Annotated in this window: 816 protein-coding genes, 8 tRNA genes, 2 other RNA genes, 16 pseudogenes, 1 riboswitch and 2 other annotated features (2 of these 845 running past the window's edge); of the genes and pseudogenes, 406 read left to right on the forward strand and 436 right to left on the reverse strand. The window is 56.8% G+C overall.

Going from position 1 to position 922746, the window contains the following annotated elements; translation table 11 throughout:
- Both ACLI4M_RS18655 and ACLI4M_RS18660 read right to left on the reverse strand, forming a co-directional pair.
- On the reverse strand, positions 1 to 105 hold the 5' portion of the coding sequence (locus ACLI4M_RS18655; protein WP_133623903.1) for a rhodanese family protein. Its footprint begins 420 nt before the window's first position; only the first 105 of its 525 coding nucleotides appear in the window; its start codon is at positions 103 to 105; the stop codon falls past the left edge of the window.
- A gap of 1 nt (position 106) precedes the next feature.
- Positions 107 to 421, reverse strand: a complete 315-nt coding sequence (locus tag ACLI4M_RS18660; RefSeq protein ID WP_062818141.1) for an ArsR/SmtB family transcription factor — start codon at positions 419 to 421, stop codon at positions 107 to 109.
- 276 nt (positions 422 to 697) lie between these two features.
- Between ACLI4M_RS18660 and ACLI4M_RS18665 the strand changes: the two are divergent.
- Positions 698 to 2118 (forward strand): annotated as a pseudogene (locus ACLI4M_RS18665) (IS1182 family transposase).
- A 261-nt stretch (positions 2119 to 2379) separates the two neighbouring features.
- On the opposite strand, the gene ACLI4M_RS18670 reads toward ACLI4M_RS18665, so the two are convergent.
- Genes ACLI4M_RS18670 through ACLI4M_RS18680 form a run of 3 tightly spaced genes read right to left on the reverse strand, consistent with a single transcriptional unit; the run spans position 2380 to position 5183 of the window.
- Positions 2380 to 3240, reverse strand: a complete 861-nt coding sequence (locus tag ACLI4M_RS18670; RefSeq protein ID WP_133623902.1) for an SMP-30/gluconolactonase/LRE family protein — start codon at positions 3238 to 3240, stop codon at positions 2380 to 2382.
- A gap of 57 nt (positions 3241 to 3297) precedes the next feature.
- On the reverse strand, positions 3298 to 3771 hold the full coding sequence (locus ACLI4M_RS18675) for a DMT family transporter (protein WP_004958554.1): 474 nt from the start codon (positions 3769 to 3771) through the stop codon (positions 3298 to 3300).
- Between the two features lie 14 nt (positions 3772 to 3785).
- Complete coding sequence (locus tag ACLI4M_RS18680) at positions 3786 to 5183, reverse strand: amidohydrolase family protein (RefSeq protein ID WP_133623901.1); 1398 nt, start codon at positions 5181 to 5183, stop codon at positions 3786 to 3788.
- Positions 5184 to 5313: 130 nt separating this feature from the next.
- Here ACLI4M_RS18680 and ACLI4M_RS18685 point away from each other — a divergent pair, with 130 nt between their 5' ends.
- Positions 5314 to 6231, forward strand: a complete 918-nt coding sequence (locus ACLI4M_RS18685) for a LysR family transcriptional regulator (RefSeq protein WP_133623900.1) — start codon at positions 5314 to 5316, stop codon at positions 6229 to 6231.
- A 94-nt stretch (positions 6232 to 6325) separates the two neighbouring features.
- Here ACLI4M_RS18685 and ACLI4M_RS18690 read toward each other — a convergent pair whose 3' ends face one another.
- The gene (locus ACLI4M_RS18690) at positions 6326 to 7516 is read right to left on the reverse strand and encodes an MFS transporter (RefSeq protein ID WP_133625085.1); all 1191 of its coding nucleotides are present in this window, start codon (positions 7514 to 7516) and stop codon (positions 6326 to 6328) included.
- An 87-nt stretch (positions 7517 to 7603) separates the two neighbouring features.
- On the opposite strand from ACLI4M_RS18690, the gene ACLI4M_RS18695 reads away from it, so the two are divergent.
- The 3 genes from ACLI4M_RS18695 (at position 7604) to ACLI4M_RS18705 (ending at position 9724) form a co-directional block, all read left to right on the forward strand.
- Complete coding sequence (locus ACLI4M_RS18695) at positions 7604 to 8398, forward strand: AraC family transcriptional regulator (RefSeq protein ID WP_133623899.1); 795 nt, start codon at positions 7604 to 7606, stop codon at positions 8396 to 8398.
- Between the two features lie 226 nt (positions 8399 to 8624).
- Positions 8625 to 9245, forward strand: coding sequence for a dTMP kinase (locus tag ACLI4M_RS18700; RefSeq protein WP_133625084.1), 621 nt, complete (start codon positions 8625 to 8627; stop codon positions 9243 to 9245).
- A complete protein-coding gene (locus tag ACLI4M_RS18705; RefSeq protein WP_133623898.1) occupies positions 9242 to 9724 on the forward strand; it encodes a glutathione peroxidase in 483 nt (160 codons plus the stop codon). Before ACLI4M_RS18700 ends, ACLI4M_RS18705 begins: the two co-directional genes overlap by 4 nt.
- An 80-nt stretch (positions 9725 to 9804) precedes the next feature.
- On the opposite strand, the gene ACLI4M_RS18710 is transcribed toward ACLI4M_RS18705, so the two are convergent.
- Entirely contained in the window at positions 9805 to 10704 is a 900-nt protein-coding gene (locus ACLI4M_RS18710; protein ID WP_133623897.1) for a LysR family transcriptional regulator, read from the reverse strand.
- Positions 10705 to 10886: 182 nt separating this feature from the next.
- Here ACLI4M_RS18710 and ACLI4M_RS18715 point away from each other — a divergent pair, with 182 nt between their 5' ends.
- Together ACLI4M_RS18715 and ACLI4M_RS18720 are read left to right on the forward strand one after the other, a co-directional pair.
- Positions 10887 to 11945: an aldo/keto reductase gene (locus ACLI4M_RS18715; RefSeq protein WP_133623896.1), complete on the forward strand. Its 1059-nt coding sequence runs from the start codon at positions 10887 to 10889 to the stop codon at positions 11943 to 11945.
- 72 nt (positions 11946 to 12017) lie between these two features.
- Positions 12018 to 12746: a putative quinol monooxygenase gene (locus ACLI4M_RS18720; RefSeq protein WP_133623895.1), complete on the forward strand. Its 729-nt coding sequence runs from the start codon at positions 12018 to 12020 to the stop codon at positions 12744 to 12746.
- Between the two features lie 102 nt (positions 12747 to 12848).
- On the opposite strand, the gene ACLI4M_RS18725 is transcribed toward ACLI4M_RS18720, so the two are convergent.
- Positions 12849 to 12924, reverse strand: a tRNA-Asn gene (locus ACLI4M_RS18725).
- Between the two features lie 377 nt (positions 12925 to 13301).
- On the opposite strand from ACLI4M_RS18725, the gene katG reads away from it, so the two are divergent.
- Positions 13302 to 15470, forward strand: a complete 2169-nt coding sequence (katG, locus tag ACLI4M_RS18730) for a catalase/peroxidase HPI (RefSeq protein ID WP_413449803.1) — start codon at positions 13302 to 13304, stop codon at positions 15468 to 15470.
- 60 nt (positions 15471 to 15530) lie between these two features.
- Here the strand turns inward: katG and ACLI4M_RS18735 are convergent, their stop codons facing one another.
- Genes ACLI4M_RS18735 through ACLI4M_RS18750 form a run of 4 tightly spaced genes read right to left on the reverse strand, consistent with a single transcriptional unit; the run spans position 15531 to position 18920 of the window.
- Positions 15531 to 16370 (reverse strand): metal ABC transporter permease, encoded by an 840-nt coding sequence (locus tag ACLI4M_RS18735; RefSeq protein WP_133623893.1) that lies wholly within the window; start codon positions 16368 to 16370, stop codon positions 15531 to 15533.
- On the reverse strand, positions 16367 to 17221 hold the full coding sequence (gene sitC, locus ACLI4M_RS18740) for an iron/manganese ABC transporter permease subunit SitC (protein ID WP_133623892.1): 855 nt from the start codon (positions 17219 to 17221) through the stop codon (positions 16367 to 16369). The genes ACLI4M_RS18735 and sitC overlap by 4 nt, the downstream gene beginning before the upstream one ends.
- A complete protein-coding gene (locus ACLI4M_RS18745) occupies positions 17221 to 18012 on the reverse strand; it encodes a manganese/iron ABC transporter ATP-binding protein (RefSeq protein ID WP_133623891.1) in 792 nt (263 codons plus the stop codon). The genes sitC and ACLI4M_RS18745 overlap by 1 nt, the downstream gene beginning before the upstream one ends.
- Complete coding sequence (locus ACLI4M_RS18750; protein WP_413449740.1) at positions 18009 to 18920, reverse strand: metal ABC transporter substrate-binding protein; 912 nt, start codon at positions 18918 to 18920, stop codon at positions 18009 to 18011. The genes ACLI4M_RS18745 and ACLI4M_RS18750 overlap by 4 nt, the downstream gene beginning before the upstream one ends.
- 251 nt (positions 18921 to 19171) lie before the next feature.
- Here ACLI4M_RS18750 and ACLI4M_RS18755 point away from each other — a divergent pair, with 251 nt between their 5' ends.
- Positions 19172 to 19624 carry a hypothetical protein gene (locus tag ACLI4M_RS18755; RefSeq protein ID WP_133623889.1) on the forward strand — a complete coding sequence of 151 codons (453 nt, stop codon included), beginning with the start codon at positions 19172 to 19174 and terminating at the stop codon, positions 19622 to 19624.
- Positions 19625 to 19967: 343 nt separating this feature from the next.
- A protein-coding gene (locus ACLI4M_RS18760; protein ID WP_133623360.1) for an IS3 family transposase occupies positions 19968 to 21115 on the forward strand; the annotation gives its coding sequence in 2 pieces (ribosomal slippage) (positions 19968 to 20205 and positions 20205 to 21115; 1149 coding nt in all).
- Here ACLI4M_RS18760 and ACLI4M_RS18765 read toward each other — a convergent pair.
- The 8 genes from ACLI4M_RS18765 to ACLI4M_RS18800 all read right to left on the reverse strand — a co-directional run bounded on the left by ACLI4M_RS18765 (position 21112) and on the right by ACLI4M_RS18800 (position 27850).
- On the reverse strand, positions 21112 to 21372 hold the full coding sequence (locus tag ACLI4M_RS18765) for a hypothetical protein (RefSeq protein ID WP_133623888.1): 261 nt from the start codon (positions 21370 to 21372) through the stop codon (positions 21112 to 21114). The genes ACLI4M_RS18760 and ACLI4M_RS18765 overlap by 4 nt on opposite strands.
- 427 nt (positions 21373 to 21799) lie before the next feature.
- Positions 21800 to 23038 carry an IS110 family transposase gene (locus tag ACLI4M_RS18770; protein ID WP_133623887.1) on the reverse strand — a complete coding sequence of 413 codons (1239 nt, stop codon included), beginning with the start codon at positions 23036 to 23038 and terminating at the stop codon, positions 21800 to 21802.
- A 331-nt stretch (positions 23039 to 23369) separates the two neighbouring features.
- Positions 23370 to 23816, reverse strand: coding sequence for a GNAT family N-acetyltransferase (locus ACLI4M_RS18775; RefSeq protein ID WP_133623886.1), 447 nt, complete (start codon positions 23814 to 23816; stop codon positions 23370 to 23372).
- A gap of 85 nt (positions 23817 to 23901) precedes the next feature.
- Positions 23902 to 24354, reverse strand: coding sequence for a GNAT family N-acetyltransferase (locus ACLI4M_RS18780; protein ID WP_112348986.1), 453 nt, complete (start codon positions 24352 to 24354; stop codon positions 23902 to 23904).
- 318 nt (positions 24355 to 24672) lie between these two features.
- Positions 24673 to 25941, reverse strand: a complete 1269-nt coding sequence (locus ACLI4M_RS18785) for a tyrosine-type recombinase/integrase (RefSeq protein ID WP_133623885.1) — start codon at positions 25939 to 25941, stop codon at positions 24673 to 24675.
- A gap of 161 nt (positions 25942 to 26102) precedes the next feature.
- A tRNA-Asn gene (locus ACLI4M_RS18790) sits at positions 26103 to 26178 on the reverse strand.
- Positions 26179 to 26278: 100 nt separating this feature from the next.
- On the reverse strand, positions 26279 to 27073 hold the full coding sequence (gene mtfA / locus ACLI4M_RS18795) for a DgsA anti-repressor MtfA (RefSeq protein ID WP_099754819.1): 795 nt from the start codon (positions 27071 to 27073) through the stop codon (positions 26279 to 26281).
- A gap of 120 nt (positions 27074 to 27193) precedes the next feature.
- Positions 27194 to 27850: a hypothetical protein gene (locus ACLI4M_RS18800; protein WP_062818142.1), complete on the reverse strand. Its 657-nt coding sequence runs from the start codon at positions 27848 to 27850 to the stop codon at positions 27194 to 27196.
- Between the two features lie 585 nt (positions 27851 to 28435).
- On the opposite strand from ACLI4M_RS18800, the gene ACLI4M_RS18805 reads away from it, so the two are divergent.
- The gene (locus ACLI4M_RS18805; protein WP_048915759.1) at positions 28436 to 29140 is read left to right on the forward strand and encodes a phosphohydrolase; all 705 of its coding nucleotides are present in this window, start codon (positions 28436 to 28438) and stop codon (positions 29138 to 29140) included.
- Between the two features lie 72 nt (positions 29141 to 29212).
- Complete coding sequence (locus ACLI4M_RS18810; protein WP_048915708.1) at positions 29213 to 29458, forward strand: hypothetical protein; 246 nt, start codon at positions 29213 to 29215, stop codon at positions 29456 to 29458.
- A 44-nt stretch (positions 29459 to 29502) separates the two neighbouring features.
- On the opposite strand, the gene ACLI4M_RS18815 is transcribed toward ACLI4M_RS18810, so the two are convergent.
- Positions 29503 to 31098, reverse strand: a complete 1596-nt coding sequence (locus tag ACLI4M_RS18815; protein ID WP_133623884.1) for a methyl-accepting chemotaxis protein — start codon at positions 31096 to 31098, stop codon at positions 29503 to 29505.
- A gap of 246 nt (positions 31099 to 31344) precedes the next feature.
- Between ACLI4M_RS18815 and ACLI4M_RS18820 the strand changes: the two genes are divergently transcribed.
- Together ACLI4M_RS18820 and ACLI4M_RS18825 are read left to right on the forward strand one after the other, a co-directional pair.
- Complete coding sequence (locus ACLI4M_RS18820; RefSeq protein ID WP_048915710.1) at positions 31345 to 32757, forward strand: DNA cytosine methyltransferase; 1413 nt, start codon at positions 31345 to 31347, stop codon at positions 32755 to 32757.
- Positions 32758 to 32791: 34 nt separating this feature from the next.
- The gene (locus tag ACLI4M_RS18825) at positions 32792 to 33259 is read left to right on the forward strand and encodes a very short patch repair endonuclease (protein ID WP_133623883.1); all 468 of its coding nucleotides are present in this window, start codon (positions 32792 to 32794) and stop codon (positions 33257 to 33259) included.
- 36 nt (positions 33260 to 33295) lie between these two features.
- On the opposite strand, the gene yedA is transcribed toward ACLI4M_RS18825, so the two are convergent.
- Complete coding sequence (gene yedA, locus ACLI4M_RS18830; protein ID WP_133623882.1) at positions 33296 to 34210, reverse strand: drug/metabolite exporter YedA; 915 nt, start codon at positions 34208 to 34210, stop codon at positions 33296 to 33298.
- Positions 34211 to 34371: 161 nt separating this feature from the next.
- Here yedA and ACLI4M_RS18835 point away from each other — a divergent pair, with 161 nt between their 5' ends.
- The 4 genes from ACLI4M_RS18835 (at position 34372) to ACLI4M_RS18850 (ending at position 36097) form a co-directional block, all read left to right on the forward strand.
- A complete protein-coding gene (locus ACLI4M_RS18835; RefSeq protein ID WP_099753920.1) occupies positions 34372 to 34647 on the forward strand; it encodes a hypothetical protein in 276 nt (91 codons plus the stop codon).
- Positions 34648 to 34658: 11 nt separating this feature from the next.
- Positions 34659 to 35570 (forward strand): DUF808 domain-containing protein, encoded by a 912-nt coding sequence (locus ACLI4M_RS18840; protein ID WP_133623881.1) that lies wholly within the window; start codon positions 34659 to 34661, stop codon positions 35568 to 35570.
- 33 nt (positions 35571 to 35603) lie between these two features.
- Positions 35604 to 35738, forward strand: a complete 135-nt coding sequence (locus ACLI4M_RS18845) for a hypothetical protein (protein WP_290369426.1) — start codon at positions 35604 to 35606, stop codon at positions 35736 to 35738.
- Between the two features lie 179 nt (positions 35739 to 35917).
- Positions 35918 to 36097, forward strand: a complete 180-nt coding sequence (locus ACLI4M_RS18850; protein ID WP_048915715.1) for a YodC family protein — start codon at positions 35918 to 35920, stop codon at positions 36095 to 36097.
- Positions 36098 to 36202: 105 nt separating this feature from the next.
- On the opposite strand, the gene ACLI4M_RS18855 is transcribed toward ACLI4M_RS18850, so the two are convergent.
- Complete coding sequence (locus tag ACLI4M_RS18855; RefSeq protein ID WP_133623880.1) at positions 36203 to 36526, reverse strand: DUF6388 family protein; 324 nt, start codon at positions 36524 to 36526, stop codon at positions 36203 to 36205.
- Between the two features lie 205 nt (positions 36527 to 36731).
- Here ACLI4M_RS18855 and yedD point away from each other — a divergent pair, with 205 nt between their 5' ends.
- Complete coding sequence (yedD, locus tag ACLI4M_RS18860) at positions 36732 to 37205, forward strand: lipoprotein YedD (RefSeq protein ID WP_133623879.1); 474 nt, start codon at positions 36732 to 36734, stop codon at positions 37203 to 37205.
- Between the two features lie 36 nt (positions 37206 to 37241).
- Here yedD and amyA read toward each other — a convergent pair whose 3' ends face one another.
- From amyA to fliD, 4 genes are all read right to left on the reverse strand, one after another.
- Positions 37242 to 38720 carry an alpha-amylase gene (amyA, locus tag ACLI4M_RS18865; protein ID WP_133623878.1) on the reverse strand — a complete coding sequence of 493 codons (1479 nt, stop codon included), beginning with the start codon at positions 38718 to 38720 and terminating at the stop codon, positions 37242 to 37244.
- Between the two features lie 139 nt (positions 38721 to 38859).
- Complete coding sequence (gene fliT / locus ACLI4M_RS18870) at positions 38860 to 39225, reverse strand: flagella biosynthesis regulatory protein FliT (protein ID WP_048915719.1); 366 nt, start codon at positions 39223 to 39225, stop codon at positions 38860 to 38862.
- 12 nt (positions 39226 to 39237) lie between these two features.
- Positions 39238 to 39636: a flagellar export chaperone FliS gene (gene fliS / locus ACLI4M_RS18875; RefSeq protein ID WP_048915720.1), complete on the reverse strand. Its 399-nt coding sequence runs from the start codon at positions 39634 to 39636 to the stop codon at positions 39238 to 39240.
- Positions 39637 to 39649: 13 nt separating this feature from the next.
- Positions 39650 to 41056 carry a flagellar filament capping protein FliD gene (fliD, locus tag ACLI4M_RS18880; protein WP_133623877.1) on the reverse strand — a complete coding sequence of 469 codons (1407 nt, stop codon included), beginning with the start codon at positions 41054 to 41056 and terminating at the stop codon, positions 39650 to 39652.
- Positions 41057 to 41334: 278 nt separating this feature from the next.
- Here fliD and ACLI4M_RS18885 point away from each other — a divergent pair, with 278 nt between their 5' ends.
- From ACLI4M_RS18885 to ACLI4M_RS18930, 10 genes are all read left to right on the forward strand, one after another.
- Entirely contained in the window at positions 41335 to 43053 is a 1719-nt protein-coding gene (locus tag ACLI4M_RS18885; protein WP_133623876.1) for a FliC/FljB family flagellin, read from the forward strand.
- Positions 43054 to 43126: 73 nt separating this feature from the next.
- Positions 43127 to 44095: an HNH endonuclease signature motif containing protein gene (locus tag ACLI4M_RS18890; RefSeq protein WP_048915727.1), complete on the forward strand. Its 969-nt coding sequence runs from the start codon at positions 43127 to 43129 to the stop codon at positions 44093 to 44095.
- A 158-nt stretch (positions 44096 to 44253) separates the two neighbouring features.
- Positions 44254 to 44976, forward strand: coding sequence for an RNA polymerase sigma factor FliA (locus ACLI4M_RS18895; protein WP_133623875.1), 723 nt, complete (start codon positions 44254 to 44256; stop codon positions 44974 to 44976).
- A 43-nt stretch (positions 44977 to 45019) separates the two neighbouring features.
- Positions 45020 to 45523: a flagella biosynthesis regulatory protein FliZ gene (gene fliZ, locus ACLI4M_RS18900; RefSeq protein ID WP_099753916.1), complete on the forward strand. Its 504-nt coding sequence runs from the start codon at positions 45020 to 45022 to the stop codon at positions 45521 to 45523.
- An 83-nt stretch (positions 45524 to 45606) separates the two neighbouring features.
- Complete coding sequence (locus tag ACLI4M_RS18905; protein ID WP_133623874.1) at positions 45607 to 46587, forward strand: D-cysteine desulfhydrase; 981 nt, start codon at positions 45607 to 45609, stop codon at positions 46585 to 46587.
- Between the two features lie 13 nt (positions 46588 to 46600).
- On the forward strand, positions 46601 to 47404 hold the full coding sequence (tcyJ, locus tag ACLI4M_RS18910) for a cystine ABC transporter substrate-binding protein (RefSeq protein WP_133623873.1): 804 nt from the start codon (positions 46601 to 46603) through the stop codon (positions 47402 to 47404).
- Positions 47404 to 48072 (forward strand): cystine ABC transporter permease, encoded by a 669-nt coding sequence (gene tcyL / locus ACLI4M_RS18915; protein ID WP_133623872.1) that lies wholly within the window; start codon positions 47404 to 47406, stop codon positions 48070 to 48072. Before tcyJ ends, tcyL begins: the two co-directional genes overlap by 1 nt.
- A complete protein-coding gene (gene tcyN / locus ACLI4M_RS18920; protein ID WP_133623871.1) occupies positions 48069 to 48821 on the forward strand; it encodes an L-cystine ABC transporter ATP-binding protein TcyN in 753 nt (250 codons plus the stop codon). The genes tcyL and tcyN overlap by 4 nt, the downstream gene beginning before the upstream one ends.
- Before the next feature lie 589 nt (positions 48822 to 49410).
- Entirely contained in the window at positions 49411 to 50505 is a 1095-nt protein-coding gene (locus tag ACLI4M_RS18925) for an acyltransferase family protein (protein ID WP_048915734.1), read from the forward strand.
- A gap of 143 nt (positions 50506 to 50648) precedes the next feature.
- Positions 50649 to 51722 carry an acyltransferase family protein gene (locus tag ACLI4M_RS18930; protein ID WP_133623870.1) on the forward strand — a complete coding sequence of 358 codons (1074 nt, stop codon included), beginning with the start codon at positions 50649 to 50651 and terminating at the stop codon, positions 51720 to 51722.
- 59 nt (positions 51723 to 51781) lie between these two features.
- Here ACLI4M_RS18930 and pcaD read toward each other — a convergent pair whose 3' ends face one another.
- Genes pcaD through ACLI4M_RS18950 form a run of 4 tightly spaced genes read right to left on the reverse strand, consistent with a single transcriptional unit; the run spans position 51782 to position 55096 of the window.
- Positions 51782 to 52537, reverse strand: a complete 756-nt coding sequence (pcaD, locus tag ACLI4M_RS18935; RefSeq protein ID WP_133623869.1) for a 3-oxoadipate enol-lactonase — start codon at positions 52535 to 52537, stop codon at positions 51782 to 51784.
- A gap of 1 nt (position 52538) precedes the next feature.
- Entirely contained in the window at positions 52539 to 53741 is a 1203-nt protein-coding gene (gene pcaF / locus ACLI4M_RS18940) for a 3-oxoadipyl-CoA thiolase (RefSeq protein WP_133623868.1), read from the reverse strand.
- Entirely contained in the window at positions 53734 to 54396 is a 663-nt protein-coding gene (locus ACLI4M_RS18945) for a 3-oxoacid CoA-transferase subunit B (RefSeq protein ID WP_133623867.1), read from the reverse strand. Before ACLI4M_RS18945 ends, pcaF begins: the two co-directional genes overlap by 8 nt.
- Before the next feature lie 4 nt (positions 54397 to 54400).
- Positions 54401 to 55096 (reverse strand): 3-oxoacid CoA-transferase subunit A, encoded by a 696-nt coding sequence (locus ACLI4M_RS18950; RefSeq protein WP_133623866.1) that lies wholly within the window; start codon positions 55094 to 55096, stop codon positions 54401 to 54403.
- Between the two features lie 209 nt (positions 55097 to 55305).
- Between ACLI4M_RS18950 and ACLI4M_RS18955 the strand changes: the two genes are divergently transcribed.
- The 3 genes and pseudogenes from ACLI4M_RS18955 (at position 55306) to catA (ending at position 57685) form a co-directional block, all read left to right on the forward strand.
- Positions 55306 to 56415, forward strand: a complete 1110-nt coding sequence (locus ACLI4M_RS18955) for a muconate/chloromuconate family cycloisomerase (RefSeq protein ID WP_133623865.1) — start codon at positions 55306 to 55308, stop codon at positions 56413 to 56415.
- 17 nt (positions 56416 to 56432) lie between these two features.
- A complete protein-coding gene (catC, locus tag ACLI4M_RS18960; protein WP_133623864.1) occupies positions 56433 to 56723 on the forward strand; it encodes a muconolactone Delta-isomerase in 291 nt (96 codons plus the stop codon).
- Between the two features lie 42 nt (positions 56724 to 56765).
- Positions 56766 to 57685: pseudogene (gene catA, locus ACLI4M_RS18965) on the forward strand (catechol 1,2-dioxygenase).
- A gap of 52 nt (positions 57686 to 57737) precedes the next feature.
- Here catA and putA read toward each other — a convergent pair.
- Complete coding sequence (gene putA, locus ACLI4M_RS18970; RefSeq protein ID WP_133623862.1) at positions 57738 to 61688, reverse strand: trifunctional transcriptional regulator/proline dehydrogenase/L-glutamate gamma-semialdehyde dehydrogenase; 3951 nt, start codon at positions 61686 to 61688, stop codon at positions 57738 to 57740.
- A gap of 434 nt (positions 61689 to 62122) precedes the next feature.
- On the opposite strand from putA, the gene putP reads away from it, so the two are divergent.
- The 6 genes from putP (at position 62123) to phoH (ending at position 68460) form a co-directional block, all read left to right on the forward strand.
- On the forward strand, positions 62123 to 63607 hold the full coding sequence (putP, locus tag ACLI4M_RS18975; RefSeq protein WP_133623861.1) for a sodium/proline symporter PutP: 1485 nt from the start codon (positions 62123 to 62125) through the stop codon (positions 63605 to 63607).
- Positions 63608 to 63811: 204 nt separating this feature from the next.
- The gene (gene efeU / locus ACLI4M_RS18980) at positions 63812 to 64645 is read left to right on the forward strand and encodes an iron uptake transporter permease EfeU (RefSeq protein WP_133623860.1); all 834 of its coding nucleotides are present in this window, start codon (positions 63812 to 63814) and stop codon (positions 64643 to 64645) included.
- A 55-nt stretch (positions 64646 to 64700) separates the two neighbouring features.
- Positions 64701 to 65828 carry an iron uptake system protein EfeO gene (gene efeO, locus ACLI4M_RS18985; protein WP_133623859.1) on the forward strand — a complete coding sequence of 376 codons (1128 nt, stop codon included), beginning with the start codon at positions 64701 to 64703 and terminating at the stop codon, positions 65826 to 65828.
- Between the two features lie 6 nt (positions 65829 to 65834).
- Positions 65835 to 67118, forward strand: a complete 1284-nt coding sequence (efeB, locus tag ACLI4M_RS18990) for an iron uptake transporter deferrochelatase/peroxidase subunit (RefSeq protein WP_133623858.1) — start codon at positions 65835 to 65837, stop codon at positions 67116 to 67118.
- Positions 67119 to 67394: 276 nt separating this feature from the next.
- Positions 67395 to 67607 (forward strand): hypothetical protein, encoded by a 213-nt coding sequence (locus ACLI4M_RS18995; RefSeq protein ID WP_048915748.1) that lies wholly within the window; start codon positions 67395 to 67397, stop codon positions 67605 to 67607.
- Between the two features lie 64 nt (positions 67608 to 67671).
- Positions 67672 to 68460, forward strand: a complete 789-nt coding sequence (gene phoH / locus ACLI4M_RS19000; RefSeq protein WP_048915749.1) for a phosphate starvation-inducible protein PhoH — start codon at positions 67672 to 67674, stop codon at positions 68458 to 68460.
- A gap of 50 nt (positions 68461 to 68510) precedes the next feature.
- On the opposite strand, the gene ACLI4M_RS19005 is transcribed toward phoH, so the two are convergent.
- Positions 68511 to 69251, reverse strand: coding sequence for an NADPH-dependent oxidoreductase (locus ACLI4M_RS19005; protein ID WP_048915750.1), 741 nt, complete (start codon positions 69249 to 69251; stop codon positions 68511 to 68513).
- 480 nt (positions 69252 to 69731) lie between these two features.
- Positions 69732 to 69819: transfer RNA gene (locus tag ACLI4M_RS19010), tRNA-Ser, on the reverse strand.
- Between the two features lie 364 nt (positions 69820 to 70183).
- Here ACLI4M_RS19010 and phoA point away from each other — a divergent pair.
- A complete protein-coding gene (gene phoA / locus ACLI4M_RS19015) occupies positions 70184 to 71587 on the forward strand; it encodes an alkaline phosphatase (RefSeq protein WP_133623857.1) in 1404 nt (467 codons plus the stop codon).
- Positions 71588 to 71938: 351 nt separating this feature from the next.
- Here the strand turns inward: phoA and ACLI4M_RS19020 are convergent.
- A tRNA-Ser gene (locus ACLI4M_RS19020) sits at positions 71939 to 72026 on the reverse strand.
- A 231-nt stretch (positions 72027 to 72257) separates the two neighbouring features.
- On the opposite strand from ACLI4M_RS19020, the gene ACLI4M_RS19025 reads away from it, so the two are divergent.
- The 4 genes from ACLI4M_RS19025 to ACLI4M_RS19040 all read left to right on the forward strand — a co-directional run bounded on the left by ACLI4M_RS19025 (position 72258) and on the right by ACLI4M_RS19040 (position 76091).
- Entirely contained in the window at positions 72258 to 73724 is a 1467-nt protein-coding gene (locus tag ACLI4M_RS19025) for a peptide MFS transporter (RefSeq protein ID WP_253539066.1), read from the forward strand.
- 88 nt (positions 73725 to 73812) lie between these two features.
- Positions 73813 to 74751 carry a glyoxylate/hydroxypyruvate reductase GhrA gene (gene ghrA / locus ACLI4M_RS19030; RefSeq protein ID WP_133623855.1) on the forward strand — a complete coding sequence of 313 codons (939 nt, stop codon included), beginning with the start codon at positions 73813 to 73815 and terminating at the stop codon, positions 74749 to 74751.
- 14 nt (positions 74752 to 74765) lie between these two features.
- Positions 74766 to 75503, forward strand: coding sequence for a phosphatase (locus ACLI4M_RS19035; protein WP_133623854.1), 738 nt, complete (start codon positions 74766 to 74768; stop codon positions 75501 to 75503).
- A 36-nt stretch (positions 75504 to 75539) separates the two neighbouring features.
- Positions 75540 to 76091: a TorD/DmsD family molecular chaperone gene (locus ACLI4M_RS19040; RefSeq protein WP_133623853.1), complete on the forward strand. Its 552-nt coding sequence runs from the start codon at positions 75540 to 75542 to the stop codon at positions 76089 to 76091.
- A 37-nt stretch (positions 76092 to 76128) separates the two neighbouring features.
- Here ACLI4M_RS19040 and ACLI4M_RS19045 read toward each other — a convergent pair whose 3' ends face one another.
- Complete coding sequence (locus tag ACLI4M_RS19045) at positions 76129 to 77502, reverse strand: CoA transferase (RefSeq protein WP_133623852.1); 1374 nt, start codon at positions 77500 to 77502, stop codon at positions 76129 to 76131.
- A 19-nt stretch (positions 77503 to 77521) separates the two neighbouring features.
- Positions 77522 to 78427 (reverse strand): DMT family transporter, encoded by a 906-nt coding sequence (locus ACLI4M_RS19050; protein ID WP_133623851.1) that lies wholly within the window; start codon positions 78425 to 78427, stop codon positions 77522 to 77524.
- Positions 78428 to 78647: 220 nt separating this feature from the next.
- Here ACLI4M_RS19050 and ACLI4M_RS19055 point away from each other — a divergent pair, with 220 nt between their 5' ends.
- Together ACLI4M_RS19055 and exaC are read left to right on the forward strand one after the other, a co-directional pair.
- On the forward strand, positions 78648 to 79373 hold the full coding sequence (locus tag ACLI4M_RS19055) for a glutamine amidotransferase (protein WP_133625083.1): 726 nt from the start codon (positions 78648 to 78650) through the stop codon (positions 79371 to 79373).
- A 210-nt stretch (positions 79374 to 79583) separates the two neighbouring features.
- Complete coding sequence (exaC, locus tag ACLI4M_RS19060) at positions 79584 to 81104, forward strand: acetaldehyde dehydrogenase ExaC (protein ID WP_133625082.1); 1521 nt, start codon at positions 79584 to 79586, stop codon at positions 81102 to 81104.
- Positions 81105 to 81159: 55 nt separating this feature from the next.
- Here the strand turns inward: exaC and ACLI4M_RS19065 are convergent, their stop codons facing one another.
- Complete coding sequence (locus ACLI4M_RS19065) at positions 81160 to 82332, reverse strand: hypothetical protein (RefSeq protein ID WP_133623850.1); 1173 nt, start codon at positions 82330 to 82332, stop codon at positions 81160 to 81162.
- A gap of 544 nt (positions 82333 to 82876) precedes the next feature.
- On the opposite strand from ACLI4M_RS19065, the gene ACLI4M_RS19070 reads away from it, so the two are divergent.
- Entirely contained in the window at positions 82877 to 84295 is a 1419-nt protein-coding gene (locus tag ACLI4M_RS19070) for a purine-cytosine permease family protein (protein WP_413449741.1), read from the forward strand.
- A 33-nt stretch (positions 84296 to 84328) separates the two neighbouring features.
- Here ACLI4M_RS19070 and betA (ACLI4M_RS19075) read toward each other — a convergent pair whose 3' ends face one another.
- Positions 84329 to 86005, reverse strand: a complete 1677-nt coding sequence (betA, locus tag ACLI4M_RS19075; RefSeq protein WP_133623848.1) for a choline dehydrogenase — start codon at positions 86003 to 86005, stop codon at positions 84329 to 84331.
- Between the two features lie 19 nt (positions 86006 to 86024).
- Positions 86025 to 87494: a betaine-aldehyde dehydrogenase gene (betB, locus tag ACLI4M_RS19080; RefSeq protein ID WP_133623847.1), complete on the reverse strand. Its 1470-nt coding sequence runs from the start codon at positions 87492 to 87494 to the stop codon at positions 86025 to 86027.
- Between the two features lie 201 nt (positions 87495 to 87695).
- On the opposite strand from betB (ACLI4M_RS19080), the gene ACLI4M_RS19085 reads away from it, so the two are divergent.
- From ACLI4M_RS19085 to ACLI4M_RS19095, 3 genes are all read left to right on the forward strand, one after another.
- A complete protein-coding gene (locus tag ACLI4M_RS19085) occupies positions 87696 to 89279 on the forward strand; it encodes a BCCT family transporter (protein ID WP_133623846.1) in 1584 nt (527 codons plus the stop codon).
- 1062 nt (positions 89280 to 90341) lie between these two features.
- Positions 90342 to 91319 carry a glycosyltransferase family 2 protein gene (locus ACLI4M_RS19090; protein ID WP_133625081.1) on the forward strand — a complete coding sequence of 326 codons (978 nt, stop codon included), beginning with the start codon at positions 90342 to 90344 and terminating at the stop codon, positions 91317 to 91319.
- Positions 91320 to 91325: 6 nt separating this feature from the next.
- Positions 91326 to 92627, forward strand: coding sequence for a flippase (locus ACLI4M_RS19095; protein ID WP_048915771.1), 1302 nt, complete (start codon positions 91326 to 91328; stop codon positions 92625 to 92627).
- A gap of 10 nt (positions 92628 to 92637) precedes the next feature.
- On the opposite strand, the gene ACLI4M_RS19100 is transcribed toward ACLI4M_RS19095, so the two are convergent.
- Together ACLI4M_RS19100 and ACLI4M_RS19105 are read right to left on the reverse strand one after the other, a co-directional pair.
- The gene (locus ACLI4M_RS19100) at positions 92638 to 93972 is read right to left on the reverse strand and encodes a cation:proton antiporter domain-containing protein (protein WP_133623845.1); all 1335 of its coding nucleotides are present in this window, start codon (positions 93970 to 93972) and stop codon (positions 92638 to 92640) included.
- An 86-nt stretch (positions 93973 to 94058) separates the two neighbouring features.
- Entirely contained in the window at positions 94059 to 94625 is a 567-nt protein-coding gene (locus ACLI4M_RS19105; protein WP_133623844.1) for an NADPH-dependent FMN reductase, read from the reverse strand.
- A gap of 237 nt (positions 94626 to 94862) precedes the next feature.
- Here ACLI4M_RS19105 and hemB point away from each other — a divergent pair, with 237 nt between their 5' ends.
- On the forward strand, positions 94863 to 95843 hold the full coding sequence (gene hemB, locus ACLI4M_RS19110) for a porphobilinogen synthase (RefSeq protein WP_133623843.1): 981 nt from the start codon (positions 94863 to 94865) through the stop codon (positions 95841 to 95843).
- Between the two features lie 107 nt (positions 95844 to 95950).
- On the opposite strand, the gene ACLI4M_RS19115 is transcribed toward hemB, so the two are convergent.
- Positions 95951 to 97417 carry a sensor histidine kinase gene (locus tag ACLI4M_RS19115; RefSeq protein ID WP_133623842.1) on the reverse strand — a complete coding sequence of 489 codons (1467 nt, stop codon included), beginning with the start codon at positions 97415 to 97417 and terminating at the stop codon, positions 95951 to 95953.
- Entirely contained in the window at positions 97414 to 98142 is a 729-nt protein-coding gene (locus tag ACLI4M_RS19120) for a response regulator transcription factor (protein WP_133623841.1), read from the reverse strand. The genes ACLI4M_RS19115 and ACLI4M_RS19120 overlap by 4 nt, the downstream gene beginning before the upstream one ends.
- A gap of 150 nt (positions 98143 to 98292) precedes the next feature.
- On the opposite strand from ACLI4M_RS19120, the gene ACLI4M_RS19125 reads away from it, so the two are divergent.
- The 3 genes from ACLI4M_RS19125 to ACLI4M_RS19135 all read left to right on the forward strand — a co-directional run bounded on the left by ACLI4M_RS19125 (position 98293) and on the right by ACLI4M_RS19135 (position 100069).
- Entirely contained in the window at positions 98293 to 98910 is a 618-nt protein-coding gene (locus ACLI4M_RS19125; RefSeq protein ID WP_133623840.1) for a cytochrome b/b6 domain-containing protein, read from the forward strand.
- Between the two features lie 9 nt (positions 98911 to 98919).
- Positions 98920 to 99711: a molybdopterin-dependent oxidoreductase gene (locus ACLI4M_RS19130; protein ID WP_133623839.1), complete on the forward strand. Its 792-nt coding sequence runs from the start codon at positions 98920 to 98922 to the stop codon at positions 99709 to 99711.
- 61 nt (positions 99712 to 99772) lie between these two features.
- Positions 99773 to 100069: a pentapeptide MXKDX repeat protein gene (locus tag ACLI4M_RS19135; RefSeq protein WP_133623838.1), complete on the forward strand. Its 297-nt coding sequence runs from the start codon at positions 99773 to 99775 to the stop codon at positions 100067 to 100069.
- A gap of 96 nt (positions 100070 to 100165) precedes the next feature.
- On the opposite strand, the gene ACLI4M_RS19140 is transcribed toward ACLI4M_RS19135, so the two are convergent.
- The 8 genes from ACLI4M_RS19140 to ACLI4M_RS19175 all read right to left on the reverse strand — a co-directional run bounded on the left by ACLI4M_RS19140 (position 100166) and on the right by ACLI4M_RS19175 (position 107171).
- Positions 100166 to 100729: a pentapeptide repeat-containing protein gene (locus ACLI4M_RS19140; protein WP_133623837.1), complete on the reverse strand. Its 564-nt coding sequence runs from the start codon at positions 100727 to 100729 to the stop codon at positions 100166 to 100168.
- Entirely contained in the window at positions 100722 to 101456 is a 735-nt protein-coding gene (locus ACLI4M_RS19145; protein ID WP_133623836.1) for an ATP-binding cassette domain-containing protein, read from the reverse strand. The genes ACLI4M_RS19140 and ACLI4M_RS19145 overlap by 8 nt, the downstream gene beginning before the upstream one ends.
- A complete protein-coding gene (locus ACLI4M_RS19150; RefSeq protein WP_133623835.1) occupies positions 101453 to 102193 on the reverse strand; it encodes a protein mcbE in 741 nt (246 codons plus the stop codon). Before ACLI4M_RS19150 ends, ACLI4M_RS19145 begins: the two co-directional genes overlap by 4 nt.
- Positions 102194 to 103007: 814 nt before the next feature.
- Positions 103008 to 103310 (reverse strand): EthD family reductase, encoded by a 303-nt coding sequence (locus tag ACLI4M_RS19155; RefSeq protein WP_133623834.1) that lies wholly within the window; start codon positions 103308 to 103310, stop codon positions 103008 to 103010.
- A gap of 107 nt (positions 103311 to 103417) precedes the next feature.
- Positions 103418 to 104608: an MFS transporter gene (locus tag ACLI4M_RS19160; RefSeq protein WP_133623833.1), complete on the reverse strand. Its 1191-nt coding sequence runs from the start codon at positions 104606 to 104608 to the stop codon at positions 103418 to 103420.
- A 112-nt stretch (positions 104609 to 104720) separates the two neighbouring features.
- On the reverse strand, positions 104721 to 105983 hold the full coding sequence (gene umuC, locus ACLI4M_RS19165) for a translesion error-prone DNA polymerase V subunit UmuC (protein WP_133623832.1): 1263 nt from the start codon (positions 105981 to 105983) through the stop codon (positions 104721 to 104723).
- A 2-nt stretch (positions 105984 to 105985) separates the two neighbouring features.
- Positions 105986 to 106405 carry a translesion error-prone DNA polymerase V autoproteolytic subunit gene (umuD, locus tag ACLI4M_RS19170; RefSeq protein WP_133623831.1) on the reverse strand — a complete coding sequence of 140 codons (420 nt, stop codon included), beginning with the start codon at positions 106403 to 106405 and terminating at the stop codon, positions 105986 to 105988.
- A 139-nt stretch (positions 106406 to 106544) separates the two neighbouring features.
- Positions 106545 to 107171, reverse strand: a complete 627-nt coding sequence (locus ACLI4M_RS19175; RefSeq protein ID WP_133623830.1) for a hypothetical protein — start codon at positions 107169 to 107171, stop codon at positions 106545 to 106547.
- 119 nt (positions 107172 to 107290) lie between these two features.
- On the opposite strand from ACLI4M_RS19175, the gene ACLI4M_RS19180 reads away from it, so the two are divergent.
- Complete coding sequence (locus tag ACLI4M_RS19180; protein WP_048915784.1) at positions 107291 to 107740, forward strand: DUF4385 domain-containing protein; 450 nt, start codon at positions 107291 to 107293, stop codon at positions 107738 to 107740.
- On the opposite strand, the gene ACLI4M_RS19185 is transcribed toward ACLI4M_RS19180, so the two are convergent.
- Positions 107737 to 108342 carry a TetR/AcrR family transcriptional regulator gene (locus tag ACLI4M_RS19185; protein WP_133623829.1) on the reverse strand — a complete coding sequence of 202 codons (606 nt, stop codon included), beginning with the start codon at positions 108340 to 108342 and terminating at the stop codon, positions 107737 to 107739. The two genes, ACLI4M_RS19180 and ACLI4M_RS19185, sit on opposite strands and share 4 nt — an antisense overlap.
- A gap of 104 nt (positions 108343 to 108446) precedes the next feature.
- On the opposite strand from ACLI4M_RS19185, the gene ACLI4M_RS19190 reads away from it, so the two are divergent.
- Positions 108447 to 109340, forward strand: coding sequence for an ABC transporter six-transmembrane domain-containing protein (locus tag ACLI4M_RS19190; protein WP_048915786.1), 894 nt, complete (start codon positions 108447 to 108449; stop codon positions 109338 to 109340).
- Positions 109341 to 109444: 104 nt separating this feature from the next.
- Here ACLI4M_RS19190 and ACLI4M_RS19195 read toward each other — a convergent pair whose 3' ends face one another.
- Entirely contained in the window at positions 109445 to 110188 is a 744-nt protein-coding gene (locus tag ACLI4M_RS19195) for a YoaK family protein (protein WP_133623828.1), read from the reverse strand.
- Between the two features lie 461 nt (positions 110189 to 110649).
- Here ACLI4M_RS19195 and ACLI4M_RS19200 point away from each other — a divergent pair, with 461 nt between their 5' ends.
- Together ACLI4M_RS19200 and ACLI4M_RS19205 are read left to right on the forward strand one after the other, a co-directional pair.
- Entirely contained in the window at positions 110650 to 113841 is a 3192-nt protein-coding gene (locus tag ACLI4M_RS19200) for an autotransporter outer membrane beta-barrel domain-containing protein (protein ID WP_133623827.1), read from the forward strand.
- Between the two features lie 97 nt (positions 113842 to 113938).
- Positions 113939 to 114601 carry a response regulator gene (locus tag ACLI4M_RS19205; protein ID WP_133623826.1) on the forward strand — a complete coding sequence of 221 codons (663 nt, stop codon included), beginning with the start codon at positions 113939 to 113941 and terminating at the stop codon, positions 114599 to 114601.
- Here the strand turns inward: ACLI4M_RS19205 and ACLI4M_RS19210 are convergent.
- Positions 114598 to 118200, reverse strand: coding sequence for a transporter substrate-binding domain-containing protein (locus ACLI4M_RS19210; protein ID WP_133623825.1), 3603 nt, complete (start codon positions 118198 to 118200; stop codon positions 114598 to 114600). The two genes, ACLI4M_RS19205 and ACLI4M_RS19210, sit on opposite strands and share 4 nt — an antisense overlap.
- A gap of 227 nt (positions 118201 to 118427) precedes the next feature.
- On the opposite strand from ACLI4M_RS19210, the gene ACLI4M_RS19215 reads away from it, so the two are divergent.
- The 19 genes from ACLI4M_RS19215 (at position 118428) to flhE (ending at position 141118) form a co-directional block, all read left to right on the forward strand.
- Positions 118428 to 119651 carry an HD-GYP domain-containing protein gene (locus ACLI4M_RS19215; RefSeq protein WP_133623824.1) on the forward strand — a complete coding sequence of 408 codons (1224 nt, stop codon included), beginning with the start codon at positions 118428 to 118430 and terminating at the stop codon, positions 119649 to 119651.
- A 191-nt stretch (positions 119652 to 119842) separates the two neighbouring features.
- Complete coding sequence (gene otsB, locus ACLI4M_RS19220; RefSeq protein WP_133623823.1) at positions 119843 to 120652, forward strand: trehalose-phosphatase; 810 nt, start codon at positions 119843 to 119845, stop codon at positions 120650 to 120652.
- Positions 120627 to 122057, forward strand: a complete 1431-nt coding sequence (gene otsA / locus ACLI4M_RS19225) for an alpha,alpha-trehalose-phosphate synthase (protein ID WP_133623822.1) — start codon at positions 120627 to 120629, stop codon at positions 122055 to 122057. Before otsB ends, otsA begins: the two co-directional genes overlap by 26 nt.
- 964 nt (positions 122058 to 123021) lie before the next feature.
- Entirely contained in the window at positions 123022 to 123375 is a 354-nt protein-coding gene (gene flhD, locus ACLI4M_RS19230; protein ID WP_048915794.1) for a flagellar transcriptional regulator FlhD, read from the forward strand.
- Positions 123375 to 123953 carry a flagellar transcriptional regulator FlhC gene (gene flhC / locus ACLI4M_RS19235; RefSeq protein ID WP_048915795.1) on the forward strand — a complete coding sequence of 193 codons (579 nt, stop codon included), beginning with the start codon at positions 123375 to 123377 and terminating at the stop codon, positions 123951 to 123953. Before flhD ends, flhC begins: the two co-directional genes overlap by 1 nt.
- 132 nt (positions 123954 to 124085) lie before the next feature.
- Complete coding sequence (motA, locus tag ACLI4M_RS19240) at positions 124086 to 124970, forward strand: flagellar motor stator protein MotA (RefSeq protein WP_048915796.1); 885 nt, start codon at positions 124086 to 124088, stop codon at positions 124968 to 124970.
- On the forward strand, positions 124967 to 125998 hold the full coding sequence (gene motB / locus ACLI4M_RS19245) for a flagellar motor protein MotB (protein ID WP_133623821.1): 1032 nt from the start codon (positions 124967 to 124969) through the stop codon (positions 125996 to 125998). The genes motA and motB overlap by 4 nt, the downstream gene beginning before the upstream one ends.
- A 10-nt stretch (positions 125999 to 126008) precedes the next feature.
- Positions 126009 to 128003, forward strand: a complete 1995-nt coding sequence (cheA, locus tag ACLI4M_RS19250) for a chemotaxis protein CheA (RefSeq protein WP_133625080.1) — start codon at positions 126009 to 126011, stop codon at positions 128001 to 128003.
- 24 nt (positions 128004 to 128027) lie between these two features.
- Positions 128028 to 128525, forward strand: a complete 498-nt coding sequence (cheW, locus tag ACLI4M_RS19255; protein ID WP_048915799.1) for a chemotaxis protein CheW — start codon at positions 128028 to 128030, stop codon at positions 128523 to 128525.
- 209 nt (positions 128526 to 128734) lie between these two features.
- Positions 128735 to 130396, forward strand: coding sequence for a methyl-accepting chemotaxis protein (locus tag ACLI4M_RS19260; protein ID WP_133623820.1), 1662 nt, complete (start codon positions 128735 to 128737; stop codon positions 130394 to 130396).
- A 260-nt stretch (positions 130397 to 130656) separates the two neighbouring features.
- Positions 130657 to 132318 carry a methyl-accepting chemotaxis protein gene (locus tag ACLI4M_RS19265; RefSeq protein ID WP_133623819.1) on the forward strand — a complete coding sequence of 554 codons (1662 nt, stop codon included), beginning with the start codon at positions 130657 to 130659 and terminating at the stop codon, positions 132316 to 132318.
- A gap of 198 nt (positions 132319 to 132516) precedes the next feature.
- The gene (locus ACLI4M_RS19270; protein WP_133623818.1) at positions 132517 to 134196 is read left to right on the forward strand and encodes a methyl-accepting chemotaxis protein; all 1680 of its coding nucleotides are present in this window, start codon (positions 132517 to 132519) and stop codon (positions 134194 to 134196) included.
- Between the two features lie 149 nt (positions 134197 to 134345).
- Positions 134346 to 135218: a protein-glutamate O-methyltransferase CheR gene (gene cheR / locus ACLI4M_RS19275; protein WP_048915803.1), complete on the forward strand. Its 873-nt coding sequence runs from the start codon at positions 134346 to 134348 to the stop codon at positions 135216 to 135218.
- Positions 135218 to 136267, forward strand: a complete 1050-nt coding sequence (locus ACLI4M_RS19280) for a protein-glutamate methylesterase/protein-glutamine glutaminase (RefSeq protein ID WP_048915804.1) — start codon at positions 135218 to 135220, stop codon at positions 136265 to 136267. Before cheR ends, ACLI4M_RS19280 begins: the two co-directional genes overlap by 1 nt.
- Before the next feature lie 39 nt (positions 136268 to 136306).
- On the forward strand, positions 136307 to 136696 hold the full coding sequence (gene cheY, locus ACLI4M_RS19285; protein ID WP_048915805.1) for a chemotaxis response regulator CheY: 390 nt from the start codon (positions 136307 to 136309) through the stop codon (positions 136694 to 136696).
- A gap of 9 nt (positions 136697 to 136705) precedes the next feature.
- Positions 136706 to 137350 carry a protein phosphatase CheZ gene (cheZ, locus tag ACLI4M_RS19290; RefSeq protein WP_048915806.1) on the forward strand — a complete coding sequence of 215 codons (645 nt, stop codon included), beginning with the start codon at positions 136706 to 136708 and terminating at the stop codon, positions 137348 to 137350.
- A gap of 147 nt (positions 137351 to 137497) precedes the next feature.
- Positions 137498 to 138649, forward strand: a complete 1152-nt coding sequence (gene flhB / locus ACLI4M_RS19295) for a flagellar biosynthesis protein FlhB (RefSeq protein ID WP_133623817.1) — start codon at positions 137498 to 137500, stop codon at positions 138647 to 138649.
- Complete coding sequence (gene flhA, locus ACLI4M_RS19300) at positions 138642 to 140729, forward strand: flagellar biosynthesis protein FlhA (RefSeq protein ID WP_048915808.1); 2088 nt, start codon at positions 138642 to 138644, stop codon at positions 140727 to 140729. The genes flhB and flhA overlap by 8 nt, the downstream gene beginning before the upstream one ends.
- A complete protein-coding gene (gene flhE, locus ACLI4M_RS19305; protein ID WP_133623816.1) occupies positions 140729 to 141118 on the forward strand; it encodes a flagellar protein FlhE in 390 nt (129 codons plus the stop codon). The genes flhA and flhE overlap by 1 nt, the downstream gene beginning before the upstream one ends.
- Before the next feature lie 120 nt (positions 141119 to 141238).
- Here flhE and argS read toward each other — a convergent pair whose 3' ends face one another.
- The gene (gene argS / locus ACLI4M_RS19310; RefSeq protein ID WP_133623815.1) at positions 141239 to 142969 is read right to left on the reverse strand and encodes an arginine--tRNA ligase; all 1731 of its coding nucleotides are present in this window, start codon (positions 142967 to 142969) and stop codon (positions 141239 to 141241) included.
- 657 nt (positions 142970 to 143626) lie between these two features.
- On the opposite strand from argS, the gene ACLI4M_RS19315 reads away from it, so the two are divergent.
- Positions 143627 to 144193 (forward strand): VOC family protein, encoded by a 567-nt coding sequence (locus ACLI4M_RS19315; protein WP_133623814.1) that lies wholly within the window; start codon positions 143627 to 143629, stop codon positions 144191 to 144193.
- On the opposite strand, the gene ACLI4M_RS19320 is transcribed toward ACLI4M_RS19315, so the two are convergent.
- Positions 144190 to 145335 (reverse strand): MalY/PatB family protein, encoded by a 1146-nt coding sequence (locus ACLI4M_RS19320; protein WP_133623813.1) that lies wholly within the window; start codon positions 145333 to 145335, stop codon positions 144190 to 144192. The genes ACLI4M_RS19315 and ACLI4M_RS19320 overlap by 4 nt on opposite strands.
- A gap of 103 nt (positions 145336 to 145438) precedes the next feature.
- Here ACLI4M_RS19320 and cutC point away from each other — a divergent pair, with 103 nt between their 5' ends.
- A complete protein-coding gene (gene cutC / locus ACLI4M_RS19325) occupies positions 145439 to 146194 on the forward strand; it encodes a copper homeostasis protein CutC (RefSeq protein WP_133623812.1) in 756 nt (251 codons plus the stop codon).
- 172 nt (positions 146195 to 146366) lie between these two features.
- Entirely contained in the window at positions 146367 to 147197 is an 831-nt protein-coding gene (locus tag ACLI4M_RS19330; protein WP_133623811.1) for a hypothetical protein, read from the forward strand.
- Positions 147198 to 147321: 124 nt separating this feature from the next.
- On the opposite strand, the gene cmoB is transcribed toward ACLI4M_RS19330, so the two are convergent.
- The 6 genes from cmoB to ACLI4M_RS19360 form a co-directional block, all read right to left on the reverse strand.
- Entirely contained in the window at positions 147322 to 148290 is a 969-nt protein-coding gene (gene cmoB / locus ACLI4M_RS19335) for a tRNA 5-methoxyuridine(34)/uridine 5-oxyacetic acid(34) synthase CmoB (protein WP_133623810.1), read from the reverse strand.
- The gene (cmoA, locus tag ACLI4M_RS19340) at positions 148287 to 149027 is read right to left on the reverse strand and encodes a carboxy-S-adenosyl-L-methionine synthase CmoA (protein WP_133623809.1); all 741 of its coding nucleotides are present in this window, start codon (positions 149025 to 149027) and stop codon (positions 148287 to 148289) included. The genes cmoB and cmoA overlap by 4 nt, the downstream gene beginning before the upstream one ends.
- An 84-nt stretch (positions 149028 to 149111) precedes the next feature.
- Positions 149112 to 149507: an MAPEG family protein gene (locus ACLI4M_RS19345; protein WP_048915816.1), complete on the reverse strand. Its 396-nt coding sequence runs from the start codon at positions 149505 to 149507 to the stop codon at positions 149112 to 149114.
- Positions 149508 to 149574: 67 nt separating this feature from the next.
- Positions 149575 to 150399, reverse strand: coding sequence for a DUF72 domain-containing protein (locus ACLI4M_RS19350; protein WP_133623808.1), 825 nt, complete (start codon positions 150397 to 150399; stop codon positions 149575 to 149577).
- Positions 150400 to 150500: 101 nt separating this feature from the next.
- The gene (locus ACLI4M_RS19355; RefSeq protein WP_133623807.1) at positions 150501 to 151067 is read right to left on the reverse strand and encodes a hydrolase; all 567 of its coding nucleotides are present in this window, start codon (positions 151065 to 151067) and stop codon (positions 150501 to 150503) included.
- A gap of 207 nt (positions 151068 to 151274) precedes the next feature.
- The gene (locus ACLI4M_RS19360; protein ID WP_133623806.1) at positions 151275 to 151868 is read right to left on the reverse strand and encodes a hypothetical protein; all 594 of its coding nucleotides are present in this window, start codon (positions 151866 to 151868) and stop codon (positions 151275 to 151277) included.
- Between the two features lie 266 nt (positions 151869 to 152134).
- On the opposite strand from ACLI4M_RS19360, the gene aspS reads away from it, so the two are divergent.
- The 6 genes from aspS to ruvB all read left to right on the forward strand — a co-directional run bounded on the left by aspS (position 152135) and on the right by ruvB (position 157471).
- Positions 152135 to 153922 (forward strand): aspartate--tRNA ligase, encoded by a 1788-nt coding sequence (gene aspS / locus ACLI4M_RS19365; protein ID WP_133623805.1) that lies wholly within the window; start codon positions 152135 to 152137, stop codon positions 153920 to 153922.
- A complete protein-coding gene (gene nudB, locus ACLI4M_RS19370) occupies positions 153922 to 154356 on the forward strand; it encodes a dihydroneopterin triphosphate diphosphatase (protein ID WP_048915821.1) in 435 nt (144 codons plus the stop codon). The genes aspS and nudB overlap by 1 nt, the downstream gene beginning before the upstream one ends.
- 91 nt (positions 154357 to 154447) lie before the next feature.
- Complete coding sequence (locus tag ACLI4M_RS19375) at positions 154448 to 155191, forward strand: YebC/PmpR family DNA-binding transcriptional regulator (RefSeq protein ID WP_048915822.1); 744 nt, start codon at positions 154448 to 154450, stop codon at positions 155189 to 155191.
- 31 nt (positions 155192 to 155222) lie between these two features.
- Positions 155223 to 155744 carry a crossover junction endodeoxyribonuclease RuvC gene (ruvC, locus tag ACLI4M_RS19380; RefSeq protein WP_048915823.1) on the forward strand — a complete coding sequence of 174 codons (522 nt, stop codon included), beginning with the start codon at positions 155223 to 155225 and terminating at the stop codon, positions 155742 to 155744.
- Positions 155745 to 155836: 92 nt separating this feature from the next.
- On the forward strand, positions 155837 to 156451 hold the full coding sequence (gene ruvA, locus ACLI4M_RS19385) for a Holliday junction branch migration protein RuvA (RefSeq protein WP_048915824.1): 615 nt from the start codon (positions 155837 to 155839) through the stop codon (positions 156449 to 156451).
- A 9-nt stretch (positions 156452 to 156460) separates the two neighbouring features.
- Positions 156461 to 157471 (forward strand): Holliday junction branch migration DNA helicase RuvB, encoded by a 1011-nt coding sequence (gene ruvB, locus ACLI4M_RS19390; protein WP_133623804.1) that lies wholly within the window; start codon positions 156461 to 156463, stop codon positions 157469 to 157471.
- 67 nt (positions 157472 to 157538) lie between these two features.
- Here the strand turns inward: ruvB and znuB are convergent, their stop codons facing one another.
- Both znuB and znuC read right to left on the reverse strand, forming a co-directional pair.
- Complete coding sequence (znuB, locus tag ACLI4M_RS19395) at positions 157539 to 158324, reverse strand: zinc ABC transporter permease subunit ZnuB (RefSeq protein ID WP_133623803.1); 786 nt, start codon at positions 158322 to 158324, stop codon at positions 157539 to 157541.
- The gene (znuC, locus tag ACLI4M_RS19400) at positions 158317 to 159075 is read right to left on the reverse strand and encodes a zinc ABC transporter ATP-binding protein ZnuC (RefSeq protein ID WP_048915827.1); all 759 of its coding nucleotides are present in this window, start codon (positions 159073 to 159075) and stop codon (positions 158317 to 158319) included. The genes znuB and znuC overlap by 8 nt, the downstream gene beginning before the upstream one ends.
- Before the next feature lie 77 nt (positions 159076 to 159152).
- Here znuC and znuA point away from each other — a divergent pair, with 77 nt between their 5' ends.
- The 3 genes from znuA (at position 159153) to lpxM (ending at position 162545) form a co-directional block, all read left to right on the forward strand.
- On the forward strand, positions 159153 to 160100 hold the full coding sequence (gene znuA, locus ACLI4M_RS19405; RefSeq protein WP_133623802.1) for a zinc ABC transporter substrate-binding protein ZnuA: 948 nt from the start codon (positions 159153 to 159155) through the stop codon (positions 160098 to 160100).
- Positions 160101 to 160111: 11 nt separating this feature from the next.
- Complete coding sequence (gene mepM, locus ACLI4M_RS19410; RefSeq protein ID WP_133623801.1) at positions 160112 to 161437, forward strand: murein DD-endopeptidase MepM; 1326 nt, start codon at positions 160112 to 160114, stop codon at positions 161435 to 161437.
- Between the two features lie 136 nt (positions 161438 to 161573).
- A complete protein-coding gene (gene lpxM / locus ACLI4M_RS19415; RefSeq protein WP_133623800.1) occupies positions 161574 to 162545 on the forward strand; it encodes a lauroyl-Kdo(2)-lipid IV(A) myristoyltransferase in 972 nt (323 codons plus the stop codon).
- 110 nt (positions 162546 to 162655) lie between these two features.
- Here lpxM and ACLI4M_RS19420 read toward each other — a convergent pair whose 3' ends face one another.
- From ACLI4M_RS19420 to ACLI4M_RS19445, 6 genes are all read right to left on the reverse strand, one after another.
- Positions 162656 to 163882 (reverse strand): MFS transporter, encoded by a 1227-nt coding sequence (locus ACLI4M_RS19420; RefSeq protein ID WP_048915831.1) that lies wholly within the window; start codon positions 163880 to 163882, stop codon positions 162656 to 162658.
- Positions 163883 to 163986: 104 nt separating this feature from the next.
- Positions 163987 to 166341 carry a GNAT family N-acetyltransferase gene (locus tag ACLI4M_RS19425; protein ID WP_133623799.1) on the reverse strand — a complete coding sequence of 785 codons (2355 nt, stop codon included), beginning with the start codon at positions 166339 to 166341 and terminating at the stop codon, positions 163987 to 163989.
- Position 166342: 1 nt separating this feature from the next.
- Positions 166343 to 167632, reverse strand: coding sequence for a lysine N(6)-hydroxylase/L-ornithine N(5)-oxygenase family protein (locus tag ACLI4M_RS19430; protein ID WP_301292162.1), 1290 nt, complete (start codon positions 167630 to 167632; stop codon positions 166343 to 166345).
- Complete coding sequence (locus ACLI4M_RS19435; protein WP_133623797.1) at positions 167625 to 169166, reverse strand: pyridoxal phosphate-dependent decarboxylase family protein; 1542 nt, start codon at positions 169164 to 169166, stop codon at positions 167625 to 167627. Before ACLI4M_RS19435 ends, ACLI4M_RS19430 begins: the two co-directional genes overlap by 8 nt.
- A 431-nt stretch (positions 169167 to 169597) precedes the next feature.
- Entirely contained in the window at positions 169598 to 171040 is a 1443-nt protein-coding gene (gene pyk, locus ACLI4M_RS19440; RefSeq protein ID WP_048915836.1) for a pyruvate kinase, read from the reverse strand.
- A 128-nt stretch (positions 171041 to 171168) separates the two neighbouring features.
- Positions 171169 to 172041 (reverse strand): MurR/RpiR family transcriptional regulator, encoded by an 873-nt coding sequence (locus ACLI4M_RS19445; protein ID WP_048915837.1) that lies wholly within the window; start codon positions 172039 to 172041, stop codon positions 171169 to 171171.
- A gap of 386 nt (positions 172042 to 172427) precedes the next feature.
- Between ACLI4M_RS19445 and zwf the strand changes: the two genes are divergently transcribed.
- Positions 172428 to 173903, forward strand: a complete 1476-nt coding sequence (gene zwf, locus ACLI4M_RS19450) for a glucose-6-phosphate dehydrogenase (RefSeq protein WP_048915838.1) — start codon at positions 172428 to 172430, stop codon at positions 173901 to 173903.
- A 225-nt stretch (positions 173904 to 174128) separates the two neighbouring features.
- A complete protein-coding gene (locus tag ACLI4M_RS19455) occupies positions 174129 to 174767 on the forward strand; it encodes a bifunctional 4-hydroxy-2-oxoglutarate aldolase/2-dehydro-3-deoxy-phosphogluconate aldolase (RefSeq protein WP_048915839.1) in 639 nt (212 codons plus the stop codon).
- A gap of 59 nt (positions 174768 to 174826) precedes the next feature.
- On the opposite strand, the gene purT is transcribed toward ACLI4M_RS19455, so the two are convergent.
- The gene (purT, locus tag ACLI4M_RS19460) at positions 174827 to 176005 is read right to left on the reverse strand and encodes a formate-dependent phosphoribosylglycinamide formyltransferase (RefSeq protein ID WP_133623796.1); all 1179 of its coding nucleotides are present in this window, start codon (positions 176003 to 176005) and stop codon (positions 174827 to 174829) included.
- 138 nt (positions 176006 to 176143) lie between these two features.
- Between purT and ACLI4M_RS19465 the strand changes: the two genes are divergently transcribed.
- Positions 176144 to 176440: a YebG family protein gene (locus tag ACLI4M_RS19465; protein WP_133623795.1), complete on the forward strand. Its 297-nt coding sequence runs from the start codon at positions 176144 to 176146 to the stop codon at positions 176438 to 176440.
- 65 nt (positions 176441 to 176505) lie between these two features.
- Here the strand turns inward: ACLI4M_RS19465 and ACLI4M_RS19470 are convergent, their stop codons facing one another.
- Entirely contained in the window at positions 176506 to 177318 is an 813-nt protein-coding gene (locus ACLI4M_RS19470) for a sugar phosphate isomerase/epimerase family protein (RefSeq protein WP_133623794.1), read from the reverse strand.
- 170 nt (positions 177319 to 177488) lie between these two features.
- Here ACLI4M_RS19470 and ACLI4M_RS19475 point away from each other — a divergent pair, with 170 nt between their 5' ends.
- Together ACLI4M_RS19475 and ACLI4M_RS19480 are read left to right on the forward strand one after the other, a co-directional pair.
- A complete protein-coding gene (locus ACLI4M_RS19475; protein ID WP_048915843.1) occupies positions 177489 to 178139 on the forward strand; it encodes a tellurite resistance TerB family protein in 651 nt (216 codons plus the stop codon).
- 133 nt (positions 178140 to 178272) lie between these two features.
- Positions 178273 to 180333 (forward strand): S9 family peptidase, encoded by a 2061-nt coding sequence (locus ACLI4M_RS19480; RefSeq protein WP_133623793.1) that lies wholly within the window; start codon positions 178273 to 178275, stop codon positions 180331 to 180333.
- Here the strand turns inward: ACLI4M_RS19480 and exoX are convergent.
- From exoX to ACLI4M_RS19495, 3 genes are all read right to left on the reverse strand, one after another.
- On the reverse strand, positions 180330 to 180995 hold the full coding sequence (gene exoX / locus ACLI4M_RS19485) for an exodeoxyribonuclease X (RefSeq protein WP_133623792.1): 666 nt from the start codon (positions 180993 to 180995) through the stop codon (positions 180330 to 180332). The two genes, ACLI4M_RS19480 and exoX, sit on opposite strands and share 4 nt — an antisense overlap.
- A 12-nt stretch (positions 180996 to 181007) precedes the next feature.
- On the reverse strand, positions 181008 to 181766 hold the full coding sequence (locus ACLI4M_RS19490) for a carbon-nitrogen hydrolase family protein (RefSeq protein WP_133623791.1): 759 nt from the start codon (positions 181764 to 181766) through the stop codon (positions 181008 to 181010).
- 67 nt (positions 181767 to 181833) lie between these two features.
- Complete coding sequence (locus ACLI4M_RS19495; RefSeq protein ID WP_048915847.1) at positions 181834 to 182064, reverse strand: DNA polymerase III subunit theta; 231 nt, start codon at positions 182062 to 182064, stop codon at positions 181834 to 181836.
- 166 nt (positions 182065 to 182230) lie between these two features.
- Between ACLI4M_RS19495 and copC the strand changes: the two genes are divergently transcribed.
- The 5 genes from copC (at position 182231) to ACLI4M_RS19520 (ending at position 184608) form a co-directional block, all read left to right on the forward strand.
- Complete coding sequence (copC, locus tag ACLI4M_RS19500) at positions 182231 to 182596, forward strand: copper homeostasis periplasmic binding protein CopC (protein ID WP_048915848.1); 366 nt, start codon at positions 182231 to 182233, stop codon at positions 182594 to 182596.
- Positions 182596 to 183021, forward strand: coding sequence for a hypothetical protein (locus tag ACLI4M_RS19505; RefSeq protein ID WP_413449742.1), 426 nt, complete (start codon positions 182596 to 182598; stop codon positions 183019 to 183021). The genes copC and ACLI4M_RS19505 overlap by 1 nt, the downstream gene beginning before the upstream one ends.
- Positions 182966 to 183478: a copper homeostasis membrane protein CopD gene (gene copD, locus ACLI4M_RS19510; RefSeq protein ID WP_413449743.1), complete on the forward strand. Its 513-nt coding sequence runs from the start codon at positions 182966 to 182968 to the stop codon at positions 183476 to 183478. The genes ACLI4M_RS19505 and copD overlap by 56 nt, the downstream gene beginning before the upstream one ends.
- 52 nt (positions 183479 to 183530) lie before the next feature.
- On the forward strand, positions 183531 to 183866 hold the full coding sequence (locus ACLI4M_RS19515; protein WP_133623790.1) for a YebY family protein: 336 nt from the start codon (positions 183531 to 183533) through the stop codon (positions 183864 to 183866).
- Positions 183867 to 184401: 535 nt separating this feature from the next.
- Positions 184402 to 184608, forward strand: coding sequence for a phage tail terminator-like protein (locus ACLI4M_RS19520; RefSeq protein ID WP_366521330.1), 207 nt, complete (start codon positions 184402 to 184404; stop codon positions 184606 to 184608).
- On the opposite strand, the gene ACLI4M_RS19525 is transcribed toward ACLI4M_RS19520, so the two are convergent.
- The 4 genes from ACLI4M_RS19525 to ACLI4M_RS19540 all read right to left on the reverse strand — a co-directional run bounded on the left by ACLI4M_RS19525 (position 184584) and on the right by ACLI4M_RS19540 (position 186468).
- The gene (locus tag ACLI4M_RS19525; protein ID WP_133623788.1) at positions 184584 to 185129 is read right to left on the reverse strand and encodes a hypothetical protein; all 546 of its coding nucleotides are present in this window, start codon (positions 185127 to 185129) and stop codon (positions 184584 to 184586) included. The two genes, ACLI4M_RS19520 and ACLI4M_RS19525, sit on opposite strands and share 25 nt — an antisense overlap.
- Before the next feature lie 314 nt (positions 185130 to 185443).
- Positions 185444 to 185743, reverse strand: coding sequence for a helix-turn-helix domain-containing protein (locus ACLI4M_RS19530; protein WP_133623787.1), 300 nt, complete (start codon positions 185741 to 185743; stop codon positions 185444 to 185446).
- 1 nt (position 185744) lies between these two features.
- Complete coding sequence (locus ACLI4M_RS19535) at positions 185745 to 186095, reverse strand: type II toxin-antitoxin system RelE/ParE family toxin (protein ID WP_133623786.1); 351 nt, start codon at positions 186093 to 186095, stop codon at positions 185745 to 185747.
- Between the two features lie 220 nt (positions 186096 to 186315).
- Positions 186316 to 186468 carry a Hok/Gef family protein gene (locus tag ACLI4M_RS19540; protein WP_133623785.1) on the reverse strand — a complete coding sequence of 51 codons (153 nt, stop codon included), beginning with the start codon at positions 186466 to 186468 and terminating at the stop codon, positions 186316 to 186318.
- Between the two features lie 287 nt (positions 186469 to 186755).
- Here ACLI4M_RS19540 and ACLI4M_RS19545 point away from each other — a divergent pair, with 287 nt between their 5' ends.
- Positions 186756 to 186998, forward strand: a complete 243-nt coding sequence (locus ACLI4M_RS19545; protein WP_133623784.1) for a hypothetical protein — start codon at positions 186756 to 186758, stop codon at positions 186996 to 186998.
- Positions 186999 to 187100: 102 nt separating this feature from the next.
- Here the strand turns inward: ACLI4M_RS19545 and ACLI4M_RS19550 are convergent, their stop codons facing one another.
- Entirely contained in the window at positions 187101 to 188219 is a 1119-nt protein-coding gene (locus ACLI4M_RS19550; protein ID WP_133623783.1) for an AI-2E family transporter, read from the reverse strand.
- A 102-nt stretch (positions 188220 to 188321) separates the two neighbouring features.
- The gene (locus ACLI4M_RS19555; protein WP_133623782.1) at positions 188322 to 189116 is read right to left on the reverse strand and encodes a spermidine synthase; all 795 of its coding nucleotides are present in this window, start codon (positions 189114 to 189116) and stop codon (positions 188322 to 188324) included.
- Positions 189117 to 189316: 200 nt separating this feature from the next.
- On the opposite strand from ACLI4M_RS19555, the gene ACLI4M_RS19560 reads away from it, so the two are divergent.
- Positions 189317 to 189610 (forward strand): hypothetical protein, encoded by a 294-nt coding sequence (locus ACLI4M_RS19560; protein WP_048915856.1) that lies wholly within the window; start codon positions 189317 to 189319, stop codon positions 189608 to 189610.
- 252 nt (positions 189611 to 189862) lie between these two features.
- Entirely contained in the window at positions 189863 to 190510 is a 648-nt protein-coding gene (locus ACLI4M_RS19565; protein WP_133623781.1) for a metallophosphoesterase, read from the forward strand.
- Between the two features lie 30 nt (positions 190511 to 190540).
- On the opposite strand, the gene rsmF is transcribed toward ACLI4M_RS19565, so the two are convergent.
- From rsmF to yebS, 3 genes are all read right to left on the reverse strand, one after another.
- A complete protein-coding gene (gene rsmF / locus ACLI4M_RS19570; RefSeq protein WP_099753652.1) occupies positions 190541 to 191977 on the reverse strand; it encodes a 16S rRNA (cytosine(1407)-C(5))-methyltransferase RsmF in 1437 nt (478 codons plus the stop codon).
- An 89-nt stretch (positions 191978 to 192066) separates the two neighbouring features.
- Complete coding sequence (locus ACLI4M_RS19575; RefSeq protein ID WP_133623780.1) at positions 192067 to 194703, reverse strand: PqiB family protein; 2637 nt, start codon at positions 194701 to 194703, stop codon at positions 192067 to 192069.
- Complete coding sequence (yebS, locus tag ACLI4M_RS19580) at positions 194672 to 195916, reverse strand: membrane integrity lipid transport subunit YebS (RefSeq protein ID WP_048915893.1); 1245 nt, start codon at positions 195914 to 195916, stop codon at positions 194672 to 194674. Before yebS ends, ACLI4M_RS19575 begins: the two co-directional genes overlap by 32 nt.
- A gap of 222 nt (positions 195917 to 196138) precedes the next feature.
- Here yebS and ACLI4M_RS19585 point away from each other — a divergent pair, with 222 nt between their 5' ends.
- From ACLI4M_RS19585 to htpX, 4 genes are all read left to right on the forward strand, one after another.
- Positions 196139 to 196639, forward strand: coding sequence for a GAF domain-containing protein (locus ACLI4M_RS19585; protein ID WP_048915859.1), 501 nt, complete (start codon positions 196139 to 196141; stop codon positions 196637 to 196639).
- A 96-nt stretch (positions 196640 to 196735) separates the two neighbouring features.
- Positions 196736 to 197428 (forward strand): RNA chaperone ProQ, encoded by a 693-nt coding sequence (gene proQ / locus ACLI4M_RS19590; protein WP_048915860.1) that lies wholly within the window; start codon positions 196736 to 196738, stop codon positions 197426 to 197428.
- A 19-nt stretch (positions 197429 to 197447) separates the two neighbouring features.
- Positions 197448 to 199493, forward strand: coding sequence for a carboxy terminal-processing peptidase (gene prc / locus ACLI4M_RS19595; RefSeq protein ID WP_413449744.1), 2046 nt, complete (start codon positions 197448 to 197450; stop codon positions 199491 to 199493).
- A 193-nt stretch (positions 199494 to 199686) separates the two neighbouring features.
- A complete protein-coding gene (gene htpX, locus ACLI4M_RS19600) occupies positions 199687 to 200568 on the forward strand; it encodes a protease HtpX (protein ID WP_048915862.1) in 882 nt (293 codons plus the stop codon).
- 65 nt (positions 200569 to 200633) lie between these two features.
- Here the strand turns inward: htpX and ACLI4M_RS19605 are convergent, their stop codons facing one another.
- The gene (locus tag ACLI4M_RS19605; RefSeq protein WP_133623778.1) at positions 200634 to 202013 is read right to left on the reverse strand and encodes an MFS transporter; all 1380 of its coding nucleotides are present in this window, start codon (positions 202011 to 202013) and stop codon (positions 200634 to 200636) included.
- A gap of 187 nt (positions 202014 to 202200) precedes the next feature.
- On the opposite strand from ACLI4M_RS19605, the gene kdgR reads away from it, so the two are divergent.
- The gene (gene kdgR / locus ACLI4M_RS19610; protein ID WP_133623777.1) at positions 202201 to 202992 is read left to right on the forward strand and encodes a DNA-binding transcriptional regulator KdgR; all 792 of its coding nucleotides are present in this window, start codon (positions 202201 to 202203) and stop codon (positions 202990 to 202992) included.
- Between the two features lie 36 nt (positions 202993 to 203028).
- On the opposite strand, the gene ACLI4M_RS19615 is transcribed toward kdgR, so the two are convergent.
- Positions 203029 to 203265 carry a YobH family protein gene (locus ACLI4M_RS19615; RefSeq protein ID WP_048915865.1) on the reverse strand — a complete coding sequence of 79 codons (237 nt, stop codon included), beginning with the start codon at positions 203263 to 203265 and terminating at the stop codon, positions 203029 to 203031.
- 229 nt (positions 203266 to 203494) lie between these two features.
- On the opposite strand from ACLI4M_RS19615, the gene ACLI4M_RS19620 reads away from it, so the two are divergent.
- From ACLI4M_RS19620 to rlmA, 4 genes are all read left to right on the forward strand, one after another.
- Entirely contained in the window at positions 203495 to 203770 is a 276-nt protein-coding gene (locus tag ACLI4M_RS19620) for a YebO family protein (RefSeq protein ID WP_133623776.1), read from the forward strand.
- A gap of 734 nt (positions 203771 to 204504) precedes the next feature.
- Positions 204505 to 204639 (forward strand): DUF2627 domain-containing protein, encoded by a 135-nt coding sequence (locus ACLI4M_RS19625; RefSeq protein ID WP_224750361.1) that lies wholly within the window; start codon positions 204505 to 204507, stop codon positions 204637 to 204639.
- A 22-nt stretch (positions 204640 to 204661) separates the two neighbouring features.
- Positions 204662 to 204871: a transcription antiterminator/RNA stability regulator CspE gene (gene cspE, locus ACLI4M_RS19630; protein ID WP_001062678.1), complete on the forward strand. Its 210-nt coding sequence runs from the start codon at positions 204662 to 204664 to the stop codon at positions 204869 to 204871.
- A 171-nt stretch (positions 204872 to 205042) separates the two neighbouring features.
- Complete coding sequence (rlmA, locus tag ACLI4M_RS19635) at positions 205043 to 205894, forward strand: 23S rRNA (guanine(745)-N(1))-methyltransferase (RefSeq protein WP_048915867.1); 852 nt, start codon at positions 205043 to 205045, stop codon at positions 205892 to 205894.
- Here rlmA and ACLI4M_RS19640 read toward each other — a convergent pair.
- The 4 genes from ACLI4M_RS19640 to manX all read right to left on the reverse strand — a co-directional run bounded on the left by ACLI4M_RS19640 (position 205875) and on the right by manX (position 209086).
- Complete coding sequence (locus ACLI4M_RS19640) at positions 205875 to 206333, reverse strand: DUF986 family protein (RefSeq protein ID WP_133623775.1); 459 nt, start codon at positions 206331 to 206333, stop codon at positions 205875 to 205877. The two genes, rlmA and ACLI4M_RS19640, sit on opposite strands and share 20 nt — an antisense overlap.
- Positions 206334 to 206398: 65 nt before the next feature.
- Entirely contained in the window at positions 206399 to 207250 is an 852-nt protein-coding gene (locus tag ACLI4M_RS19645) for a PTS mannose transporter subunit IID (protein WP_048915868.1), read from the reverse strand.
- A gap of 15 nt (positions 207251 to 207265) precedes the next feature.
- Complete coding sequence (locus ACLI4M_RS19650) at positions 207266 to 208066, reverse strand: PTS mannose/fructose/sorbose transporter subunit IIC (RefSeq protein ID WP_048915869.1); 801 nt, start codon at positions 208064 to 208066, stop codon at positions 207266 to 207268.
- Positions 208067 to 208123: 57 nt separating this feature from the next.
- Positions 208124 to 209086: a PTS mannose transporter subunit IIAB gene (manX, locus tag ACLI4M_RS19655; RefSeq protein WP_133623774.1), complete on the reverse strand. Its 963-nt coding sequence runs from the start codon at positions 209084 to 209086 to the stop codon at positions 208124 to 208126.
- A gap of 513 nt (positions 209087 to 209599) precedes the next feature.
- Between manX and ACLI4M_RS19660 the strand changes: the two genes are divergently transcribed.
- Positions 209600 to 211156: a TerC family protein gene (locus tag ACLI4M_RS19660; RefSeq protein WP_048915871.1), complete on the forward strand. Its 1557-nt coding sequence runs from the start codon at positions 209600 to 209602 to the stop codon at positions 211154 to 211156.
- A 197-nt stretch (positions 211157 to 211353) separates the two neighbouring features.
- Here ACLI4M_RS19660 and ACLI4M_RS19665 read toward each other — a convergent pair whose 3' ends face one another.
- The 4 genes from ACLI4M_RS19665 to pabB all read right to left on the reverse strand — a co-directional run bounded on the left by ACLI4M_RS19665 (position 211354) and on the right by pabB (position 216649).
- On the reverse strand, positions 211354 to 212916 hold the full coding sequence (locus tag ACLI4M_RS19665; protein ID WP_048915872.1) for an EAL domain-containing protein: 1563 nt from the start codon (positions 212914 to 212916) through the stop codon (positions 211354 to 211356).
- Between the two features lie 245 nt (positions 212917 to 213161).
- On the reverse strand, positions 213162 to 214526 hold the full coding sequence (locus tag ACLI4M_RS19670; protein ID WP_133623773.1) for an L-serine ammonia-lyase: 1365 nt from the start codon (positions 214524 to 214526) through the stop codon (positions 213162 to 213164).
- A gap of 187 nt (positions 214527 to 214713) precedes the next feature.
- Positions 214714 to 215292, reverse strand: a complete 579-nt coding sequence (locus tag ACLI4M_RS19675) for a CoA pyrophosphatase (RefSeq protein WP_133623772.1) — start codon at positions 215290 to 215292, stop codon at positions 214714 to 214716.
- Positions 215282 to 216649 carry an aminodeoxychorismate synthase component 1 gene (gene pabB, locus ACLI4M_RS19680; RefSeq protein ID WP_133623771.1) on the reverse strand — a complete coding sequence of 456 codons (1368 nt, stop codon included), beginning with the start codon at positions 216647 to 216649 and terminating at the stop codon, positions 215282 to 215284. Before pabB ends, ACLI4M_RS19675 begins: the two co-directional genes overlap by 11 nt.
- Before the next feature lie 114 nt (positions 216650 to 216763).
- On the opposite strand from pabB, the gene ACLI4M_RS19685 reads away from it, so the two are divergent.
- Positions 216764 to 216991: a YoaH family protein gene (locus tag ACLI4M_RS19685; protein ID WP_048915876.1), complete on the forward strand. Its 228-nt coding sequence runs from the start codon at positions 216764 to 216766 to the stop codon at positions 216989 to 216991.
- Between the two features lie 38 nt (positions 216992 to 217029).
- On the opposite strand, the gene ACLI4M_RS19690 is transcribed toward ACLI4M_RS19685, so the two are convergent.
- The gene (locus tag ACLI4M_RS19690; protein WP_048915877.1) at positions 217030 to 217374 is read right to left on the reverse strand and encodes a RidA family protein; all 345 of its coding nucleotides are present in this window, start codon (positions 217372 to 217374) and stop codon (positions 217030 to 217032) included.
- Between the two features lie 135 nt (positions 217375 to 217509).
- Between ACLI4M_RS19690 and ACLI4M_RS19695 the strand changes: the two genes are divergently transcribed.
- The 5 genes from ACLI4M_RS19695 (at position 217510) to rnd (ending at position 223969) form a co-directional block, all read left to right on the forward strand.
- Positions 217510 to 219444: an ATP-dependent DNA helicase gene (locus ACLI4M_RS19695; protein WP_048915878.1), complete on the forward strand. Its 1935-nt coding sequence runs from the start codon at positions 217510 to 217512 to the stop codon at positions 219442 to 219444.
- A 35-nt stretch (positions 219445 to 219479) separates the two neighbouring features.
- Complete coding sequence (gene tsaB / locus ACLI4M_RS19700) at positions 219480 to 220181, forward strand: tRNA (adenosine(37)-N6)-threonylcarbamoyltransferase complex dimerization subunit type 1 TsaB (RefSeq protein ID WP_208864883.1); 702 nt, start codon at positions 219480 to 219482, stop codon at positions 220179 to 220181.
- A gap of 59 nt (positions 220182 to 220240) precedes the next feature.
- Entirely contained in the window at positions 220241 to 220837 is a 597-nt protein-coding gene (locus ACLI4M_RS19705; protein WP_048915880.1) for a Slp family lipoprotein, read from the forward strand.
- 216 nt (positions 220838 to 221053) lie between these two features.
- Positions 221054 to 222739: a long-chain-fatty-acid--CoA ligase FadD gene (gene fadD / locus ACLI4M_RS19710; RefSeq protein ID WP_133623769.1), complete on the forward strand. Its 1686-nt coding sequence runs from the start codon at positions 221054 to 221056 to the stop codon at positions 222737 to 222739.
- A 120-nt stretch (positions 222740 to 222859) separates the two neighbouring features.
- Complete coding sequence (rnd, locus tag ACLI4M_RS19715; RefSeq protein ID WP_133625078.1) at positions 222860 to 223969, forward strand: ribonuclease D; 1110 nt, start codon at positions 222860 to 222862, stop codon at positions 223967 to 223969.
- A 59-nt stretch (positions 223970 to 224028) separates the two neighbouring features.
- Here rnd and minE read toward each other — a convergent pair whose 3' ends face one another.
- From minE to minC, 3 genes are read right to left on the reverse strand one after another with little or no spacing between them, the layout of a single operon-like run.
- A complete protein-coding gene (gene minE / locus ACLI4M_RS19720; protein WP_099753633.1) occupies positions 224029 to 224310 on the reverse strand; it encodes a cell division topological specificity factor MinE in 282 nt (93 codons plus the stop codon).
- Between the two features lie 3 nt (positions 224311 to 224313).
- Positions 224314 to 225126 (reverse strand): septum site-determining protein MinD, encoded by an 813-nt coding sequence (gene minD, locus ACLI4M_RS19725; protein ID WP_048915883.1) that lies wholly within the window; start codon positions 225124 to 225126, stop codon positions 224314 to 224316.
- A gap of 42 nt (positions 225127 to 225168) precedes the next feature.
- The gene (gene minC, locus ACLI4M_RS19730) at positions 225169 to 225870 is read right to left on the reverse strand and encodes a septum site-determining protein MinC (RefSeq protein ID WP_048915884.1); all 702 of its coding nucleotides are present in this window, start codon (positions 225868 to 225870) and stop codon (positions 225169 to 225171) included.
- Between the two features lie 155 nt (positions 225871 to 226025).
- Here minC and ACLI4M_RS19735 point away from each other — a divergent pair, with 155 nt between their 5' ends.
- From ACLI4M_RS19735 to ACLI4M_RS19750, 4 genes are all read left to right on the forward strand, one after another.
- Positions 226026 to 226301 (forward strand): YcgL domain-containing protein, encoded by a 276-nt coding sequence (locus ACLI4M_RS19735; RefSeq protein ID WP_133623768.1) that lies wholly within the window; start codon positions 226026 to 226028, stop codon positions 226299 to 226301.
- A 92-nt stretch (positions 226302 to 226393) separates the two neighbouring features.
- On the forward strand, positions 226394 to 227491 hold the full coding sequence (locus tag ACLI4M_RS19740) for a lytic murein transglycosylase (RefSeq protein WP_048915886.1): 1098 nt from the start codon (positions 226394 to 226396) through the stop codon (positions 227489 to 227491).
- 69 nt (positions 227492 to 227560) lie between these two features.
- On the forward strand, positions 227561 to 228220 hold the full coding sequence (locus ACLI4M_RS19745) for a fumarylacetoacetate hydrolase family protein (protein ID WP_133623767.1): 660 nt from the start codon (positions 227561 to 227563) through the stop codon (positions 228218 to 228220).
- An 82-nt stretch (positions 228221 to 228302) separates the two neighbouring features.
- Entirely contained in the window at positions 228303 to 228752 is a 450-nt protein-coding gene (locus ACLI4M_RS19750; protein ID WP_048915888.1) for a YcgN family cysteine cluster protein, read from the forward strand.
- 47 nt (positions 228753 to 228799) lie between these two features.
- Here the strand turns inward: ACLI4M_RS19750 and dsbB are convergent, their stop codons facing one another.
- Positions 228800 to 229330: a disulfide bond formation protein DsbB gene (gene dsbB, locus ACLI4M_RS19755; RefSeq protein ID WP_048915889.1), complete on the reverse strand. Its 531-nt coding sequence runs from the start codon at positions 229328 to 229330 to the stop codon at positions 228800 to 228802.
- Between the two features lie 308 nt (positions 229331 to 229638).
- On the opposite strand from dsbB, the gene fadR reads away from it, so the two are divergent.
- Entirely contained in the window at positions 229639 to 230358 is a 720-nt protein-coding gene (fadR, locus tag ACLI4M_RS19760) for a fatty acid metabolism transcriptional regulator FadR (RefSeq protein ID WP_048915890.1), read from the forward strand.
- A 46-nt stretch (positions 230359 to 230404) separates the two neighbouring features.
- On the opposite strand, the gene ACLI4M_RS19765 is transcribed toward fadR, so the two are convergent.
- The gene (locus tag ACLI4M_RS19765; protein WP_048915891.1) at positions 230405 to 231943 is read right to left on the reverse strand and encodes a SpoVR family protein; all 1539 of its coding nucleotides are present in this window, start codon (positions 231941 to 231943) and stop codon (positions 230405 to 230407) included.
- 522 nt (positions 231944 to 232465) lie between these two features.
- Between ACLI4M_RS19765 and ACLI4M_RS19770 the strand changes: the two genes are divergently transcribed.
- Positions 232466 to 233767 carry a D-amino acid dehydrogenase gene (locus ACLI4M_RS19770; protein WP_099753637.1) on the forward strand — a complete coding sequence of 434 codons (1302 nt, stop codon included), beginning with the start codon at positions 232466 to 232468 and terminating at the stop codon, positions 233765 to 233767.
- A gap of 41 nt (positions 233768 to 233808) precedes the next feature.
- Positions 233809 to 234879, forward strand: coding sequence for a catabolic alanine racemase DadX (dadX, locus tag ACLI4M_RS19775; protein WP_133623766.1), 1071 nt, complete (start codon positions 233809 to 233811; stop codon positions 234877 to 234879).
- A 2-nt stretch (positions 234880 to 234881) separates the two neighbouring features.
- Here the strand turns inward: dadX and ACLI4M_RS19780 are convergent, their stop codons facing one another.
- The 5 genes from ACLI4M_RS19780 to yeaG form a co-directional block, all read right to left on the reverse strand.
- A complete protein-coding gene (locus tag ACLI4M_RS19780) occupies positions 234882 to 236072 on the reverse strand; it encodes a multidrug effflux MFS transporter (protein ID WP_048915899.1) in 1191 nt (396 codons plus the stop codon).
- 150 nt (positions 236073 to 236222) lie between these two features.
- A complete protein-coding gene (wbaP, locus tag ACLI4M_RS19785) occupies positions 236223 to 237689 on the reverse strand; it encodes an undecaprenyl-phosphate galactose phosphotransferase WbaP (protein WP_048915900.1) in 1467 nt (488 codons plus the stop codon).
- A 422-nt stretch (positions 237690 to 238111) separates the two neighbouring features.
- A complete protein-coding gene (locus tag ACLI4M_RS19790; protein ID WP_048915901.1) occupies positions 238112 to 239839 on the reverse strand; it encodes a potassium/proton antiporter in 1728 nt (575 codons plus the stop codon).
- Between the two features lie 301 nt (positions 239840 to 240140).
- On the reverse strand, positions 240141 to 241421 hold the full coding sequence (locus tag ACLI4M_RS19795; RefSeq protein ID WP_133623765.1) for a YeaH/YhbH family protein: 1281 nt from the start codon (positions 241419 to 241421) through the stop codon (positions 240141 to 240143).
- A 69-nt stretch (positions 241422 to 241490) separates the two neighbouring features.
- Complete coding sequence (gene yeaG, locus ACLI4M_RS19800; RefSeq protein WP_133623764.1) at positions 241491 to 243425, reverse strand: protein kinase YeaG; 1935 nt, start codon at positions 243423 to 243425, stop codon at positions 241491 to 241493.
- A gap of 422 nt (positions 243426 to 243847) precedes the next feature.
- Here yeaG and ACLI4M_RS19805 point away from each other — a divergent pair, with 422 nt between their 5' ends.
- Positions 243848 to 244597, forward strand: a complete 750-nt coding sequence (locus ACLI4M_RS19805; protein WP_048915904.1) for a MipA/OmpV family protein — start codon at positions 243848 to 243850, stop codon at positions 244595 to 244597.
- Positions 244598 to 244679: 82 nt separating this feature from the next.
- Positions 244680 to 245531 (forward strand): aldo/keto reductase, encoded by an 852-nt coding sequence (locus ACLI4M_RS19810; protein WP_133623763.1) that lies wholly within the window; start codon positions 244680 to 244682, stop codon positions 245529 to 245531.
- Positions 245532 to 245558: 27 nt separating this feature from the next.
- On the opposite strand, the gene ACLI4M_RS19815 is transcribed toward ACLI4M_RS19810, so the two are convergent.
- On the reverse strand, positions 245559 to 246437 hold the full coding sequence (locus ACLI4M_RS19815; RefSeq protein WP_133623762.1) for a D-hexose-6-phosphate mutarotase: 879 nt from the start codon (positions 246435 to 246437) through the stop codon (positions 245559 to 245561).
- Positions 246438 to 246507: 70 nt separating this feature from the next.
- On the reverse strand, positions 246508 to 247503 hold the full coding sequence (gene gapA, locus ACLI4M_RS19820) for a glyceraldehyde-3-phosphate dehydrogenase (protein WP_048915907.1): 996 nt from the start codon (positions 247501 to 247503) through the stop codon (positions 246508 to 246510).
- Between the two features lie 341 nt (positions 247504 to 247844).
- Here gapA and msrB point away from each other — a divergent pair, with 341 nt between their 5' ends.
- Entirely contained in the window at positions 247845 to 248255 is a 411-nt protein-coding gene (msrB, locus tag ACLI4M_RS19825) for a peptide-methionine (R)-S-oxide reductase MsrB (protein ID WP_133623760.1), read from the forward strand.
- A gap of 6 nt (positions 248256 to 248261) precedes the next feature.
- A complete protein-coding gene (locus ACLI4M_RS19830; RefSeq protein ID WP_048915909.1) occupies positions 248262 to 248540 on the forward strand; it encodes a YeaC family protein in 279 nt (92 codons plus the stop codon).
- Positions 248541 to 248616: 76 nt separating this feature from the next.
- Here the strand turns inward: ACLI4M_RS19830 and pncA are convergent, their stop codons facing one another.
- The 3 genes from pncA to sppA all read right to left on the reverse strand — a co-directional run bounded on the left by pncA (position 248617) and on the right by sppA (position 252216).
- A complete protein-coding gene (gene pncA / locus ACLI4M_RS19835; RefSeq protein ID WP_133623759.1) occupies positions 248617 to 249231 on the reverse strand; it encodes a bifunctional nicotinamidase/pyrazinamidase in 615 nt (204 codons plus the stop codon).
- 15 nt (positions 249232 to 249246) lie between these two features.
- Positions 249247 to 250260, reverse strand: coding sequence for an asparaginase (gene ansA / locus ACLI4M_RS19840; protein ID WP_133623758.1), 1014 nt, complete (start codon positions 250258 to 250260; stop codon positions 249247 to 249249).
- Between the two features lie 99 nt (positions 250261 to 250359).
- Entirely contained in the window at positions 250360 to 252216 is a 1857-nt protein-coding gene (sppA, locus tag ACLI4M_RS19845; RefSeq protein ID WP_133623757.1) for a signal peptide peptidase SppA, read from the reverse strand.
- Between the two features lie 170 nt (positions 252217 to 252386).
- Between sppA and ACLI4M_RS19850 the strand changes: the two genes are divergently transcribed.
- The 4 genes from ACLI4M_RS19850 (at position 252387) to ACLI4M_RS19865 (ending at position 256407) form a co-directional block, all read left to right on the forward strand.
- The gene (locus ACLI4M_RS19850; protein WP_048915913.1) at positions 252387 to 252938 is read left to right on the forward strand and encodes an NAD(P)H nitroreductase; all 552 of its coding nucleotides are present in this window, start codon (positions 252387 to 252389) and stop codon (positions 252936 to 252938) included.
- Between the two features lie 155 nt (positions 252939 to 253093).
- The gene (selD, locus tag ACLI4M_RS19855) at positions 253094 to 254140 is read left to right on the forward strand and encodes a selenide, water dikinase SelD (protein WP_133623756.1); all 1047 of its coding nucleotides are present in this window, start codon (positions 253094 to 253096) and stop codon (positions 254138 to 254140) included.
- 18 nt (positions 254141 to 254158) lie between these two features.
- On the forward strand, positions 254159 to 256081 hold the full coding sequence (locus ACLI4M_RS19860) for a DNA topoisomerase III (RefSeq protein ID WP_133623755.1): 1923 nt from the start codon (positions 254159 to 254161) through the stop codon (positions 256079 to 256081).
- Positions 256081 to 256407 carry a YnjH family protein gene (locus tag ACLI4M_RS19865; RefSeq protein ID WP_099753646.1) on the forward strand — a complete coding sequence of 109 codons (327 nt, stop codon included), beginning with the start codon at positions 256081 to 256083 and terminating at the stop codon, positions 256405 to 256407. The genes ACLI4M_RS19860 and ACLI4M_RS19865 overlap by 1 nt, the downstream gene beginning before the upstream one ends.
- A 132-nt stretch (positions 256408 to 256539) precedes the next feature.
- Here ACLI4M_RS19865 and xthA read toward each other — a convergent pair whose 3' ends face one another.
- From xthA to ACLI4M_RS19895, 6 genes are all read right to left on the reverse strand, one after another.
- Positions 256540 to 257346: an exodeoxyribonuclease III gene (xthA, locus tag ACLI4M_RS19870; protein WP_048915916.1), complete on the reverse strand. Its 807-nt coding sequence runs from the start codon at positions 257344 to 257346 to the stop codon at positions 256540 to 256542.
- Positions 257347 to 257469: 123 nt separating this feature from the next.
- Positions 257470 to 257554 (reverse strand) — tRNA-Tyr (locus tag ACLI4M_RS19875).
- A 27-nt stretch (positions 257555 to 257581) separates the two neighbouring features.
- Positions 257582 to 257713, reverse strand: a non-coding RNA gene (locus tag ACLI4M_RS19880) — RtT sRNA.
- A gap of 41 nt (positions 257714 to 257754) precedes the next feature.
- Positions 257755 to 257839: transfer RNA gene (locus tag ACLI4M_RS19885), tRNA-Tyr, on the reverse strand.
- A 144-nt stretch (positions 257840 to 257983) separates the two neighbouring features.
- Positions 257984 to 258832 carry a formyltetrahydrofolate deformylase gene (gene purU / locus ACLI4M_RS19890; RefSeq protein WP_048915918.1) on the reverse strand — a complete coding sequence of 283 codons (849 nt, stop codon included), beginning with the start codon at positions 258830 to 258832 and terminating at the stop codon, positions 257984 to 257986.
- 40 nt (positions 258833 to 258872) lie between these two features.
- On the reverse strand, positions 258873 to 259334 hold the full coding sequence (locus ACLI4M_RS19895; RefSeq protein ID WP_133623754.1) for a YchJ family protein: 462 nt from the start codon (positions 259332 to 259334) through the stop codon (positions 258873 to 258875).
- A 105-nt stretch (positions 259335 to 259439) separates the two neighbouring features.
- Between ACLI4M_RS19895 and rssA the strand changes: the two genes are divergently transcribed.
- From rssA to ACLI4M_RS19920, 5 genes are all read left to right on the forward strand, one after another.
- Complete coding sequence (rssA, locus tag ACLI4M_RS19900) at positions 259440 to 260351, forward strand: patatin-like phospholipase RssA (protein WP_048915920.1); 912 nt, start codon at positions 259440 to 259442, stop codon at positions 260349 to 260351.
- A gap of 93 nt (positions 260352 to 260444) precedes the next feature.
- On the forward strand, positions 260445 to 261458 hold the full coding sequence (gene rssB, locus ACLI4M_RS19905; RefSeq protein ID WP_133623753.1) for a two-component system response regulator RssB: 1014 nt from the start codon (positions 260445 to 260447) through the stop codon (positions 261456 to 261458).
- A gap of 193 nt (positions 261459 to 261651) precedes the next feature.
- Positions 261652 to 262560, forward strand: coding sequence for a UTP--glucose-1-phosphate uridylyltransferase GalU (gene galU / locus ACLI4M_RS19910; protein ID WP_048915922.1), 909 nt, complete (start codon positions 261652 to 261654; stop codon positions 262558 to 262560).
- A gap of 26 nt (positions 262561 to 262586) precedes the next feature.
- Positions 262587 to 263927, forward strand: coding sequence for a UDP-glucose dehydrogenase family protein (locus ACLI4M_RS19915; protein ID WP_048915923.1), 1341 nt, complete (start codon positions 262587 to 262589; stop codon positions 263925 to 263927).
- A 14-nt stretch (positions 263928 to 263941) separates the two neighbouring features.
- On the forward strand, positions 263942 to 264949 hold the full coding sequence (locus ACLI4M_RS19920; protein ID WP_048915924.1) for an NAD-dependent epimerase: 1008 nt from the start codon (positions 263942 to 263944) through the stop codon (positions 264947 to 264949).
- Positions 264950 to 265074: 125 nt separating this feature from the next.
- Here ACLI4M_RS19920 and hns read toward each other — a convergent pair whose 3' ends face one another.
- Positions 265075 to 265482: a histone-like nucleoid-structuring protein H-NS gene (hns, locus tag ACLI4M_RS19925; RefSeq protein WP_048915925.1), complete on the reverse strand. Its 408-nt coding sequence runs from the start codon at positions 265480 to 265482 to the stop codon at positions 265075 to 265077.
- Between the two features lie 358 nt (positions 265483 to 265840).
- Here hns and tdk point away from each other — a divergent pair, with 358 nt between their 5' ends.
- Positions 265841 to 266458, forward strand: a complete 618-nt coding sequence (tdk, locus tag ACLI4M_RS19930; RefSeq protein WP_048915926.1) for a thymidine kinase — start codon at positions 265841 to 265843, stop codon at positions 266456 to 266458.
- A gap of 148 nt (positions 266459 to 266606) precedes the next feature.
- On the opposite strand, the gene adhE is transcribed toward tdk, so the two are convergent.
- On the reverse strand, positions 266607 to 269291 hold the full coding sequence (gene adhE, locus ACLI4M_RS19935) for a bifunctional acetaldehyde-CoA/alcohol dehydrogenase (RefSeq protein ID WP_099753649.1): 2685 nt from the start codon (positions 269289 to 269291) through the stop codon (positions 266607 to 266609).
- A 475-nt stretch (positions 269292 to 269766) separates the two neighbouring features.
- Between adhE and ACLI4M_RS19940 the strand changes: the two genes are divergently transcribed.
- The 7 genes from ACLI4M_RS19940 (at position 269767) to oppF (ending at position 278432) form a co-directional block, all read left to right on the forward strand.
- Positions 269767 to 270414 (forward strand): YchE family NAAT transporter, encoded by a 648-nt coding sequence (locus ACLI4M_RS19940; protein ID WP_048915928.1) that lies wholly within the window; start codon positions 269767 to 269769, stop codon positions 270412 to 270414.
- A gap of 626 nt (positions 270415 to 271040) precedes the next feature.
- The gene (locus ACLI4M_RS19945) at positions 271041 to 272675 is read left to right on the forward strand and encodes an ABC transporter substrate-binding protein (RefSeq protein WP_133623752.1); all 1635 of its coding nucleotides are present in this window, start codon (positions 271041 to 271043) and stop codon (positions 272673 to 272675) included.
- A 172-nt stretch (positions 272676 to 272847) separates the two neighbouring features.
- A complete protein-coding gene (gene oppA / locus ACLI4M_RS19950; protein WP_413449745.1) occupies positions 272848 to 274479 on the forward strand; it encodes an oligopeptide ABC transporter substrate-binding protein OppA in 1632 nt (543 codons plus the stop codon).
- 84 nt (positions 274480 to 274563) lie between these two features.
- Complete coding sequence (gene oppB / locus ACLI4M_RS19955) at positions 274564 to 275484, forward strand: oligopeptide ABC transporter permease OppB (protein ID WP_048915931.1); 921 nt, start codon at positions 274564 to 274566, stop codon at positions 275482 to 275484.
- Between the two features lie 14 nt (positions 275485 to 275498).
- Complete coding sequence (gene oppC / locus ACLI4M_RS19960; protein ID WP_048915932.1) at positions 275499 to 276407, forward strand: oligopeptide ABC transporter permease OppC; 909 nt, start codon at positions 275499 to 275501, stop codon at positions 276405 to 276407.
- A gap of 10 nt (positions 276408 to 276417) precedes the next feature.
- A complete protein-coding gene (locus tag ACLI4M_RS19965; protein WP_048915933.1) occupies positions 276418 to 277434 on the forward strand; it encodes an ABC transporter ATP-binding protein in 1017 nt (338 codons plus the stop codon).
- Positions 277431 to 278432 (forward strand): murein tripeptide/oligopeptide ABC transporter ATP binding protein OppF, encoded by a 1002-nt coding sequence (oppF, locus tag ACLI4M_RS19970; RefSeq protein WP_048915934.1) that lies wholly within the window; start codon positions 277431 to 277433, stop codon positions 278430 to 278432. Before ACLI4M_RS19965 ends, oppF begins: the two co-directional genes overlap by 4 nt.
- Before the next feature lie 262 nt (positions 278433 to 278694).
- Here oppF and ACLI4M_RS19975 read toward each other — a convergent pair whose 3' ends face one another.
- Entirely contained in the window at positions 278695 to 279024 is a 330-nt protein-coding gene (locus tag ACLI4M_RS19975) for an HI1450 family dsDNA-mimic protein (RefSeq protein ID WP_208864915.1), read from the reverse strand.
- Positions 279025 to 279064: 40 nt separating this feature from the next.
- Positions 279065 to 280525, reverse strand: coding sequence for a cardiolipin synthase (gene cls, locus ACLI4M_RS19980; protein ID WP_048915936.1), 1461 nt, complete (start codon positions 280523 to 280525; stop codon positions 279065 to 279067).
- Between the two features lie 165 nt (positions 280526 to 280690).
- Between cls and ACLI4M_RS19985 the strand changes: the two genes are divergently transcribed.
- The gene (locus tag ACLI4M_RS19985) at positions 280691 to 280864 is read left to right on the forward strand and encodes a YciY family protein (RefSeq protein WP_099753651.1); all 174 of its coding nucleotides are present in this window, start codon (positions 280691 to 280693) and stop codon (positions 280862 to 280864) included.
- A 45-nt stretch (positions 280865 to 280909) separates the two neighbouring features.
- Here ACLI4M_RS19985 and ACLI4M_RS19990 read toward each other — a convergent pair whose 3' ends face one another.
- Positions 280910 to 281206 carry a YciI family protein gene (locus ACLI4M_RS19990; RefSeq protein ID WP_048915937.1) on the reverse strand — a complete coding sequence of 99 codons (297 nt, stop codon included), beginning with the start codon at positions 281204 to 281206 and terminating at the stop codon, positions 280910 to 280912.
- Between the two features lie 202 nt (positions 281207 to 281408).
- Between ACLI4M_RS19990 and tonB the strand changes: the two genes are divergently transcribed.
- The gene (gene tonB / locus ACLI4M_RS19995; protein ID WP_208864882.1) at positions 281409 to 282119 is read left to right on the forward strand and encodes a TonB system transport protein TonB; all 711 of its coding nucleotides are present in this window, start codon (positions 281409 to 281411) and stop codon (positions 282117 to 282119) included.
- A 24-nt stretch (positions 282120 to 282143) separates the two neighbouring features.
- Here tonB and yciA read toward each other — a convergent pair whose 3' ends face one another.
- The 3 genes from yciA to ACLI4M_RS20010 form a co-directional block, all read right to left on the reverse strand.
- Positions 282144 to 282572, reverse strand: coding sequence for an acyl-CoA thioester hydrolase YciA (gene yciA / locus ACLI4M_RS20000; protein ID WP_133623751.1), 429 nt, complete (start codon positions 282570 to 282572; stop codon positions 282144 to 282146).
- Between the two features lie 69 nt (positions 282573 to 282641).
- Positions 282642 to 283181 (reverse strand): septation protein A, encoded by a 540-nt coding sequence (locus tag ACLI4M_RS20005; RefSeq protein WP_133623750.1) that lies wholly within the window; start codon positions 283179 to 283181, stop codon positions 282642 to 282644.
- 76 nt (positions 283182 to 283257) lie between these two features.
- Positions 283258 to 283995, reverse strand: a complete 738-nt coding sequence (locus tag ACLI4M_RS20010; RefSeq protein WP_048915941.1) for a YciC family protein — start codon at positions 283993 to 283995, stop codon at positions 283258 to 283260.
- A gap of 344 nt (positions 283996 to 284339) precedes the next feature.
- Here ACLI4M_RS20010 and ompW point away from each other — a divergent pair, with 344 nt between their 5' ends.
- Entirely contained in the window at positions 284340 to 284975 is a 636-nt protein-coding gene (gene ompW / locus ACLI4M_RS20015) for an outer membrane protein OmpW (protein ID WP_133623749.1), read from the forward strand.
- A gap of 55 nt (positions 284976 to 285030) precedes the next feature.
- Here ompW and ACLI4M_RS20020 read toward each other — a convergent pair whose 3' ends face one another.
- From ACLI4M_RS20020 to ACLI4M_RS20045, 6 genes and pseudogenes are all read right to left on the reverse strand, one after another.
- Positions 285031 to 285345, reverse strand: a complete 315-nt coding sequence (locus tag ACLI4M_RS20020) for a BON domain-containing protein (RefSeq protein ID WP_048915943.1) — start codon at positions 285343 to 285345, stop codon at positions 285031 to 285033.
- A gap of 154 nt (positions 285346 to 285499) precedes the next feature.
- On the reverse strand, positions 285500 to 286303 hold the full coding sequence (gene trpA / locus ACLI4M_RS20025; protein ID WP_133623748.1) for a tryptophan synthase subunit alpha: 804 nt from the start codon (positions 286301 to 286303) through the stop codon (positions 285500 to 285502).
- Positions 286303 to 287496 carry a tryptophan synthase subunit beta gene (trpB, locus tag ACLI4M_RS20030; protein ID WP_099754611.1) on the reverse strand — a complete coding sequence of 398 codons (1194 nt, stop codon included), beginning with the start codon at positions 287494 to 287496 and terminating at the stop codon, positions 286303 to 286305. The genes trpA and trpB overlap by 1 nt, the downstream gene beginning before the upstream one ends.
- Positions 287497 to 287509: 13 nt before the next feature.
- The gene (gene trpCF, locus ACLI4M_RS20035) at positions 287510 to 288871 is read right to left on the reverse strand and encodes a bifunctional indole-3-glycerol-phosphate synthase TrpC/phosphoribosylanthranilate isomerase TrpF (RefSeq protein WP_133623747.1); all 1362 of its coding nucleotides are present in this window, start codon (positions 288869 to 288871) and stop codon (positions 287510 to 287512) included.
- A 2-nt stretch (positions 288872 to 288873) separates the two neighbouring features.
- Positions 288874 to 290466: pseudogene (trpD, locus tag ACLI4M_RS20040) on the reverse strand (bifunctional anthranilate synthase glutamate amidotransferase component TrpG/anthranilate phosphoribosyltransferase TrpD).
- Entirely contained in the window at positions 290466 to 292028 is a 1563-nt protein-coding gene (locus ACLI4M_RS20045) for an anthranilate synthase component 1 (RefSeq protein WP_099754613.1), read from the reverse strand. Before ACLI4M_RS20045 ends, trpD begins: the two are co-directional and overlap by 1 nt.
- A 23-nt stretch (positions 292029 to 292051) precedes the next feature.
- Positions 292052 to 292150 (reverse strand) — a sequence feature (Trp leader region).
- Positions 292151 to 292307: 157 nt separating this feature from the next.
- On the opposite strand from ACLI4M_RS20045, the gene rnm reads away from it, so the two are divergent.
- Positions 292308 to 293183 (forward strand): RNase RNM, encoded by an 876-nt coding sequence (gene rnm, locus ACLI4M_RS20050; RefSeq protein WP_133623746.1) that lies wholly within the window; start codon positions 292308 to 292310, stop codon positions 293181 to 293183.
- A 33-nt stretch (positions 293184 to 293216) separates the two neighbouring features.
- A complete protein-coding gene (locus ACLI4M_RS20055) occupies positions 293217 to 293837 on the forward strand; it encodes an L-threonylcarbamoyladenylate synthase (protein ID WP_048915951.1) in 621 nt (206 codons plus the stop codon).
- 55 nt (positions 293838 to 293892) lie between these two features.
- Here ACLI4M_RS20055 and ACLI4M_RS20060 read toward each other — a convergent pair whose 3' ends face one another.
- Positions 293893 to 294519, reverse strand: coding sequence for a serine protease (locus tag ACLI4M_RS20060; RefSeq protein ID WP_396018873.1), 627 nt, complete (start codon positions 294517 to 294519; stop codon positions 293893 to 293895).
- Positions 294520 to 295482: 963 nt separating this feature from the next.
- Here ACLI4M_RS20060 and rluB point away from each other — a divergent pair.
- Positions 295483 to 296394 carry a 23S rRNA pseudouridine(2605) synthase RluB gene (gene rluB / locus ACLI4M_RS20065; RefSeq protein ID WP_048915952.1) on the forward strand — a complete coding sequence of 304 codons (912 nt, stop codon included), beginning with the start codon at positions 295483 to 295485 and terminating at the stop codon, positions 296392 to 296394.
- A 45-nt stretch (positions 296395 to 296439) separates the two neighbouring features.
- Here the strand turns inward: rluB and cobO are convergent, their stop codons facing one another.
- Together cobO and ACLI4M_RS20075 are read right to left on the reverse strand one after the other, a co-directional pair.
- A complete protein-coding gene (cobO, locus tag ACLI4M_RS20070; RefSeq protein WP_099754614.1) occupies positions 296440 to 297030 on the reverse strand; it encodes a cob(I)yrinic acid a,c-diamide adenosyltransferase in 591 nt (196 codons plus the stop codon).
- On the reverse strand, positions 297030 to 297791 hold the full coding sequence (locus tag ACLI4M_RS20075) for a YciK family oxidoreductase (protein WP_133623745.1): 762 nt from the start codon (positions 297789 to 297791) through the stop codon (positions 297030 to 297032). The genes cobO and ACLI4M_RS20075 overlap by 1 nt, the downstream gene beginning before the upstream one ends.
- A 226-nt stretch (positions 297792 to 298017) precedes the next feature.
- Between ACLI4M_RS20075 and sohB the strand changes: the two genes are divergently transcribed.
- A complete protein-coding gene (gene sohB, locus ACLI4M_RS20080; protein ID WP_048915955.1) occupies positions 298018 to 299067 on the forward strand; it encodes a protease SohB in 1050 nt (349 codons plus the stop codon).
- Positions 299068 to 299108: 41 nt separating this feature from the next.
- Here sohB and ACLI4M_RS20085 read toward each other — a convergent pair whose 3' ends face one another.
- On the reverse strand, positions 299109 to 299357 hold the full coding sequence (locus ACLI4M_RS20085) for a DUF2498 family protein (RefSeq protein WP_048915956.1): 249 nt from the start codon (positions 299355 to 299357) through the stop codon (positions 299109 to 299111).
- 409 nt (positions 299358 to 299766) lie between these two features.
- Here ACLI4M_RS20085 and topA point away from each other — a divergent pair, with 409 nt between their 5' ends.
- The 5 genes from topA (at position 299767) to acnA (ending at position 307704) form a co-directional block, all read left to right on the forward strand.
- Entirely contained in the window at positions 299767 to 302367 is a 2601-nt protein-coding gene (gene topA, locus ACLI4M_RS20090; protein ID WP_048915957.1) for a type I DNA topoisomerase, read from the forward strand.
- Between the two features lie 349 nt (positions 302368 to 302716).
- Positions 302717 to 303691, forward strand: coding sequence for an HTH-type transcriptional regulator CysB (gene cysB / locus ACLI4M_RS20095; protein ID WP_048915959.1), 975 nt, complete (start codon positions 302717 to 302719; stop codon positions 303689 to 303691).
- A 502-nt stretch (positions 303692 to 304193) separates the two neighbouring features.
- Positions 304194 to 304352: a YmiA family putative membrane protein gene (locus ACLI4M_RS20100; protein WP_099754619.1), complete on the forward strand. Its 159-nt coding sequence runs from the start codon at positions 304194 to 304196 to the stop codon at positions 304350 to 304352.
- A 2-nt stretch (positions 304353 to 304354) separates the two neighbouring features.
- A complete protein-coding gene (locus tag ACLI4M_RS20105; RefSeq protein ID WP_099754620.1) occupies positions 304355 to 304519 on the forward strand; it encodes an AraC family transcriptional regulator in 165 nt (54 codons plus the stop codon).
- Positions 304520 to 305025: 506 nt separating this feature from the next.
- Positions 305026 to 307704 (forward strand): aconitate hydratase AcnA, encoded by a 2679-nt coding sequence (gene acnA / locus ACLI4M_RS20110; RefSeq protein ID WP_133623744.1) that lies wholly within the window; start codon positions 305026 to 305028, stop codon positions 307702 to 307704.
- A 50-nt stretch (positions 307705 to 307754) separates the two neighbouring features.
- Here acnA and ribA read toward each other — a convergent pair whose 3' ends face one another.
- On the reverse strand, positions 307755 to 308345 hold the full coding sequence (gene ribA / locus ACLI4M_RS20115) for a GTP cyclohydrolase II (RefSeq protein ID WP_048915961.1): 591 nt from the start codon (positions 308343 to 308345) through the stop codon (positions 307755 to 307757).
- Between the two features lie 228 nt (positions 308346 to 308573).
- Between ribA and pgpB the strand changes: the two genes are divergently transcribed.
- The 5 genes from pgpB to yciH all read left to right on the forward strand — a co-directional run bounded on the left by pgpB (position 308574) and on the right by yciH (position 312303).
- Entirely contained in the window at positions 308574 to 309347 is a 774-nt protein-coding gene (pgpB, locus tag ACLI4M_RS20120) for a phosphatidylglycerophosphatase B (protein ID WP_048915962.1), read from the forward strand.
- 162 nt (positions 309348 to 309509) lie between these two features.
- On the forward strand, positions 309510 to 309818 hold the full coding sequence (locus ACLI4M_RS20125) for a lipopolysaccharide assembly protein LapA domain-containing protein (RefSeq protein WP_133623743.1): 309 nt from the start codon (positions 309510 to 309512) through the stop codon (positions 309816 to 309818).
- A gap of 6 nt (positions 309819 to 309824) precedes the next feature.
- Positions 309825 to 310994, forward strand: coding sequence for a lipopolysaccharide assembly protein LapB (lapB, locus tag ACLI4M_RS20130; RefSeq protein WP_048915964.1), 1170 nt, complete (start codon positions 309825 to 309827; stop codon positions 310992 to 310994).
- Between the two features lie 266 nt (positions 310995 to 311260).
- Positions 311261 to 311977, forward strand: a complete 717-nt coding sequence (pyrF, locus tag ACLI4M_RS20135; RefSeq protein ID WP_133623742.1) for an orotidine-5'-phosphate decarboxylase — start codon at positions 311261 to 311263, stop codon at positions 311975 to 311977.
- The gene (gene yciH, locus ACLI4M_RS20140) at positions 311977 to 312303 is read left to right on the forward strand and encodes a stress response translation initiation inhibitor YciH (RefSeq protein WP_133623741.1); all 327 of its coding nucleotides are present in this window, start codon (positions 311977 to 311979) and stop codon (positions 312301 to 312303) included. The genes pyrF and yciH overlap by 1 nt, the downstream gene beginning before the upstream one ends.
- An 87-nt stretch (positions 312304 to 312390) precedes the next feature.
- Here the strand turns inward: yciH and osmB are convergent, their stop codons facing one another.
- Positions 312391 to 312606, reverse strand: coding sequence for an osmotically-inducible lipoprotein OsmB (osmB, locus tag ACLI4M_RS20145; RefSeq protein ID WP_048915967.1), 216 nt, complete (start codon positions 312604 to 312606; stop codon positions 312391 to 312393).
- 393 nt (positions 312607 to 312999) lie between these two features.
- Here osmB and araD point away from each other — a divergent pair, with 393 nt between their 5' ends.
- Both araD and ACLI4M_RS20155 read left to right on the forward strand, forming a co-directional pair.
- Positions 313000 to 313698 (forward strand): L-ribulose-5-phosphate 4-epimerase, encoded by a 699-nt coding sequence (araD, locus tag ACLI4M_RS20150; RefSeq protein WP_133623740.1) that lies wholly within the window; start codon positions 313000 to 313002, stop codon positions 313696 to 313698.
- Positions 313699 to 313976: 278 nt separating this feature from the next.
- Complete coding sequence (locus tag ACLI4M_RS20155; protein WP_048917952.1) at positions 313977 to 314843, forward strand: crotonase/enoyl-CoA hydratase family protein; 867 nt, start codon at positions 313977 to 313979, stop codon at positions 314841 to 314843.
- A 13-nt stretch (positions 314844 to 314856) separates the two neighbouring features.
- Here ACLI4M_RS20155 and pdeR read toward each other — a convergent pair whose 3' ends face one another.
- The 4 genes from pdeR to ACLI4M_RS20175 all read right to left on the reverse strand — a co-directional run bounded on the left by pdeR (position 314857) and on the right by ACLI4M_RS20175 (position 321742).
- Entirely contained in the window at positions 314857 to 316848 is a 1992-nt protein-coding gene (gene pdeR, locus ACLI4M_RS20160; RefSeq protein ID WP_133623739.1) for a cyclic di-GMP phosphodiesterase, read from the reverse strand.
- Positions 316849 to 317025: 177 nt separating this feature from the next.
- Positions 317026 to 317148, reverse strand: coding sequence for a hypothetical protein (locus tag ACLI4M_RS20165; RefSeq protein WP_301292164.1), 123 nt, complete (start codon positions 317146 to 317148; stop codon positions 317026 to 317028).
- Positions 317149 to 317349: 201 nt separating this feature from the next.
- The gene (locus ACLI4M_RS20170) at positions 317350 to 319287 is read right to left on the reverse strand and encodes an exoribonuclease II (RefSeq protein ID WP_133623738.1); all 1938 of its coding nucleotides are present in this window, start codon (positions 319285 to 319287) and stop codon (positions 317350 to 317352) included.
- Between the two features lie 148 nt (positions 319288 to 319435).
- Positions 319436 to 321742 carry an FdhF/YdeP family oxidoreductase gene (locus ACLI4M_RS20175; RefSeq protein WP_133623737.1) on the reverse strand — a complete coding sequence of 769 codons (2307 nt, stop codon included), beginning with the start codon at positions 321740 to 321742 and terminating at the stop codon, positions 319436 to 319438.
- A 242-nt stretch (positions 321743 to 321984) separates the two neighbouring features.
- On the opposite strand from ACLI4M_RS20175, the gene ACLI4M_RS20180 reads away from it, so the two are divergent.
- Positions 321985 to 323574: a PTS transporter subunit EIIC gene (locus tag ACLI4M_RS20180; RefSeq protein ID WP_133623736.1), complete on the forward strand. Its 1590-nt coding sequence runs from the start codon at positions 321985 to 321987 to the stop codon at positions 323572 to 323574.
- A 62-nt stretch (positions 323575 to 323636) separates the two neighbouring features.
- Positions 323637 to 324533: a LysR family transcriptional regulator gene (locus ACLI4M_RS20185; protein ID WP_048915972.1), complete on the forward strand. Its 897-nt coding sequence runs from the start codon at positions 323637 to 323639 to the stop codon at positions 324531 to 324533.
- A gap of 1 nt (position 324534) precedes the next feature.
- Here ACLI4M_RS20185 and ACLI4M_RS20190 read toward each other — a convergent pair whose 3' ends face one another.
- The 7 genes from ACLI4M_RS20190 to pspF form a co-directional block, all read right to left on the reverse strand.
- On the reverse strand, positions 324535 to 325683 hold the full coding sequence (locus tag ACLI4M_RS20190) for a CMD domain-containing protein (RefSeq protein WP_133623735.1): 1149 nt from the start codon (positions 325681 to 325683) through the stop codon (positions 324535 to 324537).
- Between the two features lie 238 nt (positions 325684 to 325921).
- The gene (sapF, locus tag ACLI4M_RS20195) at positions 325922 to 326728 is read right to left on the reverse strand and encodes a putrescine export ABC transporter ATP-binding protein SapF (RefSeq protein WP_048915975.1); all 807 of its coding nucleotides are present in this window, start codon (positions 326726 to 326728) and stop codon (positions 325922 to 325924) included.
- Complete coding sequence (sapD, locus tag ACLI4M_RS20200; RefSeq protein WP_133623734.1) at positions 326728 to 327720, reverse strand: putrescine export ABC transporter ATP-binding protein SapD; 993 nt, start codon at positions 327718 to 327720, stop codon at positions 326728 to 326730. Before sapD ends, sapF begins: the two co-directional genes overlap by 1 nt.
- The gene (gene sapC, locus ACLI4M_RS20205; protein WP_133623733.1) at positions 327720 to 328610 is read right to left on the reverse strand and encodes a putrescine export ABC transporter permease SapC; all 891 of its coding nucleotides are present in this window, start codon (positions 328608 to 328610) and stop codon (positions 327720 to 327722) included. The genes sapD and sapC overlap by 1 nt, the downstream gene beginning before the upstream one ends.
- Positions 328597 to 329562 carry a putrescine export ABC transporter permease SapB gene (gene sapB, locus ACLI4M_RS20210; protein WP_133623732.1) on the reverse strand — a complete coding sequence of 322 codons (966 nt, stop codon included), beginning with the start codon at positions 329560 to 329562 and terminating at the stop codon, positions 328597 to 328599. The genes sapC and sapB overlap by 14 nt, the downstream gene beginning before the upstream one ends.
- Positions 329559 to 331187, reverse strand: a complete 1629-nt coding sequence (gene sapA, locus ACLI4M_RS20215; RefSeq protein WP_133623731.1) for an ABC transporter substrate-binding protein SapA — start codon at positions 331185 to 331187, stop codon at positions 329559 to 329561. The genes sapB and sapA overlap by 4 nt, the downstream gene beginning before the upstream one ends.
- A 482-nt stretch (positions 331188 to 331669) precedes the next feature.
- Entirely contained in the window at positions 331670 to 332656 is a 987-nt protein-coding gene (gene pspF, locus ACLI4M_RS20220; protein WP_133623730.1) for a phage shock protein operon transcriptional activator, read from the reverse strand.
- A gap of 171 nt (positions 332657 to 332827) precedes the next feature.
- On the opposite strand from pspF, the gene pspA reads away from it, so the two are divergent.
- The 7 genes from pspA to tyrR all read left to right on the forward strand — a co-directional run bounded on the left by pspA (position 332828) and on the right by tyrR (position 338660).
- Positions 332828 to 333493, forward strand: coding sequence for a phage shock protein PspA (gene pspA / locus ACLI4M_RS20225; protein ID WP_133623729.1), 666 nt, complete (start codon positions 332828 to 332830; stop codon positions 333491 to 333493).
- Between the two features lie 56 nt (positions 333494 to 333549).
- Entirely contained in the window at positions 333550 to 333777 is a 228-nt protein-coding gene (gene pspB / locus ACLI4M_RS20230) for an envelope stress response membrane protein PspB (protein WP_048915982.1), read from the forward strand.
- On the forward strand, positions 333774 to 334121 hold the full coding sequence (gene pspC / locus ACLI4M_RS20235) for an envelope stress response membrane protein PspC (protein ID WP_048915983.1): 348 nt from the start codon (positions 333774 to 333776) through the stop codon (positions 334119 to 334121). The genes pspB and pspC overlap by 4 nt, the downstream gene beginning before the upstream one ends.
- 32 nt (positions 334122 to 334153) lie before the next feature.
- Positions 334154 to 334369, forward strand: a complete 216-nt coding sequence (pspD, locus tag ACLI4M_RS20240; protein ID WP_048915984.1) for a phage shock protein PspD — start codon at positions 334154 to 334156, stop codon at positions 334367 to 334369.
- Positions 334370 to 334438: 69 nt separating this feature from the next.
- The gene (locus ACLI4M_RS20245; RefSeq protein ID WP_133623728.1) at positions 334439 to 335836 is read left to right on the forward strand and encodes a YcjX family protein; all 1398 of its coding nucleotides are present in this window, start codon (positions 334439 to 334441) and stop codon (positions 335834 to 335836) included.
- Positions 335833 to 336888, forward strand: a complete 1056-nt coding sequence (locus ACLI4M_RS20250; RefSeq protein ID WP_133623727.1) for a YcjF family protein — start codon at positions 335833 to 335835, stop codon at positions 336886 to 336888. The genes ACLI4M_RS20245 and ACLI4M_RS20250 overlap by 4 nt, the downstream gene beginning before the upstream one ends.
- 206 nt (positions 336889 to 337094) lie before the next feature.
- The gene (tyrR, locus tag ACLI4M_RS20255) at positions 337095 to 338660 is read left to right on the forward strand and encodes a transcriptional regulator TyrR (protein ID WP_133623726.1); all 1566 of its coding nucleotides are present in this window, start codon (positions 337095 to 337097) and stop codon (positions 338658 to 338660) included.
- A 55-nt stretch (positions 338661 to 338715) separates the two neighbouring features.
- Here tyrR and tpx read toward each other — a convergent pair whose 3' ends face one another.
- Entirely contained in the window at positions 338716 to 339219 is a 504-nt protein-coding gene (tpx, locus tag ACLI4M_RS20260; RefSeq protein ID WP_133623725.1) for a thiol peroxidase, read from the reverse strand.
- Between the two features lie 118 nt (positions 339220 to 339337).
- On the opposite strand from tpx, the gene ycjG reads away from it, so the two are divergent.
- The gene (ycjG, locus tag ACLI4M_RS20265; RefSeq protein WP_133623724.1) at positions 339338 to 340321 is read left to right on the forward strand and encodes an L-Ala-D/L-Glu epimerase; all 984 of its coding nucleotides are present in this window, start codon (positions 339338 to 339340) and stop codon (positions 340319 to 340321) included.
- Here ycjG and mpaA read toward each other — a convergent pair.
- Positions 340301 to 341008: a murein tripeptide amidase MpaA gene (gene mpaA, locus ACLI4M_RS20270; RefSeq protein ID WP_133623723.1), complete on the reverse strand. Its 708-nt coding sequence runs from the start codon at positions 341006 to 341008 to the stop codon at positions 340301 to 340303. The two genes, ycjG and mpaA, sit on opposite strands and share 21 nt — an antisense overlap.
- A 170-nt stretch (positions 341009 to 341178) precedes the next feature.
- Here mpaA and ACLI4M_RS20275 point away from each other — a divergent pair, with 170 nt between their 5' ends.
- From ACLI4M_RS20275 to licT, 3 genes are all read left to right on the forward strand, one after another.
- Positions 341179 to 342795 carry an ABC transporter substrate-binding protein gene (locus ACLI4M_RS20275; protein WP_133623722.1) on the forward strand — a complete coding sequence of 539 codons (1617 nt, stop codon included), beginning with the start codon at positions 341179 to 341181 and terminating at the stop codon, positions 342793 to 342795.
- A gap of 97 nt (positions 342796 to 342892) precedes the next feature.
- A complete protein-coding gene (locus tag ACLI4M_RS20280) occupies positions 342893 to 343213 on the forward strand; it encodes a hypothetical protein (protein ID WP_133623721.1) in 321 nt (106 codons plus the stop codon).
- A gap of 173 nt (positions 343214 to 343386) precedes the next feature.
- Positions 343387 to 344250: a BglG family transcription antiterminator LicT gene (gene licT, locus ACLI4M_RS20285; RefSeq protein WP_133623720.1), complete on the forward strand. Its 864-nt coding sequence runs from the start codon at positions 343387 to 343389 to the stop codon at positions 344248 to 344250.
- 30 nt (positions 344251 to 344280) lie between these two features.
- Here the strand turns inward: licT and ACLI4M_RS20290 are convergent, their stop codons facing one another.
- Positions 344281 to 345675 (reverse strand): glycoside hydrolase family 1 protein, encoded by a 1395-nt coding sequence (locus ACLI4M_RS20290; protein WP_133623719.1) that lies wholly within the window; start codon positions 345673 to 345675, stop codon positions 344281 to 344283.
- A gap of 20 nt (positions 345676 to 345695) precedes the next feature.
- A complete protein-coding gene (gene bglF / locus ACLI4M_RS20295) occupies positions 345696 to 347579 on the reverse strand; it encodes a PTS beta-glucoside transporter subunit IIABC (protein WP_133623718.1) in 1884 nt (627 codons plus the stop codon).
- Positions 347580 to 347929: 350 nt separating this feature from the next.
- Between bglF and zntB the strand changes: the two genes are divergently transcribed.
- The 5 genes from zntB (at position 347930) to dbpA (ending at position 352409) form a co-directional block, all read left to right on the forward strand.
- On the forward strand, positions 347930 to 348913 hold the full coding sequence (gene zntB / locus ACLI4M_RS20300; RefSeq protein ID WP_133623717.1) for a zinc transporter ZntB: 984 nt from the start codon (positions 347930 to 347932) through the stop codon (positions 348911 to 348913).
- Positions 348914 to 349192: 279 nt separating this feature from the next.
- Entirely contained in the window at positions 349193 to 349348 is a 156-nt protein-coding gene (locus ACLI4M_RS20305) for a hypothetical protein (protein ID WP_166643182.1), read from the forward strand.
- 142 nt (positions 349349 to 349490) lie between these two features.
- Positions 349491 to 350384, forward strand: coding sequence for a tRNA 2-thiocytidine(32) synthetase TtcA (gene ttcA / locus ACLI4M_RS20310; RefSeq protein WP_133623715.1), 894 nt, complete (start codon positions 349491 to 349493; stop codon positions 350382 to 350384).
- A gap of 53 nt (positions 350385 to 350437) precedes the next feature.
- Positions 350438 to 350578, forward strand: coding sequence for a hypothetical protein (locus tag ACLI4M_RS20315; protein ID WP_166643181.1), 141 nt, complete (start codon positions 350438 to 350440; stop codon positions 350576 to 350578).
- A 451-nt stretch (positions 350579 to 351029) separates the two neighbouring features.
- The gene (gene dbpA, locus ACLI4M_RS20320) at positions 351030 to 352409 is read left to right on the forward strand and encodes an ATP-dependent RNA helicase DbpA (RefSeq protein ID WP_133623714.1); all 1380 of its coding nucleotides are present in this window, start codon (positions 351030 to 351032) and stop codon (positions 352407 to 352409) included.
- A gap of 109 nt (positions 352410 to 352518) precedes the next feature.
- On the opposite strand, the gene ACLI4M_RS20325 is transcribed toward dbpA, so the two are convergent.
- Both ACLI4M_RS20325 and ACLI4M_RS20330 read right to left on the reverse strand, forming a co-directional pair.
- Complete coding sequence (locus ACLI4M_RS20325; protein WP_048915998.1) at positions 352519 to 352806, reverse strand: putative quinol monooxygenase; 288 nt, start codon at positions 352804 to 352806, stop codon at positions 352519 to 352521.
- 118 nt (positions 352807 to 352924) lie between these two features.
- Positions 352925 to 353581 carry an MgtC/SapB family protein gene (locus ACLI4M_RS20330; RefSeq protein WP_062818256.1) on the reverse strand — a complete coding sequence of 219 codons (657 nt, stop codon included), beginning with the start codon at positions 353579 to 353581 and terminating at the stop codon, positions 352925 to 352927.
- A gap of 187 nt (positions 353582 to 353768) precedes the next feature.
- Here ACLI4M_RS20330 and ACLI4M_RS20335 point away from each other — a divergent pair, with 187 nt between their 5' ends.
- Positions 353769 to 354041 (forward strand): putative hemolysin, encoded by a 273-nt coding sequence (locus ACLI4M_RS20335; RefSeq protein WP_048916002.1) that lies wholly within the window; start codon positions 353769 to 353771, stop codon positions 354039 to 354041.
- Between the two features lie 107 nt (positions 354042 to 354148).
- Here ACLI4M_RS20335 and ACLI4M_RS20340 read toward each other — a convergent pair whose 3' ends face one another.
- Complete coding sequence (locus tag ACLI4M_RS20340) at positions 354149 to 355141, reverse strand: 2-hydroxyacid dehydrogenase (RefSeq protein WP_133623713.1); 993 nt, start codon at positions 355139 to 355141, stop codon at positions 354149 to 354151.
- 189 nt (positions 355142 to 355330) lie between these two features.
- Between ACLI4M_RS20340 and ACLI4M_RS20345 the strand changes: the two genes are divergently transcribed.
- From ACLI4M_RS20345 to ACLI4M_RS20355, 3 genes are read left to right on the forward strand one after another with little or no spacing between them, the layout of a single operon-like run.
- The gene (locus ACLI4M_RS20345; RefSeq protein ID WP_133623712.1) at positions 355331 to 357961 is read left to right on the forward strand and encodes a YdbH family protein; all 2631 of its coding nucleotides are present in this window, start codon (positions 355331 to 355333) and stop codon (positions 357959 to 357961) included.
- The gene (locus ACLI4M_RS20350; protein WP_048916005.1) at positions 357945 to 358136 is read left to right on the forward strand and encodes a YnbE family lipoprotein; all 192 of its coding nucleotides are present in this window, start codon (positions 357945 to 357947) and stop codon (positions 358134 to 358136) included. Before ACLI4M_RS20345 ends, ACLI4M_RS20350 begins: the two co-directional genes overlap by 17 nt.
- Positions 358137 to 358146: 10 nt before the next feature.
- Positions 358147 to 358470, forward strand: a complete 324-nt coding sequence (locus ACLI4M_RS20355; RefSeq protein WP_133623711.1) for a YdbL family protein — start codon at positions 358147 to 358149, stop codon at positions 358468 to 358470.
- Between the two features lie 66 nt (positions 358471 to 358536).
- Here ACLI4M_RS20355 and ACLI4M_RS20360 read toward each other — a convergent pair whose 3' ends face one another.
- The gene (locus ACLI4M_RS20360; protein WP_048916007.1) at positions 358537 to 359142 is read right to left on the reverse strand and encodes an FMN-dependent NADH-azoreductase; all 606 of its coding nucleotides are present in this window, start codon (positions 359140 to 359142) and stop codon (positions 358537 to 358539) included.
- Positions 359143 to 359375: 233 nt separating this feature from the next.
- Here ACLI4M_RS20360 and hrpA point away from each other — a divergent pair, with 233 nt between their 5' ends.
- The gene (gene hrpA / locus ACLI4M_RS20365; protein WP_133623710.1) at positions 359376 to 363275 is read left to right on the forward strand and encodes an ATP-dependent RNA helicase HrpA; all 3900 of its coding nucleotides are present in this window, start codon (positions 359376 to 359378) and stop codon (positions 363273 to 363275) included.
- A gap of 47 nt (positions 363276 to 363322) precedes the next feature.
- On the opposite strand, the gene ACLI4M_RS20370 is transcribed toward hrpA, so the two are convergent.
- From ACLI4M_RS20370 to rstA, 6 genes are all read right to left on the reverse strand, one after another.
- Positions 363323 to 364183, reverse strand: a complete 861-nt coding sequence (locus ACLI4M_RS20370) for an N-acetylmuramoyl-L-alanine amidase (RefSeq protein WP_133623709.1) — start codon at positions 364181 to 364183, stop codon at positions 363323 to 363325.
- Between the two features lie 100 nt (positions 364184 to 364283).
- On the reverse strand, positions 364284 to 365090 hold the full coding sequence (locus ACLI4M_RS20375; protein ID WP_048916010.1) for a trypsin-like serine peptidase: 807 nt from the start codon (positions 365088 to 365090) through the stop codon (positions 364284 to 364286).
- A 326-nt stretch (positions 365091 to 365416) separates the two neighbouring features.
- Positions 365417 to 365869, reverse strand: coding sequence for an acid resistance repetitive basic protein Asr (gene asr, locus ACLI4M_RS20380; protein ID WP_099754096.1), 453 nt, complete (start codon positions 365867 to 365869; stop codon positions 365417 to 365419).
- 285 nt (positions 365870 to 366154) lie between these two features.
- Positions 366155 to 367639 (reverse strand): carboxypeptidase M32, encoded by a 1485-nt coding sequence (locus ACLI4M_RS20385; RefSeq protein WP_048916012.1) that lies wholly within the window; start codon positions 367637 to 367639, stop codon positions 366155 to 366157.
- A 20-nt stretch (positions 367640 to 367659) separates the two neighbouring features.
- The gene (rstB, locus tag ACLI4M_RS20390) at positions 367660 to 368952 is read right to left on the reverse strand and encodes a two-component system sensor histidine kinase RstB (protein ID WP_133623708.1); all 1293 of its coding nucleotides are present in this window, start codon (positions 368950 to 368952) and stop codon (positions 367660 to 367662) included.
- Positions 368953 to 369681 carry a two-component system response regulator RstA gene (rstA, locus tag ACLI4M_RS20395; protein WP_133623707.1) on the reverse strand — a complete coding sequence of 243 codons (729 nt, stop codon included), beginning with the start codon at positions 369679 to 369681 and terminating at the stop codon, positions 368953 to 368955.
- A 154-nt stretch (positions 369682 to 369835) separates the two neighbouring features.
- Between rstA and ACLI4M_RS20400 the strand changes: the two genes are divergently transcribed.
- Entirely contained in the window at positions 369836 to 370270 is a 435-nt protein-coding gene (locus ACLI4M_RS20400) for a hypothetical protein (protein WP_099754092.1), read from the forward strand.
- Between the two features lie 3 nt (positions 370271 to 370273).
- Here the strand turns inward: ACLI4M_RS20400 and ACLI4M_RS20405 are convergent, their stop codons facing one another.
- Positions 370274 to 371665: an amino acid permease gene (locus ACLI4M_RS20405; RefSeq protein ID WP_133623706.1), complete on the reverse strand. Its 1392-nt coding sequence runs from the start codon at positions 371663 to 371665 to the stop codon at positions 370274 to 370276.
- 215 nt (positions 371666 to 371880) lie between these two features.
- Positions 371881 to 372831, reverse strand: coding sequence for a DUF1471 family protein YdgH (ydgH, locus tag ACLI4M_RS20410; RefSeq protein ID WP_048916017.1), 951 nt, complete (start codon positions 372829 to 372831; stop codon positions 371881 to 371883).
- Between the two features lie 518 nt (positions 372832 to 373349).
- Between ydgH and pntA the strand changes: the two genes are divergently transcribed.
- Together pntA and pntB are read left to right on the forward strand one after the other, a co-directional pair.
- Complete coding sequence (gene pntA, locus ACLI4M_RS20415; protein ID WP_133623705.1) at positions 373350 to 374879, forward strand: Re/Si-specific NAD(P)(+) transhydrogenase subunit alpha; 1530 nt, start codon at positions 373350 to 373352, stop codon at positions 374877 to 374879.
- Between the two features lie 10 nt (positions 374880 to 374889).
- A complete protein-coding gene (gene pntB / locus ACLI4M_RS20420) occupies positions 374890 to 376278 on the forward strand; it encodes a Re/Si-specific NAD(P)(+) transhydrogenase subunit beta (protein ID WP_133623704.1) in 1389 nt (462 codons plus the stop codon).
- A gap of 180 nt (positions 376279 to 376458) precedes the next feature.
- Here pntB and ACLI4M_RS20425 read toward each other — a convergent pair whose 3' ends face one another.
- The 3 genes from ACLI4M_RS20425 to ACLI4M_RS20435 all read right to left on the reverse strand — a co-directional run bounded on the left by ACLI4M_RS20425 (position 376459) and on the right by ACLI4M_RS20435 (position 379361).
- The gene (locus tag ACLI4M_RS20425) at positions 376459 to 376722 is read right to left on the reverse strand and encodes a DUF2534 family protein (RefSeq protein ID WP_099754091.1); all 264 of its coding nucleotides are present in this window, start codon (positions 376720 to 376722) and stop codon (positions 376459 to 376461) included.
- Between the two features lie 23 nt (positions 376723 to 376745).
- Positions 376746 to 378746 carry a TonB-dependent copper receptor gene (locus ACLI4M_RS20430; protein ID WP_133623703.1) on the reverse strand — a complete coding sequence of 667 codons (2001 nt, stop codon included), beginning with the start codon at positions 378744 to 378746 and terminating at the stop codon, positions 376746 to 376748.
- Positions 378747 to 378908: 162 nt separating this feature from the next.
- The gene (locus ACLI4M_RS20435; RefSeq protein WP_253539145.1) at positions 378909 to 379361 is read right to left on the reverse strand and encodes a DUF2946 domain-containing protein; all 453 of its coding nucleotides are present in this window, start codon (positions 379359 to 379361) and stop codon (positions 378909 to 378911) included.
- Positions 379362 to 379602: 241 nt separating this feature from the next.
- Between ACLI4M_RS20435 and ACLI4M_RS20440 the strand changes: the two genes are divergently transcribed.
- A complete protein-coding gene (locus ACLI4M_RS20440; RefSeq protein WP_133623702.1) occupies positions 379603 to 380997 on the forward strand; it encodes a PTS fructose transporter subunit IIC in 1395 nt (464 codons plus the stop codon).
- A 41-nt stretch (positions 380998 to 381038) separates the two neighbouring features.
- Here the strand turns inward: ACLI4M_RS20440 and uspE are convergent, their stop codons facing one another.
- Together uspE and ACLI4M_RS20450 are read right to left on the reverse strand one after the other, a co-directional pair.
- On the reverse strand, positions 381039 to 381989 hold the full coding sequence (uspE, locus tag ACLI4M_RS20445) for a universal stress protein UspE (RefSeq protein WP_048916024.1): 951 nt from the start codon (positions 381987 to 381989) through the stop codon (positions 381039 to 381041).
- A 116-nt stretch (positions 381990 to 382105) separates the two neighbouring features.
- A complete protein-coding gene (locus ACLI4M_RS20450) occupies positions 382106 to 382861 on the reverse strand; it encodes an FNR family transcription factor (RefSeq protein WP_048916025.1) in 756 nt (251 codons plus the stop codon).
- 304 nt (positions 382862 to 383165) lie between these two features.
- On the opposite strand from ACLI4M_RS20450, the gene smrA reads away from it, so the two are divergent.
- Positions 383166 to 383726 (forward strand): DNA endonuclease SmrA, encoded by a 561-nt coding sequence (smrA, locus tag ACLI4M_RS20455; RefSeq protein WP_048916030.1) that lies wholly within the window; start codon positions 383166 to 383168, stop codon positions 383724 to 383726.
- Here smrA and ACLI4M_RS20460 read toward each other — a convergent pair.
- On the reverse strand, positions 383723 to 384646 hold the full coding sequence (locus ACLI4M_RS20460; protein WP_048916026.1) for a LysR substrate-binding domain-containing protein: 924 nt from the start codon (positions 384644 to 384646) through the stop codon (positions 383723 to 383725). The two genes, smrA and ACLI4M_RS20460, sit on opposite strands and share 4 nt — an antisense overlap.
- Before the next feature lie 351 nt (positions 384647 to 384997).
- On the opposite strand from ACLI4M_RS20460, the gene ACLI4M_RS20465 reads away from it, so the two are divergent.
- Positions 384998 to 386323, forward strand: a complete 1326-nt coding sequence (locus ACLI4M_RS20465; RefSeq protein WP_133623701.1) for an MFS transporter — start codon at positions 384998 to 385000, stop codon at positions 386321 to 386323.
- Between the two features lie 61 nt (positions 386324 to 386384).
- Here the strand turns inward: ACLI4M_RS20465 and ACLI4M_RS20470 are convergent, their stop codons facing one another.
- Positions 386385 to 386819, reverse strand: coding sequence for a DoxX family protein (locus ACLI4M_RS20470; RefSeq protein ID WP_048916028.1), 435 nt, complete (start codon positions 386817 to 386819; stop codon positions 386385 to 386387).
- A 164-nt stretch (positions 386820 to 386983) separates the two neighbouring features.
- Here ACLI4M_RS20470 and ACLI4M_RS20475 point away from each other — a divergent pair, with 164 nt between their 5' ends.
- Complete coding sequence (locus tag ACLI4M_RS20475) at positions 386984 to 388510, forward strand: carboxylesterase/lipase family protein (RefSeq protein ID WP_133623700.1); 1527 nt, start codon at positions 386984 to 386986, stop codon at positions 388508 to 388510.
- Positions 388511 to 388749: 239 nt separating this feature from the next.
- Positions 388750 to 390399, forward strand: a complete 1650-nt coding sequence (locus tag ACLI4M_RS20480) for a methyl-accepting chemotaxis protein (RefSeq protein WP_133623699.1) — start codon at positions 388750 to 388752, stop codon at positions 390397 to 390399.
- On the opposite strand, the gene ACLI4M_RS20485 is transcribed toward ACLI4M_RS20480, so the two are convergent.
- A complete protein-coding gene (locus ACLI4M_RS20485; protein WP_133623698.1) occupies positions 390396 to 391247 on the reverse strand; it encodes a LysR family transcriptional regulator in 852 nt (283 codons plus the stop codon). The two genes, ACLI4M_RS20480 and ACLI4M_RS20485, sit on opposite strands and share 4 nt — an antisense overlap.
- Positions 391248 to 391363: 116 nt before the next feature.
- On the opposite strand from ACLI4M_RS20485, the gene ACLI4M_RS20490 reads away from it, so the two are divergent.
- The 5 genes from ACLI4M_RS20490 to ACLI4M_RS20510 all read left to right on the forward strand — a co-directional run bounded on the left by ACLI4M_RS20490 (position 391364) and on the right by ACLI4M_RS20510 (position 396352).
- The gene (locus ACLI4M_RS20490; RefSeq protein WP_133623697.1) at positions 391364 to 392533 is read left to right on the forward strand and encodes a methionine aminotransferase; all 1170 of its coding nucleotides are present in this window, start codon (positions 391364 to 391366) and stop codon (positions 392531 to 392533) included.
- 25 nt (positions 392534 to 392558) lie between these two features.
- Entirely contained in the window at positions 392559 to 393335 is a 777-nt protein-coding gene (locus tag ACLI4M_RS20495; RefSeq protein ID WP_133623696.1) for a transporter substrate-binding domain-containing protein, read from the forward strand.
- 411 nt (positions 393336 to 393746) lie between these two features.
- Positions 393747 to 394607: a glycosyltransferase family 9 protein gene (locus ACLI4M_RS20500; RefSeq protein ID WP_133623695.1), complete on the forward strand. Its 861-nt coding sequence runs from the start codon at positions 393747 to 393749 to the stop codon at positions 394605 to 394607.
- 91 nt (positions 394608 to 394698) lie between these two features.
- Complete coding sequence (locus ACLI4M_RS20505) at positions 394699 to 395304, forward strand: LacI family DNA-binding transcriptional regulator (protein WP_133623694.1); 606 nt, start codon at positions 394699 to 394701, stop codon at positions 395302 to 395304.
- 154 nt (positions 395305 to 395458) lie between these two features.
- Positions 395459 to 396352, forward strand: coding sequence for an SDR family oxidoreductase (locus ACLI4M_RS20510; protein ID WP_133623693.1), 894 nt, complete (start codon positions 395459 to 395461; stop codon positions 396350 to 396352).
- A gap of 145 nt (positions 396353 to 396497) precedes the next feature.
- Here ACLI4M_RS20510 and pepT (ACLI4M_RS20515) read toward each other — a convergent pair whose 3' ends face one another.
- Positions 396498 to 397730 (reverse strand): peptidase T, encoded by a 1233-nt coding sequence (pepT, locus tag ACLI4M_RS20515; RefSeq protein ID WP_133623692.1) that lies wholly within the window; start codon positions 397728 to 397730, stop codon positions 396498 to 396500.
- A 128-nt stretch (positions 397731 to 397858) separates the two neighbouring features.
- Between pepT (ACLI4M_RS20515) and ACLI4M_RS20520 the strand changes: the two genes are divergently transcribed.
- Positions 397859 to 399451 carry an ABC transporter substrate-binding protein gene (locus tag ACLI4M_RS20520; RefSeq protein ID WP_133623691.1) on the forward strand — a complete coding sequence of 531 codons (1593 nt, stop codon included), beginning with the start codon at positions 397859 to 397861 and terminating at the stop codon, positions 399449 to 399451.
- Between the two features lie 69 nt (positions 399452 to 399520).
- Here ACLI4M_RS20520 and ACLI4M_RS20525 read toward each other — a convergent pair whose 3' ends face one another.
- A complete protein-coding gene (locus ACLI4M_RS20525; protein WP_133623690.1) occupies positions 399521 to 400444 on the reverse strand; it encodes a LysR family transcriptional regulator in 924 nt (307 codons plus the stop codon).
- Positions 400445 to 400603: 159 nt separating this feature from the next.
- On the opposite strand from ACLI4M_RS20525, the gene ACLI4M_RS20530 reads away from it, so the two are divergent.
- On the forward strand, positions 400604 to 402028 hold the full coding sequence (locus ACLI4M_RS20530) for a M20 family metallopeptidase (protein ID WP_133623689.1): 1425 nt from the start codon (positions 400604 to 400606) through the stop codon (positions 402026 to 402028).
- On the forward strand, positions 402025 to 403296 hold the full coding sequence (locus ACLI4M_RS20535; RefSeq protein WP_133623688.1) for an MFS transporter: 1272 nt from the start codon (positions 402025 to 402027) through the stop codon (positions 403294 to 403296). Before ACLI4M_RS20530 ends, ACLI4M_RS20535 begins: the two co-directional genes overlap by 4 nt.
- Before the next feature lie 93 nt (positions 403297 to 403389).
- On the opposite strand, the gene ACLI4M_RS20540 is transcribed toward ACLI4M_RS20535, so the two are convergent.
- Positions 403390 to 404430, reverse strand: coding sequence for an acyltransferase family protein (locus ACLI4M_RS20540; protein ID WP_166643180.1), 1041 nt, complete (start codon positions 404428 to 404430; stop codon positions 403390 to 403392).
- Between the two features lie 453 nt (positions 404431 to 404883).
- Complete coding sequence (locus tag ACLI4M_RS20545) at positions 404884 to 406776, reverse strand: aliphatic sulfonate ABC transporter substrate-binding protein (protein ID WP_133623686.1); 1893 nt, start codon at positions 406774 to 406776, stop codon at positions 404884 to 404886.
- 271 nt (positions 406777 to 407047) lie between these two features.
- Here ACLI4M_RS20545 and ssuD point away from each other — a divergent pair, with 271 nt between their 5' ends.
- From ssuD to ACLI4M_RS20590, 9 genes are all read left to right on the forward strand, one after another.
- On the forward strand, positions 407048 to 408226 hold the full coding sequence (gene ssuD, locus ACLI4M_RS20550; RefSeq protein WP_133623685.1) for an FMNH2-dependent alkanesulfonate monooxygenase: 1179 nt from the start codon (positions 407048 to 407050) through the stop codon (positions 408224 to 408226).
- 13 nt (positions 408227 to 408239) lie between these two features.
- Positions 408240 to 409334 carry a dimethylsulfone monooxygenase SfnG gene (gene sfnG / locus ACLI4M_RS20555; protein WP_133623684.1) on the forward strand — a complete coding sequence of 365 codons (1095 nt, stop codon included), beginning with the start codon at positions 408240 to 408242 and terminating at the stop codon, positions 409332 to 409334.
- Positions 409327 to 410709, forward strand: coding sequence for an FAD/NAD(P)-binding protein (locus ACLI4M_RS20560; RefSeq protein ID WP_133623683.1), 1383 nt, complete (start codon positions 409327 to 409329; stop codon positions 410707 to 410709). Before sfnG ends, ACLI4M_RS20560 begins: the two co-directional genes overlap by 8 nt.
- Positions 410710 to 410796: 87 nt before the next feature.
- Positions 410797 to 412206: an LLM class flavin-dependent oxidoreductase gene (locus tag ACLI4M_RS20565; protein ID WP_133623682.1), complete on the forward strand. Its 1410-nt coding sequence runs from the start codon at positions 410797 to 410799 to the stop codon at positions 412204 to 412206.
- Positions 412203 to 413216 (forward strand): methionine ABC transporter ATP-binding protein, encoded by a 1014-nt coding sequence (locus ACLI4M_RS20570; RefSeq protein ID WP_133623681.1) that lies wholly within the window; start codon positions 412203 to 412205, stop codon positions 413214 to 413216. The genes ACLI4M_RS20565 and ACLI4M_RS20570 overlap by 4 nt, the downstream gene beginning before the upstream one ends.
- On the forward strand, positions 413213 to 413917 hold the full coding sequence (locus ACLI4M_RS20575; RefSeq protein WP_133623680.1) for a methionine ABC transporter permease: 705 nt from the start codon (positions 413213 to 413215) through the stop codon (positions 413915 to 413917). Before ACLI4M_RS20570 ends, ACLI4M_RS20575 begins: the two co-directional genes overlap by 4 nt.
- A complete protein-coding gene (locus ACLI4M_RS20580) occupies positions 413914 to 414789 on the forward strand; it encodes a MetQ/NlpA family ABC transporter substrate-binding protein (protein ID WP_133623679.1) in 876 nt (291 codons plus the stop codon). The genes ACLI4M_RS20575 and ACLI4M_RS20580 overlap by 4 nt, the downstream gene beginning before the upstream one ends.
- Before the next feature lie 166 nt (positions 414790 to 414955).
- The gene (locus tag ACLI4M_RS20585) at positions 414956 to 416419 is read left to right on the forward strand and encodes an MFS transporter (RefSeq protein ID WP_133623678.1); all 1464 of its coding nucleotides are present in this window, start codon (positions 414956 to 414958) and stop codon (positions 416417 to 416419) included.
- Positions 416412 to 417617 carry an acyl-CoA dehydrogenase family protein gene (locus tag ACLI4M_RS20590; protein WP_133623677.1) on the forward strand — a complete coding sequence of 402 codons (1206 nt, stop codon included), beginning with the start codon at positions 416412 to 416414 and terminating at the stop codon, positions 417615 to 417617. Before ACLI4M_RS20585 ends, ACLI4M_RS20590 begins: the two co-directional genes overlap by 8 nt.
- A 70-nt stretch (positions 417618 to 417687) precedes the next feature.
- On the opposite strand, the gene ACLI4M_RS20595 is transcribed toward ACLI4M_RS20590, so the two are convergent.
- On the reverse strand, positions 417688 to 418599 hold the full coding sequence (locus ACLI4M_RS20595; protein WP_253539544.1) for a sulfonate ABC transporter substrate-binding protein: 912 nt from the start codon (positions 418597 to 418599) through the stop codon (positions 417688 to 417690).
- Positions 418600 to 418840: 241 nt separating this feature from the next.
- Positions 418841 to 420280 (reverse strand): aldehyde dehydrogenase, encoded by a 1440-nt coding sequence (aldA, locus tag ACLI4M_RS20600; RefSeq protein ID WP_133623675.1) that lies wholly within the window; start codon positions 420278 to 420280, stop codon positions 418841 to 418843.
- Between the two features lie 381 nt (positions 420281 to 420661).
- Between aldA and rhaT the strand changes: the two genes are divergently transcribed.
- Positions 420662 to 421696: an L-rhamnose/proton symporter RhaT gene (gene rhaT, locus ACLI4M_RS20605; RefSeq protein ID WP_133623674.1), complete on the forward strand. Its 1035-nt coding sequence runs from the start codon at positions 420662 to 420664 to the stop codon at positions 421694 to 421696.
- A gap of 42 nt (positions 421697 to 421738) precedes the next feature.
- Here rhaT and rhaR read toward each other — a convergent pair whose 3' ends face one another.
- Both rhaR and rhaS read right to left on the reverse strand, forming a co-directional pair.
- A complete protein-coding gene (rhaR, locus tag ACLI4M_RS20610) occupies positions 421739 to 422602 on the reverse strand; it encodes an HTH-type transcriptional activator RhaR (protein WP_133623673.1) in 864 nt (287 codons plus the stop codon).
- Positions 422603 to 422613: 11 nt separating this feature from the next.
- Complete coding sequence (gene rhaS, locus ACLI4M_RS20615; RefSeq protein WP_133623672.1) at positions 422614 to 423438, reverse strand: HTH-type transcriptional activator RhaS; 825 nt, start codon at positions 423436 to 423438, stop codon at positions 422614 to 422616.
- Between the two features lie 304 nt (positions 423439 to 423742).
- Here rhaS and rhaB point away from each other — a divergent pair, with 304 nt between their 5' ends.
- The 4 genes from rhaB to rhaM are packed head-to-tail and all read left to right on the forward strand — an operon-like array spanning position 423743 to position 427625.
- Positions 423743 to 425215, forward strand: coding sequence for a rhamnulokinase (gene rhaB, locus ACLI4M_RS20620; protein WP_133623671.1), 1473 nt, complete (start codon positions 423743 to 423745; stop codon positions 425213 to 425215).
- The gene (locus ACLI4M_RS20625; protein WP_133623670.1) at positions 425212 to 426468 is read left to right on the forward strand and encodes an L-rhamnose isomerase; all 1257 of its coding nucleotides are present in this window, start codon (positions 425212 to 425214) and stop codon (positions 426466 to 426468) included. The genes rhaB and ACLI4M_RS20625 overlap by 4 nt, the downstream gene beginning before the upstream one ends.
- A 10-nt stretch (positions 426469 to 426478) precedes the next feature.
- Positions 426479 to 427321, forward strand: a complete 843-nt coding sequence (rhaD, locus tag ACLI4M_RS20630; RefSeq protein WP_133623669.1) for a rhamnulose-1-phosphate aldolase — start codon at positions 426479 to 426481, stop codon at positions 427319 to 427321.
- Entirely contained in the window at positions 427311 to 427625 is a 315-nt protein-coding gene (gene rhaM, locus ACLI4M_RS20635; RefSeq protein WP_133623668.1) for an L-rhamnose mutarotase, read from the forward strand. Before rhaD ends, rhaM begins: the two co-directional genes overlap by 11 nt.
- Before the next feature lie 162 nt (positions 427626 to 427787).
- Here rhaM and ACLI4M_RS20640 read toward each other — a convergent pair whose 3' ends face one another.
- The gene (locus ACLI4M_RS20640; RefSeq protein WP_133623667.1) at positions 427788 to 428972 is read right to left on the reverse strand and encodes a sugar transporter; all 1185 of its coding nucleotides are present in this window, start codon (positions 428970 to 428972) and stop codon (positions 427788 to 427790) included.
- Positions 428973 to 429216: 244 nt separating this feature from the next.
- Here ACLI4M_RS20640 and glsB point away from each other — a divergent pair, with 244 nt between their 5' ends.
- From glsB to ACLI4M_RS20655, 3 genes are all read left to right on the forward strand, one after another.
- Positions 429217 to 430143, forward strand: a complete 927-nt coding sequence (gene glsB / locus ACLI4M_RS20645) for a glutaminase B (protein WP_133623666.1) — start codon at positions 429217 to 429219, stop codon at positions 430141 to 430143.
- Between the two features lie 175 nt (positions 430144 to 430318).
- The gene (locus ACLI4M_RS20650) at positions 430319 to 430495 is read left to right on the forward strand and encodes a hypothetical protein (protein ID WP_166643179.1); all 177 of its coding nucleotides are present in this window, start codon (positions 430319 to 430321) and stop codon (positions 430493 to 430495) included.
- A complete protein-coding gene (locus ACLI4M_RS20655; RefSeq protein ID WP_263575952.1) occupies positions 430489 to 430611 on the forward strand; it encodes a hypothetical protein in 123 nt (40 codons plus the stop codon). Before ACLI4M_RS20650 ends, ACLI4M_RS20655 begins: the two co-directional genes overlap by 7 nt.
- 42 nt (positions 430612 to 430653) lie before the next feature.
- Here ACLI4M_RS20655 and ACLI4M_RS20660 read toward each other — a convergent pair whose 3' ends face one another.
- Positions 430654 to 432072: an MFS transporter gene (locus ACLI4M_RS20660; protein WP_133623665.1), complete on the reverse strand. Its 1419-nt coding sequence runs from the start codon at positions 432070 to 432072 to the stop codon at positions 430654 to 430656.
- A 117-nt stretch (positions 432073 to 432189) separates the two neighbouring features.
- Here ACLI4M_RS20660 and ACLI4M_RS20665 point away from each other — a divergent pair, with 117 nt between their 5' ends.
- The 9 genes from ACLI4M_RS20665 (at position 432190) to ACLI4M_RS20705 (ending at position 439300) form a co-directional block, all read left to right on the forward strand.
- Positions 432190 to 433044 (forward strand): helix-turn-helix transcriptional regulator, encoded by an 855-nt coding sequence (locus tag ACLI4M_RS20665; protein ID WP_133623664.1) that lies wholly within the window; start codon positions 432190 to 432192, stop codon positions 433042 to 433044.
- 61 nt (positions 433045 to 433105) lie between these two features.
- A complete protein-coding gene (locus tag ACLI4M_RS20670) occupies positions 433106 to 433984 on the forward strand; it encodes an NAD(P)-dependent oxidoreductase (RefSeq protein WP_133623663.1) in 879 nt (292 codons plus the stop codon).
- A gap of 210 nt (positions 433985 to 434194) precedes the next feature.
- Positions 434195 to 434656 (forward strand): Rrf2 family transcriptional regulator, encoded by a 462-nt coding sequence (locus ACLI4M_RS20675; protein WP_048916048.1) that lies wholly within the window; start codon positions 434195 to 434197, stop codon positions 434654 to 434656.
- Between the two features lie 251 nt (positions 434657 to 434907).
- Complete coding sequence (locus tag ACLI4M_RS20680; protein WP_048916049.1) at positions 434908 to 435249, forward strand: helix-turn-helix domain-containing protein; 342 nt, start codon at positions 434908 to 434910, stop codon at positions 435247 to 435249.
- Positions 435250 to 435401: 152 nt separating this feature from the next.
- Positions 435402 to 436421, forward strand: coding sequence for an AI-2E family transporter (locus tag ACLI4M_RS20685; RefSeq protein WP_048916051.1), 1020 nt, complete (start codon positions 435402 to 435404; stop codon positions 436419 to 436421).
- A 48-nt stretch (positions 436422 to 436469) separates the two neighbouring features.
- Complete coding sequence (locus ACLI4M_RS20690; protein WP_133623662.1) at positions 436470 to 437435, forward strand: AEC family transporter; 966 nt, start codon at positions 436470 to 436472, stop codon at positions 437433 to 437435.
- 121 nt (positions 437436 to 437556) lie between these two features.
- Entirely contained in the window at positions 437557 to 438474 is a 918-nt protein-coding gene (locus ACLI4M_RS20695; RefSeq protein ID WP_099754734.1) for a sugar ABC transporter substrate-binding protein, read from the forward strand.
- Positions 438475 to 438570: 96 nt separating this feature from the next.
- Entirely contained in the window at positions 438571 to 439032 is a 462-nt protein-coding gene (locus tag ACLI4M_RS20700; RefSeq protein ID WP_048916054.1) for a ribonuclease domain-containing protein, read from the forward strand.
- A 1-nt stretch (position 439033) separates the two neighbouring features.
- Positions 439034 to 439300: a barstar family protein gene (locus ACLI4M_RS20705; protein WP_048916055.1), complete on the forward strand. Its 267-nt coding sequence runs from the start codon at positions 439034 to 439036 to the stop codon at positions 439298 to 439300.
- Positions 439301 to 439348: 48 nt separating this feature from the next.
- On the opposite strand, the gene ACLI4M_RS20710 is transcribed toward ACLI4M_RS20705, so the two are convergent.
- The 4 genes from ACLI4M_RS20710 to ACLI4M_RS20725 form a co-directional block, all read right to left on the reverse strand.
- The gene (locus ACLI4M_RS20710) at positions 439349 to 441739 is read right to left on the reverse strand and encodes a virulence factor SrfC family protein (RefSeq protein ID WP_133623661.1); all 2391 of its coding nucleotides are present in this window, start codon (positions 441737 to 441739) and stop codon (positions 439349 to 439351) included.
- On the reverse strand, positions 441736 to 444720 hold the full coding sequence (locus ACLI4M_RS20715; protein WP_133625075.1) for a virulence factor SrfB: 2985 nt from the start codon (positions 444718 to 444720) through the stop codon (positions 441736 to 441738). The genes ACLI4M_RS20710 and ACLI4M_RS20715 overlap by 4 nt, the downstream gene beginning before the upstream one ends.
- A gap of 2 nt (positions 444721 to 444722) precedes the next feature.
- Positions 444723 to 446129, reverse strand: coding sequence for an SrfA family protein (locus ACLI4M_RS20720; RefSeq protein ID WP_048916057.1), 1407 nt, complete (start codon positions 446127 to 446129; stop codon positions 444723 to 444725).
- A gap of 226 nt (positions 446130 to 446355) precedes the next feature.
- Entirely contained in the window at positions 446356 to 446982 is a 627-nt protein-coding gene (locus tag ACLI4M_RS20725; RefSeq protein WP_133623660.1) for a Vat family streptogramin A O-acetyltransferase, read from the reverse strand.
- 130 nt (positions 446983 to 447112) lie between these two features.
- Here ACLI4M_RS20725 and ACLI4M_RS20730 point away from each other — a divergent pair, with 130 nt between their 5' ends.
- Complete coding sequence (locus ACLI4M_RS20730; protein ID WP_208864881.1) at positions 447113 to 447844, forward strand: hypothetical protein; 732 nt, start codon at positions 447113 to 447115, stop codon at positions 447842 to 447844.
- Between the two features lie 74 nt (positions 447845 to 447918).
- Here ACLI4M_RS20730 and mqo read toward each other — a convergent pair whose 3' ends face one another.
- Positions 447919 to 449571: a malate dehydrogenase (quinone) gene (gene mqo / locus ACLI4M_RS20735; RefSeq protein WP_133623659.1), complete on the reverse strand. Its 1653-nt coding sequence runs from the start codon at positions 449569 to 449571 to the stop codon at positions 447919 to 447921.
- 680 nt (positions 449572 to 450251) lie between these two features.
- Between mqo and ACLI4M_RS20740 the strand changes: the two are divergent.
- The 3 genes and pseudogenes from ACLI4M_RS20740 to yahO all read left to right on the forward strand — a co-directional run.
- Positions 450252 to 450461: pseudogene (locus tag ACLI4M_RS20740) on the forward strand (cytochrome b); the annotation flags it as partial.
- Complete coding sequence (locus ACLI4M_RS20745; protein ID WP_133623658.1) at positions 450458 to 451144, forward strand: hypothetical protein; 687 nt, start codon at positions 450458 to 450460, stop codon at positions 451142 to 451144. The pseudogene ACLI4M_RS20740 and the gene ACLI4M_RS20745, both read left to right, overlap by 4 nt.
- A gap of 167 nt (positions 451145 to 451311) precedes the next feature.
- Entirely contained in the window at positions 451312 to 451587 is a 276-nt protein-coding gene (yahO, locus tag ACLI4M_RS20750; protein WP_133623657.1) for a DUF1471 family periplasmic protein YahO, read from the forward strand.
- Between the two features lie 46 nt (positions 451588 to 451633).
- Here yahO and ampC read toward each other — a convergent pair whose 3' ends face one another.
- Positions 451634 to 452782, reverse strand: coding sequence for a class C beta-lactamase (ampC, locus tag ACLI4M_RS20755; protein ID WP_133623656.1), 1149 nt, complete (start codon positions 452780 to 452782; stop codon positions 451634 to 451636).
- A gap of 135 nt (positions 452783 to 452917) precedes the next feature.
- On the opposite strand from ampC, the gene ampR reads away from it, so the two are divergent.
- Positions 452918 to 453841: a LysR family transcriptional regulator AmpR gene (gene ampR, locus ACLI4M_RS20760; protein ID WP_133623655.1), complete on the forward strand. Its 924-nt coding sequence runs from the start codon at positions 452918 to 452920 to the stop codon at positions 453839 to 453841.
- A gap of 241 nt (positions 453842 to 454082) precedes the next feature.
- On the opposite strand, the gene ACLI4M_RS20765 is transcribed toward ampR, so the two are convergent.
- Positions 454083 to 454883 (reverse strand): SDR family oxidoreductase, encoded by an 801-nt coding sequence (locus ACLI4M_RS20765; RefSeq protein WP_048914692.1) that lies wholly within the window; start codon positions 454881 to 454883, stop codon positions 454083 to 454085.
- Between the two features lie 96 nt (positions 454884 to 454979).
- Here ACLI4M_RS20765 and ACLI4M_RS20770 point away from each other — a divergent pair, with 96 nt between their 5' ends.
- Positions 454980 to 455405 (forward strand): GFA family protein, encoded by a 426-nt coding sequence (locus ACLI4M_RS20770; protein WP_133623654.1) that lies wholly within the window; start codon positions 454980 to 454982, stop codon positions 455403 to 455405.
- Here ACLI4M_RS20770 and ACLI4M_RS20775 read toward each other — a convergent pair.
- The 4 genes from ACLI4M_RS20775 to ACLI4M_RS20790 form a co-directional block, all read right to left on the reverse strand.
- Entirely contained in the window at positions 455372 to 460153 is a 4782-nt protein-coding gene (locus tag ACLI4M_RS20775) for a GH36-type glycosyl hydrolase domain-containing protein (protein WP_413449746.1), read from the reverse strand. The genes ACLI4M_RS20770 and ACLI4M_RS20775 overlap by 34 nt on opposite strands.
- On the reverse strand, positions 460114 to 463764 hold the full coding sequence (locus tag ACLI4M_RS20780) for a hypothetical protein (RefSeq protein ID WP_413449747.1): 3651 nt from the start codon (positions 463762 to 463764) through the stop codon (positions 460114 to 460116). Before ACLI4M_RS20780 ends, ACLI4M_RS20775 begins: the two co-directional genes overlap by 40 nt.
- A gap of 324 nt (positions 463765 to 464088) precedes the next feature.
- A complete protein-coding gene (locus ACLI4M_RS20785; protein WP_222941354.1) occupies positions 464089 to 464253 on the reverse strand; it encodes a YnfU family zinc-binding protein in 165 nt (54 codons plus the stop codon).
- A gap of 33 nt (positions 464254 to 464286) precedes the next feature.
- Positions 464287 to 464550: a hypothetical protein gene (locus ACLI4M_RS20790; RefSeq protein ID WP_048914689.1), complete on the reverse strand. Its 264-nt coding sequence runs from the start codon at positions 464548 to 464550 to the stop codon at positions 464287 to 464289.
- Positions 464551 to 464815: 265 nt separating this feature from the next.
- Here ACLI4M_RS20790 and ACLI4M_RS20795 point away from each other — a divergent pair, with 265 nt between their 5' ends.
- A complete protein-coding gene (locus ACLI4M_RS20795; protein WP_133623652.1) occupies positions 464816 to 465793 on the forward strand; it encodes a UV damage endonuclease UvsE in 978 nt (325 codons plus the stop codon).
- Here ACLI4M_RS20795 and ACLI4M_RS20800 read toward each other — a convergent pair.
- Genes ACLI4M_RS20800 through ACLI4M_RS20825 form a run of 6 tightly spaced genes read right to left on the reverse strand, consistent with a single transcriptional unit; the run spans position 465790 to position 471735 of the window.
- Positions 465790 to 466446, reverse strand: a complete 657-nt coding sequence (locus ACLI4M_RS20800) for a flavin reductase family protein (protein ID WP_133623651.1) — start codon at positions 466444 to 466446, stop codon at positions 465790 to 465792. The genes ACLI4M_RS20795 and ACLI4M_RS20800 overlap by 4 nt on opposite strands.
- Before the next feature lies 1 nt (position 466447).
- Positions 466448 to 467872, reverse strand: a complete 1425-nt coding sequence (locus tag ACLI4M_RS20805) for a M24 family metallopeptidase (protein ID WP_133623650.1) — start codon at positions 467870 to 467872, stop codon at positions 466448 to 466450.
- A 29-nt stretch (positions 467873 to 467901) separates the two neighbouring features.
- Positions 467902 to 468732: an ABC transporter permease gene (locus ACLI4M_RS20810; RefSeq protein ID WP_336225594.1), complete on the reverse strand. Its 831-nt coding sequence runs from the start codon at positions 468730 to 468732 to the stop codon at positions 467902 to 467904.
- Positions 468719 to 469546, reverse strand: a complete 828-nt coding sequence (locus ACLI4M_RS20815; protein WP_133623649.1) for an ABC transporter permease — start codon at positions 469544 to 469546, stop codon at positions 468719 to 468721. The genes ACLI4M_RS20810 and ACLI4M_RS20815 overlap by 14 nt, the downstream gene beginning before the upstream one ends.
- Before the next feature lie 8 nt (positions 469547 to 469554).
- Positions 469555 to 470604, reverse strand: a complete 1050-nt coding sequence (locus tag ACLI4M_RS20820; protein WP_133623648.1) for an ABC transporter substrate-binding protein — start codon at positions 470602 to 470604, stop codon at positions 469555 to 469557.
- Positions 470605 to 470619: 15 nt separating this feature from the next.
- The gene (locus ACLI4M_RS20825) at positions 470620 to 471735 is read right to left on the reverse strand and encodes an ABC transporter ATP-binding protein (RefSeq protein WP_133623647.1); all 1116 of its coding nucleotides are present in this window, start codon (positions 471733 to 471735) and stop codon (positions 470620 to 470622) included.
- A gap of 568 nt (positions 471736 to 472303) precedes the next feature.
- Between ACLI4M_RS20825 and ACLI4M_RS20830 the strand changes: the two genes are divergently transcribed.
- Both ACLI4M_RS20830 and ACLI4M_RS20835 read left to right on the forward strand, forming a co-directional pair.
- The gene (locus ACLI4M_RS20830) at positions 472304 to 473407 is read left to right on the forward strand and encodes a sugar phosphate isomerase/epimerase family protein (protein ID WP_133623646.1); all 1104 of its coding nucleotides are present in this window, start codon (positions 472304 to 472306) and stop codon (positions 473405 to 473407) included.
- A gap of 116 nt (positions 473408 to 473523) precedes the next feature.
- Complete coding sequence (locus ACLI4M_RS20835) at positions 473524 to 474261, forward strand: GntR family transcriptional regulator (RefSeq protein ID WP_133623645.1); 738 nt, start codon at positions 473524 to 473526, stop codon at positions 474259 to 474261.
- On the opposite strand, the gene ACLI4M_RS20840 is transcribed toward ACLI4M_RS20835, so the two are convergent.
- Positions 474238 to 475458, reverse strand: a complete 1221-nt coding sequence (locus ACLI4M_RS20840) for an MFS transporter (protein ID WP_133623644.1) — start codon at positions 475456 to 475458, stop codon at positions 474238 to 474240. The two genes, ACLI4M_RS20835 and ACLI4M_RS20840, sit on opposite strands and share 24 nt — an antisense overlap.
- Before the next feature lie 187 nt (positions 475459 to 475645).
- On the opposite strand from ACLI4M_RS20840, the gene ACLI4M_RS20845 reads away from it, so the two are divergent.
- Complete coding sequence (locus ACLI4M_RS20845) at positions 475646 to 476854, forward strand: diguanylate phosphodiesterase (RefSeq protein WP_133623643.1); 1209 nt, start codon at positions 475646 to 475648, stop codon at positions 476852 to 476854.
- A gap of 65 nt (positions 476855 to 476919) precedes the next feature.
- Here the strand turns inward: ACLI4M_RS20845 and ACLI4M_RS20850 are convergent, their stop codons facing one another.
- The 5 genes from ACLI4M_RS20850 to ACLI4M_RS20870 all read right to left on the reverse strand — a co-directional run bounded on the left by ACLI4M_RS20850 (position 476920) and on the right by ACLI4M_RS20870 (position 480759).
- Positions 476920 to 477345 (reverse strand): ASCH domain-containing protein, encoded by a 426-nt coding sequence (locus tag ACLI4M_RS20850; protein ID WP_133623642.1) that lies wholly within the window; start codon positions 477343 to 477345, stop codon positions 476920 to 476922.
- A 26-nt stretch (positions 477346 to 477371) separates the two neighbouring features.
- Complete coding sequence (locus tag ACLI4M_RS20855; protein WP_133623641.1) at positions 477372 to 478487, reverse strand: metallophosphoesterase; 1116 nt, start codon at positions 478485 to 478487, stop codon at positions 477372 to 477374.
- 135 nt (positions 478488 to 478622) lie between these two features.
- Entirely contained in the window at positions 478623 to 479048 is a 426-nt protein-coding gene (arsC, locus tag ACLI4M_RS20860) for a glutaredoxin-dependent arsenate reductase (protein ID WP_133623640.1), read from the reverse strand.
- Between the two features lie 58 nt (positions 479049 to 479106).
- Positions 479107 to 480393 (reverse strand): arsenic transporter, encoded by a 1287-nt coding sequence (locus ACLI4M_RS20865; RefSeq protein WP_133625072.1) that lies wholly within the window; start codon positions 480391 to 480393, stop codon positions 479107 to 479109.
- A gap of 45 nt (positions 480394 to 480438) precedes the next feature.
- The gene (locus ACLI4M_RS20870; protein WP_133625071.1) at positions 480439 to 480759 is read right to left on the reverse strand and encodes a metalloregulator ArsR/SmtB family transcription factor; all 321 of its coding nucleotides are present in this window, start codon (positions 480757 to 480759) and stop codon (positions 480439 to 480441) included.
- 84 nt (positions 480760 to 480843) lie between these two features.
- On the opposite strand from ACLI4M_RS20870, the gene arsH reads away from it, so the two are divergent.
- Positions 480844 to 481548 (forward strand): arsenical resistance protein ArsH, encoded by a 705-nt coding sequence (gene arsH / locus ACLI4M_RS20875; RefSeq protein WP_133623639.1) that lies wholly within the window; start codon positions 480844 to 480846, stop codon positions 481546 to 481548.
- Between the two features lie 179 nt (positions 481549 to 481727).
- A complete protein-coding gene (locus ACLI4M_RS20880) occupies positions 481728 to 482237 on the forward strand; it encodes a GNAT family N-acetyltransferase (RefSeq protein ID WP_133623638.1) in 510 nt (169 codons plus the stop codon).
- Between the two features lie 213 nt (positions 482238 to 482450).
- On the opposite strand, the gene ACLI4M_RS20885 is transcribed toward ACLI4M_RS20880, so the two are convergent.
- Complete coding sequence (locus ACLI4M_RS20885) at positions 482451 to 483887, reverse strand: glycoside hydrolase family 32 protein (protein WP_133623637.1); 1437 nt, start codon at positions 483885 to 483887, stop codon at positions 482451 to 482453.
- An 18-nt stretch (positions 483888 to 483905) separates the two neighbouring features.
- Positions 483906 to 485144, reverse strand: coding sequence for an MFS transporter (locus ACLI4M_RS20890; RefSeq protein WP_133623636.1), 1239 nt, complete (start codon positions 485142 to 485144; stop codon positions 483906 to 483908).
- Positions 485145 to 485409: 265 nt separating this feature from the next.
- Here ACLI4M_RS20890 and ACLI4M_RS20895 point away from each other — a divergent pair, with 265 nt between their 5' ends.
- The gene (locus tag ACLI4M_RS20895) at positions 485410 to 486417 is read left to right on the forward strand and encodes a LacI family DNA-binding transcriptional regulator (protein ID WP_133623635.1); all 1008 of its coding nucleotides are present in this window, start codon (positions 485410 to 485412) and stop codon (positions 486415 to 486417) included.
- Between the two features lie 217 nt (positions 486418 to 486634).
- Here ACLI4M_RS20895 and ACLI4M_RS20900 read toward each other — a convergent pair whose 3' ends face one another.
- Positions 486635 to 487117: an NUDIX hydrolase gene (locus tag ACLI4M_RS20900; RefSeq protein ID WP_133623634.1), complete on the reverse strand. Its 483-nt coding sequence runs from the start codon at positions 487115 to 487117 to the stop codon at positions 486635 to 486637.
- 134 nt (positions 487118 to 487251) lie between these two features.
- Positions 487252 to 487980 (reverse strand): annotated as a pseudogene (locus tag ACLI4M_RS20905) (ISNCY family transposase); the annotation flags it as partial.
- Positions 487981 to 488324: 344 nt separating this feature from the next.
- On the opposite strand from ACLI4M_RS20905, the gene ACLI4M_RS20910 reads away from it, so the two are divergent.
- Positions 488325 to 488771, forward strand: a complete 447-nt coding sequence (locus ACLI4M_RS20910) for a VOC family protein (protein WP_133623633.1) — start codon at positions 488325 to 488327, stop codon at positions 488769 to 488771.
- Here the strand turns inward: ACLI4M_RS20910 and ACLI4M_RS20915 are convergent.
- From ACLI4M_RS20915 to ACLI4M_RS20945, 7 genes are all read right to left on the reverse strand, one after another.
- Complete coding sequence (locus ACLI4M_RS20915; protein ID WP_133623632.1) at positions 488768 to 489181, reverse strand: GNAT family N-acetyltransferase; 414 nt, start codon at positions 489179 to 489181, stop codon at positions 488768 to 488770. The two genes, ACLI4M_RS20910 and ACLI4M_RS20915, sit on opposite strands and share 4 nt — an antisense overlap.
- Before the next feature lie 319 nt (positions 489182 to 489500).
- Positions 489501 to 490151, reverse strand: coding sequence for a methionine ABC transporter permease (locus ACLI4M_RS20920; RefSeq protein WP_133623631.1), 651 nt, complete (start codon positions 490149 to 490151; stop codon positions 489501 to 489503).
- Positions 490135 to 491214: a methionine ABC transporter ATP-binding protein gene (locus tag ACLI4M_RS20925; RefSeq protein ID WP_133623630.1), complete on the reverse strand. Its 1080-nt coding sequence runs from the start codon at positions 491212 to 491214 to the stop codon at positions 490135 to 490137. Before ACLI4M_RS20925 ends, ACLI4M_RS20920 begins: the two co-directional genes overlap by 17 nt.
- Before the next feature lie 2 nt (positions 491215 to 491216).
- Positions 491217 to 492011 carry a MetQ/NlpA family ABC transporter substrate-binding protein gene (locus ACLI4M_RS20930; RefSeq protein ID WP_062818536.1) on the reverse strand — a complete coding sequence of 265 codons (795 nt, stop codon included), beginning with the start codon at positions 492009 to 492011 and terminating at the stop codon, positions 491217 to 491219.
- Between the two features lie 29 nt (positions 492012 to 492040).
- Positions 492041 to 493387: an LLM class flavin-dependent oxidoreductase gene (locus ACLI4M_RS20935; RefSeq protein WP_366521320.1), complete on the reverse strand. Its 1347-nt coding sequence runs from the start codon at positions 493385 to 493387 to the stop codon at positions 492041 to 492043.
- Positions 493384 to 494592: an SfnB family sulfur acquisition oxidoreductase gene (locus ACLI4M_RS20940; protein WP_133623629.1), complete on the reverse strand. Its 1209-nt coding sequence runs from the start codon at positions 494590 to 494592 to the stop codon at positions 493384 to 493386. Before ACLI4M_RS20940 ends, ACLI4M_RS20935 begins: the two co-directional genes overlap by 4 nt.
- Before the next feature lie 10 nt (positions 494593 to 494602).
- Positions 494603 to 495832, reverse strand: a complete 1230-nt coding sequence (locus ACLI4M_RS20945; RefSeq protein WP_133623628.1) for an SfnB family sulfur acquisition oxidoreductase — start codon at positions 495830 to 495832, stop codon at positions 494603 to 494605.
- Positions 495833 to 496438: 606 nt separating this feature from the next.
- On the opposite strand from ACLI4M_RS20945, the pseudogene ACLI4M_RS20950 reads away from it, so the two are divergent.
- The 3 genes and pseudogenes from ACLI4M_RS20950 to ACLI4M_RS20960 all read left to right on the forward strand — a co-directional run bounded on the left by ACLI4M_RS20950 (position 496439) and on the right by ACLI4M_RS20960 (position 499614).
- Positions 496439 to 497408: pseudogene (locus ACLI4M_RS20950) on the forward strand (GlxA family transcriptional regulator).
- A gap of 77 nt (positions 497409 to 497485) precedes the next feature.
- Positions 497486 to 498496, forward strand: coding sequence for a type I glyceraldehyde-3-phosphate dehydrogenase (gap, locus tag ACLI4M_RS20955; protein WP_133623627.1), 1011 nt, complete (start codon positions 497486 to 497488; stop codon positions 498494 to 498496).
- Positions 498497 to 498597: 101 nt separating this feature from the next.
- Entirely contained in the window at positions 498598 to 499614 is a 1017-nt protein-coding gene (locus tag ACLI4M_RS20960; RefSeq protein WP_133623626.1) for a lipoate--protein ligase A, read from the forward strand.
- A 90-nt stretch (positions 499615 to 499704) separates the two neighbouring features.
- Here the strand turns inward: ACLI4M_RS20960 and uca are convergent, their stop codons facing one another.
- From uca to ACLI4M_RS20990, 6 genes and pseudogenes are all read right to left on the reverse strand, one after another.
- A complete protein-coding gene (gene uca / locus ACLI4M_RS20965; RefSeq protein WP_133623625.1) occupies positions 499705 to 503301 on the reverse strand; it encodes an urea carboxylase in 3597 nt (1198 codons plus the stop codon).
- Positions 503302 to 503390: 89 nt separating this feature from the next.
- Positions 503391 to 504026, reverse strand: coding sequence for an urea amidolyase associated protein UAAP2 (locus ACLI4M_RS20970; protein WP_133623624.1), 636 nt, complete (start codon positions 504024 to 504026; stop codon positions 503391 to 503393).
- 21 nt (positions 504027 to 504047) lie between these two features.
- A pseudogene (locus ACLI4M_RS20975) lies at positions 504048 to 504746 on the reverse strand (urea amidolyase associated protein UAAP1); the annotation flags it as partial.
- Positions 504730 to 505548, reverse strand: coding sequence for an ABC transporter ATP-binding protein (locus ACLI4M_RS20980; protein WP_133623622.1), 819 nt, complete (start codon positions 505546 to 505548; stop codon positions 504730 to 504732). The pseudogene ACLI4M_RS20975 and the gene ACLI4M_RS20980, both read right to left, overlap by 17 nt.
- A complete protein-coding gene (locus tag ACLI4M_RS20985; RefSeq protein ID WP_133623621.1) occupies positions 505545 to 506372 on the reverse strand; it encodes an ABC transporter permease in 828 nt (275 codons plus the stop codon). Before ACLI4M_RS20985 ends, ACLI4M_RS20980 begins: the two co-directional genes overlap by 4 nt.
- Before the next feature lie 23 nt (positions 506373 to 506395).
- Positions 506396 to 507454: a putative urea ABC transporter substrate-binding protein gene (locus ACLI4M_RS20990; protein WP_133623620.1), complete on the reverse strand. Its 1059-nt coding sequence runs from the start codon at positions 507452 to 507454 to the stop codon at positions 506396 to 506398.
- A 52-nt stretch (positions 507455 to 507506) separates the two neighbouring features.
- Positions 507507 to 507606: riboswitch (guanidine-I (ykkC/yxkD leader) on the reverse strand.
- 261 nt (positions 507607 to 507867) lie between these two features.
- Here ACLI4M_RS20990 and ACLI4M_RS20995 point away from each other — a divergent pair.
- On the forward strand, positions 507868 to 509148 hold the full coding sequence (locus ACLI4M_RS20995; protein ID WP_133623619.1) for an MFS transporter: 1281 nt from the start codon (positions 507868 to 507870) through the stop codon (positions 509146 to 509148).
- A gap of 108 nt (positions 509149 to 509256) precedes the next feature.
- Here the strand turns inward: ACLI4M_RS20995 and ACLI4M_RS21000 are convergent, their stop codons facing one another.
- From ACLI4M_RS21000 to ACLI4M_RS21010, 3 genes are all read right to left on the reverse strand, one after another.
- On the reverse strand, positions 509257 to 510444 hold the full coding sequence (locus ACLI4M_RS21000) for a PLP-dependent aminotransferase family protein (RefSeq protein ID WP_133623618.1): 1188 nt from the start codon (positions 510442 to 510444) through the stop codon (positions 509257 to 509259).
- Positions 510445 to 510542: 98 nt separating this feature from the next.
- On the reverse strand, positions 510543 to 511850 hold the full coding sequence (locus ACLI4M_RS21005; RefSeq protein WP_133623617.1) for a cytosine permease: 1308 nt from the start codon (positions 511848 to 511850) through the stop codon (positions 510543 to 510545).
- A gap of 9 nt (positions 511851 to 511859) precedes the next feature.
- Complete coding sequence (locus ACLI4M_RS21010) at positions 511860 to 513305, reverse strand: amidase (RefSeq protein ID WP_133623616.1); 1446 nt, start codon at positions 513303 to 513305, stop codon at positions 511860 to 511862.
- A gap of 360 nt (positions 513306 to 513665) precedes the next feature.
- Here ACLI4M_RS21010 and ACLI4M_RS21015 point away from each other — a divergent pair, with 360 nt between their 5' ends.
- A complete protein-coding gene (locus ACLI4M_RS21015) occupies positions 513666 to 514631 on the forward strand; it encodes a hypothetical protein (protein ID WP_133623615.1) in 966 nt (321 codons plus the stop codon).
- A gap of 16 nt (positions 514632 to 514647) precedes the next feature.
- The gene (locus ACLI4M_RS21020; protein ID WP_133623614.1) at positions 514648 to 515235 is read left to right on the forward strand and encodes a hypothetical protein; all 588 of its coding nucleotides are present in this window, start codon (positions 514648 to 514650) and stop codon (positions 515233 to 515235) included.
- Positions 515236 to 515302: 67 nt separating this feature from the next.
- Here the strand turns inward: ACLI4M_RS21020 and ACLI4M_RS21025 are convergent, their stop codons facing one another.
- The 7 genes from ACLI4M_RS21025 to ACLI4M_RS21055 form a co-directional block, all read right to left on the reverse strand.
- Positions 515303 to 516532, reverse strand: a complete 1230-nt coding sequence (locus tag ACLI4M_RS21025; protein ID WP_133623613.1) for an MFS transporter — start codon at positions 516530 to 516532, stop codon at positions 515303 to 515305.
- 111 nt (positions 516533 to 516643) lie between these two features.
- Complete coding sequence (locus ACLI4M_RS21030) at positions 516644 to 517960, reverse strand: PQQ-dependent sugar dehydrogenase (protein ID WP_048917988.1); 1317 nt, start codon at positions 517958 to 517960, stop codon at positions 516644 to 516646.
- A 10-nt stretch (positions 517961 to 517970) separates the two neighbouring features.
- Positions 517971 to 518399, reverse strand: coding sequence for a DUF2231 domain-containing protein (locus tag ACLI4M_RS21035; RefSeq protein WP_099753838.1), 429 nt, complete (start codon positions 518397 to 518399; stop codon positions 517971 to 517973).
- 103 nt (positions 518400 to 518502) lie between these two features.
- Positions 518503 to 519822 (reverse strand): CitMHS family transporter, encoded by a 1320-nt coding sequence (locus tag ACLI4M_RS21040; RefSeq protein WP_099753837.1) that lies wholly within the window; start codon positions 519820 to 519822, stop codon positions 518503 to 518505.
- 336 nt (positions 519823 to 520158) lie between these two features.
- The gene (locus ACLI4M_RS21045; RefSeq protein ID WP_133623612.1) at positions 520159 to 522117 is read right to left on the reverse strand and encodes a methyl-accepting chemotaxis protein; all 1959 of its coding nucleotides are present in this window, start codon (positions 522115 to 522117) and stop codon (positions 520159 to 520161) included.
- 261 nt (positions 522118 to 522378) lie between these two features.
- Entirely contained in the window at positions 522379 to 523632 is a 1254-nt protein-coding gene (locus ACLI4M_RS21050; RefSeq protein WP_133623611.1) for an enolase C-terminal domain-like protein, read from the reverse strand.
- Positions 523633 to 523718: 86 nt separating this feature from the next.
- On the reverse strand, positions 523719 to 524426 hold the full coding sequence (locus tag ACLI4M_RS21055) for a FadR/GntR family transcriptional regulator (protein WP_133623610.1): 708 nt from the start codon (positions 524424 to 524426) through the stop codon (positions 523719 to 523721).
- A 245-nt stretch (positions 524427 to 524671) separates the two neighbouring features.
- On the opposite strand from ACLI4M_RS21055, the gene ACLI4M_RS21060 reads away from it, so the two are divergent.
- The 4 genes from ACLI4M_RS21060 (at position 524672) to idnD (ending at position 529208) form a co-directional block, all read left to right on the forward strand.
- On the forward strand, positions 524672 to 525439 hold the full coding sequence (locus tag ACLI4M_RS21060) for an SDR family oxidoreductase (protein WP_133623609.1): 768 nt from the start codon (positions 524672 to 524674) through the stop codon (positions 525437 to 525439).
- A 65-nt stretch (positions 525440 to 525504) separates the two neighbouring features.
- Positions 525505 to 526791, forward strand: a complete 1287-nt coding sequence (locus tag ACLI4M_RS21065) for an MFS transporter (RefSeq protein WP_133623608.1) — start codon at positions 525505 to 525507, stop codon at positions 526789 to 526791.
- Positions 526792 to 526810: 19 nt separating this feature from the next.
- Entirely contained in the window at positions 526811 to 528175 is a 1365-nt protein-coding gene (locus ACLI4M_RS21070; protein WP_048918014.1) for an MFS transporter, read from the forward strand.
- Complete coding sequence (gene idnD / locus ACLI4M_RS21075) at positions 528162 to 529208, forward strand: L-idonate 5-dehydrogenase (protein ID WP_133623607.1); 1047 nt, start codon at positions 528162 to 528164, stop codon at positions 529206 to 529208. The genes ACLI4M_RS21070 and idnD overlap by 14 nt, the downstream gene beginning before the upstream one ends.
- 108 nt (positions 529209 to 529316) lie before the next feature.
- On the opposite strand, the gene ACLI4M_RS21080 is transcribed toward idnD, so the two are convergent.
- Complete coding sequence (locus ACLI4M_RS21080; RefSeq protein ID WP_048917997.1) at positions 529317 to 529892, reverse strand: flavin reductase family protein; 576 nt, start codon at positions 529890 to 529892, stop codon at positions 529317 to 529319.
- Between the two features lie 66 nt (positions 529893 to 529958).
- Between ACLI4M_RS21080 and ACLI4M_RS21085 the strand changes: the two genes are divergently transcribed.
- Complete coding sequence (locus ACLI4M_RS21085; RefSeq protein ID WP_166643178.1) at positions 529959 to 530135, forward strand: hypothetical protein; 177 nt, start codon at positions 529959 to 529961, stop codon at positions 530133 to 530135.
- Here ACLI4M_RS21085 and ACLI4M_RS21090 read toward each other — a convergent pair.
- Positions 530132 to 530770: a cysteine hydrolase family protein gene (locus ACLI4M_RS21090; RefSeq protein WP_133623606.1), complete on the reverse strand. Its 639-nt coding sequence runs from the start codon at positions 530768 to 530770 to the stop codon at positions 530132 to 530134. The genes ACLI4M_RS21085 and ACLI4M_RS21090 overlap by 4 nt on opposite strands.
- Positions 530771 to 530835: 65 nt before the next feature.
- The gene (locus tag ACLI4M_RS21095; RefSeq protein ID WP_133623605.1) at positions 530836 to 531534 is read right to left on the reverse strand and encodes a cysteine hydrolase family protein; all 699 of its coding nucleotides are present in this window, start codon (positions 531532 to 531534) and stop codon (positions 530836 to 530838) included.
- A 148-nt stretch (positions 531535 to 531682) separates the two neighbouring features.
- Between ACLI4M_RS21095 and ACLI4M_RS21100 the strand changes: the two genes are divergently transcribed.
- A complete protein-coding gene (locus ACLI4M_RS21100; protein WP_099753829.1) occupies positions 531683 to 532639 on the forward strand; it encodes a GlxA family transcriptional regulator in 957 nt (318 codons plus the stop codon).
- Here ACLI4M_RS21100 and ACLI4M_RS21105 read toward each other — a convergent pair.
- Positions 532636 to 533625 (reverse strand): aldo/keto reductase, encoded by a 990-nt coding sequence (locus tag ACLI4M_RS21105; protein ID WP_133623604.1) that lies wholly within the window; start codon positions 533623 to 533625, stop codon positions 532636 to 532638. The two genes, ACLI4M_RS21100 and ACLI4M_RS21105, sit on opposite strands and share 4 nt — an antisense overlap.
- Before the next feature lie 241 nt (positions 533626 to 533866).
- On the opposite strand from ACLI4M_RS21105, the gene ACLI4M_RS21110 reads away from it, so the two are divergent.
- Both ACLI4M_RS21110 and ACLI4M_RS21115 read left to right on the forward strand, forming a co-directional pair.
- Positions 533867 to 534265 (forward strand): (R)-mandelonitrile lyase, encoded by a 399-nt coding sequence (locus tag ACLI4M_RS21110; protein WP_133623603.1) that lies wholly within the window; start codon positions 533867 to 533869, stop codon positions 534263 to 534265.
- A 98-nt stretch (positions 534266 to 534363) separates the two neighbouring features.
- The gene (locus tag ACLI4M_RS21115; protein ID WP_133623602.1) at positions 534364 to 535263 is read left to right on the forward strand and encodes a LysR substrate-binding domain-containing protein; all 900 of its coding nucleotides are present in this window, start codon (positions 534364 to 534366) and stop codon (positions 535261 to 535263) included.
- 75 nt (positions 535264 to 535338) lie between these two features.
- Here ACLI4M_RS21115 and yghX read toward each other — a convergent pair whose 3' ends face one another.
- The 5 genes from yghX to ACLI4M_RS21140 all read right to left on the reverse strand — a co-directional run bounded on the left by yghX (position 535339) and on the right by ACLI4M_RS21140 (position 540112).
- Positions 535339 to 536226: a YghX family hydrolase gene (yghX, locus tag ACLI4M_RS21120; protein WP_048918002.1), complete on the reverse strand. Its 888-nt coding sequence runs from the start codon at positions 536224 to 536226 to the stop codon at positions 535339 to 535341.
- A gap of 117 nt (positions 536227 to 536343) precedes the next feature.
- A complete protein-coding gene (locus ACLI4M_RS21125) occupies positions 536344 to 537288 on the reverse strand; it encodes an aliphatic sulfonate ABC transporter substrate-binding protein (RefSeq protein ID WP_133623601.1) in 945 nt (314 codons plus the stop codon).
- On the reverse strand, positions 537285 to 538148 hold the full coding sequence (locus ACLI4M_RS21130; RefSeq protein ID WP_133623600.1) for an ABC transporter substrate-binding protein: 864 nt from the start codon (positions 538146 to 538148) through the stop codon (positions 537285 to 537287). Before ACLI4M_RS21130 ends, ACLI4M_RS21125 begins: the two co-directional genes overlap by 4 nt.
- Complete coding sequence (locus ACLI4M_RS21135; protein WP_133623599.1) at positions 538148 to 539293, reverse strand: LLM class flavin-dependent oxidoreductase; 1146 nt, start codon at positions 539291 to 539293, stop codon at positions 538148 to 538150. The genes ACLI4M_RS21130 and ACLI4M_RS21135 overlap by 1 nt, the downstream gene beginning before the upstream one ends.
- A gap of 156 nt (positions 539294 to 539449) precedes the next feature.
- Positions 539450 to 540112 (reverse strand): DUF3313 domain-containing protein, encoded by a 663-nt coding sequence (locus tag ACLI4M_RS21140; RefSeq protein ID WP_133625069.1) that lies wholly within the window; start codon positions 540110 to 540112, stop codon positions 539450 to 539452.
- 105 nt (positions 540113 to 540217) lie between these two features.
- On the opposite strand from ACLI4M_RS21140, the gene ACLI4M_RS21145 reads away from it, so the two are divergent.
- Both ACLI4M_RS21145 and ACLI4M_RS21150 read left to right on the forward strand, forming a co-directional pair.
- Positions 540218 to 540832, forward strand: a complete 615-nt coding sequence (locus tag ACLI4M_RS21145; protein WP_048918005.1) for a TetR/AcrR family transcriptional regulator — start codon at positions 540218 to 540220, stop codon at positions 540830 to 540832.
- 28 nt (positions 540833 to 540860) lie between these two features.
- Positions 540861 to 541157 (forward strand): SelT/SelW/SelH family protein, encoded by a 297-nt coding sequence (locus tag ACLI4M_RS21150; RefSeq protein WP_048918006.1) that lies wholly within the window; start codon positions 540861 to 540863, stop codon positions 541155 to 541157.
- 242 nt (positions 541158 to 541399) lie between these two features.
- Here the strand turns inward: ACLI4M_RS21150 and ACLI4M_RS21155 are convergent, their stop codons facing one another.
- The 8 genes from ACLI4M_RS21155 to ACLI4M_RS21190 all read right to left on the reverse strand — a co-directional run bounded on the left by ACLI4M_RS21155 (position 541400) and on the right by ACLI4M_RS21190 (position 550993).
- The gene (locus tag ACLI4M_RS21155) at positions 541400 to 542692 is read right to left on the reverse strand and encodes an MFS transporter (RefSeq protein WP_048918007.1); all 1293 of its coding nucleotides are present in this window, start codon (positions 542690 to 542692) and stop codon (positions 541400 to 541402) included.
- Positions 542693 to 542962: 270 nt separating this feature from the next.
- Complete coding sequence (dgoD, locus tag ACLI4M_RS21160) at positions 542963 to 544111, reverse strand: galactonate dehydratase (protein WP_048918008.1); 1149 nt, start codon at positions 544109 to 544111, stop codon at positions 542963 to 542965.
- A complete protein-coding gene (locus ACLI4M_RS21165) occupies positions 544108 to 544725 on the reverse strand; it encodes a 2-dehydro-3-deoxy-6-phosphogalactonate aldolase (RefSeq protein ID WP_133623598.1) in 618 nt (205 codons plus the stop codon). The genes dgoD and ACLI4M_RS21165 overlap by 4 nt, the downstream gene beginning before the upstream one ends.
- The gene (locus tag ACLI4M_RS21170; RefSeq protein WP_133623597.1) at positions 544709 to 545590 is read right to left on the reverse strand and encodes a 2-dehydro-3-deoxygalactonokinase; all 882 of its coding nucleotides are present in this window, start codon (positions 545588 to 545590) and stop codon (positions 544709 to 544711) included. The genes ACLI4M_RS21165 and ACLI4M_RS21170 overlap by 17 nt, the downstream gene beginning before the upstream one ends.
- Positions 545587 to 546285 carry a FadR/GntR family transcriptional regulator gene (locus tag ACLI4M_RS21175; RefSeq protein ID WP_048918011.1) on the reverse strand — a complete coding sequence of 233 codons (699 nt, stop codon included), beginning with the start codon at positions 546283 to 546285 and terminating at the stop codon, positions 545587 to 545589. Before ACLI4M_RS21175 ends, ACLI4M_RS21170 begins: the two co-directional genes overlap by 4 nt.
- A 167-nt stretch (positions 546286 to 546452) precedes the next feature.
- Positions 546453 to 548846, reverse strand: a complete 2394-nt coding sequence (locus ACLI4M_RS21180; protein WP_133623596.1) for a TonB-dependent receptor domain-containing protein — start codon at positions 548844 to 548846, stop codon at positions 546453 to 546455.
- 257 nt (positions 548847 to 549103) lie between these two features.
- On the reverse strand, positions 549104 to 549583 hold the full coding sequence (locus ACLI4M_RS21185; protein WP_133623595.1) for a GNAT family N-acetyltransferase: 480 nt from the start codon (positions 549581 to 549583) through the stop codon (positions 549104 to 549106).
- Positions 549584 to 549670: 87 nt separating this feature from the next.
- Positions 549671 to 550993, reverse strand: a complete 1323-nt coding sequence (locus ACLI4M_RS21190) for an LLM class flavin-dependent oxidoreductase (RefSeq protein ID WP_133623594.1) — start codon at positions 550991 to 550993, stop codon at positions 549671 to 549673.
- 200 nt (positions 550994 to 551193) lie between these two features.
- Here ACLI4M_RS21190 and ACLI4M_RS21195 point away from each other — a divergent pair, with 200 nt between their 5' ends.
- Positions 551194 to 552111, forward strand: coding sequence for a bestrophin family ion channel (locus tag ACLI4M_RS21195; RefSeq protein ID WP_133623593.1), 918 nt, complete (start codon positions 551194 to 551196; stop codon positions 552109 to 552111).
- Between the two features lie 355 nt (positions 552112 to 552466).
- Here the strand turns inward: ACLI4M_RS21195 and ACLI4M_RS21200 are convergent, their stop codons facing one another.
- From ACLI4M_RS21200 to ACLI4M_RS21215, 4 genes are all read right to left on the reverse strand, one after another.
- A complete protein-coding gene (locus ACLI4M_RS21200; protein WP_413449748.1) occupies positions 552467 to 553024 on the reverse strand; it encodes a hypothetical protein in 558 nt (185 codons plus the stop codon).
- A gap of 115 nt (positions 553025 to 553139) precedes the next feature.
- Positions 553140 to 554093, reverse strand: coding sequence for a sensor domain-containing diguanylate cyclase (locus ACLI4M_RS21205; RefSeq protein WP_133623592.1), 954 nt, complete (start codon positions 554091 to 554093; stop codon positions 553140 to 553142).
- Positions 554094 to 554322: 229 nt separating this feature from the next.
- Positions 554323 to 555522 carry an enoyl-ACP reductase FabV gene (gene fabV, locus ACLI4M_RS21210; protein WP_133623591.1) on the reverse strand — a complete coding sequence of 400 codons (1200 nt, stop codon included), beginning with the start codon at positions 555520 to 555522 and terminating at the stop codon, positions 554323 to 554325.
- A 147-nt stretch (positions 555523 to 555669) separates the two neighbouring features.
- Complete coding sequence (locus ACLI4M_RS21215) at positions 555670 to 557004, reverse strand: D-serine ammonia-lyase (RefSeq protein WP_133625067.1); 1335 nt, start codon at positions 557002 to 557004, stop codon at positions 555670 to 555672.
- A 405-nt stretch (positions 557005 to 557409) separates the two neighbouring features.
- Between ACLI4M_RS21215 and ACLI4M_RS21220 the strand changes: the two genes are divergently transcribed.
- Complete coding sequence (locus ACLI4M_RS21220; RefSeq protein WP_048916069.1) at positions 557410 to 558684, forward strand: Glu/Leu/Phe/Val family dehydrogenase; 1275 nt, start codon at positions 557410 to 557412, stop codon at positions 558682 to 558684.
- An 81-nt stretch (positions 558685 to 558765) separates the two neighbouring features.
- Here the strand turns inward: ACLI4M_RS21220 and ACLI4M_RS21225 are convergent, their stop codons facing one another.
- From ACLI4M_RS21225 to ACLI4M_RS21235, 3 genes are all read right to left on the reverse strand, one after another.
- Positions 558766 to 559191, reverse strand: a complete 426-nt coding sequence (locus tag ACLI4M_RS21225; RefSeq protein WP_133623590.1) for a hypothetical protein — start codon at positions 559189 to 559191, stop codon at positions 558766 to 558768.
- Between the two features lie 48 nt (positions 559192 to 559239).
- Positions 559240 to 559686 carry a DUF441 domain-containing protein gene (locus ACLI4M_RS21230; protein ID WP_048916071.1) on the reverse strand — a complete coding sequence of 149 codons (447 nt, stop codon included), beginning with the start codon at positions 559684 to 559686 and terminating at the stop codon, positions 559240 to 559242.
- A gap of 118 nt (positions 559687 to 559804) precedes the next feature.
- Positions 559805 to 560437: a hypothetical protein gene (locus ACLI4M_RS21235; RefSeq protein ID WP_133623589.1), complete on the reverse strand. Its 633-nt coding sequence runs from the start codon at positions 560435 to 560437 to the stop codon at positions 559805 to 559807.
- A gap of 253 nt (positions 560438 to 560690) precedes the next feature.
- Between ACLI4M_RS21235 and hpxO the strand changes: the two genes are divergently transcribed.
- A complete protein-coding gene (gene hpxO / locus ACLI4M_RS21240; protein WP_133623588.1) occupies positions 560691 to 561848 on the forward strand; it encodes an FAD-dependent urate hydroxylase HpxO in 1158 nt (385 codons plus the stop codon).
- 57 nt (positions 561849 to 561905) lie between these two features.
- Here the strand turns inward: hpxO and dcp are convergent, their stop codons facing one another.
- From dcp to guaD, 5 genes are all read right to left on the reverse strand, one after another.
- A complete protein-coding gene (gene dcp / locus ACLI4M_RS21245) occupies positions 561906 to 564044 on the reverse strand; it encodes a peptidyl-dipeptidase Dcp (RefSeq protein ID WP_133623587.1) in 2139 nt (712 codons plus the stop codon).
- Positions 564045 to 564107: 63 nt separating this feature from the next.
- Entirely contained in the window at positions 564108 to 564881 is a 774-nt protein-coding gene (gene xdhC, locus ACLI4M_RS21250; RefSeq protein ID WP_133623586.1) for a xanthine dehydrogenase accessory protein XdhC, read from the reverse strand.
- A complete protein-coding gene (xdhB, locus tag ACLI4M_RS21255; RefSeq protein WP_133623585.1) occupies positions 564874 to 567237 on the reverse strand; it encodes a xanthine dehydrogenase molybdopterin binding subunit in 2364 nt (787 codons plus the stop codon). The genes xdhC and xdhB overlap by 8 nt, the downstream gene beginning before the upstream one ends.
- A complete protein-coding gene (xdhA, locus tag ACLI4M_RS21260; RefSeq protein ID WP_133623584.1) occupies positions 567227 to 568669 on the reverse strand; it encodes a xanthine dehydrogenase small subunit in 1443 nt (480 codons plus the stop codon). The genes xdhB and xdhA overlap by 11 nt, the downstream gene beginning before the upstream one ends.
- A complete protein-coding gene (gene guaD, locus ACLI4M_RS21265; RefSeq protein ID WP_133623583.1) occupies positions 568666 to 569997 on the reverse strand; it encodes a guanine deaminase in 1332 nt (443 codons plus the stop codon). Before guaD ends, xdhA begins: the two co-directional genes overlap by 4 nt.
- Positions 569998 to 570426: 429 nt before the next feature.
- On the opposite strand from guaD, the gene ydfG reads away from it, so the two are divergent.
- Positions 570427 to 571173: a bifunctional NADP-dependent 3-hydroxy acid dehydrogenase/3-hydroxypropionate dehydrogenase YdfG gene (gene ydfG, locus ACLI4M_RS21270; protein WP_133623582.1), complete on the forward strand. Its 747-nt coding sequence runs from the start codon at positions 570427 to 570429 to the stop codon at positions 571171 to 571173.
- A gap of 19 nt (positions 571174 to 571192) precedes the next feature.
- On the opposite strand, the gene ACLI4M_RS21275 is transcribed toward ydfG, so the two are convergent.
- A complete protein-coding gene (locus tag ACLI4M_RS21275) occupies positions 571193 to 571519 on the reverse strand; it encodes a YnfA family protein (RefSeq protein ID WP_048916080.1) in 327 nt (108 codons plus the stop codon).
- A gap of 128 nt (positions 571520 to 571647) precedes the next feature.
- Between ACLI4M_RS21275 and ACLI4M_RS21280 the strand changes: the two genes are divergently transcribed.
- Both ACLI4M_RS21280 and ACLI4M_RS21285 read left to right on the forward strand, forming a co-directional pair.
- Entirely contained in the window at positions 571648 to 571995 is a 348-nt protein-coding gene (locus ACLI4M_RS21280; protein WP_133625066.1) for a DUF1283 family protein, read from the forward strand.
- 42 nt (positions 571996 to 572037) lie between these two features.
- Positions 572038 to 572334 (forward strand): DUF1161 domain-containing protein, encoded by a 297-nt coding sequence (locus tag ACLI4M_RS21285; protein WP_133623581.1) that lies wholly within the window; start codon positions 572038 to 572040, stop codon positions 572332 to 572334.
- 39 nt (positions 572335 to 572373) lie between these two features.
- Here the strand turns inward: ACLI4M_RS21285 and ACLI4M_RS21290 are convergent, their stop codons facing one another.
- A complete protein-coding gene (locus tag ACLI4M_RS21290) occupies positions 572374 to 573831 on the reverse strand; it encodes an MDR family MFS transporter (RefSeq protein ID WP_133623580.1) in 1458 nt (485 codons plus the stop codon).
- Positions 573832 to 574142: 311 nt separating this feature from the next.
- Here ACLI4M_RS21290 and osmY point away from each other — a divergent pair, with 311 nt between their 5' ends.
- From osmY to osmV, 4 genes are read left to right on the forward strand one after another with little or no spacing between them, the layout of a single operon-like run.
- Positions 574143 to 574859 carry an osmoprotectant ABC transporter permease OsmY gene (osmY, locus tag ACLI4M_RS21295; protein ID WP_133623579.1) on the forward strand — a complete coding sequence of 239 codons (717 nt, stop codon included), beginning with the start codon at positions 574143 to 574145 and terminating at the stop codon, positions 574857 to 574859.
- Positions 574860 to 574878: 19 nt separating this feature from the next.
- On the forward strand, positions 574879 to 575799 hold the full coding sequence (locus tag ACLI4M_RS21300; RefSeq protein WP_133623578.1) for a glycine betaine ABC transporter substrate-binding protein: 921 nt from the start codon (positions 574879 to 574881) through the stop codon (positions 575797 to 575799).
- Between the two features lie 10 nt (positions 575800 to 575809).
- Positions 575810 to 576457, forward strand: coding sequence for an osmoprotectant ABC transporter permease OsmW (gene osmW / locus ACLI4M_RS21305; RefSeq protein ID WP_133623577.1), 648 nt, complete (start codon positions 575810 to 575812; stop codon positions 576455 to 576457).
- On the forward strand, positions 576457 to 577596 hold the full coding sequence (gene osmV / locus ACLI4M_RS21310) for an osmoprotectant ABC transporter ATP-binding protein OsmV (RefSeq protein WP_133623576.1): 1140 nt from the start codon (positions 576457 to 576459) through the stop codon (positions 577594 to 577596). The genes osmW and osmV overlap by 1 nt, the downstream gene beginning before the upstream one ends.
- Positions 577597 to 577647: 51 nt before the next feature.
- On the opposite strand, the gene bioD is transcribed toward osmV, so the two are convergent.
- The 3 genes from bioD to ACLI4M_RS21325 all read right to left on the reverse strand — a co-directional run bounded on the left by bioD (position 577648) and on the right by ACLI4M_RS21325 (position 580733).
- Positions 577648 to 578313: a dethiobiotin synthase gene (gene bioD, locus ACLI4M_RS21315; protein WP_133623575.1), complete on the reverse strand. Its 666-nt coding sequence runs from the start codon at positions 578311 to 578313 to the stop codon at positions 577648 to 577650.
- 121 nt (positions 578314 to 578434) lie between these two features.
- The gene (mlc, locus tag ACLI4M_RS21320) at positions 578435 to 579652 is read right to left on the reverse strand and encodes a sugar metabolism global transcriptional regulator Mlc (protein WP_133623574.1); all 1218 of its coding nucleotides are present in this window, start codon (positions 579650 to 579652) and stop codon (positions 578435 to 578437) included.
- A 169-nt stretch (positions 579653 to 579821) separates the two neighbouring features.
- Positions 579822 to 580733 carry a LysR family transcriptional regulator gene (locus ACLI4M_RS21325; protein WP_133623573.1) on the reverse strand — a complete coding sequence of 304 codons (912 nt, stop codon included), beginning with the start codon at positions 580731 to 580733 and terminating at the stop codon, positions 579822 to 579824.
- Positions 580734 to 580847: 114 nt separating this feature from the next.
- Between ACLI4M_RS21325 and ACLI4M_RS21330 the strand changes: the two genes are divergently transcribed.
- Together ACLI4M_RS21330 and tus are read left to right on the forward strand one after the other, a co-directional pair.
- On the forward strand, positions 580848 to 582116 hold the full coding sequence (locus tag ACLI4M_RS21330; RefSeq protein ID WP_413449749.1) for an MFS transporter: 1269 nt from the start codon (positions 580848 to 580850) through the stop codon (positions 582114 to 582116).
- Between the two features lie 464 nt (positions 582117 to 582580).
- The gene (gene tus / locus ACLI4M_RS21335) at positions 582581 to 583510 is read left to right on the forward strand and encodes a DNA replication terminus site-binding protein (RefSeq protein ID WP_133623572.1); all 930 of its coding nucleotides are present in this window, start codon (positions 582581 to 582583) and stop codon (positions 583508 to 583510) included.
- Positions 583511 to 583597: 87 nt separating this feature from the next.
- Here the strand turns inward: tus and fumC are convergent, their stop codons facing one another.
- Positions 583598 to 584995 (reverse strand): class II fumarate hydratase, encoded by a 1398-nt coding sequence (gene fumC, locus ACLI4M_RS21340; protein WP_048916090.1) that lies wholly within the window; start codon positions 584993 to 584995, stop codon positions 583598 to 583600.
- A gap of 198 nt (positions 584996 to 585193) precedes the next feature.
- On the opposite strand from fumC, the gene manA reads away from it, so the two are divergent.
- Positions 585194 to 586378 carry a mannose-6-phosphate isomerase gene (gene manA / locus ACLI4M_RS21345; protein ID WP_133625064.1) on the forward strand — a complete coding sequence of 395 codons (1185 nt, stop codon included), beginning with the start codon at positions 585194 to 585196 and terminating at the stop codon, positions 586376 to 586378.
- A gap of 139 nt (positions 586379 to 586517) precedes the next feature.
- On the forward strand, positions 586518 to 588026 hold the full coding sequence (locus ACLI4M_RS21350) for a YdgA family protein (protein WP_133623571.1): 1509 nt from the start codon (positions 586518 to 586520) through the stop codon (positions 588024 to 588026).
- A gap of 54 nt (positions 588027 to 588080) precedes the next feature.
- On the opposite strand, the gene ACLI4M_RS21355 is transcribed toward ACLI4M_RS21350, so the two are convergent.
- The 6 genes and pseudogenes from ACLI4M_RS21355 to malI form a co-directional block, all read right to left on the reverse strand.
- Entirely contained in the window at positions 588081 to 588386 is a 306-nt protein-coding gene (locus ACLI4M_RS21355) for a hypothetical protein (protein WP_133623570.1), read from the reverse strand.
- 224 nt (positions 588387 to 588610) lie between these two features.
- Positions 588611 to 591070, reverse strand: a complete 2460-nt coding sequence (locus ACLI4M_RS21360) for a T6SS phospholipase effector Tle1-like catalytic domain-containing protein (protein WP_133623569.1) — start codon at positions 591068 to 591070, stop codon at positions 588611 to 588613.
- On the reverse strand, positions 591058 to 591651 hold the full coding sequence (locus ACLI4M_RS21365) for a DUF3304 domain-containing protein (protein ID WP_133623568.1): 594 nt from the start codon (positions 591649 to 591651) through the stop codon (positions 591058 to 591060). Before ACLI4M_RS21365 ends, ACLI4M_RS21360 begins: the two co-directional genes overlap by 13 nt.
- Before the next feature lie 156 nt (positions 591652 to 591807).
- A pseudogene (locus ACLI4M_RS21370) lies at positions 591808 to 592046 on the reverse strand (DUF2235 domain-containing protein); the annotation flags it as partial.
- Positions 592034 to 592629, reverse strand: a pseudogene (locus ACLI4M_RS21375) (DUF3304 domain-containing protein). The pseudogenes ACLI4M_RS21375 and ACLI4M_RS21370, both read right to left, overlap by 13 nt.
- A gap of 455 nt (positions 592630 to 593084) precedes the next feature.
- Positions 593085 to 594116, reverse strand: coding sequence for a Mal regulon transcriptional regulator MalI (malI, locus tag ACLI4M_RS21380; protein ID WP_133623565.1), 1032 nt, complete (start codon positions 594114 to 594116; stop codon positions 593085 to 593087).
- 195 nt (positions 594117 to 594311) lie between these two features.
- On the opposite strand from malI, the gene malX reads away from it, so the two are divergent.
- The 3 genes and pseudogenes from malX to add all read left to right on the forward strand — a co-directional run bounded on the left by malX (position 594312) and on the right by add (position 598273).
- Positions 594312 to 595898, forward strand: a complete 1587-nt coding sequence (gene malX, locus ACLI4M_RS21385) for a maltose/glucose-specific PTS transporter subunit IIBC (RefSeq protein ID WP_133623564.1) — start codon at positions 594312 to 594314, stop codon at positions 595896 to 595898.
- Between the two features lie 58 nt (positions 595899 to 595956).
- Positions 595957 to 597155, forward strand: a pseudogene (locus ACLI4M_RS21390) (MalY/PatB family protein).
- Positions 597156 to 597274: 119 nt separating this feature from the next.
- The gene (gene add, locus ACLI4M_RS21395; protein ID WP_048916097.1) at positions 597275 to 598273 is read left to right on the forward strand and encodes an adenosine deaminase; all 999 of its coding nucleotides are present in this window, start codon (positions 597275 to 597277) and stop codon (positions 598271 to 598273) included.
- Between the two features lie 182 nt (positions 598274 to 598455).
- Here the strand turns inward: add and ACLI4M_RS21400 are convergent, their stop codons facing one another.
- From ACLI4M_RS21400 to ACLI4M_RS21420, 5 genes are all read right to left on the reverse strand, one after another.
- Complete coding sequence (locus ACLI4M_RS21400) at positions 598456 to 599496, reverse strand: oxidoreductase (RefSeq protein WP_133623563.1); 1041 nt, start codon at positions 599494 to 599496, stop codon at positions 598456 to 598458.
- A 76-nt stretch (positions 599497 to 599572) separates the two neighbouring features.
- On the reverse strand, positions 599573 to 600490 hold the full coding sequence (gene araC, locus ACLI4M_RS21405; protein ID WP_048916099.1) for an arabinose operon transcriptional regulator AraC: 918 nt from the start codon (positions 600488 to 600490) through the stop codon (positions 599573 to 599575).
- An 11-nt stretch (positions 600491 to 600501) separates the two neighbouring features.
- Positions 600502 to 601485, reverse strand: a complete 984-nt coding sequence (gene araH, locus ACLI4M_RS21410) for an L-arabinose ABC transporter permease AraH (protein ID WP_048916112.1) — start codon at positions 601483 to 601485, stop codon at positions 600502 to 600504.
- Between the two features lie 16 nt (positions 601486 to 601501).
- Positions 601502 to 603025 carry an L-arabinose ABC transporter ATP-binding protein AraG gene (gene araG / locus ACLI4M_RS21415; protein ID WP_099753662.1) on the reverse strand — a complete coding sequence of 508 codons (1524 nt, stop codon included), beginning with the start codon at positions 603023 to 603025 and terminating at the stop codon, positions 601502 to 601504.
- Between the two features lie 173 nt (positions 603026 to 603198).
- Complete coding sequence (locus ACLI4M_RS21420; RefSeq protein WP_048916101.1) at positions 603199 to 604182, reverse strand: arabinose ABC transporter substrate-binding protein; 984 nt, start codon at positions 604180 to 604182, stop codon at positions 603199 to 603201.
- A gap of 372 nt (positions 604183 to 604554) precedes the next feature.
- Between ACLI4M_RS21420 and ACLI4M_RS21425 the strand changes: the two genes are divergently transcribed.
- Positions 604555 to 606243: a ribulokinase gene (locus tag ACLI4M_RS21425; RefSeq protein WP_133623562.1), complete on the forward strand. Its 1689-nt coding sequence runs from the start codon at positions 604555 to 604557 to the stop codon at positions 606241 to 606243.
- An 11-nt stretch (positions 606244 to 606254) separates the two neighbouring features.
- Positions 606255 to 607760, forward strand: a complete 1506-nt coding sequence (gene araA, locus ACLI4M_RS21430) for an L-arabinose isomerase (RefSeq protein ID WP_133623561.1) — start codon at positions 606255 to 606257, stop codon at positions 607758 to 607760.
- A 192-nt stretch (positions 607761 to 607952) separates the two neighbouring features.
- Here araA and yjfF read toward each other — a convergent pair whose 3' ends face one another.
- Genes yjfF through ytfQ form a run of 4 tightly spaced genes read right to left on the reverse strand, consistent with a single transcriptional unit; the run spans position 607953 to position 612474 of the window.
- Positions 607953 to 608939 carry a galactofuranose ABC transporter, permease protein YjfF gene (gene yjfF, locus ACLI4M_RS21435; RefSeq protein ID WP_133623560.1) on the reverse strand — a complete coding sequence of 329 codons (987 nt, stop codon included), beginning with the start codon at positions 608937 to 608939 and terminating at the stop codon, positions 607953 to 607955.
- Entirely contained in the window at positions 608932 to 609951 is a 1020-nt protein-coding gene (gene ytfT / locus ACLI4M_RS21440) for a galactofuranose ABC transporter, ATP-binding protein YtfT (RefSeq protein ID WP_133623559.1), read from the reverse strand. Before ytfT ends, yjfF begins: the two co-directional genes overlap by 8 nt.
- Positions 609944 to 611467 (reverse strand): galactofuranose ABC transporter, ATP-binding protein YtfR, encoded by a 1524-nt coding sequence (gene ytfR, locus ACLI4M_RS21445; protein WP_133623558.1) that lies wholly within the window; start codon positions 611465 to 611467, stop codon positions 609944 to 609946. The genes ytfT and ytfR overlap by 8 nt, the downstream gene beginning before the upstream one ends.
- Before the next feature lie 50 nt (positions 611468 to 611517).
- On the reverse strand, positions 611518 to 612474 hold the full coding sequence (gene ytfQ, locus ACLI4M_RS21450) for a galactofuranose ABC transporter, galactofuranose-binding protein YtfQ (protein WP_048916107.1): 957 nt from the start codon (positions 612472 to 612474) through the stop codon (positions 611518 to 611520).
- A gap of 592 nt (positions 612475 to 613066) precedes the next feature.
- On the opposite strand from ytfQ, the gene ydgT reads away from it, so the two are divergent.
- The 9 genes from ydgT (at position 613067) to nth (ending at position 620360) form a co-directional block, all read left to right on the forward strand.
- Complete coding sequence (gene ydgT / locus ACLI4M_RS21455) at positions 613067 to 613282, forward strand: transcription modulator YdgT (RefSeq protein ID WP_048916113.1); 216 nt, start codon at positions 613067 to 613069, stop codon at positions 613280 to 613282.
- 131 nt (positions 613283 to 613413) lie between these two features.
- Positions 613414 to 613854: a DUF2569 domain-containing protein gene (locus ACLI4M_RS21460; RefSeq protein ID WP_133623557.1), complete on the forward strand. Its 441-nt coding sequence runs from the start codon at positions 613414 to 613416 to the stop codon at positions 613852 to 613854.
- Positions 613855 to 613980: 126 nt separating this feature from the next.
- The gene (rsxA, locus tag ACLI4M_RS21465) at positions 613981 to 614562 is read left to right on the forward strand and encodes an electron transport complex subunit RsxA (RefSeq protein WP_133623556.1); all 582 of its coding nucleotides are present in this window, start codon (positions 613981 to 613983) and stop codon (positions 614560 to 614562) included.
- Positions 614562 to 615137, forward strand: coding sequence for an electron transport complex subunit RsxB (gene rsxB, locus ACLI4M_RS21470; RefSeq protein ID WP_048916110.1), 576 nt, complete (start codon positions 614562 to 614564; stop codon positions 615135 to 615137). Before rsxA ends, rsxB begins: the two co-directional genes overlap by 1 nt.
- Positions 615130 to 617343 carry an electron transport complex subunit RsxC gene (gene rsxC / locus ACLI4M_RS21475; protein WP_133623555.1) on the forward strand — a complete coding sequence of 738 codons (2214 nt, stop codon included), beginning with the start codon at positions 615130 to 615132 and terminating at the stop codon, positions 617341 to 617343. Before rsxB ends, rsxC begins: the two co-directional genes overlap by 8 nt.
- Complete coding sequence (rsxD, locus tag ACLI4M_RS21480) at positions 617344 to 618405, forward strand: electron transport complex subunit RsxD (RefSeq protein WP_133623554.1); 1062 nt, start codon at positions 617344 to 617346, stop codon at positions 618403 to 618405.
- Positions 618405 to 619037 carry an electron transport complex subunit RsxG gene (gene rsxG, locus ACLI4M_RS21485; protein WP_133625063.1) on the forward strand — a complete coding sequence of 211 codons (633 nt, stop codon included), beginning with the start codon at positions 618405 to 618407 and terminating at the stop codon, positions 619035 to 619037. Before rsxD ends, rsxG begins: the two co-directional genes overlap by 1 nt.
- Positions 619030 to 619728, forward strand: a complete 699-nt coding sequence (locus tag ACLI4M_RS21490) for an electron transport complex subunit E (RefSeq protein ID WP_133623553.1) — start codon at positions 619030 to 619032, stop codon at positions 619726 to 619728. The genes rsxG and ACLI4M_RS21490 overlap by 8 nt, the downstream gene beginning before the upstream one ends.
- Positions 619725 to 620360 (forward strand): endonuclease III, encoded by a 636-nt coding sequence (gene nth, locus ACLI4M_RS21495; RefSeq protein WP_133623552.1) that lies wholly within the window; start codon positions 619725 to 619727, stop codon positions 620358 to 620360. The genes ACLI4M_RS21490 and nth overlap by 4 nt, the downstream gene beginning before the upstream one ends.
- Before the next feature lie 36 nt (positions 620361 to 620396).
- On the opposite strand, the gene ACLI4M_RS21500 is transcribed toward nth, so the two are convergent.
- The 21 genes from ACLI4M_RS21500 to tssB form a co-directional block, all read right to left on the reverse strand.
- On the reverse strand, positions 620397 to 621734 hold the full coding sequence (locus ACLI4M_RS21500; protein WP_133623551.1) for a VasL domain-containing protein: 1338 nt from the start codon (positions 621732 to 621734) through the stop codon (positions 620397 to 620399).
- Positions 621735 to 621772: 38 nt separating this feature from the next.
- Positions 621773 to 622228, reverse strand: a complete 456-nt coding sequence (gene tssE / locus ACLI4M_RS21505; RefSeq protein ID WP_133623550.1) for a type VI secretion system baseplate subunit TssE — start codon at positions 622226 to 622228, stop codon at positions 621773 to 621775.
- A complete protein-coding gene (gene tssJ / locus ACLI4M_RS21510; RefSeq protein ID WP_133623549.1) occupies positions 622228 to 622773 on the reverse strand; it encodes a type VI secretion system lipoprotein TssJ in 546 nt (181 codons plus the stop codon). Before tssJ ends, tssE begins: the two co-directional genes overlap by 1 nt.
- The gene (gene tssG, locus ACLI4M_RS21515) at positions 622751 to 623833 is read right to left on the reverse strand and encodes a type VI secretion system baseplate subunit TssG (RefSeq protein ID WP_133623548.1); all 1083 of its coding nucleotides are present in this window, start codon (positions 623831 to 623833) and stop codon (positions 622751 to 622753) included. The genes tssJ and tssG overlap by 23 nt, the downstream gene beginning before the upstream one ends.
- A complete protein-coding gene (tssF, locus tag ACLI4M_RS21520) occupies positions 623797 to 625551 on the reverse strand; it encodes a type VI secretion system baseplate subunit TssF (RefSeq protein ID WP_133623547.1) in 1755 nt (584 codons plus the stop codon). The genes tssG and tssF overlap by 37 nt, the downstream gene beginning before the upstream one ends.
- Before the next feature lie 37 nt (positions 625552 to 625588).
- Positions 625589 to 627184, reverse strand: coding sequence for a type VI secretion system protein TssA (gene tssA / locus ACLI4M_RS21525; RefSeq protein WP_133623546.1), 1596 nt, complete (start codon positions 627182 to 627184; stop codon positions 625589 to 625591).
- Entirely contained in the window at positions 627181 to 630594 is a 3414-nt protein-coding gene (locus ACLI4M_RS21530; RefSeq protein ID WP_133623545.1) for an ImcF-related family protein, read from the reverse strand. Before ACLI4M_RS21530 ends, tssA begins: the two co-directional genes overlap by 4 nt.
- Entirely contained in the window at positions 630591 to 631715 is a 1125-nt protein-coding gene (locus ACLI4M_RS21535; RefSeq protein WP_133623544.1) for a hypothetical protein, read from the reverse strand. Before ACLI4M_RS21535 ends, ACLI4M_RS21530 begins: the two co-directional genes overlap by 4 nt.
- Positions 631716 to 631840: 125 nt before the next feature.
- Positions 631841 to 632116, reverse strand: coding sequence for a PAAR domain-containing protein (locus tag ACLI4M_RS21540; protein WP_133623543.1), 276 nt, complete (start codon positions 632114 to 632116; stop codon positions 631841 to 631843).
- 130 nt (positions 632117 to 632246) lie between these two features.
- Positions 632247 to 633332: a T6SS immunity protein Tli4 family protein gene (locus tag ACLI4M_RS21545; protein WP_133623542.1), complete on the reverse strand. Its 1086-nt coding sequence runs from the start codon at positions 633330 to 633332 to the stop codon at positions 632247 to 632249.
- A gap of 72 nt (positions 633333 to 633404) precedes the next feature.
- A complete protein-coding gene (locus ACLI4M_RS21550) occupies positions 633405 to 634490 on the reverse strand; it encodes a T6SS immunity protein Tli4 family protein (protein ID WP_133623541.1) in 1086 nt (361 codons plus the stop codon).
- A gap of 71 nt (positions 634491 to 634561) precedes the next feature.
- A complete protein-coding gene (locus tag ACLI4M_RS21555; protein WP_133623540.1) occupies positions 634562 to 635659 on the reverse strand; it encodes a T6SS immunity protein Tli4 family protein in 1098 nt (365 codons plus the stop codon).
- Entirely contained in the window at positions 635656 to 637326 is a 1671-nt protein-coding gene (locus tag ACLI4M_RS21560; protein WP_133623539.1) for a lipase family alpha/beta hydrolase, read from the reverse strand. The genes ACLI4M_RS21555 and ACLI4M_RS21560 overlap by 4 nt, the downstream gene beginning before the upstream one ends.
- A 60-nt stretch (positions 637327 to 637386) precedes the next feature.
- Positions 637387 to 639888: a type VI secretion system Vgr family protein gene (locus ACLI4M_RS21565; RefSeq protein ID WP_133623538.1), complete on the reverse strand. Its 2502-nt coding sequence runs from the start codon at positions 639886 to 639888 to the stop codon at positions 637387 to 637389.
- Positions 639885 to 642539 carry a type VI secretion system ATPase TssH gene (gene tssH / locus ACLI4M_RS21570; protein ID WP_133623537.1) on the reverse strand — a complete coding sequence of 885 codons (2655 nt, stop codon included), beginning with the start codon at positions 642537 to 642539 and terminating at the stop codon, positions 639885 to 639887. The genes ACLI4M_RS21565 and tssH overlap by 4 nt, the downstream gene beginning before the upstream one ends.
- 187 nt (positions 642540 to 642726) lie before the next feature.
- On the reverse strand, positions 642727 to 643218 hold the full coding sequence (locus ACLI4M_RS21575) for an Hcp family type VI secretion system effector (RefSeq protein ID WP_099754210.1): 492 nt from the start codon (positions 643216 to 643218) through the stop codon (positions 642727 to 642729).
- 129 nt (positions 643219 to 643347) lie between these two features.
- Positions 643348 to 645042, reverse strand: coding sequence for an OmpA family protein (locus ACLI4M_RS21580; protein ID WP_133623536.1), 1695 nt, complete (start codon positions 645040 to 645042; stop codon positions 643348 to 643350).
- Entirely contained in the window at positions 645039 to 645713 is a 675-nt protein-coding gene (tssL, locus tag ACLI4M_RS21585; RefSeq protein ID WP_048916127.1) for a type VI secretion system protein TssL, short form, read from the reverse strand. The genes ACLI4M_RS21580 and tssL overlap by 4 nt, the downstream gene beginning before the upstream one ends.
- A complete protein-coding gene (gene tssK, locus ACLI4M_RS21590; RefSeq protein WP_133623535.1) occupies positions 645710 to 647044 on the reverse strand; it encodes a type VI secretion system baseplate subunit TssK in 1335 nt (444 codons plus the stop codon). The genes tssL and tssK overlap by 4 nt, the downstream gene beginning before the upstream one ends.
- Positions 647045 to 647056: 12 nt before the next feature.
- On the reverse strand, positions 647057 to 648604 hold the full coding sequence (gene tssC / locus ACLI4M_RS21595) for a type VI secretion system contractile sheath large subunit (RefSeq protein WP_413449750.1): 1548 nt from the start codon (positions 648602 to 648604) through the stop codon (positions 647057 to 647059).
- Between the two features lie 28 nt (positions 648605 to 648632).
- Positions 648633 to 649130: a type VI secretion system contractile sheath small subunit gene (gene tssB, locus ACLI4M_RS21600; RefSeq protein ID WP_133623533.1), complete on the reverse strand. Its 498-nt coding sequence runs from the start codon at positions 649128 to 649130 to the stop codon at positions 648633 to 648635.
- A gap of 527 nt (positions 649131 to 649657) precedes the next feature.
- On the opposite strand from tssB, the pseudogene ACLI4M_RS21605 reads away from it, so the two are divergent.
- Positions 649658 to 650294, forward strand: a pseudogene (locus ACLI4M_RS21605) (carbonic anhydrase).
- A 114-nt stretch (positions 650295 to 650408) separates the two neighbouring features.
- Here the strand turns inward: ACLI4M_RS21605 and betA (ACLI4M_RS21610) are convergent.
- From betA (ACLI4M_RS21610) to betI, 3 genes are read right to left on the reverse strand one after another with little or no spacing between them, the layout of a single operon-like run.
- Positions 650409 to 652055, reverse strand: coding sequence for a choline dehydrogenase (gene betA / locus ACLI4M_RS21610; protein WP_048916132.1), 1647 nt, complete (start codon positions 652053 to 652055; stop codon positions 650409 to 650411).
- Positions 652056 to 652101: 46 nt separating this feature from the next.
- On the reverse strand, positions 652102 to 653568 hold the full coding sequence (gene betB, locus ACLI4M_RS21615; protein ID WP_253539251.1) for a betaine-aldehyde dehydrogenase: 1467 nt from the start codon (positions 653566 to 653568) through the stop codon (positions 652102 to 652104).
- Between the two features lie 11 nt (positions 653569 to 653579).
- A complete protein-coding gene (gene betI, locus ACLI4M_RS21620) occupies positions 653580 to 654179 on the reverse strand; it encodes a transcriptional regulator BetI (protein WP_048916133.1) in 600 nt (199 codons plus the stop codon).
- A gap of 558 nt (positions 654180 to 654737) precedes the next feature.
- Between betI and dtpA the strand changes: the two genes are divergently transcribed.
- A complete protein-coding gene (dtpA, locus tag ACLI4M_RS21625; protein ID WP_133623532.1) occupies positions 654738 to 656231 on the forward strand; it encodes a dipeptide/tripeptide permease DtpA in 1494 nt (497 codons plus the stop codon).
- A 45-nt stretch (positions 656232 to 656276) separates the two neighbouring features.
- Here dtpA and ACLI4M_RS21630 read toward each other — a convergent pair whose 3' ends face one another.
- Both ACLI4M_RS21630 and ACLI4M_RS21635 read right to left on the reverse strand, forming a co-directional pair.
- Positions 656277 to 657170, reverse strand: coding sequence for a pyridoxamine 5'-phosphate oxidase family protein (locus ACLI4M_RS21630; RefSeq protein WP_133623531.1), 894 nt, complete (start codon positions 657168 to 657170; stop codon positions 656277 to 656279).
- 2 nt (positions 657171 to 657172) lie between these two features.
- The gene (locus ACLI4M_RS21635; protein WP_133623530.1) at positions 657173 to 657790 is read right to left on the reverse strand and encodes a glutathione S-transferase; all 618 of its coding nucleotides are present in this window, start codon (positions 657788 to 657790) and stop codon (positions 657173 to 657175) included.
- 98 nt (positions 657791 to 657888) lie between these two features.
- On the opposite strand from ACLI4M_RS21635, the gene ACLI4M_RS21640 reads away from it, so the two are divergent.
- Positions 657889 to 658791, forward strand: coding sequence for a LysR family transcriptional regulator (locus tag ACLI4M_RS21640; RefSeq protein WP_133623529.1), 903 nt, complete (start codon positions 657889 to 657891; stop codon positions 658789 to 658791).
- A 100-nt stretch (positions 658792 to 658891) separates the two neighbouring features.
- Positions 658892 to 659497: a glutathione transferase GstA gene (gene gstA, locus ACLI4M_RS21645; protein WP_133623528.1), complete on the forward strand. Its 606-nt coding sequence runs from the start codon at positions 658892 to 658894 to the stop codon at positions 659495 to 659497.
- A 38-nt stretch (positions 659498 to 659535) separates the two neighbouring features.
- Here gstA and pdxY read toward each other — a convergent pair whose 3' ends face one another.
- From pdxY to anmK, 5 genes are all read right to left on the reverse strand, one after another.
- Entirely contained in the window at positions 659536 to 660396 is an 861-nt protein-coding gene (gene pdxY / locus ACLI4M_RS21650; RefSeq protein WP_133623527.1) for a pyridoxal kinase PdxY, read from the reverse strand.
- An 81-nt stretch (positions 660397 to 660477) separates the two neighbouring features.
- Complete coding sequence (gene tyrS / locus ACLI4M_RS21655; protein ID WP_048916140.1) at positions 660478 to 661752, reverse strand: tyrosine--tRNA ligase; 1275 nt, start codon at positions 661750 to 661752, stop codon at positions 660478 to 660480.
- Between the two features lie 134 nt (positions 661753 to 661886).
- The gene (gene pdxH / locus ACLI4M_RS21660) at positions 661887 to 662543 is read right to left on the reverse strand and encodes a pyridoxamine 5'-phosphate oxidase (RefSeq protein ID WP_133625061.1); all 657 of its coding nucleotides are present in this window, start codon (positions 662541 to 662543) and stop codon (positions 661887 to 661889) included.
- Positions 662544 to 662608: 65 nt separating this feature from the next.
- Entirely contained in the window at positions 662609 to 662929 is a 321-nt protein-coding gene (locus ACLI4M_RS21665) for an MliC family protein (protein ID WP_048916141.1), read from the reverse strand.
- Between the two features lie 60 nt (positions 662930 to 662989).
- Complete coding sequence (gene anmK, locus ACLI4M_RS21670; protein WP_133623526.1) at positions 662990 to 664108, reverse strand: anhydro-N-acetylmuramic acid kinase; 1119 nt, start codon at positions 664106 to 664108, stop codon at positions 662990 to 662992.
- Between the two features lie 263 nt (positions 664109 to 664371).
- On the opposite strand from anmK, the gene slyB reads away from it, so the two are divergent.
- Complete coding sequence (gene slyB / locus ACLI4M_RS21675; RefSeq protein ID WP_048916143.1) at positions 664372 to 664839, forward strand: outer membrane lipoprotein SlyB; 468 nt, start codon at positions 664372 to 664374, stop codon at positions 664837 to 664839.
- 51 nt (positions 664840 to 664890) lie between these two features.
- Here slyB and slyA read toward each other — a convergent pair whose 3' ends face one another.
- Positions 664891 to 665334, reverse strand: a complete 444-nt coding sequence (gene slyA, locus ACLI4M_RS21680; protein WP_166643177.1) for a transcriptional regulator SlyA — start codon at positions 665332 to 665334, stop codon at positions 664891 to 664893.
- Positions 665335 to 665476: 142 nt separating this feature from the next.
- Here slyA and ACLI4M_RS21685 point away from each other — a divergent pair, with 142 nt between their 5' ends.
- The 4 genes from ACLI4M_RS21685 to ACLI4M_RS21700 all read left to right on the forward strand — a co-directional run bounded on the left by ACLI4M_RS21685 (position 665477) and on the right by ACLI4M_RS21700 (position 669329).
- Positions 665477 to 665713 (forward strand): DUF1656 domain-containing protein, encoded by a 237-nt coding sequence (locus tag ACLI4M_RS21685; protein WP_048916145.1) that lies wholly within the window; start codon positions 665477 to 665479, stop codon positions 665711 to 665713.
- A 4-nt stretch (positions 665714 to 665717) separates the two neighbouring features.
- Positions 665718 to 666575 carry an efflux RND transporter periplasmic adaptor subunit gene (locus ACLI4M_RS21690; RefSeq protein ID WP_133623525.1) on the forward strand — a complete coding sequence of 286 codons (858 nt, stop codon included), beginning with the start codon at positions 665718 to 665720 and terminating at the stop codon, positions 666573 to 666575.
- Positions 666576 to 666582: 7 nt separating this feature from the next.
- Positions 666583 to 668574 carry an FUSC family protein gene (locus ACLI4M_RS21695; protein WP_133623524.1) on the forward strand — a complete coding sequence of 664 codons (1992 nt, stop codon included), beginning with the start codon at positions 666583 to 666585 and terminating at the stop codon, positions 668572 to 668574.
- Between the two features lie 221 nt (positions 668575 to 668795).
- Positions 668796 to 669329 (forward strand): hypothetical protein, encoded by a 534-nt coding sequence (locus tag ACLI4M_RS21700; RefSeq protein ID WP_413449751.1) that lies wholly within the window; start codon positions 668796 to 668798, stop codon positions 669327 to 669329.
- A gap of 4 nt (positions 669330 to 669333) precedes the next feature.
- On the opposite strand, the gene ACLI4M_RS21705 is transcribed toward ACLI4M_RS21700, so the two are convergent.
- The 3 genes from ACLI4M_RS21705 to ACLI4M_RS21715 all read right to left on the reverse strand — a co-directional run bounded on the left by ACLI4M_RS21705 (position 669334) and on the right by ACLI4M_RS21715 (position 671509).
- Positions 669334 to 670230, reverse strand: coding sequence for an aldo/keto reductase (locus tag ACLI4M_RS21705; RefSeq protein ID WP_133623523.1), 897 nt, complete (start codon positions 670228 to 670230; stop codon positions 669334 to 669336).
- 82 nt (positions 670231 to 670312) lie between these two features.
- Entirely contained in the window at positions 670313 to 670552 is a 240-nt protein-coding gene (locus tag ACLI4M_RS21710; RefSeq protein ID WP_048916150.1) for a DUF1289 domain-containing protein, read from the reverse strand.
- A 42-nt stretch (positions 670553 to 670594) separates the two neighbouring features.
- Positions 670595 to 671509, reverse strand: a complete 915-nt coding sequence (locus tag ACLI4M_RS21715) for a LysR substrate-binding domain-containing protein (protein WP_166643176.1) — start codon at positions 671507 to 671509, stop codon at positions 670595 to 670597.
- Positions 671510 to 671610: 101 nt separating this feature from the next.
- Here ACLI4M_RS21715 and ACLI4M_RS21720 point away from each other — a divergent pair, with 101 nt between their 5' ends.
- The 6 genes from ACLI4M_RS21720 (at position 671611) to rnt (ending at position 677029) form a co-directional block, all read left to right on the forward strand.
- Positions 671611 to 672255, forward strand: a complete 645-nt coding sequence (locus ACLI4M_RS21720) for an NAD(P)-dependent oxidoreductase (protein ID WP_133623522.1) — start codon at positions 671611 to 671613, stop codon at positions 672253 to 672255.
- Positions 672256 to 672363: 108 nt separating this feature from the next.
- Complete coding sequence (gene eptA / locus ACLI4M_RS21725) at positions 672364 to 674004, forward strand: phosphoethanolamine transferase EptA (protein ID WP_133623521.1); 1641 nt, start codon at positions 672364 to 672366, stop codon at positions 674002 to 674004.
- A 39-nt stretch (positions 674005 to 674043) separates the two neighbouring features.
- Positions 674044 to 674634 carry a TetR family transcriptional regulator C-terminal domain-containing protein gene (locus ACLI4M_RS21730; RefSeq protein WP_133623520.1) on the forward strand — a complete coding sequence of 197 codons (591 nt, stop codon included), beginning with the start codon at positions 674044 to 674046 and terminating at the stop codon, positions 674632 to 674634.
- Between the two features lie 44 nt (positions 674635 to 674678).
- Positions 674679 to 675779, forward strand: coding sequence for an alkene reductase (locus ACLI4M_RS21735; RefSeq protein ID WP_099754902.1), 1101 nt, complete (start codon positions 674679 to 674681; stop codon positions 675777 to 675779).
- A 78-nt stretch (positions 675780 to 675857) separates the two neighbouring features.
- Positions 675858 to 676265, forward strand: a complete 408-nt coding sequence (gene gloA / locus ACLI4M_RS21740) for a lactoylglutathione lyase (protein ID WP_048916160.1) — start codon at positions 675858 to 675860, stop codon at positions 676263 to 676265.
- 104 nt (positions 676266 to 676369) lie between these two features.
- Entirely contained in the window at positions 676370 to 677029 is a 660-nt protein-coding gene (gene rnt / locus ACLI4M_RS21745; protein ID WP_048916158.1) for a ribonuclease T, read from the forward strand.
- Positions 677030 to 677110: 81 nt separating this feature from the next.
- Here rnt and ACLI4M_RS21750 read toward each other — a convergent pair whose 3' ends face one another.
- A complete protein-coding gene (locus tag ACLI4M_RS21750; RefSeq protein ID WP_048916159.1) occupies positions 677111 to 677449 on the reverse strand; it encodes a Grx4 family monothiol glutaredoxin in 339 nt (112 codons plus the stop codon).
- Positions 677450 to 677819: 370 nt separating this feature from the next.
- On the opposite strand from ACLI4M_RS21750, the gene ACLI4M_RS21755 reads away from it, so the two are divergent.
- Entirely contained in the window at positions 677820 to 678668 is an 849-nt protein-coding gene (locus ACLI4M_RS21755) for a C40 family peptidase (protein ID WP_133623519.1), read from the forward strand.
- A 42-nt stretch (positions 678669 to 678710) separates the two neighbouring features.
- Here the strand turns inward: ACLI4M_RS21755 and ACLI4M_RS21760 are convergent, their stop codons facing one another.
- Positions 678711 to 678800: a YnhF family membrane protein gene (locus ACLI4M_RS21760; protein ID WP_099754901.1), complete on the reverse strand. Its 90-nt coding sequence runs from the start codon at positions 678798 to 678800 to the stop codon at positions 678711 to 678713.
- 295 nt (positions 678801 to 679095) lie between these two features.
- On the opposite strand from ACLI4M_RS21760, the gene purR reads away from it, so the two are divergent.
- The gene (purR, locus tag ACLI4M_RS21765; protein WP_048916162.1) at positions 679096 to 680121 is read left to right on the forward strand and encodes an HTH-type transcriptional repressor PurR; all 1026 of its coding nucleotides are present in this window, start codon (positions 679096 to 679098) and stop codon (positions 680119 to 680121) included.
- 24 nt (positions 680122 to 680145) lie between these two features.
- Here the strand turns inward: purR and punR are convergent, their stop codons facing one another.
- Positions 680146 to 681063, reverse strand: coding sequence for a DNA-binding transcriptional activator PunR (gene punR, locus ACLI4M_RS21770; RefSeq protein WP_048916163.1), 918 nt, complete (start codon positions 681061 to 681063; stop codon positions 680146 to 680148).
- Between the two features lie 112 nt (positions 681064 to 681175).
- Between punR and punC the strand changes: the two genes are divergently transcribed.
- The gene (gene punC, locus ACLI4M_RS21775) at positions 681176 to 682369 is read left to right on the forward strand and encodes a purine nucleoside transporter PunC (protein WP_048916164.1); all 1194 of its coding nucleotides are present in this window, start codon (positions 681176 to 681178) and stop codon (positions 682367 to 682369) included.
- A gap of 332 nt (positions 682370 to 682701) precedes the next feature.
- Positions 682702 to 683850, forward strand: a complete 1149-nt coding sequence (gene cfa, locus ACLI4M_RS21780) for a cyclopropane fatty acyl phospholipid synthase (protein WP_133623518.1) — start codon at positions 682702 to 682704, stop codon at positions 683848 to 683850.
- Positions 683851 to 683891: 41 nt separating this feature from the next.
- Here cfa and ACLI4M_RS21785 read toward each other — a convergent pair whose 3' ends face one another.
- A complete protein-coding gene (locus ACLI4M_RS21785; protein ID WP_133623517.1) occupies positions 683892 to 684548 on the reverse strand; it encodes a riboflavin synthase subunit alpha in 657 nt (218 codons plus the stop codon).
- A 233-nt stretch (positions 684549 to 684781) separates the two neighbouring features.
- On the opposite strand from ACLI4M_RS21785, the gene mdtK reads away from it, so the two are divergent.
- The 5 genes from mdtK (at position 684782) to ACLI4M_RS21810 (ending at position 688950) form a co-directional block, all read left to right on the forward strand.
- Positions 684782 to 686155, forward strand: a complete 1374-nt coding sequence (gene mdtK / locus ACLI4M_RS21790) for an MdtK family multidrug efflux MATE transporter (RefSeq protein ID WP_133623516.1) — start codon at positions 684782 to 684784, stop codon at positions 686153 to 686155.
- Positions 686156 to 686303: 148 nt separating this feature from the next.
- Positions 686304 to 686380, forward strand: a tRNA-Val gene (locus ACLI4M_RS21795).
- 146 nt (positions 686381 to 686526) lie between these two features.
- A tRNA-Val gene (locus ACLI4M_RS21800) sits at positions 686527 to 686603 on the forward strand.
- A 392-nt stretch (positions 686604 to 686995) separates the two neighbouring features.
- On the forward strand, positions 686996 to 688408 hold the full coding sequence (gene pykF / locus ACLI4M_RS21805) for a pyruvate kinase PykF (protein ID WP_048916168.1): 1413 nt from the start codon (positions 686996 to 686998) through the stop codon (positions 688406 to 688408).
- 305 nt (positions 688409 to 688713) lie between these two features.
- Positions 688714 to 688950 (forward strand): major outer membrane lipoprotein, encoded by a 237-nt coding sequence (locus tag ACLI4M_RS21810; protein WP_016169824.1) that lies wholly within the window; start codon positions 688714 to 688716, stop codon positions 688948 to 688950.
- A gap of 119 nt (positions 688951 to 689069) precedes the next feature.
- On the opposite strand, the gene ACLI4M_RS21815 is transcribed toward ACLI4M_RS21810, so the two are convergent.
- From ACLI4M_RS21815 to sufA, 7 genes are all read right to left on the reverse strand, one after another.
- The gene (locus ACLI4M_RS21815; protein WP_133623515.1) at positions 689070 to 690092 is read right to left on the reverse strand and encodes a L,D-transpeptidase family protein; all 1023 of its coding nucleotides are present in this window, start codon (positions 690090 to 690092) and stop codon (positions 689070 to 689072) included.
- 68 nt (positions 690093 to 690160) lie between these two features.
- Complete coding sequence (gene sufE / locus ACLI4M_RS21820) at positions 690161 to 690583, reverse strand: cysteine desulfuration protein SufE (RefSeq protein ID WP_048916170.1); 423 nt, start codon at positions 690581 to 690583, stop codon at positions 690161 to 690163.
- Positions 690584 to 690650: 67 nt separating this feature from the next.
- A complete protein-coding gene (sufS, locus tag ACLI4M_RS21825; RefSeq protein ID WP_133623514.1) occupies positions 690651 to 691871 on the reverse strand; it encodes a cysteine desulfurase SufS in 1221 nt (406 codons plus the stop codon).
- A complete protein-coding gene (gene sufD, locus ACLI4M_RS21830; RefSeq protein ID WP_133623513.1) occupies positions 691868 to 693148 on the reverse strand; it encodes a Fe-S cluster assembly protein SufD in 1281 nt (426 codons plus the stop codon). The genes sufS and sufD overlap by 4 nt, the downstream gene beginning before the upstream one ends.
- Complete coding sequence (gene sufC / locus ACLI4M_RS21835; RefSeq protein WP_048916173.1) at positions 693123 to 693869, reverse strand: Fe-S cluster assembly ATPase SufC; 747 nt, start codon at positions 693867 to 693869, stop codon at positions 693123 to 693125. The genes sufD and sufC overlap by 26 nt, the downstream gene beginning before the upstream one ends.
- Positions 693870 to 694049: 180 nt before the next feature.
- Positions 694050 to 695543, reverse strand: coding sequence for a Fe-S cluster assembly protein SufB (gene sufB / locus ACLI4M_RS21840; protein ID WP_048916174.1), 1494 nt, complete (start codon positions 695541 to 695543; stop codon positions 694050 to 694052).
- A 5-nt stretch (positions 695544 to 695548) separates the two neighbouring features.
- Positions 695549 to 695923: a Fe-S cluster assembly scaffold SufA gene (gene sufA, locus ACLI4M_RS21845; protein ID WP_048916175.1), complete on the reverse strand. Its 375-nt coding sequence runs from the start codon at positions 695921 to 695923 to the stop codon at positions 695549 to 695551.
- A gap of 390 nt (positions 695924 to 696313) precedes the next feature.
- Here sufA and ACLI4M_RS21850 point away from each other — a divergent pair, with 390 nt between their 5' ends.
- Positions 696314 to 696718 carry a hypothetical protein gene (locus tag ACLI4M_RS21850; RefSeq protein ID WP_048916176.1) on the forward strand — a complete coding sequence of 135 codons (405 nt, stop codon included), beginning with the start codon at positions 696314 to 696316 and terminating at the stop codon, positions 696716 to 696718.
- 57 nt (positions 696719 to 696775) lie between these two features.
- Here the strand turns inward: ACLI4M_RS21850 and ACLI4M_RS21855 are convergent, their stop codons facing one another.
- Both ACLI4M_RS21855 and ydiJ read right to left on the reverse strand, forming a co-directional pair.
- A complete protein-coding gene (locus tag ACLI4M_RS21855; RefSeq protein ID WP_133623512.1) occupies positions 696776 to 697195 on the reverse strand; it encodes a hotdog fold thioesterase in 420 nt (139 codons plus the stop codon).
- Positions 697195 to 700254 (reverse strand): D-2-hydroxyglutarate dehydrogenase YdiJ, encoded by a 3060-nt coding sequence (gene ydiJ, locus ACLI4M_RS21860; RefSeq protein WP_133623511.1) that lies wholly within the window; start codon positions 700252 to 700254, stop codon positions 697195 to 697197. Before ydiJ ends, ACLI4M_RS21855 begins: the two co-directional genes overlap by 1 nt.
- Before the next feature lie 250 nt (positions 700255 to 700504).
- Between ydiJ and ydiK the strand changes: the two genes are divergently transcribed.
- Positions 700505 to 701629 (forward strand): AI-2E family transporter YdiK, encoded by a 1125-nt coding sequence (gene ydiK / locus ACLI4M_RS21865; RefSeq protein WP_133623510.1) that lies wholly within the window; start codon positions 700505 to 700507, stop codon positions 701627 to 701629.
- A 264-nt stretch (positions 701630 to 701893) separates the two neighbouring features.
- An RNA gene (gene rprA / locus ACLI4M_RS21870) (antisense sRNA RprA) lies at positions 701894 to 702003 on the forward strand.
- A 159-nt stretch (positions 702004 to 702162) separates the two neighbouring features.
- On the opposite strand, the gene ppsA is transcribed toward rprA, so the two are convergent.
- Positions 702163 to 704541: a phosphoenolpyruvate synthase gene (gene ppsA / locus ACLI4M_RS21875; protein WP_133623509.1), complete on the reverse strand. Its 2379-nt coding sequence runs from the start codon at positions 704539 to 704541 to the stop codon at positions 702163 to 702165.
- A gap of 474 nt (positions 704542 to 705015) precedes the next feature.
- On the opposite strand from ppsA, the gene ppsR reads away from it, so the two are divergent.
- The 6 genes from ppsR (at position 705016) to ACLI4M_RS21905 (ending at position 710837) form a co-directional block, all read left to right on the forward strand.
- A complete protein-coding gene (ppsR, locus tag ACLI4M_RS21880) occupies positions 705016 to 705849 on the forward strand; it encodes a posphoenolpyruvate synthetase regulatory kinase/phosphorylase PpsR (RefSeq protein WP_048916181.1) in 834 nt (277 codons plus the stop codon).
- Positions 705850 to 705999: 150 nt separating this feature from the next.
- Positions 706000 to 707046, forward strand: a complete 1047-nt coding sequence (locus tag ACLI4M_RS21885; RefSeq protein WP_133623508.1) for a 3-deoxy-7-phosphoheptulonate synthase — start codon at positions 706000 to 706002, stop codon at positions 707044 to 707046.
- Between the two features lie 171 nt (positions 707047 to 707217).
- A complete protein-coding gene (locus ACLI4M_RS21890) occupies positions 707218 to 708249 on the forward strand; it encodes a hemin-degrading factor (RefSeq protein WP_133623507.1) in 1032 nt (343 codons plus the stop codon).
- Complete coding sequence (locus ACLI4M_RS21895; RefSeq protein WP_133623506.1) at positions 708246 to 709067, forward strand: heme/hemin ABC transporter substrate-binding protein; 822 nt, start codon at positions 708246 to 708248, stop codon at positions 709065 to 709067. The genes ACLI4M_RS21890 and ACLI4M_RS21895 overlap by 4 nt, the downstream gene beginning before the upstream one ends.
- Positions 709064 to 710065, forward strand: coding sequence for a FecCD family ABC transporter permease (locus ACLI4M_RS21900; RefSeq protein ID WP_133623505.1), 1002 nt, complete (start codon positions 709064 to 709066; stop codon positions 710063 to 710065). The genes ACLI4M_RS21895 and ACLI4M_RS21900 overlap by 4 nt, the downstream gene beginning before the upstream one ends.
- Positions 710058 to 710837: a heme ABC transporter ATP-binding protein gene (locus tag ACLI4M_RS21905; RefSeq protein WP_133623504.1), complete on the forward strand. Its 780-nt coding sequence runs from the start codon at positions 710058 to 710060 to the stop codon at positions 710835 to 710837. The genes ACLI4M_RS21900 and ACLI4M_RS21905 overlap by 8 nt, the downstream gene beginning before the upstream one ends.
- Here the strand turns inward: ACLI4M_RS21905 and ACLI4M_RS21910 are convergent.
- The 16 genes and pseudogenes from ACLI4M_RS21910 to ACLI4M_RS21985 all read right to left on the reverse strand — a co-directional run bounded on the left by ACLI4M_RS21910 (position 710834) and on the right by ACLI4M_RS21985 (position 725218).
- Positions 710834 to 712273, reverse strand: coding sequence for a protein adenylyltransferase SelO (locus tag ACLI4M_RS21910; RefSeq protein WP_133623503.1), 1440 nt, complete (start codon positions 712271 to 712273; stop codon positions 710834 to 710836). The genes ACLI4M_RS21905 and ACLI4M_RS21910 overlap by 4 nt on opposite strands.
- Positions 712274 to 712362: 89 nt before the next feature.
- The gene (locus tag ACLI4M_RS21915; protein ID WP_133623502.1) at positions 712363 to 713106 is read right to left on the reverse strand and encodes an EAL domain-containing protein; all 744 of its coding nucleotides are present in this window, start codon (positions 713104 to 713106) and stop codon (positions 712363 to 712365) included.
- 367 nt (positions 713107 to 713473) lie between these two features.
- Positions 713474 to 713932 (reverse strand): NlpC/P60 family protein, encoded by a 459-nt coding sequence (locus ACLI4M_RS21920; protein WP_133623501.1) that lies wholly within the window; start codon positions 713930 to 713932, stop codon positions 713474 to 713476.
- A 73-nt stretch (positions 713933 to 714005) separates the two neighbouring features.
- Positions 714006 to 714746, reverse strand: a complete 741-nt coding sequence (gene btuD / locus ACLI4M_RS21925) for a vitamin B12 ABC transporter ATP-binding protein BtuD (RefSeq protein WP_133623500.1) — start codon at positions 714744 to 714746, stop codon at positions 714006 to 714008.
- Positions 714747 to 715292, reverse strand: coding sequence for a glutathione peroxidase (locus tag ACLI4M_RS21930; protein ID WP_133623499.1), 546 nt, complete (start codon positions 715290 to 715292; stop codon positions 714747 to 714749).
- A gap of 44 nt (positions 715293 to 715336) precedes the next feature.
- Complete coding sequence (btuC, locus tag ACLI4M_RS21935) at positions 715337 to 716317, reverse strand: vitamin B12 ABC transporter permease BtuC (RefSeq protein WP_133623498.1); 981 nt, start codon at positions 716315 to 716317, stop codon at positions 715337 to 715339.
- A gap of 86 nt (positions 716318 to 716403) precedes the next feature.
- Positions 716404 to 716826 carry a DUF2502 domain-containing protein gene (locus ACLI4M_RS21940; RefSeq protein ID WP_133623497.1) on the reverse strand — a complete coding sequence of 141 codons (423 nt, stop codon included), beginning with the start codon at positions 716824 to 716826 and terminating at the stop codon, positions 716404 to 716406.
- Positions 716827 to 717041: 215 nt separating this feature from the next.
- Entirely contained in the window at positions 717042 to 717341 is a 300-nt protein-coding gene (gene ihfA / locus ACLI4M_RS21945) for an integration host factor subunit alpha (RefSeq protein ID WP_017802142.1), read from the reverse strand.
- Positions 717342 to 717345: 4 nt separating this feature from the next.
- The gene (gene pheT, locus ACLI4M_RS21950; protein ID WP_133623496.1) at positions 717346 to 719733 is read right to left on the reverse strand and encodes a phenylalanine--tRNA ligase subunit beta; all 2388 of its coding nucleotides are present in this window, start codon (positions 719731 to 719733) and stop codon (positions 717346 to 717348) included.
- Between the two features lie 15 nt (positions 719734 to 719748).
- Entirely contained in the window at positions 719749 to 720732 is a 984-nt protein-coding gene (gene pheS / locus ACLI4M_RS21955; RefSeq protein ID WP_048916196.1) for a phenylalanine--tRNA ligase subunit alpha, read from the reverse strand.
- A gap of 88 nt (positions 720733 to 720820) precedes the next feature.
- Positions 720821 to 720946: a sequence feature (Phe leader region), on the reverse strand.
- Positions 720896 to 720937, reverse strand: a pseudogene (gene pheM, locus ACLI4M_RS21960) (pheST operon leader peptide PheM). (Overlaps the previous feature by 42 nt.)
- Positions 720947 to 721050: 104 nt before the next feature.
- Positions 721051 to 721407 carry a 50S ribosomal protein L20 gene (rplT, locus tag ACLI4M_RS21965; protein WP_062743499.1) on the reverse strand — a complete coding sequence of 119 codons (357 nt, stop codon included), beginning with the start codon at positions 721405 to 721407 and terminating at the stop codon, positions 721051 to 721053.
- A gap of 40 nt (positions 721408 to 721447) precedes the next feature.
- Complete coding sequence (gene rpmI / locus ACLI4M_RS21970) at positions 721448 to 721645, reverse strand: 50S ribosomal protein L35 (protein ID WP_005968897.1); 198 nt, start codon at positions 721643 to 721645, stop codon at positions 721448 to 721450.
- A 93-nt stretch (positions 721646 to 721738) separates the two neighbouring features.
- Positions 721739 to 722290 carry a translation initiation factor IF-3 gene (gene infC, locus ACLI4M_RS21975; RefSeq protein WP_099754375.1) on the reverse strand — a complete coding sequence of 184 codons (552 nt, stop codon included), beginning with the start codon at positions 722288 to 722290 and terminating at the stop codon, positions 721739 to 721741.
- A 3-nt stretch (positions 722291 to 722293) separates the two neighbouring features.
- A complete protein-coding gene (gene thrS / locus ACLI4M_RS21980; protein WP_048916199.1) occupies positions 722294 to 724222 on the reverse strand; it encodes a threonine--tRNA ligase in 1929 nt (642 codons plus the stop codon).
- A 240-nt stretch (positions 724223 to 724462) separates the two neighbouring features.
- Positions 724463 to 725218, reverse strand: a complete 756-nt coding sequence (locus ACLI4M_RS21985; protein WP_133623494.1) for a DUF481 domain-containing protein — start codon at positions 725216 to 725218, stop codon at positions 724463 to 724465.
- Positions 725219 to 725663: 445 nt separating this feature from the next.
- Between ACLI4M_RS21985 and ghoS the strand changes: the two genes are divergently transcribed.
- The gene (gene ghoS / locus ACLI4M_RS21990) at positions 725664 to 725957 is read left to right on the forward strand and encodes a type V toxin-antitoxin system endoribonuclease antitoxin GhoS (RefSeq protein WP_133623493.1); all 294 of its coding nucleotides are present in this window, start codon (positions 725664 to 725666) and stop codon (positions 725955 to 725957) included.
- A 99-nt stretch (positions 725958 to 726056) separates the two neighbouring features.
- On the forward strand, positions 726057 to 726950 hold the full coding sequence (locus tag ACLI4M_RS21995; RefSeq protein ID WP_133623492.1) for a fructosamine kinase family protein: 894 nt from the start codon (positions 726057 to 726059) through the stop codon (positions 726948 to 726950).
- Between the two features lie 39 nt (positions 726951 to 726989).
- Here ACLI4M_RS21995 and ACLI4M_RS22000 read toward each other — a convergent pair whose 3' ends face one another.
- The gene (locus ACLI4M_RS22000; RefSeq protein ID WP_048916214.1) at positions 726990 to 727529 is read right to left on the reverse strand and encodes a YniB family protein; all 540 of its coding nucleotides are present in this window, start codon (positions 727527 to 727529) and stop codon (positions 726990 to 726992) included.
- Between the two features lie 171 nt (positions 727530 to 727700).
- On the opposite strand from ACLI4M_RS22000, the gene hxpB reads away from it, so the two are divergent.
- The 6 genes and pseudogenes from hxpB (at position 727701) to ACLI4M_RS22030 (ending at position 734374) form a co-directional block, all read left to right on the forward strand.
- Entirely contained in the window at positions 727701 to 728372 is a 672-nt protein-coding gene (gene hxpB, locus ACLI4M_RS22005) for a hexitol phosphatase HxpB (RefSeq protein ID WP_133623491.1), read from the forward strand.
- A 123-nt stretch (positions 728373 to 728495) separates the two neighbouring features.
- Positions 728496 to 729257 (forward strand): 2-dehydro-3-deoxy-D-gluconate 5-dehydrogenase KduD, encoded by a 762-nt coding sequence (kduD, locus tag ACLI4M_RS22010; protein WP_133623490.1) that lies wholly within the window; start codon positions 728496 to 728498, stop codon positions 729255 to 729257.
- Between the two features lie 145 nt (positions 729258 to 729402).
- Positions 729403 to 729993: a metal-dependent hydrolase gene (locus ACLI4M_RS22015; protein WP_133623489.1), complete on the forward strand. Its 591-nt coding sequence runs from the start codon at positions 729403 to 729405 to the stop codon at positions 729991 to 729993.
- Between the two features lie 162 nt (positions 729994 to 730155).
- On the forward strand, positions 730156 to 731553 hold the full coding sequence (locus tag ACLI4M_RS22020; RefSeq protein WP_133623488.1) for an L-cystine transporter: 1398 nt from the start codon (positions 730156 to 730158) through the stop codon (positions 731551 to 731553).
- 170 nt (positions 731554 to 731723) lie between these two features.
- Positions 731724 to 733814: pseudogene (gene katE / locus ACLI4M_RS22025) on the forward strand (catalase HPII); the annotation flags it as partial.
- 152 nt (positions 733815 to 733966) lie between these two features.
- Positions 733967 to 734374, forward strand: a complete 408-nt coding sequence (locus tag ACLI4M_RS22030; protein ID WP_048916221.1) for a DUF6515 family protein — start codon at positions 733967 to 733969, stop codon at positions 734372 to 734374.
- Positions 734375 to 734437: 63 nt separating this feature from the next.
- On the opposite strand, the gene osmE is transcribed toward ACLI4M_RS22030, so the two are convergent.
- Positions 734438 to 734776 carry an osmotically-inducible lipoprotein OsmE gene (gene osmE, locus ACLI4M_RS22035; protein WP_048916222.1) on the reverse strand — a complete coding sequence of 113 codons (339 nt, stop codon included), beginning with the start codon at positions 734774 to 734776 and terminating at the stop codon, positions 734438 to 734440.
- Positions 734777 to 734974: 198 nt separating this feature from the next.
- On the opposite strand from osmE, the gene ACLI4M_RS22040 reads away from it, so the two are divergent.
- The 4 genes from ACLI4M_RS22040 (at position 734975) to cho (ending at position 738649) form a co-directional block, all read left to right on the forward strand.
- Complete coding sequence (locus tag ACLI4M_RS22040; protein ID WP_133623486.1) at positions 734975 to 735559, forward strand: TetR/AcrR family transcriptional regulator; 585 nt, start codon at positions 734975 to 734977, stop codon at positions 735557 to 735559.
- Positions 735556 to 736746: a multidrug effflux MFS transporter gene (locus ACLI4M_RS22045; RefSeq protein ID WP_133623485.1), complete on the forward strand. Its 1191-nt coding sequence runs from the start codon at positions 735556 to 735558 to the stop codon at positions 736744 to 736746. Before ACLI4M_RS22040 ends, ACLI4M_RS22045 begins: the two co-directional genes overlap by 4 nt.
- A gap of 124 nt (positions 736747 to 736870) precedes the next feature.
- Positions 736871 to 737698: an ammonia-dependent NAD(+) synthetase gene (gene nadE, locus ACLI4M_RS22050; RefSeq protein ID WP_133623484.1), complete on the forward strand. Its 828-nt coding sequence runs from the start codon at positions 736871 to 736873 to the stop codon at positions 737696 to 737698.
- A gap of 81 nt (positions 737699 to 737779) precedes the next feature.
- A complete protein-coding gene (cho, locus tag ACLI4M_RS22055; protein ID WP_133623483.1) occupies positions 737780 to 738649 on the forward strand; it encodes an excinuclease Cho in 870 nt (289 codons plus the stop codon).
- Between the two features lie 130 nt (positions 738650 to 738779).
- Here the strand turns inward: cho and spy are convergent, their stop codons facing one another.
- The 20 genes from spy to ACLI4M_RS22155 all read right to left on the reverse strand — a co-directional run bounded on the left by spy (position 738780) and on the right by ACLI4M_RS22155 (position 759800).
- Positions 738780 to 739271, reverse strand: a complete 492-nt coding sequence (gene spy / locus ACLI4M_RS22060; RefSeq protein ID WP_133623482.1) for an ATP-independent periplasmic protein-refolding chaperone Spy — start codon at positions 739269 to 739271, stop codon at positions 738780 to 738782.
- A 314-nt stretch (positions 739272 to 739585) separates the two neighbouring features.
- On the reverse strand, positions 739586 to 740587 hold the full coding sequence (astE, locus tag ACLI4M_RS22065; protein ID WP_133623481.1) for a succinylglutamate desuccinylase: 1002 nt from the start codon (positions 740585 to 740587) through the stop codon (positions 739586 to 739588).
- Between the two features lie 73 nt (positions 740588 to 740660).
- A complete protein-coding gene (gene astB, locus ACLI4M_RS22070) occupies positions 740661 to 741989 on the reverse strand; it encodes an N-succinylarginine dihydrolase (protein WP_133623480.1) in 1329 nt (442 codons plus the stop codon).
- Positions 741986 to 743455: a succinylglutamate-semialdehyde dehydrogenase gene (astD, locus tag ACLI4M_RS22075; RefSeq protein ID WP_133623479.1), complete on the reverse strand. Its 1470-nt coding sequence runs from the start codon at positions 743453 to 743455 to the stop codon at positions 741986 to 741988. The genes astB and astD overlap by 4 nt, the downstream gene beginning before the upstream one ends.
- Positions 743452 to 744486, reverse strand: a complete 1035-nt coding sequence (gene astA, locus ACLI4M_RS22080) for an arginine N-succinyltransferase (protein WP_133623478.1) — start codon at positions 744484 to 744486, stop codon at positions 743452 to 743454. The genes astD and astA overlap by 4 nt, the downstream gene beginning before the upstream one ends.
- Entirely contained in the window at positions 744483 to 745703 is a 1221-nt protein-coding gene (locus ACLI4M_RS22085; RefSeq protein ID WP_133625058.1) for an aspartate aminotransferase family protein, read from the reverse strand. The genes astA and ACLI4M_RS22085 overlap by 4 nt, the downstream gene beginning before the upstream one ends.
- 424 nt (positions 745704 to 746127) lie before the next feature.
- Positions 746128 to 746607, reverse strand: coding sequence for an Hcp family type VI secretion system effector (locus tag ACLI4M_RS22090; RefSeq protein ID WP_133623477.1), 480 nt, complete (start codon positions 746605 to 746607; stop codon positions 746128 to 746130).
- 81 nt (positions 746608 to 746688) lie between these two features.
- A complete protein-coding gene (locus ACLI4M_RS22095; RefSeq protein ID WP_133623476.1) occupies positions 746689 to 746871 on the reverse strand; it encodes a hypothetical protein in 183 nt (60 codons plus the stop codon).
- Entirely contained in the window at positions 746864 to 747619 is a 756-nt protein-coding gene (locus ACLI4M_RS22100; protein ID WP_133623475.1) for a hypothetical protein, read from the reverse strand. The genes ACLI4M_RS22095 and ACLI4M_RS22100 overlap by 8 nt, the downstream gene beginning before the upstream one ends.
- 132 nt (positions 747620 to 747751) lie before the next feature.
- Positions 747752 to 748660 carry a bestrophin family protein gene (locus tag ACLI4M_RS22105; protein WP_133623474.1) on the reverse strand — a complete coding sequence of 303 codons (909 nt, stop codon included), beginning with the start codon at positions 748658 to 748660 and terminating at the stop codon, positions 747752 to 747754.
- A gap of 145 nt (positions 748661 to 748805) precedes the next feature.
- Complete coding sequence (locus ACLI4M_RS22110) at positions 748806 to 750245, reverse strand: YchO/YchP family invasin (protein WP_133623473.1); 1440 nt, start codon at positions 750243 to 750245, stop codon at positions 748806 to 748808.
- Between the two features lie 152 nt (positions 750246 to 750397).
- Positions 750398 to 751195, reverse strand: a complete 798-nt coding sequence (locus ACLI4M_RS22115; RefSeq protein ID WP_133623472.1) for an SDR family oxidoreductase — start codon at positions 751193 to 751195, stop codon at positions 750398 to 750400.
- Between the two features lie 225 nt (positions 751196 to 751420).
- Positions 751421 to 752935 carry an FGGY family carbohydrate kinase gene (locus tag ACLI4M_RS22120; RefSeq protein WP_133623471.1) on the reverse strand — a complete coding sequence of 505 codons (1515 nt, stop codon included), beginning with the start codon at positions 752933 to 752935 and terminating at the stop codon, positions 751421 to 751423.
- Positions 752928 to 753995, reverse strand: coding sequence for an ABC transporter permease (locus ACLI4M_RS22125; protein WP_062820952.1), 1068 nt, complete (start codon positions 753993 to 753995; stop codon positions 752928 to 752930). Before ACLI4M_RS22125 ends, ACLI4M_RS22120 begins: the two co-directional genes overlap by 8 nt.
- A 20-nt stretch (positions 753996 to 754015) precedes the next feature.
- Positions 754016 to 755566 carry a sugar ABC transporter ATP-binding protein gene (locus ACLI4M_RS22130; protein WP_133625057.1) on the reverse strand — a complete coding sequence of 517 codons (1551 nt, stop codon included), beginning with the start codon at positions 755564 to 755566 and terminating at the stop codon, positions 754016 to 754018.
- A gap of 11 nt (positions 755567 to 755577) precedes the next feature.
- A complete protein-coding gene (locus ACLI4M_RS22135) occupies positions 755578 to 756189 on the reverse strand; it encodes a DUF2291 family protein (protein WP_048918588.1) in 612 nt (203 codons plus the stop codon).
- 56 nt (positions 756190 to 756245) lie between these two features.
- Complete coding sequence (locus tag ACLI4M_RS22140) at positions 756246 to 757181, reverse strand: D-ribose ABC transporter substrate-binding protein (RefSeq protein WP_133623470.1); 936 nt, start codon at positions 757179 to 757181, stop codon at positions 756246 to 756248.
- A gap of 82 nt (positions 757182 to 757263) precedes the next feature.
- Positions 757264 to 758061 (reverse strand): GolD/DthD family dehydrogenase, encoded by a 798-nt coding sequence (locus tag ACLI4M_RS22145; protein WP_133623469.1) that lies wholly within the window; start codon positions 758059 to 758061, stop codon positions 757264 to 757266.
- Between the two features lie 15 nt (positions 758062 to 758076).
- On the reverse strand, positions 758077 to 758994 hold the full coding sequence (locus ACLI4M_RS22150) for a transketolase family protein (protein WP_133623468.1): 918 nt from the start codon (positions 758992 to 758994) through the stop codon (positions 758077 to 758079).
- A gap of 2 nt (positions 758995 to 758996) precedes the next feature.
- Positions 758997 to 759800, reverse strand: a complete 804-nt coding sequence (locus ACLI4M_RS22155) for a transketolase (RefSeq protein ID WP_048918595.1) — start codon at positions 759798 to 759800, stop codon at positions 758997 to 758999.
- 378 nt (positions 759801 to 760178) lie between these two features.
- Between ACLI4M_RS22155 and ACLI4M_RS22160 the strand changes: the two genes are divergently transcribed.
- The 10 genes from ACLI4M_RS22160 to ACLI4M_RS22205 all read left to right on the forward strand — a co-directional run bounded on the left by ACLI4M_RS22160 (position 760179) and on the right by ACLI4M_RS22205 (position 770831).
- Positions 760179 to 760973: a DeoR/GlpR family DNA-binding transcription regulator gene (locus ACLI4M_RS22160; RefSeq protein WP_133623467.1), complete on the forward strand. Its 795-nt coding sequence runs from the start codon at positions 760179 to 760181 to the stop codon at positions 760971 to 760973.
- Between the two features lie 15 nt (positions 760974 to 760988).
- Positions 760989 to 761258 carry a hypothetical protein gene (locus tag ACLI4M_RS22165; protein WP_166643175.1) on the forward strand — a complete coding sequence of 90 codons (270 nt, stop codon included), beginning with the start codon at positions 760989 to 760991 and terminating at the stop codon, positions 761256 to 761258.
- A 386-nt stretch (positions 761259 to 761644) separates the two neighbouring features.
- Positions 761645 to 762265, forward strand: coding sequence for an SH3 domain-containing protein (locus ACLI4M_RS22170; protein ID WP_413449752.1), 621 nt, complete (start codon positions 761645 to 761647; stop codon positions 762263 to 762265).
- Positions 762266 to 762377: 112 nt separating this feature from the next.
- Positions 762378 to 763601: a type IVB secretion system protein IcmH/DotU gene (gene icmH / locus ACLI4M_RS22175; RefSeq protein WP_133623466.1), complete on the forward strand. Its 1224-nt coding sequence runs from the start codon at positions 762378 to 762380 to the stop codon at positions 763599 to 763601.
- A gap of 1 nt (position 763602) precedes the next feature.
- Complete coding sequence (gene tssM, locus ACLI4M_RS22180) at positions 763603 to 765711, forward strand: type VI secretion system membrane subunit TssM (RefSeq protein WP_253539283.1); 2109 nt, start codon at positions 763603 to 763605, stop codon at positions 765709 to 765711.
- Between the two features lie 10 nt (positions 765712 to 765721).
- Positions 765722 to 766420 carry a type VI secretion system-associated protein TagF gene (tagF, locus tag ACLI4M_RS22185; RefSeq protein ID WP_133623464.1) on the forward strand — a complete coding sequence of 233 codons (699 nt, stop codon included), beginning with the start codon at positions 765722 to 765724 and terminating at the stop codon, positions 766418 to 766420.
- A 38-nt stretch (positions 766421 to 766458) separates the two neighbouring features.
- On the forward strand, positions 766459 to 767634 hold the full coding sequence (gene tagH / locus ACLI4M_RS22190; RefSeq protein ID WP_133623463.1) for a type VI secretion system-associated FHA domain protein TagH: 1176 nt from the start codon (positions 766459 to 766461) through the stop codon (positions 767632 to 767634).
- Entirely contained in the window at positions 767631 to 768407 is a 777-nt protein-coding gene (locus tag ACLI4M_RS22195) for a PP2C family protein-serine/threonine phosphatase (protein ID WP_133623462.1), read from the forward strand. Before tagH ends, ACLI4M_RS22195 begins: the two co-directional genes overlap by 4 nt.
- 14 nt (positions 768408 to 768421) lie before the next feature.
- Positions 768422 to 769372, forward strand: a complete 951-nt coding sequence (locus ACLI4M_RS22200; RefSeq protein WP_048916246.1) for a hypothetical protein — start codon at positions 768422 to 768424, stop codon at positions 769370 to 769372.
- 34 nt (positions 769373 to 769406) lie between these two features.
- Complete coding sequence (locus tag ACLI4M_RS22205) at positions 769407 to 770831, forward strand: serine/threonine protein kinase (protein WP_048916247.1); 1425 nt, start codon at positions 769407 to 769409, stop codon at positions 770829 to 770831.
- Positions 770832 to 771074: 243 nt separating this feature from the next.
- Here the strand turns inward: ACLI4M_RS22205 and ACLI4M_RS22210 are convergent, their stop codons facing one another.
- Positions 771075 to 771752 carry a gamma-glutamylcyclotransferase gene (locus tag ACLI4M_RS22210; RefSeq protein ID WP_048916248.1) on the reverse strand — a complete coding sequence of 226 codons (678 nt, stop codon included), beginning with the start codon at positions 771750 to 771752 and terminating at the stop codon, positions 771075 to 771077.
- A 292-nt stretch (positions 771753 to 772044) separates the two neighbouring features.
- On the opposite strand from ACLI4M_RS22210, the gene ACLI4M_RS22215 reads away from it, so the two are divergent.
- The 6 genes from ACLI4M_RS22215 (at position 772045) to chaA (ending at position 779952) form a co-directional block, all read left to right on the forward strand.
- Entirely contained in the window at positions 772045 to 772980 is a 936-nt protein-coding gene (locus ACLI4M_RS22215) for an aminoimidazole riboside kinase (protein ID WP_133623461.1), read from the forward strand.
- A 130-nt stretch (positions 772981 to 773110) separates the two neighbouring features.
- On the forward strand, positions 773111 to 774655 hold the full coding sequence (locus ACLI4M_RS22220; protein ID WP_133623460.1) for a carbohydrate porin: 1545 nt from the start codon (positions 773111 to 773113) through the stop codon (positions 774653 to 774655).
- Between the two features lie 34 nt (positions 774656 to 774689).
- Entirely contained in the window at positions 774690 to 776063 is a 1374-nt protein-coding gene (locus ACLI4M_RS22225; RefSeq protein ID WP_133623459.1) for a sucrose-specific PTS transporter subunit IIBC, read from the forward strand.
- Positions 776060 to 777469 (forward strand): sucrose-6-phosphate hydrolase, encoded by a 1410-nt coding sequence (locus ACLI4M_RS22230; RefSeq protein WP_133623458.1) that lies wholly within the window; start codon positions 776060 to 776062, stop codon positions 777467 to 777469. Before ACLI4M_RS22225 ends, ACLI4M_RS22230 begins: the two co-directional genes overlap by 4 nt.
- A 28-nt stretch (positions 777470 to 777497) precedes the next feature.
- The gene (locus ACLI4M_RS22235) at positions 777498 to 778514 is read left to right on the forward strand and encodes a substrate-binding domain-containing protein (RefSeq protein ID WP_133623457.1); all 1017 of its coding nucleotides are present in this window, start codon (positions 777498 to 777500) and stop codon (positions 778512 to 778514) included.
- A gap of 346 nt (positions 778515 to 778860) precedes the next feature.
- Complete coding sequence (gene chaA, locus ACLI4M_RS22240; RefSeq protein ID WP_048916254.1) at positions 778861 to 779952, forward strand: sodium-potassium/proton antiporter ChaA; 1092 nt, start codon at positions 778861 to 778863, stop codon at positions 779950 to 779952.
- A gap of 185 nt (positions 779953 to 780137) precedes the next feature.
- Here chaA and ACLI4M_RS22245 read toward each other — a convergent pair whose 3' ends face one another.
- The 7 genes from ACLI4M_RS22245 to hemA all read right to left on the reverse strand — a co-directional run bounded on the left by ACLI4M_RS22245 (position 780138) and on the right by hemA (position 785973).
- Positions 780138 to 780551 carry an META domain-containing protein gene (locus ACLI4M_RS22245; RefSeq protein WP_133623456.1) on the reverse strand — a complete coding sequence of 138 codons (414 nt, stop codon included), beginning with the start codon at positions 780549 to 780551 and terminating at the stop codon, positions 780138 to 780140.
- 112 nt (positions 780552 to 780663) lie between these two features.
- On the reverse strand, positions 780664 to 781518 hold the full coding sequence (gene kdsA, locus ACLI4M_RS22250; protein WP_133623455.1) for a 3-deoxy-8-phosphooctulonate synthase: 855 nt from the start codon (positions 781516 to 781518) through the stop codon (positions 780664 to 780666).
- A 28-nt stretch (positions 781519 to 781546) separates the two neighbouring features.
- Positions 781547 to 782356 (reverse strand): invasion regulator SirB1, encoded by an 810-nt coding sequence (sirB1, locus tag ACLI4M_RS22255; protein ID WP_133623454.1) that lies wholly within the window; start codon positions 782354 to 782356, stop codon positions 781547 to 781549.
- Positions 782353 to 782751, reverse strand: a complete 399-nt coding sequence (locus tag ACLI4M_RS22260; protein WP_133623453.1) for a SirB2 family protein — start codon at positions 782749 to 782751, stop codon at positions 782353 to 782355. The genes sirB1 and ACLI4M_RS22260 overlap by 4 nt, the downstream gene beginning before the upstream one ends.
- Before the next feature lie 9 nt (positions 782752 to 782760).
- Positions 782761 to 783597, reverse strand: a complete 837-nt coding sequence (gene prmC / locus ACLI4M_RS22265) for a peptide chain release factor N(5)-glutamine methyltransferase (RefSeq protein WP_133623452.1) — start codon at positions 783595 to 783597, stop codon at positions 782761 to 782763.
- A complete protein-coding gene (gene prfA / locus ACLI4M_RS22270; protein WP_048916260.1) occupies positions 783597 to 784679 on the reverse strand; it encodes a peptide chain release factor 1 in 1083 nt (360 codons plus the stop codon). The genes prmC and prfA overlap by 1 nt, the downstream gene beginning before the upstream one ends.
- A 37-nt stretch (positions 784680 to 784716) precedes the next feature.
- Complete coding sequence (gene hemA, locus ACLI4M_RS22275; RefSeq protein WP_048916261.1) at positions 784717 to 785973, reverse strand: glutamyl-tRNA reductase; 1257 nt, start codon at positions 785971 to 785973, stop codon at positions 784717 to 784719.
- Positions 785974 to 786199: 226 nt separating this feature from the next.
- On the opposite strand from hemA, the gene lolB reads away from it, so the two are divergent.
- From lolB to prs, 3 genes are all read left to right on the forward strand, one after another.
- Positions 786200 to 786826: a lipoprotein insertase outer membrane protein LolB gene (lolB, locus tag ACLI4M_RS22280; RefSeq protein ID WP_048916262.1), complete on the forward strand. Its 627-nt coding sequence runs from the start codon at positions 786200 to 786202 to the stop codon at positions 786824 to 786826.
- Positions 786823 to 787686 carry a 4-(cytidine 5'-diphospho)-2-C-methyl-D-erythritol kinase gene (gene ispE, locus ACLI4M_RS22285; RefSeq protein WP_133623451.1) on the forward strand — a complete coding sequence of 288 codons (864 nt, stop codon included), beginning with the start codon at positions 786823 to 786825 and terminating at the stop codon, positions 787684 to 787686. Before lolB ends, ispE begins: the two co-directional genes overlap by 4 nt.
- A 258-nt stretch (positions 787687 to 787944) precedes the next feature.
- On the forward strand, positions 787945 to 788892 hold the full coding sequence (prs, locus tag ACLI4M_RS22290) for a ribose-phosphate diphosphokinase (protein ID WP_013201847.1): 948 nt from the start codon (positions 787945 to 787947) through the stop codon (positions 788890 to 788892).
- Between the two features lie 114 nt (positions 788893 to 789006).
- Here the strand turns inward: prs and ACLI4M_RS22295 are convergent, their stop codons facing one another.
- Positions 789007 to 789897 carry a LysR family transcriptional regulator gene (locus ACLI4M_RS22295; RefSeq protein WP_133625056.1) on the reverse strand — a complete coding sequence of 297 codons (891 nt, stop codon included), beginning with the start codon at positions 789895 to 789897 and terminating at the stop codon, positions 789007 to 789009.
- Between the two features lie 110 nt (positions 789898 to 790007).
- Here ACLI4M_RS22295 and ACLI4M_RS22300 point away from each other — a divergent pair, with 110 nt between their 5' ends.
- Positions 790008 to 791459 (forward strand): MFS transporter, encoded by a 1452-nt coding sequence (locus tag ACLI4M_RS22300; RefSeq protein WP_133623450.1) that lies wholly within the window; start codon positions 790008 to 790010, stop codon positions 791457 to 791459.
- A 72-nt stretch (positions 791460 to 791531) separates the two neighbouring features.
- Here ACLI4M_RS22300 and ychH read toward each other — a convergent pair whose 3' ends face one another.
- Positions 791532 to 791819, reverse strand: coding sequence for a stress-induced protein YchH (gene ychH, locus ACLI4M_RS22305; protein ID WP_048916265.1), 288 nt, complete (start codon positions 791817 to 791819; stop codon positions 791532 to 791534).
- 274 nt (positions 791820 to 792093) lie between these two features.
- Between ychH and pth the strand changes: the two genes are divergently transcribed.
- Positions 792094 to 792681, forward strand: a complete 588-nt coding sequence (pth, locus tag ACLI4M_RS22310; RefSeq protein ID WP_133623449.1) for an aminoacyl-tRNA hydrolase — start codon at positions 792094 to 792096, stop codon at positions 792679 to 792681.
- Between the two features lie 179 nt (positions 792682 to 792860).
- Here the strand turns inward: pth and ACLI4M_RS22315 are convergent, their stop codons facing one another.
- Together ACLI4M_RS22315 and ACLI4M_RS22320 are read right to left on the reverse strand one after the other, a co-directional pair.
- Positions 792861 to 793544 (reverse strand): EAL domain-containing protein, encoded by a 684-nt coding sequence (locus tag ACLI4M_RS22315; RefSeq protein WP_133623448.1) that lies wholly within the window; start codon positions 793542 to 793544, stop codon positions 792861 to 792863.
- Positions 793545 to 793681: 137 nt separating this feature from the next.
- Positions 793682 to 795163 carry a SulP family inorganic anion transporter gene (locus ACLI4M_RS22320; RefSeq protein WP_133623447.1) on the reverse strand — a complete coding sequence of 494 codons (1482 nt, stop codon included), beginning with the start codon at positions 795161 to 795163 and terminating at the stop codon, positions 793682 to 793684.
- Positions 795164 to 795517: 354 nt separating this feature from the next.
- Here ACLI4M_RS22320 and ychF point away from each other — a divergent pair, with 354 nt between their 5' ends.
- The 5 genes and pseudogenes from ychF (at position 795518) to ACLI4M_RS22345 (ending at position 800627) form a co-directional block, all read left to right on the forward strand.
- Positions 795518 to 796609: a redox-regulated ATPase YchF gene (gene ychF / locus ACLI4M_RS22325; protein WP_133623446.1), complete on the forward strand. Its 1092-nt coding sequence runs from the start codon at positions 795518 to 795520 to the stop codon at positions 796607 to 796609.
- A 145-nt stretch (positions 796610 to 796754) separates the two neighbouring features.
- Positions 796755 to 796994: pseudogene (locus tag ACLI4M_RS22330) on the forward strand (phage integrase central domain-containing protein); the annotation flags it as partial.
- A gap of 298 nt (positions 796995 to 797292) precedes the next feature.
- Positions 797293 to 799500, forward strand: a complete 2208-nt coding sequence (locus ACLI4M_RS22335; RefSeq protein WP_133623445.1) for a DUF4401 domain-containing protein — start codon at positions 797293 to 797295, stop codon at positions 799498 to 799500.
- Positions 799493 to 800023, forward strand: coding sequence for a GDYXXLXY domain-containing protein (locus tag ACLI4M_RS22340; RefSeq protein ID WP_133623444.1), 531 nt, complete (start codon positions 799493 to 799495; stop codon positions 800021 to 800023). The genes ACLI4M_RS22335 and ACLI4M_RS22340 overlap by 8 nt, the downstream gene beginning before the upstream one ends.
- Before the next feature lie 190 nt (positions 800024 to 800213).
- On the forward strand, positions 800214 to 800627 hold the full coding sequence (locus ACLI4M_RS22345) for a hypothetical protein (RefSeq protein ID WP_133623443.1): 414 nt from the start codon (positions 800214 to 800216) through the stop codon (positions 800625 to 800627).
- A gap of 182 nt (positions 800628 to 800809) precedes the next feature.
- On the opposite strand, the gene ACLI4M_RS22350 is transcribed toward ACLI4M_RS22345, so the two are convergent.
- The 7 genes from ACLI4M_RS22350 to ACLI4M_RS22380 form a co-directional block, all read right to left on the reverse strand.
- Positions 800810 to 802006 carry an HlyD family type I secretion periplasmic adaptor subunit gene (locus ACLI4M_RS22350; RefSeq protein WP_208864880.1) on the reverse strand — a complete coding sequence of 399 codons (1197 nt, stop codon included), beginning with the start codon at positions 802004 to 802006 and terminating at the stop codon, positions 800810 to 800812.
- Positions 802003 to 804240: a type I secretion system permease/ATPase gene (locus tag ACLI4M_RS22355; RefSeq protein WP_166643174.1), complete on the reverse strand. Its 2238-nt coding sequence runs from the start codon at positions 804238 to 804240 to the stop codon at positions 802003 to 802005. The genes ACLI4M_RS22350 and ACLI4M_RS22355 overlap by 4 nt, the downstream gene beginning before the upstream one ends.
- Before the next feature lie 116 nt (positions 804241 to 804356).
- Positions 804357 to 822344, reverse strand: a complete 17988-nt coding sequence (locus ACLI4M_RS22360; RefSeq protein WP_413449753.1) for an Ig-like domain-containing protein — start codon at positions 822342 to 822344, stop codon at positions 804357 to 804359.
- 97 nt (positions 822345 to 822441) lie between these two features.
- Entirely contained in the window at positions 822442 to 823809 is a 1368-nt protein-coding gene (locus ACLI4M_RS22365; protein WP_413449754.1) for a TolC family outer membrane protein, read from the reverse strand.
- A 727-nt stretch (positions 823810 to 824536) separates the two neighbouring features.
- Positions 824537 to 825043: an AAA family ATPase gene (locus ACLI4M_RS22370; RefSeq protein WP_133625052.1), complete on the reverse strand. Its 507-nt coding sequence runs from the start codon at positions 825041 to 825043 to the stop codon at positions 824537 to 824539.
- 46 nt (positions 825044 to 825089) lie between these two features.
- Positions 825090 to 826283 (reverse strand): MFS transporter, encoded by a 1194-nt coding sequence (locus ACLI4M_RS22375; protein ID WP_413449755.1) that lies wholly within the window; start codon positions 826281 to 826283, stop codon positions 825090 to 825092.
- A gap of 309 nt (positions 826284 to 826592) precedes the next feature.
- On the reverse strand, positions 826593 to 827717 hold the full coding sequence (locus ACLI4M_RS22380) for an N-acetyltransferase (RefSeq protein ID WP_133623441.1): 1125 nt from the start codon (positions 827715 to 827717) through the stop codon (positions 826593 to 826595).
- Between the two features lie 388 nt (positions 827718 to 828105).
- On the opposite strand from ACLI4M_RS22380, the gene ACLI4M_RS22385 reads away from it, so the two are divergent.
- The 4 genes from ACLI4M_RS22385 to spt are packed head-to-tail and all read left to right on the forward strand — an operon-like array spanning position 828106 to position 832214.
- Positions 828106 to 829845 carry a fatty acyl-AMP ligase gene (locus ACLI4M_RS22385; protein WP_413449756.1) on the forward strand — a complete coding sequence of 580 codons (1740 nt, stop codon included), beginning with the start codon at positions 828106 to 828108 and terminating at the stop codon, positions 829843 to 829845.
- A 17-nt stretch (positions 829846 to 829862) separates the two neighbouring features.
- Entirely contained in the window at positions 829863 to 830765 is a 903-nt protein-coding gene (locus ACLI4M_RS22390; protein ID WP_167545042.1) for an NAD-dependent epimerase/dehydratase family protein, read from the forward strand.
- Between the two features lie 29 nt (positions 830766 to 830794).
- Positions 830795 to 831055, forward strand: a complete 261-nt coding sequence (locus ACLI4M_RS22395; RefSeq protein ID WP_048918533.1) for an acyl carrier protein — start codon at positions 830795 to 830797, stop codon at positions 831053 to 831055.
- Positions 831042 to 832214 carry a serine palmitoyltransferase gene (gene spt / locus ACLI4M_RS22400; protein WP_133623439.1) on the forward strand — a complete coding sequence of 391 codons (1173 nt, stop codon included), beginning with the start codon at positions 831042 to 831044 and terminating at the stop codon, positions 832212 to 832214. The genes ACLI4M_RS22395 and spt overlap by 14 nt, the downstream gene beginning before the upstream one ends.
- Before the next feature lie 42 nt (positions 832215 to 832256).
- On the opposite strand, the gene lptG is transcribed toward spt, so the two are convergent.
- From lptG to ACLI4M_RS22435, 7 genes are all read right to left on the reverse strand, one after another.
- Positions 832257 to 833336, reverse strand: a complete 1080-nt coding sequence (gene lptG / locus ACLI4M_RS22405; protein ID WP_133623438.1) for an LPS export ABC transporter permease LptG — start codon at positions 833334 to 833336, stop codon at positions 832257 to 832259.
- On the reverse strand, positions 833333 to 834403 hold the full coding sequence (gene lptF, locus ACLI4M_RS22410; RefSeq protein ID WP_133623437.1) for an LPS export ABC transporter permease LptF: 1071 nt from the start codon (positions 834401 to 834403) through the stop codon (positions 833333 to 833335). Before lptF ends, lptG begins: the two co-directional genes overlap by 4 nt.
- Before the next feature lie 12 nt (positions 834404 to 834415).
- Positions 834416 to 835009, reverse strand: a complete 594-nt coding sequence (locus ACLI4M_RS22415) for a YtfJ family protein (RefSeq protein WP_133625049.1) — start codon at positions 835007 to 835009, stop codon at positions 834416 to 834418.
- A gap of 37 nt (positions 835010 to 835046) precedes the next feature.
- Positions 835047 to 835883, reverse strand: coding sequence for a hypothetical protein (locus ACLI4M_RS22420; protein WP_133623436.1), 837 nt, complete (start codon positions 835881 to 835883; stop codon positions 835047 to 835049).
- A complete protein-coding gene (locus ACLI4M_RS22425) occupies positions 835883 to 837217 on the reverse strand; it encodes a lipopolysaccharide biosynthesis protein (RefSeq protein ID WP_133623435.1) in 1335 nt (444 codons plus the stop codon). The genes ACLI4M_RS22420 and ACLI4M_RS22425 overlap by 1 nt, the downstream gene beginning before the upstream one ends.
- Positions 837218 to 837279: 62 nt before the next feature.
- A complete protein-coding gene (locus tag ACLI4M_RS22430; protein WP_133623434.1) occupies positions 837280 to 838017 on the reverse strand; it encodes a hypothetical protein in 738 nt (245 codons plus the stop codon).
- Between the two features lie 9 nt (positions 838018 to 838026).
- Complete coding sequence (locus ACLI4M_RS22435; protein WP_133625048.1) at positions 838027 to 838770, reverse strand: hypothetical protein; 744 nt, start codon at positions 838768 to 838770, stop codon at positions 838027 to 838029.
- A gap of 174 nt (positions 838771 to 838944) precedes the next feature.
- On the opposite strand from ACLI4M_RS22435, the gene ACLI4M_RS22440 reads away from it, so the two are divergent.
- On the forward strand, positions 838945 to 839676 hold the full coding sequence (locus ACLI4M_RS22440; protein WP_133623433.1) for a dTMP kinase: 732 nt from the start codon (positions 838945 to 838947) through the stop codon (positions 839674 to 839676).
- A 130-nt stretch (positions 839677 to 839806) separates the two neighbouring features.
- Positions 839807 to 840667 carry a 5'-methylthioadenosine/S-adenosylhomocysteine nucleosidase gene (locus ACLI4M_RS22445; RefSeq protein ID WP_133623432.1) on the forward strand — a complete coding sequence of 287 codons (861 nt, stop codon included), beginning with the start codon at positions 839807 to 839809 and terminating at the stop codon, positions 840665 to 840667.
- Between the two features lie 64 nt (positions 840668 to 840731).
- On the opposite strand, the gene aphA is transcribed toward ACLI4M_RS22445, so the two are convergent.
- The 4 genes from aphA to ACLI4M_RS22465 all read right to left on the reverse strand — a co-directional run bounded on the left by aphA (position 840732) and on the right by ACLI4M_RS22465 (position 844848).
- Positions 840732 to 841451 carry an acid phosphatase AphA gene (gene aphA, locus ACLI4M_RS22450; RefSeq protein ID WP_133623431.1) on the reverse strand — a complete coding sequence of 240 codons (720 nt, stop codon included), beginning with the start codon at positions 841449 to 841451 and terminating at the stop codon, positions 840732 to 840734.
- Positions 841452 to 841471: 20 nt separating this feature from the next.
- Positions 841472 to 842818: an OprD family outer membrane porin gene (locus ACLI4M_RS22455; protein WP_133623430.1), complete on the reverse strand. Its 1347-nt coding sequence runs from the start codon at positions 842816 to 842818 to the stop codon at positions 841472 to 841474.
- Positions 842819 to 843490: 672 nt separating this feature from the next.
- Complete coding sequence (locus ACLI4M_RS22460; protein ID WP_133623429.1) at positions 843491 to 843961, reverse strand: DUF1198 family protein; 471 nt, start codon at positions 843959 to 843961, stop codon at positions 843491 to 843493.
- Positions 843962 to 843984: 23 nt separating this feature from the next.
- The gene (locus tag ACLI4M_RS22465) at positions 843985 to 844848 is read right to left on the reverse strand and encodes a helix-turn-helix domain-containing protein (protein WP_133623428.1); all 864 of its coding nucleotides are present in this window, start codon (positions 844846 to 844848) and stop codon (positions 843985 to 843987) included.
- A 179-nt stretch (positions 844849 to 845027) separates the two neighbouring features.
- Here ACLI4M_RS22465 and ACLI4M_RS22470 point away from each other — a divergent pair, with 179 nt between their 5' ends.
- Complete coding sequence (locus ACLI4M_RS22470) at positions 845028 to 845930, forward strand: DMT family transporter (RefSeq protein ID WP_133623427.1); 903 nt, start codon at positions 845028 to 845030, stop codon at positions 845928 to 845930.
- Positions 845931 to 846150: 220 nt separating this feature from the next.
- A complete protein-coding gene (locus tag ACLI4M_RS22475; RefSeq protein ID WP_133623426.1) occupies positions 846151 to 846471 on the forward strand; it encodes a hypothetical protein in 321 nt (106 codons plus the stop codon).
- A gap of 74 nt (positions 846472 to 846545) precedes the next feature.
- Here ACLI4M_RS22475 and ACLI4M_RS22480 read toward each other — a convergent pair whose 3' ends face one another.
- Entirely contained in the window at positions 846546 to 846749 is a 204-nt protein-coding gene (locus ACLI4M_RS22480; RefSeq protein ID WP_133623425.1) for a hypothetical protein, read from the reverse strand.
- Positions 846750 to 847118: 369 nt separating this feature from the next.
- Between ACLI4M_RS22480 and cspE (ACLI4M_RS22485) the strand changes: the two genes are divergently transcribed.
- From cspE (ACLI4M_RS22485) to dcuR, 7 genes are all read left to right on the forward strand, one after another.
- Positions 847119 to 847331, forward strand: a complete 213-nt coding sequence (gene cspE / locus ACLI4M_RS22485; RefSeq protein WP_048917283.1) for a transcription antiterminator/RNA stability regulator CspE — start codon at positions 847119 to 847121, stop codon at positions 847329 to 847331.
- 634 nt (positions 847332 to 847965) lie between these two features.
- On the forward strand, positions 847966 to 848211 hold the full coding sequence (gene ycgZ, locus ACLI4M_RS22490; RefSeq protein ID WP_048916274.1) for a regulatory protein YcgZ: 246 nt from the start codon (positions 847966 to 847968) through the stop codon (positions 848209 to 848211).
- A 187-nt stretch (positions 848212 to 848398) separates the two neighbouring features.
- A complete protein-coding gene (locus tag ACLI4M_RS22495) occupies positions 848399 to 848692 on the forward strand; it encodes a hypothetical protein (protein ID WP_133623424.1) in 294 nt (97 codons plus the stop codon).
- Positions 848693 to 848814: 122 nt separating this feature from the next.
- Positions 848815 to 849063 (forward strand): biofilm/acid-resistance regulator YmgB/AriR, encoded by a 249-nt coding sequence (locus ACLI4M_RS22500; RefSeq protein ID WP_048916275.1) that lies wholly within the window; start codon positions 848815 to 848817, stop codon positions 849061 to 849063.
- Positions 849064 to 849168: 105 nt separating this feature from the next.
- Complete coding sequence (locus ACLI4M_RS22505) at positions 849169 to 849402, forward strand: YgdI/YgdR family lipoprotein (RefSeq protein ID WP_048916276.1); 234 nt, start codon at positions 849169 to 849171, stop codon at positions 849400 to 849402.
- Between the two features lie 177 nt (positions 849403 to 849579).
- Positions 849580 to 851217, forward strand: coding sequence for a sensor histidine kinase (locus ACLI4M_RS22510; protein WP_133623423.1), 1638 nt, complete (start codon positions 849580 to 849582; stop codon positions 851215 to 851217).
- Positions 851214 to 851933, forward strand: coding sequence for a two-component system response regulator DcuR (gene dcuR / locus ACLI4M_RS22515; RefSeq protein WP_133623422.1), 720 nt, complete (start codon positions 851214 to 851216; stop codon positions 851931 to 851933). The genes ACLI4M_RS22510 and dcuR overlap by 4 nt, the downstream gene beginning before the upstream one ends.
- Here the strand turns inward: dcuR and ACLI4M_RS22520 are convergent.
- Positions 851914 to 852909 (reverse strand): FAD:protein FMN transferase, encoded by a 996-nt coding sequence (locus ACLI4M_RS22520; RefSeq protein ID WP_413449757.1) that lies wholly within the window; start codon positions 852907 to 852909, stop codon positions 851914 to 851916. The two genes, dcuR and ACLI4M_RS22520, sit on opposite strands and share 20 nt — an antisense overlap.
- A 113-nt stretch (positions 852910 to 853022) precedes the next feature.
- Positions 853023 to 855800 (reverse strand): flavocytochrome c, encoded by a 2778-nt coding sequence (locus tag ACLI4M_RS22525; RefSeq protein WP_133623421.1) that lies wholly within the window; start codon positions 855798 to 855800, stop codon positions 853023 to 853025.
- Between the two features lie 598 nt (positions 855801 to 856398).
- Here ACLI4M_RS22525 and ACLI4M_RS22530 point away from each other — a divergent pair.
- From ACLI4M_RS22530 to ACLI4M_RS22545, 4 genes are all read left to right on the forward strand, one after another.
- On the forward strand, positions 856399 to 857907 hold the full coding sequence (locus ACLI4M_RS22530; protein WP_133623420.1) for a DASS family sodium-coupled anion symporter: 1509 nt from the start codon (positions 856399 to 856401) through the stop codon (positions 857905 to 857907).
- 170 nt (positions 857908 to 858077) lie between these two features.
- Positions 858078 to 859724 carry a class I fumarate hydratase FumA gene (fumA, locus tag ACLI4M_RS22535; RefSeq protein ID WP_048916283.1) on the forward strand — a complete coding sequence of 549 codons (1647 nt, stop codon included), beginning with the start codon at positions 858078 to 858080 and terminating at the stop codon, positions 859722 to 859724.
- Positions 859725 to 859917: 193 nt separating this feature from the next.
- Positions 859918 to 860847 (forward strand): N-acetyl-gamma-glutamyl-phosphate reductase, encoded by a 930-nt coding sequence (argC, locus tag ACLI4M_RS22540; protein ID WP_133623419.1) that lies wholly within the window; start codon positions 859918 to 859920, stop codon positions 860845 to 860847.
- Between the two features lie 279 nt (positions 860848 to 861126).
- Positions 861127 to 861600, forward strand: coding sequence for a transposase (locus ACLI4M_RS22545; protein ID WP_133623418.1), 474 nt, complete (start codon positions 861127 to 861129; stop codon positions 861598 to 861600).
- Positions 861601 to 862304: 704 nt separating this feature from the next.
- Here the strand turns inward: ACLI4M_RS22545 and ACLI4M_RS22550 are convergent.
- Together ACLI4M_RS22550 and ACLI4M_RS22555 are read right to left on the reverse strand one after the other, a co-directional pair.
- On the reverse strand, positions 862305 to 863627 hold the full coding sequence (locus tag ACLI4M_RS22550) for an MFS transporter (protein ID WP_133623417.1): 1323 nt from the start codon (positions 863625 to 863627) through the stop codon (positions 862305 to 862307).
- Between the two features lie 33 nt (positions 863628 to 863660).
- Entirely contained in the window at positions 863661 to 864335 is a 675-nt protein-coding gene (locus ACLI4M_RS22555; protein ID WP_133623416.1) for a DUF2848 domain-containing protein, read from the reverse strand.
- A 117-nt stretch (positions 864336 to 864452) separates the two neighbouring features.
- Here ACLI4M_RS22555 and ACLI4M_RS22560 point away from each other — a divergent pair, with 117 nt between their 5' ends.
- The 3 genes from ACLI4M_RS22560 (at position 864453) to ACLI4M_RS22570 (ending at position 869342) form a co-directional block, all read left to right on the forward strand.
- On the forward strand, positions 864453 to 865127 hold the full coding sequence (locus ACLI4M_RS22560) for an FCD domain-containing protein (protein WP_253539300.1): 675 nt from the start codon (positions 864453 to 864455) through the stop codon (positions 865125 to 865127).
- 162 nt (positions 865128 to 865289) lie between these two features.
- On the forward strand, positions 865290 to 866972 hold the full coding sequence (treA, locus tag ACLI4M_RS22565) for an alpha,alpha-trehalase TreA (RefSeq protein WP_133623415.1): 1683 nt from the start codon (positions 865290 to 865292) through the stop codon (positions 866970 to 866972).
- Between the two features lie 246 nt (positions 866973 to 867218).
- Complete coding sequence (locus tag ACLI4M_RS22570) at positions 867219 to 869342, forward strand: TonB-dependent siderophore receptor (RefSeq protein ID WP_133623414.1); 2124 nt, start codon at positions 867219 to 867221, stop codon at positions 869340 to 869342.
- 57 nt (positions 869343 to 869399) lie between these two features.
- Here ACLI4M_RS22570 and ACLI4M_RS22575 read toward each other — a convergent pair whose 3' ends face one another.
- The gene (locus tag ACLI4M_RS22575; protein ID WP_048916290.1) at positions 869400 to 869648 is read right to left on the reverse strand and encodes a GlsB/YeaQ/YmgE family stress response membrane protein; all 249 of its coding nucleotides are present in this window, start codon (positions 869646 to 869648) and stop codon (positions 869400 to 869402) included.
- 198 nt (positions 869649 to 869846) lie between these two features.
- On the opposite strand from ACLI4M_RS22575, the gene ACLI4M_RS22580 reads away from it, so the two are divergent.
- Complete coding sequence (locus ACLI4M_RS22580; RefSeq protein ID WP_133623413.1) at positions 869847 to 870584, forward strand: flagellar brake protein; 738 nt, start codon at positions 869847 to 869849, stop codon at positions 870582 to 870584.
- A 3-nt stretch (positions 870585 to 870587) separates the two neighbouring features.
- Here ACLI4M_RS22580 and emtA read toward each other — a convergent pair whose 3' ends face one another.
- Positions 870588 to 871223, reverse strand: coding sequence for a membrane-bound lytic murein transglycosylase EmtA (gene emtA, locus ACLI4M_RS22585; protein WP_133625045.1), 636 nt, complete (start codon positions 871221 to 871223; stop codon positions 870588 to 870590).
- A 217-nt stretch (positions 871224 to 871440) separates the two neighbouring features.
- Here emtA and ldcA point away from each other — a divergent pair, with 217 nt between their 5' ends.
- Together ldcA and ACLI4M_RS22595 are read left to right on the forward strand one after the other, a co-directional pair.
- Positions 871441 to 872364, forward strand: coding sequence for a muramoyltetrapeptide carboxypeptidase (gene ldcA, locus ACLI4M_RS22590; RefSeq protein ID WP_133623412.1), 924 nt, complete (start codon positions 871441 to 871443; stop codon positions 872362 to 872364).
- Positions 872365 to 872381: 17 nt separating this feature from the next.
- Positions 872382 to 873059: an MBL fold metallo-hydrolase gene (locus ACLI4M_RS22595; RefSeq protein WP_048916293.1), complete on the forward strand. Its 678-nt coding sequence runs from the start codon at positions 872382 to 872384 to the stop codon at positions 873057 to 873059.
- Here ACLI4M_RS22595 and ACLI4M_RS22600 read toward each other — a convergent pair whose 3' ends face one another.
- The gene (locus ACLI4M_RS22600; RefSeq protein WP_048916294.1) at positions 873060 to 873797 is read right to left on the reverse strand and encodes a class I SAM-dependent methyltransferase; all 738 of its coding nucleotides are present in this window, start codon (positions 873795 to 873797) and stop codon (positions 873060 to 873062) included.
- Positions 873798 to 873942: 145 nt separating this feature from the next.
- Here ACLI4M_RS22600 and ACLI4M_RS22605 point away from each other — a divergent pair, with 145 nt between their 5' ends.
- Positions 873943 to 874188, forward strand: a complete 246-nt coding sequence (locus tag ACLI4M_RS22605; protein ID WP_048916295.1) for a DinI-like family protein — start codon at positions 873943 to 873945, stop codon at positions 874186 to 874188.
- Positions 874189 to 874418: 230 nt separating this feature from the next.
- Here ACLI4M_RS22605 and ACLI4M_RS22610 read toward each other — a convergent pair whose 3' ends face one another.
- The 4 genes from ACLI4M_RS22610 to ACLI4M_RS22625 all read right to left on the reverse strand — a co-directional run bounded on the left by ACLI4M_RS22610 (position 874419) and on the right by ACLI4M_RS22625 (position 877412).
- Positions 874419 to 874619: a hypothetical protein gene (locus ACLI4M_RS22610; RefSeq protein ID WP_099754151.1), complete on the reverse strand. Its 201-nt coding sequence runs from the start codon at positions 874617 to 874619 to the stop codon at positions 874419 to 874421.
- A 300-nt stretch (positions 874620 to 874919) separates the two neighbouring features.
- Positions 874920 to 876671: a glycosyl hydrolase family 28-related protein gene (locus ACLI4M_RS22615; protein ID WP_133623411.1), complete on the reverse strand. Its 1752-nt coding sequence runs from the start codon at positions 876669 to 876671 to the stop codon at positions 874920 to 874922.
- An 83-nt stretch (positions 876672 to 876754) separates the two neighbouring features.
- Positions 876755 to 877045, reverse strand: a complete 291-nt coding sequence (locus ACLI4M_RS22620; protein WP_048916298.1) for a phage holin family protein — start codon at positions 877043 to 877045, stop codon at positions 876755 to 876757.
- Positions 877032 to 877412 carry a putative holin gene (locus tag ACLI4M_RS22625; RefSeq protein WP_048916299.1) on the reverse strand — a complete coding sequence of 127 codons (381 nt, stop codon included), beginning with the start codon at positions 877410 to 877412 and terminating at the stop codon, positions 877032 to 877034. Before ACLI4M_RS22625 ends, ACLI4M_RS22620 begins: the two co-directional genes overlap by 14 nt.
- A gap of 303 nt (positions 877413 to 877715) precedes the next feature.
- Between ACLI4M_RS22625 and ACLI4M_RS22630 the strand changes: the two genes are divergently transcribed.
- The gene (locus ACLI4M_RS22630) at positions 877716 to 879122 is read left to right on the forward strand and encodes a M24 family metallopeptidase (RefSeq protein ID WP_133623410.1); all 1407 of its coding nucleotides are present in this window, start codon (positions 877716 to 877718) and stop codon (positions 879120 to 879122) included.
- On the opposite strand, the gene ACLI4M_RS22635 is transcribed toward ACLI4M_RS22630, so the two are convergent.
- The 4 genes from ACLI4M_RS22635 to ACLI4M_RS22650 all read right to left on the reverse strand — a co-directional run bounded on the left by ACLI4M_RS22635 (position 879110) and on the right by ACLI4M_RS22650 (position 882607).
- The gene (locus tag ACLI4M_RS22635; protein ID WP_133623409.1) at positions 879110 to 879739 is read right to left on the reverse strand and encodes an alanyl-tRNA editing protein; all 630 of its coding nucleotides are present in this window, start codon (positions 879737 to 879739) and stop codon (positions 879110 to 879112) included. The two genes, ACLI4M_RS22630 and ACLI4M_RS22635, sit on opposite strands and share 13 nt — an antisense overlap.
- Before the next feature lie 18 nt (positions 879740 to 879757).
- Positions 879758 to 880669 (reverse strand): pyridoxal-phosphate dependent enzyme, encoded by a 912-nt coding sequence (locus tag ACLI4M_RS22640; RefSeq protein ID WP_133623408.1) that lies wholly within the window; start codon positions 880667 to 880669, stop codon positions 879758 to 879760.
- A 32-nt stretch (positions 880670 to 880701) separates the two neighbouring features.
- Positions 880702 to 881400 (reverse strand): helix-turn-helix transcriptional regulator, encoded by a 699-nt coding sequence (locus tag ACLI4M_RS22645; RefSeq protein ID WP_133623407.1) that lies wholly within the window; start codon positions 881398 to 881400, stop codon positions 880702 to 880704.
- A gap of 121 nt (positions 881401 to 881521) precedes the next feature.
- On the reverse strand, positions 881522 to 882607 hold the full coding sequence (locus ACLI4M_RS22650; protein ID WP_133623406.1) for a mechanosensitive ion channel family protein: 1086 nt from the start codon (positions 882605 to 882607) through the stop codon (positions 881522 to 881524).
- A gap of 383 nt (positions 882608 to 882990) precedes the next feature.
- On the opposite strand from ACLI4M_RS22650, the gene ACLI4M_RS22655 reads away from it, so the two are divergent.
- The 3 genes from ACLI4M_RS22655 to ACLI4M_RS22665 all read left to right on the forward strand — a co-directional run bounded on the left by ACLI4M_RS22655 (position 882991) and on the right by ACLI4M_RS22665 (position 886118).
- Complete coding sequence (locus ACLI4M_RS22655; RefSeq protein WP_133625044.1) at positions 882991 to 883656, forward strand: hypothetical protein; 666 nt, start codon at positions 882991 to 882993, stop codon at positions 883654 to 883656.
- A gap of 464 nt (positions 883657 to 884120) precedes the next feature.
- Positions 884121 to 884591, forward strand: a complete 471-nt coding sequence (locus ACLI4M_RS22660) for a GNAT family N-acetyltransferase (RefSeq protein WP_133623405.1) — start codon at positions 884121 to 884123, stop codon at positions 884589 to 884591.
- Between the two features lie 1083 nt (positions 884592 to 885674).
- Positions 885675 to 886118 (forward strand): hypothetical protein, encoded by a 444-nt coding sequence (locus ACLI4M_RS22665; RefSeq protein ID WP_133623404.1) that lies wholly within the window; start codon positions 885675 to 885677, stop codon positions 886116 to 886118.
- Between the two features lie 283 nt (positions 886119 to 886401).
- On the opposite strand, the pseudogene ACLI4M_RS22670 reads toward ACLI4M_RS22665, so the two are convergent.
- The 4 genes and pseudogenes from ACLI4M_RS22670 to icd form a co-directional block, all read right to left on the reverse strand.
- Positions 886402 to 886658, reverse strand: a pseudogene (locus tag ACLI4M_RS22670) (DDE-type integrase/transposase/recombinase); the annotation flags it as partial.
- An 80-nt stretch (positions 886659 to 886738) separates the two neighbouring features.
- Positions 886739 to 887053, reverse strand: a complete 315-nt coding sequence (locus ACLI4M_RS22675) for a hypothetical protein (protein ID WP_133623402.1) — start codon at positions 887051 to 887053, stop codon at positions 886739 to 886741.
- Positions 887054 to 887072: 19 nt separating this feature from the next.
- The gene (locus ACLI4M_RS22680) at positions 887073 to 887786 is read right to left on the reverse strand and encodes a YoaK family protein (protein WP_133623401.1); all 714 of its coding nucleotides are present in this window, start codon (positions 887784 to 887786) and stop codon (positions 887073 to 887075) included.
- Positions 887787 to 889005: 1219 nt separating this feature from the next.
- A complete protein-coding gene (gene icd / locus ACLI4M_RS22685) occupies positions 889006 to 890256 on the reverse strand; it encodes an NADP-dependent isocitrate dehydrogenase (protein WP_048916323.1) in 1251 nt (416 codons plus the stop codon).
- A gap of 102 nt (positions 890257 to 890358) precedes the next feature.
- On the opposite strand from icd, the gene rluE reads away from it, so the two are divergent.
- The 8 genes from rluE (at position 890359) to ACLI4M_RS22725 (ending at position 898252) form a co-directional block, all read left to right on the forward strand.
- A complete protein-coding gene (gene rluE / locus ACLI4M_RS22690) occupies positions 890359 to 891015 on the forward strand; it encodes a 23S rRNA pseudouridine(2457) synthase RluE (RefSeq protein WP_133623400.1) in 657 nt (218 codons plus the stop codon).
- A gap of 48 nt (positions 891016 to 891063) precedes the next feature.
- Positions 891064 to 891537, forward strand: coding sequence for an NUDIX domain-containing protein (locus tag ACLI4M_RS22695; protein ID WP_048916325.1), 474 nt, complete (start codon positions 891064 to 891066; stop codon positions 891535 to 891537).
- A 67-nt stretch (positions 891538 to 891604) separates the two neighbouring features.
- Positions 891605 to 892723: a tRNA 2-thiouridine(34) synthase MnmA gene (mnmA, locus tag ACLI4M_RS22700; RefSeq protein ID WP_048916326.1), complete on the forward strand. Its 1119-nt coding sequence runs from the start codon at positions 891605 to 891607 to the stop codon at positions 892721 to 892723.
- A 24-nt stretch (positions 892724 to 892747) separates the two neighbouring features.
- Positions 892748 to 893392: a high frequency lysogenization protein HflD gene (gene hflD, locus ACLI4M_RS22705; protein ID WP_048916327.1), complete on the forward strand. Its 645-nt coding sequence runs from the start codon at positions 892748 to 892750 to the stop codon at positions 893390 to 893392.
- Positions 893393 to 893421: 29 nt separating this feature from the next.
- A complete protein-coding gene (purB, locus tag ACLI4M_RS22710) occupies positions 893422 to 894792 on the forward strand; it encodes an adenylosuccinate lyase (protein ID WP_133623399.1) in 1371 nt (456 codons plus the stop codon).
- 121 nt (positions 894793 to 894913) lie between these two features.
- On the forward strand, positions 894914 to 895582 hold the full coding sequence (gene phoP, locus ACLI4M_RS22715; RefSeq protein ID WP_048916329.1) for a two-component system response regulator PhoP: 669 nt from the start codon (positions 894914 to 894916) through the stop codon (positions 895580 to 895582).
- The gene (gene phoQ / locus ACLI4M_RS22720) at positions 895583 to 897046 is read left to right on the forward strand and encodes a two-component system sensor histidine kinase PhoQ (RefSeq protein ID WP_133623398.1); all 1464 of its coding nucleotides are present in this window, start codon (positions 895583 to 895585) and stop codon (positions 897044 to 897046) included.
- A gap of 78 nt (positions 897047 to 897124) precedes the next feature.
- Positions 897125 to 898252 carry a cupin domain-containing protein gene (locus tag ACLI4M_RS22725; RefSeq protein WP_133623397.1) on the forward strand — a complete coding sequence of 376 codons (1128 nt, stop codon included), beginning with the start codon at positions 897125 to 897127 and terminating at the stop codon, positions 898250 to 898252.
- Between the two features lie 172 nt (positions 898253 to 898424).
- Here ACLI4M_RS22725 and pepT (ACLI4M_RS22730) read toward each other — a convergent pair whose 3' ends face one another.
- Both pepT (ACLI4M_RS22730) and ACLI4M_RS22735 read right to left on the reverse strand, forming a co-directional pair.
- The gene (pepT, locus tag ACLI4M_RS22730; protein ID WP_099754443.1) at positions 898425 to 899672 is read right to left on the reverse strand and encodes a peptidase T; all 1248 of its coding nucleotides are present in this window, start codon (positions 899670 to 899672) and stop codon (positions 898425 to 898427) included.
- A 90-nt stretch (positions 899673 to 899762) separates the two neighbouring features.
- Entirely contained in the window at positions 899763 to 900326 is a 564-nt protein-coding gene (locus tag ACLI4M_RS22735) for a helix-turn-helix domain-containing protein (RefSeq protein ID WP_133623396.1), read from the reverse strand.
- A 100-nt stretch (positions 900327 to 900426) separates the two neighbouring features.
- On the opposite strand from ACLI4M_RS22735, the gene ACLI4M_RS22740 reads away from it, so the two are divergent.
- Positions 900427 to 901599 carry a benzoate/H(+) symporter BenE family transporter gene (locus ACLI4M_RS22740; protein ID WP_133623395.1) on the forward strand — a complete coding sequence of 391 codons (1173 nt, stop codon included), beginning with the start codon at positions 900427 to 900429 and terminating at the stop codon, positions 901597 to 901599.
- Here the strand turns inward: ACLI4M_RS22740 and cobB are convergent.
- From cobB to lolC, 5 genes are all read right to left on the reverse strand, one after another.
- Positions 901549 to 902460: a Sir2 family NAD+-dependent deacetylase gene (cobB, locus tag ACLI4M_RS22745; protein ID WP_133623394.1), complete on the reverse strand. Its 912-nt coding sequence runs from the start codon at positions 902458 to 902460 to the stop codon at positions 901549 to 901551. The genes ACLI4M_RS22740 and cobB overlap by 51 nt on opposite strands.
- Positions 902461 to 902551: 91 nt before the next feature.
- A complete protein-coding gene (gene nagK / locus ACLI4M_RS22750; RefSeq protein WP_133623393.1) occupies positions 902552 to 903478 on the reverse strand; it encodes an N-acetylglucosamine kinase in 927 nt (308 codons plus the stop codon).
- A gap of 60 nt (positions 903479 to 903538) precedes the next feature.
- Positions 903539 to 904783, reverse strand: a complete 1245-nt coding sequence (lolE, locus tag ACLI4M_RS22755; protein WP_099754440.1) for a lipoprotein-releasing ABC transporter permease subunit LolE — start codon at positions 904781 to 904783, stop codon at positions 903539 to 903541.
- The gene (gene lolD, locus ACLI4M_RS22760; RefSeq protein WP_048916339.1) at positions 904783 to 905487 is read right to left on the reverse strand and encodes a lipoprotein-releasing ABC transporter ATP-binding protein LolD; all 705 of its coding nucleotides are present in this window, start codon (positions 905485 to 905487) and stop codon (positions 904783 to 904785) included. Before lolD ends, lolE begins: the two co-directional genes overlap by 1 nt.
- Complete coding sequence (gene lolC / locus ACLI4M_RS22765; RefSeq protein WP_133623392.1) at positions 905480 to 906679, reverse strand: lipoprotein-releasing ABC transporter permease subunit LolC; 1200 nt, start codon at positions 906677 to 906679, stop codon at positions 905480 to 905482. The genes lolD and lolC overlap by 8 nt, the downstream gene beginning before the upstream one ends.
- A 458-nt stretch (positions 906680 to 907137) precedes the next feature.
- Between lolC and ACLI4M_RS22770 the strand changes: the two genes are divergently transcribed.
- The gene (locus ACLI4M_RS22770; protein WP_133623391.1) at positions 907138 to 908532 is read left to right on the forward strand and encodes a GGDEF domain-containing protein; all 1395 of its coding nucleotides are present in this window, start codon (positions 907138 to 907140) and stop codon (positions 908530 to 908532) included.
- A 51-nt stretch (positions 908533 to 908583) separates the two neighbouring features.
- Here the strand turns inward: ACLI4M_RS22770 and ACLI4M_RS22775 are convergent, their stop codons facing one another.
- From ACLI4M_RS22775 to ACLI4M_RS22800, 6 genes are all read right to left on the reverse strand, one after another.
- Positions 908584 to 908847 (reverse strand): hypothetical protein, encoded by a 264-nt coding sequence (locus ACLI4M_RS22775; protein ID WP_048916342.1) that lies wholly within the window; start codon positions 908845 to 908847, stop codon positions 908584 to 908586.
- 133 nt (positions 908848 to 908980) lie between these two features.
- Complete coding sequence (locus ACLI4M_RS22780) at positions 908981 to 910729, reverse strand: amylovoran biosynthesis protein AmsF (RefSeq protein ID WP_133623390.1); 1749 nt, start codon at positions 910727 to 910729, stop codon at positions 908981 to 908983.
- Positions 910730 to 910996: 267 nt separating this feature from the next.
- Positions 910997 to 911296, reverse strand: coding sequence for a hypothetical protein (locus tag ACLI4M_RS22785; RefSeq protein ID WP_133623389.1), 300 nt, complete (start codon positions 911294 to 911296; stop codon positions 910997 to 910999).
- A complete protein-coding gene (locus tag ACLI4M_RS22790; RefSeq protein WP_396018888.1) occupies positions 911293 to 911607 on the reverse strand; it encodes a hypothetical protein in 315 nt (104 codons plus the stop codon). The genes ACLI4M_RS22785 and ACLI4M_RS22790 overlap by 4 nt, the downstream gene beginning before the upstream one ends.
- A 29-nt stretch (positions 911608 to 911636) precedes the next feature.
- Entirely contained in the window at positions 911637 to 912104 is a 468-nt protein-coding gene (locus ACLI4M_RS22795; RefSeq protein ID WP_133623388.1) for a glycoside hydrolase family protein, read from the reverse strand.
- A gap of 230 nt (positions 912105 to 912334) precedes the next feature.
- The gene (locus tag ACLI4M_RS22800; protein WP_133623387.1) at positions 912335 to 912706 is read right to left on the reverse strand and encodes an antiterminator Q family protein; all 372 of its coding nucleotides are present in this window, start codon (positions 912704 to 912706) and stop codon (positions 912335 to 912337) included.
- A gap of 91 nt (positions 912707 to 912797) precedes the next feature.
- On the opposite strand from ACLI4M_RS22800, the gene ACLI4M_RS22805 reads away from it, so the two are divergent.
- The 3 genes from ACLI4M_RS22805 to ACLI4M_RS22815 all read left to right on the forward strand — a co-directional run bounded on the left by ACLI4M_RS22805 (position 912798) and on the right by ACLI4M_RS22815 (position 914451).
- The gene (locus ACLI4M_RS22805; protein ID WP_133623386.1) at positions 912798 to 913082 is read left to right on the forward strand and encodes a hypothetical protein; all 285 of its coding nucleotides are present in this window, start codon (positions 912798 to 912800) and stop codon (positions 913080 to 913082) included.
- Positions 913083 to 913228: 146 nt separating this feature from the next.
- Entirely contained in the window at positions 913229 to 913786 is a 558-nt protein-coding gene (locus tag ACLI4M_RS22810; RefSeq protein WP_133623385.1) for a LexA family transcriptional regulator, read from the forward strand.
- Positions 913787 to 914178: 392 nt separating this feature from the next.
- The gene (locus ACLI4M_RS22815; protein WP_133623384.1) at positions 914179 to 914451 is read left to right on the forward strand and encodes a hypothetical protein; all 273 of its coding nucleotides are present in this window, start codon (positions 914179 to 914181) and stop codon (positions 914449 to 914451) included.
- Positions 914452 to 914495: 44 nt separating this feature from the next.
- Here ACLI4M_RS22815 and ACLI4M_RS22820 read toward each other — a convergent pair whose 3' ends face one another.
- The gene (locus tag ACLI4M_RS22820) at positions 914496 to 914654 is read right to left on the reverse strand and encodes a hypothetical protein (protein ID WP_166643173.1); all 159 of its coding nucleotides are present in this window, start codon (positions 914652 to 914654) and stop codon (positions 914496 to 914498) included.
- 261 nt (positions 914655 to 914915) lie between these two features.
- Positions 914916 to 915872, reverse strand: coding sequence for a chemotaxis protein (locus ACLI4M_RS22825; RefSeq protein WP_048916349.1), 957 nt, complete (start codon positions 915870 to 915872; stop codon positions 914916 to 914918).
- A gap of 891 nt (positions 915873 to 916763) precedes the next feature.
- On the opposite strand from ACLI4M_RS22825, the gene ACLI4M_RS22830 reads away from it, so the two are divergent.
- Positions 916764 to 917084 (forward strand): hypothetical protein, encoded by a 321-nt coding sequence (locus tag ACLI4M_RS22830; RefSeq protein WP_133623383.1) that lies wholly within the window; start codon positions 916764 to 916766, stop codon positions 917082 to 917084.
- 82 nt (positions 917085 to 917166) lie between these two features.
- Here ACLI4M_RS22830 and ACLI4M_RS22835 read toward each other — a convergent pair.
- Positions 917167 to 917370 (reverse strand): annotated as a pseudogene (locus ACLI4M_RS22835) (IS3 family transposase); the annotation flags it as partial.
- Between the two features lie 397 nt (positions 917371 to 917767).
- The gene (fliE, locus tag ACLI4M_RS22840; RefSeq protein WP_133623382.1) at positions 917768 to 918079 is read right to left on the reverse strand and encodes a flagellar hook-basal body complex protein FliE; all 312 of its coding nucleotides are present in this window, start codon (positions 918077 to 918079) and stop codon (positions 917768 to 917770) included.
- Between the two features lie 241 nt (positions 918080 to 918320).
- On the opposite strand from fliE, the gene fliF reads away from it, so the two are divergent.
- The 4 genes in view from fliF to fliI are tightly spaced (each overlapping or abutting the next) and all read left to right on the forward strand, a layout consistent with a single transcriptional unit that may run on beyond the window.
- A complete protein-coding gene (fliF, locus tag ACLI4M_RS22845) occupies positions 918321 to 920072 on the forward strand; it encodes a flagellar basal-body MS-ring/collar protein FliF (protein WP_133623381.1) in 1752 nt (583 codons plus the stop codon).
- Positions 920069 to 921061 carry a flagellar motor switch protein FliG gene (gene fliG, locus ACLI4M_RS22850; RefSeq protein WP_048916353.1) on the forward strand — a complete coding sequence of 331 codons (993 nt, stop codon included), beginning with the start codon at positions 920069 to 920071 and terminating at the stop codon, positions 921059 to 921061. The genes fliF and fliG overlap by 4 nt, the downstream gene beginning before the upstream one ends.
- Positions 921054 to 921743, forward strand: coding sequence for a flagellar assembly protein FliH (gene fliH, locus ACLI4M_RS22855; RefSeq protein WP_133623380.1), 690 nt, complete (start codon positions 921054 to 921056; stop codon positions 921741 to 921743). The genes fliG and fliH overlap by 8 nt, the downstream gene beginning before the upstream one ends.
- A protein-coding gene (gene fliI / locus ACLI4M_RS22860; protein ID WP_048916355.1) for a flagellar protein export ATPase FliI crosses the window boundary here: on the forward strand, positions 921743 to 922746 show its 5' portion. Its footprint extends 358 nt past the window's final position; 1004 of the gene's 1362 nt are visible here — the first part of the coding sequence; its start codon is at positions 921743 to 921745; its stop codon lies beyond the right edge, outside the window. The genes fliH and fliI overlap by 1 nt, the downstream gene beginning before the upstream one ends.

Raw genomic sequence — 922746 nt, forward strand, 5'->3', positions numbered from 1 at the left:
TATATGCTCACGCAAGTATTCAGCGCGTTCCCGGATATCAATGAGCACAGCGCCTGCTTCAATAAGCTTTTGGGCTTCTTGCGGTGAGACTGATTCTGGTGTCATTTTAACAATCCTCAGGACAGTAAATGTCTTTTAAGGTGGATATAACTTTTTTCACCGCATCGTTTTTGATGAAATAGTTGACTTTTTGCGCGACCCTTTTTGACTCAATCAAACCCTCGTCTTTCATTTTCGCAAGGTGTTGAGAGGTTGCAGAAGGTGTTAAGCCGGTCAGTTGCCCCAGTTCACCCGAAGAGGTGCCGGGTTTATCAATGAGAATACAGAGGATTAACAGACGACTGCTGTTACTCATCGACTTAAGCAGCGTGGTTGCCCGCAAGGCCCCCTCTTGTATGTGAAGTAGACTCGTTTCTTTCATTCTTATTTTAGTTTTTTCTAAATTTAGTAAAATCTAAATCAAATGATGCTCACGTGCAATCAAAGATTCTAAGTGCAGCAGGATATCTGCCGTTGTTGATTGCAGGCGGTGTTCAACTTAGCTGTCCGCTTCGTGCCCAGGCTGTGTGAAAACTACTGATCACTTTTTGGTCTAAGTAGTGGCTTTATATGATCAACCATTCTTGATAAACCCATGCGGAAATCTACTTTATTTAATAAAATTATAATCATACGATTAGATAAAGCGGTTGCAGGTATGACTCACCATATTAAAGGTCAAGGCAGACATCAGGTGACGTTGCTCCCTGAAGTGCTGGATGATTTTGTCACAGAAGACAACCCTGTCAGGGTTATTGACGTCTTTGTTGATGGACTACATCTTGATGCACTTGGCTTTGAGCGCGTTAATGCAAAACAAACCGGGCGGCCTGGATATCACCCCGCAACCATGCTGAAGCTGTACATTTATGGGTACCTGAACCGCATCCAGTCATCCCGCCGGTAGAGAAAGAAGCCCATCGTAACGTTGAATTGATGTGGTTACTTGAGCGATTAACGCCTGATTTTAAAACCATTGCAGACTTCAGAAAAAACAATGGTAAAGGCATCAAAAACGCTTGCCGCGCTTTCATTGATCTATGTCGGCAGATGCAGATATTCACCGATGTGGTGGTTGCCATTGACGGTAGTAAGTTCAAGGCGGTAAACAGCAAATCGAACAATTTCACGCCCCAGAAAACAAAAGGCCACATTGAAAGGGTTGAGCAAAGTATCTCTCTTTACCTGAATAAGCTCGAAGAAGCTGACAAGGCTGCGGAGCCCGAAAAAAATGCATGTTTAACAACTGCGAAAGTGGCATGGCTGCAAAAGCGTCTGAAAGAACTCAGGAAAATCCAGCAGGCTGTTGCGCAGCACCCAGATAAGCAGCTGTCACTGACAGATCCTGATGCCCGGCTAATGAAGATAAACAATGTTAACCGCCAGGTGAGCTATAACGTTCAGACTGCCGTTGATGCTAAATATCACCTGATTATTGCGCATGAAGTAACGAATACTCCAGACCGTGGGCAGCTAACAGCGGTGACCAAATTAGCGCAGAACGCTGTTGGCAAAGCGGATATTACCGTACTGGCTGATAAAGGTTATTACAGCCGGGGAGATATTAAAGCAACGCAGGACTTAGGTGCCGTAGCCTTAGTACCAAAAGGCGATACCTCTGGCGCTGACCGTAAAGGTCTTTTCAATCGTTCATTGTTCAAATATGACCAGGAAAAAGATATTTATATTTGCCCGATGGGTAACGAGCTTCAGAACCGATTTACGATGGTTGAGGATGGTTTAGAACAGCAAATGTACTTTAACAATATTGCCTGTCGCGATTGCAGTCAGCGGTCAAGGTGCACCACATCAAAACGCGATCCAAGACGTATAAGGCGTTGGGTTCATGAAGCAGAAATGGAAGACATGCAAGCCAGGCTTAATGCATCGCCACAAACAGCTGTCGTGCGAAAGCAAACGGTAGAGCATCCGTTCGGGACAATTAAAATGTGGATGGGAGCGACTCACTTCCTGACGCAACGGTTTAAAAACGTCAGCACAGAAATCAGTCTGCATGTACTGGCTTATAACCTGAAAAGGATGATGTCCATTCTGGGGTACCGAAGGATTGGCCATTAAGCTGCGAGAACGATGCAACTAGCGGCAGTGGCCGCTTTTCCCCCCTAATAACAGGTCATTAGCACTCAATATTCAGTACATAGCCTCGTTTTGCCTCTACATACAAATCACTGCGAATACAGTCCATATCAGGAATATCTTGCATCCCTGGCTAGTGTTAGTCCTCGGATACTGCAAAAACCGGGTTTATACACAGCCTGTGCCAGAAGCGGACGTTTTCTTTGAGCCTGAACTGCCAAATTTCTATCAGTATCAAAACCATTAAACTGTGTGTGCCGCAAAGCGGTTTTCAGGTAATCCGGGACTGAGATCAGATTTAGCTTTGAGCAATGCACCGTCATATTCAGACAGCGCAGTGAGTCCCACTGTAGCCGTGGTGCAATAGAGATGGGTAAAACCCTCACCGGCCAGTGTCGGACAGGTGCTCTGGATTCCAGGTGACGTCAGAATAGCGTCTGTGGTCCCATCCGGGCGGTAACGGACAACACGGTTCCCCCCCCATTCAGCATTCCATAGATAGCCCATCTCATCCACGCAGGAGCCGTCAGGCGCGCCGCTGCCTTCGCTTTCGGCGAACACGCGCTGGTTCTGCAGCGAGGGGTAATCACAGCACATTATCCGACCCTGCATCGAGTCACAGTAATAGAGCGTGCCATCATCGGGGCTGAAACAGATGCTGTTCGGTATAGCGACATCGGGCAGTGCAAGCGTCTCAACAGTCAGCGTTGCCGCGTTGAGTCGATGAAACTTACCGATGACTTTAACGGGATAACCATCATCCATCGTCCCGAAGACAAAATTACCGGCACGGTCACATCGTCCATCACCTATGCGGGTATTGGTGCCTCCCGGTGAAGCGGCCACTGGGGTAATTAACCCGCTGTTGAGATCATAGAAAGCCAGTCTTGACGCGAATCCCATCAGCAGAATGTGACTTTTTTCAGTCAGTGCAAAGGAGCCAAGGCGTTCCGGCAGCGACCAGCGCATCACAGCATCATTGCCTTCTTCTATTGCGAGCAGTTCACTGGCTTCAATGTCAGTCCAGTAGAGCCTGCGGGTTCTTTCACACCACAGCGGGCACTCTCCGAGCGTATTCCTGACCTCAGCTGCAATTGAAAACATGATAATCCTCCGGAGATAAAAGGTCGTACTGCACGATGGCAAAAGTGGATAACGCAGCTACTGCAGAAAACGTGCAGAGAGCCTATCGCCGAAAAGCATGACGGCAAGTCCGATCAGCATGACAACCATTCCCCCCAGCCTGAGTAACGAAACCGGACGCCGCACAGCGCCCAGCAAGCCAAAATGGTCAATCATCTGCGAGGAAAGTAACTGTCCGACAATCGCCAGCCCGAGCAGCGCTGAAAACCCAATTTTCGGCGCAAGCACGACGTAGCTGAACAGTGCACATGCGCCTATCATTCCGCCCGCCAGACTCCAGAGGGGTTGCGACGGGATCGCCGCTAGCGATGTCATCAACCCACCCCGCAGCAGCGCGTAAATCCCCAGGCTGAACGCGCCTGCCGTAAATGAAAACAGCGCCGCAGTGACCGGATCGCCGCCCAGTCCCTTTGCCAGCTGGCTGTTCAGGGTCGTCTGCAGGGTGATCCCCAGACCTGCGGCAAAAGCGATTACGTAATAGATCATGCCCATGCTTTTCATCCTGGTCAGTCGGCCTGCACCAGCGGTAGGAAGGTGTCAGCAAAAATGTCAGGCTGGTAACCAGAGGCTGCAAAAAGGTGCTCACGCGACTCATCAATCGCCGCACGTAGTCGCGCGCTGTCTACGCCCAGCACCTTACCGTTCTGTTTAACGATGCGTCCGCCGATCATGACGGTGTCGATGTTGCTGCGCTCGGCGGCATGAACCACCGTGCCAAAGGCATTGCCGGAAGGGTAAAGATTGAGATCACTGACGCTAATCAGCACCAGGTCGGCTTGTTTGCCTGGCGTCAGGCTGCCCACTTTGTTCTGCAGCCCCGCACAGACAGCGCCATCAAGAGTCGCGGCTTTAAGGAGTTGCGCCGCCGGAAGCGTTTTCAGCGCATGTTCTGAATCGCAGCACTGCTGCTGATGCATGCCCATCACGCGCTGCAGGTAAAAGGCGACGCGCATCTCCATAAACATATCGGTGCTGTACGACGTTTCATTGTCTACGCTCAGGCCAGGGTTGATGCCATGACGCTGCGCGGCCTCAATGGCGAACATCCCGCTTTCGATGCCATAGTGCGAATCTGAGCGTGGGCAGACGTTCACCCTGACACCGGCCTCCCGCAGAATTTTCCATCCCCGGTCCGGCAGCGCCGTGCAGTGATTGAAAATATTGTCCGGACCCAGCAGCCCCTGCTGATGCAGCGACTCAAGTTCAGACCCCATCTCAGCGCCAAAGAACTCAGTGACAATCGACAGTCCCAGCCTGCGGGCCTCGGTCCACAACTCCGGCTCCAGCTGGGCCATGACGGCGAGAGAGACCAGGCTTTCAGGGGTGTCGGTGAAATACTTATCCTGCAGACGCTGCCAGTTTCCCGGCCAGTGCGCTTTATCCCATTCGCCAGCTACCGGTGCGCCGGAAGCATGAATGGCGCGAATGCCGGTATCAAGTAAGGCCTCGACGGCGGCATCGGAATGCGCTGCAGTTCGGCTGTTGTGCGAGTTATCGATCATCGTGGTGATGCCCGCGTCAATAGCGCCCAGCGCCGTCAGCAGGTTGCCAACATAGATATCGGCAGGACGGTAATATTTAGCGAAGGAGAAGTGCGTGGCGTTGCTGTAGTCGTCCAGGCAGGTGGCGTTTGGGTTAATTCGGCGCAGCTGTCCTTCCCATGCGTGACGATGAGAATCGACCATTCCCGGCATGGCGATCATGTTGGTGGCATCAATGACATGCGCATCCGGCACATCAAGGTTCTGGCCGACGGCGGTAATCGTTGAGCCGTTGATGAGAATATCGCCGCGCTCAATGTTACCGACGTTCCCGTCCATACTCAGTATCGTCGCGCCACGAATCAACGTAGCCAGTGAAGTGACATTCTGATTGTTAACAATATTTCGGATGTAGTCGGTCATTAAACCTGCCTCTTTTGTGATTAATGGGGAAACGATACGCCACGTCATTAGCCTGAAAAAGATGCATAAAGCGTTTTCATAATTCATAATTCGCGAATAATCAGGCTCACTTTTATCCAGGAGCAGGACGATGGATCGGATTCAGGCTATGCAGGTTTTTATAAGGGTTGCTGAAGCCGGAAGCTTTGTGCGCGCGGCAGAGACACTGTCTCTGCCAGCTTCCACCGTCACCAGCACGATTAAAAATCTGGAGAAATACCTGCAGGTGCGTCTGCTTAACCGGACGACGAGGCGGGTCAGACTCACTCCTGAAGGCCTGCAGTATCTTGCGCAGTGCCGGGAAATCCTTTCACTGATTGAACACACGGAATCCAGCCTGACCGATTCCGTCAGGCGGCCCCAGGGGCGACTGCGGATAGATATGCCCGGTGGGATCGCCCATTTTATCGTCATGCCGAATCTGAAAGATTTTTACCGGCTCTATCCGGATATTTATCTGATGATTGGCGTCAGCGACCGGCAGGTTGATCTTGTTCAGGAAGGTGTGGATTGCGTGATCCGAACCGGAGAATTAACCGACTCCACGCTGGTTGCCCGTCCCCTTGGCCGGTTTCGCTGGGTGACCTGTGCCTCGCCGGACTATCTCAGGGAGTACGGTATCCCTGAGACGCCGGAAGCGTTGTCGCAGCATCGGGCAATTCATTACTTTTCCGGTTCGGGAAGACGGACCAATGAACTACGTTTTACGCGTGGCACTGAGATGCTTTCCGTTCCGGTAGAAGGAGAAGCAGCCGTTAACGAAACGGGACTCTATATCAGACTGTGTCTTGAGGGTTTTGGGCTGGCGCAGCTTGCTGAGAATGTCATTTCGGAGAATCTGCAGCAAGGCAAGCTGGTCGAGGTTCTGGCGGACTGGCAGCCACCTTCAGTGCCGGTGACGATGCTCTATCCGCATCAGCGTTTTCTCTCTCCCGCAGTGCGTGCTTTTGCTGACTGGGTCGCCGGGCTTTTTAACGATGGCGCAGGTCAAAAACGGTCTTCTCTGTAAAAGGTCGCCTTAAGTAGCAGGGATATTTATCGGAACGATAATGGGCAGCATCCACAGCAGATGAACCGATCGTTCCCCTGTTGTGCCAGCCAATTCAGCCCGGCTGGGGTGCAGATTCCAGATGCGCATTTCGTCCGGCAGCCATTCCGGTGCAGGCACCAGCGACAGCGATTGCTGCGGTCATCAGTAATGGCACCGTCCAGCCTCCGGACAACTCCTGTACTTTGCCCAGCAGCAGCGGACCCATCGCCGCCATCAGATAACCGACGCTCTGCGCCATGCCTGACAGCGCGGCGGCGTCACCGGCATTTTCGGTACGTAGCCCGATGAAGGTCAGGCCCAGCATCATACTGGCACCCGAGCCGAAGCCGAGAAGAGCAGCCCACAGCATCGCCAGATTCGGCAGGTACAGGATGCCGATAAAGGACGCAGCGGTTAACAGGCTGACGCCGGCAGCGGCTGCTTTCTGATCGTTGAGGCGACGCAGCGTGGCCGCCAGAATCAGGCCGGGAATGGCGGTGGTCAGCTGAAGAATGCCGTGTACTTCACCGGCCTGGGCTGAGGAGAGTCCACTGTTGGTTAGAATGGCGGGCAGCCAGCCGACAGCAACATAAAACGGCATCGCATTCAGGCCCATAAACAAGGTGACCTGCCATGCCAGAGGCGAGCGCCAGACCGCGACGGTCGCAGCTTTTTTCTCACCCTCTCCTGGCAACTGATGCTTCATCTTTAACCGGGGCAGCCATAAAATCAACGCAAGCAGCGGTGCAATAACCAGCATGGCTAACGCGATGTTCCAGCCCCAGCTCTGCGTCAGAGGAATGACAATGGCTGAACCAATAGCACCAGCCGCGCCCATGGTGATGGAATATGCCCCCGTCACGGAAGCCACGTTGCCAGAAAAGTCACGTTTGATAAGGCCAGGGAGCAGGACATTGCCGAGGGCAATCCCGATACCTATCAATAGGGTTCCGCCATAAAGCGCCCAGACACTGCCTGTAGAGCGAAGCAGGATGCCCGCTGAAATAACGGTCAGGGCACCAAAAAGAGTGCGTTCAAGACCGTACTTGTGTGAGATGGATGCGCTCAGCGGTGAAAAGGCGGCAAAGGCCAGCAAAGGCAGCGAGTTAAGTAACCCAACGGCAGTAATACTTAGCCCAAAATCATGGCGAATAGACTCTAAAACGGGTGCGATAGCGGTAAAAGGAACACGCAGGTTGATAGCTATAAAAAGGATGCCGGTCACAAGTATGATTGAAGACCACTTGTTCGTAGTGTGGGACATAAATTTTGCTTTCTCTGGTAAAAAGAAAGACTTTAAAGTACTCATGAGTTACAGAATATAGATAACCTGACAACATATAACTAAATCATGCCAGTTAATAAAAAACCGGTGACCTCACCGGATGAGTTTAATGCCGATGCTTTCAGTCAGGCTGCTATCGCGCTGCATGTGTCATCGTCAGGCGAGTATGCAGGTCAGAGTCCGCACGCTCACCGTAAGGGACAACTTATTATCTCTTTACGCGGTGCAGTGAGCTGTGAGGTTGAGGATGCGCTGTGGCTTGTTCCACCGGGACATGCTGTCTGGGTTCCGGGTGAAATCCCCCACAGTTGCCGGGTCACGAAGAATGCAGATACCTGCTTTCTGTTTATCGAACCCGGCGCGGCAGCGATGCCGGAAATCTGCTGTACGCTGGCGATGACTTCTCTGGTCCGCGAGCTTGTTCTGTATCTGGCAGAGCAGGGACAGGCTTATTCTCCTGACAGTAAAACTGCCAGGCTCGCCGCGGTGCTGCTGGAGCATATTCCGGATGTGCCGGTTGAAGCGCTCCATCTTCCCGTATCCGATCATCCTAAAATCCGGAATATGGCGGAGGCACTTTTTAATGAGCCTGATGATCGGCGAACGTTAAAGCAGTGGGCTGCACATCTGGTCACCAGCGAACGATCGCTGGCCAGGCTGATAAAAGAGGCGACTGGAATGAGCTTTGGTCGCTGGCGTCAGCAACTGCATTTGATGATTGCCCTGAGCCATCTGGCTGAAGGTCAGTCCGTGCAGCGCGTAGCCGGAACGCTGGGATATGATTCGGTCAGCGCGTTTATTACGATGTTCAGAAAAGCGCTGGGTAAATCACCGACGCAATATTTTTCGTCTCTAAACTAATGCAAAACAACACAAACCGAATTTTTATCAAGAACGCCAGCGTCCGCTCCTGGCTCAAAGCTGCCTCTCAGCGCTTATCTGCTTAAAAACAGACCTGGTGTGATTTTACAGACGGATCCCTTAAACTACACCGCACAGGGTGGTTAGCCGTTAATACCAGGGAAGTAAAAATGCTTTTGTCAGAGTGGAGTTTTACCAAAACAGTATGCCAACCGTTGTTTCAGCGATGAGCCGTCAGCTGTTTGTCTCTCTGGATGGCCCCAAGGGCGCGGGTAAAACCACCTTGTTGGAAGCCATGACCACCGTACTCAGGGCGGACAACAAGAAGGTGATCCGGCTTTGCGAGAAAAAAAGCGATCCCTGGAGAGGGGAAACCATGGCTCTGGTCAACAAGCTGGCCAGAAATCCCAGCCTGGATTTGGAACGAGAGGTTTGTCAGCGACTTGCGGACAGCCGGGCATGGATTTCCCGGCATGTACTGACGAAACAGCCAGCGGACTGCATTATCCTGATGGATCGCTGGTACCCCTCTGATGCCGCGTTTCGCCGCATGATGCCATTCGACGACATTCTGAAGCTTAATCTTGAGCGAAACGTACGCGCGCCAGACCTGCATGTCGGCGTGGTTACCGCGCCAGAAATTTCATGGGCGAGAGCCGCGGCCCGGGCGCGTGGGTTGAGCAGTACGGTGATTTCTAAGCTGGCAGAGCATGTCTCCTGTACCGAGGCGTTCGAGCGGGAAATTGCCGATCGCGGCTGGGTTTTATGCCGCAATGAAGGAACGATAGAGGAGGCAACGATGCAGCTGATTGCTGAGATTAACAACGTGCTGGGATCCGTAAGATGACAACCTTTTATCAACATAGTGCCATTAGCCTGGGCGGCCAGCTCATCCCGATGGCCGACTACGCGGGCAAGCTGGTGCTGGTGGTCAATACCGCCAGCCATTGTGGATTCACGCCACAATACGCAGGCCTTGAAGCGCTATACAGGAAATACGCCGCCCAGGGGCTGGTGGTGCTGGGTTTCCCCTGCAACCAGTTTGGTAAGCAGGAACCCGGCGGTACTGACGACATTATGCAGACCTGTCATATCAACTACGGCGTGAGCTTCCCGATGTTCGAAAAAGTGGCGGTTAACGGCGCTGCCGCCCATCCGCTGTTTCGTTATCTGAAGGATGAGTTGCCAGGCGTGCTGGGCGGGCGCATCAAATGGAACTTCACTAAGTTCCTGATTGGACGGGACGGCAAACCGCTCAAGCGTTTTGCACCGATCTCTACGCCGGAGAAAATAGAAGCCGCCATCGTAGCTGCTCTGGAAAGCTAAGAGTCCCTGTCATTCAACCCCTCTACTTCCAGAGATCGTCCTACTCATTGATCTGTTCGTATAACAGGTTATGACGATAACTATTTTGTGGTTTTCATGATTAAAAAATCAATCAGTGCTTTCACTCGCTTTGCATGACCGGTGCTCTTTAAGTAGTAGAGATAAACCGGTGGGTAGGTTTTCCAGTAAGGCATCATTACCGGGATAAATTGCGCTTTATCGGGCTGCAATTCATACACCGGCTCAAACAATCTGCCAATTCCAAGACCGCTGCGTATTCCATCTGCCATGACATCAATATCATTGCTGATGATTTGCCCTGGCATCTCAACGGTTAATTGCTCACCGTTATCCTCCAGCATCAGAGGCAGGATGCGGTTATTGGTGATAAAGCGGTAGCCAATGAGCTGATGCTGGTGCAGGTCCGTCGGCAGTTCTGGCGTACCGTACTTTGCAAGATAGGCCGCTGAAGCATACAGACCCTCACGAAACGGTTTCATCAACTGGCGAGCCACAACACTCTCTTCCAGGATATCGCCAAAACGTATGCCCAAATCAAAGCGCTCATCGATCATGTTCACGGTTCCGTCATACACGGATATCTCAAGCTGTATTCCGGGGTAGCTTTGGCAGAACTCCGCCATCAAGGGCTTCAGAATAAGCAGGTAAGCAAAGCGTGACAGCGTAATTCTGACCAGCCCGGAGGGGTCCTGATTCAGGTCTTTAATGCTTTCCACCGCGCTTTCCAGTGAGGCCACCGCCCGGGATGTCTGTTGCAACAACTGTTCTCCGGCGTCCGTTAGCTCAATGCGCCGCGTGGTGCGCACAAAAAGCGGGTGGCCAATATGTTGCTCAAGCAGTTTTAGCGCTTTGCTCACGGAAGGTGGCGTTATCTCAAGTTTCCTGGCCGCAGCAGTAATGCTGCCTTCACCGGCGATGCTCTGGAAAATACGGATTTGGTTGTAAATGACATTGTTCATGGCGTCATCCTGAAGAGTAAACACAATCAGATTGTTAGCTGTTGGCTAAGAGTGTATGAGCTATTGCTGCTCTAAAAAACAGAATCAGGGTGGTTTATACTCACTTCCCGTTTAACAATCCACCGTTAGGGAAGCCAAATTCTGTGTCCTGATGACCAAATTAACGTGGTGAGGAGATGATTATGCAGTATGTAAACCTGGGGCGAAGTGGCCTGAAAGTATCGCGATTGTGTCTGGGATGCATGAGTTACGGCGAACCAGAACGTCTTCCTCAGCCGTGGTCGCTTGATGAACGCGCTTCGCGGCCGCTGATTCGTCAGGCACTTGAGTCGGGAATTAATTTTTTTGATACGGCTAATATTTATTCAGGTGGAAGCTCAGAAGAAATTGTCGGTCGGGCGCTACGCGATATGGCGTATCGGGATGAAATCGTCGTCGCCACCAAGGCTTTTTTCCCATGGCGTAACTCGCCAAACACAGGTTTTCTCTCGCGAAAATCGCTGTTTCAGGCCATCGATGACAGCCTTACCCGGTTGGGTATGGATTATGTGGATCTGTATCAGATCCACCGTTTTGATCACGGCACACCCGTTGAAGAAACCATGGAAGCGCTTCACGATTTGGTGAAAGCCGGGAAAGTTCGCTATATCGGTGCATCCTCAATGGAAGCCTGGCGTTTTGCCAAGATGCAGCATGTGGCTGAGCGTTACGGCTGGACGCGCTTTGTCTCTATGCAACCGCAATACAATTTACTGTATCGGGAAGAAGAGCGGGAGATGCTGCCGCAATGTGAAGATCAGGGGGTGGGGGTTATCCCCTGGAGCCCGATGGCGCGCGGCAGACTGACACGCGACTGGAATGAAACCACTCCCAGAACGCAGAACGACGCCTTTGCGCTGAAAATGTATCAAAATGCCGCACAGCAGGACCGGAAAGTGGTTGAGGTTGTGGCGCAGATTGCCGCTGAGCAGGGTGTGCCTCGCGCACATGTTGCGCTTGCATGGCTGCTGTCTAAATCTGTGATTACTGCCCCTATCATCGGTGCGACAAAAGCCGAACATCTTGCAACTGCAGTTGACGCGCTGACGCTGACATTGTCGCCAGAAGAGATCGCAGCGCTGGAGGCACCCTACGTACCTCATGTTGTTGATGGCATCGTACCGCCGCTGTCTGAACAAGCGCCACGGCTCTCACCCTTGCGAAGCCACCAGGGAGTTGAGCGCAATGAAAATGGATTATGATGCTGGCGCGGTTAATACGCCTTATCAATAATAGTGGCACAAAATTTAATGCATCCGAAAAGAGGGACATTTATGAAAGCCGGGATTTCTTTATCACTTTTGTTGACTCTGGGCTGTTCCGCTGCTGCTCAGGAACAAAAAGGAACTGTTCCACCGGTGTTCAATATGTTTGAATTCGTCATCCAGCAAAATAAAGATAATGCATACGACAGCCTGGCTGAAAAGAATATTACTGCTTCGGTAACCGGCGAATCTGGCACCCTGGCGATCTATTCAGCCAGACAAAAGTTAAACCCGTCAGCTGTTTATGTCTTTGAAATCTACGCTGATAGCGATGCCTATGAAAAACACCTGAATTCATTGAGCTATAAAGAATTTTTGCGCAATTCACCTGATATTCTGGTGGCGAACCAAACGCGTAGAATTGAGGTGAACCCGCAACTCCTGGCAGATAAACCGATTTTGCAAAGTGATAACACGATAAATAACTTTGTCATCGTTGATGTTAAACCAGAGTTCGGTTCAGATTTTCGCCATATCGTGTTGCCCGAAATGACACAGTCCATTGAGCTGGAAGAGGGCGTTCTGGCCATGTATGCCGTTATCGATAAAGCCAATCCTGACCGCTGGTATTTCTATGAAATATACGCCAGCGAAGAGGCTTATCAGGCCCATCGCATGACACCTCATTTTAAAAAATACATCGAGCAGACGGCAGAAATGACCACTTATAAAGAAGCTATCCCAATCAAACCCGGCAAGCTGATGAATAAGGGTGGCCTGAGATATGAAAATGAGTGATGAACTGCATCCTTGCTGCACTTGTAAGCTAAGTGTCTCTGTCATCTGACCACTAAACGCAAAAAGCCCGCTCGGGTTTCCCCGAGCGGGCTTCTCTAAATATGGCTCCTCTGACTGGACTCGAACCAGTGACATACGGATTAACAGTCCGCCGTTCTACCGACTGAACTACAGAGGAATCGTGTGAACGGGGCGGATAATAAACATGCCCTGGCGATGTGTCAATGCTAAAAATCATCCTCTGCGGTTCGCTTGCTGATGTTTGCAACAACCTGATGATTTGTTCAGCATTTCATGGCGTTTTATACGGCGCCGGGCCGTTTTTTATTAAGCAGATAAACCCCTACGCTTTGGCTGGCTACTCTATACTCAGTAATCTCTGGCTCCACACAAGCGGGCGTGCCGACTGCAGTTCCCGAAGAGAAAGCCTATCAAATGCATAGGGTGAGACAGGTTTGTGCGGGTGAGTTCCGCGTATAGAGTGTCTGTAATCAAGCGAAAAGGAGAAAGACCGTGAGCAATTCTGTTGATAACGAAGCGAATAGTGCCGAGCCCATTGTTGAAGCGGACAGGGAAGCTTCTGCCGGTAAGTGTCCATTCCATGCGGGCAAGTCAAATGAAGTCTCTGGCGGTGGCACCAGCAACCGCGAATGGTGGCCGCAGCAGCTGCGAGTCGATCTGCTGAACCAGCACTCCAACCGTTCTAACCCGCTGGGAGAATCCTTTGACTACCGCCAGGAGTTCGCCAAGCTTGATTATTCCGCACTGAAAGGCGATCTGCGCGCGCTGCTGACTGAATCACAGGCCTGGTGGCCCGCCGACTGGGGCAGCTATATTGGTCTGTTTATCCGTATGGCGTGGCACAGCGCCGGGACTTATCGCTCTGTTGACGGGCGCGGCGGTTCCGGCCGTGGTCAGCAACGTTTTGCTCCGCTTAACTCCTGGCCGGATAACGTCAGCCTGGACAAAGCCCGTCGCCTGCTGTGGCCGGTGAAGCAAAAGTACGGTCAGAAAATATCCTGGGCCGACCTCTATATTCTGGCGGGCAACGTCGCGCTGGAAAACTCCGGCTTCCGCACCTTTGGCTTTGGTGCCGGGCGTGAAGACGTTTGGGAACCGGACCTTGACGTTAACTGGGGTGATGAGACCACCTGGCTGGAGCATCGCCATCCGGAATCGCTGGCTAATTCACCGCTCGGCGCCACCGAAATGGGGCTGATTTACGTCAACCCGGAAGGCCCGGAACACAGCGGTGACCCGGCTTCTGCTGCCCCGGCTATTCGCGCCACCTTTGGCAATATGGGCATGAACGACGAAGAGATCGTAGCGCTGATCGCCGGTGGCCATACCCTGGGTAAAACTCACGGTGCCGCCGATGCCAAACATGTCGGCGTCGACCCGGAAACCGCCCCGATTGAAGCGCAGGGCCTGGGCTGGGCCAGCAGTCACGGCAGCGGCGTCGGCGCCGATGCCATTACTTCCGGTCTGGAAGTGATCTGGTCGCAGACGCCAACCCAGTGGAGCCACTACTTCTTCGAGAACCTGTTTAAGTACGAGTGGGTGCAGACGCGCAGCCCGGCAGGGGCGATTCAGTTTGAAGCTTCGAATGCAGAGGAGATTATTCCCGATGCCTTTGACAGTGCGAAGAAGCATAAGCCGACCATGCTGGTCACCGACCTGACGCTGCGCTTCGACCCGGAGTTCGAGAAGATCTCGCGCCGCTTCCTGAACGACCCGCAGGCGTTTAACGAAGCGTTTGCCCGGGCCTGGTACAAGCTGACCCACCGCGATATGGGGCCAAAAGCACGCTATATCGGGCCGGAAGTGCCGAAAGAAGACCTGATCTGGCAGGATCCGCTGCCGCAGCCGAGCTATCATCCAACCGCCTATGACATCGCGCTGCTGAAAGAGAAAATTGCCGCGTCGGGCCTGTCGGTGGCGGAGCTGACCTCGGTCGCCTGGGCTTCTGCCTCAACCTTCCGCGGCGGTGACAAGCGCGGAGGGGCCAACGGTGCCCGCCTGGCGCTGCTGCCGCAGCGCGAATGGGAAGTGAATGCCGTAGCTGCACGCGTGCTGCCGGTGCTGGAAGCGATTCAGAAGAGCGAACAGAAGGCGTCGCTGGCGGATATTATTGTGCTGGCCGGTGTCGTCGGAGTTGAACAGGCGGCGAAAGCGGTTAACGTCGACATTGAAGTGCCTTTCACCCCGGGCCGCGTGGATGCGCGTCAGGATCAGACGGATATTGAGTCGTTTGAGCTGCTGAAGCCGAGAGCGGATGGTTTCCGTAACTATCGCGCCGCACCGGGCCGCACCTCGACCGAGAATCTGCTGATCGACAAGGCGCAGCAGCTGACGCTGACCGTGCCGGAGTTGACGGTGCTGGTAGGTGGCCTGCGTGCGCTGGGGGCCAACTTCGACGGCAGCCAGCACGGGGTGTTCAGCGATAAAGTTGGCGAACTCAACACCGACTTCTTCAGCAACCTGCTGGATATGCGTACCGAGTGGAAAGCCACCGATGCCAGCGGCGAACGCTTTGAAGGGCGCGACCGTCTGAGCGGCCAGGTGCGCTTCAGCGCGACCCGTGCCGACCTGGTGTTTGGTTCCAACGCGATTTTACGCGCGTCAGCCGAGGTTTACGCCAGCAGCGATGCTAAGCAGAAGTTTGTCAAAGACTTCGTTGCCGCGTGGACCAAAGTGATGAACCTCGACCGTTTCGATATCTGAAACTAGCCTGAGTCTGCAACCAGCCCGCCCGGGAAACCGGTGCGGGCTTTTTTTTTATTATCAGCGGGCAGTGATAGCGTGGCGATCGCGCCTGGCCGAGAAGATAAACGCAGCGATAAACAGCACCGCGAACAGCAGCACAATGGTCGGGCCGGGCGCGCTGTCGAGGAAGAATGACAGGTAAGTGCCGCTAAAACAGACCACCACCGACAGCAGCACCGAGCAGATCATCACCGAAGAGAAGCGGCGCATCAGCAGAATGGCAATGGCCCCGGGCGCGATCAGCAGTGCAATTGACAGCACAATGCCGACCGCCTTTAGCGTGGCAACGATAGTCAGGGCAATCATACTTAGCAGCCCGTAGTGCAGCAGCGCGGTATTCAGCCCGCAGGCTTTGGCCTGCTGCGCGTCAAACGCGTGCAGGACCAGATCGCGCCACTTGGTGCCGATAATCATGGCAATCACACCGGCAATTGCGCCGCTCTGCCAGATATCCGCAGGCGAGATGCCGAGCATGTCGCCAAACAGGATGTGGTCGAGGTGCACCTCTGACTTGACGGAGATATAGATAATCAGGCCGACGGCAAACATCCCCGAGAAGACGATCCCCATCACCGTATCCTGCTTGATGCGGCTGTTCTCCTTCAGGTAGCCGGTCGCCAGCGCGCAGAACAGCCCGGCGCAGAATGCGCCAATAGCCAGCGGGATGCCGACGATCCACGCAATCACCACGCCGGGAAATACCGCGTGGCTCATCGCATCGCCCATCAGCGACCAGCCCTTGATCACCATAAAGCTGGAGAGCAGGGCGCAGGGAATAGCGACAATCACCGAGATAGTCAGCGCGGCATGCATGAAATCAAACTCAAACGGGCTGAGCAGCAGCTCTGTCAGGTTCATAGTACCTCCTCTCCCTGGCTGACGCGGCGGCGGCGCGCAAGCAGCCCGTGTTTCGGGGCGAAGACAAAGGCGATAAGAAACACCAGCGTCTGCGCCACCACGATAATGCCGCCGGTCGCGCCGTCGAGATAGTAGCTCACCCAGGCGCCAAAGAAGCTGGTGACGCTGCCAATCACCACCGCAATCAGCAGCAGCCGCTGGAAGCGGTCGGTCAGCAGATACGCCGTCGCCCCCGGCGTGACCACCAGGCAGATCACCAGAAAGGCGCCGACGGTTTGCAGCGCGGCGATGGTGCAGGCCGCCAGCAGGGTGAAGAACAGCAGCTTCAGGCGGGTGGGGTTGAGGCCGACCGAGCGCGCGTGGTTCTCGTCGAAGAAGGTCACCATCAGGTCTTTCCACTTCACCAGCAAAATCAGCAGCGAGGTGAAGCCGATAATCGCCAGCTGCAGGATATCTTCCGGGGCAATCGCCAGAATATTGCCCAGTACGATGGTCTGAATATTTACCGAGGTGGGGTTAAGCGACACCATAAACAGCCCGAGGCCGAAGAAGGAGGAGAAGATCAGCCCGATAATCGCATCCTCCTTCAGCCGGGTACGCTGATTGAGAAACAGCATGCTGCCCGCCGCCAGCCCGCCGGAGAGAAAGGCACCCAGCGCGAACGGCAGGCCCAGCATATAGGCTCCCGCCACGCCGGGCACAATCGAGTGCGACAGCGCATCACCCATCAGCGACCAGCCCTTAAGCATCAGATAGCAGGAGAGAAACGCGCACACGCCGCCAACCAGCGCCGAAACCCACATGGCGTTCAGCATATACTGGTAGTGAAAGGGTTCCGCCAGCCACGCCATCAGCGCTGCCCCCCAACCACCGTCAGGCCCGGCTGCGGCAGCGCATCGCTAAACTCGACGCCGCGCAGCGCGCCGCTGAAGGCATTTTCCAGATTCTCACGCGTGAAGGTGGTGGCCGTTGGCCCGCAGGCCAGCACCGTGCCTTTGACGATGGCGGTATGATCGCAGTAGTCGCTGACGGTGGCGAGATTATGGGTAGAGACCAGCATGGTGCGGCCCTCGGCGCGCAGCTCATGCAGCAGGCTGATAATTTGCCTTTCGGTGTTAACGTCCACCCCGGTAAAGGGTTCATCCAGCAGGATCACCTGCCCGCGCTGAGCAATGGCGCGGGCGAGGAACACGCGTTTTTTCTGCCCGCCGGAGAGTTCACCAATCTGGCGCTGGCGGAAATCAGCCATGCCGACGCGCTCCAGCGCCTCAGTCACCAGCCGTTTGTCTTCCGCCCGCGCGATGCGCAGCATCCCCATGTGCCCGTAGCGGCCCATCATTACCACATCCTCCACCAGCACCGGGAACGACCAGTCGACGTCTTCGGACTGCGGTACGTAGGCGACCAGGTTACTTTTCAGGGCGCGTTTTTCGCTCATGCCGAGCAGGGTGATCGAGCCGCTGGAGAGCGGCACAAAGCCCATAATCGCCTTAAACAGCGTCGACTTGCCGGAGCCGTTGATGCCGAGCAGCGCAGCAATGCTGCCGGCCGGGATCTGTAAGGTCGCGTCGCGCAGGGCCGTGTGCCCGTTACGGTAAGTGACCGTCAGCTGGCTGACGTCGATACCGGGCTGCTGGTTCATTTTGCTAACCCCTCGTTGATGCCGTTGACCACGGTTTCGCTGGTGACGCGCAGCAGATCGAGATAAGTCGGCACCGGGCCGTTTGCCGCACTCAGCGAGTCGACGTACAGCACGCCGCCATAGTGGCTGCCGGTTTCCCGCGCCACCTGACGCGCCGCTTTATCGGACACGGTGCTCTCGCTGAACACCGCCGGGATCTGCTGCTGCTTCACCGTGTCGATCACTTTACGCACCTGCTGCGGCGTGCCCTGCTGGTCGGCGTTAATCGGCCACAGGTAAAGCTCCTTCAGGCCGAAGTCGCGCGTCAGGTAGGAGAATGCGCCCTCGCTGGTCACCAGCCAGCGCTTGTCGGCGGGGATCTGCGCCAGCGCCTGCTCGACCGGGGCAACGGCCGCATTGATTTTGGCTTTGTAGGCTTCAGCATTCTGGCGATAGGTTGCCGCGTTGTCCGGGTCATACTTCACCAGCGCATCGCGGATATTATCGACGTAGATCAGCGCATTTTTCGGCGACATCCACGCGTGTGGATTCGGTTTGCCGCTGTACGGCCCTTCGCTGATGCCCATCGGCGCGATCCCGTCAGAGACCACCACCTCCGGCACCCCGGAGAGATGGCGGTAAAAGCGCTGGAACCACAGTTCCAGATTGAGGCCGTTGGCTAAGATCAGCTGCGCCCCCCGAGCGCGCTTGATATCGCCCGGCGTCGGCTGATATTCATGGATCTCCGCCCCCGGTTTGGTGATCGAGGCGACATCGGCGGCATCCCCGGCGACGTTTTTCGCCATATCGGCGATCACGGTGAAGGTGGTGATCACCTTGAATTTTTCTGCGGCGCTGGCAGGGGCCAGCGGTAACAGAGCAACCAGCAGGGCGCACAGCCCGCGTTTAATCCAAAGCCGTTCAGGCATTACAACCCCCATAGAGTATAAAAAATCGGCATAGTTAGCTGTTGCTATAAGGTATAGCACAGGCTATATCGCAGGGTGAATCATTTTTACAGGGGATGACAATTCAATATTCACGACTCTGAGGGTTTTCATCAACTATTGTTGATCCAGAGCCAGAAGTGAACTGAGTTAAGATGTGACTATAAACGCGAGTGCGGTGAATCGACCCGCTGCTCAACAGGCTGTGCAAAAAAACAGATAATGGTGATGATATGATTAAGAAAGCAGTTTTGGCAGCGTTAGCAATAACGGTATTTATTCAGTCTCCTGCGCACGCAATTTCTGAAAAGTACCGTCAGCAGCTCGAGCGTTCCGGCTGTACTCAGCAGTCGGAGCTGCAGGGGTGTGATATACACAAATCTAAGCAGCAGAACGCCCGCGCGGGGTTTTCTGACAAAACCATGCAGGGCGCAGCAAACGGGTTAACTGCTTTTGCCGGGAACTATATTGCCAGCCAAAAAAATGGTGGGAAAGTCGCTGAGATTCATATTGAGGGGGATAGCGTCTATGTCGACGGCAAAGAAGTTGCCGATGTAAACCATGTCGGCGATGTGCTGACCTTTCAGCAGGATGACACCGTCTATACCCTCTATTTAAATAACAAAGGCAACAACAGCTGGAAAAACAGTGATTCAGAGACCAGCGGTCCAGTAAGCGCCGAATAAAGCAAAAAGCCCGCTCAGGTTTCCCTGAGCGGGCTTCTTAAATATGGCTCCTCTGACTGGGATCGCCTTTGCCAGTAATTGGCTGATAAATAGGCTAAAATTGAATCCACTGTCTGTCAAGACCAGCAGAATGACCACCTTATGCTATACATGCCATCCATCTTGATCATACAAATCTATTGTAAGCCAGTGCAGTTTATCATCTAAGGCCTACTTAATGATTTACCTATTAGTCTCATTGAGATACGTTTAATGTAGGGGGGCACTTTGATCGTTATATTGAATCGCCACGGGTTTAACAGACACCTCAGAGTCATTTAAGATGGCTTAAAGAGAGGTGCCCATGAGCGGTAAGCGTTATCCCGAAGAGTTTAAAATTGAAGCAGTCAAACAGGTTGTTGATCGCGGTTATTCTGTTGCCAGCGTTGCAACACGTCTCGATATCACCACCCACAGCCTTTACGCCTGGATAAAGAAGTACGGTCCGGATTCTTCCACTAATAAAGAAGAGTCAGATGCTCAGGCCGAGATCCGCCGTCTCCAGAAAGAGCTGAAGCGGGTTACCGACGAACGGGACATATTAAAAAAAGCCGCGGCGTACTTCGCAAAGCTGTCCGACTGAGGTACGCCTTTATCCGTGACAACACCTGTTGCTGGCCTGTTCGCCTGCTCTGTCGGGTGCTGGATGTTCATCCCAGTGGTTTTTACGCCTGGCTTCAGCAGCCGCATTCACAACGCCATCAGGCAGACCTGAGACTGACAGGACAGATTAAACAGTTCTGGCTGGAATCGGGATGCGTCTATGGTTATCGCAAAATCCATCTGGATCTGCGGGACAGCGGGCAACAGTGCGGAGTGAACAGAGTCTGGCGACTGATGAAACGTGTCGGGATAAAGGCTCAGGTCGGATACCGGAGCCCGCGGGCACGTAAAGGCGAGGCCAGTATCGTGTCGCCCAACAGGCTCCAGCGACAGTTCAGCCCGGATGCTCCGGATGAGCGTTGGGTAACGGACATAACCTACATCAGGACCCACGAAGGCTGGCTGTATCTTGCCGTGGTTGTTGATCTGTTCTCACGCAAAATTATCGGCTGGTCCATGCAATCCCGGATGACAAAGGATATTGTCCTGAACGCACTGCTGATGGCTGTATGGCGGCGTAATCCCCAAAAACAGGTGCTGGTTCATTCGGATCAGGGCAGTCAGTACACAAGCCATGAGTGGCAGTCGTTCCTGAAATCACACGGCCTGGAGGGCAGCATGAGCCGTCGCGGTAACTGCCATGATAATGCGGTTGCAGAAAGCTTTTTCCAGTTGTTGAAACGCGAACGGATAAAGAAAAAGATCTACGGAACGCGGGAAGAAGCCCGCAGCGATATTTTTGATTACATCGAAATGTTTTATAACAGTAAGCGTCGGCATGGTTCTAGCGATCAGATGTCACCGACAGAATATGAAAACCAGTATTATCAACGGCTCGGAAGTGTCTAGATTATCCGTGGCGATTCAGGTTTAACATAGGCTGTTACCTTGTATTCTTTTTCAGGATCATAAATACCGTCGTTATAAGACAAAAATTGACACTGAGATATATATTTGTCCAGCAAGAAAATAAGCTGTATTACTATGTGTCGTTCTTCTCTTTTTCTTTTTTTCCTCTCCCAGAATGCTTCTTTTACTGTGTTAAAAATCAGCGGTCCTGCGATGGCTGCTGCTGCTCCAACTAATGCCCATGTTTCCTTTTCCACATGAATTCCTAACTGAGCTAATCACTGATGATTGAAATCTTATACCGTATGCTCACGTAGGGGGATATCTGGCGCTCCGAAGCAGGATGGGGGGCGTCACGATTCGGTAAAACCCGTATTCTACCGAATTGCGCGCCGCTGCTGCCGCAGACACAATATGTTGTGGTTTTCTCAGTTGCTGCCGATATTACATATAGTGGACGCGGGGAGCCGGACGGCCAACACCATGGCAGAACGCGCCGGTTTCACTGCTGCGCCATTCGGTAAAACTCCTGTGAGGGCGGATTTAACCGAATACGATTTACCGCCAGCGGAGTTTTTATTCTTGCTTTTTACATACTTCACAATGGCGAAGCTCAATCACAAAACGTCATTTCTGACATTAAACCAATGTCCGCTTCACGCCCTGAGACATTCGACAAGCTTTTTATGGCTTCAGTAAGGGCGAGTGTCGCGCTTCGAGAGCCAGCAAATACTTCGCTTCATCGTAGTGGGTTCTGGTCTTCCAGCAGCGGTAAATGATCCTTATCCATTTGAATGCCAGAGCCCGGATTGCAGACTGGTGAGATTTTCCTTTTTCTCGCAGTCCCTGATAATAAAGTCTGGCCCAGTATGATGAGTTAACCGTTTTGGCAGCCCATTCAACGAAGGTCTGCCCGACGAACTTGGCACACTGCCATCTCCAGTGAACCCAGCATTTCTGGCCACTTCTTTCTGTCACCGGTGCAATACCTGCGTAGTTTTGAATTTCTTCAGCGCTATTAAACCTGTCACGGTTATCACCAAGTGCAGCAAGCATTCTTGGGCCCATACACGGCCCCATGCCTGGAAGTGATTTGAACAGCCCCGCATCTGGCAATGTGTCAAACAGCGCTTCGATTCGTTCGTCATAGGTTTTTATGATTTCACTCACGACTTTAATTTGTGTCGCCAGTGCTGTTGCCATCAAAGCATTAGCCTCTATAACACTCGAGTCTGTCGTCAATGGGATCGCGTTATCAATACTTACAACACGCTGCTCGGTAAGGGCCATTGCGCGACCGCCTTTGGCATTCAGAAAGTTGCGGATCGTCTCGCGCCTGGCTCGTTTAAGTTGTTGCAGACTGGGCCATCGTATAATCAGTTCACAAAACAGTAAGCTACCCCGATGTGAGAACCACTCCAGGGGTTGAGGATAATACTGTTTAAGCGTGTTGATTATCCGGTTCACAAAACGGCGTTTATCTTCAACCAACTGACGACGCTGCTCAACCAGTTGCTGGAGTAACCGGATATCCGCATTGTCGGGTTCAATAGCTTTTATCTTTTGGGGATAACGCAGCATTAACTCTAATGCGAGCTCGGCATCCTGCGGGTCATCTTTAGCGCCGCTGGGCGAGAAGGCTTGCCGGTAACGAGCCAGTGACAAAGCGTGGACGGGGAAAACGGTGATAAAGGGATATTTTTGAAGAGCATATACCACGGGGCCCTTCTTCAGCTCGAGAGCTATGGCGATTCTACCTTTTACCTTCTGGTGTAACTCAGTAAGCCAGGCATCAAGCGCTTCTGCTGTATGTTCAATCACATGGAATACGCGTTCGCCGTTTTTAAACTGAACACAGACATCGTGTTTTTTATCTGCCCAGTCCAGACCAACGTGCGCAGCAAACTGATTAGTCACAGTCATCACCAACTCCTTTTTATCGGGGATTGGTATGCATTCCACGCTTTTCGAAAGAAATATAGCCAGCAGTTTATCTGCATGCCCTGAGTATTCGTTAGCGAACGTGGAGCACCTACTGGCTCGAAAGAAAAGCAGCGATCATCACGTGATTCTCGCTCAATATTCGTAACCAGTAAGCGCATACCCTGAATCACTTAAAAGTGTAATTCTCAGGGTGCGAATGACTATACTTCGCTCACAGCGGACCTTCAGCGCGTCACGTGTTTGTCTGCTGTGTACCAAGAGCAGACGTTGGTCACATCATTGCCCATCAATCAATTGACAGTTATTAACTTTATATATCTGTAAGATACAGACGGTGGGTAACTTTATCGACATCTACTAGCGGAATAAAGCCAGCACGTTCATAGAAGATGAACGCTGATTGAGGCGCGTTAGTGTTGATAAAATCAAACCAGCGGCCAGAACCCTCCAGTATCGCCCTGAGCAAAGCAATGGCAACTTGCCTTCTTCTCCATTCAATTCCTACATAGAGATGACGGAGTCGTCCAGTCCGAACTGAAGGCGTGTAGGGGTCTTGGTTTAATCCACACACGCCAATGAGTAGCCCGTCGGCATAAAAACCTAACAGGTCCTCACCTGCCTTATCAAAGCGGTTTTGCCCGTTCAGCCAGTTTTCTTCCAGTCTGTGTAGCATGTTAAATCCAGCAGCCATGCTCTCTGCTTTTAACGCAAAAAAGCCTTTGTTATCCGGGGTAATGCTCTCGATAAGAATATTCATGAGTAGTCCCTTTGCATTTAAAGTATTAAGTATCCCGAATAGCTGACTGTGCGCCAGGAGCGGCAGTTAGATCCGATAAATGCAATCAGTACAATGACTTTGAGAAACAGACGGCTTCTTCTCTGCCTATGTATGGGCCATAATTATCAATACGAACATATCCATTTTTCTCGTAAAAATTGACAGCCCGAAGGTTGATATGTCGGGTTTCCAGCTTAAGTTCTCGATATCCCATTTGCTTTGCAGAGGTTTCCAGAAAAGTAAGTAATGCACTACCCACGCCTGGCTCGCTTCGGTCCGAAAACATTCTTTTAAGCTCAGCTATGTTTTGTGTTAATGGGCGGATTGCACCGCATCCTATCGCGTCGCCATGTGCATTTTTTGCCAATACCCATAATGCTTTGTCATTGTTCATAGTTTCAACGGTGAAGTTGGTTTTGCCATTCTCGCCAGTAATAGCGGCAAGTTCAGCTGACAGCATTTCGATTAAGCGATGGGATTCTGAAGAAAATGGATCTGATTTCTCTACTGTTATCATGGTTATATCCTGCAAAGGGAGTTTAACCAGAATAAAGTATGCTGCCTGAAAAATCACCATATTGGAACAGATAATGGGACAACCCTGATCCTTGGCTTTATCGGGGATGCAATGTCCGTTCCTCGCTCATAACTGACCCAATCCGTTTCCGTGGATAGATCTAAATGATAAGCGAACCTCACACTTTCGATTCACGCAGGTCAATTCGGTTGAAGATGCTCATAAACGGCTTAACAATTTCTCCGAGTTGAAGCCAGAAAAATGCCGTACCAGTACAGACTGATACGGCTATCTCTGTGGTTTATTTGGTCAGAGGGGTTATCCCATTGCGCAACTGATTTCCTTCCCACAAATATAAGGTGGAGCATACGCTTTCCGGCACATATCCAGATAATCCGACCACCATTGCAACATCGCTTTACGGGCATCGAGATATTCTGCTTTATGGAGGTAAGCCGCTCGAACGCTGTTACGCTCCTGGTGACTCATCTGCCGTTCAACCGCATCCTGTGCCCATAGGCCAGACTCCATCAGGGCACTACAGGCCATTGCCCGAAACCCGTGGCCGCAGATTTCATCTTTTGTGTCATAACCCATCAGACGTAGCGCCTTGTTGACCGTGTTTTCACACATCGGTTTATACGGATTGTGATCGCCGGGGAATATCAACACCTGATGCCCGGATATTTCCCGTATCTGTTTCAGAATAGCAATAGCCTGACAGGAAAGTGGAACGATATGTGGAGTACGCATTTTTGCACCACGCCCAGAGTAGCGGACGCCGGGGATGGACTCGCGAGTGGCAGGAATGGTCCAGATTCTATTTTTGAAATCGATCTCAAACCAACGGGCGAAACGCAGTTCGCTGGAACGGATGAATAGGTGAAGGGTGAGTGATACTGCCAGGCGGGTTAGTTCTCGTCCTTGCTGGTAGTCCTCAATACGAATCAACAGCTCCGGCTGTCGCTCCAGCGGAAGGGCAGGGTAGTGGCGTTTAACGGGAGGAGCGATGATACCGTCCAGATTTGCAGCCGGATTGTGCTCTATTAACTCCTGATGTACGGCATGGCGCATGATGTTGCATATATGCTGCCGGGTACGTGCTGCGACTTCCAGCAGACCTTTTTGCTCAATGCCTTTCAGCAGGTCGATAAAGTGACGAGGTTTCAGTTCAGCTACCGGCACGTGTCCAATCACAGGAAATAAATGATTGTTCATGCTGGCAAGCAGACGGGAGGCGTGGTTCTCTGACCACGTTCGGTTGCTTTTATGCCAGTCCAGTGCCACATACTTGAAGGTTTTTTCTGGCGAGGAAGTGGCTCTTTCAGCAGAGCGCTGTTGTGCTGGATTGATATTCTGCGCCAGCAGTTTACGGATGCCGTCACGTTGTTGGCGGGCATCAGCCAAAGACACTTCAGGGTAGGCACCTAAGCCGAGGCGTGATTCTTTTCTGTTGATACGATATTTGAGATACCAGAGACGTGAACCGCCGGGATTGACCAACAGGTACAGTCCATGAGAATCGGAAACTTTGAAGGGTTTTGCGGATGGTTTTAAGCTGCGGATTTTTGTGTCGTTAAGAGACATTTGGGGGTCACTCCGTCATCGAACCAACATGACCCCAAATCTGACCACCAAATTCTCCCGATGCAGAGGGAAAACTAAAAATGCATCGGGAAGATTTTTCACGCTAACTCGTTGAATCTAAAACGCCTAAAGATTCGTGAAGATGCATGAAAACATAAATATGGCTCCTCTGACTGGACTCGAACCAGTGACATACGGATTAACAGTCCGCCGTTCTACCGACTGAACTACAGAGGAATCGTGTGAACGAGGCGAATATTAGCGGTCCGCCCCGTGGCTGTCAACTGCAAAAAAAAGTTTAGCTTTCAACTGGCTGCGTTTAAATCAACCCGGGCGATTAGTGTACAGTTCCGCCGGGATTGTGGTGTAACTGCTGCTGCTCCAGTCGCTGATTAGGATCCTGACGATAGAACTGGCGAAATCGCTGGTAGAGTGACGGGAAGCGGGCAATCAGTAGCTCCGGCGCGCTGAAGAAATACTCCGACAGCACGGCGAAGCACTCGGCCGGTTCGCTGGCAGCATAGGCATCAATACTGGCGGCGTTTTCACCCACCAGGTCAATCTCATCCTGAATGTGGTTCATTGCCGCCATCAGCTCGCGTTCCCAGCTTGCGACGTCGCGCATGGCCATGGCCGGTACGCCGTTCGCTTCGCCGCTGCCGCGTGCGTCCAGCTTGTGCGCCACTTCATGGATCACCAGGTTGTAGCCGGAGCAGTCAAAGGAGTCCTGAATATCCAGCCAGTTCAGCACAATCGGCCCCTGTTGCCAGCTCTGCCCGGCGTGGACCATGCGTTCACGATGCACCAGGCCAAATTCATCCTGCCACTCGTCGTCCACCGTAAACGGAGAAGGGTAGAGCAGCACCTCATGAAAGCCGTCCAGCCAGTCATAGCCCAGGCTCAGCACCGGCAGGCAGAACAGCAGCGCAATGCGGCAGCTTTTCAGCTCATCCAGCTCAAAGCCCTGTAACGCCACCAGCCGCTTCTGGCGCAGAAAGCGGTCGGCAAGCTGGATCAGGGTTTTGCGTTCGTCACTGCTCAGCGCAGACAGTAATGGAATGTCCAGCGCCTGTTGCCAGGGAAGCCCGCTATTTATCGCGTCGTCATCGCTTTTCCATGGCCACTTGATCATGCAGTTGACACTCCACAAAAGTAAATAAAGGGAATATTCAATCAGTTATCGGGAAGTCTGTCTGTGACTGAACGCAAACAGCGCCGAAAAAAATCAGCGCTGCGAAGGTACCTGCTGGCCTCAGATGCGGTCGAAATCGATTACCCACACCCAGGGATTCACTTCCCAACTGGTGCCGCCGTACTGAATAGCCCACTGCTTGCGGTAGGCATCTTTCGCCGAAACGGCTTCGCTGTGCATGGTGAAAAAATTATTAAGGAAGTGCGAATCAACCTGCACCCCTTCGGCCATAACGTCGTCGTCGCTGATATCCTGGATTCTCTCCACGCGCACGCCGGTGACAAGCAGGTTAATACGGCTGGCCCAGCGCGGCATATGAATCCCTGCCTGCCAACCGAACTGGTCGTCCTCTTCATCGGTACTGTAAATGCTGGAGTCAGCGCGGTACTGGCAGTAATCGATATTTTTGAACTGTAATGGGGAGTGCTGGTACTGAGCCATTTCCTGCGGGGGCACGACCGGCCCACGCCAGGTTTCTCGCACCCACAGACGGTCGCCGGGTTGACCATACGGGCAGTGGTAGCTGAGATTTTCCATTCCCAGTACGCGGTTTCCCTGCAGGTTATTGCTTAATACATCAATGCCGTAGCAGCCTTCGTGGTTATCCTGAACCGACCCAAACAGCTGGGACTTCATGATGCGCCTTGTCTGCCGTTGCTGACCGGAGAGCAGGGCGCGCACCCGTTGATCGCTAAATAAAATCGGGCGTTCTTTCATGGCTTGACCTCTAATATGACTTTCTTGACCAGTGCCTGGCTCATAAGCAAAGTAAAAATACAATACAGACAATTCCTAACTTTAGCTTAAAAAAACAAACAGGTGGGTATTTTCACTAATCATCAGCAAGTCTTATAAAAAAAATGGCGCGAAAAATTTGCACCGGGAAAGTGTGCCGCCTTCCGTCTTTGCGGTGTGGCTTAAACCTGGCTGTCGTGCGGTAACACAAATGACATTTTACCATAATACAATATGTTACTGCGACTAAAGCTTGTACGATCGCGGCCATTGATAATGGGTATCAGTTCACTTCACTGGCGGGTCAAAAGTCGTTTAAACCGTGCCAGCGTATAATTTATTGCGCAGCGCATGACTTCGGATCATAACATTTATTTATCTTTTGATCGAAAATTAGTCACACGCTAACGCATTGGTAAAAAGCTGAAAATGCAAAAAATGTTGTGAGAAGGTTAAAACAACCGCTATAAGTTTGATGTGGATCTCATTTATGCTGATATGGCCGTCCCGTTACAGTGGGCAACCACCACTGACATCTCAAAAAGTCCAAAAAATAAGGAGAAGTCTATGAACCTGACCCATTGGCAATCCCGCTTTGACGCTTTTCTTTTCGAAACCTGGCAGCATGGCGATAAAGCCCATGATATCGCGCACCTTAAGCGCGTCTGGCAAAGCGCGCAGCGCATCATGCAGGGGACAGAGGCTGACGAACTGGTGGTGCTCACCGGTTGCTACTTCCACGACATCGTAAACCTGCCAAAAAACCATCCCGAGCGTCATCTGGCCTCGAAACAGGCCGCAGATGAAACCCGGCGCATTTTGCGTGAGGTGTTTCCTGATTTTCCCGCAGACAAAATCGAGGCGGTGGCGCATGCGGTGCACGCCCACAGCTTCAGCGCTGGCGTGACGGCAGAAACGCTGGAGGCGAAAATTGTGCAGGATGCTGACCGCCTTGAATCGCTGGGGGCGATTGGCCTGGCGCGCGTGTTCTACGTTTCGGGCGCGCTGGGGCGTTCGCTATTTGACAGTAATGACCCGCTGGGGCGCGACCGTTCGCTGGATGATGCCGAATGGGCGCTGGACCATTTCCAGAAAAAATTGTTGAAGCTGCCTGAAACCATGCAGACCGCTGAAGGAAAAAGAGTGGCCGAATTTAACGCCAGCTTCCTGGTAACCTATATGGCGAAGCTATGCGCTGAATTAAAAGGGGATTTCTGTGCCCTCGATCAAAGCGTGCTGGAGGAGTTCAGCCCGCTAGCAGAGAAATATTAAATTTTTGTGACAGTATGGTTAAGTCGCACATTACGGGTTAGCTTGTTGAGACAATTCTCAGGAGAATCAGGTATGACCGACAAAGTCAGTTTAACTATCAAGATCGATCCTTCCCTTAAGGAAACGATCAAAGCCGTTGCTCTGGAAAACCAGCTTTCGTTGAGTGAAGTTGTGACGACTCACCTGGTGAAAAGCCTCTCTGCGCAGCCGGCGGCTGTTGACAGTCTCGATACTGAAGAAGCCGTCACTGAACAGCTCAGCGCTGCAGAACTCAAGCAGATCCGCAGCCTGCTGAAGAAATCGAAAAAGAAAAAATAAACCGCTTCTCAGCGTCCCTTATTTCAGGGACGCCATTTAATCCTCTACAACACAAACTGACTGACGCTATGCGACAGCCGTTGCGCATGATCGACCAGCGCTTCTGAGGTGTCAGCACTGCGGCGCGTCAGCTGCTCGCTCTCTTTTACCTGCTGATTCAGGCGACCAATCTCCATGGCGATGCTGTTAACACGCTTACTCTGCGCGTCGGCGTTGTGCTGCAGCTCGCTCAGCAGCGTCACCACGCCGGAGACGGCAGAGGCGATCTCCTGATACAGGCCGTCCAGCGCCTGCACCTGATTGAAGCCGCTGTCGATGTGCTGGTGGGTGCTACCGATCAGCCCGTCGATGGTGCGGGTGGAGGCGCTGCTTTTCTCCGACAGCAGGCCGATCTCCTTCGCCACGATAGAGAAGCTGCGGCCATACACGCCCGCATGAGCCGATTCGATGGCGGCATTGAGCGCCACCAGTTTGGTTTGCAGGGATATCCCCTCCAGCAGCGTCACGATCCCGGCAATCTCGCCGGAGGCATCGACGATCTGGCGCATCTGCGACTCGACGGCAATCACCACTTCGCCACAGCGCTGGGTCAGGCTGTCGGTAGCCTGGACCTGCTGCGTGGCGTGGCGGGTGAACGCTACGCTGTGGCCGACCTCTTCCGCCACGCGGTTGAGGCGCTGGCTGATATGATCAAACGCAGCCGTCTGCTGCTGATTGTGGGCGCTAAACTCGTCGCTCTGCTGCGCCATGCGGTCAGCGCTGTCGCGCACCGCGCTGGAGATGGCATTGATCTCACCAACGATATGCTGCAAGCCGTGCTGCATCGCGCTGATGCTATCGGTCAGCTGGCGTATCTCTGCCGACTGAAAAGCGCTGAGCTGCGGCTGTCGGGAGATGTCCCCGGTGGCGATCTGCGCCAGCCAGCTGGATACGCGGTCTAACGGTTGGATCACCCCGCGCAGCAGCAGGCCACCGCCGAGCAGCAGCAGCCCGCCCAGCAGTGCGGAGATTGCCAGCGACAGGTTGCGGCTATTGGTCAGGGAGGAGAGCGTGGACTGATTCAGTTCGCCGGACCGCTGGTTTTCCTGCGTCAGCACCTGATAGTAAGCGTCATTGAACTGCTGCTGAAACGCCTGCATCGGTACCATAAAGAAGGTATCGATATCTCTGGCATTCAGCCCTTTCAGCTGCTCCTGCAGCCCGTCGGCCAGCAAAGTGAAATTCTGCCGCAGCGGGCTCTCTTTGCTGGCGGGGTACTGCCCGAACAGCTTACGCGCCTCATCCAGCGAAGCCTGGGCGGTCTCTGCCAGGCTTTTCCAGCTGTCGACCGATCCGGTCTGGTTATCCTGCATCAGATAGATGCCGGCCCGGTGGCTGTTATCACTGGCGGTCAGCAGTTCCATGCGCGCTTTGTCCAGCAGCGCCTGGCGGTTGGAGAGGGCGTGGGTTGCCGCCACGTTATCGCCAGTGCTGCTCACCAGCCGGGTCAGCAGCAGCACGCCAGCGCACTGCAGCAGCGAAAAAATGATTAAAAACAGGATAAAGCTACCGCGCAGGCTTTTCAGCCAGCCGGGTGGCGCGGTAAAGCAAAAACGAGGGCGACGTAACAGGCGCAGCGGTAGAACGGTCAGCAGTGACATAGTGGGTCCCGTAAAATAAAACGGAGTATTCGCCGCTTTTATGTCACCCGTGTTACAGCGCACCCACCGCGGCGGCAAACAGAAAGCTGTGCGTGACAAAGGCAAATTAGTACCAGTAAAAACTGCTGGCGCGATACTGCCCTGAGCGAGTTTTGTACATCCCCATGCAGTGTTAACGATTTGCGCCTGGCGCTGGGTCAATGAGGTGATAGACTGGCACCCGTTTATCCCTTTTATTGAGTGATTATGAGCGATTTTGACCGCGTGGCAGCTGAACTGGCCGAACAGGCACGCGCACAGGCGCAGCAGAAAGAGGACCAGGACCGTCAGCTGCTGCTGCGCGTGCTGGAAATTTACGATCAGAAAACCGTTGCGGCAACGCTGCGTAAGGTCAGCCAGCAGGAGTGGACGCGCGAGTCGGTGAATCGCTGGGTGAAAGGCAACAGCCGTAAAATGCTGAGCGAAGCCGAAGTCAGCATGCTGCACGGCATGTTGCCCGCGCCACCCGCCCATCATCCTCACTATGCGTTTCGCTTTGTCGATCTGTTTGCCGGGATTGGCGGCATCCGCAGCGGCTTTGAAGCGATAGGCGGCCAGTGCGTGTTTACCAGCGAATGGAATAAGCACGCGGTGCGCACTTACAAAGCTAACTGGTACTGCGATGAACAGCAGCATCGCTTTAATCAGGATATCCGCGATGTGACGCTGAGCGGCAAGCCGGAGATTAACGAACAGCAGGCCTATCAGCACATCAGCCAGCAGGTGCCGGACCACGATGTGCTGCTGGCCGGTTTCCCCTGTCAGCCGTTTTCGCTGGCGGGCGTATCGAAGAAAAATGCGCTCGGGCGCGCGCACGGTTTTGAGTGCGAAGCCCAGGGCACGCTGTTTTTTGACGTGGCGCGGATTATCACCGCCAAAAAGCCGGCGATATTCGTGCTGGAAAACGTTAAAAACTTAAAAAGCCACGATAAGGGCAATACCTTCCGCATCATCATGCAGACCCTCGACGAGCTGGGCTATGACGTTGCCGATGCCGATACTTCCGGCCCGCAGGACCCGAAGATTGTAGATGGTCAGCACTTCCTGCCGCAGCACCGCGAGCGTATTGTGCTGGTCGGCCTGCGCCGTGACCTGAAGCTGCCGACCTTCAGCCTGAGTCATCTCTCTTCTCTCTACCCGCCTAAACGCACGCCGCTAAAAGCGCTGCTCGACCCGGTGGTAGAGGCGAAATATATCCTGACCCCGACGCTGTGGAAATACCTGTATCAGTATGCGAAAAAGCACCAGGCACGCGGCAATGGCTTTGGCTATGGGCTGGTGGACCCGGAGCGCGAACAGGGCGTGGTGCGCACGCTGTCGGCGCGCTACTACAAGGACGGCTCGGAGATCCTTATCGATCGCGGCTGGGATAAAGCGCTGGGTGAGCAGGATTTCGATAATGCCAGTAACCAGAACAACCGGCCGCGCCGCCTGACGCCGCGCGAGTGTGCGCGCCTGATGGGCTTTGAGCAGCCGGGCAGCGCTGATTTTCGCATACCGGTTTCGGATACTCAGGCCTATCGCCAGTTTGGCAACTCGGTGGTGGTACCGGCGTTTGCCGCCGTGGCACGGCTGCTGCTGCCGTGGATCGAGCAGGCGGTGCGTCAGCGCCAGATTTAGCTAAACTTAAGGTCTTGATGAAAGGAATATCACCATGGCCGACGTTCACACCTCCGAGGTGCGCAGTAAGAATATGCGCGCCATCCGCACCCGCGATACCGCGATTGAAAAGCGGCTGGCCGAGCTGTTGGTTGAGCTTGGCCTGAGCTACCGGGTACAGGATAAATCCCTGCCCGGGCGCCCCGACTTTGTGCTGCCCGATCATCAGGCCATTATTTTCGTTCACGGCTGTTTCTGGCACCGCCATCACTGCCACCTGTTTAAGCTGCCCGCCACGCGCACCGCGTTCTGGATGGGTAAAATCGACAGCAATGTGGCGCGCGATAAGCGCTACGTTGAGGAGCTGACGGCCAGCGGCTGGCGCGTTTTGCTGGTGTGGGAGTGCGCACTGCGCGGTAAAACGCGCCTGCAGGAGCAGGAGTTAAGCGCGCGTCTGGAAGAGTGGGTGTGCGCTGCCGAAAGAAACGCGGAAATTGACGAGAACGGTATTCGCCAGCTGTAGGGGCCGATCCTCTTTTCGATCGGCCCGCACCCCCGATTAAGGCTCGCAGGATTTTACGATCGGCTTTGCCGGGAACAGATATTTCCCCAACGTCACCAGAATCACCGCCAGCACGATAATCGCCAGCGCCAGCCATTCGCGGGCTGACAGGCTCTCCCCTGCGAAGGCTATACCCAGCAGCACCGCCACCACCGGATTGACGTAGGCGTAGCTGGTGGCGATAGCCGGGGTGACGTTGCGGATCAGGAACATATAGGCGTTAATCGCAATCACCGATCCAAACAGGCTGAGATAGCCGAGCGAGAAGAAGCCCGCCAACGAGGGTTTCTGCACCAGGTGTTCGCCGCTCAGCGTGCTGGCAATCAGCAATACTGCGCCTGCTGCCAGCATCTCCACTGCGCCCGCCATCATGCCGTTGGGCAGCGTAATGCGTGACCCCCATACCGAACCAAAGGCCCAGCTCAGAGAGCCGCCGAGGATCATCAGCGCACCCCACGGGTTGCCCGCCAGATGGCCGCCGCTGTTGAGCAGGATAATCCCCACCAGCCCAACGGCGATGCCCAGCCACTCGATCCAGCGCGTAGCAATGCCAAACAGGCGGCTGAAACACATGGCAAACAGCGGCACGGTCGCTACCATCACCGCTGCCAGCCCGGACGGCACCTGCTGATGCTCCGCCACGGTGACAGCGCCGTTGCCGAGCGCCAGCAGCATAATGCCAACCAGCGCGGCATTACCGGCCGCGCGCAGCGACGGCAGCTTTTCACCTCTTAGCAGCAGAAAAGTCAGCAGCACCACGCCAGCCAGCAAAAAGCGCAGCCCGGCCAGCATCATTGGCGGCCAGCTCTCGACGCCAATGCGGATCACCAGATAGGTGGAGCCCCAGATAAAATAGAGGCAGAACAGCGCGGCCAGCAGCGGCAGCAGGGCGGGGGCACGGCGTAACGTCATGTTAAAGTCGTCCTGGTTATATCAAGTTATTAAAATGTTATAAGTGGCTAATTCTGCCACTAATTATCACGGTCGGAAGGATTTTTTTTACAAAATTTGCACTCTTTGCGCATAATTGTTTAGATCATCCTCCTCTTAAATACAGCAAAGCCAGGTGGGCCATGGCCAGTGTCAAACTGACGGTAAGACGGTTGTATAAACTTAGCGGCGAACGCATGGTCAATACCCAGGCAACGGCGCGTATTTTTGTCGGCGATCGCCTGATCGCCACGGAAGAGATTAGCGGGATGACCGAAAGCCCGGTGAGTAAATATCTGCACCACGCTGAGCCGCAGGGCCAGCCGGTGCGCGTTGAGTGGGACTGTGATGGCATTGCCGATATGGCGGTGGCCGAAATGGAGCTGTGCCCCTGTTGTCAACATGACGAACATGAATAAGGAATACGACTTTGGCAGGAACCAGCTTACTAACCTTACTGGATGATATTGCGACACTGCTTGATGATATAGCCGTGATGGGCAAAGTGGCAGCGAAAAAAACCGCCGGGGTGTTAGGCGACGATCTGTCACTGAACGCTCAGCAGGTCAGCGGGGTAAAAGCCAATCGTGAACTGCCGGTGGTGTGGAGCGTGGCAAAAGGCTCCTTCCTCAACAAGCTGATCCTGGTGCCGCTGGCGCTGCTGATCAGTGCGTTTGCGCCCTGGGCGATTACCCCGCTGCTGATGGTGGGCGGGGCTTACCTGAGCTATGAAGGCGTGGAGAAGGTGCTGCACAGCCTGCATAAAAACAAAAGTGAGGAGACGCCGGAAGCGCGCGAAAAGCGCCTGCTGAAGGCGGCGCAGCAGGATGCCAGCGCGTTTGAGAAGAAGAAGGTAAAAGGGGCGGTGCGCACCGACTTTATCCTGTCGGCCGAAATTGTGGCGATTACCCTCGGCATCGTCTCTGAATCCCCGCTGCTGAATCAGGTACTGATCCTCTCCGGGATTGCCATTCTGGTGACGATTGGCGTGTACGGCATTGTGGCGGGCATCGTCAAAATTGACGATCTCGGCTTCTGGCTGCAGAAGAAAACCTCGGCGTTGGCTAAAGGGCTGGGTAATGTGCTGGTGGCGGCCGCGCCATGGCTGATGAAGATCCTGACCCTGGTCGGCACCATTGCAATGTTCCTGGTGGGGGGCGGCATTATCGTGCACGGCATTCCGCAGCTGCATCATCTGGTGACGGAATACAGCAGCGAGATGAGCGGCCTGATGAGCAGCGTTGTCAGCAATCTGGCCAACCTGGTGGTCGGGTTCATCGTGGGGTCGATTGTGCTGTTGGTGGTCAATGGGGTTGCCAAAATGCGTCAAAAATCAGTATAAAGACGCCTGAAGTCAGTGAGTAAAACGGGAGTAATGATGAAAGACGATATTTTTGAATTCGATATTGATGCGCAGTTAGAGCAGGCAGAAGCGAACGCCGAGAAAAAAGCGGCCGAAGTTCCGGCTGATTTAGGTGACGAAGCCGACTGCGAAGGCTGTAAAATCTAAGCGCAAACTGCGACGGATTTCACATAAAAAGCGAGTAATAATTTTACTCGCTTTTTTTATATCCAGCGTTTTTAACTGCTTATTTGTATTTAACAAATGTTTTACCTGCCGTTAACAGCGGTGCTAAGGCTCAGATGCTATAACTATTGGGTGATTTTAACCGGATAGGGAGGTGCTTTATGAGCTTTATAATCAGTGATGAAGTGCAGCATAAGGACGGTGGGCCTGCAATGATTGTCACAGGTGTCGCCAGTGGAATGGTGGAGTGCCGCTGGTATGACGGTTTTAGCGTGCGGCGTGAAGCGTTTAGTGAGCAAGAGCTTTGCGTTCTGGCTGATGCAACGCCTTTGGCGGGTTAGTTTTGTCGGTGCATGCCAGATCCCGTAGGGGCCGACCCTTTTTTCCGGTCGGCCCTTGATGTCTGGCGGCCGATCTTCTTTTTCGATCGGCCCGCAGCGTTTATTTTACAGCTCGTTCTTAATACAAAACTCTTCCCAGCTCATGCCCAGCGCTTCGGCGTGGCGATGCAGATAGGCTTCAATCGCATCGACCATCACCGCTTTATCCGGCTCTGCCAGCTGAATAGCAAACAGCACGCCGTCCAGTTTCTTCTCGCGCACATATGCCGCATAAGCCCGCTCTTTCTGCAACTCGCGCAGCTGCTCAACGCTCATGCCCATGGTGGACGCCTGCTCAGCGGTCAGATTTTCAATGCCGGCTTTCAAATCCGGGTGCGCCTCAAGAAACAGATCCTTGGCGATAGCGTAATACTCTTCAACGGTTTTCATAACGGTCCTGCGGGGTGACGGTCTGGATAATGGCGGCTAGTGTACACAAGGTGCGGTGCGGGTGAAAGCCGGGTGAGATGCGGGCCGGTGGCTGCTTATCTCCTCGTTTAAGCTATCATTTTAGCTGCAGGCTGCGCCTGGTGCTTGCGGCGGGGCGGGTAAAAATTATAACGTAGCGCGTAATTGATTAGCTCAGGATGAAAAAATGAACAAGTGGATGATGGCGGCAGTGACGGCCGTTACGCTCAGCGGCTGTGCGCAGCTACCGAATTATGACGCGGCGGTCAAAACCGCCCCTCCGGCAGCGCTGGTTGGTAACTGGCAGACGGTTGGCCCGCAGAGTGGGCTGGTGAGTGACCAGGCGATGGCCAGCCTGATTATCACAAAAGAAGGGGATACCCTGGACTGCCGTCAGTGGCAGCGCGTTATTGCCAAGCCGGGCAAAGTCACCTTTTTCGATGACGAGTGGGTTAACGTGAATCAGCAGATGCGCGTGATGACGCTGGATCTGGAAGGTAACGAGCTGCATTACGACAAGCTGAAGATGCGTAAAGTGGATAAACCGACCGTCGAGTGCCAGCAGGCGCTGGATAAGCAGGCGCAGCCTGATGCCACCCCGCAGCCGCAGCCGTCAAGCGTGCCAGCAGCTAACACCACCTTTACCGCGCCTCAGCCGTAATTCCCAGGTCGTGGCCGCCCGGCCACGACCTGATATCTAGCTAATAATCCACACGCTAACCGATCCTGGCGCACAGCGGAACGAGGCATTACCCTGCTCGTCGCTGCTCACCGTCTCTTCTATATGGCCCAGCAGGTCGCGCCAGTGTTTCCCGCCGTAGTTTTCCCCCAGCGCCAGAGTTTTCTCACCCGCTTCACCGTTCGACATGATCACCACGCAGCCGGAGTGCTGGTCGGTGCCGCTGCGCGCAAAGGCGATGCAGTTAGGGTGATCGAACCATTCGGTCTGCACCCCATGGGCATACAGCTGGCGTGCGCGGATCAGCGCTTCCAGTTCGGGGATCGCCGGCATCTCTATCTGATACTGCCCGCCGTCGTCACCCTCATCCTCATAGCTGGCGCCGAACAGGTCCGGGTAGAACACCGCCGGCACACCGTTTTCACGCAGCAGGATCAGCGCATACGCCAGTGGTTTGAACCAGGGGTCCACCGGGGCTTCCAGCGCCTGCAGCGGCTGGGTGTCGTGGTTGGCGACAATGGTCACCGCGTGCCACGGATCGGTGGTGACCAGCGTGTCGTTGAAGATCTGGCTAAGGTCGTAGTCAGCGCCCTGTTTCGACGCATTATGGAAGTTCATCTGCAGTGGGGCGTCAAACAGCATGGTTTTACCGTCCACCTGCTGGATATACTGCTGGAGTTTATCAACCTCATGCGACCAGTATTCGGCGACGATAAACAGCGGCTGCTCCGCCACCTCCTGCACGTGTTCGATCCACTCTTTATAGAACCAGGCGGGAATATGCTTAACCGCATCGAGGCGAAAGCCGCTGCAGTGCACTTCCTCCATCACCCAGCGCGCCCAGTATTTCAGCTCTTCGGTTACCGCGCGGTTGCGGAAGTCGATATTGGCGCCCATCAGATAGTCGAAATTACCCAGCTCGTTATCGACCTGATCGTTCCAGCCTTCGCCGGTGTAGTCGTTAACGATTTTGAACACGCCGTTCTCATCGGGATTTTCAATGTGGTCGACGCCGCTGAAGCACTTGTGGTCCCAGATAAACTGCGAATACTGCCCGGCGCGCACCGGGAAGGTGAAGCGGGTCCAGGCTTCAACCTCAATCACTTCCTCGTCGATCTCCTCGCGGTTATCCGGGTTGACGCGGTTAACCTGAATGCGCTCTTTCTCGTCGGCACCCATTTTGTGGTTGAGCACCACGTCAAGGATCACGCCAACGCCGTTAGCCTTTAGCGCCTCCACTGCTGCCAGCAGCTGCTGCTTATCGCCGTATTTGGTGGCGCGTGAGCCTTTCTGCTCAAATTCCCCAAGGTCAAACAGGTCATAGCTGTCGTAACCGACCGAATAGCCGCCGGATTCACCCTTATAAACCGGCGGTAGCCAGACGTCGCTGATGCCGATTTCAGCCAGCCATGCGGCACGTTCGGCCGCTTCCGGCCACAGTTTGCCGCCTGTGGGGTAGTACCAGTGAAAGAACTGCAACAGCGTGGGGTTGTGCATATCCGTGCTCCATTTTTCGCCAGACGGGAAAATGAAGTATGGAGTAAGCGCAGCGAAAGGGTGGGCCAGGACGAAATTAATTATTCCGCGCTGGCCCCGGAAAGGTGTTGTATAAAGTCATACTGAGTAAACGTGAGGTTTATCCGTTCGATCCGGTAGGGAACAGCACCACGCCGGCGACATTGGTATAGGCACGATTGACGGACTTCTGGCGGCCGGCCTGCTGGATCAGCAAGGAGATTTCATCCTGGCGTGACTTCAGCAGCTTTTTGACTTCGGCTTCATTATCAAGAATGTGGCGCAGTATCGGGCGCAGCTGCTCCTGAGTACGAGCCGGAACCGGCTCATTCTGCGTAGCCTTAGCCAGCTTTTCCACGGCGCTGAGGTAGTCAACTTCCATATCGATCAGGTCGTCCCACTGGCCTTCACCCGCAAGACGCAGCATCGACTGGCTGTGGGTCAAAATTTCCTGATATATCGCGAGCAGATGTGGGGCAATGTTCATTTATACAGAGTCCTAAACCAGAGCGGTTGTGCCGGAAACCTCTTTCCAGGCATCGGCGATATTGCGCAACAGCGCTTCAACTTCTTCAATTCCGTCGGCATCGTTATCGATATTCGCGCGCAGCAGGCGGTGCACCATATAGCGGTACAGCCCCAGCAGATTTTGCGTTAACTCGTCTTCAGAGGACTCATCCAGACCCTGCTTCAGACCGTTGTCGATAATGTTAATGGCTTTGGAGAGCGACTCCCCTTTTTTAACCGTATTGCCGTCCTGCAAAAACAGGCGTGCGCGAACCAGGGCGCTGAGCGCCCCGTCGAACAGCAGAGTGATCAGCTGGTCATTGCTGGCACTCATCACTGCACTTTCCACGCCGACTTTTGCATAGGCCTGGGTACCGCTTGCGCTATACATGATGGCTCCTGAATTATGAATTAGTGTTTTTGGTCGTCTCAAACTGTGAAGTCAGATAGTCACTGGTGCTGTTCAGTTTACTGACCATTAAATCCAGTGCCGTAAACTGGGTTTTTAAGCGTGCGATAGTGTCGTTGATTCGCGTATTGGCCGCATTATATTGCTCGGTAAGATTATTCAGTGTTTTGCTGACACCATCTTTCGCTGACTGAATAATTCCTTTACTGGAGAGCCAGTCTGTTAAATTACTCGCCATCGTCGTGGCAATTCCGGTGGTTTTTCCATCGCCGATAACCATGGCTTTAATGCCCTCCGGATCTTTCGCCAGCGCCGCATCCAGCTTAGTTTTATCGGTTTCCAACTGCCCGGTGGTTGGGTCAGTGGTGATACCAATCTGTGATAGTGTTTTAAAGGTTGAACTGCTGGCGGTGTTGGTCAACAGAGATTTCATCTTCTGCTGGATGGTGCGCAATGCAGTATCACCGATCAGCGCACCGTTGCTGGTATCTTGTGCATCGGCATTGGTTTCCACCGCGGTGTACTTGGTCAGGCTGGCGAAAGCATCCTGCAGGGTATTGTATGCGGCAACCCAGTCAGTCAGGACCGTGGAAGCATTACTGGTATCTTTGGTAATGGTCAGCGACTGCTCGCCAGTGGTCACATCGTTCAGATTAAGCGTAATGCCTTCGAGCGCATCGCTGATTGTATTGCTGCTATTTTCGATTTTGACATTGTTTACCGTCAGCACCGCATTTTGTGCAGTTACGCTTTGCGTTACGTTGCTGGCTCCGGTACCGCCGTAGTTCAGCAAGTCTTTCATCAGATTATCGCCATCAACGCTCAGCGTTACAGCATTATCAGCACCGGTTTTATCCGCAGTTAGCGACAGGCGATAGCTGCCATCACCGGTTTTAATTACGCTAGCGGTCACACCAGCAGAGGCTTTATTGATCGCATCTCTAATACCGGTCAGCGAGGAGTCCGCTGCTGAGATCTTCACCTCAACCGGCTTACTTCCTTCGGCGCTAGCCTGAATGGTCAGGGTGCTGTCGCTGGTCGCCAGCGCGGCGGTATTACTGTTTTTTTCAGTGGTTGTCAGCGTCTGCGCTTTAGCAAGAGCACTGACGTTGATGCTGTATTTACCGGCGACGGCACCGGAGGTACCAGTGGCGCTAAAAGCGGCTGAAGAACTTACAGTCTTGAATGCGCTGAACAGATCGGCATTGTTCAGTTTGGTATTGGCAGTTTGAAAGGTCTCTATTGCACTGCTCATAGTGCTGTATGCACTGAGCTTGGCAGAGTAAGCACTCTGCTGTTTGGTAATAGGCGCTAATGCCGCCTTCTCAGCAGTCTGCATGCTGTCAAGAATGTCAGCTAACTGAAGCCCGGAGCCGATACCTAAAGTAGAGATACTAGCCATGATGTTTCCTTTATTTAATCAGGACGGAGTATGAATACCGAGGTTATCGGCGATTGATAGATAAAGTTTACGATTATTTGCGCAGCAGCAATAAAACGAATAGCGGTAATAAAGAGGGGTATTTCAGCGAGTAGGGGGAGGTGAAAAAAATCGGCGCGGAACTAAAAAAATTCTAAAGGTTACTGTGGGGCAGACGATAACAACTTTGACGGCGATGAAGCCGGGGGGCAAACAAGCCCAACCACTTAACCCGAAATGATTTAACAGGAAACTTTATCATGGCACAAGTAATCAATACCAACAGCCTCTCGCTGATCACTCAGAACAACATCAACAAGAACCAGTCTGCTCTGTCTACCTCTATGGAGCGCCTGTCTTCCGGCCTGCGTATCAACAGCGCGAAAGACGACGCTGCGGGCCAGGCGATTGCTAACCGCTTCACCTCTAACATTAAAGGTCTGACTCAGGCTGCGCGTAACGCTAACGACGGTATCTCAGTCGCGCAGACCACTGAAGGCGCACTGTCAGAGATCAACAACAACTTACAGCGCGTTCGTGAACTGAGTGTTCAGGCTTCTACCGGCACCAACTCAAGCTCTGACCTCGATTCAATTCAGGACGAAATCAAATCCCGTCTGGACGAAATTGACCGCGTATCGGGTCAGACCCAGTTTAACGGCGTGAACGTGCTGGCAAAAGACGGCTCAATGAAAATTCAGGTTGGCGCGAATGATGGCCAGACTATCTCTATCGACCTGAAAAAAATCGACTCCTCTACTCTGGGTCTTAACGGCTTCAACGTTAACGGTTCGGGTACTCTTACTAACAAAGCAGCTACTGTTAGCAACCTGACTGCTGCTGGTGCAACTGAAACTGCTACAGGTTCGGGCATTTACAACCTGACCACGACGAACACAGCACTGACTACCGATGTTGCTCTTACCAAGCTGCAGACCGGCGACAAAGTAGCCATCACTGCTGGCAGCACATATACCTACAATGCAACTGCAGGCAACTTCACGACTACCAAAACCACCGCAGATGCTACAGAAGCTACTCAGACTGCTAACCGTAATGCACTAGCCGCGACCTTGAAGGCTGATGCTGGTACTACTGCTAGCGGCACCTACGTTACTAAAAACTCAGGTTCAGTTAGCTTCGATACTGATTCATCAGGCAACATTACTATAGGTGGTGCAGCAGCATTTGTAGATGCAGGCGGTAACTTAACAACTAACAATGGCGGTACTGGCACCGTTGCTGCGACCATGACTTCATTGCTGAAACTGGCTTCAGAGAATGCTGATGGCGCAACACTGAGCTTCAAAGGTACTGATTACACTGTAGCAACTGGCGGTACCGCTGCCGCTCAGGCTGATATCACTTATAGCGCGACAGTAAGTTCTGATGTTGTTCTGTCTGAGAGTAAAGCTGCTGCTTCTACCATTACCTACAACTCTGGCGTTCTGACTAAAGATGTTACTTTTGATAACACCGGTAAAGCAACTGGCACCTATGTTGATGACAAGGGTGATATCACTAATACTGCGTCTTACACCACCTCTTATGCGGTAAATAAAGATACCGGAGCAGTAACCGTATCTGGATACACCTCAGCAACTGACCCTGATAAGAAGTATTCACCTACAATCGGTGCAGCTGTAAACGTGACTGCCGCTGGTAAAATCACCACTGACGCGACCAGTAAAGGTTCAGCTACTACAGATCCACTGGCTGCACTGGATAAAGCGATTGCTTCAATCGACCAGTTCCGTTCAAGCCTGGGTGCTATCCAGAACCGTCTGGGCTCTGCGGTAACCAACCTGAACAACACCACTACCAACCTGTCTTCAGCACAGTCCCGTATCCAGGACGCTGACTACGCCGTGGAAGTGTCTAACCTGTCTAAAGCGCAGATCGTTCAGCAGGCGGGTAACTCCGTGTTGGCTAAAGCTAACCAGGTTCCACAGCAGGTTCTGTCTCTGCTGCAGGGCTAATCGGCGACTTAACGCCATTATTGAACTCTTTAAAACCCCGCTTTTGCGGGGTTTTTTTTCTCTGGAGTGTACTATGCGCTTCAATTATGACTTGTTACCTGGGGAACTGCTGCCGTTTGAGGAGATAAACGACCGCTACAGCAAAAAGTACCCTGACGATAAATCGTTGACTACCCGGGGGTTGCTTAGCCCGTCGACCTCCAGCAAGAACTGGACTATCCGCGCGATATTCGCCAGCAAAGATAGCCATATTCCGCTGGAAGACCTGCTGTTTATCAGCAACGATAACGAACGCAAAAACTACCTGCAGCGCTTCGAACACTATTTGCAGCGCCAGGAGAGCTTCCTCTATTTCCGTCGTCCGCTGGAACCCGCGCCGTGGAACAGCTGGAAGGTGATGGGTGAGAGCAGGGTGCTGGCAATGCTGGATCCGGCATCCATTATGGCGCAAAGCCTGCTGCAACAGCGTGGCTATACCTTAACGCTGCTGCGCAGTGATGAAGAGGATGAGTACTGGCAGCTGTACGACCGCCAGTCGCAGCCGTGCTTCGAATACTCGCGCCAGCTGCAGTTTATTGTGGTGCTGACCTCGCCGCTGCTGCCGCCGCCTGCCGGGGTGATCCAGGGGACGCAGGTCGGGCGCCGTGTAAAAGCCCGGCTGTGGCATCGTGCCAGTCATCATGAGTTCAGCAATGCGGTACGCGCGCGCTACGGCGCCTGCGTCATCACCGGCACGCTGCTAACCGACGAGCAGGCGTGGCCGTGGGTGGAAGCCTGCCACATCGATACGCGGGAAAATGAGCAGGGCTTCCTGCTGGATAACAGCGCGGATAACGGCCTGTTTCTGCGCAGCGACCTGCAACGGCTGTTTGCCAGTAAACGGCTGTCGATTGACCCGTTGAGTGGTTCGGTGCATTTTCGCCGCACGTTACAGGAAGATAACACCCTGCTGCCGTTTTATCAGCAGCTGGAAGGGAAAGTCTGCGCCCTGTGGTCACAGGTGCCGGAGAGCACGCGCCAACGTTTATCACTGAAAGCCTGATTACCGGGATCCCCGCGTCCTCTTTTTGTGACGCCGGGGATCTTTCAGGGCGACAAAAATGAAATAACCCGCCTTTTTTACCGCTATTCCCCCAATCAAAATGCCCTACAGAAACAGATAATCGTGCCGATAACTTAATTAACGCAGGGTAGGTCAGAGTGAACGATCTATATACCGCCGATGGCGTGATGGACAAACATTCGCTGTGGCAGCGATACATACCGCTGGTTCGCCATGAAGCGTTGCGCCTGCAGGTCCGTCTGCCGGCCAGCGTGGAGCTGGACGATCTGCTTCAGGCTGGGGGTATCGGGCTGCTGAATGCCGTAGAGCGCTACGACGCCCTTCAGGGCACCGCATTTACCACCTACGCCGTTCAACGCATTCGTGGTGCGATGCTCGACGAATTACGCAGCCGCGACTGGGCACCACGCAGCGTGCGCCGCAATGCGCGCGAGGTGGCAGGTGCCATGCATCGGGTTGAACAGGCGCTGGGGCGCACGGCATCCGAGCAGGAAGTGGCTTCGCAGCTTGATGTGTCGCTGGAGGAGTACCGGCAGATCCTGCTGGATACCAATAACAGCCAGCTGTTCTCTTACGACGAATATCGTGAGGAGCACGGTGACAGCGCCGAGCTGGTGACGGACGGCCACGAAGAGGCTAATCCGCTGCACCAGTTGATGGAAGGGAATCTGCGCGAACGCGTCATTGAAGCGATCGAAGCGTTACCCGATCGCGAAAAAATGGTGCTGACGCTCTATTACCAGGAAGAACTGAATTTGAAAGAGATTGGCGCCGTGCTGGAAGTGGGGGAATCCCGCGTCAGCCAGCTGCACAGTCAGGCGATCAAACGCCTGCGCGCCCGGTTATCGGGAGCGCGCTGACAAAGTCAGTTTTGCACTCTCAACACCAACCGGGGAATCTCGCATGGGATCCAAAATTAAAATGAGGCCGTTGAGCCGTTATTTGAAAGACTACAAACACAGCCAGAGTAACTGTTCCCACTGCGGTAAGGTACTGGACAGAATGGCGCTGGTTTTTCGTGGTCAGATCATTAACAAAGAGGCCATCGCCCGGATGGATCAGCTGATCGACGATCAGGTCTGGTTAAAATTACAGAATGAGCTTACGGCACTGTGCCGTTTTTGTAGCGATATCTTTTGCAACACGCATCCGACTTACTTTGACATCATGGCGTTCAAGCAGTACCTGTTTGAGCAGACCGAAATGAGCCACAGCACCATTCGCGAATACGTTGTTCGCCTGCGTCGCCTCGACGATATGCTGTCAGCGCGTAATTTTCCGGCGGAAAAACTCAAAGGCCCGAGCTGGCATGAGTGCCTGGAAAATGACCTGCCGGATGCCGGCAACAATAACTACCGTATTGCCCTGCGGAAATACGATCAGTTTCTCGGCTGGCAGCGTAATTAGTTATCACTAAAAGGAAGATGACCAACCGGTCATCTTCTGTAACACTGTAGGGATAATATTAAACGCCTGCTGCGGAGGCTGCGTTGTCCTTACTAAATATCAATAATTTCCCCCGTCTCGAACTACTGGGTGCGCCCACGCCGTTAGAGCATCTTCCCCGCCTGTCCGAATATCTGGGCCGCGATATCTTTATCAAACGTGACGATGTCACGCCGGTTGCCCTGGGCGGCAACAAGCTGCGTAAGCTTGAATTCCTCGCGGCGGATGCCCTGCGTAACGGTGCCGACGTGCTGCTGACGGCAGGGGCGATCCAGTCTAACCACGTGCGCCAGACGGCGGCGGTGGCGGCGAAGCTTGGCCTGAAGTGCGTGGCGCTGCTGGAAAACCCGATTGGAACCCACTCTGCCAACTATCTCAGCAACGGTAACCGCCTGCTGCTGGAGCTGATGGGCACTGAGATCATTATGGTCGATGCGCTGCACGCGCCGGATGCGCAGTTAGAAGAGCAGGCCACGCTGCTGGAAGCCCAGGGCTTTCGCCCGTATGTGGTGCCGGTCGGCGGGTCGAACGCGCTGGGCGCGCTGGGCTACGTCGAGTGCGCGCAGGAGATCGCCCATCAGAGCGAAGGCGTGGTCGATTTTGCCGCCGTGGTGGTTGCCTCCGGCAGTGCCGGGACGCACGCCGGGCTGGCGGTGGGGCTGGAGCTGCTGCTGCCGGACACCGAACTGGTGGGCGTCACCGTGTCGCGCAACGTGGCGGATCAGCTGCCAAAAGTGGAGAAGATCCGCGCCGAGCTGGCGCGCTCATTAGCCGTGACCAGCAGCGCGCCGATTACGCTGTGGGATGACTATTTTGCGCCGCGCTACGGCGAGCCGAATGAAGAGGGCACGGAAGCGATTAAACTGCTGGCGCGGCTGGAAGGTATCTTCCTTGATCCGGTCTACACCGGCAAGGCGATGGCCGGGCTGATCGACGGGATTGCGCAAAATCGCTTCCGTCGTGAAGGGCCGATTGTGTTTGTTCATACCGGTGGTTCACCGGCGTTGTTTGCATATCATCAATAATAATGGGGTTGCTATGAAATTTTCGAAAGTTCGTCGCCAGTTGGTGATGGGAACCATGGCGCTGGCGCTGGTCGGCGGTATGACTATGCAGGCACAGGCAGCGGATGAAAACCTGCTGGCAAAAGTGAAGGAGCGCGGTTCGCTGCAGGTGGGGCTGGAAGGCACCTATCCGCCGTTCAGCTTCCAGGATGAGAATGGCAAGCTGGCCGGCTTCGAAGTCGACTTCGCCGAGGCGCTGGCGCAGCATCTGGGCGTTAAGGCCAGCCTGAAGCCGACCAAGTGGGACGGCATGCTAGCCTCTCTCGACTCTAAGCGCATCGATGTGGTGATCAACCAGGTCACTATCTCCGACGAGCGCAAGAAGAAGTATGACTTCTCCACGCCTTACACCATTTCCGGTATCCAGGCGCTGACCAAAAAAGCCAACGCGGGCAGCATCACCAAGCCGGAAGATCTGAGCGGCAAGAAAGTCGGCGTGGGTCTTGGCTCGAACTACGAGCAGTGGCTGCGCGAGAACGTCAAGGGCGTCGACATCCGTACCTACGATGATGACCCAACCAAATACCAGGATCTGCGCGTAGGCCGTACCGATGCCATTCTGGTCGATCGCCTGGCGGCGCTGGATCTGGTGAAGAAAACCGGCGATACCATGGCGGCAGCTGGCCCGGCATTCTCCCGTCAGGAATCAGGCGTGGCGCTGCGTAAAGGTAACGCTCAGCTGCTGGAGGCTATCAACAAGGCGATTGCTGACATGCAGAAAGACGGCACCATGAAGAAGATTTCTGAAAAATGGTTTGGTACGGACGTAACTAAATAATGCAAGAAAGTCTGCAACTGGTGCTGGATTCAGCACCATTTTTACTTAAGGGCGCACTGTTCACGCTGCAGCTGAGTATTGGTGGGATGTTCTTCGGCCTGCTGCTCGGCTTTTTGCTGGCGATGATGCGCCTTTCCCATTTCTGGCCGATTGCCTGGCTGTCGCGTTTTTACGTTTCAATTTTTCGCGGCACGCCGCTGATCGCCCAACTGTTTATGATCTACTACGGCCTGCCGCAGTTCGGCATTGAGCTGGACCCGATCCCGTCGGCGATGATTGGCCTGTCGCTGAATACGGCGGCGTATGCCTCTGAATCCCTGCGCGGGGCGATTGCCGCCATCGAGCGCGGGCAGTGGGAAGCGGCGGCCAGTATCGGCATGTCGCGCTGGCAGACTATGAAGCGGGTGATCCTGCCGCAGGCGGCACGCACCGCGCTGCCGCCGCTCGGCAACAGCTTTATCAGCCTGGTTAAAGATACCTCGCTGGCGGCCACCATTCAGGTGCCGGAGCTGTTCCGTCAGGCGCAGCTGGTCACCTCGCGCACGCTGGAGGTGTTCACCATGTATCTGGCGGCATCGCTGATTTACTGGGTGATGGCGACGCTCCTCTCCTTCCTGCAAAGCCGGCTGGAAGATCGTGTCAACCGCCAGGATCGGGAGTCAAAATGAGTACCATTGAAGTCAGTCAGCTGGTAAAGAAATTTAACGGCCAGACGGTGCTGCACGGCATCGATCTGACGGTAAATGCCGGGGAAGTGGTGGCGATTATCGGGCCAAGCGGCTCCGGGAAAACCACGCTGCTGCGCAGTATTAACCTGCTGGAAGTGCCGGATAGCGGCACCATTCAGGTCGGGGCGATCCGCGTGGACGCCGCACAGTCGATGTCAAAGCAGAAAGAGCGCGTGCGCCAGCTGCGCCAGCAGGTCGGGTTTGTCTTCCAGAACTTCAATCTGTTTCCGCACCGTACGGTGCTGGAGAATATCATTGAAGGGCCAACCATTGTTAAAGGGGAGCCAAAGGCAGAAGCGATAGCGCGCGCCCGTCAGCTGCTCGAACGGGTGGGGTTGCAGGGCAAGGAAGAGAGCTATCCGCGCAAGCTTTCCGGCGGCCAGCAGCAGCGCGTGGCGATTGCCCGTGCGCTGGCGATGCGCCCGGAGGTGATCCTGTTTGATGAGCCGACCTCGGCGCTGGATCCGGAGCTGGTGGGTGAAGTGCTGAACACCATCCGTTCGCTGGCGCAGGAGAGGCGCACCATGGTGATCGTCACTCATGAGATGAGCTTCGCCCGCGATGTGGCCGACCGCGCCATCTTTATGGACCAGGGTAAAATTGTGGAGCAGGGTGCCGCCCGCGAGTTGTTCTCTAATCCGCAGCAGCCGCGCACGCGCCAGTTCCTCGATAAATTCCTCAATCATTAAGTCTTCAGCGGGTCGACCAGAAAAGAAGGTCGACCCCTGAGGTATTCCCATAAAAATTGATCCGAATATTATCGCGGTATGACAAGCGTCAGGTTTCAGGAGGGAGGGCTGCTTCCGCACCGGCATGAATACATCCCTGTAGCCTGGCTCACGGCCATCCCTGGCCGTGGGCCTGCTGCAATCAGCCCTCCCTCCTTGCACCCAAAGCCGCAGCGTCGCGGTTTAAAACCCACAGCGAGCACGATGATACTGGGGGATGAGCTCGGCCTGAGGTAAGCCGGACGTCACGCGGCAGGGATGCCGCGTGCCGAGGCCCGCAGGGAGCGTCTTTTGCCGTTCCGGCGTGCTCAGGCTGAGCTCAGACCGGTTAACGGACGTTTAGCGATAGAAGACATTTCTGGGATATTTCAGGGATCGCCCACTGAAAGTCATTAAGGTTATTCTTAAAAGCCCACAGCAAACACCCGGAATAACCGTGGCTTGTTCCCGCAACGGCTGGGATAACGGTCAATTAGGACGATCCTCATAGTGATTAGCAGGCTAACGAGAGATACTTATCCAGTTAAAATAATTTTACTGGATTTTGATTATGTCTGTCTCTGGCAAGCAAGAAGTATTATGGATTAATACATTAAAAGGTGGCTGTATACTGCTGGTGGTTTTACATCACACCATCATCACGACGTTTATTCCATCATTGCAGTATTTAACGGCGGGGCTGTTACCGGCTGATATGTGGGTAGTGTTTAATAAATATCTCTCGCCGCTGCGTATGCCAGCGTTCTTTTTTGTTTCAGGCTTGCTGGCGGCTAGCGCCATCAGCAAAAAGAGCTGGAGCGAGGTATTTACTAAAAAATTCACCAACATCATTTATCTTTACATTCTGTGGGGCATTATCCAGTGGGTCAGTATTTATAATATCTCAACCAATTTAATTGGTCAGAAGCTCTCCTCTTCGGTCAATGCCGCCTATGCAGGATCGCCACTGGAATTTATTAAATTACTGACGCTGTCGATGACCAGCCTGTGGTATCTGTACGCGCTGGCGGGTTATTTCCTCGTGGCGAAACTGTTCCACAGCCAGAAAGTGGCACTGCTGGTGGTGGCAATTTTAGTGAACTACGCCACTCAGTTTAATCTGGTTCCTGGCTGGGGGCCGAACAGCGTGGCGCAGAACTTTGTCTACTTCCTGCTGGGCGCCTTCTTTAGCCATACCCTAATTGAGATCAGTCAGCTGTCGCGCCGTCATCTGGCGCTGCTGGCCGGGATGCTGGTGATTGGCGTGGCGCACCATGCCGCCGGCATGATGAAGAACCCGTTCTACTGCATGGTCGCAATTGTGTTTGGCATCGTGCTGTGCCGGGCGCTGAACAACCGCTTCAATATGGGGTGGCTGAACTGGATTGGCCGTAATACGCTGCAGATCTACGTGCTGCACCGTATCTTTATTGAACTGCTGGGTTTGACCATGCTGACGCTGGCAGTGAAGTACAGCTTGTTCGACAACCAGGCCTTCTCACTGGCGTGGGCGCTGGTACTGCCAGTGTTTGCCGTGAGTATCACAACCTGCATTTCGCTGGTCGCCTGGACGCTACTTAATCGTGGTCCTGGCAAGGCGCTGTTTATCTATCCGCGCCTGTTGCGTAAACCGCAGGCGGCGGAAAAAATTGCCAGCAATGGCTGACACTGTTCTCTCTGGCCGATTTATTCGGCCATTTTTTTACCATTAAATAAATATAAAAATAATTAATCAGTATCCATTCTGGCATGACGGAGGATGTACCAGAACCCTTTACCAACATCGGACCACTACAGCTGGAGTATTTAATGAATACACCTCAGAAGAAAGAGATCGCCTGGGTAAATACCCTGAAAGGCGGTTGTATTTTGCTTGTTGTGCTTTACCACGTCGTTTTACCCGGTTATGCCGAAATGGTTTCTCATCTTACTGCCGGGCTGTTACCGGCTAAATTATGGGTAGCCTTTAATAACACTCTATCTCCGTTACGAATGCCGGCATTTTTCTTTGTCTCCGGCCTGCTGGCGGCAAATGCTATTTCTAACCGGCCCTGGAAACAGGTGTTCACTTCACGCGTCACCAATCTTTTTTATCTCTATTTTCTCTGGGGCGTGATCCAGTGGCTGATGATTAATGGCGTATCCAACAATATCATGGGCGATCATCTGTCGGATAATATCAACGCCGCCTGGGCCGAAACCCCCTGGCAGTTTCTCAAGCTGATGCTGCTGGCGATGAGCTCCTCCTGGTATCTGTATGCGCTGGGGCTGTTCTTCCTGGCTGCCAAGCTGTTCCGCCAGCAAAAAACGCTGGTGATGCTGGCGGCGGTGCTGCTGAACTATGCGGCAGTTACCAAAGTGATCCCTGGCTGGGGCCCGGAAAGCCTGTCGCAATACTTTATCTTCTTCCTGTTCGGCTCATTTTACAGTGCGATCCTGATCCGCTGGAGCGAATGGCGGCGGGATAACGTGCTGCCGTGGATGGTGCTGCTGGCGCTGTCGCTGGCGCACATCTGGCTGGGGCTGGATAAGAGCCTGTTCCTGTGCGTGCTGGCAATTCTCGGCTGCATCGCGGCCTGCCGCATCCTCAATCAGCACTTCAGCATGAAATGGCTCAACTGGGTGGGGAAAAACACGCTGCAAATCTACGTGCTGCACCGCATCTTTATTGAGTTCTTTGGTATGTCGGCGATCCTGTTTGCCGTCAGCCATCAGCTGTTTGCCAGTCAAGCCTTTTCCATGCTGTGGGCAATCGCTTTCCCGCTGGTGATGGTGGGGCTGTGCGTCGCCTGTTCGGTGGGGATCTGGACGCTGCTGAACCGCGGCTGGGGTAAATCGCTGTTTATCTACCCGAAGCTGCTGCGCATGAAGTTCGATAGCTAAGTCGCGAATGGAGCATGCCTGAACAGGGTCGGGCATGCCCGACCTCTGCGGCCCGCTCGTCAGGTATGCAGGAAACTGATTACGCTCTCGTTAAATTTCTGAGGGCAGGCGATGTTGGACAGATGCGCCGCGGGTAGCACCCCCAGCTGAGCCCTGGGGATATTTTGATGCAGCCATTGGGCCTCGGCCAGCGGGGTAATGGTGTCAAATTCTCCGGCGATAACCAGCAGCGGCAGGTTAATCCGCCCGGCTTCAGCATGCAGGTCAGCCTGAGCCAGCACATCGCAGCACGCGGCATAGCCGACGGCACTGCCGTGTGACAGCTGCATCACCAGCCGGCTGACTTGAGGATGCGCATGGCGGATAAATTCTGGGGTAAACCAGCGTGCGGAAGAGCCGGCAGCCACCGCTGACAAGCCCTGTTCGCGTACCTGGCGCGCCCGCTGCAGCCAGGCCTCCTCACTGCCGATACGTGCGGCCGTATTGGCCACCACCATTTTTCGGAAACGCGCAGGGTAATGTCGCGCCAGCCATAATCCGCTTAATCCCCCCATTGAGATACCGCAGTAGCAGGCATTTTCCACGTCGAGATGATCGAGCAGGGCGATAACGTCGCGCCCGAGGATCTCCAGATTCAGCTCACAGGCGGGCAGCGGTGTGCTGCCGTGCCCGCGTGGGTTATAGCGCAGCACGTTAAAGTCACGGGTGAGGGCCGCCATTTGCGGCTGCCACATATCCCAGGTGGTGCCTAATGAGTTGGCCAGCACCAGCACCGGAGCTTCTTTCGGGCCATCCAGGCGATATTCAATATTCATCTCAACTCCTTTCAATAATCAGCGCAATGCCCTGGCCAACGCCAATGCACATTGCGCAAAGTCCAAAGCGTGCGCCGCTTTTTTGTAGTTGCCAGGCGGCATTCATCACCAGCCGGGCGCCGGATGCGCCCAGCGGGTGGCCGAGGGCGATGGCTCCTCCGTTTGGATTGACGTGCGCAGCGTCATCAGGCAAGCCAAGGTCGCGCATCACCGCCAGCACCTGGGCGGCAAAGGCTTCATTCAGTTCGATCACATCCATCTGCTCCAGCTTCAGTTTTGCCTGGCTCAGGACCTTGCGAATGGCTCCGGCTGGGCCAAAGCCCATCAGCGCGGGTTCAATGCCGCTCACCGCGCTGGAAACAATCCGCGCCAGCGGCTGCAGCTGATGCTGCAACGCGGCGCGCTCGCTGGCCAGCAGCAGGGCGCAGGCGCCGTCATTCAGACCCGAAGCATTTCCGGCGGTGATGCTGCCCTGCGGATGTACCACCGGTTTGAGCCTTGCCAGCATTTCCAGCGTGGTGTGACGCGGATGCTCATCGCGCACCATGTGCAGGGCGGCCCCTTTGCGCTGAGGAAGGGTGACGTCCATCAGCTGCGGTTGATAAAATCCGCTCTCCTGAGCATCGACGGTGCGCTGCTGGCTACGCAGGGCGTAAGCATCCTGATCGGCGCGGCTGATAGTAAACTTCAGCGCGACATTTTCTGCCGTTTGCGGCATCGATTCGACACCGTAAAGGGCGTGCATTTGCGGATTGATCAAGCGCCAGCCCATGGTGGTGTCTTCCAGCTTCATACTGCGGCTGAAGGGGTGCTCTGCTTTGCCCATCACAAAAGGGGCGCGTGACATGCTTTCCACCCCGCCGGCGATCGCCAGTGAGGCTTCGCCGCTTTTGATCGCCCGCGCGGCGATGGCGACCGCATCAAGGCTGGAGCCGCATAAGCGATTAATGGTGCAGCCGGGGACAGAAGCGGGTAGCCCGGCCAGCAGCAGCGCCATGCGTGCGACATTGCGGTTATCTTCCCCGGCCTGATTCGCACAGCCGTAAATCACATCGTCCAGCGCCTGCCAGTCCAGACGCGGGTAGCGTTCGAACAGGGCCTTCAGCGGCAGAGCAGCAAGATCGTCGGTGCGAACCGTTGCCAGGCTGCCGTTGAGCTTGCCGAACGGGGTACGAACGGCATCACACAGCCATGCACTATTCATCAGGTCCTCCTGGGGCAAACGTCAGCGCCACCGGGGTAATTGCCTGCAGCTGCTGCGGGGTGATATCGGTTAATATCTCCCGCACCTTCAGTCCCTGCGGGCTGACATCCATCACGGCCAGATCGCTGTAAATCCGGCTGATGCAGCCAATGCCGGTCAGCGGATAGCTGCACTGCGCCACGATTTTGCACTGCCCTTTTTTCGTCAGATGTTCAGTCATTACAAATACCTGACGCGCCCCGCTGGCCAGATCCATCGCGCCGCCGACCGCCGGAATCGCGCCGGGTTTACCGGTGCTCCAGTTGGCCAGATCGCCATATTGCGACACCTGGTAAGCGCCAAGCACGCAAATGTCGAGGTGCCCCCCGCGCATCATGGCAAACGAATCCCCGTGATGAAAATAACAGCCGCCTGGCAGCAGCGTGACGGGCTGCTTACCCGCGTTGATCAGCTCTGGGTCCTCATTGCCACTGGCAGGTGCCGGGCCCATGCCAAGGATGCCGTTCTCGCTGTGCAGGAAAATATCTTTATTGGCGGGAAGATAGTTGGCGATTTGCGTTGGCAGGCCGATGCCAAGATTGACGTAGGCTCCGTCCGGGATATCGCGGGCGATGCGCTGCGCCAGCTGGTTATGCGTGAGGCGGATGAGTTGCATTGTGTCACGCTCCTGAGGCGATCGTTGCGGGGCTGAGATTGGCTGAACAGACCACGCGCTGCACAAAAATACCGGGAGTCACCACCGCCTCCGGGTCCAGCTTGCCCAGCGCGACGTGGCGGGAGACTTCAGCGATGGTGCAGCGGGCAGCCATCGCCATAATCGGGTTGAAGTTGCGTGCCGCTTTGCTATAGACCAGGTTACCCCAGCGATCACCGCACTGTGCTTTGATCAGGGCAAAGTCTGCCTTCAGCGCCAGTTCCAGCACGTACTGCCGCCCCTCAATTTCGCGCGTCTCTTTGCCCGCAGCCAGTTCAGTACCGAAACCCGTTGGGGTAAAAATGGCCCCCAGCCCGCTGCCACCTGCCTGAATACGCGCCACAAGATTGCCCTGCGGCACCAGCTCCAGCTCAATCTCTCCGCGGCGGTAGAGGTCGTCAAATACCCATGAGTCACTCTGGCGCGGAAAGGAACAGATCATCTTGCGCACGCACCCCGCTTTGAGCAGTAGCGCCAGACCCGAATCAGCGTTGCCAGCGTTGTTGCTGACCAGCGTGAGGTTCTGTGGCCGCCGCCGAATCAGTGCGTCCAGCAGCGCATAGGGCTGTCCTGCCGGGCCAAATCCGCCAATCATCAGCGTGGCACCATCGTGAATGTCAGCCACGGCTTCATCGGCCAAAAACAGACTTTTGTCGATCATCTCGCTCCTCCTGAGTTTGAGTCATCAGGGTGCTGACTTCACCGGCGAAAAAATAACCTAAAAGTGTCATTGGCACTAAAAGACGTTTTTATCGCAAGTTATGTGAGCTGGGGCGAACAGGCGCGATCTGCGCATTCTCATACAGCGGGTCAATCATTTTCAGCAGGATTTGGCTATCCCCGATCGGCGGGATTCTATAGCGTAAAGCGATGATCAAAACTATTGAAACGCTGCTTATTGATGTTCCTGCTATCCGTCCACATCGCCTGGCAATGGCCACGCTTCAGGTGCAAACGCTGGTGCTGGTCCATCTGGTGTGTGAGGACGGGTTTGAGGGCTGGGGAGAAGCCACCACCATTGGTGGCCTGAGCTACGGCGACGAAAGCCCCGAGAGCGTCAAAGTCAATATTGACCGCTGGATGACGCCGTTACTGATCGGTCAGGATGCGCGCCGCATCGCCCAGCTGATGGCGCGCCTGAATAAATCAGTGCAGGGCAACCGCTTTGCTAAATGCGCAATTGAAACCGCCTTGCTGGACGCTCAGGCACGGCGTCTGAATATTGCGCTCAGTGAACTGCTGGGAGGACGGGTGCGCGATGCGCTACCGGTGGCCTGGACGTTGGCCAGCGGCAGCACCGATAAAGATATTGCCGAAGCCCGGCAGATGTTAGCCCTGCGCCGTCATCGTATTTTTAAACTCAAAATCGGCCTGCGCGATGTTGATGCGGACGTGGCGCACGCGCTGGCCATCAGGCAGGCGTTGGGGGATGAGGTCAGCGTGCGCGTCGACGTCAACCAGGCCTGGAGCGAGCGCCAGGCCGAGCGCGGAATGGCAGCACTGGAAGCCGGCGGCATTGATGCCGTTGAGCAGCCGATTGCGGCAGAAAATCGTGCCGGACTGGCGCGACTGACCCGCCGTTTCAGCCTGCCAGTGATCGCGGACGAAGCGCTGAAAGGGCCGCGCGATGCTTTCGAGCTGGCCCGCCACGCTGCCGCCGACGTGTTCTCGATAAAAATTACCCAGTCCGGCGGGCTGACGCAGGCGCGCCGGGTTGCCGATATTGCCCAGCTGGCAGATATCGCGCTTTACGGGGGCACCATGCTGGAAGGCGCCGTAGGCACGGCCGCCACGGCGCATCTCTGCGCCACCTTCAACGATTTGAGTTTCGGCACTGAGCTGTTTGGCCCGCTGCTGCTGACCGAAGATATTCTCAGTGAACCGCTAGTTTATCGTGATTTTATGCTGCAGGTCCCGACCGGGCCCGGGCTGGGCATTGCCCTCGATCGCGACAGGATCGCGGCGCTGCGCCGCCGTTAACAGGAGGAAATTTCACCATGCTATTTCACGTAACTATGGATGTGAATCTGCCGCAGACGATGGCGGAAAATGTCGCCAGCGAACTTAAGGCACGGGAAAAAGCCTACTCGCAGGCGCTTCAGCGTCGCGGCAAGTGGCGACACATCTGGCGCATTGCCGGGCATTACGCCAACGTCAGCGTATTTGACGTCGATAGCGTTGAGGAGTTGCACCAGCTGCTGAGTGAGCTGCCGCTTTATCCCTTTATGACGATGCAGATAGTGCCGCTGTGCCGCCACCCTTCGGCGGTGCGTGTGGACGATCGTTAAATACTTTCTCATCCTGAGCTGTACCTGAAATGGAGCGTCAATATGAACAGCAAAGAGATCGACAACCTGGTTAACTGCTTTATCGTCAAAACCGCGAAAGGCACGGTGAACCCACGTATTCAGCAGGTCACCGTTCGTCTCCTGAGCGATCTGTTTAAAGCGATTGAGGATCTGGGCCTGCAGCAAACTGAGATCTGGAAAGGGCTGGAATATCTGGCCGATACCGGTATCGCTCAGGAGATGGGGCTGCTGGCTGCGGGAACCGGACTGGAGCGTTTTATGGATATCCGGGCGGATGAGGCTGAAGCGAGGGCGGGGCTGCACGGTGGGACACCGCGCACCATCGAAGGTCCTCTCTATGTGGCCGGGGCGCCAGTCTGTCAGGCCTGGGCGCGGCTGGACGATGGTTCTGAAGATAACCAGGGCGAAGTGCTGTTGATGCAGGGCACGGTATGGAACGAAGAGGGTCAACCGCTTCCCGGCGCCAGCGTTGAGGTCTGGCACGCCAATACCCTCGGTAATTACTCGTTCTTCGATAAAAGTCAGAGTGCGTTTAACCTGCGTCGTACCATCATTACCGATGAACAGGGGCGCTATCAGTTCCGCAGCGTCGTGCCGTCAGGGTACGGCTGCCCCCTGACGGGCCGGTGCAGCATCTGCTCAATCAGCTGGGGCGGCACGGTCGGCGTCCGGCACATATTCACTTTTTCGTGACTGCCGCCGGCTACCGTAAGTTAACCACCCAGATCAACATTGATGGTGACGAATACCTGTGGGACGACTTTGCTTTTGCCAGCCGCGAAGGCCTGGTGCCTGAAGTCCATAAAGTGAACTCGCCAGAACAGATAGCCAGTAAAAATCTGAGTAAACCCTTCACCTCAATCGACTTCGACTTCACGCTCTATCAGGAACGCGCTGCCGTGCCTGACTCGGTCGTTGAACGCCGACATGCGCAGGGCTAGATGAGACGGGGCGACCGCAGTAACCGGTCGACCCGGACGGACGATGTCCTGATTAACCAATCGTCATCAGACTGGCATTTCCCCCCGCCGCAGCGGTATTGACGCTCAGCGAACGCTCCAGCAGCAGGCGCTCCAGCAGCAGATTGGTTTCGCCGCGGGCAAAGCCCTGCACCGAAACAATTGCGCCGTCGCGGGCTGCTACGGCTTCACACAGGCTGCGCAGCTGATCGGCATCGCCATGATAGATCACCGCATCAAAGGTGGTGCTCTCCAGCGGCTTTGCGGCCAGCGAAATGCGCTGCTGCACAATCGCAGGGAGCTGCTGGCGCAGAGTGCGATGCAGATCGTCGTCCGCCCACAGCGCCTGACTACCGACTGCCGTCACGGCCGCCAGCTGCACCAGCGCGTCCTGCTCGTTATCCGCCAGGCACAGCACCTGTTCGCGCGGCAGCAGGGCAAAGGTGTTGCGCTCGCCGGTTGGGCCAGGCAGCAGGCGCACGGTTCCACCCTGGCCCAGTACCTCGTAGCGCGCACAGCAGGCGGCGAGTTCCGGACGATCTTTCGCCCATTCGCTTAGCGCCTGATGCGGCGCCAGCAGAGCAGGGCGCAGAACGGCATCGACCGGGCGCTCTTTATCCTGACGATCGAGCGTCACGCGCAGTGCGCCGTCCGGGCGGTGCGACAGCAGGCGGTAAAGATAGAGCGGGCCACCGGCCTTCGGACCGGTACCGGAGAGACCCTCGCCGCCAAACGGCTGCACCCCGACCACGGCACCGACCATGTTGCGGTTAACGTACAGGTTGCCAACGTGGGCTTTCTGCGTCACCTGAGCAATGGTCTCATCAATACGCGTGTGCACGCCGAGCGTCAGACCGTAACCGGAGGCATTAATATGCTCGATAATCTGCGGCAGCGCGTTACGCGCATAGCGCACCACGTGCAGTACCGGGCCAAACACCTCTTTGGTCAGGTCCGTCACGCTGTTCAGCTCAATCAGCGTTGGCATCACAAAGGTACCGGTCTGCCATTCGTGGCGATCTGCTGCCTGCGGCTGTGCGGCCTGGAACACGCTAAAGCCCTTGCTGCGCATGGTCTGGATATGCTCATCAATATTGGTTTTGGCCTCGGCATCAATCACCGGGCCGATATCGGTTGAGAAGCGCTCCGGGTTGCCCATGCGGCACTCGGCCATGGCACCGCGCAGCATCTGCAGCGTGTGCTCCGCCACGTCATCCTGAATACACAGCAGGCGCAGCGCCGAGCAGCGCTGGCCTGCGCTGTCGAACGCCGAAGCGACGATATCCGTCACCACCTGCTCGGTCAGCGCCGAGGAGTCGACGATCATCGCGTTCATGCCGCCGGTCTCTGCGATCAGCGGAGTCGGGCGGCCCTGCGGATCGAGGCGCCCGGCAAGGTTACGCTGCAGCAGGGTGGCAACGGCGGTAGAGCCGGTAAACATCACGCCGCGCACGCGCTCGTCCTGTACCAGCTGGGCGCCAACGGTTTCGCCGGCGCCCGGCAGCAGTTGTAACGCGCCAACCGGCACGCCAGCCTCATGCATAATGGCCACGGCCTGCGCGGCGATCAGCGGGGTCTGCTCGGCCGGCTTCGCCAGCACGCTGTTACCCGCCGCCAGCGCGGCAGCCACCTGGCCGCTGAAGATCGCCAGCGGGAAGTTCCACGGGCTGATGCAGACCACCGGGCCTAGCGGACGGTGGGTTTCGTTATCAAAATCGTCGCGCACCTGGCCCGCATAGTAGTGCAGGAAGTCTACGGCTTCACGTACTTCGGAGATGGCATTGCTGAAGGTTTTACCGGCTTCACGCACCAGGATGCCGATCAGTTGCTGCATCTGGCCTTCCATCATTACTGCGGCGCGTTCGAGTATCGCGGCGCGCTCCTGCGGCGGGGTGGCAAACCAAATCGCTCCTTCGCTGACGGCGGCATTGAGCGCGGCGGAGACTTCTGCGCGGGTGGCGCTGCGCACATAGCCCACCACATCTTTCGGCTCGGCGGGGTTAACCACCGCCACGCTTTCACCGCTTTCCAGTTCGGCATCAATCAGCGGCTCTACCTGCCAGCTCTGGCTGGCGCTGTTCAGCAACGCGCTGGAGAGCGAGGCAAGGCGATGCTCGTTAGCGAGATCCAGACCGGCGGAGTTCTGACGTTTCTCACCGTACAGATCGCGCGGCAGCGGGATTTTCGGATGCGGCAGGCCCAGAGCGCCTTCAGCGTGCGCCAGCTTCTCGACCGCTTCCACCGGATCGGCGACCAGCTCGTCAAGCGGCAGCGTGGCGTCGGCGATACGGTTAACGAACGAGGTGTTAGCGCCGTTTTCCAGCAGGCGGCGCACCAGGTAGGCCAGCAGGGTTTCATGCGTGCCGACCGGAGCATAGATGCGGCAAGGGCGGTTGAGTTTGCCGTCCGCCACTTTACCGACCACCTGCTCGTACAGCGGTTCACCCATGCCGTGCAGGCACTGGAACTCATACTGGCCAGGATAGTAGTTGTTGCCCGCCAGCTGGTAGATGGCTGCCAGCGTGTGGGCATTATGGGTGGCGAACTGCGGATAGATCAGGTTTGGCACCGCCAGCAGCTTGCGTGCGCAGGCCAGGTAAGAGATGTCGGTGTAGACCTTGCGGGTGTAGACCGGGTAGCCTTCCAGGCCGTCCATTTGGGCGCGTTTGATTTCGCTGTCCCAGTAGGCGCCTTTCACCAGACGGATCATCAGGCGGCGACGGCTGCGCTGGGCGAGGTCGGTCAGGTAGTCGATCACCATCGGGCAGCGTTTTTGATACGCCTGAATCACGAAGCCGATACCGTTCCAGCCTTCCAGCTCCGGTTCGAAGCACAGTTTTTCCAGCAGATCGAGCGACAGCTCAAGGCGGTCGGCCTCTTCAGCATCGATATTAATGCCGATGTCGTAGGAGCGTGCCAGCAGCGTCAGCGATTTAAGGATTGGGTACAGCTCCTCCATCACGCGCTCGTACTGGGCACGGCTGTAGCGCGGGTGCAGTGCGGAAAGCTTGATTGAAATGCCCGGACCCTCATATATGCCGCGCCCGTTAGAGGCTTTACCAATCGCGTTGATCGCCTGCTGGTAGGAGAGCAGGTAGGCTTTCGCATCCTGCGCCGTCAGCGCCGCTTCGCCCAGCATATCGTAGGAGTAGCGGAAGCCTTTCTCTTCCAGCTTGCGTGCGTTAGCCAGCGCCTCGGCAATGGTCTCTCCGGTGACGAACTGTTCGCCCATCAGGCGCATCGCCATATCCACGCCTTTGCGGATTAGCGGTTCGCCGCTCTTGCCGATAATGCGGTTCAGTGAACGCGACAGGTTCGCTTCGTTGTGGGTAGAGACCAGGCGGCCGGTGAACAGCAGGCCCCAGGTGGCGGCGTTTACGAACATTGACGGGCTGCGGCCAAGGTGGGAGTGCCAGTTACCGTTGCTGATTTTGTCGCGGATCAGGGCATCGCGCGTTGGCTTGTCGGGAATACGCAGCAGCGCTTCCGCGAGGCACATCAGCGCCACGCCTTCCTGAGAGGATAAAGAGAACTCCTGCAGCAGGCTTTGCACCATTCCGGCGCGCCCCGTTGCACCTTTTTGGTGACGCAGCTTGTCGGCCAGCTGGTAAGCGAGGCGATGCGTGGCTTCCGCCAGCGGCTTTGGTAAACGCGCCTGCTCCAGCAGCATCGGCACCGCTTCGGTCTCCGGGCGGCGCCAGGCGGAAGTGATAGCGGCACGGGCTACGGACTGCGGCAGGATCTGCTCGGCGAAGTCGAGGAACGGCTGATGCTGCGACTCCTCCGGCGGGCGCTCATCGCCCTCTACTTGCTGGCCGTTTGTCGGGATCTCCGGCAGCGCGCTGCCCTGTTCCACCTGCTGCAGATAGTTAAATATCGCCTGCTTGATCAGCCAGTGGGGCGTGCGGTCAATCTGCTGCGCTGCCAGTTTAATGCGCTCGCGCGTTGCGTCGTCCAGCTTCACGCCCATAGTGGTTGTGCCCATGCCTTACAGCTCCTGAATCAGTAATCAATATTCGATGAGGTGCAATATCACTGATGTTGCAACTTTGTGCAACCCGGTTAAATGTGACCTCGCCCTCATTCCTGAAAACCGCCATTTTGTTAACGAGCAAAAAGCGGCATGGATATTGCTGCAAGAATCCGGCCAGTTATGAAATGTGACGTATTACCTGGTTTTTTTTCGGGTTGTTACCGAGGTGCAACCCGGTTAAATGTGACGCAGTGCAACCTGCTGACATTTGAACGTAACTAGCAGGTGAAATGGCTGTGGATGATGTGTTAAATCGTTTGTGCGTCAACGCCGATTACGGCAGGATACCGCCCCCGGCAGAGAGCCCCCTGTGAAACGTGCCCCGTTCCGGCCGCTTCACGGCGCGTCTTTCGCCTGAGGATACTGATAATAAGTGGAGAACCTGAATGACTTTAAGTACACCGATGATGGTGACATTCTGTATTTATATTCTCGGCATGGTGTTGATCGGTTTTATTGCTTACCGCTCAACGAAAAACTTTGACGACTATATTCTGGGTGGCCGCAGCCTGGGCAGTCTGGTCACCGCGCTGTCAGCCGGGGCATCCGACATGAGCGGCTGGCTGCTGATGGGCCTGCCGGGGGCCATTTTCCTCTCAGGCATTTCTGAAAGCTGGATCGCCATAGGTTTGACGATCGGCGCTTACCTAAACTGGAAGATTGTTGCTGGCCGTCTGCGCGTGCAGACCGAGCACCATGACAATGCCCTGACGCTGCCGGACTACTTCTCCAGCCGCTTCGAGGATAAGAGCAAAGTTCTGCGGGTGATTTCCGCCCTGATCATTCTGGTGTTCTTCACCATCTATTGTGCCTCTGGCGTGGTGGCTGGTGCGCGTCTGTTCGAAAGCACTTTCGGTATGAGCTATGAAACGGCCCTGTGGGCCGGTGCCGCAGCGACTATCGTTTACACCTTTGTTGGCGGCTTCCTCGCGGTGAGCTGGACCGACACCGTGCAGGCCAGCCTGATGATTTTCGCGCTGATCCTGACGCCGGTCATGGTTATTCTGGCAGTCGGTGGCCTGGGTGATTCACTGGAGGTGATCCGCGCGAAAAGCGTTGAGAACCTCGACATGCTGAAGAACCTTAACTTTATCGCTATCGTCTCCCTGCTGGGCTGGGGCCTGGGCTATTTTGGCCAGCCGCACATCCTGGCGCGCTTCATGGCTGCTGACTCCCACCGCTCGATTCGTAGCGCACGTCGTATCGGCATGACCTGGATGATCCTGTGCCTCGGCGGTGCCGTGGCGGTGGGCTTCTTCGGTATTGCTTACTTCCAGAACCATCCGGATCAGGCTTCCGGCGTATCTGAAAATGGTGAGCGTATCTTTATCGAACTGACGCGTATTCTGTTCAACCCGTGGATTGCCGGGATCCTGCTGTCGGCCATTCTGGCGGCGGTGATGTCGACGCTGAGCTGCCAGCTGCTGGTCTGTTCCAGCGCGCTGACGGAAGATCTGTATAAAAACTTCCTGCGCAAAAATGCCACTCAGCGCGAGCTGGTGTGGGTAGGGCGCCTGATGGTGCTGCTGGTGGCGGTGATTGCTATTGCCCTGGCGTCTGACCCGAACAACCGCGTGCTGGGCCTGGTGAGCTATGCCTGGGCGGGCTTTGGTGCTGCCTTTGGCCCGGTGGTGCTGCTGTCGCTGATCTGGAAACGCATGACGCGTAACGGCGCGCTGGCGGGGATGATCGTGGGTGCGGCAACCGTGCTTATCTGGAAGCAGTACGCCTGGTTTGGCCTCTACGAAATTATTCCGGGCTTCCTGTTCGCCTGCATCGCGATTGTGCTGTTCAGCCTGCTGGGCAAAGGCCCGTCGGCGGCGGCGCAGCAGCGCTTTGATGCTGCGGAAGCGGAGTATCAGGCAGACTAACGCTCAAGGGCCAGCCCATTCTGGCCCTTTTCATTTACGCCCACCCCCACCGTTACATCTGCTTAATGTTTTTTCCCCTCACAAAACTCGAAAATATCCCTTGCCCGGCTTGTATTTCTTCCTTCGATAATGATAATCGATATCGTTCGTATTTTACTTATCTTTACTGGATTTGACTGAAGTTAACAGTTAGAGGGTTATGGCATGTTTGTCCCGTTTCTCATCATGTTACGCGAAGGGCTCGAGGCGGCGCTGATTGTCAGCCTGATCGCCAGCTATCTGAAGCGTACTCAGCGCAGTCAGTGGTTCCCCGCCATGTGGATTGGGGTGTTTGCCGCTGCCGCGCTCTGCCTTGCCCTTGGCTGGTTTATCAATGAAACCACCGGTGAATTTCCGCAGAAACAGCAGGAGCTGTTTGAGGGTATCGTCGCCGTGGTCGCGGTGGTGGTGCTCACCTGGATGGTGTTCTGGATGCGTAAAGTGTCACGCAACGTAAAGGCACAGCTGGAAGACGCCGTCGACAGCGCCCTGCAGAAGGGCAACAGCAGCGGCTGGGCATTGGTGTTGATGGTCTTTCTTGCCGTGGCGCGTGAAGGGCTGGAGTCGGTATTCTTCCTGCTGGCCGCCTTTCAGCAGGACGTGGGCTACGCGCCCCCGCTCGGCGCGATGCTTGGCCTCGGCACCGCCGTGGTGCTCGGCATGCTGATCTACTGGGGCGGCGTGCGCCTTAACCTGGGCAGTTTCTTCAAATGGACCAGCCTGTTTATCATTTTCGTCGCGGCTGGCCTGGCGGCGGGGGCGATCCGCGCCTTTCATGAAGCCGGTTTATGGAATCACTTCCAGGACGTGGCATTTGATTTCAGTCATACCCTCACGACGCACAGCGTGTTTGGCACTCTGCTGGAAGGCCTGCTGGGCTACCAGGAAGCGCCGAGCGTCAGCGAAGTGGCGATGTGGTTTATCTACCTTATTCCGGCTCTGCTGCTGTTTATTATGCCGGGACGTGTTGCAACCTCCACAGCGCCTGGCGTGCGCTGATTCCGCCGGACGGGCCTGGCCCGCCGATGATAATACTTTGACAGGGATTACCTCTATGACCATGCATTTTCGCCGTCATGCGCTGAACGCCGCGCTGCTGGCTACTTTGACGACATCCGGCGCGGCGCTGGCGGCTGATATTCCCCAGGTTAAGGTCAGCGTAAATGACAAGCAGTGTACCCCGATGACGCTGACGGTGGACGCGGGTAAAACCCAGTTCATCATCAAGAACGACAGCCAGAAAGCGCTGGAGTGGGAGATCCTGAAAGGGGGGATGGTGGTGGAAGAGCGTGAAAACATCGCGCCGTCCTTTACCCAGAAGCTGACCGCCAACCTGGAAGCCGGGGAGTACGATATTACCTGTGGCCTGCTGAGCAACCCGAAAGGTAAGCTGATTGTCAAAGCCAGCGGCAGCAAAGCCAATGATGGCAAGCCGGACGTGCTGCAGCTGGTCGGACCGATTGCCGAGTACAAAGTGTACGTGACCAAAGAAGTCGAGCAGCTGGTTGCCAGTACCAAAGCCTTTACCGATGCGGTGAAAGCCGGAGATCTGGAAAAAGCCAAAGCCCTGTTTGCGCCAACCCGCCAGCACTACGAGCGCATCGAGCCGATCGCCGAACTGTTCTCCGACCTCGACGGTGCCATTGACGCCCGTGAAGATGACTTCGAGAAGAAAGCGGAGGACCCGAATTTCACCGGTTTCCACCGCCTGGAGAAAGTGTTATTTGCTGATAACACCACCAAAGGGATGGATAAATTTGCCGACCAGCTGTACACAAATGTGCTGGATCTGCAGACCCGCATCAACGAACTGGCCTTCCCGCCGGGTAAAGTGGTGGGCGGGGCTGCCGGTCTGATTGAGGAAGTCGCGTCCAGCAAGATTTCGGGTGAAGAAGACCGCTACAGCCGTACCGACCTGTGGGATTTCCAGGCCAACGTTGATGGCGCGCAGAAAATTGTTAACCTGCTGCGCCCGCTGGTGCAGAAACAGAACCCGCAGCTGCTGGCAAAGGTGGACGGTAACTTTAACAAGGTGGATACCATTCTCGCCAGGTACCGCACCAAAGACGGCTATGAATCTTACGACAAATTGACCGATGCGGACCGTAACGCACTGAAAGGCCCAATCACGGCGCTGGCCGAAGACCTTTCTCTGCTGCGTGGCACGCTTGGCCTGGACTAATCAGAAATGGCAAAATCCGTTGACGACGTGGCGCTGACGTCACGCCGTCGTTTACTGAAAGGAATGGGCATCCTCAGCGGTGCCCTGGCCGTGGCGGGCGGTTGCCCGGTTCATGCCGCCGCTGAGGGGGACTCTTTCTCACCGGGGGCGTTATCGCCAAATGCCCGTCAGGAAAGCCAGCCGTTTTACGGCAGGCATCAGGCCGGGATCGTCACCCCGCAGCAGGCGTCGATGATGCTGGTGGCCTTCGACGTGCTGGCGACGGATAAGACGAGCCTGCAGCAGCTGTTCAAGCTGCTGACGGCGCGCATCGCGTTTCTCACCCGCGGCGGGAAAGCGCCGCGGGTGACCAACCCGCAGCTGCCGCCGATGGACTCCGGCATTCTCGGTGAGGAGATCTACCCGGATAACCTGACGATTACCGTTTCCGTGGGGCATTCGCTGTTCGATGAGCGCTTTGGGCTGCAGGCGCTGACTCCGCTTAAGCTGCAGCGTATGACCCGGTTCCCCAACGACGCGCTGGATGCCAGCCTGTGTCACGGCGACCTGCTATTACAGATCTGCGCCAATACCAATGACACGGTGATCCACGCGCTGCGCGATATCATCAAGTACACCCCGGACTTGCTCAGCGTACGCTGGCGGCGCGAGGGGTTTATCTCCGACCACGCCGCGCGCAGCAAAGGTAAAGAGACGCCGATTAACCTGCTGGGCTTTAAGGATGGCACGGCGAACCCTGATACGGCAGATACCAGCCTGATGGATTCGATTCTGTGGGTGGGCAAAGGGCAGGGTGAACCGGCATGGACGCTGGGCGGCAGTTATCAGGCGGCACGCATTATTCAGTTCCGCGTGGAGTTCTGGGACCGCACGCCGCTGCGTGAACAGCAGACCATCTTCGGCCGTGAAAAGCACAGCGGCGCACCGCTGGGTATGCACAACGAGCATGATGTGCCGGACTACAGCCAGGATCCGGATGGCGACATTATCCCGCTGGATGCGCATATTCGCCTGGCCAACCCGCGCACGCCGGAAACGCAAAACAACCTGATGCTGCGCCGTGGTTACAGTTATTCGCTGGGCGTTTCCCGTTCCGGCCAGCTGGAAATGGGGCTGCTATTTGTTTGTTATCAGCACGATCTGGAAAAAGGATTTTTGACCGTGCAGAAACGATTAAATGGCGAAGCGCTGGAAGAGTATATAAAACCGATCGGCGGGGGCTATTACTTTGTCCTGCCGGGCGTACCGGATGCGGAACACTATCTGGCACAGGGATTGCTGGAAGCCTGACCTAATTAGCGGATTTGACTTAAGTCCGCTAATTTTCCTTTTAACTTACGCTCCCTTAAAATGACATCAGACAATCTTAACTGATTATAAAACACCCAGTCGCTGTTTTTACTGACGCCATTGTTAATAAAGTGATATTTATAACCTGATGATTAATAGAGTATTATCGAAAGTGTCATTATACTCGTAAAAAAAGTGTTGCATTTTTTTGGTAAACTGCTGAATATGAAATTGCTGTTGATTTTCGCATATAGTTTCCCACTACGGAGATAGCGAATGCTGAAGTCCTTTAACGGACCACAAGTGAAAAAGTCATACATCGCCTTGATTCGCGAGGAGCTCATTTCCTCGGTAGCTTTCTCTTCTTTTACAATCCAACTGCTGTTCCAACACTCCTTTAAACCTTTTTTGGTGCATAGCCTGCAAGCGTATCGCTATGCATTTTTACCAACGGCTAGACCAGGCTTAAAAGGAAGCCATGACCTCTAAAGCGTTCACGTAATCGCATCGATAATAGGGATGCGGGAAATGAAACCAACTGTAAGGTGCCACTATGGGAAGACAGAAAGCAGTGATCAAAGCTCGTCGTGAAGCAAAACGTGTGCTTCGTAGCGATTCACGCAGTCACCGTCAGCGTGAAGAAGAATCGGTCACCTCGCTGGTGCAGATGGGTGGGCTGGATTCGATTGGCATGGCACGCGATAGCCGCGACCATTCACCGATTGAAGCCAGAAATGAAGCTCAGGCGCACTATCTCAACGCCATAGAAACCAAGCAACTGATCTTCGCTACGGGCGAAGCAGGTTGTGGTAAAACCTGGATCAGCGCCGCAAAAGCGGCCGAGGCCCTGATTCATAAGGATGTTGACAGGATTATAGTGACTCGCCCGGTACTTCAGGCGGATGAGGATTTGGGATTCCTTCCAGGGGATATCTCAGAAAAATTCGCCCCGTATTTCCGGCCGGTATATGACGTTCTGGTTAAACGTCTTGGCTCTTCCTTTATGCAGTACTGCCTGCGTCCCGAAATTGGCAAAGTGGAAATTGCGCCGTTTGCCTATATGCGAGGCCGCACGTTTGAAAACGCCGTGGTGATTCTGGATGAGGCGCAGAACGTCACCGCCGCCCAAATGAAGATGTTCCTGACGCGCCTTGGGGAAAACGTGACCGTCATTGTTAACGGCGATATCACCCAGTGTGATTTACCGTCCCATGTTCAGTCCGGCCTGGCCGACGCGCTGTCGCGCTTCCAGGACGACGAGATGGTGAGCGTGGTCCGTTTCGGAAAAGAGGACTGCGTGCGTTCTCAGCTCTGTCAGCGCACGCTGCTGGCTTACGGTTAATCGCTTAAGCCCTGATGAAAGCCCGGCCAGTTGGCCGGGCTTTTTTATGGCTACTCGTCAGTGCCAAAGCCCTGTTTCAGCACGGCTGGCTGCACCTGCGGGAAATAAATATGGTCGTAATAGCTGGCGGTATTGTTACCCCAGTTATCGCCATCGGTTCGCCCGGTCTGCTGCCAGTGCGCGACCAGCACCTCGTTATACGCTTTGATCACCTCAGGCAGCATCGCGCTGTTATAGCGCTCCTCGTGGCGGAAGCCCGCCAGCGACATACGCGGTTTCTGAACGGCAGGTTGATCAACATACCCCAGCACCACCCCCGCTACCGGGAAGGTCAGCTCAGGCAGGTTAAGCAGCTCAATCATCGCCTGCGGCTCGCGGCGGATCCCGCCAATTGGCACCACGCCCAGCCCGTGAGAGCGGGCAGCGGTCATCACGGTCGCCAGCGCGATTCCAATATCGGTCGCACCGGAGATCAGGCTTTCCAGGCTCTCATGCGCGATCTGCTGTTTGCCTTCCGCCTCAATTGCCAGCTGGCTTTTGTGCATATCCAGCACAAAGGTGATAAACACCGGGGCTTTCGCGATCCACGGCTGTCCACCGGCAATTTCCGCGATTTTTGCGCGGGTGGCAGCATCACGCACCACCACCAGCGATACCTGCTGGGAATTTACCGAAGTTGGCGCACGCCAGGCCGTTTCGACAATGTCATCAATAATCGTGTCGGCAATGGGGGTGTCAAGATAGCTGCGATCGCTGCGGTGGCTTTTCAGCAGTTGAGTGATTTCGTTCATGTGATACCTGGTGTTCTGAATATGTAGAGTGTGAAGGTAGTGAAGATCCAGGGGTAACGGCTACGCATTTTGTGCGGCAGATCACATTTTTTGCTGTAGGGGGCGACCGCTTCTCTGGTCGCCCCGCAAAACCTTCAAAGCGGCGCTGGATATTAAATAACATCGCGTTGGTCGCGCAGGTGTAGGGGCGGGGCATGCCTCGCCCTCCGCGAATGCGGGTCGGGCATGCCCGACCCCTACGCAAAACGCAAAAAAAAAAGCCAAAACTTTCGCTCAGGCAATTCTCTTTGAATAGGGTGGTGAGAGAGGGGGACTATACCTTTAAAGCGGCGCTGGATATTAAATAACATCGCGTTGGTCGCGCAGGTGTAGGGGCGGGGCATGCCTCGCCCTCCGCGAATGCGGGTCGGGCATGCCCGACCCCTACGCAAAACGCAAAAAAAATGCCTGAACTTTCGCTCAGGCATTTCTTTTTGAATATGGTGGTGAGAGAGGGGTTCGAACCCTCGATACGTTGCCGTATACACACTTTCCAGGCGTGCTCCTTCAGCCACTCGGACACCTCACCATATTTTACTGCCGCTACCCGCAGGGGGTAACGGGGCGCTACTATAGGCAGTCGCGGGTAATGGGTCAAGCAGTATTTTTCCCTGTGCTTCTATTCGCTTAAGTGATGAGCAACCAAGGATAATCTGGTGCAGCCAGTGCGCAATTCGCCATAAACGGCGAAGCTCGCCTTTTATGCCGTTAGAACGGCAGGCCGGGCTTTAAGCCGGGCTGATATCAGCAGCTAAACCCTGTGAAGCGATCGGCCAGCCATAAGGTAAATTGACATTAATCTGTCACAAATAAGTCGCAAAGCTGAAATAGTTGTATCGCAGACTGACTCCCTGAAATCTTTAGCAAAACTTATTCATGGAGATCGCCGTTAAATGAAACATCAAGCTTTCGCACTTTCCCTGCTGACCTCACTGATCTGCTCCTCTGCCGTCGCCGATATCGCCACGTACCAGCGGGCCGCGCAGGGTGACATGACTCAGCCGGGCGGAGCACGTCGCCTGAGCGGTGACCAGACCGAGGCGATTAAAGCGTCGTTAAGCAACAGCACGGCGAAAAACGTTATTCTGCTGATCGGCGACGGCATGGGCGACTCCGAAATTACGGCGGCGCGAAACTATGCGCAAGGGGCGGGCGGCTTCTTTAAAGGGATTGATGCGCTGCCGCTCACCGGACAGTACACCCACTATGCGCTGGATAAGAAAACCCACAAGCCTGACTATGTGACTGACTCCGCAGCATCCGCCACCGCCTGGGCAACCGGCGTGAAGTCCTATAATGGGGCGATTGGCGTTGATGTGACGGGTAAAGATCACCCCTCGCTGCTGGAGCTGGCGAAAGCCGCCGGTAAAGCGACCGGCAATGTGTCAACCGCAGAGCTGGAAGATGCCACCCCGGCGGCGCAGATTGCCCACGTCACCTCGCGTAAGTGCTACGGCCCGGTCAAAACCAGCGAGCTGTGCGCCAGCAATGCGCTGGAGCAGGGCGGTAAAGGCTCGATTGCTGAGCAGTTGCTAAATGCGCGCGCCGACGTCACCTTTGGCGGCGGCGGGAAGACCTTCAGCGAAACGGCAAAAGCCGGCGAGTGGCAGGGCAAAACGCTGGAAGAGCAGGCGAAGCTACGCGGCTATCAGCTGGTGAACGATCTCGACGGCATGAATGCGCTGACCTCTGCCAGCGACGCGCAGCCGGTGCTGGGGCTGTTCGCTGCCGGGAATATGCCGGTGCGCTGGAAAGGCCCCAAGGCCACTTACCACGGTAATCTTGATGGCAAACCGATTACCTGCGAAGTCAACGCGGAGCGCCCGGCATCCACCCCGACGCTGGCGCAGATGACCGATAAGGCTATTGCGCTGCTGAGCAGTAAACCGGAGGGCTTCTTCCTGCAGGTGGAAGGCGCTTCTATTGATAAGCAGGATCACGCGGCCAATCCGTGCGGGCAGATTGGTGAAACCGTCGATCTGGACGAAGCGGTGCAGAAGGCGCTGGAGTTTGCGCGCAAAGAGGGCAATACCCTGGTGATTGTCACTGCCGATCATGCGCACTCCAGCCAGATTATCGCCAACGACAGCAAAGCCCCGGGCCTGACGCAGACGCTGATCACCAAAGATGGCAGCCCGATGACCATCAGCTACGGTAATTCAGAAGAGGATTCGCAGGGCCACACCGGCACCCAGCTGCGCATCGCCGCCTTTGGCCCGCACGCGGCCAATGTCGTCGGCCTGACCGATCAGACCGATCTGTTCTATACCATTAAAGCGGCGCTGGATATTAAATAATCACGCATTTTACGGGCCGATTGAAAAAAAGGATCGGCCCCTACAGCACACAGGAAGATGTAGGGGGCGACCGCTTTTCTGGTCGCCCCACAAATGCAAAAAATGCCTGAACTTTCGCTGAGGCATTTCTCTTTAAATAGGGTGGTGAGAGAGGGGGATCACTCGCACCATCCCTGGCGCTCGCCCTGTACCTTTAAAGCGGCGCTGGATATTAAATAGCATCCCGTTGGTCGCGCAGGTGTAGGGGCGAGGCATGCCTCGCCCTCCGTTAATGCGGGTCGGGCACGCCCGACCCCTACGCAAAATGCATAAAAAAAGTCTGAACGTGAGTTCAGACTTTCTCTTTAAATATGGTGGTGAGAGAGGGGTTCGAACCCTCGATACGTTGCCGTATACACACTTTCCAGGCGTGCTCCTTCAGCCACTCGGACACCTCACCATATTGTTGCCGCAACCAGGTTGCTGACGGGCGCTAATGTAGGGAAAAGTGCGGTTGCGGTCAACTGCCTTTCGACTATTTTGAGTGCGTTTAGTCAGTTTTAACGCACTTTGCTGGTTTAAACGCCAGCCAGGTTCAGATTAGGCCGCTAAAGCCAAATCGGCGCGCATCGCCAGGCGCAAAAGGTGCATAATAACCGACTTATTTTGGCAGGAAAAACAGAGGTTAGTTGTGGACCACACCAACCGTATCCCCCAACAGCAGGTGCCGGGGGGAACCGGCGCGCTGTTCTTTATTCAAATTTTTGCCACCATGGGCTTCGCGGTGCTTTACTCCAGCCTGGTGCTGTACGCCACCAAAAAACTCGGCTTCAGCGAAGGGCAGGCCAACACCATGATGGGCGTGTTCGGCGCCTTTAACTACGGTCTGCACCTGTTCGGTGGCTACCTTGGCGGTCGCTTCCTCAGCAACCGTAATCTTTTCGTGCTGGGAATGGTGCTGCAGGTTGCTGGCTGCTGGACGCTCTCCGGACAGAGCGCGGAAGGCCTTTACTGGGGGCTGGCGATGTTCCTGACCGGCAGCGGCCTCAATGTCACCTGCATTAATATGATGCTGACCCAGCGCTTTGCCCCGGAAGATAACCGCCGTGAGAGCGCCTTCCTGTGGAACTACGCCGGGATGAACCTCGGATTCTTCCTCGGCTTTACCGGCGCGGGCTACTTCCAGCTCAGCGAGCACTATGAAGCGCTGTTCCTGTTCGCCACTATCGGTAACGCGGTGGCCATTGTTATCTCGCTGCTACGCTGGAAAGTGCTGGCCGATATCAGTACTCCGCTGCTGCAGGCAAACCCGCGCCAGTTCCGCTGGCGCATGCTGGCCGGGCTGGTGATTCTGGTGGCGCTGGTGCCGCTGATCCGCCTGATGCTCAATCACGCCGGGTTTACCGGGGCGTTTGTGCTGGCGCTGGGCGCAGCGATCTTCCTGCTGCTGTGCTTTACCACGCTGCGCCATCGCCCGCGTGATGAGCAGCGCCGCATGTGTGCTTACCTGATCCTCGCGCTGGGTGCGCTGGTGTTCTGGACGCTGTACCAGCTGGCGCCGATGGGCCTGATGCTGTTCACCGAGCACAATATTAACCTCCGCGTGTACGGCATTCAGGTGGCCCCGCAGTGGGTGCAGAATATCAACACCCTGGTGATTGTTTTCGGCGGGCCACTACTGGCTATCTGGTTCCGCAACCTGCGCGAGCGCGGCTGGCGCATCGATATCCCGCTGCAGTTCTCCGCCTCGCTGTTTATGATCGGGCTGGGCATGCTGGTGCTGCCGCTGGGCATTGCGCTGGCGGGCGGTGACGGCATTGTGGCGTTCAAATGGATTGTCATCAGCTACGTATTGCAGAGCATCGCCGAACTGCTGCTCTCGCCGATTGGCTATGCGATGATCGGCAAGCTGGCTCCGGCGCGCTATCAGGGAGTCATGATGGGCTGCTGGATGATGGTGACCGGCGTGGCGTCGGTGCTGTCCGGCTACGTTTCCGCGCTGATGCCGGAAAACAGCGGCAGCACGCCGCTGCTGACTAACCCCGGCTACAGCCATATCTTCAGCCTGCTCGGCTGGGGCAGCGCGGCGGTCGGTTTAGTGCTGATCTGCCTGATCCCGCTGCTGCGCCGACTGATCCAGCAGGTCGACCGGCCCTAATTCTTTTCGGGGCAGTTCTCTGCCCCAAATTTTCACTTGCCAGCCGCCGCGTTTTCCCTGAGCCTAAACAAAAACCAGGAGAGAAAACGTGGACATCCTTTTTTATCACCCGTCTTTTAAGGCAGAGACCTGGATCACCGGGTTACAGCAGCGATTACCCCATGCACGCATTCGTCAGTGGCAGCCCGGCGACGATCGGCCGGCCGATTATGCGCTGGTACGTCAGCCGCCGGTAGAGATGTTAAAAGGGCGGGCGCTGAAGGGCGTCTTTGCGCTCGGCGCCGGCGTGGATGATATCCTCGGCCAGCTGCGCGAGCATCCGGATATGCTGGCACCCGGGGTGCCGCTGTTCCGCCTGGAAGATACCGGCATGGGCCGCCAGATGCAGGAGTATGCGGTTTATCACGTCCTCGGCTGGTTCCGCCGCTTCCCGGAATATCAGAAACAGAAAACCGAAACCCTGTGGCACCATCTGCGCAACTACGCGCGCCGCGACTTCACCATTGGTATTCTTGGTGCGGGCGTGCTGGGCAGCAGCGTCGCCAACAGCCTGCTGGCGTGGGATTTCCCGGTCAGCTGCTGGAGCCGCTCGCCGAAGCAGATTGAGGGCGTCACCAGCTTCCATGGTGAAGCGCAGCTCGGCGAGTTTCTTGCCGGGAGCCAGGTGTTAATTAACCTGTTGCCCAATACCCCGCAAACCCACGGTATCATCAACCGCCAGCTGCTCAGCCAGCTGAAGCCCGGCGCATTTCTGCTTAACCTCGCACGCGGTGCGCACCTGGTGGAAGCCGATCTGCTGGCCGCGCTGGAAGCGGGCGAAGTGAAAGCGGCGGCGCTCGACGTGTTTAATCACGAACCGCTGCCCGCCGAACACGCGTTCTGGTCGCACCCGGATATCGCCATCACCCCACATAATGCCGCTGTAACCTTGCCAGATGAAGCTATGGACTACATTGCACGGTCGATTACCCGGCGCGAGAGCGGTGAAATGCCGGAAGGGCGCGTCGATATCGAACGGGGTTACTAATCAGGAGAGAACAGATGTATCCAGTTGACCTTCACATGCATACCGTTGCCAGCACCCATGCCTACAGCACGCTGCGCGACTACGTATTACAGGCGCAGACCTGCGGCGTTAAGCTGCTGGCGATCACCGATCACGGCCCGGATATGGCCGATGCTCCGCACTACTGGCATTTTGTGAATATGAAAGTCTGGCCGCGGGTGATTGACGGCGTGGGCGTGCTGCGCGGCATCGAAGCCAATATCAAAAATGTGCAGGGCGAGATCGACTGCAGCGGCCCGATGCTGGGTTCGATTGATATTATCGTTGCCGGGTTCCACGAGCCGGTATTTCCTCCGCAGGATGAAGCGACCCATACCCAGGCGATGATCGCCGCGATGGCCAGCGGGCTGGTGCATATTATCAGCCATCCCGGCAACCCAAATTACCCGATCGATATTCATGCGGTCGCTGAAGCAGCGGCGAAGTATGATGTGGCGCTGGAGCTGAATAACTCCTCATTTACCACCTCGCGCAAGGGCAGTGAACCCAACTGCCGTAAAGTCGCGCAAGCGGTGCGCGATGCGGGGGGCCGCCTGGCATTAGGCTCTGATTCTCACACCGCCTTTACCCTCGGTAATTTTGAGCACTGTCTGCGTATCCTGCGCGAGGTGGATTTTCCTGAAGATCGCGTGTTAAATGTCACGCCGCGCCGCCTGCTGGACTTCCTGCAGCAGCGTACCGGTAAGGAAATAGCTGAATTCGCCGATTTGTGACAGTGTCACGCATAACTTCTTACGGAATTGAAAGACATGAATGAGTTTTCCATCATCTGCCGCATTTTAGGCTCGCTTTACAACCGCCAGCCGCAGGACCCTTTGCTGGTGCCGCTGTTCCAGATGCTGCGTGAAGGTAAACTGCAACAGCACTGGCCGCTGGAGCAGGATGAGCTGCTGACCCGTTTGCAGCAGAACTGTGACCCACAGACGCTGGCAACCGACTATAACGCCCTGTTTGTTGGCAGCGAATGCCGAGTGTCGCCTTTCGGTTCGCAGTGGGAGAATGGCCCGCAGGAAGCGGAGGTGCGTGCTTTTCTTACCAGCCGCGGCATGCCGCTGAGCGATGCACCTGCCGACCATATTGGCGCACTGCTGCTGGCGGCATCATGGCTGGAGGATCAGTCCGAGGCGGATGAAATCTCGGCGCAGATTACCCTGTTTGATGAGTATCTGCTGCCGTGGGTGGGGGCGTTCCTGGGGAAAGTGGAAGCCCATGCGACCACCGCCTTTTACCGCACGCTGGCCGTCATCAGCCGTGAAGCGATTCAGGCGATGCGCGACGAGCTGGAAGACGATATCGCGTAGGGTGTCAGGCAAGCCTGACCCGTTCATCACCGGACCATTAATCCTGCCATTCCGCCACCGCTGAACCTAACTTCGATGGCGCGCGCGACCAGTTTAGCGGCGTGCCGGGCAGCCAGAACGGCGAGCGCAGCCGCTGGCTGAGGCCAAACGACGATATCAGCGCTTCAGCATCTTCATCTGGCGGCAGGCGCGCACCCAAACCTGAGGGCTGTGCTTCCTGCGAATAGGGGGCGTCCGTCAGCAGGCAGGCGGTGCGCGCCAGCGACAGTCGGGCGGTGAAGCCGGTATTGTGCAGCAGGCGCTGGCGCAATCCTTCCAGTACCGCCGCCGCCATCATATAACCCGTGGCGTGATCGAGCGCCTGCACCGGCAGCGGAACGGGCGCATCGCTGTGCTGCCACAGGCGGCCGCGCTCGGCAATCCCGCTGGCCATCTGAACCAGACTGTCAAAGCCGCGGCGGTTGCGCCACGGCCCGGTCCATCCCCATGCGTTGAGGCTGACATCGACCAGCCCCGGTTTCAGCGCCTGTAGCGCCTCTGCATCATAGCCCAGATTGCTGAGCGCATCGGCGCGATAGCCGTGCACCAGCACGTCACACTGGCTGAGGAGCTGCTCAAAAAGTTTGCGTCCCTCCGTCGATTTCAGATTTAGCCGCGCGCAGCGTTTACCCAGCGTGACCTCCTCCTCCAGCGCAGGTTCCTGCCAGTCCGGCGGGTCAAGGCGCAGCACCTCAGCACCCAGCCCGGCGAGGAAACGCGTGGCGACCGGTCCGGCGATAATGCGCGTCAGGTCGAGCACGCGCACGCCCAGCAGCGGGCGCGCCGCAAACAGTCGCCAGGTGGGCGCCGGGCCGCAGGCTTGTAGCGTCTGCTCAATCAGCGCTTCACGGCTGACGCTCTGCCCCTGCGGATGCTGCTGCCACTCGCTGTGGCTGCGCAGCGCGGCGGCACAGCCTCCGGCGTCCACCACGGCCTGCTCAAGCTCCGCTTTCTGCCAGCGGGCGACGGCGGCCGCCACTTGCTGACGATTTCCCTGCTGGCCAAGCACCTGTTCCATCGCCGCACGATGATGTGGTGCATTGGTGTGCAGACGCAGCCAGCCATCCGCGGTGGCGTAATCCCCGGCAAGCGGATCCCACAGCGAGGGCAGCGGGCGGTTAACCGGGCGCAGCGCGTGCTGGAACCAGCGCGCGCACAAAGCCGCATCCACCTCTACCGGCTGCGCGCTACCGATCAGGCTGGCCGTCGCCTGCGCCGCCAGCCCGATGCTGGTGGCCGCCAGTTCGCTGACGGGATAAGCGGAAACCAGCGCCTGCTCACCGTTGATTTTCAGCTCGGGCAGCGGCGTGCTGCTGTTGCGAAGTCCCTGCCACAGCTGTTGCCACAGCGCAGCGCTCAGGCGGTTATCCATTCAACTCTCCTTCAGTTAATCAGGGGCGATCCGAACGGCGGCGCACAAGGCGAAAACGCGACAGGCGGGCGTGCATTTTCAGGTTGCGCAGGTTAATCACCGCGATTGCCGTGCCAATCATCACCAGCAGGCCGCCAGTGACTTTAAAGCTGTTCATGCTGTCGCCCAGCACCACCACCCCCATAATCACCGCCAGCACCGGAGTCAGCAGCGAGTAGGGCATGATCAGGTTAACGTTGTAGTTTTTCAGCAGGCTGTACCACAGCGAATAAGCCACAATCGAGGAGCCGATTGCGCTGAACAGGATGCCAAACCAGCCGCGCCATGAAGAGTGTAGCAGCAGGTTAAGCTGGTTGGATTCCGTTAGCCAGGAGGCGCAGCCGACGATCGGGATAGCCAGAAAAGAGAGCCAGCCGGTCATGGTCAGCGGGCTGATGGGCGGTGATTTTTTCACAATCATATTGCTGACCGCCCAGCCGAACGCGCTCAGCAGCAGCAGAACCAGCACCCACCAGTTCGGGATCGTCGGGCTACCCGCCAGCACCACCACGCCGCTCAGCGAAATCGTAATGCCCAGCAGCTGCACCAGGCGCAGCTTCTCTTTAAGGATCAGCATCGCCAGCAGCATGGCGATAGGCGTGCCGAGCTGTACGATCACCGCCGCAGTACCGGCATCGGTATGGTTCAGGCTGACAAACAGCAGCGAAAAGTGCATAAAGCCAAACGTGAAGGCAAGCGGCACCAGATAGCGCAGCTGCTGGCGCGAGACGCGGGTAAACGGCACCAGAATCAGCGCCACCACCACAAAGCGCAGGGTGGTCATCAGCAGCGGGGGAAGGTCGTGCAGCCCCCATTTAATGGCGATGTTATTAAATGCCCAGATGGACACCACCATCAGAATCAGAAAAAAATGACGCAGAGCCACCAAAAAATCCTTAGTTGAGTGATTGAGTCCCTTTCATCATGGCACGAAATGCGCCAGATGAGGCGCGGCTGGCCGTCATTTTTTCAGCAGCCGGTAGCTCCGACTAAGCCGATGCTTTGTATAAAGATTACCTGAAAATGTTATGAGACAGGCTGGTGACAAACTGCGATGATGATCTGCGGGCTGTCCGGCCTCAATAACATTGCCGATAAGGAGCGAGATAACAGTGAAATTGCCGTTAGCGATTATCCAGCTTGAAAGCCCGCCGCAGGCGGTTAGCCGCCAGGTTGGGGAGCAGAAGCAGTGGTTTATTGAGGCGCTGGAGCTGGCCGATGATGACTATATCGTGGTGCGCCCCGATCTTGGCGAAGCGCTACCGGACGTGCAGCAGATTGCCTGCGCCGTGCTCAGCGGTTCGTGGGCGATGGTCACCGACCACGCAGAGTGGAGCGAGCGCACCGCCGCCTGGGTGCGCCATGCGGTGGCCGAACAGCTGCCGCTGCTGGGCGTCTGCTACGGTCATCAGCTGATGGCTTACGCGCTGGGTGGCGAGGTGGGGGATAATCCCAAAGGCTGGGAGCGCGGCGTAAAGCTGCTGCAAACCACCCGCGCGCAGCGTCAGGATCCGCTGCTGGCCTCTGTGCCTGAGCGCTTCACCGCGTGGCTATCACACCGTCAGTCGGTGCTGACGCCGCCGCCGGGTGCGCAGGTGCTGGCCGCCTCCGCGCAGGATGGCTGCCAGATAATTCGCTACTCTGCCAGCGCGCTGTCGCTGCAGTTTCACCCGGAATTCACCCCTGAAATTATGGCCGCCTGCCTGCATAACAGCCTCGCGCCGGGGGAAGTGCAGAAGCTGCTGACGCAACAGCCCGAACCGCACTGGCCGCGCCAGCTGCTGCGTGATTTTTTCCAACAGGCGCAGCCGCAGCAGGCGAAAAGCGCCTGATATTGGGGGCTGCCTGCAGCGGGCAGCTCCGCGCATTAACCGCCTGTGCGCCACCTCACATCACCCCGCGAAATTCCCGTTTTACTGACGTCCTCATCACAGTTTCAGCCTCTACGATCTGGCATCCTGCCGAATGTCGACAAGTGTTAACATTCAGTTATCACAGTGTTAATTATTCGCCACGGCGATGACCTCAACAGGAGTACGATGATGCGCTATGCATACCCGGGCACCACAGATTCACTGATTACCCTGAAGCAGGAGTATGGCAACTACATCAACGGCGAGTTTGTCGCTCCGGTCAACGGTAACTATTTTACCAATACCTCGCCGGTAAACGGTTCGGTTATCGGCAAGTTCCCGCGCTCTGATAAAGATGACGTTGAAAAGGCGCTGGATGCCGCCCACGCCGCTGCGGAAGACTGGGGGAAAACCTCCGTGCAGGCGCGCTCCCTGACGCTGTTGAAAATTGCCGATCGGCTGGAGCAGCATCTGGAAACGCTGGCGGTCAATGAAACCTGGGACAACGGTAAGCCGGTGCGTGAAACCATGGCGGCGGATATGCCGCTGGCGGTCGATCACTTCCGCTACTTCGCTGGCTGCCTGCGTGCGCAGGAGGGTACGGCGGCGGAGATAGATGAGTTTACCGCCGCCTACCACTTCCATGAACCGCTAGGCGTGGTCGCGCAGATTATTCCTTGGAACTTCCCGCTATTAATGGCAGCCTGGAAGCTGGCGCCTGCGCTGGCCGCCGGTAACTGCGTGCTGCTAAAGCCCGCCGAGCAGACGCCGCTGTCGATTACGCTGTTTGTGGAGCTGATTGGTGACCTGCTGCCGAAAGGGGTACTGAACGTGATCCACGGTTTCGGTAAGGAAGCGGGTGAAGCGCTGGCCTCGAACCCGCGCATCGCCAAAGTGGCCTTTACCGGGTCGACCGCGACCGGTGGACATATTCTGGAGCTGGCGGCGAAAAACCTGATCCCATCGACCGTCGAGCTGGGCGGCAAATCGCCCAATATTTTCTTCGAAGATATCATGCAGGCCGAGCCATCCTTTATTGAGAAAGCGGCAGAGGGGGTGGTGCTGGGCTTCCTGAATCAGGGGGAGGTCTGTACCTGTCCGTCGCGTGCGCTGGTACAGGAATCGATCTACGAGCCATTTATGGCGGCGGTGATGGCGCGCGTGAAAACCATTAAGCGCGGCGACCCGATGGACACCGACACCATGGTGGGCGCGCAGGCTTCGCAGCAGCAGTTTGATAAAATCCTTTCTTACCTTGAAATTGCGCAGCAGGAGGGGGCTGAAATTCTCACCGGCGGCGGGGTGGAAAAACTGGAGGGCGATCTCTCGAGCGGTTACTACATTCAGCCAACGCTGCTGAAAGGTACCAATAGCATGCGCGTGTTCCAGGAGGAGATCTTCGGGCCGGTGGTCGGCATTACCACCTTTAAGGATGAAGCCGAGGCGATTGCCATAGCCAATGATTCCATTTATGGCCTGGGTGCCGGCGTGTGGACGCGCGATATCAACCGTGCTTATCGCGTTGGACGGGCTATTAAAGCCGGGCGCGTCTGGACCAACTGTTACCACCTCTATCCGGCACATGCGGCGTTTGGCGGTTACAAAAAATCCGGTATTGGCCGCGAAACGCACAAAATGATGCTCGATCACTACCAGCAGACCAAAAATTTGCTGGTCAGCTACAGCGTGCAGCCACTGGGTTTCTTCTGAGTAAATAGCCTACAGGCCGGGGTTTTCCGGCCTGTGAATCCCACTGCGCTCCCCCTTAGTGGAACTGAGAACCGCCACCAAATCCTTCCGAACCGGTGTTGTTTGCTCCGTATCCGTGGCCGCCAAAAGCGTGCCATCCGGCATTATTTTCACCATGACCCGAGCCACCCGCATGCTGAGAACGCTGACCTTTACTGCTCCCTCCCGTTCCTTTTGCTGTCTGGAATGGGGCACTGTTTTTGACGACCGGTTTATTCAAAACAACAGCGGGTACAGTCTCGGTAAAGGTCGGGCGGCCGACAACCTGCGTTTTAACCCGATCAATATTCATCTGGGTAAGCTGCGCACCGAGTAACGCGTTGATCTGCATTTGCGTGCGCGCCTGATTGGCGGCGGTCAACTGAGCGCCTTGCAGCGCGGCAGTTTGCTGCGCGGTGCGCGCCTGATTGGCGGCGGTGAGCTGAGCGCCTAGCAGTGCGGCAGTTTGCTGCGCGGTGCGCGCCTGATTGGCGGCGGTGAGCTGTGCGCCTTGCAGCGCGGCAGTTTGCTGCGCGGTGCGCGCCTGATTGGCGGCGGTGAGCTGAGCGCCTAGCAGTGCGGCAGTTTGCTGCGCGGTGCGTGCCTGATTGGCGGCGGTGAGCTGTGCGCCTTGCAGCGCGCCAGTTTGCTGCGCGGTGCGCGCCCGATTGGCGGCGGTGAGCTGTGCGCCTTGCAGCGCGGCAGTTTGCTGCGCGGTGCGTACCTGATTGGCGGCGGTAAGCTGTGCGCCTTGCAGTGCAGTGCGCGCGGCTGCGGCAGCCTGTTGCCCAGCCAGGATGCTGGCAGTCATCGAGCTGTTTTTAATACTGTTTACAGTCTGGCTGCTGACAGCGGGTTTATCAGGTGTTGTTGCCGTTGCCGTTGGTACTGGTGCTGTCAGGGGCGTCAGGCCAGTCCTGGCAGGTTCACCTGAATATCCGATTCTGTTAGCGATAGTGCTATCCAGATCGGAAACTGAAATGTTGTACCCTTTTGCCAACTGGCCAAAAGTTTGTGCCTGCATATCGGTTAAAGTCATACCTGCGCGCCGTGCGGCAATATCCTTAATAGCAGAAATGTTCATTCCCAGAGGTTCTGAGGCAGCCTGGCGAACACTGTCTACGATCTGATGAAGTGGCTCAAAGGCGGAGGCAGAAAAAGCCAGTGTGGAAGCGATTACAACAGCGATGACCTTAATTGAAGTTTTCATAAATCTTCACTATAAAAAAATTTGCGTTTCATCGGGCCTCTCCCTGGATTCTCTACCTTGTAAGTATCGATAAAAAATCGACATTTTTACTTGCCATCTTTTTTTTTGAAGGTAAACAAGTAGCCAAAACCTTCCGACCAGCGCGTTAAAAAAAGATTAAAAGCCCACTGATAAATGTGAGTGACAGGCAGCATACCCTCCCTCGGCGAGGCTGATATTACGCCGCACTGGATGGCGGGATTTGACGTAGATCACACTTTTGGTGGAAGCGATTACACCGCGTAAATTTCCCATTGTTTCGTAAAGAAAAATAATTATCTAACAGTGTGGAATGGTGCAATTAGTGTCGTCTGTTGCACCACTGAGAAGGGTAATTATCCTTCCATAACTTTTTAATATGACCCAGACGATTGCTGACTAAAGCCAAATATGGCACGGTGTTTTTAAGGTTGTATAGACAAGAATGCACAACCATTTTTCAACATGACGCTGTCGCCGCGCCGTTCCCGCGGTGGTGAGATCACTTCAGGCAAGGAGTTTGGATATGTCCGTCACATCATCGCGCGCGCAGCCTCAACCACGCCGTCTTATCGAAACCCGCAGTATTGATTATATTCCCGACGCCGAGCGCCATGGCCGGGTGTTCAGCCAGTTCACCCTGTGGTTCGGCGGTAATCTGCAAATTACCGCGATTATTACCGGCGCGCTCACCGTAGTCCTGGGCGGCGATGTCGTCTGGTCGCTGGTGGGGCTGCTGGCAGGACAGGTAATTGGGGCCGCAGTGATGGCGCTGCATGCGGTGCAGGGGCCACGCCTTGGGCTGCCGCAGATGATTACCTGCCGCACCCAGTTTGGCGTTTATGGCGCGGTGATCCCGCTGCTGCTGGTCTGCATGATGTACGTGGGCTTTTCCGCCAGTGGCACCGTGCTGGCCGGGCAGGCGCTGGCGCATCTTGCCGGCGTAGGTGACCGCAGCGGCATGATGCTGTTTGCCGTGATTATCATGGTGGTAGCGACGTTGGGTTACCGTCTTATCCATGGCTTAGGTAAAGTCGCCAGCGTGGTTGGCATCCTGGCATTCTGCTATCTTTTCCTGCGCCTGTTTATGGAAAATGACGTCAGCAGCCTGCTGGCGAACCGCCATTTTTCTCTGCCGATGTTCCTGTTGGCGGTGTCGCTCTCCTCATCGTGGCAGATCGCCTTTTGCCCCTATGTTTCCGACTACTCGCGCTATCTGCCGCGCAGCGTTTCAGCGCGCAGCACCTTTTGGGCGGTGTTCAGCGGCACGGTGCTTGGTACCCAGGCCTCAATGACGCTCGGGGTGATTGCCGCAGCGCTGGCGGGCAGTGCCTTCTCGGGTAATGAGGTGGGTTACATCGTCGGGCTGGGATCGAGCGGCACGATGGCGCTGGTGCTCTATTTCACCATCTGCTTTGGCAAAATCACCTTTACCACCCTGAATGCCTACGGCAGCTTTATGTCGCTGGCGACGATCGTCTGCGGCTTCCGCAAAAGTGCAGCGATTAGCGAGCGGGCGCGCATGCTGTTTATCATCGCTATGATGCTGGTCTCCTGCGGTATTGCCATACTTAGCGAACCTTCTTTCCTTAAGTCATTCACCCAGTTCCTGCTGTTCCTGCTGGCCTTCTTCGTGCCGTGGAGCGCAATGAACCTGACCGACTACTACTTTATTACCCACGGAAAGGTGGATATTGCGGCGCTGAGCGATCCGGATGGCCGCTATGGGCGCTGGAACTGGACAGGCATTTTTACCTATGCGCTGGGCGTGCTGGTGCAGCTGCCGTTTGTCGCCAATGGCTTTTATCAGGGGGCGTTAGTGAGCTGGTTTGACGGCAATGATATTTCGTGGCTGATCGGCTGGGTATTTACCGCGTTGTGCTGGCTGGTAATTAATAAGCTGCGCAACCAGCCGCACCTGTCGGCGACGGTGCTGCCTGACTAAAGAAAAGGGCGAGAGAAATCTCGCCCTCAGTGTTTATCGAGGCTGCCGAACCGGTGCGCCGTTGGCCTGATAGTACGGCACCTCCACCGCTGGCAGCGGGGCACGGCCACGGATCACATCAGCCATCTTCTCGGCAATCATAATCGTTGGCGCATTCAGGTTGCCGGTGGTGATCTGCGGCATAATCGATGCATCCACCACGCGCAGCCCCTCAATGCCGTGAACTTTGCCATCGTTACCCACTACCGCCATATTGTGATAGCCCATGGCGTTCGAGCAGGAAGGGTGGTAGGCAGTTTCGGCATGATGGCGCACGAAGTCATCCAGCTGCGCATCGCTGACGCACTCTGCGCCCGGAGAAATCTCTTTGCCACGGAACGGATCCAGCGCGCGCTGCTGCATAATCTCGCGCGTGATGCGGATCCCCGCCCGGAACTCGCGCCAGTCCTGTTCGTGCGACATATAGTTGAACAGAATGCTCGGATGCGCTTTGGGATCCTTCGATACCACCTGGACGCGGCCACGGCTCGGGGAGCGCATTGAGCCAACGTGTGCCTGGAAGCTGTGGGTGCGGATCGGGTTCGAACCGTTATAGTTCACCGCCACCGGCAGGAAGTGATACTGAATATTTGGCCAGCTAAACTCTTCGTGGCTGCGGATAAAGCCGCCCGCTTCAAAGTGGTTGCTGGCGCCAATTCCCGTGCCGTTCAGCAGCCATTCAGCGCCGATCAGCGGCTGATTGTGCAGCTTCAGCGCGGGCGACAGCGAGACCGGCTGCGTACATTCGTACTGCAGATACATCTCCAGGTGGTCCTGCAGATTGGCACCCACGCCGGGCAGGTCAAGCACCAGCGGGATGTCCAGCGAAGAGAGCAGCGCGCCGGGGCCGACGCCGGAGCGTTGCAGGATCTGCGGGGAGGCAATCGCCCCGGCGCACAGCAGCACTTCGCGTCTCGCATACGCCTGCTGCGGCTGGTCCTTCTGCTGCCACAGCACCCCGACGGCGCGCTGCTGCTCGAACAGAATGCGGTCGGTCAGCGCATGGACTTCAATCGTCAGGTTGCTGCGCGGACGCGCCTGATCGAGGTAGCCGCGTGCGGTGCTGGCGCGTCGTCCTTTTGGCGTCACGGTGCGGTCCATCGGACCAAAGCCCTCCTGCTGATAGCCGTTCAGATCCTCGGTGCGCGGATAACCCGCCTGCACGCCCGCCTCAACCATGGCATGGAACAGAATATTGTTATCGCTTTTCGGCGTGGTGACGCTGACCGGCCCGGCATCGCCGTGATAATCATTGCCGCCGATATCGCGCCGCTCGGCAATCTTGAAGTAGGGCAGGCAGTCGAGGTAGCGCCAGTTCTCCAGCCCCTCCTGCTGCGCCCAGTTATCGTAATCCATCGCGTTGCCGCGGATGTAGCACATGCCGTTGATCAGCGATGAGCCGCCCAGCCCTTTGCCGCGCCCGCACTCCATGCGGCGATTGTTCATATGCGGTTCCGGGTCGGTCAGATATGCCCAGTTATAGCGCCGGCCCTGTAGCGGGTAAGCCAGCGCCGCAGGCATCTGGGTGCGGAAATCCTGGCGGTAGTCGGGGCCGCCAGCTTCCAGCAGCAGCACCGTCACGTCGGGATCTTCGGTCAGGCGGGTGGCCAGTACGTTGCCGGCAGAACCTGCGCCAATAATGATGTAGTCATATTCCCTGCGATTGCTCATGGTCACTTCCCTTTACTCATTAAAAAATTGACTGATAACGTTCCATCGACACCTGCACCGACTTGATGCGGGTGTAATGGTGGAGAGCGGTTAAGCCGTTCTCGCGGCCGACGCCAGACTGCTTATAGCCACCTACCGGCATCTGTGCGGGGGATTCTCCCCAGCTGTTGATCCAGCAAATTCCCGCCTCCAGCTGGTGGATAATCTGGTGAGCTTTCGCCAGGTCAGGCGTTACCACCCCAGCAGCCAGGCCATAAACGGTATCGTTGGCACGCTGAATCGCTTCCTGCTCGCTGTCATAGCTGAGCAGGCTCATCACCGGGCCAAAGATCTCTTCGCGCACGATGGTGTGATGATCTTCACAGTCGGTAAAAATGGTCGGCTGCACCCAGGCACCGGTATCGAACATCCCGCCGCTTATCGCCGCGCCGCCGCTCAGCAGGCGCGCGCCTTCACGCAGTCCGGAAGCGATATAGCCGAGCACCTTGTCACGATGCGCGAAGCTGGCCAGCGGGCCGAAGTTGGTGTCCATTTCCAGCGGATCCCCCGGGCGAATACGCTGCACCCGTTCAAGCAGCGCCGCTTCCAGCTCTGCTTTGCGCGCGCGCGGGACAAATACGCGGGTGCCGTTGGTACATACCTGGCCCGAGCTGTAGAAGTTCGCCATCATCGCGATGTCGGCGGCCAGTTCGATATCGGCATCGGCGAGGATAATCAGCGGCGATTTACCGCCCAGCTCCATGGTGACCTCTTTCAGTGAGGACTCCGCAGCAGCGGCCATCACTTTCTTGCCGGTAGGCACGCCGCCGGTGAAGGAGATTTTTTCAATGCGCGGATGAACGGTCAGCGCCTGTCCGGTGCTGCCGCTACCCTGCAATACGTTGAATACCCCGTCCGGCACGCCCGCTTCGCTGTAAATCGCCGCCAGCTTCAGCGCGCTGAGCGGGGTAATCTCACTCGGTTTGAAGATCATCGCGTTTCCCGCAGCCAGCGCCGGGGCCGACTTCCACAGCGCGATCTGAATGGGGTAGTTCCACGCGCCGATCCCGGCCGTAACGCCCAGCGGTTCGCGGCGGGTATAGAAGAAGCTGCCGCTGCGCAGCGGATACTGCTCGCCTTCAATGGCGGCCGCCAGACCGGCGTAATACTCCAGCACGTCTGCCCCGGTAACAATGTCCACGGCCGTGGTCTCCGACAGCGGTTTGCCGGTGTCCAGGCTTTCAAGCAGAGCAAGTTCGGCATTGCGCTCGCGCAACAGCGCCACGGCGTTGAGCAGAATACGCCCGCGCTCAGTGCCGGTCATGGCGGCCCAGATACGCTGGCCGCGTTCGGCGCTCTCCACCGCACGTTCAACGTCGGCGGCAGTGGCGATTTGCACCTGCGCCAGGCTTTCCCCCGTGGCGGGATTGATGGTTTCGAAGGTCTCTGTGCCGCTGGCATCCGTCAGGCGGCCATCGATATACAGTTTTTGAATGGGAAGTTGAGCCATATGACTTGTCCTTAAGTTGGGGCTTGCGTGCTGCCCGGTGCTCCCGATCTGTGATGCAGATTACGGGAAAGAATCGGCTGTTTTATTATTGATTGAACGTTCAATTAAAATACTATAGGCTCACCCAATGTCAATGAGATGATGTTCAATTGATAATGAGATGTTGCAGCAATGGTTTGTGAGATGAACAAGGAATGATGGATGACAGTGGAAAATCGCAATACGCATCAAGATGAATCGGTGAGCCTCAATCGGCCGGTTTTTATCAGTTCATCGCTGGTGATTTTAGTGCTCGGCATCCTGCTGGTGCTGTTCCCGGCAGGCAGCGAGCAGTGGCTGAGCCACGCTCAATTGTGGATAACCGATGTGTTCGGCTGGTACTACATGCTGCTGATGGTGCTGTGCATGGGGTTTGTTTTCTGGCTGGCCTGTTCACGCCACGGTAACATCCGGCTCGGTAAAGAGGGCGAAGCCCCGCAGTTCAGCTACCCGTCATGGGTGGCGATGCTGTTCTCTTCGGGCATCGGTATCGCGCTGGTGTACTACGGCGCTTATGAACCACTCGACCATTTCCTGCAGCCCCCGGAAGGGGCAGGCGGCACCGTGGAAGCGGCGCGACAGGCGATGGCGATCACCTTTCTGCACTGGGGGCTACACGGCTGGGCGCTGTATGCGCTGATTGGCGTGGCGCTGGCCTATTTCGCCTACTGCCGCGGTCAGCCGCTGGCACTGCGCTCCGCACTCTATCCGCTGTTTGGTGAGCGCACCCACGGCTGGCCCGGACATCTGGTGGACAGTTTCGGCATCCTCGTCACGGTGATTTCGATGGTTACCAACCTCGGGATTGGCGCGCTGCTGGTTAACTCCGGCCTTAACTATCTGTTTGGCGTGCCGCAAACGCCGGGCGTGCTGCTGGGGTTGATCGTGGTGATGATGATCGTGGCAACCTTTGCCGCGGTCAGCGGCGTGGAGAAGGGCATCGCCATGCTATCGAACATTAACGTCGGCTTCCTCTGCCTGCTGCTGCTGTTTGTCTTCCTGAGTGGGCCGACGCTCAGCCTGCTGAACGGCATGCTGCAAAACGTGGGTGATTATCTCTCCACCATTGTCAGCCGCAGCTTTGATGTTTATCTGTATGGCAAGGCGGAGAAGTGGCAGGGCGCGTGGACGCTGTTTTACTGGGCGTGGTGGGTGGCTTGGGCGCCGTTTGTCGGGCTGTTTATTGCCCGTATCTCAAAAGGCCGTACCATTCGTGAACTGATCCTCGGCGTGCTGCTGATCCCGCTCGGTTTTACCCTGGCGTGGCTCTCCATTTTCGGCAATACCGCCATCAGTCTGGTGCTGGAACATGGTGATGCTATTTTAGGAAAGGTGGCGCTGACCGACCCGCCGATGTCGATATTCAAACTGTTTGAGTATCTGCCGTTCACCCACATTGTGTCTGGCTTCACCGTGGTGATCAGCTTCCTGCTGTTCCTGACGCCGGTCGATTCCGGCACGCTGATGATCGCCAACCTCTCCAGCAAGGGGGGAACCTCCAGCGATGATGCGCCGGCCTGGTTACGTATCTTCTGGGCGGCGGTGACCACTCTGGTCTGCGCCGGGCTGCTGTATGCCGGGAACTTCAATGCGATGCAGACGGCGGTAGTCATTTGCGGCGTGCCGTTCTCCGTGGTGATCCTGCTGTATATGGTCAGCCTGCATAAAGACCTGACGCGCAAGAGCCGGGAAGCGCAGCCGCAAAAGCTGTCGCCGCCACCGGCTGATGCCAACGTCAGCCACTAAACGCCGTCTCACCCGGCTGGCATGGCTCTGACTGCCTCCCGCCTTGCCAGCACACTCACTGACCGCTGATTTCCACTCCTTCAGCGGTCACCTCCAGCCCCACCGCATGAGCCACTTCACCACCGATCCCATCGCCTAAAGCCAGCAGGGCGGCCAGCGACTGTCCGTGCACAGGTCAGCATAACCCGGCAATGACGGGCCTTTGAAGCCGGTTGATAGTCAGCGGGTAGCGATTTCCCGATGATGAATTTGTTAACCTGGGATTAACTTATTAAAGGATTTTATCATTAGCAGGGATTTTGTCTCCCGGACGCTGGGAGATCGCTTTATCAGCTGGTTTTACTAATGAGAGTTTGCGGCGGCAAACGGTAACCGGGTGTGAGTTTGTATCTGACGACCGAGCCACTTTGCGGTGAAAGTGTGATTATCATCACGCTGGCTGATGCTTTTTTTGCTTAAAAAAAGTCAGATCTATGAGAATTATCTGTTTTAAACGGTGCTGAATCACCCGCGTTTACAAGCGCAGCGGGTTGACGTTCTCTGCTTGATGCTGAAAAGAGTGTAAATATTACACCGGGATGAACTAAGAGCGGGCAGGAGGAGAGAGAAGCAGTCAGAGGAGCTAAGCTACAGATTTTTCAGGAAACCTGTTTTTTTACCTTTTGCTCCTTAACGCGTGAAATAAGAATATCCTCACTACATGCTTACCATTGGCAATAAATTCAAGCTAAGAATATTCCTGGTGGCGCTTTTCGTTTACTGGACGTTAATAGTAGAAAACGCGTCCATTTTTTCCTTAAGTTAACCTTAATGTAATCATTAGCGATAAATTACGTTTTAAATAAATGGATGTAATTATCCGTGGGCCGTTTAATCTCTGTTTATTTGTTTTCTCGCTAATGATTTTGCTGAGGATGTTTTAGGGTTTCTTATCTGATTCTTATGCGATTTCTTAAAAAAGATCGGCTTTATCCGAAACCCCATGCAGGAATTAAAGTGGCGTTGATATTTTATTTTATCTGGTGTTAATTAAATTAACTTCGAGATTAAGAGATTTACGTGATGACTCAAAAATTGCTGTCAGTGATCATCCCTGCGTATAACGTGGCTAACTATATTGTCGAGTGCGTTGATTCATTGCTGGTGCAGTTAGCGGCACCCAATGAAATTATTATCGTCAATGACGGTTCGACCGACGACACCCTGGCCCGCGTCGAGCAGGCCTACGGCAATGATGAACGAGTGAAAATTGTCACCCTGTCCAATGGCGGCGCGGGCCAGGCCCGTGACTACGGCATCAGCCTCGCACAGGGAACATTCGTCTTTTGCTGCGACCCAGATGATGTTGTTACCAATGGCTTTTTCGCAGAGTTACAGGCGACATACAGCCAGTATCCTGAGCTGGAACTGTTCTGCTTCAACTCCTCAATGTTTGCCGATAATGCCCCTGAACGCAGCTGGCCAAAAGTGCAGCATCAGCAGTTTGGTCTGCTGCGCCCGGCGACGGTTTTCCGCAATTTGTTAAGCCATGGTGGATATACCTCGGCGAGCTGGAACTACGTGCTTAAAAGGGAAGTTATTGAGAAACACAATTTGAAATATATCCATCGGGTGCATGAAGACCATTGCTACACGCTGGGGGCATTCCTCTGCAGTCGAATTGCCTTTGTCAGTACCAATATTTATTATCGTCAGCGCGTTCGCCAGGGCTCACTGACCAATAGCGCCAAAGCGGAAAGTTTCTTCCGTCAGCGTTATGATGCCTTTATCTCCTGCTATGAAAAGCTGATGAAGTTGACAAGCGGAATGGAAGAACGTCATGAATTGCGTCGACTTTATCTGATCCACTCCTTCAAATTAATGATTAATCTTTCGCTCGCCAGCAACAATCCGGTGCCGGATTACGTTAAAAATGCGATTAATTATTTCGGGAAAAATCTGAAACCGGGCGGTACAGGCAACTGGCTATTGTTAAAACAACCCGAACTGTACTCTAATCTGATTAAATTAAAGCGAGGACTTCGCAAGGCGCAAGGTTAGAGACTCATGGCAAAAGTAATTGATAAAGGCTTGTTAATAAATGTTCTCTCACTGCTGGCCTACCGTGGCGCTTCTTTCATCATCCCACTGGTGACGTTGCCTTACCTGGCACGCATCCTGGGCGTTGAACATATGGGGTTACTGGCGCTGGGCCTGGCCTGCGTGATGTACTGCAGTACCATCTCCGACTGGGGATTCAACGTTTACACCACCAAAGATATCGCAGAGCATCGTGATAATAAGCTGAAAGTCACCGAGCTGTTCTGGTCGACGTTCAACGCCAAGCTGCTGCTCGGCACAGCCTCACTGGCGGTACTGCTGATGGTCACCTGGTTCAATCCGGCCTGGCATAACCTGTTCTACATCGTGCTGGCTAACGCTACGGTGTTGTACGGTCAGCTGCTGTCGTTTGGCTGGCTTATGCAGGGCTTTGAGAAGCTGGGCAAGACGGCGATTATCTCGACGATTGGTCAGCTGACCTCTATCCCGCTGACTTTCCTGCTGGTAAAAACCCCGGATGATACCTGGCTGGCAGCGCTGATCCCGGGCGTTGTCGCTTTCGTTACCGCAATTATCACGCTGTCGATTGTCGTGAAGATGGATATCATCGGCTTCTACCGCTTCCAGCCCCGGGAAATTTTGCAGCGCATGAAAGACAGCCTGCACGTGTTCCTGTCAATTTTCGGCGCCAATATGTTTAACAACATCAACGTGCTGATCTTAGCGTCGATGACCAGCACCTATATGGTCGGGCTGTATAACGGGGCAGACCGCCTGAAAAAAGCCGCGAACTCGGTGCCGGAGCAGATCGGGAACGCCTTCTTCCCCCGCGTCAGCCATCTGTTTAACAAAGACCGCGCAGCGGCAATCGCGGCCACGCGTAAGAGCATCACGCTATCGTTCCTGCTCAGCCTGTTTATCGTGATTTTCACTTATTTCTTCGCCGATATTGTGGTGCGCATCCTGCTCGGGCCAGCCTTCCATGAGTCGGCAGACGTGCTGCGGGTGGCGGTGTGTGGCTTTATCTTCGGTAATATCAGCTACCCGGCTGGCCTGCAGATCCTCATTCCGCACGGCCTGACCAAGCAGCGCATGTACCTGATGTTTATCGTTGGCGGGATTAATATCCCGGCCTGCTGCCTGCTTGCGTGGAAGTTTGGTGCGTTGGGTGCGGCCTGCGCGCTGGTGTTTTCAGAAATCCTGATCTTTATCGGCATTATCTATCTGCTGGTGAAACACGATATCCTGAAGACCTATCTCGCCCGGCCAGCGGTTTTTAAACAGCCTGGTAACGAGCACGCAGGCTGAGTTACTGGCGTCAGTGGCGATCGATTTGTGACTGACGCCAGTTCAACCACGGCGTTACCGAGATGCCGTGTACCACCACGCTGGCGACGATCAGCGTAAACGCCATATCCGCCATGCGCGTCACTTCCTCCCCCGACAGCCCGTGGGTATAGGCCCAGGCAATATAGTTAATGCTGCCAATTCCGCGAATGCCCAGCCAGCCAATCGTGGCGCGCTGCAGGCGCGGTGTGTGCATGCCCAGCGTGGCAATCCAAACCGACAGCGGGCGAATAATCAGGAACAGCAGCGCGGCCAGCAGCAGCCCGTCCACGTTCCAGTGCTGCGCCAGCGTCACCCCAAGCACGATAATGATCACCGCGGCAAACAGCCGTTCGATGGTATCGCCGAAGGAGAGCGCATCGCTCACCACCAGCCCGGCAGAGCTGGCCGGATTGGTGCCCTCAATCATATGGCGGGCGTTGGGGTTAATCAGCTCTTCAGCCGGTGGATGACAGTCGCTATCCTGGAACTCTTCGGTCGGGAAATGGCGCACCACGCGCATTTCGGCGCGGCGCAGCCCAACCCCGGCGGCGAAAGCGGCGAGAAAGCCGGAAGCATCCAGCGCCTGCGCTGCGCTGTAGCTCAGGGCAATCAGCGCCAGCGCCAGGAAATCATTCGGGGCAACATCCTGATGCGTGTGGCGCAGGTGCGCGGCATACTGCCCAATCAGCTTGCCGAGCACAAAGCCGATAGCGCTCCCGCCGACCACCGCCCACAGCACGTCGACCAGTGCCCAGTGGCTGAGATACCCCCAGGACATTTCTCCGCTGCCGGTCAGCAGCGCCACCGCCAGCATCAGCAATGGCAGGGCGGTGCCGTCATTCATTCCGGCCTCGCTGGAGAGCGAGACGCGCAGATTATCGTTATCGCGTGCGTCGTTGACTGAAATCAGGCTGGCGAGCACCGGGTCAGTGGGGGCGACGATAGCGCCAAATGCCAGCGCCAGCGGCCAGGAGAATCCGGCCAGCCAGTGTGCGGCCAGCGTCACGCCCGCCACCGTCAGCAGCATGCCTGGAAACGCCAGACGCAGCCCCATATGCCAGCCGGGGCTTTTGATCGGCAGCCGGAGCTTCAGCCCGGTGATAAACAGCGAGGCGGCCATGGCAATCTCAGTCAGGTTTTTGGCCAGCGTGGCGTGGGCAGCAATATCCACACGCAGCAGGTCCAGCACCCACGGGCCGCAGAGGATACCGGCAATCAAATAGAGAGCAAACGCCGTCACCGGGCCGCGCGTAATCCAGCCCGATGCCAGCGACATCAGTAATAACAGACCGCCGGTGGCAGCGGTCCAGCCAAGAAATCCCATCACTACTCCTGAATCGATTTTGCAATCTATTCAGTATGGACGGGATATGGCGAAGCGGCACAAACGACTGCCGCATTTGTGCGCAGTCAGTCGTTGCGACGTGCCAGCAGGGCGAGCGCTTCCAGCTGTGCGCTGAGGTGATGACGGGTGCTTTCGTCAGTCACGGTGCCGTTTTCCACATCAATACGCGTGGCGGCCTGGCCAATCATGATTTCCGGCTTATTCAGCACCTGAGCGTTAAGAAACACCATGGATTGACGCAGATGATACTGGGCACGCGCACCGCCAATGGCCCCCGGCGACGCGGTCTGGATCGCCACCGGTTTCCCTGCCAGCGGGTTATCCGGCAGGCGCGACAGCCAGTCAATGGCATTTTTCAGCGCGCCCGGCACCGAATAGTTATATTCCGGCATCACAATGACCACGCCGTCAGCCGCCGCAATGGCGGCCCCCATCGCCAGCACGGCTTCAGGGAAACCTTCCGCCTGGATATCGGCGTCATAGTGGGGGAAGTCGGCAATCGACCCCAGCGGGCTGATCTCTACCCCGGCCGGAGCCAGCTGCGGCAGGCTGTTAGCGACAACGGCATTCAGTGATGCGGCCCGCAGGCTGCCGAGCAAAGTAACAAACTTCAGGGGAGCGTTCTGACTCATGGTGGTTTCCCTATATTGACGGTAGGTTGCTCAATAAAAGCGCTAACCCGTTAATATTACAAGCACTATTATGAAATATCTGTAAATACTTATGCGCATTCTGTGCCGTTACGAGGTCCAGAAAAGCCCGCAAAGATTGTCATCCGGCGCCCGGAAGTATACTGTTAGCACACTATTCATCTTTCTCTCCACGGATATCGCTTATCCGCTGGATGATCCGCTAAAACTGAGGTTGTTGTGTCCACTTACTCTCCCGCTCAGCGCCCAAGACGCCTTCGTCAAACCGCTTCTCTTCGCTCCCTGTTCCAGGAAAATACCCTTAGCCTGAACGATCTGGCGCTGCCGATCTTCGTTGAGGAAGAGATTGACGACTATAAGCCGATTATGGCGATGCCGGGCGTGATGCGTATTCCTGAAAAACGCCTGGCGTATGAGATTGAGCGCATTGCCAAAGCGGGCGTGCGGTCGATCATGACCTTTGGTATCTCTCACCATACCGATGCTGACGGCAGCGATGCCTGGAATGAAAACGGGCTGGTGGCGCGTATGTCGCGCATCTGTAAAGAGACCGTGCCGGAAATGATCGTGATGTCCGATACCTGCTTCTGCGAATACACCAGCCACGGCCACTGCGGCGTGCTGCACGATCATGGCGTGGATAATGACGCGACGCTGATTAACCTCGGCAAGCAGGCGGTAGTCGCGGCAGCAGCCGGAGCGGACTTTATTGCTCCTTCTGCAGCAATGGACGGCCAGGTGGGCGCGATCCGCCAGGCGCTGGATGCGGCAGGCTTTACCGATACTGCCATCATGTCCTACTCCACCAAGTTTGCCTCATCCTTCTACGGCCCGTTCCGTGAGGCGGCAGGAACTTCGCTGAAAGGTGACCGTAAAACCTACCAGATGAACCCGATGAACCGCCGTGAAGCGATCCGCGAATCGCTGATCGACGAAGCGGAAGGTGCGGATGCGCTGATGGTGAAACCGGCGGGTGCCTATCTGGATATCCTGCGCGACGTGCGTGAACATACCCGGCTGCCGCTGGCGGCGTATCAGGTAAGCGGTGAGTACGCGATGATTAAGTTCGGCGCGCAGGCGGGGGCCATCAGCGAGATCGACGTGGCGCTGGAAAGCCTGGGGGCGATTAAACGCGCCGGTGCCGATATTATTTTCAGCTACTTCGCGCTCGATCTTGCCGAGAAGAAAATCCTTTCCTGATCGATCGGGTACAAATCGGGTCGACCAGAAAAGCGGTCGACCCCTACGGCCACCTTTGTAGGGGCTGACCCTCTTTTTCGGTCAGCCCGCCTTACCTGACCCCTCTTTCACACCGGCACAAAAAACTGGAAACAGGCGCCGCGCTGCTGGCGATCGACCAGCTTAATATCGCTGTCATGCAGCTGCAAAATACGCCGCACGATCATCAATCCCAGCCCGCCAGCGCGATGCCTGCGCGCATTCAGCAGCGAAGGGCGCACAAACAGATCTTCGCGCAGTTCAGCGGCTATCCCCGGCCCGCTGTCATTGACCTGAACCTGTACTTTGCCAGCCTGCTGCGTCATCTCAATCTCAATCAGCCCATGCTCTGGCGTATGGCGCAAGGCGTTGTCCAGCAGGTTGGTCAGCACCCGCTCCATCATGCCGAGATCGGCCGTGACCAGCGGAATGCCCGGCGCGGCAGTTACCCGGATTTGCTGGTGGCGGGATTCAGCCGTCAGCTCAAATTTTTGCATCACGTCCTGCACCAGCTCACTCAGGCAGAACGTCTCCTTTTGCGGTTTCACCACGCCATATTCCAGCCGCGCCAGTTCGAACAGCTCCTGCGCCAGACGGCCCACTTTCTTACTCTGCGCCAGCGCGATGCCAAGGTAGCGCTGGCGATCCTCCACGCTGAGCGTATCGGCCTTCACCGACAGCGTTTCCAGATAGCCGTGCAGCGAAGTGAGCGGGGTGCGCAGATCGTGGGAAATATTGGCGACAAACTCACGCCGTAGCCGATCCTGCTGCGTCAGGCTCTGCCACTGCTGGTCAATACGCTGCGCCAGCTGGACAAACGCCTGCTGCAGCTGCGCGACCTCATCCTGCGGTTTGCCCGGCGGCAGGGGGGTATGAGCCAGGGCGCGGATGGCATCAATGCCGTCGTCATCCAGCCCGGCCACCTGCTGAGTCAGCCTGCGCACCGGGCGCGTGACCCAGCGGAAGGCGAAGAACCCGGCAATGCCACCCAGTAGCAGTACCAGCCCCATCGATCGCAGCGCCATCAGCACCGCCGAGTGGCGCTGCGCGGCGCTGGCCAGCAGCGAATACTCCTCGCCCTGCAGTATGATATAGACGTAGCCCTGCACGCTGTCGCCCATTTTCAACGGCGCGGCGCTGAACACCTGCGGCCGTGCGGGATCGCGCGGGTTATCGCCGTAGATCGGCATCGCCGCACCGGCCTGCAGCTGGTGCACCGGAGCCAGATCAACCTGCTGGCGCAGCAGTTTTCCCGCTGGGGCAGCATTGGCAATGATCTTGCCGCTGCTGTCCAGCAGATACACTTCCACGCTCGGGTTAACCGCCATCAGCTGGTCAAACAGCTTGTGGACCGCGCCCCGATCCAGCCCCTGCGCGCTGAGCAGCGGGTTGTTACTGACGATCTGGCTGGCGAGGTTAACCGACAGCCGCTGCGTCACGGCCTGGCTATACTGACTGGCGGAACGCACCTGCAGCCAGCCGGAGATGGCGCAGCAGGCGATCAGCAGCACGATAAACACCAGCATCAGGCGCTGCGAGAGCGTAAGTCGTTTCATAGGTTTTCCCGGGCGTCGTGCGCCTCAGCGACAAATTTATAGCCCTTGCCCCAGACGGTAAGAATGCGCTGCGGCTCGGCGGGGTTAGCTTCGATTTTGATGCGCAGCCGGTTGATGTGCGTATTCACCGTATGCTCGTAGCCTTCGTGCTCGTAGCCCCATACCTGATTCAGCAGGTTGAGGCGCGAAAATACTTTGCCGGGGCTTTTGGCAAAGAAATAGAGCAGGTCGAACTCGCGTGGGGTCAGCTCGATGGGCTGCTGATTTAGCATCACCTCGCGCGAGATCGGATCAATCAGCAGCCCGGAGAAGCTCAGCGTCCCGGCATCCATCTTCAGATTACGGCTCATCGCCTCCTGGCGGCGAAACAGCGCCTTAACCCGGGCCACCAGTTCCAGCATCGAAAACGGCTTGGCGAGATAATCGTCCGCGCCCAGCTCCAGCCCGAGCACGCGATGCACTTCGCTGGAGCGGGCGCTGATGATGATGATTGGCGTATAGCGCGTCATATTGCGCGCCCGGCGGCAGATCTCCAGCCCGTCGACGCCCGGCAGCATCAGGTCAAGGATCAGCGCATCCCAGCCGCCTTTTTCCAGCAGTGCCGCCCCCCGATCCCCGTCGGCAGCGTGGGTGATTTCGTAGCCCTCGTCGCGCAGATGCAGCCCCAGCAGCTCGGCGATATCGCCATCATCCTCCACGATTAAAATACGTTTGCCGTTTTCCATTCTGCCCGCCAATGTCAGCCTTAATATCGCTCAGTTTACACACCCGCCTGCCGCGGAGTTATCACATTTTGTTTAACTCTGCGTGAGGTCTTCGGGAACTTATCCGGGCAATACTGCCTCATCGCAACGGAGTCGCTGAGGTCAAACATCATGAACGTGTCAACCGGGGAAGCAGGCAGCCGGCCTGAGATTATCCATCCACTGTGGCTACGGCTGACGCACTGGCTCAACCTGCTGGCGGTGCTGATGATGGTCACCAGCGGCTGGCGCATTTACAACGCCTCACCGCTGTTTGATTTCAACTTTCCCGCTGAAATCACCCTTGGCGGCTGGCTCGGCGGCGCGCTGCAGTGGCACTTTGCCGCCATGTGGCTGTTTGGGTTCAACGGCCTGTTTTACCTGGTGATGAACGTGGCCAGCGGGCGGATAAAGCGAAAATTTTGGCCGCTTAATCTGCGCGGGCTGCTGGCGGACCTCGGCGCCGCGCTGCGCGGTAAATTGCAGCACAGCGATCCGCGCCACTACAACATGGTGCAGCGGCTGGCCTATCTGTTTGTGATGTTTGACGGCGTGATCCTGGTGCTTTCCGGGCTGGTGCTGTGGAAGTCGGTGCAGTTTCCGCTGCTGCGCGAGCTGCTGGGCGGCTACGACACGGCGCGCTACGTGCACTTTCTGGCGATGGCCTCGCTGCTGGGATTTGTGCTGCTGCACGTGGTGATGGTCGCGGTGGTGCCGAAAACGCTGCTGGCGATGCTGCGCGGACGTTAAGGAGAGACGATGAAAAAGATCATAAGCACGATATTCAGCCCTGCAGAGACGCAGGACGTGGTGAAAGAAGCGCAGCGGCTGATTGCCCGCCAGCTTGAGTCCTCTTCACGCCGCCGCTTTCTGCGCCAGGGGTTAACCCTCGGCGGCATGGCGATGCTGACCGGCTGTGACATCAGCGACAACGCCGGAGTCGAGAAGGCGCTGAATTCGGTTTCCGGCTTCAACGACCGCGTGCAGCACTGGCTGTTCGGTAGCGAGCGCCTGGCACCGGAATATGCCGAATCCGCCATCACGCGCCCGTTTCCGTTTAACGCCTTTTATGGCGAAGAGGATATTCCGCAGATCAGCGGCGACGATTACCGCCTGAACATTGCCGGAAAGGTGCTGGATAAACGCAGCTGGTCGCTGCCCGAGCTGTACAACATGGCGCAGGTCAGCCAGGTGACGCGCCATATCTGCGTTGAGGGCTGGAGTGCGATTGGTAAATGGGGCGGGGTGCCGTTTGCCGACTTCCTGCGGCTGATCGGCGCTGACCTTAGCGCACAGTACATCAGCTTCAAATGTGCCGACGACTACTACACCAGCATCGATATGAAAACGGCGCTACACCCGCAAACGCTGCTGGCGCTGACTTATGACGGGCAGATCCTGCCACCAAAGTACGGTTATCCCATGAAGCTGAGGATGCCCACCAAGCTCGGGTATAAAAATCCTAAGCATATTCAGGTTATCGAAGTGACTAATACCTTCCCGGGCGGTTACTGGGAAGATCAGGGCTACAACTGGTTTGGCGGCAGCTAACGCCGCGAATAACAATGCTATATCTGCACACTCTGTGCACTCTTACTATTAAGGAAATACCATGAAAAAGTTAATCAATGCAGTGATGATCTCTGGCGTGATGATGATGGGTCTGAGCGGGGCGGCACACGCAGCGGACAGCATGAAGAAAGAGAGCATGAGCCATATGTCCCACGACTGTATGGGCAAGGATTCAATGGGCAAAGATAAGATGGGCCATGACTGTATGAAAAAAGACGGCATGAAGAAAGACGCAATGTCGAAGGATGCCATGTCGAAGGATGCGATGAAGAAAGACAGCATGGGCAAAGATTCAATGAGCAAAGATGGCATGAAAAAGGATGCCATGAGTCAGTGATTGATCGAACGCGGATGGCTTCATGCTGTGCCGTCCGCGTTACCACTTACCCGAATGCTTCGATGCTGTTGTAATAGAGATGCCTTTAGTTCAGGGTTATGAAATGGAAATACCCATTCTCTTAAGGATTTTATTCCCTGCAGTTTGAGGCAGCTTTATATTATTAATAATATTTATCTCATGATTAATATCGAGCCCTTCCGTATCCGAAAAGTCACAGTCGGAAAGATCTGTTCGGCGAAACTCGCAGTATGAAAAGGCAGAATTCGTAAAGCAGCTTTTCTTAAGATTGCAATCCTCAAAGGAACACTCCTTAAAGGAGCAGCTGCTGAAAGCACTGTTTTGCAACGCCAGATTAATAAAATCGACTAAGCTGAGTCGGCAATCGTAGAAGGAGAGTGAGTGCGGAATGGTCAAACCATTAAGCGAAACCCCTTGAATAAAACAATTGCGGAAAATGACATCGTTCATTCTCATAAATGACTGAGTTATCAGCCCGATTGAACTATCTGTAAACCTGCAGTTTTCGAACTCAAACTGACGCAAACGAACTTTTTCAAAGCTGCACCCGATGAAATCACAGTCAATGAAAGTACAGTTTTCTTGAGCTACGTCCCTGACCTGCAGCCCTGCGTAGGTTTGATGTATGTACTCAATCATTTTTTCTCCTGGGCATTATCTCATTAATAAATGCTTCCTCAGGAGTCTGGGCGTGCCCAGCTACCATGAAGGCATGAACATTTGAATGCAGTTTAATACCTGCCTGGGATAACATTAAAAATGGAATATCTCTACGGGTAAGTTCATCGAAAATATGAGTGGAAAAGAAAACTGTACGCCCCTCCTTGACTACTTTATCAATAAGTTCCCATATAAGTATTCTATACTGTATGTCTATACCCACTGTGGGCTCATCGAGTATGATAAACTTTGCACGATCGCAAAGCCCAAGCATAAGCGAAATGAGCAACCATCTTTTTTCACCATAACTCACAGCATACGTTCTTTTTGATTTTATTTTTTCGAAACGATAAAAAAACTCCTCGCTCCAGCGCGATTTGAGTATTTCCTTGGCTTGAGAAGTCTTAAGATTATTGAAGCAGCATATTAGATCGAATACTTCATGGTTTTTTAGTGTTCCTGACAAGTTAATCGTTTGAGGTAATGCGATTAGCTCTGATGGAGAAAAATTCCGGCATAGCGTTCCCTCATAATCAGTGTGGATCCCTTTAATTATATTAAAGAGCGTTGACTTTCCAGCTCCATTTTCACCTAGAAGGCCTAATAGTTGCCCGCTGCCAATATTAAACGTTAACTTGTTTAGTACTGGATTGTCATCAATATATGAAAATGAAAGGTTGTTGGCGGAAAAAATGTCTGATGTCATTGAGCGCTCCACACGGGTTCTGTTCTGAAACGATAAACAGTTATTAGACTCAGTATCATCATCAGGAAATAAAATAATTCAGTGCCTATTGAAATTAAAGATGCTCCTCTAAGCGAAAGGCACTTAGAGTAGATTAATATTGGATTGATGCTATTAGTAAATGAAATGAAAGTCATCTCCGTTTTCATAGCTATGACGCCAAAAATCATAAAAATCATAAAAATCGTCAAAAGCACTGAAAAAATAATATTGGCAGTGGGGAAAGTAACCGGAATGCCCGCAAGCCATGTAAAAGCAGACATCATCAGCATTGAGATAGCCATGCTTGAAGTGATAAGAAAAATAAAGTCCACTCCAGGTAGAACTTGAAAGCCAGTACACACGATTATGAGAAAAAAAGAAAGGTAAAGAAATAACATTACCAGTGATGCCAGCATTTGAGAGAAAATAAAAACCATCTTGCTCGTTCGGCTGTATATGAAAGTAGCTATAAAACCACTCTCTCGGCGACCAATAAGATAAAGGCAATAGCTAAAGAGAATAACTGATAATGATATGTATCCAATGAACCATCCAAGCTGCTCCCTAAGCCATTTGGTATCTCCGGATTTTTTATCAATGTCATCAAAATGCAAGAAGAAAAAAAGTACTGTTGGTGATATTACGCTCCAGATTACACTTAAAGGGGTGCGCATTTGCTCTTTAAGAAAAATACTTGCCATTTTAACTATTTTCATCTCTTTATCCTTATGGGAACGGCACCATTATACTTTCTCTTTCGTGAAAACCCTCTCCCTGTGAGTACAGTTTATTATTAATATTAATGGGGGATGAGTTATCCATGTGCAAAAACAAATCGGGGCTGAGCACTTTAGTATACCATACTACCCCTGTCGGGGTTTTTTCTCGAGAACAGTACATGATCAAGTTGGAAGTGAGGCTGCTTAGGGTTGAGCCGAAATAATTTATTCCTGAAATATTCTTATTCATAAACATCCTTATTATTTCTAATAAATCCTGTGCATACTTGCTAGCCAGTACTCAACACTACTGTGCATTATTTTTATGTCAATTGAAATTTTAATTTTTCTAATCTGATGGGTTGTTCAAGATTTTTATTGGTTTTTTTTATTTTTTTTTGAGTTTTTTAGTTTCCTGTTTTTTCTGGCGTAATTATTATCTTATCGGTTGGCTTCGGGTGAATCCTTCAGCGCATTTACAAAAAGAGCGACAGATTGATGGAGTTAAATGCTGTTTTTTTATCATAATTGAAGTCCTATGCGTGGCATCGATCACGCTTTATCACTCTGGCTCAACCAACAACTTGGGGATTAGCGTGTTCAGTTTAATATTCTTTAGCGTTTAATATTTACGTCAGGGGTAATGTTTCAGGTCACGCATTCTGGAATGGCATTCATTTATGTACAACGACAAAGAGAACATGAGCCATCCGTTCCACGGCTGGACTGTAACAGAAGGGAAGCATGGGCAAATAGACAAGGAGCCGTAGCGTAAGTTTGTGGGCGTGGGAAGTACCGCGCCCACGGGGTTTTATCCGACGCGCAATACCTCAGACACCATCTTCTGCGACTCGACGTTAGTAAAGTTTTTCACATCCGCGACAAACTCCGCACCATGCGCGTCAATCACCTGCTGGAACTCTTCAATGCTGTTGCAGTAAACATGGCAGGCGGCAATAAACGGCGCGCTGCTGTCCAGCGGCGTATCAATTTCATAGGCGACACACTTATCGCCCATGCGCGCTTTGAGCAGCGGCAGATGTACATCGCGGTAATAGTCGTGGTCGAAATGGGCATCGGGCTTACGCGGGTAAAGTACGCTGAATTTGATCACACTAGATTCCTTTTGAAGAGGATGGCTAAGAGAAGGAGTATAACCAGGGGCGGGCGCAGCGGGTTAGCGCATTGAGCGCTTGGCTGAGCGTTTGACCGAAGACCTGTTTATAAGACCCGTTTGCTAAAAATCAGCCAGAGTAACAGCGCGCAGAGGGCTATTCCGCCCAGCGTCATATAGGCATGGCTCCACGTTGAATGGCTGACGATGGCGCCGGCCAGTGCCGGGCTGAGTGAGGCGCCCAGCCCCTGAAATAGCATCACCAAACCCAGCGCGGCGTTAATATGCCCTGAGCCGTTGAACAACCAGGCAATCAGTCCGGGCACGGCAACCCCCAGAATTCCCGCAGCGACACCGTCCAGCACCTGTACGGGAAATAACACCCACTCATTCCCCCAGAAGGCGGCAATCGCGGCGCGCACTGGCAACACCAGGAGGGCAATCAGGAGGAGTCGCGCGTAACCGCACTGGGCGGCATAGCGCGCGGTCAGCAGTGCGGCGGGGATCATCACCACCTGCGAGATCGCCACCGTTAATGCGGCATAGGTGCCTGGCGTGAACATCGCTTTAGCACCAGAGGAGGCGATCTGCATGCTCAACATCGGCAGCTGGGCCGCATTAGCCAGATGGAAGAGCAGTAACGTGGAACCTGTAACCAGCAATTCTGGCCGTTTTAACAATGCTAACAAAGAGGGAGAAACGGCCGCACCTGCCTGTTGGTTACTCCCCCTTGCCACATTATGGTCGATATCATCTTTGTTGATGGCCGAGGTACAAATCAGGGTGCATACCGCCATCGCCGTCATCAGTAAGAAAACGGACCCGGTGCCCCAAATCCAGCAGGTGAACGCGGCCACGATGGCTATCGTCATATTGCCAGCATGGTTGAAGGCTTCATTGCGCCCCATTTGATGCACGAAAGCCTGCTGGCCGCCGATCCCCAGGGTGATACCGGCAATCGCGGGTGCGACGATAGCGGCCGCTAAGCCGGTGACGATCTGCGATGCAATCACGATGGTGGGCGTCGGAAAATACCAGAGCGCCAGCGTGCTCAGGGTGATGAGCAGGGACGAGACGATAAGTAACAGGCGCTTGTGACGCGTGGCGTCGACGATCATCCCAGAGGGGAAGGTGGCCAGCAATCCCGCCAGGCTACCGGCGGTCATCACCAGGCCAATATCATCCGCCTGCCAGTGGTGAGAGACCAGAAATATCCCGAGGAATGGCCCCAGCCCGTCGCGAACGTCGGCAATAAAAAAGTTGAGCAAACAGAGCACTTGCAGTGAACGTAATTTCATACATAACCCCGGGTGAAGCAAGAACACGCAATAAGGTGAGAGATGACAATAGGGGGGATATCTGAATTTTTCCACTGCAACTTACACCCGGCAACCTGCACCCTGAATCCGCCTATTTCGCCACCGGAAAATCGGCGTAGCGCGTGGTATACGCGGGCGACAGCATCTCGCGCTTCATCGCCCAGGCTTTCTCAATCCCCTGGCCGGCAAACCACACTTTGCCTTTCCCCGAGCGGTTCAGCGTGTCGATCGCCGCCATCAGTGCCGCGCTGTCAGGCCTGGGCTGACAGTCGTCAAACAGGTTCAGCTGCGCCACGCCGCTGCTGAAAAAATCCGCCAGCATCACGCCCGCCTTCATATAGCGGTGGCCGTCGCGCCAGATGCGGTCCAGCGCGTCGGTGGCGGCCTGAATAATATCGCGCGTGTCGTTCGACGGCGTCAGCAGCTTGCTGGCGGCCTGGTTACCGTAAAACACCTCATCCTGCGCGTGCGGGCTGGTGCGCAGAAAGACGCTGATAAAGCGGCAGAACTGCTTTTCCTGGCGCAGCTTTTCGGCGGCGCGTTCGGCATAGGCGCAGACGGCCTGGTGCATCTCTTCATAGGCGGTGATGCGGTGGCCGAACGAGCGGCTGCAGATAATCTGCTGCTTGGTGGGGGAGAACTCCTCCATGCCGAGGCACGGTTCGCCGCGCAGCTCGCGGGCGGTGCGCTCCAGCACCACGTTGAAGTGCTTGCGCACCACCCAGCTGGAGCAGTCGGCCAGCTGCAGCGCGCTCTCAATACCCATCAGATTAAGCTTTTTGCTGATGCGCCGCCCCACGCCCCACACTTCCTCTACCGGCACCAGCGCCAGCAGCTTACGCTGACGGTCGACGTTCGACAGATCGACCACGCCGCCGGTCTTTTTCCACGTTTTCGCCGCATGATTGGCGAGTTTCGCCAGCGTTTTGGTCGGCCCGATCCCCACGCCAACGGTCAGCCCGGTGTTTTTCAGCACCTGGTTGCGCATCTGGTGGCCGAAGGTGTCCAGCGGCATACAGTTATTCACGCCGCTGACGTCGACAAAGGCCTCATCGATGGAGTAGATCTCAATGGCCGGGCCGATCTCCGTCAGGGTATTCATTACCCGACTGCTGAGGTCGGCATACAGCGCGTAGTTGGAGCTAAAGACGTGCACCTTCTGGCGGTGCAGCTCGTTTTTCAGCTTGAAGTAGGGCGCGCCCATCTTGATCCCCAGCATTTTGGCCTCGGCCGAGCGCGAGATCACGCAGCCGTCGTTATTCGACACCACCACCACCGGCTGCCCGCGCAGATCCGGGCGAAACACCGTCTCGCACGAGGTGTAGAAGCTGTTGACGTCAACGAGGGCGAACATGGCTACTGATGCGCTTTCAGGGTAAAGGTCACCACGCCGAAGATTTCCAGCTCTTCCTCGTTATGGAAGGTGATCGGCGCGTACTGGCTGTTGTGGGCGAACAGCTGCAAAACGGGGCGGGTGCGCAGCTCTTTCACCGTGAACTCGCCCGCCACGGCGGCCACCACGATGTTGCCGTGCACGGCATCGAGCGAGCGGTCAACGATCAGCAGGTCGCCATCGCCAATCCCCGCACCAATCATCGAATCACCGCTGACCTTAATAAAGTAGGTGGCGCTCGGATGTTTAATCGCCAGCTTGTTGAGGTCGAGCGTCTCCTCAACATAGTCCTGCGCCGGGCTGGGAAAGCCGCACGGCACCCGTTCGATAAACAGCGGGAGCGGCAGAGCCGGGGTGATGATGGCTGGGCGGATGAACGGCATAGTCTGAATCTCAATGTTACTGTGTTTATATACAGTATTACTGAATGCCGCCATCGATCAAGCGTCTTTCGCGCAGGTTCTGGAAAGCCTCTGAAGAGGCGGGGAATTTAGTTTGTTATGGCCGTTTGTCCTGTAAAGGCTAATCACTACTCCCGCCGCTATCACCCCCACTGTCTCCGCCGCCGCTATCGCCGCTGCTGCCACTGTCGCTGTGCCCGCTGTGGCTGTGATGGCTGTCTGCACCGCTGTGATGGTGATGGTGATGGTGATGATGATGCCTGTGGCGATCGTCGTTGCTGTCGCTGTAAGTTGTCTCGCTGGTGACGAGCAGCGTGGCGCCGGTCACCGGGTCAATCTGCACCGTGCGGGTTGAGCCGCTGCGCGGGGGCCTGGCGGTCGGGCGATTCGCCGGATGAATGAAGCCATTCATCAGCGCCAGCGCAAGGCTGTAGCAGCCCTGTACATAAAACGGCATGGTCGGCACCGGGCCGTGATGTATGCCGGAGCTGAGTGCCAGCGCCTCCACTGCATAAATAGTGCCCTGGAAAATAATGAAAGCCTGCACCAGCATAGCGGGGCGGCGTTTGGTGACCGTGGCAGCGAAGATCGTGGCGGCAATGCTGAGCAGCAGGCAGCCGACAATCAGCCAGCGGTTGGGGGCATTGAACAGCGCTTCACCACGGGTCAGGTCGGGGAGGGTACAGACAAACAGCGCGACAGGCAGCAGGCTGAGCAGTGCAAGCAGTCGGTTAAGATTCTTATCCATGATTCTTGGGTTCAGTAAAATTTATCAAAATCATAGCGGCAATTGCCGCTCAATGGCAGGGGTATCCGCCAGCGGCTATGCTCTCTGCTGACGGACGCCATTCATTATCAGGAGAAGCCATGAAGGAATTTGATTACCAGCGCGACTTTAGCCAGATCGATTTCAGGAAACATCCGGAGCAGTATCAGGTCGGGCGCGGCGAGCAGGGCGTGCTGATGGTTGAGCCGTATAAAAGTGAGATCCTGCCGCACTGGCGTTTTAAAACGCCCGAAGTGGCGGAGATCTCTGCTAACGCCATCATGGCGCTGTTTGAAGCGTATCGCCGCAGCGATGACTTCGTCGGCATGGATATGGCACGCAAGTTTATTCAGATGGGCTATACGCGCGCCAGGCGCTACGCCAACCATAAAGGCGGGCGTAAATATGATGCGCAGGGCGAGATATTGCCGTATCAGCTGAATGAAGAGAAGGCCGCCGCCGCCGCCATTTTTAAAGCCCACTGGGACAGCATTCGCCAGGATAAAGACTACCTGGCGCGGCGCAAAAAACATCAACAGCAGTTCGGCTAAGCCCCTTTGCCGACGGGTTTGGGGGGCGCGACCAGGATAACGGTGATAAACGCGTTGATATCTACCGTTGCAGCCTGCTGTGCAGCGGGGGAAGGGGAGATAATCAGCTGGTCGGCATAGCCGTTGAGCATCGCCCACAGCTGGCGCGTCACCCGCTGCGCATCACGATGGCGAAAGTGACCGGCCGTGATACCGCGGTCGATAATGTCAGCCAGCAGCGCCTGCCACTGCGCCATCATCGCCTCCGCCAGCTGCGCCCACTCCTCATCGCGGATCGCCAGCTGCCAAAGCGAGCTGTACAGCGACCAGCTGGCGTCCGGTGCGGCGGGCAGGTAGTTTTGCACAAACGCGCTGAGCTGTGAGCGCGCTTCGAGCGCGCCAATCTCATCAGCAAACTCTACGCGGTCGCGCTGCATAAATAGCGTCATCGCCTCTTTGCACAATGTTTCCCAGTCGCGGAAGTAGTGATAGATGTGGCTGCGCGAGATGCCGAGCTGTTCGGTCAGCTCGCGGGTGGTCACGCGCTCAATGCCTTTTTCGCTAAACAGCGTAATTGCGCCATCAAGAATACGGGCGCGTAATACTTCAGCGGTCTCTTTCATTGTTGCTTCCCACGGCTCCACGTTGACTTTGAGCAACTGCTCAAATAGACTGCATCTGGTTTTTGAGCAACCGCTCAAGCCTAATCCTACCAGAAAATAATCCGATGAAAACCTGTACCACTGCGGAAATCGTACCGACTTCCGCCAGCGCGATCGCCACGCTGAAACTGCTTGGCCGCCGCCACAGCAAAAAATTGATCCTCACGCTGCTGCTGGTGATTGCCGAAAACGTCACCTATCTGCTCTATCCGCTGGCGGCCGGATTTGCCATTAACGCCATTCTCAGCGGCCAGGCGCTGCATGCGGTGCTGTATGCGGCGATGGTGTTTACCATGTGGGCGATTGGTGCCGCACGCCGCAGCGTGGATACGCGCACCTTTGCCCGCATCTATGCCGGGCTGGCGGTGCCGGTGATCCTCACCCAGCGCCAGCAAAACCATCCGCCGTCGACCGTGGCCGCGCGCGTGGCGCTGTCGCGCGAGTTTGTCGACTTCTTCGAGCAACACCTGCCGGTGCTGATCACCTCGGTGGCGTCGATTACCGGCGCGGCGGTGATGCTGCTGGCGATTGAGTTCTGGACCGGCATTGCCTGTCTGGTGATTCTGGCGTTTTTCAGCCTGTTTCTGCGCGGCTACACGCGCAAAAATGAGCGGCTGTTTGGCCGCCTCAATGACCGGCTGGAGAAAGAGGTGCGCTTTGTCACCCACGCCGAAACGCCTGCGCTGACGCGCCATTACCGCGTGCTGGCCGGGCTGCGCATCCGCCTGTCGGACCGCGAAGCCTGGGGCTATCTGGCAATTGGTAGCGCCGCAGCGCTGCTGTTTGCACTGACCATTCTGTATATGACGCTGAAGGGCGGGGCGGATGCGGGCCACATCTACTCGGTGATGACCTATATGTGGATGTTCGCCATGAGCCTCGACGATGGCCCGCAGCTGCTGGAGAAATATTCTCAGCTGAAGGATATTGGCAAACGCGTGAATACCGGGCTGGAGTAAGCGGCAGGTTGACGCGCGCATCACCGCATGGCGATGCGCGTCTGTTTCAGCAGCGGTTAAGCTGGCGCTGAAGGGCCGCGTTACTACGCTTTATCCCGTGCGTCTCAGGCCAGGCTTACGCGGCGGGTCAGCCACAGCGTGATGAGAATCGAGCCCAGCGCCACCAGCATCAGGCCCGCGCCGACCGCCATCATCGCGCTAAAGCCGAACAGCTTAAACAGCAGCAGCCCGGCAATCCCTCCGGTGAGGAAGGAGACGATGGTGATCAGGTGGGTGAGGAACTGCTTGCGCTGAGTCGTCACCTGTTTGGAAACGTCGCGGCGCGCCAGCGTGGCAATCACCGAACCCAGCGCAATCCCGGCATCGGTTAGCGTGCCGGTGATATGCGTGGATCGCACACGACCGTTAGAGAGCTGGGTGGAGTTGGCGTTGTGAATGCCCATCAGGAAGCCGAGCAGCACGATCACCTCCCGGTTATTAAACGGGGAGTAAAACAGCATCTCAAAGGAGGCGATGGCAATTAATAGTGCCCCTTCTATCAGCAGCACCATGCTGAAGATAGTGCGGATGTTGTGTTTAATTCCGCCAATAACAATCAGCCGACAGGTAATACAGCCGAGCACGAACGCGCCAATCACCGATATCAGAAGTATCAGGTCTTTCACATTAAAACTGGATACTTCTGCCGACAGCTGTGACGTATTACCGCTCATGTGCGACGGGAAAAAGCCAAAGGCACCCAGCGCCATGGCGTTGAGCAGCCCGGCGCTGGTGGCCAGCACCAGCGCCAGACAGCGGTCCTCGGTGTGCGAGCGGGCGCGCTTGCGCTTGATCATCATGTTGAGCATGGCTACCTCCGATTCTGCCGTAACGGTCAGGTCCAAGTGTAGTGTGTTTGAGGTGAGTAAAGCTAATGGGTAGAGGGTAATTAGAGTTATCCGATCTTTCGTAAATAAAGAAACTATTGTTAGCTGTTTTTATTAAAAGTTGGGTAAAGGAAAGTCGTATTTTCAGCGAATATTCGATTGCTATCGAATATTCAGGTCTCTGACATCCTGTTGCAGAACTGGCGACAGCACTTCTGCCAGGCATCTGGGCAGCCACGCACTGAACCCGTAAAGCGTTGTTTAACGCGGCTCAGGGTAACACTTGCTCACTTATCCCGGACGATAGGAAATTTCCTACATCACGACCGGATGCGTCCGGCATTGTCGATCGGCCCGCCTGCGTATTGTTCTCCACAGGAAATATCCCGCTCTTCTTAGTGAATAAGGAGAGACCCTTTTTTCTCTGTGTTGAGTGACAGTAAATGAATAAAATTTATCGTATCGTCTGGAATAACGTTCAGCAGTGTTTTGTCGTGACCTCTGAATTAGCCAAGGGTAAAGGAAAAAACACCAACTCCATGACCGGGATGGTTGTGACCACAGCGGCTTTGCTTTCAGTCATGGCTATTACGCTGGCACCTCCTGCAAATGCAGCACCGGCGCTGGTAGATGATACCACCGCGACGTTTATCAATGAGAAAATTACCAGCCTCGGCTCCGGTCAGGATGCCTTGACGGTACAAGGAGAGAAGGGTAATGCAACTGCTGATGACAGCTATATCAGCGCTTCCGGCAATGACGCCTCCGCGATTAATGTCCAGAACGGCGCGGTGCTCACCCTGCTGAACAGCGATGCTGCAACTCTGATGAATGACACTATTGCTGCTGTGATCCAGGGGGGCTCGACCTTAAATATTTCTGATTCGCAGCTGGCAACGCTGAACAGCGGCTCAACGGCACTGCAGGTGAAAGAGAACAGCGTAGTGAACGGTAGCAACGTTACCTTAAACAGCAGTGGCATCGGTTTACGAGCCATTGACTCACGCGTTGATATTGATGGCCTCGCGGTTAAAACCATCTCTGATAATGGCCATGGCGTATATGGCTCCGGCAGCAGTGATATTACCCTCAACAACGTCACTATCAGCACCAGTAACGCAAACAGCTACGGCATATTTGCTGATGGCGGGGTGGTAAACGGCAATAATATTGATATCACTACTAACGGTATTGGATCACACGGGGTGTATGCCATTGGAGCAAACACGCAGGTTAATCTTGATGGTGGCAATATTCAGACGATGGGTAATCCGGTGCGTGTTCAACAGAATGCGCGTATGGATATAAAGAATATCAATATCGATGGGATTACCTACAGCTCCTTCATCGTTGATAGTGGGGCGCAGGTGACGGCCGATTCAGTGAATATGAAAATGTCACAGCTGGGGTTCTGGGTCGAAGATGCAACCTTTAACGGTAACAATCTGACACTCATCAGCAAACCGGGTAAACAATCCGTTGCGATCTGGGCTGCGGACAACAGTAATGTCAACGTCACCAACAGCGACATTAAACTCGAAGGTGATGGAGTCGTCATCTCTGATGCCGTGTATGCCAACCAGGGAAGCCTGGTGAATCTGGACAGTGTGAGCGTATCCAGCGACAACGGCGGTAACGTACTGCTGGCGCGCAGCGGTGGTATTCTGAATGCTAAGAATATTGACGCCGTCGTCACTACGCACTCTGCGATGGAAGCATCAGGGATACGGGTACATGATGGTGCAGGTAATGTAACCGTCAACGTCGAGGACTCACGGTTTATTATTAATGGAGCTGCCGCCCAAGCGATTAACGCTGTCGAGGGTAGCGGCCAGACGGTCGCGCTGAAAAATACCCAGATGATCACCGACAATATTGGGGTTAACGTCACCGCAGGTGCAGACCTGGCGCTAAACCTCGATAACTCTGCCATTCTCAGCAAGGTACTGTTGCAGGGGGGGCAGGCGAACACTGGCAACCTGCAGGCGCAGAATGCCACCATTAACGCCAGCAACGGTTCACAGTTATTGGGTGACGTCAGCATTGACCGCGCCTATACAGTTGACAGTGCGGTTAATCTCGATACGGCTTCGGTCTGGTCCGGTGCCTCTGCGGGATTGCAGCGCCTGCAGCTTAACGGCGGCAGCCGCTGGAATATGACCGGTGACTCTAACGTCGGTGCACTGAATCTGAACGACAGTACCCTCGCTTTTGCCCCGGACAGCAGCTTTAAAACCCTGACCGTGGACGGTAATTACAGCGGCAGCAATGGTACGCTGGTCTTTAACAGCGTGCTGGATGACGATAGCTCGGCGCACGACCGCCTGGTGGTCAATGGCAATACCAGCGGCACGACTAACGTTGTAGTTAATAAGGCGGGTGGTAACGGTGCGCAAACCCTGAACGGCATTGAGCTTATCGAGGTCAATGGTCTCTCGGCAGGCGAGTTCCGCCAGCAGGGGCGTATTGTCGCCGGTGCTTATGACTATAATCTGCTGCGCGGCAAGGGTAGCAACAGCGGTAACTGGTATCTGAGCAGTGAAATACCGCCGACTGACTCTATTCCACCCGATGACAGCACGATCACGCCGCCAGACGATGTCACCGATCCGGGGGATACCGGGCAGCCACAGCCTGAACCACAGCCACAGCCTGAGCCACAGCATGAAATGATCCTGCGGCCAGAAGCGGGCAGCTATATGGCCAACATGCGTGCGGCGAATTCGATGTTTAACCTGCGCCTGCAGGATCGCGGCGGTGAAACGCTGTACGTTGATGCGCTGACCGGCGAGAAGAAAGCCACCAGCATGTGGCTGCGAAGCGTCGGTGCTCATCAGCAATCGCGTGACAACAGTGGGCAGTTAAACACCGAGAGCAATCGCTACGTTATGCAGCTGGGGGGCGATCTGGCCCAGGGAAGCTTCACCGGTACCGATAGTCTGCACCTTGGTGCGATGGCCGGTTACGGTAACGCGCGCAGCAAAAGTGACTCATCGGTGACGGGTTATCGTTCTGAAGGTCATATTAACGGCTACAGCCTGGGCCTTTACGGCACCTGGTACCAGCAGCCAGAAACCCGTACCGGCGCCTATGTTGACAGCTGGATGCAGTACAGCTGGTTTGATAACTCAGTGAGCGGCGAGCAGCTGGATGCCGAGCACTATAAGTCGCGAGGGATCACCGCTTCGATTGAGGGCGGCTATCGCTGGAAGCTGGGTGCAGACCGTTTCAAAAACAGCTATTTCATTGAGCCTAATGCGCAGCTGACCAGCATGAACATCAAGGCAGATGAGGTAACGGAGTCCAACGGCACCCGGGTCAGTAGCCAGGGGGCAGGCAATCTGCAATCGCGTCTTGGCGTACGCTTCTCGCTGGAGAGCGCCGCGCAGAAGGACCAGGCCACATTCAGTCCGTTTATTGAGGCCAACTGGCTCAACAACAGCAAAACTGTCGGCAGTACGATGGACGATGTCGCGGTAAGCAGCGCGGCGGGCAAAAACGTGGCGGAAGTGCGTGTTGGCGTCAACAGCGCGCTGAATAACAAGCTTAACCTGTGGGGTAGCATCGGCCAGCAAGCCGGCAGCAACCACTTCAGCGACACCAGCGCAACGCTGGGCGTAAAATACAACTTCTGATAGCACGGAAAATAATCCAGCACGGGTCGGCAACGGCCCGTGTTTTTTTCGTTTTAATTAATGAGGTCGGTCTATATTCAAAGGATGACATCAGGCAATGAATGACACAACTATGCAAAATACCATGCAATACCGGGCGCTGCTCGTTGACGATCATCCGGTTATTCTCCATGCCCTGGAGATTTTCCTGCAGCGCGACAATATACAGGTTGCGGGTAAGACCGGGGACGGTGCTGAGGCGGTAAAGCTGGCGAAAACGCTGGATCCAGACCTGATTATCCTGGATATCGCTATCCCGGTGATTAACGGCCTGGAAGTGGTCCAGCGCATCAGAACCATGGGGTTGCGCGCGAAGGTACTGATTTTCACCTCGCAGAACGCTGACTCGTTTGCCCGCCGCTGTCGGCAGGCGGGAGCATCAGGTTATATCAGCAAGGGGGGAGATTTTGAAAACCTGCTGGTGGCTATCCGCGCGATCCGTTCCGGTTATACCTTCTTTCCTGCCGAGTCTGCACCGCTGGCGCTGCCAACGCAGGAAGGCGTTTATGATGAAGCGGCCAGACTGGCCTCGCTGTCGGAGCGTGAAATGATGGTGCTGATCTATCTGGCAAAGGGTTACAGCAATATCCAGATTGCTGAAGCACTGACGCTGAGTAATAAAACCATCAGCACCTACAAAACCCGACTGCTGCTCAAGCTGGAAGCCAGCACTCTGGTTGACCTGATTGGCCTTGCTCAGCGTAATCACCTCGTCGATTAATCCCCGCCTGCCTGGCGTTGCAGGGACGTAAGCTCCCCGGCAAATAGGGCCATCTCAGCGCTGAGTGCCTCAATTGCGGTTATCAGTTCATGCGGTTGTAGCTGTGGCTGGCGAGCCATGCTTTCCAGATTTTCACAGGCTGTAGCGAGCTTGTGGGCATAAACCAGATTAGCGCCGCCTTTAATCCTGTGGCAGAGGTCGGCAATGGCCTGGCGATCATTCAGCGGGCTGAGCCGCAGCAGCGCGGCGCGATCGTCGCGGTTGCTGATAAGCAGTTTATCAATCAGGCCATCGCGCAGCGCGGTATCGCCCTGGATAATGTGATCAAGGCTGAGAGCCGGCGCGGACGGATGGCCCTGGCCCGGCTGACAGGCTGCCAGCGCCTGTTGCAGGTTGGCCAGATTACAGGGTTTAAACAGGCAGCTGTCCATGCCAGCCTGCTGGCAGCGGGCTAACTCATCCGGGGTGGCGTTGGAGGTATAGCCGAGCAGGTAGCAGGTTTGCCGCCCCTGCGTCTGTTCCGCCGCGCGGATCGCCTGCGCCAGCTGGTAGCCCGACATCAGCGGCATATTACAGTCGGTGATCACCACATCGAAAGGTGCCTCCTGCCAGCGTGACATGGCCTGCGCGCCGTTACTGGCCCCGACAACGCGATGTCCAAGCAGCGAAAGCTGCTTCTCCAGCAGCAGCAGGTTGGCGGGGTAATCATCAACAATCAGTATCGATAGCGGCGTGGTTAAGCTGCCCGCCGGTGCCGATTGCGCGCTGTCGTCGCTGGGCAGCTCTGCAGCCACGGGAAGTGAAAGGCGGATAAACACCTCGGTCCCTTCACCGGGTGTGCTGTTGATCGTTAACGTACCGCCCATTATTTCACTCAGGGTTTTACTGATCGACAAACCCAGCCCGGTGCCAGGCCGCTGATGGTCGGCCTGGGTGAATGGCTGGAAGATCCTTTCACAGGTTGCGGTATCCATGCCAATCCCGGTATCAAGAATGGTCAGGGTACTCTCTACCCTCTGCGCGATGTCGTCGTACTCCTCCTGCAGCGTAACGACGATACCACCACGATCGGTAAATTTAATCGCGTTACCCAGCACGTTAATAACCATTTGCTTATAACGTAGCGGATCAATCAGCACCTGCGGTGTCGCCAGCTGCTCCGGCTGCCAGTGCAGCTGGAGGCCTTTTTGCCTCGCCATACCTTGCAGCATGGTGATCACCGAGGCGCTAAGGGCGGCAACTGAAGCGGGCTGCGCAACCAGCTTGATACTGCCCGACTCAATGTAGGCAATGTCGAGAATATCGCCGATCAGCGCGCTCAGGGTGGCGGAGGCGCTCTGCGCAGTTTCCAGCGCAGTGCGGTCAATGATATTCCGATCGGCGCTGCGCAGCGCAACCTCCAGCATGCCGCTGATGGCATTGAGCGGCGTGCGGATCTCGTGGCTCATGGTAGAGAGGAAGGTACTTTTCGCGCGGTTGGCACTTTCGGCCTGTTCCCTGGCATCCTGCAGATGGTGCATCAGTCGTTTGCGTTCGCTGATATCCTGCCAGCCGCCAATCACGCCGCTGATATTTCCGTGTGTGTCATGATAGGGCAGAGTCCAGTGGAACACGTGTAGCACGCGATTTTCATGCTTCAACCACAGGTCAAAGTCCTGGAATTCGGGCCGATCGGACGCCATTACTCGCTGATAGGCCTGGGCGAATTCGTCAGCCTGATCGGTATCACGCGCCAGCTTCTCATCATAGATCAGGGTGCCGATGATCTCTTCCCGGCGGGCTTCTGTTTCGCGCAGGTAGGCGGCGTTACAGGTGGTCAGACGCCCGTCGAGATTGCGAATGTAGATAGGGAATGGGGTACCATCGAGCATATCGGTCATCAGCTGATACTGGTCGCCCAGCGCGCGTTGCGCCTTTTGTGTGCGGCGCAGCAGGCGCTGACTGTTCACTATCCAGGCGACCAGTATCACCATCATCAACAGTGAGAAGCCCGCGGCCGTCAGAATGACATTTCTATTTTTCAGCCAGAAGCTATTGCCGACCACCATATTAGACGGCCGCCAGCGGTTAGCTATGGCGTCCAGCTCGTCAGGGGCAATCGACAACAGGGCCTTATCAATAATGCTTTGCAGCATTGGATTATCCCTGGATATCGCGAAGGAAATATAAGCCGGGCTCTGCGGGATAACATTGATGATGCGCAGAACGTTGCGATAGTTGAAATAGATCTGATATTCGCTGTTAGCCAGCGTATTGATGGCGGCGTCGGCCTGGCCATCGGCGACCAGGCGCAGCACCTGTTCAGCGCTACCGGCATACACCACGCGGATGGACGGATATTGCTGTGCCAGCGATTCCGCAAGGCGAGTCCCGCGAACCGCCGCCAGCCGCTTCCCCGGCAGGTCAGCTATCGAGCGAATGTCCTTTCGCTGCTGAGCGCCAATCAGCACAAAAGCATTACTCAGATAGGGGCGAGTAAACAGCAAATCTTTGCGCCGCTCCTCACTAATAGTCAGCGCGGCGATCATATCGCCTTCGCCGCTGGCGACCTTCTGGAGCGAAGCCGTCAGGGAGGCGGTGGGCATATAGTGGAAGCTCAGGCCAGTGAGTGAAGAGATGCTCGCCAGCACATCCGGCGCGATACCGCGCATTTTTCCGTCTTCACCCACGAAGGCGATCGGCGAGTAGTTGGCAAACTCGACCACCCTGACCTGTGGGTTTTGCGCTATCCACCGCTTCTCTGCCGCATTGAGATTGATGTGGGCGGAGTTATCGTGTGATGCGCTGTCACTGCTTAGCCAGCGATCGCTGACGCGCAGGCGCACGTCCGCCGGCAGCTCATTGATGACCCGGTTGATCAAGCTGGTCAGATGTGTGGCATTATCGGCCAGGGCGTAGGTGAGCGGAATCGACGGTACGCCTGCATACTTTATGATATGCAGGTTATTAAGGTAGTTGCGTGAGATGGGCCATGCGTTACCGAGGAACACGTCGGCATCGCCAAAAGCGGTGGCGTTAATCGCGGCATGGCCGTCGTTGAAAAGCCGGATCTTTGCCTGCGGATAGTAACGCTGCACCCTCTCAGCCGGCATGATATTGCGCGGCACGGCGATGGTCAGCCCGGCGAGATCGGCGCTGAAATTTTTTTCAGAGTCACTGTTCGTTGCCAGCACTGGCTGCTCAATGGCGTAGGGTTCACTCAGATGAATGCCCGACTGAAGCTGGGTGGAACGAAAGGTGCCGAGAATATCTATTTCGCCCTGTTTCAGCGCCGCCACCGCGCTTTGCTGAGTGGGGTACCAATGCACATCAACCTGCAACCCGAGCGCACTGGCGATTAGCGAGGTGAAGTCGGCAGTGATCCCTTCATACTCATTACGATTGTTGACCTGCCCATACGGCGCAGAGTCCTCCGGGGTGATACCCAGTCGCAGATGCTGCTTCGCTTTCAGCCATCGTGCGTCACTCTCATCCCAAAGCGGGTGATAGCTGGAATCCTGCGAGCTGGCACGGCTGAGTAAAGTGACCGTTTGCTGCCCGGCGAGGGTCTGGCAGCAGATGCAGGCCAGTGTCAGAAATAGCCACACTATTTTTTTCATTCTTGCCTTTTATCGCGTCGCTTGAATTGGCGTCATCATCTTAACTTCATTATCAATATATTTGGATGTTTCTGGAAATATCCTATCTATTATCGCTAATTATTCCCCTGGCTGTATAAATCTAAGCAGGTCGGAGCAGCAAATTAACTTCATCCTGGGCCCACAGGTTTTCATTCTCGCTGCCGATACTTATCAGGAAGGGATGCTCACAGACTTGAGGAGGCGGGATGATCGTCGGTATTGCGGTGAACGAACTGCGGCTGGGTATGTACCTTTATAAGCTTGATGTGTTCTGGCTGAAACACCCGCTGGTCGGCAATGAAATGCTGCTGACGGATGAGACGCAGATAAAGGTCATCCAGAACAGCGGCGTGCGTGAAGTGTGGATCGACCTGTCGCGCGGGCGCGGCGTTGAGGTGAAGACCGGGATAGTCGAAAACGTGGTGCTGCCTGAGGCTGACGCACCGTCTGGCTATCAGTCGCCGGAAGTTGATAGCGGCCAGCCCGTCACCCTACGCGGTGAGATGGCGCAGGCGCAGAAAATCTGCCTGGCGGCGAAAGGGCCAGTGATGGACATGTTCAGCGATGCGCGCATGGGCAAAACTATCGATGCAAACAGCACGCTGCCGCTGGTCAATGATATTGCCGGCTCGCTCAGCCGCCATCCAGCCGCTTTGCTGAGCGTGGTGCGCCTAAAATCGCACGATGATTACACTTACCTGCACTCGGTGGCGGTCTGTGCGCTGATGCTTTCTCTGGCGGCACAGCTGAAGCTGGATCAGCATCAGACCAAACGTGCCGGGATGGCGGGGCTGCTGCACGACGTAGGCAAAGCGGCGGTGCCGCTGGCAATCCTCAACAAGCCTGCCAGGCTGACGGTGGAAGAGTTTGAGGAGATGAAGATCCATCCGGTGGCCGGCGCGGAGATCCTGCGTATCAGCGGTGCCGATGCAGATTTACAGGATGTGGCACTGCATCATCACGAAAAGATCAATGGCACGGGATATCCGCACGGGCTGCGCGGCAATGCGATTTCTCTGCTCGCCCGTATGGCTTCAATATGTGATGTCTATGATGCCGTCACCTCCGACCGTCCCTACAAAGCGGGCTGGAACCCGGCCAGTGCAATGCACCAAATGGCTAACTGGCACGGGCATTTTGATCGTAAGCTGCTGCACTCATTTGTCAAAGCGGTCGGTATCTATCCGGTTGGCTCACTGGTAAGGCTCTCCAACGGGCTGCTTGGCGTGGTGACCGAGCCGGGTGAACACTCGCTGCTGCAGCCGAAGGTGTGCATTTTCTGGTCGTTAAACAGCGGCAAACGGCTGATGCCGTATGAGGTCGATCTCGCCAGCCAGCACGCCTCGGAAAGCATTGTCGGGCCGGAAGAAGCCGGACACTGGCCGGGGATAGACGTCAACGCACTGTGGCAGAAAGCGGTTACTGCCTGATTTTCTGGCAGGATTTGGAAACCCTTCTATACTTAATGCTGATGTTGTCCGCACTGAGGGTCGGCGCGGTAGGAAAACCACGATCCCTCTCGACGTCAGACGACAGGCAACTGCTCTACGCCGTCCCCGTCAGACCACGCAGTTACCCTCATTGCACAGCATCTTTCTGAACCATTAATCAGGAGGAATGTGTGACTAAACAAGCAGATTTCGTTCCCCCAATTAAGGCAGAAGCGCGCTACGCCTTCTTCTTTGACGTGGATGGCACACTGGCGGCGATTAAACCGCGCCCGGATGAGGTTTCCGTCCCTGCTGCGGTGGTGGCTGACCTTCAGCACCTGGCGCAAAGCTGTGATGCTGCGCTGGCGCTGGTTTCCGGCCGCCCGATAAGCGAACTGGATGCCCTGGTCGCTCCGGCGCGTTTTCCGCTGGCCGGCGTGCATGGTGCTGAGCGGCGCAATCTCCAGAATGAAACAACGTGCATTGCCCTTGACCCGGGCACTGTGACGATCCTCAGCCGTGAACTGGAGCAGGCGATAGCCGCTCTGCCGGGCACCGGGCTGGAGAGTAAAGGTATGGCGTTTGCCCTGCATTATCGCCAGGCACCGCAGTATCAGCAGGCGATTGAAACGCTGGCCGACTCGCTGGTGGCGCGTTTCCCCGAGCTGGTACAACAGCCGGGAAAATGCGTGGTCGAACTGAAGCCGCGGGGCGTGAACAAAGGCGCCGCGATTAACGATTTTATGCAACTGCCTCCGTTTGCCGGCCGTATCCCGGTGTTTATCGGGGATGATTTGACTGACGAAGCAGGTTTTGACGTGGTCAATGCCATGGACGGTATCTCAATTAAAGTCGGCTCTGGAGCCACCGCCGCGCGCGGACGTCTGGCTGATGTTGATGCCGTTTACCGCTGGCTGGAACAGACCCGAATAAAACTAGATCAAGACGCAACAACGTCGGTGAGGAGTCAAAGTTATGAGTCGCTTAGTAGTCGTATCTAACCGTATTGCCATTCCTGATGGCAGTAAGGCCAGTGCCGGGGGGTTGACGGTTGGCATTGTTGATGCCCTGAAGACCACCGGAGGCATGTGGTTTGGCTGGAACGGTGAGATCAATGAAATTGGAGAAGATGAAGAGCAGCTGAATATGCTGGAGCAGGACGGCATCACTTATGCCTCCTTCGGCCTCGATCAGAACGATTACGATCTCTACTATCTGCAGTTTTCCAACGCGGTGCTATGGCCTGCTTTCCACTACCGTCTCGACCTGGTGAATTTCCAGCGTGAAGCCTGGGACGGTTACTGCCGCGTCAACAAGCAGCTGGCACAGCGCCTGCAGCCGCTGCTGAAAGATGATGATATTCTGTGGATCCACGATTACCATCTGCTGCCGTTTGCCGCCGAGCTGCGCAAGCTGGGCGTGAATAACCGCATCGGCTTCTTCCTGCATATCCCGTTCCCGACCCCGGAGATCTTCAACGCGCTGCCGCCGCACGCTGACCTGCTGGAGATGATGTGCGAATACGATCTGCTGGGCTTCCAGACGGAAAGTGACCGCCTGGCGTTCCTCGAGAGCGTTTCACTGCTGACCCAGATGCAGAGCGAAGGCAAACAGCACCGCGCCTTCGGCAACCGCTTCACCACCGAGGTTTACCCGATCGGTATTGAACCTGACAGCATCAAAGAGATGGCTGAAGGGCCGCTACCGCCAAAAATGGTGGCGATGAAGAAAGATCTGGGCGATGCGCAAAATATTATCGCCTGCGAGCGCCTCGACTATTCGAAAGGGCTGCCGGAGCGCTTTCTCGCCTATGAGGCGCTGCTGGAGAACTATCCGCAGCATCATGGCAAAATCCGCTACTCGCAGATTGCGCCCACCTCGCGCGGCGACGTGCAGGCTTACCAGGATATCCGCCATACGCTGGAAACCGAAGCGGGGCGCATCAACGGTAAATACGGCACGCTGGGCTGGACGCCGCTTTACTACCTCAACCAGCACTTTGACCGCCGCCTGCTGATGAAAATCTTCCGCCTGACGGATATCGGGCTGGTGACGCCGCTGCGTGACGGTATGAATCTGGTGGCGAAAGAGTATGTCGCCGCGCAGGATCCGGATGATCCGGGCGTGCTGGTGCTGTCGCGCTTTGCCGGTGCCGCTAACGAGCTGACCTCGGCGCTGATCGTCAATCCTTATGACCGCGATGATGTGGCGGCGGCGCTCAACCAGGCCATGACCATGTCACGCACGGAAAGGATTTCGCGCTACAACGACATGATGGCGGTGCTGCGCAGCAATGACATTACCCACTGGCGTGAGAGCTACCTGCGTGATTTGCAGGCGCTGCCGCAGGATGGCCGGGTAAAGAGCCAGCAGAGTAACGTGACTTCCTTGCCAAAACTGGCCTGAAACATCGGTCCAGTGTAAACAAGATGTTTGACCAACAGGGGCTGCGGCCCCTGATTTTCCTTATCCCGCTTTAACCAATCCTCACGCTGCTTAACGCTTCTCTGACGCAGTTTGGAGAAAAAACGCCCACTTACTTCAGAAAAAACATAAGAAAGCTACTTTTCCCTAAAGGTTGGCGCCAGTCTGCCGATACTAAAATAAGTAATTACCCGAAAAATCCGAAAAACATTCACACTTCTTATGTAATGCCTATTTACATCTACAGGCATTAGCTGAACATCAGGCGCCGCCTGCTTACAAATCGCTATCACTCCATTGCAAAAACCTGACCTTTGTCACATTTTTACCTTCGAATAGCTTTCGTATATTCACCGTAAGTAACTACCTGAAGGTGGTGTAAAACACCTTATTTAAAGTATAAAAGTCTTATAAATAGTCTTATTTATGAATTTTATGCTGCCATGTGCCGCTTCGCTGCTCTCCTTGCGTTTATAATTCCACGCGCGTTCATTTTCGTTCGAAGATGGTTACTTACAGTGCGGAATTTACAAAAACTGACCGAAATGATTAGTTAGTGAGCTAATCAACAGGGTTGCTGATGGTTTTTTCGGAATTATTTGCCTTAAAAGTGTGATCTAGATCACACTTTATCTAAAATTTGGGTAGGCTCTCGTTGTATGTCGAAATCAGAGGGGATAGAGTTGCCTTGTTTTCGGAATAGTCTTAATAGAATGTAACAAAAAATCACGGATGAAGTCTGGGATAGAGAGGGCTCAGGAATGGCCACTGGCAAAATGAGTTCATGATTATTTCCTGGCTTGGTTTCTGCGAAAAACAAGACAGCCTTAGCAAGCATTTGGCTTCTGCCACTAAATTTTTGCCATCTTTAGATTTACCAACCAGCAACCATGGTAGCGGCATTGACCGCACACGTTAAAAGTAGTGTCAGTCAGGATGGAAAAAAATGGGTACATCAGAATTACTCAAACATATTTACGACATCAATTTGTCTTATTTATTGCTTGCACAACGTTTAATTAACCAGGAAAAAGCTTCGGCCATGTTTCGGCTGGGCATCGATGAATCAATGGCCGATGCTCTGGCAGGTTTGACATTGCCTGAAATGGTCAAGCTGGCGGAAACCAATCAGCTGGTTTGTCAGTTCCGTTTCACCGATCACAATTCGATTAGCCGTTTGACTCGTGAATCTCGTGTGGATGATTTACAGCAGATCCATACCGGTATCCTGTTATCCAGTCGTTTATTACGTGATGTCTCAAAAGATGACGAGACACCGAAAAGAAGGGCGGCGAGCTAATGAGCGAAAAAAGTATTGTTCAGGAAGCGCGTGACATTCAGCTGGCGATGGAATTAATTACGCTGGGTGCGCGCCTGCAAATGTTAGAGAGTGAAACACAGCTGAGCCGCGGCCGCTTAATTAAGTTATATAAAGAGCTGCGTGGAAGCCCACCACCAAAAGGCATGCTGCCGTTCTCGACTGACTGGTTTATGACGTGGGAGCAGAATATCCATGCTTCGATGTTCTGTAACGCCTGGCAGTTCCTGATCAAAAGCGGATTATGCACCGGCGTTGAAGCGGTGATTAAAGCCTACCGTTTATACCTCGAGCAGTGTCCGCAACAGGACGAGGGCCCGCTGTTGGCGCTGACGCGCGCCTGGACCCTGGTCCGGTTTGTTGAAAGCGGTATGCTGGAATTAGCCGGCTGCAAATGCTGCGGTGGCAGCTTTATTAACCACGCACATCAGCCTGTTGGCAGCTTCACCTGCAGCCTTTGCCAGCCGCCGTCCCGAGCGGTAAAAAGACGTAAACTTATCGCAGAATCTGCCGATAACAATTCACAACTGCTGGATGAACAGGTTAAACAAGCCGTTTAATAGTGTTCGCCACGTGGAGTGAATCCAGCAGCGGTCTTTGACCGCTGCTTTTTTTTTGCCCCACGCCTGGCGATGCGCCTGCCGAATTCTGGCTTAACTTCCACCCACACGTTTACAGCGTAAGGATTTTTCGTGCTGATTATATTGGGTTATATCCTTGTCCTCGGATCGGTGTTGGGCGGCTTCGCAATGGTCGGCGGCCACCTTGGCGCACTCTATCAACCGTCGGAGGTGCTGATTATTGTCGGCTCCGGCATTGGCGCATTTATTGTCGGCAACAACGGCAAGGCGATTAAAGCGACGCTTAAGTCGCTGCCGCTGCTGATGCGCGGCTCGAAATATAACAAGTCGGTGTATATGGATCTGATGGCGCTGCTCTATCGCCTGATGGCCAAATCGCGCCAGCAGGGGATGCTGTCGCTGGAGCGCGATATCGAAAATCCGCAGGAAAGTGAGATTTTTGCTAATTACCCGCGCATTCTTGCCGATAAAAGATTAGTGGACTTTATTACCGACTATTTACGCCTGATGGTCAGCGGCAATATGAATGCCTTTGAGATTGAAGCGTTGATGGATGAAGAGATTGAGACCTACGAGCACGAGTGCGATGTGCCGGCAACGGCGCTCGGAACGATGGGCGACTCACTGCCGGCGTTTGGTATCGTGGCCGCGGTAATGGGGGTGATTCACACCCTGGCCTCTGCGGATCGCCCGGCGGCTGAGCTCGGTGCGCTGATCGCCAACGCGATGGTCGGCACCTTCCTCGGTATTTTGCTGGCTTACGGTTTTATCTCCCCGCTCTCCGGGGTGTTACGCCAGAAGTGTGCCGAGACCACCAAGATGATGCAGTGCATTAAGGTGACGCTGCTCTCCAGCCTGAACGGTTATGCCCCGCAGATCGCGGTGGAGTTTGGTCGTAAGACGTTGTACTCAACGGATCGACCGTCGTTCAGCGAGCTGGAAGAGCACGTTCGTAATGCGAAATCCAATAAGCAGACTTCGGATCAAGACGCATGAAGCATAACAATCACCCCATTGTGCTGGTAAAGCGAAAAAAGTCGAATAAGCATGCCGGCTCGCACGGCTCGTGGAAAATCGCCTATGCCGACTTTATGACGGCAATGATGGCCTTTTTTATGGTGATGTGGCTGATTTCTATCTCAAGTCCTCAACAATTGATTCAGATTGCCGATTACTTTAAAACGCCGCTGAAAGTGGCGCTGACCGGCGGCCAGCGCAGCAGCGACAGCTCCAGCCCGATCCCCGGCGGCGGTAAAGATCCGGTCGAGAAGCAGGGTGAAGTGCATAAAGTGGTCGATATGGATGCACAGAAGCGCAAGCTGGATGAAATTCGTCTTAACCGCCTGCGGGAAAAGCTCGACCAGCTGATAGAGGCTGACCCGCGCCTGCGTGCGCTGCGTCCGCATCTGATTATTAACATGGTGGAAGAGGGGCTGCGTATCCAGATTATTGACAGCCAGAACCGCCCGATGTTTAAAACCGGCAGCGCCGAAGTGGAGTCGTACATGCGCGATATCCTGCGTGCGATTGCCCCGATTCTGAATGATATCCCCAACCGGATTAGCCTGGCGGGACATACCGACGACTTCCCCTATGCCGGGGGGGAGCGGGGTTACAGTAACTGGGAACTCTCTGCCGACCGTGCCAACGCGTCCCGACGCGAGCTGATGCTGGGAGGACTGGACAGCGGCAAGATGCTGCGTGTGGTGGGCATGGCTGACACCATGAAATTGAAGAACCGTGGTGGCAACGATGCGGTTAACCGCCGCATCAGCCTGCTGGTGTTAAACCATGACACGGAAGCGCAGATCGAGCGTGAAAATGCCGAAAGTGATGCGGTACAGATTAGTGATGCAAGTAGCCTTAAAACGATAGCGGCACCGGAAGTTCCTTCTGATGCCAGCAAAAACCAAGACCCTCAACACTCACAGGCTGAGCCTGTCAGCGCGAATGCTCCGGTAACGTCGTTACCTGCGGCACCCGCACCGGCGGCCCAGACCGATCGCGACTCACAGCCGAGGTGATACCGTGAGCATGGATATCAGCGATTTTTACCAGACGTTCTTTGATGAAGCCGACGAATTGTTGGCGGACATGGAACAACACCTGTTGGGTCTTGACCCGCAGGAACCAGATTCGGAACAGCTTAACGCTATCTTCCGTGCGGCCCATTCGATTAAAGGCGGAGCGGGTACCTTTGGTTTTACTGTATTACAGGAAACCACGCATATTCTGGAAAACATTCTCGACGGTGCGCGACGCGGCGAAATGCAGCTGAGCACCGATATCATCAACCTGTTTTTGGAAACCAAAGATATTATGCAAGAACAGCTGGATGCGTATAAGACTGCCTCGGAACCCGATTCGGCGACGTTTGCCTATATCTGTCAGGCGCTGCGTCAGCTGGCGCTGGAAGCGAAAGGTGAGGTTCCGGCCCCTGCGGTGGCGACTGACGCTGCTCCGGCTGTGGCGGTTGCTGCCAGCGGTCTGCGGATCAAACTGACCGGCCTGAAAGCGGGCGAAGCCGACCTGATGCTGGAAGAACTGGGCAATCTGGGTACGGTTTCCGCAGCCGTTAAGGGCGAGAACACGCTCGAAGCCTCACTGGATTCCTCAGTGGGTAAAGACGATATCGTCGCGGTGCTGTGCTTCGTTATCGACGAATCGCAAATCAGCTTCCCGCAGGCCGAGGTGGTGGATATCAGCGCTGCGGCTGCTGCTCAGCCGGTGGCTGAACCAGTGGCTGCGGTTACCAGCGCCGAAGCGGAACTGGCCAGCGTGAGCGAGATTGCTCCGCTGAAGCGCGAAGCGGCGAAAAAGCCTGCTGCCCCGAAGGTGAATGAATCAACCAGTATTCGCGTAGCGGTTGAGAAGGTCGATCAGCTGATCAACCTGGTTGGCGAACTGGTCATTACCCAGTCAATGCTGGCGCAGCGCTCCGGCGAGCTGGACCCGGTCAATCATGGCGACCTGCTGAACAGCATGGGCCAGCTGGAGCGCAATGCGCGCGACCTGCAGGAGTCGGTGATGTCGATTCGTATGATGCCGATGGAGTATGTTTTCAGCCGCTTCCCGCGTCTGGTGCGCGACCTTGCCAGCAAGCTGGGCAAAGAAGTCGAACTGACGCTGATGGGCAGCTCGACCGAGCTGGATAAGAGCCTGATCGAACGCATTATTGACCCGTTAACGCACCTGGTGCGTAACAGCCTGGATCACGGGATTGAAACGCCGGAAAAACGCCAGGCAGTCGGCAAGCACGCGGTGGGCAACCTGACGCTGTCAGCGGAACACCAGGGCGGCAACATCTGCATCGAAGTGACCGATGACGGTGCCGGTCTGAACCGCGAACGTATTCTCGCCAAAGCGCTCTCTTCCGGCCTGCCGGTCAGCGAGTCGATGAGCGACGAAGAGGTTGGCATGCTGATCTTCGCCCCGGGCTTCTCCACCGCCGAGCAGGTGACTGACGTCTCCGGTCGTGGCGTGGGCATGGACGTGGTGAAACGTAATATCCAGGAGATGGGCGGCCACGTTGAGATCTCCTCGAAGCAGGGCAAGGGCACAACGATCCGTATCCTGCTGCCGCTGACGCTGGCAATTCTGGATGGCATGTCGGTGCGCGTGGCCAACGAAGTGTTTATCCTGCCGCTGAATGCGGTGATGGAATCCCTGCAGCCGCTGGCGGATGACCTGAAAGCGCTGGCGGGCGGTGAACGCGTGCTGGAAGTGCGCGGCGAATATCTGCCGCTGGTTGAGCTGTGGAACGTCTTTGAAGTGCAGGGTGCGAAAACCGAAGCGACGCAGGGCATTGTGGTGATCCTGCAGAGCGCCGGTAAACGCTACGCGCTGCTGGTTGATCAGCTGATTGGCCAGCACCAGGTGGTCGTGAAAAACCTGGAAAGCAACTATCGCAAAGTGCCGGGTATCTCCGCCGCCACCATCCTTGGCGATGGCAGCGTGGCGCTGATTGTAGACGTCTCTGCACTGCAGTCTCTGAACCGTGAAAAGCGTGTGGCGGGAGCCGCAGCCTGACAATAACTGATTAAGGGTAGCATTATGACTGGAATGGCCACTGTCACTAAACTCGCCGGCGAAACCGTGGGTCAGGAGTTCCTGGTGTTTACGCTGGGTGATGAAGAGTACGGGATTGATATCCTCAAGGTGCAGGAGATCCGCGGTTACGATCAGGTCACGCGCATCGCCAACACCCCGGCGTTTATCAAGGGTGTAACCAACCTGCGTGGCGTAATCGTACCGATTATCGACTTGCGTATTAAGTTTGCCCAGCCGGACGTCGACTATAACGACAACACCGTGGTGATCGTGCTGAATCTGGAGCAGCGCGTGGTGGGCATCGTGGTGGACGGCGTGTCTGATGTGCTGTCGCTGACGCAGGATCAGATCCGTCCTTCCCCGGAATTTGCCGTCACCATGTCTACCGAGTATCTGACCGGTCTGGGCGCGCTCGGTGAGCGTATGCTGATTCTGGTCGACATCGAGAAGCTGCTGAGCAGCGAAGAGATGGCGCTGATGGATACGCTGCGCAGCGCATAATATTCAGCAATAACGATTGCGTAAGGGGTGGCCGTATTTTGGGTCACCCCTTTTTTTTGCAGTGATACCCCACATTGCTTTGCCTTAAGTGCCGGGAGGAGAGGGCTAAGATCTTTTAGTTACTTAACTTTGCGCAGCATAAAGTTCTCCGCCGGGGAACCGATACCATTAGACGTTATTCTATTCATCATACATACCAAGGGTTTCTTATGTTCACGCGGATTAAAGTCGTCACCAGCCTGATTATGGTTCTGGTGATTTTCGGCACGTTACAGTTAGCTTCTGGCGGCTTGTTTATCAATGCGCTGACTCACGATAAAAACAGCTTTGCGGTATCTCAGGCCGCCAGCGATAACGTGGCGCTGTTTACCGACGCCTGGGTCACGCTGAACCAGACGCGCATTACGCTCAACCGCGGCATGCTGCGCCTGCAGAGCGAAGCGGCCAACTCGGGCAGCAGCGCCTCCCTGAAGATGCTCAGTGACCAGGCCAAACAGCAGCTTGCGCTGGCGGCTAAAACTTACGCCGCTTATCAGGCCCTGCCGGAAACGCCGGGCATGAACAGTCAGCTGGTTGAGCGCCTGGAGCAGAGCTATGACGTTTACGTGCAGACGCTGACGCAGATGATCCAGCTGATGGATGACAAACAGCTGGATGCGATGTTCAAAATGAATATCGAAGCGAAGCAGAAAGTGATGCAGAGCACCTATGTCCAGTGGCGTGACCAGCAGGCAACGTTGAGCAAGCAGGGCGCGGCGCAGAACGAGAAAGCCTACGAGCAGATGCTGTGGCTGATCTCTGGCGTTATGATTCTGGTGGTGGCGCTGATCGTGCTGTGCTGGTATGGCCTGCGTAACATCTTGATCCGCCCGCTGCAAAGCAGCATTGCGCACATCAGGAGTATTGCAGAGGGTGACCTGACGCAAAATATCGTTGCGGTCGGGCGCAACGAAATGGCGCAGCTGGCGAACAGCCTGCATGAGATGCAGCAGGCGCTGGTGAAGACCGTCAGCGTCGTGCGCGATGGTTCAGACGCGATTTACACCGGCGCCAGCGAAATCTCTGCGGGTAATAATGACCTGTCAGCGCGCACTGAAGAGCAGGCTGCCTCGCTGGAGCAGACCGCTGCCAGCATGGAGCAGCTGACCGCGACGGTGAAGCAGAATGCTGAGAACGCCCGCCAGGCGTCACAGCTGGCGCTGAATGCCTCCGAAACGGCACAGAAGGGTGGCCGGGTGGTCGATGGCGTGGTGAAGACCATGAACGATATTGCCGGGAGCTCGAAGAAAATTGCCGATATTATCAGCGTTATTGACGGTATCGCTTTCCAGACCAATATCCTGGCGCTGAATGCCGCGGTGGAAGCGGCCCGTGCCGGGGAGCAGGGGCGTGGCTTTGCGGTGGTGGCGGGCGAAGTGCGTAACCTCGCCCAGCGCAGCGCCCAGGCGGCGAAGGAGATCAAAGGATTGATCGAAGACTCGGTAGCGCGCGTCGATACCGGCTCACAGCTGGTCGGCAGCGCGGGTGAAACCATGACCGATATCGTCAATGCGGTGACCCGCGTCACCGATATTATGGGCGAAATCGCTTCGGCTTCTGATGAGCAGAGCCGCGGCATCGACCAGGTCGGCACCGCCGTCACCGAGATGGACCGCGTGACGCAGCAGAATGCCTCGCTGGTGGAAGAGTCCGCCTCGGCGGCCGCCTCGCTCGAAGATCAGGCCAGCCGTTTGACCCAGGCGGTGGCGGTGTTCCGCATTGCGCGCCAGCAGGCGGCCCCGGTTGCCGTGCTAAAGCGCCCGCTGCTGAATAAGCCCAGCGCTAAGCCCGCTAACCCGGTGAGCAACGACGGTCATTGGGAAACGTTTTAATTCCGTATCCCAAACGGGTCGGGCATGCCCGACCCCTACACGTAATACGTAGGGTCGAGGCATGCCCGCCCCCTACACGTAATATGTAGGGCCGAGGCATGCCCGACCTCTACACGTAATATGTAGGGCCGAGGCATGCCCGACCTCTACACGTAATACGTAGGGTCGAGGCATGCCTCGACCTTAATCCATCCCAGCGCCATAAAGATCCCCCCGCGATTGCCGATAACAGCAGCCTTAACCGATTAATAAGGAACATTATGTTTAAGCGTATGAAGGTCGTTACCAGCCTGATAGTGGTGCTGGCATTTTTTGGTTCATTACAGTTAATCACCGGCGGCCTGTTCTTCCAGGCGCTGAAAGGCGACAAAGATAATTTCGCCGTCTCCCAGCAGCTGCGGCTGCAGCAGTCCGCCCTCAACCAGTCCTGGATCGCTCTGATTCAGGCACGTAATACCCTCAACCGTTCCGGGATCCGCTACATGCTGGATGCTAATCATATGGGCAGCGGCGACAGCGTTAAACAGCTGCTGGCGGCGGCGCAGGAACAGCTCAATATCGCAGAGAAAAGCTACGCCACCTGGGACTCTCACCTGTCGCAACAGGGCAAAAGCGCCGAAAACGTGCGCGCTATTCAGGAAAACTACCGCATCCTGCACGACGCGCTGGCGCAGCTGATCCAACTGATGAACGACGGCAAGATTAGCGAATTCTTCGATCAGCCAACCCAGCGTTATCAGGATGGTTTCAGCCATGCCTATAACAGCTGGCTGAGCAAAAACGATGCGCAGGCGCAGGCCGGTGCGGACCAGAATCTGCATGCCTTCAATCAGGCGATCTGGGTGCTGGTTATCGTGCTGGTGGTGTCACTGCTGGCAATTGGCGGGGTGTGGAGCGGCATCCGTCATATCCTGCTGCTGCCGCTGCAGAGCAGCATCGGTCATATCCGGCGTATTGCCAGCGGCGATCTGACGCAGCCCATTACCGTAGAGGGGCGTAACGAGATGGCGCAGCTGGCCGCCAGCCTGCAGCATATGCAGCAAGAGCTGGTGCGCACCGTCAGCGTGGTGCGCGACGGCTCTGATGCCATCTTTACCGGCGCCAGCGAAATCGCCGCCGGCAATAACGACCTCTCTGCGCGTACCGAACAGCAGGCCGCCTCGCTGGAGCAGACCGCGGCCAGCATGGAGCAGCTGACCGCCACGGTGAAGCAGAACGCCGAGAACGCCCGCCAGGCCTCACAGCTGGCGTTGAGCGCCTCTGAAACCGCACAGAAGGGCGGCAAAGTGGTGGATGGCGTGGTGAAAACCATGAACGACATCGCCGGCAGTTCGAAGAAAATTGCCGATATCACCAGCGTCATCGATAGCATCGCCTTCCAGACCAATATTCTGGCCCTCAATGCCGCGGTAGAAGCGGCGCGTGCCGGGGAGCAGGGGCGCGGCTTTGCCGTGGTCGCGGGCGAAGTACGTAACCTCGCCCAGCGCAGCGCGCAGGCGGCGAAGGAGATCAAAGGACTGATCGAAGACTCGGTATCCCGCGTCAACACCGGCTCGGTGCTGGTGGAGAGCGCCGGTGGAACCATGAGCGATATCGTCAATGCGGTGACCCGCGTCACCGATATCATGGGCGAAATCGCTTCGGCTTCTGACGAGCAGAGCCGCGGCATCGACCAGGTCGGCACCGCCGTCACCGAGATGGACCGCGTCACGCAGCAGAATGCCTCGCTGGTGGAAGAGTCCGCCTCGGCGGCCGCCTCGCTCGAAGAGCAGGCCAGCCGACTGACCCAGGCGGTCGCCGTGTTCCGCATTGCGCGCCAGCAGGCGGCCCCTGCTGCCGTGCTAAAGCGCCCGCTGCTGAATAAGCCCAGCGTTGAGTCCGCTAACCCGGTGAGCAACGACGGTCATTGGGAAACGTTTTAATTCCGTATCCCAAACGGGTCGGGCATGCCCGACCTCTGCACGTAATACGTAGGGTCGGGCATGCCCGACCCCTACACGAAATATGTAGGGTCTATGTAGGGTCGAGGCATGCCTCGACCTTAATCCATCCGAGCGCCATAAAGATCCCCCCGCGATTGCCGATAAAACACAGCAGTAGCTATCCAACTGGGGAAAGGTATGTTCAAGAGTATGAAAGTGGTAACCAGCCTGGTGCTGGTTTTGGTTTTATTTGGTGCTTTACAGTTGATTTCGGGCGGGCTGTTTTTCCAGTCTCTGAAAGGAGATAAGGAAAACTTCGCGCTGACTCAGCAGATTCGCCTGGAGCAGGCCAATCTTACCGCCGCATGGATAGCACTGGTTCAGACACGTAATACGCTTAACCGCGCCGGGATCCGCTATCAGCTGGATGCCAGCAATAACGGCAGCGGCGCCACCATTCCGGAACTGGTGGCGCTGGCGAAAAGCCAGCTGACCACCGCGGAAACGCAGTTTGCGGAGTACACCAAAGAGTTACCGCCGGATGTCGTGGCACTGCCGCACGTTCAGGCCGTGAGCGAGCACTACAAAATCCTGCATGACGCGCTGGTTGAGCTGAGCGACATGCTGGCCAAAGGTGACTTCAAAGGGTTTGTCGACCAGCCTACTACCGGTTTCCAGAACGGTTTTGAAGCGGCCTATGACAACTGGCTGAAGAATACCGATGCCCTGCTGTCGGCGGGTGCCGAGCAGAACGAGCGCGCATATCACCAGGCTATCTGGGTGCTGCTGATTATTCTGCTGGTCTCCGTCGCCACCATCGCGCTGGTGTGGACCGGTATCCACCACATTCTGCTGCGTCCGCTGAAGCAAAGCATCGAGCATATCCGCTGTATCGCCAGCGGCGACCTGACGCAGAGTATTGAGGTGACAGGGCGCAACGAGATGGCGCAGCTGGCCTCCAGCCTGCATCACATGCAGCAGGAGCTGGTAAAAACCGTTAGCGACGTGCGCGATGGTTCCGATGCCATCTTTACCGGCGCCAGCGAAATCGCCGCCGGCAACAACGACCTCTCTGCACGTACCGAAGAGCAGGCCGCCTCGCTGGAGCAGACCGCTGCCAGCATGGAGCAGCTGACCGCGACGGTGAAGCAGAACGCCGAGAACGCCCGCCAGGCGTCACAGCTGGCGTTGAGCGCCTCTGAAACCGCACAGAAGGGCGGCAAAGTGGTGGATGGCGTGGTGAAAACCATGAACGACATCGCCGGCAGTTCGAAGAAAATTGCCGATATCACCAGCGTCATCGACGGCATCGCCTTCCAGACCAACATTCTGGCCCTCAATGCCGCGGTAGAAGCGGCGCGTGCCGGGGAGCAGGGGCGTGGCTTTGCCGTGGTGGCGGGCGAAGTGCGTAACCTCGCCCAGCGCAGCGCGCAGGCGGCGAAGGAGATCAAAGGGCTGATTGAAGACTCGGTATCCCGCGTCAACACCGGCTCGGTGCTGGTGGAGAGCGCCGGAGAGACGATGACCGATATCGTCAATGCGGTGACCCGCGTCACCGACATCATGGGCGAAATCGCCTCTGCCTCTGACGAGCAGAGCAAGGGCATCGACCAGGTCGGCACCGCCGTCACCGAGATGGACCGCGTTACGCAGCAGAACGCCTCGCTGGTGGAAGAGTCCGCTTCGGCGGCGGCCTCGCTCGAAGATCAGGCCAGCCGACTGACTCAGGCGGTCGCCGTGTTCCGAATTCGTAAAGAAAATGTCATCGCGGCCGTTAATAACAACAGGGGCAACGTTTCCCCGGTGCTGGCAGCACCCGCGGCGGCGCGTAAAGCGTTACCGGCAGCCAGTTCAGACGAGCATTGGGAAACATTTTAATACGTCACAATAAGGTCGGTCGGCCGAAATAGCCGGTCTGCCAGTTAACGGGGCGACCGAAAAAGAGGGTCGACCCCTACAGTAGGGGCGGAGCGCTGTTGTGGTCCGCCCACGCAGAAACGTTGGGTTGAAGTTGGCAGGATGGCTACATGAAGAAAACGACGTTGTTAGCTCCACCGGAAACCGCAACGCTGCTGTCACAGATGGTGCAGCGTCTGCCGTTATCCGATACGCACTTTAAGCGTATCAGTCAGTTGATTTATCAGCGAGCTGGCATCGTCCTCGCCGACCACAAGCGGGAGATGGTTTATAACCGCCTCGTGCGCCGGTTACGTACGTTAAATATCGACGATTTTGGTCGCTATATGGCGCTACTGGAAACTGACCCGAACAGCGCGGAGTGGCAGGCATTTATCAATGCCCTGACCACCAACCTGACGGCCTTTTTCCGCGAGGCGCACCACTTCCCTATCCTGGCGGAGCACGCGAAGCGTCGCCCCGGCAGTTACAACGTCTGGTGTGCGGCGGCCTCCACCGGTGAGGAGCCTTACTCCATCGCCATGACGCTGGCCGAAACGCTGGGCACCGGTCCGGGTAAATTCCAGATCCATGCCACGGATATCGACACTCAGGTGCTGGAGAAGGCGCAGTCCGGCGTCTACCGCCAGGAAGAGCTGCGCACGCTGTCACCGCAGCAGATGCAGCGCTTCTTCCTGCGCGGCACCGGCCCGCATGAGGGCATGGTGCGCGCGCGTCCGGAGCTGGCAAATATGGTGAGCTTTGCCCAGCTTAACCTGCTGGCTAACGACTGGGCGCTCTCCGGCCCGTTTGATGTGATTTTTTGCCGTAACGTGATGATCTACTTTGATAAAGAGACGCAGGAGAAAATTTTACGGCGTTTTGTTCCGTTACTGAAACCAGGCGGCCTGCTGTTTGCCGGACACTCAGAAAACTTCAGCCAGATCAGTAAAGAGTTCTATCTGCGTGGCCAGACGGTCTATGGACTGACTAAGGAAAGATAATGAGTAAAATCAGAGTGTTGTGCGTTGATGATTCTGCCCTGATGCGTCAGCTGATGACCGAGATTATCAACAGCCATGCCGATATGGAGATGGTGGCATCCGCGCCGGACCCGTTAGTGGCGCGGGATTTAATCAAGCAGTTCAACCCGGATGTGTTAACGCTGGATGTTGAGATGCCGCGGATGGATGGCCTCGATTTTCTTGAAAAACTGATGCGCCTGCGTCCGATGCCGGTGGTGATGGTCTCCTCCCTGACCGGGAAAGGCTCTGAGATCACGCTGCGCGCGCTGGAGCTGGGGGCGGTGGATTTTGTTACTAAACCGTCGCTGGGGATCCGCGAAGGGATGCTGGCCTACAGCCAGATGATTGCCGATAAGGTGCGTGCCGCTTCCCGCGCACGTCTGCACACCCGTGGCCCAACGCCCGCGCCGGTGATGCTGAAAGCGGGCCCGCTGCTGAGTAGTGAAAAGCTGATTGCGATTGGCGCGTCGACCGGCGGTACCGAGGCGATCCGCCACGTGCTGCAGCCGTTACCGGCCACCAGCCCGGCGCTGCTGATCACCCAGCATATGCCGCCAGGCTTCACCCGCTCGTTTGCCGAACGTCTGAACAAGCTGTGTCAGATCACGGTGAAAGAGGCGGAAGATGGCGAACGTATTCTGCCCGGCCATGCCTATATTGCCCCGGGCGCGATGCACCTGGAGCTGGCGCGCAGTGGCGCAAACTACCAGGTCAAACTGAATGAAGGCCCGCCGGTGAATCGTCACAAGCCGTCGGTCGATGTGCTGTTTAACTCAGTGGCGCAGTACGCCGGTCGGAATGCCGTTGGCGTGATCCTGACCGGAATGGGTAACGATGGGGCTGCCGGGCTGCTGGCGATGAATAAAGCCGGTGCCTGGACCATCGCCCAGAACGAAGCGAGCTGTGTGGTATTTGGTATGCCGCGAGAGGCAATCGCCCTCGGGGGAGCCAGTGAAGTGGTGGATCTTCACCAAATCAGTCAGCACATGCTGGCAAAAATTAGCGCCGGACAGGCGTTGCGTATCTAACAACGCGGTCCTCGCGAGCGACAAAAAACGGGAGTAAGTATGGTCGATAAAAATATGCGGTTTCTGGTGGTAGACGACTTCAACACGATGCGTCGTATCGTCCGTAACCTGTTAAAAGAGCTGGGTTTCAACAACGTTGAAGAAGCAGAAGACGGCGTTGATGCGCTGAATAAGCTGCGCGCCGGGGGTTTTGACTTCGTGGTCTCTGACTGGAACATGCCCAATATGGACGGTCTGCAGCTGCTGCAAACCATTCGTGCGGACGCCACGATGAGCAAACTGCCGGTCCTGATGGTGACGGCGGAAGCGAAGAAAGAGAACATCATTGCTGCGGCTCAGGCGGGCGCCAGCGGCTACGTGGTTAAACCCTTCACTGCGGCTACCCTGGAAGAGAAATTAGGCAAGATCTTCGAAAAACTGGGTATGTAAGGAGCCAACATGAACGCAATTCCGAAACCAAATGTTGATGCTGCTTCGGCACAGGACATTATCTCCAAAATTGGTTCACTGACGCGGATGCTGCGCGACAGTCTGCGAGAGCTGGGTCTGGATCATGCTATTGCCGAAGCGGCAGAAGCGATCCCAGATGCCCGCGATCGCCTTGATTATGTGGTACAGATGACCGCGCAGGCGGCAGAGCGCGCGCTTAACTGCGTGGAGGCTGCACAGCCGCGTCAGACGGTGTTGGAAGATGGAGCGAAAACGCTGAAAGGGCGCTGGGATGAGTGGTTTGAAAATCCTATCGAACTGGCAGATGCCCGCTCGCTGGTTTCGGATACTCGTGGTTATCTCGACGAAGTGCCGCAGCATACCAGCTTCACCAACGCCCAGCTGATGGAAATCATGATGGCTCAGGATTTCCAGGATCTGACCGGGCAGGTGATAAAACGTATGATGGATGTGATCCAGGAGATTGAACGTCAGCTGCTGACGGTCCTGATGGAGAACATTCCAGACCAGAGTATGCGGGCGAAAAAAGATACCGACAGCCTGCTCAATGGTCCGCAGATTAATGCTGCGGCACCAAACGTGGTAGCCAGCCAGGACCAGGTCGATGACCTGCTGGACAGCCTCGGCTTCTGATATCCAGGGGCGGTACCCTACCGCCCCTCTATTGACTGTTTTTCCCATTCCGTAAATAACCCCCTAATTACACGTTTACTCGTGGCATTACCCCTGCGCGAATTTGGCATTCTAGCCTCAGTCAATCCGTACTGAAGGTTCGCCGCTGTGTCTCAGGATAGCGATGAGGAAAAAACAGAGTCCGCTACGGCTCACCGATTGGAAAAAGCCCGAGAAGATGGGCAGATTCCGCGATCGCGTGAGCTGACGTCGATCCTGATGCTGGTGGCCGGGCTAAGTATTCTCTGGGCTGGCGGCGAATGGATGGGGCGCAAACTCGGTGCTTTGGTGGCGGATGGTCTGGTATTTAACCACTCGGTGGTCAGTGATACCAGCCAGATGCTGCGCCAGATTGCCAACCTGCTGATGCAGGCGGTGATGGCTATCTTGCCGATGATGTTTGGCCTGGTGGTGGTGGCAATCGCCGCGCCGATGCTGCTCGGTGGCCTGGTCTTCAGCGGAAAATCAATTAAGTTCGACCCCGGCAAGATGAACCCGATCAAAGGGCTGGCGAAGCTGGTCTCCGCCCAGTCGGCAGCGGAGCTGCTGAAAGCAGTGCTTAAGGCCACGCTGGTTGGCATCGTTACCGGGCTATATATCTGGCACCACTGGGCGGAGATGCTGCGCCTGGTGAGTGAGTCGCCGGTGACCGCGCTGGCCGGGGCGCTGAACATGATTGCGATGTGCAGCATTCTGGTGGTGCTCGGGCTGTCGCCGATGGTGGGTTTCGACGTGTTCTTCCAGCTGTACAGCTACTTCAAGAATTTACGCATGTCGCGTCAGGATATTCGCGATGAGTACAAGCAGCAGGAAGGTGACCCGCACGTGAAGGGGCGTATCCGCCAGCAAATGCGTGCCGCCGCCCGCCGCCGCATGATGGCCGATGTGCCCAAGGCGGACGTGATTGTGACTAACCCGACCCACTATTCGGTCGCGTTGCAGTACGACGAGAAGAAAATGAGTGCGCCAAAGGTGCTGGCGAAGGGCGCAGGGGATATTGCTCTGCGCATTCGTGAGCTGGCGAAAGAGAATCGTATCCCGATCCTCGAAGCCCCGCCGCTGGCGCGTGCGCTGTATCGCCACAGTGAAATTGGCCAGCATATCCCGGGGCAGCTGTACGCCGCCGTGGCAGAAGTTCTCGCCTGGGTATGGCAACTCCGCCGCTGGAAAGTGGAAGGGGGGCTGATCCCAAAACGACCTGTTAAATTACCGGTGCCGGAAGCGCTGGACTTTGCTGGAGAAGAAAAACCTGATGTCTAATCTGGCCGCTAAATTACGGTTACCTGCCAACATGAAAGATACGCAGTGGAAGGTGTTGGCCGGGCCAATACTGATCCTGCTTATCCTGTCGATGATGGTGCTGCCGCTGCCGCCGTTCATCCTTGACCTGCTGTTTACCTTCAACATCGCGCTGTCGATTATGGTGTTGCTGGTGGCGATGTTCACCCAGAAAACGCTGGAGTTCGCCGCTTTCCCGACCATTCTGCTGTTCTCCACCTTATTACGCCTGGCGCTCAACGTGGCCTCCACGCGTATTATCCTGATGGAAGGCCACACCGGGGCGGCGGCTGCCGGACAGGTGGTGGAAGCCTTTGGTCACTTCCTGGTGGGCGGTAACTTCGCCATCGGTATCGTGGTGTTTATCATCCTGGTCATCATCAACTTTATGGTGATTACCAAGGGTGCCGGGCGTATTGCCGAAGTGGGCGCGCGCTTTGTGCTCGACGGGATGCCGGGTAAGCAGATGGCGATTGACGCCGACCTCAATGCCGGGCTGATCGGTGAAGAGGAGGCGAAAAAGCGTCGTTCCGATGTGACGCAGGAAGCCGATTTTTACGGTTCGATGGACGGTGCCAGTAAGTTCGTGCGCGGCGATGCGGTGGCGGGGATCATGATTATGGTGATCAACGTGATCGGCGGCCTGCTGGTCGGGGTGGTGCAGCACGGGATGGACGCCGGACATGCGGCGGAAACCTATACCCTGCTGACCATCGGTGACGGCCTGGTCGCACAGATCCCGGCGCTGGTGATCTCCACTGCGGCCGGTGTGATTGTGACGCGCGTGGGCACCGATCAGGACGTGGGCGAGCAGATGGTTGGCCAGCTGTTCAACAACCCGCGCGTCATGATGCTGAGCGCCGGGGTACTCGGCCTGCTTGGCCTGGTGCCGGGCATGCCAAACCTGGTGTTCCTGCTGTTTACCGCCGCGCTGCTGGGGCTGGCCTGGTGGATCCGCGGTAAAGAGATGCAGCCTAAAGCCGCCGCGACGCCGCAGATGGCCAAAGCCCCGCAGGAGAGCGCGGCCTCGGTCGAAGCCACCTGGGGCGACGTGCAGCTGGAAGATTCGCTGGGGATGGAAGTGGGCTACCGCCTGATCCCGATGGTCGACAGCGCGCAGGACGGCGAGCTGCTCGGACGCATCCGCAGTATCCGTAAGAAATTCGCCCAGGAGATGGGCTTCCTGCCGCCGGTGGTGCATATCCGTGACAACATGGATCTGACGCCGGCGCGCTACCGCATTCTGATGAAGGGCGTGGAAATTGGCAGCGGGGATGCGTATCCCGGCCGCTGGATGGCAATTAACCCCGGCACCGCTGCCGGAACTTTGCCGGGTGAAGCTACCGTCGACCCGGCCTTTGGCTTGGCGGCGATCTGGATTGACAGCGCGCTGAAAGAGCAGGCGCAGATTCAGGGCTTTACCGTGGTGGAGGCCAGCACCGTGGTGGCGACTCACCTCAACCATCTGATTGGCCAGTACGCCAGCGAACTGTTTGGCCGCCAGGAGGCGCAGCAGCTGCTGGACCGCGTTACCCAGGAGATGCCGAAGCTGACTGAGGATCTAATCCCGGGCGTGATCACCCTGACTACGCTGCATAAAGTGCTGCAGAACCTGCTGGCCGAGCGCGTGTCGATCCGCGATATGCGCACCATTATTGAAACCCTGGCGGAACACGCTGCGGTGCAGACCGATCCGCAGGAGCTGACTTCGGTGGTGCGCGTGGCGCTGGGCCGCGCCATCACCCAGCAGTGGTTCCCGGGCAATGGCGAAGTGCAGGTTATCGGGCTGGACTCAACGCTGGAACGTCTGCTGTTACAGGCGTTGCAGGGCGGCGGTGGGCTGGAGCCGGGTCTGGCTGACCGCCTGCTGGCGCAGGCGCAGAGCGCGCTGCAGCATCAGGAAGGGCTGGGGGCGCCGCCGGTGCTGCTGGTCAATCATCCGCTGCGTGCGCTGCTGGCCCGCTTCCTGCGCCGCACGCTGCCGCAGCTGATGGTGATCTCCAATATGGAGCTCACCGACAACCGCAATATCCGCATGACTTCCACCATCGGGGGTCATTAATGAAGGCGTTATGGCTGTTACTGCTGCTGCCGGGCATCAGCCTGGCGGCGGGCGGTGCCTGGCATGCCAGCGCCACCGGCCCGGGCCTGCAGAATCGCGGCGTGCAGGCGTCGTCGCGCCCGCTGGCACCGTCTGAAGCGGTGAGCGGCGCGATCACCGAGGTCGCCTGGCGCTACGTGCTGAGCACGCCGGCTCCGGCGGGTTTGCAGGTCAGGCTCTGTGCGGAAAATCGCTGCGTGCCGATTGAGGGCGGCAGCGGGTCAACGCGCGGCTTAAGCAACGTGGCGGCGGGTGAAACATTGCGCTTTATTTATCACGTAGAAGGGAAAGGGCGGGTATTTCCGATAGTGCGCGTGGTGAGTAATGAAGTGATGGTGAATTACCAGTAGGGGGCGACCTTCTTTTCCGGTCGACCCGGAATGTGGGCACGGGTCGACCAAAAAAAAGGGTCGACCCCTACGGTTGAATCCCGATTTTCGTAGGGGCGAGGCATGCCTCGCCCGCCGCGTTTACATCCGTTCTACCGTTTGAATGCCCAGGGTATCCAGACCCCGCTTCAGGGTTTTGGCGGTCAACAGCGCCAGGCGCAGACGGCTCTGTTTTGTGGCGTCATCTTCGGCATTCAGGATCGGGCAGTGCTCGTAGAAACCGGAGAACAGGCCCGCCAAATCGTACAGGTAGGCACACATCACATGCGGCATCCCGTCGCGCGCGACCTGAGTAATCACCTCTTCAAACTGCAGCAAACGCACGGCCAGCGCCGCTTCGCGCTCTTCGCTGATGCGCGTTTCGCCGCTGATGCCGTGTTCATCAATCCCGGCTTTACGGAACACCGACAGCACGCGGGTATAGGCATACTGCATATACGGCGCGGTGTTGCCTTCAAACGCCAGCATATTGTCCCAGTCGAAGATGTAGTCGGTGGTACGGCTTTTTGACAGGTCTGCGTATTTCACCGCGCCGATGCCGACGATCTCCGCCAGCTGCTGCAGTTCATCCGCTGGCATATCCGGGTTCTTCTCACCAATCAGCCTGGTGGCGCGGTCAACCGCTTCATCCAGCAGGTCAGAGAGCTTAATGGTACCGCCCGCGCGGGTTTTGAATGGCTTACCGTCTTTGCCCAGCATCATGCCGAACATGTGGTGCTCCAGCGGCAGTGAATCCGGGATATAACCGGCTTTACGCACGATGGTCCACGCCTGCATCAGATGCTGGTGCTGGCGTGAGTCGATGTAATAGAGCACGCGATCCGCTTTCAGCGTCTCGTAACGATATTTGGCGCAGGCGATATCGGTGGTGGTGTACAGATAGCCGCCATCCTTTTTCTGGATGATCACCCCCATCGGCTCGCCATCTTTATTCTTGTACTCGTCGAGGAACACCACGGTGGCGCCTTCGCTCTCGACCGCCAGCCCTTTGGCCTTCAGATCGGCGACAATGCCTGGCAGCATGTCGTTGTACAGGCTCTCACCCATTACGTCGTTGCGCGTCAGGGTGACGTTCATGCGGTCATAAATTTTCTGGTTCTGCGACATGGTGATGTCAACCAGGCGTTTCCACATCTTGCGGCAGTATTCGTCACCGCCCTGCAGTTTTACCACGTAGCTACGCGCGCGCTCGGCAAAGGCCTGGTCTTCATCGTAGGTGCGCTTGGCTTCGCGGTAGAACACTTCGAGGTCGGCCAGCGCGATCTCTTCGTGGTTCTCGTTCTGCTGCTTTTCGAGGAAGGCGATCAGCATGCCGAACTGGGTGCCCCAGTCGCCGACGTGGTTGGCGCGGATCACGTTATGGCCGAGAAACTCCAGCGTGCGCGCGGCGGCGTCACCAATGATGGTGGAGCGAACGTGACCCACGTGCATCTCTTTAGCGACGTTAGGGGCTGAGTAGTCGATCACCACGGTCTGCGGAGTGACATCCGCCACGCCGAGCTTCGGTGCCGCCAGCACGTTGTCGATCTGGCTGGCAACCCATGCCGGGTCAAGGAAGATATTAATGAAGCCCGGACCGGCAATCTCCACTTTCTGCGCAATTCCGGTGAGGTCCAGCTGCTCCAGAACCTTTTCTGCCAGCTGTCGCGGCGGCATGCCCAGCGATTTAGCCACGGCCATCATGCCGTTGGCCTGGTAATCACCAAACTGTGCTTTAGCCGACTGGCGCACCTGAGGCTCACAATTAGCCGGAGCACCCACTGCGATCATCGCCTGACTGACTTTATCTGAGAGAAGGGCCTGAATATTCACCGAGTTACCTTAATTTGCTGAAAGGTCAACGCTTGCGCGCTGGCCGTTGTCACGACGCCGCCCGCCGGGAAAATGACCGGGAATGGCAGCGCTAAAAAAGAAGGGGAAAAGTATACTGCATTTGATAACAAGTTATCCAGGAACCTGCGTTCCTGGATAACTTGTGCAGAGCAGGTGGGGATAACAGTGCTGTGAGGCTGTCATCCACAAAAAAGAGATATTAACGACGGCGATGGGGGCGGTGCGGGCTAGCGACAGTATTTTTTCCGTTCTGTACCTTCCAGTGGCGTACCAGAGCAAACCCCATCATCGCGATCAGCACGGCGACAAGCAATAACATAAGCATAGAGCTTTTCCTTGTGTGATGGTCGGGACAAATCTATAAGAAAGCAGAATAGCCTACAATCCACCCCTTTTGATTTAGGAATTGTCGCATTGTATAAATTTAACTAAACTAAAACAGAAAGTTAAAGGCTATTTTCTAAAAGAAAAGCTGGTACTAAACCAGCTGAAGCTGGATGAAAAGCCGGATAAACAGTCGAATTGTAGGAATAATTGCCTTAAAGCGATAAATTTCTATTGATTGAGATGGTACGCAATTCAGGTTGCCTTAAGTATGAAAGGTAAGCCTGGCTACAGTAAATGAAGGAAACAGTGATGTCTGAGCGCTTTGAAGCAGCAGAATTAAACGATCTGGCTAATGATTTACCCCGTTTTTTACACTCTCTTTACCATCTGGCGCAGCGTCTGGGGCTCGATCTCGCCGCGCTGGAAGTTGACCACATAGCGCTGAGGTGCAATCAGAACACCACCGCAGAGCGTTGGAAAGCGGGCCTTTTACGTCTGGGTACGCTGTTTTCCGAGAAGCAGATTGCGGGCAGGCCAATTGCATTATTCGAATTAACGCAACCGTTACAGGTGGGGCCGTGGCCGATAAGCATCATTGAACTACCGTGGCCCGGTCAGCGGCTCTATCGCCACGAGGGGTGGGAGCATATCGAAGTGGTGCTGCGCGGCGATGCCGACACGCTGGGGACGCGTGCGCTGGCGCTGATGGCCGATGAAGGCTTGATCCAACAGGGCATTTCAGTGAAAAGCAGCGCGCCGCATGGGGAAGGTGAGCGGCTGCCCAACCCGACGCTGGCGGTGACTGACGGCCAGGTGACCATCAAGTTCCATCCGTGGAGCCTGAAGGAGATTGTGGAGAGCGAACGCGAAGCTTAGCGACCGATAGCCAGCGCCAGCGTCATGCGGCGCAGGGCCTCGTTTAACAGGTCGCGCTGACAGCCAAAGTTGAAGCGCACAAACTTGTCATCGCCGAAGTCGCGCCCGGCCGAGAAACCCAGCCCGTGTTTTTCAAAGAACAGCGCCGGGCTGGCTACGTTGAGCTGGCTGGCGTCAATCCAGCCGAGGTAACTGCCTTCCGGCGCGACCATGCTCATGCCCGGCAGTGTGTTAACGTGCTGCACCAGCGCATCGCGGTTGCTGCGCAGATACGCCAGCTGCGCCTCCAGCCACGGCTGACCGTCGCGCCAGGCCGCGGTGGCCGCGACCAGCGCCAGCACGTCGACGTCCGGCACAATGCCTTTACGCTGCTGGTTAAAACGTTCACGCAGTTCACGGTTGGGGATAATGGCCAGCGATGCGCCCAGCCCGGCGATATTGAAGCTTTTTGACGGCGACAGCAGGGTTACTGAGCGCTGCGCGGCGTCTTCGCTCAGGCTGGCGAACGGAATATGCTCTACCCCCGGTTCCAGCAGCAGGTCACAGTGGATTTCATCCGAACAGACCAGCAGGTCGTGGCGCTGGGCAAACCGCAGCTGGGCTTCCAGCTCAGCGCGGCGATAGACGGTGCCGCCGGGGTTTTGTGGGTTGCACAGCATCAGCAGCTTCTCGTTGCCGGTCAGCTGCGCGTCCAGCGCGTCAAAATCCACTACCCAGCGCTGCTCTTGCAGCACCAGCGGGGCATTGATCTGATCTCTGGCGGCGAGCGAAGCCGCGGAACGAAACGGCGGATAGATTGGGGTGGGGGCCACGGTGCCCTGATGGGCTTCGGTAAAGGCACGCACGCATAGATTAAGCCCGGTTACTACGCCGGGAAGAAACACTAACCATTCCGGCTGGATTTGCCAGCCATAGCGGCTGCTCATACGCGCGATAATCACGTCAATCAGCTCTTCCTGCGGGAAGCCATAACCGAATATTCCGTGAGCCACCCGCTGCTGTAACGCGTCGATAATGCAGTCGGCAGAGCGAAAATCCGTATCCGCTACCCACAGCGGAAGGATATCCCGGTCACCATATTTTCGCCATTTCAGGCTATCGCTGTGACGGCGGTCTATCCGTTGGTCAAAACTGAATGCCATGATCATGTTTCCCGTTAAAATAAGTACCAGTGCAAGATAAGTTCAGACTAATCATCAGAGTATACATAAACAAACAGCCAGCAGTGATTAACCGGAGGATAGGATGCGAAAACTGGAAATATGCTGCTACGGGGTGGAGTGCGCAGTGACGGCAGAACGGGCGGGAGCCGACCGGATTGAGCTGTGCGCAGCCCCCGGCGAAGGGGGACTGACTCCGTCAGCAGGCGCACTGATTGCCGCGCGCCAGCGCGTATCGATTCCGGTTCACCCGATCGTACGCCCGCGCGGCGGCGACTTCTGCTACAGCGAGATTGAATTTGAGTTGATGAAGTCGGACATCGCTTTTATCCGCGAGCGCGGCTTCCCCGGGCTGGTGATCGGCCTGCTGGATGAAGACGGACATATCGATCTGGCGCGCATGCAGCAGGTCATGCGGCTGTGTGAGGGCATGAGCGTGACCTTTCATCGGGCGTTCGACCTGTGCCACAACCCACGCAGCGCGCTGGAACAGTTGACGGATCTCGGCGTGGCGCGCATTCTGACTTCAGGCCAGCAGCAGAGTGCAGAAAGCGGATTACCGCTGTTAAGGGAACTTAGCCGCATGACCTGCGGTCCGATTATTATGGCGGGTGCCGGCGTGCGCCTGAGCAATCTGCAAAAATTTATTGATGCCGGTCTGACTGAGCTTCACAGCTCGGCCAGTCAGCGAGTCTCTTCCCCGATGCGCTACCGCAAAGCCGGCGTGTCGATGTGTTCCGAAACGGAAATAGATGAATTCAGCCGCAGCTGCGTTGATGGCGACGTGGTGGCGGCAATGAAAAGCGTCATGTCGTTTGGCGCTCCCGAAAGAGTGGCCTGAGACAGCAGCCGATTTTGCCGCGCAGCACGCCGCACTCTGACGTGATGTTTGCAAGTACCAGACCCCAACCCCTTTGTTGGGGTTTTTTTTGTTCTCAACGCACGCAGATGATGCCGGATGACGCAAAAAACTTTTACACTCACTCTATCCCTAACCCGTGATGAGAGCCTTGATGAAGATTTTCGCTTGTACGTTAACGGCGCTGATGACTTTACTGGTGGCCCCGGCGGGATATGCCGCAGCAGCCTGCGCACCCGGCTCTCAGCAGGTGAACAATAACAACAGCCTGATGATGCTGGGCGGCACGGCAAAAGGCCCCATCAAACAGTTTGTGGTGGGGGAGTTTGGCAAAGATGTCGACCAGCAAAAGCGCATGCTCGGCCAGTTTGACCGCTGCGGAGCACTGCTGCGCGCCGATATCAGCTATGAGAAGCAGGAAGGGAATATGCAGATCAAGCTGGTACAGAATATCGAGCGCGTCGGGCAGGGCTGGCGCTCGGGCTATGATCTGGTGGTGTTTCAGCTAAAGGACGGCCAGCCGGTTGAGGTCAACCATAAGCAGGGCACCATCGACTATCACACCGGTAAGCGCGGCAGCATCACCAGTTCAACCGATAAATTTTTGCTGCAGGGTGAGGAAGGTTTTACGGAAACCACTAATCGCTTCGATGAGAAACAGCGCCTGGTGCGCAGCGTGTCGCGCGGCTCAGACCAAAATAGCAACGGGGCTTTCGACTACCGCTGGAATAATAACAATCAGCTGCTCTCTTCAAAATCGGAACGTAGCACCATGCAGTGGCGTTACGATAAGCAGGAGCGCGAGCTGAGCCTGACGACCAAAACCGACAATCCGCTCAGCAGTATGACCAGCGTCGACGAGTGCCAGCTGTGGGACGATCGCGGTAACTGTACCCTGAGCTACTCGCGCGAGATGGAAGTTTTTCCCAGTGGAATAGTGCGGCGCAATATTACCGCTGCCTACCGATTTGAGTATTGGGAATGAAAAGGGGACGGGCATGCCCGTCCCCTACGCAGATGCCAGGCTCGCGCCACTTTGGGAATGAAAAGGGGACGGGCATGCCCATCCCCTACGCAGATGCCAGGCTCGCGCCACGTATTCCCCTGGTTCAGGGCTTAGTGGCGACCAGCACCGCACGCAGCGGGGCCGGATAGCCTTCTATCGTTTTGCCCGGATCGTTCGGGTCGAGGAACTCGGCGAGGGATTCGCTGGTCATCCAGTCGGTCCGGCGCTGTTCCCCGGTGCTGGTCACGGAGTAGTCCACAATCTTCACATCGACGAAACCACACTTTTCCAGCCAGTTCTTCAGCGCCCCGGTAGAGGGGATAAAGTAGACGTTGCGCATCTGTGCATAGCGTTCGCCCGGCACCAGCACCTGCTGATCGTCGCCTTCCACTACTAACGTCTCCAGCACCAGTTCTCCGCCGGAAACCAGCTGGTTTTTCAACTGGAACAGGTGATCCAGCGGTGAGCGGCGATGGTAGAGCACGCCCATGGAAAACACCGTGTCGAACGCCTTCAGCTCCGGCAGTTGCTCAATGCCGAGCGGCAGCAGGTGGGCGCGCTGATCGTTACCCAGCAGCTTGCGCACGGCTTCGAACTGGCACAGGAACAGCTGCATCGGGTCGATGCCCACCACCAGCCTGGCTCCTGCGCCCAGCATGCGCCACATGTGGTAGCCGCTGCCGCAGCCGACATCCAGCACGGTGCGCCCGGCGAGGGAAGAGATATGCGGCAGCACGCGCTCCCACTTCCAGTCGGAGCGCCATTCGGTATCGATATTGACGCCATACAGCGAGAACGGGCCTTTGCGCCACGGCATCAGATTGCGCAGCAATTTCTCAATACCGTCACGCTGGCGGGCGGTCAGATGGGGACTATCGGCACTGACGCCGTGAAGCAGGTCGAGGGTTTCCGGGGTGAGATCCGGCAGGTGTTCGACGGAGCGGTCCCAGTTCTTGAAGTGGCCGTGCAGCGACTCGCGCTGCCAGGCGGCGATCTGCCCTGGCAGCGTTTCCAGCCAGTGCGACAACGGGCTTTTGGCAATTAGTTGGTAAAAGTTTCCGAAATCCATCAGGCGTGACCCGCTTTTAAAGCAATTAAAGATCCAAAGTTAAAGCACTGGAACCACAGTTCGGCATGTTCGAAACCGGCGCTGTGCAGGCGCGATTTGTGGGTTTCCACGCTGTCGGTCAGCATCACGTTTTCCAGCATGCTGCGCTTCTGGCTGATCTCCAGCTCGCTATAGCCGTTAGCGCGTTTGAAGTCGTGGTGCATGTTAAACAGCAGTTCACCCACATCGGCATCGGCAAAGCTGAATTTCTCAGACAGCACCAGCGCGCCACCGGGCTTCAGGCCCTGATAAATGGTATTCAGCAGCTGCTGGCGCTCCTGCGGTTCAAGAAACTGCAGCGTGAAGTTGAGCACCACCATCGAAGCATTTTTAATCGGGATCTGGCGGATATCGGCTTCAATGACCTCTACCGGCGTGTCGGCACGGAAGGCGTCAATATGGCGGCGGCAGCGCTCGACCATCGCGGGGGAGTTATCCACGGCGATAATATTGCAGCCTGCGGCTTTGATGTTGCGGCGTACCGACAGGGTAGCGGCGCCCAGTGAACAGCCAAGGTCATAGACGGTTGAGTCCGGCTGTACAAAACGCTCGGCTAACATGCCAATCATCGAAATAATGTTGGAATAGCCGGGCACGGAGCGCTGAATCATATCGGGAAAGACTTCAGCCACGCGCTCGTCAAACGTCCAGTCGCCAAGTTTGGCAATTGGCGCGGAAAACAGCGTATCGCGGTTAGACATAATGGTAAGTCCGGAGAGGCTAACGGAAAGGGCATATTCTGGCAGAAAGCGGCGCGGGCTGCACCTTTTCTGCCAGTCTGAGGATTAATGCAGGGTGAAAACCAGGTCCCACGGCAGGAACACCAGATTGGTGACAACCATGCCAAACAGGGAGAGCAGCGTGAGGATCATGCCATTGCGGCGCCACAGCAGGGTCCGGCTGCGTAAGCCGTGAAAGTGCATCAGGCGACCGAGGAAAAACAGCACGCCGAGCAGATGCAGCAGGACCATGTCAGCGCCGTTCATCTCCATCATCACCAGCAGCATCACGGCAATCGGAATATTTTCTACCGCATTGCCGTGCACCCGAATGGCAAGCTGTAGATCAGAGACGCCGCCATCGCCAATGGAGACCCGGTACTGACGCCGCAGCTTCACCACATCCAGAGAAAATTTAATAATAAAAATCGCGCCAAGCACTACGTAGAGAGCACTGACCATCTCTCACTCCATGTTGTAAGAAATTTCTTGTGCGACAGGGTAGCGGACAAACCGCTCTCTGTCGCTATCAGAACAGTAACTCCTGCCGTGGCCAGTCGGGAGCATCCCCTACCTGCGGCAATGCCTGCTGGAGAGCAGGCCACAGATAACGCACCAGTTCCGGGGCAAAGCCCACGTCCGGGGTATGAATAAACAGCCACGGCTGGCCCGCATCGTACCACTGCGGCAGGCGTTCCAGCCAGGCGTTAAACCAGCCGAGATTAGCAGCCGGGTCGTCCCCGCCGATAAAGCGAATCATCGGGGCATCTGCCGTCATCAGCGCATGGACCGGTAGCTTTGGCTTCTTGCGCTGGGCTTCGATAATTTCGGCAGTAGAAGGCACGGCGCTGTGTACGCCTCGCGTATCCAGAATGACCCGGTTAACCCGGCGCTGGTGCAGGCCGCGGTTCAGGGCGCGCTCCGCTTCCCCTTTGGCAAAAAACTCCGGGTGGCGCACTTCAACCCCGTAGCGAAACTGCGCGGGCAGGCTATCGAGAAAGCTCCAGAGCACGGGCAGGTCGGCCGGGGAAAAGGCGGAAGGGAGCTGCAGCCAATATTGCCCAAGACGATCGGCCAGCGGCGCCAGCAGCGAGAAAAACTCGTTACACAGATCGCTGCACTGGCGCAGCGCCGCCTGGTGGCTGATGGTGGCCGGGAATTTAAAACAGAAGCGGAAATCATCATGGGTCATCGCCCGCCAGCGCTGCACCACTTCCGGGCGCGGCAGGGCATAGAGCGTGGTGTTGCCCTCAACGCAGTTAAAGTAGCGGGCATAATCCTCCAGGGTGCTCATCCCCAGTTTCTTCCATTGCGGGTGCTGCCACTGCGGCAGGCCGAGATAAAACGGCTTCATCACGTTTCCTGTGAGTGTTGACTGCGGGCGACTGTAACGCGGGGGGATAACGGTGTGCAAGGGAGAAAAGGACCGGTTCCCTCCGGTCCGCGCCATGCGGATTACAGTGCGGCGATCACCTCTTCAGACTGGCGAACGCGGGCAATGCGCGGGAAAATCCACTCGAAGCTGGCCTGGTGCTGCTCTGCCGTCGCCGTGCTGCAGATATCTTCCGCAATCACCAGGTTGAAGCCCAGCTCCCAGGCGTTACGCGCGGTAGATTCCACACCGATGTTGGTGGCAATGCCGCCCAGAACAATCGTGTCGATGCCGCGGCGACGCAGCTGAAGCTCCAGGTCGGTGCCGTAAAATGCGCCCCACTGGCGTTTGGTCACTTCCAGATCGCTGGCCTGCACGTTAAGCGCCTGTGGGTAACTCCACCAGTTTTCCGGCAGCGCGCCGCCCGCATGCTCAGCGTCCACCGGCTGCTTCAGCGCTTCGGCGAAATCAGCCGACCAGCCCACGCGCACCAGCACTACCGGTGCATTGACGGCACGGAATTTTGCGGCCAGTTTGGCAGAACGCGCGACCACATCGCTGGCAGCGTGCGGGGCATTACCGAAAGGCAGGATGCCTTCCTGCAGGTCGATCAATACCAGGGCAGTGGTTTTTGGGTTCAGTTTAAACATGACTTTCTCCGGTTCAGCAGGTGAAAAACAGCGAGAATACAAAGGAACCGACTATTTGTGCGACAATTTATGGCGATAAAGCGGGGGAGATTTGTTAGCGGGTATTTCTTAGCCTGCGAATAGCTACATGGGGAACCATTGTTCCCCATGACAGAGACTCAGGTATTTGCGGGCTAAACTTCGATGTCAAAAAGGGTTTCCTGCGGCTCACTCAGCGTGCCGTAACGCTGGAGCTCTTCGCGTAAGGATTGCCACCGCTCCTGATAAATACGGCGATTTCGCTCGGCCTGTTCGGCTTTGCTCAGGCTCCTGCGCTCTGTGGTACTTTCCTGTTTCAATAACATAGATTCCTGCCTCCCTTTGAATATCCATGCGGTAGCGGTAGTCTAACTCCACTGATTGTTTTTTCAACAGGTAATTGTAATAACGGCCCAGAGCGGGGCGGGCGGACAGCCAGAAAAGGATGCTGCACTGCCCGCGTTGCGCAAAATTGCGCATCACAGAGCCAATCCCCTGGATGAACAGGGCTTCAAGCTCTTCCCGGCTGTAGTGCATCGCGCTATAAGTGTCATAGCGCGCGCGTGGATGCAGGGCATACAGCGCCTGCCGGTCAAAAAAATTAACCATCCAGGCGGTGCGGAGCTGCTCAGGGCTGTACCAGTCAGCCAGCATCAGCCCGTAGTCGGCTAGGAACTCAACGTGGTATTCACTTCTGAGCCAGTCACTCTTGTGGACGTTAAGTAAATAGTGATGCCGACACCGCGGCGTAGGTGTCATTTTGCTGCCTTGTATTCTCATCATACGTTCCCTGTGCTGCGTTCATTTCCGGGTACTGAGCAGCGACACTAGCGCTGGCAGAGCCACGCCGCCAGTTGCTTTATTGACCGCTTGAAGGGACTGGAAAGCTGCTCGCGTTTTTTCTGCGCTGTTGCACTGATGACAGCACTTATCCTGTGAGGCGTTTTCCATTATAATGGCCGCCATTTTTCGCGGCAGCAGCGCTTCTCAGAGCAGGGTATTGATTAAAAATGCTGCACCCGCAGCGCTGTAGTTAAAAGGATATCGTTATGCGTACTGAGTATTGTGGACAGATCAACCTGTCTCATGTAGGCCAGCAGGTAACACTGTGCGGTTGGGTTAATCGCCGCCGCGACCTCGGCAGCCTGATCTTTATTGATATGCGCGACCGTGAAGGCATCGTGCAGGTGTTCTTTGACCCGGACCGTCAGGAAGCTTTCAAGCTGGCTTCTGAGCTGCGTAACGAGTTCTGCATTCAGATCACCGGCACCGTGCGTGCGCGTGATGAGAAAAACAAAAACGGTGACATGGCGACCGGTGAGATCGAGGTGTTTGCCACCGACCTGACCATCATCAACCGCTCCGAGCCGCTGCCGTTGGACTCCAACATGGCGAACAGCGAAGAAGCGCGTCTGAAATATCGCTACCTCGACCTGCGCCGCCCGGATATGGCCAACCGCCTGAAAGCGCGTGCCAAAATCACCAGCTTTGTGCGCCGCTTTATGGATGAGCACGGTTTCCTCGATATCGAAACCCCGATGCTGACCAAGGCCACGCCGGAAGGTGCCCGTGATTACCTGGTGCCAAGCCGCGTGCACAAAGGCAAATTCTATGCGCTGCCGCAGTCGCCACAGCTGTTCAAACAGCTGCTGATGATGTCCGGGTTTGACCGCTACTATCAGATCGTCAAATGCTTCCGTGATGAAGACCTGCGCGCCGATCGCCAGCCAGAATTTACCCAGATCGATGTTGAAACCTCGTTTATGACGGCGCCACAGGTGCGTGAAATCATGGAACGTCTGGTGCGCGAGCTGTGGCTCGACGTGAAGTCTGTCGATCTCGGCGACTTCCCGCAGATGACCTTTGCCGAGGCGATGCGCCGTTACGGCTCTGATAAGCCGGACCTGCGTAACCCGATGGAGCTGGTGGACGTTGCTGACCTGCTGAAAGACGTAGAGTTTAAAGTCTTCTCCGGACCGGCGAACGATGCTAAAGGACGCGTTGCCGCACTGCGCGTGCCGGGTGGCGCGCAGCTTAGCCGCAAGCAGATTGACGATTACGGCAAATTCATTGAAATCTACGGTGCCCGTGGCCTGGCGTATATCAAGGTGAACGAGCGTGCGAAAGGCCTGGAAGGGATCACCAGCCCGGTGGCTAAATTCCTGAGCGCGGAAATTGTCGACGCTATTCTGTCGCGCACCGCTGCCGCCGATGGCGATATGATCTTCTTCGGCGCTGACAGTGCCAAAGTGGTGGCCGATGCGCTGGGTGCACTGCGCCTGAAGCTGGGACGTGACCTGAAAATCACCGACGAAGCCGCATGGAAGCCGCTGTGGGTGATCGACTTCCCGATGTTTGAAGACAATGGCGAAGGCGGCCTGACGGCGATGCACCACCCGTTCACCGCGCCGAAAGATATGTCACCAGCCGAGCTGAACAGCGCGCCGGAAACGGCGATTGCCAATGCCTACGATATGGTGATCAACGGTTATGAAGTGGGCGGCGGTTCTGTGCGTATCCACAATGGCCAGATGCAGCAGACCGTATTCGGCATTCTGGGTATTGCTGAGCACGAGCAGCGCGAGAAGTTTGGCTTCCTGCTGGATGCCCTGAAGTTCGGTACGCCGCCGCACGCTGGCCTGGCCTTTGGCCTTGACCGCCTGGTGATGCTGCTGACCGGCACGGAAAACATCCGTGATGTTATCGCCTTCCCGAAAACCACCGCTGCGGCCTGTCTGATGACCGAAGCGCCAAGTTTCGCTAACCCGGCTTCCCTGGCTGAGTTGGGTATTGAGGTGATTAAAAAGGTCAAAGACCAGCCATCAGAGAACGAATAATGGCCTTCAAGCATCCGGTATCAGTGCTGGTGGTGATTTACGCCGCCAATACGGGGCGGGTGCTGATGTTGCAGCGGCGCGATGATGTGGATTTCTGGCAGTCGGTCACCGGCAGTCAGGAAGCAGGGGAGAGCCCTGCACGGACCGCGCAGCGCGAGGTGCTGGAAGAGACGGGAATTGATATTTGCGCGGAGCAGCTCACATTAGTGGACTGCCAGCGTCATATAGAATTCGAAATCTTTCCGCACTTCCTCCACCGCTATGCGCCGGGCACCACCCACAACCGGGAACACTGGTTTACCCTGGCGCTGACGGCGGAGTGCGACATAACGCTGAGCGAGCATCTGGCCTATCAGTGGCTGGACGCCCCGGCCGCCGCCGCGCTCACCAAGTCCTGGAGTAATCGCCAGGCAATTGAAGAATTCGTAGTTTAACTTTGGTTTAATCTTTTGAACTTAGCCAAACGGTCAGGCGTCATCGCCAGCAAGATAGCCTGTCCGGTGCCAATTTGGAGACTAATAGGAAATGGCGGGACACAGTAAATGGGCAAATACCAAGCACCGCAAGGCTGCACAGGATTCCAAGCGCGGTAAAATCTTTACCAAAATCATCCGTGAGTTGGTGACGGCTGCCAAACTGGGCGGCGGTGATGCCAGCTCTAACCCGCGCCTGCGTGCGGCGATGGATAAAGCGCTGTCCAACAACATGACACGTGACACCATGAACCGTGCGATTGCACGCGGCGTGGGCGGCGATGATGATACCAATATGGAAACCATCATTTATGAAGGCTACGGCCCGGGCGGCACCGCCGTGATGATCGAGTGCCTGTCTGATAACCGTAACCGTACCGTGTCTGAAGTGCGTCATGCCTTCACCAAAACCGGCGGTAACCTCGGGACTGACGGGTCGGTTGCCTATCTGTTCACTAAAAAAGGGGTGATCTCTTACGCACCTGGCCTGGATGAAGATACGGTGATGGATGCGGCGCTGGAAGCCGGCGCTGATGACGTGGTGACCTATGACGATGGCGCGATTGACGTGTTCACCCCGTGGGAAAACATGGGCGCGGTGAAGGATGCTCTGGAAGCGGCAGGTCTGCCAGCGGAAAGCGCGGAAGTCACCATGATCCCATCGACCAAAGCAGATATGGATGCGGAAACCGCGCCAAAACTGCTGCGTCTGATCGACATGCTGGAAGATTGTGACGACGTGCAGGAAGTTTACCATAACGGTGAAATTTCTGACGAGGTGGCGGAAACGCTTTGATAGCGGCTCCATCGCACCGCAGGAGCGCGTAATGGCGATCATTCTTGGTATTGACCCGGGTTCGCGCATTACCGGCTACGGAGTGATCCGCCAGGTCGGGCGGCAGTTAACCTATCTGGGCAGCGGCTGTATCCGCACCAGCGTGGCCGATCTGCCGACCCGCCTGAAGCTGATCTATGCGGGCGTCAGTGAAATTATCACGCAGTTCCAGCCAGAATATTTTGCTATCGAGCAGGTATTTATGGCCAAGAACGCGGACTCGGCGCTGAAGCTCGGCCAGGCACGCGGGGCGGCGATCGTCGCGGCGGTTAATCAGGACCTGCCGGTGTTCGAATACGCGGCGCGTCAGGTCAAGCTGACCGTGGCAGGCACGGGCGGTGCGGAAAAGAGCCAGGTGCAGCACATGGTGCGCACCTTGCTTAAACTTCCTGCTAACCCGCAGGCGGATGCGGCGGATGCGCTGGCCATTGCCATCACCCACTGCCATCTGAGCCAGAACGTCACGCGTATTGGCGAAGGCAAACTGACCCTTGCACGCGGCCGCCTGAGTTAGCTTTCATCCCGAAATTCCCGGCAGGCTGGATATTCATCCAGCCTTTTTTATGCTATAAACTCCCCACTTAAAGTTATCGGAAGGAAGCGAATGTGATAGGTCGTCTGAGAGGCATTATCCTGGAAAAACAGCCGCCAGTGGTGTTAATTGAGGCCAGCGGCGTGGGTTATGAGGTGCAAATGCCGATGACCTGTTTTTATGAGCTTCCCGAACTCAATCAAGAAGCGATCATCTTTACCCAGTTCGTGGTGCGTGAAGATGCCCAGCTGCTGTTCGGCTTTAACAGTAAGCCCGAGCGTGCGCTGTTTCGCGAGCTGGTGAAAGTGAATGGCGTCGGGCCGAAGCTGGCGCTGGCGATCCTCTCCGGGATGTCGGCCCAGCAGTTTGTGACTGCCGTCGAGCGTGAAGAGATCGCCGTGCTAGTGAAACTGCCGGGCGTGGGCAAGAAAACCGCCGAGCGCCTGGTGGTCGAAATGAAAGACCGCTTTAAAGGCATGCACGGCGATCTGTTCGCCAGCGATGCACCGTTTGCCCTGACCAGCGAAATGCCGGTGGAAACGGGTAACGATGCCGAGAGTGAAGCCGTTGCTGCGCTGGTCGCCCTGGGGTATAAACCGCCAGAAGCCAGCCGGATGATCAGTAAAGTGGGCAAACCTGATGCCGACTGCGAAACGTTAATTCGCGAAGCCCTGCGCGCAGCCATTTAGAGGTAAAGCATGATTGAAGCCGATCGCCTCGTCTCTGCCGGGGTTATTACAGAAGAAGAGGTGATTGACCGCGCGATTCGGCCGAAGATGCTGGACGAGTACGTCGGCCAGCCTGTGGTGCGCGAGCAGATGGAGATCTTCATCAAAGCCGCCAAAATGCGCGGTGATGCGCTCGACCATCTGCTGATATTCGGTCCTCCGGGCCTCGGTAAAACCACGCTGGCCAACATTGTCGCCAATGAGATGGGCGTCAATCTGCGCACCACCTCCGGGCCGATTCTGGAGAAGGCGGGCGATCTGGCTGCTATGCTGACCAACCTTGAGCCTCACGACGTGCTGTTTATTGATGAGATCCACCGCCTTTCACCGATCGTGGAGGAGGTACTGTATCCGGCGATGGAAGATTATCAGCTGGATATTATGATCGGTGAAGGGGCGGGTGCCCGCTCGATCAAGCTGGACCTGCCGCCGTTTACCCTGATTGGTGCTACCACGCGCGCCGGGTCGCTCACCTCGCCGCTGCGCGACCGCTTTGGCATCGTGCAGCGCCTGGAGTTTTATCGCGTGGAAGATCTGCAGCATATCGTCGGGCGCAGCGCAGCCTGCCTCGGTTTGCCGCTGACCGATGATGGCGCGCTGGAGATCGCCCGCCGCGCCCGCGGTACGCCACGTATCGCCAACCGCCTGCTCAGGCGCGTGCGTGACTTTGCGGAAGTGCGTGCCGCCGGGGAGATGAGTGGCGATGTCGCCGCGAAAGCGCTGGATATGCTGAGCGTCGATACCGAAGGTTTCGACTATATGGACCGTAAACTGCTGCTGGCGATTATTGATAAGTTTATGGGTGGCCCGGTCGGGCTGGATAACCTGGCGGCGGCGATTGGCGAAGAGCGCGAAACCATTGAGGATGTGCTGGAGCCATTCTTAATCCAGCAGGGCTTTATTCAGCGCACGCCGCGCGGGCGTATTGCCACCGGGCATGCGTACAAGCATTTTGGTATCGATCGCCCGGCTTCTCCGTAGGGGCGAGGCATGCCTCGCCCGCTGCCAGCAAGCCAGGGTCAGGCATGCCTGACCCCTGCGAGGGATGCTAAACTGCCGGTTTTTTCACCATACTCAGCATAAACAGCACGGCAGCGCCCAGCACCACGGATGGGCCTGCCGGCGTGTCATAAAACGCCGAGAAGGTCAGACCGGCAGTGACGGCCAGCATGCCAACCACAATAGCCAGCAGCGCCATCTGTTCCGGGGAACGGGCAAAGCGGCGCGCGGTGGCGGCAGGAATAATCAGCAGGGAGGTGATGATCAGCGCCCCGACAAACTTCATGGCCACGCCAATGGTCAGCGCGGTGATCAGCATCAGAATCATTTTGGTACGCTGAATGTTCACCCCATCCACCTGCGCCAGCTCCGGGCTGATGGTCATCGACAGCAGCGCGCGCCACTGCCAGCCCAGCAGCAGCATCACCACCGTCACGCCCGCCGCAATCGTCCACAGATCCTGCGGCGTGACGGCCAGCAGGTCGCCAAACAGATAGGCCATCAGGTCAACGCGCACGTCTGACATCAGGCTGACCACCACCATCCCCAGCGACAGCGCGCTGTGCGCCATAATCCCGAGCAGGGTATCAATGGCCAGATGCGGCCTGCGCTCCAGCCACACTAACACCAGCGACAGCAGCAGGGTCACCGCGATCACCGCATAAAACGGGCTGACGTTGAGCAGCAGACCAAATGCCACGCCGAGCAGAGAAGCGTGCGCCAGGGTGTCGCCGAAGTAGGACATGCGGCGCCAGACCACAAATGACCCCAGTGGACCGGCCGCCAGCGCCAGTAAAATGCCGGCCAGCCAGCCGGGTAATAACAGCTCAATCATTGCGTCCGGTCCCTCTACGTAAAACAATGCGTCCCTGAAGATCGTGACGATGGTTGTGATGATGGCGATAAATGGCCAGCTGCTCGGCACCGCGTGGGCCAAACATCGAGATAAATTCCGGATGTTGCGACACTGCCTCCGGCGTTCCGGAGCAGCAGATATGGTGATTGAGGCACAGCACCTCGTCGGTTTTCGCCATCACCAGATGCAGATCGTGGGAGACCATCAGCACGCCGCAGTTCAGCTCGCGACGCAGCTGGTCAATCAGATCGTACAGTGCGACCTGGCCATTAACATCGACGCCCTGAGTCGGCTCATCCAGCACCAGCAGCTGTGGCTGATTGAGCAGTGCCCGCGCCAGCAGCACGCGCTGCATCTCACCGCCGGATAATTTCTGCAGCGGATACTCCAGCAGCTGCGCGGCCTGCACGCGCTTCAGCGCCGGCAGGATATCGGCGCGCTTCACGCCGGGGCGCAGACGCATAAAGCGATCGACGGTGAGCGGCAGGGTGACATCCAGATGAATTTTTTGCGGCACGTAGCCAATTCGCAGCTGGGCAGGGCGCGTCAGCGTACCGGCGGTAGGGGCAATCAGCCCCAGCACCACGCGCACCAGCGTAGATTTACCGGCACCGTTTGGCCCGAGCAGGGTCAGAATGCGGCCAGGCTGCAGCGTCAGTGAAACATCAGACAGCACGCGGCGCTGACCAAAACTCACAGATATTTTATCAAGGGCTATCAAAGGGGACATATCGATTACTGGTTGCAGAAGTTTACGGATGTTATAATATCACAACCCATCAGCTAATCACGATGGATTGAATCATTATGTTACATAAAAAAACGCGTGCCTTTTCAATGCTGGCTGGCCTGAGTGTCGCCGCTTCGCTTGCACTTCCTGCCCAGGCCGCCGTGGTCGCCTCCGTTAAGCCGGTGGGCTTCATCGCCGCAGCCATTGCCGATGGCGTAACCCCGGTCGAAATCCTGCTGCCCGACGGTGCCTCTGAGCATGATTACGCGCTGCGCCCATCAGACATTAAACGCTTGCAGGACGCGGATTTAGTGGTCTGGGTTGGGCCAGAAATGGAAGCTTTTATGACCAAGTCGGCCGCTTCACTTCCCGCACAAAAAAGCGTTGAAATGGACACCCTGCCGGGTGTAAAAGCGCTGCTGCTGAAGGGCGGAGAAGACGAAGAGGAAGAGCATGAAGGCCATGCTCACGGCGGTGCTGAAGAGCATGAGCACCACCACCACGGTGAATATAATATGCACCTGTGGATGTCTCCTGAAATCGCTAAGAAAACTGCGGTTGCAATCCATGCAAAATTATTGGAACTTATGCCGCAAAGCAAGGACAAACTAGACGCTAACCTGCAGCACTTTGAAGCAGAACTGTCGTCTGCCGATGCGAAAATCGGTAATCAGCTGGCCCCGGTTAAAGGTAAAGGATATTTCGTTTTTCATGATGCTTACACATACTTTGAAAAACACTACGGTCTGACCCCATTAGGTCATTTTACCGTGAATCCTGAGATCCAACCTGGCGCGCAGCGTTTACATCAAATACGAACACAGTTGGTTGAGCAGAAGGCCGCATGCGTCTTTGCTGAGCCACAATTCAGGCCGGCCGTGATTGAAGCCGTTGCCAGAGGGACCAAAGTGCGTTCGGGCACGCTGGATCCACTCGGGACGAACATCACCCCAGGTAAAGATAGCTATGTGACATTCCTCTCACAGCTGTCCAGCCAATATGCCAGCTGCCTGAATGGAGAATAGAGGAAACTTAAGTGCAGCAGATTGCCCGCGCTGTCGCCATAGCGTTCAATAATTTACCCCGACCTCACCGCATCATGCTGGGGTCGCTCACCGTCGTTACTCTGGCCGTCACCGTCTGGCGGCCTTACGTTTATCATCCTGGCAGTGAAAGCCCGATTGTGAAAACGGTCGAGCTGGAAAAGAGTGAGCTGCGCACGCTGCTCCCGGAAGCCAGTGAACCTATCGATCAAGATACGCCGTCCCCTGCTGATGATCTGCCCAAAGATGAAATCGATGAGGATGTGCCTGACGAAAGCGGCACGCACGACTATGTCGTTTCTACCGGCGACACGCTCAGCAGCGTACTGAATCAGTATGGCATTGATATGTCTGATATCAGCCAGCTGGTAAAGGCGGATAAAGATCTGCGTAATCTGCAAATCGGCCAGCAGCTGTCGTGGACGCTCACCGATGATGGTCAGCTTCAGCGCCTCAGTTGGGAAGTCTCCCGCCGTGAAACCCGTACTTACGATCGCTCCGGCGATGGCTTTAAATCCTCCGCGGCGATGCAGCAGGGTGAGTGGCAGAACAAGGTACTGAGCGGCGTGGTTAACGGCAGCTTCGTCAGCAGCGCCCGTGCGGCAGGCCTGACCGGCGGCGAAATCAGCGCGGTGATCAAATCACTGCAGTGGCAGATGGATTTCCGCAAGCTGCGCAAAGGCGATCGCTTCGCGGTGCTGATGTCGCGTGAAATGATGGACGGTAAAAGCGAGCAGAGCGAACTGCAGGGCGTACGTATGAGCAGCGGTGGCAAAGATTACTACGCTATCCGCGCTGAAGACGGCAAGTTCTATGACCGCAGTGGCTCCGGTCTGGCGCGCGGCTTTATGCGTTTCCCCACGGTGAAACAGTACCGCGTCTCCTCTAACTTTAATCCGCGCCGCGTCAACCCGGTCACCGGGCGTATCGCGCCGCACAAAGGCGTCGACTTTGCCGTGCCGGTCGGTACCCCGGTGCTGGCGGTGGGTGATGGTGAAGTGATCGTCTCCAAGCGCAGCGGCGCTGCGGGCAACTATGTGGCTATCCGCCACGGTCGCCAGTATATGACGCGCTATATGCACCTGAAAAAGCTGCTGGTGAAGCCAGGTCAGAAGGTGAAACGCGGTGACCGTATTGCGCTGTCCGGCAATACCGGGCGCTCCACCGGGCCTCACGTGCATTACGAAATCTGGATTAACAATCAGGCAGTCAACCCATTAACGGCCAAGCTGCCGCGTATGGAAGGGCTGGCCGGTAAAGAGCGTCGCGACTACCTTGCGCAGGTGCGTGAAGTGGTGCCTAAGCTGCGATTTGAATAATTCAGCTGCATGAAAACTGAGCCGATGGGTGTTGCCGTCGGCTTTTTTTTTAGGCAGGCAGAGGCTAAATGACCAATAACATTGCAAATTTGCCCGTCAGCACTATCATAAGCCCGTTATTGTTCGAGGCCAGTGCATGGAAAACAGAAAAAAAAGTAACGTTGAGTTTATACCCACCTTTCAGAAATCCTTTCTTTTACCGCGTTACTGGGGGAGCTGGCTGGCGGTAGGTGCCTTTGCTGGTCTGGCGCTGGTTTCCCCGCGCCTGCGCGACCCGCTGCTGGGTGCGCTGGGGCGTTTTGCCGGCAAGCTGGCGCGCAGCGCGCGACGTCGTGCGCAGATTAACCTGCTGTACTGCATGCCTGAGAAGACCGAAGCCGAGCGCGAGCAGATTGTCGATGAGATGTTTGCCACGGCACCGCAGTCGATGGCGATGATGGGCGAGCTGGCTATCCGCCCGCAGAGCGCAATCAAACGCATTCGCTGGCACGGCCGTGAGATTATCGAACCGATGCGCGCAGCGGGTCAGAATGTGATCTTCCTTGTGCCGCACGGCTGGGCGGTCGATATTCCGGCAATGGTGCTGGCTTCCGAAGGGCAGCCGATGGCGGCGATGTTCCATAACCAGAGCGATCCGGTGATGGACTATGTCTGGAACAGCGTACGTCGCCGTTTTGGTGGCCGTATGCACGCCCGTAATGATGGTATCAAACCGTTTATCAGCTCTATCCGTCAGGGTTACTGGGGCTACTATCTGCCCGATCAGGACCACGGTGCCGAGCACAGCGAGTTTGTCGATTTCTTCGGCACCTATAAAGCCACGCTACCCGCGCTGGGCCGCATGATGAAAGTGTGCCGCGCCAGAGTGGTGCCGCTGTTCCCGGTGTACGACAGCAAAACGCATATGCTGGATATCTGGCTGCGCCCGCCGATGGATGATCTGGTGGATGTGAACGATCAGACACTGGCGCGGCGGATGAATGAAGAGGTCGAAATCTTTGTGCGTCCTAACCCGGAGCAGTACACCTGGATCCTCAAGCTGATCAAAACGCGTCGTCCGGGTGAAGTGGAGCCTTACGATCGTAAAGAGCTCTACCCGAAGAAATAAGCAGTTTGCGCGTAGGGGTCGACCGCTGTTCTGGTCGACCCGCAACGACTTCAAGGGCGGACCGAAAAAGAGGGTCCGCCCCTACACAACATCACATCACCTTCTGATTATCAATCCAACGCCGACCGGCGCTTTCTCTCGCGCAGGAATGCACGCACCAGCCAGCACCAGAGCAGGCCACAGGCCAGATTTGCCAGGCTGAAAGCACGCGTGCCGTCGCTGAAGTAAGCAAACTTCGCCAGCTCAATCCCCAGCGCGAACACCAGAATACTCACCATACCGAGCATCGCGGCCACGCTGCCTTTGCCTGCGCTGCTGGAAAACAGCGTCAGACGATACAGCCCGGCATTGACCAGCCCGGTGCCGAAGCCATAGATGCTCAGCCCGGCAGTCAGCCACAGATAGCTGTGGCCGTCGATCAGCGCGGCAATGGCGGCAATCCCCAGCCCCAGAAGGATTGGCCAGGCACCCAAACGCAGCGGGAAGTCGATCGGCACGCGGGAGGCCAGCTTACCCAGCGTCAGGTTACCGGCAATCATCGCGACAAACACCGGCAGCTGCAGCAGCGCATAGTCCATGCGCGACAGCCCCTCGTCGTGGATCAGGATCACCGGCGACAGCGCCACCCAGGCCAGGCAGGGAATGGTGACCAGGCCGATCGCCAGCGAACCGCTCATCACCTGACGGTCCTTCACCAGTGCCAGGTAGCCTTTGCCGAGTGATTTCAGCGACAGCGACATCTGCCTGTCGCCTGCGGTTTCCGGCATGGTACGCCACAGTCCAACCAGCGCCACGGCGGTCACCACGCCAAACAGCCAGAACATGGTGCGCCAGTCGCTGAACTCAAGGAATGCCGCACCCGCCAGCGGGCCCGCTAACGGCGCCAGCAGGGCAACGTTCGCCATCAGCGCCATAATGCGCACGCTCAGGGCCTCGTCGAATGCTTCCTGTATGGCGGCATAACCGACGGCGCCGATAAAGCACAGGCTGATGCCCTGCAGGAAACGCAGCAGGACAAACTGCTCAATGCTCTGCACCCAGTGGGTCGCCATACAGGTCAGCATAAAGAAGGCGACGCCTGAGAGCATCACCGGGCGGCGGCCGAGCTTGTCGGACAGCGGCCCGAGCAGCCACTGCAGCACAATGCCGCCAATCAGATAGGCGGTCAGCGAGGCAGATACCCACTCCGGGCCGACCTTAAACTCGCTGGTCACCAGCAGCATGCCGGGCTGGATCATATCGTGGGCGATATAGGTGGCAAACTCAAACAGCACCAGTGACAGCGGGAAAATCAGATGTCGCCGGGTAAGGTTTGCTATGGGGATAAATGACGCCATTCCGGCTCCCTCCTGGAATTAATGAAAAGTAAAAAAAGCGCGGCCGCCTGAGCGACCGCGCTAACATACCGCATTTTTACCTGATAACACTGCACAATTATGAATTATCTAAAACGGGCAATCGGATTGTGCAATACGCCGGAAAACTTCAGGTTCTCTGCCGGATCGGCCAGATTGATCATCTGCTGATTGTTCGCCAGCTGCAGGCGGTTAAGGCAGGAGCGCTGGAACGTATCGGCAAACAGATCGTAGCGCGCAAACTTGCGGGCAAACTGTGGATGCGCCTGCTGATACTCCTGCACGCAGTGAGCCACGGCCTGCCAGAAACGCGCTTCGGGTAGCGTGCCGGATTGGTCGAGAATGGCGCTGACAAAGCGGAAGATGCAGTCGAAGACGTCGGTGAAGATCGACAGCAGCTTTAGCGGCTCCGGCACGTCCACCGCCAGGCGCTGCACGTTATCCGGCAGCTCGGCATCCGGGTTCATCACCGCAATCTCTTCGCCGATATCTTTCATATAGGCGCTGACCGGAATATTGTTCTGCAGCAGCAGGATCAGGTTCTCGCCGTGTGGCATAAATACCAGGTCGTGCTGATAGAAGCAGTGCAGTAGCGGACTGAGGTAGCAGCGCAGATAACGCGCGACCCAGTCGGCCGCGTCGAGGCCTGAATCGGCAATCAGCGCAGGCAGCAGCGGCTGCTGGTTGGCATCAAGGTGCAGGAATGATGCCATGGTCATCAGCCGCTGGCCGGGCTGCAGCTGTGCCATCGGGTTATCGCGCCACAGGGCGGCAAACATCTTCTTGTAGGCCGAGTCGCCGCTGATGGCCTGCTCGTAATAGCGGTTGTGATAGCCGATAGCCGCCACTTCGCGCAGGATGCGGAAATCGCACTGCTGCAGCCAGCGGTCATTTTTCACCAGCTCTGCCAGCCAGTGATTGATCGCCGGGGTGGTCGCCATGTAGTACGGCGACAGGCCGCGCATAAAGCCCATATTCAGCACCGACAGCGCGGTTTTAACGTAGCGTTTCGTCGGCTGGCTGCGGTTGAAGAAGGTGCGGATCGACTGCTGCGCCTGATACACATCATCCCCGCTGCCAAGCCAGATAATATCGCGGGCGGCAATATCGGCGGCAAACACCGTCAGCAGCTTGTTGTACCACTGCCACGGATGGACCGGCATCAGCAGATAGTCCTGCTGCGCCACGCCCGCCTGGTCAAGCTGCTGATGAAACGCCGCCAGGGTGGCATCGCCCAGCTCATCGCGCATCAGCTGCTGGTACTCCAGCTCATCCAGGCTGGCAAAGTGCGCATTGCGGCGATGCACCGCGACCCAGATCAGATTGATCGGCGCGGCAGCTTCCGGTGCATAGGCCAGGTAATCCCGGGCATCAAAACCGATGCGGCCATTGTTGGCGACAAAGCAGGGATGGCCTTCGCTCATGGCGGCTTCCACCGTCTGGAAATCGGCGCGAACCAGTTCGGCGCTGCTGAGGCTGTTTTTTTGCAGCTTGAAGACCGAGCTGCACAGCGTGCTGGTGATCTCCTCCATGTAGGTCGCCAGCAGGCTAGGCGGAATACCGATCTGCTGATTGAACTCGACGATAAACTGCAGCGCATCCAGCGGCAGCGGCGCGCCGTTGTTCAGCTTTTGCAGCGACTGCTCGTCGATTGCCCAGTGATCGAGCGCCATGCGCCGGGCGCGGAACTGATATTCGCACTCGCTGGCCGGAACGGGCAGGCGATAGCGGTCATCGCCCAGCGCCTGCGGCGTGATAATCAGCTCGTGTGAGAACTCGGCAATGGCTTTGCGCAGCAGCAGGCGGTTAGCCTGTTCCCAGTGGGGGCCTGGCAGATGGCTGCCGCTCAGCAGCGGGGAAGGGGTGGTCATGGTCAGCGTCTCCTGTTGCAGTGCCTGTTGGTAATCTTCGCGCTGGCAAAACGCCAGCCACGCGGTTTTGTGTCCCATATCAATCTGGTGCTGGTACTGGAAGCCGGCACGCTTATTGAGCGGGTGGATCCTGGCGTTATTGACATCCGGTTCGACCACCACGCGCTGGACCTCAGGGCGACTGAACATAAAGTCCATCACCACGGTAAACACCTGCCAGCTGAACTGCGGACGCGGCTGAGTAGCGGGGGCGATGAGGATGTGCATCCCGTAGTCGCCGTCGCGCGCCGGATAATACTTACCGACTTCATCGCGCTGCGCCTGATAGCACTCGATGAGAAACACCGGTTCGCCGTCGCAGCAGCCAACCAGCGCTGCGTGCGGATCGCTGGCGGTCAGCTGCTGATAAAACTGGCTGACCTGCTCCAGCGTGTCCTGCTGCATGCCCCAGAAGCGGGCGTAGTCGCGCGTTACCCAGCTGTGGATTACGGCGGCATCTTCAGGCTGCAGCGGGCGCAGCGAGAACGCTCCCGCCGGACGTGAGGTGGTGAAAATAGCGGATGACAACATATTACTGCTCCTCGCAGGCGGGGAAGGTCTGGAAGGCGATGCGGCGCTCAACGGGATAGACTTCCCGCCCGGTCAGTTCGCGGATCAGCACCGAGTTGCGGTAGCACGCCATGCCGAGGTCCGGGGTGACGAAGCCGTGGGTATGCAGCTCTGCGTTCTGCACAAACACCTGATTGTTGCGGTCGATACTGTAGTTACGCTGCACGTCGTAGCGGCCTTTATCATCCCAGCGCAGCCGCTGGGCGATCCCCTCAATAAACTGCGGCGGCTGATAGTGATAGCCGGTCGCCATGACGATGCCTTCGCTGCGGCGCGTGTAGCTGCGGTCCTGCTCCTGCTGATGCAGCGTTAGCTCAAATTCGCCCTGCGGCAACCAGCGCAGAGCGGTGAGGGCCGAGTGGGTAAACAGATTGACGTCAAGCGTACCGTCCAGCTGCTTAACGTACATCAGGTCATAAATCGCGTTAATCAGCTCGCTGTTGATGCCTTTATAGAGGTTCTTATGCTGGGCGTTGAGGCTATCGCGCTTCTCCGCAGGCAGCTGGTGGAAGTAATCCACCCACTCCGGCGAGGTCATCTCCAGCGTCAGCTTGCTGTACTCCAGCGGGTAGAAGCGCGGGGCGCGGGTCACCCAGTTGAGCTGGTAGCCAAATTTATCGATGTCGCCCAGCAGGTCATAGTAGATCTCCGCCGCGCTCTGGCCGCTGCCGAGTACGGTAATCGAACGCTTCTGCTGCAGCTGGGCTTTGTTCACCAGGTACTGGCTGGAGTGCGTCAGGCGCTGCTGATGCGGCTTGCTGCACTCCGGTAGCCAGGCCTGCGGGCCGGTGCCCAACACCAGGCGGCGCGTCAGCCACTGCTGGCGCTCCCCGCTGCGGCTGTCGTGGCTGCGCACGCGGTAGCACTGCAGCGGCTCATCCCAGCTGACGTCATCAACCCGGCTGTTCCAGCGCAGATTAGTCAGCTGAGCGGCGGCCCACTGGCAGTACAGGTTGTACTCTTTGCGCATCAGGAAGAAATCTTCGCGGATGTAAAATGAGTAAATCTTGCCCTGCTGCTTCATGTAGTTGAGCAGGCTGAAGCGGCTGGTGGGGTCAGCCAGCGTTACCAGGTCGGCCATAAACGGCGTCTGCAGATGCGCGCTCTCCAGCATCATGCCGGTGTGCCAGTCGAAGCCGGGATTCTGATCGAGGAAGATGCCATCGAGATCCTCCAGCGGCTCGGTCAGGCAGGCAAGGCTGAGGTTGAACGGTCCGATGCCAATGCCGATAAAATCGTAAATTTTACTCATGATGCTGGCCTCCTGTGCGCGGCTGGCTGAGCAGCTCGCGCCCGTAATGAACGATAAGCGCGAGGGTATCCTGCAGGTCAGCGAGGGTGGTATTGGGGTTGAGCAGGGTGATTTTCAGATACTGACGGCCATCCACTTTGGTTCCGGCGACTACGGCATTGCCAGAGCGGAACAGCGCCTTGCGCACCCCGGTATTCAGCTCATCGAGCTGCGCATCGCTGTAGCCTGCTTTCGGCACCAGACGAAACACCTGAGTGGTCAGTTCGGGGGCGTGCAGCACCTCCATCACCGGGTGATCGCGCAGCAGCTGGTGCGCCTGCTGACAGCGCTCCAGCAGGCCGTCAAATGCGCTGCCGAGCGTTTCTGCGCCCATAATGCGCAGCGTCAGCCACATTTTCAGCGCGTCGAAGCGGCGGGTGGTTTGAATGCTTTTATTCACCAGATTTGGCGTGCCTTCCTGCTGCGCGCTGAGCGGGTTCAGGTAGTCGGCGTGATGCGTGACGTGGCGCAGATGGCGTTTATCGCGCACCATGAAGGCGCCGCAGCTGACGGTCTGGAAGAAGGATTTGTGATAATCCACCGTCACCGAGTCCGCCAGTTCAATGCCCTCCAGCCGCTCGCGGTGCAGGTTTGACACCAGCAGCCCGCAGCCGTAGGCGGCGTCGACGTGCATCCATAGCCCGTAGCGGCGGCTGAGTGCGGCAATGGCGGGCAGGGGATCGATACTGCCAAAATCGGTGGTGCCACTGGTGGCGACCACGGCAATCGGGATTAATCCCTGCTGCAGACAGGCTTCAATCTCGCGCTGCAGCTCCCCGGCATCCATACGGAACTTGTCATCGTGCGCCACCGGGATCACCGCGTCGTAGCCTAATCCCAGCAGCGCTGCGGATTTTTGAATGCTGAAGTGGCTGAGGCCGGAAGTGAAAATGCGCCATTTACTGGCGTCGGCAGGTAGCCCGTTCTGCTTGATGGTGCGCCCGGGGTGGCTGCGCTCGTACCCGCTGTCACGCGCCAGCAGCATCGCCATCAGGTTTGACTGCGTGCCGCCGCTGGTGAAGATGCCGTCGGCGCTGGCGGGCAGGCCACAGCGCTTCAGCGTCCAGTCGATCACCTTCTGTTCAATCAGCGTGGCGCCAGCGCTCTGATCCCAGGTATCTACCGAGCTGTTCACGGCGGCCATCAGCTGTTCGGCCAGCAGGGAAGGGAGCACCACCGGACAGTTGAGGTGGGCAATGTATTTGGGATGGTGGAACCACACGGCATCCTTCAGCCACAGCTGCTGCAGTTCAGCCAGCGCGGACTCCTCGTCACCCAGTGGCCGGTCGAGGTCGACGCTGGCGAACGCCGGAGCCAGCTCATGCGGCAGGATGCCGCTAAAGGGTTTTTCCACATTGTGCAAGGTACTGGCAATCAGCGCGACTGCCCGCTCGGTCTGGCGTGAGTACGCTTGCAGCTGCGCATCATTGAAAATAAATTTTTCCGGCGGCAGAGAAGATGCCTCTGACTGTGCGGTTTGCGAACGAAAGACCATACCGGTCACCTTTTTTTGCGTAAAGAAGTCCAGCCGTCATATTTTTCTGACAGCACGATCCGCCTGACGCGCTGCGTCAGTTCAGTATGTTTAATGTTTTTTGCCGGTAGCGTTTTTCCGGTCAATAGGTTAAAGCGTGGGCTTTAGCGATATGGGATAATAAAACTCCTTTTTGTGGGGTTTAAACCGCTTTTAATGTCGTAATAGTAATGTGAATGAGATTATAAATAGTAATTATTATCATTCAACAGATTTAATGTGACAAAGGTTGCATAAGCAAACCTAATATCATGAGTGTGATCTGCGTCACAAAAAAAGTGTTTTATAGGTGAAAAATATTTTGTGCGGGGAGATAAAGAGTCAGGATGGCGGCACGACTGCCTGGAGAAAATGAGAAAGATTGGGCCTGAGCGGCCCAATCGGATGGCGGATTACTCGACGCGCAGTACGCGGCTGGTATTGGTGGTGCCGGTGGTGCTCATCACATCACCCTGAGTGACGATCACCAGATCGCCCGACATCAGGAAACCTTTTTCACGCAGCAGGTTAATGGCGTCGTGCGCTGCCGCTACGCCATCATTGTTGCTGTCAAAGAACACTGGCGTCACGCCGCGATAGAGCGCGGTCAGGTTCAGAGTGCGCTCGTGGCGCGACATGGCGAAGATCGGCAGGCCGGAGGTGATACGCGAGGTCATCAGTGCGGTACGACCGGATTCGGTCATGGTGATAATCGCGGTAACGCCCTGCAGATGGTTGGCGGCATACATCGCCGACATGGCAATCGCTTCTTCGATGTTGTCGAACTGCACGTCGAGGCGGTGCTTGGAGACGTTAATGCTGGGGATTTTCTCCGCGCCCAGGCACACTTTCGCCATTGCTGAAACGGTTTCCGCCGGATACTGTCCCGCTGCGGTTTCGGCCGACAGCATCACGGCATCGGTGCCGTCCAGTACGGCGTTCGCCACGTCCATCACCTCTGCACGGGTAGGCATTGGGTTAGTGATCATCGATTCCATCATCTGGGTCGCGGTGATCACGGAGCGGTTGAGCTGGCGCGCACGACGGATCAGCGCTTTCTGAATACCGACCAGTTCCGGATCGCCGATTTCAACCCCCAGATCCCCCCTGGCGACCATGACCACATCAGAGGCGAGAATGATGTCATCCATCGCTTCCTGGCTGGCAACGGCTTCGGCACGCTCAACTTTGGAGACGATTTTCGCTTCGCAGCCCGCTTCACGCGCCAGGCGGCGCGCATAGTTCAGGTCTTCTCCGCAGCGCGGGAAGGAGACGGCAAGGTAATCAACGCCGATTTTGGCTGCGGTCAGAATGTCAGCCTTATCTTTTTCCGTCAGCGCTTCAGCAGACAGGCCGCCGCCGAGCTTGTTGATGCCTTTATTATTAGATAGCGGGCCGCCAACGGTCACTTCGGTAAACACCTTCATGCCCTGGACTTCCAGCACTTTCAGCTGCACGCGACCATCATCCAGCAGCAGAATATCCCCCGGGACAACGTCAGCCGGCAGGCCTTTATAGTCAATACCGACTTTTTCACGGTCGCCTTCACCTTTACCGAGGCTGGCATCCAGCAGGAAGCGTTCGCCGATATTCAGGAACACTTTGCCCTCTTTGAAGGTTGAAACACGAATTTTAGGGCCCTGAAGGTCACCCAGAATCGCCACATGCCGCCCCAGCTTAGCCGCAATTTCACGCACTTTATCTGCACGCATCTGGTGATCTTCTGCTGTGCCATGTGAGAAGTTCAGACGAACGACATTGGCGCCCGCCGCGATGACTTTTTCAAGGTTGTTATCGCGATCGGTGGCGGGCCCCAAAGTGGTTACGATCTTGGTTCTTCTGAGACGTCTTGACATGTATAACTCCGTTGACTTTGAGTGTGGTGTTGCGGGAGCAAGCACTACTTAGGCTGTATCTCTAGTTATATGATATGGGCCAGATGAATTCGACCCTTTACCGTCGTTACTGATTAAAAAACGGTTAATTACTGGCGCGTCAGAGCAGAAATCAGGCTCTCTTTCTCGAAGCGTGAATCCTTGAGGGCTTCTTTCACCCGCTTCAGGTTATCGCGAAATTTCGCCCCGCGCCGCAGGGTGAAACCGGTGGCCAGAACGTCAATCAGGGTGAGCTGCGCCAGTCTGGAAACCATTGGCATATAGATATCGGTGTCTTCGGGAACGTCCAGCGTCAGAGCCAGTGTGGCCTCGCGGGCAAGTGGCGAGCCGGGAGAGGTGATAGCCAGCACGGTGGCATCATTTTCACGGGCCAGCATTGCCAGTTCGACCATACTTTTGGTGCGCCCGGTATGGGAGATCAGCACCATCACATCGCCTTCACCGCTGTTCATACAGCTCATGCGCTGCATCACAATATCATCTGAATAGATGACGGGGACATTGAAGCGAAAAAATTTATTCATCGCATCGTGCGCGACAGCGGCGGATGCGCCCAGGCCAAAAAAGGCGATTTTCTTCGACTGGGTGAGCAGGTCGACCGCGCGATTGACGGCATTAACGTCCAGACTCTGTTTCACCCGGTCGAGACCGGCCATCGCCGATTCGAAAATTTTGCCGGAATAGGACTCGACGCTGTCATCCTGTTCAACATTACGGCTGACATAGGGCGTGCCGTTTGCCAGGCTTTGAGCCAGCTGGAGTTTAAAATCTGGAAAACCGTTGGCATCCAGACGGTGGCAGAAGCGATTAACCGTCGGTTCGCTGACGCCGGCAGCACGTGCCAGCAGCGCAATGCTGGAGTGCATCGCGGTGGCCGGGGAGGCGAGGATCACTTCTGCCACCTTGCGTTCGGATTTGCTCAAATTTTCCAGTTGTAACTGAATTTTTTCCAGCATATTCATATTGCTACCCGCTCATACATTCTGACGATTTCAATCAAAGGAGAAATCGATGTCATTTTGTAGAGAATATACAATGCGCTACAGGCCCGGTGGCAGTAGCATAACGACAATACTTTACATTTTTTGCCAGAGTTTGAGCTGTGTCTGATTTTCACAACTGTAATAACAGTAACAAAAATGTCGAAAAATTACGCACAAACTGAGTGCCACCCCCTGAGGTTTGTCACTAAATTAGGCATTGGTTGAATACATTGTGCCTGAGTGCGTCCGGCTGGTTTACGCGGACCGGGCAAAAGCAGTACATTGTATTGAAACAAAATTACAATAAGAGTCTGTCTGACTACGCAATTTTAGGGACAGGCTAATCCTGCAACGAGGAGAATGAAATGGCGGTTACACAAACAGCCCAGGCATGCGATCTGGTCATTTTCGGTGCCAAAGGCGACCTTGCACGCCGGAAACTGTTGCCCTCACTGTACCAATTAGAAAAAGCCGGTCAGATCCATGAGGACTCCCGCATCATCGGCGTTGGCCGCGCTGAGTGGGATAAAGCAGCCTATACCAAGGTGGTGCGTGAAGCGCTGGAAACCTTCATGAAGGAGAAAATCGACGAAGCGCTGTGGGATAAGCTCAGCAACCGCCTCGATTTCTGCAACCTGGATGTGAACGACAGCAGTCATTTCCCCCGCCTCGGTAAGATGCTGGACCAGAAAAAACGCGTCACTATCAACTATTTCGCGATGCCACCAAGCACTTTCGGCGCGATCTGTAAGGGGCTGGGCACTGCCAAGCTGAATGCGCACCCGGCGCGCGTAGTGATGGAAAAACCGTTGGGCACTTCGCTGGCGACCTCGCAGGAAATTAACGATCAGGTCGGTGAGTACTTCGACGAGAGCCAGGTTTTCCGTATCGACCACTACCTCGGTAAAGAGACGGTGCTTAACCTGCTGGCGCTGCGTTTTGCTAACTCGCTGTTTGCTTCCAACTGGGATAACCGCACCATCGACCACGTGCAGATTACCGTGGCCGAAGAAGTGGGAATCGAAGGCCGCTGGGGTTACTTTGACCAGGCTGGCCAGATGCGCGATATGATCCAGAACCACCTGCTGCAGGTTCTGACCATGGTGGCGATGTCACCGCCGGCGGACCTCTCTGCCGACCGTATCCGCGACGAAAAGGTGAAAGTGCTGCGCTCCCTGCGCCGTATTGACCACACCAACGTGCGTGAAAAAACCGTGCGTGGCCAATACACGTCCGGCTTCGTGCAGGGCAAAAAAGTGCCTGGCTACCTGGAAGAAGAGGGAGCGAACAAAACCAGCACCACGGAAAGCTTCGTCTCTATCCGCGTGGATATCGACGACTGGCGCTGGGCGGGCGTGCCGTTCTACCTGCGTACCGGTAAGCGTCTGCCGACCAAATGTTCTGAAGTGGTGGTCTACTTCAAGAATCCGGCGCTGAACCTGTTCAAAGATACCTGGCAGGAGCTGCCGCAGAACAAACTGACCATTCGCCTGCAGCCGGATGAAGGCATGGATATTCAGATCCTGAATAAAGTGCCTGGCCTGGACCACAAGCACAACCTGCAGACTACCAAGCTGGATCTGAGCTTCTCAGAAACCTTCAACCAGTCGCACCTGGCAGATGCCTATGAGCGCCTGCTGCTGGAAACCATGCGCGGTATTCAGGCACTGTTCGTGCGCCGTGATGAAGTGGAAGAGGCGTGGAAGTGGGTCGACTCGATTATGGATGCCTGGGCTGCCGATAAAGAAGCGCCTAAGCCTTATCAGGCGGGCACCTGGGGGCCGGTGGCTTCCGTCGCGATGATCACCCGCGATGGTCGCTCATGGAATGAATTCGAGTAGTTCATGCCTGAACAGTAAAACCCGCTGCGGCGGGTTTTTTTATGGTCAAAATTCAGATTCATTAAAAATGAACCTCCATTTTAAAAATAACCAGGTGGCATAGACGCCTGCGGGCTTTCTCCTGTATGGTAGAGCACGCAATCATATTCCTGACGCTGTAGGCGTCACTTTTGCCTGCAACGATCCGCCAGGACGGGAGGCAGGCCCGACAGGAGAAGGTCACAGATGAGTCACTGGAAAACAAGCGCAGAACAGATCCTCACCACCGGCCCGGTCGTTCCGGTTATCGTAGTCAACAAGCTGGAGCACGCGGTACCGATGGCGAAAGCGCTGGTGGCGGGCGGCGTGCGCGTGCTGGAAGTGACGCTGCGTACTCCCTGTGCGATGGATGCCCTGAAAGCGATGGTGCGTGAAGTGCCGGAGGCGATTGTCGGTGCAGGGACGGTGTTAAACGCTCAGCAGCTGCAGGAAGTGACCGATGCTGGCGCGCAGTTTATTATCAGCCCGGGGCTGACTGAACCGCTGCTGAAGGCGGCCGTTGCCGGCTCTGTGCCGCTGATCCCCGGTATCAGTACCGTGTCTGAGCTGATGACCGGTCTTGATTATGGCCTGCGCGAATTTAAGTTCTTCCCGGCGGAAGCTAACGGCGGCGTGAAAGCCCTGCAGGCCATTGGCGGCCCGTTCCCGCAGGTGCGTTTCTGCCCGACGGGCGGGATCTCTCCGGCAAACTATCGCGACTATCTGGCGCTGAAAAGCGTGCTCTGCATCGGTGGTTCCTGGCTGGTGCCCGCCGACGCGCTGGAAGCAGGGGATTATGAGCGTATTACCCAGCTGGCGCGCGAAGCGGTGGCGGGCGCACGTTAAGCGAGCAGAGATGAAAAAAGGGCGCTGATATCAGCGCCCTGAGTTTTACCGCCTGCCAATTACCCGCTGACTTTAACCTGAGCAGCCGCTGCGACGGCACGCTGTACCGCATCATCAATATCATGACCGGTGGCCAGCGCCACGCCCAGCCGACGCTTACCCTGAATTTCCGGCTTGCCAAACAGGCGCAGCTGTAAACCCGCCCCGAGTGCTGCTGACAGATTGCCAAACTGCACGTTAGTGCTGTCCAGTTCTGGCAGGATCACTGCCGATGCCGCCGGGCCGTACTGACGAATGCCGCCAACGGGCAGGCCAAGGAAGCCACGCACGTGCAGCGCGAACTCGGAAACATCCTGCGAAATCAGCGTGACCATCCCGGTATCGTGCGGGCGCGGGGAGACTTCGCTAAACACCACCTCATCACCACAGACAAACAGCTCCACGCCAAACAGGCCGCGACCGCCAAGGGCGGTAACCACTTTCTTCGCAATATCCTGCGCGCGCTGCAGAGCCAGTTCGCTCATCTGCTGCGGCTGCCAGGATTCGCGGTAGTCGCCATCTTCCTGACGGTGGCCGATGGGCGCACAGAAGTGGATACCGTCAACCGCATTAATGGTCAGCAGCGTAATTTCAAAATCAAACTTCACCACGCCTTCAACGATGACGCGGCCCGCGCCGGCACGGCCACCCTGCTGGGCATATTCCCAGGCGGCATCCAGCTGCGAAGCTGTGCGAATAAAGCTTTGACCCTTGCCGGATGAGCTCATGACGGGCTTGACGATGCACGGGAAGCCAATCTCATCAGCCGCTGCGAGAAAGGCTTCACGGCTGTCGGCGAACTGGTAGGTTGAGGTAGGCAGCGCCAGCTCTTCTGCCGCCAGGCGGCGGATACCTTCGCGATTCATGGTCAGCTTCGCCGCGCGGGCGGTGGGCACCACGTGCTGGCCCTGTTTTTCCAGCTCGATTAGCATATCGGTGGCAATCGCTTCGATCTCCGGCACCACAAAGTCCGGTTTCTCCTGGGCGACCAGCGCAGCCAGCGCGGCGCCATCCAGCATGTTGATAACATGACTGCGGTGCGCAACGTGCATTGCCGGGGCATCTGCGTATCGGTCAACGGCGATAACTTCCACGCCCAGACGCTGGCACTCCAGCGCCACCTCTTTGCCCAGTTCACCAGATCCTAACAGCATTACGCGGGTTGCTGCAGGGCGCAGCGCGGTTCCAAGAGTCGTCATAATCTCTACCTGAATGGATTAAAAAAACGCGCGCAGTATAAACGAAAACGTTTGCGTATTCATCCGGCAGTTTGCACTTGAGTCAAAAAAGCGCCGCTGCTATACTGTATAAAAATACAGTTAAACGGGACGAAAATCATGGCTGTTGAGATCAAATACGTTGTCGTCAGAAAAGGTGAGGAAAAGATGACATTTGCCAGCAAGAAAGAAGCCGATGCCTACGACAAGATGCTCGACATGGCGGAAGTGTTCTCTGACTGGCTGAGCGCCAGCCCGCTGGAGATAGACGAGCAGCAGGGCGAGGCGCTTGGCCTCTACCTGGCCGAGAATAAAGACGCGCTGCAGCAGATCCTGCGCACCGGCAAGCTGCCGGAAGAGAGCAGCGCGGCCGACGGCAGCGAAGACGTCGCCGAAGGCAAACTGCGCGCGGTTTAACCTGCTCTGTAGGGGTCAGGCATGCCTGACCCTGACCCTGACCCCTGGGGACGCATGCTTCAACCCTACAGTACACCACGCAGGGCATTCATTGCCGCTGCTGCCGTAGCAAACGGATCGGCCGCCTTACGCCGATCGTTAAACACCTCCAGTCCTATTGGCCCGCGGTAGTCAATCTTCTGCAAATGGCCCAGTAAATCCTCCAGCGGATAATGGCCCTCTCCCGGCAGCAGGCGCTGATGACGGGCGACATCAACCAGACTGCCATCTTCCGGCTGCTTGTCGAGGTCGGAGAGCTGCACCAGATAAATTTTGTCTGCCGGAATACCCACCAAATCTTCAACGCTGCGCTGGCGCACAAATATATGAAAGGCATCAACGACCAGCCCCAGATTGGGCGCATCGATGCGCTTCACCAGCTGCCAGGCGGCGGCGGTGTTATTGATCTGCTGGCTCCAGGCCATCGCTTCATACGCCACGCGTAATCCCCGCCCGGCGGCCTGCGCCACCAGCCAGCGCAGATCGTCTTCCACCCGTTCAGCCTGGCAGCGCGCATGGGTTGAGGCGGGAACCAGTACGGTAGATGCCCCCAGCTGCTGTGCCGTGGTCATCATCCGCAGGGCTTCTTGGCGCTTGCTGTCGCGCAGATCGTCCGGCGCGCCGTCAAAGTCCAGCAGAACCTGATAATCGGTCAGACCAAGCGAGCGCGAACGGCATAACGCCGTCAGACTTTCCACGCCACCTTCTGCTGCCTCAACATCCTGCTGCCACAATTCAACCTGAGCGAAACCTGCCTGGGCAGCGGCTGCAAGCTTTTCCTGCGGGTTGCCCCCTAACAGTACGGTATTGATAAAGAGTGGATTGGTTGAAAATCTCATGTGGCTCCTTAAGCTGTTTTCCCCTGGCCTTTTAAAATAGGAACAAATTACCGTCTCCACCAGCAGGGGAACGGTAACAAACAGTGAAAATTTTAGCGCCTTTTCATGCTTTGACGTTTCCTGACGCGGGGTCACCTATTGTGGTGTTTTCTGGCAATGAAGGAGTGAGTATGAGCAACTGGCTGCAACAGATTCAGACGGTATTAGGCAAAGCGGGTAAATCGTCCGGTGGTGAAGGCCTGAGCAAGATGCTGGCGCCCGGGGCACTCGGCGGGCTGGCTGGATTACTGATTGCCAGTAAGTCATCGCGTGGATTGCTGGCTAAATACGGTAAAAATGCGCTAATCATTGGCGGCAGCGCCGCCGCAGGTGCCGTGCTGTGGAATAAATATAAGCAGCGCGTCAGCGAAACGCATCAGGATGAGCCGCAGTTCGGCCAGCAGAGCACGCCTGTCGATCGCCGCGCTGAACGACTGATTGAAGCGCTGGTGTTCGCGGCAAAAAGCGACGGGCATATTGATGCAGAAGAGCGCAAAGCCATCGATCAGCATATTCACCAGTCGGGATTGGGCACGCAGGCCGAGCAGATTGTTCAGCGCGCCATCGACCGGCCACTGGACCCGAATACGCTGGCTGCGGATGTGAAAAATGAAGAGGAAGCGCTGGAAGTCTATTTCCTCAGCAATCTGGTGATCGACGTCGACCACTTTATGGAGCGCAGCTACCTGCAGGCGCTGGGCGATGCGTTGAAAATCCCCGCCGACGTGCGGCAGTCGATTGAAACGGATATCCGCGCCGAAAAACAAAAACTTCCTGCCTGAACCTGAAGGCGGTGAAGTTATCGCCTTTCAGCTCATCCCCCGTGCTGATTGCCAGATTGTTCGCCATAACCCCTTGGCAATCAGCCTGGTTGCTGCCAACCTTACAGACAGACACAGCAACCGCGAAGATAATATGACACCTCCTAAAGCACAAAAAATCCCTCATGTGATGTCGCTGCACGGCGATACGCGCACCGATAACTACTACTGGCTGCGCGACGATGAGCGTGAAAACCCGCAGGTGCTGGCGCATCTGCGCGCTGAAAATGATTACTGCAAAGCGGCATTACTGCCGCAGCAGGCGCTACAGGCACAGCTGCTGAAGGAAATTGTCGAGCGCATCCCCCAGCGTGACCATTCAGTGCCCTATGTGAAAAAAGGCTACCGCTATCAGAGCCGCTATGAAGAGGGCAATGAGTACACCCTCTATACCCGCCAGCCTGCTGAGACCACAACCCCGGACGTCTGGGATACGCTGCTGGACGGCAACGAGCGTGCCGCTGACAGCGAGTTCTATACCTTAGGCGGCGTGGCGATCAGCCCGGATAACCAAGTGATGGCGGTGGCGGAAGATTTCCTCTCGCGCCGGGTGTATGGCATCCGCCTGCGCAATATACGCAGCGGGGAGTGGTATCCGGAGGTGCTGGAAGGCGTGGCTTCCAGCATGACCTGGGCGGCCGACTCGCGCACGCTCTACTATGTGTTGAAAGACAAAAAGACGCTGCTGCCTTATCAGGTCTGGCGCCATACGCTTGGGACGCCGCAGTCGCAGGACCAGCTGGTGTATGAGGAGCTGGACGATACGTTCTACGTCAGCGTTTATAAGACCACCTCTGAGCAGTTTGTGGCTATTGCGCTTGGTAGCAGCACCACCAGTGAGATCCTGCTGCTGGATGCTGAGCAGCCGGATGCGCAGCCGCAGGTTTTCAGCCCGCGCCGCAAGGATCACGAATACAGCGTGGATCACTACCAGCAACAGTTCTATATACGTTCCAACCGCGAAGGCAAAAATTTCGGCTTATACCGCAGTGAGCGTTTCGAGGAGCAGCACTGGCAGACGTTGATTGCCCCGCGTAACAACATCGTGCTGGAGGGTTATGCGCTGTTTCGCGACTGGCTGGTGGTGGAGGAGCGCGAGCGTGGGTTGACCAGCCTGCGGCAGATCAACTGGCAGAGCGGGGAGAGCAGCGCCATTGCTTTCGATGACCCGGCCTATGTCACCTGGATCGGCTACAACCCCAGCCCGGACAGCAGCAAGCTGCGCTATGGCTACTCCTCAATGACCACACCCGATACGCTGTTTGAGCTGGATCTCGACAGCGGCGAGCGCGAAGTGCTGAAGCAGACCGAAGTGAAGGGGTTTGATGCCGGTAAGTACCTCAGCGAGCGTCTGTGGATCAGCGTGCGTGATGGTGTTGAAGTGCCGGTATCGCTGGTTTACCGCAAGGACAGCTTTACGCCGGGCAGCAATCCACTGTTGGTTTATGGCTATGGTTCCTACGGCAGCAGCATGGATGCCGACTTCAGCGCCAGCCGTCTCAGCCTGCTTGACCGTGGTTTTGTCTTTGCCCTGACACATATTCGCGGCGGGGGTGAGATGGGCCAGCAGTGGTACGACGATGGGCGTCTGCTGAATAAGCTCAACACTTTTCACGACTTTATCGACATCACCCATGCGCTGGTGGAAAAAAGTTACGGCGATCCGGCAAAACTGTATGCCATGGGCGGTAGCGCCGGTGGCCTGCTGATGGGAAGCGTAATGAATATGGCGCCAGAGCGCTTCCACGGCATCGTCGCGCAGGTACCGTTTGTTGACGTTGTCACCACCATGCTGGATGAGACGATCCCGCTGACCACCGGTGAGTATGATGAGTGGGGTAACCCCAACGACGAAAAGTATTACCACTACATCAAACAGTACAGCCCGTATGACAACGTCAGCGCCCAGGCCTATCCGCACCTGCTGGTGACGACCGGGCTGCATGACTCCCAGGTGCAGTACTGGGAACCGGCAAAATGGGTGGCAAAACTGCGCGAGCTGAAGACCGATGACAACCTGCTATTGCTGGACACCGATATGGATTCCGGCCACGGCGGTAAATCAGGACGTTTTAAAGCGTATGAAGGCGTGGCGCTGGAATATGCGTTTCTTATCGCGCTGGCGACCGGACTGCTGCCCGGTCAGAACGCTTAATCAACCGCGCTCAGCGCCCGCTGCATAGCACTGCGTAAGTCGGGCTTCAGATCCGTGATATTTTTTAGCATCCATTTTAAATATCCCGGATCTTTCTTCGCCACTTCATCCACTTTCTGCCCACGATATTTGCCGAACGGGAAGGTATTTACCGAGCCCTGCACCTGCATACGGCGCACCATCTCGGCGGCATCCCAGCCGCTAAACGACATAATGCGGATCAGTAAAGCGGCCGTGACGTAGCAGTCGTACAGCGCGCGGTGGGCGTGCAGATCGGCAGGGGGCTCGACGTCCAGCTGCAGCGTCTCGCGCAGCGCCTGGTTACTGTATTTGAGGCCGGGCCACAGGCGGCGAGACAGCGTCATGGTGCAGATCCACTCACCGTGCATCTCCGGCAGCATGCGGCGGTCAAAGCTGGCGTTATGCGCCACGTAATGGCTGCTGCCGTGATAGCGACCGATAGCCTCTTCGATGGTCGGTTTACCGTGCACCATCGCTGGGGTAATTCTGTGGATCGCCATCGCCTGGTGGCTGATAGGGCGGTCGGGGGAGATCAGGTCGCTCATCGGATTGACGATCTGCCCGTCCACCACATCGACTGATGCCACTTCGACGATGCCACCCTGCAGCCCGCAGGTTTCCGTGTCTATCACGCGTAACATAACTTCTCCCGTTTACAGATTTGACGGGCAGGGTAACGGATGTGCCTCTCCCTGCCAATGGCTGGCGTTGCGCCGGGCAACAATCAGCTGCTCACCCTCGCCGCCGCGCACTACCTGGCGACCGCTCTGATCCCAGAAAGCGCTTTTTCCGGCGCAGATATAACCCCCGCTCGGCCACGCATGGTTGGCCATAACGATCGCCATTTTATACTCGCGCGACCAGTGGGCAAGGTACTCGCAATCGGTCTCGTAGCCGTTCTCTGACACCAGCACGCTGGTAGCATAGAGATCGGCACCGCGGTGAGCGGCATCACGGGCATACTCCTCCACGCTGATATCGGCGCAGATGGCGATGGCGACATGGTGATGCTGATAGCCAAACAGCGGCAGGGCTTCGCCCCGGGTGAATATCTGCTGCTCCGGGCCAAAGAGATTGCGTTTACTGTAGGCGAGACGGGTGCCGTCCGGCAGGAAGGTCAGTGCCGAAAGGCGCACGTTTTTACCACTTTGCAGCGGCAGGCCGATGCTAATCCCCATCTGATGCTCCTGCGCGGCATCGGCGAAGGCTTGCAGACGCGGATCGTCAGTGCTCATCGCCAGTTTCGCCATCAGCGGCAGCTCATACCCCGTCAGGGAAAGTTCAGGAAACATCAGCAGATCAACATGGTGTACAGCGGCGTAGCGGACAAATTCGAGGTGGTGCTGAAGGTTCCAGGCAATATCCCCTGGACGTGAACCTGACTGTGCTGCAGCGATAGTCCAACTGGACATAGGTGCTCCCCCGAGACGAGAAAGTAGGTGTCTTATCTCAACCGAAGCGGGAGCAAAACGCAAGTCGCTATTTTTGCTTGGGTTCCCAGGGCAGGCGGGAGAGTGAAAGTGAGGCCTGACGATAATGCATCAGACGCTGGCGAAACCAGTCACGCAGCGCTTCTGGCTGCTCGCGCTCAACCATTTCGGCGATGACCGGCATGTTATAACGCTCTTTAAACGCCACGCCTGCGGCGGCCAGATCAACGTTAACCTTATCTTTCTCATCCTGCGGCAGCGTGGCCAGATTGTAACTCATAATGTCCTCCCGATGGTTTGTGGCAGAAAGTAATGCAGAAGGCACGGATTAGCAAGTTTCAGCGTGGATTGATAGCTGCTATCACCTCGACACTGGTTTTTAAGCGGAGTATTCTTTCGGCCTCAGGCAGCAAGGTGCTGCGCATTGTTAAGGATAATTGCGATTCATGCGTAACTTCTTCAAGATCTCCGGCTTACTTACTGCCGCTCTTTTTGCCCAGCAGGCTTCTGCTCATGCACATCTTAAAAGTGAATACACCTCGTTAAATCCGGCGGGCAGTCAATATCCCAATGCGCTGACCATCCAGTTTACTGAAAATGTCGAGCCGGCGTTTAGCGGCATCGTCGTGACCCATATGGATAACTCGCCGTTGCCGCAGCTAAAGGCGAAACGCGTTCCAGGCCAGCGCGACACGCTGCGCGTGCAGTTCAAGCAGCCGCTGAAAAGGGGTGAGGAGTATAAGGTCAGCTGGCACGTATTGTCAGTAGATGGTCATAAGACAAAAGGGAACTACACCTTTAGCGTGCCGTAATGATCTCACTGGCAGGCGTCTACATCCTGTGCCGTTTTGTGCACTTCAGCGCGCTGATGTCGCTGGCGGGGGCGGGTGCCATGACGGTTATGCTGGCCCCGGAGCACTATCGCCAGCCACTCAGCCAGCGGCTGATGCCGCTGATGCGCGCTGCCAGCTGGCTGACGTTCCTGAGCGCGCTGCTACTGCTGGCCGCGCAGACCGGGCTAATGGGCGATGGCTGGCAGGATATTCTCGATGGGGAAACCTGGCTTGCCGTGCTGCAAACCCGGTTCGGCCTGGTCTGGCAGGGCCAGTTAGCCTGCGCGCTGCTGGGCTGCCTCGCACTTTGGCTGCGCGGCAGTGCGCGCCAGAACGGCCCTGTTGCTCATGGCGCTGACACAGCTCGCCGGCCTGGCATTTGTCGGGCACGCGGCAATGCTTGAGGGCTGGATGGGCGTGCTGCAGCGCACTAACCAGATGGTGCATCTGATTGCTGCCGCATTCTGGGCGGGAGGACTGGTGCCGGTGGTGCTGCTGATGCGCTTAGCACGCCAGGATAAGCCGCAGTATGAAGCGATTTGTACCATGATGCGCTTCTCGCGCTATGGCCATCTGGCGGTTGCGCTGGTGCTGATAAGCGGCATGGTCAACGCGCTGCTGATCCTTGGCTGGCCGCCCGGCAGTTTCCGCCTCTACAGTCAGCTGCTGCTGTTAAAAACCCTGCTGGTGGCGGCGATGATAGCCATCGCCCTGTTTAACCGCTACTGGCTGGTGCCGCGCTTTCAGCGCAGCGGAGAAGGGGCGCAGCAACATTTTATGACCACCACGCTGGCTGAGATAGCGCTGGCGGCGGCGGTCGTGCTGACGGTCAGCGTGTTTGCCACGCTGGAACCGTCATAAGCCCGATGATTATTCACATGGCAGATTAAGTTTTATTGTTTGAGGTATAGAGATGAAAAAGTTGGCACTGTTATTGGTAGCACTGGGCGTTAGCAGCAGCGCAATGGCCGGAATTGAAACCGTCAGCCGCTTTGAGATGGGCAAAGACAACTGGCCGTTTACCCGCGAAGAGATCATGCTGAGCTGCGAAAAGGGCAACGTGCTGTTTGCCATCAATGACGGCACGCTGGTGCAGTATCCGCTCAACGCCGAGGCCGAGGCGAAGGTGAAATCCGGCCAGTCAAAAGGCTTCCCTATCGACAAGATTCTGGCAGACGATCCCACTCATCCCGGCGAGAAGAAAAGCCTGGCGCCTATCATCGCCCGCGCCGAAAAACTCTGTCGCTGATCCTCAGCGCTGGCGCATCTGTCGCGGTTCGCCAGCCTGGATTTCTGAGCGGTTAACTCGTGCCGCGCAGCAAAACCCTCTGGTTATATGCAGCCGGGATCACAGCGCTAACAATCAGTTGCCGGGCTGTTGACAACTGGCTGGAAATCCCCCACTTCTGGTCTACCTTTTAAAGTGCAAGGCGTAACCGCCTGCATAAATGCCAACTTTTAGCGCACGGCTCTGAAAAGAGCCATTTCCCTGGACCGAAGACAGGAATCGTCTTCGGTCTTTTTTTAACCATTAGAATAGTATAGATATTTTCTCGTGAAAAACGAAATTACACGAAAAATCCACGAAAACACATTTCCCGGTCTAAATGATAGTGTACTCTCGACCGCGCCCGTCGATGTACTCATCTGTTTGTTCAACATTCCTATGCCCGAGTAACTTTTGTGCGAATTCTTCACCACTTTGCTTGTTGTAAAGCCCGCCACACCCTCTACGGTTAATCTTGCTAAAGTACAAGGTGAACTAAGGCGTTTATCAGGTGAAAGTGGTTATCCCGGCAGCTCAGAGCAGAGCTGAGGGAAAGGAAATTGCCGCAGGTATTGAAGCGCTGTTAGAGAATGGCACGGAAATGGAGGGGGAGGGCTTCGTCTGTTACATGATCGGGGAACCCGCGCAGTATGCGGGCGTTCCCACGACAACCAGATTCACAATCCCCGTCAGCATGAATTATCGCATCGACAATCGTAATTGATGCATGGGCGCAAGTAATGGAGTTAAAATGGCCTTGCAGTCGGTAAATGCTCGTTGAATATGACGATTCATATATAATACTTGTGGTCCAATTTGAAATGCTATGTCATCATCATATTTCGACTCCAATCGTGTGCTGTTTACTTGAAGTATAATGCCTTTGCCGTAACAAGTATTGAAAGTTGCTTTTACACCCTCTGCTGTAAGCATGTGTTGATCAGCATCGATATGACACATCGCATCACGACAGTGTTTAATAGCATCAAATACGTCCGAAACATTTTTCCTCGCGGATGTCGGGTGAGTGAAGGGAGTTATGTCCTCCGAAAAACAAATTTTATGATTAATGCCTTTGCATTTATGCATTAAATCGTTGACCAGGATTAGTAATTCGATGAATGCAGAGCGGAAGAGTGGATTTCCACGATTAGTTTCTTCAAAAATCCCAGTGTTTAATAAATCCTCAGCTCTGATAATTGATGAGCATATATCTGTCTGAGTAAAAAAATCAAAGTTTGACATAAAACTACCTCTTTTAATGATTACTAACCTTATATTACCACAGGAGTGCTAAAATGAGCTTTGCTTTGCCCAACGGCGCGACCACTGCCTGATTTTGAGGGTAGGGACGTCTTGGGGTTCGCATTTAGTTCGATGGACTGGCGGGTTAGTACCTCTTATGCAGAAGATTTTGGCGGACGCGTATTTTGGTCAGCTAAAAAATAAGGTAATAGCGGGTTACGTGAATGTTGAGGCAGATTTGTGTAGTGGCATGCTGTAATCACGTCACAAGTTGATTGCTGGCGCAGGCGCGCCAGCAATAGACTTTTGGTGCCTTACATAGTTAATTCAAGGTGTTTTCCGTTAGGGAGATCAATAGAAACATTGAGAGTCCCACCGATAGCTTCAACATATCGCTTCAGGGTCGAAACTTTAATCTCTGCGCCACGCTGTTCCATCGCCGCCACTGTCGGCTGTGCGATACCCATAGCTTTACCTACGCCGGTTTGAGACGCTTCTGCCGCCTCTCTCAGTTGGTCGAGTCTTGTAACTATCAATAGCTCGTTTGTTTTCTCTTTGATGCGCTGCTGGCCTTCTGGAGAGCGTTTAGCCATCAGTTCTTTTAAATTTGCCATCTCATTTCTCCAGGCTATCTAAATGTTTTTGGTACTCTCTATCGGCTAGTTTTATCATATCAGCATAAAACTTAGCCTCGTTGACCCCACTCTTATCACCAGCACACAACGCTATAGCATTTCGTTCAGGGTCAAATGCAAAAAATGCTCTGATGGGGTCGCCTTTGTGTTGTACTCGCAACTCTTTCATATTCTTAAATATAGAGTCACGTACAGTGTCAACAAAAGGACGTCCAAGATTTGGCCCTCCGGCCTCAATCAGCCCCAACCCCGCCAGTATATCTTCCTGTAGTTCTTCCGTCTGACTATCAAACCACTTATCAAATAGGTCCGAAGTATTAACTTCCCACATCCTGTGCTCCTTATAGCCTAAAGGCTATAGAGTTAATGTATAGCCCAGGGGCTATGATGTCAATTTGCCGTCCAAACTATTTTTTGGCTTCCACTCTGATAACAGAGTGTCCAGATATGACTTTAATTTTAGACCTCAAAACGATCCTGGAATGAGAAGGGTGCTTAAGCGCTAACAGCCCAACAACAAAGTGGCGGGGATTGCTCCCCGCCGGTTGCCATCACGATTTGGATTCGTAAGCCATAAAGACGGCAACCTCCGTATGGTCGGTTCGGATGCGTACCTCACAGAGGTCTTTCCTGCTGACCAGCACGACCGCAATAGCCGCGATGATAATCAGAGCGGTGACCGTAATCACCCATTGCTGCTTCATGGTTGCGTCTCCTTGCCTTTCGGCACGCAAGAAGCTAACCTAATGTTGTGGAGCATTAGAGATGGCCTCATTTTGATTAAGAGTCAAAGTGGGGCTTTTCTCTTTCTGCCGTCTGCAACATGCTTAAGGCAGAAAGCCTCAAGCACCCGCCGATAAAATACTCCCGTCTGGCTAATTAATCTCATTCATCAAACAAATTTGCGTAGCGCCTCGTAAATATGGCAGGTAATATTACCTGTAAAATTAACGTAAACAGGTTATTTAATTAACCTTATAAGGTTCATGCAATGGGAACAGTGTTAGGTTTTATGGGGTTAATTTTGGGTGCATGGGCGGTTCGCAGCATCTGTATGAAGCAGCAAAATAATGTATTGAAAGCCGTTAAAGCGCTCCTCGCGGCAGTGTACTTTCTGGGGGCAGGCGGATTGGGGGGGACGAATGAGAAGATGTTCCCAACGGCTATAGTCATGCTGCTGGTGGGGGCCGCCGTGATGCTCTATTCAAACTGGGCAGCAAAGAAGGTGGCTTAAGTGCTAATAGCCCTAATTTAAAAACAGAAATTACGTAGCGGCTCATAAACCGACAGCGAAAAGCCAAATAAAAAACGGGGCCTTATTCAGCCCCGTGACTTATTACTCGATCTCTTTTTCCGGATGGTTTTGACCCTCTTCCATAAAGTCGCGATCGATTTCGTCGGTATTACCTCGATGGTCGCGGCCTGAAAGCAGATTCCAGCAGGAGATAAACAGCGCGGCGATCAGCGGTCCGATAACAAAGCCGTTAATACCATAAATCTCCATACCACCCAGCGTGGTGATCAGGATCAGGTAGTCCGGCATCTTGGTATCTTTGCCGACCAGCAGCGGGCGCAGGATATTATCAATAAGGCCAATCACCACCACAAAGAAGAAGGTCAGGATCACCCCTTTAACGATTGCCCCGGTAAAGAAGAAGTACAGCACTACCGGCAGCCAGATAATCGCGGAACCCACCGCCGGAATAATCGACAGGAACGCCATTAGCGAGCCCCACAAAATACTGCCCTGAATCCCGGCAAAGAAGAAGGCGATACCGCCGAGCGCACCCTGTACGGCGGCAACCACCACCGTACCTTTTACCGTGGCGCGAGATACCGCGGCAAACTTCACAAACAGATGCTGCTTCACATATTGTGAAAGTGGGATCGCGTCCAGCGCCAGGCTAACCAGGTAAGCGCCATCCTTCAGCAGGAAGAACAGCAGGTACAACATGATGCCGAAGCCAACGGTAAAGCTGAAGGTGCTTTTACCGATCATCATCAGGCTACCCGCAAAGAACTGCCCGCCCTTCATCGCCACGCCGGAGAGTTTTTCCTGAATAGCACTGGCATCGTTCAGATTGTTTTCGGCAAGGAAGTGACGCAGCCAGTCGGGAAGATGGTTGATCACCCCGGCCGCGGCAGAGGTCAGTTCACTCTGGTTATTTTGGATGCGGTTGTATAACGCATTGAATTCCAGCGCCAGCGATGAGGCGACGATGGCCAGCGGAATGAATACAATCAGGCAGATAATTACCAATGAAATCAGTGAAGCGAGGCCGTTACGGTCACCCAAATGCTTCCTGATTTTCGTTTTCAGCGGGTGGAAGATAATCGCCAGGATGGCGGCCCACAGAATGGCGGAGAAATAGGGTCCCAGGATGTGTAAAAAAGCGAACGTGGTGATCGCCAGTATGAAGATGAAAAATCCCTTACTTAAGCCCTTAATGATCATTGATTGGTCTCTGTTATTAAAATGCTATCTGGTTACGCGCTAAAAGTAGACCAGCGGCGGGTTTACGGCAATAACGTGCGCAACATAAAACGAAAAGAGTCGTTACGGCCGGGAGCCTGGCCAGCGGTAGACCTTTTGCGCCAGCAGGGAAAAGTCACTCTGAAACAGCGCACCACTTTTCTTCATCCGGTCGCGCAGCTCAGACAAGGGTGAAGGACAGTGCTCACGGCTGGCATAAATCACCACATTCCCGCTCGGAGTCGAGCAGTACAGTACGGTGCTGAACAGGGAGGTTAGCGCATCGGAAAAGGCAGAATCCTCATCGGGGGCCGTTTGGTGATTAAGCACCAGCCAACCCCCCGGCTGCAGGGCCTGGGCGCAGTGGCGCAAAAAGGCGCGCGTCGACTGCAGGGGAACCGCTGCGCTGGCGGAGTAGAGATCGGAACAGATGAGCGAGTAGTGGCCTTTCAGCGCGTTGGCGATGAACCGTGCAGCGTCGTCTACCTGATAGCGAATATCGTTGCTCAGCGGCAAACAGAAGTAGCGCTTCGCCACGTCAACCACGGCCTGGCGCAGCTCGACCACATCGATAGCAATGGCGGGATTGTGCGCATGCAGCGCGCGCACCAGACAGCCGCCGCCCAGCCCGAGCAGCAGAACCTTATCCAGCGGCGTGAGCGCTGCCGCCATCAGCATCGCGCTGATGTATTTATGCACCGGCAGCTCAGGGCGGCTCTTCTGCATCTTGCTTTGCTCAAAGACCCGGTCAAAGCTCATCAGTCGATAAATCTTATTATCGATCACCGAAACTTCTCCCTGCTCATCTTCAACGCTGGCGACCAGCTCTCCACGAATGCGAAACAGCGGGGATGAGTTATAGAGTTGGGCATCTGACATTTTAATCACTCCTTAAATGCACATCTTTCCTGATTATGCCGCCACATCTTCACATTTTTGCGGGTAAATGGGCAACCTTAGTCAAATTCGCACTACAAATGACATCACTGCTTGTAGATCGTCACGCAGCACTTTACGATGTCAGGTGGCCCGGCGCCGCGGATACCCGCAGCGCTGAATACTGGCCGGGAGCCTGTTGCATGAAAAGCGAGAAAGAGATATCCATCGATCAGTTTACCGAAGAAGAGAAAGGGTTGGTGGAGCAGCGGGTGAAAACATTGACGGACAAATTAAGTCATGTTGCCAGTAAGAAAGAGGAAAAAGAGATCCTCAAAGAGGCGAAACGCCTGGTAATGAAAGAGCGCGTGATGCGCGAGAGCAGCAAAGTTGTGCTGGCGAAGAAACCGCGTAAGCCCTCCGCGGCGAAAGAGAGTGAAGTAAAAGAGTTTAACTGGACTGCATCGCTGCGTAAGAATCCGCGTGCGTTAAAATAATTGAATCTCGGGCCGCAAAGGCCCTTGTCACCATGATCCTGCCTGAGTCAGTCACCCGACCACAATCAGATGTACCATCCGCGCCAACACTTCAATAATCAGCAAACTGCCAATCGTAATTAGCACCAGCGTGAAATAAAACTGCTTACGGTTATTCATGACGCTGGAGTCCCTGTCTGGCTGAAAGGCTATACTTTATCGCAAATTCACTAAACCAGGCGTCAATATGTGCCGATAAGAAAGGTTTAAGCGATGCTTTACCACTATTTAAACGGGGAAAACTGGCGGCATATTTTCATCGTTGGCGATCTGCACGGCTGTCGTGACATGTTGCAGCAGCAGTTAGCTGCTCTTCATTTCGATCAACAGCGGGATCTGGTCATCGGCGTAGGTGACTTGATCGACAGAGGTCCCAACAGTGCAGGTTGCCTCGCGCTGCTGCATCAGCCGTGGTTTCGCTGCGTGCGCGGCAATCATGAACAGATGGCGCTGGATGCGCTGAGCGGGGCGGGCAGTCAGATGTGGCGCCGCAACGGCGGCGACTGGTTTTACTCCATGAAGGGTTTACCGGTGCTGGAAGTGAAACGCAATTTGTTACGTTGTCACGAATTGCCACTGATTCTTCACCTGCAGCTGGCAGAGCGCGTCGCGGTTATCGCGCACGCTGACTATCCGGCGGAAGAGTATGCCTGGGGCAAGGAGATCGATACGGAGGCTGTGCTGTGGGGGCGCGAGCGCGTTGCAGCAGCGCAGCGCGGTAAAGGGGCAAGAATCCGCGGTGCCGATGATTTCTACTTTGGTCACACGCCGCTCCCGGCGCCGCTGAATGCCTGGAACCAACACTACATCGATACCGGCGCAGTGTTTGGTAATAACCTGACGCTGGTCCAGGTGCAGTAATGATGCGGCCTGATGACAGGCCGCAGGCTGTTACACGCTGAACAGTTTGCCGTCGCGCACCAAATCGCGCGGGTAGTTGTTTTTAATCCGGCTGCCCACCTTTTTGGCAATGCCAATCGCCTGCTGCTGATAGCAGACAATCACCTCGTCAGCAGGCAGGTCGCGTTCAGGATAGATATCGCGCCCGCGATACCACTCTTCCGCTTCGCTGCTGGTCAGTTCGAACGCGTTTGCCGCGTGAGGATCCGCCAGCGCAATCGCGGCTTCATGCTGCCAGCGCCAGCCTTTCGGGAATGTTTCCGCCAGCTTCAGGCCGATACGTGAGAAACGGACGCGCCCAAGCCACGGCTCCATCGCACGCGGGAACAGCCACAGCTCCTTATCACGCTGCCACAGCGACAGTTCATCGCTCCAGTTCAACCCGGCTTTTGCTGCGGCATCTGCCACGTCCTGCTGCTGCTTGCGGTTAAGCGGGCTAAAGGGCGGCTTGCCCACTTTATAGCCTGGAGCGGGCAGGCGCGGCACGCTTTCCAGCTTGCGCAGGCGGGCGACGAAGAAGCCTTCGCTGTCAAAAATATGCGGGAAGACGTGCAGAAACCCTTCCGCGGTGGCGGCCTGCTGCGCGCCGCTAAACAGCTGGTCGAGCGGCTCGATTTCAACGGCACCGGGATACTCGGCGAGCAGCCACTCAATGACCTGCTGATTCTCACTGCGGTTTAACGTGCAGGTGGAGTAAACCAGGATACCGCCAGGTTTCAGCGCGTGAAACGCGCTGTTGATCAGCTCCCGCTGGGTGGCGGCGATGTCGGCAGTGCTGGCTTCCGACCAGTTGCGCAGCGCATCGGGATCTTTGCGGACAACCCCTTCACCGGAACAGGGGGCATCCAGCAGCACCGCATCGAAACACTCGGGCAATGCAGGGCCAAATACCCGGCCGTCAAAGTGGGTCATGGCGCTGTTGCTGACGCCGCAGCGGCTGAGGTTAGCGTGCAGCACTTTCACCCGGCTGGCGGAGTATTCGTTGGCGAGGATGGTGCCTTTGTTCGCCATGCGCGCCGCAATCTGGGTGGTTTTAGAGCCCGGTGCGGCAGCGACGTCCATCACGCGTTCCGGCTGGCTACCGTTGGCAAACAGCGCGCTTACCGGCAGCATTGAGCTGGCCTCCTGGATGTAAAACAGCCCGGCAAGGTGCTCTGCCGTACTGCCCAGCGGCAGCGCATCCGCATCGTCGCGGCTGATCCAGAAACCCTCTTCGCACCACGGGATCGGCGTGAGCGCCCACTGCCAGGGCGCAACCAGCGCCAGGAAGTCATCAACGCTGATTTTCAGCGTATTAACGCGCAGGCTGCGGCGCAGCGGCTGCTGGCTGATAGCAATAAAGCGATCGAAGTCGTTCGCATCCGGCAGCAGTTGCTGCATCCGATCGAGAAAAGGCTGCGGGAAAAACACGCGGGAAGAGTGAGGCACAGGCAGGATCCACAGGAAAAAATGTGCGCGCAGTTTAGCACAGGGGGGCAGGTAAAAAAATTGGGCAGCGAAGGCTGCCCAATAGGAGGTTACTGCGGCAGGGCGGTTCCCCACTTGCGCCAGTCCTTCGGCTCTTCATCTTCCAACAGGAAGTGTTTACCCGAATTCGCCTGCGGCGCCAGCGGCACCGTTGGCGGCGTGGCAAAGGCAATGCCACCCTGGATAAACTGCTGGAAGGTGCCGGTTTTCACCACGCCGCCAATCAGGCCAAACTTGAGGTTGTAGCCGGAAGCCAGCCAGAACACCGAGTTGTTCCGTACCAGATGTTGATATTTCTTGCTGATGCGCAGAGTGATCTGCACGCGGTCGGCCATCGAGCCGAGAGACGTTCCGGTCACGGTACCCACTTCGATACCGCGGAACAGCACCGGGGTTCCGACCGTCAGAGAACCTCCCTCCGGCGCATCCATCACCACATTCAGGCCATCAAGGTAGCGTGCGTCGGTAATGGTTGATTCCTGCAGTTCGAAGCTGCGCTGAGGGCGCCCTTTACCTGGGTCAACGTTAATGTACGGCTGCAGCAGCGTCTCCAGATGGTTGACCCCCGCCGCCGAGATCTGCGGTGAAACGACCGAGAAGCGCGAGCCGAGACGGGCAAAATCTTTGACGTATTCAGGGTAGAGCACCGCTTTGGCGATCACCTGATTATTACCTTCGCCGAGCGCCAGCGATTCCAGCTGACCAATAGTGATGCCAAGGTAGCGGATCGGCAAACCCGGCGAAAGTTTGCTGGCGTCGTAAGTGCGCAGGGTGATCTGGCTACCCACCGCACGCGCGGCGGTTTCGGAATCATACAGCGTGCGTTTGTCCTGGCGGGTCAGGCCCACTCCGGCGCCGGTAAGATTTTCGAAGCTGATCGCCCCTTTCAGCGCGCGGTTAAGCGGCGAAGCCTGCACCGTCAGACCGCTGCCGTTAAGCTGCACGCGCGCCCCGCCTTCAGCCCAGAACACGCTACTTTGGGTCAGCAGCCGGCGATATTCCGGCTTGATATGCACATTAACGTCGAAGGCATCGGCACGCGGCGTAACGCTGACGATTTCACCGACCTGGAATTTACGGTAAAGCACCACGGAACCGGCCTGGATATCCGGCAGGCTGGTGGCCGTCAGGGTGAGGGTAGTTGGCAAGCGATCGCCGACCACCCCTTCAGCGGCTTTTTCCGCATTAGCATACAGTGGGTAAGTTTTTTTCACTTCGCCTTTGCTGCCGGGATCAAGGCGAATACCGCCGTCCACCCACTCACGGGCGCTGGCACCCAGCACTTCCATGCCATCAATACCGAGCTTGACGTCGAGACGGCTGTTAATGATGAACTTGCTGTCGCCGTGGACGAGGTCGCGATAGTCCGCGGCCACCGCCACGTTAAAGGTGACGCCTTTTTCATTCAGCGTGCGCTTAATCACCTGGCCGATGCGCATGCCGTGCAGCATCAGGGGCTGCCCGGCGTCAATGCCGTAGCTTTCCGGGGCGGTGAGGGTGATCTCCAGCGCATTCGGCTGCTGCAGCAGCGACTCATTGCTTGGCAGCACCACGAAATGGTCCTGCGGCGCGCCGTCGCCGGGGATCAGTTCAAGGGTATTGCCGGTCAGCAGGCTGCTCAGGCTGCTGTCAGTCAGGCTGATTTTCGGGCTGCGCATCTCAATGCGCGTTCCGCTGCGCATCAGGCCGGTGACGGAAGGATCCAGCGTCAGCTCACCGCTGACTTTGCCGTTGTCCTGCAGCGTCATTTTGGTCAGTGAACCCACTTCAAGACCCTGATACATCAGCGGGGTGCTGCCTTCCTTCAGGTTTTTACCGTCCGGCAGGTCGAGCAAAATTTTCACGCCGCGCTGGCTCTGCGCCAGGTCAGGGTAGAGGTTATAGTTGTCCTCGCTCTTCGCCGGCTGCGATGCCTGCGGTGAATCGAAAGCCACTGCGCCATTGACCAGCGCGGCAAGGCTCTCCAGCTGCACTTTAGCCCCACTCAGACCCACATCGGCCTTAACGCCGGAGACATTCCAGAATCGACTCTCTTTTTTCACCAGATTGGTAAAGCGACGCTCAATCAGCACGTCAATCGTGACCCCTTGATTACCGGAGTTGATGCTGTAGTCATACACGCGGCCAACCGGGATTTTGCGGAAGTAAACCAGTGAACCGCTATTCAGCGCGCCGAGGTCAGGGGCGTGAAGGTGGATCATCATTTCGCCGGTATTTAAGCGGTATTTGGGCTGGGTATCGAGCGCGGTAAAGTTTTCACGCGGTTCCCCCTTCTTGCCCGGCATCATGCCGATGTAGTTGCCGCCTACCAGCGCATCCAGACCCGAAACGCCGGCCAGCGAGGCTTTCGGCGTTACCAGCCAGAACTGCGTATCCTCACGCAGTGCGCCTTTCATATCGCTTTTAATGCTGGCCTTGATCTTAATGGTACGCAGGTCGTCGGTCATGCTGATGCCCTGCACCAGCCCGACTTCGACGCCCTGATAGCGTACCGGCGTGCGGCCCGGCACAATGCCGTCCGCGGTGGCGAAATCAATGGTCACCGTGGTGCCGCGCTCCTGGTAATTTGACCAGATAAGCCAGCCGGCAATCAGCAGGGCAATAAAGGGCAGCAGCCAGAATGGCGATATTTTTCGCCGATTTTTGACGCGTGCATTAGTCGGTGTAGTCGGCGTTTCCTGTTGCATGAGCATCCCAAAGTAAACGGCTATCCAGCCACTCAACGGCAAGAATAGTGAGTATGACCGCTGAACCGAAATAGAAGGCAGCCGGTCCCATAGTAAAAGCTAAAAGCTGGTCGCGATTAACCAGCGACATCGTTAGTGAAATGACGAACAGGTCGAGCATCGACCAGCGCCCCACCCACTGCACCACGCGCAGCAGGCGGATGCGGGTTTTCAGCCCTTGCTCACATTTGAAGTGAATACTGAGCAGCAGGGTCACCAGGACGATAACTTTGGTAAACGGCACCAGAATACTGGCGACGAACACCACGATAGCCACCGGGATATTGCCAGAGGCGAGCGAGAGAATACCAGAAAGAATGGTGTCATCCTGGCGAGAGCCGTTGAGATAGATGACTGAAATCGGCAGCAGATTAGCCGGGATCAGAAAAATAATTGAGGCGATCAGCGCCGCCCAGGACTTCTGCAGGCTGAAATGACGGCGGAAATAGAGCCGCGTGTGGCAGCGCGGGCAGCGGCCACGCTCATCGGCCACGCCGGTATGGTGGCAGCTCAGGCAAACCTGCAGCTGGGCAATCGGCACATTTGGATGAGGCTGCGGATAGAAACGGTGCCACAGCTGTTCAACGTTAAGGTGAATCAGCGTCAGCAGGCTGAGAAGCGTCAGAGAGATAAATGCCACCAGCCCAAGGCCCGGCGTAATGGCGGCATAGTCCTGCACCTTTATTGAGGCAACGGCAACGCCGACCAGGTAGATATCAAGCATCACCCACTCTTTCAGGCGGTCAAGCATCAGCAGCACCGGCCGCAGGTTCATGCCCAGCTTGTCACCGAAATAGAGGTAGCCAATAGAGACGACCAGCGTCAGCGGGGCGCCAATCGTGCAAAATGCCACCATTGAAGCGGCAATGACGTCACCTTCCCTGGTCATCTGCATGATGCCGCCCAGCAGGCTGGCGTAAATGTTGGTGCCGAGCAGCCGGATTGACATCAGCGGCTCATTGAAAGCGAAAGGCATCAGCAGCAGCATCGTCACCGCCATGGCGGTCAGTCGCGTCATCGACCAGTCCCGGCCATTCAGGATGCGCGCATTGCAGCGCGGGCAGTGCGCAGACTGGCTTGATTTAACATCTGGTAAGGAAAAAAGGGTATCGCATTGGGGACATCGCTGATAACGTGCCTGTGGCAGAGCATGACTTATGGCGTGTATTTTCATATTCCCGATCGTGCTTTGGCCCAACAGCGCAGGTGCAGGGCAGGTTAGGCTGATTAACGCCATGAGAGCAGGACTCAGTATAGCCGTGCTTCAGTATTCGGATAAATCCAAGGTTATATTAACTAACGGAATGAATCACCTTGTCCCGCTGTACTTTTAATGCTTAATTTTATCGGACTCAGTGGCTACCGGCCTGGTCTCAGTTTCTACAATGGTTAAACAATGACAAAAGCAGAATTTTATACCGACCTCAATCGCGACATGCGCGCACTTCTCAGCGGCGAAACCAGCTTCCTGGCGGTGATGGGCAATTGTAGCGCGCTTTTATACGAACGTCTTGATGGGGTTAACTGGGCGGGTTTTTATCTGCTGACCGAAGAGAACACGCTGGTACTCGGCCCGTTCCAGGGCAAAATCGCCTGCGTGCGAATTCCTGTCGGGCGCGGCGTTTGCGGTACAGCGGTGGCAGAAAACAGCGTTCAGCGTGTTGATGATGTGCATGAATTCCCGGGCCACATTGCCTGTGATGCTGCCAGCAACGCGGAAATTGTGCTGCCGTTAGTGGTAAATGGTCAGATTATTGGCGTGTTAGATATCGACAGCGTTGAATATAACCGCTTTGACAGTGAGGATGAGGCGGGGCTGAAAGCGTTGACTGACGGGCTTTGCGAGGTGCTTGCCGGATCGGATGTGGAAAAATTTATTCACATGAAACGCACCTAAAGCGCTGGATCACGTAGCAATTGCTGATGGGGTCATTATAATGTCGCCTGTTCATGCCTGCGCTGATTGGCAAACCCGTTGTAATCAGGAAATTTCATGGAAAATCAACCTAAGTTGAATAGCACCAAAGAAGTCATCGCCTTTCTGGCCGAGCGTTTCCCACAATGCTTTAGCGCCGAAGGCGAAGCACGACCACTGAAGATCGGAATCTTTCAGGATTTAGTCGACCGCGTGCAGGGTGAAATGAACCTGAGTAAAACTCAGCTTCGTTCAGCACTGCGTTTATATACTTCCAGCTGGCGCTATCTGTACGGCATCAAAGTCGGTGCGACTCGCGTTGACCTTGATGGCAATGCGTGTGGCCTGCTGGATGAACAGCACGTTGAACATGCGCGCAAACAGCTTGAAGAAGCCAAAGCGCGCGTGCAGGCACAGCGCGAACAGCAGCAGGCGAAAAAGCGTGAAGCCGGTGAAGACACCGCACCGCGTCGTCCGCGTAAACCTGTTCGTAAACCTGCGGCCGAAGGTGAGCAGCCACGTAAAGTGCGCAGCAAGCCAGAGCGTCCGCAGGCTGAACGCAACTCTTCCTCAGCAAGAGAAGAGACTCAGACGTCGAGTAGCAAACCGGTTACCGACACCTCAGCGTTGCAAGTGGGCCAGAGCATTAAAGTTACCGCAGGCAAAAGTGCGATGGATGCCACCATTCTTGAAATCTCTAAAGATGGCGTCCGGGTACAGCTGGCTAACGGTCTGGCAATGATAGTACGCGCAGAACACTTGCAGTTCTGATACGGAGGCTAATCAGGGCATGAACACTCTTTTTAAACGCACCATCATTGCGGGCCTGCTGATTGCAGGCAATGCCTTCGCGGCCGATAACATCACCCGTGCAGACCAGATCCCGCAGCTGCACCAGGAAGCACAGCACGCCACCGTCAGCGAGCGCGTCACTTCCCGCTTTACCCGTTCCCATTACCGCCAGTTTGACCTCAATAAAGACTTTTCGGTCAAAATTTTCGAGCGTTATCTGAACCTGCTCGACTACAGCCACAATGTGCTGCTGGAGTCTGACATTGCGCAATATGCGGACAAGAAAACCACGCTGGGCGATGAGTTAAAAAGCGGCCAGCTTTCGGCGTTTTACGATCTGTATAATCTGACGCAGAAACGCCGTTTTGAACGTTATCAGTACGCGCTTTCCGTGCTGAATAAGCCGATGAACTTTACCGGCAACGACACCATTGATATCGACCGCAGCAAGTCCCCCTGGCCCAAAAGTACCGCAGAGCTGAATGCCCTGTGGGACGCCAAGGTGAAATATGATGAGCTGAGCCTGAAACTGGCCGGTAAAGATGAGAAAGAGATCCGCGAAGTCCTCACCAAGCGCTATCAGTTCGCTGAACGTCGCCTGGCGCAGAGCAACAGCGAAGATGTGTTCCAGCTGGCGATGACCGCGTTCGCGCATGAAATCGACCCGCACACCAATTATCTCTCCCCGCGTAACACCGAACAGTTCAATACCGAAATGAGCCTGTCGCTGGAAGGTATTGGTGCGGTGCTGCAGATGGATGATGATTACACGGTGATCAATTCAATGGTTGCCGGTGGTCCGGCGGCGAAAAGCAAAACCATTACCGTGGGCGACCGTATTGTTGGCGTTGGTCAGCCGGGCAAACCGATGGTCGATGTGATCGGCTGGCGTCTGGATGATGTCGTTGCGCAGATCAAAGGACCTAAGGGCAGTAAAGTGCGCCTGGAAATCCTGCCTGCCGGCAAAGGTACCAAAACCCGTACGGTAACCCTGACGCGTGAAAAGATCCGCCTGGAAGATCGCGCGGTTAAAATGTCGGTCCATAACGTCGGCAAACAGAAAGTCGGCGTGCTGGATATCCCAGGTTTCTACGTTGGCCTGACTGACGATGTGAAGGTGCAGCTGCAGAAATTGCAGAAGCAGAACGTCGATAGCATTGTTATCGATCTGCGCACCAACGGCGGTGGGGCACTGACCGAGGCGGTTTCTCTCTCTGGTCTGTTTATCCCAAGTGGCCCGGTGGTTCAGGTTCGCGATAACAACGGCAAAATCCGCCAGGACAGCGACAACGACGGCATTACTTACTACAAGGGTCCGCTGGTGGTGCTGGTTGACCGCTTCAGTGCTTCGGCTTCTGAAATCTTTGCCGCTGCCATGCAGGATTATGGCCGCGCGCTGATTGTTGGTGAACCGACCTTCGGTAAAGGTACGGTACAGCAGTATCGCTCGCTTAACCGCATTTACGATCAGATGCTGCGCCCTGAATGGCCGGCGCTGGGTTCCGTGCAGTACACCATTCAGAAGTTTTACCGCATCAACGGCGGCAGCACGCAGCGCAAGGGTGTGACGCCTGACCTGCTGATGCCTACCGGCGTAGAAGCGATAGAAACTGGTGAGAAGTTTGAGGACAATGCGTTGCCGTGGGATAGCGTTCCTGCTGCTACCTATACCAAAACCGAAGACCTCAAGCCGCTGGAAGCACAGCTGATTAAAGATCATCAGGATCGCATCGCTAAAGATGCTGAGTTCCAGTACATCATTAAGGATATCGCCCGCTTTAATGCCAACAAGGACAAGCGCAATATTATCTCTCTGAATCTTGCCGAGCGCGAGAAAGAGAACAAAGAAGATGATGCATTGCGGCTGGAACGCATTAATGCTCGCCTGAAAGCAAACGGTAAGAAACCGCTGACCAAGCTGGAAGATCTGCCTAAAGATTACAAAGAGCCGGACCCGTATCTGGATGAGACGGTGAACATTGCCAACGACCTGGCGCAGCTGGAAAAACAGCAGCCGCCAGTGACACCGGCAGCGGCAAAATAAGCCCAACAGGCACAGCAATCGCTGTGCCTTTTTTTATTCTGTCCGTCCTGCCTGGCGCTGTGCGCGAAAAGTAACACAAAGTGTAAAGTTATGTCTTTTTAAACACTTAAAGATTAAGAGTGCTTGAAAAGCGGCGTATTGACCTTACGATGGTGGTACGCGAAAAGCGGAATAACTGAGGAAGTCTAATTTTATGATGCGTATTGCTCTTTTCCTGTTGACCAACCTCGGGGTTATGGTGGTTTTCGGGCTGATCCTCAGCCTGACAGGGATCCAGTCAAGCAGTGTAATGGGCCTGATGATCATGGCGGGTCTGTTTGGCTTCGGCGGTGCGTTTGTTTCACTGCTGATGTCGAAGTGGATGGCACTGCGCTCCGTTGGTGGTGAAGTGATTGAACAGCCGCGTAACGAAACCGAACGCTGGCTGATGGAAACCGTGGGCCGTCAGGCTCAGCAGGCCGGCATTGCCATGCCGCAGGTGGCTGTTTACCATGCGCCCGACATTAACGCCTTTGCTACCGGTGCGCGTCGTGACGCCTCGCTGGTGGCGGTATCAACCGGTCTGTTGCAGAACATGAGCCGTGATGAAGCGGAAGCGGTGCTGGCTCACGAAATCAGCCATATCGCCAACGGTGACATGGTGACCATGACCCTGATTCAGGGGATTGTGAATACCTTCGTGATCTTCATCTCGCGCATTCTGGCACAGCTGGCAGCGGGCTTTATGTCCGGTAACCGCGACGAGGAAGGCAGCAGCAACGGCAACCCGATGGTGTACTTTGCAGTATCAATGGTGCTGGAGCTTGTATTTGGTATTGTCGCCAGCATTATTACCATGTGGTTCTCACGCCACCGTGAATTCCATGCGGATGCGGGTGCTGCTCGCCTGGCCGGGCGTGAGAAGATGATTGCCGCACTGCAACGTCTGAAAACCAGCTACGAGCCGCAGGAAGCCAGCAGCATGATGGCCTTCTGTATCAATGGTAAATCCAAGTCGTTGAGCGAGCTGTTTATGTCGCACCCACCGCTGGATAAACGCATTGAAGCGCTGCGCAGCGGCGAATACCTGAAGTAGGGGCGCGGCATGCCGCGCCCGTTCAGGGCAAAATCATCAGCAAACCGGGCATGAGCCCGGTTTTTTTATGCCCGTTGATTGCCCGGCTGTGTAATGCGCAGGGCGCTGACCAGCGCGGCGATAGCGGCGAAGCTGCCCGCCAGCAACAGTGAGAGATGGGTGCCCTGGTTAGCAAACAGGTTGAACATCAGGGCGACAAGGGCCGCGCCGCTGGTCTGACCGAGCAGGCGGGCGGTACCGAGCATGCCACTGGCTCCTCCGCTGCGGTGACGCGGGGCCGAAGAGATAATCGTGTGATTATTCGGGGACTGGAACAGACCAAATCCGGCACCGCACAGCATCATGCGCCAGATAATATCGGCGTCTGATGGGCTGGCGGGTAGCAGGGCGAGCGCAAACAGCCCGGCGGCAAACATTGCCAGGCCAATCGCGCCGAGCAGGCCGGCGTGGAAGCGCTCAATCAGCCGCCCGGCAATGGGTGCCATCACCATCGTCGCCAGCGGCCACGGCGTCAGCAGCAGGCCGGTTGCCGCCTCGCTGCGTCCCAGCACGCTTTGCAGGAAGAAGGGCAGAGAGACCATGGCCAACATTTGCGCGCAGAACGAGCACACGGAGGTGCCAATCGACATGGCGAAAATAGGAATACGGAACAGGTCAACCGGCAGCAGCGGGAACTCCAGCCGCAGCTGGCGCCGGATGAACAGGGTTCCGACCAGCAGCAGCGCCACCAGTTCAGCCAGCAGCAGTTTTCCGTTCTGGCCCTGGGCAAAACCACTCAGCAGCGAGATAAGCAGGCCAAAGGTTAACGCATTCATCACGCTGCTCAGCAGATCAAATCGCTGCCCGCTGGCTTTCTGCGGATTATCCGGTAAATAGCGCAGGGCCAGCACCAGCGCGGCGATGCCGACAGGGACGTTAATCAGGAACAGCCATTGCCAGGACGCCACCGAGAGAATGGCGGCGGCAACGGTCGGCCCGGCAGCGCTGGATACCGCCACAATCAGCGAGTTAATTCCCATGCCGCGACCAAGATGGCGTTGCGGGTAGATAATGCGTATCAGAGCGGTGTTAACGCTCATCAGCGCGGCACCGCCGAAGCCCTGCAGCACGCGGGCAAAGGTCAACATGCCGAGCGAGTCCGACAGCGCACAGAACAGAGACGTACAGCTGAACAGCACCAGCCCCCACTGATAGATACGGCGGTAGCCGAGCATATCGCCAAGAAAAGAGAGGGTCAGCAGCGAAATAATAATGGCCAGCTGGTAGGCGTTAACAATCCAGATTGACTCTGCCGGGCTGGCATTCAGCTCGCGGGCAATCGTCGGCAGCGCCACATTGGCAATCGCGCCATCCAGCACGGCCACCGTGATGCCGAGTGCAATAGCCAGTATGGCCCCGTAGCGCTGGGGTAGCGGCAATCCGTCGTTGGCTGAAGTTGAGTGCATAGCGTTGAAATAGTTACGTGGGAGAAGAGTCTCATGCTAATGGTTTTTACGAATTATGCCAGTATGTAAATTGCTGAAAACTATCAGCAGATGTGTCCACGCCGTTGTGGCTTTCATTGCGCCCGGCGGAGGGGCTACGTATACTGGAAATAGCGTTCCATTTTTTATAAAACACAAAAGGTAAGTCATGGCGAGTGCCGATCCAGATAAACAGCCCGATTCCGTCTCTTCAGTGATGAAAGTATTTGGCATTTTACAGGCGCTGGGCGAAGAGCGTGAAAACGGCATCACCGAGCTGTCGCAGCGCGTGATGATGTCGAAAAGCACCGTATACCGTTTTCTCCAAACCATGAAAACGCTCGGCTACGTCTCACAGGAAGGGGAGTCAGAGAAATATGCGCTGACGCTAAAACTGTTCGAGCTGGGGGCTAAAGCCCTGCAAAACGTCGATCTGATCCGCAGTGCCGATATTCAGATGCGTGAGATCTCGCGCCAGACGAAAGAGACTATTCACCTTGGCGCCCTGGAAGAAGACAGCATTGTCTATATCCATAAAATCGACTCCCTGTACAACCTGCGCATGTATTCGCGCATTGGTCGCCGTAACCCGCTGCACAGTACCGCAATTGGTAAAGTGCTTTTAGCGTGGCGCGAGCGTGGCGAAGTGGATGCAATTCTGGCTAATGTTGAGTTTACCCGCAGCACGGCACGCACCATTACCACTAAGGACGCGCTGTTGCCCGTGCTGGAGCAGGTGCGTAGCCAGGGATTTGGCGAAGATAATGAAGAGCAGGAAGAGGGGTTACGCTGTATTGCGGTGCCGGTGTTTGACCGCTTTGGCATGGTGATTGCCGGACTGAGCATCTCTTTCCCGACCATCCGTTTCGCGGAAGAGAATAAAAAAGAGGTGGTGGCGATGCTGCATCTGGCGGCAAAAAATATCTCACAACAGATGGGTTACCACCACTATCCCTTCTGACATCAGCGGGCCGGCGTTGACCGGCCCGCCGGTCAATCAATTATCCACGACTTCGCTGCTTTTCTTCAGCAGCGGGCAATCCGTCACTCCAATAATGCCGCTGTCGGTGTGCAGATACTGTGCAATCACCATGCCGCGTGCGGTCAGGTACTGACACTGTAAGCCCATTCCCGCAACGTTTTTAGTGCTGCCCGTCAGAATGCCATAGCCAGTCAGCAGCATAGCCAGCCAGATAATGACCAGCAGCGCGACAATACGTAGCAAAAATTTCATGGTAATCCCCTTATTGTTTTCAGGCGGTGTCCTCACTGCCCGCAGCAGCATAACAGCTTGTCGCTTAGTACCACACAAATCGATAAGAGGATGCTGAAACCTTTGCACCTTTCTGAGAGTTAGATGCCGACTTTTTCGGGATCTGGCTATCATTTGCCGGGCTTACAGGTAAAATCATCTGCGCGGTACTGCCGCATAGAGGCAGCTCTTTTTCTGTATTGAGGCAAGTATGAATGAAATAAACAATGGTGCGATGGATATGGTCTCTGTTGGCATCGTGGCGTTGCTGGTGATAATCGGGCTGGTGGTATGGTTTTTCGTTAACCGCGCCAGCGTGAAGGCCAGTCAGCAGGTCCAACTGCTGGAAGCACTGCTGGAAGAGCAGAAGCGTCAGAACGCGATGCTGCGCCGCCTTACCGATGCGGTTGCCGGCAAAGAGCAGGGTGCTGCAGCGAAAGATAACGCTGATAGCAAAGATTTTACCCGGCTGATCCCGGAGCGCTAATTTTTTGTCGTGAAGTTGCAGGGCGACGGGTAAATTTTTTCCTGATAGTGCCCGCGAAATGGGCCAGTTTATCCTCAACCCCTGCAGCCCGATCGCCGTGCACCAAAATGGTTCATGCGTGACCGCGCCTGATAGCCGCCCAGGCGAGGTTACTCCGCGTCGGGTGCGAACAGATAATACCACCCAGGAATAATCCTAAAGCCATTTCATTATATCAGGCCACCTATTAAGAGAACCCAGTCTAAATACGCAAATAGATTGAGCGTAATAACGTTAATAAACTGGTGCAGATCAATGCATTTAAATGGGGCAGCGTGCCAGATAGTTTCCTGTTTTTGGTGCAATTTAATTTATAAACTGTACTAATCCGTGGTTGTTGTACAGTTGTAACACCTGAGCAGGATTGATAAATGGGCCTGAGTTTAATGAACTCTTTTGACAAAGCTTTGCCATATTTATGCCATCATTGGCGTTGACATTAGCCGCTACAGCCCGCAGCAGGACGGACTTGACACCTTCGGCCGTCTGTTATAAACCCTGTGTTGGTCAGGTGCTTAAAGGCTCTGCGGAGTGAATTCTGTTCAGTCATGAACGTCGTGATGCATCAATGTGCATTCTGTGCCAGCTATCGTTTTAAATGTGTGCGACATCTCTATCCCTGTTTAAAAATGACTTGCCATTAATTTGTGGATATGTGATAAAACATTCGGGTAAAACGAGGTACAGTTCTGTTTATGTGTGGCATCTTCAGTAAAGAAGTTCTGAGTAAAAGACTAACGTTGAATACCGCTTCCTTGCCGAGCTTTAATTTAGTGCCTCATGCAGTAATGTCTCTGGTTTTTCTGTACGTTAAGCCCACGGGCGAATAAACACTCTAAGGAAATTTGCAAAATGGCAAAGATTAAAGGTCAGGTTAAGTGGTTCAACGAGTCTAAAGGTTTTGGTTTCATCACTCCTGCTGACGGCAGCAAAGATGTGTTCGTACACTTCTCTGCAATCCAGGGTAATGGCTTCAAAACTCTGGCTGAAGGCCAGAACGTTGAGTTCGAAATTCAGGATGGCCAGAAAGGCCCTGCTGCTGTGAACGTCACCGCTATCTAATTTTCGATCTGAGCCTGACATTGCCGCCCGGCGTGTAATCCAGGCTGAAATCTGAATACTGAAGCCCTGTCATTGTTGACGGGGCTTTTTTATATCCGATTTTCGTGGTGCGCGGGATTTTCCACGGGCTTTGCAGTACACTGCCGCGTCTTAAATTGATGGAGTCTTGCTATGTCGTACCAGTGTCCTCTTTGCCAGCAGCCGCTGACGTTTGACCAGCGCACCTGGCGTTGTGAAAATCAGCACCAGTTTGACCAGGCGAAAGAGGGCTATGTCAACCTGCTGCCGGTACAGCATAAGCGCTCTAAGCAGCCGGGCGACAGTGCGGATATGATGCAGGCACGGCGCAATTTCCTTGATGCCGGTCACTACCAGCCACTGCGGCTGCAGGTCGGTGATTTGCTTGAGCGTGTGCTGCCGGCAGATGACGTCAGCGTGCTGGATATCGGCTGTGGGGAAGGCTATTACACCCATGAAGTTGCCAGCCGCCTGCAGGCCAGAGGTCAGGCTGAAGTGCACGGTCTTGATGTGGCTAAAATTGCCGTGCGCTATGGCGCTAAGCGCTATCGTAACGTGGAGTTTTGCGTCGCATCCAGCCACCGCCTGCCGTTCAGCGATCGGCAGTTTGACGCGGTACTGCGCATCTACGCGCCCTGCAAGGCTGAAGAGTTGGCGCGCGTCGTCAAGCCGCAGGGCTACGTACTTACCGTCACGCCAGGTCCGCGCCATTTAATGCAGTTTAAAGCGCTGATTTACCAGGATGTGCAGCTACACGACACCACGCCTGAGCAGATGCCCGGCTTCACGCTGGTTGAGCAGCAGCAGCTCTCCTACCCGATGACGCTTAACAGTGAAGAGTCCGCGGCGCTGCTGCAGATGACGCCGTTTGCCTGGCGTGCGCGCCCTGAAGTGTGGGGGATTCTGGCCACCACCGAGCAGTTTGAGTGTGAAACTGACTTCACGCTGCGCCTTTGGCAGCGTGACGACGAAATCGTGCAGGATGTCAGCGACTCTCCAGCATAAACTGATAGATGGTTTCCAGATCGTCCAGATTGCGTACATGAACCAGCAGGCGCCGTTTCTCCAGATTAATCACCAGTACGCCATCTTCTGACAGGTTGATGGCGCTGATACGCGCGTACTCAATAAAGACGTTCGCGTAGAAAAATCCCTTCTCCTTAAACAGCATTTTCGGCGCGCGGATCCAGAACAGCCAGACGGAGAGGCCTCCCAGTGCCAGCAGCAGCATAGTGGTCAGCTGGGGCCCCTGTGCGGCAAGGTTCTTATACAGCAGGATAGCCAGCAGGCCGATAAAGATCAGGCTGTCGAGCTTGTTGCGGCGCTGCAGCAGGATTTTCAGGCGGGTGGGGCCATGCAGACGATCCATAATCAGCTCGTCATAGATCGCATACAGCAGAATGAGTACGATAAAAAGGAGTATCAGGTAGTCAGTCAGAGACATATCGGCGTCCATAAAAAGGGGCCAGACTGGCTGGCCCCGGGGTAAAGATTATTCGTAACGCAGGATTATACGCCCAGCAGGCCAATCCAGTAACCGAAGATACCGATAACGAAGAAGCCCATAATAATCCACAGGGCATTCACCTTACGGCGCAGCAGCCACATACAGCCAAAGGTGAGCAGCAGCGGGATTAAGCCCGGCATCAGCTGGTCAAGAATCGACTGTACGGTGGTGACCGTGGTTTTACCGGTCTGGTCGGTAATCTCAGAAACCACCAGCGGCACGTTCACGTGCGTCCACTTGTTGACCAGTGCCCCCATGACAAACAGGCCGAGAATCGACGCCCCCTCAGTCAGTTTTTGCAGGAAGCCGCCGCCCATATCGCTAACGATATCGACACCTTTACGATAGCCATAAGCCACGCCGTAGTAGCGCACCAGCAGACGCACCAGGTTAAACAGGACAAAGAACAGCAGGGGGCCCATCAGGCTGCCGCTCATCGCGATACCTGCGCCCAGGGCCGCAAATACCGGGCGCACGGTACCCCAGAAGATCGGGTCACCCACGCCGGCCAGCGGCCCCATCAGGCCGACTTTAATGCCGTTTATGGCAGCATCGTCGATCGGCGCTCCGTTGGCGCGCTGTTCTTCCATGGCCATGGTCACGCCGAGTACCGGAGCAGCCACATACGGATGGGTGTTGAAGAACTCCAGGTGACGTTTGATCGCCTGTTTGCGGTCGTCGTTATTTTCCGGGTACAAACGGCGGATTACCGGTACCATCGAATAACAGAAACCCAGCGCCTGCATACGTTCGAAGTTCCACGAACCCTGGAACAGGTTTGAGCGTAAGAACACACCGCGCACATCGCCTGGCGTTAATTTCTTCTGCGTAGTGGTAGTTGTTGTGTCAACCATTTCTCTCACCTTTCCTTAATCGAGTTCGTTATCAAGGTCGTTATTAGCCGGACCTGCTGCCTGCGCACCGGCAACACGGTTATATTTTGGCGCCAGCTGGATATACAGCATGGCCATCACTACGCCGATGACGCCCAGAGCCACCAGGTTGAAGTTGGTGAAGGCAGCGGTCACGAAACCAAGGTAGAAGAACGGCATCAGGTAGCCTGCACGCATCATGTTAATAACCATGGCGTAACCGACCACCACGATCATGCCACCGGCGATATTCAGACCGTTGGTGACCACTTCCGGGATAGAGTTCAGCAGTTCCTGAACCACGCTGGTACCGACAGAAACGGCAACAATCACGGCAGGGATCGCGATACGCATTGCCTGCAGCACCAGCGCAGAGACGTGGATCCAGGAAATTGCAGTCAGGTTGCCCTTTTCAGCTGCTTTATCGGCAGCGTGCTGGAACGCAACGGTGATGGTACGGACAATAATGGTCAGAACCTGACCGGCTGCTGCCAGCGGGATAGCCAGTGCGATACCGGCACCCACGCTCTGCCCACCGGCAATAACCAGAATGGTCGAGATGATCGAAGCGAGTGCAGCATCCGGCGCCACGGCGGCGCCAATGTTCATCCACCCTAGTGCGATCATTTCCAGCGTACCGCCGATAATAATCCCGGTTTTCATATCACCGAGGATCATGCCGACTAACGTACAGGCCACGAGTGGCCGGTGGAACTGAAATTCATCGAGGATCGAGCCCATGCCCGCAATACAGGCAACGATAAATATCAGAACAATTTGCAGCGTGGTAATCTCCATTACACTTCTCCTATTAAATGCCAGAACGGAGTTCAACCTGAAATTTCAGGCCACGGGCTACTGATGCATTTTGGCGATCAGATCCATCATTTTCAGTCTCTGGTCGCTCGATACTTTACGCACTTCCAGTTCGATTCCGCGCTCATTCAACTTTTTGAACGCCTCAATATCTTTAGCATCCACCGATACCGCATTGTTGACCTGAGTTTTCCCCTGACGGAACGCCATCCCCCCGATGTTGACCGACGTGATATTGACGCCTTCTTCCACCAGTCGCACCACATCGGTAGGATTGGTAAACAGCAGCATCACTTTATCGTGGCCATATTTCGGGTTGTTCCACACGCGGATCATTTTCGCTACGTCCACCACATGCGCGGTAACGCCCGGCGGGGCAACCTGAGTCAGCAACGTTTTACGCACGTTATCGGCAGCAACTTCATCGCTGACGACAATAATGCGGGTTACGTTGGTTTCTTTGGTCCAGCGGGTGGCGACCTGGCCATGGATTAAACGGTCATCGATACGTGCCAGACCGATTTTCATGTGATCGCCGGGTGCCATCGGGGCCTGTGGTGCAGCCGGAGCTTTCACCGCAGCGGCGGGGGCAGGGGCTTCTGGTGCTTTCGCTTTCAGGGCTTTTACCCCTTCACGGCCAGTTTCCACGGCCAGCGCGACCAGTTCATCAAAGGTTGGGTTATCGTCTCGTGCCATCAGTACTTCGACCAGCATCGGAATATTGACCCCGGCGACGACTTCATAATCGGGTTTATCTACCACAAGGCGGCTGGCGGCGTTAAACGGGCTGCCCCCCCAGGTATCGACCAGAAAAAGCACTCCCTGCGTACTGTCCATATTGGCTAACCGTGCCTGATATTTCTCGATCAGGGTTTCGGCGTTTTCTCCGGGGACAAAGTCAATCCAACCGACATTTTCCTGTTCCCCTAACAGCATTTCGGCAGTTTTCAGCAGTTGTTCTGCTGCCCAGCCGTGCGTGCCAATCATAATAGCAATAGTCACTTGCTACCTCCTTATCCAGTTAAAACGACGCTTTGGAGTAAACGTCGTTTGAGGTTCAGCTGAGTTAATTGCGTTCAGCATGATTGAGGTCCCACTTTTATCTGTTGAGTTACTTATCAGCGGTACTGAACACACACCACATTGACGGCATTTATTTTAGTACGCGAAAAAATAAATTATGTGACCGTGCTCAGTAATTTAGACGCCGATCCACATTTGTCGGCTGAATGTTGAAACAACATGTCTGTGAAGGATTATGCACCCTGAGTGTAAGAAAATATTTTGACGTCCCTGTGGCAACTGATAAAGTAGTGATCCTTTTTTCATACAGGAGTAACGGGCCTCAGCCCTCCCTATGGACTGTCACCGAAGTCGCTTAATCATGCCGCCGGGCTATCCGGTATCGTTTTTAACGTCATTTGACGTCATCATGTTTTCCACCTGTCGTTATCTCTGCCGCACGTTCAGCCGAACGCCTGCTGCGATTTCCCGTTCCTTTTTCCGGAGTCTTTCATGGAATTTCTTTTAGACCCCTCAATCTGGGCCGGTCTCTTTACGCTCATTGTTCTTGAGATCGTGCTGGGCATCGATAACCTGGTGTTTATCGCTATTCTGGCCGATAAACTCCCGCCAAAGCAGCGTGATAAAGCCCGTCTGATTGGCCTGTCACTGGCGCTGATTATGCGTCTTGGCCTGCTGTCGCTTATCTCATGGATGGTGACCCTGACCCGTCCGCTGTTTAGCGTTGGCGAATTCAGCTTCTCTGGCCGTGACCTGATCCTGCTGGTGGGGGGGCTGTTCCTGCTGTTCAAAGCCACAATGGAGCTGCATGAACGGCTGGAAAACCGTGAGATGAATGACGGCGGCAATAAAGGATATGCCAGTTTCTGGGCCGTGGTGGTGCAGATCGTTATTCTTGATGCGGTATTCTCCCTCGATGCGGTAATCACCGCTGTCGGGATGGTTAACAATCTGGCGATTATGATGACCGCCGTGGTGATTGCGATGGGCGTGATGCTGCTGGCATCCAAACCGCTGACCAACTTTGTCAACGCGCATCCGACCGTGGTGGTGCTGTGCCTGAGCTTCCTGCTGATGATTGGTCTCAGCCTGGTGGCGGAAGGTTTCGGCTTCCATATTCCAAAAGGTTACCTGTACGCAGCGATTGGCTTCTCGATTCTTATTGAGCTGTTTAACCAGATTGCGCGCCATAACTTTATGCGCCATCAGGAAAGACGCCCGATGCGTGAACGCACCGCAGAGGCAATCCAGCGCCTGATGGGCGGGCGTCGTCAGAGCGAAGTGCAGAACAGTGAAAGCAGTGAAGTTGCCGCGATCATGCCGCAGGAAGCGTTTAAAGATGAAGAGCGCTACATGATCAATGGGGTACTGACGCTGGCATCCCGTTCAGTGCGCAGCATCATGACGCCGCGTGGTGAGATCTCCTGGGTTGACGCCACGCGTCCGCTGGATGAAGTTCGCCTGCAGCTGCTGGATACGCCGCACAGCCTGTTCCCGGTTTGCCGGGGCGAGCTGGACGAAATCATTGGCGTCGTGCGCGCGAAAGAGCTGCTGGTGGCCTTGGATCATGGGATTGATGTGGCAACCTTTGCCAGCAATACTCCGCCGATCATCGTACCGGAAACGCTCGACCCGCTGAACCTGCTGGGCGTGCTGCGCCGGGCGAAAGGCAGCTTTGTCGTTGTCACCAACGAGTTTGGCGTGGTGCAGGGGCTGATTACCCCGCTGGACGTGCTGGAAGCGATTGCCGGTGAGTTCCCGGATGAAGATGAAACCCCGGATATCATTGCGGATGGTGATGGCTGGCTGGTGAAGGGCGGAACCGATCTGCACTCGCTCCAGCAGCTGCTGGATACTCAGGAGCTGGTTAAGCCGGAAGACGATCATGCTTCGCTGGCAGGGCTGCTGATTGACCAGAAAGGTCAGCTGCCAAAAGCCGGTGAGGTGATTGAGATGCTGCCGCTACGCTTCCAGATTATTGAAGCCACCGACTACCGTATCGATCTGGTGCGCGTGACCAAAGAGCGTCAGGAAGACGAAGAAGAGTAAATATCCGGCGTGCCTGACCTGGATTAACAGCGGCCAGGCACGCCTCCCAACATCTGAAGCCTCATCGTCGCAGTTTAAAACCCACAGCGAGCACGAGGCGAGTGGGGGATGAGCTCAGACCGGTCAGAGGACGTTAGCGCTGGGAGCGATGTCTGAAGATAGTTAAAAGGCATGCCTGGCCGCTACAGGTCAACCCATCACGCGCTCAGCGTCTCCTGATGATTCATCAGCCATTCTGGGAAATCCCCCAGCGGCATCGGGCGGGCAAAGAAGTAGCCCTGAAGCGTATCAACGCCTCTCTCACGCAGATACTCAGCCTGTTCCGCCGTTTCTACTCCTTCAGCCACCAGGCTAATGTTCAGACGCTGCGCCAGTGAAATCACCATATCGGTCACGGTCGCATTGATCGCATCGGTGCCGATAGCGGCGGTAAAGACTTTATCAATCTTCAACACGTCCGGGCTCAGGGTCTTCAGGTACGAAAGGGAGCTGTGGCCAGTACCAAAATCATCGATCGCCAGCTTCACCCCAATCTTATGCAGATGCGACACCACGCGCTGATCGACCACCGGCAGCGAATCCCGCTCGGTCAGTTCGACAATCAGCTGTGGCCTGGGATTAGCCGGCCACCACAGTTGCTGTAAATCGTCGATAATGGCGCGCTCGTGGAAATGGCTGGCCGCCACATTGATCGCAATATGGAACGATTGACAGGCCGGCAGCTGCGGCAAATGGCGCACCACTTCACTGATGACAAAGCGGGTCAGCGGAGCTATCAGATTCTGCCGTTCGGCCAGCGGGATAAATACATCCGGCGGGATCCAGCCCTGGCGCGGGTTATGCCAGCGCAGCAGCAGTTCAATACCTTCACAACCCCCGCTGCGTGCGTTGATCAGCGGCTGGCAGTACACCATAAATTCACGGGCGGTGATGCCATAGCTAATCTGCCACGACAGGCTCATACGGTTGGCGGTTGCCAGCCAGACGATATAGCCCATCAGCAGGCTCAGCAGCAGGGCCAGCGGCAGCTGCGAAGGCACCGTCACCAAAGCCAGCCGCGCCGGGGATGGCCCAAATAGTGTGATCGAGAACGGGTAGCGCAGTGACGACTCTTCATAGGTCACTTCATCCTCTGAAGGCACCGCCGGTTCAATCATCGGATTACCAAACTCCAGGCTCTTACCACCCACGTTAAAAATGGCGCGCTCAACCCACGGCAGGGTCGGCTCCAGCAGATAGTTGGTCATCAGCTCAATATTGATGATCTGAATGATCCCGGAACGGTTGTCGAGGGAGCGTGGCGTCCAGAGCAGCAGCACCGGCGATCCCTTGATCAAATGCTCATCAACCGACAGCATCATGCGCTGGTTATTGACTGCCAGTTCTGGATAGTTGTCGGCAAAGCCAACATCCGTGGAGCCATAGATGCTGGAGCAGTAAACGCGGTCTCTGTCCACCAGTAAAATAGACCTGACCGTCTGCAAAGAAGCCAGTTTTTCAATCAGCGGAAAACGCACTTCACCACAGGTCAGGCCCACCAGGCCAAGGGTATTGTTTGCCGCGACGTCAAGCGGCGAGAACATTCGGTCAAAACGCTGGATAGCGTTGTCTGCGAAACTTCGCGACTGCTGCTCTATTCGGCCTTTCTCTTCCAGAAAACGGAAGGTTAACGTGAGAATGAGCACCAACGCGGCAACCACCACAGCGATCAGTAACCGCTTGCGGCGAAACTGTCCTAAAACTTCCTGGGACATGTGCATCAGTAACCACCCTTAGATCAAGACGCGTATAAATAGAGACCGAATACCAATTATCGGCAACAGGGGCATTAAGTTTAGTCGTGCTGAAGATAAAAGCTGAAGCGCTCAAAAACAGGAAGTTACTCGCGTAGATACGCCGAAAACACTCTAGCGGTTTCCAGGTTGCGGAGATAGCAGGAGAAGAAAATTATTTTTACGTTAAGACACAAAAAAAACGCCACCGCAGAGGTGGCGTTACGCTGTGATTAATCACACTGGACTTTTATCGCCAGCCCGCCGCGTGATGTTTCACGATATTTGGCATTCATGTCTTTGCCGGTCTCGTACATAGTTTCAATCACTTTATCCAGCGAGACGCGCGCTTCGCTGGTACGGCGCATCGCCATGCGCGCCGAGTTGATCGCTTTCACCGAAGCAATGGCATTACGCTCAATGCACGGCACCTGCACCTGACCTGCCACCGGGTCGCAGGTCAGTCCAAGGTTATGCTCCATACCGATTTCGGCAGCAACGCAGACCTGTTCCGGGCTGGCACCCAGTAGCTCGGCGAGACCCGCTGCGGCCATTGAGCAGGCGACGCCAACTTCGCCCTGGCAACCCACTTCAGCGCCAGAGATTGACGCATTCATTTTATACAGGATGCCGATAGCGCCGGAGGCCATAAAGTAGCGGATAAAGATGTCAGGGCTAACCGATTCGATAAAGCGATCGTAATACGCCAGCACCGCAGGCACGATGCCGCAGGCGCCGTTGGTTGGCGCTGTCACGACGCGGCCACCGGCAGCATTCTCTTCATTCACCGCCAGCGCGAACATGTTGACCCAGTCGATAACGTTCATCGGGTCGCTGGACAGCTTATCGGAAGAGGTCAGCAGCCGGCGCAGCGCGGAAGCACGGCGCGGAACGCGCAGCGGGCCTGGCAGTACGCCTTCGGTATTCAGGCCGCGATCGATACAGTCACGCATGGTCTGCCAGATATCGGCAAAGTAACGCTCAATGTCGGCACGGCTGTGCACGGCCAGTTCGTTCTTCATGATCATGCCGGACAGGGAGAGGCCGGTCTGATGGCAGTGCTCCAGCATCTCTTTCGCGGAGTTGAACGGGTAGGGGACCGACACTTCGTTCAGCACGGTTTTACCGAAACTCTCTTCATCGACAATAAAACCACCGCCGACGGAGTAGTAGGTTTTGCTGTAAATTTTCAGGTCGCCAGCAAAGGCGTGAATGCTCATGCCGTTCTCATGCAGCGACAGATTATCACTGCGGAACACCATGCCGCCCTCACGCGGGAAGTCGACTTCGTGTGCGCCGTTAGCCAGCAGTAGGCGTTGGCGCTGCTCCACGTCGCGGATGAAGCCGGGAATAGCATCAATGTCGACCGTTTCAGGGGAAGCCCCGGATAGCCCCATAATGATGGCGATATCAGTGTGGTGCCCTTTGCCGGTCAGCGACAGGGAGCCATACACATCGACGGCGATGCGCGTCACGGAAGAGAGCTGGCGGTTATTTACCAGATCGTCGACAAACAGTTTGCCGGCTTTCATCGGGCCGACAGTATGAGAACTGGACGGGCCAATGCCGATCTTAAACATGTCGAAAACGCTAATCACGTTACACGCTCCTGTCAGGATTATTGCTCGCGGTGGGCATTGCTCACGGTGGTTGCCCACGAATGGCGAGAAATATAAATGAAAAACTGCCGAATTGCAGTGATTTGGATCGCCACGCTGCGATTTTCTGGTGATAAATAATGTGAAGGTGGTTTTATCTGCAACTAATGGCTGGATTTTAACCGATTCAGGCCGGTTTAGCTACCTGAAGGCTAAGCTGACGAATAATCCCGGCGGTCATTCCCCAGATAAAGTAGTCATCAAACCACGATAGCCAGACGCGGTGTGACTGCCCGCCACGGTGCACATCCAGCGCGGAGTAGCGGCTCAGACGCAGCGCTTCTTCCAGCGGCATCTCAAACACCGATTCCACTTCGCCCTCGTTGGCCTGCCACTCCAGACCCGGCGGCAGCAGGCCGACGACCGGCGTAACCTGGAACCCGGTGCTGCTGGTGACCGCAGGCAGAATGCCGACCACGCTGACCGCCGCCGGCGGGATCGCGACCTCTTCAGCGGCTTCACGCAGGGCGGTGGCCACCAGGGAGGCATCGCTGCTGTCCATCGTGCCGCCGGGAAACGCCACCTGCCCGGCATGTTTACGCAGCGTGGCGGCACGGCGGGTCAGCAGTAAGGTTGGGCTGGCATGAGCGACGATCGGCACCAGCACGGCGGCCTGCCGACGCGGTAAATTCTGCTGCCCGGCAGCGGGCGGTTGCAGAATAAAACGCGCCAGAAAGCGCTCCAGCACCGGGTTGTCATGCGTCATCAGTCAGCTGCTCCAGGCAGGGTAAAATGCGGTTCACTTTATCGAAGGTTTCCTGATATTCCGCCGCTTCTTCGCTGTCGGCAACAATCCCGCCTCCGGCAGCACAGTAGAGGGTGCCGCGTTCGGCAATCAGCGTGCGGATGGTAATGCTGGTGTCCATGCGCCCGCAAACGCTGAGATAGCCGATACTGCCGCACCAGGCATTGCGCCGCTGTGGCTCCAGCTCTTCAATAATTTCCATCGCCCGCACTTTTGGCGCACCGGTAATCGACCCGCCCGGGAAGCAGGCGCGCAGCAGATCGCAGGCGGAAAGCGCAGGCTTTAGCTCGGCAGTGATAGTGCTGACCAGATGATGCACCGCCGGGAATGGCTCAACCACGAACAGCTCGGGCACTTTGACGCTGCCCGGGGTGGCAACGCGCCCGATATCGTTACGCAGCAGGTCGACGATCATCAGATTCTCGCTGCGATCCTTTGGCGACTGCGCCAGCTTCTCTCCCTGCAGGCGGTCGGCCACGGGATCGGCCAGGCGCGGCAGCGTGCCTTTAATCGGGCGCGTTTCAATCTGCTGACGCTGCAGCTTGATAAACCTTTCTGGCGACTGGCTGAGGATTGCGCTGTCCGGCAGGCGCAGAAAAGCGCTGAACGGTGCGCGGTTGGCGGCACACAGCTGGCGGAATGCCTGCCATTCATCGCCCGCGTAGCTGGCGTTGAAGCGTTGGGCGAGATTTACCTGATAGCAGTCGCCGGAGAGCAGCCACTGCTGCACTTGACGGAACTTGTCACCGTATTCTTGACGCGACATATTCGCCTGCCAGCTGCTGGTCAGGCGGAAGGCGGGCTGAGCTGCCGCCTGCTGATCGTCCAGCCAGTCCAGCCGCGCCTGCACGTCGCCATGAACCACCAGCGTCAGTTTTTGCTGGTGGTGATCGGCAATCAGCGCCCAGTCGTAAATGCCTACCGCCATATCCGGCGTGGTCAGCTGCTGCTGTGCTGTAGCGGGCAGTTTTTCAAAGCGCCGGCCGAGGTCGTAGCCAAACAGGCCAAGCGCACCGCCCTGAAACGGCAGGCTGTCATGATGCTCAGCACGCAGGCCGCAGTTTTCCAGCTGCTGCTGCAGCAGCGCGAGTGGGTCATCCTCACTGACTATCGTCCCGGCTGCATGCTCGATTACCGTCTCTGCGCCGCGCGTGGTGAGAGTGATACACGGCTGAGCCACCAGGATATCAAAGCGGTTATCGCTGTGGTCGGCAAAGCCGGAGTGCAGCAGCATTGCCCATGGCTGATGGGAAAGGGTGGCAAACCGATCGGCCAGCGCATCTGGCGTATACTTCAGAGGATGATAGACAGGCGACATGGTTCTTCAGCAGATAAAGGTACACAGGTGCGCAAGCCTGACATATTTTTAAGCCGCTGGCATCTCTTTGTCGCCCGTGGAATAATCCCGCAGCAAATCCACCCAGGAGTCACTATGTTTACAGGATTACCCGCGCTGTCGTACGAAGAGCAGCAACAGGCCGTAGAACGCATTCAGGAACTGATGGCAAATGGCATGAGCAGTGGCGAGGCCATTGGCATGGTGGCGGCTGAAATTCGTGAGAATCACACGGGCGGACATGTCCCGGTAATGTTTGACGAAGATGAAGAAGACTACATGGGCGATAACAACCACGACGAAGAAGAAGACGAAGAAGAGTAAGTGGTTTACCCCTGCCCGCTGCTAGCAGGGGAAAGAGGTTACTTCGCGGCAACCACTTTAATTTCGACCAGATATTTCGGGTTCATCAAATTGGCCTGTACGGTGCAGCGCACGGGCGCATTACCCGGCGAGACCCAGGCATCCCACGCGCGATTCATCGCGGCAAAATCTTCTTTGTGCACCAGAAAAATGGTGGCATCCAGAATCTTACTTTTATCTGAGCCGACGCGCGTCAGCAGCTTATCAATTACCGCGAGGGCGTTGGCGGTCTGCGCTTCGGCATCCTCATCCAGATTCTCCGGCACGCTGGTGTAATACACCGTGTCGTTATGGATCACGGCTTCCGACATGCGGTGCTCTGGGTCAATACGTTCGATGGTCATGTGCATTCCTTTATTACTGATACTTTTAAACGCAGACAGACTGGCACAGATTCAGGCGGCTTGTCACCTTAAGGGTGGCTCAGACCGGTGGATACTGACATAATTACAGGTGTTTTTTTCCGGCAGTGAGGATGTGTGGCAGACGATTTTGCAGCAGACGGCGCCCTGGCGCAGGCTATACCCGGCTTCAGGCCGCGTGAACCACAGCGGGAGATGGCCGCCGCCGTGGCCCGGGCGATTGAGGGCAAGAGCGAACTGGTGGTCGAGGCCGGTACCGGCACCGGTAAAACCTATGCCTATCTTGCCCCGGCACTGCGCTCCGGGAAGAAAGTGATCGTCTCGACCGGTTCAAAAGCCCTGCAGGACCAGCTTTACAGCCGCGACCTGCCGACGGTCGCCAAAGCGCTGAAGTTCAAAGGCAGCGTGGCCCTGCTGAAGGGGCGCTCCAACTATCTGTGTCTGGAACGCATGGAACAGCAGTCGATGGCCGGTGGTGAACTGGCGGTGCAGGCGATGAGCGATCTCGTTCACCTGCGCGGCTGGTCAAACGAAACCGTCGATGGCGATATCAGCACCTGCGGTGGCGTGGCGGAAGACAGCACTATCTGGCCGCTGGTCACCAGTACCAACGATAACTGCCTTGGCAGCGACTGCCCGCAGTATAAAGATTGCTTCGTGGTTAAAGCCCGCCGTAAAGCGATGGATGCCGATGTGGTGGTGGTCAACCATCATCTGTTTCTCGCCGATATGGTGGTGAAAGAGGGGGGCTTTGCGGAGCTGATCCCGGATGCTGACGTGATGATCTTCGACGAAGCGCATCAGGTGCCGGATATCGCCAGTCAGTACTTTGGTCAGCAGCTCTCCAGCCGCCAGCTGCTTGACCTGGCGAAAGACATCAATATTGCCTACCGTACCGAGATCCGTGACGTCCAGCAGCTGCAAAAATCCGCCGACAGGCTGGCGCAGTGCGCCCAGGATTTCCGCATCGCGCTGGGCGACCCCGGTTTTCGCGGCAACCTGCGCGATTTACTGAGCAATCAGCAGATTCAGCGCGCGCTGCTGCTGCTCGATGACGCGCTGGAACTCTGTTACGACGTGGCGAAGCTCTCGCTGGGGCGCTCTGCACTGCTGGATGCCGCCTTTGAGCGCGCCGCGCTCTACCGCGGGCGTTTAAAGCGCCTGAAAGATGTTTCGCAGCCGGGATTCAGCTACTGGTATGAGTGCAACTCGCGCCACTTTGTGCTGGCGCTGACGCCGCTCTCGGTGTCCGATCGCTTCCGCGAAGTGATGGATGAGCGTCCGGCCAGCTGGATCTTTACCTCGGCAACGCTGGCGGTGAATGAGCAGATGACCCACTTTGTCGACCGCCTAGGCGTCGGCCAGGCAGAGACGCTGATCCTCAACAGTCCGTTTGATTTCGCCAGCCAGGCGCTGCTGTGCGTGCCGCGTAATCTGCCCTCACCAAATCAACCCGGCGGGACGCGCCAGCTGGCACGCATGCTGCGCCCACTGATTGAAGCCAACAACGGGCGCTGCTTCTTCCTGTGTACCTCGCACAAGGTGATGCGCGAGCTGGCGGAAGAGTTTCGCGCCATGCTGACCTTACCCGTGCTGCTGCAGGGCGAAACCAGCAAAGGCCAGCTGCTTAAGCAGTTTGTCGCGGCGGGTAATGCCCTGCTGGTGGCAACCAGCAGCTTCTGGGAAGGGGTGGATGTGCGCGGTGATGCCCTGTCGCTGGTGATTATCGACAAGCTGCCGTTTACCTCGCCGGACGATCCGCTGCTAAAAGCGCGTATGGAAGACTGCAAGGTGCGCGGCGGCGATCCGTTTGATGAAGTGCAGCTGCCGGATGCGGTGATCACCCTTAAACAGGGGGTTGGCCGTCTGATCCGCGATGTTGACGATCGCGGCGTGCTGGTTATTTGTGATAACCGCCTGGTGATGCGCCCCTACGGCGCGGTTTTCGTTAACAGTTTGCCGCCGACGCCGCGTACCCGAGATTTAGACAAGGCCGTGGCGTTTCTTAAGCCAGCGACAAGCAGTAATGGATCCGGCGGCAGTATGCTATGATGCGCGCCGAAAATTTTTCTCCCCCTGAGGTTGTGATGTCCACGCGAATTTTAGCTATTGATACGGCGACAGAAGCCTGTTCGGTTGCGTTGCTGAACCACGGTCAGACGTTAGCCCATTTTGAACTCTGCGCGCGTGAACATACGCAACGCATTCTGCCGCTGGTGCAGCAGATCCTGCGCGAGAGCGGGGTGGCATTAAGCGAACTGGATGCGCTGGCATTCGGGCGTGGCCCCGGCAGCTTTACGGGCGTGCGCATTGGCATTGGCATCGCTCAGGGATTATCGCTGGGTGCCAGCCTGCCGCTGATTGGCGTTTCCACCTTGCAAACCATGGCGCAGAGCGCATGGCGTCTGCATGGGGCTTCCCGCGTGCTGGCCGCGATTGATGCACGCATGGGCGAAGTTTACTGGGCAGAATATCAGCGCGATGAGCAGGGCGTCTGGCACGGTGAGCAGAGCGAAGCGGTGCTGAAACCGGAAGCCGCCGCGGCACGTATGGCAAAGCTGAGTGGTGAATGGGCCTGCGTGGGTACCGGCTGGCAGGCCTGGCCGCAGCTGGCAGAAAACAGCCCGCTGAGCTTAACCGTTACTGATGTGACGCTACCGCGCGCAGAAGATATGTTGCCGCTGGCCGGGCAGGCGCTGGCCGCCGGGCAGACCGTGGCCCCGGAACACGCAGAGCCGACTTACCTGCGTAATGAAGTGGCGTGGAAAAAATTACCGGGTCGCGAGTAGCCGTCGGCAACTATTTAAATGGGATGCAGTCGAAGTAGCATAAACCAGGGAGAATCTTAATGCGTAAACCGAGTATCTGGCAGTTAAGTGGTTTGTTATTGGTGTCGCTGTTGCTCAGCGGCTGTGTCACCGTGCCGGATTCAGTTAAAGGCTCCTCGCCCACGCCCCAGCAGGATCTGGTGCGGGTGTTAAGTGCGCCAGAACTGTTTGTTGGTCAGGAGTCGCGCTTTGGCGGGAAAGTCATCAAAGTCGACAACCGCAATGGTATGACGCGGCTGGAGATTGCCGCCATGCGCCTTGATGACGGGGCGCGCCCAATTCTTGGCAGCGCCTCTATTGGCCGTATCTTTGCTGACGTGAACGGTTTCCTCGATCCGGTGGATTTCAATAACCAGATGGTCACCGTGGTCGGGCCGATCAAGGGCACTGAGAAAGGCAAGATTGGCGAGGCGCAGTATAGCTTCGTGGTGGTGAGTGTGACCGGCTATCAGCGCTGGCATATGAGCCAGCAGATCGTTACGCCGCCGCAGCCTATCGACCCGTGGATCTGGTATGGCCCCGGCAACGGCCGCCATCGCGGAGGTTACTGGGGCCCGGCCCCGTGGGGTTACTACAACACCGGCCCGGCGCAGGTGCAGACCATTCTCACCGAGTAGCCACAGCGCGTAAACATTGACGACGGCATATCTGCCAGCCGCTGGCGATATGCCGTTTTTTATTGATTCTCTCCGGATGAGAGAAATTTAGTGATGGGCTTCGCAACCTCAAAACAGAGACCTGAGCAAACTGGTACGCTGAGTTAAAATAATGTTAACAGATGCCGATCGGTCGAGGCTGCGATGACAACAAATAATAATTTTCGAGGTGATTCCTTGCATAAGGTTTGGCTAAACCGCTACCCCGCTGATGTACCTGCTGATATTAACCCCGATCGCTACCGGTCGCTGATCGAACTGTTTGAGCACGCGGCGCTGCGTTACGCTGAGCAAACGGCATTTATCAATATGGGGCAGAGCATGTCCTTCCGTCAGCTGGATGCGCGCAGCCGCGCATTTGCCGCCTATCTGCAACAGGGGTTGGGGCTGAAAAAGGGCGACCGCGTAGCGCTGATGATGCCAAACCTGCTGCAGTACCCGATTGCCCTGTTCGGCATCCTGCGTGCCGGCATGATTGTGGTGAACGTTAACCCGCTGTATACCCCACGAGAGCTGGAACATCAGCTGAATGACAGCGGTGCCAGTGCGATTGTGATTGTCTCCAACTTTGCCCACACGCTGGAAAAAGTGGTGGCGAAAACCCAGGTTAAGCACGTGATCCTGACGCGCCTTGGCGACCAGCTCTCCCCGGCCAAGGGTACGCTGGTCAATTTCGTCGTCAAATACATCAAAAAAATGGTGCCGAAATATTATCTCCCCGGAGCGATTTCGTTCCGTCAGGCGCTGCACAGCGGGGCACAGCTGGAGTATGTTAAGCCGGAGATTATCAATGACGATCTCGCTTTCCTGCAATATACCGGCGGCACTACCGGTGTCGCTAAGGGCGCCATGCTGACGCACCGCAACATGCAGGCTAACCTTGAGCAGACCAAAGCGACTTATGGCTCGTTGCTTAAGGCGGGTGAACATACCGTGGTCACCGCGCTACCGCTGTACCATATTTTCGCGCTGACGGTGAACTGCCTGCTGTTTATCGAGCTGGGCGGCGCTAACCTGCTGATCACCAACCCACGTGATATTCCGGGCCTGGTAAAAGAGCTAGCGAAATATCCCTTTACCGCGATCACCGGCGTTAACACGCTATTTAACGCGTTGCTTAACGATGCCGCGTTCAACCAGCTCGATTTCTCAACGCTGAGTTTATCCGCCGGTGGCGGCATGGCGGTGCAGAAGGCGGTGGCCGAGCGCTGGGAGAAGCTGACCGGCCATTATCTGCTGGAAGGTTACGGCCTGACAGAATGCTCCCCGCTGGTGTCGGTCAACCCGTATGACATTACCTGCCATAACGGCAGCATTGGTTTACCGGTGCCCTCTACCGATATCATGCTGGTGGACGAAGCCGGGAATGAAGTGCCGGAAGGTGAACCGGGCGAACTCTGTATTAAAGGCCCGCAGGTGATGCTGGGATACTGGCAGCGCCCTGATGCAACCGATGAAGTTTTAAAAAATGGATGGCTTCGCAGCGGTGATATTGTTACCGTTGACCACGAAGGTTTCCTGCGTATTGTCGATCGTAAAAAAGATATGATTCTGGTTTCCGGTTTCAACGTTTATCCTAATGAGATCGAGGATGTGCTGATGCTGCACCCAAAAGTGCGCGAAGCAGCCGCCATTGGCGTGCCGAATGATGTCGCGGGTGAGATGGTGAAAATCTGCGTGGTGAAGAAGGATCCGTCACTGACGAAAGATGAACTGCTGGCTCACTGCAAGAAGCATCTGACAGGATATAAAATTCCTAAAATTGTTGAGTTCCGTGATGAGCTGCCGAAGACCAACGTCGGCAAAATACTGCGTCGCGAACTGCGCGAGGAAGCCATCAAGACGGCCCAGCCCACAGGCTGATCGCCAATGGCTTTTCCTGCTAACGTACAATGCCGGGTTGCCCGGCATTTTTATTGTTAACGCCAGCTGACTACAGGGCAATGGCCCCTGTGGCGAGAGAATACAAATTTGAATTACACCATGATCACCACCAATGAGGCGCTGGCCGAGGTCTGCCTGCGCGCCCGTCAGGTTCCTGCGCTGGCGCTGGATACTGAATTCGTCCGTACCCGTACTTACTACCCGCGTCTCGGTTTAATCCAGCTGTTCGACGGAGAGACTATTTCACTGATCGACCCGCTGCCGATCACCGACTGGACACCGTTCCGCGATCTGTTGGTCGATGCACAGTGCATCAAATTCCTGCATGCCGGGAGTGAAGACCTCGAAGTATTCCATCACGAGTTTGGCGTGCTGCCGCAGCCGATGATCGATACGCAGATCCTCGCTGCCTTTAGCGGCCGCCCGCTGTCGTGCGGCTTCGCGACGATCGTTGAGTCCTTTACCGGCATTGCGCTGGATAAAAGCGAGTCACGTACTGACTGGATAGCGCGCCCGCTAACCGAAAAACAGTGCCAGTACGCCGCTGCTGACGTGTTCTATCTGCTGCCGATTGCGCATAAGCTGATGGCAGAGACCGAAGCAGCAGGGCAGATGGACGCGGCGCTGGATGAGTGCCAGCTGCTGTGCAAGCGCCGCACTACGCTGCTTGACCCGCAGGATGCCTGGCGTGAAATCACCAATGCCTGGCAGCTGCGCCCACGTCAGCTGGCCGCGCTGCGCCTGTTGGCTGCCTGGCGGCTTGAGCTGGCACGGGAGAAAGATATGGCGGTTAACTTTGTGGTACGCGAAGAGAACCTGTGGAAGGTCGCCCGCTTTATGCCGGGTTCGCTGGGCGAGCTGGACCATCTGGGGCTGGCCGGGCAGGAGATCCGTTTCCACGGCAAAGCGCTGGTAGCGATGGTGGCGCAGGCCAATACACTGAGCGAAGCAGAGCTACCGCAGCCGTTGCCGAATCTGGTTGACTATCCGAACTACAAGCAGGTTTTCAAAGGGTTAAAAGCCCTGGTGGCGGAGGCGGCGGAACAGCATGGCGTCAGTCAGGAACTGCTGGCATCGCGCCGTCAGATCAATCAGCTGCTGAGCTGGTACTGGAAATTGAAACCACAAACGACTAAGCCGGAGCTGGTGGATGGCTGGCGTGGGAAACTGCTGGAAAAGGGTATCAACGAACTGCTCGCGGCGTACTAAACGCGCGAAGAAATTTTCCCCTGCTGCGATAGCAGGGGAAAATCAGGAACGGTTGGGGATCATTTCGGTGTGTCTTCCGCTTCCGCTTCTGTCTCTGGCAGGGTGACGTTCAACTCAAGAATAGAGATGTCATCATCCTTTTGATCCAGCTTGACGCTCAGCATCTCTGGATCAATTTTCACGTATTTGCAGATCACTTCCAAAATGTCCCTTTTCAGCTGTGGCAGATAGTGGGGCTCACTGTCGCCCCTTCTGCGTTCCGCCACAATAATCTGCAGCCGCTCCTTGGCTATATTGGCTGTGCTCTTTTTACGGGATAAAAAGAAATCGAGTAAGGCCATGGTTTATCCCCCAAACAGGCGTTTCAGGAAACCCTTCTTCTCTTCTTCAATGAAGCGGAAGGGACGTTCTTCACCGAGCAGACGGTCAACGGTATCGGCATAAGCTTTACCTGCGTCTGATTCAGCGTCCAGGATCACTGGCTCACCCTGGTTTGAGGCGCGCAGCACGGACTGGTCCTCCGGAATCACGCCGGCCAGTGGAATACGCAGAATTTCCAGTACGTCTTCCATGCTCAGCATGTCACCGCGGTTTACGCGGCCCGGGTTATAACGGGTCAGTAACAGATGCTCTTTAATCGGGTCCTGGCCGTTCTCCGCACGACGTGATTTGGAGGACAGGATACCGAGAATACGGTCGGAGTCGCGCACTGACGACACTTCCGGGTTGGTGGTGATGATCGCTTCGTCGGCGAAATAAAGCGCCATCAGGGCACCGGTTTCAATCCCCGCCGGGGAGTCACACACCACGAAATCGAACTCCATGTTGCCGAGGTCATTCAGCACTTTTTCCACGCCTTCGCGGGTCAGTGCATCTTTATCACGGGTTTGCGACGCTGGCAGAATAAACAGGTTTTCGGTGCGTTTATCTTTGATTAACGCCTGGTTCAGCGTGGCATCACCCTGAATCACGTTCACAAAGTCATAAACCACACGGCGTTCACAGCCCATAATCAAATCGAGGTTACGCAGACCGATATCGAAATCGATAACGACAGTTTTTTTACCTTTCTGCGCCAAACCGGTAGCGATGGCCGCGCTGGACGTGGTTTTACCAACGCCTCCCTTACCCGATGTAACAACAATAATGCGTGCCATATAGTAATTTCCTTAAGAAAAGAAAGGGCTCGTGAGCCTGGCTCAGTTCAATGTTTGTATAGTCAGGGCGCCATCTTTGAGACAAAGACGCGACGCTTTTCCGAAAAATTCAGCGGGGATCTGGTCCATAATCCAGTAGTTACCGGCTATGGAGACCAGTTCAGCTGATAAACTGGTACAAAAAATCTGGCAATTTTTATCGCCGGAGGCGCCAGCCAGCGCACGCCCACGCATCATGCCGTAAATATGGATATTGCCATCGGCGATCAGTTCAGCACCGGCGCTGACGCTGTTAGTAACGATAAGATCGCTGTTTTTGGCATAGATTTGCTGCCCGGAACGAACCGGTGTGGAGATAATCCGGGTTTTGGTGGCAGGTAGCTCGGTCGGGGCAACCGGCACTGGCAGTGCCGCTGCCTCAGCATTTTTCTTCTGCTCTTTGCCTTCGCTCAACACGGGCAGGCCCGAGCGCGCAATCATGCGTTTTAACTGCTCATCCTTGCAGCCGCTGATGCCAACAATATGTAAACCTGTCGCCACGATAGCCTGCTGCATCAGCCGCCAGTTAACTTCGCGCGAGAGCGACGACACATTGACGACCACGGGGGCATTCTTCAGAAAGGCCGGAGCCTGGCTGACCTTCTCCTCCAGTGCCCGACGCACGGTATCAGGATCGGTGTGGTGCAAATGAACGACCGACAGCGTAAAACTACTGCCCTTTAACTCGATTGGCGATTGTGACATCTGTCCCGCTCAGTCCTGTTATTTCTTACCCGGCTAAATCAACCCCACAAGACGGTGATTAATCAAAGCCGTGAATATTCCGAAGTTCTGCAAGCATGTTATAGTTACTGTAATATTCAGGCAAGCCACCATCCCGGTTAATTCGAGTAAAAAATATGTTTTGTGTGATCTACAGAAGTCCCCAGCGTGACCAGACTTATCTTTATGTCGAAAAAAAAGACGATTTCTCCCGCGTTCCCGAAGCCTTACTGAAAGGGTTCGGCAAACCGCAGCTGGCAATGCTGCTGCCGCTTGACGGCAGTAAGAAGCTGGTGGGTGCGGATATCGAGAAAGTCAAAGCGGCGCTGCGTGATGAAGGCTTTTATTTACAGATGCCGCCGCCGGTAGAAAGTCTGCTTAAGATGCACCTGGAAAATGATAAAAAAGTTTAATTAGGATTCATCTGCAAATATATCTCCACCGTTCAGAACCCCCCCTGGATGTTTTAATTCGACGGTGGAGAGCGTAAAAAAAAGGATGCCGCATGAAGCTGTCAGCCCTGCACACTTTACTGTTCACCGTCGCCCTGGCTGGCTGTGCCGCCAGTAACCACGCCGCTCCGGCCCCCGAAACCTCAGAACCTGCAGCTAAACCTGCAGCCAGCCCCACACCTTCCGGTGGCTTCCTGAAGCCAACCCCGAGCAGTAGCACCCTGGCGCAACAGGGGCGCGATCCCGCAGAGTTCCCGGCCTACGTGGAGCAGCTTAAAGCGCAGGCCCGCCAGCAGGGAATCGACCAGGCTACTATCGATACGGCATTCACCGGCGTGCATTTTGTTGATCGGGTGATCAAATCCGACCGCGGGCAGCTCGAGAAAAAAATCACCCTTAACGACTACCTTAGCCGGGTGATCACCCAGGCGAAGATCGATAAAGGGCGCGAGAATCTGCAGCAGTATCAGAATCAGCTGCAGCCGATTGCTGCCGCTTCTGGCGTGCAGGCCAATTACATTGTGGCGCTGTGGGCTATGGAAAGTCAGTTCGGCAGCATCCAGGGCAAAGAGGAAGTGGTCTCCGCACTTTCAACGCTGGCATTTGAGGGCCGCCGCGAGGCGTTCTTTACCAAAGAGCTGATGGCGGCGCTAAAAATCATTCAGCAGCAGCAGATGTCCGCTGCCGATCTAAAGGGCTCGTGGGCCGGTGCGATGGGGCAGAGCCAGTTTATGCCAAGCTCTTTCCTGACTTATGGTAAAGACGGCGATGGCGATGGCAAAATCGATATCTGGAACAACCTTGATGATGTCTTTGCTTCCACCGCTAATTATCTGCAGCGTGAAGGCTGGCAGGCGGGCCAGCGCTGGGGCGTGGAAGTGACGCTGCCGGGCAACTTTGATGCGCAGCTGGCCGGGCTGAAAACGCCGCAGGCGAAAACCGTGGCGCAGTGGCAGCAGCTGGGCGTGCAGGCCAATAATCCCGATGCGGCCAGCAACGGCGCACAGCGGGCATGGATTGTGACCCCGGAAGATGGCGACGGCCGTTCATTCATGGTTTATGACAATTTCCGCACTCTGATGCACTGGAATCGATCCTATTATTTCGCTATCAGTATTGGCACCATGGCCGATGCACTTGCGGCACAGTAAGCACTAAACTCATCACGACGTGCGCTGGCACGATGTCGGCGCCGCTCACCAACCAGGCAGGGGAAGAGTATGTATCAGCATCACAACTGGCAGGGCGCACTGTTAGATTTTCCGGCAAGTAAGGTCGTGTGCGTGGGCAGTAACTACGCTAAACATATTAAAGAGATGGGCAGCGCTACGCCGACTGAGCCGGTACTGTTCATCAAGCCGGAAACTGCGCTGTGCGATATGCGCCAGCCGCTATCGATTCCGCAGGGGTTAGGCGCGGTGCATCACGAAGTTGAGCTGGCAGTGCTGATTGGCGCGACGCTGAAGCATGCAAGCGTTGAGCATGTGGCAAAGGCGATTGCCGGCTACGGCGTTGCGCTGGATTTAACCCTGCGTGACGTGCAGGCCGGGTGCAAGAAAGCCGGTCAACCTTGGGAAAAAGCCAAAGGCTTTGATAACTCCTGCCCGCTCTCCGGTTTTATTCCGGTCAGTGAGTTTAACGAAGATCCTCAGGACGTGGAACTGAAGCTGGTGGTCAACGGCGAAGTGCGCCAGCAGGGCAGCACCGCGGACATGATCCATAAAATTGTGCCGCTGATTGCCTACATGAGCCAGTTCTTCACCCTGCGTGCGGGCGACGTGATCCTGACCGGCACGCCAGAAGGGGTCGGCCCGATGGTTTCTGGCGATAAGCTGCAAGTCTCCCTGGGCGGAAGAGGGGTTGCCACGCGCGTCCTGTAATCACCCGCCAAGGCGAGAACACTTGCAACTGAAGCCCAAACCCCTTATAAGGTTCGGGCTTTTACTTTTACTGGACGCCAACATGACTGAGACCCCTTTCTGGCAGCGTAAAACGCTGGAACAAATGAGCGACGAGGAATGGGAATCCTTATGTGATGGCTGCGGTCAGTGCTGCCTGAATAAGTTGCAGGATGCCGATACCGATGAAATCTACTTCACCAACGTCGCCTGTAATCAGCTGAACATCAAAACCTGCCAGTGCCGTAACTATGAAACCCGTTTCGAACTGGAGGAGGACTGCATCAAGCTGACGCGCGATAATTTGCCCACCTTCCAGTGGCTGCCGCCGAGCTGCGCCTATCGCGTGCTGGCTGAAGGCAAAACTCTGCCGCCGTGGCATCCGCTGCGCAGCGGTTCACGTGCCGCCATGCATGCCGCGCGTATTTCGGTGCGCCACATCGCCGTGCATGAGAGCGAAGTCGTAGACTGGGAAGAGCACATCATTAACCGTCCGCGCTGGTACGGCAAGTAGTACAGAAGGCGGAGGAGCAGAGCCAGCGGACGCTGGCTCTGGCAAGCTTAACGTGAGAACAGATCGCGTCTTTTCGGTTTAAACGCCTGGGCAATCAGCACCAGCACGCCAACCAGCAGGTAAGCCGCAAAGATCCCCACCAGCCACTGCGGCATCCCCAGCGTCAGAAACGACCAGGATTTCTCCGCGCAGTCACCTGAGGCGACAAATACCGACGGCAGCCATTTATCCAGCGGCAGCCACGTCGGGAAGCGAGCAGCAAAATCACAGGTGACAAACGGTGACGGATGCAGCTGGATCATCGTGTGTTCCCACGCCAGACGCACCCCTTCCCAGGCACTGTACAGCCAGATGACGATTGCCACCCAGCGCAGCGGTGTTTTTGGTGCGATGGCACCGACAATCCCTGCACCCATAATGCCAAACAGCGCGCAACGTTCATAAATGCACATTACGCAGGGTTTCAGCAGCATCACGTGCTGAAAATAGAGCGCTGTCATCTCCAGGGCAAAAGCCGTTAGCGCCATTAAAAGCCAGGCACCCCGGCCATAAGAGCAGCGATTCAGGTATCTCAACATAAGTCTGTCCGTGTAGTAGGCGTTGAAACGGCAGTGTAAACGAAAAGCGCCAGCATGCCAGCCTGCGTGAGAAAAATTTAAGCGGGAAAATGACTTAAAATAAACCCGTTAGTAAAAAAGTGAAGTTTTCAGCTTTCGAAGCCGACACGGAAAAAGAAGCCGATAAAGCGCCATCCGTTACCGGAAAAGAATCTCTGATTTTTGCAGATGATCGCTTTTTCCCCGGTAGCCAGGCTAGGTGAAGCCTGGGGCGTCTGGTATGATGAGCTGAAATTTTGCAGTCCTGAACGCAACGGAATTAGAACGCTATGGTCATTAAAGCGCAGAGCCCTGCGGGTTTCGCTGAAGAGTATATTATTGAAAGTATCTGGAATAATCGTTTTGCTCCGGGTTCTATCCTGCCTGCAGAGCGTGAGCTCTCCGAACTGATTGGCGTTACCCGCACCACGTTGCGCGAAGTGCTTCAGCGCCTGGCGCGCGATGGCTGGCTGACCATTCAGCATGGTAAACCGACTAAGGTGAACAATTTTTGGGAAACTTCGGGGCTGAGTATTCTGGAAACCCTGGCCCGGCTTGACCATGACAGCGTGCCGCAGCTGATCGACAATCTGCTCTCCGTGCGCACCAATATCTCTTCAATCTTTATCCGCCGCGCTATCCGCACCTATCCGGAAAAAGCCCGCGAAGTGCTGGAAACGGCCAATCAGGTTGAGGACCAGGCCGAGGCGTATACCAACCTTGACTACAATATTTTCCGCGGGCTGGCCTTTGCTTCAGGCAACCCGATTTACGGTCTGATTCTTAATGGATTGAAAGGGCTGTATACCCGCGTTGGCCGCCACTACTTCTCTAATCCGGAAGCGCGCCGTCTGGCGCAGGCGTTCTATCAGCAGCTGCTGGAAATCCTGCAGACTAAAAACTATGAGCTGATTGTCGACAGCGTGCGTGACTACGGCCGCCGCAGCGGCGAAATCTGGCACGCCATGCAGATCAGCATGCCGACCGACCTGCCGCCGGCGCGTCGCTGAAATTAAAAGGGACGACCAAAAAAGCGGTCGTCCCCTACAATTGTCCTCAGATAGCTGTTCCGGCACGCGGCGGACAGCGGTCTAAAATTTCAACGCTGCCGTCATCGTTCTGCTGCTCGAGATTGACATCAAAGCCCCACAGGCGGTGTACGTGTTTCAACACTTCACGACGGCTCTTGTCGAGCGGTGCCCGGTTATGCGGCACATAGCGTAACGTCAGTGAGCGATCCCCACGTAAATCAACGTCATAAACCTGAATATTCGGCTCCAGATTGCTCAAGTTATATTGAGCGGACAGCTGCTGGCGAATAGCCCGATATCCGGCTTCATCGTGGATAGCCGCAATCTCAAGGAAATTATTGCGGTCATCATCCATCACGGTAAACAGGCGGAAGTCACGCATCACTTTCGGTGACAGGAACTGGCTGATAAAGCTCTCATCCTTAAATTCGCGCATCGCGAAGTGCAGGGTATCCAGCCAGTTCGAACCGGCGATATCCGGGAACCAGTAACGATCCTCCTCCGTCGGCTCTTCACAAATACGTTTGATATCCTGGAACATGGCAAAGCCCAGCGCATAGGGGTTGATGCCGTTGTACCACTGGCTGTTATACGGCGGCTGGAACACCACGTTGGTATGGCTGTGCAGGAACTCCAGCATAAAGCGCTCGGATACTTTGCCTTCATCGTACAGGTGATTAAGGATGGTGTAGTGCCAGAAGGTCGCCCAGCCCTCGTTCATAACCTGAGTCTGCTTTTGCGGATAGAAATACTGGCTTACTTTACGCACGATACGCAGGCACTCACGCTGCCACGGTTCGAGCAGCGGAGCATTCTTCTCCATAAAGTAGAGAATGTTCTCCTGCGGCTCCGCCGGATAGCGGGTATTGGCGAAGTGGGTCTCCTCACGCTCGCGGCGCGGCAGGGTGCGCCACAGCATGTTAACCTGGCTTTGCAGATACTCCTCGCGGCTCTTCTGGCGGGCTTTCTCCTCCTGCAGCGAGATCTTCTGTGGGCGTTTGTAGCGGTCAACACCGTAGTTCATCAACGCATGACAGGAGTCCAACAGCCGCTCGACCTGTTCCACACCATAACGCTCTTCACACTGGGTAATATAGTTACGGGCAAAAATCAGATAGTCGACAATCGAGCTGGCATCGGTCCAGCTGCGGAACAGGTAGTTATTTTTGAAGAAGGAGTTGTGCCCATAACAGGCATGCGCCATAACCAGCGCCTGCATCGTCATGGTGTTTTCTTCCATCAGATAGGCGATGCAGGGATTGGAGTTAATGACGATCTCATACGCCAGCCCCTGCTGCCCATGCTTGTAACGCTGCTCGGTCTCAATAAATTTCTTACCGAATGACCAGTGGGCGTAGTTAATTGGCATGCCGACGCTGGAGTATGCGTCCATCATCTGTTCCGAGGTAATGACCTCGATTTGGTGCGGGTAGGTATCAAGGCGGTAAGATTTGGCGACGCGGTCAATCTCCTTGAGATACACATCAAGCAGGTCAAAGGTCCAGTCTGGTCCATCATCGAGTCGTTTGCTGTCCTTAATCGGAACGTCAAAGATCGTGGTCATAGCGCACCCCTTTTTATAAAACCGGTTTCTGGCGATACATCCGTAGCGGCAAAATGTCCGTTTTCATGTCAGCTTCACCCGCAGCCGTGCCGTGATGATAAGCCTGGAATTAAAACCAATATCTCAATGATAGTTCACTGTCTCTTATCCCTCTTGCGAAAACAATTGAAATTTTCGATACAAAATACAGCGTTGGGTTAAAAAAGGTTTTTACCTGAGGTTAAATGCAGAATAAGGCTGTTTTTTTAGAATAATATACTGTTTATCGTGAAAAGTTATGACGGGGATCGTTTGTGCTGATGTTTGCGCAATTATGCTATTTATTGATTATTACCTGCTTAAAAAGTGTCTTTGTTAGAGTTTTCAACTGAAATGATGGCGGCATCTTGTTTTTATTTCGGCATCAGGTAAAAAATATGTGAAATTTATCAGTGGAAGGATGAAGTGCTCTCTGGTTTTTTCATCCAGTTGATAACTAAAAATCCAGTGCATTGTTCTTTTCTAATTCTCGGCGAGGTGGTTATGCGTGTTGTCATTCTGGGCAGTGGAGTGGTTGGCGTGGCGAGCGCCTGGTATCTGGCACAGGCCGGGCATCAGGTGACGGTTATCGACCGGCAGCCCGGCCCGGCACTTGAAACCAGCGCGGGTAATGCCGGGCAGATCTCGCCGGGCTATGCTGCCCCCTGGGCTGCGCCAGGCGTGCCGCTAAAAGCCATTAAATGGATGTTTCAGCGCCATGCTCCGCTGGCGATTCGTCTGGACGGAAGCCGTTTCCAGCTCGAGTGGATGTGGCAGATGCTGCGTAACTGCGATATGCGCCACTATCAACAAAATAAAAGCCGCATGGTGCGCATTGCCGAATACAGCCGGGACTGCCTGAAGGCGCTGCGCCAGCAAACAGGCATTGCCTATGAAGGGCGCCAGGGCGGCACGCTGCAACTGTTCCGCACCGCCCAGCAGTACGAAAGCGCGGCCAAAGATATCGCCGTGCTGAAGGAGGCCGGCGTGCCTTACGAGCTGCTGGAAGCCGCGCAGCTGGCGCAGGCAGAACCGGCGCTGGCCGCCACGCAGCACAAGCTGACCGGCGGGCTGCGGTTACCTAATGATGAAACCGGTGACTGCCAGCTGTTTACCCAGCGGCTGGCTAAAATGGCTGCTGACGCTGGGGTAGAGTTCCGTTTCAATACCCCGGTTGACGGGTTACTCCAGGAAGGGAATAAGATTACCGGCGTGCAGTGTGGCGATGAGCGGGTGACGGCTGAGGCTTACGTCGTTGCGTTCGGATCGTATTCAACGGCACTGCTGGATGAGATCGTCAAAGTGCCTGTCTATCCGCTAAAAGGTTACTCGCTGACCATTCCAATTAAAGATGCAGATGCCGCGCCGGTCTCAACGGTGCTCGATGAAACCTACAAGGTGGCAATCACCCGATTTGACGACCGCATCCGCGTGGGCGGCATGGCGGAAATTGTCGGCTACAACACCAAACTACTGCCTGCGCGTCGCGGCACGCTGGAGATGGTGGTGCGCGATCTCTATCCGCAGGGTGGGCATATTGAGCAGGCGACGTTCTGGAGCGGGCTGCGCCCGATGACCCCGGACGGAACGCCGATTGTCGGCCGTACCCCATTGAAAAACCTGTTCCTTAATACCGGTCATGGTACTCTTGGCTGGACCATGGCATGCGGTTCTGGTCAGCTGCTGGCCGACATTATTTCCGGCCGCACGCCGGCGATTGCGGCTGACGATCTGTCCGTCATGCGCTATCTGCCGGGATATGCTCCGGCCGCAGCGACCACGCTGCACGGTGCCAATATTCGTTAATGCAGCCCAAGGTTATAAGTTATTCAAGGAGAGGAGAGGGTATGTCACGTCCGATTGTCGCAACGATTAATCGCGCCGCGTTGCGGCAAAACCTGGCAGTGGCGCGCCAGGCCGCCCGGAATTCGCGCCTGTGGTCCGTGGTGAAAGCCAACGCCTACGGACACGGTATTGAACGCGTCTGGGAAAGTCTGGCAGAGACCGATGGTTTTGCGCTGCTCGACCTCGAAGAGGCGATCCTGCTACGCGATCGCGGCTGGAGAAAGCCGATACTGCTGCTGGAAGGCTTCTTCCATCCCAGCGATATCGAACTGCTTGATCGCTACCGCCTGACCACCAGCGTGCACAGCAACTGGCAGATCAAAGCGCTGGCAGAGGCGAAACTCTCTGCGCCGCTGGATATCTACCTGAAAATGAACAGCGGGATGAATCGACTCGGCTTTCAGCCAGAGCAGGTGCACAACGTCTGGCAAAAACTGCGTTCGTTAGCTAACGTTGGCGAGATGACGCTGATGGCGCACTTTGCCGAAGCAGAGAGCGCAGAAGGCATCGTCGAGCCGATGCGGCGTATCAACCAGGCCGCGGAGGGACTGGACTGTGCGCGTTCGCTGGCTAACTCCGCCGCCACGCTGTGGCACCCAGAGACCCATCATAACTGGGTGCGGCCCGGCATTATTCTTTATGGCGCTTCCCCAAGCGGACAGTGGCAGGATATCGCCGGGAGTGGGCTGCAGCCGGTGATGAGTTTAAACACGGAAATAATCGGCATTCAGCAGCTGGCTGCCGGTGCCGCAGTCGGTTATGGCGCGCGCTATCGTGCCGCTGGCGAACAGCGTATCGGTGTGGTGGCCTGCGGCTACGCGGATGGCTACCCGCGCCACGCGCCGACCGGCACGCCGATCGTGGTCGACGGCACGTTAACACGCACCGTAGGGGCCATCTCAATGGATATGATCACGGTAGATTTAACGCCGTGCCCGCAGGCCGGTATCGGCAGCAAGGTTGAGCTGTGGGGCAATAACGTGAAGATTGATGACGTGGCGGCCGCTTCCGGCACCGTAGGTTACGAGCTGATGTGCGCGCTCGCCCGTCGGGTGCCGGTCGTCGTGGAGTAAACTTAGAGCGCGGTCAGCGTACCGCGCACTTTACGGCTCATCCGCCATGCGGTAAATGCCAGCAGTGCTCCGGCCACCATCATCAGCGCCAGTGCGGATTTCTCCGCCAGCGGCAGCGCCATCACCAGCAGTCCCGCAGAAGAACCCCCGGCCATCTGAATAAACCCAGCCAGCGCGGAAGCCACGCCTGCCTGCTGCTGATAAGGCTCCAGCGCATAGCTGGTGGCCGGACCGACGGTAAAGGCCAGACCCGCAACGGAAACCGCAACCGGGAGCATATACAGCGCCCAGTGGCTCTGCATACTTTCGGGGAACAGCATCACGCCAGCCATCAGCATCAGCGCGCCCAGCGTCATGGCCAGCGCGCCGCTCGCCAGGCAGATCGGGCGGCCCAGCTTGCGGATCATCTTATTGACCAGCACGCTCACCAGCATGATCCAGAATCCGTTCGCGCCAAAGGCAATCGAGAACTGCAGGGCACTGAGCTGGCCTTCGGTCATTAACACGTGCGGGGCGAGAGAAACGTAGGTCAGTACCATACCGAGCGCGCCCGCATTGGCAAAAGCAAAGGCGAGGAAACGCGGCTGGCGGAGGATCTGCCAGTACTGGCGCAGCGGCACTCCTTTGACTTTTTGCGTGTCGGCCGGTCGGGTTTCCGGCAGGAAGAAGATCACCAGCAGGCCAATAAACAGCGCATAGCCGGTCAGGAACCAGAAATTGGCGCGCCAGCCGAAAGCTTCAGCCAGAAATCCGCCGAGCATCGGTGCCAGCGCCGGGACAATGTTCAGTGCGCCATTCAGGAAGCCGTAAGCGCGCGCCGCTTCATCGCCATCAAGACGGTCGCGCACGCCGCTGAATGCCACCACGGCGGTGCAGCAGACGGCACAGCCCTGAATAATACGGGCGCTAAGAAACTGCGGCCAGCCCGTGGCGGTCGCGGCCAGCACGCTGCCGCCGACATACAGCAGCAGACCGATCAGCGCGATAGGCTTACGACCCAGATTGTCCACCAGCGGTCCGGCAATGATCTGCCCTAACCCCATAACCAGCAGAAACAGCGGGATAGTGGTCTGAATGGTGGTGACAGGCGTTGCCAGTCCGGCGGCGATATCCGGCAGCGTAGGTAAATAGAGGTCAATACCCAGCGGGGCAAGGAGCACCAGGCTGAGCAGTAGCAGCGTGAATTTTTGCATGGAATGGAGAGGTCCGAAGTAAAGCAAGCCGGACAGGGTAGAGATAACGCCGGGAAAAGAAAAGCAGAAAATGGCAAAAAGGGGAATTGAGGTGGCGATAGTCATGCCCGGCGGCACGGCATGACTATCGCAGACGGGCGTTACTGAGGATTAATAAGCACCGTCACGACGTAATACCACGCCTGCGGTTTTGAACAGAATGGCAATGTCGGTCCACAGCGCCCAGTTTTTAACATACCAGGAGTCGAAGTAGACGCGGGTGTCATAGTCGATATCGTTACGACCGCTGACCTGCCACAAACCGGTCATCCCCGGTTTAGCCATCAGGTAGTAGTCAACGTCACCGGCATAACGCTCCAGCTCGGCTTCAATAACCGGGCGCGGACCGACCAGACTCATTTCGCCGCGGATCACATTCCACAGCTGCGGCAGCTCATCAAGGCTGGTTTTACGCATAAACGAACCGATTTTGGTCACGCGCGGGTCGTTTTTCAGCTTGAAGTCTTTATCCCACTCGGCGCGGGCTTCTTCGCTGGTCGCCAGCAGCTTCTCCAGCACTTCTTTGGAGTTCATTACCATTGAACGGAACTTCAGGCATTTAAATTTCTTGCCGTCCTGGCCCACGCGCTCGTGACCGTAGATTGGGCTGCCGCCGTCACGGCTGACCATCCAGCAAATCAGGCCAAAGGCCGGGGCGAGCAGCAGCAGCAGCATTGAGGCCACTACGATGTCAAACATGCGCTTGAGGAAGCGGGAAGAGCGCTTTGCCAGATTGTTGCTGACGCGCAGCAGCATCACTTCATGACTGAAGATAAAGGACATGTCTGTACCATACAGCGGCACGCCACGCAGGGTAGGTACCACTGAGACCGAACGGCATTTTTTCTTCGACAGCAGCTTGAGCCACTTATCGCGGATTGCACGCTGGTCGTTCTCCATCGCCACGATAAACTGGGTGTTATCGAGGTCGACGGTATCCCAGACGATATCTTTATGGGTGATAACCGGAATGCCGTTAAAGCTTTCAGGACCGCTTTCACCGGCCGGTGCGACGAACGCTTTCACATCATAGCCCAGCAGCTCTTCGCTCTGTAATGCGGCATAAGCTTCCCGGGCATTTCTGCCCGAGCCGATAATGATGGTGTGCTTCTGCCACTGACCTGCTTTCAGAATGGCATTCTTCACGCATGAGCGCAGTAGCGGAACCAGAATCAGCGCGTAGATCCAGGTAAAACTCCACAGCATGCGGGAGAAATCCCATTTAGAAAACGCAATCAGGGCCAGATCCAGCAGCGAGAAAATCACCAGAGTTTTGATAATCTCTTTTAATTCAAACCAGAATGGCTTGCGATAAGTATAGTGGCGCAGTCGCATCCAGAACCAGGCGGTACACAATACTGACATGACGGACTGGGCAATAAAGCGCACTTCAACTTCCTGCGGTGGAATAAATATATCCAGATTACCCCAAATACCCTGCAGGGTGGCAGCAGAAAGGAACAGTGCCAGGTTAATCGAAAGTAAATCTGAAAAGCTTAATGCGACTTTCGCGATGACGTTTTTTCTTGTGCCGCTAAACGTGCGGCGACGGTCATTCAGTACCAGAGTACTTGCCATAATGCCTGCTCTCTTTTCATGAGGAATCAGTAACCTGACGGGAATAAAGCACGCGTCAAGGCGTCGCTACATCAAACCTTCACGGTTATCCGGACTGACTTTAATGTTTCTGTTGTGTGACAAAATCAGGGCAGCGGAGCGGTGATGAAAAAGGCCACCACGCAATTCCGTCATAATTGAAGAGATGAGTATGCAGGAGTTATTTGGCTTAGTTAATACGGGAAAATCCTAAAAGACGATGAAAAATCGAACAGGATAATTCTGAAAGGTAAAATAAGCGCAGCGGTAATTTAAAACTTAAAAAATGTGGTTATGACAATAAGATAACAATAAAGCCCCCGTTTGATGAAAATGAAAACCGCCAGCGGCAATTATGGCGGTTTTCGGATTATCCCTATCTCAGCGGCAAGCGAGAAATGACGTTACTCCTTCTCTTCCTGAACCCTTACGCCAATCTTGACGATCTCATTGGCTTCTTTTTCTGCCACGGTCCAGATCATATTTTTCCATTCAACCTGGTCCCCGACCACCGGCGCGCCGCCGATGATGCCGGATACCAGCTGGCCCAGCGTCTGCTGGCTGTTGGCCTCTTCATCCAGGTCGATGCCATAGATCTCTGACACGTCGTGCAAACGCGCATCAGCCTGCAGAATAAAGTCACCAAAGAAGCGCTGGTCGAGGGCGACAGGCGGCGACTGGCTGAACAGCTTACCGAGCGCAGGCAGGTCGCGCTCGCGGCCAATCACGCACAGTACATCGTTCTCACGCAGTCGCGTGCTGCCGGTGGGGTGCAGCAGCAGGTTATCGCGAAACAGCGCGGCGATGCGCGTTTCACGCGGCATCTTCAGGTCGCGCAGCGCCGCACCTACGCACCATTTGTCGGCGCTTAGCTGATAGACGAACTGCTCCCACGGATTCTCCGGATGGATGTCGAGGCCGACGCGGGAGATTGGCGAAGCCATGGGGGGCACAATCACCCTGGCTTTGCGCGCCGCCCAGCCCAGCGAGGTGCCCTGAACCATCAGCGACACCAGCACCACGAAGAAGGCGATATTGAAGAACAGCGGGGCGTGAGGCAATCCGGCCATCATCGGAAACACCGCCAGGATAATCGGTACTGCGCCGCGCAGCCCCACCCAGCTGATAAATATGCGCTCGCGAATATTAAAGCCGCGAAACGGCAGCAGCCCGATGATGATTGACAGCGGGCGAGCTACCAGGATCAGGCACAGCGACAGCAAAGTGGCAGGCAGCGCGATGTGCCACAGGTCGGTCGGGTTTACCAGCAGTCCCAGCACCAGGAACATGCCAATCTGGCTAAGCCAGGCCATACCGTCGAAGGTCTGCAGGATGCCGTGGCGATTGCGAATTGGGCGGTTGCCCAGTACAAAGCCGCACAGGTAGACGGCGAGGATACCGCTGCCTTCCAGCACGGTCGTCAGCGCAAAGACCAGAATCCCACCGCTGACCGCCAGCAGAGGGTAGAGGCCGCCCGCGAGAGAGACGCGGTTAATCATTTGCAGCAGCGCCCAGCCGCCGCCCAGCCCAAGCACGATCCCAAGGCCAAACTGCTGCACCAGATGCACCACAAACATCCAGCTCAGCCCGCTTTGCCCCTGCTGGATCATCTCAATCAGGGTGATGGTCAGGAACACCGCCATCGGGTCGTTGCTGCCGGACTCAATCTCCAGCGTGGCGCTGACGCGCTCGTTGAGACCTTTGCCGCCCAGCAGGGAGAACACGGCTGCAGCATCGGTAGAGCCGATAATTGCCCCGACGAGAAAACCGTTCATCAGATTAAGGTCGAACAGCCAGGCGGCAGCCAGACCGGTCAGCCCGGCGGTGATCAGTACTCCCACCGTTGCCAGCGACAGCGCCGGTCCGAGCGCCACCTTAAAGGAGCTGGCCTGAGTACGCATGCCGCCGTCCAGCAGGATGATGGCCAGCGCAAGGTTACTGATCAGATAGGCTGCCGGATAGTTGTCAAAGGCAATGCCGCCGATGCCGTCAATCCCGGCAAGCATACCGAGGGCGAGAAAGATAACTAATATCGGGATGCCCAGCTTAGATGAGAAAGAGCTGAGCAGAATGCTCGAAGCTACCAGCACTGAACCAATGATGAAAAGACTGTAGATCGCGCTGGCTTCCAATGGGCATTTCTCCTGTGAAGATTAAAACCTGTTTTTACAGTGTGTTGTAACAGCCGGTATAAAGTCAAAACCCGAAGGTCACTGATTGGCATTCTGAGGGTACTATTTTAGCCAGAATAAAATATCGCATAAAGTCATGAAACAAATGCTGATGAGTGCGATAAAAGGTCGCTTTATTTCGTGGATTGAAGCGAAAGGCGGGTAGTGAGGGGAAATCTGCCGCTTAAAGCGGCGTCGTCACCCTGGCACCAGGTGATTCTACGGGAAAAGGGTTGACCAGGCGACCGGTCAACCCGCTGGTTTAATAATTCTCTTCGGCCTGCTTGTGAAACAGCTCGCGGAATACCGGGTAGATATCTTCCGGCTCACGAATGTGCTGAATGGCGAAGTTATCAAACGTCGACTGCAGATGTTCATACTCACGCCACAGGGTTTGATGAGCACGCCGGGTGATTTCTATATAGCTGTAGTAACGCACCACCGGCAGGATGTTTTTTGCCAGGATCTCATGACACAGCGGCGAGTCATCGGCCCAGTTGTCGCCATCGGAGGCCTGTGCGGCATAGATATTCCACTGCGCCGGGTCATAGCGCTCTTTAACCACTTCATCCATCAGTTTTAACGCGCTGGAGACGATAGTGCCGCCGGTCTCCTGCGAGTAGAAGAACTCCTGTTCATCCACTTCTTTCGCCTGAGTGTGATGACGGATATACACCACATCCACGTTCTTGTAAGTGCGGCTGAGGAACAGATACAGCAGGATATAAAAGCGCTTCGCCATATCCTTGGTAGCCTGATCCATGGAACCCGAAACGTCCATCAGGCAGAACATCACCGCCTGGCTGGAGGGCTCCGGGCGCTTCTCGAAGTTCTTATAACGTAAGTCAAAGGTGTCAATAAACGGCACGCGTTTAATGCGCGCGCGCAGTTCGGCAATCTCTTTACGCAGCCGCTCTTCTTCGAGCAGCTGAGCCGGTTCGCTGTTCTCCACTTTCAGCAGGGTGGCTTCCAGTTCGCCCAGCTCGCGCCGCTTGCCGGCGGTCATGGCGGTGCGCCGCGCCAGAGAGTTTTGCAGTGACCGCACCACGCTGATGTTGGCTGGAACGCCGTTAGCGGTGTAGCCGGCGCGGTGGGTTTTATATTCATTCATCTGCCGGTGCTGATTTTTCTTCAGGTTAGGCAGTGCCAGATCTTCAAACAGCAGGTCGAGATACTCATCTTTCGAGATGTTGAAGACAAATTCATCCTGTCCCTCACCATCCTGTCCGGCATTTCCCTGACCGCTACCGCCGCCACCGCCGCCGCCCTGCGGGCGCTCAACGCGGTCGTTTTGGACAAAGTGGTCATTACCTGGATGAACGCGATGACGCTGGCCGCCGCGCCCCTGGTGGAAACTCGGTTCATTGATATCTTCAACAGGAATAGAGACGGATTCGCCGCTTTCAACGTCGGTAACCGAACGCTTATTAATGGCCTCGGAGATCGACTGTTTGATTTGCGACTTATAGCGGCGCAAGAAGCGCTGGCGGTTCACCGCGCTCTTGTTTTTGCCGTTAAGACGCCGATCGATAAAATAGGCCATAGCTCCCCCAAACAACGTTGCAATCCGGGTCAGGGACCGGCCCTGACCCGATTGGATGCGACTTTCTGGTTACGACGATTTTCTCACGCGCAGATACCATTCGCACAGCAGACGTACCTGTTTGCGGGTGTACCCTTTTTCCATCATACGGTCGACGAAATCGTCGTGTTTCTTCTGTTCGTCGGTCGACGTTTTGGCGTTAAATGAAATGACCGGCAGCAGCTCCTCAGTATTCGAGAACATTTTCTTCTCGATCACGGTGCGCAGCTTCTCGTAGCTGGTCCAGTTCGGATTACGACCATTGTTATGCGCCCGGGCGCGCAGCACGAAGTTGACGATCTCATTACGGAAGTCTTTCGGGTTACTGATCCCGGCTGGCTTCTCAATTTTCTCCAGTTCGGCATTCAGGGATTCACGGTCAAACAGCTGGCCGGTGTCCGGATCGCGGTACTCCTGATCCTGAATCCAGAAGTCAGCGTAGGTGACATAGCGATCAAAAATGTTCTGGCCATATTCGGAGTAGGACTCCAGATAGGCAGTCTGGATCTCTTTGCCAATGAACTCGGCGTATTTCGGGATCAGATAGCCTTTCAGATGCTCGAGATATTTCTCTGCCTGCTCCTGTGGGAACTGCTCACGGTCAATCTGCTGTTCCAGCACGTAAAACAGATGCACCGGGTTAGCTGCTACTTCGACATGGTCAAAGTTAAACACGCGCGACAAAATTTTGAAGGCAAAGCGGGTAGATAACCCGTTCATTCCCTCATCGACGCCAGCGTAATCACGATACTCCTGGTAAGACTTCGACTTAGGGTCGGTGTCTTTCAGGCTTTCACCATCATACACGCGCATTTTTGAGTAGGTGCTGGAGTTTTCCGGCTCTTTCAGGCGCGACAGGATAGAGAAGCGTGCCAGGGTTTCCAGCGTGCCGGGCGCGCAAGGTGCATGGGTCAGCTCACTGTTGACCAGCAGTTTCTCGTAGATTTTTATCTCTTCAGAAACGCGCAGGCAATAAGGCACTTTGACGATGTAGACACGGTCTAAGAACGCTTCGTTGTTCTTGTTATTACGGAACGTTACCCACTCAGATTCGTTCGAGTGCGCAAGGATAATCCCGTTAAATGGCAGGGCGGAGATACCTTCCGTCCCGTTATAGTTCCCTTCCTGGGTGGCGGTCAGCAGCGGATGCAGCACTTTAATCGGTGCTTTAAACATCTCGACGAATTCCATAATCCCCTGGTTAGCACGGCATAACGCGCCTGAATAACCGTAAGCATCCGGATCGTTCTGGGCGTGGTTTTCCAGTTTACGGATGTCGACTTTACCCACCAGTGCGGAGATATCCTGGTTGTTTTCATCGCCCGGTTCAGTTTTGGCAATCGCCACCTGTTCCAGAATTGACGGCCAGACTTTCACCACTTTGAAGCGGGTGATGTCACCGCCAAATTCATGCAGGCGTTTAGCCGCCCACGGCGACATGATGGTGCCAAGATAACGGCGCGGGACGCCATACTCTTTATCCAGAATATGGGCATCTTCCTGCGGGTTAAACAGGCACAGCGGATGGTCATTAACCGGGCTGCGCTCGCCGTCAGCGGTCAGCACGTAAATGGGTACGCGCTGCATTAAAGATTTTAGCCGCTCAGCCAGTGAGGATTTACCGCCACCGACCGGGCCGAGCAGATAGAGAATTTGTTTCTTCTCTTCCAGCCCCTGCGCCGCGTGCTTCAGGTAGGAGACGATCTGTTCAATCGCATCCTCCATACCATAAAACTCTTCGAACGCCGGGTAGCGTGCGACCACACGGTTAGAGAACAGTCGGGAAAGGCGTGGCTCCAGGGCGGTGTCCACCATTACTGGCTCACCGATAGCCATTAACAGTCGTTCCGCCGCGTTGGCGTATGCACTGCGATCCTGCCGGCAAACCGCAAGGAACTCCTGCAGTGTGAACTCTTCGTCCTTGGCAGCTTCATAACGCTGACGATAGTGATCGAATATATTCATGGCGATGCCCGTCCTTTCGTTTTTAGCACAGGTACCAGGAGCCTAATTGGGGTCAGCCCCTGAAGGAACTTGTTAATGAGTACAGCAACCCTTATGCCAACCTGACTGTTTTAGCGGAAAACACAATTTTTTTTGGTTACTCTGCTCGTCAAAATTTAGCGTCTTACAATTAAGCGTAGATCGCATTTAGGAAATTTCCTGAACCGCTCGACATTTTCAATGAAATTTCAATAACAAAGTCATTTTGTCACTAAGCGCTGGCCTTAACTGATGCGGGCTGAGGCGGTTTTCGTCAGAACAATGGTCAATTTTTAACAGTTCAATTGATTCTAAGTGCTACCAGTTGTGTAAATATCTGACTAACAATCCACTTACTGTTTAAACTATTACGCTGATTGTTATATTTATGGAACGGATAAATTGTGAACCATTTCAAAGTTACCGCGCTTGCTGCCTTTTTACCTCTCTGTTTTGCGGCACCCTTCGCACAGGCGAACCCACTGACGCTGGGCGCTTCACTGCTTTATAGCCAGAGCCCATATAAGAGCGGCCAGGACCGTTATTACCCTGTTCCCATCGTCAATTATGAGGGCGACAGTTTCTACATTCGCAGCCTGCAGGCGGGTTATTACCTGTGGAAAGACAGCCAGGATCAGCTGTCATTAACCGTGCTGGGTTCCCCGCAGAACTTCGACCCGGATGATGTGGATGATGGTGATATGAAGTCGCTGAATAAGCGTCATATGACTCTGATGGGCGGTGTGGCTTATCGTCATAGTGCCGACTGGGGTATCGTGCGTACCACGTTGGTTGGCGATATGCTCGATAACAGTAACGGAATAATCTGGGATCTGACCTATCTGTACCGCTTCGAATTTGGCCGTTTCAGCCTGACGCCGGGCATCGGTGCGCTGTGGAACAGCTCGAATCAGAACGACTACTATTACGGGATTTCCTCTGCTGAATCTCGCCGCAGCGGTCTGGACAGTTACGATCCTGACAGCAGCTGGAGCCCCTATCTGGAAGTGACCGCCGGCTGGAAAATTGCCGACAGCTGGAATGCCACGCTTTCAGGCCGCTACACCCGTCTGGGCAGTGATATCAAGGATAGCCCGATGGTGGACCAGGATTCTCAGGTTCTGCTATGGACCGGAGTCAGCTATACCTTCTGACGCTGCAGGTATGCACTGATAAAGGGCGCTCTGCGCCCTTTTGCACATCTGTAGCGCACCAATAAAGTGCATGGAGATTGCGATGAGCCGAATTGTTACCTTTGCTGATGGAACCCCCTTGCCTGCGATTGGACAGGGGACCTGGTATATGGGGGAGAGCCCGGATTTGCAACGCCAGGAAGTGAGCGCATTACAGGCCGGACTGGATTGCGGGTTAACGCTGATTGATACGGCTGAAATGTATGCTGACGGCAGGGCGGAAGAAGTGGTTGGCGTGGCGCTGAAACAGCGCCGTGACCAGGCGTTCGTCGTGTCAAAAGTTTACCCCTGGCACGCCGGGCAGTTGGAGGCGATTGAAGCCTGCGAGCGCAGCCTACAACGTCTGCAAACGGATTATCTCGATCTCTACTTGCTGCACTGGCGCGGCAATATCCCGCTGGAGGAGACGCTACGGGCAATGGAGCAGCTGCAGAGCCAGGGCAAAATTCGCCGCTGGGGCGTATCCAATTTTGACGTCGAGGATATGCAGGAGCTGCTGGCTGAAGAGGGCGGAGAGCATTGCGCAACTAATCAGGTGCTGTACCATCTGGCCTCACGCGGTATTGAGTATGATCTGCTGCCGGAATGTCAGCAGCGGGCAATGCCGGTGATGGCCTACTGCCCGCTGGCACAGGCCGGAAAATTGCGCAGCGAGCTGATGCAACACCCGACGCTACGCGATATTGCACAACAAAAGGGCATCAGCGTCGCTCAGCTGCTGCTGGCATGGGCAATCCGCAAAGAAGGGGTACTGGCCATTCCTAAAGCCAGCACTATTGCCCATGTGCAGGAGAATGCGGCTGCACTTGAGGTGACCTTATCCAGTGCGGAGCTGGCGCTGATTAACCAGGCTTACCCGCCCCCGGTCAGCAAAATGCCGCTGGATGTGGTGTAAGGAGCGGCGTTAGCCGCCCCTGAGCGATTAAACTTTGCTACGCACCCGGAAGGTGGTTGCCAGCCGCGCCGGGTTTTCTCCGGCACTTTTCATCGCGCTGCTGACGTGGGCGGTTTCGACGCAGACCATGGTTTGATAGCCGTCATTCGCCATATCCCCCATGCTGCATGAGAGTTCAGCCCCCGGGTTCCACGTGACAACGTCACTATGATGATGGTGGTAGACCTCAACAACGCGCTGACCCGCCTTGTCGTTAATGACGCTGCAATCCGCTGGCGCGGTATAGATGCGGTCAATGCGCTGCGGATAGGTCTGCTTACCGTCGTCTGAATGCCCCTCAACGCCGTTATTAACCTTATCGATAAAGCGGTTGCCAAGCCCGCTCACCTCTACGCCCTGAATATCCGCGACTGCAAAATAGCTGTGCAGGGCCGCAGTCGCCTCAAAGTCACCGTGGGCTTCCAGCTCAATTTCGCAGCGGTCGCTGAAGCGGAAACGGGCAAACAGGGTGAAATCATGCGGCCACAGCTTCTTAGTCTGTTCGTTGCTTTCCAGCACCAGCGTCAGCACCACGCTGTCAGCATTCTCATCGTGGGCGGAGAGTTTCCACGGCAGGTTACGGGCGAATCCATGCGCAGGTTCACCGGCAGGGCCGAACCATGGCCAGCAGATCGGGACGCCGCCGCGAATGGCTTTCCCGCTGTTCCACGCGGTTTTGTCGCTGAGCCAGATGACCGGCTTCTCGCCTGAAGGCTGCCAGGCAATCAGCTGGGCGCCCTGCAGGGTGACGGCAGCGCGGACTTTAGGATGGGTGACGACGATTGTCGGCAGTTCACCTATCTGGCGCTGGGTGATGTAGGGGCTAATTTGGTTAATGACCGGCAGTGAAAAAAGTTTCTCGTTCATGAGTCAGCCTTCTGAAATTTAACCATAAAAAAAGGGCGACTCACGTCGCCCTCAGATTCTCTCGCGTCGCTTATTTAGCGATGTGAGCAACCAGGTCCAGGACCTTGTTGGAGTAACCAGTTTCGTTATCGTACCAGGAAACCAGCTTAACGAAAGTGTCGCTCAGTGCGATACCGGCTTTCGCATCGAAGATTGAAGTCAGCGTTTCGCCGTTGAAATCGGTAGAAACAACTTCGTCTTCGGTGTAGCCCAGAACGCCTTTCATTTCGCCTTCGGCAGCAGCTTTGATTGCAGCACAAATTTCTTTGTAAGATGCAGGCTTAGCCAGACGTGCAGTCAGGTCAACAACGGAAACGTTAGGGGTAGGAACGCGGAACGCCATACCAGTCAGTTTGCCGTTCAGCTCAGGGATCACTTTACCTACGGCCTTAGCAGCACCGGTAGAAGAAGGGATGATGTTCTGGGATGCGCCGCGGCCGCCGCGCCAGTCTTTGTGAGACGGGCCATCAACAGTTTTCTGAGTCGCGGTGGTTGCATGCACAGTGGTCATCAGGGCTTCAACGATACCGAACTTGTCGTTGATCACTTTAGCCAGTGGTGCCAGGCAGTTGGTGGTGCAAGATGCGTTAGAAACGATATCCTGGCCAGCGTATGACTTGTGGTTCACGCCCATAACGAACATTGGGGTGTCATCTTTAGATGGGCCAGTCAGAACAACTTTCTTAGCGCCAGCTTCGATGTGTTTACGGGCAGTTTCGTCGGTCAGGAAGATACCGGTCGCTTCTGCAACCACATCCACACCGACTTCATCCCACTTCAGGTTAGCCGGATCGCGCTCAGCGGTAACACGGATGGTTTTGCCGTTAACAACCAGGTGGCCGTCTTTGACTTCCACGGTGCCGTTGAAGCGGCCGTGAGTAGAGTCATATTTCAGCATGTAAGCCATGTACTCGGCGTCCAGCAGATCGTTGATGGCAACGATTTCTACATCAGAACGTTCCTGAGCAGCACGGAAAACAATGCGACCGATACGGCCAAAACCGTTGATACCTACTTTGATAGTCATATATTCCACCAGCTTGTTGATAGTGAATAAAAGGTTGGCTGTAAAATTACAAAAACCTTACCAGGCGTCAAGCGGAATCGTGTCAATTGTTGCGACAAATCAAACTGTCGAGCAGGAATTATTCGACACAAAACCTATTTCTTGACCCGCGAACTACATTGATATTGGGATACTGTGCCCGAATATAAAGGGATGGTCGATCCGAATGGTGATCTGCATCACAGTTTGAGATATGACAGAATTCTCTCAGCGCCCGGACGCGAAAAATTCACCTGATCTTGTTAAGTATTTGTTAGAATACTCAGCGATCTTTTCAGAACAACACTGCCAGAGAGTCTAGCATGGCTAATGAAAATACACCTTTCTCACCCGAAAATGAGTTGAACGATATGCAGCGCTACGTCACCCAGCAGCGCGGCACCGAACCTCCGTACTCCGGTAAACTGTTGCATAACAAAGACCAGGGCATATACCACTGTCTGGTGTGCAAAGCTCCGCTGTTCCTGTCGGGCAGTAAATATGATTCCGGCTGCGGCTGGCCGAGCTTCTATGAACCCTACAGTGATGAAGCTATTCGCTATCTGGAAGACGATTCCCACGGTATGCAGCGCGTTGAGATCCGCTGCGGCAGCTGCGATGCCCACCTGGGGCATGTGTTCCCGGACGGCCCGCAGCCGACCGGAGAGCGCTTCTGCGTGAACTCTGCCTCGCTGAGCTTCACCGACGAAGACGGCAACAGCACTCGGGGGTAAGGCATAATGGAACTGGATGAAATGATTGCCAGCATGACGCCGGAAGTGTATCAGCGTCTGGCGACGGCGGTAGAAACCGGCAAGTGGGCTGACGGCGTGGCATTAACCGCAGAGCAGAAAGAGAACAGCCTGCAGCTGGTGTTGCTATGGCAGGCGCGTCACAACGATAACCCGCAGCATATGAGCGTGGCGAAGGGCGGGGAGATCGTGACCAAGAGTAAGAAACAGCTGAAAGAAGAGTTTGGCATTGGCGATGACGACGTCACGCAAATCACGCTGCAGTAAATTATTCCTGCAGGAATAATTCGTACAAAGAATCGCCGGCCCGGTCTGCTGACTGCCCGGCGATTTTTTTATCCCTTCAGAGGATCACCGCTCCGGCGTTGGCCATCTCTTGCAGCGCTTTCTGGCTGTCATCCGGCCTAAGGTTGACACCACGGCAGCCTGCGGACACCAGCGTCACCTGATAACCGAGTGCCAGCGCATCCAGCACGCTGTATTTCACGCAGTAGTCCGTTGCCAGCCCCATTACCGTCAGTGAGGTGACTGCGTGCTGCTGCAACCACGCGTGCAGATGCGTCTGCTGACGCTGCCCGTTGTCAAAAAACGCGCTGTAGCTGTCAATCTGCGGATTTTCGCCTTTACAGATCTGCGTGCTAATCAGCGAGCGGTCCAGCTCAGGATGCAGCTCGGCGCCTGGGCTGTGCTGGATAGCGTGATCCGGCCACCACACCTGGGGTAAACCATGCAGTTCACCCACGGTGCCGGGGATATTACCCGCCGTGGAGGCAAAACTACCGTGCCCGGCAGGGTGCCAGTCGAGCGTGGCGATGACCGGCTCACCGCGCGCGCAGAACTCAGCCGCCAGCCGATTAGCCACCGCGATAGTCTGGTCGCCATCGGCCACCGCCAGCGCGCCGCCCGGACAGAAATCATTCTGTAAGTCGATGAGTAACAGTGCCTGACGTGCGCTCATACCACTCTCCCCGGGTTAATCCTGAGTTAATTCACCGCGCAGGTTCTGCGTCATAAGCTGGCGGATCTCTTCACTGCTCAGATCCTGGCTCAGCAGGAAGTGCAGCTTGGTCAGCGTGGCTTCCACGGTCAGGTCAGCTCCGCTGATCACACCGGCGTGTGCCAGGGCATTGCCGGTGGCGTAACCGCCCATGTTCACTTTGCCGGACATGCACTGGGTCAGATTAACCACCACGATACCACGGTCAGACGCTTCCTGAAGTTCGCGCAGGAACTCTTTATTCTGCGGCGCGTTACCGACGCCGTAGGAGCGCAGGATCAGCGCTTTCACCGGCTGCTGCAGGAAGTTACTCACCACTTCTGACGAAATCCCCGGGTAAATCGTCACCACGCCAATCGGCTGCGGCGTAATGGGATGAACGATCAGCTCACCGTTGCCGGTCGGGGCCGCTGGCGTATTGAGGCGGCGAATATGGATACCAGCTTCCAGCAGCGGGGCCAGGTTGGGCGAAGCGAAGGCGTTAAAGCCATCGGCGTGCGCCTTAGTGGTGCGATTACCGCGGAACAGGGTGTTGTTGAAGAACAGCGTCACTTCATTGATCGGGTAGTTTGCTGCGACAAACAGCGAGTTAAGCAGGTTCTGCTGCCCGTCAGAGCGCAGCTGCTCCAGCGGGATCTGTGACCCTGTCACGATGACCGGCTTCGCCAGATTCTCCAGCATAAAGGAGAGCGCAGAGGCGGTGAACGCCATGGTGTCGGTGCCATGCAGGATCACGAAACCATCGTAGTTATCATAGTTCTGGCGAATATCATCCGCAATCGATTGCCAGTCCTGCGGCGTCATGTCCGAGGAGTCAATCAGCGGGGCGTATTCGTGGATGGTGAAATCTGGCATTTCCGGGCGATGGAATTCTGGCATATTTGCCAGCTGATTTTGCAGGTGGCCGGAAACAGGGATAAAGCCGTGTTCGGAACGCTGCATGCCGATGGTACCGCCGGTGTAGGCGACATAAATCGATTTCTTTTGCATTGGTTAACTCAGGGCTTGCCGAAAAGGCGCAGTATAAGGGGAATTGTCAGGAAAACCAGCCCGACCAGAGATGGCCGGGCCGTTTAGTGCGTTAACTCACTACTTTACATCGCCACAGGTCAGGCAGAATGCATAGCGATTTTGCGGATCGTTGAGATTATCCAGCAGGCCTGGCTGCTTCTTCATCGCGGCCATGACGTCGAGCATCGGGGCAGGCAGATAAGCGCGCAGCGCCGCAGGCAGTGCTGCCTGTGCAGAAGCATCAACCTGGCTGAACAGCACGTCGATCATGCTCGGTTCATCCTGATACCAGTTCAGCTGTGGCTGCTGGATCTTCGCCAGCTCGGCAGCTTTCGCCACCGCGTCGTCGAAATCACCCAGCGCATCCACCAGACCGTTCGCTTTGGCATCGCTGCCGGTCCAGACGTGACCCTGTGCAATCTGATCGATCTGTTCTGGCGTTTTGTTGCGTGATTTTGCCACCAGACCAAGGAAGTTTTTATAGCCGTTTTCGATGGTCAGCTGCATCAGCTGCTGAACTTCCGGCGGCAGGGCTTTGGTACTGGCGACATCCGCCAGCGGAGACGTTGCCACGCCGTCGGTATGCACGCCGATAGCATCCAGTGAGTTCTCCACGGTGTTGATCACGCCGAAGATACCAATAGAGCCGGTCAGCGTATTCGGGCTGGCAATAATATAGTTAGCCGGAGTGGAAACCCAGTAGCCGCCAGATGCCGCCATGCCGCCCATGGAAACCACCACCGGTTTACCCGCGGCTTTTGCCGCCGCCAGCTCTTCACGGATAGTTTCAGAAGCGGTCACGCTGCCGCCAGGGCTGTTGACGCGGAACAGAATGGCTTTGATCTTCGGATCGAGGCGCGCTTCACGAATTTCCAGCGCGGTGGTATCACCCCCGACGCTGCCCGGGGTCTCTTCGCCGTCCATAATCGCCCCGTTCGCCACGATCACCGCGATATTGCCGTCGGTGGTTGGGGTGTTTTTCAGCGGATAGTCATAGATGCTGGTGCCGTTGTAATCCTTCGCCTCTTTATCCCAGCCAAAGGTTTTCACCAGCTGCTGGTCGACCACTGAAGGTGAGGCCAGCTCATCCACCAGCTTACTGTCTTTGGCGTACTGCGCGCTGTCGCCGCCCACTTTGTTCAGACCATCGAGCACGCCCTGAGCGCCAGGGAATACCTGATTGGCAGTGATCTGACGGTTTGCCGCCAGCGTATTGACATAGTTCTGCCACAGCTCGCCAACCCAGCGGCTGTCGGCATCGCGCGCGGCAGGGGACATATCATCACGCAGGAACGGCTCTACCGCCGATTTGTAGGTACCGACGCGGAACACGTGCGAGCTGACTTTCAGCTTGTCCAGCAGGGTTTTGTAATAGAGGCTGTTGGTGGCAAAGCCGTGCAGATCGACGGTGCCCTGCGGCGAGAGGGTGATCTTGTTGGCGAAGCTGGCGAGGTAGTACTGTGCCTGGCTGTAGCTGTCGCCGCTGGCATAGATTGGCTTGCCGCTGTCGCGGAACTCACGCAGCGCTTTACCAATATACTGCAGCGACGGCTGGTCAGCGCCCGCAAAGTTGTGCAGGTCGAGCACCATGCCGGTAATTTTATCGTCGTCTTTCGCCTGGCGAATGGCATCCACCACGTCGAACAGTGAGTTCTCTTTCAGACGATCGCTGCTGGCGCCTAACAGCTGTCGGCCAATCTTACTCAGCTTGTTGCTGACGGAAGGTTTATCTACCACCACGCCGCTGAGATCGAAGATCAGTGCGCCTTTCTGCACTTCAGCCGGTGCATTGGCGCTGCTGACGTGCAGCCAGATACCCACGCCAACCACGATCAGCAGAATAAGGAAGAGATTAAGGATAAATTCGCGAACAAAATTCAGGACTCGCCATGTCCACTTAAAAATGCCAGCGATCATTCGCCATAACACGCGCATAGATACTCCAGGGTCGCAATGAAATGCCAGAAGCAGAGGTCCGGGCAGGAATAGCACACATCCTAATTAGCAAGGGGGCAATTGTCAGCATGAAAAAGCGCAATGCTGTAACAAAACATCATCCTGTGCTAGTTTTTGCGGGATGAGAATCACTATCACAGGAGGACATCATGGACGCTCTGGATTTACTGGTTAATCGTCGTTCCGCATCACGGCTGGCAGAACCTGCGCCGACAGGTGAAGCGCTGGAGAACATTCTGCGCGCAGGTATGCGCGCGCCGGATCACGGCACTTTGCAGCCGTGGCACTTCACTATTGTCGAGAATGAAGGGCGCGATCGCCTGAGCGCGCTGCTGGAGAAGGTATCGCGAGATGCGCAGCTGGAAGAGAAAGCTATCGATAAGGCAAAAAATGCACCCTACCGCGCGCCGATGATTATTACGGTGGTCGCGCGTTGTGAAGAGCACCCGAAAGTGCCGCGCTGGGAGCAGGTGGTGTCGGCAGGATGTGCCGTGATGGCGATGCAGATGGCCGCTGCCGCACAGGGCTTTAACGGTATCTGGCGCAGCGGGGCGTGGACCGAAGATGAAGCGGTGCGCAGCGCGTTTAACTGTCGCCCTCAGGACGCCATCGTCGGCTTCCTGTACCTGGGAACCCCGCAGCTGAAATCATCCACCACCGTGTTAGCGCCCGACAGCGCCCCGTTTGTCAGTTATTTCTGAATGACATTTTCGCTGTTAGCAGGCAGGGTTGTGAGCGGCCCTGCAATTCGCCGGGATAATGAGCAAACAACGGGCAGAATCGTCGGTTAGTCTTATCACTCTCTGGCGAAAACGCTACCATGACTTCCGGTGAAGCTAACAGGGAACAGATCTTCATGAACTTAGATAATGTCCGTCTGACTCAGTACAGCCACGGCGCAGGCTGCGGTTGTAAAATCTCGCCTGCGGTGCTGGATACCATTCTGCACAGCGACCACCCGTTACGTAAGGACCCGCATCTGCTGGTGGGTAACGAAACCCGTGACGACGCGGCCGTATACGATCTCGGCAATGGCACCGCAGTGGTCAGCACCACCGACTTCTTTATGCCGATCGTGGATGACCCTTTTGATTTTGGGCGCATCGCCGCGACCAACGCCATTAGCGATATCTGGGCGATGGGGGGCAGACCGATTATGGCGATCGCCATCCTCGGCTGGCCGGTTAACCAGCTGCCGCCGGAGGTTGCCCGTAAGGTGATCGAAGGCGGGCGCAGCGTCTGCGAGCAGGCGGGGATTACCCTGGCGGGCGGGCACTCTATCGATGCCCCGGAGCCGATCTTCGGCCTGGCGGTCACCGGCGTCGTGGCCACCGATCAGGTGAAGCGCAACAGTGAAGCACGGGCAGGATGCCGCCTTTTCCTCACTAAGCCACTGGGCATTGGCGTTCTCACTACTGCCGAAAAGAGATCTCAGCTCAAGCCGGAGCATCAGGGGCTGGCGACGGCCACCATGTGCCAGCTCAATCAGATTGGGGCCGAGTATGCCGGTGAAGCGGGCGTCAGCGCGATGACCGATGTCACCGGCTTTGGTCTGCTCGGCCACCTCAGTGAGATGTGCCAGGGTGCCGGCCTGCATGCCGACCTGTGGTACAGTGCCATCCCGCGTTTGCCCGGAGTGGATGAATATATCGCCGCAGGCTGCGTGCCGGGCGGTACCGAAAGAAATTTCGCCAGCTACGGGCAGCTTATCGGCGCCATGACGCCCGCGCAGCGCCAGCTTCTCTGCGACCCGCAGACATCGGGCGGGCTGCTGCTGGCAGTACTGCCGGAAGCAGAGGCTGCGGTGCAGGCGATTGCCGCCGCGCAGCAAATTACACTCACCCCGATTGGTGAACTCCTGACGGCTCAGGCCGGAAGGGCCGTTATTGAAGTCAAACCCTGAGCAGGAACTCACCCCAGCATGCGTTTGTTTATTGCCGAAAAACCCAGCCTTGCCCGCGCGATAGCGGACGTTCTGCCTAAGCCGCACCGTCGTGGCGACGGCTTTATCGCCTGTGGGCAGGATCAAATGGTGACCTGGTGCGTAGGCCACCTGCTGGAACAGGCGCAGCCTGACAGCTACAACAGCCGCTTTGCCCGCTGGTCGCTGGCCGATTTACCGATTGTGCCGGAAAAGTGGCAGCTGCAGCCGCGTCCGTCGGTGGCAAAGCAGCTCAACGTGATTAAAGGTCTGCTGGAGCAGGCCAGTGAAGTGGTCCATGCCGGTGACCCGGATCGTGAAGGTCAACTGCTGGTGGATGAGGTGCTCGACTACCTGACCCTGCCGGCAGAAAAGCGGGCGAAAGTGCAGCGCTGCCTGATTAACGATCTCAACCCGCAGGCGGTTGAACGCGCCATTGGCCGCCTGCGTGAAAACCGCGAGTTTATTCCCCTGTGCGTCTCCGCGCTGGCGCGCTCGCGTGCAGACTGGCTTTACGGTATCAACATGACCCGCGCCTACACCTTACTGGGGCGCAACGCGGGCTATGACGGTGTGCTCTCCGTTGGGCGCGTTCAGACCCCGGTGCTGGGGCTGGTGGTACGGCGTGATGAAGAGATTGAGAACTTTGTCGCCAAAGACTTCTTCGAGGTCAAAGCGCATATCGTCACCCCGCTGGATGAACGCTTCGTGGCGCTGTGGCAGCCGAGTGACTCCTGCGAGCCTTATCAGGATGAGGAGGGCCGCCTGCTGCATCGCCCGCTGGCCGAGCATGTGGTGGCGCGTATCGACGGCCAGCCCGCGCTGGTGACCAGCTATAACGACAAGCGTGAAAATGACACTGCGCCGCTGCCGTTCTCGCTTTCGGCGCTGCAGATTGAGGCCGGCAAGCGCTTTGGCCTCAGCGCGCAGGCGGTGCTGGATACCTGCCAGCGCCTGTATGAGACCCACAAGCTGATTACCTATCCACGTTCCGACAGCCGCTATCTCCCTGACGAGCATTTCGCCGGGCGTCATGCGGTTTTGAATGCAATCAATGTTCATCAGCCGGACCTGACGCCTCCCGCTGATTTCAATAGCGATCAAAAAAATCGCTGCTGGGACGACAAAAAAGTCGACGCGCACCATGCGATTATCCCGACTGCGCGCAGCAGCAAGGTCAACCTGTCGGATAACGAGCAGCAAATCTACCGTTTGATTGCCACCCAATACCTGATGCAGTTCTGCCCGGATGCGGTGTACCGCAAATGCGTGATCGAGCTGGATATCGCCGGAGGCAAGTTTATCGCCAAAGCGCGTTTCCTGGCTGAGGCTGGCTGGCGTGCCTTACTCGGCAGCAAGGAGCGGGATGAGGAGAATGACGGTACGCCGCTGCCGGTGGTGGCCAGGGGGGATGAGCTGCTGTGCGAGCGTGGCGAAGTGGTCGAGAAGCAGACCCAGCCGCCGCGCCCGTTCACTGACGCTACGCTATTATCGGCGATGACCGGTATTGCCCGCTTCGTACAGGATAAAAATTTAAAGAAAGTGCTGCGTGCGACCGATGGTTTAGGTACGGAGGCAACGCGCGCCGGGATTATCGAGCTGCTGTTCAGACGCACCTTCCTGTTTAAGAAGGGGCGCTATATTCACTCCAGCCCGGCCGGACGCGCGCTGATCCATTCACTGCCGGAGATGGCCGCGCGGCCAGATATGACCGCGCAATGGGAGTCAACGTTGACTAAAATCAGTGAGAAGCAGTGTCGCTACCAGGACTTTATGCACCCTCTGGTGGAAACGCTGCACAGTTTGATCTCCCAGGCCCGTCAGCAGCCCGCCGCACATGCGTTTCGCGGCGTTACGGCTCCGGCAACGGTCGCCAAGAAAAAACCGCGACGTAAAGCGGCGAAGGAAAAGGAAAGCGAGTAATGAAAATGCATCTGGCACTGACACTGCTGCTGGCCGTTAGCTCATCGGCAATGGCCGAGCGCTATATCAGCAGCGGGCAAGGGCATGGCAACAGCGGCGGCAATAACGGTAACGGCGGCGCTAATGCGGACGTGGTAGTCGATATGCCGCCAGAAGTCTGGACGCAGGGGCAAAACAACAGCCAGCCCTGTAACCGCTGCTGCATCTATGAAAACCGCAACTATACGGAAGGGGCGGTGCTGAAGAGTGAAGGGGTACTGTTGCAGTGCGCGCGCGACCCGCAGTCGCTGGGCACTAATAATCTTATCTGGCGCATCGTCAAATAAACTCCCTTCCTCTTTCACGCTGCAGGTGTGTTGGCTGCCTCTATTCCCCAGGTCACTGACTCAGGTAAGCTCCCGGGGATTTATTCAGTTGCCGCCTTCCTGCAGCGCGAAATCTAATGGGGATTAGAACAATCAGTAGCTAAACTGGGCCCAGATCGGTGCGTGATCGGAGGGCTTTTCCATCGCGCGAATATCGTAATCAATCCCGGTTGCTATGCAGCGCTCCGCCAGCGGCTTGCTGGCCAGCACCAGGTCAATGCGCAGGCCGCGGTTATCGTCAAAGCCTTTTGAGCGGTAGTCGAACCATGAGAAGCGGTCGTTAACTTCGCTGTTCTGCGCGCGCCAGGTATCGACCAGGCCCCAGTTCATCAGGCGGTCCATCCATTCGCGCTCTTCCGGCAGGAATGAGCACTTACCGGTGCGCAGCCAGCGCTTGCGGTTATCCTCGCCAATGCCGATATCCAGGTCGGTGCTGCTGATATTCATGTCGCCCATAATCAGTACCTGATTTTCCACTTTCTGCTGCTGCTCAAGGTAGCTTTGCAGGTCGCGATAGAACTTCTCTTTCGCCGGGAATTTGGTCGGATGGTCGCGGCTTTCCCCTTGTGGAAAATAGCCGTTAATCACGGTGAGCGGGCCGGCTGGCGTTTGAATGTCCGCCATAATGATACGGCGCTGGGCGTCTTCGTCATCACCCTCGAAACCGCGACGCACGGCGATCGGCGGCTCTTTCGTCAGCAGTGCCACGCCGTAATGCCCTTTCTGACCGTGATAAAACACGTTATAGCCGAGTTTCGCCACGTCCTCGAGCGGGAACATGTCATCGTGAACTTTGGTTTCCTGCAGGCCAATCACATCTGGCTGATGCTGTTCGACAATAGCGGCAAGTTGATGAGGGCGAGCACGCAGCCCATTGATATTAAAAGAAACAAATTTCATAGCGCAGGCCATTTAGCGTCGGAAAAGATGGCGGAATGGTAGCAGAAGTCGGGGCGAGAAAGAAATATTGCTGCGATAGATGATGCAATCAGTAGGTGTACGAAGGGGGAGGAGATGTCGAAATGGTGGTGGGGGAAGGATTCGAACCTTCGAAGTCGATGACGGCAGATTTACAGTCTGCTCCCTTTGGCCGCTCGGGAACCCCACCAGGGGAAGCGTGTTAACAAGTGCAAATTCTCAGCCGTGGAAGGATTACTGCGTCGCTGCGCTCCTTGCCCTCCGGGCCGCCACAAGTGGCGTTGTCTCACTGCGTTCGACTCGAACCTCCGATGTCGAAGCTCCTCATCCTTCCCCGTGGGGAATATGAAAGCGTGAAACTCATTTTTAAATATGAAAACTATCTAAAAATGGTGGTGGGGGAAGGATTCGAACCTTCGAAGTCGATGACGGCAGATTTACAGTCTGCTCCCTTTGGCCGCTCGGGAACCCCACCACTGGCCTTACTGCTGTGCTTGTTAAGCGGGGCGCATCATATCAGATGAACTGACGCTGTAAAGCCCCGTTTAAGAGAAAGCGTTGCGATTGCCGTTTTTTTGCCCGCGCTGCTGTTTTGTCATACAAAACAGCAGCATCCGGCTTACAGGATGATGGTGCGGTTGCCGTAAACAAATACCCGCTGCGCCAGCACCTGGTAAAGTGCGCGGCTCAGCGCATTCTTCTCTACGTCACGCCCGGCACGCATCATATCTTCTGCGGTATAGGTATGATCGACGTGGATAACATCCTGCATGATGATTGGGCCTTCATCCAGATTGTCATTCACGTAGTGCGCTGTCGCACCGATGATCTTCACGCCGCGTTCATACGCCTGGTGGTAGGGACGAGCACCAATAAAGGCAGGCAGGAAGGAGTGGTGAATATTGATGATCTGGTTCGGATAACGCTGCACAAAGGCCGGGGTCAGCACGCGCATGTATTTTGCCAGTACCACATAGTCTGGCTGATAGCGGTCAATTTCCGCCGCCATGTTATTGTCGTGCTCTTCGCGGGTTAAGCCTTCGTGACTGACCAGGACAAACGGCACATCGAAACGCTCAACCAGCGTACGCAGCGTTTCGTGATTACCGATCACCGCCGCAATTTCAACATCCAGACCACCGTAGGCGCTTTTCATCAGCAGATCGCCAAGGCAGTGCGCCTCTTTGGTCACCAGAATAACAATACGGCGGCGGCCCGCTGGCTGCAGCTCGCGCACTGAACCAGCCGGCAGCGCGCTGTCAAGGTCGGCCAGCAGCGTGGTGTCGTTGAAAATGCCTTCCAGCTCGGTGCGCATGAAGAAGCGCCCGGTGCGGTGATCAACAAACTCATTATTCTGTACAATGTTCAGTTCGTGCTTGTAGCAAATATTGGTGATTTTGGCGATCAGCCCTTTTGCATCCGGGCAGATGGTCCGTAAAACTTTTCGTTGCAGTGTTTGCGCTTGCATTGCGATGGTAATCCTGTCGATACAATTGGGAAATCAGGGGTCAAGAGTGACCGCAGCATTTCTTGTATTTCTTGCCGGAGCCACATGGGCACCGATCGTTGCGCCCGATTGGCGGGAAGGTTCCGTCGATATAGTACCAGCGTTGCTCCTCGCGAAGAAAGCGTGAACGTTCATGAATAGAGCGTTCGCGCTGATTTTCAGAGAACCTGGCAAAAAAAGTCACATAACCCTGTTGGCCATCCGCGATAACTTCGCTGCTTAATACATTCAACCCGAGCCATTCGGTGTGGGCAAAACTCTCTTCTATACTGGCTGCAAAAGCAGAGGCTTGACATGACGGGTGCCAGGTTGCAACCAGGTAACCCACATCCTGTTTGACATAAGCACAGTAGCGCGAGCGCATTAATGCTTCTGGATGAGAAGGTTGCGCCGCACCGCTTAGAAACGGCTGGCAACATAGGCTATACTGCGATCCGCTACCGCACGGACAAAGTTCAGACACGTAAACTCCGATTAGCTAATAACAGGGTTAAAATTTTAGGCATCATGATAACCGGGCAGCATCGGTGATGCCATTTTGTTAGTGAATTTCATGCCAGAGGGTGGAATGAGACAGGTTAAAATCGGGCTAGCGCTGGGGTCGGGTGCCGCAAAGGGATGGGCACATATCGGGGTGATAAACGCTCTTGAACGCGCTGGCATCCGTATCGACGTCGTGGCCGGATGCTCCGTAGGTGCCCTGGTCGGGGCCGCATATGCCACGCAGCGACTGACGCTGATGGAGCGCTGGGTGCGCTCATTCAGCTACTGGCAGGTGATACGCCTGATGGATTTTTCATGGCAACGTGGTGGGCTGCTGCGCGGTGAGCGCGTGTTCAGCCACGTGCGTGAGCTGATCGGCAAAAATAATATCGAACAATGCGGTTTACCTTTCGGCGCTGTGGCGACTAACCTTAGTACCGGCCGTGAGCTGTGGCTGACGGAAGGCGACCTGCATCAGGCCGTGCGCGCATCCTGCAGCATGCCCGGTTTACTGGCACCTGTGAGCTGGAACGGTTACTGGCTGGTGGATGGCGCGGTGGTCAACCCGGTGCCTATTTCCCTGACGCGTGCGCTGGGCGCTGATATTGTGATTGCCGTGGATTTGCAGCACGATGCGCACCTGATGCAGCAGGATTTGCTGTCAGTGACGCCAGAATCCGGCGATGAGCATCCTCAACCGCAGCCTGACAGCTGGAGCGGCCGCCTGCGTCAGCGCATTAGCAACCTTAAGCTACGTAGAGTAAATCACACACCCGGCGCCATGGAGATTATGTCTACCTCTATCCAGGTGCTGGAAAATCGGTTGAAGCGCAATCGTATGGCGGGTGACCCACCAGATGTGTTGTTACAACCCTTCTGCCCACAAATTTCTACCCTGGACTTCCACCGGGCTGAAGAGGCCATTGAAGCGGGGAGACTGTCCGTTGAGAAAAAAATGGATGAATTGTTACCTCTGGTTCGCGACAGGCAACAATAGCGTGGTCAAAAAGCGACGACTTCAGCCAATTCTGAGAGGCGCAAAGAGCGTTTATAGACCACTATTGAGGTATCTGTTATGCAGGGGGAAGCAATGGAAAAACCATTAAGTGGAAAACATATTCTCATCGTTGAGGACGAAGTCGTTTTCCGTTCCCTGCTGGATAATTTCCTCACTGCGCTCGGTGCGGTGGTCACGTTGGCTGATGACGGTATACACGCACTTGAATCCCTGAGCCGTACTCTGCCGGACTTGATGATCTGCGACCTTGCCATGCCACGTATGGACGGTATCAAACTGGTGGAGCATCTGCGCAGCAAGGGAAACACATTGCCCATCCTGGTTATCTCTGCCACGGGAAATATGTCGGATATCGCCCACGTGCTGCGTCTGGGCGTGCAGGATGTGCTGCTCAAGCCGGTTAAAGATCTTGCTCGCCTGCGTGAAGCGGTGTTCGAGTGCCTCTATCCCTCAATGTTTACGTCTAAAGTGGAAGAGGACGAACAGCTGTTTCAGGACTGGGACGCGCTGGTCAGTGACCCGCAGGCTGCCGCCAAGCTTCTCAAGCAGCTGCAACCGCCGGTGCAGCAGACAATCGCTAACTGTCGCATCAACTATCGCCAGCTGACGATGGCAGAGCAGCCGGGACTGGTGCTTGACGTGGCGGCATTATCGGAACGCGATCTCGCTTTCTATTGTCTCGATGTCACCCGTGCCGGTGATAACGGCGTGCTGGCCGCACTACTGCTACGCGCTCTGTTCAATGGACTGCTGCAGGAGCAGCTTTCCGGTCAGGGGCAGCGCCTGCCCGAGCTGGGCGGCCTGTTAAAGCAGGTCAATTTGCTGCTGCGCCAGGCCAATCTGAAAGGTCAATTTCCACTGTTGGTGGGCTACTACCATCAGGGGTTAAAGAATCTGATCCTCGTTTCTGCTGGTTTAAACGCCACTCTCAACATTCATACCCACCAGATCCAGCTGAGCAATGGTGTCCCTCTTGGCACCATGGGCAGCACACATCTTAATCAAATCAGCCAGCGGTGTGATGCCTGGCAGTGTCAGGTTTGGGGCGCCGGAGGCCGACTGCGCCTGATGTTGTCTACGGATTAACCGCTGCTTCACTATTTTCATCTGGCCCTGGAAGACAGGGCCAGAGATAAGCTTTACACTTGGGTAATAGTCTTAATTTGCACTGAAAAGGTTTATCCAGGATAAATCCGCGTGGGTTCAACTGGTATACTCAACTCGTTTTTAACTCGACATATCAAGTAATAACTTGAACGGCCTAAAGAGAGGTACTTAGATGTCTGCCTATAAGTCCAAAGTAAAAAAAGCGGTTATCCCTGTTGCTGGTTTGGGAACGCGTATGCTGCCAGCCACCAAAGCTATTCCAAAAGAAATGCTGCCGCTGGTTGATAAGCCGTTAATTCAGTATGTCGTTAACGAGTGTATCGCTGCTGGGATCAACGAGATTGTGCTGGTTACGCACTCTTCTAAAAACTCGATTGAAAACCACTTCGATACCAGTTTCGAGCTGGAAGCGATGCTGGAAAAACGCGTTAAGCGCCAGCTGCTGGAAGAGATTCAGTCTATCTGCCCACCGCACGTCACCATCATGCAGGTTCGTCAGGGTCTGGCGAAAGGCCTGGGTCACGCGGTTATGTGCGCATGGCCAGTGATTGGCAATGAGCCCGTTGCGGTGATCCTGCCGGACGTTATTCTCGACGAATATGAGTCAGACCTGTCGAAAGATAACCTGGCTGAAATGATGAAGCGCTTCGACGAAACCGGTCACAGCCAGATCATGGTTGAGCCAGTCGCTGACGTGACTGCTTACGGCGTAGTCGACTGCCAGGGTGCAGAGCTGAAGCCTGGCGACAGCGCACCAATGGTGGGTGTGGTTGAGAAGCCAAAAGCGGACAAAGCGCCGTCTAACCTTGCGGTTGTTGGTCGCTACATTCTCTCTGCGGACATCTGGCCACTGCTGGCGAAAACCCCTCCGGGCGCCGGTGATGAGATCCAGCTGACTGACTCCATCGCCATGCTGATGGAAAAAGAGACCGTAGAAGCTTATCACCTGAAAGGTGTGAGCCATGACTGCGGCAACAAGCTGGGCTATATGCAGGCCTTCGTTGAATACGGTGTGCGTCACAACACGCTGGGCAGCGATTTTAAAGCGTGGCTGGAAAGCACCGTAGGCAATAAAAAGTAAGTTTAATTTCTAACCGGGACAATTCAATGAAAGTCACCGTATTTGGTATCGGCTATGTTGGTCTGGTTCAGGCTGCGGTTTTGGCCGAAGTCGGACATGACGTTCTTTGCATCGATGTCGACGAAAATAAAGTCGAGAATCTGAAGAAAGGGATCATTCCTATTTTTGAACCGGGCTTGACGCCGCTGGTTATGCAGAACTATGAGGCCGGACGCCTGAAGTTCTCCACTGACGCAGCAGCTGGCGTTAACCACGGGGTTATGCAGTTTATCGCGGTGGGTACGCCGCCTGATGAAGACGGTTCAGCGGACCTGAAATATGTTACCGCCGTGGCGCGTACCATTGCTCAGCATATGCAAGAGCATAAAGTGGTGCTCGACAAGTCGACTGTGCCAGTGGGTACGGCTGACCGCGTGCGTCAGGTAATGGAAGAGACGTTGAAAGGGCGAGGCGTAGAGCTGACCTTTGACGTGGTCTCCAACCCTGAGTTCCTGAAAGAAGGGGCAGCAGTCAGCGACTGTATGCGTCCTGAGCGTATTGTTATCGGTACGGATAACGACGAAGTGGTTGAACTGCTGCGCGAGCTGTATGAGCCGTTTAACCGCAATCACGATCGCATGATCCTGATGGATATTCGTAGTGCTGAGTTAACCAAGTATGCAGCCAACTGCATGCTGGCGACCAAAATCAGCTTTATGAATGAAATCTCTAACCTGGCTGAACGCCTGGGTGCAGATGTCGAAAAAGTGCGTCAGGGCATTGGCTCCGATTCACGCATCGGCTACTCATTCATTTATCCCGGCTGTGGCTACGGCGGCTCCTGCTTCCCGAAAGATGTTCAGGCGCTAATCCGTACCGCAGAGCAGATCGGCTACAAGCCACGTCTGCTGCAGGCGGTTGAAGACGTCAACGATTCGCAGAAGACCAAACTGCCGACGTTTATCAAGCGTCATTTCGGTGAGAATTTGCAGGGCAAAACCTTTGCGCTGTGGGGGCTGTCATTTAAGCCAAACACCGACGATATGCGTGAAGCTTCCAGCCGCGTGCTGATGGAGTCACTGTGGCAGGCGGGCGCAACCGTGCAGGCTTTCGATCCGGAAGCGATGGATGAAGCGCAGCGTATCTACGGTCACCGCAGCGATCTCAAGCTGATGGGAACCAAAGAAGCTGCCCTGCAGGGCGCAGATGGCCTGGTGATCTGTACCGAATGGCAGAACTTCCGCGCACCTGATTTTGACGTGATTAAAAATGCTCTAAAAGAACCCGTGATTTTTGATGGTCGTAACCTGTATGATCCAGAAAGAATCAGCAAGCGCGGTTTTGTTTATTATGCAATCGGCCGCGGAGCATCTCTTCAAACTGCATAATAAATGAGGGTAGTATGAAATATCTGGTTACCGGCGCAGCAGGCTTTATTGGCTTTCATGTCACCCAACGTCTGTTGGCTGCCGGTCACCAGGTTGTCGGTCTCGACAACCTGAATGACTATTACGACGTTAATCTTAAGACAGCCCGTCTTGACCTGATTAAAAACCACCCCGAATTCACCTTTGTGAAAGGCGATCTCGCCGATCGTGAAGGCATTGCCGAACTGTTCCGCGCTCAGCGCTTCCAGCGTGTCATTCACCTCGCCGCGCAGGCGGGCGTGCGTTATTCATTAGAGAACCCACTGGCTTATGCCGACGCCAATTTAATTGGCCATCTCAATATTCTGGAAGGGTGCCGCCATAACCAGGTTGAGCATCTGTTATATGCATCATCCAGCTCGGTGTATGGATTAAATCGTAAGATGCCATTCTCAACCGACGACTCGGTTGACCACCCGGTATCGCTGTATGCCGCGACCAAAAAAGCCAATGAGCTGATGTCCCATACCTATTCACATTTATATGGTATTCCTACCACTGGCCTGCGCTTCTTCACCGTTTATGGTCCGTGGGGGCGTCCGGATATGGCGCTGTTTAAATTTACCCGTGCGATGATTGCGGGTGAAAAAATCGACGTCTATAACCACGGCCAGATGCGTCGCGATTTCACCTATATTGACGATATTGCCGAAGCTATTCTGCGCTTACAGGATGTTATCCCACAGGCGGATATTAGCTGGACGGTTGAAAGCGGCAGCCCGGCAACCAGCTCTGCGCCTTACCGCGTATACAATATCGGCAACAGCCAGCCCGTTACGCTGATGTCGTATATCGAAGCGCTGGAGAGTGCGCTGGGGCAGACTGCGCAGAAAAATATGCTGCCTATGCAGCCGGGTGACGTGATGGAAACCAGCGCCGATACCAGCGCATTATATAAGGTGATCGGCTTCAAGCCGCAGACGTCAGTCGAAGAGGGGGTGGCGCGCTTTGTGGCGTGGTATAAAGATTTCTACCGCGTATAAGCCCACCAGCCCAAAGAAAAAGGAAGCCGTGATGGCTTCCTTTTTTTCTTTGCCTGGTGGCTGTAACAAAATGGGACGAAACGCCCCATTAAATTTAAGTCTAAAGAACCGGAGGTTGAGCGAAATTACAGCAGAAAGTCTTCCAGCTTCTTGCCTTGCTCTTCAATGGCTTTTTTGATTACGGCAGGTGTACGGCCCTGGCCGGTCCAGGTTTTGCTTTCGCCATTCTCATCGACATAAGAATATTTTGCCGGGCGCGCTGCACGCTTAGCTTTACCAGGGGCTTTAGCCGCAGCCAGAGTAGACAGTAATTCATTCGGGTCAATACCGTCTGCAATCAGCATATCGCGATACTGCTGCAGTTTACGGCTGCGTTCTTCAACTTCAGCCTGTGCCTGGCTCTCTTCTTCGCGGCGTTCGTTAACCACTACTTCCAGTTTTTCCAGCATTTCTTCCAGCGTTTCCAGGCTACATTCTCTCGCCTGAGCACGCAGCGTGCGGATATTGTTCAGGATTTTAAGTGCTTCGCTCATTGTCCAATTCTCTAAATTATATTGATGGGTTACTAATGCTCGATAATAATAGTGTCCGGCTATAAGAACTGCAATAGTTAATTTTGTAAGAAAAGTAGAAGTGCTAATAGTCAGGAATCTCTGACATGATAAAAGGCGATAAAATATGATTCACTGGCTAAATATCCTGCTGTGAAAAGAAGGGTGATGGTATGGAAACAGTGAATTCCATATCATCAGAAAATTGAAAAATCCTGTTAAGTTGTGCTGAAGCCACCTGTTCAACCACTATTTCTTCGGGTTATTGCAGGCGTGAAGGCTCTCGCTGCGGCGGTTTATGGTACACTGCCGCCATCTTGGTGATTCGGAGTAGGGGCTGATGGCTCAGCTATATTTCTATTATTCCGCGATGAATGCTGGAAAATCGACGGCTTTGTTGCAATCTTCTTATAATTATCGTGAGCGCGGCATGCGCACTCTGGTGTATACCGCAGAGATCGATAATCGCTTCGGCGCGGGTAAAGTGAGTTCGCGTATCGGCCTCTCTTCCCCAGCAAAATTGTATAATAAAGACACGTCGTTGTTTGCTGAGATAAGTGCTGAGCACCAGCGGGAAACCGTTCACTGCGTGCTGGTGGATGAAAGCCAGTTTCTGACGCGTGAACAGGTTAAAACATTATCCGAAGTGGTGGATGTTTTAGATATACCTGTACTTTGTTATGGCTTACGTACAGATTTTCGCGGCGAGTTATTTATCGGTAGCCAATACCTTTTAGCCTGGTCAGATAAACTGGTTGAATTAAAAACCATCTGCCACTGCGGCAGAAAAGCCAGCATGGTATTAAGGCTCGATCAGGACGGTAAGCCCTTTAAAGAAGGGGAGCAGGTGCAAATTGGCGGTAATGAGCGCTATGTATCCGTCTGCCGTAAGCATTACTACGAAGCGTTGGAGAGTGGTTCACTGCACGCCATTTATGGCAGCAAGGGGCCGGAGTAATAGTGATCTGCCGCGGCGGTTAACGCAAAGAAATGTGCCGTCGATATTTCACAACTCTATAAGCGTCTCTTAATATTTCCTGATAAAAAAACCCGCCAGCTTTATGGGGTCAGTTCAAGCTGGCGGGTTTTTATTCTCACACTCGGGCTTAACGTTTCACTTTCTTTTCAACTTTCCTGGCTTCGACGGGCGCAGCGGCCACGGCTTCGGCAATGTTAGCGAAAGGTTCAACATAATCGCGGCCGTAGAAGCTATCCAGCATGATCTGTTTCAGTTCAGCAATCAGCGGGTAGCGTGGGTTAGCGCCGGTACACTGGTCATCGAAAGCATCATCAGCCAGCTTATCGACTTTCGCGAGGAAGTCCGCTTCCTGCACGCCTGCTTCGCGGATGGACTTAGGAATACCCAGTTCCGCTTTCATCCCGTCCAGCCAGCTCAGCAGCTTCTCAATTTTCTGTGCGGTACGGTCGCCCGGTGCACTGAGGCGCAGGTGATCGGCGATTTCAGCGTAGCGGCGGCGCGCCTGCGGGCGGTCATACTGGCTGAAGGCCGTCTGCTTGGTTGGGTTATCGTTGGCGTTGTAGCGAATCACGTTACAGATAAGCAGCGAGTTCGCCAGACCGTGTGGAATGTGGAACTCTGAACCCAGCTTATGCGCCATCGAGTGACAGACCCCAAGGAAGGCGTTAGCAAACGCGATACCGGCGATAGTCGCGGCATTGTGTACACGCTCACGCGCCACCGGGTTTTTCGCCCCTTCACGGTAGCTGGCCGGCAGGTTTTCCTGCAGCAGTTTTAGCGCCTGCAGCGCCTGACCGTCGGAGTATTCGTTAGCCAGCACCGAGACGTACGCTTCCAGCGCGTGGGTTACGGCATCCAGACCACCAAAGGCGCACAGTGACTTCGGCATATCCATCACCAGGTTGGCATCCACAATCGCCATATCCGGGGTGAGGGCATAGTCAGCCAGTGGATATTTCTGACCGGTGGCGTCGTCGGTCACGACCGCAAATGGCGTAACTTCTGAACCTGTACCTGAAGTGGTGGTGACGGCAATCATCTTCGCCTTCACGCCCATTTTCGGGAATTTATAGATACGTTTACGGATATCCATGAAGCGCAGTGCCAGCTCTTCGAAATGCGTTTCCGGATGTTCGTACATCACCCACATAATTTTCGCCGCATCCATCGGCGAACCCCCGCCCAGGGCGATAATCACGTCCGGCTTGAAGGAGTGCATCTGTTCAGCACCTTTACGCACGATGCTCAGCGTTGGGTCAGCTTCCACTTCGAAGAAGACTTCAGTTTCCACCCCGCGCGCTTTCAGCACGTTGATGATCTGGTCAGCGTAGCCGTTGTTAAACAGGAAGCGGTCGGTGACGATAAAGGCGCGTTTGGCTCCGTCGGTGGCCACTTCATCAAGGGCAATGGGCAGTGAACCACGGCGGAAGTAGATAGACTTAGGAAGTTTATGCCACAACATATTCTCAGCTCGCTTGGCCACGGTTTTCTTGTTAATCAGATGTTTGGGTCCGACGTTTTCAGAAATCGAGTTGCCACCCCACGAGCCGCAGCCCAGCGTCAGTGACGGTGCGAGTTTAAAGTTGTACAGGTCGCCGATCCCCCCCTGAGAGGCCGGAGTGTTGATCAGGATGCGCGCTGTCTTCATTTTGTCGCCGAAGAAGTTAACGCGTTCACGCTGATTATCCTGGTCAGTGTACAGGCAAGAGGTATGACCGATACCGCCCATCGCCACCAGCTTCTCAGCTTTACTTACCGCGTCAGCAAAATCTTTGGCGCGATACATCGCCAGAGTCGGTGACAGTTTTTCATGAGCAAAAGGTTCCGACTCATCGACCAGTTTCACTTCACCAATCAGGATTTTAGTGTTGCCCGGGACGCTGAGGCCGGCCATTTCAGCAATTTTCACCGCAGGCTGACCGACGATAGCGGCATTCAGCGCGCCATTCTTCAGAATGATATCCTGAACCGCTTTCAGCTCGCTGCCCTGCAGCATGTAGCCACCGTGGCTGGCAAAGCGCTCGCGCACCGCCTCATAAGCGCTGTCGACTACAATAACTGACTGCTCAGAAGCACAGATTACGCCGTTATCGAAGGTTTTCGACATCAGGATAGAAGCCACGGCACGTTTGATGTCCGCCGTTTCGTCAATCACTACCGGGGTATTACCTGCGCCCACGCCGATAGCCGGTTTGCCGGAGCTATAGGCGGCTTTCACCATACCCGGGCCGCCCGTGGCGAGGATAAGGTTAATATCAGGGTGGTGCATCAGCTGGTTAGACAGTTCAACGGAGGGCACATCGATCCAGCCGATAATGTCTTTGGGTGCCCCGGCCGCAATGGCGGCCTGCAGTACGATATCGGCCGCTTTGTTGGTGGCATCTTTCGCACGAGGATGCGGCGAGAAGATAATCCCGTTACGGGTTTTCAGGCTGATCAGCGCTTTAAAGATAGCGGTAGATGTTGGGTTGGTTGTCGGGACAATCCCGCAGATGATGCCGGTGGGTTCCGCGATAGTGATGGTGCCGAAAGTGTCATCGGTTTCAAGAATACCGCAGGTTTTTTCGTCTTTGTAGGCGTTGTAGATGTATTCAGAAGCAAAGTGGTTTTTGATCACTTTATCTTCGACGATACCCATGCCAGATTCGGCAACGGCCATTTTAGCCAGTGGGATACGGGCATCAGCAGCTGCTAATGCCGCAGCCCGGAAGATTTTGTCTACTTGTTCTTGAGTAAAGTTGGCGTATTCACGCTGGGCTGTTTTAACACGTTCAACAAGTGCGTTAAGTTCAGCGACATTAGTAACGGCCATAATGCTCTCCTGGAAAGTTAAACTCTATTAGTAAACAAGTGAGAACGAGTAAGTATAGTCATGGCTGGTTATCGGGCCGTATTAGGGCGGGCCAACCTGCTAAACAGGTTCTTCCGGGTTTACTGAAAGAGTCTGCGCTCTGCACGCGCTGTGGGTCACTTTCGGTAAGTTACTAACTCCTTTTGGTAACACTGAGCATAGCGCTTGTACTGGGGGCAAATAATGATTTGGATCATGTTTACTGGTGGCTGACACCTTTCAGCCTGTGATTAGAAGATGACCAGTTTCAAACTATCGCAAACCTGGCGTCGAAAGTTGAGAATAAGTTTCATCTGCTAATCTTCAGCGTCGTAATGGCGATATCCACTGCCTGCGGCGCAGCATAATGGCGTGATATTCCAGGGGGCGGGGGATAGTCATTATCACGGATTTGAATTACATTAGCGCCCATCAATCAGCCCAACAGGAGCATGGTGTGAATCCTGCACTTTTAGACCTCTCTGGATATATTAAATTTTTCGTTGGCCTGTTCGCCCTGGTCAACCCGGTGGGGATCATTCCTGTTTTTATCAGCATGACCAGCTATCAGGTTCCGGCAGCGCGCAATAAAACCAACCTGACTGCCAACCTGTCCGTGGCGATTATCCTCTGGACGGCGCTATTCCTCGGCGACGGCATCCTGCACATCTTCGGGATCTCTATCGACTCATTTCGTATTGCGGGCGGCATTCTGGTCGTCACCATTGCGATGTCGATGATCAGCGGCAAACTGGGCGAAGATAAGCAGAATAAACAGGAGAAGTCAGAAACGGCTAACCGGGAGAGCATCGGGGTCGTACCGCTGGCGCTGCCGTTGATGGCGGGACCGGGGGCGATCAGTTCGACGATTGTCTGGAGTACGCGCTACCACAGCTGGCAAAACCTGCTGGGCTTTAGCGTGGCGATCGCGCTGTTTGCCTTCTGCTGCTGGCTCTGCTTTCGCGCTGCACCGTTAATGGTCAGAGTGTTGGGGCAGACTGGAATTAACGTGGTGACCCGTATTATGGGATTGCTATTGATGGCGTTAGGGATAGAGTTTGTGGTGACCGGGATAAAAGCGTTGTTCCCGGGGCTGGTCAACTAGCCTGTTTTAATTCTGAAATAATCATATTAAAGCGCATATTCTGCGCTTTTTTTATCTATGCATTCTTGTGGTGCACTATATCAGGTCAACTTACCGTGCAGCTGCATCATTATGGTGCAATTATTCATGGCGCTTAATTGAGGGCGCTGATTATTAATGTAATTACTGCAACTGCCGGTTCAATCGCTTAGTTACCACCGTTTGTGAGATTTATTACATTTCAATCTGGCGGTGAGAGACGGATTTATCAAAATTTAATGCTAGTCGCCCGGCAAAACCCGGAATTTTTGTGACGAATTTAGTGTTTTCGGCAAAATTTGCTTATTTTTTGCTTTGAAATCGCTTTATTTATGTTCGAAAGTCAGGTTTTAGTCATTAAATTCATTTTCTTTCATAAGCTTAGCCGTTATTTCACAATGCTAAATAACACTTTGCCCCTGCTTTTTCTCATGATAAAAGAGAATTGGTTAACATTTTTGTTATTTTGCTTTAGCGCAAATGTCCCCCTTCTGATAATTTTTCTGCCAGTTGATAAAAACTGGCACCAGATGTGCAAAACGTTAACCTCATCCGTCCCGGCTGTTCTGACGGTAGTCGTTGGTATCACCACACAGGGTTTTAGCTGAATGAAATGTTTTACATCATTACGCCACATCGCGAGCGGAACAGGGTTACTGCTGGGCCTTATCACTCTCAACGCCGTGGCAGCTGACGTTCCGGACGGGGTCAGCCTGAGCAAGCAGCAAAATCTGGTGATCAACAATGGCACTGAAGTTTCATCTCTCGACCCGCAAAAAACAGAAGGGGTGCCCGAGACCGATGTGATCCTCAATCTGCTGGAAGGATTGGTCAGCACCGACAACATCGGCCACCTGGTGCCCGGCGTGGCACAAAGCTGGAGCAGCGAGCAGGGTAAAGTCTGGACCTTTACCCTGCGGCCAGATGCAAAGTGGAGCGACGGCGAACCCGTCACGGCCAGCGATTTCGTCTACAGCTGGCAGCGGCTGGTGGACGCTAAAACCGCATCGCCTTATGCCAGCTATCTGCAGGCCGCTCACGTGGCTAACGTTGATGAGATCCTGGCGGGTAAACGCCCGGCCAGCGATCTCGGGGTGAAAGCGCTCGACGATAGCCACTTCCAGGTCACGCTCAGTCAGCCGGTCCCTTATTTCCTTGCTATGGCGGCACACACCGCGTTGAAACCGGTCAACCGGGCTGCGATTGAACGCTGGGGGGAGAAGTGGACTTTGCCTGCGCATTACGTGGGGAATGGGGCTTATACCCTGAGCGACTGGGTGATCAATGAAAAAATTGTGCTCAAGCGCAATCCGCACTACTGGAACAACGGTAAGACGGTGATTGAGCAGGTGACATTCTTACCGATCGTCTCCGAAACCAGCGATGTTAACCGCTATCGCAGCGGCGAAATCGATATCACCAACAGCGCCTTGCCGCCCGAGCGTTTTCAGCAGCTGAAAAAAGAGCTTGGCCCGCAGGTCAGAGTCAGTCCTTATCTCTGCACCTTCTACTATGAACTGAATAACCGCCGTCCGCCGTTTGACGATGCGCGGGTGCGCACCGCGGTGAAGCTGACCCTCGACCGCGACATCATTACCGGGAAAGTGATGGGCCAGGGGCAGATCCCGGCATGGAGCCTGACGCCGCCGTTTACTGACGGCGCGCAGTTCAGCGCACCGCAGTGGTTCCACCTGACGCAGGATGAACGGAACCAGCAGGCCAAAGCGTTGCTCGCGCAGGCGGGCTACAGCGCGTCAAAACCGCTGCGTTTCTCACTGCTGTATAACACCTCTGACGTCAATAAAAAGCAGGCCATTGCGGCCGCATCGATGTGGAAAAAGAATCTCGGTGCCGACGTGACGTTACAGAATCAGGAGTGGAAAACCATGCTTGATACTCGTCATCAGGGCAATTATGACGTGGCCCGCGCCACCTGGTGTTCCGACTATAATGAACCCTCTACCTTCCTCACTATGTTGCTGAGCGACTCCTCAACCAATACGGCTTTTTACCGCAGCCCGGCGTTTGACCAGCTGATGACGCAGTCGCTCAACATGAGTGATGACGCCGAGCGGGCAACCGTCTATCAGCAAGCGGAGCAGCAGCTGGATAAGGATTCTGCCATTGTGCCGGTCTACTACCGGGTGAGTGCGCGGCTGGTGAAGCCGTGGGTAGGGGGCTTTACCGGTAAAGATCCGCAGGACCTTACCGATGTTAAATACTTTTATATAACCAGTCACTAAACCGTGCGGCCCTGCCGGGCGGTAAAGGGTGATAGCAAAGCAGTACCGATGAAATAAAAAAAGACAAGCCGGGTGGAATCGTTCCTCTACCCGGTGAAGTTTTCCCGCAAACGGGGGTAGCCACGGTGCCCGGCACACGTTGGCATTAATAAAAACTGGAGTAGGTAATAAGATGATCAACATCACGAAGAAAACTTTGATCGCCGCAGGCGTTATGGCCGCGCTGACTGGCAATATGGCCTATGCCGCCAATGTACCGGCGGGCGTTCAGCTGGCAGATAAGCAGGAGCTGGTCAGAGGTAACGGTGCTGAGCTGCAGTCGCTTGACCCGCACAAAATTGAAGGCGTCCCGGAATCTAACGTTAACCGTGATGTGCTTGAAGGCCTGGTGATTAACGATGCGGACGGGAAAATCATCCCTGGCGTTGCGGAATCATGGGAAAACAAAGATGGCGGTAAAGTCTGGATATTCCACCTGCGTAACACCGCCAAGTGGTCAAACGGCGAGCCGGTGACCGCGCAGGATTTCGTTTACAGCTGGCAGCGCCTGGCCGACCCGAAAACAGCGTCCCCTTACGCCAGCTATCTGCAGTACGGCCATCTGCTGAATGTGGATGACATCATTGCCGGTAAAAAAACGCCTGATACCCTCGGCGTTAAAGCACTGGACGCTCACACCCTGGAAGTGACGCTGAGCGATGCAGTTCCCTATTTCTATAAGCTGCTGATCCATCCATCTATGTCGCCGGTGTACAAGCCAGCGGTAGAGAAATTTGGCGAGAAGTGGACCCAGCCTGCAAACTTCGTTGGCAACGGTGCCTTCAAACTGAAAGAGTGGGTGGTGAACGAGCGCATCGTGGTTGAGCGTAACCCTGAGTACTGGGATAACGCGCACACCATCCTGAATCAGGTCACTTTCCTGCCGATCCCGTTTGAAGTCACCGACACCAACCGCTACCGCAGCGGCGGCAGCGATATTACCTACAACTACCTGCCAATCGAGCTTTACCAGAAGCTGAAAAAAGAGATCCCGAAAGAGATCCACGCCGATCCGTATCTCTGTACTTACTACTATGAGATCAACAACCAGAAGGCGCCTTTCAACGATGCGCGCGTGCGTACCGCGCTCAAGCTGGGCCTGGACCGCGATATCATCGTCAATAAAGTGAAAGCGCAGGATGAAGATCCCGCCTACAGCTTCACACCGCCATTCACCGACGGCATCAAGCTGGATAAGCCAGAGTGGATGAGCTGGACCCAGGAAAAACGTAACGAAGAGGCGAAAAAACTGCTGGCGGAAGCCGGTTACACCGCCGACAAACCGCTGACGTTTGACCTGCTGTATAACACCTCCGATCTGCATAAAAAACTGGCGATTGCCGCAGCCTCCATCTGGAAGAAAAACCTCGGTGTAAACGTTAAGCTGCAGAACCAGGAGTGGAAAACCTTCCTCGATACTCGCCATCAGGGTAACTTCGATGTGGCGCGTGCGGCCTGGTGTGCTGACTACAACGAACCGACCAGCTTCCTGAACATCATGCTGTCAGACAGCAGCAACAACACCTCGCACTATAAGAGCCCGGCATTTGACAAAATTATGTCAACGGCACTGAGCGCGAGTGATGAAGCGAAACGTGCGGAAGTTTACGCCGAGGCGGAGAAGCAGCTCGATAAAGATTCCGCCATCGTGCCGGTCTACTACTACAAAAACCTGCGTTTAGTGAAGCCTTACGTTGGTGGTTATACCGGTAAAGATCCACTGGATAACAGTCACGATAAAGATCTGTACATTATCAAGCACTAACAATTCGGGCGGCGATGCTGCTCTTTTAAAGCAATGTCACCGCAGGGGTTCGCCCCTGCGGTGTAAAGCCAGCAGGTACGGGCAATGTTAAAATTTATACTGCGTCGTTTTCTCGAAGCGATTCCGACGCTCTTTATTCTGATCACCATCTCCTTTTTCATGATGCGTATGGCACCCGGCAGCCCGTTTACCGGTGAACGTACGTTGACCCCGGAAGTGATGGCTAATATCGAAGCCAAATATCATTTAAACGATCCGATGTGGAAACAGTATCTCAACTATCTCCAGCAGTTGGCGCATGGGGACTTTGGACCGTCGTTTAAATACAAAGACTATTCGGTCAATGACCTGGTGGCGGGTTCATTCCCCGTATCCGCCAAGCTGGGCGCTGCGGCCTTTCTGTTTGCTCTGGTGTTTGGCGTGACGGCTGGCGTTATCGCCGCCCTCAAGCAGAACAGCAAATGGGACTATGCGGTGATGGGGGTCGCCATGACCGGCATCGTTATTCCGAGCTTTGTTGTGGCGCCACTGCTGGTGCTGCTGTTCTCGATCACCTTGAAATGGCTGCCGGGCGGCGGCTGGAACGGCGGGGCGCTGAAATATATGATCCTGCCGATGGTGGCGCTCTCCCTGGCCTATATTGCCAGCATTGCGCGCATCACCCGAGGTTCGATGATCGAAGTCTTGCACTCCAACTTTATCCGCACCGCGCGCGCGAAAGGGCTGCCGATGCACCGCATCGTACTGCGCCACGCGCTGAAGCCCGCGCTGCTGCCGGTTCTCTCTTATCTCGGCCCGGCCTTTGTCGGTATTATTACCGGTTCAATGGTTATCGAGACGATTTATGGTCTGCCGGGTATCGGTCAGCTGTTTGTCAATGGCGCGCTGAACCGTGACTATTCGCTGGTGTTAAGCCTGACTATTCTGGTTGGGGCGTTAACCATTCTGTTTAACGCGATTGTTGACGTGCTGTATGCCGTTATCGATCCAAAGATTCGTTATTAATCCGGGAGCTGGCAATGATTTTAAGTAAAAAAAACAGCGAAGCTCTGGATAACTTCACTGAAAAACTCGAAGTGGAAGGGCGCAGCCTTTGGCAGGATGCGCGCCGCCGCTTTATCCATAACCGTGCGGCGGTTGCCAGCCTGTTTGTGCTGCTGCTGGTGGCTCTGTTTGTCACCTTTGCACCGATGCTGTCGCAGTTTACCTACGATGACACCGACTGGGCGATGATGTCGGCCGCGCCGGACCTGACCTCCGGTCACTATATGGGCACCGACTCCTCCGGGCGCGACCTGCTGGTGCGTGTGGCGATTGGCGGACGTATCTCGCTGATGGTGGGGATTGCTGCGGCGCTGGTTGCTGTGGTGCTCGGCACGCTGTACGGCACGCTGGCGGGTTATCTGGGCGGCAAAACCGACTCGGTGATGATGCGCCTGCTGGAGATCCTCAACTCCTTCCCGTTTATGTTCTTCGTTATCCTGCTGGTGACGCTGTTTGGTCAGAATATCCTGCTGATTTTCGTCGCCATTGGCATGGTGTCATGGCTGGATATGGCGCGTATCGTGCGCGGCCAGACCCTGAGCCTGAAGCGCAAAGAGTTTATTGAAGCGGCAGAAGTGGGCGGGGTATCGACGATGAATATCGTACTGCGCCATATCGTCCCGAACGTGCTCGGCGTGGTGGTGGTGTATGCCTCACTGCTGGTGCCCAGCATGATCCTGTTCGAGTCCTTCTTAAGCTTCCTGGGGCTCGGTACTCAGGAGCCGCTCAGCAGCTGGGGCGCTTTGCTGAGCGACGGCGCTAACTCGATGGAAGTGTCGCCGTGGCTGCTGCTTTATCCGGCCGGCTTCCTGGTCGTCACCCTGTTCTGTTTCAACTTTATTGGCGATGGCCTGCGTGATGCCCTCGACCCGAAAGATCGTTAAGGAGTTCCCGATGAGCACGATTGAATTACAGCCAGCGATGGCCAAAACCAGGGAAAGCCAACGTCTGCTGGATGTTAAAGACCTGCGCGTGACCTTTAGCACCCCGGATGGGGATGTCACGGCGGTTAACGACCTTAACTTCAGCCTCAGCGCCGGGGAAACCTTAGGGATCGTCGGCGAATCCGGGTCCGGAAAATCGCAGACCGCGTTTGCCCTGATGGGCCTGTTGGCCAGCAACGGGCGCATTGGCGGCTCGGCCCGCTTTAACGGCAGCGAGATCCTCAACCTGCCGGAGAACAAGCTGAATAAGCTGCGCGCCGAGCAGATCGCGATGATCTTCCAGGACCCGATGACCTCGCTGAACCCGTACATGCGCGTCGGTGAGCAGCTGATGGAAGTGCTGCAGCTGCATAAGGGGATGAACAGCGCGCAGGCGTTTGAAGAGTCTGTGCGCATGCTCGACGCGGTGAAAATGCCGGAAGCGCGCAAGCGCATGAAAATGTTCCCCCATGAATTTTCCGGCGGGATGCGTCAGCGCGTGATGATCGCCATGGCGCTACTGTGCCGTCCTAAGCTGCTGATTGCCGATGAGCCGACCACCGCGCTCGACGTGACGGTGCAGGCGCAAATTATGACGCTGCTGAACGAGCTGAAGCGCGAGTTCAATACCGCGATTATTATGATCACCCACGACCTCGGCGTGGTGGCCGGGATCTGCGATCAGGTGCTGGTGATGTATGCCGGGCGCACCATGGAATATGGTAAAGCGCGCGATGTCTTCTATCGGCCTTCACACCCGTACTCCATCGGCCTGCTCAATGCCGTGCCGCGTCTGGATGCCGACGAGGGCGACTCGCTGCTGACGATCCCGGGCAACCCGCCGAACCTGTCGCGTCTGCCAAAGGGCTGTCCGTTCCAGCCGCGCTGCCCGCACGCGATGGATATCTGCGCCAGCGCACCGCCGCTGGAAGCGTTCGGCGAAGGCCGACTGCGCGCCTGCTTTAAGCCCGTGGAGGAGTTGGTATGACAACGGTTGCTGAGAAGAAAGTTCTGCTGGAAATTGCCGATCTCAAAGTGCATTTCGACATCAAAGATGGTCGGCAGTGGTTCTGGCAGCCGCCAAAAACGCTGAAGGCGGTCGACGGCGTCAGCCTGCGTCTGTATGAGGGGGAAACCCTCGGCGTGGTCGGTGAGTCCGGCTGCGGGAAATCCACGCTGGCGCGGGCGATTATCGGCCTGGTGAAAGCGACAGAAGGGCGCGTTGCCTGGCTGGGGCGCGACCTGCTGGGGCAGAGCGCAGACGAATGGCGCGCTGCACGCAGCGATATTCAGATGATTTTCCAGGATCCGCTGGCCTCACTGAACCCGCGTATGAACATCGGCGAGATTATCGCCGAACCGCTGCGCACCTATCATCCGAAGATGCCGCGCCAGGAAGTGAAAGAGCGCGTGAAGGCGATGATGATGAAGGTGGGGTTACTGCCCAACCTGATCAACCGCTATCCGCACGAGTTCTCCGGCGGCCAGTGCCAGCGTATAGGCATTGCGCGCGCGCTGATCCTGGAGCCGAAGCTGATTATCTGCGATGAGCCGGTGTCCGCACTCGATGTGTCGATTCAGGCGCAGGTGGTAAACCTGCTGCAACAGCTGCAGCGTGAAATGGGGCTATCGCTGATCTTCATCGCCCACGATCTGGCGGTGGTGAAGCATATTTCTGACCGCGTGCTGGTGATGTATCTGGGGCATGCTGTAGAGCTGGGAACTTACGATGAGGTGTATCAGAACCCGCAGCACCCTTACACGCGTGCATTAATGTCAGCGGTGCCAATCCCGGACCCGGACCTTGAGCGCAACAAGACGATACAGCTGCTGGAAGGTGAACTGCCGTCGCCGATCAATCCGCCTTCAGGCTGCGTGTTCCGCACCCGCTGCCCGATTGCCGGGCCGGAATGCGCCAAAACGCGTCCGCTGCTGGAGGGCAGTTTCCGCCATGCGGTCTCCTGCCTGAAAGTGGACCCGCTTTAATAACATACCCCATCTTCTAAATATTTTGCGCTGAGACAAGGCGGCAACAAGGTGAATCCCCGGGAGCTTACTGAAGTCAGTGACCGGGGTGAACCGAGGCAGCCAACGCAGGATCGGGGGAAAATATGACACACCCAATCCTCTAAATATTTTGCGCTGAGACAAGGCGGCAACAAGGTGAATCCCCGGGAGCTTACTGAAGTCAGTGACCGGGGTGAACCGAGGCAGCCAACGCAGGATCAGGGGAAAATATGACGAGGATTTATTCCTTCCAAAGGATGTGGCACAGCTTGTGGTCCTTCTCGCGGCACAGCAGTACGCGGGCAAAGACATCGGTAATCGGTTCGCCATCCTCTTCGCCCAGGCCAATCACCACTTCAGCGAAAAAGTCCGGGTTAAGGTCGAAATCAACGTGTTCAGCCCAGTCCTCTGCCGGGTCATACAGCTCTGCACCACCGCGCTCCTCAAACTGCAGATTAAACAGAATCACGTCCGCCGGGTCGAGGTTATCGACGGCCAGCTCAAGAAAGATGTCGTAGGCCTGTTCCAGGGTTTCATCTTCGGTAAGGCGGTTATTTAGGTCCATAAAAATTCCTGTGTTGCCCCTTGGGCGCTGTGCATTTTCGCTCGTTTTACAGCAATGGACTGAAGAAGTAAAACAGTCGTTCTACGATCCGCTGCCAGTATGCGCGGCGCGACCAGCGTTGACCATCAACCAGTCTGGATCGTGCGATATAATCCTCCTGCACCCGGGCCAGATCGCTACCAAAACCATCGTCATCAATTACCAGCGTAATTTCAAAGTTGAGCCACAGGCTGCGCATATCGAGATTCACGGTGCCCACCAGGCTGAGCTGACCATCTACCAGAATACTCTTGGTGTGCAGCAGACCGCCTTCAAACTGATAGATCTTCACCCCGGCGTCCAGCAGCTCGCCAAAGAAGGCGCGGCTGGCCCAGCCCACCAGCAGGGAGTCGTTGCGGCGCGGCACGATAATACTGACATCAACGCCACGATAAGCCGCGGTGCAGATAGCGTGCAGCAGGTCGTCGCTCGGAACAAAGTAGGGGGTCGTCATAATCAGCTGTTCGCGCGCTGAATAGACGGCGGTTAACAGCGCCTGATGGATCATATCCTCCGGGAAGCCAGGGCCGGAAGCGATCGCCTGAATGGTATGGCCACTCTCCTGCTCAAACGGCATCACATTGTCATCTGGCGGAGGCGGCAAAATGCGCTTGCCGGTCTCAATTTCCCAGTCGCAAGAGTAAATAATGCCCAGTGTGGTGGCGACCGGGCCTTCCATACGCGCCATCAGGTCAACCCACTGGCCGACGCCAGCGTTCTGCTTAAAGTAGCGTGGGTCAACAAGGTTCATGCTGCCGGTATAGGCGATATAGTTGTCGATCAGCACCACTTTGCGGTGCTGGCGCAGATCCATACGGCGCAGGAAAACGCGCAGCAGGCTCACTTTTAGCGCCTCGACTAAATCGATACCCGCGCTGCGCATCATCGCTGCCCACGGGCTACGGAAGAATTCGACGCTGCCCGCCGAGTCCAGCATCAGGCGGCAGTGAACGCCGCGCCGCGCCGCCGCCATTAGCGCTTCAGCCACTTCATCCGCCTGCCCACCGGGCTGCCAGATATAGAACACCATCTCGATATTATGACGTGCCAGCTGAATATCACGTACCAGCGCGCGCAGGGTGTCATCGGTGCTGGTGAGCAGCTGGAGCTGATTACCTTTAACCCCGGCAATCCCCTGACGGTTTTCACATAGCTGAAACAGTGAACGGGCCACATCGCTGTTATCTTCGGCAAAAATATGGTGACTGGCTTTGAGATCGGTTAGCCAGCGGGCGGTAGAGGGCCACATGGTGCGCGCCCGCTCCGCACGCCGTTTACCAAGGTGCAGCTCACCGAATGAGAGATAGGCAATGATGCCAACCAGCGGAATAATATAGATAATTAACAGCCAGGCCATGGCGGAGGGCACTGCGCGCCGCTTCATCAGGATACGCAGGGTGACACTGGCAATGAGTAACCAATAACCAAAAACCAGCAGCCAGCTCATTACGGTATAAAAGGTGGTCATGAAGTGAAAATCCTGTTCACGCGGCAATTAAAGGGAGTTTACGTGCAGATGACAGTACAGGAAACCTTTAACCACACTTTAACGGATAAAGAGATCGGACCTGGTGAGGTTTGATAAAGGTCTATACTGCGTCGCGAGTTTTTCCTGGGGCAATCAGAGGGTGTAATGAGACGAAGTAGAAATGAGGTGGCGCGCTGGCGCATGTTGCGCCAGGTTCAGCGGCGTCGGTCGCGTTGGTTGGAGGGGCAGTCTCGTCGCTACGGACGTATGCACTCTTTCCGCCATCAGGTGAGCCAGCAGCAACGCCGTTCTATTCTGTTTATTACCCAGATTCCCTGAGGCGGGTAACAGGCCCGGCGATACTGATATCGCCGGGCTGTTAAATCAGAAAGCGCGTTTAAACGGCTTGATAGCAACCTGCTTATATACCCCGGCTGCAATATAGGGATCATCCTGCGCCCATGATTGCGCGGCTTCCAGCGAAGGGAACTCGGCAATAATGGTTGAACCGCTGAAACCGGCAACGCCAGGTTCGTTACTGTCCACCGCGGGCATCGGGCCGGCAATAATCAGACGACCTTCATCACGCAGCAGCTGCAGGCGGGCAAGGTGAGCAGGGCGCACGGCGGTGCGTTTTTCCAGTGAGTCACTATTATCTTCAGCGTAAATTACGTAGAGCACCTTCAAAACTCCTGTCTGGGATGAGATTCGGCATCACGTTAAGTGATCGTTAACATTTGTGCAAACTAAAGCGTCTCTGGCCTTGATAAAGGTCAGCCTGCGGCGTTTAAAAGGCGAAATCGACGATTCAGCGTGCGTGCTTATTGAAATTGATTGCTATTTGCATTTAAAATCAACGCTTCACATTTTGACCAGAAAGATTATGACGACGCTGACAACTGAACTACCTCGCCGCTCACCTTTACCACTGCTGCTTTCGGTCGTACTGCATGGTTCAGCGATCGGGGCACTGCTGTATGCCTCATTTCATCAGGTGGTCGAAATGCCTCAAGCGTCTCAGCCTATCAGCGTGTCGATAGTGGCCCCTGAAGTGCAGCCGGAACCCCAACCTGCGCCGCCTGAAGTGGCGCCGCAACCTGAGCCAGAACCGGAACCGGCGCCTGAACCGCCTAAGCCAGAGCCGGTACCGATCCCGAAACCTGAGCCGAAGCCAAAACCGAAGCCGGTGAAGAAAGAGGTGGTTAAGCCGAAGAAAGAGGTGAAACCACGCCCGGCAGCCGCGCCGCAGGAGACTAAACCCGTTGAGCAGAGTAAGCCGTCCACCGCGCCCAAGACCTCACAGGCGCCGTCTACCGCCATCTCGACCGGGCCGCGGGCGTTAACCGTCGGCAAGCCAGACTATCCGGCGCGTGCTTTTGCCCTGCGTGTGGAAGGGCGTGTGCGGGTGCAGTTTGACGTCGATAGCGCCGGCAGGGTAGATAATGTCCGTATCCTGTCGGCCGAACCGCGCAACATGTTTGAGCGTGAAGTGAAACAGGCGATGCGCAAATGGCGCTATGAGGCCGGTAAGCCGGGCAAAGACCTGACGATGAATATCGTATTCAGGATGAGCGGCGGGACATCCATCGAATAAGAAAAAAGGGCGATAGCCCTTTTTTTATGCCTGCGGTTCGAGCTCAAAGTGGCTCTTACCGGCGGGTAGCGGCCGCGGTTTGCCTTCCGGGTCGACGGCAACATAGATAAACACCGCTTCGGTGGTGCAGTAGCGCTGACCAATGGGTTCAGACGACACCTTCTTAATCCACACCTCGATGTTGATGGTGATGGAGCTGGTACCGGTTTTGATACAGCGCGCATGACAGGTGACGACATCACCTACCGCGACCGGTTTCAGAAAGGTCATGCCGTCGGCACGCACGGTGACCACGCGACCTTCCGCTATCTCTTTTGCCAGAATCGCGCCGCCCATATCCATCTGTGACATCAGCCAGCCGCCGAAGATATCGCCGTTAGCGTTGGTGTCTGCAGGCATCGCCAGCGTACGCAGCACCATTTCGCCCTGCGGTAATCGTTGTTGTTCGCTCATTGTGTGCTCTCGAATTGCTTGCTACCGGTCATTCAATTCGCCCGGCTTAAACCTCCGGGCAATGATGGGTTATTTTTCTTCTTGTTGCGGCATCAGACGATAAATGTAGACACCGCTCAGTAGCGTAAACAGTAGCGTCAGGGCGCTCAGGCCAAAGACTTTAAAGTTAATCCAGATATCCTGCGACAGCCAGAAGGCGACATAAATATTCGCCAGTCCGCAGGCGAGGAAGAACAGTGCCCAGGCAATATTCAGGCGGCGCCAGGCGAATTCAGGCAGCTGAAGCTCTTTCCCCAGCATCTTCTGGATTAGCGGCTGTTTCATAAACCATTGACTGAACAGCAGCGCAAGGGTAAACAGGCCATAGATGATAGTGACTTTCCACTTAATAAAGTCCGGGTTGTGCAGCGCAATAGTCAGCGTGCCAAACACCGCAACCAGCGCAAAGGTCACCAGCGACATCTTTTCAACTTTACGATAAAGCAGCCAGCCCGCCGCCAGTGCCAGCGCGGAGGCGGCAATCAGTGCGCCGGAGGCCACATAGATGTCGTAAAGCTTGTAGAAAACAAAAAACACCACGAGGGGAAGAAAGTCGAGTAACTGCTTCATAGCGGCTTCCAAATAACAGACGAATGCGAAATATCATTATCCAGCAGGATGCCTCTGTCGAGGCATTCCGGGTTAATTAACGTAACAGCATATACAGGCGCGACAAATAGATAATCAGTATGGCTGAAACCAGGTTGCTGAGCGCGTTGAGCACCACAGAAGCGACGTCCGGCGGCAGCACCAGCAGCGAGGAGGCCAGCAGCAGCACCACCAGTTTCGCCACAATCCATAATATCACCGCCGGGGCGATCAGTTTCATCTGGCTCCAGCCGAGACGCATGCTGGCACGCATAGAGGCGATCACTCCCACTTTCTCGGTCATCAGGATGATCGGGGAGAGTGCCAGGGTAACGGCCAGCAGCACGCCGGGAACCACCAGCACCATAAAGCCGAGCTGGATAAGCACGGTCATCAGGATGGTGAGCAGCAGCAGTGCCGGTAAGCGCGGAGCGGATGCGCCAATAGCACGCAGCGCGCTGATGCGCTGGCCGGATGACGCCAGCGGGATCAGGCTCAGCATGCCGCCCAGCAGCAGGACATTACCTACCAGTGAAGCAAAAGTACCGGCAGCGGAAGCGTGCAGCAGCACCTGCTGCTGTTCGGGGGACATATTACGGATCATCTCCATCAGGCTGCTGGCGGAACCCGCAGCGCCTTCACCGAGGATCTGCATCTCATCGGCGCCTGGCGTGAATGCCTTGCCGATAAGCATAGTAATAAACGAAGTTAACAGCGCCATCAGCACAATAGTGACCGACTGATGGCGGAAGAAATTCCCCGTGTCACGGTATAGCGAACCCGCCGTGATAGACATGTACTCTCCTTGAAAGGCCGGTGTTATAGACCCGGCGATTGTACATGGTCTGGCAGGGTGCTGGCACCCAGATTGACATAACTTTCGATTAAAGAAGGTATTAGCGGCATTCCGCGCTTGTTGACTTCAGCCACGCTGGTTGCGCTGTTTTTACCTGACTCTCTTCACCGCCAAAGCCCGTGAAAATTGATCCAAATCAACTCTATGTTTTATATCAACTTTTTGTTAATTGATTTGCATGATCTCGCAGGTAAATCAGGGTAAATATAGGTCGGCTAAAAACGCATCAAGGCCTCAAAGCAGGTCGCATGCTTACAATAATTTGCAGAAAAAAAGGAGTGGTTATGAAATTAAAAGCGCTGGTACTCGCCGTCATGAGCTTACTGCCCGTCGTGGCATCAGCCCACCAGGCTGGGGATTTCTTTATGCGTGTCGGTTCTGCGACCGTGCGCCCGACCGGAGGGTCGGATGACGTTATGGGTCTGGGTGAGTTCAACATTGACAACAACACCCAGATGGGCCTGACCTTCACCTATATGGCCACCGATTACATTGGCGTGGAGCTGCTGGGTGCGACACCGTTTAAACACCATGTTGGCCTGCAGGCGACCGGCACGCTGGCAACGGTTCACCAGTTGCCGCCAACGCTGATGGCACAGTGGTACCCAATGGGTAACAGCAGTAAGTGGCAGCCTTATGCGGGCGTCGGGGTCAACTACACAATGTTTTATAACACCGACTTTAACCAGACCGGGCGTGATGCGGGATTAAGCAATCTCAGCGTGAAAAACTCCTGGGGTTTAGCGGGGCAGGTAGGTCTGGATTATCAGCTGACGCCTGACTGGCTGATTAACGCCTCGCTGTGGTACATGGATATCAACACCAAAGTGCGCTTCGACTCTGCGGCAGCAGGCCGCCAGAGTATTGATACGCATATTAATCCGTGGGTGTTCTTCTTCGGCGCGGGCTACACTTTCTGATCGGTTAAAATGCAAAAAGGCGCGAAATTCGCGCCTTTTAAGCCATTCAGAACGGTTATTTAATCTGCATATTATTCACAACAGATTTGACACCCGCCACACCGCGGGTAATGCCGACGGCACGGTTAGCCATCTGCGGTGAGCTAACAAACCCACTCAGCTGCACGCGTCCTTTGAAGGTCTCAACGTTAATTTCTGTCGACTTCAGCGAGTCATCGGCCAGCAGGGTTGATTTTACCTTGGTCGTAATGACGGTATCGTCAATATAACCCCCGGTTCCCTCTTTGGTTGCCGTTGGCGCACAGGCACTCACTGACAGAGCCACCACGGCTGCAATAACCACACCTGATAAGACTTTGAACCATTTCACTATGTAATCTCCCTGTCATCATCAAAAGGCTGTAACCGACATCATCATCGGTATGCATAGATTTTTAGCGAGGATCGCAAGAAATGCAAATAGATATGCCGGGGAAATTGAAAGAAAATAATGCCTTATCCGGGAGATAAGGCATGGGTTATGCTTAGCGCGTTGCGGCTTTCAGTTTGCTGACGAAAGCGGTCAGCTCAGCGAGCATCACTTGCGGCTGTGCCAGGTTTTTCTCGATGATTTTCACGATGGCAGAGCCAGAGATAGCGCCGGCTGCGCCGGAACCCACCGCTTCCTGTACCTGCGACGCTTCAGAAATACCAAAGCCCTGCAGCGCCGGGGCAGCGTGGTACTCGCGCAGTTTGTCGACCAGATGCTTAAGCGGCAGATTGGCGCGCGTTTCCGAACCGGTCACGCCGGCACGCGACAGCAGATAGGTGTAACCACGGCCGTGGGAGGCAATTTCTCGCAGCAGCTCGTCACTGGCGTTCGGCGGGCAAATAAAGATTGGCGCGACGTTGTGACGCAGCGCAGCCTGACGGAACGGGGCAGACTCTTCAAGCGGCACGTCGGCAACCAGCACCGAATCGACGCCAACCTGCTGGCAGCGGGCATAGAAGTTGTCGATACCGTTGGAAAATACCAGGTTCGCGTACATCAGCAGGCCGATGGGCAGCTCCGGGTATTTCTGGCGGATGGCGGCCAGCATCTCGAAACATTGTGACGGCGTCACGCCAGCCGCAAAGGCACGCAGGTTAGCATTCTGGATAGTTGGACCGTCCGCCAGCGGATCGGAGAAGGGAATGCCGAGTTCAAGCGCATCGGCACCACCGGCCACCAGCGCATCGATAATCTGCAGCGAGAGTTCCGGCGTTGGGTCGCCCAGGGTGACGAAGGGGACAAAAGCACCTTCTTTACGCTCTGCCAGACGTTTGAAACAGCTATCGTAACGTTCCATCAGATTTCTCCCTTCGCGGTCAGAATGTCATGCACGGTGAAAATATCTTTATCGCCACGGCCGGAGAGGTTGACCACCAGCAGCTGCTCTTTCTCAGGGTCGGCTTTCATCATCTTCAGGGCATGAGCCAGCGCGTGGGAAGATTCCAGCGCCGGGATAATCCCTTCGCTGCGGCACAGCGTTTTGAACGCATCCATCGCTTCGTCGTCGGTGATCGAGACGTATTCAGCGCGGCCAATGCTGTTCAGATAAGCGTGCTGCGGTCCGACGGAGGGGAAATCCAGACCGGCGGAGATGGAATAAGACTCTTCAATCTGACCGTCTGCGGTCTGCATCATTGGCGACTTCATACCGAAGTAGATGCCGACGCGGCCATGCTTGAGTGGCGCACCGTGTTCACCGCTTTCAATACCGTGGCCAGCAGGCTCGACGCCGATCAGGCCGACGCTGCTCTCATCAATAAAGTCGGCAAACATGCCGATGGCGTTCGACCCGCCGCCGACGCAGGCGATGACGGCATCCGGCAGGCGGCCCTCTTTCTCCAGGATCTGCGCTTTCGTTTCTTCGCCGATCATGCGCTGGAACTCGCGCACAATGGTCGGGAACGGGTGTGGACCAGCGGCAGTACCGAGCATATAGTGCGCGGTTTCATAGCTGCCTGACCAGTCGCGCAGCGCTTCGTTACAGGCATCTTTCAGCGTGGCAGAGCCGCTGTGCACCGGGATCACTTCCGCGCCCATCAGCTTCATACGGAACACGTTTGGCGACTGGCGCTCAATATCTTTCGCACCCATGTAAATGCGGCACTTCAGGCCCAGCAGGGCGCTGGCGAGGGCCGAGGCAACCCCGTGCTGACCAGCCCCGGTTTCAGCAATGATTTCGTTTTTACCCATGCGTTTTGCCAGCAGCGCCTGACCGAGTACCTGGTTAGTTTTGTGCGCGCCGCCGTGCAGCAGATCTTCTCGCTTCAGGTACAGGCGAGTTTGGGTGCCTTTGGTGAGATTCTTACACAGCGTCAGCGCCGTTGGGCGCCCCGCATAGTTCTTCAGCAGGTCGGTAAATTCAGCCTGGAATTCCGGGTCGCTTTGGGCGCTGATAAAGGCGTCTTCCAGCTGTTCCAGAGCCGGCATCAGGATCTGCGGCACGTACATGCCACCAAACTCACCAAAATAGGGATTTAACTTAGTCATGATCGCTTCTCTTATATCAGTAGGCTTTCAGCGTCTGAAACACTGAAGCAATTTTACCGGCATCCTTAATTCCGGGGGCACTCTCCACGCCGGAATTAAAGTCGAGGCCTGCACAGCCGAGCTGTGCGGCCTGAACGCAGTTATCCGCCCCGAGACCACCGGCCAGCAGCACGTTATCGAGTTTCTCACCCTGCAACAGCTGCCAGTTAAACTGCTGGCCGCTGCCGCCATTGCCGTTATCAAACACATAGCGGTCAACGTGTGGCCAGTCGCGGACGGGCAGGCTGGAACCTATGCTGAAGGCTTTCCAGATCTTTACGCTGTCCGGAAGTTCTGCGCGCAGCTGACTAACAAATTCGCGATCTTCCTCACCGTGCAGCTGTACGGCAAACAGCTTCAGCTGCTGCGCTTTAGTGACAATGTCACTGATGCTGTTATTACGGAATACGCCAACATATTTTAGCGCGCCGCCCGCCATCACGGCCGCGGCCTGAGCGCTGTCGATTTTACGCGGTGAACCTTCTGCAAAGATCAGCCCGCCATAATTCGCGCCGGACTCCAGCGCGCAGCGGGCGTCTTCGGCGCGCGTCAGTCCGCACACCTTATTGTCACCAAGGATCACCCGGCGCACGGCGGCGGTGAGGTCCTCTTCTGACATCAGGGCAGAGCCAATCAGGAAACCGTTGGCGAAGTGGCTAAGCTCGCGTACCTGCGCGTAACTGTTAATGCCGGACTCGCTGATCACCGTCACCCCGTGCGCCACTTTCGGCGCCAGGCGGCGGGTGCGGTCCAGATCGATAGAGAGATCGCGCAGGTCGCGGTTATTAATGCCGACCACCTTCGCGCCCAGCGCGGTGGCGCGTTCCAGCTCTTCATTACTGATCACTTCGGTCAGCACGCCCATCTGCAGGCTATGCGCCACGGCAGAGAGCTGGCGATACTGCTCGTCGTCGAGCACCGACAGCATCAGCAAAATGGCATCGGCCTGGTGATAGCGCGCCAGATAGATCTGATAAGGGTCGATAATAAAGTCTTTGCACAGCACCGGCTGGGTCACGGCTTTGCTGACAATCGGCAGAAAATCAAAGCTTCCCTGGAAGTACTTCTCGTCAGTCAGCACTGAAATCGCCGAGGCATAATGCTGGTAGACGCCAGCGATAACCGCCGGGTCAAAGTCTTCACGGATCAGACCCTTCGACGGGGAGGCTTTTTTGCACTCCAGAATAAACACGGTGCGGGCGCCCTGTAGCGCATGATAAAAGCCGCGCGTTGAGGGGACGATCTCATTCTGGAAGGTGGCCAGGGGCTGCTGCTGCTGGCGCTCTGCCAGCCAGATAGCTTTATCCTGGACGATTTTATTCAGTACGGTTTCCTGCATGATTATCTCCTTGCTGCCAGGGCGACAACCTGCTCGTAAGCACGGCCGCTGCGGATGGTTTCCAGCGCCTGCTGAGCATTTTGTCGCAAATCTTCATGGCCAAAAATTTTCAGCAACAGGGCGACGTTGGCCGCCACGGCTTCTTCATGAGCCAGCTCGCCATTACCCTGGAGTAAACGCGCCAGAATGTCACGATTTTCTTCCGGCGTGCCCCCGGCCAGCGCCTCCTGCGGATGGCTGCTCAGACCAAAGTCCTCCGCCGTCAGCTGGTAGCTGGTGATGTCACCGTCGCGCAGCTCCGCCACGTGGGTTGCGCTGTGCAGCGCCACTTCATCCATGCCGCCACCGTGCACTACGGCAGCGCGCTGATAGCCCAGCACTTTTAGCGTTTGCGCTACCGGCAGCACCAGCTCCGGGCTGTAAACGCCAATCACCGCCAGCGGCGGACGCGCCGGGTTGATCAGCGGGCCGAGCACGTTAAAGATAGTGCGGGTTTTCAGCTCTTTACGTACCGGCATCGCATGGCGGAATCCGCTGTGGTACTGCGGCGCAAACAGGAAGCAGACATTAAGATCGTCCAGCGCCTGGCGTGCTTTCTCCGCCGGAAGATCCAGGCTGATGCCAAAGGCTGCCAGCAAATCTGAAGAACCGGATTTACTCGAAACGCTGCGGTTGCCGTGCTTGGCAACCTTCAGGCCGCAGGCCGAGGCGACAAACGCGCTGGCGGTCGAGATGTTAATGCTGTTGCTGCCGTCACCGCCGGTACCGACGATATCGGCAAATGCGTAGTCGGGGCGCGGAAAGGGTTTGGCATCTTCCAGCAGGGCGGTCGCGGCCCCGGCAATCTCCTGCGGCTGCTCACCGCGTACTTTCATCGCAATCAGTGCACCTGCCAGCTGGGTAGGTTCCAGCTGCCCGGTGATAATCGCCGAAAACAGCTGGTGGCTCTCAGCCTGCGTCAGGATCTCAGCCTGAAAGAGTTTTTCCAGAATAGTGTGCATCTTGTAACTCCTTGATTACGCCAGCGCCCAGGCGAGGGTTTGTTCCAGCAGGCGTGCCCCCTGGGTGGTAAGAATCGATTCCGGATGGAACTGGTAACCGCAGACGCGGTTGGCGTCGTCGCGCACGGCCATCACCATGCCGTTAAAGGTGGCGTTCACCGTCAGCCCGGCAGGAATGTTGCTGCCTACCAGCGAGTGGTAGCGGGCTACCGGCAGCGGGTTGCTCAGACCGGCGAACATGCCCTGATCGTCATGGGTTATCGCAGACGCTTTACCGTGCAGGATTTCGCCGGCCTGACCGACGTGACCACCGTAGGCTTCCACGATGGCCTGGTGGCCCAGGCAGATGCCGATAATCGGCAGGCGGCCGCGTAACGCGAGCAGCAGCTCCGGCATACAGCCGGCTTCTGACGGCGCGCCCGGGCCTGGCGACAGCATCAGTACCGGATTTTCCATCTGTTGCAGGCGCTCAATCAGCGTCTGCGCCGGAACATTGTTACGGTAGACCATCACGTTATGGCCGAAGGTGCGTAACTGGTCGACGAGGTTATAGGTAAAAGAGTCGAAGTTATCGAGCAGCAGAATATCGGCCATCAGAAAATCTCCTTGCAGTGATGAGCAGTGGCAATGGCGCGCAGAACCGCACGCGCTTTGTTGCGGCTTTCATCCGCTTCCGCCTGCGGATTGGAGTCAAGAACCACGCCGGCACCGGCCTGTACGGTTGCCACGCCATCTTCAACATAGGCGGAGCGGATTACGATGCAGGTATCCAGATCCCCGCTGGCGGTAAAGTAGCCCACGGCGCCGCCGTAACTGCCGCGTCGCGTCCCCTCGGCTTTGGCAATCAGCTGCATGGCGCGTACTTTCGGCGCGCCGCTCAGGGTGCCCATATTCATACAGGCGCGGTAGGCGTGCAGCACGTCGATATCGTTACGCAGCTGGCCGACCACGCGTGAGACAAGGTGCATCACGAAGGTGTAGCGGTCCACTTTGGTTAAATCCGCGACATAGCGGGTGCCCGGCTGGCAGATACGCGCCAGGTCGTTGCGCGCCAGGTCAACCAGCATCAGGTGTTCAGCCATCTCTTTATGATCGGTACGCATCTCAAGCTCGATACGGCTGTCGAGATCACGGTCCAGCGAACCATCCGCATGACGTCCGCGCGGGCGGGTTCCGGCAATCGGATAGATTTCAATCTGGTTGCTGCGCGCGTCATATTTCAGCGAGCTTTCCGGTGAGGCACCGAACAGGCTGAAGTGGCGATCCTGCATAAAGAACATATACGGGCTGGGATTGCTGTTCTTCAGCGTGTCATAGGCGGCCAGCGGCGACGGGCACGGCAGGGAGAAGCGGCGCGACGGCACCACCTGGAAGATCTCGCCGACGCGGATCGCTTCCTGCATTTCGCGCACCACCGCGCAGTAGTCTTCATCACTCTGGCTGATGCTCAGGCTCATGCTTTCCACTTTCTGCACGGGCAGCGGCGTGGCAGCCTGCTGCATCTGACTGTGCAGCTGTTCGATGCGGCTTTGCAGGCGCATAAACTCGGACGGCTGGTGCGTGAACAGGCTGGCCTGCAGGCGTGCGCTCTGCGTCTGATGGTCGATTACCAGCAGGGTTTCAGCGAGGTAAAAACAGTAATCCGGGCAGCGCTGTTCGTTTTTCAGCGCCGGCAGCGCTTCGAAACCGGCAACCAGGTCGTAAGCGAACAGGCCGCCCAGCAGCACCGCTTCGCGCTCTTCTGCCGGTGCATTCACCAACTGTGGGATCAGGCGCAGCGCGTCAAATACCGACAAAGCGCGCAGGTTGGAATCTTCATCCTGGATTTCAGCATTAACGGGAAATACCAGCTCACGCCCGTCCGGACGCACGTGGTTCTCAACGCTGGCGGGCAGGGCAGCATCCAGCAGCGGTAGCAGAGCACGGCCATTTTCCGACAGCGCCTGCACCTGCACGCGATTATCCAGCGCGCTGAGACGCAGGGCGCTGTCAACAATCAGCAGGCTTTTCAGGTTGCATTTGCTGTCGACGTCGGCTGATTCCAGCAGCAGGGTTTCAGTGCGCGCCGCGCAAAGCTGATGAAAGACCGCAGCGGGATCTTCACGATAAGGTGCGTTGCCGGTAATCAACTTCACTGTAGGTTTGGCATTTTGCATGTGATGTTCTCTGTTTTTTGCTCAAAAAAAAGCCCGCGGTAGGCGGGCTTAAGTATCTGCACTGCGTATTAACCGTGCATGACAGCTTCGCCCGTTCAGGGTGAAGTGTGCCACCAACCAGTCATCAGAGAGAATGAATACGTCATGATACAGACACCTTTGCTTGTGAACTTGCGTACTAGTTAACTGGTTCGCGGCAAAAAAGTCAATACTCTTTTTCCCTCAGTGGCAAATGTCGGTATCATGCTGCGATACTTCCCCGCGTTTTCCGGAGCCGTTTTGACAGCAGTCGCCACCTCAGTCAGTTCTTTCCCTATTTACGATCTCCACAGCCACACTCGCGCTTCCGATGGTCTTTTGACCCCGGAGCAGCTGGTATTGCGGGCAGTAGAGCACCGTGTGGGCGTGCTGGCCATTACCGACCATGACACCACCGCAGGTATTTCAGCCGCGCGTGAGGCGATTGCTCAGCATCAATTGCCACTCCAGCTGATTAACGGTGTGGAAATCTCCACCCTGTGGGAAAACCACGAAATCCATATTGTTGGCTTGGGAATTGATATCGATCACCCGGTGATGGTGGCGTTTCTGGCGCAGCAGGCCGAGCGGCGCCTGGCGCGGGCGCAGCTGATTGCTGAGCGGCTGGAGAAGGCGCATATTCCCGGCGCGCTTGAGGGGGCGCTGGCGCTGGCCGAAGGCGGGGCGATTACCCGTGGTCACTTCGCCCGTTTTCTTATCGCGCAGGGCAAAGCAGACAACATGCAGCAGGTATTCAAAAACTACCTGGCGCGTGGCAAAACCGGCTATGCGCCGCCACAGTGGTGTACAATTAAACAAGCTATTGATGCTATTCATCATTCTGGCGGCCGTAGCGTGCTTGCCCATCCGGCGCGTTACGGGCTGTCGGCTAAGTGGCTGAAGCGCCTGCTGGCGCATTTCAGCGAGCAGGGTGGCGAAGCGATGGAAGTGGCGCAGTGCCAGCAGGCTCCGAACGAGCGCAGCCAGCTGGCGCGCTATGCACAGGATTATCAGCTGGCGGCGTCGCAGGGGTCTGACTTCCATCAGCCCTGTCCCTGGATTGAGCTGGGGAAAAAATTATGGCTACCTGGCGGTGTTGAAGCCGTGTGGCTAAGATTTCCTGAAATCGCACAATGAACCCGCGCAGAAAGCGCAGGTGAGAGGTTAGTTATGAGTCAATTTTTCTATATTCACCCGGATAATCCCCAGCCGCGCCTGATCAAGCAGGCGGTGGAGATGTTGAACAAAGGCAGCGTCATCGTGTATCCCACCGATTCCGGTTATGCGCTGGGCTGCAAGCTGGAAGATAAGAACGCGATGGAGCGTATCTGCCGCATCCGTCAGCTGGATGGTAACCACAACTTTACCCTGATGTGCCGCGATCTGTCTGAGCTGTCTACCTATGCTCACGTAGACAACACGGCATTTCGCCTGATCAAAAACAACACGCCGGGCAACTACACTTTTATACTCAAGGCGACCAAAGAAGTGCCGCGTCGTCTGATGAGCGAAAAGCGTAAAACCATCGGCCTGCGCGTGCCGTCTAACCCCATTGCGCTGGCGCTGCTGGAAGCGCTGAATGAGCCGATGATGTCGACGTCGCTGATGCTGCCCGGCAATGACTTCACCGAGTCGGATCCGGAAGCTATTCAGGATGAGATCGGCAAAATTGTCGACCTGATTATACACGGCGGTTATCTTGGGCAGCAGCCGACGACCGTTATCGATTTAACGGAAAATACGCCGGAAGTGATCCGTGAAGGCGTGGGCGATATTCAACCCTTCCTTTAAGTACAATTAACAGGCTCTGAAGCGTGAGCCTGTTATTATTTATCGTTTAGTGTTATCACGATGTAGATTTTTCCAGCCACTCTTTAAAATCCTGATACGGAATATACAGCGAGACATCCTTAAGCGGAACTGGAGATTTCTTCGGTCGTTTTAACTCATTCGTAAAGCCAATAATGACGCCGCCGATGGTATCATCGCTGTTATAAACGGCGCCGCCGGACATCCCTTTCACCACGCCGGCATTCGATGCCATTGCCACGCACGGGCGCTTATTCCACTCATTACGTATCCCGGTCAGCGTGAGATTAACGCCGGATGATTCAACCGGCATGGCGGAAATAAAGCTGTAACCGTACATTTTAACCGACTCGCCGATTGCGCCATCGCGGAATTTCGGCAGGGTTTTAATGTCGTTCTTGTGGTAGATAATCGCGAGGTCGCAGTAAGGGTGGTAGGCCTTTACCTTCTGCACGGAGAGCTTGGCCACGTGCGCCGCAGTCAGGCTGTACTCAGGAGTGATAGGAATGCTGGTGCCGAGCGAACCGATACCGAGGACGGTCGGAATGCCGGTAAAATTCATATCTACACGTTTCATAGCTTCGCTGCTGTAGTCATATTTGCCTACAGAGCAGCCGCTCAGTATTAGCATAGCCAATACCGGCAGGGTCATTTTAATTTTCATAATTGTCACATTCTTGTCGGACACGTCAGTAAGATCCCTGGTGAGGAGTAATGACGTGTAATGCCGATGCTGACTATTTATCAGCGTATTTTAATGGGAACTTACGCTCCCGATTCGTGCCAACGAAGAAAATAAATCAAAGAATTTGTGTTACACGATGAACGTGTATTTATAATATAAATTTAACAATCTATTTATATGGCGCTCTTCTGCCTGAGTGAATTCTACACAAACTTATTAGCCAGGCAAATTAATTAAAGGTCAAAAAAGGTAAAAGTCTAAATCATCCAGCGTTAACTCAATCCACGATATTTATAAACTGACTATTTGATGTTGAAGCTAATGTATCTTTTACACTAACTCTGCTTTGCAGCATAAAAAACTGTGCTGTAAAAATAAAATGGTGCTTAAGACCATGAAACTGCATAAATGCAGGTTAGCAATCTGGATTCGTTCAGCGATGCTGGAGTATTTGCTGGCAGCCTAACGCTGGGGCGGCCTGTAGCGCTGTTAGCCATACAGAAATATGCCCGGGCAAGTCGCTGTATTTACGCTAATTTCAGCAGAATGAGAATGAAGTATCATGCCTGAACTGATTAGCATTTAACGTCTTAAAACGATAAGCCACTGTTAAATCTTATCAATGCAAAATGAAATGATTTCAACCGTAAACGTGCGCAAACCGGTCTCAGCATGCCGTAACGGCAAAAGATGCTGCCTGTGCGCCTCGCGACAGGGATGTATTCATGCCGGTGCCAGACTGCGCTACACCAAATCAGCAAACTCCGGCTATAGCGTTATGATTGGCAAGGCAGATAGTGTAGAATGCGCTTCCCTGAAAAAGCGGGTCGCGAAACAGCATGGCTGCCTGGGGTAGCAGGCTGATATTCGTGCGAATCTCCACTTTGATGGCACCATCTTACCAATTAATGACGCCTGGGAAGGCGACACAGAGGTAGCTCCATGAGCGACAAGAGCGAAAAGTTACAGAAAGTATTAGCACGCGCCGGGCACGGTTCCCGTCGTGAAATCGAAACCATGATCTCCGCCGGGCGCGTCAGCGTTGACGGCAAGCTGGCCACGCTGGGTGACCGCGTTGAGCCAAGCGCATCTATGAAAATCCGCATCGACGGTCACGTTGTGCCGGTCAGCGAATCCATCACTGAAGTCTGCCGCGTACTGGCTTATTATAAGCCGGAAGGCGAACTCTGCACGCGCAATGACCCGGAAGGGCGCCCGACGGTATTTGACCGTCTGCCAAAACTGCGCGGCGCGCGCTGGATTGCCGTTGGTCGTCTGGACGTTAACACCTGCGGTCTGCTGCTGTTCACCACCGACGGTGAGCTGGCTAACCGCCTGATGCACCCGAGCCGCGAAGTTGAGCGCGAATACGCCGTGCGCGTATTCGGCGCTGTCGACGACGATAAGATCAAACAGCTGAGCCGTGGTGTGCAGCTGGAAGATGGCCCGGCCGCGTTTAAAACGCTGAAGTTTACCGGTGGTGAAGGGATCAACCAGTGGTACAACGTTACGCTGACCGAAGGGCGTAACCGCGAAGTGCGCCGCCTGTGGGAAGCGGTTGGCGTGCAGGTCAGCCGTCTGATCCGCGTGCGTTACGGCGATATCGATCTGCCAAAAGGCCTGCCGCGCGGTGGCTGGACCGAGCTTGAGCTGGGGCCGACAAACTACCTGCGTGAGCTGGTGGGTCTGGATGCAGAAACCGTCAGCAAGGTCGCGGTGGAGAAAGATCGTCGTCGCACCAAGGCGAATCAGATCCGTCGCGCCGTTAAGCGCCATACTACGACGGCGAAAGCCAGCAAGCCAGGCAGCAATCGCCGCCCGACGAAGTCGTCCAAGCGCCAGCAGCAGGGCTAAACGACTGACAGGGGGCCGGGCATCATGCCCGGCCCCTTTTTTTTCCTACCAGTCAATTCCCTGCTGTGCCTGGATCCCGGCATCAAACGCATGCTTAACCGGGCGCATTTCACTGACCGTGTCCGCCAGCGCCAAAATCTCCCGATGACATCCGCGACCGGTAATGATGACGCTCTGATGAGCAGGGCGCTGCTGCAGGGCGGCAATCACTTCTTCCAGCGGCAGGTAGTCAAAACTCACCATGTAGGTCAGCTCATCCAGCACCACCAGGTCGAGAGTCGGATCCTGCAACATGCGTTTGCCGTGCTGCCAGACGGCCAGGCAGGCGGCGGTGTCCGTTGCACGATTCTGCGTATCCCAGGTAAAGCCGGTCGCCATCACCTGAAACTCGACGCCGTGCGGTTCCAGCAGATTGCGCTCGCCGTTTGGCCATTCGCCCTTGATAAACTGAATCACCCCGACGCGCTTCTGGTGGCCAACCGCCCGGCTGGCGGTGCCGAATGCCGCCGTGGTTTTCCCTTTGCCGTTGCCGGTAAATACCATCAGAATGCCGCGCACTTCGGTAGCCGCAGCGATGCGCGCATCAACCTGATCCTTCAGTTTTTGCTGCCGCTGCTGGTGGCGATCTTCGGCCATTATTCTGCCGCCCCGGGCTTGCGCCCCGGCTGGGCATCAAAGCTGGTGCCGGTTTTACGTTTGCTGTCATCACCCATCAGCCACAGATAGAGTGGCATAATGTCGGCGGGAGTTTTCAGCTTATTGGCATCTTCCTGCGGGAAGGCACTGGCACGCATTTTGGTGCGCGTGCCGCCGGGATTAATGCAGTTAACGCGAAGCTGGCGTGGGTCATACTCTTCTGCCAGCACCTGCATCATGCCTTCGGTGGCGAATTTGGACACTGAGTACGCCCCCCAGCCGGCGCGGCCCTGGCGGCCCACGCTGGAAGTGGTGAAGACCAGTGAAGCCCCCTCAGCTTTTAACAGCAGGGGCAGCAGCGCCTGCGTCAGGAAGAAGGTGCCGTCAATGTTGACGCGCATCACCTGCTGCCAGATAGCGGGATCCTGCTTATCCATCGGCACCACCTCACCGAGCACTCCGGCGTTGTGCAGCACGCCATCAAGTCGCGGCAGCTTTTCGGCAATAGCTTCTGCCAGCTGCTGGCAGCTTTGCGCCGTGGCGGTTTCCAGATCGAGGGTAAACCACAGTGCCGGAGCCTGACTGCGCTGGTTAACCTCGTCACAAACCTGTTGCAGTTTTTCCGCATTGCGCCCCAGCAGAACCAGCTGAGCGCCATAGCGGGCATAGGTCAGCGCGGCTTCGCGGCCAATGCCGTCGCTGGCCCCGGTGACAAGAATAATACGGTTATTGAGCAGATCGCTTTTCGGTTGATAGTGCACAAAGAATTCCTCTGGCGATGGGGGGATTTCCGCAGGGCGGCTGATAGTATCGCCTGTTGTAAACCCTTGCGCGGACTGAATAAAGTGATTTATGCCTGAAAAAGTGGGTGAGTTCAATCAGCGCTTTAGCATATTCATGTGCTGTTACCGGGTTACAGGCGACTCAACGCGGGGACTCCGCTACACTAGAGCTATCTATAACATAATGTAAATTAAGGCGGATTGAGTGGATCTACTCTCTTATTATGGACTCTTCCTGGCAAAAACCGTCACCGTGGTGATTGCTATCGTGGCAATTGCGGTGGTGATCGCCAACCTTGCGCTGCGCAAACGCGCGCAGAATGGCCAGCTCAAGCTTACTCAGCTGGGCGAGAAGTACAGTGATATGCAGGACGATATGCGCCTGGCGAAGATGAAGCCGCATCAGCAAAAACAGTGGCACAAAGAGCAGAAGAAAAAAGAGAAGCTGACGGCGAAAACGGCCAAACAGCAGGCGAAGCTGGGCCGCCCGGAAGAGAAAGCCAAATCCACGCTGTACGTGCTCGATTTTAAGGGCAGCATGGATGCCGGCGAAGTCTCTTCGCTGCGTGAAGAGGTTTCTGCGGTGATGGCGGTGGCAGCACCGGGTGACGAAGTCCTGCTGCGTCTTGAAAGCCCCGGCGGCGTAGTTCACGGTTATGGACTGGCTGCTTCACAGCTGCAGCGCTTGCGTGATAAGGGTATTCCGCTGACGGTAGCCGTGGACAAAGTCGCCGCCAGCGGCGGGTATATGATGGCCTGCGTGGCGGACCGTATCGTCGCCGCACCATTTTCCATTATCGGTTCCATCGGCGTGGTGGCGCAGATCCCTAACTTCAACCGCCTGCTCAAGCGCAATGAAATTGACGTTGAGCTGCACACCGCCGGCGAGTTCAAGCGTACCCTGACGCTGTTTGGTGAAAACACCGAAGAAGGGCGTGAAAAATTCCGCGAAGATCTTAATGAAACCCACCTGCTGTTTAAACAGTTCGTGCATCAGATGCGCCCAACGCTGGATATCGACAGCGTGGCGACCGGGGAACACTGGTACGGCACCCAGGCGCTGGAGAAGGGACTGGTGGATGCGATTGGCACCAGTGACGATCTGATCATCGATCGGATAGAGAAACATCAGGTGATCGGCGTGCGCTATGCGCGGCGCAAAAGCATGATGGACCGCTTTACCAACAGCGCCACGCTGAGCGTTGAACGCCTGCTGCTGCGTATCTGGCAGCGCGGTGAAAAACCGCTGCTGTAACTGCCACGGTTTACCCTGCTTAACGCCCGCACCCGCGGGCGTTATTTTTCCAGCCGGTAGCGCGCCGAGAGATTCACCGCCAGCGCTTTATAGACGTTAAACACCGTGGTGCTCTTTGCCGTCGCCAGGCCCTGGTCATCAAGATAGTAGTTGCCGCGAAATACCAGGACGTCTCCCTTCTGCTCGACATCATCAACGCTCAGGCCTGTGAAATAGTCTGGATGGTTGACGATCATTTCCCGGGCCAGCGCCAGCAGATGTTCACGATTGACGGCTTGCTGTTGTGACATGGTCCTTTTCCTTCTTTATATAGTCATTTTCTGGCCGCTATTGTACGCCAGCCCCTTAAATCCGCAATCTTTGTGGTGATATACAAAAGTGACTCTTTTTTCTTAGTTTTCTGGCGTAAATGGGGCATGGATGCTAATTAAGTTGCGTAACAGATTTTATCAGGTAGAGTGTGGGCGTTTCGGGTTCCGGGCGTAAAACAGACTTTACGCCTTGTTAGAGATTCGCTTAACAGGTAGTAAAAAGTACCGTTAATCAACGTGTTGTAACGTCAGATTTCGCACTGGAATTGATGAAAAAGTTGTTCGGGTTGAATTCATTTTCCCCAATAACCCTATCCTTAGTGCGCTGCGTAGCTTCAGGAAGACGGCACAACTTACTCTCGGACGTTTTAATCAGGTAAAGGTAACTATGGGAAAAGCTCTCGTAATAGTTGAGTCCCCGGCAAAAGCCAAAACGATCAATAAATATCTCGGTAATGACTACGTGGTGAAATCCAGCGTGGGTCACATCCGTGATTTGCCGACAAGTGGATCAACAGTTAAAAAGAGCGCTGACTCTACAACCAGTAAAACCGGCAAGAAGGTCAAAAAAGACGAAAAGACTGCCCTCGTTAACCGTATGGGCGTCGATCCTTATCACGGCTGGGATGCGAATTATCAAATCCTGCCAGGTAAGGAAAAGGTCGTTGCTGAACTGAAAGCACTGGCCGAAAAAGCTGACCACATCTATCTCGCAACGGACCTTGACCGCGAAGGGGAGGCCATTGCATGGCACCTGCGGGAAGTGATCGGTGGCGATGAATCACGCTACAGCCGCGTGGTGTTTAACGAAATTACCAAAAACGCTATCCAGCAGGCATTTGAAAAGCCGGGTGAGCTGAATATTGACCGCGTCAATGCTCAGCAGGCACGCCGCTTCATGGACCGTGTGGTCGGTTATATGGTCTCCCCGCTGCTGTGGAAAAAAGTCGCACGCGGCCTTTCTGCGGGGCGCGTGCAGTCAGTCGCCGTTCGCCTGGTGGTTGAGCGTGAACGTGAGATCAAAGCATTCGTCCCGGAAGAGTACTGGGATCTGAATGCCGACCTGACTACGCCGAAAGGCGTTGACCTGCCAATGCAGGTGACTCATCAGGCCGACAAACCGTTCCGCCCGGTTAATCGTGAGCAGACTTATGCTGCCGTTAGCCTGCTGGAAAAAGCCCGCTACGTGGTGGCCGACCGCGAAGACAAGCCAACCAGCAGTAAGCCAGGCGCACCCTTTATTACCTCTACGTTGCAGCAGGCGGCAAGTACCCGCCTTGGCTTCGGCGTGAAGAAAACCATGATGATGGCGCAGCGTCTGTATGAAGCGGGTCATATCACCTATATGCGTACTGACTCTACCAACCTGAGCCAGGATGCGGTGGGCATGGTGCGTGGCTACATTGAGGATGAATTTGGCGCGAAATACCTGCCGAAAGCCGCCAATGTTTACAGCAGTAAAGAGAACTCTCAGGAAGCGCACGAGGCCATCCGTCCTTCGGATGTCAAAGTGCAGTCTGAGCAGCTAAAAGATATGGAAACGGACGCGCAGAAGCTGTATCAGCTGATCTGGCGCCAGTTCGTGGCCTGTCAAATGATGCCAGCGCAGTACGACTCTACAACACTTACCGTAGAAGCAGGCGATTTCAAACTGAAGGCCAAAGGGCGCACGCTGCGCTTTGACGGCTGGACGCGGGTAATGCCGGCGCTGCGTAAAGGTGATGAAGATCGCGTACTGCCACCGGTTGAAGTAGGCAGCGAGCTGAGCCTGCAGCAGTTGGTACCCAGCCAGCACTTCACTAAGCCACCGGCGCGTTTCAGCGAAGCTTCGCTGGTGCGTGAGCTGGAAAAACGCGGTATTGGTCGTCCTTCTACTTATGCTTCGATCATCTCAACGATTCAGGATCGTGGCTATGTGAAAGTGGAAAGCCGCCGCTTCTACGCTGAGAAAATGGGCGAGATCGTCACTGACCGTCTGGAAGAGAACTTCCGTGAGCTGATGAATTACGACTTCACCGCGCACATGGAAGACAATCTCGATAAAGTAGCGAACAACGAAGCGCAGTGGAAAGCCGTGCTGGACAAGTTCTTTGGCGAATTCAGCCAGCAGCTTGAGCAGGCAGAGAAAGACCCGGAAGAGGGCGGCATGCAGCCGAACCAGATGGTGTTGACCTCTATTGACTGCCCGACCTGTAGCCGTCAGATGGGTATCCGTACCGCCAGTACCGGGGTGTTCCTCGGCTGTTCCGGCTACGCGCTACCGCCGAAAGAGCGCTGTAAGCAGACCATTAACCTGATCCCAGAGAATGAAGTACTGAATATTCTCGAAGGGGATGATGCGGAAACTAACGCGCTGCGCGCCCGCCGCCGCTGCCAGAAGTGTGGCACCGCGATGGACAGCTACCTGATCGACCCCTCGCGCAAGCTGCACGTCTGTGGTAACAACCCGGAATGTGACGGTTACGAGATCGAGCAGGGCGAGTTCCGCATTAAGGGGTACGACGGGCCAATCGTTGAGTGTGAAAAATGCGGCTCTGAAATGCACCTGAAAATGGGGCGCTTCGGCAAGTACATGGCCTGCACCAACGACGACTGTAAAAACACGCGTAAAATTCTGCGCAACGGCGAAGTGGCGCCACCGAAAGAAGATCCGGTGCCGTTACCTGAGCTACCGTGTGAGAAGTCAGACGCTTACTTCGTGCTGCGTGACGGCGCGGCGGGCGTATTCCTTGCGGCGAATACCTTCCCTAAATCGCGTGAAACCCGCGCGCCGCAGGTTGAAGAGCTGCAACGCTTCCGTGACCGGCTGCCCGAAAAGCTGCGTTACCTGGCCGATGCTCCGGCAACGGATGCCGATGGCAACAAAGCCGTGGTACGCTTCAGCCGTAAAACAAAACAGCAGTATGTCAGCACCGAGAAAGACGGCAAAGCCACCGGCTGGTCCGCCTTCTATGTTGACGGTAAGTGGGAAGTGAGCGCGAAGAAATAATTTCTTGCTTCCCCCAGTGAGCGAGCCGCCTCGTGCGGTTCGCTCACGCTTCATCTTCCTCACGCTTTCCCCTTCCGATGCTATACATATCCCACTTTTTTGATATAGTTGTTATAGATAGCACCTTTCTTATTATTAATTCGCATTATAACCTTCATTCTTGAAGCTGTGACTTCGTTAGCTGCGTGTATACGCCCTGGTCACTTACTACAGTAAGCTCCCAGGGACTAATACACTTGCCGCCTTGCCACACCTCCAATTATTTTGGTTATAGACCGTTAACCTGACGCAGTTTCCTTATGCTGCCGGGGATTCGGCGCGTTGCTTCAAACCCTGGATGGAATGAAAAATGAAATTGCAGCAGCTGCGTTACATCGTTGAAGTGGTGAACCATAACCTCAACGTCTCTTCAACGGCCGAGGGCCTGTATACTTCACAGCCCGGCATCAGTAAGCAGGTGCGCATGCTGGAAGATGAGCTGGGCATCCAGATTTTCGCCCGCAGCGGTAAGCACCTGACTCAGGTCACGCCCGCCGGGCAGGAGATTATCCGCATCGCGCGTGAAGTCCTGTCAAAGGTTGATGCAATCAAATCCGTGGCGGGTGAACATACCTGGCCTGATAAAGGCTCACTGTACGTGGCGACCACGCATACGCAGGCGCGCTATGCACTGCCAAACGTGATTAAAGGCTTTATCGAACGCTATCCGCGCGTCTCGCTGCATATGCATCAGGGCTCGCCAACGCAGATTGCTGAGGCCGTGTCGAAGGGAAATGCCGACTTTGCCATTGCCACTGAAGCTCTGCATCTTTACGACGATTTGATCATGCTGCCGTGCTATCACTGGAACCGTGCCATTGTCGTCACGCCTGACCATCCGCTGGCGGCGAAGAGCAAAGTGTCGATTGAAGAACTTGCAGAATATCCATTAGTCACCTACACCTTCGGTTTTACGGGCCGTTCAGAACTGGACACGGCGTTTAACCGTGCCGGGCTGACCCCACGGATTGTCTTTACTGCAACCGATGCTGACGTGATAAAAACCTATGTCCGGCTGGGACTGGGGGTAGGGGTAATTGCCAGTATGGCGGTGGACCCCGTATCCGATCCTGACCTGGTGAGAATTGAAGCGACCGACGTCTTTAGCTACAGCACCACCAAAATTGGCTTCCGCCGCAGCACCTTCCTGCGCAGCTATATGTATGACTTCATCCAGCGCTTTGCGCCGCATCTGACGCGTGATGTTGTTGATACTGCTGTAGGTTTACGCTCGAATGAAGATATTGAAGCGATGTTCAAAGACATCAAGCTGCCGGCAAAGTAGTAACCCACAATATTATTGATGATATAAGTGGGCCGCTTGCGGCCCACTTTTTTTATGATTGGTGCCACCGATTACTGCAAACGTTAACCCCATTTCATTATTTTTTCGTAAATGAAACATGTATCACATGTTCCTTCATTGTTATTTCTTAAATGAGAAACAGTACACACTTTTCATTGTCGCTCTTTGCGCCAGGATAGGATGATTCTCATACTCTAGTTAAAAGGAGTGGAGATCGCCTGTGGCCTGAGGCGTGCTAAATTTATCTCTAATTTAGGCTGGACCTAATAGAGGGGCCAATGCAACCAGTTTGGGTTAAGGAGTAATTATTCCCCTTAAGTTAACTTAGCGTTTTTAATTAATCTTTTTGATGCTTGATAAATCCTGTTAATCGTTTTGTTCAATAAAAATTACTGGATTTTGCAACACAGAATGTTTAGGATTCATCCTAATTTCTGATTGGTTCAAACAATCGTTTTAATGAGAGTGATTATCAAAAACTATGGCTACTAGATTATCTGTACAACCCGACTTCGGGGACAAAACCATCAAGGTTGAGCGTAACAGCAATCTGAAACGCAAAGCCTGGCTCACGGTATTCGCTGCTTCCTCATTGTTCTGGGTTGTGGTTGCTTTATCTGTCTGGCGTATTTGGGGGTAACAATGCAACTTGGACTGCACGATCGTAAAGCACAGCAGGTACGTAAAACCGAGCGTTTTTGCAAAGGCAAAAATGACACTCAGGATTCGATTCCAGCATCATGGAATCTGAATGAACTGCAGCGTAATTTTATTGAGTCAATGTTCGAAGACAAGAAAGCAAAATAAGTCACGACGTGACTATTTCCCAGGCAACCTTGCCGGGCATTATTATTAAAACAGATTCATTTAATCTTAAGACCGAACCACTGGTCAGGGCTTCTTGACGCCCAATTCTGATGGTAACGCCATCATTTAACGGTGAAATCCTTGTGGTAGATGCCGAGGATTTAATGCGGTACGTTTTGGTCAGCAGTGGCCTGAGAGAGAATATGATGAATTTAACCCAAATTACCTGGTTCAGTACCTGGACATTTTCAGCCCTGTTCTGGACTAGCGCGTTATGGCTTGCAATGGTGATGCGCTAATCGCGCCTTTAATTAAAAGCTTAGCGTAATAAACAATAACGCCCTGCTGACCTGTACAGCGGGGCGTTTTGTTTTTTAATTTTCATTTTGTTTCAGCTGTTGTCAATTAGTGTTGTTATCAAAACGTTGCTGCCGAGTTGTGCTATGTTTAATCAAACCTTGCAATCACTAAGGTTATGATTATTCGAGCGCACGAATGGAGGAGCAATGTCGACATTAAGCCAAATCAGTCAGGACACGCTGGAAGTCAACGATCAGCGCTACCATTTCTACAACCTCACGAAAGCACAATCAGAGCTGGGCGACATCAGCCGCTTACCCAAATCAATGAAAGTCCTGCTGGAGAACTTGCTGCGCTATCAGGATGGCGATTCCGTCACGGCGGAGGACATCAGCGCACTTGCCGGCTGGCTTAAAGACGCCCATGCCGACCGGGAAATAGCCTATCGCCCGGCACGAGTTTTAATGCAGGACTTTACTGGAGTGCCGGCGGTGGTCGATCTTGCGGCCATGCGCGAGGCGGTTAAGCGTCTCGGCGGTGATGTTGCCAAAGTCAATCCACTGTCGCCCGTCGATCTGGTCATCGACCACTCCGTCACCGTGGACCACTTTGGCGACGACGACGCGTTTGAAGAGAACGTGCGCCTGGAGATGGAGCGCAACCACGAGCGCTACGTGTTCCTGCGCTGGGGGCAGAAAGCCTTTAACCGCTTCAGCGTGGTGCCGCCCGGCACCGGTATTTGTCACCAGGTAAACCTTGAGTATCTCGGCCAGGCCGTCTGGCACGAAGAACAAAATGGCCGCCAGGTCGCTTACCCCGACACGCTGGTCGGCACTGATTCGCACACCACGATGATCAATGCGCTCGGCGTACTGGGCTGGGGCGTTGGCGGCATTGAAGCCGAGGCGGCGATGCTCGGTCAGCCGGTGTCGATGCTGATCCCGGATGTAGTGGGCTTCAAATTGACCGGCAAGCTGAAAGCGGGGATCACCGCCACCGACCTGGTGTTAACCGTTACGCAGATGCTGCGCAAGCACGGGGTGGTTGGTAAGTTCGTGGAGTTCTATGGCGACGGGCTGGATGACCTGCCGCTGGCCGACCGTGCGACCATTGCCAATATGGCGCCAGAATATGGCGCAACCTGCGGCTTCTTCCCGGTCGATGACATCACCCTCAGTTATATGACGTTGACCGGGCGCAGCAGCCAGCAGATTGCGCTGGTCGAGGCCTACGCGAAAGCGCAGGGGCTCTGGCGTAACACCGGGGACGAACCGGTGTTCACCAGCAGCCTGGCGCTGGATATGGGCGTGGTTGAGTCCAGCCTCGCCGGACCGAAGCGCCCGCAGGACCGTGTGGCCCTTGGCGATGTGCCTGCTGCCTTCCGCGCCAGTAATGAACTGGAAGTGAATCGCGCGCAGAAAGATCATAAAGCCATTACTTACCGCGACAGCCACAGCGGGCAAGAATATCAACTGGAAGACGGTGCGGTGGTCATCGCCGCTATCACTTCCTGTACCAATACGTCAAACCCTAGCGTGCTGATGGCCGCCGGCCTGCTGGCGAAAAAAGCCGTGTCGCTTGGGCTGAAACCAAAACCGTGGGTTAAGGGTTCACTGGCACCTGGCTCCAAAGTGGTGTCTGACTATCTGGCCAGCGCGGGGCTGACGCCCTATCTCGATAAGCTTGGCTTTAACCTTGTCGGCTATGGCTGTACCACCTGCATCGGTAACTCGGGTCCGCTACCTGCAGAGATTGAGAGCGCGATTAAGCAGGGCGATCTCACCGTGGGCGCCGTGCTGTCCGGCAACCGTAATTTTGAAGGGCGCATTCATCCGTTTGTGAAAACCAACTGGCTGGCATCACCACCGCTGGTTGTCGCCTATGCGCTGGCGGGCAATATGACCCTGAATCTGCACAGCGATCCTATCGGCGAAGATACCACCGGCAAACCCGTTTACCTGAAAGATATCTGGCCGTCGCCGGAAGAGATTGCTGAGGCGGTACAGATGGTATCGACCGATATGTTCCTTAAGGAGTATGCCGAAGTCTTTGAAGGCACGCCGGAGTGGCAGCAGATCAAAGTCAGTGAGGCGGCGACCTATGACTGGGATGAGGGCTCTACTTATATTCGTCTCTCGCCGTTCTTTGATGACATGGGCAAAGAGCCGAAGCAGGTGCAGGATATTCACGGCGCGCGCGTACTGGCAATGCTGGGAGACTCGGTGACCACTGACCATATTTCGCCTGCGGGCAGCATCAAGGCGGACAGCCCTGCCGGGCGCTACCTGCTGGAGCATGGCGTGGAGCGCACGGACTTTAACTCCTACGGTTCGCGCCGTGGTAATCACGAAGTCATGATGCGCGGAACCTTCGCCAATATTCGCATCCGCAATGAAATGGTGCCGGGCGTGGAAGGGGGCATGACCCGCTTTATCCCGGGTAATGAGCAGATGGCGATTTATGATGCCGCTATGCGCTATCAGCAGCAGGGTACGCCACTGGCGGTGATTGCGGGTAAAGAGTACGGCTCCGGTTCCAGCCGCGACTGGGCAGCGAAAGGCCCGCGTTTGCAGGGCGTGCGCGTCGTCATTGCTGAGTCGTTCGAACGTATCCACCGCTCGAATCTGATTGGTATGGGTATTCTACCGCTGGAGTTCCCGCAGGGCGTAACCCGCAAGACGCTGAAGTTGACCGGGGATGAACTGATCGATGTCCACGACCTCAACCAACTGCAGCCGGGAGGGAGCGTCAAAGTGACCTTAACCGGCGTGGATGGGGCTAAGGAAGTGCTGGAGATGCGCTGTCGTATTGATACCGGTAATGAGCTGACCTATTACCAGAATGACGGCATTCTGCACTATGTGATCAGGAATATGCTGGATTAGCGCGAGTCAGAAGAGAGAGCGGGCCAGGACAGGCCCGCTTTTTTTTGCACTTATTTGGATAACAAATGGCCCATTTTGGCGGCTTTGGTATCCAGATAGTGGGCATTTTTCGGGTTGCGCCCGACGATCAGCGGAACGCGCTCGACGATGTTGATCCCGGCTTCGCTGAGGATCTCCACCTTGCGCGGATTGTTGGTCAACAGGCGAACTTCTTCCACGCCCAGCAGCTTAAACATATCGGCGCACGGGGTGAAGTCACGCTCATCAGCGGCAAAACCGAGCTGGTGGTTAGCTTCAACCGTGTCGTAGCCTTTATCCTGTAGCGCATATGCGCGGATCTTGTTCAGCAAGCCGATATTGCGGCCTTCCTGACGGTGGTAAAGCAGAATGCCGCGGCCAAGTTCGGCAATCTGCGCCATCGCGGCTTCCAGCTGGAAACCACAGTCACAGCGCAGGCTGAACAGGGCATCGCCAGTCAGGCATTCAGAATGAACGCGGGCCAGCACCGGTTTGTTATCAGATATATCGCCATAAACCAGGGCAACGTGGTCATGACCGGTTGCCAGTTCTTCAAAACCGACCATGAGGAAATCTCCCCATGGCGTGGGCAGATTGGCTTCTGCCACCCGTTTAAGCTGCATGTGACTCTCCAGAAACTTCAGGTAGTACGCTATCATCAGATAGCGCTTTGTCAGTCGCCTGACGCAAACAATCCCTCTATTTTGCCACAACACAGGCCGGGGCGGTTAACACGTTAGAGCGATTGTTGTAATACAGCACAAATATCATAAGTACTATCCTTATGTTATTATTTTTTAAGATAATCTTATTACATTGTTGTCAATCAGAGATGCGTAAAAGGAACAAGAATGGCTGATATCGTTAAACGCACCACCCTCGGCGCACTGCTGTTACTGATTATGCCGCTTGGCGTGATGCTATCTGGCTGGCAGTGGCAGCCGGGCGAAATGGGAATAGGCCATCTGGTTCTGTTTTGGTTCACCGAAACGGTCACCAGCCCGTGGGGCACGCTGACCAGCGCGGTTTTGTGCATTTGGTTTCTCTGGTGCCTGCGTTTCCGCCTTAAACCTGCCATATTTTTATTAGCGATAATCATTGGCACGCTGCTGGCTGGTCAGTACACCAAAAGCGTGATTAAAGAGGGGGTGCAGGAGCCGCGCCCTTATGTGCTGTGGCTGGAAAAGACCCACGGCATCAATGAACGGCAGTTCTATGAGCAGAAGCGTAAGCAGCGCAGTGAGATGGTGCGCAGTGCGGTGGCGAACGATCCCCAGCTGCCCGAATGGCTGAAAAAGCACTGGGCGTTTGAAACCGGATTTGCGTTCCCTTCGGGTCACAGCATGTTCGCCGCCAGCTGGGCGCTGCTTGGCGTCGGGCTGCTATGGCCGCGTCGCCGCACCGTGACGATTGTTATCCTGATGGGGTGGGCGGTGACGGTGATGGGCAGCCGCCTGCTGCTCGGAATGCACTGGCCAATCGATCTCATCACCGCCACGCTGATTAGCTGGCTGTTTATCACTCTGGCAACCTGGCTGGCCCAGCGTTTCTGCGGCCCGCTCACCGTGCCGCCGCAGGAGCAGCAGGAAATAAGCGCGCGTGAAACCGAAGCGGATGGATTGTAAAGAGGGCATTTGACCCCATATCTTACTTTTCGCCGGCGCCGTGGCGAAGGAGAGTCAGGGCGCTGTTTCATGTTCTGCCGCGGTTTGCACTCATCAATGCAAGCATCAGGACGATTTTTTTGGCATAATTCATCTGCTTAACTCCGGCATATGGGACGAACTGTGAAATATTTGCTCATTTTTTTAGTGGTTCTGGCGATTTTCGTCATTTCGGTCACTCTTGGCACCCACAACAATCAGGTGGTGAACTTTAACTACCTGCTGGCACAGGGCGAATTCCGCATTTCAACGCTGCTGGCATCGCTGTTTGCGGTCGGTTTTCTGCTGGGCTGGGCGATCTGTGGGCTGTTCTGGCTGCGCGTGCGGGTTTCGCTGGCGCATGCTCAGCGTAAACTCAAACGAATTCAGCAGCAGCTCAGTACGGCTGAAAGCAACGTGACCTCGTCACAGCATCCTGCCGTCAAGGAATAACACTTTATGTTAGAGCTGCTCTTTCTGTTACTTCCCATCGCCGCCGCTTATGGCTGGTACATGGGGCGCAGAAGCGTGCAACAGGATAAGCAACAGGAGGCCAGCCGCCTGTCACGTGATTATGTCACTGGGGTGAACTTCCTGCTTTCTAACCAGCAGGACAAGGCCGTTGACCTGTTCCTCGATATGCTAAAAGAGGACAGCGGCACGGTTGAAGCACACCTGACCCTCGGTAACCTTTTCCGTTCGCGTGGCGAAGTCGACCGCGCCATTCGCATCCACCAGGCACTGATGGAAAGTGCTTCTCTGACCTACGATCAGCGCCTGCTGGCGATTCAACAGTTGGGCCGTGACTATATGGCTGCCGGTTTTTACGACCGGGCGGAGCAGATGTTTGGTCAGCTGATCGATGAAACTGATTTTCGCGTGAGCGCACTGCAGCAGCTGCTGGTGATCCATCAGGCAACCAGCGACTGGCCTAATGCGATCGAGGTCGCTGAGCGGCTGGTGAAGTTGGGTAAGGATCGCCTGCGGATGGAAATCGCCCATTTCTACTGTGAGCTTGCGCTACAGGCAATGGGGAGTGATGACCTTGACCGTGCGATGAACCTGCTGAAAAAAGGGGACTCTGCCGACCGCAACAGCGCCCGCGTCTCGATCATGATGGGGCGCATTCATATGGCGAAAGGCGAGTATGCCAAAGCGGTAGCGCACCTGCAGCGTGTTATCGAGCAGGATAAAGAGCTGGTCAGCGAGACGCTGGAAATGCTCGAAAGCTGCTACCAACACCTGGAACAACCGCAGGCGTGGGCCGACTACCTGCGTCGCTGCGTCGAAGAGAATACCGGCGCGTCAGCCGAGCTTTACCTTGCTGGCATCCTCGATCGGGAAGAGGGCGCGGAAGCCGCGCAGACCTACATCACCCGTCAGCTTCAGCGCCATCCGACCATGCGGGTGTTCCATCGCCTGATGGACTTTAATTTGCAGGAGGCCGAAGATGGCCGCGCGAAAGAGAGCCTGATGGTCCTGCGTGAGATGGTGGGCGAACAGATCCGCACCAAGCCACGCTATCGCTGCCATAAATGCGGGTTTACCGCCCATGCGCTTTACTGGCACTGCCCATCCTGCCGCGCCTGGTCATCGGTCAAACCTATCCGCGGCCTCGACGGCCAATAACCTTCTGTTTTTATTAGCTATCACCCTTTTTATTGTAGGGGCTGACCTTCTTTTCCGGTCAGCCCGTAAAAAGATTCTAAGCCTTATTAGTTACAACATACTAACGCGTTTAGTTTAATAGCGGTTCCAGCCGCACCCGTACTCTCCTGTGCTTAACAGGGAAGGATAATTGTCAGCGTAAACTGTGAATTTCCCTGCGCTATAGGTAGAATGCTCCCCGTTTATCGTTTGCGCCGTGCGGTGCACCAATTAAAGAGGGTATATCCATGCTTTCACCTCAGGTTACCGGCTCACCGATTGTGGTCGCGTTAGATTATGCCGATCTCAATCGCGCAATGGCGTTTGTTGACCAGATTGAGCCCGGCAGCTGCCGCTTAAAAGTCGGCAAAGAGATGTTTACCCTGTTTGGTCCGCAGCTGGTGCGCGATCTCCAGCAGCGCGGGTTCGAGGTGTTTCTCGACCTCAAATTCCACGATATCCCCAACACTACCGCGCATGCCGTTGCCGCCGCAGCCGATCTCGGCGTATGGATGGTAAACGTGCATGCCAGCGGCGGGGCGCGGATGATGAACGCCGCGCGTGAAGCGCTGCTGCCAATGGGGAAAGATGCGCCGCTGCTGATTGCCGTAACCGTATTGACCAGCATGGATGCTGATGACCTGCGCGGCCTGGGCATTGAGCTGTCACCGGCAGAGCAGGCTGAGCGTCTGGCGCGCCTGACCCACCAGTGTGGTCTGGACGGCGTGGTCTGTTCGGCTCAGGAAGCCAGCCACTTCAAGCAGGCTATCGGACAGCAGTTCCGTCTGGTGACGCCTGGCATTCGCCCGGCAGGCAGCGATGCTGGCGATCAGCGCCGTATCATGACGCCCCAGCAGGCGGTGCAGGCTGGCGTCGACTATATGGTGATCGGTCGCCCGATTACCCAGTCCAGCGACCCGGCAGCAACGCTGCGTAACATTCTCAGCGAACTGCAGGGGGCATAATGGTCGATGATAACAGCCGCCTGGTTTACTCCACGGAGAGCGGGCGCATCGATGAGCCGAAAGCGGTGGTGCAGCGGCCAAAAGGCGACGGCATTGTGCGCATCCAGCGTCAGACCAGCGGCCGTAAGGGCAAAGGCGTCTGTCTGATCAGCGGAATTGACCTTGATGATGCGGAGCTGACAAAGCTGGCTGCCGAGCTGAAAAAGAGATGCGGCTGCGGCGGTGCGCTAAAGGATGGCATTATTGAGATCCAGGGGGATAAGCGCGATCTGTTGAAAACCCTGCTGGAAGGCAAAGGTTTTAAGGTCAAGCTGGCTGGCGGTTAATCGTTCGCTGCGCTGAAAAGAAAAGAAGGCCGCGATAAATCGCGGCCTTCTGCATGTAGATGTGCGTGCGGAGCCAATTTCTTATAGTTAGTCGACCTGATGGCCGATAATCCCACCAACGGCAGCGCCGCCTACGGTGCCGAGACCACTACCGTTGGTCAAAATTGACCCACCAATTGCACCGGCACCTGCACCGATGGCCGTATTACGATCGCGTTTCGACCAGTTTGAACAGGCGCTCAGGGAAAGAACTAACGTTGCTGCCAGTACGGCGGCGGTGATGCGTTTTGCATTGATTGACATTATGACTACTCCTTAGTTACAGCGTCAGAAATACCTCTCAAGTATAGAAGAGGGTTGGTACACAAGGCGCTTTTACTGGTGATTTATGTCACTGTTCAGGTAAATAGCGCTTAAAAATAGAACAATTTATTGTGCCATCCACCCGGCAGATGAAGATGAATCAGACCTTTAGGTCTCTAACTATCACCTGCGGCCAGAACAGATAAGCTAATTCTAGATATTGCTGAATATATTTACAGGTAAAAAATCTTAATTCCTACCAGACCTGGCTGTTATTGCTGCCGCAAATCGCAGTGAACAGCCGGAATCTGCCACTTATCCAGCGAATGCTTCCATACCCGCTTTGCCTCCTGCCGCTGACAATAAGTCAGATATCAACACGGAGATAACAGCATGCTGGAACAACTAAAGCAGCAGGTACTCGAGGCAAATCTGGCGCTGCCGCGTTATGGTCTGGTGACCTTTACCTGGGGCAACGTGAGCGCGATTGACCGCACGCAGGGCTTAATGGTGATTAAGCCTTCCGGGGTGAGCTACGAGGCGATGCAGCGTGACGATATGGTGGTGGTTGATGTGGCCAGCGGCGAAGCGATCGAAGGGAGTAAGCGCCCGTCGTCAGATACTGACACCCACCGTGCCCTCTATCTTGCCTGGCCGCAGATTGGCGGTATCGTTCACACCCATTCGCGTCACGCCACTATCTGGGCGCAGGCGGGGAGAGATCTCCCCGCATGGGGGACGACTCACGCCGATGATTTTTACGGCGCCATCCCTTGTACGCGCCAGATGCGCGCCGAAGAGATCGCCGAGCGCTATGAGTGGCAAACCGGGCAGGTCATTATTGAAACGCTGCAGCAGCGCAATATCGATCCTCTGGCGATCCCTGCTGTGCTGGTCAACTCGCATGGCCCGTTTACCTGGGGGAACAGCGCTGAAGCTGCGGTACACAGCGCCGTAGTACTGGAAGAAGTCGCCTACATGGGGATCTTCAGCCAGCAACTTACGCCGGAGTTGCCTGCGGTACAGCAGGTATTACTGGATAAACACTACCTGCGAAAACATGGAAAAAACGCGTACTACGGACAAGAGTAGTTAGCCCGTATCTCCGCCCGGTTGCCACTCTCGGGCGGCATCAGCGTGGCTAAAATCCGGCTTATCAGTGGCGAAATATTTCACTATACGCTGCAGTTGTCACCCCATCATATCGTTTTATTTTTAATCAATTATTTAACGCTATTGCATACTTAACTCAATTTCATCTGGCGTTTATCTGTTAATTTACCTTAAAAATCAAACGCCCTTTTAGCAGGGTCACACTCTGGATTAGGCTGGAGCTGCGTTTAACGCATAACTAATCAGAGGATAATAATATGACCGTTGTAAATCAGACTACCTGCAGGCTCTTTAGCGAAGCTGGACAAATGACTCAGCTCTCCGCCTACTACGAAGAAGAGCGTCGGACGATGTGGATGATGCTTCGTGCACAGCCGCGACCGAGCTTCAATCATCAGCTGATTGAGGAGATTATGAACCTCAGCTACGCCGCACAACGATCCGGGCTGAAGATCGATTTCTGGGTCACCGGTTCGCTGGTGCCGAGCATGTTCAACGCCGGTGGCGATCTGCGTTTCTTTGTCGAATCGATTAAAAACGGGCGTCGTGAAGCATTGCGATCGTATGCCCGCGCCTGCGTTGACTGCATTCATGCCGCCGCGCGCGGCTTTGATACCGGTGCGGTGACCATTGCGATGGTTGAAGGCAGTGCGTTAGGCGGCGGGTTTGAAGCCGCCCTGGCGCATCACTTTATTCTGGCGCAAAACAGCGCGCGCATGGGCTTTCCGGAGATTGCCTTTAATCTGTTCCCGGGGATGGGAGGCTACTCTCTGGTGGCGCGCCGTTCGGGGATGAGGCTGGCGGAAGAGCTGATCTGCGAAGGGGAGTCGCACACCGCAGAGTGGTTCGAAACTCGCGGCCTGGTCGATAAACTGTTCCAGCCGGGAGAGGGTTACCGCTGCACGCGTACCTTCATTGATACCCTGCAGCCGAAGCTAAACGGCGTGAGAGCGATGCTGAAAGCGCGTCAGCGCGTGCTGCAACTCACTCGGGCTGAACTGATGGATATCACCGAGGACTGGGTGGATTTCGCCTTCACGATTGAGCCGAAGGATATTGCCTACATGGAGCGACTGGTCCAGCTACAAAACCGCCACAGCGCACAGCTGCTGAAAGCGGGCTAACTGTTAACCCCCCTCAGGATGTGATCCCGGCATGATGCTGCGTGAGCCAGTGCTCGAGCTGTTCAGCGGGCATTGGCTTTGCGTACAGATAACCCTGACGAATATCAACGCCGTTCGCCATGACAAAGCGCGCTTCCTCTTCGGTTTCGATTCCTTCCGCAATCACTTGCAGATTCAGCGCTTTCGCTACGGCGACGATCGCCCGCACCAGCGACTGCGACACTTCCTGATGATTCACCCCGCGCACAAAACTCTGGTCAAGTTTGATAGCATCGATAGGCACCCGCGCCAGCTGAGACAGCGAGGAGTAGCCGGTACCGAAGTCATCCAGATGTACCGCCGCCCCCAGCGCCTGAAATTGCCCCATCAGCGCCAGCGCCAGCTGCTCATTTTCAATCAGGCAGCTCTCGGTCAGTTCAATATCAATCGGGCTGCTGTCCAGCCCGGCCTCATCGAGTGCCAGTTTTAAATCGGTATAAATACTCTGGTCAATCAGCTGCCGGGCGGAGACGTTAACCGCCACGCGCAGATTGATCCCCTGCTTGCGCCAGTTGAGCACCTGCTGCAGCGCGCTCAGCATCACCCAGCGCCCCAGAGGGATAATCAGGCCAGACTCTTCGGCATAAGAGATAAAGCTGTCAGGGCGCACCAGCCCGCGCTCTGGCGACAGCCAGCGCACCAGAGCCTCAACGCTGGTCACGCCGCCATCCGCATCAATCTTCGGCTGATAGTGCAGCACCAGCTGGTGTTGCTCCAGCGCTTTACGCAGATTGGTATCCAGCCACAAATACTCAAATACCCGCTGGTTCATCTCAGCGCAGAACAGGCAAAACTTACCGCGGCCATTCTCTTTGGCGGTGTACATTGCGGTATCGGCATTGCGGATCAGGCTTTCACGATCCTCACCATGCTGAGGGGCGAGGGCGATACCAATGGAGCAGCCGGTATAAACTTCGATCAGGCCGATACGGAAAGGCTGCTTCAGGCGTTCAAGGATCCGCGATGACATCGCTTCTAACACGGCCTGGCTGGTGTTCTCCGCCAGCACGATAAACTCATCACCGCCGAGGCGCGCCAGCGTCTGGTCCTTGTCCAGGCAGCTGAGAATAGCCAGTGAAACCGCCTGCAGCAGCTGATCGCCAAACATATGCCCGTAGGCATCGTTCACTTTTTTAAAGTTATCGAGGTCAAGATAGACCACACCAATCTGCTCACTGGTGCGTTTTTCCAGCGCTTCGGTAATTTCATGATTGATGGCGTTGCGGTTAGGCAGCCCGGTGATGTTATCGGTGTTGGCCAGCACGCGCAGGCGCTCCTGCGCGCGGCGCTCTTCGGTAATATCGGTGCCGGAACAGATCAGGAAGATTTCATTTTTGCCGCTGCCGCTGTGCACGAATTTGTTGCGGAACAGAAACAGCCGCTGGCCCTTTTTGGTTTTGATCCAGCGCTCAACCTCATACGAACTGCCTTCACGGAAAAAGCTGCTGATATTGCGTCGCGAGGCTGCCGCTTCCTGGCGCGACATAAACAGCTGGAAGACGTTGCGGCCGATAACTTCCTGCTCTTTCAGGCCGGTGTACTCTTCGCACAGGCGATTAAAACGCTGGATATGGCCCTGCTGATCGACAATCACAATCACCGAGTTAGCCTCGGAAACCACCTGTTCAGCAAAGGAGAGGCCCAGTACCAGATCGCGCGCCACTGAGGAAGTATCGCCCCAGGCTGAAGCCGTACCGGCCCACGCCACCTGGGAGACTTTCCTGCCAACCAGATGCATCGACAGGGAGTTACCGTACAGGGTAATCGTCAGATTAACGCTGGAGGTGATCACCGTCATCGCGCGGATCATATTAGCCTGAGGCGTGGTCAGAGGAACGGCGATATTGGTTTCACCGTCTTCATCTTCAGCAAATTGAATCGCATCACTATCAGCAGATAAACGCCAATGAGGGCTGCTGGTACCAAAGTACGCATACAACAGCGTCTGGCCCTGTTCATCGGTCATTTTTTGTCTCCCTCAGTGCTTCTTTACAGATGGTATCTTCTTATTTTAGCAACAGTATTCGGCAAACAAGAGAATCACAACACATAAGGGCAATATTTTTTCAAAGCGCTAAATAAGTTACGCCTCAAAGTAGGGAAAACAGGCAATCAACAGCGGTTGGTAAAGGGTTCGGTCGTGTTACCAGAACAGGGTGACAGCAATGGCTGCCGCCCAGCAGACTGAAGAGAAACTTAACAGAGTAATCCAGCTAAACGAACGCAGCATGCCAGCATCTTCAATTGAGTTAATCATGTTTTTCATCGTAGTCTCGTTGATATTGTCGGCGGAGGGGTTCCTGTCCCGAATCTGAGGCTAGTTTGGCAGATGGCGGGTTATGACAATATCGGACGCGACTGACGGTTCTGTAGGGTAAATGACTTTTATTTGTAGGAAAGATACTACTAGGGGTGGGGGGGAGGAAAAGAGGGCGGGATAAGCTAAGTTATCCCGCCGCTTTCACGGTCAGGCGACCGGACGAGCCACGATGCTGCGGGTTTCCATGCGCACTTCGGCGATGGTCACCTCAATCAGGTCGGTGACGCGATAGACCACCTCACCTTTGATCTGCACCGTGCCGTTTTCATTGCTCAGCACCAGCTCATCGCGTACCGCATGAATAAACGGTGCCGGGATAAAGGCGACAGCGCCGTTATCCTGCAGACGAACACGCATGCCCCCGCGCGAGACGTCGATAACCTCGGCGCTAAAGCGCCGATCGGTGCCGACCGCTTTCTCAAGGAATCGCGAGTAGAGCCAGTCACCGACATCGCGCTCCGCCATGCGGTTTTGACGGCGGCGCTCGGCCATTTTCACCGTCAGCTCATCGGCAGGGCGCTCAGCGGCTTCACCTTTGATCATCGCTTTCAGCAGGCGGTGGTTAACCATGTCGCCGTACTTACGAATAGGGGAAGTCCAGGTGGCGTACGCCTCAAGGCCAAGACCGAAGTGCGGGCCAGGAGTGATGCTCACCTCAGCAAAAGACTGGAAGCGGCGAATGCGGCTGTCAAGGAACTGGGTGGGTAGCGCATCCAGCTCACGGCGCAGGTTACGGAAACCGTCCAGCGTGGCAATCGCCAGCGGATCGGCGGTGACGCCGTGGTTGGCCAGCACGCCAGCAGCCAGCTCCGCGTTAGCTGCATCAAAGCCGAGGTGCACGTTATACACGCCAAAGCCCAGCTTATCGCGCAGCACGGTGGCAGCGCAGATATTGGCAAGGATCATCGACTCTTCCACGATGCGGTTAGCAATGCGGCGGTGTTCGGCGACGATATCCAGCACTTCGCCTTTCTCACCCAGCAGGAAGCGGAAATCAGGGCGATCTTTAAACACCAGCGCATGCGCCTGGCGCCACGCGCTGCGTGCCAGGCACAAGCGGTGCAGCAGGCGGATCTGCTCAGCAATCGCTTCGCTTTCCGGCTGCCATTCGCCGCTATTTTCCAGCCAGTCAGACACGTTGTCGTAGACCAGCTTGGATTTTGACTCAATCCAGGCGGCGAAGAAGTGGATATCCTCACCCAGGGTGCCATCCGCAGCCACGGTCACGCGGCAGGCCAGCACCGGACGGCGCTCGCCGGCGCGCAGTGAACAGGTGTCATCAGACAGCTGGCGCGGCAGCATCGGGATATTAAAGCCCGGCAGATAGTTGGTGAATGAGCGTTCAGCGGCAACCGCATCCAGCTTGCTGCCCACTGGCACGTAAGCCGTCGGGTCAGCGATGGCGATGGTCAGACTCAGCGCGCCGTCGGCGGCTTCTTCCACATAGAGCGCATCATCCATATCTTCGGTGCTGGCGCTATCGATGGTGACGAAGTTCAGGGCAGTGAGGTCTTCACGCTCCAGTCCTTCATCCAGCATCTCTTCCGGCGCAGCCACGTCCGGGGCTTCACGCTCCAGATTATGGCGCGACAGCGTTACCCACCAGGGAGCCAGATGGTCATCCGCAGTGGTAATAAATTCGGTCAGTTCAGCATAGAAGGTGCGGTCGCCCTTCAGCGGATGGCGGCGCATCTCTGCCACCGCCCAGTCTCCGGCCTGGAAGTCATGCTTCACACTGCGCTCTGCGCGGCACTGGATCGCATCTTTCAGCAGGGGATGGTCGGGAACGATCGACAGGCGGTCATCTTTTCTCTGTACCCGGCCTACAAAACGCGTCAGGAAAGGTTCAATCAGCGTTTCAGGATCGGCAACTTCGCGATCTTTGTCGGTCTGAATCACTGCGCTCACGCGGTCACCGTGCATCACTTTTTTCATGAACGGTGGCGGAATAAAGTAGCTTTTCTGCGGGTCGACTTCCAGGAAGCCAAAACCTTTTTCCGTGCCTTTTACCACACCCTCAACACGCGGTGTCTGGGAGTGGAGTTTCTCTTTAAGCTGCGCGAGCAGCGGGTTATCCTGGAACATAATTTCAACGTTTTCGTGGCCTAAGAGCGGCAGACAGTTTTACGCGATTAACCGCGCTACGGCAAGAAAAAACCCCGTTTCCGGGGGCTGTAGGGGTCGACCCTTTTTTCCGGTAGACCCGTTATGTCCCCGTACTGTTAAGCACGCATCAGGCAATGCGCAGGCCCGGCGTCACCGGTGAGAGCGTAATTTTTACCGGCACGGACTTGGAGGTCGGGGTACCGCTGCCGTCACCAAAACTGGAAAGCGGAACCAGCGGGTTAGTTTCCGGATAATAGGCCGCGAGATTACCGCGTGGGATGGCGTAAGGCACCAGCTTGAAGCCGCTCACTTTGCGGGTAATTCCATCGTTCCACAGGGTTTCAATATCCACGTTGTCGCCGGCGGCGTAGCCCATGCTTTCCATATCCTGCGGATTGATGAACAGCACCTCGCGCTGGCCATATACGCCACGGTAACGGTCATCAAGGCCGTAAATGGTGGTGTTGTACTGATCGTGAGAACGCAGGGTCTGCAGCGTAAACGGCACTTCCTCATCCAGCTGCGGGAACAGCGAAGTGGGCAGGGCAGCGGCGCTGAACTGGGCTTTCTCATTCAGGGTAGTAAAGCGCAGCTCGGCGGCAGCATTACCCAGGTAGAAACCGCCTTTCAGATCGCATTTGGCGTTGAAATCGCTAAAGCCCGGAATCGTCGCGGCAATATGGTCACGGATTTTGTTGTAGTCACCGGCAAGCGATAACCAGTCAACTTTATCGCTGCCCAGCACGGCATTGGCGATCCCCGCGACAATCCAGGTTTCTGAGCGCTGGGTATCGGCGAGAGGTTTGCCGACGCCCTCGGAGGCATGCACCATGCTGAAAGAGTCTTCGACGGTAATAAACTGCGCACCGCTGGCCTGCACATCCTGCTCGGTACGGCCAAGCGTTGGCAGGATCAGCGCATCGATCGCCCCCGGGCAGAGATGGCTGCGGTTAAGCTTGGTGCTGATTTGCACGGTCAGGCCGCAGCGTCTTAAGGCTTCTTCGGTGCGAGGGCTGTCCGGGGCGGCTGCCGCGAGATTGCCACCGAGGGCGATCAGCACTTTAACCTCGTCGCGCAGCATCGCTTCCAGGGCTTCAACGGTGTTATGGCCGATTTCACGCGGCGGCTCAAAGCCGAAATGCTGACCCAGGCTGTCGAGAAACGCTTTAGACGGTTTCTCATCAATGCCCATAGTGCGGTTGCCCTGCACGTTACTGTGGCCGCGCACCGGGCAAAGTCCGGCACCTTTTTTACCCAGTTGACCAAACAGCAGCTGCAGGTTGACGATTTCACGCACGGTATCCACCGAGTGCTTGTGCTGGGTAATGCCCATCGCCCAGGTACAGATCACCCGCTCGGAGTGTTGATAGATGGCGGCGGCTTCGCGAATTTGCTGTTCACTCAGGCCGGACTGGCTGACAATGTGTGACCATTCAGTGGCGTCAACTTCGGCCAGGTAAGCCTCCATCCCTTCAGTTTTGGCATTGATAAACACTTCATCAAACAGGCCCTTTTCACCCTGCGCCACTCGCGCACGATGGTTTTCTGCCAGCACTTTCACCATGCCGCGCACCGCCGCCATATCCCCGCCGAGATTCGGCTGATAGTAGGTCGAGCTGATTTTACCGGCCATGCTGGTCACCACTTCCAGCGGTTTCTGCGGGTCGGCAAAACGCTCCAGCCCGCGCTCGCGCAGGGTATTGAACGTGACGATTTTCGCCCCGCGATCGGCGGCGTGGCGCAGGCTGTGCAGCATACGCGGATGGTTGGTGCCGGGGTTCTGACCGAACACGAAAATCGCATCAGCATGGTCAAAATCGTCCAGGCGGATGGTGCCTTTGCCGACGCCGATGCTGCGTTTCAAACCGGTGCCGCTGGCTTCGTGGCACATGTTAGAGCAGTCGGGGAAGTTATTGCTGCCGTTCATCCGGCCAAACAGCTGATACAGCCAGGAGGCTTCATTACTGGCGCGCCCGGAGGTGTACAGCTCCATCTGGTCAGGATTGTCCATCGCCTTGATATGGGAAGCGATAAGCTGGAAGGCATCGTCCCAGCTAATAGGCTCGTAGCGGTCGGTGGCGCGGTTATAGCGCAGCGGTTCGGTCAGGCGCCCCTGATATTCGAGGAAGTAATCGCTCTGCTGATACAGTGCCGAGACGCTATGCTGTGCAAAGAAATCGGCACCGATATTGCGGTGGGTGGCTTCCCAGGTCACCGCTTTCGCACCGTTCTCGCAGAAGCTGAAGGTACTTTTATTATCATCACCCCAGGCACAGCCCGGGCAGTCAAAGCCTTTCGCTTTGTTCATGCGCATCAGATTGCGCAGATTTTTGATCACTTGCTTGCTGTCAAAAACGAAGCGGGTCGTGGCTTCCAGTGAACCCCAACCGCCCGCAGCGGCCTGGTAAGGTTTGATGGCTTCTTTAAATTTCATTATCTCGCAGGCTTATGTTGAATAATTGTTATGAGTATATGTCTTCTTTATGGCAATTCTGCGAGTGGCAGGGGAATTTGTCTAATTGATTGAGGAAATGGTGCGATAGGCGCTGTTTATCATGGCAGGCGCAGAAGTGTGATTGCGCTCAAAAATTAACCGTTAAAATTGTCGCTGAAGACGATCTTAATCAAGCACGCGACTAATACTTAGCTCTTTGCAGTCAGAGCGGGAGAGGTCAGATGAAAGAGTTTGCCAGCAAGATCCACGCCTTCGGCAAAGCGCTGATGATGCCGATTTCGGTGATTGCCGCCGCCGGCATTTTCCTTGGTGTGGCGGCGGCGTTGCAAAATCCGGCGATTACCGGGGAGGCCTTCGCCCGCATGCAGACGCCCCAGCTGATCATTGGCTTTATCCGTAAGGTCGCCGGGGCGCTGTTTGCTAACCTGCCGCTGTTCTTTGCCGTTGCCAGCGCCATTGGCCTGGCAAAAGCGGAGAAACCGACGGCCGCCTTTGCCGCGGTGATCGGTTTCATCGCTATGCACGTGGGCGTGAGCGCCACGCTAGCCGCCAAGGGTCTGACCGCTGCCACCACCACACCCGCCGCGCTCCAGCAGCAGGGCATGGACCAGACAACAGCGATGATGACCTCGGCGGAATATATCCCGATGCTCGGTATCTTTACCTACAACATGAGCGTGCTGGGCGGGGTGATTGCCGGGCTGCTGACGGTGGCGATCCATAACCGCTGCTACACCACTCAACTGCCGACCGCTATCAGCTTTTTCGGCGGGCGGCGCTTTGTGCCGATTGTCACCGTGCTGGTGCTGCCGCTGGTGGGCGTGCTGCTGGCGTTAATCTGGCCGACGATTGGCGCAGGTATTGCCTGGGTCGGGGAGCTGATTGGCAAAAGCGGCCAGTACGGCGCCTTGCTCTACGGTACCAGTGAACGCCTGCTGATCCCAACCGGGTTACATCACATCCTCAATGAAACCGTGCGCTTTACGCCGATTGGTGGTATTGCCACGGTAGACGGGCAGACGATTGTCGGCGCGCTGAACATCTTTAACACCTCACTGACGCATCCCGGCTCGGTGGCGGATGCCACGGTGCAGGAGGCCACGCGTTTCCTCGCCCAGGGTAAAATCCCGGTGATGATGTTTGGCCTGCCCGCCGCCGCGCTGGCGATGTATCACTGTGCGCGACCGGAACATAAACAGCGGGTGAAGGCGCTGGTAATGGCCGGGGCGCTCACCTCGTTTACCACCGGGATCACCGAGCCGCTGGAGTTCTGCTTTATCTTTGTCTCGCCGGTGCTCTACATCCTGCACGCCCTGCTGAGCGGGCTGTCGTTTATGCTGATGTCGCTGATGCACCTGATGATTGGCAACATTCAGGGCGGTGCAATTGACCTGGTGGTGTTCGGCATTCTGGGCGGCAGCAAAACGGCCTGGTGGTGGAGCGTGGTGCTCGGGCTAATCTACGTGCCGATCTACTACTACGGCTTTAAATTCATCATCCTGCGTATGCGGGTGGAAACCCCGGGGCGAGAATCCGGGCAGGAACCGCAGCAGGAGACCGTTGCCGCCGACGAGCGCACCCGCGTGATTATCAGCGGGCTGGGCGGAAAGGCCAATATAGAGGACGTCGATTGCTGCTTCACCCGTCTGCGCGTGCGCGTTAAGCAGATGAACGAGGTAGTGGACCAGACGCTGATGAGCACCGGTGCCAATGGCGTAAACCGCGTCAGCGATCGTGATGTGCAGGTGATTTACGGGCCGCAGGTAGAGAAAATAGCCAGCGAGGTGAAAAGTGCGCTGGGCGTGGCATGAAGTCGCGTTTCTGGCTCTCAGGCTGTTACTATTAGCAAAAATTTACCAATAAAATAACCATTATGGATATCAAGCAGCTCATCTACCTGTGCAACCTCGAGCGCGAGCGCCACTTTGGCCGTGCCGCAGAAGCCAGCTTTGTCAGTCAGCCCACGCTTTCGATGCGCCTGAAAAATCTGGAAATTGAGCTGGGGCTGTCGCTGATTAACCGCAGCAATAACTTCGACGGCTTCACCCCGGAAGGGGAGCGTGTGCTCTCGTGGGCGCGGGAGATCGTCTCGGTCTATCAGGGCTTAAAGCTGGAAGTTGAGTCGCTGAAGCACGGGGTTAACGGCACGCTACGCATCGGCGTGGTGCCCCAGTGCAGCATCTCGCTGCCGGTGATGCTGAAGGCGATTAGCGAGCGCTATCCGCAGCTGGATTACCGCGTGGCGGTGCTGAGCGCCGATCAGCTGCTGGAAGCGCTGAATAGCCATACGGTGGATGTCGGCATTGGCTTCTTTGAGCTGTCGACGCTGCGTGAACTGCATTTTCAGGCAGAAACGCTGGTGGATAATGGCGTGGAGCTGCTGTTTCATCCGCAGCATTTTCCGCAGTTGAACGGCACAGAGCCGCTGACGCTGCCAGAGATCGCCGCGCTGCCGCTCTGTCTGGCCGATCAAACCCGCTATTTTCGCCGCTATGTTGACGGGCATTTTCGCGAAGCCGGGCTGGAGCTGCGCGTGGTGCTGGAGACCACCTCGGTATTTCAGCTGCTGCAGGGCGCGCAGGTGGGCCTGGGCTGCCTGATTTCTCCCGTCGGGCATCTGATCGCGGGGATGAGCGGTGAGCTGAGCCGCCGCGCGGTGGCGATGCCGCCGATGTCACGCCAGGCTGCGGTGGTGATCGCCGAGCCTGGTCGCGCCACTCCGCTGGCACAGCATTTCTTCGATGAAGTACGGCGCTGGCTGATGGGCTGAGCTAACGCGCTGCCGTGCTGCCGAGGCCCTGCATCAGGCGGTTGCCCCAGCTGGCGTTAGCCACGCTAAGGATTATCGCAAACACTTGCGCGGTACTCAGCCCGGCCTCTTTCAGCGGTTGCACGTGCGCCGCGTTAACCCGCTCGGGCGAGCGCGTTAGCTGGGCTGCCAGCTGGATCACCGCCTGCTGCTGCCGGTCAGCCAGCGCCAGCGCTTGATCGACACTCGCCTGCAGTGCATCACGCAATTCGCCCAGCGCTAAGCGGCCAAAGCAGGCAGCACTGCCGTTAATCCTTGCGGTCACTGCCGCCGCCAGCGTGGCCTGCGGCGAATGACGGATTTCAGACAGTGCCTGCAGCAGGCTCGCCCAGCCGTACAGGGTTTTGCCGTCGTGCGCGAACAGCCAGGCACCGGCTTCCAGCTCGGCTATCGGCTGACAGAAAGTCAGGGCCTCTAACTGATCGGTTGCGGCGTAACGCATTTCGAGCGGCGGCAGGCTGGGCTGCCACTCTGCCGCGGTGCTGAACAGCTCGGGTTCCGCGTCTGCGGGCACCGTTACGCCCGGCATCCAGCGCACGGGCAGCGCCAGCAGGGCATGAATTCCAGCCACCACGCGGGCCTGGTAGCTGACAAAGCCAATAATCTGGCTGAGCGTGACAATATCCGACGCACTGAGCCCCACATCATCCAGATGCTGTACGGCAGCGGCGTCAATCAGCGTTGGCTGGCTGGCAAGCTGGCGGGCATACTCGGTGATTTGCGTCAGGCGGCGATTGCTCTCACGCGATGAATCCGGCCCAGGCAGCGGGTTAAGCCGCGCCGCATAGTGATTACACAGGCGCTGAACGCCGGTAACCTGCGCCACCGTCAGCGCGCTGCTCAGTCGGTCATACAGCGTAAGCGTGTGGGTCAGGGTGGTGGTTAATTCGTTGGGGAACAGGATCTGATAGAGATCGCGGGAGGCCAGCAGTGCGGGCTGCACCTGCTGCAAAGTGGGGATCAGGTCGCCCTCGACCTGCTGCGCCAGACCAAGCAGGAAACGGTCTTCAATAGTGGCAGCTTCGGGCACCAGCGGCGCGCGCTGCGCGGGCAGGCTGGTCTGGGTTTCATGATACCAGTGGTTGTTGCCGGTAAAGCGGCGCTGTTCCATGATCATTCCTTTTCAATTACGGCACGGGTATCCTGGCGTAAGCGCTAAAGCGAAAGAAATAATGTTCGGTGCTATCAAATAGCTGGATGGCATAAGCGGTGCCGTCGTAGGGGCGAGGCATGCCTCACCCTGGTCAGGCAGATGCCGGGTCAGGCAGTGCCGTCGTAGGGGCGAGGCATGCCTCACCCTGGTCAGGCAGTTGCCGGGTCAGGCATGCCTGACCCCTACGGGGTGGGGGTTAGCGGTCTTTACGCCACGCGTCGGCGGTCAGCGCTTCACCGAAGTGGCTGGAGATCAGGCGTTTGGTAAGATCGTGCAGCGGGCAGGCCAGCACGTCGGCGGTGCTGCCGCGCTCCACCACTTCGCCCTGATGCATCACCAGCAGCTTGTCGCTGATATGTTTCATCATACCCAGATGCTGCGTGACGTAGATATAGGCAATACCGTGCTTGTCCTGCAGCTCCAGCATCAGATTGATCAGCTGCGAGCGCATCGACATATCCAGCGCAGCCAGCGCTTCATCCGCCACAATCACCTTCGGCTGTAAAATCAGCGCGCGCGCCAGGCCGATGCGCTGCTTCTGACCCGGGGCCAGCATGTGCGGATAGTAGGAAGCGTGGTCGCGCAGCAGCCCGACCTGGCGCAGCGTGGCGATAATACGTTTCTCGCGCTCATCTGCATTCAGCTCGGTGTTGAGGCGTAGCGGGAAATCGAGGATCTGGCTGATGCGCTGGCGCGGATTCAGGGAGGTCGACGGATCCTGGAATATCATACGAATGCGCTGACTGCGATAGCCGTAATCGCCATACTCCAGCGGACGATCGTCAATCACTATTTCGCCGGATGAGGGGGCAATCATCCCGCTCAGCATTTTCGCCAGCGTCGATTTGCCCGAGCCGTTTTCACCGATAATCGCCAGCGTCTGGCGCTCGCGCAGGGTGAAGCTGACATCCTTCACCGCCTCAACATGCTGGCGGCGGAACAGCCCGGTGCGGTAGCGATAGGTTTTACTCAGGTTGCGCACTTCCAGCAGCGTTTCAACCATTACTGACTCTCCATATTCAGCGGGAAGTGGCAGGCAAACATATGACTCTTCGACCCGGTTAAGCGCGGGGTCTCAATACAGGTTTTCTGAGCATAAGGGCAGCGTGGGCCCAGGCGACAGCCAATCGGCAGGTGTTCAAGCGAGGGGATAGCACCCGGCAGCGTATTGAGGCGGCTTTTATGCGGCAGCGAACGGCCAAAGTCCGGCATTGCGCGGATCAGCGCCTGAGTATAAGGGTGATGCGGAGCAGCGATCAGCTCTTCGCTGAGCGCGGTTTCCACCGTCTGCCCGCAGTACATCACGTTAATTTTATCCGCCCACTGGCTCAGCATCTGCAGATCGTGGCTGATCAGCAGAATCGTGGTGTTGTTGTTTTGGTTGAGCCGGGAGAGCAGGCGGAAAATCTGCGCCTGGGTAGTCGGTTCCATGGCGTTGGTTGGCTCATCGGCAATCAGCAGGCGCGGCTGATTCGCCAGGGCAATAGCGATCATCACCTTCTGGCACTCGCCGTCGGTCAGCTCATACGGGAAGCTGCTCATAATATCTTTATGATCTTTGATGCCAACGCGGTGCAGCAGCTCAATGGCGCGGCGATGACGCCAGCCAAAGCGCTGATACCAGCGGCCTTTCCACGTCCAGCCGGGGATCGCCTGCTTGATCTGGGTGCCGATACTTTCCGACGGGTCGAGGCACGACTGCGGCTCCTGGAAAATCATCGACACGTTATGACCGACAATTTTACGCCGTTCACGCGGCGTCAGGTGCAGCAGGTCGATGTCGTTAAAGCGCATGCGGTCAGCGGTGATGCGCCAGTTATCCTTGGTGACACCGCAGATCGCCTTGGCGATCAGGCTCTTGCCCGAACCGGATTCTCCCACCAGCCCGCGCACTTCGCCTTCGCTCAGCGTGATGCTGACCCGGTCGACCGCTTTTACCGGCCCTTCGGCGGTCATAAATTCTATCGTCAGGTTACGAATATCGAGCAGCGGCATTATTCAACTCCCGCAACGATGGCCCGGCGTGCGCCGTCACCCAACAGGTTAACAATCAGTACACTAAGCATAATCGCTGCGCCCGGTAACATCACGGTCCAGGGAGCAACATAAATCAGCTCCAGCGAATCACCCAGCATCGCGCCCCACTCCGGGGAAGGGAGCTGCGCGCCGAGATCGAGGAAGCCGAGTGCGGCAATATCGAGGATCGCCATCGACAGCGCGCGGGTAAATTCGGTCACCAGCAGCGCCAGAATGTTAGGCAAAATGGCATACCAGAGAATATCCAGGCTGCTGGCACCGTCCAGACGTGCGGCCACCACGTACTCTTTTTCCAGCTCATCATGCACCGCGCTGTAAATGGCGCGCACCAGGCGCGGCAGAATGGCCAGGAACACCGCCAGCATCGCATGTTCCAGCCGTGGCCCCATAAAGGCCACCACGATGATAGCCAGCAGCAGAGAGGGGATCGACAGCAGCGTGTCGAGCACGTGATTCATCACCGCCGAGCGCAGGCCGTGCGTCAGGCCGGCAAAAACGCCCAGCACCATCGCACACAGCGCCGCCGCCAGCGTGACCACAATTGCGGAGCCGACGGTCGGCGCCGCGCCGCTCAGCAGGCGACTGAGCAGATCGCGCCCCAGATCGTCAGTGCCGAGGAAGAACGAAACATCGCCATAGCGTGACCACGAAGGCGGCAGCAGCTGGAAGCCGAGAAACTGCTGGTCGAGGCCGTAAGGCGCCATCAGCCCGCCAAAAATGCACAGCAGCAGCAGCGCGATAAAGCCATAGAACCCGATCATCGCCGTGGTATCGCGATAGAACAGCCCCCACGTGTGGCGCAGCGGGCTGGGCGGCCGCTTCTCGGAGTAGATATTATCTGAGGGCATACCATTCCTTATGCTTCAGCGGGTTTGTCATAGCACCCAGAATATCGGAGAGCACGTTCACGGCGATCACCAGAGCGCCAACCACCATCACGCCGGCGGAAATCGCCGCATAATCCTGCTGGCGAATGGCGTTAATCAGCCAGCGGCCAAGGCCCGGCCAGCTGAACACCATTTCAGTGATCATCGCCAGCGTCAGCATGGTGGAGAATTGCAGCCCGAGACGCGGGATCACCGGCGGCAGGGCGTTATGCAGCACGTGGCGGCGAATAATGGTGAAGCGCGACAGCCCGCGCGTGGCGGCGGCTTTCACATAGTTCTGCTCCATCACATCGCGGGTGCTGATGCGCAGCAGGCGGATCACCTCAGTGGTGGGTGCCACGGCCAGCGCGGTAACCGGCAGGATCATATGCTTCAGCGCGCTGATGATCATCTCATGGCGCCACGGCGAGTCCGTCAGCCAGGCATCAATCAGCGCAAACCCGGTGACGTGCTTTACCGGGTAGAGCAGGTCGAAGCGCCCGGATACCGGCAGCCAGCCGAGATTAAGCGAGAAAAACAGCGTCAGCAGCAGCGCCAGCCAGAACACCGGCAGGGAAAAGCCGAGCAGGGCGACGGCGCTGATGGCTTTATCCTGCCATTTGTTACGCATTACGCCCGCGGCAATGCCCAGCGGGATACCAACCAGCAGGGCCAGGCTGAAGGCCATAAAGCACAGCTCCAGCGTGGCGGGAAACACTTCACGCAGCTGCAGATTAATCGGCTGGCCGTTAATGCTGGATACGCCGAAATCGAGCTGCACGATGCCTCTGAGCCAGAACAGCAGGGCATCCCACAGCGATGCGCCCTGCAGCGGCGCGTGCGGCGTGAAATAGCTCAGGCTGAAGCCAACCAGCGTCAGCATAAACATCGTGACGATAAACAGCACCAGGCGGCGCAGCGTATAGATAATCACGGCGATTTCTCCTCACCACTTTCGCGGTGGACACCCGCAAAGGAAGCATTACCAAACGGGCTCAGCACCAGGCCTTTAATATCGTGGCGGTAGGCCTGCAGGCGCAGCGAATAGGCCAGCGGCAGCACCGGAAGCTCCTGCGACAGCAGCGTCTGGGCCCGATCGTAATAGTCGATGCGGTTAGCAAGCTGCTGAGACAGCAGGGCCTTATGCAGCAGCTCATCAAACGCTGAATTACACCAGTGGGCAAAGTTGGTCTGTGAAGCGATGGCCGCGCAGCTCAGCAGCGGGCGAAAAAAACTGTCCGGATCGTTACTGTCGGTTGCCCAGCCGGTCAGCGTCAGGTCGTGATTATTCTCCATCAGCCTGGCCTCCTGGAAGCGGCCTTCTACCTGCACGATGGTCACTTTAACGCCAATCTGCGCCAGATCGGCCTGAATCAGCTCGGCAGTTTTCAGCGGGCTGGGGTTCCAGGCCTGTGAGGCGGAAGGCACCCACAGATTAAGGTGCAGGTTCTCAATTCCCAGCGCCTTCAGCTCTTCACGCGCTTTCTGCGGATTATAGGGCGTGACGCGCGCATCGGTATCATAGGCCCATGAGGCGCGCGGCAGGATCGAGGCTGCGGTCTCGGCGGTGCCGTAATAGATCGACTCCATCAGCCGTTCATTGTTGATTGCCAGCGCCAGCGCCTGGCGCACCTGTGGGCGATCGAGCGGTGCCTTGCGGGTATTAAACGCCAGATAGGCGATGTTCATGCCGGGGCGCAGGGTCAGGCGCAGGCGCGGGTCGTCACGCAGGATAGAGAGCTGGCTGGCGGCAGGATAGGCCAGCACGTCGCACTCGCCGGTCAGCAGCTTGGACAAGCGCCCGGTGCCGCCCGCTGCCATATCAACCACCACCTGCGACATGCGCGGCTGGCCTTTCCAGTAAGCGTCATTGCGCTGCAGGCGAATATACTGCCCGCTGCGGTAATCATTCAGCATAAACGGACCGGTGCCCACGGGCTCGCGATCGAGCTGTTCCTGGCGATCAATTTTGCTCAGCCGATCGGCATACTCGGCTGACAGCACCGGCGCGTAATGGGTGGCAAGGTGCCAGAGGAAGGACGCATCCGGGCTGTTGAGGCGGATTTCTACCGTATCCTTATCCAGCTTCTTCACGCTCTGCACCGCATCGGAAAATTGCAGGCTGTCAAAGTAGGGGTAGCTGCCGCCGTTGACGTTGTGCCAGGGGTGCTTGCGGTTAAACACGCGCTCGAAGCTGAACACCACGTCATCCGCATTCATCGGGCGGCTGGGTTTGAACCATGCGGTGTGCTGGAAGGCGACGTTGTGGCGCAGGTGGAAGCGATAGGTGGCGCCGTTATCCAGCACTTCCCAGCTCTCTGCCAGCTCGGGGATCAGGCGATAGGTATAGGGATCGACGTCAAGCAGGCGGTCATACAGCTGGGCGGCGAGGGTATCTACCACCAGCCCGCCGCTGGCCATCTGCGGATTAAAGGTATTCATTACGCCGTTAACGCAATACACGAAGCCGCTCTGGCGAATATCACCGGGCGTTGCAGACCAGACCGGAGCGCTTAGCACGCTCAGGCTCAGGAGCAGAGTGGATATTAGTTTGCGCATAACTCTTCTGAAAATTCAGGCAATAAACACAGTGTACCGCACTCTCAGGCTGCACCCAAAGTTTGCTGCGCTGTGGCGGGATGATTCCGCGACTTTAATAAGCACATTAATGCAAGGGTGTTGAAAATACGCACAAAGTTGTTATGGAAATGAGAAAGATTCTCAACAAAATGCTTTACAAGCAAGACTGAGAATGATTATTATTCCCCTGCGCTTCACCGGTGGCTCTGCCGCTGAAGAGCACGACATTGCTCACATTGCTTCCAGTATTTTTAGCCCACCCTGCGTGGGTTTTTTTTTGCCTGAAACCAGGGTCGGGCATGCCCGACCCCTGCGAGGGTGCGGTGCAATGCTGCAGGGGTGATGGCATGCCCGACCCCTACGAGGGTGCGGCGCAACACCGTGGTGCGACGGCATTCCCGACCCCTACGAGGGTGCGGCGTGATACCGTAGGGGCGACGGCATGCCTCGCCCGCCGTTAATTATGACGGATTCAAATCGTGTTTCTTCAGCATGGCGCGCAGCTGATGATAGGTCACGCCCAGCAGCCCGGCGGCGCGTTTCTGATTAAAGCGCGCCTGCGCAAGGCTTTTCTCCAGCAGCGCTTTCTCCTGTTCATGCTGCCAGCGGCGCAGATCCAGCGGCAGCGCGGGCAGGGCGTCCGCGGCGGGCTCCTCCAGCGGGATAGGCGCAGTGCGCTCGAACGGGTTGATAATGATGTTGTCCAGCGGCTCTTCAATGCTGGCGTGGCGATAAACCGAGCGCTCCACCACGTTTTTCAGCTCGCGCACGTTGCCCGGCCAGCCGTAATCCAGCAGCCGCTGTTCGGCCGCCGGGGAAAAACCGGGAAACAGCGCCAGCCCCAGCTCGCGGCACATCTGAATGGCGAAGTGCTGCGCCATCACCAGAATATCGCTGCGCCTTTCGCGCAGCGGCGGAAGCTGCACCACATCGAACGCCAGGCGGTCGAGCAGGTCGGCACGGAATCTCCCCTCCTGCGCCAGCTTCGGCAGGTCGTCATTGGTGGCGCACACCAGCCGCACGCTGACCTGCAGCGGCTGGCTGCCGCCGACGCGCTCCAGATGACCATATTCAATCACCCTCAGCAGCTTCTCCTGCACCAGCATCGGCGCGGTTGCCAGCTCGTCGAGAAACAGCGTCCCGCCGTCAGCGCGTTCAAAGCGGCCAAGATGGCGTTTCTGCGCGCCGGTAAAAGCGCCGGCCTCATGGCCGAACAGCTCCGAATCCAGCAGGTTTTCATTCAGCGCGGCGCAGTTGAGCGAAATAAACGGCCCCTGCCAGCGGTCGGATAAATAGTGCAGACGGCTGGCGATCAGCTCTTTGCCGGTGCCGCGCTCGCCAATGACCAGCACCGGCTTATTCAGCGGCGCGAGGCGGGAAACCTGCTCCAGCACTTCAAGAAAGTTGTTTGATTCACCGAGCAGGGTATCAGGATTTTCGCTCATCATTAATTTCACCAGGTGTTAGTGATAAAAACCACTTTAGCCGCTGTGGCCGCAGGTGTAAAGCCGCCCGGCCCAGTAAAATCAGCAACATAAAAACTGGCACGCTATTTGAATAGTAATAACTCACAGCGCAATATCATTTGTGCCGATAACTGACTGAAGAGGATTTCGATAATGGGTATTTTTTCTCGCTTCGCCGACATCGTGAACGCCAACATTAACTCGCTGCTGGAAAAAGCAGAAGATCCGCAGAAGCTGGTGCGCCTGATGATTCAGGAAATGGAAGATACGCTGGTGGAAGTGCGTTCCACTTCTGCCCGCGCGCTGGCTGAGAAAAAACAGCTGCTGCGCCGCATCGACCAGGCTGAAAGCCAGCAGGCGGAATGGCAGGAAAAAGCTGAACTGGCACTGCGCAAAGAGAAAGACGATCTGGCGCGCGCTGCGCTGATGGAAAAACAGAAGCTAACCGATTTGATTGCCACACTGCAGCAGGAAGCCACCCAGGTAGAAGAGAGCCTGGCGCGCATGAAAGGTGAGATTGGTGAGCTGGAAAGCAAACTGAGCGAAACCCGCGCTCGCCAGCAGGCATTGACGCTGCGCCATCAGGCGGCCTCTTCCTCACGCGATGTGCGCCGTCAGCTGGACAGCGGTAAAATTGATGAAGCGATGGCGCGCTTTGAGTCGTTTGAGCGCCGCATCGATCATATGGAAGCAGAGGCCGAGAGCCACAGCTTCGGCAAGAAGAAAACGCTCGATCAGCAGTTTGCTGAACTGCAGGCCGATGACGAAATCAGCGAGCAGCTGGCCGCGCTGAAAGCAAAAATGAACCGCAGCGAATAATGTAACGGGCCACGAAAGTGGCCGGATAACCTATGCTTAACCCGCAAGGAGAGTGAATGAGCGCGTTATTTCTAGCCATCCCCCTGACGATCTTCGTGCTGTTCGTGGCACCGATCTGGCTCTGGCTGCACTACAGCAATCGTCGCAGCGGCAGCGCTGAGCTGTCGCAAAATGAACTGCAGCGCCTGCAGCAGTTGACCCAGGACGCCCGCAAAATGCGCGAGCGTATTCAGTCGCTGGAAGCGATTCTCGACGCTGAGCATCCGAACTGGAGGCAGCCATGAGCAAGAACAAACTGTACCGCATTCCGCAGCAGGGTAAACTGAAAGGCGTCTGTGCCGGGATTGCCGACTACCTCGGTATTCCGGTGCTGCTGGTACGCGTGATTGTGGTGCTGTCGATGTTCTGCGGGCTGTTTATCTTTACCCTGATTGCCTACTTCGCGCTGGCGGCGGTGCTCGACGAAATGCCGCTCAGCGTGCAGGGGCAGGATAAGCCGCTGAGCGCCCATCAGCTGCTCGATGAGCTGAGTGCAGAACTGAACGGCGGAGAGCAGCAGCTGCGTGAGGTTGAGCGTTATGTCACCTCTGAAACCTTCAGCGTGCGCAGCCGCTTCCGTCAGCTGTAATACGATTAACCGGTCTTTAACGGAGAAATACGATGCGCCAATGGCAACGACATGCCCCGGCCCTGAAAAAGGCCGGTAAGTTTATTCTGATTAATGCGGTCACCTATGGCCCGGCAGGCCTGAGCGGCTGGGCGGTCAAATCCGTGGCCCGCAGGCCGCTGAAAATCCTGCTGGCCTGGGCGCTGGAGCCGCTGGTGCGGCGCGTGATGAAGCGCGCGACCGCTCGCTGGGTCAAACCGACCCGTTAAAGGATTGTGCGGTGCTGGCCTGATGTTACGATAATGGAATAACTCGCAATAAGGATGGCAACCCCACAGATGAAAAGACTGCAAAATGAATTACTTTCTCTGGTCAATCGCGGCGTGGATCGCCATCTGCGCCTTGCGGTTACCGGCCTGAGCCGCAGCGGAAAAACCGCTTTTATCACCTCTCTGGTTAATCAACTTCTCAACGTTAACGCCGGTGCGCGCCTGCCGATGTTTTCCGCCGTGCGCGAACAGCGTCTGCTGGGCGTGAAGCGCGTGCCGCAGCGCGATCTCGGCATGCCGCGCTTCACCTACGATGAGGGGCTGGCGCAGCTGTATGGTACGCCGCCAAACTGGCCCACGCCGACGCGCGGAGTCAGTGAAATGCGTCTTGCGCTGCGCTATCGCTCGCGCGATTCCCTGCTGCGCCATTTTAAAGACGCTTCAACCCTGTACCTGGAGATTGTCGACTATCCCGGTGAATGGTTGCTCGACCTGCCGATGCTGGCGCAGGATTACCTGAGCTGGTCGCGTCAGATGACGGGCCTGCTGCAGGGCGACCGCGCAGCCTGGTCCCAGCGCTGGCAGCAGCTGTGCGTCGATCTCGACCCGTTAGCGCCCGCCGATGAAAACCGTCTGGCAGAGATCGCCGCGGCCTGGACCGAATATCTGCAGCGCTGCAAGCAGGAGGGGCTGCACTTTATCCAACCGGGGCGCTTTGTGCTGCCGGGTGAGATGGCGGGCGCCCCGGCACTGCAATTTTTCCCATGGCCGGCGGTGGACGAGGGCGGTGATACGCGCCTGATGCAGGCCGATGCCTCCACCAATATCGGCATGCTGCGCGCGCGCTACCAGTACTACTGTCAGCACGTGGTGAAGGACTTCTATAAGAATCACTTTCTGCGCTTCGATCGCCAGATCGTGCTGGTGGACTGCCTGCAACCGCTCAACAGCGGGCCGCAGGCGTTTAACGACATGCGCCTGGCGCTGACCCAGCTGATGCAGAGCTTCTCCTACGGGCAGCGCACGCTGTTTCGCCGCATGTTTTCCCCGGTGATCGACAAGCTGCTGTTCGCCGCCACCAAATCCGATCACGTCACCGCCGACCAGCACGCCAATCTGGTCTCGCTGCTGCAACAGCTGGTACAGGATGCCTGGCAGAATGCTGCCTTTGAAGGCATCACCATGGACTGCGTGGGGCTGGCATCGGTGCAGGCCACCCAGAGTGGGCGCGTCGATCATCAGGGCGAGAGCATCCCGGCACTGCGCGGTCATCGGCTGGCGGACAATGAGCCGCTGACGGTCTATCCGGGTGAAGTGCCGCCGCGCCTGCCTGGCAACGCATTCTGGCAGCAGCAGGGGTTCCACTTTGAACAGTTCCGTCCGCAGGATCTGGATGTTGATCGTCCACTGCCGCACATCCGCATGGATGCGGCGCTGGAATTTTTACTGGGAGATAAACTGCGATGAACACACCGATTAAACCGCGCATTGATTTTGCCGCGCCGTTAAAAGAGGAGGCCGCCGCGCCGCTGCGCCCGCCCCGGGAATTTGCCGCGCAGCAGGATAATTTCGTTGTCGTCGATCCTGAGCGCGAAGCCGAAGAAGAGGGGGCAGGCGAGCAGGCCGTCGAAGCCGCACTGCGGCCGAAGCGCAGCCTGTGGCGCAAAATGGTGATGACCGGGCTGGGGCTGTTTGGCGTCAGCGTGGTGGCGCAGGGCGGACAGTGGATGCATCAGGCCTGGGTGACTCAGGACTGGATTGCGCTGGGCGGCGGTGCGGCGGGCGCGCTGATCGTGGCGGCCGGGGCCGGATCGCTGATAAGCGAATGGCGGCGGCTCTATCGCCTGCGTGAACGTGCGGAAGAGCGCGATGAGGCACGCGAGCTGCTGGCCAGCCACGGCATCGGTAAAGGGCGCGCATTCTGTGAGAAGCTGGCCAGCCAGGCCGGACTGGATGCCGGGCATCCGGCGCTGCAGCGCTGGCAGGCTTCGCTGCATGAAACCCATAACGATCGCGAAATCGTCGCGCTATATGCGCAGCTGGTGCAGCCGGTGCTCGACCGCCAGGCGCGGCGTGAAATCAGCCGCTATGCCGCCGAGTCGACGCTGATGATTGCCGTCAGCCCGCTGGCGCTAGTGGATATGGCGTTTATCGCCTGGCGCAATCTGCGGCTGGTGAATCGCATTGCCGCGCTTTACGGCATCGATCTCGGCTATTTCAGCCGTATCCGCCTGTTCCGTCTGGTGCTGCTGAATATCGCCTTCGCCGGGGCATCTGAACTGGTGCGCGAAGTCGGCATGGACTGGATGTCGCAGGACATTGCCGCGCGTCTTTCAGCCCGGGCGGCGCAGGGAATTGGCGCCGGGTTACTGACGGCGCGCCTCGGCATCAAAGCGATGGAGCTGTGCCGCCCGCTGCCGTGGCTGGAGGGGGAGAAACCGCGGCTGGGTGACTTCCGCCGCGATTTGATCGGCCAGCTGAAAGAGAGCATGCAGAATAGCGGGAAAAGTGACAAATAAGCTCAGGATTACAGCGACTGTCAACTTTTCCTGACAGATTACTTCTGGACCTGCAAAGGATAGCGTATTATTTCGCAATCATTTATCGGCTGCATCGGGCGAGGCATGCCTCGCCCCTACTAATGATGGCGTAGGGGCCAGGCATGCCTGGCCCGATAAGCTTGATAACGCGCGAATTGTTATGATCACACTAAAGGTTAATACGCATGCGTCTTGAAGTCTTTTGCCAGGACCGAATCGGTCTGACCCGCGAACTGCTGGATCTGCTGGTCGAGCGCAGCATCGACCTGCGCGGCATCGAAATCGCCGCCATTGGCCGCATCTATCTGAATTTTTCCAGCGTCAGCTTCGATCAGTTCAGCCAGCTGATGGCAGAAATTCGCCGCATACCCGGCGTGACCGACGTGCGTACCGTCTCTTACCTGCCATCCGAACGTGAACATCGCGCTCTGAGTGCACTGCTGGTGGCGCTGCCGGAGCCGGTCTTTTCCATCGATCTGAAAGGTAAAGTTGAGCTGGCGAACCCGGCGGCGCAGACGCTGTTCGCACTGAATGAAGAGAAGATGCGTAACTACAGCGCCGGTTCGCTGATTAGCGGCTTCAACTTCCAGCGCTGGCTGGAGAGCGAGCGCATCGAGGCGCAGGCGCATCACGTGGTGCTGCAGGGGCGCGACTTCCTGATGGAGATCACCCCGATCCATGCTCAGGATGAAGAGGCGTGCTCCCCGAGTCCGGTTGGCGGCGTGGTGATGCTGAAGTCCACCGCGCGCATGGGCCAGCAGCTGCAGAACCTGGCGGTTAACGACGACAGCGAGTTTCAGCATATTGTCGCCGTCAGCAGCAAAATGCGTCAGGTTATCGACCAGGCGCGCAAGCTGGCGATGCTCGATGCGCCGCTGCTGATCGTCGGCGATACCGGCACCGGAAAGGATATGCTGGCGCGCGCCTGCCACCTGCGCAGCGCGCGCGGCAAAAAGCCGTTCCTCGCGCTGAACTGCGCTTCGCTGCCGGACGACGTGGCGGAAAGTGAACTGTTTGGTCACGCTGCCGGGGCTTACCCGAACGCGCTGCAAGGTAAAAAGGGCTTCTTCGAGCAGGCCAGCGGCGGCTCGGTGCTGCTGGATGAGATTGGTGAAATGTCGCCGCGCATGCAAACCAAGCTGCTGCGCTTCCTCAATGACGGCACCTTCCGCCGCGTTGGGGAAGAGCATGAAGTGCATGTGGATGTGCGGGTGATCTGCGCGACGCAAAAAAACCTGATGGAAATGGTGCAGCGCGGCGAATTCCGCGAGGATCTGTTCTATCGCCTCAACGTGTTAACCCTTAATCTGCCGCCGCTGCGCGAGCGCCCGCAGGATATCCTGCCGCTGACCGAAATGTTTGTGGCGCGCTTTGCCGACGAGCAGGGGGTGGCAAGACCGAAACTCTCTGCCCAGCTCAATGCCTTCCTGACCCGCTACACCTGGCCTGGCAATGTGCGTCAGCTGAAGAACGCGCTCTATCGCGCATTAACTCAGCTGGAAGGTTACGAACTGCGCCCGCAGGATATCGTGCTGCCGGAATACGCGATGGAGCTGCCGCTGGGGGATGATGCGATTGAAGGATCGCTGGATGAGATCACCAGCCGCTTTGAACGTTCAGTGCTGACGCGCTTATATCTCTCCTATCCGAGCACGCGCAAGCTGGCGAAACGCCTCGGGGTTTCACATACGGCGATTGCCAATAAGCTGCGGGAATATGGCCTGAGCCAGAAGAAGAGCGAAGCGGAATAGCGGGTTATTGTCGAATAAACGGGCCGATCGAAAAAGAAGATCGGCCCCTACATTTTTAATTGAGCGATGCCAGGGCGGCATCGTAATCCGGCTCGGTGGTGATTTCGTTCACCAGCTGGCTGTAAATAACGTTATCTTTTTCATCCAGCACCACAACGGCGCGCGCCGCCAGGCCTTTCAGCGGGCTATCGGCAATCGCCACGCCATAATCCTGCAGGAATTCGTTGCCGCGCAGCGTGGAGAGGGTCACCACGTTGCTCAGGCCATCGGAGCCGCAGAAGCGCGACTGGGCGAACGGCAGATCGGCTGAAATGCATAACACCACGGCATTGTCGACTTCACCCGCCAGCTGGTTGAATTTACGCACCGAAGCGGCGCATACGCCGGTATCAATGCTCGGGAAGATATTCAGAACTTTGCGCTTACCCGCGTAGTTTGACAGAGAAACTTCGGAAAGGTCTTTGGCCACCAGGGTAAACGGTTTTGCGCTCTGGCCCGGCGTTGGCAGCTGGCCGTCAACGGAAACCGGATTGCCCTGAAAGTGTACGGTCTGAGACATAATCTATCCTTTTAATGTTAATGGTGTTTAACCTGGTCCAGTGTATGCCATGCTTGAGGTGTGCGACAGTTTAAAATCCTTCATGCTGTCCAATTAGAATGAAATCAGGGAGCTGAGTATGAGAGCAGTCAAGGTCTATCCGGAAAGCTGGCCGTTGCATAGCCCGTTTGTTATTGCCCGCGGCGCGCGCAGTGAGGCGGGCGTGGTGGTCGTGGAGCTGGAAGAGGATGGCATAAAAGGCGTCGGTGAATGCACCCCTTATCCCCGCTATGGTGAAAGTGAAGCCTCCGTACTGGCGCAAATTACTCAGCTGCTGCCCGCGCTGCAACAGGGGATGGATCGCGCCCAGCTGCAGCACAGCCTGCCCGCCGGGGCGGCACGCAATGCCCTCGACAGCGCGCTGTGGAACCTGGAAGTGCAGCGCACGCAGCGCAGCCTCTGGCAGTTGACCGCCAGCGCGCAGCCCGCGGTGATTGACATGGCGCAGACCGTCAGCATCGACGGGCCGGAAATGATGGCCAGCAGCGCGCTGGCGCTGTGGGAGAACGGCGCCAGGCTGCTAAAAATCAAACTCGACGATCATCTGATCACCGAGCGCCTGGTGGCGATCCGCAGCGCGGTGCCGCAGGCGACGCTGATTGTCGACGCTAACGAATCCTGGCACGGCGAAGGGCTGGCCGCGCGCTGCCAGCTGCTGGCCGACCTCGGGGTGGCGATGCTGGAGCAGCCGCTGCCTGCGGGCGATGATGCGGCGCTGGAAAACTTTATTCATCCCCTGCCGATCTGCGCTGATGAGAGCTGTCATACCGTCGACAGCCTGCCCGCACTGCGCGGGCGCTATGAGATGGTGAATATCAAACTGGATAAAACCGGCGGCCTGACCGCCGCACTGGCGCTGGCCGCCGCCGCGCAGGCGCAGGGATTCGCCATTATGCTCGGCTGCATGCTGTGCACCTCACGTGCGATCCGCGCCGCGCTGCCGCTGGTGCCTCAGGCGCGCTTTGTCGACCTCGACGGCCCGACCTGGCTGGCGGTGGATGCCGAACCAGTATTGCCCTTCAGCTGCGGGCGCATTGAGCTGTCACGGCTGCCAGCTGAGTAAATCCACCAGGGCGCCGAGATAGTGCTCGGTGGCGGCATCGGCGGAAATCGGCGGGAACTCTGCCGTGATGCAGGGCACATCCAGATCGGCGCACCAGCTGCCAAACGAACCCGGGGTGGCATAGCCCACGCTGGTAACCAGCGGCAGGCCGGTTTTGCTCGCCAGCCAGTGCCCGAGCGGGCTGCTGTCCGGGTCTTCAATGCAGGCCAGCGGCTCGTGGAAGCTGACAATCCACGCCGGGGCAATCTGATGGATCAGCTGGCACAGCGCTTTGGTTTCCGGTTCAGACGCGGCGAAATCCCCGGTCGACAGCTGGACATCGCGCTCGTCGGCCGCACTATTCCAGCGGTAAACCGTGTCACCGGGCTGCCAGTTGGCGGCAGGAAAATTACGATTCAGGTCAACCCCGTTAGCATTGGCGCGTAAGCCAAGCTGGCAGCCATCCGGATTTACCGCCAGCACCACGTGGTGACGGCGGTGGCTGTCCTGCAGCGTGCGCATGGCGCATGAGAGGGTGACCACGGCGGCGTTCTCATCGCCGTGCGTACCGGCGAGGATCAGGCCACTCTCTTCATCCGCCATGGGCGCCGGGAACCACAGCAGCGGAGCACCCAGTACCGACTGTCCATAAGGTTGCGCCACGGCATCAAGACGACCGCGCAGCGGTCTCGGGTGAAGTAACGACATCTACAGTGCTCCAGTTATTTAGCCAGTGATTAAGCTAGCACATTGCCCGCCAGCGTTCATCGCTCACACAATGAATAAAATACTATTTACGCTGTAACAATCTGCGTTACAGTCAGCCGTGAAAATAACCCGGCCGCACATCACGTTACGTTGCTTGCAAGGATACCGTTATGAGGAAATCGTCACCCTTTGCGCTGGCTGCTTTAGCGCTGGTTATCAGTTCTGTTACGCATGCTGCCGATGTTCCGGCGGGAACCCAGCTGGCCACGCGCCAGGAAATTGTCCGCCACATTAAAGATGAACCGGCTTCTCTCGACCCGGTAAAAGCGGTCGGGCTGCCGGAAATCCCGGTGATCCGCGATCTGTTTGAAGGTCTGACAAATCAGGATGCCAATGGGAAAATCATTCCCGGCGTCGCCACCGGCTGGCAGACCAACGATAACAAGACGTGGATTTTCACGCTGCGCAAAGATGCCCGCTGGTCAAACGGTGACACTGTCACCGCCGCCGACTTCGTTTACAGCTGGCAACGTCTGGTTGACCCAAAAAACAGCTCCACCTTTGCCTGGTTCGCGGAACTGGCGGGTATCGAGAATGCCGGGGCGATTATTAAAGGGCAGATGAGCCCGGATAAGCTCGGCGTCAGCGCGATGGATGCCACCCATCTTAAAGTGACGCTCGACAAGCCGGTTCCCTATTTTGCCAGCCTGACCGCCAACTTTAGCCTGTTCCCGGTGCCGCAAAAAGTGGTCACGCAGTACGGTGACCAGTGGACCAAAGCCGGAAATCTGGTTGGCAACGGGGCCTATCAGCTGCAAAACCGCGTGGTTAACGAGAAGCTGGAACTGGTTCGCAACCCGCACTACTGGGACAACGCCCATACGGTGCTGACTAAAGTCACCTTCCTGCCGATTAGCGAAGAGTCCAGCGCTACCAAACGCTACCGCGCCGGAGATATTGATATCACCGAATCCTTCCCAAAAGAGCTGTACGGCCTGCTGAAAAAGCAGATCCCGCATGAGGTTTACACCCCGGATCAGCTCGGCACCTATTACTATGCTTTCAACACCCAGAAAGGCCCGACGGCCGACGTGCGCGTGCGTCAGGCGCTGAGCTGGAGCATCGATCGTAAAATCATCGCCGGCAAAGTGGTGGGAACCGGGGAGAAGCCCGCCTGGCACTTCACGCCGGACGTGACGGCCGGGTTCAAGCCGAAAGCCAGCTTTATTCAGCAGCACAGTCAGGAAGAGCTGAATGCCCAGGCTAAGGCGCTGCTGGCAGCGGCGGGCTATGGCCCGACGCATCCCCTCAACCTGACCCTGCTGTATAACTCTTCCGAAACGCACCAGAAGATTGCCATTGCCGTGGCCTCGATGTGGAAGAAAAACCTGGGCGTCAACGTCAAGCTGCAGAACCAGGAGTGGAAAACCTATATCGACAGCCGTAACAGCGGCAATTTCGATGTGATCCGCGCTTCCTGGGTTGGGGACTATAATGAGCCGTCTACCTTCCTCAGCCTGCTGACGTCCACGCACAGCGGCAACATTGCCCGCTTCAAAAGCAGCGAGTACGACGCGCTGATGGCGCAGGCCAGCCGGGAAACGGATGACAGCGTCCGCAACGATGATTACAACCGCGCCGAGCAGATGATCGCCGACCAGGCGCCGATAGCCCCGATCTATCAGTACACCAACGGCCGCCTGATCAAGCCTTATGTGCAGGGCTACCCGATGACTAACCCCGAAGACGTGGCGTATAGCCGCACCCTGTATATCCTGAAGCACTGACCGCCGGAAAAAGCAGCAGTTCACGCTGCTGCTTATCCCATTGGTTTACGGGTATCACCCGCATAATTGCCTTATCGCGAACAACCCGGTATCCACGATGAAACTGATCTGCCTGCTATCCCTCGCTCTGTTACTCAGCGGCTGTGCCGTAAAACGCTATCCCGCGTCGCCGCCGGTCAGTGCGGTGCAGGCCGACCAGCTCGACTGCAGCGGCATTCAGCAGCAGATCGCCGCGCAGCAGCAGGTGCAGCAGAAAATCGATAAAACCGCTGAGTTTGACGGCCTGACGGTGGTGGGGGCGGCGCTCGACTTCGGCATCGGTAACGGCATTGCCAAAAGCCGGGCGCAGAAAGCCGCTACCCTGCGGGCGCAGCAGCTGCAGCAGCTGGCACAGGCCAGGTGCCACGCGGCGAGCTGAAAATAAACCGAAATAAATCACGAGAGCTGTATCACAGTTCCGCCGCGCCGCGCTTGAGGCGGCGGGATTATGGATTATCGTGTGAACACTGGATTGTTACTGCATTTAAGCAGGCAAAACCTGACCGCTGGAACTGCTCCGGCCGTCAGGTTTTTTTGTTTTCAGGCCGGGAAATGAAAATAGCGAAAGTACTGAATAATAATGTGGTGATCGTCCACGATGCACAGGGCCACGAACAGGTGGTGATGGGGCGCGGGCTGGCGTTTAAAAAACGCAGCGGCGACGATCTCGATCCCGCGCTAGTCGAGAAGACCTTTGCCCTGAAAAGCCAGCAGCTGAGCGGGCGGCTTAGCGAACTGCTGTCCGAAATTCCGCTGGAGGTGGTGATCGCCAGCGAGTGCATTATCGCCCAGGCCCGCCAGCAGCTGAAGGCCCCGCTGCATGAGAGCCTGGCGATTGCGCTGACCGATCACGTGAATTTTGCACTGCTGCGCCATCAGCAAAACTTGCCGATGCGCAACGTCCTGCAGTGGGAGATCCGCAGCCTCTATCCGCAGGAGTACGCGCTGGGGCTGGCGGCGCTGGATATCATCGAACAGCGCCTGCAGGTTCGCCTGCCGGATGATGAAGCCGGTTTTATCGCGCTGCACCTGGTCAACGCCCAGCTGGGCAGTGAGATGCCCGCGGTGATGCATATCACCAAATTTATGCAGGAGATCCTGCATATCGTCAAATATCAGCTGCAGCTCGATTATCAGACCGAGGCGCTGAGCTACAACCGGTTTGTCACCCATCTGAAGTTCTTTTCCCAGCGCATGCTGGGTAAACGCGGTGTCTACAGCGACGATGAATCACTGCACGACGTGGTGCGCGACCGTTATCCCGCCGCCTACAAGTGCGTTGAGAAGATTGACCGGCACATTATGAAAAACTATCAGTACACGCTGGGCAGCGAAGAGCGGATGTTTTTGACCATCCATATTGAGCGCGTCAGGAAAGAGACGCTGTCGCTGAAGGAAGAGCCGGACGAAGCGTAAAAAGGCCGGGCAGAGGTGCCCGGCACAGCATCACTTTAGTGATTCGCCGTGAGTTTTAATCACGTTCTGATACCAGTAGAAGCTTTTCTTGCGGGTGCGCGCCAGCGTGCCGTTACCCTGGTCGTCGCGGTCAACGTAAATAAAGCCGTAGCGCTTGGAGAACTCAGCTTTAGAGGCGCTCACCAGGTCAATCGGTCCCCAGCAGGTGTAGCCCAGCACCTCCACGCCATCCTCAATCGCTTCACGCACCTGCACCAGATGGTCGTTGAGATAAGCGATGCGGTAGTCATCATTGATCGAGCCGTCGGCCTCCACGGTGTCGCGCGCGCCGAGACCGTTTTCAACGATAAACAGCGGTTTCTGATAGCGGTCATACAGCACATTCATCAGATAGCGCAGACCTTCCGGGTCGATCTGCCAGCCCCATTCCGAACTCGCCAGGTGCGGGTTCGGCACCATATTGAGAATATTGGCGCGCTCCTTCTGGTTTTGCTCTTCGTCGGTGGTGACGCAGCCGGTCATGTAATAGCTGAAGGAGATAAAGTCGATCTCGGCGCGCAGGTCCAGGCGGTCCTGCTCGGTAATCTCTAGCGTGATGCCCTGTTGTTTAAAGAAACGCTGCATATAAGCCGGGTAGTAACCGCGCGTCTGCACGTCGCCAAAGAACAGCCAGTCGCGATTCTGCTGCAGGGTTTCCATCACGTCCGCCGGGTCAGGGGTCAGCGGGTAGAGCATCGCCCCCAGCAGCATATTGCCGATTTTACCGTCAGGCACCATGTCGTGGCAGGCTTTCACCGCACGGGCGCTGGCAACCAGCTGATGGTGGATGGCCTGATACACCGCCGGTTTGCCGCTCTCTTCCGGCAGACCCACCCCGGTAAACGGCGCGTGCAGCGACATATTGATCTCGTTAAAAGTCAGCCAGTGTTTCACCTTATGCTTATAGCGCGCAAACACGGTTTTGGCATAGTTGACGAAGAAATCAATGGTCTGACGACTGCCCCAGCCGCCATATTTTTGAATCAGCCCGAACGGCATCTCATAGTGGGAGAGCGTCACCAGCGGAGTGATGTTGTATTTGGCCATCTCATCAAACAGGCGATCGTAAAACGCCAGGCCCGCTTCGTTTGGCTGGGTTTCATCCCCCTGCGGAAAAATGCGCGTCCAGGCGATGGACGTGCGCAGCACGGTAAAGCCCATCTCAGCGAACAGCTTGATGTCTTCCGGATAGCGGTGATAGAAATCAATAGCGAGATCCTTAATGCCAAAATCACCGTCCTTGCGCTCCACGCGCTGACCAAAGATACCCTGCGGCTGCAAATCTGAGGTGGAGATGCCTTTGCCGTCGGTCTGCCATGCGCCTTCGACCTGGTTTGCAGCGACTGCGCCGCCCCAGAGGAAATGTTGTGGGAAACGTTGTGTCATGTTGATCTCCTTATGAAAGATTATTTAATCAGCGTCAGCAGGGGTTCGCCGGCTGCGACTTCACTTTGCTGGCTGGCGGCCAGCACATCGATATAGTCATCGCTATTGCTAATCAGCACCGGCGTGGTCAGGTCATATCCGGCCGCACGAATTGCGGCAATATCAAACTCCAGCAGCAGGTCGCCGACGCGCACCGCATCGCCCTGACTGACGTGCGCGCTAAAGTGCAGACCAGCGAGTTTGACCGTGTCGATACCTACGTGGATCAGCACTTCAGACCCGTCGTCTGCTTCCAGCCCAATGGCATGGTGAGTGCGAAACAGCGAAGCAACGGTGCCGTTAACCGGCGAAAGTACGCGCCCCACGGTGGGCTGGATGCCGATGCCCTTGCCCAGCAGGCCGCTGGCGAAGGTGGCGTCCGGCACCTTTTCCAGTGCGATTACGCTGCCGCTTATCGGGCTGACCAACAGGGATTTGTGCAGCAGCTCAGGAGTGGCAGGCGCCACCGGGACCGCCTTGCTGGCAGGTTCAGCTAGCGCTTCTTCAGGCACACCAAACAGCAGGGTGGCGACGGTGGCAAAGCTGAAGGCGATCAGCGCGCCGACCACGGCCGCCACCACGCTGGCATCAAAACCGCTATTGGGAACGACCTGGCTGAAGGTAAATATCGAGGGCAGGCCAAATGAGAAACTGGTGGTGTGGTAGAAACCGAGCACGGCAGCGCCCATTGAGCCTCCGACACAGCCGAAGATAAACGGCCGGCGCTTGGGCAGTGTGACGCCATACACCGCCGGCTCGGTAATACCAAACAGGCTGGCGCTGAAGGCGGAAGCGGCAATCCCTTTCATTCTGGCATCACGCGTGCGCAGCAGTACGCCAAGGGTAGCTCCGGCTTGGCCGAGTATGGCCGGCATCAGCAGCGGCAGCAGCGTATCGGCACCCTGTACCGCAAGGTTATTGAGCATAATCGGCACCAGGCCCCAGTGCAGGCCGAAAATAACGCACACCTGCCAGAACGCCCCCATAAACGCACCGGCAAACGTCGGGCTGAAGCTGTAAGCGTGCAGATACCCCGCTGCCAGCATCTTGCTCAGCCAGGTTGCCGCCGGGCCAATCAGCATAAAGGTCACCGGCACAACAATCGCCAGGCAGAGAAGCGGGGTGGTGAAGTTACGCACCGCCCCAGGCAGGCGATCGTGCACCAGGCGCTCAATCTGGCAGGAGAACCAGGCGGCGAAGATAATCGGGATCACCGACGAACTGTAGTTAATCAGGATCATCGGAATGCCGAAGAAGTGCAGCGGCGCCGCGCCGCTTTGTGCGGCGGTGAAAGCGGCCAGCATCTGCGGATGGACCAGGGCAGCGCCGATGATCATGGTGGTGAAGGCATTGCCGCCAAACTTTTTACCGGCGGTATACCCCAGCAGAATCGGCAGGAAATAGAACACGGCATCGCTGGCGGCGAACAGGGTTTTGTAAGTCCCGGTCGCCTCGCGGGTCAGGCCAAACGCCAGTGCCAGAGAGAGCAGCCCCTTAAGGATACCGCACGCTGCCATTACGCCGACGAACGGGGTAAAGATGCCGGAAACGATATCAATGAAGCGGGCAAACAGGGCGCTTTTCTCTGCGCTGCTATCATCACTGCGGCTCTCCTCGCCCAGTCCGGCGGCAGCGATTAACGCCTGATAGACCTCGCCGACGTGGTTACCAATCACCACCTGATACTGCCCGCCGCTCTCCACCACCATAATCACGCCGGCATTCTGCTTCAGCGCGGCGGTGTCTGCCCGGCGGCTGTCTTTCAGCTTGAAGCGCAGGCGGGTCGCGCAGTGCATCACCGAACGGATATTCTCTTTGCCGCCGACGCCCTGCAAAATTTCTTCTGATAAAACCTGGTACTTCATGGTGTGCTCCTGGTTTTGACATCTTGTCTGAGGGCCGTTGCCGAATTCAGGCCAAAAAAAAACCTAAACCGCTTCGTTAACGCCGTAGGGGCGAAAGAAGCGGTTTAGGTTTTGCCTGAGATTCAGTAACAATCCTGTTTTGCTGCGCTGATATTTCCCCAGCGGCTGGCTGTTAGCAAGGGGAGAGGGCGGGAATAACTTAATTTCGTGAGGCCGATCGCCTTTTAGCGCCCGGAGCAGGTTTGGAAATTGTCACCATTTTTAACCGCAGTCGCTAATTGTCAGATTTTGCTTAGGTGCCAGTACAGGCTAGACTGTATCGCATTGATTATGTTGAAACCGGGGTGAGCGTGGACGTTATTGCAGGTAAAGCACTACAGGTATCGGATGCCATTATTTCATGTCAGTTAGATGGTAAGGGCGGGCTGATCCCGATTAATGACAGCGAGGTGCTCGACTGTGACCGCCCATGCTGGCTGCACCTCAACTATACCCACCGTGATAGCGCCGACTGGCTGATGTCGACCCCGCTGATCCCGGACAGCGTGCGCGACGCGCTCGGCGGCGACAGCATGCGCCCGCGCGTCAATCGCCTCAGCGATGGCACAATGATCACGCTGCGCAGCGTGAATCTGAACACGGACTCACGCCCGGACCAGCTGGTGGTGATCCGCGTATTTATCAACGACAGGCTGATTGTCTCAACCCGCCGCCGCAAAGTTTTTGCCATCGATGAAGTGCTGACCGACTTAAAAAATGGCAACGGTCCCACCGATGGCGGCAGCTGGCTGGTGGACGTTTGTGATGCCCTGACCGATCACGCCAGCGAATTTATCGAAGATCTGCATGACAAAATCATTGAGCTGGAGGATGCGGTGGTGGACCAGCAAATTCCGCCGCGCGGTGAGCTCTCCCTGATCCGCAAGCAGCTGATTATCATGCGCCGCTACATGGCGCCGCAGCGTGATGTCTTTTCGCGCATCGCCAGCGAGCGGCTGACGTGGATGAGCGACGACGATCGCCGCCGCATGCAGGATATCTCCGACCGGCTGGGCCGCGGTCTGGATGATCTGGATGCCAGCGTGGCGCGTACCGGCGTGCTGTCGGACGAAATCAGCACCGTCATGGCGGAAGCGATGAACCGCCGCACCTATACGATGTCGCTGATGGCGATGGTGTTTCTGCCAACGACCTTCCTGACCGGCCTGTTCGGGGTCAACCTTGGCGGCATTCCGGGCGGGGGGTGGCGTTATGGATTTGGCGCATTCTGCCTGCTGCTGGTGGTGCTGGTACTGGGCGTTGCCTGGTGGTTAAAAAAACGTAAATGGTTGTGAAAAAGCACATTGAGTCGAGAAATTGCCGTAGAAAAGGGAAGTAAAGCTGATCGACGTCAATAAACGTGGTGCGCAATCGGAGCAATATCACTCCCGCAGGTGAATGCAACGTCAAGCGATGGGCGTTGCGCTCCATATTGTCTTACTTCCTTTTTTGAATTAATGCATAGCACATTTAATTCGTACGACGCCGGCATATAGCCGGCTTTTTTTTGCCCGTTTGCCAGCAGGCTGAGATGTCCTACGCTTAAGGTTCATGCAACACCTGAGGAGGAAGGCATGTTCACTGACAGCACAAAAGCGATCCGCAGCTCGGAACCGCTGGGTGACCCGGTTCCCATTCCCGATCCCATCCCTGTTCCGCAACCGCTGCCCGATCCGCCGCCCGACAATCCCGACCCGTATCCGATTATTGACCCACCGCCACATCGTTAAAGCAGCGCAGGTCGTGTCGCGAGAGACGGCCTGCCGGACAACGGATGTTTCCTGCCTGGCAAAACTTACGTATAATGCCCGCCTTAAAATTGTTACTTAAAGCAAGTCGTTCTCAGACTATCAGGGTCAAAATAAAGTGGTTATGAATCAAGTCGATGTAAGAAAAGAAACCCTTGAGTTTAATAAGCTCCAGAAGCGTATCCGCAGAAATGTTGGCAACGCTATCACTGATTACAACATGATCGAAGAGAACGACGTGGTGATGGCCTGCATGAGCGGCGGCAAAGATTCGTTTGCCATGCTGGATATTTTGATTGGCCTGCAAAAAGTGGCCCCGATCAAATTTGAGGTGATCGCCGTTAACCTGGACCAGAAGCAGCCCGGTTTTCCTGAGCATATCCTGCCAGCCTATCTCGATAGTCTGAATATCCCGTATTACATCGTCGACAAAGACACCTACTCGGTGGTGAAAGAGAAGATACCGGAAGGCAAAACCACCTGCGGTCTCTGCTCCCGCCTGCGTCGCGGTACGCTTTACTCCTTCGCCGAGAAAATTGGTGCCACCAAAATCGCGCTGGGCCACCATATGGATGACATCGTTGAGACGCTGTTCCTTAACATGTTCCACGGCGCGCGCATGAAGGCTATGCCGCCTAAACTGCGCTCTGACGATGGTCGTAACGTCGTGATCCGTCCGCTGACCTACTGCCGCGAGAAAGACCTGATCGCCTACGCTGAGCAGAAAGATTTCCCGATTATCCCGTGTAATCTCTGCGGCTCGCAGGAGAACTTACAGCGTCAGGCTATCAAGGCGATGCTGACCGAGTGGGATAAGAAGACTCCGGGCCGCGTGGAGAGCGTATTTAAATCGCTGCAAAACGTCAGCCCAAGCCAGCTGGCGGACCGTGAACTGTTTGACTTTGAACAGCTGCCGCTTGACCGCAGCGGTGACCGCGCTGAGTACTCGTTTACCGAAGCCACCGTCTCTTCCACCAACATCGACAAATCGCTGTATATCGACGTGGCGAATCTGTAAACATTTAACCCTCCATCTACTATGCTTAATGCACTGCACAGATGGAGGTTGTCATGTCGAAAGAGAGTCATAAAGAAGAGAGCAAGCCGCATCCGGCGAAGGATAACCCCAGCGAACACGGTGAAATACCGCGCACGCGTGACGGGAGCCAGGACGATAAAAAGGATCCTTACAAAGATCCGGCTAAGAAGTAAGCCGCGCTTAAATCATCTTAACCCTGCAAGGTTTGCACCCTGTGAACCTTGCTAATCCCCCCTTTCTGCCGTAGTTTCTCCTGCGAGATGCTGAGATTAATCTGAAAATATTTGCGTTTTCGCACCTTAAAAACGCGACATTTAATACCAGCCTTGTCTATAATCCGCCTGAAGACTTCCGTCTTATACAGTTATTTAGCGATCAAATAGCTGAATCAGAACGAAAGTTCGGGAGAAGCAAAACGCATGAAATGGAATCGAAGAAATACCTGGATTGCGATGGTGGCGGGATGCCTGATCTTCTGGCTGCTGATCGCGTTGGTTTTATCTTAGTCTGACTACGCACTCCACGCGCTGTGCGGCACTGCCGCCAGCGCTTTTCTCCCTCCAGGCTCTGCTTTCTGTTACACTCTGCGCCAATTATTTTGCCGTTTTATCAGAGAACTTTCCCGTGACTGCTTTTACTACCCTGACACAACTTCCCGCCAGCCAGATTGAGAACCTCAACGAGCTGGGTTACCTCGCCATGACCCCGGTTCAGGCGGAATCTCTGCCAGCCATCCTTGCCGGGCGCGACGTGCGTGCACAGGCGAAAACAGGCAGTGGCAAAACCGCCGCATTTGGGCTGGGTGTGATGCACCGGGTGGACGCCAGCCAGTATGTGACCCAGGCGCTGGTGCTGTGTCCGACGCGTGAGCTGGCAGACCAGGTAACGAAAGAGCTGCGTCGTCTGGCCCGCTTTACCGCGAATATTAAGATTCTCACTCTGTGCGGCGGTCAGCCGTTTGCCGCGCAGCGTGATTCACTGCTGCATGCTCCACATATTGTAGTAGGAACGCCGGGGCGCATTATGGATCACCTGCAGCGTGAAACCCTGAAGCTGGACGGCGTGAATATGCTGGTGCTGGATGAAGCCGACCGCATGCTGGAGATGGGTTTCCGTGACGATATCGACACCATTATTGGCTACTGCCCGCCACAGCGCCAGACGCTGCTGTTCTCCGCGACCTGGCCGCAGGTGATTGCGCAGATCAGCCAGAATATCCAGCGCGACCCGCTGACGGTAGAAACCGGCGATGTCTCCGACCTGCCGAAAATCGAACAGTCATTCTATGAAGCCGGGCCGCGTGAAAAGCTGAGCGCGCTGATTGGCCTGCTTAGCGACCGCCAGCCATCTTCCTGCGTGGTGTTCTGCAACACCAAGCGCGAATGCGATGATATCGCCCAGGCGCTGGAGTCTGCCCAGATCAGCGCGCAGGCGCTGCATGGCGACCTGGAACAGCGCGATCGTGACCAGGTTTTGATTCGCTTTGCTAACGGCAGCTGCCGCGTGCTGGTGGCGACCGATGTGGCTGCGCGCGGGCTGGACATCAAAGCGCTGGCGATGGTGGTGAATTATCAGCTGTCGTTTGACCCGGAAGTCCACGTGCACCGCATTGGTCGTACCGCGCGCGCGGGGCAGGAGGGCTGTGCCGTCAGTCTGGTGGCGCCGGATGAGATGGTGCGTGCGCACGCGCTGGAAGATTTCCTGCAGCAGAAGCTTAACTGGCGCAGCGTGGCGGAGCTGAAGTCAGTTGCCGCCAAGCCGCTGCCGGCGGAAATGGTTACCGTGTGCCTCGACGGTGGGCGCAAGGCAAAAATTCGCCCGGGCGATATCCTCGGTGCGCTGACCGGTGACGGCGGGCTGAAGGGCGATCAGGTTGGCAAGATTGATGTTGGCCCGACTCACGCCTATGTGGCCATTCGTCGTGACCAGGCGCGCCAGGTGATGGGGCAGTTGAAGGACGTGAAGATTAAAGGCAAATCTTGCCGCGCACGCCTGCTGAAATAATCGAACCTATTCCTGTAGGGGCCGATCTTTTGTTGCGATCGGCCCGCTGAGCCGATCTTTTGTTAGGATCGGCCCGCTGAGCCGCTCTTTTCAAGAACGGCCCTGCCATTTAAATCTTGGTAATCACCGGTGGTGCTGCCAGCAGCGATTCAACCCCCGCCAGCAGAGCCTGGAAGTGTGGCTGGCTCTCGTGCAGTTCAATCGCGGCGGCGCTTTTCCAGGTTTCATGGAACAGGAAGCTGTCGCTGTTCTCTACGCTGCGGTACAGATCGTAATGCAGGTTCCCTTCCTCAAGACGGCTTGGCGCCACGCAGCGGTTTAACACCGCAAACAGCTCATCGCCTTTACCGGCTTTTGCCGTGAAAGTGGCAACAATCAGAATGGATTTATCAGACATCTGTATCTCCTAATAAGTGGCAAAATGACGTCGTCAGCGGCGAAATACCCCTGCGGCGTGTAGTTTGGTGCTGTAAGACTAACGTGCCTGCGGCTGTTTGCCATGATCTTTTTAGGCCTCACTGAATTTCGACCGACTGCACCCCTTTGATTTGTAGCAGATCTTCATATAGCTGATGCGGTTGTATTCTGCGTGACAACGTCACCTCAACCATCATTTCACACAGGCTGTTCTCAGCATCACGGTTAACCACTGAGACATTGCCCGTGCGGACATTCAGCTGCTGCAGCGTCACCAGCACCTGCGGTACGCTCTTGGCCTTGAGATGGAAGGTCAGGGTGTGGTGTCGACCGATCAGCAGGCGGCTGATGCGGCTGAAGGTCTCCAGCACCACCAGCGCCAGTACCGTGCCATAAATGCCAATTTCATACAGGCCGCTGCCGATAACCAGCCCGATTGCCGCGGTCACCCACAGCCCGGCGGCGGTGGTTAACCCTTTTACGATCTGCTTTTGAATAATAATGGTCCCGGCACCGAGAAAACCCATGCCGCTCACCACCTGGGCCGCCACGCGGCTGGGGTCTAGCGCAATGTGGTTGTGCGCGAGAATATCGTCGAAACCATATTTTGAGACGATCATAAACATCGCGCTGCCGATCCCGACCAGAACGTGGGTGCGCAGACCTGCTTCTTTCGCACGCAACTGGCGCTCAAGCCCAATCAGGCCCCCCAGCACCCCCGCCATGGCGATGCGCAGTAACATATCAGCGGTCATCACTTATCCTTTTGATTTTACATAGAGATATCATTATCTGAACGGGTAGTTATAAATTAAGAACCGGGGCTATTGATATTTCTGTTATTTTGATTTTGTAAGAATGCATGACAGCTATCGACCTGGTGTGAATCGTAGCTTATGCTGGCAAACGCATCTCAGCGCAAATCCACCCGGAGTTTACCCGATGAAAGCAGCGAGTTTTTTGCTGGTAACGGCAGCGTTACTACTGTCCGCCTGCAGCAGCGACAGTGATAATGAGCCACCTCAACAGGCTACGGCCGCCCATGCGCCAGCGCGTGTCGTGATGGGCGATTTGGCAGCCAGCAACTGCGCCAGTGCCGGTGGTACCCTGGCGTTGTCTCGTCAGTTAGATGGTAGCTCAGTGGGGATGTGCCAGCTGGCGAACGGTCGCCGCTGTGGTGAAAGTGCCTTAATGAGCGGCACCTGCGCCCGTTAACGGGCTGACCGAAATGTAGGGGGCGACCATTTTTCCGGTCGCCCCGTGCCGCGAGTTTGCACCGGCCTTAATGCAGACCATTTTTTCCGGTCGCCCCGTGCCGCGAATTACACCGTCAGCACATTATCGCACTCGGCGCCTTTTTCCAGCTGACGCAGGTTATGCAGCGTGGTCTGGGAAATGCTGGTCAGGGCTTCATCAGTCAGAAACGCCTGATGGCCGGTGAACAGCACGTTGTGGCAGGCGGAGAGCCGGCGGAACACATCATCCTGGATTACGTCGTTTGATTTATCTTCAAAGAACAGATCGCGCTCGTTCTCATACACGTCCATTCCCAGCGCGCCAATCTTCTGCTGCTTCAGCGCATCAATCGCCGCCTGTGAATCAATTAATGCGCCGCGGCTGGTGTTGATCACCATCACGCCATCCTTCATCTGTGCAAAGGCTTGCGCATTCAGCAGATGATAGTTTTCCTCCGTCAGCGGGCAGTGCAGGGTGATAACGTCAGACTGCGCAAACAGCGTATCGATATCAACATATTCTGCGCCCAGCTCCAGCGCCTGCGGATTAGTATAGGGGTCAAACGCCAGCAGCTTCATGCCGAAGCCTTTCAAAATACGCAGGGTAGCAATGCCGATTTTACCGGTACCGACCACCCCCGCCGTGCGGCCATGCATATTAAAACCGATCAGCCCTTCAAGGGAGAAGTTGGCATCGCGGGTGCGCTGATAAGCACGGTGGATGCGGCGATTCAGCGTCATCATTAAACCAACCGCATGCTCGGCGACCGCTTCCGGGGAGTAAGCCGGCACGCGCACCACCTGCAGACCCAGCTCCTTAGCGGCATCAAGATCCACGTTGTTAAAGCCGGCACAGCGCAGCGCAATAAACTTCACGCCCAGCTCCGCCAGCTCTTCCAATACCGTGCGGCTGCCGTCATCGTTAACGAAGATACAGACCGCATCACAGCCGACGGCATTTTTCGCCGTGCTCTCACTCAAAAGGAAGTCAAAAAACTCCAGTTCAAAGCCGTAGTCTTCATTGACCTGTTCAAGGTATTTCCGGTCATACTGCTTGGTGCTATACACCGCAAGTTTCATCGTGTTACTCCTGTACCCGCGCTTAAATAATAATGCAGTGTAACAACTATTGTGAACCGCGGGCGAGGCATCCCGCTCAGCTGAGCTAAAAAGCAGCGAATGAGTTGATTACTGGTGAAAAACTTCACCAGAGTGATATTCCGTGCCATCATTCAGGGATAATCACGGAGCGAACAGGGTTTTACTGCCATGAAACGGGGCTGGAAAAGGGCGCTTGCGGCGCTGCTGGCGGTGATCCTGCTGCTAACAGGACTTCTTCTTACGGTTACCCAGTGGCTGCCAAGGGTGGCTGGCATCTGGCTGCCTGCGGATACTACCATCGCACTGGACGGCAATCCGCGCTGGCACAATGGCGCACTGTTTCTGCCCGGCATCCGCTACCGTGCGGGCGACTGTCAGCTGGCGAAAGTGGTGAATGTTTCCCTCGGCTACCAGCAAAAACAGTGGCAGCTGGCGGCGGACAGCGTGGCGATTGACAGCGCCTGCCTGGCTAAACTTCCCACATCAGATAACCCTTCCGCACCGCGCAGCCTCGCCGAATGGCAGCAAATGCTGCCCAACGCCCGCGTCAATATCCGCCAGCTCAGCGTTTCTCCCTGGCAGCAGTGGGCTGGAGCTCTGCAGCTCACCTTCGATTCCCAGCGCCAGCAGGTCAGCTATCAGAGCAAAAATCTGACGCTGGCAGCACAACTGAGCGGACAACAGCTGGCGATCGACGCACTGACGGTTCAGGCGCCCGGCGTGGCACGGCCCGTCACGGTCAGCGGTACGCTGACGTTGCCACACCTACCCGATGGCCTGCCGGAACAGGGCGCGCTACGGGGGCAGCTGGCGCTGGCAGGGATCCCTGATTCGCTGCAGATCACGCTTGACTGGCGGCAGCAGAGCGGCACCCTGACCGCCATCGCTGAACACCAGAGTACGCCGCTGCTGACGCTGCCATGGCACATCAGCCCGCAGCAGATTGACATTACCCAGGGGCAGTGGAGCTGGCCTTACGCCGGGCAGCCGCTGTCAGGAGGGATCGCCCTCAGTGCCAAAAACTGGCAGCAGGGCCTGCCCGCCAGCGAGATTAGCGGGCGTCTTAATCTGCTGACCCAGGGGCGCGGGGGGAAAGGGAATGTGGTGCTGACGCTCGGCCCTGGTCATCTTGACTGGAGTGACAGCCAGCTGCCGTTTCGTCTGACGGGTGAGAGCAAGCTGGCCAGCCTGCAGTTTTTCGCCGGGCTTCCCGGTGAGCTGCGCGGACCGCTGCTCGACCCGCAGTTGCACCTGCAGCCCGGCGCGCTACTGCGGATGAAAGGGCGGCTGCTGTCGACGCTGGAAGTGGATGAAGCCCGCTGGCCGCTGGCAGGCGTCGCGGTTTCATCAGCCGGAATTGATGGCCGACTGCAGGCGATCCTCAGCGCCCACGACGCCGAAATGGGCCGTTTTCGCCTGCATCTGGATGGCCGCGCAACCGACTTCTGGCCCGATAAAGGGCAGTGGTTATGGCGCTACTGGGGCGACGGCTATCTGGCTCCGCTGGCGGCGAAGTGGGATATGAACGGCAACGGGCGCTGGCAGGACACGCTGATTGAGCTGCAGTCGCTGTCGACCGGGTTTGACCATCTCACCTATGGCAGCGTCACGGTGGACGCCCCGCGCCTGACGCTCAACAAGGCGGTGCGCTGGCAGCGCGACGCGCAGCAGCCTGCGTTCAGCGGCGAGCTGAAGCTCAACGCGCAGGACACGCGCTTCAGCGCCGGGGGCTATCTGCCGCCTTCGCTTCTGACGCTGAAGGTGAAAGGGCGTGACCCGGCGTGGTTCCTCTACAGTGGCAGCCTGCAGGCGCAGCGCATTGGTCCGGTGCAGGTGCGCGGTCGTTGGGACGGCGAGCGCCTGCGTGGGCAGATGTGGTGGCCTCAGCAGTCGCTGCGCGTCTTCCAGCCGCTGCTCAGCCCGGACCTCAAGCTGGCGATTCAGGACGGTACGCTCAAGGCTCAGGTGGCGTTTTCCGCCGCCAGCGATCAGGGGCTGGAAGCGGGCGGCCACTTCCTGGTGAAGGATGGCAGTGCGCTGCTGCCGGATAACGAATTTAACGGCATCGATTTCTCGCTGCCGTTCCGCCTGCGCGAGCACCGCTGGTACTTCGGCACCCACGGCCCGGTCTCGCTGCGCATCAAAGAGATTAAAAACCAGTTTGCCATGCAAAACGTCACGGCGGATCTGCAGGGCTGGTATCCGTGGAGTGCCAGGCAGCCGCTGGAGCTGAGCAACGTCAGCCTCGACCTGTTAGGCGGCCAGCTGAGTATGGCCAGCCTGAAGATGCCGCAGACGCAGGCGGCCACGATTACTATTCAGCATCTGAGCGTTTCCGAACTGGTGACGGCGATGAAGCTTAAACAGATTGCCATGTCGGGCCACATTAACGGCGCGCTGCCGCTGTGGCTGAATGATTCACGCTGGCTGGTGAAAGAGGGCTGGATAGCCAACAGTGGGCCATTAACCGTGCGCATGGATAAAGATATGGCCGATGCCATCAGCAGCAATAATTTTGCCGCCGGTGCGGCGATGGACTGGCTGCGCTATATGGAAATTTCGCGCAGCTGGGCCACCCTCGACCTCGACAATCTTGGCTGGATGAAAATGACCGCCAAGGTTGATGGCACCAGCCGCTTCAGCAACCGTGACCAGCGCGTCACGCTGAACTATACCCAGCAGGAAAACCTGTTTCAACTCTGGCGCAGTCTGCGCTTTGGCGATAACCTGCAATCCTGGGTGGAGCAGAATGCCACCCTGCCGTCGCAAAAGGAAACGAGTGATGAAAGCCCGAATTAGTCTGCTGATGGCAGGCTGTCTATTGCTGCTTAGCGGCTGTATCCCCCGCATTGAGGTTGCCGCGCCAAAAGAGCCGATCACCATCAATATGAACGTCAAAATTGAGCATGAGATCCATATCAAGGTCGATAAAGACGTGGAAGCCCTGTTAAAAAACCAGAGCGGTCTGTTCTGAGGAGCAAGCAATGAAACGACTGTGCAGCGGATTACTGCTGGGCTGCCTGCTGTTGTCGCCACAGGTGATGGCGCTGACGCTTGATGAGGCACGGCAGCAGGGGCGCGTAGGCGAAACGCTTAACGGCTACATTGCCGCGGTGCAGCAGGATGCAGAGACAGCGGCGCTGGTGAAAGAGATCAATGCCGGGCGCATGAATCAGTATCAGATACTGGCGCAGCAGAACAATTTGACCACGCGTGACGTGGCGAATATCGCTGGGCAGAAGCTGGTAGAGCGGGCAAAGCCGGGAGAGTTCGTGCGGGGGATAAACGGGCAGTGGATTAGGAAGTAGCTGCGGCACCGACACAGTGCCGCAGCAGGCGGATTGAGGAGGGCGCTCAATCCGGCAAACCTGTTATCAGGCAGTGACGATCTGAGAAATCACTTCTTTCGCATCGCTGGCGGCTTTCGCTGCTACTTCAGGACCGTAACCGATACCTTCAGCAAACACGAACTGCACGTCGCTCATACCGAGGAAGCCGAGGAACAGGGTCAGGTACGGGGTCAGCAGGTCGCTTGGGGTGTCTTTATGAACACCGCCACGGCTGGACAGCACCACCACTTTTTTGCCTTTGATCAGGCCTTCAGGACCCTGCTCGGTGTAGCGGAAAGTGATACCGGCACGCGCCACCAGGTCAAAATAGTTTTTCAGCTGGGTTGGGATGTTGAAGTTGTACATTGGCGCAGTGATCACGATGGTGTCGTGTGCCTGCAGCTCAGCAATCAGTTCGTTGGACAGGTCCAGCGCTTCCTGCTGACGCGGGGTCAGCGCGGCATCAGAAGGACGCAGTGCGCCAACCAGTTCGCCGTCCAGTACCGGAATCGGGTTAGCGGCCAGGTCACGTTCGGTCACTTCATCAGCCGGATGGGCCGCTTTCCACTCGGAAACCAGGTGATCGGCCAGCTGACCAGACTGAGAATAACCGGCAAGGATGCTTGATTTCAGTACTAATACTTTGCTCATGGTTTTTTTCCTGTTTTGTCATGCGGAAGGCTATCCGCTCAATGGATAACACTTTACGGATAAATGACGACGAGTGTAAGTGCGAGTTTTCGATATCAATGTTCGAAATTATTGAATAACTGCTCGCGGGCAAATTAATCGCTAAGTCGCTGTCTGTGCTAGAATACGCAAAAATTTTAATCCCTGATAAATCCATGTTGCCCGCATCAGGTGCGACAAAGCGAGCTTTCACCATGTCTGAATCACCACAATCTGCCCTGGCGCCGCTCTATTCACGGCTGGATTTGCTCATGCTGCGCGACCGCCAGCGCTTTCAGCGCCGCCTGCAGGGCGCGAAAAAAATCAAAAATCCGGCGGCGCTCCAGGCGCTGATCGACGAGCTGAGTGCGGAAATCGCTCAGGCCGAGCAGCGCGTGACCGCACGCCGTGCCGTGACGCCAACCCTCCGCTACCCGGAAAATCTGCCGGTCAGCCAGAAGAAGCAGGATATTGCCGATGCAATCCGCGATCACCAGGTGGTGATCGTCGCCGGGGAAACCGGTTCGGGTAAAACCACGCAGCTGCCGAAAATCTGCATGGAGCTGGGGCGCGGCATTCACGGGCTGATTGGCCACACGCAGCCACGCCGCCTGGCGGCCCGCACCGTCGCTGACCGTATTGCCGCGGAGCTGGAAACCTCACTCGGCGGCTGTGTCGGCTACAAGGTGCGCTTTAACGATCAGGTCGGTGAAACCACCCAGGTCAAACTGATGACCGACGGTATTCTGCTGGCGGAGATCCAGCAGGACCGGCTGCTGATGCAGTACGACACCATCATTATCGATGAAGCGCACGAGCGCAGCCTGAACATCGACTTCCTGCTGGGCTATCTGCGCGAGCTGCTGCCTAAGCGCCCGGACCTGAAGGTGATCATCACCTCGGCGACCATTGATCCGCAGCGTTTCTCACGCCATTTCCACAACGCACCGGTGATTGAAGTCTCCGGCCGCACTTATCCGGTGGAAGTTCGCTACCGTCCGGTAGTGGAAGATGCTGATGATACTGACCGCGACCAGCTGCAGGCCATTTTCGACGCGGTGGATGAGCTGGGGCGTGAGAGCCGTGGCGACATCCTGATCTTTATGAGCGGTGAACGTGAAATTCGTGACACCGCCGATGCGTTGATGAAGCGCGACCTGCCGCATACTGAAGTGCTGCCGCTATATGCGCGCCTGTCGAACGCCGAGCAGAACCGCGTGTTCCAGTCCCATGCCGGGCGCCGCATCGTGCTGGCGACCAACGTGGCGGAAACCTCGCTGACCGTACCGGGCATCAAATACGTCATCGATCCGGGCACGGCACGCATCAGCCGCTACAGCTTCCGTACCAAGGTGCAGCGCCTGCCGATCGAGCCGATTTCTCAGGCCTCCGCCAACCAGCGTAAAGGGCGCTGCGGACGCGTCTCGGAGGGGATCTGCATCCGTTTATACGCGGAAGAGGATTTCCTCAGCCGCCCGGCGTTTACCGACCCGGAGATCCTGCGCACCAACCTGGCATCGGTGATCCTGCAAATGACGGCGCTCGGCCTCGGCGATATCGCCGCGTTCCCGTTTGTGCAGGCACCGGACCAGCGCAATATCCAGGACGGGGTACGTCTGCTGGAGGAGCTGGGTGCCATCACGCTCGCCGACCATCAGCGCTATCAGCTCACCCCATCAGGCCGTGCACTGGCGCAGCTGCCGGTCGACCCACGCCTGGCGAAAATGGTGCTGGAGGCGCAGAAATATGGCTGCGTGCGCGAGGTGATGATTATCACCGCCGCGCTGTCGATCCAGGATCCGCGCGAGCGCCCGGCGGAGAAGAAACAGGCATCCGATGAGAAGCACCAGCGCTTTGCTGATAAAGAGTCTGATTTCCTCGCCTTTGTAAACCTGTGGAACTACCTGCAGGAGCAGCAAAAAGCGCTCTCCTCCAGCCAGTTCCGCCGCCAGTGCAAAACCGAATACCTGAACTACCTGCGCGTGCGCGAGTGGCAGGACATCTATACCCAGCTGCGCCAGGTAGTGCGCGAACTCGGGCTGCCGGTGAACAGCGCACCGGCCGAAATGCGTGAAATTCACACCGCCTTACTCACCGGGCTACTGTCGCATATCGGTCAGAAGGATGCGGACAAACAGGAATTTACCGGAGCGCGCAACGCCCGTTTCGCCATCTTCCCCGGCTCCGGTTTATTCAAAAAGCCACCGAAGTGGACCATGGTCGCCGAACTGGTGGAAACCAGCCGCCTGTGGGGGCGCATTGCGGCGCGCATTGAGCCGGAGTGGATCGAACCGGTGGCGCAGCACCTGCTGAAGCGCAGTTATAGCGAGCCGCACTGGGAAAAAGGTCAGGGCGCGGTGATGGCCAGCGAGAAAGTAACGCTGTACGGTCTGCCGATCGTCGCTGCCCGTAAGGTGAATTACGGCACGATTGACCCGGTGCTATCGCGCGAGCTGTTTATCCGTCACGCCCTGGTGGAGGGCGACTGGCAGACGCGCCACGCCTTCTTTAAGGCGAACCTTAAGCTGCGTGCCGAAGTTGAAGAGCTGGAGCACAAGTCGCGCCGCCGCGACATCCTGGTGGATGATGAAACGCTGTTTGCGTTCTACGACCAGCGTATTGCCCACGAGGTGGTTTCCGCGCGCCATTTCGACAGCTGGTGGAAAACCGTCAGTCGCGAAGAGCCGGATCGCCTTAACTTCGCCAAAGAGATGCTGATCAAGCAGGGCGCGGAAAACGTTAGCAAGCTCGACTATCCGAACTTCTGGCATCAGGGCAATCTGAAACTGCGCCTGAGCTATCAGTTTGAGCCAGGGGCAGATGCCGATGGCGTGACGGTGCACGTACCGCTGCCGCTGCTCAACCAGGTGGAAGAGCGGGGTTTTGAGTGGCAGATCCCTGGTATTCGCCGCGAGCTGGTGATTGCGCTGATCAAATCACTGCCTAAGCCGTTACGCCGTAACTTCGTTCCCGCGCCGAACTACGCCGATGCATTCCTTGGCCGCGCGACGCCGCTTGAGCTGCCGCTGCTGGAGTCGCTGGAGCGCGAATTCCGCCGCATGTCGGGCGTGACGCTGGAACGCGAAGCCTGGCAGTGGGATCAGGTGCCCGATCATCTGAAAATGACCTTCCGCATCGTTGACGAAAACAACCGCAAGCTGGCGGAAGGCAAAGATCTGACGGCGTTAAAACTTCAGTTAAAAGGCAAAGTTCAGGAAACCCTGTCGAAAGTGGCTGATGACGGTCTCGAGCAGAGCGGGCTGCATATCTGGAGCTTTGGCGATCTGCCGGATCACTTCGAGCAGAAGCGCGGTAGCTACAGCGTGAAAGCCTGGCCTGCGCTGGTAGACGAAAAAGAGAGCGTGGCGATCCGCCTGTTTGACTCGCAGCACGAGCAGCAAAAAGCGATGTGGCGCGGCCAGCGCCGCCTGCTGCTGCTGAATATCCCGTCGCCGATTAAGTATCTGCACGAAAAGCTGCCAAACAAGGCCAAGCTGGGGCTGTACTTCAACCCTTATGGCAAAGTGCTGGATCTGATCGACGACTGCATCGCCTGCGGCGTGGATAAGCTGATTGCCGAACACGGTGGCCCAAGCTGGCAGGAGCAGGGCTACATGCAGCTGCATGACAAAGTCCGCGCCGAACTGAACGACACGGTGGTCGAGATTGCGAAGAAGGTCGAACAGATCCTCACCTCGGTGTTCAATATCAATAAGCGGCTGAAAGGGCGCGTTGATATGACGATGGCGCTGGCGCTATCGGATATCAAAGCGCAGATGGGTGGCCTGGTGTATCGCGGATTTGTCACCGGCAACGGCTGGAAACGCCTCGGCGATACTCTGCGCTACCTGCACGCCATTGAGCGGCGCATGGAGAAACTGGCGGTTGATCCGCACAGCGACCGTGCGCGCATGATGAAGGTCGAAACGGTGAAACAGGCATGGAGTACGTGGTTCAACAAGCTGCCGCTTGAGCGCAGGGATGATGAGGAAGTTCAGGATATCCGCTGGATGATTGAGGAGCTGCGCGTCAGTTTCTTCGCGCAGCAGCTGGGGACACCTTACCCCATCTCCGAAAAGCGTATTTTACAGGCGATGGAGCAGATTACTGTCTGACAGTGGTCGGGGTTGATGGCGAACCGCAGCGGATCGCCATCGGTTGTTTAATCCCCATACTCCTCCGTGAGAAGGCTGCGGCTCGCCGGACGATATTTTGCCACCAGTGCTGCGGCAATCGCTTCAGTCTCGGCATCCGCAACCCCAGTGTAGTTCGAGGGGCGGAAATGCATCTGGAATACGCTGATAGCCTGCCTGGTTGCGGCGTCGTTCACGCCAGTTTGTGGAATGGTGTAACCGTAGCTGGCGAGATCGGCCTGAATTTTACTGACCGAACCCGCGGTGGCAAATGAGCGACCGGCAAGGTAGTGCTGCACGGTCTGTTTGTCGGGCCAGGCACCGATTCCCTGTTCAGCCAGCTGTTGCCAGGGAAACAGTGGGCCGGGGTCAACCTTGCGCGTTGGCGCAACATCACTGTGTCCGAGAACGTTATAAGGGGTAATGCCATAACGCTGGATGATATCTTTCGCCAGGCTGGCCACCAGCCTGATTTGCTGCGCATCCCAGGGATACCAGTATCTGTCCAGCGCGTCCTGACGGTAACCCAGGTTGACAATCTCCACGCCGATAGAGCTGTCATTGAGATTGCTGCGGCCATGCCAGTTGCTGAGGCCGGCATGCCAGGCACGCTTATCCTCAGGGACCAGCTGGTAGACCATTTTTTTACTTAATGCCGGATCGGCGGCCGAGGGAACAAGGTAATGTGCGCTCACTGAACCCCGGGTTAATGACGCCATGGATGCGGCATCGTCTTCTGCGGTGTAGTGAAGGATGAGAAAACGAACGCGTTCATTCTGACTTTGCGAAGGGTGCTGAGTATTGACCTGGTAACCTGGCCGTGAAACGAGGTTACCGGTTGAACATCCGGTCAATGCTATGGCGAGGATCGCCGTTAGGGTTTTATTCATGATTTCCGTCCGTGAAGTGAATTAATACAGGCGCTGACAGTATTATTTAATTCACCCCGGTGGAACATCGTTAAAACGGCTATCAGATTGACGATAGATGCTACTGCGCTAACGCTTCCAGGCTGTCGCGGAAGGCAGTCACAGCGATAGCGCGGTTGTCTGCCAGGTAGCGGTCTTTCGCCGCCGGAGCAGAACTCTGCACCGCGATCAGCTGCCAGTCGCCGTTCACTTTCAACATCAGCGGGGAGCCACTGTCGCCGGGCAGGGTATCGCACTGGTGCGACAGCACGGTTTTCTGCGCCCAGCCGGTAATCAGGCAGTCGCTGTGGGAGTAAAGCGTTTCAAGATGGTCTTCAGGATAGCCCGCCTGGGTAACCCGACGGCCAGTCTGCTTCAGTGCGGCGGTCAGTTCTGAACGCGAACCGGCAAACAGCGGCACCGGAACAATTCCGGAAGGGGGATTACGCAGCACAATCAAACCAAAATCATAAGGTGCGGCGGAGGCCGGTACGATCCAGCCATCGCCATCCGCTTTTAGCTTCCTGCCCAGAGCCGGATCAACCCGCGCTTCAATATCATGGATCTCATAGCGCCAGCCGCCTTTACCATTGGCGATAAAACGCAGCGCCACGGCTTTATCCAGTTTTCCCGGGGGATTAAGCAGGCAGTGTCCGGCGGTTAACGCCAGGTTTGGGGCAATCAGGGTAGCACTGCAAAGGTTACCGCTCTCTGTTTCCAGCTGACCGATGGCTTCCCACGGTGGCGTAGCGGTCTGGCTGACCGGCAGGCGATCGTCCTTGCCAAAAAATAGCGTTTTTACGTCGGCTTCACTCGGGCCGTCATCATCGGCGTAAGAATAGAACGAAAAGGCTAAGCAACCCATTAATAACACAGCAGTCAGGCGCATATTTTTCTCAGGCTGGAGAAGCATTGTAATTTGTGGTTACGCTAATGCAGTAACTATAGACGGATAGTGCCAGAAAAGGGAGTTTAATTTGGAATATCAGCACGCTACAGAGACTGCATTTAAAGATAGAAGCTGGCGGCAACAACGCCACAGACGATCATCACAACCAGAATGATTTCGAATAAATAGCGACGCACCATCATCCGAAACTCCTTAAAAAAACACCCGGTAAAACCGGGTGTTTGAGTTTATGGGCCAACCCCTACAATGTCTCAAGGAGTGGACCGCTTTTTGGCTCCGCCCGAGGGCGGAGCTCGGCTGAAGAGTTAAGCCTTAGGAGCGACTTTCTTAGCTTTGTGGTGTTTTTTAGCAGCCTGCGCTTTCTGAGCTACAGGTTTTTTAGCCGCTTTGTGATGCTTTTTAGCCGCCTGCGCTTTCTGGGCTACAGGTTTTTTAGCTGCTTTGTGGTGCTTTTTAGCGGCCTGCGCTTTCTGAGCGGCAGCTTTCTTAGCTTTGTGGTGCTTTTTAGCCGCCTGCGCTTTCTGAGCGGCAGCTTTTTTAGCTTTGTGGTGCTTCTTAGCAGCCTGAGCTTTCTGAGCTACAGCTTTATGATGTTTTTTCACGTGCTTAACAGAGGCTTTAGCTGGAGCCGGTGCAGCAGTGGTGGTGGTAGCAGCTGGAGCAGCAGTTGTTGCTGGAGCAGCGCTGGTTTCAGCAGCGAAAGCAACTGAAGACAGACCCATTGCAGCGGCGACAACCAGAGCGAATAATTTTTTCATTGTGAAACCCTCAAAGTGTTTAGTTCATGTATCAGCCCACTGCGGGGCCGGTGAAGAGACTATAAGGGAATGCGAGGCGGGCTTCCGTGAGTGATTGGTATCGGCGTGTAACCGATTGTACAAACAGGGGGGGCGACGTGATAACCGGTCGAGGCATGCCTCGACCCTACCGAATCAATGCAGGGTTGGCATGCCCGACCCTTAGCCGTTTTCAAGGTAACGCAACGTAGGGGTCGGGCATGCCCGACCCACCATGCCCGACCCACTATGCCCGACCCTTAACCGTTATTTAAGGTAACGGTTTTCCAGATGCTGGCGGAAATAGCGCGGATTGAGGTCTTCGCCGGTAGCATTTTCAATCAGCTGGCGCGTGCTGAAGCGGCAGCCGTGCTGCCAGATGTTCTGCTGGAGCCAGTCAAACACCGGCTGCAGGTCGCCCGCGCGGATCTGCTCGCTGACCTGTGGGATTGCCCGTTTAACTGCCTGGAACAGCTGTGCCGCATACATTGCACCCAGCGTATACGTCGGGAAGTAGCCAAACGCGCCGTCGGTCCAGTGGATATCCTGCATACAGCCATCGCGATAGTTGCCCCGGGTATCCAGGCCCAGCCACTGCTGCATTTTCTCATCCCACAGCGCCGGGATATCCTCAACTTCAATCTCCCCGGCAATCAGCGCTTTTTCAATTTCGTAACGCAGAATGACGTGCGCCGGATAGCTGACTTCATCAGCATCAACGCGGATCAGACCGGGTTTGACCCGCTGATTTAAGGCAATAAAGTTGTCTGCGGCCATTGCAGGCTGATCGCCCAGCAGGCGCACGGCCAGCGGCTGAACCAGGCTGAGGAACTCCGGGCTGCGGCCCAGCTGCTTCTCAAAGAACAGGCTCTGCGACTCGTGGATGGCGGTCGAGCGCGCCAGCGCCACCGGCTGGTCAGCCCACTGCTGCGGCAGGTTCTGCTCATAGCGGGCGTGGCCGGTTTCGTGGATCACCCCCATCATCGCGCTGATAAATTCGGCTTCGTTGTAACGGGTCGTGATGCGCACATCCTGCGGCACGCCGCCGCAGAACGGGTGCGCGCTGATATCCAGACGTCCGCCATTAAAATCAAAGCCGAGCTGCTGCATAATCGCCAGCCCCAGCTGCTGCTGCTGCGCCTGGGGGAACGGGCCAGCGGGAACGGCAACGTTCTCCTGCGACTGCTGCGCGACGATTTTTTGCAGTAAATCCGGCAGCCACTGTTTGAGGTCAGCGAAGGTAAGATCGAGCTTTGCACTGGTCATCCCAGGTTCAAAAACATCCAGCAGGGCATCATAGCGCGAGCAGCCGTTGGCCTGAGCGCGGATTTCCGCCTCCTGGCGGCTCAGCTTCACCACCTCTTTCAGGTTGGCGGAGAAACCCTGCCAGTCGTTGTTCGGGCGCTGGCTGCGCCATGCGTGTTCACAGCGTGAACCAACAATCGATTTGGCTTCAACCAGAGAAGCGGGCAGCAGGGACGCCTGCTGCCAGGCGCGCTGCATCTCAAACAGGTTGGCCTGCGCCACATCATCCAGATCTTCCTGCTGCGCCTGCTGCAGCCACTCGCCAACCTGTTTGGCCGTCAGGATTTCATGGCGCAGCACGCTCAGTTCCGCCAGCGCCGCACCGCGTGCGCTGCTGCCGCCTGCGGGCATCATGGTCATCATATCCCAGCCGGCAATTGCCGACAGGTGGCCAAAGCGTGACAGACGCTGGAAAGTACGGGTCAGATTAGCGTAAGCAGAAGACATAAAGTTCCTTATCAGTTGAGTCAGGTAGCGCGTAACGGGTGATCGATCGGCCAGCAAAAGCGCACGCTGGCGCCGCCGAGCGGGCTGCTGTCGATGGTCACATAGCCGCCAAAAGCCTGCGAGACGGAGTGCACAATCGCCAGCCCAAGCCCGCAGCCGCCAGTGGCACGGTCACGGCTGGGATCGAGACGGACAAAAGGTTCAAACACCCGCTGGCGTTCATCGAGTGGAATACCGGGGCCGTCATCCTCAACCTGTAAGCAGGCGAGGTTACCATCAAACCACAGTCCAACGCGCAGGTGATGATCGGCATAGCGCAGCGCGTTATTCACCAGATTATCCAGCACGCGCTCCATCAGGCGCGCATCGGCCACGCCAATATTTTCGCGCTGCGGCGTATTCAGTTCGAGGGTAAATTCCGGATGCACCGAGCGGATATCCTCCAGCCGTTCGTGCAGCCAGGCGGCGAGATCCAGACTTTGCAGATTGAGGTCGACCTTCGGGCGATCGAGGCGCGCATAGGTCAGCAGCTCCTCAATTAACGCTTCCAGCTGGCCAATGTCGCGGTTAAGCGCCGCCGATTCAGCATCGGTGAGGTTATCACTCATCTCCAGCCGATAGCGCAGGCGCACCAGCGGGGTACGCAGCTCATGGGCAATACCGTCGATCAGCTGCTTTTTGCTGGCGACCAGCGTGTTGATGTTATCGGCCATCTGGTTAAACGCCACGCCAAGGCGCAGCAGGCTGGAGGCGCTGTCGAAATGGATGCGTTCGTCCAGATGCCCCTGGCCTAAACGCTGAGCCGCGTACTCCAGCTTCAGCATGTCCTTCCAGTGCGGGCGCATCCAGATAAACACCGGCAGCGCCAGGGAGATACCGATAAAGGCCAGCAGGGCGATATCGAGTATGCGCATTTCGTGCAGGAAGAACAGGTACGGGATGGGGCCAACGGCCAGCACGTAGTGGCTGCGCGGAATGTGCTGTAAGAAGGTGTACTCCTCATCCAGCGCGACAATTTCCCCTGCGCGCAGGCGGTGCATGGTGACCGGGTCGAGCTGATATTTGCTCATCGGTTCAATATGTAGCTTAAACGACAGGTTAAGGTCGAGGTTATCGATGGTCTTGTTCCAGTCGCGTGGCGGGATCTCGCGCAGTTCGCTACGCATCAGGTAGAGCGAACTTTTCATCAGGTCATCCATCGACTCGCGCCCGGCACGCTCGGCGGTGAATTTGTACACCAGACCGACCAGCATCGCCATCACCAGAAAGCAGACAAATAGCAGCAGATAAAACTGAATAAACAGCTTCTTCATTTATTGCGCATCCCACGCGTGTGGAGCAAACAGATAGCCTTTATTACGGATGGTTTTAATGCGGTAGGGTTCGGTCGCACTGTCCAGCAGCTTTTTGCGCAGGCGCGAGATCGCGACATCAATGCTGCGATCCATGCCGTCATAGCTGACGCCGCGCAGGGTTTTCAGCAGCGCGTCACGGTTGAGAATGGTTCCGGCATGGGTTGCCAGCTCCCACAGCAGGTCGAAATCGGCGGTCGACAGAGCGACAATCTCATCCGATAGCGTGACCTGGCGGTTAACCGGGTCGATGCTCAGCGTGCCGAAGCGCAGCATCTTCTGCCCGGCCACGCTGGGCGCAATCTCCTCGTGCGGACTGCTAACGCCAGCCTGGCGCAGGTGTAGCCTGAGTCGGGCCAGCAGCACCGCAGGCGGCGTCGTTTTAAGAATGTAGTCATTGGCCCCCATTTCCAGCGACAAAATATGGTTCATATCACTGTCGAGCGAGGTCAGCAGCACGATGGGGCCCGACCAGCTGCTGCTGTTGCGCAGATCGCGGCACAGCGTCATGCCGTCTTTACCCGGCAGCATAATGTCGAGCATCACCAGGTCAGGGCAGGCGGCGGAAATGGTCTCTTCTGCCCGATCGCCGCGTGATTCGACAATGACCTCGATATCGTGACGCCCGAGATAGGCGGCGATCAGTTCGCCCACATCTTTATCATCTTCAACGAATACAATTTTGTTCATAGTGCCGGTTCATCGCGAGAGAGAAACGTAGCTTATCCTTATCCGACCATTTATCAACGCCAAATATTGGGCTTATGTAGTATAATCCCGGCCGAATATGTCATGATACCCCTCTAAATTGAAGGTGCATCAGCGTCAGGTCAGTGGTTGAGAAATGGATAAGGAGAGAAGAGTGCCAGAAACAAAGCGGGTCGCAGCAGAGCACAGTAACCCCATCTGCCTCAACTACATTGATTTTCTCTCCGCATCATGCAAAAAGCGCTGGAGTTTTGTCGACGCCATCTACGGGGTCATTCCGTTTTTTGGCATGATTACCCGCAAACCGGCCGATCTGCCGCGTGCCTCATCGCCGGAGCGTTTGAAAGATCTGGCGCTGCAAATTATCTCCACCCAGGTCAGTGATGAAATCAATATTGCCCGCCTGATCACCCTGGCCCAGCAGCAGCAGATCGATCATTTCGATATCCTGCTGCCTTATCCGCTTTCCGAACAGCAGATGGTGACTATCCGCCAGGAGTACGCCCGGCCGCTGCAACTCGCACAGTATGACGACCGGCTGAACGTGATCATTCCGGTCGTACCGCACTAATCCTCAGCGCGCCAGCATCCATGCGGCGGGCAGCGCCGCCAGCACCAGCGCCACCATCATCGATTTTTCCGCCCGGTTTAACGACTGCGTGGCACGCCCACCGCGGCGGGCAAACAAAAACAGCGCGATGCCCGGTGCATACAGCACCACCGACAGCAGCAGATGCAGTGGACCTGAAGCGTACAGTAGCCACACGCCGTAGGCGCTGGCACCGATGGCGACCACGCTGGCAGGCGCGTGCTTACGCTCACGCGCCACCTTAAACAGATAGATACCCACCAGCAGGTAAGGCACCAGAATCATCTCTGAGGCAATAGTCAGCAGGGTGTTGTAGTCGGAGCCGGTCAGCCAAATCAGGATCAGACAAAGCTGTACGCAGCCGTTGGTTAGCCACAGCGAGGCGGCAGGCGCACCGCGAGCGTTCTGCTGGCTGAGCAGGCGCGGAAATGCACCATGCTGCGCCGCCACCAGCGGGACTTCGGCGGCCATAATGGTCCAGCTCAGATAGGCACCGCATACCGAAACGATTAACCCGACCACGATCACCAGATTGCCCCAGGAGCCCAGCAGGGCAGTCATCAGCCCGGCCATCGAGGGGTTGCGCATTTCCGCCAGCTGGTCTCTGGGCACGATGCCGAGCGACAGCAGCGTCACCAGCAGATAAACCACCAGCGCGGCGACCACCGCCAGCAGCGTGGCGCGCCCCACATCTTTTTTATCCCGGGCGCGTGAGGAGACCACCACGGCACCTTCCACGCCGATAAACACCCACAGGGTGATCAGCATTGTATCCTTCACCTGCTGCCACACCGGTTTACCCAGCGCGATGCCGGTAAAATCAATCCTGAAGCGGTCGTAATTGAACGCTGCAATCGCCAGCAGCACAAACAGCCCGAGCGGCAGCAGCTTACCCAGCGTTGCGACCATGTTAATGCTGGCGGCGGTTTGCACGCCGCGCAGCACCAGGGCATGCACCAGCCACAGCAGCGCCGAGGCGCCGAGCATCGCCTGCCAGGTATTGCCGTCGCCGAAGATCGCGTGGCCCGGTGAGTCGGTGAAAAAGCTCATGGCAGAGAAGACAATCACCAGGTAGGAAACGTTGGCAATCACCGCACAGAGCCAGTATCCCCAGGCAGAACAGAATCCGGTCAGCTCACCAAATCCCGCCCGGGCGTAGGTAAAGATACCGCCATCCAGCTCCGGCTTCAGGCGGCTGAGCAGCAGCATCGCCAGTGCGAGAAAGATGATGCCAACCCCGGTCACTGCCCAGCCGATCAGCAGCGCGGCCGGGCTGGCCACCGCCGCCATATTTTGCGGCAGGCTGAAGACGCCCGCACCGAGCATGGAGCTGAGTACCAGCGCGGTCAGCGCGGTAAGACCTAACTTTTTGTCCAAAAAATACTCCACTTGCAGAATAAAATGCCAGTTTGATCGTCAGCGTTAGAGTTAATACTGGTTGTCAGGGTGTAAGAGGAAACGAACCCCTGAAAGGCGGGCGATTTTACGGAGTGATCGGGCAGGATGCAATGCTTACTCAGCGTTACTTATGCAAACAGAGAAGGGAATTATTCAAAGAGGCGGGGCAGCTGAGCGCTACCCCGCAGCAAAACTTATTTGAACAGGTCAGCCGAGACGGTCAGGTTACCGCCGCTCTGGTTAGACCATTGGCGGGTAACATGATAGTACTTGGCGCCTTTATCAATCGCCCGGCGGCCCACTTCCTGAGAAATCTCAGTCGGGGTGCTGAAGTGCCCGGTAAAGGTGATGCTGTCATACGGCTGCATCTGTGCGGCGGTGATGGCATTCACTTCCTGCACGCTTTTACCGTTCGGGGTGGTTACAGTGTAACGCTGACCGGTTGAGCTTTGCGTTTCAAAGAAACGTCCCACTTTATTGCTTGGCGTTTCAGCTGAAGCCACGCCCGGGATCTCGACCTGCTTCGCGGCGGTGCCACCAGCGGCCAGCGCGGCTTTACCGGCAGCAGAATCCGCAGGGATCAGGTCAGGGGACTGAACTTTGCGCTGTGGCGCATCGGCTTTATACACGTAGGCGGTAATGATCTGATTACCGCCGCTGTTGGTATCAATCTGACGCACGATAAAGAATGACGCCGCGCCTTTTTCTTTGGCGGCTTTGGTGATGGCATCATTGACATCAGGCTGGCTGCGGAAGAAACCGCTGGCGCTGACGGTGTCGTAAGGCTCAAGAGAGTAAGCTTCTGATTTAGTCAGTTCGCGTACGCCGTTAATAATACGGTCTTTATTTTTTGGCGCTGCGGGTGCATCGGCATGATAAACATCCGCCGTCACGCTCCAGTTACCTCCGTTGCCGTTGGTATCATTGATGCCCTGCACATAATAGGAAGCAGCGCCCATTGAATCAGCACGTTTAGACACGGCATCGTTGGCATCGCCAATGGAATTGAAACGGCCATTGATGGTGATGCGGTCGAATGGCTTCAACGCCGCCGCTTTCTCCGGGGTCAGTTCCTGGGCCGCGTGGGCGCTCAATGCCGTCATCGACAACAGGGCTGAGGCCAGAATGGTGTTCTTCAGCTTCATAAAAATTAATCCTTCGCCTTACGCAAAAATTGAGTACGAAAACGTGCTGGACTCTTGATGTGTAACAGATTAGCGCCCGATTATTACATGTAATAATGCGCGCTGTCTCAGCGATTTTGTGTGCAGGAAGACCAGCGATAATTCTTTATTTCAGAATAACCAGGAAAGCTGGCTGAATCGTGTCATTTGCAGACGGTTAACCACTTACGGTGGTAATAATGACCACTTAACCCGTTAATGCATTGTTAAACAATACTTTTTTGCTACATATTTACTCTAATTGTTAAAAAATATCGTAGCACATTATGCGTTTGATTGGCTGTGATTCAGGTCCAAAATAGTGCTTATTGGACTATAAACTGAATTTTTATAGGTTAGTCTACGAAAAGCCTGATGGTGGCTGGATCGAAATAAATATTTTCAGTAGGTTATAAGCAGTTTGCAACAGTTAGCGTTTCGGTCATATCGATCGGGATCTTGAGAACAAACCATCGTACTCTCTGAAGAAAGGGAAGAATATGCTTATTGGTATTACCAAAGAGCGGTTGGCCAATGAAGCCCGCGCAGCAGCAACGCCGAAGACGGTTGAACAGCTGCTCAAACTGGGTTTCAGCGTTGCGGTTGAAAGCGGCGCCGGTAAACTCGCCAGTTTCGAAGATGCAGCCTTTGAGGCGGTAGGGGCAACCATTACCGACTCCGTCACTGTCTGGCAGTCCGATATCGTGTTGAAAGTTAACGCACCAACTGATGAAGAGATCGCCTTAACGCGCGCGGGTAGTACGCTGGTCAGCTTTATCTGGCCAGCGCAGAACCCTGAGCTGCTACAGAAGCTGGCAGCGCGCAACGTCACCGTGATGGCAATGGACTCGGTGCCGCGTATTTCACGCGCGCAGTCGCTGGATGCCCTCAGCTCAATGGCTAACATTGCCGGCTATCGTGCCATTGTTGAAGCCGCTCACGAGTTTGGCCGTTTCTTCACCGGGCAGATCACCGCCGCCGGTAAAGTTCAGCCAGCCAAAGTGATGGTGATTGGCGCCGGCGTTGCTGGCCTGGCCGCTATCGGCGCGGCACGCAGCCTGGGTGCTATTGTGCGCGCCTTCGATACGCGTCCGGAAGTCAAAGAGCAGGTGCAAAGTATGGGCGCCGAGTTCCTTGAGCTGGATTTCGCAGAGGAAGCGGGCAGCGGTGACGGCTATGCCAAAGTGATGTCTGAAGCTTTTATTAAAGCTGAAATGGCGCTGTTTGCCGCTCAGGCTGAAGAAGTGGACATTATTGTCACCACCGCACTGATTCCAGGTAAACCGGCGCCGAAGCTGATCACGGCTGAAATGGTCGCCTCAATGAAACCGGGCAGCGTGATTGTCGATCTCGCCGCGCAAAACGGCGGGAACTGTGAGCTGACCGTAGCGGATACCGTGACCACCAGCCCGAACGGGGTGAAAATTATTGGCTATACCGATCTGCCAAGCCGCCTGCCAACGCAGTCTTCCCAGCTTTACGGCACCAACCTGGTGAACCTGATGAAGCTGCTGTGCAAAGAGAAAGATGGCAACATCGTCATTGATTTCGACGATGTGGTGGTGCGTGGCGTGACGGTGATCCGCGAGGGTGAAGTCACCTGGCCTGCGCCACCGATTCAGGTTTCTGCCGCGCCGAAAGCCGCAGCGGCCCAGGTTCAGGTGGAGAAACCCACAGCTAAACCCGTATCACCGATGCGCAAGTACGGTCTGATCGTGCTGGCTATCGTGCTGTTTGGCTGGCTGGCAAACGTTGCTCCGCCGGAATTCCTCTCCCACTTTACCGTGTTCGCGCTCTCCTGCGTGGTCGGCTATTACGTGGTGTGGAACGTCAGCCACGCGCTGCATACGCCGCTGATGTCGGTCACTAATGCCATTTCCGGCATTATTGTGGTCGGCGCGGTGCTGCAAATCGGTCACGGCGGCTGGGTCAGCTTCCTGTCCTTCGTCGCGGTGCTGATTGCCAGCATCAATATCTTTGGTGGCTTCACCGTCACCCAGCGCATGCTGAAAATGTTCCGTAAAAACTAAGGGGTAGTCCATGTCTTCCGGATTAGTGACTGCAGCATATATCGTTGCTGCAATCCTGTTTATTTGCAGCCTTGCCGGGCTGTCTAAACATGAAACCTCTAAGCAGGGGAATATTTTTGGCATCAGCGGGATGGCGCTGGCGCTGGTGGTCACCATCTTTGGCCCGGACTCTGGCAACGTTGCCTGGATCCTGCTGGCGATGGTGATTGGCGGCGCCATCGGCATCCGTTTGGCGAAGAGAGTCGAGATGACTGAAATGCCAGAACTGGTGGCGATGCTGCACAGCTTTGTTGGCCTGGCGGCGGTGCTGGTTGGCTTTAACAGCTACCTGGACCACGGCCCGGGCCTGCTGCCGGTGATGGAAAACATTCACCTGACTGAGATCTTCATCGGTATCTTTATCGGTGCAGTGACCTTCACGGGTTCCATCGTGGCATTTGGCAAGCTGTGCGGCAAGATCTCCTCTAAACCGCTGGCCCTGCCGCATCGCCACAAGCTGAATCTGCTGGCGCTGGTGGTGTCACTGGCGCTGCTGATTATCTTCGTGCGCAGCGACAGCGTTGGCGCTCAGACCTTTGCGCTGGTGGTCATGCTGCTGATCGCGCTGGCATTTGGCTGGCACCTGGTAGCATCAATCGGCGGGGCGGATATGCCGGTGGTGGTTTCCATGCTGAACTCCTATTCGGGCTGGGCAGCGGCGGCAGCGGGCTTTATGCTCAGCAACGATCTGCTGATTGTGACCGGTGCGCTGGTGGGTTCAAGCGGTGCGATCCTCTCTTACATTATGTGTAAGGCGATGAACCGTTCCTTTATCAGCGTGATCGCCGGGGGCTTCGGCACCGACAGCAGCTCAACGGGTGAAGGTGAAGAGATGGGCGAATACCGCGAAATCGACGCCGCAGGCACCGCAGAACTGCTGAAAAACTCCACCTCGGTGATCATCACGCCTGGCTACGGCATGGCGGTAGCGCAGGCTCAGTATCCGGTGGCGGATATCACCGCCAAACTGCGCGAGCGCGGTATCAAGGTGCGTTTCGGTATTCACCCGGTTGCCGGTCGTCTGCCCGGTCATATGAACGTGCTGCTGGCGGAAGCTAAAGTGCCGTATGACATCGTGCTGGAGATGGATGAGATCAACGATGATTTCACCGACACTGACACCGTGCTGGTTATCGGCGCCAATGACACCGTTAATCCGGCAGCGCAGGAAGATCCGCGCAGCCCAATCGCGGGCATGCCAGTACTGGAAGTGTGGAAAGCGCAAAACGTAGTGGTGTTTAAACGCTCGATGAATACCGGTTATGCCGGGGTGCAGAACCCGCTGTTCTTTAAAGAGAACACGCAGATGCTGTTTGGCGATGCGAAAGAGAGCGTCGAGGCAATTCTGAAAGCGCTGTAACAACAGGGTCAGGCATGCCTGACCCCTACGATCTGTGTTTGGGGAATGACATGCCTGACTCCTACGATATGCGTCTGGGCGATGACATGCCTGACCCCTACACAGATCGTAGGGGCGGGGCATGCCCCGCCCGGATGTGTTCTGTAAGGGCTGACCGCTAGCTGGGTCAGCCCTTTTTTATCATTTAGCGGACGGATCCTGCTCGCCAATAAACCAGTACCACAGCGGCACTGAAAGCAGCAGGGTGAAGACCACGCTATAGATGGTAATCATAAAGAACTCTGAAACATACAGCTCAACGGGCCAGGTGGAAAACGGCATATTGTACTCGTTGATCGCTCCGCCAATCATCGCCTTGGTCATCACAATGATGGCGCAAACCAGCACGCAGGCCTGAGCGGTAAAGAACTGGCGGCGTTTCTTGCCCGGTGGAAATAGTGACATGTTATGTACTCCTGTACGGTGATTCAGAATTTAACGTTAACTTTTGCCCACCAGGTGCGGCCTGGCTCATTCACTGGGGTACTGGCGGAATAGCCAAATACGCTGTTGCCTGCCAGATTCAGGTGCTCGCTGTACGCTTTATTGAAAATATTGTCGACGCCGCTGCTAATCTTGACGTTTTTCGTCACTTCATACGCGGCATTGGCGGAAAAGATGCTGAACCCGGCGCTGCGCTCGAAATCTTTGCCGACCACGTTGCCTTCATTTAACGCGATACGATTTTGTGGCCCCACCATACGCAGCAGGCCGGTCGTGCTCCAGCTTCCCTGTTTCCAGGTCAGACCCAGTCGGCTCTCCAGCGGCGGCATCTGCGGCAGCGGGCGACGATCAGAGCCGTTCTGCCCCCATGAATATGCCAGGCTGCCGTCTGCAGTCAGGCTCTCCGTTAATTTATAACTCAGGCCCGCTTCACCGCCCATAATTGTGGCGTTGACATTATCGGCGCGGCTGACATAAGCGTTGTTCGGATCGTAGCTGAAGAGAATAAAGTCTCTGACGTGGCCCAGGTAAGCCGAAACCCAGCCATCCATGCGCTTGCCGGAATATTTGGCGCCGATATCCAGCTGGGTGGTCTTCTCCGCTTTCACTGTGTCAAACGCCGCGCTGTGCCCGTCTGCGCCGTAGCTGGGTGAGAACAGCTCCCAGTAATCCGGGAAACGCTCCGTATAGCCCACCCCGGCATACATCATCAGCGGCAGGCTATCCAGCGTATGTTCCAGCCGCATAAACCCGGCGGGCATTGTATCGCTCCTTGCACCCTCGCCGGAAGCGCTAAAATTGTCCACCCAGCTGCGGTCGAGTCGCGCACCGCTCACCAGCTTATTGCGCGGGTCAATGCTCCAGCTCAGTTCACCAAAGGCGCCAATATCGTGAAAGCGGGCATCTTTGCGCCAGTCGTTATTCCTGCGGTTACGATGGGTGCTGGTTTGCATATCCATCCCGCTTTTCAGTTCAAAGTCAGACCATAACCAGGTACCCATAAAGCGGCCACCAACGGTGCGGCGATCGAGCTGCATCGCCATCGGCATGCTCATATCCATATGGCTGGACATTCCCGGCATGCTGCCCGGGCTGCGCAGGCTGTAATTATCCATGATGTGATTGGCATAGTTGTAGTACATCTGTGCTTCAAATTTGTCGAGTACCTCGCCGATGTTCGATTTCTCCACCCGCATGCCGAGGCTCTCACGCTTAAACTGGGAGCCATCCATGCTGCGCCCGGCGTAGCGCGCTTCGCCGTTGCCGCGCCCCGCAGTCAGCTCAACCAGCGTATCTTTATCCGGCGTCCAGCCCAGCGCGACGTCGCTGTTCCATTTGTTCCAGCGCGACGGCACGCGGTCACCGTTGCCGTCCTTGTAGTCCTGCGAAATAGAGTGGTTGCCAATCACCCGCAGATAACCCTGTTCGCTGCCCACGCTGAGGTCAGCACTCTGATCCCAGCGATTGTTCGACGCGCCCAGCAGGCTGGCGTTGCCCTGAATGCCGGGCTGGTCGAAGCGGGGCGGCTCACGGTCAAAGCGCACGGTGCCCGCCGAGTTGCCCGGCCCCCAAAGTACGGTTTGCGGGCCTTTGGTGATGCTCAACAGGTCGTAACTCTCCGGGGAGATATATGAACTGGGGGCATCCATGCGCGCCGGGCAGGCACCGGGCATTTCACCGCCGTCGGTCATGATGCGCATGCGCGAGCCGAACATGCCGCGAAACACCGGGTCACCGTTGGTCCCACCGTTACGAATCTGCGCAAAGCCCGGAATGGTTTTCAAATAGTCGGAGCCGTCGCTGGCGGGTACCGGCTGGCGCGGGGTTTTTGGCGAAGTGACAATCTCCAGCGGGGAGGTCAGCGGCGCGGTGACGGTCATCACGCCCGTCTCATCCGGCACGACATCATGCGCCGCGGCCAGATGTGGGCAGGCAGCAATAATTGCCACGCTTAACAGCGACAGCGGCAGGTAAATGACTTTCATGCTTAATTCCTTTTTAAACGGTAATTCTGTCTAAATAACTCGTCTGGATGCCCGGAATAATATTCAGGCGTGCGTGGTCCTGTGCAGGGCACATATAAAAAGGACAACGCTTTCCGACGGAGTTATCCGCAGTAAAATAATTGTATTAATCAGCGAAAGGAATTAAAGCAGCGGCGGGGCGCGAGGCTGGCAAATACTGGGGAAGAAAGTGACGTGAAAAGCGGGAAGAATTAACGCGGGCGGGGTGCAGGCAATCAGGCATATCAGCCAGAAAAAGGCGATAAACAGGCAGAGCAGCAGCGGCATATGGACCAGAAGCTGGCAGTAACCGCAGGCAAATTCGCCCATCATACCCATCTCGCTGCCCATATCATGATGCATGGCTTCATCAGAACCGGCGTGCATCATCATCGCAGCGTGGCTGGACATCGCGGGCATGGACATACCATCCATCATCATCTCTACAGGGTGATGCGCACTCATTTCGCTGCCGGCGGAGGTGCGATAACTCTCCAGCGTTTTGGAAACATCCGGCGCAATAAACAGCAGCAGTACCGCCAGAATAGCGATCAGAGCGGGCAAGCGGCGCTGTGACAGGCGATAGAATGAAACCAATCTGGCAATCCCTGCAGAGTGAATGAAAGGCGATAGTTTAGCGACTTTATTTGGCAATGTTAATGCGAACTTGAATTAATCATTATTAATTTAAGGCAAATAAAGGTCTCCCGCGGTTTTTTTGTGAGAGTACAGGTGTTGTCCAGCGCCCGGGACACTATTTGGTAGTGTTTTCCAGTTTTGCCTCTGCTTAGATAAGACTCCGGCCGGACCCTACACCAATAATTACCGGAGAACATCCATGAATATCATTGCCATCACCGCCTGTCCTACCGGTGTGGCCCATACCTATCTGGCCGAAAGCAATCTGAAAAAAGCGGCGAGAAAACTGGGCCTGTCCCTGCGCGTGGAAACACAGGGTGCCATTGAGAGTCAATACATCCTTAGCGCGGAGGATATCGCGGCCGCCGACATTGTGCTGATCGCCGCAGATAAGAGAGTCGAAATGGGGCGCTTTCAGCATAAAAACATTATCGAGGTTCCGGTGGCGCGTGCGGCCAGAGATGCTGAAGGACTACTGAATGCGATAACCGGTGGCGAACTGGTGCCGCATCGCCTTGAAACCCTGAGCGAAGAGCCGGGGAAGGCCGCAGCAGGCAGCAGTTCGCTGCTCTCCTCAGTCTATGTCCATTTGATTACCGGGGTGAACCTGATGATCCCGTTTGTGGTGGCAGGAGGGATACTGATCGCGCTCAGCTTCTCTTTTGGCATTACTGCAGCCACGCCGGGGGACGCCAGTTTTAGCCCGCTGGCGAAAATGCTGGCGGATATTGGGGGCGGCTCGGCGTTTGCCCTGATGTTGCCGATACTCGCGCTGGGCATTAGTCAGTCAATCAGTGGAAAAATGGGCATTGTCTCCGGCGCAGTGGGCGGCATGATGGCTATTCACACCGGCTCCGGCTTTCTTGGGGCGCTGATTGCCGGGTTTATCGCCGGCTACGTGACGCTGCTGATTGTGCGCCATATTAAACTGCCGCAGGCGATAGCCGGGCTGAAGCCGATCCTGATTGTCCCGCTGCTGAGCGTGCTGATCACCGGTGCGTTGATGGTGTGGCTAATTGGCGAACCCATTAAGCTGCTGCTGGGCTGGCTGACCGACTTCCTGAATGCGCTCGGGCACACCAACTCCGCGATACTCGGCTTACTGTTTGGCATGATGGTGGCTTTTGATATGGGCGGTCCGCTGAATAAAACCGTTTGTATGTTCGCCATCGGGCTGATGTCGAGCGGCATCTACGGGCCTATCGCGGCCTGCATGGCGGCGGGAATGGTACCCCCACTCGGTATTGCCCTGGCGACGCTGCTGTTCCGCCGTAAGTTCAGCCGCAGCGAGCGGGAAACGGGTAAAGTGACCTGGATTCTGGGGCTGTCGTTTATCACCGAAGGGGCGATCCCTTATGCGGTCTCCGATCCGTTACGCGTGATCCCGGCTATCGTGGCGGGCTCCGGGCTGGCCGGGGCACTCTCGATGGCGTTTGGCTGTGCCTCACGCGCGCCGCACGGGGGGATATTTGTGATGTTTATTCCCAATGTCATCGCCAACCTCGCTGCCTATCTGCTGGCGATTGCGGCGGGATCGCTGCTGACGGCGCTGATCCTGGGATTGCTGAAAAAAGAGCTGCCGGAAACGGCATAAAAAAGGCGGCCTGCGGGGCCGCCTGAACCCTTTAAGCAAGCTTAATCGTCTTCGTCGTCATCCAGTTCAACCGGTGAGGTGAAGCCGTCGGGTTTGATCGCCAGCAGATCGCAGCGCAGGTGGTCAATCACCTGTTCGGCGGTATTGCCAAGGAAGGCCGCGGACAGCCCGGTGCGGCCAATCGTTCCCAGCACCACCACACCCGCATCCAGATGTTCCGCCAGGTCAGGGATGACTTCCTCCGGCAGGCCTTTTTCAACATGAGTAAATTTTTCATCAATGCTAAAGGACTGGCGCAGCGCTTTCATCGCCACTAAATGCTGACCGCGAATCGCATCGTTATACACGCTGGGATCGAAGTCCGGCAGTTCAATCGCGATGTTAATTGGCGTGACGGGGTATGCGCCAACCAGATGCACTTCGGTATGGTTGACGCGTTCCGCCAGTTCCAGCGTCTCTTTCACCAGCTTGGTATTCAGCGGATCGTGATGAGGTTCTTCACTGGCAAGGTTAACCGCTACCACCGCTTTACCGCCTTCCGGCCAGGCCTGGTCTTTGACCATCCAAACCGGGCAGGGGCACTTGCGCAGCAGGTGCCAGTCAGTCGGGGTGAAGACCACCGCCTGCAGGCGGTCGTGCTGGTGGGCCATCTTAATCACCAGGTCGTGCTGGTTGTTCAGCACCTCCTGGATAATGGCTTCGTACGGGCGGTTATGCCAGATCACTTTGATATCAATCTGCACTCCGGCCGCGAGGTAGGCCTGCGACTGCTCGCGGATCCACTCAGTGCGCTGGCTGATCACCCCTTTACGCATGGTGATGCGTTCATCAGGGGAGAGCAGGGTAGTCATCTCGTAGGAGAAGTCGTAAATAGGAAGAAAACAGGTAATTTTACCGCCAAGGCGCTGATTCAAATAGACAGCACGGCGAAGTGCAGGCTGATCGTCCTGCTGTGGGTCGATAGCCACAAGAATGTTTTGATACTGAGCCATAACGATTTCTCCTTACACTGAGCGTGTCAGTTTAAAGATAGCCCAATCGCGGCAAAGGAAAAAGAGGAAAAGTTGTTGCCGGATCAATAAAATAACAAATATTGACCCGGCAATTATCAGGCAACCGTGTGGCTCTGGCCCGCAAGCTCCGAGAGGATTTGATGATTTTCAATGGTGATGTATTTGCCTTTCACTGCCAGCATGCCGCTTTTCTGGAAGCGACCGAGCAGGCGGCTGATGGTTTCAACCGTCAAACCGAGGTAATTACCAATATCGCCACGGGTCATGGTCAGGCGGAATTCACGCTGCGAGAAGCCGCGCTGGCCAAAGCGACGTGACAGGCCATAAATAAACGCAGCCAGGCGCTCTTCGGCATTTTTCTTTGACAGCAGCAGGATCATTTCCTGGTCACCTTTAATCTCACCGCTCATCAGGCGCATCATCTGTTGGCGCAGGCTGGGCATTTTACCGGATAGGTCGTCCAGGGTTTCAAAGGGGATTTCACACACCATGGCGGTTTCTAACGCCTGGGCAAAGCTGGGGTGAGAACTGGCGCTAATGGCGTCAAATCCAACCAGGTCACCGGCAAGGTGAAAACCGGTAATCTGCTCATCACCCTGTTCGGTGATGGTGTAACTCTTAATGGTTCCTGAACGGATCGCATAGAGTGATTTCAGTTCATCACCGGCTTTAAACAGCGTCTGGCCTTTCTGAATCGGTTTTTTTCGCTCGATGATATTATCGAGCTGATCCAGTTCGTGCTCGTTAAGCGTGAAGGGAATGCATAGCTGACTGATGCTGCAATCCTGGCAGTGAATAGCACAACCACCTGATTGAATGCGTCGGGTAACAATTCGCTTTTCCTGAATCATGATGTACGCTCGATGATAATTGACTGACATCAATTTACCATTTTTCGCTTACAGAATGAAACTCATCTGAGCAGTTTTAGGCACAATAAAAATGGGGATGTTATTGTCAAGGAATATCAATGTGAACGCGGTGTAAAATACCCGTAGTTAAAGGGGGTATTATCGCCAATTCTCTCGCCCTTATGCCCTTTTGCATCATTTTATCCCCTGAACAACAGAGGTGACCGCGGGCGGATTTTTGCTAAACTCACAGCTCTGGCCGAATAGGGTCACGACTTGATAATGACCGGGGGTGAGTATGACCATCAACCTTGATGAGCTGGATCTGTTTAAAAACGCGATGGAAGACGTCAAACCGCTGAAAGAGTGCAGCAACGTCGTGTGGATGAAGAGCCCTAAGCCCACCGCACCGCGCAAGCAGGATCTGCAGTTAGACAACCCCCTGACCAGCGGGCTGCTGGATATTGTTCCGCTTACCGTGCCGCTGGAATATAAGGCGGAAGGCATCCAGCAGGGGGTGCTGGATAAACTCTACCTCGGCAAATACCCGCCGCAGGCCAATCTCAATCTGATTCGTCAGAGCGTTGAACAGTGCCGCCAGGCGCTGTATCTGTTTATTCTGCAGGCGGAGCATCACGGGCTGCGTAATCTGCTGATCGTTCACGGCAAAGGGCGTGACGATCGTTCGCACGCCAATATTATTCGCAGCTATCTGATGCGCTGGCTACCGCAGCTGGAGCAGGTACAGGCCTTTTGCTGTGCGCGCACTCATGATGGCGGCGAGGGAGCCTGCTATGTCGGATTGCGTAAAAGCGAGCAGGCGCGGCTGGAAAACCGCGAGCGTCACGCCAAACGCAGCCGTTAGCCGGAGTGGGATTTACGGATGGTCGCCAGCATAATCTCTGCACACAGCGTCAGACTGCTGCCGGAGCGGGTCATAATGCCGACCGGCTCCCCCGGGCCATGTGGGGCAATGGGCAGTGCGGCCAGCGAGTTGTGCAGCAGATCCTCTTTGATGGCGCCGGATGGCACAAACCAAACATAGTTGTAGCGCAGCGCCAGCTGGCGGGCGAGGGAGGTCGAAGAGGTTTCGACCAGCGAGCCGGGCAGCTGGCAGCCTTGCTCCTTCAACATTGCTTCCGCCACGCGCCGTGGTGCTGTGCCCTCCGGAGAGATGACCACCGGCCACGACAGTGCCTTCGACAAGGTGACGTTGTCACTTAAGAGCGGGTGATCGGGACGCACAACCAGCCGCATCGACTCCAGGAACAGCAGTTCATAGGTTAACCCGGTCATCAAATCCGGATCGGCCATGCGGCCAATGCCGACATCAAACTCTCCCGCCTTAATTGCCGCAATCAGCACATTATTGTGCAGCGTTGCCACCTGGACGATAGCCTGCGGCTGCTGCTGGTGAAAACGATCGAGAATTGACGGTAGCATGCCCAGCGCCACGGTGGTCAAAACGCCAACGCGTAACACTTCGGGGTCTTGCTTCACCGGGAGATTAAATGACTGCCCGGCATGATTGAGCGCATCGAGCACGCGCACCGCATGGGTCAGAAACTGTTCCCCCATGGTGGTGAGCTGGGCTCCGAGACGCCCGCGTTCGAACAGACGCACGCCCGCCAGCTCCTCAAGCTCATTGAGCGTCTTTGACAGCGCAGGCTGGCTGAGGGACAGGGTTTCGGCGGCACGGCCCAGCGTCCCCTGTTGAGCAACAGCGACGAAAGTATGCAGATGGCGCAGACGAATGCGCTGATTAAACTGATATTTTTTGTCCATAACGCAGAGTAATGAGGGCGGCGATAAACTGGCAAGATCTATCTGAGCGTTTTGTTAACCTTATTGCAAATTTTAATTAACATTTACCGGCTATATGGCCGTATTCATCACTTTTTATGCGGATAAGCCCTGGGGGTTATATCGGCAGATTATAAAACCGCAGAAAAAACAGGCGAACTGCCTTTTTGCGGTTAACCAGGCTTTTTGTTCGTATTACCGTGAAAAAACGAACAAAACTGGCAGGAGAATTCCATAACAATCCGTTATGATAGCCGCCACTTTTTTAAATCAAACCTCAGCGAGTCGACATCATCTGGCCGGGGTTGACCCAGGCCAGCTATGGAGTGCGATGTGGACAGTAGCGCAGCGATCGATATCCGTGCGTTGATTAATCAGGGGGCGTTGAGTCGCTATCAGAAACGGATTATCGCCCTGAGTTTTGCCGTGGTTGCCATGGATGGTATGGATATTGCGCTGATGGGCTTTATCGCTCCTGCGCTGAAAACTGCCTGGGGCGTGACCAATCACCAGCTTGGCGCGGTGATCAGCGCTGCGCTGATCGGCCTGGCGCTGGGGGCAATGTTTGCCGGGCCGCTGGCAGACCGTTTTGGCCGCCGGGTCATCATCATCAGCAGCGTCTTCTTCTTTGGCCTGTGGACGCTGGCGACCGCGTTTTCGCAAAACCTCGACCAGATTATGCTGTTTCGCTTCCTGACCGGGCTTGGGCTGGGCGCAGCGATGCCCAATGTCGGTACCCTGGTGGCCGAATACTCCCCGGAGCGCAAACGCGCCTTCCTGATCACCGTGGTGTTCTGCGGTTTTACCTTTGGTGCGGCGACCGGCGGGTTTGCCGCCTCGTGGCTGATCCCGAATTTTGGCTGGCACGCGGTGCTGGTGCTGGGTGGGGTTCTGCCGCTGTTGCTGGTGCCTCTGCTGCTACGCGGGCTGCCGGAATCGGTGCGCTTTATGATGACGCGCAACGCACCCGCCGCTGAGATCCGCGCCATTGTGCAGAAGATGCATCCTGGCTGCGTGAGCGATGAGAGCCGCTTTACGCGCAGTGAAAGTGTCGCCAGTGAAGGGGCGATAAAAGTGGTGTTATCGCGCCGCTACGCTTTTGGCAGCATGATGCTGTGGGGCAGTTACTTTATGGGGCTGTTCCTCGTCTATCTGATCGGCTCCTGGCTACCCTCGCTGGTGAAGGATGTGGGAATGACGGTGACGCAGGCAGCGCTGGTTACGGCGATGTACCAGGCGGGGGGTACCGTCGGGTCACTGTTTGCGGGCTGGATGATGGACCGTTTTAACGCCAACCTGGCGCTGGCGGCTATCTATTTTACCGGTGCAATTGCCACGGTCTGTATCGGCTACGCTCCGCCGGACGCATGGGTGCTGAGCGCCATCGCTTTCTGCAGCGGTTTCTGCCTGAACGGTGCCAATACCGGGATGAATGCATTATCCGCCAGCTACTATCCGACCCATGCCCGTGCGACCGGTTCCAGCTGGATGCACGGCGTTGGTCGTATCGGGGCTATCCTCAGCGCTTTTGCCGGGGCACAGATGCTGTCGATGGGCTGGAATATCACCGATGTCTTCTCATTCCTCGCCATTCCGGCGGTGCTCACCACGCTGATGCTGGTGGCGAAATATCTGTATGGCTATCAGCGGTCAGATTAACCCTGGGGCGACACAATAAATCGGTGGGGCTGACCCTCTTTTTGGGTCAGCCCGCCTCACATCACTGCAAACTGCTGTTCTTCACTAAGGTAAAACGGCCGGCCCCTAAAAACATCACCGCCAGCGCGCCGAAGAAATAGAGCGCTTCACCTTCCAGTGCCCATGCGCCAACGCTGGTTCTGTCCCATACCGCACCGGTTTTTACCAGCAGCGTTGCCACCACCAGATTGACTGCGATAACAAACGCTGCCGGGCGGGTCAGCAGGCCAACGATAATCATCACTGGTGCAACGACCTCGCCGAAATAGGCGCCATAGGCGACAAACCCCGGGATGCCGTGCGCGTGCAGCAGGCGTGCAATCCAGCCTACGCCGTGCTGGATCTTAAATACCCCATGAAACAGCAGCAGCGCCCCGAGTGAAACGCGTAACACCAGCTTGCCCAAATCGGGATGGTCGCCGAGGCGGGAAAATCCATTATTGATAGCGGAAAACATAAAGTGGTCCTCAACGTTATGGCAAATAATCCTGCATCGCAGTCGCGGATCATCGCATTGCAAAAAACTCATCACCTATCAGCATAATCTGCAAATAAGCTGGCGTTATGGACTTTCTGCCTGCGGATGCAAATAATTAATGCAGGCCAGTTTTGGATGAACTAATGAGAAACGATCGTTTATTACGGATTAATACCGCAGAAGGCTGTCTGCGAGGAAATGTGGAAGAGGGTGTATTTGTTTTTAAAGGGATCCCTTACGCCGCTCCGCCCGTCGGCCCGCTGCGCTGGAGAGCGCCGAAACCGCTCCCGCCTTGGGAAGGGGAAAAGGATGCCAGCGCATGGGGCTTTGCCAGCTGGCAAAGCCGCGAATACTGCCTCGCCGTTGGCGGAGGCGACCCTGGCACATTCAGCGAAGATTGCTTATATCTCAACGTCTGGACACCCGATGTCGAGCCATCTTCACCGCTGCCGGTGATGGTGTGGATCCACGGTGGGGGCTACGCCGTCGGTTCAGGTGGGCTGACGCCGTACATTGGCGCACCGCTGGCACAGCGCGGCGCGGTAGTGGTGACGATCAACTATCGCCTGGGTCATCTGGGCTTCTTCGCCCATCCGGCGCTGGACCGCGAGTACGCCAAAGGTGAAGTGATAAATAATTTCGCCTTGCTCGACCAGATCAGCGCCCTGCAGTGGGTGCAACGTAACATTCATGCCTTTGGCGGCAACCCGCACAATGTCACGCTGATGGGCGAATCCTCGGGTGCCCGCAGCGTCCTGTCACTGTTTGCTTCGCCGCTGGCGCAGGGTCTATTCCACAAAGGCATTGCGCAGAGCGCTTACTCTTTACCTGACGTCCCCCGTGCCGAAGCGTTAAAGAAGGGCGAGGCGCTGGCCAGCCATTTTGCACTTGGCGAAGCGACGGCAGAACAGCTGCGCGCGCTGCCCGCCGAAGCCTTCTGGTCGCTGGACAGTTCGCTGGGAACCGGGCCAGTCGCCATCAGCGGTGACTGCGTATTGCCTCAGCCAATGCTTAACGTATTCAATGCTGGCAAACAGCAGCGTCTGCCGCTGATGATTGGCAGTAACAGTGATGAAGCCAGCGTGCTGAACTATTTTGGTGTCGATGCCGCGAAGGTGATCGCCAGGCTGCGCGCCAAACAGCCCCTGACGCTGCGCTTGATTAAGCTGTTATATCCCGGCGTCTGGGATGACATTGAGCTGGGCCGCCAGGTCGCGCGCGATATGAGTTTCACCACCCTGGGCTATGTTATGGCTCTGGCACAGCACCGCATTGGCATTCCGGGCTGGCGCTACTACTTCGATTATGTTTCCGAAAATGCCCGCGATATCTACCCGCACGGCACCTGGCACGGCAATGAAGTGCCGTACGTTCTCAATACGCTGGGGCAGATGCCGCCGGGCGAAGCCGATCGCGCCTTTACCGCAGGTGACCACCAGTTCGCCCGGCGCGTCAGTGAATACTGGCTAAGCTTTGCCCGCGATATCACCGAGTTTTCCCATCAGATCGGCGGTGAGGTGAGCTGGCCTGCCTGGCATCCTTCACAGGATGTTACCCTGCGCTTCGGTCAGGACGGGTTGGCCGATATCCATATTGAAAAACGTTTTATGCGCCGCCGCATGCAGGTTTTCCGCCTGCTGATGAAGGCCCTTGTCCATCTTAAACACTAAACAATAATCACGCAGCGGTAATAGTTAATGATTACTGCTGTGTTTTAAATAACTTAAAAAAGTTAAATATCGCTTCATAGCAATCACTTATATTACATCAGCACTAAAATCAGGCGGCGGAATCAACAATATTAATCGTGTATTTTTCTTAACTGTTTCTTCGTAATTTGCCGATAACTCTCTTGATAGCCCACTTATGTCATCACTTTTATTCGGTATCACCAGGTTACGGAGTCCCTATGAACTTATTAAAGAACTACACGATCCGCGCCATTATGCTGTGGATCCTCGGCCTGTTTTGCCTGCTTTGGGGAGGCGTTGGCGGCTACAGCGTCTATTCTCTGAACCAGCTGGCAAAGGGTAACGACGTTGACCGTCACCTGGTAAGCCAGATGACCACGCTGAGTAAGGGTAACGACCAGTATTTTCGGGTGATTACTCGTCTGTCGCGGGCCATCGAATCTAAAAAGCCAGAAGATATGGCCTCCGTGCAGAAAGCGCTGGATAACATGACCACGCTGCTGGCCGATTTTAAAAAACAGTCTCCCGGCCCGCTTGATGCCCAGTATGCGGCGGGCGCCATTGATAGCTGGCAGAAGCTGCTGGATGAGGGCGTTTCTCCGCAGGTGAACCTGGCAAAGCAGGGCAGCCTTGATGATTTCCGCCGCCAGGCCAGTAGCGTAACGCCTGCGCTGAGCCGCGCATTTGGCGCCAGCGTGGAAAAGTTCAACAGCGCGGCGGGTGCCAAGCTGGATGACACGCGCATCACCGTTGATCACCTGACCAACGTCACCAAAAGCGTGCTGGTGATGGCGGTGATTGCCGGGCTGCTGATTTTACTGTTCACCGACCGCTATCTGGTGGTGATGCTGGTGCGCCCGCTCGACACCATCCGCGAACACTTCCGCGTCATTGCCGAAGGTGACCTTAGCCAGCCGGTGAATGACTTTGGCCGTAACTGCGTCGGCAAGCTGGTGCCTTTACTGCGCGCGATGCAGGACAGCCTGCGCGAAGCGGTCAGCTCAATTCGCAGCGGCACCGAAAATATCTATCGCGGCGCAGCGGAGATCTCCTCGGGTAACAACGATCTCTCTTCGCGTACCGAAGAGCAGGCCTCCGCGCTGGAGCAAACTGCCGCCAGCATGGAGCAGCTCACGGCTACGGTGAAGTTCAACGCCGATAACGCGCGTCAGGCCAGCGATCTGGCGGATACCGCCTCAGCGACCGCGGGTAAAGGCGGCAAGCTGGTGGGTCAGGTGGTCAGCACCATGGAAGGCATCGCCGGCAGTTCGAAGAAGATTGCCGAAATTACCACGGTGATTAACAGCATTGCTTTTCAGACCAACATTCTGGCACTTAACGCAGCGGTCGAAGCCGCACGCGCCGGTGAGCAGGGGCGCGGTTTTGCCGTGGTAGCCAGTGAAGTGCGCAACCTGGCGCAGCGCAGTGCTAACGCGGCGAAAGAGATTGAAACGCTGATTGCCGACTCGGTCAGCCGCGTTGACGATGGGTCGAAGCTGGTGAACGCGGCGGGCAGCACCATGAACGATATTCTGCACTCGGTAGGCGAAGTGACCGAGATCATGAAGCAGATCGCCTCGGCATCGGAAGAGCAGAGTAAGGGCATTGCGCAGGTCGGCACCGCCATTTCCGAGATGGACAGCGTGACCCAGCAGAACGCCTCGCTGGTTGAACAGGTCTCCGCCGCTGCCAGCGCGCTGGAGCGTCAGACGGAAGAGCTGACGCTGTCGGTGGCTAAATTCCGCCTGTCGGCGACCGAGCCTGCGGTGAAAAGTGCGGCGCTGAAATCGCCAGCGCGCGCCGCATCACCTTCGCCTCTCCTGGCAAAAAGCCCGGCGGCTGGCGCTGATGACTGGGTAGCGTTCTAATTCCCCGCTGATAACCACGCCACCAGCTCATCCAGCAGCGGTGGCGCTTCCTCAGGCGGGCGGCGGAGCAGGCTGTAAACCGCCCCCGTTTTCACACTGCCGCTAAACGGCGCCACCAGGCGCTGCATCGCCAGATCTTCCGCAATCAGCGTCACATCCGCCACCGTCACGCCAAACCCCTGAATGGCCGCACTGATCGCCAGATCCATGGTGGCAAAGTGCTGGTTACGCTTCATGATCGGCGGCTGGCGGTTGGCCTGGAGCCAGAGCTGCCAGTCACGGCTGTCGGCGGTGGGATGCAGAAAAGTCATCGCGGCAAGCGACGCGGGCGTGACGGCCGGTTCGGGCAGCAGCGCGGCGGCCATCACCGGGGTCAATGCCTCTTCAAACAGCAGCACGCCGTGGCGCGGCATGCTGCCGTAAACAATGGCGGCATCAAAATTTTCCAGCTGGCCGCTGTGCTCAACGGTGGTGGTGAGGGAGACATGCAGCTCCGGGCGCTGCTTCTCCAGCGCCACCAGTTTTGGCACCAGCCAGCGCATCGCACAGGTTGGGGCTTTCAGGCGGATCACCGCGTGCTGACGGCTCGCCTGCTGTGCAGCGTCGTGCATCTGCTGATAGCCGCTTTGTAGCGCGGGCAACAGGCTCGCCCCCTGCGGGGTCAGATGCAGGCCGCGCGCGTGGCGATCAAACAGGGTAAAGCCAAGCCACGCTTCCAGCGCCGCAATTTTACGGCTCACCGCACCCTGAGTAATGCACAGCTCGCTGGCCGCACGCGTCAGGTTAAGGTGACGGGCAGCAACGATAAAAGCATGAATGGCATTTAACGGCAGCGGACGCTGGGGCATAGAGGCTCTCTGAGCTATGTTAAAAAGTCATGGCTATTATGACAACAATTCGCTTGTCGCCTCAAGTGCCGCCAGGTAGAACTGGCATCATTACTTTTCTTCCGACTGGAGCTTCTATGACCATCACCTCAGCGGTGCAGCAGCGCTCAAAACTCCCCGATGTTGGCACCACCATTTTCTCGGTGATTGGCCAGCTCTCCGCGCAGCATAACGCGATAAACCTGTCGCAGGGCGCACCAAACTTCCCTTGCGACCCGCTGCTGGTTGATGGTGTCACCCGCGCCATGCAGCAGGGGCATAACCAGTATGCACCGATGACGGGGTTGGGCGCGCTGAGAGACGTGCTGGCGGAAAAAGTCCACACGCTTTACGGCCAGCAGTATGACGCGGGCAGTGAAGTGCTGATCACCGCCAGCGCCAGCGAGGCACTTTACTCAGCGATTGCCGGGCTGGTGCATGCGGGCGATGAGGTGATCTTCTTTGAACCCGCGTTCGACAGCTATGCGCCGATTGTGCGCCTGCAGGGGGCGAAAGCCATTGGCCTGAAGTTACAGGTGCCGGAGTTTGCGATTAACTGGGAGGAAGTCAGCGCCGCGATCACCTCGCGCACGCGGATGATCATCATCAACACACCGCACAACCCCAGTTCACAGGTGCTGAGCCGCGAAGATCTCGACCGGCTGGCAGCGCTGACGCGCAACACCGATATCGTGGTGCTGTCCGATGAAGTGTATGAGCACATCCTGTTTGACGGCCGCAAGCATCACGGCATGGCAACCCACCCGGAGCTGGCGCAGCGCAGCGTGATTGTCTCGTCCTTCGGTAAAACTTTCCACGTGACCGGCTGGCGCGTCGGCTATCTGTTAGCCCCGGCGCAGCTGATGGAGGAGGTGGTTAAAGTGCATCAGTTTATGATGTTCTCCGCCGATACCCCCATGCAGGTAGCGTTTGCCGACTATCTGCGCCAGCCAGCTAACTATCTGGCACTGGGCGAATTCTATCAGCGCAAGCGCGACACCTTAGCCGCGCTGCTGCAGGATTCGCCGTTCAGGCTGCTGCCATCTGCGGGATCGTTCTTTATGTTGGCCAGCTATGCTGATTTCAGTGACGAGACGGACAGCGAAATGGTAAAACGTCTGATTGTTGATCATGGTGTGGCGACCATTCCGCTGTCGGCATTTTATACCGATGGCACCGACAATAAATTAATCCGTCTCTCTTTCGCAAAAGACGAAGCCACTTTGCAGGCGGGCGCACGCGCACTCTGCCAGGTCAAGCCTCGCTAACTTAATCACACTTGAGGGGAAGTACATGAAGAAGCTGAACGCGTTGTTGGTGGCGGTAGGCCTGTTGAGTTCTTTGTCCGCGCTGGCGCAGGAGACGCTGCGCTACGGGCTGGAATCGCAGTATCCACCTTTTGAAAGCCGCAATGCCTCCGGGGAGCTGGAAGGGTTTGATATTGAGCTGGGCAAAGCCATTTGCCAGGCGGGTAACTTCAAGTGCAGCTGGGTTGAGAGCAGCTTTGACGCCTTAATCCCGGCACTGGCGGCGAAGAAGTTTGATGCCATTAACTCGGCGATGAACATCACCGAAGCACGCATGAAAAGCATCGGCTTCACCAAGCCTATTTACCGTATTCCCAGCATGCTAATCGTGAAAACCGGTTCTGGCCTGCAGCCAACCGTGGAGAGCCTGAAAGGTAAGAGCGTGGGCGTGCTGCAAGGGTCCGTACAGGAAACCTTCGCTAAGAAGCACTGGGAGCCGCAGGGGGTGACCGTAACCTCCTATCAGGACCAGAACCAGGTGTACAACGACATGGATGCTGGCCGCCTCGACGGTACGCTGGTGATGTCTGCTGCCGGTCAGTCCGGCTTCCTCGACAAGCCGCAGGGCAAGGGTTACAGCTTCGCCGGTAAAGCGGTAGAGGATGAGCAGGTGCTGGGCGTGGGAATCGGTTTTGGCCTGCGTAAAGACGACGCTAAGCTGAAGCAGGATCTCGATGCGGCGATTGCTAAAGTACAGGCTGACGGCACCGTCACCAAGCTGGCTGCCAAGTTCTTCCCCGGCATTGATGTGTCAGTAAAATAATACTTTCCCGGTACAGCGAAGCGACGGCAAGATGTCGCTTCGCCACTGACTTCTCCTCAATATTTTCAATCTAATTATCCCGTTAGAAATTTAAGCCTTAATGTGTTTATTAAGTAAAAATTCGCTGGGCAAGACTTTTTCAAAAAAACTCAGAAAACGCACGAATGGAACTACACTTCCGATTCAAGTATATTATATTTCTCCGTTTTCTATTAAATCTAAAAAATTTATTTTTTTTGCTCACTCTTTGTAATTTATATGAAAATTTAAATGCCAATGCTATTAACCATCAAAGCATGATCTCCAGCACATTTCTAAATAAAAATATTCAGTATTATTGTTTTGTCCCTGTTGGTTTTAGTGTTCGTTAAAGTCAGTTTCGATTTTTAAAAACATGGAAGGATAAAATAAATGGATATATCTATAAGGTTGGCGAATTCTTTAGGCTGTTCTGTAGCAGGAACGGCTGTTGTTCATAGTATTTATGAAAAATTTAAAGGCGAGAATATCTCCGTTTATACAAAGTTTCCTAGCCTTTTATCTGGCATTGAAGGTATCGATGTTGTAACTGCAGTAACAGAACTCGATGATTTCTTTGACGTCGACTTGCGTAAGTATACTGAACGGCGCCCCCACAATTCCTTCCCTTATCGACCAAGTTTTTATCATATGCTAGAGATGGCCGAGGAACAACTCAAATGTACACTCCCTATCTGTAATCCTAAGATAATTATCCAGCCAGAGGAAATTAAAATTGCACGTGAGAAAGTGGCGCGATACACAAAGCCTGTTGTTTGGTTACAAACCATATCAAAAAGTTTCAACCGAAATTGGCCAGCTGAAAATTGGTCTCAACTAACTGAATTTTTCAAATCAAAATGCATATTTATTGATCTCTCAAAGGCAGAATATTCTCTGCGAGAGTATCTTGCTGTAACAACACAATGTTATGCTGGGATTTGCCTTGATAGTTTTTTAATACATGGTTCTGCAGCGGTAGGTGCACAAAATGTGATAACGATTTTGGGAAGTTCAAGACCCCAAGTTGTGACCTATCCGGGTCAATCGCTTTGCTATTCATCCAGTTCATGCGAAGCTCAGCCATGCGGTATGCATGGTTATTATAGAGGATGTTCAGCTGTATTTGATAATCACTTCAATAATAACCTATGCATTCATCAAAGTCCCATTTGCATGGAGGGTGTTTCTTTTCAACAAGTTGTAGGGAAACTTAAAAAAATACTCTCTGGCTTTAAAGTGAAGACTACTTAATTCAACGAGTCGTGTTTATAATTTCGATTAAATTTAATGAAATTAATTAGTTAGTAGTTGTTTTGTTCATTTTAATTCTCAGGTGATATTAATGAGGAAAAATAAAAAGAATGTAATACTTCAAGATGTAGCTAAAAAAATAGGCGTTTCATCTATGACTGTATCTAGATTTTTAAATTGTCCAAATCTGGTTTCGGAAGAAACAAGAGAAAAAATTGAGAGGGCAATTTCCGATTTAAATTATGTGCAATGTGGTTTGAAGTCGGAAAATATAAAAATTTGCGATATTGCTAATGAAGCCGGTTTATCACCTATGACTGTATCGAGGGCTGTAAGTAAGCCTCAGCTCGTGTCTGAGAAAACTAGGTTCTATATAGAACAGACTATCTCTCGAATGAGCAGCAGGAAAAAAGAATCACAAAACTCTCTAGCATTGTCTGAAAATGATTTTTTATTTATGTTTTTTTGTATGAATCTTGATATGGCACTCGTTATTAACTATATAAAAAATGTATATGAACGTGGAGTGATACCATGTGTGCTGCCTTACGAAACAAAAACTGAACTTCTATCTAATATCTCAAGAGTAAGGTGTATATGTCATTGTGAATTGGTTGTTTTATCTGATAATGACGATGTTGATTTTAGTGATCTTACATCTATAGTTAATGTTATAAATATTGCAAGAGAAATTTAATTTTTAGAGATTTAACTTATCTATTATGCTTAAATGACTTTAAACTCCAGATTATTCGGTTGAAAACAGTTTGACTAACTTGAGATTAGTTTAACTAATCAATGATGTTTTTTAATTACTTAGTTTCTTTCTGATTATTTGTTAAGGAGATATAATGTCCGTTAATAAAACTAACGATCTTGATTCTGTTGAATATCCATTCCCACCTTTTCCTGAACAGACTCAGCTAGCTCCAGGGCTGGCCAACAAAATGATACCTTTACCTGATCATGGTGAATTAAGCTATAAGGGTAGTGGGCGTTTAGTTGGCCGTAAAGCTCTGATTACAGGAGGGGACTCCGGTATCGGTCGTGCGGTCGCCATCGCTTATGCTCGCGAGGGAGCTGATGTGGCAATCAATTATCTTCCTGAAGAAGAATCTGATGCTGTTGAAGTGATCCGCCTGATTGAAGCGGAGGGAAGGGTAGCTGTCGCTCTTCCAGGAGATATTTGCGATGAAGCGTTCTGCAAAAGGTTAGTCAAAGAAGCCGCCTCCAGACTTGGAGGTATTGATATTTTAGTTAACAATGCAGGGCGTCAGCAATACAATGAATCTATTCGGAATTTAAAGACTGAAGATTTTGATGCAACGTTCAAAATAAACGTTTATGCGATGTTTTGGATAACTAAAGAAGCTGTAAATCACCTTCCCAGAGGGGCTTCAATTATTAATACCAGTTCAATTCAGGCGTTTGATCCTAACGAGATCCTGCTTGACTATGCTCAAACTAAAGCTTGTATTGTTGCCTTTACCAAATCACTGGCAAAGCAGTTGGCCAAAGAAGGTATTCGAGTCAATGCAGTTGCACCTGGGCCATACTGGACCGCTTTGCAACCTAGCGGTGGACAGCCAACGAATAAGGTAAGTACTTTTGGCGCTTCTACGCCGCTAGGGAGACCTGGACAACCAGCAGAAATTGCATCGCTTTATGTGACAATGGCCTCGACTGAAAATAGTTACAGTTCCGGACAAGTCTGGTGTTCTGACGGTGGAACTGGAACAATATGACTTTTTTATGAACCTATCCGCCTCATTCTATTACTTTCCTTTCTTCCAATGTCCCATGGGTCGGGCATGCCCGATCCCCGACGAAAATGTTGCTGGAGATCGTAGGGTCGAGGCATGCCTCGACCGTATTTCTTTCCGCCGACTATCACTCCGCTGCCAGCAGGCAAATTTTCTCTGCCAGCAGGTAAGATTTCACAAACGACGGGATCGGCAGGAACTCAAATTTCGAGTGGAAGTTATGCGCCCCGGTAAAGAAGTTCGGCGTTAACAGACCCTTGGCCGACAGTGCTGCGCCATCGGTGCCGCCGCGCATTGGGATCACCTTCGGTTCAATCTCTAACTGCTTCATCGCCTCAAAGATCAGTTCGATCGGGCGGCGATCGTCGCCAATAGCATTGCTGATATTGCTGTAGGTATCGCTGATGCTGACTTCAACTTTTCCGGTTGGGTAGGCCTGACGGATTTTCTCCGCCACGTCATGCATCTGCTGTTTGCGTGCGGCAAAACTGACGAGGTCAAAATCACGAATTGAAGCCTTCAGACGCGTCTCGCTGGCGTTGGCCTGCATGTCGTTAAACCAGGTGTAGCCTTCGCGCCCCTCGGTATGCTCCGGCGTCTGCTGACGGTCGAAGTGGCTGATAAAGTCCCACGCCATCAGCAGCGGATTGACCAGCACCCCTTTGCCCGACATCGGGTGTGCTGTTACACCGGTCAGGCGGATTTCAGCGGCAGCGGCGTTAAAGTTCTCATAAACCACTTCGCCCAGCTCGCAGCAGTCGATAGTGTAGGCAAAATCGACGTCAAAACGGGCTTTTAAATCCAGCGCCTTCGCACCGCGCAGGCCGATCTCTTCATCCGGCACAAACGCCACCACGATATCGCCGTGGGCGTGCTGCGCATTCAGGTTTTCCATCAGCGTCATCACCACTGTGACCGCCGCTTTATTGTCGGCGCCGAGCACGCTGGTGCCGTCGCTGAAGATGATTTCCTGGCCGTGATAGGCGCGGATCTCCGGGTGTTCCGCGCTGCGCAGCCAGATATCCTGCGTTTGGTTCAGGCACAGATCCTCACCCTCATAGCGCAGCGTCTGCGGATGAATATGCGGTGACAGCCCGACGTCGACGGTATCGATATGGGTGATAAAGCCAATGCGCGGCGCATCAGGGCGGTTGCCGGGCTTAACGGCGGTAACGGTAGCAAACTCATCAATCACCACCTTTTCCAGCCCGAGCTGGCGCAGCTCGTCAGCCAGCATTTGCGCCATCTGATGCTGTTCCGGCGTGCTCGGCAGCACGGTTGCTGCGGCATCACTCTGGCTGGTAACGGCCAGATAACGATAAAAACGCTGAGTCAGCTGGCTCGCCAGGTTGTCGGTCATAACGTTTCCTTATTTGTCGCGAACTATAAAGGTTCTGTAGAGTTGCCAATCGTGTTATTTATTAAACAGATATCTTTTTGTTTTACGCATCACCCCCTGACAAAGTCAAATAAAAAGCGAGGATGGAGATGAAGAAAGTGGTATTACGCACGGTACTGGCGGCTCTGGCGCTCACCGTGGCCTCTGGGGCAGCCGCAAAAACGCTGGTGTTCTGTTCGGAAGGGTCGCCGGAAAACTTTAACCCTCAGCTGTACACCTCCGGCACCAGCGTGGATGCCAGCGCGGTGCCGATTTATAACCGCCTGGTGGATTTCACACCGGGTACCACCGACCTGATCCCGAGCCTCGCCGAGAGCTGGGATATCAGCCCGGACGGCAAGGTTTATACCTTCCACCTGCGCAAAGGCGTTAAGTTCCACAGCAGTAAAAGCTATAAGCCGACGCGCGATTTCAACGCCGACGACGTTATCTTCTCGTTTATGCGGCAGAAAGATCCGGCTAACCCGTATCACAACGTCTCTAACGGCAGCTACACCAACTTTGAAAGCCTGGAGTTTGGCACGCTGCTGCAAAAAATTGAGAAGGTGGACGACCACACCGTGCGCTTTACGCTGGCCCATGCCGAGGCGCCATTCCTCGCCGATCTCGGCTGGTATTTTGCATCGATCCTCTCCGCCGAATATGCCGATGCGATGCTAAAGGCCGGCACGCCGGAGAAAGTGGACCGCGACCCTATCGGCACCGGGCCATTTGAGCTGGTGCAGTACCAGAAGGACGCGCGCATTCTGTACCGTGCCTTCCCGGACTACTGGCAGGGCAAAGCGAAACTGGATCGTCTGGTATTCAGCATCACCCCTGATGCCTCGGTACGTGCTGCCAAGCTGGAGAAAAACGAATGCCAGGTGATGCCATTCCCAAACCCTGCCGACCTTAAGCGCCTGGGCGAAGACAAAAATATCACCCTGATGCAGAAGGCCGGGCTCAACACCGGTTTCCTCGCGTTTAACACCCAGAAAGCCCCGCTGGATAACGTCAAAGTGCGCCAGGCGCTGAGTATGGCGATCAACAAACCGGCGATTATCGAAGCGGTATTCCAGGGCACCGGCACCGCAGCGAAAAATCTGCTGCCGCCGGGGGTGTGGAGCGCTGACCAGGACCTGAAGGATTACGATTACGACGTAGAAAAAGCCAAGGCATTGCTGAAAGAAGCCGGAATAGCCCCTGGCACCAGCATTGACCTGTGGGCGATGCCGGTGCAGCGCCCTTATAACCCAAACGCGCGACGCATGGCCGAAATGATCCAGGCTGACTGGGCGAAAGTGGGCATCAAAGCGAATATCGTCAGCTTCGAATGGGGGGAGTACCTCAAACGGGTGAAAAACGGCGAACACCAGGCCGCGCTGATGGGCTGGACCACCGCAACCGGGGATCCGGATAACTTCTTCGGTCCGCTATTCAGCTGTACTTCGGCCAACGGTGGGTCAAACTCGTCGAAGTGGTGCTACCAGCCCTTTGACCAGCTGATTACCAAAGCGCGCGCCGAGCAGGATCACGACAAGCGCGTGGCGATGTACCGGGAGGCGCAGCAGATCATGCACGACCAGGCCCCAGCGGTGATGATTGCGCACTCAACCATTTTCGAACCGGTGCGCAAAGAGGTGAGCGGTTACGAAGTCGATCCCTTCGGTAAGCATATTTTTTATCAGGTAGAGATGAAATAAAACAGCGGCTTGAATGTCGTAGGGGGCGACCTTCTTTTTCGGTCGCCCCACCAACGGCACGCAGCCATATCACAGACCAAACTGCGCTCTGATCTCCATATCCTGCTGCTTTAACTCCATTCGCACAAAATCCACAAACAGCGACAGCGCTGCCGACGGCTGGCGCCCAATTGCCGTCTGCATCTGCAGCGAACGCTGGCTCAACTGGTCCGGTCCCACCGATTTCAGCACCAGCCCGTGCTCCAGCGCCTGATACATCACGGTGAAGTGGCTACTGATGGTGATCGCCTGCGGTGTATGTAGCAGGAAGGTGTAAAGCGAGCTGAAGTTATTGCAGGTCAGTACCGGCTCGATAAAGGTGCCGCTCATACGGCAGGAGAGGTCGAACAGCTGGCGCACGGTGAAGTTGGCATTGGGCAGCGCCAGCGGGTACGCCAGCAGGTCACTCAGCTTCATCTCCTGCTGCGCCAGCGGGTGGCTGCTATGCAGCACCAGCAGAACCGGAGCAGGCCAGGATGCCGCCACCTCCACACCGCGCTCCGGGTGCAGGCTGAACTGGAACGCCACATCACACTCGCCGCGCCGCAGGATCTCCGCCACTTCCAGCGAGCTGGCTACCGTGAGTTGGAAACTGACCCCGGGGTGCAGCAGGCGAAACTGGGTAAACAGCATTGGCAGCAGGCTGAAAGCCATTCCGTCGGTGCAGGCTACCCGCAGCGCAGTGCGCCTGACGGCTTTTAGCCCTTTAATCTCTGCAATCGCGTGCTCCATATCCATCATGCTTTTTCGCACGTGGTTTTCAAAAATCTGCCCGGCATCGTTCAGCACCATGCCGCGCGCGTGGCGCTCAAACAGCGGGGCGCCAACGCGCTCTTCCAGCCGCTGGATCTGGCGGCTGATCGCCGATACCGCCACAAACAGCTGCTGGCTGGCGGCGCTGAGTGAGCCGCAGTTCACCACCGCCAGAAAATAGCGGATTTCACTGCTGTGCATGGTAGTGCCTCCTGCTGGTGCATGTGCTTTTAAGGTGCAGCGCATCGTTGCTTTAAAAGCAAAGCCCGTTTGATATTTTGATGATTGTAGCAAAGCCCGATTGTCGCTTAAAACTAAACGGCAAACACAAAAAATAAACAGATAAAACGGACAACTATCATGACAGGTGAACAGGCAGTCGCGCAGGCTACGGCGTATTTTGACAGTGGGGAATTTAAAACGGTGCTGGCACGGCGCGTGGCGCTGCGCACTGAAAGCCAGCGCGACGACCGTGATGCGCTGATCCAGAGCTATCTTGATGATGAGATGGTCCCCGCCATGCAGGCGCTGGGCTTCAGCACGCAGCAGCTGGCGAACCCGCAGGCGCCGCAGCGCCCCTTCCTGCTGGCGACCCGCGTTGAAGACCCGCAGCTCCCCACGCTGCTGTGCTACGGCCACGGCGATGTGGTGTTTGGTGACGATGAAAACTGGCGCAGTGGGCTGAACCCGTGGCAGCTGCTGGAAGAGGGCGACCGCTGGTACGGGCGCGGCAGCGCCGACAACAAAGGGCAACACTCGGTGAACATTGCCGCGCTGGAGCAGGTAGTAGCCGCGCGCGGCGGTCGTCTTGGCTTTAACTGCAAGTTTCTGTTTGAGATGGGGGAAGAGATCAGCTCCCCGGGCCTGAAGGAAGTGTGTCAGCGCCATGCCGATCTGATGAAAGCCGATATCTTTATCGCCTCCGATGGCCCGCGCCTCAGCGCGGAGCGGCCAACGCTATTCCTCGGTTCGCGCGGTGCGGTGAACTTCCGCCTCAGCATCCACGCGCGCGATCGTGATTATCACTCCGGCAACTGGGGCGGTCTGTTGAGCAACCCGGGTACCCAACTGGCCAACGCGCTGGCCTGCCTGGTCAATCAGCACGGCCAGCTGCAGGTTGCCGCCCTGAAGCCGCCGGCGATTAGCGCCGCAGTAAAAGCGATCCTCAGCGATATTGATGTCGGCGAAGGCGACGGCCCGGCCATCGATCCCCGCTGGGGCGAATGCGGCCTGACGCCAACCGAGCGCCTGTACGGCTGGAACACGCTTGAAGTGCTCTCTTTCCTCACCGGCAATCCGGCGCGGCCGATGAACGCCATTCCCGGCAGCGCGACGGCGGTCTGCCAGCTGCGTTTTGTCGTCGATACCGACTGGGAAAATATCGCCAGCCACCTGCGCACACATCTGGATGCGCACGGCTTCCAGCAGGTTGAGGTCGAGGTGCTGCGCGGCTCTCCGGCCACGCGCCTTGACCCGACCGATCCGCTGGTGGGCTGGGCGCTCGGAGTGATGGCGCAGACCAGCGGTAAAAAACCGGCGCTGCTGCCCAACCTCGGTGGTTCACTGCCGAATGATGTCTTTGCGCAGACGCTCGGCCTGCCGACGCTGTGGGTGCCGCACTCTTATCCCGCCTGCGGTCAGCACGCGGTGGATGAACATATGCTGAAATCGATCGCCCGCGAGGGGTTACAGATGATGACGCGCTTATTCTGGGATTTAGGCGAGCAGGGCAGCGATCTGCTGGCGCGCCATCGTGCGCACCGTGCACAGGGGGCAGGCCAGTGAGCAGCTTAATTCAGCCTCAGGCGGCGGCGCAGCCGAACCTGTATAAAACGCTGTTCGCGACCTGCGTCGGCAATGCGCTGGAGTGGTTTGATATTGCGGTGTACGGCTTTTTCGCCAGCTATATCGCCCACGCGTTTTTCCCTACTGAGGATCCGTCAGTCTCCATGCTGCTGACTTTCGGCAGCTTTGGCGTATCGTTTCTGATCCGTCCGCTGGGGGCAATTGTTCTCGGTGCCTATGCAGACCGCGTCGGGCGTAAAAAAGCGCTGCTGATGTCGATCATGTTGATGATGGTCGGTGGGTTAATCATCACTGTGATGCCGTCTTATCAGAGCATTGGCCTGCTGGCACCGCTGATGATTTTGCTGGCGCGCCTGATTCAGGGCTTCTCGGCGGGCGGCGAATTCGGCAGCTCTACCGCCTTTCTGGTGGAGCACTTTCCCAAGCGTCGCGCCTTTATCGCCAGCTGGCAGTTTGCTACCCAGGGGGCAAGTACGCTGATGGCCTCGGCGTTTGGCTTAGGGCTGACCTCGTGGCTGACTGAAACGCAGATTCAGGACTGGGGGTGGCGCATTCCGTTTGCTTTCGGCCTGATTATCGGCCCGGTTGGCCTGTATATTCGCCGCCACGTGCATGAGCCGGCCAGCTTTGTCGCGCAGGAGAAGTCCCACGCGCCGCTGAAAGACCTGATGAGCCGCCAGAAAACGCTGCTGCTGCTGGCAATGGGGCTGATGGTGATCTCCACCGGGGTCAACTATATGCTCAACTATGTGCCGACGTATGCCACCAAAACGCTGCATCTGCCGGGTTCTGCGGCCTTTACCGCAACGCTGGTTGCCGGAATTATTCTGACGGTGGTGACCCCGCTGATGGGGCTGTGGGCGGAGAAAGTCGGGCGCGTACCGCTGATGTGGGGGTCATTAATCCTGCTGGCGCTGACCATCTATCCGGCTTTCCGCATGGTGGTGAATAACACCACGCCGACCACCTTGATCCTGCTGGTTGGTTGGATGGCGCTGCTGAAATCGGTCTACTTCTCTACCGTGCCGTCGATGATGGCCGATCTGTTCCCGATTACCACCCGCGCCAGCGGCATGGCAATCAGCTATAACGTGGCGGTCACGGTGTTCGGAGGTTTTGCGCCGCTAATCTGTACGCTGTTGATCAGCGCAACCGGCAGCAGCCTGGCGCCGAGCTACTATCTGATCCTGCTGGCGTTATTCAGCGCGGTGGCGCTGGTCAACAGCCAGCGCCGGGTAGGGCGCTAAAACAGCAGGGGCGACTGAAATGCTCGCCCCTGTCACAAACCCTAAACCTGTAGGGGGTGACCCTTTTTTTCGGTCAACCCACAGTGCAGATACCTAAGAGGTTTTCACTCTGAACACCATGGTGGCACGCTTCTCAATCAGCCAGTAGATCATATAACCGACCACCGCTGAGGCCACGCTGAGGATCACCATCGCCAGATACATCGTGGCGGTGCTGGCCGCGGGCATAAACACATGCAGTACCTTCTCCAGCGCCCCCATAAACAGACGGTGGCACAGATAGATAGAGTACGAAGCCAGACCCACGGCACTCACCACTTTGGTCATGGTGGTTTGGCGAACCGTATTAAACTCCAGTCCGGTCAGCAGGAAGAAGCTCAGCGTCAGCACCAGCAGCTGAAGCACGCCCTGCAGCCACAACGTAGAGAAAGTCAGCAGGGCGACAATCAGCACCAGCGACAGTGCGCTATGGGCATAACGCTCCGGCATACGCTTTTGCAGCATAAAGCATACAATCCCGCTCAGGAAATAGAGCATGATATCGTTGGTATAAAACAGGAAGTAGCTCTGTTGAGAACTGCCCAAATATCCCATCAGCATCAATAAAGCAATGGAGACAAAAATAAAGATCAGGCCGGTACTGCGGCGGAATAATAGCCCGATGGCAAACACCAGATAAAACAGCATTTCGTAGCACAGCGTCCAGCCAACGGATAATACCGGCGTGAGCGTATCGAGTTCTTTAATGTAAACCGAAGGAATAAATAACAGAGAAAGAATATCATCCAGCGGCGTTAATACAGTTGATGGGAACCAGCCGGGGTTAATTACCCATGCGATAATCGTCAGCAGGGTAAACAGATAATACATCGGCAGAATACGCACCAGCCTTTTCTTGACAAACAGCGCCATCTTACCGCGGCCAAAGTCCTCCCAGTGCACGCACGCCATCAGGTAGCCGCTGATCATAAAGAACAGCAGTACGCCAAGCTTGCCTACCGCGCCGCCATAGCCAAACAGCCCGGAAAAATAGCCCGGACTTAATTTGGCCGCAAAGCTTTCTGCATGACAGACGACCACCAGCATACAGGCCACGGCCCGTAGATAAGTAATCGACAGGATATTAGTTTTCACAGCCATTCCCCCTTGGGATTTAATCCCCCCTGCATAAATGATGCAAGGGGGATTAAAGTAACGATAGAAAAATAAAGAAGAAAATCGAAAGGGTATTAATATTTCAGGTCTTATAAGGAAATAATTTCCCTGGTGTTGTAATCGCTCGTACGACAGTTAGCGTGCTGTTGTGTAGTGTCTTGCGACGATGAAACATTACCCAATATTGAGGTAAACACCTAACATAAATTAATCAATTCCTCATCTTTAGGAATTTCCTTTTTTTGTAAAAATAATAACATTAGCGTAGCTGACGCGATGTTCAGTTAAACTTAATAAACGATAAAGCGCTAACCGGCGTTTACGCCAGGTAATCTGTGGTCTCTTCATTTAGCGGCATGAAAATTTGATTAGCGCGGCAGGAGTGGCAGTTGCAGAAATGTCAGCAAAGCGTCAGCAAACGTAAAGGTTACATTAATCCTGCCACACGGCATCACGCACATTGATAGCGCGCGGCAGTAATCCCAGCGCATAGAAGCGGTCGGCAATGGTTTGCTGCGCACGGATCACGCTCAGGTCCATGCGCTGCGTCTGGTGGCTGCGGCGCAGCAGAGCGTGCGATAGCGCCTCAGGTCCCAGCCCCAGTTCGGCGGCCAGCAGGGCGGTGGCCTCTGCGTGGTTAGCATCAATGAAGCGCCCGGTCTGCTCCAGCGCCCGTATCACGCTGTGCAGCAGGTCCGCCGAGTGTGCGGCAAAGTCACGATGCGCGAGGTAAAACTGATGATTGCTCACCCGGCCGCACCCGTCAGCAATCACTCTTAAGCAACCGCTCTGCTCGGCGTCGCTCAGCAGCGGGTCCCACATCATCCAGGCATCGACCGCGTGATAATCGCTGGGCGTCAGCGGATATTTTGGCGGTGCATAGAGCACGCGCACGTCGTTCAGCGTCATTCCGGCTTCATCCAGCATCTGCACCAGCAGATAGTGCACGTTAGATCCCTTATTCACTGCGATACGTTTGCCGCGCAGGTCGGCAAGCGTTTGAATCGGGCTGTCCTGCGCCACCAGCAGCGCCACGCTCTGAGGCGCGGCGGGTTCCCAGGCAACGTACAGCAGGGGATTGTTCTCGGCCTGGGCAAAGACCGGCGGCACTTCCCCGGTGGTGCCGAAATCAATCTCACGGCTGCTGAGTGCGTGCAGCAGCTGTGGTCCGGCGGGGAACTCGCTCCACAGCACGCTGATGCCCGTTCCGGCAAAGCTCGCCTCCAGGCTCTGCCGCGCTTTAAGAATGCCGAGGTTGCCAAATTTCTGGTAGCCAATGCGCAGTTCGCGATCGCCCGCAGGGCGCTGGGCAGTCTGGCGCGCATCGCCGCTCGCCAGACTGCGGCGCGCCTTGATCAGTCCAAGATGGCCAAGATGAGTGCGCAGCGTATTGCGGCTGACGCCCAGCAGCGTGGCGGCCTGGAGCTGATTTTCACCGCTCAGCTCAAAAGCATTGCGCACTAAAGCGTCGATCACCCGCTGGTAGATTGGTCCGCTCTCCTGCTGCAGCTGCTGGCGCAGAAACTGGTCCAGCGCCTGCTCACCCGCCGCGAAAGCTGGCCCTGGCGCGACCGGGTTGAGGCGCAGCTGCTGCGGAGCGATCAGCGGCTCGCGGCTCAGCAGCACCGCATTGTGCAGGGTATTTTCCAGCTCACGCACGTTGCCCGGCCACGCATACTCCATCAGCGCCGCAAGGCTGTCGTCGGTTAAACGCAGCTGCGGGCGCCCCAGGCGGCGGGCGTACAGCGTGAGAAAATGCTCGGCTAGCAGCGGGATATCTTCGCGGCGCTGGCGCAGCGGCGGCAGGGTGACCGCCGCCACATTGAGGCGATAAAACAGATCTTCGCGAAAGCGGCGTTCACGGATTGCCACCGCGAGATCCACGTGGGTGGCAGCGATCACTCGTACGTTGACCTTTACCGGGCGGCGCGACCCGACTCGCGTCACTTCGCGCTCCTGCAGCACGCGCAGCAGCTTAACCTGCAGCGGCAGGCTCAGCTCGCCGATCTCATCCAGCAGCAGCGTGCCGCCCTCCGCCGCTTCAAACCAGCCCTGATGGCGTTCACCCGCGCCGGTAAACGCGCCTTTCTCATGGCCGAACAGCTCGGATTCCGCCAGGCTTTCGGTTAGCGCACCGCAGTTCACCGCAACAAAGGGCTGCGTCCGGCGCGGGCTGTGATGATGCAGATAGCGCGCCACCACCTCTTTGCCGGTGCCGGTCTCACCGACAATCAGCACGGTAGCATCGGTTGGCGCAAGGCGGTCCAGCACGCTCTGAAAAGCGAGGGAGGCAGGGTCAATCAGTAACGGGCCGGAATGCTGCATAGTGTGCTCCTTATACTCAGAGCAGGCAGATTACCCTGGCGTACGCCAGCTAACGACCCGCTGGGGAGCCGCTTTGCTGCAAATGAAGCAGCCTGTGGTCAGTGACTGCTGCAAATGCAGCAGAAAAAGCGGCTGGCATTACTTTTCAACGTCATGAAAAATAAGGTTTTTAACAGAATTACACTCTGGCACGTTTCCTGCTAACTGGTTTATAACCAAAGCGTAACTTTCTATCGAATAAATTCAGATATAGTTATATAGGAAACGAATAATGAGCGACTCAGCGCAGAAAAATATCAACGTATTCTGGTTTCTCCCGACCCACGGCGACGGGCGCTATCTTGGCACCACCGAGGGCGGGCGCGCCGTCGACCTGCCGTATCTACAGCAGGTCGCGCTGGCCGCTGATAACCTCGGCTATTACGGGGTGCTGATCCCGACGGGTAAAAGCTGCGAGGACTCCTGGCTGGTGGCTGCGGCGCTGGCACCGATCACCAAACGCCTGCGCTACCTGGTGGCGGTGCGCCCCGGACTGCAGCCGCCAAGCCTTGCGGCGCGCATGGCCGCCACGCTTGACCGTTTGTCAGAAGGGCGACTGCTGATCAATGTGGTGACCGGTGGCGACCCGGTGGAGAACAAAGGCGACGGTATTTTCCTCAGCCACGCCGAGCGCTATCAGGTGACCCGTGAGTTTCTCGAAGTCTATTCACGCCTGCTGGCGGGGGATAAGGTCGATTTTCACGGTGAACATATTCACGTTGAGGGGGCAGAAATTCTGTTCCCTCCGGTGCAGGAAAACGGCCCACCGCTCTATTTTGGCGGTTCATCCGATGAGGCGATAGACGTGGCCGCCAATCAGGTCGATACCTATCTCACCTGGGGTGAGCCGGTGGCTCAGGTCGCGGAAAAACTGGCGGTAGTGCGTGAACGCGCCGCGGCGCGCGGGCGCACGCTCGACTACGGTATTCGCCTGCATGTCATCGTGCGCGAAACCGAAGAGGAAGCCTGGGCCGCCGCCGACCGCCTGATCGCCCACGTTGACGATGACACTATCGCCGCCGCACAGAAGATTTTCTCGCGCATGGATTCCGCAGGCCAGGCGCGGATGAGCGCGCTGCACAGCGGTTCACGCGACGGGCTGCGCATCGGGCCAAACCTGTGGGCCGGTGTCGGGCTGGTGCGCGGGGGCGCGGGCACCGCGCTGGTTGGCAGCCCGCAGCAGGTGGCGGACCGCATTCGCGAATATCAGGAGCTGGGCATCCAGAACTTTATCCTGTCCGGCTACCCGCATCTGGAAGAGGCGCACCGCTTTGCCGAGCTGGTGATGCCGCTGCTACCGCTGGCGAGCAATGGCGATAAAAAACAGCGCACGGTAAACACCGGGCCGTTTGGCGAAACCATCGGTGGCGATCTGCGCCCGAAAGCGCAAAAGCAAACCAGCGCAAGTTAAAGGGGGATTTTCCATGAGTCAGTCAACGCCGATTAAATTTGCCTACTGGGTACCGAATGTTTCAGGTGGCCTGGTCATCAGTCATATCGCACAGCGCACCAGCTGGGATTTTGACTATAACCGCAAGCTCGCGCAGATTGCCGAGCAGGCTGGTTTCGAGTATGCGCTGACGCAGATCCGCTTTACCGCCGGATACGGCGCTGATAATCAGCATGAGTCGGTCAGTTTTTCCCAGGGCCTGTTGGGGGCCACCGAGAAGCTGAAGGTGATCGCCGCGCTGCTGCCAGGCCCCTGGAATCCAACGCTGGCGGCGAAACAGATCGCCACCATCAGCCACCTGTCGAATGCGCGCATCGCGGTGAATATCGTCAGTGGATGGTTTCGCGGCGAGTTCAAAGCGATTGGCGAGCCGTGGCTCGATCATGAAGAGCGCTATCTGCGATCCGAAGAGTTTATTCGCTGCCTGAAGGGCATCTGGCGCGAACCGACCTTTAACTTTGCCGGCGATTTCTACCGCTACCGCGACTACTCGCTGAAGCCAAAGCCACTGGACCCACAGCCGGAGATTTTCCAGGGCGGCAGCTCGCGTGCAGCGCGTGATATGGCCGCACGCGTCTCCGACTGGTACTTCACCAATGGCAATACCGTGGAAGGTATTCGCCAGCAGGTTGAAGATATCCGTCACAAAGCAGCAGCCAATCAGCATCAGGTAAAAATTGGCGTTAACGGTTTTGTTATCGCGCGTGACAGCGAGCAGGAAGCGCAACAGGTGCTACAGCAGATCCTCGACCACGCCAACCCTGATGCGGTAAAAGGCTTCCAGCATGAGGTTAAAAATGCCGGCAGCGCCTCGCCGGAAGGGGAAGGTAACTGGGCAAAATCCACGCTCGAGGATCTGGTGCAGTACAATGATGGTTTTAAAACTAACCTGATCGGTACTCCGCAGCAGATTGCCGAACGTATTATGGCGCTAAAACAGGCCGGAGTGAGCCTGATGCTGCTGGGCTTCCTGCATTTCCAGGAAGAGGTCGAATTCTTTGGCCGTGAAGTGATCCCGCGGGTGCGCGAGCTGGAGCGGCAACAACAGCTGGAGTTGAGTCATGGCTGAGCGTCATATCGTTATCGTCGGCGGCGGGTTTACCGGCACCGCCACGGCCATCCATCTGGCCGGGCTCGGTGACGCCGGGCTGACGGTAACGGTGATTGAGCCACGGCCGCAGCTGGCCTGCGGAGTGGCTTACGGCACGCGCGACCCTGCACACCGCATCAACGTTCCGGCCGACCGCATGCAGCTCTCGGCGGCGCAACAGGGCGATTTTGACCGCTGGTTCCGCGCCTCGCAAGCGTTTGCGCAGGATGCCGATGCGCAGTGGCACGACGGTAAAGTTTACCCGCAGCGCGGGCAGTTTGCCGCCTGGGTTGCTGAGCAGTTCACCCAGGCACAGCAGAGCTCGGCGGTGACATTACGCCATATTTGCGGCCGGGCGGTGGCGCTGGAAGCGGGAAGCATTGTGACGGACGCGGGGCAGCGCGTGGCCGCCGATGACGTGGTGCTGGCGATCAGCCATCCACCGCCCGCGCTGCCGCGCCAGATTGCCGCAGCGCTGGAGGGGCACCCCGGCCTGATTGCTAACCCGTGGCGTGAGGGGGCGCTGAGCGCTATTGCGGCGGATGAGCGCATCGCGATTATCGGCAGCGGGCTGAGCATGTCGGATGTCGTGGCAACGTTACACCGTCACGGGCATCGCGGCCCGGTCAGCGCCTTTTCACGCCGTGGCCTGCTGCCACGCCCAAATCTCAGCGGTGCTTATCAACCCACGCCGCTGGATTACCAGCAGCCGCAGGCCAGCACGGTGCTGGCGTGGCTGCGGCGTATTCGCCGCGAGATTGCGGCCAGCGGGCTGCCGTGGCAGCTGGTGCTCGACGATATTCGCCTGAACGGCCAGCGCATCTGGCAGCAGCTGTCTCTTGACGAACAGCGCCGCTTCCTGCGCCATCTGCGCCCGTGGTGGGATGTGCACCGCTACCGCATCGCTCCTCAGGTCAGCCAGGTGCTGGAGCAGTGGCTGACTAGCGGGCAGCTGACGGTGAGTGCCGCCAGGCTGGGCGCGGTGCGGGCCGCCGGGCAGCAGATTGAGTTGACGCTCCAGCCGCGCAGAGCGCCGGCGCGGCAACTTACCGTTGACCGCGTAATTATTACCACCGGCCCGGCGCACGGCAGCCTGTTGAGCAGCGACGCGCTGCTGCATCAGTTAACTATCGCTGGCATCATCCAGCCCGATCCGCTGGCGCTGGGTATTGCGGTGAATGCCCTGTCGCAGACCCTTAACCGCAGCGGGCAAGCCAACCCGCATCTGTATGTCGCCGGGCCGGCTGCCCGTGGCCGCTTTGGCGAACTTATGGGGCTGCCGCAGGTGGCGGAGCATGCCGAAAGCGTGGCGCGCCAGCTGCTCGGCCTCGATGCGGAGCGATGTCCCGCCTGACGCCGTAACTCACCGTTGATTCACCCTTAAAAACTATCACCTGCAGCGGGCGGGCTGGATCCGGCCGTGTAAAATTCGGAGTGTGCTATGTCTTCACAACGTGAAATTCGTCTTAACGCCTTTGATATGAACTGCGTGGGCCACCAGTCTCCGGGCCTGTGGGCGCATCCGCGCGACCGCTCCTGGCAGTATAAGGATCTGAGCTACTGGACCGAGCTGGCACGTCTGCTGGAGCGCGGCAAGTTCGACGGCCTGTTTATTGCCGATGTCCTTGGCGTCTACGACGTGCTGAACGGCGATAATGCCGCCGCCATCCGCAACGCTACCCAGGTGCCGGTTAACGATCCGCTGGCGCTGATCACCCCGATGGCGCTGGTGACCGAGCATCTCGGCTTTGGCCTTACCGCATCGCTGTCGTTTGAGCATCCTTACCCGTTTGCCCGCCGCATCTCCACCCTGGATCATCTGACCAAAGGGCGCATCGGCTGGAATATTGTCACCTCCTATCTGGAGAGCGGTGCGCGCAATATCGGCCACCAGGCGCAGACCGATCACGATGCACGCTACGACTACGCCGATGAATATTTGCAGGTGGTGTACAAACTGCTGGAAGGCAGCTGGGAGGAGGGAGCCATCCTGCGCGATCGCCAGCGCCGCATCTTCAGCGACCCAACGAAAATCCATCCGATCAATCACCAGGGCACCTTCTTCCAGGTGCCGGGCATTCACCTGTGTGAACCGTCGCCGCAGCGCACGCCGGTGCTGTATCAGGCTGGAGCATCCAGCCGCGGCAAGCAGTTCGCCGCCGAGCACGCCGAGTGCGTATTTGTGGCCGCGCCGTCGAAAGTGCTGCTGAAGAAGACGGTCGCCGATATCCGCCGCCGCGCCGCAGAGGCCGGGCGCGATCCGCGCAGCATTCTGATCTTCAACCTGCAAACGGTAATCGTTGACGAAACCGATAAAGCGGCGCAGGCGAAATGGCAGGAGTACAAAAGCTACGTCAGCTACGAAGGCGCGCTGGCGCTGATCTCCGGCTGGACCGGCATCGACTTCGGCCAGTATCAGCCGGACCAGGTGCTGAAACATCTGCACACCAACGCTATCCAGTCAGCGGTGGAAACTTTCTCCACCGCCGATCCAAATCGTCAGTGGACGGTGCAGGGGCTGGCGGACTGGGTGGGGATTGGCGGCTTTGGACCGCTGCTGGTCGGCAGTGCGCAGACCGTTGCAGACGAGCTGCAAAGCTGGGTCGAAGAGACGGATGTTGACGGCTTCAACCTCGCCTACGCGGTAACGCATGAAACCTTTAGCGACGTGGTGGAGCACCTGGTCCCGGAGCTGCAAAAGCGCGGGGTCTACAAACAGGATTATCAGGCGGGTACGCTGCGCGAGAAGCTGTTTAAGCAGGGGCCGCGCCTGCAGTATCCGCATCCGGGGGCCGGATACCGCCGCGCGGCCACCGCTGGGGTGCCCCATGCCGATGAGGTCACGCCATGATTGAAATTGACAGCCTGCGTAAACACTACCCGACGGCGGGCGGAAAGACGGTGGAGGTGCTGAAAGGCCTCTCTCTCACCGTGCCCGCAGAGTCGATTACCGCCGTAGTGGGGCCAAGCGGTGCCGGGAAATCGACGCTGGCGAAATGCATCAGCCTGCTGGAACGCCCCAGCTCCGGCAGCATCCGCGTTAACGGGGAAGATCTGTCGCGCCTGTCGGGAGAGGCACTGCGCCGTGAGCGACGCGCAATCGGCACGGTCTTTCAGTCTTCGGCGCTGCTGGCGCGTAAAACCGCCTGGGAAAATATCGCGCTACCGCTGCAGTGGCTGGGCGTGGTGCCGGGGCAGGTTAAGCAGCACGTTGACCAGCTGCTCGACAGCGTTGGCCTGAGCGACAAAGCGGGCTATTACCCGGCGCAGCTCTCCGGCGGTCAGCGCCAGCGCGTCGGGATTGCCCGGGCGCTGGCGCTGAAGCCCTCGGTGCTGCTGGCGGACGAAGCCACCTCCGGGCTGGACCCGCAGGCGACGGCCTCCATCCTGCTGCTGTTGCAACAGCTACGGCAGCAGTTTGGCCTGGCGATTGTCCTGATCACCCATGAGATGGACGTGGTGCGCAGCACGGCGGATGCGGTGGCAGAGATCCGCGACGGTCAGCTGGTACAGCAGGGCACGCTGCGCGACTTGCTCAGCACGCCAGGCTCGGCGCTGGGAGAGCAGCTGTTTCCACTGCGCCCACTTTCAGCGTCAGCCGACCTGCTGCTGCAGCTGACCTACGCCACGCCGCTGGCCACTGACTGGATCGGGCGGATCGGCCAGCAGTGTCACTGCCAGATTGATCTGCTGGCCGCGCATGTGGAAGAGGTTGGCGGGCAGCTGGCCGGGCGTATGCAGATTGGCGTGCGTTTCAATCAGCGCCCGCTGGAAGCCAGGGCGCTGATCGCGCAAATGGCCGAGCTGGGAATTATTGCCCAGCTGATTGAGGCGCGTCCGCGCCTGCAGGAGGCCGGATGAAAGCGCAGGATGTGATAAGCCAGGACACGCCATGGAGCCAGATACACCGGCTGATGCTGCCTGCTTACGGTGAAACCTGGCTGATGGTCGGTATTGTGATGCTGTTTGTGGTGTCGCTCGGCGGGCTGCTCGGCGTGGTGCTGTTTAATACCTCAGCGCGCGGGCTGTTTTCCCACCCGGCGGCCCATCGCAGCCTGAGCTGGCTGGTGAACATTGGGCGCTCGCTGCCGTTTCTGGTGCTGATGGCGGCGATTATCCCCTTCACCTTCTGGCTGACCGGCACCACCATTGGTATTCCGGCGGCGGTGATCCCGATGATCGTCGCCGGAACGCCATTTTTTGCCCGGCTGGTGGAGAACGCGCTGCGCGAGCTGCCGGCGGAAGTGACGGCGGTCGGGCTGGTGTCCGGCGGTTCGCGCTGGCAAATCATCTGCGGCGCGCAGCTCAGTGAGGCACTGCCGGCGATTGTAGCCGCCATCACGCTGAACCTGATTTCAATGATCGAATATTCGGCTATCGCCGGCACCATCGGCGCGGGCGGCATTGGTTATCTGGCGGTGGTGTATGGCTATCAGCGTTTTGATAATCACATCATGATCGCCACCATTGTCGTGCTGATCGCCACTATTCAACTGATTCAACTGATTGGCGACCGCGTGGTTGCCAGACTTCAACACTCTCAGGGAACGCACACATCATGACGCAGCAAACTTTTGAACTGAAAAAGAAGAAAACCTGGCCGTGGCTGGTGGCCGTGGTGCTGATTGCGCTGATTGCGCTACTCGGCTGGCACTTCAGCCGCCAGCAGCAACATAGCGTGACCTTTGGCACCACGCTGAAGGTGCACTTCGAGCCGGCCATGGCGGGTGAACAGAAGCTGATCGAGTACGTGGCGCAGCATATTGCCCCGGACTACGGTATTCAGCTGGAAGCGGTGGGGTTGCAGGATCCGGTGCAGGCCGACCGCGCCGTGGCGGAGGGGCAATATGCGGCCACGGTGTATCAACACCAGTGGTGGCTAAAGCAGGTGGTGGATGCCAATAAATTCGAACTCAGCTCCACGCTGCCGCTGTTCCAGTGGGCGTTTGGTATCTACTCGGACCGCTATAAGGCGATTGCCGATCTGCCCAACGGCGCAGAAATCGTGGTGCCAAACGACGGGGCGAACCAGGGGCAGGCGCTGTGGCTGCTGCAGCGCATTGGTCTGATTGGCCTCGATCCTAACGTTGAGCCGCGCACCGCCAAAATTAAAGATATTGTGAAAAACCCACATAACTTTAATTTTAAAGAGCTGGATTTATTAACCATGCCGCGTGCCTTAAATTCTGTCGATGCCGCAATCGGTTATGTTTCACAGTTTGATGCCGGTAAAGTCGGGCGTGATAAAGGCATATTATTCCCACCCGCGCCGCGTACCTTCGCCTCACAGTTAGTCATTGGTACTCCCTATTTAAATGATGAGAATATTATCAAGTTAAAAAAAGCATTTGCCGATCCACGCGTGCAGAAGTGGCTTAAAGAGACTCAGGATCCGCAGGTGCAGGGCGTATTAGTGCCGGTATCGGCAGATTAAATTAACACGCATCAACAGGCCGGGCATATTGCCCGGCTTTTTGCGTTGGCAAAATATATCCAATTGATTTTAAAGCATAATAAAATCATTTTTCCTTGTTTGTTATTACAGCGCTTCCTCTTTATAAATGCAGTGTTACCTGCTAATAAAATAATATGAGGATACTATGAGTACATTAAATATTGACGATGGTGTTATTTCACCCCCCTCGTCCTCAACACCGGTGCGTTCCGTCAGTGATGTGGCGCAGTTAATTAACACCAGTACCAGCAAAAACAGTTACGCCCGCTGGATTGTCTTTCTGGCACTCGGCGGGGTGTTTTTAGATGCCTACGATCTCACCACACTCTCATACGGTATTGATGATGTGGTTAAAGAGTTCGGCTTAACCCCGGCAATCACCGGGCTGGTCACCTCATCGATTATGATCGGCACCATCGTTGGCAACCTGCTGGGCGGCTGGCTGACCGATAAATATGGCCGCTATTCGGTATTTATGGCCGATATGCTGTTCTTTGTGGTCTCGGCGCTCGCCGCCGGACTGGCGCCAAACGTCTGGGTGCTGATCGGTGCGCGTTTCCTGATGGGGATCGGCGTGGGGATCGACCTGCCGGTGGCGATGGCTTATCTGGCTGAGTTCTCCAAATTTACCGGCAAGGGCAATAAAGCCGCACGTTTAGCCGCGTGGTGCCCGATGTGGTACGCGGCGTCGTCGGCCTGCTTCTTTATTATTTTCGCGCTGTATTTCCTGCTGCCGAAAGAGCACGCCGACTGGCTGTGGCGTGCCTCGCTGCTATTTGGCGCGGTGCCAGCCCTGCTGATTATTGCGGTGCGCAGCAAATTTATGAATGAGTCCCCGCTGTGGGCGGCGAACCAGGGCGATCTGGAAGGGGCGGCACGTATCCTGCGCGACTCTTACGGTATCAGCGCCCACGCGGCGGAAGCCCACGAACGCGAGCCGGTAAAAAAAGCGCCGCCGAAAGTCAGCTTCCGCGTGCTTTTTCATAAGCCGTATCGTGAACGTACTATTGTCACGGCGGTGATGAATATCTGTATCTCCTTCGAATACACCGCCATCGCCTTCTTCCTGCCGTCGATCCTCGCGCAGTTCCTCGGCGCTGGCGTATTTGAAACTATCTCCGCTTCGCTGGGGCTTAATGCGCTGTTCGCCTTTACCGGTGGACTGCTGGGGATGCGCCTGGCATGGAAATTCCCGTCGCGCCACGTGGCGATTGCCGGGTTCGCGCTGCAGTTTATTGCGCTAATCTCGCTGGCGCTGATTGGCCACCCAACCGCCACGCCTGGCGTGGTGTTTGCCATTCTGATGCTCGGTCTGTGGCTGTTTGCCGAAGGCTTCGGTCCCGGCGCGCAGATGATGATCTACCCGGCGCTCTCTTATCCCACTCATATTCGTGCAACCGGCGTCGGTTTTGGCCGCTCGCTGTCGGGGGTTGGCAGCGCGCTGGCGCTGTTTATCCTGCCAATTTTGCAGGCTGCCTACGGCACCAATATGTTCTGGATCGTCTCGCTGGCCGCGATTATCCCGATTATTTTCCTGCTGATTATCCGCTTTGAACCGACCCGGCAGGATATTGACGACCAATCTGAAACCGGAGGATCCCATGTCTGATATTCACCCTGACTATGCCGCGCTGGCGGCAGCCTTTCGCCCCATTTTCGCGCGTATTGCCGAGGGCGCCGTAGAGCGTGAAACCACGCGCACGCTGCCCACGGAACCGATCCGCTGGCTGAAAGAGGCCGGATTTGGCACCCTGCGCATTCCGCAACAGCAGGGCGGATTCGGCGCCACGCTGCCGCAGCTGTTCCAGCTGCTGACGGAGCTGGCCGAAGCCGACTCAAATCTGCCGCAGGCGCTGCGCGCGCATTTTGCCTTTGTCGAAGACCGCCTGAATCAGCCAGATAGCGCGCAGCGGCAGAGCTGGTTCCGCCGTTTTGCCGATGGCGAACTGGTGGGCAGCGGCTGGACTGAAATCGGCACTGTTAAGCTGGGCGAGGTGATCACCAAAGTCAGCCCAGTGGAAAACGGCTGGCAGCTCGACGGGGAGAAGTTCTACAGCACCGGATCACTGTATGCCGACTGGATCGATGTCTACGCTCAGCGCAGCGATAACGGCCGTGATGTGATTGCGCTGGTGAATACCCATCAGGCGGGAGTGGAGCGTGATGATGACTGGGATGGCTTCGGGCAGCGTCTGACCGGCAGCGGCAGCACGCGCTTCCGTCAGGCGCGGGTGGAGCAGGCGCACGTATTTGATTTCAGCGAGCGCTTCCGCTATCAGACCGCGTTCTACCAGCACGTGTTACTGGCAACGCTGGCCGGTATCGGCAGGGCGGTGAAGCGTGATGCCGCGGCGGGAGTGGCAAACCGCACGCGCACCTACAGCCACGGCAATGCCGGACGGGTCAAAAATGATGCGCAGGTGTTGCAGGTGGTGGGGCAGATATCCAGCTGGGCGTGGGCGGTGGAAGCCACGGTACAGCGCGCCGCCCACTCGCTGCAGCTGGCTTATGAGCTGCACAACAGCGGGGATGAAGCGCGCATTCAGCAGGCGAACGTCCTGGCCGAGCTGGAATCGGCGCAGGCGCAGGTGGTGGCGAGCGAGCTGGTGCCGCGTGCTGCCAGCGAGTTGTTTAATGCGCTCGGCGCATCGGATACCCGCGTCAGCAAGGCGCTGGATCGCCACTGGCGCAATGCCCGCACGGTAGCCTCACATAATCCGGTGATTTATAAGATCCGCAATGTCGGGGACTGGGAAGTCAACGGCAAAGAGCCGACGTTTATCTGGCAGATTGGTAACGGGGAATAACAAGGTATGGATTAAGGGTCGATCGAAGAAGATGATCGACCCCTACCGTTTTGAACGGCCCAGATTTACACTATTTATCCAGCGACCAGGTCGCGGAGCTGACGTTCACTTTGACCGGCAGCAGGCCGATTTGGCTGAATTTATCCGCCAGTGCCTGCTGCTCTTTAAACACCGCCGGGGTCATTCGCTCGGCGCCATAAGGCATTCTCGCCAGCGCCCGCTGCCAGATAGGCTGCGGCAGGCCGGTCGAAGTAGCGAGAATTTTCGCCGCATCCTCAGGATGTTTATTCGCCCAGTCGCTCAACGTTCCCAGCTCATCCACGACCTGCTTCGCCGTCTGCGGGTAGGTATCAGCAAACTTGCGGCTGGCGAGATAGAAGGTGTAGTGCGGCACCAGCCCTTCGGCATTTTTCACCAGCCGCGCTTTGGCGTTGGTTTCCACTTCCGCGTAGTACGGGTCCCATATCACCCATGCATCGACCGCACCGCGCTGGAAGGCGGCTCGCGCATCGGCGGGCGGCAGGTAAACCGGCGTAATGTCTTTGTAGCTCAGCCCGGCATTCTCCAGCGCGCTGACCAGCAGATAGTTCACGTCAGAGCCTTTGTTCAGCGCGACGCGCTTGCCTTTCAGATCGGCGACGGTTTTGATGGTGGAATTTTCAGGCACCACAATGGCTTCGGTTTTTGGGTTAGCCGGAGAGTGGGCCAGGTAGACCAGATCGGCCTGCGCCGCCTGGGCGAAAGTCGGTGGCGCATCGCCCGTTGCCGCCAGGTCGATACTGCCGACGTTCAGCCCTTCCAGCATTTGTGGCCCGGCGGGAAACTCGACCCAGCGCACGGCGATACCCTGCTTTTTGAACTGCTCATCCAGCGTGCCGCGATACTTCAGCAGCGCAAAAATATTGGCTTTCTGATAGCCGATATTGACGGTTTTCGGTGTGTTTTCGGCGGCATTGCCAGCAAAGGTGCTGCCGATGGTCATTGCGCCCAGCAGTGCGCTGAATAGCGTTTTTTTCATGTTATATCCCCTGGTAATTAATCCGCTGGGAAAAACATAACAAAATGGCAGAAGGGGGCTTAACGAGTTGATCTGATAACGATATGCACAGAATGGATAACGCCTCAGCGCTGTGGCTGACCTTCTGTTCCGGTCAGCCATGAGTTCAGTTCGGCCCTCGTAGTGGCTGACCCTCTGTTCCGGTCAGCCATTTATCTATATCCGCCTACTGATATTGCAGATAGGCAACGTGCGTTTGCAGATACTCTTCCAGCCCGTGACGACCGTCCGCGCCGCCGATGCCGGATTTACGCCAGCCCGCATGGAAGCCCTGCATCGCTTCAAAGTTCTCGCGGTTAATATAGGTTTCGCCGAACTTCAGCTTCTTCAGCGCCAGCATCGCGGTGTTGATATTCTGCGTGAAGATCGACGAGGTCAGGCCATATTCGCTGTCGTTGGCCAGCGCGATCGCCTCATCCAGCGTACTGAACTTCATCACCGGCAGCACCGGGCCAAAGGTCTCCTCCTGCATGATATTCATTTTCTGCTCAACGTTAGTCAGCAGAGTCGGTTCGAAGAAGAAGCCGGTGCTGCCCGCGCGGTTGCCGCCGGTAACCACTTTCGCCCCGGCGGCAACCGCATCCGCCACCTTCTGCTCAACGCGCTGCAGCGCCGCAGCGGTGATCAGCGGCCCCATATCCAGCCCTTTCTGCGTCGCCGGGTCGCCGAAGGTAACCTGGTTAAATGCGGCGCTCAGGCGCTCCACCACCTGGTCGTAAACCCCTTCCTGCACGTAGAGGCGCTCCGCGCAGTTACACACCTGCCCGCTGTTGATCATGCGCGAGGCGACAATCGCTTTTACCGCCAGATCGAGGTCGGCATCATTCATTACGATAGCCGGGGCTTTGCCGCCCAGCTCCAGTGACACTTTGGTGACGTTTTTCGCCGCTGCCTGCATCGTGGCAATCCCGGCGCCGACGCTGCCGGTCAGGCTTACCATGCCCACTTTCGGGTTGGCGGCCAGCTCCTGGCCAATCACCGGGCCATAGCCGGTGACCAGATTAAACACGCCCGCAGGCAGGCCGATCTCATGCACGATTTGGGCAAAGATAATCGCATTGTTTGGCGTCAGCTCGCTCGGTTTCACCACAATGGTGTTGCCGGTCAGCAGTGCCGGGGCGGCTTTACGCGCAATCAGAAAGAACGGGAAGTTCCACGGCAGGATGCCGGTGGTCACGCCAATGGCTTTCTTGAACACCAGAATGTTCTCCTGCGGGCGGTCGCTCTGCACAATTTCGCCCTCGTAGCGGCGCGCCCACTCGGCCATATAGTCGAGGTAGTCTGCGGTGAACAGCACCTCGGTTTCTGCCAGCTCCTGAGTTTTGCCGCCTTCGGCCACTATCGTCGCGGTTAACTCTGCCGCCCGGCTGCGCACGCCGGCGGCAATCTTATGCAGCCAGGCCCCACGCTCCACCGCGGGTAAGGCTTCCCAGCCCGGCTGCGCGGCCTCTGCCGCATCAATCGCGCGCTGCGCGTCTTCCACGCTGCCTTCAGGAATACGCGACAGCAGCGCCTCAGTTGCCGGATTGATCACCTCGATCCAGCGGTCAGCGCGATTCTCGACAAACTCGCCGTTGATATACATTTGTTGCTGTTCAGGCTTCATGGACGCTTCTCCGTGACACATTTGATAGGGGATTGTTAACCAACAGCGGGTTTGCTGTTACAGGCCCTTGACGGTGCATCAGCGCGCGTTGAATCACCTTGATCTGATTGCCACCCATGAGAGCAGGCTGGCAAAAATCGCAAGAAGCCGCTGCTGGCGCTGGCATTTTCGCGATTTAGTGAAGAATATGAGTGGCTTAGTAAAGACCAGGCTTTTCACCCTGTGGGATCGTCGAGATGTATGATTTGTGATCCTGCAAAGGCAAAGGCGCTGAATTTTGCCAGATTGCTGCCAGGCCCGGCAGCCAGCGTAAGGTTGAACCGGATGGCTTGTCCGTAGACTCAAACCACACAGGGCAAACAACAACCAAGGTAAATAACAATGAGTGAAGCCATCCTCTCAGGCATTCTCTGGCATCTGGTCGGTGCCGCCAGCGCCGCCTGCTTCTATGCTCCGTTTAAAAAAGTGCGTCACTGGTCATGGGAAACCATGTGGTCGGTCGGCGGCATGATGTCGTGGATCGTGCTGCCGTGGGCGGTGAGCGCGGTGCTGCTGCCGCATTTCTGGGCTTACTACAGTTCATTTTCGCTCTCCCAGCTGCTGCCGGTGTTCCTGTTCGGCGCGATGTGGGGCGTGGGCAACATTAACTATGGCCTGACCATGCGCTACCTCGGGATGTCGATGGGTATCGGCATCGCGATCGGCATCACGCTGGTGGTCGGTACGCTGATGACGCCGCTGATCCAGGGGCGTTTTGTTGAGCTGTTCAGCTCCGCCGGTGGCCGGATGACGCTGCTGGGCGTGCTGGTGGCCCTGATTGGCGTGGCTATTGTTTCACGTGCGGGTCTGTTAAAAGAGCGCGCCATGGGCATTACCGCCGAAGAGTTCAACCTGAAGAAAGGGCTGGTGCTGGCGGTGATGTGCGGCATCTTCTCCGCCGGCATGTCGTTTGCGATGGACGCCGCCAAACCGATGCATGAAGCCGCCGCCGCGCTGGGCATCGACCCGCTGTACGTGGCGCTGCCCAGCTATGTGGTGATCATGGGGGGCGGGGCGCTGGTTAACCTTGGCTTCTGCTTCTTCCGCCTGGCGACAAAGTCGAACCTGTCGGTGAAAGCGGACTTCTCGGTGGTCAAGCCGATGCTGATTGCCAATATTGGCCTCTCGCTGCTGGGCGGCACCATGTGGTATCTGCAGTTCTTCTTCTACGCCTGGGGCCACGCGCGCATTCCGGCACAGTACGACTTTATCAGCTGGATGCTGCACATGAGCTTCTACGTGCTGTGCGGCGGCCTGGTCGGTCTGATATTGAAAGAGTGGAATAACGTAGGGCGCACGCCGGTGCGCGTACTCAGCGTCGGTTGCTTTGTGATTATCCTCGCGGCAAATATCGTGGGGATGGGGATGGTGTCCTAGCACTTCTGCGCAGGGTAAAAGGGCTGACCCGTGGTCAGCCCTTTATACTTTTACCGTCGGGGCAGCAATCGGGCCGCGGGGAATAAAGCGCTGGCGCCACGCGCTGGGCGTCAGGCCGGTATCGCGGGTAAACACCACGGAAAAATAGTTGCTGTCATCAAAACCGCAGCGGGCGGCCACTTCACTAATCAGGCACTCGCTGGTACGCAGCAGATACTTGGCACGGCACAGCTGGAGCTGGCGCACGTAGTGGCTAATGGTCATGCCGGTCTGCTGGCGAAACAGCTGCTTCAGCGCCCGTTCAGACAGCTGGTGTTGATGGCAGAACAGCGCCAGATCGAAGGAGGTGGCAATCTGCCCCTGAATAGCGGCCATCAGCAGGTCGAGCTGCTCCCCTTCAGGCTGCTGATAAGCGCGATCCGAGGCGTAGCGGTGGCGTTGCAGGATCAGCGCCAGCTGCAGGAACAGCGCTTCGGTTAGCTGGCGTGACAGCAGGTCGCTTTTGCGGCTCTCCTGCTCCAGCTGCTGGATCACCCCGCGCGCCAGCGCCATGCCGCGCGTGGTTAAGCGCCACGATCCCGCATCCTGCGAGGGCAGCAGCTGTTGCCAGTCCAGCGCCAGCTGAAAACGTTCCGGGCAGTAGATAATGTTGTCGAGCGCCAGATCGTGTACCGACTCATAGCTGTGACAGTCGTCGGCGCTGACGTAAAAGAGGTCACCGCAGGTCACCAGCCACGGCCGGTCATTCATCACGTGCAGGCCGTTGCCGCGCCACACCAGCACGATCTCATTGAACTCGTGCACGTGCGGCGGGAAGGAGGGTTGCGAGCTGCGCTCGGCCACCGCCACGGGCATCTGTTCAGACGGGAAATAGTCAGCTTTTGCCAGGCGCAGGGGAGCGGTCATGGTTCACCTCATCAGTTATTTTGTCGCAGTGTACGCGGCGAGCAGCCAAATTCCCGCTTGAACAGGGTAGAAAAGTGATTGCTGTCACCAAATCCGCACTGAAAAGCGATATCCGTCACGCGCATTTCGCTGTGGCGCAGCAGATGACGCGCCTCCAGCAGGCGCAGGCGGTTGAGATAGCGCTGCGGCGTGCTGCCGGTTTGCTGTTTCAGCTGGCGGTGCAGAGTGCGCAGCGATAAGGAGAAGCGGTCGGCTAAACCTTCCCAGTCAACATCTTCACTATAGTGGTCGGCCAGCCAGTCGAGCAGGGCGCGCAGACGGCTGTCCTGATCGTCACTCTGCGCCGCGCTGCACCCCTGGCGCAGCAGCACCAGCAGCTGCATAAAGTGCATCTCCTGCTCCGCCTGGCTTGCCAGAGAATCGTTGGCGGGGCGCTGCTCCAGCTGGCCGATAAGCTGCCGCGCCTGCGCCAGCACTTTATTACCGATGCGCCAGTGCGACGGATAGTGGCCATCCTGCTCCTGCGGCAGCAGATGCTGTAAGCCGGAGAGAAAACGGAATGACTCCGGCCCGCGGTACAGCACGTTGGTCAGGCAGAGATTATCGGTCTGCTCATACATATGGCGGTCGTGATCGCGTACGAAGCAGACACAGCCACTGCACAGCGGCTGCGACTGGCCGTTAAATACGTGGATACCGGAACCCTGTTCAACAATCACGATCTCATGAAAATCGTCATGATAATGCTCGGGGAAGGCGCCCTGCGGCGCACGCGGTTCGATTGCTACCGGGAAATGCCCGCTCGAGAAGAAATCAACGCTGTGTAACACGGTCATGATAACCCCACTCTTCATTTACATATTGGTAACAGAGTCTACCCAGCGCCGCGCTGTGCCACCTTGAATTTTCGACAGCGGAATATCACTACCCCGGTGATTTTTTTAAGAAATGTGCGACTAACGGTGAGATTTGCGGGCAGGGTCACATCGCGTGAATAAACCCGCAAGCTGCCGAACTGTGAGCTGCTTCACGTTCATCTTTGCCTTGCTGCCAGCGCGCTAATTTCGCTGGCAGTGGCGAGAAGGTAGCGGAATCAGGCTCTTTTACACTGGTGACATTGAATCATCAGGAAGCTATTTCATGAGCCAACGTCATTATGTCGCCGTCGATCTCGGTGCCTCCAGCGGCCGCGTGATGCTGGCCAGCCATCATCCGCACACCGGGGCGATAACGCTGGAAGAAGTCAGCCGCTGCGTGAATCAACTGGTGACGATTAACCATCGTCAGTGCTGGGATCTCGACGCGCTGGAAGCCTTTATTATTGCCGCCTTAGAGAAGATCGATCGGCGCGGCATCGTGCCGCAGAGCATCGGTATCGACACCTGGGGCGTGGACTACGTGCTGCTGAATGCGCAGGGCGAGCGCGTCGGGTTGCCGGTGGCCTATCGTGACCATCGCACCGACGGCGTGATGGCTGCCGCCTGCCGTGAGCTGGGGCGCGAGGGGATTTATCAGCGTACCGGCATCCAGTTTTTACCCTTTAACACCCTCTACCAGCTGCGCGCTCTGTGCCGCGACAATCAGCCCGAACTGGACCAGGTGGCCCATGCGCTGCTGATCCCGGACTATCTGCACTATCGGCTGACCGGGGGGCTGAACTGGGAGTACACCAACGCCACCACCACCCAGCTGCTCAATATTGCCAGCGGTGAGTGGGATAGCGAACTGCTGCGCTGGAGCGGTGCCGATCCCGCCTGGTTTGGCGCACCGTCGCAGCCGGGTAAGCGCGTAGGGAGTTGGACGGCGCCATCGGGTCAGTCGATTGCGGTGGTGGCCGTCGCCACCCACGATACCGCCAGCGCGGTGCTGGCCACGCCACTTCACGGCGATAACGCCGCCTACCTCAGTTCCGGCACCTGGTCGCTGATGGGCTTTGAGAGCCGCCAGCCGTTTACCAGCAGTGCGGCGCAGCAGGCCAACATCACCAATGAAGGTGGGGCCGAAGGGCGTTTTCGCGTGCTGAAAAACATCATGGGCTTATGGCTGCTGCAGCGCGTGTGCGATGAGCTGGCGATTCAGGATCTCTGTCAGCTGATTGCCGACGCACAGCAGCAGAAGGCGGCGGCGTGGCTGATCAATCCCAACGATGAGCGCTTTATTAATCCCGCCAGCATGGTGCGCGAAATTCAGGACGCCTGCGCTGAACAGAATGCCCCGGTGCCCGGCAGCCCGGCCGAGCTGGCGCGCTGCATCTTTGACAGCCTGGCGCTCTACTACCGCCAGGTGCTGCAGGAGCTGGAGCAGCTGCGCGGTAAGCCCTTCAGCCAGCTGCATATTGTGGGCGGCGGCTGCCAGAACCAGTTTTTAAACCAGCTGTGCGCCGATGCCTGCGGTATTCCGGTGTATGCCGGACCGGTGGAAGCCTCCACGCTCGGCAATATCGGCTGCCAGCTGATCGCCGCTGGCGCGGTAAAAGATGTGACCCACTTCCGCCAGCAGATCGCCCAGCACTTCCCACTTATCCGTTTTGACTCTCACGGCAGTGACGCGTTTCGCCGCAGTCTGGCGCGCTTTCAGTTACTGACCCAAACAGCGAAGGAGCTTTGTATATGACTCAGGCTATCGAACAGGCCTATGCCCTGGCAAAACAGCGTTTTGCCGATATCGGCGTCGATGTGGAAGCCGCACTGAAGCAGCTTGATCGGCTGCCGGTTTCCATGCACTGCTGGCAGGGGGATGACGTGCGCGGCTTCGAAAACCCGCAGGGCGCGTTGACCGGCGGTATCCAGGCAACCGGTAACTATCCGGGGCGGGCGCGCAATGTCGAAGAGCTGCGTTCGGACCTCGACCGGGCGATGGCGCTGATCCCTGGCCCGAAACGCCTCAACCTGCATGCTATTTATCTGGAAAGCGAGCAGCCGGTGGCACGCAATGAAATTAAGCCGCAGCACTTTGCCGGCTGGGTCGACTGGGCGAAGCAGCGCGGTTTAGGGCTGGATTTTAACCCGAGCTGCTTCTCGCACGAGCTGAGCGCCGAGGGGTTTACCCTGGCACACGGTAACGCAGAGATCCGCCAGTTCTGGATCGAACACTGCCAGGCCAGCCGCAAAGTCTCGGCCTATTTCGGTGCGCAGCTGGGCACGCCGTCGGTGATGAACATCTGGGTGCCGGACGGCATGAAAGATCTCACCGTGGACCGCCTGGCACCGCGCCAGCGCCTGATGAATTCGCTGGATGCCATCATCAGCGAGAAGCTCGACCCGGCGCACCATATTGACGCCGTGGAAAGCAAGCTGTTCGGCATCGGGGCGGAGAGCTACACCGTCGGTTCCAACGAATTCTGCCTCGGCTATGCCGCCAGCCGTCAGACCGCGCTGACGCTCGACGCCGGGCACTTCCATCCGACCGAAGTGATCTCTGACAAAATTTCTACCGCCATGCTGTACGTGCCGCGCCTGCTGCTGCACGTCAGCCGCCCGGTGCGCTGGGACAGCGACCATGTGGTACTGCTGGATGATGAAACTCAGGCAATCGCCAGCGAAATCGTGCGTCAGCAGCTGTTCGATAAGGTGCATATCGGTCTCGACTTCTTTGATGCTTCCATCAACCGTATTGCCGCCTGGGTCATCGGCACGCGTAATGCGAAAAAAGCGCTGCTGCGCGCGCTGCTGGAGCCGGTAGAAACGCTGAAAAAGCTGGAAAACAGCGGGGACTACACGGCACGCCTGGCGCTGCTGGAGGAGCAGAAATCCCTGCCGTGGCAGGCGGTATGGGAAGCGTGGTGCCTGCGTCACGATGTGCCCGCCGGGGCCAGCTGGTTAGGCGATGTGCGCCATTACGAACAACAGATTCTCAGCCAACGTTAAGGGTAATCAGATGCAACAGATTCTCAACTCCTGGTTTGTCCAGGGCATGGTGAAAGCCACCACCGATATGTGGCTGAAGGGCTGGGATGAACGCAACGGCGGCAACGTGTCGCTGCGCCTGCTGGATGAAGAAGTGCAGCCCTTTGCCGCTGATTTCTACCGCGAGCCACGCACCCTGGAACTGAGCCAGCCCGCGCCTCAGCTGGCGAATGACTGGTTCCTCGTCACCGGCTCCGGCAAGTTTTTCCGCAATGTGCAGCTTGACCCGGCCGACTGCCTGGTGCTGCTGCGCGTCAGCGCCGACGGTCGGGCCTTTACCATTCACTGGGGCCTGAGCAACGGTGGCGTGCCGACCTCTGAGCTGGCTTCCCACTTCCAGTCGCACAGCGTGCGCAAAACCGTCACTCACGGCGCCGACCGCGTGATAATGCACTGTCACGCGACTCACTTTATGGCGCTGAGCTACGTCGTCGATCTCGACTCCGCCAGCTTTACCCGTCTGCTGTGGGAAGGCAGTACCGAATGTCTGGTGGTGTTCCCGGACGGCGTCGGCATCGTGCCGTGGATGGTGCCGGGCACCGACGGTATCGGCACGGCTACCGCCAACAAGATGGAGTCACATACGCTGGTGATGTGGCCTTTCCACGGCATTTTCGGCGCGGGGCCAACCCTTGATGAGACCTTTGGCCTGATCGATACCGCCGAGAAGTCATCCGAAGTGGTGGTTAAAGTGCTGTCGATGGGCGGGATGAAGCAGAGTATTACCACTGAAGAACTGGTGGCACTGGGCGAACGCTTTGGTGTGAAACCCTGGCGCGCAGCGCTGGAAGCGAAGCATAACCATGTTGCGTAAAGCCTTTGTCATGCAGGTACACCCGGATAAGCACCGGGAGTATCAGCAGCGGCATAATCCCATCTGGCCAGAGCTGGCGCAGACGCTGAAGGCGCACGGGGCGCATCACTACAGTATTTTTCTGGATGCACCGCGCAACCTGCTGTTTGCCACGGTGGAGATAGAGTCGGAGGAGCGCTGGAACGCGGTGGCACAAACCGAGGTGTGCCAGCGCTGGTGGCAGTCGATGAGTGAACTGATGCCGTCCAATGCCGACCACAGCCCCGTGAGTGCAGAGTTAAAATCCGTGTTTTATCTCGATTGAACCTGTAGGGGGCGACCTTTTTTTCCGGTCGCCCCGTGCCAATGATTTCCACTGAACGTAATGAAGACCTTTTTTTCCGGTCGCCCCGTGCCAATGATTTCCACTGAACGTGATGAAGACCTTTTTTTCCGGTCGCCCCTTTTTTATTTATTACGCCCGGCTTTACCCATTCAACCGCAGCTGCGGATAACGCTTCATACTCCATGCACACCACAGCAGTGATACCAGGCCAATGGCGCCACCCACATAGCCTACGCTGGCCATATTCAGATGCAGACTCACCTGGTTACCCAGCAGCGCACCGCCGCCGATACCGATATTGTAAATCCCTGACAGCAGCGACATCGCCACGTCGGTAGCATCCGGTGCCAGCGCCAGCACGCGTACCTGCACCGCCAGCCCGATAATCATCATCGCCATGCCCCAGATAATACACAGGGTGGAGATTGCCAGCATATGCGTCGCCGCAAGGTAGAGCGACAGCATGCACAGCGTGATTAACGCGATGGCACCCAGCAGGAAAGTCGCCGGATATTTATTGCCAAACATGCTGAACAGCACGCTGCCGACAATGCCCGCCGCGCCAAAAATCAGCAGCAGGAAGGTGGTAAACCCGGCGCTCAGCGCGGCGACGCCCTGAATAAACGGTTCGATATAGCTGTAAGCGGTGTAGTGCGCCGTCACCGTGACCGCAATCAGGATATACAGCGAAACCAGCGCCGGGCGGCGGAACAGCATCGGCACGCTTTTCAGCGACCCGGTATGTTCACTTGGCAGCTTAGGCAGCAGCTTCATCAGGAGCAGCATGGTAACCAGCGCCACCGCACCAATCACCGCAAAGGTAATGCGCCAGCCCAGCAGCTGACCAATCATGCGGCCAATGGGCAGGCCGAGCACCATCGCCAGCGCGGTGCCGGTTGCCAGCATGCTCAGCGCCTGAGTTTTCTTGCCCGGCGGCGCTACGCGGATCGCCAGCGACGCGGTAATCGACCAGAAAATGGCGTGCGAGAAGGCGATGCCGATACGTGAGATCACCAGCGTATTGAAATCCCAGGCAACGGAAGAGAGCCCGTGGCTGGCAACAAACAGCACAAAAATCACAATCAACAGCAGGCGGCGCTCGACATTACGCGTCAGCAGCATCATTGGCAGCGACATCAGGGCGACCACCCAGGCGTAGATGGTCAGCATCAGCCCGACCTGCGCCGTTTGCATGGAAAAACTGGCGCCAATGTCCGACAGCAGCCCCACCGGCACAAATTCAGTAGTGTTAAAAATAAACGCAGCAATGGCGAGCATCACCACGCGCAGCCATGCGGTCTTGCGGGAAACAGTAGTTGATTGCATTGAGATTAACGCTGTGGTTGAGGAAAGATTACCCGTTACGCCGGGCCACAGAACAAGTCGGGATATTGTCTTTTATTTAGTCGTCAGATGAAATAGAAAACTCAAAATAATTGTAAAGCAGATTATTCAAACAATGTGATCCAGAAGCAATTTTTTTTCGCCTGCGGATATTTGACCTGCGTGCTGTCAGGCGGCAAAATCGCGCGATAATTCAGCCCGTAATAGCGACAGCAGGGGAAGGGTAGTGGAAAGCGTTCTGAATAATGAGTTACTGGCAGACATTGTGCAGCAGGTGCGGCCGTTAATTGGCCAGGGCAAGGTCGCCAGCTATATCCCTGCACTGGCAGAGGTGCCCGCCGACCGGCTTGGCATTGCCGTCTGCATGCTGGACGGCACGGTTTATCAGGCCGGTGACGCGCAGGAGCGTTTCTCCATCCAGTCGATCTCTAAAGTTCTGTCGCTGACGCTGGCCCTGACGCGCTATCAGGACAGCGAAATCTGGCAGCGCGTGGGCAAAGAACCCTCCGGCCAGCCGTTTAATTCGCTGCTGCAGCTGGAGCTGGAGCAGGGCAAACCGCGCAACCCGTTTATCAATGCCGGGGCGTTGGTGGTGTGCGATATGCTGGAAACGCGCCTGACCGCCCCGCGTCAGCGCATGCTGGAAGTGGTGCGCAGCCTGACGCAGGAAGCGGAAATCAGCTATGACCGCCATGTGGCACGCTCTGAATATGAGCATTCGGCGCGCAACGCGGCCATTGCCTGGCTGATGAAGTCGTTTAATAATTTTGCCAACGACGTACCCACCGTGCTGCAAACCTATTTCCACTACTGCTCCATGACCCTGAGCTGCGTTGAGCTGGCGCGCTGCTTCCTCTATCTGGCCAATCACGGGCGCGGATTGGGGCAGGGGGAGGCGCTGCTCACGCCGAAACAGACCCGCCAGATCAATGCGCTGATGGTGACCAGCGGGATGTATGACGGAGCGGGGGAGTTTGCCTGGCGCGTCGGAATGCCGGGGAAATCGGGCGTCGGCGGTGGGATTATCGCGATAGTGCCGGGCGAAATGAGCATCGCCGTCTGGTCGCCAGAGCTGGACAACCAGGGCAACTCGCTGGCCGGTACGGCGATGCTGGAATTACTCTCCGAGCGCATCGGTCGCTCAATTTTCTGACTTTCAGTCACACGGCAGGTCAGTTTACTGGCCTGCCAGAACGCCCCATCAATCAATCACCGCAACTAATTATTGATCCACGTCATTCCCTGTCAGTACACCACCTGGTAATATTTCGCGTAGAAAATTAAATTTACATTTCACGCAGTGATACCTAACCCACCGAGGGTAAATCATGACTATTCAGGCAAAACAGTTAACCCTTAACCATCAGCTGCGTCAGTTTGGCGGGTTGGTCAAACTGGCAATGATCCGCACATCTCCACAACTTATTGAAGTCTGGACCATGAGCGGCAACCGCCTGCGCTTTACACCCACTCAGCGCGTCGAGGCCCAGGTCATCCTATGCTAAACGTTCGCCTGCTGTTGATCGCCACGCTGGTGATGCTGTTAGTGACGGTGTTTTGCGTGCTTAGCCAGCCGTCGGTGACGGTGCATCTTCGCCAGGATATTCGGAAACTGTTGTAAAGATGATGGGTCAGGCGCGCCTGACCCTTTAGCGCGGGCAAATTACCCCGCCTGAACCGCCATCCTGCGCCGGGACATCAGCGCCCGTACCACCAGAGCCAGCATAATCAGCCACTCGGCACCCAGCGCAGCCAGTACCGCATGCTGGTAGTTGCCGTGAGGTTGCAGCACCTGGCTGAACACCGTTCCCAGCACCATCGGACCCAGGCCCAATGCCGCCTGCTGTACCGTGGAGAGCATCGCACTGCCTGAGCCAGCGTGGTCTTTCGGCACTTCCGCCAGACCAATACGGAAGAAGCAGCTGACGATAAACGACTGCCCAAAGCCAATCAGCGCCGTAGCCGGCGCCAGGCTCAGTATGCCCATCTGCTGCCAGCTGCTGTTGAAGGTGATCATCAGCCCGATCAGCCCGGCCATCTGGATCGCGCAGCCGGTCAGCAGCGTCGGCAGTTTACCTATGCGTTCCACCACGCGGGCGGACAGCAGCGAGCCGATAAAGTAGGCCACGCCCAGCGCAATAAAAGTATTGCCCGACTGGAAGGCGCTCATGCCGAGGCCCGACTGCAGCGTCAGCGCCACGACAAACATAAAGCCACTCCAGCAGGAGAAGAACAGCACGGCGATCGACAGACCGAAGCGCACGCCGTGCAGCTGCATCAGCGAGGGCGGTAATAGAGGGGCACCGCCCTGTTGCTCGATGCGTTTTTCCACCTGCCACAGGCGCTTAAGCAGCAGTGGAAAGGCGGCGAGCAGGGCGATGCACGGCCACGACCAGTGGAACAGCGGCCCTAACGCCAGTGCAACCAGCAGGCAGCCAATGGCTCCGGCGAGATAAAAGGTTCCTGCCCAGTCGATGGGGACGCGCTGCTGCTTTTTCGTTTCCGGAATGGTGCGCGGCGCCAGCAGCAGGACCAGCAGGCAGAGCGGGATATTAATCAGGAACACGCTGCGCCAGCCGTAGCCGCCGGGATTAGCATTAATCAGGAAACCGCCCAGTACCTGGCCGATAATAAACGCCATTCCACCGATACCACCGTACAGGCCCAGCGCCCGCGAATGTTCACGACCGTGTAGCGAGACATGCAGCGTGGCGAGGATCTGTGGCACCACCAGCGCCGCGCCAACGCCCTGTAAGGCACGCGCCAGCAGCAGCGTCCAGACGCCGGGGGTGATACCGCACAGCAGGGAGGCAATGCCAAACAGCAGCACGCCGATGCTGAAAATGCGGCGGCGGCCGAAGTTATCCCCCAGGCGGCTGCCCATCGCCAGGCTGACGGCGAAGGCGATACCGTAAATGGCGACAATCAGCTCCAGCTGGATCGGGGTTGCATGTAAGGTGGCGGACATGGCATCCAAAGCCACATTCACGATAGAAAAATCAATCATCGGCAACAGCTGACCCGCTAACAGCACTGTCAGACCGCTGCGGCCGAGAGTGGTGCAATCATAACCGCTTTTCATGGTGTGTAACCCTTGTGTTTAACCGTAACCGGGCATAGCATCAGTGAAATCCGAAACGGGTACCAGTTCTTGATTATACTGGTACCCGCACTACCTGCCTGACTGGAGTCACCCCCGATGAGCGAGACGCCGCTGCCGCTGAGCATCAGCGAAAAAAACCGCCAGCTGCTGGCGACATTTTTACGCAGCCGCCGTGAGAGCATTGATCCGTCGCGACTGGGCATGCCGCATCACCGCTCGCGGCGCACGCCGGGTTTGCGGCGGGAAGAGGTGGCTCAGCTGGCGGATGTTGGCGTGACCTGGTACACCTGGCTGGAGCAGGGGCGCGAGATTAAAGCGTCGCCAAAAACGCTGGCTTCGATTGCGACAGCGTTACAGTGTAACGAAGCGGAAACGCAGCACCTGTTTCGGCTGGCGGGCCATCCCACCCCGGTGATGGCAGCGGCCAAAGCCTGTGCCAAAGTGTCGGCGCACGGGCAGATCCTGCTCGACAGCCTTAACCCGCTGCCGGCTATTATCCAGACGCCGCGCTTCGATATTCTCGGATATAACCCGGCGTGGTGCCGCCTGATGAATGTCGACCTGGAGACTATTCCCGCGGAGGATCGCAACTGTATTCTGCTGGCATTCACCCATCCGCAATGGCGGCAGGCGGTGGCCGATCAGGAACAGCTGATGCCGCATATGGTGGCGCTGTTTCGCACCCAGATGGGAGAGCATCTTGACGATCCGCGCTGGCAGGAGCTGCTGGAACGGTTATTGTCGGAGTCAGATGAGTTTCGCGCCATGTGGCAGCGTTACGAGATCCGCGCCATCGACAACCACGTTAAACGCTTCTATCACCCTGAAGTCGGCATCATCACCCTGCGCCAGAATAACTGGTGGTCCGCACCGCGCAACGGGGATCGCCTGCTGGTGTATATCCCTGATGATGAACAGAGCGCTGCGGCCCTAAAGCGCATTACCGATTGAACTTGTCGGGCTCAGGCGTGCCTGAATCTATCTGAATCGTTAAAAAACAAGGGATCACGCTATGAATCAACTGCCAACGGTTGCGGTACTCGGTCTGGGTGCGATGGGCCATGCCTTCGCTGCCAACCTGTTAAAAAATTCTTTCAGCGTCAGTGCCTGGAACCGCACGCGCTCGCGCGGAGAAGATCTCGAATCCGCCGGGCTAACACTGTGCGACAGCCCGCAGGAAGCGGTGGCCAATGCGGACGTGGTGCTGGTGATGCTGTCCGACGGCGCCACTACGCTGGCGGCCTGCAAACTTATCCTGCCGGCGCTGAAAAATGGCGCGGTGCTGTGTCAGATGGGCACTATCGGCATTGAGGCAACTGAACAGCTGCTGCAAAACATCCAGGCGCAGCGTCCGGATGTGGTCCCGGTCGATGCCCCGGTTTCCGGGACTAAAGCTCCGGCAGAGCAGGGAAAAATTCTGGTACTCGCCAGCGGCGATCGTGGGCGTGCTGCCGCAGTTGAACCGGTGTTTGCTGCCATTTCGAAAGGGGCGAAATGGCTGGGTGAAGCAGGAGCCGGTTCCAGAATGAAGCTGGTGGCTAACGCCTGGCTGGTGTCTATGGTGCAGGGGCTGGCAGAAAGTACGCGTCTGGCCGAGCAGTTAGGTTTCTCGCCGGACGATTTCTGGCAGGTGCTGGATGGCGGCCCGCTGGCTGCGCCCTACGTTAAGGGCAAGCTGGCGATGATTGCAGAAGGGGAGTACCCGGCGCAAATGCAGCTGACGTGGGCGTTAAAGGATGCTCGCCTGGCGCTTGATGCTGCTGGAAACCAGCCGCTGCCGGGCCTCAAGGCGATTGCCACCCAGTGGCAGGGCGCGGTGGATGCCGGTTACGGGGATAAAGACCTGTCGGTGGTGTATCGCTATTTGCAGGACGGCGCTAAAAAAGCCTGAGCAGACTTAAGGCACTTGCGGGTGCCTGTTAATAAAGCCCCGTAAATCATCATGATATCGCCAATAGCCCATATCGCTTAGTGGGTGGCTTCAAAAATGCAACAATGTTTGTTATATTATCGAAATAGTGTTTTTATATTTGACTGATTTTTAATGCTTTTATTACCGTTATTCATCCGCAGATGAACAGCAAAAAGCAAGGATCACATCATGCTTGATATTCGTTTTCCTACCGCCCTGCAGATGGTGTTATGCATTGCCAAGGCGGATCGCGAAGGGCTTCGCTGCACCAGCAAAATTCTGGCTGATGGTCTTAAGGCCAACCCGAGTTTTGTGCGCAAAATGATGGTGCCGCTGACCCGCGACGGTATTATTGTCTCTACGCTGGGGCGCTGTGGCACCACGCGGCTGGGCCGCCCGGCAGAAGAGATCACCCTGTGTGATATCTACACTTCGGTGATTGAAGATAAGCCGCTGATGGCGGGGCGCCCGGAAGTGGAGCCATGCTGTGTGGTGAGCGCCAATGCCTGCTGGTACTTTAAACAGCTGGCGAAAGAGGCTGAACAGGCCTCGCTGGACGTGCTGGCTAAACGCACCGTAGCCGATGCTCTGCATGACATTCTGCAACGCAGCGAAGTGAGCGAACCAGAACCGCAGCGCTGCGCCTCCTGATTTAACTCCCTGACTCATCCTTCCCGAATCCTGTTGGGGTGACCCGTTTACTGGTCGCCCCTGAGTTCTGCCAGATCGCACTTATTCCTAAATTTAATGCAACAATAAAACTTGCATTATAGCCGTTCCTGTCTTAACTTTATTAAGTGCATTCGTCAAAGTTACCTTTTACACCTGACAGTGAGACAGGTCAAGGCAACGCAAAGATCGATAAAAAAACCGCGTCAAAAAACAGAATCAGGGGAACACCGATGAGCCATGATGATTTTATTAGCGATCTGGTTAAGTGGATCGACACTCACATTGAAGGGAAGATGGATTTAGACACCGTGGCCACGCGCGCCGGCTACTCGAAATGGCACCTGCAGCGCATGTTCAAACAGCATACTGGCTATGCCCTTGGTGAATATATCCGTGAACGCCGTCTGAAAAAATCCGCTGAACGCCTCGCACGGGGCGGTGAGCCGATTCTGGATGTGGCGATCAGTTTTGGTTTTGACTCCCAGCAGTCCTTTAACCGCAGCTTCAAGCGCCAGTTCGGCCAGTCGCCGGGCGCATGGCGCCGCCAGGTGCAGATTGCTGCACATGCCTGACAGATTGGGCCGTGGGAAAACCCCTTCGGCCCTGTGTTTTTGTTGCCACAATTCCTCTTCGCTTTAACTCCCGTTTATTCAGCCCAACCTTAGCAGGGCATAGTATACTGTCTGAATTCGCTTCATTTTTTTCCTTTAAGACAGGACTTGTCATGGAAATACGGAATGTTAATCGGTCGCAGCTCTGTCAGGCCGCCAGTTATGGCCTGATTTTTATCGCGCTGTTCGCCATCTTCCCCCTGCGTTTACTGCCCTGTTTTCTCGCCGGGTTTATCGTCTATGAAACTATCCTGGCCCTGACTCCGCTGGTTGAGCGGCTAGTGAAAGGGCAGATAGCCCGCTGGATCAGCATCCTGTTCCTCAGCGTGGTGGTTATCCTCGCGCTGGTGACCGGCATCACCAAACTGATTGGCTTCCTGCTGCACGATTTCCAGAACCCCGCCGCTTTCCACGCTACCGCCACCAAGCTGCTTGAAGATGCCCAGCGCACGCTGTCCCCGGTGATCGTGCGCTATCTGCCCTCGGACATCGACGAGCTGCAAAATCAGGTCGTCACCTGGCTGCGTGAGCATCTGGTGGTGGTGCAAACCTTTGGCCGCACGGCGGCGCATACCTTTGCCACCATGCTGATCGGCATGCTGCTGGGGGCGATTATCTCGCTGCGTAACAGTAGCGGCCAGCGCCCGGAAGCGCCGCTGAAGCAGGCGATGCTTGACCGCCTGACTACGCTGGCTGCCGCCTTCCACAACGTGGTGTTTGCGCAGATCAAAGTCTCGCTGGTGAATACCGTGCTGACCTGCGGTTTCCTGTTTGGCATCCTGCCGCTGTTCGGGCTGCATTTCCCGTTTGCCAAAACCGTGGTAGTGCTGACCTTTATCGCCGGGCTGCTGCCGATTATTGGTAACCTGATTTCCAATACGGTGATTGTGCTGATCGGTCTCTCGATTTCGCTGGAAGCGGCGCTGATCGCCCTGATTTACCTGATCCTGATCCACAAGCTGGAATACTTCATTAATGCGCGCATCTTTGGCAGCCGCATCAGCGCCAAGACCTGGGAGATCCTGCTGGCGATGCTGGTGTTTGAATCCGCTTTTGGGCTGGCTGGCGTGGTGGCTGCGCCGGTTTATTACGCCTATCTGAAAGCTGAACTGCGTATCGCTCATCTGATTTAATCCTGAACCATTTCGGCCGGATGCTTCCGGCCGCGAGACGGAGTTTTCATGCCGCTGATAGCCACGCTGCTGCACCAGATACTGATTGCCATGCCGCTGTTTGTCCTGATTGCACTGGGCTGGCTGCTGGTGCGCTGGCGTCACTGGCCGGAAAGCATTACCGAAGCAATTAACCGCCTGGTGTTTCGCGTCGCGCTTCCGGCGATGCTGTTCCGCCTGATGTGCGACTTCAGTAAGGGCCCGCCGGTTGATGGCCGCCTGCTGATTGCCTTTTTCGGCGGCTGCCTGCTGGTGTTCGCACTGGGTAGGGTAGTTGCTTCACGCCTGTTTAAGCTTGATGGCATTGCCGGTTCAGTATTCGCGCTGGGCGGAATTTTTTCCAATAATGTGCTGCTCGGCTTGCCCATTGCCCGCGTCATGCTGGGGGATGCGGCTATCCCATCGGTTGCGCTGGTGCTGGTGTTCAACGGCCTGATCCTGTGGACGCTGGCAACGGTTTCGGTAGAGTGGTTTAAGCACGGCGCGCTGAATCTCAAAGGCTTTGGTAATACCGCGAAAAGCGTGCTTAAAAATCCGCTGATTATCGGCATCCTTTCCGGCACCGCGTTTAGCCTGAGCGGGCTGCCGCTGCCGCAAATGGTTGACCAGCCTGTCACCATGCTCGGCCAGATCGCCGTGCCGCTGGCGCTGGTCGCGCTGGGGATGAGCCTGGCCGGCTACCGCATCAAAGAAGGGCTGGCCATCAGCTACGCGCTAAGCACCATCAAGCTGATTGTCCAGCCGCTGGTAGTCTGGGGGCTGGCATGGGCGATCGGGCTGCCGCCGCTGGAGAGCAAAGTGGTGGTGCTGCTGGCTTCGATGTCGGTCGGGGTCAATGTCTACCTGATGTCGCAGCAGTTCAACGCGCTGACCGGCCCGGCGGCTACCAGCATGCTGCTCACCACGCTGTTTTCCGCGCTGACCACGCCGCTGTTTATGCTGTTGATGGAGCTGGCCTATCACGGCAAAGCGTGATGGATGTTACGGAATCGTTAAAATCAGATTGCATTCAAACCGTTCATTTCATTAACCTCCAAATGCGGTTGTGATGTTTCATTTTATCCACCGCAGTCACCTTTGCCTCTGGAGAATAATAATGAAACATTTTAAAAAACTGCTGCTGGTGGCCGCGTTAAGCTGCTCCGCTTCCTCACTGGCCGAAACCATTGGCGTGTCGATGGCCTATTTCGACCAGAACTTTCTTACCATTATCCGCCAGGCGATTGATAAAGAGGCCAAAGAGCGCGGCATCAAGGTGCAGTTTGAGGACGCGCGCGGCGATGTCGGGCGCCAGACCGACCAGGTGCAGAGTTTTATCAGCGCCGGGGTGGATGCGATCATTGTTGATCCGGTCAATTCAGCCGGAACTCCCGTTATGACCCGGCTGGTTACCCAGGCTAAAATCCCGCTGGTCTATGTTAACCGTACGCCGGGCGACCCGAAACTGCCACCGGGCGTGGTGTTTGTCGGCTCCGATGAGAAGCAGTCGGGTACTTTGCAGATGGAACAGCTGGCAAAACTCGCCAACTATCAGGGCAAAGTTGGCATTATGATCGGTAACCTGACCGATGCCGGGGCACTGCAGCGCACCAAAGACGTTGAGCAGGTGGTCGCAAAGTACCCGAAAATGAAAGTTGTGCAGAAGCAGACGGCGAACTATTCACGTAGCGAGGGCATGGACCTGATGCTCAGCTGGCTGAGCAACGGCGAAGAGATTGATATCGTCGCCGCCAACAATGATGAAATGGCGATTGGCGCTGCGATGGCGCTGCAGCAGTCAGGCATTAAACAGAATAAAGTGCTGGTTGGCGGCATTGATGCCACGCCGGATGGTCTGAAAGCGCTGGCCAGCGGCAAGATGCAGGTCACCGTATTTCAGGACGCTGTTGGCCAGGGCAAAGCCTCGGTAGATGTCGCCCAGCGTATGATCAAAGGCGAAAAGCTGGATTCTTACCACTGGATCCCCTTCGAGCTGGTGACGCCGGAAAACATGAAGCAGTACGAGAATAAATAGCCATAACGGCAAAATCTGGCGGGAATAGCGCAGCTGCTGGCTTTCTCGCCACGCTTTTCTCTACGCCCCACATCCTGGCTTTGCTAAACTACGCCCATGAACAAAAAACTTCTTATTGCCGCGATCTTCGCGATTGCCGCCGCGGCGGCCGGGCTGCATCATCCGGCGAAACCGCCGACTTCATCAACACAATCCACTCCGACTGCGCGTCAGGGTGCCAACGATATCAGTACGCTTACCGCTCAGCAGCGAGTGGCGGACTATCTGCAACAGCATCAGCGGCTGCCGGACTACTACCTGCGCAAAGGTGAGGCGCGTAAACTGGGCTGGGACCCGTCAAAAGGTAACCTGTGCAACGTGCTGCCGGGGCGGGCCATCGGTGGCGATCGCTTCAGCAACCGCGAAGGGGGGCTGCCAGATAAAGCAGGGCGCCGCTGGTTCGAAGCCGACGTCAATTATCAGTGCGGGCGGCGCGGCAGCGATCGCATGCTCTACTCGAGCGATGGCCTGATTTACGTGACGAGCGACCATTACCGCCATTTTCAGCAGGTAAATTAATATGCAACTAGTGAGTTTTGACTTACAGCAGGTGGAAGATCGCGCCGACTTTTATCGTCAGTTCGCCGCCCGATTTGCGTTGAGCGAGTTCGGCAGTAATCTCGATGCCTTATGGGATGTGCTGACCGCTGGCGTGGCGCTGCCGTTGAGGATCACTCTGCGGCATCTGCACAGGCATCCTCAGCAGGCGGAACTGCAGGGCATCATTGAGGTGATGCAGGAAGCCGAACAGGAAACGGGCGGCGCATTTAGCGTACGGGTTTATTGAGCTTCTCCGGGTCGACCGAAAAAAAAGGTCGACCCCTACGCGAAATCATTATCGGCGGATCACGCTCAAAATCTTCGCCAGCCTTTCACGCTCTTCGCCGCTGATTTCGCGCGATGCCGCATACCCGGCATTCTGCACTATCATCTCATTCAGCCCCACCAGCCAGTCGTAGATATAAAACGCGGCGTGGTTATTTGGCTTCAGCGCCAGACGCGTCAGGCGCTGACCGGGCCCCAAATTAACCGTCTGTGCTTCCGGCTTGGCGAAAATCTTCTGCCCGCGATTGATGCGGCTGTCCGGGCGCTGCGCTTCCGGCAACTGCTGGAACCCCAGCCAGGCGACGAAATCACCCAGCACGCTCAGCGCACGCGACACCTGACGATCGGCGATCTGCTCAGCGGGCAGGCCCGCCGCATCGCTGTCGGCCAGAATGCGCAGCAGCGCCGCTTCAATCTCCTGGCGTACGCTGGCGGTGATCAGCTCTTCGGTCAGCATCTCCAGCGTCGGTTTGGTCACGCCAAGCAGCTCCAGCAGCGGGCCGTTATCCGGCAGCAGGCGTAGCTGATTGATCCAGTGGCGATAGACGTTCTGGGCAAATTCGGCTTCCTGATCCACCACCGGCGCGCTGTGATAGCTGGTCTGTACCGCCGTCAGCGGCTCATCGCTCAGCAGATCGATAGTCATACCAATGCCAAACGGATCGTCCTCGGAGATGCTGTACTCGTCAGCGGCAGTTCGCTCACTGCGCTGATACTGGCGCTGCAGGAACAGGTGACGCAGGGTATCGCGCACCGGCACCAGGCGCTCCAGCAGTTCGCCGTGCACGCCGGTGCGGGTCTGAAGCGCTTTCAGCAGCGTTTCGGCGGTGCGCAGGCGCTCGGCCGGATCTTCACCTTCCGCCGCCTGATACCAGCGCCCGAGCAGGTTTTCACTCAGCTCGCGCTGGATCTCGGCGCGGCAGGCGGCAATGCGCTCCAGCTTGCTGTCACGACGCACTTCATTGACCAGGTACCCGGCCATACGCTGCACGCCTTTTTCATCCATCGCCAGCATGGCACCCCAGGCATCGCCCGGATTGCCCACGTAGCGCTGCACTGCCGCATCGTGGTTGTGGCCGTGGGTAATGCGTTGATCAAACGGCGTCATCGCCCAGATCAGCCCAGGCTTGCGGCCGCTGCGCTGCACGCTGGTTTCGCCCTGAGTTTGCTTCACCCAGAAGTCGAGCAGGCGGCCAACGTGGCGCGTTTCATTACGGTGTGCCGACGCGCTGCACACCAGCAGATGAGTGACATCCTGCTGTACCGCCGCACGCTGCAGCAGGAATGGGCGCCGCGCCTGCAGGAAGCTCAGCGCCAGCGCATGCTGATCGTCGTCCGGCAGCACCGGCAGGCTGACAAAACCAGGGTAATCGAGCAGGTCGACTTCGCTAAACAGCTCCTCGCGCGGCGCGCTGTAGAGCGGCAGCAGTACTTCGCGGCTTAGCAGCGTCAGTTCTGCCAGCGCCACGCTGACCGGGGCCAGAGAACGGCCACCGTGGCGCGGTACCACCTGCAGCGTCAAATCGACGGTGGCATTAAACTGGCTGACGCCGGAGCTGTTAAGCAGGCTGTACGAGGGTTCGTCCAGCACGCTGAGCGGGGCCAGAACGTCGCCCACGCAGGAGAGGTGGTGCAGCACGTGCGCCAGCTGGCGATACAGTGCCGTCAGCTGGCGATCCTCGCCCCACAACAGGGAGAACAGGCGGGCGCGGTCGTCCACGCCGAGGAACGGAGCCTGCTCCACCGCCTGCGGCCAGAAATGGCTCTCCAGCGCGCTGTTGCGCGCCAGGCTGAAATGCAGGGCATCCCACAGTGCCACCATCTGATGACGGTTGATGCCGTCAACCGCTTCCGGCTGGCGGTACATCGCCACGTTCTGCATTTTCTCGCCAAGCTGCGATTCATCAAAGGTGACAGTGTCACCCACGCGCTGCGCATACTGGAGCGCCAGCACCGCAACCAGCTCGCTTTCACTGAGCAGAGTGAGCTGCACCGGCCAGCTGCTGTCGCTGCTCTGCTGCTGACCGCTGAAGCGTAATACCAGATTACTGGTGTGCTGCTGCGGGTTAAGCTGGCCGGCATAATCCAGCACGCTATTGCCAAATGCGCACTCCAGGCGGCCCTTGTCGCTGGCAGCCAGGGCGCCAATCAGATAAGACTTGCCCGCCTGCGCCAGACCGAACAGGCCTATTGCCGGGTTGATCGGCGTGTTGCGGGCCAGTACGCTGGCCTTGTTGTGCTGGCGCAGCAGTTTGACCGCCAGGCGATCTGCTTCCATATTCAGGCGCGGCGCCTGCTGGCGGTTATCCTCCAGCCACTCCAGCGCCTGCTCAATACCCTGCGTCAGAGCATCACGTTTTTTGTTCGCCTGGGCGGTGAGGATCTTATTTAACGATTTCATTTCTTGTAGACGCTCCCGCTGTCAATCCAGTAATGCGCCATGCCCGATCCGCTGCTGGCAAGGGTGTTGAGGCGCAGACGCAGATGTTCAAGCGGCACCTGGCTGCCGTCATCAAGCGTCGCATCGGCAATATCAAAACGCTCCGGTCCGAACTCGCCAAACGGGCGGCTGACCGCCAGCTTAATGCGCAGCACTTTATCCCCGGCTACGCTGCGCGCCAGCTGCGAATCGACAATCGTCAGGGTATACAGCGGTGACGCAGGCCAGCGGTCATTGTCCAGCTGGCGGAACCCTAAGGTTAACGCGCCGCGCACCTGGAATCGGCTACGCACTTCCAGATTAAAGTTCTGCTGGTCGAGGTCAATATCGCTGTACCAGACGTTATCCGCCGTCAGCGCGCCGGTGCCGTCGAGCATCCCGAGATAGCGAATGGTCGAGTACGGCTGGAAGTCCCCGGCCTTGAACCAGAAGTTCGCCAGGCGCAGGTCCAGCGACAGCAGGCACAGCATCGCGCCGACCGCGGCGGTAGATTTCGGGTTCTCGATTTTTCCCTGCTTGTTGAACGGATACCAGTCATTGGTGTGATAGCCGTCCAGTGAAACAATGCGGCTCACCGGCAGCGGTTGCAGGTGGCGAAACAGCGCCTGCACGCCGGGGAAGCGTGAAGGGCGGCCGGTCAGCAGCAGCACATCGCAGTCGTATACCGCCACCACTTCCGACATTGAACGCAGGCTGTGGGTAATGTTCATGCGCGGCGAGAGGAACTCAGCGTGCAGCTTGCTGAGGCGCACAATCAGCGCCACATCGAGAATATCGAAGGCAGCCGCATCGCCCGGCAGCTCGCGCTGGATCTCGCGGTTAATATAGTCCAGCAGTTTGCTGGTCGGCGCCTGCGCCAGCAGCTCACCAAAGCGGGCGTCAATCTCTGCCGTCAGGTCAAGCGGGTCGAAGGTTTCATAGGCTTCCAGCACCGCCTGGCCCAGCGGGATAAACAGCTGCAGCGTCACCTGCTGGCGCAGGGTTGAGTGCCCGTCAAGGCGGCCTTCATGACCGAACAGGCGCGTCATGACCGCTTCAGGGTTGACCATGCCAGCCTGCTTAAAGGCCGCCTGCAGCGCGGGCAGTACGTACAGCTGAATGACGTCGAGCAGGATATCGTCGCCCGCCAGCTTAAAGCCCTCGCGGAACAGCAGGCGCGGCATAATTTTTACGTTATTACCTACGCCGTCATCGAGGCGATATTGAGTAATTGCCAGGTCGGTGGTGCCGCCGCCAATGTCGATGGAGGCGATGCGCAGCGTCTTGCCCGCCGGTTCATCGGCAGCACGGGCGCGGTCGGGGCGTACCATGCTGGCGAAGAAGGCTTCAGCACGGCCACCAAAGTTGACCTGGGTTTCGTTATAGAGATAAACCATCTGGCCGCAGGTGGCTTCATCCCACTCCATCTGCACCTCCGGCACCGGCACGCTGCTTTTGGCTTTATCCTCGGCGCGGGTGAAATCGTCATCCGCCGGGTGCCAGCCCATGGCTTTCCACACCAGCGCAATGGCCTCCAGCATGCGGCGGCGGAAGATCTCACGCTCCGGCTTCGGCATGGCGGAAGGCAGGGTGAGAATGATATTACGCAGCTGGCGCGGGGCGCTGCTGTGCAGCATTTTCTGGCGCTGCATCGGGCTGTTCATCTGCAACAGCGCCTGCGCCAGAAGCTCGGACAGCATCAGGCTCATCACCGAGCTGCGGCTGTAGTGCGGGGAGAACACCGGCAGGCGCTCATCCAGCGGTATGCTGTACAGCGGCTGGCCTTCATCATTAATCAGGTAGGTCAGCGGCAGCGCGGTCGCCAGCGGTTCCTGCTGCTGATTGCCCGGGGTACGGCTGAAGCGCCAGCCCGGCGTGTAGCTCTCTTCATCCCACAGGTAGCGGCGCGGGCTGGAGAGCCCGGTAGCACCCTCGGTGCCGAGGCGCTGCAGCGCCAGATTGCCGGCTTCGCGCCCGACGCGGACGATCGAAGGCCAGGTAAACGCCTCATCGCGGCCGCTTTCCAGCGAGAAATTCTGCTTGCCGAAGCTGGCCTGGGCGAACTCGACGCGGCTTTCAAACAGTTCGTTATACAGCGCATGGGGATGGCTGAGATTACGCATCTGTAGTTCGTAGGTGTGCTTCAGGCCCTGGTGATCGTCAACGTGATCTTCCACCATAATGCCGCAGGTGTGAGAGTTACCGACGTCGAGGATCAGATCCACGGCAATAGCCGGCTCCTGCAGCGTCGCCGCGCTGATTTTCAGCTCCGGCACTGACAGCTGCTCGCCGAGCATATGCAGGACGTTGAGATAGTGCGCCTGATACTCAAACTCGCGCAGGGCGGCTTTAATATTGACCTGCGGGCGCTGTTCAAGGGTGGAGGCGCTGTCGCTAAATACTTCGCGCAGCCAGCCGTCAATCCAGGTGTGGTCAAGGAACTCGCCCAGCTCGTCGCTGCGGTGGGCCAGCGCGAAATTGACGCCGTTCTTCACATCATTTTCATTCAGCGCCAGCGACTCATCTTCGCCATCGGCCCAGACTTTGGTGTCAAACGCCAGCACGATGCGGTGGGTATGGCCGCTGGCATCCGGTTTATCCAGCGCCACAACCTGGACGCGCGCCCAGTTATCCGGGCCGCCGATAAAGGTGCGCGGCGGGTTGAAGCGGAAGAACGGCAGCGGCAGCCACTGGCCGCACAGCAGGCTGAGCGACTGCGCCAGCGGGAAACTGAACTCCGGCTTGACCACTTCGGCTGGGGTGCCCGCCGCCTGCGGCAGCAGGTACTTGGCGCTGGGCGCGTGATAGTTCAGGCGCAGCAGCGGGCCATTCGCGGTCTGGCGGACAAATTTACCCGGCCAGTCGTTGTTCAGGTCCGGCGTCAGCGCAAAGTCGAGGAACTGGATACCACTGTTCTGGACCAGCGTCATATTGGGTTTGAAATCAGCAATCGTCGCCAGCATCATTATTTACTCTCACGCTTCATGGTCATCGGCAGCACCGTGTCGGCATTGTAGCTGCCGCTGCACTCGGCAGGCCCGCTCAGGCCCTGTTTACACACCAGTTCCGGCATCTGATAGCGCGAACCATCGCTGCATCGCGCTTTCGTGCGGCTGTTAATCACCAGGTTGCCGGAGGACATCAGCCCGGCGAATACCTCGACCTTACAGCTAACGCCGTCGCCCTGGGTGATCCGCGCCGTCCCTTTGCCATTTTTCAGCTGATATTTCAGCATCGGCGGGGTGCCGGTCGGCAGATTTTTCTGCACCAGTACGCGCCAGTTACCGTTAAGGAATTTGGTCGAGCCAATTTTGACCGCATCGGCAGGCAGCACCAGATCGTCTTTCGCCACCGGGCGCGCGTCTGCGACAGCTTCCACCGCCGGTTCAGCCGCGGTCGCTGCTGCCGGGGCCGCAGCGGGTGTAACGGCAGCCGGGGCGATAATCGCCGGTGCCAGTGGCAGAGTAGGTGCAGCAGCCGGAGCGACCGGTGCGGCTGGCGCATTCGCAGCTTGCGGTGCGGCAGGCTCGGGCTGTGCGGCGGGTTCAGGCGCTTTCACCTCTTCAGGCGCTTTATCGCTACAGCTTTTCAGCTGCACGCCAAAGGCAATCAGCAGCACCACGGCCGGAACAACCCAGCTGTAGCGCAGCCAGGCTTTCATCGGTGGTTTTGCCGCAGGCGTAGCGGGGACCGCCGGGGCTGGCTCAGGTGCGATTGCCTCCGGCTCGTCAATAATTTCCAACGGCGGAATAGTGGGCATCACTCGCGGCGCGGCGGCGGGTTCAGGGGTAATCAGCGGAGCAATAACCGGCGATACCGTAGCCGCAGCGGGTGCAGGGGCTGCCGCGACCGGTGCAAGGCGCGACAGGCCGAGCTGCGGCTCATCATCTTCAACTGCGCGCAGGCAGTCGAACGCGTCCTGGCGGGATTTTTTATCCAGGCTGACAAAGCCCCAGAAGGTGATCACCGGTTTGCCGCCCACCAGGTAGACATAGTTCTGGTCGGGGAACTGTAACGCCTTGCTCAGCAGGGCGCCGAACAGCTTCTGGCTCGGCTTATCGGACTGCTGGGCGCGGTCGCTAATCTCTGCCAGCGTGCTCTGGCAGGCGAGCAGGTCATTCAGCGCTGCCTTGCGTGCGCTGTTGCTGGCGGCGGCCCACGAACTGACTTTGCCATTCACCGGCGAGTACCAGTCCAGGCGGTCGCCCGCGTCGTTAGGCTGCGGGATCGCCAGGCAGTCGGCCAGCGCAGACTGTTTTCTCAGGCGCAGGGTTTCGCGCAGTTGCAGAGCGGAGAGATAGACCGGTTGCCCGTTCTCCCCCAGAGCGAGCACAGCATCAAGATTGCCACTGCGTAAGAAGATTTTTGCCACGCAAAAGACCTTATAGTCAGAGTTCGGAAGAAAAAAGCGTGTGTAATCAGAATATTTTAACGCTTTGCGACTTAAATCAAATGCGCAAATAAGCGGTGAAACGCAACAGTACTCAGGCTATAGCCGGGCAGGAGCTTGATATCCGGGAGAATGAAATGGCGAAATGTGACACGGGTAGTGACAGTGTCACATCAGATAATTGCTAATGGGTCAGGCAGGCCTGAGCCTAACCTTTAAGCGCTGCAATATCACCCGCCGTAATTCCAGCAAGATGGGCAGTTATTTTCTCCACTGGCCAGTCCCACCAGGCTAGCGCTTCCAGTTCGGCAATCACCTCATCACTAAAGCGTTTGCGGATGACTTGCGCCGGGTTACCGCCCACTATGCTGTACGCCGGGACATCGGAAACCACTACGGAGCGTGAAGAGACGATCGCGCCGTTGCCGATGCTCACGCCCGGCATAATCAGGCAGTCATAGCCAATCCAGACATCGTTGCCGATGCAGGTATCGCCTTTATAAGGCAGGTCGCCGGGTTGCGGAGCTGCGCTTTCCCAGCCGTTGCCGAAAATAAAAAAGGGAAAGGTCGACATGCCAGAGGTCTTATGGTTAGCGCCGTTCATAATGAACTTCACGCCGCGAGCCAACGCACAGAATTTGCCAATAACCAGCTTATCGCCGATAAACGGATAGTGATAAAGGACGTTGCGCTCGAAGTTCTCCGCATCATCAGGATCGTCGTAGTAGGTATAGTCGCCGATAATGATATTGGGGTTGGTCACGCAATTTTTGATAAAGCAGACCTGGGGAAAGCCAGGGAGTGGATGTTTCTCGCTGGGGTCGGGTCCGTGCATATATCCTCCTGAAGCAGTAGCGTAAAGAGAGTGTAATTCAGAGGAAACCGAAGCGCCTCACGCTGTATTCAAACGGGCAGTGACGCTATGATAGCAGCGCGCCAAATTCGGCAGAGGAGAATTCGCCATAATGTTTTATCGTTTTACGCTGGCAGCGGTTGTTGCCGCCACCACATTGACAGGTTGCGCTGCCTTTAAATCAAATACTGCCGTGGCGCCCGTTAGCCAGGCGACGCAGACTGCTGATGCCCCCGCTGCAACAGCCCAGCCCGAACAGCCGGTGCAAACAGAGCAAACAGAGCAAACCGCGCCAGCCGAACAGCCGGTGCAGACTACGCCTATCACTGCGCCCGGTGCCGTCACCGAAGGCAGCCCTGAGGCGACGACAGCTGAGGCAGCAACCGCTCCGGCAGCGACCGCACCTGACGCGCAAGTAGAAACGGCCAGCGCTCCGGCCCCGGCCGAAACGGCCACGCCTGCTGCACCTGCCGAACCGGCTAAAGAAGAAAAGGTCACGGCGGCGCAGGGGACAGCAGCAGTAGCACCGTTCAGCAGCGGCCCAACGCAGATTGATGTTTCGCATATCGTCACCCGCGCGGATGATGGCTCCTCCATCACGCTGACCATCGACGGTACTGAAGCGGGCATTCTTAAGCGCGGCGAAAAGCGTGCGCTGTTTGTCGAGCCGGGCAAACACAAGGTGGGCGGCTACGTCCAGACGCTGTTCGGCTTAGGGCGCGTAACCATTCCGGCGGTGGAGATCACCACGGTACCGGGCAAAGTGAAACATGTGGCCTACTCGGTTACCCGAACCAAGCCTGCATTTGCTGAAGCGCCAGACACCACCAAAACCCCAGGCTGATATTACTCTCAGCGGAGTGAACAGCAAAAAAAAAGGCCGATCCTCAGGATCGGCCTTTTTGGTTGGCGGGGAACTTACAGCGCCATATCGTGCTGCGGGCTCTCTGCGCGTTTCTCAGCGGGAGCAGCAGGGGCGTTCTGCTCGCCGTTCATGTTGATCACCGGCGGCTTCACCAGCTGCAGGGTGGCTGCGGTGTCATCCCACACTTGCTGGGTCAGCGGCGTGTTGCCGTTCAGCTGCTGGCCATAGCTCGGCACGATAGTGCGGATTTTGCTCTGCCACTCAGGAGAGTTGAACTGCTCCGGGAACAGCTTTTTGATCACGTTGAGCGCGATAGGGGCCGCAGTAGACGCGCCCGGTGAAGCGCCCAGCAGGGCCGCGACGGTTTTCTGCTGATCGGTCACAATTTCCGTACCCAGCTTCAGCACGCCACCTTTATCGGCATCCTTCTTGATGATCTGCACGCGCTGACCTGCCTGGATCAGTTTCCAGTCCTCTTTACGCGCGTCCGGGTAGTACTCTTTCAGCGCGGCGAAGCGGTCGTCGTCATTCAGCATCACCTGACCAATCAGGTATTTCACCAGGTCAAAGTTATCCAGGCCGACGTGCGTCATTGGCATGAAGTTGCTGGTGGTGGTGGTGCCCAGCAGATCGAAGATCGAACCATTTTTCAGGAACTTGGTAGAGAAGGTGGCAAATGGCCCGAACAGCACCACGCGCTTACCGTCAAGGTAGCGGGCATCCAGGTGTGGAACGGACATCGGTGGTGCGCCCACTGAAGCCTGACCGTATACTTTTTCCTGATGCTGTTTAGTAATTTCCGGGTTTTCAGTGACCAGGAAGGAGCCGCCCACCGGGAAGCCTGCATAGTTATCCGCTTCCGGAATACCGGTTTTCTGCAGCAGCTTCAGCGCGCCGCCGCCGGCACCGATAAACACATATTTCGCATCGATGCTGTGCTCTTCACCGCTGTTAACGTCTTTAACCGTCACATGCCAGGAGTTATCGGCATTGCGCTTAAATTCGGTAGCCTCGGTCGAGGTTTCAAGGGTGAAGTTTTTATCTTTCTTCAGGCTGCCGATCAGCTGACGGGTGATCTCGCCATAGTTGACATCGGTACCCACCGGGGTCCAGGTGGCGGCCACTTTCTGCTGTGGGTCGCGACCGGCAATCACCAGCGGTGCCCACTGCTTGATCTGGTTCTGGTCAGTAGAGAACTTCATGCCCTGGAACAGGGTAGTCTGCTGCAGTGCCTGGTAGCGCTTGGTCAGGTACTCCACGTTCTTATCACCCCAGACGAAGCTCATATGCGGCGTCGAGTTGATGAAAGAGTGCGGGTCGTTGAGCACGCCGCGTTTCACCTGAGCGGTCCAGAACTGGCGCGAGATCATAAACTGTTCGTTGATATCCAGCGCTTTGCTGACATCAATTGAACCATCAGCACGTTCCGGCGTGTAGTTCAGCTCCATGTTCGCAGAGTGGCCGGTCCCGGCGTTGTTCCAGCCGTTCGATGATTCGAGTGCGACACCATCCAGCTTCTCTACCATCAGCTGTTTCCAGCCTGGCTGAAGTTCCTGTAACCAGGTTCCTAAGGAAGCGCTCATGATACCGCCGCCAATCAACAGCACGTCGGTTTTCTGTGGAGCAGGGGTTTCAGCATGCAGTGCAGTAGATACCAGCAGAGCAGACAGAGAAAGCAGGGGAATTGTTTTTCTAAATTTAGACATAGCAGTGAGAGATATCTATATAGGTTTCAAAATTGAGGCGATATTTTAACGAACTTAGATGAAAAGTTAAGAATTATTTGCAGCTTTTAGTTTAAACACGATTAATAGGGTTAAATTTAACAATTAAATTATTTAGTTAAATTTTAAAAAAGCGTCAATTATCAATGACATGTCTCGATTTTAAATAGGCATGCTATCGTTATTGCCATCTGCAGGCTTTAGCTGAATGGATGGTTACTCTAATTACATAACGCTGACTATAATTAATAAACCACGCCACTTTTATAACTAAGCCATTAATTGGTCGACTAATTACCCGCTTGAGAAAATCGCTTCAGTCAGCATAATTATCATTAAGTGCCATATCTCGGCATTTAATTTCCTCCGGCCAGACCCGGTGTCGCGATTTTCCCGCCGCCGTTTGATGCCGAAGGTGTTTATAATTTGAGTTAACTCAGTAGCGTGACTCACGATAAATTTCACTGGGTCAGGGTTAAGCGCAGAAACAGCGAAATTTTTTTTAAAAATTTACGAATAAAAAGTGGCGATGGCGCGTTAACCGATCAACATCCACAAACGGAAACCTACTGTATGTCTGCCATTGCCACTTCCCGCGCGCGTCAGCGCTATGATGCTTTCACCCTGACGCTGCACTGGCTGACCGCTGCCTGCGTGATCTTCCTGTTAGTTTCTTCGGCCTGTTTGATATTCCGGGCTGGATTACCGTCGATCCCGCGCTGCGCCCTACTCTTGCGGGGCTGCACAATAATGTCGCCTGGGCGCTGATTGTTTTGGCGTTGGCCCATGCGATAGCGGCGCTGTTTCACCACTATTTACTGCGCGATAACGTGCTGCGCCGTATGCTGCCTCAAGCTGCCCGGAGGGCGTGAAAATTACCCACAGTGAAGTAAGGCAACAGCTGGCCGCCCATCTGTCGCGCCTGTGGCGTTACGGCATGGTGCTGTCGCGCAATCGCGACGTCGCCGAGGAGCTGGTGCAGTCCACCTGCGTGCGGGCGCCGCCCGCGCGTGCGCAGCACAGGGGACAGGTCAGCCGCCGCGGGCTGATCGCCGCCTCACTCAGCTTTCTGTTTATCGGTTCCGGTATCGGTTATTTCGCCCGTCCGGAAAGCGCCTCGCGCCGCGAAAGCGGCAGGATCCGCGACCTCGAAGCGCAATATATGTCCTTGTACAGCACTCAGACGCTGGCGGATGTCGATAATTCGCCGCCGGTGATTGCGCGCTCGCTGGAGAGAACCGCCCGCGAGATGGGCCTGCGGCTCAGCGCACAGCAGCTGGCGTTACCCGATGCTGAGCTAAAAAGCATACGCCTGCTGCGCTATGACGACGCTTCAATCGCGCAGATCGTCTGGGATCGCGCCAGCGAGGGTCCGATGGCGCTGTGTATTTCCCGCGAGCAGCATCAAAATCTAACCCCGGTGCAGGGTGAAAAGCGCCACGGTATGAGTCTCGCCTGGTGGCATGCCCGGGGTTACCAGTATGTCCTGATAGGCCGCAGCCCGACGCAGCAGATGCAGCAGCGGGCAGGGCAGCTGCGGCAGAGTCTCTCGTAGCGGTCAGGCATGCCTGACCCGACGCGTAGCGTGGGTAGCAATCCCAGGATAATGCCAACCTTATTGCTTTCCGCCTGCCGTGAACTACGCTTTTCAGGTAGGACACGGCTGCGCTTGTTAGCCGACTAATTAAAAACATAATATTCGATAACTCTGAGGATTTAACCATGATGCTTAAGACTAAGCTGGCCACTGCTGCTGTTTTATTATTCTCGCTTAATGCGTATTCAGCGGAGCTGATGTCGAAAGTCGACTTCGACAAAGTTTCTCTTCAGTATGAAAAAGTGGGTGATATCTCTGTTTCGGATGAGTCTGCACCCATGGATGCGCGAGAAGCGCTTAAGGCAGAAGCGGATAAGCTGGGTGCCGATATTTACGTCGTGACCTCAGGTGAGATCGATAAAAAAGTGCGCGCGACTGCGGTCGCTTACAAGAAAAAATAATGGGTCACGTAGGGGTCGACCTTTTTTCCGGTCGACCCGTTTTTTATTAGTGTTGAGTCAGCGCTGTTATGATCTTATTCGCCGCTTCCACTCTTGCCGGGTTCGGATAACTTTTATTTGCCAGCATCACAATCCCAACTTTCTGCTGCGGAACAAAGGCAATATAGCTGCCAAAGCCGTTGGTGCTGCCGGTTTTATGCACCCAGGATTGCGCTTCAGCCTTTCCGGCTGGCGTTAACACCTCGACGGCGTGCGGCTTGAGCGCCACCCCATTGTCGCTGGCAGCAATCACTTCTTTGGCATCCACCGGCCAGTGATAGATTTCCCACCCTAAGCCCTGATACCCGTTGCCCACGCGCAGATAGCGCGCCTGGCTGGTGAGGATTGCCTGCTTCACGGCGGGCGTGCTGTTCGGGTCGATATTCGCCTGCAGATATTTCGCCATATCCTGCACGCTGGTTTTCACTCCGTAGGCTTCTGCATCCAGCATGCCCGCTGAAACGCGCACCGGCTTACCGTCGCGATATCCCCACGCGTAATTTTTCTGCTGCGCCGCAGGCACATCAATATAGGTGTGCGTCATCATTAGCGGTTGCAGCACCTTGTTGTGCAGATAGTCGGTAAAGCTCAGCCCGCTGTTTTTCACCGCCAGTAAACCAAACAGCCCGATGCTGGCATTGGAGTAGCTGCGCATCGTGCCGGGCTGCCATTCAGGCTGCCACTGCTGATAGTAGTGCCACAGCGCCTGCTGGTCGCTCACCGCATCCGGCACCTGCAGCGGCAGCCCGCCCGCGGTGTAGGTGGCGAGGTTTAGCATAGTGATGTGCTGCCACTGCGGCGTGTTGAGCTGCGGCGCATACTTCACCGCCGGGTCGGTGAGCTTCACCAGACCGCTGTTAATCGCTGCGCCTGCGGCGATACCGGTAAAGGTCTTGCTGACGGAACCCAGCTCGAACAGGGTGTCCGCCGTGACCGGGCGCTTAGCCTCGATGTCGGCTTCGCCGTAGCTGTAGAGATGGCTTTTGCCCTGATACACCACGGCGACGGCCATGCCGGGGATCGCCTGCTGGGCCATTAAGGGTTTGATGGTGTCATTGACGATCTGGTCGAGCTGCGCGTTATTCAGCGGGGCCGCTAACAGCGAAAAGCTGGAAAGGGTGCCAGCAATCAAGATCGGGAGAAGGTTTTTTTTCATGCTTAATAGTTCCATAGGCTGATTGATGCAAACAGTGTTGCTCCTTTTGACCTGGAATAGTCTGAAGAGATTGCACGGATCTGACAAACGATTATATTTAGCATCTGACAATAGAAAATCTTACACGAGAGCACCATGAGCCGCAGTTATCTGCCGTTAAATTCGCTGCGTGCCTTTGAAGCCGCGGCCAGACAGTTAAGTTTTACTAAGGCTGCTATCGAACTCAATGTGACCCATGCCGCCATCAGCCAGCAGGTTAAAGCGCTGGAGCAGCATCTGAACTGCCAGCTATTTATCCGCATCTCGCGGGGGCTGGTGCTGACGCCAGAAGGGGAGATCCTGCTGCCCACGCTGAGTGACGCCTTCGATCGCATCGCCGATTCGCTGGACCGTTTTTCTGCTGGCCGCGTCAGGGAGAAGGTGAAAGTTGGCGTGGTCGGAACCTTTGCCACCGGTTATCTGCTGCCGCGGCTGGCGGCATTTCGCCTGCGCTATCCGCATATCGATCTGCTGCTCTCCACCCACAATAATCGCGTCGACAGCGTGGCCGAGGGGCTGGATTACGCCATTCGCTACGGCAACGGCGCCTGGCACGGTACGGAGTCACAGTTTCTGTGCGATGCCCCGCTGGCGCCGCTGTGCACGCCGGAGCTGGCGCAGCAGATCCAGCAGCCTGCCGATCTGAACAACTTTACGCTGCTGCGATCCTTCCGCCGCGATGAGTGGACAACGTGGTTTGCGGCAGTGGGGGAGCCGGCGCCTTCGCCCGCGCAGCATATTATGGTGTTTGATTCGTCGGTGAATATGCTGGAGGCGGCACAGGCCGGGGCGGGCATTGCGCTGGCGCCGCCGGTGATGTTCAGCCATCTGCTGCAAAGTGGTAAGATCGTGCAGCCATTTGCCGCCAGTATCAGCTTAGGGGGTTACTGGCTGACGCGGCTGCAGTCGCGCCCGGAAAGCGCGGGGATGCGTGATTTTGCTGAATGGCTGCTGGGGGAAGCGGGTGCGCCCGGCCATCCCGGGCCGACCAGAAAAGCGGTCGGCCCCTACAACAGATGATGCGCCATTCATTCCTGATGATGCCCCGGTTCTTCCTGCAGGGGCCGACCCTTTTTTCGGTCGGCCCGAAGCCCCTTGATGATGCGCCATTCATTCCTGATGATGCCCCGATTCTTCCTGTAGGGGCCGACCCTTTTTTTCGGTCGGCCCGAAGCCCCTTGATGATGCGCCATTCACTCCTGATGATGCCCCGGTTCTTCCTGTAGGGGCCGACCCTTTTTTTCGGTCGGCCCGGAATCCATCATCCGTTATCCTGAAAACCCGGATAAAGCGTCATGCCGCCATCGACAAACAGCGTGGTGCCGTGCACATAATCGGACAGATCGCTGGCCAGCCAGACGACCGCGTTGCCAATATCCCGCGCTTCGCCAATGCGGCCATAGGGGATCAGCTCCAGCAGCTTGCGCCCCGCGTCACCCTCGGTGCTCTCTTTGTTGATCGCGGTGGCGATGGCGCCGGGCGCGATGGAATTGACGCGTATACGCTCGGCGCCAATCTCCTGGGCAAGCGAGCGCATCAGCAGGTCGACACCGCCTTTGGAGGCCGCATAGTTCACATGCCCGGCCCACGGGATCACCTGGTGTACCGAGCTCATATGGATAATTTTCCCCAGCGCGCGGCTGACCTCCGGCCGCGCACCCTGCTGGCGAAACTGGCGCAGCGCCGCACGGGCGCAGAGGAACTGCCCGGTCAGGTTGACATCCAGCACTTTGTTCCAGTCGGCCAGCGACATCTCGCCAATCGGCGCGTCTTTTTGCAGCCCGGAGTTCGCCACCAGAATATCCAGTGCGCCAAAAGCGTCGATGGTGCGGGCAAACAGGTTGTCGACGTCGTCCTCTTTTGACACATCGCCGCCGACGGCAATGGCTTTGCCGCCTTGCTGACAAATTTTTGCCGCCAGCTCTTCAGCGGGCTGCGCCTGGCTGTTGTAATTGATCACCACGCTGGCCCCGGCTTCCGCCAGCGCCTCTGCGCAGGCATAGCCAATTCCTGAACTGGCGCCCGTCACCAGCGCAACCTGATTTTTTAATGAAATCATCATAACTTTGACCTTCTTGTCGTGAACACGGGTGTCCTATAGTCTTGTTGAGGATCATGAACTCAGCAAATCATGCGGCAATTTTATCAGGAGAGAGCTATGCCAGAGATTAAGTCTGCCCAGTGCCACTGTGGGGCGGTCACCTTTAACGTCACGCTGCTGGACGGCTTCAACACCGTGCGCCGCTGCAACTGTTCTTTTTGCCGCATGCGCGGCGCGGTGGTGGCGTTTGCCAGTGAAATTAACATCACCCAGGGCGAGGATAAGCTGACCGAGTACCGCTTCAACAGCAAATCGGTGGCACACTATTTCTGCTCCGTCTGCGGGATTTACACCTTTCATCAGCCCCGCTCTAATCCGCAGCAGCGTGCCGTCAACGTGGCCTGCATCGACGGCATCTCGCCGTTTGATTTCTCGCCGCTGAACGTTACGGATGGTATACATCATCCGAAAGATGGCGGCAAAGGCGGCGTGGCGGGAACGCTGAGCTATCAGCCTTCTGCCGATGGCTGCGCGCCTGACTGAATATCCACGCGGTGTTCGCGCCCGTCATCGATCAGCTCAATATCGCCGTACGGCTGCGGCGTGCCGTCCAGGCTCAGTGAAGACTCTCCGTCGCAGCGCCGCACGGTGATGCGGTAGTGGCTGCTGCCGTGCTGATAGGCGATCATCACTTCAGGCCAGGCGGCGGGCAGCAGCGGCCTGATGCTCAACTTATCGCCCTCACGGGTTATCCCCAGCAGCGATTCGGTCAGCAGGCGGTACGCCCAGCCCGCCGAACCGGTGTACCAGCTCCAGCCGCCGCGCCCGTTGTGCGGCGCCACGCTGTAGACGTCGGCGGCCATCACGTAAGGCTCGACCTTATAGCGCGCGACTGCGTCAGCATTCAGGCTGTGATTTACCGGGTTGATCATCGACCACAGCTGCCAGGCGCGCTCGCTGTTGCCCATCTGCGCAAAGGCCATCACCGCCCAGATAGCGCCGTGCGTATACTGCCCACCATTTTCCCGCACCCCCGGGACGTAGCCCTGAATATAGCCGGGGTTAGGGCCGAGACCGTCGAACGGCGGAGTGAGCAGTTTGATTAAGCCGTTATCGCCATCGACCAGCAGCTCATCCAGCGAGCGCATCGCCTGAGCACAGCGATCCGCGCTGCCTGCGCCCGACAGCACCGCCCAGCTCTGGGCTATAGCATCAATCTGGCAGGCGGGAGAGAGCTGGGAGCCGAGCGGCGCACCGTTATCAAAATAGCCGCGGCGATACCATTTGCCATCCCAGCCCGACGCGTGGAGATTTTTTTGCAGCAGGTCGGCCTGCTCGCGGCACAGCAGCGCCACGTCGGGCTGCTGTATCCGATCCGCCAGCGCGGCGAAGCGCTGTAGCACCGTGAACAGGAAGAAGCCGAGCCAGACGCTTTCGCCTTTGCCCTCAATACCGACCAGATTCATGCCGTCATTCCAGTCGCCCGCGCCCATCAGCGGCAGGCCGTGCGGACCGAAGCGCAGCCCGTGGCGAATTGCCTTCACGCCGTGCTGCCACAGCGTCTCCTCCAGCGGGGTGATGGTCGGCTGCTGGTAAACTGACTCCTCTTCCGGCCGCAGCGGGCGCGATTCGATATAGCTGACGGGCTGTTGCAGCAGCGCGCTGTCGCCCGTCACGCTCACGTAGTGGCACATGGCCAGCGGCAGCCAGAGATAATCATCGGAGCAGCGGGTACGCACCCCGTTGCCCAGCGGCGGGTGCCACCAGTGCTGCACATCGCCCGCCAGATACTGGCGTGAGGCGCACAGCACGATCTGCTGGCGCAGCCGCTCCGGCGCCGCATGCGCCAGCGCCAGCGTGTCCTGCAGCTGGTCGCGGAAGCCGTAAGCGCCGCCCGACTGGTAGTAGCCGCTGCGCGCCATGATGCGGCTGGAGAGGGTTTGGTACAGCAGCCAGCCGTTGACCAGCAGATCCACCGACGGGTCGGGGGTGGTCACGGTGATTTTGTCGAGCAGGCGGTGCCAGTGCTGATGGACGATTTCCAGCTCGTGCCGTGCCGCGCCTTCACTGATAAAGCGCGCAATCAGCCCTTCGGCCTCTGCCGGGGTTTGCCCGGTGCCGAGAACAAAAATAAAGGTGCGCTGGTCGCCATCAATCAGCGTGGTCGCTGACTGCACGGCCGCGCAGGGATCTAACCCCACGCCGGTGGTGCCCGACAGCATGTGCTGGGTCAGCGCCGCCGGGGCACGCTGCGTGCCATTACGGCCAAGAAAGGCACGCCGGTCGCCGGTCAGGGAGCAGTGGACGCCGCTGACGGCAAAGAAGGACGTGCGCTCCGAGCCGTTACTGCCGTAGAAGTTGGTTGCCAGCACGCCGCACCCGGCGGCAACGCCAGCGGGCTGCGTCATGATATGCATCGCCGATTTGCTGCGCGTCTCGCCCAGCGTCCACTCTACGTAGCCGGTGGCGGAAATTTTGCGGATCCGCCCTGAGTTATTGCTCACCGTGAGGATCGCCAGCTTGACCGGCGCATCAACGGCGACCAGTACGGTCAGCTCGCTGTCCAGCCCGGTTTCGCGGTGGTGAAATACGCTGTAGCCGAAACCGTGGCGGCTCAGGTACAGCCCCTGGCCCCTGGCGGGTAGCGCCGTGGGTGACCAGAAGTGGCCGCTCTCTTCATCACGCAGATAGAAGGCTTCACCTGAACGGTCGCTGACCGGGTCATTTTCCCACGGCGTCAGGCGATATTCGTGTGCGTTCTCGAACCAGCTGTAGGCCTGCCCGGCCTCTGAAATTACCGAGCCGAAAGTGTCATTGGCGATCACGTTGGACCATGGCGCAGGGGTCGGGTCCTGCTCATCAAGCAATATCTGGTATTCACGGCCATCAGGGGAGAAGCCTCCGCGCCCGTTGAAGAACAGCAAGTCATCCGTTTCAGGTTGCCACTGCAGGTGCTGATTAGCAGGCAGATCCGTCTGGATAACCAGCGGCTGCGCGGCCGCCGTCACGGGCTGCATGCGCAATTTAAGCTGTTCTTTCAGCCCACCGGCGCGATCGTCGATGACGACCCGCGCCACGCTGAGCAGCAGCAGGCGGTCCTCAGGGGAGAGATGCTGGCCGTCGCGCACAAAAATGCCCCCTGACTTATCAATCAGGCTGGCTTCGGCGCCCGCGGCCACCAGGCTCATTATCTGGTTTTGCAACAGCTGCTGATAGCCGCCGGGGCCGTCATTGAGGATCACCAAATCCATCGACAGACCTTTCATGCGCAGATATTGATGCGCCTGCACAAAGGTAGTAATCAGCGGCGTGTTTTCCGCGCGGGTGACGCTCAGGATCACAATCGGCAGATCGCCCGAAATTGCCCAGCCCCACAGACCGCTTTGCCCACGACGGTTGCGGCTGAGGATCTCCCCACCGGCGCGTAGCTCGGGGCTGGGGAACAGCACGGCACTGGCGAGGCGGTTAAACAGTTTGGCGTCATCTTCGTTGGCGTTGATCTGCCGCAGCGCAATCTGGCTGTGCGACCAGGCCAGTTCAAAGACCCGATCGGCAATCGGCTGGTCGCGGTACTTTTCCAGCAGTTGAATACTGAGGGCGCGGCTTTCCGTCACCCCATAAACAATGTCTACCGTTACCGACTGGCCCGGCAGCAGGGTAAGAGGCTGGCGCACCGCCATGATCGGGTCGAGCACCGCGCCCGCCGAGTTGCTGAGCGGCCCGCTATAACGGGACATTGCCGCATTGCCGGTATCGTTGCCGCGGCCAAGGAAGATGGCGCGGTCAGTTTCGAAGGAGGCGGTTTGCTGCGTTCTGCCATGCACCACCATCATATGAAACAGACAGGGGGTGACTTCATCCGGGGATCTCGGCCGGCGCTGGCAGAGAATGGCTTCATCCTCCGTGAGCAGTTCCGTCTGCACAAAAAGGTTACTGAAGGCCGGATGTGCCCGATCGCTGGCGGCCGGGGCCAGCACCACTTCTGCATAGGTGGTCAGCTCCACGCTGCGCGCCTTGCGGCCGCGGTTGAGCAGCGTGACGCGGCGCAGTTCGATATCGTCTTCCGGCGAAACCACGATCTGGGTTTTGATCTCCAGCGTGCCCTGAGTACGGGTGAAGACCACACCCGCGTCGGTAAACGATGCCCGGTAGCGATCGGCTGGCGCGCCCAGCGGCTGCCAGGTGGTGTTCCACCGCTCACCGCTCTCCACATCGCGAATATAGCAGCACGGGCCCGAATTATCGCAGGTGCTGTCGCTGTGCCAGCGGGTCAGCGCCAGATCGCGCCAGCGGCTGTAGCCACCGCCGGCATGCGTCAGCATCAGGTGATAGTGAGCATTCGACAGCAGCTGGACCTCCGGCAGCGGGCTGTTAACATCATTGAATTCTCGCGGCAGATAGTGAACCGGCAGTAATGCTCCTGCCTGGGCCTCGAAATGACGGCGCGGGCTGTACAGCTCAACAGCATCCGGCACCCGTTCCTGCAGCAGCAGGCGGCCGGACTGGAATGCGGCAACCGACATAAAGCGATCGGTCATGGGCGCGTTGTGTAGCAGGTGGGAGATCGCCTGAAAAGCCATCCCCTGGTGATGCGCCATCCATGAACGCACCACGGCAAAGCGCTGGCCGCTGGCCTGGCGCGAAGGGGTGAAATCCAGCGCCTCATAGAAGCCGTATTCGCCGCGCGCGCCGCTTTTAGCCAGCAGCGCCAGATTCTCACAGGCTTTTTGCGGTGACACCATCAGTGCCAGGAAGGTGGCATACGGGGCGATAACCATATCCTCCGCCAGCCCGCGCTTCAGCCCCAAACCGGGCACGCCAAAGGCGTGATACTGATAGTTTTGCGCCACGTCAAAGGCATAATATCCCGACTCAGAGATCCCCCAGGGCACCCCGCGCTTTTTGCCCCAGTCTATCTGTCCGTTCACCGCCGACAGGCTCATGGCGGCCAGCAGGCTGCCGGGGTAGATTGGCATCACCAGATTGGGCATCAGATATTCAAACATCGACCCGCTCCAGGACATCAGCGCGGTATTGTTATCGATAGTGGTGAACAGGCGGCCCAGCGCATACCAGCTTTTCAACGGCAGCTGGTTAGTGGCAATCGTCAGGAAGGTTGTCAGGCGGATCTCAGAGGGAAACAGGTCGTAATGGCTGTGGTCCAGCGTGCTGTTATCGCAGTGATAGCCCACGCTCAGCTGATGGTTAACGTCACTGTACAGGAACACAAAGTCCATTCTGGCGTGCGCGTTCAGCCGCAGTTCCAGCTCGCTGATGATGGCGAGCTGCATGCGGGCCTGGACAATGGCCGAAAGGGGGGAGAATCGGGCTGCAATGTATCAGCCTGGGAAAGCCACGCCAGCGAAGGCAGCCCGGCCGCACGCCAGTCGGGCGGCAGCCAGCCGAGCAGCGATGACCAAACCTGGCAGAAGCGCGTCAGCTGCGCGTGCAGCAGCCGCGTCCAGCGGCTAACCTCACTGTTCTCCTGCTGGCTCATTCCCTCAAGGCGAGCGCTCAGTTTGCGCATCGTCTTCAGCTCATCCTGTAACAGCGCCGGGGAGAGCTGCGCGGCGTCAACAAGATGCTTTTGCAGCAGCCGCAGCGTGGTGGGGGCATGAGCCCCCCAGCAGGTTTCCAGAATAGCCAGGGTATCTTTAAGCCCCGCCAGCATCTGGCCGATATCGATGATCGGCTGATGGCGCAGCTGACCTAAGCCCGCGCTGAGCGTTAACAGGTGACCGGCCATATTGCCGCTGTCGACGCTGGAGACATAGCGCGGGTTAAGCGGCAGCAGCGTCAGGGTGTCGTACCAGTTGAACAGGTGACCGCGGTAGTGCTCCATTTTATCCAGGGTGTCCAGCGTCAGGGTGACGCGCCGCAGCACTTCGGTGCCGGGGATATAGCCGAAATCCATCGCGGTCAGATTAGCCATCAGCGACAGGCCGATATTGGTCGGCGAGGTGCGGTGGGCAATCATGGCGTGGGGCTGCTCCTGATAATTGTCCGGCGGCAGCCAGTTGTCGTCTGCGCAGGTAAATGTTTCGAAAAAGGCCCATATTTCGCGGCTGCTCTGGCGCAGCAGCATTTGATGGTCGCTGCTCAGCGCGGGGGCAGAAAGTTCCGCAGGGCGGCTTAGCCAGCAGAGCAGCAGCGGGGCCAGGCACCACAGTAATCCGACGGGCAGGGCGAGGCTCAGCAGGGCGGGCGCCTGCAATGCGCTTAACAGAATCAATAGCAGGCCAGTCATCACGTTCAGCCACATGCTGCGGTAAAACGCCAGGGGGGAAGCCGGGTTACCGACGGCCGAATGGTCGGCGCTGACCCACTGATTGAGGTTGCGCCGGGTAATCGCCAGCCGCCAGAGGGTGAGCGCAATGGCATGCAGGGAGTAGCCTGCCTCATGCGGTAGCGTGATGAAGTTCAGCCCGATGCGCAGCAGCCGTAGCCAGGTCCCCTTCAGGACAGCCGACACGCGGCTCAGCAGAGGGCGGTTGCTCATCACCAGGTCCAGCACCACGGCCAGCACAGTGGGCAACAGCAGCACGATAGCCAGCACCGCAAGCCAGTACAGGGGGTTAGGTACCAGCAGGAAAGCGCAAAACAGCAGCGTAAGAAATGCCGGAGCTGCCAGGCTGCGGCGTAGATTATCGAATAACTTCCAGCGTGACAGGGTGGTGAGAGGGTTAGGCTCGCGCGAACCATCGGCCCGGGTCACGCGCAGCTTCAGCCAGTTGAGGAGCTGCCAGTCGCCGCGGATCCAGCGCGTGCGCCTGGCGACATCCGTCAGGTAGTTGACCGGGTACTGCTCATACAGCAGCACCTCGCTCAGCAAGCCGGAGCGGGCGTAGCACCCCTCCAGCAGGTCATGGCTCAACACCAGATTTTCCGGGCCAATGTTGCAGGTTGCCTGCGCGAAAACATCCACATCATAGATCCCTTTACCGACAAACGTCCCTTCGCCAAACAGATCCTGATAAATATCCGAGGACATCATCGAGTAGGGATCGTTGCCCGGTACGCTGCTGCAGATCGCCGCGTAGCGCCCCTGACCGTGGCGCGGCATCTCTTCCGCCAGCCCCGGCTGTAAAATGCCATAGCCTTTCACCACCCGGCGTTGCTGCGCATCGTAAACCGGGTGGTTGAGCGGGTGGGCCATGGTCGCGACCAGCTTGTGTGCGGTGTCGCGCGGCAGCACCGTATCGCTGTCCAGCGTGATGACATATTTGATCGGCGCGGGTAGCGCTTTTTCATTGCCGGTAATAGAGGCGAACTGCGTGCCGGGCTGCCGCAGCCAGCTGTTGAGCATCGCCAGCTTGCCGCGTTTGCGTTCATAGCCCATCCAGACGCCCTGCTGGGGGTTCCACGTGGGGGAGCGGTGCAGCAGGTAGAAAAGGGGCGTTTCACGCGCGTAGCGGCGGTTTAGATTTTGTAGTTGTGCGCTAGCCCACTTCAGCAAAGCGTCGTTCTCCGGCGTACTTTCAAACGGGGAATCGTGAAAATCGCTGAGCAGCGCAAAATAGAGGTTGGCGCTGGGATTACCGAGATAGCAGACCTCAAGGCTGCTGAGCAGCGCGTCAATCGATTGACGGCTGCTCAGCAGGCAGGGAATGGCTATCAGCGTACTGGCGGCAGGCGGGATGCCGCTGGCATAGTCCATGCGCGGCAGTGGCATCGGGGTGCGAAAACGCGTGGTCATTTCGCCCAGCAGCTGCAGCACCAGCTGGCTGATAACCAGCGCCAGCGGCAGAGCCAGCAGCCATAGCGTCCAGCTCATTCCGTGCTGCGCAGTGCGCTGCAGCACCGCGGCGCTAACGGCCATGGTCAGCAGGCTGAGGCTACCGAGCCAGGAGAGCAGCGGTACCTGATTGAACCGATGGCGCAGCTGGGTGACTCCGCTGGTATTGGCCGTCAGCACTTTTTCCAGCACCTGGCGTTCATCGCCTATCAGATAGTGACCAATATGCTGCGGTGCCGAAGCGCCGCTGGCCGCCTGCGACAGCGCCAGCACCTGACGCGTGACGTCCAGCTCGCTGAAACGACTGTTGCGCGCCAGCCGCTCAATCACATGGCGGTAATGGTCGCGGGTATCAAAATGCATCTGGGGATAAATCGCGGCGGGATCCTGCCTGAGCAGCTGCTCCACCAGGCTGGCAGACTCGCAAAAATCTGCCCAGTCGGTTTCGCTCAGCAGGCGCAAACCGGCAATGCTGTTGCTGACCGAAAGCTGGCTGGTGGCCAGCTGCTGGTTGAAGCGGTTGATCATGACATCGGTCGTCATGCCACTTTCGGCCAGGCTCTGCTCGGCCCAGGTCAGCGGCAGCGCCAGTAAACTGCCGCGCCCCTGCAGCCTGCGCACCAGCTCGGCGACGAAAGCACTGCTCAACGGCGGGCGCGAGCGGGCCATGTCGGCGATCACCAGCACCAGGTCAGCGGGGGTGGCCTCGGCGCAGGCAATCAATTTATTCACCCACGAGTCTGCCAGATTGCGTTCTTTTTGTGCCTGAGCGACCTCGCTGCTGATGCGGCGCAGGTTCTCAATCAGCGCCAGGCGCAGCATGCCGGGTAGCGCCCACAGCTCGCCCAGCGTCAGCGGCGTAACCCGCTGATAGGCCATAATATAGCCGGTTAAGCTGCCGACATCCCAGCGCCCGTCACCGTGAGCAATCGCTTCGGCGGCGATATCATAGATCCTGGGGCAGGAGTGCGGAGCTGAGAGCACGGGCAACCCTTTACCAAAATTCTTGGGTAAATGGTGGCGCACCATGCGGATCTGCTCCTCAATCAGATAGTAGTTATCCAGCAGCCATTCGCCCGCCGGGGCCATGCTGGCCTTCTCTGCGTCATTGAGTAAAAAGCAGTTGTGGGTAATCACCGCCTCGTTATTGCCCAGTCGTTTGAGCAAATAGTACGGCTGAGTTTTTGGCGACAATCGGTGTGAGCGGGCGAGCTTTTGCCCGTAAAGCTCCATTTGCAGCGCAGAAAAAATTTCCGCCTTCAGGGGAGGGTCATTGGCAGGGGAGACGTCTGCCTGCAAGGGGTTATTTGATCTGCTGGCTAGGTTCGCAAACACGTTTGTCAGCCACGATTTAAAATTTATTTTCATAATTTTGCTCTTCAGGCGAAACAGACGCAGGGGAGCAGTGGTGAAAGAGGTAGAGAAACGTTTTTTGAAATGGGACGACGTTATAGTTTCAGCAGCTGCCGCAGCGAGAGGAGTCGTTAAGAATTAATGGGGTACGACAAAAAGCGATTTACAGGAGGGGCAGAGTAAGGTCTGATTCTGCCTGATTTTACTCGCCGCATGGGACGACTTATGCCCGCAAATGGGACAAATCGCTGTGGTGGTCGTGGCTTTATTTATGCGTTTCAACGCATCATCTAAAAAAGACATGGAATTGTTCCTCCGTCGCGTTTATCGTCGCCTTTATTTTCTGATGTTCAGAATGCTCTTTAATGACTTTCTATACTCTTTAGTCCAGCCGTTATAAATTTCAGTTAGCGACTCCAGATCGGTCCCTGCCGCCACATGGCGAATAAACAGTCTTGCCTCGCTCTCATTGCGATCGTAGACATAAAGGTTGGCCCATGAATCCACCATCCCTTTTTTCCCATCGACGACAATCTTAGCGTGGTCGAAATTAATCAATGGCCATTGTGCTAACTGCGAGAAAAAATGTTTCTTTTCCATAAGCCACCGTTAATTATGTCGATATTAAGAAAGGCACGGGAAAGGTTATTTATTGTGCATAGCGACTATATACCTAACCATTGACACTGTCCTGCGTGGGGTCACCAGTTTACTAATAACCTCTGCAGACGAGGTAGATTCTGTCATTACCTCGTTTTAACCATGCTAAAGCTGCGGATTCAGCACAACTGCGAGGCCATAACCTGGCTGCCGTGCAAAATTCTAATCGGTTGATACACTTACAGGAAACGAACCGGGAGGAATAATGAAATTAGGCTTTGCCTGCAAATACCTTAATGCTGACTTACAGCAGCCGTACCCTTTTAAATCACCCACGCGCAAGCGTTTTCTTAGCCTGGATCAGGACAAGCGCCGTGAGCTGCTGCTGACGTGTGCCAGCCACAACCTGTCGCAGCTGGCGCACATATTTAGCGAGCTGGCGCAACTGCCGCATCAGTTAAGAATGATGCGTATCGGCAGCGATCTGCTGCCGCTGTTTACCGTTCCCGAAGCGCAGGAGCCGTACCAAAGCCTGCTGCCTGACTTATTGCCTCTGTTCGCGCACGCCGGTGCGCTGGCAAAAAAAGCGGATATCAGGCTGTCGTTTCATCCGGGCCAGTATACGGTTCTGGCTTCGGAAACGCCGGAGGTGGTGGACAGGGCGCTGGTGGACATTGAGTATCATGCGCTGTGCGCCAGATTGCTGGGTTATGGCCGTGAGTTTCAGGATTTCAAGATCAATATCCATATGAACGGGCGCGCCGGTTTTGCCGGGTTCAAAGCCGCCTTTGAGCGGCTCAGCCCGGAAGCCAGGCTGATGCTGACGGTGGAAAATGATGAGGTTTCCTGCTCGCTGGATGATGTTTTGCAGGCCAGAGATCTCTGCCCGATCGTGTTAGATATCCACCATCACTGGGTGAAGGAGAATCAGTTTATACAGCCCAACGATGCGCGCATCGCACTGGTCAAAGAGTCCTGGCGCGGGGTACGGCCGGTGCTGCACTACTCGATTTCTCAGGAGGGATTGATTCCCGAGCAGGGGTTCCCCGATCAGGAGTCGCTGGGGCTGTCAAAAATGAAGCTGCGGGCGCATTCAGACTACTACTTTAACGACACCCTGAACGACTGGGCATTGTCGTTTCGCGATTTCGATATTATGTGCGAAGTGAAAATGAAAAATATCGCCAGCGCAAAGCTGTTGCGGGTCGGGCATGCCCGACCCCTACGGGTAAATAGCGTTTAATCGTGACGTTCGCGCGCTTCCCACTCGTCAGGCGTGAGGGTTTTGATATCAAACTGATCGCGGGTGCGGGTGTAGGTGTGCCCGCCCATGCGGCCCACGGCGTCCATCAACTGCTGGTCGATGTGCAGGTTCTCCAGGTTGACCGCGTCACTACGCACGTAGACACCAAGCACTTCGCCAAGGATGATTTCGCGCGCCGGGCCAACCTGTAACGTAGTGTGGCGGCGGCACTCCAGGGCGGCAGGGGCCGAGAGAATACGCGGGCTGCGCACCCTCTTGCCCGCAGTGGTTTCTAGCCCGGCGAGGCTCATTTCATCCACTTCCGGGCCGAATTTAATCGCGCAGACCTCCATCTGCTCAACCAGCGCATCGTCAACGATATGCACGGTAAACTCCCCGGTTTCGCGGATATTACGCGCGGTATCCTTAAAGCGCATATCGGCGTAGTTTTCCACACCAATCGCCACAATCGCCGGATCGTGGGTCAGCACGTTAAAAAAGCTGAATGGGCCGGCGTTGGGCTGGCCTTCCTTGCTCAGCGTGGTGACCAGCGCGATAGGGCGCGGGATCACAGTGCCGATCAGTAGCTTGTAGCGGTCGCGCTCCCCCAGCTCGGCAAAGTCAAAATAGGTATGCCCTGGCATCGTTTTCATCTCAGGCTCCGGCGGCAATGCGGTGAGTTTCCAGCGGGGTGTGGCGGCTGAGGTTTTCAAAGCCATCCTGCGTCACCACGTACATATCGCCAATATTGCAGCCCGCCGACAGCGGCTCCAGCCACTGGGTATGCATCACAAAGACCATGCCTTCCTCCAGACGATCGTAGTTGTGCGAGGAGATGTTAAAGCTGTTCTGACCGCCCGCCATGCCAACGGAATGGCCGAGGTTCGGGTTATGTGGCCCGTGCGTGGCCGGGTAGACGTGCATCAGCTTACGGCCCTGCGCTTCGTAGTCCGCATCCGGCACGTACTGCTGCGGGATCAGCCTGGCCGAACCGTCAGGCATTGGCGACCAGTTGTACGGCATGGTGCGCGCCTCCGGGGAGGCCAGCAACCCGGCTTCAATCATTGGCGCAAAAGCGGCGTTATTGATATCGCGCATCAGCGCGCCGGGCTTAATCAGCTTCTCAGCATTTTTCACCCCTGCAGTACAGGCATCCAGCACCAACTGCTGGCGCCCGGTGATCTCGCCGACGGCGATCATGCGTGCGGTCTGCGCAGTATAACCCCGCCAGGTGACGTTGGAGATATACAGGTTGATCAGGTCGCCCGGGCGCACCACGTGGCCGTAAGGTTTGCCGCAGTGAGTGCCAAACTGGTTAATGCCAATCTGGTAGCCGTCGCCGGTTTCGCCGCCAAACGCCATCTGCGCCGCGGTGAAAGCAGCAAAGATTTCGTAATCGGTAACGCCCGGTTTGGCCACGTGCCAGGCGGCCTGTGTGCCGATACCGATCAGCTGCGCGGCGGCGCGGAACATCTCAATTTCGCGCGGGGAGCGCACCTTCTGCAGGCGATCGAGGATGGCGTTATCGGCAATAAATTTGCTGCCCGGCAGCATCGACTCCACGGCAGCCCAGAAGGTCAATGAAGTGCGGTCGCCGATTTTTCCGATCTGCGCTTTTGCCAGACCAAGATCGCTCAGCAGCTGCGCGCACTTCTCGGCAGTTTTCATCACCGAGTCACCCGGGCGGTCGGCGTATTCACGGCCAATCGGCCCAATCTGCCAAATCTCGTCAACCAGCAGCGGCTCGCCGCCCGGAGGCAGCAGCACCGACTGAGTGAAGAAGGAGAGCAGCACCAGCGCTTTGTCAGCATCGGTCGGGATAATCAGCACGCCTTCGCGCATCCAGTCACAGATATAGCGCAGATAGTGATTCGAGGCGTGGAACCAGCCCACGCTGCCGGCATGAACGATAATCGCATCATGCCCGGCTTCCACCGCCTGGCGGCGGATTTTGCGCAGCCGCTCTTCAAACTCTTCAAGCGGCAGCGGCAGCGGAGCCGAGAAGTCGAAATCCGGTTTAAAGTCCGCCAGCAGGGCGCCGATACGATAGCCTGGCGCCTGAGTCGCATGAGTCTTCATAGTCATTCCTTGTGTTTCTTTTGATAAAGTTAAGATGCCTGCGGGCGCGGGGCCAGAACACGCCGGGCGACCAGCATGCCGAGCAGGGTTATCGCAATCAAAATGCCGGAGATAGCCGCGACGCGTACGTCAAGGGACTCCTCGATCATCGCGAACATGCGTAGCGGCAGAACCGTGGTGCTGGCATCAGCGAGGAACAGAGAAACGGTGACGTTATCCAGTGACTGGATAAACACCAGGAACGCCCCCGCCATAATGCCGGGCATCAGCAGCGGCAGCGTGACGCGGCGCAGGGTCATAAACCAGCTGGCCCCCATCGTGGTTGAGGCTTCTGCCAGCGACGGATTAATGCCCTGCGCCACCACCGACGCGGCGCGGTACATCAGCGGGCCAAACACCACCACGTGGCCGATCACGTTCAGCCACAGCGAAGGCGGAAAGCCGATAAAGTTGGCGACAATCAGCGCCGCCAGGCCATAAACCAGGCTCGGCAGCACCAGCGGGGCCAGCAGCAGCGGCTCGATGGTGCTGACGCTGCGGCGCTTCATGCGCGTCATACCGATGGTGGCAGGCACGGCAAACAGCAGGGCGCCCAGTACCGCCAGCGCGGCGATTTTGAACGAGTTCCAGGCGGCAATATGCTCGGTCGCCGAGCGCACCGGGTCGAGCAGCGCCTCATACCAGCGCAGCGAGAAGCCCTGCGGCGGATATTTCAGCGTCTGTCCGGAGGTGAACGACATCATCACCGCGATGACGATCGGCGCCACCAGGTAGATCACACACAGCGTGCCGAAGCCATAAACGAACAGCTTGTACAGCAGGCCTGGAATCGGGTTTTCACGATGATTAGACATGGCCATTCAGCCTCCGGTGGCGTGAAATCATGGTAAGGGCAACCAGCAGGCAGCCGGTGGAGACCAGCAGCACCACGGCGATAGCCGAGGCCATCGGCCAGTCAAACAGCGTGCCAACCTCGCGATAGATCAGCTGTGGAACATAGACGTTGCGCGCGCCGCCAATCACCGCCTGGGTGACGAACGAGCTGCTGGTACTGGCGAAGACCAGGATCCAACCCGCCAGCAGACCCGGCAGCATCAGCGGCAACAGCACTGTCACCAGCACGCGCCACGGCCCGGCACCGGAAATCTGTGCCGCTTCGGTCAGCTGGTACGGCGTGCGTGACAGAATGGCAATCAGCGGCAGGATAATCAGCGGCAGGTCTATCTGGCACATCGCCAGCAGCAGACCGGTTTCGGTAAACATCAGGCTGGTCGACATGTCGGTCACACCAAGGAACATCAGCGCTTCGCTGATCGGTCCCTGGCGTCCGAGAATGACGATCCAGGCAAAGGTGCGTACCACGTTGCTGGTCAGCATCGGGATCAGCGTCAGAAAAATCAGCACCTGGCGCAGCGTGCGCCCGCCGTGCCAGTAAAGCAGGGCGATCGGCACCCCCAACAGGGTGGTGCCGATCACGGTTTCAATCCCCAGCCGTGCGGTGTTAACCAGCACGCGGAAGTTAAACGCGTCGCCGAAGAAGTTGGCGTAGTGCTGTAACGTCACGCCGCCATCTTTGGTGAAACTGAAAGCGATCAGAACCGCGAGCGGCGTCGCGAAGAACACCACGGAAAGCAACAGCATGGGGATAACATACGGGAAGCCGCTCTGTTTCATCTCTTACCTCAACCTGCTACCAGCGCATCAAACTGACGGATCCAGGTGTCACGATTTTTATTGATGATGTTCCAGTCCGGATAGACCAGTGATTTGACCTGCTCGCGGGTGATGTACGCCGCAATCGCCGGGGTCAGCTCAACATTTTTGTTAGTCGGGAACATTTCGGTCGGCGGCTGCTCCAGTTTGGTTTGCGCAAACTGTGAAATCGCGGCGTCCATATAGGCGTAGGCGGCATCCAGATTTTTGCTGCCTTTGGTCAGATGGATATTGACCGGGGCGGCAGGTGAGCCGGTTTCCGGATGGACAAACTCGGCCTTCATTCCCAGGCTTTTCAGGCGCGCCACGTTGTTGGTGCTGCACATAAATACGGCGATATTGCCCTGCTGGAACTGCGTCATCTGACTGTTGGTGCTGTCGACAATACTGGCCATCTGCTCCGGATGCTTTCTGAACAGGTCAAACACCGCCTGCATATCGTCCGGGCCTTTACCGTAGATTTTGGCAATTTCGGTATAGGCCATCACCGCGGTGTTAGAGCCAAACCCGGTCCATGACACCAGGCCTTTATAGGCCGGGTTCTCAAACAGGTCGGCATAGCCTTTCGGGCGCGGCACCAGCTCCGGGTTGTAGGCAATGCCGTTCACTTCCACCGTCACGGTCGGGCCGTACTCGCCCTGGAACGCCGGGTCGAGCAGGTTCCAGTTTTTCAGGCGGGAAGGGTCGATCTTCTGGATCAGACCTTTATCCACCGCCACCGTCATCTGGCCTGGCGACATGAGCAGCGTGTCGTACGGCGGGTTGCCCGGGCTGGCCATCACTTTTGCCAGCTGGTCCTGCGCCATAGCCGGGGAGACGGTCAGTCCAAAACCCTGCTTCTTGAGAATATCGCCCAATACAGTGCGGTAAGCATCTTCCCAGTTACCGGGGAAGGTCGCCGCGACCGCCGTGCCGCCGCTGGCCGCAACTGCGCGCAGCGAGAGTGGCAGCATGGCGGAAGCCGCAACGCCTGCCACGATCTGACCAAACCGACGACGACTGATTTCAAAATCTTTCATGGTGTTCACCTCTGCTTATTCATTCATAGGTTGCGGTTCAGCCGGGAAGGCGTGACAGCGTGCAGTATCAATCTCAGCGTAAAGTTGCGCTCCAGGCTGCGGGATGAAGGTTGACGGTCCGCGCACTTCGGAGGCGCGTAGCGTGGTGCCATCCTCCATCGCCAGGTCATGGACCAGCGTTGGGCCGAGCGGCAGCGAAACGGTCATCCGCACCGGCTGGGTGTTTTCCCCCGCCTGCTTTGCCAGCCGCACCTCTTCAGGGCGGAAGGTGACCGTGACCTTCGAGCCGGTGGTAAAGTTGAGACGGCGCGGCAGGCGCAGCGTGCGCTCATCCGATAACCCAATCAGCGTGGTGTCGTTATCAAAACGCAGCACGGTGCCGTGCAGCTGGTTGGTCTGCCCGATAAAGGTGTTTACAAACAGCGTTTTTGGCCGGTCATACACCGCCATCGGCGTGTCGATCTGCTCAACATTACCTTTATTCATCAGCACCAGGCGGTTCGCCAGGCTCTGCGCCTCTTCCTGATCGTGGGTGACGATCAGCGTGGTGATACCCAGCGTTTTTTGCAGATGCAGCAGTTCCACCTGCAGGTCGAAACGCAGCGCCCGATCCAGTGCGCCAAATGGCTCATCGAGCAGCAGCAGAGAAGGGCGGCCGGCAATGGCACGCGCCACGGCAACGCGCTGCTGCTGACCACCGGAAAGCTCGCGCGGCAGGCGGTTACCGTATTCGTTCAGCTGCACCAGGTTCAGCATTTCGGCGACGCGCTGCTTGCGCTCAGCGCGGGAAACCTGCTGGCACGCCAGCGGGTAAGCGATGTTTTCGGCCACGGTCAGGTGCGGGAATAATGCATAGTTCTGGAACACCATGCCGATACCGCGCCCTCTGGCCGACACCCCGGCGAGATCCTGATTACCGAGTACGATTTTTCCCGCCTTCGGCTGGATCAATCCGGCAATGGCACGCAGCACGGTGGATTTACCGCAGCCGCTCGGGCCGAGCAGCGCGACAATTTCGCCCGGTTCAATGTTAAAGGAGACATCGCTGATGGCGTTACTGCTGCCGTAGCTGTGGGTCAGGCCCTGAACGCTGAGGCGCTTACTTTCAGCGGTGTTGTGCATATCTGGCATAAAATGCTTCCCTGGTTCTGAGTAGCGGTCACAAGACGTTTTGGTGCTTGGGAAGCATTTTGCAAGCCGCATGCCAGGTTCATAACTGCAGAGGGTTAATGATCACAAGGCATTGAATGTAATGTAATAATTAAAATTTAATAACATTCGCAAGTTTTTGCGAATAAAAGTTATCCTTACTATTCGAAAAGAAAGTTACCATTTAAGCACCCCCATTTGGTGCAACACTATCGTCATTTTGGTGCAAAAAAGCGACGAAAAATCCTGTCACAGCGAATGTTCTGATGCCGTGAAGCACGTAATTTACCCGTAATAAGCCTGGCCAGTTCCTGACGGGACGGGCTTTTGGGAAAATTCGCTGCTTAAGCCGTTTGCTATGACACCAAAGGGATAATCGATTAGCATAATGATTCGCAAATATATTCGACAATCTAGTGATTAAAATATTCTCGATAATAATCATAGTGATATGGTGGAGTTGCTGCACTAAATGTTGCGTCTGGCATGCGGCTTGCAACAGCGGCTGGTGCTCATACGGTAAAATCAGATCGTTATTAAGGAACAGGTTATGAAACTAGGCATTGATGGGTTAAAGCTGCCCGAAGTTAAGAAACGCGGCCCGCTGGCCAGCCTCGATCACGTCAAGGCGCTGGGTCTGCAGGGGATCTTCTTCAGCACCGTGCTGGATATGAGCCCGACGCTGGACTGCGGCGAGCTGCGCGACATCCGCGCCAAAGCTGACGATCTGGGGCTGTATCTGGAAAGTGGCCTTGGCAAAATCAACCCTTACTGCAGTGCCGAAGCGCCGGAGCTGCGCGCCATCGGCAACGGCGACATGATTGCCGGGCTGACGCGCATGATTGAGGCCAGCGCTGCTATCGACTGCCGCGAGATGTGGGTTTCACCGGGCAACTTCAAAGCGCAGTATCCGGGGCGCCTGGCGGTGGACCGTTTCCGTACCGACGTCACGTGGGAAGAGCAGCTGCTGGCAATGGAAAAGGTGCTGCACAAAATGGCCCCGGTGGCACGCGCCCACGGGGTGCATATGAACGTCGAAACCCACGATGAGATCACCTCGTTCGAGATCCTGCGCATGATTGAAGCGGTAGGGGAAGATTGCGTGGGCGTGGTCCTGGACACCGCCAACATGGTGCAGCGCGGCGAACATCCGGTGCTGGCCGCGCAGCGCCTGGCGCCGTGGGTGCGCCAGACGCATATCAAAGATGCCTATATCGGGCGCGCGCCGGGCGGCATTGATTTCCAGCCGCGCCCGTGCGGAAGCGGCGTGGTCGACTTTGCCGCCATTCTGCCGATGCTGGCGAAGGTCAACCCCGAGATGACGCTGTCGCTGGAGATTGCGCAATCGACCGATGACAACCGCCGCCGCGCCAACCCGCGCCAGTGCATTCAGATTGATGACCCGATCTGGCGTGCGGGGCATCCAGACCTGACGGCCGGGGAACTGGAAGCCTATTTTACGCTGGTGGACAGCTATGCGCAGCGCGTGGCAGCAGGAGAAGTCGAAGACTGGGAAAGCTATGAAAGCTCACGCTACGGCTACCCGACCTATCAGCAGCAGAACTATGGCTTTGATGAGGCGATCGCCTTTATCCAGCAGTCGGCCAGCCACATTCGCGCCATTTGCGCCCAGCAGGGCATCACTTTATCCTGACGGTTGCGTAGCAAGTTTCTGACAAAGATAAACCACACCGCAGATTGCTGTTGCGGTAAATTATCCGGCAAGCATCAACACCCACCAGAAATGAAACAGAGGACAGGGAGACAGCCATGAAAAAAGCGCGCGCCAGAGCGACGCCTGTAGCCAGAACAGAGGGCAGCAGCGCCGATCACAGTGAGGATGTGTCTGAACGGATCCGCGCCACGCTGGCGGCCGCTATCGGTGAAGGGGCGCTAAAACCCGGTAGCAAAATACTGGAAGAGGCCATCGCCGAGCATTTCGGCGTCAGTCGTACCGTGGTGCGTGGCGCGCTGGGCGTGCTGGAAAGCGACCATCTGCTGGAGAGAAAGCGAAATCGTGGCACCTTCGTGGCAGAGCCGAGCATCGAGCAGGCCAGGCACCTGTTTGAAGCACGCCGCCAGCTGGAAGGGGGGCTGCTGGAGTTCGTGGTGGCGCGAGCCAGCGCTGAACAGCTGGATGCGCTGGCCCGTCTGGCCGACGAAGAGGAGCAGATCCATCATCACGGCGACGAGAAATCCAAAACGGTGCTTTCCGGTAAGTTCCATATCGTGCTGGCCGAGCTGGCGGGCAACCCGGTGCTGACCGAGATGCTGGCGAAGATCGTCGCCCGCCTGTCGCTGGTGATGTCTTTGTACGAAGAGGAGCGCAAGGATGACTGCGGCGCCGATCACCACCGCCAGATTGTCAGCGCCCTGAAAGCCAAAGATCTGACCAAAGCCCGTCAGCTGATGGACCACCATCTGGCCGATATTGAACGGCGGGTACGCCTGACGGAAGGCCACGGCGATCGGCATTCGTTTATCTCAATGCTGGAGAACTTCTCCTGAGGTTCTCTTCATCGCCATCCGGTGCCCCATGCGGAAGAACAGCAGGCCAGCGGCGGAGAAGGCGATTAGCGCGCAAAACATCACCGGCGGTGCCGTGTAGCTCAGCAGGAAACCGCACAGCACCGGGTTAATGGCACCGCCGATATTGCTCAGGTTCTGCATGCCGTAGTAGCTGCCTTTCATATGGTCCGGCGCAATAAAGTCGATAAACATGTACTCCACCGGGATCACAATCAGCTCGCCAAAGCTGAAGATGGTCATCGCGATCATCCACAGCAGTACCGAGGTACCGGCCAGCATAAAGCCGGCCAGCCCGAGGATGAAAAACAGCGTGCCGAAAAACAGCCACTTCAGCAGGTTATTCTGCTTCATCCCACTGCTCATCACGTACTGGAAAGCGATAACAATTATCGCGTTGGTGATCATGATGGCGCCGATGATCTTATAAGCCTGTGCGGCGTCCGAGATAATGATCAGATACTGCGACAGATAGCCGGTGAACTGGCCAAACACAATCGCACCAAAGGTGCTGCCGAGGGTGAAATAGACCAGGCAACGGTCGCGCATCAGGATGGCTAAGGTCTGGCGCAGGTCAGGTTTTTCCAGCGGTTTCAGCTCAACATCGTTGCGCGCCGGGCTGTTGGGGATGTTGCGTAATCCTACCGCCAGAGCAATGACCGTGCCCAGCGCCAGGCTACCGGATATCATAAACGGTAGCTTAGGATCAAAGCCCGCCAGCCACACGCCCAGTGATGAACCAATGGCCCAGCCGACATTAATGAGCGTGTAGTTCATCGAAAACGCTTTTACCCGCTTCTCTACAGGCAGCCAGGCGGCAATGCAGGCTTTAATGGTAATGCTCAAAAGTGCATAGGAAGCGTTAAGCAGGGCAATCACCATCACCACGCTACTGACCTGCGGCAGGATTGGCAGCAGAAAAAAGCTCAGCGCGAACAGGCTGATAGAGAGGGTGATTAAAGTTCGGTGGTTAAATTTGTCGACCAGATAGCCGCCGTAAAGGCTGCTGAAAATACCGATAGCCAGGCTGGCGCCCATAATAATGCCGACGCTTTTCGGCAGCAGGTGGTAATGCTCGGTCAGGTAGATAGTGAGAAACGGCAGGGTGACGCCGCGCCCGATGGTCAGCACCAGTGAGCCGGCGAGCAGGGCGAGGATAATTGGCGGCATTCCTTTCATTTGAGCAACGTTATTCCATCAAATATTTAACAACCAGACCCGCTACTCTACTAAAAAATTCCAGATTAAACGACAGCTTATATAAAAAACGCCTGGCAGATTTAATGGAATAACAGATAGCACTGGACAACACCGCAAGGGATTCTGTTAATGTAAGCCTTTAAAAGACCAGTATTGCGGAATTTTTATGTTATCTACCCTCATCTATCGCAGCCATCTTTCCGATAATGTTCCGCTAAGCTCGCTGGACAAAATTGTACAAAAGGCAAATAAAAACAACCAGTTAATTGGCGTTACCGGCATTTTGCTGTTTAACGGCACGCATTTCTTCCAGGTGCTGGAAGGCCCTGAACAAGCAGTCAGTAAGCTTTATGAACATATCTGTCGCGATCCCCGTCATCATAATGTCGTGGAACTGATGCGCGACTACGCGCCGTTCCGGCGATTTGGTAATGTCGGCATGGAGCTGTTCTCGCTTCATGAGTTTGATAAAGCCTCGGTGCTGCAGGCAGTACTGGATAAAGGCACATCGGAATTTCTGCTGACCTGGGATGACCGCGCGCTTCAGTTTCTGCGCACCTTTGTCGAATCCTGGGAGAAAGAAAACTATTTCGAAATCCCACCTGCCGGTCAGTGGGAATTTATCGCCACGGACGATCTACCCTTAGCCGATGCAGACTTTGCACCGGGCGAGGATATTAGCTTTGCCTTCCAGCCAATTATCGACCCGCTGGCCGGAACCATCGTCTCCCTTGAAGCCCTGTTGCGCAGCGCACAGGGGCTTTCACCGCTGGATTATTTTGCCAGTTTGCCGCGTGAGGAGCTTTACCGCCGCGACCTGGAATCCAAGAGCCAGGCCCTGGCTCTGGCAAAAGAGCTGCAAATTGATGACATCACCTTCTCGATTAACCTGCTGCCGATGACGCTGGTTGAGATCCCGAATGCCGTGGATTACTTACTGGGTGAGATTGCCCGACACGGACTGGTGCCTCAGCAGATCGTGGTAGAGGTGACTGAAACTGAGGTGATTTCGAATATCGAAGCATTCTCCAGCGCGTTGAAACATCTGAAAGCGGCGGGTATCAGTCTGGCAATAGATGACTTTGGTGCCGGCTCCGCCGGTCTGCTGCTGCTTTCACGCGTGCAGCCGGAGAGAATCAAGATTGATCGTAATATTATCAGTGATGTGCACAAAAGCGGCCCTAAACAGGCAATCGTTCAGGCCATAATTAAATGCTGTTCTTCGCTGGAAATAGCCGTTATTGCCGAAGGCGTGGAAAAACCAGAAGAGTGGATGTGGCTGGAAGCAGCAGGCATCTGTCAGTTCCAGGGGTTCCTGTTTGCTAAACCGCTGCTGAAAGGCATCCCCCCTGTTGCATGGCCTGAATTGAAATAACCCGGTTTGTCTACGACGCGGTGAAGCGGGTGTTTAATAACCAGGGGGAATATCCCCCCTGACATTTATACGTCTTGCGCGGCATGGCGCTCAATCAGTTGAAACTCTTCTGCCACCAGTTCCATTTCTGCAGAGTAGCAACCCTCATGCTCAAAAAATGCTTTGTGAACTTCCTGCCAATATTTAAGGCTTAAGTCTCCTTCGCCCTCTTTTCTCGCAAACTCTTCAGTGACATCGCAGAAGCGCAAGATGCGCATAGCGACCGTCCTGATGACGCACACCGGCTCACCCTTGCCGTTAAGGATGATGCTGTAGCCGCCAATCGTCGGTGCGTCATCTTCATTGATAAAAGATGAGAGTGAGCCACAGGACGCGGTTTTAACTCCTTGCACAACCAGGGCTGCCAGTTCATCCGCCATCTCGCACGAGTTGCCAAATGCCCAGGCAATAGCGCCGGGATATTTTTCCTTCAGGCTTGCCAGAAGATCCATTTCACTTCCTTAATTATCAGGGGGGATTATTTTTTCCGCGTCAGCGTGATGCGCGTCAGCTCCGACGGGCGGCCCACGCGTACCGCCATTCCCGGCCACAGCGCCGTGCCGTTATTTACATACAGCTGCATGCCATCAACATCGTAAAGCCCGGAGACAAAGCCGCCGTTGGGTTTGGCAAACAGGCGGTCTAAGCCGACGATTAAACCACCGTGAGTATGGCCTGACAGCTGAATATCGACCCCGTGTTTCGCATTTTCACGGGCGTTTTTTGGCTGGTGGTCGAGCAACACCACCGGCGCGTTGTCAGGGGCATCAGCCAGTGCTTTTGCCAGATTGGGGCCGTTAGCGCCCCGGCCCGGTGCAGAAGTATCGGGCAACCCGGCAATCACCAGGCTGGCGTTGCCGCGAGAAATGACAGAATGACTGTTTAGCAGGGGCTTCAATCCTAAAGACGCCAGATGCCCGGTCCAGGCCTGCTGCTCGAAGAAATATTCGTGATTGCCGGTAATCGCCAACACGCCATCGGGCGCATGCAGATTGCGCAGCGGCTCCACGTCCTTAATGCGATTTTTCAACGTGCCGTCAATCACATCCCCGGTAACCACAATCAGGTCAACATTCAGCTCCAGCGCACGCCTGACTAACGCGGCACTCCAGCTGGCGTTAAAAAGCGGGGTGATGTGCATATCGGTTAGCTGGAGCATTTGGTAACCCTCAAACTCCTGCGGTAAATCAGCAACCTGAATCGTCACATCCTTGAGAGGGGGAACGCGTATTGCCTGCTGCACGCCCCAGCTGGCCAGGCCGAATGCCAGCAGGGCAGCCAGGTAGCGCACGCCGGGAGCAATCTCCAACGGGTGGCGCAACAGCATCGCGACCAGCGCAACCACATCAATCAGGATCTGGGCGAGGGCGAGGAACAGCACCGCGCTGTAAACCCAGTTGAACAGGATTATGACTAATCTTGGCATCTCCGCAGAAAAGATGCTGCCAGAAGTGAAGCGGCCTATCAGCAGATACTGTGAGGCAAGCAGCGCCAGCAGAGAAAGAGTGATTTTTAACGCCAGTGGCATGGAGAGTGGAATGATAAAACGGGCAATAACATACCAACTCGGTATGCTGAAAATAAGGTGAAACATGGCGATTTTCCCTGTTAAACGCGGCGATTGTTAGCGCAGTAGCAAGATGAAAATGGATAAAGCTTTAATCAAGCAGATTATCATACGGAGAAAATGCGCCGCGAAACACCCCAGATACTGGCCTGAATGTGCCTTTTAGCTCAGCCTGCGCCCGTTTTTATCGACAACTTTTTCCCCGTCTTCTTTACTGAATTCGCCGCGCTGAGCCGCTGGCAAAATGTCTAAAACTTTCTCTGAAGGGCGGCACAGCCGGGTTCCGAGCGCAGTGACAACGACAGGGCGGTTCATCAGGATCGGATGTGCCAGTATTGCGCTGATAAGCTCATCATCAGTGAAAGCGGCGTTCTCCAGATCCAGCTGCTGATAAGGCTCCGTGTTTTTGCGCAGCAGGTCGCGCACGGAAATTCCCATATCAGCAATTAGCTTAACCAGCTCGGCGCGGGTGGGCGGTGTTTCCAGATAGAGGATCACCGTCGGCTCCGTGCCGCTGTTGCGGATCATTTCAAGGGTATTGCGCGACGTCCCGCAGTCGGGATTATGATAAATAGTTACATGGCTCATTTTGTCACTCTCATTTCTCTATTATTAAAACCCCGGAATGGCTATTCCGGGGCCGGGGTTAAACGATGGACAGCCGCAGCGCCAGAGCGCACAGCGTGACAAACAGCACCGGAATCGTCATCACGATGCCGGCACGGAAGTAGTATCCCCAGCTGACTGTGATGTTTTTCTGCGCTAAAACATGTAGCCACAGCAGCGTGGCAAGGCTGCCAATCGGGGTGATTTTTGGCCCTAAATCACTGCCGATTACATTGGCATAAATCATCGCTTGTTTAATCACTCCCGTGGCCTGGTTGCTTTCTATCGACAGCGCGCCAACCAGCACGGTCGGCATATTGTTCATCACGGAGGAGAGGAACGCCGTCAGGAAGCCGGTTCCGAGGGTTGCGGCCCACACTCCATGTTCAGCCAGCTGATTCAGCAGGGAGGAGAGATACAGGGTCAGCCCGGCGTTGCGCAGGCCATAAACCACCAGGTACATGCCCAGTGAGAAGATAACGATCTGCCAGGGCGCGCCGCGCAGTACCTTAGCGGTATTGATCGCATGGCCTTTTTTTGCCACGGCAAACAGGATCAGTGCGCCAGCAGCGGCCACCAGACTGACCGGAACGCCAAGTGGCTCCAGTGCGAAGAAGCCGGCCAGCAGCAGAACCAGAACCAGCCAGCCTGCTTTAAACGTGCTGCTATCGCGAATGGCCTCTTTTGGCGCCTTTAGCAGCGAAATATCGTAAACCGCTGGGATCTCTTTACGGAAAAACAGGTGCAGCATGAGCAGCGTAGCCACGATAGCAGCCAGGTTAACCGGCACCATCACGGCGGCGTACTGGGTAAATCCAAGCTTGAAGAAGTCTGCCGAGACAATGTTAACCAGGTTCGAGACGATCAACGGCAGGCTGGCGGTATCGGCAATAAAACCGGCGGCCATCACAAAAGCCAGGGTTGCTGCCGGGCTGAAACCCAGCGCCAGCAGCATGGCAATCACGATGGGCGTCAGGATCAGTGCAGCACCATCATTGGCGAACAGCGCGGCCACCATCGCACCCAGCAGAATAATCCAGCTAAACAACTGGCGGCCACGGCCTTTGCCCCAGCGGGCAACGTGCAGGGCGGCCCATTCAAAGAAACCCGACTCATCCAGCAGCAGGCTGATGATGATCACCGCAATAAAGGTGGCCGTCGCATTCCAGACGATGTGCCAGACCACCGCAATATCAGCGAGATGAACAACCCCTGTGACCAGCGCCAGGCCTGCACCCAGCATGGCGCTCCAGCCAATACCCAGCCCTCTGGGTTGCCAGATAACCAGGGTTAGCGTCAGTAAAAATATTGCACTTGCCAGTAACATCATAATTCCCACTCACATTCATTTAAATGTATGTATGCTGCATGCTCAACAGGAGGCTTCCGCCGCCTGTCTGAGTTTTTCTCGTATGTGCTCGCGTTCGCAATTCCACGCAGAATCGATAATGGCTGCCGCCCAGGCGGGCATGTGCGGCGACAAACGGTAGTGCACCCATTTGCCTTCACGGCGATCGGTTACCAGCTCCGCCTCACGCAATAGCGCCATATGGCGCGATATTTTCGGCTGCGACTCTGCGGTTACGGCACAGATATCGCAGACGCAAAGCTCGCCGGACTCGCGCAGCAGCATCACCACCGTCGAGCGTGTTTCATCAGCAAGCAGTTTAAAAAGTTGTAGCGGGTGCAGCATGGCTAACCTCGATAGCATTTGACAATACATATGCTAATTCATATATGATAAATTGCAAAGCGCCGTTTCTTTCAAGGAGTCCTTATGCAGCACTTACCCGCAGTCGAACAGGCATGTTTTGATGATGCGATTTCCCGCAAACTACTTAGCGAAGGGCAAATCCCACCGCGCATTCTTATCCTGTATGGTTCCACGCGGCAGCGTTCCTACAGTCGTTATGCCGCCGAAGAGGCAGGGCGCCTGTTAGAGCAAATGGGCGCAGAAGTGAAAATTTTTAATCCCTCTGGACTGCCACTGCCCGATGATGCGCCCGATACGCATCCAAAAGTGCTGGAACTACGCGCGCTGGTAAGGTGGTGTGATGGCATGGTCTGGAGCTCGCCCGAAAGACACGGGGCGATGAGTTCAGTGATGAAGGCGCAGATAGACTGGATCCCACTCAGTGAAGGTGCAGTTCGTCCTTCGCAGGGGAAAACCCTGGCGGTGATGCAGGTGAGCGGCGGGTCACAGTCCTTCAACACGGTTAATCAGATGCGGATACTGGGCCGCTGGATGCGGATGTTCACCATCCCAAACCAGTCATCGGTGCCCAAGGCATGGCAGGAATTCGATGAAGAAGGGCGGATGAAACCCTCAGCGTGGTACGACCGGATTGTCGATGTAGCCGAAGAGCTGTTCAAGATCACCTTAATTCTTAAGTCGCATACCCCTTACCTTGCCGACCGCTACAGCGAAAGGAAAGAGAGCCATCAGGAATTGTCCAGTCGGGTAAATCAGCACAAAATTTGATTAAAAGCCGCGATGTACTGACCTAAGGGCACAACATTGTGCACCTCAATTAAGACGCCGCGATGGATTTTAATTCTGTCGGGCTGAAAGTGCGTGATATTGTTATCTATTCACGTTGGTGCGGGGCGGTGGTACAGCTCGCGCTGTCGTCATGATAAATCACGTTGTCTGGAGGAAAGATGGAATTGGAAACTGCAAGGCTGCGTCTGGAGCCATACCAACACGCTCATTTTGATGGCCTGCGCGAGATGGAAAAAGATCCGGAAATGATGCGCTATATTAGTCCTGGCGAGGTGAGGACAGCGGAAGAAACGCGTGAAAGCATCGAACGGGTGATGCTGCGCTGGCAACAGCGTGGCTTCTCGTGGTGGGCACTCATGGAGAAGGAGTCAGGGGCGCTGGTCGGTGCCGCCTGTCTCCAGCATTTAGCCAATGAGGACGACGCACCGCTGGAGCTCGGCTGGCGCCTTAACGCCAGTTATCATGGCAAAGGGTACGCGACGGAAGCGGCGCAGGCGATTGTGAAATTCGCGGTTGAGCAGGTCGGCGCGCGCTATCTGGTTGCGGTGGCGCATCCGGATAACAGTGCCTCACATCGGGTGATGCAGCGCCTCGGCATGACATACAAAGGCATTGAGCAGCACTACGATACGCAGTGCGTGGTGTATGAGATGCACGTTGGTGAATAACATCAAGCAAATCGCCTCAGCCAGGCTGTCTTATCGCTATTTTGCACGACCGCTGGCAGGATGACTGGATATTTGGGCTGCTGAAGGATGAATTCAGCTGAGAAGAGATCTGCGAATAAAATTACGCGGCCATATTTCAGAAAAAATAATGCCAGTCTGAGACTGGCGAAAATAAATGTAAAAAATACAACTGTGCGATTATATCCGGTGGAATTATTTATCCAGCGGCCAGTATCCGGCTTCTTTTAAGGCAGCGGTTCCATTATTTGCAAACAGCACTATTTCACGCTCTCCTGGCTGCGGATAAATTCGGCTGCTTAAACAGGCTTCGCCTTCATTGACAAAGAGTTCCACGGATGAACGATCAATGAATATTCGCAGCGAAAGGATATCATCCTCTGGCACGGGAATGCTGCGCGTTCCCACAAGCGAGAAATCAGGGTAGCTTCGTTCTAACACTAAGCGCTGGGCCTGATTATCAACGTAAATACGCAGCCCAACTCCCAGCATCATGCCATATTGTTCTGCCTGCGACCTGCTACGCTCCCACTCCAGTAATAACTCCACGGCTTCCGCATCGCCCGCGACAAACATTCTCTGATTGCTCAGGTAATGAGCAGGAACAGGAAAATAACTGCCTCGCAAGGCGGTCACTTCTTCGATGGGTTTCATCATAATGCGATTATTATCACCTAAACTCAGTTCGCGCGGCAGGGAGAGCATACCAGCCCAACCATCCTGCTGCTCCGGCATCGGTGATTCCCACATATCCAGCCAGCCAATAACGATTCTGCGCCCATCCGGACTGAGAAACGTTTGCGGGGCATAAAAATCGTGACCGTTGTCCATTTCAATAAATTGCCCGTCGTGGCTGAACGCCTGACCTGGCTGCCACTCTCCCAGTAAATATCCACTCTGGAAGAGGTTACGGTTTTGATAGCCTTGTGCCACCATTCCTTGTGGAGAGAACATCAGCACACGCTGGCCGTTCAGAGTAAAGAAATCAGGGCATTCCCACATATAGCCTATCCCATCTTCAGATTCGGCCAGAATACCTTCGTCATGCCATTTATGAAGGTCCGTGGAACGGTACAGGCGAACCTGGCCGGTTTCCGCCACGCGTGAACCGACAACCATGTACCAGTATTCACCCTCACGCCATACTTTCGGGTCGCGGAAATGATGCAGTCCTGGAGGGGTATCAATCACCATTCCTTGACGCTCGAAATGAATTCCGTCACGACTGGTTGCCAGACATTGCACCTGATACAAATTGTCATCACTTTCAGGCGAACCGTGAAATTTATGACCGGTGTAAATCAGTGCCAGCGTATCTCCGTCCACCACTGCGGAACCGGAAAAACAGCCGTCTTTATCTGCCGGCCCTTCCGGTGCCAGTGCCACAGGCAGATGTTCCCAGTGAACCAAATCTTTACTGCGGGCATGCCCCCAGTGCATGGGGCCCCATTTCGTTGAATAGGGGTGATGTTGATAAAAGGCATGATACCAGCCGTCGAACCAGACCAGCCCGTTAGGATCGTTCATCCAGCCGGCTCGTGCGGCAAGGTGATAGCGTGGATACCAGCGGCGGTTAATTCCGGCTTGTGCTTCTTCAAGCGTCTCTTCAGCCTGTTTTAATAAAGATGTCATTATGCTTTCTCCCGAAAATTACACAGCATCTTGCTGTAAAAAGGGGTGTTCAGTTGTGGGTTTATTTGGGCGCAAAAGGAAGATGGAAATAAACGTGGTGCAGAACACCATAATGCCCATTATCAGATAGGATTGAGCGAATCCAAATTTTTCGTAGCTGAAACCCGCCAGCGGCGATAACACGGTGCCAATAACTGAACTGGTACAGGCAAAACCCACCAGATAAATCGTGGAAGACAAACGCTTGTCGAAGTTGAGGCTGTTATATTTGAAAATGGCAACCAACAGTATCGGCAATTCCAGGGCATGTAGCAGTTTGGTAATCGAAATGAGCAGAGGCCCCTCAACCAGGCCGGAGGCGATCATACGCAGAGCCATCACCATACCGGCGAATATCAGACCATTTTTGGCGCCAATTTTGTTAACCAGCCACGGTGCGCAGAACATGCCTGCCGCTTCCAGAAATACCTGAAATGAATTTAAATAACCAAACATAGCGTTCCCTTCCCGCAAGGTAGGAAACTGTGAGGAAAAATAAACCGGGAATTGCTGGTCGTATACACCGTAAATACAGGTTCCAATCACAAAGAAAATAAGTGCCCAGAAACGCGGTAGCGTTAGCAGCCGGATAGCATCTTCCAGAGAAACCTTTTTAGCCCCAATCTCCAGCTTTTCCATGCTCGCCGGTGCCGCAATTTTTAATCGGGCCAACATGAAGAAGAAAACCAGGCCAGAGCATGACGCCACCAGGAAATTAAGATTGGGGTTAATGTTAAACAGCAGTCCGGCGAAAAACGTGGCAACGGCCCAACCAAGAGAGCCCCACATGCGGGCCCGTCCAAATTCAAAAGTACTCTGACGCGCAACGCGCTCGGTATAGGATTCCAGCACGCCTATACCACCATTAAACGTCAGACCAACAAACAGGCCACCAAAAACACTTCCCAGCAGAATATTGAGATTGAGCAAATAGCTAAAGAAGAGATACGCAGGGCCGGAGAGGATCAGCAGTGCGGCCATAAACCACAGCAGATTTTTGCGCAGACCAAGACGATCCTGAATGAAGCCGTAAAAGACCTGAGCGAAAAGGGCTGACACGGATAAGACGGAAAAGATAATACCCGTCTCGGAGGCTTTTAACCCCACTTCCTGGTGGAGCCAGATAGAAAGAAGGGAGCTGGACGAAGACCATGTGACAAAGAAAAAGAACAGCAGGGCGCTGAGCAGCATATAGCTGCGGGAAGGCTTTTTTTTCATCTGAGCAATCTCATAGCGATTTATATGCGCACATGGTAACGTTAACATTATACGCAGACACCGAGTTTTATGGCAATATCCGATGTTAATCACAAAAGTTAACGTTAACATTGGCGTTGTGAGATCTGTATCAAATTTCTTTGCCAAATTCCCAAAATATCAGGCTCAAAGCTTAGAATAGTGGGTTCAACTCTATGGATAACTTGATAGCGGCTGTTCGCTTGCAGCGCGATGATGTATCCGGGTTTTCGCAAAATGGAAGATTATGGCGTCTTTGAAAGATGTGGCCAGAATGGCCAATGTATCGTTAATGACAGTTTCGCGGGCGCTTAATTACCCTGAACGCGTGAAGCCCGAGACGCTTGCACGCGTGCAGGAAGCGATTCTGCATTTGAACTACGTACCCGACTTGTCGGCAAAACAGATCCGCAGTGTGGGGACTAAAAACAAGACGATCGGCGTACTGGCGTTGGATACGGTAACCACACCTTTTTCCGTCGAAATCACGCTGTCAATCGAGGAGACCGCGCGCGCACACGGCTGGAAAAGCTTCGTGGTTAACATGTTCTCTGATGATAATCCGGACGAAATTGTCGATCTGCTGCTTGCTCATCGGCCCGGTGGCATCATTTTCACTACCATGGGACTGCGTGAAGTACGTATACCGCCCAAGCTGCTGACACATCCCTGTGTTCTGGCAAATTGCGAAAATAAAGACGAGCCCGTTGCCTGTTACATACCCGATGACGAGAAGGGCCAGTACACTGCAGTTAGAGCCTTGTTGGCGGCAGGATATCGTCGGCCTATCTGTCTGCATTTACCCGCCAACCACCTGGCGACGTCCCGTCGCCAAAAGGGAATGGAGCGCGCCTGTCTTGAGGCAGGCATCGATCCCGATACGCTGGATCATTGCTATATGCAACCTGGCGATGAGCACTACCGTGACATTCCCGACGTTCTTCTGGCTCACATTTATCAGGGGATACCTCAGTTTGATTCAGTTATTTGCGGGAATGACCGCATTGCATTCATGGTGTATCAGACGCTTTTGGCTAAAGGAATTCGTATCCCGCAGGATATCGGGGTTATTGGTTACGATAATCATGTAGGTATTGGCAACCTTTTTTTACCGCCGTTATCTACGGTACAGTTACCGCATTACGAAATTGGTCGACTTAGTACGTTGCATATTATTAACGGTGATGACAGCAAGGCGAGGGTACTGGTGGATAGTCCCTGGTTGTCTCGCGAGTCATTTAGTCTCTGCACCTGACGTTCAGTCAGCCCGAATGGTGAAGCATCATCACAACGTCAATAACGACCTTCAAACCAGTCATGGTGAGAGCCGTCGATTTGAATGAATTTCCCGGTTTGCCGCGTTTTAAGCGGGCAAGCACACCATCTGTCAAAGCTAAGTTCAGATGTCCGGGTTAGGGCAAAGTTAAAATGTCCGCTCTGTGCCAGGAGCGGAATTTAATGTTTTACGGTAATTAAGCCTCTTTCAATGCACTGAATTTAGCAGGACTGAATAAATCTTTGCTGAGTATGTCGATGATTAAATCGCGGGGAAAGATAGTTTCGTTAGTATCTTTAAGCTCTTCTAATGTCCACCAGTGATGCTTTTTAATGACTTGCTTTTCATTTTCACTCCATCCTGAGTCGTCCATATCACGCTTTTCAGCATGGATTATAAAAAAACTCTCTTCCGCAAGAACGGTCTCCCCATCAGGCAGCTGCATAGGGAAAGTTCGGGATGCTACCACCGCGCCGACGGAATCTCTTTTTAATCCGGTCTCTTCCTGCAACTCCCTTAGCGCTGCCTCTTCGAAGGATTCATTATGTTCAAGCCCACCGCCAGGCGTCGCCCAGTAGGACATGCCGCTTAATGCGTCATTTTTATGGGAAAAATTAAACAGCAAAACATTTTTTTCAGGTGAAAGAATAATTAACCGGGATGATTGGCGAGTACGCATAACGCTTCCTTCTGATGCAGTTAAAACTGATTTCCGTTTCGCCATTCAACCATAAACAGCCGCCTAGATCGTTCAGAACGATCCCTTAAATTTCTTGAGGCTATGGCGTTCCAGAAGCTTCTCGCGGCTAATGTAGGGCCGAAATCGCTGTAGCTTTCGCTGATGTTCAGGAGTTTAGCGGCACGCGACTGCGTCAAACTTTTGTTGTTAATACGAAAAATGCTGGCTTTGTCGCTGTAGAATGCCAGCGGCTTACCGTGCTGCTCCAGATAGCCGCGCGTGGCGTCAAAATAGGTGAACGTGGACTCAGACTTTACGAAGTGGAGCTGCATCAGGCGACTGGTCGCGTCATCAACGTAGACCAGCAGCGTGCAGGCCGGTCCGCGTTCCTCAAACCAGCGGTGATCGCAGCCGTCGATCTGTATCAGCTCGCCAACGCAGGCGCGACGATACCGCGGCTGCTGGATCCTCGGCGCACGCATTTTCCGGGGGATCCAGAGTCCGGCTCGTACCATCAGCTGACGCACGGTCTCTTTAGCCAGCACAACGTCATGGAGTTCGGCCAGCTTCTCGCAGGCGAGCGTCGGACCAAAGTCGGCGTAGTTATCGCGGATGATGCCCAGAGCAAGTTCAGCAAGGCCAGGCAGAAGCTGGCGATTACTACGCAATCCACGGCGGCGGTTCACCAGTGCCAGTGGCCCGGACTCGCGATAACGCGCAAGCAGACGCCGGCAGTGACGATCCGTCAGGCCAAGTCGTTGTGATGCAAGCGAAGTAGTGAGCCTGCCATCAATGACATCCTGCAGGATCTTGAGGCGGTTAACTTCATTCATCGTAAAGCACTCCGAACCGTAAGCCGTCATTAGTTGCGTCCTCAGCCGAGAAACCCTGGAAAAGGACGATAAAGCGGACATCTCAATATAGCCAGAGGCGGACATCTTAATTTAGCCACTACACCATCGGTGCGCATAATGTATATTATGTTAAATAAGATATCAGGTAGTCAATCCGTCAGGGCTTCCTGACCAGCCTCATTGCCCTGCTCTTACCAATGTCAATTCAGGCAGCGCTACGTGAATTCTACAAAATTGTGTGGGCTCTCCCACGCCAGAATTTACGTAGCGTTGCCTGTAAAACGCACTCACGAACAACTGCCACCTTTTGCCTGTGTCATGATGCAGTCACTCATCACCCACAGGAACGGCTCATGTCAGACAATGATGTTGGATTTAGCCATCTGGCTTTACAGGTTAAAGACCTGTCGAAAAGCGTCGAATTTTATCAACGTTACGCGGGCATGCAGATTATTCATCAGCGTGAACCCGGGCTTGCTGAAGCACAAAAAGTGGCGTGGCTGTCTGACCTGACGCGGCCGTTCGCGCTGGTGCTGGTGCAGTCAGAAATCAGTAATGACACACCGCTGGGACCCTTCGGTCATATTGGCGTGGCCTGCGGTAGCCGCGAGGAGATTGATGCCAAGGTCAAACTGGCTGAGCAGGAAGGCGTTTTGCGCCGTGCAGCGCAGCAATCTGCTGCACCGGTTGGCTACTGGGCCTTTTTTGCGGATCCTGATGGCAATACGCTGGAGCTGTCATATGGCCAGCAGATCGGCATGGAAGTTATCACCGCGCGCCTGTCGTCATCGACCGGCTAAAGCAGTGATTTACTCATGCGGTAGTTGATAAAGTTCTGGCCGCGCACCTGCACCTGTTGTGCTGCGAGCAGCTGGTACCCTCGCCTGCTAAAAAATGGCTTAGCCGTGATGCTGGCCTCGGTAAATATCACCGGCAACGCCATGGCAATAACGGCGTGCTCCAGTTTTTCCAACAGCGCGCTGGCCACGCCGGTGCGCAGATACTCCGGATGGGTGAACATCAGATCGAGATGACCATCAAACTCCACGTTGCCAAAACCCACTAACTTATCCTCGATGCTGGCAACCCAGCAGTGACTGTTGAGCAGCCGCTTTTGCCAGGAATCACGATCGGCCTGTGCCCAGGCTGCAATCTGTGCAGGATTATAATCGTGTGAGGCTGTCTCGCGCACAGCGCGTTCAAACACCATAATAACCCCTCCGAGGTCAGAATATTGGTACGACCTCAGCTTAAATGTCTGACTATGCACTATTCCCCACTCCTTATCTATTTGAAGCAAAAGAGGATCATCGACACTCTGTCACTTCCTATCCTATTGAATATAAATTAAAATATAACTCAGATCGCGCTACGTGAATTCTGATGTTTTTGCAGTACTGTGATACAGGAAGATTGACGTAGCACCGTTAAAAATCTCCTCCTGGCAGGCCTGCAGCTTTAATGATAGCGCGGTAGTCACAGATGACATTCTGATAGTTATATCCGTACGTTGTAACTAAAGTACCACATTATCGATGATTTAAATGCCGCGACAGCCGATCGCCGCACAGCTGTAATACCGTGACCAGCGCCACCAGCACGACTATCACCGTGAGCATCACCTGCGAGTCAAAACGCTGATAGCCGTAGCGGTAAGCAATATCCCCCAGCCCGCCCGCACCAATCGCGCCCGCCATTGCCGAAGCATTAATCATGGTGACCAGCGTAATGGTAAATCCGCTGACAATCCCCGGGCGCGCCTCTGCCAGCAGCACATGCCAGATGATATGCCGCCGATGGAAGCCCATCGCCTGCGCCGCCTCCACCAACCCTTTATCCACCTCGCGCAGGCTCACCTCGGCAATACGCGCAAAGAACGGCGTTGCAGCCAGCGTCAGTGGGACCACGGCTGCCCACACGCCATAGGAGGTACCCACCACCAGTCGGGTAAAGGGGATCAGCGCAACCATCAGGATCAGAAATGGCACCGAGCGGAACAGGTTGACGACCCAGCCCAACAGGCGATTAATCAGCGGATTGGCGAAGAGATTATTGCGATCGGTAATCACTAATATCACCGCCAGCGGCAATCCCAACAGCAGCGCGGCCAACGAGGAGGCTCCGACCATCATCAGCGTATCGAGCAGCCCCTGCCATAAACGTTCAAGCTGGAGTGACATAGCCCAGCACCTCCACGCGGTTAGCCAGCGTCTGCGGAATGCTGGCAGGATTAAACGGCAGCGGCTGTCTGGCCGCCTGCAATACGATATGGCCAATCTGTCGGCCCTGCACCCACTCCAGCGAACTCTGTATCAGGATAACCTCCTCACCCAGTAGCCCGAGCTGCGGCACCGCCCCCTGACCGGTATAGCTCAGGCGCAGCAGCGGCTGGTCACTCTGCGTCTGGGGAGCGCGATGCAGGTGCGCCAGCAGCGCTTCCGGCAGACCGCTATGCTGAGGATTGAGCAGGATGCGGGTGGTCGGCTGTTGCGGATCGCCATACACCGCCCACACCGGGCCCTGCTCTATCACCTTGCCCTGCTCCAGTACCGCCACCTGGTCGCACAGATCGTGGATCACATTCATCTCATGGGTAATAAGCACGATGGTGATGCCCTGCCGCTGATTAATCTCGCGCAGCAACGCCAGAATCGAGGCGGTAGTCTCCGGGTCAAGTGCCGAGGTGGCTTCATCGCACAGCAGCAGCTGCGGCTGATGCACCAGCGCCCGGGCAATCCCTACCCGCTGCTTCTGCCCGCCGGAAAGCTGCGCTGGCCAGGCGTGCTGGCGTTCTTCCAGCCCGACCAGCGCCAGCAGCTCATCAACCCGCTTTTTGCGCAGCGGTGGAGAAACGCCCGCCACCTTCAGCGGTAGCTCGATGTTCTCACGCACGCTTTTCGCCGACAGCAGGTTGAAGTGCTGGAATATCATGCCGGTGCCGCGCCGCCATTCAACCAGCTCACGCTGAGTCAGGCGGTTAATATCGACACCATCCACCACCACGCGCCCCGCCGTGGGCGTTTCCAGCCGGTTAAGACAGCGGATCAGCGAGGACTTGCCCGCGCCGCTGCGCCCGATAATACCGTAGATAGCCCCGCGCGGAATCGTCAAGTTGATATCGTGCAGCGCATCCAGCTGCTGGCCGGAATAGCGTTTTACCAGCCCCTGAATCGCCACATGCGTCGAGCCATCCGGGCTTACAGCATCAGCTTCTGTAAGCTCATCCCACGTCATCGTCGCCATACTTACTGCTGCCAGCCAGGCTGATAGAGCTTGCCGTAAAACTTATCGAGGCTGGCGCGCACCACCGGGGAGTGCTGATAGATATCAACAAACTTCTTCAGGCGCGGATCGTCCTGGTGCCCGTCGCGGATGACAAACTGAATCACATATTCCGGGTGCTCCAGCCCGTCAAACAACAGCGCGTTATTCGGGTCAATCACGCCGGAGGCGCGCAGATAGTGCGGATAGCCCTGTGCGAGGTCAACCTCCTCCAGCGAGCGCGACAGCTGCACCGCTTCCACTTCAATAATCTTCAGGTGCTTCGGGTTAGCCACAATATCGTCAACGGTAGACTTCAGCCCCGCGCCGGGCTTAAGGGTTATCAGCTTCGCCTTTTGCAGCAGCAGCAGGCCGCGCCCGCCGTTGATGGGGTCATTGGCAATCGCCACCGTGCCGCCGTCGGGGATCTGATCGAGGCTGCTGTGCTTTTTCGAGTACAGGCCGACATTATTAATAATCGCCGGGGCGTACTTCACCAGATGAAAGCCGCCCTGCTGATTGGCGTTATCAAGAAACGGCTGATGCTGGAACAGGTTAACGTCGATATCGCCGTTTTCGACGCTGACGTTAGGCGCCGTCCAGTCGCTGAACTCAATCAGTTCCACCGCCAGCCCCTGTTTCTTTGCCTCTGCCACGGCGGTTTCCAGTGGCGGTGCGAAGGCCGAGGTGGTGCCGACTTTGAGCGGCCCGCTGTAATCGGCCGCCAGCGCATTTCCGCTGAGCAGCGCGGTCAGTAACAGTGTTTTAATTATTTTCATGATGCCCCCTTTTTTTATGTCCCAGATGTTCAAAGATCGCGACGCCAGCGGGCGGCCGAATGGCGCAGCGGCAGGCGGTCGTGGTTGAAGAGTTTGTGGCGCAGCGTGCCGGGCTGATAGGCGGTTTTATAACGCCCGCGCTGCTGAAGTTCCGGTATAACCAGTTCGATGAAATCGATATAGCTCTGCGGATTGACGATGCGCGTCAGGTTAAAGCCGTCGATATCTGCCTCATCCAGCCAGTGAATAAGCTGGTCGGCCACCTGCGACGGGCTGCCAACAATCAGCGGATAGCGGCCACCGAGGGCGTGCTGCTCCAGCAGCCGCCGCCGTGTCCAGCCGCTGAAGGTTTTGCTGACCGACTCGATGGCGCGCCCGGAGCCGCTGTCGATCGGTTCATCCAGCCCGAAGCGGGCGAGATCGATGCCGATAGAGCTGGAGAAGTGGGCAATCCCCGCTTCCGGGCTGGCATAGCGCAGGTACTCCTGATGCTTCTCCTGCGCCTCCTTTTCCGTGGGCGCGACAATCACCGACACGCCCATAAACACCTTCAAATCACCCGGTTCACGCCCGGCATCGCGCGCCGCGCGGCGCAGCGTGTCCACCTGGGTGCGCATCGCCTGCGGAGTGCTGCCGTTAACAAAGCTACACTCCGCGTGGCGGGCGGCAAACTGCACGCCGCGTGCCGAACTCCCGGCCTGAAACAGCAGCGGCGTGCGCTGCGGTGACGGGGAGCTGAGATGGTACCCCTCCAGCTGGTAATACTTACCGTGATGGCGCACCGGATGAATTTTTGCCGCATCGGCGTAGCGGCGCTGCTGGCGGTCGGCGAGCACTGCACCCTCTTGCCAGCTGCCCTCCCACAGCTGGTAGCTGACGTCGAGAAACTCGTCCGCCTGGTCGTAGCGCTCGTCGTGGCCAAGCAGCTGCGGCTGCCCCATCGCCCGCGCGGCGCTGTCGAGATAACCGGTAACAATGTTCCAGCCCACGCGGCCATTAGTGAGATGGTCGAGGGTGGAAAAACGGCGGGCAAACGGGTATGGCGCCTCGTAGCTCAGGTTGGCGGTCAGCCCGAAGCCGAGGTGCTCGGTGACGCTGGCCATCGCCGACACCAGCATCAGCGGATCGTTAACCGGCAGCTGCACCGACTCGCTGGCGGTCAGCGCAATCCCCTGCTGATAGACGTCATACACGCCGAGAATATCGGCAATAAACAGCCCGTCAAACAGGCCGCGCTCCAGGGTACGCGCCAGGTCCAGCCAGTAGCGTAAGTCGTTAAACTCGGTGGAGCGGTCAAGCGGATGGGTCCACATGCCGTGATGGATATGCCCGACGCAGTTCATATTGAAGGCGTTAAGCAGGATTTTTTTGCTCACAGCGTCCCCCTGCGTGCCGGTAACGCACCGTTTAACAGATAGTTGCCGATCGCCGGATACTTCCAGCGCACCGGGTCGTGCAGCGTATGGGTGCGGGCATTGCGCCAGTGGCGGTCAAGGTTATGCTCGCGAAGCGCAGAGCGGGTGCCGGAAAGCTCAAACAGCAGGTTGGATGCCTCCAGCGCCAGCTCGGTGGTCCAGGCGCGCACGATGGCAACGGCAATCGAGGCCGCCGCCACGCTGTCGGCATCCGGGTTACGCTGCGCGGCGTCTACCGCTTCACCCGCCTCCTGCAGGAGGGCGTCACCGGCCTGCAGGCGTGGCGCAATCTGGCCCACGCGATCGATGGTCAGCGTATCCTGCGCGGCGTGATCCACCCCGGCATCGGGCCACGGGCGCGCACGGCTGTTGATAAAGTTCAGCATGTCGTTAAATGCGGCGCGGGCGATGCCCTGTTCGATGGCGGCATGCATGATCTGCGCGAATGGCCCCACGGTGGTCGGGCGCTCAAAGGCGCTCTGAAACGGCACGATATCCTGCGGGTCGACCCTGACGTGATCAAAGGTGACCGTGCCGCTGCCGGTGGTACGCTGCCCGAATCCGGACCAGTCGTCGATCACGCTGACGCCAGGCTGAAAGCGCGGGACAAATACCAGCTGTTCCCTGCCGCTGGCATCACGCGCCGCAGTGGGAATGCGGTCAGCATACAGCGCGCCGGTGGCGTAAAACTTCTGGCCGTTAAGCAGCAAATCCGCACCGTGCGGCAACACCGCCGTACTGCGCTGATGGGCCGCCGCCGAGCTGAACTCCGCCAGCGCGTTGCCGAGATGCACGCCGTCCAGCACCTCCTGATAAAAACGCTGCTGCTGCGCCGGGCTGCCGTTGACGCGCAGTACCTCCAGCGCATAAAAGTGGTTCTGCGGCACCTGACCGATCGCGGCATCGGCCTCACTCAGAATGGCGATCGCCTGCGCCAGCACCGCCGAAGAGAGCGCCGCGCCGCCGAATTCGGCCGGTACGGTAATCGCGCCCAGCCCGGAGGCAAACAGCGCCTGCAACTGCGCGTGCGGCAGTTCGCGCTCGCGGTCTCTGCGTGAAGATCCGCTGCGAAACTCCTGCGCCAGCTGCTGAGCAACCTCGATAGCCTGCTCAGCACTGTGAATGCGGCTGGCGGGATTTTTGGCCTGAACCTGACTGGTCGGCATGACGTTCTCCTTATATCCAGGCATGGCGCACCGGAAAGACACCGTTAAGGTAGTAGTTGCCGATGGCGTGAAACTTCCAGCGGATCGGGTCGTGCAGCGTATGGGTGCGCGCATTGCGCCAGTGGCGGTCAAGGTTATGCTCAGCGAGCGTGGCGCGGCTGCCGCCCCACTCCAGCAGCTTCTCACTGGCCTTCAGCGCCGCCTGGGTCGTCAGCACTTTGGCCTCCGCCACCACGATGGAGGCGCGCGCCGCCGTGGCCGCATCCAGGCTGGCAGGGTCGACCTCATCGAGAAAGCGTGCCGCCCGGCGCAGCAGCGCATCCGCCGCAGCAATCTCGACCCACACGCGCCCGACGTCGGCCTGCAGGTGCGGGTCGTCGCTGTTGCGCTCCACTCCGGCATCCACCCACGGCCGGGAATGCTGGCGCACAAAGGCGCAGGCCTCATCAAAGGCGCCGCGGGCAATTCCGCCGTCGATAGCCGCCTGGATCAGCTGCGATACCGGGCCGCGCAGCGACGGTTTATCGCTGGCGGGCGTGGGGATCACCAGCGCAGCCTCCACCGCCACCTCATCCAGATGGATAGTGCCGCTGGCGGTGGTGCGCTGCCCGATGCCGGACCAGTCATCAACGATCTCCAGCCCGGCGGAATCGCGGGGCATAAACGCCATCACCGGCTGGCCGCTGTCGTCGATAGCGGTGGTAACAATGATGTCGGCGAACAGCGCACCGGTGGAGTAGAACTTACTGCCGGAGAGCCGCAGCCCGCCTTCACGCTGCCGCAGCCGCGCCTGCACGTCCCGGGTGTGTCGGGTGTTCTTCTCCGGGCCGCCGTTGCCTAAACGCTGCCCCTGCACTACGGCAGAAAACAGGCGCTGCTGCTGTGCGAAGGTACCCTCATCGCGCAGGAACTGTATCAGTCCGAAGTGGTTCTGCGGGATCTGCCCGAGGGACGGGTCGGCGGCCGAAATAATGCGGAATACTTCCGCCACGGTGCGGTAAGAGAGCCCGCCGCCGCCGAATTCGCGCGGCACGGAGATACTGCCGAGGCCGGAGCGGCTGAACAGCTCCAGCGCCTCCAGCGGGTAGATGCGTTCGCGGTCACGAGTGGCGGCATCGCGCAGCGCCAGATCGGCCACCGCACGCGCGGCGCAGAGCGCCAGCTCATCGCTGAGGATCACCCTGGCCGGAGGATTTTCTGGGCGTGTAAATGCCGCAGTTTGTTGCGCTGACTGGCTCATGATTTCCCTTAATTAACAGGCAAAGCGGTGCCGGATGGCACAGGCCATCAGCAACAGGATTTGTCGAATTTAATTAATATAATCAGAGCGATAATAATTAGTAAAGCGCCACAGTTATGACAAATATGGCGTTTGATTGCTGATATTCAGCTAAGGGAACTCACTGTATCGGGCTGACCGAAAAAGAGGGTCAGCCCCTACGGGTAATTATCATCGGGCACATCAACCGTAGGGGCCGACCGCTGTTCTGGTCGGCCCTTATGTAAACGGGCTGACCGAAAAAGAGGGTCAGCCCCTACGGGTAATTATCATCGGGCACATCAACCGTGGGGCCGACCGCTGCTCTGGTCGGCCCTTATGTAAACGGGCTGACCGAAAAAGAGGGTCAGCCCCTACGGGTAATTATCATCGGGCACATCAACCGTGGGGCCGACCGCTGTTCTGGTCGGCCCTTATGTAAACGGGCTGACCGAAAAAGAGGGTCAGCCCCTACGGGTAATTATCATCGGGCACATCAACCGTAGGGGCCGACCGCTGTTCTGGTCGGCCCTTAATTTCCCCTACCGCCCCATTGACTTAATCTGTATACATCGTACATTTACCGCCATGCACACTTTCCTGATCATCGTCCCCGATGGGGGCATGCTGTTTGAATCCGCAGGGGTCGCCGACATTCTGATGCAGGCTAACCGCCTGCGCGCGCGCCGACGCTTTTTATCACATCACCGTGGCCACCACGCAGCCGCACCGGGTGATCCACGGCCAGTCCGGGCTGAACCTGCTGGCCGACCAGCGCCTGCTCGATCTCGACCCGGGTGAGCAGCGCGATACCATAATGGTGACCGGGCGCGGATTAACCGAGGAGGAAAATGCCGGGGTAGCTGACTGGCTGCGCCTGGCGGCACCGCACGCCGGGCGCGTGACATCCGTGTGCGGCGGCGCGATGCTGCTGGCGCAGGCGGGCCTGCTGGAAGGACGGCGTGCCACCACCCACTGGCGGCTGATGGAGGCCCTGCAAACCCGCTTCCCGAACGTCAGCGTGCAAAATGGCCCGCTGTACGTGCAGGATGGCACGGTCTGGACCTCCGGCGGGGTCAGCTCCGGTTTTGACCTCACGCTGGCGCTGGTGGAAGACGACCTCGGATTTGACCTGGCGCGCTGCGTAGCGCAGGACCTGGTGATGTATCTGCGCCGCCCCGGCGGCCAGGCCCAGTTCAGCCGCTACCTGCTGAACCAGGCCGCCGATGGCCCGATTGCCGGGCTGCAAAGCTGGATGGCGGCTAACCTGAGCGCAGATCTGTCGGTGCAGAGCCTGGCAGAACGGGTGGCAATGAGCCCGCGCAACTTCACCCGGGTATTTACCCGTGAAACCGCCATCAGCCCGGCAAAGTATGTTGAGGAGCTGCGTTTAAGCGCGGCACGGCAGCGGCTGGAGCAGACCCGCGACGGCGTTGAACAGATTGCCTGCCTGTGTGGCTTTGGCAGCGCGCTCAATCTACGCCGGGTGATGGAGCGCAATCTGCACGTCACGCCGGGTGAATACCGTCAGCGCTTCGCCATGCGCACAATGGCGTAAATTGATCTATATTTGTCATTTACGCCATTCAGAACCCAGTCCAGACTGAACTCATTACTCATAATAAGGAGTTCACCATGGTAAACGTCGGTATTAACGGCTTCGGCAGAATCGGACGTAACGTGCTGCGCGCCGCGCTTGGGCGCAGTGATTTTCAGGTAGTGGCGATCAACGACCTCACCGACAGTAAAACCCTTGCCCACCTGCTGAAATATGACTCGCTCTCCGGCACGCTGCCCGTCCCTGTGGAAGCGGGCGACGGCGAACTGTGGGTTGACGGCCAACGTATTCAGGTCTTTTCCCAGCGCGACCCGGCGACCATTCCGTGGAGCAGCGCCGCAGTGGATATCGTGATCGAGGCCACCGGTTTCTTCACCGATAAAGCGCAGGCCGAAGTACATATCACCCACGGCGGCGCCAAACGGGTGATCATCTCTGCCCCGGCAAAAGGCGACGACCTCACCATCGTAATGGGCGTTAACCACCAGCAGTACCACCCGGCGCTGCATAAAGTGGTCAGTAACGGCAGCTGTACCACCAATGGGCTGGCTCCGGCGGCGCAGGTACTGCATCAGCACTTCGGCATTAAGCACGGACTGATGAACACCACGCACGCCTACACGAATAGCCAGGCCCTGCACGACCAGCCTGAGAAAGATTTGCGCGGCGCGCGTGCCGCCGCCGAGTCCATCGTCCCCTATTCCAGCGGCGCGGCGAAGGCGATTGGCAAGGTGATCCCGGAACTTGATGGCCGCATGACCGGCTACTCGCTGCGCGTCCCGGTGCCGGTGGTGTCGATCGTTGACCTGACGGTGAATCTGGATCGTGACGTGACGGTGGAGGAAGTCAATACCGCATTCCGCCAGGCGGCGGAGTCCGGCCCGCTCAAAGATATTCTCGGCTACAGCGAGGAGCCGCTGGTCTCCAGCGACTATCGCGGCGACGCGCGTTCCTCGGTAATTGACGCCCTCTCAACGCTGGTGATTGGGGGCAACATGGTGAAAATCCTCGCCTGGTACGACAACGAATGGGGCTTCTCTAATCGCCTGGTGGATCTTGCGCTGCTGATGGAACAGCGCGGCCTGTAACCCCATCTGAATCACTAAGAGCATCATAATGATGCTCTTTTTTTTCTTAAGCTTCATGGTGGTATGATGCCTGCGCCGCTGAACACTCCATGGAGTCATTAATGTCCACACTGCGTTTGCTGTTATCCGATTCTTACGATCCCTGGTTTAACCTGGCCGTTGAGGAGTGCATTTTTCGCCAGATGCCCGCCACCCAGCGCGTGCTGTTCCTGTGGCGCAATGCCGAAACGGTGGTGATTGGCCGCTCGCAGAACCCGTGGAAAGAGTGCAACACGCGCAGAATGGAAGAGGACAATATTCGCCTGGCGCGGCGCAGCAGCGGCGGCGGCGCGGTGTTTCATGACCTCGGCAACTGCTGCTTTACCTTTATGGCCGGCAAGCCGGAGTACGATAAAAGCGTATCCACGGCGATTATCCTCAACGCGCTTAACGCGCTGGGTATCCCGGCGGAAGCATCAGGACGTAATGACCTGGTGGTGAATACCGCCGACGGGCTGCGTAAAATTTCCGGCTCTGCCTATCATGAGACCCACGATCGCGGCTTCCACCACGGCACCATCCTGCTTAACGCTGACCTGTCGCGGCTGGCAGACTACCTCAACCCGGATGTGAAAAAACTGCAGGCCAAGGGCATTACCTCGGTGCGCTCGCGCGTGGCGAACCTGGAAGAGCTGGTGCCCGGAATTAGCTTTGAGCAGATCTGTGGCGCGGTGACGGAGGCATTCTTTAGCCACTTTGCCGAACAGTGCCAGCCGGAGATGATTTCACCGAGCGCACTGCCCGACCTGCCGGGCTTTGCAGAGCAGTTTGCTAAACAGAGCAGCTGGCAGTGGAATTTTGGTCAGGCTCCGCACTTCCAGCATCTGCTGGATACGCGTTTTAGCTGGGGCGGCGTGGAGGTCCACTTTGACGTTGAGCGTGGAAAGATTAGCCGCTGCCAGATATTTAGCGACAGCCTGAACCCGGCGCCGTTAGAGCAGCTGGAGCAGGCGTTAAATGGCGTGGAGTATCGCCCGCAGGCGCTCGGCCAGCAGGTGGCGTTGCTGACAGCGGCGTTTCCCGACCAGCAGACAGAGTTGGCACAGCTGCAGGCGTGGCTGGTCAGCAGCGTTAGATAAACCGGGCGGACCAAAAAAGAAGGTCCGCCCCTACAGGTGATTGCTGCTGTAGGGGGCGACCTTTTTCCGGTCGCCCCTTGCTGGATAATGTTAACTTTCCAGCACCACCACGCACTGCCCGGCGCGCACCGCGGAGCCGGGCTGGACGCGCACCTCGCTGATAATGCCGTCGCACGGTGCCAGCAGCGGGATCTCCATCTTCATTGCCTCGATAATCACCAGCACGTCGCCCTGCTTCACCGCGTCGCCCGGCTGGAACTTCACCTGCCACAGATTGCCGGCAATTGCGCTCTCCACCGCCTGCTGCCCGGCCTGCAGCGGCTCGTCATCCGGCGCGGCGCTAGCCTCCTCCTGGCTATCGAAATGGGCCTGACCGCTGGCGATCCAGCGTTCGCGTTCGGCGTTAAATGCCGACTGCTGGTGGGTGCGGAAGACGTCAATGCCCGTGCTTTCGCGCTGTAAAAACTGCTGATAGTCGGCCAGCGCCAGCTCGGTGTGCTCAATACGCAGCGGATAGCGCCCCAGTGGGAAATCACGACGGATAACCTGCAGCTCGTCGGCGGAAACCGGGTAGAACTTAATCTGGTCAAAAAAGCGTAGCAGCCACGGTTTACCGTCGAAATCGGCGACCTCACGGTAGCGGTTCCACATCTGCAGCGTGCGGCCCACGAACTGGTAGCCGCCCGGCCCCTCCATGCCGTAGACGCACAGATACGCCCCGCCGATCCCCACCGAGTTCTCCGCCGTCCAGGTGCGCGCCGGATTATACTTGGTGGTAACCAGCCGGTGGCGCGGATCGAGCGGCGTGGCGACCGGAGCGCCAAGGTAGACATCGCCCAGCCCCATGACCAGATAGCTGGCGGCAAACACCGTTTTGTAGACCTCATCAATATCCGCCAGGTCGTTGATGCGGCGAATAAACTCAAGGTTACTCGGGCACCAGGGTGCATCGCGGCGCACGGTGGTCATATATTTATCAATCGCCAGCTGGCAGGCGGGGTCATCCCACGACAGCGGCAGGTAAACCACGCGTGACGGCACGCGCAGATCCTGCTGCGCACACACCGTTTGCCACAGCCGCCCGACCGTTGCCAGCAGCTCGCTCAGCGGCAGCGCTTCAGGGCGATAGTGAACCTGCAGCGAGCGGATGCCGGGCGTCAGGTCGATCACTGCCGGATGGTTAATGGCCTCCAGCGCCTGCATCAGAGCATGAGCGCGAAAACGCAGCACCAGGTCCAGCTCCGGTGCGCCAATCTCCAGCAGTAGATGGGTATCACCGCACAGCCGCGCGACCAGCTGCGTATCACCCGTGCCGCACTCCAGCACCACCGGGGAATTCAGCGGCGCAGGCTGCCAGACGCAATCCACCGGCGCCAGCGCCTGCAGCTCCGCCTCACGCTCTGCGGCCAGCTGGCGGGCGGTCGCCACATCCACCGCGACAAACTTCAGGCGATCGCCCGCTTTCAGCTGCCCGACCTGCCAGAGATCGGCCTCAATCACCGTCACCGGGCAGACAAATCCGCCAAGGCTCGGGCCGTCGCGCCCGAGGATCACCGGCATATCCCCGGTGAAATCCACCGCGCCGACCGCATACGGATTATCGTGGATATTCGAGGGGTGCAGCCCGGCCTCGCCGCCGCTGTCGCGCACCCACTGCGGTTTTGGCCCAATCAGCCGCACCCCGGTGCGGCTGGAGTTGAAATGCACCTGCCACTCGGTGGCGAAAAACGTCTCAATGTAGCCGACAGTGAAATACTCTGGCGCAGCGTGCGGGCCGTAGATAACCCGCAGCTCGCGCAGCGCGGGCAGATCGCTGCACAGCGCGTCAGGCAGTGCCTCTCCGGCGCGCGCATCGCGCAGTTCGCTCAGATGCAGCACGTCACCCGTAAGCAGCGCGCGCCCCGCATGGCCGCCGAACTGCCCGAGGGTAAAGGTGCTTTTACTGCCGAGGTACTCCGGCACGGCGATCCCGCCGCGCAGGCAGAGATAGCTGCGCACGCCGCGGCCAGCGATGGTGCCGAGAGTTAAGGTGCTGCCCGCCGCGATCGCGAAGGTCTGATTCATCGCCAGCGGCTGGCCGTCAAGCGTGAGCGGGATCGCCGCCCCCGTCACCACCGCCACGCTGGCCGTATTGAAGCGCAGCGTTGGGCCGCTCATGGTGATCTCCAGCGCGGCCGCCGTCGGGTCGTTATCCAGCAGGCGGTTGCCCAGGCGTAAAGCGCGGTCGTCCATCGGGCCGGACGGCGGCACGCCCACCGCCCAGTAGCCAAGGCGGCCCGGGAAGTCCTGCACGGTGGTTTGCGTTCCGGCGCTCAGCACCTCAACGGTGGTGGCGCGGTAGTGCAGCTGCTCAAGGCAGCGCGTCCACGGCGAGCCGCTGGTGAACGGCTGCGACGCGAGGATCTGCTGCAGGTACTGGCGGTTAGTCTCAACGCCGTACAGGCGGGTTTCTCCCAGAGCCTGGCTGAGCGCTGCTGTCGCCTGTTCGCGGCTGGGGGCAAAGGCGATAACCTTCGCCAGCAGCGGGTCGAAGAATGGCGGGATCTCACAGCCGGACTCTACCCAGCGGTCAATGCGCAGCTGTTTACCGTCGGCTGGTGGGAAAAACACCTCGGTCAGCAAACCGGGCGAAGGCTGGAACTGGCGGCCAGGGTCTTCGGCGTAGACGCGCGCCTGAATCGCATGGCCCTGCGGTGACAGTGTCACGCCAAGTTCTGCCAGCGGCGGTAGATCCCCGGCCGCAAGAGCGATCATCCAGCGCACCAGATCCACGCCCCACACCTGCTCGGTAACGCCGTGCTCTACCTGAAGACGGGTATTGACCTCGAGGAAGTAAAACTGTTCGGCGGCGCTGTCGTAGACAAACTCAACGGTTCCGGCGCTGCGGTAGCTGACCGCCTTCGCCAGCTTGATGGCGGCGGCACAGAGCGCATCGGCCATGCCCTGTGGAAGATTGGGTGCCGGCGTCTCTTCAATCACCTTCTGATTGCGGCGCTGCACCGAGCAGTCGCGCACGCCGAGCGCAATCACCTCACCCTCGCCGTCACCGAAAATCTGCACCTCAAGGTGGCGGGCGCGCTCGATATACTTCTCGATAAACACGCCCTCATCGCTAAAGTTGTTCTGCCCGAGGCGCTTTACCGCCTCAAACGCTTCGCTCAGTTCAGCCGCGCTGTAGCAGACGCGCATGCCGATGCCCCCCCCGCCCGCGGTGCTTTTCAGCATCACCGGGTAGCCGACCCGTTCGGCGGCCATCAGCGCAGCGGCAATACTCTCCAGCAGCTCCGTCCCCTCCAGCAGCGGCACCTGATGCTGTTTCGCCAGCGCACGTGCGGTGTGCTTCAGGCCGAAGAGGCGCAGCTGCTGTGGCGTCGGGCCGATAAAGGCGATGCCGGCGGATTCACAGGCTTCGGCGAAGGCGGCGTTTTCCGAGAGAAAACCGTAGCCGGGATGGATGGCCTCTGCGCCGCTGGCGCGTGCCGCCGCGAGGATCTTCTCCACCACCAGATAGGTGTTGGCCGCCGGGCCATCGCCAAGGCTGACCGCTTCATCGGCCTCGCGTATGTGCAGGCTGCTGGCATCGGCTTCGGCAAACACCGCCACGCCGCTGACGTTCATTGCGCGCAGCGAGCGTAGAATTCGGCACGCAATCGCGCCACGGTTAGCAATCAGCAATTTTTTAAACATAGGGCAGACTCACACCAGGGCGGGCCGTCCCGCCAGTCTTCAGGCCGCCCGGGGTCGTCCCCGGGGGAAATCTCAGGATTTTCGGCGGCTCAGTTCCACACCAGCACTTCGGCGGCGGTCGGGTTCCAGCCGTTGCACGGGTTGTTAAGCTGCGGACAGTTGGAGATCAGCACAATCACGTCGCATTCGGCGCGCAGCTCGACATATTTCCCGGCGGCGGAGATGCCGTCTGCAAAGGTCAGCCCGCCCTCCGGCGTCACCGGCACGTTCATAAAGAAGTTGATGTTGGCGGCGATGTCGCGCTTGTGCAGGCGGCCATCGTGGATGCAGGCGCAGAGGAAGTTATCGCGGCAGCTGTGCATGTAGCGCTTATCGGCGTGATAGCGTACGGTATTGCTCTCCTGGGCGCAGGCACCGCCAAGGGTGTCGTGGCGCCCGCAGGTGTCGGCAACAATGGTCAGCAGCGGGTTGCCAAGGTTGGAGTAAAGCACGCTGCCGCTGGTCAGGTAGGCGTTATTCTGGCGGCGCAGCGTGCGCTGGGCGTCATAGCGCTCGCGCGGGTTGGCAGTGCTGTAAAACAGCGTATCAACGGCCTGATTGCCCTCCAGATCGTGCAGGCGCACGGTCTGCCCCTTCTTCACTTCAAACAGATAGGGTTCACCCGCCGGAATGGTGTGGCGCAATACGGCATCGCTGGCCTGCTTAGCGCTGGTGATTAAGGTCATCAGAACGGCTCCTGTCACGTTAAAGCGTTCAATATTCTGCAAGGCGCGCAGATTCTCCGGGCGCAAGGTTTTACACCCTTCCAGCATCTGTTCATCTTGGGCATCTCGCAGTGCCAGCTGCACCGGGCGCGGCGCATAGTGCGGGTTCGGGTCCATCGGGTGCTGCAGCGCGGTGAGCACCACCAGCGTATTCATCGGGGCGTACAGCTCAACCACACTGCCCGGCGCGGAGTGGTTCTGATGAAACCGGAAGCTGCCCGCTTCATCAACGCTCACCTTACTGAACAGGTTAAGCACCATCAGCAGGTCTTCCAGCCGCAGGTCCCACTTGCCCAGCTCCACCAGCAGATTATCGCTGCCGTTGCGGTAGAAGCCGTTGCGCAGCTCCTGATAGCGGCCGTCGCCGTATTTCTCTGCCACTTCTGCCGCATTCAGCACGCCGCCAAAGCTGTCGTGCCAGCCGCAGGTATCGGTCACGATGGCCGCCAGCACGCGCCCCATATCTGAGTAGAGGCAGTGCCCGGCGGTCAGTCTGGCGGTGTGCTGCCCTTTCAGCGTATCCGGCAGGTTCAGGCGTTCACTTTTCTCATCGGCATTCAGCAGCATCAGGCTGACGTTGGCGCCGCCTTCAAGATCGGTAAGGCGCAGTAGCTGGCCCTTTTTTATCACCAGTGAGGTGTGGCCGCCGCCGGGTAAGGTCTCTTCATAGAGGTGCGTCATGGGAAATCTCCTGAGTGGATGGGTGGGCGAAAGCCGTTGGGTGCATCAGCACTTCAGCGGGCTGACGGCGCTGCCGCAGTCGGGTTTCGTTCAGCGGCAGGTCATAAGTAATGCGTGCGCCCCAGGCGTTGGGTTCGTGCGGGTCAATGCGCACTTTGTCGAACACCAGCAGGCGCGTGCCGAGGTTAAAGCCCTCCGACAGGTCGTGCGTCACCATAAACACCGTCAGCGCGGTTTCCTGCCACAGCTCCAGCAGCAGGCTGTGCATATCCTTACGGATGCCGGGATCGAGCGCGCCGAAAGGCTCATCGAGCAGCAGAATGCGCGGCTGCATGATGAACGCCTGGGCGATCGCCAGCCGCTGCTGCATGCCGCCGGAGAGCTGCGCCGGATATTTCTTTAACGCATGCCCCAGCCCCACGCGCTCCAGCATCGCGGCCGCCTGCTGGCGCGCCGCCTGCTTACGCCTGCCGAACAGCCGGCCACAGATGCGCGCAGCGGGCAGCTCCAGCCCGATGGCAACGTTATCCAGCACGTTAAGGTGTGGAAAGACCGAATAGCGCTGAAACACCACGCCGCGGCTGGCGTCCGGTTCCGCAGGCAGGGTTTCGCCCTGTAGCGTGATGCTGCCGCGGCTTGGCTTCTCCTGGCCCAGCAGCAGGCGCAGGAAGGTTGATTTACCGCAGCCGGAGGCACCGACCATGGTGCAGAACTCCCCTTCGTTGATGCTCAGGTTGAGGTTCTCCAGCACCACGTGGTTGCCATACTCCTGCCAGATGTTGTTGATGTTGATAAAGCTCATGATTTCTCTCCCTGGGCCCACGGGAAGCACCAGCGGTTAAGGCGGCGCAGGCCAAGATCCATCAGCCAGGCCAGCAGCGTGATCCAGAACACATAAGGCAGGATCACATCCATCGCCATATAGCGGCGCACGAGGAAAATGCGGTAGCCCAGCCCGGCAGTTGAGGAGATCGCCTCCGCGGAGATCAGGAACAGCCACGCGGAACCCAGCAGCAGGCGCAGCGAGGTCAGGAGCCGGGTCAGCAGCTGTGGCAGCACCACGCGCAGCACCACGCGCAGCACCACCGTCCAGCTATTGGCCCCCAGCGTCTGCGCTTTAATCAGGATCTCCTGCGGGATCTCCCGCGCCCGCTGTTCAAGGTCGCGCGCCAGCATCGGCGTAATGCCAATGACGATCAGCATGATTTTCGACAGCTCATCGAGTCCGAAGACGATAAACAGCACCGGCAGGATAGCCAGCGGAGGCACCATCGATAGCACGGTCATAAACGACGACAGCGGCGAGCGCCACATTGGAAACACTCCGGCGGCAATGCCGAAGGCCAGTCCTAGCAGCGAGGCGATGCCCAGCCCCAGCAGCAGGCGGCCAAGACTGACGGCGGTATCCATCCACAGCAGATAGTCGCCGCTGCGCTTGTCCGGGGTGAACGCCATGCGCTGCACCGCGTCGATCATCTGCCCGAGTCCTGGCAGCAGTTTGTCGTGCGGGTTGGCATCCAGCCGCACGGCGGAGCCGATGAAATAGGCGGCGATCGCCAGAATAAACGGCAGCAGCACCAGCATCAGATGCATGCCTCTGTCGGGATGACGATTCATTTGCCGCATGGCGTTGGCTCCTCTGTGTGGGGTTATAGCTTGCCGTCGGCGGCCATCTTCAGGTAGCTGTCGTCGAAGCGCAGTTTGACGTTGCTGCTGTCGCCCTGGGTGACGTTGCCGGGGAAGCGCATGCCGATAAAGTCAGCACTCTGCGCGCCGTCGCCAAGCAGCCCTTTCTCAAATGAGAAGCGGGCCACGCGCTGCATGGTTTTCGCCAGTTCGGCATCGCTAATGAATTTCAGGTTGTCGGCGGGGGTGTAAAACAGGTGGGTGGTTTTCAGCTGCGCCTGGTAGCCTTTCAGATCAGTGCCGGAAGCGGCTGCCATTGCATTCAGGGCATCGGTATCGCCCGCTTTCATTTTGCTCATCATCTCGTACCAGGCCCCGGTCAGGGCTTTGCCAAGCGCCGGGTTATCCTTCAGCACGTCACTGTTGACTACCATCATATCGATCAGCTCGCCCGGCACCTGCGAGGACTCAAATACTTCCGTGGTATCCGGCGTGGCTTTGATAGCGGAGAGCTGAGGGTTCCAGGCCACGGCCGCCTGCACGCTGCTGGTGGCAAACGCCGAGACGATATCAGCATCAGAGGTGTTTACCACCGTGACATCTTTCTCGGCCAGGCCCGCTTTCTCCAGCCCGCGCACCAGCAGATAGTGTGATACCGACAGTTCCGGCAGGTAGACCTTCATCCCTTTCAGATCGTTGAGGGTCTTGCCCTTGCCTTTCAGCACGATGCCGTCATTGCCCTCAGAGTAGCTACCGAGGATCAGCGCGGTACTGTCAACGCCCCCGGCGGCAGGAATGGTCAGCGCATCCATGTTGGTCATGGTGCAGCCATCAAACTGCCCGGCGGTGTACTGGTTAATGGATTCGATATAGTCGTTAAGCTGGGTGACGTGGATTTTAATGCCATATTTAGCCGCCCACTTGTCGATGATGCCGGAGGTGGCGATCTGGCCCCACGGCATCCAGCCGGCGTAAATGGTCCAGCAGACGTTGAACTCTTTTTTGGCGGCCGCCTGTGAGGGAATGCTGGCCAGCGCGGTGACGCTGAGAAGGCAAATGCTGAGGATGTGAGAAAGTTTCATTGTAACCTCGGTTTGACGGAAAAAGGGGCAGCGCGACACCTGTGGTGTTGCTGTCTCCCGGGCTTTTCTCCCGCCGTGTAACCCCAACCGAGGTCGCCAGCTCTCGGACCAGTCATCCACCTGCGTGGACCGGAACCCTAGCCTGCTATTGTGTTCAGTTATCTGTGTAACGCTGCTGCTGCCATTAACTGAGCAAGAGTTGTGCCAGCTTTTAAAGTGCCAGTAATCAATGAACTGGCGTTTTCGCAGGTTTTACGCGTTCCGCTTTGGGGCATCATTTTCTGGCAGGCTGCATCAGCGCGGTGCAGGCTTCAGGGACGGCCATGCCCGTCCCCTACCAAAACTCGCTTGCCCGACGGGAAGCGGGTAACTACCCTTGATCTACTCTGTTTTCCCGGAAGGTAAAAATAACAATGACAAAGCCTGAGCAGTTAAGAAAGAAAGCGCTGGTGGCGAGCGCGGTGGGTAACTTTATTGAGTGGTATGAGTTTGCCGTGTACGGCTTTCTGGCCACGGTGATTGCGCAGAACTTCTTTACGCTTCAGGGCGAATCGGCGATGACGGGTATCATCCTGACCTGGGCTTCTTTTGCCGTTGCCTTCTTCTTCCGTCCGCTCGGGGCGATTATCTTTGGCCGCATCGGCGACAGAATCGGCCGCAAGCCGACGCTGGTTGCGGTGTTGATCCTGATGACGCTGGCGACCGCCGCGATCGGTTTCGTGCCGGTTTATGCCTCGATTGGCGTCGCCGCCCCGCTGCTGCTGACCCTGTTACGCATCCTTCAGGGGCTGTTCGCCGGCGGCGAGTACGGCGGCGCCGTCTCCCTGATGACGGAGTTTGCCCCCAAGGGCAAGCGCGGGCTGTATGGCGCCTGGCAATCCCTGACCGTGGCGTTTGGCCTGCTGGCGGGTGCGGGGGTGGTCGCCACGCTCTCGGCCGTGATGAGCCCGGAGTCACTGCATGCCTGGGGCTGGCGCATCCCCTTTATCAGCGCGCTGCCGATGGGGCTGGTCGCACTCTGGCTGCGTATGCAGCTGGAAGAGACGCCGACCTTTAGCAATACGCAGCGTGCAGCCAACCCACCCACGGCAGCGCGCAGCGGGCTGGTGCTGAGCGTCATTCTGCTGGGTATCGGCCGCGTTATGGTGTGGTCGGCGGCGGGTTATACCTACCTGGTGGTGATGCCCACCTACCTGCAGTCGGTGCTGCATACCGGGCTGAATCAGGCGCTGGTTATCGCGGTGCTGTCGAATATCGGCTTCGCCCTCACCATCCTGCCTGCCGGCATACTCAGCGACCGCATCGGCCGCAAACCGGTGATGATTGCGGCCAGCGTGCTGCTGCTGGTGTGCGCGTGGCCGCTGCTGAAGGTATTGCAGATGCCGGATATTGGCCTGCTGGTGAAATGCCTGATCGTGCTGTTTGCCGGGGCGATGGTCGGCATGCTTGCCGGTCCCGGGCCTGCCATGCTGGCGGAAATGTTCCCCACCCACGTACGCTATACCGGGCTGGGGCTGGCTTACTCCCTCTCCAATGCGCTGTTTTCCGGCTGTGCAGGCCTGATTATCAGCGGGCTGATTAAGCAGACCGGCAACAACGATATCCCGGCTTACTATGTGATTGTGACTGCGGCCATCAGCATTCTGGCGCTGATGAGCCTGCGGCGCGACGATCATCTGCGTTCGCTGGAGTAATCGCCAGCGGGTCAGGCATGCCTTACCCCGGTAAACAGGTGCCGGCGTCGTAGGGGGCGGGCATGCCCGACCCGCTCGCCTCCTAAAAACCCCCCTCTCCGGTAGTGGTTAAAGATGCTGTTTCAGCACCTTTCCGAGGGTCGCAATCCCTTTAACTATGTTCTCGTCGCTGTGCGTCGAGTAGCTGAAGCGGGCGAAGTTATGGCGCTGCAGCGTGGGGAAGAAACTCCCGCCCGGCACATAGGCGACTTTCGCCTCGGGTATCGCATGGTGCAGCATAAACTGCGCGGTATCGATCCCTTGCGGGAACTCCAGCCAGGTAAACAGGCCACCGTCGGGGTTGGTGAAGCTGATGGTCTGCGGAAAGTGCGCCTTGATCGCCGCCAGCATGGTCTCTTTCTTACGCAGATAGCGTGCTTTGATGGTCTGGATATGCTCGTCGATGTCATGACGCTCCAGATACAGCGACACCGCCGCCATATTCAGCGTGCTGCACTGCGTGTCGGCGGCCAGCTTCAGCAGGCCGAGCTTCTCGGTGATCTCTTTCGATGCCACCGACCAGCCCAGGCGCAGGCCCGGTGCCAGAATTTTCGAGAAGCTGCCGAAATAGATCACCCGCCCTTCACTATCCATGCTTTTCAGCGTGGCGACTTTCTCGCCCTGATAGCGCACTTCACGGTACGGTGAATCTTCGAGGATAATGAAGTCGTACTGATTAGCGAGCGCGATCAGATGGCGGCGGCGCGCCAGCGACAGCGTGATACCGGTCGGATTATGGAAATCCGGTACGGTATAAATGAATTTGATACGCTTTCCGGCCTGCAGCTCGGCTTCCAGCACCTCGGTCATCATGCCCTGCTCGTCCATCGGCACGGCCAGATACTCAGGCTGGCAAGTGTTGAAGGCCAGCAGCGCACCCAGGAAGGTCGGCGCTTCGGTGGCAACGATATCGCCCGGGTTCAGCAGCAGGCGCGCCGCCAGGTCCAGCCCCTGCTGGCTGCCCTGTAAGATCAGCACATTGTCGTCGCTGCAGGCGAGGCCTTCGCGTGCCATGCGGCTGGCGATCTGCTCGCGCAGCTTTGGCATGCCGGTCGAGTGAGTGTACTGCAAAGAGACTTCGCCAGGTCCGGAGAGCAGCTCGGCGTAGATATCCTGCAACGCCTGCGCCGGGAACAGGCTGGAGTCCGGGTAACCGCCGCCAAAGGAAATAATGGAAGGGTCTGCCCCTAACTGTAATAACTGTCTGATTGCTGAAGGCTTGACCAGCTCCATTCTGTCGGCGTAACGCGTGCTCATTAAGTATTCCCTGCGATGTTTTTTATTGGAAATCCACGTTATGAGAGTGAGTAAGTTATGTCAATAAAGGGCCGGGCAAAAAAACTCGGCCCCTGCCGCTATGCCTGGATTGCGACCTTGTTATCCGCCGTGCGCGCCATTCCGATCTTCATCAACACCAGATAGCCGACCGCACCCGCCACCAGCCCGATCGTCGCTTCGCCAAACTGCGGAAACCAGATATGCGCAGCCACCGCACACAGGCTGCCGAACGCCCAGCCGGCAAAGGCGCTGCCGCGAATACGCTGATTTTTACGCTGGCCGCTGAGGCGCGACATAAGGATCAGGTCAACAATCATCACCGCACCAAACGGCGGCACCACCACGCCGAGCAGACTGAGCCACTCCAGGAAGTAGTGCCACACTCCGGCCAGCGCCAGCGCACCGCCCGCCGCACCGAGGATCAGGGTCCAGATGCGCATTTTGCTGCTGAAGATATGGCTAAAGGCCACCGCGCCGTTGTACAGGCAGTGGGTACACACCGAGCCAAGGTTGATAAAGACAAACAGGCAGGCCACGGTGCTGAGCAGCACGCCGTGCCCCATCAGCAGCGGCAGGAAGTTGCCGCCGTTGTTGAGCGGATCCACCGCTGCGCCCAGCGCCACAATCACCACGCCAAACAGGTAGGAGATGCCATTGGCCAGTGGAAACGCGGAGAACGCGGCAAATACGGCGGATCTGCCGTTTTTCGACCAGCGGGTAAAGTCTGCCGTCATGGTGCCGGAGTCGGCAAAACCGGCCACAACCATCGTCACGGCGGTACCCAGCGTCATGCCGCCCGCTACGCTGGCGCTGCCTTTAAACTCAGTGACAGTGCTGAAGTCATGATTTTCTGACACCAGCCACAGTGCCACCAGCCCGAGCACCACATACAGCGGCGCCGCGATCATTCCCAGCACCGACAGCGCGCGCACGCCGAGGAAAGTGATGGCGGTATAAAGCACCATGGCAAACGCCGTTACTGCCAGCGCATTCCAGCCAAAGGTCTGGTTGATCACCAGCCCGGTCAGCCCGGTCTGGAAGGCGTACCAGCCGATCACCACGATGGAGAGAAACCCGGACACCAGAATATAGCCATGGGTACCGAAAGTCCGTTTTGCCTGCAGCGCAAAGTTCATTCCGCTATTGCCGGCAAACCAGCTCAGCGCACCGACATAGGCAAACAGCACCAGGTTGCCGAGCAGGATAGCGATAATTGCCGGCCAGAAACCGAGGTGCCAGGTAATGATGCCGCCGAACAGCGCGTTGGTGAGGATCATCGGGAAGCCAAACCACACCGCCGAGACGGAGCGCGTAGAGTGACGATGGCTGAGCGGAACCGGCTGGTGCTCAAATTCCTGATGCAGACTGTCTGATGATTTTTTCACGGGTGTTCCTCAGAGTTCAGGCGCGAACCGCGCAGGTTGGTGGTGTTTCCACGGCTGGAGACGTTCAAACGCGGCGCTGGCGGCCAGCACGCGGGCATCGTCGAGATGGCGGCCAACGATCTGCAGCCCGACCGGCAGCCCTTCGGCGGTAAATCCGCACGGCACCGAGGCAGCAGGCTGGCCGCTGAAGTTGAACGGGAAGCAGAATGACAGCCAGTGATCGCTGCTCACCCGGCGGCCGTTAATCTCTTCCGGCCCCTGCATCCCCAGCGGGAATGGCGGTGTGGCCAGCGTGGGGGTAATCAGCAGGTCGTAGCCCTGCATAAAGCGCCACAGCGTATTCACCAGCCTCTTGCGCGCCGTCATGGCATCGGTAAATTCGGCGGCCTGCCACGGTCGTTGCAGCATGGCAACCAGATGCGCGGCCATCTGCCCGCCAAACTCAGGCAGCTGCGCGCGCATGCCGCTCAGGTCGGTTTCCAGCGCGACTATGGCGCGAAATGACTCAACCTGGTCGCCAAATGGCGGGTCGACGAGCTCCACCGTGCAGCCGAGGTCATCGGCAAAGCGCTGGGCGGCGCGGCTGACCAGCGCTCTGACCTGCGGGTCGAGCGCCACAAAACCAAAGTCCGCGCTGAAGGCTACGCGTAGCCCGCGCACTGGATGGCGTAACGAACCGAGCCACTCCACGTCGCTGCAGGGAATCGAGTGGCGATCGCGCATATCCGGTCCCGCCATCACCGACATCATCAGCGCCGCATCGCGCACGCTGCGCGTCATCGGGCCAATGTGCTCCAGCGACTCCCAGCTTGAGACCCCGGGATAGCGATCGTCGCGGCAGCCGGGCCACAGCGGCACGCGCCCCATCGACGGTTTAAAACCGTAAACCCCGCAGTGCGCCGCCGGGATACGTACCGACCCGCCGCCGTCGCTGCCGAGCGCCAGCGGGCACAGTCTTGCAGCCAGCGCCGCCCCGGACCCGGCGCTGGAGCCGCCGGGCGTCTTGCTGAGATCCCACGGATTGCGCGGCGCGGGAAACAGCAGGTTGTCCCCCACGCCGCTGTAGCCGAACTCCGGCGCGGTGGTTTTCCCCAGCATTACCGCTCCGGCGGCCATCAGGCGCTCAACGCAGATATCATCTTCATCCGGCACGAAATCGCGATAGATAGCCGAGCCGGAAGTGGTTTTTACCCCGGCGGTGGAGATCAGGTCTTTTACCGCCAGCGGCACCCCGGCCAGCGGCGGCAGCGTTTCACCACGCGCACGCCGGGCATCTACCGCCGCGGCCTGCGCCATTGCCCGCTCAGGCGTCGGCGTACAGAACGCGTGAATCTGCCCGTCGCGGCTCTCCATGCGCTCAAGCGCAGCGCGGGTAATCTCCAGCGCTGAGACTTCGCCGTGGCGAATATGCGCCGCCAGATTGGTCGCATCGCCATCCAGTAAATCGTCAAACATATTTCACCCCACCCTGATTGCTAGCACTTAGGCTATCACTGCATAAAGCGGGCCAGATATGGGTAGATCAGGGAAATCGTTGCTGAAGAGGCGCCGGGATAGGTTGCGGGATACAAGTTGGAATACTCAGCGCGTGAGTCAGAACAGGAGTTGCACAAAAATAAGGCGGGATTGCACTGCGGTAGCCACTGCCTGGGAGGCATCACCAATTTTTTTACATTGCATTTTTTAACGCTGCCATGATAAAAAGCGCCAATTGCATTAATAAAACTTACCAATATGATACCCTGACGGATTCATATTCGCTGATAACGAGTTTGCCTGATGTTCTTAAACCTCATGGAATGATGGAGTAAAGCTATGTTTTATCCTGGTCAGCAATCCCCAGATTCAAGTTTGCCTGGTTATGATTTGGCTCGCCGGCTTGGTCATCAGGCCGGTGCAGATTTCGACTTTAAGAAGCTTGCCGATAAACTCGACTGCACCCGCAACTTTTACCATGTCGGAATTATTTTTGATGATGGCCGCCAGCGATGGTTAGTCCGCCCCTCAAAACGCATTGCTGATGTTAATCAGAGCACGGTCAGCCATGTAGTAATCAGCAAAGTCCCAGACATGTCACAGTCGCATGCCCAAAAAGCGGTTGTTAATACGCTTTCAACCCCTTCACTGGCAACGGAAATTACGTCTACTGGCTTCGCCTGTGGTGCAATGTTAGTTACGCTGGTTATGGCCTTTGGTGCTGGTGCAGCCGTTCCTTTTACTGCTGGTGGTACCGGCATTATCGCGGCGATCAGTATGGCTGGTGCACTGGCCACTGGCGCGCAATGCATGATTGGTGCGGGTAGACTGCTTGCAATGGGCACTAATCATGGTACAGATGTCGCCTGGCTGGACAGTCAGGACTGGTACGTTGCCACCAGTACAATTCTTGATGTGATATCTCTTGCTGCTGCTGGGGTAGCATTGAAGGGAACCCTGGAAACCTACCGATTAATGAAAGCGGCCTCATCTGGTAAGGCTGTTGAGTGGTTTAAAAATTTGAGTCGGGCGGAAAGAAAACGCATTACTGAAGAAATTATAAAAGCACAAAACCCCGGCATATCGAGTTCGGGAGTAAAGGCAGCGATTCGCGCTGGTGTCTATCCCAAACGTTTCCCCAGCGAGTCGCTGCAAAAATCGTTACAGAATGAACTGATCAATGCGGTAACTAATGCTTCTGCATTCGCCGGGAGTTCATTAACCGGAACCATTCGTAATCCGCATAATTTATCTCAGACTGGGCGCTATGTTGTGGGTATCATTCAATCCTTTACGCCAAATTAACCTGCGGGATAATAGTATGTTTCAGCAACTTCTCCAGCGCCTGCAGCATTGCAATCAGGTGAGTGCGCGTATTGGGCATGCCAGCCACACAGAGTTGCAGCAGTTAAAAGAGCAGCTTTCAGAACAGATGGGAAAACCTGTTGGATGGCACACAATGGGTTTACCTGCGGCTATCAGCACTTTGGGAATCATTCTGAGTTTCGCTATCCCCCAGCTGTGGCTGGGCTATATCGTAATGACGGGGTTAAATCTCCCCCCGCAGCAGGTGTTTATCTGGGTAGTGTTAACTTCGTTGATCTTTGCTGCTGCCAATGCAGTGACGATGTTTACGATCGGCAAAGGCAGTATTACAGCGGTCAAAATGCACCTGGCACTCTCCGCCATTAGCCTGATGCTGGCCAGTGCGTATTTAATCTGTTCTCTTGTCGCGGCAGTGACCAGCAGTTATTGGGCTGGTTCCAGCGTGGCGGCAGCCATTACCGGGGGCGTAATGTGGTTAATTAGCGCCGGCTGTATCCGTTCGACCGCATTTTATCAAATGCTGCTGTTTGCACTGCATAACCGCGTGTGGCGACAGTTAATGCAGGTTAGCCGCAGCCATTAGGTTAGACCACTGCGAAGGCTCTCAGGGGCAGGTCCTGGTAGGGGTCGGGCATGCCCGACCCGAAGGCTTATGAATTCTCCAGCTTCTGCCGCCGCCTCAAATGCGGGAACAGCGTCATCCACACCGCGACCACCACCAGGGTGCCGACGCCACCGAGCACCGCAGCAGGCACCGCGCCCATCATTGCTGCCAGCAGGCCGGATTCAAACTCCCCGAGCTGGTTTGAGGTATTAATAAAGATACTGTTGACCGCATTGGCGCGCCCGCGCATATCATCCGGGGTGTCGAGCTGCACCAGCGCCCCGCGGATCACCATGCTGACCATATCAAAACCGCCGAGCGCGGCCAGCGCCAGCAGCGAGAGCCACAGCTGGCTGGAGAGCGCAAACACCAGCGTAGCAACGCCGAACCCGGCTACGGAACCAAACATAATCATGCCGACATTCTTCTCCAGCTTGTTACGGCTGAGCCAGACGCCCACCAGCAGCGCGCCAACCGACGGTGCGCCGCGCAGCATCCCCAGCCCCCACGGCCCGGTATGCAGAATATCTTTGGCAAAAATTGGCAGCAGCGCAGTGGCGCCGCCCAGCAGCACGGCAAACAGGTCGAGCGAGATCACGCCCAGCACGTCGCGGCGCTCGCGGATGAACTTCACCCCGGCAAACAGCGTTTTGATATTCGCGGGCAGACGCGGCTGCGCGGCGCGGATAAAGCGGATGCGGCTGACCATAATAATCGACAGCAGGTAAAACGCCGCGGCCACCGTATACACCACCTCTGGTCCGGCAACATACAGCAGCCCGCCGAGAGTCGGGCCGAGGATCACCGCGCTTTGCCCGCTCACCGCCCCCGCTGCCGTGGCGCGCGCCAGCATCGCAGGCGGCACCAGCGAGGGCAGCATCGACTGCATTGCCGGGCCTTCAATCGCCTTCGCCATCGAGATAAGAAACACCAGTCCCCACAGCGCGTGCTGAGTCGACCAGTGATTAAAGGTCAGCAGCACCAGCGCCAGCAGCGCGCCCCACTCCATGAGCTGCCCGCACAGCACAATACGGCGGCGATCGTACTGGTCGGCCATATGCCCGGCCGGCAGCGCCAGCAGCACCGACGGCAGAAACTGCATCAGGCCAATCATCCCCAGCGCCATTGCACTGTGGGTGATAGCGTAGATCTGCCAGCTGACCGCCACGGAGAACATCTGAAAACCGAAGGAAGAGAAGGTGCGCGCCAGCCAGAAAGCGACAAAGGCGCGTTGATGCAGCAGCGAACCATCCGCTGCTGGTGCAGGTGAACTCATAGCGATTCCGAATCTTATTGTCAGGTTTTGTAATGTTGACAATAAAATAGCCCAATCAGCACGGTGCGGCGATGAGAATAATCACCAGCGCACTCGCCCTGACTGCACGCTTTACTGCGCGGCGGTGACGCGCCAGACGGTGTCTCCGGCATCGTCGGCGATCAGCAGTGCCCCCTGCTGGTCCATCGCCAGCCCAACCGGCAGGCCGTGCACCTGCTTATGATCGTCGCTGAGGAACCCGGTCACCACCGGCTGCGGCAGGCCAACCGGCTTGCCGTTCTCAAAGGCGACGTACGCCACGCGATAGCCGTTGAGCGGGTCGCGGTCCCAGCTTCCGTGTTCGCTGATAAACGCCCCGCCGTGATACTGCGCAGGCAGACTGTTGCCGGTGTAGAACCACAGGCCAAGCGGCGCGACGTGCGAGCTGAGCGCATAATCCGGCTTCACGGCTTTCGCTACCAGATCCGGGCGCGGCGGCTGTGCACGCTTATCAACATGCTGACCAAAATAGCTGTATGGCCAGCCGTAGAACGCCCCTTCATTCACCGAGGTCAGATAATCTGGCACCAGGTCTGCGCCAATTTCATCGCGCTCGTTGACCACCGCCCACAATTTTCCGGTTTGTGGCTCCCACTGTAATCCGGTCGGATTGCGTAGCCCGCTGGCATAAATACGGCTGGCGCCGCTGGCCGCATCCACTTCCAGCACTGCCGCCCGCCGATACTCGGCCCCGATGCCGTTTTCGGTGATATTACTGTTAGAACCCACGCCGACATAAAGCTTGCTGCCGTCCGGGCTGGCGAGCAGCGATTTGGTCCAGTGGTGATTGATCGGGCCGCCCGGTAGCTCGGTCAGCTCGGTTCCCGGCGCCTCAATGCGCGTTTGTCCGCTCTGGTACGGATACTTCATCAGGCTGTCGGCGTTCGCCACATACAGCGTATTACCGACCAGCTGCACGCCAAACGGCGAGTGCAGCCCCTCAAGGAAAACATGCTTCTCCCAGGTTTTACCGTCGCCGCTGCTGTTACGCAGCAGGGTAATACGGTTGCCACCTGCTCCCCCCTTACCGGAAGACTGCTGCACAATGCCCATAATCAGCTGCTTCGGTCGGCTGGTGGGTTTCGCCGGGCCGTTAGCCTCCACCACCAGAATATCGTTATTCGGCAGCACGTACAGCTGGCGCGGATGCTGCAGACCGCTGGCAATTTTGGCAATTTGCAGCCCCTGTGCCACCTGCGGCTTCTCATCGCCCTTCCAGCCGACGCCCTGCGGCACGCGCATCGGCGGCATCAGGAAGTTCTGCGCCTCCGGCAGCACCGGATCGGCGCCCACCTGCTGATTCGGGTCCATTGTTGAAGCGCCATCGCATCCGGCGAGCATCAGCGCTGCCGACAGCGCCAGCAGAGGGAAAACGTGTTGATTTTTCATCTTTTTCTCCTCAGTGTCGCGCGCGCAGGCGCAGAGCAAGCTGAACATTGCCAATCAGCAGCAGCAGGACGGTCAGGGTCGAGAGGATCGCCCCAAGCGGCACCACCGCGTAGCCGTCACGGCTGTGAATAAAGGCATTGAAGATCGCCAGCACCACCGCCAGCAGGTTAAGCCAGAAGTCCGTGCGGTAAGCCCCCGCACGCAGCGGTGCCCGCCCGACCCAGACTTGAAATAAATTAATCAGTCGCGGAACCACGGCAATCAGCAGGCCAAAGACGATCAGCCAGCTGGCGCCCTGGGTCCAGAACTGTTCAAAGCTGTAAACGTAGATGATGTCGAAGATCCAGGCCGCAACGAAACAGCCGAGTGGAATGGGATTCAGCAGCTGATACAGCGCCAGTGCCAGCGTTGACTGCCGTAAGGTGCCAGTTTCGGACATAACAAACCCTCCAGAGAAATAAGGCGGGCGGCAAAACCATCCGCCGCCCGCGACACTGCAAAGTTTAGTTAGTGTTATGAATATTTGTAACTTTTGTTAAAGATCACCCCGCCTGATGGAAGAACGGGAACGCACCGGTGATCAGTCCGCCGACCATCAGCATCAGGCTGACCAGGATCCCCCACTTAATCGCAAAGCGCTGGTGGTCACCAATATCCACCTTCGCCAGCCCTACCAGCAGGTAGACTGATGGCACCAGCGGGCTGAGCAGATGGAACGGCTGGCCGACAATCGATGCGCGTGCAATTTCCTCAGCGGAGATGCCATAGCTGGCTGCCGTCTGGGCGATCACCGGCAGGATGCCGAAATAGAAAGCATCGTTCGACATAAAGAAGGTAAACGGCAGGCTGACCAGCGCGGTAAACACCGCCAGATAAGGGCCGAAGCTGTGTGGGATCACCGCCAGCAGGCTCTTCGCCATCGCATCGACCATTCCGGTGCCGGAGAGGATGCCGGTAAATATCCCGGCGGCGAAAATCAGCGAGGTTACCGCCAGCACGTTACCCGCATGGGCGCTGATGCGCGCTTTCTGCTGCTCCAGCGTCGGGTAGTTGAGCATCACCGCCACGGCGAAGGCCAGCATAAACAGGATCTGAATCGGCAGCAGGCCCACCACCAGCAGTACCAGCAGCACCGTGGTCAGGATCAGGTTGGGCCAGAACATTTTCGGGCGGCGGTTGGCGGCGCACTCTTCGGCATCCCCCAGCCCCAGCTCAATATTTTCCAGATGATGGTCGCTGATTTTCATTACCCCGAGGCGTTTACGCTCCTGCAGGCCAAACAGCACCGCCATGCCGACCAGCGTCACGCAGGCGATAAACATCGCAGGCAGCATCGGGATGAAGATGTCCAGCGCATCAATGCGTAGCGCCGCCGCGGCACGGGCGGTAGGGCCGCCCCACGGCGAGAGGTTCATAATACCGCTGGCGAGGTTGACCAGGCAGGTCATCGCCAGCACGTTCATTCCCAGCTTGCGGTACAGCGGTAAAAACGCCGCGATGGCGATCATATAGGTTGTCGAGCTGTCGCCGTCCAGTGAGACCAGCAGCGTCAGGATAGCCGTGCCGACCAGCACCTTCAGCGGATCCCCGCGCACCAGCCTGAGAATAAAGCGCACCAGCGGGTCGAACAGCCCGGCATCAATCATCAGGCCAAAGTAGAGAATGGAAAAGGTCAGCATCACGCCGGTGGGTGCCAGCGTCTTCACCCCATCGAGCATCATGGCGCCCAGGCCATGGTAAAAACCGCCTGCCAGCGCAAACAGGGTCGGGATCAGGATCAGTGCAATCAGTGCCGACATGCGCTTGGTCATGATCAGGTACATGAAACAGACAACCATCGAAAAACCCAATATGGTCAGCAAGGTAACTCCCCTCTTTAAGCGGTATGAAAGGTGATAAATTGGTCACGTAGTGATAAAAAAACTGATGAAACAATTAGCGCGCTCATGATTAACCTATTGTTTTACATGACGAGCGCTATTTCCTGATAATAATTAGTAACTAAATTTCTTCATTTTTTTAACAAAAAAGAGTGAGGGCGATCGCCTTTCCACACTGTGTAAATGGATAAGTGTGAGGGCGATCAACTGCTGCAGGGTTATCGGTAACAGGAAATGTGGAGGGGACAGTCCGGTTTAACCTGGCACTGTCAGTAAAGTTCAGGGCCGCAGCCAGCGGCCGCCGCCCTGCCCGTGCGTTTACCGGCTTTGCACCAGCTTTTGCAATACTTTGAGCTGTGCAACCGCTTCCTGCATTGCATCAATCCCGGAAGTCATTTCGTTAAGCTTATCGAGGTTATCACTAATGCTCTTACGTTCGCTGGCCGTCTGGCTGCTCATTGCCGCGATGGCGTTGGCGGCATCGATGCTCTGCTCGGCCATCTGTTTCGCACGCTCGACGGTAGTCTCCGCCACTTTACGGATATGCAGAATGGTACTCACCGAGTCGGTAATGCTGCGCGAGGTGGCATCCGCCTGCTCTTTCGAGGAGTGCGCCAGGCGGCGCACTTCGCTGGCGACCACGGCAAAACCTCGCCCTGCCTCCCCGGCGCGTGCTGCTTCCACCGCGGCATTCAGCGCCAGAATATTGGTTTGAAACGCAATATTACTGATGCCGCTATTGATAGTGGTAATCCCGGCGGAGAGGGTTTCCAGCTGATCAAGGCCGCTGCTGAGCTGATGCTGCGCCTGCTGGCTGTGCAGCGCGGCATCGCTGATCGAACGGATATTGCTTTCTGCCGCGCTCAGCGCTTCGCTCTGGCTGCGCGTGGCGTTTTCCAGCGCCGGCAGCGATTTCATCAGCGGGTCGAGCTGCTGCTGATAGTCCACCACCTGATTCACAATTTTGCTTTGCAGCGCGTTCAGCGCCTCCCAGCGGCGCAGGGCGCGCTGCGCATAGTGGCTGGCATAACCGGCATACTGTACCGGGAAGTTGCGCATCGCATCCAATGGACGATGGAAGAATGCCAGCGCCGACAGCGTCTGATTGATCGGCACACCAAGGATTTCGCCAAAGCTGGAAAAGCCCGCCGCCGGGATGCCGGTGAAGAAGTGGGACTGCGGCAGGCGCGCCAGGTTACCGGCCCGGCGCAGTACGCAGTCATTCAGCAGCAGCGCCGCTGGCTCGCCATACTGCGCGGTAAACTTCTGCCAGTCTTCGCGCGTGGCCGCAGCAAAGTCGGTCTCCTGCAGCAAATGCAGGCGATCGCCAAACTCCAGATCGCAGAAGAACTGAATGCGGTCCGGCAAAATTTTGGCGATGGAACGAATGAAGAACTCCTCTTCGACTTTTACCGCAAAGGTCAGCCCCTGCAGGCTTTGTTGCAGGTTAGCCGGCGTGCAATTTAACTGCGCGCACAGCGCATCGATAACGTTGTGCTGGCGCCCCTGGGCATCAAACAGCGAGGTGACGGTGCGTGCCACCGGGTCCGCTTCCGCGACCAGCCAGCTGTGCGCTGTCGGGACAAAGTTCTGGCTTTTAAACGGCGCAAAGGATTTACCGGCGGCCATCTGGCAGAAGACGATCACCGCCTTGCCCTGCAAAATACGCCCGCCGTTGGCGATCCAGGTGCCGTCAAAATCCAGCGTGCCGCCTGCGGACCCGCCAATCGCCAGACACGGGAAGCGACCGGAGGCATACCACGCCTGCATCAGGAATCCTTCGGATGCTGACAGGCCATCACAGAAGATCAGCGCAAAGGTCCGTTCTGCCGAGAGTGGCATTTTTAGCGCCAGATGCTCAAGCTCGCGCTGAATAGCGCTGACACGCTGCGAGGCATCCGAAGTATCCTGTACGTGCAGATCAACCTCATGCACTTCGTGTGCGGCAATCAGACTCTCCGGCAGCCAAAGCCAGCTTCCCTGCTGCCCGTCACCGTCACAGTAGGTGCTCTGCCCCCGCCCGCTGCACAGTGCGCCATTGGAGGAGAGCGTCAGCACGCTGCGCCGCGCCGCGTTCAGCTTCTGCCACGGCGGACTGACACGGCTGAAATCGGCATGCGGCGGCACAAAACTTAGCAGCAGACCGGCGCTGTTGCGGCTCAGCCCTAGCTCGTTCATGCCTGCAGGAGGGTGGCTGGCGTTGAAAACACCGGCACGAGGTACGCTGCCGCGCGTTTTCAGCCGCGCGGCAGTGTTCCAGAAAGAAGTGTGACTCATTTATTGCCTACTTATTGACTAAGCGCCCGGTGCCGTTCTGGGTTGAAATCTGGCACCTGCTGGTGAAAAAAATAAGAGATGCGCTTCCGTGTGTCGTTAGGTTTTACGCTGGGGGTTATCGGCAACGAGGGGGGAAGTATTAGGAGCAATGCGTGCGGTGCGCCAACAGAGAGTTAACGGGCGAGGCAAACCTCGCCCGCGCGGCGATCGGGCCATTTTCCTGGTTCGGGTCAGGCCTGCCTGACCGGGGGCCACCAGTGATTATGGTCGTGCCGCGCTGCCGTCCGGCAGGCGGGCGTTGGTCCAGTCCGGCAGACCCCCGCTCACCGGGAAGCGTTTCGCTTTCTCCTCATCAATATCCACCCCCAGTCCCGGACGGTCACTGAGGTAAGCATAGCCGCGGTCGATTTCCGGGCAGCCTGGGAACACCTCCATCAGCGCCTCATTGACCGGGGTATACTCCTGAATGCCAAAGTTGGTCACGCTGAGATCCAGATGCATATTGGCGGCGACGCCGACAGGGGAAATATCCCCCGGGCCGTGCCACGCGGTTCGCACGCCGTGGATCTCGGCATAGGTCGCCAGCTTCTTCGCGGGGGTAATCCCACCGATGGTGCTGACGTGGCAGCGGATAAAATCGATCAGCTGCTGCTGGATCAGCGGCTTCCATTCGTTGACGTGGGTAAACAGCTCCCCCATCGAGATCGGGGTGCTGCTCTGGGCGCGGATCATTTTCAGCCAGTCGAGGTTCTCTGGCGCAACCGGATCTTCAAGGAAGAACAGCTGGTATGGCTCAAGGTTTTTCGCCAGCTGTACCGCCGCAACCGGTGCGATGCGCTCATGAACGTCGTGAATAAACTCAACGCCAAAGCCTAATTTGTCGCGCAGGTGGTCAAACAGGCGCGGTACCGCACGGGCATAAGCATCCGGGTCAAAATAGATCCCTGCCGTCTGGCTGCGCGGCGAAATTTTCGCTTTGATGTTGCGGGCTTTCGCCAGCTTGCCGGCAATCAGGCGCAGATCTTCGGTGCCGGCGCCGCCGTACATCCCCATCTGACAGCGCACATACTGATAGCCCTCTTCCATGCGCGCGCGGATGTTGTCCTCCACTTCTACTTCATCGGCACCGTCGCAGTGGCGATAGAGCGGAATACCGTCGCGGCATTTGCCGCCCAGCAGCTGATAGACCGGCAGTCCGGCAACCTTGCCCTTAATATCCCACAGCGCCATATCAATGCCGGACAGCGCGTTGTTCATGATCGGGCCGCTGCGCCAGTAGCCGCTGACCGCCGCCGACTGCCAGATATCCTCTATGCGCAGCGGATCTTTCCCCAGCAAAAATGGACGCATGTAATTTTCAATCGCGGCTTCCACGGCGAAAATGCGCTGGGTAAAAGTGGCGCAGCCCAAACCGTACAGCCCCGGCTGATTGGTTTCGACTTTAACAACCACCAGATCGATGCCGCCGGGTGCCGTCAGCAGGGTTCTGACATTCGTTATTTTCAACGTTTCCATAACTGTCTCCGTATCACCGCAATGATGTATGATGTCCTACAAGATAAGGTTTTAAAAAAAGCCTCGCACTGAGGCTTTTTGCGCGACTACTTTTCGCCCAATTTCACTTCTTCAATCGCGCTGACGTTGTGCGCCATCGCGCTGTTCAGGGTTTCGCTGGCGGTGGCCGCATCACGGTTTTTCAGCGCCATAAACACCTTAATATGCGCCTCGACGCTTTCCAGCGTGACGCCCAGCACCCGGTTAAGCTCTTCCAGATAATGGATATAGATATTCTTCAGCGACTCCATCACGTGGATAAACACCTTGTTATGCGAGGCTTTAACAATCGCCAGGTGAAAATCGTAGTCGGCTAAGGAGTACTTTTTGTAGTCGTCTTTGCTGACCAGCATGCGGTTCAGCGCCTGCTCCAGCCGCACGATGTCTTCATCAGTGGCATTCTCCACGGCCAGGCCCATGCAGCGGAACTCTACCGTCTGGCGGAACACGCGCATATCGTCAAACTCTTCCTGTGAGAGGTGCAGTATCGGCTGGCTGTCGCTGAAAGCGCCGTAGCGCGACACTTCACGCGTAACAAAGGTGCCCTTGCCCTGATGGGTCACCACCACGCCGAGGTCGCGCAGTTTCTGCACCGCACTGCGCACGCTGACCCGGCTAACGTTAAAGGTTGCCGTCAGTTCAGCTTCCGAAGGCAGCTTACAGCCCGGCTCCCACACGCCGTCCTGAATGTTTTGCTTCATCTGCTGATAGATCAGATTCACCACGTTGTGCTTTTGTACGCTTTCCAGGGTCACTGCCGTCCTCTCTTAACCTGTCCTACAAGCTGGGTTTATTTTTAGCATTGTCGTGGTGTCATTAGCAAGGCTTTGATGATAAATAGTTAACCCTATGATTTTCATACGCTAAGCTGCATTGCAGCAATTAAAATGTGATATTGCCTGCATTTTTATTATCCCCGGATTGCCGATTTAACACGCATCACGTAGATATTAAGCCACAACTTGTTAGTCATGTTACATATACATTAACCGGAGTTACTATGTCTTCTCTGTTCTCCCTTGCTGGTAAAACCGCGCTGATTACCGGCTCCACCCGCGGCCTTGGCCTGGCCTATGCTCAGGGGCTGGCGGCGGCTGGCGCAGCGGTGATTATCAACGGTACGCAGCAGCAGCACCTGCACTCTGCCCTGGCCACCCTCGACGCTCAGGGCGCCAGCGCACGCGGGTTTCTGTTTAACGTCGCCGATGAATCAGCGGTTGAGGCCGTGTTCCGTCAGCTTGATGAAGAACAGGTCAATGTCGATATTGTGATTAATAACGCCGGGATCCAATTTCGCAAACCGATGCTCGAACTGGCGCTCAGCGACTGGCAGCGCGTGCTGGATATCAATCTCACCAGCGCATTTATCGTCTCGCGTGCCGCCGCGACGCGCATGGTGGCGCGCAACAGCGGCGGCAAGATCATCAATATTGGCTCCCTCACCAGCGAAGCGGCGCGGGCCACCGTTGCCCCCTATACCGCGGCTAAAGGCGGTATCAAGCTGCTCACCAAGTCGATGGCGGCAGAGTGGGCACAGTACAACATTCAGAGCAACGGAATCGGCCCGGGCTACATCCTGACCGATATGAACCAGGCGCTGGTGGATAACCAGGAGTTTGATCAGTGGGTGCGCAGCAGTAACCCTTCCGGGCGCTGGGGCCACCCCGATGAGCTGATCGGCACCGCTGTCTATCTGGCCTCGTCAGCGTCCAACTACGTGAACGGCCAGATGATCTACGTTGACGGCGGCTGGCTCGCCACCCTGTAACAGCGCATACCCTACCGGAGCAGAGCGCTAAGACTCTGCCCTTCCATGATACCGAGGTCAGCACCATGAATCAGACAATCGCGGCGGCACTGCCCGCCAGTCGCTGGGGGAAACTGATCCCCATCGCTTTCATTACCTACAGTCTCGCCTATCTTGACCGCGCCAATTATGGCTTTGGTGCCGCAGCGGGGCTGGCTGAAGATCTGAATATTACGCCCGCTATTTCGTCCCTTCTCGGCGCGCTGTTCTTTCTCGGCTACTTCTGCTTTCAGGTGCCCGGCGGGATTTATGCGGAAAAGCATTCGGCTAAGCGGCTGATTTTCTGGAGCCTGGTGCTGTGGGGCGCGCTGGCGGCGGCCACCGGAATGGTGCACAACGTGGTCCTGCTGGCCGCGATCCGCTTTCTGCTCGGCGTGGCCGAAAGCGTGGTGATGCCCGCCATGCTGATTTTCCTCAGCCACTGGTTTACCCGCGCTGAGCGTTCAAAAGCCAATACGTTCCTGTTCCTCGGTAACCCGATCACCGTGCTCTGGATGTCGATCCTTTCCGGTTATCTGGTCAATGCCTTCGGCTGGCGCGGCATGTTTATTATCGAAGGGGTTCCGGCAATTCTCTGGGCGGGGATCTGGTGGCTGGTGTATGCAGACCGCCCGCGCGACGCCAAATGGCTGAGCGAGGCGGAAAAACGGGCGATTGAGAGTGCGCTGGCTGCGGAGCAGCAGGCGATCAAACCGGTTAAAAACTACCGTGAAGCGTTTCGCTCACCGAAAGTGCTGGCGCTGGCATTTATCCACTTCTTCTGGAACATCGGCATGTACGGTTTCATTATGTGGCTGCCGTCGATGCTGAAAAGTGCCTCGGGCATGGGGATTGTGGCGACAGGCTGGCTCTCCGCCGCACCTTATCTGCTGGCGGTACCGCTAATGCTGGCAGCTTCGTGGTTTTCTGACAAATACCAGCAGCGTAAGGCTATTGTCCTGTTGTTCCTCGGACTCGGCGCGATCTGCTTTATCGCCTCCTTCTCCATCGGGCCTGCTCACTTCTGGCTCTCGTGGGTGCTACTGGTGATTGCCGGTGGTGCAATGTATACCCCTTACGGCCCGTTCTTTGCGGCGATCCCTGAAATGATCCCACGTAACGTCGTGGCTGGGGCGATGTCGTTCGTGGTCTGTTTTGGCGCACTGGGATCCTTTATTGGTGCGTGGATCGTAGGCTATCTTAACGGCCTGACCGGTAGCCCCGACGCGTCCTACATCTTTATGGGCGGTTCGCTGGTGTTGGCGGTGCTGCTCGCCGCGCTGACCACCTTCAGCAGCCACTCCTCCACGGCGCAAGCCACTGTGGCCGGCTAAGGGGGCAATGATGACGACGATGAAACCCACGCGTTCACGCTTGACCATTCTGCTGATGCTGTTTGTGGTGACGGCCATCAATTATATGGACCGCGCCAATCTGTCGGTGGCGGGGTCGCACATTCAGGGCGAGTTTGCCCTGTCACCGACCCAGCTTGGCCTGCTGTTTTCAATGTTCACCTGGTTTTATGCCATGAGCCAGATCCCGGTCGGCTATATTCTGGACCGGGTGGGTTCGCGGGTGCTGTACGGCAGCGCCATCGTGCTGTGGAGTATCTTTACCTTTGTGATGGGCTTTGCCTCGCACCATCTTTTCGCTACCGCCAGCGCATCGTTCGCCATGCTGCTGGCCTGCCGCGCGCTGATTGGCGTGGCGGAGGCGCCCTCTTTCCCTTCTAACACCAAGATCATTGCCAGCTGGTTCCCGGACCACGAACGCGCGCGCGCCACCGCCTTTTACTCCAGCGCGCAATATATTGGCCTGGCGCTGCTGACGCCGCTGCTCTCCTGGATCGTGGCGGAATACGGCTGGGAGATGTCGTTTTATCTCTCCGGCGGGATTGGCATTGCGTTTGGCATTTACTGGCTGATCGCCTATCGCGACCCGCAGCACAGCAAAACGGTCAATCAGGCAGAGCTGGAGTATATTCGCGCCGGTGGCGGCTATGGTTCCAGTAATCAGAAAGGTAGCAGTGGCAAAGTGAACTGGGCCAGCGTCAAGCATATCCTGCGCCAGCGTACCGTGTGGGGGCTATTTATTGCCCAGTTCGCCGCTTCATCGACCCTCTATTTCTTCCTGACGTGGTTTATTGTCTATCTGGAAAAAGGGCTGGGGCTGTCGATTGCCAAAGCGGGGATCGGGGCGATGTTCCCCTACCTGATGGCGATGGCGGGCGTGCTGTGCGGCGGTACGTTGAGCGATATGCTGCTGAAAAAAGGGCATTCACGCACGTTTGCCCGCAAGCTACCGGTGATGAGCGGCCTGTTGGTCACCACCTCCATTGCGCTGGTCAACTTTTTCCAGCACAGCCCGACAATTGCCATCGCGATTCTGTCAGTCGCCTTCTTTGCCAATGCCTTTTCTAACCTCGGCTGGGTGGTGTGCAGCGATGTTATTCCACGCCATCTGATCGGCACCATCGGCGGCTTCCTGAATATCTTCGGCAACCTGTCCGGCATCATCAGCCCTATCGTGATTGGCGTGATCCTCGAACGCACCCATAACTTCCAGTATGCCATGTGGTATATCGCCGCCGTAGCGCTGGCGGGCTTCTTCGCCTATCTGCTGCTGGTTGGCAAAATAGAGGTGATAGCCCTGCCGGATGAAAAACCTGAAGCGGATGAACCATTAAAAAAACTGAGGGAAAACAATGCAGCACATTAAAGAAATCGTTGCCAGCGTGGTCAGCGGTGCGCATCAGGTCAGTAATGAAACGCGCAGCCTGGCGTGGAGCGACAGCCAGGTGCTGGTGAAGGTCGAGCGCGGCGGGATCTGCGGCTCCGATCTGCATTACTATCAGCACGGCCGTGCCGGGATGTCGATACTAAAGCAGCCGCTTATACTGGGGCATGAATTTGTCGGCCGCATTGAACAAGCTCCGCCAGAAAGCGGCTTGCGGGCCGGTCAGCGCGTGGCGGTCAATCCTTCGCAACCCTGTAATCAGTGCGAGCTGTGCCTGAAGGGCAAACAGAACCTCTGCCGCACCATGAAGTTTATGGGCAGCGCGCAGTTCTTCCCTCATATCAACGGTGGGTTTGCCAGCTTTGTCGCGGTTAGCCCGGCGCAGTGCGTGCCATTCGCCGAGGATGTGGACAGCAAGATTATTGCCTTTGCCGAGCCGCTGGCAGTGGCACTGCATGCCATTCACCAGGCGGGGGAAATTTTCGGCAAGAAGGTGCTGGTGACCGGTTCCGGTCCGATTGGCTGCCTGGTGATCGCGGCCGCCTTAGCGGGCGGGGCCGCTGAGATCGTCGCAACCGATATGAGTCCGCGCTGCCGCCAGCTGGCGCTGGAAATGGGGGCCACGCAGGCGATCGATCCTAGCGATGAGAGCCTCACCGCCCACTGGCTGGAAGACGGTGGCTATTTCGACCTGTGCTTTGAAGCCTCGGGGGCAGCAGCGGCTATCGCCTCCACCGTCGGTTTTACCCGCCCGGCAGGGCGCATTGTGCAGCTGGGGATGGGCGCGGCCGCGCTGGAATTCCCCCTTGGGCCTCTACTGGTTAAGGAGATTGTGCTGGCAGGATCCTTCCGCTTTATCAGCGAGTTCCAGCTGGCAGTGCGCTGGCTGGAGAGCGGGCGGATAAACCCCCTGCCGCTGCTTTCCGCCGAGTTCCCGCAGCAGGCTATCGTGGCGGCGCTGGAAATGGCCAGCGATAAGAGCCGTGCGGCCAAGGTGCAGGTCGTATTCGGCTAACGTTATGGCGAGGCATGCCTCGCCACTACGGGATTGCGGATGCAGGCGCAACAGCCAGGGGTTAACGTAGGGGTCAGGCCTGCCTGACCCGCGATCCCCCGCGCTGATTCAACCTTCCAGCACGTTCAACGACTCGCCCGTGGCATAGAACTGCCCGCCTGCCACGTAGTGCAGGCTGCGCAGTGCGGGGTCGGCCTGGTCAAAATGCCAGTGACCTTCGCTGAATACCCGGCTGTCGGCCCATGCGCCCACCACTTCAGCGATAAACAGATCATAAGTGTTCTGAATATGAGGTTCGGGGATCAGCCGGCAGGCCAGCCACGCGGAACAGCCGCGTACAAACGGCAGGTCGTAGCCGTCGAAGCTGAACAGCTCCACGCCGCAGTTGGCCAGCTTATCGGGTTCGTTAAACAGGCTGCGCGTGCCAACCGCATGGGTAAGATTGATCTGTGCGACGGTCGGAACCTGAATCACAAACAGCCCGCTCTCCTCTACCAGCTGCCGGGTTTTGGCGATTTTGTCGATCACTACCGTCAGCTTTGACGGCGAGAAATCCAGCCCGCAGGCCCAGGCCGCTGCCATCACATCTTCCGTGCCGCCTGCGCGCGCTGAAACAAGGATGGTCGGGCCGTGATTAATCAGGCGGTAGGCCTTTTCCAGTTCAACCGGGACAATATTGTTCATTGATTTCCACCCTGATGGATTTTTTGCATTACGATCATATCAAGGGTATCTCATCGGGGAATCATCATGCCACTGCTAATCCTGGTACTGCTCAGCGCGCTGCTGCCGCTGCGGGTCGCGACTGCCGACAGCAGCGGCTGCCAGCAACAGTGCTATATCGAAAACAGTCGCTGCGACCGTGACAGTCGCAGCGGCTGTAGCAGTACACTTCAGCGCTGTCTGCAGGCCTGCGCCCACCGTTAACGGCTGACGGGCAGATCAAGCACCTGCTGGGTAGTTTTGATCTCGGCGAACACGTCTGCGACGGCGGCCAGGGCAGCACGCTGCAGATCCTTGCTGTCGACAACGTTGTTATCCCAGGTCGCCAGGCTGCGCGTGGCGGTAGCATCTTGCGGGATAATGACCTCATAGCCCAGCGGCACGGCGTCACGCGCGGTAGATGAGACGCACATGTGGGTCATCAGGCCGCATACGATCAGCGTTTTAATTCCTTTCGCTTTCAGCTGCGCATCCAGATCGGTGCCGACGAACGAACTTGGGGTCGGTTTGGTAATCGTGATATCGCCCTCAACCGGCAGCAACTCCGGGTGAAACTCAGACAAAAAGTGGTCTTTAGCAAACAGTGGGCCGTCCGCCGGGCCTTCGTGGCGAACGAAAAATACCGGCATCGCGTGGGCATGGGCGAAATCAACCAGCTTGCGCGACTGCGTTAAGACTTTCATGCCGTCGGCGATCGGCATTTTGCCGTCAAAATATTCATTCTGGATATCGATAACGATCAGCGCAGTCTCGTTGGCCGTCAGTTGGTTAATAGCCGTGGCGCCGCTCATGGTGCGGATGCTGGGTGCCTGGCTTGCAGTAGCAGATAATGTGGTCATGTTATTTTCCTGTAAGCGTGTTCAATTAGTGGCCTGTCTGATTATAGACAGGCTCACAAAGGGGATTAGTTAATTACCCGCATATCGAGAACCTGCTGGGTGGTTTTGATCTCGGCGAATACGTCCGCAACGCCTGCCAGCGCGGCACGCTGCAGATCCTTGCTGTCGACGACGCTATTATCCCAGGTCGCCAGGCTACGAGTGGCAGTTGCATCTTCCGGAATAATCACCTGATAACCTAATGGCACAGCATCGCGGGCGGTGGAAGAGACACACATATGGGTCATCAGTCCGGTGACAATCAAATCTTTGATGCCCAGTTTTTTCAGCTGCGCATCAAGGTCGGTGCCAACAAATGAGCTGGGAGTGGCTTTGGTGATCACAATGTCACCTTTGCCCGGCTGCAGGTCTTTATGGAACTCTGCAAAGTGGCTGCCTTTGGCAAACAGCGGGCCGTCCGCCGGGCCTTCATGACGCACGAAGATCACCAGCATCCCTTTTTTATGCGCAAAATCGACCAGTTTGCGTGACTGCTTCAGGGCTTTCATGCCGTCGGGGATCGGCATTTTACCGTCAAAGTATTCATTCTGAATGTCGATAACCACCAGCGCGGTCTGTTTGGCAGTCAGCTGCTTGATGGATGTCGCGCCGCTCATGGTACGGATAGTCGGAGCCTTGCTGGCGTTTATGGTGTCAGCGGCAACAGCAGCGCCGGAAGCCATCATGGCTAATACCAGGGCAGCGGAGGTGAATAATGTTTTCATGTTATTTCCTTTCTCTCATTTTCAGGTTAGTTTGCTTTTCACTCATCAAGTGATGGCGGCAAGTATCCTCCTGAAACGGCATGTTGAAGAGAGGCGCGGATACCCAAAAACGATCGTTTTGGGCCAGGTTGATTACAGGAGAAGGTTCATGGCGATTAACATAGGGATTGTGGTGTTTGACGACATCATTCCTTTCCATCTCTCCGTGCCCTGCGCGGTATTTGAGAAGGCGCTACAGCCGGATGGCAGCCCTGTTTTTCAGCTAACCGTGTGCGCCACCACGCCGGGCGTGCTGCGCACCAATGCAGGGTTTTCCATTGTTGCGGAGCGGGGATTAGACGCGCTGGATTCAGCGGATATTGTGGTGGTGCCCAGCTGGAGTAAACCGGACGAGCTCCCCCCTGAAGTCCTGCTGGCGGCGCTGCGCAAGGCACATCAGCGTGGAGCTACCGTCGTCGGGCTGTGCCTCGGGGCCTTTGTGCTGGCAGCTGCGGGCCTGCTGAATGGCCGTCGCGCCACCACGCACTGGCGCTGGATGGATGACTTTCTCAGCCGCTATCCGCAGGTCGATATTGACCGCGACGTACTCTATATCGATGAAGAGGATATTGTCACTTCGGCGGGCACCGCAGCCAGCATCGACTGCTGCCTGCACCTGGTGCGTAAACATTGTGGGGCGGATAGCGCTAACAGCGTGGCGCGCCTGCTGGTGGTCCCCCCTCACCGTCAGGGTGGGCAGGCGCAGTACGTTGAGCAGCCGGTGTATAACACCAAAGGCGGGGATAACTTTTTATCGTCACTCAGCTGGGCAACCGAGAACCTGCAGCAGCCATTAACGCTGGATATGCTGGCGGACCACGCCTGCATGAGCCGCCGCAGCTTTACCCGCCGTTTTCAGCAGACCAGCGGCACCAGCTTTAATGTCTGGCTGCTGAATCAGCGGCTGGCGGTAGCGCAGCGTTTTCTGGAAAAAACCGACCAGCCGATTGAGCTGGTGGCGCAGCACAGCGGATTTCCATCCGCCATTGCTCTGCGCCGCCATTTTAAAGCGCAGTTTAATACCTCCCCGGCCCGCTACCGCAGCGAGTTCCGCGGACGGGTTTAGTTGCCGACGCGCTTCATCAGATCGGCGGGGTAACGATCTCCGGTGACTTCGATCTCAACCAGCGCGCTGTTGATCGCCGCCAGATCGGCGGGATCGAGCGTCACTTTTGCCGCATTGAGGTTCTCCTCCAGCCGCTGCAGTTTGGTCGTGCCGGGGATGGGTACAATCCACGGCTGCTGCGCCAGCAGCCACGCCAGCGCAATCTGTGCCGGAGTAACGCCCTTCTCAGTGGCAATCTGCCCCAGCCTGTCGACCAGTTTCTGATTGGCTTTGCGTGCTTCGGCAGCAAAACGCGGCACCTTATTACGGAAGTCATCGCTGGCAAAGGTGGTGCTGTCGTTGATCGCCCCGGTGAGGAAGCCTTTACCCAGCGGACTGAACGGCACAAAGCCGATACCCAGCTCGGCCAGCAGCGGCAGGATCTCTTTCTCCGGCTGGCGCCACCACATTGAGTATTCACTTTGCAGCGCAGTCACCGGCTGCACCGCGTGCGCACGGCGGATGGTCTGTGCCCCGGCTTCGGACAGGCCAAAATGTTTTACTTTCCCTTCGGCGATCAGCTGCTTAACCGTACCGGCCACCTCTTCAATCGGCACGTTAGGGTCGGTGCGGTGCTGATACAGCAGGTCGATGCATTCAATATTGAGACGCTTTAGCGATCCTTCCACCGCTTGGCGGATATGCTGCGGCTGGCTGTTGAGTACCTGGCTGTTATCCGGCTGGGGCAGATCAAAGCCGAACTTGGTGGCGATCGTTACCTGGTCACGCATCGGGGCCAGCGCCTCGCCGAGCAGCGTTTCATTGGTGAACGGGCCGTACACTTCGGCAGTATCAAAGAAGGTGACCCCCTGCTCCACCGCCGAACGGATCAGCTTTATAGCCTGCTGCTTATCGGTCGCTGGGCCATAGCCAAAACTCAGACCCATACAGCCTAAGCCGAGTGCTGAAACCTCCAGTCCGCTGTTACCGAGTTGTCGCTTTTGCATGTGGTTCTCCTGATATGAACGAGTCCTGATGGTAGTCACGCCCGCGCCAACACACTATAGTGCTCAGGCGCATGCGCTTATCAGTTCAGCTCATTAATCACCGGGGACTGGCGCATACTACTCGCCAGAGCACGCGCCATTAATGAGTTCAGCTCACCACTTCTATAAGCCAGACGCACTCAATCCGCCGTGTGCAATAGCCTATGATGAAGGGGTGTTCAACACTGAAGGAATCAAACTGATGATCGAGATTACAAAAAAAGACAGCAAACCGGCCGTTGCCGGACCGGCGGACTATTTCACCGGGGCGGTTACCGTTGCTTCCCCGTTTGCCACCACTGAACCGGCGCGTCTGAGCGGCGCAACCGTGACCTTTACCCCGGGCGCACGCACCGCATGGCATACGCATCCACTGGGGCAGACGCTGCTGGTGACGGCGGGCCAGGGTTGGGTGCAGGAGTGGGGTAAAGAAGCACAGGCGATCTCTGCTGGCGACAACGTGTGGATCCGGCCCGGGGTAAAACACTGGCACGGCGCCAGCGCCGACAGCGCGATGACCCATATCGCCATCGCCGAAGCCGAAGATGGCAAAGTGGTAGACTGGCTCGAACATGTCAGCGACGAGCAGTATCAGGGCTAATATTTCACCCTGGCGGGCCAACCTAAAAAGAAGGTCGGCCCCTGCCCGGTTTGGCGCAGAAGGGAGCTTTAATTAATGCGAAAACCTGTGAGGCCAGCGTGTTAAAAGACAATTTCAACGATCTCATCTCTCTGATGGTGGTGGCGCGGGAACGCAGCTTTACCAAGGCTGCGGCCAAGCTTGGCGTTTCCCAGTCGGCACTCAGCCACTCAATCCGCGCGCTGGAGGAGCGGCTGGCGCTGCGCTTGTTAACCCGTACCACGCGCAGTGTGGCCCCGACCGAAGCGGGCGAACAGCTGATCAACGCTATCGGCCCGCGCCTGACGGAAATTGAATCCGAGCTGATCGCCATTACCGAAATGCGTGATAAACCGGCCGGCAATATTCGCCTCACCGCCGGGGAACATGCGGTGAAATCGGCGATCTGGCCGTCACTGAAGCCGTTTATCAAACAGTACCCGGACGTCAAAGTGGAGATTATTGTCGACAATACGCTGACCGATATCGTGAGCGGGCGCTTTGACGCTGGTGTCAGGCTGGGGGAATCCGTGGCGAAGGATATGATTGCGGTGCGCATCGGCCCGGACTGGAGCATGGCGGTGGTCGGCTCGCCGGACTATTTCGCCCGCCACGGTCGGCCGCAGGTTCCACAGGATCTGCAGCAGCACAGCTGTATTAATATGCGCCTGCCGACTATGGGCGGTTTATATGCCTGGGAGTTTAAAAAAGGCGATCGGGAGATACGCGTGCGCGTGGAGGGCCAGCTGATATTTAATAACCTGGAGCCGCGTATTGAAGCAGCGGTTGAGGGGATGGGGCTGGCGTTCGTACCGGAAGACTGGGTCAGCGAACAGATCGCCCGTGGGGAGCTGGAGCGCGTGCTCACCGACTGGAGCGAACCGTTTCCCGGTTATTACCTCTATTACCCGAGCCGCAAACAGCACACCTCGGCGTTTGCCCGTATGATTGATGCGTTGCGTTATCCCCCTCTGCCCTGACGGGCCGACCGAAAAAGAGGGTCGGCCCCCACAGGAACGGTGGTCGAAGCTGGCGCAGGGGCCGACCCGCAAACCTTAAACCAGGTACTTGTTAAACCACGCCAGGGTTCTTTCCCACGCCAGATCAGCGGCGGCTTTGTCATAACGCGGAGTTGAGTCGTTATGGAAGCCGTGGTTGACCCCTTTGTACACGTAGCCCTCGTAAATCTTGTGATGCTCTTTCAGCGCCGCTTCGTAAGGCGGCCAGCCTTCGGTGATGCGCGTATCCAGCTCGGCATAGTGCAGCAGCAGCGGCGCTTTAATCTTCGCCACGTCTTCCGTTTTAGGCTGACGGCCATAAAACGGCACGGCCGCCGCCAGCTCGGGATAGGCGACAGCTGCAGCATTGGCCACCCCGCCGCCGTAGCAGAAGCCGGTAATGCCCACTTTGCCGGTGCCGGGTTGATGCTGCATCAGAAATTCAATCGCGGCGAAAAAGTCGTTCATCAACTTAGTCGGGTCGATCTGCTGCTGCAGCTCGCGCCCCTTCTCGTCATTACCGGGATAGCCGCCGACCGAACTTAGCCCGTCCGGGGCCAGCGCGATAAATCCGGCCTTGGCCACGCGGCGCGCCACATCTTCGATATACGGATTCAGGCCACGGTTTTCATGCACCACCACCACGCCCGGCACCTTGCCACTGGCGTTGGCCGGGCGCACCAGGTAGCCTTTTACGCTGCCGTGCCCCTGCGGTGACGGATAGTGAATATATTCCGCGAGAATGTCAGGATCGGTGAACTCCACCTGCTGAGCATAAGCATAATTGGGCGTCAGCAATGTGCCGAGCGCGGCGGCCGACAGACCACCAACGACAAATTTCGCCGCGATATCAAGGAATTCGCGCTTGCTGATTTTGCCGTGGACGTAGAAATCGAAATACTCGAGTAGTTCGGGGGGGAAATCTTTTGCCGTCATACGTGTCATGCGCCAGGCTCCGTACGGTTGATACAGCAGATTATTTAAGGGCGGACCGCAACAAATGGTCCGCCCCTACATTGCCATAAAACCCTGGTCGCGACCATTTTTTCCGGTCGCTTCGCTTTACAGCTCTACGGAATGGGCGTTGATATCCGGGATGGCTTTGATCAGCCCCTGCTGCAGATACCACTCGGCAACGTGCTGAATATGCTGGCGCTGCGCTGCGCCGACCGGGGAGAGCGGCACGGTATTCACTGCGCCCAGCTGGTCGCCCAGCCCGTCCCCGAGGCGCCCCATCTGCTGCGCCCAGATTTTCCCGGCCTCATGCGGGTGCTGCTTCGCCCAGGCATTCTGCTGCTTCATCACCTCCCAGAATATCTTCACCACTTCCGGGTGCTGCTGATAAAACGAGGTGGTGACAAAATAGCCCACCGCATTTTCCGAGCCAAGCTGTTTGCCGTTGGTCAGCAGGCGGCCATCGTAGCTCTGGCGCGCCAGCGACAGGAACGGGTCCCATACGGCCCATGCATCAACATGGCCGCCGACAAAGGCGCTGCCGCTGTCGGTCGGCGTCAGGTACTCTTTCTGCACGTCGCTCTCTTTCATCCCGGCGCTTTGCAGCGCGCGCGACAGCAGATACTCCCCGGTGCCGCCCTTATTCACCGCCACCTTTTTCCCGCGCAGGTCGGCCAGCGTTTTCAGCGGCGACTCTTTACGGACCACAATACCTTCGCCATCGGGCGACATCGCCTGATAGCCGAAGAACACCAGCGGCAGCCCGGCAGCGATGGCGGTGACAAACGCGGTTGAGCTGCCGGTGGTGATATCGATCGACCCGGCGTTCATCGCTTCATAGGCGGGCGCGGCTGAGGAGAACGTCCCCGACCACTGCAATTTAACGTTATGCGCGGCCAGCGCCTTTTCCAGGCTGCCGTTTTCCCGCGCCAGCGCCAGGTCGGTCGGCGCACGTAAAAAGCCAATCCGCAGCGTGACCGGGTCGGCAGCCTGAGCCGCCAGCGTGATGCCTAACGACGCGGCAACCAGCACGCGCAGCACTCCCTTCTTCATGCCTGTACTCCGTATTCTGCCGCAACGCCAATCGTCAACGGCTGGGTGATAAATCCGGCGGCCAGCAGATCGTCGGCCTGCTGCTGCTGCTCCGCCAGCAGGGCTGGTGCAACGCGCTGAATGCCCCACGGGCGGGCGCGTAGGGTTGCCAGCCAGTGGCTTTCGCTCAGCGCACCCGGCAGATGCTGATGCAGCAGTCTGGCCGCCTGCAGGCTGTTTTCAGCAATCCAGCGGTCATTATCGCTGAGCACTTCCAGCAGCTGCGTTGCCTGCTGCGGATGCTGGCTGAGCCAGCTGGCGCAGCACCAGAACAGCGAACGATTGCGGATCACCTCGCCGACCTGAGCGAGACAGCGCACCTTTTTAGCATCCCGGGCGGCAGTTAGCCAGGGATCGATAGCGGCCCACAGATCCACCCGCCCTTCGCGCAGCGCACGCGCGGCATCGCTGCCGTTGAGGTCCACCAGCGTGACGTCACCCAGCGTCAGCTGCTGCCGGAGCAGCAGGCGGGCGAGAAAATGGTCGGTAAACGAGCCTTTCATACAGGCAATGCGCGCGCCGCGCAGGTCGCGCACGCTTTGCCTGGCGCCCTCCTTCATCGCCAACAGCGCACAGTTGGCGGCACGATCGGGAGAGGCGGCGAGATAGGCCACATCCAGACCGTTACCCTGAGCGTAGATCGGCGGCGTTGAGCCGGTCCCCGCCACGTCCAGCCGCCGGTCGGTCAGCATCGCCGCGCTGTCGCCGCCGTGCAGATAGTCCACCCAGCGCACGCCGCTTATCGCCGCTTCCAGCACGCCGCGCTGGCGCAGAATAAACAGCGAGAGGTTATTGGGATGGCTGCCGATACGTAAGCTCATCAGCGCTCCTCCGTCTGGCTAATCGGGCGGTCCCACAGATTGCTCCAGGTAAAGGTATTGCCCGCGTCGTCCGCCGCTGCCGTGACCGCATTGTCGTCCAGCTGCAGGCGCGGCAGCACCAGCTCGCTGAAGCGCTCGGCCTCCTCCAGCAGCGGGAAGCCGGAGAGAATAAACACCTCGACGCCAGCCTGCTGATAAGCTTTCAGCGTGCGTTCCACCGTTTGCGGGCTGCCGACAATCGCCGTGCCCGGACCCGGACGCACCAGACCGATGCCCGCCCACAGCCCGGGGTAGATCTCCAGCTCGCGCGGGTCGTCGGGGCGGGCGTCATTGTGCAGCACGCTCATGCGTGCCTGGCCGATGGAGTCCGACCCCGCCGCCAGCGCCCGGCGGGCAGCGATCGCCTGCTCATCCATCGACTGATACAGCTCGTCTACCGCCTGCCATGCGGCCTCGTCGCTGTCGCGCACGATGACATACAGGCGAATGCCAAAGCGTAGCGTGCGCTGGTAAGCTGCTGCCCGCTGCTTCACCGTCGCGATTTTCTCTGCGGCCTGCGGCGGGGTTTCTCCCCAGGAGAGATAGGTATCAATATGCTTAGCCGCGACGTCCTGCGCCGCTTCAGATGAGCCGCCAAACCACAGTGCCGGAGGCGGATAGCCGCCGTTGCCCAACGCCAGCTTCGCCTTGTCGATATCAAGATGGTCGCCATGGAAATCCACCGACTGCCCGGCCAGCAGCGGTTTCAGCACGGTAAGAAACTCATCGCTCAGCGCATAACGCTGGTCGTGTTCCAGGTGCATACCGTAGGCGCCAAGGGTATTTTTATCACCGCTCACCACGTTCAGCAGCACCCTCCCTTTCGAGAACTGGTTAAAGGTTACTGCCATTTTCGCCAGCAGCGTCGGGGAGATCAGCCCTGGCTGGATGGCAATCAGAAACTTCATGCGCTCGGTGGCAGAGATCAGCGATGCACCGATAATCCACGGATCGTGCGCCCCCGTCGCCAGCAGCGCACCGTGAAAACCCAGACGGTCAATACCGCGCGCCACCCGCTGGAACCAGGCATAATCGATGTTATAGCTGCCGGCGGCGTTCCACGGCTGAGGGCCATCAGGGGCGGTGAGATACCAGTAAATTTCCATTGCGGCTAACCTATGCTGTGTCAGAGTTAAACCACAGCAATATCAAAGCCGTATCGTAAGGACAAAGAAGAAATCGGGGAAAGGTGTGCAGGAATGAGCATTTGGAAAACTGGCGGCTCTGTGGCCGCCTTGTCTTTTCCTGGTGTGGGCGCGGGGTTATTTCAACATCGCCAGCAGCTGGTCTGCCCCCTTATCAATGCCGGTTTTTGCCGCAGAGAGTGAACCAAAACTTGCCCCGACGTTCATCGCGTTCGGATACTGCTTAGTGACGTACGCCGCCAGCAGCTGCTGATTATCCGCCTGATAAATCTCCACCGCGTAGCTGGCGGACCCGTTCATCAGCCCTTCGCGGCCGCGTACGGCCTGGACGATATTGTAAGGCCCGCCCGCCAGATCAAACTTGGTGAAGGTGCCCAGCACCGGCGTAGTCGTTTCGGCTCCGGTTAGCGTCAGCCGGATGCGTATTGCCCGCGGCGAAGGCTGCTGCGTAAAGCTAAAGCGCCCTTTCAGCGCCTGCTGCACCCTTTGCTGCAAGTAGCTGGCCAGCTCCTGACGGTCGGCACTGTCCATATCGCCAAACTGGTTGTCGGCCCCCTGATAAACGATGACAGGATCGATCGTCACCTCGGTATATTTGCTCCAGTCGACCTGACGCGCGGTGCGCCAGGGCTGGCGATAACCATCATCGCCGCTGTTTGCCTGCAGTTGCTCAGCGGAAGCTAGCCCCGCATAGCGCGACGGCTGGGTGCCTGCACAGCCGGCTAACGCCAGTGAGAGCAGAATCAGTGTGGTGCGAAATCCCCGGTGCTGGTTAATCATCATTAAACCTCATAAATGTACCGTACTGTACGGTTTATTTATGCCTTGGCAGGATTTTTTTGTCAATAAAATGTACACTCGGGTTTATTTTTCGCGGGAGGTGCGATGAAAGTCAAAACGGAAGCCCGCCGTGAGGCGATTGTGGAAGCTGCCGCTCAGCTCTTCCAGGAAATGGGGTATGAACGCGCCTCAATGAATGAGCTGGCGAAGCGGCTGGGTGGCTCGAAAACCACGCTGTATAACTATTTCCCCTCGAAAGAGGAGCTGTTTAGCGCGGTGATCCGCACCTATGCGACGCAGCACCTGACCGACGCCGCCTGTGCGCTGGATACCTCCGTCAGCAAAGGCCTGTCGCTGACCGAGAAGCTGCAGCTGTTCGGTGAGCAGATGCTGCAGGTGATGACCACCAACAACACCGCGCTGGCGGTATACCGCATGGTGGTGGCTGAAGCCGGTCATTCGGAGATGGGAATGCTGTTTTACGAATCAGGGCCGCGTGAGAGCATTGAACGGCTGGCGCGACTGTTCTCCAGCGCGATGGACAGCGGCGTGCTGCGCATGGGCGACCCGCAGATCCGTGCGCTGCAGTTCCTCGCCCTGCTGACTGCAGAAATTGAGATCCGCATTTACCAGCGCAACGCGCCGCCGCTAAGCGTGAAGCGGGTCAGCGAGATGACCGCCTGTGCGGTAAGAATGTTTATGGCTGGCGCAGGAAAGTAGTGCCGCCCCTAATGTGAGGAGATGAATAATGAAGACTCTGCCTGCTGTCACTATCACCTACTGCTCCCAGTGCAACTGGATGCTGCGCGCCAGCTGGATGGCGCAGGAGCTGCTGCACACCTTTAGCACCGACCTTGGCTCGGTTACGCTGATACCCGGCACCGGAGGTGTTTACCAGATTGCCATCCACGACCAGATAATCTGGGACCGCAAAACTGATAACGGTTTTCCCGATGCCGCCGAGATCAAACGCCGCCTGCGCGCCGTTTGCTTCCCCGAGCGCGACCTTGGCCATATTGACCAGCACGTGAAACCGGCCGAATAACACCACAGCGGGTCAGGCATGCCTGACCCCTACCTGAACCCGGATGCTGCTACCATGGGGGGCGGGCACGCCCAACCCGTTGTTTTACGTGATGCTGCTATCGACAGGCGTCAGGCATCCCCGACCCGCTGTTTTCCGTGATGCTGCAACCGTAGGGATCGGGCACGCCCGACCCGTTGTTTTCCGTGATGCTACAACCGTAGGGGACGGGCACGCCCGACCCGTTGTTTACCGTATCGCAATTAACCGACGCGCTTCACGTCACCGACCAGCAGGATGTAGGAGAGCGCACCAATCAGCGCCACCACCGAGATATAGATCAGCGCCGGGGAGAAGCCATAATCCTGCGCCAGATAGCCCACCACCAGCGGCACGGTGATGCCACCCAGCCCGCCAATAAAGTTGAATACCCCACCGGTTAAACCAATCAGACGCACCGGCGCCAGCGAAGAGACCAGCGACCAGGTGATTGAAGCAAAGCCGTTGCCGAAGAACGCCACCGCCATCAGTACCATGATCCAAACCGGATCGTTGGTGTAGTTGGCGCCCATAATGCAGGTGGAGATCAGCAGCCCGCAGATGATCGGCGTTTTACGCGCAAAGCCCAACGAGCGGCCGCTGCGCACCAGACGGTCGGCGACAATGCCGGAGAGGATCACCCCGAAAAAGGCAGCGAGGAACGGCACGGTCGTCATAAAGCCAGCGGTAAGTGCCGCAATATGTTTCTCCTGGGTCAAATAGTTAGGGAACCAGGTGAGGAAAAACCACAGCGTCGAGGTCACGGCAAACTGCCCGAGGTAAACGCCGCACAGCTTGCGGTGGAACACCAGCTTCCAGTCAGCCGCCGTCATTTTAACGCGGTTTTTCTTCTCTGAGGGGGCATCGCCGTCGATCATCGCCCCGCCGTCGCGAATGTACTCCAGCTCGGCCTGGTTGATACCCTGGCTTTTGCGCGGAGCCTGGTAGACTTTGATCCAGACAAATGACCAGATAATGCCGATGCCGCCGGTAATGATAAACACCCAGTGCCAGCTCAGTATCTCCTGGATCCAGATCAGCAGCGGCGTCAGAAATGCCAGGCCGACAAACTGCCCTGAAGTGTAAAAACCCACGGCTGAAGCACGCTCCTGCTCCGGGAACCAGCTGGTCACCAGGCGATTATTGGTCGGGAACGCCGGCGCTTCAAAGATACCGGTAATCGCGCGCAGGCCAATCAGCGACATTAATCCGCTGGCAAAGCCTTGCAGCAGCGTCGCCACCGACCAGCCGAAGATGGCGATGAAATAGGTCAGGCGCGAACCGACGCGGTCAAGGAACCAGCCGCCGGGAATCTGGCACAGGGTATACAGCCATGCAAAGGCCGAGAAGACGTAGCCCATCTGCGCTTTGCTGATGCCAAACTCTTCCTGAATATGTGCCGAGGCCACCGCCAGGTTGGCGCGGTCGACATAGCAAATCACCACGGTAATAAAAATCATCAGCAGGGTTAAATAGCGCCGACGCGTAGGCCTGGTATTAACGTCAGAGATGTCCATAATAGGGCTCCGTAGGGTTTCAGGGCGAGATTTACCCGCCCGGTGAGAGGTTTATCTTTCTAATAATTTGATAAAAAATTTTGCCGGATAAATGGAATAGTACACTTTGCCACTAATATCGTTAATGGCTGTGCACTCTTAATTAATATCCAAAATAATTCGAGCAGCAGGAAGGCGGCAAGCCCGTGAGTCTCCAGCAGCATAGTAAGCTATGTGACTGCGGTGAGCGGGTGAAGCCAACGCATCTGCGGCTCGAAGAATGAAGGATATTTACCATTCCGCCACGGAACCATCCGCGAAACGCCATAATGGATTACGCCAGTCCGGGGCATTTTTACTGCGCTCAATCACCAGCTCTTCGTTTATTTCTACGCCAAGGCCGGGTTTATTTAACGGATAGAAATGACCGCCATCCATTTTAAAGTCGTCTTTATTAATTACGTAGTCGAGAAGTTCGGCGCCCTTATTGTAATGGATACCCATACTCTGCTCCTGGAATACCGCATTGCGCGAGACAAAATCGACGTGCAGGCAGGCTGCCAGCGCAATCGGTCCCAGCGGGCAGTGCGGCGCCAGCGCCACATCGTAAGATTCAGCCATCGCGGCAATTTTATAGCACTCGGTAATGCCGCCCGCGTGGGAGAGATCGGGTTGCAGAATAGCGAGACCGCCCGCTTCCAGCACGCGTTTAAACTCGAAGCGCGAGAACATGCGCTCACCGGCGGCAATCGGAATATGGGTTTGTGCCGCCAGTTTCGGATAGTACTCCGCCTGCTCTGCCAGCACCGGCTCTTCGATAAACAGCGGACGATACGGCTCCAGCTCTTTGATCAGCACTTTCGCCATTGGCGCACTGACGCGGCCGTGGAAGTCGAGACCGAACTCAATCTCACTGCCAAACGCTTCACGGATCTGCGCCACGGTATTAACGGCGGTATCGATCTTACGCGAGTTATCGATAATGCCCATCTCTTCACAGCCGTTCAGCTTAAAGGTGTCGAAGCCGATGGTGCGCAGCTTTTTGATCCCTGCGATGGCATCTGCCGGGCGGTCGCCGCCGACCCAGCTGTAGGCTTTGATGCTGTCGCGCACCAGCCCGCCCAGCAGCTGATAGACCGGGACGCCGAGCACTTTGCCCTTAATATCCCACAGCGCCTGGTCGATGCCCGCAATGGCGCTCATCAGGGTTGGGCCACCGCGATAGAAGCCGCCGCGATACATGACCTGCCAGAGATCGTTGATGCGCGCCGGATCCTGGCCGATCAGATAGTGTGACATCTCGTGCACCGCCGCTTCCACGCTGCGTGCGCCCCCTTCTATTACCGGCTCGCCCCAACCGAATACGCCTTCGTCAGTTTCAATTTTGAGGAACATCCAGCGCGGCGGTAGGCGGTAAGTCGTCAGTTTGGTAATTTTCATCGTAACGCGTCCTTATATGCGTGAATAAATGCCTGAGCCTGTTCAACGGTGCGCGCCAGCGGCTGCCCGGCGCGGTAGAGATCGCTGCCCAGCCCGGCGCCAATGCAGCCCGCCGCCATAAAATCTTTTAAGTTTTCCGGAGTCACGCCGCCGACGGCAAACACCGGAACGTCGGCAGGCAGCACCGCCTTCAGGGCTTTGATATAGTCAGGGCCAAAGGCGGAAGATGGGAAAATTTTCAGGGTTTGCGCACCGGCTTCCAGCGCGGTAAACGCTTCGGTCGCGGTCGCGCACCCGGCGGCCACCACCATCCCGCAATCGACCGCCCGGCGGATCACCGCGGCGTTGGTATTTGGCGTCACCACCAGCTGGCTTTTGATCTGCGCCAGCTGCTCAACCTGCTCCACTTTCAGTACCGTTCCAGCACCGATCAGGGCTTTATCGCTGAAGTTCTGCACGGCTTCGCTAATGCTGACCGCCCACTCCGGGGAGTTAAGTGGGATCTCGATGGCGTCGAACCCTGCGGCGATCAGCGCGGCAATATGCTCCTGCGCTTCCTGCGGGCGGATGCCGCGTAAAATGGCGATTAACGGTAATTTAGTCTGCCAGCTCATTGGCTATGCTCCTTATCCCATGCTGGAAGGCGCTATCGCCCGCCAGCGTTTGTGTATTAAGGCCGACAAAACGCAGCGCCTGCTGATAGCGTTGCGCCAGCGCCTCCCCGGCTATAATCGTCACCGGACGCCCGGCCTTCACCGCGTACTGCCCGGCCATCAGCGCCGCTTCGTGGCCAATTAACAGGCCGGAGAGAAAATCGCTAATCGTCGCCCGGTCACGCCCCCCCAGCACGTGTGCCGCACGCACTTCAAACAGCCGGGAGAGAATGGAGCGGTCGCTGCTGCCTATCGCCAGCCCGTCGCGAAAAGCGGCGCGATCCTCACGCTGCTCAGGCAGCCCCGCCCCCACCAGCGACTGCGTTAACAGCAGGTGGTGCAGCTCACCGGTCATGACGGTACGAAAATCGATAATTTTGTCCGCTTCGGCCTGCACCCACTTGGCATGGGTGCCGGGCATCACGTAAACGTCCGCCGGGGCGAGCTGAAGTGCGCCCAGCAGCTGCGTCTCTTCACCGCGCATGACATTGGCGTTATCCTCCCGCTGCACGCTCAGCCCGGGCACCACCCAGGCACGGTTATCGACGCGGGTCAGGCGAGCGGCAATGTCGCTCAAGCGCACCGGGCAACTAAGGTACGGCACCGGCTGCCAGCCCGCGTTGCTGCCGACCATCCCGGCCATGACCACCGGCACGTCATCCACCGGCCAGCCGGCGGTCACTTCAGCAAACACCTCGGCGCAGCGGCGACCGTTCAGGCGCGTGACGCCCGCCTCTGAGCGGCGCTGTTCAACACATGCGCCCTGCTGATAGTGCCAGGCGCGTAAATTGGTGGATCCCCAGTCGATGGCGATATAGCTGTTCACATTATCTCCTTAAGGCGCCCCGTTGAGCTGGCAATCATGGTTTTCGCCGCCTGCTCAGCGGCATCGGCATCCTGATGGCGAATAGCATCCAGCAGAGCTTTATGCTCCTCCAGCGTACGCGGCATATTGGCTTCGTCCGGCATAAAGGTGCGGTCAAACACCGCTTTTTGCAGCTCGCCAATCGCAACGTTAAGCTGTTGCAGCACCGGGTTATGCACCGAGGCCATCACCGCTTCGTGGTAGCGAATATCCGCCTGGTTAAAGGCATCGCGATCGCGGCGGTTCGCCACCATCTCGTTCCAGGCCATCTCGATATTCGCCAGATCGCTGGAGGTGGCGCGCTCCGCCGACCAGCGCGCAATTTGCGGCTCTACCAGCACGCGCACTTCGTTCATGGCGGCGATCAGGCGCGGGTCGTCGTCATGCGCCAGCGACCAGCGCAGCACGTCGCTGTCGAGGTAGTTCCACTGGTTGCGCAGGGTGACGAACGCGCCGCGATAGCGCTTCATCTCCATCAGGCGTTTCGCCATCAGCGAGCGAAACACCTCGCGAATAATATTGCGCGAGGTGGTAAAGCGTTCGCACAGCTCGGCTTCGGCAGGCAGCGCGCCGCCGGGAACATATTTGCCCGAAACGATCTCCTCGCCCAGGGTCAGGATGATGCGTTCGGTTTTACTTAGCTGTTCTTGCGTCATGATTTTCCATTCGGTGAGCTGCAGGTCAGCGGCGGCAGTGGATGAGCGGATTGTAGTACTAATGGATAAAGTTGTACTACAATCCAGATCACAAAACAGACAATTGCTCTGACAGGCACAAAAAAGGCCGGGCAAGCCCGACCTTATGGTTAATCCTGAGCCTTACATCAGAAATCGACGTTCACACCCAGCTGGAAATTACGCCCCGGCATGACGGCCAGTGAGCGGTCGTTGATATCCATCGGGGTCTCCCCGGTCAGGTCGCGGCTGCTGAGGTAGTCCCAGTATTTGCGATCGGTCAGGTTATAGATACCGCCGCTCAACCTGACGTTCTTCGTCACCTTCACCCACGCGGAGAGATCCACCATGCCGTAGCCCGGCACGCGCTGGTATTCGGAAGTGGCATCGGTCAGCGCCGAGCCACTGTTGTTGAAGCTGTTGCGATTGGTGTTTTCCGCCTGCTTGCCCTTCACAAAGGTTGCGGTGACATTGGCACCAAAGCGCTGCGCCGGGTCGTCCCAGCCGACGCCGACCACGGCTTTCATCGGTGCCACGCTGTCGAGGTCAACATACTTGTCGCCCGCATAGCTGGACTTCGACTGCCCTTTGCTGTACCCCAGCGCGAAGGTGCTGTTCAGACCATTAACCGCTTCAAACCAGGTGCCGTAGTTGATTTTGCTACTGATGTTGCCGCCCCAGATATAGGCTTTATCGCGGTTTTCCGCCTGATAAGTGGTGGCGATATTCGACGGCACGTTGGCGAATTTCTCCGGGTTGGTGGCGCGGCTGTAGCGGGTATAGGCAATAAAGTTTTTATAGCTGTTATAGAACATCGCGCCGCTGAAGGTGACCCCTGGCGTGGCTTCGCCCTTTACGCCCCACTCAACGTTGTTGCTGGTTTCGGTATCGAGATCGGTGTTGCCGATCAGCGCGTACTGGCGGCCGGCCAGGTAGTTGGAGCCGAGGTTCCACGAGCCGTACAGCTGGCTGGCATTCGGGAACTGCGCCCCGCGCTTGTACTGCACATAGGTCATCAGCTTTGGCGTGATGTCGTAGTTGAAGCTGATGGACGGCAGCACCTGCGTGTCGCTGTTGGTTTTACCGTACAGCGCTTCGGCATCGGCCCCGGTCAGCACGTCGGTGCCGGCGGCGAGGTTATCGAGGTTCTGCGGTTTGGTTTCCTGATGTGCCACGCGCACGCCGGGCACTACCGCAAAGCCGTGACCGTCGAGATCGAACTGAATGGTGTCCTGCACGAAACCACCCAGAACCACGGTGCGGCTGTCGCCCTGGGGTTTGGTGATCTTATTGAACGAGGTCTGCGCCGGGGACTGGCTGAATGGACGCTCCGCATCGGCCAGACGGGCATTGACCCCGGCGAGCAGATCGTGACGGCCAATGCTTTTCGCCAGCTGGGCTTCGTAGCCCACCGTTTCAACGTTGTAGTCAGAATAGACGCGCTGCATGGATGACGCATCCAGCGGCATCAGGGTGTTGTCGTGCGCTTCGGTTTTCTGGTAGTAGACCTTATTGCTCAGGCTGTCGATCCACGCGTTTGCCGGCGTCCACTCATCTTTCAGGCTGATGCCCCAGCGGCGGGTATTGCTCTGCTGATTGGCATCGCCCAGTACCGCTGTGCCGGCGGTGTTCCAGCTGTCGTAACGGGTGTGGTTCACCTTGTTGTAGAGATCGACGGTAGCTATCAGCTTGTGCTCGTCGCTGGGCTGCCAGATGCCGGAGGCGAGAAACGCATCGGAGTGCCAGTTAGCCGGGTAAGCATCCCGCTCGCCGCTGTTGTTGCGCGTCTCCTGCCCGTCGCGGCGGCTGTAAGCCACCAGTCCGCGCAGGGTTTCATCGCCCATCGCCGCGGTAATGCCGTTGTGCCAGCTGCGGTTGGAGGAGTCGTAATCGCTCTGGTAGCCAAAGTAGGTCGGTTTTGACGGCGCCAGGTAGTCATCGGCAGATTTCGGCAGGAAGGAGACGGAGCCACCGAGTGCGTTATTGCTGCGCGCCGTAGAGGTTGCGCCGACTTCGATGTCGACCTGGCCGTAAAGATAAGGATCCACGTAGTCGCGACCGATACCGAAGGTATTTACCCCGGCACGGCTGGCGTAGCTGCGCCCGGTCGCGTCCGGCTGCGGGATGCCGTCAACGTCCATCGCGATGCGGTTGCCTTCCAGACCACGGATGTTGTAGCCGGTGTAGCCGCTGCGGTCAAAGCCGCTTTTACCGCTGGTGGAGCCACCGCTGCTGCCGACCGCACCGATCAGCGTTTCATAACGCATGATGGTGCCAAAGTCGTTGCCGCCGCGCTGCTGCATCTCCGCCGCGCTGAGCGTGATTTTGCTGCCGGCGACGTTTTTCACCGCCGGCGACAACACGGTCATCACCGCATCATCTTTCGGCCTGGCGGCATCGGACGGTTTCTGGCTGCTGGCGTTCGGTGCTGTTTGTGCGGTCTCGTCACCCTGCTCCGCAGCGCTGCTGACGGTGGCGGTGAGTAAAGTTCCCATGACGAGCGATGTCTGCAGTAGCCCCTGGCGGGACGAAAATTTGAGCATGATAAATACCTGATTTAATTATTGGTATTTGCTCAACAGTGCTTTCCGATGAAACAGGTTAATGGCCCCGAAAATGCGATGCGCGGGGCAAGTCGTTCTTTTATAATTTGCGACATCATATACAGACGATAATAATTATCAATACACTAATTGAATAATTTACATTAACCTGCGGAACTTTCTGCTAAAGCCGCCCTCATGGCATAAAAAAACCGCTGTTCCTTGCGGCGCAGCGGCTTAGACGTGACTCCGTCCTCTCAGGATTCAGCGAAATCCGTCAGCACCTTGCCTTCCATGCGGTAGCGCACCCACTCATTCTGCGGAACCGCGCCGAGGCTTTTGTAGAAGTCGATGGCAGGCTGGTTCCAGTCGAGCACGCTCCACTCCAGGCGACCGCAATTGCGCGCGACCGCCAGCTGGGCGATATGGCGCAGCAGGGTTTTACCGGCTTTATGGCCGCGAAAACGCGGGGAGACGTAGAGATCTTCAAGATAAATACCGTTTTTGCCCAGCCAGGTAGAGTAGCTGGTAAAGAACACCGCGTAGCCCGCCGCCTCACCGTCGATTTCGCAGATTAGCGCTTCTGATTTGCTCTCCGCAGCGAACAGCGACTCTTCGATGTCCTGCTGGCTGGCGACCACTTCATGTAGCGCTTTCTCATATTCGGCCAGCTCGGCGATCATCGCGAGGATCAGTTTAGCGTCCGGGCGTTCGGCGCGGCGGATAACGATATTCATTGTATTTCTCTGAGGTTAGGGCGTGGATAACGCTTAGCATAACCGCTAAGCGCGGGTGAATGAAGGGAAAGCTTATGCCGCTATGCGTCACGCAGCGTGATGAGTCTGACGATTGTGGTGGTCGCGCCTGGCGATGCCCAGCCTTTCGCGCAGCGTGCGGCTGTCGTCCTGATGCCAGTAACCGCGGGCTTCGAGGATCGGCAGCACGTAGCGCACCACGTCTTCCAGCGCTTCGTTCAGCACCGGGCCGCAGATGATAAATCCGCTGGCGCCACCCTGCTCAACCCAGCGGATAAAGGTGTCGGCCACCTGCTCTGGCGTGCCAAAAAACTCGCCTTTTGGCAGCGTGGTGCGCAGCGCAACCTCGCGCAGCGTTAACTTTTCTTCTGCCGCCAGTCGTTTGATCTGATCGGTGGTGGAACGGAAGCTGTTCTCGCCCAGGCTACCCAGCTGCGGGAAAGGCGCATCCGGATCATACTGGCTGAAGTCGTGATGGTCAAAGAAGCGCCCAAGGTAGTTCAGCGCCTGCTCCAGCGTCAGCAGGGAGAGCAGATACTGATATTTCTCCTCGGCTTCCTGTTCCGTGGCGCCAATAATCGGGCTGATGCCGGGAAAAATTCCCACCGCGTCACGCCCCTGCTGCGCCACCTGTTCACGCAGGCTGGCGGCGTAACCTTCGGCTTCCTCCAGCGTGCGCGCGTTGGTAAACACCGCGTCAGCCGTCGCCGCCGCCAGGCGAATACCGGACTCAGAGGCGCCCGCCTGGAAGATCACCGGCTGCCCCTGCGGGGAGCGCTGAATATTAAGCGGCCCTTCAACCGAGAAGTGGTCGCCCTGATGATTCAGCTTGTGCAGCTTGCTGGCGTCAAAAAACTCGCCGCTCTGCTTGTCACGGATAAATGCATCCTCTTCCCAGCTGTTCCACAGCCCCTGCACCACCTCAATATATTCACGCGCTATCTGGTAACGCTGGCCGTGCTCCGGGTGTGTTTTACCAAAGTTGCGCGCCGAGCCTTCCAGCGGCGAGGTCACCACGTTCCAGCCTGCGCGCCCGTGGCTGAGCAGGTCGAGCGTTGCCAGCTGGCGTGCGACGGTAAACGGATCGCTGTAGGAGGTGGAGATGGTCCCGGCCAGCCCGATGCGTTCGGTGACCGAGGCCAGGGAGGAGAGCAGCGCCACCGGCTCGAAACGGTTAAGGAAGTGCGGCAGCGATTTTTCATTGATGTGCAGCCCGTCGGCGACAAACAGGAAGTCCAGCCCGGCATCCTCCGCCTGGCGTGCCAGCTGGTGATACCAGCTAACGTTGACGCTGGCATCGGCCGGGACACGATGATGGCGCCACGCATTCATAAAACCACCGGCGCCCTGCAGCATCAGACCAAGTTTGATCCGTTGTGGATTCTGGCTCATTTTACTACTCCCTCGTCATAAGATATGACGCCAGATTTTCATAAATCCGCGACGGAATTAAATATCAATATCCCCTTTGTAATGCCGCATTACGGCAAACTGCCGGGCGGTGAGGGTTTTACCCGCACCAGCAGCGGAGTATGATGTCGCGCTTTGGTTAATATGATGTTCTCTTTTGCTGACTTCAGGATCCTGCCGCCATGATTGTTCGCCCGCATCAGCACTGGTTTCCGCGCCTGTTCTCATGGCACGGCGCGGTGCTGCAAAAAATTCTGTTTCGCCTGAGCCTCAATCTGATGATGGCGATATTCGCGGTGATCTGCTTTCAGTGGTATGAAACGCTGGGGGTGAAGCTGACCACCGCGCCGTTCAGCCTGCTGGGGGTGGCGATTGCTATCTTTCTTGGCTTTCGCAATAGCGCCAGCTATGCGCGCTTTGTTGAGGCGCGAACCCTCTGGGGGGCGCTGCTGATTACCCAGCGTTCGCTGCTGCGCCAGGCGAAAGGCGCGCTGCGCAGCGACCCGGCGGCAGTGAGCGAATTCAGCGCGCTGCTGAAGGCCTTTAGCTGGAGCCTGAAGCATCAGCTGCGCAGCACCGATGCCAGCGATGATATCCGCCGCCTGGCCCCGGAAAAGTGGCGGGAAGAGGTGCTGGCCAGCCCGTTCAGGACCGGCCGCCTGCTGTTGTGCATGGGCGCGTGGCTGGCGGACCAGCGCGAAAAAGGGCTGATTAGCGACCTGCTGTATAACGGCATGGATAATAATCTGAATGAGCTGTCGCATATTCTTGGCGGCTGCGAGCGCATCAGCACCACGCCGATCCCGTTTGCCTACAGCCTGATTGTGCATCGCACGGTGTACCTGTTCTGCACCCTGCTGCCGTTCGCGCTGGTGGCAGACCTGCACTACATGACGCCGCTGGTCTCGGTGTTTATCTCTTATACCTTTTTGTCGCTGGAATCGCTGGCGGAAGAGCTGGAAGACCCCTTTGGCACCTCCGCTAACGACCTGCCGCTGAATGCCATCTGTAACCACATCGAACGCACCCTGTGCGAGATGGATAACCAGCACCCGCTGCCGGAGAAGCTGCTGCCGGACGCGCGATATAATTTGATGTGATTGAATTGCTGTTGCGATAGCAGTTTAGGGCCGACCGCGGTTTGGTCGACCCGATCGATTTCTCAGTGCTCATCAAGAAAAGCGTTAGCTGCACAAGTGTGCCAGGGGTCAGGCTGATTACGTATATGCTCTCACCCGCCTGTAAAAAGGCCGACCGGAAAAGAAGGTCGGCCACTACGCGTGACGGGCTACGCTTGTCGGCAGCGCGATGACGTTGGATTTTTAGAGGCACTAACGGATGCTGGCAATCAGGACTAGCCGGATTACCCGGCCGATGTAGGGGTCGGGCATGCCCGACCCGCTGGGAGGGCTCCAGCCTAAAGGGATCTAACGACGGCGAGCCCTGAAATCATCCTTACTTCCCGAGAATGCTGTTCACCGCGGCGGCATGGCCGGTTTTGTCGCTGGCGCCGGAAAGCACCTGGATAACCACAAACTTGTTATCGGCGGTGGAGAGCAGCGTCGCCTGCTGCACGCCTTTGCCATCCATCTTGTCAGTGGCTTCAATGTGATAAACGTCCAGCCCTTTGACCTTCTCGGTCTTCTCGCTGATCACCTTATAATCCGGCGATGCCTGCTTCTGTTTATCCTTAATCGACTTCATACCGTTGAGGAAGTCCGCATCGGTGCCGCCTCGCGCCACAACGGGGACATTGTCCTCACCGAGGATAATCACGCGCTTTTCCGCCTGGCTGACGTACATCTTGCCCGGTGCGCCACCCGGCATTGGCTGCTGCTGATAACCTTTCAGGTCAAAAGTTAAGTCGCCGTTCAACAGCGAGACTTTCTGCGTGGCGGGTGCCGCTGCCGCAGGAGTAGTGACTTCCGCTGCGCCTGCCGCTGTCGCCGTACCAGAGAGGGCCAGCACCAGAGATAATGAACCTGCTAATTTAGATAATTTAATAGATTTCATTCGAGCATCCTTCTTCTGAATTGGCTTTCAGTATAGTGAGCCGCTCAAGCCCCCTGCCATGAGAAAGTTCCTTAACTGCCGAAAACGATAATGATTAATAAGGATATTTGGCCAGTCACTCTATTGCAGCCAAACCAAAGCCCTGCTTGCCATTACGCTTTACGTTGTACATCGCTTCATCGGCGCGCATCAGCGCCGCGCCAAAATCATCAGATTCCTTCACCTCAGCAATACCGACCGATGCGCCAATCTGCGCCAGGCCGTTATCGAGCTCGAACGGCGTCAGCGCCGCATCCAGCACGGCCTGCGCCGCAATGCGTACTTTGGGATAACCGATCAGGTAAGGCAGCAGCAGCACAAACTCATCGCCGCCGATCCGGCTAATCACCACGGCGGGCGGCACCGCGTCACGCATACGCTGGCTGAGCTGGATCAGCACCTCATCACCGCTGCGGTGGCCGAGCGTGTCATTAACGTGCTTAAAGTTGTCGAGGTCGATATAGGCAAGGCACAGCGGACCCTGCGTTTTCATCTGGCTGAAATGGTGTTGCAGCGCGTGGCGGTTGGTAAGGCCGGTTAGCGGATCGTGATGCGCCAGCGCCGAGAGCTGGGCTTCGTACTGCTTCTCTTTGGTCATATCAATATGAGTACCGGTCACCTTCAGCGCGTTACCCTGCTCGTCCCATTCGCTGACGCGCCCGCGGTCCAGCACCCAGGTGATCTTACCGTTCTTGGCGATCATCCGGTGCAGCGCCTCATAATAGGGTGCGCGCCCCTCGATATGGTCATAAAACGCCTTCAGCACTTCCTGCGCATCCTCCGGGTGCAGATGTTCGCGCCACACGGCAAATTGCGCACTCAGCTCCTTCGGCTGGAAGCCCAGCATTGACCCCCAGCGGCGGTTGAAGATCACCAGCTTGCCGCTGGGGATATCCAGCTGCCACAGACACAGCCCGGTGCCGTCCAGCGCCGCATTCAGCTTATGGCGGGCGTCATGGGCAATACGCTTCAGGCGCGCATTGTGTTTTTTCAGGTTGTGGATTTGCTGGTGGAGCGCTTCGTCGGACATGGTTCACGCAAAGAGTGAAAATAAGCGCTATTTTGCCTGCGCGTATTTTTCTGTAAATGACTGAATTGAAAAGCCGATCTTTGGTGGGGAATTTCAGGGAAGGAAGGGTTTTTGGCGGTATAGCAGGGCAATATCAGCTGGGAGCGCTGTTTTACCGGGTTGGATGCTGAGGGCTGGTCAATAGCTGGCGGCGCGATACCCTGCGCCGCCGGGCTTAACGTGGTCAGAATTACATCTGCACCAGGTTCTTAATTTTTACGTCCGGATTAACATCCGCTTCGTAATCCACGCCGTCCAGACCAAAGCCGAACAGATGCATGAACTCGGTTTTGTAACCGATGAAGTCAGTCAGCTGGTTCAGGTTTTCGTCAGTGACGGTTGGCCACAGTGCGGAAACCTCGTCCTGAACTTCAGGCTGCAGCTCTTTATAATCGGCACGCAGGCGGCCGGTGTCATCGAGGATCGGCGAAGCACTATACAGGCTGTCTTTAAACAGGCCGTAGACCTGCTCGATGCAGCCTTCGTGGGTGCCTTTCTCTTTCATCACTTTGAACAGCAGTGAAAGATAAAGCGGCATTACCGGGATAGCCGAACTGGCCTGGGTCACTACCGCTTTCAGTACGGAAACGCGTGCGTCGCCCTTACCGTGCGCGGCCAGCTTGTCGCGAATGGAAAGAACGCGTTTATCGAGATCTTTCTTCGCTTCACCAATTGAGCCGTTCCAGTAGATATCATGGGTGATCTGCTCGCCCAGATAGGTGAAGGCAGTAGTTTTAGCGCCGTCGGCCAGCACACCCGCTTCCATCAGCGCGTCGATCCACATCTGCCAGTCTTCACCACCCATAACCGCGACGGTGCCTTCGATCTCTTCCTGAGAAGCCGGTTCCAGGGAGACGTCGGTGATGGTTTCTTTATCGGTGTTCAGCCCACGGGTCACCAACGGCTTGCCGATTGGCTTCAGGGTAGAGTTAAACACTTCACCGGTGGTTGGGTGGGTACGGCGTGGCGCGGCCAGGCTGTAAACCACCAGGTCAACCTGACCCAGATCCTGCTTAATCATCTCAATGGTTTTCTGTTTCACCGCGTCGGAGTAGGCGTCACCGTTGATGCTTTTGGCATACAGGCCTTTCTCCTCGGCAAACTCTTCGAACGCCGCAGAGTTGTACCAGCCTGCGGTGGCGGTTTTATTCTCTTCGCCGGCACGTTCAAAGAACACGCCCAGCGTATCTGCACCGCAGCCAAACGCCGCAGAGATACGCGCCGCCAGGCCGTAACCCGTCGAGGCGCCAATCACCAGAACTTTTTTCGGGCCGGAAGCGATCTCGCCCTGTTGGGTGACGTATTCGATCTGTTTTTTGACGTTAGCTTTGCAACCCGCCGGATGGGCAGTAATACAGATGAAGCCACGGATGCGTGGTTTAATAATCATATTGACCTCAGTTTATGAAACTTTTTCATTAACTTTTTCATTAACTTTCTCATGAAATAAGGGCGTCAGAATAGCGCGTAAAGCGGTTCAGGCAAAGTGCGGAAGCGCCGATCTGCCGCTTCGGCTTACTCTGTAAGCGCCAGTTGCTTACGGATTAAGCGCTTTTAGTGCACTGGCCTGATACTGCGCCATCTCCGCAGGCGGCACCATGCCGCCGCCGGTCGCCCAGACTAAGTGCGTCGCACCGGCCAGCGCCGCTGCACTGATGCCCTGCTGAGCCAGCTTTTCAGGCTGCGCGCTGATACGCCACGGCCCTGCCATTCCCGCCAGCGCCGACGGTTCCAGCGCCAGCTGTTCATGCTGATACAGCAGCCCGAGCAGCGCGTACATTTCTTCATCACTGAGAGTATAAAAGGCGCTCAGCAATCGCTCCATTGCGCGGCCGACAAAACCGGAGGCGCGCCCGACCGCCAGACCGTCCGCTGCGGTACGGTTGTCGATTCCCAGATCCTGTACCGCGATCTCATCATGCAGGCCAGTGTGTACGCCCAGCAGCATGCACGGAGAGTGCGTCGGCTCGGCAAAGATGCAGTGAACGCTGTCGCCAAAGGCCAGCTTAAGGCCAAACGCCACGCCGCCGGGGCCACCGCCGACGCCGCACGGCAGATAGACCAGCAGCGGATGCTGTGCATCAACCCGGATATTTTCCGCAGCAAACTGCTGCTTCAGCCGCTCCCCGGCCACCGCATAGCCAAGAAACAGGTTGTGGGAATTCTCGTCGTCGATAAAGAAACAGTGCGGGTCGGACTCGGCCTGACGGCGCCCTTCCGCCACCGCCACGCCGTAATCCTGCTGATACTCCACCACCTTTACGCCGTGCTCGCGCAGCTTCTGCTTTTTCCACGCGCGCGCATCCGCCGACATGTGGACCGTGACATCAAAACCGAGGCTGGCACTCATAATCCCGATCGACAGGCCAAGATTTCCGGTCGAGCCGACGGCAATACGCCGCTGGCTGAAAAACTGGCGCAGCGGCGCGGAGGCAAGGCAGGCATAGTTATCCGTCTCCTTCAGCAGCCCGGCATTGATTGCCAGCTTTTCCGCATGCGCCAGCACTTCATAGATGCCGCCGCGGGCCTTAATCGAGCCCGATACCGGCAGGTGGCTATCTTTCTTTAACCACAAACTGCCGGGCAGCGCGTGCTGATAGCGTGCATCAAGCACCGGTTGTAAGCGGGTCAGCGGGCAAATTTCCGACTCAATGATGCCGTTGCTGGCGCGCGTTTCCGGGAATACCTGCATCAGGTAAGGGGCAAAACGCGCCAGCCGGGCGCTGGCGTCCACCACCTGTTCACGCGTCAGGCCGACGTGCGCATAGCCCTGTGCCAGCGTCGTGGCTTTAGGGTTGAACCAGGTAACCGGTTGTAAGGCACACAGCTGATTAACCAGTGGAAAATTCTGCCTGACCTGTTCTGCATCCATTAACATGGTGACTTCTCCTGTGGTGGTGGGGTGATGGCCGATTTATGCTTAAACAATGGGAAAAACAGTCATTACCGCCAAAGTTTGATCGCATTCAAATTTCTGAAAAATATAAAGAAAAAACCAGATATGCAGTTTATCTGCATAACTACCGCCTGCCAACTGTCGGTCTGTAAAGTCAGCGCAGGTTTACCCGCTAACTATGCAGTTAGTCATGCTGGATTGTGCTTAAAACACAGGATTTCACATTTATTTAAAAACTTTGAAACCTTTTTTTGATGTTAAATTAGCGGCGACTTAGTGAGATTCACTGAGTCATCCACGGTATGACAGTATTTATAACTAAGAGCTCCCCGCACGGCATTTGCCCCTGACGGACAGGCTCTACACATATGAAGGTTTGTTATGGAAAAGCTCTCTTACGTTTCTGAAGGCAGCAAGACGGCCTGGTCAACCTATCTGCAGCAGATCGATCGCGTCGCGCCGTATCTCGGCGACCTGTCGCGCTGGGTGGATACCCTGCGTCATCCGAAACGTGCACTGATTGTAGACATTCCGCTGCAAATGGACGACGGCAGCATCCGCCACTTCGAAGGCTTCCGCGTGCAGCACAACCTGTCGCGCGGCCCGGGTAAAGGCGGTATTCGTTACCATCCTAATGTGGATCTTAATGAAGTCATGGCGCTTTCTGCGTGGATGACGATCAAATGTGCGGCGGTTAACCTGCCGTATGGCGGCGCCAAGGGCGGGATCCGCGTTGACCCCTTTGCGCTGTCGGAAGGCGAGCTCGAGCGCCTGACGCGCCGCTACACCAGCGAAATTGGCCTGATCATCGGCCCGCAAAAAGATATTCCTGCGCCGGACGTTGGCACCAACGCCAAAGTGATGGCGTGGATGATGGACACCTATTCAATGAATCACGGCACCACCATCACGGGCGTGGTGACCGGTAAGCCTATCCACCTTGGTGGTTCACTGGGGCGCGAAAAAGCCACCGGGCGCGGCGTATTTATTACCGGCCGTGAAGTGGCACGCCGCAGCGGCATTGAAATTGAAGGTGCGCGAGTTGCCGTGCAGGGCTTTGGTAACGTCGGTAGCGAAGCAGCGCGCCTGTTTAACGATGCCGGGGCGCGCGTGGTAGCGATTCAGGACCACAGCGCCACGCTGTTCAACGCGGCAGGCATCGACCTGGTCGCGCTGAGCGAGTGGCAGGCAGCCAATAAAAAGATTGCCGGATTCAGCGGCGCAGACGTTATCAGCGATGAGGCATTCTGGGACGTGGAAATGGAGATTCTGATCCCTGCCGCGCTGGAAGGTCAGATCACCCGTCAGCGCGCGGAAAAACTGCACTGCCGCATCGTGCTGGAAGGCGCAAACGGCCCAACCTTCCCGGAAGCCGATGACGTGCTGGCCTCACGCGGTATTACCGTCGTGCCGGACGTCGTGTGTAACGCCGGGGGCGTAACCGTCAGCTACTTTGAGTGGGTGCAGGATATGGCCAGCTTCTTCTGGAGCGAGGACGAAATTAATGAGCGCATGGATAAGCTTATGACCGAAGCGATGGTCCACGTCTGGGATAAAGCGCGTGAGAAGACGTGCAGCCTGCGCACCGCAGCCTATATCGTGGCGTGCGAGCGCATCCTGATGGCACGTAAGGATCGCGGGATCTATCCGGGTTAAGCGCAATATAGCCCCTCAAAAACCGTATTGATGTAGGGTTGGCTCGAAGAATGGCAGGCTCCTTTAGGAACCTGCCTTTTTTTAGATCTTTTCCGCCCGGGCGTCCGCTTCGGCCTGCTGGTAACGCTGCTTAAATGCCTCGTTCTCTTCGACCAGGCGCAATGCCGCCTCGATCAGTTCATTCTGCACCAGCGTATCGGCACCGTCGCTGGTGGCCCAGTGAATGTACATCACGCACAGAGCCGCAACCTGCAGCTGCTCGCCCTCTTCATTGCTGCCGTCAAACTGATATTCGGCCCGCGACCAGCGGTAAATATCGCCGACAAAGGGCATATCACCACTTTCATCGAGGGACGGTAAGGTGGCGAACAGTTCCAGCATCTCCGGGGTGGCGACGTAGTTCTGGCGGCCAACGGCATCCAGCTGGCGTCCGTGGGCGCGGGCCTTATTGGCCTGTTTGGCTTTCAGTTTGGCGCGTTTATTACGTTTGTCCTGTTTGGTGCTCACGGCTTTTCTCTGTCAGTAAAAAATTGGGCGGCAGGATAACATATCTGGTCAGGATTTCCCGATCATCAGCGACACCAGCCCGGCGGCAATCAGCGGCCCGACCGGCACGCCGCGAAACAGCGAGACGCCGATAATGGTGCCGATCAGCAGCCCACCAACGACGGTAGGCTGGCTGCTCATCAGCTGCACGCCGCGCCCGCCAACCCAGGAAACAAAAATGCCCACCGCGATTGCCAGCAGCGATTTCCAGTTCAGGAAAGAGTGCATCAGCGTGGTGGATGGCAGCGAACCGCTGGCAATCGGCGCCATCACGCCAATGGTCAGGATGATGATCCCCACCGTGACGCCCTGCTTCTCAATCCACGGGAAGGTTTGCTGCAGCGGCGTCATGCGAATGGCAACCAGCACCAGCAGCGCAATGGTGACGGTGAGGTTGTGGCTGAAGTAGCTCAGGGCGGCAAGGAACAGCAGAATAGCGAGGGTCAAATCGAACATTTTTTACCTGATAACAGTTTCGCAACAAAGTGGTGAGCACAGCATAAAGAATTTTTTCAGCAACTCACCCTTTTTTTTCCTTTACGCCGCCGGCGTGGCCCGCGCCCGCTTCAGGCAATCAGTGGCTGGCATCAATCGCGGCCTGCAGGCTGACCTGCGGACCACTCAGCACCGCCAGCGTACTGTTAATAAAGCGCTCCGCCCCGCTCATCGACGCCTGCGCCAGCACGATACAGCCCAGGGTGCATTCCGGACGTTGCTGAATATAGTGCGCAATTTCCTGATGATAGCCGTCAATGTCGCCCTGATTGAACCAGGCCCACGCGCGCGGGATCAGTTCGATCACCAGCCGTTCACCGGGAATAAAGGCGCTAAATAGCTGGGTGGTGGAGGCCAGCGTCGAGCTGGCGGTGCAGAGCACCAGTATCGTGCCGTGATAGCGCGAGGCGATTTTCGCCAGCGTGGCATCAATGCGCACCACCGGTTTGCTGAACGCGATCTCGTATGCTGCCACCCCAAGCGTGGTGCAGGTGACAATCACCGCATCCGCCTGCTGACACAGCTCTTCAATGGCCTGGCGCGTGGCGGCTGCGATCTCCGGGGTGACCTGCTGCTGCTCAATGGCTTGTTCAAAAAGTTCACTCTCCACCCGGTGCAGCAGCTGGACGTCTTCATAGCCGAGCGCGCCGAGCGCCTGCTCGAACACTTCTATATTACTTCTGGCCGCGTGCAGGCAGGCAATGATGGTCATGGCCGCATCTCCTTTAACGTTGAAATGCTACTGTGGCAAATATCACAAAAAATGCCAGTAAAAAGGGCCTCTCTGAGAACGAATGTTTCACCCGATAAGCACCGCCGTGGTGCACTGCACCGTATTTGTTCGCCACTATCCTGCAACCTTTGTTTCAACAACCGCATTGTTCGCCTGCTGGCGGCACTTTTTGTCTCATAAGAAACTGGTATGGAAATTGCTTTTATTTACTCATGACGCAAAGGAGAGACAGATGAAAGCAATTATCATAGGTGCCGGTATTGGCGGTATGTGTGCGGCGATTGCGCTGCGGCGCGGCGGCATTGAGTGCGAGGTGTTCGAGGCGGTGAAAGAGATCAAACCGGTAGGTGCGGCGATCTCAGTGTGGCCAAACGGAGTGAAATGCCTCAACTATCTGGGGATGAGAGAAGCCCTGCGCGCCATTGGCGGTCCGATGCAGATGATGGCCTACAAAGATGGGTACAGCGCGGAAACGCTGACCCGCTTCAGCCTTGACCCGCTGGTTAAGGATTCCGGCGAGCGCCCGTATCCGGTAGCGCGTGCCGAGCTTCAGGCGATGCTGTTGGATACCTGGGGGCGCGACTCTGTTCAGTTCGGCAAACGGGTGGTCAGCGTGGAAGAAAAAAGTGACGGTGTCACTGCTTACTTCGACGATGGCTCTGAAGCACACGGCGACCTGCTGATCGCCTGCGACGGCACCCACTCGGCGATCCGCCAGCACGTGCTGGGTTATGCCACCGAGCGCCGTTACGCGGGCTACGTAAACTGGAACGGCCTGGTGGAGATTGATGAATCACTGGCTCCGGGCGACCAGTGGACCACCTTTGTCGGTGAAGGCAAGCGCGTTTCGCTGATGCCGGTAGCGGGCAACCGCTTCTATTTCTTCTTCGACGTGCCGCTGCCAAAAGGGCTGGCGCAAGACCGCAGCACCCTGCGCGGCGATCTGAAGGGGTATTTCTCCGGCTGGGCCGCGCCGGTGCAGCAGCTGATCGAACGGCTGAACCCGGAAACCACTAACCGCGTGGAGATCCACGATATCGAACCTTTTGCGCAGCTGGTTAAAGGCCGGGTAGCGCTGCTGGGCGATGCGGCACACAGCACCACGCCGGATATCGGCCAGGGCGGCTGTGCGGCGATGGAGGATGCGGTAGTGCTGGCGATGATGCTGCACAGCAATTCGCTGGGCATTGAAGATGCGCTGCTGCGCTATCAGGACAAGCGCGCCGGGCGGGTAAAGGACCTGGTGCTGAAGGCGCGTAAGCGCTGTGATGTCACCCACGCCAAAGAGCCAGCGGTGACCGCAGAGTGGTACGCGGGGCTGCGCGAGGAGACTGGCGAGCGCATCCTGAACGGCATGTGCGAAACCATCCAGGGCGGTCCGCTGGCCTAGCCCGCGATTTGCCCCTGTAAGCAGGGCCGATCGAAACAGAAGATCGGCCCCTGGGCGTTATTCTTGCAAACCCCGGTTGCGCAGCATCGGTTCGATCTCCGGGTCACGCCCGCGCCAGTCGTGGTAGAGCTGCTTCAGATCTTCGCTGTTGCCGCGTGACAGCACTTTGTCACGGAAGCGCTGACCATTTTCCCGCGTCAGGCCGCCGTGCTCTTCAAACCACGCAAAGCCATCATCCGCCAGCATTTCGGTCCACAGATAGGCGTAATAACCGGCGGCGTAGCCGTTACCCCAGATATGCTGGAAGTAGCTGGAGCGATAGCGCGGCGGCACGGCGGCCAGGTTGATTTTCTCCTCGCTCAGCGCGTGCTGTTCAAACTCATCGGTTTTCTGCACTGGCTGGTCGGCATGCAGCCCGTGCCAGTGCTGATCGAGCAGCGCGGCGGCCAGCAGCTCGCTCATGTCATAGCCTTTGTTGAAGGTGCTGGCGCGCAGCATCTTATCGCGCAGCGCCGCTGGCATCGGCTCCCCGCTCTGGTAGTGGCGGGCGAAGTGGCTGAACACCTGCTGGTTGCTGGCCCAGTGCTCGTTAAACTGCGACGGGAACTCAACAAAATCACGCGGCGTCTCCGTGCCGGACAGGCTGGCGTAGCGCTGGTTGGCGAACATGCCGTGCAGCGCATGACCAAACTCGTGGAACATCGTAATCACATCATCCCACGACAGCAGCGCAGGCTGGCCGGGCGACGGCTTGCTGAAGTTCGCCACGTTGTAAATCACCGGTTTACTGCCCAGCAGCGTCGACTGCTCGACAAAGTTGCCCATCCACGCGCCGCCGCCTTTGTTATCACGCTTGAACCAGTCGGCGTAAAACAGCGCCAGCGGCGTGCCGTCTTTATCCAGCACTTCATACACTTTGACATCCGGGTGATAGACCGGCAGATCGGGGCGTGGCTTAAAGGTAATGCCGTACAGCTGAGTCGCGGCATAGAACACGCCGTTCTCCAGCACGTTGTTCAGCTCGAAGTAAGGTTTGATCTGCGCCTCGTCGAGGTCATATTTGGCGCGGCGCACCTGCTCTGCGTAGAACAGCCAGTCCCACGGCGCCAGGGTAAAACCGCCCTGCTGCTGGTCGATGACCGCCTGGATATCTGCCGCTTCACGCCCGGCGCGCGCGGTGGCTGCCGGGACAATCTGGCGCATAAAATCGAGCGCGGCCTGCGGGGTTTTCGCCATCTGATCCTGCAGCTTCCAGGCGGCATAGCTGTCGAAGCCCAGCAGTTTGGCCTGCTGCGCCCGCACCTGCGCCAGCCGGGCAATCAGCTCGCGCGTGTCGTTGGCGTCGCCTTTTTCGGCGCGCGTCCAGCTGGCCTGATACAGTTTTTCACGCGTCGCGCGCGCGCTCAGGGTTTGCAGGTCCGGCTGCTGGGTGGTGTTTTGCAGGGTCAGGAGCCACTGGTTGCTCAGCCCGCGCGCCTGGGCAGCATCGGCCGCTGCGGCAATTTCTCCGGCGCTCAGCCCGGCCAGCGGCTGCTCGCTGCTGAACAGGACGCCACCCGCTTTGGTGGCGGCCAGCAGGCGGTTGGTGAAGCGGGTGCTGAGCGTGGCAGACTCCTGATTCAGCGCTTTGAGCTGAGTTTTATCCGCGTCGGAAAGCTGCGCTCCGGCCAGTTCAAACGCCTGCCAGGTGACCTCTGTCAGCCGCAGCGACTCCGCATCCAGCTTCAGCTGCTGGCGCTGCTGATACACCGCGTCCAGCCTGGCGAACAGCTTGCCGTTGAGGTGAATATCGTCGTCGAGCGCCGCCAGTTTTGGCGACATCTCCTCATCCAGCGCCTGCAGTTCATCACTGGTATTGCCGGAGGTCATCGCGCTGAAAACGTTATACACGCGTGCCAGGCTCTGACCGCTCTGCTCCAGCGCCAGGTAAGTATTTTCAAAGGTCGGTGCGGCCGGGTTGTCGGCGATGCGGGCGATTTCGGCGCGCTTTTCCGCTATCGCCGCTTCCAGTGCCGGGCGATAATCGGCACTGTGGATCTTGTCGAAGGGCGGTGCCTGGAACGGCAATGTACTGGCCTTGCTGAACGGGTTATCTTGCTGTCTCTGCATCTGCTGATGTTCCTTTTGCGATTCTGCCGCCTGCACGCTGGCGGTGACTGCCATACTGATGGCCCAGACTAACGGTGCAATCCTCATAACTTTACCCTCATCCCTGTTGACGAATCACCAGCTTAGGCGCAGATGCGCCGGGTTGCAAAGTCATTGCTGGCGCTGATAACAGGCGATGATCTCCCCCGCCACCGCCACGGCAATCTCGGCGGGCAGCTTGCCTTTCACGTCCGGTAGCCCTATCGGGCAGCGCATCCCAGCCAGCTGCTCGCGGCTGAAGCCTTTGCCCTCCAGCCGGTAATCAAAGCGCTGGCGCTTGGTTTCAGAGCCAATCACACCAAAATAGCGCGCATCGCCGCGCCGCAGGATCGCTTCACACAGCTGTAAATCGCGCGGGTGATGGTGGGTCATCACCACGTAATAGCTGTTGGCGGGCATCAGCTTGACCTGATCGATGGGGTCTTCCAGACAGCACGCCGTCACCCCTGGCGGCACCGCCGTGAACTGCTGTGGCCGTTCATCAATCCAAAATACGTGACAGGGTAACGTTGATAGCAGGTTCACCAGCGCCTGACCGACGTGCCCGGCGCCAAAAACGGCGATCTGCGGCTGCGGCTGTACCAGCGGCTCGAAAAGAATGCTGGTGACGCCGCCGCAGCACTGCCCGAGGCGTGCACCAAGGTTGAATTGCTCATGCCGCGCCTGCACACCCGGGGTTTGCAGCATCTCGCGGGCGATAGCAATGGCCTGAAACTCCAGATGGCCGCCGCCAATGGTCAGCCAGGTGTTATCCTGGCTGACGATCATCTTGCTGCCGCGATCGCGCGGCACTGAGCCTTTATCATCGAGCACCGTCAGCAGCACGCAGGCCTCAGCGCGCGCACGCAGATTCGCCAGAATAGTGATCCAGTCATCGCTACGCATTATCCCCTCCCGCACGCATTTTTTCCGCCCCCCAGAACACTCGCTCCGGGGTAGCCGGGGCATCCAGCAGCGGATGCTGGCGATAGCCGCCTACGCTGGCAACCGCGTCCTGCAGCGCGCACCACACCGCAATACCCAGCATAAACGGCGGCTCGCCGACCGCTTTGGAATGGAACACGGTCTTTTTTGGATTTTTGCGATTTTCGACCAGCGTCACGCGCAGGTCGTGCGGCACATCGCCAATCGCCGGAATTTTGTAACTGGCCGGGCCATCGGTCATCAGCCGCCCTTCGGCATTCCACACCAGCTCCTCGGTGGTCAGCCAGCCCATGCCCTGCACAAAACCGCCTTCAACCTGGCCGATATCAATCGCCGGGTTAAGCGAAGCGCCCACATCGTGCAGGATATCGGCACGCAGCAGGCGGTATTCGCCGGTCAGGGTATCCACCATCACTTCCGCGCAGGCCGCGCCGTAGGCGTAGTAATAGAATGGTTGCCCGCGTCCCGCCAGGCGATCGTAGTGGATGCCCGGCACGCGGTAATAGCCGGCGGCGGAGAGCGGCACCTGATTGAGCCACGCCTGCTGCGCCACTTCGGCGAAGGTAAAATGCTTGTCGCCAACTTTGACGATGCCGTTGCTGAAGCGCACCTGCTCCTCAGAGCAGTGATGTACTTTGCACAGCATGGCGATCAGCCGGTCGCGCAGGATCTCCGCCGCATTCTGCGCCGCCTTGCCGTTGAGATCGGTGCCGCTGGAGGCCGCCGTCGGTGAAGTATTGGGTACTTTGCCGGTATCGGTCGCGGTGATCTGGATGCGATCGACGTCGATTTGCAGCACTTCAGCGACGATCTGCGCCACTTTGGTGTTTAGCCCCTGGCCCATCTCGGTGCCGCCGTGATTCAGCTGGACCGTGCCGTCGGTGTAGATCAGAATCAGCGCCCCGGCCTGGTTGAGGAAGCTGGAGGTAAACGAGATGCCGAATTTAACCGGCGTCAGCGCCAGGCCGCGCTTCATTACGCTGTTAGCGGCATTAAACGCCGAGATTTCGGCACGGCGGGCGGCGTAGCCTGCACTCTCTTCCAGCTGGGCGGTCATCTCCTCCAGCAGGTTATCTTCCACCGTCTGATAATAGTGGGTGACGTTGCGCGTCTCTTTGCCGTAGTAGTTACGCTTGCGCACTTCCAGCGGGTCGAGGCCCAGCTCGCGGGCGATATGGTCCATAATCTGCTCAATGGCGACCATGCCCTGCGGCCCGCCAAAGCCGCGATAGGCGGTATTGGACGCGGTATTGGTGCGGCAGCGGTAGCCGGTAATCAGAGCATCGCCAAGGTAATAGGCATTGTCAGCGTGGAACATCGCACGATCGACGATAGAACCCGAGAGATCGAGCGAATAGCCGCAGTTGCCCGCCAGATCGATTTTTACCCCGCAGAAGCGCCCTTCATCATCCACCCCGACGTCATAGCGCACAAAGAACGGATGGCGTTTGCCGGTGGTGCGCATATCGTCGCGGCGCGACAGGCGCATTTTGACCGGCCTGCCGCTTTTGCCTGCCGCTACCGCGCACAGGCAGGCAACGCCCGCGGCCTGCGTCTCTTTACCGCCGAAGCCGCCGCCCATACGGCGCATGTCGATGGTCACTTTATTCATCGTCACGCCCATTACCGAGGCCACCAGCTTCTGCACTTCGGTCGGGTTCTGGGTTGATGAGTAAACCTGCAGCGCACGATCTTCGCCGGGCACCACCAGCGCCACCTGAGTTTCCAGATAGAAGTGCTCCTGACCGCCAATGTGAAATTCGCCCTGCAGGCGGTGGGCCGCACGCGCCAGCGCCGCTTGCGCATCGCCGCGCTGGTGGATGTGCGGCTGCTGGACAAAGCTTTGCTGCTCCAGCGCCTGCTTCACGTCCAGCAGCGGGGTGAGCGGCTGGTACTCTATTTTTGCCAGCATCGCCGCCTGACGCGCCGCCTGCTCGCTTTCGGCTGCCACCACCAGCACCATCTGTCCGGCATACTCCACCACGTCCTGCGCCAGCAGCGGGTCACCAGGCTCCAGCGGCCCGATATCCACCTCACCCGGCACGTCGCGCCAGGTCAGCACGCTCACTACCCCGGGCACCGCGTAGCAGGCTGCGACATCAATGCTGATAATGCGCGCATGGGCATGTTCGCTGAGGCGCGGGCAGAGATGCAGCATCCCAGGCAGCTCGAGGCGATCGTCAATATATTGCGCTGCGCCGCTAACGTGCAGCGCCGCGCTCTCATGCTTGTTGCTCTTGCCAACGCCGTTCTGAATGCCCTGCTTAAACTGGTGGGCAATCACCTCTTCACTGACCTGCGGGCGATTATGAGACATAGCGGGCAACCTCCGTAATGGTCAGTTCACCGTTGAGATCGGCGTAGTAGCGGCGCAGCAGATTTTTCGCCAGCTGCAGGCGATAAGCCGCGCTGGCGCGGAAGTCGCTCAGCGGCTGGAACTCCTGCTCCAGAGCTTTGCAGGCTTGTTCGATGGCGCAGAGCGTCAGCGGCTGGCCAAGCAGCAGCTGTTCACAGCGCGAAGCGCGCTGCGGGATCGCCGCCATGCCGCCAAAGGCAATGCGCACGTGCGACACGCAGTTTTGCGCATCGGTTTGCAGCGTGAAGGCGGCAAATACGGCGGAGATATCATCCTCCAGCCGTTTGGAGACCTTCCAGGCGCGGAAATTTCGTCCTGTCGCCGTTTTGGCTATCACGATAGCGCGGATAAACTCGCCAGCGCGCAGCGCGGTTTTACGGTAGCCGAGGAAGAACTCACTGATTGCCAGGCGGCGCACTTCATCACCGCGCTGCAGCAGCAGCTCCGCGTCCAGCGCCAGCAGCATCGGCGGCGTATCGCCAATCGGCGAAGCGTTAGCGATGTTGCCGCCCAGCGTGCCCTGATGGCGGATCTGCAGTGAGGCAAAGCGCTCCAGCAGCTGGCTGAACGCCGGGATTTCCGCGCTCAGCAGCTGCCAGCAGTGATGTAAAGAGGCCCCGGCCCCCAGCACAATCTCCTCGCTGCCAATTTCACACTGTTTCAGTTCATCGACGTGGCCGAGAGCAATCATCAGCGGCAGCGCCTGATGCTGCTGCGTCACCTGCAATGCCAGGTCGGTGCCGCCCGCCAGCAGCCGCGCCTGCGGATTGGCCAACAGCACCGCGCTGAGCTGACCGATAGTTTTTGGCAGCAGGCAATGGTTGCCCTGCCGCGCGATCTCCTGCATCTCGCTGTTTTGCAGCGCCAGCAGACGTTCTACCGTCGCGGCTTCCTGCTGCTGAAAACTGTCGCTGACCGGCGTGGCACAGGCCTGCTGCGCCGCCGCAACAATTGGCCGATAGCCGGTACAGCGGCACAGGTTGCCCGCCAGCGCCTGCTCAATCTGCTGATGGTTTGCGCTGCCCTGCTTTTGCAGCGTGAACAGCGACATCACAAAGCCCGGCGTACAGAAGCCGCACTGCGACGCGTGGCAGTCAACCATCGCCTGCTGCACCGGGTGTAACCCCTCCGGCTGGCGCAGATCTTCAACGCTAATCAGCTGTTTTCCCTGCAGGCTGCTGACAAAAGTCAGGCAGCTGTTGACCGTCTCGTAGTGCATTTTTCCGTTTTCTACGCGGCCAAGGGTGACGGTGCAGGCACCGCAGTCGCCGGAGGCGCAGCCCTCTTTGGTGCCGCAGCGCCGCTGGTTCTGGCGCAGATAGTTGAGCACCGTCAGGTTCGGGTCGATCTCCTGCTCGCTGACCAGGCGCTGATTGAGTAAGAACTGGATCATGCTGCACGCTCCATTTTATCGCTCTGCCAGACGCAGCGGCCGTTAACCCAGGTGGCGGCGATATTGCGGTCGTCACCCAGCGTCATCAGCACGAACAGCTTTTCCCAGATATCGCGACTGTTGGTGTGGCGCATCTGCTGCAGCGGGGAAACGGCCGGGTCGAGCACCACAAAATCGGCCTCTTTGCCCGGCATGAAATTGCCAATCTTCTGGTCGAGATCCAGCGCTTTCGCACCGCCCAGCGTGGCGTGGTAAAAAGCTTCACAGGCGGAGAGCCTGTAGTGCTGCAGCTGGCCAACCTTGTAGGCCTCGCCCAGCGTTTGCAGCATATTAAAGGTGGTGCCCGCGCCGACGTCGGTGCCGATCCCCATCTTCACCCCTTTATGCCAGCAGGTTTGCAGATTAAACAGCCCGCTGCCGAGGAACAGGTTTGAGGTCGGGCAGAAGGCCACCGCGGAATCGGTGGCGTGCAGGCAGTCCCACTCGCCGTCGTCAAGATGCAGGCAGTGGGCAAACAGGCTGCGCTTGCCGGTCAGCTGGTACTGGTGATACACGTCGAGATAGCCGTTGTGTTGCGGGAACAGCTCCTTCACCCATTCGACCTCCTGCGGGTTCTCGCTCAGGTGAGTATGCAGCCAGGTGTCCGGATATTCGGCGCGCAGCTGCTGTACCTTGCTCAGTAACTGCGGGGAGGAGGTCGGGGCAAAGCGCGGGGTCAGCGCGTAGCTCAGGCGGCCGTGATTGTGCCAGCGTTCGATCAGCGCTTTGGTCTGCTGGTAGCTCTGCTGCGGGGTTTCGGTCAGGCTCTCCGGTGCGTTGCGGTCCATCATCACCTTGCCGGCAATCAGCCGCATCTCCAGCGCCGCGGCCGCGGTAAACAGTGCATCGACCGATTCAGGATGCACGGTGCCAAATACCAGCGCGGTGGTGGTGCCGTTGCTCAGCAGCTGCTGGAGGAAAAATGCCGACATGCGCGCCGAGTGCTGCGGGCAGTGATACTGGCTTTCCACCGGGAAGGTGTACTGATTGAGCCACTCCAGCAGCTGCTCACCAAACGCGCCAATCATTTCGGTTTGCGGGTAGTGAATATGGGTGTCGACAAAGCCAGGCACGATCAGGCGGCCGCGATAGTCGAGTGCCCCATTCCCCGGCTGCAGCAGGTGCTGCCCCTGCTGCCACTCATACAGGCCGACGATTTCGCCCGCGTTCAGCAGCAGCAGTCCGTCTTCAATATGGCGTGCGGCGTCCGGCAGCTGCTGAGGATTTTCCACCGTGCGGGTGATATCAAAAAAGCTGGCGCGTATCGCCTGGGTATAGGTCACTGACATAACATTTCCTTTATTGAGGCGGCCTCACCCTGTTCAGTATTTACCAGCAGTGAGGTTTTTACCCGTAATCAAATAACTTTCTTATCAGTGTAGTTTTGCAATTGTTGTGCCAGCCGGGAAAAAATAATTTTTCTTTAAATTACAATCAGTTAAAATTACTCTTAATAAACTCTGTTATTCAGGCTTAATAAACGATTGCGCAATCGGTTGCTAATAATGCAACCGATTGCTAATGGGCAACATTGCGCTTAATTATTGGGATGACATTTTATTTGGCCGGGCCTGCGCCCTTTTTTGGCGCATTTCTACCTTGAGGTGCACCAGCAGCGTGCAGCTTTTGGTATTAACCCATAACAAAACGCTGCTTTATCGGCGGCGCGGCATAATGTTAAGGTAAGAAAAATCCAAAATGTGTTGAGGAACAGTGAGATGATCGTATTTGTTACCGGTGCGACCGCCGGTTTTGGTCAGAGTATTACCCGTCGCTTTGTCGCTCAGGGACATAAAGTCATTGCCACCGGCCGCCGCCAGGAGCGCCTGGATGCGTTACAGCAGGAGCTGGGCGACAGCGTTTATACGTTGGTTCTTGACGTGCGCGATCGCGCCGGGATTGATGCGGCGGTAAACAGCCTGCCGGCGGAGTGGCGCAACATTGACGTGCTGGTGAATAATGCTGGCCTGGCGCTGGGCATTGAACCGGCACAGCGTGCCAGCCTGGAAGATTGGGAAGAGATGATCGACACCAATAACAAGGGCCTGGTGTATATGACGCGCGCCATTCTGCCCGCCATGGTGGAGCGCAACGTCGGCCATATCATTAATATCGGTTCGATTGCCGGCAGCTGGCCGTACCCGGGCGGTAACGTCTACGGCGCGACCAAAGCGTTTGTACGTCAGTTCAGCTTTAACCTGCGTACCGACCTGCACGGCACCGCGCTGCGCGTTACCGATATCGAACCGGGCCTGGTCGGCGGCACCGAGTTCTCCAATGTGCGCTTTAAGGGCGATGATGCCAAAGCGGGTAGCGTGTATGACGGCACCGAACCGTTGACGCCGGAGGATGTGACCGAAGCGGTCTGGTGGGTGGCTACCCTGCCGAAACACGTCAATATTAACGCGCTGGAGATGATGCCAGTCGGCCAGAGTCAGGCTGGCCTGCGCGTGCACAAAGGGTAATGAACCTGCGGCGGGCGACTCAGGCCCGCCCCCATCCGGCAACGATAATCAACACTCCGCAAAACGCCACCAGCGCCCCAAGCCAGTCGAAAGTGCTAAGCCGAACACCCTCAATAAAGCGCAACCACAGCAGCGCCGTGACCACATAAACGCCCCCATAGGCGGCGTAGACGCGCCCACTGGCGGCCGGGTGCAGCGTCAACAGCCAGACAAACAGCATCAGGCTGACTGCTGCCGGCAGCAGCAGCCATGGCGAACCGTTCTTTTTCAGCCACAGATACGGCAGGAAACAGCCGACGATTTCGGCCAGTGCGGTGGCAAAGAAAAGTAAAATGGTGGTCAGCAAAGGTAAATTCTCACTCAAAGTTCAACGGCGCAACCGGGTGACTGGTCGCTGCCTGAAAGCTGGTGATATACTAACAAACATCGTCCGCGCAGTCGCGACAGCGGGCTGCCCATTGAAAGGAAACTATGATGAAAACAGTACAACAACGTCTGAAGCAGGCGACACTGCCGTTATTAATGCTGGCAGCCCTTTTCTCCGTCCAGCACAGCGCGCTGGCACGCACCGACCGCCTGGTGATTGAGGATGGCGATAACTCACTGACTAAAGAAGAAGCGCGCCAGCAGAAAGAGCAGTGGGATGACACCCGCAATCTGCGCCATAAGGTTAATTCCCGCACCGAGAAAGAGTTCGACCGCGTTGACCGCGCTTTTGATACCAGCGAAGCCTGTGAAAAAAGCCTCAATCTGAATGCCTACTGGGAGCCGAAAACCCTGCGCTGCCTCGACCGTCGCACCGGTCGTCCGGTCACGCCTTAACCACTCCGGCACTGTTATTACTGCTACTTTAAGGATGATAAGATGAAGAGTTTCAAGTGGATATTAACCGCCCTCGTCGTTGCCACTCCTCTGGCCGTTCAGGCATCTTGCGAAACGGTCAAGGCCGATATTAACCAGAAAATCATCAACAACGGGGTTCCGGCCTCCGGCTTTACGCTGGATATCGTGCCGAATGACCAGGCCGATCAGGCGGGTGGCCAGGTCGTGGGCCACTGCGAAAACGACACGCAGAAGATTGTTTACAAGCGCAGCGGCAATAACGATGACAGCAGCGTCCCTGCTGCTGCCGGTACCTCGCAGGATACTTCCGCGCAGTAACCTCTCCGCTGGCCAGGCATGCCTGGCCCGCCTCAAAAATTAATGCGGTTTCAGCGCCGGGATCATCCGTGACACCAGCAGGCTCATCACCGCCACCCCCAGCGATACCGCAAATACCCAGTGTAGCGACAGCGCAATTTCACTCAGCATATGCTGCAGGCTGTCCGCCTCGATCGCCGCGCGCTGGCTGTGGGACATCACCTGCTGTACCGGGTCGTTGCTATCCGGCAGGCGCAGCAGCAGATTATAATTCAGCACCGCGCCCATCACCGCCGTTCCCAGCGCCGAGCCAAGCATGCGGCTAAACATGATTGATGCGGTACAGATGCCGCGAATGGCGAAGTCGGCGGTATTTTGCACGGCAATCAGGAAGGTGGTGCTGGTCATGCCCATCCCGGTGCCAATCACAAAGGCGAAAAAGCCGGCGTGCCACACCGGGCTTTCACGATGCAGGGTGAGCAGCAGCGCAGTTCCGGCAATTAACAGCAGCGAGCCGAGCAGCGCGGTAAAGCGGTACGAGGTGCGCTGCATCAGGCGCCCGCTCAGCGTACTGGCAAGCGGCCAGCCGATTGACATCATCGCCAGCGCACTGCCCGCCTGCAGCGGCGTGCCGCCATTAACCCCCTGGATCCAGGTGGGCAGAAAGGCGCTGATGCCCATCATCGCCGCACCGATCAGCAGATTTCCGGCATTCCCCGCCAGCAGCGTGCGGCTGCGCCAGATGGCCATCGGGAACAGCGGTTGGTTGGCGTTACGCTCGTGGTGCAGTAAGGCGTAGCCGGCGATGCATGCCACAATGACCAGCCCGGCGACCAATGGCAGCCCCAGTGATTCCGCCTGCAGTAACGCCACCAGCAGCGCGCTGACCGTCAGCATCAGCAAGGCGCTGCCCGTCAGGTTCAGGCGGTGCGGACTTTTCTCCTTCGATTCCGGGAAGAAGCGCGCCAGCAGCAGCATCGAAATAATGCCGATCGGCACATTGACCCAGAAAATCAGCGCCCAGTTAAAGTGCTGCACCAGCCACGCCCCGGTTAACGGGCCAACGATCGCCGCCACGCCCCAGACGCTGGACAGCCAGCCCTGGATCCCCGCCCGCTCTTTCGGCGGATAGACATCGGCAATAATAGTGGAGGTGAGCGGCATGATGGCCCCGGCCCCCAGCCCCTGTAGGGCGCGGAACAGGATCAGCCAGCCCATATTGGTGGCGAAGCCGCACAGCACCGAACCGCATAAAAACAGGCCTGTACCAATAAAGAACATGCGCTTTCTGCCCCATAGATCTGCCAGCCGCCCGTAAATCGGCACGCTGACTGCCTGGGTCAGCAGATAAATAGAGAACACCCAGCCAAACTGTGAGAAGCCTCCCAGCTCGGCGATAATCGTGGGCATAGCCGTAGCAACAATGGTGACTTCGATCGCCGCCATAAACATCGCCAGCATCGAGGCGATCAGGATCCAGTGGCGCTGCGCCACTGGATTAGCAATATTTTCCGACATAGTTTCCCCGTCCTTTGTTCATCCCTTTAGTGTGGAGCATTTTAGAGCAAACAGTTTCCGAAATGTGCTTATCTGAATTAGTGACATTGTCACCTGTTGACGATAAATTTTTTTCATTGATGGCTTTTCCAGCGCTGGCAAAGGCTTAAGCGTGATTTAGCTTAAAACTATCCCCCTGATTTTCGGCCTAAAATTTGGCACTTCTCCCGCTTCGCTGCTATAGATTTTTAGGCGAACTTACCGGGTAAAACGCTAGTAACACATTTAATCATCACTTTTAGTGCTTATCTGCATCCAGGGAGAACCATGATATGCAAAATTCCACGCTGTTGCAGCGTGCCTTACTGGCGGTGCTGTTTATCGCCGCTATCGTTGGCCTGCTGGTCTGGGGGCTTGGCGTAGAGACTATCCAGGCTCGCCGCGTTGATCTGATTTACCTCGGTCAGCAACATATGAAGCTGGTGTTCTGGTCACTGCTGTTTGCGCTGCTGATTGGCATTCCGAGCGGCATTCTTCTTAGCCGCCCTTTTGCCCGCCGCTGGGCGGAATACGTGATGCAGATCTTTAACGTCGGCAATACCCTGCCGCCGCTGGCGGTACTGGCGCTGGCGATGGTGGTGATCGGCATTGGCGATCGCCCGGCGATTATCGCACTGTTTCTGGCGTCGCTGCTGCCGATTGTGCGCAACACCTACGCCGGCCTGTGCTCGGTGCCCGCTTCACTGCTGGAGGCCGCTGACGGCATCGGCATGACCAAAGGCCAGCGCCTGCGCCAGGTTGAGCTGCCCAATGCGTGGCCGGTGATGCTTTCCGGTATTCGCGTGGCGACGGCAATTAACGTCGGTACTGCCCCGCTGGCGTTTCTGATTGGTGCCAGCAGCTACGGCGAGCTGATTTTCCCGGGAATTTACCTGAATGATTTCCCGACGCTGATCCTCGGCGCTGCCGCCACGGCGCTGTTTGCGTTGGTGCTGGATATGCTGCTGGCCGGTCTTGGCCGCCTGCTCAGCCCGCACACTGCGGCATAACAATAAAAAGGAGCTGAAAATGGCTGATTACCTGTTACCCCGCTGGCTGCGTCACGGCGCGCTGGCGCTGACCGCCTCTCTCGCGCTGAGCGGCGCGGCTGCCGCGGCACCGCTGGTGATGACGACGAAGAGTTTTACCGAACAGCACATTCTGTCGGCGCTGACCACCCAGTACCTGCGCAAACAGGGCTTTGAAGTGGAACCCAAAACCAACATTGCCACCACCATCGCCCGTAACGCAATGATCAACAAGCAGGTCGATATGACCTGGGAATATACCGGCACCTCGCTGATTATTTTTAACCATATCTCGAAGCCTATGCAGCCCGATGAGGCGTATCAGACGGTGAAAAAGCTGGATGCAAAGCTGGGCCTGGTGTGGCTCAACCCCGCGCCGATGAACAACACCTACGCCTTCGCCATGCAGCGCGATCGCGCCGACGCCGAGCATATTGATACGATGTCACAAATGGTGGCAAAGCTGGAGCAGGTGCGCAAGAACGACCCCGACCATAACTGGATGCTGGGCCTTGATCTTGAGTTTGCCGGGCGCTCCGATGGCCTGAAGCCGTTGCAGAAAGCCTACAGCATGGAGCTGGACCGCCCGCAGATCCGCCAGATGGACCCGGGGCTGGTTTACAACGCCATTCGTGATGGCTTTGTTGATGCCGGTCTGGTGTACACCACCGACGGGCGCGTCAAAGGCTTCGATTTGAAAGTGCTGAAGGATGATAAAGGCTTCTTCCCAAGCTATGCGGTAACGCCGGTGGTGACCGGGCAGGCGCTGAAAGAGCATCCGGGGCTGGATAAAGCACTGAATAAGCTGTCGCCGCTGATCACCGATGAGGCGATCACCGAAATGAATAAACGCGTGGATATTGATCATCAGTCGCCGCAGCAGGTGGCCCGCGATTTCCTGAAATCTCACGGCATGCTCTGAGGAGACAGTTATGGATACCCTTCACTACATTATTGATAACTGGAGCTACCTCGCTTCCCTCACCTTCCAGCATTTATGGCTGGTGGCGCTGGCGGTGGGCTTCGCCATTGTGATTGGCGTGCCGCTCGGCATTCTGATTGTGCGCTTTAAGTGGCTGGCAACGCCGATATTAGGGCTGGCCACCATCGTGCTGACCATTCCGTCGATTGCGCTGTTTGGCCTGATGATCCCGCTGTTCTCGATGATCGGTCAGGGCATCGGCGTACTGCCCGCAGTAACGGCGGTGTTCCTTTACTCGCTGCTGCCGATTGTACGCAACACCCACACCGCGCTGGAAAACCTGCCGGACGGGCTGCGGGAAGCCGGGCGCGGCATCGGCATGACCTTCTGGCAGCGCCTGCGCTGGGTGGAGATCCCGATGGCGCTGCCGGTCATTTTCGGCGGCATCCGCACCGCGGTGGTGATGAACGTTGGCGTGATGGCAATTGCCGCAATTATCGGCGCGGGTGGCCTTGGCCTGCTGCTGCTGGACGGCATCAGCGGCAGTGATATCCGCATGCTGATTGCGGGCGCATTAATGATCTGTTTACTGGCTATTATTCTTGACTGGCTGCTGCACCGCCTGCAGCTGGCGCTGACACCTAAGGGGATTCGATAATGATAAAACTGGAAAACCTCACCAAAACCTTTAAGCAGAAAAACGGTAACAGCTTTAACGCCGTTGATAATGTCAGCCTGAACGTGCCGGAAGGCGAAATGTGCGTGCTGCTCGGCCCTTCCGGCTGCGGCAAAACCACCACGCTGAAGATGATTAACCGCCTGATCCCCTCCAGCAGCGGCAAAATTCTGATTAACGGCGAGGATACCAGCGGGTTAGACACCGTCACGCTGCGCCGCAATATTGGCTATGTGATCCAGCAGATCGGGCTGTTCCCGAATATGACTATCGAAGAGAACATTACCGTGGTGCCGCGTATGCTGGGCTGGGACAAGCAGCGCTGCAAAGAGCGCGCCCGCGAGCTGATGAGCATGATGGCGCTGGATGCCAACAAATTTCTTCACCGCTACCCGCGTGAAATGTCCGGCGGCCAGCAGCAGCGCATTGGGGTGATTCGCGCGCTGGCGGCGGATCCACCGGTGCTGCTGATGGATGAACCGTTCGGTGCGGTCGACCCGATTAACCGCGAAGTGATCCAGAATGAGTTCCTCGAGATGCAGCGCCAGCTGAAGAAAACCGTAATGCTGGTCAGCCACGATATCGACGAAGCGTTGAAGCTCGGCGACCGTATTGCCGTGTTCGGCCAGGGGAAAATCGTGCAGTGCGCCAGCCCGGACGAGCTTTTGGCAAAACCGGCTAACGAGTTTATCGGATCGTTTGTTGGCCAGGACCGCACGCTGAAGCGCCTGCTGCTGGTGCAGGCGGGCGATGTTACCGATCGGCAGCCGACGCATACCGTGCAGAAATCCACGCCGCTGGCAGAAGCCTTTGGCATGATGGATGACAACGATTTGCGTTCAATCACCGTGGTGGATAACGACGGCAAACCGCTGGGCTTTGTGAAACGTCGCGAGGCGCGCGCTGCCAGCGGCGTCTGTGCCGATATGCTGCACAAGTTTACCGTCACCGGCAAAGCGGAAGAGAACCTGCGCGTGGTGCTGTCAAAGCTGTACGAGCACAATCTGGTCTGGATGCCGATCGTCGATGAAGACGGCCGCTACAGCGGGGAGATTTCGCAGGATTATATTGCGGATTATCTCAGTTCAGGCCGTACCCGCCGCGTACTGAATGCCGGTTAACAGACTTAGCCGTAGGGGCCGATCTTCTTTTTCGATCGGCCCTTAACAGGCTCATAGCGTTAGCGCGCTTAAATCGAGATAGTGCGCCAGCTCGCGCGTTTCGGCTCGCGGCAGATACGGCAGCTCCCCCAGCAGCGGCGCCGGGATCTTATCCCTCAGCACGTCGATAATTTGCGCATAGTGCGCCAGCCCCGGATTTATCCGGTTGGCAACCCAGCCCAGCAGCGGCAATCCATCATTCACCACCGCCTGCGCCGTCAGCAGCGCATGGCTGATGCAGCCCAGCTTGATCCCCACCACCAGTACCACCGGCAGCTGTTCCTGCACCGCCCATTCCGATAACGGCCGCAAATCGTTCATCAGGCTGCGCCAGCCGCCCGTCCCTTCCACCACGGTGTAATCCGCCTGCCCGTCCAGTGCCCTCAGCCCATGGCTGAGCGTGGCGTAATCAATCGGCGTGCGGCTGGTGCTGATTTCATCTTCCAGCAGGGTGACCGGGTTGATCGCCTGGTACGGCAGTAGAATCGATGATGAAGCCTGCAGAACCAGCGCATCTTTATTGCGCGGCCCCTCTTCCGTTTGCTGGCTGCTTTTAGCCACAGGTTTATAGCCTACGGCCTGTTTACCCTGCGCTGCCAGCTTCTGTAGCAGCGCGCGGGACACCACCGTTTTGCCGACTTCTGTATCGGTTCCGGTAACAAATAGACGTTTCAACATGAATGGCTCCGGCAGGCCCTGTCTGTCCAGGGTAATCATTTTCGTACTTTACAAGTGAGCGAAAATTGTAGGGCAGTACCGCCCGCCGGAGATTGCGTTAGCGCAAGATTTAGTGGATTTATCAGCCCTGTAGCAGCTTGATTAATAACGAACCGTTATACAGGGCATCTTTGACCAGCGCGGCGCCCGGCATGGTGCCGAGATTAACAAACTCGGTTGGCTCAACCTGTAAGTCAGCGCTGTAGCGGGGTAGCGCCTGCTGGCGAATGCAGGTGGCGATAGCGGGGAACAGCACGCTCTGGGCACGATTAAGTGGGGAACCGATAAGAATTTTTTGAGGATGGAACAGATTAACCATGATGGCCACAATGCGCCCCACGCTGCTACCGACCCCGGCGATGACATCGCAGGCCAGCTGATCGCCAGCCAGCGCCGCGTCGCACAGCGCATCAATTGTCAAAGGCTGATTATGCAGCGTTGAGCTCATCGACGCCTGCATGCGCTGCGCGGCCAGCTCCAGCATGCTGTCGATACTGGCCACGGTTTCCAGGCAGCCGTGATTGCCGCAGTAGCAGCGCTTGCCCCACGGATCGACCTGCGTGTGGCCAATTTCCACCAGCGTACTGCTGCCACCGTGCAGCAACCGGCCACCGGTAATCACACCGGCGCCAACATGATGGTCAATCACCACCTGCAGGACATCGCTGGCATCGCGCGAGGCGCCAAACAGCGACTCCGCCATGGTCCAGGCGCAGATGTCGTGCTGGATATAGACCGGCAGCCCGGTGCGCTTCGCCAGTTCTGGCCCCAGCGGCATATCATCAACCTGATAAAACGGCATGCGGTGCACAATACCGGACTGGCTGTTCATAATCCCGGGCAGCGTAATGGCGATAGCGGTAAGGCGTTCCAGCTTGTGCTGGTGATCGATAAAGAACCGATCGATGAGCTGGATGATGCGCATCAGCAGCGCCTGGTCAGCCTCGGCAGGCAGCGGAAATTGCTGCTCCACCACCATTTTGCTGCTCAGATCGCGCAGCGCGAGCGTGATTTCGCCGTTGCCAATACGGGCAGAGAGATAGTGCCAGGCCTGGGTGTCCAGCACCAGGCCAACCGCCGGACGCCCACGGCTGCCCGGCTCCTGAAACTCGGTTTCCTGTACCAGATGAGCTTCCAGCATTTCGCGCACAATTTTGGTAATACTGGCCGGGGCCAGCTGAGCTTTTTTGGACAGCTCAATCCGCGAGATGGGCCCAAACCTGTCGATCAGTCGGTACACCGCTCCGGCATTAGTCTGTTTTATCTGATCGATATGACCAGGCTGACTATCCGCAATCACACCCCACTCCTGATTATTACCTGCCCGTCACAGCCGAAATGCGACCGAAAGAAGCACTTATTTTCACGCTTCAAAATAAAGCCATCTCTGCATGGTGAAACACTTATCAGATGGCGTCAAATATTTGATTCGATATGTGATTTACAGCACATAAACCAGCACCATGCGCTCATGTTTTCTGCGAAAAAGAGCGTTCCTGGCGCAGGAGCAGTGACATCATCGCCGCCGTCACCGCCGGAATTTCCCGCTGCTTCGACCACACCAACCACACTTCAGACTGCGCGTCCTGCTCCTCCAGTGGGATCCACACCACATCGCTCAGCCGCACGCGGTGAAACGAGGCGGGTAAAATAGAGACGCCCAGCCCGGTAGAGACCAGACCGATGATCGTCATGGCTTCCCCCACCTCCTGGGCAATGTTTGGCTGGATCTGATAGCGGCGCAGCAGCTCCAGCACCTCGCTATAGAGTGCCGTGCCGACGCTGGGGTCAAAAAAGACAAACGCTTCCTGCGCCAGATCGCTAAGCGCAATTTTCTGCCGTGTTGCCAGACGGTGAGCGCGGTGAACCAGCGCGTACATCGGCTCACGCAGCAACAGCTGATGGTTGAGATTGTCCGGCAGATCGGTATTACGCATCACGCCCAGATCCAGCCGTCCGTCGCTGAGCGGCGCCAGCTGCTGGCGGGTGTTGATCTCCTGCATCTGCACATGCACGGCGGGAAAGCGCTGGCGGAAGTTGAACAGCGCATCGGAAACGGCGGTAATAAACGGCGCGGAGGAGGTAAAACCAATGCGTAGTTCGCCTTCGTCCCCGCGATGCAGCCTGGCGGCTTTTTCCGCGGCCTTGGTCACGTTGAGCATAATCTGGCGCGCATCGAGCAGAAACTGCTGCCCGGCGGCGGTCAGCTGCACGCTGCGATTGGTGCGCGCCAACAGGCGCGCGCCGATCTCCTGCTCCAGCAGTTGGATCTGCTGGCTAAGCGGCGGCTGCGAGATATTCAGGCGCGTGGCTGCGCGGCCAAAGTGCAGCTCTTCAGCAACGGCAATAAAGTAGCGCAGATGACGGAGTTCGATATTCATATTTTAAACATATCATTTTATATTATTAATATATTAGACATCATAATCCGCATTTCTTACCCTTGACAACGTGATACCTCAAATTGACTACTCAAAATAAAAAAAGGAATAGAAGTGAACCGCTCACCCTCTGCCGTTGCGGCGCCAGACCGCGCTGAACGAGCCTCCTCCCCCGCTGATGTCCAGGGCAAAGCCAGCAAAGAGCTGTATATCAAACGCGGTACGCCGCAGTTTATGCGCGTGACGATGGCGCTGTTCTCTGCCGGTTTGGCAACTTTTGCTCTGCTGTACTGCGTGCAGCCAATCCTGCCCGTTCTGTCGCAGGAGTTTGGTGTTTCTCCTGCGGCCAGCAGTATCTCCCTGTCGATCTCCACCGGGCTGCTGGCGCTCGGCCTGCTGATTACCGGCCCGCTGTCTGATGCGATTGGCCGCAAGCCGGTGATGGTTACCGCCCTGATGCTGGCGGCGATCTGTACGCTGCTTTCCGCTACCATGACCAGCTGGCACGGTATTTTGCTGATGCGGGCGCTAATTGGCCTGTCGCTGAGCGGTGTGGCAGCGGTCGGAATGACCTACCTTAGCGAGGAAATCCATCCGAGCATGGTGGCGTTCTCCATGGGGTTGTATATCAGCGGTAACTCCATCGGCGGGATGAGCGGTCGCCTGCTGAGCGGGGTGATTACCGACTTCAGCAGCTGGCGTGTGGCGGTAATGGTTATCGGCTGTTTTGCCCTGGCTTCGGCGCTGATGTTCTGGAAGATCCTGCCGGCCTCGCGCCATTTCCGCCCGGCTTCACTTAAGCCGCGCAGCCTGCTGATCAACTTCCGCCTGCACTGGCGAGATAGCGGCCTGCCGCTGCTGTTCGCCGAAGGCTTCCTGCTGATGGGGGCGTTCGTTACTCTGTTTAACTATATTGGCTACCGCCTGCTCTCTGCACCTTTTTCGCTCAGTCAGGCGGTTGTCGGGCTGCTGTCGGTGGTGTACCTGACCGGGTCGTGGAGTTCGCCGAAGGCGGGTGCAATGACGGCAAAGTATGGTCGCGCCCCGGTGCTGCTCTTCTCCACCGCCATTATGCTGATCGGGTTACTGATTACCCTGACCAACAATATCTGGCTGATTCTGGCCGGGATGATGCTCTTCACCGCCGGATTCTTTGCTGCACACTCGGTAGCCAGCGGCTGGATTGGACCACGCGCCCGCCGCGCTAAGGGCCAGGCTTCTTCGCTGTATTTGTTCAGTTATTACCTTGGCTCCAGCGTAGCGGGTACGCTCGGCGGCGTGTTCTGGCATAACTTCGGCTGGCACGGGATTACCGCATTTATCGCTGCGCTGCTGGTGATGGCGCTACTGGTAGGAACACGGCTGCACGGGAAGCGGCTGTAGCGGTTTGATGGCGGGCGAGGCACGCCGTCGCCCCTACGACAACATCTGACGGGCGAGGCATGCCATCGCCCCTACGACAACATCCGGCGGGCGAGGCATGCCATCGCCCCTACGACAACATCTGACGGGCGAGGCATGCCATCGCCCCTACGACAACATCCGGCGGGCGAGGCATGCCGTCGCCCCTACGACAATATCTGGCGGGCGAGGCATGCCGTCGCCCCTACGACAATATCTGGCGGGCGAGGCACGCCGTCGCCCCTACGACAACATCCGGCGGGCGAGGCACGCCGTCGCCCCTACGACAACATCCGGCGGGCGAGGCATGCCATCGCCCCTACTCGCCATGAGCGTAGGGGTCGGGCATGCCCGACCCTACAGACGACATTGGCACCTTTGCCGATGTTCATCTCCGTTATTGTCTGCTATATTCCAAAGGTATGTTGTAACTAATGGAGAGAGTTATGAGCCGTTATGATGCCGTCGACAGGCTACACCGCTGTGTCGCGCAGCTGGAGCAGGAGCTGGATACCTTGCAGCATCAACTGCTGGATTTGCGCCTGCTGGCGGCCAGGGTTTTTGAACTGCCCGCCGTGGAAAAAGGCAAGGAGCACGATCCGCTGACTGAGATTGCGGTGGAGCAGCTGGTCGGTCAGCCCGCCCTGCAGCGGGCCCTCAGCCACTTCTGCCGTCTGTTTATGCAGCATCAGTCAGAAAAAATCAGCACCAAGGCCGCGGTACGCCTGCCGGGCGCTATCTGCGTGGAAACGGACGCTGAGCAGAGTGCCCTGTTACAACAGCAGGTCGCCACTATCAATCAGCTCAAACAGCAGCTGGAGCAGATTATCACCGTAGAGTCGGGCCTGCCGCCCGAGGAGCGCTTCGAGTTTGTGCATACCCACCTGCGCGGCCTGATCACGCTGAATGCCTACCGTTCGATCGCCCTGCTCGACGCGCCGGATTCAGTGCGCTTTGGCTGGGCAAATAAGCACATTATCAAGAACGTCAGCCGTGAAGAGATGCTTGAGAAGCTGAATAAAAGCCTGCAGGCCGGGCGCGCGGTGGCCCCGTGGACGCGTGAGCAGTGGGCAGAACGCGTGGCGGATGAGATTGAAGCGATTAAGTCGCTGCCGGCTCATGCCGCGCTGAAGATTAAACGCCCGGTGAAAGTGCAGCCCATTGCGCGCGTGTGGGATAGCCAACAGCAGAAGCAGACGCAGCTGGCCTGCCCTTCACCGCTGCTGGTGATGTGCCCGGACGCGAACAGCGTGCCGAAGCTGGGTGAGCTGCTGAATTATGATGCCGGGAAAGTCACGCATCGCTATAAGCCGGAGGCGCAACCGCTGTATCTGCTGATCCCGCGGCTGCATTTGTATAGCGATCGGTTGGTATGAGTGTTGGTTGCGGCGGGTCGACCGGAAAAAAGGTCGACCCCTACAAAATCCTGATTCCTACTGGCGAGTATGAGTTTGCTGCTGGCGTTACACCTTCATGCTGCCGACCATCTCTTCCGGGCGCACCCAGGCGTCGAACTCTTCTTCGGTCAGGTAACCCAGCTTCAGCGCTGAGCCTTTCAGCGTCAGCCCCTCTTTATGCGCTTTTTTCGCAATTTCTGCCGCTTTATCGTAGCCGATATGGGTATTGAGCGCGGTCACCAGCATCAGCGATTCGTTCAGCAGCTGGGTGATGCGGTCACGATTTGGCTCGATGCCCACGGCGCAGTGGTGGTTAAAGCTGTCCATTCCGTCGGCCAGCAGGCGCACCGACTGCAGGAAGTTGTGGATCACCATCGGGCGATAAACGTTCAGCTCGAAGTTACCGGACGCGCCGCCCATATTCACCGCCACATCATTGCCCATCACCTGGCAGCACAGCATGGTCATCGCTTCACACTGCGTCGGGTTGACCTTACCCGGCATAATTGAACTGCCCGGCTCGTTTTCCGGGATGGAAAGTTCGCCGATGCCGCAGCGCGGGCCGGACGACAGCCAGCGCACGTCGTTGGCAATTTTCATCAGCGAAGCCGCCAGCCCCTTTAGCGAACCGTGCGCGTGCACCAGCGCATCGCAGGTCGCCAGCGCTTCAAATTTATTCGGTGCGGTAACAAACGGCTGCTGAGTCAGCTCCGCCAGCTCTTTGGCCACGCGTACCGCGTATTCCGGGTGGGTGTTCAGCCCGGTGCCCACCGCCGTGCCGCCCAGCGCCAGCTCCGCCACATGCGGAATGCTCTGTTCAATATGCTTGAGGTTGTGGCTCAGCATCGCCACCCAGCCGGAGATCTCCTGGCCGAGCGTCAGCGGCGTCGCATCCTGTAAATGGGTACGGCCAATTTTGACGATGTCTTTAAACGCTTCTGCCTTCTCGCTCAGCGTTTTCTGCAACACTTTCAGCTGGGGGATCAGGTGCTGCTGCACCGCTACCACCGCCGCGACGTGCATGGCAGTTGGGAACACGTCGTTAGAGCTCTGGCTCTTATTAACATCATCATTGGGGTGAACCAGGCGCGACATGCCGCGCTCGCCGCCGAGGATCTCGCTGGCGCGGTTTGCCAGCACCTCGTTCATATTCATATTGGTTTGCGTGCCGGAGCCGGTTTGCCAGATAGCCAGCGGGAACTCCCCGTGATGCTTGTCCGCCAGCACTTCGTCCGCCGCTTTGATGATCGCCTCGGCACGCTCATCCGGTAACAGCTTCAGGTCGCTGTTCACTTTGGCTGCAGCACGCTTGGTCAGCGCCAGCGCATACACCAGCTCGGTCGGCATTTTTTCTGTCGAAATGCGGAAGTGCTCCAGCGAGCGCTGTGTTTGCGCGCCCCAGAGTTTATCGGCAGGGACATCGATCGGTCCCATTGAGTCTTTTTCAACGCGGTTGGCAGCCATTCCTCTCTCCTTTAGCACAACTTTTTTTGGCGCTTTTAACTTTGCGATAAGTCAAAAACGCGCACATGAGTGATAAGTCTGACACAGTATAGTTTACGAGTATGCGACTCATTCGCGTTTATCGCACGTTGATTATCTCTCTGCGCCATTTTTCTGCTTTAATAGCGCCAGTAACCAGTGAATGACCAGGGAGAAATGATGCAAAAGTTAATCAATTCGCTGCAAAATTATGCATGGGGCAGCAAGCACGCCCTCACTGATTTATATGGTATTGCCAACCCTTCCCAGCAGCCGATGGCGGAACTGTGGATGGGCGCGCATCCGAAAAGCCCGTCAAAAGTGCTGGTCAACGGCGAGCCGCAGTCGCTGCGCGCGCTAATTGATGCCGATAAAGCTTCCCTGCTTGGCCCCGCCGTCGCGCAGCGTTTTGGCGAGCTGCCGTTCCTGTTTAAAGTGCTGTGCGCAGAACAGCCGCTGTCGATTCAGGTTCACCCGAGCAAACCGGCTGCCGAAGCGGGCTATGCGCGTGAAAATGCCGCTGGCGTGCCGATCGACGCCGCCGAGCGTAACTATAAAGATGCTAACCATAAGCCAGAGCTGGTCTATGCGCTGACGCCGTTCAAGGCGATTAACGGCTTCCGCCCGCTGCGCGAAATCCAGTCCCTGCTGCAGCCGGTGGCGGGCGCGCACCCGGCCATTGCCCATTTCCTCAATGCCGCCGATGAAACCCGCCTGGCCCAGCTGTTTGCCAGCCTGCTGTCGATGAAAGAAGAGGAGAAGTCGCTGGCGCTGGACATTCTGCGCACGGCGCTGCCTGGCCAGCACGGTGAGCCGTGGCAGACCATTGCTGAAATTGCCGAGGTTTACCCGGACGACTGCGGCCTGTTCTCCCCCCTGCTGCTGAACGTGGTTACCCTGCAGCCGGGCGAAGCGATGTTCCTGTTTGCGGAAACCCCGCACGCCTACCTCCACGGCGTGGCGCTGGAGGTCATGGCGAACTCCGATAACGTGCTGCGCGCCGGGCTGACGCCCAAATACATTGATGTCCCTGAGCTGCTGGCCAACCTGAAGTTCACCTCGCGCGCGGCCGATACCCTGCTGACCACACCGCAACAGCATGGCGCAACGCTCGATTTTCCCATCCCGGTGGATGACTTTGCCTTTGCCATACACGCGCTGAGCAGCCAGCCGCTCGCGGTGGATCAGGAGAGCGCCGCGATTGTTTTCTGCATTGAAGGCCACGCCGAACTGAACTGTGGCGGTCAGTCATTGTCACTTAATGCAGGTGAATCTGCTTTTATTGCCGCCAGCGAGCCGACGCTGTCGCTCTGCGGCAATGGCCGCGTTGCCAGGGTTTTTAATCAACATCTTAAATGCGGCTGACGCCAGCGGTCATAATTGCTAAGCTATTTAGTGTATTAAACAAAAACGCCGCATTGGCGTTTTTTATCGCCAGAGGGTTACCCGCAGGATCTGCACGGGCTAACCGGCATTCGCGAACGGAAAAAGGACGACACAACTGATGAATAAAACCAAGATTGCTGTGGGTGTAGTGGTTGCCCTTGGCGTAGTCTGGACTGCTGGCGCCTGGTTTACCGGCAAGCAGCTGGAAAAAAATATGGATCGGCTGGTACAGCAGGCTAACGCCCAGATCCAGAATAGCGCTCCGGAAAGCCGTCTGCAGCTGAGCTATCAGGATTTCCAGCGCGGCGTATTTAGCAGCAGCGCACGTTTCGTGCTGCAGAGCAGCTCGCAGACGGAAGATAACGCCATGCTGAAGCCAGGCCAGAGCATCGTGTTTAAAGAGACTATCGATCATGGTCCTTTCCCGCTGGCACAGCTGAAAAAATTCAACCTGATCCCAAGCATGGCTTCGGTACACAGCGAGCTGGAAAACACCGACGCGGTGAAAAAGCTGTTTGAAATCACCAAAGGCAAGTCGATTGTGCAGGCGGAAACCCGCGTGGGCTACGGCGGCAGTACCGACTCAGACATCAAACTGTTACCTGCCGACTACAGCAATGCCCAGACCGGTGAACGTTTTGCCTTCAACGGCGGCACGCTGAAAGTCAGTGCGGATGATAAAGGCGATAAAGTGGCGTTTAACGGCGATATCGACAGCCTGGTGCTGACCAGCAAAAACGAGCTGGGGATGCCGGTGCTGTTCACCGTTAACGGCCTGAAGCTGGATGCTAATACCAAACTTAGCCCGGAAGGGATGCGCATTGGCGACCAGACTATCGCGCTAAAAAAACTGAGTGCGGCAGTGGATGGCAAAGAGGCGCTGATCGCCGAAGGCCTGAACGGTAAATCGACCTTCGATTCCGACAAGGGCAGCGTGTCCGGCCAGATCGACTACACCCTTGACAGCCTGAAGCTGCAGGGCCAGAACTTCGGCCAGGGCAAGCTGGCAGTTAAGCTGGCTGGCTTTGATGGCAAGGCGATGAAAGCCTTCTCTGAAAGCTACAACCGCCAGATGCAGGCGTTGAACAGCGATCCGGCTGTACAGGCTAACCCTGAGCTATATCAGCAGCGCACCAGTGAAATCCTCACCAGTAACCTGCCGCTGCTGCTGAAAGGCGATCCGTCAGTTAGCATCGCGCCATTTAGCTGGAAAAATGATAAGGGCGAGAGCAGCTTTAACCTCAACGCCCAGTTCAAGGACCCGGCCACCGCCACCGCTCCGGCGCAGAATCTGGGCCAGCAGGTAGATAACGTACTGAAAACTCTGGATACCAAACTGACTATCTCGATGGATATGGCGACCGAGATGATGACGCATGTGGCGATGGCAGAAGGCTACAGCCAGGAAGAAGCGGTAAAACTGGCGGACCAGCAGGTGAAAGGCGTGGCCGCGATGGGCCAGATGTTCAAGCTGACCACGCAGAAAGATAACAACATTACCACCAGCCTGCAGTACGGCACCGGTCAGATCACCATGAACGGTGAGAAGATGCCGCTGGAGCAGTTCCTGTCCCGCTATATGCTGGGTGGCGCTGGCATGGTCGCACCGGAAGGTATGCCGCAGTAACGCCTGCGTTTGAAACTGAAACCACCTTTACGAAGGTGGTTTTTTTTTGCCCGACTAGCTGTGCTGGATCCTGATATCAGCCGCTTCCCCCAGCAGCTGCTGCCCGCTGGTCAGTGGGATCCTGAATGCCGTGGCGTCGCGCTCAAGGCAGACGGTGCGTAAGTGTCGATTACAGATAAACCAGATCTCATCGCGATTATTTGACAGCAGGTAGTAGGCATCAGACGTTTCGGAGGGGTTGTAACACCCTAATGCGCGATACGCGGTGTCCATGCTGAAACCGCTGAGCAGCGGCAGTGGGCGCGGGCCATTCTCCAGCTCTTTGACTCTCAAATACAAACCCTGTTCCAGCCAGATCATAAATCACCTTTCCCGTTACACAGATAGTGTGATTATAACCAGCATTCCCCTGCGCACCCCGCCATCCCCTCTATTTGCAAAGTCCGTCACAGCGATGGAGGAAATTTAAGCCGATCCGCGCTCAATCAGCAGCGGCGGCAGGATGATATGCTGCACCGCAGAGTGGGATCGGCTATTTTGATACCAACATCTAATCACTGCCGTTGGTAACAGTTTACTCCTTATCAGTTCGTGACCGCCGACTGCGCTTTTTCCAGCCAGCCGGACTGAATGGCGGATTTCGCCAACTCCAGCCGCTGCTCGGCGATCGCCACTTTTTGCTGCGCCACTACTTCACCCGGCTCGGTGGTGAATGCCTTCAGCAGCTCTGCGCCCGGCAGCATCGGGATTGGCTTGCCGGAGAGAATATCGACGGCCTGAGTTTCCAGCGAGAGCGCACCCAGCATCCCGGCCACGCCCACCGCCATGCCCGCGACCTTTTTCTGCCTGATGATAAACGCCACGCCGCCGACGACCGTGGCCGCGCCCACCACCGCCCCGGCTATCATCAGCGGCGACAGCGGCTTGTTACTTTTCTTGCCGAAGTAGACCATGCGATAGCGGAAGTAGCCGCCCCAGGGTTCGCGCGCGCCGAAGGCATTGTGCATAAACCAGGCGCGGGAATCGTGTACCTGGTCATCAAACAGCGCCCTCACCAGCCCCGCTGGCTGCCCGACGTTGCTGGCTTCACCGCCGTCCGGGAACAGCACTTTGAGATGGGTTTCGCCGGCGGTTTTCATCTTCAGCCACTCGCCGTACTCATTGTCGGTATTGAACAGGTAAAGGGTGTCTGTCAGACCATAGACGGGCTTGGCGTACCACTCTTCATTATTAGCGGTGCGCGAAATCCCCTGGTAATCTTCGCGAAACTCTTCGGCGGCCTCACGCAGCTGGGTTTGCCCGAGCGCAGCATCAAAATCCTTGGGCCCCTGGGGTAACAGCTCGGACGTGTGGTTTTTTTTATTTCTTTCTTCGACGAGCCTGCGCTCCTCTTCAACCGCTTTTTGATCCGCATCGCGCTTATCTTTATCGGCTTTTCTCAGGAGCGGGTCGCTGTGTCTATCCAGGCCGTTGGCGGCAGAATCGACATAAAAGCGCTGGGTTTTATAGCTGCCAGTCGCGTAGCGGCCAATGCGCCATGCGGTGATCCAGGCTATCTGCTCGTCGACAGCTTTTTCCAGGCTGACGCTGGCGCGAACTGGGGTGTACCTCACTGCATCTTCAGCACTGATGCTAATTGCTGAAGATGGAAGGTTTAGGGTCAGGGAGCGCCACGCGTTAAAGCGATCGATCAAATCAGAATCAATGAAAAATTCATCTCTGACTTTATCTTGAAGAATGCGCCACTGGTCTGTTTTAAGGGCTTCGGGCAGTGCAGCTTGAGTCACCTTGAGCGGTGCACCATTAGCAAAAGCCGCCGCATACATTTCATGCAGGGCAATCTGCGACAGCAGCAGGCCATCATCCGGTCCATTGGCCTTACCCTGGTCACCCGGCGGGTAGCCGCCGCCAAGGTCCGAGTGCATACCGGGGTAAACCACCTCTTCACTGTTAGCCGGATAGCGACCGTCGGTGCGGCGGATGGAGTCGAGCGGGAAGCACAGGCGCTGCTCGTGGGCGGAGACCAGGTGCACGCAGCGCTTAATCAGCCCGCCGTAGACCTTCTCGTCCGGCAGCTCCTGTGTGCCGTCCGCCCAGCCCATATGCCCCTCGGCAATCGGCGCCATATGCGGCACGCCGACCGAGGCCACCGTGTCCAGCAGGCCAAGGAACTCAACGCTGATGGGGATCTTCAGGCCGCCGGCCGCCAGGCACTGCTCCGGCGTTTTGTTCTCGCCCTCAGGTTTCGGCAATAGTCCGCATAGCCAGTTAACAAAGGCGCGTGCCGCCGCCGCCCCGCGCGAAAAGCCATACACGTACAGCTTAATATCCAGCAGCCTGACCTTGCCCGGCTCCGCCGGGTTAAGGGCGGTGCGCAGGGATTTCGCCAGATCCGCTTCCTGCAGCAGACGCTGGAACTCCTCATAGCGGTTGCTGCTGCCGGTCAGGCCGAAGCTCGCCATCGACGTGCCCATCGCCTGTACAGATTTCCAGCAGGCGGCATCATCCAGCCTGTCCATTCCGCTGGTACGGCGCAGGGCATCGATAATGCGCAGCAGCCCCCAGTTAATCCGCTCCTCACCTTTGCTGGCGGTCGCCAGCCCGCCCAGGCTGAAGTCAAGGTCAAGCACTTCCGGGAAGGGGGTGCCGACGCCGGGAATATAGTACTTGTAGTACTTATTCCCGGCGCTTTCCGGCATATCCGTCAGCTCCAGATTTTTGCTGCCCAGGCCGCCGGCATAGCCCTGGCCGATAGTGGCGCGGAACAGTCGGGCAATATTGGTCGGATGTTTCGGATCGGCATCGTACAGGTCGTGATTGAGATTATTGCCGGTGCCGTCAAAGAACAGGCTGATATGCAGGGTCTTACAGCACGGCGGTTCAACAATGCGGTTGGCGGTAAGGCAAAGTTCATCGTGGTACTTCTGCTCCTTGCTATCCTGTTTACGGCAGTTGTCCCCAACCATCGCTGCCTGCGATGGAAGCCTTCCTTTGTCAGGAAACTGCGGCGGGTACCAAGCCAGGTCGGTGATTATTTCGGACATACCTTAGGCTCCTTCATCCTTAAAGGCTCTTTAATCGGGTGACGCGGATTACCATAATCAGCGCAGCTGGTGGTAACCTTTACCTGATCACAGGCAAGAAAATGCACGGTAATCCCACAGGTTTTCTGGCCGGTGTAGTCAGGCAGTGGAACCGTCAGAGAGTGTTCCCTGCTCAGGGCTTTAACTTTTTGTCGCCAGGCGCGATACTCATCATTATATTTCCTGGCTCTCAAAGAGGCGGTCTTCGCATCCAGATTATCCAAATTGGGATCTTTAGGCTCCGGTATTTCCGGGACATCGCTGGCATAGGCGACCGATGTTTCCCAATCCACCCTGACCGTCATTCCCGGCTGCCACTGCTTCGGCACACCGAAACAGCAACCTCCCCCTCCCCCCTGGTAAGGGCCAATATTGTCAAGCCCGGACCGGCCATTAACACTAAATTCAATAGCCCATTTGGTATGATTTATGGCCTCAATGGTGCCGCCACCGCCACCCTGGTATTCCGCCTGGGCACTCTGCTGGCCACATCCTGCCAGTAGCAATATGCCGCACAGCACGCTGGATATTCTTAATCTCATTACGCTCTTCCTTTTGTTTAGGCTTCCGATTTTACTGCCTGAAATCATTTAACCCTGCCCACCTGCGGTGGACATGGCTGAATAATTTTTATTTTCCTTGATGAAAAGAAGAATGACTGAATGTTCCGGCTGTATATTTAATGATGATTTAATCCAATAGGTTTCGGCATTGAGGTTATTGCTAGCGCCGTCAAAGAACAGGCTGATATGCAGGGTCTTGCAGCACGGCGGTTCAACAATGCGGTTGGCGGCAAGGCACAGTTCATCGTGGTACTTCTGCTCCTCGCTGTCCTGCTTACGGCAGTTTTCACCCACCAGCGCAGCCTGCGTCGGCATTCTTCCCAGGCCGGGAAACTCTGGTGGGTACCAGCCAGGTCGGTTATTATTTCGGACATACTTTCGGATCCTTCATCCTTAAAGGCTCTTTAATCGGGTGGCGCGGATTAACATAGTCGGCGCAGCTGGTAGTCACCTTCACCTGATCACAGGGAAGAAAATGCACGGTAATCCCGCAGGTTTTCTGGCCGGTGTAGTCAGGCAGTGGAACCGTCAGTGAATGCTCTTGGCTCAGTGTTTTTACTTTCTGCCGCCATGCTAGATATTCATCATTATATTTCCGAGCTCTTAAATCAGCGGTCTTCGCATCCAAGTTATCCAGATTGGGGCGTTTGGGTTCGGGTATTTCCGGGACATCACTGGCGAAGGCAACTGAGGTTTTCCAGTCCACCCTAACCGTCATTCCCGGCTGCCACTGTTTCGGCACGCCGAAGCAGCAACCTCCCCCCCCCCCTGGTAAGGGCCGATAATATCAAGGCCGGACTGCCCGTTAACCCTGAACCAACTGATCGCCCATTTGGTGTGATTGATAGCCTCAATGGTGCCACCACCGCCGCCCTGATATTCCGCCTGGGCACTCTGCTGGCCACATCCCGCCAGCAGCAATATGCCGCACAGCACGCTGGATATTCTTAATCTCATTACGCTCTTCCTTTAATTATGGCTTCCGTTTTAGTGTTCAAAATCATTGAAGTGTGGATAGCTTACGAGACTTGCAAAGCAAGATATATGACGCAAATATGGTGAAAAATTGTCATGTGAAATGGCCTTAAAACTTGGCTAAAAGTGGGGGAAACCTGCATTTAGTTTCATATGCCCAAAGAGCAATATATAGCAGCTAGCTGGGGGCAAGCAACATCATAGATAACCATTAGATTATGATTTATATAAGAATTTTCTTGTTATTTAACCTAAGGATCTGAAATGGGTGACAAAAATGAAAGACAAATTCTTGGAAAAGAAGCGTTGTAGAGCATGCGCTAATCATTAGCCATTTATCCGGCGCTTACACTATTCAGAATTAGTGGTGGATGTAATTTTTTTGCTAATGGAATACACACGCCTAACAGTACCGCCAATATCAGGATACGGTACTCTTATGCCGATCCGCGCTCAATCAGCAGCGGCGGCAGGATGATATGCTGGACTGCACTGGTTGGGTCGGCCATCTTTTGCAGCAGGCGCTGTGCCGCGCTGCGGCCGATTTCCCGTGCCGAGCTGGAGACAAAGCTCAGCGGAGGATCGGTCAGCTGCGCTTCCGGCACGTCACCAAAACCTACCAGCGCCATCTGCTGGCCGTAAAAGCTGTTGACCCCGCCGCTGCCAATGGTGCGCCCGCTGCGCTGGATGCCGAAATAGCAGCCGAGCGCCACCGAGGCGTTATGGCAGAGAATTGCGCTAAGGGTGGGATACTGCTGGATCAGCTGTTGCGTCAGCGCGGCGACATCACGCTGCTGCGCGCCGCACTCGATAATCCATTCGCTGCGAAACGGCAGGCCGTACTGCATCAGCGTCGAGCAGTAGCCGCCGATACGTTCGGCGCGCGTTAAGGAGGAGCCGGAACCGCCAAGCCAGGCAATGCAGCGGTGGCCGCGCTTGATAAGATAGTCGGTGGCGATTTTGGCCGCCTGCTGATTATCCGGGCGCACGGAGTCGATGTGATCAAGATTGCTGGCGCGCGAGGCGCAGATCAGCGTGATATTCAGCTCCTGCGCTTTTTGCAGCAGCCCGGCTGCATTCTCAATGCCGCCGCCTAAGACAATCCCCTCCACGCCCTGCTCCACCAGCGAGTCGAAGCAGCGCTCTACGTGCTGCCCCTGCGCGCCGCTCTGGGTGAGAAACAACACTTTGCCCTGCTGCTCCAGCGCTTCGCTCAGTCCGCCGGTCATCTCGGCGTAAAACGGCTGGCAGATGTCGCGCACGATCAGCCCGACCACTCCACTGCTGCCGCCGCGCAGCATTGTCGCCGAGCGGTTACGCACAAAGCCCAGCGCTTCCGAAGCCCGGTTGACTCGCTCAATCGTCGCGGACGAAATGCGACCTTTCCCTGACAGTACCAGCGAAACCGTGGTGACCGACACCCCAGCCTCGGCGGCGACATCATGAATGGTAATTTTTTTCTGCGACATAGCGTTCCTGACTGCCGGGTTTGCACCCCGTTGAAAAATCGCGATAAAGCATAGGTTAAACGTTACACCCGGATTGTGGCAGAGAAAACCACACCGAGCGAGAACTGTGTGATCGGCAACGCATTAATATTAGGTAAAACGTTTTATCTTATTTTACCTCAGCAGCGGCTGAGTTCGAATTCGCCAGGAGAGCGCATGTCGTCCGTTAAACAAAAAATTACTCTGTGGGAGTTTTTCCAGAGTCTGGGAAAAACCTTTATGCTGCCCGTCGCCCTGCTGTCATTCTGCGGGATCATGCTGGGGATAGGTAGCTCATTAAGCAGTCACGACGTGATCACCCTGATCCCGTTCCTCGGTAATCCCCTGCTGCAGCTGGTGTTTATCTGGATGAGCAAGGTGGGATCGTTCGCCTTCAGCTTCCTGCCGGTGATGTTCGCCATCGCCATCCCGCTGGGCATGGCGCGTGAAAATAAAGGCGTTGCGGCTTTCTCCGGCTTTGTCGGCTTCGCGGTCATGAACCTGGCGGTTAACTTTTGGCTGACCGCCAAAGGTATTCTACCCACCAGCGATGCTGCCGTGCTGAAGGCCAATAATATCCAGAGCATTCTCGGCATTCAGTCGATCGATACCGGTATCCTCGGGGCGGTGATCGTCGGGATTATCGTGTTTTATCTGCATGAACGCTTCCACACCATCCGCCTGCCGGATGCGCTGGCATTCTTCGGCGGCACGCGCTTTGTCCCGATTATCACCACGCTGGTGATGGGGCTGGCCGGTCTGGCGATCCCGCTGATCTGGCCGTGGTTCGCGAAAGCGATTGCCGGGCTGGGCTGGGTGATCAACAGCGCCGGTGACTTTGGACCGATGATATTTGGTACCGGGGAGCGCCTGCTGCTGCCGTTCGGCCTGCAGCACATCCTGGTGGCGATTATTCGCTTTACCGATGCGGGCGGCACCATGGACGTCTGCGGTCACAGCGTCAGCGGCGCGCTGACCATCTTCCAGGCGCAGCTCTCCTGCCCGACTTCCGGCGGCTTCTCCGAAAGCGCCACCCGCTTCCTGTCGCAGGGTAAAATGCCGGCATTCCTTGGCGGCCTGCCCGGCGCGGCGCTGGCGATGTACCACTGCGCCCGCCCGGAAAATCGTCACAAAATTAAAGGCCTGCTGATCTCCGGCGTGGTGGCCTGCGTGGTAGGCGGCACCACCGAACCGCTGGAGTTCCTGTTCCTGTTCGTCGCACCTTTCCTCTATCTGATCCACGCCGTGCTGACCGGGCTGGGCTTCACCGTAATGGCGGTACTGGGCGTCACCATCGGTAATACCGACGGCAACGTGATCGACTTTGTGGTGTTCGGCATTCTGCACGGGCTGTCAACAAAATGGTACTGGGTGCCGGTGGTGGCTGCGGTTTGGTTTGCGGGTTACTATCTGATCTTCCGCTTCGCCATTACCCGCTTCAATATCAAGACCCCGGGCCGTGAGATCGACACCACACTCGGCGAGAAAATGAGCCGCGGTCCGGTGGGCAAATCGGGCTACAACACCCCGGCCATCCTTGCCGCGCTGGGGGGCATCGACAATATCACCTCGCTGGATAACTGCCTGACGCGCCTGCGCCTGTCGGTAAAGGATATGAGCCTGGTGGATGACGCGGCGCTGAAGGCCAACCGGGTGATTGGCGTGGTGCACCTCAATCAGCATAATTTGCAGGTGGTGATAGGCCCGCAGGTACAGTCGGTAAAAGATGAGATCGCCACGCTGATGCCGCAAACCTCAGCCTGACTTGATAACGGGGTGCCTGGCACCCCTCCTTTTTTGCACCTGGGTTATTGAGGCCGCTATGTCAGACACTCAACAGTTCAATTTTGACCGGATAGTCGATCGTCACGGCAGCTGGTGTACCCAGTGGGATTTTGTCGCCGACCGCTTCGGCCACGACGATTTACTGCCCTTCACCATCTCCGATATGGATATCCCCACCGCGCCGGCGGTGATCGAGGCGTTGCAGCAGCGCGTGTCGCACGGCGTGCTCGGCTACAGCCGCTGGCAGCATGACGATTTTCTCGGTGCCATCAGCCGCTGGTATCAGCAGCGTTTTGAGGTCAGCGTGGATCGCCAGCAGATTGTTTATGGCCCGTCGGTGATCTATATGGTGGCGCAGATGCTGCGCCGCTGGTCACAGCCCGGTGACGGCGTGGTGATCCACACGCCCGCCTACGATGCCTTTTATAAAGTAATCGAGGGTAACCAGCGCCGGGTGATGGCGCTGCCGCTCAGCCAGCATGACGAGGACTGGCAGTGCGATATGGCGGCGCTGGAACAGATGCTGGCCAATCCGCAGTGCAAAATCCTGCTGCTGTGCAGCCCGCACAATCCCACCGGAAAAGTGTGGCGCCGTGCGGAGCTGCAGCAGATGGCCGCGCTGTGTGAGCGCTATCAGGTGCGCGTTATCAGCGACGAGATCCATATGGATATGGTGATGGATGACAGCTGCCATATTCCCTGGAGCTGCGTCGGGCGCGGACAGTGGGCGCTGTTCACCTCGGCGTCAAAAAGCTTCAATATTCCGGCGTTAACCGGTGCCTACGGTTTTATCAGCGATGAAAAAGATCGCGCAGCGTGGTTCCAGGCATTAAAAAATGCCGATGGCCTCTCTTCCCCGCTATCCTGGCGGTGGCCGCCCATATCGCCGCCTATCAGCACGGCGCGGCGTGGCTGGATGCGCTGCGCGCCTACCTGCGTGCCAACCTGCAGCATGTTGCCCAGCGTCTCAACGCGGCGTTTCCCGCGCTTCACTGGCAGCCACCGCAGGCGACCTACCTGGCATGGATTGACCTCAATCCGCTGGGCATTGATGATGGCGAACTGCAGCGCGAGCTGATTGAGCAGCAGAAGGTGGCGATCATGCCGGGCAGTACCTACGGTGAAAGCGGGCGCGGCTGGCTGCGCTTTAACGTTGGCTGCCCGCGTAGCAAGGTCGATGACGGGCTGGATCGCCTGATCGCCGCCCTGCACAACTGCCTGAAACAGCGCGCTTAGCCGCCCTCTTTGCGCAGATAAGCAACGACCAGCAGCGCCGTTGCGCATTTTGCTGGCGTTGTTGCGCAAAGAGTTTTTATAATGCTCTGCACTTTACGATAACAACAGAGAGTGCCGACATGATCGATTCCCAGCTTCCCCTCACCGATATCCATCGCCATCTTGACGGCAATATTCGCGCCCAAACCATTCTCGATTTAGGCCGCGAGTTTAATCTTACTCTCCCTGCCACCACTCTGGAGCTGCTGCGCCCGCACGTGCAGGTGATTGAAGCGGAGCCGGACCTGGTGAGCTTCCTCAACAAGCTCGACTGGGGCGTAAAGGTGCTGGGCTCGCTCGATGCCTGCCGCCGCGTGGCGCTGGAAAACGTCGAGGACGCGGCGCGCGCCGGGATCCACTATGCCGAGCTGCGCTTCTCGCCGGGCTATATGGCGATGACCCACAACCTGCCGGTGGCGGGCGTGGTGGAAGCGGTGATCGACGGCATCAAGGCGGGCTGCGGCAAGCACAACATCGACGTGCGCCTGATTGGCATTATGAGCCGCACCTTCGGTGAAGAAGCCTGCCTGCGCGAGCTTGACGGCCTGCTGGCGCACCGCGACAGCATTACCGCGCTCGACCTGGCGGGTGATGAGCTGGGCTTCCCGGGCAGCCAGTTCCTCAGCCACTTTAACCGCGCGCGTGACGCCGGGCTGCGCATTACCGTGCATGCCGGTGAAGCCGCCGGACCGGAAAGCATCTGGCAGGCGATCCGCGAGCTGGGCGCAGAGCGTATTGGTCACGGAGTAAAAGCGGTGCAGGACCCGGCGCTGATGGAGTTCCTCGCGCAGCACGGGATTGGCATTGAGTCGTGCCTGACCTCCAATATCCAGACCAGCACCGTGGCCTCGCTGGCACAGCATCCGCTGAAGGCCTTCCTCGACCACGGCATCCTCGCCACCATCAATACCGACGATCCGGCGGTTCAGGGGATTGAGATCGGTCACGAATACGAAATTGCCGCCCCGGCAGCAGGTTTGAGCCGTGAGCAGATGCGCGTGGCGCAGGAGAATGGCCTGAAGATTGCGTTCCTCAGCGATGCCGAGAAAGCCGCAGTGCGGGCGCGTGCCGCAGCGTAATTAATGACGCGGGTCGACGTCTGTATCACGGCCGGTGCAAATCCCCAACACGGGTCGACCGGAAAAAATGGTCTCAATTACGGCCCGTGCAAATCCTTAACACGGGTCGACCGGAAAAAATGGTCGACCCCTACGGTAGGGGCCGACCTTGTTTTTCGGTCGGCCCTTTTCACAGCGGAATACTATTTCAACGACAGGGTCTGGCGCTTCTCGGCAGACTGTAAGCCCAGCTCGATCAGCTCCATCACCTGAATCGCCTCTTCCGCCTGCACCGGGTTTTCACCCACGCCGTTAATCGCATCGCGAATGCCCGCATAGTAAGCCGGATAGTTGCCAGGAATAGTCAGCAGGCTCTTCTCGACCATTGCATCGCCTTCGGCCAGCGTCAGTACGCCGTCGCGCATATCGTAGCCCCAGTCTTCCTGCGGCGGGCGCGCCCCGGCCTTCAGCGCATCCTCCTGCGGATCCAGGCCAAACTTCACAAAGCTGCCTTTGGTACCGTGTACCTGATAGCGCGCCGATTCGGCGGCCACCAGCATGCTGGCATGCAGCACTACGCGGCGCTGTGGATAGGTCAGCGTGCAGTGGAAGTAGTCGGTAGTTTGCGCACCCGGGCGCAGCTCGGCGGCATCGAGAGTAATCGCCACCGGGGAGCCAAACAGCTGCAGCGCCTGGTCAATCACGTGCGGTCCCAAATCGTACCAGATGCCGCTGCCCGCACCTTTCTGCTCGCGCCAGCGCTGCTGCACGGTCGGGCGGAAGCGGTCAAAGTGGGACTCAAAGTAGCGTACATCGCCCAGCGTGCCGTCGGCCAGCAGCGCTTTCACGGTGAGGAAATCACTGTCCCAGCGGCGGTTATGGAACACGGAAAGCAGCAGCCCTTTGGCTTTTGCCAGCGCATCCAGCTCGCGTGCCTGTGACAGTGTCACGGTAAACGGTTTGTCGACCACCACATGTTTCCCGGCGTTCAGCGCAGCTTTCGCCAGCGGGAAGTGGGTATCGTTTGGGGTGGGAATGACAATCAGCTGCAGGGTTGGGTCGTCGAACAGTGCCTGAGGGTCGGACACCACCTGCACCGACGGCCAGTCCGCATGAACTTTGCCGGCATCGCTGCTGGAAACGGCGGCCAGCTCCATCTCAGCGGTGCCAGAGATTAGGGGTGCATGGAAGGTTTTGCTGGCGAAGCCGTAGCCCACCAGACCAACACGAATTTTATCACTCATTATTATCCCTCTCGTAGTTACCCCGTTGATTTAAGTCGATCGACGGGGCAACCACAAGAAGGAATTGCCCGAAAAGCTATTCATTGGCACGGCGCGGTAAATGCCAGGTCTCCTGGGCGACCAGCGCATCGTGCGCATCCAGACTGCGGCGGCGGAAATCGCTGGGGCTGACGCCCGCCCGCTTGCGGAACACGCGGGAGAAGTAGAGCTGATCGTCATAGCCCACTTCACGCCCAATGCTGGCGATCGGCTCCTGGGTGGTTTGCAGCAGCAGCTTGGCGCGGATCACCCGCTGGTCTTCACGCCAGCGCAGCAGGTTGACCCCCATCTGCTCGCGGAACAGGTGCGCCAGCCGCGACGGTGACAGGCAGACATGCTTCGCCACCTCTTCAATTTTCACCTCCGCCGCCAGGTTGTTGGTGACGTACTGGCAGGCTTCGACCACGCGCGCATCGCGGATCTGCTGATGGCTGCGCGGATCTTCCTGCACCGCCCGCAGCAGCAGGCGCTCCAGCAGATTCATCGCCAGCTCCTCGGCAAAGCGCCGCCCGGAGTTGTGGGTGTGTTCGATATTGGCGAACAGGCGGTCAAACTCGCCGCGCAGCGACTCCGGCAGGCGCAGGCGCCCCACGCCCTGCGCTTCATCCTGCCACTCCAGCCAGTCGCTCCAGTAGGCGCGCGGGCGGAAATAGACCCAGCGGTGATACCAGCTGTCGCTGTCAGGCGAACGGCCGTAATAGTGCGGGGTTTTCGGCTGAAACAGCAGCAGGTCGCCCGGTTCGCAGTCAAACGCCGCCTCGCCGTCACACACCCGGCCACGCCCTTTAATCGTCAGGTTGAGAATGTAGCCCTTCATGCCGTGCGGGCGATCGATAAAGAAATCGAGCGGCCCGTCGGCGTTGATGGGGGTCAGCCCGGCCACCAGCCAGGCGCTAAACGGATACCCCGGAAGCAGCGGGTTGGATTGCGCCACCGGCGCCAGACGATGATACATAACCCCTCCTGTCAGGCCGCTTTGGCTTTTTGTTTGTAACGGTCAAAAATCACCGCCGCTAACAATATCAGACCGCGCACCACGTACTGTGAGAAAGGCGAGATATTGAGTAAATTCATCGCATTCTCAACCGTTCCGAGGATTAACACCCCGGCAACCACATAGGAAATCTTACCAATCCCCCCCTTCAGCGACACGCCACCGAGCACGCAGGCAGAAATCACAATCAGCTCATAGCCGAGCGAGGTCATTGGCTGGCCGCTGGTCATGCGCGAGGCGAGGATAATGCCCGCCGCCGCCGACACCAGCCCGGAGAGGATAAAGATGATAATGCGCGTGCGCACCACCGGCACCCCGGCCAGCCTTGCCGCTTCTTCATTACCGCCAATCGCCAGCGTATTGCGGCCAAAGGTGGTTTTGTTCAGCAGGAAACCGAACAGCACCAGAGTAACTATCGTCAGCCACACCGGCGCAGGAATGCCCAGCCAGCTGGCGTAGCCGAGCGCGAAGAAGCGCTCGTCTTCGATACCGACCGCCTTACCGTCGGAGAAGATATACGCCAGCCCGCGCACAATCTGCATGGTCGCCAGCGTGGTGATCAGGGCGTTAATTTTCAGTTTAGCAATGACAAAGCCGTTGATCAGGCCGCAGGCGACGCCGAGCAGTAGCCCCGCCGCCACGCCGATCCACAGGCTTTCGGTCATATTGATCACCACCGCGCACACCACCCCGGCACAGGCAATCACTGAGGCGACCGACAGGTCAAAATCACCGGACGCGAGGCAGAACAGCATGCCGCAGGCCACCATACCGGACATCGACATTGCCAGGCCGAGGCCTTTCATGTTGATCAGGCTGCCGAAGTTCGGCACAAACACCGTGCAGGCGATAAACAGCGCGGCAAACACCACCAGCATGCCGAAGTTGTCCCAGATGCGCCAAAGGCTGAAGCGTGATGGGGCGGCTGGCGTCCCGGTTGAGGTTGTCGTAGACATCGGTTTCTCCTGCATTTCAGGCCACCTGGGTGGCAGGTTTAGCGGTTTTTGGCATCGCCAGACTTAAGGTCAGCGCTTCCGTTGCGTCGTTGTGGTCCAGCTCCCCGGCGATTTCGCCTTCGCGCATCACCAGGATCCGGTCGGCCAGCCCCATCACTTCCGGCAGATCGCTGGAGGCAAACAGCACCGCAATCCCCTGCCCGGCCAGCGCGTAAATCAGCTGATAGATCTCATTTTTTGCTCCGACATCAATGCCGCGCGTTGGCTCGTCGAGCAGGATCACTTTCATCTCTTCCGACAGCCAGCGGCCAAGGATGGCCTTCTGCTGATTGCCTCCCGACAGGTTCATAATCAGCTGGTCAGCCGACGGGGTTTTGATATTCAGTGAGCGAATATGCGCCCCGGCGTTTTTCGCTTCCCAACCTTTGTTGATCAGGCAGCCGGCGGTAAGGTTGTTGCGCCGGGCGCTGATGTTGATGTTGTCGCGCACCGAATGCACCGGGATGATGCCGTCGGCCTTGCGGTCTTCCGGGCAGAGCATGATCCCGGCACGAATGGCCTCAATCGGCTCACGCAGATTGAGCACCTCGCCATCGAGCCGCAGCTCGCCGCTGATTAGACGCGTGGCGCCGAACAGCCCTTTCATCAGTTCGCTGCGCCCGGCGCCGACCAGGCCGAACAGCCCGACGATCTCCCCGGCTCGCACGCTGAACGACACCGCGCTGCGCACGCCTTTGGCCTGAACATTGTCGAGCTGCAGGCGCACTGCACCGTGCGCACGCGGGCGGTAGCCGTAGATATCGCCGATTTCACGCCCGACCATCGCCTGCACCAGCAGGTCGTTGGTGGTGGTTTGCATATCGGTGAAGGTGCGCACGTAGCGGCCATCTTTAAATACGGTGATTGCATCACTAAGGGCGAAAATCTCCTCCATGCGGTGCGAGACATACAGCACCACTTTGCCATCGGCGCGCAGCTGGCGGATAACGCGGAACAGCTGGTCGATTTCCCGCGCCGACAGTGAGCTGGTCGGTTCGTCAAAGGCGATCACTTTGGCGTTGCGCGCCAGCGCTTTGGCAATTTCCACCATCTGCCACTGGCCGAGCGACAGGTATTTCAGCGGCAGATCCGGGTCGATATCCATGCCGAGAGTTTTTAGCTGGCGCGCGGCTTCGGCACGCAGCTTCGCGCGGTTAACCAACCCGCCGCGCTGCGGCAGCTGGCCTAAGAAGATGTTTTCTGCCACCGACATTTCCGGCACCAGATGCAGTTCCTGATAGATAATCGCTACCCCGGCATTCAGCGCATCGGTGGTGTGCTGGAAGTTAGCCGGCTGGCCTTGAATGCGGATCTCTCCACTGCTGGCCTGATAGCTGCCGCTGAGGATCTTCAACAGCGTCGATTTGCCCGCGCCGTTCTCGCCCATCAGGGCATGCACTTCCCCGGCATAGCAGTCAAAACTGATATCCTGCAGCGCTTTTACGCCGGGAAAGGTTTTGCCTATGCCGTGAAAGCTCAGATAAGCGGGTTGCGTGGTCATAGTGTCTCCTCCTGCACGTTGAGCGTTTGCAGCGGGCGGACCGAAAAAGAGGGTCCGCCCCTACAGCATTCTGAGCCGCTGAAGCCGAACTTTTGGTTTCGATCGGCCCGCGGTTCGCCCCATCACCCTGGATGAACCGTAGGGGTCGGGCATGCCCGACCCGGTGTCACTGATTACATCAGCCCTTTCTTCGCCAGTTCGGCTTTGAAGTTATCGCGGGTTATCAGTACCACGTCGGTCACTTCGGTGAACTTGGCAGGCTCGGTGCCGTTGGTCACCCAGTCATGCAGCATCTTGATACTGCGGTAGCCGTGCACGTCCGGGCTTGGCAGCAGAGAGCCGTAGAAGCCGGTCGCGGCACCTTTCGACAGTTCGCTTACCGCATCCACGCCGTTAATCCCGATGCCAATGACGTCGGCCGCCTTAAAGCCCTGACCTTCGGTGGCGCGCACGCCGCCCAGCACGGTGTTGTCGTTCATACCAACGATCAGCCAGTGTTTCACCTCCGGATGCTGCACCAGCAGGGAGTTACCGGCATCAAACGCGCCGGGAATATCGTTGGATTTGGTTGGGATCTGATAAATCTGTTTTTCCGGGAATCCAGCAGCCTTCAGCGCATCCATCGACCCGCCGGTGCGGCGACGGGCGGTATCCAGCTCGTTGGCGGTGATCGCCATTACCGCAGTCTCTTTCGCATCCCAGCCGCGTTTCTGCATCTCTTTGTACAGCTCCTGCCCCTGGCGCTCGCCGATTTTGGTTGCGGCCATCATCACCAGCGGCACGCTATCCATCGGTTTACCTTTGGCGGTGACGAACTGGTCATCAACGGCGATCACCTTCAGGTCATAGCTGCGCGCTTTCGCGACAATGGCGGAGCCCAGTTTTGGGTCCGGCGTACAGATAACGAACCCTTTCGCGCCGCTGGCGGCCAGGCTGTCGATGGCGTTCAGGGTTTTCTCACCGTCCGGCACGGCGATTTTAATCACCTCAAAGCCCATCTCTTTACCGGCCTTATCGGCGAATTTCCATTCGGTCTGGAACCACGGCTCTTCCGGCTGCTTCACCAGAAAACCGAGTTTCATGGTCTCCGCCATAGCGGATTGTGACATAACGGCGGCGAGGCCAATCGCGGCCAGCGCTTGAGTGAATTTGTGCATGAGGCTCTCCGGCTCAGTGCCCGCTTTACGCGGGTTTGTGTAAACGGTAACAATCGGATGTTCATAAATTTAAAAGCTGCTATTCAATACCTTACCTGAGCACTGACGGCGTAACAGTGACGGTAGTGCGCTAGTTTTACCCGCATGCAAGGGAAAATTTGTAGAGCGCTATCACACCCTGAAATTACAGTCGTTTTGTCCATCTATTCAGCCAGTTTAACCGTCACGCAACATTTGAAGCTCATCACATAACCCCCGCTGATGGCAGAAAAGTGCATATTTGCAGCCAGCCGCACCTAACGTGATTGCCGCGAGCTTTCCAGGATAGAGGGACATGAAAAAAGCCTGTTCTGAAAATAACGGAGAACAACTATGCATAAGGGTGCGATTACCCTCGGTCTGGATTTTGGCAGCGATTCGGTGCGGGCACTGGCAGTGGAGTGCGCCAGCGGACGCGAGCTGTTTAAGCAGGTCGTGGCCTACCCACGCTGGAAGGCCGGGCACTACTGTATGCCGGCGCACAACCAGTTCCGCCATCACCCACAGGACTATATTGACGCGCTGGAGCAGGCTATACGTGACGTTGTCACGCAGATGACGCCCGAGCAGCGCCAGAGTGTGGTGGGCATCGGCGTCGATTCTACCGGCTCCACCCCTGCGCCAATCGATCGCGAAGGCCGGGTGCTGGCGCTGCGCCCGGAGTTTGCTGATAACCCTAACGCCATGTTCGTGCTGTGGAAGGACCACACCGCCATTGAAGAGGCCGAGGCGATTACCCGGCTGTGCCACAGCGGCGAATATCAGGACTATTCACGCTTTATCGGCGGCATTTACTCCTCTGAATGGTTCTGGGCCAAAATCCTGCACGTCAGCCGCAGCGATGCGGCAGTGCGTGAGGCGGCAGTCTCCTGGGTGGAGCTGTGCGACTGGGTACCGGCGCTGCTGAGCGGCACCACTGCCCCGGCAGAGCTGAAGCGCGGGCGCTGCGCCGCCGGGCATAAATCGCTGTGGCACCCGCTTTGGCAGGGTTTACCGGACGCGCAGTTTCTTAACGCGCTCGACCCGCTGCTGACCCGCGACCTCGATCACCCGCTGTTTCACGATACCTTCACTGCCGAGCTCCCCGTGGGCGTGCTGAGCGCAGAATGGGCCGAACGGCTCGGCCTGCCTGGCAGTGTCACTATTTCCGGCGGTGCGTTTGACTGCCATATGGGCGCGGTTGGGGCCGGGGCACAGCCCTACACGCTGGTGAAAGTGATCGGCACCTCGACCTGCGACATCCTGATCGCCGATGCTGAGCGCGTCGCCGACCGGGCAATCAAAGGCATCTGCGGCCAGGTCGACGGCAGCGTGATGCCGGGAATGATCGGGCTGGAGGCCGGACAGTCGGCGTTTGGCGATATGTATGCCTGGTTCAGCCGCCTGTTGAGCTGGCCGCTGGTGCAGGCCGCTCAGCAACAGCCTGAACTCAGACCGCAGCTGGAAGCGATGCAAAACGATCTGCTGCAGCAGCTCACCGCGGCCTGGGCCGCCGACCCGCAGCTTGACCATCTGCCGGTGGTGCTTGACTGGTTTAACGGCCGCCGCACGCCGTTCGCCAACCAGCGCCTGAAAGGGGTGATTACCGACCTGAATCTCGGCACCGATGCGCCCACGCTGTTCGGCGGGTTTATCGCCGCCACCGCCTTTGGCGCCCGCGCCATTATGGAGTGCTTTGAACAGCAGGATATCCCGGTGCAGCAGGTGCTGGCACTGGGCGGCATTGCGCGCAAATCGCCGGTCATCATGCAGGTGTGCTGCGATGTGATGAACCGCCCGCTGGATATCGTCGCCTCCGACGAGTGCTGTGCGCTCGGCGCGGCGATTTTTGCCGCCGTCGCCGCCGGCGTTTATCCCGACATTCCGAGCGCGCAGGCCCAGATGGCCAGCCCGCTGGCGCAGACCCTGCAGCCCGATCCGCAGCGCGTGGCCCGTTTCCAGCAGCTTTATCAGCGTTACCTTCAGTGGTGTGAATGCGCTGAGCCGCAGTTTGCCCCATCAACCTCTTCGTCAGCTAGTTAAGGAACCGTTTTATGACACAGTTAAACGCCCAGAGCGTATGGTTTGTGATTGGTACGCAGCATCTGTACGGTGCGGAAACCCTGCGCCAGGTGGAGCAGCACGGCCAGCAGGTGGTCGAGGGCCTGAATCGTGCCGGGATTCTGCCCTTTACACTCCAGCTCAAGCCGCTGGTAAAAACCCCCGATGAAGCGCTGGCCCTGTGCCGCGAGGCCAATCACGATCTTGGCTGCTTAGGGATCGTTACCTGGCTGCACACCTTCTCCCCGGCCAAGATGTGGATTGGCGGGCTGAGCGTGCTGAACAAGCCACTGCTGCAGCTGCATACCCAGTTCAACGCGGAAATTCCGTGGGACAGCATGGATATGGACTTTATGAACCTGAACCAGACCGCGCACGGCGGCCGCGAGTTCGGTTTTATCGGCGCGCGCATGCGCCTGCCGCATCAGGTGGTGACCGGCCACTGGCAGGATCGAACCACCCAGCAGCGTATCGGCCAGTGGATGCGCGGTGCCGCCGCGCTGCAGGCCAGCCAGCAGCTGAAGGTGGCGCGCTTTGGCGACAATATGCGCGAAGTGGCGGTGACCGAGGGTGATAAAGTCGCGGCGCAGATCCAGTTTGGCTACGCGGTGAATGGCTGGGGCGTTGGCGATTTGGTCGAGGTGATCAACCAGGTGAGCGATGGCGACGTCAGCACGCTGATTGACGAATACGAGAGCCAGTATGAATTTTCCGCTGCGGCGGCGATCGGCGGCGATAAGCGGCAGAACGTGCTTGATGCGGCGCGGATAGAGCTGGGGATTAAACGCTTCCTTGATGCCGAGGGCTGCCGCGCCTTCACCACTAACTTCCAGACGCTGCACGGCATGACGCAGCTGCCGGGGCTGGCGGTGCAGCGCCTGATGCAGCAGGGCTACGGCTTCGCCGGAGAAGGCGACTGGAAAACCGCCGCCCTGCTGCACATCTTCAAAGTCATGGCGGGCAGCCAGCCGGGCGGGACGTCCTTTATGGAGGATTACACCTACCACTTCGCGCCGGGTAACGACCTGGTGCTCGGTTCACATATGCTGGAAGTGTGCCCGACCATCGCGCATGAAGCTAAACCGCTGCTCGACGTGCAGCCGCTGGGCATCGGCGGCAAGGCTGACCCGGCGCGCCTGATCTTCTCGGCACCTGCCGGGCGTGCGGTAAATGCCAGCGTGATTGATATGGGCGACCGCTTCCGCCTGCTGGTCAACGTGGTGGATACCATTGAACAGCCGCAGGCGCTGCCTAAGCTGCCGGTGGCGCGTGCGCTGTGGCGTGCGCAGCCGTCGCTGGCTACCGCGTCAGAGGCGTGGATCCTCGGCGGCGGCGCGCACCACACGGTGTTCAGCCAGGCGCTGACGGTGGAGGATATGCGCCTGTATGCCGAGCTGAATGGCATCGAGGCGCTGGTGATTGACGAAGAGACCACGCTGCACGGCTTCCGCGATGCACTGCGCTGGAACGAGGCGTATTACCGTCTGAATCAGCGGTAATCCTGCAGGCAGGAAACAACAAGGGCGGCCCCATAAACAGGTCCGCCCTTTTATTTTGCACCTTCCGGCTGACCGGAAAAGAGGGTCAGCCGCTACAGGGTCCGGGTAGGTCAGCCGCTACAATGTCCGGGTGGGTCAGCCGCTACAGGGTCTGTAGGGGTCGACCCTCTTTTTCGGTCGACCCTTTTTTTCTCACGATATCAACCGCTTCACTGGCGCATTCTGCTGGCGATCCCACATCACGGTCAGCAGGCGTTGCAGGGCAATAAAGGCGAACAGCAGGACGCCGATGGCGATCTTGGTCCACCACGAGCTGAGCGTACCGTCGAAGTTAATCCATGTCTGGATCAGCCCCTGAATCAGCACGCCGAACAGCGTCCCCAGCACGGTGCCAACGCCGCCGGAGAGCAGCGTGCCGCCAATCACCACCGAGGCAATGGCATCCAGCTCCACGCCCATCCCCGCCAGCGCATAGCCCGCCGAGGTGTAGATTGAAAAGACGATGCCCGCCAGCGTCGCCAGGCCGGATGAGAGCATATAAATGCGTACCGTGGTGCTGCGCGTCGAAATGCCCATCAGCTGCGCCGAGGTGGCGTTGCCGCCAATGGCATACACCTGATTACCGAAGCGGCTGCGGTGCGCCAGCAGGATGCCAAAGGCCACCACCACCAGCATGATCACCGCCAGCAGGCTGAGCCGCCCGCCGCCGGGAATTTTCCACGCCATCGACGACAGCGTGGCATACAGCGGATGGTCGATCGGCAGCGAGCTTTCCGCCACCAGATAGCTGCTGCCGCGCAGGAAGAACATCCCCGCCAGGGTGATAATAAACGCCGGGATTTTCAGCGCGTCGATCAGCCAGCCCATAAAAGCGCCAAACGCCGAGCCCATCACCATCACCAGCGCAAACGCCAGCCACGGATCGAGGTGGAAATCACCAATCGCGCGGGCGAGAAACACCCCGGTAAAGGCGATCACCGCGCCGACCGACAGATCGATACCGCCGGAGAGGATCACAAAAGTCATCCCAACCGCAATAATGCCGAGGAAGGCGTTATCGGTAAGGATATTGGCGATTACCCGCGTTGAGGCGAAGCCGGGAAACTGACTGAGGCAGAACAGGTAGCCCGCTACAAATACCAGCAGGGTAATCATTAACGGCAGATGACGTTTAATCACGGCGGCGCCCTCGTTTAAACAGTTGAATAAAGCGCGGCGACTGCAGCAGCAGCACCACCATCACCACCACCGCTTTGACCACCTGGTTCAGCTCCGGCGGGAAGCCGGAGAGCAAAATCCCGGTGTTCATCGCCTGTATAATCAGCGCGCCAATCAGCGACAGCAGCAGATTAAAGCGGCCGCCCATCAGCGACGCCCCGCCAATCACCACCGCCAGAATCGCATCCAGCTCCAGCCACAGCCCGGCGTTGTTGGCATCGGCACCGCGAATATCCGCCGCGACGATCAGCCCGGCCACTGCCGCGCACAGGCCGCTCAGCAGATAGGTACTCATCACGACCAGCCAGCCGTTCACCCCGGCATTGCGCGCGGCGCGCAGGTTGATGCCGACGGCCTCGATAAACATCCCCAGCGCGGTTTTGCGCGTCAGCAGCCAGACCAGCAGCGCCAGCGCCAGGGTGATCCACATCGGCACCGGAAACAGCAGCAGCGTGCCGCTGCCAAGCTGCGCCAGCGAGTCGCTGTTAAAAGTGACTATCTGCCCCTGGGTGATCAGCTGCGCGATGCCGCGCCCCGCCACCATCAGGATCAGCGTGGCGACAAACGGCTGGATCTTCAGCAGCGCCACCAGCACGCCGTTCCACAGGCCGCACAGCAGGCCGCTGCCCAGCGTCACCAGAATAATCACCGGCAGGCTGTGCCCGGCCACGGTCAGCGTCGCCGCCGTGGCTCCGGCTATCGCCATCACCGCCCCGACCGACAGATCTATCCCGCCGGTGGCGATCACCAGCGTCATCCCTATCGCCAGAATCGCCACCGGCGCAGCGCGGTTAAGGATATCTATCGGGCTGCCGAACAGCCGACCATCCTGCACGTGAATAGCAAAGAAGTTATTGGCCACCAGGCTGTCGATCAGCAGCACCAGCAGCAGCGCGCCAATCTGCGGCAGGCCCGGCGGCAGTTTACGTTTCAGCATCGGCGGTTTCCCCGTCAATAAGTGGGAATCAGGCATGTTGCTCCCCTCCCGCCGCAATGGCGTTAACAATGGAGGCAACGGAGAGCTGCTCCAGCGGAATCTCCGCCACCTGCTGGCGATCGCGCAGGATCAGCACGCGGTCGGCGTAGCCCACCAGCTCTTCCAGCTCGGAGGAGATCACCAGCAGCGCCAGGCCGTCGGCACACAGGGTCTCAATCAGGCGGATGATTTCGGCGTGGGCGCCAACATCAATGCCGCGCGTCGGTTCATCAAGGATCAGAAACTGCGGTTTGGTCACCAGCCAGCGCGACAGCAGTACTTTCTGCTGATTGCCGCCGGAGAGCAGCTCAACCGGCTGATCGGCGTCCGGAGTGCGAATGCCAAGGCTCTTGATATAGCGGTCGGCCACCTGCTGCTGTTCGCGGCGTGGGATGGGCCGCAGCCAGCCGCGCTGCGCCTGCAGAGCCAGAATGATATTTTCCCGCACCGAAGCGGCACCGATAATACCGTCGGTTTTGCGGTCTTCCGGGCAGAAGCCCATGCCGAGGCGAGACGCCTGCGCCGGGGAGCGAATGGTTTTGGCTTTACCCTTGATAAAGGCGCTGCCGCTGTCGGCACGCTTAATGCCGAACAGCAGCTCGGCGGTTTCGGTACGCCCGGAACCCAGCAGGCCAGCCAGCCCGACCGCTTCGCCCGGTCGCACGCTCAGGCTGAACGGCTCGATGGTGCCTTTCTTGCCGTAATTTTTAAATTCCACCACCGGCTGATTGCTTTTCAGCGTGCTGCCCGCGCGCTGCAGCGCGGTTTCCAGCAGCTCACGGCCGAGCATCAGTTTGATCAGCTCAATCTGCGGCAGGGAATGGGTATCGCGCGTGGCAATAAACTGCCCGTTGCGCAGCACCGTAATACGGTCGGTGACGCGGTAAACCTGGTCGAGAAAGTGGGTGACAAACACCAGGCTCATCCCCTTTGCCTTCAGCTGTCTCATCAGCGTGAACAGCATCTCGACTTCGCTGGCGTCCAGGCTGGCGGTGGGTTCATCGAGGATCAGCACCTGAGCGGAGAGATCCACGGCGCGGCAGATAGCAATGATCTGCTGCATTGCCACCGAGTACTGGCCCAGCGGGCGGGTGACATCCAGCTCGAAGCCGTAGTCGTTAAGTAATTTCACCGCGCGCTGGTTTAGCGTTTTACGGTCTATCAGGCCAAAACGTTTCGGTTCACGCCCGATAAACAGATTATCGGCAACCGACATATTCGGCAGCAGGTTCACTTCCTGATACACCGTGCCGATGCCCAGCTGCTGTGCCTCGGCGGTATTGCGCGGATTGATCGGGTTGCCGGAGAGGGTAATGGTGCCAGCATCGCGCTGATAAACGCCGGTCAACACTTTAATCAGGGTCGATTTCCCGGCCCCGTTTTCCCCCAGCAGCGCCATGATTTCACCGGGACGCAGGTCGAAAGAGACATTATCCAGCGCCCGCACGCCGGGAAAGGACTTACTGACGCCGCTAATGGCAAGCAGCGGCGGTGGAGAGGAGTCGATGGTCATACGCGTGCCTCACGCCATGAAAAAAGCCGCCCTCAAGGGCGGCCCGGGGATCAGTAACCCATACCTTTTTTCTTATCCAGCTGGGCCTGGGCATCAGCAGGAAGGAAAAGTTTCGATTCGGTTTTGATGATCTTCGGCGGCATGGTGCCGTCTTTTTTAAGTTTTTCCAGCGCGTCGAAAGCCGGGCCGGCCATATTTGGCGTCAGCTCGACGTTGGCATTGGCTTCACCTGCCAGCATCGCTTTATAAATATCCGGCACGCCGTCAATGGAGCCGGTGAGAATATCTTTACCCGGTTTCAGACCGGCCTCTTTAATCGCCTGAATGGCACCGATAGCCATATCATCGTTATGGGCGTAAACCATGCAGATGTTTTTACCGTTGTTCTCTGCCTTGATGAAACTCTCCATCACCTCTTTACCCTTGCTGCGGGTAAAATCGCCGGACTGCGAACGGATCACTTTAATATTTGGCGTGTTGGCAATCGCTTCAGCGAAGCCCTTCTTACGGTCAATCGCCACGCTGGCGCCGACGGTACCCTGAAGCTCAACCACGTTACACGGCTTGCCCGCCTGCTGTTTCACCAGCCAGTCACCGATTAGCTTACCTTCATAGACGTTGTCGGCGGTGACGACCGCCTGATACAGCGATTTATCTTTGACCACGATAGCGCGGTCCAGCAGGAATACCGGGATTTTGGCATCTTTCGCTTCTTCAAGCACCGGCTCCCAGCCGGTCTGGACTACCGGAGCAATGAAGATGGCATCCACGCCCTGGGCGATAAACGAACGCACTGCCTTGATCTGGTTCTCCTGTTTTTGCTGCCCGTCGGCGATTTTCAGCGTGATACCGCGCTTTTGCGCTTCACTTTTCGCCACGCTGGTCTCTGCGGCTCGCCAGCCCGATTCCGAGCCAACCTGAGAGAAACCAACAGTCATGGATTCAGCCAGCGCTGGAGCCGCCAGGCTGGCACTGATGAGGGTGGATAAGAGTAAACGCTTCCACATGATCATTTTTCCTCTGATGGGATTTTATCAAATAGGGTTAAGAGCCACTTAAGCCTGTACTATTCACCAAAAAACATTTTCGACAATGCTCACAAAACGCAACAAAACAAATGGCTTACGCCAACCCCGCGCCCCAGGCCTTAGCGGGCCGATATGGAAAAATCACGCAGTGGGCGCCAAATTGAGGTTAAATAACTGTAATAAACAGAAGCGTTTGCGCCGCAATCATTTGGAAGCGATTACAATACCGCGTGCAGTTCTGTCGCCGCCGTGCGGCGCGGTTGCGACGTCGGGTAAAGTGTGGATTTGTGAGCTGTTACACAGTTTGCTAAATTCCGGCAAAACGCTGGCTTGCAGCCGGGCGATGTGAGTCGGTGACAGGAAGTGGATAGCGGCGCGCAATAAAATGAACCTAAATACCACTAAATCAATAAGCGGTATAAAAATTCCTAGAAAACTCTTAAAAAATCTATTTCAGCCCCGAATATCTTCATCATTAGTCTGAATTTACCTATTTCATCGCGAACTTTCTGGACTCTTTTTTACCAAATAATATACTTATCACTCACTATTCCGTTCGCAAATGGCCAATATGACCGCTCAAGACTATTTGTTAAAATTTCGCAAAGTTAATTCCCTGGAAACTCTGGAAAAACTCTTCGACCATCTCAACTATTCCCTTAACGATGATGGTGAAATTATTCAGATGTACCGCGCTGCCGATCACCGTCGCGCAGAGCTGGTTTCCGGCGGTCGCCTGTTTGACCTTGGACGCGTGCCAAAAACCGTCTGGCGCTACGTCGTTTAAGGTTCCAGTTCGCTCTGGTTAATGACCTGGCGCATGAAGTTCCGTATAATCCTTTTCTGATATGAGGTGTATCCTGACGGTGCACCTTTTGCCTTGATGGCAGAGTTTGCTGACTGGATAAGGATGAATAAGTGGCTGTTGATACTAAACCGCGCCTGGCAGGCTGGCTGCTGGTGCCGCTGGCATGGCTGATCATGACCTTGCTGACCAGCGCGCTGGTGATGGCAATGTATTTAAGCGCCCTGCTCGACCCGGCGATGCGTAACGCGCTGTTCAGCCATGAAAGCAACGCATTATGGCAGTGGGGAGCCTCGCTGCTGACCTCTACCGTAGTCTGGTGCTACAGTGCCTGGGTGACGTGGATTTTCTGTCAACGCTCGCGTCGGCTGCCGCGCCACTACATTTTGTGGCTGCTACTCACCGTGCTGCTGGCGGTGAAGACTTTTGCCTTCTCTCCGGTGGCCGATGGTGCGGCAATTCGGACTTTACTGATCGCCCTGCTGGCGGCAGCGATACTGGTGCCTTATTTCAAGCGTTCTCAACGCGTTAAGAGCACGTTCATCGAGCCGTGATGGTGAAATAAACGTCAAGAATTTAATCCTGAGTGCGCTGGCGTCGGACACCCGCCGCGCAACGGTTGTGATGGCGTAGCCAATATCCGATAATGTGCTGCTTTTGACTTTTCTTCAGGCGTAATAATGACCGAATACCTGCTTCTCTTTATTGGCACAGTACTGGTGAATAACTTCGTCCTGGTGAAGTTTCTCGGCCTCTGTCCCTTCATGGGCGTTTCCAAAAAACTGGAAACGGCAATTGGCATGGGACTCGCCACCACCTTTGTTATTACCCTGGCCTCTATCTGTGCCTGGCTGGTCAACCACCTGATCCTGCTGCCGCTCGATCTGGTCTATCTGCGTACCATGGCCTATATCCTGGTGATTGCCGTGGTCGTGCAGTTCACCGAAATGGTGGTGCGTAAAACCAGCCCTGACCTCTACCGCCTGCTGGGTATTTTCCTGCCGCTGATCACCACCAACTGTGCGGTGCTCGGCGTGCCGCTGCTCAGCGTCAACCTGAATCACACTTTCCTGCAGGCCGCACTGTTCGGCTTCAGCGCCTCTATCGGCTTTTCGCTGTTGATGGTGCTGTTCGCCGGGATCCGCGAGCGCCTGGTGCTGGCCGATGTGCCCGCACCGTTTAAAGGCTCGTCTATTGCACTGGTGACCGCCGGCCTGATGGCGCTGGCGTTTATGGGCTTTACCGGACTGGTGAAGTTCTGATGAGTGCGATTTGGATTGCTGTTTTGGTACTCAGCGCACTTAGCCTGGTGTTGGGCGGTCTGCTGGGCTACGCCTCGCGCCGCTTCGAAGTGGAAGAAGACCCGATTGTCGAGCAGATAGACGCTATTTTGCCGCAGAGCCAGTGCGGCCAGTGCGGCTACCCCGGCTGCCGTCCGTATGCCGACGCGGTGGGTAATAACGGTGAGCTGATTAACAAATGCGCCCCCGGCGGCGAGCAGACCATGCTGAAACTGGCAGCGCTGCTGAACGTCGACCCGCAGCCGCTGGGTGAAGAGGCCGCATTGGAGCCAGAGCGCAAAGTGGCGTGGATTGACGAAGCCAACTGCATCGGCTGCACCAAGTGCATTCAGGCCTGCCCGGTGGATGCAATTGTCGGCGCCACCCGCGCGATGCACACCGTGCTGAGCGATGTCTGTACCGGCTGCGACCTGTGCGTTGCTCCCTGCCCGACCGACTGCATTGAAATGCGTCCGGTTGCTACCACTACTGCCAACTGGAAATGGGATCTGCAAACCATTCCGGTGCGGGTGATCACTGTAGAAAGTCATGCTTAATCTGCTCAACTACTTTAAAAAAGATCGGCTTTGGGACTTTGAAGGTGGCATTCATCCACCGGAGATGAAGACCCAGTCAAACGGCACGCCGCTGCGCCAGCTGCCGCTGCCCGCCCAGTTTATTCTGCCGCTGAAACAGCATATCGGTAACGAAGGCGAGATCTGCGTGCGCCCCGGCGACGCTGTCCTGCGCGGCCAGGCGCTGACCTTTGGCAATGGCCGTATGCTGCCAATCCACGCGCCAAGCTCCGGCACCGTGAGCAAAATCGCCCCGCATATGACTGCGCATCCGTCCGCGCTGGCGGAGATGTGCATCTTTATCACCCCGGACGGCGAAGACCGCTGGATTGATAAGCAGACGCTGAGCGACTATCGCAGCCTTGACCGCCAGGAGGTGGTGCGCCGCGTGCATCAGGCTGGCGTTGCCGGGCTGGGCGGCGCGGGCTTCCCCACCGCCACCAAGCTGAAGGGCGGGCTGCGCGGGGTCAATACCCTGATTATCAATGGCGCCGAGTGCGAGCCTTATATCACCGCCGACGATCGCCTGATGCAGGACTGCGCCGCAGAAGTGCTGGAAGGCTGCCGCATTCTGGCGTGGACGCTGCAGGCGGAGCGCACCCTGATCGGCATTGAAGATAACAAACCGGAAGCGATTGCCGCGCTGAAAGCCGCCCTGGGCAGCGCGCGCGATATGGAGATCCGCGTCATCCCCACCAAATATCCTTCCGGTGGTGCCAAACAGCTGACTAAAATTCTCACCGGTAAAGAGGTGCCGCACGGCGGGCGCTCTACCGATATCGGCGTGCTGATGCAGAACGTCGGCACCGCCTATGCCGTTAAGCGCGCGATTATTGACGGCGAGCCGCTTACTGAACGCGTTATTACCCTGACCGGTGAGTCGGTGCGCCAGCCTGGCAACGTCTGGGGCCGCCTCGGCACGCCGATCAGCCATCTGCTGCATCACGCCGATTTCGCGCCGGGTGCCGAACAGATGGTGGTGATGGGTGGCCCGCTGATGGGCTTCACCCTGCCGACGCTGGATGTGCCGGTGGTGAAAATCACCAACTGTATTCTCGCACCCGCCGCCTCTGAGATGGGCCACAACGAGCCGGAGCAGGGCTGCATCCGCTGCAGCGCCTGCGCCGACGCCTGCCCGGCCGCCCTGCTGCCGCAGCAGCTTTACTGGTACAGCCGCGGCGGCGATCACGATAAAGCGCGCGAGCATAATATCGCAGACTGCATTGAGTGCGGCGCCTGTGCTTATGTCTGCCCGAGTAATATCCCGCTGGTGCAGTATTACCGCCAGGAGAAGGCCGAGATTCAGGCTATCGATCTGGAAGCCGAGCGTACTGCCCTGGCCAAGGCGCGTTTTGAAGCGCGTCAACAGCGCCTGGAGCGGGAAAAAGCGGCGCGTGAAGCGAAGCACCAGCAGGCCAAACGCAGCGTGGCTATCACCGACGCCGATGCGCTTAACGCCGCGCGCGAACGCGTGAAGGCGAAGCAGGCCGCCGCTGCCACAGCGGTCGATGACGATGCGGCGGCGGCGGCGCAGCGTACAGCCCGCCAGGCGGAAGCCCGCGCGCGCCAGGCTGAGCAACAGGCCAGCAGCGAACCGGTCACGCGCCAGGCCGCCGACCCGCGCAAAGCCGCCGTTGAAGCCGCGATTGCCCGCGCCAAAGCGAAGAAAGCCGAAGCCAGCACGGCCGTCGCTGAGCCGCCGGCGACCGCCGATACGCCGCCAGCCGCTGACCCGCGTAAAACGGCGGTGGAAGCGGCTATCGCCCGTGCCAAAGCGAAGAAAGCCGCGCAGGCCGCCGTTGCTGAACCGCAACCGGCTGCGGCAGAACAACCGGCACCTGCCGCTGACCCGCGCAAGGCGGCCATCGAAGCCGCTATCGCCCGCGCCAAGGCGAAGAAAGCCGCGCAGGCCGCCGTTGCTGAACCGCAACCGGCCGTGGCCGAACAACCGGCACCCGCCGCCGACCCGCGCAAGGCGGCAATTGAGGCCGCTATCGCCCGTGCCAAAGCGAAAAAAGCCGCGCAGGCCGCCGAAGCTCTGCCAGAAGTCACCCCTGAACAACCCGAACCCCGTCAGGAAGAGGCGCCCGCCGCCTCCCCTGAGGATGCACGTAAAGCGGCGGTGGCAGCGGCCATTGCACGCGTGAAAGCGCGTAAATCGCAGCAGCCGTCGACGCAAGAGGATTAAATGGCATTTCGTATTGCAAGCTCGCCCTACACTCATAACCGCCGCAGCACCAGCACCATTATGCTGCTGGTACTGCTGGCCGCCGTACCCGGCATGGCCGTGCAGTGCTGGTACTTTGGCTGGGGTAACCTGATCCAGGTGCTGATCGGCGCGGCTGCCGCTATTACGGCTGAAGCGGCTATTCTGCGGTTACGCAAGCTGCCGCTGGCGGAGACGCTGAAGGATAACTCCGCGCTGCTGACCGCCCTGCTGCTCGGCATTAGCATCCCGCCGCTGGCGCCGTGGTGGCTGATTGTTATCGGCACGCTGTTTGCGGTGATTATCTCCAAGCATCTTTACGGCGGCCTCGGCCAGAACCCGTTTAACCCGGCGATGGTCGGCTACGTGGTGCTGCTGATCTCCTTCCCGGTGCAGATGACCAGCTGGCTGCCGCCGGACGTGCTGCAGGGCATCAGCCCGACCTTTGGCGACACCCTGAGTATGATCTTCCATTTCCACACGCTTGACGGCCACAGCATGCAGCAGCTGCAGGTGGGGATCGACGGCATCAGCCAGGCGACGCCGCTCGACACCTTTAAAACCGGGCTGCGCGCCGGCCATTCGGCGGAAGAAGTGCGCGCAATGCCGATATACGGCGGCGTGCTGGCCGGCCTGGGCTGGCAGTGGGTCAACGTGGCGTTCCTGGCCGGGGGCATTTTCCTGCTGTGGACGCGCAGCATCCGCTGGCATATTCCGGTGAGCTTTATTGCCTCGCTGGCGTTCTGCGCCACGCTCGGCTGGCTGCTGTCACCGGACAGCCTGGTATCTCCGCTGGTGCATCTGTTCTCCGGGGCCACCATGCTGGGCGCATTCTTTATCGCCACCGACCCGGTGACCGCCTCCACCACCAATAAAGGCCGCCTGCTGTACGGCGTGCTGATTGGCCTGCTGGTATGGCTGATCCGCAGCTTTGGCGGCTATCCGGACGGCGTGGCATTTGCCGTGCTGCTGGCGAATATCTGCGTGCCGCTGATTGACTACTACACGCAGCCGCGCGTATACGGACACCGTAAGGGTAAATGATGCTGGACGCGATTCGTAAAAACGGCGTAACGCTGGCGGTGTTTGCCGCTATCACCACCGGCCTGACGGCGGTGATTAATGCGGTAACCAAGCCGACTATTGAACATCAGACCGCCGTCCAGCAGAAGATCCTGCTGGACCAGGTGGTGCCGCCCGAGCTGTATGATAATAAAATTCAGCAGGAGTGTTACGTTGTCACTGATCCGGCACTGGGCAACGGCAGCCCGCACCACCTCTATCTGGCGCGCAAGGGTGATAAACCCGTGGCAGCGGCGGTGGAAACTACCGCGCCTGACGGCTACTCTGGCAATATTCAGCTGATTGTCGGCGCCAGCTTTGATGGCACGGTGTACGGCACCCGCGTGGTGGAACATCATGAAACACCGGGTCTTGGCGACAAAATCGAGCTGCGAATTTCTGACTGGATCATGAGCTTTAACGGCAAAAAAGTGACCGGCGCGGATGACAGCCATTTCGCGGTGAAGAAAGACGGTGGCGACTTCGACCAGTTTACCGGCGCAACGATTACGCCGCGTGCGGTGGTCAATGCGGTGAAGCGCACAACGTTGTATATTGAAACCTTACCGGGGCAACTGTCCTCGTTGCCATCCTGTGGAGACGCCAATGAGTGAAGCAAAAACCCTGCTGGTCGGCGGGCTGTGGAAGAATAACTCCGCGCTGGTGCAGCTGCTGGGCCTCTGCCCGCTGCTGGCCGTGACTTCGACCGCTACCAACGCCCTCGGCCTTGGCCTGGCTACTACCCTGGTGCTGACCTGTACCAATAGCGCGATTTCTCTGTCGCGCCGCTGGGTGCCTTCTGAAATCCGTATTCCGATTTACGTGATGATTATCGCGGCGGTGGTGAGCTGCGTGCAGATGCTGATCAATGCTTATGCCTACGGCCTGTATCAGTCGTTGGGGATTTTTATCCCGCTGATCGTCACCAACTGTATTGTGGTCGGCCGCGCCGAAGCGGTGGCGTCCAAAAGCCGCGTCGGGCTGGCTGCGCTGGACGGGATGGCGATTGGCCTCGGCGCCACCAGCGTGATGGTGGTGCTGGGCTCTATCCGTGAAATTATCGGTAACGGCACCATCTTTAACGGCGCAGACCAGCTGCTTGGCCCGTGGGCAAAGGCGATGCGCATTGAAGTGGTGCATTTCGACTCACCAATGCTGCTGGCGATGCTGCCGCCGGGCGCGTTTATCGGCCTCGGCATGCTGCTGGCGGCAAAATATCTCATCGACAATAAAATGAAGCAGCGCGCCGCGCTGAAAGCAGAACAGGAGAGTGCTGCTATGCCGGAAGGAAAAACTGCGCAGTGAACAAGGATAAGCGTCACGAGATTCTGGTGCGGCTGCGGGACAATAACCCGCACCCCACCACCGAACTGAACTTCACTTCCCCGTTTGAACTACTGATTGCGGTGCTGCTCTCCGCGCAGGCCACCGACGTCAGCGTAAACAAAGCGATGGCCAAACTCTACCCGGTAGCTAATACGCCTGCGGCGATTCTGGCACTTGGCGTAGACGGGGTGAAGGAGTACATCAAAACCATCGGCCTGTTTAACAGCAAGGCCGAGAACGTGATCAAAACCTGCCGCATTCTGGTCGAGCAGCACGGCGGAGAAGTGCCGGAGAGCCGCGAGGCGCTGGAAGCGCTGCCGGGCGTCGGGCGCAAAACCGCTAACGTGGTGCTGAACACCGCCTTTGGCTGGCCAACCATCGCCGTCGATACCCATATTTTCCGCGTCTGCAACCGCACGCGCTTTGCGCCGGGTAACAACGTGGAACAGGTGGAAGAGAAGCTGCTGAAGGTGGTGCCGAAGGAGTTTAAGTTCGACTGCCACCACTGGTTTATCCTGCACGGTCGCTACACCTGCATTGCGCGTAAACCGCGCTGCGGCTCCTGCCTGATTGAAGATTTATGCGAGTTCCGCGAGAAAACGGAAGTATAAAAAAACCCGCCAACTGGCGGGTTTTTTGTTTCTGCTTCACTCCTGCTGCTGCTTTAGCAAAAAATAGCGCTTCTCTAACTGCTCCAGCGCCATCTCGGCCTGGCGGCGCTGAATATCCGACGGGTTAACCGAATAAAGACGCAGCTGCTCTTCTGCCGGGGTTGAACGGCTAAATGCCTGGGTGGCGTTGTACACCACCGATTTCAGCTCGCTGACGGTGATATATTTACCGCGCTGCCCGTCAAGGGCATTCAGCCTGGACGTCAGCTGCTGCAGATGCTCCATCCCCTGCTGCCAGCCGCCCATTGCCTCCTCCGGAAGCGCCGTGGCTTTAAGCTGCTGCTGCCACTCGGCGGCCATTTTGCCGACCGCAGCATCCTGCGGTTTAAACGCCTGGGCCTGGCGCACCAGCCGCTGCCCGTAATCAAATGACCAGTCCGGTGACAGCGTTATAAGCCACGCCAGCTGCTGTTCGGTGTGCTCGCGGATTTTTTCCGGCTGATAGTTTTGCCGCTTCAGGCTGTCGACCTGCTCCCCGGTAAGCGGCATTGCCAGGGGTGAAAGCGTGGCGGCAAGATGATCTATCAGCGGATCGGGGCGTTGCACAAGCTGCCATCCCCCTATTCCCGCAGCGCCCAGCACCAGCATGGTCACTACTCCGGCGGCAAACGGCTTCCAGCGGCTGGGCGGCGGCGGCGTCATGACCTCAATGTTCGCCTCGGGCTGGGGCTGGGCGATATAGACCCATTTTACGGCCGAAGGCGTCATCTCCACAGCCGGGTCGGCTGCACGCCGGGCGCTGGCGGGCAGCACCACATTCTGCTGCGCTGCGCAACTGTTTCCCGCCGCCGCCTCGCTGTTCTCCAGCCGCAGCGCGCTGCTGTGCATCAGTGCCGCCAGCGCGTCAAACTGGCTGAGATGGCGCAGCTCCAGGCGCTGTAACACCTCGTTCAGCCGGGTGAGCTGCTGCTCGGCGCGGTAAAGCTGGCTGAGATCGCTGTAGCCGATCGGCAGCGTGCGCATCATCTGCTGCACGCGGCGGCTGAGGCCGCTGAGGATCTCCACGCGCGCATGCACCTGCTGCGGCCACAGGTTGCCCCACTGGTGGCTGATTAACGCTTCGAGGATAGCCAGACCTTCGTTCAGGCCAGCAAGGCCGCCCAGCTGGGTGCGCGCCAGCGTATACCAGGCCGCCGTTTGCAGCTCAACGCCATTCTGCTCAAACAGCGAGAGGCTGAGTTTTTCCACGTAGTGCCAGTTCACGTCCGGGCGCGCCGGGTGGGACAGCTTGCCCAGCTCGTCGCGCAGCGCCGCGTAGTCCGGCAGCGTGCGTGGGTCGCCGCCGGTTTTCAGGTAACGTTCAGATATATTCATAAAAAGTTTCGATAATTATCAGAGAGGGGCGCCGCTGACTACAGCGAGGCGCGGGCGTCGAGGTACTGCTGCTGTTTCATATGGCGGATCAGCACTTTGCCTTCCGGCATAAATTCGGTGCCGTAGCGCACCAGACCGATACCTTTCAGCTCGGCATCAATGGCGTAGCGCAGCTCGCCGGGAATGCTCTGCAGCAGCATATCGACCTTAATACTGCTGAGGCGCGGCTCGTAGCGCAGCAGCACGCCGGACAGCGTGGTCATCAGCTGGTGCGCGGTGCCGGGCATGCCCTGCAATATTTTGGTCATATCCGGCAGGCCGTAATCGGGCAGATGCGCCAGCGTCCCGGCGCGGCAGTTGAGGATGCGCTGCATGTTGTCGAGCACCGAGAGGATCACCTGGTTCTCTTCACTGACGTTGTGCAGATCCAGCCCGCCGGCAAAGTTGCCGTACAGCATTTCATACAGCGAGGGGGAGTTGTGTGAGTGCGGCATTAGTTGTCCTTAACAGGCAGCAGGCTCAGGCTGTTTTCGCTCGCTTCCAGCACGCGCGCATTATCCGGGTCCAGCGCTTCGCGCTCCAGCACCTGCTGCCAGCCACTCTTCGCCAGGTCCGGCTGACGGAACAGGCCGACGACCGCGACAAACTGCGCTTCCGGCTCCATCGGCATATTAAGGTTAACCGCGCCGCCAGGGCTCAGCACCAGGTCGCGGCTGGCGAGGAGATCGGCACCCAGCAGCGTGTCGCCATCGGTCGCTAACTGCTGGTAGACCAGCTTGTCGAAGGCTTTACGATCTTTCAGCTGATAAACGCGGATCACCACCGACTGCGGACTGCTATGGTTTTCGCGCGTGTCGGTATTCAGTGCCTCACGCGCGATAAAATCGAGGTGCAGCACCCTAATCTTTTTATAGAAGATGGACGATACCGCCGAGCGGGTGCCGTCTGAGACGCTCTGCGTCAGTCCGCAGCCGCTCAGGCTGATGGCCAGTACCGGCACCAGCCAGCGGGTAGATTTAGTCAAACTGGTAATTAACACGCTTATTTCCTTGTACGTGCAGGGTCGGTTGCAGGCCGCGATAGCTGCCCAGTTCGGTGGTAAAAGTTTGCGGGACGTCGTCGGGAATATTCCCCGCCTCAACGCCCAGCACGCCGCTCATGCCGAGCCAGAACGGCGCCTCGCCAAGCGGCATCACCGGCAGCAGCGCGGTGCTGACGGTCAGGCGAATCTTCGCCTTAAAGCGCCAGCCGAGATAGACGCGCAGCATCACCAGGAAATCCTGATACAGCTGTCCGTCCGGCTTCCAGCCCTGCGCTTCGCTCTCGCTGTCGGTGAACAGCTCGATCAGCAGCTGGCTGCTGGTGTCCATCACTTCATCGCCCAGCGGCGCGTTGCCGTCCAGCAAAAAATCCTGCTCGCCGTAAAAGCCGAGCGGCTGGTTGATTTCAATCGGGCGCAGGCAGTACGGGCTGACCCGCGCCTGCGTCTCCGGCGCCAGCAGCTGTACCAGCGCCTGCACGCCCTCCTGGGTTTTTGCCGGCTGGCGCAGCACGCCGAGCAGCGCCAGAAAGCGCGAAACCGGGGTGGCGATATGGCTGGCGGTACCGGGAATGCCTAAGCCCACCAGGCCCAGCAGCGACTGAGAAATCGTGTCCGTCCCGCCGCGCTCGAAGGTGGCGGGATAGGAGTATTTGCGCCAGATGCGGTAGAACTGCGTCAGGATGCGGTGGCTGAAGATATCCAGGAAATCCTGCAGCGCCTCGTGCCCTTCGCGCCGCTGGCTGATGTCATCAAGGTAGGTTGTCGGCAGCGGGGAGTCTACGCCGTAGACGCCCATAAAGGTGGTGCGCACTTTGGGTGCCGCCGCGTCATCTTCACTGTATTCAACGCTTTTCAGCTCGCTGGCGGGAAAGCCCATGCCCGGCCACGGGCTGAAGCGCACCGCATCATCCTGAGGACAGGCGGTGCTGCCGAGCGGCGGCCTGTCCGGATGCTGTTTTTCCAGCAGCTGACAGAAGCGGTAAAAGTTCATCCGCGTCAGGTCAGCTTCCATACGCGGGCTCAGCCGGGAATGCGGCGGTTGTGTTTCTCTTGCCATTCCAGGCGCTCTCCGGTGGGTTGCAGGATAATAACCAGGCGGTTAAACAGATAAATGTCGGTGTACAGCGCGAAAAAGTGGCTGAGCATCTCGCCGAACAGGCAGATGTCGCCGTGCCCGGCAAAACCGTTGCTGTCGAGCGTCACGTCAATCTGCACGCCGCGCAGCAGGTAGCCCTGCTCGAAGCGCTCGGTTTCGCTATGGCTAACGTCGAGGATCGCCTCCAGGCGGCGGCGGTTCATCTCGCTGCCGGTCCACTCGTACAGCGCCAGCGTGCCGCGCAGCACTTCGGCATTGTCCATCATCGACAGGAAGTTGCTGCCGAGGTGGCTGAGCACGCGCCAGTGGAAGCGGTCGCGGTCCGGCGGATAACAGGGCAGCGTTGGCGCACAGAGGTTGCGCACCTCGACGCGGGTCGAGCTGGTGATGATAGCGGTATCCAGCACCGTGCTCTGCAGGGCGCGGCGCGGCAGCTGGCCATTGGTACCGGTCAGGGTTAATGACAGGCTTTCGTCACCGGGCACGCTGTGGTTATCAAAGGCTTCACCGCCGAGGATAAGCCAGGTGTTGTGCAGCCCGGAAGCACCGCGCCGCACGCGGGAGTGGTAGTAATACTCCGGCGCTTCGTGGCGCATCATCCCGCCCTTGTGGCGGAAGCTGGAGAACGGCACGTAGGTGTGTTGGCCGGAAGACATCACCGAGTCGACGGAATAAATTTCGGTATGCCCGTCCTGCACGCGCATCGGGCGCAGCAGGTATTCGGTTTGCAGCGAGTTGAGCGTCAGCGGGTCGGACTCCAGCGGGAAGAGGTTAATCACCGGCGCACAGTGCAGCCGCAGGTGCTTCTCGCTGAAGGTAAAATCATGCTCCCAGCGCTGCGCCAGCACCACGTCGATTTCGAACCAGGGCAGCTCAGCAGGCAGGGCGATATGCTCCAGCCCACGCAGGCAGGTGAACATAAACTTCTCGCGGAAGGTGAAGTACTCCAGCAGCAGCTGATAGCCGCTGAAGCTGCTGTTGCCCTTTGGCCACAGCCGGTCATCTTCACCAAATCCCAGCGCGGTGAAGCGCGCATCGAGCGGGCGGCGCTCCGGGTCACCCGGCAGGCGTAGCCAGATGCTGGCGCTATTCAGGGTAAAGGCTTCATGCATTGCGCAGGCCAGCGGCGCATCGGCATTGAGATATATCGGGATCAGGCTGAGGTCAGCCCTGCTCCAGTCAGCCAGGCTGCTGCAGGCAAAGCGCAGGCGCACCACCGAGCGACCGTCCGGGTCGGTGGAAAGCGCGGCCAGCTCCAGCGCCAGCGGCTGCAGGCTGATTTCACGGGTGGTGGTGTAGCGGCAGCGGGTCGCTTTCTCGCCGATTGGCCGTGACAGCACCTCAAAGCCCTTCGCGATGGCCATTTTTTCTTTCATCTCGCGCCAGTCGGGGCTGAACTCCACCACCGACATCGACGGAATGGTGCGCAGGTAGTGCGGCCACAGCAGCGTGACCAGCCCTTCCGTTAGCTCCGGAAGATCGTCGTCCAGCTTCTCGCGCAGGCGGCCCATCATAAAGGCGAAGCCTTCGAACAGGCGCTCAACGTAAGGGTCGCGCGCGCCGGATTTGTCCAGGTTCAGCAGCGCCGCCCGGTCCGGGTGGGCGCGGGCAAACTCTTCACCGGCTTCAAGCAGGTAGCGCATTTCAGCGTCGTAATAACGCAGGGTTAAGTCGTCCATAATAAAACCTGAATAAGGGGTGTATCGGAGGAAGTCATTAACTGCAAAGTACCGCCGCACGCGCCGGGTCAAGGCTGATTAAGCCACTCAGCAGCGCGTCCATTTCCGGCTGAATGCGGGTTTTGTCCGTTTCGCTGCGCGAGGCTTTGATGCGCAGCAGCTTTAACCGCCGCGCCCGCACCTCAAACAGCAGGGCTGGCGACCAGTGCTGCAGCGTCAGGGCCTGCGCGTTGCTGTCCAGTTCACCGAGCAGGTGGAACGCCAGATCGTGACGGGCGTACTGCTCCGCCACCCGCGCCATCAGCAGGCGCATCAGCCACTGGTCGCGCAGCGAAGTCATGCCCGGGCGCGACTGTAACCAGCCAAACGCGGCTTCAATGCCGTCGCTGTCGGCCAGCGCCAGCAGCTCCGGCTCCAGCAGCAGCACCTCTTCATCACTTTGCGATGCCGCTGTCACCGCCTCCGCCCCCCAGCCGCCCGGGTTATCCATCACCTGCTGATTGATCCAGTTCAGCGTCACTTCATCAGCAAATGGCGTACCGTCGTTAAACGCCAGCGCCTCCAGACCCGGTAGCCGCGACAGCAGCCCTTGCACATCGCGGCAGAGAATATCGGCACGCGCGCTGTCGGCATCCAGCTTCGCCAGCGCCTGCCAGGTGTACCACTGTAAGTCCAGCCACAGGTGGTTGACGCCCTGGGCATACAGGCTGTCGGCCTGCTCCAGCAGCTCCATCCAGCTCTGCTGCAGGTAAAGGCGCTTGAGGTGAGCACGGTGATCCGGCTTCGGCGGTGCGAGGCGGGTGCGTCCGCTGGCATCAAGCGGCGGCAGCTCGGTCAGCGTATCCCAACGAATGCTTTTCATCAGGTGATGCCCGGCCAGCCAGCCGCCGGGCTGGTCGCGCAGGTAGCCCGCCAGCATTTTCGCCTGGTCGAGCAGATCGCGGCCGGAACTTACGGCGGTCATCAGCGGGGCGGCGGCAGAGGGTGCAGCCACGGGCGCAGCGTCATCGCGGCTGGTCTGCGGCACCATGCTGTCTGCCCCGCCGCTCTGCGCCAGGCGGTTTTCCAGCGCCACGCACAGGCCGGTGAGCTGCGGACGGTGTTCTTCGGCAAACGGCTGCATCGCCTGCTGCGCCAGCAGCAGCGCGCCGGTGATACGCTGCATGGCGGCCATATCCACCTCCGGGTAGAGCGACAGGCTGTCGAGCACGCGCCCGCTGCCGAGCCACTCCAGAGCGGACGTGCGGCTGCGCTCGCGCTGTGGGTGCAGCTGCATGCCGAAGCGCTGCAGCATCGCGGCCAGCAGCTCCAGCCCTTCCGCCAGCCCGGCCTCGCCGTCCTGATGCAGACGCGCCCAGATGTAGAAGGTCACCACGCGCAGATCCTTGCTGGCCGTGGTCAGCAGCTTTTCCGCCAGCTGGCAGATCAGCGCGGTATCAATGCCTGAGAGCTTGTTGACCTCTTCGCGCATGCGCTGAAAGTCATCGTCATAGCCGGGTTCATCGCCCGTCGGCTGCGCGTCACTCAGCGGCAGCAGCCAGGAGCGCCAGTCATCCGCCCGCGCCTGCGCCAGTGAAATCAACGTGCCTTCTTCTGCGTGACAGGCGGTGACTAAGTTTTGCAGCGTGGTCATTCGGAACCTCCTTCCGTGACGGGTAACTCATCATTCCCCGAGAGCGCCTGCGCCGCCATTTCGGCATCGACGCTGAATATCTCTGCCGGCAGCGTAAAATTACGCAGCTGCAGCAGCTGGAGCGGGCCGCTACCCAGTTGGGAGCGCAGTACCCACTGCAGCACGCTGCCGTCCGGCGCGCTAAAGCTCATCATCCACTGGCTGCGGTCAAGCTGGTGACGCTTGCCCTGCTCCAGCCAGCGGATAAGACCCCAGGTGCCGCTGTAGTCGCCAAACAGCCTGGCTCCCGCGCTGGCGGTGCTCCAGGTCAGCATGGTACCCGGCTTAAAGGTGTCGCCCGGCCAGCGGAAGGTCTGCCACTCCGCCATCTGGTTGAAGTACTTCTGCTGCTGGCCGTCAATGGTCAGCTGCGTCTGCACCACCCCCGGCGCCGGGCGCGCCTGCAGCTCAAAGCTGATGCCCTGACTGCCGTCGGTGAACAGCACGTCCGACAGCTGGCTCAGCTGGTTAAGCGCTTTGATAAACGCCGGGTTAAAGGTCAGCCCCTGGCTGTTGGTGCGGTCTGGCACCCACTGGCTGCCCTCCTTATGCAGCACGCCGCCCAGCTCCGCGCTGAGGAAGCGCTCGATGCGCCCGCTGTCCCTGCGCAGGAACTCGGCCAGCATCGGCAGCGAGGCGTCGTTATTACTGGCGGCAAACGGGTAGCGCCCGTCAAACGCGCCGTGCCACAGCGCCACCACCGAGCGCGCCCATTTGTCATTCAGGCTGGCGGCGGACGGCTGCAGCACCGTCTCCCACGCCTGGGTCAGCGGCTGCACGAACATCGTCTGGCCGAAGCCGCTCCACTCCTCGCCAAGGCTGGCGGCAATCAGGCTGCCGTACTGGCGGGTGTCGGTCAGGTCAACGCTTTTGCCCTGGAACACGGTTTGCGCCAGCGTCTGCATCATCTCCCGCGGATCCGAGCTGCCCGCCACCTGCTGCAGGCGCAGGCGCACGCGGGTGATGCGCGTCAGGTACGTCTGCAGGCTCAGGCTGTCGTCGCCGGACAGTGCGCTGGCGGCTTTGTTGCGGCCCATCAGCGTCAGCAGCGGGCCGAAGGTCTCGTCGAGCGGCCCCTGCGGACCGGCGGCGCCCTGGTCAATCACCGGCTTTTTGCTGCTGCCCACCAGCTCCTGCGCCGATTTAATCAGCGAGTCCGACAGCGCCTCGCTCTTCTGACCCGCCTGCCCCTGCCACGCCAGGGTGTTCATCAGCGCAATCAGCGGCGACTGGCGCACGTCGCTCATCAGCGTCAGCTGGTCGGTGACGTTGGCGATGTTGGCCGCCGGGTTGAGGCGCAGGCCGTTGAGGAAGTTGAGCCAGCTGCCGGCAAAGTCGGTAAAGTAGCGCTGCGTCAGGCGCTCCCTGAGCGCTTCCGGCGACAGGTCGGCCGAGACGCTGCGGCGGCTGTCGCTCAGCACCCAGTCAATCTCATCGCGGCGCGATTTGGCCGCGGTCTCTATCGCCTGCTGCACGCCGCCCTCCCACGCCTGGCGGGTAAACATGCCCGGCACGATCTCATCGGTGGTGAACAGGCGGCGCGCGTCGGTGCCACCGGTCATATCCTCCAGCGTGACGTCGGCAAAGTTGCGGCGCACCGATTTCAGCATGTTCTCATACAGGGTACTTTCGGCGTTGCGGCGGCCTATCTGCTGCAGCAGCACCTGGCGGCTCTGGCTGACCAGCTGCGGGTCCGGGGTGATCTTCCACTGCGGCTGGTGCGGCAGCTCGCTGATGTAAAACGCCCAAAGGTCCGGCGCCAGGCTCTGCCACAGGCCGGGCGAGATGCCGCCCCGTGTCGGCTGCACCGTCTTCATCACCTGCGCGTAAAATGCGCTGTCGACCTTATCCGTGCGCGCCATCATCAGCCACGCCTTCAGCTGGTCATAGCCCGGCCTGGCGCGCTCTGCACGCTGCGGGCTGTTGGGCGGCAGGTCGGCCAGCGCGCTCAGCTGCTGCTGCAGCGCGGCGCTGGCCGGGTCGCGCAGCAGGCGGTTATTCGCCACGCCGTACCACGGCATCATCGCCTCCAGCAGCGGCGTATTGTGGTCAAGGCCGAAGCGCTGGTACCACGGCGAGCCGTCCTGATGGCGGTGTTTAAGCAGCCCGGCGTCGTTGCGCAGCGCGTGCAGCTCGGTAAGCTGGCGGTCGGACACCGCCGGAGCCTGCACCAGCGCGCGCGCCTTCTGCGCCACGCTGACAATCTGGCTGCGGTTAAGCGCGAAGGAGAGCAGCAGCCCCGCGCCCCACAGGCCGATAAGCGCCATCAGCGCCCAGGCCAGCGTCTGCTGCCACGGCATGCCGACGCGGCGGCCGGACAAACGGCGGCAGGCAGCCACGATGCCGTCCCAGCTGCTGGAGAGGGTCAGCGCATGGTCGTGGCTGGCGGAGACCTGAGCGCCGCAGGGCAGGCTGAACATCAGGCCGCGCAGCGGAATGCGCGCCTGCCGGGTGGTCAGCCAGCGGCTCAGGCGCTGCTGCCACTGCAGGCTTGCGCCCTGCTCCAGCTCGCTGCCCAGCCGCAGCAGGAAGTCATGGGAGAGGTTTTGCGCAATCTGCGCCATGCCCTGCTCACGCAGCTGCGGAACCAGGCTGTCGAGCTGCTGGCTGACCTCTTCCGGCCGCGCGCGCGCGGAAAACAGCGCGCCGACCGTCTGCTGCTCGCGCCCATCCTGCGGCCACTCGCTGCCGCGCAGCTGCCACAGCCACACCGGGGGCTGCCAGCGCAGGGCCTGCGAGATGTTCTCCAGGCTGCGCAGGCCGTTATCCTGCATCTGCGGGGTCAGCAGCTGGCCGTCTGCCAGCACCCAGACAATGCCGTCCAGCGGGCGGCCGCGGCGCAGCTGGCGCAGCGCGGCTAATTTGTCGTCGTCCGGCGGTGCGCTCAGGCTGCCGCCGTCAATCAGCACGGTGCGCTGCCCTTCCAGCCACTGCTGCTCCTGCAGCCCGGGGACCAGCGCGGCGCGCGCGGCATCGTCGCCGACCACCAAAAGCAGGCGCACCTTGTAGCGCCAGAGCAGGTGGTAGCGGGAATGGAGGTGTTTTTTTAGACGGGATAAATCTATACCCGTGCCGAAAGTATTCAATAAAGATGATTTTGTAGCTTTCCTGACTAAATGGGGTTTGTAAATCTGCTGGTTTTTCCTTTGCTTCCAGCGCCACCACAGCGGGGAGCCAATCAGACCAAAGAGTAAAATAGCAAATATCGTGGCCCAAACTGCCCACACCGTATGAGGTGACATCCCTGCACTCGCTAACACATCCCGATTGATATAAAGCAGTAATGCACTGATCCCCGCAAGCCCAACAATTAAAAGGAAATATCCCCATGAGCCATAACGTGCGACTGACTGATTTTTTTGTTCCATCATGTATAAAGCTCCCGGGTAATCAGACAGAGCGCTCCTGTTTGTTGTGGTGTTTGGTAAATAAGTAGCTGGTCTTTGTCAGTTTCATTTGCAGCTTCAACCATCATTGCCAAAGAGAGTGGAATGGCCATCTCTCCCGGGGGGCCAAATGAAAAGTCAATTGAGTGTAGCGGCCTGTCTTCAGGTAATGACCAGTTGTTATCTGTTGCATATTGCATAATATCTGCAGTTGTTTTTACTGGGTTACCAGAGAGCCAGATGTATTCAAGACTCTGTTTATCAGCACCGCTATATTCAAAAAACATGTTTAGATCGCCAGTGAATCCCCCAGGTTCCAGCGGCATTATGCGATTCAAAGCAGCAATAACCGGAAAAGCCTGCTGGCGGGCAAAGTCAGGAGAAGCGATCAACTGGGCTGAAATAAACTCACTCGCCTGCCCAGGAGCAAGTGCCGGCCAGTCCTGCAGGCAGAGCATCAAAATAAAACCGTCAGTTTCATTAGAATCATAGAAAGAGTGGATTGGTGCGATAGAGTCTGTTATTTCAGGAACCAAGTCCCACTGTTTAAAAATAGCCTCCTTGCTCTTTTTAACTAACTTCCCTGCATCTTGCATAACATAAATAGAATGCAATAAATAACGATAGTGAGGACATTGCTTTTCAAGTTGTAGATCTAACTTTTTCATTAGCGAGGGATAATCATACAAGGGGTCGAATAGTGGACGTGCTCTTTGGGGACAGGCAGGAACATCTTTGAAGTCTGCCAGCAGCGCTTTCATGCCTTTCTCTTCAGGAGAAAACAGAACGTTTCCCACAACTGCAAGCTGCCGACGACTCCAATTTCGCCATTCGTCCTTAGTCCGCTCTTTCTCGACATTCCAACTGAGGCTGGCAGCCACTGACTGCTCATAGCGATTAAACACAACACCGAACGTACATAGCCAAAGTAAAAACGCAGGAAGAATGCCATACAGCAAAGCGTTAATATAATCCGTTATTTTCAGCATCCAGATACTCAAGAGAAAGCCTGCTGCCAGCATAATAATTAATGCGAGCACCCACAACCTAAGTTTCGGTCTTGACAGCGCTTGCTTTTCTGGAATATCAGGTATTGGCCATGCCATATTAAATCATTCCATTTTAATGTATTACCATTACAATGAAAAACACAAAGCCAGTGGCGTTGTTTTTCATCACGCATTGTTATTTATCAGATTAAAAAAACAAAAATACCAGGTAGATTAAATACTCATTTAGAATAGCAGTCCAGAATCGATGGAATAATTCGCGCGCGGCAAGGACAGGAACTATAACTCTCAAGTGTACCAGCCAGTGTTACTCCCTCGTCAAACGAGCCATCTACGCCGCCTAATATTTTATATGTACCGGCGTGGTTGCCGCATGAGACCATATCTCCTGCCCTTGCTGTAGCGATACCATCCCATAAAAAAGTGGAGTCACCCGTTAAAACCTTGCCGCCACAGGTGGTGGCATCACCTATTCTCAAAAAATACCCTCCGCTCATTATGCTTCCTTACTTTAACAAGTGAAATTAGCATGGCAATACCATGCATACTTAAAGTCTTTGCCATTAAATACTTCATAGCCTTATAAAAATAACGGACTACTTACGAGAACAGATGGGTTATAAGCGGTCATTTATAGCGCAGTGAATTGACCAGCCGGTCCCAGATTTCAATCATCTGTGCTTCGCTGTATTGCGTTTTCAAGCTTTCGTTGGCTATACCTATGGTTAGCCACGGTTTGTCTGGGCTAGCATCGGCTTCGTTAGCATATAGATCAAATTCATAGTTCGGGAAAACAACCTTCCCTTTTGTCTCTGTATCAATAATATTTTGCTTGCCGGCAGACAACCATGCCTGGGAGGATATGCCACCCGGTGAGAGTTTGTATTTTTTTATCGTGTATTGACTGTCTAAATTGAGATATTTTTCAATTTCAGCGCTGCGATTAAAGAGGGTGTCACTTGAACCTTTATAAGTATTATTTGTGAATACACCGAATACAAAATCATCATTCTTATAACTGAATGTTACTTTTTCCTTATGATATAGACCATCATCCCTGATAAACCCATTCGGAATGCATACCCCTTTCCCCCTCGGAATTTCCTCATCCTTTCGGCCACTTAAGCGCGAAATCAACGATTGCAACGCTGCCAGCTTAGCGGGTTTTTCATTCATCTGTGACTCAGTAAAACCTGCCTTAACATATGTTTTTTTTCTTTCCACATACTTAGGATCTGACAAATCAAGTATTTCAGTCGTGATGGTAAAAGCCGTCATATTAACATATATGTGGGCCTCTAAGACTCTACCAAGATCGTCCTCTCCTGAAATATTCCTGTCAAAAATAACACCTTTACCTTCAGGAAGCAGGATTTTCTCTTTTATAAACGGGGTGTTTTGCGGGTCATTTCCGGGCTTATTAATGGAACCTCGTAATTCCTGTTCCCTCAGCCGTATCCGCTGCTGAAAGGCCGGCGGGTAGATCCACTTGCTGCTGATTTTAAAGTCATCGATAAAAACCATATCGTGCAGCTGGTTGTTAAATGACTGCGGCACATCAATGATATAGCGCCCGATGCACTGCGGTTTGGTCTCGGCAAACAGGGTGTTGATCACCGCACTGTCATTCATCGGTGACCGGACGGCTATAGCTTGGGCAACAGACATTAGGCAGGCCAGCGATAGCGCAACGCAGTAATGGAAAATTTTCATGATAAGCATCCTTGCATTGCTTTTAAACAGTGGCTCCCAGGAAAACCGGAGAGCCATAAGCAACTCAATTAGTTATTTGTAGCGCAGTGAATTGACCAGCCGGTTCCAGATTTCAATCATCTGCGCTTCGCTGTATTGCGTTCTTAGATACTCGCTGCTGAGGCCAATATTAAGGTTGGGTTTTTCAGGAGTGGCATCCCGCTCATTAGCATAAAGATCAAAATCATAGAAAGTGTTCTTTTCAACTTCGTTGCTTACCGAATTCCTGAGATTTTGAGTACCACCAAACAGCCACATTTCAGTGGCAATACCATTAATGGTCCGCGCCTCTTTTTTAATGCTGTACTCATTAGAGGTTTTCAGCGCTTCATTAATTTGCGCACTGCGGTTAAACAGAGTGTCATCTGAACCCATGAATTCGCTATTTGTATAAAGACCAAAACTCAAGTCCTCATTGACATATCGGAAGGTGATTTTTTCAATGTGCTTAGCGCTATCATCCCTGATAAACCCGTTAGGAATACACACCCCTTTTCCCCTCGGAATTTCCTCATCCTTTCGGCCACTTAAGCGCGAAATCAACGATTGCAGCGCAGCCAGCTTAGCGGGCTTAGTGTTTGCATCGGCCTCGGTAAACCCCCTGGCTATATATCTGGCTTTCTTTTCTTTATTTTTTTCACCTGAAAAATCACGAAATTCCGCAGTTATCACAAAGGCCACATAGTTGACATAAACATGAGCCTCAAGCTGGCGGTAAATATCAGGAGTATCCGATTCATTATGATCATAAATCACACCCCGACCATCAGGTAAGGTAATGACTTCCTTTAAATACGGGGCGTCTTCCGGTTCGTTTTCCGGTTTATTAATCGCGTCCCGCAGTTCCTGCTCTCTCAGCCTTATCCGCTGCTGGAAGGCCGGTGGGTAGATCCATTTGCTGCTAATTTTGAAGTCATCGATAAAAATCATATCGCGCAGCTGGTTGTTAAATGACTGCGGCACATCAATGATATAACGCCCGATGCACTGGGGTTTGGTTTCGGCAAACAGGGTGTTGATCACCGCACTGTCGTTAATCGGTGACGGGACGGCTATAGCTTGAGTAAAAGATATGAGGCAGGCCAGCGATAGCGCAACGCAGTAATGGAAAATTTTCATGATAAGCATCCTTGCACCGTTTCAAACAGTGGCTCCCAGGAAAACCGAAGAGCCATAAGCGACTCAATTCGTTATTTGTAACGAAGTGAATTAACCAGCCGGCCCCAGATTTCAATCATCTGTGCTTCGCTGTATTGCGTTTTCAGGTACTCACTGCTAAGACTAATATTGATGCTGGGTTTCTCAGGTGTGGCATCCCGTTCATTTGCATTAAGCATAAATCTATAAAAGGTATTCTTTTCATCTTCATTGGTCACTGGATCTGTAATCGTCTGATTTCCACCGAACAGCCATACCTCGGAAGGAATACCGCCAGGAGTAAGCGTCATTTTCTTTATGCTATATTTATTTGATGTTTTGAGCGCTTCATTGATTTGCGCGCTGCGATTAAACAGTGTGTCATCCGACCCCAAATATTCACTATTTGTATAAAGACCAAAACTCAAATCCTCATTGACATATCGGAAGGTGATTTTTTCTATGTGCTTAGCGCCATCATCCCTGATAAACCCGTTCGGAATACACACCCCTTTCCCCCTCGGAATTTCCTCATCCTTTCGGCCACTTAAGCGTGAGATCAACGACTGCAGTGCGGCCAGCTTGGCGGGTTTGGTGTTTGTTTGATCTTCCGTTGTAGTTTTAAGATATTCAGCTTTCCTTTCCTTGTATTTCGGTGCCGAAAAATCTCGAATATCTGCCGTAATTATAAATGCAACCATGTTAACGTAAACATGAGCTTCCAGCCTTCGATAAAGGTCATCTGAGCCTGGTCTGTTGCTATCAAATATCACACCTTTACCTTCAGGAAGCAGGATTTTCTCTTTTATAAACGGGCCGTTTTGCGGATCGTTCCCGGGCTTATTAATCGAATCTCGTAATTCCTGCTCCCTAAGCCTTACCCGCTGCTGAAAGGCTGGCGGATAGACCCACTTGCTGCTGATTTTAAAGTCATCGATAAAAATCATATCGTGCAGCTGGTTGTTAAATGACTGCGGCACATCAATGATATAGCGCCCGATGCACTGCGGTTTGGTTTCGGCAAACAGGGTGTTGATCACAGCACTCTCCTTCTGCGTGATAGGCGGTAATGTAGCGGCCAGGGTCGGGGTAGCAAGCAGCATGCTGCTGGCCAGCAGCGCTAACAAAGTAAATTTCTGGACAGATTTCATGGAACCGGGACCTCCTGCACCATTTTCACAATCGCCCGCAGGGTAAATTGCAGGGCCGGTCGTTTAGAGATATCTTTCAGGCTGCTGACGTCATAGGCTTTCTGATGGTCAACATTGGTTGCCAGCACGCTTTTGATACTGCTGCTATGAAGTATAGTGTTCAGTGACTCCACCGGCACCGTACCGTCGCCCGGGGTGTTGGATGACACGACGTGATAAAGCTGAGAGCGATGAAACGGCAGCGGAACCTCACGGTAGTTGTTTGGCAGTTTCCTGTCACTCTCATGCATGTTTTTCGGGAAAGTTCGGGATGTTTTTTTCCAGCTTAGCTTTCCGTCGGAGTCAATTTTATGACCATAAAATGCATAGGTATTAGGGTGATATCCCCATTTATCCAACTGGGTAATAAACTGACGAACACTGTCATCTACCAATTCGCGATAGGCATTCCAGTTGCGTTTAATCACCGCCGCATTCTTATCGATAATATCGGCCTCATACAGTCGGTACCACAGGGTTTCATTGAGGTAGATTTCGCCAAACGGGTCCCGGGCCTTTGGCAGTTTGAGATCGCTGCCATCCTCACTGCCCCCCTCCACCGTCAACCATGGCGCGCCACCGAGGTATTTAGCAGAGGGCAGCAGCTGCAGCGGTGCCGGGGCACGGGCTAACACTGGCATCAGCTCCTGCGCCGTTTTGCCCAGCACCGTTCCCGCCATCCCCTCCTGCCCCGCGCCGACTTTCATACGGCGGTACGCCGCCGGGGAACCGAGGTCAGGGATAACGCCGTGCACAATGCCAAGGATTTTATCCTTAGCCCCTGAAATCTGCGAGGCATAGCGCGCTACCAGCCCCCCCATCGAATGGGTGACGATGATGACTTTCTCCTGCCCGGCGGGAAACGCCATGCCGTGAGAGTGCTCATGTTTGTAGAGGTCAATCACCTCGTCGATATAGTTAACCAGCCCTTCGGCCGAGGTTTTATTATCCTGCAGCCAGTTATAGCCGTAGACATGGAGCGGCAATAAAAAATTTCGGAAGTGATCAAGCTCCTGCTGAGTCATTACGGATTCGCCACTAATCTCGTCTACTTTATCCTGCGACAGCGGCCTGCCCACCAGCTGGCTTAACACGCCGCCTTTCCCCCGGGCGGGCGTGGCGTAATTCACCAGGTCCTGCTGCCAGTCATCCAGCAGTGCCCCTTGGAAGACGCTTAAAAACTTGCCGTAGCTGAAGGATAAAATCTCGCCCCAGCCGCGTTCGCTGCGGGTTGGAAACATTTTTCCGTCATCGGATAACGGTGAAGAGAAACTTTGGTCGATATCGCCACGGTTATCCACCTTTGTAGTATCCGGGTTGAGCAACTCTCGTCGATTATCTCCATTTTTCGATGCCCATTCCCAATACACCCCCACCTGACTGTCGCCGCGCCAGATAGCCTCTGGCTGATCACCCTGGCTCGACATCAGATTCGTCCCCATCACGCCAGGGAGAAAAATAACCGGGATAACCTTAATCGGTGGCTGCAGCAGCACCGCCCTGGCATTCAATGATTTTTTCTGGTTCTGGATACCGTGCCAGTTGACGAGCCCGTGCTGATCCCACTCCGGCAGTATGTAGGTCACATGCTGACCGTCACCGCTTCCCGCTGGTTTTTGTTCCGCCATTCGTTCCATCCTTTTTGTTCAGGTGCTGACTTAATCGTTACGTTCACTGGCGCCTTCCCTTTAGCTTTTTTTCGGCAAAGTCGCGCTGTGTGAGTCAATGTCGACATTATTCTGCGTTGCCGTTTCGCCCAAGCCTGAGGTTGCCAGGGTTTGCTGTATGCCGTCGCCATTTTTAAACGTTAACTGCTGGCCCGCCACGGGAGAGCGGTCTGACAGGCGCAGCACCCTGGGCGTTACTGCAAAATCACTGGTGCTCCACTGCTGAGCCGCCACGTTGATACTTTGCCCGCCGAACTTTTGCCACACCGCTGCACGCTGAATGATGTTATCGGGTGCACCGCACTCTATAGAGCCACCCGCGATGCGAATATATCCGCCACCGCTGCTTAAAATGATTTCCTGTTTGGCACTGATAAACAGTTTTCCTTCGCTGCTGGAAATACGAATATCCTTCAGCGCATCCAGCGTCATCTCATCACTCTGAGCCTGGATTTCTATTTTCCCCCGGCTGGCAAAGAGTTTTATCCCCAGCTTGTTGGCAAACAGACTGATCGCATCCCCCGCCGCCACGGTGAATTTCTTGACTACGCTAAAATCAGTGTTTTTACCGCTGGTGCTGATGATATTTTCCCCCGCCGCGAGCTGCAGACTGGCCGGGGTGGCCTGAGCAATACCCGCCGGGGCGCTCAGCAACAGTGCCGATTTCTTCAACTCGGTCAGGCTCTCTGCCAGCAGGGCTTTCTGTGACTGGATATCTGCCAGTTCAGCCTTGGCCGTTTCCACCGCGCTGCTTAATGCTTCTGCCTGCGACAGCGCCTGCTGTAACTGACCAAGCGCAGCCTGCATCTCCAGCTGCTGCCCCTGTGCCTTCTGCTGGCCGTCGGCGGTGATAAACAGTCCTTTCTCCGCACGGAGGCTGCCCCAGCTGTCGCTGCGCAGCTCGAACCCTTCGCCGCGCTTCTGCTTCTCGCTGTCCACCAGGTGGCCGAGATTCAGCTGGCTTTTGCCGCCGTACTCGGTGCTGAGCTTGATATGCTCCTGGCCCGCCGTATCGTCGAGGCGCAGCTTATTGTTCTTCGGCGTGCGCAGCACGTTGCGCTTGTAGTTGCGGATGGTGACGTGGTCGCCGTGCGCCGAGTCGTGCAGCACCCCGGCAATGTACGGGCGGTCCGGGTTGCCGTGCTCAAAGGCTATCGCCACCTCAGTCCCAGCCAGCAGCGGCAGGTGCAGGCCGTAGGTGTCGCCCGCATAGGGGCGCGCCTGGCGTACCCACAGGCTTTCAAAGCCGGTTTCCCAGCCCGCGCGGTCAAACAGCATGTTGACGCGATAGCGCCCGTCGCGGTCAATATGGCCGTAGGCATCGTTCACCGTGGTACTGGTGACGCGCGCCGGCAGGGTTCCCGCCATCACCGGGTGCGGCAGCGGCACCGGGCGGAAGCCGTAGCGGCTGTTGAGCGGGATGCCGTCAAAGGCGGTTTCAAAGCTGCGGTCGCGCCGCGCGGTGCTGACGATGGCGGTGACCAGCACGCCGCTCTGGAATACCTCACTGACATCCTCCCCGCCGCTGACCTTCAGCTCACTGCCGGGGGCCAGCGCCGGGCAGCTGGTCACTGCCGCCACCCGCGTCTGGCCGTTCAGGTAGCGTTCGTGGCGCAGGCGGGCATAGAACGCGCCGCTCTCCGGGGCCGGGTTATGGCTGTAGCCGTCGCCCGGCGTCAGGTAGTTGTCCGCCCAGCGATAGGACTCACCGTAGGTGGTGTCGTCGCCGCCGGTGACGTCGGCCTGCACGTTCATATCTTCGAGGGCGTTGCGGTAGTTGTAGTCGCGCCCGCTGACGCTTTTCTCCACCACCGCAAAGCGGCTGGCGAGGTCCCACACCGAGTCGCTGGCCGCGTCGTGCATGCCGGAAGGCGGCACGGCGGGCAGCGTCAGCCCCTGCACATGGCCCTGCCTGCCGTCGTAAAACTCCACCACGTCGATGTGCAGGCGGGTGTCGGTGGTGAAGCGGAACCAGATGCCGACCTCGCCCAGCAGGCGGGTAATAAACGCCAGGTCGTCCTCGCCGTACTGCATCACCTGCTCGCGGCGCGGGTACGCGTTGTTGAGGGTGAAAACAAAGTCCTGCCCGCGCATCCCGTGGCGCTCGCGCAGGATTTTTTCCACAATCTGCGGCACCGACATATCCTGGTAGATGGCGTTCTGACGGCTGCGCGACAGCAGCGCCAGGCGGGGCTGCAGGGTGACGGCGTAGTGGGTCTGGTCGGCGCTGGTGCTGAGGCGCTCAAAGCCGGTCACCACGCCCTGCACCACGCGCACCGGCTGCTGGATCTTAATGCCCCAGCCCTGGTCAACCGGGGCCTGCAGGGTCAGCGAGGCCGCTTTCATCAGCATCGCCTCGCGGGTGATGGCATGGTCGGCGCTGGTGAACTCAATGCGCCAGCGGAACGGCTCGCTCAGGCGCTCCTCCCCCTTAAACGCCAGCACGTCGGGCCGGGACTGACAGTCACGCACCGCCAGCAGGTGGTGACTATGGCTGAAAAAAGAGATCGGATTTTTGCTCATGATTCACTTTCCTCTGTGTTAGCAAATTCCAGCACGATGCCTTCCTCGTCGTGCCAGTCGAGCGTCAGCTGCTGCGGCTTCTGTTTTGCCGCCATCTGCAGCAGCAGCTGCTGGCTCAGCACCGGCAGGATCTGCTGGTTCAGCAGGCTGTCGACGTTGCGCGCCCCGGTGTCCGGCAGCAGGCAGGCGGCGGTCAGCGCCGCTGACAGGCCGTCGCCCACGGTGGTTTTCAGGCCGTAGTGGCGCGCCAGGCGCTGGCTCACCTGGTTGAGCTTCATGCCAACGATGGTGCGCATCGCTTCTTCGGTCAGCGGGCGGTAAATCACCGTCTGAAAGCGCGCCAGCAGCGCGGGCTGGAAGTGGTCGCGCAGCGTCGGGCGCAGCAACTCCTGCAGGTCCGCTTCCGTGGCTTGCGGCTGCTGCTCCAGCAGCTGCATGATGGCGTCGCTGCCGAGGTTGGAGGTCATCAGGATCAGGGTGTTGCGAAAATCGATTTCGCGCCCCTCGCCGTCGCGCATAAAACCGCGGTCAAACACCTGGTAGAACAGGTTCAGCACGTCGCGGTGCGCCTTCTCGACCTCGTCGAGCAGCACCACGCTGTAAGGGCGCTTGCGCACCGCCTCGGTGAGGATGCCGCCCTGCCCGTAGCCGACGTAGCCCGGCGGCGAGCCCTTCAGCTGCGAGACGGTGTGCGCCTCCTGGTATTCGGAGAGGTTAATGGTTATCAGCGACCTCTCACCGCCGTACAGCACGTCCGCCAGTGCCAGCGCGCTCTCGGTTTTGCCGGTGCCGCTCGGGCCGACCAGCAGGAACACCCCCTGCGGCCCGTTCTCAGCGGTCAGGCCGGTTTTGGCGGCGCGCAGGCGCCGGGCGATGGCGCTGAGCGCGGCGTCCTGGCCGACCACGCGCCTGCCGATTTCCTCCTCAAGGCTCAGCAGCTCGCTCTGCTCGTCCTTCATCAGTGAGGAGAGCGGCACCCCGGTCCAGTCGGCAATCACGTTGGCAACGGTGCGGGCATCGACGTCGACCTGAATCAGCGCGTCCTGCTGCTGCAGCGCCGCAAGCTGCTGCTGAACGGCGGCAATCTGCGCCTGCGGCTGCTGGTTCTGGCGGCTGCTTATCAGCTGCTGCGCCACTTCCTGCTGCGCGGCAAAATGCGCTTCCTGCTGCGCGCGCTGGCCTTCCAGCTCGCTGCAGATAGTGGCGATGGCGGCGAGGCGCTCGTCGTGCTTATCGCTGCCCGCGGCCATGTCATCGCGCAGGGCCTGCTCCTCCAGCGTCAGCGCGGTAACGCGCGCGTTCAGCAGGGTGATGGCCTCCGGCACGGTGTCGAGGCTCATGCGCACGCGCGCGGCGGCGGTGTCCAGCAGGTCGACCGCCTTATCCGGCAGCTGGCGGCCCGTCAGGTAGCGGCGCGACAGGGTCACCGCCGCTTTTACGGCGTCGTCGCTGATGTGTACGCCGTGGTGCTGCGCGTAGCGCGACTTCAGGCCGCGCAGCATCAGGCAGGCAGTCTCATCGTCCGGCTCGTCGACTTTCACCATCTGGAAGCGGCGCTCCAGCGCGGCGTCCTTCTCGAAGTACTGCTTGTACTCGCTCCAGGTGGTGGCGGCGATGGTGCGCAGTTCGCCGCGCGCCAGCGCCGGTTTCAGCAGGTTGGCGGCGTCGGCCCCGCCAGCCTGGTTGCCCGCGCCGATAATGGTGTGCGCCTCGTCGATAAACAGCAGCACCGGGGTCGGCGACTGCTGCACCGCCTCAATCACGTTTTTCAGGCGCTGCTCAAATTCGCCCTTCACGCCCGCCCCGGCCTGCAAAAGACCGAGGTCGAGGGTGCGTAGCGAAACGGTTTTCAGGCTGTCCGGCACGTTGCCCTGCACAATGCGCAGCGCCAGCCCCTCGACCAGCGCGGTTTTACCGACGCCCGGTTCGCCGACCAGAATGGGGTTGTTCTTGCGGCGGCGCGAGAGGATATCGACCATCTGGCGGATTTCGCTGTCGCGGCCAAACACCGGGTCGATGCTTCCCGCTCTGGCTTTGGCGGTGACGTCGAGGGTGAATTTATCCAGCGCGGCCTGCAGCGCCTCGCTCAGCGCGCTGCCGTCGGCCGGGGTGACCTGCGTATCCACCTCGCCCAGGGTTGATGGAGCCTGGCTCAGGCTCTCCTGCTGCTGCACTTCCGGGCGCTCGTCGGACTGCGCGTCCAGCAGCGGGCGCAGGCGCTCCAGCTGGGGGCGCGTCAGGCTCAGCAGTGGCCACAGCCCTTCGCAGCCGACCAGCGACGGCTTGTCGGTCAGTGCCGCCAGCAGGTGATGGCTGCGGATGTGGGCATCGTCATCCTCCAGCGAGGCAATCAGCCAGGCCTGCTTAATCAGCGCCAGCAGGGAGTCGGCGAGCTGCGGGCGGGTGCGCACCGAGCGCGGCACGTTGTCCAGCCAACACAGCAACGCCTGCCAGATGCCGTCCATGTCCCACTCGTAGCGGCGCGCCAGCACGGTGATGTCGCCCTCGCCCTGCTCCAGCAGCTTGAGTAGCCAGTGCTCAATGCGGATTTCACTGTGGGCGCGGGTCAGGCACAGCGAGGCGGCGGCCTCCAGCGCGCGGGCGCAGAACGGGTTTAAGCGACGTAGCAGGACGGCTGACTGGTTTTCCATATCGGGTTCTCTCTTCCGTAGTTAATCAGGTTCGGACACGCTACCGCCCGTCGCTGTTCCTTTCAGTCAGGAACCCGAAGCGCATCAGGTCAAAAGGCAGCAGGTTGTCGGGTTGTTTGCTGAGCCGCCACGCGGGTAGCGGCTCAGCAAACAAAACGGCAGGCGGCGAACCGCCTGCCGTGAGTTATCAAGCGGTGGTGCGTTCATTCCATGAATCGGAATGAATGATGTTGCCGTCTTTGTAGGTCCAGGTGATCTTTTCGTAGCGCAGCTCAATCTCTTCCAGATGGTTGTGCTTCTCTTTGGACGGGTCCTTGATGTCGTGCATTTTCGGCGCGACCTTCACCAGCTTGACGTTCTCAAGTTTGGTGTTGAAGTACTCCACCTCCTGACCGGCGTCGTTAATTTTGTACCACTTGAACTCGGCAGATTTCAGGGTCTGACCGGTGGTCACCGCCTTGTAGAGATACGGGCTGGAGGAGTCGATCTCCTTGGTAAACATGAACGGCGTGTGCACGCGGGTACCGGTCAGCTTGCCGGTGTTGTTATCGGTCGGGATGTACAGGTTATGTTCCTGCGCCACCACTTCGATGCTGCCTTCACGATCTTTCACATCCACGGAACCTTTGATGTCCGCACCGCCGTCGTCCTTCAGCCACAGATATACTGGTATTGCCATGTGTTACTTCTCCTTTTAATCCCGTCATAATTCGCGCTGCCTCTTTGTTGGCTGCCTTCGTTCACCCCGGTCACATAGTGAACTATGCTCCCGGGGATTCCCTCAGTTGCCGCCGCGATGCAACAGGAATTATTTAGGGCTTACTGTTGTGTCATCATCCTGTGATGACGTTCGGGTTGCTGCTGCCAGACAGGCATCCGCCTGCGGCACCAGACTGATTTCGACCCGGCGGTTTAACGCACGACCTTCCGGGGTATCGTTAGTCGCCATCGGGCGGCTTGCGCCAAAGCCCTGCACCGCAAAGCAGGTCGGCGAGACGTCGCTGGTTGAAAGCATCCAGTCGCGCAGCGCTTCAGCGCGCTTCAGCGACAGCTGCTGATTGGCCTGCGCATTGCCGGTGCTGTCGGTGTGGCCGGCGACCACTATCAGCCAGCCCGGCCGGGCCTTAATATCCACCAGCGCGTTAACCAGCATCTTTAGCGAGCCGGGTTTGAGCACGGACTTGCCGGAGGCAAACAGCGACAGGCTGTCGAGGCGCACGGTTTTTGGCGCTTCCTTCACCACCTCTGGCGGGGGCGGCGGGGGCGGAATATACGAACGAATCGCATCCAGCAGCGGCAGGCGCAGATGCCCCCCCTGATACAGGCCTAAACCCAGCCGCAGAGGTGCGCCGTTGCGGGCATGCTCATCCAGCTCGCGGGCATCGCGACGCAGTACATTGACCGCTGCCGCTTTCATGGCGTAATCATTCATGGCGATACGCGCGTAATGGGCAATATCAAAGGAGACCCGCTGAAGCAGCCGATGGTTATTCCAGGCGCTGCAGCACAGTGCGACAATTCCAACCGTCAACGCCAGCCATAGCGCACCACGCCAGGTGCGCTGGCGCGGGGTCAGGCCATGCCCTGCGGGCAGCAGTTGCAGAACAAACTCCGGCAGCATTGACGGCAGCGGAGACTCCGCAACCTCTGGCGCAAACCATCCTGCTACCTGTACCAGCGCCGTGTGCTGCTGCAGCCAGCGCGTCCAGAGAGAAGTGGCTAATGCCCCGTCAAGTGAAGCACTCAGCCCCCAGACCATGCCTGCGGGGGTGGCGGCAGGCATATCCGGGTGACTGTCGGTTAACACGCGAATCACTTCCTGCTGAAACCACTCCGTCAGGCTGTTGATCAGCACCTGCTGCTGTAATGCGATGCCGCCGCCCGCGGCCAGCCAGCACTCAGGAGGGGTGGGTTTTGCGCTATCGGACCATACGCTGACGGGTTCACCGGCCAGCCGCACCTGCCAGAGAGACTCGCTGACCAGCGCACTGCCCACCTGAGCATTCAGTACCAGCGGCAGTGAATAGCCGGTTTCACGCCGCAGCTGGCCAATCTGCCAGCGCAGTGCCAGCAGGCGGCTGGCCAGCGTGTCACTGTCCTGATGCTGCTGAGGACAGACGCTGATCATCACCGACAGCTGATGTCCCCACTCCCGGCGCAGCGACAGCAGCTGGCGCGCTACCACGTCCAGCGCCTGATGATCGGCCACCCGCACCCAGCAGCCGTGCGGCACGGTCAGTACCGCCGATCCTTCCGGCCAGGCATGCGCGCTGTCGCCGCAGACCAGCACCACCGGCTGACGGTAAGCGACATCCGGCAGGTCATCCGCACACAGCCCGGCTTGAGGCCCGGCGGGACGGCGGGTAACGGCCATCACCCCGGCCAGCAGCACCAGAGCGGCCAGCAGTATGAGCACGGTAGCTAAATGAGGCAGCGGCAGCAGCAGCACGGCGACCAGCAGGACAACCCACAGCGCCAGCGCGCGCTGTAACGCAGGGCTCACTGAACCACTCCCGGCAGCAGCGAAGCCACCAGGCTGCTCAACCAGTGATTCAGCCCCCACCAGACGGCGGCAAGTAACAGCACGGAGAAGCCGATTCGCAACGGCCAGCTGGATAGCCAGCCGCTGAAGCCCAATCCCGCGTTGTTTTCGGCCAGTACGGCCTGCGCCTGCGGCCCGCTGAAGGGTGAAACCTGCGCATTTAACGCGGCGACCAGCTTTTCCCGCTGCGGATCGTTGACTGAACGATAGCCGCCGAGGAAGCCCAGCAACATCACCCGCTGGAAGCAGGTCACAACGAGCGGTTCCGGCGCTGGCTCGCGCAGCACCTCACGCATGCGCTCGCAGAGCATGTCACCGGCATCAACGGTGCCGAGGAAATGCCCCTGCAGAGGCAGGTGAAGCCACTGGACGTAAGCGTCATCCTGCTCGCCGCGCCCCTTAACCACTTCATCGATCAGCGCGCACTGGGCATAGAGAACATCCTTACTCTGTTGGGCATCGTAGCCCGCGTCTTTAAGCGCCTGCTGAACCTTCTCCACTTCTGCGACGCAGCGCTGCCATAACTGCTGACCTTCTCCATCCTTGATCTTTGCGCCGTGGCGCAGGCTGATAACCTGCAGCCAGCTGTTTTGCAGCAGCGCGTCAATATCACACTCGTTTTTCTGGCTCATGTTCTCAGCACCGCAAACAGTTCAAGTTCAGGTTCACCGAGCATGCCCGGTACGTAAAACATGCAGCTGCCGGATTCCAGCATCTCGCGGGCCGCCGGATGCGACAGGTCGAGGGCAAAATACTGATTTTCCAGCCGCAGCGGGATCGCGGCGGGTACGTGGCGTAGCGACTTCAGCGGTATCCCCTGCTGCGACGAATTCACCAGGCCCGTGACGTAATCCGGGCTGCCGACTTTGCACTGGCGCGGGAATTGCTCCTGCAGCTGTACCACCGGCAGCGGGGAGCGGACCGAAAGGTAGAAATCGGCATCCTCGCGCAGGCGCGGCTCCTGCAGACGAGCCAGCCACTGATGCAGGCGCTTGTCGTGCTCAAGTGCTATCGACACCACGCGTGATGGCAGGCTGGCTTCCAGCAGATCGCTGAGCAGATCGAACAGCGCCGGGAATACATGGTTAAGTTCAGCATGCTGATACGCAGGGATCGCGCTGACCTGATGCTCCAGGGAGAAGGTCAGCAGGCTGCCAGCCAGACGGGCAAGCTCCGGATATAACCGCTCCGGCGCACTTTGCGGAAATCGCAGGAACTGGCCCAGTACCGGCTCCGCGCTGTTCAGCGCATTGAGCAGCCAGAACAACGACACATCCGCCACGGCAAAATCGGCCATGCGTTCGTTGCTCTCGCGCCGCATCGCCATCAGGCGGCTGAGGCGCGCGCGCAGCTGCGTCATCAGCTGTTCAAGCTGGGTCAGCAGCCACTGGCTGCTCTGCACGCTCAGCAATGGCGGCAGAAAAGTTTCATCCTGCGTCCAGCTACCCTGACTGTCCTGCCTGAGACGCGCCACCGGGCATACCAGGTAGTCGCCATTGTTCTGATGGGAAAAACGCAGCGTCAGCTCGGGTTTGATCACCGCAATCTGGCGCGTGTCGTCACCAAACTGGTTGCGGATGTCGCGCCAGCGCTGGCGATAGCGCACCGGGCGCTCGGCAATGTCGTCCGGCTGCAAGCAGTTGCCGCCGTTGGCCCTCAGCAGCGGCAGTGCCAGCACCACCACTACGTCTTGCCCTTCAGGCATCATCACCGGCGGCAGATCGTCACCGTTGTTGGTGTCGATCAGCGTGCCGTCCTGAAAGCGCACGTGCAGATGACGCGCCTGCAAACGCCCCAGCTTCAGGGCATCCGCTTCGAACTCGGCACGGATCACGCCCCAGGGATGATTCAGCCCCATTTGTGCAATGCATTCCGTTGACCAGGCCGCATACGCGGCCTGCTGCTGGAAGTGCTGTGGCGAGACCATCACGCCCCGCCCCCACAGCGGTTGTTCCGTTTTCATCCAGCCTCCGCCTTATGCTTTCGCTTTCGGCATCTGGGAAACCAGAGAGAGGTTGACGTCCATCCCTTCCACCTGGAAGTGCGGGATAGCGAACAGCCTGACGCGGAAGAAGCCCGGGTTGTCTTCGATATCTTCGACAATCACTTTGGCATCGCGCAGCGGGTGCGAAGCCTGCAGCTCGTCGCCCGGATCGGTCATTTCCGTGACCAGGCCGCGCACCCAGGTATTCAGCTCCAGCTCCAGCAGGCGGCGGTCCTTGGTGGTGCCGATATTTTCACGCTGGATAAGCTTCAGGTAGTGCGCAATGCGCGACAGCAGGAAGATGTAAGGCAGGCGCGAGTTGATGCGGCTATTCGCCGTTGCATCGGCGGTGTCGTACAGCGCCGGCTTCTGCGTCGAGTTGGCGGAGAAGAAGCACGAGTAATCGCGGTTTTTATAGTACGACAGCGGGATAAAGCCGAGGTTGGCGAACTCAAATTCGCGGGTCTCCGGGATCATCACCTCAAACGGGATCTTCACCTGGTTGCCGGTGCCGAGGTCGTAAAGGTGAATTGGCAGATCCTGCACTGCACCGCCGGCCTGCGGGCCGCGGATTTGCACGCACCAGCCGTTGTTGATAAAGCTTTTCACCATGTTGGCAGCGAAGGCAAACGAGGCGTTGGTCCACAGGTATTTGTCGTGGTCCGGGCCTTTCACCTCTTCAACGTAGTTGAAGCTGCGCACCGGCACGGTATCCGGGCCGTACGGCAGACGGCCGAGCACGCGCGGCATCACCAGGCCGATATAGCGCGAATCGTCGGTTTCGCGGAATGACTTCCACTTGATGTACTCGGCGCGGTCGAAGTAGTTGCCGATATCTTTGATTGCCGCCACCTCTTCCATGTTGTCCTTCAGGAAGAACTGCGGGCCGGCTGAGCCGATAAACGGCATATGCGCTGAGGCCGCCACTTTGGAGATGTTGCGCAGCAGCGCCACGTCCTGCGCCGAGGCGTCGAACTCATAAGAGGAGATCAGCGCGCCAATCGGCTCGCCGCCCGGAGTGTCGTATTCGGCGATGTAGGTGTGCGCGTACAGGCCGCTCTGAATGATTTCCGGCGAGTCTTCGAAGTCCTGGCGCAGATCCTCTTTCGACAGGTCCAGCACTTCGATTTTCACGTTCTGGCGGAAGTCGGTTTTGTCCACCAGCGACTTCAGGCCGCGCCACAGGGATTCCACCTGCTGGAAAGCATCGTGGTGCATCACCGCGTCGAGCTGACGGCTGATCTGCTCGTCCAGCTGCGCGATATGGTGGTCCAGCAGGGTTTTATCCAGCTTCTCCACTTTCGAACCGGACTGGTTCAGACACTCGACCAGCACCTTCATCGCCGCGGTCACGCGCTCGTCGACGCTGGCGTCGGACATCGCCTGGCTGTCCTGCCAGATATCCAGCTCGCTGAGGTGCGACACCGGGCTGAGGTTGATTTTTTCAAACAGTGAAGCGTAAACGCCGCCCGCAGCCGGGCGATCCAGCACGGTGCTTGCACCGGCAGAGGAAATTTCATTTTGCACAGACATCAGCATTCTCTCTATATCGTTCCGTGAAGGGGGATCAGGCTTTTTCAGGCGCCAGAGCGGACAGTTCGCTACGCAGCTCATCACTGAGTGCCGGGTTTTTCAGGATGGTTTCCAGCTCTTTGCGGAAGGTGACGTTATCCAGCAGGTTGGCTTTGAGGTCGCGCAGCAGGTTGCGCATTGCCAGCATGGCTTTAAGCTGAGGGATCTGACGGGCGACCTGCTCCGGCGTGAAGTCCTTCATGTTGCTGAAGGTCAGTTTGACGTTCTCTTCGCTGCCGTCACCGGCCAGGGTGTTTTCAACCGAGATGTTTAACGATGGGGAGAACTCCGCCAGCACGCTATCGAAGTTGTTTTTGTTAACGTTGACTTTCTCACGCTCGGACAGCACGCGCTGCTCCTGACCGTTGCTGAAGTCGCCGGTGACCAGCAGCTTCAGCGGCAGCTCCATTTTCTTACTGGCATTACCCGTGTGCAGGTCAAGCTTGATATTTACACGCGCTTTAGGGATTTCGTTCTGATAAGAGTTGCTCATATTAGTTCCTTTAAACATGCCGTGGAAAGCGCAGGTAAGCACACTTTCCATGTGTGAACAAAAGCGACTATATAGCACTCATCTGAGAAAGGGCAATATGCTAACCCTGTTTTTGTGATCTGATTTATATAGGAATTTTCTTGTTATTTTAGTTAAGTCACTGATTGAAATCGTGAATGACAATTCAGAGCATTCCTAATGAAAACTCAGAAAAACATGAAAAAAGCTTATACCCCCCTTTTTACCCCACCTCAAAATGATTCGCTTTTATTAACTGTTCCAATAAAAAACTGTTAGATATCTCACTAACCCCTCGGCCGTATTTCTACCGCTGGAAATGGATGAAAAATCTGTAGGAAACCTGCCGCGTGACGTCAGCAGATCCAGGATTACACTTAGGCCGTCTGATGCTAAAATGGATGTCGGGCTAACCGCCCGGTATTCCTTGCTTTAGACCTGTCTTTTATCCTCATTATGCGACCGGCTTCACCTGCTATCCGGCCATGATCCAGAATAGAGAGTTCGCTATGCAGCACATCATTGAAGGTTTTTTAAACTTCCAGAAAGAGGTTTTCCCGCAGCAGAAAGAGTTATTTCGCACTCTTGCCTCCAGCCAGAATCCCAAAGCGTTGTTTATTTCCTGCTCCGATAGCCGTCTCGGTACCGGAACTGGTCACTCAGCAGGACCCAGGACAGCTCTTCGTGATCCGTAATGCCGGAAATATCGTTCCGTCATTTGGCCCAGAGCCAGGCGGGGTTTCCGCGACTATCGAGTACGCGGTCGTTGCACTGGGCGTAACGGATATTGTGATCTGTGGCCACTCTAACTGCGGCGCCATGAAGGCTATCGCTTCCTGCCAGTGTCTGGACCCGATGCCTGCGGTCGCGCACTGGTTGCGATACGCTGATGCAGCAAAAGCGGTGGTTGAGAAAAAGAGTTACAGCAGCGAAGAAGAAAAATTGAATGCCATGGTGCAGGAGAACGTGATTGCGCAGCTGAACAATATGAAAACGCACCCTTCCGTGGCGGTGGGCCTGCGTAATAATGCACTGCGCCTGCATGGCTGGGTGTATGACATTGAGAGCGGTGTGATCCGCGCGCTGGATAAAGACAGCAAGAAGTTTGTGTTGTTGTCGGAAAACCCGGGCGTCTGTTTCGAGTAAACGCGAACAGGGCCGATCGGCCCTGTAGACGTAGTGGCGGACCGCTTTTTGGTCCGCCCTTTTTTTACGATTGCGCGGGCCGATCGAAAAAGATGATCGGCCCCTACAGTAAGGCTAGCGAGTCAGCTTATAATACTCCGCCGTTGACAGCGGCAGTGGTGCTTTGCCGCGAATGGCATCGGAGATTTTCTCGGCAATCATCACCGTCGGCGCATTCAGGTTGCCGGTGGTAATCTGCGGCATAATTGACGCATCCACCACGCGCAGCTGGTTCATACCGTGTACGCGCCCTTCTGCATCCACCACCGCCATCTCGTCGTTACCCATCGCGCAACTTCCGCAAGGGTGGTAGGCCGTTTCCGCATGTTCGCGGATAAATGCATCAATTTCTTCGTCGCTCTGCACGTTAATACCCGGCTGTAGCTCTTCACCGCAGTATTCTGCCAGCGCTGGCTGGCGCATGATTTCCCGCGTCAGGCGAACCGCATTGCGGAACTCCACCCAGTCGCGCTCTTCGGACATATAGTTGAAGAAGATCGACGGTGCGGCATAGGGGTGCTTAGAGGTCAGCTTGATGCGACCACGGCTCATGGAGCGCATTGGGCCGACGTGCGCCTGGAAACCGTGCTGCTTCACCGGGCTGCTGCCGTTGTAATTGATCGCCACCGGCAGGAAGTGATACTGCAGATCCGGCCAGTCAGGCTGGTCATCGCTGCGGATAAATCCACCCGCTTCAAACTGGTTGCTGGCGCCGGTGCCGGTGCCGTTAAACAGCCACTCTGCGCCGATAGCCGGCTGGTTCCACCACTGCAGCGCCGGATAGAGGCTGACCGGCTTTTTGCAGCTGTACTGCATATAGACTTCCAGGTGGTCCTGCAGGTTGCGACCTACGCCCGGCAGGGCATGCACCACATCAATATCCAGCTCGCGCAGCCACTCTTCCGGGCCAACGCCGGAGCGCTGCAGGATCTGCGGTGAGTTAATCGCCCCGGCGCACAGCAGCACTTCACGCGCCGCTTCGGCCTGTTCCTGTTTACCGTTACGCAACCAGGTGACGCCAGTGGCGGTTTTACCACTAAACAGAATGCGGTCGGTCTGTGCATGGGTAATGATGGTCAGGTTCGGGCGCTGTTTCGCGACATCGAGGTAGCCGCGCGCGGTGCTGGAGCGGCGGCCCTGCGGCGTGACGGTACGATCCATCGGGCCAAAGCCGTCCTGACGGTAGCCGTTAAGGTCATCGGTCTCAGCGTGCCCTGCCTGCTGCGCGGCATCAATAAAGGCGCGGAACAGCGGGTTATTGCCCTTTTTCGGCGTGGTGACGCTGAGGTAGCCTTCACCACCGTGCCAGTCATTTTCACCAATGTCGCGCTTCTCAGCGCGGCGGAAATAGGGCAGACAGTTGAGATAGGACCAGTTTTCCAGCCCGGGCTTGCTCGCCCAGTTGTCATAGTCCATCGCATTGCCGCGAATGTAGCACATGCCGTTGATCAGGGATGAGCCGCCCAGGCCTTTGCCGCGGCCACACTCCATGCGGCGGTTGCCCATATGCGGCTCGGGATCGGTCTCGAACGCCCAGTTATAGCGTTTACCCTGCAGCGGGTAAGCCAAAGCGGCTGGCATTTGGGTACGGAAGTCCCAGCGGTGGTCTTTGCCGCCTGCTTCCAGTAACAGTACCGATACGTCAGCATCCTCAGTCAGTCGCGTTGCCAGCACGTTGCCCGCTGAACCTGCACCAATAATGATATAGTCAAATTTCTGCATTAAACCTCCGGTAAGAGTGCCGCGACGCGTACGCCGCGGCGAAAAATCAGAATGCGGATGGATAGTCGCCCATCTCAATCAGAATCGATTTAGTACGCGTGTAGTGGTGCAGCGTTTCCAGGCCGTTCTCACGCCCGACGCCCGACTGCTTGTAACCCCCCACCGGCATCGGCGCAGGTGATTCACCCCAGCTGTTTACCCAGCAGATGCCGGCTTCCAGCTGGTGGATCACGCGGTGTGCCCGATTCAGTGAGGTGGTAAACACCCCTGCGGCCAGACCGTACTCGGTATTGTTGGCGCGGGCGATAACTTCGTCTTCGCTGTCGAAGGCAAGAATGCTCATTACCGGCCCGAAGATCTCTTCACGCACAATACGCATCTCATCGCTACAGTCGGTAAACACCGTTGGCTGCACGTAGCACCCTTTCGCCAGTGGGCCTTCGCTGATACGCGAGCCGCCCGCCAGCAGGCGTGCGCCCTCTTGCTTACCAATCTCAAGGTAGGAGACCACTTTCTGGCAGTGTTCTTCGCTGACCAGTGGACCGAAGTTCACCGCCGGATCGGTTGGATCGCCGCAGTGAATTCCGGCCATTTTCTCTTTGAGGCGCTGCTCGAACGCTGGCAGCAGTGAGCGCTGCACGAAAACGCGGGTGCCGTTAGTGCACACCTGGCCGCTGCTGTAGAAGTTGGCCATCATCGCACCGTCAACGGCACGTTCCAGATCGGCATCGTCAAACACCACCAGCGGTGACTTGCCGCCCAGCTCCATAGTGACGGATTTCAGGTTGGCTAAGGCCGCATCGGCCATCACGCGCTTGCCGGTATTGACTTCCCCGGTGAAAGAGACTTTGGCGATCTGCGGATGCTGGCTCAGACCCTGACCGACGGTTCCCGCACCCTGCACCACGTTGAACACGCCATCCGGCAGACCGGCTTCGGTGAAGATTTTTGCCAGTTCCAGTGCGCTCAGCGGGGTCACTTCGCTGGGTTTGAATACCATTGCGTTACCGGTGGCGAGCGCCGGGGCGCTTTTCCACATGGCAATTTGAATCGGGTAGTTCCACGCGCCGATACCGGCGCAGACGCCGAGGGGTTCGCGGCGGGTGTAAACCAGTGCAGTGTCACGCAGCGGGATTGACTGGCCTTCAACGGCCACCGCCAGCCCGGCGTAATACTCCAGCACGTCTGCCCCGGTAACGATGTCGACCGCGGCCGTTTCGCTGATTGGCTTGCCGGTATCGGCGGTTTCCAGCTCGGCCAGCGACTGATTGCGCTCGCGCAGGATTTCAACCGCTTTCAGCAGCACGCGGCTGCGTTCCACCGGAGTGTAGCTGCGCCAGATTTTTTGCCCTGCGTGCGCAGAGGCAACGGCAGCATCGATATCCTGCTGGCTGGCGCCTGAAATTTCTGCCAGCACTTCACCGTTGGCAGGATTGATGGTGGTGAATGTTTCGCCCGTTCCGGACACTTCGCGTCCGTTGATGTATAAACCACGGCGTTGCAACTCGGCCATGTCTCCTCCTTTTAAGGGGTGGGTGCGCTGGTTAACCACAGCGCTAAATTTTGATAGCAGAGTGAACGAGCCTGCTCCAGGCCCTGTTCCATCGGCTGAGAAGTCAGCGTCATCCGTAACCATGTACCGTCAATAAGTGCGGCCATGCTGGCTCCGGCGGCACGCGCCTGCTCTTTCGGCAGCACGCGACTGAAATGTGCCGTCAGGTTGGAATAAAGACGGCGGTCGTTAATGCGCTGCAGACGATGCAGATTGGGCTGATGTAAACTGTTAGTCCAGAACACCAGCCAGGTTTTCAGCACCGGCGAGGTGATATCTGCTACGTCAAAATTGCCGTTGATGATAGCCGTAATTTGCGCCTGAGGGTCCGCCTGTGCATCAGCCCGGTGGCGCTCAAGCGCCTTGTACAGGTCTGACATTATCTGGCGCATACAGGCATATAACAGACCGTTTTTGTCACCAAAGTAGTGGCTGACAATGCCGGTTGATACCCCAGCCTCTTTCGCTATTAGCGCCAGGCTGGCATCTGCCAGCCCAACCCGGTCTATCACTGTCAGAGTGGCATTGATTAACTGCGCCTGACGGATCGCCTTCATTCCTATTTTTGGCATCGGCTTCATCGGTTTTGGCTATTGAATGAGAGTAATTGTAGACGTTTTATATTGAACGTTCAATCAATAAAAACCTTTAATGTGGTTGAGGCGTTTTTTTAGATCAAAAATTATCGCTATTTTTGTGACCTACATCACTCAAAGTGGGTTTAGCATGAATTCCGCCTGCTTCATCTTGCTAGCACTATGAATAACCACTGTTTTTAGATCTTCAGTTAGCATAAATACCCATCGATAAACCTTTGTGCAGCAGATGTCGCCATACACGAAGGCGCTAGCGAAATTATCTGCATAATGAACAAATTTCACGCCACTCACCCTCACTTAGGTTGGTTACTTGTTGTAAAACAGCATATTTAACTATTGAATAACAAAAACCACTCAGTTATCGCTATAAAAATGCGCGATGACGGTGATGAAAAAAAACTTGCCTCTGTGGGTTCGATCGGCGAAATTATCCGGCGTTTTTCAACTTCTATAACTATAAGACGAGCGTACGTCCCGCGTTGCGTCGACTTAATTCCTGCCACAAAACAGGTCAAGAATTCAGAGGTACAAGTGTCAACTGCAAACAAACAACCCGAGGCACCAAGCCTCAACGCTTTCAAACAACCTAAAGCGTTTTATCTGATCTTCTCTATCGAATTATGGGAACGTTTCGGCTATTACGGACTACAGGGGATTATGGCGGTCTACCTGGTGAAACAGCTGGGCATGTCCGAAGCACAGTCGATCACCCTGTTCGCTTCCTTCAGTGCGCTGGTCTATGGCCTGGTGGCCGTGGGCGGCTGGCTGGGTGATAAAGTGCTGGGGACCAAGCGCGTTATCGTACTGGGTACGCTGGTACTGGCGCTGGGCTATGCGCTGGTCGCGTGGTCGGGCCATGACGAGGCGATGGTGTACATCGGGATGGCGACTATCGCCGTCGGTAACGGCCTGTTTAAAGCTAACCCCTCTTCACTGCTCTCGACCTGCTACGAAAAAGATGACCCGCGTCTCGATGGCGCTTTCACCATGTACTATATGGCGATCAACATCGGTTCCTTCTTCTCTATGCTGGCTACGCCGTGGCTGGCCGATAAATATGGCTGGAGCACCGCCTTCGCGCTGTCATTTGTCGGGATGCTGATCACCCTGGTGAACTTTATGTTCTTCCGTAAGTGGGTGAAAAACTACGGCTCCAAAGCAGACTTTGCCCCGCTGAACGTCGGTAAACTGCTGGCGACGCTGGTCGGTATTGCCGTCATGATCGCCGTGGCTACCTGGCTGCTGCACAACCAGGAGATTGCCCGCCTGGTGCTGGCGGTGATTGCGGTTGGTATCGTACTGGTGTTCGCTAAAGAGGCCTTTGCTCTGCAGGGTGCCGCGCGCCGTAAGATGATTGTTGCTTTCCTACTTATGGTGCAGGCGATTGTCTTCTTCGTGCTGTATATGCAGATGCCAACCTCGCTGAACTTCTTTGCGATTCGCAACGTTGAGCACAGCATTCTGGGTATTACTTTCCAGCCGGAGCAGTTCCAGGCGCTGAACCCGTTCTGGATTATGATTTTCAGCCCGCTGCTGGCCGCAATCTATAACAAAATGGGTGACCGCCTGCCGATGCCGCACAAGTTTGCGCTGGGTATGGTGCTTTGCTCTGCCGCCTTCCTGGTGCTGCCGCTGGGCGCGTCATTCGCTAACCAGTTGGGCATCGTGTCGGTTAACTGGCTGATCCTCAGCTATGCCCTGCAGAGCGTGGGCGAGCTGATGATTTCGGGTCTCGGCCTGGCAATGGTGGCACAGCTGGTGCCGCAGCGCCTGATGGGCTTCATCATGGGCTCATGGTTCCTGACCACCGCGGGCGCAGCGATGGTGGCCGGTAAAGTGGCAAACCTGATGGCGGTGCCGGAAAACATTACCGACCCGCTGCTGTCGCTGCACGTCTATGGCGATGTGTTCCTGAAAATTGGTATCACCACCGGCGTGATTGCCGTACTGATGATTCTGGTTGCTCCGCTGCTGAATCGTATGACGCAGGATGAACAGCCGGTTCCTCAGAAAGTGAAAGCCTGACGGCTGACGCGGTAATGATCGGGGCGGCAGCAATGTCGCCCTTTTTTATTGCTCGTCGCCCGCTGCAAGCGAAGAATCCGCATATTCCACGCTCAACCCTGCCGCGGGCAGCAGCTGACGCAGGCGCAGGATGCGCTGCGGTGCCAGCGTCCAGAAGCGTTCTACCCGCCCCTCCCCCGGCCGCTGCCACAACACTTCCGCCCGCCCCTGTATATGCAGCGCCGCTCCCTGCTGAAAGTCCATAACCAGTAGCGCCACGCGCGGCTCCAGCAGTATGTTACCCAGCGTATTCATATAGCGATTGCCGCTGTAGTCCGGGATCAGCAGCTTACCTCCGCTGAGGGTTATGAATCCCGGCACTCCTCCACGATGGGAAATATCCGCGCCGCCCACCCCACCTGCGCGCCTGACGTGGCTGGCGACAAAAAAGGTGTCGGCAGCGGCGATCAGATAGCGTGCATCGGCATCCAGCGCGGCAAGAGGCTCCACCCCTGGCTGACGCCTGCTGTCAGGGGGTGGCAGCACCCGTCGCTGAATATACTGCGGACAGTTACCAAAGCTCTCCTGCACGCGAATGCGCATGCTGTGCTGGTCAATACGCTCAACCACCCCGTTGACGCGATTTCGCCGCCGGTTAGACAGGTCGATGCCCAGCCCGCCAAACGGCATGCCGGGCTGGATAGCGGGCAGATACGGCCAGTTATGCAGCGCGCTGCGCGAAATATCCAAATGCTGTTCATCCGGGGTGGCAATAAACCCCGGAGCCCCCTGAATCAGCGCGGCAACCGGATAACCGTCAGCACCCGCAAAGGTGAGGTAAAAGGTCTGCAGCCCCTGATAAAACAGGCGATGTTGCTCCGGCATCGTCGGGTAGATCGCCGCTTTCACCCGCTGATACCCGGCCTTTTCCTGCGCCTGCTGCTCCCCCCGATGGAACATATTCACTCCTCCGCCGGCAGCGGCAGTGCCGGGAGTGCGATAAAGCCCGGCAGCGCTTCAATACGCTGAAGCCAGCGCTGGATTGCGGGATAGTGACGCAGCGAAATGCCCCCTTCTGGCGCACGGGCGATATAGGCATAGCAGGCGAGATCGGCAATGGTTGCACGCTCAGCGACCAGCCATTGCCTGCTGCTCAGGTGCGCTTCCAGCTGGGGTAAGAATTTTGCCGCCACCGCCCGCGCTGAGTCGTAGTTTTCCGCCACGCCAAACTGCTTAATCAGGCGAGCCGACGCCACGCCGTAGCGGATCTCGCCAGCCGCTTTTGCCAGCCACTGATGCACCGCCACCTCCTGCGACAACTCCTGCGGCAGCCAGCCGCTTGCGGGGGCATAGCGTTTTACCAGCCAGATCATAATGGCATTACTGTCGGTAATCACCGTCTCACCCTCCACCAGCACCGGGATCTGGCCCAGCGGGTTAAGCGCGATGAACTGCGCGCTTTGCCTGTAGCCAGCATCGGCTTCTACCCAGTCCGCAGAGAGGTTCAGCATACTCAGCAGCAGTTTGACGCGATGAACGTGCCCGGATAGTTCGCTGCCATATAAAGTTAAGCCTGTCATTGTCATCTCCTCAGTTTGAATTGATTAAGCTTACTCTTGCTGAAATCGGCGTAAACGGGCAAAAATAACAATTCATAATTACGAAAAGTGGAACAGTGATGGATAAACTGGACGAGCTGGCGGTGTTTGTTGCCGTGGTGCAGCAGGGCAGCCTGGCCGCCGCCGCACGCAAATTACAGCGCTCTGCTCCGGCGATTACGCGCACGCTGGCGGCGCTGGAGAGCCGTTTTGCCCTCAGCCTGATTGAACGCTCCACCCGGCGTCTGTCGCCGACTCCAGCCGGGATAGCCCTGTATGAGCGTGCAACCGTGCTGCTGGAGGATTATCAGCAGGTCTTAGAAAGCACCACCCGCAATCAGCTGAGCGGTAAGCTGCGTTTAACCGCGCCCGTGATGTTTGGCCGTAAGCATATTGCGCCGCTGCTGCTGGATTTTATGGCGATCTATCCCGATATCCAGATTGAGCTGATGCTGAGTGACAGTTACCAGGACTTGATTGAGCAGGGGCTGGATATGGCCGTCAGAATTGGACAGCTGCGCGACTCCTCGCTGGTGGCGACTGAGGTCGGCCACGTGCAGCGCGTGCTGGTCGCCAGCCCGCACTATATTGCGACCCACGGTGCGCCTGAAATACCCGGACAGCTGGCAGATCACCCGCTTATTGCAGGGACGATCCCTGCTCAGCAAAGAGAGTGGCGTTTTCGCGCCGAGGCCCAGCAGGAACGCGTGCGCATCACCCCCAGGGTGACGGTCAACGACGTGGAAACCCAGCTTGTCGCTTGCCGCGCAGGTAAAGGCATTGCGCGTCTGTTCTCCTACCAGGTTTATGACGACCTGCAAACGGGTGTACTGAGCGAGGTGCTGGCGCAATATCGCCCGCCGGCGGTTCCGGTCCAGCTGGTGGCGCAAAATGTGAAATATATGCCGGCGCGGGTGCGCGCATTCTGGGATCTGGCCCGCACCAGGCTACCGGAGATTGAGAGCTTGCACTGGGTTAAATAATCAGCAATTAATTTACCTGGCCACTCAAGGTTGTGCTGGCTTTTTGACCAGCCAGGGTTAAGCTGAAGGGATCTGCGCCACTGACGATAAGGAGCAAGTAATGAAACTGTACTGCAAATCCGGAGCCTGTTCGCTGTCACCTCACATTGTACTGCGTGAAACCGGGCTGGATTTTACGCTGGTGAATATCGATCTGAAGGCTAAAACCACCGAGCAGGGGGAAGATTACCTGCTGATCAACCCGAAGGGTCAGGTCCCGGCGCTGGAGCTGAATGACGGGTCGGTACTGACCGAGGGCGTGGCGATTGTGCAGTATCTGGCGGACCTGAAATCCGACCGCCAGCTGCTGGCACCGGCAGGCAGCCTGACCCGTTACCACACCCTGGAGTGGCTCAACTTTATCGCGACCGAGCTGCATAAAGGCTTCAGCCCGCTGTTTCGCCCCACCACGCCCGAAGAGGTAAAAAACCTGGCGCGGGAACAGCTGATGCAGAAATTCCAGTACGTGAATAATGAGCTGAAGGAGAAGCAGTGGCTGTTGGGGCTGCGTTTCACCGTCGCCGATGCCTATCTGTTTACCGTGACGCGCTGGGCTCATGCCATCAAGCTGGATCTGAGCGGGTTATCTGCACTTAACGAGTGGTTTGAACGGGTTGCGGCGCGGCCTGCGGTGGCGGCGGCCCTGAAAGCGGAAGGCTTGAATTAACAAAACGGGCAGGCGCATTTCTGCCCTGCCCGTTTCTCTTACAGTTTTACCGCGGCAAAGTGCTGCTGCGGCTCGGCAATCGCCTGCTGCGCCGCGACCAGCTGCAGTTCATACTCGCCCATCTGATGCGTTTTCAGCATCACCTCATACACCGCTGCCGTCACGTGCTCCAGCGCCTGCTGGAGAGACAGGCCGTGCAGCAGATCGACCAGCAGCAGCCCGCTGGTGAGGTCGCCCACGCCAACCGGCTGGCGCACGCCGAAATCGATCAGCGGGCGGGCAATGTGCCAGGCTTCATCGACCGTCACCAGCAGCATTTCAAAGCGATCGCTGCGATAGCCGGCTCGCGCCAGATGCTTGATTAGCACGACTTTTGGCCCACGGGCAATGAGTTCGCGTGCAGCTGCTACCGCTTCTGCCACGTCCGCCACCTGACGGCCGCTGAGCATTTCCAGCTCCAGCAGGTTTGGCGCAATGATGTCGCTGGCTGGCAGTGAGGCATGAGTATGAAACTCCGCCACGCCCGGCGCCACAATACAGCCTTTCTCCGGATGCCCCATCACCGGGTCACAGAAATACCAGGCGTCCGGATTGGCGGCTTTCACCATGCGCACGATCTCAAGGATAGCTTCGCCCTGCTCGGCGGAACCAAGATAGCCGCTAAGCACGGCATTGCAGGTTTTCAGGCGGTCAATATCACCAATCCCGCGCGCGATGTCCGTCAGGTGGCTGGCCGGCATCACGGAACCGGTCCAGTGGCCGTACTGAGTATGGTTGGAGAACTGTACGGTATTCAGCGGCCAAACGTTTGCGCCAAGGCGACGCATGGGGAATTCTGCTGCGCTGTTACCCGCATGACCAAAGACCGTATGAGACTGGATGGAGAGAATGTTTTTCATCGCGCTAACCTGACCTTTCTTGCCATTAAAAAAGCCGGCGTTAACCGGCTTAGGGACGGAGCAAAACCCCGACCGATTTTATTATTTCCAGCTGATTAAGCTGTAGTTCTTTTTACCGCGGCGCAGCAGCGTGTACTTATCGAACAGGCGGTCATCAGCGCTAAACGCATACTCGGCGTTAGTCTGCAGCGTGCCGTTAATGCTGACGGATTTGGCATCAATCAGTTTGCGCGCCTGCCCGCGGGAGGGGGCCAGTTCAGAATCAACCAGCGCCTGCTGCAGATCCTGACCGGACTCCAGCTCCACGCCCGGCATACCGTCCTGCGCCAGCTGCGCCAGATCCTGCTCTGTCAGCTCGCTCAGTGCGCCGGAGAACAGGCTTTGGGTGATGCGTTTAGCCGCCACCAGGCCCTCTTCGCCGTGCACCAGTCTGGTGACCTGCTCGGCCAGGACATACTGGGCGCGGGGTGCTTTGCCGCTGTTTTTGTCTTCTTCTTCCAGCGCATTGATCTCGTCAATGCTCATAAAGGTGAAGAACTTCAGGAAGCGATAAACGTCAGCGTCAGCGGTGTTGATCCAGAACTGATAGAACTTATACGGGCTGGTTTTCTTCGCGTCCAGCCACACTGCGCCACCTTCGGTCTTGCCAAATTTGGTGCCGTCTGACTTGGTGATCAGCGGAACGGTCAGGCCAAAGACCTGATTCTGATGCAGGCGGCGCGTCAGGTCGATGCCGGAAGTAATGTTGCCCCACTGGTCGGAACCCCCAATCTGCAGCGCCACGCCGTGACGCTCGTTCAGGCAGGCAAAGTCATAGCCCTGCAGCAGGTTGTAAGAGAATTCGGTGAAGGAGATCCCCTGGTCATCGCGGTTCAGGCGCTGCTTAACGGCTTCCTTGTTGATCATCTGATTCACAGAGAAATGCTTGCCGATATCACGCAGGAAGGTCAGCACGTTCATGCCGCCAAACCAGTCATAGTTATTGGCCGCAATGGCGCTGTTGTCACCGCAGTTAAAATCGAGGAACGGTGCTACCTGGTGGCGGATTTTTTCCACCCACTCATTCACGGTATCGCTGGTGTTCAACTTGCGCTCGGCCGCTTTAAAACTCGGGTCACCGATCAGACCGGTGGCCCCACCGACCAGTGCCACAGGCTTGTGTCCGGCATCCTGAAAACGCTTCAGGCAGAGCAACGGCACCAGATGTCCCAAATGCAAGCTGTCGGCAGTCGGATCGAAACCGCAATAGAGAGCGATTGGCCCCTGTGCCAGTCGTTCTGCTAACGCTTCCTCGTCCGTTACCTGGGCAACAAGGCCCCGCTCTTGCAATTGTTTGATCAGGTTACTGCTGGCCATCTAAGACTCCATGTAAAAAAAGTCTGCACCTGGGCTGGTACACAGCTTTCCGCTGAAACGCGGAGAAAAAATAAGGGGTATAGAATAAAGCGCGGGATCGGGCTGGTCCAGCGCTTAGCGGCATTATTTCGTGTTTACGGTGCCAGGCGGTCAATTTTCCACGCATCGCCTTCGCGCTGGTAGAAAAATCTGTCATGCAGGCGGTGAGCCCCCCCCTGCCAGAACTCCATTGAGTCGATTTTGATGCGGTAGCCACCCCAGAAACTCGGCAAGGGGATCTCGCCCTGCTGAAACTTCTGCTTCAGCTCCAGGAACTTGCCTTCCAGCACGCCACGCGCCGAAATGCGGCTCGACTGCTTTGACACCCAGGCACCGAGCTGGCTGTCGCGCGGGCGGCTGTGGAAATACTTCACCACTTCCAGCGTCGACAGGCGTTCCACCCTGCCCAGCACCATCACCTGGCGCTCCAGCATATGCCATGGGAACAGCAGGCTGATGCGCGGATTGGTTTCCAGCTGCTTCGCTTTGCGGCTCCCCAGATTGGTATAAAACACCATACCCTGAGCATCGAAATGCTTAAGCAGCACGATACGTTGATAGGGCTGGCCCTGCTCGTCTACGGTCGCGACGCTCATGGCCGTCGGATCCGGCAGCTGGGCCTCAACCGCCTGGTTAAGCCAGTGTTCAAACAGGCTCAACGGGTCTTCAGGAAGATCCTTGCGGCGCAGGCCACCGCGCGTATATTCACGGCGCAGATGGGCTATTTGTTGCAGGTGATCGCTGTCGGTCATCATTGCGGCTTCTGAGTAGTGAGGGATACGGCATTGTGCGCCGCACCCTGCAATATTTCAATCAGTTAACGGGCTGGAACCTGTTGACAGTCGTTAATAATTATTCGGTCGTTGCGCTCAACAAAGGCACTGTCGCCCTTTGACCAGAAGGTATAATGACCGTCACTGTAGCGGGTGCCGGAAGCCGCAACCTGCTGCTTCAGAACCAGCTGTTCACCGTCCAGAATCAGGCTCACTTCCTCTTTGCTGTTATCCAGCTTCACCGTCAGCGGCAGGGTGCCACAGGTATAATGCAGTGTTTGCACCTGCTCTTGATCCTCAGGCTGGAAATAGCTGCAGCCGGACAGGGCAACCAGTAAGCCTGCGAGATACCACTTTTTCATCATTCACTCCTTGTTAGTTCTCCACTCTGCACTCAGGGTAGAGTGCCGTTTCAGACGATGCAATCAGCGAATTGGACGATTTGCCGGGAATATTGCCCCGATAACAGAGGCTTCGCGCGCGCCGGTAACGGAGGGCAGATTGCCCGGCAGGCCGCTCAGCGTGCGCCAGGCTAGCCAGGCAAATGCCAGCGCCTCCATATCGTCTCCGCCGATCCCTGCCTCGTCCGTGCTGCTGACTTCGGTTCCCGCCAGCTGCGCCGCAATGCGCGCTATCAGCAGTGGATTACGCCCGCCGCCGCCACACACCAGCAGACGGTCGCAACCGCCGCTCAGCAATACCTGCTCGCAAATCGTGGTGGCGGTCAGTTCCACCAGCGTCGCCTGCACATCCTGCGCTGCCAGCCCCGGGAAGGTGGAGAGTTGCTGTTCCAGCCAGCTGAGGTTGAAGTATTCTCGTCCGGTGCTTTTCGGTGCGGCCAGGGCGAAGTACGGGTCGCTCAGCATCTGCTGCAACAGCGGCCAGACTACGCTGCCCGATGCCCCCCATGCGCCATCCTTATCGTATGGCAGCCCCTGCTGACGCCAGACCCAGGCGTCCATCAGCATATTGCCGGGACCGGTGTCAAAACCGCGCAGCGTTTTGCCCGGCAGTAACAGGGAAAGATTGGCGATGCCACCGATATTCAGCACCATTCGCCGCTCGGTGGGATGGCTGAGCACTGCGTGATGAAACGCCGGGACCAGCGGCGCACCCTGCCCGCCAAGGGCCATATCGCGGCGGCGGAAATCGCCCACTACCGTAATCCCCGTCGCGGCAGCAATCTGATTGTTGTCGCCGATCTGCAGAGTGTTTGGCGCATCCCCCAGCGGCTCATGCCACACCGTCTGCCCGTGGCAACCTATGGCGACAATCTCCTCGCTGGCGATCCCCTGCTGTTTCAGCAACGCCTGCACGGCCTCGGCGAACAGCCGTCCCAGGCGGGTATCCAACTGGCCTAATTGTGAAAGCGTCAGCGACTGTCCCTGACATATCGCAAGGATCTGCAAGCGCAGTTCCTGAGGGATAGGATGACTGTAGCTTGCCTGCTGTGCCACCATCTGACCATCAATGGCGGCCAGTACCACATCAATACCATCAAGACTGGTACCGGACATCACGCCAATGTAGCGCCCTGATTTCATGCTTTACCCCTACCCGGGTGTGAGTTTCATGCTCCCAGCCTGGCAAAATTAACGCCGCAATTCTATGATTTAGGCATCTTTAATTGGCGATGAAATTTATCTGGCATTTTATGTTGTGATTGAAGCGACGTTTAATCGCGTTGCATTATGTTTCTGCGGTGCTTTTACAAACTATTAGTGAGTAACGTGCCGGTTGTGCCATATAATAATGCTATTGACCGCTGCTATGGTTGGCAGCACCTGTAACAGATAGGAGTTCTATTATGATGAAGCGTTTAGTCGTGGTGGCGCTTGCCGGGATGACGCTAGCTGGCTGTGTGAATGACAACACCCTTTCCGGTGATGTTTACAGTGCCTCTGAAGCGAAACAGGTGCAGAGAGTGACCTATGGTACGCTGGTTTCTGTGCGTCCGGTACAGATCCAGGGTGGCGATGATAGCAATATTATCGGGGCGATTGGTGGTGCAGTGCTGGGTGGTTTCCTGGGTAACACCGTCGGTGGCGGTACCGGGCGCAGCCTTGCCACGGCAGCCGGTGCCGTGGCGGGTGGTGTAGCAGGCCAGGGCGTGCAGGGCTCTCTGAACAAGAGCCAGGGTGTAGAGCTGGAAATCCGTCAGGATGATGGCAACACCATCATGGTGGTACAGAAACAGGCAGCCAGCCGTTATGCCGTTGGCCAGCGTGTTTCAATGGCGTCAAACGGCAGCCAGGTCACCGTTTCCCCACGCTAATCCGCAATCCGCTCGTATGATAAAAAAAAACCGGCCTGAAAGCCGGTTTTTTTATTCGTCTTTTCCCTGAAGTTCAAGGATATTTTTTTCCAACCTGGCGATCAGCGTCACCATCTTGTCGATCTCCGCCTGCGAAATACCCGCGAGGATATCATCGCGAGTGGCGTCAATAACGTGCTCAACCTGAGTGATAATCGGCTCGGCCTGTTGTGTCAGCTTGATGCGTTTCGCCCGGCGGTCACTGGCGCAGGTGCTGCGCGTAATCAAACCTTTCTCTTCAAGCTGGTCCAGCGTGCGTACCAGAGAAGGCTGTTCGATACCAATGGCTTTTGCTAACTGAATCTGCGACTGCTCAGGCGGAAGCTGATGGATATTATGCAACGTAACCCAGTGGGTTTGCGTCAGCTCCAACGGCTTGAGTCGCTGATCGATCAGAGCACGCCAGATGCGTACTAATCTTGCAAGGTCGGTTCCCAAGGGGGTATCCAATTTCAACTCCTTATAATTAGCTTGCTAGCTATCACGCCTCATTCTAGACTATTCTGCGAGTTTACAGGACAAAATACAAATCCATCCTTAGAGATGTCGTATTAAGTTGTCGGTCGCCTGCAACGCACCGGGAAGAAGGATTCAGCGTTTGATAACATCACTTTTGCCCTCAGCAAGTCCCTTCACCGACCTGGTGTTGGGTGCTTCGCTCTATTTTCCACCGCTGTTTAAAGCCGTTTTACTCGGTTTTTTCATCTGGCTGCTGCTTCACCCCCTGCTGCGAGACTGGATGTATTCAGGTGAAATCTGGCACCCCACGCTGCTGGATCTCTCGCTGTTCATTCTCTGCGTAGCAGCTTCGCTGTGGCTATTAATCACCGGGTAAGACTATGAAACTGAGTTCACTGAAATACTTTTCAACCCTGATTTTTTTCACTGCTGCGATCGCGGCGGGCTGGTGGATGTGGAACTACTACATGCAGTCGCCGTGGACGCGCGATGGCAAGGTGCGTGCTGAACTGGTGAGCATCACGCCGCAGGTTTCCGGACGAATTGAGAAGCTGGACGTTGAGGACAACCAGTTTGTTCACAAAGGGGAGCGGCTGTTCACGCTGGATGATGAACCTTTCCGGATTGCCGTGCTCAATGCAGAGGCAAAGCTGGCGCAGGCGCAGTCTGACCTCGTCAAAGCAGAGCATGAAGCCCGCCGCCGCCAGAACCTGCCGCGTAATGTGATTTCCGCAGAAGATCTCGATGCGGCCAACCTGCAGGCAAAATCGATGGATTCAGCCGCGAAAGCTGCGCAGGCGGAGCTGGATCAGGCTAAGTGGAATCTGTCACAAACGGTGGTTTATGCGCCCACCGATGGCTGGATTAATAATCTGGCTACGCGTATCGGCGATTACGCCACCACCGGAACGCCCCTGTTTGTGCTGGTCGATAGCCACTCTTTCTATGTTGTCGGCTATTTTGAAGAGACCAAGCTGCGCCACATCAAACCCGGTGCGCAGGCCAATATCCGTCTCTACAGCGACGACCGTCAACTCGCAGGAACCGTGCAAAGTATTGGCCGGGCTATCTACGATCAAAGCGTAGAAACTGACAGCGGGCTGACGCCGGATATCAAACCGAATGTTCCCTGGGTCAGGCTGGCACAGCGTGTTCCCGTGCGAATAAAGCTTGCGAACGTCCCTCCGGACGCATCGCTGGTTGCCGGAACAACCTGTACCATTTCGATCCAGCACTGAGGCCCTGATGAATTTTAGCTGGCTGGAATGGCAGCAACTTCCGTGGATCAAAGCCACGAGTGGCCAATGGCGCTATGCCCTGCGCAACGCGATTGCCATGTGTCTGGCGCTCAGCATCGCTTACGGGTTACAGCTGGATGAACCCTACTGGGCAATGACCTCCGCTGCCGTAGTCAGTTTCCCTACCCTGGGCGGCGTAATCAGTAAAAGCCTTGGCCGTATTGTCGGCAGCATGCTAGGGGCCGCTGCCGCGCTGATTATTGCCGGGCATACCCTGAACGACCCATGGCTTTTTGCTGTGGCCATTGCCGGCTGGCTGGCGCTCTGCACCTGGGTGTCGAATCATTATCAAAATAACGTCGCTTATGCCTTTTCTTTGGCGGGTTATACTGCAGCAATTATCGCGTTTACCAGCGTCAACGTGGTTGAAATCGATGATATCTGGACTATCGCTCAGGCGCGCGTCTGCGAGGTTATCTCCGGGATCCTCTGCGGCGGCCTGATGATGATGATATTGCCCAGCACCTCAGATGGTGATGCCCTGATTCGCTCGCTGAAAGAGATGCACGGCAAGCTGCTGGATCACGCTACCCTGCTGTTGCAGCGTGAAAGCACCGACAATATCCGCCAAGCCCATGAGAACGTTATCGGCCAGATCCTGACGATGAACCTGTTACGTATTCAGGCATTCTGGAGCCATTATCGTTTTCGGCGGCAAAACAATGTACTCAACTATATCCTCCACCAGCAGCTGCGCCTGACCAGCGTCATCTCCAGCCTGCGGCGCATGCTGCTACTGTGGGAAAATCCGCCCGCGGTGCTGTTTAGCGCCATGCATCAGATGCTGGCCGAGTTAGCCCGCGGGGATGCTGACAAATACCGGCTGGCACAAATTCTGCGCTCTGCGGCTCCGCAGGACCGCACGGATTATCGGCATCGTGCTTTCTGGAATCGTTTACGCTATTTCTGCTGGCTGTATCTGAATATCTCGCGCTGGTTACGACAGTTTGAACGCGCAGATAGCCAGGCCTGGCTTTCGCCTCCCCCCTCACCGCCACTGGCGCGCCAGGCCGATGGCGCCGAAGCGGGGTGGAATGCCTTACGCACTTTCTGCGTTATTTTACTGGGATGTAGTTTTTCTATCGCCACTCAGTGGGAGTCGGGACCGTCAGCCCTGACGCTGGCAGCCATTAGCTGCGTGCTTTACTCATCATCCCCTTCCCCTACCAGCAGCGTTTCGCTGTTGTTAAAAACCCTTGGCCTGCTGTCGATATTCAGCTTTGTCATGAAGTTTGGCCTGATGGTGCAGGTTAACGTTCTGTGGCAATTCCTTATTGTGCTATTTCCACTGCTGCTAACTTTACAACTGTTCAAACTTCAGCAAAAAAAACGGGCGGCACTCTGGGGTCAGCTGATCGTCTTTATGGGATCTTTCCTCGCCGTAACTAATCCACCCACCTATGATTATCAAAGCTTTATCAATGATAACCTGGCCAAAGTCTGCGGCGTGATGCTGGTTTGGATAGCCTTTCATATTCTTCGCCCCAGCTCGGACAACCGCCGCAGTCGGCGCCACATCCGTTCGCTACGCCGGGAGTTCGTTGACCAGTTAGGCAGGCACCCACGGCTCAATCAGGACAGTTTTGAGTCACTGATCTACCACCGCATTGACCAGCTCAATAACAGCCGTGACGATCAGGCCCGTTTGTGGCTGTTGCGCTGGGGAGTGGTACTACTGAACTGTTCGCATATTGCCTGGCAGCTGCGCGAATGGCGCCCTCGAACGCCTGAACTGGCGCAAATCCGCGATGCGGTTCTGAAGGATCTGCAAACCATCATCAGCGAGCGCGGTGTTCATCACGTTTCACTCAATGACACGCTCAACACGCTGCAGCAGCGCATTGATATGTTAAGCCGTGCTCAGGAAGAACAGGAAACGGAACTGGCGGGCATTATCTGGCGCTTACTCTGTTCGTTGTCACAGCTCAGACAGGGCTAAACCCAGTTTTTGCGCAGTCGCTCTGAAAATTAATAACAGGCGGTATTATTTTTACGCAGACAGGTTTAATCTCCTCGCCAGTGAGCATAAAATAGCCGACGGAGAACGACACCGTGTTCAGGGAGGATGAGATGCATACTGGGATGAAAAACAGACACTCGCACGATGATTTAACGGTTATCAGGCTTTCACAGCAAGAAATGCAGCGATCTCAACAGGTGATGGCGTCATCTCTTCATGAGCTGAAACAGGCGCAGCAGGCCTCTGATTTATCGCTGCAGGACGTGAAGCAAACGCAACAGGCGATGGCATCATCACTGCACGAGCTGAAACAGGCGCAGCAGGTGATGGCGTCATCACTGCACGAACTGAAACAGGCGCAGCAGGCGACTGATTTTTCGGTGCAGGAGCTGAAAATCTCATTTCAGAAGATGGATGTTTCACAGCAGGAAATGAAGCAGTCGCAGCAGGAAATGAAACTCGATATTCGCGCGCTGCAGCAGGGCCAGTTGGGGCTGGTGAAAGACATTTCGGGGCTGGCTAAACGCCAGGAGCTGGAAGAACTGCGTGCGGAAACTCAGGAAGAGTTTCGCCTGGTGCGTTGTGAAATGCGCAGTATGCGCACCGAACTTAAAGCAGAAATCGGCATCCTAAGAAACGATGCGCGTGCCGATTTCAGGCTGCTGTTCGGAGCGTTAATTACCCTTGCCATTGGCATGACAGGCCTGCTGGCGAAGGCATTTCACTGGATATAAGAGTTTAAGGTACGTCGTATCCCAGTGCAGCTTTACGGATGCGGAACCACTGCTGGCGGTTCAGCGTTATCTGTGCTGAAGCAGCTGAACTGCGCACGCGCTCAATTTTCCCACTGCCGATAATCGGTAATGGTTGCGAAGGAAGTTGCAGTATCCACGCATAAATCAGCTGCTCGATCGTTTCGGCTCCGGTTTCCTGCTGAATGAGTTTGAGCTCATCGCGCAACGGCTGATATTCCGCGCCGGTAAACATTTTACCACCCGCCAGACATGACCACGCCATGGGTTTAATGCGCAGCTGCTGACACTGGTCGAGAGTACCGTCCAACAGAAGGTGCTGATAAACCGGGGAAATCTCCACCTGATTGGTGACCAGCGTAAACGGTAGTCGCGACTGCAGCAGGGAAAACTGCGTGGGAGTAAAGTTAGAGACGCCAAAGTGCTTAACCTTGCCGCTTTGATGCAACTGCAGGAAGGCACTGGCCACCTCGTCCGCATCCATCAGCGGATCGGGGCGGTGGATCAACAACAGATCGAGATAATCAGTATTAAAGTGACGCAGGGAGTTGTCGGCGCTCTGAATAATATGCGCAGCATCGGTGATGTAGTGGCCAAGCTTGTGGTCTGGGTTCGCCGTAGTGGCAATACCGCATTTGGTCACCAGCTCCAGACGCTCCCGCAGCTGAGGCTGCAAACGTAGCGCTTTACCGAATTCAGCTTCACACAGATAGCCGCCATAGATATCGGCATGATCGACAGTAGTTATGCCGCACTCAAGGTGCTGTTCGATAAAACTGACCAGCTGCTGCGAGCTCATTTCCCACTCCATCAGCCGCCAGTAGCCCATCACCATGCGGGAAAAAACCGGGCCCTGTGGGGCGATCTGCACGCGTTGTAACATCTGTACTCTCCGTTAGCGAAATGACTAAACGCATGATACACCATCACTCCGCACCGGAAGCACGTTGCCGTCAAGCTTACCGTCAAAACAGCGTTGGCTGTTCCGGTTCGTCAGGTGCAGCTGCCGCGCCCACCCTCTGCAGCCGCAGAAAGCGCTGGCGACACAGGCGTAGTACCTCGCGCTTTTGCGCATCACTGAATTTCATCCAGTTAAACCGCTCGTCGCGGCTGCGCAGACAGCCCCGGCAGTATCCGCGATCGTCCGCCTGGCAGATCCCGCGGCAGGGACTGGGTACCGGGAAAAACTCAAGTTGTTCAGCCACCCTAACTCCTGATTGCTCTACCTGATATTTATTGAAGACGGCTCAGTCGATGTCTGCAAGCGTGACGCGGTGGTTTTTACTGAAATAATCGCGCAATGCGCGTATTGCCTGGCGGCTTTTTTCCGGTAAAACCCGTTCGAGCGTCAGCGCCGTTAATTTTAGCGGCGCCGCACGCCACTCCGGTAACAGCAGCATTAGTTGACCACTACGCAGCTCTTCCTGAATTTCCTGCAGCGGCTGAAGCGATAGCCCCATTCCCGCCACGGTAAAAGCGCGCATCACGTGCATACTGTCGCTAACCACCTGCCCTTCGGCAAGGCGCAGGGTCAGCTCGCCTTCACGCGGATGATGGAAGTCGATGTGGCGATGAGAGCGGTGTCCGTGGATCCAGCGATGCGCTGACAGTGCCTGCGGCGTCTCCGGTACGCCATACCGGGTAAGGTAAGCTGGTGCCGCACAGATCACCATCGGCCACTCAGCCAGCGGGTGAGCAATGATGTTGGCATCGCTTAACTGGCGGCTAAAACGCAGCGCAATATCAATGCGATGTTCAATCATATCCAGCACGTTATCGGTGGCAATAATACGCAGGCGAAGGCCGGGATGCTGCTGCAGTAACGGTGATAGCGCACTGCACAGTGGCTGGCCACCGATCCCCGGCGTAGAACTGATGCGCAGCTCCCCGGTCAACGTATCACGCATCTCAGCCAGCCTTTGCTCCGCCTCTTGGGCATTTTTAAGCATCGCCTCACAGCCCGGATAGAATGCTGCACCGGCCTCAGATAGCGTCAGCTTACGGGTCGAACGGTGCAGCAACGGCACGCCGACCGCCTGCTCAAGCGCGCGCAAGTGCTGACTGACTGCAGAGGGTGACATAGCCAGGCAGCGTGCTGCTGCCGCAAGAGAACCTTCTCTGACCACGGTGGCAAACACCGCCATACGATTGAGTTTTTCCATGATTCGTAAGTATTACTTCATTATAAAAGCACAAATATGCCACTTATCGCTCTGCTTGTTAAGCTGTAGAGTGCAATACACACTTACAGAGGAGCATTGCTATGAAAATTACCATCATTGGCGCAAGCGGTTTTGTCGGGCCGGACATCGTTAAAGAAGCACTGGCACGCGGCCACCAGGTGGTCGCCGTTTCCCGCTCCGGCAAAAATTTGCCTGTGGATAGCCATCTGACTCAGGCACTGGGTGATATCCACGACAGCGAGTGGTTAAGCGGCGTACTTAACGGTCAGGATGCAGTTATCAGCGCCTATAATCCCGGCTGGGCAGAGAGCGACCTGTTTGAAAAATTCACGCGCGGCAGCAATCAGATTCTGACAGCGGTGAAAAGCAGTGGCGTGCAGCGTTTGCTGGTGGTTGGCGGTGCGGGCAGTCTTGAGGTCGCTCCGGGGGTTGAACTGGTCGATACTGAGGCATTCCCGGCGAATATCAAGCCCGGTGCGCTGGGAGCGCGGGCATTACGTAATCAGCTACAGGCAGAAGAGGGCCAGCTGGACTGGACCTATCTCTCGCCTGCGGCATTTCTTGAACCCGGGCCGCGCACCGCACAATTCCGGGTTGGCAACACCTCGCTACTGATGAAGGGTGATAAGCCCGCTTCAATCAGCGTCGCCGACCTGGCGGTGGCAATCCTTGATGAGATCGAAAAGCCACAGCATATCCGCCAGCAATTTACCGTTGCTTACTAATCTACCCAGCCCACTGCGGTGGGCTAATCACACCATGGTAAAAAGGTTAAGGTTTACCTAAGGTTTTCTGGCTATGATACGCTAAGATTATTCTGCATTTGGAATGCCATGAAACCCTTGTTTACTAAGTTACGTTGTAACGAAATTACGTTTAATCTTATCGCTGCGCTTTTCTTTACCCTGGTTTTAAACAGTGTCTTTATTGTCCGGGCCTGGGAAACCATCCCTTACCTCCATTTTCGTGACTACCTGTTTGCCGCCTCTATCCCACTGGTGCTGTTCTGCGCGTTCACCCTGATTTTTAGCGTGCTGGCTTTACCGTGGCTGCGTAAACCGCTACTGGCTGTGCTGATTCTGGCGGGCGCAGCGGCCAACTATTTTATCTACAGTTTCGGTACCGTGATCGATACCAATATGATCCAGAACGTATTTGAAACGGATGTGCAGGAAGCGACCGCACTGTTCAACCTGCGCTATCTGGTGTGGATGCTGCTGCTTGGCGCTTTACCTGTTGCCCTGCTCTGCCTGACAAAAATTGAGAACAATCGTCCGTGGTGGATGGCCATTGCATGGCGCGCCGTAACCTCTCTTGCTGCCGTGGTGCTAATACTGTTGGCCGCGGCGCTCTTCTATAAAGACTACGCCTCAATGATCCGCAATAACAAAGGGCTGGTAAAAATGGTCACCCCGGCGAATGTGGTCAGCGGCATCGGCCACTATGTGGATAATCGCTGGTTTGCTGGCGACCAGACGCTGGTCAAAATTGGCGAAGATGCCAAAAAAGGTCCGGTTATTCTCGGGGCAAAGAAAAAGACCCTGGTTATCTTCGTGCTGGGTGAAACTGCGCGGGCAGAAAACTTCTCACTTGGCGGCTATGCCCGCGAGACGAATCCAAAACTCAAGCGTGATAATGTCATCTATTATCAGCATGCCACCTCGTGCGGCACGGAAACTGCCATCTCCGTACCCTGCATGTTTTCTAATATGCCGCGTGAAAATTATGATGCCAGCCTCGCGCGCCATCAGGAAGGCCTGCTCGATGTGATGGCCCATGCGGGCGTTACCGTAATGTGGCGTGAAAATGATGGCGGCTGCAAAGGCGCCTGCAATCGCGTACCGCATACCGATATGACCAAATGGAACGTCACCGCACTGTGTAAAAGCGATTACTGCCTTGATGATGTTCTGCTGCACCGACTGAATAACTACATTGACAGCGTGAAGGATGACGCAGTCATTGTCCTGCATCAGATGGGCAGCCACGGCCCGGCGTACTATCTGCGTTATCCCGCTGAAATGCGCCAGTTCACGCCAACCTGCGACAGCAATCAGATTCAGGATTGCGACCATCAGGCACTGGTCAACACCTATGACAACTCGATCCTCTATACCGACTCGATGCTGGACAGCACCATAAGCCTGCTAAAGTCATACAGCGCTAAATTCAACGTAGCGATGGTCTATCTTTCCGATCATGGTGAATCACTTGGCGAGCGTGGCATGTATCTGCACGGCGCGCCGTACCTCTTTGCGCCCAGTCAGCAAACGCATATTCCCTTGCTGCTGTGGATGTCGCCGGACTATGCCAGCACGTTTGGCATTAATCAGCAGTGTCTGCAACAGCAGGCTGAGCAGGATGATGTCTCGCAGGACAATATTTTTCATACCCTGCTGGGGATGCTTAATATAGAAACTAAAGAGTATCAGCCGAAGCTGGACATGATCCGTTCGTGCCGGCAAGGGGCATAAAGGGTTGAATGCGACCGTTCGGTCTAGTACCCTGCTGCGATGAATAAAACGACCCGCTTTGACACAAGAGAGCATCTGCTCAATACCGGCGAACAGCTCTGCCTGCAGTGCGGCTTCAACGGTATGGGCCTGATCGCGCTGCTGAAACAGGCAGAAGTGCCTAAAGGGTCGTTCTATCACTATTTTCCTTCTAAGGAAGCGTTCGGCGTGGCGATGCTTGAGCGCTACTTCGCCCGCTATCATCAGCGCCTGTCTGATTATCTTAATGATCATCAGATAAGCTATCGTCAGCGCGTACTGGATTACTATCAGCAGTCGCTTTCCTTCTGCCAGGAGAGCAGCTTCGCCGGGTGCCTGTCGGTTAAGCTGTCGGCCGAAGTCTGCGATCTCTCTGAAGCGATGCGCAGCGCGCTGCATGCCGGATCTGAAGCATTGATGGCCACGCTGGTCAAGGCGCTGATGAAAGCGCAGCAGCAGGGTACGCTGTCAGCCGAAATCAACTGCACTCAGTGCGCAGTAACGTTATACACTTTGTGGCTGGGAGCCAGCCTGCAAAGTAAAATCTGCCGTGACAATGCGCCGTTGCTCAACGCATGGCAGGAAATGACACGCATTCTACGCGAAGCGTAAAAAAAACCACCTTTTCTAGTCGACCGGTCTACCAGGAGTAAGTTATGGAACTGAAAAAACTGTTCACCCCTCTCAAAACCGGCGCAATCACCGTGCCGAACCGCATTTTTATGGCACCGCTGACGCGTCTGCGCAGTATTGAACCCGGTGATATCCCGACTCCGCTGATGGGCGAATATTACCGTCAGCGCGCCAGCGCAGGATTAATTATTACCGAAGCCACACAGATCAGTGCGCAGGCGAAAGGCTATGCCGGTGCGCCAGGCTTACATTCGGCTGAACAGATCGGCATGTGGAAAGCCATCAATGAAGGTATTCATCAGGATGGCGGTCACAGTGCCGTTCAGCTGTGGCACACCGGACGTATCTCGCACACCAGCGTGCAGCCTGAGGGCGCGGCGCCGGTATCGGCTTCCGCCATTAATGCTGAAACGCGCACTTCACTGCGTGATGACGCGGGTAACGCCGTGCGCGAAGCCACCTCGACGCCACGCGCCCTGACAACCGAAGAAGTGGCCGGTGTGGTCAATGATTTCCGTCAGGCAGTCAGCAACGCTCGCGAAGCCGATTTTGACCTGGTGGAGCTGCACAGCGCTCACGGTTACCTGATCCATCAGTTCCTGTCCCCTGCCTCAAACCAGCGTGACGACCAGTACGGCGGCAGCATCGAAAATCGCACGCGTTTCGCGCTGGAAGTGGTTGATGCCGCGATCGCCGCCTGGAGCGCAGACCGCATCGCTATCCGTATTTCACCTCTGGGCCCGTTTAATGGCCTGGACAATGGTGAAGATCAGGAAGAAGCCGCACTGTATTACATTGCTGAGCTGGCAAAACGCCAACTTGCCTATCTGCATATTTCTGAACCAGACTGGGCGGGCGGGAAGCCATACAGCGAGAGCTTCCGTAAGGCTATCCGTGCCGTTTACCCTGGCGTGATTGTCGGAGCCGGTGGTTACACCGCAGAAAAAGCGGAAACGCTGATTGAACAGGGCCTGATCGACGCCGTTGCTTTTGGCCGCAGCTACATTGCCAACCCGGACCTGGTCGAGCGCCTGAAAAAGAATGCTGAACTGAATGAACCACAGCCGGAAACCTTCTACGGTGGCGGCGCAAAAGGCTATACCGATTACCCGGTTCTGGGCTAAGGGTTCGCAGCGGTTGCTATAACCGCTATACTGGATTTTTTACGTCATCCACCGATGGCGCCGATAAATGAGGATGTTATGCGTTTACTTCACACCATGCTGCGCGTTGGCGATCTGCAACGCTCCGTTGATTTTTACACTAAGGTGCTGGGCATGAAGCTGCTGCGCACCAGTGAAAACACCGAATATAAGTACACCCTCGCGTTTGTCGGCTATACCGAAGAGAGTGAAGGTGCCGTTATCGAGCTGACCTATAACTGGGGCGTAGATAAGTATGACCTCGGCAATGCTTATGGTCATATCGCACTGGGCGTGGACGATTGTGCCGCCACCTGCGACCGCATTCGTAATGATGGTGGCAATGTCACCCGTGAAGCCGGCCCGGTAAAAGGCGGCAGTACCATTATTGCTTTTGTTGAAGATCCGGACGGTTATAAAATCGAACTGATCGAAAACAAACATGCTGGTCACGGTCTGGGCAATTAATTGTTTAGGGTGCCTTTTTGGCACCCTCTCCCTTCCTGTTTGCTGCATCCTGCAGTGAAATTTGCCATAATGTGCGCTGCCTTTTTTCCGCCTATGAGATGCCGATGTCTGAATCGAATGAACTGAACACCCTGAGCAGCCGTTTTCGCGGTTTTTATCCAGTGGTGATTGACGTTGAAACCGCCGGTTTTGATGCCAAAACTAACGCTTTACTGGAAATCGCTGCGGTCACGCTTAAGATGGACGACAATGGCTGGCTGGAAAAAGATGAGACGCTGCACTTCCATGTCGAACCCTTTGTCGGCTCAGTTCTGCAACCCGAAGCGCTGGCGTTCAACGGCATCGACCCGAACAACCCTTTGCGCGGCGCAGTGAGCGAGTACGAAGCGCTGCATGCGATTTTCAAACTGGTGCGTAAAGGCGTGAAGGATCAGGGCTGTAACCGGGCGATCATGGTGGCACACAACGCAACTTTCGACCTGAACTTTATGAACGCCGCCGCCGAGCGCGCCAGCCTGAAGCGCAACCCTTTCCATCCGTTTGTCACCTTTGATACGGCGGCATTGAGTGGTCTGGTGCTGGGGCAAACCGTTCTGGCTAAAGCCTGCACCACTGCCGGCATCGCTTTTGATAATACCCAGGCACACTCCGCACTGTATGACACGCTGCAGACCGCGGATCTGTTCTGTGAACTGGTTAATCGCTGGAAACGTCTGGGCGGCTGGCCGTTGCCCGCCAGCGCCGATGATCAACAGCAGGCTTAAACGCGCTGATTGAAAGATAAAAAAAAACCGGAGCCATTTGGCTCCGGTTTTTATTTTGGGTGCACTCTCAAGCTTTAACGCTTATTCAGACGCTTCGCTCGGATACTTTGCCGCAGTTTCTTTAATCAGACTCTGCAGTTCGCCGCGCTGGTACATTTCAATGATGATATCGCAGCCGCCGACCAGCTCACCGTCAACCCACAGCTGTGGGAAGGTCGGCCAGTTGGCATACTTCGGCATTTCAGCACGGATGTCCGGGTTCAGCAGAATATCAACATAGGCGAAACGCTCGCCGCAGGCTGAAAGCGCCTGAACAGCCTGCGCGGAGAAGCCGCAGCTTGGCAGTTTCGGGGAGCCTTTCATATACAGCAGGATCGGGTTTTCTGCAATCTGGCGCTGAATTTTTTCAACAGTACTCATAAATGCCTTCCTCAATACGATACTTCGTGTTTAGTTATTGTAGCGATTCTGTCCAGGCGATGAAAATGACATTTTCAGCAACAGCGTCAGCCTGTGCGCTGTCGTGGAACAGGTGATGGTGACAAAATAACATTTTCTTATCATCAATTCTCCCTCTGTCATGCGCGAAAGTGCAGTAACCGCTGACTTAACCACCTGATTGTGCTCAATTTCAAAGCGTTTACTTGATCTGTATTATTGAAACAAAAAAGACCTTACCTTTTGTTAAGAAGTTAGATTAGAATCGGTCCAACCTTCTGCTTTAGCGCAGAAATCACTTTTTCTGGCTGTGTTGCAGTGTTTTGCAGCGCACAAACTGTTAATGAGAACAATGCGTTCACTCATCACACTCATTCTGCTGGCCTTTGCTCAGCTATTTTTGAACCTGGCGCACGCATCGCCACATGCTCCTATTAATGCAAATCAACATAAAGTTGATAGCAGCGCTGCCAGTAAGGATGACCGGCGTAAACGCCGCCCGGTTAAAGCCGCCTCAACCAAAAAAGTCAAAGAACCCCTCAGCAAAAAGAGCAAACAACCAGCCAAAACCACGCGTACAACCGTTGCGCAAAAACTTAAGCTGAAAAAGAAACCCGCTGCTGAGCCGGTAAAAAAGATTAACGTCGCAAAAACCAAAACCACGGCTAAAAAGCTGGCTAAGAACGAAGGTAAAAAACGCTACGGTCGCCAGCGTGCAGATAAAAAACTCGAATCGCGCGTAGCAGAGAGTACCGATGCGCCGCTCAAGCTGAGTAAAGCTCACCGCGCGCGCTATCAGAAAGCTCGTGAGACAGCGATGAATAAACTGATGGGTCAGCTAGGGAAACCCTACCAGTGGGGCGGAACCTCGCCAAAAACCGGCTTCGACTGCAGTGGGCTGGTTTGGTATGCCTATAAAGATTTAGTGAAGTTTAAGATCCCACGTACCGCGAATGAAATGTATCACCTGCGTGACGCGGCCTCGATCAAACGCGATGAGTTGGAAAAAGGCGATTTGGTATTTTTCCGCATTAATGGTCGCGGCACTGCCGACCATGTGGGCGTCTATCTGGGCGGTGGGAAATTTATCCAGTCACCACGCACCGGCAAAGATATCCAGGTGAGCGCGCTGACGGAAGACTACTGGCAGGAGCACTACATTGGTGCCCGGCGCATGATGACACCGAAAACCATTCGTTAAACGCTAAAGAGAACGGGAGGAGCGACCTCCTCCCGGTGAAACTTAGTGCATTACTGCCGTGATGCTAAACGCAATAATCATCAGCAGTGAACCCACAACCGTCAGCAGTGTCATTTTCATATCGGTATTCATTTCCCCCCCCTTAATAACCCTGTTTAAAGTAAGCCAATAGATTTTCCCACAGTAGCCCGTAAAAATCTCGTTTTCTTTGCGCAGCCTTGCTAGAATTCCTCTTTTCCGTTGCGCAACAAGCACGGAAGTGATTTTACTCAGCACCGCATGTCACTCTACGGACGATTTAACCCCATCCTGACCCTTTGAGACAGCATCCATCATTATTCTGGGCGGCCAGAAATGGCGGTGTTTAGGCAAACGTTTAACCAATTAGTTATCAGAGTGTTACGATAACGCCAGGAGTACGAGTTTAATGGCAACAATTAAGGATGTGGCAAAGCGCGCCGGTGTTTCCACCACCACCGTTTCCCATGTAATCAATAAAACGCGCTTTGTAGCTGAAGAGACGCGTGAAGCGGTATGGACGGCAATCAAAGAATTGCACTATTCTCCCAGCGCCGTTGCACGTAGTCTGAAGGTTAACCACACCAAAACTATTGGCCTGCTGGCAACGTCCAGCGAAGCCCCCTATTTTGCCGAGATTATCGAAGCCATTGAAAACCGTTGCTTTGCTAAAGGTTATACGCTGATCCTCGGCAATGCGCACAACGACATCCAGAAGCAGCAGGCTTATCTGTCGATGATGGCGCAAAAGCGCGTTGATGGCCTGCTGGTGATGTGCTCAGAATACCCCGATGAGCTGATTTCCATGCTGGAAGACAATCGTAATATCCCCATGGTGGTAATGGACTGGGGTGAATCGCGCGGCGACTTCACTGATACCGTACTGGATAACGCTTTCGAAGGTGGCTACCTTGCCGGGCGCTATCTGATTGAACGTGGGCATCGTGATATTGGCGCGATCCCGGGGCAGCTGGAGCGCAACACCGGCGGCGGCCGCCATGCTGGCTTTATCAAGGCTCTTAACGAAGCCGGCATCAGCCTGCGCGATGAGTGGCTGGTGCAGGGTGACTTCGAACCGGAATCCGGCTACCGCGCCATGCAGCAGATTTTGTCACAGAAGCAGCGCCCGACGGCGATCTTCTGCGGTGGCGATATCATGGCAATGGGGGCTATCTGTGCCGCTGATGAGATGGGCCTGCGTGTGCCACAGGATATTTCGGTGATCGGTTATGACAACGTGCGCAACGCGCGCTACTTCACGCCGGCGCTCACCACCGTCCACCAGCCAAAAGAGCGTCTGGGTGAAACTGCCTTTGATATGCTGCTCGACAGAATTACCAGCAAGCGTGAAGAGCCTCAGACCATTGAGGTGCACCCTTCGCTGATTGAGCGCCGTTCAGTGGCCGATGGCCCATTCCGCGATTACCGTCGTTAATCCTCAGGGTGATGTTGCGCAACGTCACCCTGGTACGGTTTCACTTAGCCACTCGGCGTTAAGCGTTTCGGTACTGCCCAGATGTTCCAGCAGCCAGCTTAACGCCGGGGAGACGCTCTGCTCTGACCAACTCAGGCAGCACGGGCTATCGGGAAAAGGGGCGGCAAGCGGCAGCTCGCACAACACCCCCTGCTCCAGCCACGGCTGAGCAAAGTGCCCTGGTACCATACCCACGCATAATCCGGCGCGCAGGCAGTCAAACGCGCTATCCCAGTCCGGCACCACCAGCCGCCGCTGGTTATTCAGCGTCCAGGTAGTGCGCTTTGGCAAGGCTCTGGAGGTATCCTCCAGCACCAGCGATGGCCACTCGCGTATCAACTCTTCATTCAACGGGCTGCTGTGGCCAAGCAGCGGATGCCCGGCCAGCACGACACAGCGCCAGTTCAAACTTCCCATATCGCGAAAAGCAAAACGCCCGCCGACAGGAATAGCCTGCGTTGCGCCAATCGCCACGTCGACGCGCCCGTCCGCCAGCGCATCCCAAACGCCGTTGAAAACCTCTGGCGTAATATGCAGCTCCATATCCGGGAAGTGGCGGTAAAAATCCACCACCAGCTGCCGGGTACGCGCCGGACGGACAATACGATCGACCGCGATATTAATCTGCCCACGCCAGCCGTTAGCCACCTGTTGACAGCGCCGACGGGTGGCGAGCATTTTTTTGATGACAACTCTGCCCTCTTCGCTGAATACGCGCCCGGCTTCGGTCAGCACCACGTCGCGGTGCCGCCGCTCAAACAGGCTAACGGCTAGCCACTCCTCCATCTGACGTACGGTATAGCTGACGGCAGAGGGCACGCGATGCAGTTCTGCCGCAGCAGCGGTAAAACTGCCGGTTCTGGCAACCGCATCAATAACTTCCAGAGAATGTTCAGACCACATAGCTTTGCCTTCAATTTTTTTCAATGCGCCTGACGAATATTAGCGTTTCACAAGCCAGTCGGCACTCTATTACACTGCGTCGGTGAAAATTTGTCTGATAAGAGTTAAAACAATGCGATCCAAAGGCTTTATGATTTACCTGGCACTGCTCAGCATGCTGGGTTTCCTTGCTACCGATATGTACCTGCCCGCATTTGGCGTGATGCAGCAAGACCTGGGCAGTGAAGCGGGTGCCATCAGCGCCAGCTTGAGTATATTTCTCGCCGGTTTCGCCTGCGCACAGCTTATCTGGGGGCCACTCTCCGATCGCATCGGCCGTAAACCCGTGCTGCTGATGGGCCTGAGCCTGTTTGCCATTGGCTGCGCGGCAATGCTGTGGGTGAACTCTGCCCCATGGCTGCTGGCGATGCGCTTTGTTCAGGCCGTTGGCGTCTGTGCTGCGGCGGTAAGCTGGCAGGCACTGGTGGTAGACCGCTACAGTGGAGCGCGTGCCAATCGCGTTTTTGCCACTATCATGCCGCTGGTTGCTCTTTCGCCCGCGCTGGCGCCGCTGCTGGGGGCGTGGCTGCTGCAGCACTTTTCCTGGCGATCGATCTTCGTTGCGCTGCTGGTGATTAGCATCGGTTTGATCATCCCCACCCTGCGCCTGCCTGCACGCCCTGTAACCGACCATCGCGCACCTAAAACCGTCACTCCGGGCTTCTTCACTCTGCTGAAGTCGCCCATTTACAGCGGCAATGTGGCGATTTATGCCGCCTGTTCAGCGAGTTTTTTTGCGTGGCTGACCGGCTCACCGTTTATTCTGGGAAAATTAGGCCTGTCACCCGCGGATATCGGTCTGAGCTATGTGCCGCAAACTGCCGCCTTCCTGATCGGTGGGTTTAGCTGTCGTTCACTGCTGAATCACTTTGCCGGCCGTCAGCTGTTGCCCTGGCTGCTGGCGTTTTACAGTCTGAGTATTGCCGGGCTTTATCTAGTTGCTCAGCAGGCCGAACCTTCTCTGTTTGCGCTGCTGCTGCCGTTCTGCGGCATGGCGATGGCTAACGGTGCGATTTATCCGATTGTTGTCTCTAATGCCCTGCTGCCCTTCCCGCAGGCAACCGGCAAAGCAGCAGCATTACAGAATATGTTGCAGCTGGGTTTGTGCTTCCTTGCTAGCCTGGCGGTATCGACCTGGATTGAGACGGCACTTCACACCACCGCGTTAGTGATGTTGCTGACTATTTTACTGGCAATTTTCGGCTATATTTTACAACGCTCCGCTGATAAAAAACGCCAGTGGGAAAATGCCTCCCAACAGGGCTAAGTGGTAGCAAATCATTTAGTTAGCACCCTAACAATAATGAATTGAATATTGCCTCACGTGAGCATATACTCCGTGAGGCACCATAAAATAATAAGTTAACAACATTTTAAGCGGGGAACGCCTACGGCGCTTTCCTGCTATTGAGATCCTGACAAGGCTGTCATGATGTTCTTCCGCGTGACATTCGTTACGGCCTCTACAGGTTTCAAATCAATCCTCTTTTTTTACGTCGGATATCAGGCCACGGTTTTTGCCGTGCGTTCTCTCACAGATCTGTAGAAATTGACTATTCTATTTCTCAGGTTTCAATCACACAGGGTGATGGAGAAGCTATGAGTTCATCGTGTATAGAAGAAGTGAGCCTGGGGGACAACCAGTGGTATCGAATCGTCCAGGAAATGTTAAGCAAAGCAGACATTCAAATTAACGGTTCCCATCCCTGGGACATCCGGGTCCTCAACCCTGAGTTCTTCAAGCGCGTGATGCAGGAAGGATCGCTGGGGCTGGGCGAAAGCTACATGGATGGCTGGTGGGAATGTGAAAGGCTGGATATCTTTTTCCAGCGCGTTTTGAAAGCTCACCTCGATCAACAACTTCCTCATCATTTTCGCGATACTTTGCGTGTCGCCGCCGCACGTCTGACCAATCTGCAATCGCGTAAGCGGGCATGGATAGTGGGTAAAGAGCATTATGATTTGGGGAACGATCTGTTCACCCGCATGCTGGACCCCTTCATGCAATACTCCTGCGGTTACTGGAAAGAAGCGGAAACGCTGGAACAGGCACAGCAGGCTAAGCTGCAGATGATTTGCGAAAAGCTCCAGCTCGAACCGGGTATGTCGCTGCTGGACATCGGCTGTGGCTGGGGAGGCCTGGCTGAATACGCCGCGCGCAACTTTGGGGTAAAGGTGTTCGGCGTGACGATTTCAGCCGAGCAGCAGAAGCTGGCTCAACAGCGCTGTGAGGGGCTGGACGTCACTATTTTGCTGCAGGATTATCGCGATCTGAACCAACAGTTTGACCGCATTGTTTCGGTAGGGATGTTTGAACACGTTGGCCCCAAAAATTACGCCACCTATTTTGAAGTCGTGGATCGTAATTTAAAACCTGACGGTTTGTTCCTGCTGCATACCATCGGTGCAAATCGCACCAACGACAATGTCGATGCCTGGATCAATAAATATATCTTCCCCAACGGGTGCCTGCCGTCGGTGCTGCATATTGCACAAGCCAGCGAGCCTCACTTCGTTATGGAAGACTGGCATAATATCGGGGCGGATTACGATCTTACGCTGATGGCGTGGTATCAGCGATTCCTCGCAGCATGGCCGGAACTGGCGGAAAAATACGGTGAGCGCTTTAAACGGATGTTTACCTACTACCTTAACTGCTGTGCCGGAGCGTTTCGCGCCAGGGATATTCAGCTTTGGCAGGTGGTATTTACCCACGGAGCGGAAGGCGGATTACGCGTAGCACGCTAAAAGTGTCTAAGGGCGACAATCAGTCGCCCTTTATAATGGTTTTAAATCTCTTCCTGCTGTTCAGCTACTGCCGCAGCCAGCAGCGCGGCCTCGCGCTGTGCCAGAACACGTTCTACGGTTTCAACAATCGCCTGCGTATGGGGGTCGATCTCAATATTGACCTTATGGCCCAGACGCTTGTTGCCCAGCGTGGTGCGCGCCAGCGTTTCCGGGATAAGATGCACGCAGAATTTGGTGCGCGTGACTTCGCCCACGGTCAGACTAATACCGTCAATGCCAATAAAGCCTTTATGCAGAATGTATTTCATCTGGCTGGCATCCTGCGGTTTAAACCAGATTTCACGATTATTCTCTGAGATGAGAATTTTACTGATTTCCGCCGTCGTCATAATATGGCCCGACATCAGATGACCGCCGATTTCATCGCTGAATTTCGCCGCGCGCTCAACGTTCACCGTATCACCCACCTGCAGATCGCCGAGGTTAGTGATGCGCAGGGTTTCTTTGACCAGATCAAAGCTAACACGATCGCCATCAACGTCGGTCACCGTCAGGCAGCAGCCGTTATGGGAAACCGATGCACCCAGCTCCAGCCCCGGCAACAATGCCTCCGGCATTTTAATCACATGGGTACGAAAATTGGGTTTCTCTTCAATTGCCAGCACCTCTGCGGTGCCCTGCACAATACCGGTAAACATAACTGTTGCCTCAATCAATGTGTTTTCTCTGCGCTTAGTTTGCCCTGGCATCGTAGCAAAGCCAAATAAACTCCCGCACAATTGCGTGACACAAAGAGCTATTTTTTATGCATAAGATTGGCTATTTCTACTATCAACATTAAACTGGACCACCTGCTCTACTGACATTGCAAAAATGTGTCGACTTTTTCATCAGCAGTGGCTCCCCTCCCGATAATATAAAAGGTGTATGCGTGCAGAAGTACCTCTCAGAGGCGCGTCAGTTATTGGCCCTGGCTATTCCGGTGATCCTTGCGCAGGTTGCGCAAACCGCCATGGGCTTCGTTGATACAGTAATGGCCGGTGCCGTCAGCGCCACGGATATGGCCGCCGTTGCCGTGGGAACCTCAATCTGGTTACCCTCAATACTCTTTGGTCACGGCCTGCTGCTGTCGCTAACGCCGGTTATCGCACAGCTGAATGGCTCTGGCCGCCGCGATCGTATTGGCCATCAGGTGCGCCAGGGCTACTGGCTGGCCGGGATGGTGTCGGTGCTGATCATGCTGGTGCTGTATAACGCCGGTTATTTGATTGGTGCGATGCACAACGTTGATCCTGTGCTCGCCGAAAAGGCGATTGGTTACCTGCATGCTTTATTGTGGGGCGCTCCCGGCTATCTGTTTTTCCAGGTCGCGCGTAATCAGTGTGAAGGTCTGTCCAAAACCAAGCCGGGTATGGTGATGGGCTTCCTCGGCCTGCTGGTGAACATTCCGGTTAACTACATCTTTATCTATGGTCATTTCGGCATGCCCGCCCTGGGCGGCGTCGGCTGCGGCGTTGCCACGGCTTCCGTTTACTGGGTGATGTTTATTGCCATGAAGGCGTGGGTGAACCGCGCTAAGTCAATGCGTGATATTCGCAAGCCTGTCAGCCACACCGGCCCCGACTGGAAAGTGCTCCGCCGCCTGGCTGGCCTTGGCCTGCCCGTGGCGCTGGCGCTGTTCTTTGAGGTCACCCTGTTCGCCGTGGTCGCCCTGCTGGTCTCGCCGATGGGGATTGTTAAAGTCGCCGGGCACCAGATCGCGCTGAACTTCAGTTCCCTGATGTTTGTACTGCCGCTGTCGCTGGCCGCAGCAACCACCATCCGTATTGGTTTCAAACTGGGTCAGGGCTCTGTAGAGCAGGCGCGCGTGGCAGCCTGGACCGGCCAGGCGGTGGGAATTGGCATGGCCTGCCTGACCGCGCTGTTTACCGTCACCTTCCGCGAACAGATCGCCCTGCTATATACCGATAACCCGGAAGTGGTCACGCTGGCGGCGCAGCTGATGTTCCTCGCCGCGGTGTATCAGTTCTCGGACTCTATTCAGGTGATCGGTAGCGGTATTCTGCGCGGATATAAAGATACACGCGCTATCTTCTTTATCACCTTCACCGCTTATTGGATCCTCGGCCTGCCGAGTGGTTACATTCTGGCGATGACCGACCTGGTGGTGCCCGCGATGGGTCCTGCCGGATTCTGGACCGGCTTTATTATCGGTCTGACCTCCTCGGCGGTGCTGATGATTTGGCGCATCTTGCGTATGCAGAGTCAACCTGCTGAGCGCATTCTGCGACGCGCAGCGCGCTAATTTTTAGGCATATTTCGCGCCTGAATGGTTAAAATTGCTGCGCTTCGCACAGATGCGCAGCAATCAGCAGGAAAAAACCTTTTTTCTCCTTGCCAGGCGTGCGCAGTGCCGTTAATATTCGTCCCCGCTGTCACCCAGACAGCACAGTGCGTCTGTAGCTCAGTTGGTTAGAGCACCACCTTGACATGGTGGGGGTCGATGGTTCGAGTCCATTCAGACGCACCACTATCTTTAATATTTGCCTCAAAGGGCGAATATTTCGTACTAGAGCGCGGCAGCAACTGCGCGAATCCACAGGAGCATACTCCAGTATGTGACTGCGGTGAGCAAAGGCAGCTAACAAAGCTATAGTGCGAAAGATGAAGCGATTTGCGTTCTTAGCTCAGTTGGTTAGAGCACCACCTTGACATGGTGGGGGTCGGAGGTTCGAGTCCTCTAGAACGCACCAATTTCTCCTCCCCTCTTTAGTACACCTGCAAAACAACCACCAAATTCCTGACCAGTGACCGTTTGCGCAACGAAATTGATGCGTATCATCCTGTCAGCGGATTTAACGCTTTTTAATTGGTTTTCGCACACTTAGCGACTATAATACGGAACGTTGTTTCACTTGAATGGTTTCAGCGTATGGTTGCCCCTCATTTTATAACAAGTACCTGTTGCGCAACGTCCTGCTGCGCCTGCGCCGAAACCGCGTCTCAACTTACCCTGCACGCTTTAATTCTGTCACCTATCCTTACTCAGTATTGCCGTTCGCCTGAAGCGCCAAATTTCTCTTCCGGTGGAAACACCGCCGGGATCCCTCTTTATCATCCATCACAACTTAATAGATAAATCGTCATGAAAAAGACTAAGATCGTTTGTACTATCGGTCCAAAAACCGAATCTGAAGAGATGCTGACTAATCTGCTTGATGCCGGCATGAACGTGATGCGTCTGAACTTTTCCCACGGGAATTATGAAGAGCATGGTCAGCGCATTACCAACCTGCGTAATGTTATGAGCAAAAGCGGTCATCAGGCCGCTATTCTGTTAGACACCAAGGGCCCTGAAATCCGCACCATGAAACTGGAAGGCGGCAATGACGCTTCCCTGAAAGCGGGCCAGACCTTCACCTTCACCACCGACCAGTCTGTTATTGGTAACACCAATACCGTTGCAGTAACCTATCCGGGCTTTGCTGCCGACCTGAAAATCGGTAACACCGTGCTGGTGGACGATGGTCTGATCGGTATGGAAGTGACAGAAGTCACCGAAAGCACCGTCGTGTGTAAAGTGCTGAACAATGGCGACCTGGGCGAAAACAAAGGCGTTAACCTGCCGGGCGTTTCAATTCAGCTGCCAGCGCTGGCTGAAAAAGATAAGCGTGACCTGATCTTCGGCTGCGAGCAGGGTGTCGACTTCGTCGCTGCCTCCTTTATCCGTAAGCGTTCAGACGTGATCGAAATCCGTGAGCACCTGAAAGCCCACGGCGGCGAGCACATTCAGATCATCTCCAAAATCGAAAACCAGGAAGGCCTGAACAACTTCGACGAGATCCTTGATGCTTCTGACGGCATCATGGTGGCCCGCGGTGACCTCGGCGTTGAGATCCCGGTTGAAGAAGTGATCTTCGCGCAGAAGATGATGATCAAAAAATGTAATCGTGCTCGTAAAGTGGTGATCACCGCGACCCAGATGCTCGATTCGATGATCAAGAACCCACGCCCTACCCGCGCTGAAGCGGGCGACGTGGCGAACGCCATTCTCGACGGCACTGACGCCGTAATGCTGTCTGGTGAGAGCGCCAAAGGGAAATACCCGCTGGAGTCCGTCACTATCATGGCGACCATCTGCGAGCGTACTGACCGCGTGATGAAGAGCCGTATCGACTCTCAGCACGACAACCGCAAAATGCGCATCACTGAAGCGGTTTGCCGTGGTGCCGTTGAAACCGCAGAGAAACTCGAGTCACCGCTGATTGTCGTGGCGACAGAAGGCGGCAAGTCAGCGAAATCCATTCGTAAATACTTCCCGAATGCGACTATCCTGGCGCTGACGACTAACCCTCAGACTGCCCGTCAGCTGCTGCTGAGCAAAGGCATTGTCACTTCTGTGGTGAACGAAATTGCCTCAACAGACGATTTCTACCGCCTCGGGAAAGAAGCCGCTATCGCCAGCGGCTATGCGCTGAAAGGCGAAGTGGTGGTCATGGTTTCTGGTGCCCTGGTGCCAAGCGGAACCACTAACACTGCGTCCGTGCACGTTCTGTAATATAAATTTACGACTTGCATTAAAAAAGCGCCCTGAGTGGCGCTTTTTTTACAACTTGCGTAGGCTAATTTCACAAAGTCTCCAATCGAAATTAACGATTTAATCACCGCTAAATCTAAGAGCAGTCCGATTAAAATTGCCTGTTTTCGCGGCGTTTTTTGCCAAAACGCCAAAAGAAGATGCTTCTTTGAGCGAACGATCAAATTTAAGCACGTTCTCATCAAAAAATTATTCTCATTAGAAAATACTTTGTGTAATACTTGTAACGCTACATGGAGATTAACTTAATCTAGAGGGTATTAATAATGAATCGTACTAAACTGGTACTGGGCGCGGTAATCCTGGGTTCAACTCTGCTGGCTGGTTGCTCAAGCAACGCTAAAATCGACCAGCTGTCTACCGACGTTCAGACTCTGAACGCTAAAGTTGACCAGCTGAGCAACGACGTGAACGCAATCCGTTCTGACGTTCAGGCTGCTAAAGATGACGCAGCACGCGCTAACCAGCGTCTGGACAACCAGGCTCACTCTTACCGTAAGTAAGAGTTCTGGTTTAAAAATGGCGCACTTAGTGCGCCATTTTTTTTGCCTGCGTTTCGGGGCCTTCCACGGCTTGCTTCCAGCCCCTGCTGCTAAACGCAATCTCAGCCACGCTGAGCGCTTTATTCCCCGACCTGAGACACAGTCGCAGGTGCACTGGAGGACGTAGCAGAAGGCGTCTGCTGCGCTACAGCAGGCACAGTATCCTCCGTTCCGGCTTTCTCCCCTTTGTTGACCAGCACCGGCATACCTGAGCGACGCGTCATGGCAGCTTTGATCATTGCCCTGTCACCGTCAGGATCCTGCATGAACTTCTTCGCCGCTGCGGTTAGCGCAATCGGCATGGTTTGCGGATCGTCTTTTTCGCTGTGCGACAACGGCTGATGCACCTCCAGATAGCGTTTGCCGTCCGGTTCCACCGCATATTTCACCGGCTGGTTGATAATCTGCACGCGCGTACCTTTCGGGACGCTATTAAACAGCGCCTCAATATCGTCTGGCCGCAGGCGGATGCAGCCGGAGCTGACGCGCATCCCGATGCCAAAATCAGCGTTGGTGCCGTGGATCAGGTAGTGCTGCTGGCCGTAGGCCAGACGCAGCGCATACAGCCCCATTGGATTATCCGGCCCGGCAGGCACGGTCACCGGCAGGCTCTTGCCTTCGGCCGCGTAGCGCTTACGGATGTTTGGCGTGGGTGTCCAGGTCGGATTGGGGATTTTCTGGCTGATGCTGGTGACCATCGCCGGCGTGTTCGCCCCCAGCTGACCGATACCGATCGGATAGACGATCACGCGGTTTTCATCTTTCGGGTAATAGTAGAGGCGCAGTTCCGCGACGTTTACCACAATGCCTTCACGCTTAGTGTCCGGCAGCAGCATCTGGGTAGGGATGGTCAGTTCGCTGCCCGCTTTGGGTAGCCACGGGTCGGTACCCGGGTTGGCTTCCAGCATGCCGAGCAGCCCGATTTTATATTTCGCCGCCACGGCTTCCAGCGGCTGGCCGTCGTTGGGGACGACGTAAGTGGTGTTCTCACCAATCAGGCGGCTGTCGGCAGGGGGTAAAGGGTATTCAGTTGCGCTGGCGTTGTGCGCCCCGGCAAGAAAGGTGAGCGTAAAAGCTGCAGCAAAGCGAGACAGAGGTTTCATGCGCGTTTCCCGGTTATAGGTGGAGAGAGCACCCCGTTCGTGGGGTGCTTACCGGGTAGTGTAGCAACTCAGCCCTGAGTTAAAATCAGCGCTTTCTGACGTATGGCACGAATCATGGCTTCCAGCCCCTGCGAGCGGGATGGGGTGAGCTGCTGCGTCAGGGAGAGATCGGCGAACCACGGGCGCACGTCGAAGTCGACAATCTCCTGCGGCGTCATCTTCTGATAGAGAGCAAAAACGATAGCAATGAGGCCCTTAACCAGCGCGGCATCGCTGTCGCCCTGCAGGCGCACACAGCCACTTGCATCGGTATCAACCACTATCCACACCTGGCTCTGACAGCCGGGCACGATATTTTCCGGCTGCTGCAGGGAATCAGACGATTCTGGCAGGCGTGCGCCTAATTCAATGATGTAGAGATACTTTTCTTCCTGGTTGGCGCAGCGGTTAAAGTTGCGCACCAGCTTGTCTTTATCTGGCAGAGTTGCCATTGCTTCCTCACTTAAAAACGCAGGGGCGAGGCATGCCTCGCCCCTGCGGGTCGGTGCGGGTTGAAACTTAACCCAGCAAACGGTGAATACGTATTAAACCTGCGACCAGACGGTCGACCTCATCTTCGCTATTATACAGCACAAACGAGGCGCGACACATTGCCGGCACCTGATAGTGTTGCATCAGCGGCATGGCGCAGTGGTGGCCGGTACGAATAGCGATGCCGTACTGATCGAGGAAGCTGCCAACGTCAAAAGCGTGATGCTTGCCGAGGTTAAAGGCAATGACGCCGGAACGCTGCCGTGGACCATAGATCACCAGATCCGGCACCGTGGCCAGTTTTTCCAGGGCATAGTGCATCAGCTGCTGCTCGCGCTCGGCAATGACCTCCAGCCCCAGTTCACTCACCCACTTCAGCGCAGCACCCAGACCAATGATAGCGCCGGTGTTCGGTGAGCCAGCTTCGAAGCGCCACGGCGCGGCGGCATAAGTGGTGCCTTTCGTCAGGCTGACGGTGGCGATCATCGATCCGCCCCCTTCCCACGGTGGCATCTGGTCCAGCAGGGCTTTGCGGCCATACAGAATACCAATACCGGTCGGGCCGTAAATTTTATGCCCGGAGAAGACATAGAAATCACAGTCCAGATCCTGCACGTCGACCTGCTGATGCATAACCGCCTGTGCGCCGTCGATCAGAGTCGCAACACCCGCCGCCCTGGCCTGAGCCACCAGCGCTTTTACCGGGTTTTCAGTGCCCAACACGTTGGAGACGTGAGTCACGGCCAGCATGCGCGTACGGCTGTCCATCAGCGCAGGCAGCTGCGCAACGTCCAGCTCGCCATTGGCGGTCAGCGGGATAAAACGCACTTCCGCGCCGGTACGCTCAGCCACCATCTGCCACGGTACGATGTTGGCGTGATGCTCCATCTCCGTGATGATGATGTTGTCGCCTGGCTGCAGCTGACTGCCGCCCCAGCTGCTGGCGACCAGATTAATCGCTTCGGTGGTGCCTTTAACAAACACAATCTCTTCCGCTGAGGCAGCGTTGAGAAACTGTGCTGCCTGTACGCGCACGTTTTCCATCTCGGTGGTCGCTTCCGCGCTCAGCGTATGGATACCACGATGCACAGCGGCATAGCCGTGCTCGTAGAAACGACTTTCGGCGTCAATGACGACCTGCGGCTTCTGCGCGCTGGCGGCACTGTCGAGATAGGCCAGCGGTTGCCCGTTGACCTCGCGCGTCAGTAACGGGAATGCCGCCCGCACACGGGCCAGGTCAAAACTCATTGCAGGCCTCCAGGAAAACGCTGTGCAATGCGCTGCATCACAGCCTCTTTCAGCGTTTCATCATTGATGGCTTCGGTCAGCTCAGCGGCAAAGGCGTAAATGATCATGCGCTGCGCTGCGGCTTCGTCGATACCGCGCGAGCGCAGATAGAACATCTGCTCTTCGTCGATACGACCAATGGTCGCGCCGTGGCCGCACTTCACGTCATCCGCGTAGATTTCCAGCTGCGGTTTGGTGTCCACTTCCGCCAGACGACCTAACAGCAGGTTATTGTTGCTCATCTGCCCGTCGGTCTTCAGCGCGTACTTCGCTACTTTGATATGACCGTTGAATACGGCACGCGCACGGTCACGCACGATAGTTTTGTGCAGCTGACGGCTCTGACAATACCCTTTGTTGTGCTCAAGATAGGTGCGGCTGTCGCACACTTCTTTATCCAGCGGCAGCATCAGGCTGTTAATTACCAGATCGCTGCCCTCGCCTTCCAGTTTGCTGCTGGTGTTGTGACGGGTCAGACCGGCACCCAACAGGAAGCTGTGGCTCTGCACGCGCACATCACGACCCAGGGTCAGATCGTTGTGTGAGAAGTGGTAGCTGCTCTGATCTTCAAAGCACAGATTGTAGTGCGTCAGCGCCGCGTTATTGCCCACGTTGGCGGTAAAACGCGCCCCGGTGAAGTGGGTGCTGGCGTTCAGGCTGAGGTAGTGCTCAATCACCGTCGCTTCAGCCGCTTCATCCAGCTGCAAATGGTGGCGATAGTGCGAAGTGTTCATCTCACCTTGCGCGCTGCCGCTGCTGATATGCAGCAGGTAGAGCGGACGGGCAGCAGCTTTGCCACGCGCCAGATGAATGGTGGTCACCTCTTCAGCCAGGCTCTCGGTCAGATGCAGGAACACTTCAGGCTGGATAGGTGCGTCGAGTTCACGACGCTCCGCAGCCTGAGTCACCTGAATATCAAACAGATCAAACTCGGCATCACTCAGCTCAGGGGCGAAGCGGCCATCGACAAACACCAGGCGCACGGCATCAATCGCCAGCGCCTGAGCGTCGACCACATCCGCAGTCAGCACGGCGGGTTTTGGCAGCACGAAGTGGTGGTCCAGCAGTTGATCCAGCGGCGTGTATTTCCAGTTTTCCTGCTTACGCGTTGGCAGGCCTAGGCGCAGCAGCTGCTGCCAGTGCTGTTGTGCCTGCATTGAGCGGTTTTCACCGCGCGTTTCAAACAGGTGATGCCACTGTTGCAGCGCGTTTTCACTCTTCGTCGGTAAGCCAGCCATAGCCTTGCTCCTCCAACTGTTTCACCAGTGAGAAATCCCCTGATTTAACGATCTTGCCCTGGTACAGCACGTGGACGAAATCAGGCTTAATGTAGTCAAGAATACGCTGGTAGTGGGTGACGATAATAAATGAGCGCTTGCCGTCGCGCAGGCTGTTGACGCCGTTGGAGACAATTTTCAGAGCATCGATGTCCAGACCGGAGTCAGTTTCATCCAGAATGCACAGATCCGGCTCCAGCGCCGCCATCTGCAGAATGTCGTTGCGCTTTTTCTCACCGCCGGAGAAGCCCACATTGACCGAACGGGTCAGCAGATCTTCAGGCATTTTCAGCAGGTGGATTTTCTCTTCGATAAAGTCCTGGAAGTCAAAACGGTCCAGCGCTTCCTGCTCGCGGTATTTACGCACCGCGTTTACCGAGGTTTGCAGGAAGAACTGGTTGCTGACGCCTGGAATTTCAACCGGGTACTGGAAGGCCATAAAGATGCCTTCACCGGCGCGCTCTTCCGGGTCTAGCTCCAGCAGGTCTTTGCCTTTGAACTCGACGGAACCGCCGGTCACTTCATAATCTTCACGTCCTGCCAGCGTGGCAGAAAGCGTGCTTTTCCCTGAGCCGTTCGGCCCCATGATGGCGTGCACTTCCCCAGGTTTGATTTCAAGATTCAACCCACGCAGGATAGCTTTGTCTTCAACGCTGACCTGTAAATCTTTGATGCTTAACATAAGGTTTCCTTCACAGTGCTTTCCAGCACTGTTGATATACCCTTCATTCTTGAAGCTGCATCGGCGTTGGCTGCGTGTGCTCACCCCGGTCACTTACATCAGTAAGCTCCCGGAGATTCACGCACTGGCCGCCTTGCTGCAACTCCAATAATTTAGGGTAGAGTTCTTGTGCGCGCAGGGTTAGCCCACGCTGTGTTCCAGGCTGATCGCCAACAGTTTCTGCGCTTCCACCGCAAACTCCAGCGGCAGCTCCGAGAAGACATCCTTGCAGAAGCCGTTAACAATCATCGAAATCGCATCGTCTTCGCTGATCCCGCGCTGCAGGCAGTAGAACAGCTGGTCTTCGCCGATGCGTGAAGTCGTCGCTTCATGCTCCAGCTGCGCGGTGTTATTGCGCACCTCCACATAAGGGAAGGTATGCGCTCCGCATTCAGCGCCAATCAGCATTGAGTCGCACTGGGTGAAGTTACGGGCGTTGGTCGCCGTCGGCATGATCTTCACCAGGCCGCGATAGGTATTCTGGCTGGTTCCAGCCGAGATCCCTTTCGAGATGATGGTCGATTTAGTATTTTTACCGATGTGGATCATTTTGGTGCCGGTATCCGCCTGCTGGCGGCCGCTGGTCAGCGCCACGGAGAAGAACTCACCGATAGAGTTATCACCGCGCAGGATCACGCTCGGGTATTTCCAGGTGATGGCTGAACCGGTTTCCGACTGCGTCCAGGACATTTTGCTGTTTTCGCCTTCACACAGCGCACGCTTGGTCACAAAGTTGAGGATACCGCCTTCAGAATCGCCGCCGGAAAACCAGTTCTGCACGGTGGAATATTTCACTTCAGCATCTTTATGGATAATGACCTCTACCACTGCGGCATGCAGCTGATAGGTGTCGCGCACCGGTGCGGAACAGCCTTCGATATAGCTGACATAGCTACCTTCATCGGCAATCAGAATGGTACGTTCGAACTGGCCGGTTTTCGCCGCATTGATGCGGAAATAGGTCGACAGTTCCATCGGGCAGCGCACGCCTTTCGGGATATAAACGAAGGTGCCGTCAGAGGCGACCGCCGAGTTCAGCGCGGCAAAGAAGTTGTCATTGGCCGGAACCACGGTGCCGAGGTACTGCTGCACCAGTTCAGGATGATCGTGAATCGCTTCGCCGAACGAGCAGAAGATAATCCCCTCTTTCGCCAGCTTGTCGCGGTAGGTGGTCGAGACAGAAACGGAGTCGAAGATGGCATCAACCGCCACTTCCTGCCCTTCACGCACCGGCACACCGAGCTGCTTAAAGGCGTCTTCCACTTCCTGCGTCAGATAATTGGGCGCATCACCGGGTGAGGCCTGGGTAGCCCCTGGCTCAGAGGCGCAGCTATCATCGCAGTTGCCGCAGGACGGCGCGGAGTAATAGCTGTAATCCTGATAATCCAGCTTTTTGTAGTTGGCTTTCAGCCAGTGTGGCTCTTCCATCTCCAGCCAGGCAGCAAATGCCTTCAGGCGGAATTCCAGCATCCACTCAGGTTCATTACGTTTGGCCGAGATGGCGCGCACCACATCTTCATTGATGCCGTGCTCGAACTCTTCGGTTTGCAGTTGGGTAAAGAAGCCCTCTTTGTACTTCTGCTGGCCGCCTTCCCAAACCTGTACATCATCAGATGCGTCAGTATTACGAGACATAGTATTCACTCAACGCCAAAGCTCTCACCACAGCCGCAGGCGTGTTGAGCTTTAGGGTTATTAAATTTGAAAATCTGGTTCAGGCCTTCGCGCACGAAATCAACTTCCGTGCCGTCGATATAGGGCATCGCCTGCAGGGGCACGATCAACGCCGCGCCGTTATGGCTGAACACCAGATCATCCGCCGCTGACTCTTTCACCATATCCATGGTGTAGCCGAAACCGGCACAGCCCGAGGTCTTCACACCCAGCTTCAGTCCCTTGATTTCAGGGTCACCGGCAGTCAGGTTAATGATTTGTTTGGCTGCGCTGTCTGTTAGCGTCAGTCCTTTCCAGATAAAGTCATCTGGAGAAAAAGTGGCAGGATTTGCTGATTGCATAATTTACCTCGCGATACGATAGCCCTTCGGGCTAGTGCCCCTATGTTAGTGATAACCTGAATCACTTCAACCTCTTGTTTTGCAGGGATAAAGGCCAAAGATGCTTTTTAGAGGCTGTTTTATAAGTTTAGACCCTGAAAAACAGAATGCGATCTACCTCACGAGCCGAACCCTGCGAAAGATAAGCGATTGAAAATAAGATGTTTATATTTTGTTATCACCTGTTGGTTCTTAATAAGAACTATTTTAACCCTTTTGAACGCCCCGCTTATCGTTATCACCGATTTTTCTGAGAGGCGGCATTAATCGATAAAAATTCGCTCACAGTGATTGAATAATGTCGCAGTTATAATATGATAATGATTATCATTAGCGCGACTGGAACCAGCAATGAATCTGTCGATGAGTGCATGGCTGCAACATAAAATTGATCAGTACAAATTTTCCGTACGTGATATCACCGTCGATTTCTACATGGCGCAGGCTAAATTAAACCGCCCGGAGTGCACCATAGAACAGCTGCGCAAGTTCAACGATACCTGTCTGGACATGGCCGAACTCTGTCAACTCAACGGCGACGATCAAAGTTATCTGCACGCAATGGGCAAACTTCATCAACGGCTGGTTATTGAATTAAGCGACACGACACGCGAACGGCTCTATCGGATGCAGGCCTGGCAGCTGGCGCGTCACTCCCTGAGCCGCCTGTGTCATCAGCTGGCGCTGAACGGCGAATGGGATAAAGCAACCCTGCTGCAAAGCGAATTCGTCAAGCACGCTTCATGGATTATGTGATTCTGTAAACCAGTATACCGTGTGCAGCCGATAGGAAAAACCCCGCAAAAAGCGGGGTTATGGCGTGATTACTGCCGTGGTTAAGCGAGAAGTACAGCATAATCTGTCGCTAACGTCGAAAATCTCGATTTGCCAGACCTGATGGCGGCGACCAATATGCACCGCTCGACAAATTCCGCGCACCTCACCGTCACGTGCGGAGCGCAGGTGGTTAGCGTTGACCTCCAGGCCAACCACCTGTTGCTCACCTTCAGTACACAGATAGCCCGCCATTGAGCCTAGCGTCTCCGCCAGCACCACCGAAGCACCGCCGTGCAACAGCCCGAACGGCTGACGGGTTCGACTATCCACCGGCATCAGCGCCTCGATACTCTCTTCATTCAGCGCGGTGAAACAGATGCCGATATGCGCCACCATTGTTCCCTGGCTGCGCTGATTAAGCTGCTCAAGCGTGGCTGCGCGTTTCCAGATTGCCATCAGATGATCTCCAGTAAAGCCTGCAGAGGGTGGCGCACACCGCTACCTTCAATGCGCTTAACCTGGCTGCGGCACGAGTAGCCGGTCGCCAGACAGCGCTGGCGCGGCAGTTTTTGCATCGCCTGCTGCCAGGATAGCTCATAAATCCCCAGCGAGTTCTGCAGATTTTTCGATTCGTGGCCGTAGGTTCCGGCCATACCGCAGCAGCCGACGCTGACATTTTCCAGCCGGGCACCAAAGCGGGCGAAGATGTTTTCCCACTGCTTTACCGATCCCGGCAAGGCGGTCACTTCGGTGCAGTGGCCAAACAGATACCACGCTTCACCCTGCGCCGCTTGCACCGTGCTGTTCACTTCAGGCAGCGCGTTATGTAGCCACTCATGCACCAGCTGAACCTGGAACTCGCCGCGCTTATCGCCCAGCACCTGGTGGTACTCATCGCGATAGCACAGCACCAGTGCCGGATCGACACCCACCATTGGCAACTCAAGGCGTGCCACCCGATTCAGGAAGTCTGCGGTTTTCTCTGCGGTGCGCGCAAACTGCTGCAGGAAGCCTTTGATATGCTGCGCTTTACCGTTGGGTGAGAACGGCAGCACCACGGCGCGGTAGCCGAGCTTTTCAATCAGCTGGACAAAATCAGCCACCAGCTGCGCTTCGTAGTAACTGGTAAAGGGATCCTGTACCACCAGTACCTGCTGCGCGCGCTGCGCCGGGCTCATCTGCTCCAGGCTTTCCAGCGTGGTGCTCAGCGCACGGTGCCCGGCCAGCTGCTGCTTGAGCGTCGGCGAAGAGAGCAGCGGAAGATCGACCATACCGATATGACGCTTGCTCAGCGATTTCACCCACGGCTGACGCAGGAAGAAGTTAAAGGTTTTAGGCGCTTTCGCCATCAGCGGCGCATAGCTTTCTACCGTGGCCACCAGATAGTCACTGGCCGGACGCAGGTAGCGAGTGTGGTAGAGCTGCAGAAAGCGCGAGCGGAAGCCCGGCACGTCGATTTTGATCGGGCACTGAGTCGAGCAGGCTTTACACGCCAGGCAGCCTGACATCGCCTCTTTCACCTCGTGCGAAAAGTCATACTGCCCGCGTTTTGCCTGCCAGCTATTGCGCGTGCGCTGGATCATCCCGCGCAGGCTGACGCCCTGCTCCGGCAGCTGTTTCTCCAGCAGCAGCGGATCCACACCCTGCTCCGCCAGCAGGCGCAGCCATTCACGCGTCAGCGTCGCGCGCCCCTTCGGCGAGTGCATACGGTTGGCGGTGATCTTCATCGACGGGCACATCGGGCTTGTCACGTCGAAGTTAAAGCACAGTCCGTTGCCATTACACTCCATCGCGCCGCGCCAGTCGCTGCGCACGTTAATCGGGATCTGGCGATCGTAAGTACCCCGCTTCACGGCATCGACCTTCAGCATTGGATCATCCACCCCCAGCGGCGCACAGATTTTACCCGGATTGAGACGATTAGCGGGATCGAACGCCGCTTTAATACGGCGCAGCTCTTCATACAGCTGCGGGCCGAAGAAGGAGGGGCTGTACTCCGCACGGAAGCCTTTCCCATGCTCCCCCCACAGCAGGCCGCCATAGCGAGCCGTCAACGCCACCACTTCGTCGGAGATCTGCTTCATCAGCATCTCCTGCTGCGGGTCACACATATCCAGCGCCGGGCGCACGTGCAGCACCCCGGCATCGACATGGCCAAACATGCCATAGCTGAGATTGTGCCCATCGAGCAGCGCCCGGAACTCCACAATATAGTCCGCCAGGTTGTGCGGCGGCACGCAGGTATCTTCAACAAACGGGATTGGCTTGGCGCGGCCTTTGGCGTTACCCAATAGCCCGACCGCCTTTTTACGCATGCCGTAGATGCGCTCAATGCCGGAGACGTCATCACACAGCTGATAGCCAATCACGCCGCCCTCACGCGTCGCCATCAGCGTATCAAGCCGGGCGCACAGCGCCTCAACCTGGCCATCAATCAGCGGCTTATCATTCCCTGCGAACTCGACCATATTCAGTCCGAGCATCTCTTTATCCGGGACGTCGGTAATCAATTCGCTAACCGAGTGCCAGACGATATCTTCACGCGCCAGATTCAGGACTTTCGAGTCGACGGTTTCTACCGACAGCGCTTTCGCTTCCACCATAAAGGGGGCATTGCGCAGCGCGGAGTCGAAGGAGTCATACTTAATATTGACCAGCCGCCGCACTTTCGGGATCGGGGTGATATCGAGCTTCGCTTCGGTAATAAAGGCCAGCGTCCCTTCCGCACCGCACAGAATGCGCGTCAGATCGATGTTTTGCAGATCGTCGCTCAGCACGTGGCGCAGATCGTAACCCGTCAGGAAGCGGTTCAGCTTGGGAAATTTATCGATAATCAGCTGGCGCTGCTGACGGCAGCGATCCAGCACCACGCGGTAAATATTACCCTCGGCACCCGGCTGCTGCGCCAGCACTTCAGCCTCGCTCACCGGCATCGCGCGGGTGTCCAGCACCTCACCGCCCAGCAGCACGGCTTTCAGCCCCAGCACATGGTCTGAGGTTTTACCGTAAACCAGCGAACCTTGCCCGGAGGCATCGGTGTTAATCATACCGCCCAGCGTGGCGCGGTTGCTGGTCGACAGCTCAGGGGAGAAGAAATAGCCAAACGGTTTAAGGTAGGCATTGAGCTGATCTTTTATCACGCCAGCTTCAACTCTTACCCAGCCCTGTTCGACATTGATCTCGAGAATATTCTTCATATGCCGCGACATGTCGACCACGATACCCTGATTTAACGACTGCCCGTTGGTGCCAGTGCCGCCACCGCGCGGGGTAAAGCTCAGGGTACGGTATTTCTCATCAGCTGCCAGGCGGGCAATCAAGGCCACATCGGCGCTGGAGCGGGGAAAGAGGACAGCATCAGGCAGCAGCTGATAGATGCTGTTGTCGGTGGACATAATCAGCCGATCGGCATAGCTGGTGGCCGTATCGCCGGTAAATCCGTGCTGCTTTAACGCATCCAAAAAATTCAGCACCGTTTGAACGAGGCCGGGTGCCTGGGAAATCTGTGGGATCATTATCGGGTGACCAAAAAGTTGTGTGAATCGTTTGCGTTGCTCAAATGGCGCAGTTATCCGTTTTATCACATTTTTTTATCACCTGCCGTTATTTCAAAAAATGAGGCAAAAGAATAACCTGTTGTCTCTGTCACAAAATCATTTAATACATCATGCTTAAGCAGTCAGGCTCAGCGTAACCGCTTTGCTGGCACTGATTTTAGAGAGATATCGCATCATTGTTCTTTTTACTTGAGGTCACTTTTCGTCAATGAAAAACGCGCAAACAGGCTGGGATTTACCGCAGATCATTTTCTCGTTGCTGTTTATCAGCATCATGATCGTCGCGTGCTTTTGGGTCGTACAGCCATTTATTCTCGGCTTTGCCTGGGCCAGCATGGTGGTGATCGCCACCTGGCCCCTGATGATCAAAATTCAGGGCCTGCTGTGGGGCCGCCGCGCGCTGGCCGTGTTAGCCATGACCATTCTGCTTATCCTGGTGTTTATTATTCCCATCGCCATGTTGGTTAACAGCCTGGTAGAGAACGGCGGCCCCCTGCTGGCGTGGCTGACCTCCGGCAAGCTGCAAATGCCCGATTTACACTGGCTGCGTGAGATCCCACTGGTCGGCAGAAAGCTCTATTCCGCCTGGCACAAGCTGGTGGCCGGTGGCGGCAGCGCCATTATCACTCAGGTTCAGCCTTATATTGGCCGCACTACCGGCTTTTTCTTTGCCCAGGCCGGGCATTTTGGTCGCTTTATGCTGCACATCGGTCTGATGCTGCTGTTTAGCGTGCTGCTTTACTGGCGTGGTGAACAGGTCGGTCACGGCATTCGCCACTTCGCTTTCCGCCTGGCGTCACGTCGCGGCGATGCGGCGGTGCTGCTGGCCGGTCAGGCGATCCGCGCCGTCGCGCTCGGTGTGGTGGTGACCGCGCTGGTGCAGGGCGTGCTGGGCGGCATTGGGCTGGCGATCTCCGGAATTCCTTATGCGGCCATTTTGACGGTGCTGATGATTCTCTCCTGCCTGGTACAGCTCGGTCCCTTGATTGTGCTGGTCCCGGCGATCGTCTGGCTTTACTGGAGTGGCGATACCACCTGGGGCACCGTGCTGCTGATCTGGAGCTGCGTGGTAGGAACACTGGACAATGTTCTGCGCCCGATGCTGATCCGCATGGGGGCCGATTTGCCGATGATCCTGATACTCTCGGGGGTTATTGGCGGGCTGGTGGCGTTTGGCATGATAGGATTATTCATCGGGCCAGTGGTGCTGGCGGTCTCATACCGCCTGGTATCCGTCTGGGTGCATGAGTCGCCCCCTCCAGAAGAGGACGCGCTGGCCGTGGTGGAAGAGCTGGCCGAAATGGAAGCCGAGACGCACCAGTCAAAACCATAATTTTGTCAATTCTGCGGTCGGTAGTCCCGGCCGCAATCATTAGCGATCAGAATACTTACCTGCCGTGAATTAAGAATTCCATTAACGATATTTATCTCTAAACCCCCTTTTTTAGCCTTTTAAACACGACTTAACCTATATTGCTCATATTTTGCCCATCTTTTTCAGCGCTATGATGGGCAATCCGAGTTAAAAGATTATCACTTTTAAACTAATAAGAGGATTCTTAAAGACTCCAGGAACGCGGTTGCATAGTATGGATAACAAGTTTGAGATCAACCCACTGATTTTTAAACAAAGCATTTCCCCCTGAGTGAAGTACAGAATTGCTGTGTGTAGTCTTTGCCCATCCCCTGTGATGGGCTTTTTTTTGGCTAAAATTTGAGATAAAAAAAGGCTGACCAGAGAGTGGTCAGCCGTAAGGTGTTCGCACAACTTATGTCGTGGTCGACCGTTTTTTGGTCGACCAGCGAGTGATTATTGCAGCGCGCTGACCGCAAAAGTGGGTCAGCCGCGACTGATGAAGGCGGTGATTACTTCTTCAACTCGGCCAGGCTCAGCCAGGTCTGCACCACGGTGTCCGGGTTCAGTGACAGGCTGTCGATACCCTCTTCCATCAGCCACGCCGCGAAGTCTTCGTGGTCTGAAGGCCCCTGACCGCAGATGCCGACGTATTTTCCCTGCTTCTTCGCGGCGCGGATCGCCATCGAGAGCAGCGCTTTCACCGCATCGTTACGCTCGTCAAACAGCTCGGATACTACGCCAGAGTCGCGATCCAGCCCCAGCGCCAGCTGCGTCATATCGTTAGAGCCGATTGAGAAGCCGTCAAAATATTGCAGGAACTCGTCGGCCAGCAGCGCATTCGACGGGATTTCACACATCATGATAATCTTCAGCCCGTTCTCCCCGCGCTTCAGACCCTGACGCTCCAGCTCTTCCACCACCGCTTTCGCCTGCGCCACGGTACGGACAAACGGCACCATCACTTCGACATTGGTCAGCCCCATATCATTGCGCACGCGCTTCATCGCCGCGCACTCCAGTGCGAAACAGTCACGGAAGCTGTCGGCCACATAGCGCCCGGCACCGCGGAAGCCAAGCATCGGGTTCTCTTCTTCCGGCTCGTAGCGCTCGCCGCCCACCAGGTTGGCATACTCGTTGGTTTTGAAGTCCGACAGGCGCACAATCACGCGCTTCGGCGCAAAAGCGGCACCCAGCGTGGCAATCCCTTCCGTCAGGCGGGCGATGTAGAACTCCACCGGGTCATCGAACCCTTTCATCAGCGCGCGGATCTGCTGCTGCAGCTCCGGCGTCTGCTGGTCGAACTCCAGCAGTGCTTTCGGGTGCACGCCGATCATCCGGTTGATGATGAACTCCAGGCGCGCTAAACCCACGCCTTCGTTCGGCAGGCAGGCGAAGTCAAATGCCCGGTCAGGGTTACCGACGTTCATCATGATCTTCAGCGGCAGCGACGGCATCTCGTCAACCTGCGAGCTCTTCACTTCAAAGTCCAGCAGATCGTTGTACACGTAGCCGGTATCGCCTTCCGCACAGGAGACGGTCACTTTATTACCATCTTTAAGAATATCAGTGGCGTTACCGCAGCCAACCACCGCCGGGATACCCAGCTCGCGGGCGATAATCGCCGCGTGGCAGGTTCGGCCGCCGCGGTTAGTGACAATCGCTGACGCCTTCTTCATGATCGGCTCCCAGTCCGGGTCGGTCATGTCCGTCACCAGCACATCGCCTTTCTCAATGCGGTTCATTTCGCTGATGTCGTAGATCACTTTGACTTCACCGGCACCAATGCGGTGACCGATAGCACGGCCTTCAACCACCACGTTGCCTTTACCCTGCAGGGTGTAGCGTTCCATCACCGAGCCATTGGAACGCACGGTTTCCGGGCGCGCCTGTACGATAAACAGCTTGCCGGTGTGGCCATCCTTCGCCCACTCAATATCCATCGGGCGCTGGTAGTGCTTCTCAATCTGCACCGCCTGCGCCGCCAGCGCTTCGACTTCGCTATCCGTCAGCGAGAAGCGGTCACGCTCCGCTTCCGGCACGTCCTCGATTCTCACCTGCTCACCGTGCTCCTGTGAGTCGGCGTAAACCATGCGGATCTTTTTCGACCCCATATTACGGCGCACAATCGCCGGGCGGCCGGCGGCCAGCGTGGGTTTGTGCACGTAGAATTCGTCCGGGTTAACCGCGCCCTGCACCACTATCTCACCCAGGCCCAGCGCAGAGGTGATAAACACCACCTGGTCAAAGCCGGATTCAGTGTCAATGGTGAACATCACGCCAGAGGATGCGAGGTCAGAACGCACCATGCGCTGCACGCCCGCCGAGAGCGCCACGCCGCGATGGTCGTAACCCTGATGCACACGGTAAGAGATGGCGCGGTCGTTAAACAGGGAGGCATAAACATGCTTCACCGCCACCAGCACCGCATCGTAACCCTGTACGTTGAGGAAGGTTTCCTGCTGACCCGCGAACGAGGCATCGGGCATATCTTCCGCCGTGGCCGAAGAGCGCACGGCGAATGACGCTTCGGCGTCATCGGCAGAGAGCTGGTTGTACGCTTCGTGAATCGCCTGCTCAAGCTGCGGCGTAAATGGCGTTTCAACTATCCACTGACGGATCTGTTTACCCGCTTTAGCCAGCTCATCAACGTCATCAATATTGGTCTTATCCAGCAGATCGTAGATACGCTGATTGACGCCGCTCTGATCGAGAAACAGGTTGAACGCTTCTGAGGTTGTCGCAAAGCCGTTAGGCACGGACACGCCTAATGACGACAAATTAGTAATCATTTCACCCAGAGAGGCATTTTTGCCTCCCACCCGATCCACATCGTTCATGCCAAGCTGGTTATACCAGAGCACAAGCGGCAATTCGCCTTTATTGGACATTGAAGCAATCCTTGTAAGATTTAATTAGGAATATTAGGGACACAGCATTGCTTCATGAGACTGGCACAGTTAAGCCGGATTGATAAAGTGTTGAATCGTTCAAGCAGCTGAAAAAAATCTTTTTAAGAATACTCCGCGTGAGAAAACAGCGTTGCGCAACGGATAAAATAATAATAAACATTATTTTTCAGTGCGTTATGTATTTTTAATGCATGCAGGGGGAAAAATTCTTTGCGCAACAGAAAACGATTCCTTATTAGAATGATTCTAATAAAAAGGGCGGTAAAAACGCATAATGGATAGAAACGATATTTCATTTTAGGCTAAAAGAGGCGAATGGTCTGATTTTATAAAAATAAAAAGTTCAAATCATCATGAAATGGATTTTTTATTTTATTTCGCGAGCTTTATCACGATTTGCATTATTCAGGCAGATTAATTTAGTCTGCTTAACCCCCCGAACGCGGAGAGAAAATGGACGTGAACGCCGAACGCAGTGTTTTTTATATTTCAGACGGCACGGCAATCACTGCCGAAGTGCTGGGCCACGCGGTACTGTCACAGTTCCCGGTGATCGCTAATAGCGTTACCCTGCCCTTTGTTGAGACCGTGCAGCGCGCTCAGGCAGTGAAAGCCCAAATCAATGCCATTTACCAGCAAAGCGGCGTGCGCCCGCTGGTGTTTATCTCAATTGTCACGCCCGCCATCCGCGAGATTATTTTGCAAAGTGACGGCTTTTGTCAGGACATTGTGCAGTCGCTGGTGGCCCCGCTGCAGCAGGAGCTGGGAGTGGATCCCGCCCCGGTCGCCAACCGCACCCACGGTCTGACCGCCAACAACCTCGGTAAATACGATGCCCGTATCGCCGCCATTGATTACACCCTGGCGCACGATGATGGTATTTCACTGCGCGGGCTGGAAGATGCGCAGGTGATCCTGCTCGGCGTCTCGCGCTGCGGGAAAACGCCCACCAGCCTCTATCTGGCGATGCAGTTTGGCGTGCGCGCCGCTAACTATCCGTTTATCGCCGACGATATGGATAACCTCAAGCTGCCCCCGGCGCTGAAGCCTTTTCAAAATAAGCTGTTTGGCCTGACCATCGACCCGGAACGCCTTGCCGCAATCCGCCAGGAGCGCGCCGAAAATACCCGCTATGCCTCTATGCGCCAGTGCCGGCTGGAAGTCGGCGAGGTGGAAGCCCTGTTCCGCACCCATCAGATCCGCTACCTCAACAGCACCAACTATTCGGTGGAAGAGATTGCGACTAAGATCCTCGATATCATGGGATTAACGCGGCGCATGTACTGATTTTTGCAGTTCTGACGCAGCGGGCAGGGGCTGAATTTCACTCTTCCCCTGCTGTTTTACGGTTGAAATCATCACGGTTTGGTTTAAGGTGGACGCCATTACTTCCCGGCATTCCTGCCGTTGTGAAGACAAAGATTTCAGAGAACGTTGATGAACAGAACAGATGAACTGCGAACCGCGCGCATCGATAGCCTGGTTACGCCTGCCGATCTGCAGGAAAACCTGCCGATCACCGCGGCGATTGCCGACAACGTGACGGCGTCACGTAAACGTATTGCGCGCATTTTGAATGGTGAAGACCCGCGCCTGCTGGTGGTGATCGGCCCCTGCTCGCTGCACGACCCGCGTGCGGCGCTGGAGTATGCCGGGCGCCTCAACGCGCTGCGCGAGAAGCATCACTCGCGCCTTGAGATTGTTATGCGCGCCTACTTTGAGAAACCGCGTACCGTGGTGGGCTGGAAAGGCCTGATCTCCGATCCCGACCTTGACGGCAGCTTCCGTATCAACCACGGCCTGGCGGTGGCGCGTAAGCTGCTGCTGGATATCAACGCGCTGGGCATGCCGACCGCAACGGAATTCCTCGATATGGTGATCGGCCAGTATATTGCCGACCTGATCAGCTGGGGGGCTATCGGCGCGCGCACCACCGAAAGCCAGATCCACCGCGAAATGGCCTCGGCGCTCTCCTGCCCGGTTGGCTTCAAGAACGGCACCGACGGCAATACGCGCATTGCGGTGGACGCCATTCGTGCCGCCCGCGTCAGCCACATGTTCCTCTCGCCGGACAAACGCGGCCAGATGACCATCTATCAGACCAGCGGTAACCCCTCCGGTCACGTCATCATGCGCGGCGGAAAGGTGCCGAACTATCACGCTGCGGATATCGCAGACGCGGCGGCCAGCCTGCGTGAATTCAACCTGCCTGAACAGCTGGTGATCGACTTCAGCCACGGCAACTGCCTGAAGCAGCATCGCCGCCAGAAGGAGGTCGCCGCCGACGTTGCGCAGCAGATCCGCAGCGGCTCGCGCGCCGTGGCTGGCGTGATGATTGAAAGCTTCCTGCAGGAAGGCACGCAAAAAGTCACGCCGAACGCAGCGCTGGTGTATGGCCAGTCTATTACCGACCCCTGCCTTGGCTGGGACGACAGCGCTGAGGTTCTGCAGCTGCTGGCTGACGCGGTCGACAGCCGCTTCTGAGCGGCTGAATAGCCAACAGGGCTGCTCCCACGGGGGCAGCCTTTTTCTTTTGTGCCGCCGTCATACATCACGCTCATTTTCTGCTTGCGCGCCGCTGCCATTTATTGATAATGATTATCATTCTGATAAAAAATGCCCTTGACGTTTACCCCCCTGATAAGGACACAGCACATGACCGCGCACTATCCCCGTTACCTCCAGCTAAAACAGCAGCACCCGAAGAAATATGCGCGCGATCTGGCCGCCATGATGGATATCAGTGAAGCGGAACTGACAGCCGCTCGCGTCGGCCATCAGGCGCAGCCGCTGCGCCCGGCGATGGCGCAACTGCTGCACGCGCTGGCGGCCGTGGGGGAAACCAAATGCATTACGCGCAATGAGTATGCGGTGCACGAGCAGCTGGGTACGTTCAGCAATATTCAGATCGGTGCCCACGCCGGTATTGTGCTCAACCCGCGTGCGCTCGACCTGCGCGTGTTCGTCAACCAGTGGGCCAGCGTCTTTCACCTGCAGGAGATGACCGGGCATGGCGAACGACAGAGCATCCAGTTCTTCGATCGGCAGGGTGACGCAGTGCTGAAAGTTTACGCCACCGATAACACCGATATGGGCGCCTGGCAGCAGCTGCTGAAGGATTATCACAGCGAACCGACCTCAGCGTTCAGCGTAGAACCGGCTGTGGCTGCGGCCAGCGCCAGTGAATTTGATGCTGAGCTGCTGGAGAGCGAATGGCGCGCGATGACCGACGTCCACCAGTTCTTCCGCCTGCTGAAAAAACACAGTGTCACGCGTCAACAGGCGTTCCGCGCGGTAAGCCACGATTTGGCGCAGCAGGTCAGCAATAGCTCGCTGGCCGCGCTGTTGGAAACGGTGCGTCAGGATGCTAACGAGATCATGATTTTTGTCAGCAACCGCGCCTGCACGCAGATCTTTACCGGCAGAATTGAGAAGCTGATGCCGATGCACAACTGGCTGAACATCTTCAATCCGGCCTTTACCCTGCACTTGCAGGAACAGCTGATTGCCGAAAGCTGGATTACCCGTAAACCTACCGCCGATGGCATCGTCACCAGCCTTGAACTGTTTGCCGCTGACGGCACGCAGATTGCCCAACTCTACGGCCAGCGCAGCGAAGGTCAGCCGGAGCAAATGCGCTGGCGGGAACAGCTGGCTACCCTCAGCGCTGAGGACGCCACCGTATGAAATTCCGACTGATTGCCCTGCTGGCCCTGCCGCTGGCCTTTTCTGCCGCCGCCGCGCAGCGTATCGTCAGTATCGGCGGTGATGTTACGCAGATTATCTACGCGCTCGATGCCCAACAGGAGCTGGTGGCTCGCGACAGCACCAGCCTGCATCCGGCGGTCGCCACGAAGCTGCCTGATGTCGGATATATGCGCATGCTGAACGCCGAAGGGATCCTGGCGCTGAAGCCGACGCTGGTGATCGCCAGCGAACTGGCTAAACCGGCGCTGGCACTGCAGCAGGTGGAACAGAACGGCGTCAAAGTGGTGGATGTGACCGGCAAAAATGAGATCTCCGCCATCAACGAGAAAATCCAGACCATTGCCGCCGCGCTGCACCGCGAGGAGCAGGGAGCGCTGTTGCAAAAGAGAGTGCGCAGCCAGCTGGCAAAAGTACCTGCGCAACAACTTCCGGTTAAGGTGCTGTTTATTCTGGCCCATCAGGGCATGGGAGCAATGGCTGCAGGCAGCGGGACATCGGCTGACGGCGCAATCCGTGCCGCCGGGCTGCAAAACGCCATGGCCAGCATCCAGCGCTATCAGCCGCTGTCGCAGGAGGGGGTCGTTGCCAGCGCACCGCAGCTGATCGTCGTTACCGTCGACGGTATCCGTACCCTTGGCGGCGAGGAAAATCTGTGGAAGCTGCCCGGTATCGCGCTGACGCCGGCCGCGAAAAACCGACAGCTGCTGGTCGTCGACGACATGGCCCTGCTCGGCTTTGGCATTGATACCCCGGCGGCGATCCTCAAACTGCGTCAGGCTGCGGAAGCCGTGCAATGATGTCAGTGCGCCACCTGCGCTGGCTCGGCGTATTGCTGCTGTCGCTGATGCTGCTCGGCATCGGCGCCGCTAACATCGGCGCGATGCATCTGTCGCTGCCGATGCTGTGGCATGCGGGCAGCGACAGCAGCCTGTGGCAGATCTGGTTCAGCATCCGTCTGCCGCGCGTGCTGCTGGCGGTTATCGTCGGCGGCGCGCTGGCGCTCTCCGGCTGCGTGATGCAGGGTCTGTTCCGTAATCCGCTGGCCGATCCCGGCCTGCTGGGGATTAGCAGCGGCGCGGCGCTGGCGGTTGCGCTCTCTATTGTGATGTCATTTTCCCTGCCCGGCGTGCTGACGCTCTATCTGCCGCTGCTGGCGGCCTTTATCGGCAGCATGGCAGTGACGCTGATCATTTTTCTACTCAGCCGCCAGGGCGTCAGCGGGTTAAGTCGCCTGCTGCTGGTGGGGATTGCAATCAATGCGCTGTGCGGCGCGGCGGTCGGGGTGCTCTCATGGATGAGCAATGACCAGCAGCTGCGCCAGCTGTCTCTGTGGGGTATGGGCAGCCTGGGGCAGGCGCAGTGGCCCACGGTGCTGGTTTGTGCCTCGGTAGTGCTGCCGTGCATGGTGCTGGTTCAGCGCCTCGCACGGCGCCTTAATCTGCTGCAGCTGGGTGAAGAAGAGGCGCACTATCTGGGCGTTGACGTGCCGCGCACTCAGCGCTATCTGCTGGTGCTCAGCGCACTGCTGGTGGCGGCCGCCGTGGCGGTCAGCGGGGTGATTGGCTTTATTGGCCTGGTGATGCCGCACCTGATGCGTTACTGCCTGGGCGGCGATCATCGCTGGCTGCTGCCCTCCTCCCTGCTAAGCGGGGCTATCCTGCTGCTGCTGGCAGATACGCTGGCGCGCACGCTGGTGGCCCCGGCGGAAATGCCGGTCGGGCTGCTGACCAGCCTGATCGGTGGCCCGTGGTTTCTGTGGCTGATCCTGCGCCGCCGAGGAGGGCTCAATGGCTGAAGCATTGACCGCGGAGGCGCTGAGCTATCAGCTCGGGCAGCGCTGGCTGATTGAAGAGGTGTCGCTGACGCTGCATCCGGGCGAGCTGGTCTCCCTTATCGGCCCCAACGGCGCGGGGAAATCGACGCTGCTGCGGCTGCTCACCGGCTTCCTGACGCCGCAGCAGGGCATTTGCACGCTAATGGGTGAGCCGCTGGCACACTGGTCTGCGGCCCGGCTGTCGCAGCAGCGGGCGGTGATGCGCCAGCAGAGCAGCATGGCCTTTCCGCTCAGCGTGAAGGAGGTGGTCGCGATGGGGCGCGCGCCGTGGCCGGGCAAACCGCTGCAGGCAGTGGTGGAGCAGGTGATGGCGCTGACCGGCTGCGACGGCCTGGCGCAGCGCGACTATCAGCAGCTTTCCGGCGGAGAACAGCAGCGGGTACAGCTGGCCCGGGCGCTGGCGCAGCTGTGGCAGCATAACGGCCCGCGCGGCTGGTTGTTCCTCGATGAACCCACCTCGGCACTGGATCTCTACCATCAGCAGCACCTGCTGCGCCTGCTCTACCAGCTCACGCGCCAGCATCCGCTCAGCGTCTGCTGCGTGCTGCACGATCTCAACCTGGCGTCACTGTGGTCGGATCGCGTGCTGCTGCTGGCGGAGGGACGTCTGGTGGCGCAGGGCACGCCGGAAGAGGTGCTGGAGGAAGCGACGCTGACGCGCTGGTATCAGGCCGATGTGATGGTGCACCCGCATCTGAGCGAAGGGGTGCCCCAGGTGTCGCTGCGCCGTTAGCTGGAGCAGCTCACTTCCAGTTTTTTGCCCCAGTCAGGTGGGCGGCGCGCCAGGTCAGCAAACTCTGGCGCGTCGTCAAACGGCTGCGACAGCGCCCGATGCAGGCGTGCCAGTACGCTGATATCGTCCTGCTCCGCCTGTTCTATCGCCTGCTGCGCCAGATAGTTGCGCAGCACAATCGCCGGATTAGCCTGCTTCATCGCCTGCTGGCGCTGCTCATCGCTGCACTCTTCCTGTAACAGACGCTGACGCCAGACGTTGTACCAGCTGTCGAACGCCTCACGATCGATAAATTCATCGCGCAGCGGGGAGCGTGACTGCTGCTGTTCGCTGCTGCTCAACAGACGGAAAGTGCGCGTATAGTCGCTGCCCTCTTTGGTCATCAGCGACAGCAGCCCGGTAAGAATATTGTTATCCTCTTTGCTGCGCGTTAGCAGCCCAAGCTTCGCACGCATTTTTTCACCCCAGGCGCGCATCAGCTCCGGTTCATAGCCCGCCAGCGCCTGTTTCAGCTGCCCGGCGCTCATCAGGCCGGAGAGCGCGTGCGCCAGGCGATTCAGGTTCCACAGCCCTACCATCGGCTGATTCTCAAAGCTGTAGCGCCCCTGGTGGTCCGAATGATTACAGATAAACTCCGGCTGATAGTCATCGAGGAAGCCATACGGCCCATAATCCAGCGTCAGGCCGAGGATCGACATATTGTCGGTATTCATCACCCCGTGGGCAAAGCCCACGCTCTGCCAGCCAGCAATCAGGCGCGCGGTGCGCTGCACCACATCGCTAAACCACAGCAGATATTTATCGGCTTCCTGCTGCAGATGCGGCCAGTGATGGCGGATTGCGTAGTCGGCGAGCTGGGTGACTTTTTCCTGCTGCCCAAGGTAGTAAAAGTGTTCGAAATGGCCAAAGCGCAGGTGGCTTTCCGCCACGCGCAGCAGCATGGCTCCGGGTTCGGTGGTTTCGCGATAGACCGGTTCATCGCTGGTCACCACCGTTAACGCGCGCGAAGTCGGAATACCCAGGTGGTGCATCGCCTCAGAAGCGAGAAACTCGCGCAGAGTGGAGCGCAGCACCGCACGGCCATCGCCCATGCGCGAATAGGGCGTCAGCCCCGCCCCTTTCAGATGCCAGTCGAATTTGCGTCCGTCATCCAGCTGCTGCTCACCCAGCAGCAGCCCACGCCCATCGCCGAGCTGCCCTGCCCAGACGCCGAACTGATGGCCGCTATAGACCTGTGCCAGCGGCTGCATTCCGGGCATCAGCTTTTCACCGCTCCATAAACCTGGGTTATCTGGGGTAAACAGCGCTGCCTCCAGCCCCAGCTCCTGCGCCAGCTGCGCGCTGTGGTACAGCAGGCGGGGATTTTTTAACGGCGTGGGGGTTAATGCGGTGTAGCAACCGCTCAGCTCGTGAAACCAGGTGTTATTGAAATGCATGACGCCTCCGAAGCGCGGCCAGGAAGATCCCCGACAACGCTGTCAGTGTAAAGCGCGCGGCGGCGGCTAAACACAGAGGATTAGCAGGGTTATTGCAGCACGGGCTGCTGCAGTAAGTATGGCGGGTCCACCAAATGGCTCAACCCCTCTTCATCTACCGGGGGGAACAGCGCGCTCTGGATACCGTCGAAGGCAAAGTGGCGAATGCTTTGCAAGCCGCTGATATCGTCAACGCCCTGCACCACCACGGCGTGACAGTGCGGTTTGATATGGTCGAGAATTGCGCTGATAAAGGGCGGAAAAGAGCCGCGTTTAATATTGTGCTGAATAAATCCCCGGTCCAGCTTAATGCGATAGAAAAGATTGTCAAAAACGGCTTTTGACGTGGCTTTTCCAGCACCATAATTATTCAGACTTAAGTGAAAATGTTGACTCAAGCCCTGCAGGCAGGGATTGTTTTTACCCCCAGCGATATCTGGAAAACTTTCACTAATTTCCAATTCAATACAATCCAGCTGGTTCATTTTTTTAATCAGAAAGTCACTTGCGAGGATGGTTTCTGCCAGTCGCTCATCAATATTTATAGCCACATTTATATTATGGCTACTAAAGAAAGCGTAATGCTTCTCAATAATATTAATCTGATCCTGCAATAGCAGGACGCGTTGATGTTCATTTAACTGTGGTATCAAAATCTCCTGCGGGATGACCACGTTGGCCTGCGCATGAGCAAAGTGTGTCAACATTTCAACAGCAGCCAGCTGCCCGCCGGGCCGGTAAACCGGGCAGAATGCTGTAAAAGTTTTATAATCCGCTTCCAGATGGATTTTCATTTTATTCGCCATTATTAAGCGACACTCACCGCATCCGAGATCAACCAATCAGGCCAGGCCATTGAGCTCTGAGTCAGTTTCCATACAGAAATTCAGCTGTGGTGTGCTTATGCCTCTAATCCAGATCGTTACGCTAACACAAAACTGACATAATTCATCTAGTCAGAATCATTAGTCTGCTGATAGTTAATATCCTCTGCTGTTTTTGTTTACCCAGGCTTTACTAAAATATTGGTTAAGTGTCAGCGCGATAAAGACTTAAGGTAAATTGATCGGAGGGATATTTTTTAATCGCCCTGGCATTAATTATGGCAGCCTAAATCAAATGCTGCATAAAGCAGCACGATGAAAAAAAGGCCAGCAATAATTAAATACGACGCGCCTGCCAGAACACCTTACGCCAGTAAACGTTATCCAGCGACGAGCGGGTTACCCCCTGACTGGTAGAGGCGTGAATAAACTGGTTATCGGTATCATAGATACCAACATGCAAACCGTTCTCGCCGCTGCCAGTTTTAAAAAACACCAGGTCGCCGGGCAGCAGGTCATCTTTAGAGATACGGGTGCCGATATCGGTCTGGGCAGCGGTGGTGCGGGGTAATTGCAGATTAAAGCGCTCGCGGAAGGTCAGATAAACAAAGCCGGAACAGTCAACGCCACGTGGGCTCATCCCGCCATAGCGGTAAGGCGCACCGCGCCATTTGCCAAGCTGATCGTTGAGCTGCGCAATCACGGTGATGGAGTCCGAAAGACGGCTGTTGGGCACAGGGGCATGACTGCTGCAGCCTGCCAGAATAACAACAATTAGAACTAGCCAGTAGCGCATCACGGATCCCCTTCCCTGCAAACCAGTTTAATGTAGCGGTAAAATACCCTCGCTGGCAACTTATGCCCTGTCGTCAGCGCAGCGTGGTCAACATCTGCCGCCCTTCCACTTCAAGCAGGCGAAACGGAACCTGGTACAGGGCGCTGAGATTAGCCGCTGTCAGCACCTCCTGCGCGCGGCCGACCAGTGCGCTCTGCCCCGGGCGCAATAGCCACACCCGGTCGGCAAAATGCAGCGAATGGTTGAGGTCGTGGCTGCTCATCACCACCGCGACACCGCGCGCGCTAATGGCAGAAATGAGGTCATCGAATGCCGCCTGCTGAGCGATATCCAGTCCGGTCAGCGGCTCATCGAGCAGCAGCAGCTTGCCTTCAGACTGGCTGAGCTGCAGCAGTACGGCGGCCAGCCGCACGCGCTGCCACTCTCCGCCGGAGAGCTGATGCAGCGCGCGCTGAAGTTTGTCGGCCAGCTGGAGCTTCTCTGCCAGCGCCAGTAGCACGCTGCTGCTCTGTTCCAGAGTTTGCTGCGCGTGTATGCGCAGATAGTGCCAGACCGGCATCTCCCCCGGCGGCGGCTGTTGCTGCGCCAGGTAAGCCCGCTGGCGTGCCAGCGCAGCGCCGTGCCAGTCGCTTAGCCGCTGCCCGGCAAAGCGGATCTCGCCCGCCGTGCTGAGCAGCCCGGCCAGGGCAGCCAGCAGAGAGCTTTTTCCGGCACCGTTGGGGCCAACCAGGTGAATCACCTGTCCTGCCGCTACCTGCGCGCTAAATGGGGTCAGGCGCCCGGCAAGCGCAGCGCCTGAAATCTCCAGCAGCATCTATTTTGTCAGAGCCTGGTTAATGGCGGCAGTCAACGTCGGATCGTTCGGCTCCATATCCGGTGAGAAACGCGCAATAACCTGACCATCGCGGCCAATCAGGAATTTTTCAAAATTCCACAGAATATCACCGACCTGCTTCGGCGCGCGGCCTTTGCTCTCCATACGCTCGAGGAAACCACTGCCTTCAGGGCGTTGCGCCACCGGCTGTGCGGCCACCAGCTGACTGTAAAGCGGGTGGCGCTGCGGGCCATTGACCTCGATCTTGCTGAACATCGGGAAGGTGACGCCATAAGTGGTACTGCAGAAGGTTTTGATCTCCTCCTCACTGCCCGGCTCCTGCTCCAGAAACGCATTGCAGGGGAAGCCCAGCACGGTCAGTCCCCTGGCATGCAGCGTCTTTTGCAGATTCTCCAGCTGCTCGTAGTGCGGCGTCAGGCCGCATTTTGAAGCAACGTTCACCACCAGCAGCACATCACCCTGCCACTGGGCCAGCGTGGTTTTTTCACCGTCGAGCGTGACCAGTTCTGTATCAAAGATGCTCATAGCGTTTTTCCTGTTTCAATGAGGAGACAACAGCCGTATGGCTGTTAACGGTTGCTCAATAATAGCCAGATAAATACCGGCGCGCCCAGCGTGGCGGTGACAACGCCAATCGGCAGCTCGGCCGAAGTGAGCGCTACGCGCGCAATAATATCCGCCGCCAGCAGCACGCCAGCTCCGGCCAGCGCACAGCCGGGCAGCAGAATACGATGATCGCTCAGCCCATTGAGCCGCAGAATATGCGGGATCACCAGGCCGACAAAGCCTATCGCGCCTGCCAGCGCCACGCTGACACCGACCAGCCAGCCGATAGCCATTACCAGCAGGTTACGCCACAGCACCAGCGGCAGCCCGAGCTGGCGGGCAGAAACCTCCCCCAGCGCCAGCAGGTTCAATACCCGCGCCCGGCCGCTTAACCACAGCAGCACCGGCATGAATGCCAGCATCAGCCAGCCATAGCGCCAGTCAACGCCGCTAAATCCCCCCATCATCCAGTACATCAGCTGGCGCAGATCGAGATTACTGCTGAAATAGACGGCCCAGGTCATCAGGGCACTACAGATTATCCCCAGCGCCACGCCGGCCAGCAGCAGTCGGCTGGTCGACAGCTGGCGTCTTGCCAGGCGCAGCAGGATGAGGGTTACCAGCAATGCACCGCAGATGGCGGCCAGGCTCATCATCCACGGACTGTTGCTGCCGGTGAAAATGCACAGCACCAGCCCGACGCCGGCACCACCGGACACGCCGAGCAGGCCCGGCTCTGCCAGCGGATTAGTAAACAGCGCCTGCATGGCTGCGCCGGCCACCGCCAGTGCGGCACCAACCAGCATGACCGCCAGCGAGCGCGGCAGGCGCAGCTGCCAGACAAACAGCTGACCATCAGGCGTTAACCACTGCGTTGGCGCTATCCAGCGTTCGCCCGCACACAGGCTGATAATAAGCAGGATCAGACAGAACAGCAGCAGTCCGCTCAGCCAGACTGTTGCCCGGCGTTGCGCAGCCGATATCTGTTGAGAGAGCAGAGTCATAGCCGACGTTTTATAGGGAAAACAGGGGTTTGATTGTAGAGGTAAATCAGCAAAAAGAAAGAGCCAGCTTGGCTGGCTCTTGATGATCAGTGACGGTCACCCTGCTGTGGCGGCCGCGGGTGATGAGCGCGATCTTCGCCCTGCGGTCTGCCATTGTGGTGCGGCGGCGCACTGTGGTGTGGCTGCGGACGATGCTGCGGCGGTCGCGGGGGGGCGTGGTGATACGCCGGCCGCGGCGGCGGTGGCGGCCTGCGCACGGGGGGATGACGCTGCCAGCCGCGACCATTCCAGTAGTCACCACGCGGACCTCGCTCGCCCCAGTGGCGGTTCTGGTGGTCGTGCCACCAGCGCGGCGCTCGCCAGTCATATCCGTCCCAGTAGTAACCGCGCGTATCGCGGTCCCCTAAATGAATGCTGACGCCCGGCGAGCGGATATCAATGCCAACGGCAGCTTCGGCCATCAGCGGCGCGCCTGCCAGCAGGCACAGTAACAATACGATTTTTTTCATCAGGCTGACCTCCCGTCATGTCATGGCAGTGTTATAGCAATTGCTTATGAAGATCACTATCAGCCCGGGATGATTTACCGTTTACTTTCTAATAACTTACGCAGGCTTAACAGTATGGAGGGATTGTGAAGGGTATAATCAGGGGTTTTGCCCTAATCGGCTAAAACAGACAGTAAGGAAAAAGGCCGCTTGCGCGGCCTTTTGAATGGCGGAAATCAGTCTTCTTTCGGCGAGGCGTTCTCAACCCGGCTTTTAAGTTTCTGTCCCGGTCGAAACGTCACAACCCGGCGAGCCGTAATGGGAATATCTTCACCCGTTTTGGGGTTACGTCCCGGACGTTGATTTTTGTCGCGAAGGTCGAAGTTGCCAAATCCTGACAGTTTGACCTGTTCACCGTTCTCCAAAGCACGACGCACTTCTTCAAAAAACAGTTCTACCAGCTCTTTGGCATCCCGCTTGCTAAGCCCGAGCTTCTCAAACAGGTATTCAGACATTTCAGCTTTTGTAAGCGCCATAGGTTCAATCCCTCAAGGATGCTTGGAATCGCTCTTTCAGTGCCTCTACGCATTTTGCAACGGTAGCGGCAATCTCCTCTTCTTCGAGTGTCCGGCTGGTATCTTGCAAAATCAGGCTGATAGCGAGGCTCTTAAAACCATCATTTACGCCCTTACCACGGTACACGTCAAACAAGTTTACGCCAACTACCTGATTTACGCCAACTTTCTTACACTCTGCGATGATATCTGCTGCTGGCACGTTTTCTGCCACCACCACGGCGATATCTCGGCGGTTCGCCGGGAAGCGTGAAATGCTGCTGGCATCAGGCAGGACGCGGTCTGCAACCTTGTCCCACAGCAGTTCGAACACCACCGTACGGCCGTTAAGATCCAGTTTACGTTCAAGTTCCGGGTGCACCACACCGATGAATCCGATGTGTTCGCCGCGTAAAATAATTTGTGCGCTCTGCCCTGGATGCAGTGCTGGATTAGCCGCTGCCACAAACTGAATCTCGTCCAGCTTGCCCGTTAACTCCAGTACCGATTCCAAATCACCTTTCAAATCATAGAAGTCTACTGCGTTACGCGCCAGATCCCAGTGCTCTTCATTGCGATGCCCGCTGATAACACCCGCCAGCATAACATCCTGACGGATGCCGAGGTTTGCCTGAGTATCAGGGACAAAGCGCAGCCCGCTCTCAAACAGACGTACGCGTGACTGCTGACGATTCTGGTTATACGCCACCGCACCCAGCAGACCACTCCACAGCGACAGACGCATTGCAGACATCTCTACCGAGATTGGGCTAGGCAGCACCAGGTTCTCTTCACCCGGGTGCAGCAGCGCCTGAATTTTGGGGTCAACGAAGCTGTAAGTGATGGCTTCCTGATAGCCTTTATCCACCAGCAGCGCCTTAACACGCTTCAGGGAGAGGTTAGCTTCACGGTGTTTGGTCATCACCAGACCCGCCTGTACCGGCACGTCAGGAATGTTGTCGTAGCCGTATACGCGGGCCACTTCTTCCACCAGATCTTCTTCAATAGCGAGATCGAAACGCCAGCCTGGCGCAACCGCCTGCCACTGACCGTTTCCTTCCGTCACTTCGCAACCGAGGCGACGCAGAATATCACTCACTTCCTCATCGGCAATCACGTGGCCAATCAGGCGGTCCAACTTTTCACGACGCAGCGTAATGGTCGCACGCTGTGGCAAGGCTGACTCGGTCGTCACATCAATGACCGGGCCAGCTTCACCGCCGCAAATTTCCAGCAGCAGCGCGGTGGCGCGTTCGATAGCTTTATGCTGCAGAGCCGGATCCACGCCACGCTCATAGCGGTGAGACGCATCGGTATGCAGGCCGTGACGGCGTGCGCGGCCGGTAATGGAGAGCGGGCTGAAGAAGGCACACTCGAACAGCACGTTCTGCGTCTCTTCATTTACGCCAGAGTGTTCGCCGCCGAAAATCCCGCCCATGGCCAGCGCTTTGCTGTGATCAGCAATCACCAGCGTGTCGCTTTTCAGGGTAGCTTCGTTGCCGTCCAGCAGGGTCAGCTTCTCACCCTCTTCCGCCAGGCGTACCACGATGCCACCGTCAATGCGGTCAAGGTCGAAGGCGTGCATCGGCTGGCCGAGCTCAAGTAAAACATAGTTGGTGATATCCACCACCGGATCGATCGAGCGGATGCCGCAGCGGCGCAGTTTTTCTTTCATCCACAGCGGGGTAGCGGCTTTGACGTTAATACCTTTCACCACACGACCGAGGTAGCGCGGGCAGGCTTCTGGCGCATCAACACGAATTGGCAAAGTATCCGCCAGCGTGGCTGCAACCGGTGCGATGTCGGGAGCGTTCAACGGCAGCTTGTTGAGCACGGCCACGTCACGCGCCACGCCGATAATGCCCAGGCAGTCGGCACGGTTTGGCGTGACGCTGATCTCAATCGTGTTGTCATCCAGCTGCAGATATTCGCGGATGTCGGTGCCAACGGTGGCATCCAGCGGCAGCTCAATGATGCCCTCATGATCGTCGGAAATACCCAGCTCGGAGAACGAGCACAGCATACCTTCAGAAGGCTCACCGCGCAGCTTAGCCGCTTTGATTTTGAAATCACCCGGCAGCACTGCGCCGACGGTCGCCACGGCCACTTTCAGACCCTGACGGCAGTTGGGTGCGCCACAGACGATATCCAGCAGGCGATCGCCGCCGACGTTAATTTTGGTCACGCGCAGCTTGTCGGCATTCGGGTGCTGACCGCACTCGACCACTTCGCCCACGACTACACCGTGAAAAGCACCGGCAACGGCTTCAACGCCGTCTACTTCCAGGCCTGCCATAGTGATTTGATCGGACAGGGCTGCACTGTCAATGGCCGGGTTGACCCATTCACGTAACCAGAGTTCACTGAATTTCATTGGTTTTACCCGCCCTTATTTAAACTGTTTGAGGAAACGTAAATCATTTTCGAAGAAGGCGCGCAGGTCGGTCACGCCATAGCGCAGCATGGTCAGACGTTCCATCCCCATACCAAAGGCGAAGCCTGAGTACACTTCCGGGTCAATGCCAACATTGCGCAGTACGTTCGGGTGCACCATGCCACAGCCCAGCACTTCCAGCCACTTGCCGTTTTTACCCATCACATCCACTTCGGCGGACGGTTCGGTGAACGGGAAGTAGGACGGACGGAAGCGTACCTGCAGGTCTGCTTCAAAGAAGTTGTTCAGGAAGTCGTGCAGCGTGCCCTTCAGATTGGTGAAGCTGATGCCCTTATCGACAATCAATCCTTCCATCTGGTGGAACATTGGGGTGTGAGTCTGATCGTAATCGTTACGATAGACGCGGCCCGGGGCAATAATGCGGATCGGCGGCTGCTGATCTTTCATGGTGCGGATCTGCACGCCAGAAGTCTGGGTACGCAGCAGGCGGGTGGCATCAAACCAGAAGGTATCGTGATCCGCACGCGCCGGGTGGTGCCCGGGAATATTCAGCGCATCGAAGTTGTGATAGTCATCTTCAATTTCCGGACCGGTTGCCACGGAGAAGCCCAGCTCACCGAAGAAGGTCTCGATGCGGTCAATGGTGCGCGTTACCGGATGCAGACCGCCGTTCTCAATGCGGCGGCCCGGCAGCGAGACATCAATCGTCTCCTGCGCCAGGCGGGCATTCATCACGGCGGACTCCAGCGAATTCTTCTGCGCGTTAAGCGCCTCCTGAACCTGCTGCTTTGCTTCGTTAATCACTGCACCCGCCGCCGGACGGTCTTCCGCTGGCAGTTCACGCAGGGTTGTCATCTGGAGCGTTAGATGCCCTTTTTTACCCAGGTATTCGACGCGAACGTTATCTAACGCGGCGACATCCTGAGCATCATTGATAGCGGCTTTCGCGCTCGCCACCAGGTCTGCGAGATGTGACATGCTTTCCTCTTCTTCCAGCCACCGTGGCCGGTCTGTTATTTGTCAGGACGAGTAGCCGCCCAATAGTCGATGTGTTTCGAGCGCTAAAACGAAAAAAGCCTCCACGAGGGAGGCTTTCAGCGCGATTTTTCGTTTCTTTTCTTTGCGCAAAAGCCCCCGATAGTCAGGCGCTAAAGTAAAAAAAGAAACGGAAAATAGCATTCATGGTGGCGTTACCTTGTTGCGGTTAAGACGGCTCTATTGAAATCTTAACAGGCAGAAAAGTCAATCTTTTCAGACAATAAAAAAGAGGGAGACAAGCTCCCTCTTCCAACTGGCTTACGCCAGAGCTGATTTCGCTTTTTCTACCAGAGCAGCAAATACTGCTTTGTCGAATACGGCGATGTCAGCCAGAATCTTACGGTCGATTTCGATCGAAGCCTTTTTCAGGCCATTGATGAAACGGCTGTAAGACATACCGTTAGTGCGAGCTGCTGCGTTGATACGCGCAATCCACAGCTGACGGAACTGACGCTTACGCTGACGACGGTCACGGTAAGCATACTGACCAGCTTTAATTACAGCCTGGAAGGCAACGCGGTAAACACGTGAACGTGCACCGTAATAGCCTTTAGCTTGTTTTAAGATTTTCTTGTGACGTGCGCGAGCAACTACACCACGTTTTACACGAGCCATTTAGCTCTCCTGTTTAATATTCTGTTAAAAAAAAATTTACTTATGCGTACGGCAGGCAGGCAATAACCAGACCCAGATCGCCTTTAGACACCATGCCTTTCGGACGCAGGTGGCGTTTACGCTTAGTAGATTTTTTAGTCAGAATATGACGCAGGTTAGCGTGTTTACGCTTGAAGCCGCCACCGGCGGTCTTCTTGAAGCGCTTGGCCGCGCCACGTACAGTTTTAATCTTTGGCATTTGAAAAAATATCCACTTCGCATTGTTAATAAAATGAACCAGACAGGCGAATCTCACCGCGCACCGAAGCGCGCGGCAGGATTACTTTAGGGCCTACTGCCTCTTCTTGGGAGCGAGCACCATAATCATCTGACGACCTTCGATCCTTGTAGGGAACGATTCGACCACTGCCAGATCAATATCTTCACACAGATCTTTACGGACGCGGTTAAGCACTTCCATACCGATCTGCTGGTGCGCCATCTCACGACCGCGGAAACGCAGTGTGATCTTGGCTTTATCGCCATCTTCCAGAAAGCGAATCAGGTTGCGTAGTTTTACCTGATAGTCGCCATCATCGGTACCAGGACGGAATTTAATTTCCTTAACCTGGATAACTTTTTGCTTTTTCTTCTGTTCCTTAGAAGATTTGCTTTTTTCATAAAGGAACTTGCCGTAGTCCATAACACGACAAACGGGCGGTTCGGCGTTAGGGCTGATCTCGACAAGATCAACACCTGCTTCTGCAGCTTTTTCTAAAGCTTCATCCAGACTGACAATACCAATCTGTTCGCCATCGACGCCTGTCAGACGAACCTCAGTGGCGCGAATTTCTCTGTTAATGCGATTAGGACGCGCCGGTTGAACTCGTTTTCCGCCTTTAATACTTTATTCCTCCAATTGATGAAGATTGCGACTGCGGATTTCATCCTGCAGCTTCGCGATCACTTCGTTTACGTCCATGCTTCCCAGGTCTTTACCGCGGCGGGTGCGAACGGCCACTTTGCCAGCTTCCACCTCTTTATCACCACAGACCAACATGTAAGGGACACGACGTAAAGTATGCTCGCGGATTTTAAAGCCAATCTTCTCGTTTCTCAAGTCCGCTTTTGCACGAATGCCCGCATTCTGCAATTTTCGGGTCAATTCTGCAACATATTCGGACTGGCCATCGGTGATATTCATCACCACAACTTGTAGTGGAGCAAGCCAGGTCGGGAAGAAACCGGCATATTCTTCGGTTAAAATCCCGATAAAGCGCTCCATGGACCCCAGGATTGCGCGGTGAATCATCACCGGAACCTGACGTTCATTACTTTCACCCACATACGAGGCGCTCAGGCGGCCCGGCAGCGAGAAGTCCAGCTGCACAGTACCACACTGCCATGCACGGTCGAGACAGTCATGCAGGGTAAACTCAATTTTAGGACCGTAGAAAGCGCCCTCGCCCGGCTGATATTCGAACGGAATGTTGTTCTCTTTCAGCGCGGCCGCCAGGTCCGCTTCTGAGCGGTCCCACAGGTCGTCGGTGCCGATACGCTTCTCTGGACGCGTAGAGAGTTTCACCACGATCTTTTCAAAGCCGAAGGTGCTGTACATGTCGTACACCATCTTAATGCAGCTGTTGACCTCGTCGCGCACCTGCTCTTCAGTACAGAAGATATGGGCATCATCCTGAGTAAAGCCGCGTACGCGCATCAGGCCGTGCAGTGCGCCCGACGGCTCATTACGGTGACAGCTACCAAACTCTGCCATACGCAGGGGTAAATCACGGTATGATTTTAGACCCTGATTGAAAATCTGCACGTGGCCCGGGCAGTTCATCGGCTTAATGCAGTATTCACGGTTTTCTGAAGAGGTGGTAAACATCGCCTCTTTGTAGTTTTCCCAGTGGCCGGTTTTTTCCCACAGCACGCGGTCCATCATGAACGGACCTTTTACTTCCTGGTAGTCATACTCTTTCAGCTTGGTGCGGACAAACACTTCCAGCTCGCGGAAGATAGTCCAGCCGTCGTTGTGCCAGAACACCATGCCAGGCGCCTCTTCCTGCATATGATACAGGTCGAGCTGCTTACCGATTTTACGGTGATCGCGCTTCGCCGCTTCTTCCAGACGCAGCAGATAGGCCGCCAGCTGCTTTTTGTCGGCCCAGGCGGTGCCGTAAATACGCTGCAACATTTTATTGTTGCTGTCGCCACGCCAGTAAGCGCCAGAAATTTTCTGTAGCTTGAAGTGGTGGCAGAAACGCATATTCGGCACGTGCGGACCCCGGCACATGTCGACATACTCTTCGTGATGATACAGGCCAGGACGGTCGTCACGGCTGATATTTTCATCAAGGATGGTCATTTTGTAAGTTTCGTCGCGCGCAGCGAAAGCGTCACGCGCTTCCTGCCAGCTGACTTTCTGCTTAACAACGTCGTAATTGGTCTCTGCCAGCTGGTGCATACGCTTTTCCAGCAGGTCGATATCTTCCTGGGTCAGCGTGCGGTCAAGGTCAACGTCGTAGTAAAAACCGTTGTCGATAACCGGGCCGATAGCCATTTTGGTATCCGGCCACAGCTGTTTAATCGCGTGCCCTAACAGGTGCGCACAGGAGTGACGAATAATTTCCAGACCGGCTTCGTCTTTAGCGGTGATGATTGCAACATTGGCGTCTTCGGTGATCGGGTCAACCGCATCCACCAGTTCACCATTCACACGGCCAGCAATACAGGCTTTCGCCAGGCCAGGACCGATGTCGAGGGCAATATCCATCACGCTGACGGCGTGGTCAAAAGAGCGCTGGCTTCCATCAGGAAGAGTAATTACAGGCATGAAACATCCTTAATTGCAGTGGTAACCCACACGTAAGATTACATGCAAACATAGTTTGAGAGTTCCGGGCTGGCAGGCTGTCTGACCCACATTGTCGGATTGCCGCCGCCCTTGATAGCTGCGCAATACACAGCAAGGCAAGCATAATAACATCTTTAGGATCAGAGAGAAACCGCGCAGGGAGATGCTGGCAGAATAAGGCAGGAATGACGGGCCGCCCGCAGGCAGCCCGCAAAGCAATTACATCGCGTAAGAGAGCGTGATGGTGGTTTTGGTATCGGTATGATCGGGCGCTGACTCAGGTGGATTCTGGTTCCAGGTCACGTTGTAAGCCATCTTCAGGGCGAAATGTTCGTTAATCGCTACCTGCAGACCGGTTTCGGAGTTGACGGTAGTATCGTCGCTACCCAGTACGGAAACACCCTGAACGAACTTGGTGGTGTCCGTCAGCTGCCACTGATAGCTCAGTGCGCCATAGGCCAGAGCCTGGGTCTCATGGCCACCTTCATGGTAGTCGTCATAACGCACACCAGGACCGGCTTCCACACGCAGCGAGTGCACCGGGCCGTTCAGCAGCTGGCGACCGTAACCGGCAGCAAGAATAGAACGACCGTCGTAACCGTTGAAGCGGTCGCTTAACCAGCTCGCCTGGCCGAACAGGTAGTCAGCGCTGTTGATGTTATAACGCGTACGGCCACCGACCTGATAGGTCTCGGATGAACGCTCATCATTAGACGAGGTATTGCTGGCGTTGCCCCACAGGCTGTAAGCAAAACTTGGGGTATACCATGTCAGGTTGGTGTTCGCCGTTGCGGAAGAACTGGTGGTGTTACCGGACTGAGCCATATAGCCCGCAGCCGCGTTACCTTCAAAATCTTTCTTCGCTGTAGAAGGGTCATCCATAACCGTGAAGACGTTGTTATCCGCCAGGGCTTGTTGACACAGTGCTCCCCCGGAGAGCAGAAGAACTACAGACAGCTTATTAAGCGCTTTCATTTAAATGTGACCCGTACGACAGTTTTAAAAAGAGGGAGTCTGAAGCGTTTTGAAGGACGATCAACGCAATTTACGGTAATAATCGTAAGAAATTGTTAATCCGCTCTTTTTCCAAAGCATCATGACCAAACTACCCTTCGAATAGGAACATTCCCATTAACGGCGCGCATTATAATGGGTAAATGATGAAAAAACACCTGGCTGTCAATAAGATTTAGCTCTAGCAAAGGACGAATTTATCGCCCTGCAGCCAGTATATGTAAGTAAATATTAATACCAGCATTCGCCCATCCGCTGCGCAACCAGCGGCTTTACGTCTTCTTAACGTAAAACGCGCAGAAAAGAGATCCGCCCTCGGCTTTGCTAGCGCCCTTGCGTGAATTCACCGCACCGACTGCGACAGTGAACTACGATTGAGGGGCGCTTTATCACATTGAGGTAAATCATGAATAGCCAATCAGTTGAACAGTTTGTTGTCACCTTCCGCTACCAGGAAAAAGGGCTCTCTGACCTGCTGGAGTTAAATAGCGCCCTGCTCAGTGCCGGGTTCAGCACCACGCTCAACGACAGCGAGGGCCATCCACACGAATTAGGCACCAACAGCTTCGGCATCACCAGCGCGATGGAGCCGGAAGAGATTGCGCAGCAGGCGCGCAGCGCGGGAGAATTGGTGCTCGGTGATGCACCGGAGGTGGACGTGCAGCGCTGGGAGGAGTTCCAGCAGCAGCTTAAACGCTAACTTTCTGTAAATATGATGCAATGCCGTGCGCCAGTGGGTATTTTGGTTATTCTTTAAGCGTTATCATCGTCGAATCACAGCGAAAAAGAGGAGTGTCCTATGTGGTCAGCCATCGGTCGTCTGTTGAGTGAGCAACTGGGTCCGGCAGAAATTAGCGGACGCAGCGAGTTGCCGGGCGGTGAGGTCCATGCTGCCTGGCTGCTGCAATACGGTGAGCACCAGGTGTTTGTGAAGTGTAACCAGCGCGAGATGCTCGATCTCTTCAGCTGGGAAGCGGATCAGCTCCAGCTGCTGGCGCGTACCCATACGGTGCGCGTGCCGGAAGTGTACGGCGTTGGCAGCGACCGCGAGACCAGCTTTCTGCTGCTGGAATACATCAAGCCGACGCCGCTCAATGCCGATTCTGCTTTCCAGCTTGGCGTACAGCTGGCCCATCTTCACCAGTGGAGTGAACAGCCGCAGTTTGGGCTGGACTTCGACAATAATATTACCACCTCTCCTCAGCCCAACAGCTGGCTGAAACGCTGGTCGGTGTTCTTTGCTGAACAGCGCATCGGCTGGCAGCTGCAGCTCGCCGCTGAAAAGGGTATTCAGTATGGGGATATCGAGCTGATTGTGCACTGCGCGCAGACGGCCCTCGACGCCCATCACCCGCAGCCGTCGCTACTGCACGGCGATCTGTGGCCGGCGAACTGCGCGGGGAGTGACAGTGGTCCCTGGCTATTTGATCCAGCCTGCTACTGGGGCGATCGTGAGTGTGACCTGGCCATGCTACCGTGGTTCAGTCAGCTGCCGGGGCAGATTTTCGAGGGTTATCAGTCGGTGTGGCCGCTACCTTGCGGCTTCTCACAGCGTCAGCCGATTTATCAGCTCTACTATCTGCTGAACCGCGCCAATGTCTTCGGCGGCAGCTGGCTTGGGGAGGCACAGCGTGCGGTAGGCACCCTGTTAGATGTGGACGATTTGGCTAAACAGCACGCGCGTCCGGCCTGAGATAAGCCCGGGCGGGGCACCTTCCCCCGCCCGCCATCCTCAGTAGATAAACCCGGCCAGCTTCAGCACGAAGTAGCCCGCTACGGCGATGATAATCGGCAGGACGTACAGCGGGAATATTTGCAGGAAAATGGTGTGGCGCGGCACCACAATCCTCTCTTCCAGCTGCGCACGCGTGTGCCCTTCTGTACCGCGCGCGTTCTCCAGAATCAGCTGATCCTCAATCCCTTCACGCAGAAAGCGCGACTGGCGCCACATTCGCGCGCCGGAAGCCTGCAGAGCAAGGCCGACAAAAATCAGCACGTAGATAACCCAGAACAGCACGTTGCTGCCGTGATTAAAATCCGGTACCGGTGAGTTATTCCAGAAGCTGGAAAGAAAACCGGTGTTAAAACGGATCATCTCAATCATCACATGGGCAAAATCCTGCATCACCGCATTAATGCCCTCGCGCTTTTCCCGGCTTTTTTCCAGAAAACCCAGCAGGGAAATCAGCGTTGAGATCAGCGCGGGAATAAAGATAACCCAGCCCGCGACCCGCTTGATCACCGCCACTCTGCCAGCCTGTTGATAAGTCATGCCTTCTCCTGTCCATACGATGTCTGCGTGTCAGTCTACATTGAGTCGGCAAAAAGCGCCTGTAAAATGCGGTCACCAGCGCAGGATCCCGGCTAAACGCCGCTGCGATGATAATTTTTTCAGCAGCGCCTTCATGCTAAGGTGGCACAAACTGTCAAATGGAGCCGCAGCATGTCTTATCAACGCCCTGTACTCGCCGCCATCTTTGATATGGATGGCCTGCTGATCGATTCAGAACCGCTATGGCACCAGGCCGAGCTGGACATCTTCAATACCCTTGATGTTGACCTCAGCCGCCGTAAAGCGCTGCCCGACGCGCTCGGCCTGCGCATCGATCAGGTGGTGCGCATGTGGTACGAAACCCTGCCGTGGAGCGGCCCTTCCCAGGCGGAAGTGACGCAGCGCGTGATTGCCCGCGCGCTGAGCCTGGTAGAGGAGCGCCGCCCGCTGCTGCCGGGCGTTGAGCATGCGTTAAAGCTGTGCCAGGCCGAAGGGCTGAAGATTGGCCTCGCCTCCGCCTCCCCGCTGTTTATGCTGGAGCGCGTGCTGGAGATGTTTGACCTGCGCGACTATTTTGAAGTGCTGGCCTCGGCAGAATCTCTGCCCTACAGCAAACCGCACCCGCAGGTTTACCTTGATGCCGCCGCCCGGCTTGGCGTCGACCCACTGAACTGCGTCACGCTGGAAGACTCCTTTAACGGCATGATCGCCACTAAAGCCGCACGTATGCGCTCTATAGTGGTGCCTGACGCCAGCTACGCTGAAGATGCACGCTGGGCGCTGGCGGAGGTCAAGCTGAGCAGCCTGCAGCAGCTCACCCCTGCTCATCTGCGCGGTGGTTAAACCCTGAAAAGGTGCTGCCTGTGCAGCACCTCTCAATAAAAATAAAACAATGTTTCATTTTTATTGAATTACCCTCTTCCTGCGCCTATGCTCCCTGATAACCTCATTAATCAGGAAGCCGCTATGATCCTCAATGCTTTTAACCTCGAAGGGAAAGTCGCACTGATCACCGGATGCAACACCGGGCTGGGTCAGGGTATGGCCGTCGGTCTGGCGCAGGCCGGATGTGACATTATTGGCGTCAACCGCTCCGCTGCCTGCGCAACGGCAAAGCAGGTGAGCGCGCTCGGACGCCGCTTTATCAGCATCACCGCCGACCTGTCGGACAGCCACTGCGTGCCAAAGGTGATGGAGCAGGCGCTGGCAGCCTGCCCGCGGCTCGATATCCTGGTCAACAATGCCGGGATTATTCGCCGCGCAGAGGCGCTGAATTTCAGTGAGCAGGACTGGGATGACGTCATGAACATCAACAGCAAGACGCTGTTCTTTCTTGCGCAGGCGGTGGCGCGCCAGTTCGTTCAGCAGGGGCACGGCGGCAAAATCATTAATATCGCCTCAATGCTCTCTTACCAGGGCGGCATCCGCGTACCTTCGTATACCGCCTCGAAAAGCGCGGTAATGGGGCTGACGCGCCTGATGGCCAACGAATGGGCGCAGTACGGCATCAACGTTAATGCCATCGCCCCGGGCTATATGGCCACCAACAACACCGAGCAGCTGCGTGATGACGAAGAGCGCAGTCAGCAGATCCTCGAGCGCATCCCGAGCGGTCGCTGGGGCGAGAGCCGCGATATGATGGGGCCGGTGGTGTTTCTTGCCTCCAGCGCGGCGGACTACGTCAATGGCTATACGCTGGCCGTCGACGGCGGCTGGCTGGCGCGGTAAGCCAAATGCGGGTCAGTTTCTGCGCGACCCGCTCAACATTTCACTGATGTAAAAATATTTATCTTTCGTTACAGCGTCACATATTTATTCTACTGTATATATTCCCTATACTGGATGCATTGACAGTTATGCACCAGGTGTTCCCATGACGGCCGAAGGCCACCTCATATTTGCCATTGCCAGCGCCATTTTCGCCAAGCGTGCGGAACTGACGCCGGTGCTGGCCAGCGCAGACTGGTGGCATATTATTCCGGCTACCCTGCTCACCTGCCTGCTGCCGGACATTGACCATCCCAAATCTTTTCTCGGTCAGCGCCTGAAGTGGCTGTCGCACCCTATTGCGCGCGCCTTTGGTCATCGCGGATTTACCCACAGCCTGCTGGCGTTGGCGGGCGGCGTCGCGCTGCTACAGCTGAAGCTGCCCGCTGGCTGGCTGATCCCTGCCGATGCCTTCCAGGGCATGGTGCTGGGCTACCTCAGCCACATTGTTGCCGATATGCTGACGCCCGCCGGGGTCCCCCTGCTGTGGCCGTGCCGCTGGCGCTTCCGCCTGCCGCTGCTGAGAAGCCAGAAAGGTAACCAGCTGGAGCGTGCGCTGTGCCTCGCGCTGGTCGGTTATGCCATCTGGTTTCCGCCGGGAATGCCACCGTTTGGTGCGACCGGCTGGACCAGTCAGGTGGTCAATTCGGTACAAAATGGCTTTAGCCGGGTAATAAATCCGCAAAACGGACATTAATCAGGCAATAACGCAGCAAAAGTTATAAATCATTCCTTTTGGATATAAGCCTGCACCATCACTAGCTGCTACCATTTCGCCCTTGTGCTGGTTACTGCGCGTCAGAAATTAACTGAAGTCAGTTATGGCACTTTTGCCGACTATTTTTGGGAGAAATGGGAAATGAATTTTCCGCTAATTATTAACCTGGTAGCGTTCGTGGCGCTGCTGCTGCTGGTAGCAAAAACCGGCCGCACCGGCTGGAGCCTGTCGAAGAAAGTGCTGTTCGGCCTGGTGGTCGGCGTACTGTTTGGCCTCGCGCTGCACACCATTTACGGCGAAAACAGCCCGGTTATCAAAGAGTCTGTCAGCTGGTTTAACCTGGTCGGCGGCGGTTACGTTCAGCTGCTGCAGATGATTGTGATGCCGCTGGTGTTCGCATCGATTCTCAGCGCCGTAGCCCGTCTGCATAACGCCTCATCGCTGGGTAAAATCAGCGTACTGACCATTGGCGTGCTGCTGTTCACCACCGCCATTGCCGCCGCGGTTGGCGTATTCGTCACCTGGCTGTTCGGCCTCAACGCCGGTGGCCTGGTGCAGGGCGCGCAGGAAAGCGCACGCCTTGCGGCCATTCAGAGCAGCTATGTCGGCAAGGTCGCCGATCTCAGCGCGCCGCAGCTGCTGCTCTCCTTTGTACCGAAAAACCCGTTTGCCGACCTGACCGGTGCCAACCCTACTTCGATCATCAGCGTAGTGATCTTCTCCGCCTTCCTGGGCGTGGCGGCTCTGCAGCTGCTGAAGGATGATGTCGAAAAGGGCCAGCGCGTGCTGAAAGCCATCGATACGCTGCAGTCCTGGGTGATGAAGCTGGTGCGCCTGATCATGAAGCTGACGCCTTACGGCGTGCTGGCGCTGATGACCAAAGTGGTGGCAACCTCTAACCTGAGCGACATCATCAAGCTTGGCAGCTTCGTGCTGGCCTCCTACCTCGGCCTGGCGATTATGTTTGCCGTGCATGCCCTGCTGCTGTCGGTCAACGGCGTGAATCCGCTGCGCTTCTTCCGTAAAGTGTGGCCGGTTATCACCTTTGCCTTCACCAGCCGCTCCAGCGCCGCGACTATTCCGCTGAGCGTGGAAGCGCAAACTCGTCGTCTGGGTATTCCAGAGTCGATTGCCAGCTTTGCGGCATCCTTTGGTGCCACCATTGGTCAGAACGGCTGTGCCGGTCTTTACCCGACCATGCTGGCGGTAATGGTGGCGCCAACCGTGGGCATCAACCCGTTTGACCCGATGTGGATTGCCACGCTGATCGGCATCGTGACCCTCAGCTCTGCGGGCGTTGCCGGCGTCGGCGGTGGCGCGACCTTCGCTGCGCTGATCGTTCTGCCTGCGATGGGCCTGCCGGTCACGCTGGTGGCCCTGCTGATCTCCATCGAGCCGCTGATTGATATGGGCCGCACCGCGCTCAACGTCAACGGTTCCATGACTGCCGGTACGCTGACCAGCCAGTGGCTGAAGCAGACTGATAAAGCGATTATGAACACCGACTCAGACAGCGAAGCCGAACTGGCACATCGTTAATCCTCCTGCGGGTCGGCACTTGCCGGCCCGCCTCATTTCGTCATATCCCTGCATTTAACGGGCGTATATCCCTCACTGTTCTATAGTTACTGTTGCCCTAAAACGACAGCAACTGGAGTAGATGAGTCATGCCGAAAGAACACAAACCGCAGCAGCAGAAGCCCACTACCGCCCCTGACAACGCCAAAGTGGCTGCGCTGGAACCCTTTCGCAAAAATGGAATGGAACAACCACTGACCACCAATCAGGGTACTCGCATCGCCGATGACCAGAACTCACTGCGTGCCGGAACGCGCGGACCGACGCTGCTGGAAGACTTCATCATGCGTGAGAAGATCACCCACTTTGACCACGAGCGCATCCCGGAGCGTATTGTCCATGCGCGCGGCTCTGCGGCACACGGCTACTTTCAAACCTATCGCGACATGAGCGAGGTTACCAAAGCGGACTTTCTGCGCTCCCCGGAAAGCGTCACGCCAGTATTTGTCCGCTTCTCCACGGTGCAGGGCGGCGCGGGTTCCGCCGATACCGTGCGTGACATCCGCGGCTGGGCCACCAAGTTCTATACGGAGGAAGGCGTTTTCGACCTGGTGGGCAACAATACCCCGGTGTTCTTTATCCAGGATGCGCATAAGTTCCCTGATTTTGTCCACGCGGTAAAACCAGAGCCGAACAATGAGATGCCGCAGGGGCAAAGCGCCCACGACACCTTCTGGGATTATGTTTCCCTGCAGCCAGAAACCCTGCACAACGTCATCTGGGCGATGTCCGATCGCGGCATTCCGCGCAGCTACCGCACCATGGAAGGTTTTGGCATTCACACCTTCCGCTTTATCAACGCCGAAGGGAAAGGGACGTTTGTGCGCTTCCACTGGAAGCCGGTGGCGGGTAAAGCCTCGCTGCTGTGGGACGAGTCACAAAAGCTGACCGGCCGCGATCCCGACTTCCACCGCCGCGACCTGTGGGAAGCGATCGAAGCGGGAGACTTCCCGGAATATGAGCTGGGCGTGCAGCTTATTCCCGAGGCTGACGAATTCAACTTCGATTTTGACCTGCTGGATGCCACCAAGCTGATCCCTGAAGAGCTGGTGCCGGTGCAGCTGATTGGCAAAATGGTGCTCAACCGCAACCCGGATAACTTTTTCGCCGAAACCGAGCAGGTGGCCTTCCACCCGGGTCATATCGTACCGGGAATGGATTTCAGCAACGACCCGCTGCTGCAGGGGCGCCTGTTCTCCTACACCGATACCCAGATCAGCCGTCTTGGCGGCCCGAACTTCCATGAAATTCCGATTAACCGCCCGGTCTGCCCGTACCACAACTTCCAGCGCCAGGGCATGCACCGTATGGAGATCGATACTAACCCGGCCAACTACGAACCCAACTCGATCAACGACAACTGGCCGCGCGAAACGCCACCCGCGCCACAGCGCGGCGGTTTTGAGAGCTATCAGGAGCGTATTGAAGGGCATAAAGTGCGCGAGCGCAGCCCCTCTTTTGAGGAGCACTACTCGCAGCCGCGCCTGTTCTGGCAGAGTCAGACGCCGGTGGAACAGCAGCATATCGTCGATGCTTTCTCCTTCGAGCTAAGCAAAGTTGGCCGCGCCTACATTCGCGAGCGCGTGGTGGACCAGCTGGTGCATATCGATATTTCGCTGGCGAACAGCGTGGCGGAGAACCTTGGCCTGACCCTTTCCGAACAGCAGCTGCAGACGGCACCACCAAAGGACGTCAATGGCCTGAAAAAAGATGCCAGCCTCAGCCTGTATGCGGTGCCAAGCGGCAGCATTAAAGGCCGCAAGGTGGCGCTGCTGCTGAGCAATGGTTTCAACGCGGCCGATACGCTGGCTGCGCTGCAGGAGCTGAAAAATCACGGGGTGCATGCCAAATTGCTGGCGGCGCACATGGGCGAGGTTCACGCGGATGACGGCTCGACGCTGACCGTGGATGCTACCTTCAGCGGCCTGCCTTCGCTGACGTTTGACGCGGTGCTGGTGCCCGATGGCAACATCGATGCCCTGCTGCTGCGCGGCGATGCCTGTTATTTCCTGCTGGAAGCCTACAAGCACCTGAAAGTGATCGGGCTGAGCGGCAACGCACGGCGCTTTAAGGCACAGTTCGGGCTGGCTGACGAAGATGAAGAAGAGGGCATCATCTGCGACAGTAAAACTGAGGGGGTGTTGATGAGCGAATTCCTGGCCGCGCTGGCTGCTCACCGTATCTGGTCACGCAGCCAGAAAGCGCTCAGCGTCCCGGCGTAAGCGCCCTGCTCATCACAATCTGAGGGCAATCGTGGCGGTCAGGTAAAGGAAACGTTAAGCGCTGTAAGCAGCGGCAAATGGCGAGGGGTTGGCGCTTGTATTTATCCCGGGTAAGGAAGATGCTGAACCCGGTATGAACCAGGAGAATGCTTATGAAAAAGGTGATAACCACACTTTTCGCCTTATCGCTGCTTACCCCGGCGCTGGCATCGGCCCATCCCGGCGGCTGGGGTCCCGGCCCCGGTCCGGGCTGGCATCATGGCGACGGCGGCTGGCACGGCGGCCACGGACCCGGGCGCTTATCGTTTCTGCCCGGTGCTGCCGCTGCGGTGCTGATTGGCGGCCTGACTTACTATGTGCTTAACGGCAACTACTACCAGCGCCAGAACGATAACACCTATGTGGTGGTTGACCGCCCGGTGGAACATTACCGTGACAGTTACGACGACATGCGCGCGCTGGATTACAACGGTGAGCGATTTTACGTGCAGGACGGCCATTACTACCGCCGCAGCATCAACGGTGAATATCTGGAAGTTCCACGGCCGCCGGGTCTGTAACTTGCTAAAAATGACAAAAAAAAACGGTCACCGCGGTGACCGTTTTTTTTACGTAACCAACAGTTACTTGGTGGTAGCCTGCGGGTCGGTATCGTAATCTTTGCAGCTCTGGAAGCCGTAGTTCATCACACGGCCGGTGTCGCTATAGCTGACAAAGTAAGTCTGCTGTTTACCGTCACGTTCGCCCAGCACATACGTCTGGCAGGTGCCGCGAGCGTGGACCATGGTAATTTCGGTAGAAGGTGGGCCGGCGATGTCACGCACCTGCTGGCGGGTCATCCCTTTTTTCACGTCCTGCACTACAGGTTTGGTGACATAACTTTCCGCCCGGTCGTAGGCAGTACAGCCAGACAACACGGCCAGGGCAACAGCAGCACCAATCAATCCCGTCAACTTACGCATTTATTCTTCCTCATTTATTGTCCATGTAGCTCTAAGCCTGGAATATAAATGCAGATTTATCAACTTTATGGCGTCAAATTAATATCGATCTCTCTGCTCCACGCCTATAATGCAGCCCTTGAGAATGAACATTCGCATTCCTGTAACGGCTGAAGCTTACTGGCTGTTATGGGTCACTCACCCCCAGGCGGAGGGCCGATGAGCTCACAAGTAGAAGCACGCGAGGCGCGCCACCGTCTGCGCCAGGACGAGATTATCTCCGCTGCCCGCCGCTGTTTTCGCCAGCATGGTTTTCATGCCGCCAGCATGTCGCAGCTGGCGCTGGAAGCGCGGCTCAGCGTGGGGCAAATCTATCGCTACTTCATCAATAAAGATGCGATTATCGAAGAGATCATCCGCCGCATTATCGACCACCGCCTGCAGGAGATGATCTCCACCAGCGGCAACGTCCACCTGCCCGAGCTGCTGGCGTGGCGCAGGGTGCTGAATGAAGAGGATGAAGCCCTGATGATCGAGGTTGCCGCCGAAGCCACGCGCAACCCGCGAGTGGCACAGATGATGGCCGATGCCGATCAGCGCATGTTCACCCAGGCCTGCTGCAAAGTGGCGGCTGAACATCCTGAGTTCAGCCCCGAGCGGGTTCGCGCCTCGGTTGAGATCCTCGCCGTGATGGTGGAAGGCACCTCTTACCGCCGCATCACGCCGCAGAAAGCGTCGGCACAACGTCTCTATACCCTTTATCAGCAAATTAACGACCTTCTTTTCAAATCAGAGGAATCATGACACCTGCTCATCCCAAACGTCTTGGCTATGCCATCACGCTCGGCCTGCTGGCGGCGCTTGGCCCGCTCTGCATCGATCTCTACCTGCCCGCGCTGCCGGAACTGGCTAAAGACCTGCACACCCCGACCGCCACGGCACAGCTGAGCCTGACCGCCGGCCTGCTCGGCCTCGGCTTAGGCCAGCTGTTTTTCGGCCCGCTGAGCGATAAATATGGCCGTATCCGCCCGCTGCTGCTGTCGCTGGTGCTATTGCTGGTGGCCTCCATTGGCTGTGCGCTGGCGCAGGATATCCATCAGCTGCTGCTGGCGCGGCTGTTTGAAGGGCTGTCCGGGGCTGGCGGTGCGGTGCTGTCGCGCGCCATTGCCCGCGATATGTACAGCGGCCATGAGCTGACCAAATTCTTTGCGCTACTGATGCTGGTCAACGGCCTGGCGCCGATTGCTGCACCAGTGCTGGGCGGCGCGCTGATGGCGTTTCTCGACTGGCGCGGGCTGTTTATGGTGCTGGCGGCGATTGCCGTGCTGCTGTTTGTGCTGGCACGCCTCAAGCTGCATGAGACCCTGCCCGCTGCGCGCCGCAGCCAGGGCAGTCTGTTCTCGGCGTGGGCGGCCCTCGGCCAGGTGGTCACCCATCGCCCATTTATGGGCTTCTGCCTGACGCAGGGCTTTATGATGTCGGGCATGTTCGCCTATATCGGCGCATCGCCGTTCGTCCTGCAGCAGATCTACCAGCTTTCCCCTCAGGCATTCAGCTTCTGCTTCGCCGCCAATGGGGTCGGCCTGATTATTGCATCACAGGTAAGTGCCCGCCTCAGCCCACTGTGGGGCGAGTACCGCGTGCTGAAAGGCGGCCTGGTGCTGGCGTTCATCTCTTCCGGCAGCCTGCTGGTGGCGGGGCTAAGCAGTGCGAGCCTGCCGCTGGTACTGGTGGCGCTGTTCTTCAGCGTGGCAAGCAACGGCGTGATCTCCGTTACCGCCGCCTCGCTGGCGATGCAGAGCCAGGGGCACCGTGCCGGCAGCGCCTCGGCCGTAATTGGCGTCACCATGTTTACCCTGGGTGGCATCAGCGTTCCGGTTACCGGTATCGGTGGCACCTCGGTACTGACCATGAGCGCCACCATCTTTGGCTGTTATATGCTGGCGATTCTGATGTTCAATCTGCTGGCACAGAAAGCGAAAACAGCCTGACCCAATCAGACCCGGTGCAGAGAGTAACGTATTGATTGTTGTGGTTTCGCGCCGGGCACGTTAGCTTAAACAGATAAATTGCACACCGTCGCCGCCAGTCGGCGCTGAAAATGAGGAGAGGTAAATGGCTCTGCAACAGGACATTATCGCGGCGCTGGGCGTCAAGCCCACTATTGATGCTCAGGCAGAAATTCGCACCAGCGTTGAATTTCTTAAATCCTATCTGAAAACGTATCCGTTCCTGAAGTCGCTGGTGCTGGGCATCAGCGGCGGTCAGGACTCTACCCTGACGGGTAAGCTGTGCCAGATCGCCATTAACGAACTGCGGGCTGAAACCGGCGACGGCAGCTACCAGTTTATCGCGGTGCGCCTGCCGCACGGCGTACAGGCCGACGAGCAGGACTGCCAGGACGCCATTGCGTTTATCCAGCCCGACCGCGTGCTGACGGTGAACATCAAGGCAGCGGTGCAGGCCAGCGAGCAGGCGCTGCGCGATGCCGGAATCACGCTTTCCGATTTTATTCGCGGCAACGATAAAGCGCGCGAGCGCATGAAAACCCAGTACAACATTGCCGGTATGACCTCCGGCGTGGTGGTCGGCACCGACCACGCGGCGGAAGCCGTCACTGGCTTCTTTACCAAATACGGCGATGGCGGCACCGATATCAATCCGATCTTCCGCCTGCACAAAGGCCAGGGTAAGCAGCTGCTGAAAGCGCTGGGCTGCCCGGAGCACCTCTATCTGAAGCACCCCACCGCCGACCTTGAAGACGATCGTCCGGGCCTGCAGGATGAAGTGGCGCTGGGCGTGACCTATGAGATGATCGACCGCTATCTGGAAGGGCAAACTATCGACCCGGCGGCAGCGAAAACCATCGAGAACTGGTATCTGAAAACCGAACATAAACGCCGCCCGCCGATCACGGTGTTTGACGATTTCTGGAAACGTTAACACCTTCGGCCTTTTCACCGGTTATTCCTTACGCGAAAACTCCTGCTATACTGTGCGCATACACAGTAGCCGGAGTTTTTAGTGGCCAGAAGAATAGCCAGTCATCGCCTTGAGTTTGAACCCGCCGCAATCTACCAGTATCCGGAACAGCTGCGTCCGTGGCTGGAATCCCTGCCCACCCTGCCCGGCGTCTATATTTTTCATGGTGAAAGCGAAACCCTGCCGCTGTATATCGGTAAAAGCGTCAATATCCGCAGCCGGGTGCTGTCGCATCTGCGCACCCCTGATGAGGCACGCATGCTGCGCCAGGCGACGCGCATCAGTTTTATCCCTACCGCCGGTGAGCTGGGCGCCCTGCTGCTGGAAGCGCAGATGATCAAACTGCAGCAGCCGCTGTTCAATAAACGCCTGCGTAAAAACCGCCAGCTGTGCGCGCTGCAGATCCGCGCCGGGCGCCCGCAGGTGGTGTATGCCAAAGAGGTCGACTTCTCGCACACGCCGGATCTGTTCGGCCTGTATGCCAGCCGCCGCGCCGCGCTGGACACCCTGCAAAAAATTGCCGACGAGCAGCGGCTCTGTTACGGCCTGCTGGGGCTGGAAACGCTGACGAAAGGTCGCGCCTGCTTCCGCTACAGCCTGAAACGCTGCGCCGGAGCCTGCTGTGGGGAAGAGTCACTGGAGGCGCACCAGCAGCGCCTGCTGGCGGCGCTGGACGCCGTGCGCCTGCAGTGCTGGCCATGGCCGGGTGCCGTGGCCGTGGTGGAAAAGGGCGTCAGCCAGCAGCAGATACATGTGATCAATAACTGGCTCTACCTCGGTTCAGTCAGCGATCTGGCGGATGCCGCCGCCCTGTGCACCACCCCGCCCGGATTTGACAGCGATGGTTATAAGATCCTCTGCAAGCCGCTGCTGAAAGGCAGCCTGCCGATCATCCCTCTACCCGGCGCCTGAACAAAACAAAACCGCCGACGGTGACCACGGCCATTCAGGCGGTGTGGGCAACGTCGGCGGTCTCAGATTTTTTGCAGCCATCCCGGCTCAAACGGGGCAGGCATCCCTCACCCCGTTGAAACTAGCGGATTTACTCTTCTGCAGGCGCCATTTTACCTTCATGGTGCGGCTTTTCAGTCAGACGTTTCTCAAAGTTCTGATTAAACTGTTTTTTCTGCTCAGGAGTCAGCACGTTATACAGCTTGTTCTGCGTCTCCAGCATCGACATTGCCCGCGCTTTGCCGTTGGCAGACATCTGTTCAGCCTGCGCTTCTGCCTTCGCCTTGTCGAAGCTGTCGGAGGCGATAATGTTATGTGCTGCGCGGCGCTCTTCCAGCGACGGGCGCTTCATCTCTTTGTGTGACTCTTTCATGATGGTGCGCATCTGTTGTTTCTGCGCGTCCGTCAGATTCAGTCCTTTAAACATCTCGTGTTGCATACCACCGTGACGCGGCGGCTTATGCGTCATCGGCTTGTCGGCACCCGCCGGCGGTGGCGTCAGAGTATCAGCGGCTGCATGAACGATATTTGCAGCACCCAGAGCCAGTGAAGCGGCAACAAAAACAGAGGTTAATTTACGCATAATATAGTCCTTACTTTTCAGTTCAATGACGACGCGATTGTCGTGATGTCGGAAGCAAGTTTACGGCGCTGAACGTCAAGTAGTCAGAGCGTCAGTAAAGCCCTGAAAGCATAAAAGACAATTTCACGTCAATCATGAAGAGAATGCGAAGATTACGGTGAGGAATTGCAAAAGAATATGAATTTGCACAGGTTTATGCAGAAATTATGGAGGAGTGTAATCCGTGCGGCAGGATAGCGAAAGGAAAAAGTTAACCCATTTGCGGCGACTGGCAATTGCCTGCCAGAGCCGCCACGGGGCGGCTCACCTTCCGCTTACGGCGTCGAGCCCAGCGCCTCATTATGCGCATTATCTTCGACCAGCATCAGCCCGGCTCGCAGGCCGACCGCGACGTTGGGATTAGGGAACAGCACATACTCCCGCGCCTGCTGGACAAAATAACGCTTCTCGCCATCTTCCGCCAGCAGCGTGCCCTGTGGGAAAACGGTGAAGTTCAGCGTGTCATCGCTCATATGCAGCACAAAGCTCTCCGACAAACGGGTGATCTGCTGGGAGACCCGATAGCGGCGCGGCGCCTCAGCGACGGCAGGCAGTTCACCCCCGCAAATCAGCGCGCTCAGCGCCTCGCGGGCGGCGCTGAACTGGCTGAGGTCGTTCTGGCCAAACGGCAGTGCTTTACCCAGCTCCAGCGTGCAGCTGGCAGCCTGAAAATGCTGGCTGCTGTAGTGGGTAAAGGTGCCGCCCGGCGCGCGGTGGAACACCAGCGCCTCCAGTCCGGCAACGCCCAGCCATGCCATAAAATCGTCCGGCCACGGCGTGTCGCGCAGCGGCAGCACGCCAAAGCGCGTATGCCATGAGCCGCGGATTGCGGTGTGCATATCAATATGCCAGCGCACCTCTTCGTACTCGCCGGCCTGCCAGAAGTTCTCCATCGCCTGCTCCAGTCGCCAGGCGCGGCGCGCTTCCGGACAGTCTTCATACTGCTGCCAGCGGCCGCCAAACATCCGGTTCATATCGCCGTGCAGATAGCGCTTATTGCGCCGCAGCGCTGCCGGATTACCATAAATCACCAGCAGACGCGTCTGCAGCGGCCGCTCGCCGCGTAGCAGAGCGTCCAGCAGCGGCTCAACAATTTCCACCGGTGCCGTTTCGTTGCCGTGGATCCCGGCTGAGACCACCAGTGCCATGGTCGCCGGTTGGGTCGGGGTCAGTTCAACAATCCCCTCATCGATCCAGCGCCAGCTGAGATGCTCATTACGCCCCTCAGGCGCGGAGGGGGTTTGCCCGTTTAGCGTGGTGGTGAGGAAGTCCTGCATCGATACTCCTTAGAATCAATCGCCGTTCAGCCCTGACAGGCCGGAGCTGATCTCCGGCCCTGCGATCATCGCGTTACTGCTGAAAACGGTAAACATTGCCTAAGTTTAGCAGCTTCGTCAGCTCATCGAGAGCTTCACGTCCTTCGCGCAGCAATTGCGGGTCGGCGAGGTCAGCCTGCGACAGCCGATCGCGGTAGTGGCGCTCTACCCAGCCGTTGAGCGTGGCGAACAGCTGGTCGTTCATCATCACCGCCGGATTGACCGCCGCCTGCTGCCGCTCGTTCAGCACCACGCGCAGGCGCAGACAGGCCGGGCCGCCGCCGTTGCACATACTTTCGCGCAGGTCGAATACTTTCAGTTCATCAATCAAGCCGCCGCTGGTGACCAGCTCGCTGAGATACGCCCAGACGCCCGCATGGCGGCGCGCCTCTTCCGGCAGCACCAGCAGCATTTTGCCGTCCGGCTTGCTCAACAGCTGGCTGTTAAACAGGTACGTTGCCACCGCATCGGCCACGCTAACCCGGCTGGCAGGAACTTCGATGGCGCTGAAGCCCGGCACTTTCGCTCCCAGCTCCGCCAGCAGCTGCGGCTGATTCACAAAGGCCTGCTGATGGCAAAACAGCGCCTGCTGGTTGCTGACGGCAATCACATCATTGTGGAACACCCCCTGGTCGATCACCGCCGGATTTTGCTGAGCAAACACGGTGCGGGCCGCATCAAGCTGATGCAGCCGCGCCACGGCTTCACTGGCCTCCAGCGTCTGGCGCGCCGGGTAACGCACGGGAGCCACCTCGCCACTGCGCTCTGCGCGCCCGTAGACAAACAGCTGCACGCCCGGCTCGCCGTAGCCGTTGCCAAAGCGGTTGTGGTTGGCCGCGCCCTCGTCACCAAACATCGCCACCTGCGGCAGCGCATCGTGCACGCTGAAGTGGTCACGATCGCGGAAAATGGCGCGCAGCAGCGCCGCCGTGGTAGGGGCTTCTATCGCGCGATGAAACTTATTGTTCAGGTTGGCCACGGTGAGATGCACGCGACCGTCGGCGCTGTCCGCTGAAGGGGATACGGTCGCGGCATTGGCGACCCACATCGCCGACGCCGAGCTGGCGGCAGAAAGCAGCTGCGGCGCCTGTTTTGCCGCCTGCGCCAGCACCTGCGCATCGCTGCCGCTGAAACCAATCTGGCGCAGGGCTGCAATATTTGGCCGCTCGTGCGGCGGGATCACCCCCTGGGCAAAGCCCATATCCGCCAGCGCTTTCATCTTCATCAAGCCCTGCAGCGCCGCCAGCTTCGGGTTAGAGAGCTGGTGCTGGTTGCGGGTTGAGGCTTCATTGCCAAACGACAGCCCGGCATAGTGGTGGGTCAGCCCCGGCAGGCCGTCAAAGTTGACTTCACGTGCGCTCATCGGGCACCTCCCGCATCGCTAAAATCGAGGCCCGGTGACAGAGTGGCAGGCAGCGACAGATCGCTGGACTCCAGCGAGGCCATCGGCCAGGCGCAGTAGTCTGCGGCGTACCAGGCGCTGGCGCGGTGGTTGCCGGAAGCGCCGATGCCGCCGAATGGCGCGGTACTGGCTGCCCCGGTCAGCGGTTTATTCCAGTTCACGATCCCGGCGCGCGCTTCAATCAGCAGCCGCTCAAACTTCTCACGCTGTGGGGAGATCAGCCCGCAGGCCAGGCCGTAGCGGGTGTTATTAGCAATGCGGATCGCCTGGTCGAAATCGTCATAGCGGATCACCGTCAGCAGCGGCCCGAACACCTCTTCATCCGGCAGGCTGGCAACATCGGTCACGTCAATAATGCCCGGCGTCAGGATCGCGCTGTCGCGCTGCGGCCACTGCATCGCCAGCAGCACTTTGCCGCCGCTATCGATGCGTGCCTGCCATTCGCTGTAGATCTTCTCAGCGGCCTGCAGCGAGATCACGCTGCCCATAAAGGGCTGCGGCTCGGCATTCCAGCTTCCGCTGCGAATTTTTGCCGCCACTTCAACCAGGCGTTGCAGGAAGGCATCCCCCGCCGCGCCGCGCTTCACCAGCAGACGGCGCGCACAGGTGCAGCGCTGCCCGGCGCTGATAAACGCCGACTGAATGGCGATATGCACCGCGCCGTCGATATCATCAGGATCTTCGACGATCAGCGGATTGTTGCCGCCCATCTCCAGCGCCAGCATTTTAGCAGGCTGCCCCGCCAGCTGACGGTGCAGCTGATAGCCGGTTGCCGCACTGCCGGTAAACAGCACGCCGTCCACCTGCGGCTCCTGCGACAGCGCCTGGCCGGTTTCGCGCCCGCCCTGTACCATATTCAGCACGCCACCCGGCAGCCCGGCACTCAGCCACAGCCGCACGGTGATCTCCGCCGTCAGCGGCGTCAGCTCGCTCGGTTTGAACACCACGCAGTTGCCCGCCAGCAGCGCTGGCACGATATGCCCATTCGGCAGATGTCCGGGGAAGTTATACGGGCCGAATACCGCCATCACCCCGTGCGGACGGTGGCGCAGTGAGCTGTCGGCGCCATTCTGCTCGCCGGTGCGCTGATGATAGGCGCGCACGGAGATCGCCACTTTATTGATCATCGCCTGAACTTCGGTCTGGGTTTCCCAGCGCGGCTTGCCGGTTTCGCGCGAGATCGCCTCGCTCAGCTCCACTTTGCTTTTTTCCAGCAAAACGGCAAATTTCTCGGCAATTGCCTGACGCTCGGAGAACGGGCGGCGCGCCCACGCTGGAAACGCAGCCCGGGCCGCGGCACAGGCGTCGGTCACCTGCCCGGCGCTGGCGGCTTTACCCTGCCACAGCAGCTCGCCGTGTACCGGATCGGTTTTAGTGATGTTGTCGCCGCCGCCGATCAGCCACTGGCCGTTAATACAGTGCGTCATGCTTTTTTCTCCTCACGAAAAAGTGTCACCACCCGCAGCTTATCGCCCGGCTGGCACAGCAAAATGTCTGCCTGTTCTGGCGTAATGCTGATGCTCTCTGCCTCTGCATCGGCAGGCAGCAGGATCGCGCGAAACTGCTGATAGTTTTCATTCGATACCAGGCACAGCGGCAGCTGTTCGTCCTGCTGCTGGTCGATGCGCGCCGTCATGTGGTGGCTTTTACGAATCGCCCGTACGCGGTCAATGTCGCACTCCAGCGTCGGGCCGCCGTCGAAAATGTCGACGTAGTTCTGGAACTGAAAACCCTCGGCTTCCAGCACGGCACGCGCCGGAGCCGTTTGCGGGTGAACCTTGCCGATCACCTCACGCGCTTCTTCCGTCAGGTAGTCGATATAAAGCGGATGCTTCGGCATCAGTTCGGCGATAAACGCCTTCTGCCCGGTGCCGCACAGATAGTCGGCATCGGCAAAGGACATGGAGAAGAAGCGGCTGCCGACGCTGTCCCAGAACGGTGAAACCCCTGCGTCATCAATCCAGCCGCGCATCTCCGCAACCACTTTTTGCATAAAATGCTGGCGAAAGCCGGCCATAAACAGAAAGCGCGATTTAGATAACAGGTAACCGTTTTTACCGTTGCGGTAGTCCGGGTCGAGGAACAGCGTACAGAGTTCGCTGCTGCCGGTATGGTCGTTGCTGAGCGACAGCGTCGGCAGCATGTTGTAGACGTTCAGCTCTTTCGAGGCGTGCACCTGGGTGCCGACGCGAAAGTTGTACCACGGGTCCTGCAGGCCAACCGCCACTTCAATCGCGCAGATCCCGACGGCTTTCTGGCTCTCACTGTCGGCCAGCACAAAAACGTATCCCTGTTCTGCACGCGGCAGTTTACCCTGCCAGGTCAAAATCGAACGTTCGATACGCGCCGACAGCGTGTCGCTGTCGGCAGGCAGTGAGGTCAGTCCCCCGCCGGTTTTGCCGGCGAGGTGCATCAGCTGCGCCAGATCGTCTCGTTCAACGGGACGAATAAACATCATAGGCCGGCTCCTTCAGTGAGCGTACGGCAGGCGCGTTCAAAGCGTGCCAGCCCTTCGGTCACTTCCTCGCGGGTGATAATCAGCGACGGCGCAAAACGCACCACGTTGGCTCCGGCAATCAGTACCATCAGCCCTTCGCTGGCCGCCGCCTGATTGATCTGCTTAGCCTTACCCTGGTAATCCTGGTTGAGCACGCAGCCGATCAGCAGGCCGAGGCCACGCACCTCAGTGAACAGATGCAGGCGCTGGTTAATCTCGTTGAGGCCGTCAACAAACCACTGGTGACGCTCTTTCACGCCGGCCATCACCTCCGGACGATTGATCAGCTCCATCACTTTTCCACCCACCGCCCCTGCCAGCGGGTTGCCGCCGTAGGTGGTGCCGTGGCTGCCAACGTTGAGGTGCGCCGCCAGCGTTTCGGTGGTCAGCATCGCACCAATCGGGAAGCCGCCGCCCAGCGCTTTGGCGGTGGTCAGCACGTCCGGCGTGACGCCGTAATGCATATAGGCATACAGCGAACCGGTGCGGCCCACGCCGCTCTGCACTTCGTCAAAAATCAGCAGCGCGCCATGCTGGTCGCACAGCTCACGCAGGCCACGCAGGAATGCCGGCTGCGCCGGAACCACACCGCCTTCGCCCTGGATCGGTTCAACGATCACCGCGCAGGTGCTGTCGCTGATCAGCGCGGCAGCGGAGGCGAGGTCGTTATATACCGCGTGCTGAATACCGCCCGGCAGCGGGGCAAAATCTTTCGAGTAGGCGGGCTGCCCACCGGCAGAAACGGTGAACAGCGTGCGGCCGTGAAACGCGTTGTTAAACGCCACGATGCCATTTTTCTTTTCAGCACCATTATCATGGGCCACTTTACGCGCCAGCTTCAGCGCCGCTTCGTTGGCTTCCGCACCCGAGTTACAGAAAAACGCCCGGTCGGCAAAGGTGGCATCCACCAGCTGCTTCGCCAGGCGCAGGATGGGCTCATTGGTATAGCCGTTGCCGGTGTGCCACAGCAGTGCAGCCTGCTGCTGCAGGGCCAGCTGCAGATCCGGGTGTGCATGGCCCAGGGCATTAACCGCAATGCCACCGGCAAAGTCGATATACGACTTGCCCTCCTGATCCCATAAGGTCGACCCTTCAGCCCTGACCGGCACAAAGCTGGCAGGTGCGTAGGTAGGAACAATCCATTGATCAAAGTTTTGACGGGTGACTGACGGTTGCATAGCGGCCTCGTATTTCATTATCCCCTGCTGCATGCAGGGTGAATTAAAAGTTTAAAAAATGTTAATGAGATGATTCATTGCAGCTCTACTGTAGATTGCACGCTGCGTGCCAGCTAGCGGTAAAAATGCATAAACCATTTTGAACAACCGTATATCAATCACTTACGTCAAATTGCTATTCACACTTAATGCATAAAAAGTGAATAAGATTCCGATCCGCCCGGCTTAACCGCACAATAAAAAGCAGAATTATGCATTGCTAAAATAAAATATCGATTATGTGATCGAAGCCAGAATTAGGTTTTAAAAAGAGGCAGTTAGCGCACCAAAATGAACCAGTTGCACCAAAAGAGGGAGGGTTAAGAATGGTTAAAACTCAACACGGGTGGCAGGCTGCCACCCTGTAAAACGGTCAATTACCCGCTCAGGCCGTCATGCGCTCGTTCCATGAGTCTTTGAATACAATGTTTCCGTTACAGTGCTTCCACGTAATGATTTCGTAGCGCAGCATAATGGTTTCTAAATGCGTGCCCGTTGAGGCTCCGGGATAGAGATCCGGCGTGATTGAAACGATTTTGAGGTTATCGAGGAGGATATTGAAATATTCCATTTCCCGACCGGCCTCAGAGATCTCATACAGCTTAATGATCCCGCTTTTCAGCTTTGCTCCGCTCACCAATGCCCGGTAGAGCAGCGGGGTGGTTTTATCGAACTCCTTTTGCACCATAATCGGCGCGTGCACTCGGGTTCCGGTCAGGCGACCGGTATTGCCATCAATAGGAATATTAAGATTATGGCTTAGCGATTTTAACTCAATCGCGCCAACTCGCCCGTTAACCAGCGAGCCACCGACGATAGGCGCGCCACCTTCATCTTCTAACCATAAATAGGCAGGATTTGACATGCTAAACTCCTTCTTAGTTAAAAATATCCATAAAGTCGGGTGCTGCTCTGCAACCTATATTTCGGGGTATTGGTTACGCGTTCACTTTAACTTATCAAACGGCGCTGAGATTTTGGTAAAAATCACAACAAGGCCAAGCCAGCCTACAGCGGTAAGAACAAGCCAGTATTTTGGAAAGAAATACCCAAAGAACATTGCTACAGCCACCATGGCTAGCGGGAATAAGTATTCTGACAAAATCATTGATATCAGGCTTTTAAACATCAAAGATATCTCCCATGATTTTTACGGCCTCTTCAACACTAACGCCCTCGTGTAATTTATTTCTAATCTGCTGCACAGCAAAATTAAGTATGGGGTCAACAAAAATATAGAGCATTTCTAATTGCAACTCATAAAGAGCCCAGTAATAATTAGGCTCGATAGCCTTAAGCTTTCTTGCTGCCATCGCTGCCTTCTGCTCAATGCCATAGACTTGAGCCACCTGCACCAGGTAAGGCATGTTTTTAGAAACTATTTCAGTAACACTTTCAGTTAATATCTTTGACTCAGCCATACTTTTTGCCAAAGGATAGATAAGTGCAAGGCGTGTTGTTTTACCTACAAACCTATTGCCCTGAGCCTCTGTAAACACCCGCACTAAATTACGGACAGTACCTTTCTCATTTTTTCCTGTTGCATCATCTACAACCATTGAAATGTACATCATAATCATCAACTGGATCGCATCACGATATCTATAGAGTGATTTTATTGAGAGATACATCCGATAATCTTCGGTTTTCAATTCCTGGCAGACATCTGCATACCTTTCAGTCAGGCAGGAGGTGTACCAGGAAGCGCGCTCCACTCCAGAGTAAACATTAGAAACCACGCCCTGGGCAGAACGGATAACGTTTTTAAGCCCGGCTTCCGAATAAAGCGCAAGCTGCCTGTCGCTGTGAAACTTCAGTTTTAACAGATCTGATGCAGACATCATTACCTCCCCAATAAGTTGAGTTAATTTTTTCATCGTGTCGCATTCAGATAGCGTGAACCTATCGTAAAAATGCTAAATATCTACACCCGATGATTTAACGACCGCAATCATCAACAGACAGTCAACGTCGCAGTCGCTAAAGGGCTATTCAGCATTAAACAATCATTACGTCAGGCGATAGTGTTTATCCGGCACCGGGGTATCGGGCAGTTCGGTTTCCAGACTCATCTCGCGCAGGTTGATCTCAATATTGATACACATGGCATCCAGCGGCAGATGGTTTTTGGCAAGTCCAAACGGCATCTCCAGCTCCTCTGCCAGCGTGTCCAGCGACAGGAAGGTATAGGAGATAAACACCGACACCAGCGGCGTCATGTAATGCAGGTCCGGCACCAGCGCGAACGGCAGCAGCGTACAGAACAGGTAGACCGTGCGGTGCAGCAGCAGGCCGTAGGCAAAGGGCACCGGCATGCTCGCCAGCCGCTCGCAGCCGCCCAGCACCTGCGACAGCTGGTTAATATTGCTGTCCATATGCTGGTAGAGAATATCGGAAATATTGCCACGACGTCGCTGTTCCGCCAGCCAGTTCGACAGCTGCAGCTCAATAAAGTTAGTCGGCGCGCGGCGCGTTAAGATTTCATCGGCTTCATCACCCAGATAGCGGCGCAGGTCCGCATGGGCATCGGTGCGGCGCAGCTGGTGCTTCAGGCTGTAGCAAAATGCCAGCAGCAGCGCCATCACGCGCGGCGCTTCTGCGGGGGAAATGGCCTGCGCCAGCCGCTGCAGCGTGCGGCAGGCAATCAGTAAGTTGCCCCAGAACATGCGCGCCTCGATAAAGCGACCAAAGCAGACGCTGTTGCGAAAGCCAAGAAACACCGCAATCGACACCCCGAGCAGGCTGAACGGGGCCAGCGTCAGCTTAATCCCCAGGGTTTCATACCAGTCGAGACAGTAAATCGCGATGATCGACATCAGCAGATTCAGCGACAGGCGGAACCAGATGCCAGGTAATACCGAACCGTGCCAGGCGAACAGGCGGACAAACCAGTGACTATTTGTTGGGCGGATGATCATGATGTGAGGATGAGTGGGATTTTTCGCGATTGTGCGGAAAAATCTCGCGCCTGAGAAGTGATATTTTGTGAGTTTAATCACATATATTTGCTGGCCGCATATTGACAAAAATCACCCTCTCAGCGGCCAGAACATTCCCCTGTTTTCAGGGTGCCATCAGGTTGAAATCGCCGTTATCCGGAGCCTGTAGCGTCACGGGAGGTGCCAGCTTGAGGGTGATCCAGTTCGAGGTAACGCGCTGTTGCCTGCTGTCCTCCAGCGTCACCGACAGATGATATTCATTGCTGGCCCCTTCGCTGCTATCCCACGCGGGAATAATGATGCTCCAGCCCTGGGTACTGGCATTGCTGGCCGGTGGCGTCAGGCTCAGGGCCTGGGTATCCCCCTGCCAGCTGACCGCTTTAATCGCATTGCTGTTGCGCACCTGCAGCTTGAGCGGCAGGGTTTCGCCCGGCTGCACCTGCCACGGCGGCGTGGCAAGGAACACCGACAGGGTTTTACGCTGGCGGAAGGCCATCACCGGGGAATTATTGCGATCGACGCTGTCATAGCGGCTGCCGCTCAGCGACTGCGCCGCCGCGACGTTATCTGCCGATAGCTGTTTACTCAGCGCCACGCCGATGCGGTAGTTCATCTTCAGGGCGAACTGATCCTGCGACTCGCCGCCGTCGCCCTCTTTATGCTGCGCGCTGAGGGTGAACAGCGGCACCGGGGTGTAATTGACGCCGAACGAGACCGCCGCAGGATTGGTCATCTGGGTGCCGCTGTTAAACAGGTCAACGTTCTGGCCAAGGTACTGCTCATAGCTGAGCGAGACGCCCAGCTGGCGGTAAAACGGCAGGTAGCCGCGGGTAGTAATATCGTAACCGCGCGCCATGCGCATCTGGCTGGTACTGCTGCGGTTGCGCCAGCCGGAGAGCGGCTGGTAGTAGTTGGCGGAGAAGCGTAAATACTCGCCCCAGGCCTCGGCCCCCAGCGAACCGCGCTGCTGGCTGGAGTCGATGAGATCGTCGACAAAGGCGTTATAGCCAAGTCGCCAGCTGCCGGCGATCCAGCGCTGACCGAGACCGGCATTGCCCACCGTGCCATATTCCGTCTGCTCAACGCCCAGCTGGCTAAAGGTGAGATACTGGTAGTTATCCTGCCACGGCGTCAGCAGCTGCGCCGAGGTGCCGTTAAAGCTCCCTTCCGCATCAACGTTAAGCGATACCGTGGCGCGCCCGTAGGGGGACAGCAGCTGTTCGCCCTCGCTGGCGACGCGCTCGCTGGCCGCATCGCGGAAGCGGTTGAACGCCCAGATCCCCGCCTGTTCACGCAGCGACTTATCGCTGTCGCTGTTCATACTGGCTTCGCCAATCGTTTTCGCTGCCGTGGCGATTTTTTTCGCCAGCTCGCCACTGCTGTCGGTACTGCCCAACTCAGGCAATTGCTGCTGGAGCTGGCTAAAGCGGGCGGGATCGTCAAACGGGGCATCGGCAACGCGGTCAGAAGCGTCAAAGGCATACGCCGGGCACAGCGGCAAACCGCTGACCGCAAGGGTGATGAACAGCGCTGAAAGGGGGAATGGGTGTTTAAATCTGGTCATAACCTCGAAGCAGTGTAGTTTTATAAAAAGTGAGATCTGATTCACAAATCAATAAAACTAACCTTAACACATATTCGCGGGAAGGTCGGATTATCGGGCACGCCCGGAGCTTAAACCGTCGCGCCCGCGGTAAAAAACGTCAAGGGTCTACCTCAGGACATAATCAGGCCACCGTCAACGTTAATGGTCTGCCCGGTAATGTAACGCGCATCGTCAGAAGCGAGGAATGCCACCAGCCCCGCGACGTCCTGTGGCTGCCCGGCGCGCTTCAGCGGAATGCCTTCCACCCATTCAGCCATCAGCTCACCCTTGCCGTATTTTTTACTGTCGCTGCTGAGGATCTCACCCCACACGCGATCGTTGTAGTCCCACATTTCACTCTCAATAATTCCCGGACAGAAGGCATTAACCGTGACGTTGTAACGTGCCAGCTCCTGCGAGAGGCTCTGGGTGATACCGATCACTCCCATTTTGCTGGCGGCGTAGTGCGGCGTATAGATAAACCCCTGGCGGCCCTGTCCTGAGGAGGTGTTGATCAGGCTGCCCGACTGCTGTTTAACCATGTATTTTGCCGCTTCACGGCAGCACAGCCAGACGCCGGTGGTGTTAACCGCCAGAATTTTATCGAAGTCACTTTTCGGCATTTTGTCGAAGGTGTCGATAGTAATCACCCCGGCATTTTGAATCGAGACGTCGATGCTGCCAAAACGTTCGTTGGCCTGGCGGTAAAGCCCCTGCACCTGCTCTTCATCGGTCACATCGACCTGCAGTGCCAGAATCTCGCTGCTGTGCGCCGCTTTCAATTTTTCGGCGGTGGCAAATACGCGTTCGGCGTTAGATACCATCACCAGGTTCGCGCCATCACGGGCAAAACGTTCCGCAATGCCGGCACCGATACCACGACAGGCCCCGGTAATCACCACGGTTTTTCCACTAAAATCTCGCTTCATCTGCTGCTCCTGTTGCAATATTCGTCGTTGACCGGCGGGTCGGGCATGCCCGCCCCCTACGGGTATTGGCAATGTGCACGTATTTTTGTAGGGGCGAGGCATGCTTGCCCCACCCGGAATTTGGCAATGTGCTCGTATTTTTGTAGGGGCGAGGCATGCTTCGCCCGGTGGTATTCGTCGCGGCCAGGCGGGTCGGGCATGCCCGACCCCTACGGGTATTGGCAATTAATTCCGGTTATTGCCCGGCTGCCACAGCGTGCGTTTCACCGCATCCTGCCAGCCCAGCCAGCTCTGCTGGCAGCGCTGATGCCGTTCGGCGTCGGGCTGCCACAGGTCATGCTGCGGCATCATTTCGCGCAGCTGACTGTCGTTGAGCTGACCGAGCGTGCGCCGTGCCAGCAGCCCGGCACCCAGCGCCGACAGCTCGGGCGTGCTGCTGCGCGCCACCGGGCAGCCCAGCAGGTCGGCCTGAAACTGCATCAGCCACGGGTTTTGCGTCGGCCCGCCGTCAACCATCAGTCGCTCCAGGCGGAAACCCGGGTGCTGACGCATCGCCGCAATCACATCGGCAATCTGATAGGCGATCGCCTCCAGCGCGGCGCGGATCAGGTGCGCTGGCGTCACGCCACGGCTTAAACCGCAGATCATGCCGCGCGCCTGGTCATCCCACCACGGCGCACCGGTACCGGTCAGCGCCGGGACGAAATAGACGCCCAGCGTGGAATCGATGCTGGCCGGCAGTTCGTGCAGCGCCCGCGCCAGCACCTGCCCCTTACCGTCGGTTAACCCGGTGGCCTGTGCCATCCACGCCACGCCGTCGCCGGTATGCGGAATATTGCCCTCAAGGCCGTAAACCAGGCGCTCGCCGTCGTGCCACGCCACCGTGGTCGCCAGGCTGGTGATGCTGGTGTCCGGGGTGTTGAGCGGCGCCATCACCGAGGATCCGGTGCCGTAAGTGGCTTTTACCCCGCCCGGGTCGCCCAGGCCGTGACCGTAAAGCGCGGCATGAGAATCGCCCACCATCGCCATAATCGGCAGGCCATCGGCAATCCCTTCCAGCCCGTGCGTGACGCCAAACAGGCTGCCGGACGGGCAGATCTCCGGCAGCGCCGCCGCCGGAATGCCAAACAGGGCCAGCATCGCCCCATCCCAATGGCCGCTGTGCAGATTCAGCAGCTGGGTGCGCGCCGCATTGGAGGTATCACAGCGGAACTGCCGGCCGCCGCTGAGGTTCCACAGCAGCCAGGCATCAATAGTGCCGAGGCACAGCTCGCCATTCGCCGCACGGGCATGGCCATCGCTGACGTTATCCAGCAGCCAGCGCATCTTTGAGGCGGAGAACAGCGGCGCCACCGGCAGCCCGGTGACGGAGCGGATCAGCACTTCCTGGCGATCGTGACGCAGCTGTTCGCAAAATGCCGCCGAACGCGAGCACTGCCAGGTCAGCGCCGGGCCAATCGGTTTACCGCTGTGGCGCTCCCAGCCGATGGCGGTTTCGCGCTGGTTGCTGATCGCCAGCGCCGCCACGTTCTCCTGGCCTACCGTACTCAGCACTTCGCGCAGCACCGTCAGCGAGGCATTAAGCAGCGTGAGGCCGTCCTGCTCCACCCAGCCCGGCTGCGGCGTCGCCACCGTCAGCGGGCGCGAGGCTTTCGCCACCACCTGGCCGCGGGCATCAATCGCCACCGCTTTGACATTGCTGGTGCCTTCGTCCAGCGCAATAATCAACGCTCTAGCCATGGCTAACCTCAGAGAGCGGCGCGGCCGCCTGCTTTTTTTCATGGCGACGCATCAGCACCACTTTGCTTTGCAGCTTCTGCTGGAACTGGTCGATGACCACGGCGGTCACGATAACCAGCCCTTTAATCACCATCTGCCAGAAGTCGCTCACGCCCATCATCACCATGCCATCGGCGAGGAAGACGATAACGAACGCGCCGATGATTGAACCGGAAACCCGCCCGCGCCCGCCCGCCAGCGCCGTTCCACCCAGCACCGTGGCACCGATAGCATCCATCTCAAACATGTTGCCGGTCATCGGGTGCGCGGTTTGCAGCTGCGACGCCACCACCAGCCCGACCAGCGCGGCGCACAGCCCGGAAAAGGCATAGACAAACACTTTGACTTTCACGATCGGCACACCCGCCAGGCGCGCCGCCGATTCGTTACCACCGGCCGCATAGATGTAGCGGCCGAGCGGGGTTTTACGCGTGATATACAGACCGAGCAGCAGGAAACCGACCATCAGCCAGATCGGGAAGTAGACCCCAAGGAAGCTGCCGGACCCGAGCAGCGAGAAGCCGGTGTTGCCGAGCTGCGGCACGCCGACCAGGTTCGCGTAGGTGCTGCCGTCGTTGAACAGCAGGGCTGCACCGCGCGCCACATACATCATGCCGAGGGTACAGATAAACGGCGCCACGCCGAGACGGGTGATCACCGCGCCGTTAATAAAGCCCAGCAGGATGCCAAAAATGGCCACCGCAAGGATCACTTCCGGCACGTTGAGGAACAGCACCTGCCCGCCCCAGATCGGCACGCCGTTGGTCAGCAGCGCACCGGCCACCATGCCGCAGATCCCCGCCACCGCGCCGACCGACAGGTCAATCCCGCCGGTGAGGATCACCAGCGTCATGCCAATCGCCAGCAGCCCGGTGATCGCCACGTGCTGGGTCATGATCAGCAGGTTAGACGTAGTGAGAAAGTTCGGCACCATCACGCTGAAAAAGCCGACGACAATCAGCAACGCAATAAAGGTTCTGGCCTTCAGCAGGTACATATAGAGCAAATATTTCTGATTCATTTTGTCTTCCTCAAGCCAGCTTATTCATGCGGTGTCGACGCAGTAATTAACCCTTCGCGCGTAGCGTCAGCACGCAGCAGGTCGGCAGCAATACGGCCATCGGCCATCACCAGAATGCGGTCGGCCAGCGCCATCACTTCATCCAGTTCGGACGAGGAGAACATCACCGCCAGCCCTTGATGCGCCATTTTGCCAATCAGTTGATAGACGTCAGTTTTGGCGCCGACATCGATACCGCGCGTTGGCTCATCCAGCAGCACCACCTGCGGGCCGGTCATCAGCGCCTTACCCAGCACCACTTTCTGCTGATTGCCACCGCTCAGCGAGGTGATCGGCAGGTCGGTATCGCTGACTTTGATCGCCAGGCGCTGCACCATATCGTCCACTTTTTCGCTCTCCTGCTGCGGGCGCAGCAGGCCCAACGCCCGGCGAAAACCGCGCAGGCTGAGGTCGCTCAGCGTCATATTGGTTTTGATCGACATCATGCCGATCATCCCCTCACCTTTGCGATCCTCCGGCACCAGCGCAATGCCTTTTTTCAGGCGGTACTGGAAGTCGCGCTTGTCGAGGCACTCGCCGTTGAGGTTGATACTGCCGTGCTCGCAGCCCATCAGGCCAATCAGCCCTTTAAACAGCTCGGTGCGCCCGGCGCCCAGCAGGCCGTAAATGCCCACCACTTCACCCTTGCGCAAATTAAAGGAGACTTCGTTCAGCTTGTAGCCGCCGTCCTGGCGCAGCGCGGTCAGCCCGTCCACCTCCAGTACCACCTCACCCTGCTGCGCCGCCGAGTAATCAAACTGTTTTTTCTTATCGCCGACCATCTGGGCGATAATCCACGGCACGCTGGCGTCGCGCACTTCACGCTCGCTTATAAAGCGGCCGTCGCGAAAAATAGTGATGTGATCGCCAATCTCCATCAGCTCTTCCAGGCGGTGAGAGATGTAGATAATGGTGACGCCGCGCCGCTTGAGAGCGGCAATCACGTTGAACAGCACTTTCACTTCTGACTGGCTGAGCGCCGAGGTCGGCTCGTCCATAATCAGTACCCGGGTGTCTTTCGACAGCGCACGCGCAATCTCCACCAGCTGCTGGTGCCCGATGCCCAGTTCTCCGAGCGGCGCGTAAGGATCGACATCCAGCTCCAGCCGTTCCAGCAGGGCTTTCGCCAGCTGGTACTGATATTTTTCGTTAATCCGGCCACGCTGGAAAAATTCATTACCGATAAAGATGTTGTCCATCACGTTCATATTCGGGAACAGATTCAGTTCCTGAAAAATAATGCTGATACCGTGCTTTTCGGCCTGCTGCGTCGAGTGCAGCGAGACGGCTTCACCGTCGAGGAAAATCTGGCCGGAGGAGGGTACTTCCACCCCGGCAAGCATTTTCATCATCGTTGACTTGCCCGCGCCGTTCTCGCCGATCAGCACGTTGACCTTGTTGCGATAGACGCGATAGTTGACCTGGTCCAGCGCGGTAACGCCGGGATAGATGCGCGAGACGTTGCGCGTTTCAATAATCACTTCTGACTGCTGTTCCGCGTGCGGCAGCACGTCAATCTGATGTTCAGCCATCATGACCTCCTCTACTGACGAACCACGCGGGCCGGTGTCACGTCCGGTGGGGTCTGTGGCACATCCCAGCTGCTGAAGACGCCGTCCACTTCCACCTTATCGCCCACTTTCGGCTGCAGTTTTTTCACCTCTTCAGAGGCGAGGTTATTGATGGCGCGACCGTAATCGCCAAACAGCACCTGATCGTTGAAGTCCTGATAGCTGGAGCCTTTATAGACATCGCGCAGTGCGGTGCCGCGAATAATCGGGCCAATCTGCACCACCACATCCTGACCGCTCAGGTCTTTCACCGTCATTTTTCCGCTGCGCGAGGTGGTATTCACTTTACTGACGGTGCCCTGCACTTTTACCGTAAAGATGCACGGGTTCTCATCCTGGCTGCGGTAACCCAGGGTTTTACACGCCGTGTCAAAATCTTTCGCCGCCGCCAGCGAGCTCATCAGCTCACCAAGAGGTTTCGCTTCACTCAGTACCTGCGGCACAATTTTTTGCTGATAAGTCGCGGTGACGTTGGCCATTGCCGGGTTGGGCGGATTTTTTAAATCGGCCAACTCCTGCTGCGACACAATACGACAGCCCCCGAGGGCTAAAGCGGCCATTGCCAGCCAGACTCGCCTGGACATAACTCTTCTCCTTTGCGCCCCCGCAGGGGCGCAGCAACTTCGATGAAAACGTTAACTCAGGATTTGAAATTAAAGTCCTGCACTTTGTTCGCGTTGTCCTTGTTGATCAGGATGCCGCGGAACATCACGCGCTGTTTCTCGGGTTTGGTGCCTTTCTGCAGGAAATTATCGATGTCGGTCACGCCCTGGGCCGCAATGGCCTGAGCCTGCAGCATCACGGTGGCCTGCAGCGTACCGGCTTTGACGGCTTCGCGTTCGTCGTTGCTGCCGTCGATGCCGACAACAATTACGTCGCTACGGCCAGCGGCTTTCAGCGCGGCAATCGCCCCCAGCGCCACCGGACCGTTACCGCAAATCACCCCTTTCACATCCGGGTGCGCCTGCAGAATACTGTCCATGATGCGCTTGCCGTCGATCAGGGTGCCTTTGGCATCCTGTTTCGCCACGCTCTTCAGATCAGGGTACTGATCCAGCACTTCATGGAACGATTTGGAACGGGTCACGCAGTTGTTGTCGGCGAGGTTACAGGTCAGCTCGGCATATTTGCCCTTCTCTCCCATTTTCTCCACGAATACGTTGGCAACGTCAGAACCCGCCTGGAAGTTGTTGTGGGTGATCTGCTCCAGCGCCACGTTGTCGACCGGGATTTCACGGTTAATCAGCACCACCGGAATACCGGCGTCCTTGGCTTTCTGGATAGCGGCTACGCTGGCCGTCGAGTCGGCGTTGTCGAGGATAATGCCCTGCACTTTTTTACCGATAGCGGCATCAATCAGCTCGCTTTGCTTCTTCACATCTTCCCCGTGCGACAGCACCGAGGTTTTGTACCCCAGCTCCTGAGCTTTCAGGTTGGCACCCTTGGCTTCCGAGGCGTAATACGGGTTATCCAGTGAGTTAACGAGGATCATGATAGTGCCTTTCTCAGCGGCAGAAGCCGCGTGGGAGAAGGCGCAGGCAGTTGCAAGGGCAAGCAGAGTTAAACGCATTTTCATATTGATGTTCTCTTATAATGTTATGTGTAGGTACAGCATCTTTACTCACGTTCTCTGGTCTGGGCGAAGCACTGACTAAGTGTTACCAAATTGTAAAACCGCCATCGATCATCAGATCGGCGCCGGTGATCATGTCGCTACCGTTGCTGGCAAAGAACAGCACGGCAGCGGCGATTTCATCCGTGTAGGCAAAGCGTCCCATTGGAATCAGTTTCTTCATCGCTTCCCCTTTTTCGCCGCGCCAGGCTTTTTCGCCCATCGGCGTCAGCACCACGGTTGGCGACAGGGTATTCACGTTGATTTTGTGAGGCGCGAACTCTTTCGCCATCACTTTAGTCATGCCGAGCAGACCGGCTTTTGCCGAGGTGTAGGCCACATGGTTATCAATAGCGATCGACGCCGCCTGTGAAGCAATATTGATAATCTTGCCGCCGTTACCGGCCTTAACCATGCGTTTTGCCACCGCCTGCGAGCAGAGGAACGGCCCGGTCAGGTTAACCGCCACCTGCTTCTGCCACTCGTCGAAGTCCGTTTCCAGCACCGGTTGCAGCATCACGTAACCTGCGCAGTTCACCAGAATATCGATCTTGCCGTAGTGGGCTTCCACTTGCGCAATCGCCTGTTCTACCGAATGCGGGTCGGTGACGTCGCACTGCACAAACTGCACGCGGTCCGATGCGAACTGCCCGGCGATATCGGCGACTTTACTCTGCTCAAAGGCCGGATAAAGCAGCGCCAGGCTGGCGCCCTTCTCCAGCAGCATCTGATTACTGGCCATCGCGATGCCGCCCAGACCGCCGGTCACCACCGCCACTTTACCGGTCAGATCGCCTTTGGTGTCCACGCCGTAGCGCAGGTTCACGTCATATTCGTTGCTCATTTTCCTGCTTCTCCCTTATGCGGCGGCGACAAGTTGTTCTAAGGTGGCGCGCAGCCCGTCGGCATCAATGCGGAACTGGCGGCGCAGCGCAGCGCGGCTGCTGCTGTGGGTAAATTCATACGGCGGAATACCCAGCGGGATAAAGCGCTGACGCAGGCCGTGTTGGTGCAGCAGTTCGCCGATAATGCTGCTCAGGCCGCCGCTCAGCACGTGCTCTTCCATAGTGATCACCTGCGAATGCGCAGCAATCAGCTTAACCACGGCATGCGTATCCAGTGGCCACAGTGACGGCAGGGAAACGATGGTGATGCTGTCATCTTTTGCCGCCAGCGCTTCATGTGCCAGCGTGCCCATGCAAAACACCACGGTCTCTTTGCCCTGCTGGAGCACTTCCGGCTTACCGGGAACAAACTGGTAACTTTCATCGTGCAGCAGCGGCACTTTGTCGCTGTCCATGCGGATATAAACCGGGCCCTTATGGCTGATGGCATGGCGCGCAATCGCGCTGGCCTGAATCGCATCGGCCGGGGCAAAAATTTGCAGATTACCCATCGAGCGGGCGATGGCGATATCGTTAGTACAGTGGTGCGTCGCGCCCAGCGGGCCATAGGCGAAACCGGCATTCAGGCCGAGCATTTTGACGTTGGTTTCGGAGTAGCAAACGTCATTTTTCAGCTGCTCGTTAGAGCGGGCAAACAGGAAAGGTGCCGCGTTGGCGGTAAATACCGTGCGGCCACTCAACGCCACACCGGCGGCCATGCCGACCATGTTCTGCTCGGCAATGCCGACGTTGATCACCCGGTCCGGAAACGCTTTTTCGAACGGGGCGATTTTGGACGTTGAGGTGGAGTCAGCCACCATCACGCTGAGATCGGCGCCGCGGTTCTGCTCTTCCACCAGCGTATTAATAACTGCATCGCGTAAGTCTTGCATGATTACTCCTCCAGCTCGGCTAACCCTAGGGCCAGCTGCTCATCGTTCGGGACGGCGTGATGCCAGGCGGGGACGTTGGCCATAAAGGAGATGCCGTGCCCTTTCTCAGTGTTGGCCAAAATAACGCGCGGTTTGCCGATGCCCGGCTGATTGACCGCGGCGGCAATCGCCTGGGGATCGTGGCCATCGCACTCCAGCACTTCAAAGCCAAACGCCAGCCATTTGTCCGCCAGCGGCTCCAGCGGCATGATCTCTTCGGTCTTACCCGCCAGCTGCAGGCGGTTGCGGTCAACGATGGCAATCAGGTTTTCCAGCTTGAACTTGCTGGCTGACATTGCCGCTTCCCAGTTTGATCCTTCCGCCAGTTCGCCATCGCCCAGCAGCACGAAGGCGCGGCGATGGGCACGGCCAGAAAGTTTGTTACCCAGCGCCAGGCCTACGCCAATAGACAGGCCGTGGCCCAGGCCGCCGGAGTTAATTTCCACCAGTTCAGGCAGCTTCTGGTGAATAGGGTGGCCGGCCAGCAGCGTGTCGTCGCCCATAAACTGGTCGAGGATCGCCGGGTCCAGCAGGCCCATCGCCGCAGCGCTGCAGTACAAGCCGCCCGCACCGTGCCCCTTGGAGAGGATGAAGCGGTCCTGATCTGGACGGGCGCTGCTACGGTCCATCACCGCCATAAACAGCGTACAGATGATGTCCACCTCAGAGAGATCGGCACCGGTGTGACCTTTACCTGCCCGATGATTCATTTGCAGTACATAGCGCCGGGCCTGACGCGCAGTCTGTTTGATTGCCTGAAAGTCCATCATTACCTCTTCATCAATGGCGCCGCGCTGAATAGCATGCTGATACGACAGTCAACTGCGGCAAACTCGTTTTCGAATAAAAATATACGCTATCGTTTGTAATCATATTGTGGGGTAGATCATAATTCAAACAAAAGCCGCGCAAATTATTAACCCGTTGTATTTGTTAAGGTTAGATTGCTGATATGGGTGTTACTGCTAAACAATATGGATAAAAAGTGAAGTAAATCAATTGCATGACCTTGATTGGACTTTCATTCGAAAATAGATAGTGGTTTTCGCTCTGCTCGCAATTGGCGCATCCGGGGGTTACTATTTGACGCAGAGTCGGGCTGGCACGCATAAAAGGCCAGTAATCAGGCAAATGGAGTGTTTCACTTGAAAAGCAAAAATGAACAATTGGCTGATATGCAGCAACGACGAGAGAAAATCCTCGAAATGATCCGTGAGGACGGTACGGTCACGGTGAAAATGCTGACGGAGACCTTCGGCTTGACCGAAGCGACAATCCGCACAGACCTGCGCATGTTGCAGAAAGAGGGATATGTGCAGCGTTATCACGGCGGTGCCACGCTGATGACCGGTAAGCAGAATACCGGCGCGCTGCTGCTGGAGCGCCAGACGCATCTGGATGCCAAAGATGCCATTGGCCGCCTGGCGGCGCAGCATATCGAAAACGGCGATACGGTGATTTTCGATTCCGGCACCACCACCACCGCCATTGCCAATCATATGAACCATATTCGGCGGCTGTCGGTGGTGACCACGGCGGTGAATATTGCGCTGAAGCTGGGCGGCGAGCCGGGCATCAATATCCTGCTGACCGGCGGCACGTTTAAATTCCCCACGCTCTCCACCTCTGGCGATAAAGCCGCCAGCTTTTTTGAGAACGTGCTGGCCGAGAAGCTGTTTCTTGCCACTGCCTGTATTTCACCGCGCCTCGGTTTAAGCTTCCCCAGCGAGACCGATATCAAGGTGAAAACGGCGATGATCAACTGCGCCAGTACCATCTATGTGGTAGCCGACTCGAGTAAAATCGACAAGGTGTCGATGTTTGCCCTGCCGTGTGAGTGGAGCAAGATCCACTACCTGATCACCGACAGCGGCATTACTCCGGAGGCGGTGCAGGCTTTCGAAGCGCTGGGCGTCAAGGTGCTGGTGGCAACAGCATAAAAAAAGGCGTCCGCCATGCTGAGTCAGCTGCTGGCCGGACGCCTTAATCCAAAGCACTCGCTTCACGTTGCGCGAAACAAATGCGTAAGGGTTTACCACTTCCCACTTCTGACGTTGCAACTGCTGTGCCAGTTCCCCGACAGGATACTTTTCTGGCGCTTTTCAGCCACTAAACAGTTTAAAGCCGGGGCGATCCTGCCCTTTTTGCCCCTCACTGAGGCACAAGTGCACGTTTTTTGTGCAGCCTGTTATCCACGGCAGCAGATCTTTCTGGCATTTTGCTGAAAATTTTAAGCCAGCGCGCCAGTTGATTGCGCTGGAAAATAATTAGTACTTTTAACTCTTTGAAGCTTAAGAGTTTAGCAACGCGCTTGCCAGACCAGCACCTGCACTCTCAAGGGGTGATAAATCCGTTATTGCCATTAATCAAATTGCCGTTTTGTCACCTTTCAGGCAAACTCTGTCACGCTTAAAGTTCGCAGTAACATGTTCACCGCGCCCCCGCAATGGTTTCCATTCCCAAAAGCGTCAGGTAGACTGATTGCAGATTTATCTTTATGTAAACCCGAGCAATTTTTTACCTGACGCTGACCGGACTTTTTTAGCCCGTCCAACGCGATTAGGGTGGCTCAGCGCCGCAGCTTTGCGCCTGAAAAGAACCAGATATTTTGATGATATTCACGAGGACCAATGTGAAAATTAGCATCGCGTTTACCCTGTTAGCCGTGCTCACCTTAGCGGGATGCAAAACACCTCCGCCGCCTGTTGGCGATGATACGATTGTCACCAGTGAAGTTGACGGCGTGAAGCTCAGCCACCGTCATGCGGTGCTGCCGCCGAAATCATTTACCCCGGTGAACGCTGAGTATCGCGCGCTTTATAATGCTTCCGTGATGACCAGCCCGGATTACAGCGGCAAAGTGGTGCGTTATCTGGAAAACGGGAAGCCATTTATCGTACTCGGCGAGGTGGAAAACCGCTGGCTGGCGATTGCCGATGTGCCAGAGAAAGCCGAAGCAAAGGCGGAAGCTGAGGCCGAAGCGCAACCTGATGCCGTGGCCGATGCCAAAGCCCCTGCCGCACCAGCTGCAGCTGCCGCTGAAGAAACACTGCCGCAGCTGATTGGCTACGTGCCGCTAAAAGCCGGGGTTAAGAGTGAGCTGTATGACGCCACTCTGCGCAGCGATCGTCCGCGCCCGCGCAGCAAAAATAATAAAAAAGTCTGCGTTGACGTGGGCGGACAGAGTAAAGCCTGTCGCAATAATGATACGGCGACCTGGATCCTGGAATAGTCGCCCGGCGCGCTACAGCCTGCTGCCAGGGAGGGCAGCAACAGTCCCATCCACCCTCTGGTGAAGCCCCTTTTTTTGCCAGCTGGCACACAGCCGAGACTAACAAATTCTGATGACGTTGGAACTTCCCGCTGACCCAGCCACTCCGGTCAGCACAGACAATCCCCTGATTACAGCAGCGTCACCGCTGCTGAATGCCATCGTGCAAATCCGCCTGGCGGCCACGCATGACGACCCCGCCGGTCTGCGCCATCAGCTGATCGACGAAATGCGCCAGTTCGAGAGCCGCTGCAAGCAGGCAGCCATGCCGTTCGAGATGATCATCGGCGCCCGCTACTGCCTGTGTGCGGTGCTGGATGAAGCCGCGGCGCAAACGCCCTGGGGCAGCCGTGGCGTCTGGTCCGGCAGCGGCCTGCTGGTCACTTTCCATAATGAGAGCTGGGGCGGCGAGAAAGTTTTCCAGCTGCTGGCGCGGATTTCGCAAAACCCGGCGCAGCATCTCTGGCTGCTTGAATTGATCCACTACTGCTTACTGCTGGGATACGAGGGGCGCTATCGCGGCATGGATAATGGTCGCCTGCAGCGTGATGCCGTTCGCACCCGGCTGGCGCAGCTGATCGCCGACGTGCGCGGCACCGCCCCGCTGCCACCGCTGCAGGTGGCTGAGGGCGCGCAGCACAATGCGCTGTGGCGCCCGCCGGTGCCGCTGTGGGCCTGCACCACCATTGCGGCGTTTATCGCCTGCCTGATCTTCTCCGGTCTTAACTGGCGGCTGGGTAACGCCGCCGAGCCGCTGCTGCGCGCTATCTGGCAGGTACCGCTGCCAAAAGTGGTGGCCGGTCAGCGCGGTGCCGCTCCGCAGGCGCTGATTGACCTGCGCCAGCGCCTGAGCGATCTGATTGCCGATCGCCAGCTCGACGTCACCGACAGCGCCAACGGCAGCAAAGTGATTATCGCCGCCGATCGCCTGTTTAGCTCGCCTGCTACCGTCCTGTCGCCGGAAGGCCGGGCGCTGGTGGCCCGCGTCGCCACGGCGATGGAGTCAGGTAAAGGCACGATTGTCGTCAGCGTGTTCACCGACGATCGGCATATTCGCTCCAGCCGCTTCCCCTCAAACTACGAATACTCTACCGCCCAGGCTCGCGCCATCAGCACCATGATGGCGCAGATGATCGCCCAGCAGGGGATCAGCATACGTGCTCAGGGGCGCGGGGACAGCGGTGCGCTGCTGCCTAACGACAGCCCGGAAAATCGGGCGCAGAACCGCCGTGTCGAAATCACCCTGTTTGCTGCTCCGGATAGCGATGACAGCAGCCCAACTACGGGGAAAAACTAAGTTGAAAACCTTTTTCTCATGGCTTTCCAGCCGCCTGCTATGGGGCCTGCTGGGGATTACCGCGCTTTCTGCCCTGATCTGGATGGTCGGCCCGCTGCTGACCTTTACCCGCTTCCAGGCGCTGGAAAGCCCGCTGAATCGCCAGCTGCTGATTGGCCTGTGCTATTTCCTTTGGGTGCTGTTCCAGCTGATCCCACAGCTCTACCGCGCCTGGTTCAACAGCAAGCTGCTGACCCGCCTGCAGCTCAGCAACAGCGACCATGCGGAGCTGCAGGCCACGGGCGAAATGCTTGATAACCGCTTTAGCGAAGCCGCGCTGCTGCTGAAGAAAACCCAGTTCGGCAAGCGCGATAAAGGGTTCCAGCGCTTCAGCGCCCAGTACCTTTATCAGCTCCCGTGGTATCTGATTGTCGGCGCACCCGGTGCCGGTAAGACCACCGCGCTGATCAACTCCGGGCTGGAGTTTCCCCTCAGCGACGCGCTGGGTAAAACCGCGCTGCGCGGCGTGGGCGGCACGCGCCACTGCGACTGGTGGTTTACCGACCGCGCCGTGCTGCTGGACACCGCCGGGCGCTACACCCTGCAGGAGAGCCAGCGCGTGCGCGATGCCAGCGAGTGGCAGACCTTTATCACCCTGCTGAAGCGCTACCGGCCGCGCCAGCCGATCAACGGCGTAATCATGACCATCAGCGTCGCCGACCTGTTGAGCGACTCGGCAGAGGTGCGTCACGCCCAGGCCAGCGCCCTGCGCAAGCGTATGGCGGAGCTGCATCAGCAAACCGGGATCCACTTCCCGGTGTATATCATGGTGACCAAAACCGACCTGCTGAAAGGCTTTATGAGCTACTTTGCGCGGCTGGAGAAGAGCCAGCGCGATCGCATCTGGGGCTTTACCTTCCCGTGGGAGGCCAGCCGCCAGAGCGAGCACCGCCTGAATGCGCTTTTCGAACAGCAGTTCAGCCAGCTCAATGCGCGGCTGATGAGCGACCTGAGCGGCAAAATGGCGCAGGAAGGTGACCTGACGCTGCGCGCCGAATGCTTCCAGTTCCCGCAGGAGTTTCGCGCCCTGCGCCCGCTGCTGGCCGAATATCTCGATATCGTCTTTACCCCGGACAATGACGAGGTTCCCTGGTCGGCGCGCGGACTGTTCTTTACCAGCGGAACCCAGGAAGGCTTGCCGTTCGACCGCGTGATGGGCGAACTGTCGCGCAAGCTGCAGCTGCCGCAGGCTCAGGGCCAGTCGATTGCCAGCTGGGACAGCGTCAACCGCAGCGCGCCGATCCCGGCCAACAAGGGTCAGAGCTTCTTTATCCGCGGGCTGCTTAGCGATGTGGTATTTAAAGAGAGCCGCCTGGCCGGCAGCGACCGCCGCTGGGAGCACCGCAACCGCCTGCTGCACTGGACCGGCTACAGCACGCTGGCGGTTGCGCTGCTGGCCGCTTCGGCGCTCTGGCTGACCAGCTACTATAAGAACCAGCACTATTTGCAGGAAGTCGCCACCCGCCTGCCTGCCGTCAACCAAGCGGCCACGCGGCTGACGCAGGATAATCACGGGGATATGCTGGATCTGCTACCCTTCTTAAACAGCCTGGTCTCCCTGCCGCAGAGTCAGGCGTTCGCGCTGGATAAGCCGCCGCTCACCCTGCGCGGTGGGCTGTATCGCGGCGACCAGATTAGCGATGCCGCATGGGGACTGTATCAGGGCGCGCTGAAGTCGCTGCTGTTACCGCGTGTCGCCCAGACGATTACCCAGACGCTGCGCAGCGACAACGGCGAAGATGCCGAGTTCAGCCGTAATGCCCTGCGCGCTTATCAAATGCTCTACCAGCCGCGCAGCTATGACGGTAAGTTTTTACGCGGCTGGGTGATGCAGAATTTACAGCGCAGCCTGCCGCCCAGCGTCACCACGCGCCAGCTGCAGCAGCTGGACTGGCACCTCAGCCAGCTGCTTGACCGCCAGATCCTCAGTTCTCCTTATCTGCGCGACAATGCGCTGATGATGAAGAAGCTGTCGCTTAATCTGGAGAATGCCGGGCATCAGGGTGATGCTGACGAGCCGCTGGCGGTGCTGAAGCCCGTTAGCGGCCAAACTGCCGCATTGCACAAATAAGGTCATCACTATGGCAGCCAATAATGACCTGGGATGGTATGGCAAATTGCCGACTGCTGGCGATTTTTTGCAGCACCGGATGCCGGAAGCAGTGATTAACAGCTGGTCCAACTGGTTTCAGCTCGGGCTGATCCACTGGCATCACCATCACGATGGTGCCAGCGATCTGTTCAGCCAGGCGCCGGTATGGAATTTTGCCCTGCCCGCCACGCTTGGGGTGCAGCGGGTGCAGCTGGGCTGCCTGATGCCGTCACGCGACCGCGTCGGGCGCGCCTGGCCGCTGCTGGTGTTGCAAAGCGTGCCGATGAAGTACTGGCACCCGGCACAGCTGGCGATCTCCGGTGACTGGTTTCAGGAAGTGGGCTCCACCATGGTTCAGGCGGTGCAGCAGCGGCATACTGCAGAGTGGCTGGAGCAGGCGCTGTGCGGCATTGCTCCGCTGTCGCTGCCTGACACCGGGCGCTCCGATATTATGGACGTGATTGGTTATCAGGATCTGCCCTGCACGCTGGACTGGCGCGAGGTGGCAACGCGCTTTGATCCGTTACAGTACACCAGCTACTGGTGGACCAATCAGAGCGACGGCTACCCTCTGGCCAGCCATAAACACAGCGGCAATCTGACCGCACAGCTCTTTTCACAACTCTTTCATCCGGCTGCCGCTGCGCAGCCGGGCCGTCATGGGCTCTATCCACCGATGTTTGAATAGAGTCATTTGGCCCTGGGGCCTCAGTGCAGGAAACGCGCATGCGATTGACCATTTTGCAGAATCAGGCTGAGGCTCCGGTAGCCACCTGTGATTTTGTGCCACCTGGCGGCACCATTGGCCGCAGCGTCGATAATGACCTGGTGTTGCCCGACCCCGATCGGGCGATTTCCCGCCTGCAGGCACTGGTCCATGTTGCCGCCAACGGCGACTGTCGCCTGACCAATCAGGGCAGCGTGATCGCCGTGATCCACAACGGCAGCGAACTGACGCGCGGCAGCCAGGTGATGCTCGACCACGGCGATACGCTGTCGATTGGCTCATACCAGATTGGCGTCAGCGACCCGCTGCGCGCCGCTCAGCCGGACGCTACGCCGGCGTTTGATGACCCGCTGTCGCTGTTTGAGGATGATGGCGCGGGCAATGACCAACTGCTGGCGATGCAGCCGCTGGCCAGCAGCCCGCTGCCGGTGCAGGACGGACTGAGTGCCGAAGAGCAGGAGCTGCGCGCGCAGCGTCAGGCCGTGGGTCGCCTCGGCATTGACCCGGTGGCACACGACGCTCCGCCGGTGGAGTCAGGCGCAGCCGCGCAGGGCAACCGTGAGCAGCGCCTGATGGCCGCGCTGCTGGAGGGGATGGGGCTGGATACCACGCTGGATAAAACCCCGCTGACGGAAGATCAGATGCGCACCACCGGACGGATGCTGAGCCTGTTTTCCCAGGGCACGGTGGCGCTGCTCTCCTCCCGCTCGATCCTCAAACGCGGGGTGAAGGCGGAGATGACCATGATCCTCAACGAGGCCAATAACCCGTTTAAGATCCTGCCGTCCGGTAAAACCGTGCTGATGCAGATTTACCAGAGCCAGATGCCCGGCTTTATGCAGCCGGAACAGGCGGTGCGCGATGCGCTGGTCGACCTGCAGGCCCACCAGCTGGGGATGATTGCCGGGATCCGCGCCATCATCGCCGCCATGCTGCAGTCGTTTAATCCGCAGCGGCTGGAGGAGCACGCCAGGCGCGACGGCGTGATGCCGCGTTTCGCCCTCAGCAGCGCAAAGAAGGCCCAGCTGTGGGACTACTTCATGCGCCACTATCAAAACACCTCGGGCGAAATTGAGGATGATTTCCACACCCTGTTTGGAGAAGCGTTCCTGCAGGCCTACGACATGGAAGTGAATCAGTACAAAGACTCACAAACCCGACCGGAAGACGTATGAATATCAATTTTTCCAGCACCTCGCAGATCGGCGCGCGCGTGAGCAATCAGGACACCACGGGAGCCCTGTTAGGCGACCACCATGCCTGTTTTATGGTCTGTGATGGCGTGGCGGGCAACACGGGCGGCGAGCTGGCGGCCCGCATCGCGCGCGACACGCTGCTGGCTCAGCTGGACGGCGACACGCCGCTTCAGCCACAAAATACCGCCACCCTGGTCGAAAATACCGAGCAGGCGATACGCGCGGCGCAGCGGAATAATCTGAATTACAGCCAGATGAGCACCACGCTGGCGGCGCTGTTTATCGACCGCGATGCGCTGCAGGCCTGGTGGGTACACGCCGGTGACAGCCGGGTTTATCACTTCCGCCGGGGTCTGATCCATGCCGTTACCCGTGACCATAGTCTGGCCCAGCAGCTGCAGGATGCTGGCTATGAAAATACCGGAATTAACAGTAATTTACTTTATAATGCGCTCGGCGCAGATGTCTCACATCCCCACGGCTACAGCGAAGTGCTGCCGCTGGAAGATGGGGATGCATTTTTGGTCTGCACCGACGGTTTCTGGAGCAACCTCACGCCGGGTGAAATGGAGCAGGCGCTGCGCATGGTGAATTCACCGCAGGAGTGGCTGGCGCTGATGCAGAAAGCCATCGATCGCAGCGCAAAAACCGATAACCTGAGCGCCGTCGCCGTCTGGGTTGGCTCGCCGCAGGAAACCACATTACTCTTTTCGATGGCGGATTCGGCTCGTTTTCTCCCGCCACGCGATTAATACCAAGGAATGCTATGAAATTTTGGTTGCCAGCTGCTGTGACACTGTTGTTAGCCGCCAATGTCCAGGCGGCAGATTATCGGGTGGTCTACTCCCCCAGCCTCGCGCTGGAAGTCTTTATCGATAATGTTGCCAGCAACACGCCTGCGGCCTGGTGTCAGGAGACGCTCAACCTGCGTATCGTCTCAGGCAAGAGCACCGAATCCGGCGTGCTGACCAGCTTCCTGCCCCGCGTGGGCAACCTGCTGCAGAACCAGTGCGGTAAGCTGCTGGAGCTGCCGTGGCAGATGACCAATAACGACGGTACGGTGCTGGCCGCCGGCACCGCGGCCAAAGAACAGGGCTGGCGCCCGATTGTCACCGCCGACTCGACCGCCACCGCCACCGCCAGCAATGCCGCACCGCTCGACCTGTCACAGCCGGCAAATGGCGAGCCGTTGCAGCATTTTGATCTGCCCGGCGGCTGCCATTTTCGCACCTGGTGGGATGATAACGGCCAGTCGCTGTTTATCCCGGATGAGAAAAGTATGACCTGCTCCACCGAAGGCTGGCTGGAGGGCCACAGCACCCTGACGCTGGCACGCGACGGTAAGAGTGAGGCGCTGCAGGTTAATTTCTACCAGGGATACCCGCTGCTGCATCTGCACCCAAAACCAGACGCTTTAGATGTCGTGGCGGTCAATAACCAGCGCCTGGTGGTGACGCGTGCCGATGCCGCCGATAGCTGGCTGGTGCTGCCTTTCAATAACCCCCTGCACGCCTGGTCGTTTGACGGTGCGCTGCTGGTGAAAATGGACAGAGCGCAGGCCGGTGACAGCGCCGCGCTGAAAGCACGGGTGGATGCCGTGCGTAAAACCTGGTCCGACGTGATCGACACCGGGGTGAAAGTCAATGTGCTGTTGGTGGATGACCTGCACGCCGACCTGGCCGACCCGGCGATTGGCGCCTGGCGTACCGTTAATTAACCTTAAGCCCAATATGCGCCAGGAGAGCTCGACGATGTCGGCAAACGAACAGCAAAAAAACGTGCCCAATGCCCTTCCGGCTGGCTACCGGTTTAACGAGTTTGAAATTAAGGAAGTGATTGGCGGTGGGGGTTTTGGCATTGTCTATCGCGCCTGGGATCACCTGCTGGAGCGCACCATTGCCATCAAAGAGTATATGCCGATCTCACTGGCCAGCCGCAGCGACCAGCTGGCCATTACCCTGCGCGGTGAACGCTACCAGAAGCTGTTCAGCGCCGGGCTGAACAGCTTTATTCAGGAAGCTCGACTGCTGGCCCGCTTTAACCACCCTGGGCTGCTGCACGTGCTGCGCTTCTGGGAGGAGAACGGGACGGCCTATATGGGGACGCTGTTCTACAGCGGCATGACGCTGAAGGAGTGGCAGCAGACCAGCCCGCAGACGGTTAACGAAGCGTGGATCCGCCAGCTGTTACCGCCGCTGTTTGGCGCAATCAACACCATTCATCGCGCTGGCTACCTGCACCGCGATATCTCACTGGATAATATCCAGATCCAGGAGAACCAGCTGCCGGTGCTGCTGGACTTCGGATCGGCGCGTAAAGAGATTGGTAATCTTTCCGATGAAACCGAAATTATGCTCAAACCCGGCTATGCGCCGATTGAGCAGTACAGCGAAGAGGGCGACAGCGACCAGGGGCCGTGGACGGATATCTACGCGCTGGGCGCGGTACTGCATACCCTGGTGACCGGCAGCCCGCCGCCGGTGAGCGTGGTGCGCTGTATTGAAGATCATTACCAGCCGCTGAGCACGCTGTTACCGGAAGGTTTCTCACTGCCGCTGCTGCATGCCATTGACCGTGCGCTGGCGATGGACCCACGGCAGCGCCCGCAGTCGATTGATGAACTCGCTGCGCTGATCGACCTGCCGGTGAGTGAAGTGGCGGAGCTGGTCAACAACGTCGCCCAGCCGCTGGAAGAGCAGGAACCGCTGCCGGAGCCTGAACCGGTGGTGCTGGCGGTGAACCCCACTGCCGGAGCGGCGGTGCCGGTGATGACGCCACGCGTGGCAAAGCGGCTGTCGCGCCCGCTGATGCTGCTGAGTTTACTGGCCGTGGTGGCCGTGGCGGCGCTGGTCTGGGGCCTCAACGCTAACGATAGCACCCCGCAAAAGCAGCCGGCAGCGGCAGCCAGCAGCAGCCAGCCGCCCGTCAGCACGCCAGCCAACAACGCAGCGGCCAGCGCACCGGCGATGGCAACGGTGTATCTCAAGCTCAACGCCGGGGAGTCGCTACTGCTGAATGGTAATGTGATGGAAGTGAAGCCGAATAACAGCGGCTATGCCTCGCTCAACCTCGCCGCCGGGGATTATCATCTGGAAGTGCGCAGCGCCAGCAGCGTGCACAGCCAGCGGCTGAAGATTGACCGCGCGGGAACCTGGCTGATTAATCCCGGCCAGTAATGTCGTTTGCCGGGCGGACCGAAAAAGAGGGTCCGCCCCTACGCGATCACTCCGGCCTTTGTCGGGGTCGACCCGACATCCAGCCTTTGTAGGGGTCGACCGCGTTTCTGGTCGACCCGTCATGCCAATCCCGACCAGTAATGTCGTTTGCCGGGCGGACCGAAAAAGAGGGTCCGCCCCTACAAGACAGCTCCGGCCTTTAGCGGGGTCGACCGCTTTTCTGGTCGACCCGTCATGCGCTATTTATCCCACCATCCCGTTATGGCACTGCTGCAGCTCGCGCACGCGCTGCACCAGGTCGGTCAGACAATCGTCATACATCCCGCGCCGTTTCAGCTCCTGCTCAAGCGAGAACAGATACTGGGCATTGGTGCCGAGCGGTCCTTTGGCCTGCGCGATCAGCGGCGCGATAGTCTTCGGGCAGGAGTCGGCTTCGTACAGGGCGTGGCGCGGATCCATAACAAACACCAGCGCCGTCACGGTGCGGCCATCGTCCAGCGCCAGGTCACACCAGGTGGGCAGATAGCAGCCGGTGACCATCTCGCGCTTCCACAGCAGCTCGAGTTCCTCGTGCAGTTTGGCTTCGGGCAGGCAGAAAGCCAGCCCGGTGGTCTCGCCGCCCTCTTTCAGCGCCAGCATGCGTCCCGGCTGAACCGCTGTCCCGCGTCCGGCGGTCAGGCGCAGGCAGAACGCCCGGTGCCAGCCCTGCAGCGTGCCCGCAGCTACTTCATCCGCTTCAAACACCGGGTTCCACATGAGCGAGCCGTAGCCAAAAATCCACACCGGGCTGTGATCGGGACGACAGGCCAGCGTTGCCGCAAGGGACGCGGCACGCTGCTCACTGGTCCACAGCAGCGACTCCTCAATATCACCAAAGGCGGTTTTACAGTCTGCTTTTAATAAGAAATCTCTTGTTAACATTGCCACCTCCCACGCCACTGCCCTGAATCCGCGCTGTTATCACTGCTATCCCTGGAAAATGCGCGTTTTCAGCAAAAAAACTGAACGCTTTTAACGACCTTATGCATTTATGCGACTGCAATCAAGTTTGAACCTAATCACAAAAGAAAAAAAGTTTCACTTAAGCGATCGGCAGCAGGCCGGAAATATTTATGGTGAGCGGAAAAAAAGCGGCACGGGAAGTAAAAAGAACTTTTGATTTTTTTGCTAAACCAGTTTAGCTTTCAGTCGAAACCATTTAAGGATAATCAACATGCAAAAAAGAGTCTGGGTTCTGGGTGATGCGGTCATTGACCTGCTGCCGGAAGAGGAAGGACGGCTGCTGCAGTGCCCCGGCGGCGCACCGGCGAATGTTGCCGTCGGTATCGCCCGTCTGGGTGGCAACAGCGCATTCATTGGCTGCGTGGGAGACGACCCATTCGGCACGTTCCTGCAGCAGACGCTGCGCGCGGAGGGGGTGGATGCGCAATATATGTACCCCGCTGCCGGGCAGCGCACATCAACGGTACTGGTTTCACTGGATGCAGAGGGTGAGCGCCACTTCACCTTTATGGTGCGCCCCGCTGCCGATCTGTTCCTGACCCCCGACCGGCTTCCCGTCTTTCAGGCGCATGAAGGTCTTCACCTGTGCTCCATTGCGCTGAGCGCCGAACCGTCGCGCAGTGCCGCTTTACGGGCGATGCAGGCGGTGAAACAGGCCGGAGGCTGGGTCAGTTTTGACCCTAACCTGCGCAGCGATCTCTGGTCAGACGCCAATGAGATGAACGCCCTTCTGGCTCAGGCATTTGCTCTTGCGGATATCATCAAGCTGTCCGAGGATGAGTTATTTACGCTGACCGGCTGCCGCGAGATTGAGCCTGGCATTAAGCAGTTTACTGCCGATTACCAGCCCGCGCTGCTGCTGGTAACGCGCGGTAGCGAGGGAGTCACGGTCTGGCAATCGCAGCGCCAGCAGCACTATCCCGCGCCGCACGTCAGCGTGGTCGATACCACCGGCGCAGGCGATGCCTTTGTCGCCGGACTGCTGGCTGCGCTTGCGCGTGAAGCCAATCCGCTGGCCCCCCAGCAGCTGGAGAAGGCCATTCAGCAGGCCCAGCATAGCGGTGCCGCCGCCACCACGGCTAAAGGTGCCATGACCGCCCTGCCTTACGCAGACGAACTTCTCCGTTTCACCACCTTAGCAGGTTAAATTGCCAACCCGGTCACACTTCCTAAACCGGGTTAGCAAATCTGATTGAACAGCCTGATTCATTTCGCTTACGCTTCGCATCGAACCGGTTTAGCAAAATACAAAATAATCACTCTGGGATATCTTATTCATGATTAAACCTGGCACTCTGGCGATCGCTATTGGCATCGCCCTTTCCACTCCAACACTGGGCTACGCCGCACCGACCCTCGACAGCCTTGAAGCACGTCTGGTGGCCATGGAGCAGCGCCTGCAGCAGGCTGAAAGCCGCGCCGCCGATGCTGAAACACGCGCCACCGCTGCCGAACAGCAGGTTGCACATCTGCAAGCCCGTACTCAGGCACCGCTCGCCACTGCCCGACAGACGGACAGCGCTGCAGCGCCCACCCCGGCTGAACAACCCGCAACGAACGTGGCGGCCAGCGCCGCCGCGCTCAGTGAAGGTTTTGAGTTTCATGGCTACGCCCGCTCCGGCCTGATCATGAATGATTCAGCTGCGGGTACGCAGAGCGGCCCTTACCTGACGCCCGCCGGTGAGACGGGCGGCGCGGTCGGCCGTCTCGGCAACGAAAACAACACCTACGTCGAACTGAATCTTGAGCACAAGCAACAGTTGGCCAACGGCGCTACCACGCGATTTAAAGCGATGCTGGCCGACGGGCAGCGGGATTACAACGACTGGACCGGCAGCACCAGTGAACTGAACATCCGCCAGGCATTTGTTGAGCTGGGCAACCTACCGACCTTCAGCGGGGTGTTTGATAACAGTACCCTGTGGGCGGGAAAACGCTTTGACCGCGACAACTTTGATATCCACTGGCTCGATTCTGACGTGGTGTTCCTCGCGGGGACCGGCGGCGGGATCTATGACGTGCAGTGGAACGAGGGGCTAAAAAGTAACTTTTCACTCTACGGGCGTAACTTTGGTGATATTGAAACCATTGATAACACTATCCAAAACTACATTGTCACCAGCAACCATTTTGCCGGTCCGTTCCAGCTGATGGTCAGCGGCCTGCGCGCCAAAGATAACGACCAGCGGGTTAACCGCAGTCGCGATAACGATCGGGCAGGCGACAGCGGCATCCACGCGATGCTGGCTCTGCACAATGACAGTTTCTGGGGCCTGCGCAGCGGCAGCGCTAAAACTGCGCTGCTGTATGGTCATGGGCTGGGTGCGGAAGTGAAAGGGATTGGCTCCGATGGCAACCTGACGCAGCAGGCAGAAACCTGGCGCCTGGCCAGTTATGGCGTCACCCCGCTGAACAAAACATGGAGCTTTGCTCCGGCACTGCTGGCACAAACCAGCAGCGACCGCTATGCCGCCGGGGACCACTACCGCTGGGCGACGCTCAATGCCCGCCTGATCCAGGCGATAAACCAGAATTTCGCCCTGGCGTATGAGGGAAGTTATCAGTATATGGACCTCGATGCGCAGGGGTACAGAGATCGTCAGGCCGTTTCCGGCAGCTTCTGGAAGCTGACCGTCGCCCCGACCTTTAAAGTGGCGGATATCGGCGATTTCTTCACCCGGCCGGAGATCCGCTTCTTTGCCAGCTGGATGGACTGGAACAGCTCGCTCGATCGCTACGCCAGCGATGACACCTTCGGCAGCAGTGGCTTCAGCGCGGGCGGAGAGTGGAACTTCGGCGTTCAGATGGAAACCTGGTTCTGATACACATAAAAAACGATAAGCAAAAGGTGAAAGAATGGATATTGATAAAACAGCCAGGGCGCTCCTGCCGCTGCTTGGCGGACGGGAAAATATTGCCAGCGCAGCCCACTGCGCGACACGCCTGCGTCTGGTAATGGTCGATGACAATAAGGTACAGAAAGAGGACATTGAAGCCCTGGAAGGTGTCAAAGGCTGCTTCCGCAACGCCGGGCAGATGCAAATTATCTTCGGCAGCGGCCTGGTTAATAAAGTGCATGCCGCCTTCGTCCGTGAAGCAGGAATTAGCGAATCGAGCAAAAGCGAAGCGGCCGATATCGCCGCTAAAAAACTCAATCCGCTGCAGCGCATTGCACGGGTACTGTCGAATATCTTCGTGCCGATCATTCCGGCTATCGTCGCATCCGGCCTGCTGATGGGCCTGCTCGGCATGGTCAAGACCTACGGCTGGGTGAATCCCGACAGCGCGCTATTTATCATGCTGGATATGTGCAGCTCTGCCGCCTTTATTATTCTGCCGATCCTGATCGGCTTTACCGCCGCGCGTGAATTTGGTGGCAATCCTTACCTTGGCGCCACGCTGGGTGGCATTCTCACCCACCCGGCGCTGACCAATGCCTGGGGCGTCGCCAGCGGTTTCCACACCATGAATTTCTTCGGTCTGGAGATTGCGATGATCGGCTATCAGGGAACGGTGTTCCCGGTGCTGCTGGCGGTATGGTTTATGAGCCACTGCGAGAAACGCCTGCGGCGTGCGATCCCGGATGCGTTGGATATTATCCTCACCCCGTTCCTGACGGTGATTATTTCTGGCTTTGTCGCCCTGTTGATTATCGGCCCCGCCGGACGCGCGCTGGGTGATGGTATCTCGCTGGTGCTCAGCACGCTGATTGCCCACGCCGGCTGGCTGGCCGGACTGCTGTTTGGCGGATTGTATTCCGTGATTGTCATCACCGGCATCCATCACAGTTTCCACGCGGTTGAAGCCGGTCTGTTGGGCAACCCCGCAATTGGCGTTAACTTCCTGCTGCCAATCTGGTCGATGGCCAATATTGCTCAGGGCGGTGCCTGCCTGGCTGTCTGGTTTAAAACCCGGGATGTTAAGGTGCGCAGCGTGGTGCTGCCCTCGGCGTTTTCCGCCATGCTGGGGATCACCGAAGCCGCTCTGTTTGGCGTAAATCTGCGCTACATTAAACCCTTTATCGCCGGGCTGGTGGGCGGTGCAATCGGTGGCGCCTGGGTGGTGACGATGCACGTCAATATGACCGCCGTCGGCCTGACGGCCCTGCCAGGCCTGGCGATTGTGCAGGCCAGCTCGATGCTCAATTATCTTATTGGTATGGCTATCGCATTTGGCACTGCGTTTGTGCTCTCACTGCTGTTCAAAATTAAATTCGAGGCAAAAGCATGAGTGAAGCCCAGCGGGTAAAACAGGCCCTGCTGGCTGTCCTGCGCGGACAGCCTGGCGTCGCTGAAGACCCTCACCGCCCTGCCTGGCATCTTGCGCCACCGGTGGGGCTGATGAATGACCCCAACGGGTTTATTCAGTTCAACCAGCGCTATGTGCTCTGCTACCAGTGGAACCCACTCGCCTGCGCGCACGGGGCCAAGTTCTGGGGCCAGTGGAGCTCGGCTGACCTGGTCAACTGGCGCCATGAACCCCTGGCGCTGGCGCCGTCGGAAGAGTATGAAAGTCACGGCTGCTATTCTGGCAGCGCGGTGGACAATCAGGGCGAACTGACCCTGATCTATACCGGCAACGTAAAGTTTGACGACGGTCAACGTACGGCCTGGCAGTGTCTCGCTACCCGTAATGCAGCGGGTGACTATACCAAGCTGGGGCCGGTAGTTGCTTTGCCAGCCGGTTATACCGGCCACGTGCGCGACCCAAAAGTCTGGCAGCATGCTGAGCAGTGGTACATGGTTCTCGGCGCTCAGGACCTCAATCTACAGGGTAAGGTACTGCTGCTGCGCTCGCCGGACCTGCATCAGTGGACGCTGCTGGGTGAAATCGCCGGTAGCCAGCTCAACGGCCTTGGTGATTTTGGCTACATGTGGGAGTGCCCGGACCTGTTCACACTTGGTGAGCACAGCGTACTGCTGGTCTGCCCGCAGGGGCTGCCGGCGGCAGACGGGCGGTATCTGAATACCTTCCAGAGCGGCTATTTCTGCGGCACGCTCGATTATGACCATCATCAGTTCAGCCACGGTGAGTTTCATGAGCTGGACCTGGGCTTTGAGTTTTATGCCCCTCAAACCTGCCTGAGTGACGACGGACGCCGCCTGCTGATCGGCTGGATGGGCATACCCGACGAGGATGAGTTTTACCAGCCGACCAAAGCCTACGGCTGGATGCACACCATGACCTGCCCACGTGAACTGACGCTGCGATCTGAGCGCATTTACCAGCAGCCAGCGCGCGAGCTGCAGCAGCTTCGCCAGCAGCAGGTAACGCTAAACGCCCGCGCTGACGAACTTCCGCTGCTGGCGATCGACAGCGCAGAGCTGGAACTGACCTTTAACGGCAGCTTTAGGGCTAACTTCGCCGATACGCTGCAGCTGGTGGTTGAGCCAGGCGGCATCTGGCTGCACCGCAACAATCTGCGCAGCGGTGAAGCGGAGCAGCGGCAGTGGCTGGGCAGCGTCCACAGTCTGCGTATTCTTTGCGACCGCTCCAGCGTTGAGATCTTTATTAACCAAGGTGAAGCGGTGATGTCGGCTCGCTACTTTCCCGGCCCGCAGCCGCGGCTGCATTTTAGCGGCGGCGCGCAGATCGCCCTGCATCACTGGAGGTTACGGCAATGCGTGATAGAATAAGGCGATGAGCCATCACACCTAAGCCACTGTGAATAAAAACAAACGTATCACGATTAACGATATTGCCCGGCTGGCAGGCGTGTCCAAATCTACTGCCAGCCTGGTTCTTAATGGCCGGGGAAAGGAGCTGCGCGTCGCGGAAGGAACCCGCAGCCGGGTGATGGAGATCGCCCGCCAGCAGCATTACCAGCCAAGCATCCATGCCCGCGCATTAAACTCCAGCCGCAGCCATACCCTCGGGCTGGTGGTGCCAGAAATGACCAACCACGGCTTTGCCCGTTTCTCTCATGAACTGGAAATGCTGTGCCGCGATGCTGGCCTGCAGCTGCTTATCGCCTGCACCGCGGAAAATGCCAGCCAGGAGACGCTGGCGGTGAATAATTTGATCCAGCGCCAGGTTGACGGGCTGATTGTGGCTTCCAGCATGCTCAATGATGCTGAATATCAGAAGATTAATCAGCAGCTGCCCGTGGTGCTGTTTGACCGCCATCTTGGCGACTCCACCCTTCCTCTGGTGATCACCGATGCCACCGGCCCCACCGCCACGCTGGTCGAAGCCGTGGCGCGCGAAGGCTATGACGAACTCTATTTCTTTGGCGGACAGCCGCGAATTTCACCGACGCGCGATCGTCTGGCGGGCTACCGTCTCGGGCTGGAGCGTGCCGGGTTAACGCTAAATCCGCAGTGGATCATGCACGGTCACTATCACGCCAGCTCCGGCTATGAAATGTTTGCCGAGCTCTACGCGCGGCTTGGGCGGGTGCCGCAGGCGCTATTTTGCGCCGCCTGTGGCCTGCAGGAAGGTGTCCTGCGTTACCTCAGCCAGCACGGCCTGCTGAATACGCCGATGCACCTGTGCAGCTTTGACGACCACTATCTGTATGACGCGCTCTGCGTACGCATTGATACCGTTGAGCAGGATGAACGCCTGCTGGCATGGAACTGCTTCGAGATGGTCACCCGACTTGTCGATGAGCAGATACCGGAAGAGACTCAGCGCTGGTTACCCGCACGGTTAATCTGGCGCCGTGCGACAGCCAAGTAGCCCTTGGGGATGGCTGTAAAATAGAGCCACTCCCCAGACTTTTTATCTGCAGCCTGCGTTTTTGCATCATAGCGCCATCATTTTCCGTCCATTATGGCTTAATTAATTACTTCCGGACAATAAAGACCCCAGTTTTTCATTAAGATAGCTACATAAGTGCAATAAATAGCTGTTATAGCCCGTTATTCATAAAACCCCGTAAAATAGCGTAAATTTCTGCCAAAAGCGGCGAAAAAAGGTTACACTTTCGCCACTTGTCTTTCATATTGTCAGACTATGTTTAATGGGCCTGCGGTGTGGTTTGCCGATTTCAGGCCAACAGGATAAGGTTAAGGAGCGTTTGCCTATGAGTGCGCACGAGAGCAGTAAAACCCGTCACACCGAGTATTCCCTCATCTTTCCCATCGCCGCACTGACCATTTTATGGTTTTGGGGCAACACCGCATCATTTCCTCTGGTCATTGGCATCAACCTGATTGCGCTGATCGCCATCCTCAGCAGCGCCTTCAGCGTGGTACGTCATGCCGACGTATTAGCCCACCGCCTGGGCGAGCCCTATGGTTCCCTGATCCTCAGCCTCTCCGTGGTGATCCTTGAAGTCAGCCTGATCTCCGCGCTGATGGCCACCGGCGACGCCGCGCCCGCGCTGATGCGCGACACGCTCTATTCGATCATTATGATTGTTACCTGCGGCCTGGTGGGCTTTGCGCTGCTGCTCGGCGGCAACAAGTTTGCCACCCAGTATGTCAATCTGGCGGGGGTTAAACAGTATCTGATTGCGATTTTCCCGCTGGGGATGATCGTGCTGGTACTGCCGAATGCCCTGCCCGGCGGCAACTTTACCATCGGTCAGGCGCTGCTGGTTTCGGCCATTTCTGCGGCGATGTACGGCGTGTTCCTGCTGATCCAGACCAAAACGCACCAGAGTCTGTTTGTCTATGAGCACGAAGATGACGGTGACGATCCGCACCACGGTAAGCCCTCGGCGCACTCCAGCCTCAGGCACACCCTATGGCTGATTGTGCATCTGGTGGCGGTGATTGCCGTGACCAAAATGAATGCCAATACGCTGGAGTCACTGCTGACCGAGCTCAACGCACCGGAGCAGTTTACCGGCTTCCTGGTGGCACTGTTGATCCTGTCTCCTGAAGGGTTGGGCGCGATTAAAGCGGTGCTGGCCAATCAGGTACAGCGCGCGATGAACCTGTTCTTCGGCTCCGTGCTGGCGACCATCTCACTGACGGTGCCGGCGGTGACGATTATCGCCACGCTGACCGGGCAGCAGCTGATCTTCGGGCTGGAGCCGCCGCAGATGGTGGTGATGATTTCCGCCCTGCTGCTGTGCCAGATATCGTTCTCTACCGGGCGCACCAACGTGCTAAACGGCGCGGCGCATCTGGCCTTGTTTATCGCTTATCTGATGACGGTGATGCTGTAAAATCGGCACCGGGCGACCGGAAAAAATGGCCTTCATTACGATGGGTGCTAATCATCGGCACGGGGCGACCGGAAAAAATGGCCTTCATCACGATTAGTGCTAATCATCGGCACGGGGCGACCGGAAAAAATGGTCGCCCCCTACAAGTAAAAGGGCTGACCATTTTTCGGGTCAGCCCTTTGATTTTATTGCGCCTGATACTGCAAAGTATGGCCGCTGCCGGTCAGCGTCAGCGACTGCTCATCCACCTTCACCTCAGCGCCATTCATCAACATCTGCGTCAGCGTCTGCTCCCACTTGTTCAGATCGGCATTGCTGCACAGCATGCGCGTGGAGGCCAGCTGCGGCACGCTCAGTCGTCCCTGCTCTACTTTGCCCTGACCGAAGAAACGGTTGCACATCACCCCGCTCACCTTCAGCCCTTCACTAAAACCGATCCCCGGCCGGATGCCCTCATGCGGCACGACAGCCTGGCCGTCCACCGCGCTGAGCACAAACTGACGATTCGCCAGCTGGCTGGCATCCGTCGGGCTGGTGTTGCTGTGGCTGCAGCCGCTCAGCGCGACAGCACCCAGTAACAGTAAAGTGACTTTTTTCATTATGACTCCTTAGATTGGCAATCCATGTTAACAACTGAGTAAGCAGGAAATAACGGCGCAGGGCGCGGATAAAGAGCGGGCCAGAATATCTGGCCCGCAGGAGAAAGGAAGTTTAGTTGCTGGTATCGAGTTCAGGGAAGCTTTTCACCAGGTCATCAATCGCTTTCATCTGCTTGAGGAACGGCTCCAGCTTGTCGAGCGGCAGCGCGGACGGGCCATCGCACTTGGCGTTCGCCGGGTCCGGGTGCGCTTCGATAAACAGGCCGGCAATGCCAACGGCCATGCCGGCGCGTGCCAGTTCAGAAACCTGACCGCGACGACCGCTGGACGCGGCACCCATCGGGTCACGGCACTGCAGCGCATGCGTCACGTCGAAGATCACCGGGCTGTTGTTCGATACCTGCTTCATCACGTTGAAGCCCAGCATGTCGACCACCAGGTTGTCATAACCGAAGTTGGCACCGCGATCGCACAGGATCACTTTATCGTTGCCGCCTTCAGCAAACTTATCCACGATGTTACCCATCTGGCCAGGGCTGACAAACTGCGGCTTCTTGACGTTGATTACCGCGCCGGTTTTCGCCATCGCTTCCACCAGATCGGTCTGGCGGGCAAGGAAGGCGGGCAGCTGGATCACGTCAACCACGTCGGCCACGGTCTGTGCCTGGCTGGCTTCGTGCACGTCGGTGATGATTTTCACGCCGAACGCCTGCTTAATTTCCTGGAAGATTTTCATCCCCTCTTCGAGGCCCGGGCCACGGTAAGAGTGGATGGATGAGCGGTTGGCTTTATCAAACGAGGCTTTGAACACGTAGGGAATACCCAGCTTCTGGGTTACGGTGACGTAATGCTCACAGATACGCATCGCCAGGTCGCGCGATTCCAGCACGTTCATCCCGCCAAACAGCACGAACGGCAGGTCGTTTGCGACGTTAATGTCGCCAATGCTTACCACTTTCTGATTCATGTCTTCGCCTTTATAGAGTTCACTGCGTTTAGTGAAGGGTAATCTGTTTTTGCTCGATAGAGTGGATCTGCACCTTAATCATTTCGCTGACCGGATCTTCCGGGCACTGCTCAACAAAGTAGGTCAAATCGTTCAACGCCACGTGTCCACACTCCAGCTGGGCGAAAATCAGCCCGCGGTCGCGGATCTCATACGGGTCCTCCGGATCCATCTGCACCAGCACCTGGCTGACGTGCAGCGCCATTTCCATCTGCTTCTCATCCATCAGGGAGGATTTCAGCGTGTCGAGCATTTTGCGCAGGACCGCCAGCGGCTCGGCTTCCTGTAAATCGTCATCATACAGTTCGGCAATCGGCCCGATGTTGCCCTTCAGCCACACTTCCAGCTGGTGCTCATCCAGGGTTTCGCCATCAAACGGGTTGATCAGCCACATATCCTGATCGATCCACTCGGCGCGCAGGATCAGCTGCGTCGGGAAGATCACCGGGAACAGCGGCAGATCGAGCTTGCCTGCAATATGCAGAAAAATCACCCCCAGCGACACCGCGGTGCCCTGGCGGGTACGTAAAACATTATCCAGCCACAGCGTATCCGACAGGCGATAAACGCCGCTTGCGCCACCAAAACCCCAGCGGCCCCAGAACAGCGCGATCAGCTGCTCAACCTGTAAGTCGGCGGCCAGTTCGGGCGCGATCTCTGCGCGTGCTTCGGCAACCAGTGCCGACAACTGCTTTCTGACGTCTTCAGCCGGAAAGTCGCTGCGTATCGCCAGCGACGCAGCGATCACCGCCTCACTCAGCGGCGCGGCGGTAAAATCAAAATCAGCGATGGACGTCATACAAACCCCAGCAATGGCATTTTAGTGGTGGCTAACTGAACGATGGCCACAAGGGCGATTAACGCCACAATGAACGCTATCCAGCGTACTTTTTGCGCGCGCGGACGTCGTCCCAGGGCAATAGCGCCCAGCGCGATATAGATGATAACGCCAAACAGCTTCTCAGTCAGCCAGTTGCCCTGCGGTGTAAACGGGTAAAAGTGGGTAATAGTGACCAGCAGCACGCCAGAGAGCAGCAAAAGCGTGTCGTTGAGATGCGGCACAATACGCACCCAGCGGCGCTGCAGCATGGCTGAACCGGTCTGCAACCAGTAAAAGCGCAGCAGAAACAGCGCGGCGGTGATGGCGACGGTCAACAGATGAAAATTTTTAAGTGGAAGGTACCATGCGGCCATAAAAGCTCCTTAATTACGCGTTATCTGCCCGAGCGTTACGCGGTCGTTGCCGCCATAATCCTGACAGGTTTCCACCTGACAGAAGCTGTTCTCACGCAGGATTTGCCGCACCGCTTCACCCTGCTGCCAGCCATGTTCCAGCAGCAGCCAGCCGTTATCCGCCAGATACTTCCCGGCGCAGCAGGCAATAATTTTGATATCGGCCAGGCCCTGATCGTCAGCCACCAGCGCGCTGGCGGGCTCAAAGCGCACATCGCCCTGCGACAGATGGTGGTCGGCGGCATCGATATAGGGGGGGTTACTGACGATCAGCTGGAAACGCTGAGCGTCCAGCGCTGAAAACCAGTCGCTTTGCAGGAAGCGGGCGTTAGGCAGATTGAGTTTCGTGCCATTGTGCTTTGCCAGCGCCACTGCCGCCGCAATGCGGTCAACGCCGGTCACCTGGCAGTCAGCGCGTTCACTGGCCAGCGCCAGCGCAATCGCGCCGGTACCGGTGCCGAGGTCAAGAATGGCGCACGGGTCTGCAGGCAGGCGGCTTAGCGCCTGCTCAACCAGCACTTCGCTGTCCGGGCGCGGGATCAGGGTGTCGGGCGACACGCTGAGCGGCAGCGACCAGAATTCACGTTCACCGATAAGGTACGCCACCGGCTCCCCGGCGGCGCGGCGCGCCAGCAGCATCTCCAGCGCGGCCAGCTGGCTGTCATCCAACTGCGCATCGTCAAAAGCGATCAGCCAGGCGCGGGATTTACCGCTCACCCATGCCAGCAGGATCTCCGCGTCGCGTTTCGGGCTTTCGCTGCTGCTGAGACGGGCTATCGCCGCTCGCAGCCAGACACGGATTTGCACTACTCGTTCCCGGCAAGCGCAGCCAGCTGATCGGCCTGGTATTCCTGCACAATCGGCTCAATCAGCGCGTCCAGCTTGCCTTCCATCGCTTCATCCAGACGGTAAATCGTCAGGTTGATACGGTGATCGGTGACGCGGCCCTGCGGGAAGTTATAGGTGCGGTTACGGTCCGAACGGTCGCCGCTGCCGAGCAGGTTGCGACGGGTCGAGGACTCTTGCTCCTGCCGGCGCGCCATTTCGGCGGCGCGAATACGGGACCCGAGCACGCCGAGCGCTTTGGCTTTGTTTTTATGCTGGGAACGTTCGTCCTGGCACTCCACCACGATGCCGGTTGGCAGGTGGGTAATACGGATCGCCGAGTCGGTGGTGTTAACGTGCTGGCCACCCGCGCCCGATGAACGGAAGGTATCAATTTTCAGGTCGGACGGATTAATCTCCGGCAGCTCCGCTTCCGGTACTTCCGGCAGCACCGCCACGGTACAGGCTGAGGTGTGGATACGCCCCTGAGATTCGGTTTCCGGCACGCGCTGCACGCGGTGACCGCCGGATTCAAACTTCAGGCGCCCGTAGGCACCCTCGCCAATCACTTTGGCAATCACCTCTTTGTAGCCGCCGTGCTCGCCTTCGTTGGCGCTCATCACTTCGACACGCCAGCGGCGCGATTCAGCGTAGCGGCTGTACATGCGGAACAGATCGCCGGCAAAGATCGCCGCTTCGTCACCGCCGGTTCCGGCACGAATTTCCAGATAACAGTTACGCTCATCATCCGGATCTTTCGGCAGCAGCAGCACCTGCAGCTGCTGCTCCAGCGCTTCGCTGGCGGCACGCGCCTCTTTTAGCTCTTCCTGTGCCATCTCACGCATTTCGGCGTCATCCAGCATCATTTCGGCGGTTTCAATGTCTTCCTGGGTTTGCTGCCACTGACGGAAGCACTGACTGACGTCGGTCAGCTGGGCGTATTCGCGGGATAAAGCGCGGAAACGCTCCTGATCGGCAATCACACCAGCATCGCCCAGCATCGCCTCAACTTCTTCGTGGCGCTCCTGCAAGGCTTCCAGCTTGGCAACAATAGAAGGCTTCATTCGTGTAGTTTTACCTTGTAAAATAGAGGTTTAAACGCTATTCCAGCCCGAGGCTGTCGCGTAAAATTTGCAGGCGTTCGCCATCGCCATCGCGGGCGGCCTGCTGAAGAGATTTGGTTGGAGCGTGGATCAGACGGTTGGTCAGTTTGTGGGCCAGGTCACGCATCACCGCTTCGGGGTCTGCACCCTGCTGCAGTGCGGCAAGCGCCCGCGCCTGCAACTCTTCCCTGACCTGCTCTGCCTGCGAACGGTAGTCGCGGATGGTTTCAACGGCGCTCTGCGCGCGCAGCCAGGACATAAACTCGCTGCTTTCCTGTACCACGATGGTTTCAGCCTGCACCGCAGCCGCCTGGCGCTGAGCCATATTGCTTTCAATAATCGCCTGCAGGTCATCCACGCTGTACAGATAGGCGTTCGGCAGCTTGCCCACTTCCGGCTCCACGTCACGCGGTACGGCAATATCCACCAGCAGCATCGGCTGGTTGCGGCGCTGCTTCAGCGCACGCTCCACCATCCCTTTGCCGATGATCGGCAGCGGGCTGGCGGTTGAACTGATGATAATGTCGGCTTCTGCCAGCCGTGAATCGATCTCCGCCAGGCCTATCACCTCAGCCCCGACTTCATCCGCCAGCACCTGCGCACGCTCGCGGGTACGGTTAGCGATGATCAACTTCTTCACCTTGTGCTGATGCAGATGGCGCGCGGCCAGCTCGATAGTCTCGCCCGCCCCGACCATCAGCACGGTGACGGTCGACAGCGATTCGAAGATCTGGCGCGCCAGGGTACAGGCGGCAAACGCGACCGATACCGCACTGGCACCGATTTCAGTTTCGGTGCGCACGCGTTTGGCGACGGAGAAGGTTTTCTGGAACATGCGCTCCAGTTCGCTGGAGAGCGAATGGCCGCGCTGGGAGTCGGCAAAGGCTTTTTTCACCTGGCCTAAAATCTGCGGTTCACCGAGCACCAGCGAATCCAGGCCACTGGCAACGCGCATCAGATGACTGACCGCTTCGTCACCCTGGTGCCAGTAGAGGCTTTTACGCACCTCTTCAACGCTCAGATGATGGTAATCACACAGCCACGACACCAGCTGCTCCTGCAGATTTTCCTGCTGCTCAACGCTCAGGTACAACTCGGTACGGTTACAGGTAGACAGCACAACGCCGCCCTGAACCAGCGGCTGTGCCAGCAGGCTGTTAAGCGCCTGATCCAGCGTGTCCGGCGAGAACGTAACGCGTTCGCGCAGAGCCACAGGTGCCGTTTTGTGATTGATGCCGAGTGCCAGTAACGTCATGGTGCGAGGTTGGGTTAATCCCACAGTTGTCAGGGTTTTGTGAGGCGCATTCTACAAGATGAGCGAGATCAATAAAAGTGATGGTTCACCTATCCCTGTAACAAGTTATACCGACAACAGGTCAAATGAGACAATTTGAGCATTGACGCGGCCCGGTTAGCTGGTTAGCGTGAGCGGTTGATTGCGGCAAGTATGCCCGAACCCCGTCTGAGGAGCTGACCTGATTATGCTATCGCCAAACCGCCGCCTGCTGCGGCTTATCCCCCTTGCCAGCCTGCTGTTAACCGCCTGCGTTACGCCCACCAAGCCACAGGGGCCGGGCAAGAGCGCCGATACGCCGCAGTGGCGTGAGCATCAGCAGTCGGTGGAAAAGATCACCCAGTATCAGACTCGTGGCGCGTTCGCCTACCTCTCCGATCGGCAAAAAGTGTATGCGCGCTTTAACTGGCAGCAGACCGCACCAGACCGCTATCGCCTGCTGTTAACCAATCCGCTCGGCAGCACCGAGCTGCAGCTGGACCAGCAGGGCCAGACCGCACAAATTGTTGATAATAAGGGCAAGCGCTACGTCAGTAACGATGCCGCGAAGATGATCTCCCAGCTGACCGGTATGAGCATTCCGCTGGATAACCTGCGTCAGTGGATGGTCGGCCTGCCGGGCGACGCCACCGATTATCAGCTTGACGACCAGTACCGCCTGCGCGAACTGAACTACAGCCAGGACGGCAAGCAGTGGCACGTGACCTACCAGGGTTATGACAGCAAGCTCAACCCACAGCTGCCATCCAATCTCGAACTGCGTGAAGGCAGCCAGCGCATCAAACTGAAGATGGACAGCTGGACGGTAAAATGATCACAACCTGGCCTGCCCCGGCAAAGCTGAATTTATTTCTCTACATCACTGGCCGCCGCGCCGACGGCTACCATAATCTGCAAACGCTGTTTCAGTTTCTCGACTACGGCGACACGCTGACCATTGAAGTGGACGACAGCGGCGAGATTACGCTGCTGACGCCGGTGGCGGGCGTGCCGGATGCGCAGAACCTGATTGTGCGCGCCGCTGCGCTGCTGCGCGAGCGGGCGGCCGCTCTCGGCTCCCTGCCCGGTGCTGCCGGGGCGAAAATTGCCATTGAGAAGCGCTTACCGATGGGTGGCGGTTTGGGCGGCGGTTCCTCAAACGCCGCCACGGTGCTGGTGGCGCTTAACCACCTGTGGCAAACCGGGCTGAGCCTGGGGCAGCTGGCAGAGCTTGGCCTTCAGCTTGGCGCCGACGTGCCGGTGTTTGTTCACGGCTTCGCTGCCTTTGCCGAAGGTGTGGGTGAGCAGCTGACCCCGGTTAATCCGGCGGAGAAGTGGTATCTGGTGATGCACCCTGGGGTGAGCATTGCCACCCCGCTCGTTTTCAACGATCCGGAGCTGACCCGCGACACGCCAGCAAGGGAAATCAGCCAGTTATTAAGCACCGAATTCCATAATGATTGTGAACCTGTCGTAAGAAATCGTTTTCGCGAGGTTGAACAGCTTGTTTCCTGGCTGCTAGAATACGCGCCGTCGCGCCTGACTGGAACGGGTGCTTGTGTGTTTGCAGAATTCGACACCGAGTCCGCCGCCCGCCAGGTGCTTGAGCTGGCCCCGAAAAATCTGCAGGGGTTTGTTGCGCGAGGTGTTAATATCTCGCCGCTACACCGCAGACTTTCAGGGCAATTGAGTTGATGTGACAGTGTCACTCTGTTCCAGACGCTGCACGACTGCTCTTATTTAACCCAAATAATTGGCGTTGTAGCAAGGCGGCAAGTGTTTGAGTTCCCGGGAGCTTACCCAGGTAAGTGACCGGGGCGATGACGCGCAGCCAACGCCGCTACGGCGTCAAGAATGTAGGGTTAAAACACCCGTATGAAAGCATAAGTCGTATACCGCCCAGTGCGGCTTATGGTATTTCATTCTCTGGACGCAAAGCCTGAGGTTCTTCTCGTGCCTGATATGAAGCTTTTTGCTGGTAACGCCACCCCGGAACTAGCACAACGTATTGCCAACCGCCTTTACACCAGCCTGGGCGACGCCGCCGTCGGTCGTTTCAGTGATGGTGAAGTGAGCGTACAAATTAACGAAAATGTACGCGGTGGTGATATTTTCATCATCCAGTCCACCTGTGCCCCAACCAACGACAACCTGATGGAACTGGTTGTGATGGTTGACGCCCTGCGTCGTGCTTCCGCTGGTCGTATTACCGCGGTGATCCCTTACTTTGGTTATGCACGTCAGGACCGCCGCGTGCGTTCCGCTCGTGTGCCAATTACTGCCAAAGTTGTTGCCGATTTCCTCTCCAGCGTTGGCGTTGACCGCGTTCTGACTGTGGATCTGCATGCTGAACAGATTCAGGGCTTCTTTGACGTCCCGGTTGATAACGTATTTGGTAGCCCGATCCTGCTTGAAGATATGCTGCAGATTGGCCTGGAAAACCCAATTGTGGTTTCCCCGGACATCGGCGGCGTGGTTCGTGCCCGTGCGATTGCCAAACTGCTGAACGACACCGATATGGCCATCATCGATAAACGTCGCCCACGCGCCAACGTCTCACAGGTGATGCATATCATCGGTGATGTGGCTGGCCGTGACTGCGTGCTGGTCGATGATATGATCGATACCGGTGGCACCCTGTGTAAAGCAGCGGAAGCGCTGAAAGAGCGCGGTGCGAAGCGCGTGTTCGCCTACGCAACCCACCCTATCTTCTCCGGTAACGCGGTCGAAAACCTGCGTAACTCGGTGATTGATGAAGTGGTTGTGTGCGACACCATTCCACTGCCGGAAGAGATTAAAGCGCTGCCAAACGTCCGTACCCTGACCCTGTCAGGCATGCTGGCCGAGGCAATCCGCCGTATCAGCAACGAAGAGTCTATCTCTGCGATGTTTGAGCATTAATTCCGGCGTGCTACGGATGGGCCGACCAGAAAAGCGGTCGGCCCCTACTGTAGGGGTTGACCTTCTTTTGCGGTCAACCCGAACAAAAAGGGACAGAGGCTCATCTGTCCCTTTTTATTTGCGCAACGCAATGTGTTCCGCCAGGTAGTCAATCAATACTCGCAGCTTGGGCAGCAGGTGGCGATTGCCCGGCCACAAAAGAGAAAACTGCCCGCCATGGCCGATCTCCCCCTCCAGCACGCTCTGCAGCTCACCGCTCTCCAGATACTCCTGCACCGCAAAATCCGGGACGTAAATCAGCCCTAAACCGCGGCGCGTGGCGGAGATCTGCGCTTCCAGATTGTTAAACACCAGCGGGCCATGAAGCGACAGCGCCTGGGGATCGACGCCGTTAAACTGCCACGGCTGCAGCTGACCGCTGCCGGAGAAACGGTACAGCAGGCAGGCGTGCTGGCTGAGATCCGCCACCGTCTGCGGCGTGCCGTGCTGCTGAAAATAGCCCGCCGAGCCAACCAGACGAAACTGAAAGCCGCCCAGCCGCCGCGCCTTGAGGCGCGAGTCGGCAAACTCGCCGCTGCGCAGCACCGCGTCATAGCCCTCACCAATCACGTCCACCAGGCGGTCATTGAAATCGAGGTCCAGTTCAATTTCGGGATAGCGGGCGGTGAACCCCGGCAGCAGCGGCAGCAGCAGGCGGTAGCCAATGGCCGGAAAGCTCAGGCGCAGCCGCCCGCGCGGGGCCGCCATCAGGCGGGAAAGCTCCTGCTGCGCCTCTTCCAGCTCCATCACTATGCGCTGGCTGCGTTCAAAGAACAGCGCGCCCTCTTCAGTCAGGCTCAGGCTGCGCGTGCTGCGGTTAAACAGGCTGACGCCGAGGCTGGCTTCCAGCCGCGCCACGCTTTTGCCGATAGCAGAGGCCGAAACCCCCAGCCTTTCGGCGGCGGCGACAAAGCTTCCCAGCTGCGCGGCTTTCACAAACGCGCTCAGCCCGCTTAAACTCTCCACGCTGCTCATTCGCGACTTTTTGTCCTTTATCTGCGGCCTTATGGCCTGTTTATCGTGGCATGACGCCAATTTATCCTGCTTTCTTTCCTGTTGAAAGCGGAGAGTCCACAATGAGTTCCCTGATCCTCACGGCACCAGGCAGCCGCTGGAGTGTTTTTGCCGTCTGCAGCGCCGCCCTGATGTTACCGCTCAGCTTCTCCGCCGGGGTGATTGCCACCCCGGCGATTGCCCAGCATCCCGGAGGGTCTGCCCTGGCCCTGAGCTGGATTACCAATGCCTTCCTGCTCAGTTTCGGCAGCCTGCTGATGGCCGCAGGCACGCTGGCGGACCGTTTTGGCCGCAAGCGGCTGTTTATCAGCGGCGTCAGCGCCTTTACCCTGCTGTCATTGCTCACCGCCTGGGTGCCTTCGGTGGTGTGGCTGGACGTGGTGCGCGCCCTTCAGGGTGCCGCCGCCGCCGCGGCACTGGCCGGGGGCGCCGCCGCGCTGGCCAATGCCTTTGAGGGACAACGGCGCGCCCGCGCCTTCAGCCTGCTCGGCACCAGCTTTGGCGTTGGCCTTGCCGCCGGACCGGTGATCGCCGGGATGCTGATGCAGATTGCCGGCTGGCACAGCGTTTTTCTCTGCTGCGCCCTGTTTGGCGTCGTGGCGCTGGTGACCGGCGGGCTGACGCTGCCGGAGTCGCGCAACCCGGATGTCGGCACGCTCGACTGGCCGGGGATTATCAGCTTCAGCACCACCCTGACGCTGTTTACCTGGGGCATGCTGCAGCTGGCCGACAGCGGCGGCGACCGCCTGTCGGCCGGGCTGCTGCTGGCCTCCGTGCTGGCGGGCGCGCTGTTTGTCGGGATTGAACGGCGCAGCGCGCGGCCGATGCTCGATCTGAGCCTGTTTCGCTACGGCCGTTTTGTCGGGGTGCAGCTGCTGCCGGTGGCCACCTGCTACTGCTTTGTAGTGCTGCTGGTGCTGCTGCCGCTGCGTTTTATGGGATTCTACGGCTACAGCGCGCTGACCACCGGGCTGCTGATGCTGGCGCTGTCGCTGCCGATGCTGATTGTGCCTTCTCTGGCGGTGGCGCTGACGCGCCGTTTCCATCCCGGCGCCGTCAGCGCGGCGGGCCTGCTGCTGGCCGCCGCAGGTATCGGCCTGCTGAGCCAGGTTTCTCCCACCGCTTCCCTGCCCGTCACGCTGCTGGCGATGGCGATGATTGGCTGCGGCACCGGGCTGCCCTGGGGGCTGATGGATAATCTGTCGGTCAGCGTGGTACCGCCGCAGCGTGCCGGAATGGCGACCGGCATCTTCAGCACCGTGCGCGTGGCGGGAGAAAGTGTCGCGCTGGCAAGCGTTGCCAGCCTGTTCAGCCAGCTGCTCGGCTGGCAGCTCACGGCGCATAACCAGCCGGCAGCGCTCGCCGGGCAGCTGGCGAGTTATCATCTGGCAGATCCACGACTGTTGGGGCTGGCGGAGCGGGCTTTTCAGCAGTTATTGCTGGTCCTGATGGCGATCACGCTGCTGTGCGCGGCAGCCATCTGGCGCTGCCTGGTGACGCCGGACAGGAAGTGAGGGAGCGGGCAAAAGGTAACGCCCGACTGGCGGGCGTTGATTGCGCTAAGAGGGTAACAGCAGCGCGGAAATTTAAGACTGGCTATTGTGCTGGCTGCTGCCGTGGCGGCAGCGCTTGTCGCCGCAGTGGCGCACCCAGTAATAGCGGTCGGCGATTTTTTCCCGCCCGCTCACTCTGGCCCCCACCAGCCACAGCAACGCACCGATAAAGATGCTGAAAATCGCCCCATGCACCATATACTCAGGCAGATTAAGCTGAGGCAGCTGGTTAAGGACTGAGTAACCCACGCCGCCGACCATCACCACTAAACCGAGTACCATCAGGGCATTACCCATCACATGTGAATGTTTACGTTTCATTGCGCACCTCCGGACAGTATTGAAAAGGCAAATTCCATTGCCAGATGCGCTTAGTGTAGGCAATCAACAGCTGCTCTGATGAGTTGGCGATCACATTTATTGCTTGTGCTTTGACAAAACTTTACGTCTAACAAGCTGTTTTTATATAGAAAATGTATTATCACGCCTCTCAACTATCGTGACATGGCTCACCTTTTTGCGCAGATCTTTGTGTTCTCGCAACGGCTTGCGTAAACTAGCCGCTTTCCCCCGTACGCTTCAGGAAACACCACACGTGAGTAGCATCAAACTGATTGTTGGCCTGGCCAATCCCGGCGCTGAATACGCCGCCACGCGCCATAATGCCGGAGCCTGGTACGTTGATTTGCTGGCTGAACGCCACAATCAGTCATTAAAGGAAGAGAGCAAGTTCTACGGCTACACTGCCCGGTTAAACATCGGGGGTGAGGATGTACGCTTGCTGGTGCCGACCACCTTTATGAATCTCAGCGGCAAAGCCGTGGCGGCGATGGCGACGTTCTACCGCATTGCCCCGGAAGAGATCCTGGTTGCCCATGACGAGCTGGACCTGCCGCCCGGCGTGGCAAAGTTTAAGCAGGGCGGCGGCCACGGCGGACATAACGGCCTGAAAGATATTATCAGCAAGCTGGGTAACAACCTGAACTTCCACCGCCTGCGCATCGGCATTGGTCACCCGGGCGATCGCAACAAGGTGGTCGGTTTTGTACTGGGCAAGCCGCAGTCGGCAGAGCAGAAGTTGATTGATGATGCGGTCGATGAAGCGGCGCGCTGCACGGAAGTGTGGCTGAAGGAAGACCGCCTAAAAGCGATGAATCGCCTGCACAGCTTTAAGGCGGGCTAGGCCTGCGCATCCGCTGTGGCCGCAGCCGCAGCGGGGATTACCCCTGAGGTATCCCCAGAAATCACTTCCATCGCTAAACGTCCGCAAACCGGTCTGAGCTCAGCCCTCCCTCCTGAAACCGGGCACCTGTCTTCCCGCCACAATATTCAAATCAATTTTTGTGGGGATACCTCAGGGGATTACCCCTTCTCGCACCGCTTCCCGTCGTCGCTACACTCCAGGCTATCCAGCGTCAGCTGCTGTGCAAAATAGCCCTGCACGCCCCAGATTTTACTGTTGCGCAGCGTCTCCAGCTGGCCGTCTCCGGCCACCCCTTCCACGATCACCCGGTTGGTATACTGGCGGATATGGTTGATCAGCACCGAAAAGAACGGCTTATTGACGTTTTCCAGATAGAACTGGCGGTCAAGCTTCACCGCTTCAAACATATTTGACTGCAGCGCATGCAGATTGGCATCGCCGGCGCCCAGATCGTCGAGCCATAAGATATTCAGCTGTTCTATCAGGCTACGCAGCAGCGGGTTGTCCATACCGTCGTGCAGATTGGGAAAATCTTCCGACAGCTTCAGGCGCACAAAGGGCAGATGGCTGAGGATTTGCTGGATAAAAGACGACTCGGTCACGGCACGCGCCAGCTGAAAGTCGATGGCCACGCTGCACAGCAGGCCGTGCTGGCGAAAGTAATCGGCGTACTCTTCGACGATCAGCAGCTGATGCAGTAGCCGATCCTCAGGCGATGCCAGCTGCCGCACAGCATCCACCGGGCCACCGACCGCAGCAGCATGCGGAAGGTAGCTCAGGTCGATGGCGATCATCTCACCGCTCAGGGTATGTACAGGAGTACAAAAAAAATCGTTTTTCATGCCGCCGGGCCAGTTAACGGGCATCCTGCCAGTGAAATAAATCGTCGTACAGTTAAACTATAGAAGTAAATACTGTAATCGCCGGGGTGAAACGGCGATTTTTAGATTATCGGCAGGTCCAGCAGTAGCTTTATGGTTTATGCGTCATTGCTAGCAACTTTATAATCCGGATCATCCAGTTCATGGCTGCAGAATGGCCCTGCCTGACGCAACAGGCTGATGCAATCCTCGCTCAGATGGCGCAGGCGCAGACTTTTACCGGCTTCCAGATAGCGCGCCGTCAGCTTATCGATCGCCTCCACGCCGCTGGAGTCCATCACCCGGGTGCGGGCGAAGTCGATCACCACACTCTCGGCATCCTGCTGCGGATTAAACAGCTCCTGAAAACTCGCGGTGGAGCCAAAGAACAGCGGCCCTTCCAGACGGTATGTTTTCTCCCCCTCTTTCTCGCTCTGCTCAATAATGGTGATGCGGGCATGCTGCCAGGCGAAGACCAGCGCCGAGATAATCACGCCGCAGATCACCGCCATCGCCAGGTCGGTGAAAATCGTGACCAGCGTCACCGCAATCATAATCACCGCATCGGCTTTCGGCATGCGCTTCAGGCGCCTGATGGAACTCCACTCAAAGGTGTTGATGCACACCACAAACATAATGCCCGCCAGCGCCGCCACCGGCAGCAGCGCGATGTAATCCGACAGGCTAATCACGAACAGGATCAGCAGTAGCGCCCCGACCAGGTTGGAGATGCGACCGCGACCGCCGGAGGTGAAGTTGATAATTGACTGGCCGATCATCGCACAACCGGCAAAGCTGCCGAAGAAGCCGCAAATCGTGTTACCGATACCCTGCGCCACGCACTCCTGATTGCCCGCCCCTTTTTTACTGCCCATCTCATCCAGTACCGCCAGCGTCAGCAGCGACTCAATCAGCCCGACCAGCGCAATCACCACCGCATACGGCAGCACGATCTTCAGTGTTTCCCAGCTTAACGGCGCGGTCGGCAGATGGAACGACGGCAGCGTGCCGGAGATATCCGCCAGGTCGCCAACGCGTTTGGTATCCAGGCCAAAACCAATGGCAATCGCACTGATGGCGAGCAGCGCCGCCAGCGAACCGGGGATCGCTTTGGTCAGCTTCGGGAACAGCCAGACGATCAGCATCGCCAGCGCCACCAGCGCATACATCACCGGCCCCTGCCCTTTAATCATCGGGAACTGCGCCAGCATAATCACAATCGCCAGCCCGTTAACGAAGCCGTAAATCGCCGGTTGCGGCACCAGGCGGATAAACTTACCGAGCCGCAGCACGCCAATCGCCAGCTGAATCAGCCCCGCGAGGATGGTCGCCAGCAGCACGTACTCGTAGCCGTGCTGGGTAATCAGGCTAATCAGCACCACAATAATCGACCCGGCCGCGCCGGAGATCATCCCCGGCTTGCCGCCGAAGAAGGCGGTGACCAGCCCGAGAATAAAGGCGGTGTGCAGACCAATGGTCGGCGACAGCCCGGCCAGCAGAGAAAAAGCCGTCGCTTCCGGGATCAGCGCAACGGACACCACGGCACCGGCCAGCACGTCATTTTTGACGTCACTCGCCCTGAAATTGCTCAGGTTAAACATAAAATTTCCAGTTAATTTAAACGTGTTGGTTCTTCCGTGCCGCATTAATCGGGCACAGCTGGCTCGTCAGAGTGACGAGTGGCGGCAACGGGCGTTGCGCAGGCGGGAGGGTCTTAAGGTGGCGTAAGCAGCAAGCGATGCATCTGCGGAGTTCTCCAGGTTCTGTAAAGACACGTCAGTATGGGAAAATGTGAGCACGATCTCAAGAGATAACTTAACCTCCGCCTCAGAAATCAACCGCCTCCAGGCTAAAATTACGTGTATAATGCGCGGAAACTTTTAAGACAACCGTTTGTGACACTATCAGGGCATGTAAAAGTGCGTTGATTATCAAGAAATTAAGGTGATTCAAACATGGGATTCAAATGCGGTATTGTGGGCCTGCCAAACGTCGGGAAATCCACCCTGTTCAATGCGTTAACCAAAGCGGGCATCGAAGCAGCTAACTTCCCGTTCTGTACCATTGAGCCGAATACTGGCGTGGTGCCAATGCCTGATTCACGTCTTGATCAGCTGGCTGCCATCGTTAAGCCGCAGCGCATTCTGCCGACCACCATGGAATTCGTTGATATCGCTGGCCTGGTAAAAGGCGCCTCGAAAGGTGAAGGCCTGGGCAACCAGTTCCTGACCAATATCCGTGAAACCGAGGCTATCGGCCACGTGGTGCGCTGCTTTGAGAACGACAACATTATCCACGTGAATAATAAAGTTGACCCGGCTGACGATATTGAAACGATCAATACCGAGCTGGCGCTTTCTGACCTGGATACCTGTGAACGTGCCCTGCAGCGCGTGCAGAAGAAAGCCAAGGGCGGCGACAAAGACGCCAAAGCTGAACAGGCGGCGCTGGAAAAATGCCTGCCGCATCTGGAAAAAGCCGGCATGCTGCGCGCGCTGGATCTGACGGATGAAGATAAAGCGGCAATCCGCTACCTGAGCTTCCTGACGCTGAAGCCAACCATGTATATCGCCAACGTTAACGAAGACGGTTTTGAAAATAACCCGTACCTCGATATCGTACGTGCGATTGCCGAGAAAGAGGGTTCCGTTGTGGTGCCGGTGTGCGCTGCCGTTGAGTCTGATATTGCCGAGCTGGAAGATGGCGACCGCGAAGAGTTTATGGCCGAGCTGGGCATTGAAGAGCCGGGCCTGAACCGCGTCATCCGCGCCGGTTACGCCCTGCTCAACCTGCAGACCTACTTCACCGCTGGCGTGAAGGAAGTGCGTGCATGGACTATCCCGGTTGGTGCGACCGCACCACAGGCCGCAGGTAAGATCCACACCGACTTCGAGAAAGGCTTTATCCGCGCTCAGACCATTGCTTTCGATGACTACATTGCCTGCAAGGGTGAACAAGGCGCGAAAGAAGCCGGTAAGATGCGTTCAGAAGGGAAAGACTACATCGTGAAAGATGGCGATGTAATGAACTTCCTGTTCAACGTCTAAACCCTTCCGTCGTCTTATGAGGTTTGATTGAATCTCCTAAGATTCGAAACGCGATAAATCCACGCAGTTGCGTGGATTTTTTTTTAGCTCGCCAGTTAGAAAAACCCGCAAGGCCAGTGTCACTTCTCAAACCTTTAAGCCCGTCGCCACACGGTGGTTGCAGATGAAAGACTGGGCCGACATCACCAAAAAGCGGCGACTGGATATGCCTGAGCGTGTGGTTTTCCCCGCCATCAGCAAACTTCCTATCAGGGAAATCACACCGCACCACATTCTTAAAATTTTTCAGTAAACGGCTAAACGCGGCGCACCGACTGTTGCCGCTGACGCCCGCCGTACCATTTCATCGGTTTTCGAGTTGGCAGTCGCGACGCTTAGAGCTGATATGGCTGGCATGGTGAAAAGTAACGCAGTAAGCCCAGACTCTGGCATCAGTAACGCAGGTGCTCCAGGTCACCGATGGCACTGAGAAAACCATGTTCATCAGAATGCGTATGATCGCGCAGAATGCGTTAATCGCCTTTGTTTTTCGCTGTTATTTCCGCGAAATGATGATTAAATTCGTTCAGGAACATTATTCGCAGAGTCTGAGGCTCATCAGAGCGTGACTCGGATTGATCGCAGGTAAGTACAGTCTTTAACTTCATCATCAAAGTCATACCGCAAACAGAGGCAGGGAAAGAATGAGGGAGCTTGTACCCGATGGCATCACCGGGATGCCGTCACGGACGGCAGAGTATCTTTGTCGCCAGATCGCACGCCTGCTGAAAGGAGGAAGCCTGACCCCTGAGACCTGCGAGCGTATCTTTGCTTTCTGTGGAATCAGACCGTCAGATGCTCAGTGGCGTCAGTTTCTTATCCCGGTTCTTTCCTGTCTGGGATTACTGTCACTGGTTGCCGGAGCGGTGTTCTTTATTGCCTGGAACTGGGCCTGGCTGCCGAAAATGGCGAAATTTGCCCTGGCCGAGCTGTTTATCGTCGCGCTGGCGGTGATTGTCTGGTGGCGCTGGTACAGCACGCTGGCACGCAAGGCATTACTGGCGACAGGGTTAAGCTTCGGTGCCCTGTTTGCGCTGTATGGACAGATTTATCAGACTGGTGCTGACAGCTGGGAGCTATTCCGGGCCTGGTTATATGTTCTTCTGCCGCTGGCGCTGATTGCCCGGCAAAACAGCCTGTGGTTTTGCAGCTGGCTGGTCGCTAACCTGGCGTTCCAGCTCTATTTCAACACCCTGCCGTCGTCACTGCTGGATCTGGCCGCGTCTGACAGTTTAACCAGGCTCCCGACCACTGTGCTCTACGGATATCTGGCGTTGCTGGCAGCCTGCCTGATTGTCAGGGAAGCACTGGCCTGGCGCGCGATAACGCATCATCCCGAGAGCTGGCTGGCAAGCCGCTGGTTCTCGCGAGTCATGGCTGGATTTTTACTGCTTCAGCTAACCGCCATTGTGGCCGGGAACCTCTCTGACTGGGGCGGCGGTGACCACCTTCCTTATATCACGGGCGGTTGGGTGATCACCCTGCTGGCAGGTTATTACCTGTACCGTTACCGCTATCAGGATCTCTGCATGCTGACACTGGGCATCGCCAGCCTGACCGTTGTCGGCTGTGCGCTTATCATGCAGTTATTTCTTTTAGGCTATGATACGGGTGATCTGTTTTTGACCGGCGCCCTGATGGCATTCTGGGTAGCGGTAAATGGTGCAATTCTGCTGAAGTGGCAACGCAAACTGGTTGAAAAGGGGCCAATCGATCTGGTTCCGGCCAGGCTGACGTTACTGACAGACACTTTGCGTCAGCAGGGTTTGCTGAGCGCCTCGCAGGTTGAGGAAATTAAGCAACGCGGTCACGCATCCGACCTGCCCTGGTATCTGAGGCTGGCGCTAAGCGTCGGAGGCTGGGTGGCGGCGATCATCATTCTGTTACTGATGATACTGGTGCTTTATGCCACTGAACTGCTCGAAGATCCGAATGCTGCCACCCTTATTATTCCTTCGCTGCTGCTTGCCGCCATTGCGCGTGGCCTGTTACGCAGTCAGCGTGACGGTAAACATCACCTCGGCCTGGCATGGGCGATTGCGGCAACGTGCGGACTGATAATCGGCGTTCTGCTGCAAATCCAGAGCAATGACGCCAGTTTTCTTATGCTGAGTTCACTGACTGCCTTGCCGATCCTGGCCGCGATGGCGGTGGCTATGCCCGACCGCACTTATCGGTTTATGGCCATCACTGCCCTGACCTTTTTCCTGGTGCTGGCGGGCCATTCTATGGCCCGGCTTTACCTGTCTCCGATGGCTGCACGCCTTGCTGTGTCCGTACTGGTGGCGGCGGTCATATGTTTGTGGATGTGGACAGTCAGTCATCAGTTGAGGTTACAGACTGGGCAGTGTGCTGAAGCGGTACATCCCCTGTTGTATGGCATACCTTGTGGTCTGGTGTTGCTGAGTTTCCTTGGGATTAACGCGGCTTATCTCACGGATTTCATCTGGTCAGCATCGCAATTTTCCACGCTTCAGTCTGCGACAGGCCCAGGGATCGCGGCTGGCTTAGTGCTGAGTGCGCTCAGTCAGAAAAGGCACAGCCAGCCGCTGTTTTCGAGCATTACGCTGCCCGCTGCGCTTATCTGTGGCGCTGCCGCCCTCTGTGCGCCGGGTATAGGGCTGGGATTGTGGTTAATTCTGATGGCACGTTATCAGGGAAGTCTGGGGTTACTGGTGGTCAGTGGCGGTTTCATGGTGCTGTATGTCACTGGCTGGTATTACTTTTTGGAGGTAATTTTGCTGCAGAAATCCCTGCTGCTGCTGGTCAGCGGACTGGTTTTACTGGGGCTGGCATGGGCAGTCAAAAAAGTATTACCCGTACAAATCGGAGGTGCCAGTGAAAATGTATAAACCGTGCCGATGGCTGGCTGGCGCGGTGATAGCGCTGGCGTTGATAGCCGTTAATGTCAGCATCTGGCAAAAAGAGCAGTTGCTGAAGCAAGGCGCGGTGATGATTTTACCCCTTGCCCCGGTTGACCCGCGATCCCTGATGCAGGGTGATTACATGGCGCTGAACTATGCCCTCACCCGTCCTCTGGAACTGACGTTGTATCAACAGGCTGAGTCCTGCGGCGCGACCCTATCAGCGCCATGCCTGCCCACCAGCGGAACCCTGATTGTTGACCTCGATGCGCAGCGTCACGCGACTCAGGCCCGCTTTGATCAGGGTGAACCTCTGCAGCCGAATCAGCTACGGGTGAAGTACCATCAACATTACGGTTCGCTGACCGTAGGCACTAACGCCTGGTTCTTTCAGGAAGGTCATGCCGACAGATTCGCGCAGGCACGTTACGGGGCATTTCGGGTGGGAAGCGATGGCACGGCTCTCCTGACGGATCTGCTTAATGAGCAGGGTAAAGCGATTCAGCCTTGAGGATGCGAGACGCTCACTGGCCTGGCGCTAAATACCCTGACAGGCGGCCTTAATGTCCTTACTGCCCGGATGCCCGTCACAGGTCGACAAAAGGTTGCTGTGCCGGAAGCCTGTTTTGCGATTAAGCCTCGCGCCGAAAATTTAAGCGGGTACGCTGCATCAATCTAGCTATTCAGACATTGAGAAAATTATGCCGAACATGATTAACGACAAATGGATTAGGGCATCTGTGCTATCAGCAATATTTAGTAGTTTAGTGGGTTCATTACTGGTTTTAACCTATCTTTCCTGGGGAAAAAGCATTACACCCGTAGTGGGTTTCATATTTAATTATTTTTTCATCGTTATGGTGAGTATTATTGGCACTACGATGGGATCAATGATAATCGGCATGCCATTAGCGATGATTTCAAAGAGATTTTATCCTGACGCTGCCCTGAAGGGGTGCTTTTTTATCGTGTGCTCTGCACTCTTCATGTGGCTGGTTGTACTGGCATGGCCTGTTATCAGGATATGTGAAACGCCTTATTCGGATATTTTGCTTTTAAGCCCCTATGCTTTCTGTTCAGCTGCCGCACTTGCTTATCTGGTTTACTGGGATTGATGAGTATTATATCAATCAGGATCGGGGCAGAAGGACCGTTAATAAATCCACGCAGTTGCGTGGATTTTTTGTTTTAAAGTGTCTCACCCCATCTCATCTAAGTGCAGCCATCAATTTACTTTCACTACTGCACACTCATAACCGCGGTTACGGGAGTGAAGTTTTCACCCTACTTCTATTATTCAACGCTCACGCAATGCTTCGTTCATTTTATTCAGCGGCTTAAGCAGGTAATCGAGGATGCTTTTATTTCCGGTTTTGATGTCTACCGTGGCGATCATGCCGGGGAAAATATAAAACTTCTCGTGGTGCTTATTTTCCAGGTAATTTGCACTGGTTTTGATCTTTACGCGGTAGTAGTAGACGTCGCGGCGCACATCATCCTGAATGGTGTCCGGTGAAATCGTCGTCACTTCGCCGTCTAAACTGCCGTAGATGGAGTAGTCGTAGGCGGTGATTTTGACTTTTGCTTTCTGTCCCGGATGAATAAACGCCACGTCGCGCGGGGAAATTTGCGCTTCCACCAGCATCTGGTCGTCAATCGGCACCAGCGTCATCAGCTTGCCGTTAGGCGGGATCACGCCACCGACGGTGTTGACCTCGATATTCTTGACAATGCCTTTCACCGGCGAGAAGAAGTCCAGTCGGTTGAGGGAATCCTTGCGGCCTAAAATCACCGAACGCTGAGTCTCGACCTCCGCATTGGCTTTCGCCAGCTCCTCGCCCGCGCGGACGTGATACTGCGTTTCCAGATCGGTCGCCTTGCTTTCCATTTCGTTGATCTGCCGTTGCAGCCGCAGCACTTCGACATCGCTCGCCGCGCCCTGTTTGACCAGCGGTTTGGTCATCGCAAGCTCGCGCCGGATCAGTGCTACCCCCTGTTTCAGGCCAGAAAGCTGCTTCTCAAGGCTGTTGCGGCTGGAGTTGTACAGCTCAGTTTCCGATTTCACCAGATCCGGCTCGTTGTCGAGCTCAGGTGGAAACACCAGCGGCGTATTGTTGATTTGAGCGGTCAGACGCGCCGCCGTCGCCAGCGCCGCGTGCAGACGGGACAGACTCTCCTGCACGCCGGACTCGGTTTTGGTGCGGTCCAGCTGCGCCAGACGCTGGCCGCGCTCCACCACTTCGCCTTCCTGCACGTCGATGCTGTGGACAATCCCGCCCTCCAGCGACTGCACGATTTGTTCGTGCGAAGAGGGAATGACTTTGCCAGTGCCGGTGGTCACTTCGTCCAGCGTATAAAAGTTCGCCCACAGCACAAAACTCAGCAACATCAGCGCCAGGCTCCAGACCAGAATGGTCGAGCGCGGCAGGGATTTTTCCGCCAGTGGCCGGTGATGTTGTTTTTGTCCGTTTATCGGTTTTTTGCGTCCGATCATGATGCCATGTCCCTATTCGCTGGTTTAACGGCCTGAGCGGGCTGTCCTTTTGGCCTGAAATGTTTATTCAGGATCTCATCTTTGCTGCCATCGAGCGTGATACGGCCGTTATCCATCACGACGATGCGATCGACCAGCTGCAACAGCGCCAGACGGTGCGTGGCGATCACCAGCGTTTTCTTTTTTCCCCATGCCGACAGGTGATGTATCAGGTTCGCCTCGGAGATCTCATCCAGCCAGGCGGTGGGTTCATCCAGCAGCAATACCTGCGGCTGCATGATGATATGCCGCGCCAGCAGCAGTGCCTGGCGCTGGCCGCCGGAAAGCCCGACGCCGCCTTCGTGGATAAGGAAGTTCAGACCGTTCTCTTTTTGCTGCACAAAGGGCAGCGCGCCGCTGATGATCAGCGCCTGATGGATCTCTTCATCGGTAGCCTGCGGGCGGCCCATGGTAATGTTGTCACGCACCGAGCCAAAGAACAGCCGGGCGTGCTGGTTATGCAGCGCCACGTCGCGGCGTAAATCTGCCGGATCGATCTGTTTGATGTTGACGTTATCCAGCACCACCTGCCCTTGCTGAACCTGCTGCATCCCGGCCAGCACCTGCAACAGCGTGGATTTCCCCGCGCCGTTTTTGCCCAGTACGGCAATCTTCTCGCCCGGCGCGATTTTCAGGCGGGCGATGGCCAGATTGGCGACTTTCTCTTCTTCGTCGTAATAGAACACCGCGTCATTGAGCTGATACTCACCGGCGATTTGTGCCTTGTGGACCATTTTCTGGCCATCTTCCCGATCGATAGGCCGTTGCATCAGTTCATCCAGCCCTTTACGGGCAACTTTGGCCTGCTGCCAGCGGGAAAGCACGCCGGAGATCTGCGCCAGCGGCGCGATAGTGCGCGAGGCCAGAATGGTGGTTCCGACCAGCGCACCGGTGGTCATGTCGCCGTTCATCACCAGATAACACCCCACCAGCAGCACGATGGCATACACAATCGACTGCACTTCCTGCGTCCAGGTCATTAGCAGGCTGGTGAGAAAACGCTGACGCATACTGATATCGGCGGAGACTTCGTTGCAGTGGTTCCACTGGTTCTGGAAACGCTGTTCGGCGCGCATCAGTTTGATGTCTTCAAGGGATTCCACCGCTTCCACCAGCGAGGCGTTTCGCACCGCGGATTCGCGCATCCCTTCGCTGGCAAGCTTCGCCAGGGGTTTTTGGATAAGCAGACCGGGGATCAGCAACAGCGGAATGGCCAGCAGCACCACAAACACCAGCGGACCGCCAATCATCCACAGAATGACCGTGAACAGCAGGAAAAACGGCAGATCGGAAATCACGCTGATGGTGGTGGAGGTGATTAACTCGCGCACCGATTCCAGTTCACGGATTTGCGAAATAAAGGAGCCGGTGGACTTGGAACGGGCGCTGTTTTTAATGCGCAGCGCGCGGCCAAACACCCGGTCGGATATGCGCAGATCGGCGCGTTTCCCTACCACATCAGAAATATGGACGCGGACCATGCGCATCACGAATTCGAAAACAATGGCGATCATCACACCGCCAAATAGCACCCACAGCGTGGGGATGGACTGCGACGGCACCACGCGGTCGTAAACCTGCATGGAGAACAACATGCCCGCGAGCGCCAGCACGTTGGCGATCATCGCTGCCACCATGATGTCGCTGTAGCGGCGCCAGTCTTTCAGCGCCAGCTCCCAGAACCAGTTTCTTTTGTAGGGCTTGATGTAGTTATCAACGCGCGCATCGGGAATGGTTTGCAGCGGTCGCAGCAGCGTGATGCTCTGCACCCGCGCCAACAGTTGTTCAGCCGTCAGCGGCGTTTCCAGCCCCTGATCTTCGGTAAATTGCACGGCGCATTGGCCGCTGGCGTCCAGATGCGTCACCACGCCCAGTCGGCCATTATCCAGCGCAACGATAAACGGCACCGACATCGGGTCGAGATCCGCCGGATGAAAATCGCGGGTCACGCGTGCCAGTCCGAGCTTTTGCGCCATCTCATCGAGCACGCTCTCCTGCGGTGCGCCCATTTCCCAGGCGAGGGTGGCTTTCACATGCTCTTCTGAGTAATCCAGACGATAGTGCCGGGCAACATCCAGCATGGCGCTCAGCCACGCCGCATACCCCTTTTGTTTCTCCGCCTGCGCGGCGCGACCGTCGACGACCGCTGCGTCGGGTGCGGTACTGCTTTTATCTGACATGGTCTCTTTATTCATCTGCATTGTTCCCTAATTCACTGTTCCTTCACGTTCATTCCAGAACATGATTATGGAGCGGGAGCAGCGGAGCAGAGACTGTGCCCTCTGCCCCGCCGCCTTCCATTTGCCGTTAATTAGCCAACCACTAATTGATGGTTTGCCAGCAGCGTCGCCAGATCGGTGTGGACGTTGGTCAGCGTCGCGATGGTCGTCATCGACTGCGCCGTGCCGCTGCCATCCAGATCAACCTTAATCACCGTGTTGTTACCTTCGGTGGTCACGCTCAGGTAATTCGCCAGATTGCCAACGCCTGAACCCAGCGTCGCGACGCCGTTAACGTAGCTGGCGTCCGCCGTACCGCTGTACCCGCTCGACTGCAACAGGTCACTCAGATCAAGACGGTCGGTATTCGCCGTCCCTTCCCAGGTCCCAACCTTGAAGCCGTTGATGGTGTCGACACCGTTGCCGCCGGTGGCATCGCTGCTGTCCAGCAACTTGTACAGCAGCGTGTCGTGCCCACCTTTACCCAGGTTGAAGGTGTCATTACCACCGCGTCCTTCGAACACGTTATTACCTGCACTGCCGGTGATAACATCGTCGTAATTCGACCCGGCAATCCCCTCGATATCCTTGAAGGTCGCCGTGTTGAATCCGGTGTTCTGTGCGCTGCTGCTGCTGAGATCTACCGTGACCCCGCTGGTGGCGTTTTTAAAATCGACGATATCCTGACCGCCGGTGGCGCTCCATGTCGCATGGTCTGACGAGCTGCTCCAGCCGCCGCCACCGTTGTAAACGTAGGTGCCGCTTTCAGCGATAAACGTGTCGTTATAGCCGGTGCCGGTGAGGGTGCCGCTGGTCCCGCCGTTCGCCGCGTCTGCGGTGAGCGAATAGCTGCTGGTGCCGTCGCCTGCGCTCAGGTCTGTCCAGGTGGCATTGGTGGACACGCCGTTGATGTTGCGCACCAGCACCGCCGAATACGTTTCATTCGGATCCAGACCGTAGAAGTTCACCAGCGCTGAGGAGTCGTTGACGCCTACGCCCGACTGGGCGTTGATGATCTGCGACGCCACCAGTTCACCGGCGGAGTTGTAGAGCTGCACGGTATTGCCGTAGAACACGTTCATGCCTTCGCCGTCGAGAATGCGCAGGTGAAGAGCCGTGCCGTCCGCAATGCTGGCATTGTTGGCGATGTACACCACTTTGCCGTTTGCCTGCGACACCAGCAGATCCTGCGTACCGTTCCAGTCGTAATCGAGGGTCGCAATCCCCGTTACGTTGACCAGTGAGGAAGCAAGCGTACTGCTGCTCCAGCCTCTGCCGGTACCGTCGTTAACATACAGTTGGGCGGTCTGGCTGGCCGAATAGGTACTGAACTTGATGATGTCCATGTCACCGTCGCCGTCCCAGTCCACGGCAGCTGACAGATATCCGGCGGACGCGGTATTGGTGGTCGGTGTTTCGACCGCGGTTGGCGTGGTCAGCAACGTTCCCTGCCCGCTGTTGTAGTAAATCGCACCGCCATAGTTGTAGCTGGCGTTAGGATTCAGACCGGAAGAAATGTACAAATCCATCAGGCCGTCGCCGTTGAAATCCGCCCAGGTCATTGAGACGGCCGTGGTGGTGTTTGCGGCATTCGGCACAAAGACGTTGGCGATGTTCTGCGTTTCCGTCAGCGCGCCTGTACCACTGTTGTTGATCACCGTCAGCGCATAGGCACCGCTGCGGTTGGTATGCTGCACAATGTCGACCGTACCGTCATTGTTAATGTCCACGCCGGAAATTTCCCGGTAGGTGACCCCGGCAAGACCGGCCGCTCCGTATGTACCATCTGGCGACAGCACCCCGTTGTTATTGACCAGATAGCTGCGGGAGTCGCCGCCTGCATCGCCGTATGCCATGTCCAGCCAGCCATCACCGGTTTTGTCATAAGCCATGATCCCGCCGTACCAGATGGTTGTGCCGATAGCCTGCTGACCGTAGGTATAAGTGCCATCAGTGTTCGCCGTCCATTTGCCCTGGATACTGCCGCCGTAGTTGGTTTCCGTCGCATAAATGTCTGAGGTGCCATTACGGTCGGTATCCGCCAGCGTATAACTCACCACGATGTTGCCGCGGGAGTTGGTCAGCGTGGTGCCGCTATAGCTGTTCAGACCCGAGCTGGTGTAATCAGAGATACCGGTGACCACGTTCCACAAGCCACTGCTGTTCAGGCTGAATGCCATCGCATTGGTGGTGGTGGCCCCAGCGGTGCTCGCCCAGCTGGTGTCCACCGCCGTTTCGGCATAAACCACCAGAGAACCGTGGCTGATCCCCGCCTCGTTACCGTTGCCCGCGCTGCTTCTGACCTGTGCAGTCACGTCATACGTCGCCAGCGCCAGTGAACCCGGCAGCTGCAAATACCAGGTGTTGTTGATCGGATCGACCACCACCGCACCGCCGGATTCAGAGGTATAGGTGACGCCGTTCACCACCACCTGTACATACATCCCCTCACCCAACGCTTCAGATAGCGTACCGCTGATGATCGGCGTCGTATCCTGGGTCGATTCACCGGTCACGGTGGCAATCGTGGTCGGAATCGAGGTATCGACCGTCAGGGTGAAGTCTGACGACGACGTGACGTTGCCCGCCAGATCCTGCGAGGTCGCGACGTAAATATAGGTCCCGTCAGCCAGCGCGGAATCCGAGAAGGTCCACGCCAGGCCCACCACCGTCGCGACGCCAACGTACACCCCGTTGCGGTAGATCTTCAGCACTTCGCCGTCGGCCAGCGCTTTGCTCAGCGTGCCGCTCAGCGTCGGCGCGGTTTCGTCGGTGTGGGTGCCGGAACCGAACGATCCCTGACGGTCCCCCTTATTGTCGGAATAGCTGGCGATAGTCGCCTGCGCTTCCGGGTTCAGCGTATCAACCGTCACCCGCTGAGAACCGACCGCCCCGGTGTTACCCGCCAGATCGATCACCCGCACCTGCACGTTGTAAACGCCATCGCCGAGTACGGTACCGGTAGCGTCATAGCTCCAGGTGCGTCCGCGGGTGACGACGTCAATCCATGTCTGACCGCCATCGAGGCTGATCTGCGCCCATTCATCGCTCGCAAGCGTTGCACTCAGGTTGCCGGAGAACGTCAGCGTGGTATCGCTGGTGATGAAATCATGGCTGTTATCACCGGTATCGGTGCTGATCGCGCCAATGGTGATGGCTTGCGATGGCGCAGTGGTGTCAATCGTCACCACCTGCTGCGCGGTTTGGCCGACGTTACCGGCCTGATCGACCACGCGTACCTGATACAGCGTTTGCCCGTCGGTCAGCGTGCGACCATCGCTATAGCTCCACTTCAGGCCGGAGAGCGCAACGGTCGTCCAGCTCGCGCCGTTATCAATACTGATCTGCACCACTTCGCCCGCGCCCAGCGCCTGTCCGATAGAACCGGTCACGGTCAGCGAGGTATCACTGGTGATGAAATCGCTGGCAGACACACCGGTGTCGGTGGCGATGCTGTCGATGGTCACAGTTTTGCTGCTGTCCGGCGCCACGGTATCCACGGTGACAACCTGACTGGAGATGCTGCCCACGTTACCGGCGGCATCTACCACGCGAACATAGTAGGTGTAATCCCCGTCGGTCAGCGTGCGGTCATCAACGTACCTCCAGCGCGTGCCGATGGTGGTCGTATTGAGCCACGTCACCCCCCCATCAAGGCTGATCTGCGCATATTCATCCGCCGCCAGCGTCGCGCCGAGCGTGCCGCTCACGGTCAGCGAAGTGTCGCTGGTGACGAAATCGCTGCTGCTCAGACCGGTGTCGTTGCTGACAGCATCAATGCTGATGGTTTTACTGCTGTCCGGGGCGACGGTGTCGATGGTCACCACCTGACTGGCGGTTGCGCCGACGTTACCGGCCAGATCTACCACGCGCATCTGATAGTTGTAGTCGCCATCGGCCAGCGTACGGCTGTCGATGTAGGTCCACGTCAGGCCACTGATATTGACATCTTTCCAGGTGGTGCCGCCGTCGATGCTGATCTGCGCATATTCATCCGCATTCAGCGCCGCGCCCAGCGTGCCGCGCAGGTTGATGGTGTTATCGCTGGTGATGAAATCAGTACTGCTCAGGCCGGTATCCTGCGAAACCGCATCGATAGTGATCGACTGGCTGGCCGTTGGCGCTACGGTGTCAATAACCACCGTTTTCGTCGCCGTCGAACCGACGTTCCCCGCCGCATCAATCACCCGGACGTTATAGGTGTATGACCCGTCCGCCAGCGCGCTGCCCGGGGCATAACTCCACGTGGTGCCCACCACGGTGAGCGTCTGCCAGCTGATGCCGCCGTCGAGGCTGATTTGCGCCGACTCGGCATTGCCCAGCGCCGCACTCAGCGCGCCTTTCAGCGTGATGGTGTTATCGCTGGTGACAAAGTCCGTATTGCTGCGCCCGGTGTCTTCACTCAGCGAATCAATGGTGATGGTCATCGACGGCGCCGTGGTATCCACGGAAATCTCGTGGATGTCGCTGCCGGTGTTGCCGATGCTGTTGGTGACGGAAGCGGTGATTGCGTAGTTATTGCCATCCGCCAGCGCTGACACCGCGTTGGCGCTGAGGTTGAGCGTCCAGCTCAGATCCGCCGCGACCGAAGTGGTGTACGTCTGCCCGTTGAGCGTCACGGTGACGAGGCTGTTCGCCGGTGCGGTGGTGGTGCCGCTGATAGCGAGCGAAGTGCCGTGCTCGGCGGCGTTCACCACGTCGTCCTGCGCGAAGGTGTTGATGCTTATGGTTGGCCTCTCACCGCTCAGGGTAACGGACGATGCTGCCGACACCGGGTTGCCCGCCACATCACTGACGGATGCGCTGACGGTATAGCTGCCGTCCGCCGCGCCGAGGAAATCCGCCGCTGGAACGGTCACACTCCAGGTGCCGTCAGAAGCCACCGTAGCGTGATACTCACGGTGATTAAACGTGACGGTCACCGTCTGACCGGCTTCCGCGCTGGTTGTCCCGCCGATCGCCTGACCGGCATGCTGCTCGGTGGAGTTGATGATGTCATCACCGGCAATGGTGTTGATGGTCAGGGTCGGCGCGAGGGTATCGACAATCACCGACGCATTCGCCGACGCCGGGTTCCCGGCCACGTCGCTGGTGCTGGCGGTGACCGTCAGCGTGCCGTCCTGCAGGGCCGCAACGTCATTTTGCGGAACCTGCACCGACCATAGGCCGTCGGCGCTCACCTGCGTGGTATAAGTGACGCCGTTCAGCGTCACGTGCACCGTTTGCCCCGCCTGCGCCGTCGTGGTGCCGCTCAGGGTTAACGCCTGGCCCAGCTCCGCTGCATTCAGGATCCCGTCCGCGGCGATCGGGTTGATCAGCAGCGCCGGTGCGCGGGTATCAACCGTCACGTCATGCGTGGCGCTGACCGGGTTGCCTGCCGTATCGCTGGCGCTGGCTGTTACGGTGTAATAACCGTCAGTGAGTTTCGCCACATCGGTCGCCGGTATGCTTAGCGTCCAGTCACCTTTGACATCCACCTGCACAGTGTAGGTTTTGCCGTTCAGCACGACGGCCACCTCTGTTCCGGACACCAGTTTTTCGCTGCTGCCGGACAGCGTCAGGCTGTTGCCCTGTTCCGCCGCATTGATAATGTCGTCCTGCGCAATGGTATCGATGCTCAGGCTGAGGGCATCAGTCATGACGGTGATCAGATGGTCGGTGCTGCCGGTGTTGCCCGCGTTATCGGTGATGCTGACCGTAAATGTCGTGTCACCGGAAGCCAATGCGCTGATAGCGCTGGCCGGAACGCCGATGCTCCAGTTGCCACGGGCGTCAACCACGGTGGTGTAGGTATGGCCGTCGATCACCAGCGTCACCAGATTGCCTGCCTGCGTGCCGGTGCTGCCACCGGTGATCACCTGCGCCTGCGCATGTTCAGCGGTATTCAGCACATTGTCACCGGCGACGGTGTTGATGGTCACCACCGGCGCGGTCACGTCAACCAGCAAGGAGCCGGTGGCGCGGCTGCTGTTGCCGGCGATATCGCTGACGCTGGCGCTCACGGTGTAAGTCCCGTCAGCCAGCGCGCCTGCACTGGCCGCCGGTAGGGTGGTGCTCCACCTCCCGTCTGCCGCCACGCTCGCCGTGTAGGTCTGGCCGTTAAGCGTCAGGGTGACCTGCTGACCGGCTTCGGCGGTGGAGGTACCGCCGATCGCCACGTCCGCCCCCGCTTCCGCGCCGTTAAGCACGTTATTACCGGCGATGGTATTGATGGTCAGCGTTGGCGCTGTCGCATCCACTTGCGCCGTATTTGCCGCCGTGGCGCCGTTGCCCGCCGCGTTGCTCACGCTCACGGACACCGTTGCGTCACCGTCTTTCAGCGCCTTCATGTCCGCTGCCGCAACGGTGACGCTCCAGCTGCCGTCGGCCTGCACGCGGGTGGTGTACTGATGGCCGGCAAAGTTTACGCTGACATCGCGACCGGCTTCGACGTTCTGCGTGGTGCCGCTCAGGGTCAGATCCGCCGCTTTCTCCGCCGCGTTAATGATGCCGTCGCTGGCAATGGTGGCGACGCTGATCGCTACGCTGCTCAGATCAACGGTGATGTTTTGCGTGATGGTCACCGGGTTACCGGAGGCATCCGCGCCGCTGACGACGATCGCCAGCTGACCCGCAGGCCACTTCGCCACGTCTGCCGCCGGGACCGCCGCCGACCAGCTGCCGTTGGCGCCGACCGTGGCAGCATAATCGGTGCCGTTGACGGTCACGGTGACGCTGCTGCCCGCGGCGATATCAGAGCTGGTGCCGCTGATGATCTGGTTTTGATTAATCTCGATGCTGTTGACGATATCGTCACCGGCAACCGTATTGATGCGCAGGCCCGGCAATCCGGCGTCGATGCCGATCTGGCGATCGCCGCTGCCGGTATTGCCGTGTTGGTTGGTGACGCTCGCGCTGACGGTCAGGTCGCCGTCGCCCAGCGCCTGCAAATCGGCCGCCGGAACGCTGACGCTCCAGCTCAGATCCGCCTGCACTTCGGCCTGGTAGGTGTGACCGCCGAGCGTAACGGTGACGGTGTCACCGGCCGCCGCGTTGCTCACGCGCCCGCTCAGGGTCTGGTCTGCCGCCGCTTCGGCGGCGTTGATGATGTTATCACCCGCCACAGCATTAATGATGACGGAAGGCAGCGAGGTATCAACCAGCAGGTTAGCGCTTTCGGTGATGGCGTTGCCGACATCGCTGTTGGCGCTGGCTGTTACGCTGTAGTTGGCTTCCCCAAGCGCTGCCAGTGCGCTGGCCGGAACGGTCAGGCTCCAGACGCCCGCGGCAATTTGCGCGCTGTAAGTGACGCCGTTCAGCGTGACGCTGACCTGAGTGCCGTCACTCAGGTTGCTGCCGGTGCCGGAAATCGTTAGATCTGCACCTTTTTCAACGGCGTTGAGTACGTTGTCCTGCGCGATAGCGTCAATGCTGATGCCCGGCAGGCCGGTATCTACGGTCACATTGTGCGTCTGCGAACCGGTATTACCGGCGCTGTCAGTGATGCTGACGCTCACGGTGTAAGTGCCGTCAGAGATCCCGCCGATCGCGCTGGCCGGTACGCCGACGCTCCAGTTGCCGCTGGCATCCACCACGGTGTTATAGGTATGGCCGTCGATCACCACGCTCACGCTGTTACCGCTGACCGTACCCGTACTGCTGCCGCTGATCACCTGCGCCTGCGCGTGTTCGGTGCGGTTAATGACGTCGTCACCGGCGATGGTGTTGATGGTCACCACCGGCGCGGTCGCGTCAACCAGCAACGCGCTGGTCACCCCGGTGCGGTTACCGGCGATATCGCTGACGCTGGCGCTCACGGTATAGGTTCCGTCAGCCAGCGCGCCTGCACTCGCCGCCGGTAGCGTGGTGCTCCACGTCCCGTCTGCCGCCACGCTCGCCGTGAAGGTCTGACCGTTAAGCGTCAGGGTGACCTGCTGACCAGCTTCGGCGGTGGAGGTTCCGCCGATCGCCACGTCCGCCCCCGCTTCCGCGCCGTTGAGCACGTTATCACCGGCGATGGTGTTGATGGTCAGCGTTGGCGCAGCGGTATCCACTTGCGCCGTATTTGCCGCCGTGGCGCCGTTGCCCGCCGCGTTGCTCACGCTCACGGACACCGTTGCGTCGCCCTCTTTCAGCGCCGCCATGTCCGCTGCCGGGACGGTAACGCTCCAGCTGCCGTCGGCCTGCACGCGGGTGGTGTACTGATGACCGGCAAAGTTAACGCTCACATCGCGACCGGCTCCGACATTCAGCGTGGTGCCGCTCAGGGTCAGATCCGCCGCTTTCTCCGCCGCGTTAATGATGCCGTCGCTGGCGATGGTATCGACGCTGATTGCCACACTGGCGAGATCGACGTTGATATCGTTTGAAATCGTGACGCTGTTTCCGGCTGAACTGGTGCCGGTAACGGATACCGTCAGCGCGCCCGCAGGCCAGCTGGCAACGTCCGCTGCCGGAACCGCCGCTGACCAGCTGCCGTTGGCGGTCACGCTCGCGTGGTACTCAACGCCGTTAACCGTGACGGTGACGCTGCTGCCCGCGGTCAGGCCGGTGCTGGTGCCGCTGATGATCTGATTTTGATTAATCTCGATGCTGTTGACGATGTCGTCACCGGCAACGGTATTGATGCGCAGGCCCGGCAAACCGGCGTCGATGACGATCTGGCGATCGCCGCTGCCGGTATTGCCGTGCTGGTTGGTGACGCTCGCGCTGACGGTCAGGTCGCCGTCGCCCAGCGCCTGCAAATCGGCCGCCGGAACGCTGACGCTCCAGCTCAGATCCGCCTGCACTTTGGCTTCGTAAGTGTGGCCGCCGAGCGTAACGGTGACGGTGTCCCCGGCCGCCGCGTTGCTCACGCGCCCGCTCAGGGTCTGATCGGCCACCACTTCGGCTGCGTTGATGATGTCATCGCCCGCAATCATGCTGAGGGTCACCGACGGCAGCGCGCTGTCGACCAGTACGCCGTGCGTCGTGCTGCCGGTGTTGCCTGCGGCATCGACGGTGGAGGCGGTCAGGCTGTAATTCGCCTCGCCGAGCTGAGCCACATCCGCCGCCGGAACGTTCAGCGTCCACGCGCCGCCGCTGACGCTGGCAGAGTAGTCCTTGCCGTTCAGGTTCAGCGTCACGGTGGAACCGTCCGCGCCGCTGCTGGTGCCGCTCACCGTCAGGGCTTCGCCTTTCTCGATGGCGTTGATCACGTCGTCAGCCGCCACGGTACTGATGGTCAGCACCGGCGCGGCGGTGTCTACGGTCACCACGTGCGAGGCTGAGCCCGGATTGCCCGCCGCATCGGCGACAGTGGCGGTAATGGTGTAGCTTTTGTCAGCCAGACCGCTGACCACGGCGGCAGGCACGCCGACGCTCCAGTTGCCGCTGGCATCCACCGCAGCGGTGTAGCGGCTGCCGTCGATGACCACGGTGACCAGGCCGCCCGCCGGAACGCCGGTAGATGAACCGCTGATGATAAGGTTCTGCTGGTGTTCATGGGCGTTGACAATGTCGTCTGCAGAAACGGTGTTGATGGCAAGCGTTGGCGCGGTCACGTCCACCAGTAACGCGCTGGTCACGCCGGTGCGGTTACCGGCGATATCGCTGACGCTGGCGCTCAGGGTATAGGTTCCGTCGGTCAGCCCTGCCGCATCTGCCGCCGGAACCGCCGTGCTCCAGGTGCCGTCCGCCGCCACGCTCGCCGTGTAGGTCTGGCCGTTAAGCGTCAGGGTGACCTGCTGACCGGCTTCGGCGGTGGAGGTTCCGCCGATCGCCACGTCCGCCCCCGCTTCCGCGCCGTTAAGCACGTTATCACCGGCGATGGTGTTGATGGTCAGGGTTGGCGCAGCGGTATCCACTTCCACGGTATTCGCTGCCGTGGCGCCGTTGCCCGCCGCGTTAGTCACGCTCACGGACACCGTTGCGTCGCCGTCTTTCAGCGCCGCCATGTCCGCTGCCGGAACGGTGACGCTCCAGCTGCCGTCCGTTTCTACCTGCGCGGTATAGCTATGACCGGCGAAAATCACCGTGACCTTCTGACCGGCTTCGACATTCAGCGTGGTGCCGCTCAGGGTCAGGTCCGCCGCTTTCTCCGCCGCGTTAATGATGTCATCGGCCGCGACAGTGTCGATAGCAATCGCCACACTGGTGAGATCCACGGTGATATCGTTTGAAATCGTGACGCTGTTACCGGCTGAACTGGTGCCGGTAACGGATACCGTCAGCGCGCCCGCAGGCCAGCTGGCAACGTCCGCTGCCGGAACCGCCGCTGACCAGCTGCCGTTGGCGGTCACGGTCGCGTGGTACTCAACGCTGTTAACCGTGACGGTGACGCTGCTGCCTGCGGTCAGGCCGGTGCTAGTGCCGCTGATGATCTGATTCTGATTGATCTCGATGCTGTTGACGATGTCGTCACCGGCAACGGTATTGATGCGCAGGCCGGGGATCGCGGCGTCAATAGCAATGTCGCGCTCACCGGATCCGGTGTTGCCGCTGATATTGGTCACCGTTGCGGAGACTTTCAGCGCGCCGTCGCCCATGGCAGCGAGATCGGCGGCAGGGATCGTCAGGCTCCACGTAAAATCATCTTCGACGGTGGCGTAATACGTTTTTCCACCCACGGTGACGGTCACCTGCTGTCCCGCTTCCGCATGGATAACGGTGCCGCCGATCGCCTGATCGGCCTTCACTTCGGTGGCGTTGATGATGTCATCACCGGCCACCACGTTGATGGTCACCGCCGGGCTGTCGGAGGAAGTTTGCAGCCCTTTGCTCACTGACCCGCTGTTGCCGACATCATCGGTGCCGCGCACGCTAACCTGATACAACGCCTGGCCCAGATTCGCCAGATCGCTGGCCGGAATGTCCGCGCTCCATGCGCCGTCGGCCACGGTGCCCTGATACTCCAGACCGTTAAGGGTAACGATAACCGTCACGCCATCCATCAGACCGGTCACAGTGCCGGTGATGGTCAGCGTTGAAAGCGCTTCGGTGGCGTTAAGAATGTTGTCGCCGCCTGCCATGTCGTTGATGGTAAAGACCGGCGCGGCAGTATTGACCACCACGTTTTGCCCGGCCGAACCGACGTTACCGGCGGTGTCTGCCGCGCTGGCGGTGACCTTATAGCTGCCGTCCGCGAGGCCGCTGATGATGCTGGCCGGTACGCCGACGCTCCAGTTGCCGCTGGCATCCACCACGGTGTTATAGCTATGGCCGTCGATCACCACGTTCACGATGTTACCGCTCACCGTACCCGTGCTGCTGCCGCTGATCACCAGCGCCTGCGCGTGTTCGGTACTGTTAATGACGTCGTCACCGGCGATGGTGTTGATGGTCACTTCCGGCGCGGTCGCGTCAACCTGCAATGAGCCGCTGGCGCGGCTGCTGTTACCGGCGATATCGCTGACGCTGGCGCTCACGGTGTAAGTCCCGTCAGCCAGCCCTGCCGCATCTGCCGCCGGTAGCGTGGTGCTCCACGTCCCGTCCGCCGCCACGCTCGCCGTGTAGGTCTGGCCGTTAAGCGTCAGGGTGACCTGCTGACCGGCTTCGGCGGTGGACGTTCCGCCGATCGCCACGTCCGCCCCCGCTTCCGCGCCGTTAAGCACGTTGTCACCGGCGATGGTGTTGATGGTCAGCGTTGGCGCTGTCGCATCCACCAGCGCCGTATTTGCCGCCGTGGCGCCGTTGCCCGCCGCGTTGCTCACGCTCACGGACACCGTTGCGTCGCCCTCTTTCAGCGCCGCCATGTCCGCTGCCGGGACGGTAACGCTCCAGCTGCCGTCGGCCTGCACGCGGGTGGTGTACTGATGACCGGCAAAGTTAACGCTCACATCGCGACCGGCTCCGACATTCAGCGTGGTGCCGCTCAGGGTCAGATCCGCCGCTTTCTCCGCCGCGTTAATGATGCCGTCGCTGGCGATGGTATCGACGCTGATTGCCACACTGGCGAGATCGACGTTGATATCGTTTGAAATCGTGACGCTGTTTCCGGCTGAACTGGTGCCGGTAACGGATACCGTCAGCGCGCCCGCAGGCCAGCTGGCAACGTCCGCTGCCGGAACCGCCGCTGACCAGCTGCCGTTGGCGGTCACGCTCGCGTGGTACTCAACGCCGTTAACCGTGACGGTGACGCTGCTGCCCGCGGTCAGGCCGGTGCTGGTGCCGCTGATGATCTGATTTTGATTAATCTCGATGCTGTTGACGATGTCGTCACCGGCAACGGTATTGATGCGCAGGCCCGGCAAACCGGCGTCGATGACGATCTGGCGATCGCCGCTGCCGGTATTGCCGTGCTGGTTGGTGACGCTCGCGCTGACGGTCAGGTCGCCGTCGCCCAGCGCCTGCAAATCGGCCGCCGGAACGCTGACGCTCCAGCTCAGATCCGCCTGCACTTTGGCTTCGTAAGTGTGGCCGCCGAGCGTAACGGTGACGGTGTCCCCGGCCGCCGCGTTGCTCACGCGCCCGCTCAGGGTCTGATCGGCCACCACTTCGGCTGCGTTGATGATGTCATCGCCCGCAATCATGCTGAGGGTCACCGACGGCAGCGCGCTGTCGACCAGTACGCCGTGCGTCGTGCTGCCGGTGTTGCCTGCGGCATCGACGGTGGAGGCGGTCAGGCTGTAATTCGCCTCGCCGAGCTGAGCCACATCCGCCGCCGGAACGTTCAGCGTCCACGCGCCGCCGCTGACGCTGGCAGAGTAGTCCTTGCCGTTCAGGTTCAGCGTCACGGTGGAACCGTCCGCGCCGCTGCTGGTGCCGCTCACCGTCAGGGCTTCGCCTTTCTCGATGGCGTTGATCACGTCGTCAGCCGCCACGGTACTGATGGTCAGCACCGGCGCGGCGGTGTCTACGGTCACCACGTGCGAGGCTGAGCCCGGATTGCCCGCCGCATCGGCGACAGTGGCGGTAATGGTGTAGCTTTTGTCAGCCAGACCGCTGACCACGGCGGCAGGCACGCCGACGCTCCAGTTGCCGCTGGCATCCACCGCAGCGGTGTAGCGGCTGCCGTCGATGACCACGGTGACCAGGCCGCCCGCCGGAACGCCGGTAGATGAACCGCTGATGATAAGGTTCTGCTGGTGTTCATGGGCGTTGACAATGTCGTCTGCAGAAACGGTGTTGATGGCAAGCGTTGGCGCGGTCACGTCCACCAGTAACGCGCTGGTCACGCCGGTGCGGTTACCGGCGATATCGCTGACGCTGGCGCTCAGGGTATAGGTTCCGTCGGTCAGCCCTGCCGCATCTGCCGCCGGAACCGCCGTGCTCCAGGTGCCGTCCGCCGCCACGCTCGCCGTGTAGGTCTGGCCGTTAAGCGTCAGGGTGACCTGCTGACCGGCTTCGGCGGTGGAGGTTCCGCCGATCGCCACGTCCGCCCCCGCTTCCGCGCCGTTAAGCACGTTATCACCGGCGATGGTATTGATGGTCAGCGTTGGCGCAGCGGTATCCACTTGCGCCGTGTTTGCCGCCGTGGCGCCGTTGCCCGCCGCGTTGCTCACGCTCACGGACACCGTTGCGTCGCCCTCTTTCAGCGCCGCCATGTCCGCTGCCGGAACGGTGACGCTCCAGCTGCCGTCGGCCTGCACGCGGGTGGTGTACTGATGACCGGCAAAGTTTACGCTCACATCGCGACCGGCTTCGACATTCAGCGTGGTGCCGCTCAGGGTCAGATCCGCCGCTTTCTCCGCCGCGTTAATGATGTCGTCGCTGGCAATGCTATCGACGCTGACCGCTACGCTGCTCAGATCGACGGTGATGTTTTGCGTGATGGTCACCGGGTTACCGGAGGCATCCGCGCCGCTGACGACGATCGCCAGCTGACCCGCAGGCCACTTCGCCACGTCTGCCGCCGGAACCGCCGCCGACCAGCTGCCGTTGGCGCCGACCGTGGCAGCATAATCGGTGCTGTTAACGGTCACGGTGACGCTGCTGCCCGCGGCGATATCAGTGCTGGTGCCGCTGATGATCTGGTTTTGATTAATCTCGATGCTGTTGACGATATCGTCACCGGCAACCGTATTGATGCGCAGGCCCGGTAAACCGGCGTCGATGACGATCTGGCGATCGCCGCTGCCGGTATTGCCGTGCTGGTTGGTGACGCTCGCGCTGACGGTTAAATCGCCGTCGCCCAGCGCCTGCAAATCGGCCGCCGGAACGTTGACGCTCCAGCTCAGATCCGCCTGTACTTTAGCCTGGTAGGTGTGGCCGCCGAGCGTAACGGTGACGGTGTCCCCGGCCGCCGCGTTGCTCACGCGCCCGCTCAGGGTCTGATCGGCCGCCACTTCGGCTGCGTTGATGATGTCATCGCCCGCGACCATGCTGATGTACACCGAGGGCAGCGCGCTGTCGACCAGTACGCCGTGCGTCGTGCTGCCGGTGTTGCCTGCGGCATCAACGGTGGAGGCGGTCAGGCTGTAATTCGCTTCGCCGAGCTGAGCCACATCCGCCGCCGGAACGTTCAGCGTCCACGCGCCGCCGCTGACGCTGGCAGAGTAGTCTTTGCCGTTCAGGTTTAGCGTCACGGTGGAACCGTCCGCGCCGCTGCTGGTGCCGCTCACCGTCAGGGCTTCGCCTTTCTCGATGGCGTTGATCACGTCGTCAGCCGCCACGGTACTGATGGTCAGCACCGGCGCGGCGGTCTCTACGGTCACCACGTGCGAGGCTGACCCCGGATTGCCCGCCGCATCGGCGCCAGTGGCGGTAATGGTGTAGCTTTTGTCAGCCAGACCGCTGACCACGGCGGCAGGCACGCCGACGCCCCAGTTGCCGCTGGCATCCACCGCAGCGGTGTAGCGGCTGCCGTCGATGACCACGGTGACCAGGCCGCCCGCCGGAACGCCAATAGATGAACCGCTGATGATGAGGTTCTGCTGGTGTTCATGCGCGTTAATAATGTCGTCGGCAGAAACGGTGTTGATGACCAGCGTTGGCGCAGTAAAGTCCACCAGTAACGCGCTGGTCACGCCGGTGCGGTTACCGGCGATATCGCTGACGCTGGCGCTGACGGTATAGATGCCGTCGCTCAGCCCTGCCGCATCTGCCGCCGGAACCGCCGTGCTCCAGGTGCCGTCCGCCGCCACGCTCGCCGTGTAGGTCTGGCCGTTAAGCGTCAGGGTGACCCGCTGGCCGGCTTCGGCGGTGGAGGTTCCGCCGATCGCCACGTCCGCCCCCGCTTCCGCGCCGTTGAGCACGTTATCACCGGCGATAGTGTTGATGGTCAGCGTTGGCGCAGCGGTATCCACGGTGACATCCTGCACGGCGCTGGCGTTGTTGCCCGCCACGTTGGTCACGCTGACACTCACCGTGGTGTCGCCGTCTTTCAGATTGCGGATATCTGCCGCCGGAACGATGACGCTCCAGCTGCCGTCGGCCTGCACGCTGGCGTGATAAGTGCCATTCGCGAAATTAATCGTCACGCTCTGGCCAGCCTCCACGCCCTGCGTGGTACCGCTAAGTGTGACATCCGCCGCTTTTTCAGCCGCATTTAGCACGTTATCCAGCGCAACGCTATCAATGGCAATCGCCACGCTGCTCAGATCCACGTTAATAATATTGGCAATGCTGACGCTGTTGCCCGACGTGTCGGAGCCGGTGACGCTAACGCTTAGCGCGCCCGCAGGCCAGCTGGCGACGTCCGATGCCGGAATCGCCGCAGACCAGCTGCCGTTCGCGCCGACCGTAGCATGATAATCGATGCCGTTTACGTTGACGGTGACGCTGCTGCCTGCGGCGATATCAGAGCTGGTGCCGCTGATGATCTGGTTCTGACTGATTTCGATGCTGTTGACAATGTCGTCGCCCGCAATGGTATCGATGCGCAGGCCCGGCAAACCGGCGTCGATGATAATCTCGCGATCGCCGCGACCGGTGTTGCCGTGCTGATTGGTGACGCTCGCGCTGACGGTTAAATCGCCGTCGCCTAGCGCCTGCAAATCAGCCGCCGGAACGCTGACGCTCCAGCTCAGGTCGTCCTGCACGGTGGCCTGGTAGGTGTTGCCACCCAGCGTCACGATCACGGTATCGCCCGCCGCCGCATGGGTCACTCTGCCGCTCAGAGCCTGGTCAGCGGTGATTTCAGTGGCATTGATGATGTCATCGCCTGCGGTCACGTTAACCGTGACGACAGGCAGCACGGAATCCACCTGCACCTGATGCGTCGCAGTGCCGGTATTGCCCTCGGCGTCTGTGCTGACTGCCGTCAGGGTGTAATGGGCTTCGCCGAGCTTTGCGACGTCGCTGGCCGGAATGCTGACCGACCAGTTGCCGCCGCCGACGACGGTGGTGGTGTACTCCACGCCGTTAAGGGTCAGAGCGATCTGCGTACCCTCAGCACTGTTGCTGGTCCCGGTCACCTCCAGCGCCTGGCCTTTGGCTTCGGCGTTAACCACGTTCTCAAAGGCGACGGTATCAATCGTCAGTTGCGGCAGTTCGGACGACAGCACCACGGTCGCGTTCTGACTGCCGGTGTTACCCGCTTTATCAGTGATGCTGACGTTCACATCATAGCTGCCGTCGGCCAGCGCGCTGAAAACGGATGCCGGTAAACCGATGCTCCATGTGCCGTCGGCGGCAAGCGTCGTGGTGTAAGTCTGGCCGTTGATGCTCAGCGTGACAGTATCGCCCGCTTCGCCGCCGGTGCTGCTTCCGCTGACCATCTGCGCCTGAGCCTGTTCGAGGCTGTTAAGGATGTTGTCACCGGCGATGGTGTCGATGGTCACGACCGGCACGGTGGTGTCAACGCGCAGATCGTGCGTGATAGATGTGCGGTTCCCCGCCGCATCGCTGACGGAGGCGCTCAGCGTGACAGTGCCGTCTGCCAGCGCGCCCGCCTGTGCAGCCGGAACGTTCACTGACCAGTTACCGTTTGCCTCAACGCTTGCGGTATAGGTCACTCCGTTGAGCACCAGCGTCACTACCTGCCCGGCTTCGGCATTTGAGGTGCCGCTGACGGTCAGATCGTGCCCCGCTTCGGCGGCATTCAGAATATCGTCGCCCGCCAGCGTGGCAATAGTCAGCGTAGGTGCCTGCGTATCCACTGACAGCGTAGATGCGGAGGTGATGGTGTTGCCAGCGCTGTCTACACCGCTGACCTGAACGGTGTGGACACCGTCCGCCAGCGTCTGCGCGTCTGCGGCAGGCACAGTGATTGTCCAGCTGCCATCCGCCGCAACGGTGGTCTGCCAGGCCTTACCGTTAAGGGAAACGGTGACGGTGGTACCCGCCGCCAGATTGGCGCTCTGGCCGGAAATGGCAACGTCCGCGCCGGCTTCGGCCGCGTTCAGCACGTTGTCCCCCGCCACGGTGTCGAGGGTAAGGGAAGCCTGCGCGGTAACAATGTTCAGAGTGATCGACCCGGCGCTGGTGGTCGAGCCGTTGCTCTCCTGCACCACGACCCAGGTGTGCGCACCGGCGCTCTGCGCGGCGAGCTGCGCTGTCCACTGGCCGTTGGTGCCGACGATGGCTGTGGCAATTACATGGCCGCTGGTATCGACAATCGAAATCTCCGCGCCCGGATAGCCGGTACCGCTGAAGGTGGGTCGGGTATCGTCAGTCACGGCCTGATTAGCAAGAATACCCTGACTGTCGCCCTGAGTGTCGGTCACGAGGAAAGTCGGTTTTGCGACCTCCACCGCCTGAGTGTTATCAATGACTTCGGTTTTTCCGTCACTGCCGCCGCCGTGGCCGAGCAGGGCTCCGGCCGCGCCTGCGCCCAGCACACCGGCCAGCAGATACGGCCACTCCACGGTGACTTCGGCGGTGCTGAGCAGCAGCGGATCAATGCCCGGCAGTGGGGTTTCCACCGCCGTCAGCGCAAACGCCGGGGTATCATGAGGCGCAGTGGCGTCGGTGAAATTCACCTCCGTCATCTGCTGGTTTTCATCCTGAAAGACCAGTTTATTCTCGTCTTTCTCACCAATATTCTCGAAATATCCTACGCAGCGAATGACCGATCCATCCTGCATATGAATAATCAGATCGTTGCCACTGCGCTCGTAGCTGGCGACATTCTTCACTGCGTCGTGAATAACGACAATGCCGGATTCATTCATCGCAACAGCGGTATTACCTTCTGCAGTGAAAGTATTTTTAAGCGACGTTTTACGAGAGATAATATCCATGGTTCTGCTCATGATATCGTGTCCATTCCTTGTATATCTGACTGGTGTTATAACAATACCGGCAAAAAGGGTATTGAATTTGCGTGCATAACTGACTTTATTTCAAATCAGGCAGTGTCTGATTCACACTCTGATCAACACCAAGCTGAGTTAATAAGTCATTAACAGCCGTGGCGTAACTTATCACTGAATACCAGCTGTCATATTTCGCACTGATTTGCGAAAACTGCGCCTGAAATACCTCCTGCTCGACGCTAAGCAGATCGTTCAGCGTGCGCTGATTGAGCTTATATTCGCTCTTGTACACATCGCGCGAGCGGACAGAATCCTGTAGCTGTTCAGCACTGGCCTGCGCCTGCCCTTCAGCGCCAGCCCAGTTGGCATAAGCCACTGAAGCTTTTTGCATCACATCGAGCTTGGCCTGATCGACCAGAGTGGCGGCAATATTTTTATGCCCTTCAGCCTGACTGACGCGAGCCGACACCGCACCGCCCTGATAAAGCGGCGCATTCACGTGTAACTGAATCTGATTATTCCAGTACGGATTGTTCGTGGTTTCGTAACGCGTTCGACTCGCCTGTAAACTCAGGGTAGGCAAATAATCCGCCTTCGCCTTATTGACTTCAAATGACGCCGATTCCTGTTGCGCCTGCGCGTACAGTACCGAGGGCACTTTGGAATAATCGATATTATCCGGCAGCACTGGAGTATCGAGATTCACCGCGGCAATGGACTGATAATGGCTGGCTCGCACACCCGTCAGCGAGGCGAGTTGCGCTTTCGCCGCTGACAGGCTGGCCTGATATTGTTTAAGCGTCGAGCGCATTCCGGAAATACGCGACTGCGCCTGCAGCACATCTGAGCGAGTGCTTAATCCGGCATCGGCGCGTAATGACGACATGCGGCGGACATCTTCCAGCGCCGTAATGTTATCCTCCACCGCTTTGGTCAGATCCTGATATTTCAGCACATCCAGGTAAGCCGTCGCCGTTTGCTCAGCGACGTCAGACAGTGTCGCCAGCAATTTGTAGCGATAACTTTCCTGCGCAGATTTCTGCTGGTTAATGCTGGCGTTGGTTTTACCGAAGTCGTAGACAAGCTGCGACAGCGTCAGGCCGTAGGCAGCGGCATTATTCATATTGTTGAAGGTATCCTGCTGGGTCGAATTGCCGGTATTGGCGGTCAGACCGACCTGCGGAAACCACGCACTTTGCGCTTCGCGGATCTGCGCCTGGCCGATCCCCATTTGGTACGCCTGTTGCGTAACCGACGGACTGCGTGAAAACGCCTGCAAAATAGCGGTTTTCAGATCCACCGACGCCATACTTTTCATCGATGGCGGATTGGCCCACCGATCTGCGTGCCCTGACACCACGGCATTGGCGATAAACGGGAACGTCAAGAAAACAATTAAAATACAGATTTTTTGTAAGCTGTTATTAAATAATTTTACAATCCATATCATTGAATAAAGAGATCCATCTTATTAATTTACAGGGTCGGGTGTTTTTTATCCTACCCCACTTAAGACAAATCTTAAACTCTTTTTTTTGGGGACAAAAAAGGGCACAAGAATATTGTTTTAGTTTCATAACGTTATTACTGATGGAAATACTTTATGCCTTGCCAATCATCAGGCTGTAAATTCGATTAGGAAGAAATAAAAAAAAGCATGGCGTTTATTATTATCCCTGTGAGTCTAGTACATGATATCGCCTAACGCCACTCTGTTTATGTTAAACACCATGACGCTATAGTTAAATAATTGTTGGCTACTTGTAATAACTCCTTGCCCTGTCTGAATCAGAAAATTATTCCCAGCCGCACCTTTAATATCTCAATATATCAGGCACTCCGGAATGATAAGGTCTTCTCGATATTATTTTTACGCGTTGAGTTTTAAGGAAAGTTGTTGCGGCAGACTAAATTTGACCATCTTAATAGTGATGCATCATCGGTTATTAATTTAAAACAGCTGCTATATGACCGGGCGTAGTTCAGCGTTAACATCGCTGAAAAAACCTATCACAACGATTGCGCAAAGCGATGGTGACTCTCATTCGCATATTTCATTACTTTCCTTTTATCGGCGTAATCAACCCAATTCGCCTTGCCATGACCGGTCCAAGTATTGAACACAACGCCCAGTGGGTCATAGCCGATCCTGGCCCGCAACCCTGATGTAATTGTGTTTAGCCGTACTCAATAACAGTAAACCCTTCGTCATCTGTTGGTGCGGAGAAATAGCGCGTTATGATTTCGAATTGTTGATCGGTCGCGCTAAAGTCGTGTACACCCTCTGCGTTTCGGGCATGCAATCGGGCTTTACAGACCTCATCAGAGACTTTCAGATAGTGCAGACGATGACTGGCACCTGACTCCTTAACGATACTCATCATCCATTCACGATTTGTAGGTGTGTTGGCCGGAAAATCCAGAACGACGGATAAACCCGCTCTGAGTAACGATACGAGGTGGGGCTTGATGGCGCTGCGGAGCTTCGAGGAACACTGCAAATAATCGGCTACTGAATGGATTTCATTGGCATAGAGCACCGCCAGCCACCGATCCTCACTGACGAGCACGGTGGCTGGCGAGGCAGCTAATTTCACGGATAGCGTGGATTTACCTGATGCAATTTTTCCACACAGCAGGTGCAGAGTGGGTTTTCCTGCTGTGGTAACCGTATTGCTATCCATCATTTACCTCACTAACAATTAACAGTAAGGCCCTCCTTACTGTCGCTTAACACTCACTGCATGGCTGCACGCTTCCCGCCTGCCAAACGGTACAGGCATACACCACCAGTCCGGTAACGCCCAGAATCACGCCCACATAGGCGGTCGCGATCCAGCCGTAGCCTAAAGAAACCGCCATGCCGCCCAGATAGGCGCCCATCGCGTTGGCAATATTCAGCGCGGAGTGATTCATTGCGGCAGCTAACGTCTGTGACTCTTTCGCCACGTCCATCAGGCGTATCTGCAGTGACGGCAGTAAAACCGACGAGGTACCAATCAGGAAAGTCGCCAGCATCCCACCCGCGACCTGCGTTGCCAGCAGCGGGAAGACGATCATAATGCAAATATTCCACAGCAGCGTCCAGCCGATCACCTTCAGCACGGTTTTATCCGCCAGCCGGCCACCCACCAGATTCCCGACAATCATCCCCAGGCCAAACGCGGCCATGGCCCACGGAATAAGCCGGGCAGACATGCCCGCCACGTGCATCAGGGTGGGTGCAATGTAGCTGAACACCGCAAACATCCCCCCAAAGCCGATCGCCCCCACCAGTAGGGTCAGCAGCACCTGGCTGTTTTTCAGCGCGCCCAGTTCACGCAACGGATGAGCATCGCTGTCTGCCGGAGTGGCAGGTACAAAGCGCAATATCAGCATGCAGGTGACTAAGCCAATCACCCCGACAAAACCGAATACCACATGCCAGTTAAAGACTTGCCCTACCCACGATCCCAGCGGGACGCCAATCAGCGTGGCGATGGTTAACCCCAGCATCAGGGCACTGAGCGCCCTGCCGCGCTTTCCTGCCGGAACCAGAGAAGCGGCCACCAGCGACGCTACGCCAAAATAGGCACCGTGCGGTAAGCCCGTCAGGAAGCGGGCGATAATCAGGCCGTGATAGCTTCCCACCAGCGCACTGCCAACGTTGCCAATAAAAAACAGCGCCATTAATGCCAGCAGCAGGTGTTTTCTCACCATCCGCGCCGCAATCACCGCAATCACCGGTGCGCCCACCACCACCCCAAGCGCATAGCTGGCAATCGCATTACCGGCCTGCGGTTCAGTGATGTGAAAAGAGCTGGCGACGCCCGGTAATAATCCCATGATGATAAATTCGCCGGTGCCAATACCGAACCCACCCAACGCCAGCGCGAAGATAGCCCAGCGCGCCGCTGCGGCACTCAAAACATTCTGGTTTTGCAAAACTCCCCCTTACAGGTTTCAAATTTCAGTGGCTTAAAACCCTTGCAGGCAAAACCTGACAAGATTCTAAACTAATTTGAGCCACATCACAGTTTTACAAAACTCAGGTTGATTTAAAACTAATCAATTGCTCTCCAATACAGTATTGTCATCGATGATTTTCCTGCGCTGCAGGGGTTCCGCTGAGAAGCAGTTTGCCTTGACGCATAAAGCGGGATTTAGCGTCATGTTGAAATAGTAGAGGCCGCGAGGTGATCCCCCGCCTGTGTCCGGTGAACACCTGCATGCCCGCCTCCGGCGGCCTCGTTATCACAGCTGCTTCTCATACAGCCGATAGCGCTTATAGGCCACCGCGCCGATACGCTCGAGGATATGGCGCATCCCGCTGTTGGATTCGAGGATCCACGACATCTCCAGCGCGTCTATCTTTCGTCTGGCAAAGGGATCGCGCAACGCTTCAATCAGCAGCAGAGCAATAATCGGCCCGGTGCGGCTGGATTGATACTCCTGCACCACCCCCATTAACGGCACGCGTGCGGTGCGCACCCCGCTCACTTTCAGGCGCCATAACAGTTTCGCCCAGCCAAAAGGCAGTAAGCGGCCGTTGAGATCGCGTATAGCCTCATTGAGGTTCGGTAAGCCGACAATAAAGGCACAGGGTTTTGCGTCTATTTCAGCAATATAGATCATATCGTCTGGCACCAGATGCTTTAGCTGCTCTCCCATCACGGCAAATTCATGCTCGGTGAACGGCACAAACCCCCAGTTATTCTGCCAGCCTGAGTTGAAAATCTGCCGCATTATCTGCATCTCTTCAGCAAAGCGCTGGCGATTAATGCAGCGAACGGTCACCTTTTTCCGCACTCTGTCCATCAGCTTCAGTAAAGGAGGGGGAAAATGAAGATCGCTGCGCTGCATCCAGTAGGCGAGCAGGTCAATGCCTTTACCATATCCCTGCTGCTCCAGCGCGCGGGCATAATAGGTTTTACCATGCGTCATCATGGCCGAAGGTGGTGTATTAAAGCCGTTAATCAACAAGCCACTCTCCTGATTGATATTGAGCCCAAAGGGGCCGGTTATTTTTCTGGCACCTTTGGACTTCAGCCAGCTTTCCGCTGCGCTAAACAGCGCGCTAAATACCTCCTGATCTTTAATCGCGTCAATCATGCCAAAATGGCCGGTATCCTCACCATAAAGTTCACGATGAAGCGTGTCTATTTGTGCCGTTATCCGGCCAACAATAACATTGTTTTTCCTGGCAACCCATGCCTGCCATTCGATATGCTCATTGCCTGGGTTTTTCTTAGAAAGATGCTCCATGCGCTCCATATATAATGGCGCTATCCAGCCTGGATCGTCGTGATATAACGTGGAGGGAAACGCAATGAAACTTTTAAGGCCCTGCTTATTAATGACTTTCTCGATGCAGATCATAACCACCCTAACTTATTTCAATTGATGAAAGCACAGCAAGCAATTAAGAATTAACTTATTTGGCGCAGTATTAGCATCTACGCTCTGAGCCAGTGATGACGGAAATTAGCGGAATGAATCTGTTCATCTTTACCACTAGATGCGTTTAACATCCTCCATGTGGAATAAATCATACACTTTTTAAAAATGGCGCGTCATACTAACTCCCGCTATGTTTTTCATCGGGCATGAGGTTTTTATGCTAATCGTTTATCAAAATAAAAATGAACCATTTTTCACCCAACACCCTCACCGATATTTTTTCGCGTGACGTTTAACAAAAAACAACCTCTACCCTGCGTATTTCTCGGAGTTATCTGGCGGTTTTTAATCAATGGCTTTATTGCAAATGTCTGAAACGAGTTCAATCCATTCTCTTCCTATGCGCTATGCTGATTTCCCCACCTTAGCGGAAGCATTAAATTATGCTGCCAGCGGAAGCACGGGAATGAATTTCTACGATCGGCACAATCAGCTCACTGCCGTGCTGGAGTACCGCACGTTGAAACAGCGTGCCCTGGCAATGGCTCAGCGGTTATTAGCGCTTAAGCTAAAAAAAGGTGACCGTGTCGCCCTGCTCGCTGAAACCTGCCCGGAGTTTGTCGAGGCATTCTTCGCCTGCCAGTATGCGGGGTTAGTGGCAGTACCGCTCGCTATCCCAATGGGGATCGGTCAGCGCGATGCTTATATCTCCAGGCTGCAGGGCTTAATGACAAATTGCCAGCCTGCGGTCATCGTGGGGAGTGAGGAGTGGTTACCCATCATCCGCTCCGCCAGCGTTAATAATCCGGGTATGCACATCCTTAGCCATCAGGCTTTGCACGCCTTACCCGCCGGGACAGCTGACATGCCCGCTTTATCGCCTGACGATATTGCCTATCTGCAGTACACCTCGGGCAGCACGCGTTTTCCGCGCGGTGTGATCATTACCCACCGCGCGGTGATGGCCAATCTGCAGGCCATCAGTCACGACGGGATAAAACTGCGCGCCGGCGATCGCTGCGTTTCCTGGCTGCCGTTTTATCACGATATGGGGCTGGTTGGCTTTCTCCTGACGCCGTTAGCCACCCAGCTATCGGTGGATTACCTGCGCACGCAGGACTTCGCCATGCGCCCGATGCAGTGGCTGAAGCTGATTAGCAAAAACCGCTGCAGCGTCTCGGTTGCTCCGCCGTTCGGTTACGATCTCTGCCTGCGCCGCTGTAACGATCACGCGCTGGCTGACATCGATCTCTCCAGCTGGCGCGTGGCGGGCGTTGGCGCAGAAAGCATTTCTGCCGAACAGCTGGCGCATTTTGCGCAGCACTTTAGCCAGGCCAATTTCGATAGCAACGCCTTTATGCCCTGCTACGGTTTGGCGGAAAACACCCTTGCCGTCTGCTTCTCACCAGCGGCCTCAGGGACGTTGACCGATTGTGTCGACCGTGCAATTCTCGAATATCACAGCCAGGCCGTCGCGCCTACGCGCAGCACCAAAGCCACCTCGACCTTTGTTAACTGCGGCAAGGCGTTGCCGGGTCACCGTATTGAAGTGCGTAGCGAGGACGGCACGCCACTGCCTGAACGTCAGGTGGGGCATATCTGTATATCCGGTCCCAGCCTGATGAGCGGTTATTTTCAGGATGCCGCTTCGCAGCAGAAAATCCAGGCGAGCGGATGGATGGATACCGGTGACCTGGGCTATTTACACCTGGGTGACCTGTTTGTCACCGGGCGTAAAAAAGACCTGATCATCATTCGCGGCCGCAATATCTGGCCACAGGATATTGAGTATGTCGCTGAGCAGGAACCTGAGATTCATTCAGGTGATGCGATAGCCTTTGTGACCTCAGCCGGGCAGGATGAAGGGGCACGCATTATCTTGCAGATCCAGTGCAAAGTGAGTTCGCAAGAGCGCCGGCAGCAGATCGTGCATTCACTGATGGCCCATATTCAAAGCGAGTTCAGCGTGACGGTTGATATCGAACTGCTGCCACCGCACAGCATCCCGCGCACCTCTTCAGGCAAGCCCGCCCGTGCCGAAGCGAAGAAGCGTTACCTCAGCGCCCTTGGCGTAGCGATCAACCCTCAAACCGAGCTGGCAGGTTAGTGAACAGGAGAGCAGTCGTGGCCATAACCGGCGCGACCGGTTTTATCGGCAGGCATATTGCCGATAACTTACTGGCGCGCGGCTTTTCCCTCAGAGCACTGACGCGCCAGGCATCTCGCCAGTCGATCAACCATCTCCAGTGGATTCAGGGAGACTTGCAGCAGCCCGCATCTCTGGCAGAACTGGTGAGCGGCGCAGACTGTGTCGTTCACTGTGCGGGCCAGGTGCGCGGACACAATGAAGCGGTTTTCACCCACTGCAATGTTGGCGGCAGCCTGAATCTGCTGCAGGCGGCAAAGGAGAGCGGCCGCTGCCAGCGCTTCTTATTTATCTCCTCTCTGGCCGCACGCCATCCCGACCTATCCTGGTATGCGAAGTCAAAATTTGTCGCGGAACAGCAGTTAAGCGCCCAGGCGTCACCTGTTGCGCTGGGAATTTTTCGCCCCACGGCAGTGTACGGGCCGGGTGATAAAGAGTTAAAGCCAGTGCTTAGCTGGCTGCTACGCGGCGTACTGCCGCGCACGGGCGCGCCTGACGCCAGACTGTCGTTTCTTCACGTCAGTGATTTGGCTGAAGCGGTTGGCCAATGGCTCTGCGCCACAAACCCCTTACCTCAACCCTATGAACTCTGTGACGGGTTAAGTACGGGATATAGCTGGGAGAGCCTGCGCCTGATTGGCGCGCAGGTGCGACGCGGCCCGGTGCGCTTAATCGCTGTCCCGTTACCGCTACTGAAATGGCTTGCGGATATTAACGTGTTTGCCTGCCGTATTGCAGGTAAAGAACCGATGCTGACCCGGAGCAAAATCCAGGAGCTCAGCCATCACGACTGGTCGGCAAGCAACAAAAATTTATCTGAAGATATTGATTGGTTTCCAAAAATCACTTTGCAGCATGCACTGCGTGAAGACTTGTTTTAAACATCTGATAAAGGGAAGTGACGAGCGCTATGATAAATCGAGAAGCGGTGATGGATTACATCCTCGCGTGTTTAGGCGGGATGGTCGCCAGTGAGGTAGAAATAAAGCCGGAAAGCGATCTGATTGATGAACTGGGCCTCGAGTCCATCAAGGTAATGGATCTGTTGATGATGCTGGAAGAGCGGTTTGATATCTCTATCCCGATAAATATCTTGCTGGATATCAGGACGCCAGCAGAGTTACGCGATGCACTGTTGCCACAGCTGGAGAAGAGTTATGGGCCTCTATGATAAGTTCGCTCGCCTCGCTCGCCAGCGCGAACAGTTCCATCATTCGGGACTGACCCCATTCGGCACCTGTATTGATGAAATCTACTCCGCCACCGAGGGGCGAATTGGCAATAATAAGGTGCTTTTGGCAGGCACCAACAACTACCTTGGCCTGACGTTTAATCAGCAGGCAATAGCGGCGAGCCAGGCGGCAGTCGCCGCTCAGGGGACCGGCACCACCGGTTCACGCATGGCGAACGGCAGCTATGGCGCGCACCTTGCCCTGGAGCAGGAGCTGGCGCTATTTTTTGACCGCCCCAGCGCCATCGTATTCTCCACTGGCTATACCGCCAATCTGGGCATCATCAGCACGCTGGCCACCCCGGACGCCGTGGTGCTGCTGGATGCCGATAGCCATGCCAGTATCTATGATGCTTGTGCCATGGGTGGCGCCACGATTATCCGCTTTCGCCATAACGATGCCAGCGATCTGGAGCGCCGCATGCTACGCCTTGGCGAGCGCGCGCGTGAAGCCATTATTATTGTTGAAGGTATTTATAGCATGCTGGGTGATGTTGCCCCGCTGGCAGAAATTGTCGACATCAAGCGGCGCCTTGGCGGCTACTTAATGGTGGATGAAGCGCACTCTTTCGGCGTGATGGGCGCCACCGGCCGCGGCCTGGCGGAACAGCTCGGCGTGGAACGGGATGTGGATATCATCGTAGGGACATTCAGTAAAAGCCTGGCATCCATCGGGGGATTTGCCGTCGGCGGCGCAGCCATGGAGGTTCTGCGCTATAGCAGCCGCCCATACATTTTCACCGCCTCGCCCTCCCCCTCCAGTATTGCCTCGGTGCGCTCCTCATTACGCACTATTGCGCAAAAACCCGAGCTGCGCCAAACGCTGTGGAGTAACGCCCACCGCCTTTATCACGGTCTTGCCGGGCTGGGGTATGAAATGGGGCCGCACATCAGCCCGGTGGTGCCGGTAATGATTGGTTCGAAAGAGGACGGTTTACGCTTCTGGCGCGGGCTGATTGCACGCGGTGTCTATGTCAACCTGGTGTTACCGCCTGCCGCCCCCGCAGATATCACCCTGCTGCGCTGCAGCGTGAATGCAGCCCACAGCGACCAACAGATTGATACCATCATTCAGGCCTTTGCCGAGCTGAAGCGCTAATTTTCCCGTCAAAGTGAGAGCAGATAAGCTGTTTGATCGCAGTCAGTGGCCTTTATCAAAGCGAGAAATCAGCAGCAAAGCACCCAGCATCAGCAGCCCTGGTACTGCCAGCGTGGTGAGCGGGGCATTCAGCGCCAGCAGCAGCCCGAGGTTAACGATTATCTGATAGCTGATGTAGGTGAGCAGCCCGACTATTACCCCCGAGGCTAATCGGCTGCCCAGCCCGGGCGAACGCGGCGCGCTAAACGTAAAGGGAACGGCGAGTAAAATCATGGCGAGGGTTAACAGCGGGCGCCCCAGCTTTTGCCAGAGCGCCATGCGGTACTCTGCCGAGGGCTGACCGCTATCATGCAGGTAGTGAATATACTGGCGCAGCTGGTGGATGGAAAAGCTACCGCCCGGCAGCGTGAGTTCGGCCAGGCTCATCCTGCTAAAGATCGAGCGCCAGCGCAGACTTTCTGTCGATGACAGGGTCTCTTTGCCGTTCTGCCAGCTCTTTAGCCTCACGCCGTGCAGGATCCAGCTGCCGTCTTTTAGTACCGTGGCTTTCGCGGCGAAAATATAGCTCGCCAGCGACAGGTCAGGAAGATAGTAAAATATCTCCACGCCCACGGGTTGCTGCCGGGCATCGAGGGTTTTCACTGTGGCAAATTCATTATCTTTCCTCGCCCACAGCGCGTTTCTCACCGCTGCGCTGTCAGGATCTTCAGCCACGGCCGCCGCTTTCAGCTGCAAAGCACGCTGCTGTAGCGGTGAAGCCACCCACTCATCAAGCGCGGCCAAAGCCACCGTCAGCAGGATGCCAGCGGCCAGCGCGGCGAGAGAAATTTTGAAAATTGACCAACCCGCCACCCGCATCGCGGTGAGCTCCAGACTTTTTGATAATTGCCCCAGCCCGACAATGCCACCGATCAGCGCGATAAACGGTCCTAAATCAATCAGGCTTCTCGGCGATGTCATCAACACCACCAGCAGCGCCTGGGTCCAGCGGTAGCCACCCGGGCTGACGTCATCAAGCTCGTTAATCAGGTTAAACGTGGTGAACAACGGCATTAACATGCCTGCGGCGGCGGCGAATCCGATAAAGATATGGCGAATTAAATAGCGGGTTAACAGCGTCATGGCCGGTATCTCTGCCAGAGCGAAAAGTCGCGCGCCATCAGCAGCACCAGCCCGAGAAACATCATAACGGAGAGGATCCAGACGCCGGGTATCAGGGCAAACGTACCGTTGGCAACCAGCGTGCGGCTGAGATTACCGCCGTAGAAGATCAGGGTGAAGAGCACCGTTAACGGCAGCAGCGTGGCAAAACGCCCCTGTCGCGGCTTAATGCGGCTGAGTGGAATAGCCAGCAGCGCCATCATTAGCGTGTTAATGCCACGACTTTCGCGCCACTGCAGCTCGGCCCGGTCGGCAGGATCGCGGGAGCCTGACAGCGTCAGGCTCGGGGCGGATTTACGCTTCAGGCCGGGGTTTTGCCGCAGCGGCTTAAGCTGCAGCTTCATATGACGGTAAATCATCTGGTTATCCCCCGCCCCCTGGTGCTCCAACACGTCAGAGGTGCCCGCGTGCAGCATCACGGAAGGTGCGTTCGGTGACGGGTTCAGCACCCTCACCGTGTGGGCCCGATAGACGCGGCTGCTATTAGCGGACGGGGTGTAAATCAGCACATCGGCGAGCGTGCTGTTAGCCGAGTCGACCTCTCCTGCCAGGATCATCCGGCCATCATCATTGACGTTAAATTTATTGGCAATAAGGTGGTTAACATCCAGCTGCGATTGTGACTGCTGCTCCAGCTGATAGATCTGCCCGTAAGCCCAGGGTCTGACAAACAGGGAGAGCAGCATCACCAGCATTGCCAGCGGAATGGCAAAAATCATCACGGCTTTGTAGAGGCGCAGTGGACTGGCCCCTGCGGCAAAAATCGCCGTGATTTCCGAGTCATTCCACAGCTGACCTAGCGTGACGCCAACGGCAACATATAGCGCAACCGGCAGCAGCATTTCCAGCGCAATCAGAACCTTATAGCAGATGATATCGAACACCACTTTCAGCGCCAGGGTGCCGCTCGCCGCGTCGGTCAGGTAGCGTTGCGCGGAGTAGCTGGCAAAAATAAAGATCAGAAAACCTGCCAGAGTCAGCACTAAGCGCTGGGTCAAACTTACGATATAGCGTTCTATTAGCAGCATGGTTTACGCGCCTCAAGGAGTAGCGGGCAGCGGCGCCGGTTGAGCACGACCTGGGTTCAGCAGGTCATGCACGCTGCGCAACAGCTGGCAGACCTCCTGCTCAGTCAGCGCGCCATCTTTTGCCCACTGGATATGCCCGTCTTTATCCAGCAGCAGAATCGTGGAGCTTGCTGGCTTAAGTTGCCAGGTTTTTCGCCCCAGCCCCTGGCTGTCGATAATAAATTGTGCCCAGGGGTACTTTCTTTTATTTTTCTCGACTTTTCTGCCGACAAAAAAACCCGAGCCGGGAATTTCATCGTCGGTATTGACGATGGTTGTCGGTTGAAACTGTTTATGTGGAAATTGTGCGCGCTTAATCGCTTTAATCAGTAACGCATTTTTGTCCTTGGCGGAGGTGCGCCCAGCAATATACTGTAACACGCGTACTTTGCCCGCCAGCTGCTGACTCGACCAGGGGCGATAGCGGATATTATCATTATCGAACATCAGCTCGCCCCGCTCGCTTATGGTCAGCGGCGCCATCTGCTCACCGACAATAAAATTGTGCGCGCAGGCCATCAGTGGGCATAACAACAGCGATGAGAGTAGCAATCTGCTTAACGTCATCACGCTGCGCTTATCGCTAAAATCCGCGCACTCATCTTCACCATGGATAACGTTCAAGCCATAATGCCAGGCGCTGGCGAATATCGTTATCTAATCGTGTCGGTGAATCGTAGGCATTGCGCCCGATCAGACTATCCCTCACCATCTCATCATGTCGGTCTCCCATTAGCCCATTAATGGCGGCTAAATAACGGGAAACCTGGCGGACGTGCAGGTTTTGCGGGTTAATGGTTCTGAGCGTGTCAAACCAGGAGACCTGCTGACTGATAATCTTACGTACCGCATGAAACTCCTTTCCGGTTAGCAGAGGTTTGCTGATAAATGCTTTTAATGCGTGCATCTCACCCTGGCAATAAACAATAAACTCCTGCTCTGTGTCTAATCGTATCTGGCGCAGCGAATGATTGACCATCTTCCACACCGGGGGGCTGAGATAAAATCGCAGGATGCGGGCGTAAAAATTAAGGTTCTTCTTGTCATCATGGCGAAAGGCATCCTGTAATTTACCCAAAAAAACCGTCGTTTTACTGAACCACATACTGGAGGCATGATGTTGACAATAAAGGCGCTGGGCAAAACGCAAATGCTTATAGCGCGCACGGATCAATTTATATTTTAAGCGCTCAGCTTCAGATAAGTGACCTTCATTCAGAAGCTTATTAATAAGGTCGAGTAGCTCCTCACGCGTAAAGCCCTCTTCCCAGTACTGCAGGCACAAGGCGTAATTATCCTGAATATTTTGCTGCGAGACGTGTAAATCGATAACATCGGGCAGGCTGATATTTTCATCAACCAAATCATCCTCATCCACTGCCGCCAGCAGCTGCTGCAGCGTCTCCCGCGGAAATTTCCGCCACTTAATGTTACCGCTCATTAATGACTCTCTTTAGGCTTGGTGAAGGGTAATAAATGGCGAGAGTGCCAGGCCCGCAGAGTAGGAATGAACGACAGCAGCACGTCTAAACACTGCCCTGCAAGATAGGCGTAAGCCGCACCTGACACGCCAAAAAAATGGGACAAAACAATTAACAACGCAATGTAACTGGCTGAAGAGAGCGTTTGTGCCATGAGGAAAACGCGTTGTTTACCCGCCATAAACAGCAGCGACTCCTGTGGAAAACCCAGCATAGAGACAACGATCGCGCCGAGCATGATCTCAATTAAGTGATAGGCCTGCAGATATTGCTCGCCAAAAACGGAGGAGATAACGGGTTTACCGACCACCATCACCAGCAGCGCCACCAACATGCCAATGCCGCCGGCTAAGCAGGCAGATTTCAGCCCCAGTAGCCAGGGCTGGCTGCCACGCGGATCCAGGCGCATCACTTCAGGGTAGAAGCTCTTTTCCATTAGCTTAGCCGGGGAGCCTGTCGCGTCAAAAAAGGTCGTGGCAATTTTAAACAATCCGGCCGCTGCGGGCCCTAACACCATCCCCACTAACACCGTACTGCAGGAGTTGCGCGCTGACCAAATTGAGTGGGCGAAGTTGGTGGTCCAGACAAAATTCCAGGCCCCTGCCAACCTGCTGGCAGGGGCAAATAAGCGAGGGCGCAGTGCGTGATGAATGTTTCTGCGCCGCAGTTCGCGCGCGGCAAACCACCAGTAGAGCACTCCCCCGATCAGATTAGAGGCATACCAGGTGATAATGAAACCGGCGAAGCCCAAATCCCCCAGGTAAGAGATGACGCTGCCAGCAGCGCGCAATAGCGGCCTGACAGCCTGCTGGATCGCAATCAAATCAAAGCGGTCAACGGCGCGCAAAATTCCCGTGGGCGTCGATGCCGCCAGCGAAGGGATCAGCGTGCAGTAAAGTATTGCCAGCCACAAGCTCTGCCTGTCAAGCCCTAGCGAGTGTGCCAGCAGCGGCAACAGCAGCATGCCAGCCACGACGGCAATGGCCCCACTGGCGATATCAAGGCCAAAGGAGAAAGAGATAACATCGCGAAACTGCTGAATATTTTTATTAGCGACTGCGGGGGAGCCATATTTAACCACCAGCTGCCATGTCTGGAACTTAATAAAATCGCTAATGCCTTTCGCATAGGCCTGAATAACCACCAGCACGCCAAACATCTGCGTCGACATGCCTTTGCCCGCGCAGGAGAGTGCAACCAGGCCCAGTAAAGCGCTCAGCGCATTACTGGAAGCCAGATAAGCCGCATTGCGAAGAATGGTACGAAAAACACCATCAGAGAACCAATGTTTCATGGAATGAGACCAACCATTGAAAACCATTCAGCCGGATTGTGAAGTCAGCCGCTGGGCGACTTTTAAATTTGAGTCTGTTGAGCGACAGAAGAGACCAACTTAAGCGCTTCGCTAAGCACGCTGTTATAGGGGGCACGGGCGTCAATCGCAAAAACCCTGGCGTGATTGTAATGAATCTTGTTCATCACCGAGATTTTATCCCGTAGCTCTTCATAATCATGGTCTGGCTTGCGGGAAGACGCCGTCTCGATATCAATATCAAGGCGAATAACCAGCTCAGGACGGTAGTTCGCCATTTTCTGGTATAGGCGGCGTTCGCGCTCGGCAAGATGTGTCATCCACCAGCTGCTCACCCTTTCAATACCAATCCCTGGCCCGTCATAGTAAAACCCTGAAACTTCCGCCTGCGGATAGCGATCGCTAATCACCAACACCCCACGCTTTGTCAGGCGCTGTACTTTGCGTAAATTCACCATGCGGCGCAGTGAAAAAGCATACATAATCAGCGCGGCCCACAAGGGAGGAGCCTTGCTGCTCATACGTTGAGTTTCTGAGGATTTTTTTGCCAGCCGACGCTCCAGCCAGACACCAATCATCGGCAGGCGCTTAATTTTATCGCCATCCTCACCGGACAGCACACCTAAATAACGGCGTTCGCTCATCCCACGGGCTTGCATATTTTTGACTAAATCGGCCGTTAGCGTTGATTTACCGGTGCCATCACACCCCACCACGGCAATTAACCCGGCGATATAGCTGGCAGAGGCGTCTTTATTGACGGTGGATCTATTTATCGCCATCGGTTTCTCTCAGAGATCGTCAAAAGGTGGAATGTCGGGCGAAGCCAGGGACGCGTTAATCACGCGCAGTGATTTAGCTAAGATCTTGTCCGCTGCCTCAAGGCCATTTAAGTCGCAAATCGTCGCGCCGTTGAAAGTCAGATGCGGAATAACCGCGCTCTTCTCGCGCAGTGAAGAGAGCGCGTGATCGGGCTTGCGCGCATGCGCAGTCCCGGCATCCACATTCAAACGGATCAGCAGCAAAGGGGGATAGGAGGCCATCCACTGATAGATCTTTTTCTCGCGCTTTCTCAGTGCGCTCACCCACCAACTTCCGCCCGCTGTTTTGTCCAGCTGCGGACCGTCAAAACGAAACCCCGCCACTTCAGCCTGGGGATAACGATCGGTAACCAATAAACAGCCATTTTTACAGCGTGAAAGCATGCGCAGAAATTTGTAAGCCCGCCAGCAGGAGAGTAAAAAAATCACCAATGCCGTGACTGCATCCGGTGGCTGAGCACGGCGATGGTGAACCTGGCTGGCTTTTATTTGCAGATAATGCCTCAATGACGCGCCAATAATAGGAATTCGACTAATCCATTCGCTAATACGCCCGGAGGATTGCCCAAGATATAATAATCCTGTTGGTTCCTGTAACGAGAGATGACTCACCAGGCTTGCAGCTAGCGTTGATTTTCCTGCACCATCACAGCCCGTAATGGCAATAACCCTTACAGGAGCATGGCGGCTGAAATGAGGCGTCTGACGATTCACATAAAAACCAATATCCAAAAAATTTGCCCAATGCTAAGTGATCTTTTCACCCATCGATTTGCGTATAAGTGCGGTAGCAGAACTATTTATTTTTATCGCTATTTACACCGCGCTCGCTTGAAGCGAAAGCAATTAGCGCGTATTTTTTCCAGGTGCAATTTAAGGAATAAATTTATGCAATCCAAAATGCCCCCGCTTATCGCGGTTATTGGCAGTGATGGTTCAGGGAAGTCCACCGTGTGCGAACATCTGATTAAGCATTTAAATAAATACGGGCCATCGGTCAGAATTCATCTCGGCAAGCAGGCCGGCAATGTGGAGCGTGCCGTGATTAAACTTCCCCTTTTAGGAAAAATGCTGGCCACAACCATCCGTCGTAATAAAGTCAAAACCGCCAAAGTGCTGCCAGGAACATTGCCAGCGGCAGTGATTATGTTTTTTGTGTTACGGCGGCTATGGCGCTTCAGGCATATGCTGGCCTGTCGCCGCCGCGGATTGATCGTGGTCACCGACCGTTTTCCGCAGGTACAGCTGCCAAACACCTATGACGGCACTGTTTTCCCCGCCGCGGCGTCGGGTAGCTGCGCTGTTAACTGGCTGGCACGGCAGGAGCGCCGCGCATTTCACTGGATGGCACAGCAAAAACCGGATCTGGTGATTAAACTCCATGTTGACCTCGAAGTGGCCTGCGCGCGTAAGCCCGACCATCAGCCAGAGTCGCTCGCGAAGAAAATAGCTGCCACGCCGCTGCTCACATTTCAAGGGGCACAGATTGTCGACATTGATGCGAATCAGCCGCTAAAAAAAGTGCTTGAAGCGGCAGTAAAAGCCGTCGCGGATTTTATGACGGCTCGCTCAATAGCCCTGGCCTGTGAACACCCGTCGGATAAAAATTCGAGCACCTGAACCTTGTTGCGAACAAGCCTGGCCAGCAGCTCAGAAGAATCCCAGCCTGCGGCTAAAACCCTCAGTAAGCAGAGTCAAATGCGTATAATGCCAGCCAGGAATCGTTCTCTAACAACGGGTGGATCTTTTCATGTCAACACGATTATTTACTGTTTCTGCGGCAATCCTTGCTGGATGTGCCCTGTTAACCCCGCTGCTCACCTTCGCCGCTGATGACATTGCGCCAGCACCGATTGTGATTCAGGGAGCAATGCCCATTGAAGCCGAGCATTTTGCGGCGAGGCTCGACAACGCCAGGCTACAGCAAATCGGCGAGTGGCGCTTCTGGAAAGGCACCGTTGAGGGTTACCCGGTTATCGTTTCCGAAACCCTAAAAGGCATGTCGAATGCTGCTGCTGCCACCGCACTGGCGGCCGTGGAGTTCAAGCCCGTCGCGATTATCAATCAGGGTACTGCAGGCGGCCACGACCCTGCGCTCAACGTTTACGATATTGTGGTCGGCAAATACTCGGTCAACCTGGGCGCGTTCAAAACCCCAGCCCAGGCAGCAGGCCAGGGCAGCCATGCCCTTGACTGGAAGCCAATGGATTTGCTGGCGTCAAAAGGCAGCGCGGGCGAGGATAAGAATGCGCACAGCATCCGTCAGTTTGCCGCCGACCCGCTGCTGCTGAAAGCCGCAGAACAGGCTATGCCAGAGTATAAAAACGGGAAAGTCGTCGAAGGTGTTATCGGTTCTGCCGACGTCTGGAACAGTGAACTGGACCGCATTCGCTTCTTCCATGAGCATTACCAGACGTCGGTTGAAGAGATGGAAACGGCCTCCGCCGCGCAGATCGCCTCCCTGTTCAATATTCCGTTTATCGGCATCCGGGTGCTGTCAAACAACATCACCAATAATGGCAAATACGATGCGAAAACCGGCCTGGTCTGCCAGGACTATGTTTACGAGGTGTTGAAAGCCTGGATCAAAGATAGTCACGCCCAGCAGTAACCCTTCACCAGCACCAGTCGGGGACCAGCCCGCCTGGTGATGGTGGCCACGAGCGAAATCTTAATTAATAATCAGAGTTAATCAGCACTCTTTCGCCATATGCACCGTTCCGCGGCAGCGGCAGGTTGGAGGAGTTCAACGCTCTGAGCACCCGGATCCCTTCTGCCCCAGCGGCGCGGGCATCGGTAATGTCGCTATCCGCATCACCGTAATAAATTTGAATATGGTGGCTGCGAATATCATTCACCTTCGCGCCTTTGCCTGGCGCGGTGAAAATCACCGGGTTCATCTTATCGGCTGCAATCCCAAAGTCTTTGGCAATCTGCGAGCTGATCGTTTCATGGCCGCTCTTCGGCTTGGGTCGCCCGGTGATAAACCAGATGCGATCGCCGCGCTCAAGATGCAGTTTTATTAACGCTTGCGCAGATTTTTTTGGCACCGAAAACGCATCCCACCCGTTGCTTACCTGCTCCCAAAACTCATCATTTTTGAGAAAGTCATTGCTGCCGGGAGAAAACATCTGCTGGCCGTGATAGAAGGCAGGTGTTGAGTAGAACACCGTATCATCAATATCAAAGCCAACATCAATCGGCGCTTTACCCTGCAGCCCTTCGGCGATCTGAGCGGTGGTGATCCAATGAATCGCATACTGCTGATTGAGCTGTTGTAGCGTGGCACCCGCCTCTTTCACCTCTGGCACCTCTGCAGCGCTCCAGGCCGGGGCAGTTGAGAAGAGTGAAGCCAGCAGCAGCAAGGCCGGTTTATGACGTAAAAACAGGGACATCTCTCATCCTTATTGTGGCGTTAGAACAGGTTAAAAGCGTAGTCGATTTGGAAATCAATCGAATGATTTATCGCGTGTTTAGGTTTCCCTTCTGCGCTGAGAATCGGGCGATTTTTTTGATTCTGATAATTCCAAGATGGCCCACCAGAGAGCTGGAAACTGAGTTTTTTCACCGCCGACGGCTGCCATTTTGAGAAGAGAATAGTTTCGCCGCGCCGGATAGCATGATCCCGATACTTAATGCCCCAGCCGAAGGCGCTCTGCAGCCCCAGCTTGATTTCCGGCGTCACGAGATATTCGGTGGTCCAGGCCACCATTTTCTCATTGTTGACGACATAGTCATTGCCCCAGGCATCGGCCATCGAAGAGAACCGCCCACGGCTGTTTTTCGCCATATGGCGCTCAAAATAGCCAAGGCGATCGCTGGATTTCGCTTTGGTATAAGAAGCGCCAACCTTATGTTTCCAGCTTTTCTCGCGCCACTCAACATAGACGGACGGATGCCAGGCATCATTGTTGAACGGCCGATAATCTGCACTCATCGCTTTCCAGTTTTTCAACGCATGATTGTAATACAGCATACCTAATACATTGACCTGATTGCCGGACAGCGCCGCAGGATGCCAGCCCAGTTCAAGCCCATGGCGTTGCAGGTACTGCTGGCTTTCGCCAAAGAAGTAGAGCGCACTGTACCCCGGCTGTTTGTACAGCAGCTCGCCGGTAGAGAGGTGGCCGATCTCTGTTTTGCGGTCCGCCGTGGCGAAGTGGATCTGCTGCGGCGCGCCTCTGTCGCTGTAGCGCGTTAGCCAGGCGCCGCGCAGTACCCACGGCCCCGCGCCGCTGTCCATGCGCCAGCCCTGATAGGTGCTGGGAATAGTGCGGCTGGAGTTAGTTATCGCCCCCCACTGATGGACGATTTGCCAGCCGGAATAGAGTTTTAAATAGCTGTCGTCGCCTTCCAGCTTCGCTTTAGCCAATAGCTGGCCCAACTTATGGAACCCCCTGGCGTGGCCGTTATGGTTATACAGCACACTGCGCCCGGCGAAGTCATCGCTGGCCGCCAGTTTGAACACCTGATAATAAGAGGCATCAAGCCCGATAATATCGGCAAAATAGCCGGAGGTATAATCCAGCGATATTCCCTGCCCCCAGGCTGTCTGCACCGAGCTATCTCCAGAATCTGAAGTATTCAGATTCTTAAATTGATTCCTGAAGGAGATTTCCGCGTGACTGTCGGTGATAAAACGACTTAATGAGTCAGTTAACTGCAGGGAGGAAGTTTCGAAGGCGCAGAGTGGCAGCGGCGCCAGCGTGAATAGCGCAGCAGAAAACAGGAACGTAGGTTTACCGGATAGCGTCAATAACATGCGTGAAATCCTTTTCTTGTTGATTAATGGCTGAACTCCTGTCAGCGGGCGGTGCAATAATATCAAAACGTTCCGCAGGTAAAGTGATAAACCTCACAATTAACCATTATTACTGGAAAGATTCAGCACCATTCAACAACTATTGAAGCTATTATTATCGCTTGTCATTACTTGTTACGGCATGCTTGCGATATTTCTGGCGTAATAAATTGCGGGCGGACCGAAATAAAAGGTCCGTCCATTCGTTGTAGAGGTCGACCACTGAGGGATCCCCAGAAATGACTTCCATCGCTAAACGTCCGCAAACCGGTCTGAGCTCAGCCTGAGCACGCCGGAACGGCAAAAGACGCTCCCTGCGGGCCTCGGCACGCGGCATCCCTGCCGCGTGACGTCCGGCTTACCTCAGGCCAAGCTCATCCCCCACTCGCATCGTGCTCGCTGTAGGTTTTAAACCGCGGCGCTGAGGCTTTGGGTGCAAGGAGGGAGGGCTGATTGCAGCAGGCCCACGGCCAGGGATGGCCGTGAGCCAGGCTACAGGGATGTATTCATGCCGGTGCGGTAAGCAGCCCTCCCTCCTGAAACCGGGCACCTGTCATCCCGCAACACTATTCAAATCAATTTTTATGGAGATACCTCAGGGATCGACCCTCTGTTCCGGTCGACCCGTCAGCCTCAGTGCAGCGTCGGGAACAGCGGTACGACATTGTTACCGTCAGTCGCGGGAAACCTGGCGTTATAGCGCAGGCGAAAGTCATGCATCTCCTGCGCATCCGGTTCAATCTCGCGCAAGAAATTCAGCGCCAGCCGCACATGCTCGGCAGCGATCTCGGTCGGCAGATAGGCTTTGCGCAGCACCCCGCGCCAGAAGGCGATGCTCTCATCCGACTCATCAACAATAAACACCTGGTAGATAAACAGCACGCTGGCGGCATTGGCGAGGTGGCTCTCATTTTCCACCATCAGATAGTCAACGAACTCCTCGCCTGCGCTTTTCCCCATCAGGCTCATCAGCGACTCGACGTACACCGGATCGAGATTGAGCCGCCGGGTTAACGCCTTCGCCGCACGGCGCGGGCGCGAATTCAGCACGCGAAAACCAATAATAAACACCACTACCAGAGTTAAAAGCATCAGCCAGATCATGCACTATCCTGTTGAAAATTGAATCAGCCGCGCAGGGCGGAAGGCGTCATGCCGTATACGCTTTTAAAGCGATTGCTGAAATGACTTGAAGAGTTAAAGCCGCAGCGCAGCGCGATCTCGGTCAGCGGCAGCGCGCTGTGGCGCACCAGCTGTTCGGCCTGCGCCATACGCCGCTGCATCACATACTGGTGCGGGGCCAGCCGGGTTGACTGTTTGAACATGCGCGCAAAGTGAAACTCGCTCAGATCCGCGACCGCAGCCAGCTCCCCCAGCGTCAGGGCATTGCCCAGATTGGCATCAATAAACGCCAGCACGTTACGCAGCACAATGGGTGCCAGCCCGCCGCGCACCGTTGGCAGCTGCCACTGTACTTCGCTGTAGTGCTGTAACAGGTGGGTCATCAGCAGCGTTGAGGCGGAGCTGAGCGTAAGCTGGTTGGCGTTCTGCCGCCAGTCGCTGCTCAGCAGGAAGTGGCGATAGAGCTGGGTAATGCGCTCATCCTGCTGGAACACTTTTTCATCCAGCGCGATGCTGGCCGGGCTGCGGTCCCAGATCTGCAGCGCCAGATTTTTCAGGTGCTGGTCGGTGCAGTAAAGGTGGACAAAAGAGAACTCGCCGCGAATATCCCACGTTGACTCGCTGTCCTGCGGCATCAGGCAGAAGCGATCCGGCGCGCCGCCGTTCTGCCAGCCGGAGCGGGTTTTATGCCAGGTGTCAAAACCCGCCTCAACGTACAGGCTCAGCGTATGGTGGTCGCTCTTTTGCGTCACGCAGTCGAAATCATTGCGCCAGGCCGCCAGCTGGATCCCGCAGCCAAGCTGCACGTGGCCCTGCAGGCGCGCGCGATGCTGACTGAGATTTTCAAAGGCCTGATAGACGTTTTTCATGGCAACCGATCGCAAATTGACAGGCGTTCAGTTTAAGGAGCCTGACCGCCGGATACCAGATGTTAGCGATTCGCCGGCAAAAAAAAGCGCAAGATTTTGCAAGTCACCACAGCCTGCTGCAAGTCAGCGGTGGGCAATCGGGCCACACTACGCGTAAATCCCAGGATATTGAGGTAGCCATGAACGCGTTATTGTATTTTTTAGTGGTGGTGATTTGGGGAACAACCTGGATTGCGATAGTGATGCAGCAGGGGGTGGTGTCAATCACCGTGTCGATTTTCTGGCGCTTTCTGCTGGCCGCCGCGGCAATGATGCTGGTGCTGGGCGTGCTGGGCCGCCTGCGCAAACTCTCCCTGCGCGACCACGCATTCTGCCTGTTACAGGGCTGCTGCGTGTTCGGCTTTAACTTTGTCTGCTTCTATCATGCCGCTTCCTATATCAGCAGCGGGCTGGAGTCGGTGATTTTCTCGATGGCTGTGCTGTATAACGCCGTTAACAGCTGGATCTTCTTCCGCCAGCGCCCGCACCCTAACCTGCTGCCCGCCGCCCTGCTCGGCATGACCGGTATCGTCGCGCTGTTCTGGAACGATCTGGTTAGCACGCAGATGGCACCGCAGCTGCTGCTCGGCGTTGGCCTGAGCGCGCTGGGGACGTTCGGTTTTTCGCTCGGCAATATGATCAGCACCCGCCACCAGCGGCGCGGGCTGGAGACGCTCTCTACCAATAGTTACGCGATGTTTTACGGCGCCATGGTGATGGCGGGCATCAGCCTGTTTCACGGCGACCGCTTTATGCCGGAGCTGTCGGCGCGCTACCTCGGCTCGCTGTTTTATCTGGCGATATTTGGCTCCGTGATCGCCTTCGGTGCCTATTTTACTCTGGTGGGGCGCATTGGGGCCAGCCAGGCTGCCTACAGCACACTGCTGTTCCCGCTGGTCGCCCTGACCCTCTCAACGCTGTATGAGGGCTACATCTGGCACCTGAATGCAGCGATCGGGCTGGTGTTGATTCTGCTGGGTAACCTGGTGATGTTTGCCAGGCCGGGGCTGTGGCGATTTGCTCAGCGCGCCGCCTCTTCCTGACAACGTCATGGTTAGTATGAGAAATAAAATAATCACCGATGAAATGAATATCGGGATAAATTAGACAGTACTGTTAACCATTATTGTTGAAAAATTTTATTAATCGTTTCACATTATTAATACCATAATCTTTCGCCCGGTTAGCCGGGCGACAGATATCGGCACAGCACCTATACTTCCTTTGGTAGTAAATATATGTAACCAACCAAGTGGAGGTCTTTTGACTATTTCTGATGAAGATGAACTGCACCACGTCATGATCGGCGAAGCCGCAATGAACCTAATCTTCAGCAGGGAAGAAGTGAGTACCGGTTCGCTCATCAACCAGCTACAGCACATGGCGCGACTGGAGGAAGATGATGACAGACTACTCAAGATTTGGGCGGCGCGGAAATGGCTGTTGCAACACAAACAGGGCAGCACAGACGCTTATAAAAAGCCGCACTGGCTCACCGCCGGGACGGAGCATGCAGACCCCGGCAACCGCGAGGCTGATATCCGCCTGCATCGTTTTTCCGATAGTGAAAATATAGAATCGTAACCGGCTGACCCGCCGGACACTTTCAACCTTAACGTCAGGGATGACGTTAACAGAGAACATCGGGCACGCTTCAGTTAGTGAAAGCTCTCCAGCAGATAGCGGAACGCCTGCAGATAGATATCTTTAAGGCGTGATTCTGAGGCTTGCTCACTGTGAGCGTGCAGCGTCAGCAGGACGCTCTTTTTGTCCAGCGCTTTACCGCTGGCGATTAACTCGGATACTGCGCGTCCTATTACTGCATAAATTTCCGCTGGATAGTGGTGATCTTTGCCGTGCACGTGTACCCCTTGTGTGACTGGATGTACAGACAGTATAGCATTTGACAAAACCGCTGCGCTCTCAGCACCACCAATCCGTACAACACGCGGATTTATGACCCTGTTTTCGGAGTAATCCGGATTTGGTGAATCAAAACGCCTCAAAAAAATTTAAATAATTAAACCTTGCTAATGAAGACCAGCCATGTTTTTATAGCGTCATCGGTTTGGAATACAGACCTTATGAAGCAGTTTTAGTAAAGCAGTCCTCAGTTCAAGTGTTATCCATAGATATCCTTTCTCATGAGCCTCCTCCTAAGTGCCCAATAAGTAAAACTCTGAAAACAGGCCTTCTGCCACACTGCGTGGCTCAAAATTAAGGAAATATTTATGTCTAACAAAATGACTGGTTTAGTAAAATGGTTCAACGCTGATAAAGGCTTCGGCTTTATTTCTCCAGAAGACGGCAGCAAAGATGTGTTCGTACACTTCTCTGCAATCCAGGGTACTGATTACAAAACCCTCGATGAAGGCCAGAAAGTTGAATTCACCATCGAGAATGGTGCTAAAGGTCCATCAGCCGCTAACGTAGTCGGTCTGTAAACCTTTCATTATTCCCGGCTCACAATCGCGATGACGGCAGCAGCCTGAGCAGATGAGCAGGTAATATGAGAAACGGGGAGTGCCTTGCGGCACTCCCCGTTTTCGTTTACGCGCCCCGCCCTCACTAATCCTCTGTTTACTCTGCCTTATTTTTTCCAAGACCCGGCTTGTATTCTTAATCCTCTCGCGTCGTCACAATGCCTGCAGATAGAGAGTGCTGCGGCGTAGCCATACCACTGCCGCTAAAATCTTTCTTTGCACTGTTGCAGCGGTCGGAGAAGGAGCATTGCGCCCTGATGATTGGATACGCGGCGGCATAATTTACACTCACTAAGACCAGAATTTTCCGATAGTTTAAACGCCGCTTGCTTATTCCTTCACAAGACTGGTCTTGGAATAGTTTTTGTTTACAATAATCCCCGCCGCATTACCGATAGTTTCCGGACGCTGTACAGCTATCCTGTACACCCAGAGCATCAACATAACCCTATGATAATTATCACTTAGCACTTTTTGCACAAAAATGAAAAGCATAAATATTCACTATTCCTGTACAACGCGTCAAAAGATGTATAACTTTGCATTCAGAAATATTTGACCATAATTTGAACTTTACGACTGAGGGGCATTTAACATGCGTCAGGACAACTCCAACCCGAAGATTGAAAATGACATCAGCCGTTACTTTAATGAAGCCATCCTGCCCTCCCAGCAGGAAACTCTTGGCCAGATAGTGGTTGAGATTTTACGCTCAGGACGTAACCTTAACCGCAAAGCCATCTGTTCAAAGCTGCTAACGCGCCTTGAACTGGCGACCGGGCACGAGCAGGAACGCCACTATCAGGAACTGATTGGGCTACTGTTTGGTCGCGGGGACTGAGTTTTAAGCACTATGTTTGCTGAATTACCACTTTTTAGTGTGCGTTACGTTACAGCTCAGTCCGACAATCTGACCGGCCCGGACGCCTGACTTGAGCAGGCGTTTTATGACCGGCATGCAGGTACCTGGATAACAGGTTTCTGTGGGCATCTTCGATGTCCCGCTTCACTGATTCAGAGACGTTGGTATGTATAAAAACGAAGAAGAGAAATTAGCCGATATTGTGATGGGCGAGGCTGTCATGGTCCTGCTCTCAAACGATGCTGCCATCAGTAAAACTGCACTTATCAGACAGTTACAGGACATGGCGGCAGCAGAAAAAGAAGGGCTGCGTCAGCGCGCCTGTCGGCGTGCTATCGCCGAAGTCAGACAATCTCAGGCCCAGGAGCAGAACCGCCAGACGCATGAGATCCGCGACCGCGATAATGTCACCCATCTTTTTACCAGTGAAGGCCCGGTTAACGGTGCAAAGAAACATTAAGACTTTTCTGTGAGTTAACTACACTTGGTTAAGTTTTTTACCTGCTGACGCCCGCGAACCCAGCCGTTCTCGTCAGTGCGTTTTCATCTCGGAGAATTTCTCCTATTAAGAAGGCTACCTCTATGCAGCAGCAATCAACAGAATCCGAAATCGTCGCCTGGTTTCAAGGGGGAGGAGAAAAGTACGCCCAGGAATCTCAGGCGCTCGGCGGCGTGATCAGGGATCTGATCGCTACGGGTCAACTGGTTAATAACAAGGCGATCATTCTGAAGCTGATTGAGAAGCTGGAAACCACTTCTGACGTGGTTGAGCTAGACGTTTACCGCCAGGTGCTGGAAGTGGTGGTTGGCCTGACCCCGGACGACGCGTAACTCTCAGGGTTAACAAGGCCGTTTTTATTCCGGCGGCCTGCAAAATTTCAGTTTTCATCTACACTTACAGGTTGTTGACTTTATTCACCTATAAGGAAATTAACGATGAAACAGAACATCTTTAAAACCACTGTGATTGCCGCACTCTCCGTATTTGTGCTGGCGGGTTGCTCCTCTAACCAGACGCTTAATACCACCGATGGCAGAACCATTGTCACCGACGGTAAGCCGCAGATTGATAATGATACCGGTCTGGTCTCTTATAAAAATGCGCAAACGGGTAAAACCGAACAGATTAACCGCGATCAGGTTAAGAACATGAGTGAACTGGATAACTAACTCGCTTAAAGCCCCGCCAGGGGCTTTTTTGATCTCCTCAGGGCACTTACCGCCCCCTTGCTCTCACCACCCCTGCCCTTTACATTACTGGCTGCGCTTTGCAAAACTCTGCTGAAGAGGATGTCTGATGTCTCGCTACCCACTCGCGCTGTGCGCCCTGCTCTTTTCGGAGTGCCCATGAACGCCCCACAGCAAGCGAAAGCGCTGCGCAAGCGCCCGATGAAACTCAGTACCTCCGTCAGCCTGATGGTCAGTGCGGTGATCGCCACGGTGCTGCTGATCGTCCATCTGTTCTATTTTTTTCAGATCAGCGACGTAACGCGCGATGCGGTGAAAGATAAAGCGCTGGCGGTGGCGCGCACGCTGGCGGATTCGCCCGATATCCGGCTTGGGCTGACACAGTCGCCAGACAGCGACATTATCCAGCCGCTGGCCATGGCGGCGCAGCGCAGCAATGACCTGCTGTTTGTGGTGGTGACCAATATGGACGGCGTGCGCTTCTCGCATCCTAAGAAAGAGCTGATCGGTCAGCATTTTATCGGCAACGACCTCATCCCTGCCCTGTCCGGCCGCGAGAATATCGCCATTAACCACGGCAAGCTGGCGGAAGCGCTGCGCGTCTTTACGCCGGTGTATGACAGCCAGCATAAGCAGATTGGCGTGGTGGCGATAGGTATCTCGCTGAGCGAAGTGGTACAGCAGGTGAATAAGAGCCGCTGGAATATCCTGTGGACCGCCCTGTTCGGCATGCTGGCCGGCGCGCTGGGCACCTTCCTGCTGGTGCGGGCGGCCAAGAGCATTCTGTTCGGGCTGGAGCCTTATGAAATCTCCACCCTGTTTGAGCAGCGGCAGTCGATGCTGCAGTCAATGAAAGAGGGGGTGATTGCCATTGACGATTGCTCGCAGGTGACGCTGATCAACCACGCAGCGCATCTGCTGTTTCGCGAGACCGGCGCGCAGGCCGCAGAGCGCGATATCAGTGCGGTGGTGGCCGACTCCGGCCCGCTGATCGCCAACCTGCATGAGGTACTGCAAACCGGCAGGCCGAAGCGCGATGCCGAGATTGATTTCAAGGGTCACCCGCTGCTGTGCAACACCATGCCGGTACGCAGCAATGGCGCCATTATTGGGGCGATCTGCACCTTCAGGGACAAAACCGAGGTCAGCCAGCTGATGCAGCGCATGGACGGCCTGGTCAACTATGTCGATGCCCTGCGCGAGCGCTCGCACGAATTTATGAATAAGCTGCACGTGATCCTCGGCCTGCTGCACTTAAAAAGTTATGGCAAGATGGAGGATTATATTCTGAAAACCGCCAATAATTACCAGACGGAGATTGGCTCCCTGCTGGGGAAAATTAAGTCTCCGGTGATTGCCGGATTCCTGTTAAGCAAGATGGGCCGCGCCTCCGATACCGGCAACCAGCTGATTATCAGCGATGAGAGCCTGCTGGCCGACAGCGGCAATGAACAGCAGGTGGCGGCCCTGATCACCGTACTCGGCAACCTGATTGAGAACGCGCTGGATGCGGCGGGCGATCAGGGTGAAGGCGAAATCAGCGTGCTGCTGCACAGCCAGAACGGCTGGCTGACCTGCGTGGTCAGCGACGACGGCCCGGGCATTGCAGAGGAGCAGCTGGAGGCGATTTTCGCGCGCGGCGTGTCGTCAAAAGGTGAACAGCGCGGCGTCGGGCTGTTCCTTGCCCGGCAACAAACCGAGAGCCTTGGCGGCAAAATTATTGTAGAGTCCGAACCTGGCGTTTATACGCAATTTTTTGTACAACTGCCCTGGGATATAGAGAGTAAAAGCGCATGATCAATGTTTTAGTCGTCGATGATGATGCGATGGTGGCAGAGCTGAACCGCTGCTATGTCGCACAATTACCCGGTTTTCACTGCTGTGATGTGGCCTCAACCCTGCAACACGCGCGGGACCGGGTGCTGGATCCGGAATTCGCCATCGATCTGATTTTGCTGGATGTGTATATGCAGCAGGATAACGGGCTGGACCTGCTGCCGGTACTACGCGAAGCGGGCCGCGCCATCGATGTGATTGTTATCTCCTCCGCCGCCGATGCCGCCACCATCAAGCAGTCGCTGCACTACGGCGTGGTTGATTATCTGATTAAGCCTTTCCAGTTTGCCCGTTTCGAAGAGGCGCTGACCGGCTGGAAGCAGAAGAAGACGCTGATGGATAATCATCAGTTCTACGAGCAGGCCGACGTTGATCAGTTGATCCACGGCAATCCTGCCGCCGCGGAGGATCCCAAGCGCCTGCCGAAAGGGTTAACGCCGCAGACGTTACGCACCCTGTGCCAGTGGATTGATGCGCACCCCACGGAGGAGTTTTCCACTGACGATCTGGCAGCGGCGGTGAATATTTCTCGCGTCTCCTGCCGTAAATATCTGATCTGGCTGGCGCAGGTCAATATTCTGTTTACCAGCATTCACTACGGCGCCACCGGCCGCCCGGTGTACCGCTATCGCCTGCAGGCGGAACACAGCGCGCTGCTTAAGCAGTATTGTCAGTAAGACGGTAGCGGGCGTCTGACAGCGTAAAGCGGAACTGGCGCTGCGATGAGCAGATCACCTGCCGATCGCGGGTAACGAAGATGGCCTCAATGTGCGGATAGTCGCCAAGGTAGGCGAGGCCTTTTTCGACGCCCATGCCGTACATCAGGGTGGTCCAGATATCACCGTCAATCGAGTTTTCAGAAACAATCGTGACGCTCAGCAGCTCGTTATCCAGCGGGTAGCCGCTCTGCGGGTCGAGAATGTGATGGTATAAGCGCCCGTCGAGCTCGAAGTAGCGCTCGTAGATCCCCGATGTCACCACCGATTTTCCCGTGACGTTTATCACACCGATCAGCTCATCATCGCGGCCAAACGGCTGTTTCAGACCAATGCCCCACGCCTGCCCGCCACTGTCACCCAGCGTCTGCACATTGCCGCCGAGATTAATCAGCGCGTGCGCCACCTGCTGCTGGCGCAGATAGTCACGCACCACGTCGGCAATGTAGCCTTTGGCAATCGCGCCGAGGTCAATTTCCATACCGGCCTGCTGCAGAAACACCGAACGCGCCCCGGCATCAAGGATCACCTGCTGCGGATCGGTGAGCGCCAGCAGGCCACGCAGCTCGCCGGCGGGCGGCACGCTGCTGCCCTGAAAGCCAATTTTCCAGCGCTTAACCAGCGGGCCAATGGTGAAGTTAAAACTGCTGCCCGGCAGAACGCTGACCGCTCTGGCGCGGGCAATGAGGTCAAACACCGGCTGGCTGACCACCACCGCATGCTGACCGGCGGCGTGGTTAATCGCCATCACTTCCGACGCATTGCGGTTAACGGTTAAGCTGTTTTCCTGCTGCTTGATCAGCAGGAAGACGTTGCGCGCCAGGGTTTCATCGTGGTCGAACAGCTTGAGCAGGATGGGCGAGCCCATCATCACGGCGGAATAGGTGTAAGAACCTGCAGGCATGGTGCCATCCTCCTGGCAAAACGGGCGAGGCATGCCTCGCCCCTACGGATTGTTGCGCGTTAAACCTCAGGGGTCGGGCATGCCTCGCCCCTACGGATGGTTGCGCGTTGAACCGTAGGGGTCGGGCATGCCCGACCCGCCGTTGATTACTGTTTTGCGTAATTCGCCGCGTTACGCCCGGCCAGGATCCCGAAGATAATGATATCCGCGACCGCGTTACCGCCGATGCGGTTAGCACCGTGGATGCCGCCAACCACCTCACCCGCCGCCCACGCGCCGTGGATCACCTGCTTCTGCGCATCAAGCACCGCGGTATCGGTGTTGATGGTGACGCCGCCCATCGTGTGGTGGACCCCCGGGGCGATGCGGATAGCATAATAGGGCCCCTTGTTCAGCGGGTGACGCAGCGCGGTGGTGCGCCCGAAATCCTCATCCTTCTGCTGCGCAACAAATTCATTGTAGCGCCCCAGCGTGGTTTGCAGCGCTTCCTGGTCCATATTCAGCTTCACCGCCAGTTCGTGCGGGGTCGGGGCGCTAATCACAAACCCTTTGGCGATATATTCGTCGGCGGCTTTGTTAGCCGCACGCACCTGGTCGTCAAAGATAATCCAGGCGCTTTTTTCCGGCAGCGCGATGATCTCCGCCGACACTTTGTCGCGCGTCTCCATCTCGTTATAGAAGCGCTGACCGGCCTGGCTGACCAGAATCGCCCCGCCGCCGCGAATCGCTTCGGAGACCAGGTAAGAAGTGGTCTGCTCAACGGTAGGGTGGATCTGAATCTCGCCCATATCGACGGTATCAGCGCCAATCTGTTGCAACAGTGCGATGCCGCTGCCGGTGGCGCCTTTATGGTTGGTGGTCACAAAGCCGTCCAGCTCAGGGCGGTATTTCACCACCATTTCGCGGTTGGCGCTGAAGCCGCCGGTGGCGACGATCACGCTTTTAGCGTTGAGAATGCGGCTGTCGTTGTACTCATCCACCACCTTCACGCCGCTCACCGCGCCGTTTTCAACCAGGATTTCGGCCACCGAGGTTTCCAGCAGCACTTCAATTTCACGCTGATTGACGTTTTTCACCAGGCCGCTAATCAGGAAGCCGCCGACCGCTGAACGGTCCGCCGGACGGTGGGTACGATCGATGCTCATGCCGCCGGTAATGGTGATGTCGTTGAGTTCAATGCCGTGGTTTGCCAGCCAGTCGATGGCTTCCGGGGCCAGGTCGACAAACTCGCGCAGCAGTGCAGGATTGTTTTTAAACTTGCCGCCTTTCAGCGTCTCTTCGTAGAACAGCTCTTTGCTGTCCTCAATGCCTTTCAGCTTCTGGAAACGGGTTTCCGCCGCGTTCATCCCGACCGAGGCTTTGATGGTGTTGCCGCCGATGGTGGGCATCTTCTCGATAATCACCACGTGCGCCCCGGCTTCCGAAGCCTGAATCGCCGCCGCCAGGCCTGCACCGCCGCTGCCGACCACCACCACATCGTAGTTCTGCGGTGCCTGCGGGTTGCCGCCCTCTTCAATCACATGCTCCTTGCTGGAGGTGGTCAGTGCGCGGGAGACCGCTTTTTTCAACGCCTCACTCTGGGTCGTCGCCCCGGTGATCGCATCCACGTGCGGGCTGTTAGCCACCAGCATGCGGCTACGCAGGCTTTCAAAGGTGGTGGTGAAGTCGACGTCCAGCGTGTCGTCCGGCACCAGGGTGATATCGGTGATACGGTCGGTGTCGAGCACCACGTTGATGCGCAGCTTAAGCGCTTCGGCTTCCACTTTTTCCTGATAAACCCCGGCCTTGTATTTACGGCCGCCGGTGCTGACGTCGCGGATCATTGCATCGACCAGCGAGAAGCGCCACAGCGGTTCCGGGATGTTAAGGGCTTCACGCTGGGTGCTGTCGATAAACAGCTCCAGGTGATCATTTTTGATAATGCGGTCGGCCCAGTCCGGGTAAGCAATACAGGCTTTACCCACGGCAACCAGATCGAAGCCGTGCTCCAGCGCGCTTTCCGCATCGGCTTTATTCACCACGCCGCCGACGCCAATCACCGGCACTTTGGCCAGGGTTTCAGAGCGCTGCGCGAGGTATTTAGTGATTAACGGCGTTGGGTCTTCGCGGTCGACAATCGACGGGCGCAGCAGCTGGCCAACGGAGAAGTGGACATAGTCGAGACCGCGCGCCGCCAGTTTTTCTAACAGGTACAGCGTGTCATCCCAGCGGATGCCCGGGACTTCCAGCTCTTCCGGCGAGAAGCGATAGCCGATAATAAAGGACGGCGCGGCAAAGCGTTGCGCCATTTTATGGGTGATCTCCAGCACTTCCAGCGGGAAGCGCGCGCGGTTATCGCGGCTACCGCCCCACTTGTCATCACGCTGGTTGGAGTTAGGTGAGTAGAACTGCTGGATAAGATAGGTGTTGGCACCGTGGATCTCAACGCCGTCAAAGCCCGCTTTAATTGCGCGGTTCACCGCATCACCGAACTTGGTGATCATCACCTCCACTTCTTCTGCCGTCAGCGCCTGCGGGGTGGTGGCGCCTTCACGCGGCGCGGCAATGGCGCTGGGTGCCACGGGGGTTCTGCCGCCAATCAGCTCAGGCTCCACCATGCGGCCGCCGTGGTAAATCTGCAGAATCGCTTTCGAACCTTTTGACTTGATCGCGTCCGCAATTTTGCTTAAACCGGAAATTTTGTTGTCGCTGTCAATGGCAATGGCACCCGGGAACGCCGGGCCTTTCGGGTCGATAAAGCAGCATTCCACAATCACAGTACCAATGCTGCCCGCGCGATCGCGATAGTACTCAACCAGCTCGCTGGTTACCGTACCATCATAAAATCCGGTACAGGTAGTCATCGGCGCCATGAGTAAACGGTTTTTAAGTACGGCGCCATTTGGCAGTGTCAGCGGGTTAAGGATCGGGGTGATGGTATTCATTTAGTGAACTCCGAAATTTAAAAGTTTTGAATTCTTTGTTGACCGATTTCTTATAATTATTCTGTGGTCCGATGTCATGGGATTAATATACCAATTAATTTAGCTACAATAGTTATTTATTTAGTTTTTTAACTTTTAAATAAATCCAGCCAATAATTCACGTAATGATGAGAGTAATTGTCATTCTAATTGTTAACCAATAGTTTCCAAAAATCAACCTTTCGTTCACATCATAATAAATACCATTAAATTCAAATTCTTATGCAAATGATACTGGCATTTTATTGTACCTGGCTTTAGGTTATGCCACCCTAATCGACGCAATCCCCAAACCTGCCATCGTCTAATTAACGGCGATTGTTAAAAAATAAAATCACAAATTTATTTTTATTGATCTCGATCAAAGTCTATATTTAGAGAAGTATCATTATATTCCTATCCACCCAGTAAATAAGCTCAGAAATTATCGGGGCCAGCAAAAATTATTTTTGGACGTTTCGGTCAAACAACGATATAAACAGAAAAGTAAGTAAAAAAATCATCAATGAGATACCGGGACATCTTCTACCGCATTCTTCTTAACTTGCAGATAAAAACTATGAAACCAACAGTGATGAGTGAACCCGCGAAGGCTGCTCCAGCCTCTTCGGGGCAAAAAAAACACCTGATCATGCTCTTCCTGCCTGTGCTGGTCGCGGTGCTGCTGTTACTGGTGCCGGTTCCGCAAGGACTGGAACCTTACGCCTGGCACTTCTTCGCCATCTTCGTCGGCGTGATTGTCGGTTTGATCTTCGAACCGCTGCCGGGGGCCGTTATCGGGCTGACCGGCGTGGTGGTGATCGCGCTGTTCAGTCAGTGGCTACTGTTCAGCCCGGCTGAGCTGGCCGATCCGAAATTTAAAACGGCAACGCAGGCGTTTAAGTGGGCGGTTAGCGGATTTGGTAACTCCACCGTCTGGCTGATCTTTGGTGCCTTTATGTTCGCCGCTGGCTATGACAAAACGCAGTTTGGGCGCCGTCTGGCGCTGATTCTGGTGAAGTATCTTGGCCGCCGCAGCCTGACGCTCGGCTACGCCATCACTTTCGCGGACCTGCTGCTGGCCCCGTTCACCCCGTCCAATACCGCGCGCAGCGGCGGCACTATCTACCCGATTATTGCTAACCTGCCGCCGCTGTACGGTTCAAAACCGAATGACCCAAGCGCGCGTAAAATCGGTTCTTACCTGATGTGGGTCGCCATCACCGCCGCCTGTATCACCAGCTCAATGTTCCTGTCGGCGTTGGCGCCTAACCTGCTGGCGCTGGCGCTGGTGAAAAGCATTATCGGGTTTGATATCTCCTGGGGCATGTGGTTCCTCGCCTTCCTGCCGCTGGGCCTGCTGCTGCTGCTGACCATGCCGCTGCTGGCATACTGGTTCTACCCGCCGGAAGTGAAGTTCAACGATGAAGTGCCGCGCTGGGCGATCGGCGAACTGGAAAAACTCGGTAAGCTGACCCGTAACGAAATCCTGCTGCTGGTGTTCGTGGTCTCTGCCCTGCTGATGTGGATTTTCGCTACCGCCTGGATTGAGCCGGCGATGGCCGCCCTGCTGGTGGTGGTGCTGATGCTGTGGACTGGCGTGCTGAACTGGAACGACATCACCAGCAACAAACCGGCGTGGAATACCTTTGCCTGGTTCGCTACCCTGGTGGCGCTGGCGGACGGCCTGGCACGCGTTGGCTTTATCGCCTGGCTGGGTAAAGAGGGTGGCCAGCTGCTGCAGGGTTACGACCCGCAGGTTTCTGCGGTGGCGCTGATGATTGCCTTCTTCCTGCTGCACTACCTGTTTGCCAGTACCACGGCGCATACCACCGCACTGTTACCGGCCATGCTGACCATCGCGGCCTCTATCCCGGGCATCAACATGCCGGTGTTCTGCCTGATGATGTGTACCTCACTGGGTTTAATGGGCATTATCACCCCTTACGGCACCGGCCCAAGCCCGATTTACTATGGTAGCGGTTACCTGCCAACCAAAGACTACTGGCGCCTTGGCACCATCTTCGGCGCCATCTTCCTTTGCGCACTGATGCTGATTGGCTATCCGTGGATGGTGATGATGTTCTGATGATTTTCATCACAGAGCCACGATGAACCATGCAGATGTTGCAACAATGTAATACCATTCCCCTACCCGCCGGTCTCGCTCCTGAGACCGGCAGGATAAAAACAACGCATTATCGCCAGTGATGTTGTGCGCCAGAGCCCGGCGGCAACCGGTCATTAAGTGAGAAAACAATGTCGAATAAACCTTTCTACTACCAAAATCCCTTCCCTCTTGCCAAAGAGGATACCGAATACTATCTGCTGACCGACCAGCACGTCTCCGTGGCGGAGTTTGACGGCCAGCAGATCCTGAAAGTGGAACCGCAGGCGCTGACGCTGCTGGCGCAGCAGGCGTTCCACGACGCCTCCTTTATGCTGCGCCCGGCGCACCAGCGCCAGGTGGCGGCAATTCTGGCCGACCCGGAAGCCAGCGAGAACGACAGATACGTGGCGCTGCAGTTCCTGCGTAACTCCGAGATTGCGGCCAAAGGCATTCTGCCGACCTGCCAGGATACCGGCACCGCGATCATCACCGGTAAAAAAGGCCAGCGCGTCTGGACCGGCGGCGGCGATGAAGCGGCGCTGTCGCAGGGCGTGTACAACACCTACATCGAAGATAACCTGCGCTATTCACAGAATGCGGCGCTGGATATGTATAAAGAGGTCAATACCGGCACCAACCTGCCTGCGCAGATCGACCTGTACAGCGTTGACGGTGACGAATATAAGTTCCTGTGCATCGCCAAAGGCGGCGGCTCGGCGAACAAAACCTATCTCTACCAGGAGACCAAGGCGCTGCTCTCCCCGGGTAAGCTGAAAGATTACCTGACCGACAAGATGCGCACCCTCGGCACGGCAGCCTGCCCGCCTTACCATATCGCCTTTGTGATTGGCGGCACGTCGGCCGAAAGCACGCTGAAAACCGTTAAGCTGGCGTCGACCCACTATTACGACGGCCTGCCAACCGAAGGTAACGAGCACGGTCAGGCGTTCCGCGACGTGGCGCTGGAGCAGGAGCTGCTGCGTGCCGCGCAGGATCTCGGCCTGGGGGCGCAGTTCGGCGGTAAATACTTTGCCCACGATATCCGCGTGATCCGCCTGCCGCGCCACGGCGCCTCCTGCCCGGTAGGCATGGGGGTTTCCTGTTCGGCTGACCGAAACGTGAAGGCGAAAATCAACCGCGACGGTATCTGGATTGAGAAACTGGAACACAATCCGGGCCAGTATATTCCGGCCGAGCTGCGCCAGCAGGGTGAAGGCGAAGTGGTCCACGTTGACCTCAACCGTCCGATGAAAGAGATCCTCGCCCAGCTGTCGCAGTACCCGGTTTCGACCCGTTTGTCGCTGAGCGGCACCATCATCGTGGCGCGTGATATTGCCCACGCCAAGCTGCAGGAGCGTATTGCCAGCGGCGAAGGCCTGCCGCAGTACGTGAAGGATCACCCGATCTACTACGCAGGACCGGCCAAAACGCCGGAAGGCTACGCGTCAGGCTCACTTGGCCCAACCACCGCAGGGCGTATGGACTCCTATGTCGATCAGCTGCAGGCCAACGGCGGCAGCATGATCATGCTGGCGAAAGGCAACCGCAGCCAGCAGGTGACCGATGCCTGCCATAAGCACGGCGGCTTCTACCTCGGCAGCATCGGCGGCCCGGCGGCCGTACTGGCGCAGCAGAGCATCAAGAGCCTGGAGTGCGTGGAGTACCCGGAACTGGGTATGGAAGCGATCTGGAAAATCGAAGTTGAAAACTTCCCGGCCTTTATTCTGGTCGATGATAAGGGCAACGATTTCTTCCAGAAGATCCACGACACCCAGTGTGCAAAATGCGTAAAGTGAAAGTCTGAATCGTTGTTTTATGCCTTTCCCACGGGCGGCCCCTCTCTCAGGGGCCGCCCTTTTTATTGCATTCAGCCCGGTAATTTATGATTTTTTATGCAAAATTATCAATTATTCAGTCATTTCACATTGTCGCGTCGCGACAAATCTTTCATAATCTGGCGACATCCTAATTTTTAAGGCGAAGATGGTAATGAGTCAGAGATATCGCGTGTTTATTGACGGTCAGGCGGGCACCACCGGATTGCAGATTCAGCAGCGCCTGGTGAACCATCCGCAGATTGACATGCTCAACATTGATGAGGCGCAGCGTAAAGATGCCCGCGCCCGCCAGGCACTGATGAAACAGGCCGATGTCACCATCCTTTGCCTGCCCGATGCCGCCGCGCGTGAAGCGGTAGCGCTGGCAGATGACGTCGGCGCGCGCGTGCTGGATGCCAGCTCCGCGCACCGCGTGGCAGACGGTTGGGTTTACGGCCTGGCGGAACTGGCTGCCGATCAGCGTGAGAAAATTCGTGCTGCCAGCCACGTCTCAAATCCTGGCTGCTATGCCACCGGCGCTATCGCCCTGCTGGCCCCGCTGACCCAGGCCGGTGTGCTGCAGGCCGATCGGCCGCTGGCGATCAATGCGGTTTCCGGCTACAGCGGCGGCGGCAAGCAGATGATTGAAAAGTACCAGCAGGCGGGAACCGGCTACGCGGCTTACGGGCTGGGCTTTGACCATAAGCATCTGAAAGAGATTCAGGCATGGAGCGGGCTGAACAGCCGCCCGATCTTCCAGCCTGCGGTAGGTGATTATGCCCAGGGGATGCTGGTGTTTATCCCGCTGAACGACGTTGACGGTGAACCGCTGCAGCAGGCGCTGGCGCAGTGCTATGCCGCTCAGCCATTTATCAAGGTGCATGAGCTGAACCAGCTGGATGCCGACAGTGCGCCGTATCTGCTGCCGGAAGCGCTGAACAATACCAATAATATGGAGCTGTTCGTTTTCAGCCATGCAGAGCAGCGCCAGAGCATTCTGGTGGCCCGCCTCGATAACCTCGGTAAAGGAGCCTCCGGTGCCGCGGTGCAGAACCTGAATATTATGCTGGGCCTGAACGAAGAGACCTGCGTGAATCTGTAATGGGTGGTGATTTTTTATTCAACCACGACGCGTACTGCATACCTGTAGGGGTTGACCTTCTTTTTCGGTCAACCCGTTTCGGCCACGACGCGTACCACATACCCGTAGGGGTTGACCCTCTTTTTCGGTCAACCCGTTTTTGTCCGACCCAAAAAGCGATCGTCCACGACGAAAACCTGTCAACGCGTGACGTTTCGCGTAATGCCTCTGAAAACAACCGCACAACGCTTTACCCCAACGACCTGCCGCGTCTACTGTGCCGTTTGAGGAGGATTAATCATGCTAAAACGGAAATCGATGCGTCTGCCCCACTATCCCTATCACCACCCCGGCGCCTATTTCGTCACTCTGGTGACCCACTGCAGGCAGCATCTCTTCGGTGAAATGCAGAATGAGAACTTGCTGGCGAATCACCTGTCTGACGCCGTTAACCGCCACTGGCAGGCATTGGCGCCGCGCTTTCCCGGCATTCAGCTGGATGAATTCATCATCATGCCCAACCACCTGCATGGCATTATCTGGCTGACTCAGAGTCAATCCTGTTCGCTGAGCACCCTGATGGCGCTTTTTAAAGGCAGCGTCAGTAAAGAAGCCAACCGCCTGCATCCCATCTGGCAACGGGGGTTTTACGACCGGGTTATTCGTAATCAAGATGAGTTAGATAACATCCGCACCTATATCAGAAATAATCCCCGGCAGTGGCATCTTGACCGTCTCAACCACGACGAATATCGCCTACCCCGTAGGGGTTGACCCTCTTTTTCGGTCAGCCCGTCTCTGCACCCGCCGCCGCTGGCCGACCAGAAAAGCGGTCGGCCACTACGCATACCGCATACCCCGTAGGAAAGCGGTCGGCCACGACGCGTACCGCATACCCGTAGGGGTTGACCATCCTTTTCGGTCAACCCGTTTCTGACCAAGCCACCGCTGGCCGACCAGAAAAGCGGTCGGCCACTACAGGTACCGTATACCCGCAGGGGTTGACCCGCTTTTTCGGGCAACCCGTTTCGGCCACGACGCGTACCGCATACCCGTAGGGGTTGACCATCCTTTTCGGTCAACCCGTTTCTGCCCCAGCCACCGCTGGCCGACCAGAAACGCGGTCGGCCACTACGCGTGCCGCATTCCCCGTAGGGGTTGACCCTCTTTTCGGTCAACCCGTTTCTGACACAGACACCGCTGGCCGACCAGAAAAGCGGTCGGCCAATACGCGTACCCGTAGGGGTTGACCCGCTTTTCCGGTCAACCCGTTTCTCACCCAGCCGCCGCTGGCCGACCAGAAAAGCGGTCGGCCACTACAGGTACCGCATACCCGTAGGGGTTGACCCGCTTTTTCGGTCAACCCGTTTCGGCCACGACGCGTACCGCATATCCGTAGGGGTTGACCCGCTTTTTCGCTCAGCCCGTCTCTGCACCAGCCGCCGCTGGCCGACCAGAAAAGCGGTCGGCCACTGCCGTTATAACGGTTTATGCGCGGTCTCTTTGGCTAACCATACTGATACCCCGGTTATCAGCAGCGCTGCGCAGACGTACAGCGACACCGCCAGCGTGCTGCCCATCTCTTTATACAGCGAAGTGATGATCAGCGGCGCAAAGCCTCCGCCGACAATGCCCGCCAGCGTATAGGCCAGTGATGAACCGGCGTAGCGTACCCGCGTCGGGAACTGCTCGGTGACAAATGCCGCCTGCGGGCCATACATCATGGCGTGGATCAGCAGGCCGCCAATCACCGCGAGGCAAATTAACAGCGGTTGGCTGCTGTCGAGCAGGGTAAAGAAGACAAAGGCCCAGACCATCGCCAGCAGCGCACCCATCAGATACACCGGGCGGCGGCCAAGGCGATCGGAAAGCGCGCCAAACAGCGGTACGGTCACTGCATTGCCCAACGCACCGAGCATGGTCGCCATTAGCGCCAGCGGACGCGGCAGGTTAAGCACCGTCGTGACATAGGTCAGCGTGAACACCACCACCAGCGCATACAGCACGTCAGAGCCAATGCGCGAGCCACCGGCGATCAGCAGCGCGCGCGGATGCTGGGTAAATACCTCTTTCAGCGGAGTCTGGGTAGTGTTATGCGCTTTCTCCAGCTGTAAAAACGCCGGAGTTTCACCCACGCTGCGGCGCACCCACAGGCCAAACAGCACCAGCAGCAGGCTCAGCAGGAACGGAATACGCCAGCCCCACTCCTGAAATGCCTCGGCGGGCAGCAGCAGGGTCACCAGAGTGATAAAGCCAGTGCCAATCAGCGTGCCGCAAGAGGGACCAACCTGTGCAAACGAGGCGTTGCGCCCGCGCTGGTGCGGCTGACCGTGCTCCATCGACAGCAGTACCGCCCCGGCCCACTCACCGCCGAGCGCAATGCCCTGAATAAAGCGCAGCGCCACCAGCAGCACCGGGCTCCAGATCCCCCAGCTGGCATAGCCGGGCAGCAGCCCCATCATCGCCGTGGTGACGCCCATGATCACCAGCGTGGTGACCAGCACAAAGCGCCGGCCAAGCACGTCACCCAGATGCCCGAAGACCATGCCGCCAATCGGGCGCGAAACGTAGCCTACCGCATAGGTTGAAAACGCCAGAATGGTGCCGACCAGCGGGTCGAACGACGGGAAGAACACATGGTTGAATATCAGCGCCGCCATAATGTTGTAGACCGTGAAGTCATACCACTCCAGCGCGGTGCCGACTGAACTGGCCGCCGCGAGACGGGCGGTGTGCGGGGTGTTCTTGCCAGCGGCCTGTTCACGCTGATGCAGGGTTACTTCAGTTTCCGAAATGGTCATGGTCAGTCTCCGGGTTCAGTCAGATACGGCCGCTTATGCCACCACCGGCAGAGCGTGCGTGTGGTATTGGTGAGTAATCGTGCGCCCCCCCTCTTCATCAACCAGCGCCATGCGGAACTCTGCCGCCGGGCGAATACCGCCAATGGCCGCCAGCGTCCCGCAGGTCATCGCCATGCCGTCGCGAAATGCCGTGCCGTAGCGGTCCATCAGATCCTGCGGCGTGCGCATGGCGGCCAGCGTGCCCTGCTGGTAAAGCTGCCACTCCCCCTGCTCTTTGATCCAGGAGCGCAGGATCAGGGAATCCCAGCGGGCAATCACGCTGTCGAGTGGCCAGGCCGTGTGCGCCACCGGTTTGATACACAGCTGCTTTGACATCGCCACGCTGACCGCCTCGAACTCACGGTCAGTATGGTCAGAGGCCAGCGACAGCCACAGCTTGCCCTGATGGGCAAAGATCAGCGGTTCGGCCTCCCCTGACGTCGCCTCGCCCACCACTTCCAGCTGGGCATGCTGGCTAAGCTGGTTCGCCGTAACGCGGTAAAACAGCGGCACTGCACCAGGACGGGGCACACCCAGCGCCTCGAGCTCATGGATATGGTGCAGTACAGCGGCTTCATCCCTGCCGGTCCACCCTGCTATAATTAGATGATTTACAACAACATTAATTTCATTTTCTGTTTCTGATGCGCGATTAAAGGTGAGATTCATGGTTCGCTGGCTCCAGTTGAAATTACTGTGAAATTTCACTCTACTTTAAACAAAGCGATTTTCGTGCCATGTTTTTGTGTAGAATGCAAAGCAGGTCAACATTTGTTGGAGAAAAGCGTGTCGGCTGAAGAACTCTATCCCCTGAATTCCCTCCCCAAAGCCCGCGTCCTGTCGCTGAATGAGCTGGCCTATCTGCGTTTCAAGCAGGCGCTCATCACCCTGCGCTACCGCCCAGGCGAATACCTCAACACCGCGCAGGTCATGGCCGATCTGGAGATGGGGCGCACCCCGGTGAACCAGGCGGTGCACCGTCTGGCAGCAGAGGGGCTGCTGCAGGTCATCCCGCGTAAGGGGGTGATGGTGGCGCCGCTGTCGATTGACGATGCGCAGGAGCTGATCGAAGTGCGTCTGGCGAATGAAGGTTTATGCGTGCGCCTTGCCGCTCAGCATATAACGGAAGCCGCGCTCAGCACGCTGCGTAACCTGAATCAGCAGATCGCCGCCGCCTGCGACACGCGTGACCGCGCGGCAATGATGATGCTCGATCAGCAGTTTCACCAGACGCTGGCCGCGATTGCCGCGAATGGCCGTCTGGCGGATATCCTCAGCGTAATCCACGCGCAGGCGCAGCGCTTCTGGGCCACCACCCTGTCGCGGGAGAGCCATATGTACGAAGTGGTGGCGGAGCATGAAGCGATTATCAACGCATTAGCCGCCCGCGACAGTGAAGCGGCTATCGCGGCGACGCGCGCGCATATTCTCTCTTTCCAACGCGCGCTGCTCGGCCAGTAGACGCTTTATCCGCCGCCTCACCACGGGCGGCGCTAGCCAAAAATCCCTTCTGACTCACATTTTGCCGCATCAATTCCTGAATATTTGCCAATTGTCGTCTAAAGTTTTTCGTATGCTCAATAACTTACAGATCGCCTACGATCTGGACATGGAGAATTGCTGATGAGAAGAGCCGAAAAACGTCAACGGAATATGCCCCTGTTCACCCCACTACTGCTGGCCGGTGCCCTTGCCGTCAGCTTCTCGCTTCAGGCAGAAGATAATCAGCGAATGTTAAACAGCACGCCGCAGCCGCCGGATGTGCGCCTTGGGCCGCTGTTCCACGCGGTGCAGGCCGCCAAGCTCTACCCCGACCAGAAAACCTTCGCCGATGCGGTACCAAAAAACGATCCCACATCGATCCTCAGCGACTGGCAGATGCAGAAAAGCCAGCGCAACTTCGACCTCAAGCGCTTTGTCGCCACCAACTTTACCCTGCCGGCGGAAGGAGATAAGTACGTGCCGCCAGCCGGCCAGAGCCTGCGTGAGCATATCAACGGCCTGTGGCCGGTGCTGACGCGCTCCACCACCCAGGCAAGCCAGTGGGACTCCCTGCTGCCGCTGCCGAAGCCTTACGTGGTGCCGGGCGGGCGCTTCCGCGAAGTTTATTACTGGGACAGCTACTTCACCATGCTGGGGCTGGCGGAGAGCGGCCACTGGGATCGCGTGCAGGACATGGTCGATAACTTCGCCACCGAGCTGGACAAATATGGTCACATCCCGAACGGTAACCGCAGCTACTACCTCAGCCGCTCGCAGCCGCCGTTCTTTAGCATGATGGTCGACCTGCTGGCGAAACACGACGGCGACGCGGTCTACAGCAAATACCTGCCGCAGCTGCAAAAAGAGTACAACTACTGGATGGCGGACGCCGACAGCGACGCGCTGAAAGCGGGCCACGCCAGCAAGCGCGTGGTGAAGCTGAAAGATGGCACCCTGCTCAATCGCTACTGGGATGCACGCGACGTGCCGCGAACCGAATCTTATATGGATGATATCGCCACCGCGCAGAAGGCCAGCGGCCGCGACGAGCCGGAGCTGTACCGCGATCTGCGCGCCGGAGCCGCTTCCGGCTGGGACTTCAGCTCGCGCTGGTTTGATAAGCCCGGCGATCTGTCGACCATCCACACCACGCAGATTGTACCGGTGGATCTGAACGCCCTGATGTTCCACCTTGAGCAGACGCTGGCAAAAGCCAGTAAAGTCGCCAAACAGGATGAGGCCAGCCAGCGCTTCGCCGCGTTGGCGCAAAAGCGTCAGCAGGCAATCAACCAGTATCTGTGGGATGACAAGCAGGGCTGGTACGCCGACTACAACTGGAAGAAAAACAGCGTGCGCCCGCAGCTGACCGCTGCCGCCCTGTTCCCGCTCTATCTGCAGGCGGCCACCGATGAGCACGCCAGCCGTACCGCCGCGGCGGTGAAGGCGCAACTGCTAAAAGAGGGCGGGCTGGTGACCACCACCGTTAATAATGGCCAGCAGTGGGACGCGCCGAACGGCTGGGCGCCGCTGCAGTGGGCAGCCGTCGAAGGGCTGAATCACTACGGCCAGCAGGATCTGGCAAAAGAGATCGGCATGCGCTTCCTGCAAAACGTGCAGACCACCTACGACAAGGAACACAAGCTGGTGGAGAAATACGTGGTGGAAGGGAAAGGGCTGGGCGGCGGCGGCGGCGGTGAATACCCGCTGCAGGACGGCTTCGGCTGGACCAACGGCGTCACGCTTAAGCTGATGGATCTCTACTGCCCGCAAGGGGTGACCTGTAATAACGTTGGCGATATCAGCGCAGCGAAACCCGCCAACTAATCTGACGCGCTATTCACCAGGGCGATCGACCGATCGCCCTGACTTAATCCTCACCCGATCTCTTCCCTTCAGACTGATATTGCCCCTTTACCTACAAAATTTAGGGTTGAAATTTCTTTACTAAAAACTAACAATTCTCATTGTCATTCTCATATCGTTTTGTGTTTAGCCGAGAGTGGCGCTTTTCGCTGGCCCCATTACTCTTCCCGGGGCGCCGCCTGTACCTCACAATGGACTATTAAAACAATGACTTACAACCTGAAGCGTTCCGTCTTGTTGTGCGCTATCGCCATGACCGCTCCCGGTATTACCCTGGCCGCCAATGAAACTCTGGTGGTCACTGCCGCTCCGCCGCAAACCGCCGATAGCCCGACGCAGGGCTACACCGCGACCACCTCTACCGGGGCGACCAAAACCGATGAACCCTTGATCACCACCGGGCAGTCAATCTCGGTGGTGACGCGCCAGCAGTTTGTTGACCAGGGGGCTAACACGGTCAGCCAGGCGCTGAACTATACCCCGGGGGTATTCTCCAACTTCGGCGGTGGCGCCACGCGTTTTGATACCATCGCCCTGCGCGGCTTCCACGGCGGCGACGTCGATAACCTGTTCCTTGACGGCATGCGTCTGATGAGCGACGGCGGCAGCCATAACATCATGCAGATCGACCCGTGGTTCATTGAGCGGCTGGATATCATTAAAGGCCCGTCATCCTCCCTCTACGGCCAGACGGTGCCGGGCGGGCTGGTGAATATCACCATGAAGCGCCCGCAGTTTGCCCCCGAGGGCCACTTCCGCTTGACGGGTGGATCGCAGAACACCAGGGGTGCGGCATTTGACTACACCAATGCGATTAACGACCAGTGGGCATTTCGCCTGACGGGGATGACGCAGACCAGCGATACCCAGTACGACAACTCGCGCGAAGAGCGTTACGCTATCGCCCCTGCTCTGCTGTGGCAGCCGAGCGAAGATACCTCGCTGCTGCTGCGCGCCTATCTGCAAAAAGATCCGGCCGGCGGCTACCACGGCTCCACGCCGCTCTCCGGCACGCTGACCCAGCACAATGGCCAGTGGCTGAAGGATGGCTTCAACGAAGGTGAAAGCTCCGTCCAGCAGTACAAGCGCCGCGAGCAGATCTACAGCTACGAATTCTCACACCGCTTTAATGAAATCTGGTCGGTGCGCTCCAACGCCAGCTATACCCACAGCAGCGTGGCGCTGGATCAGGTGTATCAGACCGGCTGGATCGGCAACAGTAACCAACTGGCGCGCGGCTACAGCGGCTCCCGCGGCTCGCTTGACGGCTGGTCGACCGATAACCAGCTGGAAGCGGATTTCGCTACCGGCGAGCTGCAGCACAAAGTGGTGGTGGGTGCGGAGTATCATCGCTTTACCAATGACGTCTGGACTGGCGCCGGGACTGCCAGCCCGCTCGATCCGTTCACCGGTGCCACCGCATCGCACGGCGTGGCGGTAACTTATCAGGATAACACCACGCGCCATTACTATCAGAGCGGGCTGTACCTGCAGGATGAGATGCAGTGGGATAAGTGGCACGCCAACGTCTCCGGCCGCTACGACCGCATTGTTTCGCAGCAGGACAACCACAGCACCGACATCAGCAAACGCCGCCAGGACGATCACATCAGCGGGCGCGCTTCCCTGCTGTATGCCTTTGACAGCGGGATCTCCCCTTACGTCAGTTACGCGCAGGCCATCACGCCTGCCAGCCTGAATGACAAGGACGGCAATGCGCTGAAGCCGTCGACTTCTGAGCAGTATGAAGCCGGGGTGAAATTCCAGCCGCCGGGCACCAACGACATGTATACCGCCGCGCTGTATGACCTGACGCAGAAAGATGTCGCCACGCGTGATGCCAATGACATTGGCAGCGCCAGCTATGTGCCGGCCGGTAAAGTGCATTCGCAGGGGATTGAGCTGGAAGCGCGTAATCAGCTGACGCCGCGCCTCAGCACCATCGCCGGATACACCCTGAACCGCCTGCGCTATAAAGAGTCGCTGGACGGCAATTCGGGCCACACCCCGCTGCTGACGCCAAACCAGATGGCTTCCGCCTGGGCGCATTACCAGTTTGATTACGGCATCAGTGCCGGGGCCGGGGTGCGTTACATCGGTAAGCAGTGGGCCAACGACGAGAACACCGCGCGCGTGCCGTCGGTGACGCTGGTCGATGCATCGGTGCGTGCCGATCTTGGCGGCTGGAACAGCCAGTTGAAGGGTGCGTATGTGCAGGTTAACGCCAACAACCTGTTTAACCGCGATTACATCGCCGCCTGCTACAGCACCACCAACTGTTACCTCGGTGCCGAGCGCAGCGTGATCGCTACCGTCGGTTACGATTTCTAAACCGCAGGCAGCAAAAAGGGAGGCATCAGCCTCCCTTTTTTTAATTCATGCTGCCGGTCAACTGCGGACTTTGCGGTAGATCCACAGCACGACAATCGCACCGATCACCGCGACAACAAAGCTGCCGAAGTTGAAGCCGTCAACTTTGCCGAAGCCAAAGAAGGTGCTGATCCAGCCACCTACCACTGCACCCACCACACCCAGTACGATGGTAATAATGAAACCACCACCATCTTTACCCGGCATGATCCACTTGGCGATAATACCGGCAATCAGACCAAAAATGATCCATGAAAGAATACCCATTGATAACTCCTTAATATCTTGTGATTTAACCGTCACTGTTTAACACGCCCTTAGTATAGGCGAAGATTATAAGTCTGTGATTTAAATCCAGAGTTTCAGAGAAACTTTTGTAAAAAATCCGTAAAGCCCGACGCAGGCTTGCCGATAACCGTAACAGAGTGGCTAACCGCATGATTTGCACCTGGACTGGAGCTGGATGTGAAAGAGGACGATAAAGAGCAGTATCTTAAACGCGGGCCGCTGGCGGTCCTCGCCGTATTGCGCGATCTGCTGGAACATCAGACGCCGGTGATGGTTTCACACCCGCGCGGTCAGTTCATCACCCGCCTGCTGTATGCCGACAAAGAGAGCCTGGTGCTGGATTACGGCAGCAACGACTACGATAACCAGCTGGCTAAAGAAGCCCGGGAGCTGCACGTCACCGCCGAAATGCGCGGCGCTAAGGTTGAATTTGCCCTGCCCGCGCTCAGCCTGAGCGAGCATGAAGGCCTACCCGCGTTTAGCGCCGCTCTGCCAGAACTGTTATGGATGATCCAGCGCCGCGAGTTTTTCCGCGTCAATGCCCCGCTCAGTCCGGTGTTCTACTGCTATATTCCGTGGCCGGATGGCTCCGGTGAGGGTCGCCTGCGCTTGCAGGATCTGTCGCTGGGTGGCATTGGCGTGCTGGCCGACGATGCGCTGCCTGAAGGGTTAGCGCCCGGCGTCAGTATCAAAAAGCTGCGCGTGGAGATGGGAGAGTATGGGCGATTTGAGGTGGATGCTCAGCTGATAACTATAGGTAAACGCAGCGTGGTCGGCAGCAAAAGCGAAACCATCGTCACGCCGCGCCTCAGCTTACGCTTCCTGTCGCTCAATGCCGGGCAGGAGCGCGTGCTGCAGCAGGTGATCTTCTCGCTGGAGCGGCTGGCGCGTGATAAGGCCAACCGCTTCCAGTAAGCGTCAGATGGTGCGGTAAGCGGTGGTCACTTTCCACAGATAGCGCGGAGCCTGTGCCGCCGGATGTTTTTCCTGCACGTGGTGGTAAAACTCTTCCGGGCTCATGGCGTTGATCATCGCAATCGCGCGGTCACGGTCGCGAGAGAAGGTGCGCAGCAGCGCACCGGCGCCGTTGGCGTAGGAGACGATAGTGGCGTAACGCAGGGTTTTCGGATCGCGGATACCCGCCAGCTGCTGCTCCTGCAAAATACGCAGGTAGGCGGCACCGATATCAATATTTTTGACCGGGTCGCGCAGTTCCGATTTGCTCGGCTGACCGCGCAAACCCGCAGCGCGATACACTTCCCGCCCTGCCGTTGAGGCTTTAATCTGCATCAATCCAATGGCATTCGACTTGCTGACTACCGTTGGATTGCCGCCCGATTCAACCGTGATGATCGCTTCAATCAGCTTCTGGTCGATGCCGTTACGCTGCGCCGCCTGTTCGGTCATCATTGACCATGCACTCGCCACTTTGGAAGGCGGTGCCTGCGTCAGCGGGGTATCCGGCTGATGAGCCACTTTTCTCTCGGGTTGGCTGGAGCACCCTGCCAGCATTAAGGCCGCGGCTATCGCGACCGTTTTCACGCTTTTCTGCACGCTTTTTCTCACGCTTATTTTATCCTTTGCGCCTTTAGTCTGGCGTTATCATACGGGTTACCGCAGGTCTGAGAATTGCCGTAACTCCTAATTTGTGCGCGCTACCAGTGACTTCGCCGCTGCGATTCGTCATCATCTGGGCCATACGGAGAAATTGGACCGCCGCCGGAGGAAATAAATCCACGACGGCGCATAAAAAACCAGCAAAGTGACGATTATGGCGATAACCCCACGCAACATTCATCTGATTGCCCCTTCCGGCTTCTGCCATAATCCGGCAGCCGCCGAGCGCGGCGTTGCCCACCTGCGGGCCGAGGGCCATCGCGTAGACAACGGTGACGTGATTACCCGGCGCGAGCAGCGTTTTGCCGGCAGCGATAGCCAGCGACTCGCCGATATCAACGATTTGGCGCGGCTGGAAACGCTGCCGGACATCGTGCTGGCGGTGCGTGGCGGCTACGGAGCCAGCCGCCTGCTGCCCGACATCCACTATTCAGCGCTGGCCGAGCGCCTGAACAATGCCCCGCTGGCGCTGTGCGGGCACAGTGACTTCACGGCGATTCAGCTGGCGCTGCTGGCGAAAAGTGGCGTTGTCAGCTTTAGCGCGCCGATGCTGGCCGGGAATTTCGGCGCTGAGACTTTATCTGAATTCACCCTCGACCACTTCTGGCGCGCCCTGACTTCGCCTAAATTAACACTGGAATGGCAGACAGCCTCTCCCGCCGTTACTGCATCAGGCACGGTTTGGGGCGGCAATCTGGCCATGATCGCCTCGCTGATTGGCACCCCCTGGCTGCCAGAGTTCGACGGCGGCATTTTGGTGATCGAAGACGTGAACGAACACCCTTTCCGCATTGAACGCATGCTGTTGCAACTGCACTACAGCGGGATCCTTGCCCGCCAGAGTGCCATTGTCACCGGCAGCTTTAGCGGAACCACTTTGACCGACTACGACAACGGCTATGATTTTGCCAGCGTCTGGAACCTGATCCGCGACCTGACCGGTGTTCCGGTGGTCAGCGGTCTGGCCTTTGGCCACAGTGCCGACACCGTCACGCTGCCCCTGGGATCGCACGGGCAGCTGAACGTCAGCGGTACCACCGGCTCACTGACGCTGACAGGTTACCCGACGCTGCGCTGATCGTTAGGAGCGCAGACATGAAGCAGCTGTATGAAGATCTCTGGATATCCACGCCTGAGTTTCCTGCAGGCGAAGAGGAACCAGAATTGATGATGCACGGCTTTTTGTTGCAGCATCTGCGCGGTAATTTGCTGATTTCACGGGTCGAGAACCCGGAAGATCACCAGGTCATTGCCGATCGGGGCGGGATTATCCGCCACTACTTAACCCACTGGCACGAGGCTGGCCCGGGCGTGCGGCTGTTACAGCAGCGTTTTAACTCGGCCCTCTACTGCCACTCGCGGGCGCTGGGCCAGGTGAGCCGCTTTGCGGAAGCCGATGCCACCTTTAATGCTGCGGAAGTTCACTGCGGCAGCTTCCACGTCGTGCCCACCCCGGGACACACGCCGGGCAGCACCAGCTATCTGTATGCCTCACCGCACGGTAAAACCTATCTGTTTGTCGGTGACACTGTCACATTATCCCGCGATCGCTGGGTAACGGTGCTGGTCGAGGAGAGTAATGAAGCAGACCTGCGCCAGACGCTTGAATTTTACCGCGCGCTGCGCCCGGATGTGGTGCTGATGGGCACCACCGCCGGGCATCTGGCGTGGCAGGAGGTGGACGTGCGCCAGTGGCTGTCGCTGCTTGATGAGGCGGAGAATAATCCGCTGGATCTGCGCCACCACGAGCACCTTCTGCCCGGCCATCACTGATTAGGCTGGCGGCTTATGTACAGCCATAATAAACATCATTGGCCGCTCGCGCTCTTCTGCCAGCGCCGGCTGTAGAGCGACCTGCTCTGCGGTTGGCCCCCACTCATCCAGCGCGCTGATAACAAACCCTGCGGCAATCAGCATATTAATCCAGCTCGCCAGCGTGCGATGCTGTTTGATCACGCCATCAGCAAACCAGTTAGTGACGCGCTGGCCTTCCTGCTGATAGCCGCTGACCGGCCAGGATTTCTGCTGGTTGTCATCAATATGCCAGCCCTGCCGGGCTGGCGCGGTATAGATAGGGTGTTCGGCCGTGAAGATAAACTGGCCGCCGGGCTTCAGTGCCGCAAACACCACCGCCAGCATCGCCGGTAGTGCTTCGACATAGTGCAGCGCCAGCGCGCTGAAGGCGACATCAAAGGTCTGTGCGGGCAGCTGCAGGGTTTCGAGATCCGCTCGCTGCCAGGCAATTGCCGGGTTATCGCCCAGGCTGATGGCTTTCTCCAGCATCTTTTCGGAGACATCCAGCGCCAGCACGGAGTGCGCGCCCTGCTGGCAGGCATAGCGGCTAAACCAGCCATAGCCGCACCCGAGATCAACCACCTCTTTTCCGGCAAGCTCCGGTAGCAACGCCTGCACGCTCGGCCACTCCGGTGCGCCATCCAGCCCCTTAACCGAACGATCTAATGTGGCATAACCGGCAAAAAAAGCCGGATCGTCATAAATATTTTGCGCCATGGTCTTTTCCTTTTATCAGCCTGGGCAATTTTAATGCTGATATGCGCCTGATGAAAACCCCTGCAGAAGGGTGCAGATAAATAGTCATTGAACCTTGTCGTGGTTACCTGTATTTTTATACAGCAAAAAATAACAAGGAGCAGAGATGTTTGTTGAACTGATTTATGACAAGCGCAACGTTGCGGGTCTGCCGAATGCCGAACAGCTGATCCTGGCCGAGCTGGAAAAGCGCGTGCAGCGTGTGTTTCCCGATGCGCTGGTCAAGGTAAAACCGATGCAGGCCAACGGCGTGAAAAGTGACGCCAGTAAAAGCGATAAGTCCACGCTGTTACGCATTATTGAAGAGATGTTTGAGGAAGCCGATCAGTGGATGGTGTCTGAAGAATTTTGATGATGTAACTGCGAGGTCAGCCAAAAAAATTGATTTTAATTAAGATTGAAGGTGCTTTTCATTTGCATTAATTGAGAATCATCCTATCATGCTAATTAATAGATTTCCCTGGTGTTGGCCCGCATTAAAGCTCTTCGCGGGCTTTTTTTTGCCTGAAAGATAAGGCAGCTTAACCAGTTAGTCACTTTTCCCGCATCCCCTGCCGGTAGCGCACCCCGCCGCAGGAAGCTTCAGCGCCTGTTGCGTTCGGCCAGCTCTTCACTCAATAAATCACACACTTTTGCCGCAAAAGCCGAGCTGTCACGCAGCATCTGAATGGCCTCCTCAAGAGTCTGTGGCGGCATCTGCCCCACAATACGCCAGCCAAGCGCGATGTTTTTGGCATCGATAAGCCGTTCGGAACCCTTTTCACTTGCCGCACTTTCAGACACGTTTCTCTCCTGCTGTAAATTTTGGACCTATTTTACGGAGCCAGGCGGCATTATCACAACCCCACATCCTGATGGAAATCGGCTAACGGTTAATTTTTACACTACATTTGCTTAAAATTTGCATTTTCCGCGCTTATTTCGGACTAATGCCAGATAAAAGACAGACAATTCTTAACGGTAAACCCCCTTTTATCCCCTATGCGCGTGCGCATTCTCAACCCTATACCCTGATTCAGTCCCTTCCCCTCGACAAATAAAAAAATCGCCCGATTAAGGGCGATTTTGGCTTAAGGCGGCAAACTAACTGAAATAGGGCATCTTGCGGTCAATACCATTAATATTGAGCGTGACATAGCCGGCCGGCACCGTGCTGGCCGGGGCTGCGGCCACCGCGGTGGCCAGCGTCACCACGCCATTTTCGTTCGCGCCAAGACCTGCCAGCCCGTTATGCATGCTGAGGCGTGCGTTGGGGGTAACGGTGCCAATCTGCGTCTCATCCGTGACTTCGTTCAGGTCCGGGGTATACAAGGAACACTCCCCCGACTCAAAACGCGTTGGTCCGGTAGAGCGCAGATTAAACATGGTGTCACCGCTGCCTGCCTTCAGCTTCACCCAGACCTCGACAATATTTTCATAGCTGCGCTTGTATTTGACATCCAGCACCGCAGGCTGCCCGCGGTGGTACATATCACCCCATACTGCGCTGGCGCAGCGCTGAAAATTGAGCCAGGTGGCGCCGGAGGCCACCGTCTGCGTCGGGCTGCCCGCCACTCCGGAGGGATTAGCAGTGGACATCTTGCCGATAAGCTCAATCGTCCACTGCTGATTCACCCTGGGGAAGACAAACTTGCCCACCTTGAACCATTTATCGCTGTCAGCCGTGTTGGTCAGCTTGTAGCCGCTGTACCAGCCTGCCTTCATCGACCCGGTCATGGTGGTGCCGAAATTCTCATCCCGGCGCCAGCCGCCTTCGTATCCTGACAGCCAGCGCCCGCTGGCGTTGTCCAGGCTGACTTTCGCCCCCGCCTGTAAATTAAGCTGGCGGAACAGCGCGCGGCTGTTGTTCATACTCAGCGGGTTATCGCAGTCCTCCACGCTGAGGGCGTCAACAATCCACTGCCCGTTGGTCAGGTCACCCGGGAAGCGCGTATGTTCAATCCACACGTTGCGAATAATCCCCTGAGTCATACGCGGCATCATCAGCGTGGCGTCAGCGAAGCCATACTGGAAATTGGCATTGGTCAGCTCGACGGCCGTAGCATGATCCCACACGCCGTTAGGGGAGTTAGACCAGCCCACCTCAAATACCCGCGCGTAGGTGTACTGGGAGTAGATTTGGTCAAAGCGGGTATCGAGCGTGTCGAGCAGTTTGATCGCCGTGCCGCCATTGTACTGCACGCGGAAGCAGCGGATATTCACAAACTCCCCTTCGATAGTGATGTTTTCGAAAAACGGCTGCACGTTGGAGAGCATATCCGGGGTAATCGCGCCCGTTGTTGCGCTGGTGTCCGCCGTTGCCTGCCCGTTCCAGCTGATGCCGCGGATCACCGTACGGCGCGCGTTCACTTTGAACACGGTGCTGGGCGATTTATCAGAGACAATCACCGTGCGCGGCGTAGCGCCATAAGGGCTGTCATCACCGTACAGGGCAAAGCACGGAATTTCGCTGGCGGTAAGGTCAATCGGGTTGATCAGGAACTTGCCGGCGGGAAAACGTACGCCAAGATTTTTGGCATTGCTATCGTAGCTTTGTGACCAGCTGAACATGCGTTTGAAGGCATCACTGTCGTCGGTAATCCCGTCACCGCGCGCGCCAAAGTGATAGAGATTGACCTGTTCAGTGTCATTGATGATGCGCTTCCAGAAAAAGCCGCTGCCTTTGGCTACGGTGCCGCCGTCATCACTCAGGGGGGTGGTGCCGGAGAAGCCGACAAAGTCGCCGCCGCCGTGGAAGGTGGAGTCTTTATCGTAGTAACGTTTGAGCATGGCGATATCACCGGCCTTAGCAGGTGCAGTGGTACGCAAATCGGCAAAGCAGTTAACTTCAATCATAAATACCTCCGGGATGAGACAGGCGAAACCTGTCGGGGATGCCCTGACGGGCGATGTGAAGGGGTTTTCAATGGAATCAGGCTTTAACGGTCGCCAGGCCGCAGTACCGCAAATATCGTGGCGACATTGCCTTTGGCACGATAAACCGCCGCGCAGAAGATCAGATTGATCACCACCGCCGCCCAGTGCGTATGCACGTAAACATCAAAAAGAAAGCGGAACGGTACCGAGGCATAGGCGAGGATGATCAGGTATGCCAGCCAGGAAGCCCACCACTGGTGTTTAGCCCCGGGCTTATAGAAAAACATCAGCCTCAGCACGATAGCCGAACACACCACCACATTGGTGATAACGATTGGATCACTTGTTGCCATGATGACCTCCTCTCCAGCGTGTCAGCCAGGTTGCTGGATCCTGCTGGCTGAAAAACGTCAGCGTTTTAATCGCCAGTGCGGAGAGCAGCACCGCGCCCAGGCCGTCCAGCGGTTTATCGCTATAGCCGAGGATCTGCGCCAGCTTCGCCCCAACCAGACCTGCGCCGTACACGCCCACAATCCAGGAAACCACAAAGTAGGCAGCGCGGCGGATAACCTGAATATCTGCCGCTGTGGCAACGTAAAACACCGCACCGGCAAAGGCGCCAAAGAGTACCCCATAGTCGGTGGTGCCTGGCATGCCGAACAGGCCAGCGCCCGTCGTCACCGCAGCGCCCAGACTGACTGCTAATATTGATGCTGCCATATTGCCTCCGTTGCTCTGCCCTCAGAATTCAGAGATAAAAAAAGCCCCAACGTAATGTCGGGGCTGCTTAGCGTTCACCGTGCTGGCGGGGAAGCGCATTTTTATAAAGTTAACCTGCTTTTTGCGTACGCGTGAGCCGGAAAGAGAAATTTTCAGCAATTTTTAGTACCGCAGATTTATTGACGCGCTCGAGGCACCTGCAGTGAGCACCGCGCCAGTTCGCCTGAGCGTTCATTGCGCCCTGGCTGAAAACAGCTCATATTGCAGCTGGAGTGACAGTAAAGTGTCCAAACGCGAGGTCATATGAATTGTAACAATATCCACCTGCAGAGCATTGCGCCGCCTGCGGTTTTCTCCGGTATCCCACCCGTTGCGTTAAGCGATGCCACTATTCTTGAGCGCAAAAACAAACTGCTGGCGCGGATGAGTGACGCGGGCTATGACGCCCTGGTGATTTATGCGGATAAGGAGCACGGTGCAAATTTTGAATATCTCACCGGTTTTATTCCGCGCTTTGAAGAGGGGCTGCTGATCCTCAACCGCAGTGGACAAGCCAGCCTGATCCTCGGCAATGAAAACCTGAAAATGGCTAACCACTGCCGCATCCCGGCTGCGCTGCACCACTGCGCGTTTTTCTCGCTGCCGAATCAACCGATGGCGCAGGAACAGCCGCTTGAGGCCCTGTTCAGCGCGGCAGAGCTTGGCGATAAAACTAAGATTGGCGTGGTGGGCTGGAAGATGTTTACCTCCTCCACGGCGGATAACCGCAAGATCTTCGATCTGCCGTGGTTTATCGTCGAGGCGCTAAAAAACAGCCTGGCGGATAATGCCGTGCTGGAGAACGCCGCAGATCTTTTTATCAGCGGCGAGAACGGCGCCAGAACCACGAATAATGCCAACGAGATCGCGCATTATGAGTACGGCGCTAACCTCGCGTCCTGCTGCATCCTCGCGGCGATGAACGCGGTTGAACCGGGCCTGCGTGAGAGCGAACTGGGTGCGCTGCTGGCCGCCGAAGGCCAGTACCATACGGTGGTGACCATTGCCGCTGCCGGGCAGCGCTTCGAGAAAGCCAACCTCTACCCCAGCTATAAGCAAATCGAAGCGGGACAGCCACTCTCGATGACCACCGCCTTTAAGGGCGGGCTTTCCAGCCGCAGCGGCTTTGTCATTAGCGATGAAAGCCAACTGCCGCAACATCAGCATGACTATTTAGACCGCGTGGTGAAACCCTACTTCGCAACGGTCGCCAGCTGGCTGGAAGCGATTCGCATCGGCATGCCCGGCGGCGAGCTTTATCACCTTGTTGAAACGGTGCTGGAGCAGAAAAAATATGGCTGGCACCTGAACCCGGGCCACCTCGGCGCTGATGAGGAGTGGATGTCATCCCCCGTGTATGCCAACTCGGCGGAAACCCTGAAAAGCGGCATGATCGTGCAGATTGATATTATCCCCTCCGTACCCGGCTACAGCGGCACCAGCTGCGAGGAGTGCATCGCGCTGGCGGACGGGGCGCTTCAGGCGCAGATCCAACGCGACTATCCCGATCTCTGGCAGCGCATCAGCGCCCGGCGCCACTACACCATTAACACGCTGGGTATCGATCTCAGCGATGAGGTCATCCCGCTATCGAATACCGTGGCATACCTGCGCCCGTTCCTGCTCAACAAGCAGTTGGCGCTGGTCTGCCGTAAGCCTCACGCCAGCTGATACTGCACCGAGAGCTGCCCTTTCTTCTCTTTCACCTTGAGGATGCGGACCTCGCCGACCTGCGCAGTGGAATCCACATGGGTGCCACCGCAGGCATAGGCGGGCAGTTCACCCCAGGTGACCTTGCGCCGCCCGGCTTCTTCACTCAGCTGGCGGCGTAGCCCCTGCGCCACCAGCGCCGCGACGCCCGAGGTGAAATCCTCAGCGCTGACGGCGCTGAGCGGCTCGCGCGGCTCGAATACCACGCGCCCTTCCCCCGGCCGATGGTCGCCCTTATTGCCGTACCAGCCAAACTTCTCGCCCACCGCCGCTATCAGATGCCCGGCGGAGTGATAGCGGGTATGCAGCTGGCGCAGCGCAGCGTCGACGCGCAGATCCACCGCCCCCAGCGCTACCGGCCCATCGGTATAGTGAGCGACTTCGTCCCCTTCCTGCACCGCATGCAGCATGTTGACCGCGCCCAGCGTGCCCCGATCCGAGGGCTGCCCGCCGCCCTTCGGATGAAACAGGGTGGACGAGAGGATCACGCGGTAGCGCCCATCCTCCTGCGCGCTGCAGCCGATGACGCTGCTGGTCCCTTCCAGTGCATCGCTGTAATAGTAGAGTCTTTCAGTCATCGTATATTTCCTTATCTGCTAGCCTGCAAAATTCTTCAGCGCATCGACGGTGGTGGTGGAGCCGCCGCAGACAATCACCAGCACATTGTTCAGCCCGGCGGCGGGGATTTTTTTGCCGTACAGCAGGGCCAGCGCCGCGCCGCAGGCCGGCTCCACCAGCGTGCGGTGATCGTCAAGAAATGCCAGGCAGGCATCAACGGCTTCACGATCGCTGACGCGCAGCGGGATGACCGGCCTCTCTGCCGCCACGTCGAAAGCACGCTGGCACACCTGACGCGCCCCTAGCGAGGTCGCTATTCCGGACAGTTGCGCAAGCTCGGTCAGGCATCCCGCCTGCAGGGATGCAAAATAAGAAGCCATGCCCTGGGTTTCGGCAGCATATATCGGCACATCGTGCAGCCCGTTACGCCGCAGCCCTTCATCCACCCCGGCGAGCAGCCCGCCGCCACCTACCGCGACGACAACCGCATCCGGGCGCACACCTTCGGCCATCACCTCATCGATCATCGAGGCATGGCCCTGCCACAGTAGCGGGTCATCAAACGGATGGATAAACACATCGTCATTCCCCCGCAGCGATTGCGCCCGTTCGTTGGCTTCTGACCACATGCTGCCATGCACTATGACCTCGGCACCCTCTATGGAGAGCAGATGTTTAGCGCGCTCGGTGGTGGTTTCCGGTACCACCACCACCGTCGGCACGCCAAGCCTGCGCCCGGCATAAGCCACAGCCAGGCCGGCATTACCGCCGGATGAGGTGATGAAACGCTTTGCACCATTGGCATAGTGCTGCTCACAAACATAGCCAATACCGCGCATCTTGAACGATCCGCTGGGCTGTGAGGCTTCCATCTTCAGCCATATGCGCGTGTTTGCCAGCTGGCTGAGGGGCAGAGATTCAATCAGGGGGGTAACGATATTCAGGGACATAACCACGACTCCAGAAAGGGATAACCGGACGATCAGCTGCCCGATTTTTTAAGTTCATCCAGATAGTTATAGATGGTGTAACGCGTAATACCGAGCGCTGCGGCGGCTTTCTCGACGCCGCCTTTCATCAGGAAGATCCCCTTCTCCTGCATCTGCCTGACCGCCAGCAGCCTGGCCTTTTTGCTGTCGGCCCTGCTGCTGCCCGGGCTGAGTTCCGTGGCGCTGGTGATGATGTCGCGCATCAGATCTTCGATATTTTCATGCGCGGCCTCAATGGTATTTTGTCGCGGCGCCGCATCATCCTGCGGGGGAATGGTGCGCGTAAGGCTTTGCAAAATAGTCAGCGCATCGCTAATGCTCTGGTTATCGACGTTAATGCAGAGCGCGGCAAAAGGCGCTTTCCCCGGGGTGCGATAAAAGGCGGTGCTGCTGCGCAGTGGCGCACCGCTACTGCTGTAGGTGGGGTAATCCAGCATCAGGGTGACCGGCTCAGCGCTCGCATCCATCGCGCTGATAAAGGCTTTGTCACTGCGCAACCCCGTCAGCACCGAGTCCCCTCTGCGCCGCCCGGTCACGTGCGGATTGGCGATTTCGGCAATGGAGAACTCCGGCGAGCGCAGATCGTGCAGCACCACTTCGGTATTGGCAGCAATCACGCTGCCGATAACGCGCACCGCGGCGGCCAGCATCAGCAGGAGATCGTCCTGGTAGCGAGAGTCAGCGAGGTTCATAGCAGATCTCTGTTAAACATTATGTTGACGATAATAGCGATAAACGCGTTTAGATCAACATAATGTTGATCTAAACGCGGATCTCTCTGCTTCCGGCCAGGCCGCTGGGAGGATTTGATGATTAACTGGCGGAGCGCGTGTCCCCTGACACAGAGTCGGTGAGTGTCGCCCTCACATGAGGCAGGCTCTGAGGATAGTTTTGCTGAACGAACTCAATCATTCTTTCGCGCACGTAGCAGCGCAAATCAAAGGCCGTTGGCGAGTTCTGCGCCGTCATCAATAACCTGATGGTCATGGTTTTTTCATTCGTATCGGTCACCTGCAGTACCTGAGTCTGCTTATCCCACAATTTGGTTTCGCTGAGGATCTGTTCAAAATGCTTACGCAGAGGCTCTAACGGCATGGAATAATCGAGGTAGAGAAACACAGAGCCTAAAATTTGTGCGTTATTACGCGTCCAGTTCTGGAAGGGATTTTCGGTAAAGTAGGTAATGGGAAGCACCAGCCGACGCAGATCCCAGATACGCACCACCACATAGGTCAGGTTGATCTCTTCAATCCAGCCCCACTCATTTTCGACCACCACGGCATCATCAATTTTTATCGGCTGCGTAAACGCTATCTGAATGCCGGCAAACAGGTTAACAAGCGACTTCTGCAGGGCAAAGCCGATGATGATCCCAGCCACGCCAGCACCGGCCAGAATCGTCGTGCCAAATTTACGCACGCTGGGAAAACTGAGGAGGATCAGCGTCAGGCAGAATGACACCAGCAGCACAATAGCCACTTTCTTGACATACATTATCTGAGTGCGAATTTTACGCGCGCGGAGATTATTCGACAGATTAATGTCATAGCGTATAAAAAGCATATCTTGCGCAACATTGGTCAGGCGAATGAGAATAGAGCAAAATGATAGAATAATAAATATATTAAGCGTGGTGGTAATAAAGCCCAGAGAGCCTGGCTGAATATCAATATAATGAATGCCGACGTTGATTATCATCAGCGGGATGAAAAGAAACAGCGATCCGCGAAGATGTTTTTCCAGCGACTTAAACAGCTTACGGTCACGACTCTGCCAGTAGCGGATGAACCTGAGCAGGATAAACCGGGCGAGGAATCCCAGGACGAGTGAGAGCGTGACGAGCAATACAGCAGGGACCCAGGTTGGCGCACCAGATAACTCACCAAATATCATTTGCATCCTTTACCCTTATAGCCAACTAACAACCTCAGGCTGTCAGATAAGTAACAAAATAAGTAACCGTTGTCTTGCCGGTTATCTGCGAAGTGATGATTGGCACAGATGAAACCTTCAAATCCGCTTCGCGACTGTTTGAAAATCTCGAAATGCGCCAACAGCTTAAGGTTAGCACAGATGCACCCCCCTGAAATTCTGGGGGCGACGACCGAATCAGCGTCAGTGAGCAGGCGCGGTTGCCAGCTGGCCGGATGCTTCGTAAGCAACTTTCTTATCCTAACCAGAGGCCTGCGGCTCAAGTAGAGATATGGCCTGAACGCTGTTTTCGAACAGCGACAATTCAGGCAGTATGGACACCCGGTAAAACATCAATGAAAAGGGATTTTATGTCGCCAAGATCGCCACTGCTAACGTTACCTCTGCTGACAACCTCGCTATTGCTGCTAACGGGCTGCCCGCCTGCACCAGACCTCACTCAGTGGCAGCGCCCAGATACCGATATCGACGGCGTGCGCGTTGCGATGGGTCAATGCGGCGTGCCCCTCCCCGGCCCCGATATCCCGAAAACCGACAATGAGTCAGTTCTCTATTATCAGTGCATGGAGAAAATGGGTTTTACCCGCAAGGACGGTTTCAAAATTTGCAGCGTTCGCGTCTATCATGATACGCCTGCCTGCCGCAGTCAGGAGCAGGGGCACCCCTTGAGTCAAAGCCAGCTCGAGGCGCTGCCTTTTGTCGCAGACAGAGGGTTTCATCCGATAAAGCCGGAGTCCGGCGTGGACACGTCTTCGCTGATTAGCTGGCGTCAGGCCGGGGCATCGCGGCATTTTTCTCACGAAATTGAAAATGACCGGCAGGCGCTGACGGTGATGTATCAGTGCGGCTATCCACAGCCTTTAGGCTCGGTGCCTTACGTGCCGACGCTACGCAAAGCCGCTGAAGTTCAGCGTTGCATGCTGGATAAAGGCTTTGAGCCGAAAAACACGCTCAGCCTGGTCTGCCGCAATTACCCGCAGGTCACCGGCTGCCCTGAGCCGCTTGCCAGGGATTAACCACTCAATGGCGGGAATATCGCTTTCTGGCACCTTGCAGGGGGTCAGCTTACCAATAGTTGTGGTTAAGAGCGGGTTCAGATACCCCTTCAATAGCACCGGCGTTGACGCGTTTAAAAGCGTCGATTCGCCGCCAGCCATTACTGAACTTTCAATATCTCCTGCGCGCACCGCTGCCGTCACCTATTCCGTGACTGGCGCGCTGCGCAGTAAGAACAATAGTGGAATGCTAAATAATCAGCATCGAAATGAACAACCTGTCTCTTTGGCCAATTAATCAAGCTGTCGACAAATAAAACCCCTACCCAGCCTGGTCGAATATAGTTAATGAACATTTTCTGAATAAGTTTTACCGTATACTCAAAAATTACTCGTCAAAACAGTGATGCGCGATCACTATGAAATCGAGTATGATAGTTAAGTCGCATCTGCGTCACATAACAGGTAATGGCATTCAGGAATAGATGAAAATGACTACAGGATATTTGCGCCCTATCAATGAAAGAGAGCTTCAGCAATGGCAGGCTTTGTCTCATGACGATTATGTTATCGATTTAATGAAAAGTTTCGACTACCCAAGGAATAAAGCAGAGCAAGAAGCTGCTGAGGCAATACAGAAAGCATTACCTCTAGGGCTCAATACTCCACTGCAGCATATTCGCATTTATGAGCACGAACATCATGCTGTAGGCTACCTTTGGTACAGCCTTGAGGAGCGCTCAGCGTTTTTACTGGATCTGATGCTCCTGCCGTCTCACCAGGGAAAGGGGATTGGAAAGAACATGATGCAGGCGTTGATTAATGAACTGCGTGATGCAGGCGCCAATGAACTTGAACTTCGCGTCGCGCCGCATAATCAGCGGGCTATATCCCTGTATGAACAAGCTGGTTTTCGTCTGACGGGCCTGGATATGCATCTAACCCTTACTCGATAAATAACAAACCAGGTATATTCCCAGCCCCGACCATCTGACCATTTAACCCGGACAACTTTATACTGGGGTGGCTTGGAAACCGTCATAGAGCCGGAGCAAAGCTTAATGAGAAGCTTATCGAATACTAAGAGGTAAGCCTCTCATTTAAACCATTTATCTGATTGTCTCTTGTGACGGGTTAAATGTCCCCACTATTTTTAATGGACATTATCGCGTGAAATGCCGCTGTAGTGGTCGACTGCTGAAGTATCCCCAGAAATGACTTCTATCGCTAAACGTCCGCAAACCGGTCTGAGCTCAGCCTGAGCACGCCGGAACCGCAAAAGACGCTCCCTGCTGGCCTCGGCACGCGGCATCCCTGCCGCGTGACGTCCGGCTTACCTCTGGCCGAGCTCATCCCCGCACTATCATCGTGCTCGCTGTGGGTTTTCAAACCGCGACGCTGAGGCTTTGGGTGCAAGGAGGGAGGGCTGATTGCAGCAGGCCCACGGCCAGGGATGGCCGTGAGCCAGGCTACAGGGATGTATTCATGCCGGTGCGGAAAGCAGCCCTCCTTCCTGAAACCGGGCACCTGTCATCCCGCGATAAAATTCAGAACAATATTTTGTGGGGATACCTCAGGGGTCGACTGGCTTTGTCGCATTCGTTTAGGCGGGTTAATAACCGTTGCGCATGGTCGCAACGACCGCCGGCTATGTACTTCGCTTACTTGCAGGACCGTAAGGTCGTGCGTACTCAACATCACCTCACCAGGTAGCGCGGTATTTTGCAGGCAGATGCCTGGAGTGAACGCGCCAGTTGAAGCTCAACCGGCTCATCGAGGTAACAACCATTGCGTTTAATTTTGTTCAGTGATCTGACCAACCAATGGGTAATGGAATGCTTCTTCCGGAGCCAGAAGACAAAATGGATACCGGCGAAGGGCCAGGACATACAGGAAAGCTGGCATTTTATAATTTCATTTACTTTTCATTTAGATAACCAGAGTATTATGTAACTCGCATGATACTATCCTCTCTTTAGCTGAAAGTATTTGAAAACTTTCTCTTCGATAAGATGTTAATATTTTATAGAGGTATATTAATGATATTCTGGTTTCGTATTTCACTTGCCACTTTATTGTCAGCAGCATTTGGATTTACATTTCATGTATTATATGGAAGAGGAGTGGCTGCTGAATACATGGATAATGCCATAAAAACAGGCAAGATGGACGGCGTATTACAAGAGCCTTACCCCTTATATATTATAGTTATCGCTGCGTTGACCTCTTTGATACCTACTATAGGAAAGGTTTTTATCTGGTTGTTTGTTCGTGATAAACTCCCTGGAAATAGACTCTTAACTAAAGGATTTGTTTTCACCTGTCTAATGATTATTGCTGACGGAGGATTATTACGCCAGGACTTCATGAATCTCCTTGTAGGAATGCCTATGGATGTTTGGTTTGTACATGGTGCGGAACAATGGATTATTGTTCCAGTTATGTGCTTTCTTATTGTTTTTTTATCCCCTAAGAAGATATGAAAAAATAATATTGTCAGCATACTTTTTGTAAGCGTCATTATTGATGATTTCAAGTGACCAGCTAAGATCAACCAGACCTTTATCGTTTTCCAGTATTGGTTTTCTGACTGATTAAGTGATTATCAACCGTGATTTTCATGCGTCTGGAGGCCAGTCATGCACTGAGCAGTACGCCACTGCCATTTCCTGGCACTGTTGCAAAGTTCGCGATGAGGTAGCCTTTTGTCTTATTAATAGGCCTCACATTTCAAAAATTCTGCTTATCAGACGCATTTCGCCCAGGCGGGCAACGACCTTCGCATTTGAGTAACGCAGCGCACGTCCATAGTTAGGCGCTTTATCCGTGTTAATGGAGCGTGGGAACTGTCACTTCTTCACGTTATTGAAGATTTTACCCAAGAACCGGTATGCCGCCTTGCTGTTACGACGCTGGGAGAGGTAAAAATCGACAGTGCGGCCCATGCTGTCAACTGTGCAGTACCGGCGAACCGCCCATAGGATGATGTCTCTCTGAAAATGCCGGCCTTTGAATAGGTTCATGTGTTACTCCATCAGCAAATGGGGCGATCAGTCTATCACCTACAGATTTTTGCAACAGAGCCCATTTACTGGCCTTGGCCTCATTCTGGCGCTGTCATTTCAGAGACTTCATGCTGGAAAACGTAAGGGTCTGACAGCAGCTGGAACTGCTCATCATCCGGGTAGGTCACCGCCACGTGATAATCCTCACCCGCGAATGCTTTTACTGCCGTGAGGTCTAACCAGTAAGTCGCGAGGAAGAAATGCTCCCACTCGCCCTGAGTTGCGCGCCGGACAAATGCTCCCTGATTTCCGGGGGTGTTTTGAGAGTGTTCAATACCGGTTTTCTGCAGGTGTGCGCTGAAGCCTTCGGCATGTTTGAGAGGCACGCAGCCGTGCCAGGTTCTGACGATCATGGGCTATTCCTTTTTTTCATCAATCCTTATTCTTATGCAGCATGTTGTGCAATGCCAGCATAATCACACATATCCCTACAAATATCAGAAACCCATATCCCAGCAGATGGAACAGCCAGATACCCGCCACTCCACCGAAAAGAAATGCCCCTAACGTCGAGGCGTGCAGCCTGAGCCTTTCAAGATATAGCGGGGCATCTTTAGGGGATTCTTTGCGTCTGACCACATCAAATAACATGGCCAACTCTATACCTATATCCGTAGACGTTCCTGAAATATGCGTTGTTCTGACTCGTGCGTTGGATATTCGCGTTACCACGGCGTTCTGTAATCCCATCAGAAAACTCAGGCTCAGGATAAGTATGACGCCTGCTGAAACAGGTTTCAGCCAGATTTCAACCATACCCAGTACGACAAGGCCAATCCCCTCACAAATGATGTTCACGGCATAAACCGCGCGCATGTTTCTTCTGCGACCCGCATTGATCATAAAGGTAGAGACTGCTGAGCCGGCGATGAAGATACAGACAATTTCGAAAAAGAAAATGCCGGGTGCAAGGTTGGCTTTAGCAAGGTGATCCGATAGAGAAGAGACGTTACCGGTCATGTTGGCAGAGAAAAAGCCCACAACTTCAAAGGCTGCTGTGTTCAGGGCTCCGGCAACCGCAGCTAGCGTGCAGGCAAGTTTGGTATCTGCACTGTTGCTACGTAGATTTTCAGTACTAATTAACATAGAAGCAGCCGCGTTCAACTGAGGTCATCCTATGTTCCGCTCATTTCAAATCAGGAACAAGACCACAAACTGAAAAAGGAAAATGCTCCGGTTGCCTAAAGCATTGCTGGCGAACGATCTTCACAGGTGCGCAGTTCCGAAAACGCACGCCAGAGTGACAGATGCCTGTCTGTTCATTCATACATACTGATTGAATGTCCACTTATTGTACTACTTCAGCTCAGCTTATGATTGAAGGGGTAGTTATAATGACTCTCAAGTCAATTCCCACTTCAGAACTTCCAGCAAGATTTCGCTGATGTCAGTGCCGCTATCGCAAGGCTCGTGCAAAAGCTAAGACATCTGATTCAGAACACCGAATTTTCGACACTTATGAGTATGGGTATCAGTGCTGGTCTTTCCCGGTAAAGACCTAAAAGTAAAATCAAACGCGGGCGCAGTACCGGTTTTTTTGGCCTGACTTTCCTCCCCTTCTACCTGATACTTGCTCTGTACTCATCGAATTATATTAAAGTTTTTCCTAACGCGAGGAGAGTGCTCACGCAGCTTAGGCTGTGTTTGGATTACCTTTCCCTTGCACGAATTTATGCCTGTGTAACGCAGGCTTTTATCTGCATCTAACGACTTGAGCGAGAGAGGTGCAAAATCGGAACGATGAAGATTAATCATAGTAGCACGCTATCTAATAGCGCATTAATGAACTACCTTAAAGAAAGGATCCATTGCTGGTTCCATTTAGGGTGCAGATTATACCGCCGGCAGCTTGCCGGTTTTTTTTTTGCCTAAAATTGCAATTATAACTGGCACTACTAAACTCAAATTGACACAAGATAGTGTCAACCTCATAGAGCCATGGCTCTGCGTAACAAGGATTTTCGCCCGCCATAACTTTTGCGGGCAATTTTTTGCATGTTTTTTAGTGCCACATTAGACTGGTTTTACTTGCGCATCACCTGCGCAATTGTTACCTGGTAAGAGATTTATCTCTATCAATCGCGAGCGGTTCAGAGCCTCTACTTAGTTCATTTAGGGCATGCAACGTCGCAAGCTGTGCATGGCGAGCTCCATCACAACCACGTTCAATAAAGCCAGATTATATAGAACTGTAATTAGGCTGAGTTTTATACAGTTTGGGGAAGGGTTGTGGGGACGTTTAGAGGAAAAGTTTTCTCGGGGTGAAACGATGGCGGGAACACGCGGTCCCCGCCGACAAACACCATTACATGTGTTTGATCATCGCGTCGCCAAACTCTGAAGATTTCAGCAGCTTAGCGCCGTCCATCAGGCGCTCAAAGTCATAGGTCACGGTTTTGGCAGCGATTGCGCCTTCCATGCCTTTAACGATCAGGTCTGCAGCTTCGAACCACTCCATATGGCGCAGCATCATCTCTGCGGACAGGATAACGGAACCTGGGTTCACTTTATCCTGGCCTGCATACTTAGGTGCGGTGCCGTGGGTGGCTTCGAACAGGGCACATTCGTCACCGATGTTTGCACCCGGAGCAATACCGATACCGCCAACCTGCGCCGCCAGGGCGTCAGAAATGTAGTCACCGTTCAGGTTCATACAGGCGATAACGTCATACTCGGCCGGACGCAGCAGGATCTGCTGCAGGAACGCATCGGCAATCACGTCTTTAACCACGATCTCTTTGCCGGTGTTCGGGTTCTTGATTTTCATCCACGGGCCGCCATCGATCAGCTCGCCGCCGAACTCTTCTTTCGCCAACTGGTAACCCCAGTCTTTGAAAGCGCCTTCGGTGAACTTCATGATGTTGCCTTTGTGAACCAGCGTAACGGAATCACGGTCGTTAGTGATGGCGTATTCGATGGCAGCACGAACCAGGCGTTTGGTGCCTGCTTCAGAGCACGGCTTCACGCCGATACCACACTGCTCAGGGAAGCGAATTTTCTTCACGCCCATCTCATCACGCAGGAACTTGATGACTTTATCTGCTTCCGCGCTACCCGCTTTCCATTCGATACCTGCATAGATATCTTCGGAGTTCTCGCGGAAAATGACCATATCGGTCTCTTCCGGGCGTTTAACCGGGCTTGGTGTGCCGGTGTAGTAACGGACAGGACGCAGGCAGATGTACAGATCCAGCTGCTGACGCAGGGCAACGTTCAGGGAACGAATACCGCCGCCGACCGGGGTGGTCAGTGGGCCTTTGATGGCTACGCGATATTCTTTAATCAGTTCGAGAGTTTCTTCTGGCAGCCAAACATCCTGGCCATAAAGCTCTACCGATTTCTCACCGGTATAAATTTCCATCCAGGAAATCTTACGCTCACCGTTGTAAGCCTTCTGCACAGCGGCATCGACAACTTTAATCATCACTGGAGACACGTCAACGCCAATGCCATCACCTTCGATAAACGGGATGATTGGATTGTTTGGTACGTTGAGTTTTCCCTGGACCAGGGTGATTTTCTGACCTTCCGCCGGAACAACTACTTTGCTTTCCATTAACCTCTCCTATCGAGCGCTTTTTTGTTAATGATTTGTAAGATGCGCGTCAATACTACTTGAATATTGACTCCGCGCCAATCTTCTCGGGTTTGCGGTATAATGCGCCTATTGTTACCAAGTGCAAAGACTATGCGAAAAACTCCCGTTACGAATCACCGCCTTAAACGTTTCAGCCAGCGTAAAGCCGCACCGATCGTGGACAAAGGCCCGCGTACCGTGGTGCTGTTTAATAAGCCTTTTGACGTGCTGCCACAGTTCACGGATGAAGCCGGGCGCGCCACGCTGAAGGATTATGTTCCGCTGCCGGGTATCTACGCCGCCGGGCGTCTTGACCGCGACAGCGAGGGGCTGATGGTGCTGACCAACGATGGCGCACTGCAGGCGAAGCTTACGCAGCCGGGTAAACGCACCGGGAAAATTTATTATGTTCAGGTGGAAGGCGACCCGCAGGAGAGCGACATTCAGCCACTGCGCACTGGCGTAAATCTGAAAGATGGCCCTACTCAACCTGCACAGGTAGAAAAAGTGGCCGCTCCGGAGTGGTTGTGGGATCGTCAACCGCCCATTCGTGAACGCAAGGCCATCCCGACCTGCTGGCTGAAAATCACCCTGTTTGAAGGGCGCAATCGCCAGGTACGCAGGATGACCGCACATATTGGCTTCCCGACTTTGCGTCTGATCCGCTATTCAATGGGGGCACTGCAACTCAACGGGCTGGCCCCCGGCGAATGGCGCGATATCAGCAGTGAAATCTGACGACTTCGCGTGTGACAACCCATGCGCTTTAACCTAATGGAGAGCACCATGTTTAAACCGCACGTAACCGTAGCCACCGTGGTCCAGGCCGAAGGGCTGTTTCTGGTGGTGGAGGAGCGGGTGCGCGGGCGTGCCACGCTGAATCAGCCTGCCGGGCATCTGGAAGCCGATGAAACGCTGCTGCAGGCCGCCGTTCGCGAACTGTCCGAGGAGACCGGTATTGATGCCGTACCGCAGGCTTTCTTACGCCTGCACCAGTGGATAGCGCCGGATAACACCCCGTTTTTACGCTTCCTGTTCGCACTCGACCTGCCAAAAGCTGTGGAAACTTATCCGCAGGACCGCGATATCGACCGCTGCTGGTGGCTGCCGCCGGAGGAGATTATCACTTCGCGCAAGCTGCGTTCGCCGCTGGTGGCGGAAAGCCTGCAGATTTACCTGAGCGCCCCGCGCTACCCGCTGGAGATCCTCAGCGCCTTCCAGTGGCCGTTTAGCGAGAGTGCGCTGATCGCCGACGCATGATAGAATGCGCCGCAATTTTATCAGAGTCGCCTTTAACGACTCCTTAAAACTTAAAGTCGGGTAATTCATGTCAAACAGCTCTAATAGCCAAAAAAAAGTGATCGTCGGGATGTCCGGCGGTGTTGACTCCTCCGTTTCCGCCTGGCTGCTGATGCAGCAGGGCTATCAGGTTGAAGGCCTGTTTATGAAAAACTGGGAGGAGGACGATGGCGAAGAGTACTGCACGGCGGCGGAAGATTTAGCCGACGCGCAGGCAGTCTGTGACAAACTCGGGATTTATCTGCACACGGTCAACTTTGCCGCCGAATACTGGGACAACGTGTTCGAGCACTTCCTGGCGGAGTACAAAGCTGGCCGCACGCCAAATCCGGATATTCTCTGCAACAAAGAGATCAAGTTTAAAGCCTTCCTCGAATTTGCCGCCGAAGACCTGGGTGCCGACTATATCGCTACCGGTCACTACGTGCGCCGCGCGGATGTGGACGGCAAAAGCCGTCTGCTGCGCGGTCTTGACGGCAACAAAGATCAGAGTTACTTCCTCTACACCCTCGGCCATGAGCAGATTGCACAAAGTCTGTTCCCGGTGGGTGAATTAGAGAAACCCGAAGTGCGCCGCATTGCCGAGCAGCTGGAGCTGGTGACCGCGAAGAAGAAAGATTCAACCGGTATCTGCTTTATCGGCGAGCGCAAATTTACCGAGTTCCTCGGGCGCTATCTTCCCGCGCAGCCAGGGCCGATTGTTTCCACAGAGGGCGATACCGTAGGCCAGCATCAGGGGCTGATGTATCATACGCTCGGCCAGCGTAAAGGGCTGGGCATCGGCGGCACTAAAGACGGCAATGAAGAGCCGTGGTACGTGGTCGATAAAGACGTCGCCGGCAATACGCTGGTGGTGGCGCAGGGCCACGATCACCCGCGCCTGATGTCGGTGGGCCTGATTGCCCAACAGCTGCACTGGGTTGACCGCGAAGTGCTGAGCGCCCCGCTGCGCTGCATGGTGAAAACCCGCTATCGCCAGGAAGATATCCCCTGCACCGTAACCCCGATCGATGCAGACCGCATTGAAGTGCGTTTTGACCAGCCGGTTGCCGCAGTGACGCCGGGTCAGTCAGCGGTATTTTATCTCGATGAAGTTTGCCTTGGTGGCGGCATTATCGAACAGCGCCTGCCGCTGGTAAACGCGTAATTCGGTCCGCATACAGGAGTAAACGTGGCGAAGAACTATTATGATATTACTCTGGCGCTGGCGGGCATCTGCCAGTCAGCTCACCTGGTGCAACAGCTGGCGCATCAGGGCCAGTGCCCGCCGGACGCGCTGAAAATCACGCTGAACAGCCTGCTGGACCTCAATCCGTCCTCCACGCTGGCGGTGTACGGTGACAATGAAGCCAATTTGCAGTTTGGCCTGGAAACCCTGATTGCGGTGCTGAACAGCAACAGCCGCCAGGGCCTGGGCGCCGAGCTGACGCGTTATACCCTGAGCATGATGGTGCTGGAGCGTAAGCTCAACGCCAGTAAAAGCGCGCTGAATGAGCTTTCAACCCGCATCGCCCAGCTCGATCGTCAGCTGGCGCACTACGGTCTGGAGTCCGATACCCTGCTGAGCGCCATGGCCGCAATTTATGTCGACGTAATCAGCCCGCTCGGCCCGCGCATTCAGGTCACCGGTTCTCCGGCGGTTCTGCAAAATGCCCAGGTGCAGAGTAAAGTTCGAGCCTCACTGCTGGCGGGTATCCGCGCAGCAGTGCTGTGGCAGCAGGTCGGCGGTGGCCGCCTGCAGCTGATGTTCTCCCGTAACCGCTTAGTCAACGAGGCGAAAGCGATTCTGGCCCGCATCAACGGGACCGCAACCTGATTTTATTAAACCGATCTGGAGCAGCAACAATGGAATTATCCTCTCTGACCGCCGTCTCACCTGTTGATGGTCGTTATGGCGACAAAGTCAGCCCACTGCGTAGTATTTTCAGCGAATTTGGCCTGCTGAAATTCCGCGTTGAGGTTGAAGTTCGCTGGTTACAGAAACTGGCCGAAACCGCTGTGATCAAGGAAGTTCCTGCATTTGACGCCGACGCAAACGCTTTCCTTGATGCCATTGTCAGCAATTTCAGCGAAGCTGATGCTGCGCGCATTAAAACCATCGAGCGTACCACCAATCACGATGTGAAAGCCGTCGAATACTTCCTGAAAGAGAAAGTTGAAGCCGTCCCTGCCCTGCACGCGGTATCTGAATTTATTCACTTCGCCTGTACCTCTGAAGATATCAATAACCTGTCGCACGCGCTGATGCTGGAAACCGCTCGCCGTGAGGTGATTGTGCCTTACTGGAACAAAATCATCGCTGCAGTGAAAGACCTGGCGGTGCAGTATCGGGATATCCCGCTGCTATCACGTACCCACGGCCAGCCAGCCACCCCGTCCACGCTGGGCAAAGAGATGGCGAACGTCGCTTACCGCTTCGAACGCCAGCTGCGCCAGCTGGAACGCATCGAAATGCTGGGTAAAATTAACGGTGCTGTCGGTAACTATAACGCCCACATTGCGGCCTATCCGGAAGTGGACTGGCATCAGCTGAGCGAAGAGTTCGTCACTTCCCTGGGCATTACCTGGAACCCGTACACCACGCAGATCGAACCGCATGACTATATCGCCGAGCTGTTTGACTGCATGGCGCGCTTTAACACCATCCTGATCGATTTCGATCGCGACGTCTGGGGCTACATTGCGCTGAACCACTTCAAGCAGAAAACTATTGCCGGTGAAATCGGTTCTTCTACCATGCCGCACAAGGTTAACCCCATCGACTTCGAAAACTCAGAAGGTAACCTGGGCCTGGCGAACGCGGTGATGCAGCACCTGGCAAGCAAACTGCCGGTATCCCGCTGGCAGCGCGACCTGACCGACTCCACCGTGCTGCGCAACCTTGGCGTGGGCGTGAGCTATGCGCTGATTGCATACCAGGCAACGCTGAAAGGCATCTCCAAGCTGGAAGTGAACCGCGACCGCCTGCTGGACGAGCTGGACCACAACTGGGAAGTACTGGCCGAGCCAATCCAGACCGTCATGCGCCGTTACGGCATCGAGAAGCCTTATGAGAAGCTGAAAGAGCTGACCCGCGGCAAGCGTGTCGATGCGGAAGGCATGAAGGTGTTTATCGACGGTCTGGCGCTGCCGGAAGAAGAGAAAACCCGCCTGAAAGCGATGACGCCAGCGAACTACATTGGCCGTGCTGTGCAGATGGTTGACGACCTGAAGTAACCCCTCCCCACGCGGGCTGGCGCTAGTCAGCCCGTGTTAAGCTGCTGTTTATCTGCTTCCTCCTATACTCAAGGCAGTTTATGCTGTCGACTCCGGCAGTTCTTTGTTTAAGGATTAGATTATGCGTGTGTTAGTTGTGGAAGATAATCCACTGCTGCGTCATCATCTTGCGGTACAGCTGCGTGAGATGGGTCATCAGGTGGACGCCGCCGAGGGCGCGAAAGAAGCTGACTATTTTCTCAATGAGCACACTCCGGATATCACGCTGGTCGACCTCGGCCTGCCTGATGAAGACGGCATGGCGATGATCCGCCGCTGGCGCAGCCAGGAAGTGCGTCAGCCGATTCTGGTGCTGACCGCGCGCGACGGCTGGCAGGCAAAGGTCGAAGCGCTGGAAGCCGGTGCCGATGACTACGTCACTAAACCGTTCCATATCGAAGAAGTGGTGGCGCGCATGCAGGCGCTGATGCGCCGCAATAGCGGGCTGGCCTCACAGATTATTACCCTGCACCCTTTCCAGGTGGATCTCTCGCGCCGCGAGCTGACCATCAACGACAACCACATTAAGCTGACCGCCTTTGAGTACACCATCATCGAAACCCTGATCCGCAATGCCGGAAAAGTGGTGAGTAAAGATTCGCTGATGCTGCAGCTCTACCCCGATGCTGAACTGCGCGAAAGCCACACCATCGACGTACTGATGGGGCGCCTGCGCAAAAAAATGCAGGCGGAGCATCCGCTGGAAGTGATCACCACGGTGCGCGGTCAGGGCTACCGCTTCGACCTGTAAATGCGCTTTAGCTGGCGCCGAAGAAAACCGCTCTCGCTGCGGGTCCGTTTCCTGCTTGCTACCGCTGCAGTAGTGTTAACCATGTCTCTCTCCTACGGCATGGTTGCCGTGGTGGGCTATGTCGTTAGCTTTGATAAGAATACCTACCGCGTTCTGCGCAGCGAAAGTAACCTGTTTTTTACCCTTGCTCAGTGGCAGGACAATAAGCTCAGTATCGTGCAGCCGGAGCGGATGAGCCTCAATTTTCCGGCGCTGGTGTTTATCTATGACGATCGCGGCAACCTGCTGTGGCAGCAGCGCGACGTGCCGGATATCCGCAGCAAAATCCGCCGTGAATGGCTGAATAAATCTGACTTTTACGAAATCGATACCAATAACCACACCAGCCGCGAAGTGCTCGGCAATGACCGTGATGCGCAGAATAAGCTGACCGCCTATGATGACGACGGGGATGACACCTTTACGCACTCGGTGGCGGTCAACCGCTATGAGGCCACGGCTAGCCTGCCGGAACTGACCATTGTGGTGGTCGACTCAATCCCGCAGGAGCTTCAGCACTCGGACGTAGTCTGGTCGTGGTTCAGCTATGTCCTGCTGGCCAACCTGCTGCTGATTATTCCGCTGCTGTGGCTGGCGGCGCACTGGAGCCTGCGCCCGATTGGCGCGCTGGCGGGCCAGGTGCGCGAACTGGAGAGCGGCAGCCGTGAAACGCTCGATCCCGCGCCGCCGCAGGAGCTGAAAGGGCTGGTGCGCAACCTGAATATGCTGCTGGATAACGAACGTCAGCGCCATACCCGCTATCGCACGACTCTGAGCGACCTGACCCACAGCCTGAAAACGCCGCTGGCGGTATTGCAGACCACGCTGCGTTCACTGCGCGGTGGGCAGAACCTGTCGGTGGAGCAGGCTGAGCCAATTATGCTGGAGCAGATCAGCCGTATCTCGCAGCAGATTGGCTATTATCTGCACCGCGCCAGCATGCAGGCGGATCACCACGCGCTGAAACGCGATCTGCACTCCGTCCCTGCCCTACTCGACAGCCTCTGCTCCGCGCTGAACAAGGTCTATCAGCGCAAAGGCGTGGTGCTGACGCTGGATATCTCTCCCGAGCTGATTTTCGTCGGTGAACAGAACGACTTTATGGAAGTGATGGGCAACGTGCTGGATAACGCCTGTAAATACTGCCTGGAGTTTGTGGAGATAACCGCCCGTCAGACTGACAACTCACTCCACCTGATTGTTGAGGACGATGGCCCCGGCATCCCGGAAAATAAACGCGATCTGGTGTTTATTCGCGGCCAGCGCGCCGACACCCTGCGCCCCGGCCAGGGGCTGGGCCTGTCGCTGGCACGTGATATTCTGGAACAGTACGCCGGTGATATCATCGCCAGCGCCAGCCCGTTGGGTGGCGCCCGCATGGAGGTGATCTTCGAGCGCCAGGAGCCGCTGCACAAGCACGAGTAACAGATTTCTGCGTGGTGGTACACAGCAACTGCCGCGCGCTGTTATAATCGTTTCACTTTCGCGTTTCAGGAAATCATCATGGATTATCAGCTCGATCTCAACTGGTCCGACTTTATTCAGCGCTACTGGCAGAAACGCCCGGTAGTGCTGAAACGCGGCTTCAAAAACTTCGTTGACCCGATCTCCCCGGATGAACTGGCCGGCCTGGCGATGGAAAACGAAGTCGACAGCCGACTGGTCAGCCACCAGGATGGAAAATGGCAGGTCGCTCACGGCCCGTTCGAGAGCTATGACCATCTTGGCGAGAACAACTGGTCGCTGCTGGTGCAGGCGGTCGATCACTGGCATGAAGCGTCTGCCGCGCTGATGCACCCCTTCCGCACAATCCCCGACTGGCGTATGGACGATCTGATGATCTCCTTCTCGGTGCCGGGCGGCGGCGTGGGGCCGCATTTCGACCAGTATGACGTATTTATCATTCAGGGCACCGGCCGTCGTCGCTGGCGCGTGGGTGAAAAAACCGAACTGAAACAGCACTGTCCGCATCCCGACCTGCTGCAGGTGGAGCCGTTCGAGGCGATCATCGATGAAGAGCTGGAGCCGGGCGATATTCTCTATATTCCGCCAGGATTCCCGCATGAGGGCTATTCGCTGGAAAATGCGATTAACTACTCGGTGGGATTCCGTGCGCCAAGCGGGCGTGAGCTGATCAGCGGCTTTGCCGACTACGTGCTGGCCCGCGAACTGGGCAGCCGCCGCTTCAGCGACCCGGACGTGCAGCCACGCGAGCATCACGCCGAAATTCTGCCCGCGGAGCTGGCGGGCATTCGCGCCATGATGCTGGAAGTGATTGACCAGCCGCAGCACTTTAATCAGTGGTTCGGCGAGTTTATCTCCCAGTCGCGTCACGAACTGGACATCGCGCCGCCGGAGCCGCCGTATCAGCCGGATGAGATTTATGATGCGCTACAGCAGGGCGAGCAGCTGTCACGCCTGGGCGGTCTGCGCGTGGTGTCGATCGGTGAAGCAGTGTTTATCAACGGTGAGCAGGTGGAATCCCCGCACCGTGCTGCCCTCACTGCGCTGGCCAACCAGCTGACGCTTGGCCAGGAACAGCTTGGTGATGCGCTCGACGATCCGTCATTCCTTGCGCAGCTTGCCGCGTTGGTAAACAGCGGCTACTGGTATTTCCCGGAAGAAGAGTAAACCTTTGCGGGGCGACCAGAACAGCGGTCGCCCCCTACGAAATCTTGCCGTCGTAGGGGCGGACCCTCTTTTCCGGTCCGCCCGCAGATCCCGCCGTGGACACGGGGCGACCGAAACAATAGGTCGCCCCCTACGAAATCTTGCCGTCGTAGGGGCGGACCCTCTTTTTCGGTCAGCCCGCAGACCCTGCCGTTTTCGCCTGTTCCGCCGCCAGCGCCGCAATGCGCACAATCACCTGTACGGCCCGCTCCATATTATCCAGCGAGGCAAATTCATGCCTGCCGTGATAGTTGTAGCCGCCGGTAAACAGGTTCGGGCATGGCAAGCCCATAAATGACAGCTGCGCACCATCGGTGCCGCCGCGGATCGGTTTCACCTGCGGGGTAATATCGCAGTCGCGCATCGCCTGCAGCGCCAGCTCGATACTCTGCGGGCAGGCTTCCACCTTTTCACGCATATTGTAATAGCTGTCCTCGACCAGCAGCTCAATCCCCGCCGCGGCAGGCAGCGTCTGTTCCAGCCGTGCGGCGATTTCCGCCAGCAGCTGCTTACGCTGGCTGAAGCCGCTGCGCGAGAAGTCACGCACAATGTAGTGCAGCTCGGCACGATCGACCGCGCCCTTGATCCCGTGCAGATGGTAGAAGCCTTCGTAACCGGCGGTTTTCTCCGGTACCTCATCTTCCGGCAGCTCACGGTGGAAACGCATCGCCACGTCCAGCGCGTTAACCATTACCCCTTTTGCAGTTCCGGGATGCACATTATTGCCGGTGATCTTTACCGTCACCGAGGCCGCATTAAAGTTCTCGTACTCGAACTCGCCCATGCCACCGCCGTCAACGGTATAGGCCCAGTCAGCGCCGAATGCCGCCACGTCAAAGTTGTGAATGCCTTTACCAATCTCTTCATCAGGGGTGAACGCTACGCGCACTTCACCATGCTCAACGCCGCCCTGCGTTAAGTGCGCCAGCGCGGTCATGATCTCGGCAATACCGGCTTTATCATCAGCGCCGAGCAGGGTTTTGCCATCGGTGGTGATCAAGGTATGGCCGATCAGCTCGTGCAGCACCGGGAACATCACCGGGGAGAGGATCTCATCGCCAACGCCGAGCGCGATATCGCCCCCGCGGTAGTTTTCAATCACCTGCGGATTGACGTTTTTGGCGGTAAAATCCGGCGAGGTATCCATATGCGAGATAAACCCGATCGCCGGCGTCGGCCAGCTGACGTTGGACGGCAGCGTCGCCATGACAATACCCTGCTTGCTGCAGCGGATATCCTGCATGCCAAGCGCTCTCAGCTCTTCACACAGTATCTGCGCCAGGCGTAGCTGCCCCTCGGAGCTGGGTATCTGACGCACGTTAACTTTTGATTGCGACTCCACGGATACATAGTTTAAGAAGCGATTGAGTAAATTGTTCATCTGTCGTCCCTCTGAATGCCAGCGTTTATTATGGGTAGCCGTACCAGGGCAAATATTGTTTCAAATCACTTTGCGTCGGTGAACGCGTGACTAACGCCGGGGATAATGAATCAGATCATGAAAACGCACTTTTTCATTACCCACATTATGGTAGCTGTGCACGCAGTCGGCCTGAAAGCGCAGCGCCTCCCCCCTGCCCAGCCGCTGAACCTGACCATCAACCACCAGTTCCAGCGCCCCTTCCAGCACAATAACATGTTCTATCACGCCCTTCTCATGGGCGGCGGATTCACTCAGCGCGCCGGGTGCCAGTTCAATCACCAGCATTTCGAAGCGTAGCTCAGCATCGAAAGGAAACAGTGAAACGATCTGCATCCCGTTCCCCGCCGGTGAATAGCCCGGCAGAAGGGATTCACGGCGCGGAGCGCGATCATCATCGGCGGCGACCGGTTCAATAAACAGAGAGAACGGCAGATTAAAACCGGTGGCGATTTTCCATAGCGTGGCGATTGTCGGGCTGGACTCGGCGCGTTCAATCTGCCCGAGCATCGCCTTACTCACCCCAGTGATCTGAGCCGCATGGCTCAGACTCCAGCCGCGCAGCGTACGCTGCTGCTTTAGCGTGTTGGCCAGATAATGTTGCAGAGCGTCCACAATGTTCCTCCCGCGATCTTTTGCCGAGTATAGCCGCTTGTACGTTATAACGCACGATGCTACCTTGTGCGTTATAACGTACAACCTGCGGAAACCGTATATGCGCCCTCCACTCACGCTCAGCCATCTGACCTTTCCCGCGATTGTTGCCGGGTTCGTCGCCGTACTGGTGGGCTACACCAGCTCCGCGGCCATTATCTTTCAGGCCGCCGCTGCCGCCGGGGCCAGCCCCCTGCAAATTGGTGGCTGGCTGACCATGCTCGGGCTGGGGATGGGCGCCACATCGCTTGGGCTGTCGCTGTGGTATCGCACTCCGGTGCTTACCGCCTGGTCAACCCCCGGGGCTGCGCTGCTGGTGACCAGCCTGCCCGGCACGCCGCTGAATGAAGCGATAGGGGTATTTATTTTTGCCTCCGCGCTGATCCTGATCTGCGGCGTAACGGGGCTGTTTGCGCGCGTGATGAACGCGATTCCGCAGGCGATCTCGGCGGCAATGCTGGCCGGTATTTTGCTGCGCTTCGGCATGGATGCCTTTGGCGCTCTGCAGGTTAACTTCGCGCTCAGCGGCAGCATGTGCCTGGTCTACCTGCTGGCAAGAAGGCTGCTGCCGCGTTATGCCATCATCCTGACGCTGCTGGCCGGGCTGCTGGTGGCGGCCATTCAGGGCAATATCCACGTTATGCCGGGGCAAAGCAGGGTTATGCCACAGTTTATTGCGCCATACTTCAGCCTCTCCAGCCTGCTCGGCATCGGTATTCCGTTCTTTGTGGTGACGATGGCTTCGCAGAATGCGCCCGGCATCGCCACGCTGAAAGCGCACGGCTATACGCTGCCGGTGTCGCCGCTGATCGCCTGGACCGGGCTGACCGCCCTGCTGCTGGCGCCCTTTGGCGGTTTCACCGTCTGTATCGCCGCGATTACTGCCGCAATCTGCATGGGGCCGGAGGTGCACAGTGACCCGCAGCGGCGCTACTGGGCTGCGGCAGCGGCCGGGGTGTTTTATCTGCTGGCGGGGATATTTGGTGGGGCGATTGGCGGGTTATTTACCGCGCTGCCGCAGGCGATGATCCACACCATCGCCGGGCTGGCGCTGTTGGGGACCCTTGCCGCCAGCCTGCAGCGGGCGCTCAGCGATGAGAAACAGCTCGATGCAGCGGCGATCGCCTTTTTGATCACCGCTTCCGGCGTTACGCTGCTGGGCGTGGGCGCCGCGTTCTGGGGATTAATCGGCGGAGTTATCGCCCATCTGATCCTGACGCAGGCCAAACGCTGACGGCGCATCGGGACCTTTGCGCGCATCAGGCCTGGCGATATTTTCCAGCAGGTCGTGCACCCACTCCGGCACCACTTCGCTGGCCAGGCCATACTGCTTCTCTTCAAACTCGCTGCCAACCTGGCTTGGCTCCAGGTTGAGCTCAACGGTGTGCGCGCCCTGCAGCCTGGCCTCATGGACAAAACCGGCCGCCGGATAGACGTGGCCGGAGGTACCGATAGCCACAAAGTAATCCGCCTGCGCCAGCGCCTGATAGATCTCATCCATCTGCAACGGCATCTCGCCAAACCACACCACGTGCGGTCGCAGCACCGACGGGAACTGGCAGCAGTGGCAGCGATCGTCCGGCTTAACGTCTTCAGTCCAGTGCAGGACCTGCCCACTGCTGACACAGCGCACTTTCAGCAGTTCGCCATGCATGTGGATCACGTTGCGGTTACCGGCACGCTCGTGCAGGTTGTCGATGTTCTGCGTGACCAGCAGGAAATGGTCACCAAGGGCGGCTTCCAGCTCGGCCAGCGCCAGATGCGCAGCGTTAGGCTGGATCGCCGGCTGCTGCAGCTGCTGGCGACGCAGATTATAGAACTGCTGCACCCGTTCAGGGTTGCGGGCGAAGCCTTCGGGCGTGGCGACATCTTCGACCTTGTGCTCTTCCCACAGGCCATCGGCAGCGCGGAAGGTCTGAATGCCGGACTCGGCAGAGATGCCAGCCCCGGTCAGTACCACCACGCGCGGCAGCGGATGACGGGCTATTTCGATATTACGGTCGCGTTCGAAAATGCGCTGACGAAAACGCTGATGTACCTGGCGTCGGGTCTTCTTGTAGCGTGCCAGCCTTAAGCGGCGACGAGGTGTACGCATAACCAAATCCTCTAATCCTTAGAACCTGTCCCATCAGGCTATTTTACTTGCCGTTTTGAACCTGAGCAGTGCTCAAAATTGTCTGCGACAATTACGCCTGTTGGGACAGGTTCTTAATGTGCAGGAATGCGGCACCGCGCATTCCGCCTGCGTCTCCATGACGTGCCTTTGCAAAGCGCGGGGGCCTGGCAACCGGTAACAGGTGTGGCGTTACCCGCTGCGCAAGGTCGTCATACAGCGCATCGAAATTGGACAAACCTCCGCCCAGCACTACCAGCTGGGGGTCGAGCAGCGTCAGGATGTTGCCCAGACAGACTGCCAGCAGGTCACGATAACGTTCGACGTGTGCCAGCGCGGAAGTATCTCCCTGATAATACCGGGTGATTATCTCAGGCGCACTGAGAGTCTGCTGATAAAAGTGCTGCCACAGCCATGAAAATCCTGTTCCTGAGAGATAGCCCTCAATACAGCCTTTTTTTCCACAGCCGCAGGTCAGCAGGGGGATATCACGGCCCAGCACCTCCAGCGCATCGACCGGCAGGCGCATATGTCCCAGCTCCCCGACCACGTAATTGCGCCCGGTGACCGGTTTGCCGTCAACGATCAACCCACCGCCGACGCCGGTGCCGAGGATGATCCCCAGCACCACCGGGTAGCGCTGAAATTCATCATCCCAGGCTTCCGACAGCGCAAAACAGTTGGCATCGTTATCAATGCGTACCTGACGATTCAGGCGCTGGCTAAGATCGGCACACAGCGTGCGTCCGCGTGCCGCCGGAATATTGGCGGTGAACAGCGTGCCGTCATCCGGCACCGGCAGCCCCGGCACGCCCAGCCCGACGCTGCCCTGCAGCCCGCAAAACGCATCGGCCTCAAGCGTTAACTGCTCCAGCAGCGCCAGCAGCTGCGGATAATCATTCTGCGGCGTGGCAACGCGCTGCTGCCAGACCAGCTGGCGCTGAGCGTCATACACTCCAAGGGCGATTTTGCTGCCGCCAATATCAAAGCCGTAATACATGCTGCCCCCGCGATGATTAACCGCTGCCTTACTGTCCACTGTACTTATTGACCGCTGTACTTATTGACCACTTAGCACGCGCGCCGGGTCGATGCGGCTGGCGCGGCGTGCCGGATACCAGCTGGCGATCAGGCTCAGCAACAGGGAGGTCACCAGCACAATGCCAACGTCGCCCCAGTGCAGCTCGGAAGGCAGGAAGTCGATAAAGTAAATATCCCCCGAAAGGAAATGATAGCCAGTCAGCGCTTCAATCGCATGAATGATCGGTGTCAGATTCAGGGCGGCCAGCACGCCCACCACCACGCCGCTGACGCTGCCCACCAGCCCGGCCAGCAGGCCGTACCAGACAAAGATGGCGCGAATTAAGCCATCTTTAGCCCCGAGGGTGCGCAGCACGGCAATGTCGCCGCTCTTATCTTTCACTGCCATCACCAGCGTGGAGACAATGTTGAAGCAGGCCACGCCGATCACCAGCACCATCGCCAGGTACATAATGGCGCGGATCATCTGGATGTCGCGGTACATATAGCCGTAGGTGCCAATCCAGCTGCGGATATAGACGGTAGCGTGGGTGACTTCGCCCGCCGCCCGCACCACGCTCATCGCGCTAAAGGGATCGGTGGCCTTCAGGGCAATCCCGGTGACGCTGTCGCCCATGCTCAGCAGCTGCTGCGCGTCGGCCAGCGGCACCAGCGCCAGACTGTGGTCGAGCATGCCGCTCAGCTTGAGGATACCCGCCACCTGCAGGCGCACCCGCTTTGGCTGCAGCAGCTTATGCCCGGCGTCGCTGTTGGGGATCATGATCGTCAGCCAGTCGCCCTGCTTAACCTTCAGGCTATCGGCAACGCCCTGCCCCAGCAGGATCTGCTGCTTGCCTGCGGCGAAGCTGGCCCAGGCATTATTCTGCACGTAGGAGGGCAGCGCGCTGAGCTGGCTCTCCTGCTGAGGGTCAACGCCCTTCACCTGCACGGCTTCCAGCTTGCTGCCGCTCTCGATCAGACCGGTAAAATTGATATAGGGTGCGGCGGCGGCCACGCCCGGCACCTGGCGGATCTTCGGCAACATCGCCTGCCAGCCGGCAAACGGCTGATCCTGCGGTTCAATCTCGCCGTGCGGCACCACCGCCAAAATACGGTTGTTCAGCTCGCGCTCGAAGCCGTTCATCGCACTCAGCCCGACAATCAGTACCGCCACGCCGAGCGCGATACCGACGGTGGAGATCACCGAGATCAGCGAAACCATGCCGCCGCGGCGACGGCCGCGGCTAAAGCGCAGGCCGAGCAGTAAAGAGAGAGAGCCGGCCATCAGAGGCTACCTGCCAGTTGCACCTGGTCGCTCAGCACGCCGTCGCGCATCTCCATCTGGCGCTGCATGCGTTTCGCCAGGCTCAGGTCGTGCGTCACCACCAGGAAAGCGGTGCCCTGAGTCTGGTTCAGCTCACCCAGCAGCTCAAAAATGGCATTGGCATTGCGTGCATCGAGGTTGCCGGTCGGTTCATCCGCCAGCACCAGGCGCGGGCTGTTGACCAGCGCCCGGGCGATAGCCACGCGCTGACGCTCGCCGCCGGAGAGCTCTGCCGGGCGGTGCGCAGCACGATGATCCAGGCCAACCGCTTTCAGCATCGCCAGCGCCTTCGCCTGCGCCCCGGCCTTCGCCGTTTTGCCAATCAGCAGCGGCATCGCGACGTTTTCCAGCGCGCTAAAGTCCGGCAGCAGGTGGTGGAACTGGTAGATAAAGCCAAGTTCGCGGTTGCGCAGCTCGGCCTTGGCCGCTGACGACATGGCGTTCAGCGATTTGCCGTCAAACACCACCTCACCGGAGGTAGGGGTATCCAGCCCGCCCAGCAGGTGCATCAGGGTACTTTTACCGGAGCCGGAGCTGCCGACAATCGCCATCATTTCACCCGGCTTCACGCTGAAGGATACGTTGCGCAGGACATCGGTCTGCACGCTGCCTTCCTGATAGCGTTTACACAGGTTGTCGCACTGCAACAGGATGTTGTTACTCATAACGTAAAGCCTCAGCGGGTTGAACGGCGGCCGCGCGCCAGGAAGGGTAAAGCGTGGACAGCAGCGCCACCACAATCGCCGTAACGGTGATGGTGGCAACCTGCGTCAGAGAGATATCGACCGGAAGCGCGGCGCCATCAAGGAAGGCACCGATAACCGGCATTAAATTATTTAGCTGGCTGGCCAGCAGTACGCCCAACAGCGCGCCCAGCACCGCGCCCACCACTCCGGCGGTCGCACCCTGCACCATAAACACGGCGACAATCTGGCGACGCGTCAGCCCCTGGGTTTGCAGGATAGCCACTTCACCCTGCTTCTCCATAATCATCAGGCCAAGCGAGGTGACGATATTAAAAGCGGCAACGGCGACGATCAGGCTGAGCAGCAGCCCCATCATATTTTTCTCCATCTTCACGGCCTGGAACAGTTCGCCCTTGCGCTCGCGCCAGTCTTTCCACACCAGCCCTTTCGCCAGCGGCTGCTGGCTGATGGTGTCGACCTGCAGCGGCTTATCCAGCCACAGACGCCAGCCGGTGATATTGCCTGCCGGGTAACGCATCAGGCGCGACGCATCCTGCTGGTTGACCAAAATCTGGTAGCCATCGACATCGCTGTTAGCGGCAAAGGTGCCGATCACGGTAAACAGACGCTGGCTGGGAATGCGGCCCATCGGGGTGAACTGGCTGGCGGATGGCACCATCAGGCGGATTTTATCGCCGCGCTGCACGCCCAGCTGATGCGCCAGCTGCTCGCCGACGATGGTATTGTACTGGCCCGACTGCAGCTGCTGCTGACGCACGTTATAGAGATACGGTGCCAGCGGGTCCGGCTCATCGGGGTTAATCCCCAGCATAACGCCAACGCCCACGCTGGCGGCGCTCTGCATCACCACTTCCCCGGTGGAAAGCGGCGTAATGCGGCTGACGCCGGAGAGATGCAGGCTGCTGGCAGGGGTCTGCTGCGGGTTGATGGAGCCGCTGTCGCGGGTAATTAACGCCTGCGGCATCAGCCCGAGGGTGTTTTTTTCCAGCTCGTGCTCAAGCCCGTTCATTACGGAAAGCACGGTAACCAGCGCCATCACGCCCAGCGTAATGCCAATGGCAGAGAGCCAGGAGACAAACCGGCCGAAGCGGTCTGAGGCGCGCCCGCGCATATAGCGCAGGCCGATAAATAAGGCGACAGGTTGATACATGACATCCGTCTTTTAATGGCCGAAACAATTGCTGGGGATAATAAAGGTTAGTCCGGCGTTATGGAACCACTAAGCCTCTGACTGCGCGCATTGTTTTGTCAATTACTGAAACATTTCAGCGCCGTGGGTCACTGTACCAGGAATTCTCCCAAACCTTCTGATGCCCGACTTTTTTATTCGATCGCGCCGTTTAATTGCGTTATATGTGGCACCACCTAACGGAACCAGCCATCCAGCGCATTCATTTAGCTTAACTTTAGCCGCTCACGCAGCGCATATCACTGGCTCCAAAGGCACCAGGATTAATCTTAAGAAATTGCTTTCAGCAGGGTTGTCGCGTATGTTGTGTGCGCATAAAATTACGCCAGCCCTCAGATCGCAGTCTGTTGTCAACCTGAAGCCAGCCCTTAAATTCGACCGTCCATAAGCGATCCGTTTTAACCGTCCTGAGCCTAAAGATGCCAAAGTATAAAAATAATGTTAATCGGGCAGTCATCCTCTTTGTCCTCGCTATGCTGCTGTCGATTATCGGCCTTGAGGCGCGTAACCTCGGTTCGTTGTCACTTTTCTGGCCGGGCAACGCGATACTGCTTGGGCTGCTCATTCGCTTTCCTTCGCTGGACAAACGCAGCACGCTGCTCACGCTCTTTTTGGGTATCCTCAGCGCGGACATACTGTACGGCACGCCCCCGATCATTGCTGTTGGCCTTGATGGGGCAAATATTCTCTTTATTGCCTGCGCGCGCTGGATACTGCTGACCAACCACTTTACCCGCGGTTACCCCCGCCGCCTGCAGGCGCTGCTGCACGTTTTCCCGGCCTCACTGTTCGGTGCCGCCGGCTGTGCGCTGGTCGGTGCGATTGTCAGCGAGCGCTACTTTGAGGATGAGCTGTTTAAGGCCTGGTTCTCATGGTTCTCCGAGCAGATGTCGACCTCCATCCTGCTGCTGCCGCTGGTCATTAGCCTGCCGCGCCGCGATGAGCTGGCTCAGCTGGCCAGCGCCCTGCGTGAATGCACCGTGCTGCCGCTGGTTGCGCTGATTGCCACCACTCTGGCCGGTACCTGGGTTGGCGGCGGCGGCAGCATGCTGTTTCCCCTGCCCGCGCTGCTGTGGTGCGCCATCAGCTACCCGCTGTTTATCACCTGCTTCCTGACGATGATCACCGGAATTAGCGAGATCATCCTGGTGGCGGGCAACGTGCTTAATATTCAGGGCAAGGACGATCTGTTCCGCATCGATTCTCTCTCTTCTGCCCGCCTCGGCGTGGCGGCCATGCTGATCAGCCCGCTGATTGTGGCACTGAGCAGCACTTCCAATAAAAAGCTGGTCGCGCGCATCACTAAGCGCGCCGACTATGACTTTTTAACCGGCGCACTGACGCGCAGCGGGCTCTCCTCAAAACTTGAAACGCTGGTGACGCCCCGCAATCGCCCGCACGGCTTTTTCGGCGCGGCGTTTTTGATCGATATCGACCGCTTTAAAAATATCAACGACACCTACGGCCACGCCGCCGGGGATTTTGTGCTGGCGAAAACCGTCGAGTGCATCCGCCAGTCGCTGCAGCAGACCGCGCTGGTGAGCCGAATGGGCGGTGAAGAGTTTTTGGTATTAATCGAAGGGATTTCTCAGCCGCGCGCGTTTCTGCTGGCGAATCGCCTGCGCCACAGCATTGAACAAAACAGCATTATGCTGAACGGCAACGATCTGAGCGTGACGGTGAGTATTGGGATTAGCACGGTCAACCTGAAGAACGTCAACAGCCTGGATGAGTCAATCAAACAGGCTGATGAACAGTTGTATCTTGCGAAGAGTAGCGGGCGAAATCAGGTTCGCCCGGAGTTTGTTCTGTAGGGGCCAGGTTTGCCCGGCCCGCTATAACTTAGCGCGGTTTCACCCGCTGCATCAGGCTTCGTTTTCGATGCGGTTAGCTTCGATTTCGAAGTCCTGGATGGCGGCGTCTAACGCCTCCAGCAAAGTCCCCTGCTGATTCAGCAGCTGGTTAATCTTTTCCGCAGCTGACGGATCTTTATACTCGCCCTCATCAAAGGCCAGCCACTGGCTGGAGAGCGTCTCAGTATTGGTCTGCGCGTAATGGCGCATCTCTTTTAGCTGTGAAGTCACGTCGCGTAAGTGTTCAGTCTGCGTTTTGCTTTCGATCTCACTCATGGATATTTCCTTTCATAGTTAAAAGATGACTACATAAATCGGACCGAAGCGGTGCCAGAAAGTTCACAACAAATTTCCATCAACTCCAAAAAAAGCAAAAAAAAGGCCGGGTAGCCCGGCCTTAACTCTCTGATTAATAATAAGCAATTTTACGATCCGTGCCGTTGATATTAACGGTGATATATCCGGCTGCGGTGGTGGTGGTAGGCGCCGTCGCCGGGGTGGTTGCCAGCGTCAGCACCCCTTTCTCGTTGGCCCCTACGCCTGCCAGCCCGTTGTGCATGCTCATGCGTGCCGCGGGCGTGTTGGTGCCGATGGTGGTGATATCGGTGGTCTCCGTTAAGTCCGGGGTAAACAGTGAGCACTCGCCGGACTCAAAGCGCGTTGGCCCGGTGGATTTCAGGTTAAACATGGTATCGCCGCTGGCGGCCTTCAGCTTCACCCAGATCTCCGTGGTGGTCACGCCGATGCGGTTATACTTGATATCCAGCACTGCCGGGGTGCCATGATGACGAATATCCGCATAAATCGCCGTGGCGCAGCGTGAGATACCGAGATAACTGGAGCAGGAGGAGACCGACGTGACCGGGCTACCCGCCGTGCCGGTTACCGCATCGCTGGAGACCTTGCCAATCATCTCAATAATCCACTGCTGATTCTCTTTCGGCATAAACACCTTGCCGAGCTTGTACCATTTGTCGGCGCTGGAGGTATTGGTAATTTTGTAGCCGGTATACCAGCCGGCCCGCATCGAACCGGTCATCAGCGTGCCGAAACTCTCCTCGCGCCGCCATCCCGCCTCATAGCCGGACAGCCAGCGTGTGGTGCTGGTACCCTGACTGAGCGATGCCCCAGCCTGCAGATTGAGCTGGCGCAGCTGCACTCTGGCATGGTCGAGGATCAGCGGGCTGGAGCAATCCTCAAGGCTCAGAGCATCTATCAGCCACTGACCGTTATTAAGGTCGCCCGGCGCGCGGGTATGCTCAATCCATACGTTGCGCAGTACCCCCTGCGTGACGCGCGGCATCATCAGCGTAGCGTCGCCATAGCCGTACTGGAAATTGGCATTCGACAGTTCAATGGCCGTTGAGTGGTCCCATACGCCCTTCACAGTATCCGACCAGCCGACGTCAAATACCCGGCCGTAGGTGTTAATGGTGTAGATTTGGTCGAACTTACTGTCGAGCGTATCCAGCAGTTTGAATATCGTGCCACCGTTGTTCTGGCCGCGGAAGCAGCTGATCAGAACAATTTCCCCCGCCACGGTGGTGTTTTCAAAAAACGGCTGCTGATTGGAACACATGGCGGAGGTGATCACGCTTTTATTGGCGCTGACATCCGCACTCGCCTGCCCGTTCCAGCTGATCCCCTTGATGGCCGTGCGCCGCGCCTGCACTTTAAATACCGGGCTGGTCGATTTGTCAGAGATAATCGTCGTGCGCGGAATGCCGCCCTGCGGATTGCTATCGCCGTACAGGTAGAAGAACGGCAGTTCGCTGGCCGAAAGGTCAATGGGATTGATCAGGAACTTGCCGCCCGGAAAACGGACCCCAAGATCCTTACAGCTGCTGCTACAGGTCTGCGCCCAGCTCATCATCAGCTTAAATGCCCCACTGTCATCGGTATAGCCATCGCCTTTGGCGCCGAAGTGCAGGATATTGACCTCGTCGTAGTCGTTAATTACACGCTTCCAGTAAAAGCCGCTGCCGACCGCCAACGTTCCGCTATCATCCGCAGGAAGCGTGGTCGTGACAAATCCGACAAAATTACCGCCGCCGCGGAAGGTGGAGTCTTTATCGTAATACCGTTTGAGCAGGGCAATATCGCCAGATTTAGCCGGCGCGGTAGTACGTAATTCAGCAAATGAGTTAACTTCAATCATAATAACCTCCTGGCGGCGCGCACGGGCAGACCGCCTTATTAAGGGTAAATTAGCAGAATGAGCGGGGAGAGAAAGATAACTAAATTCCTGTCACCTCCTGGCAGATAATTAAATCCGCGGATCTATTTTTTATTACCACAAAGCGAAACCCACAGATCGTTATGGGTATTAATCTGCCTGACGGTTCTGATATCCATCAGCTGGGCATCCTGGTTGTGGGTATATATCGGCGAAAATAACGTACAGCTTGCGTCGGAAATCACTTCGTTATTTATCGTCGGCGTGGAATGGCGACTGCTGCATCCTGCGGCGAGCGTCACCGTCAGTAACAGCAGCATTGTCTGCTTGAACACGTTTTGCCTCCTGACTGTTAGCGGCCTGTTGTTTAGCAACGGCCGAGATTTGCTGCGCACTCTTTTGCGCGGCGGCAATATCGGATGTCGCGCGCTGCTGGCTCTTGCCGACCTGCCTGCCGCCAAACCATGCGGCAACAAAGGCCGCCACCACGGCGCCAATGGCCAACAGCCCACTCCAGCCGCCGCTGACCAGCGAAATTAGTGTGCTCATACTTTGCCTCCTGCGAGGGTATCACGCTGTTTAGAGAGGTTTTTCTGGCGGATAAACTGCGCCATCACCGCCATCGCCACCATAAATGCGCCGATCATGCCGAGGAAGTTATGCGGCAGCCACGATTTCACATCCTCAGGCAGCGTACTCCAGGCGCTAAGCGCCGAGTCAGGAAATGACTGCACCCAGGCACTGAGCGCGGAGCCAGCCGAGGCCAGCCACACCGACCAGGTCTTAAACAGCAGGCGGGCGTGATTGACCACCACAACTTTGCCGCAATGCACAAACAGCAGCACCGCCAGCGCCAGCATCGCTACCAGCAGAATAAATAAGGTGAATTTCATAGAACCTCCTGATAACTGGCATAAGTGCCGCTGCGCATCATCTCTGCCTGCCGCTGCGCGCGCTTCGGCGTCTGGCGCGCCCACAGGCTGGCGAGCATCGCCTCTGCGGCTCCGCTGAAGTTGCCGTTGGCAATCATCAGCAGGGTATTTTTAAAGGCCGCCAGCCCGTCCACCCCCAGCTGGTAAGCCATGCTGTAAAGCACATCGCTGCGCGGAGGATTACACTGGCGCAGCGCGGCCAGCATCGCCGGGCGCTGCTTCATTTCAGCAATTTTGCTGTTAAGCATCAGCTGCATCCAGACATCGCCAACGGTGCGCGGCAGCGTGAAGGTGTAATTTTCCAGCGCCGCCCCTTTCGGACCGAGTTTAATTCCGCAGCCAACGGTGGGATATCCCTCGCTATCGCGATAGGGCTGCTCTTTATATCCCTCTTCGAATACCAAAATCTGAATAATATTGCTCATCGTTCACCTCGCTTCCAACCAATAAAAAAAGGCCGCCTCAGCAACCTTATTCACTATTCAATCTGATTTTTCACTTTCACAACCGTGGCCCGACCATTTCAATAGCGCCGGGCGTTTCCCCTGATGCCGCCAATCCGACATTAACAGTCTGGATCATAAATTGCGTACGCAATCCAGAAAGTGAAATTAATCTATTTCCCTGCTGATTAATGATTAATAAATATAAGAAATCAGATCGTCTCTTCGCACTCTAATTCACACTCCAGCGCGCTTAATACGCCAGCGATAAACCCTTCGGCGGTCTGAATCTGTTTGCGGATAGTGCCGTCCGCGCAGCGGCGGCGGCGGGCGATGGCGCGCAGGGAGATCTGCCAAAGATAGTGAGCAACCAGAATGTCGTGCTGCTCGGGATGATTCTTTTTCAGACGGCTGATGCAGGCGTCGAGGATCATACCGTCATTGTCGCTACAGCTCGGGCGTTGCCCCGGGCGGGAATGCACCAATCCCCGGAACCCGGCAGCCACTGACGAATAGCCCAGACCGCGTTCACCCGTTGCCGCCCAGCCCCCCCAACGCTCCAGTAAATTTTTCATATCGCGCATGATGTGCCCCTTTTGTCAGCTGCAACCTGCCGCCAGATATCATCATCCGGCAGCAGAGACTCATTTAACACGGCGTCAGCGCGGCTGAAGGATGACTGCCACGGTGACGCAGGAGTGGCAGACGATGCTGCCAGGGAGTTTGCCAGCGATTAGGCTGGACGGCCTGATTGATAAAGAGCGGGTAATCGTTGAGCGGCATGCATCCGGCAGTGCGCTACGGCGTGGCGGCACCACCCTGCAGGCACTCTGGTTTATACTGGTACTGAAAGTCGGCGATAAACTCGTCTCTTCAGCACCACAGCGAACCAGACTCGGCAACGGCAGCGGTACGCTGGGTTATGCGCTCAGAAAGCCGTTACCGACGCGCATTCAATAACTATGGTTATAGCAAAAGCGTCATTAATAGCAAATAGTATTACCACAGTTAATAGCAAAGCGTGTTTGACGAAAAATACGCATCGCTATAAATTCTGGTATATGAAACCGAATACACTCGCCTGGCGATTGAACATGGCTATGACCATGATGGGAATTACACAGGGTGCTTTAGCAAAAGCATCGGGCGTCTCACAGCCAACAATCTGGCGGCTGACAAAGGGAGAAGCAGAAGGCTCGCGCAAGCTGGTGGACATCGCCAGAGCGCTTGATATCAGCGTTGAGTGGCTGGCAAGTGGTGCTGGCGAGATGCGCGGCGGTCACGCCGGCAGCCCGATTGATAAAGTTAAAGCTGGCACTACGGTTGCCCTGTGGGACAGCAACGGTAAAACCAGCGAGCAGGTCAGTACGCCTGGCGGCGCCAGGGCGCGCAAGAGCTGGCGTGCTTACATCCTCGACCGCAACAGCGGCTGTGCGGAGGCCAGCGCAGGTAGCATCGTAATTATCGATACCGAGGTACCAGCAGAATCTGGAGATCTCGTTATGGCCAGGATGAACTCACGCATCTCGGTTTACCGTTTTCTCGAAGGCCCCTCCAACGGTTTTTTAACCGTCGATGACCCGCGTTTACCCGCCGTTGAACTGTCGGACGATGTGCAGTTAATTGGCGTAGCTATCTTTCTTATCCGCGACTTACGTCGGTAGTCGCTGACCTCCTGCTCCGGCAGGAGTGTCTCTTCGTAGTGACCGCCAGACACCCTGAATAACACAGAAACCATCAGTTTTTCCTCGCGGTGACCCATCAGCGCCCTCTCATCATGACCCTGACAGTGTTGTACAATCGATATAACTGAATAGATTAGTAAAGCTTTTGGAATCTTTGGGTCTTAATTTTCAAAAAATGACAATAAAAATATTAAAAATCAACTATTTCAACAAAATAACTCGATAACTTAAGTTATTTAATCAATAACATTTGATATTGATAATAACTATGGCTATCGTTTTTAGAGGCGGGATTCATCAGAAGCCTTAAGCTAAGGATTTCAGGTGAGCTCAGTTATCAATGGCTCTTACTCTTCTCAGCGGAGGTCAACATGGCGACAATTATCTGGAAAAGTGCGGCGCCGTCAGGAACCTGCCGCAGTCGTTACAAAGCACGACGCGCTGCGGCCGTGGCGCAACGCCGGCGCGACAAGCTGCTGCTGCGTAAAATTAGCCAGCTGCTGGACCCGCAGGCGGGGATGGGGATCGGTGGAGGAATGCGTCAGGCTTTTTCTGCGGCGCGCGCCTGCCAGCAGTGCGGTCTGCCGCGCCAGCTGGAGTCGCGATATTGTTCATTCTGTCAGCCGCAAGCCGGCGGTAATTAGCCTGAGAAATGAAAACAGGCCGCACCGGGCGGCCTGTCAGGCAGTTAATCGTCTGTGCGATCGTCATCTTCAAGTAAAGATTCAATAAACGTCCGTTGTGCGGGTGTTAACACCCAGTGATCCAGCGCTCCAGGCACCTTTTCATCCCCGGACTCTGCACTGCCAGGTAATTCAGCAGGTGTTTTTTTATCGTCGTTGTCCATAATATCTTATCAATGAACACAGGCCAGCAAGCGAATCCAGCCCGAAACGGCATGCTTTGCATCTGGCATTTGTTCGAAACCCTCACCAACCCCAGCTCGCCTCCCCTCATTCTGCTAATGACGATTTCATTTTAGGATCTTTCCAGCTTGTGATAAGTGAATAATTCTGATGTGTGCTGTCGCACAGGGAATAGCGCGCCGTCGCCAGGGTGACAGCGGCGTCAGAGGGAGCGGCAGGCGCGGAGTCCTGCCGCTGAAGGCTTACTCGACGGCGTCTTCCAGCACCTGGTGGATCACCGCCGAGAGCTGATTGATTTCGAATTTCGCCACATAGCCATTGGCTCCGACCTTGCGCACATGGTCTTCGTTGGCGCTGCCGGACAGAGAGGAGTGGATCACTACCGGGATATTTTTCAGGTTCAGATCGCTTTTGATATTGCGCGTCAGGGTAAAACCATCCATTTCTGGCATTTCCAGATCGGTGAGAACCAGTCCAATCTTATCGTGAATCGAGTGCCCTTCGGCCTGCGCTTCCTGGTGCATCTGCTTAATCTTGTTCCACGCTTCCAGCCCGGTAGTGTGCATCAGCGCCGGGATGCCCATCGCCTTCAGGCCCTGCTCCAGCATCTGACGCGCCACCTTCGAATCTTCCGCCACGATAGCCACCGCACCCGGCTTCATCTTGAAGGATTTAATCTGTATATCGCCCTCTTTAACTTCGCGCACCGAAGGGATCACGTCATGCAGGATCTGCTCCACGTCGAGCACCATCGCCATGGTGCTGTTGTTATCGAGGCAGGCAATACTGGTGATATTGCGGGTGCTGACGCCCGACTCAGCCGCATGGACCTGGCTCCAGTCAAGGCGCACGATATCTTCCACCGACTCGACGGCGAAGGCCTGGGTGCTGCGCGCATATTCAGTGACCAGCAGCAGATTAAGGCCGGTTGCCGGGGTGCAGCCCGCAACGGCAGGTAAATCGATAACCGGGATCAGCTGACCGCGAATGTTGGCCATCCCCAGCAGCGGCGACTTCATCCCCGCCGCTTTGGTGATGTTGGTCATCGGCACGATTTCGCGCAGCTTAAACACGTTAATGCCGAATAACTCAGGCTTATCTTCCTGATGAGCAGACCCCAGACGGAATAACAAAAGTTCGAACTTGTTCGATAATGCGAGATTCGCTCTCTCATCAATCTCTTTCTGAAAATTATCCATCTCTACCTCAGGTTATTATTCGTTGTTGTTGGCTTATTAGGTGCTCTGCGTGCATAGAGAGTGCACGCACTGTTCGCTATAACAACTTATCGGCAGTTCTGGAAAAAAGTGCAGGAAAGTTTTTGCGCACTCGTCACACGATCACATCATCAGACCCAAAAGGCACTTTGGCGCTGAAGGCGGGGGAATACGGTGAGGCATCACCTCAGCTCTGACAGTGAAGCGCCCCTGATGTGATGAGGAACGTTATTGAGACGGCTATGTGCCGGAGGGTGAACGGGTTGAAGTAAAGGGTGATCCCTGGCGAATTTTTGATTATTTTGCGAACAACTACTTTATTATTTTTTTCAGTGCGTTGGGTAAGGCCAGTGTGGGTCCCATCCTAGTGCTGACCAGGCCCCGGTCGCGACCATCCAGGCCAGTAGAGCCACAAACACCACAATCAATGACACTTCCATCAACCGTACAACTTTAGCCTTTCTCATCGATTAATCCTCATGAATTACAGGGTGAACGCGCCATATAACCCTAGAATGTTACCGGTAAAGTCACAATAGAAAAGGGGCTTATTTCGCGTTGAAAATGTTAAGTTTCATTTCTATAAATAAGACCTGAATATCATTTTCGCTTAAACGGAGGGCAGGATTTGACTACAGTGGGGAGGTCAGTCCATTAGACAGGTATCGACATATCATCATTAGGTTATCTGGCAGGTGTTCCCTGGGCGAGGCCAGTTTGATAATTTCAGAACCCTTCAATCCACTAAAAATTAAATGCTGAAAATCCAATGTGATAGATAGGCTTCGAGTGACTTAAAGCTTCCAGTTTACGCAGTGTTTAATTCCAAATCGTAATATAGCAGCCAACAAAACATATAAGGGATTTTGTCACATGAAAACTTCAATCATTGCTACCACTATTTTAATCGGTTCTTTTCTGACCGGATGCTCTGTGCAAAATGATAAAACACAGTTTCAAGGCCTGGGGTTAACCTATCAGTCAGATATCAAAAAGCTTGATAATGGAGACTACCTCACGGAAGTGGAAGCGGCTCCTGCTGCAGGCCGCATACAAGGTGCTGTTGGCACTGCAAATAAAAAAGCTTCTGACTTTTGCCGGGTTCAAAACAAATCAATGAAAGAGGTCAAAACGGATATCGATACACACTTGCTGGTTAATGGCGTGGCTCGCCTGACTTTCAAATGCGTCTAAATATCGCCAAGCTTCATTGCTTTTGATAAGACCTGGAGAGCCATTGTGAAGGTGGCTCTCTAACACCACATAATGTATGTGGTCAACAAAAACTGGCCTCGACTTTAGAGTTTCTCCGCAACAATCGTTCTGACTCATTCGGCGTCAAGCCACCATTATATTGATGGGGTCTACGCTGGCTGTAATATACTGTTGTTGAGTTCGTTATCGCTGCGCTGGCTTCGCTAAAATCAGCGTATCCATTATCCGACATCCACTACGTTTTCAGGCTTCTAAAAAATGCCTGGTTAGTGTTCTGTTTCGATTACTTTTGGTATCCTCTGCTTTTCGAGTGACACTTAGGGTCAATATGAAGACTTTGGTTTTTGCCTGCGCTCTGCTACTTACTGGCTGTAATACTAAATGGTCATGGGTGCCTGATCTTCCTGTAATCAGTTCCGACCACTGCCCGCCGGGCAAGGGGCCAGTAGGGACTAATCAGGATTGCCGTTAACTCATTTCAAACACTGCTCTCTGGGGGGGGATCCAAAAGATGGTCTACCAGGTCTATGGGGCCCGGATGGCTGAAACGATGACGCGCAATTGAGCCTGATGAACTCAAAACTGAACGACTTTGCCCCACTACTGCCCCACACTCACACTGGATAGCCTTATAATCTATACTATTCAGTTACTTAACTAATCTAAACCTGCATATTCATAATATCGCTGTACGCGCTGACCAGCTTGTTACGCACCTGAATACCCATCTGCATCGAGACGCTGGATTTTTGCAGGTCAACCATCACGTCGTTCAGCGACACCCCCTCTTTGCCCAGCGCAAAATCCTGCGCCTGGCTGCGCGCTGTGGTTTGCGTTTCGCTGATCTTGTTCAGCGCCGCCTTCAGCTCTGCACCGAAATCTGCCTGAGAAGTGCTGTCTGTGCTTTTACCGCCTGCCTGCAGAGCTGCTGTCTGCATGGCCTGCATCACGCTTTCAATACCCTGAATCGCCATGTTTTCTCCCAAATGGATGCTGAAGTGACTACCGACGCCGAGTAACTTAACACCGATGTCAATAAGACAAAGCCTCTAATTAGAAGTAAAAAACACAGCTTATCCGGCCATCGAATTTCCCATTTAAGAAAATAATGGCACTCCATTAAGGTGGAAATTTTTTAAGCCAGCGCATCAGGGAGTCAGTTTTGTTACGACACTACACGCAACAGTCCGGTCAACTGTCAGGCAGGAAGAAGTCATGAATGCAACTGTCACGCAGGATAATCCAGAGAAGAAGGGTCTGAACGACCTGTTCGCTCGCCTACGCGCTAATCCTCGCATCCCTCTTATTGTGGCTGCGGCGGCCGTTGTGGCCGTCATTATTGCGATGGTGCTATGGGCGAAGCAGCCGGATTATCGCGTTCTTTATAACAACCTCAGCAATGAGGATGGCGGCGCCATCGTCACGCAGCTGACCCAGATGAACGTACCCTATAAGTTCGACGATCAGGGTGGCGCGTTACTGGTTCCGGCAGCCCAGGTGCATGAACTGCGCCTGCGCCTCGCTTCACAGGGTCTGCCAAAAGGCGGCGCGGTGGGCTTTGAACTGCTGGATAAAGAGAAATTCGGCATCAGCCAGTTTAGCGAGCAGGTTAACTACCAGCGTGCGCTGGAGGGCGAGCTGGCACGCACGATTGAAACCCTCGGCCCGGTGAAAGGCGCGCGCGTGCATCTGGCCATGCCGAAACCGACGCTGTTCGTGCGCGAGCAGAAAGCCCCGTCCGCCTCCGTGACGCTGGCACTGCAGCCAGGCCGCGCGCTGGATGAAGGCCAGATCAATGCCGTGGTGCATATGGTCTCCAGCAGCGTCGCCGGTATGCCGCCGGGCAACGTGACCGTTGTCGATCAGGCTGGCCGTCTGCTGACGCAGAACGACCCGACCGGCCGTGACCTCAACGATACCCAGCTGAAATATGCCAGCGATGTTGAAGCCCGCTATCAGCAGCGCATTGAAGCCATCCTTGGCCCGATTGTCGGCAACGGCAATGTCCATGCCCAGGTCACCGCGCAGATTGACTTTAACAGTCGCGAGCAGACCGACGAGCAGTACAAACCGAACAGCAATCCTGACCAGCAGGCTATCCGCTCTCGCCAGACCAGCGACAGCGAGCAGCTGGGTGGTCAGTATCCTGGCGGCGTGCCGGGCGCGCTCTCCAACCAGCCCGCTCCGGCTAACGCGGGTCCGGTCACCACGCCGAATAACAATGCCAACGGGGCGAACGGTGCCAACGGGGCGAACGGTGCCAACGGGGCGAACGGCCAGGCGGCCAACAATGCGGCGACCAATGCCGCCACCACGACTGCGCAGAAAGCGGTGCCGTCGAACACCCGCAGCGACAACACCACCAACTACGAAGTCAACCGCACCATCCTGCACACCAAGATGAATGTCGGTGAAGTGCAGCGCCTGTCGGTGGCCGTGGTGGTGAACTACCGCGCCGATGCCGCAGGCAAACCGATTGCATTGAATGATGCTCAGCTGAAGCAGATTGAAAACCTGACCCGAGAGGCGATGGGCTATTCGGAACAGCGTGGTGACAGCCTGAACGTCGTCAACTCACCGTTTACCGAGAACGATGATGTCGGTGCCGAGCTGCCATTCTGGAAACAGCCAGGCTTTATTGACCAGATGTTTGAAGCAGGCCGCTGGTTACTGGTGCTGATTGTTGCCTTCATCCTGTACCGCAAGCTGGTGCGCCCGCAGCTACGCCGCAAGGCCGAGCAGGAGAAAGCCGCTGCCGAAGCCGCCGTGGCTGCCGCCCAGACCCGTGCCCAGGATGATGATAAAGGGGTCTCCGTCAAGCTGTCGAAAGATGAGCTTGATCAGGAACGTAAATCTCAGCACCGCATGAGTGCTGAGGTCATGAGCCAGCGAATTCGCGAAATGTCAGAAAATGACCCACGCGTGGTGGCTCTGGTTATTCGCCAGTGGATGAAGGACGAACTATGAGTCTCACCGGTACTGAAAAAAGCGCCATCCTGATGATGACCATTGGCGAAGATCGCGCTGCCGAAGTGTTTAAGCACCTCGACACCCGCGAAGTGCAGCATCTGAGCTCGGCGATCTCGAATATGCGCCAGGTGTCGCACAAGCAGCTGACCGACGTGCTGCGCGAGTTTGAGATCGATGCCGAACAGTATGCGGCGCTGAGCCTCAACTCCAACGACTATCTGCGCTCCGTGCTGATTAAAGCGCTGGGCGAAGAGCGTGCCTCTACCCTGCTGGAAGATATTCTCGAAACCCGCGAGACCACCAGCGGCATGGATACGCTGAACTTTATGGAACCGCAGGCGGCTGCCGACCTGATCCGCGACGAACATCCGCAGATCATCGCCACCATCCTGGTGCACCTGAAGCGCGGCCAGGCGGCCGATATCCTTGCTCAGTTCGACGAGCGTCTGCGTCACGATGTCATGCTGCGTATCGCCACCTTTGGCGGCGTGCAGCCGGCAGCGCTGGCGGAGCTGACCGAAGTGCTCAACGGCCTGCTGGATGGTCAGAACCTCAAGCGGGCGAAGATGGGCGGTGTGCGTACTGCGGCCGAGATTATCAACCTGATGAAAACTCAGCAGGAAGAAGCGGTTATCGAAGCGGTGCGCGAGTTCGACGGCGAACTGGCACAGAAAATCATCGACGAGATGTTCCTGTTCGAAAACCTCGTCGAAGTGGACGACCGCAGTATCCAGCGCCTGTTGCAGGAAGTGGAGTCCGAGTCGCTGCTGGTGGCGCTGAAGGGTTCCGAACAGCCGCTGCGCGAGAAGTTCCTGAAAAACATGTCGCAGCGTGCGGCCGATATTCTGCGCGACGATCTCGCCAACCGGGGTCCAATGCGTATGTCTGCGGTAGAGACCGAACAGAAAGCGATTCTGTTGATTGTTCGTCGTCTGGCCGAAAGCGGCGAGATGGTGATTGGCGGTGGCGAGGAAACCTATGTCTGATCATTCCTCCCTGCCGTGGCAGCGCTGGCAGCCTAACGATCTGGCACAGCGCGATCGGCCGCTGATTGAAGAGCTGACGATCCCGGAAGTGACGGAAGAGCCTGCCGACGATCGGCAGTTCCAGCTGGAGCAGCTTCAGGCTCAGGTGCGCAATGAAGCACAGGGCCTCGGCTATACCGAAGGTCAGCAGCGCGGCTTTGCCGAAGGCCAGAAAAGCGGTTATGACGCCGGTTTTCAGCAGGGGCTGGCGGAAGCTCAGCAGCAGCAGGCACCGTTACAGGCGCGCATGCAGCAGCTGGTTTCCGAATTCCACCACACGCTGGAAGCGCTCGACAGCGTCATCGCCTCGCGCCTGATGCAGCTGGCGCTGGAAGCCGCACGCCAGGTGATTGGCCAGGCACCCCACGTTGACGGCACCGCCCTGCTGCGCCAGATCCAGGGGATGCTGCAGCAGGAGCCGATGTTCAGCGGCAAACCCACGCTGCGCGTCCACCCGGACGATCTGCCGCGGGTGGAAACCACGCTCGGCGCTACGCTGAGCCTGCACGGCTGGCGTCTGCTCGGCGACAGCACCATTCACCCGGGCGGCTGCAAAGTCAGCGCCGAGGATGGCGACCTGGATGCCAGCATCGCCACCCGCTGGCATGAACTCTGCCGTCTGGCCGCACCGGGAGAACTGTAATGACCACTCGCCTGTCGCGCTGGCTTGGCGCACTCGACAACTTTGAACAGCGTCTGGCCCAGGTGCCCGAGGTACGTCGCTATGGCCGGCTGGTGCGCGCCACCGGGCTGGTGCTGGAAGCGACCGGCCTGCAGCTGCCGCTGGGTGCGACCTGCGTGATTGAACGTCATGACAGCCAGGGCATTGGCGAAGTCGAGAGTGAAGTGGTTGGCTTTAACGGCCAGAAACTGCTGCTGATGCCGCTGGAAGAAGTAGAAGGCATCATTCCCGGCGCGCGCGTTTATGCCCGCGTGGCAGGTGATAACCAGCACAGCGGCAAACAGTTGATGCTCGGGCCAGAACTGCTGGGGCGCGTGCTCGACGGCAGCGGTCGCCCGCTTGACGGCCTGCCTGCACCGGAAACCGGCTATCGCGCCCCGCTGATCACGCCGCCGTTTAACCCGTTACAGCGCACGCCGATCACCGACGTGCTGGATACCGGCGTGCGGGCGATTAACGCTCTGCTTACCGTCGGTCGCGGCCAGCGTATGGGGCTGTTCGCGGGTTCCGGCGTCGGTAAAAGCGTGCTGCTCGGCATGATGGCGCGCTACACCAAGGCAGACGTGATCGTGGTCGGGCTGATTGGCGAACGTGGCCGCGAAGTCAAAGACTTTATCGAAAACATTCTCGGCACCGAAGGGCGTGCGCGGGCGGTGGTGATTGCCGCCCCGGCGGATGTCTCTCCTTTATTACGTATGCAGGGTGCTTCTTACGCCACGCGCATTGCCGAAGACTTCCGCGACCGTGGCCAGCACGTGCTGCTGATCATGGATTCCCTGACGCGTTACGCCATGGCCCAGCGTGAAATAGCGCTGGCGATCGGGGAGCCGCCGGCCACCAAAGGCTATCCGCCTTCCGTGTTTGCCAAGCTGCCCGCGCTGGTCGAGCGCGCCGGTAACGGCATCGACGGCGGCGGTTCGATTACCGCCTTCTATACCGTTCTGACCGAAGGGGACGACCAGCA

Origin of the sequence: Erwinia sp. LJJL01, from assembly GCF_047300805.2 — a bacterium.
GTDB lineage: Bacteria > Pseudomonadota > Gammaproteobacteria > Enterobacterales > Enterobacteriaceae > Erwinia > Erwinia aphidicola.

Coding starts and splice junctions, on each gene's coding strand:
- ACLI4M_RS18660 (WP_062818141.1), bottom strand. CDS start 421: ATGAAAGAAACGAGTCTACTTCACATACAAGAGGGGGCCTTGCGGGCA.
- ACLI4M_RS18670 (WP_133623902.1), bottom strand. CDS start 3,240: ATGTTTTCAATTGCAGCTGAGGTCAGGAATACGCTCGGAGAGTGCCCG.
- ACLI4M_RS18675 (WP_004958554.1), bottom strand. CDS start 3,771: ATGGGCATGATCTATTACGTAATCGCTTTTGCCGCAGGTCTGGGGATC.
- ACLI4M_RS18680 (WP_133623901.1), bottom strand. CDS start 5,183: ATGACCGACTACATCCGAAATATTGTTAACAATCAGAATGTCACTTCA.
- ACLI4M_RS18685 (WP_133623900.1), top strand. CDS start 5,314: ATGGATCGGATTCAGGCTATGCAGGTTTTTATAAGGGTTGCTGAAGCC.
- ACLI4M_RS18690 (WP_133625085.1), bottom strand. CDS start 7,516: ATGTCCCACACTACGAACAAGTGGTCTTCAATCATACTTGTGACCGGC.
- ACLI4M_RS18695 (WP_133623899.1), top strand. CDS start 7,604: ATGCCAGTTAATAAAAAACCGGTGACCTCACCGGATGAGTTTAATGCC.
- ACLI4M_RS18700 (WP_133625084.1), top strand. CDS start 8,625: ATGAGCCGTCAGCTGTTTGTCTCTCTGGATGGCCCCAAGGGCGCGGGT.
- ACLI4M_RS18705 (WP_133623898.1), top strand. CDS start 9,242: ATGACAACCTTTTATCAACATAGTGCCATTAGCCTGGGCGGCCAGCTC.
- ACLI4M_RS18710 (WP_133623897.1), bottom strand. CDS start 10,704: ATGAACAATGTCATTTACAACCAAATCCGTATTTTCCAGAGCATCGCC.
- ACLI4M_RS18715 (WP_133623896.1), top strand. CDS start 10,887: ATGCAGTATGTAAACCTGGGGCGAAGTGGCCTGAAAGTATCGCGATTG.
- ACLI4M_RS18720 (WP_133623895.1), top strand. CDS start 12,018: ATGAAAGCCGGGATTTCTTTATCACTTTTGTTGACTCTGGGCTGTTCC.
- ACLI4M_RS18735 (WP_133623893.1), bottom strand. CDS start 16,370: ATGAACCTGACAGAGCTGCTGCTCAGCCCGTTTGAGTTTGATTTCATG.
- sitC (WP_133623892.1), bottom strand. CDS start 17,221: ATGGCGTGGCTGGCGGAACCCTTTCACTACCAGTATATGCTGAACGCC.
- ACLI4M_RS18745 (WP_133623891.1), bottom strand. CDS start 18,012: ATGAACCAGCAGCCCGGTATCGACGTCAGCCAGCTGACGGTCACTTAC.
- ACLI4M_RS18750 (WP_413449740.1), bottom strand. CDS start 18,920: ATGCCTGAACGGCTTTGGATTAAACGCGGGCTGTGCGCCCTGCTGGTT.
- ACLI4M_RS18755 (WP_133623889.1), top strand. CDS start 19,172: ATGATTAAGAAAGCAGTTTTGGCAGCGTTAGCAATAACGGTATTTATT.
- ACLI4M_RS18770 (WP_133623887.1), bottom strand. CDS start 23,038: ATGACTGTGACTAATCAGTTTGCTGCGCACGTTGGTCTGGACTGGGCA.
- ACLI4M_RS18775 (WP_133623886.1), bottom strand. CDS start 23,816: ATGAATATTCTTATCGAGAGCATTACCCCGGATAACAAAGGCTTTTTT.
- ACLI4M_RS18780 (WP_112348986.1), bottom strand. CDS start 24,354: ATGATAACAGTAGAGAAATCAGATCCATTTTCTTCAGAATCCCATCGC.
- ACLI4M_RS18785 (WP_133623885.1), bottom strand. CDS start 25,941: ATGTCTCTTAACGACACAAAAATCCGCAGCTTAAAACCATCCGCAAAA.
- mtfA (WP_099754819.1), bottom strand. CDS start 27,073: ATGATCAAGTGGCCATGGAAAAGCGATGACGACGCGATAAATAGCGGG.
- ACLI4M_RS18800 (WP_062818142.1), bottom strand. CDS start 27,850: ATGAAAGAACGCCCGATTTTATTTAGCGATCAACGGGTGCGCGCCCTG.
- ACLI4M_RS18805 (WP_048915759.1), top strand. CDS start 28,436: ATGAACCTGACCCATTGGCAATCCCGCTTTGACGCTTTTCTTTTCGAA.
- ACLI4M_RS18810 (WP_048915708.1), top strand. CDS start 29,213: ATGACCGACAAAGTCAGTTTAACTATCAAGATCGATCCTTCCCTTAAG.
- ACLI4M_RS18815 (WP_133623884.1), bottom strand. CDS start 31,098: ATGTCACTGCTGACCGTTCTACCGCTGCGCCTGTTACGTCGCCCTCGT.
- ACLI4M_RS18820 (WP_048915710.1), top strand. CDS start 31,345: ATGAGCGATTTTGACCGCGTGGCAGCTGAACTGGCCGAACAGGCACGC.
- ACLI4M_RS18825 (WP_133623883.1), top strand. CDS start 32,792: ATGGCCGACGTTCACACCTCCGAGGTGCGCAGTAAGAATATGCGCGCC.
- yedA (WP_133623882.1), bottom strand. CDS start 34,210: ATGACGTTACGCCGTGCCCCCGCCCTGCTGCCGCTGCTGGCCGCGCTG.
- ACLI4M_RS18835 (WP_099753920.1), top strand. CDS start 34,372: ATGGCCAGTGTCAAACTGACGGTAAGACGGTTGTATAAACTTAGCGGC.
- ACLI4M_RS18845 (WP_290369426.1), top strand. CDS start 35,604: ATGATGAAAGACGATATTTTTGAATTCGATATTGATGCGCAGTTAGAG.
- ACLI4M_RS18850 (WP_048915715.1), top strand. CDS start 35,918: ATGAGCTTTATAATCAGTGATGAAGTGCAGCATAAGGACGGTGGGCCT.
- ACLI4M_RS18855 (WP_133623880.1), bottom strand. CDS start 36,526: ATGAAAACCGTTGAAGAGTATTACGCTATCGCCAAGGATCTGTTTCTT.
- yedD (WP_133623879.1), top strand. CDS start 36,732: ATGAACAAGTGGATGATGGCGGCAGTGACGGCCGTTACGCTCAGCGGC.
- amyA (WP_133623878.1), bottom strand. CDS start 38,720: ATGCACAACCCCACGCTGTTGCAGTTCTTTCACTGGTACTACCCCACA.
- fliT (WP_048915719.1), bottom strand. CDS start 39,225: ATGAACATTGCCCCACATCTGCTCGCGATATATCAGGAAATTTTGACC.
- fliS (WP_048915720.1), bottom strand. CDS start 39,636: ATGTATAGCGCAAGCGGTACCCAGGCCTATGCAAAAGTCGGCGTGGAA.
- fliD (WP_133623877.1), bottom strand. CDS start 41,056: ATGGCTAGTATCTCTACTTTAGGTATCGGCTCCGGGCTTCAGTTAGCT.
- ACLI4M_RS18885 (WP_133623876.1), top strand. CDS start 41,335: ATGGCACAAGTAATCAATACCAACAGCCTCTCGCTGATCACTCAGAAC.
- ACLI4M_RS18890 (WP_048915727.1), top strand. CDS start 43,127: ATGCGCTTCAATTATGACTTGTTACCTGGGGAACTGCTGCCGTTTGAG.
- fliZ (WP_099753916.1), top strand. CDS start 45,020: ATGGGATCCAAAATTAAAATGAGGCCGTTGAGCCGTTATTTGAAAGAC.
- tcyJ (WP_133623873.1), top strand. CDS start 46,601: ATGAAATTTTCGAAAGTTCGTCGCCAGTTGGTGATGGGAACCATGGCG.
- tcyL (WP_133623872.1), top strand. CDS start 47,404: ATGCAAGAAAGTCTGCAACTGGTGCTGGATTCAGCACCATTTTTACTT.
- tcyN (WP_133623871.1), top strand. CDS start 48,069: ATGAGTACCATTGAAGTCAGTCAGCTGGTAAAGAAATTTAACGGCCAG.
- ACLI4M_RS18925 (WP_048915734.1), top strand. CDS start 49,411: ATGTCTGTCTCTGGCAAGCAAGAAGTATTATGGATTAATACATTAAAA.
- ACLI4M_RS18930 (WP_133623870.1), top strand. CDS start 50,649: ATGAATACACCTCAGAAGAAAGAGATCGCCTGGGTAAATACCCTGAAA.
- pcaD (WP_133623869.1), bottom strand. CDS start 52,537: ATGAATATTGAATATCGCCTGGATGGCCCGAAAGAAGCTCCGGTGCTG.
- pcaF (WP_133623868.1), bottom strand. CDS start 53,741: ATGAATAGTGCATGGCTGTGTGATGCCGTTCGTACCCCGTTCGGCAAG.
- ACLI4M_RS18945 (WP_133623867.1), bottom strand. CDS start 54,396: ATGCAACTCATCCGCCTCACGCATAACCAGCTGGCGCAGCGCATCGCC.
- ACLI4M_RS18950 (WP_133623866.1), bottom strand. CDS start 55,096: ATGATCGACAAAAGTCTGTTTTTGGCCGATGAAGCCGTGGCTGACATT.
- ACLI4M_RS18955 (WP_133623865.1), top strand. CDS start 55,306: ATGATCAAAACTATTGAAACGCTGCTTATTGATGTTCCTGCTATCCGT.
- catC (WP_133623864.1), top strand. CDS start 56,433: ATGCTATTTCACGTAACTATGGATGTGAATCTGCCGCAGACGATGGCG.
- putA (WP_133623862.1), bottom strand. CDS start 61,688: ATGGGCACAACCACTATGGGCGTGAAGCTGGACGACGCAACGCGCGAG.
- putP (WP_133623861.1), top strand. CDS start 62,123: ATGACTTTAAGTACACCGATGATGGTGACATTCTGTATTTATATTCTC.
- efeU (WP_133623860.1), top strand. CDS start 63,812: ATGTTTGTCCCGTTTCTCATCATGTTACGCGAAGGGCTCGAGGCGGCG.
- efeO (WP_133623859.1), top strand. CDS start 64,701: ATGACCATGCATTTTCGCCGTCATGCGCTGAACGCCGCGCTGCTGGCT.
- efeB (WP_133623858.1), top strand. CDS start 65,835: ATGGCAAAATCCGTTGACGACGTGGCGCTGACGTCACGCCGTCGTTTA.
- ACLI4M_RS18995 (WP_048915748.1), top strand. CDS start 67,395: ATGCTGAAGTCCTTTAACGGACCACAAGTGAAAAAGTCATACATCGCC.
- phoH (WP_048915749.1), top strand. CDS start 67,672: ATGGGAAGACAGAAAGCAGTGATCAAAGCTCGTCGTGAAGCAAAACGT.
- ACLI4M_RS19005 (WP_048915750.1), bottom strand. CDS start 69,251: ATGAACGAAATCACTCAACTGCTGAAAAGCCACCGCAGCGATCGCAGC.
- phoA (WP_133623857.1), top strand. CDS start 70,184: ATGAAACATCAAGCTTTCGCACTTTCCCTGCTGACCTCACTGATCTGC.
- ACLI4M_RS19035 (WP_133623854.1), top strand. CDS start 74,766: ATGTATCCAGTTGACCTTCACATGCATACCGTTGCCAGCACCCATGCC.
- ACLI4M_RS19040 (WP_133623853.1), top strand. CDS start 75,540: ATGAATGAGTTTTCCATCATCTGCCGCATTTTAGGCTCGCTTTACAAC.
- ACLI4M_RS19045 (WP_133623852.1), bottom strand. CDS start 77,502: ATGGATAACCGCCTGAGCGCTGCGCTGTGGCAACAGCTGTGGCAGGGA.
- exaC (WP_133625082.1), top strand. CDS start 79,584: ATGCGCTATGCATACCCGGGCACCACAGATTCACTGATTACCCTGAAG.
- ACLI4M_RS19065 (WP_133623850.1), bottom strand. CDS start 82,332: ATGAAAACTTCAATTAAGGTCATCGCTGTTGTAATCGCTTCCACACTG.
- ACLI4M_RS19070 (WP_413449741.1), top strand. CDS start 82,877: ATGTCCGTCACATCATCGCGCGCGCAGCCTCAACCACGCCGTCTTATC.
- betA (WP_133623848.1), bottom strand. CDS start 86,005: ATGAGCAATCGCAGGGAATATGACTACATCATTATTGGCGCAGGTTCT.
- betB (WP_133623847.1), bottom strand. CDS start 87,494: ATGGCTCAACTTCCCATTCAAAAACTGTATATCGATGGCCGCCTGACG.
- ACLI4M_RS19085 (WP_133623846.1), top strand. CDS start 87,696: ATGACAGTGGAAAATCGCAATACGCATCAAGATGAATCGGTGAGCCTC.
- ACLI4M_RS19090 (WP_133625081.1), top strand. CDS start 90,342: ATGACTCAAAAATTGCTGTCAGTGATCATCCCTGCGTATAACGTGGCT.
- ACLI4M_RS19095 (WP_048915771.1), top strand. CDS start 91,326: ATGGCAAAAGTAATTGATAAAGGCTTGTTAATAAATGTTCTCTCACTG.
- ACLI4M_RS19100 (WP_133623845.1), bottom strand. CDS start 93,972: ATGGGATTTCTTGGCTGGACCGCTGCCACCGGCGGTCTGTTATTACTG.
- ACLI4M_RS19105 (WP_133623844.1), bottom strand. CDS start 94,625: ATGAGTCAGAACGCTCCCCTGAAGTTTGTTACTTTGCTCGGCAGCCTG.
- ACLI4M_RS19115 (WP_133623842.1), bottom strand. CDS start 97,417: ATGAAACGACTTACGCTCTCGCAGCGCCTGATGCTGGTGTTTATCGTG.
- ACLI4M_RS19120 (WP_133623841.1), bottom strand. CDS start 98,142: ATGGAAAACGGCAAACGTATTTTAATCGTGGAGGATGATGGCGATATC.
- ACLI4M_RS19125 (WP_133623840.1), top strand. CDS start 98,293: ATGAACGTGTCAACCGGGGAAGCAGGCAGCCGGCCTGAGATTATCCAT.
- ACLI4M_RS19130 (WP_133623839.1), top strand. CDS start 98,920: ATGAAAAAGATCATAAGCACGATATTCAGCCCTGCAGAGACGCAGGAC.
- ACLI4M_RS19135 (WP_133623838.1), top strand. CDS start 99,773: ATGAAAAAGTTAATCAATGCAGTGATGATCTCTGGCGTGATGATGATG.
- ACLI4M_RS19140 (WP_133623837.1), bottom strand. CDS start 100,729: ATGATTGAGTACATACATCAAACCTACGCAGGGCTGCAGGTCAGGGAC.
- ACLI4M_RS19145 (WP_133623836.1), bottom strand. CDS start 101,456: ATGACATCAGACATTTTTTCCGCCAACAACCTTTCATTTTCATATATT.
- ACLI4M_RS19150 (WP_133623835.1), bottom strand. CDS start 102,193: ATGAAAATAGTTAAAATGGCAAGTATTTTTCTTAAAGAGCAAATGCGC.
- ACLI4M_RS19160 (WP_133623833.1), bottom strand. CDS start 104,608: ATGAAATTACGTTCACTGCAAGTGCTCTGTTTGCTCAACTTTTTTATT.
- umuC (WP_133623832.1), bottom strand. CDS start 105,983: ATGTTCGCCCTCGTTGACGTCAACAGCTTCTACACCTCGTGCGAGACG.
- umuD (WP_133623831.1), bottom strand. CDS start 106,405: ATGCCGTTCATCCGCCCAGCCATCATCACCCCGGCTCTGCCGCTCCCG.
- ACLI4M_RS19175 (WP_133623830.1), bottom strand. CDS start 107,171: ATGGATAAGAATCTTAACCGACTGCTTGCACTGCTCAGCCTGCTGCCT.
- ACLI4M_RS19180 (WP_048915784.1), top strand. CDS start 107,291: ATGAAGGAATTTGATTACCAGCGCGACTTTAGCCAGATCGATTTCAGG.
- ACLI4M_RS19185 (WP_133623829.1), bottom strand. CDS start 108,342: ATGAAAGAGACCGCTGAAGTATTACGCGCCCGTATTCTTGATGGCGCA.
- ACLI4M_RS19190 (WP_048915786.1), top strand. CDS start 108,447: ATGAAAACCTGTACCACTGCGGAAATCGTACCGACTTCCGCCAGCGCG.
- ACLI4M_RS19195 (WP_133623828.1), bottom strand. CDS start 110,188: ATGCTCAACATGATGATCAAGCGCAAGCGCGCCCGCTCGCACACCGAG.
- ACLI4M_RS19200 (WP_133623827.1), top strand. CDS start 110,650: ATGAATAAAATTTATCGTATCGTCTGGAATAACGTTCAGCAGTGTTTT.
- ACLI4M_RS19205 (WP_133623826.1), top strand. CDS start 113,939: ATGAATGACACAACTATGCAAAATACCATGCAATACCGGGCGCTGCTC.
- ACLI4M_RS19210 (WP_133623825.1), bottom strand. CDS start 118,200: ATGAAAAAAATAGTGTGGCTATTTCTGACACTGGCCTGCATCTGCTGC.
- ACLI4M_RS19215 (WP_133623824.1), top strand. CDS start 118,428: ATGATCGTCGGTATTGCGGTGAACGAACTGCGGCTGGGTATGTACCTT.
- otsA (WP_133623822.1), top strand. CDS start 120,627: ATGAGTCGCTTAGTAGTCGTATCTAACCGTATTGCCATTCCTGATGGC.
- flhD (WP_048915794.1), top strand. CDS start 123,022: ATGGGTACATCAGAATTACTCAAACATATTTACGACATCAATTTGTCT.
- flhC (WP_048915795.1), top strand. CDS start 123,375: ATGAGCGAAAAAAGTATTGTTCAGGAAGCGCGTGACATTCAGCTGGCG.
- motB (WP_133623821.1), top strand. CDS start 124,967: ATGAAGCATAACAATCACCCCATTGTGCTGGTAAAGCGAAAAAAGTCG.
- cheA (WP_133625080.1), top strand. CDS start 126,009: ATGGATATCAGCGATTTTTACCAGACGTTCTTTGATGAAGCCGACGAA.
- cheW (WP_048915799.1), top strand. CDS start 128,028: ATGACTGGAATGGCCACTGTCACTAAACTCGCCGGCGAAACCGTGGGT.
- ACLI4M_RS19260 (WP_133623820.1), top strand. CDS start 128,735: ATGTTCACGCGGATTAAAGTCGTCACCAGCCTGATTATGGTTCTGGTG.
- ACLI4M_RS19265 (WP_133623819.1), top strand. CDS start 130,657: ATGTTTAAGCGTATGAAGGTCGTTACCAGCCTGATAGTGGTGCTGGCA.
- ACLI4M_RS19270 (WP_133623818.1), top strand. CDS start 132,517: ATGTTCAAGAGTATGAAAGTGGTAACCAGCCTGGTGCTGGTTTTGGTT.
- cheR (WP_048915803.1), top strand. CDS start 134,346: ATGAAGAAAACGACGTTGTTAGCTCCACCGGAAACCGCAACGCTGCTG.
- ACLI4M_RS19280 (WP_048915804.1), top strand. CDS start 135,218: ATGAGTAAAATCAGAGTGTTGTGCGTTGATGATTCTGCCCTGATGCGT.
- cheY (WP_048915805.1), top strand. CDS start 136,307: ATGGTCGATAAAAATATGCGGTTTCTGGTGGTAGACGACTTCAACACG.
- cheZ (WP_048915806.1), top strand. CDS start 136,706: ATGAACGCAATTCCGAAACCAAATGTTGATGCTGCTTCGGCACAGGAC.
- flhA (WP_048915808.1), top strand. CDS start 138,642: ATGTCTAATCTGGCCGCTAAATTACGGTTACCTGCCAACATGAAAGAT.
- flhE (WP_133623816.1), top strand. CDS start 140,729: ATGAAGGCGTTATGGCTGTTACTGCTGCTGCCGGGCATCAGCCTGGCG.
- ACLI4M_RS19315 (WP_133623814.1), top strand. CDS start 143,627: ATGTCTGAGCGCTTTGAAGCAGCAGAATTAAACGATCTGGCTAATGAT.
- ACLI4M_RS19320 (WP_133623813.1), bottom strand. CDS start 145,335: ATGGCATTCAGTTTTGACCAACGGATAGACCGCCGTCACAGCGATAGC.
- cutC (WP_133623812.1), top strand. CDS start 145,439: ATGCGAAAACTGGAAATATGCTGCTACGGGGTGGAGTGCGCAGTGACG.
- ACLI4M_RS19330 (WP_133623811.1), top strand. CDS start 146,367: ATGAAGATTTTCGCTTGTACGTTAACGGCGCTGATGACTTTACTGGTG.
- cmoA (WP_133623809.1), bottom strand. CDS start 149,027: ATGTCTAACCGCGATACGCTGTTTTCCGCGCCAATTGCCAAACTTGGC.
- ACLI4M_RS19345 (WP_048915816.1), bottom strand. CDS start 149,507: ATGGTCAGTGCTCTCTACGTAGTGCTTGGCGCGATTTTTATTATTAAA.
- ACLI4M_RS19350 (WP_133623808.1), bottom strand. CDS start 150,399: ATGAAGCCGTTTTATCTCGGCCTGCCGCAGTGGCAGCACCCGCAATGG.
- ACLI4M_RS19355 (WP_133623807.1), bottom strand. CDS start 151,067: ATGTTTAAACTGAACCCAAAAACCACTGCCCTGGTATTGATCGACCTG.
- ACLI4M_RS19360 (WP_133623806.1), bottom strand. CDS start 151,868: ATGATGAGAATACAAGGCAGCAAAATGACACCTACGCCGCGGTGTCGG.
- aspS (WP_133623805.1), top strand. CDS start 152,135: ATGCGTACTGAGTATTGTGGACAGATCAACCTGTCTCATGTAGGCCAG.
- nudB (WP_048915821.1), top strand. CDS start 153,922: ATGGCCTTCAAGCATCCGGTATCAGTGCTGGTGGTGATTTACGCCGCC.
- ACLI4M_RS19375 (WP_048915822.1), top strand. CDS start 154,448: ATGGCGGGACACAGTAAATGGGCAAATACCAAGCACCGCAAGGCTGCA.
- ruvC (WP_048915823.1), top strand. CDS start 155,223: ATGGCGATCATTCTTGGTATTGACCCGGGTTCGCGCATTACCGGCTAC.
- ruvB (WP_133623804.1), top strand. CDS start 156,461: ATGATTGAAGCCGATCGCCTCGTCTCTGCCGGGGTTATTACAGAAGAA.
- znuB (WP_133623803.1), bottom strand. CDS start 158,324: ATGATTGAGCTGTTATTACCCGGCTGGCTGGCCGGCATTTTACTGGCG.
- znuC (WP_048915827.1), bottom strand. CDS start 159,075: ATGTCCCCTTTGATAGCCCTTGATAAAATATCTGTGAGTTTTGGTCAG.
- znuA (WP_133623802.1), top strand. CDS start 159,153: ATGTTACATAAAAAAACGCGTGCCTTTTCAATGCTGGCTGGCCTGAGT.
- lpxM (WP_133623800.1), top strand. CDS start 161,574: ATGGAAAACAGAAAAAAAAGTAACGTTGAGTTTATACCCACCTTTCAG.
- ACLI4M_RS19420 (WP_048915831.1), bottom strand. CDS start 163,882: ATGGCGTCATTTATCCCCATAGCAAACCTTACCCGGCGACATCTGATT.
- ACLI4M_RS19425 (WP_133623799.1), bottom strand. CDS start 166,341: ATGTTGTCATCCGCTATTTTCACCACCTCACGTCCGGCGGGAGCGTTC.
- ACLI4M_RS19430 (WP_301292162.1), bottom strand. CDS start 167,632: ATGAGTAAAATTTACGATTTTATCGGCATTGGCATCGGACCGTTCAAC.
- ACLI4M_RS19435 (WP_133623797.1), bottom strand. CDS start 169,166: ATGGTCTTTCGTTCGCAAACCGCACAGTCAGAGGCATCTTCTCTGCCG.
- pyk (WP_048915836.1), bottom strand. CDS start 171,040: ATGTCAAGACGTCTCAGAAGAACCAAGATCGTAACCACTTTGGGGCCC.
- ACLI4M_RS19445 (WP_048915837.1), bottom strand. CDS start 172,041: ATGAATATGCTGGAAAAAATTCAGTTACAACTGGAAAATTTGAGCAAA.
- zwf (WP_048915838.1), top strand. CDS start 172,428: ATGGCGGTTACACAAACAGCCCAGGCATGCGATCTGGTCATTTTCGGT.
- ACLI4M_RS19455 (WP_048915839.1), top strand. CDS start 174,129: ATGAGTCACTGGAAAACAAGCGCAGAACAGATCCTCACCACCGGCCCG.
- purT (WP_133623796.1), bottom strand. CDS start 176,005: ATGACGACTCTTGGAACCGCGCTGCGCCCTGCAGCAACCCGCGTAATG.
- ACLI4M_RS19465 (WP_133623795.1), top strand. CDS start 176,144: ATGGCTGTTGAGATCAAATACGTTGTCGTCAGAAAAGGTGAGGAAAAG.
- ACLI4M_RS19470 (WP_133623794.1), bottom strand. CDS start 177,318: ATGAGATTTTCAACCAATCCACTCTTTATCAATACCGTACTGTTAGGG.
- ACLI4M_RS19475 (WP_048915843.1), top strand. CDS start 177,489: ATGAGCAACTGGCTGCAACAGATTCAGACGGTATTAGGCAAAGCGGGT.
- ACLI4M_RS19480 (WP_133623793.1), top strand. CDS start 178,273: ATGACACCTCCTAAAGCACAAAAAATCCCTCATGTGATGTCGCTGCAC.
- exoX (WP_133623792.1), bottom strand. CDS start 180,995: ATGTTACGCGTGATAGACACGGAAACCTGCGGGCTGCAGGGTGGCATC.
- ACLI4M_RS19490 (WP_133623791.1), bottom strand. CDS start 181,766: ATGTCCAGTTGGACTATCGCTGCAGCACAGTCAGGTTCACGTCCAGGG.
- ACLI4M_RS19495 (WP_048915847.1), bottom strand. CDS start 182,064: ATGAGTTACAATCTGGCCACGCTGCCGCAGGATGAGAAAGATAAGGTT.
- copC (WP_048915848.1), top strand. CDS start 182,231: ATGCGTAACTTCTTCAAGATCTCCGGCTTACTTACTGCCGCTCTTTTT.
- ACLI4M_RS19505 (WP_413449742.1), top strand. CDS start 182,596: ATGATCTCACTGGCAGGCGTCTACATCCTGTGCCGTTTTGTGCACTTC.
- copD (WP_413449743.1), top strand. CDS start 182,966: ATGGCGCTGACACAGCTCGCCGGCCTGGCATTTGTCGGGCACGCGGCA.
- ACLI4M_RS19515 (WP_133623790.1), top strand. CDS start 183,531: ATGAAAAAGTTGGCACTGTTATTGGTAGCACTGGGCGTTAGCAGCAGC.
- ACLI4M_RS19525 (WP_133623788.1), bottom strand. CDS start 185,129: ATGTCAAACTTTGATTTTTTTACTCAGACAGATATATGCTCATCAATT.
- ACLI4M_RS19530 (WP_133623787.1), bottom strand. CDS start 185,743: ATGGCAAATTTAAAAGAACTGATGGCTAAACGCTCTCCAGAAGGCCAG.
- ACLI4M_RS19535 (WP_133623786.1), bottom strand. CDS start 186,095: ATGTGGGAAGTTAATACTTCGGACCTATTTGATAAGTGGTTTGATAGT.
- ACLI4M_RS19540 (WP_133623785.1), bottom strand. CDS start 186,468: ATGAAGCAGCAATGGGTGATTACGGTCACCGCTCTGATTATCATCGCG.
- ACLI4M_RS19545 (WP_133623784.1), top strand. CDS start 186,756: ATGGGAACAGTGTTAGGTTTTATGGGGTTAATTTTGGGTGCATGGGCG.
- ACLI4M_RS19550 (WP_133623783.1), bottom strand. CDS start 188,219: ATGATCATTAAGGGCTTAAGTAAGGGATTTTTCATCTTCATACTGGCG.
- ACLI4M_RS19555 (WP_133623782.1), bottom strand. CDS start 189,116: ATGTCAGATGCCCAACTCTATAACTCATCCCCGCTGTTTCGCATTCGT.
- ACLI4M_RS19560 (WP_048915856.1), top strand. CDS start 189,317: ATGAAAAGCGAGAAAGAGATATCCATCGATCAGTTTACCGAAGAAGAG.
- ACLI4M_RS19565 (WP_133623781.1), top strand. CDS start 189,863: ATGCTTTACCACTATTTAAACGGGGAAAACTGGCGGCATATTTTCATC.
- ACLI4M_RS19575 (WP_133623780.1), bottom strand. CDS start 194,703: ATGCAACAGGAAACGCCGACTACACCGACTAATGCACGCGTCAAAAAT.
- yebS (WP_048915893.1), bottom strand. CDS start 195,916: ATGAAAATACACGCCATAAGTCATGCTCTGCCACAGGCACGTTATCAG.
- ACLI4M_RS19585 (WP_048915859.1), top strand. CDS start 196,139: ATGACAAAAGCAGAATTTTATACCGACCTCAATCGCGACATGCGCGCA.
- proQ (WP_048915860.1), top strand. CDS start 196,736: ATGGAAAATCAACCTAAGTTGAATAGCACCAAAGAAGTCATCGCCTTT.
- prc (WP_413449744.1), top strand. CDS start 197,448: ATGAACACTCTTTTTAAACGCACCATCATTGCGGGCCTGCTGATTGCA.
- htpX (WP_048915862.1), top strand. CDS start 199,687: ATGATGCGTATTGCTCTTTTCCTGTTGACCAACCTCGGGGTTATGGTG.
- ACLI4M_RS19605 (WP_133623778.1), bottom strand. CDS start 202,013: ATGCACTCAACTTCAGCCAACGACGGATTGCCGCTACCCCAGCGCTAC.
- kdgR (WP_133623777.1), top strand. CDS start 202,201: ATGGCGAGTGCCGATCCAGATAAACAGCCCGATTCCGTCTCTTCAGTG.
- ACLI4M_RS19615 (WP_048915865.1), bottom strand. CDS start 203,265: ATGAAATTTTTGCTACGTATTGTCGCGCTGCTGGTCATTATCTGGCTG.
- ACLI4M_RS19620 (WP_133623776.1), top strand. CDS start 203,495: ATGAATGAAATAAACAATGGTGCGATGGATATGGTCTCTGTTGGCATC.
- ACLI4M_RS19625 (WP_224750361.1), top strand. CDS start 204,505: ATGTGTGGCATCTTCAGTAAAGAAGTTCTGAGTAAAAGACTAACGTTG.
- cspE (WP_001062678.1), top strand. CDS start 204,662: ATGGCAAAGATTAAAGGTCAGGTTAAGTGGTTCAACGAGTCTAAAGGT.
- rlmA (WP_048915867.1), top strand. CDS start 205,043: ATGTCGTACCAGTGTCCTCTTTGCCAGCAGCCGCTGACGTTTGACCAG.
- ACLI4M_RS19640 (WP_133623775.1), bottom strand. CDS start 206,333: ATGTCTCTGACTGACTACCTGATACTCCTTTTTATCGTACTCATTCTG.
- ACLI4M_RS19645 (WP_048915868.1), bottom strand. CDS start 207,250: ATGGTTGACACAACAACTACCACTACGCAGAAGAAATTAACGCCAGGC.
- ACLI4M_RS19650 (WP_048915869.1), bottom strand. CDS start 208,066: ATGGAGATTACCACGCTGCAAATTGTTCTGATATTTATCGTTGCCTGT.
- ACLI4M_RS19660 (WP_048915871.1), top strand. CDS start 209,600: ATGGAATTTCTTTTAGACCCCTCAATCTGGGCCGGTCTCTTTACGCTC.
- ACLI4M_RS19665 (WP_048915872.1), bottom strand. CDS start 212,916: ATGCACATGTCCCAGGAAGTTTTAGGACAGTTTCGCCGCAAGCGGTTA.
- ACLI4M_RS19675 (WP_133623772.1), bottom strand. CDS start 215,292: ATGACGCATGACAACCCGGTGCTGGAGCGCTTTCTGGCGCGTTTTATT.
- pabB (WP_133623771.1), bottom strand. CDS start 216,649: ATGTCGCCTGTCTATCATCCTCTGAAGTATACGCCAGATGCGCTGGCC.
- ACLI4M_RS19685 (WP_048915876.1), top strand. CDS start 216,764: ATGTTTACAGGATTACCCGCGCTGTCGTACGAAGAGCAGCAACAGGCC.
- ACLI4M_RS19690 (WP_048915877.1), bottom strand. CDS start 217,374: ATGACCATCGAACGTATTGACCCAGAGCACCGCATGTCGGAAGCCGTG.
- tsaB (WP_208864883.1), top strand. CDS start 219,480: ATGTCCACGCGAATTTTAGCTATTGATACGGCGACAGAAGCCTGTTCG.
- ACLI4M_RS19705 (WP_048915880.1), top strand. CDS start 220,241: ATGCGTAAACCGAGTATCTGGCAGTTAAGTGGTTTGTTATTGGTGTCG.
- rnd (WP_133625078.1), top strand. CDS start 222,860: ATGATCACCACCAATGAGGCGCTGGCCGAGGTCTGCCTGCGCGCCCGT.
- minE (WP_099753633.1), bottom strand. CDS start 224,310: ATGGCCTTACTCGATTTCTTTTTATCCCGTAAAAAGAGCACAGCCAAT.
- minD (WP_048915883.1), bottom strand. CDS start 225,126: ATGGCACGCATTATTGTTGTTACATCGGGTAAGGGAGGCGTTGGTAAA.
- minC (WP_048915884.1), bottom strand. CDS start 225,870: ATGTCACAATCGCCAATCGAGTTAAAGGGCAGTAGTTTTACGCTGTCG.
- ACLI4M_RS19735 (WP_133623768.1), top strand. CDS start 226,026: ATGTTTTGTGTGATCTACAGAAGTCCCCAGCGTGACCAGACTTATCTT.
- ACLI4M_RS19740 (WP_048915886.1), top strand. CDS start 226,394: ATGAAGCTGTCAGCCCTGCACACTTTACTGTTCACCGTCGCCCTGGCT.
- ACLI4M_RS19745 (WP_133623767.1), top strand. CDS start 227,561: ATGTATCAGCATCACAACTGGCAGGGCGCACTGTTAGATTTTCCGGCA.
- ACLI4M_RS19750 (WP_048915888.1), top strand. CDS start 228,303: ATGACTGAGACCCCTTTCTGGCAGCGTAAAACGCTGGAACAAATGAGC.
- dsbB (WP_048915889.1), bottom strand. CDS start 229,330: ATGTTGAGATACCTGAATCGCTGCTCTTATGGCCGGGGTGCCTGGCTT.
- fadR (WP_048915890.1), top strand. CDS start 229,639: ATGGTCATTAAAGCGCAGAGCCCTGCGGGTTTCGCTGAAGAGTATATT.
- ACLI4M_RS19765 (WP_048915891.1), bottom strand. CDS start 231,943: ATGACCACGATCTTTGACGTTCCGATTAAGGACAGCAAACGACTCGAT.
- ACLI4M_RS19770 (WP_099753637.1), top strand. CDS start 232,466: ATGCGTGTTGTCATTCTGGGCAGTGGAGTGGTTGGCGTGGCGAGCGCC.
- dadX (WP_133623766.1), top strand. CDS start 233,809: ATGTCACGTCCGATTGTCGCAACGATTAATCGCGCCGCGTTGCGGCAA.
- ACLI4M_RS19780 (WP_048915899.1), bottom strand. CDS start 236,072: ATGCAAAAATTCACGCTGCTACTGCTCAGCCTGGTGCTCCTTGCCCCG.
- wbaP (WP_048915900.1), bottom strand. CDS start 237,689: ATGGCAAGTACTCTGGTACTGAATGACCGTCGCCGCACGTTTAGCGGC.
- ACLI4M_RS19795 (WP_133623765.1), bottom strand. CDS start 241,421: ATGGCCTATTTTATCGATCGGCGTCTTAACGGCAAAAACAAGAGCGCG.
- yeaG (WP_133623764.1), bottom strand. CDS start 243,425: ATGAATATATTCGATCACTATCGTCAGCGTTATGAAGCTGCCAAGGAC.
- ACLI4M_RS19810 (WP_133623763.1), top strand. CDS start 244,680: ATGAGCCGAATTGTTACCTTTGCTGATGGAACCCCCTTGCCTGCGATT.
- ACLI4M_RS19815 (WP_133623762.1), bottom strand. CDS start 246,437: ATGAACGAGAAACTTTTTTCACTGCCGGTCATTAACCAAATTAGCCCC.
- gapA (WP_048915907.1), bottom strand. CDS start 247,503: ATGACTATCAAAGTAGGTATCAACGGTTTTGGCCGTATCGGTCGCATT.
- msrB (WP_133623760.1), top strand. CDS start 247,845: ATGGCTAATGAAAATACACCTTTCTCACCCGAAAATGAGTTGAACGAT.
- ACLI4M_RS19830 (WP_048915909.1), top strand. CDS start 248,262: ATGGAACTGGATGAAATGATTGCCAGCATGACGCCGGAAGTGTATCAG.
- pncA (WP_133623759.1), bottom strand. CDS start 249,231: ATGAGCGCACGTCAGGCACTGTTACTCATCGACTTACAGAATGATTTC.
- ansA (WP_133623758.1), bottom strand. CDS start 250,260: ATGCAAAAGAAATCGATTTATGTCGCCTACACCGGCGGTACCATCGGC.
- sppA (WP_133623757.1), bottom strand. CDS start 252,216: ATGCGCGTGTTATGGCGAATGATCGCTGGCATTTTTAAGTGGACATGG.
- ACLI4M_RS19850 (WP_048915913.1), top strand. CDS start 252,387: ATGGACGCTCTGGATTTACTGGTTAATCGTCGTTCCGCATCACGGCTG.
- selD (WP_133623756.1), top strand. CDS start 253,094: ATGAACTTAGATAATGTCCGTCTGACTCAGTACAGCCACGGCGCAGGC.
- ACLI4M_RS19860 (WP_133623755.1), top strand. CDS start 254,159: ATGCGTTTGTTTATTGCCGAAAAACCCAGCCTTGCCCGCGCGATAGCG.
- ACLI4M_RS19865 (WP_099753646.1), top strand. CDS start 256,081: ATGAAAATGCATCTGGCACTGACACTGCTGCTGGCCGTTAGCTCATCG.
- xthA (WP_048915916.1), bottom strand. CDS start 257,346: ATGAAATTTGTTTCTTTTAATATCAATGGGCTGCGTGCTCGCCCTCAT.
- purU (WP_048915918.1), bottom strand. CDS start 258,832: ATGCAAGCGCAAACACTGCAACGAAAAGTTTTACGGACCATCTGCCCG.
- rssA (WP_048915920.1), top strand. CDS start 259,440: ATGAGACAGGTTAAAATCGGGCTAGCGCTGGGGTCGGGTGCCGCAAAG.
- rssB (WP_133623753.1), top strand. CDS start 260,445: ATGGAAAAACCATTAAGTGGAAAACATATTCTCATCGTTGAGGACGAA.
- galU (WP_048915922.1), top strand. CDS start 261,652: ATGTCTGCCTATAAGTCCAAAGTAAAAAAAGCGGTTATCCCTGTTGCT.
- ACLI4M_RS19915 (WP_048915923.1), top strand. CDS start 262,587: ATGAAAGTCACCGTATTTGGTATCGGCTATGTTGGTCTGGTTCAGGCT.
- ACLI4M_RS19920 (WP_048915924.1), top strand. CDS start 263,942: ATGAAATATCTGGTTACCGGCGCAGCAGGCTTTATTGGCTTTCATGTC.
- hns (WP_048915925.1), bottom strand. CDS start 265,482: ATGAGCGAAGCACTTAAAATCCTGAACAATATCCGCACGCTGCGTGCT.
- tdk (WP_048915926.1), top strand. CDS start 265,841: ATGGCTCAGCTATATTTCTATTATTCCGCGATGAATGCTGGAAAATCG.
- adhE (WP_099753649.1), bottom strand. CDS start 269,291: ATGGCCGTTACTAATGTCGCTGAACTTAACGCACTTGTTGAACGTGTT.
- ACLI4M_RS19945 (WP_133623752.1), top strand. CDS start 271,041: ATGAAATGTTTTACATCATTACGCCACATCGCGAGCGGAACAGGGTTA.
- oppA (WP_413449745.1), top strand. CDS start 272,848: ATGATCAACATCACGAAGAAAACTTTGATCGCCGCAGGCGTTATGGCC.
- oppB (WP_048915931.1), top strand. CDS start 274,564: ATGTTAAAATTTATACTGCGTCGTTTTCTCGAAGCGATTCCGACGCTC.
- oppC (WP_048915932.1), top strand. CDS start 275,499: ATGATTTTAAGTAAAAAAAACAGCGAAGCTCTGGATAACTTCACTGAA.
- ACLI4M_RS19965 (WP_048915933.1), top strand. CDS start 276,418: ATGAGCACGATTGAATTACAGCCAGCGATGGCCAAAACCAGGGAAAGC.
- oppF (WP_048915934.1), top strand. CDS start 277,431: ATGACAACGGTTGCTGAGAAGAAAGTTCTGCTGGAAATTGCCGATCTC.
- cls (WP_048915936.1), bottom strand. CDS start 280,525: ATGACCACCTTTTATACCGTAATGAGCTGGCTGCTGGTTTTTGGTTAT.
- ACLI4M_RS19985 (WP_099753651.1), top strand. CDS start 280,691: ATGAGACGAAGTAGAAATGAGGTGGCGCGCTGGCGCATGTTGCGCCAG.
- tonB (WP_208864882.1), top strand. CDS start 281,409: ATGACGACGCTGACAACTGAACTACCTCGCCGCTCACCTTTACCACTG.
- yciA (WP_133623751.1), bottom strand. CDS start 282,572: ATGAGCGAACAACAACGATTACCGCAGGGCGAAATGGTGCTGCGTACG.
- ACLI4M_RS20005 (WP_133623750.1), bottom strand. CDS start 283,181: ATGAAGCAGTTACTCGACTTTCTTCCCCTCGTGGTGTTTTTTGTTTTC.
- ACLI4M_RS20010 (WP_048915941.1), bottom strand. CDS start 283,995: ATGTCTATCACGGCGGGTTCGCTATACCGTGACACGGGGAATTTCTTC.
- ompW (WP_133623749.1), top strand. CDS start 284,340: ATGAAATTAAAAGCGCTGGTACTCGCCGTCATGAGCTTACTGCCCGTC.
- trpA (WP_133623748.1), bottom strand. CDS start 286,303: ATGGAACGTTACGATAGCTGTTTCAAACGTCTGGCAGAGCGTAAAGAA.
- trpCF (WP_133623747.1), bottom strand. CDS start 288,871: ATGCAGGAAACCGTACTGAATAAAATCGTCCAGGATAAAGCTATCTGG.
- ACLI4M_RS20045 (WP_099754613.1), bottom strand. CDS start 292,028: ATGCAAAATGCCAAACCTACAGTGAAGTTGATTACCGGCAACGCACCT.
- ACLI4M_RS20055 (WP_048915951.1), top strand. CDS start 293,217: ATGAGTCAATTTTTCTATATTCACCCGGATAATCCCCAGCCGCGCCTG.
- ACLI4M_RS20060 (WP_396018873.1), bottom strand. CDS start 294,519: ATGAAAATTAAAATGACCCTGCCGGTATTGGCTATGCTAATACTGAGC.
- rluB (WP_048915952.1), top strand. CDS start 295,483: ATGAGCGACAAGAGCGAAAAGTTACAGAAAGTATTAGCACGCGCCGGG.
- cobO (WP_099754614.1), bottom strand. CDS start 297,030: ATGGCCGAAGATCGCCACCAGCAGCGGCAGCAAAAACTGAAGGATCAG.
- ACLI4M_RS20085 (WP_048915956.1), bottom strand. CDS start 299,357: ATGTCACAACAGCAAGCCGTCAATCGTGAACATCTGCTGGCGCTGGCC.
- topA (WP_048915957.1), top strand. CDS start 299,767: ATGGGAAAAGCTCTCGTAATAGTTGAGTCCCCGGCAAAAGCCAAAACG.
- cysB (WP_048915959.1), top strand. CDS start 302,717: ATGAAATTGCAGCAGCTGCGTTACATCGTTGAAGTGGTGAACCATAAC.
- ACLI4M_RS20100 (WP_099754619.1), top strand. CDS start 304,194: ATGGCTACTAGATTATCTGTACAACCCGACTTCGGGGACAAAACCATC.
- ACLI4M_RS20105 (WP_099754620.1), top strand. CDS start 304,355: ATGCAACTTGGACTGCACGATCGTAAAGCACAGCAGGTACGTAAAACC.
- acnA (WP_133623744.1), top strand. CDS start 305,026: ATGTCGACATTAAGCCAAATCAGTCAGGACACGCTGGAAGTCAACGAT.
- ribA (WP_048915961.1), bottom strand. CDS start 308,345: ATGCAGCTTAAACGGGTGGCAGAAGCCAATCTGCCCACGCCATGGGGA.
- pgpB (WP_048915962.1), top strand. CDS start 308,574: ATGGCTGATATCGTTAAACGCACCACCCTCGGCGCACTGCTGTTACTG.
- lapB (WP_048915964.1), top strand. CDS start 309,825: ATGTTAGAGCTGCTCTTTCTGTTACTTCCCATCGCCGCCGCTTATGGC.
- pyrF (WP_133623742.1), top strand. CDS start 311,261: ATGCTTTCACCTCAGGTTACCGGCTCACCGATTGTGGTCGCGTTAGAT.
- yciH (WP_133623741.1), top strand. CDS start 311,977: ATGGTCGATGATAACAGCCGCCTGGTTTACTCCACGGAGAGCGGGCGC.
- osmB (WP_048915967.1), bottom strand. CDS start 312,606: ATGTCAATCAATGCAAAACGCATCACCGCCGCCGTACTGGCAGCAACG.
- araD (WP_133623740.1), top strand. CDS start 313,000: ATGCTGGAACAACTAAAGCAGCAGGTACTCGAGGCAAATCTGGCGCTG.
- ACLI4M_RS20155 (WP_048917952.1), top strand. CDS start 313,977: ATGACCGTTGTAAATCAGACTACCTGCAGGCTCTTTAGCGAAGCTGGA.
- pdeR (WP_133623739.1), bottom strand. CDS start 316,848: ATGACCGATGAACAGGGCCAGACGCTGTTGTATGCGTACTTTGGTACC.
- ACLI4M_RS20165 (WP_301292164.1), bottom strand. CDS start 317,148: ATGAAAAACATGATTAACTCAATTGAAGATGCTGGCATGCTGCGTTCG.
- ACLI4M_RS20170 (WP_133623738.1), bottom strand. CDS start 319,287: ATGTTCCAGGATAACCCGCTGCTCGCGCAGCTTAAAGAGAAACTCCAC.
- ACLI4M_RS20175 (WP_133623737.1), bottom strand. CDS start 321,742: ATGAAATTTAAAGAAGCCATCAAACCTTACCAGGCCGCTGCGGGCGGT.
- ACLI4M_RS20180 (WP_133623736.1), top strand. CDS start 321,985: ATGAAAGAGTTTGCCAGCAAGATCCACGCCTTCGGCAAAGCGCTGATG.
- ACLI4M_RS20185 (WP_048915972.1), top strand. CDS start 323,637: ATGGATATCAAGCAGCTCATCTACCTGTGCAACCTCGAGCGCGAGCGC.
- ACLI4M_RS20190 (WP_133623735.1), bottom strand. CDS start 325,683: ATGGAACAGCGCCGCTTTACCGGCAACAACCACTGGTATCATGAAACC.
- sapF (WP_048915975.1), bottom strand. CDS start 326,728: ATGGTTGAAACGCTGCTGGAAGTGCGCAACCTGAGTAAAACCTATCGC.
- sapD (WP_133623734.1), bottom strand. CDS start 327,720: ATGCCGCTGCTCGATATTCGTAACCTGACGATAGAATTTATGACCGCC.
- sapC (WP_133623733.1), bottom strand. CDS start 328,610: ATGCCCTCAGATAATATCTACTCCGAGAAGCGGCCGCCCAGCCCGCTG.
- sapA (WP_133623731.1), bottom strand. CDS start 331,187: ATGCGCAAACTAATATCCACTCTGCTCCTGAGCCTGAGCGTGCTAAGC.
- pspF (WP_133623730.1), bottom strand. CDS start 332,656: ATGATGAGCGAAAATCCTGATACCCTGCTCGGTGAATCAAACAACTTT.
- pspA (WP_133623729.1), top strand. CDS start 332,828: ATGGGTATTTTTTCTCGCTTCGCCGACATCGTGAACGCCAACATTAAC.
- pspB (WP_048915982.1), top strand. CDS start 333,550: ATGAGCGCGTTATTTCTAGCCATCCCCCTGACGATCTTCGTGCTGTTC.
- pspC (WP_048915983.1), top strand. CDS start 333,774: ATGAGCAAGAACAAACTGTACCGCATTCCGCAGCAGGGTAAACTGAAA.
- pspD (WP_048915984.1), top strand. CDS start 334,154: ATGCGCCAATGGCAACGACATGCCCCGGCCCTGAAAAAGGCCGGTAAG.
- ACLI4M_RS20245 (WP_133623728.1), top strand. CDS start 334,439: ATGAAAAGACTGCAAAATGAATTACTTTCTCTGGTCAATCGCGGCGTG.
- ACLI4M_RS20250 (WP_133623727.1), top strand. CDS start 335,833: ATGAACACACCGATTAAACCGCGCATTGATTTTGCCGCGCCGTTAAAA.
- tyrR (WP_133623726.1), top strand. CDS start 337,095: ATGCGTCTTGAAGTCTTTTGCCAGGACCGAATCGGTCTGACCCGCGAA.
- tpx (WP_133623725.1), bottom strand. CDS start 339,219: ATGTCTCAGACCGTACACTTTCAGGGCAATCCGGTTTCCGTTGACGGC.
- ycjG (WP_133623724.1), top strand. CDS start 339,338: ATGAGAGCAGTCAAGGTCTATCCGGAAAGCTGGCCGTTGCATAGCCCG.
- mpaA (WP_133623723.1), bottom strand. CDS start 341,008: ATGTCGTTACTTCACCCGAGACCGCTGCGCGGTCGTCTTGATGCCGTG.
- ACLI4M_RS20275 (WP_133623722.1), top strand. CDS start 341,179: ATGAGGAAATCGTCACCCTTTGCGCTGGCTGCTTTAGCGCTGGTTATC.
- ACLI4M_RS20280 (WP_133623721.1), top strand. CDS start 342,893: ATGAAACTGATCTGCCTGCTATCCCTCGCTCTGTTACTCAGCGGCTGT.
- licT (WP_133623720.1), top strand. CDS start 343,387: ATGAAAATAGCGAAAGTACTGAATAATAATGTGGTGATCGTCCACGAT.
- ACLI4M_RS20290 (WP_133623719.1), bottom strand. CDS start 345,675: ATGACACAACGTTTCCCACAACATTTCCTCTGGGGCGGCGCAGTCGCT.
- bglF (WP_133623718.1), bottom strand. CDS start 347,579: ATGAAGTACCAGGTTTTATCAGAAGAAATTTTGCAGGGCGTCGGCGGC.
- ACLI4M_RS20305 (WP_166643182.1), top strand. CDS start 349,193: ATGTTCACTGACAGCACAAAAGCGATCCGCAGCTCGGAACCGCTGGGT.
- ttcA (WP_133623715.1), top strand. CDS start 349,491: ATGAATCAAGTCGATGTAAGAAAAGAAACCCTTGAGTTTAATAAGCTC.
- ACLI4M_RS20315 (WP_166643181.1), top strand. CDS start 350,438: ATGTCGAAAGAGAGTCATAAAGAAGAGAGCAAGCCGCATCCGGCGAAG.
- ACLI4M_RS20325 (WP_048915998.1), bottom strand. CDS start 352,806: ATGTCTGATAAATCCATTCTGATTGTTGCCACTTTCACGGCAAAAGCC.
- ACLI4M_RS20330 (WP_062818256.1), bottom strand. CDS start 353,581: ATGACCGCTGATATGTTACTGCGCATCGCCATGGCGGGGGTGCTGGGG.
- ACLI4M_RS20335 (WP_048916002.1), top strand. CDS start 353,769: ATGAAAGCAGCGAGTTTTTTGCTGGTAACGGCAGCGTTACTACTGTCC.
- ACLI4M_RS20340 (WP_133623713.1), bottom strand. CDS start 355,141: ATGAAACTTGCGGTGTATAGCACCAAGCAGTATGACCGGAAATACCTT.
- ACLI4M_RS20345 (WP_133623712.1), top strand. CDS start 355,331: ATGAAACGGGGCTGGAAAAGGGCGCTTGCGGCGCTGCTGGCGGTGATC.
- ACLI4M_RS20350 (WP_048916005.1), top strand. CDS start 357,945: ATGAAAGCCCGAATTAGTCTGCTGATGGCAGGCTGTCTATTGCTGCTT.
- ACLI4M_RS20355 (WP_133623711.1), top strand. CDS start 358,147: ATGAAACGACTGTGCAGCGGATTACTGCTGGGCTGCCTGCTGTTGTCG.
- ACLI4M_RS20360 (WP_048916007.1), bottom strand. CDS start 359,142: ATGAGCAAAGTATTAGTACTGAAATCAAGCATCCTTGCCGGTTATTCT.
- hrpA (WP_133623710.1), top strand. CDS start 359,376: ATGTCTGAATCACCACAATCTGCCCTGGCGCCGCTCTATTCACGGCTG.
- ACLI4M_RS20370 (WP_133623709.1), bottom strand. CDS start 364,183: ATGAATAAAACCCTAACGGCGATCCTCGCCATAGCATTGACCGGATGT.
- ACLI4M_RS20375 (WP_048916010.1), bottom strand. CDS start 365,090: ATGCGCCTGACTGCTGTGTTATTAATGGGTTGCTTAGCCTTTTCGTTC.
- asr (WP_099754096.1), bottom strand. CDS start 365,869: ATGAAAAAATTATTCGCTCTGGTTGTCGCCGCTGCAATGGGTCTGTCT.
- ACLI4M_RS20385 (WP_048916012.1), bottom strand. CDS start 367,639: ATGTCTTCTGCTTACGCTAATCTGACCCGTACTTTCCAGCGTCTGTCA.
- rstB (WP_133623708.1), bottom strand. CDS start 368,952: ATGAAGAAGCTGTTTATTCAGTTTTATCTGCTGCTATTTGTCTGCTTT.
- rstA (WP_133623707.1), bottom strand. CDS start 369,681: ATGAACAAAATTGTATTCGTTGAAGATGATAAAGATGTGGGCGAACTG.
- ACLI4M_RS20400 (WP_099754092.1), top strand. CDS start 369,836: ATGGATAAGGAGAGAAGAGTGCCAGAAACAAAGCGGGTCGCAGCAGAG.
- ydgH (WP_048916017.1), bottom strand. CDS start 372,831: ATGAAGCTGAAGAACACCATTCTGGCCTCAGCCCTGTTGTCGATGACG.
- pntA (WP_133623705.1), top strand. CDS start 373,350: ATGCTTATTGGTATTACCAAAGAGCGGTTGGCCAATGAAGCCCGCGCA.
- pntB (WP_133623704.1), top strand. CDS start 374,890: ATGTCTTCCGGATTAGTGACTGCAGCATATATCGTTGCTGCAATCCTG.
- ACLI4M_RS20425 (WP_099754091.1), bottom strand. CDS start 376,722: ATGTCACTATTTCCACCGGGCAAGAAACGCCGCCAGTTCTTTACCGCT.
- ACLI4M_RS20430 (WP_133623703.1), bottom strand. CDS start 378,746: ATGAAAGTCATTTACCTGCCGCTGTCGCTGTTAAGCGTGGCAATTATT.
- ACLI4M_RS20440 (WP_133623702.1), top strand. CDS start 379,603: ATGAATATCATTGCCATCACCGCCTGTCCTACCGGTGTGGCCCATACC.
- uspE (WP_048916024.1), bottom strand. CDS start 381,989: ATGGCTCAGTATCAAAACATTCTTGTGGCTATCGACCCACAGCAGGAC.
- ACLI4M_RS20450 (WP_048916025.1), bottom strand. CDS start 382,861: ATGATTCAGGAAAAGCGAATTGTTACCCGACGCATTCAATCAGGTGGT.
- ACLI4M_RS20460 (WP_048916026.1), bottom strand. CDS start 384,646: ATGGACAAAAAATATCAGTTTAATCAGCGCATTCGTCTGCGCCATCTG.
- ACLI4M_RS20470 (WP_048916028.1), bottom strand. CDS start 386,819: ATGTTTTCCGCTATCAATAATGGATTTTCCCGCCTCGGCGACCATCCC.
- ACLI4M_RS20475 (WP_133623700.1), top strand. CDS start 386,984: ATGAGAAACGATCGTTTATTACGGATTAATACCGCAGAAGGCTGTCTG.
- ACLI4M_RS20480 (WP_133623699.1), top strand. CDS start 388,750: ATGAACTTATTAAAGAACTACACGATCCGCGCCATTATGCTGTGGATC.
- ACLI4M_RS20485 (WP_133623698.1), bottom strand. CDS start 391,247: ATGCCCCAGCGTCCGCTGCCGTTAAATGCCATTCATGCTTTTATCGTT.
- ACLI4M_RS20490 (WP_133623697.1), top strand. CDS start 391,364: ATGACCATCACCTCAGCGGTGCAGCAGCGCTCAAAACTCCCCGATGTT.
- ACLI4M_RS20495 (WP_133623696.1), top strand. CDS start 392,559: ATGAAGAAGCTGAACGCGTTGTTGGTGGCGGTAGGCCTGTTGAGTTCT.
- ACLI4M_RS20500 (WP_133623695.1), top strand. CDS start 393,747: ATGGATATATCTATAAGGTTGGCGAATTCTTTAGGCTGTTCTGTAGCA.
- ACLI4M_RS20505 (WP_133623694.1), top strand. CDS start 394,699: ATGAGGAAAAATAAAAAGAATGTAATACTTCAAGATGTAGCTAAAAAA.
- ACLI4M_RS20510 (WP_133623693.1), top strand. CDS start 395,459: ATGTCCGTTAATAAAACTAACGATCTTGATTCTGTTGAATATCCATTC.
- pepT (WP_133623692.1), bottom strand. CDS start 397,730: ATGACCGACAACCTGGCGAGCCAGCTGACTCAGCGTTTTTATCGTTAT.
- ACLI4M_RS20520 (WP_133623691.1), top strand. CDS start 397,859: ATGAAGAAAGTGGTATTACGCACGGTACTGGCGGCTCTGGCGCTCACC.
- ACLI4M_RS20525 (WP_133623690.1), bottom strand. CDS start 400,444: ATGCACAGCAGTGAAATCCGCTATTTTCTGGCGGTGGTGAACTGCGGC.
- ACLI4M_RS20530 (WP_133623689.1), top strand. CDS start 400,604: ATGACAGGTGAACAGGCAGTCGCGCAGGCTACGGCGTATTTTGACAGT.
- ACLI4M_RS20545 (WP_133623686.1), bottom strand. CDS start 406,776: ATGCAGCATTCCGGCCCGTTACTGATTGACCCTGCCTCCCTCGCTTTT.
- ssuD (WP_133623685.1), top strand. CDS start 407,048: ATGAGCGACTCAGCGCAGAAAAATATCAACGTATTCTGGTTTCTCCCG.
- sfnG (WP_133623684.1), top strand. CDS start 408,240: ATGAGTCAGTCAACGCCGATTAAATTTGCCTACTGGGTACCGAATGTT.
- ACLI4M_RS20560 (WP_133623683.1), top strand. CDS start 409,327: ATGGCTGAGCGTCATATCGTTATCGTCGGCGGCGGGTTTACCGGCACC.
- ACLI4M_RS20565 (WP_133623682.1), top strand. CDS start 410,797: ATGTCTTCACAACGTGAAATTCGTCTTAACGCCTTTGATATGAACTGC.
- ACLI4M_RS20570 (WP_133623681.1), top strand. CDS start 412,203: ATGATTGAAATTGACAGCCTGCGTAAACACTACCCGACGGCGGGCGGA.
- ACLI4M_RS20575 (WP_133623680.1), top strand. CDS start 413,213: ATGAAAGCGCAGGATGTGATAAGCCAGGACACGCCATGGAGCCAGATA.
- ACLI4M_RS20580 (WP_133623679.1), top strand. CDS start 413,914: ATGACGCAGCAAACTTTTGAACTGAAAAAGAAGAAAACCTGGCCGTGG.
- ACLI4M_RS20585 (WP_133623678.1), top strand. CDS start 414,956: ATGAGTACATTAAATATTGACGATGGTGTTATTTCACCCCCCTCGTCC.
- ACLI4M_RS20590 (WP_133623677.1), top strand. CDS start 416,412: ATGTCTGATATTCACCCTGACTATGCCGCGCTGGCGGCAGCCTTTCGC.
- ACLI4M_RS20595 (WP_253539544.1), bottom strand. CDS start 418,599: ATGACCATCGGCAGCACCTTTGCTGGCAATGCCGCCGAAAACACACCG.
- aldA (WP_133623675.1), bottom strand. CDS start 420,280: ATGAAGCCTGAACAGCAACAAATGTATATCAACGGCGAGTTTGTCGAG.
- rhaT (WP_133623674.1), top strand. CDS start 420,662: ATGAGTGAAGCCATCCTCTCAGGCATTCTCTGGCATCTGGTCGGTGCC.
- rhaR (WP_133623673.1), bottom strand. CDS start 422,602: ATGACCGCTCCCCTGCGCCTGGCAAAAGCTGACTATTTCCCGTCTGAA.
- rhaS (WP_133623672.1), bottom strand. CDS start 423,438: ATGACCGTGTTACACAGCGTTGATTTCTTCTCGAGCGGGCATTTCCCG.
- rhaB (WP_133623671.1), top strand. CDS start 423,743: ATGAGCCAACGTCATTATGTCGCCGTCGATCTCGGTGCCTCCAGCGGC.
- ACLI4M_RS20625 (WP_133623670.1), top strand. CDS start 425,212: ATGACTCAGGCTATCGAACAGGCCTATGCCCTGGCAAAACAGCGTTTT.
- rhaD (WP_133623669.1), top strand. CDS start 426,479: ATGCAACAGATTCTCAACTCCTGGTTTGTCCAGGGCATGGTGAAAGCC.
- rhaM (WP_133623668.1), top strand. CDS start 427,311: ATGTTGCGTAAAGCCTTTGTCATGCAGGTACACCCGGATAAGCACCGG.
- ACLI4M_RS20640 (WP_133623667.1), bottom strand. CDS start 428,972: ATGCAATCAACTACTGTTTCCCGCAAGACCGCATGGCTGCGCGTGGTG.
- ACLI4M_RS20650 (WP_166643179.1), top strand. CDS start 430,319: ATGACTATTCAGGCAAAACAGTTAACCCTTAACCATCAGCTGCGTCAG.
- ACLI4M_RS20655 (WP_263575952.1), top strand. CDS start 430,489: ATGCTAAACGTTCGCCTGCTGTTGATCGCCACGCTGGTGATGCTGTTA.
- ACLI4M_RS20660 (WP_133623665.1), bottom strand. CDS start 432,072: ATGAAAAGCGGTTATGATTGCACCACTCTCGGCCGCAGCGGTCTGACA.
- ACLI4M_RS20665 (WP_133623664.1), top strand. CDS start 432,190: ATGAGCGAGACGCCGCTGCCGCTGAGCATCAGCGAAAAAAACCGCCAG.
- ACLI4M_RS20670 (WP_133623663.1), top strand. CDS start 433,106: ATGAATCAACTGCCAACGGTTGCGGTACTCGGTCTGGGTGCGATGGGC.
- ACLI4M_RS20675 (WP_048916048.1), top strand. CDS start 434,195: ATGCTTGATATTCGTTTTCCTACCGCCCTGCAGATGGTGTTATGCATT.
- ACLI4M_RS20680 (WP_048916049.1), top strand. CDS start 434,908: ATGAGCCATGATGATTTTATTAGCGATCTGGTTAAGTGGATCGACACT.
- ACLI4M_RS20685 (WP_048916051.1), top strand. CDS start 435,402: ATGGAAATACGGAATGTTAATCGGTCGCAGCTCTGTCAGGCCGCCAGT.
- ACLI4M_RS20690 (WP_133623662.1), top strand. CDS start 436,470: ATGCCGCTGATAGCCACGCTGCTGCACCAGATACTGATTGCCATGCCG.
- ACLI4M_RS20695 (WP_099754734.1), top strand. CDS start 437,557: ATGAAACATTTTAAAAAACTGCTGCTGGTGGCCGCGTTAAGCTGCTCC.
- ACLI4M_RS20700 (WP_048916054.1), top strand. CDS start 438,571: ATGAACAAAAAACTTCTTATTGCCGCGATCTTCGCGATTGCCGCCGCG.
- ACLI4M_RS20705 (WP_048916055.1), top strand. CDS start 439,034: ATGCAACTAGTGAGTTTTGACTTACAGCAGGTGGAAGATCGCGCCGAC.
- ACLI4M_RS20710 (WP_133623661.1), bottom strand. CDS start 441,739: ATGAAATCGTTAAATAAGATCCTCACCGCCCAGGCGAACAAAAAACGT.
- ACLI4M_RS20715 (WP_133625075.1), bottom strand. CDS start 444,720: ATGCTGGCGACGATTGCTGATTTCAAACCCAATATGACGCTGGTCCAG.
- ACLI4M_RS20725 (WP_133623660.1), bottom strand. CDS start 446,982: ATGCACGGACCCGACCCCAGCGAGAAACATCCACTCCCTGGCTTTCCC.
- ACLI4M_RS20730 (WP_208864881.1), top strand. CDS start 447,113: ATGTTTTATCGTTTTACGCTGGCAGCGGTTGTTGCCGCCACCACATTG.
- mqo (WP_133623659.1), bottom strand. CDS start 449,571: ATGTCTAAATTTAGAAAAACAATTCCCCTGCTTTCTCTGTCTGCTCTG.
- yahO (WP_133623657.1), top strand. CDS start 451,312: ATGATGCTTAAGACTAAGCTGGCCACTGCTGCTGTTTTATTATTCTCG.
- ampC (WP_133623656.1), bottom strand. CDS start 452,782: ATGAAAAAAAACCTTCTCCCGATCTTGATTGCTGGCACCCTTTCCAGC.
- ampR (WP_133623655.1), top strand. CDS start 452,918: ATGAGCCGCAGTTATCTGCCGTTAAATTCGCTGCGTGCCTTTGAAGCC.
- ACLI4M_RS20765 (WP_048914692.1), bottom strand. CDS start 454,883: ATGATGATTTCATTAAAAAATCAGGTTGCGCTGGTGACGGGCGCCAGT.
- ACLI4M_RS20770 (WP_133623654.1), top strand. CDS start 454,980: ATGCCAGAGATTAAGTCTGCCCAGTGCCACTGTGGGGCGGTCACCTTT.
- ACLI4M_RS20775 (WP_413449746.1), bottom strand. CDS start 460,153: ATGCAGCTCGCCATCATCAGCGAGCTGGAACTGCGGCTGAACGCGCAC.
- ACLI4M_RS20785 (WP_222941354.1), bottom strand. CDS start 464,253: ATGTCTTTTTTAGATGATGCGTTGAAACGCATAAATAAAGCCACGACC.
- ACLI4M_RS20790 (WP_048914689.1), bottom strand. CDS start 464,550: ATGGAAAAGAAACATTTTTTCTCGCAGTTAGCACAATGGCCATTGATT.
- ACLI4M_RS20795 (WP_133623652.1), top strand. CDS start 464,816: ATGAAATTAGGCTTTGCCTGCAAATACCTTAATGCTGACTTACAGCAG.
- ACLI4M_RS20800 (WP_133623651.1), bottom strand. CDS start 466,446: ATGAAAACGATGCCAGGGCATACCTATTTTGACTTTGCCGAGCTGGGG.
- ACLI4M_RS20805 (WP_133623650.1), bottom strand. CDS start 467,872: ATGAAGACTCATGCGACTCAGGCGCCAGGCTATCGTATCGGCGCCCTG.
- ACLI4M_RS20810 (WP_336225594.1), bottom strand. CDS start 468,732: ATGGCCATGTCTAATCATCGTGAAAACCCGATTCCAGGCCTGCTGTAC.
- ACLI4M_RS20815 (WP_133623649.1), bottom strand. CDS start 469,546: ATGAAACAGAGCGGCTTCCCGTATGTTATCCCCATGCTGTTGCTTTCC.
- ACLI4M_RS20820 (WP_133623648.1), bottom strand. CDS start 470,604: ATGAAAGATTTTGAAATCAGTCGTCGTCGGTTTGGTCAGATCGTGGCA.
- ACLI4M_RS20825 (WP_133623647.1), bottom strand. CDS start 471,735: ATGCCAGATATGCACAACACCGCTGAAAGTAAGCGCCTCAGCGTTCAG.
- ACLI4M_RS20830 (WP_133623646.1), top strand. CDS start 472,304: ATGAAACTAGGCATTGATGGGTTAAAGCTGCCCGAAGTTAAGAAACGC.
- ACLI4M_RS20835 (WP_133623645.1), top strand. CDS start 473,524: ATGAAAAAAGCGCGCGCCAGAGCGACGCCTGTAGCCAGAACAGAGGGC.
- ACLI4M_RS20840 (WP_133623644.1), bottom strand. CDS start 475,458: ATGAAAGGAATGCCGCCAATTATCCTCGCCCTGCTCGCCGGCTCACTG.
- ACLI4M_RS20845 (WP_133623643.1), top strand. CDS start 475,646: ATGTTATCTACCCTCATCTATCGCAGCCATCTTTCCGATAATGTTCCG.
- ACLI4M_RS20850 (WP_133623642.1), bottom strand. CDS start 477,345: ATGGATCTTCTGGCAAGCCTGAAGGAAAAATATCCCGGCGCTATTGCC.
- ACLI4M_RS20855 (WP_133623641.1), bottom strand. CDS start 478,487: ATGTTTCACCTTATTTTCAGCATACCGAGTTGGTATGTTATTGCCCGT.
- arsC (WP_133623640.1), bottom strand. CDS start 479,048: ATGAGCCATGTAACTATTTATCATAATCCCGACTGCGGGACGTCGCGC.
- ACLI4M_RS20865 (WP_133625072.1), bottom strand. CDS start 480,393: ATGTTACTGGCAAGTGCAATATTTTTACTGACGCTAACCCTGGTTATC.
- ACLI4M_RS20870 (WP_133625071.1), bottom strand. CDS start 480,759: ATGCTGCACCCGCTACAACTTTTTAAACTGCTTGCTGATGAAACACGC.
- arsH (WP_133623639.1), top strand. CDS start 480,844: ATGCAGCACTTACCCGCAGTCGAACAGGCATGTTTTGATGATGCGATT.
- ACLI4M_RS20880 (WP_133623638.1), top strand. CDS start 481,728: ATGGAATTGGAAACTGCAAGGCTGCGTCTGGAGCCATACCAACACGCT.
- ACLI4M_RS20885 (WP_133623637.1), bottom strand. CDS start 483,887: ATGACATCTTTATTAAAACAGGCTGAAGAGACGCTTGAAGAAGCACAA.
- ACLI4M_RS20890 (WP_133623636.1), bottom strand. CDS start 485,144: ATGAAAAAAAAGCCTTCCCGCAGCTATATGCTGCTCAGCGCCCTGCTG.
- ACLI4M_RS20895 (WP_133623635.1), top strand. CDS start 485,410: ATGGCGTCTTTGAAAGATGTGGCCAGAATGGCCAATGTATCGTTAATG.
- ACLI4M_RS20900 (WP_133623634.1), bottom strand. CDS start 487,117: ATGCGTACTCGCCAATCATCCCGGTTAATTATTCTTTCACCTGAAAAA.
- ACLI4M_RS20910 (WP_133623633.1), top strand. CDS start 488,325: ATGTCAGACAATGATGTTGGATTTAGCCATCTGGCTTTACAGGTTAAA.
- ACLI4M_RS20915 (WP_133623632.1), bottom strand. CDS start 489,181: ATGGTGTTTGAACGCGCTGTGCGCGAGACAGCCTCACACGATTATAAT.
- ACLI4M_RS20920 (WP_133623631.1), bottom strand. CDS start 490,151: ATGTCACTCCAGCTTGAACGTTTATGGCAGGGGCTGCTCGATACGCTG.
- ACLI4M_RS20925 (WP_133623630.1), bottom strand. CDS start 491,214: ATGGCGACGATGACGTGGGATGAGCTTACAGAAGCTGATGCTGTAAGC.
- ACLI4M_RS20930 (WP_062818536.1), bottom strand. CDS start 492,011: ATGAAAATAATTAAAACACTGTTACTGACCGCGCTGCTCAGCGGAAAT.
- ACLI4M_RS20940 (WP_133623629.1), bottom strand. CDS start 494,592: ATGCCGACCAGTCAGGTTCAGGCCAAAAATCCCGCCAGCCGCATTCAC.
- ACLI4M_RS20945 (WP_133623628.1), bottom strand. CDS start 495,832: ATGAGCCAGTCAGCGCAACAAACTGCGGCATTTACACGCCCAGAAAAT.
- gap (WP_133623627.1), top strand. CDS start 497,486: ATGGTAAACGTCGGTATTAACGGCTTCGGCAGAATCGGACGTAACGTG.
- ACLI4M_RS20960 (WP_133623626.1), top strand. CDS start 498,598: ATGTCCACACTGCGTTTGCTGTTATCCGATTCTTACGATCCCTGGTTT.
- uca (WP_133623625.1), bottom strand. CDS start 503,301: ATGTTTAAAAAATTGCTGATTGCTAACCGTGGCGCGATTGCGTGCCGA.
- ACLI4M_RS20970 (WP_133623624.1), bottom strand. CDS start 504,026: ATGACCTTAATCACCAGCGCTAAGCAGGCCAGCGATGCCGTATTGCGC.
- ACLI4M_RS20980 (WP_133623622.1), bottom strand. CDS start 505,548: ATGAGCTTTATCAACATCAACAACATCTGGCAGGAGTATGGCAACCAC.
- ACLI4M_RS20985 (WP_133623621.1), bottom strand. CDS start 506,372: ATGCGGCAAATGAATCGTCATCCCGACAGAGGCATGCATCTGATGCTG.
- ACLI4M_RS20990 (WP_133623620.1), bottom strand. CDS start 507,454: ATGAAACTTTCTCACATCCTCAGCATTTGCCTTCTCAGCGTCACCGCG.
- ACLI4M_RS20995 (WP_133623619.1), top strand. CDS start 507,868: ATGACAAAGCCTGAGCAGTTAAGAAAGAAAGCGCTGGTGGCGAGCGCG.
- ACLI4M_RS21000 (WP_133623618.1), bottom strand. CDS start 510,444: ATGAGCACGCGTTACGCCGACAGAATGGAGCTGGTCAAGCCTTCAGCA.
- ACLI4M_RS21010 (WP_133623616.1), bottom strand. CDS start 513,305: ATGTTTGACGATTTACTGGATGGCGATGCGACCAATCTGGCGGCGCAT.
- ACLI4M_RS21015 (WP_133623615.1), top strand. CDS start 513,666: ATGTTTTATCCTGGTCAGCAATCCCCAGATTCAAGTTTGCCTGGTTAT.
- ACLI4M_RS21020 (WP_133623614.1), top strand. CDS start 514,648: ATGTTTCAGCAACTTCTCCAGCGCCTGCAGCATTGCAATCAGGTGAGT.
- ACLI4M_RS21025 (WP_133623613.1), bottom strand. CDS start 516,532: ATGAGTTCACCTGCACCAGCAGCGGATGGTTCGCTGCTGCATCAACGC.
- ACLI4M_RS21030 (WP_048917988.1), bottom strand. CDS start 517,960: ATGAAAAATCAACACGTTTTCCCTCTGCTGGCGCTGTCGGCAGCGCTG.
- ACLI4M_RS21035 (WP_099753838.1), bottom strand. CDS start 518,399: ATGTCCGAAACTGGCACCTTACGGCAGTCAACGCTGGCACTGGCGCTG.
- ACLI4M_RS21045 (WP_133623612.1), bottom strand. CDS start 522,117: ATGAGTCACACTTCTTTCTGGAACACTGCCGCGCGGCTGAAAACGCGC.
- ACLI4M_RS21050 (WP_133623611.1), bottom strand. CDS start 523,632: ATGGAAACGTTGAAAATAACGAATGTCAGAACCCTGCTGACGGCACCC.
- ACLI4M_RS21060 (WP_133623609.1), top strand. CDS start 524,672: ATGTCTTCTCTGTTCTCCCTTGCTGGTAAAACCGCGCTGATTACCGGC.
- ACLI4M_RS21065 (WP_133623608.1), top strand. CDS start 525,505: ATGAATCAGACAATCGCGGCGGCACTGCCCGCCAGTCGCTGGGGGAAA.
- ACLI4M_RS21070 (WP_048918014.1), top strand. CDS start 526,811: ATGAAACCCACGCGTTCACGCTTGACCATTCTGCTGATGCTGTTTGTG.
- idnD (WP_133623607.1), top strand. CDS start 528,162: ATGCAGCACATTAAAGAAATCGTTGCCAGCGTGGTCAGCGGTGCGCAT.
- ACLI4M_RS21080 (WP_048917997.1), bottom strand. CDS start 529,892: ATGAACAATATTGTCCCGGTTGAACTGGAAAAGGCCTACCGCCTGATT.
- ACLI4M_RS21085 (WP_166643178.1), top strand. CDS start 529,959: ATGCCACTGCTAATCCTGGTACTGCTCAGCGCGCTGCTGCCGCTGCGG.
- ACLI4M_RS21090 (WP_133623606.1), bottom strand. CDS start 530,770: ATGACCACATTATCTGCTACTGCAAGCCAGGCACCCAGCATCCGCACC.
- ACLI4M_RS21095 (WP_133623605.1), bottom strand. CDS start 531,534: ATGAAAACATTATTCACCTCCGCTGCCCTGGTATTAGCCATGATGGCT.
- ACLI4M_RS21100 (WP_099753829.1), top strand. CDS start 531,683: ATGGCGATTAACATAGGGATTGTGGTGTTTGACGACATCATTCCTTTC.
- ACLI4M_RS21105 (WP_133623604.1), bottom strand. CDS start 533,625: ATGCAAAAGCGACAACTCGGTAACAGCGGACTGGAGGTTTCAGCACTC.
- ACLI4M_RS21110 (WP_133623603.1), top strand. CDS start 533,867: ATGATCGAGATTACAAAAAAAGACAGCAAACCGGCCGTTGCCGGACCG.
- yghX (WP_048918002.1), bottom strand. CDS start 536,226: ATGACACGTATGACGGCAAAAGATTTCCCCCCCGAACTACTCGAGTAT.
- ACLI4M_RS21125 (WP_133623601.1), bottom strand. CDS start 537,288: ATGAAGAAGGGAGTGCTGCGCGTGCTGGTTGCCGCGTCGTTAGGCATC.
- ACLI4M_RS21130 (WP_133623600.1), bottom strand. CDS start 538,148: ATGAGCTTACGTATCGGCAGCCATCCCAATAACCTCTCGCTGTTTATT.
- ACLI4M_RS21135 (WP_133623599.1), bottom strand. CDS start 539,293: ATGGAAATTTACTGGTATCTCACCGCCCCTGATGGCCCTCAGCCGTGG.
- ACLI4M_RS21140 (WP_133625069.1), bottom strand. CDS start 540,112: ATGATTAACCAGCACCGGGGATTTCGCACCACACTGATTCTGCTCTCA.
- ACLI4M_RS21145 (WP_048918005.1), top strand. CDS start 540,218: ATGAAAGTCAAAACGGAAGCCCGCCGTGAGGCGATTGTGGAAGCTGCC.
- ACLI4M_RS21150 (WP_048918006.1), top strand. CDS start 540,861: ATGAAGACTCTGCCTGCTGTCACTATCACCTACTGCTCCCAGTGCAAC.
- ACLI4M_RS21155 (WP_048918007.1), bottom strand. CDS start 542,692: ATGGACATCTCTGACGTTAATACCAGGCCTACGCGTCGGCGCTATTTA.
- dgoD (WP_048918008.1), bottom strand. CDS start 544,111: ATGAAAATTACCAAACTGACGACTTACCGCCTACCGCCGCGCTGGATG.
- ACLI4M_RS21165 (WP_133623598.1), bottom strand. CDS start 544,725: ATGAGCTGGCAGACTAAATTACCGTTAATCGCCATTTTACGCGGCATC.
- ACLI4M_RS21175 (WP_048918011.1), bottom strand. CDS start 546,285: ATGACGCAAGAACAGCTAAGTAAAACCGAACGCATCATCCTGACCCTG.
- ACLI4M_RS21180 (WP_133623596.1), bottom strand. CDS start 548,846: ATGCTCAAATTTTCGTCCCGCCAGGGGCTACTGCAGACATCGCTCGTC.
- ACLI4M_RS21185 (WP_133623595.1), bottom strand. CDS start 549,583: ATGAATATCGTTATCCGCCGCGCCGAACGCCCGGACGCTAAACTGATC.
- ACLI4M_RS21190 (WP_133623594.1), bottom strand. CDS start 550,993: ATGAGCCAGAATCCACAACGGATCAAACTTGGTCTGATGCTGCAGGGC.
- ACLI4M_RS21195 (WP_133623593.1), top strand. CDS start 551,194: ATGATTGTTCGCCCGCATCAGCACTGGTTTCCGCGCCTGTTCTCATGG.
- ACLI4M_RS21200 (WP_413449748.1), bottom strand. CDS start 553,024: ATGAAATCTATTAAATTATCTAAATTAGCAGGTTCATTATCTCTGGTG.
- ACLI4M_RS21205 (WP_133623592.1), bottom strand. CDS start 554,093: ATGTCCGACGAAGCGCTCCACCAGCAAATCCACAACCTGAAAAAACAC.
- fabV (WP_133623591.1), bottom strand. CDS start 555,522: ATGATTATTAAACCACGCATCCGTGGCTTCATCTGTATTACTGCCCAT.
- ACLI4M_RS21215 (WP_133625067.1), bottom strand. CDS start 557,004: ATGGATGCAGAACAGGTCAGGCAGAATTTTCCACTGGTTAATCAGCTG.
- ACLI4M_RS21220 (WP_048916069.1), top strand. CDS start 557,410: ATGGAAAAGCTCTCTTACGTTTCTGAAGGCAGCAAGACGGCCTGGTCA.
- ACLI4M_RS21230 (WP_048916071.1), bottom strand. CDS start 559,686: ATGTTCGATTTGACCCTCGCTATTCTGCTGTTCCTTGCCGCCCTGAGC.
- ACLI4M_RS21235 (WP_133623589.1), bottom strand. CDS start 560,437: ATGACCATCATTGCCTGCCTGCACGCGGCCAGAAGTAATATAGAAGTG.
- hpxO (WP_133623588.1), top strand. CDS start 560,691: ATGAAAGCAATTATCATAGGTGCCGGTATTGGCGGTATGTGTGCGGCG.
- dcp (WP_133623587.1), bottom strand. CDS start 564,044: ATGAGGATTGCACCGTTAGTCTGGGCCATCAGTATGGCAGTCACCGCC.
- xdhC (WP_133623586.1), bottom strand. CDS start 564,881: ATGCGTAGCGATGACTGGATCACTATTCTGGCGAATCTGCGTGCGCGC.
- xdhB (WP_133623585.1), bottom strand. CDS start 567,237: ATGTCTCATAATCGCCCGCAGGTCAGTGAAGAGGTGATTGCCCACCAG.
- xdhA (WP_133623584.1), bottom strand. CDS start 568,669: ATGATCCAGTTCTTACTCAATCAGCGCCTGGTCAGCGAGCAGGAGATC.
- guaD (WP_133623583.1), bottom strand. CDS start 569,997: ATGTCAGTGACCTATACCCAGGCGATACGCGCCAGCTTTTTTGATATC.
- ydfG (WP_133623582.1), top strand. CDS start 570,427: ATGATCGTATTTGTTACCGGTGCGACCGCCGGTTTTGGTCAGAGTATT.
- ACLI4M_RS21280 (WP_133625066.1), top strand. CDS start 571,648: ATGAAAACAGTACAACAACGTCTGAAGCAGGCGACACTGCCGTTATTA.
- ACLI4M_RS21285 (WP_133623581.1), top strand. CDS start 572,038: ATGAAGAGTTTCAAGTGGATATTAACCGCCCTCGTCGTTGCCACTCCT.
- ACLI4M_RS21290 (WP_133623580.1), bottom strand. CDS start 573,831: ATGTCGGAAAATATTGCTAATCCAGTGGCGCAGCGCCACTGGATCCTG.
- osmY (WP_133623579.1), top strand. CDS start 574,143: ATGCAAAATTCCACGCTGTTGCAGCGTGCCTTACTGGCGGTGCTGTTT.
- ACLI4M_RS21300 (WP_133623578.1), top strand. CDS start 574,879: ATGGCTGATTACCTGTTACCCCGCTGGCTGCGTCACGGCGCGCTGGCG.
- osmW (WP_133623577.1), top strand. CDS start 575,810: ATGGATACCCTTCACTACATTATTGATAACTGGAGCTACCTCGCTTCC.
- osmV (WP_133623576.1), top strand. CDS start 576,457: ATGATAAAACTGGAAAACCTCACCAAAACCTTTAAGCAGAAAAACGGT.
- bioD (WP_133623575.1), bottom strand. CDS start 578,313: ATGTTGAAACGTCTATTTGTTACCGGAACCGATACAGAAGTCGGCAAA.
- ACLI4M_RS21325 (WP_133623573.1), bottom strand. CDS start 580,733: ATGAATATCGAACTCCGTCATCTGCGCTACTTTATTGCCGTTGCTGAA.
- tus (WP_133623572.1), top strand. CDS start 582,581: ATGAGCCGTTATGATGCCGTCGACAGGCTACACCGCTGTGTCGCGCAG.
- fumC (WP_048916090.1), bottom strand. CDS start 584,995: ATGGCTGCCAACCGCGTTGAAAAAGACTCAATGGGACCGATCGATGTC.
- manA (WP_133625064.1), top strand. CDS start 585,194: ATGCAAAAGTTAATCAATTCGCTGCAAAATTATGCATGGGGCAGCAAG.
- ACLI4M_RS21350 (WP_133623571.1), top strand. CDS start 586,518: ATGAATAAAACCAAGATTGCTGTGGGTGTAGTGGTTGCCCTTGGCGTA.
- ACLI4M_RS21355 (WP_133623570.1), bottom strand. CDS start 588,386: ATGATCTGGCTGGAACAGGGTTTGTATTTGAGAGTCAAAGAGCTGGAG.
- ACLI4M_RS21360 (WP_133623569.1), bottom strand. CDS start 591,070: ATGTCCGAAATAATCACCGACCTGGCTTGGTACCCGCCGCAGTTTCCT.
- ACLI4M_RS21365 (WP_133623568.1), bottom strand. CDS start 591,651: ATGAGATTAAGAATATCCAGCGTGCTGTGCGGCATATTGCTACTGGCA.
- malI (WP_133623565.1), bottom strand. CDS start 594,116: ATGTCGCAGAAAAAAATTACCATTCATGATGTCGCCGCCGAGGCTGGG.
- malX (WP_133623564.1), top strand. CDS start 594,312: ATGTCGTCCGTTAAACAAAAAATTACTCTGTGGGAGTTTTTCCAGAGT.
- add (WP_048916097.1), top strand. CDS start 597,275: ATGATCGATTCCCAGCTTCCCCTCACCGATATCCATCGCCATCTTGAC.
- ACLI4M_RS21400 (WP_133623563.1), bottom strand. CDS start 599,496: ATGAGTGATAAAATTCGTGTTGGTCTGGTGGGCTACGGCTTCGCCAGC.
- araC (WP_048916099.1), bottom strand. CDS start 600,490: ATGTATCATCGTCTGGCGCCGGTGGCGCAATCCAACCCGCTGCTTCCG.
- araH (WP_048916112.1), bottom strand. CDS start 601,485: ATGTCTACGACAACCTCAACCGGGACGCCAGCCGCCCCATCACGCTTC.
- araG (WP_099753662.1), bottom strand. CDS start 603,025: ATGACCACGCAACCCGCTTATCTGAGCTTTCACGGCATAGGCAAAACC.
- ACLI4M_RS21420 (WP_048916101.1), bottom strand. CDS start 604,182: ATGCACAAATTCACTCAAGCGCTGGCCGCGATTGGCCTCGCCGCCGTT.
- ACLI4M_RS21425 (WP_133623562.1), top strand. CDS start 604,555: ATGCATAAGGGTGCGATTACCCTCGGTCTGGATTTTGGCAGCGATTCG.
- araA (WP_133623561.1), top strand. CDS start 606,255: ATGACACAGTTAAACGCCCAGAGCGTATGGTTTGTGATTGGTACGCAG.
- ytfT (WP_133623559.1), bottom strand. CDS start 609,951: ATGCCTGATTCCCACTTATTGACGGGGAAACCGCCGATGCTGAAACGT.
- ytfR (WP_133623558.1), bottom strand. CDS start 611,467: ATGACCATCGACTCCTCTCCACCGCCGCTGCTTGCCATTAGCGGCGTC.
- ytfQ (WP_048916107.1), bottom strand. CDS start 612,474: ATGTGGAAGCGTTTACTCTTATCCACCCTCATCAGTGCCAGCCTGGCG.
- ydgT (WP_048916113.1), top strand. CDS start 613,067: ATGACCGCTCAAGACTATTTGTTAAAATTTCGCAAAGTTAATTCCCTG.
- rsxA (WP_133623556.1), top strand. CDS start 613,981: ATGACCGAATACCTGCTTCTCTTTATTGGCACAGTACTGGTGAATAAC.
- rsxB (WP_048916110.1), top strand. CDS start 614,562: ATGAGTGCGATTTGGATTGCTGTTTTGGTACTCAGCGCACTTAGCCTG.
- rsxC (WP_133623555.1), top strand. CDS start 615,130: ATGCTTAATCTGCTCAACTACTTTAAAAAAGATCGGCTTTGGGACTTT.
- rsxD (WP_133623554.1), top strand. CDS start 617,344: ATGGCATTTCGTATTGCAAGCTCGCCCTACACTCATAACCGCCGCAGC.
- rsxG (WP_133625063.1), top strand. CDS start 618,405: ATGCTGGACGCGATTCGTAAAAACGGCGTAACGCTGGCGGTGTTTGCC.
- ACLI4M_RS21490 (WP_133623553.1), top strand. CDS start 619,030: ATGAGTGAAGCAAAAACCCTGCTGGTCGGCGGGCTGTGGAAGAATAAC.
- ACLI4M_RS21500 (WP_133623551.1), bottom strand. CDS start 621,734: ATGAATATATCTGAACGTTACCTGAAAACCGGCGGCGACCCACGCACG.
- tssE (WP_133623550.1), bottom strand. CDS start 622,228: ATGCCGCACTCACACAACTCCCCCTCGCTGTATGAAATGCTGTACGGC.
- tssG (WP_133623548.1), bottom strand. CDS start 623,833: ATGGCAAGAGAAACACAACCGCCGCATTCCCGGCTGAGCCCGCGTATG.
- tssF (WP_133623547.1), bottom strand. CDS start 625,551: ATGGACGACTTAACCCTGCGTTATTACGACGCTGAAATGCGCTACCTG.
- tssA (WP_133623546.1), bottom strand. CDS start 627,184: ATGACCACGCTGCAAAACTTAGTCACCGCCTGTCACGCAGAAGAAGGC.
- ACLI4M_RS21530 (WP_133623545.1), bottom strand. CDS start 630,594: ATGATGGAACAAAAAAATCAGTCAGTCGCACGTTATGGCTCATGGGGA.
- ACLI4M_RS21535 (WP_133623544.1), bottom strand. CDS start 631,715: ATGGCATGGCCAATACCTGATATTCCAGAAAAGCAAGCGCTGTCAAGA.
- ACLI4M_RS21540 (WP_133623543.1), bottom strand. CDS start 632,116: ATGAGCGGAGGGTATTTTTTGAGAATAGGTGATGCCACCACCTGTGGC.
- ACLI4M_RS21545 (WP_133623542.1), bottom strand. CDS start 633,332: ATGAAAATTTTCCATTACTGCGTTGCGCTATCGCTGGCCTGCCTAATG.
- ACLI4M_RS21550 (WP_133623541.1), bottom strand. CDS start 634,490: ATGAAAATTTTCCATTACTGCGTTGCGCTATCGCTGGCCTGCCTCATA.
- ACLI4M_RS21555 (WP_133623540.1), bottom strand. CDS start 635,659: ATGAAATCTGTCCAGAAATTTACTTTGTTAGCGCTGCTGGCCAGCAGC.
- ACLI4M_RS21560 (WP_133623539.1), bottom strand. CDS start 637,326: ATGGCGGAACAAAAACCAGCGGGAAGCGGTGACGGTCAGCATGTGACC.
- ACLI4M_RS21565 (WP_133623538.1), bottom strand. CDS start 639,888: ATGAGCAAAAATCCGATCTCTTTTTTCAGCCATAGTCACCACCTGCTG.
- tssH (WP_133623537.1), bottom strand. CDS start 642,539: ATGGAAAACCAGTCAGCCGTCCTGCTACGTCGCTTAAACCCGTTCTGC.
- ACLI4M_RS21575 (WP_099754210.1), bottom strand. CDS start 643,218: ATGGCAATACCAGTATATCTGTGGCTGAAGGACGACGGCGGTGCGGAC.
- tssL (WP_048916127.1), bottom strand. CDS start 645,713: ATGAGCCAGAAAAACGAGTGTGATATTGACGCGCTGCTGCAAAACAGC.
- tssK (WP_133623535.1), bottom strand. CDS start 647,044: ATGAAAACGGAACAACCGCTGTGGGGGCGGGGCGTGATGGTCTCGCCA.
- tssC (WP_413449750.1), bottom strand. CDS start 648,604: ATGCTGATGTCTGTGCAAAATGAAATTTCCTCTGCCGGTGCAAGCACC.
- tssB (WP_133623533.1), bottom strand. CDS start 649,130: ATGAGCAACTCTTATCAGAACGAAATCCCTAAAGCGCGTGTAAATATC.
- betA (WP_048916132.1), bottom strand. CDS start 652,055: ATGCAGAAATTTGACTATATCATTATTGGTGCAGGTTCAGCGGGCAAC.
- betB (WP_253539251.1), bottom strand. CDS start 653,568: ATGGCCGAGTTGCAACGCCGTGGTTTATACATCAACGGACGCGAAGTG.
- betI (WP_048916133.1), bottom strand. CDS start 654,179: ATGCCAAAAATAGGAATGAAGGCGATCCGTCAGGCGCAGTTAATCAAT.
- ACLI4M_RS21630 (WP_133623531.1), bottom strand. CDS start 657,170: ATGTTCCATCGGGGGGAGCAGCAGGCGCAGGAAAAGGCCGGGTATCAG.
- ACLI4M_RS21635 (WP_133623530.1), bottom strand. CDS start 657,790: ATGACAGGCTTAACTTTATATGGCAGCGAACTATCCGGGCACGTTCAT.
- ACLI4M_RS21640 (WP_133623529.1), top strand. CDS start 657,889: ATGGATAAACTGGACGAGCTGGCGGTGTTTGTTGCCGTGGTGCAGCAG.
- gstA (WP_133623528.1), top strand. CDS start 658,892: ATGAAACTGTACTGCAAATCCGGAGCCTGTTCGCTGTCACCTCACATT.
- pdxY (WP_133623527.1), bottom strand. CDS start 660,396: ATGAAAAACATTCTCTCCATCCAGTCTCATACGGTCTTTGGTCATGCG.
- tyrS (WP_048916140.1), bottom strand. CDS start 661,752: ATGGCCAGCAGTAACCTGATCAAACAATTGCAAGAGCGGGGCCTTGTT.
- pdxH (WP_133625061.1), bottom strand. CDS start 662,543: ATGACCGACAGCGATCACCTGCAACAAATAGCCCATCTGCGCCGTGAA.
- ACLI4M_RS21665 (WP_048916141.1), bottom strand. CDS start 662,929: ATGATGAAAAAGTGGTATCTCGCAGGCTTACTGGTTGCCCTGTCCGGC.
- anmK (WP_133623526.1), bottom strand. CDS start 664,108: ATGAAATCAGGGCGCTACATTGGCGTGATGTCCGGTACCAGTCTTGAT.
- slyB (WP_048916143.1), top strand. CDS start 664,372: ATGATGAAGCGTTTAGTCGTGGTGGCGCTTGCCGGGATGACGCTAGCT.
- ACLI4M_RS21690 (WP_133623525.1), top strand. CDS start 665,718: ATGAAACTGAGTTCACTGAAATACTTTTCAACCCTGATTTTTTTCACT.
- ACLI4M_RS21695 (WP_133623524.1), top strand. CDS start 666,583: ATGAATTTTAGCTGGCTGGAATGGCAGCAACTTCCGTGGATCAAAGCC.
- ACLI4M_RS21700 (WP_413449751.1), top strand. CDS start 668,796: ATGGCGTCATCTCTTCATGAGCTGAAACAGGCGCAGCAGGCCTCTGAT.
- ACLI4M_RS21705 (WP_133623523.1), bottom strand. CDS start 670,230: ATGTTACAACGCGTGCAGATCGCCCCACAGGGCCCGGTTTTTTCCCGC.
- ACLI4M_RS21715 (WP_166643176.1), bottom strand. CDS start 671,509: ATGGAAAAACTCAATCGTATGGCGGTGTTTGCCACCGTGGTCAGAGAA.
- ACLI4M_RS21720 (WP_133623522.1), top strand. CDS start 671,611: ATGAAAATTACCATCATTGGCGCAAGCGGTTTTGTCGGGCCGGACATC.
- eptA (WP_133623521.1), top strand. CDS start 672,364: ATGAAACCCTTGTTTACTAAGTTACGTTGTAACGAAATTACGTTTAAT.
- ACLI4M_RS21730 (WP_133623520.1), top strand. CDS start 674,044: ATGAATAAAACGACCCGCTTTGACACAAGAGAGCATCTGCTCAATACC.
- ACLI4M_RS21735 (WP_099754902.1), top strand. CDS start 674,679: ATGGAACTGAAAAAACTGTTCACCCCTCTCAAAACCGGCGCAATCACC.
- gloA (WP_048916160.1), top strand. CDS start 675,858: ATGCGTTTACTTCACACCATGCTGCGCGTTGGCGATCTGCAACGCTCC.
- rnt (WP_048916158.1), top strand. CDS start 676,370: ATGTCTGAATCGAATGAACTGAACACCCTGAGCAGCCGTTTTCGCGGT.
- ACLI4M_RS21750 (WP_048916159.1), bottom strand. CDS start 677,449: ATGAGTACTGTTGAAAAAATTCAGCGCCAGATTGCAGAAAACCCGATC.
- ACLI4M_RS21755 (WP_133623519.1), top strand. CDS start 677,820: ATGCGTTCACTCATCACACTCATTCTGCTGGCCTTTGCTCAGCTATTT.
- ACLI4M_RS21760 (WP_099754901.1), bottom strand. CDS start 678,800: ATGAATACCGATATGAAAATGACACTGCTGACGGTTGTGGGTTCACTG.
- purR (WP_048916162.1), top strand. CDS start 679,096: ATGGCAACAATTAAGGATGTGGCAAAGCGCGCCGGTGTTTCCACCACC.
- punR (WP_048916163.1), bottom strand. CDS start 681,063: ATGTGGTCTGAACATTCTCTGGAAGTTATTGATGCGGTTGCCAGAACC.
- punC (WP_048916164.1), top strand. CDS start 681,176: ATGCGATCCAAAGGCTTTATGATTTACCTGGCACTGCTCAGCATGCTG.
- cfa (WP_133623518.1), top strand. CDS start 682,702: ATGAGTTCATCGTGTATAGAAGAAGTGAGCCTGGGGGACAACCAGTGG.
- ACLI4M_RS21785 (WP_133623517.1), bottom strand. CDS start 684,548: ATGTTTACCGGTATTGTGCAGGGCACCGCAGAGGTGCTGGCAATTGAA.
- pykF (WP_048916168.1), top strand. CDS start 686,996: ATGAAAAAGACTAAGATCGTTTGTACTATCGGTCCAAAAACCGAATCT.
- ACLI4M_RS21810 (WP_016169824.1), top strand. CDS start 688,714: ATGAATCGTACTAAACTGGTACTGGGCGCGGTAATCCTGGGTTCAACT.
- ACLI4M_RS21815 (WP_133623515.1), bottom strand. CDS start 690,092: ATGAAACCTCTGTCTCGCTTTGCTGCAGCTTTTACGCTCACCTTTCTT.
- sufE (WP_048916170.1), bottom strand. CDS start 690,583: ATGGCAACTCTGCCAGATAAAGACAAGCTGGTGCGCAACTTTAACCGC.
- sufS (WP_133623514.1), bottom strand. CDS start 691,871: ATGAGTTTTGACCTGGCCCGTGTGCGGGCGGCATTCCCGTTACTGACG.
- sufD (WP_133623513.1), bottom strand. CDS start 693,148: ATGGCTGGCTTACCGACGAAGAGTGAAAACGCGCTGCAACAGTGGCAT.
- sufC (WP_048916173.1), bottom strand. CDS start 693,869: ATGTTAAGCATCAAAGATTTACAGGTCAGCGTTGAAGACAAAGCTATC.
- sufB (WP_048916174.1), bottom strand. CDS start 695,543: ATGTCTCGTAATACTGACGCATCTGATGATGTACAGGTTTGGGAAGGC.
- sufA (WP_048916175.1), bottom strand. CDS start 695,923: ATGCAATCAGCAAATCCTGCCACTTTTTCTCCAGATGACTTTATCTGG.
- ACLI4M_RS21850 (WP_048916176.1), top strand. CDS start 696,314: ATGAATCTGTCGATGAGTGCATGGCTGCAACATAAAATTGATCAGTAC.
- ACLI4M_RS21855 (WP_133623512.1), bottom strand. CDS start 697,195: ATGGCAATCTGGAAACGCGCAGCCACGCTTGAGCAGCTTAATCAGCGC.
- ydiJ (WP_133623511.1), bottom strand. CDS start 700,254: ATGATCCCACAGATTTCCCAGGCACCCGGCCTCGTTCAAACGGTGCTG.
- ydiK (WP_133623510.1), top strand. CDS start 700,505: ATGAAAAACGCGCAAACAGGCTGGGATTTACCGCAGATCATTTTCTCG.
- ppsA (WP_133623509.1), bottom strand. CDS start 704,541: ATGTCCAATAAAGGCGAATTGCCGCTTGTGCTCTGGTATAACCAGCTT.
- ppsR (WP_048916181.1), top strand. CDS start 705,016: ATGGACGTGAACGCCGAACGCAGTGTTTTTTATATTTCAGACGGCACG.
- ACLI4M_RS21885 (WP_133623508.1), top strand. CDS start 706,000: ATGAACAGAACAGATGAACTGCGAACCGCGCGCATCGATAGCCTGGTT.
- ACLI4M_RS21890 (WP_133623507.1), top strand. CDS start 707,218: ATGACCGCGCACTATCCCCGTTACCTCCAGCTAAAACAGCAGCACCCG.
- ACLI4M_RS21895 (WP_133623506.1), top strand. CDS start 708,246: ATGAAATTCCGACTGATTGCCCTGCTGGCCCTGCCGCTGGCCTTTTCT.
- ACLI4M_RS21900 (WP_133623505.1), top strand. CDS start 709,064: ATGATGTCAGTGCGCCACCTGCGCTGGCTCGGCGTATTGCTGCTGTCG.
- ACLI4M_RS21905 (WP_133623504.1), top strand. CDS start 710,058: ATGGCTGAAGCATTGACCGCGGAGGCGCTGAGCTATCAGCTCGGGCAG.
- ACLI4M_RS21910 (WP_133623503.1), bottom strand. CDS start 712,273: ATGCATTTCAATAACACCTGGTTTCACGAGCTGAGCGGTTGCTACACC.
- ACLI4M_RS21915 (WP_133623502.1), bottom strand. CDS start 713,106: ATGAAAATCCATCTGGAAGCGGATTATAAAACTTTTACAGCATTCTGC.
- ACLI4M_RS21920 (WP_133623501.1), bottom strand. CDS start 713,932: ATGCGCTACTGGCTAGTTCTAATTGTTGTTATTCTGGCAGGCTGCAGC.
- btuD (WP_133623500.1), bottom strand. CDS start 714,746: ATGCTGCTGGAGATTTCAGGCGCTGCGCTTGCCGGGCGCCTGACCCCA.
- ACLI4M_RS21930 (WP_133623499.1), bottom strand. CDS start 715,292: ATGAGCATCTTTGATACAGAACTGGTCACGCTCGACGGTGAAAAAACC.
- btuC (WP_133623498.1), bottom strand. CDS start 716,317: ATGACTCTGCTCTCTCAACAGATATCGGCTGCGCAACGCCGGGCAACA.
- ACLI4M_RS21940 (WP_133623497.1), bottom strand. CDS start 716,826: ATGAAAAAAATCGTATTGTTACTGTGCCTGCTGGCAGGCGCGCCGCTG.
- ihfA (WP_017802142.1), bottom strand. CDS start 717,341: ATGGCGCTTACAAAAGCTGAAATGTCTGAATACCTGTTTGAGAAGCTC.
- pheT (WP_133623496.1), bottom strand. CDS start 719,733: ATGAAATTCAGTGAACTCTGGTTACGTGAATGGGTCAACCCGGCCATT.
- pheS (WP_048916196.1), bottom strand. CDS start 720,732: ATGTCACATCTCGCAGACCTGGTGGCGAGCGCGAAAGCCGCTATCAAT.
- rplT (WP_062743499.1), bottom strand. CDS start 721,407: ATGGCTCGTGTAAAACGTGGTGTAGTTGCTCGCGCACGTCACAAGAAA.
- rpmI (WP_005968897.1), bottom strand. CDS start 721,645: ATGCCAAAGATTAAAACTGTACGTGGCGCGGCCAAGCGCTTCAAGAAG.
- thrS (WP_048916199.1), bottom strand. CDS start 724,222: ATGCCTGTAATTACTCTTCCTGATGGAAGCCAGCGCTCTTTTGACCAC.
- ACLI4M_RS21985 (WP_133623494.1), bottom strand. CDS start 725,218: ATGAAAGCGCTTAATAAGCTGTCTGTAGTTCTTCTGCTCTCCGGGGGA.
- ghoS (WP_133623493.1), top strand. CDS start 725,664: ATGAATAGCCAATCAGTTGAACAGTTTGTTGTCACCTTCCGCTACCAG.
- ACLI4M_RS21995 (WP_133623492.1), top strand. CDS start 726,057: ATGTGGTCAGCCATCGGTCGTCTGTTGAGTGAGCAACTGGGTCCGGCA.
- ACLI4M_RS22000 (WP_048916214.1), bottom strand. CDS start 727,529: ATGACTTATCAACAGGCTGGCAGAGTGGCGGTGATCAAGCGGGTCGCG.
- hxpB (WP_133623491.1), top strand. CDS start 727,701: ATGTCTTATCAACGCCCTGTACTCGCCGCCATCTTTGATATGGATGGC.
- kduD (WP_133623490.1), top strand. CDS start 728,496: ATGATCCTCAATGCTTTTAACCTCGAAGGGAAAGTCGCACTGATCACC.
- ACLI4M_RS22015 (WP_133623489.1), top strand. CDS start 729,403: ATGACGGCCGAAGGCCACCTCATATTTGCCATTGCCAGCGCCATTTTC.
- ACLI4M_RS22020 (WP_133623488.1), top strand. CDS start 730,156: ATGAATTTTCCGCTAATTATTAACCTGGTAGCGTTCGTGGCGCTGCTG.
- ACLI4M_RS22030 (WP_048916221.1), top strand. CDS start 733,967: ATGAAAAAGGTGATAACCACACTTTTCGCCTTATCGCTGCTTACCCCG.
- osmE (WP_048916222.1), bottom strand. CDS start 734,776: ATGCGTAAGTTGACGGGATTGATTGGTGCTGCTGTTGCCCTGGCCGTG.
- ACLI4M_RS22040 (WP_133623486.1), top strand. CDS start 734,975: ATGAGCTCACAAGTAGAAGCACGCGAGGCGCGCCACCGTCTGCGCCAG.
- ACLI4M_RS22045 (WP_133623485.1), top strand. CDS start 735,556: ATGACACCTGCTCATCCCAAACGTCTTGGCTATGCCATCACGCTCGGC.
- nadE (WP_133623484.1), top strand. CDS start 736,871: ATGGCTCTGCAACAGGACATTATCGCGGCGCTGGGCGTCAAGCCCACT.
- spy (WP_133623482.1), bottom strand. CDS start 739,271: ATGCGTAAATTAACCTCTGTTTTTGTTGCCGCTTCACTGGCTCTGGGT.
- astE (WP_133623481.1), bottom strand. CDS start 740,587: ATGCAGGACTTCCTCACCACCACGCTAAACGGGCAAACCCCCTCCGCG.
- astB (WP_133623480.1), bottom strand. CDS start 741,989: ATGAGCGCACGTGAAGTCAACTTTGACGGCCTGCCGGGGCTGACCCAC.
- astD (WP_133623479.1), bottom strand. CDS start 743,455: ATGACGCACTGTATTAACGGCCAGTGGCTGATCGGCGGCGGCGACAAC.
- astA (WP_133623478.1), bottom strand. CDS start 744,486: ATGATGTTTATTCGTCCCGTTGAACGAGACGATCTGGCGCAGCTGATG.
- ACLI4M_RS22085 (WP_133625058.1), bottom strand. CDS start 745,703: ATGCAACCGTCAGTCACCCGTCAAAACTTTGATCAATGGATTGTTCCT.
- ACLI4M_RS22090 (WP_133623477.1), bottom strand. CDS start 746,607: ATGTCAAATCCTGCCTATTTATGGTTAGAAGATGAAGGTGGCGCGCCT.
- ACLI4M_RS22095 (WP_133623476.1), bottom strand. CDS start 746,871: ATGTTTAAAAGCCTGATATCAATGATTTTGTCAGAATACTTATTCCCG.
- ACLI4M_RS22100 (WP_133623475.1), bottom strand. CDS start 747,619: ATGAAAAAATTAACTCAACTTATTGGGGAGGTAATGATGTCTGCATCA.
- ACLI4M_RS22105 (WP_133623474.1), bottom strand. CDS start 748,660: ATGATCATCCGCCCAACAAATAGTCACTGGTTTGTCCGCCTGTTCGCC.
- ACLI4M_RS22110 (WP_133623473.1), bottom strand. CDS start 750,245: ATGACCAGATTTAAACACCCATTCCCCCTTTCAGCGCTGTTCATCACC.
- ACLI4M_RS22115 (WP_133623472.1), bottom strand. CDS start 751,195: ATGAAGCGAGATTTTAGTGGAAAAACCGTGGTGATTACCGGGGCCTGT.
- ACLI4M_RS22120 (WP_133623471.1), bottom strand. CDS start 752,935: ATGGCTAGAGCGTTGATTATTGCGCTGGACGAAGGCACCAGCAATGTC.
- ACLI4M_RS22125 (WP_062820952.1), bottom strand. CDS start 753,995: ATGAATCAGAAATATTTGCTCTATATGTACCTGCTGAAGGCCAGAACC.
- ACLI4M_RS22130 (WP_133625057.1), bottom strand. CDS start 755,566: ATGGCTGAACATCAGATTGACGTGCTGCCGCACGCGGAACAGCAGTCA.
- ACLI4M_RS22135 (WP_048918588.1), bottom strand. CDS start 756,189: ATGTCCAGGCGAGTCTGGCTGGCAATGGCCGCTTTAGCCCTCGGGGGC.
- ACLI4M_RS22140 (WP_133623470.1), bottom strand. CDS start 757,181: ATGAAAATGCGTTTAACTCTGCTTGCCCTTGCAACTGCCTGCGCCTTC.
- ACLI4M_RS22145 (WP_133623469.1), bottom strand. CDS start 758,061: ATGAGCAACGAATATGACGTGAACCTGCGCTACGGCGTGGACACCAAA.
- ACLI4M_RS22150 (WP_133623468.1), bottom strand. CDS start 758,994: ATGCAAGACTTACGCGATGCAGTTATTAATACGCTGGTGGAAGAGCAG.
- ACLI4M_RS22155 (WP_048918595.1), bottom strand. CDS start 759,800: ATGGACTTTCAGGCAATCAAACAGACTGCGCGTCAGGCCCGGCGCTAT.
- ACLI4M_RS22165 (WP_166643175.1), top strand. CDS start 760,989: ATGCTGAGTCAGCTGCTGGCCGGACGCCTTAATCCAAAGCACTCGCTT.
- ACLI4M_RS22170 (WP_413449752.1), top strand. CDS start 761,645: ATGATATTCACGAGGACCAATGTGAAAATTAGCATCGCGTTTACCCTG.
- icmH (WP_133623466.1), top strand. CDS start 762,378: ATGACGTTGGAACTTCCCGCTGACCCAGCCACTCCGGTCAGCACAGAC.
- tagF (WP_133623464.1), top strand. CDS start 765,722: ATGGCAGCCAATAATGACCTGGGATGGTATGGCAAATTGCCGACTGCT.
- tagH (WP_133623463.1), top strand. CDS start 766,459: ATGCGATTGACCATTTTGCAGAATCAGGCTGAGGCTCCGGTAGCCACC.
- ACLI4M_RS22195 (WP_133623462.1), top strand. CDS start 767,631: ATGAATATCAATTTTTCCAGCACCTCGCAGATCGGCGCGCGCGTGAGC.
- ACLI4M_RS22200 (WP_048916246.1), top strand. CDS start 768,422: ATGAAATTTTGGTTGCCAGCTGCTGTGACACTGTTGTTAGCCGCCAAT.
- ACLI4M_RS22205 (WP_048916247.1), top strand. CDS start 769,407: ATGTCGGCAAACGAACAGCAAAAAAACGTGCCCAATGCCCTTCCGGCT.
- ACLI4M_RS22210 (WP_048916248.1), bottom strand. CDS start 771,752: ATGTTAACAAGAGATTTCTTATTAAAAGCAGACTGTAAAACCGCCTTT.
- ACLI4M_RS22215 (WP_133623461.1), top strand. CDS start 772,045: ATGCAAAAAAGAGTCTGGGTTCTGGGTGATGCGGTCATTGACCTGCTG.
- ACLI4M_RS22220 (WP_133623460.1), top strand. CDS start 773,111: ATGATTAAACCTGGCACTCTGGCGATCGCTATTGGCATCGCCCTTTCC.
- ACLI4M_RS22225 (WP_133623459.1), top strand. CDS start 774,690: ATGGATATTGATAAAACAGCCAGGGCGCTCCTGCCGCTGCTTGGCGGA.
- ACLI4M_RS22230 (WP_133623458.1), top strand. CDS start 776,060: ATGAGTGAAGCCCAGCGGGTAAAACAGGCCCTGCTGGCTGTCCTGCGC.
- chaA (WP_048916254.1), top strand. CDS start 778,861: ATGAGTGCGCACGAGAGCAGTAAAACCCGTCACACCGAGTATTCCCTC.
- ACLI4M_RS22245 (WP_133623456.1), bottom strand. CDS start 780,551: ATGAAAAAAGTCACTTTACTGTTACTGGGTGCTGTCGCGCTGAGCGGC.
- kdsA (WP_133623455.1), bottom strand. CDS start 781,518: ATGAATCAGAAAGTGGTAAGCATTGGCGACATTAACGTCGCAAACGAC.
- sirB1 (WP_133623454.1), bottom strand. CDS start 782,356: ATGACGTCCATCGCTGATTTTGATTTTACCGCCGCGCCGCTGAGTGAG.
- ACLI4M_RS22260 (WP_133623453.1), bottom strand. CDS start 782,751: ATGGCCGCATGGTACCTTCCACTTAAAAATTTTCATCTGTTGACCGTC.
- prfA (WP_048916260.1), bottom strand. CDS start 784,679: ATGAAGCCTTCTATTGTTGCCAAGCTGGAAGCCTTGCAGGAGCGCCAC.
- hemA (WP_048916261.1), bottom strand. CDS start 785,973: ATGACGTTACTGGCACTCGGCATCAATCACAAAACGGCACCTGTGGCT.
- lolB (WP_048916262.1), top strand. CDS start 786,200: ATGCTATCGCCAAACCGCCGCCTGCTGCGGCTTATCCCCCTTGCCAGC.
- ispE (WP_133623451.1), top strand. CDS start 786,823: ATGATCACAACCTGGCCTGCCCCGGCAAAGCTGAATTTATTTCTCTAC.
- ACLI4M_RS22300 (WP_133623450.1), top strand. CDS start 790,008: ATGAGTTCCCTGATCCTCACGGCACCAGGCAGCCGCTGGAGTGTTTTT.
- ychH (WP_048916265.1), bottom strand. CDS start 791,819: ATGAAACGTAAACATTCACATGTGATGGGTAATGCCCTGATGGTACTC.
- ACLI4M_RS22315 (WP_133623448.1), bottom strand. CDS start 793,544: ATGAAAAACGATTTTTTTTGTACTCCTGTACATACCCTGAGCGGTGAG.
- ACLI4M_RS22320 (WP_133623447.1), bottom strand. CDS start 795,163: ATGTTTAACCTGAGCAATTTCAGGGCGAGTGACGTCAAAAATGACGTG.
- ychF (WP_133623446.1), top strand. CDS start 795,518: ATGGGATTCAAATGCGGTATTGTGGGCCTGCCAAACGTCGGGAAATCC.
- ACLI4M_RS22335 (WP_133623445.1), top strand. CDS start 797,293: ATGAGGGAGCTTGTACCCGATGGCATCACCGGGATGCCGTCACGGACG.
- ACLI4M_RS22340 (WP_133623444.1), top strand. CDS start 799,493: ATGTATAAACCGTGCCGATGGCTGGCTGGCGCGGTGATAGCGCTGGCG.
- ACLI4M_RS22345 (WP_133623443.1), top strand. CDS start 800,214: ATGCCGAACATGATTAACGACAAATGGATTAGGGCATCTGTGCTATCA.
- ACLI4M_RS22350 (WP_208864880.1), bottom strand. CDS start 802,006: ATGATCGGACGCAAAAAACCGATAAACGGACAAAAACAACATCACCGG.
- ACLI4M_RS22355 (WP_166643174.1), bottom strand. CDS start 804,240: ATGAATAAAGAGACCATGTCAGATAAAAGCAGTACCGCACCCGACGCA.
- ACLI4M_RS22360 (WP_413449753.1), bottom strand. CDS start 822,344: ATGGATATTATCTCTCGTAAAACGTCGCTTAAAAATACTTTCACTGCA.
- ACLI4M_RS22365 (WP_413449754.1), bottom strand. CDS start 823,809: ATGATATGGATTGTAAAATTATTTAATAACAGCTTACAAAAAATCTGT.
- ACLI4M_RS22370 (WP_133625052.1), bottom strand. CDS start 825,043: ATGGATAGCAATACGGTTACCACAGCAGGAAAACCCACTCTGCACCTG.
- ACLI4M_RS22380 (WP_133623441.1), bottom strand. CDS start 827,717: ATGATCTGCATCGAGAAAGTCATTAATAAGCAGGGCCTTAAAAGTTTC.
- ACLI4M_RS22385 (WP_413449756.1), top strand. CDS start 828,106: ATGTCTGAAACGAGTTCAATCCATTCTCTTCCTATGCGCTATGCTGAT.
- ACLI4M_RS22395 (WP_048918533.1), top strand. CDS start 830,795: ATGATAAATCGAGAAGCGGTGATGGATTACATCCTCGCGTGTTTAGGC.
- spt (WP_133623439.1), top strand. CDS start 831,042: ATGGGCCTCTATGATAAGTTCGCTCGCCTCGCTCGCCAGCGCGAACAG.
- lptG (WP_133623438.1), bottom strand. CDS start 833,336: ATGACGCTGTTAACCCGCTATTTAATTCGCCATATCTTTATCGGATTC.
- lptF (WP_133623437.1), bottom strand. CDS start 834,403: ATGCTGCTAATAGAACGCTATATCGTAAGTTTGACCCAGCGCTTAGTG.
- ACLI4M_RS22415 (WP_133625049.1), bottom strand. CDS start 835,009: ATGACGTTAAGCAGATTGCTACTCTCATCGCTGTTGTTATGCCCACTG.
- ACLI4M_RS22420 (WP_133623436.1), bottom strand. CDS start 835,883: ATGAGCGGTAACATTAAGTGGCGGAAATTTCCGCGGGAGACGCTGCAG.
- ACLI4M_RS22425 (WP_133623435.1), bottom strand. CDS start 837,217: ATGAAACATTGGTTCTCTGATGGTGTTTTTCGTACCATTCTTCGCAAT.
- ACLI4M_RS22430 (WP_133623434.1), bottom strand. CDS start 838,017: ATGGCGATAAATAGATCCACCGTCAATAAAGACGCCTCTGCCAGCTAT.
- ACLI4M_RS22440 (WP_133623433.1), top strand. CDS start 838,945: ATGCAATCCAAAATGCCCCCGCTTATCGCGGTTATTGGCAGTGATGGT.
- ACLI4M_RS22445 (WP_133623432.1), top strand. CDS start 839,807: ATGTCAACACGATTATTTACTGTTTCTGCGGCAATCCTTGCTGGATGT.
- aphA (WP_133623431.1), bottom strand. CDS start 841,451: ATGTCCCTGTTTTTACGTCATAAACCGGCCTTGCTGCTGCTGGCTTCA.
- ACLI4M_RS22455 (WP_133623430.1), bottom strand. CDS start 842,818: ATGTTATTGACGCTATCCGGTAAACCTACGTTCCTGTTTTCTGCTGCG.
- ACLI4M_RS22460 (WP_133623429.1), bottom strand. CDS start 843,961: ATGATCTGGCTGATGCTTTTAACTCTGGTAGTGGTGTTTATTATTGGT.
- ACLI4M_RS22465 (WP_133623428.1), bottom strand. CDS start 844,848: ATGAAAAACGTCTATCAGGCCTTTGAAAATCTCAGTCAGCATCGCGCG.
- ACLI4M_RS22470 (WP_133623427.1), top strand. CDS start 845,028: ATGAACGCGTTATTGTATTTTTTAGTGGTGGTGATTTGGGGAACAACC.
- cspE (WP_048917283.1), top strand. CDS start 847,119: ATGTCTAACAAAATGACTGGTTTAGTAAAATGGTTCAACGCTGATAAA.
- ycgZ (WP_048916274.1), top strand. CDS start 847,966: ATGCGTCAGGACAACTCCAACCCGAAGATTGAAAATGACATCAGCCGT.
- ACLI4M_RS22495 (WP_133623424.1), top strand. CDS start 848,399: ATGTATAAAAACGAAGAAGAGAAATTAGCCGATATTGTGATGGGCGAG.
- ACLI4M_RS22500 (WP_048916275.1), top strand. CDS start 848,815: ATGCAGCAGCAATCAACAGAATCCGAAATCGTCGCCTGGTTTCAAGGG.
- ACLI4M_RS22505 (WP_048916276.1), top strand. CDS start 849,169: ATGAAACAGAACATCTTTAAAACCACTGTGATTGCCGCACTCTCCGTA.
- ACLI4M_RS22510 (WP_133623423.1), top strand. CDS start 849,580: ATGAACGCCCCACAGCAAGCGAAAGCGCTGCGCAAGCGCCCGATGAAA.
- dcuR (WP_133623422.1), top strand. CDS start 851,214: ATGATCAATGTTTTAGTCGTCGATGATGATGCGATGGTGGCAGAGCTG.
- ACLI4M_RS22520 (WP_413449757.1), bottom strand. CDS start 852,909: ATGCCTCGCCCGTTTTGCCAGGAGGATGGCACCATGCCTGCAGGTTCT.
- ACLI4M_RS22525 (WP_133623421.1), bottom strand. CDS start 855,800: ATGAATACCATCACCCCGATCCTTAACCCGCTGACACTGCCAAATGGC.
- ACLI4M_RS22530 (WP_133623420.1), top strand. CDS start 856,399: ATGAAACCAACAGTGATGAGTGAACCCGCGAAGGCTGCTCCAGCCTCT.
- fumA (WP_048916283.1), top strand. CDS start 858,078: ATGTCGAATAAACCTTTCTACTACCAAAATCCCTTCCCTCTTGCCAAA.
- argC (WP_133623419.1), top strand. CDS start 859,918: ATGAGTCAGAGATATCGCGTGTTTATTGACGGTCAGGCGGGCACCACC.
- ACLI4M_RS22545 (WP_133623418.1), top strand. CDS start 861,127: ATGCTAAAACGGAAATCGATGCGTCTGCCCCACTATCCCTATCACCAC.
- ACLI4M_RS22550 (WP_133623417.1), bottom strand. CDS start 863,627: ATGACCATTTCGGAAACTGAAGTAACCCTGCATCAGCGTGAACAGGCC.
- ACLI4M_RS22555 (WP_133623416.1), bottom strand. CDS start 864,335: ATGAATCTCACCTTTAATCGCGCATCAGAAACAGAAAATGAAATTAAT.
- treA (WP_133623415.1), top strand. CDS start 865,290: ATGAGAAGAGCCGAAAAACGTCAACGGAATATGCCCCTGTTCACCCCA.
- ACLI4M_RS22570 (WP_133623414.1), top strand. CDS start 867,219: ATGACTTACAACCTGAAGCGTTCCGTCTTGTTGTGCGCTATCGCCATG.
- ACLI4M_RS22575 (WP_048916290.1), bottom strand. CDS start 869,648: ATGGGTATTCTTTCATGGATCATTTTTGGTCTGATTGCCGGTATTATC.
- ldcA (WP_133623412.1), top strand. CDS start 871,441: ATGGCGATAACCCCACGCAACATTCATCTGATTGCCCCTTCCGGCTTC.
- ACLI4M_RS22595 (WP_048916293.1), top strand. CDS start 872,382: ATGAAGCAGCTGTATGAAGATCTCTGGATATCCACGCCTGAGTTTCCT.
- ACLI4M_RS22600 (WP_048916294.1), bottom strand. CDS start 873,797: ATGGCGCAAAATATTTATGACGATCCGGCTTTTTTTGCCGGTTATGCC.
- ACLI4M_RS22605 (WP_048916295.1), top strand. CDS start 873,943: ATGTTTGTTGAACTGATTTATGACAAGCGCAACGTTGCGGGTCTGCCG.
- ACLI4M_RS22615 (WP_133623411.1), bottom strand. CDS start 876,671: ATGATTGAAGTTAACTGCTTTGCCGATTTGCGTACCACTGCACCTGCT.
- ACLI4M_RS22620 (WP_048916298.1), bottom strand. CDS start 877,045: ATGGCAACAAGTGATCCAATCGTTATCACCAATGTGGTGGTGTGTTCG.
- ACLI4M_RS22625 (WP_048916299.1), bottom strand. CDS start 877,412: ATGGCAGCATCAATATTAGCAGTCAGTCTGGGCGCTGCGGTGACGACG.
- ACLI4M_RS22630 (WP_133623410.1), top strand. CDS start 877,716: ATGAATTGTAACAATATCCACCTGCAGAGCATTGCGCCGCCTGCGGTT.
- ACLI4M_RS22635 (WP_133623409.1), bottom strand. CDS start 879,739: ATGACTGAAAGACTCTACTATTACAGCGATGCACTGGAAGGGACCAGC.
- ACLI4M_RS22640 (WP_133623408.1), bottom strand. CDS start 880,669: ATGTCCCTGAATATCGTTACCCCCCTGATTGAATCTCTGCCCCTCAGC.
- ACLI4M_RS22645 (WP_133623407.1), bottom strand. CDS start 881,400: ATGAACCTCGCTGACTCTCGCTACCAGGACGATCTCCTGCTGATGCTG.
- ACLI4M_RS22650 (WP_133623406.1), bottom strand. CDS start 882,607: ATGCAAATGATATTTGGTGAGTTATCTGGTGCGCCAACCTGGGTCCCT.
- ACLI4M_RS22655 (WP_133625044.1), top strand. CDS start 882,991: ATGTCGCCAAGATCGCCACTGCTAACGTTACCTCTGCTGACAACCTCG.
- ACLI4M_RS22660 (WP_133623405.1), top strand. CDS start 884,121: ATGAAAATGACTACAGGATATTTGCGCCCTATCAATGAAAGAGAGCTT.
- ACLI4M_RS22665 (WP_133623404.1), top strand. CDS start 885,675: ATGATATTCTGGTTTCGTATTTCACTTGCCACTTTATTGTCAGCAGCA.
- ACLI4M_RS22675 (WP_133623402.1), bottom strand. CDS start 887,053: ATGATCGTCAGAACCTGGCACGGCTGCGTGCCTCTCAAACATGCCGAA.
- ACLI4M_RS22680 (WP_133623401.1), bottom strand. CDS start 887,786: ATGTTAATTAGTACTGAAAATCTACGTAGCAACAGTGCAGATACCAAA.
- icd (WP_048916323.1), bottom strand. CDS start 890,256: ATGGAAAGCAAAGTAGTTGTTCCGGCGGAAGGTCAGAAAATCACCCTG.
- rluE (WP_133623400.1), top strand. CDS start 890,359: ATGCGCCTATTGTTACCAAGTGCAAAGACTATGCGAAAAACTCCCGTT.
- ACLI4M_RS22695 (WP_048916325.1), top strand. CDS start 891,064: ATGTTTAAACCGCACGTAACCGTAGCCACCGTGGTCCAGGCCGAAGGG.
- mnmA (WP_048916326.1), top strand. CDS start 891,605: ATGTCAAACAGCTCTAATAGCCAAAAAAAAGTGATCGTCGGGATGTCC.
- purB (WP_133623399.1), top strand. CDS start 893,422: ATGGAATTATCCTCTCTGACCGCCGTCTCACCTGTTGATGGTCGTTAT.
- phoP (WP_048916329.1), top strand. CDS start 894,914: ATGCGTGTGTTAGTTGTGGAAGATAATCCACTGCTGCGTCATCATCTT.
- phoQ (WP_133623398.1), top strand. CDS start 895,583: ATGCGCTTTAGCTGGCGCCGAAGAAAACCGCTCTCGCTGCGGGTCCGT.
- ACLI4M_RS22725 (WP_133623397.1), top strand. CDS start 897,125: ATGGATTATCAGCTCGATCTCAACTGGTCCGACTTTATTCAGCGCTAC.
- pepT (WP_099754443.1), bottom strand. CDS start 899,672: ATGAACAATTTACTCAATCGCTTCTTAAACTATGTATCCGTGGAGTCG.
- ACLI4M_RS22740 (WP_133623395.1), top strand. CDS start 900,427: ATGCGCCCTCCACTCACGCTCAGCCATCTGACCTTTCCCGCGATTGTT.
- cobB (WP_133623394.1), bottom strand. CDS start 902,460: ATGCGTACACCTCGTCGCCGCTTAAGGCTGGCACGCTACAAGAAGACC.
- nagK (WP_133623393.1), bottom strand. CDS start 903,478: ATGTATTACGGCTTTGATATTGGCGGCAGCAAAATCGCCCTTGGAGTG.
- lolE (WP_099754440.1), bottom strand. CDS start 904,783: ATGGCCGGCTCTCTCTCTTTACTGCTCGGCCTGCGCTTTAGCCGCGGC.
- lolD (WP_048916339.1), bottom strand. CDS start 905,487: ATGAGTAACAACATCCTGTTGCAGTGCGACAACCTGTGTAAACGCTAT.
- lolC (WP_133623392.1), bottom strand. CDS start 906,679: ATGTATCAACCTGTCGCCTTATTTATCGGCCTGCGCTATATGCGCGGG.
- ACLI4M_RS22770 (WP_133623391.1), top strand. CDS start 907,138: ATGCCAAAGTATAAAAATAATGTTAATCGGGCAGTCATCCTCTTTGTC.
- ACLI4M_RS22775 (WP_048916342.1), bottom strand. CDS start 908,847: ATGAGTGAGATCGAAAGCAAAACGCAGACTGAACACTTACGCGACGTG.
- ACLI4M_RS22780 (WP_133623390.1), bottom strand. CDS start 910,729: ATGATTGAAGTTAACTCATTTGCTGAATTACGTACTACCGCGCCGGCT.
- ACLI4M_RS22785 (WP_133623389.1), bottom strand. CDS start 911,296: ATGAGCACACTAATTTCGCTGGTCAGCGGCGGCTGGAGTGGGCTGTTG.
- ACLI4M_RS22790 (WP_396018888.1), bottom strand. CDS start 911,607: ATGCTGGCGCTGGCGGTGCTGCTGTTTGTGCATTGCGGCAAAGTTGTG.
- ACLI4M_RS22795 (WP_133623388.1), bottom strand. CDS start 912,104: ATGAGCAATATTATTCAGATTTTGGTATTCGAAGAGGGATATAAAGAG.
- ACLI4M_RS22800 (WP_133623387.1), bottom strand. CDS start 912,706: ATGCGCGATATGAAAAATTTACTGGAGCGTTGGGGGGGCTGGGCGGCA.
- ACLI4M_RS22805 (WP_133623386.1), top strand. CDS start 912,798: ATGACTGCCACGGTGACGCAGGAGTGGCAGACGATGCTGCCAGGGAGT.
- ACLI4M_RS22810 (WP_133623385.1), top strand. CDS start 913,229: ATGATGGGAATTACACAGGGTGCTTTAGCAAAAGCATCGGGCGTCTCA.
- ACLI4M_RS22815 (WP_133623384.1), top strand. CDS start 914,179: ATGGCGACAATTATCTGGAAAAGTGCGGCGCCGTCAGGAACCTGCCGC.
- ACLI4M_RS22820 (WP_166643173.1), bottom strand. CDS start 914,654: ATGGACAACGACGATAAAAAAACACCTGCTGAATTACCTGGCAGTGCA.
- ACLI4M_RS22825 (WP_048916349.1), bottom strand. CDS start 915,872: ATGGATAATTTTCAGAAAGAGATTGATGAGAGAGCGAATCTCGCATTA.
- ACLI4M_RS22830 (WP_133623383.1), top strand. CDS start 916,764: ATGAAAACTTCAATCATTGCTACCACTATTTTAATCGGTTCTTTTCTG.
- fliE (WP_133623382.1), bottom strand. CDS start 918,079: ATGGCGATTCAGGGTATTGAAAGCGTGATGCAGGCCATGCAGACAGCA.
- fliF (WP_133623381.1), top strand. CDS start 918,321: ATGAATGCAACTGTCACGCAGGATAATCCAGAGAAGAAGGGTCTGAAC.
- fliG (WP_048916353.1), top strand. CDS start 920,069: ATGAGTCTCACCGGTACTGAAAAAAGCGCCATCCTGATGATGACCATT.
- fliH (WP_133623380.1), top strand. CDS start 921,054: ATGTCTGATCATTCCTCCCTGCCGTGGCAGCGCTGGCAGCCTAACGAT.